At 59.7% G+C, this 908,868-nt stretch carries 884 protein-coding genes, 21 tRNA genes, 2 pseudogenes and 1 riboswitch (2 of these 908 only partly in view); of the genes and pseudogenes, 392 read left to right on the top strand and 515 right to left on the bottom strand.

Features of this window, described 5'->3' with window-relative positions; all coding sequences use genetic code 11:
* Both uvrA and A6U86_RS04775 read left to right on the top strand, forming a co-directional pair.
* Positions 1-2,740: the 3' portion of an excinuclease ABC subunit UvrA gene (gene uvrA / locus A6U86_RS04780; protein ID WP_068386592.1), read on the top strand. The gene continues 182 nt to the left of window position 1, outside the view; only the last 2,740 of its 2,922 coding nucleotides appear in the window; its start codon lies off the left edge, out of view; it ends in the stop codon at positions 2,738-2,740.
* Between the two features lie 33 nt (positions 2,741-2,773).
* Entirely contained in the window at positions 2,774-3,580 is an 807-nt protein-coding gene (locus A6U86_RS04775; RefSeq protein ID WP_068386590.1) for a DUF72 domain-containing protein, read from the top strand.
* Between the two features lie 6 nt (positions 3,581-3,586).
* On the opposite strand, the gene A6U86_RS04770 is transcribed toward A6U86_RS04775, so the two are convergent.
* Positions 3,587-5,062, bottom strand: coding sequence for a bifunctional ADP-dependent NAD(P)H-hydrate dehydratase/NAD(P)H-hydrate epimerase (locus tag A6U86_RS04770; protein ID WP_068386587.1), 1,476 nt, complete (start codon positions 5,060-5,062; stop codon positions 3,587-3,589).
* Between the two features lie 349 nt (positions 5,063-5,411).
* Here A6U86_RS04770 and A6U86_RS04765 point away from each other — a divergent pair, with 349 nt between their 5' ends.
* From A6U86_RS04765 to hspQ, 3 genes are all read left to right on the top strand, one after another.
* Positions 5,412-5,750: a P-II family nitrogen regulator gene (locus tag A6U86_RS04765; RefSeq protein WP_003539626.1), complete on the top strand. Its 339-nt coding sequence runs from the start codon at positions 5,412-5,414 to the stop codon at positions 5,748-5,750.
* A gap of 60 nt (positions 5,751-5,810) precedes the next feature.
* Positions 5,811-7,220, top strand: a complete 1,410-nt coding sequence (gene glnA, locus A6U86_RS04760) for a type I glutamate--ammonia ligase (protein WP_068386584.1) — start codon at positions 5,811-5,813, stop codon at positions 7,218-7,220.
* 213 nt (positions 7,221-7,433) lie between these two features.
* The gene (gene hspQ / locus A6U86_RS04755; RefSeq protein ID WP_068386581.1) at positions 7,434-7,763 is read left to right on the top strand and encodes a heat shock protein HspQ; all 330 of its coding nucleotides are present in this window, start codon (positions 7,434-7,436) and stop codon (positions 7,761-7,763) included.
* Between the two features lie 150 nt (positions 7,764-7,913).
* Here the strand turns inward: hspQ and A6U86_RS04750 are convergent, their stop codons facing one another.
* Both A6U86_RS04750 and A6U86_RS35555 read right to left on the bottom strand, forming a co-directional pair.
* Positions 7,914-8,573, bottom strand: coding sequence for an invasion associated locus B family protein (locus A6U86_RS04750; protein ID WP_068386578.1), 660 nt, complete (start codon positions 8,571-8,573; stop codon positions 7,914-7,916).
* 126 nt (positions 8,574-8,699) lie between these two features.
* Positions 8,700-8,912, bottom strand: coding sequence for a hypothetical protein (locus A6U86_RS35555; RefSeq protein ID WP_198929029.1), 213 nt, complete (start codon positions 8,910-8,912; stop codon positions 8,700-8,702).
* On the opposite strand from A6U86_RS35555, the gene A6U86_RS04745 reads away from it, so the two are divergent.
* Both A6U86_RS04745 and A6U86_RS04740 read left to right on the top strand, forming a co-directional pair.
* The gene (locus tag A6U86_RS04745) at positions 8,838-10,649 is read left to right on the top strand and encodes an extracellular solute-binding protein (protein WP_068387902.1); all 1,812 of its coding nucleotides are present in this window, start codon (positions 8,838-8,840) and stop codon (positions 10,647-10,649) included. The genes A6U86_RS35555 and A6U86_RS04745 overlap by 75 nt on opposite strands.
* A gap of 101 nt (positions 10,650-10,750) precedes the next feature.
* A complete protein-coding gene (locus A6U86_RS04740; protein ID WP_068386575.1) occupies positions 10,751-11,422 on the top strand; it encodes a DsbA family oxidoreductase in 672 nt (223 codons plus the stop codon).
* A gap of 74 nt (positions 11,423-11,496) precedes the next feature.
* Here the strand turns inward: A6U86_RS04740 and A6U86_RS04735 are convergent, their stop codons facing one another.
* Entirely contained in the window at positions 11,497-12,321 is an 825-nt protein-coding gene (locus A6U86_RS04735; RefSeq protein WP_068386573.1) for an oxidoreductase, read from the bottom strand.
* Between the two features lie 99 nt (positions 12,322-12,420).
* Here A6U86_RS04735 and A6U86_RS04730 point away from each other — a divergent pair, with 99 nt between their 5' ends.
* Both A6U86_RS04730 and A6U86_RS04725 read left to right on the top strand, forming a co-directional pair.
* A complete protein-coding gene (locus A6U86_RS04730) occupies positions 12,421-12,780 on the top strand; it encodes a MerR family transcriptional regulator (protein ID WP_068387899.1) in 360 nt (119 codons plus the stop codon).
* Between the two features lie 167 nt (positions 12,781-12,947).
* A complete protein-coding gene (locus tag A6U86_RS04725) occupies positions 12,948-14,531 on the top strand; it encodes a Na+/H+ antiporter (RefSeq protein WP_068386570.1) in 1,584 nt (527 codons plus the stop codon).
* A 45-nt stretch (positions 14,532-14,576) separates the two neighbouring features.
* Here the strand turns inward: A6U86_RS04725 and mfd are convergent, their stop codons facing one another.
* Both mfd and A6U86_RS04715 read right to left on the bottom strand, forming a co-directional pair.
* The gene (gene mfd / locus A6U86_RS04720) at positions 14,577-18,077 is read right to left on the bottom strand and encodes a transcription-repair coupling factor (RefSeq protein ID WP_068386568.1); all 3,501 of its coding nucleotides are present in this window, start codon (positions 18,075-18,077) and stop codon (positions 14,577-14,579) included.
* On the bottom strand, positions 18,074-18,388 hold the full coding sequence (locus tag A6U86_RS04715; protein WP_068386565.1) for a succinate dehydrogenase assembly factor 2: 315 nt from the start codon (positions 18,386-18,388) through the stop codon (positions 18,074-18,076). The genes mfd and A6U86_RS04715 overlap by 4 nt, the downstream gene beginning before the upstream one ends.
* 173 nt (positions 18,389-18,561) lie before the next feature.
* Here A6U86_RS04715 and recG point away from each other — a divergent pair, with 173 nt between their 5' ends.
* On the top strand, positions 18,562-20,664 hold the full coding sequence (recG, locus tag A6U86_RS04710) for an ATP-dependent DNA helicase RecG (RefSeq protein WP_068386562.1): 2,103 nt from the start codon (positions 18,562-18,564) through the stop codon (positions 20,662-20,664).
* 41 nt (positions 20,665-20,705) lie between these two features.
* Here the strand turns inward: recG and A6U86_RS04705 are convergent, their stop codons facing one another.
* The 12 genes and pseudogenes from A6U86_RS04705 to pcsA all read right to left on the bottom strand — a co-directional run bounded on the left by A6U86_RS04705 (position 20,706) and on the right by pcsA (position 34,399).
* A complete protein-coding gene (locus tag A6U86_RS04705; protein WP_068386559.1) occupies positions 20,706-22,202 on the bottom strand; it encodes an esterase-like activity of phytase family protein in 1,497 nt (498 codons plus the stop codon).
* A 231-nt stretch (positions 22,203-22,433) separates the two neighbouring features.
* Positions 22,434-23,135 (bottom strand): DUF502 domain-containing protein, encoded by a 702-nt coding sequence (locus tag A6U86_RS04700; protein ID WP_068386556.1) that lies wholly within the window; start codon positions 23,133-23,135, stop codon positions 22,434-22,436.
* Positions 23,136-23,314: 179 nt separating this feature from the next.
* Positions 23,315-25,141, bottom strand: a complete 1,827-nt coding sequence (gene glmS / locus A6U86_RS04695; protein ID WP_068386553.1) for a glutamine--fructose-6-phosphate transaminase (isomerizing) — start codon at positions 25,139-25,141, stop codon at positions 23,315-23,317.
* Between the two features lie 115 nt (positions 25,142-25,256).
* The gene (gene glmU, locus A6U86_RS04690) at positions 25,257-26,618 is read right to left on the bottom strand and encodes a bifunctional UDP-N-acetylglucosamine diphosphorylase/glucosamine-1-phosphate N-acetyltransferase GlmU (protein ID WP_068386549.1); all 1,362 of its coding nucleotides are present in this window, start codon (positions 26,616-26,618) and stop codon (positions 25,257-25,259) included.
* A gap of 102 nt (positions 26,619-26,720) precedes the next feature.
* The gene (locus A6U86_RS04685) at positions 26,721-27,467 is read right to left on the bottom strand and encodes a FadR/GntR family transcriptional regulator (protein ID WP_068386544.1); all 747 of its coding nucleotides are present in this window, start codon (positions 27,465-27,467) and stop codon (positions 26,721-26,723) included.
* A 17-nt stretch (positions 27,468-27,484) separates the two neighbouring features.
* Positions 27,485-27,795: pseudogene (locus A6U86_RS34595) on the bottom strand (sugar ABC transporter permease YjfF); the annotation flags it as partial.
* A gap of 142 nt (positions 27,796-27,937) precedes the next feature.
* The gene (locus A6U86_RS04680) at positions 27,938-29,014 is read right to left on the bottom strand and encodes a BMP family ABC transporter substrate-binding protein (protein WP_068386542.1); all 1,077 of its coding nucleotides are present in this window, start codon (positions 29,012-29,014) and stop codon (positions 27,938-27,940) included.
* Positions 29,015-29,069: 55 nt separating this feature from the next.
* Entirely contained in the window at positions 29,070-29,990 is a 921-nt protein-coding gene (locus A6U86_RS04675) for an ABC transporter permease (RefSeq protein ID WP_068386540.1), read from the bottom strand.
* Entirely contained in the window at positions 29,987-31,072 is a 1,086-nt protein-coding gene (locus A6U86_RS04670; protein ID WP_068386537.1) for an ABC transporter permease, read from the bottom strand. The genes A6U86_RS04675 and A6U86_RS04670 overlap by 4 nt, the downstream gene beginning before the upstream one ends.
* The gene (locus A6U86_RS04665) at positions 31,062-32,636 is read right to left on the bottom strand and encodes an ABC transporter ATP-binding protein (RefSeq protein WP_068386534.1); all 1,575 of its coding nucleotides are present in this window, start codon (positions 32,634-32,636) and stop codon (positions 31,062-31,064) included. Before A6U86_RS04665 ends, A6U86_RS04670 begins: the two co-directional genes overlap by 11 nt.
* Positions 32,637-32,677: 41 nt before the next feature.
* Positions 32,678-33,661, bottom strand: a complete 984-nt coding sequence (locus A6U86_RS04660) for a quinone oxidoreductase (protein WP_068387896.1) — start codon at positions 33,659-33,661, stop codon at positions 32,678-32,680.
* Positions 33,662-33,673: 12 nt separating this feature from the next.
* Complete coding sequence (gene pcsA / locus A6U86_RS04655; RefSeq protein WP_068386530.1) at positions 33,674-34,399, bottom strand: phosphatidylcholine synthase; 726 nt, start codon at positions 34,397-34,399, stop codon at positions 33,674-33,676.
* Positions 34,400-34,612: 213 nt separating this feature from the next.
* On the opposite strand from pcsA, the gene A6U86_RS04650 reads away from it, so the two are divergent.
* On the top strand, positions 34,613-35,815 hold the full coding sequence (locus A6U86_RS04650) for a UbiH/UbiF family hydroxylase (RefSeq protein ID WP_068386527.1): 1,203 nt from the start codon (positions 34,613-34,615) through the stop codon (positions 35,813-35,815).
* On the opposite strand, the gene A6U86_RS04645 is transcribed toward A6U86_RS04650, so the two are convergent.
* Positions 35,792-36,754 carry an AEC family transporter gene (locus A6U86_RS04645; protein WP_068386524.1) on the bottom strand — a complete coding sequence of 321 codons (963 nt, stop codon included), beginning with the start codon at positions 36,752-36,754 and terminating at the stop codon, positions 35,792-35,794. The genes A6U86_RS04650 and A6U86_RS04645 overlap by 24 nt on opposite strands.
* Positions 36,755-36,805: 51 nt before the next feature.
* The gene (locus tag A6U86_RS04640; protein WP_068386521.1) at positions 36,806-37,558 is read right to left on the bottom strand and encodes a cytochrome c biogenesis CcdA family protein; all 753 of its coding nucleotides are present in this window, start codon (positions 37,556-37,558) and stop codon (positions 36,806-36,808) included.
* A 270-nt stretch (positions 37,559-37,828) separates the two neighbouring features.
* Here A6U86_RS04640 and A6U86_RS34590 point away from each other — a divergent pair, with 270 nt between their 5' ends.
* Positions 37,829-38,134: a PsiF family protein gene (locus A6U86_RS34590; protein ID WP_083196717.1), complete on the top strand. Its 306-nt coding sequence runs from the start codon at positions 37,829-37,831 to the stop codon at positions 38,132-38,134.
* Between the two features lie 151 nt (positions 38,135-38,285).
* Here A6U86_RS34590 and A6U86_RS04630 read toward each other — a convergent pair whose 3' ends face one another.
* From A6U86_RS04630 to A6U86_RS04610, 4 genes are all read right to left on the bottom strand, one after another.
* Complete coding sequence (locus tag A6U86_RS04630) at positions 38,286-38,654, bottom strand: hypothetical protein (RefSeq protein ID WP_068386515.1); 369 nt, start codon at positions 38,652-38,654, stop codon at positions 38,286-38,288.
* A gap of 162 nt (positions 38,655-38,816) precedes the next feature.
* Positions 38,817-39,140, bottom strand: a complete 324-nt coding sequence (locus tag A6U86_RS35110) for a hypothetical protein (protein ID WP_141683623.1) — start codon at positions 39,138-39,140, stop codon at positions 38,817-38,819.
* Between the two features lie 568 nt (positions 39,141-39,708).
* Positions 39,709-40,185 carry a hypothetical protein gene (locus A6U86_RS04620; RefSeq protein ID WP_244509825.1) on the bottom strand — a complete coding sequence of 159 codons (477 nt, stop codon included), beginning with the start codon at positions 40,183-40,185 and terminating at the stop codon, positions 39,709-39,711.
* Between the two features lie 1,381 nt (positions 40,186-41,566).
* Positions 41,567-41,642 (bottom strand) — tRNA-Lys (locus A6U86_RS04610).
* A gap of 373 nt (positions 41,643-42,015) precedes the next feature.
* Here A6U86_RS04610 and A6U86_RS04605 point away from each other — a divergent pair.
* The 3 genes from A6U86_RS04605 (at position 42,016) to A6U86_RS04595 (ending at position 43,441) form a co-directional block, all read left to right on the top strand.
* The gene (locus tag A6U86_RS04605; RefSeq protein ID WP_068386504.1) at positions 42,016-42,273 is read left to right on the top strand and encodes a GlsB/YeaQ/YmgE family stress response membrane protein; all 258 of its coding nucleotides are present in this window, start codon (positions 42,016-42,018) and stop codon (positions 42,271-42,273) included.
* Positions 42,274-42,437: 164 nt separating this feature from the next.
* Positions 42,438-42,644 carry a hypothetical protein gene (locus A6U86_RS04600; protein WP_068387894.1) on the top strand — a complete coding sequence of 69 codons (207 nt, stop codon included), beginning with the start codon at positions 42,438-42,440 and terminating at the stop codon, positions 42,642-42,644.
* 182 nt (positions 42,645-42,826) lie between these two features.
* Positions 42,827-43,441, top strand: a complete 615-nt coding sequence (locus A6U86_RS04595) for a GntR family transcriptional regulator (protein ID WP_068386502.1) — start codon at positions 42,827-42,829, stop codon at positions 43,439-43,441.
* Positions 43,442-43,493: 52 nt separating this feature from the next.
* Here the strand turns inward: A6U86_RS04595 and A6U86_RS04590 are convergent, their stop codons facing one another.
* The 5 genes from A6U86_RS04590 to cysG all read right to left on the bottom strand — a co-directional run bounded on the left by A6U86_RS04590 (position 43,494) and on the right by cysG (position 48,514).
* The gene (locus tag A6U86_RS04590) at positions 43,494-44,306 is read right to left on the bottom strand and encodes a ferredoxin--NADP reductase (RefSeq protein WP_068386499.1); all 813 of its coding nucleotides are present in this window, start codon (positions 44,304-44,306) and stop codon (positions 43,494-43,496) included.
* Positions 44,307-44,538: 232 nt separating this feature from the next.
* On the bottom strand, positions 44,539-45,051 hold the full coding sequence (locus A6U86_RS04585; protein WP_068387891.1) for a DUF934 domain-containing protein: 513 nt from the start codon (positions 45,049-45,051) through the stop codon (positions 44,539-44,541).
* Between the two features lie 12 nt (positions 45,052-45,063).
* Entirely contained in the window at positions 45,064-46,740 is a 1,677-nt protein-coding gene (locus tag A6U86_RS04580; protein WP_068386496.1) for a nitrite/sulfite reductase, read from the bottom strand.
* Between the two features lie 18 nt (positions 46,741-46,758).
* Positions 46,759-47,073 (bottom strand): DUF2849 domain-containing protein, encoded by a 315-nt coding sequence (locus A6U86_RS04575; protein WP_068386493.1) that lies wholly within the window; start codon positions 47,071-47,073, stop codon positions 46,759-46,761.
* Positions 47,074-47,077: 4 nt separating this feature from the next.
* The gene (gene cysG, locus A6U86_RS04570; RefSeq protein ID WP_068387889.1) at positions 47,078-48,514 is read right to left on the bottom strand and encodes a siroheme synthase CysG; all 1,437 of its coding nucleotides are present in this window, start codon (positions 48,512-48,514) and stop codon (positions 47,078-47,080) included.
* A 295-nt stretch (positions 48,515-48,809) separates the two neighbouring features.
* On the opposite strand from cysG, the gene A6U86_RS04565 reads away from it, so the two are divergent.
* Positions 48,810-49,397 carry a deaminase gene (locus tag A6U86_RS04565; protein WP_068386490.1) on the top strand — a complete coding sequence of 196 codons (588 nt, stop codon included), beginning with the start codon at positions 48,810-48,812 and terminating at the stop codon, positions 49,395-49,397.
* 22 nt (positions 49,398-49,419) lie between these two features.
* Positions 49,420-50,268: a nucleoside triphosphate pyrophosphohydrolase gene (gene mazG / locus A6U86_RS04560; protein WP_068387886.1), complete on the top strand. Its 849-nt coding sequence runs from the start codon at positions 49,420-49,422 to the stop codon at positions 50,266-50,268.
* Between the two features lie 7 nt (positions 50,269-50,275).
* Here mazG and hflX read toward each other — a convergent pair whose 3' ends face one another.
* The 8 genes from hflX to dusB form a co-directional block, all read right to left on the bottom strand.
* A complete protein-coding gene (gene hflX, locus A6U86_RS04555; protein WP_068386488.1) occupies positions 50,276-51,610 on the bottom strand; it encodes a GTPase HflX in 1,335 nt (444 codons plus the stop codon).
* A 78-nt stretch (positions 51,611-51,688) separates the two neighbouring features.
* On the bottom strand, positions 51,689-51,931 hold the full coding sequence (gene hfq / locus A6U86_RS04550) for an RNA chaperone Hfq (protein WP_003539403.1): 243 nt from the start codon (positions 51,929-51,931) through the stop codon (positions 51,689-51,691).
* Between the two features lie 107 nt (positions 51,932-52,038).
* Positions 52,039-52,902, bottom strand: coding sequence for a D-amino-acid transaminase (locus A6U86_RS04545; protein WP_068386485.1), 864 nt, complete (start codon positions 52,900-52,902; stop codon positions 52,039-52,041).
* Between the two features lie 48 nt (positions 52,903-52,950).
* Entirely contained in the window at positions 52,951-54,315 is a 1,365-nt protein-coding gene (locus tag A6U86_RS04540) for a sigma-54 dependent transcriptional regulator (RefSeq protein ID WP_068386481.1), read from the bottom strand.
* Positions 54,305-56,581, bottom strand: a complete 2,277-nt coding sequence (locus tag A6U86_RS04535; protein WP_068387883.1) for a PAS domain-containing sensor histidine kinase — start codon at positions 56,579-56,581, stop codon at positions 54,305-54,307. Before A6U86_RS04535 ends, A6U86_RS04540 begins: the two co-directional genes overlap by 11 nt.
* Before the next feature lie 284 nt (positions 56,582-56,865).
* Positions 56,866-58,317, bottom strand: a complete 1,452-nt coding sequence (ntrC, locus tag A6U86_RS04530; protein ID WP_068386478.1) for a nitrogen regulation protein NR(I) — start codon at positions 58,315-58,317, stop codon at positions 56,866-56,868.
* Positions 58,314-59,471: a nitrogen regulation protein NR(II) gene (locus A6U86_RS04525; protein WP_068386475.1), complete on the bottom strand. Its 1,158-nt coding sequence runs from the start codon at positions 59,469-59,471 to the stop codon at positions 58,314-58,316. The genes ntrC and A6U86_RS04525 overlap by 4 nt, the downstream gene beginning before the upstream one ends.
* Positions 59,468-60,496: a tRNA dihydrouridine synthase DusB gene (gene dusB, locus A6U86_RS04520; protein ID WP_068386472.1), complete on the bottom strand. Its 1,029-nt coding sequence runs from the start codon at positions 60,494-60,496 to the stop codon at positions 59,468-59,470. Before dusB ends, A6U86_RS04525 begins: the two co-directional genes overlap by 4 nt.
* A gap of 222 nt (positions 60,497-60,718) precedes the next feature.
* Between dusB and A6U86_RS04515 the strand changes: the two genes are divergently transcribed.
* Both A6U86_RS04515 and A6U86_RS04510 read left to right on the top strand, forming a co-directional pair.
* Complete coding sequence (locus A6U86_RS04515) at positions 60,719-61,939, top strand: bifunctional 2-C-methyl-D-erythritol 4-phosphate cytidylyltransferase/2-C-methyl-D-erythritol 2,4-cyclodiphosphate synthase (protein ID WP_068386469.1); 1,221 nt, start codon at positions 60,719-60,721, stop codon at positions 61,937-61,939.
* Positions 61,936-62,433, top strand: a complete 498-nt coding sequence (locus tag A6U86_RS04510; protein ID WP_083196738.1) for a CinA family protein — start codon at positions 61,936-61,938, stop codon at positions 62,431-62,433. The genes A6U86_RS04515 and A6U86_RS04510 overlap by 4 nt, the downstream gene beginning before the upstream one ends.
* A 7-nt stretch (positions 62,434-62,440) precedes the next feature.
* On the opposite strand, the gene A6U86_RS04505 is transcribed toward A6U86_RS04510, so the two are convergent.
* The 16 genes from A6U86_RS04505 to A6U86_RS04430 form a co-directional block, all read right to left on the bottom strand.
* Positions 62,441-62,887 (bottom strand): type II toxin-antitoxin system RatA family toxin, encoded by a 447-nt coding sequence (locus tag A6U86_RS04505; protein ID WP_068387880.1) that lies wholly within the window; start codon positions 62,885-62,887, stop codon positions 62,441-62,443.
* Between the two features lie 9 nt (positions 62,888-62,896).
* Positions 62,897-63,463: an AAA family ATPase gene (locus A6U86_RS04500; protein ID WP_068386463.1), complete on the bottom strand. Its 567-nt coding sequence runs from the start codon at positions 63,461-63,463 to the stop codon at positions 62,897-62,899.
* Positions 63,464-63,494: 31 nt separating this feature from the next.
* Complete coding sequence (locus A6U86_RS04495) at positions 63,495-64,088, bottom strand: AAA family ATPase (RefSeq protein WP_068386460.1); 594 nt, start codon at positions 64,086-64,088, stop codon at positions 63,495-63,497.
* A gap of 12 nt (positions 64,089-64,100) precedes the next feature.
* Positions 64,101-64,694, bottom strand: a complete 594-nt coding sequence (locus tag A6U86_RS04490) for an AAA family ATPase (protein ID WP_068386457.1) — start codon at positions 64,692-64,694, stop codon at positions 64,101-64,103.
* A gap of 157 nt (positions 64,695-64,851) precedes the next feature.
* Positions 64,852-65,823 (bottom strand): lipoyl synthase, encoded by a 972-nt coding sequence (gene lipA / locus A6U86_RS04485; protein WP_068386455.1) that lies wholly within the window; start codon positions 65,821-65,823, stop codon positions 64,852-64,854.
* 34 nt (positions 65,824-65,857) lie between these two features.
* Positions 65,858-66,106, bottom strand: coding sequence for a GlsB/YeaQ/YmgE family stress response membrane protein (locus A6U86_RS04480; RefSeq protein ID WP_068386452.1), 249 nt, complete (start codon positions 66,104-66,106; stop codon positions 65,858-65,860).
* A gap of 33 nt (positions 66,107-66,139) precedes the next feature.
* The gene (locus A6U86_RS04475) at positions 66,140-66,394 is read right to left on the bottom strand and encodes a GlsB/YeaQ/YmgE family stress response membrane protein (RefSeq protein WP_068386450.1); all 255 of its coding nucleotides are present in this window, start codon (positions 66,392-66,394) and stop codon (positions 66,140-66,142) included.
* A 55-nt stretch (positions 66,395-66,449) separates the two neighbouring features.
* Positions 66,450-67,913, bottom strand: a complete 1,464-nt coding sequence (gene lpdA, locus A6U86_RS04470; protein WP_068386448.1) for a dihydrolipoyl dehydrogenase — start codon at positions 67,911-67,913, stop codon at positions 66,450-66,452.
* A 53-nt stretch (positions 67,914-67,966) separates the two neighbouring features.
* Positions 67,967-68,608, bottom strand: coding sequence for an SGNH/GDSL hydrolase family protein (locus tag A6U86_RS04465; RefSeq protein WP_068386445.1), 642 nt, complete (start codon positions 68,606-68,608; stop codon positions 67,967-67,969).
* A gap of 25 nt (positions 68,609-68,633) precedes the next feature.
* Positions 68,634-69,998 carry a pyruvate dehydrogenase complex dihydrolipoamide acetyltransferase gene (locus A6U86_RS04460; RefSeq protein ID WP_068386442.1) on the bottom strand — a complete coding sequence of 455 codons (1,365 nt, stop codon included), beginning with the start codon at positions 69,996-69,998 and terminating at the stop codon, positions 68,634-68,636.
* Positions 69,999-70,013: 15 nt separating this feature from the next.
* Positions 70,014-71,390: a pyruvate dehydrogenase complex E1 component subunit beta gene (locus A6U86_RS04455; protein WP_068386439.1), complete on the bottom strand. Its 1,377-nt coding sequence runs from the start codon at positions 71,388-71,390 to the stop codon at positions 70,014-70,016.
* Between the two features lie 18 nt (positions 71,391-71,408).
* Positions 71,409-72,452 (bottom strand): pyruvate dehydrogenase (acetyl-transferring) E1 component subunit alpha, encoded by a 1,044-nt coding sequence (gene pdhA, locus A6U86_RS04450; RefSeq protein WP_068386436.1) that lies wholly within the window; start codon positions 72,450-72,452, stop codon positions 71,409-71,411.
* Between the two features lie 157 nt (positions 72,453-72,609).
* Positions 72,610-72,921, bottom strand: a complete 312-nt coding sequence (locus A6U86_RS04445; RefSeq protein ID WP_068386432.1) for a septum formation initiator family protein — start codon at positions 72,919-72,921, stop codon at positions 72,610-72,612.
* A gap of 234 nt (positions 72,922-73,155) precedes the next feature.
* Complete coding sequence (gene eno, locus A6U86_RS04440; protein WP_068386429.1) at positions 73,156-74,430, bottom strand: phosphopyruvate hydratase; 1,275 nt, start codon at positions 74,428-74,430, stop codon at positions 73,156-73,158.
* A 149-nt stretch (positions 74,431-74,579) separates the two neighbouring features.
* Positions 74,580-75,419 carry a 3-deoxy-8-phosphooctulonate synthase gene (gene kdsA / locus A6U86_RS04435; protein WP_068386427.1) on the bottom strand — a complete coding sequence of 280 codons (840 nt, stop codon included), beginning with the start codon at positions 75,417-75,419 and terminating at the stop codon, positions 74,580-74,582.
* Positions 75,416-76,303 (bottom strand): VOC family protein, encoded by an 888-nt coding sequence (locus tag A6U86_RS04430; protein WP_068386424.1) that lies wholly within the window; start codon positions 76,301-76,303, stop codon positions 75,416-75,418. The genes kdsA and A6U86_RS04430 overlap by 4 nt, the downstream gene beginning before the upstream one ends.
* Positions 76,304-76,698: 395 nt before the next feature.
* Between A6U86_RS04430 and lexA the strand changes: the two genes are divergently transcribed.
* Positions 76,699-77,421 carry a transcriptional repressor LexA gene (gene lexA, locus A6U86_RS04425; protein ID WP_068386422.1) on the top strand — a complete coding sequence of 241 codons (723 nt, stop codon included), beginning with the start codon at positions 76,699-76,701 and terminating at the stop codon, positions 77,419-77,421.
* On the opposite strand, the gene A6U86_RS04420 is transcribed toward lexA, so the two are convergent.
* The gene (locus tag A6U86_RS04420) at positions 77,402-79,861 is read right to left on the bottom strand and encodes a ComEC/Rec2 family competence protein (protein ID WP_068386419.1); all 2,460 of its coding nucleotides are present in this window, start codon (positions 79,859-79,861) and stop codon (positions 77,402-77,404) included. The two genes, lexA and A6U86_RS04420, sit on opposite strands and share 20 nt — an antisense overlap.
* A gap of 280 nt (positions 79,862-80,141) precedes the next feature.
* Here A6U86_RS04420 and gltA point away from each other — a divergent pair, with 280 nt between their 5' ends.
* Positions 80,142-81,431, top strand: coding sequence for a citrate synthase (gene gltA / locus A6U86_RS04415; protein ID WP_068386416.1), 1,290 nt, complete (start codon positions 80,142-80,144; stop codon positions 81,429-81,431).
* A gap of 27 nt (positions 81,432-81,458) precedes the next feature.
* Here gltA and lpxB read toward each other — a convergent pair whose 3' ends face one another.
* The 18 genes from lpxB to A6U86_RS04325 all read right to left on the bottom strand — a co-directional run bounded on the left by lpxB (position 81,459) and on the right by A6U86_RS04325 (position 100,906).
* On the bottom strand, positions 81,459-82,643 hold the full coding sequence (lpxB, locus tag A6U86_RS04410; protein WP_068386413.1) for a lipid-A-disaccharide synthase: 1,185 nt from the start codon (positions 82,641-82,643) through the stop codon (positions 81,459-81,461).
* On the bottom strand, positions 82,640-83,521 hold the full coding sequence (locus tag A6U86_RS04405; RefSeq protein WP_068386410.1) for an LpxI family protein: 882 nt from the start codon (positions 83,519-83,521) through the stop codon (positions 82,640-82,642). The genes lpxB and A6U86_RS04405 overlap by 4 nt, the downstream gene beginning before the upstream one ends.
* Position 83,522: 1 nt before the next feature.
* Positions 83,523-84,338 (bottom strand): acyl-ACP--UDP-N-acetylglucosamine O-acyltransferase, encoded by an 816-nt coding sequence (gene lpxA / locus A6U86_RS04400; protein ID WP_068386407.1) that lies wholly within the window; start codon positions 84,336-84,338, stop codon positions 83,523-83,525.
* On the bottom strand, positions 84,335-84,808 hold the full coding sequence (fabZ, locus tag A6U86_RS04395) for a 3-hydroxyacyl-ACP dehydratase FabZ (RefSeq protein WP_068386402.1): 474 nt from the start codon (positions 84,806-84,808) through the stop codon (positions 84,335-84,337). Before fabZ ends, lpxA begins: the two co-directional genes overlap by 4 nt.
* On the bottom strand, positions 84,801-85,868 hold the full coding sequence (lpxD, locus tag A6U86_RS04390) for a UDP-3-O-(3-hydroxymyristoyl)glucosamine N-acyltransferase (RefSeq protein ID WP_068387877.1): 1,068 nt from the start codon (positions 85,866-85,868) through the stop codon (positions 84,801-84,803). Before lpxD ends, fabZ begins: the two co-directional genes overlap by 8 nt.
* Positions 85,869-85,919: 51 nt before the next feature.
* Positions 85,920-88,262: an outer membrane protein assembly factor BamA gene (gene bamA, locus A6U86_RS04385; RefSeq protein WP_068386394.1), complete on the bottom strand. Its 2,343-nt coding sequence runs from the start codon at positions 88,260-88,262 to the stop codon at positions 85,920-85,922.
* A 200-nt stretch (positions 88,263-88,462) separates the two neighbouring features.
* Positions 88,463-90,136, bottom strand: coding sequence for an RIP metalloprotease RseP (gene rseP / locus A6U86_RS04380; protein ID WP_068386392.1), 1,674 nt, complete (start codon positions 90,134-90,136; stop codon positions 88,463-88,465).
* A 24-nt stretch (positions 90,137-90,160) separates the two neighbouring features.
* On the bottom strand, positions 90,161-90,994 hold the full coding sequence (locus tag A6U86_RS04375; RefSeq protein ID WP_068386389.1) for a phosphatidate cytidylyltransferase: 834 nt from the start codon (positions 90,992-90,994) through the stop codon (positions 90,161-90,163).
* Positions 90,994-91,740, bottom strand: a complete 747-nt coding sequence (locus A6U86_RS04370) for an isoprenyl transferase (protein ID WP_068386386.1) — start codon at positions 91,738-91,740, stop codon at positions 90,994-90,996. The genes A6U86_RS04375 and A6U86_RS04370 overlap by 1 nt, the downstream gene beginning before the upstream one ends.
* A 106-nt stretch (positions 91,741-91,846) precedes the next feature.
* Complete coding sequence (gene frr / locus A6U86_RS04365; RefSeq protein WP_068386384.1) at positions 91,847-92,407, bottom strand: ribosome recycling factor; 561 nt, start codon at positions 92,405-92,407, stop codon at positions 91,847-91,849.
* Between the two features lie 55 nt (positions 92,408-92,462).
* Positions 92,463-93,182 (bottom strand): UMP kinase, encoded by a 720-nt coding sequence (gene pyrH, locus A6U86_RS04360; RefSeq protein ID WP_068386380.1) that lies wholly within the window; start codon positions 93,180-93,182, stop codon positions 92,463-92,465.
* 134 nt (positions 93,183-93,316) lie between these two features.
* On the bottom strand, positions 93,317-94,243 hold the full coding sequence (gene tsf / locus A6U86_RS04355; RefSeq protein WP_068386377.1) for a translation elongation factor Ts: 927 nt from the start codon (positions 94,241-94,243) through the stop codon (positions 93,317-93,319).
* A 274-nt stretch (positions 94,244-94,517) separates the two neighbouring features.
* Positions 94,518-95,285: a 30S ribosomal protein S2 gene (gene rpsB, locus A6U86_RS04350; RefSeq protein WP_068386374.1), complete on the bottom strand. Its 768-nt coding sequence runs from the start codon at positions 95,283-95,285 to the stop codon at positions 94,518-94,520.
* Between the two features lie 187 nt (positions 95,286-95,472).
* Entirely contained in the window at positions 95,473-96,579 is a 1,107-nt protein-coding gene (locus tag A6U86_RS04345; protein ID WP_068386371.1) for a substrate-binding domain-containing protein, read from the bottom strand.
* The gene (locus A6U86_RS04340) at positions 96,579-97,196 is read right to left on the bottom strand and encodes a 5-bromo-4-chloroindolyl phosphate hydrolysis family protein (RefSeq protein ID WP_068386368.1); all 618 of its coding nucleotides are present in this window, start codon (positions 97,194-97,196) and stop codon (positions 96,579-96,581) included. Before A6U86_RS04340 ends, A6U86_RS04345 begins: the two co-directional genes overlap by 1 nt.
* 7 nt (positions 97,197-97,203) lie before the next feature.
* Positions 97,204-98,778 (bottom strand): VWA domain-containing protein, encoded by a 1,575-nt coding sequence (locus tag A6U86_RS04335; protein WP_068386365.1) that lies wholly within the window; start codon positions 98,776-98,778, stop codon positions 97,204-97,206.
* Positions 98,779-98,783: 5 nt separating this feature from the next.
* Positions 98,784-99,863 carry a toxic anion resistance protein gene (locus A6U86_RS04330; protein ID WP_068386360.1) on the bottom strand — a complete coding sequence of 360 codons (1,080 nt, stop codon included), beginning with the start codon at positions 99,861-99,863 and terminating at the stop codon, positions 98,784-98,786.
* Between the two features lie 215 nt (positions 99,864-100,078).
* Entirely contained in the window at positions 100,079-100,906 is an 828-nt protein-coding gene (locus A6U86_RS04325) for a cell envelope integrity EipB family protein (protein ID WP_068386357.1), read from the bottom strand.
* A gap of 135 nt (positions 100,907-101,041) precedes the next feature.
* Between A6U86_RS04325 and A6U86_RS04320 the strand changes: the two genes are divergently transcribed.
* The 4 genes from A6U86_RS04320 to A6U86_RS04305 all read left to right on the top strand — a co-directional run bounded on the left by A6U86_RS04320 (position 101,042) and on the right by A6U86_RS04305 (position 103,993).
* Positions 101,042-101,509: a RidA family protein gene (locus A6U86_RS04320; RefSeq protein ID WP_068387874.1), complete on the top strand. Its 468-nt coding sequence runs from the start codon at positions 101,042-101,044 to the stop codon at positions 101,507-101,509.
* Positions 101,509-102,228 carry a glycerophosphodiester phosphodiesterase gene (locus A6U86_RS04315; RefSeq protein ID WP_068386355.1) on the top strand — a complete coding sequence of 240 codons (720 nt, stop codon included), beginning with the start codon at positions 101,509-101,511 and terminating at the stop codon, positions 102,226-102,228. The genes A6U86_RS04320 and A6U86_RS04315 overlap by 1 nt, the downstream gene beginning before the upstream one ends.
* Before the next feature lie 107 nt (positions 102,229-102,335).
* Positions 102,336-103,523 carry a GNAT family N-acetyltransferase gene (locus A6U86_RS04310; protein ID WP_068386353.1) on the top strand — a complete coding sequence of 396 codons (1,188 nt, stop codon included), beginning with the start codon at positions 102,336-102,338 and terminating at the stop codon, positions 103,521-103,523.
* A 41-nt stretch (positions 103,524-103,564) separates the two neighbouring features.
* Positions 103,565-103,993: an HIT family protein gene (locus tag A6U86_RS04305; protein ID WP_068386350.1), complete on the top strand. Its 429-nt coding sequence runs from the start codon at positions 103,565-103,567 to the stop codon at positions 103,991-103,993.
* A 113-nt stretch (positions 103,994-104,106) separates the two neighbouring features.
* Here the strand turns inward: A6U86_RS04305 and clpA are convergent, their stop codons facing one another.
* The 5 genes from clpA to cysE all read right to left on the bottom strand — a co-directional run bounded on the left by clpA (position 104,107) and on the right by cysE (position 109,217).
* Entirely contained in the window at positions 104,107-106,638 is a 2,532-nt protein-coding gene (clpA, locus tag A6U86_RS04300) for an ATP-dependent Clp protease ATP-binding subunit ClpA (protein ID WP_068386347.1), read from the bottom strand.
* Between the two features lie 10 nt (positions 106,639-106,648).
* Positions 106,649-107,002: an ATP-dependent Clp protease adapter ClpS gene (clpS, locus tag A6U86_RS04295; protein ID WP_068386344.1), complete on the bottom strand. Its 354-nt coding sequence runs from the start codon at positions 107,000-107,002 to the stop codon at positions 106,649-106,651.
* Between the two features lie 287 nt (positions 107,003-107,289).
* Entirely contained in the window at positions 107,290-107,655 is a 366-nt protein-coding gene (locus A6U86_RS04290) for a phasin family protein (protein WP_068386342.1), read from the bottom strand.
* Positions 107,656-108,021: 366 nt separating this feature from the next.
* Positions 108,022-108,225, bottom strand: a complete 204-nt coding sequence (locus A6U86_RS04285; protein ID WP_068386338.1) for a DUF3126 family protein — start codon at positions 108,223-108,225, stop codon at positions 108,022-108,024.
* Positions 108,226-108,353: 128 nt separating this feature from the next.
* Positions 108,354-109,217: a serine O-acetyltransferase gene (cysE, locus tag A6U86_RS04280; protein WP_068386335.1), complete on the bottom strand. Its 864-nt coding sequence runs from the start codon at positions 109,215-109,217 to the stop codon at positions 108,354-108,356.
* A gap of 76 nt (positions 109,218-109,293) precedes the next feature.
* On the opposite strand from cysE, the gene A6U86_RS04275 reads away from it, so the two are divergent.
* On the top strand, positions 109,294-110,094 hold the full coding sequence (locus A6U86_RS04275) for an enoyl-CoA hydratase-related protein (RefSeq protein ID WP_068386332.1): 801 nt from the start codon (positions 109,294-109,296) through the stop codon (positions 110,092-110,094).
* A gap of 6 nt (positions 110,095-110,100) precedes the next feature.
* Here A6U86_RS04275 and A6U86_RS04270 read toward each other — a convergent pair whose 3' ends face one another.
* Complete coding sequence (locus A6U86_RS04270; protein WP_068387871.1) at positions 110,101-110,886, bottom strand: alpha/beta fold hydrolase; 786 nt, start codon at positions 110,884-110,886, stop codon at positions 110,101-110,103.
* Positions 110,887-111,088: 202 nt separating this feature from the next.
* Here A6U86_RS04270 and A6U86_RS04265 point away from each other — a divergent pair, with 202 nt between their 5' ends.
* Both A6U86_RS04265 and A6U86_RS04260 read left to right on the top strand, forming a co-directional pair.
* On the top strand, positions 111,089-111,334 hold the full coding sequence (locus A6U86_RS04265; protein ID WP_068387869.1) for a zinc-finger domain-containing protein: 246 nt from the start codon (positions 111,089-111,091) through the stop codon (positions 111,332-111,334).
* Positions 111,335-111,363: 29 nt separating this feature from the next.
* Positions 111,364-112,527 (top strand): FAD-dependent monooxygenase, encoded by a 1,164-nt coding sequence (locus A6U86_RS04260; protein WP_068386329.1) that lies wholly within the window; start codon positions 111,364-111,366, stop codon positions 112,525-112,527.
* On the opposite strand, the gene A6U86_RS04255 is transcribed toward A6U86_RS04260, so the two are convergent.
* Positions 112,528-113,718, bottom strand: coding sequence for a cystathionine beta-lyase (locus A6U86_RS04255; RefSeq protein WP_068386327.1), 1,191 nt, complete (start codon positions 113,716-113,718; stop codon positions 112,528-112,530).
* Between the two features lie 373 nt (positions 113,719-114,091).
* Between A6U86_RS04255 and A6U86_RS04250 the strand changes: the two genes are divergently transcribed.
* From A6U86_RS04250 to A6U86_RS04235, 4 genes are all read left to right on the top strand, one after another.
* The gene (locus tag A6U86_RS04250) at positions 114,092-115,117 is read left to right on the top strand and encodes an amino acid ABC transporter substrate-binding protein (protein WP_068386325.1); all 1,026 of its coding nucleotides are present in this window, start codon (positions 114,092-114,094) and stop codon (positions 115,115-115,117) included.
* 93 nt (positions 115,118-115,210) lie between these two features.
* A complete protein-coding gene (locus tag A6U86_RS04245) occupies positions 115,211-116,425 on the top strand; it encodes an amino acid ABC transporter permease (protein WP_068386322.1) in 1,215 nt (404 codons plus the stop codon).
* Between the two features lies 1 nt (position 116,426).
* On the top strand, positions 116,427-117,581 hold the full coding sequence (locus tag A6U86_RS04240; RefSeq protein WP_068386319.1) for an amino acid ABC transporter permease: 1,155 nt from the start codon (positions 116,427-116,429) through the stop codon (positions 117,579-117,581).
* Positions 117,582-117,600: 19 nt separating this feature from the next.
* Positions 117,601-118,374 carry an amino acid ABC transporter ATP-binding protein gene (locus A6U86_RS04235; RefSeq protein WP_068386317.1) on the top strand — a complete coding sequence of 258 codons (774 nt, stop codon included), beginning with the start codon at positions 117,601-117,603 and terminating at the stop codon, positions 118,372-118,374.
* 102 nt (positions 118,375-118,476) lie between these two features.
* On the opposite strand, the gene A6U86_RS04230 is transcribed toward A6U86_RS04235, so the two are convergent.
* Positions 118,477-118,944, bottom strand: a complete 468-nt coding sequence (locus A6U86_RS04230; RefSeq protein WP_198929021.1) for an Lrp/AsnC family transcriptional regulator — start codon at positions 118,942-118,944, stop codon at positions 118,477-118,479.
* A gap of 104 nt (positions 118,945-119,048) precedes the next feature.
* On the opposite strand from A6U86_RS04230, the gene A6U86_RS04225 reads away from it, so the two are divergent.
* Both A6U86_RS04225 and A6U86_RS35550 read left to right on the top strand, forming a co-directional pair.
* Positions 119,049-119,657: a LysE family translocator gene (locus tag A6U86_RS04225; RefSeq protein WP_068386310.1), complete on the top strand. Its 609-nt coding sequence runs from the start codon at positions 119,049-119,051 to the stop codon at positions 119,655-119,657.
* A gap of 91 nt (positions 119,658-119,748) precedes the next feature.
* Entirely contained in the window at positions 119,749-119,910 is a 162-nt protein-coding gene (locus tag A6U86_RS35550; protein WP_169055444.1) for a hypothetical protein, read from the top strand.
* Positions 119,911-119,992: 82 nt separating this feature from the next.
* On the opposite strand, the gene A6U86_RS04220 is transcribed toward A6U86_RS35550, so the two are convergent.
* The 4 genes from A6U86_RS04220 to A6U86_RS04205 all read right to left on the bottom strand — a co-directional run bounded on the left by A6U86_RS04220 (position 119,993) and on the right by A6U86_RS04205 (position 121,385).
* Positions 119,993-120,069 (bottom strand) — tRNA-Arg (locus tag A6U86_RS04220).
* 92 nt (positions 120,070-120,161) lie between these two features.
* Entirely contained in the window at positions 120,162-120,467 is a 306-nt protein-coding gene (locus A6U86_RS04215; RefSeq protein ID WP_068387867.1) for an ETC complex I subunit, read from the bottom strand.
* Positions 120,468-120,644: 177 nt separating this feature from the next.
* Positions 120,645-120,721, bottom strand: a tRNA-Pro gene (locus tag A6U86_RS04210).
* A 163-nt stretch (positions 120,722-120,884) separates the two neighbouring features.
* The gene (locus A6U86_RS04205; RefSeq protein ID WP_068387864.1) at positions 120,885-121,385 is read right to left on the bottom strand and encodes a DUF192 domain-containing protein; all 501 of its coding nucleotides are present in this window, start codon (positions 121,383-121,385) and stop codon (positions 120,885-120,887) included.
* 264 nt (positions 121,386-121,649) lie between these two features.
* Between A6U86_RS04205 and A6U86_RS04200 the strand changes: the two genes are divergently transcribed.
* On the top strand, positions 121,650-121,907 hold the full coding sequence (locus A6U86_RS04200; RefSeq protein WP_068386307.1) for a hypothetical protein: 258 nt from the start codon (positions 121,650-121,652) through the stop codon (positions 121,905-121,907).
* A 158-nt stretch (positions 121,908-122,065) separates the two neighbouring features.
* Here the strand turns inward: A6U86_RS04200 and A6U86_RS04195 are convergent, their stop codons facing one another.
* A complete protein-coding gene (locus A6U86_RS04195; protein WP_068386305.1) occupies positions 122,066-122,644 on the bottom strand; it encodes a cold-shock protein in 579 nt (192 codons plus the stop codon).
* 197 nt (positions 122,645-122,841) lie between these two features.
* On the opposite strand from A6U86_RS04195, the gene A6U86_RS04190 reads away from it, so the two are divergent.
* The 5 genes from A6U86_RS04190 (at position 122,842) to A6U86_RS04170 (ending at position 124,890) form a co-directional block, all read left to right on the top strand.
* Positions 122,842-123,282, top strand: coding sequence for a VOC family protein (locus tag A6U86_RS04190; RefSeq protein ID WP_068386302.1), 441 nt, complete (start codon positions 122,842-122,844; stop codon positions 123,280-123,282).
* 204 nt (positions 123,283-123,486) lie between these two features.
* Positions 123,487-124,281, top strand: a complete 795-nt coding sequence (locus tag A6U86_RS04185; protein WP_068387860.1) for a hypothetical protein — start codon at positions 123,487-123,489, stop codon at positions 124,279-124,281.
* Between the two features lie 171 nt (positions 124,282-124,452).
* Positions 124,453-124,527, top strand: a tRNA-Glu gene (locus tag A6U86_RS04180).
* A gap of 84 nt (positions 124,528-124,611) precedes the next feature.
* Positions 124,612-124,686: transfer RNA gene (locus A6U86_RS04175), tRNA-Glu, on the top strand.
* A gap of 129 nt (positions 124,687-124,815) precedes the next feature.
* Positions 124,816-124,890 (top strand) — tRNA-Glu (locus A6U86_RS04170).
* Positions 124,891-125,382: 492 nt separating this feature from the next.
* On the opposite strand, the gene recJ is transcribed toward A6U86_RS04170, so the two are convergent.
* The 4 genes from recJ to A6U86_RS04145 all read right to left on the bottom strand — a co-directional run bounded on the left by recJ (position 125,383) and on the right by A6U86_RS04145 (position 130,509).
* Complete coding sequence (recJ, locus tag A6U86_RS04160; protein ID WP_141683646.1) at positions 125,383-127,185, bottom strand: single-stranded-DNA-specific exonuclease RecJ; 1,803 nt, start codon at positions 127,183-127,185, stop codon at positions 125,383-125,385.
* 56 nt (positions 127,186-127,241) lie between these two features.
* Positions 127,242-128,561 (bottom strand): homoserine dehydrogenase, encoded by a 1,320-nt coding sequence (locus A6U86_RS04155; RefSeq protein ID WP_068386293.1) that lies wholly within the window; start codon positions 128,559-128,561, stop codon positions 127,242-127,244.
* A 58-nt stretch (positions 128,562-128,619) separates the two neighbouring features.
* Entirely contained in the window at positions 128,620-129,837 is a 1,218-nt protein-coding gene (locus A6U86_RS04150; RefSeq protein WP_068386290.1) for an LL-diaminopimelate aminotransferase, read from the bottom strand.
* 219 nt (positions 129,838-130,056) lie between these two features.
* Positions 130,057-130,509: a hypothetical protein gene (locus A6U86_RS04145; protein ID WP_068386286.1), complete on the bottom strand. Its 453-nt coding sequence runs from the start codon at positions 130,507-130,509 to the stop codon at positions 130,057-130,059.
* Between the two features lie 159 nt (positions 130,510-130,668).
* Here A6U86_RS04145 and phaC point away from each other — a divergent pair, with 159 nt between their 5' ends.
* The 6 genes from phaC to sthA all read left to right on the top strand — a co-directional run bounded on the left by phaC (position 130,669) and on the right by sthA (position 137,333).
* Complete coding sequence (gene phaC, locus A6U86_RS04140) at positions 130,669-132,516, top strand: class I poly(R)-hydroxyalkanoic acid synthase (protein ID WP_068386283.1); 1,848 nt, start codon at positions 130,669-130,671, stop codon at positions 132,514-132,516.
* 15 nt (positions 132,517-132,531) lie between these two features.
* Entirely contained in the window at positions 132,532-133,281 is a 750-nt protein-coding gene (gene sfsA, locus A6U86_RS04135; protein ID WP_068386279.1) for a DNA/RNA nuclease SfsA, read from the top strand.
* A gap of 2 nt (positions 133,282-133,283) precedes the next feature.
* Positions 133,284-134,120 (top strand): type I methionyl aminopeptidase, encoded by an 837-nt coding sequence (gene map, locus A6U86_RS04130; protein ID WP_068386276.1) that lies wholly within the window; start codon positions 133,284-133,286, stop codon positions 134,118-134,120.
* Positions 134,121-134,162: 42 nt separating this feature from the next.
* Positions 134,163-134,963, top strand: a complete 801-nt coding sequence (radC, locus tag A6U86_RS04125; protein WP_244509841.1) for a DNA repair protein RadC — start codon at positions 134,163-134,165, stop codon at positions 134,961-134,963.
* Positions 134,964-135,223: 260 nt separating this feature from the next.
* A complete protein-coding gene (locus A6U86_RS04120; protein ID WP_068386270.1) occupies positions 135,224-135,820 on the top strand; it encodes a dual specificity protein phosphatase family protein in 597 nt (198 codons plus the stop codon).
* Positions 135,821-135,929: 109 nt separating this feature from the next.
* Complete coding sequence (gene sthA, locus A6U86_RS04115) at positions 135,930-137,333, top strand: Si-specific NAD(P)(+) transhydrogenase (protein ID WP_068386267.1); 1,404 nt, start codon at positions 135,930-135,932, stop codon at positions 137,331-137,333.
* A gap of 37 nt (positions 137,334-137,370) precedes the next feature.
* On the opposite strand, the gene A6U86_RS04110 is transcribed toward sthA, so the two are convergent.
* From A6U86_RS04110 to A6U86_RS04090, 5 genes are all read right to left on the bottom strand, one after another.
* Positions 137,371-138,051, bottom strand: a complete 681-nt coding sequence (locus A6U86_RS04110) for an HAD family hydrolase (protein ID WP_083196716.1) — start codon at positions 138,049-138,051, stop codon at positions 137,371-137,373.
* Positions 138,052-138,291: 240 nt separating this feature from the next.
* Entirely contained in the window at positions 138,292-139,779 is a 1,488-nt protein-coding gene (tig, locus tag A6U86_RS04105) for a trigger factor (RefSeq protein ID WP_068387854.1), read from the bottom strand.
* 277 nt (positions 139,780-140,056) lie between these two features.
* Positions 140,057-140,141, bottom strand: a tRNA-Leu gene (locus tag A6U86_RS04100).
* Positions 140,142-140,285: 144 nt separating this feature from the next.
* Complete coding sequence (locus A6U86_RS04095) at positions 140,286-140,903, bottom strand: GDYXXLXY domain-containing protein (RefSeq protein ID WP_068386264.1); 618 nt, start codon at positions 140,901-140,903, stop codon at positions 140,286-140,288.
* Positions 140,900-142,039: a DUF2157 domain-containing protein gene (locus A6U86_RS04090; protein ID WP_068386262.1), complete on the bottom strand. Its 1,140-nt coding sequence runs from the start codon at positions 142,037-142,039 to the stop codon at positions 140,900-140,902. The genes A6U86_RS04095 and A6U86_RS04090 overlap by 4 nt, the downstream gene beginning before the upstream one ends.
* 888 nt (positions 142,040-142,927) lie before the next feature.
* Between A6U86_RS04090 and A6U86_RS04085 the strand changes: the two genes are divergently transcribed.
* From A6U86_RS04085 to trmFO, 3 genes are all read left to right on the top strand, one after another.
* The gene (locus A6U86_RS04085) at positions 142,928-143,074 is read left to right on the top strand and encodes a DUF1127 domain-containing protein (protein ID WP_015339702.1); all 147 of its coding nucleotides are present in this window, start codon (positions 142,928-142,930) and stop codon (positions 143,072-143,074) included.
* 301 nt (positions 143,075-143,375) lie between these two features.
* Entirely contained in the window at positions 143,376-143,519 is a 144-nt protein-coding gene (locus A6U86_RS36125) for a DUF1127 domain-containing protein (protein WP_015339701.1), read from the top strand.
* Between the two features lie 130 nt (positions 143,520-143,649).
* Entirely contained in the window at positions 143,650-145,086 is a 1,437-nt protein-coding gene (trmFO, locus tag A6U86_RS04075) for a methylenetetrahydrofolate--tRNA-(uracil(54)-C(5))-methyltransferase (FADH(2)-oxidizing) TrmFO (RefSeq protein WP_068386260.1), read from the top strand.
* Between the two features lie 6 nt (positions 145,087-145,092).
* Here trmFO and A6U86_RS04070 read toward each other — a convergent pair whose 3' ends face one another.
* The 5 genes from A6U86_RS04070 to yajC form a co-directional block, all read right to left on the bottom strand.
* Positions 145,093-145,554 (bottom strand): hypothetical protein, encoded by a 462-nt coding sequence (locus A6U86_RS04070; protein ID WP_068387851.1) that lies wholly within the window; start codon positions 145,552-145,554, stop codon positions 145,093-145,095.
* A 78-nt stretch (positions 145,555-145,632) separates the two neighbouring features.
* Positions 145,633-146,493: a phytoene/squalene synthase family protein gene (locus tag A6U86_RS04065; RefSeq protein WP_068386257.1), complete on the bottom strand. Its 861-nt coding sequence runs from the start codon at positions 146,491-146,493 to the stop codon at positions 145,633-145,635.
* Positions 146,494-146,510: 17 nt separating this feature from the next.
* Positions 146,511-146,897, bottom strand: a complete 387-nt coding sequence (locus A6U86_RS04060; protein WP_068386255.1) for an Mth938-like domain-containing protein — start codon at positions 146,895-146,897, stop codon at positions 146,511-146,513.
* A 4-nt stretch (positions 146,898-146,901) separates the two neighbouring features.
* Positions 146,902-149,445 carry a protein translocase subunit SecDF gene (gene secDF, locus A6U86_RS04055; protein ID WP_068386253.1) on the bottom strand — a complete coding sequence of 848 codons (2,544 nt, stop codon included), beginning with the start codon at positions 149,443-149,445 and terminating at the stop codon, positions 146,902-146,904.
* Positions 149,446-149,603: 158 nt separating this feature from the next.
* A complete protein-coding gene (gene yajC / locus A6U86_RS04050) occupies positions 149,604-149,951 on the bottom strand; it encodes a preprotein translocase subunit YajC (RefSeq protein WP_068386251.1) in 348 nt (115 codons plus the stop codon).
* 207 nt (positions 149,952-150,158) lie between these two features.
* Between yajC and A6U86_RS04045 the strand changes: the two genes are divergently transcribed.
* On the top strand, positions 150,159-151,031 hold the full coding sequence (locus A6U86_RS04045) for an ATP-binding protein (RefSeq protein WP_068386248.1): 873 nt from the start codon (positions 150,159-150,161) through the stop codon (positions 151,029-151,031).
* Positions 151,032-151,108: 77 nt separating this feature from the next.
* On the opposite strand, the gene A6U86_RS04040 is transcribed toward A6U86_RS04045, so the two are convergent.
* The 13 genes from A6U86_RS04040 to A6U86_RS03980 all read right to left on the bottom strand — a co-directional run bounded on the left by A6U86_RS04040 (position 151,109) and on the right by A6U86_RS03980 (position 166,341).
* A complete protein-coding gene (locus A6U86_RS04040; protein ID WP_068386245.1) occupies positions 151,109-152,773 on the bottom strand; it encodes a LysM peptidoglycan-binding domain-containing M23 family metallopeptidase in 1,665 nt (554 codons plus the stop codon).
* Between the two features lie 168 nt (positions 152,774-152,941).
* Entirely contained in the window at positions 152,942-153,595 is a 654-nt protein-coding gene (locus A6U86_RS04035) for a protein-L-isoaspartate(D-aspartate) O-methyltransferase (RefSeq protein ID WP_068386244.1), read from the bottom strand.
* 4 nt (positions 153,596-153,599) lie between these two features.
* On the bottom strand, positions 153,600-154,364 hold the full coding sequence (gene surE, locus A6U86_RS04030) for a 5'/3'-nucleotidase SurE (protein WP_068386243.1): 765 nt from the start codon (positions 154,362-154,364) through the stop codon (positions 153,600-153,602).
* 19 nt (positions 154,365-154,383) lie between these two features.
* Positions 154,384-155,667, bottom strand: coding sequence for a serine--tRNA ligase (serS, locus tag A6U86_RS04025; RefSeq protein WP_068386237.1), 1,284 nt, complete (start codon positions 155,665-155,667; stop codon positions 154,384-154,386).
* Positions 155,668-155,766: 99 nt separating this feature from the next.
* On the bottom strand, positions 155,767-156,594 hold the full coding sequence (gene tatC / locus A6U86_RS04020; RefSeq protein WP_068386234.1) for a twin-arginine translocase subunit TatC: 828 nt from the start codon (positions 156,592-156,594) through the stop codon (positions 155,767-155,769).
* On the bottom strand, positions 156,591-157,259 hold the full coding sequence (gene tatB / locus A6U86_RS04015; protein WP_068386231.1) for a Sec-independent protein translocase protein TatB: 669 nt from the start codon (positions 157,257-157,259) through the stop codon (positions 156,591-156,593). The genes tatC and tatB overlap by 4 nt, the downstream gene beginning before the upstream one ends.
* 54 nt (positions 157,260-157,313) lie before the next feature.
* Positions 157,314-157,535, bottom strand: a complete 222-nt coding sequence (locus A6U86_RS04010; RefSeq protein WP_068386228.1) for a twin-arginine translocase TatA/TatE family subunit — start codon at positions 157,533-157,535, stop codon at positions 157,314-157,316.
* 255 nt (positions 157,536-157,790) lie between these two features.
* Entirely contained in the window at positions 157,791-158,483 is a 693-nt protein-coding gene (scpB, locus tag A6U86_RS04005; protein WP_141683645.1) for an SMC-Scp complex subunit ScpB, read from the bottom strand.
* Positions 158,484-158,526: 43 nt separating this feature from the next.
* On the bottom strand, positions 158,527-159,372 hold the full coding sequence (locus tag A6U86_RS04000; RefSeq protein ID WP_068386222.1) for a ScpA family protein: 846 nt from the start codon (positions 159,370-159,372) through the stop codon (positions 158,527-158,529).
* 22 nt (positions 159,373-159,394) lie between these two features.
* Entirely contained in the window at positions 159,395-160,408 is a 1,014-nt protein-coding gene (gene nagZ / locus A6U86_RS03995) for a beta-N-acetylhexosaminidase (RefSeq protein ID WP_068387846.1), read from the bottom strand.
* Between the two features lie 128 nt (positions 160,409-160,536).
* Entirely contained in the window at positions 160,537-163,245 is a 2,709-nt protein-coding gene (locus A6U86_RS03990) for an SPOR domain-containing protein (RefSeq protein WP_068386219.1), read from the bottom strand.
* Between the two features lie 62 nt (positions 163,246-163,307).
* Positions 163,308-165,068 (bottom strand): arginine--tRNA ligase, encoded by a 1,761-nt coding sequence (gene argS, locus A6U86_RS03985; protein ID WP_068386216.1) that lies wholly within the window; start codon positions 165,066-165,068, stop codon positions 163,308-163,310.
* A gap of 55 nt (positions 165,069-165,123) precedes the next feature.
* Positions 165,124-166,341: a deoxyguanosinetriphosphate triphosphohydrolase gene (locus A6U86_RS03980; RefSeq protein WP_068387843.1), complete on the bottom strand. Its 1,218-nt coding sequence runs from the start codon at positions 166,339-166,341 to the stop codon at positions 165,124-165,126.
* Positions 166,342-166,628: 287 nt separating this feature from the next.
* On the opposite strand from A6U86_RS03980, the gene erpA reads away from it, so the two are divergent.
* Together erpA and xth are read left to right on the top strand one after the other, a co-directional pair.
* The gene (gene erpA, locus A6U86_RS03975) at positions 166,629-166,961 is read left to right on the top strand and encodes an iron-sulfur cluster insertion protein ErpA (protein ID WP_068386214.1); all 333 of its coding nucleotides are present in this window, start codon (positions 166,629-166,631) and stop codon (positions 166,959-166,961) included.
* 126 nt (positions 166,962-167,087) lie between these two features.
* Entirely contained in the window at positions 167,088-167,879 is a 792-nt protein-coding gene (gene xth, locus A6U86_RS03970; protein WP_068386210.1) for an exodeoxyribonuclease III, read from the top strand.
* 56 nt (positions 167,880-167,935) lie between these two features.
* Here xth and exoR read toward each other — a convergent pair whose 3' ends face one another.
* From exoR to A6U86_RS03940, 6 genes are all read right to left on the bottom strand, one after another.
* Positions 167,936-168,739, bottom strand: a complete 804-nt coding sequence (gene exoR, locus A6U86_RS03965; protein ID WP_068386208.1) for an exopolysaccharide production regulator ExoR — start codon at positions 168,737-168,739, stop codon at positions 167,936-167,938.
* Positions 168,732-169,109 carry a hypothetical protein gene (locus A6U86_RS03960; protein ID WP_141683622.1) on the bottom strand — a complete coding sequence of 126 codons (378 nt, stop codon included), beginning with the start codon at positions 169,107-169,109 and terminating at the stop codon, positions 168,732-168,734. Before A6U86_RS03960 ends, exoR begins: the two co-directional genes overlap by 8 nt.
* A gap of 312 nt (positions 169,110-169,421) precedes the next feature.
* Positions 169,422-170,675, bottom strand: coding sequence for an OmpP1/FadL family transporter (locus A6U86_RS03955; protein WP_068386198.1), 1,254 nt, complete (start codon positions 170,673-170,675; stop codon positions 169,422-169,424).
* Positions 170,676-171,088: 413 nt separating this feature from the next.
* Entirely contained in the window at positions 171,089-173,932 is a 2,844-nt protein-coding gene (locus tag A6U86_RS03950; RefSeq protein ID WP_068386196.1) for a valine--tRNA ligase, read from the bottom strand.
* Positions 173,933-174,055: 123 nt separating this feature from the next.
* Entirely contained in the window at positions 174,056-174,928 is an 873-nt protein-coding gene (locus tag A6U86_RS03945) for a PopZ family protein (RefSeq protein WP_068387839.1), read from the bottom strand.
* 245 nt (positions 174,929-175,173) lie between these two features.
* Entirely contained in the window at positions 175,174-175,845 is a 672-nt protein-coding gene (locus tag A6U86_RS03940; protein ID WP_198929020.1) for a protein-L-isoaspartate O-methyltransferase, read from the bottom strand.
* Between the two features lie 489 nt (positions 175,846-176,334).
* Here A6U86_RS03940 and A6U86_RS03935 point away from each other — a divergent pair, with 489 nt between their 5' ends.
* Together A6U86_RS03935 and A6U86_RS03930 are read left to right on the top strand one after the other, a co-directional pair.
* Positions 176,335-176,760 carry a Rap1a/Tai family immunity protein gene (locus tag A6U86_RS03935; protein ID WP_068386192.1) on the top strand — a complete coding sequence of 142 codons (426 nt, stop codon included), beginning with the start codon at positions 176,335-176,337 and terminating at the stop codon, positions 176,758-176,760.
* A gap of 148 nt (positions 176,761-176,908) precedes the next feature.
* Positions 176,909-176,982: transfer RNA gene (locus A6U86_RS03930), tRNA-Cys, on the top strand.
* Positions 176,983-177,094: 112 nt separating this feature from the next.
* Here A6U86_RS03930 and A6U86_RS03925 read toward each other — a convergent pair.
* Complete coding sequence (locus A6U86_RS03925; RefSeq protein ID WP_068386191.1) at positions 177,095-177,736, bottom strand: DapH/DapD/GlmU-related protein; 642 nt, start codon at positions 177,734-177,736, stop codon at positions 177,095-177,097.
* A gap of 115 nt (positions 177,737-177,851) precedes the next feature.
* Between A6U86_RS03925 and A6U86_RS03920 the strand changes: the two genes are divergently transcribed.
* Positions 177,852-178,319 carry an acetyltransferase gene (locus A6U86_RS03920; RefSeq protein WP_244509824.1) on the top strand — a complete coding sequence of 156 codons (468 nt, stop codon included), beginning with the start codon at positions 177,852-177,854 and terminating at the stop codon, positions 178,317-178,319.
* A 70-nt stretch (positions 178,320-178,389) separates the two neighbouring features.
* On the opposite strand, the gene A6U86_RS03915 is transcribed toward A6U86_RS03920, so the two are convergent.
* On the bottom strand, positions 178,390-178,845 hold the full coding sequence (locus A6U86_RS03915) for a hypothetical protein (RefSeq protein ID WP_141683621.1): 456 nt from the start codon (positions 178,843-178,845) through the stop codon (positions 178,390-178,392).
* A 172-nt stretch (positions 178,846-179,017) separates the two neighbouring features.
* Between A6U86_RS03915 and A6U86_RS03910 the strand changes: the two genes are divergently transcribed.
* Positions 179,018-180,124 carry a porin gene (locus A6U86_RS03910; RefSeq protein WP_068386184.1) on the top strand — a complete coding sequence of 369 codons (1,107 nt, stop codon included), beginning with the start codon at positions 179,018-179,020 and terminating at the stop codon, positions 180,122-180,124.
* A 208-nt stretch (positions 180,125-180,332) separates the two neighbouring features.
* Positions 180,333-180,665 carry a hypothetical protein gene (locus A6U86_RS35105; protein WP_141683620.1) on the top strand — a complete coding sequence of 111 codons (333 nt, stop codon included), beginning with the start codon at positions 180,333-180,335 and terminating at the stop codon, positions 180,663-180,665.
* A 182-nt stretch (positions 180,666-180,847) separates the two neighbouring features.
* Here A6U86_RS35105 and A6U86_RS35545 read toward each other — a convergent pair whose 3' ends face one another.
* The 5 genes from A6U86_RS35545 to A6U86_RS03885 all read right to left on the bottom strand — a co-directional run bounded on the left by A6U86_RS35545 (position 180,848) and on the right by A6U86_RS03885 (position 182,937).
* A complete protein-coding gene (locus tag A6U86_RS35545; protein ID WP_174071229.1) occupies positions 180,848-181,021 on the bottom strand; it encodes a hypothetical protein in 174 nt (57 codons plus the stop codon).
* Positions 181,022-181,331: 310 nt separating this feature from the next.
* The gene (locus tag A6U86_RS03900) at positions 181,332-181,736 is read right to left on the bottom strand and encodes a DoxX family protein (protein ID WP_068386181.1); all 405 of its coding nucleotides are present in this window, start codon (positions 181,734-181,736) and stop codon (positions 181,332-181,334) included.
* Between the two features lie 253 nt (positions 181,737-181,989).
* Complete coding sequence (locus tag A6U86_RS36070; protein ID WP_068387835.1) at positions 181,990-182,226, bottom strand: hypothetical protein; 237 nt, start codon at positions 182,224-182,226, stop codon at positions 181,990-181,992.
* Positions 182,227-182,272: 46 nt separating this feature from the next.
* A complete protein-coding gene (locus A6U86_RS03890) occupies positions 182,273-182,611 on the bottom strand; it encodes a hypothetical protein (protein WP_141683619.1) in 339 nt (112 codons plus the stop codon).
* 251 nt (positions 182,612-182,862) lie between these two features.
* Positions 182,863-182,937 (bottom strand) — tRNA-Asn (locus tag A6U86_RS03885).
* Positions 182,938-183,053: 116 nt separating this feature from the next.
* On the opposite strand from A6U86_RS03885, the gene A6U86_RS03880 reads away from it, so the two are divergent.
* Positions 183,054-183,365, top strand: coding sequence for a hypothetical protein (locus A6U86_RS03880; protein WP_068386177.1), 312 nt, complete (start codon positions 183,054-183,056; stop codon positions 183,363-183,365).
* A gap of 7 nt (positions 183,366-183,372) precedes the next feature.
* Here A6U86_RS03880 and A6U86_RS03875 read toward each other — a convergent pair whose 3' ends face one another.
* Complete coding sequence (locus tag A6U86_RS03875) at positions 183,373-183,930, bottom strand: sugar O-acetyltransferase (protein ID WP_068386174.1); 558 nt, start codon at positions 183,928-183,930, stop codon at positions 183,373-183,375.
* A 326-nt stretch (positions 183,931-184,256) separates the two neighbouring features.
* Between A6U86_RS03875 and A6U86_RS03870 the strand changes: the two genes are divergently transcribed.
* The 4 genes from A6U86_RS03870 (at position 184,257) to A6U86_RS03855 (ending at position 189,556) form a co-directional block, all read left to right on the top strand.
* Positions 184,257-185,609 (top strand): extracellular solute-binding protein, encoded by a 1,353-nt coding sequence (locus tag A6U86_RS03870; protein WP_068386170.1) that lies wholly within the window; start codon positions 184,257-184,259, stop codon positions 185,607-185,609.
* A 98-nt stretch (positions 185,610-185,707) separates the two neighbouring features.
* Positions 185,708-186,592, top strand: coding sequence for a carbohydrate ABC transporter permease (locus A6U86_RS03865; RefSeq protein WP_068386169.1), 885 nt, complete (start codon positions 185,708-185,710; stop codon positions 186,590-186,592).
* 7 nt (positions 186,593-186,599) lie between these two features.
* Positions 186,600-187,514, top strand: coding sequence for an ABC transporter permease subunit (locus A6U86_RS03860; protein WP_068386168.1), 915 nt, complete (start codon positions 186,600-186,602; stop codon positions 187,512-187,514).
* A gap of 425 nt (positions 187,515-187,939) precedes the next feature.
* Entirely contained in the window at positions 187,940-189,556 is a 1,617-nt protein-coding gene (locus A6U86_RS03855) for a tannase/feruloyl esterase family alpha/beta hydrolase (protein ID WP_068387830.1), read from the top strand.
* A gap of 114 nt (positions 189,557-189,670) precedes the next feature.
* Here the strand turns inward: A6U86_RS03855 and A6U86_RS03850 are convergent, their stop codons facing one another.
* Complete coding sequence (locus A6U86_RS03850) at positions 189,671-190,783, bottom strand: sn-glycerol-3-phosphate import ATP-binding protein UgpC (RefSeq protein ID WP_068386167.1); 1,113 nt, start codon at positions 190,781-190,783, stop codon at positions 189,671-189,673.
* Positions 190,784-191,024: 241 nt separating this feature from the next.
* Between A6U86_RS03850 and A6U86_RS03845 the strand changes: the two genes are divergently transcribed.
* Complete coding sequence (locus tag A6U86_RS03845) at positions 191,025-192,479, top strand: deoxyribodipyrimidine photo-lyase (protein WP_068386163.1); 1,455 nt, start codon at positions 191,025-191,027, stop codon at positions 192,477-192,479.
* Positions 192,480-192,485: 6 nt separating this feature from the next.
* Here A6U86_RS03845 and A6U86_RS03840 read toward each other — a convergent pair whose 3' ends face one another.
* Positions 192,486-193,316, bottom strand: coding sequence for an SDR family oxidoreductase (locus tag A6U86_RS03840; RefSeq protein ID WP_068386158.1), 831 nt, complete (start codon positions 193,314-193,316; stop codon positions 192,486-192,488).
* Between the two features lie 292 nt (positions 193,317-193,608).
* On the opposite strand from A6U86_RS03840, the gene A6U86_RS03835 reads away from it, so the two are divergent.
* From A6U86_RS03835 to A6U86_RS03815, 5 genes are all read left to right on the top strand, one after another.
* Positions 193,609-194,649, top strand: a complete 1,041-nt coding sequence (locus A6U86_RS03835) for a cysteine synthase A (RefSeq protein ID WP_068386156.1) — start codon at positions 193,609-193,611, stop codon at positions 194,647-194,649.
* A 4-nt stretch (positions 194,650-194,653) separates the two neighbouring features.
* Positions 194,654-195,391 carry an alanyl-tRNA editing protein gene (locus A6U86_RS03830; protein WP_068386155.1) on the top strand — a complete coding sequence of 246 codons (738 nt, stop codon included), beginning with the start codon at positions 194,654-194,656 and terminating at the stop codon, positions 195,389-195,391.
* Positions 195,392-195,445: 54 nt separating this feature from the next.
* The gene (gene sseA, locus A6U86_RS03825; RefSeq protein ID WP_068386153.1) at positions 195,446-196,303 is read left to right on the top strand and encodes a 3-mercaptopyruvate sulfurtransferase; all 858 of its coding nucleotides are present in this window, start codon (positions 195,446-195,448) and stop codon (positions 196,301-196,303) included.
* Complete coding sequence (locus A6U86_RS03820) at positions 196,258-196,872, top strand: GNAT family N-acetyltransferase (RefSeq protein WP_068386149.1); 615 nt, start codon at positions 196,258-196,260, stop codon at positions 196,870-196,872. The genes sseA and A6U86_RS03820 overlap by 46 nt, the downstream gene beginning before the upstream one ends.
* Positions 196,873-196,953: 81 nt before the next feature.
* Entirely contained in the window at positions 196,954-197,463 is a 510-nt protein-coding gene (locus A6U86_RS03815; protein WP_068387826.1) for a DUF1203 domain-containing protein, read from the top strand.
* A gap of 17 nt (positions 197,464-197,480) precedes the next feature.
* On the opposite strand, the gene ald is transcribed toward A6U86_RS03815, so the two are convergent.
* The gene (ald, locus tag A6U86_RS03810; RefSeq protein ID WP_068386147.1) at positions 197,481-198,599 is read right to left on the bottom strand and encodes an alanine dehydrogenase; all 1,119 of its coding nucleotides are present in this window, start codon (positions 198,597-198,599) and stop codon (positions 197,481-197,483) included.
* A 151-nt stretch (positions 198,600-198,750) separates the two neighbouring features.
* Here ald and A6U86_RS03805 point away from each other — a divergent pair, with 151 nt between their 5' ends.
* Positions 198,751-199,212, top strand: a complete 462-nt coding sequence (locus A6U86_RS03805; RefSeq protein ID WP_068386146.1) for an Lrp/AsnC family transcriptional regulator — start codon at positions 198,751-198,753, stop codon at positions 199,210-199,212.
* 6 nt (positions 199,213-199,218) lie between these two features.
* Here A6U86_RS03805 and A6U86_RS03800 read toward each other — a convergent pair whose 3' ends face one another.
* Positions 199,219-200,022 carry an endonuclease/exonuclease/phosphatase family protein gene (locus tag A6U86_RS03800; protein WP_068386145.1) on the bottom strand — a complete coding sequence of 268 codons (804 nt, stop codon included), beginning with the start codon at positions 200,020-200,022 and terminating at the stop codon, positions 199,219-199,221.
* Between the two features lie 201 nt (positions 200,023-200,223).
* Between A6U86_RS03800 and A6U86_RS03795 the strand changes: the two genes are divergently transcribed.
* Both A6U86_RS03795 and A6U86_RS03790 read left to right on the top strand, forming a co-directional pair.
* Positions 200,224-200,583: a PilZ domain-containing protein gene (locus A6U86_RS03795; protein WP_068387821.1), complete on the top strand. Its 360-nt coding sequence runs from the start codon at positions 200,224-200,226 to the stop codon at positions 200,581-200,583.
* A 137-nt stretch (positions 200,584-200,720) separates the two neighbouring features.
* Entirely contained in the window at positions 200,721-202,709 is a 1,989-nt protein-coding gene (locus tag A6U86_RS03790) for a bifunctional 2',3'-cyclic-nucleotide 2'-phosphodiesterase/3'-nucleotidase (RefSeq protein ID WP_068386144.1), read from the top strand.
* 43 nt (positions 202,710-202,752) lie between these two features.
* On the opposite strand, the gene A6U86_RS03785 is transcribed toward A6U86_RS03790, so the two are convergent.
* Entirely contained in the window at positions 202,753-203,721 is a 969-nt protein-coding gene (locus A6U86_RS03785) for a LysR family transcriptional regulator (protein ID WP_068386143.1), read from the bottom strand.
* Between the two features lie 136 nt (positions 203,722-203,857).
* Here A6U86_RS03785 and A6U86_RS03780 point away from each other — a divergent pair, with 136 nt between their 5' ends.
* Positions 203,858-204,472: an FMN-dependent NADH-azoreductase gene (locus A6U86_RS03780; protein ID WP_068386142.1), complete on the top strand. Its 615-nt coding sequence runs from the start codon at positions 203,858-203,860 to the stop codon at positions 204,470-204,472.
* A 58-nt stretch (positions 204,473-204,530) separates the two neighbouring features.
* Here A6U86_RS03780 and A6U86_RS03775 read toward each other — a convergent pair whose 3' ends face one another.
* Entirely contained in the window at positions 204,531-205,112 is a 582-nt protein-coding gene (locus A6U86_RS03775; protein WP_068387818.1) for a TetR/AcrR family transcriptional regulator, read from the bottom strand.
* Between the two features lie 105 nt (positions 205,113-205,217).
* Between A6U86_RS03775 and A6U86_RS03770 the strand changes: the two genes are divergently transcribed.
* Positions 205,218-205,994 (top strand): SDR family NAD(P)-dependent oxidoreductase, encoded by a 777-nt coding sequence (locus A6U86_RS03770; RefSeq protein ID WP_068387815.1) that lies wholly within the window; start codon positions 205,218-205,220, stop codon positions 205,992-205,994.
* A gap of 112 nt (positions 205,995-206,106) precedes the next feature.
* On the opposite strand, the gene A6U86_RS03765 is transcribed toward A6U86_RS03770, so the two are convergent.
* Both A6U86_RS03765 and ilvA read right to left on the bottom strand, forming a co-directional pair.
* Entirely contained in the window at positions 206,107-206,445 is a 339-nt protein-coding gene (locus A6U86_RS03765) for an HlyU family transcriptional regulator (RefSeq protein ID WP_068386140.1), read from the bottom strand.
* Positions 206,446-206,482: 37 nt separating this feature from the next.
* Positions 206,483-207,733, bottom strand: a complete 1,251-nt coding sequence (gene ilvA / locus A6U86_RS03760) for a threonine ammonia-lyase (RefSeq protein ID WP_083196715.1) — start codon at positions 207,731-207,733, stop codon at positions 206,483-206,485.
* Positions 207,734-208,101: 368 nt separating this feature from the next.
* Here ilvA and A6U86_RS03755 point away from each other — a divergent pair, with 368 nt between their 5' ends.
* Together A6U86_RS03755 and A6U86_RS03750 are read left to right on the top strand one after the other, a co-directional pair.
* Complete coding sequence (locus A6U86_RS03755) at positions 208,102-208,443, top strand: hypothetical protein (RefSeq protein WP_068386139.1); 342 nt, start codon at positions 208,102-208,104, stop codon at positions 208,441-208,443.
* 103 nt (positions 208,444-208,546) lie between these two features.
* Positions 208,547-208,631: transfer RNA gene (locus tag A6U86_RS03750), tRNA-Leu, on the top strand.
* Between the two features lie 75 nt (positions 208,632-208,706).
* Here the strand turns inward: A6U86_RS03750 and wrbA are convergent.
* Positions 208,707-209,306: an NAD(P)H:quinone oxidoreductase type IV gene (gene wrbA / locus A6U86_RS03745; protein ID WP_068386138.1), complete on the bottom strand. Its 600-nt coding sequence runs from the start codon at positions 209,304-209,306 to the stop codon at positions 208,707-208,709.
* A gap of 239 nt (positions 209,307-209,545) precedes the next feature.
* Here wrbA and A6U86_RS03740 point away from each other — a divergent pair, with 239 nt between their 5' ends.
* From A6U86_RS03740 to A6U86_RS03725, 4 genes are all read left to right on the top strand, one after another.
* On the top strand, positions 209,546-210,319 hold the full coding sequence (locus tag A6U86_RS03740) for a competence/damage-inducible protein A (protein WP_068386137.1): 774 nt from the start codon (positions 209,546-209,548) through the stop codon (positions 210,317-210,319).
* A 115-nt stretch (positions 210,320-210,434) separates the two neighbouring features.
* Positions 210,435-211,280: a universal stress protein gene (locus tag A6U86_RS03735; protein ID WP_068386136.1), complete on the top strand. Its 846-nt coding sequence runs from the start codon at positions 210,435-210,437 to the stop codon at positions 211,278-211,280.
* A 315-nt stretch (positions 211,281-211,595) separates the two neighbouring features.
* Positions 211,596-212,093 (top strand): xanthine phosphoribosyltransferase, encoded by a 498-nt coding sequence (gpt, locus tag A6U86_RS03730; RefSeq protein WP_068386133.1) that lies wholly within the window; start codon positions 211,596-211,598, stop codon positions 212,091-212,093.
* A 766-nt stretch (positions 212,094-212,859) separates the two neighbouring features.
* Positions 212,860-216,657 (top strand): vitamin B12-dependent ribonucleotide reductase, encoded by a 3,798-nt coding sequence (locus A6U86_RS03725; protein ID WP_068387809.1) that lies wholly within the window; start codon positions 212,860-212,862, stop codon positions 216,655-216,657.
* 119 nt (positions 216,658-216,776) lie between these two features.
* Here A6U86_RS03725 and A6U86_RS03720 read toward each other — a convergent pair whose 3' ends face one another.
* Positions 216,777-217,541 carry a class I SAM-dependent methyltransferase gene (locus tag A6U86_RS03720; protein WP_068386132.1) on the bottom strand — a complete coding sequence of 255 codons (765 nt, stop codon included), beginning with the start codon at positions 217,539-217,541 and terminating at the stop codon, positions 216,777-216,779.
* 541 nt (positions 217,542-218,082) lie between these two features.
* On the opposite strand from A6U86_RS03720, the gene A6U86_RS03715 reads away from it, so the two are divergent.
* Positions 218,083-219,705: an ABC-F family ATP-binding cassette domain-containing protein gene (locus tag A6U86_RS03715; protein ID WP_068386131.1), complete on the top strand. Its 1,623-nt coding sequence runs from the start codon at positions 218,083-218,085 to the stop codon at positions 219,703-219,705.
* Between the two features lie 18 nt (positions 219,706-219,723).
* Here the strand turns inward: A6U86_RS03715 and A6U86_RS03710 are convergent, their stop codons facing one another.
* The 5 genes from A6U86_RS03710 to A6U86_RS03690 form a co-directional block, all read right to left on the bottom strand.
* Positions 219,724-220,737 (bottom strand): OmpA family protein, encoded by a 1,014-nt coding sequence (locus A6U86_RS03710; protein ID WP_068386130.1) that lies wholly within the window; start codon positions 220,735-220,737, stop codon positions 219,724-219,726.
* Positions 220,731-221,657, bottom strand: a complete 927-nt coding sequence (locus A6U86_RS03705; protein WP_068386129.1) for a hypothetical protein — start codon at positions 221,655-221,657, stop codon at positions 220,731-220,733. The genes A6U86_RS03710 and A6U86_RS03705 overlap by 7 nt, the downstream gene beginning before the upstream one ends.
* Complete coding sequence (locus tag A6U86_RS03700) at positions 221,657-222,475, bottom strand: hypothetical protein (RefSeq protein WP_068386128.1); 819 nt, start codon at positions 222,473-222,475, stop codon at positions 221,657-221,659. Before A6U86_RS03700 ends, A6U86_RS03705 begins: the two co-directional genes overlap by 1 nt.
* Positions 222,453-223,901: a hypothetical protein gene (locus tag A6U86_RS03695; protein ID WP_068386125.1), complete on the bottom strand. Its 1,449-nt coding sequence runs from the start codon at positions 223,899-223,901 to the stop codon at positions 222,453-222,455. Before A6U86_RS03695 ends, A6U86_RS03700 begins: the two co-directional genes overlap by 23 nt.
* A 193-nt stretch (positions 223,902-224,094) precedes the next feature.
* Positions 224,095-226,011, bottom strand: a complete 1,917-nt coding sequence (locus A6U86_RS03690; RefSeq protein WP_068387805.1) for a hypothetical protein — start codon at positions 226,009-226,011, stop codon at positions 224,095-224,097.
* A 237-nt stretch (positions 226,012-226,248) separates the two neighbouring features.
* Here A6U86_RS03690 and A6U86_RS03685 point away from each other — a divergent pair, with 237 nt between their 5' ends.
* The 6 genes from A6U86_RS03685 to A6U86_RS03660 all read left to right on the top strand — a co-directional run bounded on the left by A6U86_RS03685 (position 226,249) and on the right by A6U86_RS03660 (position 229,699).
* Positions 226,249-227,262, top strand: coding sequence for a ketopantoate reductase family protein (locus A6U86_RS03685; protein WP_068386124.1), 1,014 nt, complete (start codon positions 226,249-226,251; stop codon positions 227,260-227,262).
* Between the two features lie 107 nt (positions 227,263-227,369).
* Positions 227,370-227,597: a hypothetical protein gene (locus tag A6U86_RS03680; protein WP_068386122.1), complete on the top strand. Its 228-nt coding sequence runs from the start codon at positions 227,370-227,372 to the stop codon at positions 227,595-227,597.
* A 12-nt stretch (positions 227,598-227,609) separates the two neighbouring features.
* A complete protein-coding gene (gene dapA / locus A6U86_RS03675) occupies positions 227,610-228,551 on the top strand; it encodes a 4-hydroxy-tetrahydrodipicolinate synthase (RefSeq protein WP_068386119.1) in 942 nt (313 codons plus the stop codon).
* A 138-nt stretch (positions 228,552-228,689) separates the two neighbouring features.
* Positions 228,690-228,887, top strand: coding sequence for a hypothetical protein (locus A6U86_RS03670; RefSeq protein ID WP_141683618.1), 198 nt, complete (start codon positions 228,690-228,692; stop codon positions 228,885-228,887).
* A 32-nt stretch (positions 228,888-228,919) separates the two neighbouring features.
* Complete coding sequence (locus tag A6U86_RS03665) at positions 228,920-229,189, top strand: hypothetical protein (RefSeq protein WP_068386115.1); 270 nt, start codon at positions 228,920-228,922, stop codon at positions 229,187-229,189.
* A gap of 201 nt (positions 229,190-229,390) precedes the next feature.
* Positions 229,391-229,699 carry a DUF1883 domain-containing protein gene (locus A6U86_RS03660; protein WP_068386113.1) on the top strand — a complete coding sequence of 103 codons (309 nt, stop codon included), beginning with the start codon at positions 229,391-229,393 and terminating at the stop codon, positions 229,697-229,699.
* 32 nt (positions 229,700-229,731) lie between these two features.
* On the opposite strand, the gene A6U86_RS03655 is transcribed toward A6U86_RS03660, so the two are convergent.
* Together A6U86_RS03655 and A6U86_RS03650 are read right to left on the bottom strand one after the other, a co-directional pair.
* Positions 229,732-231,048 carry a replication-associated recombination protein A gene (locus A6U86_RS03655; protein ID WP_068386111.1) on the bottom strand — a complete coding sequence of 439 codons (1,317 nt, stop codon included), beginning with the start codon at positions 231,046-231,048 and terminating at the stop codon, positions 229,732-229,734.
* Entirely contained in the window at positions 231,045-232,448 is a 1,404-nt protein-coding gene (locus A6U86_RS03650; protein WP_068386109.1) for a DegQ family serine endoprotease, read from the bottom strand. Before A6U86_RS03650 ends, A6U86_RS03655 begins: the two co-directional genes overlap by 4 nt.
* 174 nt (positions 232,449-232,622) lie before the next feature.
* On the opposite strand from A6U86_RS03650, the gene A6U86_RS03645 reads away from it, so the two are divergent.
* The gene (locus tag A6U86_RS03645; protein WP_068386107.1) at positions 232,623-232,970 is read left to right on the top strand and encodes a lysozyme inhibitor LprI family protein; all 348 of its coding nucleotides are present in this window, start codon (positions 232,623-232,625) and stop codon (positions 232,968-232,970) included.
* 213 nt (positions 232,971-233,183) lie between these two features.
* Here A6U86_RS03645 and ilvD read toward each other — a convergent pair whose 3' ends face one another.
* A complete protein-coding gene (gene ilvD, locus A6U86_RS03640; protein ID WP_068387802.1) occupies positions 233,184-235,022 on the bottom strand; it encodes a dihydroxy-acid dehydratase in 1,839 nt (612 codons plus the stop codon).
* A 351-nt stretch (positions 235,023-235,373) separates the two neighbouring features.
* Here ilvD and msrP point away from each other — a divergent pair, with 351 nt between their 5' ends.
* On the top strand, positions 235,374-236,324 hold the full coding sequence (gene msrP, locus A6U86_RS03635) for a protein-methionine-sulfoxide reductase catalytic subunit MsrP (RefSeq protein WP_068386104.1): 951 nt from the start codon (positions 235,374-235,376) through the stop codon (positions 236,322-236,324).
* Positions 236,324-236,977, top strand: coding sequence for a protein-methionine-sulfoxide reductase heme-binding subunit MsrQ (gene msrQ / locus A6U86_RS03630; protein WP_068386102.1), 654 nt, complete (start codon positions 236,324-236,326; stop codon positions 236,975-236,977). Before msrP ends, msrQ begins: the two co-directional genes overlap by 1 nt.
* Before the next feature lie 30 nt (positions 236,978-237,007).
* On the opposite strand, the gene A6U86_RS03625 is transcribed toward msrQ, so the two are convergent.
* The 5 genes from A6U86_RS03625 to A6U86_RS03605 form a co-directional block, all read right to left on the bottom strand.
* Positions 237,008-237,898 (bottom strand): HlyD family secretion protein, encoded by an 891-nt coding sequence (locus A6U86_RS03625; RefSeq protein ID WP_068386100.1) that lies wholly within the window; start codon positions 237,896-237,898, stop codon positions 237,008-237,010.
* Complete coding sequence (locus tag A6U86_RS03620) at positions 237,895-238,104, bottom strand: DUF1656 domain-containing protein (protein WP_034507353.1); 210 nt, start codon at positions 238,102-238,104, stop codon at positions 237,895-237,897. Before A6U86_RS03620 ends, A6U86_RS03625 begins: the two co-directional genes overlap by 4 nt.
* 4 nt (positions 238,105-238,108) lie before the next feature.
* Positions 238,109-240,181 (bottom strand): FUSC family protein, encoded by a 2,073-nt coding sequence (locus A6U86_RS03615; RefSeq protein WP_068386099.1) that lies wholly within the window; start codon positions 240,179-240,181, stop codon positions 238,109-238,111.
* Positions 240,178-240,654 (bottom strand): MarR family winged helix-turn-helix transcriptional regulator, encoded by a 477-nt coding sequence (locus tag A6U86_RS03610; RefSeq protein WP_068386094.1) that lies wholly within the window; start codon positions 240,652-240,654, stop codon positions 240,178-240,180. The genes A6U86_RS03615 and A6U86_RS03610 overlap by 4 nt, the downstream gene beginning before the upstream one ends.
* A gap of 124 nt (positions 240,655-240,778) precedes the next feature.
* Positions 240,779-241,402 (bottom strand): TetR/AcrR family transcriptional regulator, encoded by a 624-nt coding sequence (locus A6U86_RS03605; protein ID WP_083196712.1) that lies wholly within the window; start codon positions 241,400-241,402, stop codon positions 240,779-240,781.
* A 69-nt stretch (positions 241,403-241,471) separates the two neighbouring features.
* Here A6U86_RS03605 and A6U86_RS03600 point away from each other — a divergent pair, with 69 nt between their 5' ends.
* Positions 241,472-241,990 carry a DinB family protein gene (locus A6U86_RS03600; protein WP_068386091.1) on the top strand — a complete coding sequence of 173 codons (519 nt, stop codon included), beginning with the start codon at positions 241,472-241,474 and terminating at the stop codon, positions 241,988-241,990.
* A 107-nt stretch (positions 241,991-242,097) separates the two neighbouring features.
* Here A6U86_RS03600 and A6U86_RS03595 read toward each other — a convergent pair whose 3' ends face one another.
* The 32 genes from A6U86_RS03595 to rpsL form a co-directional block, all read right to left on the bottom strand.
* Positions 242,098-242,478 (bottom strand): DUF2809 domain-containing protein, encoded by a 381-nt coding sequence (locus A6U86_RS03595; protein ID WP_068386088.1) that lies wholly within the window; start codon positions 242,476-242,478, stop codon positions 242,098-242,100.
* Positions 242,479-242,676: 198 nt separating this feature from the next.
* On the bottom strand, positions 242,677-243,099 hold the full coding sequence (rplQ, locus tag A6U86_RS03590) for a 50S ribosomal protein L17 (protein WP_068386087.1): 423 nt from the start codon (positions 243,097-243,099) through the stop codon (positions 242,677-242,679).
* A 48-nt stretch (positions 243,100-243,147) separates the two neighbouring features.
* Positions 243,148-244,158: a DNA-directed RNA polymerase subunit alpha gene (locus A6U86_RS03585; protein WP_034507362.1), complete on the bottom strand. Its 1,011-nt coding sequence runs from the start codon at positions 244,156-244,158 to the stop codon at positions 243,148-243,150.
* A gap of 103 nt (positions 244,159-244,261) precedes the next feature.
* Positions 244,262-244,651 (bottom strand): 30S ribosomal protein S11, encoded by a 390-nt coding sequence (gene rpsK / locus A6U86_RS03580; protein WP_004118426.1) that lies wholly within the window; start codon positions 244,649-244,651, stop codon positions 244,262-244,264.
* A 131-nt stretch (positions 244,652-244,782) separates the two neighbouring features.
* Entirely contained in the window at positions 244,783-245,151 is a 369-nt protein-coding gene (gene rpsM / locus A6U86_RS03575) for a 30S ribosomal protein S13 (RefSeq protein ID WP_015339612.1), read from the bottom strand.
* Positions 245,152-245,364: 213 nt separating this feature from the next.
* Positions 245,365-246,018, bottom strand: coding sequence for an adenylate kinase (locus A6U86_RS03570; RefSeq protein WP_068386086.1), 654 nt, complete (start codon positions 246,016-246,018; stop codon positions 245,365-245,367).
* Positions 246,015-247,355: a preprotein translocase subunit SecY gene (secY, locus tag A6U86_RS03565; protein WP_068386085.1), complete on the bottom strand. Its 1,341-nt coding sequence runs from the start codon at positions 247,353-247,355 to the stop codon at positions 246,015-246,017. Before secY ends, A6U86_RS03570 begins: the two co-directional genes overlap by 4 nt.
* Before the next feature lie 223 nt (positions 247,356-247,578).
* Positions 247,579-248,064, bottom strand: a complete 486-nt coding sequence (rplO, locus tag A6U86_RS03560; protein ID WP_068386082.1) for a 50S ribosomal protein L15 — start codon at positions 248,062-248,064, stop codon at positions 247,579-247,581.
* Positions 248,065-248,081: 17 nt separating this feature from the next.
* Complete coding sequence (gene rpmD / locus A6U86_RS03555; protein WP_007690786.1) at positions 248,082-248,294, bottom strand: 50S ribosomal protein L30; 213 nt, start codon at positions 248,292-248,294, stop codon at positions 248,082-248,084.
* Positions 248,295-248,307: 13 nt separating this feature from the next.
* On the bottom strand, positions 248,308-248,877 hold the full coding sequence (gene rpsE / locus A6U86_RS03550; RefSeq protein ID WP_068386081.1) for a 30S ribosomal protein S5: 570 nt from the start codon (positions 248,875-248,877) through the stop codon (positions 248,308-248,310).
* 130 nt (positions 248,878-249,007) lie between these two features.
* The gene (gene rplR / locus A6U86_RS03545; protein WP_068386079.1) at positions 249,008-249,370 is read right to left on the bottom strand and encodes a 50S ribosomal protein L18; all 363 of its coding nucleotides are present in this window, start codon (positions 249,368-249,370) and stop codon (positions 249,008-249,010) included.
* A 12-nt stretch (positions 249,371-249,382) separates the two neighbouring features.
* Complete coding sequence (rplF, locus tag A6U86_RS03540) at positions 249,383-249,916, bottom strand: 50S ribosomal protein L6 (RefSeq protein WP_068386076.1); 534 nt, start codon at positions 249,914-249,916, stop codon at positions 249,383-249,385.
* Positions 249,917-249,958: 42 nt separating this feature from the next.
* On the bottom strand, positions 249,959-250,357 hold the full coding sequence (gene rpsH, locus A6U86_RS03535; protein ID WP_034507380.1) for a 30S ribosomal protein S8: 399 nt from the start codon (positions 250,355-250,357) through the stop codon (positions 249,959-249,961).
* A gap of 12 nt (positions 250,358-250,369) precedes the next feature.
* Positions 250,370-250,675: a 30S ribosomal protein S14 gene (rpsN, locus tag A6U86_RS03530; RefSeq protein WP_068386075.1), complete on the bottom strand. Its 306-nt coding sequence runs from the start codon at positions 250,673-250,675 to the stop codon at positions 250,370-250,372.
* A 33-nt stretch (positions 250,676-250,708) separates the two neighbouring features.
* Positions 250,709-251,266: a 50S ribosomal protein L5 gene (gene rplE / locus A6U86_RS03525; protein WP_068386073.1), complete on the bottom strand. Its 558-nt coding sequence runs from the start codon at positions 251,264-251,266 to the stop codon at positions 250,709-250,711.
* Entirely contained in the window at positions 251,259-251,567 is a 309-nt protein-coding gene (rplX, locus tag A6U86_RS03520; RefSeq protein WP_068386072.1) for a 50S ribosomal protein L24, read from the bottom strand. Before rplX ends, rplE begins: the two co-directional genes overlap by 8 nt.
* A 12-nt stretch (positions 251,568-251,579) precedes the next feature.
* On the bottom strand, positions 251,580-251,948 hold the full coding sequence (rplN, locus tag A6U86_RS03515) for a 50S ribosomal protein L14 (protein WP_003573790.1): 369 nt from the start codon (positions 251,946-251,948) through the stop codon (positions 251,580-251,582).
* A 224-nt stretch (positions 251,949-252,172) separates the two neighbouring features.
* Positions 252,173-252,412: a 30S ribosomal protein S17 gene (gene rpsQ / locus A6U86_RS03510; protein WP_068386071.1), complete on the bottom strand. Its 240-nt coding sequence runs from the start codon at positions 252,410-252,412 to the stop codon at positions 252,173-252,175.
* 12 nt (positions 252,413-252,424) lie between these two features.
* On the bottom strand, positions 252,425-252,625 hold the full coding sequence (gene rpmC, locus A6U86_RS03505; protein ID WP_007690763.1) for a 50S ribosomal protein L29: 201 nt from the start codon (positions 252,623-252,625) through the stop codon (positions 252,425-252,427).
* A gap of 11 nt (positions 252,626-252,636) precedes the next feature.
* A complete protein-coding gene (gene rplP, locus A6U86_RS03500; RefSeq protein WP_003547555.1) occupies positions 252,637-253,050 on the bottom strand; it encodes a 50S ribosomal protein L16 in 414 nt (137 codons plus the stop codon).
* 36 nt (positions 253,051-253,086) lie between these two features.
* Positions 253,087-253,812, bottom strand: a complete 726-nt coding sequence (rpsC, locus tag A6U86_RS03495) for a 30S ribosomal protein S3 (RefSeq protein ID WP_004118393.1) — start codon at positions 253,810-253,812, stop codon at positions 253,087-253,089.
* A complete protein-coding gene (gene rplV, locus A6U86_RS03490) occupies positions 253,812-254,201 on the bottom strand; it encodes a 50S ribosomal protein L22 (RefSeq protein WP_015339603.1) in 390 nt (129 codons plus the stop codon). The genes rpsC and rplV overlap by 1 nt, the downstream gene beginning before the upstream one ends.
* A 2-nt stretch (positions 254,202-254,203) precedes the next feature.
* On the bottom strand, positions 254,204-254,482 hold the full coding sequence (gene rpsS / locus A6U86_RS03485) for a 30S ribosomal protein S19 (RefSeq protein ID WP_037199970.1): 279 nt from the start codon (positions 254,480-254,482) through the stop codon (positions 254,204-254,206).
* Positions 254,483-254,497: 15 nt separating this feature from the next.
* Positions 254,498-255,334 (bottom strand): 50S ribosomal protein L2, encoded by an 837-nt coding sequence (gene rplB / locus A6U86_RS03480; RefSeq protein WP_068386070.1) that lies wholly within the window; start codon positions 255,332-255,334, stop codon positions 254,498-254,500.
* Between the two features lie 11 nt (positions 255,335-255,345).
* A complete protein-coding gene (locus A6U86_RS03475) occupies positions 255,346-255,639 on the bottom strand; it encodes a 50S ribosomal protein L23 (RefSeq protein WP_007690755.1) in 294 nt (97 codons plus the stop codon).
* A complete protein-coding gene (gene rplD / locus A6U86_RS03470) occupies positions 255,636-256,256 on the bottom strand; it encodes a 50S ribosomal protein L4 (RefSeq protein ID WP_068386069.1) in 621 nt (206 codons plus the stop codon). The genes A6U86_RS03475 and rplD overlap by 4 nt, the downstream gene beginning before the upstream one ends.
* 13 nt (positions 256,257-256,269) lie before the next feature.
* Positions 256,270-256,911, bottom strand: a complete 642-nt coding sequence (gene rplC, locus A6U86_RS03465; RefSeq protein ID WP_068386068.1) for a 50S ribosomal protein L3 — start codon at positions 256,909-256,911, stop codon at positions 256,270-256,272.
* A gap of 36 nt (positions 256,912-256,947) precedes the next feature.
* The gene (rpsJ, locus tag A6U86_RS03460) at positions 256,948-257,256 is read right to left on the bottom strand and encodes a 30S ribosomal protein S10 (protein ID WP_003547547.1); all 309 of its coding nucleotides are present in this window, start codon (positions 257,254-257,256) and stop codon (positions 256,948-256,950) included.
* Positions 257,257-257,417: 161 nt separating this feature from the next.
* Positions 257,418-258,593, bottom strand: coding sequence for an elongation factor Tu (tuf, locus tag A6U86_RS03455; protein WP_068386066.1), 1,176 nt, complete (start codon positions 258,591-258,593; stop codon positions 257,418-257,420).
* Between the two features lie 67 nt (positions 258,594-258,660).
* Complete coding sequence (fusA, locus tag A6U86_RS03450) at positions 258,661-260,760, bottom strand: elongation factor G (RefSeq protein ID WP_068386065.1); 2,100 nt, start codon at positions 260,758-260,760, stop codon at positions 258,661-258,663.
* 30 nt (positions 260,761-260,790) lie between these two features.
* A complete protein-coding gene (gene rpsG / locus A6U86_RS03445; RefSeq protein WP_034486676.1) occupies positions 260,791-261,261 on the bottom strand; it encodes a 30S ribosomal protein S7 in 471 nt (156 codons plus the stop codon).
* 79 nt (positions 261,262-261,340) lie between these two features.
* Positions 261,341-261,712, bottom strand: coding sequence for a 30S ribosomal protein S12 (rpsL, locus tag A6U86_RS03440; RefSeq protein WP_003507760.1), 372 nt, complete (start codon positions 261,710-261,712; stop codon positions 261,341-261,343).
* 508 nt (positions 261,713-262,220) lie between these two features.
* Between rpsL and A6U86_RS03435 the strand changes: the two genes are divergently transcribed.
* Positions 262,221-262,514, top strand: a complete 294-nt coding sequence (locus A6U86_RS03435; RefSeq protein ID WP_068386063.1) for a transcriptional regulator — start codon at positions 262,221-262,223, stop codon at positions 262,512-262,514.
* Positions 262,515-262,625: 111 nt separating this feature from the next.
* Here A6U86_RS03435 and rpoC read toward each other — a convergent pair whose 3' ends face one another.
* The 12 genes from rpoC to A6U86_RS03375 form a co-directional block, all read right to left on the bottom strand.
* On the bottom strand, positions 262,626-266,837 hold the full coding sequence (gene rpoC / locus A6U86_RS03430; RefSeq protein WP_068387800.1) for a DNA-directed RNA polymerase subunit beta': 4,212 nt from the start codon (positions 266,835-266,837) through the stop codon (positions 262,626-262,628).
* 190 nt (positions 266,838-267,027) lie between these two features.
* On the bottom strand, positions 267,028-271,170 hold the full coding sequence (gene rpoB / locus A6U86_RS03425) for a DNA-directed RNA polymerase subunit beta (protein WP_068386062.1): 4,143 nt from the start codon (positions 271,168-271,170) through the stop codon (positions 267,028-267,030).
* Between the two features lie 263 nt (positions 271,171-271,433).
* A complete protein-coding gene (gene rplL, locus A6U86_RS03420; RefSeq protein ID WP_068386061.1) occupies positions 271,434-271,811 on the bottom strand; it encodes a 50S ribosomal protein L7/L12 in 378 nt (125 codons plus the stop codon).
* 57 nt (positions 271,812-271,868) lie between these two features.
* Positions 271,869-272,387, bottom strand: a complete 519-nt coding sequence (gene rplJ, locus A6U86_RS03415) for a 50S ribosomal protein L10 (protein ID WP_068386059.1) — start codon at positions 272,385-272,387, stop codon at positions 271,869-271,871.
* A 330-nt stretch (positions 272,388-272,717) separates the two neighbouring features.
* Complete coding sequence (gene rplA / locus A6U86_RS03410; RefSeq protein WP_068386052.1) at positions 272,718-273,416, bottom strand: 50S ribosomal protein L1; 699 nt, start codon at positions 273,414-273,416, stop codon at positions 272,718-272,720.
* A gap of 4 nt (positions 273,417-273,420) precedes the next feature.
* Positions 273,421-273,852, bottom strand: a complete 432-nt coding sequence (rplK, locus tag A6U86_RS03405; protein WP_068386051.1) for a 50S ribosomal protein L11 — start codon at positions 273,850-273,852, stop codon at positions 273,421-273,423.
* Between the two features lie 213 nt (positions 273,853-274,065).
* Positions 274,066-274,596, bottom strand: a complete 531-nt coding sequence (gene nusG / locus A6U86_RS03400; RefSeq protein ID WP_068386050.1) for a transcription termination/antitermination protein NusG — start codon at positions 274,594-274,596, stop codon at positions 274,066-274,068.
* A gap of 18 nt (positions 274,597-274,614) precedes the next feature.
* The gene (gene secE / locus A6U86_RS03395; RefSeq protein WP_068386049.1) at positions 274,615-274,815 is read right to left on the bottom strand and encodes a preprotein translocase subunit SecE; all 201 of its coding nucleotides are present in this window, start codon (positions 274,813-274,815) and stop codon (positions 274,615-274,617) included.
* 197 nt (positions 274,816-275,012) lie between these two features.
* Positions 275,013-275,088, bottom strand: a tRNA-Trp gene (locus tag A6U86_RS03390).
* Positions 275,089-275,297: 209 nt separating this feature from the next.
* On the bottom strand, positions 275,298-276,176 hold the full coding sequence (locus A6U86_RS03385; RefSeq protein ID WP_244509823.1) for a 3-deoxy-manno-octulosonate cytidylyltransferase: 879 nt from the start codon (positions 276,174-276,176) through the stop codon (positions 275,298-275,300).
* A gap of 5 nt (positions 276,177-276,181) precedes the next feature.
* Positions 276,182-276,868 carry a glycosyltransferase gene (locus A6U86_RS03380; RefSeq protein WP_068387795.1) on the bottom strand — a complete coding sequence of 229 codons (687 nt, stop codon included), beginning with the start codon at positions 276,866-276,868 and terminating at the stop codon, positions 276,182-276,184.
* Positions 276,869-277,197: 329 nt separating this feature from the next.
* A complete protein-coding gene (locus tag A6U86_RS03375; protein ID WP_068386047.1) occupies positions 277,198-278,091 on the bottom strand; it encodes an NAD(P)-dependent oxidoreductase in 894 nt (297 codons plus the stop codon).
* A 145-nt stretch (positions 278,092-278,236) separates the two neighbouring features.
* Between A6U86_RS03375 and A6U86_RS03370 the strand changes: the two genes are divergently transcribed.
* A complete protein-coding gene (locus A6U86_RS03370; RefSeq protein WP_068386040.1) occupies positions 278,237-278,758 on the top strand; it encodes a GrpB family protein in 522 nt (173 codons plus the stop codon).
* Between the two features lie 53 nt (positions 278,759-278,811).
* Here A6U86_RS03370 and tuf (A6U86_RS03365) read toward each other — a convergent pair whose 3' ends face one another.
* From tuf (A6U86_RS03365) to A6U86_RS35385, 3 genes are all read right to left on the bottom strand, one after another.
* Positions 278,812-279,987, bottom strand: a complete 1,176-nt coding sequence (tuf, locus tag A6U86_RS03365; protein ID WP_068386034.1) for an elongation factor Tu — start codon at positions 279,985-279,987, stop codon at positions 278,812-278,814.
* A gap of 415 nt (positions 279,988-280,402) precedes the next feature.
* Entirely contained in the window at positions 280,403-280,831 is a 429-nt protein-coding gene (locus A6U86_RS03360; protein WP_068386032.1) for a DUF3597 domain-containing protein, read from the bottom strand.
* 63 nt (positions 280,832-280,894) lie between these two features.
* Positions 280,895-281,071 (bottom strand): hypothetical protein, encoded by a 177-nt coding sequence (locus tag A6U86_RS35385; protein WP_158008727.1) that lies wholly within the window; start codon positions 281,069-281,071, stop codon positions 280,895-280,897.
* 294 nt (positions 281,072-281,365) lie between these two features.
* On the opposite strand from A6U86_RS35385, the gene A6U86_RS03355 reads away from it, so the two are divergent.
* Positions 281,366-282,085 carry a hypothetical protein gene (locus A6U86_RS03355; protein WP_141683617.1) on the top strand — a complete coding sequence of 240 codons (720 nt, stop codon included), beginning with the start codon at positions 281,366-281,368 and terminating at the stop codon, positions 282,083-282,085.
* Positions 282,086-282,513: 428 nt separating this feature from the next.
* Here A6U86_RS03355 and A6U86_RS03350 read toward each other — a convergent pair.
* Together A6U86_RS03350 and A6U86_RS03345 are read right to left on the bottom strand one after the other, a co-directional pair.
* Positions 282,514-282,587: transfer RNA gene (locus A6U86_RS03350), tRNA-Gly, on the bottom strand.
* 26 nt (positions 282,588-282,613) lie between these two features.
* Positions 282,614-282,698 (bottom strand) — tRNA-Tyr (locus A6U86_RS03345).
* A gap of 197 nt (positions 282,699-282,895) precedes the next feature.
* On the opposite strand from A6U86_RS03345, the gene rlmB reads away from it, so the two are divergent.
* Together rlmB and A6U86_RS03335 are read left to right on the top strand one after the other, a co-directional pair.
* On the top strand, positions 282,896-283,804 hold the full coding sequence (gene rlmB / locus A6U86_RS03340) for a 23S rRNA (guanosine(2251)-2'-O)-methyltransferase RlmB (RefSeq protein ID WP_068386027.1): 909 nt from the start codon (positions 282,896-282,898) through the stop codon (positions 283,802-283,804).
* Positions 283,805-283,844: 40 nt separating this feature from the next.
* A complete protein-coding gene (locus tag A6U86_RS03335; protein WP_068387792.1) occupies positions 283,845-284,546 on the top strand; it encodes a protease inhibitor Inh/omp19 family protein in 702 nt (233 codons plus the stop codon).
* Between the two features lie 72 nt (positions 284,547-284,618).
* Here A6U86_RS03335 and A6U86_RS03330 read toward each other — a convergent pair whose 3' ends face one another.
* The 5 genes from A6U86_RS03330 to A6U86_RS03310 form a co-directional block, all read right to left on the bottom strand.
* Positions 284,619-286,304 (bottom strand): hypothetical protein, encoded by a 1,686-nt coding sequence (locus tag A6U86_RS03330; RefSeq protein WP_068386026.1) that lies wholly within the window; start codon positions 286,302-286,304, stop codon positions 284,619-284,621.
* A 6-nt stretch (positions 286,305-286,310) separates the two neighbouring features.
* Entirely contained in the window at positions 286,311-287,759 is a 1,449-nt protein-coding gene (locus A6U86_RS03325; RefSeq protein ID WP_068387787.1) for a UbiA family prenyltransferase, read from the bottom strand.
* A gap of 261 nt (positions 287,760-288,020) precedes the next feature.
* The gene (locus tag A6U86_RS03320) at positions 288,021-288,314 is read right to left on the bottom strand and encodes a hypothetical protein (RefSeq protein ID WP_068387784.1); all 294 of its coding nucleotides are present in this window, start codon (positions 288,312-288,314) and stop codon (positions 288,021-288,023) included.
* A 152-nt stretch (positions 288,315-288,466) separates the two neighbouring features.
* Positions 288,467-288,736 carry a hypothetical protein gene (locus A6U86_RS03315; protein ID WP_068386025.1) on the bottom strand — a complete coding sequence of 90 codons (270 nt, stop codon included), beginning with the start codon at positions 288,734-288,736 and terminating at the stop codon, positions 288,467-288,469.
* Positions 288,737-288,952: 216 nt separating this feature from the next.
* Positions 288,953-289,028: transfer RNA gene (locus A6U86_RS03310), tRNA-Thr, on the bottom strand.
* 167 nt (positions 289,029-289,195) lie between these two features.
* Between A6U86_RS03310 and A6U86_RS03305 the strand changes: the two genes are divergently transcribed.
* On the top strand, positions 289,196-289,969 hold the full coding sequence (locus tag A6U86_RS03305; RefSeq protein WP_068386024.1) for an NAD kinase: 774 nt from the start codon (positions 289,196-289,198) through the stop codon (positions 289,967-289,969).
* Between the two features lie 69 nt (positions 289,970-290,038).
* Here the strand turns inward: A6U86_RS03305 and prfB are convergent.
* The 3 genes from prfB to A6U86_RS03290 all read right to left on the bottom strand — a co-directional run bounded on the left by prfB (position 290,039) and on the right by A6U86_RS03290 (position 295,192).
* Positions 290,039-291,170, bottom strand: a protein-coding gene (gene prfB / locus A6U86_RS03300) for a peptide chain release factor 2 (RefSeq protein WP_141683616.1) whose coding sequence is annotated in 2 segments (ribosomal slippage) — positions 290,039-291,100 and positions 291,102-291,170 — 1,131 coding nt in all. Because the reading frame shifts where the segments join, the coding sequence is not laid out codon by codon here.
* Between the two features lie 126 nt (positions 291,171-291,296).
* The gene (locus A6U86_RS03295) at positions 291,297-293,756 is read right to left on the bottom strand and encodes a penicillin-binding protein 1A (RefSeq protein ID WP_068386018.1); all 2,460 of its coding nucleotides are present in this window, start codon (positions 293,754-293,756) and stop codon (positions 291,297-291,299) included.
* Positions 293,757-294,016: 260 nt separating this feature from the next.
* Positions 294,017-295,192 (bottom strand): N-acetylmuramoyl-L-alanine amidase, encoded by a 1,176-nt coding sequence (locus A6U86_RS03290; RefSeq protein WP_244509839.1) that lies wholly within the window; start codon positions 295,190-295,192, stop codon positions 294,017-294,019.
* Positions 295,193-295,911: 719 nt separating this feature from the next.
* On the opposite strand from A6U86_RS03290, the gene A6U86_RS03280 reads away from it, so the two are divergent.
* Positions 295,912-298,782, top strand: a complete 2,871-nt coding sequence (locus A6U86_RS03280) for a ribonuclease E/G (protein ID WP_068386015.1) — start codon at positions 295,912-295,914, stop codon at positions 298,780-298,782.
* 239 nt (positions 298,783-299,021) lie between these two features.
* Here A6U86_RS03280 and A6U86_RS03275 read toward each other — a convergent pair whose 3' ends face one another.
* Entirely contained in the window at positions 299,022-300,179 is a 1,158-nt protein-coding gene (locus A6U86_RS03275; RefSeq protein WP_068387779.1) for a pyridoxal phosphate-dependent aminotransferase, read from the bottom strand.
* Positions 300,180-300,391: 212 nt separating this feature from the next.
* Between A6U86_RS03275 and A6U86_RS03270 the strand changes: the two genes are divergently transcribed.
* The 7 genes from A6U86_RS03270 (at position 300,392) to A6U86_RS03240 (ending at position 306,264) form a co-directional block, all read left to right on the top strand.
* Positions 300,392-301,159, top strand: coding sequence for a DsbA family protein (locus tag A6U86_RS03270; RefSeq protein WP_068386014.1), 768 nt, complete (start codon positions 300,392-300,394; stop codon positions 301,157-301,159).
* 184 nt (positions 301,160-301,343) lie between these two features.
* Positions 301,344-301,781 carry a type II 3-dehydroquinate dehydratase gene (gene aroQ / locus A6U86_RS03265; protein WP_068386013.1) on the top strand — a complete coding sequence of 146 codons (438 nt, stop codon included), beginning with the start codon at positions 301,344-301,346 and terminating at the stop codon, positions 301,779-301,781.
* 24 nt (positions 301,782-301,805) lie between these two features.
* Positions 301,806-302,279: an acetyl-CoA carboxylase biotin carboxyl carrier protein gene (accB, locus tag A6U86_RS03260; protein WP_068386011.1), complete on the top strand. Its 474-nt coding sequence runs from the start codon at positions 301,806-301,808 to the stop codon at positions 302,277-302,279.
* A gap of 4 nt (positions 302,280-302,283) precedes the next feature.
* Entirely contained in the window at positions 302,284-303,636 is a 1,353-nt protein-coding gene (gene accC / locus A6U86_RS03255) for an acetyl-CoA carboxylase biotin carboxylase subunit (protein WP_174071182.1), read from the top strand.
* Between the two features lie 3 nt (positions 303,637-303,639).
* Complete coding sequence (aat, locus tag A6U86_RS03250; protein WP_068386008.1) at positions 303,640-304,263, top strand: leucyl/phenylalanyl-tRNA--protein transferase; 624 nt, start codon at positions 303,640-303,642, stop codon at positions 304,261-304,263.
* Positions 304,264-304,333: 70 nt separating this feature from the next.
* A complete protein-coding gene (locus A6U86_RS03245; RefSeq protein ID WP_068386005.1) occupies positions 304,334-305,293 on the top strand; it encodes a DUF2167 domain-containing protein in 960 nt (319 codons plus the stop codon).
* 419 nt (positions 305,294-305,712) lie between these two features.
* A complete protein-coding gene (locus A6U86_RS03240) occupies positions 305,713-306,264 on the top strand; it encodes a DUF1062 domain-containing protein (RefSeq protein ID WP_244509822.1) in 552 nt (183 codons plus the stop codon).
* A 67-nt stretch (positions 306,265-306,331) separates the two neighbouring features.
* On the opposite strand, the gene A6U86_RS03235 is transcribed toward A6U86_RS03240, so the two are convergent.
* From A6U86_RS03235 to A6U86_RS03225, 3 genes are all read right to left on the bottom strand, one after another.
* The gene (locus tag A6U86_RS03235; protein ID WP_068387775.1) at positions 306,332-306,772 is read right to left on the bottom strand and encodes a DUF2155 domain-containing protein; all 441 of its coding nucleotides are present in this window, start codon (positions 306,770-306,772) and stop codon (positions 306,332-306,334) included.
* Between the two features lie 104 nt (positions 306,773-306,876).
* Positions 306,877-307,275, bottom strand: coding sequence for an NADH:ubiquinone oxidoreductase subunit NDUFA12 (locus A6U86_RS03230; RefSeq protein WP_068386003.1), 399 nt, complete (start codon positions 307,273-307,275; stop codon positions 306,877-306,879).
* A 105-nt stretch (positions 307,276-307,380) separates the two neighbouring features.
* Positions 307,381-307,848 (bottom strand): GNAT family N-acetyltransferase, encoded by a 468-nt coding sequence (locus A6U86_RS03225; RefSeq protein ID WP_068386001.1) that lies wholly within the window; start codon positions 307,846-307,848, stop codon positions 307,381-307,383.
* A 47-nt stretch (positions 307,849-307,895) separates the two neighbouring features.
* Between A6U86_RS03225 and A6U86_RS03220 the strand changes: the two genes are divergently transcribed.
* Complete coding sequence (locus A6U86_RS03220; protein ID WP_068385996.1) at positions 307,896-308,540, top strand: hypothetical protein; 645 nt, start codon at positions 307,896-307,898, stop codon at positions 308,538-308,540.
* A 48-nt stretch (positions 308,541-308,588) separates the two neighbouring features.
* Here A6U86_RS03220 and A6U86_RS03215 read toward each other — a convergent pair whose 3' ends face one another.
* The 3 genes from A6U86_RS03215 to A6U86_RS03205 form a co-directional block, all read right to left on the bottom strand.
* A complete protein-coding gene (locus A6U86_RS03215; RefSeq protein WP_068385995.1) occupies positions 308,589-309,089 on the bottom strand; it encodes a GNAT family N-acetyltransferase in 501 nt (166 codons plus the stop codon).
* Positions 309,090-309,092: 3 nt separating this feature from the next.
* Positions 309,093-310,598 (bottom strand): Asp-tRNA(Asn)/Glu-tRNA(Gln) amidotransferase subunit GatB, encoded by a 1,506-nt coding sequence (gene gatB, locus A6U86_RS03210; RefSeq protein ID WP_068385994.1) that lies wholly within the window; start codon positions 310,596-310,598, stop codon positions 309,093-309,095.
* A gap of 87 nt (positions 310,599-310,685) precedes the next feature.
* Positions 310,686-311,195, bottom strand: coding sequence for a GNAT family N-acetyltransferase (locus A6U86_RS03205; protein ID WP_068385986.1), 510 nt, complete (start codon positions 311,193-311,195; stop codon positions 310,686-310,688).
* A 300-nt stretch (positions 311,196-311,495) separates the two neighbouring features.
* On the opposite strand from A6U86_RS03205, the gene A6U86_RS03200 reads away from it, so the two are divergent.
* Complete coding sequence (locus A6U86_RS03200) at positions 311,496-311,753, top strand: YjhX family toxin (RefSeq protein WP_068385985.1); 258 nt, start codon at positions 311,496-311,498, stop codon at positions 311,751-311,753.
* Between the two features lie 61 nt (positions 311,754-311,814).
* On the opposite strand, the gene A6U86_RS03195 is transcribed toward A6U86_RS03200, so the two are convergent.
* From A6U86_RS03195 to A6U86_RS03180, 4 genes are all read right to left on the bottom strand, one after another.
* Complete coding sequence (locus tag A6U86_RS03195) at positions 311,815-313,815, bottom strand: DUF4139 domain-containing protein (protein WP_068387773.1); 2,001 nt, start codon at positions 313,813-313,815, stop codon at positions 311,815-311,817.
* Between the two features lie 222 nt (positions 313,816-314,037).
* Positions 314,038-315,519, bottom strand: coding sequence for an Asp-tRNA(Asn)/Glu-tRNA(Gln) amidotransferase subunit GatA (gene gatA, locus A6U86_RS03190; protein WP_068385984.1), 1,482 nt, complete (start codon positions 315,517-315,519; stop codon positions 314,038-314,040).
* A 58-nt stretch (positions 315,520-315,577) separates the two neighbouring features.
* Positions 315,578-315,865, bottom strand: coding sequence for an Asp-tRNA(Asn)/Glu-tRNA(Gln) amidotransferase subunit GatC (gene gatC, locus A6U86_RS03185; RefSeq protein ID WP_015339557.1), 288 nt, complete (start codon positions 315,863-315,865; stop codon positions 315,578-315,580).
* Positions 315,866-315,933: 68 nt separating this feature from the next.
* Positions 315,934-316,644: a metal-dependent hydrolase gene (locus A6U86_RS03180; protein ID WP_068385983.1), complete on the bottom strand. Its 711-nt coding sequence runs from the start codon at positions 316,642-316,644 to the stop codon at positions 315,934-315,936.
* Positions 316,645-316,761: 117 nt separating this feature from the next.
* On the opposite strand from A6U86_RS03180, the gene ruvX reads away from it, so the two are divergent.
* Positions 316,762-317,256 (top strand): Holliday junction resolvase RuvX, encoded by a 495-nt coding sequence (gene ruvX / locus A6U86_RS03175; protein ID WP_068385981.1) that lies wholly within the window; start codon positions 316,762-316,764, stop codon positions 317,254-317,256.
* On the opposite strand, the gene A6U86_RS03170 is transcribed toward ruvX, so the two are convergent.
* The 6 genes from A6U86_RS03170 to A6U86_RS03145 form a co-directional block, all read right to left on the bottom strand.
* Positions 317,193-317,525, bottom strand: coding sequence for a DUF6105 family protein (locus tag A6U86_RS03170; protein ID WP_068385979.1), 333 nt, complete (start codon positions 317,523-317,525; stop codon positions 317,193-317,195). The two genes, ruvX and A6U86_RS03170, sit on opposite strands and share 64 nt — an antisense overlap.
* Before the next feature lie 300 nt (positions 317,526-317,825).
* On the bottom strand, positions 317,826-318,482 hold the full coding sequence (locus A6U86_RS03165) for a TetR/AcrR family transcriptional regulator (protein WP_068385978.1): 657 nt from the start codon (positions 318,480-318,482) through the stop codon (positions 317,826-317,828).
* A gap of 104 nt (positions 318,483-318,586) precedes the next feature.
* Complete coding sequence (locus tag A6U86_RS03160; protein WP_068385976.1) at positions 318,587-319,204, bottom strand: GNAT family N-acetyltransferase; 618 nt, start codon at positions 319,202-319,204, stop codon at positions 318,587-318,589.
* A 58-nt stretch (positions 319,205-319,262) separates the two neighbouring features.
* The gene (locus A6U86_RS03155) at positions 319,263-319,562 is read right to left on the bottom strand and encodes a type II toxin-antitoxin system RelE/ParE family toxin (RefSeq protein ID WP_068385973.1); all 300 of its coding nucleotides are present in this window, start codon (positions 319,560-319,562) and stop codon (positions 319,263-319,265) included.
* Complete coding sequence (locus A6U86_RS03150; RefSeq protein ID WP_068385971.1) at positions 319,552-319,797, bottom strand: type II toxin-antitoxin system ParD family antitoxin; 246 nt, start codon at positions 319,795-319,797, stop codon at positions 319,552-319,554. The genes A6U86_RS03155 and A6U86_RS03150 overlap by 11 nt, the downstream gene beginning before the upstream one ends.
* 68 nt (positions 319,798-319,865) lie before the next feature.
* On the bottom strand, positions 319,866-321,524 hold the full coding sequence (locus tag A6U86_RS03145) for an acyl-CoA dehydrogenase family protein (protein ID WP_068385969.1): 1,659 nt from the start codon (positions 321,522-321,524) through the stop codon (positions 319,866-319,868).
* A gap of 186 nt (positions 321,525-321,710) precedes the next feature.
* Here A6U86_RS03145 and A6U86_RS03140 point away from each other — a divergent pair, with 186 nt between their 5' ends.
* The 10 genes from A6U86_RS03140 (at position 321,711) to rpmG (ending at position 333,214) form a co-directional block, all read left to right on the top strand.
* Entirely contained in the window at positions 321,711-322,667 is a 957-nt protein-coding gene (locus A6U86_RS03140; protein WP_068385967.1) for an aspartate carbamoyltransferase catalytic subunit, read from the top strand.
* On the top strand, positions 322,664-323,953 hold the full coding sequence (locus A6U86_RS03135; protein WP_068385965.1) for a dihydroorotase: 1,290 nt from the start codon (positions 322,664-322,666) through the stop codon (positions 323,951-323,953). The genes A6U86_RS03140 and A6U86_RS03135 overlap by 4 nt, the downstream gene beginning before the upstream one ends.
* 29 nt (positions 323,954-323,982) lie before the next feature.
* Positions 323,983-324,603, top strand: coding sequence for a glycerol-3-phosphate 1-O-acyltransferase PlsY (gene plsY / locus A6U86_RS03130; RefSeq protein WP_198929018.1), 621 nt, complete (start codon positions 323,983-323,985; stop codon positions 324,601-324,603).
* On the top strand, positions 324,603-325,751 hold the full coding sequence (gene dprA, locus A6U86_RS03125) for a DNA-processing protein DprA (RefSeq protein ID WP_068385962.1): 1,149 nt from the start codon (positions 324,603-324,605) through the stop codon (positions 325,749-325,751). Before plsY ends, dprA begins: the two co-directional genes overlap by 1 nt.
* A gap of 175 nt (positions 325,752-325,926) precedes the next feature.
* On the top strand, positions 325,927-328,596 hold the full coding sequence (topA, locus tag A6U86_RS03120; RefSeq protein ID WP_068387770.1) for a type I DNA topoisomerase: 2,670 nt from the start codon (positions 325,927-325,929) through the stop codon (positions 328,594-328,596).
* On the top strand, positions 328,593-330,971 hold the full coding sequence (rnr, locus tag A6U86_RS03115; RefSeq protein WP_068385960.1) for a ribonuclease R: 2,379 nt from the start codon (positions 328,593-328,595) through the stop codon (positions 330,969-330,971). The genes topA and rnr overlap by 4 nt, the downstream gene beginning before the upstream one ends.
* A gap of 32 nt (positions 330,972-331,003) precedes the next feature.
* Positions 331,004-331,459: a DUF983 domain-containing protein gene (locus A6U86_RS03110; protein WP_068385958.1), complete on the top strand. Its 456-nt coding sequence runs from the start codon at positions 331,004-331,006 to the stop codon at positions 331,457-331,459.
* Between the two features lie 80 nt (positions 331,460-331,539).
* On the top strand, positions 331,540-331,773 hold the full coding sequence (locus A6U86_RS03105; RefSeq protein WP_068385956.1) for a hypothetical protein: 234 nt from the start codon (positions 331,540-331,542) through the stop codon (positions 331,771-331,773).
* Complete coding sequence (locus A6U86_RS03100) at positions 331,766-332,950, top strand: MFS transporter (RefSeq protein WP_068385954.1); 1,185 nt, start codon at positions 331,766-331,768, stop codon at positions 332,948-332,950. The genes A6U86_RS03105 and A6U86_RS03100 overlap by 8 nt, the downstream gene beginning before the upstream one ends.
* Positions 332,951-333,046: 96 nt before the next feature.
* Entirely contained in the window at positions 333,047-333,214 is a 168-nt protein-coding gene (gene rpmG, locus A6U86_RS03095) for a 50S ribosomal protein L33 (protein WP_003547442.1), read from the top strand.
* An 814-nt stretch (positions 333,215-334,028) separates the two neighbouring features.
* On the opposite strand, the gene A6U86_RS03090 is transcribed toward rpmG, so the two are convergent.
* Together A6U86_RS03090 and A6U86_RS03085 are read right to left on the bottom strand one after the other, a co-directional pair.
* Positions 334,029-335,402, bottom strand: coding sequence for a PleD family two-component system response regulator (locus tag A6U86_RS03090; RefSeq protein WP_068385952.1), 1,374 nt, complete (start codon positions 335,400-335,402; stop codon positions 334,029-334,031).
* A 14-nt stretch (positions 335,403-335,416) separates the two neighbouring features.
* Entirely contained in the window at positions 335,417-335,788 is a 372-nt protein-coding gene (locus tag A6U86_RS03085; protein WP_028754034.1) for a response regulator, read from the bottom strand.
* 131 nt (positions 335,789-335,919) lie between these two features.
* On the opposite strand from A6U86_RS03085, the gene A6U86_RS03080 reads away from it, so the two are divergent.
* Both A6U86_RS03080 and A6U86_RS03075 read left to right on the top strand, forming a co-directional pair.
* Entirely contained in the window at positions 335,920-336,228 is a 309-nt protein-coding gene (locus tag A6U86_RS03080) for a DUF3572 domain-containing protein (RefSeq protein WP_068385950.1), read from the top strand.
* 2 nt (positions 336,229-336,230) lie between these two features.
* Positions 336,231-336,878, top strand: coding sequence for a hypothetical protein (locus A6U86_RS03075; RefSeq protein WP_068385948.1), 648 nt, complete (start codon positions 336,231-336,233; stop codon positions 336,876-336,878).
* A 16-nt stretch (positions 336,879-336,894) separates the two neighbouring features.
* On the opposite strand, the gene A6U86_RS03070 is transcribed toward A6U86_RS03075, so the two are convergent.
* A complete protein-coding gene (locus tag A6U86_RS03070; protein WP_068385947.1) occupies positions 336,895-337,473 on the bottom strand; it encodes an acetyltransferase in 579 nt (192 codons plus the stop codon).
* 81 nt (positions 337,474-337,554) lie between these two features.
* Here A6U86_RS03070 and A6U86_RS03065 point away from each other — a divergent pair, with 81 nt between their 5' ends.
* From A6U86_RS03065 to A6U86_RS03055, 3 genes are all read left to right on the top strand, one after another.
* Positions 337,555-338,844 (top strand): DNA polymerase IV, encoded by a 1,290-nt coding sequence (locus tag A6U86_RS03065; RefSeq protein ID WP_068385945.1) that lies wholly within the window; start codon positions 337,555-337,557, stop codon positions 338,842-338,844.
* Positions 338,845-339,034: 190 nt separating this feature from the next.
* A complete protein-coding gene (locus tag A6U86_RS03060) occupies positions 339,035-340,072 on the top strand; it encodes a GH25 family lysozyme (RefSeq protein ID WP_068385943.1) in 1,038 nt (345 codons plus the stop codon).
* 194 nt (positions 340,073-340,266) lie between these two features.
* Positions 340,267-341,538 carry a L,D-transpeptidase family protein gene (locus A6U86_RS03055; RefSeq protein ID WP_068385941.1) on the top strand — a complete coding sequence of 424 codons (1,272 nt, stop codon included), beginning with the start codon at positions 340,267-340,269 and terminating at the stop codon, positions 341,536-341,538.
* Between the two features lie 50 nt (positions 341,539-341,588).
* Here A6U86_RS03055 and dnaE read toward each other — a convergent pair whose 3' ends face one another.
* Positions 341,589-345,086 carry a DNA polymerase III subunit alpha gene (gene dnaE / locus A6U86_RS03050; protein ID WP_068385939.1) on the bottom strand — a complete coding sequence of 1,166 codons (3,498 nt, stop codon included), beginning with the start codon at positions 345,084-345,086 and terminating at the stop codon, positions 341,589-341,591.
* Positions 345,087-345,440: 354 nt separating this feature from the next.
* Here dnaE and A6U86_RS03045 point away from each other — a divergent pair, with 354 nt between their 5' ends.
* Together A6U86_RS03045 and A6U86_RS03040 are read left to right on the top strand one after the other, a co-directional pair.
* Entirely contained in the window at positions 345,441-346,037 is a 597-nt protein-coding gene (locus tag A6U86_RS03045; protein WP_068385937.1) for a hypothetical protein, read from the top strand.
* An 81-nt stretch (positions 346,038-346,118) separates the two neighbouring features.
* Positions 346,119-346,586 (top strand): DUF5680 domain-containing protein, encoded by a 468-nt coding sequence (locus A6U86_RS03040; RefSeq protein ID WP_068385935.1) that lies wholly within the window; start codon positions 346,119-346,121, stop codon positions 346,584-346,586.
* A 7-nt stretch (positions 346,587-346,593) separates the two neighbouring features.
* Here A6U86_RS03040 and A6U86_RS03035 read toward each other — a convergent pair whose 3' ends face one another.
* The 26 genes from A6U86_RS03035 to A6U86_RS02910 form a co-directional block, all read right to left on the bottom strand.
* A complete protein-coding gene (locus tag A6U86_RS03035; RefSeq protein WP_068385933.1) occupies positions 346,594-347,277 on the bottom strand; it encodes an ABC transporter ATP-binding protein in 684 nt (227 codons plus the stop codon).
* Between the two features lie 14 nt (positions 347,278-347,291).
* A complete protein-coding gene (locus A6U86_RS03030) occupies positions 347,292-348,602 on the bottom strand; it encodes a lipoprotein-releasing ABC transporter permease subunit (protein ID WP_068385931.1) in 1,311 nt (436 codons plus the stop codon).
* 26 nt (positions 348,603-348,628) lie between these two features.
* The gene (gene proS / locus A6U86_RS03025) at positions 348,629-349,951 is read right to left on the bottom strand and encodes a proline--tRNA ligase (protein WP_068385929.1); all 1,323 of its coding nucleotides are present in this window, start codon (positions 349,949-349,951) and stop codon (positions 348,629-348,631) included.
* Positions 349,952-350,576: 625 nt separating this feature from the next.
* A complete protein-coding gene (locus A6U86_RS03020; RefSeq protein ID WP_068385927.1) occupies positions 350,577-350,855 on the bottom strand; it encodes a DUF1467 family protein in 279 nt (92 codons plus the stop codon).
* 98 nt (positions 350,856-350,953) lie between these two features.
* Entirely contained in the window at positions 350,954-351,358 is a 405-nt protein-coding gene (gene mce, locus A6U86_RS03015) for a methylmalonyl-CoA epimerase (protein WP_068385925.1), read from the bottom strand.
* A gap of 31 nt (positions 351,359-351,389) precedes the next feature.
* Positions 351,390-353,063 (bottom strand): ribonuclease J, encoded by a 1,674-nt coding sequence (locus tag A6U86_RS03010; protein ID WP_068387766.1) that lies wholly within the window; start codon positions 353,061-353,063, stop codon positions 351,390-351,392.
* A gap of 14 nt (positions 353,064-353,077) precedes the next feature.
* Positions 353,078-353,842 (bottom strand): biotin--[acetyl-CoA-carboxylase] ligase, encoded by a 765-nt coding sequence (locus A6U86_RS03005; protein WP_068385923.1) that lies wholly within the window; start codon positions 353,840-353,842, stop codon positions 353,078-353,080.
* A complete protein-coding gene (gene nuoN, locus A6U86_RS03000; RefSeq protein ID WP_068385921.1) occupies positions 353,842-355,284 on the bottom strand; it encodes an NADH-quinone oxidoreductase subunit NuoN in 1,443 nt (480 codons plus the stop codon). The genes A6U86_RS03005 and nuoN overlap by 1 nt, the downstream gene beginning before the upstream one ends.
* An 18-nt stretch (positions 355,285-355,302) precedes the next feature.
* Positions 355,303-356,814 (bottom strand): NADH-quinone oxidoreductase subunit M, encoded by a 1,512-nt coding sequence (locus tag A6U86_RS02995; RefSeq protein WP_068385919.1) that lies wholly within the window; start codon positions 356,812-356,814, stop codon positions 355,303-355,305.
* Positions 356,814-358,808, bottom strand: a complete 1,995-nt coding sequence (gene nuoL / locus A6U86_RS02990) for an NADH-quinone oxidoreductase subunit L (RefSeq protein ID WP_068385917.1) — start codon at positions 358,806-358,808, stop codon at positions 356,814-356,816. Before nuoL ends, A6U86_RS02995 begins: the two co-directional genes overlap by 1 nt.
* 7 nt (positions 358,809-358,815) lie before the next feature.
* Positions 358,816-359,124: an NADH-quinone oxidoreductase subunit NuoK gene (nuoK, locus tag A6U86_RS02985; protein WP_004122490.1), complete on the bottom strand. Its 309-nt coding sequence runs from the start codon at positions 359,122-359,124 to the stop codon at positions 358,816-358,818.
* Between the two features lie 31 nt (positions 359,125-359,155).
* On the bottom strand, positions 359,156-359,770 hold the full coding sequence (locus A6U86_RS02980) for an NADH-quinone oxidoreductase subunit J (protein WP_068385915.1): 615 nt from the start codon (positions 359,768-359,770) through the stop codon (positions 359,156-359,158).
* A gap of 149 nt (positions 359,771-359,919) precedes the next feature.
* Entirely contained in the window at positions 359,920-360,411 is a 492-nt protein-coding gene (gene nuoI, locus A6U86_RS02975; protein WP_068385913.1) for an NADH-quinone oxidoreductase subunit NuoI, read from the bottom strand.
* Positions 360,412-360,451: 40 nt separating this feature from the next.
* Positions 360,452-361,495: an NADH-quinone oxidoreductase subunit NuoH gene (gene nuoH / locus A6U86_RS02970; protein WP_068385911.1), complete on the bottom strand. Its 1,044-nt coding sequence runs from the start codon at positions 361,493-361,495 to the stop codon at positions 360,452-360,454.
* A 12-nt stretch (positions 361,496-361,507) separates the two neighbouring features.
* Entirely contained in the window at positions 361,508-363,589 is a 2,082-nt protein-coding gene (gene nuoG / locus A6U86_RS02965) for an NADH-quinone oxidoreductase subunit NuoG (protein WP_068385910.1), read from the bottom strand.
* Positions 363,590-363,834: 245 nt separating this feature from the next.
* Complete coding sequence (locus tag A6U86_RS02960; RefSeq protein ID WP_068385909.1) at positions 363,835-364,572, bottom strand: 5' DNA nuclease; 738 nt, start codon at positions 364,570-364,572, stop codon at positions 363,835-363,837.
* Between the two features lie 8 nt (positions 364,573-364,580).
* Positions 364,581-365,885: an NADH-quinone oxidoreductase subunit NuoF gene (nuoF, locus tag A6U86_RS02955; RefSeq protein WP_068385907.1), complete on the bottom strand. Its 1,305-nt coding sequence runs from the start codon at positions 365,883-365,885 to the stop codon at positions 364,581-364,583.
* A 10-nt stretch (positions 365,886-365,895) separates the two neighbouring features.
* Positions 365,896-367,002, bottom strand: coding sequence for an NADH-quinone oxidoreductase subunit E (locus A6U86_RS02950; RefSeq protein ID WP_068385905.1), 1,107 nt, complete (start codon positions 367,000-367,002; stop codon positions 365,896-365,898).
* Between the two features lie 14 nt (positions 367,003-367,016).
* Positions 367,017-367,334 (bottom strand): hypothetical protein, encoded by a 318-nt coding sequence (locus A6U86_RS02945; RefSeq protein WP_068385903.1) that lies wholly within the window; start codon positions 367,332-367,334, stop codon positions 367,017-367,019.
* Positions 367,334-368,524 carry an NADH-quinone oxidoreductase subunit D gene (locus A6U86_RS02940; RefSeq protein WP_068385901.1) on the bottom strand — a complete coding sequence of 397 codons (1,191 nt, stop codon included), beginning with the start codon at positions 368,522-368,524 and terminating at the stop codon, positions 367,334-367,336. Before A6U86_RS02940 ends, A6U86_RS02945 begins: the two co-directional genes overlap by 1 nt.
* 60 nt (positions 368,525-368,584) lie before the next feature.
* Positions 368,585-368,980 (bottom strand): four helix bundle protein, encoded by a 396-nt coding sequence (locus tag A6U86_RS02935; protein ID WP_275507231.1) that lies wholly within the window; start codon positions 368,978-368,980, stop codon positions 368,585-368,587.
* A gap of 29 nt (positions 368,981-369,009) precedes the next feature.
* Positions 369,010-369,612 (bottom strand): NADH-quinone oxidoreductase subunit C, encoded by a 603-nt coding sequence (locus tag A6U86_RS02930; protein WP_068385897.1) that lies wholly within the window; start codon positions 369,610-369,612, stop codon positions 369,010-369,012.
* An 18-nt stretch (positions 369,613-369,630) separates the two neighbouring features.
* Entirely contained in the window at positions 369,631-370,212 is a 582-nt protein-coding gene (locus A6U86_RS02925) for an NADH-quinone oxidoreductase subunit B family protein (RefSeq protein ID WP_068385894.1), read from the bottom strand.
* A complete protein-coding gene (locus A6U86_RS02920; protein ID WP_034489570.1) occupies positions 370,203-370,568 on the bottom strand; it encodes an NADH-quinone oxidoreductase subunit A in 366 nt (121 codons plus the stop codon). Before A6U86_RS02920 ends, A6U86_RS02925 begins: the two co-directional genes overlap by 10 nt.
* 260 nt (positions 370,569-370,828) lie before the next feature.
* Positions 370,829-370,905: transfer RNA gene (locus tag A6U86_RS02915), tRNA-Asp, on the bottom strand.
* Positions 370,906-370,954: 49 nt separating this feature from the next.
* Positions 370,955-371,031: transfer RNA gene (locus tag A6U86_RS02910), tRNA-Asp, on the bottom strand.
* Positions 371,032-371,420: 389 nt separating this feature from the next.
* Here A6U86_RS02910 and A6U86_RS02905 point away from each other — a divergent pair.
* Positions 371,421-371,496, top strand: a tRNA-Val gene (locus A6U86_RS02905).
* Positions 371,497-371,891: 395 nt separating this feature from the next.
* Here the strand turns inward: A6U86_RS02905 and A6U86_RS02900 are convergent.
* From A6U86_RS02900 to A6U86_RS02875, 6 genes are all read right to left on the bottom strand, one after another.
* The gene (locus A6U86_RS02900) at positions 371,892-373,190 is read right to left on the bottom strand and encodes a capsule biosynthesis protein (protein WP_068385892.1); all 1,299 of its coding nucleotides are present in this window, start codon (positions 373,188-373,190) and stop codon (positions 371,892-371,894) included.
* Positions 373,190-374,782 (bottom strand): sulfatase-like hydrolase/transferase, encoded by a 1,593-nt coding sequence (locus A6U86_RS02895; protein WP_068385890.1) that lies wholly within the window; start codon positions 374,780-374,782, stop codon positions 373,190-373,192. Before A6U86_RS02895 ends, A6U86_RS02900 begins: the two co-directional genes overlap by 1 nt.
* A 116-nt stretch (positions 374,783-374,898) precedes the next feature.
* Positions 374,899-375,753 (bottom strand): SDR family oxidoreductase, encoded by an 855-nt coding sequence (locus A6U86_RS02890; RefSeq protein ID WP_068385888.1) that lies wholly within the window; start codon positions 375,751-375,753, stop codon positions 374,899-374,901.
* Positions 375,754-375,770: 17 nt separating this feature from the next.
* Positions 375,771-377,195, bottom strand: coding sequence for an aminotransferase class I/II-fold pyridoxal phosphate-dependent enzyme (locus A6U86_RS02885; RefSeq protein WP_068385886.1), 1,425 nt, complete (start codon positions 377,193-377,195; stop codon positions 375,771-375,773).
* Positions 377,195-384,661, bottom strand: coding sequence for a type I polyketide synthase (locus A6U86_RS02880; RefSeq protein WP_068385884.1), 7,467 nt, complete (start codon positions 384,659-384,661; stop codon positions 377,195-377,197). The genes A6U86_RS02885 and A6U86_RS02880 overlap by 1 nt, the downstream gene beginning before the upstream one ends.
* 327 nt (positions 384,662-384,988) lie before the next feature.
* Complete coding sequence (locus A6U86_RS02875; RefSeq protein ID WP_068385882.1) at positions 384,989-386,167, bottom strand: polysaccharide biosynthesis/export family protein; 1,179 nt, start codon at positions 386,165-386,167, stop codon at positions 384,989-384,991.
* Between the two features lie 414 nt (positions 386,168-386,581).
* Here A6U86_RS02875 and A6U86_RS02870 point away from each other — a divergent pair, with 414 nt between their 5' ends.
* The 8 genes from A6U86_RS02870 to A6U86_RS02835 all read left to right on the top strand — a co-directional run bounded on the left by A6U86_RS02870 (position 386,582) and on the right by A6U86_RS02835 (position 395,528).
* Positions 386,582-386,851, top strand: coding sequence for a hypothetical protein (locus tag A6U86_RS02870; protein ID WP_068385880.1), 270 nt, complete (start codon positions 386,582-386,584; stop codon positions 386,849-386,851).
* A gap of 27 nt (positions 386,852-386,878) precedes the next feature.
* Positions 386,879-387,715: a bifunctional 2-polyprenyl-6-hydroxyphenol methylase/3-demethylubiquinol 3-O-methyltransferase UbiG gene (locus tag A6U86_RS02865; RefSeq protein WP_068385878.1), complete on the top strand. Its 837-nt coding sequence runs from the start codon at positions 386,879-386,881 to the stop codon at positions 387,713-387,715.
* A gap of 130 nt (positions 387,716-387,845) precedes the next feature.
* Entirely contained in the window at positions 387,846-388,910 is a 1,065-nt protein-coding gene (locus A6U86_RS02860) for a hypothetical protein (protein WP_068385877.1), read from the top strand.
* Between the two features lies 1 nt (position 388,911).
* Positions 388,912-390,201, top strand: coding sequence for a capsule biosynthesis protein (locus A6U86_RS02855; protein WP_068385874.1), 1,290 nt, complete (start codon positions 388,912-388,914; stop codon positions 390,199-390,201).
* Positions 390,202-390,214: 13 nt separating this feature from the next.
* Positions 390,215-390,868 carry an ABC transporter ATP-binding protein gene (locus A6U86_RS02850; RefSeq protein ID WP_068385872.1) on the top strand — a complete coding sequence of 218 codons (654 nt, stop codon included), beginning with the start codon at positions 390,215-390,217 and terminating at the stop codon, positions 390,866-390,868.
* Between the two features lie 95 nt (positions 390,869-390,963).
* The gene (locus tag A6U86_RS02845; protein WP_244509821.1) at positions 390,964-392,163 is read left to right on the top strand and encodes a capsule biosynthesis protein; all 1,200 of its coding nucleotides are present in this window, start codon (positions 390,964-390,966) and stop codon (positions 392,161-392,163) included.
* 17 nt (positions 392,164-392,180) lie between these two features.
* Positions 392,181-393,287, top strand: coding sequence for a hypothetical protein (locus tag A6U86_RS02840; RefSeq protein WP_068385868.1), 1,107 nt, complete (start codon positions 392,181-392,183; stop codon positions 393,285-393,287).
* A 54-nt stretch (positions 393,288-393,341) separates the two neighbouring features.
* Positions 393,342-395,528: a glycosyltransferase family 2 protein gene (locus A6U86_RS02835; protein ID WP_068385866.1), complete on the top strand. Its 2,187-nt coding sequence runs from the start codon at positions 393,342-393,344 to the stop codon at positions 395,526-395,528.
* Positions 395,529-395,555: 27 nt separating this feature from the next.
* Here the strand turns inward: A6U86_RS02835 and A6U86_RS02830 are convergent, their stop codons facing one another.
* Positions 395,556-399,011: a YhaN family protein gene (locus A6U86_RS02830; protein ID WP_068385864.1), complete on the bottom strand. Its 3,456-nt coding sequence runs from the start codon at positions 399,009-399,011 to the stop codon at positions 395,556-395,558.
* Positions 399,011-400,246: a DNA repair exonuclease gene (locus A6U86_RS02825; protein WP_068385863.1), complete on the bottom strand. Its 1,236-nt coding sequence runs from the start codon at positions 400,244-400,246 to the stop codon at positions 399,011-399,013. The genes A6U86_RS02830 and A6U86_RS02825 overlap by 1 nt, the downstream gene beginning before the upstream one ends.
* Positions 400,247-400,465: 219 nt before the next feature.
* Between A6U86_RS02825 and A6U86_RS02820 the strand changes: the two genes are divergently transcribed.
* Entirely contained in the window at positions 400,466-401,452 is a 987-nt protein-coding gene (locus A6U86_RS02820) for an aldo/keto reductase (RefSeq protein ID WP_068385861.1), read from the top strand.
* A gap of 178 nt (positions 401,453-401,630) precedes the next feature.
* Here A6U86_RS02820 and ubiA (A6U86_RS02815) read toward each other — a convergent pair whose 3' ends face one another.
* The 6 genes from ubiA (A6U86_RS02815) to clpP form a co-directional block, all read right to left on the bottom strand.
* The gene (gene ubiA, locus A6U86_RS02815; RefSeq protein WP_068387763.1) at positions 401,631-402,545 is read right to left on the bottom strand and encodes a 4-hydroxybenzoate octaprenyltransferase; all 915 of its coding nucleotides are present in this window, start codon (positions 402,543-402,545) and stop codon (positions 401,631-401,633) included.
* A 118-nt stretch (positions 402,546-402,663) separates the two neighbouring features.
* Positions 402,664-403,575 carry an agmatinase gene (locus tag A6U86_RS02810; protein ID WP_068387760.1) on the bottom strand — a complete coding sequence of 304 codons (912 nt, stop codon included), beginning with the start codon at positions 403,573-403,575 and terminating at the stop codon, positions 402,664-402,666.
* A gap of 247 nt (positions 403,576-403,822) precedes the next feature.
* Positions 403,823-404,098, bottom strand: a complete 276-nt coding sequence (hupB, locus tag A6U86_RS02805) for a DNA-binding protein HupB (protein ID WP_034487026.1) — start codon at positions 404,096-404,098, stop codon at positions 403,823-403,825.
* Between the two features lie 201 nt (positions 404,099-404,299).
* Positions 404,300-406,720: an endopeptidase La gene (gene lon / locus A6U86_RS02800; RefSeq protein ID WP_068385859.1), complete on the bottom strand. Its 2,421-nt coding sequence runs from the start codon at positions 406,718-406,720 to the stop codon at positions 404,300-404,302.
* Positions 406,721-407,141: 421 nt separating this feature from the next.
* On the bottom strand, positions 407,142-408,419 hold the full coding sequence (gene clpX / locus A6U86_RS02795) for an ATP-dependent Clp protease ATP-binding subunit ClpX (protein WP_068385857.1): 1,278 nt from the start codon (positions 408,417-408,419) through the stop codon (positions 407,142-407,144).
* A 296-nt stretch (positions 408,420-408,715) separates the two neighbouring features.
* Positions 408,716-409,348 (bottom strand): ATP-dependent Clp endopeptidase proteolytic subunit ClpP, encoded by a 633-nt coding sequence (gene clpP, locus A6U86_RS02790; protein WP_068385855.1) that lies wholly within the window; start codon positions 409,346-409,348, stop codon positions 408,716-408,718.
* A 394-nt stretch (positions 409,349-409,742) separates the two neighbouring features.
* Between clpP and A6U86_RS02785 the strand changes: the two genes are divergently transcribed.
* The gene (locus A6U86_RS02785) at positions 409,743-411,005 is read left to right on the top strand and encodes a diguanylate cyclase (protein ID WP_198929017.1); all 1,263 of its coding nucleotides are present in this window, start codon (positions 409,743-409,745) and stop codon (positions 411,003-411,005) included.
* A gap of 129 nt (positions 411,006-411,134) precedes the next feature.
* Here the strand turns inward: A6U86_RS02785 and pstB are convergent, their stop codons facing one another.
* The 5 genes from pstB to A6U86_RS02760 form a co-directional block, all read right to left on the bottom strand.
* On the bottom strand, positions 411,135-411,971 hold the full coding sequence (pstB, locus tag A6U86_RS02780; protein WP_083196734.1) for a phosphate ABC transporter ATP-binding protein PstB: 837 nt from the start codon (positions 411,969-411,971) through the stop codon (positions 411,135-411,137).
* 29 nt (positions 411,972-412,000) lie between these two features.
* Entirely contained in the window at positions 412,001-412,852 is an 852-nt protein-coding gene (gene pstA / locus A6U86_RS02775; protein ID WP_068385853.1) for a phosphate ABC transporter permease PstA, read from the bottom strand.
* Between the two features lie 10 nt (positions 412,853-412,862).
* Complete coding sequence (pstC, locus tag A6U86_RS02770) at positions 412,863-413,834, bottom strand: phosphate ABC transporter permease subunit PstC (RefSeq protein ID WP_068385851.1); 972 nt, start codon at positions 413,832-413,834, stop codon at positions 412,863-412,865.
* 75 nt (positions 413,835-413,909) lie between these two features.
* Positions 413,910-414,881: a phosphate ABC transporter substrate-binding protein PstS gene (pstS, locus tag A6U86_RS02765; RefSeq protein ID WP_244509838.1), complete on the bottom strand. Its 972-nt coding sequence runs from the start codon at positions 414,879-414,881 to the stop codon at positions 413,910-413,912.
* 314 nt (positions 414,882-415,195) lie between these two features.
* On the bottom strand, positions 415,196-415,540 hold the full coding sequence (locus tag A6U86_RS02760; RefSeq protein WP_068387757.1) for a cupin domain-containing protein: 345 nt from the start codon (positions 415,538-415,540) through the stop codon (positions 415,196-415,198).
* A gap of 250 nt (positions 415,541-415,790) precedes the next feature.
* Between A6U86_RS02760 and A6U86_RS02755 the strand changes: the two genes are divergently transcribed.
* The 5 genes and pseudogenes from A6U86_RS02755 to arsH all read left to right on the top strand — a co-directional run bounded on the left by A6U86_RS02755 (position 415,791) and on the right by arsH (position 418,516).
* Positions 415,791-416,150, top strand: a complete 360-nt coding sequence (locus A6U86_RS02755; RefSeq protein ID WP_068385848.1) for a helix-turn-helix transcriptional regulator — start codon at positions 415,791-415,793, stop codon at positions 416,148-416,150.
* Positions 416,151-416,165: 15 nt separating this feature from the next.
* A pseudogene (locus A6U86_RS34575) lies at positions 416,166-416,255 on the top strand (arsenate reductase ArsC); the annotation flags it as partial.
* A 74-nt stretch (positions 416,256-416,329) separates the two neighbouring features.
* Complete coding sequence (gene arsB, locus A6U86_RS02750; protein WP_068385846.1) at positions 416,330-417,394, top strand: ACR3 family arsenite efflux transporter; 1,065 nt, start codon at positions 416,330-416,332, stop codon at positions 417,392-417,394.
* The gene (gene arsC / locus A6U86_RS02745; RefSeq protein WP_068385844.1) at positions 417,391-417,813 is read left to right on the top strand and encodes an arsenate reductase (glutaredoxin); all 423 of its coding nucleotides are present in this window, start codon (positions 417,391-417,393) and stop codon (positions 417,811-417,813) included. Before arsB ends, arsC begins: the two co-directional genes overlap by 4 nt.
* Positions 417,788-418,516 carry an arsenical resistance protein ArsH gene (gene arsH, locus A6U86_RS02740; RefSeq protein WP_068385842.1) on the top strand — a complete coding sequence of 243 codons (729 nt, stop codon included), beginning with the start codon at positions 417,788-417,790 and terminating at the stop codon, positions 418,514-418,516. The genes arsC and arsH overlap by 26 nt, the downstream gene beginning before the upstream one ends.
* A gap of 44 nt (positions 418,517-418,560) precedes the next feature.
* Here arsH and A6U86_RS02735 read toward each other — a convergent pair whose 3' ends face one another.
* Both A6U86_RS02735 and A6U86_RS02730 read right to left on the bottom strand, forming a co-directional pair.
* Positions 418,561-419,844, bottom strand: a complete 1,284-nt coding sequence (locus A6U86_RS02735) for an O-acetylhomoserine aminocarboxypropyltransferase (protein WP_068385840.1) — start codon at positions 419,842-419,844, stop codon at positions 418,561-418,563.
* Positions 419,845-420,013: 169 nt separating this feature from the next.
* The gene (locus A6U86_RS02730; RefSeq protein WP_068385838.1) at positions 420,014-420,442 is read right to left on the bottom strand and encodes a CoA-binding protein; all 429 of its coding nucleotides are present in this window, start codon (positions 420,440-420,442) and stop codon (positions 420,014-420,016) included.
* 112 nt (positions 420,443-420,554) lie between these two features.
* Between A6U86_RS02730 and A6U86_RS02725 the strand changes: the two genes are divergently transcribed.
* The 10 genes from A6U86_RS02725 (at position 420,555) to A6U86_RS02680 (ending at position 429,850) form a co-directional block, all read left to right on the top strand.
* Positions 420,555-420,881, top strand: coding sequence for a hypothetical protein (locus tag A6U86_RS02725; protein ID WP_068385836.1), 327 nt, complete (start codon positions 420,555-420,557; stop codon positions 420,879-420,881).
* Between the two features lie 843 nt (positions 420,882-421,724).
* Entirely contained in the window at positions 421,725-422,561 is an 837-nt protein-coding gene (locus tag A6U86_RS02720; protein ID WP_068385835.1) for an EamA family transporter, read from the top strand.
* Positions 422,562-422,799: 238 nt separating this feature from the next.
* Positions 422,800-423,264 (top strand): 50S ribosomal protein L13, encoded by a 465-nt coding sequence (rplM, locus tag A6U86_RS02715; protein ID WP_068385834.1) that lies wholly within the window; start codon positions 422,800-422,802, stop codon positions 423,262-423,264.
* A 2-nt stretch (positions 423,265-423,266) separates the two neighbouring features.
* Positions 423,267-423,734 (top strand): 30S ribosomal protein S9, encoded by a 468-nt coding sequence (rpsI, locus tag A6U86_RS02710; protein ID WP_068385833.1) that lies wholly within the window; start codon positions 423,267-423,269, stop codon positions 423,732-423,734.
* Between the two features lie 270 nt (positions 423,735-424,004).
* Complete coding sequence (gene cml, locus A6U86_RS02705; protein ID WP_068385831.1) at positions 424,005-425,192, top strand: CmlA/FloR family chloramphenicol efflux MFS transporter; 1,188 nt, start codon at positions 424,005-424,007, stop codon at positions 425,190-425,192.
* Positions 425,193-425,350: 158 nt separating this feature from the next.
* A complete protein-coding gene (locus A6U86_RS02700) occupies positions 425,351-425,614 on the top strand; it encodes a hypothetical protein (RefSeq protein WP_068385829.1) in 264 nt (87 codons plus the stop codon).
* Positions 425,615-425,683: 69 nt separating this feature from the next.
* Complete coding sequence (locus A6U86_RS02695; RefSeq protein ID WP_068385827.1) at positions 425,684-426,061, top strand: antibiotic biosynthesis monooxygenase; 378 nt, start codon at positions 425,684-425,686, stop codon at positions 426,059-426,061.
* Positions 426,042-426,995, top strand: coding sequence for an agmatinase (gene speB, locus A6U86_RS02690; protein ID WP_068385825.1), 954 nt, complete (start codon positions 426,042-426,044; stop codon positions 426,993-426,995). The genes A6U86_RS02695 and speB overlap by 20 nt, the downstream gene beginning before the upstream one ends.
* 137 nt (positions 426,996-427,132) lie before the next feature.
* Complete coding sequence (argC, locus tag A6U86_RS02685; RefSeq protein WP_068385824.1) at positions 427,133-428,065, top strand: N-acetyl-gamma-glutamyl-phosphate reductase; 933 nt, start codon at positions 427,133-427,135, stop codon at positions 428,063-428,065.
* Between the two features lie 441 nt (positions 428,066-428,506).
* A complete protein-coding gene (locus A6U86_RS02680; protein ID WP_068385821.1) occupies positions 428,507-429,850 on the top strand; it encodes a tlde1 domain-containing protein in 1,344 nt (447 codons plus the stop codon).
* A gap of 79 nt (positions 429,851-429,929) precedes the next feature.
* Here A6U86_RS02680 and A6U86_RS02675 read toward each other — a convergent pair whose 3' ends face one another.
* Positions 429,930-431,033 carry a COX15/CtaA family protein gene (locus A6U86_RS02675; protein WP_068385820.1) on the bottom strand — a complete coding sequence of 368 codons (1,104 nt, stop codon included), beginning with the start codon at positions 431,031-431,033 and terminating at the stop codon, positions 429,930-429,932.
* A 113-nt stretch (positions 431,034-431,146) separates the two neighbouring features.
* Here A6U86_RS02675 and A6U86_RS02670 point away from each other — a divergent pair, with 113 nt between their 5' ends.
* Positions 431,147-431,356 carry a DUF2842 domain-containing protein gene (locus tag A6U86_RS02670; RefSeq protein ID WP_028755205.1) on the top strand — a complete coding sequence of 70 codons (210 nt, stop codon included), beginning with the start codon at positions 431,147-431,149 and terminating at the stop codon, positions 431,354-431,356.
* Positions 431,357-431,491: 135 nt separating this feature from the next.
* Complete coding sequence (locus A6U86_RS02665; RefSeq protein ID WP_068385818.1) at positions 431,492-432,757, top strand: GNAT family N-acetyltransferase; 1,266 nt, start codon at positions 431,492-431,494, stop codon at positions 432,755-432,757.
* On the opposite strand, the gene A6U86_RS02660 is transcribed toward A6U86_RS02665, so the two are convergent.
* Entirely contained in the window at positions 432,758-434,962 is a 2,205-nt protein-coding gene (locus A6U86_RS02660) for a GumC family protein (protein ID WP_068385816.1), read from the bottom strand.
* A gap of 192 nt (positions 434,963-435,154) precedes the next feature.
* Here A6U86_RS02660 and A6U86_RS02655 point away from each other — a divergent pair, with 192 nt between their 5' ends.
* The 6 genes from A6U86_RS02655 (at position 435,155) to A6U86_RS02630 (ending at position 441,376) form a co-directional block, all read left to right on the top strand.
* The gene (locus A6U86_RS02655) at positions 435,155-435,730 is read left to right on the top strand and encodes a polysaccharide biosynthesis/export family protein (RefSeq protein WP_068385814.1); all 576 of its coding nucleotides are present in this window, start codon (positions 435,155-435,157) and stop codon (positions 435,728-435,730) included.
* Positions 435,731-435,742: 12 nt separating this feature from the next.
* Complete coding sequence (locus A6U86_RS02650) at positions 435,743-436,888, top strand: glycosyltransferase family 4 protein (RefSeq protein ID WP_068385812.1); 1,146 nt, start codon at positions 435,743-435,745, stop codon at positions 436,886-436,888.
* A 76-nt stretch (positions 436,889-436,964) separates the two neighbouring features.
* The gene (locus tag A6U86_RS02645) at positions 436,965-438,527 is read left to right on the top strand and encodes an undecaprenyl-phosphate glucose phosphotransferase (protein WP_068385810.1); all 1,563 of its coding nucleotides are present in this window, start codon (positions 436,965-436,967) and stop codon (positions 438,525-438,527) included.
* Positions 438,524-439,786, top strand: a complete 1,263-nt coding sequence (locus tag A6U86_RS02640; protein WP_068385808.1) for an O-antigen ligase — start codon at positions 438,524-438,526, stop codon at positions 439,784-439,786. Before A6U86_RS02645 ends, A6U86_RS02640 begins: the two co-directional genes overlap by 4 nt.
* Entirely contained in the window at positions 439,783-441,018 is a 1,236-nt protein-coding gene (locus tag A6U86_RS02635; protein WP_068385806.1) for a glycosyltransferase family 4 protein, read from the top strand. Before A6U86_RS02640 ends, A6U86_RS02635 begins: the two co-directional genes overlap by 4 nt.
* A gap of 64 nt (positions 441,019-441,082) precedes the next feature.
* Positions 441,083-441,376 carry a helix-turn-helix domain-containing protein gene (locus tag A6U86_RS02630; RefSeq protein WP_068385804.1) on the top strand — a complete coding sequence of 98 codons (294 nt, stop codon included), beginning with the start codon at positions 441,083-441,085 and terminating at the stop codon, positions 441,374-441,376.
* A gap of 93 nt (positions 441,377-441,469) precedes the next feature.
* Here the strand turns inward: A6U86_RS02630 and A6U86_RS02625 are convergent, their stop codons facing one another.
* Together A6U86_RS02625 and A6U86_RS02620 are read right to left on the bottom strand one after the other, a co-directional pair.
* Positions 441,470-442,492, bottom strand: coding sequence for a PHB depolymerase family esterase (locus tag A6U86_RS02625; RefSeq protein ID WP_234906173.1), 1,023 nt, complete (start codon positions 442,490-442,492; stop codon positions 441,470-441,472).
* A 228-nt stretch (positions 442,493-442,720) separates the two neighbouring features.
* Positions 442,721-442,933, bottom strand: coding sequence for a hypothetical protein (locus tag A6U86_RS02620; RefSeq protein ID WP_068385802.1), 213 nt, complete (start codon positions 442,931-442,933; stop codon positions 442,721-442,723).
* Positions 442,934-443,183: 250 nt separating this feature from the next.
* Between A6U86_RS02620 and A6U86_RS02615 the strand changes: the two genes are divergently transcribed.
* The gene (locus tag A6U86_RS02615; protein WP_244509820.1) at positions 443,184-443,582 is read left to right on the top strand and encodes a hypothetical protein; all 399 of its coding nucleotides are present in this window, start codon (positions 443,184-443,186) and stop codon (positions 443,580-443,582) included.
* Between the two features lie 91 nt (positions 443,583-443,673).
* A complete protein-coding gene (locus A6U86_RS02610; protein WP_068385800.1) occupies positions 443,674-444,369 on the top strand; it encodes a thermonuclease family protein in 696 nt (231 codons plus the stop codon).
* A gap of 37 nt (positions 444,370-444,406) precedes the next feature.
* Here the strand turns inward: A6U86_RS02610 and A6U86_RS02605 are convergent.
* Both A6U86_RS02605 and A6U86_RS02600 read right to left on the bottom strand, forming a co-directional pair.
* Positions 444,407-444,483 (bottom strand) — tRNA-Pro (locus A6U86_RS02605).
* Positions 444,484-444,569: 86 nt separating this feature from the next.
* Entirely contained in the window at positions 444,570-444,971 is a 402-nt protein-coding gene (locus A6U86_RS02600) for a BA14K family protein (protein ID WP_068387744.1), read from the bottom strand.
* A 177-nt stretch (positions 444,972-445,148) separates the two neighbouring features.
* Between A6U86_RS02600 and A6U86_RS02595 the strand changes: the two genes are divergently transcribed.
* Positions 445,149-445,403 (top strand): hypothetical protein, encoded by a 255-nt coding sequence (locus A6U86_RS02595; RefSeq protein ID WP_068385798.1) that lies wholly within the window; start codon positions 445,149-445,151, stop codon positions 445,401-445,403.
* A gap of 79 nt (positions 445,404-445,482) precedes the next feature.
* On the opposite strand, the gene A6U86_RS02590 is transcribed toward A6U86_RS02595, so the two are convergent.
* The 8 genes from A6U86_RS02590 to A6U86_RS02555 all read right to left on the bottom strand — a co-directional run bounded on the left by A6U86_RS02590 (position 445,483) and on the right by A6U86_RS02555 (position 452,006).
* Positions 445,483-445,809, bottom strand: coding sequence for a hypothetical protein (locus A6U86_RS02590; protein WP_068385796.1), 327 nt, complete (start codon positions 445,807-445,809; stop codon positions 445,483-445,485).
* 248 nt (positions 445,810-446,057) lie between these two features.
* Positions 446,058-447,164 carry a porin gene (locus A6U86_RS02585; protein WP_068385794.1) on the bottom strand — a complete coding sequence of 369 codons (1,107 nt, stop codon included), beginning with the start codon at positions 447,162-447,164 and terminating at the stop codon, positions 446,058-446,060.
* A 354-nt stretch (positions 447,165-447,518) separates the two neighbouring features.
* Complete coding sequence (locus tag A6U86_RS02580; protein ID WP_068385792.1) at positions 447,519-448,067, bottom strand: MerR family transcriptional regulator; 549 nt, start codon at positions 448,065-448,067, stop codon at positions 447,519-447,521.
* 228 nt (positions 448,068-448,295) lie between these two features.
* Positions 448,296-448,634: an integration host factor subunit alpha gene (locus A6U86_RS02575; protein ID WP_068385791.1), complete on the bottom strand. Its 339-nt coding sequence runs from the start codon at positions 448,632-448,634 to the stop codon at positions 448,296-448,298.
* Positions 448,635-448,741: 107 nt separating this feature from the next.
* Positions 448,742-449,713, bottom strand: a complete 972-nt coding sequence (locus A6U86_RS02570) for a beta-ketoacyl-ACP synthase III (protein WP_068385789.1) — start codon at positions 449,711-449,713, stop codon at positions 448,742-448,744.
* A gap of 19 nt (positions 449,714-449,732) precedes the next feature.
* The gene (plsX, locus tag A6U86_RS02565; protein WP_068385787.1) at positions 449,733-450,779 is read right to left on the bottom strand and encodes a phosphate acyltransferase PlsX; all 1,047 of its coding nucleotides are present in this window, start codon (positions 450,777-450,779) and stop codon (positions 449,733-449,735) included.
* 102 nt (positions 450,780-450,881) lie between these two features.
* Complete coding sequence (locus tag A6U86_RS02560) at positions 450,882-451,439, bottom strand: DUF177 domain-containing protein (RefSeq protein ID WP_068385785.1); 558 nt, start codon at positions 451,437-451,439, stop codon at positions 450,882-450,884.
* A 9-nt stretch (positions 451,440-451,448) separates the two neighbouring features.
* Positions 451,449-452,006, bottom strand: a complete 558-nt coding sequence (locus tag A6U86_RS02555) for a ubiquinol-cytochrome C chaperone family protein (protein ID WP_068385783.1) — start codon at positions 452,004-452,006, stop codon at positions 451,449-451,451.
* A 280-nt stretch (positions 452,007-452,286) separates the two neighbouring features.
* On the opposite strand from A6U86_RS02555, the gene A6U86_RS02550 reads away from it, so the two are divergent.
* Entirely contained in the window at positions 452,287-452,796 is a 510-nt protein-coding gene (locus A6U86_RS02550) for an outer membrane protein assembly factor BamE (RefSeq protein ID WP_068385781.1), read from the top strand.
* A gap of 149 nt (positions 452,797-452,945) precedes the next feature.
* Here A6U86_RS02550 and A6U86_RS02545 read toward each other — a convergent pair whose 3' ends face one another.
* From A6U86_RS02545 to A6U86_RS02535, 3 genes are all read right to left on the bottom strand, one after another.
* Positions 452,946-455,084 (bottom strand): sodium-translocating pyrophosphatase, encoded by a 2,139-nt coding sequence (locus A6U86_RS02545; protein WP_068385779.1) that lies wholly within the window; start codon positions 455,082-455,084, stop codon positions 452,946-452,948.
* Positions 455,085-455,332: 248 nt separating this feature from the next.
* Entirely contained in the window at positions 455,333-455,815 is a 483-nt protein-coding gene (gene nusB, locus A6U86_RS02540) for a transcription antitermination factor NusB (RefSeq protein ID WP_068385777.1), read from the bottom strand.
* Positions 455,816-455,819: 4 nt separating this feature from the next.
* The gene (locus A6U86_RS02535; protein ID WP_068385776.1) at positions 455,820-456,275 is read right to left on the bottom strand and encodes a 6,7-dimethyl-8-ribityllumazine synthase; all 456 of its coding nucleotides are present in this window, start codon (positions 456,273-456,275) and stop codon (positions 455,820-455,822) included.
* A 196-nt stretch (positions 456,276-456,471) separates the two neighbouring features.
* Between A6U86_RS02535 and A6U86_RS02530 the strand changes: the two genes are divergently transcribed.
* The 3 genes from A6U86_RS02530 to A6U86_RS02520 all read left to right on the top strand — a co-directional run bounded on the left by A6U86_RS02530 (position 456,472) and on the right by A6U86_RS02520 (position 458,033).
* The gene (locus tag A6U86_RS02530; protein ID WP_068385774.1) at positions 456,472-456,981 is read left to right on the top strand and encodes a cupin domain-containing protein; all 510 of its coding nucleotides are present in this window, start codon (positions 456,472-456,474) and stop codon (positions 456,979-456,981) included.
* Between the two features lie 74 nt (positions 456,982-457,055).
* The gene (locus tag A6U86_RS02525; RefSeq protein ID WP_343287059.1) at positions 457,056-457,538 is read left to right on the top strand and encodes a GNAT family N-acetyltransferase; all 483 of its coding nucleotides are present in this window, start codon (positions 457,056-457,058) and stop codon (positions 457,536-457,538) included.
* A 30-nt stretch (positions 457,539-457,568) separates the two neighbouring features.
* Positions 457,569-458,033 carry a GNAT family N-acetyltransferase gene (locus tag A6U86_RS02520; RefSeq protein WP_198929016.1) on the top strand — a complete coding sequence of 155 codons (465 nt, stop codon included), beginning with the start codon at positions 457,569-457,571 and terminating at the stop codon, positions 458,031-458,033.
* A 34-nt stretch (positions 458,034-458,067) separates the two neighbouring features.
* Here the strand turns inward: A6U86_RS02520 and A6U86_RS02515 are convergent, their stop codons facing one another.
* From A6U86_RS02515 to A6U86_RS02485, 7 genes are all read right to left on the bottom strand, one after another.
* The gene (locus A6U86_RS02515; RefSeq protein ID WP_068385768.1) at positions 458,068-458,688 is read right to left on the bottom strand and encodes a riboflavin synthase; all 621 of its coding nucleotides are present in this window, start codon (positions 458,686-458,688) and stop codon (positions 458,068-458,070) included.
* Complete coding sequence (ribD, locus tag A6U86_RS02510) at positions 458,688-459,797, bottom strand: bifunctional diaminohydroxyphosphoribosylaminopyrimidine deaminase/5-amino-6-(5-phosphoribosylamino)uracil reductase RibD (RefSeq protein ID WP_068385765.1); 1,110 nt, start codon at positions 459,795-459,797, stop codon at positions 458,688-458,690. The genes A6U86_RS02515 and ribD overlap by 1 nt, the downstream gene beginning before the upstream one ends.
* Before the next feature lie 2 nt (positions 459,798-459,799).
* Positions 459,800-460,276 (bottom strand): transcriptional regulator NrdR, encoded by a 477-nt coding sequence (gene nrdR / locus A6U86_RS02505; protein WP_068385764.1) that lies wholly within the window; start codon positions 460,274-460,276, stop codon positions 459,800-459,802.
* 9 nt (positions 460,277-460,285) lie between these two features.
* Positions 460,286-461,584, bottom strand: a complete 1,299-nt coding sequence (gene glyA, locus A6U86_RS02500) for a serine hydroxymethyltransferase (protein WP_068385762.1) — start codon at positions 461,582-461,584, stop codon at positions 460,286-460,288.
* 174 nt (positions 461,585-461,758) lie between these two features.
* Positions 461,759-463,072, bottom strand: a complete 1,314-nt coding sequence (locus A6U86_RS02495; RefSeq protein ID WP_068385760.1) for a murein L,D-transpeptidase — start codon at positions 463,070-463,072, stop codon at positions 461,759-461,761.
* 504 nt (positions 463,073-463,576) lie between these two features.
* Complete coding sequence (locus tag A6U86_RS02490) at positions 463,577-464,092, bottom strand: transcriptional regulator LdtR (RefSeq protein WP_068385759.1); 516 nt, start codon at positions 464,090-464,092, stop codon at positions 463,577-463,579.
* Positions 464,093-464,225: 133 nt separating this feature from the next.
* A complete protein-coding gene (locus tag A6U86_RS02485; RefSeq protein WP_068385757.1) occupies positions 464,226-464,666 on the bottom strand; it encodes a DUF6163 family protein in 441 nt (146 codons plus the stop codon).
* 144 nt (positions 464,667-464,810) lie between these two features.
* Here A6U86_RS02485 and hemB point away from each other — a divergent pair, with 144 nt between their 5' ends.
* The 6 genes from hemB to A6U86_RS02455 all read left to right on the top strand — a co-directional run bounded on the left by hemB (position 464,811) and on the right by A6U86_RS02455 (position 468,983).
* The gene (gene hemB, locus A6U86_RS02480) at positions 464,811-465,824 is read left to right on the top strand and encodes a porphobilinogen synthase (RefSeq protein ID WP_068385755.1); all 1,014 of its coding nucleotides are present in this window, start codon (positions 464,811-464,813) and stop codon (positions 465,822-465,824) included.
* Positions 465,825-466,001: 177 nt separating this feature from the next.
* A complete protein-coding gene (locus tag A6U86_RS02475; protein WP_068387741.1) occupies positions 466,002-466,460 on the top strand; it encodes an RDD family protein in 459 nt (152 codons plus the stop codon).
* 184 nt (positions 466,461-466,644) lie between these two features.
* Positions 466,645-467,424 (top strand): arginyltransferase, encoded by a 780-nt coding sequence (locus A6U86_RS02470; protein ID WP_068385753.1) that lies wholly within the window; start codon positions 466,645-466,647, stop codon positions 467,422-467,424.
* Complete coding sequence (locus A6U86_RS02465; RefSeq protein WP_068385751.1) at positions 467,425-468,306, top strand: DMT family transporter; 882 nt, start codon at positions 467,425-467,427, stop codon at positions 468,304-468,306. It abuts the gene before it with no gap.
* A 66-nt stretch (positions 468,307-468,372) separates the two neighbouring features.
* On the top strand, positions 468,373-468,594 hold the full coding sequence (locus tag A6U86_RS02460; RefSeq protein WP_068385750.1) for an AbrB/MazE/SpoVT family DNA-binding domain-containing protein: 222 nt from the start codon (positions 468,373-468,375) through the stop codon (positions 468,592-468,594).
* Positions 468,594-468,983 (top strand): type II toxin-antitoxin system death-on-curing family toxin, encoded by a 390-nt coding sequence (locus tag A6U86_RS02455; RefSeq protein ID WP_068385748.1) that lies wholly within the window; start codon positions 468,594-468,596, stop codon positions 468,981-468,983. Before A6U86_RS02460 ends, A6U86_RS02455 begins: the two co-directional genes overlap by 1 nt.
* Before the next feature lie 72 nt (positions 468,984-469,055).
* On the opposite strand, the gene parC is transcribed toward A6U86_RS02455, so the two are convergent.
* A complete protein-coding gene (gene parC, locus A6U86_RS02450) occupies positions 469,056-471,314 on the bottom strand; it encodes a DNA topoisomerase IV subunit A (RefSeq protein ID WP_068385746.1) in 2,259 nt (752 codons plus the stop codon).
* Positions 471,315-471,548: 234 nt separating this feature from the next.
* Between parC and A6U86_RS02445 the strand changes: the two genes are divergently transcribed.
* On the top strand, positions 471,549-472,736 hold the full coding sequence (locus A6U86_RS02445) for a hypothetical protein (protein WP_068385744.1): 1,188 nt from the start codon (positions 471,549-471,551) through the stop codon (positions 472,734-472,736).
* 62 nt (positions 472,737-472,798) lie between these two features.
* Here A6U86_RS02445 and A6U86_RS02440 read toward each other — a convergent pair whose 3' ends face one another.
* A complete protein-coding gene (locus A6U86_RS02440) occupies positions 472,799-473,461 on the bottom strand; it encodes a TetR/AcrR family transcriptional regulator (RefSeq protein WP_198929015.1) in 663 nt (220 codons plus the stop codon).
* Positions 473,462-473,527: 66 nt separating this feature from the next.
* Between A6U86_RS02440 and A6U86_RS02435 the strand changes: the two genes are divergently transcribed.
* Entirely contained in the window at positions 473,528-474,697 is a 1,170-nt protein-coding gene (locus tag A6U86_RS02435) for a serine hydrolase (protein WP_068385742.1), read from the top strand.
* A gap of 180 nt (positions 474,698-474,877) precedes the next feature.
* Here A6U86_RS02435 and aspS read toward each other — a convergent pair whose 3' ends face one another.
* Together aspS and A6U86_RS02425 are read right to left on the bottom strand one after the other, a co-directional pair.
* Positions 474,878-476,668, bottom strand: a complete 1,791-nt coding sequence (gene aspS / locus A6U86_RS02430) for an aspartate--tRNA ligase (protein WP_068385740.1) — start codon at positions 476,666-476,668, stop codon at positions 474,878-474,880.
* Between the two features lie 395 nt (positions 476,669-477,063).
* Complete coding sequence (locus A6U86_RS02425; RefSeq protein WP_068385739.1) at positions 477,064-477,420, bottom strand: endonuclease domain-containing protein; 357 nt, start codon at positions 477,418-477,420, stop codon at positions 477,064-477,066.
* 195 nt (positions 477,421-477,615) lie between these two features.
* Between A6U86_RS02425 and A6U86_RS02420 the strand changes: the two genes are divergently transcribed.
* The 4 genes from A6U86_RS02420 (at position 477,616) to A6U86_RS02405 (ending at position 483,087) form a co-directional block, all read left to right on the top strand.
* Complete coding sequence (locus A6U86_RS02420; RefSeq protein ID WP_068385736.1) at positions 477,616-479,007, top strand: multicopper oxidase family protein; 1,392 nt, start codon at positions 477,616-477,618, stop codon at positions 479,005-479,007.
* A gap of 167 nt (positions 479,008-479,174) precedes the next feature.
* Entirely contained in the window at positions 479,175-480,320 is a 1,146-nt protein-coding gene (gene rnd / locus A6U86_RS02415; RefSeq protein WP_068385734.1) for a ribonuclease D, read from the top strand.
* Between the two features lie 191 nt (positions 480,321-480,511).
* Positions 480,512-481,564 carry an adenylate/guanylate cyclase domain-containing protein gene (locus tag A6U86_RS02410; protein ID WP_068385732.1) on the top strand — a complete coding sequence of 351 codons (1,053 nt, stop codon included), beginning with the start codon at positions 480,512-480,514 and terminating at the stop codon, positions 481,562-481,564.
* Between the two features lie 164 nt (positions 481,565-481,728).
* On the top strand, positions 481,729-483,087 hold the full coding sequence (locus tag A6U86_RS02405) for an esterase-like activity of phytase family protein (RefSeq protein ID WP_068387739.1): 1,359 nt from the start codon (positions 481,729-481,731) through the stop codon (positions 483,085-483,087).
* A gap of 56 nt (positions 483,088-483,143) precedes the next feature.
* Here A6U86_RS02405 and ppx read toward each other — a convergent pair whose 3' ends face one another.
* The 4 genes from ppx to A6U86_RS02385 form a co-directional block, all read right to left on the bottom strand.
* Entirely contained in the window at positions 483,144-484,664 is a 1,521-nt protein-coding gene (ppx, locus tag A6U86_RS02400) for an exopolyphosphatase (protein ID WP_068385730.1), read from the bottom strand.
* An 11-nt stretch (positions 484,665-484,675) separates the two neighbouring features.
* Complete coding sequence (locus A6U86_RS02395; RefSeq protein WP_068385728.1) at positions 484,676-486,877, bottom strand: RNA degradosome polyphosphate kinase; 2,202 nt, start codon at positions 486,875-486,877, stop codon at positions 484,676-484,678.
* 78 nt (positions 486,878-486,955) lie between these two features.
* Complete coding sequence (gene hdaA / locus A6U86_RS02390; protein WP_068385726.1) at positions 486,956-487,669, bottom strand: DnaA regulatory inactivator HdaA; 714 nt, start codon at positions 487,667-487,669, stop codon at positions 486,956-486,958.
* A 2-nt stretch (positions 487,670-487,671) separates the two neighbouring features.
* Positions 487,672-488,802: an AI-2E family transporter gene (locus A6U86_RS02385; protein ID WP_068387738.1), complete on the bottom strand. Its 1,131-nt coding sequence runs from the start codon at positions 488,800-488,802 to the stop codon at positions 487,672-487,674.
* 220 nt (positions 488,803-489,022) lie between these two features.
* On the opposite strand from A6U86_RS02385, the gene purM reads away from it, so the two are divergent.
* Positions 489,023-490,096, top strand: coding sequence for a phosphoribosylformylglycinamidine cyclo-ligase (gene purM / locus A6U86_RS02380; protein ID WP_068385725.1), 1,074 nt, complete (start codon positions 489,023-489,025; stop codon positions 490,094-490,096).
* Entirely contained in the window at positions 490,093-490,764 is a 672-nt protein-coding gene (gene purN, locus A6U86_RS02375) for a phosphoribosylglycinamide formyltransferase (RefSeq protein ID WP_068385723.1), read from the top strand. The genes purM and purN overlap by 4 nt, the downstream gene beginning before the upstream one ends.
* A gap of 268 nt (positions 490,765-491,032) precedes the next feature.
* Here purN and A6U86_RS02370 read toward each other — a convergent pair whose 3' ends face one another.
* The 3 genes from A6U86_RS02370 to A6U86_RS02360 form a co-directional block, all read right to left on the bottom strand.
* Positions 491,033-492,202 (bottom strand): alpha-D-ribose 1-methylphosphonate 5-triphosphate diphosphatase, encoded by a 1,170-nt coding sequence (locus tag A6U86_RS02370; protein ID WP_068385721.1) that lies wholly within the window; start codon positions 492,200-492,202, stop codon positions 491,033-491,035.
* Between the two features lie 138 nt (positions 492,203-492,340).
* Positions 492,341-492,934, bottom strand: a complete 594-nt coding sequence (locus A6U86_RS02365; RefSeq protein WP_068385719.1) for an NUDIX domain-containing protein — start codon at positions 492,932-492,934, stop codon at positions 492,341-492,343.
* Entirely contained in the window at positions 492,931-495,054 is a 2,124-nt protein-coding gene (locus A6U86_RS02360) for a molybdopterin-dependent oxidoreductase (RefSeq protein WP_068385717.1), read from the bottom strand. The genes A6U86_RS02365 and A6U86_RS02360 overlap by 4 nt, the downstream gene beginning before the upstream one ends.
* A gap of 81 nt (positions 495,055-495,135) precedes the next feature.
* On the opposite strand from A6U86_RS02360, the gene A6U86_RS02355 reads away from it, so the two are divergent.
* Positions 495,136-495,987, top strand: a complete 852-nt coding sequence (locus A6U86_RS02355; RefSeq protein ID WP_068385715.1) for a 23S rRNA (adenine(2030)-N(6))-methyltransferase RlmJ — start codon at positions 495,136-495,138, stop codon at positions 495,985-495,987.
* 30 nt (positions 495,988-496,017) lie between these two features.
* Entirely contained in the window at positions 496,018-496,611 is a 594-nt protein-coding gene (locus A6U86_RS02350) for a glutathione S-transferase (protein ID WP_068385713.1), read from the top strand.
* A gap of 47 nt (positions 496,612-496,658) precedes the next feature.
* Here A6U86_RS02350 and A6U86_RS02345 read toward each other — a convergent pair whose 3' ends face one another.
* Together A6U86_RS02345 and A6U86_RS02340 are read right to left on the bottom strand one after the other, a co-directional pair.
* The gene (locus A6U86_RS02345; protein WP_068387737.1) at positions 496,659-497,873 is read right to left on the bottom strand and encodes an RDD family protein; all 1,215 of its coding nucleotides are present in this window, start codon (positions 497,871-497,873) and stop codon (positions 496,659-496,661) included.
* A 164-nt stretch (positions 497,874-498,037) separates the two neighbouring features.
* Positions 498,038-498,670, bottom strand: coding sequence for an outer membrane protein (locus A6U86_RS02340; RefSeq protein WP_068385711.1), 633 nt, complete (start codon positions 498,668-498,670; stop codon positions 498,038-498,040).
* A gap of 364 nt (positions 498,671-499,034) precedes the next feature.
* Between A6U86_RS02340 and A6U86_RS02335 the strand changes: the two genes are divergently transcribed.
* The 5 genes from A6U86_RS02335 to A6U86_RS02315 all read left to right on the top strand — a co-directional run bounded on the left by A6U86_RS02335 (position 499,035) and on the right by A6U86_RS02315 (position 503,485).
* Positions 499,035-499,802: an SDR family oxidoreductase gene (locus tag A6U86_RS02335; protein ID WP_068385709.1), complete on the top strand. Its 768-nt coding sequence runs from the start codon at positions 499,035-499,037 to the stop codon at positions 499,800-499,802.
* On the top strand, positions 499,799-501,841 hold the full coding sequence (uvrC, locus tag A6U86_RS02330) for an excinuclease ABC subunit UvrC (protein WP_068385707.1): 2,043 nt from the start codon (positions 499,799-499,801) through the stop codon (positions 501,839-501,841). Before A6U86_RS02335 ends, uvrC begins: the two co-directional genes overlap by 4 nt.
* A 210-nt stretch (positions 501,842-502,051) precedes the next feature.
* Complete coding sequence (gene pgsA, locus A6U86_RS02325; RefSeq protein WP_068385705.1) at positions 502,052-502,639, top strand: CDP-diacylglycerol--glycerol-3-phosphate 3-phosphatidyltransferase; 588 nt, start codon at positions 502,052-502,054, stop codon at positions 502,637-502,639.
* On the top strand, positions 502,639-502,893 hold the full coding sequence (gene moaD, locus A6U86_RS02320; protein WP_068387735.1) for a molybdopterin converting factor subunit 1: 255 nt from the start codon (positions 502,639-502,641) through the stop codon (positions 502,891-502,893). Before pgsA ends, moaD begins: the two co-directional genes overlap by 1 nt.
* Positions 502,894-503,017: 124 nt before the next feature.
* On the top strand, positions 503,018-503,485 hold the full coding sequence (locus A6U86_RS02315) for a molybdenum cofactor biosynthesis protein MoaE (RefSeq protein ID WP_068385704.1): 468 nt from the start codon (positions 503,018-503,020) through the stop codon (positions 503,483-503,485).
* Between the two features lie 3 nt (positions 503,486-503,488).
* Here A6U86_RS02315 and A6U86_RS02310 read toward each other — a convergent pair whose 3' ends face one another.
* The gene (locus A6U86_RS02310) at positions 503,489-504,385 is read right to left on the bottom strand and encodes a branched-chain amino acid ABC transporter permease (protein WP_068385703.1); all 897 of its coding nucleotides are present in this window, start codon (positions 504,383-504,385) and stop codon (positions 503,489-503,491) included.
* A 66-nt stretch (positions 504,386-504,451) separates the two neighbouring features.
* On the opposite strand from A6U86_RS02310, the gene A6U86_RS02305 reads away from it, so the two are divergent.
* Together A6U86_RS02305 and A6U86_RS02300 are read left to right on the top strand one after the other, a co-directional pair.
* Entirely contained in the window at positions 504,452-505,000 is a 549-nt protein-coding gene (locus A6U86_RS02305) for a CGNR zinc finger domain-containing protein (protein ID WP_068385702.1), read from the top strand.
* Entirely contained in the window at positions 504,997-505,506 is a 510-nt protein-coding gene (locus A6U86_RS02300; RefSeq protein WP_068385700.1) for a hypothetical protein, read from the top strand. The genes A6U86_RS02305 and A6U86_RS02300 overlap by 4 nt, the downstream gene beginning before the upstream one ends.
* Positions 505,507-505,578: 72 nt before the next feature.
* Here A6U86_RS02300 and ndk read toward each other — a convergent pair whose 3' ends face one another.
* The gene (ndk, locus tag A6U86_RS02295) at positions 505,579-506,001 is read right to left on the bottom strand and encodes a nucleoside-diphosphate kinase (RefSeq protein ID WP_068385698.1); all 423 of its coding nucleotides are present in this window, start codon (positions 505,999-506,001) and stop codon (positions 505,579-505,581) included.
* Positions 506,002-506,192: 191 nt separating this feature from the next.
* On the opposite strand from ndk, the gene A6U86_RS02290 reads away from it, so the two are divergent.
* The 7 genes from A6U86_RS02290 (at position 506,193) to A6U86_RS02260 (ending at position 514,139) form a co-directional block, all read left to right on the top strand.
* A complete protein-coding gene (locus A6U86_RS02290; RefSeq protein ID WP_068387731.1) occupies positions 506,193-506,702 on the top strand; it encodes a DinB family protein in 510 nt (169 codons plus the stop codon).
* 176 nt (positions 506,703-506,878) lie between these two features.
* On the top strand, positions 506,879-507,385 hold the full coding sequence (locus A6U86_RS02285) for a hypothetical protein (protein ID WP_068385696.1): 507 nt from the start codon (positions 506,879-506,881) through the stop codon (positions 507,383-507,385).
* 49 nt (positions 507,386-507,434) lie between these two features.
* Positions 507,435-509,324 (top strand): ABC-F family ATP-binding cassette domain-containing protein, encoded by a 1,890-nt coding sequence (locus A6U86_RS02280; RefSeq protein WP_068385694.1) that lies wholly within the window; start codon positions 507,435-507,437, stop codon positions 509,322-509,324.
* A gap of 105 nt (positions 509,325-509,429) precedes the next feature.
* Positions 509,430-510,320 carry a polysaccharide deacetylase family protein gene (locus tag A6U86_RS02275; protein WP_068385692.1) on the top strand — a complete coding sequence of 297 codons (891 nt, stop codon included), beginning with the start codon at positions 509,430-509,432 and terminating at the stop codon, positions 510,318-510,320.
* A gap of 118 nt (positions 510,321-510,438) precedes the next feature.
* Positions 510,439-512,499: a prolyl oligopeptidase family serine peptidase gene (locus A6U86_RS02270; protein WP_068387726.1), complete on the top strand. Its 2,061-nt coding sequence runs from the start codon at positions 510,439-510,441 to the stop codon at positions 512,497-512,499.
* Between the two features lie 94 nt (positions 512,500-512,593).
* On the top strand, positions 512,594-513,517 hold the full coding sequence (locus tag A6U86_RS02265; RefSeq protein ID WP_068385690.1) for a Gfo/Idh/MocA family protein: 924 nt from the start codon (positions 512,594-512,596) through the stop codon (positions 513,515-513,517).
* A gap of 76 nt (positions 513,518-513,593) precedes the next feature.
* Positions 513,594-514,139 (top strand): GrpB family protein, encoded by a 546-nt coding sequence (locus tag A6U86_RS02260; RefSeq protein WP_068385688.1) that lies wholly within the window; start codon positions 513,594-513,596, stop codon positions 514,137-514,139.
* A 30-nt stretch (positions 514,140-514,169) separates the two neighbouring features.
* Here the strand turns inward: A6U86_RS02260 and A6U86_RS02255 are convergent, their stop codons facing one another.
* Both A6U86_RS02255 and A6U86_RS02250 read right to left on the bottom strand, forming a co-directional pair.
* Positions 514,170-514,619, bottom strand: a complete 450-nt coding sequence (locus A6U86_RS02255; RefSeq protein WP_068385686.1) for a DNA polymerase III subunit chi — start codon at positions 514,617-514,619, stop codon at positions 514,170-514,172.
* Between the two features lie 32 nt (positions 514,620-514,651).
* Positions 514,652-516,148, bottom strand: a complete 1,497-nt coding sequence (locus tag A6U86_RS02250) for a leucyl aminopeptidase (protein WP_068387723.1) — start codon at positions 516,146-516,148, stop codon at positions 514,652-514,654.
* Between the two features lie 206 nt (positions 516,149-516,354).
* Between A6U86_RS02250 and A6U86_RS02245 the strand changes: the two genes are divergently transcribed.
* The 7 genes from A6U86_RS02245 (at position 516,355) to rsmA (ending at position 524,904) form a co-directional block, all read left to right on the top strand.
* Positions 516,355-517,137, top strand: a complete 783-nt coding sequence (locus A6U86_RS02245; RefSeq protein WP_068385684.1) for a phosphatase PAP2 family protein — start codon at positions 516,355-516,357, stop codon at positions 517,135-517,137.
* Positions 517,138-517,240: 103 nt separating this feature from the next.
* Positions 517,241-518,419 carry an LptF/LptG family permease gene (locus A6U86_RS02240; protein WP_068385682.1) on the top strand — a complete coding sequence of 393 codons (1,179 nt, stop codon included), beginning with the start codon at positions 517,241-517,243 and terminating at the stop codon, positions 518,417-518,419.
* On the top strand, positions 518,416-519,501 hold the full coding sequence (gene lptG / locus A6U86_RS02235; protein ID WP_068385680.1) for an LPS export ABC transporter permease LptG: 1,086 nt from the start codon (positions 518,416-518,418) through the stop codon (positions 519,499-519,501). Before A6U86_RS02240 ends, lptG begins: the two co-directional genes overlap by 4 nt.
* Entirely contained in the window at positions 519,502-521,892 is a 2,391-nt protein-coding gene (locus tag A6U86_RS02230; RefSeq protein ID WP_068385678.1) for an LPS-assembly protein LptD, read from the top strand. It abuts the gene before it with no gap.
* Positions 521,893-522,133: 241 nt separating this feature from the next.
* Positions 522,134-523,045 (top strand): peptidylprolyl isomerase, encoded by a 912-nt coding sequence (locus A6U86_RS02225; protein WP_234906197.1) that lies wholly within the window; start codon positions 522,134-522,136, stop codon positions 523,043-523,045.
* Positions 523,046-523,051: 6 nt separating this feature from the next.
* On the top strand, positions 523,052-524,077 hold the full coding sequence (pdxA, locus tag A6U86_RS02220; protein WP_068385675.1) for a 4-hydroxythreonine-4-phosphate dehydrogenase PdxA: 1,026 nt from the start codon (positions 523,052-523,054) through the stop codon (positions 524,075-524,077).
* Positions 524,077-524,904, top strand: coding sequence for a 16S rRNA (adenine(1518)-N(6)/adenine(1519)-N(6))-dimethyltransferase RsmA (gene rsmA / locus A6U86_RS02215; RefSeq protein ID WP_068385673.1), 828 nt, complete (start codon positions 524,077-524,079; stop codon positions 524,902-524,904). The genes pdxA and rsmA overlap by 1 nt, the downstream gene beginning before the upstream one ends.
* A 21-nt stretch (positions 524,905-524,925) precedes the next feature.
* On the opposite strand, the gene gmk is transcribed toward rsmA, so the two are convergent.
* From gmk to fabD, 7 genes are all read right to left on the bottom strand, one after another.
* Entirely contained in the window at positions 524,926-525,588 is a 663-nt protein-coding gene (gmk, locus tag A6U86_RS02210; RefSeq protein WP_068385671.1) for a guanylate kinase, read from the bottom strand.
* Between the two features lie 3 nt (positions 525,589-525,591).
* Positions 525,592-526,479: a YicC/YloC family endoribonuclease gene (locus A6U86_RS02205; protein ID WP_068385669.1), complete on the bottom strand. Its 888-nt coding sequence runs from the start codon at positions 526,477-526,479 to the stop codon at positions 525,592-525,594.
* 110 nt (positions 526,480-526,589) lie between these two features.
* On the bottom strand, positions 526,590-527,804 hold the full coding sequence (gene mltG, locus A6U86_RS02200; protein ID WP_068387720.1) for an endolytic transglycosylase MltG: 1,215 nt from the start codon (positions 527,802-527,804) through the stop codon (positions 526,590-526,592).
* Between the two features lie 215 nt (positions 527,805-528,019).
* Positions 528,020-529,282: a beta-ketoacyl-ACP synthase II gene (gene fabF / locus A6U86_RS02195; protein WP_068385667.1), complete on the bottom strand. Its 1,263-nt coding sequence runs from the start codon at positions 529,280-529,282 to the stop codon at positions 528,020-528,022.
* A gap of 114 nt (positions 529,283-529,396) precedes the next feature.
* Complete coding sequence (locus A6U86_RS02190) at positions 529,397-529,633, bottom strand: acyl carrier protein (RefSeq protein ID WP_027675866.1); 237 nt, start codon at positions 529,631-529,633, stop codon at positions 529,397-529,399.
* A 287-nt stretch (positions 529,634-529,920) separates the two neighbouring features.
* Positions 529,921-530,658: a 3-oxoacyl-[acyl-carrier-protein] reductase gene (gene fabG, locus A6U86_RS02185; RefSeq protein ID WP_068385664.1), complete on the bottom strand. Its 738-nt coding sequence runs from the start codon at positions 530,656-530,658 to the stop codon at positions 529,921-529,923.
* A 26-nt stretch (positions 530,659-530,684) separates the two neighbouring features.
* Positions 530,685-531,629: an ACP S-malonyltransferase gene (gene fabD, locus A6U86_RS02180; protein WP_068385662.1), complete on the bottom strand. Its 945-nt coding sequence runs from the start codon at positions 531,627-531,629 to the stop codon at positions 530,685-530,687.
* A 194-nt stretch (positions 531,630-531,823) separates the two neighbouring features.
* Here fabD and A6U86_RS02175 point away from each other — a divergent pair, with 194 nt between their 5' ends.
* Entirely contained in the window at positions 531,824-532,867 is a 1,044-nt protein-coding gene (locus tag A6U86_RS02175; protein WP_068385660.1) for an aldo/keto reductase, read from the top strand.
* 81 nt (positions 532,868-532,948) lie between these two features.
* Here A6U86_RS02175 and A6U86_RS02170 read toward each other — a convergent pair whose 3' ends face one another.
* Complete coding sequence (locus A6U86_RS02170; protein ID WP_068387708.1) at positions 532,949-533,695, bottom strand: histidine phosphatase family protein; 747 nt, start codon at positions 533,693-533,695, stop codon at positions 532,949-532,951.
* A gap of 387 nt (positions 533,696-534,082) precedes the next feature.
* On the opposite strand from A6U86_RS02170, the gene rpsF reads away from it, so the two are divergent.
* From rpsF to rplI, 4 genes are all read left to right on the top strand, one after another.
* A complete protein-coding gene (gene rpsF / locus A6U86_RS34570) occupies positions 534,083-534,535 on the top strand; it encodes a 30S ribosomal protein S6 (protein ID WP_077470009.1) in 453 nt (150 codons plus the stop codon).
* 14 nt (positions 534,536-534,549) lie between these two features.
* On the top strand, positions 534,550-534,798 hold the full coding sequence (gene rpsR / locus A6U86_RS02160; protein ID WP_004122103.1) for a 30S ribosomal protein S18: 249 nt from the start codon (positions 534,550-534,552) through the stop codon (positions 534,796-534,798).
* Positions 534,799-534,961: 163 nt separating this feature from the next.
* Complete coding sequence (locus A6U86_RS02155) at positions 534,962-535,945, top strand: DUF2232 domain-containing protein (RefSeq protein ID WP_068385656.1); 984 nt, start codon at positions 534,962-534,964, stop codon at positions 535,943-535,945.
* Between the two features lie 19 nt (positions 535,946-535,964).
* A complete protein-coding gene (gene rplI / locus A6U86_RS02150; protein WP_068385655.1) occupies positions 535,965-536,546 on the top strand; it encodes a 50S ribosomal protein L9 in 582 nt (193 codons plus the stop codon).
* 84 nt (positions 536,547-536,630) lie between these two features.
* Here the strand turns inward: rplI and A6U86_RS02145 are convergent, their stop codons facing one another.
* Genes A6U86_RS02145 through A6U86_RS02135 form a run of 3 tightly spaced genes read right to left on the bottom strand, consistent with a single transcriptional unit; the run spans position 536,631 to position 539,814 of the window.
* The gene (locus tag A6U86_RS02145; RefSeq protein ID WP_068385654.1) at positions 536,631-537,698 is read right to left on the bottom strand and encodes an HlyD family secretion protein; all 1,068 of its coding nucleotides are present in this window, start codon (positions 537,696-537,698) and stop codon (positions 536,631-536,633) included.
* A 17-nt stretch (positions 537,699-537,715) separates the two neighbouring features.
* Entirely contained in the window at positions 537,716-539,362 is a 1,647-nt protein-coding gene (locus tag A6U86_RS02140) for an MFS transporter (protein ID WP_068385652.1), read from the bottom strand.
* Between the two features lie 8 nt (positions 539,363-539,370).
* On the bottom strand, positions 539,371-539,814 hold the full coding sequence (locus A6U86_RS02135) for a MarR family winged helix-turn-helix transcriptional regulator (protein ID WP_068385651.1): 444 nt from the start codon (positions 539,812-539,814) through the stop codon (positions 539,371-539,373).
* Between the two features lie 345 nt (positions 539,815-540,159).
* Between A6U86_RS02135 and A6U86_RS02130 the strand changes: the two genes are divergently transcribed.
* Together A6U86_RS02130 and alr are read left to right on the top strand one after the other, a co-directional pair.
* The gene (locus A6U86_RS02130) at positions 540,160-541,656 is read left to right on the top strand and encodes a replicative DNA helicase (protein ID WP_068385650.1); all 1,497 of its coding nucleotides are present in this window, start codon (positions 540,160-540,162) and stop codon (positions 541,654-541,656) included.
* A 113-nt stretch (positions 541,657-541,769) separates the two neighbouring features.
* Positions 541,770-542,933 (top strand): alanine racemase, encoded by a 1,164-nt coding sequence (gene alr, locus A6U86_RS02125; protein ID WP_068385648.1) that lies wholly within the window; start codon positions 541,770-541,772, stop codon positions 542,931-542,933.
* A gap of 64 nt (positions 542,934-542,997) precedes the next feature.
* On the opposite strand, the gene A6U86_RS02120 is transcribed toward alr, so the two are convergent.
* Positions 542,998-543,633 (bottom strand): LysE family translocator, encoded by a 636-nt coding sequence (locus A6U86_RS02120; RefSeq protein WP_068385645.1) that lies wholly within the window; start codon positions 543,631-543,633, stop codon positions 542,998-543,000.
* Between the two features lie 155 nt (positions 543,634-543,788).
* Here A6U86_RS02120 and radA point away from each other — a divergent pair, with 155 nt between their 5' ends.
* The 13 genes from radA to rarD all read left to right on the top strand — a co-directional run bounded on the left by radA (position 543,789) and on the right by rarD (position 556,114).
* Positions 543,789-545,192: a DNA repair protein RadA gene (radA, locus tag A6U86_RS02115; RefSeq protein ID WP_068385642.1), complete on the top strand. Its 1,404-nt coding sequence runs from the start codon at positions 543,789-543,791 to the stop codon at positions 545,190-545,192.
* A gap of 91 nt (positions 545,193-545,283) precedes the next feature.
* Positions 545,284-545,907, top strand: a complete 624-nt coding sequence (locus A6U86_RS02110) for a CvpA family protein (RefSeq protein WP_068385638.1) — start codon at positions 545,284-545,286, stop codon at positions 545,905-545,907.
* Between the two features lie 162 nt (positions 545,908-546,069).
* On the top strand, positions 546,070-547,554 hold the full coding sequence (purF, locus tag A6U86_RS02105) for an amidophosphoribosyltransferase (RefSeq protein WP_068385636.1): 1,485 nt from the start codon (positions 546,070-546,072) through the stop codon (positions 547,552-547,554).
* A 69-nt stretch (positions 547,555-547,623) separates the two neighbouring features.
* Positions 547,624-548,364 (top strand): SDR family NAD(P)-dependent oxidoreductase, encoded by a 741-nt coding sequence (locus A6U86_RS02100; RefSeq protein ID WP_068385634.1) that lies wholly within the window; start codon positions 547,624-547,626, stop codon positions 548,362-548,364.
* 6 nt (positions 548,365-548,370) lie between these two features.
* Positions 548,371-548,790, top strand: coding sequence for a hypothetical protein (locus A6U86_RS02095; RefSeq protein ID WP_068385632.1), 420 nt, complete (start codon positions 548,371-548,373; stop codon positions 548,788-548,790).
* Between the two features lie 243 nt (positions 548,791-549,033).
* Positions 549,034-550,425 carry a cysteine--tRNA ligase gene (cysS, locus tag A6U86_RS02090; protein WP_068385630.1) on the top strand — a complete coding sequence of 464 codons (1,392 nt, stop codon included), beginning with the start codon at positions 549,034-549,036 and terminating at the stop codon, positions 550,423-550,425.
* 200 nt (positions 550,426-550,625) lie between these two features.
* The gene (locus A6U86_RS02085) at positions 550,626-550,994 is read left to right on the top strand and encodes an endonuclease domain-containing protein (RefSeq protein ID WP_083196708.1); all 369 of its coding nucleotides are present in this window, start codon (positions 550,626-550,628) and stop codon (positions 550,992-550,994) included.
* Complete coding sequence (locus A6U86_RS02080; RefSeq protein WP_068385628.1) at positions 550,991-551,473, top strand: GFA family protein; 483 nt, start codon at positions 550,991-550,993, stop codon at positions 551,471-551,473. The genes A6U86_RS02085 and A6U86_RS02080 overlap by 4 nt, the downstream gene beginning before the upstream one ends.
* Positions 551,470-551,961, top strand: a complete 492-nt coding sequence (locus A6U86_RS02075; RefSeq protein WP_068385627.1) for a GFA family protein — start codon at positions 551,470-551,472, stop codon at positions 551,959-551,961. The genes A6U86_RS02080 and A6U86_RS02075 overlap by 4 nt, the downstream gene beginning before the upstream one ends.
* Complete coding sequence (locus tag A6U86_RS02070; RefSeq protein ID WP_068385625.1) at positions 551,954-552,430, top strand: GFA family protein; 477 nt, start codon at positions 551,954-551,956, stop codon at positions 552,428-552,430. The genes A6U86_RS02075 and A6U86_RS02070 overlap by 8 nt, the downstream gene beginning before the upstream one ends.
* Entirely contained in the window at positions 552,427-553,386 is a 960-nt protein-coding gene (gene pip / locus A6U86_RS02065; protein ID WP_068385623.1) for a prolyl aminopeptidase, read from the top strand. Before A6U86_RS02070 ends, pip begins: the two co-directional genes overlap by 4 nt.
* A gap of 91 nt (positions 553,387-553,477) precedes the next feature.
* On the top strand, positions 553,478-555,094 hold the full coding sequence (gene cimA / locus A6U86_RS02060; RefSeq protein ID WP_068385621.1) for a citramalate synthase: 1,617 nt from the start codon (positions 553,478-553,480) through the stop codon (positions 555,092-555,094).
* A gap of 108 nt (positions 555,095-555,202) precedes the next feature.
* Entirely contained in the window at positions 555,203-556,114 is a 912-nt protein-coding gene (gene rarD, locus A6U86_RS02055; RefSeq protein ID WP_068387705.1) for an EamA family transporter RarD, read from the top strand.
* A gap of 476 nt (positions 556,115-556,590) precedes the next feature.
* Here rarD and A6U86_RS02045 read toward each other — a convergent pair whose 3' ends face one another.
* Positions 556,591-557,214 (bottom strand): TIGR00730 family Rossman fold protein, encoded by a 624-nt coding sequence (locus A6U86_RS02045; RefSeq protein ID WP_068385617.1) that lies wholly within the window; start codon positions 557,212-557,214, stop codon positions 556,591-556,593.
* Between the two features lie 155 nt (positions 557,215-557,369).
* On the opposite strand from A6U86_RS02045, the gene A6U86_RS02040 reads away from it, so the two are divergent.
* From A6U86_RS02040 to A6U86_RS35540, 7 genes are all read left to right on the top strand, one after another.
* Complete coding sequence (locus tag A6U86_RS02040) at positions 557,370-559,424, top strand: LysM peptidoglycan-binding domain-containing protein (RefSeq protein WP_068387702.1); 2,055 nt, start codon at positions 557,370-557,372, stop codon at positions 559,422-559,424.
* A gap of 210 nt (positions 559,425-559,634) precedes the next feature.
* Positions 559,635-561,521, top strand: coding sequence for an ABC transporter ATP-binding protein/permease (locus A6U86_RS02035; protein ID WP_068385615.1), 1,887 nt, complete (start codon positions 559,635-559,637; stop codon positions 561,519-561,521).
* Between the two features lie 122 nt (positions 561,522-561,643).
* The gene (locus tag A6U86_RS02030) at positions 561,644-562,342 is read left to right on the top strand and encodes a phosphatase PAP2 family protein (RefSeq protein WP_068385613.1); all 699 of its coding nucleotides are present in this window, start codon (positions 561,644-561,646) and stop codon (positions 562,340-562,342) included.
* Between the two features lie 203 nt (positions 562,343-562,545).
* Positions 562,546-563,088, top strand: coding sequence for an orotate phosphoribosyltransferase (gene pyrE / locus A6U86_RS02025; protein WP_141683612.1), 543 nt, complete (start codon positions 562,546-562,548; stop codon positions 563,086-563,088).
* A 200-nt stretch (positions 563,089-563,288) separates the two neighbouring features.
* The gene (locus A6U86_RS02020; RefSeq protein ID WP_068385611.1) at positions 563,289-563,987 is read left to right on the top strand and encodes a phosphatidylserine decarboxylase; all 699 of its coding nucleotides are present in this window, start codon (positions 563,289-563,291) and stop codon (positions 563,985-563,987) included.
* A 20-nt stretch (positions 563,988-564,007) separates the two neighbouring features.
* Entirely contained in the window at positions 564,008-564,868 is an 861-nt protein-coding gene (pssA, locus tag A6U86_RS02015) for a CDP-diacylglycerol--serine O-phosphatidyltransferase (protein ID WP_068385609.1), read from the top strand.
* Between the two features lie 324 nt (positions 564,869-565,192).
* Entirely contained in the window at positions 565,193-565,330 is a 138-nt protein-coding gene (locus tag A6U86_RS35540; RefSeq protein WP_169055450.1) for a hypothetical protein, read from the top strand.
* Positions 565,331-565,408: 78 nt separating this feature from the next.
* Here the strand turns inward: A6U86_RS35540 and A6U86_RS02010 are convergent, their stop codons facing one another.
* Together A6U86_RS02010 and A6U86_RS02005 are read right to left on the bottom strand one after the other, a co-directional pair.
* Positions 565,409-566,173: an SOS response-associated peptidase gene (locus A6U86_RS02010; RefSeq protein WP_068385607.1), complete on the bottom strand. Its 765-nt coding sequence runs from the start codon at positions 566,171-566,173 to the stop codon at positions 565,409-565,411.
* Positions 566,174-566,216: 43 nt separating this feature from the next.
* Positions 566,217-566,537 (bottom strand): YnfA family protein, encoded by a 321-nt coding sequence (locus A6U86_RS02005; protein ID WP_068385606.1) that lies wholly within the window; start codon positions 566,535-566,537, stop codon positions 566,217-566,219.
* Between the two features lie 164 nt (positions 566,538-566,701).
* Between A6U86_RS02005 and A6U86_RS02000 the strand changes: the two genes are divergently transcribed.
* The 7 genes from A6U86_RS02000 to A6U86_RS01970 all read left to right on the top strand — a co-directional run bounded on the left by A6U86_RS02000 (position 566,702) and on the right by A6U86_RS01970 (position 570,825).
* Positions 566,702-567,154 (top strand): NUDIX hydrolase, encoded by a 453-nt coding sequence (locus A6U86_RS02000; protein ID WP_068387696.1) that lies wholly within the window; start codon positions 566,702-566,704, stop codon positions 567,152-567,154.
* 60 nt (positions 567,155-567,214) lie between these two features.
* Complete coding sequence (locus A6U86_RS01995; protein WP_068385604.1) at positions 567,215-567,649, top strand: TIGR02301 family protein; 435 nt, start codon at positions 567,215-567,217, stop codon at positions 567,647-567,649.
* A 104-nt stretch (positions 567,650-567,753) separates the two neighbouring features.
* Positions 567,754-568,011, top strand: coding sequence for a hypothetical protein (locus A6U86_RS01990; protein WP_068385602.1), 258 nt, complete (start codon positions 567,754-567,756; stop codon positions 568,009-568,011).
* 16 nt (positions 568,012-568,027) lie between these two features.
* The gene (locus A6U86_RS01985; RefSeq protein ID WP_068385601.1) at positions 568,028-568,786 is read left to right on the top strand and encodes a hypothetical protein; all 759 of its coding nucleotides are present in this window, start codon (positions 568,028-568,030) and stop codon (positions 568,784-568,786) included.
* Between the two features lie 73 nt (positions 568,787-568,859).
* Entirely contained in the window at positions 568,860-569,699 is an 840-nt protein-coding gene (locus tag A6U86_RS01980; RefSeq protein ID WP_068385599.1) for a folate-binding protein YgfZ, read from the top strand.
* Positions 569,696-570,313, top strand: a complete 618-nt coding sequence (locus A6U86_RS01975; RefSeq protein ID WP_068385597.1) for a YfbR-like 5'-deoxynucleotidase — start codon at positions 569,696-569,698, stop codon at positions 570,311-570,313. Before A6U86_RS01980 ends, A6U86_RS01975 begins: the two co-directional genes overlap by 4 nt.
* Positions 570,310-570,825, top strand: a complete 516-nt coding sequence (locus A6U86_RS01970) for a tyrosine phosphatase family protein (protein ID WP_068385595.1) — start codon at positions 570,310-570,312, stop codon at positions 570,823-570,825. The genes A6U86_RS01975 and A6U86_RS01970 overlap by 4 nt, the downstream gene beginning before the upstream one ends.
* 76 nt (positions 570,826-570,901) lie before the next feature.
* Here A6U86_RS01970 and A6U86_RS01965 read toward each other — a convergent pair whose 3' ends face one another.
* The 3 genes from A6U86_RS01965 to A6U86_RS01955 form a co-directional block, all read right to left on the bottom strand.
* A complete protein-coding gene (locus A6U86_RS01965) occupies positions 570,902-571,540 on the bottom strand; it encodes an EF-hand domain-containing protein (RefSeq protein WP_244509819.1) in 639 nt (212 codons plus the stop codon).
* A gap of 261 nt (positions 571,541-571,801) precedes the next feature.
* The gene (locus A6U86_RS01960; RefSeq protein ID WP_068387694.1) at positions 571,802-572,311 is read right to left on the bottom strand and encodes a superoxide dismutase family protein; all 510 of its coding nucleotides are present in this window, start codon (positions 572,309-572,311) and stop codon (positions 571,802-571,804) included.
* A 149-nt stretch (positions 572,312-572,460) separates the two neighbouring features.
* A complete protein-coding gene (locus A6U86_RS01955) occupies positions 572,461-572,799 on the bottom strand; it encodes a hypothetical protein (protein ID WP_068385593.1) in 339 nt (112 codons plus the stop codon).
* 291 nt (positions 572,800-573,090) lie between these two features.
* Here A6U86_RS01955 and A6U86_RS01950 point away from each other — a divergent pair, with 291 nt between their 5' ends.
* The 3 genes from A6U86_RS01950 (at position 573,091) to A6U86_RS01940 (ending at position 577,446) form a co-directional block, all read left to right on the top strand.
* Positions 573,091-575,865, top strand: coding sequence for a DUF2339 domain-containing protein (locus tag A6U86_RS01950; protein ID WP_244509818.1), 2,775 nt, complete (start codon positions 573,091-573,093; stop codon positions 575,863-575,865).
* Positions 575,866-575,934: 69 nt separating this feature from the next.
* Positions 575,935-576,588 (top strand): HD domain-containing protein, encoded by a 654-nt coding sequence (locus tag A6U86_RS01945; protein ID WP_198929013.1) that lies wholly within the window; start codon positions 575,935-575,937, stop codon positions 576,586-576,588.
* Positions 576,589-576,597: 9 nt separating this feature from the next.
* Positions 576,598-577,446 (top strand): MOSC domain-containing protein, encoded by an 849-nt coding sequence (locus tag A6U86_RS01940; RefSeq protein ID WP_068385590.1) that lies wholly within the window; start codon positions 576,598-576,600, stop codon positions 577,444-577,446.
* A gap of 41 nt (positions 577,447-577,487) precedes the next feature.
* Here A6U86_RS01940 and recO read toward each other — a convergent pair whose 3' ends face one another.
* The 11 genes from recO to rpoZ all read right to left on the bottom strand — a co-directional run bounded on the left by recO (position 577,488) and on the right by rpoZ (position 586,725).
* Positions 577,488-578,267, bottom strand: coding sequence for a DNA repair protein RecO (gene recO, locus A6U86_RS01935; RefSeq protein WP_068385589.1), 780 nt, complete (start codon positions 578,265-578,267; stop codon positions 577,488-577,490).
* Between the two features lie 59 nt (positions 578,268-578,326).
* Positions 578,327-578,698 carry a response regulator gene (locus tag A6U86_RS01930; RefSeq protein ID WP_068385587.1) on the bottom strand — a complete coding sequence of 124 codons (372 nt, stop codon included), beginning with the start codon at positions 578,696-578,698 and terminating at the stop codon, positions 578,327-578,329.
* Positions 578,699-579,029: 331 nt separating this feature from the next.
* A complete protein-coding gene (locus A6U86_RS01925; RefSeq protein WP_068385585.1) occupies positions 579,030-579,782 on the bottom strand; it encodes a Crp/Fnr family transcriptional regulator in 753 nt (250 codons plus the stop codon).
* An 85-nt stretch (positions 579,783-579,867) separates the two neighbouring features.
* Positions 579,868-580,812: a GTPase Era gene (era, locus tag A6U86_RS01920; RefSeq protein WP_068385583.1), complete on the bottom strand. Its 945-nt coding sequence runs from the start codon at positions 580,810-580,812 to the stop codon at positions 579,868-579,870.
* Positions 580,813-580,834: 22 nt separating this feature from the next.
* Positions 580,835-581,554, bottom strand: a complete 720-nt coding sequence (gene rnc / locus A6U86_RS01915; protein ID WP_068385581.1) for a ribonuclease III — start codon at positions 581,552-581,554, stop codon at positions 580,835-580,837.
* Positions 581,551-582,297, bottom strand: coding sequence for a signal peptidase I (lepB, locus tag A6U86_RS01910; RefSeq protein ID WP_068385579.1), 747 nt, complete (start codon positions 582,295-582,297; stop codon positions 581,551-581,553). The genes rnc and lepB overlap by 4 nt, the downstream gene beginning before the upstream one ends.
* A gap of 115 nt (positions 582,298-582,412) precedes the next feature.
* Positions 582,413-582,817: a holo-ACP synthase gene (acpS, locus tag A6U86_RS01905; RefSeq protein ID WP_068385578.1), complete on the bottom strand. Its 405-nt coding sequence runs from the start codon at positions 582,815-582,817 to the stop codon at positions 582,413-582,415.
* Positions 582,818-582,857: 40 nt separating this feature from the next.
* Entirely contained in the window at positions 582,858-583,445 is a 588-nt protein-coding gene (locus A6U86_RS01900) for a DUF2062 domain-containing protein (protein WP_068385576.1), read from the bottom strand.
* Between the two features lie 221 nt (positions 583,446-583,666).
* Positions 583,667-583,816: a DUF3563 family protein gene (locus A6U86_RS01895; RefSeq protein ID WP_068385574.1), complete on the bottom strand. Its 150-nt coding sequence runs from the start codon at positions 583,814-583,816 to the stop codon at positions 583,667-583,669.
* Positions 583,817-584,006: 190 nt separating this feature from the next.
* Positions 584,007-586,223: a bifunctional (p)ppGpp synthetase/guanosine-3',5'-bis(diphosphate) 3'-pyrophosphohydrolase gene (locus A6U86_RS01890; protein ID WP_068385573.1), complete on the bottom strand. Its 2,217-nt coding sequence runs from the start codon at positions 586,221-586,223 to the stop codon at positions 584,007-584,009.
* Positions 586,224-586,323: 100 nt separating this feature from the next.
* The gene (gene rpoZ, locus A6U86_RS01885; RefSeq protein ID WP_068385571.1) at positions 586,324-586,725 is read right to left on the bottom strand and encodes a DNA-directed RNA polymerase subunit omega; all 402 of its coding nucleotides are present in this window, start codon (positions 586,723-586,725) and stop codon (positions 586,324-586,326) included.
* A gap of 311 nt (positions 586,726-587,036) precedes the next feature.
* Here rpoZ and A6U86_RS01880 point away from each other — a divergent pair, with 311 nt between their 5' ends.
* Complete coding sequence (locus A6U86_RS01880; RefSeq protein ID WP_068385569.1) at positions 587,037-587,618, top strand: NYN domain-containing protein; 582 nt, start codon at positions 587,037-587,039, stop codon at positions 587,616-587,618.
* An 81-nt stretch (positions 587,619-587,699) separates the two neighbouring features.
* Here the strand turns inward: A6U86_RS01880 and smpB are convergent, their stop codons facing one another.
* Both smpB and dapA (A6U86_RS01870) read right to left on the bottom strand, forming a co-directional pair.
* Positions 587,700-588,179: an SsrA-binding protein SmpB gene (gene smpB / locus A6U86_RS01875; RefSeq protein ID WP_068385567.1), complete on the bottom strand. Its 480-nt coding sequence runs from the start codon at positions 588,177-588,179 to the stop codon at positions 587,700-587,702.
* Between the two features lie 138 nt (positions 588,180-588,317).
* Positions 588,318-589,202, bottom strand: coding sequence for a 4-hydroxy-tetrahydrodipicolinate synthase (gene dapA / locus A6U86_RS01870; RefSeq protein ID WP_068385565.1), 885 nt, complete (start codon positions 589,200-589,202; stop codon positions 588,318-588,320).
* 217 nt (positions 589,203-589,419) lie between these two features.
* Between dapA (A6U86_RS01870) and A6U86_RS01865 the strand changes: the two genes are divergently transcribed.
* Both A6U86_RS01865 and A6U86_RS01860 read left to right on the top strand, forming a co-directional pair.
* Positions 589,420-591,474, top strand: a complete 2,055-nt coding sequence (locus A6U86_RS01865) for a lytic transglycosylase domain-containing protein (RefSeq protein ID WP_068385562.1) — start codon at positions 589,420-589,422, stop codon at positions 591,472-591,474.
* A gap of 182 nt (positions 591,475-591,656) precedes the next feature.
* Positions 591,657-592,550 (top strand): alpha/beta fold hydrolase, encoded by an 894-nt coding sequence (locus tag A6U86_RS01860; protein ID WP_068385559.1) that lies wholly within the window; start codon positions 591,657-591,659, stop codon positions 592,548-592,550.
* A 213-nt stretch (positions 592,551-592,763) separates the two neighbouring features.
* On the opposite strand, the gene A6U86_RS01855 is transcribed toward A6U86_RS01860, so the two are convergent.
* The gene (locus tag A6U86_RS01855) at positions 592,764-593,831 is read right to left on the bottom strand and encodes a porin (RefSeq protein ID WP_068385549.1); all 1,068 of its coding nucleotides are present in this window, start codon (positions 593,829-593,831) and stop codon (positions 592,764-592,766) included.
* 468 nt (positions 593,832-594,299) lie between these two features.
* Positions 594,300-595,361, bottom strand: coding sequence for a porin (locus tag A6U86_RS01850; protein WP_068385546.1), 1,062 nt, complete (start codon positions 595,359-595,361; stop codon positions 594,300-594,302).
* An 830-nt stretch (positions 595,362-596,191) separates the two neighbouring features.
* Here A6U86_RS01850 and A6U86_RS01845 point away from each other — a divergent pair.
* Positions 596,192-596,728: a dihydrofolate reductase family protein gene (locus A6U86_RS01845; RefSeq protein ID WP_068385543.1), complete on the top strand. Its 537-nt coding sequence runs from the start codon at positions 596,192-596,194 to the stop codon at positions 596,726-596,728.
* A 44-nt stretch (positions 596,729-596,772) separates the two neighbouring features.
* Positions 596,773-597,312, top strand: coding sequence for a TetR/AcrR family transcriptional regulator (locus A6U86_RS01840; RefSeq protein WP_244509817.1), 540 nt, complete (start codon positions 596,773-596,775; stop codon positions 597,310-597,312).
* Positions 597,313-597,318: 6 nt separating this feature from the next.
* Here A6U86_RS01840 and A6U86_RS01835 read toward each other — a convergent pair.
* The 3 genes from A6U86_RS01835 to A6U86_RS01825 form a co-directional block, all read right to left on the bottom strand.
* Positions 597,319-597,408, bottom strand: a tRNA-Ser gene (locus A6U86_RS01835).
* A gap of 128 nt (positions 597,409-597,536) precedes the next feature.
* Positions 597,537-598,754 (bottom strand): NAD(P)/FAD-dependent oxidoreductase, encoded by a 1,218-nt coding sequence (locus tag A6U86_RS01830; RefSeq protein ID WP_068385536.1) that lies wholly within the window; start codon positions 598,752-598,754, stop codon positions 597,537-597,539.
* Positions 598,755-598,923: 169 nt separating this feature from the next.
* A complete protein-coding gene (locus tag A6U86_RS01825; RefSeq protein ID WP_068385533.1) occupies positions 598,924-600,042 on the bottom strand; it encodes a Gfo/Idh/MocA family protein in 1,119 nt (372 codons plus the stop codon).
* A 231-nt stretch (positions 600,043-600,273) separates the two neighbouring features.
* On the opposite strand from A6U86_RS01825, the gene A6U86_RS01820 reads away from it, so the two are divergent.
* The 5 genes from A6U86_RS01820 to iolB all read left to right on the top strand — a co-directional run bounded on the left by A6U86_RS01820 (position 600,274) and on the right by iolB (position 606,997).
* Positions 600,274-601,146 carry a MurR/RpiR family transcriptional regulator gene (locus A6U86_RS01820; protein WP_068387687.1) on the top strand — a complete coding sequence of 291 codons (873 nt, stop codon included), beginning with the start codon at positions 600,274-600,276 and terminating at the stop codon, positions 601,144-601,146.
* A 179-nt stretch (positions 601,147-601,325) separates the two neighbouring features.
* Positions 601,326-603,260, top strand: coding sequence for a 5-dehydro-2-deoxygluconokinase (gene iolC, locus A6U86_RS01815; RefSeq protein WP_068385530.1), 1,935 nt, complete (start codon positions 601,326-601,328; stop codon positions 603,258-603,260).
* Between the two features lie 90 nt (positions 603,261-603,350).
* On the top strand, positions 603,351-605,201 hold the full coding sequence (iolD, locus tag A6U86_RS01810; protein ID WP_068385527.1) for a 3D-(3,5/4)-trihydroxycyclohexane-1,2-dione acylhydrolase (decyclizing): 1,851 nt from the start codon (positions 603,351-603,353) through the stop codon (positions 605,199-605,201).
* A gap of 67 nt (positions 605,202-605,268) precedes the next feature.
* Positions 605,269-606,183, top strand: a complete 915-nt coding sequence (gene iolE, locus A6U86_RS01805) for a myo-inosose-2 dehydratase (protein WP_068385524.1) — start codon at positions 605,269-605,271, stop codon at positions 606,181-606,183.
* Between the two features lie 16 nt (positions 606,184-606,199).
* Positions 606,200-606,997, top strand: a complete 798-nt coding sequence (gene iolB / locus A6U86_RS01800) for a 5-deoxy-glucuronate isomerase (protein ID WP_068385520.1) — start codon at positions 606,200-606,202, stop codon at positions 606,995-606,997.
* 226 nt (positions 606,998-607,223) lie between these two features.
* Here the strand turns inward: iolB and A6U86_RS01795 are convergent, their stop codons facing one another.
* The gene (locus tag A6U86_RS01795; protein ID WP_068385517.1) at positions 607,224-608,591 is read right to left on the bottom strand and encodes an MATE family efflux transporter; all 1,368 of its coding nucleotides are present in this window, start codon (positions 608,589-608,591) and stop codon (positions 607,224-607,226) included.
* A 65-nt stretch (positions 608,592-608,656) separates the two neighbouring features.
* Positions 608,657-609,091: a glyoxalase superfamily protein gene (locus A6U86_RS01790; protein ID WP_068385514.1), complete on the bottom strand. Its 435-nt coding sequence runs from the start codon at positions 609,089-609,091 to the stop codon at positions 608,657-608,659.
* 309 nt (positions 609,092-609,400) lie between these two features.
* Between A6U86_RS01790 and A6U86_RS01785 the strand changes: the two genes are divergently transcribed.
* Positions 609,401-609,793, top strand: a complete 393-nt coding sequence (locus tag A6U86_RS01785; protein WP_068385511.1) for a PilZ domain-containing protein — start codon at positions 609,401-609,403, stop codon at positions 609,791-609,793.
* A gap of 13 nt (positions 609,794-609,806) precedes the next feature.
* On the opposite strand, the gene A6U86_RS01780 is transcribed toward A6U86_RS01785, so the two are convergent.
* Positions 609,807-610,733 carry a LysR family transcriptional regulator gene (locus A6U86_RS01780; protein WP_083196706.1) on the bottom strand — a complete coding sequence of 309 codons (927 nt, stop codon included), beginning with the start codon at positions 610,731-610,733 and terminating at the stop codon, positions 609,807-609,809.
* Positions 610,734-610,828: 95 nt separating this feature from the next.
* Here A6U86_RS01780 and A6U86_RS01775 point away from each other — a divergent pair, with 95 nt between their 5' ends.
* The 3 genes from A6U86_RS01775 (at position 610,829) to A6U86_RS01765 (ending at position 613,413) form a co-directional block, all read left to right on the top strand.
* Positions 610,829-611,380 (top strand): carboxymuconolactone decarboxylase family protein, encoded by a 552-nt coding sequence (locus A6U86_RS01775; protein ID WP_068385508.1) that lies wholly within the window; start codon positions 610,829-610,831, stop codon positions 611,378-611,380.
* An 84-nt stretch (positions 611,381-611,464) separates the two neighbouring features.
* Positions 611,465-612,088, top strand: a complete 624-nt coding sequence (locus tag A6U86_RS01770) for a pyridoxamine 5'-phosphate oxidase family protein (RefSeq protein ID WP_068385505.1) — start codon at positions 611,465-611,467, stop codon at positions 612,086-612,088.
* 206 nt (positions 612,089-612,294) lie between these two features.
* Positions 612,295-613,413, top strand: coding sequence for a pyridoxal phosphate-dependent aminotransferase (locus A6U86_RS01765; RefSeq protein ID WP_068385502.1), 1,119 nt, complete (start codon positions 612,295-612,297; stop codon positions 613,411-613,413).
* A gap of 127 nt (positions 613,414-613,540) precedes the next feature.
* On the opposite strand, the gene A6U86_RS01760 is transcribed toward A6U86_RS01765, so the two are convergent.
* Entirely contained in the window at positions 613,541-613,804 is a 264-nt protein-coding gene (locus tag A6U86_RS01760) for a sel1 repeat family protein (RefSeq protein WP_068385499.1), read from the bottom strand.
* Between the two features lie 462 nt (positions 613,805-614,266).
* On the opposite strand from A6U86_RS01760, the gene A6U86_RS01755 reads away from it, so the two are divergent.
* From A6U86_RS01755 to A6U86_RS01750, 3 genes are all read left to right on the top strand, one after another.
* A complete protein-coding gene (locus A6U86_RS01755) occupies positions 614,267-614,605 on the top strand; it encodes a DUF2147 domain-containing protein (protein WP_068385497.1) in 339 nt (112 codons plus the stop codon).
* Positions 614,606-614,804: 199 nt separating this feature from the next.
* Positions 614,805-614,981 (top strand): hypothetical protein, encoded by a 177-nt coding sequence (locus A6U86_RS35535; RefSeq protein WP_169055453.1) that lies wholly within the window; start codon positions 614,805-614,807, stop codon positions 614,979-614,981.
* 122 nt (positions 614,982-615,103) lie between these two features.
* The gene (locus A6U86_RS01750) at positions 615,104-616,606 is read left to right on the top strand and encodes an AMP nucleosidase (RefSeq protein WP_068385495.1); all 1,503 of its coding nucleotides are present in this window, start codon (positions 615,104-615,106) and stop codon (positions 616,604-616,606) included.
* A gap of 13 nt (positions 616,607-616,619) precedes the next feature.
* Here A6U86_RS01750 and A6U86_RS01745 read toward each other — a convergent pair whose 3' ends face one another.
* Entirely contained in the window at positions 616,620-616,850 is a 231-nt protein-coding gene (locus tag A6U86_RS01745; RefSeq protein WP_068387682.1) for a hypothetical protein, read from the bottom strand.
* A 156-nt stretch (positions 616,851-617,006) separates the two neighbouring features.
* On the opposite strand from A6U86_RS01745, the gene A6U86_RS01740 reads away from it, so the two are divergent.
* Genes A6U86_RS01740 through A6U86_RS01725 form a run of 4 tightly spaced genes read left to right on the top strand, consistent with a single transcriptional unit; the run spans position 617,007 to position 619,386 of the window.
* The gene (locus A6U86_RS01740) at positions 617,007-617,366 is read left to right on the top strand and encodes a YciI family protein (protein ID WP_068385492.1); all 360 of its coding nucleotides are present in this window, start codon (positions 617,007-617,009) and stop codon (positions 617,364-617,366) included.
* Between the two features lie 10 nt (positions 617,367-617,376).
* The gene (locus A6U86_RS01735; protein ID WP_068387679.1) at positions 617,377-617,739 is read left to right on the top strand and encodes a YciI family protein; all 363 of its coding nucleotides are present in this window, start codon (positions 617,377-617,379) and stop codon (positions 617,737-617,739) included.
* A 17-nt stretch (positions 617,740-617,756) separates the two neighbouring features.
* Entirely contained in the window at positions 617,757-618,134 is a 378-nt protein-coding gene (locus A6U86_RS01730; protein ID WP_068385489.1) for a YciI family protein, read from the top strand.
* Positions 618,135-618,144: 10 nt separating this feature from the next.
* Entirely contained in the window at positions 618,145-619,386 is a 1,242-nt protein-coding gene (locus A6U86_RS01725; protein WP_068387676.1) for an RNA polymerase sigma factor, read from the top strand.
* A gap of 5 nt (positions 619,387-619,391) precedes the next feature.
* On the opposite strand, the gene A6U86_RS01720 is transcribed toward A6U86_RS01725, so the two are convergent.
* The gene (locus A6U86_RS01720; protein WP_068385486.1) at positions 619,392-620,351 is read right to left on the bottom strand and encodes a lysylphosphatidylglycerol synthase domain-containing protein; all 960 of its coding nucleotides are present in this window, start codon (positions 620,349-620,351) and stop codon (positions 619,392-619,394) included.
* A 93-nt stretch (positions 620,352-620,444) separates the two neighbouring features.
* Between A6U86_RS01720 and A6U86_RS01715 the strand changes: the two genes are divergently transcribed.
* The gene (locus A6U86_RS01715) at positions 620,445-621,464 is read left to right on the top strand and encodes a glycosyltransferase family 2 protein (RefSeq protein WP_068385483.1); all 1,020 of its coding nucleotides are present in this window, start codon (positions 620,445-620,447) and stop codon (positions 621,462-621,464) included.
* Between the two features lie 52 nt (positions 621,465-621,516).
* Here the strand turns inward: A6U86_RS01715 and A6U86_RS01710 are convergent, their stop codons facing one another.
* Entirely contained in the window at positions 621,517-622,884 is a 1,368-nt protein-coding gene (locus tag A6U86_RS01710) for an aspartate aminotransferase family protein (protein ID WP_068385479.1), read from the bottom strand.
* 290 nt (positions 622,885-623,174) lie between these two features.
* On the opposite strand from A6U86_RS01710, the gene A6U86_RS01705 reads away from it, so the two are divergent.
* Positions 623,175-624,515, top strand: coding sequence for a glutamine synthetase family protein (locus A6U86_RS01705; protein ID WP_068385476.1), 1,341 nt, complete (start codon positions 623,175-623,177; stop codon positions 624,513-624,515).
* Positions 624,516-624,520: 5 nt separating this feature from the next.
* Here the strand turns inward: A6U86_RS01705 and A6U86_RS01700 are convergent, their stop codons facing one another.
* Positions 624,521-625,468 (bottom strand): diacylglycerol kinase family protein, encoded by a 948-nt coding sequence (locus A6U86_RS01700; RefSeq protein WP_068385474.1) that lies wholly within the window; start codon positions 625,466-625,468, stop codon positions 624,521-624,523.
* A 333-nt stretch (positions 625,469-625,801) separates the two neighbouring features.
* Between A6U86_RS01700 and A6U86_RS01695 the strand changes: the two genes are divergently transcribed.
* On the top strand, positions 625,802-627,010 hold the full coding sequence (locus A6U86_RS01695; protein ID WP_244509837.1) for an MFS transporter: 1,209 nt from the start codon (positions 625,802-625,804) through the stop codon (positions 627,008-627,010).
* On the opposite strand, the gene A6U86_RS01690 is transcribed toward A6U86_RS01695, so the two are convergent.
* Positions 626,975-627,379, bottom strand: coding sequence for a helix-turn-helix domain-containing protein (locus A6U86_RS01690; RefSeq protein WP_068385471.1), 405 nt, complete (start codon positions 627,377-627,379; stop codon positions 626,975-626,977). The genes A6U86_RS01695 and A6U86_RS01690 overlap by 36 nt on opposite strands.
* Positions 627,380-627,483: 104 nt before the next feature.
* Between A6U86_RS01690 and A6U86_RS01685 the strand changes: the two genes are divergently transcribed.
* On the top strand, positions 627,484-628,497 hold the full coding sequence (locus tag A6U86_RS01685; protein WP_068385468.1) for a zinc-binding alcohol dehydrogenase family protein: 1,014 nt from the start codon (positions 627,484-627,486) through the stop codon (positions 628,495-628,497).
* 355 nt (positions 628,498-628,852) lie between these two features.
* On the top strand, positions 628,853-630,226 hold the full coding sequence (mgtE, locus tag A6U86_RS01680) for a magnesium transporter (RefSeq protein WP_068385465.1): 1,374 nt from the start codon (positions 628,853-628,855) through the stop codon (positions 630,224-630,226).
* Between the two features lie 50 nt (positions 630,227-630,276).
* On the opposite strand, the gene A6U86_RS01675 is transcribed toward mgtE, so the two are convergent.
* Complete coding sequence (locus A6U86_RS01675) at positions 630,277-630,756, bottom strand: Lrp/AsnC family transcriptional regulator (RefSeq protein WP_068385462.1); 480 nt, start codon at positions 630,754-630,756, stop codon at positions 630,277-630,279.
* A 144-nt stretch (positions 630,757-630,900) separates the two neighbouring features.
* On the opposite strand from A6U86_RS01675, the gene A6U86_RS01670 reads away from it, so the two are divergent.
* Positions 630,901-631,815 carry a DMT family transporter gene (locus tag A6U86_RS01670; RefSeq protein ID WP_068385459.1) on the top strand — a complete coding sequence of 305 codons (915 nt, stop codon included), beginning with the start codon at positions 630,901-630,903 and terminating at the stop codon, positions 631,813-631,815.
* Positions 631,816-631,890: 75 nt separating this feature from the next.
* On the opposite strand, the gene A6U86_RS01665 is transcribed toward A6U86_RS01670, so the two are convergent.
* Together A6U86_RS01665 and A6U86_RS01660 are read right to left on the bottom strand one after the other, a co-directional pair.
* Positions 631,891-632,418 (bottom strand): GNAT family N-acetyltransferase, encoded by a 528-nt coding sequence (locus A6U86_RS01665; protein ID WP_083196704.1) that lies wholly within the window; start codon positions 632,416-632,418, stop codon positions 631,891-631,893.
* A 6-nt stretch (positions 632,419-632,424) separates the two neighbouring features.
* Complete coding sequence (locus A6U86_RS01660; protein WP_068385457.1) at positions 632,425-634,089, bottom strand: electron transfer flavoprotein-ubiquinone oxidoreductase; 1,665 nt, start codon at positions 634,087-634,089, stop codon at positions 632,425-632,427.
* A 296-nt stretch (positions 634,090-634,385) separates the two neighbouring features.
* On the opposite strand from A6U86_RS01660, the gene A6U86_RS01655 reads away from it, so the two are divergent.
* The 7 genes from A6U86_RS01655 to A6U86_RS35530 all read left to right on the top strand — a co-directional run bounded on the left by A6U86_RS01655 (position 634,386) and on the right by A6U86_RS35530 (position 642,936).
* Positions 634,386-635,174, top strand: a complete 789-nt coding sequence (locus A6U86_RS01655; protein WP_068387667.1) for an SDR family oxidoreductase — start codon at positions 634,386-634,388, stop codon at positions 635,172-635,174.
* A gap of 427 nt (positions 635,175-635,601) precedes the next feature.
* On the top strand, positions 635,602-636,834 hold the full coding sequence (locus tag A6U86_RS01650) for an efflux RND transporter periplasmic adaptor subunit (protein ID WP_068385454.1): 1,233 nt from the start codon (positions 635,602-635,604) through the stop codon (positions 636,832-636,834).
* Positions 636,831-639,950, top strand: coding sequence for an efflux RND transporter permease subunit (locus A6U86_RS01645; RefSeq protein WP_068385451.1), 3,120 nt, complete (start codon positions 636,831-636,833; stop codon positions 639,948-639,950). The genes A6U86_RS01650 and A6U86_RS01645 overlap by 4 nt, the downstream gene beginning before the upstream one ends.
* Positions 639,951-640,146: 196 nt before the next feature.
* Entirely contained in the window at positions 640,147-641,436 is a 1,290-nt protein-coding gene (locus A6U86_RS01640; protein ID WP_068385448.1) for an Hsp70 family protein, read from the top strand.
* A 55-nt stretch (positions 641,437-641,491) separates the two neighbouring features.
* Positions 641,492-642,379 (top strand): uracil-DNA glycosylase family protein, encoded by an 888-nt coding sequence (locus A6U86_RS01635; protein WP_068385445.1) that lies wholly within the window; start codon positions 641,492-641,494, stop codon positions 642,377-642,379.
* A gap of 140 nt (positions 642,380-642,519) precedes the next feature.
* Positions 642,520-642,711, top strand: coding sequence for a hypothetical protein (locus A6U86_RS01630; protein ID WP_068385442.1), 192 nt, complete (start codon positions 642,520-642,522; stop codon positions 642,709-642,711).
* Positions 642,712-642,771: 60 nt separating this feature from the next.
* Positions 642,772-642,936 carry a hypothetical protein gene (locus tag A6U86_RS35530; protein ID WP_174070878.1) on the top strand — a complete coding sequence of 55 codons (165 nt, stop codon included), beginning with the start codon at positions 642,772-642,774 and terminating at the stop codon, positions 642,934-642,936.
* A gap of 99 nt (positions 642,937-643,035) precedes the next feature.
* Here A6U86_RS35530 and A6U86_RS01625 read toward each other — a convergent pair whose 3' ends face one another.
* Positions 643,036-643,911 (bottom strand): hypothetical protein, encoded by an 876-nt coding sequence (locus A6U86_RS01625; protein ID WP_068385439.1) that lies wholly within the window; start codon positions 643,909-643,911, stop codon positions 643,036-643,038.
* A 493-nt stretch (positions 643,912-644,404) separates the two neighbouring features.
* Between A6U86_RS01625 and pepN the strand changes: the two genes are divergently transcribed.
* The gene (pepN, locus tag A6U86_RS01620; RefSeq protein ID WP_068385436.1) at positions 644,405-647,053 is read left to right on the top strand and encodes an aminopeptidase N; all 2,649 of its coding nucleotides are present in this window, start codon (positions 644,405-644,407) and stop codon (positions 647,051-647,053) included.
* A 229-nt stretch (positions 647,054-647,282) separates the two neighbouring features.
* Complete coding sequence (locus A6U86_RS01615) at positions 647,283-649,598, top strand: PAS domain-containing sensor histidine kinase (RefSeq protein ID WP_068385433.1); 2,316 nt, start codon at positions 647,283-647,285, stop codon at positions 649,596-649,598.
* Here A6U86_RS01615 and A6U86_RS01610 read toward each other — a convergent pair whose 3' ends face one another.
* The 13 genes from A6U86_RS01610 to A6U86_RS01550 form a co-directional block, all read right to left on the bottom strand.
* Positions 649,599-652,559 (bottom strand): bifunctional [glutamine synthetase] adenylyltransferase/[glutamine synthetase]-adenylyl-L-tyrosine phosphorylase, encoded by a 2,961-nt coding sequence (locus A6U86_RS01610; protein WP_068385431.1) that lies wholly within the window; start codon positions 652,557-652,559, stop codon positions 649,599-649,601.
* A 41-nt stretch (positions 652,560-652,600) separates the two neighbouring features.
* Complete coding sequence (locus A6U86_RS01605; protein ID WP_068385428.1) at positions 652,601-654,016, bottom strand: HAMP domain-containing sensor histidine kinase; 1,416 nt, start codon at positions 654,014-654,016, stop codon at positions 652,601-652,603.
* Complete coding sequence (locus A6U86_RS01600) at positions 654,013-654,690, bottom strand: response regulator transcription factor (RefSeq protein WP_198929012.1); 678 nt, start codon at positions 654,688-654,690, stop codon at positions 654,013-654,015. Before A6U86_RS01600 ends, A6U86_RS01605 begins: the two co-directional genes overlap by 4 nt.
* 189 nt (positions 654,691-654,879) lie before the next feature.
* Positions 654,880-656,436, bottom strand: coding sequence for a Do family serine endopeptidase (locus A6U86_RS01595; protein ID WP_068385425.1), 1,557 nt, complete (start codon positions 656,434-656,436; stop codon positions 654,880-654,882).
* A gap of 168 nt (positions 656,437-656,604) precedes the next feature.
* On the bottom strand, positions 656,605-657,078 hold the full coding sequence (locus A6U86_RS01590; protein ID WP_068385422.1) for a cytochrome c-type biogenesis protein: 474 nt from the start codon (positions 657,076-657,078) through the stop codon (positions 656,605-656,607).
* Positions 657,075-659,063 carry a heme lyase CcmF/NrfE family subunit gene (locus A6U86_RS01585; protein ID WP_068385419.1) on the bottom strand — a complete coding sequence of 663 codons (1,989 nt, stop codon included), beginning with the start codon at positions 659,061-659,063 and terminating at the stop codon, positions 657,075-657,077. The genes A6U86_RS01590 and A6U86_RS01585 overlap by 4 nt, the downstream gene beginning before the upstream one ends.
* Entirely contained in the window at positions 659,060-659,509 is a 450-nt protein-coding gene (gene ccmE, locus A6U86_RS01580; protein ID WP_068385416.1) for a cytochrome c maturation protein CcmE, read from the bottom strand. Before ccmE ends, A6U86_RS01585 begins: the two co-directional genes overlap by 4 nt.
* A complete protein-coding gene (gene ccmI, locus A6U86_RS01575; RefSeq protein WP_068385413.1) occupies positions 659,506-660,648 on the bottom strand; it encodes a c-type cytochrome biogenesis protein CcmI in 1,143 nt (380 codons plus the stop codon). Before ccmI ends, ccmE begins: the two co-directional genes overlap by 4 nt.
* Before the next feature lie 96 nt (positions 660,649-660,744).
* Positions 660,745-661,176: a hypothetical protein gene (locus A6U86_RS01570; RefSeq protein WP_068385410.1), complete on the bottom strand. Its 432-nt coding sequence runs from the start codon at positions 661,174-661,176 to the stop codon at positions 660,745-660,747.
* Positions 661,177-661,267: 91 nt separating this feature from the next.
* Positions 661,268-662,665 (bottom strand): HAMP domain-containing sensor histidine kinase, encoded by a 1,398-nt coding sequence (locus tag A6U86_RS01565; protein ID WP_068385408.1) that lies wholly within the window; start codon positions 662,663-662,665, stop codon positions 661,268-661,270.
* A complete protein-coding gene (locus tag A6U86_RS01560; protein ID WP_068385405.1) occupies positions 662,655-663,326 on the bottom strand; it encodes a response regulator transcription factor in 672 nt (223 codons plus the stop codon). The genes A6U86_RS01565 and A6U86_RS01560 overlap by 11 nt, the downstream gene beginning before the upstream one ends.
* Before the next feature lie 138 nt (positions 663,327-663,464).
* The gene (locus A6U86_RS01555; protein ID WP_068385402.1) at positions 663,465-663,713 is read right to left on the bottom strand and encodes a hypothetical protein; all 249 of its coding nucleotides are present in this window, start codon (positions 663,711-663,713) and stop codon (positions 663,465-663,467) included.
* A 552-nt stretch (positions 663,714-664,265) separates the two neighbouring features.
* Positions 664,266-664,574, bottom strand: coding sequence for a Dabb family protein (locus tag A6U86_RS01550; RefSeq protein ID WP_068385400.1), 309 nt, complete (start codon positions 664,572-664,574; stop codon positions 664,266-664,268).
* Positions 664,575-664,591: 17 nt separating this feature from the next.
* Between A6U86_RS01550 and A6U86_RS01545 the strand changes: the two genes are divergently transcribed.
* Entirely contained in the window at positions 664,592-665,062 is a 471-nt protein-coding gene (locus A6U86_RS01545) for an MmcQ/YjbR family DNA-binding protein (protein WP_343287058.1), read from the top strand.
* On the opposite strand, the gene A6U86_RS01540 is transcribed toward A6U86_RS01545, so the two are convergent.
* Positions 665,040-665,525 carry a YcgN family cysteine cluster protein gene (locus A6U86_RS01540; RefSeq protein ID WP_068385396.1) on the bottom strand — a complete coding sequence of 162 codons (486 nt, stop codon included), beginning with the start codon at positions 665,523-665,525 and terminating at the stop codon, positions 665,040-665,042. The two genes, A6U86_RS01545 and A6U86_RS01540, sit on opposite strands and share 23 nt — an antisense overlap.
* Positions 665,526-665,688: 163 nt before the next feature.
* Between A6U86_RS01540 and A6U86_RS01535 the strand changes: the two genes are divergently transcribed.
* From A6U86_RS01535 to A6U86_RS01525, 3 genes are all read left to right on the top strand, one after another.
* On the top strand, positions 665,689-667,884 hold the full coding sequence (locus A6U86_RS01535) for a transglycosylase domain-containing protein (protein ID WP_068385393.1): 2,196 nt from the start codon (positions 665,689-665,691) through the stop codon (positions 667,882-667,884).
* Positions 667,885-668,024: 140 nt separating this feature from the next.
* Positions 668,025-668,612 (top strand): DUF1214 domain-containing protein, encoded by a 588-nt coding sequence (locus tag A6U86_RS01530; RefSeq protein WP_068385390.1) that lies wholly within the window; start codon positions 668,025-668,027, stop codon positions 668,610-668,612.
* Positions 668,605-669,153: a DUF1254 domain-containing protein gene (locus A6U86_RS01525; protein WP_068385387.1), complete on the top strand. Its 549-nt coding sequence runs from the start codon at positions 668,605-668,607 to the stop codon at positions 669,151-669,153. Before A6U86_RS01530 ends, A6U86_RS01525 begins: the two co-directional genes overlap by 8 nt.
* Positions 669,154-669,267: 114 nt before the next feature.
* Here the strand turns inward: A6U86_RS01525 and A6U86_RS35525 are convergent, their stop codons facing one another.
* Complete coding sequence (locus tag A6U86_RS35525; RefSeq protein ID WP_174070855.1) at positions 669,268-669,435, bottom strand: hypothetical protein; 168 nt, start codon at positions 669,433-669,435, stop codon at positions 669,268-669,270.
* Between the two features lie 522 nt (positions 669,436-669,957).
* On the opposite strand from A6U86_RS35525, the gene A6U86_RS01515 reads away from it, so the two are divergent.
* Positions 669,958-670,164, top strand: coding sequence for a hypothetical protein (locus A6U86_RS01515; RefSeq protein WP_068385381.1), 207 nt, complete (start codon positions 669,958-669,960; stop codon positions 670,162-670,164).
* 445 nt (positions 670,165-670,609) lie between these two features.
* Positions 670,610-671,617, top strand: a complete 1,008-nt coding sequence (locus A6U86_RS01510; protein WP_068387658.1) for a DUF2336 domain-containing protein — start codon at positions 670,610-670,612, stop codon at positions 671,615-671,617.
* Between the two features lie 7 nt (positions 671,618-671,624).
* Here A6U86_RS01510 and A6U86_RS01505 read toward each other — a convergent pair whose 3' ends face one another.
* Genes A6U86_RS01505 through A6U86_RS01495 form a run of 3 tightly spaced genes read right to left on the bottom strand, consistent with a single transcriptional unit; the run spans position 671,625 to position 674,556 of the window.
* Positions 671,625-671,984: a DUF1491 family protein gene (locus tag A6U86_RS01505; protein ID WP_068385379.1), complete on the bottom strand. Its 360-nt coding sequence runs from the start codon at positions 671,982-671,984 to the stop codon at positions 671,625-671,627.
* Positions 671,985-672,032: 48 nt separating this feature from the next.
* Positions 672,033-673,049, bottom strand: a complete 1,017-nt coding sequence (locus A6U86_RS01500; protein WP_068385376.1) for a peptidoglycan-binding protein — start codon at positions 673,047-673,049, stop codon at positions 672,033-672,035.
* Positions 673,021-674,556 carry a HAMP domain-containing sensor histidine kinase gene (locus A6U86_RS01495; RefSeq protein WP_198929011.1) on the bottom strand — a complete coding sequence of 512 codons (1,536 nt, stop codon included), beginning with the start codon at positions 674,554-674,556 and terminating at the stop codon, positions 673,021-673,023. The genes A6U86_RS01500 and A6U86_RS01495 overlap by 29 nt, the downstream gene beginning before the upstream one ends.
* 470 nt (positions 674,557-675,026) lie before the next feature.
* Between A6U86_RS01495 and A6U86_RS01490 the strand changes: the two genes are divergently transcribed.
* The 3 genes from A6U86_RS01490 (at position 675,027) to A6U86_RS01480 (ending at position 676,745) form a co-directional block, all read left to right on the top strand.
* Positions 675,027-675,491, top strand: coding sequence for a DUF5330 domain-containing protein (locus A6U86_RS01490; RefSeq protein ID WP_068387655.1), 465 nt, complete (start codon positions 675,027-675,029; stop codon positions 675,489-675,491).
* A 130-nt stretch (positions 675,492-675,621) separates the two neighbouring features.
* The gene (locus tag A6U86_RS01485; protein WP_068385369.1) at positions 675,622-676,044 is read left to right on the top strand and encodes a SufE family protein; all 423 of its coding nucleotides are present in this window, start codon (positions 675,622-675,624) and stop codon (positions 676,042-676,044) included.
* Positions 676,045-676,346: 302 nt separating this feature from the next.
* Positions 676,347-676,745: a hypothetical protein gene (locus tag A6U86_RS01480; RefSeq protein ID WP_068385364.1), complete on the top strand. Its 399-nt coding sequence runs from the start codon at positions 676,347-676,349 to the stop codon at positions 676,743-676,745.
* A 178-nt stretch (positions 676,746-676,923) separates the two neighbouring features.
* On the opposite strand, the gene A6U86_RS01475 is transcribed toward A6U86_RS01480, so the two are convergent.
* From A6U86_RS01475 to A6U86_RS01440, 8 genes are all read right to left on the bottom strand, one after another.
* Positions 676,924-677,355: a MucR family transcriptional regulator gene (locus tag A6U86_RS01475; protein ID WP_068387651.1), complete on the bottom strand. Its 432-nt coding sequence runs from the start codon at positions 677,353-677,355 to the stop codon at positions 676,924-676,926.
* 528 nt (positions 677,356-677,883) lie between these two features.
* Entirely contained in the window at positions 677,884-678,249 is a 366-nt protein-coding gene (gene mnhG / locus A6U86_RS01470; RefSeq protein WP_068385361.1) for a monovalent cation/H(+) antiporter subunit G, read from the bottom strand.
* Positions 678,249-678,626, bottom strand: coding sequence for a cation:proton antiporter (locus A6U86_RS01465; RefSeq protein ID WP_068385358.1), 378 nt, complete (start codon positions 678,624-678,626; stop codon positions 678,249-678,251). Before A6U86_RS01465 ends, mnhG begins: the two co-directional genes overlap by 1 nt.
* Positions 678,623-679,096, bottom strand: coding sequence for a Na+/H+ antiporter subunit E (locus tag A6U86_RS01460; protein WP_068385354.1), 474 nt, complete (start codon positions 679,094-679,096; stop codon positions 678,623-678,625). Before A6U86_RS01460 ends, A6U86_RS01465 begins: the two co-directional genes overlap by 4 nt.
* Positions 679,093-680,658 (bottom strand): Na+/H+ antiporter subunit D, encoded by a 1,566-nt coding sequence (locus A6U86_RS01455; RefSeq protein ID WP_068385351.1) that lies wholly within the window; start codon positions 680,656-680,658, stop codon positions 679,093-679,095. The genes A6U86_RS01460 and A6U86_RS01455 overlap by 4 nt, the downstream gene beginning before the upstream one ends.
* Before the next feature lie 4 nt (positions 680,659-680,662).
* Positions 680,663-681,040 (bottom strand): Na+/H+ antiporter subunit C, encoded by a 378-nt coding sequence (locus tag A6U86_RS01450; protein ID WP_068385348.1) that lies wholly within the window; start codon positions 681,038-681,040, stop codon positions 680,663-680,665.
* Positions 681,040-681,459: a Na+/H+ antiporter subunit B gene (locus A6U86_RS01445; RefSeq protein WP_068385345.1), complete on the bottom strand. Its 420-nt coding sequence runs from the start codon at positions 681,457-681,459 to the stop codon at positions 681,040-681,042. Before A6U86_RS01445 ends, A6U86_RS01450 begins: the two co-directional genes overlap by 1 nt.
* On the bottom strand, positions 681,456-683,831 hold the full coding sequence (locus A6U86_RS01440) for a putative monovalent cation/H+ antiporter subunit A (protein ID WP_068385342.1): 2,376 nt from the start codon (positions 683,829-683,831) through the stop codon (positions 681,456-681,458). Before A6U86_RS01440 ends, A6U86_RS01445 begins: the two co-directional genes overlap by 4 nt.
* 345 nt (positions 683,832-684,176) lie before the next feature.
* Between A6U86_RS01440 and A6U86_RS01435 the strand changes: the two genes are divergently transcribed.
* On the top strand, positions 684,177-684,692 hold the full coding sequence (locus A6U86_RS01435) for a hypothetical protein (protein WP_068385339.1): 516 nt from the start codon (positions 684,177-684,179) through the stop codon (positions 684,690-684,692).
* Here the strand turns inward: A6U86_RS01435 and A6U86_RS01430 are convergent.
* Positions 684,667-685,335, bottom strand: coding sequence for a hemolysin III family protein (locus A6U86_RS01430; RefSeq protein ID WP_068385336.1), 669 nt, complete (start codon positions 685,333-685,335; stop codon positions 684,667-684,669). The two genes, A6U86_RS01435 and A6U86_RS01430, sit on opposite strands and share 26 nt — an antisense overlap.
* A 314-nt stretch (positions 685,336-685,649) precedes the next feature.
* Here A6U86_RS01430 and A6U86_RS01425 point away from each other — a divergent pair, with 314 nt between their 5' ends.
* Positions 685,650-686,516: a VOC family protein gene (locus A6U86_RS01425; protein ID WP_068385334.1), complete on the top strand. Its 867-nt coding sequence runs from the start codon at positions 685,650-685,652 to the stop codon at positions 686,514-686,516.
* A 100-nt stretch (positions 686,517-686,616) separates the two neighbouring features.
* A complete protein-coding gene (locus A6U86_RS01420; protein ID WP_068385332.1) occupies positions 686,617-687,786 on the top strand; it encodes an AI-2E family transporter in 1,170 nt (389 codons plus the stop codon).
* 22 nt (positions 687,787-687,808) lie between these two features.
* On the opposite strand, the gene A6U86_RS01415 is transcribed toward A6U86_RS01420, so the two are convergent.
* Positions 687,809-688,603, bottom strand: a complete 795-nt coding sequence (locus tag A6U86_RS01415) for a polysaccharide deacetylase family protein (protein WP_068387648.1) — start codon at positions 688,601-688,603, stop codon at positions 687,809-687,811.
* 268 nt (positions 688,604-688,871) lie between these two features.
* Here A6U86_RS01415 and A6U86_RS01410 point away from each other — a divergent pair, with 268 nt between their 5' ends.
* Positions 688,872-689,783, top strand: coding sequence for a DnaJ C-terminal domain-containing protein (locus A6U86_RS01410; RefSeq protein WP_068385329.1), 912 nt, complete (start codon positions 688,872-688,874; stop codon positions 689,781-689,783).
* 3 nt (positions 689,784-689,786) lie between these two features.
* On the top strand, positions 689,787-690,119 hold the full coding sequence (locus A6U86_RS01405; RefSeq protein ID WP_068385327.1) for a chaperone modulator CbpM: 333 nt from the start codon (positions 689,787-689,789) through the stop codon (positions 690,117-690,119).
* A gap of 24 nt (positions 690,120-690,143) precedes the next feature.
* Here A6U86_RS01405 and A6U86_RS01400 read toward each other — a convergent pair whose 3' ends face one another.
* The gene (locus tag A6U86_RS01400) at positions 690,144-690,533 is read right to left on the bottom strand and encodes a DUF930 domain-containing protein (protein ID WP_068385324.1); all 390 of its coding nucleotides are present in this window, start codon (positions 690,531-690,533) and stop codon (positions 690,144-690,146) included.
* Positions 690,534-690,820: 287 nt separating this feature from the next.
* Here A6U86_RS01400 and A6U86_RS01395 point away from each other — a divergent pair, with 287 nt between their 5' ends.
* Both A6U86_RS01395 and A6U86_RS01390 read left to right on the top strand, forming a co-directional pair.
* The gene (locus A6U86_RS01395; RefSeq protein ID WP_068385321.1) at positions 690,821-692,914 is read left to right on the top strand and encodes a S9 family peptidase; all 2,094 of its coding nucleotides are present in this window, start codon (positions 690,821-690,823) and stop codon (positions 692,912-692,914) included.
* Between the two features lie 21 nt (positions 692,915-692,935).
* The gene (locus A6U86_RS01390; protein ID WP_068385318.1) at positions 692,936-693,481 is read left to right on the top strand and encodes a DUF1697 domain-containing protein; all 546 of its coding nucleotides are present in this window, start codon (positions 692,936-692,938) and stop codon (positions 693,479-693,481) included.
* Here the strand turns inward: A6U86_RS01390 and A6U86_RS01385 are convergent.
* Both A6U86_RS01385 and A6U86_RS01380 read right to left on the bottom strand, forming a co-directional pair.
* Entirely contained in the window at positions 693,454-693,729 is a 276-nt protein-coding gene (locus tag A6U86_RS01385) for a type II toxin-antitoxin system RelE/ParE family toxin (RefSeq protein WP_244509816.1), read from the bottom strand. The genes A6U86_RS01390 and A6U86_RS01385 overlap by 28 nt on opposite strands.
* 39 nt (positions 693,730-693,768) lie before the next feature.
* Positions 693,769-694,029 (bottom strand): ribbon-helix-helix domain-containing protein, encoded by a 261-nt coding sequence (locus tag A6U86_RS01380; RefSeq protein ID WP_068385312.1) that lies wholly within the window; start codon positions 694,027-694,029, stop codon positions 693,769-693,771.
* A 95-nt stretch (positions 694,030-694,124) separates the two neighbouring features.
* Between A6U86_RS01380 and A6U86_RS01375 the strand changes: the two genes are divergently transcribed.
* Together A6U86_RS01375 and A6U86_RS01370 are read left to right on the top strand one after the other, a co-directional pair.
* Positions 694,125-695,630: a YdiU family protein gene (locus tag A6U86_RS01375; protein ID WP_068385308.1), complete on the top strand. Its 1,506-nt coding sequence runs from the start codon at positions 694,125-694,127 to the stop codon at positions 695,628-695,630.
* Positions 695,631-695,705: 75 nt separating this feature from the next.
* On the top strand, positions 695,706-696,239 hold the full coding sequence (locus A6U86_RS01370) for a hypothetical protein (protein WP_068385306.1): 534 nt from the start codon (positions 695,706-695,708) through the stop codon (positions 696,237-696,239).
* Positions 696,240-696,323: 84 nt separating this feature from the next.
* Here A6U86_RS01370 and bla read toward each other — a convergent pair whose 3' ends face one another.
* The 3 genes from bla to dmeR form a co-directional block, all read right to left on the bottom strand.
* Positions 696,324-697,325 (bottom strand): class A beta-lactamase, encoded by a 1,002-nt coding sequence (gene bla, locus A6U86_RS01365; RefSeq protein WP_068385303.1) that lies wholly within the window; start codon positions 697,323-697,325, stop codon positions 696,324-696,326.
* A gap of 85 nt (positions 697,326-697,410) precedes the next feature.
* The gene (gene dmeF / locus A6U86_RS01360) at positions 697,411-698,361 is read right to left on the bottom strand and encodes a CDF family Co(II)/Ni(II) efflux transporter DmeF (protein ID WP_068385300.1); all 951 of its coding nucleotides are present in this window, start codon (positions 698,359-698,361) and stop codon (positions 697,411-697,413) included.
* A 42-nt stretch (positions 698,362-698,403) separates the two neighbouring features.
* On the bottom strand, positions 698,404-698,676 hold the full coding sequence (gene dmeR, locus A6U86_RS01355; RefSeq protein ID WP_068385297.1) for a Ni(II)/Co(II)-sensing transcriptional repressor DmeR: 273 nt from the start codon (positions 698,674-698,676) through the stop codon (positions 698,404-698,406).
* Positions 698,677-698,802: 126 nt separating this feature from the next.
* Here dmeR and A6U86_RS01350 point away from each other — a divergent pair, with 126 nt between their 5' ends.
* Together A6U86_RS01350 and A6U86_RS01345 are read left to right on the top strand one after the other, a co-directional pair.
* Complete coding sequence (locus A6U86_RS01350; RefSeq protein ID WP_068385294.1) at positions 698,803-699,216, top strand: helix-turn-helix domain-containing protein; 414 nt, start codon at positions 698,803-698,805, stop codon at positions 699,214-699,216.
* A gap of 199 nt (positions 699,217-699,415) precedes the next feature.
* On the top strand, positions 699,416-699,904 hold the full coding sequence (locus tag A6U86_RS01345) for a GNAT family N-acetyltransferase (protein WP_068385291.1): 489 nt from the start codon (positions 699,416-699,418) through the stop codon (positions 699,902-699,904).
* Positions 699,905-699,944: 40 nt separating this feature from the next.
* Here A6U86_RS01345 and A6U86_RS01340 read toward each other — a convergent pair whose 3' ends face one another.
* Positions 699,945-700,571 carry a C39 family peptidase gene (locus A6U86_RS01340; protein WP_275507228.1) on the bottom strand — a complete coding sequence of 209 codons (627 nt, stop codon included), beginning with the start codon at positions 700,569-700,571 and terminating at the stop codon, positions 699,945-699,947.
* Positions 700,572-700,678: 107 nt separating this feature from the next.
* On the opposite strand from A6U86_RS01340, the gene A6U86_RS01335 reads away from it, so the two are divergent.
* Entirely contained in the window at positions 700,679-701,452 is a 774-nt protein-coding gene (locus A6U86_RS01335) for a bifunctional 2-polyprenyl-6-hydroxyphenol methylase/3-demethylubiquinol 3-O-methyltransferase UbiG (RefSeq protein ID WP_068387644.1), read from the top strand.
* 16 nt (positions 701,453-701,468) lie between these two features.
* Here A6U86_RS01335 and A6U86_RS01330 read toward each other — a convergent pair whose 3' ends face one another.
* The 3 genes from A6U86_RS01330 to A6U86_RS01320 all read right to left on the bottom strand — a co-directional run bounded on the left by A6U86_RS01330 (position 701,469) and on the right by A6U86_RS01320 (position 703,729).
* A complete protein-coding gene (locus A6U86_RS01330) occupies positions 701,469-702,383 on the bottom strand; it encodes a cytochrome c (RefSeq protein ID WP_068385285.1) in 915 nt (304 codons plus the stop codon).
* A 101-nt stretch (positions 702,384-702,484) separates the two neighbouring features.
* Positions 702,485-702,928 carry a cytochrome c gene (locus A6U86_RS01325; RefSeq protein ID WP_068385282.1) on the bottom strand — a complete coding sequence of 148 codons (444 nt, stop codon included), beginning with the start codon at positions 702,926-702,928 and terminating at the stop codon, positions 702,485-702,487.
* A gap of 165 nt (positions 702,929-703,093) precedes the next feature.
* Positions 703,094-703,729, bottom strand: coding sequence for a LysE family translocator (locus A6U86_RS01320; RefSeq protein WP_068385279.1), 636 nt, complete (start codon positions 703,727-703,729; stop codon positions 703,094-703,096).
* Between the two features lie 128 nt (positions 703,730-703,857).
* On the opposite strand from A6U86_RS01320, the gene A6U86_RS01315 reads away from it, so the two are divergent.
* Positions 703,858-704,559 (top strand): YafY family protein, encoded by a 702-nt coding sequence (locus A6U86_RS01315; protein ID WP_068387641.1) that lies wholly within the window; start codon positions 703,858-703,860, stop codon positions 704,557-704,559.
* Between the two features lie 10 nt (positions 704,560-704,569).
* On the opposite strand, the gene A6U86_RS01310 is transcribed toward A6U86_RS01315, so the two are convergent.
* Both A6U86_RS01310 and A6U86_RS01305 read right to left on the bottom strand, forming a co-directional pair.
* The gene (locus A6U86_RS01310) at positions 704,570-705,412 is read right to left on the bottom strand and encodes a metallophosphoesterase (protein WP_068385276.1); all 843 of its coding nucleotides are present in this window, start codon (positions 705,410-705,412) and stop codon (positions 704,570-704,572) included.
* Between the two features lie 115 nt (positions 705,413-705,527).
* The gene (locus A6U86_RS01305; protein WP_068387638.1) at positions 705,528-706,130 is read right to left on the bottom strand and encodes a superoxide dismutase; all 603 of its coding nucleotides are present in this window, start codon (positions 706,128-706,130) and stop codon (positions 705,528-705,530) included.
* 390 nt (positions 706,131-706,520) lie between these two features.
* Between A6U86_RS01305 and A6U86_RS01300 the strand changes: the two genes are divergently transcribed.
* From A6U86_RS01300 to A6U86_RS01275, 6 genes are all read left to right on the top strand, one after another.
* Positions 706,521-706,727, top strand: a complete 207-nt coding sequence (locus tag A6U86_RS01300; RefSeq protein ID WP_068385273.1) for a cold-shock protein — start codon at positions 706,521-706,523, stop codon at positions 706,725-706,727.
* Positions 706,728-706,924: 197 nt separating this feature from the next.
* Positions 706,925-707,134, top strand: coding sequence for a hypothetical protein (locus tag A6U86_RS01295; protein ID WP_068385271.1), 210 nt, complete (start codon positions 706,925-706,927; stop codon positions 707,132-707,134).
* Positions 707,135-707,275: 141 nt separating this feature from the next.
* A complete protein-coding gene (locus A6U86_RS01290; RefSeq protein WP_068385269.1) occupies positions 707,276-708,001 on the top strand; it encodes an aspartate/glutamate racemase family protein in 726 nt (241 codons plus the stop codon).
* Between the two features lie 98 nt (positions 708,002-708,099).
* Positions 708,100-708,915, top strand: a complete 816-nt coding sequence (locus A6U86_RS01285; RefSeq protein WP_068385266.1) for an AraC family transcriptional regulator — start codon at positions 708,100-708,102, stop codon at positions 708,913-708,915.
* A 108-nt stretch (positions 708,916-709,023) separates the two neighbouring features.
* On the top strand, positions 709,024-709,710 hold the full coding sequence (locus A6U86_RS01280; RefSeq protein ID WP_068385263.1) for a YbhB/YbcL family Raf kinase inhibitor-like protein: 687 nt from the start codon (positions 709,024-709,026) through the stop codon (positions 709,708-709,710).
* Positions 709,707-710,936 (top strand): MFS transporter, encoded by a 1,230-nt coding sequence (locus A6U86_RS01275; RefSeq protein ID WP_068385260.1) that lies wholly within the window; start codon positions 709,707-709,709, stop codon positions 710,934-710,936. Before A6U86_RS01280 ends, A6U86_RS01275 begins: the two co-directional genes overlap by 4 nt.
* Positions 710,937-710,941: 5 nt before the next feature.
* On the opposite strand, the gene A6U86_RS01270 is transcribed toward A6U86_RS01275, so the two are convergent.
* Positions 710,942-711,193 carry a DUF1488 domain-containing protein gene (locus tag A6U86_RS01270; protein ID WP_068385257.1) on the bottom strand — a complete coding sequence of 84 codons (252 nt, stop codon included), beginning with the start codon at positions 711,191-711,193 and terminating at the stop codon, positions 710,942-710,944.
* Between the two features lie 69 nt (positions 711,194-711,262).
* On the bottom strand, positions 711,263-711,385 hold the full coding sequence (locus A6U86_RS36005; RefSeq protein ID WP_272955707.1) for a hypothetical protein: 123 nt from the start codon (positions 711,383-711,385) through the stop codon (positions 711,263-711,265).
* Positions 711,386-711,527: 142 nt separating this feature from the next.
* Here A6U86_RS36005 and A6U86_RS01265 point away from each other — a divergent pair, with 142 nt between their 5' ends.
* Positions 711,528-712,052 carry a GNAT family N-acetyltransferase gene (locus tag A6U86_RS01265; protein ID WP_068385254.1) on the top strand — a complete coding sequence of 175 codons (525 nt, stop codon included), beginning with the start codon at positions 711,528-711,530 and terminating at the stop codon, positions 712,050-712,052.
* A 21-nt stretch (positions 712,053-712,073) separates the two neighbouring features.
* Here A6U86_RS01265 and A6U86_RS01260 read toward each other — a convergent pair whose 3' ends face one another.
* On the bottom strand, positions 712,074-712,961 hold the full coding sequence (locus A6U86_RS01260; protein WP_068387635.1) for a branched-chain amino acid aminotransferase: 888 nt from the start codon (positions 712,959-712,961) through the stop codon (positions 712,074-712,076).
* 207 nt (positions 712,962-713,168) lie between these two features.
* On the opposite strand from A6U86_RS01260, the gene A6U86_RS01255 reads away from it, so the two are divergent.
* The 4 genes from A6U86_RS01255 to zwf all read left to right on the top strand — a co-directional run bounded on the left by A6U86_RS01255 (position 713,169) and on the right by zwf (position 718,581).
* On the top strand, positions 713,169-714,209 hold the full coding sequence (locus A6U86_RS01255) for a zinc-dependent alcohol dehydrogenase family protein (protein WP_068385252.1): 1,041 nt from the start codon (positions 713,169-713,171) through the stop codon (positions 714,207-714,209).
* Between the two features lie 334 nt (positions 714,210-714,543).
* Positions 714,544-716,103 carry a TerC family protein gene (locus A6U86_RS01250; protein WP_068385249.1) on the top strand — a complete coding sequence of 520 codons (1,560 nt, stop codon included), beginning with the start codon at positions 714,544-714,546 and terminating at the stop codon, positions 716,101-716,103.
* Between the two features lie 15 nt (positions 716,104-716,118).
* Positions 716,119-716,889 carry a trans-aconitate 2-methyltransferase gene (gene tam / locus A6U86_RS01245; RefSeq protein WP_068387632.1) on the top strand — a complete coding sequence of 257 codons (771 nt, stop codon included), beginning with the start codon at positions 716,119-716,121 and terminating at the stop codon, positions 716,887-716,889.
* Between the two features lie 165 nt (positions 716,890-717,054).
* Positions 717,055-718,581, top strand: coding sequence for a glucose-6-phosphate dehydrogenase (gene zwf / locus A6U86_RS01240; protein ID WP_068385246.1), 1,527 nt, complete (start codon positions 717,055-717,057; stop codon positions 718,579-718,581).
* A gap of 48 nt (positions 718,582-718,629) precedes the next feature.
* Here the strand turns inward: zwf and A6U86_RS01235 are convergent, their stop codons facing one another.
* The 3 genes from A6U86_RS01235 to A6U86_RS01225 all read right to left on the bottom strand — a co-directional run bounded on the left by A6U86_RS01235 (position 718,630) and on the right by A6U86_RS01225 (position 721,493).
* Positions 718,630-719,493 (bottom strand): carbon-nitrogen hydrolase family protein, encoded by an 864-nt coding sequence (locus tag A6U86_RS01235; protein ID WP_068385243.1) that lies wholly within the window; start codon positions 719,491-719,493, stop codon positions 718,630-718,632.
* A gap of 87 nt (positions 719,494-719,580) precedes the next feature.
* The gene (locus tag A6U86_RS01230; RefSeq protein WP_068385238.1) at positions 719,581-720,936 is read right to left on the bottom strand and encodes a metallophosphoesterase; all 1,356 of its coding nucleotides are present in this window, start codon (positions 720,934-720,936) and stop codon (positions 719,581-719,583) included.
* A 158-nt stretch (positions 720,937-721,094) separates the two neighbouring features.
* Positions 721,095-721,493, bottom strand: coding sequence for a hypothetical protein (locus A6U86_RS01225; protein ID WP_068385235.1), 399 nt, complete (start codon positions 721,491-721,493; stop codon positions 721,095-721,097).
* A gap of 216 nt (positions 721,494-721,709) precedes the next feature.
* Between A6U86_RS01225 and A6U86_RS01220 the strand changes: the two genes are divergently transcribed.
* The gene (locus A6U86_RS01220; protein ID WP_068385232.1) at positions 721,710-723,233 is read left to right on the top strand and encodes a helicase HerA-like C-terminal domain-containing protein; all 1,524 of its coding nucleotides are present in this window, start codon (positions 721,710-721,712) and stop codon (positions 723,231-723,233) included.
* A 128-nt stretch (positions 723,234-723,361) separates the two neighbouring features.
* On the opposite strand, the gene A6U86_RS01215 is transcribed toward A6U86_RS01220, so the two are convergent.
* Both A6U86_RS01215 and A6U86_RS01210 read right to left on the bottom strand, forming a co-directional pair.
* On the bottom strand, positions 723,362-724,138 hold the full coding sequence (locus tag A6U86_RS01215) for a VOC family protein (RefSeq protein ID WP_068385229.1): 777 nt from the start codon (positions 724,136-724,138) through the stop codon (positions 723,362-723,364).
* A gap of 221 nt (positions 724,139-724,359) precedes the next feature.
* Positions 724,360-725,085: a thioredoxin family protein gene (locus tag A6U86_RS01210; protein ID WP_068385226.1), complete on the bottom strand. Its 726-nt coding sequence runs from the start codon at positions 725,083-725,085 to the stop codon at positions 724,360-724,362.
* Positions 725,086-725,157: 72 nt separating this feature from the next.
* Between A6U86_RS01210 and A6U86_RS01205 the strand changes: the two genes are divergently transcribed.
* Complete coding sequence (locus A6U86_RS01205) at positions 725,158-725,604, top strand: MarR family winged helix-turn-helix transcriptional regulator (protein WP_068385223.1); 447 nt, start codon at positions 725,158-725,160, stop codon at positions 725,602-725,604.
* A gap of 6 nt (positions 725,605-725,610) precedes the next feature.
* On the opposite strand, the gene A6U86_RS01200 is transcribed toward A6U86_RS01205, so the two are convergent.
* The 3 genes from A6U86_RS01200 to A6U86_RS01190 form a co-directional block, all read right to left on the bottom strand.
* A complete protein-coding gene (locus A6U86_RS01200; protein WP_068385220.1) occupies positions 725,611-726,360 on the bottom strand; it encodes an RES family NAD+ phosphorylase in 750 nt (249 codons plus the stop codon).
* Positions 726,320-726,703, bottom strand: coding sequence for an MbcA/ParS/Xre antitoxin family protein (locus tag A6U86_RS01195; RefSeq protein WP_068385217.1), 384 nt, complete (start codon positions 726,701-726,703; stop codon positions 726,320-726,322). Before A6U86_RS01195 ends, A6U86_RS01200 begins: the two co-directional genes overlap by 41 nt.
* A gap of 126 nt (positions 726,704-726,829) precedes the next feature.
* The gene (locus tag A6U86_RS01190) at positions 726,830-727,252 is read right to left on the bottom strand and encodes an organic hydroperoxide resistance protein (RefSeq protein ID WP_068385214.1); all 423 of its coding nucleotides are present in this window, start codon (positions 727,250-727,252) and stop codon (positions 726,830-726,832) included.
* Positions 727,253-727,386: 134 nt separating this feature from the next.
* Between A6U86_RS01190 and A6U86_RS01185 the strand changes: the two genes are divergently transcribed.
* Positions 727,387-727,851 (top strand): MarR family winged helix-turn-helix transcriptional regulator, encoded by a 465-nt coding sequence (locus A6U86_RS01185; RefSeq protein ID WP_068385211.1) that lies wholly within the window; start codon positions 727,387-727,389, stop codon positions 727,849-727,851.
* Positions 727,852-727,921: 70 nt separating this feature from the next.
* On the opposite strand, the gene A6U86_RS01180 is transcribed toward A6U86_RS01185, so the two are convergent.
* Positions 727,922-728,653 carry a L,D-transpeptidase gene (locus A6U86_RS01180; protein ID WP_068385208.1) on the bottom strand — a complete coding sequence of 244 codons (732 nt, stop codon included), beginning with the start codon at positions 728,651-728,653 and terminating at the stop codon, positions 727,922-727,924.
* Between the two features lie 161 nt (positions 728,654-728,814).
* A complete protein-coding gene (locus A6U86_RS01175) occupies positions 728,815-729,621 on the bottom strand; it encodes a L,D-transpeptidase (protein WP_068385204.1) in 807 nt (268 codons plus the stop codon).
* Between the two features lie 156 nt (positions 729,622-729,777).
* On the opposite strand from A6U86_RS01175, the gene A6U86_RS01170 reads away from it, so the two are divergent.
* Together A6U86_RS01170 and scpA are read left to right on the top strand one after the other, a co-directional pair.
* Positions 729,778-731,130 (top strand): methylmalonyl-CoA mutase family protein, encoded by a 1,353-nt coding sequence (locus A6U86_RS01170; RefSeq protein WP_068385201.1) that lies wholly within the window; start codon positions 729,778-729,780, stop codon positions 731,128-731,130.
* Between the two features lie 253 nt (positions 731,131-731,383).
* On the top strand, positions 731,384-733,516 hold the full coding sequence (gene scpA / locus A6U86_RS01165) for a methylmalonyl-CoA mutase (protein ID WP_068385198.1): 2,133 nt from the start codon (positions 731,384-731,386) through the stop codon (positions 733,514-733,516).
* Positions 733,517-733,533: 17 nt separating this feature from the next.
* Here scpA and A6U86_RS01160 read toward each other — a convergent pair whose 3' ends face one another.
* The 4 genes from A6U86_RS01160 to A6U86_RS01145 form a co-directional block, all read right to left on the bottom strand.
* Positions 733,534-734,520 (bottom strand): S9 family peptidase, encoded by a 987-nt coding sequence (locus tag A6U86_RS01160; protein ID WP_068385196.1) that lies wholly within the window; start codon positions 734,518-734,520, stop codon positions 733,534-733,536.
* An 89-nt stretch (positions 734,521-734,609) separates the two neighbouring features.
* Entirely contained in the window at positions 734,610-736,247 is a 1,638-nt protein-coding gene (locus A6U86_RS01155; protein WP_068385195.1) for a cisplatin damage response ATP-dependent DNA ligase, read from the bottom strand.
* Positions 736,247-737,257: a ligase-associated DNA damage response exonuclease gene (locus tag A6U86_RS01150; protein ID WP_068385194.1), complete on the bottom strand. Its 1,011-nt coding sequence runs from the start codon at positions 737,255-737,257 to the stop codon at positions 736,247-736,249. The genes A6U86_RS01155 and A6U86_RS01150 overlap by 1 nt, the downstream gene beginning before the upstream one ends.
* Before the next feature lie 29 nt (positions 737,258-737,286).
* Positions 737,287-738,057, bottom strand: coding sequence for a carbon-nitrogen hydrolase family protein (locus tag A6U86_RS01145; RefSeq protein WP_068385193.1), 771 nt, complete (start codon positions 738,055-738,057; stop codon positions 737,287-737,289).
* A gap of 218 nt (positions 738,058-738,275) precedes the next feature.
* Between A6U86_RS01145 and A6U86_RS01140 the strand changes: the two genes are divergently transcribed.
* Positions 738,276-739,646: a TIGR03808 family TAT-translocated repetitive protein gene (locus A6U86_RS01140; protein WP_068387629.1), complete on the top strand. Its 1,371-nt coding sequence runs from the start codon at positions 738,276-738,278 to the stop codon at positions 739,644-739,646.
* On the opposite strand, the gene A6U86_RS01135 is transcribed toward A6U86_RS01140, so the two are convergent.
* The 7 genes from A6U86_RS01135 to A6U86_RS01105 all read right to left on the bottom strand — a co-directional run bounded on the left by A6U86_RS01135 (position 739,643) and on the right by A6U86_RS01105 (position 750,081).
* Positions 739,643-740,431: a crotonase/enoyl-CoA hydratase family protein gene (locus A6U86_RS01135; protein WP_068385192.1), complete on the bottom strand. Its 789-nt coding sequence runs from the start codon at positions 740,429-740,431 to the stop codon at positions 739,643-739,645. The two genes, A6U86_RS01140 and A6U86_RS01135, sit on opposite strands and share 4 nt — an antisense overlap.
* The gene (locus tag A6U86_RS01130; protein ID WP_068385191.1) at positions 740,428-741,297 is read right to left on the bottom strand and encodes a hydroxymethylglutaryl-CoA lyase; all 870 of its coding nucleotides are present in this window, start codon (positions 741,295-741,297) and stop codon (positions 740,428-740,430) included. Before A6U86_RS01130 ends, A6U86_RS01135 begins: the two co-directional genes overlap by 4 nt.
* Positions 741,294-743,282 carry an acetyl/propionyl/methylcrotonyl-CoA carboxylase subunit alpha gene (locus A6U86_RS01125; protein ID WP_068385190.1) on the bottom strand — a complete coding sequence of 663 codons (1,989 nt, stop codon included), beginning with the start codon at positions 743,280-743,282 and terminating at the stop codon, positions 741,294-741,296. The genes A6U86_RS01130 and A6U86_RS01125 overlap by 4 nt, the downstream gene beginning before the upstream one ends.
* A gap of 9 nt (positions 743,283-743,291) precedes the next feature.
* Positions 743,292-743,675: a RidA family protein gene (locus tag A6U86_RS01120; RefSeq protein WP_068385189.1), complete on the bottom strand. Its 384-nt coding sequence runs from the start codon at positions 743,673-743,675 to the stop codon at positions 743,292-743,294.
* Between the two features lie 10 nt (positions 743,676-743,685).
* Positions 743,686-745,293 carry a carboxyl transferase domain-containing protein gene (locus tag A6U86_RS01115; RefSeq protein WP_068385186.1) on the bottom strand — a complete coding sequence of 536 codons (1,608 nt, stop codon included), beginning with the start codon at positions 745,291-745,293 and terminating at the stop codon, positions 743,686-743,688.
* Between the two features lie 36 nt (positions 745,294-745,329).
* Positions 745,330-746,493 (bottom strand): isovaleryl-CoA dehydrogenase, encoded by a 1,164-nt coding sequence (locus A6U86_RS01110; protein ID WP_068385183.1) that lies wholly within the window; start codon positions 746,491-746,493, stop codon positions 745,330-745,332.
* A gap of 87 nt (positions 746,494-746,580) precedes the next feature.
* Positions 746,581-750,081, bottom strand: a complete 3,501-nt coding sequence (locus tag A6U86_RS01105) for an indolepyruvate ferredoxin oxidoreductase family protein (RefSeq protein WP_275507230.1) — start codon at positions 750,079-750,081, stop codon at positions 746,581-746,583.
* Positions 750,082-750,526: 445 nt separating this feature from the next.
* On the opposite strand from A6U86_RS01105, the gene A6U86_RS01100 reads away from it, so the two are divergent.
* The gene (locus A6U86_RS01100) at positions 750,527-751,186 is read left to right on the top strand and encodes a glutathione S-transferase family protein (RefSeq protein ID WP_068385177.1); all 660 of its coding nucleotides are present in this window, start codon (positions 750,527-750,529) and stop codon (positions 751,184-751,186) included.
* A gap of 7 nt (positions 751,187-751,193) precedes the next feature.
* Here A6U86_RS01100 and A6U86_RS01095 read toward each other — a convergent pair whose 3' ends face one another.
* On the bottom strand, positions 751,194-752,090 hold the full coding sequence (locus A6U86_RS01095) for a LysR substrate-binding domain-containing protein (protein ID WP_068385174.1): 897 nt from the start codon (positions 752,088-752,090) through the stop codon (positions 751,194-751,196).
* 148 nt (positions 752,091-752,238) lie between these two features.
* Here A6U86_RS01095 and A6U86_RS01090 point away from each other — a divergent pair, with 148 nt between their 5' ends.
* Together A6U86_RS01090 and A6U86_RS01080 are read left to right on the top strand one after the other, a co-directional pair.
* Positions 752,239-752,424, top strand: coding sequence for a hypothetical protein (locus A6U86_RS01090; RefSeq protein ID WP_068385173.1), 186 nt, complete (start codon positions 752,239-752,241; stop codon positions 752,422-752,424).
* A gap of 427 nt (positions 752,425-752,851) precedes the next feature.
* Entirely contained in the window at positions 752,852-753,214 is a 363-nt protein-coding gene (locus A6U86_RS01080; RefSeq protein WP_068387627.1) for an MmcQ/YjbR family DNA-binding protein, read from the top strand.
* An 18-nt stretch (positions 753,215-753,232) separates the two neighbouring features.
* On the opposite strand, the gene A6U86_RS01075 is transcribed toward A6U86_RS01080, so the two are convergent.
* From A6U86_RS01075 to A6U86_RS01065, 3 genes are all read right to left on the bottom strand, one after another.
* Positions 753,233-753,688, bottom strand: coding sequence for a hypothetical protein (locus A6U86_RS01075; protein WP_068385171.1), 456 nt, complete (start codon positions 753,686-753,688; stop codon positions 753,233-753,235).
* A gap of 31 nt (positions 753,689-753,719) precedes the next feature.
* The gene (locus A6U86_RS01070; RefSeq protein WP_068387626.1) at positions 753,720-754,349 is read right to left on the bottom strand and encodes a glutathione S-transferase family protein; all 630 of its coding nucleotides are present in this window, start codon (positions 754,347-754,349) and stop codon (positions 753,720-753,722) included.
* 152 nt (positions 754,350-754,501) lie between these two features.
* Positions 754,502-754,858 carry a DUF4406 domain-containing protein gene (locus A6U86_RS01065; protein ID WP_068385169.1) on the bottom strand — a complete coding sequence of 119 codons (357 nt, stop codon included), beginning with the start codon at positions 754,856-754,858 and terminating at the stop codon, positions 754,502-754,504.
* Positions 754,859-754,983: 125 nt separating this feature from the next.
* Here A6U86_RS01065 and A6U86_RS01060 point away from each other — a divergent pair, with 125 nt between their 5' ends.
* Positions 754,984-755,739: a DeoR/GlpR family DNA-binding transcription regulator gene (locus A6U86_RS01060; RefSeq protein ID WP_068385167.1), complete on the top strand. Its 756-nt coding sequence runs from the start codon at positions 754,984-754,986 to the stop codon at positions 755,737-755,739.
* 168 nt (positions 755,740-755,907) lie between these two features.
* A complete protein-coding gene (locus A6U86_RS01055) occupies positions 755,908-756,387 on the top strand; it encodes a DUF2127 domain-containing protein (protein WP_068385165.1) in 480 nt (159 codons plus the stop codon).
* A gap of 9 nt (positions 756,388-756,396) precedes the next feature.
* Here A6U86_RS01055 and A6U86_RS01050 read toward each other — a convergent pair whose 3' ends face one another.
* Complete coding sequence (locus A6U86_RS01050; RefSeq protein WP_068385161.1) at positions 756,397-757,404, bottom strand: asparaginase; 1,008 nt, start codon at positions 757,402-757,404, stop codon at positions 756,397-756,399.
* 102 nt (positions 757,405-757,506) lie between these two features.
* Positions 757,507-758,133: a metalloregulator ArsR/SmtB family transcription factor gene (locus tag A6U86_RS01045; RefSeq protein ID WP_068385158.1), complete on the bottom strand. Its 627-nt coding sequence runs from the start codon at positions 758,131-758,133 to the stop codon at positions 757,507-757,509.
* Between the two features lie 100 nt (positions 758,134-758,233).
* Between A6U86_RS01045 and A6U86_RS01040 the strand changes: the two genes are divergently transcribed.
* Positions 758,234-759,658: an MFS transporter gene (locus A6U86_RS01040; RefSeq protein ID WP_068385154.1), complete on the top strand. Its 1,425-nt coding sequence runs from the start codon at positions 758,234-758,236 to the stop codon at positions 759,656-759,658.
* Here A6U86_RS01040 and A6U86_RS01035 read toward each other — a convergent pair.
* The 4 genes from A6U86_RS01035 to A6U86_RS01020 all read right to left on the bottom strand — a co-directional run bounded on the left by A6U86_RS01035 (position 759,639) and on the right by A6U86_RS01020 (position 763,757).
* Positions 759,639-760,637 (bottom strand): NAD(P)H-quinone oxidoreductase, encoded by a 999-nt coding sequence (locus A6U86_RS01035; RefSeq protein WP_068385151.1) that lies wholly within the window; start codon positions 760,635-760,637, stop codon positions 759,639-759,641. The genes A6U86_RS01040 and A6U86_RS01035 overlap by 20 nt on opposite strands.
* A 79-nt stretch (positions 760,638-760,716) precedes the next feature.
* Entirely contained in the window at positions 760,717-762,522 is a 1,806-nt protein-coding gene (locus A6U86_RS01030) for a GGDEF domain-containing protein (protein ID WP_068387625.1), read from the bottom strand.
* 210 nt (positions 762,523-762,732) lie between these two features.
* On the bottom strand, positions 762,733-762,984 hold the full coding sequence (locus tag A6U86_RS01025) for a type II toxin-antitoxin system ParD family antitoxin (RefSeq protein WP_068385147.1): 252 nt from the start codon (positions 762,982-762,984) through the stop codon (positions 762,733-762,735).
* 224 nt (positions 762,985-763,208) lie between these two features.
* Entirely contained in the window at positions 763,209-763,757 is a 549-nt protein-coding gene (locus A6U86_RS01020; protein ID WP_068385145.1) for an HdeD family acid-resistance protein, read from the bottom strand.
* Between the two features lie 152 nt (positions 763,758-763,909).
* Between A6U86_RS01020 and betI the strand changes: the two genes are divergently transcribed.
* The 4 genes from betI to betA all read left to right on the top strand — a co-directional run bounded on the left by betI (position 763,910) and on the right by betA (position 768,426).
* Positions 763,910-764,497, top strand: coding sequence for a transcriptional regulator BetI (betI, locus tag A6U86_RS01015; protein ID WP_068385141.1), 588 nt, complete (start codon positions 763,910-763,912; stop codon positions 764,495-764,497).
* Positions 764,498-764,500: 3 nt separating this feature from the next.
* Positions 764,501-765,142: a glutathione S-transferase family protein gene (locus A6U86_RS01010; protein ID WP_068385139.1), complete on the top strand. Its 642-nt coding sequence runs from the start codon at positions 764,501-764,503 to the stop codon at positions 765,140-765,142.
* Complete coding sequence (betB, locus tag A6U86_RS01005) at positions 765,142-766,605, top strand: betaine-aldehyde dehydrogenase (RefSeq protein WP_068385136.1); 1,464 nt, start codon at positions 765,142-765,144, stop codon at positions 766,603-766,605. Before A6U86_RS01010 ends, betB begins: the two co-directional genes overlap by 1 nt.
* 171 nt (positions 766,606-766,776) lie before the next feature.
* Positions 766,777-768,426 carry a choline dehydrogenase gene (gene betA, locus A6U86_RS01000; protein ID WP_068387622.1) on the top strand — a complete coding sequence of 550 codons (1,650 nt, stop codon included), beginning with the start codon at positions 766,777-766,779 and terminating at the stop codon, positions 768,424-768,426.
* Between the two features lie 12 nt (positions 768,427-768,438).
* Here betA and A6U86_RS00995 read toward each other — a convergent pair whose 3' ends face one another.
* Complete coding sequence (locus A6U86_RS00995) at positions 768,439-768,738, bottom strand: type II toxin-antitoxin system RelE/ParE family toxin (protein WP_068385133.1); 300 nt, start codon at positions 768,736-768,738, stop codon at positions 768,439-768,441.
* Complete coding sequence (locus tag A6U86_RS00990) at positions 768,735-769,007, bottom strand: YlcI/YnfO family protein (protein WP_068385130.1); 273 nt, start codon at positions 769,005-769,007, stop codon at positions 768,735-768,737. Before A6U86_RS00990 ends, A6U86_RS00995 begins: the two co-directional genes overlap by 4 nt.
* 193 nt (positions 769,008-769,200) lie before the next feature.
* On the opposite strand from A6U86_RS00990, the gene A6U86_RS00985 reads away from it, so the two are divergent.
* Positions 769,201-770,562, top strand: a complete 1,362-nt coding sequence (locus A6U86_RS00985; protein ID WP_068385127.1) for a chloride channel protein — start codon at positions 769,201-769,203, stop codon at positions 770,560-770,562.
* A gap of 3 nt (positions 770,563-770,565) precedes the next feature.
* On the opposite strand, the gene A6U86_RS00980 is transcribed toward A6U86_RS00985, so the two are convergent.
* Entirely contained in the window at positions 770,566-771,012 is a 447-nt protein-coding gene (locus A6U86_RS00980) for an Rrf2 family transcriptional regulator (RefSeq protein ID WP_068385124.1), read from the bottom strand.
* Positions 771,013-771,501: 489 nt separating this feature from the next.
* Here A6U86_RS00980 and A6U86_RS00975 point away from each other — a divergent pair, with 489 nt between their 5' ends.
* The 3 genes from A6U86_RS00975 (at position 771,502) to cysN (ending at position 774,811) form a co-directional block, all read left to right on the top strand.
* Positions 771,502-772,239, top strand: a complete 738-nt coding sequence (locus A6U86_RS00975) for a phosphoadenylyl-sulfate reductase (RefSeq protein WP_068385121.1) — start codon at positions 771,502-771,504, stop codon at positions 772,237-772,239.
* A 126-nt stretch (positions 772,240-772,365) separates the two neighbouring features.
* Entirely contained in the window at positions 772,366-773,319 is a 954-nt protein-coding gene (gene cysD / locus A6U86_RS00970) for a sulfate adenylyltransferase subunit CysD (protein WP_068385118.1), read from the top strand.
* Position 773,320: 1 nt separating this feature from the next.
* Complete coding sequence (gene cysN / locus A6U86_RS00965; RefSeq protein WP_068385116.1) at positions 773,321-774,811, top strand: sulfate adenylyltransferase subunit CysN; 1,491 nt, start codon at positions 773,321-773,323, stop codon at positions 774,809-774,811.
* 113 nt (positions 774,812-774,924) lie between these two features.
* Here cysN and hisC read toward each other — a convergent pair whose 3' ends face one another.
* The 3 genes from hisC to A6U86_RS00945 form a co-directional block, all read right to left on the bottom strand.
* Positions 774,925-775,983, bottom strand: a complete 1,059-nt coding sequence (gene hisC, locus A6U86_RS00960; protein WP_068385113.1) for a histidinol-phosphate transaminase — start codon at positions 775,981-775,983, stop codon at positions 774,925-774,927.
* Between the two features lie 110 nt (positions 775,984-776,093).
* Complete coding sequence (locus A6U86_RS00955) at positions 776,094-776,492, bottom strand: hypothetical protein (protein ID WP_141683611.1); 399 nt, start codon at positions 776,490-776,492, stop codon at positions 776,094-776,096.
* Positions 776,493-777,302: 810 nt separating this feature from the next.
* Positions 777,303-778,226, bottom strand: coding sequence for a LysR family transcriptional regulator (locus A6U86_RS00945; protein WP_068385105.1), 924 nt, complete (start codon positions 778,224-778,226; stop codon positions 777,303-777,305).
* Positions 778,227-778,404: 178 nt separating this feature from the next.
* On the opposite strand from A6U86_RS00945, the gene A6U86_RS00940 reads away from it, so the two are divergent.
* The 5 genes from A6U86_RS00940 (at position 778,405) to A6U86_RS00920 (ending at position 784,335) form a co-directional block, all read left to right on the top strand.
* Positions 778,405-779,967: an MFS transporter gene (locus A6U86_RS00940; protein WP_068385102.1), complete on the top strand. Its 1,563-nt coding sequence runs from the start codon at positions 778,405-778,407 to the stop codon at positions 779,965-779,967.
* Between the two features lie 224 nt (positions 779,968-780,191).
* Positions 780,192-780,557, top strand: coding sequence for a hypothetical protein (locus A6U86_RS00935; RefSeq protein ID WP_234906165.1), 366 nt, complete (start codon positions 780,192-780,194; stop codon positions 780,555-780,557).
* A 435-nt stretch (positions 780,558-780,992) separates the two neighbouring features.
* Positions 780,993-782,054, top strand: a complete 1,062-nt coding sequence (locus tag A6U86_RS00930) for a porin (RefSeq protein ID WP_068385099.1) — start codon at positions 780,993-780,995, stop codon at positions 782,052-782,054.
* A gap of 431 nt (positions 782,055-782,485) precedes the next feature.
* A complete protein-coding gene (locus A6U86_RS00925; RefSeq protein WP_068385097.1) occupies positions 782,486-783,547 on the top strand; it encodes a 3-deoxy-7-phosphoheptulonate synthase in 1,062 nt (353 codons plus the stop codon).
* Between the two features lie 362 nt (positions 783,548-783,909).
* The gene (locus tag A6U86_RS00920; protein ID WP_068385094.1) at positions 783,910-784,335 is read left to right on the top strand and encodes a lipocalin-like domain-containing protein; all 426 of its coding nucleotides are present in this window, start codon (positions 783,910-783,912) and stop codon (positions 784,333-784,335) included.
* A gap of 112 nt (positions 784,336-784,447) precedes the next feature.
* Here the strand turns inward: A6U86_RS00920 and A6U86_RS00915 are convergent, their stop codons facing one another.
* The 5 genes from A6U86_RS00915 to A6U86_RS00895 all read right to left on the bottom strand — a co-directional run bounded on the left by A6U86_RS00915 (position 784,448) and on the right by A6U86_RS00895 (position 787,203).
* The gene (locus A6U86_RS00915) at positions 784,448-784,834 is read right to left on the bottom strand and encodes a DUF6314 family protein (protein ID WP_068385092.1); all 387 of its coding nucleotides are present in this window, start codon (positions 784,832-784,834) and stop codon (positions 784,448-784,450) included.
* 24 nt (positions 784,835-784,858) lie between these two features.
* Positions 784,859-785,386 (bottom strand): peptide-methionine (S)-S-oxide reductase MsrA, encoded by a 528-nt coding sequence (gene msrA, locus A6U86_RS00910; protein WP_068385089.1) that lies wholly within the window; start codon positions 785,384-785,386, stop codon positions 784,859-784,861.
* Positions 785,383-785,832, bottom strand: coding sequence for a peptide-methionine (R)-S-oxide reductase MsrB (gene msrB, locus A6U86_RS00905; protein ID WP_068385086.1), 450 nt, complete (start codon positions 785,830-785,832; stop codon positions 785,383-785,385). The genes msrA and msrB overlap by 4 nt, the downstream gene beginning before the upstream one ends.
* A gap of 178 nt (positions 785,833-786,010) precedes the next feature.
* Positions 786,011-786,508 carry a GAF domain-containing protein gene (locus tag A6U86_RS00900; RefSeq protein ID WP_068385083.1) on the bottom strand — a complete coding sequence of 166 codons (498 nt, stop codon included), beginning with the start codon at positions 786,506-786,508 and terminating at the stop codon, positions 786,011-786,013.
* A gap of 41 nt (positions 786,509-786,549) precedes the next feature.
* Entirely contained in the window at positions 786,550-787,203 is a 654-nt protein-coding gene (locus A6U86_RS00895) for a pentapeptide repeat-containing protein (RefSeq protein WP_174071736.1), read from the bottom strand.
* Positions 787,204-787,614: 411 nt separating this feature from the next.
* Between A6U86_RS00895 and A6U86_RS00890 the strand changes: the two genes are divergently transcribed.
* Positions 787,615-788,310, top strand: a complete 696-nt coding sequence (locus A6U86_RS00890; protein WP_068385081.1) for a hypothetical protein — start codon at positions 787,615-787,617, stop codon at positions 788,308-788,310.
* 187 nt (positions 788,311-788,497) lie between these two features.
* Here the strand turns inward: A6U86_RS00890 and A6U86_RS00885 are convergent.
* A tRNA-Pro gene (locus A6U86_RS00885) sits at positions 788,498-788,574 on the bottom strand.
* 302 nt (positions 788,575-788,876) lie between these two features.
* Here A6U86_RS00885 and A6U86_RS00880 point away from each other — a divergent pair.
* Complete coding sequence (locus A6U86_RS00880) at positions 788,877-789,287, top strand: hypothetical protein (RefSeq protein ID WP_068385078.1); 411 nt, start codon at positions 788,877-788,879, stop codon at positions 789,285-789,287.
* Between the two features lie 173 nt (positions 789,288-789,460).
* On the opposite strand, the gene A6U86_RS00875 is transcribed toward A6U86_RS00880, so the two are convergent.
* Positions 789,461-789,535, bottom strand: a tRNA-Gln gene (locus A6U86_RS00875).
* A 157-nt stretch (positions 789,536-789,692) separates the two neighbouring features.
* Here A6U86_RS00875 and A6U86_RS00870 point away from each other — a divergent pair.
* Positions 789,693-789,995: a cupin domain-containing protein gene (locus A6U86_RS00870; RefSeq protein WP_068385075.1), complete on the top strand. Its 303-nt coding sequence runs from the start codon at positions 789,693-789,695 to the stop codon at positions 789,993-789,995.
* Positions 789,992-790,900: an MBL fold metallo-hydrolase gene (locus A6U86_RS00865; protein WP_068385073.1), complete on the top strand. Its 909-nt coding sequence runs from the start codon at positions 789,992-789,994 to the stop codon at positions 790,898-790,900. The genes A6U86_RS00870 and A6U86_RS00865 overlap by 4 nt, the downstream gene beginning before the upstream one ends.
* A gap of 67 nt (positions 790,901-790,967) precedes the next feature.
* Here A6U86_RS00865 and A6U86_RS00860 read toward each other — a convergent pair whose 3' ends face one another.
* Complete coding sequence (locus A6U86_RS00860; protein WP_068385069.1) at positions 790,968-791,900, bottom strand: DUF1499 domain-containing protein; 933 nt, start codon at positions 791,898-791,900, stop codon at positions 790,968-790,970.
* A 241-nt stretch (positions 791,901-792,141) separates the two neighbouring features.
* Here A6U86_RS00860 and A6U86_RS00855 point away from each other — a divergent pair, with 241 nt between their 5' ends.
* Together A6U86_RS00855 and A6U86_RS00850 are read left to right on the top strand one after the other, a co-directional pair.
* The gene (locus tag A6U86_RS00855) at positions 792,142-792,555 is read left to right on the top strand and encodes a hypothetical protein (protein ID WP_068387614.1); all 414 of its coding nucleotides are present in this window, start codon (positions 792,142-792,144) and stop codon (positions 792,553-792,555) included.
* Between the two features lie 91 nt (positions 792,556-792,646).
* Complete coding sequence (locus A6U86_RS00850; RefSeq protein ID WP_068385066.1) at positions 792,647-792,928, top strand: hypothetical protein; 282 nt, start codon at positions 792,647-792,649, stop codon at positions 792,926-792,928.
* 27 nt (positions 792,929-792,955) lie between these two features.
* On the opposite strand, the gene ppdK is transcribed toward A6U86_RS00850, so the two are convergent.
* The 5 genes from ppdK to A6U86_RS00825 all read right to left on the bottom strand — a co-directional run bounded on the left by ppdK (position 792,956) and on the right by A6U86_RS00825 (position 802,319).
* Positions 792,956-795,622, bottom strand: a complete 2,667-nt coding sequence (gene ppdK, locus A6U86_RS00845) for a pyruvate, phosphate dikinase (protein ID WP_068385063.1) — start codon at positions 795,620-795,622, stop codon at positions 792,956-792,958.
* Between the two features lie 194 nt (positions 795,623-795,816).
* Complete coding sequence (locus tag A6U86_RS00840; protein ID WP_068385060.1) at positions 795,817-797,142, bottom strand: hemolysin family protein; 1,326 nt, start codon at positions 797,140-797,142, stop codon at positions 795,817-795,819.
* Positions 797,143-797,280: 138 nt separating this feature from the next.
* Entirely contained in the window at positions 797,281-800,742 is a 3,462-nt protein-coding gene (locus tag A6U86_RS00835; protein WP_068385057.1) for a chromosome segregation SMC family protein, read from the bottom strand.
* A 186-nt stretch (positions 800,743-800,928) separates the two neighbouring features.
* Positions 800,929-801,657: a DsbA family protein gene (locus A6U86_RS00830; RefSeq protein ID WP_068385055.1), complete on the bottom strand. Its 729-nt coding sequence runs from the start codon at positions 801,655-801,657 to the stop codon at positions 800,929-800,931.
* Positions 801,658-801,824: 167 nt separating this feature from the next.
* On the bottom strand, positions 801,825-802,319 hold the full coding sequence (locus A6U86_RS00825) for a DUF721 domain-containing protein (protein WP_068387611.1): 495 nt from the start codon (positions 802,317-802,319) through the stop codon (positions 801,825-801,827).
* 98 nt (positions 802,320-802,417) lie between these two features.
* On the opposite strand from A6U86_RS00825, the gene mutY reads away from it, so the two are divergent.
* Genes mutY through A6U86_RS00810 form a run of 3 tightly spaced genes read left to right on the top strand, consistent with a single transcriptional unit; the run spans position 802,418 to position 804,525 of the window.
* Positions 802,418-803,524 (top strand): A/G-specific adenine glycosylase, encoded by a 1,107-nt coding sequence (mutY, locus tag A6U86_RS00820; RefSeq protein WP_068385052.1) that lies wholly within the window; start codon positions 802,418-802,420, stop codon positions 803,522-803,524.
* 17 nt (positions 803,525-803,541) lie between these two features.
* Positions 803,542-804,156: an HAD family phosphatase gene (locus A6U86_RS00815; protein ID WP_068385049.1), complete on the top strand. Its 615-nt coding sequence runs from the start codon at positions 803,542-803,544 to the stop codon at positions 804,154-804,156.
* Positions 804,157-804,159: 3 nt separating this feature from the next.
* Positions 804,160-804,525: a nuclear transport factor 2 family protein gene (locus A6U86_RS00810; protein ID WP_068385032.1), complete on the top strand. Its 366-nt coding sequence runs from the start codon at positions 804,160-804,162 to the stop codon at positions 804,523-804,525.
* A gap of 173 nt (positions 804,526-804,698) precedes the next feature.
* Here the strand turns inward: A6U86_RS00810 and A6U86_RS00805 are convergent, their stop codons facing one another.
* The 3 genes from A6U86_RS00805 to A6U86_RS00795 form a co-directional block, all read right to left on the bottom strand.
* Complete coding sequence (locus tag A6U86_RS00805) at positions 804,699-805,829, bottom strand: site-specific DNA-methyltransferase (protein ID WP_068385031.1); 1,131 nt, start codon at positions 805,827-805,829, stop codon at positions 804,699-804,701.
* 139 nt (positions 805,830-805,968) lie between these two features.
* Positions 805,969-806,334, bottom strand: a complete 366-nt coding sequence (locus A6U86_RS00800) for an antibiotic biosynthesis monooxygenase (protein ID WP_068385029.1) — start codon at positions 806,332-806,334, stop codon at positions 805,969-805,971.
* Entirely contained in the window at positions 806,331-806,660 is a 330-nt protein-coding gene (locus A6U86_RS00795; RefSeq protein ID WP_068385026.1) for an NIPSNAP family protein, read from the bottom strand. Before A6U86_RS00795 ends, A6U86_RS00800 begins: the two co-directional genes overlap by 4 nt.
* A gap of 71 nt (positions 806,661-806,731) precedes the next feature.
* On the opposite strand from A6U86_RS00795, the gene A6U86_RS00790 reads away from it, so the two are divergent.
* Positions 806,732-807,430, top strand: a complete 699-nt coding sequence (locus A6U86_RS00790; protein ID WP_068385023.1) for a helix-turn-helix transcriptional regulator — start codon at positions 806,732-806,734, stop codon at positions 807,428-807,430.
* Here A6U86_RS00790 and A6U86_RS00785 read toward each other — a convergent pair.
* From A6U86_RS00785 to A6U86_RS00775, 3 genes are all read right to left on the bottom strand, one after another.
* Positions 807,427-807,852, bottom strand: coding sequence for a DUF1284 domain-containing protein (locus tag A6U86_RS00785; protein WP_068385022.1), 426 nt, complete (start codon positions 807,850-807,852; stop codon positions 807,427-807,429). The two genes, A6U86_RS00790 and A6U86_RS00785, sit on opposite strands and share 4 nt — an antisense overlap.
* A complete protein-coding gene (locus tag A6U86_RS00780) occupies positions 807,849-808,439 on the bottom strand; it encodes a biotin transporter BioY (protein ID WP_068385020.1) in 591 nt (196 codons plus the stop codon). The genes A6U86_RS00785 and A6U86_RS00780 overlap by 4 nt, the downstream gene beginning before the upstream one ends.
* A 283-nt stretch (positions 808,440-808,722) precedes the next feature.
* Positions 808,723-809,391, bottom strand: coding sequence for a GntR family transcriptional regulator (locus tag A6U86_RS00775; RefSeq protein WP_068385017.1), 669 nt, complete (start codon positions 809,389-809,391; stop codon positions 808,723-808,725).
* Between the two features lie 231 nt (positions 809,392-809,622).
* Between A6U86_RS00775 and A6U86_RS00770 the strand changes: the two genes are divergently transcribed.
* Both A6U86_RS00770 and arr read left to right on the top strand, forming a co-directional pair.
* Positions 809,623-810,315: an HAD family phosphatase gene (locus A6U86_RS00770; protein WP_068385014.1), complete on the top strand. Its 693-nt coding sequence runs from the start codon at positions 809,623-809,625 to the stop codon at positions 810,313-810,315.
* 140 nt (positions 810,316-810,455) lie between these two features.
* On the top strand, positions 810,456-810,869 hold the full coding sequence (arr, locus tag A6U86_RS00765; protein WP_068385012.1) for an NAD(+)--rifampin ADP-ribosyltransferase: 414 nt from the start codon (positions 810,456-810,458) through the stop codon (positions 810,867-810,869).
* A 243-nt stretch (positions 810,870-811,112) separates the two neighbouring features.
* Here the strand turns inward: arr and A6U86_RS00760 are convergent, their stop codons facing one another.
* Positions 811,113-811,733: a hypothetical protein gene (locus tag A6U86_RS00760; RefSeq protein ID WP_068385010.1), complete on the bottom strand. Its 621-nt coding sequence runs from the start codon at positions 811,731-811,733 to the stop codon at positions 811,113-811,115.
* A 313-nt stretch (positions 811,734-812,046) separates the two neighbouring features.
* Between A6U86_RS00760 and thrC the strand changes: the two genes are divergently transcribed.
* From thrC to A6U86_RS00740, 4 genes are read left to right on the top strand one after another with little or no spacing between them, the layout of a single operon-like run.
* A complete protein-coding gene (gene thrC / locus A6U86_RS00755) occupies positions 812,047-813,444 on the top strand; it encodes a threonine synthase (RefSeq protein WP_068385009.1) in 1,398 nt (465 codons plus the stop codon).
* Between the two features lie 20 nt (positions 813,445-813,464).
* Positions 813,465-814,763 carry a pitrilysin family protein gene (locus A6U86_RS00750; RefSeq protein WP_068385008.1) on the top strand — a complete coding sequence of 433 codons (1,299 nt, stop codon included), beginning with the start codon at positions 813,465-813,467 and terminating at the stop codon, positions 814,761-814,763.
* Positions 814,764-814,813: 50 nt separating this feature from the next.
* Positions 814,814-815,428 carry a GNAT family N-acetyltransferase gene (locus A6U86_RS00745; protein WP_068385005.1) on the top strand — a complete coding sequence of 205 codons (615 nt, stop codon included), beginning with the start codon at positions 814,814-814,816 and terminating at the stop codon, positions 815,426-815,428.
* Positions 815,425-818,337: a sensor domain-containing phosphodiesterase gene (locus A6U86_RS00740; protein WP_068385002.1), complete on the top strand. Its 2,913-nt coding sequence runs from the start codon at positions 815,425-815,427 to the stop codon at positions 818,335-818,337. Before A6U86_RS00745 ends, A6U86_RS00740 begins: the two co-directional genes overlap by 4 nt.
* 29 nt (positions 818,338-818,366) lie before the next feature.
* Here the strand turns inward: A6U86_RS00740 and A6U86_RS00735 are convergent, their stop codons facing one another.
* The 3 genes from A6U86_RS00735 to A6U86_RS00725 all read right to left on the bottom strand — a co-directional run bounded on the left by A6U86_RS00735 (position 818,367) and on the right by A6U86_RS00725 (position 820,458).
* Positions 818,367-819,422, bottom strand: a complete 1,056-nt coding sequence (locus A6U86_RS00735; protein ID WP_068384999.1) for a putative zinc-binding metallopeptidase — start codon at positions 819,420-819,422, stop codon at positions 818,367-818,369.
* A gap of 143 nt (positions 819,423-819,565) precedes the next feature.
* Positions 819,566-819,757 carry a CsbD family protein gene (locus A6U86_RS00730; RefSeq protein WP_068384996.1) on the bottom strand — a complete coding sequence of 64 codons (192 nt, stop codon included), beginning with the start codon at positions 819,755-819,757 and terminating at the stop codon, positions 819,566-819,568.
* Between the two features lie 95 nt (positions 819,758-819,852).
* Positions 819,853-820,458 carry a YqgE/AlgH family protein gene (locus A6U86_RS00725; protein WP_068384993.1) on the bottom strand — a complete coding sequence of 202 codons (606 nt, stop codon included), beginning with the start codon at positions 820,456-820,458 and terminating at the stop codon, positions 819,853-819,855.
* A gap of 141 nt (positions 820,459-820,599) precedes the next feature.
* On the opposite strand from A6U86_RS00725, the gene A6U86_RS00720 reads away from it, so the two are divergent.
* A complete protein-coding gene (locus tag A6U86_RS00720; RefSeq protein ID WP_068387609.1) occupies positions 820,600-821,439 on the top strand; it encodes a protein-disulfide reductase DsbD domain-containing protein in 840 nt (279 codons plus the stop codon).
* Positions 821,440-821,521: 82 nt separating this feature from the next.
* A complete protein-coding gene (locus tag A6U86_RS00715) occupies positions 821,522-822,007 on the top strand; it encodes a peroxiredoxin (protein WP_068384990.1) in 486 nt (161 codons plus the stop codon).
* Between the two features lie 48 nt (positions 822,008-822,055).
* Here the strand turns inward: A6U86_RS00715 and A6U86_RS00710 are convergent, their stop codons facing one another.
* Positions 822,056-822,364 (bottom strand): type II toxin-antitoxin system RelE/ParE family toxin, encoded by a 309-nt coding sequence (locus A6U86_RS00710; protein ID WP_068384987.1) that lies wholly within the window; start codon positions 822,362-822,364, stop codon positions 822,056-822,058.
* Positions 822,365-822,610, bottom strand: a complete 246-nt coding sequence (locus A6U86_RS00705) for a type II toxin-antitoxin system ParD family antitoxin (protein ID WP_068384984.1) — start codon at positions 822,608-822,610, stop codon at positions 822,365-822,367.
* A 179-nt stretch (positions 822,611-822,789) separates the two neighbouring features.
* Between A6U86_RS00705 and A6U86_RS36000 the strand changes: the two genes are divergently transcribed.
* From A6U86_RS36000 to A6U86_RS00685, 4 genes are read left to right on the top strand one after another with little or no spacing between them, the layout of a single operon-like run.
* Positions 822,790-822,918, top strand: coding sequence for a hypothetical protein (locus A6U86_RS36000; RefSeq protein ID WP_272955705.1), 129 nt, complete (start codon positions 822,790-822,792; stop codon positions 822,916-822,918).
* Complete coding sequence (locus A6U86_RS00695; protein ID WP_068384979.1) at positions 822,915-823,697, top strand: metal ABC transporter ATP-binding protein; 783 nt, start codon at positions 822,915-822,917, stop codon at positions 823,695-823,697. Before A6U86_RS36000 ends, A6U86_RS00695 begins: the two co-directional genes overlap by 4 nt.
* Positions 823,694-824,566, top strand: a complete 873-nt coding sequence (locus A6U86_RS00690) for a metal ABC transporter permease (RefSeq protein ID WP_068384976.1) — start codon at positions 823,694-823,696, stop codon at positions 824,564-824,566. Before A6U86_RS00695 ends, A6U86_RS00690 begins: the two co-directional genes overlap by 4 nt.
* Positions 824,567-824,585: 19 nt before the next feature.
* Positions 824,586-825,488, top strand: coding sequence for a metal ABC transporter solute-binding protein, Zn/Mn family (locus A6U86_RS00685; protein ID WP_068384973.1), 903 nt, complete (start codon positions 824,586-824,588; stop codon positions 825,486-825,488).
* 78 nt (positions 825,489-825,566) lie between these two features.
* Here A6U86_RS00685 and A6U86_RS00680 read toward each other — a convergent pair whose 3' ends face one another.
* Together A6U86_RS00680 and A6U86_RS00675 are read right to left on the bottom strand one after the other, a co-directional pair.
* Positions 825,567-825,875: a Dabb family protein gene (locus tag A6U86_RS00680; protein WP_068384970.1), complete on the bottom strand. Its 309-nt coding sequence runs from the start codon at positions 825,873-825,875 to the stop codon at positions 825,567-825,569.
* Between the two features lie 194 nt (positions 825,876-826,069).
* Complete coding sequence (locus tag A6U86_RS00675; RefSeq protein ID WP_068384966.1) at positions 826,070-826,915, bottom strand: SDR family oxidoreductase; 846 nt, start codon at positions 826,913-826,915, stop codon at positions 826,070-826,072.
* 93 nt (positions 826,916-827,008) lie between these two features.
* On the opposite strand from A6U86_RS00675, the gene A6U86_RS00670 reads away from it, so the two are divergent.
* The 4 genes from A6U86_RS00670 to A6U86_RS00655 all read left to right on the top strand — a co-directional run bounded on the left by A6U86_RS00670 (position 827,009) and on the right by A6U86_RS00655 (position 829,417).
* Entirely contained in the window at positions 827,009-827,929 is a 921-nt protein-coding gene (locus tag A6U86_RS00670) for an AraC family transcriptional regulator (RefSeq protein ID WP_068384963.1), read from the top strand.
* Between the two features lie 83 nt (positions 827,930-828,012).
* The gene (locus A6U86_RS00665; protein WP_068384961.1) at positions 828,013-828,465 is read left to right on the top strand and encodes a MarR family winged helix-turn-helix transcriptional regulator; all 453 of its coding nucleotides are present in this window, start codon (positions 828,013-828,015) and stop codon (positions 828,463-828,465) included.
* 54 nt (positions 828,466-828,519) lie between these two features.
* Entirely contained in the window at positions 828,520-829,086 is a 567-nt protein-coding gene (locus A6U86_RS00660) for an isochorismatase family protein (protein WP_068384958.1), read from the top strand.
* A 1-nt stretch (position 829,087) separates the two neighbouring features.
* Positions 829,088-829,417: a hypothetical protein gene (locus A6U86_RS00655; protein ID WP_068384955.1), complete on the top strand. Its 330-nt coding sequence runs from the start codon at positions 829,088-829,090 to the stop codon at positions 829,415-829,417.
* A 31-nt stretch (positions 829,418-829,448) separates the two neighbouring features.
* Here the strand turns inward: A6U86_RS00655 and A6U86_RS00650 are convergent, their stop codons facing one another.
* Positions 829,449-830,030, bottom strand: coding sequence for a TetR/AcrR family transcriptional regulator (locus tag A6U86_RS00650; protein ID WP_068384952.1), 582 nt, complete (start codon positions 830,028-830,030; stop codon positions 829,449-829,451).
* A 142-nt stretch (positions 830,031-830,172) separates the two neighbouring features.
* Here A6U86_RS00650 and A6U86_RS00645 point away from each other — a divergent pair, with 142 nt between their 5' ends.
* Positions 830,173-831,168: an aldo/keto reductase gene (locus tag A6U86_RS00645; protein WP_068384948.1), complete on the top strand. Its 996-nt coding sequence runs from the start codon at positions 830,173-830,175 to the stop codon at positions 831,166-831,168.
* Positions 831,169-831,215: 47 nt separating this feature from the next.
* Here A6U86_RS00645 and A6U86_RS00640 read toward each other — a convergent pair whose 3' ends face one another.
* From A6U86_RS00640 to A6U86_RS35995, 10 genes are all read right to left on the bottom strand, one after another.
* A complete protein-coding gene (locus tag A6U86_RS00640) occupies positions 831,216-831,917 on the bottom strand; it encodes an NAD(P)-dependent oxidoreductase (RefSeq protein ID WP_068384943.1) in 702 nt (233 codons plus the stop codon).
* Between the two features lie 109 nt (positions 831,918-832,026).
* Positions 832,027-833,472, bottom strand: a complete 1,446-nt coding sequence (locus A6U86_RS00635; protein ID WP_068384940.1) for a PLP-dependent aminotransferase family protein — start codon at positions 833,470-833,472, stop codon at positions 832,027-832,029.
* Between the two features lie 38 nt (positions 833,473-833,510).
* Positions 833,511-834,137, bottom strand: a complete 627-nt coding sequence (locus tag A6U86_RS00630) for an FMN-dependent NADH-azoreductase (RefSeq protein WP_068384936.1) — start codon at positions 834,135-834,137, stop codon at positions 833,511-833,513.
* Positions 834,134-834,571: a GNAT family N-acetyltransferase gene (locus A6U86_RS00625; RefSeq protein ID WP_068384933.1), complete on the bottom strand. Its 438-nt coding sequence runs from the start codon at positions 834,569-834,571 to the stop codon at positions 834,134-834,136. Before A6U86_RS00625 ends, A6U86_RS00630 begins: the two co-directional genes overlap by 4 nt.
* A gap of 140 nt (positions 834,572-834,711) precedes the next feature.
* Positions 834,712-835,152, bottom strand: a complete 441-nt coding sequence (gene rnhA, locus A6U86_RS00620; protein WP_068384929.1) for a ribonuclease HI — start codon at positions 835,150-835,152, stop codon at positions 834,712-834,714.
* Entirely contained in the window at positions 835,149-836,114 is a 966-nt protein-coding gene (locus tag A6U86_RS00615) for a homoserine kinase (protein ID WP_068384926.1), read from the bottom strand. The genes rnhA and A6U86_RS00615 overlap by 4 nt, the downstream gene beginning before the upstream one ends.
* A gap of 196 nt (positions 836,115-836,310) precedes the next feature.
* Positions 836,311-837,318, bottom strand: a complete 1,008-nt coding sequence (ispH, locus tag A6U86_RS00610) for a 4-hydroxy-3-methylbut-2-enyl diphosphate reductase (RefSeq protein ID WP_068384923.1) — start codon at positions 837,316-837,318, stop codon at positions 836,311-836,313.
* A gap of 161 nt (positions 837,319-837,479) precedes the next feature.
* Complete coding sequence (locus A6U86_RS00605; protein ID WP_068384920.1) at positions 837,480-838,241, bottom strand: SURF1 family protein; 762 nt, start codon at positions 838,239-838,241, stop codon at positions 837,480-837,482.
* On the bottom strand, positions 838,234-838,653 hold the full coding sequence (locus A6U86_RS00600) for a DUF983 domain-containing protein (protein ID WP_068384917.1): 420 nt from the start codon (positions 838,651-838,653) through the stop codon (positions 838,234-838,236). The genes A6U86_RS00605 and A6U86_RS00600 overlap by 8 nt, the downstream gene beginning before the upstream one ends.
* Positions 838,650-838,781, bottom strand: a complete 132-nt coding sequence (locus A6U86_RS35995) for a hypothetical protein (protein ID WP_275507227.1) — start codon at positions 838,779-838,781, stop codon at positions 838,650-838,652. Before A6U86_RS35995 ends, A6U86_RS00600 begins: the two co-directional genes overlap by 4 nt.
* 18 nt (positions 838,782-838,799) lie before the next feature.
* On the opposite strand from A6U86_RS35995, the gene A6U86_RS00595 reads away from it, so the two are divergent.
* On the top strand, positions 838,800-839,504 hold the full coding sequence (locus A6U86_RS00595; protein ID WP_068384914.1) for a chloramphenicol phosphotransferase CPT family protein: 705 nt from the start codon (positions 838,800-838,802) through the stop codon (positions 839,502-839,504).
* 9 nt (positions 839,505-839,513) lie between these two features.
* Here the strand turns inward: A6U86_RS00595 and A6U86_RS00590 are convergent, their stop codons facing one another.
* From A6U86_RS00590 to coxB, 6 genes are all read right to left on the bottom strand, one after another.
* On the bottom strand, positions 839,514-840,392 hold the full coding sequence (locus tag A6U86_RS00590) for a cytochrome c oxidase subunit 3 (RefSeq protein ID WP_068384911.1): 879 nt from the start codon (positions 840,390-840,392) through the stop codon (positions 839,514-839,516).
* A 63-nt stretch (positions 840,393-840,455) separates the two neighbouring features.
* The gene (locus tag A6U86_RS00585) at positions 840,456-841,067 is read right to left on the bottom strand and encodes a cytochrome c oxidase assembly protein (protein WP_068384908.1); all 612 of its coding nucleotides are present in this window, start codon (positions 841,065-841,067) and stop codon (positions 840,456-840,458) included.
* 9 nt (positions 841,068-841,076) lie between these two features.
* Entirely contained in the window at positions 841,077-841,217 is a 141-nt protein-coding gene (locus A6U86_RS35095; RefSeq protein WP_169055456.1) for a hypothetical protein, read from the bottom strand.
* Complete coding sequence (locus A6U86_RS00580) at positions 841,214-842,173, bottom strand: heme o synthase (protein ID WP_068384905.1); 960 nt, start codon at positions 842,171-842,173, stop codon at positions 841,214-841,216. Before A6U86_RS00580 ends, A6U86_RS35095 begins: the two co-directional genes overlap by 4 nt.
* Positions 842,174-842,231: 58 nt before the next feature.
* A complete protein-coding gene (gene ctaD / locus A6U86_RS00575) occupies positions 842,232-843,926 on the bottom strand; it encodes a cytochrome c oxidase subunit I (protein ID WP_068384903.1) in 1,695 nt (564 codons plus the stop codon).
* 12 nt (positions 843,927-843,938) lie between these two features.
* On the bottom strand, positions 843,939-844,829 hold the full coding sequence (coxB, locus tag A6U86_RS00570) for a cytochrome c oxidase subunit II (RefSeq protein ID WP_068384901.1): 891 nt from the start codon (positions 844,827-844,829) through the stop codon (positions 843,939-843,941).
* Positions 844,830-845,168: 339 nt separating this feature from the next.
* Between coxB and A6U86_RS00565 the strand changes: the two genes are divergently transcribed.
* Entirely contained in the window at positions 845,169-845,789 is a 621-nt protein-coding gene (locus A6U86_RS00565; RefSeq protein WP_068387607.1) for an invasion associated locus B family protein, read from the top strand.
* Between the two features lie 63 nt (positions 845,790-845,852).
* A complete protein-coding gene (gene tldD, locus A6U86_RS00560) occupies positions 845,853-847,268 on the top strand; it encodes a metalloprotease TldD (RefSeq protein ID WP_068384899.1) in 1,416 nt (471 codons plus the stop codon).
* 13 nt (positions 847,269-847,281) lie between these two features.
* Here the strand turns inward: tldD and A6U86_RS00555 are convergent, their stop codons facing one another.
* A complete protein-coding gene (locus tag A6U86_RS00555) occupies positions 847,282-847,587 on the bottom strand; it encodes a pyrophosphatase (RefSeq protein WP_068384896.1) in 306 nt (101 codons plus the stop codon).
* A 108-nt stretch (positions 847,588-847,695) separates the two neighbouring features.
* Entirely contained in the window at positions 847,696-848,985 is a 1,290-nt protein-coding gene (locus A6U86_RS00550; protein WP_068384892.1) for a D-alanyl-D-alanine carboxypeptidase family protein, read from the bottom strand.
* A gap of 231 nt (positions 848,986-849,216) precedes the next feature.
* Between A6U86_RS00550 and A6U86_RS00545 the strand changes: the two genes are divergently transcribed.
* Positions 849,217-850,275 carry a polysaccharide deacetylase family protein gene (locus A6U86_RS00545; protein ID WP_068384891.1) on the top strand — a complete coding sequence of 353 codons (1,059 nt, stop codon included), beginning with the start codon at positions 849,217-849,219 and terminating at the stop codon, positions 850,273-850,275.
* A 22-nt stretch (positions 850,276-850,297) separates the two neighbouring features.
* On the opposite strand, the gene pdxH is transcribed toward A6U86_RS00545, so the two are convergent.
* Complete coding sequence (gene pdxH, locus A6U86_RS00540; RefSeq protein WP_068384890.1) at positions 850,298-850,918, bottom strand: pyridoxamine 5'-phosphate oxidase; 621 nt, start codon at positions 850,916-850,918, stop codon at positions 850,298-850,300.
* A 118-nt stretch (positions 850,919-851,036) separates the two neighbouring features.
* On the opposite strand from pdxH, the gene A6U86_RS00535 reads away from it, so the two are divergent.
* The 4 genes from A6U86_RS00535 to A6U86_RS00520 all read left to right on the top strand — a co-directional run bounded on the left by A6U86_RS00535 (position 851,037) and on the right by A6U86_RS00520 (position 854,462).
* The gene (locus tag A6U86_RS00535; RefSeq protein ID WP_244509836.1) at positions 851,037-851,441 is read left to right on the top strand and encodes an RT0821/Lpp0805 family surface protein; all 405 of its coding nucleotides are present in this window, start codon (positions 851,037-851,039) and stop codon (positions 851,439-851,441) included.
* Between the two features lie 304 nt (positions 851,442-851,745).
* Positions 851,746-852,906 carry a DnaJ domain-containing protein gene (locus A6U86_RS00530; protein WP_068387605.1) on the top strand — a complete coding sequence of 387 codons (1,161 nt, stop codon included), beginning with the start codon at positions 851,746-851,748 and terminating at the stop codon, positions 852,904-852,906.
* A 122-nt stretch (positions 852,907-853,028) separates the two neighbouring features.
* Positions 853,029-853,847, top strand: coding sequence for an enoyl-ACP reductase FabI (fabI, locus tag A6U86_RS00525; protein ID WP_068384885.1), 819 nt, complete (start codon positions 853,029-853,031; stop codon positions 853,845-853,847).
* A gap of 18 nt (positions 853,848-853,865) precedes the next feature.
* The gene (locus A6U86_RS00520) at positions 853,866-854,462 is read left to right on the top strand and encodes a histidine phosphatase family protein (RefSeq protein WP_068384883.1); all 597 of its coding nucleotides are present in this window, start codon (positions 853,866-853,868) and stop codon (positions 854,460-854,462) included.
* A gap of 110 nt (positions 854,463-854,572) precedes the next feature.
* Here the strand turns inward: A6U86_RS00520 and A6U86_RS00515 are convergent, their stop codons facing one another.
* Complete coding sequence (locus tag A6U86_RS00515) at positions 854,573-854,833, bottom strand: DUF1344 domain-containing protein (RefSeq protein ID WP_068384882.1); 261 nt, start codon at positions 854,831-854,833, stop codon at positions 854,573-854,575.
* A 372-nt stretch (positions 854,834-855,205) separates the two neighbouring features.
* On the opposite strand from A6U86_RS00515, the gene aroC reads away from it, so the two are divergent.
* Entirely contained in the window at positions 855,206-856,303 is a 1,098-nt protein-coding gene (aroC, locus tag A6U86_RS00510) for a chorismate synthase (RefSeq protein WP_068384880.1), read from the top strand.
* Positions 856,304-856,313: 10 nt separating this feature from the next.
* On the top strand, positions 856,314-857,417 hold the full coding sequence (gene ribB / locus A6U86_RS00505; RefSeq protein WP_068384876.1) for a 3,4-dihydroxy-2-butanone-4-phosphate synthase: 1,104 nt from the start codon (positions 856,314-856,316) through the stop codon (positions 857,415-857,417).
* Positions 857,418-857,592: 175 nt separating this feature from the next.
* Here the strand turns inward: ribB and A6U86_RS00500 are convergent, their stop codons facing one another.
* Complete coding sequence (locus A6U86_RS00500) at positions 857,593-858,828, bottom strand: argininosuccinate synthase (protein ID WP_068384875.1); 1,236 nt, start codon at positions 858,826-858,828, stop codon at positions 857,593-857,595.
* A gap of 137 nt (positions 858,829-858,965) precedes the next feature.
* On the opposite strand from A6U86_RS00500, the gene A6U86_RS00495 reads away from it, so the two are divergent.
* A complete protein-coding gene (locus A6U86_RS00495; RefSeq protein WP_244509814.1) occupies positions 858,966-859,427 on the top strand; it encodes an Lrp/AsnC family transcriptional regulator in 462 nt (153 codons plus the stop codon).
* Positions 859,428-859,466: 39 nt separating this feature from the next.
* Here A6U86_RS00495 and A6U86_RS00490 read toward each other — a convergent pair whose 3' ends face one another.
* Complete coding sequence (locus tag A6U86_RS00490; RefSeq protein ID WP_068384871.1) at positions 859,467-860,012, bottom strand: GNAT family N-acetyltransferase; 546 nt, start codon at positions 860,010-860,012, stop codon at positions 859,467-859,469.
* Between the two features lie 160 nt (positions 860,013-860,172).
* The gene (locus A6U86_RS00485) at positions 860,173-861,363 is read right to left on the bottom strand and encodes a winged helix-turn-helix domain-containing protein (protein ID WP_068387602.1); all 1,191 of its coding nucleotides are present in this window, start codon (positions 861,361-861,363) and stop codon (positions 860,173-860,175) included.
* A gap of 105 nt (positions 861,364-861,468) precedes the next feature.
* Between A6U86_RS00485 and A6U86_RS00480 the strand changes: the two genes are divergently transcribed.
* From A6U86_RS00480 to A6U86_RS00470, 3 genes are read left to right on the top strand one after another with little or no spacing between them, the layout of a single operon-like run.
* Positions 861,469-862,146: an energy-coupling factor ABC transporter ATP-binding protein gene (locus A6U86_RS00480; RefSeq protein WP_068384869.1), complete on the top strand. Its 678-nt coding sequence runs from the start codon at positions 861,469-861,471 to the stop codon at positions 862,144-862,146.
* On the top strand, positions 862,146-862,748 hold the full coding sequence (locus A6U86_RS00475; RefSeq protein WP_068384866.1) for an energy-coupling factor transporter transmembrane protein EcfT: 603 nt from the start codon (positions 862,146-862,148) through the stop codon (positions 862,746-862,748). Before A6U86_RS00480 ends, A6U86_RS00475 begins: the two co-directional genes overlap by 1 nt.
* Positions 862,749-862,776: 28 nt before the next feature.
* Positions 862,777-863,334 (top strand): biotin transporter BioY, encoded by a 558-nt coding sequence (locus A6U86_RS00470; protein WP_068384863.1) that lies wholly within the window; start codon positions 862,777-862,779, stop codon positions 863,332-863,334.
* Between the two features lie 7 nt (positions 863,335-863,341).
* On the opposite strand, the gene A6U86_RS00465 is transcribed toward A6U86_RS00470, so the two are convergent.
* On the bottom strand, positions 863,342-863,743 hold the full coding sequence (locus A6U86_RS00465; protein ID WP_068384861.1) for a thioesterase family protein: 402 nt from the start codon (positions 863,741-863,743) through the stop codon (positions 863,342-863,344).
* Positions 863,744-863,911: 168 nt separating this feature from the next.
* Here A6U86_RS00465 and A6U86_RS00460 point away from each other — a divergent pair, with 168 nt between their 5' ends.
* From A6U86_RS00460 to dxs, 4 genes are all read left to right on the top strand, one after another.
* A complete protein-coding gene (locus A6U86_RS00460; RefSeq protein ID WP_068384859.1) occupies positions 863,912-864,853 on the top strand; it encodes a histone deacetylase family protein in 942 nt (313 codons plus the stop codon).
* Positions 864,854-864,855: 2 nt separating this feature from the next.
* Positions 864,856-865,107 (top strand): exodeoxyribonuclease VII small subunit, encoded by a 252-nt coding sequence (locus A6U86_RS00455; RefSeq protein ID WP_068384856.1) that lies wholly within the window; start codon positions 864,856-864,858, stop codon positions 865,105-865,107.
* Positions 865,108-865,178: 71 nt separating this feature from the next.
* Positions 865,179-866,102, top strand: a complete 924-nt coding sequence (locus tag A6U86_RS00450; RefSeq protein WP_068384853.1) for a pirin family protein — start codon at positions 865,179-865,181, stop codon at positions 866,100-866,102.
* Between the two features lie 125 nt (positions 866,103-866,227).
* Positions 866,228-868,144 (top strand): 1-deoxy-D-xylulose-5-phosphate synthase, encoded by a 1,917-nt coding sequence (gene dxs, locus A6U86_RS00445; protein WP_068384852.1) that lies wholly within the window; start codon positions 866,228-866,230, stop codon positions 868,142-868,144.
* A gap of 49 nt (positions 868,145-868,193) precedes the next feature.
* Here the strand turns inward: dxs and A6U86_RS00440 are convergent, their stop codons facing one another.
* The 3 genes from A6U86_RS00440 to A6U86_RS00430 all read right to left on the bottom strand — a co-directional run bounded on the left by A6U86_RS00440 (position 868,194) and on the right by A6U86_RS00430 (position 872,748).
* Positions 868,194-869,222: a sensor domain-containing diguanylate cyclase gene (locus A6U86_RS00440; RefSeq protein WP_068384849.1), complete on the bottom strand. Its 1,029-nt coding sequence runs from the start codon at positions 869,220-869,222 to the stop codon at positions 868,194-868,196.
* 349 nt (positions 869,223-869,571) lie between these two features.
* Positions 869,572-871,512: a methyl-accepting chemotaxis protein gene (locus A6U86_RS00435; protein ID WP_068384846.1), complete on the bottom strand. Its 1,941-nt coding sequence runs from the start codon at positions 871,510-871,512 to the stop codon at positions 869,572-869,574.
* A gap of 228 nt (positions 871,513-871,740) precedes the next feature.
* Complete coding sequence (locus tag A6U86_RS00430) at positions 871,741-872,748, bottom strand: DUF4424 domain-containing protein (protein WP_068384844.1); 1,008 nt, start codon at positions 872,746-872,748, stop codon at positions 871,741-871,743.
* A gap of 114 nt (positions 872,749-872,862) precedes the next feature.
* Between A6U86_RS00430 and A6U86_RS00425 the strand changes: the two genes are divergently transcribed.
* The 3 genes from A6U86_RS00425 (at position 872,863) to A6U86_RS00415 (ending at position 875,450) form a co-directional block, all read left to right on the top strand.
* Positions 872,863-873,603: a TlyA family RNA methyltransferase gene (locus A6U86_RS00425; protein ID WP_068384841.1), complete on the top strand. Its 741-nt coding sequence runs from the start codon at positions 872,863-872,865 to the stop codon at positions 873,601-873,603.
* On the top strand, positions 873,600-874,850 hold the full coding sequence (locus A6U86_RS00420; RefSeq protein WP_068384838.1) for a class I SAM-dependent RNA methyltransferase: 1,251 nt from the start codon (positions 873,600-873,602) through the stop codon (positions 874,848-874,850). Before A6U86_RS00425 ends, A6U86_RS00420 begins: the two co-directional genes overlap by 4 nt.
* Before the next feature lie 282 nt (positions 874,851-875,132).
* Positions 875,133-875,450, top strand: coding sequence for a GIY-YIG nuclease family protein (locus A6U86_RS00415; RefSeq protein WP_068384835.1), 318 nt, complete (start codon positions 875,133-875,135; stop codon positions 875,448-875,450).
* A gap of 298 nt (positions 875,451-875,748) precedes the next feature.
* Here A6U86_RS00415 and A6U86_RS00410 read toward each other — a convergent pair whose 3' ends face one another.
* Both A6U86_RS00410 and A6U86_RS00405 read right to left on the bottom strand, forming a co-directional pair.
* Positions 875,749-876,501: a crotonase/enoyl-CoA hydratase family protein gene (locus A6U86_RS00410; RefSeq protein ID WP_068384833.1), complete on the bottom strand. Its 753-nt coding sequence runs from the start codon at positions 876,499-876,501 to the stop codon at positions 875,749-875,751.
* A gap of 9 nt (positions 876,502-876,510) precedes the next feature.
* On the bottom strand, positions 876,511-878,289 hold the full coding sequence (locus tag A6U86_RS00405; RefSeq protein ID WP_068384830.1) for an acyl-CoA dehydrogenase: 1,779 nt from the start codon (positions 878,287-878,289) through the stop codon (positions 876,511-876,513).
* 289 nt (positions 878,290-878,578) lie between these two features.
* Between A6U86_RS00405 and A6U86_RS00400 the strand changes: the two genes are divergently transcribed.
* Positions 878,579-879,580 carry a transporter gene (locus tag A6U86_RS00400; RefSeq protein WP_068384827.1) on the top strand — a complete coding sequence of 334 codons (1,002 nt, stop codon included), beginning with the start codon at positions 878,579-878,581 and terminating at the stop codon, positions 879,578-879,580.
* Positions 879,581-879,642: 62 nt separating this feature from the next.
* On the opposite strand, the gene A6U86_RS00395 is transcribed toward A6U86_RS00400, so the two are convergent.
* Positions 879,643-880,125, bottom strand: coding sequence for a BA14K family protein (locus A6U86_RS00395; protein ID WP_068387599.1), 483 nt, complete (start codon positions 880,123-880,125; stop codon positions 879,643-879,645).
* Between the two features lie 245 nt (positions 880,126-880,370).
* Between A6U86_RS00395 and A6U86_RS00390 the strand changes: the two genes are divergently transcribed.
* On the top strand, positions 880,371-881,375 hold the full coding sequence (locus A6U86_RS00390) for a glycoside hydrolase family 25 protein (RefSeq protein ID WP_068384823.1): 1,005 nt from the start codon (positions 880,371-880,373) through the stop codon (positions 881,373-881,375).
* Here A6U86_RS00390 and A6U86_RS00385 read toward each other — a convergent pair.
* From A6U86_RS00385 to A6U86_RS00375, 3 genes are all read right to left on the bottom strand, one after another.
* Positions 881,372-882,454, bottom strand: a complete 1,083-nt coding sequence (locus A6U86_RS00385; protein ID WP_198929010.1) for a hybrid-cluster NAD(P)-dependent oxidoreductase — start codon at positions 882,452-882,454, stop codon at positions 881,372-881,374. The two genes, A6U86_RS00390 and A6U86_RS00385, sit on opposite strands and share 4 nt — an antisense overlap.
* 8 nt (positions 882,455-882,462) lie before the next feature.
* Positions 882,463-883,707, bottom strand: a complete 1,245-nt coding sequence (locus A6U86_RS00380; protein ID WP_068387596.1) for an aromatic ring-hydroxylating dioxygenase subunit alpha — start codon at positions 883,705-883,707, stop codon at positions 882,463-882,465.
* 97 nt (positions 883,708-883,804) lie between these two features.
* A riboswitch (cobalamin riboswitch) is annotated at positions 883,805-884,009 on the bottom strand.
* 217 nt (positions 884,010-884,226) lie between these two features.
* Positions 884,227-884,640, bottom strand: a complete 414-nt coding sequence (locus A6U86_RS00375) for an ACT domain-containing protein (RefSeq protein WP_068384820.1) — start codon at positions 884,638-884,640, stop codon at positions 884,227-884,229.
* Positions 884,641-884,742: 102 nt separating this feature from the next.
* Between A6U86_RS00375 and A6U86_RS00370 the strand changes: the two genes are divergently transcribed.
* From A6U86_RS00370 to A6U86_RS00360, 3 genes are read left to right on the top strand one after another with little or no spacing between them, the layout of a single operon-like run.
* A complete protein-coding gene (locus tag A6U86_RS00370; protein ID WP_068384818.1) occupies positions 884,743-885,360 on the top strand; it encodes a DUF6656 family protein in 618 nt (205 codons plus the stop codon).
* Positions 885,361-885,418: 58 nt separating this feature from the next.
* Positions 885,419-886,393 carry an L-threonylcarbamoyladenylate synthase gene (locus A6U86_RS00365; RefSeq protein WP_068384815.1) on the top strand — a complete coding sequence of 325 codons (975 nt, stop codon included), beginning with the start codon at positions 885,419-885,421 and terminating at the stop codon, positions 886,391-886,393.
* 36 nt (positions 886,394-886,429) lie between these two features.
* Positions 886,430-887,857: an FAD-binding oxidoreductase gene (locus A6U86_RS00360; RefSeq protein WP_068384813.1), complete on the top strand. Its 1,428-nt coding sequence runs from the start codon at positions 886,430-886,432 to the stop codon at positions 887,855-887,857.
* A gap of 15 nt (positions 887,858-887,872) precedes the next feature.
* Here the strand turns inward: A6U86_RS00360 and phnF are convergent, their stop codons facing one another.
* Positions 887,873-888,607 (bottom strand): phosphonate metabolism transcriptional regulator PhnF, encoded by a 735-nt coding sequence (gene phnF / locus A6U86_RS00355; RefSeq protein WP_068384810.1) that lies wholly within the window; start codon positions 888,605-888,607, stop codon positions 887,873-887,875.
* A gap of 72 nt (positions 888,608-888,679) precedes the next feature.
* On the opposite strand from phnF, the gene A6U86_RS00350 reads away from it, so the two are divergent.
* Positions 888,680-889,231: an MOSC domain-containing protein gene (locus A6U86_RS00350; protein ID WP_068387593.1), complete on the top strand. Its 552-nt coding sequence runs from the start codon at positions 888,680-888,682 to the stop codon at positions 889,229-889,231.
* Between the two features lie 285 nt (positions 889,232-889,516).
* Here the strand turns inward: A6U86_RS00350 and A6U86_RS00345 are convergent, their stop codons facing one another.
* Both A6U86_RS00345 and A6U86_RS00340 read right to left on the bottom strand, forming a co-directional pair.
* Positions 889,517-892,489: a DNA translocase FtsK gene (locus tag A6U86_RS00345; RefSeq protein WP_068384807.1), complete on the bottom strand. Its 2,973-nt coding sequence runs from the start codon at positions 892,487-892,489 to the stop codon at positions 889,517-889,519.
* Between the two features lie 217 nt (positions 892,490-892,706).
* Positions 892,707-895,214 carry a DUF1217 domain-containing protein gene (locus A6U86_RS00340; RefSeq protein WP_068384805.1) on the bottom strand — a complete coding sequence of 836 codons (2,508 nt, stop codon included), beginning with the start codon at positions 895,212-895,214 and terminating at the stop codon, positions 892,707-892,709.
* 316 nt (positions 895,215-895,530) lie between these two features.
* On the opposite strand from A6U86_RS00340, the gene A6U86_RS00335 reads away from it, so the two are divergent.
* The gene (locus A6U86_RS00335) at positions 895,531-896,097 is read left to right on the top strand and encodes a DUF6101 family protein (RefSeq protein WP_068384801.1); all 567 of its coding nucleotides are present in this window, start codon (positions 895,531-895,533) and stop codon (positions 896,095-896,097) included.
* Positions 896,098-896,165: 68 nt separating this feature from the next.
* Here the strand turns inward: A6U86_RS00335 and A6U86_RS00330 are convergent, their stop codons facing one another.
* From A6U86_RS00330 to A6U86_RS00320, 3 genes are all read right to left on the bottom strand, one after another.
* Complete coding sequence (locus tag A6U86_RS00330; protein ID WP_343287055.1) at positions 896,166-896,567, bottom strand: GNAT family N-acetyltransferase; 402 nt, start codon at positions 896,565-896,567, stop codon at positions 896,166-896,168.
* Positions 896,568-896,643: 76 nt separating this feature from the next.
* Positions 896,644-897,606: a 4-hydroxybenzoate octaprenyltransferase gene (gene ubiA / locus A6U86_RS00325; RefSeq protein WP_068384797.1), complete on the bottom strand. Its 963-nt coding sequence runs from the start codon at positions 897,604-897,606 to the stop codon at positions 896,644-896,646.
* A 62-nt stretch (positions 897,607-897,668) separates the two neighbouring features.
* Positions 897,669-898,478: a MipA/OmpV family protein gene (locus A6U86_RS00320; RefSeq protein WP_068384795.1), complete on the bottom strand. Its 810-nt coding sequence runs from the start codon at positions 898,476-898,478 to the stop codon at positions 897,669-897,671.
* A 271-nt stretch (positions 898,479-898,749) separates the two neighbouring features.
* Here A6U86_RS00320 and A6U86_RS00315 point away from each other — a divergent pair, with 271 nt between their 5' ends.
* Positions 898,750-899,184 carry a hypothetical protein gene (locus A6U86_RS00315; protein WP_068384792.1) on the top strand — a complete coding sequence of 145 codons (435 nt, stop codon included), beginning with the start codon at positions 898,750-898,752 and terminating at the stop codon, positions 899,182-899,184.
* A 70-nt stretch (positions 899,185-899,254) separates the two neighbouring features.
* Here A6U86_RS00315 and A6U86_RS00310 read toward each other — a convergent pair whose 3' ends face one another.
* Together A6U86_RS00310 and A6U86_RS00305 are read right to left on the bottom strand one after the other, a co-directional pair.
* On the bottom strand, positions 899,255-900,514 hold the full coding sequence (locus A6U86_RS00310; protein WP_068384790.1) for a cyclopropane-fatty-acyl-phospholipid synthase family protein: 1,260 nt from the start codon (positions 900,512-900,514) through the stop codon (positions 899,255-899,257).
* A gap of 145 nt (positions 900,515-900,659) precedes the next feature.
* Complete coding sequence (locus A6U86_RS00305) at positions 900,660-902,969, bottom strand: Tex family protein (RefSeq protein ID WP_068384787.1); 2,310 nt, start codon at positions 902,967-902,969, stop codon at positions 900,660-900,662.
* A 247-nt stretch (positions 902,970-903,216) separates the two neighbouring features.
* Here A6U86_RS00305 and purD point away from each other — a divergent pair, with 247 nt between their 5' ends.
* The 3 genes from purD to A6U86_RS00290 all read left to right on the top strand — a co-directional run bounded on the left by purD (position 903,217) and on the right by A6U86_RS00290 (position 907,221).
* Complete coding sequence (gene purD, locus A6U86_RS00300; RefSeq protein ID WP_068384784.1) at positions 903,217-904,485, top strand: phosphoribosylamine--glycine ligase; 1,269 nt, start codon at positions 903,217-903,219, stop codon at positions 904,483-904,485.
* Between the two features lie 111 nt (positions 904,486-904,596).
* Positions 904,597-905,025 carry a plant virulence effector HPE1-like domain-containing protein gene (locus A6U86_RS00295; RefSeq protein WP_068384781.1) on the top strand — a complete coding sequence of 143 codons (429 nt, stop codon included), beginning with the start codon at positions 904,597-904,599 and terminating at the stop codon, positions 905,023-905,025.
* A 378-nt stretch (positions 905,026-905,403) separates the two neighbouring features.
* Positions 905,404-907,221, top strand: coding sequence for a methyl-accepting chemotaxis protein (locus tag A6U86_RS00290; protein WP_068384778.1), 1,818 nt, complete (start codon positions 905,404-905,406; stop codon positions 907,219-907,221).
* 73 nt (positions 907,222-907,294) lie between these two features.
* Here the strand turns inward: A6U86_RS00290 and A6U86_RS00285 are convergent, their stop codons facing one another.
* Complete coding sequence (locus A6U86_RS00285) at positions 907,295-907,789, bottom strand: DUF523 domain-containing protein (RefSeq protein ID WP_068384775.1); 495 nt, start codon at positions 907,787-907,789, stop codon at positions 907,295-907,297.
* Between the two features lie 13 nt (positions 907,790-907,802).
* On the bottom strand, positions 907,803-908,868 hold the 3' portion of the coding sequence (gene glyS, locus A6U86_RS00280; protein WP_068384772.1) for a glycine--tRNA ligase subunit beta. It continues 1,112 nt past the right edge of the window; only the last 1,066 of its 2,178 coding nucleotides appear in the window; its start codon lies off the right edge, out of view — the gene reads right to left on this strand; its stop codon occupies positions 907,803-907,805.

Here is a 908,868-nt window from a genome sequence, read left to right as displayed (position 1 = left end):
GGCCTATGCCCGCCAGTTCCTCGAAATGATGCAGAAGCCGGATGTCGACCAGATCGACGGTCTGTCGCCGGCTATTTCGATCGAGCAGAAGACGACCTCGCGCAATCCGCGCTCGACGGTCGGCACGGTCACAGAAATCTACGACTATATGCGTCTGCTGTTTGCCCGCGTCGGCGTGCCTTATTCGCCTGTTACCGGCCTGCCGATCGAGAGCCAGACGGTGAGCCAGATGGTGGACCGCGTGCTCGCCTATGAGGAAGGCACCAGGCTCTATATTCTGGCACCGCTCGTACGCGGACGTAAGGGCGAATACAAGAAGGAACTGGCGGAGCTCATGAAAAAGGGCTTCCAGCGCGTCAAGGTCGACGGGCAGTTCTACGAGATCACCGACGTGCCGGCGCTAGACAAGAAATACAAGCACGATATCGACGTGGTGGTCGACCGCATCGTCGTCCGCCCCGACATGGCATCTCGCCTGGCCGACAGCTTCGAAACATCGCTGCGCCTTGCCGATGGCCTGGCCGTTGCCGAATTCGCCGACAAGCCTTTGCCACCAGAGGAAACCGCTGCCGGCGGCTCGGCCAACAAGTCGCTGAACGAGACGCACGAACGCGTGCTGTTTTCGGAGAAATTCGCCTGCCCGGTCTCCGGCTTCACCATTCCGGAAATCGAGCCGCGACTGTTCTCGTTCAACAATCCCTTCGGCGCCTGTCCGTCTTGCGACGGCCTCGGCTCCCAGCAGAAGATTGACCCCGATCTGATCGTGCCAGAGCCGGAGCGCACTTTGCGCGACGGTGCGATTGCCCCGTGGGCCAAGTCCAGTTCGCCCTATTACAATCAGACGCTCGAAGCGCTCGGCAAGCATTACGGCTTCAAGCTCGGCAGCCGCTGGAACGAGCTTTCGGAAAAGGCGCAAGACGTCATTCTGAACGGCACGGAAGACAAGATCGAATTCCATTATGCCGATGGCGCGCGTTCCTACACGACGCACAAGAATTTCGAAGGCATCGTGCCGAACCTAGAGCGCCGCTGGAAAGAAACCGATTCCGCCTGGGCGCGTGAAGAGATCGAGCGCTACATGTCGGCGGCCCCCTGCCCGGCCTGCAATGGCTATCGCCTGAAGCCGGAAGCCCTCGCGGTCAAGATCAACAAGCTGCACATCAGTCAGGTAGCGGAAATGTCGATCCGTGTCGCCCGCGACTGGTTCAACGAGCTGCCGGAGACTTTTACCGACAAGCAGAACGAAATTGCCGTGCGAATCCTGAAGGAGATCCGTGATCGCCTGCGCTTTCTGAACGATGTCGGCCTCGAATATCTGAGCCTGTCGCGTAATTCAGGCACGCTTTCCGGCGGCGAAAGCCAGCGCATCCGGCTGGCATCGCAGATCGGCTCAGGTCTGACGGGCGTGCTCTACGTACTCGACGAGCCGTCGATCGGCCTGCATCAGCGTGACAATGCCCGCCTTCTGGAGACGTTGAAGCACCTGCGCGATATCGGCAATACGGTTATCGTGGTCGAGCATGACGAGGATGCGATCCTGACGGCGGACGACGTGGTCGATATCGGTCCCGCCGCCGGCGTGCATGGCGGCCAGGTCATTGCGCATGGCACACCGCAGGACATCATGGCGAACCCGAAATCGCTGACGGGAAAATATCTCTCCGGCGAACTTGGCGTGCCCGTTCCCGAAGAGCGTCGCAAGCCCAAGAAGGGCAAGGAAATCAAGGTCGTCGGCGCAAGGGGCAACAACCTCAAGGATGTCACGGCCTCCATTCCGCTCGGTGTCTTCACCGCGGTCACGGGTGTTTCGGGCGGCGGCAAGTCCACCTTCCTGATCGAGACGCTTTACAAGTCGGCTGCGCGGCGCGTCATGGGCGCGCGTGAAATCCCGGCCGATCATGATCGCATCGACGGCTTCGAACATATCGACAAGGTGATCGACATCGATCAGTCGCCGATCGGCCGCACGCCGCGGTCGAACCCGGCGACCTATACCGGCGCCTTCACGCCGATCCGCGACTGGTTCGCCGGATTGCCGGAGGCCAAGGCGCGCGGTTATCAGCCGGGTCGCTTCTCCTTCAACGTCAAGGGTGGCCGCTGCGAAGCCTGCCAGGGCGACGGCGTCATCAAGATCGAGATGCACTTCCTGCCTGACGTTTACGTCACCTGCGACGTCTGCCACGGCAAGCGCTACAACAGGGAAACGCTGAACGTCACCTTCAAGACCAAGTCGATTGCCGATGTGCTCGACATGACGGTCGAGGAAGGTGTCGATTTCTTTGCGGCCGTTCCCGCCGTGCGTGACAAGCTGCAGAGCCTGAAGGACGTCGGCCTCGGCTATATCAAGGTCGGACAGCAGGCCAACACGCTTTCGGGTGGCGAGGCGCAGCGCGTCAAGCTAGCCAAGGAACTGTCGAAGCGATCGACGGGCCGCACGCTCTACATTCTCGACGAACCGACAACCGGGCTGCATTTCCATGATGTCGCCAAGCTTCTGGAAATGCTGCACGAGCTGGTCAACCAGGGCAATTCGGTCGTGGTCATCGAGCACAATCTCGAAGTGATCAAGACAGCCGACTGGATCCTCGATTTCGGTCCGGAAGGCGGCGATGGCGGCGGGGAGATCGTGGCGATCGGCACGCCGGAAACCATCGTCAAGGAGAAGCGCTCCTATACCGGGCATTTCCTGAAGGAATTGCTGGAGCGTCGGCCAATGAAGAAAGTTGCAGCGGCGGAGTGAGCTTCACCCGACTGAACGGCTAGGGAGGAAAGAATGACCAAAGCGGGCGAAATCCGTACAGGCATAGGCGGTTGGACTTTTGAGCCGTGGCGCGGGACCTTTTATCCCGACACGCTGAAACAGAAGGATGAACTGAATTATGCCAGCCGCCAGCTGAAGGTGATCGAGGTCAACGGCACCTATTACAGCACCCAGAAGCCTGCGGTCTTCGCCAAGTGGGCGGCCGATGTCCCGGAAGGTTTCATCTTCTCGCTAAAGGCTACACGCTTCGTCACCAATCGCCGGGTTCTTTCCGAGGCCGGCGAATCCATGCAGAAATTCCTGGAGTCCGGCATCAGCGAACTCGGAGATCACCTTGGTCCGCTGCTTTGGCAATTCGCGCCGACGAAGAAGTTCGATCCGGACGATTTCGAGGCGTTTCTGAAGCTGCTGCCGGCAAAGCAGGATGGTCTGGCGCTGCAACACGTCGTCGAAGTCCGGCACGATTCCTTCAAGGTGCCGGAATTCGTTGCGCTGCTGGCGAAGTACAATATCGCGCCAGTCTGCGCCGAGCATTTCGAATATCCGATGATTGCGGATGTCACCGCCGATTTCGTCTATGCCCGCCTGCAGAAGGGGTCGGATGATATCGAGACCTGCTATCCGCCGAAGGATCTGAAGGCCTGGGCCGATCGCCTGAAAACATGGGCCAAGGGCGAGGTTCCAGATGACCTGCCGCTGATCGATCAGAGCCGCAAGGTGAAAGCGGAACCGCGTGACGTTTTCGCCTTCATGATCCACGAGGGCAAGGTGAACGCCCCGCCTGGTGCGATTGCCCTGCAGAAGGAAGTCGCAAAATAGCCGATTTCAAAAAGGGCTAACGCTGGCGACCAGATCCTCGGCCGTCAGCCCCTTTCCGGCACGTTGCCCAGCCAGACCGTGCAGCCAGACGCCTGCCGCTGCCGCTTCAAAGGCCGGCGCGCCTTGCGCCACGAGCGCGCCGACGATGCCGGCCAGCACGTCGCCGGAGCCGGCGGTCGCAAGCCAGGGCGGCGCATTGGCATTGATCAGCGCCCTGCCGTCCGGCGCGGCGATCACGCTATCGGCACCCTTGTAGATAATGGCGGCATGAGCCCGGGCTGCTGCAGCCCTTGCCTTATCGACCTTGCTCAGACTGACGTTGGCCGCGATATCGGGGAAAAGTCGCGCGAATTCACCCTCATGCGGTGTCAGCACCAGGCGTGTCGGTCCTTCGGCAAAGGCATCGAACAGTTGTTTGGGATGATCGCGGAACGAGGTAATCCCATCCGCGTCGAGCACCAGATGACGATCGGCGAGCGCAAGGCAGAACCGGCGCGCCTTTTCGCCAGCTCCGAAGCCGGGACCAAGAACGAAAGTCGAGAGCCGCCGATCTGACAACCACTCCTGCAACGCCGCTATGTCATCAATGGCATGCAGCATGATTGCCGTCAGCATGCCGCTGTTGACCGCCAATGCGTCGTTCGGCGAAGCGATGGTGACGAGCCCCGCCCCTGCCTTCAGGCCCGCCATGGCCGACATGCGGGCAGCCCCGGTCGCGTTCGCGCCCCCCGAGAAGACGACGAGATGACCACGCTTGTATTTGTGCGTATCCGAAGCCTCCGACGGTATCTCCGTCCGCCATTGGGCCGGCGTGTTCTCGGCGAGAATGCCATCGGCGTGGGCACGGACGATGCGTGCGGGAATGCCGATGTCGAAAACCTCCAGGTCGCCGCACAGATCGCGGCCGGGCAGCAGAAGATGGCCTGGCTTGCGCGTCATGAAGGTGACCGTGCGTGACGCGCGAAAAGCGGCGCCAAGGATCTGGCCGCTCGATCCGTCGAGCCCGGAGGGCAGATCGACGGCAATGACGGGGATTCCGGCCTCGGCGATACGCGAGATCACCACCACAACTTCATTTGGAACAGGCCGAGACAACCCCGCGCCGAAGATCGCGTCGATCACGACATCGCCATCGCGCGGCACATAGCCTCCGATTGCCGCACCCTCGATCCGGCAATCAGCAAAAGCACGCGCTGCATCACCCTTCAGCCGCTGCGGATCGCCCAGATGGAAAAGGCCTACATCGGCTCCGCTCCCCTTGAGAGCGCGTGCCACCACATAGCCGTCACCGCCATTATTGCCCGGGCCGCAAAGGACAACGTATCGCAATGCCTCGGGAAAGTGCCGCAGCGCGCTTGCGGCGACAGCCTGCCCTGCTTTTTCCATGAGCCCATAGGAATCGATGCCGGAAGCGGCGGCCTCCCTGTCCACGGCGGCCATGTCTTCCGGCGAGAGTAGCAAATCGGCAAGGGGTAACGTCATGAGGCAATATTATAGATGCGAAATCTGCCCGAAAAACAACCGCTATCCTGAGGGTCATTTTGATCAATAAATATGCATTTGCTTAATGATTGAACAAAGTCATTCAAGCCCTTGTACGAGCATGAATATGACGTGCACGGCACTTTTTTGCGAAATTTTACTTATCCAACGCATTTCGACGCGAAATCGCTTCCATTTTTCCAAAAAATCCTCATCAATTCATCGTCTCGGCGCGAATTCGCCGGGATTTTTTACAGCAACCCATTCTCAACTGGCATGATACGTGCATTACGTTGGCCGAGCGGGGAGTAGTCCTGCTGTAACAGGAAAAGCGGAGAGACATTTTCTCATGAAAAAGATCGAAGCGATCATCAAGCCCTTCAAGCTCGACGAAGTGAAGGAAGCCCTTCAGGAAGTCGGCCTGCAGGGCATCACCGTCACGGAAGCGAAGGGCTTCGGTCGTCAAAAGGGCCACACGGAACTTTATCGTGGCGCCGAATATGTCGTCGACTTCCTGCCGAAGGTGAAGGTCGAAGTCGTATTGGCAGACGAAAATGCGGAGGCAGTGATCGATGCCATCCGCAAGGCTGCGCAAACCGGCCGTATCGGCGATGGAAAGATATTCGTCTCCAATGTGGAGGAAGTCATCCGAATCCGCACCGGCGAAACGGGCATCGACGCCATCTAACCCGCCCGGCCCATATGGCCGCGGCTCGTAATCGTCATCTAAGTCAAGGGAAGCAATTTAATGACGACCGCAAGCGATATTCTGAAACAAATCAAGGACAACGACGTCAAGTTCGTTGACTTGCGCTTCACCGACCCGAAGGGCAAGTTGCAGCACCTCACCATGGATGTGGTCTGCGTCGACGAAGACATGTTCGCCGATGGCGTCATGTTCGACGGTTCCTCGATTGGGGGTTGGAAGGCCATCAATGAATCCGACATGGTGCTGATGCCCGATACGGATACGGTCCACATGGATCCGTTCTTCGCGCAGTCCACCATGGTTATCCTCTGTGATATCCTGGACCCGGTTTCGGGCGAAGCCTACAATCGCGACCCGCGCGGCACCGCCAAGAAGGCCGAAGCCTATCTGAAGGCCTCCGGCATCGGCGACACCGCCTTCTTCGGCCCGGAAGCCGAATTCTTCGTCTTCGACGACGTCAAGTACAAGGCCGATCCCTACAATACTGGCTTCAAGCTCGATTCCAGCGAACTGCCTTCCAACGACGACACCGACTATGAGACCGGCAACCTCGGTCACCGTCCGCGCGTCAAGGGCGGCTACTTCCCCGTTCCGCCGATCGACAGCTGCCAGGACATGCGTTCTGAAATGCTGACGGTTCTGACCGAGATGGGCGTCGTCGTCGAGAAGCATCACCACGAAGTTGCTGCTGCCCAGCACGAGCTCGGCATCAAGTTCGACACGCTGGTGCGCAACGCCGACAAGATGCAGATCTACAAGTACGTCGTCCATCAGGTCGCCAATGCTTACGGCAAGACGGCAACCTTCATGCCGAAGCCGATCTTCGGCGACAACGGCTCGGGCATGCACGTTCACCAGTCGATCTGGAAGGCCGGCAAGCCGACTTTCGCCGGCGACGAATATGCGGGCCTCTCGGAGAGCTGCCTCTTCTACATCGGCGGCATCATCAAGCATGCCAAGGCGCTCAACGCCTTCACCAACCCGTCGACGAACTCCTACAAGCGTCTCGTCCCGGGTTATGAAGCACCGGTTCTGCTTGCCTATTCGGCTCGCAACCGCTCCGCGTCCTGCCGTATCCCGTTCGGCACCAACCCGAAGGCAAAGCGCGTCGAAGTCCGCTTCCCTGACGCGACCGCCAACCCCTACCTCGGCTTCGCCGCCATGCTGATGGCTGGCCTCGACGGCATCAAGAACAAGATCCATCCGGGCAAGGCCATGGACAAGGATCTCTATGATCTGCCGCCGAAGGAGCTGAAGAAGATCCCGACGGTTTGCGGCTCGCTGCGTGAAGCACTCGAAAGCCTCGACAAGGACCGCAAGTTCCTGACCGCCGGCGGCGTCTTCGATGACGACCAGATCGACGCGTTCATCGAGCTGAAGATGCAGGAAGTCATGCGTTACGAAATGACCCCGCATCCTGTCGAATACGACATGTACTACTCGGCCTGATACAAGACACGAAAGCCCCGGCTCGCCGGGGCTTTCTTCATGATCGGGAAGCCGGTGGCAGGCGACCCACGGCATTGAATTTTCACATTCGGCTCTCTATTGCGTTCGATCCTGAACCGAGCCCAATGTGTCAGTTCGATGAAGGAATGGGGGCAAAATCCTTGATTTCAGTGGTGAATGTCACCACATGAACATGTGAAAGGAAGTCGTGCCATGAAACAAAGCAACGCAAAATTCAATATTGGCGATGTGGTTCGACACCGGATGTTCCCCTTCCGCGGTGTCATCTTCGATGTCGATCCGGAATTTGCAAATACCGAGGAATGGTGGAATTCCATTCCGGCAGAAGTGCGCCCCAGCAAGGACCAGCCCTTCTATCACCTTCTCGCCGAAAACGACGAGACGGAGTATGTCGCATATGTGTCGGAACAGAATCTGATCAGCGATGAGAGCGGCGTTCCGCTCCGCAACCCGCAGATCGCGCAGATTTTCGACCAGGCGCCGACAGGTCAGCTCAAGCCCAAGATGAGCTTTGCCCATTAAGCGCTGAAAATTCCAGTCTATTTTGAAGGGAAGGCATCCCAAAGCCTTCCCTTTTCATTTGTGCATCATGCCGCGTGGCGATGAACCACAAAGAAAAAGCCCGGATCGCTCCGGGCTTTTTCTTTCATGAGATAATGAAATTCCGCAGGCTTACTGCGCTTTGGCAGCCTTCTGGGCGTCTTCCAGCTTCTTGCGTGCTTCCTCGGCCTTCTTCTGCATGCTGTCCTGCAGGCTCTTCTGGCTTTCGGCAAGCTTGCTGTCGGAGATCGCCGGGCCGTCAAATGCAGCGCCAAAGCCGCTCAGCGAAATCTTGATCGGGTTCGGAGCGCGGCGGAAGTTGATCGAGGTGAAGGTCACATCGGTTCCCTTCTTCAGCGAGGCAACCATTGCGTCCGTTACCGGAACTTCAGCGGTGCACTTGTCCGGAAGGCAGACTGCGTAGTCGAGCTTCTGACCCTTGCCGCCGTCGACCTGCATGGTGATGCCGGGCGGGATAAGGCGAGCCGTCGGAACGGAAATCTGCAGGATCTTGCGGTTGACCTTGCCATCAACGGAGATGAGGCCGACAGCCGTGACCAGCTGGCCATTATTGGCCATGATCAGGTTCTGCACGATGCAGATATCGGCATCGTCCTGCTTGGCGCAGGTCTTGTACCAGCCCAGACGCGGCTGGTTGGGATCGCTACCACCATCGGCAGGAGCTGCATTCGACGCATCCTGAGCGAAAGCAGCCGCCGGAAGCGCCGCGCCGATCATGAGAGCCAGAGCAGAGAGACCTGCCCGCATTTTGTTGTCAGTCTTGAACATCATAGCGAAACCGCCTCCTGAAATCCGCTGCGGAACGACGCGTGCCGTCCCATGCCATTCGGGTCAAACCGTCGTCCACCTGTCGAATGAATAAGGCAAATGCATGACCCGGGAAACCCGGCACCCCTGTTACATCGCACCGGCGCGGATATCCAGCATTTCTTTGGTCTTTTCTATCCAGACCCAAGAATTCCACGGTCGCGTGTTGAATTCGGCACGCTCATGATAAGGTTCGGCCGAATCGTACCCCTTACCGGAAAGGATGCCATGCAAGCGCTCCGGATCGCTGTTTTCCTGTTCCTCGCAGTCTTGTGCAACGCCGCAGTGGCGCAACCGCTCCATGGCATCGCCATGCATGGCGAGCCGGCACTGCCGGCGGATTTCAAACATTTGCCCTACGTCAATCCGGACGTTAAAAAAGGCGGCCATATCAGCTATGGTGTCGTCGGCACGTTCGACAACCTCAACCCCTTCATTCTGAAAAGCATGCGCACGACCGCGCGCGGCATGTGGGACCCGGAATATGGCAACCTCATCTTCGAATCGCTGATGGTGCGCTCGCGCGACGAACCCTTCACGCTTTACGGGCTGCTGGCGCAAACGGTCGAATGGGACGACAGCCGGAGCTATATCCAGTTCAATCTCAATCCCGATGCGAAATGGTCGGACGGGCAGCCGGTCACGCCCGAGGACGTTATCTTCACGTTCGAGCTCCTGCGCGACAAGGGGCGTGTCTTGTTCTCCTACCCGCTGCAAACGGTCAGCAAGATGGAGAAGGTCGGCGAGCATGGCGTGCTCATTCATTTCAACGAGAAGGCGAATCGCGAAACGCCGCTGATCATTGCCTCGTCGCTACCAATACTGCCGAAACACGCCACCGATATCGATAATTTTGAACGCACGACGCTCAGCATTCCCATCGGCTCCGGCCCCTATCGCGTGAAGAGCGTCGATCCCGGCCAGCGAATCGTTTTCGAACGCAACCCCGACTACTGGGGCAAGAATATTCCGGTAAAGGTTGGCGTCGACAACTACGACCAGATCATCGTGAACTACTTCCTGCAGGACACGACGGTGTTCGAGTCCTTCAAGAAGGGGGACATCGATATTTATCCGGATGGCAGCCCGGCGCACTGGCAGCAGGCCTATAATTTCCCGGCCGTAAGCTCCGGCCTGGTCGTCAAGGAGACGTTCACGCCGAAAACGCCGAGCGGCATGCTGGGTTTCGTCTTCAATACGCGCCGGCCGATCTTCGCCAACAAGAATGTGCGCAAGGGCCTGACGCTTGCCTTCGATTTCGAATGGTTCAACCGCAACCTGGCATCCGATGCCTATACCCGCACGGAAAGCTATTGGCAGAATTCCGATCTCTCCTCCTTTGGCGTTCCCGCCGATGCCAATGAGCTCGCCATGCTTGGCCCGATCAAGGACCATATCGACGCCGACGTACTTGATGGCACCTACAAGCTGCCGGTCAGTGACGGTTCCGGACGCGATCGCTCGATCCTGCGCAAGGCCGTCAATTTCCTCAAGCAGGGTGGCTATACGATCAGGGGCGAGCGCATGGTCGACAGCGCCGGGCGGCAACTCAGCTTCGAAATCATGACGCAGAATGCGGATCAGGAGCGAATCGCCATCGCCTATCGCCGTTCATTGAGCCTGCTCGGCATCGCCGTGACCATCCGCACCGTCGACGATTCGCAATATCAGCTGCGGACGACCAGCTACGACTATGACGTCATCATCAAATCCTATCCGTCATCGCTGTCGCCCGGTATCGAGCAGGTGGGCCGCTGGAGCTCGGGCGCCGCGAAGTCCCCGGGTAGCCTGAATTTCGCCGGCGTTGCCGATCCCGATGTGGATACGTTGATCGATCATTTCCTCACGGCGCATTCGGCCGAGGATTTTCGAGACGCCGTGCGCTCCTTCGATCGTATCCTGATATCGGGCTACTACGTCGTGCCGCTCTATCATATCGCGCAGCAATGGGTGGCGCGGCGCAGCCGTATCGCCCATCCCGACACATTGCCGCTCTACGGCTATTATCTGCCCGTCTGGTGGGATGCATCCGCACAATAATGTGTGGTGCAATCCCGCTGGTTCCCTTTCGGTAACCGGTTGAAGCCATCGGCGCAAAGGCCTAGATGGTGGAAACAAGCCAAAACTGAAAGGATAGAGCCATGGAACGCATCACGATCGATATCGTCTCGGACGTCGTTTGTCCGTGGTGCTATCTTGGCAAGGCCCGGTTGGAGCTGGCGATTGCCGAAGTGCAGGATACAGTGGGTGTCGACCTCAACTGGCGTCCCTATCGGCTGAATCCGGACTATCCGCCCGAAGGCGTCGATCAGAAGAAGGCGCTGGAACAGAAGCTCGGCGGCGCCGAACGCGTGGCGCAGGGACACAAGATGCTGACCGATCTCGGCCGTGAAGTGGGCATCGCCTTCGATTTCGAGGCCATCAAGATCGGCCCGAACACGCTCGATGCACACCGCCTCATCCACTGGGCTGTCACCGAAAGCCGCGAGAAGCAGGAAAAGGTCGTCAACGCGCTCTTCAAGGCCAATTTCGAAGAGGGTCGCAATATCGGCGACCACGCGGTTCTGCTCGATATTGCCGAAAAGGCCGGGCTCGACCGCTCCGTCATCTCAACCCTGCTCGCCTCCGACGCTGACCGCGACCTGATCATCGCCGAAATCGACGCTGCCCAGAAGATCGGCGTCACCGGCGTGCCCTTCTTCATCTTCGATCAGCAATATGCCGTAAGCGGCGCGCAGACGCCTGACGTGCTGGTGGAGGCGCTACGGGACATCGCCAAGATGAAGGCCGAGGCGCGGGCCGGGATGAATTGAGCCTTATCCGCCGACTTCACGATTGGTTGGCGGATTGCACCTGACAAGCCGGCACTTGCTACCCGGCTCGAGATCTATCGAAACGCCGTCATGATGAGCCGGTCCAGCATGCGATCGGATAGCCATCTGCGCAGCAACAACAACGGCCGTGCCATCCGTCCTGCCGAGTAGCGGGTCTTCGGCCGCCGGGCTTTCAGGGCCTTGACGATGAGATCAGAGATTACGTCAGGTGGTGGCGCGCCGCGCATTCCCTTCTGGGCCCTGATGAAACCACGCACCAACTGGGCATAAGTTCCATTGCCGGAAAGACGCTCTGCTTCCTGCGTGGCGATACCGCTCCATTCCGACTCGATACCACCCGGCTCGATGACCACGACATTGATGCCGAAGGACTGAACTTCGTTGCGCAGCACATCCGACCAGCCTTCGAGAGCGAACTTCGAGGCGTGATACCAACCGCCGAGCGGCGTATAGATTTTCCCGCCGATGGAGGAAATGTTGAAAATGGTGCCCGATTTGCGTGCCCGCATATGTGGCAGGCAAAGCTGGGTCAGCCGCGCGAGGCCGAACAGATTGACCTCCATCTGCCGGCGCGCCAGATCCAGCGGCACATCCTCGATGGCGCCGTACTGCCCATAACCGGCATTGTTGATCAGCACATCAATGCGTCCATGGTCCCGCATGACCGTTTCCACGCCTGCCGTCATCGAATGATCGTCAGTCACATCCATGGCAAGCGACACACCACCGGCACTGACGATGTTCTGCATCCGGTCGACGCGGCGTGCCGCCCCATAGACGATATAGCCTTCACGCAAAAGCCGCAGGGCAAAATCCCTGCCTATTCCCGACGAGGCGCCGGTGATCAACGCAACCGGCCTTGACGATATTTCTGCCATGAAACCTCAACTCCTGTGATTTCCATTCGAGATTTCATCTGCGATAATCTGTTGGGTTACCCCACAGTCAAGACAGAATTCCAGAATTCGGAGACCATTATGCTGATTGGTGAACTGGCCGAGATTTCAGGCATGTCGAAAGACGGCATCCGCCACTACGAGCAGATGGGCATCATATCGTCCAGCCCGCGACAGGCAGGTTCACGGCGTTACAGGGACTATGATGCATCCGCCATCGCAACGATCGAAAAGGTTCGCCAGGCAAAGCAGCTCGGCTTTTCCCTGAAGGAGATCTGTCCCTTGTTAAAGGCCTATGCCGAGCAGGAGCCTACGGGACCACAGATCGTCGAGGTCCTTGATGAGCGTCTGAAGATCATTCGCGAGAAGATCGCTAAATTACGCGAGGTGGAAGACTTCATCCTCAAGAAGCTCAGCCACTACAAGGAGGCTTCCACCTAGCTGCCGAAAGCAGCAGGCCTGCTGCGCGGGTAGGTGTCTCGAGCTGCCCTTTGCAGATTGCGCGGCGAGACCTTCTCGATTCTGGCCGACCACCCGCCCGATTGCATTCCCCCGAGACAAACCCTTTAATAGCTTCGATAAAGAGGGACAGCACTCGGGGCGGGCGTATGGAACCAACACATTTATTCGAGTTGGTGATCGCGATGTTTGTAGCGATCATCGCACTTCATTATGCCGCTCACCGGCTCGGAATGCCGCCCTCCGTGGCGCTGCTTGCGGGTGGCGGGTTGATTGCCTTTCTGCCGGGATTGCCGACCATACAGATCGATCCGGCTCTGGTACTGGTCATCTTCCTGCCGCCTCTGCTTCTGGACGGTGCCTGGTCCATCGCTCTGGGGCGCGTTCGCCGCCACATGATCGGCATTGCCTCGCTCGCCATCGGTGCGGTTTTCTTCACGTGCGCCGTCGTGGCCATGGTGACCCATCTGCTGTTTCCCTCGCTCCCCTGGGCGGCCTGCGCAGCCCTCGGAGCCATCGTGTCGCCGCCGGACGCGGTGTCTGCCCGGGCGGTGCTGGAGCGCGTGAAGCTGCCCCGGCGTCTGCAAATCCTGCTTGAGGGCGAAAGCCTGCTCAATGATGCGAGCGGCCTGGTGCTCTTCCGTTTCGCCATCGCCGCCGGCGTGACCGGCGCCTTCAGTGCTGTGGATGCCGTGGGGAGCTTCTTCGTGCTGGCAATCGGCGGTGCGGTGGTCGGCATCGCTGTCGGCACGACATGGGTTCTGTTCGTGCGCCGGCTGGGCGACGAATATCTGATCATCGCCGCCACTGCGCTCCTGGCATGGATTTCCTACCTGCTCGGCGAACTGCTGCATGTCTCGAGCGTCATCGCGACGGTGACCACCGGCCTGATCATGAGCTGGCACCAGCACACCGTCCTGTCCGCTTCCACGCGCATGCGCGGCACGTCATTCTGGACCGTGATCGTCTTCCTCATGGAAGCCACGGTTTTCATCCTGATCGGCCTATCCCTGCGCGGTGTTGTCGAACGCGGCGGCGGTTTCGACGTGGTTCTCGCCACGATGGGATTGCCGATACTCGTCATCCTGATCGCGCTCACTCTCGCACGCTTTGCATGGACCTACGGCTCCGATTGGGTCATCAGCCTGTGCAATCTTCTGGGAGTTAAGCGCTATACTCCGCTCGGGTTCCGCGGCGCAACCGTGCTGGGTTGGGCTGGCGTGCGCGGGGTGGTCACGCTTGCCCTGGCACTGAGCGTGCCCGAAAACTTCCCCGGCCGCGACTTTATCCTGGTGACGTCGTTTGCCATCATTCTCGGGACCGTGCTTTTGCAGGGCACCACGCTTGGGTATGTCATCAAGTGGTCGCAACTGACGGAGCCGGAATCGGCCAAAGCTCGCTTCACCATGAGCCAGGCGGAAGCCGCCATGGCGCAAGCGCAATGGGCGACGATCCAGACATTGGCCTACGACAGCGAAGGCAATCTTATTCACCCGCAGCTGCTCAATCGCTATCAGACCAGAGCGGAAAAGATCGTCGACTATGCCGCGCGCACGGACGAGTACGCCCCCATGCTCCAGGCACATTTCGATGTCGTTCTGGAAGCGGTCGCGACCGGTCGCCGCGAACTCATACGGCTTCACCGCGCCGGAGATATCGACGATGAAACGCTCCACGAACTGGAGCGAGATCTCGATCTGGAAGAGCTGAGCGCGATTTCCGCAAAATCCTGATGGCTTTCAGGTGCGGAAAGCCGCGCAGCATCTCACTCAACCTTCCTATTTCGCCAGTTCCGCCAGCTGCGTCATGACGACAGCCGCACCCTGCAGCCGCTTTTCCGGCGTCGGCAGGTCGCGCGTCAGGAAGACGCTGTGGTCAGGGCGGATCTTGGCCATCGTGCCCTGCTTGGCGATATAGCCGACGAGATTGCCGGGGTTCGGGAATTCCTTGTTGCGGAATTGCACGACGACGCCCTTCGGGCCGGCATCCAGCTTCTCGACATTGGCGATGCGGCAGAGCGATTTGATGTAGACGATCTTCAGCAGATGCTGGACCTCGATCGGCATCGGCCCGAAACGGTCGATCATTTCGGCACCGAAACCGTCGATCTCCTTGATTTCAGTGATTTCGCCGAGGCGGCGATAGAGCGCCATGCGCAGATGCAGATCCGGCACGTAATTGTCGGGGATCATGACCGGCGTGCCGACTGAGATCTGCGGCGACCAGCCGGTGTCCTGGATCTCGTCGACGCCCTTGACCTCGGCGACCGCTTCCTCGAGCATCTGCTGGTAAAGCTCGAAGCCGACTTCCTTGATATGGCCGGACTGTTCCTCGCCAAGCAGATTGCCGGCGCCGCGGATATCGAGATCGTGGCTGGCAAGCTGGAAACCGGCGCCGAGCGTATCCAGCGATTGCAGCACCTTGAGGCGGCGCTCCGCCGTCGCCGTCAGCACCTTGTTGACCGGCAGCGTGAAGAGCGCAAAGGCGCGCACCTTGGAGCGGCCGACGCGGCCACGAAGCTGATAGAGCTGCGCAAGGCCGAACATATCGGCGCGATGAACGATCAGCGTGTTCGCCGTCGGCACGTCGAGGCCGGATTCGACGATGGTGGTCGAGAGCAGCACATCGTAACGGCCTTCATAGAAAGCGTTCATGATGTCTTCGAGTTCGCCGGCCGGCATCTGGCCGTGCGCGACCGCCACCTTCAGCTCCGGCACATCCGATTGCAGGAAGGCGTGGATATCGGCGAGATCAGCGAGGCGCGGACAGACATAGAAGCTCTGGCCGCCGCGATAATGCTCGCGCATCAGCGTTTCGCGGATGACCAGAGAGTCGAAGGGCGAGATGAATGTGCGCACTGCCATGCGGTCGACCGGCGGCGTGGTGATCAGTGACAGCTCGCGCACGCCGGTCATCGCTAGCTGCAGCGTGCGCGGGATGGGCGTTGCCGACAGCGTCAACACATGCACGTCGCTCTTCAGCTCCTTCAGGCGCTCCTTGTGCTTGACGCCGAAATGCTGCTCCTCGTCGATGACGAGCAGGCCGAGATTGGCGAACTGGATGCCCGCGCCAAGCAGCGCATGCGTGCCGACGACAATATCCGTCTTGCCTTCGGACACTTCCTTCTTTGTCAACGCCAGATCCTTGGCGCCAACGAGTCGCGATGCCTGCTGGATGCGAATGGGCAAGCCCCGGAACCGTTCGGAGAAGGTCTTGAAATGCTGCCGCGCAAGCAGTGTCGTCGGCACCACAACGGCGACCTGTGCGCCGTTCATGGCCGCAACGAAGGCTGCGCGCAGGGCCACTTCCGTCTTGCCGAAGCCGACATCGCCGCACACGAGGCGATCCATCGGCCGGCCGGCGCCGAGATCGTCACGCACCGCCTCGATGGCATTCATCTGGTCTTCGGTTTCGTCATAAGGGAAGCGGGCGGCAAACTCGTCATAGAGGCCGTCCGGGGTGCTGAGCACCGGCGCGTGCCGGGTCAGGCGCTCGGCCGCAATGCGGATCAAAGCTCCGGCCATATCGAGCAGGCGCTTCTTGAGCTTGGCCTTGCGCATCTGCCAGGCGCCGCCGCCGAGCTTGTCGAGCTGCGCCTCGGTGCCCTCGCCGCCATAGCGCGACAAGAGATCGATGTTTTCGACCGGCAGGAACAGCTTCGCGTCGTCGGCATATTGCAGTTCAAGGCAGGCATGCGGAGCACCCGCCGCCTCGATGGTCCTGAGGCCGACGAAACGGCCGATACCGTGTTCGGCATGAACGACTATCGAGCCTTCGTCCAGGCCCGCCACTTCCGAGATGAAATCGGCGGCACGCTTGCGGCGCTTGGAGCGACGCACCATACGGTCGCCGAGAATGTCCTGCTCGCCGATAATGACGAGATCACCGGCCTCGAAGCCCGCTTCCAGGCTGAGCACGGCCGCTGCCGCCTCGCCTTTCGCCAAGCCGCCGAGATCCTTGAAAGCCTCGATCGTCTTGACGCGTGCCAACCCGTGTTCCGCAAGCACCTGCAGCAGGCGGTCGAGCGAGCCCTCCGTCCAGGCTGAAATCAGCACCTTGGCTCCAGAGGCACGCTTGTCGGCGATATGCTTGACGACGGCATCGAAGACGTTCACGCGTTCGCTGTCAGCACTTTCGGTCGCCGAACGCGCCCAGCGCGGCCCCTGGCGGGCGTCGATGCTCAGAACGCGGCGCGCCTCGCCCTCATGTTCGTTGAACGGCGATATGCGGACTGAGTTGAACGCGTCAAGCGCTTTGCCGAAGGTACCGCCGTCGAGATAGAGCTGGCCCGGCGTGACGGGCTTATAGGGCGTGCCCTGTCCCATCTGGCTCTTGCTTTGCTGGCCGGAGTTCAAGCGAGCGTCGTAATAGTCGAAAACGAGCTTGGAGCGCTCCTCGGCGGCCTCGCGCACCGTATGGTCCGTCACCAGCCGGAAGCCCTTGAGATAGTCGAAGACCGTCTCCAGCTTCTCGTAGAACAGCGGCAGCCAATGCTCCATGCCCGCGTAGCGGCGGCCTTCGGAAACGGCGAGATAGAGCGCATCGTCGCGAGTAGCGGCGCCAAAGGCGGAAAGATAATTCTTGCGGAAACGGCTGATCGTATCCGGCGTCAGCGTCACTTCGCTCATCGGATTGAGATCGAGCGAGCGGACCTGCCCGATCGTGCGCTGGCTGGCGGGATCGAAGCTGCGGATGCTTTCCAGCGTGTCGCCGAAGAAATCGAGACGCACCGGTTCTTCCGTACCGGGAACGAAGACATCGAGAATGCCGCCGCGCACGGCAAATTCCCCGACTTCGCGCACGGTGGCAACGCGATCAAAGCCGTTGCGCTCCAGGCGGCTGGCGATGTCGTCCATGCGCACCTGGTTGCCCGGTCTTGCCGAAAACGCCAGGCTCTCGATGATATCCTGCGGTGCCACCTTTTGCAGCATGGCATTGACCGTCACCAGCACGATCGCGGCATGCGGCTTGCGGTGATACGCGATCAGCCCGGAAAAGGCAGCCAGACGGCGAGCCGAAGTATCGGAGCTCGGGGAAACGCGGTCATAGGGAAGACAATCCCAGGCCGGCAAACTCAACACCGGTATTTCGGGCGCAATGAAGCCGAGCATCTGCTCGACGTCGGCCATATGCTGTCCATCGGACATGACATAGGCGACCGGCTGACCGGCCCTTGCCAACTCGGCAAGCAGGAACGGCTCCATGCCGGCCGGAACATGACCGACCGTCAGCGGCTCGCTTGCGGCGAGCACCTTCTTCGCGTCGAAACCGGGAATCATTTCGTTAAACCAAACCTTTCGGCGATCTCTTCGAAATCGGGCTTGTAGGATCCGATACGCTCGAACAGCGGCGTCTGGAGATGCTGCGGTATCGGCTCGGTGCCGAGGATCCACTTGACGAGATCGTTGTCCTCTTCATCCATGATCCGCTCGAGTTCGTCGAGATCGGCTTCCGCCAAGCCCGGCAGCTCATTATCGGCGAACTGCCCGAAGACCAGATCCATCTCGCGGATGCCGCGATGCCAGCAGCGAAAAAGGATGCGCCGACGGCGGGGATCGAGATCGGCACTGCTGAGGGTGAGCCCAGTCATCAAAAACACCTTTATGTTGATGCGTCTCTATAAAACCAGCAGGGAAAGGTGGGAACCGATTTTTCAGAAAAAAGCGTCCCGGACGCAATTTTCCGGGGAGTGTTGGCCTCAATGGAGAGGAGTTTCCGGCCGCCCCTTGCCAAATCCACCCTGCCCGTCGCATTTTGCCCGCCATGCGCCCCGCCATCCTCGACCCTCTGTTTGCCTCCATCTCCTCGCTGCCCGGCGTCGGGCCGAAGGTATCCGAACTGCTGGTGAAGCTGCTCGACCGCGAGACGATCGACGATTGCCGGGTCATCGACCTCCTGTTTCACGCGCCGCATTCCATCATCGACCGGCGCGAGCAGCCCGGTATAGCCAGGGCGCCACAGGGCACGATCGTCACCATTACCGGCCGCGTCGACCGTCACCAGGCGCCGCCGCCGCGCAGCAACGCGCCCTATCGCGTCTACCTGCACGACGAGACCGGAGAGCTGGCGCTGGTCTTCTTCCGCGGCAAGGCGCAATGGCTGGAAAAGCAGCTGCCGCTCGATGAAACGGTAACCGTCAGCGGCAAGGTTGACTGGTTCAACGGCCGGCCATCGATGGTGCATCCGGATTACATTATGCGCGAGAGCGAGGCGGAAAACCTGCCGCTGGTCGAGCCGGTCTATCCGCTGACGGCCGGCCTCTCGCCGAAGTTCCTGCGCAAGACCATCGAGGCCGCACTGCCGCGCATGCCTGAACTGCCGGAGTGGGACGATCTGGCTCTGGCACAGAAGCAGGGCTTCCCCTCGATATCGGACAGCTTCCACATGCTGCATGCGCCGCGAGATGCAGCCGATATCGATCCGCAGACGCCGGCGCGCCGCCGGCTTGCTTATGATGAATTCCTAGCCGGGCAGCTCTCGCTATCGCTGGTGCGCCAGCGGCTGCGCAAGGTCGCCGGGAAGCCTGTGCATGCCACGGGAGAAATCAGCAGCAAGATATTGGAATCGCTGCCCTTCTCGATGACCAACAGCCAGCGTGAAGCGGTGGCGGATATTCTCAAGGATATGGCCGGCACGGAGCGCATGCTGCGGCTGCTGCAGGGCGATGTCGGGGCCGGCAAGACGCTGGTGGCGCTGATGGCGATCGCCGCAGCGATCGAGACCGGCGGTCAGGCGGTGTTGATGGCGCCGACCGAAATCCTTGCACGGCAACATCATACGACGATCTCAAAATTCGCAGCAAATGCAAATCTTTCGGTGGAAGTTCTCACAGGGAGGACGAAAGGTCGTGAGCGAGACGCCATTCTCGAGCGCATAGCCTCCGGGGAAGCGCAGATCATCATCGGCACGCATGCGCTGTTCCAGGACAGTGTCGCCTATGCCAATCTCGTGCTGGCCGTGGTCGACGAGCAGCATCGCTTCGGCGTCCACCAGCGCCTGCGCCTGACGGCAAAGGGCATCTCACCGCATATGCTGGTCATGACCGCGACGCCCATTCCGCGAACCCTCGTGCTGGCCGCCTTCGGCGATATGGACGTCTCCAAGCTCACAGAGAAGCCGGCCGGGCGCAAGCCGATCCAGACGATCACCATTCCGAACGAGCGAACCGGCGAGATCGTCGGTCGGTTAAAAAGCGCGCTATCGGAAGGCAAGAAAGCCTATTGGATATGCCCACTTGTGGAAGAATCCGAAGAATCTGATTTAATGTCCGTCGAGGAGCGTCACGCGACATTGACGAGCGCACTCGGCCCTGGCATCGGCCTTATTCATGGCCGGATGAGCGGTCCTGAAAAGGACGCCGTCATGATGGCCTTCAAGAATGGCGAGATACGGCTGCTGGTCGCGACAACCGTCGTTGAAGTTGGCGTCGACGTTCCCGATGCGACGATCATGGTCATCGAACATGCCGAACGTTTCGGCCTGGCGCAGTTGCATCAGCTGCGCGGTCGCGTCGGACGTGGCGACGAAGCCTCCACCTGCATCCTGCTCTATAAGGGGCCGCTTGGTGAAACCGGACACGCCCGGCTGTCGATCATGCGCGACACCGAGGATGGCTTCCGTATCGCCGAGGAGGATCTGAAGCTGCGCGGTGAAGGCGAGCTTCTGGGCACGCGCCAGTCCGGCACGCCGGGCTTTCGCATCGCCAGCCTCGAAGCCCATGCCGATCTTCTGGAAATCGCCCGCAAGGATGCCGCCTATATCATCGAGCGCGATCCGGAACTGACCGGAGAGCGCGGCATGGCGATACGCACCTTGCTCTATCTCTTCCGCCGCGACGAGGCGATCCGTTTCCTGCGAGCAGGATAAATGGATGGACGCGCCGACCGCGTCCACCCTCTCTCAAAGGCTTACTTGCCGGCAAGACCGGGAATGGTCACCTGGAACACCTGGAACATAGTGTCGACATCGGCGCCACTATCATCCTTGTAGGCGGCTCCGACCTGGAAACCATCCTGGGTGATGAAGTCGTTGTCGTTGGCGACGAACAGGAAGTAGTCGTCCGGCAGCTTCGGGTCCTGAACGCTGGCAAGCGACATGGCTTCCCACTTCTCCGAAAGATTGCTGCGATCGTTCGGGGCACCATTGTGCAGGCCGAAGCGAGCGAGATCGGCGCCATCGTTGATGTCGATGAACTGGCTGACCGCCGCCGGCTTTACAGTGGAGTCGAGAACGCCCTTGGGTGCGACCGATGTGCCGGTATCGAACTTGCTACCGGCAATGTCCGTGGCGGAGGAAACGTCGACAATGTCGATGCTGCGGTAGAGGGATTTGTCACCCTTCTGACCATAACCATTGCCACTATCGCGAGCCAGCATCAGGAAGCTCGTCGGCGAGAGCGCCACGATTTCGCTCTGGGCGGCAACCACCGTCTTGCCCTTTTCATTGGTGAAAACTGGCAATGGCACGACATATTCATGCACCAGTTTCAGATGAGCGACATCGGAAGCGTCATAGACAAGCGCGCGCGTGTTCTGCCGTGTCGAGCCGGAATCGCCGCCATCCTGGCGGGTCGCCGATTGCAGTACGGCAATCAGGAACTTGCCGTCCGGGGTCAAAGACATGCCTTCGAAGCCCTGGTTGTTCTGCCGTCCGCTTGTTGGATCCTTCGGATCGGGAGCAGCTTCGCCGGGGCCTGGATTGTTCGAGGAGAAATTCACGGCGCCATTACGCATCGGCAGGAATGCTTCCGGCGGTGGCGTGGCCGACAGCATCCGGCCATCCGCCGAGAAGCGATAGATATAGGGACCGTATTCATCGCTGATGAACATCGTGCCATCGGGCAGACGGGCAATGGCTTCATTGTCGAGCGAGATCTTGCCGTTCGGCGCTTCGGGCAACAACGGCATACCGCCTTCAGCACGGCGGGTGCCATTGGCGGGATCGAGACCAGTCGCCTCGACACCCTTATCATCCTTCAGAAGCAAGGTGTCAGCAAGCTTGGCGTCGACACCCGATTGCTCCTTGCCGGCCGGCGGCGTAGCTCCCGGAGCGACCGGCGTCAGCAGGATATCGATCGTGTTAAGGCGTGCGCGATAGTCCGTGGTGCCTGCAACATTGTAGCCGCGATCCGGCAGCAGCCAGAGCGAGCCCTTGTAGGTGCCGTCGGGATTGCTGGTCCAGCTCTTGGTGTCGATAGACATTCCAGAGCCCGAGCCGAAGGTCTCGCCGAACTTGTCGCGCTGGTTGGCCGGAATGCGGCCGATGGCGACCCGGCCCTTGTTGACGAGCGTCAGGCCCTGAACGGCTACCGAAGTATCGGCAAGTGCTGCGACCGGCGCAGCGAAAACAAATGTGGCAAGCGCCGCCGACAGCAGCGGCAGGCTCTTCGAACGCATATATTTCAAGGCAATATCCTCCTGCTGAAAACCCTTGCGGAGACAGCGGCATCATCCTCGGCCTGGTCCAGAGCCTTGCGTCGAAGAGCAATCGCCCGGCGCCCAAACTCCGAGCACTCAATGATGAAATACGTCCGGTTGCCTGTCCCCATCGACGATCTAAGGCGTCAACATGATAGGCGCATGACAATTCGCGCGGCGCGCGAAGATGGGCGACCGACTATGGAAACAGAGCCGTCCCTAGGTCAGGGATTTCATTGGGACCGGTGCGCGCAGGCCCTTCGCCGCAACCAGCTCTTCCTTATATTCGGGCGAAACCAGGCCGCCGGAAATCAGAAGTTTCGCGCCGTCCTCGGGGCCCATGTCGAGCACCGTGATCTTTTCGCGCGGGACGAAAACCAGGAAGCCTGCTGTCGGCACCGGTGTCGGCGGCAGGAACACCGCGACCATATCGTGACCCATGGCATTGAATTTCGAGGCAATCTCGCCCTTGGCATCGGTCGAAATGAACACCATCGACCAGAGGCCGGGGCTTGGATATTCGATCAATCCCACCTTCTTGAACGAAGTGCCCTGCTCCTTCAGCACCGTCTCGAAGATCTGCTTGACGCTCTTGTAGATGCTTCGCACCAGCGGAACGCGATTGACGATCGACTCGCCGAAACGAACGATGCTTTGCCCGATCAGGTTCTTGGCCAGGAAGCCGACGATCGTGATGAAGATCATCGCGATCACCAGGCCGGTGCCCGGGACAGCGAAGTTCAGATAGCTCTCAGGATCGTAGCGCGCGGGAATATAGGGGCGAACCCAGCTGTCTGCCCAATGGACGACGGACCAAGTAAGCCAGATCGTAATGGCGATCGGAGCGCAGATGATGAGGCCGGCCAGGAAGTTGTTTCTGATCCGCGTCGTCACGGACATCTTGATGAGTTTCTCAGTCATGTGCCGTTCGAAAACTCCATTCCGCCGCCTAGCGCTATCAGGCAAATCCTCCCCCAACCTCTCCTCAAGGAAAAGTGCCAGAAATCGATGTGGCACACAACCCGGCTGTCATCCCGCCGCGCCGAACGGAGCTCTCGCTCACGACGACGTGACCGCCGGGACCGAAATGGAGCTAGGCCCTACTCCACAGTCACCGATTTGGCGAGGTTGCGCGGCTGATCGACGTCCGTGCCCATGAAGACGGCAGTGTGATAGGCAAGCAGCTGAATCGGCAGCGAGAAGATGATCGGCGCGATGATCTCGTCAACGACGGGCAGAGTAATCGTCGCCATGGTCGGTAGCGTCGATGCGGCGGCACCCGCTTCATCGGTGATGAAAATGATTCGGCCGCCACGTGCCGCCACTTCCTGCATGTTGGAAACCGTCTTGTCGAAGAAGCGATCGTGGGGAGCGATGACGATGACGGGCATATTCTCGTCGATCAGCGCAATCGGCCCATGCTTGAGCTCGCCGGCGGCATAACCTTCGGCATGAATATACGAGATTTCCTTCAGCTTCAGCGCCCCCTCCATAGCGAGCGGGAAGCTGGTGCCACGGCCGAGATAAAGCACATCCTTGTATTTCGAAATGTCGCGCGAGAGGCTTTCCATCTGCGGCTGAATGATATTGAGCACCTGCGCCATGATGCGCGGCATCTCGACGAGGTGGCGCACCATTTCCTTTTCGTCCGCAGCACTGATGGTGCCGCGGGCGACGCCCGCTCCGATCGCCAGGGAGGCGAGAACGGCAAGCTGGCAGGTGAAGGCCTTGGTCGAGGCAACGCCGATCTCGGGGCCAGCCATGATCGGGAACACCGCATCGGATTCGCGGGCGATCGTCGATTCCTTGACGTTGACGACGGCACCGATCTTTAGACCATTGTCCCTGCAATAGCGCAGAGAGGCCAAGGTATCGGCCGTCTCGCCGGACTGCGAGATGAACAACGCCGCCTGTGTAGGCGACAAGGGCATTTCGCGATAACGGAACTCGGAGGCTACATCAATTTCGACTGGAAGCCGGGCATAGCGCTCGAACCAGTATTTGCCGATCAGACCGGCGAGGTAGGCCGTACCGCAAGCTGAAATCGCCAGGCCGGAAACCTTGCCGAAGTCGATTGCCGATACGCTCGGGCGCACCTGATGGCTGGCGAAATCCACATAATGGCTGAGCGCGTGCGAAATGACCTCCGGCTGCTCGTAGATTTCCTTTTCCATGAAGTGGCGATGGTTGCCCTTGTCGACCACATAGGCGGTCGCCTGCGAGATCTGGCGGGGCCTGCTCACTTCCTTGCCGTTGAAATCGATAATGGTCGCACCACCATGGGTGACGATCGCGCAGTCGCCATCGACGAGATAGGTGATCTCATTGGTGAAGGGAGCGAGCGCAATGGCATCCGAACCGAGAAACATCTCTCCCTTGCCGTATCCGACCGCGAGCGGCGGACCGGAACGAGCGGCCATCAGCGTGCCGGGATCGTTTTCAAACATCACGGCCAACGCATAAGCGCCGGTGACGCGATTCAGCATCTTCAGCATGGCAGCACGAGGCTCAAGGCCGTCGCGGATGTAATTCGCCAGCAGATGCGCCACCACTTCAGTATCCGTCTGCGAGACAAATACGCGGCCCTCTGCCTTCAATTCCTCACGTAGTTCGGAGAAGTTTTCGATGATACCATTGTGCACGACGGCGACGCCGTCGACGAAATGCGGATGGGCGTTGGTTTCATTGGGAACGCCGTGAGTTGCCCAGCGCGTATGAGCGATGCCGGTGGTGCCGGGTAGCGGGTTTGCTTCCAGGTGCTTTTCCAGATTGAAAAGCTTTCCTTCCGCGCGGCGGCGATCCATCGCGCCTTCATGGATGGTCGCAACGCCAGCCGAATCGTAGCCGCGGTATTCGAGGCGCCGCAGCGCATCCACCAGGCGGTCCGCCACCGGCTTCGTTCCGACGATCCCAACAATACCGCACATACAACTCTCCGTCTGGCCTCAGTTACGAGGGCAAGTCCTAATCATTCCTGCAATTTTCTCAATTGCCGCAACGGTCACTTTCGATTTCGGACCGTTACGCGTGACGCCCAGGGGTTTAGTGGCTGCCCTTCTTTGCTGCCTTGATGGCAAGGGCGCGTTCGCGCAGGGCCTTGGCGCGTTCCGGCTTGATCTCCTGACGCGCACGCCCGAAGGCCAGTGCATCGGCAGGAACGTCGTCGGTGATGACACTTCCGGAGGCAATATAGGCGCCATCGCCGATATGCAGGGGCGCCACGAGCGAGGAGTTGGAGCCGATGAAGGCGTTGGCGCCGATATGGGTCTCGAACTTGTTGACCCCATCATAGTTGCAGGTGATCGTGCCCGCGCCGATATTGCTGCCGGCGCCGATGGCCGCATCGCCGATATAGGTCAGATGATTGACCTTGGCGCCTTCGCCGATCTTGCCGTTCTTCACCTCGCAGAAGTTGCCGACCTTTGAGCCGCTGGCGAGATCGGCGCCAGGCCGCAGCCGCGCAAACGGCCCAACCGTCGCGCCGACGCTGACATGGGCGCCCTCGACATGCGAGAACGCGTGGACGATCGCGCCGCCTTCGATGACGGCGCCGGGGCCGAAGACCACATTCGGCTCGATCAGCGCATCCTGGCCGATGACGGTGTCATAGGCGAGAAACACGGTCTCGGGCGCGATCATGGTGACACCCGACAGCATCAGCTCGTGACGCCGCCGCTCCTGCCAGAGGCGTTCGATGAAGGCGAGTTCGGCGCGATTATTGCACCCGGTCATCTCGACCTCCGGTGCATCGACGGCCACGGCGCGACCGCCGAGCGAGCGGGCGATTTCAACGAGGTCTGTGAGGTAATATTCGCCCTTGGCATTGCTGTTGCCGATGCGATCGAGCAGATCCAGCGCCTTGCGACCATTGATCGCCATCAGACCGCTGTTGCACCAGGTAACCGCCAGCTCGGCATCCGTCGCATCCTTGGCTTCGCGTATGGCGATGAGTTCGCCATCCTTGACGAGCAGCCGGCCGTAGGCATTCGGGCTGTCGGTGTGAAAACCGATGACGACGATGTCATTGCCTTCAGCGAGGCCTTGGCGCGCAGCGCGCAGCGGGACGTCGGTCAGCAACGGCACGTCCCCGTAGGCAACGATGATGTCGTCATAGCCTCGTGCAATCGCCTCGCGCGCTGCGAGCACAGCATGGCCGGTGCCGAGGCGCTCCTCCTGCAGATAGGATTCAACCGTAATTCCGCCTATCGATGCAGCCGCGCTGACTTCATCGGCGTTGCGCCCGACGACAAGTGCTGCCGCCGAAATATCGGTCTTGGTGATCGCCTCCATGACATGGGCGATCATCGGCCGGCCGGCGATCGGGTGCAGCACCTTCGAGATCGACGATTTCATGCGGGTGCTGTCGCCGGCGGCGAGGATGATGGCGAGGCAGGTGCGTTCCATTACAGGCTCCGAGGTGTACGATCAGGCAGTGCCCGCTGTCGGGCACAGTTTCCTAATAGCAACTAGTCGAGTGGCTAACTACGGCGAAATTAGCAGCGGCACTCAAGCCTCGGCAAGAGCCGCAAAAGCTTCAAGGACATGTTGACGTCCGTCGACGATGACGAACTCCATAGCCTTGTGGGCAGCAACGGTATCCCGCGCAGCAATGGCTTCGACGATTGCCATGTGCGTGTCCGCTATGTTGCCGAAGCCTGTTGTGGAACTCGGCGCGCTCATGCGGAACATGCCGACCAGCGCGGCCTCGATCAGGCCGCCGAGCGAGCGCATAAACGGGTTTTGCGATGCCTCGGTGATGGCCAGATGAAAATGCAGATCTGCAACGGCCAGGCTGTCCGACGTGTGATGGGGAGCGGCCATGGAAGCCGCGAGGCGCCGCAACAGATCGATGTCTTCACGGCTGGCGCGCTCCGCCACAAGGCTGGCGGCAAACGGTTCGAAGGCCATGCGTATATCGTAGAGATGCAGAAGGAATTCCTTGTCGATCCCGCTTTCGAAATGCCAGTTGAGCACATCGTTGTCGAACATGTTCCAGTAGATCTTCTCGGTGACGCGTGTGCCGACGCGGGCGCGCGGCACGACCAGCCCTTTTGCCGCCAGGGTCTTCATGCTCTCGCGCAGAACGGTGCGGGATACTTTGAACCGTAAGAGAAGGTCGCTGTCGCCAGGGAGAATGCTGCCGATCGGAAAATCACCCGATACGATTGCCTTGCCGAGGTCGTCGACCACCTGCGCATGGCTCGTCCGCGACTTCCCCTCGGTTTTTCTCGTATCAAGCAGTCTGCTACGCAAAGCACCCCGTCCTTCCCTTAGACGTCATGTCGATTTAAACGGGAAAGCAGCAGAAGATCCTTCTGCATCAGAATAGGGGCAAACAGCAGCAAGCCGATCAGGCCTTTGTCCATCTACTGGAAAACATTCCATCAAAGGTGGCGCAGGTCTGTATCAGGCCCTGTATGAGAATTCCGATGAGTGTTCCTCCGCCGAACTCCGCTCCTCCCGTTAGCAGTGTTCCGCCCGTGACCACGACCGCAACTGAGCCAAGCTCGGCGCCGACCATGGCAAGCGAATATCCCGCTGATGTATAAATGGAAAAAACGATTCCGGATAGATCAGCGACGTCTCTCCCAAGGGCCGTCTCCTCGGCCCGAGATCAGAAACATCATACAGTAATACTTTTGTAAATCGGCATTCGATGGTGCGGCGCAGCAAAAAAGGGGCGCCATAGGCACCCCTTTTCAACTCACTTTATCTTTCGGCGGTTACTTCGAAGCCGGCAGCTTGTCATCGACGCCTTCGATGTAGAAATTCATGCCGAGCAGCGTACCGTCATCGGCCTTCTCGCCAGCCTTCAGCCACGGTGTGCCGTCCTGCCTGTTGATCGGGCCGGTGAAGGGTGCCAGCTCGCCTGACTTGATCTTGGCTTCGGTTTCCTGCGCCATCTTCTTCACGTCGTCAGGCATGTTTGTATAGTCGGCCATCTTGAGGATGCCGTCCTTCAGACCATCCCAGCTCTGCTCGGACTTCCAGGTGCCATCGAGCAGCGCATGAACGCGCTTGGAGTAGTAGTTGCCCCAGGTGTCGACGATAGCGGTCAGCTGCGCCTTCGGGCCGGCGGCGATCATGTCGGAGGCCTGGCCGAATGCGTGGATGCCACGCTCCTGAGCCACCTGCATCGGTGCCGTGGTGTCGGTGTGCTGGGTCAGGACATCAACGCCCTGGTCAACCATGGCCTTGGCGGCGTCGGCTTCCTTGCCCGGGTCGAACCAGGTGTTGACCCAGATGACCTTGAGCTTGAAGCTCGGATCGATCGAACGGGCGCCCTGCTCGAAGGAATTAATGCCCATGACGACTTCCGGGATCGGGAAGGAGGCGATGTAGGCGGCACCGTGGTTCTTCGACGTCTTCGCCGCGATCTGGCCGAGGATGTAACGGCCTTCATAGAAGCGCGAATTGTAGGTGGCGAGGTTCGGGCCGCTCTTGAAGCCGGTGGCGTGTTCGAACTTCACCTTCGGGAACTTGGCGGCAACCTTGACGGTGGCGTCCATGAAGCCGAACGAGGTCGAGAAGACCAACGAGCAGCCGGAACGGGCGAGGCGCTCGATGGCGCGCTCGGCATCCGGGCCTTCCGGTACGTTTTCGAGATAAGGCGTCTCGATCTTGTTGCCGAATTCCTTCTGGATCTGCTGGCGGCCGAGGTCATGCGCCTGCGAATAACCGCCGTCCGTATGCGAGCCGACGTAAACAAAGCAGACCTTGGTCGGGGCCGCTTCGGCGGCAGCGGCGAAACCAACGATGGCAGCGGCTGTCGTTGAGAGGGCGAGTGCTAGTTTTTTCATGGTTACCCCTGTTGGTTTGACATGTTTTGCAGAAAATCCGTCCGGCTGTTTGTCTTCAGCGCTCCGGAACGAAGGGCTTGCCGAGCGACGCTGGCGTGTTGATCAAGGTCGCGCGGCGATTTTGAGAGATGATGACGAGAACCACAATAGTCGATGCGTAAGGCAGCATCGACAGGAATTGTGAGGGAATACCGACGCCAAAACCCTGGGCGTGAAACTGCAGGATCGTAACAGCGCCAAAGAGATAGCCGCCGGCCATGACGCGCAGCGGCCGCCAGGACGCGAAGACGACGAGAGCCAGCGTCACCCAGCCGCGACCGGCAGACATGTTCTCGACCCATTGCGGCGTATAGACGAGCGACAGTTGCGCGCCGGCAAGCCCCGCACAGGCGCCCCCAAACATCACCGCCAGATAGCGTGTGCGGATGACGTCGATACCGAGAGCGTGGGCGGAGCCGTGGCTGTCACCGACGGCGCGCAGCTTCAGGCCCGCTCGGCTGCGGAAGAGGAACCAGTTGACGCCGATGAGCAGCGCAATCGACAGGTAGAAGGTCAGGTCCTGCTTGAACAGCACCGGCCCGAGAAGCGGGATATCAGACAGGAACGGGAAGACGATTTCCTGCAGCTGCACGCCCGGCACGCTCACATAACCCTCGCCGATCATGCCGGAGAGGCCGAGGCCGAGAATGGTCAGAGCAAGACCCGTGGCGACCTGATTTGTGACGAGCGTCAGCGTCAGGAAAGCGAACAGCTGTGAAAACAACGCACCGGCAACGACACCGGTGATCAGCCCTACGTAAGGCGAGCCCGTCATCTGTGCGCCGACGAAAGCGGCGACCGCACCCATGATCATCATGCCTTCGACGCCGAGATTGAGCACGCCAGAGCGTTCCACCACCAGTTCGCCGAGGCCGGCAATGACGAGCGGCGTCGATGCGGTGATGATGGTCAGCAGGATTGCTTCAAAGATGCTCATGCCGCACCTCCCCGAACGCGCGACCAGACCAGACGGATCTTGTAATGGATCAGCGTATCGCAGGAGAGCACGAAAAACAGCAGCAGCCCCTGGAAGACGCTTGCCGCCTTGGCGGAAATGCCGGGCGACAATTGCGCCGCCTCACCGCCGAGATAGGTCAGCGCCAGGACGAAGCCCGACAGGATCGCACCCAGCGGATTGAGACGCGCCAGGAACGCAACGATGATTGCGGTAAAGCCATAGCCCGGCGAGATAGCCGGCTGAAGATGGCCGATCGAGCCTGAGACCTCGGAAATGCCAGCAAGGCCCGCGAGCGCACCGGAGAAGAGAAAGGAGAACCAGACCATTTTCCGCGACGAAAACCCGGCAAACCGCCCTGCCCGCGCCGATTGGCCGAGCACGGTTATCTCGAAGCCCTTCAGCGTGTATTTGATCATGAACCAGGCAAGGACAGCCGCAACGACGGCAAAGACGATCCCCCAATGCGCGCGGCCGGAATCCTCCCAGATTGCCGGCAGCACCGCCTCAGGCGGAAAATCGATGCTCTGCGGAAAATTATGGCCCTGGGGATCGCGCCACGGTCCGCGCGACAGCCAATCCAGGAAGAGTTGCCCGATATAGACGAGCATCAGGCTGGTCAGGATTTCGTTGGTGTTGAAATGCGCCTTCAGCAGCGCCGGAATGGCGCCATAGAGAGCGCCGCCGATTGCGCCGGCAATCAGCATCAACGGCAGGACCATCGGCGAATGCCAATCGGTGAAGACAATCGGAATGAACGAGCCGGTAACGGCCCCGATCGAGAACTGACCTTCCGCTCCGATGTTCCAGTTGTTGGACCGGTAGCAGACGCAGAGACCGACAGCGATCAGGATCAGCGGGCCAGCCTTGATCGCCAGTTCGTGCAGCGACCAGACTTCCAGCAGCGGCTCGACGAAGAAGGCATCCAGCGCCTCCACGGGATCCTTGCCCATGATGGCGAACATGATGGTGCCGGCAATCAGCGCCAGCGCGAGGGCAAGCAGCGGTGACAGGATGCCAAACAGCTTCGAGACCTGCGGGCGCTTTTCAAGTTCAATGCGCATGCGCGGGCTCCGAATGCGTCCTGGATTCATGCATACCGCCCATCAGCAAGCCGATCTTTTCGCGTGTGAGTTCGCCGGCTGGATAGGATGGCGACAGGCGCCCTTCCGAGATCACCGCTATCTCGGTCGCGACTTCGAAGATCTCGTCAAGGTCCTGGCTGATGACAAGCACCGCCGAACCGTCGCGGGCGAGATCGACCAGCGCCTGCCGGATACGGCTCGCAGCGCCTGCGTCCACGCCCCAGGTCGGCTGATTGACGACCAGCACGCTCGGCTGGCGATCCAGCTCGCGGCCGACGATGAACTTCTGCAGATTGCCGCCGGAAAGCGCGCCGGCGGCTGGATCATCGCCGCTCTTGCGCACGTCCATCGCCTCGCAGATCCGCTTGGAAGCCTGCTTGACGACGCGGTGACGGATGACCTTGAGGAACCGACCGAGCAGGAATGCCTTGCGGTCCGATTGATTGCGGGCCAGCACGAGATTGTCCGAGAGCCTCATCGCCGAAACGGCGGCATGGCCATGGCGCTCTTCCGGCACGAAACCGGCCCCGAGCAACCGGCGGGCATTGATACCCTTGGTACCAACTGCCTTGCCGCGCACATGGATCAGATTGTCCGACGGGACTGTGTATTCACCGGAAATGACATCGAACAACTCGCCCTGCCCGTTTCCGGCTACGCCTGCGATCGCCAGCACCTCGCCGGCACGCACGCGCAACGAAACATCCTTCAGCGACATGGCAAAGGGCGTCCGCGCCGGGACAGTCAGACCCGCGACCTCCAGTTGGATGTCGCCAGGCTTTCCAAGTCCCTCATGCTGCACGCTGGCGACATCGCTGCCGACCATCATGCGGGCGAGCGAGCCCGTCGTTTCCTGCCGTGGGTCGCAGGCACCGGTCACCTTGCCGTGACGAAGCACCGTGGCGCGCGAACAGATGCGCTGCACTTCTTCGAGGCGGTGGCTGATGTAAAGCACCGAACGCCCTTCGTCCCTTAACTGGAACAGGGTTTCGAACAGACGGTCGGCCTCCTGCGGAGTCAGCACCGAAGTCGGCTCGTCGAGAATGATCAGCTTCGGATTCTGCAGCAGCGCGCGGACGATCTCGATACGCTGGCGCTCACCAACGGAGAGGTCGGCGACATGCGCATTGGGATCGAGAGGCAGGCCATAGGCACGCGACAGCTTTGCCGCTTCCTCGGATATTTTCGCGATCGGTATCTTGCTGTCGAGCGACAGGGCGATATTTTCAGCAACCGTCAGTGCTTCGAAGAGCGAGAAATGCTGGAAGACCATGCCGACGCCGAGCTTGCGGGCCGTACCCGGCGCGTCGATCGCAACGGGCTGGCCCTGCCAGACTATCTCTCCATGCGTCGGCTCCAGCACGCCGAACAGCATCTTCACGAGCGTGGATTTGCCTGCGCCGTTTTCGCCGAGCAGAGCGTGAATTTCGCCCGGCTGGATTTCCAGATCGATTTCATTGCAGGCGGCAAAACTACCGAACAGCTTCGTCAGTTTGCGAACCGACAACAACGCGCCGGCCGCCGGTACATCAGATGATGACACGTTCCCCTCATTTCCTTCCCACCGTCCTGCCCTTTACGGATCTATGGGATCAGTAGTGTAGTTCCACTCGTTTTCCTGGCTTCCAGATCCGCGTGTGCGCGCCCTGCATCAGCAAGCGGATAAGTCTGATGAATATTGATACGCACTTTGTTGCTTTGCACAACAGCAAATAACGCCCCGGCGCTGGCTCTGAGCTCTTCAGGTGTGGAGACATAGGCGAAAAGGCTTGGACGCGTCGCGAAAAGCGAGCCTTTCTGATTGAGGGTAGCGAGATTGAAATTCTCGATCGGCCCAGAGGACTGGCCGAAGGTAACCCACATGCCGCGCGGTTTCAGGCAGTCGAGCGACTGCGGAAACGTGTCCTTGCCCACTGAGTCGTAGACGACATCGACACCCTTGCCACCGGTGATCTCCCGAACGCGCTCGGCAAAATTTTCCCGGCTATAGTCGATGACATGGTCATAGCCATGGGCCAATGCCAGCTCGACTTTTTCCCGCGAACCGGCCGTCCCGATCACCGTTGCCGCACCAAGAGCCTTGGCCCATTGGCCGGCAATCAGGCCAACGCCGCCGGCAGCGGCATGAAACAGCAATGTAGTACCTGGTCCGACCTTGAAGGTGCGGTTGAGCAGATATTCGGCCGTCATGCCTTTCAGCATCATCGCAGCCGCCGTTTCGAGCGGGATGTCGTCGGGCACCTTGACCAGATGGCGGGCCTCGATATTGCGCTCAACACTATAGGCGCCGTCACTGCCGGCATAGGCGACACGATCTCCAACGGAGAAATCGGAGACGCCGGGGCCGACGGCGGTAACCGTGCCCGCGCCCTCTTTCCCCAGCTGCAGCGGAAAGCGCGGCGCCTTATAGAGGCCCGACCGCAAATAGACATCTATGAAATTCAGGCCAATGGCGGCCTGGCGAATCTGAACCTCACCGGCACCAGGAGGCGGCAGATCCACCTCCTCCAACTTCATGACCTCCGGGCCGCCATTTTCATGGATCTGAATGACGTTCGTCTTAGTCATGATGCGCAATCCTCATTGACGCCCGAGAGACGGGAAAAACTGCAGCACGGCGCCGATGCAATAGAGATAGATACCGCTGATGATAAACAGGACAACGGCCCATTGCGGCATGACGAAATGCATCAGCAGCGAATAGACGCCCAACGCCGACCAGAACAGGAATATGCCGAGATTGAGCGGCCGCAAGCGTTTGACGCGTACCGGGTGCAGGAAGTTTATTGGCAGGAATGTGAGGACGACGGAAACGCCGACCACGATCATGGCTGTCGTGGCGCTCGCATCGATCACGAAGAGCGTGAAGATCACCATGTTCCAGACCACCGGGAAGCCAGAGAAGAAATACTCCTCAGTCTTCATGCCGGTATCGGCGTAATAGATGGCACTGGAAACCACGATCATGCCGGCTGCGACAAAGGACCAGGGCTCGCCGATCATGCCGCTTTCATAGAGCGCGAAGGCCGGCAGCAGCACATAGGTCACATAATCGATAATATTATCAAGCGTATCGCCGGACCAGTTGGGCAGGACTTCCTTGACGCGGACCTTGCGGGCGATCGGCCCATCGATGCCATCCACCAGCAGCGCCAGACCGAGCCACCAGAACATATCGACAAAGCGATGCTCCGAGGCCGCGACGACGCCGAGAAAGGCGAGAAAAGACCCAGATGCCGTCAATATATGTACGGAGAAGGCACGAATCTCCGCATATGGCACCCGTTTATATTTGAAGATTTTCATCCGCCCCATGACTCGTCGGTTTATGCGCCTGCCCCGGCAGACGGTTTTTCTTGCTAATATGCATCCTTTGGTCTTCACCGCCAGCGCAAAAGCGCTCGTCCCCGACACGCTAGCGCGTGTTCCTGTCATTTTCACCCGCTGCGATGTTTCATCCCATGGATTTCAACAGGCTAAGCGCCTATTTTCAGAGCGAGAAGCAATTGAGGCATCGATATGAAGCAGATTGAAGTGGCCGTCATCGGCGGCGGCCTGGCCGGTATGATCACCGCATTCGCGCTTGCGCGCGGCGGAAGATCCGTCGCCCTGGTGGCAGCGCCACACAACAAGGCCGACAAGCGGACGACGGCGCTGATGGACCAATCGATCCGCTTTCTCGAGCGACTGACGTTGTGGGAAAAGATCGCGCCTTCGGCGACGCCGCTGACAACGATGCGGATCATAGACGGCACATCGAGGCTGCTGCGTGCGCCGACCGTCTCGTTCCGATGCTCGGAAATCGGTCTCGACGCTTTCGGCTACAATATTCCGAATGCCGTGCTGCTCGACACGCTCGGCAAGGCCATCGAAGCGGAAGGCAATATCGCCCGCATCGAAGCCACCGCTTCCGAAATCAGCTTTCGCGATGATGGCGTGACGATTGCGATCGACAATGGCGAACAGATCGAAGCCGCTTTCGTTGTCGGCTCCGATGGCCGGAACTCGATGGTACGCGAGGCCCTGGGCATCAAGGTCAAGGGCTGGTCCTATCCGCAATCGGCCATGGTGCTGAATTTCGCACACACTCTGCCGCATCAGAACATCTCCACCGAATTCCACACCGAAAGTGGCCCGTTCACGCAGGTGCCCCTGCCCGGCAATCGCTCCAGCCTCGTCTGGGTGCAGAAGCCGGCGGAAGCCGCGGCCATTGCCGAAAAGTCGCTGGAAGAGCTCGGCAGGCTGGTCGAAGAGCGCATGCAATCGATGCTCGGCCAGGTGACGATCGAGGATAATGTTCAGGTCTGGCCGCTTTCCGGCATGACGGCCCGCCACTTCGGCAAGGGCCGCGCCGCCCTGATCGGTGAGGCCGCCCATGTCTTTCCGCCGATCGGGGCGCAGGGCCTCAATCTGAGCCTGCGCGATATATTGGCGCTGTCCGACATTCTCAGTGGCACGACGGATCAACCCATCTCAGCTTCCGCCGGTGACCGGTTCGACAGCAAGCGGCGCGCCGACATTATCAGCCGCACGACGAGCGTCGACTTGCTCAATCGCTCGCTTCTTTCGGATTTCCTGCCGGTGCAGATGTTGCGCGCCGCGGGGCTGCATGTGCTCTCCGCCATCGCACCGCTCCGGAATATCGTCATGCGCGAAGGCATCGAACCCGGTGGCAGCCTGCGGAACCTCCCTTCGATGCTAAGAGAAAAGCTGCGCCGGTAGCGCGCCCGATTTTATCAGATAGAGCAACAGCGAAACCGTCACCACGGAACAGGCCGTGGTGATCAGGATTGTGGCGGAGGCCCGCTCCTGCCAGACGCCATACTGCTGGCCGATGACGAAGACGTTCGTGGCCGTCGGCAAGGCGGCCAGCAGCATTGCCGCTTCGATCCAGATCGGATCGAAGCCGCCGACCGCCTGCAGCACGATATAAACGATGAGTGGATGCAGGATAAGTTTTGCCGGCACGATATAGCCGATCTCGACCGGCACCCGCTTCAACGGACGCAGGGCGAGCGTTACCCCCATTGCAAATAGAGCACAGGGGGCAGCCGCTTGCGCCAGATAGTTGACAAATCGCTCGAAGGCAGTGGGTTGAGGAATTGAGAGCGCGGCCACGGCAAAGCCCAAAGCGGTCGACAGAATGAAGGGGTGCAAGAGCACCTTGCGGGCGATATCCGCAGAAAGGCGCCGGATGGAGCGCTTATCACCACCTTCCAAAGCCATCAGGGCCGGCGCGACGATGAAATGCAGCGCGTTTTCGAAGCAGACAATCAGGGCAACGGGAACGGCCGCCTTCTCTCCAAGGGCCAGAAGTGCCAGGCCCGGTCCCATATAGCCGATATTGCCATAGGCTCCGGCAAATGCCTGGATGGTGCTGTCGGCGAGCGAATTGCGCCGCAGGAAGCGCCCGATCAGAAATAGCAGCAGAAAAATCGAATAGGTCGCGGCGATATCGGTGGCGATGAAATCGATGCGTGTCAGTTGCTCGATCGGTGTCTGCGAGACGAGCTTGAAGAACAGCGCCGGCAGGGCCGCATAGATGATGAAGGTATTGAGCCAGCCTAACGCTTCCGCCGGCTGCTTGGTAATGCGCGCGGCGGCATAGCCGATCAGTATCAGGCCGAAGAACGGCAGCAGCAGACCGACAATGTCAGCCATCGGGCATGTTCCATTTTGCCGAGGAAATGAAGGCGAACGGTATCGCCGGACTTAGCCGATTTTCATCAAGATTGGAAAGGTCTGCTGAAACCAGATCGCCATGTCACTGACATAGCCGAAGATGAAGGCCAGACCCGTCAGCACCAGCAGCCCACCCATGACTTTCTCCACCGTGCCGAGATGGCGGCGGAAGCGGGACAGGAAATTCATGAAGGCGCCGGAAAAGCCGGCTGCGATCCAGAACGGTATGGCAAGGCCCAGCGAATAAACCGCCAGCAAACCGGCACCGGCACCGACGGTCTCGCGAGAGGCTGCAACACCGAGGATAGCGCCGAGAACCGGGCCGATGCAGGGTGTCCAGCCAAAGGCGAAGGCGAGACCCATAATATAGGCGCCCGTCAAGGTCGCCGGTTTGCCGTTGCCCTGAAAACGCGCTTCGCGGGCGAACAGGCCGATGCGGAAAACACCGAGGAAATTTAATCCCATAACGACGATGATGAGGCCGCCGATTTTCGAGAGAATATCGAGATGCTGGCGCAACAACAGACCGATCGACGAAGCGCCGGCGCCGAGCGCGACAAATACGGTGGCAAACCCCAAGGTGAAGAACAGCGCCGACATCAGCACATTGCCGCGAACGCTTGGCCCTGTCGCCACGGCAGCGCCACCGCCACGAAACTGCTCGACGGAAATTCCGGCCATGTAGCAGAGATAGGGCGGCACCAGCGGCAGCACGCAAGGGGAAAGGAACGAAAGCGCCCCGGCAATCAGGGCGCTGAGAAGCGAGATATCGGCAAGCGACACGATGGACTCCGGCTATGTCATTTCGCCCTCTTCCTACCGTCGCGAATGCCGGAAAGCCAATCACCTTTTCGAGGGAGCATGCTCGAGAGACGCCTGCGCGAGATAAAAGGAGTGCCGACCCAATAGCCGGAAGCGGTGGATATAGGGCGCGACCAACGGTCGCAGAACAGCCCAACGAACGAATTGCTTTTGCAAAAATATTGGTTCAAGCTGAGGCGGTTCGTTGAACAACGTGCATTCCACCCAAGTACTTAGCGGAGGAAAACCCCCATGCGTAGCGTTACCATGTTCACGACTGCAGCCTTTGTCGCGCTCTTCAGCGTAAGCGCCATGGCGCAAACGGCGACCCCCAGCACCACGACGACAACACCGAGCGCCACAACGACAACGCCAAGTGCTACAACGACAGCACCCGCAGCGAAATCGGAAACCACCACCACCAAGCCAAAGGCTGCAAAGCCGGCTCAAACGGCCGTTTCCAAGGCATGTTCGGCCCAGGCCGATGCCAAAGGTCTGCACGGAAAAGCTCGCGCCAAGTTTAGAAGCGATTGCAAGAAGAACGGCGGCAAGTCCTAAAATCCAGGATTGCCTTTGCTCAATGATCAACTTTACCGCTAAAACGGCGGTAAAGTTGATTACCATGAGTGGCGCCTCCAACAGCTGATGCTGTTGATTGATGATCGCTACGGCAAGTAGTTGGATGGCCTGGAATAACCCTTAGGGCGGATCAAAACCCGGCAGCGGCTCGACCGAACACGAAATCGGCTTCCGTGCCATCCGTCAGCCGGACGCGACCGGAACCGTCTACGCCATTGGCCTGACGCGTCGCGATCACAAACCCCTTTCGACCGTCAGAACATTGAACCGGCATGGAAATCGTCACGGATGTATCGAAAGGATCATACGTGCCGGCACATCTGGCCGGCTTGCCATTCAGCTTGCCGGACACCTGAAAACTGCCACCGGACATCGCTGCGGTGGATGTCCCCCGCATGACCTCACCCTTGCCGGAAATCACCGCGACAGGCACCGTCATGGCGCATGATGTAACAGACATCGCCGAAGCAGCGATGATGGCGAAGCCTGCGATTCTCATTAAGCAATCCCCCACAATGATGGGAGTTATGCACGCAAGACGATAGTGGTCAACATGTTTTGATCTCGCCTGCGTTTATCTAAAGCCGCCTTCACCAGCATATCTCGTGGGAAAAATATGACGGAACTCACAGGCGAGTTCACGAGCCAATCGACCTTGCTTTTATTTGCCTTTCGGCTTGAGCTCCTTTGTCACCGGGTCGATCTTGCCATCCACCAATCTGTTGCGAGGATCCGCGACGAGCGCACCCTTGTCATCGGTGTCTGCGGCCTGCTTCACATCATGAGCCTTGCTGTGCTGAATTTTTGCCAGCGACTGTTCATTCTCTCTTCCGCCATGCGGATTGCGGGACTGATCTTCTGCCAATGTGTTTCTCCTTTTGATCTCAAGGGAAACACGGCGGATTCGATTAGGTTCCGCGGAAAACACTTCTGAAGCCGTGCGCAACGCGACCATCGGCCCCAACTGCCGAATAGCGAGCGACACTGAAACTAACCACGAGGATGGCACGTATATCTCAACAATGATCGACCGGTGTCTCCAGGATAACCGGCAGCTTCCACCCGTCCCCGGTGCCCGCACTGCACCGGAGACGGCGGCACCGGTGCCTCCGCGCCGATGCCGCAGCGTCCGACGAAGCGGCATCGCAACCCTTCGTCGGACGCACATTTTCAGCCTCATCAATCCGGAGAACATTGCGGCAATGCCGAAGGATATGCATCGTTACATTAGATAGTGTACTTTTAGCGACACCTAAGATTATAATGCGACGATTGATGCGATTCATCATGAATCTAAACCTCTCAGTTTCACTGGCATGTGAGGAATCTGATCATGACTTCAATCGAGAAGACGAAGCTTGCCCGGCGCATAATGCTCATATTGCTACCGGTCTTCGGTGGCCTTACCGTCGTCGGGATCGTTGCGCTTTCAGCGATGGCATAGGCTGGACGGCGACTTGTGAAAGGCTTGGCGCGGCCGATCAAATCCGAAAACCTGTCTGCACCTGAGGTCGCGCGGAGCGCGTTACATCGCATTGACGCGACAGACGCCCTTACAAGCAATCGGAGCTGTCGACCGAAAAGGAGTAATCCTTGCCCTTGAGCTGATAGATGTAATTGGCGAGGGAAGCTTCGCCGGACACGAACTTCGGCAACAAGGAATTGCATAAATCGGAAAGCTGGGCGGATTTGACCAGAGGCGCGTCGAACCAGTCGTCATCGAGGTCCAGATCATAGAAATAGCTGTAGATGCTATCGGTCAGATCTATTTTCTTCAGCGTGGTTTGCTGATCGATTTTCTTGGGCAGATCCTTGTTGGCGAACACCACCGGATACCGGTTGGCAAGCTGCGGAATGACAAACTGCTCGGTCACCGGCGTTGTCATGGCTACCCCCAACAAGGGCAGCACGCTCAACGGTATCGCCACCCTCTTCCTGGCGATCACGCCGAATAAAATCCCCAGGCCACCAAACAAGCCGCAAACGATTGCGTAGATTTCCCATGAGGATAGTTCAGCCAAGAATTCCATTATGCGTCCATCGTCTTTATCGGTCGTCTCATCGGCACAGACTATTTTAGCGCCGGATTACCACTTTCCGCCAGTCACTTTTCAGCGCGCTCAGCATGGTTTGAAAGTAGAACATCAATGTGAGAGCGGGTGCTCCCAGGAAGCTCGCGGCTCCATCCTCCCGCGTATACCTCCCCGGCCCGCCGCCAGGCAATCACCAGATCCGCCAACCGCCCAATTGTCAGCATGATTGTTGCCGGTCACTAGAAATCGCGACATAGAAAAGCGCCTGATGCCGATCAACAGAGTGACCGCAGGCGGGCCTGCGAGAACAATGTGAGTAATTGGAGGGGATCACCAACGCGCCTGGAATTCGGTGGTGAGAGCGATGGGGCTCAAACCCATGACCTACTAATTAGAAACAGGTGCTTTACGTAATGTTTTTCTACCGCGTAAAAATAGACTGCGTTCGATATCGATCATGCCGAATCAACGACTTATGAAACGTCTGCAAACTGCTATTTTCTACAATGACAACAAGTTCTGACACTGCGGCCAATGGTGATGAATGGACCTCATGGTAGAAATCAAGTCATCAGCAGTTGTCGAAAGCATCTTGATCGAGGTCTCGAATACTAAGCAATATTGAGCACGATCCGTAGTCACCAACCATCTTTATCAGCGGCCTGCCTAGACAGACCCGTCATAGCATGCGTGCCAGTAAAAAGGCGCCCCGAAGAGCGCCTTTGGCATTTTGCAAGAGATCAGAACCTAGTTAACTAAGACCAGCAGGATGATCCCGACCACAGTCAACACCCCAAAAATTGGCAGTAGTATTTTCATTATTAGACGAAACAGCTTCTTGCGTTCGTTCAGGGTCAGCGTGACCCAGCGCGAATTTGGTGGTGACATTAACTCCCCTGGCCCCCGACAGCAGAGTCGCATTCGAAACTTAAACGACGCTTAATGTCGTTGTTTATCCGACGAAAAACGGGCCGCGCGATGCCGACGGTTGAATAGATTCGATCCAACCAATCTTAAAGATGGTATTCTGTCGTTCCGATCTTGAAGACAGGTCCGCACTCGCTTTTTGAAGCCTGCGTCAAAGTCGCGGTCGGCCTATGAATTCTCAAGCCAGTAATGGTGAGAATGGTGTTTTCTCAAATTCCGAGGCGATTCTCGACGCTCATTACCGGGGGTAAAGTCCAATTGGCCGAGCAGGCGATCGCTAAGCTTGAGGCATTTCAAGAAGCCAATAAGCAGGCGGAAGCGGATGAAGGCTTGGAGCGACGGAACGAGTTAAGAACGGATTCTTGCAAACTGAGTGTGAGATTTGCAAACGACCACATACAATTAGTGGGCGATAATATTGATGTTGTGGAGGTGTATTAGCCACTTAATGTGGTGAGAGCGATGGGGCTCGAACCCATGACCTACTGATTAAAAGTCAGTTGCTCTACCAGCTGAGCTACGCTCTCCCTTTCCGCGGGCGTTTCCGCCCCGGCTGGAAGTGCGCGGAACATATGCAGACGCCCTATTGCGGTCAACCCATAAAATCGAGGTTGTACCTGTCTCTGGACGGTTTTCCTCACCTCCAGCCTATGGAATCGCCGCGCTTACCGTCTGGATCAACCGAATACTGGCCCAGGCTGGAGAATCGCGGTTGGCGAAAAAGCTGCGGGTAAAGGCATTACGGTTCCGTTCGCCGGAACAATCGTAACAATTTCCCTCAATAATCAGGGTTGCAATGCACGGCTTCATTGCATCGCCCCGCAAGTATTGGGGTGCGAATCGTTTTTGGTGTATATCAGTTAATGTTAACAACCCGTCGGGTCCTCAGGAGGTTCTTTTATGGAAGACGCACACGTCGGTTGGATCGCAGCAATTATCATTGGCGGCCTGGCAGGCTGGTTCGCCGAGATGATCATGAAAAGCAACACTGGCATTATCATGAACATTGTCCTCGGCATTGTTGGCGCGCTGGTTGCCAGCTGGCTGTTTGGCGTGCTCGGGATCGCGTTGCCTTTCCATGTATGGCTGAACTACCTGATCACGGGCTTTATCGGCGCCTGCATCCTGATCTTCATCGGCCGTTTGATCAGGCGATAGCGATACGACGGGGCGGAAGACGCCCCAATCGGGAAGAGGAGAAAGGGAAGACGGGATATCTCGCCTTCCCTTTTTTGTTGCATTCATACGGCATAATGCAGGCACAGGCCTTTCCAACCATCTTTGCGGCGCTATGTACGAAAATGGAACCGAAAGGATGCAACATGACGGAAAACACCAATCGGACACCAGCTCGCAAGGTCATGCGAGGCCGGCCATACAGTATTGCCGAGTTCGCGCGAAAGTATCGTCTCGACGAGACTGAAGCGAAGCGCATCTTCTACAAATTCGGCCCGTCATCGACGGAACTTGATCTGCTGATGGCTGCGAAACGGAAGCAATCAACGCTTTCTTCTATTATCGGCCACTGATGCGGCTCCCTGGCCGCGCATGCGTTGCGGCCTCCTGACATCAATCGGAATCACTGTGCGATTGCCAGGTGACGCAGACCGGGATGGCGATCGCATAGCCGTATTGATATATCACAAGCCGTTGCCTCCGATGATGCCAGGTGACACTGTGTGCTCTCCAAGCTCGGTCGGACGTCGCCAGAATGCAGAATTCACTTAGCCACCTCGCCTATCTCGCGCTCGAGTATCTGATCGTTACCCTCGAGCTAAAACCCGGCGCTCTCGTCACCGAGAAGCAGTTGATCGAAATGGCCGGGCACGGCCGTACGCCGGTGCGCGAGGCAATTCAGAAGCTTGCTTGGCAGGGATTGATCCATGTGCGGCCGCGCGTCGGCCTGCAGATCGCCGAGATCGGTCCCGAGGATCATCGAGATGTCATGCAGGTCAGACGCGAGCTGGAGCCGATCGCGGCCGCGCTTGCCGCCGTACATGCCGACAGGCAACAACGCGATCAGCTGGACGAGTGCGCACGCTTGATGACGGAATGCGCCTCGACCGGGGATCTTCCCGGCTTCTTTGCGGCCGACAAGACATTTGATGAGATCCTCGAGGAGGCCTGCCCGAACAGGTTCATCATCGCGGCCCTGGGACCGGTTCAAACGCATGCGCGCCGGCTGTGGTACTCGACCGGTTCACCCGGTCGTATGGATCGCGCAATCGCGATGCATATTCAGGCTATCAAGGCTATCCATGGCGGCGATGCGGAGAATGCGCGAACCGCCATGGCGGCACTGATCGATTATCTCACCAACCCATAAAAAAGGCGGCTCCGTTGCCGAAGCCGCCTTTGATTCATCCATGGAGCTTCGCCTAGCCGACGAAGGCGCGTTCGATTACGAATTCGGCAGGCTTGTTGTTGGCACCTTCGGTAAGGCCGGCCTGCTCCAGCAAATCCTTAGTATCCTTCAGCATTGCTGACGAGCCGCAGATCATGCCACGGTCAATGCCGATATCGAAGGCAGGCACGCCCAGATCACGGAAAAGCTTGCCGCTCTTGATGAGGTCGGTGATGCGGCCGGTAAAGGGGAATTCCTCACGGGTAACGGTCGCGTAGTGACGCAGCTTGTCGCCGACGACCTCGCTCAGGAGCTCGTCGTTGCGGATTTCCTCGACCAGATCAAAGCCATATTTCAGCTCGGCGACATCGCGCGTCGTATGGGTAAGGATGACTTCTTCAAACTTCTCGTAGGTCTCGGGATCGCGGATCAGGCTTGCGAAAGGCGCGATGCCGGTGCCGGTCGAGAACATATAGAGCCGCCTGCCCGGCGTCAGCGCATCGAGAACAAGCGTGCCTGTCGGCTTCTTGCGCATCAGCACTTCGTCGCCCGGCTTGATATTCTGCAGGTGCGATGTCAGCGGTCCCTCAGGCACCTTGATCGAAAAGAATTCGAGCTCATCGGCCCAGGCCGGGCTCGCGATCGAATAGGCGCGGTAAAGCGGTTTGCCGTCGATCATCAGGCCGATCATCGCGAACTCGCCGGAGCGGAAACGGAAGCCTTGCGGCCGCGTCATCGTAAAGCGAAAGAGCCGGTCGGTATAATGCGTAACGCTCAGCACCTTCTCGGCGAAAACGCCGGCGGGTACTGCGGAAGCAAAATCATCTGTCTTGGCGGGGGCGTTCATTCTGTCTCTAATCCCGTATTCGTCTCAAACGTCATTCCTGGCAGGCTCATTGCGGAAGGCTGATATTATAATATAGCCCGGATTGAAAGGCTTTCCATTCCATCCGGAGCCGCAGGACTGAAATATGTGCGTTTCAGTCAAGATTTCATAGTGCCGACGATACACATAATGATCGGCATGAATGCGGCAACTCGACGCTGTCAAATCGCCGCCCTCTCCAGCCCCGCAATAGTCAGGCCGACTTTGCCGGCAACCGCCGCCAGCTATAGGCCTGCCCGGCTTCGGCGGGACGAGCGGTCGGCTGATAGTAATGCGGAATACCCGGCAGCCGATCTTCCGACAGGCGCTTCAACGCGGTTTCGTTGGTGACCGCGAAGCTGTCGATGCCGACGCGCAGCATCAGCGGAATCTGGTCGATCAGCACATCGCCGACAGCGCGCAACTCGTTGGTATAGCCGAGGCGCTCGCGAAGCAGCGCGGCATGGCTGAACGCGCGGCCATCATTGAACGCCGGAAAGGCGACTGCGACAATCGCGAGGCGATCAAGATAGGGCTGCAGCTTCGTCACGTCGTCGGCCGGCTTTATCACCACGCCGAGGCCAACTTCGTTGCTTTCCTCTGCCCTGGCTATCAGCGCATCGAGAGCGAGCAGCGGCTTCTGTCCCTCAGTCACCCTGACCTCATCGGTCTCGATGACCCACGCGTCACTTTCGACAAAACCGGTTTCCCGCCAAATCTTCGTCATGGCCATATCCCCTTACGCCGCTTCGGCTGATGAAGACGAGCCATAGAGCGCATCCTTGAAGGGCTGCGGTCCAACGCGTCGATAGGCGTCGAGGAAAATCTCGGAGGGATCAAGGCGCAGGCCGATATAGGTATCGACGATGGTCTCGATGGCGTCGGTGACCTTTTCGGGCTCAAAGCCGCGACCGATGATCTCGCCAATCGACGTGTGTTCGTCACCGGAGCCGCCGAGCGTGATCTGATAGAGTTCCGCACCCTTCTTCTCGACACCGAGCAGGCCGATATGGCCGACATGGTGATGGCCGCAGGCGTTGATGCAGCCGGAAATCTTGATCTTCAACTCGCCGATCTCGGCCTGGCGTTCTGCTGAGCCGAAACGTGTCGAAATCTCCTGCGCGACCGGGATCGAGCGGGCATTGGCGAGCGCGCAATAGTCGAGGCCGGGACAGGCAATGATGTCAGTGATCAGGCCGGCATTCGCCGTTTCCAGGCCGACGGTGACCAGACCGCGATAAACGGCTTCAAGATCGGCCAATGCCACATGCGGCAGGATTAGGTTCTGCTCATGGCTGACACGGATTTCGTCGAAAGCATATTCCTCGGCGATATCAGCCACTGCATCCATCTGCGCATCCGAAGCATCACCGGGAATGCCGCCGATGGGCTTCAACGAGATCGTCACCATGCCATAGTCGGGGTTCTTGTGCGGCTGCACGTTCTGCTGCACCCAGCGGGCAAAGGCCGGATCGGCATTCTTCCAGCGCGCAAGGCTTTCCCAACCCTCGGCACGTTGCGGCAGGGCCGGCGGCGCGAAATAGGCGGAAATTGCCTGAACGTCGGCTTCCGGCAGCTTCAGCTCGGTATCCTTAAGCTTATCGAACTCGATCTCGACCTGGCGTGCCAATTCCTCGGCGCCGGTTTCATGAACGAGGATCTTGATGCGAGCCTTGTACTTGTTGTCGCGGCGGCCATGCAGATTGTAAACGCGCATGACGGCGGTCGTATAGGACAGCAGATCCTCTTCCGGCAGGAAGTCGCGGATCAGCTTGGCAACCATCGGCGTGCGACCCTGCCCGCCGCCGACATAGACGGCAAAACCGATCTCACCCTTATCGTTCTTCTTCAGGTGCAGACCGATATCATGCACCTGGATCGCGGCGCGGTCGCGTTCGGCGCCGGTGACAGCGATCTTGAACTTGCGCGGCAGGAACGAGAATTCCGGATGCACGGAAGACCACTGGCGCAGGATTTCCGCGTAAGGACGCGGGTCGGCGACTTCGTCGGCGGCGGCGCCGGCGAAATGATCGGCCGTGACATTGCGGATACAGTTGCCTGAGGTCTGGATAGCGTGCATCTCGACGGCGGCCAGTTCGGCCAGCACATCGGGCATGTCAGACAGCTTCGGCCAGTTGAACTGAAGGTTCTGCCGTGTCGTGAAGTGGCCGTAGCCACGGTCATAGGTGCGGCCGATATGGGCCAGCATGCGCATCTGGCGCGAGCTCAGCGTGCCGTAGGGAATGGCGATGCGCAGCATATAGGCATGCAGCTGCAGATAGACGCCGTTCATCAGACGCAGCGGCTTGAAGGCATCCTCCGAGAGCTCGCCCGCAAGGCGCCGCTCCACCTGATCGCGGAACTGTGCAACGCGTTCCGCAACAAAGGCGTGGTCAAATTCGTCGTAACGATACATGATTTCCTCGGGACTTCCTCAGACTGCAATGAATTCCGGATCGGCCGCGGCATAGCCGGGCGCGTATTCCATGGTGGGGCCTTCGGCACGAATGCGCTCACGCAGGCGTAGCGGCCAGAGCTTGCCGCCGGTTTCCTGAACATCGATCAGGTTGACGTCGACAACCTTGTTGTCGGCATAGGCTTGCTTGCCGACGGCTTCCAGCGCGGCTTCCGCCTCGGCATGGCGCGCGACCAGCGATTCCTGCAGCGATGTTACCCACTCACCATTGGCGTTCAGCCAAACGGCGACGCCATCGGTGAGCCGGTTTGCGGTCAGAACCTTGTCGACCATGGGGTCAGCTCCTTGCATAGTCTTGAGCAACGGTCTCGCGTCGGACCAGCGGCTCGGATTGTTCGAAATTCGCACCGGCGACAGCTTCGCCGATAATGACCATGACCGGCCCGCTCAACTCGTCGCGATGCTCAAGGTCAGGCAGATCCCGCAAAATGCCGTGCATCAGGCGACGATCGCGGCGGCTCGCATTCTCGATGACGGCGACGGTGGTTTCCGGTGGAAGCCCGGCTTCCATCAAACGGCCCGCGACGGAGGCCGCAACCGTGCGGCCCATATAGACGGCAATGGTTGCGCCTGACACGGCAAGACTTGCCCAATCGGGCAGGACATCGCCCGTCAGATCATGGCCTGTTGTAAAGACCAGCGACGAGGCGACACCGCGCAATGTCAGCGGCAGTTCGAAATCTGCAGCCGCTGCAAAGGCGGAGGTGATGCCGGGGACGATCTCGTAGCCGATTCCGGCGGCGCGCAGCGCAGCCATTTCCTCGCCTGCACGGCCATAAACCAGCGGATCGCCGGATTTCAACCGCACGACGCGCTTGCCATCACGGCCAAGCTGCACCAGCAGATCGTTGATCTCTTCCTGCGATTTGGTGTGGCAGCCCTTGCGCTTGCCGACGGACAGCCGCTCGGCATCGCGGCGGCCCATATCGACGATCGCCTGCGGCACGAGAGCGTCATAGACGATGACATCGGCTTCCATCATCACCCGCTGGGCACGCAGCGTCAGCAGGTCTTCCGCACCGGGACCGGCACCAACCAGCCATACGCGACCCTCGACCTCTCGCGAGGACTGCAGCAGTTCATCCGCAGCCTGTTCGGCCTGCAGCAGGTGACCGGCGTTGACGGCATCGGCAACGGGGCCGGAGAAGAAGCGGTGCCAGAACACGCGGCGCGCGACACCGCGCGGCACAAGGCGATCGACCGGCTTGCGGTAACGCGTCGCCAGTTCCGCCAGCTTGCCGAGCGAGGGCGACAGCATCTGATCGATCTGAGCCCGGATCATCTGCGCCAACACTGGGCCAGCACCTTCCGTGCCGATGGCAACGGCCACAGGCGCGCGATTGACCAGCGCCGGCGTATAGAAATCGCAATAGTCGGGCTGATCGACAGCGTTTGCGGGGATTCTTTCGGCACGGGCAGCGTCGACGATGGACCGATCGGCCTCCGCATCACCAGTCGCGGCGAAGACCAACGTGGCGTGCTTCACCTGCTCGGGTGAAAATTCGCCGCGCACGGTCGCGATCCGGTTGGCAATCAGGAAGGAATGATAGTCGGCCTCGGGTGACTGCGTATAGGCGACGATCTTCGCCTGGGTGTTCATCAGCAGCCGCACCTTTGCGAACGCTTCGTCGCCATTGCCGAAGACAGCCGCAGTCCTTCCGTCCACGCGGAAGAAGGCGGGAAACACCGAAAGCTGTTCAGTCCTGGGAGGCATCGTCATTCCAATTCGAGATGTGCCGAATATCGCCTTTGTGGCCAAGAGATTGAAGAAACAGAAATTCTAATGCCCACGCAAGTCCGTATTCCTATGCTCGACATACCAAGGATTTGAGCAAAACTCACTAGGCAAGCAGATTGCATTAAATGCATAAAATCTATAGATTTTTACGATTCAGCGGTATCGGCGGATTGCTTTATTGCCTGTGGCGAACATAGTCTTTAACTTATTTGCACATACCGCCGCATTTCCAATCCCGATAGGCTGCAGCGAAAACCGTTGGAGGAAACCCTTGTCTGACAATAGCATCGCTGCACGCCTTCTCAACGTCGTCGAGCACGACATCCTGCCCTTGACCCGCAAGGGCGTCGCCACCGGCAACAAGGTCTTCGGCGCCGCCATACTGCGGAAATCCGACCTTTCGCTCGTCGTCGCGGAAACCAACAACGAGTTGGAGAATCCGCTCTGGCACGGCGAGGTCCATGCCCTCAAGCGCTTCTATGAGCTGGGCGAGAAACCGGTCACCAAGGATCTGATTTTCCTCTCGACCCATGAACCCTGCACCATGTGCATGTCGGCGATTACCTGGGCCGGCTTCGACAATTATTATTATTTCTTCAGCCATGAGGATTCCCGGGATGCCTTCGCTATCCCGCATGATCTCAAGATCCTGAAGGAGGTCTTCGGCCTGGAGCCGGGCGGCTATCGTCGCCAAAACGCATTCTGGAAGAGCTTTGCCATCTCCGATCTCGTGGAAACAGAAGAAGATCCGCGCAAAGGTGAGTTGAAGGAACAGACCGCGCGTATTAAGCAGGCCTATGCTGGTCTCTCCGAGAACTACCAGGCGTCGAAGGGCAGCAACGAGATCCCTTTGAATTGACAAAGCAAGACCCGAGGCAATGATGGAAGCATCGCGAGACATTTCCGGCTTGATCGACATCATGGCGGCGCTGCGAAACCCTGAAACCGGTTGCCCCTGGGACATTGTCCAGACCTTTGAGACCATCAAGCCCTACACGATCGAAGAGGCCTATGAAGTGGCCGACGCGATCGAGCGAAAGGACACGGACGATCTTTGCGACGAGCTCGGTGACCTGCTGCTGCAGGTCGTCTTCCATGCGCGGATCGCCGAGGAAAGCGGCGCCTTTTCCTTTGGCGACGTGGTGCATGCCATCACCCGCAAGATGATCCGCCGCCATCCGCATGTTTTTGCCGTCTCGGACGCCAAAACCGAGGACGCGGTGACGCTGCAATGGGATCGGATCAAGGCCGAGGAGAAGCGCGAGCGCGCAGAGCGCCGTGCCCGAAGCGGCGTGACCGAGGATTTCAAGGCAGGTTTCCTCGGCTCGGTGCAGCGGTCCTTCCCTGCCCTGACGGAAGCATTGAAATTACAGGAGCAGGCGGCCAGGGTTGGCTTCGACTGGTCTGCCCCTGAGCCCATCCTCGACAAGATCGAGGAAGAGATCGCCGAGTTGCGAGTGGCGCTTGCGAGCGGTGACAAAGCGAAGGTGAGCGACGAGCTTGGCGACCTGATCTTTGCCGTCGTCAATATCGGCCGGCACGTGAAAACCGACCCGGAACAGGCCCTGCGTGGCACGAACACGAAGTTCCGCCGCCGGTTCCATCACATTGAGACGACGCTAGAGGCGGAAGGCGAGACGCTGCAAGGCGCCTCACTGGAGCGAATGGAAGAAATCTGGCAAGCGGCAAAGGCGATCGAACGGCAGCTTGGCGACGCAAAGACCGCCTAGAAGCCGCCTATTCCCAATTCTCACGCGGCGCCTTCGGGCCATTGCCCATGCGCCGTTCCAGTTCAACCGCCTCGGTCTCAGTCAGCCGGACATCGAGCGTCACCGTGCCGTCCTCATTGTCCTCGCGGTTGTCGACGATGGCATGATTGTAGAGCCAAGGCAGCAGCGTCAGCTTTTCGACCGGAAGCGTGATCGTGGTTTCCGTCAGCACACCGGAAAGACGCCGGCTGATTTCATCCATCAGTCGATCGACGCCCTCGCCGTTTCTTGCGGAGACGGCGATAACATTTTCGGTGGTCGACGCCTTCTGCACGATGGCGTCATGCGCCTCCGGCTCCAAGCGATCTATCTTGTTCCAGACCTCAACGATGCGCTCGGCGCCTTCGGCTTCGCCGATACCGAGATCACCGAGAATGCGCATGACATCGGCGCTCTGGACCTGATTGTCGTCATCCGAGAGATCGCGCACATGCAGAATCAGATCGGCTTCCAGCACCTCTTCCAGCGTGGCGCGGAAAGCTGCCACAAGGTGAGTCGGCAGGTCCGAGATGAAGCCGACGGTATCGGAGAGAATGACGGTACGGCCGTGCGGCAGCTTCATGCGGCGCAGCGTCGGATCTAGCGTCGCGAACAGCATGTCCTCGGCCAGCACGCCAGCACCGGTAATGCGATTGAACAGCGTCGACTTGCCGGCATTGGTGTAGCCGACCAATGCGACGATCGGATGCGGCACCTTGCGGCGCTTGGCGCGATGAAGCTGGCGGGTGCGCACCACCTGCTCCAACTCGCGCTCGAGCCGGATGATACGCTCCTGCAATTGGCGACGGTCCGCTTCGATCTGGGTTTCGCCAGGGCCACCCATGAAACCGGCGCCACCGCGCTGGCGTTCAAGGTGGGTCCAGCTTCGAACCAACCGGCCCTTCTGATAGTTCAGATGCGCAAGCTCAACCTGCAGCGTGCCTTCCTTGGTGGAGGCGCGGCGGCCGAAGATTTCGAGGATGAGGCCGGTACGATCGATGACCTTGGCGTTCCATGCCTTCTCGAGATTGCGCTGCTGCACCGGCGTCAACGGATGATCGACGATCACAAGTCCGGCGTTGAACTCATCCAGCAGGGCGAGGATTTCCTCGATCTTGCCGGTGCCAAGCAGGGTCGCGGGCCTCGGATCATTGATCGGAACGACGGAACCGCTGACCACTTCGAGATCGATCGCCAGAGCAAGACCCTTGGCCTCTTCCAACCTGCTTTCAGGCAGGCGTGACACGGAAATGGCACTGTCAGCCTGGGCGGAGCGCGACGTGCGTCCCTGTTTCAGAACAGGAACGACCACGACAGCGCGCATGTCATCCCGGTGCTTTACGGACTCCGGAATGAGGGAATCGTTTTTCGTATCGCGTGTCGTGATAGTGGCAAATCCCAGTTAGGATGCGGCTTCTTCGCTCTCGAACATCTGCATCGGCTGACCCGGCATGATCGTCGAGATTGCGTGCTTGTAAACGAGCTGCGAATGGCCATCGCGGCGAAGCAGAACGCAGAAGTTGTCGAACGATGTTACGACACCCGTGAGCTTTACGCCGTTGATCAAGAAAATTGTCAGTGAAATCTTTTGCTTGCGAACAGTATTGAGAAACAAGTCCTGCAAGTTTTGAGAACGTTCCGCCATCGCGCCGCTTCTTTCTTTTTTGCCGACCTAAGTCGGTGAAATATCATGATATACAGAGGTCCCGGACGGGAGATACCCTCATTCTCTCCCCCCAGCGAATGTTGGTATCAAATCACGGTCTTTTCCGCAACGTCGAAAAAGGCTTCACGAATTTTCTGTGACATGCTGCCCGGATGACCGTTGGCAATCGTTTCCCCATCGATGGAAACGACCGGAAAACAGATGCTTGTCGCCGCCGTGATGAAGACTTCGCGGGCCGCCATCATCTCCTCCACCGAGAAGTAGCGCTCGACGATCGTCACCCCGAGCCTGGCTGCCACATCCATCAGCGTCGTGCGCGTGATGCCGCGCAGAATGCCGTGCTCAGCCGGACGCGTGACAAGATTCCCGTCATGATCGACAATCCAGACGTTGGTGGCGGCACCTTCCTTCACCATGCCGTTGTGATCGATGTAGATCGCTTCCTGCGCACCGGCTTCCTTCGCCTGCTGGCGGGCCATCACATTCGGCAACAGCCCCACCGACTTGATGTCGACCCGGTCCCAACGATTGTCACGCACGGTGATCGCCTTGATGCCGTTGGCATTCTTCCTGGCAATCAGAGACTGATCGGTGCTCTTGGCGGTGACGACGATCGAAGACGGTGTGCCATCGGCCGGAAAGACATGATCACGACGGGCAACACCACGCGTGACCTGCAGATAGAACATGCCATTGCGGACGTGGTTGCGGCGCAGCGTCTCCCGAATCACGACAACGAGCGCCGCGCGCGCCATTGGCCAGGCGATGCGAAGCTCGCTCAGCGAGCGATTGAGGCGGTCGAGATGGCGTGTCAGATCGACGATCACGCCGTGACGCACCTCGCAAACCTCATAGACGCCATCAGCGAGCTGATAACCGCGGTCCTCGATATGTACCATGGCGTCGCCGTGCTGGACATAACGGCCATTCACATAAGCTATTCTCGGCATGAAAGCCCCTGATCAAAATTCCAAGATGCCAGTGCGCCGCAAGACGGATCAGACGCCCAGCGATTTCAGCTTGCGATGCAAAGCCGAGCGTTCCATGCCGACGAATTCTGCCGTTCGCGAGATATTGCCGCCGAAGCGATTGATCTGAGCGATCAAATAATCACGCTCGAACATCTCACGTGCCTCGCGCAGGGGCAGCGTCATGATGTGATAATCATTCTTGGCGGAGACCTTCGGCAGCATGTCGCCGAGATCGGTCGGCAGCATTTCGGCCGTGATCGGCGTATCGGCCCCATCGGTGCGCGCCAAAATCATCAGACGCTCGATATTGTTGCGCAGCTGGCGGATGTTGCCCGGCCAATCATGCGCCTGCAACACAGCCATGGCGTCATCGCCGATCCGGCGTGGCCGAATGCCGGCCTGCTCGGAAATCTGCCGCATCAGCTGGTCGACGAGGAAAGGTATGTCCTCACGCCGTTCGGCCAGTGCCGGCACGCGCACGGGCACAACGGCCAGACGGTGATAGAGATCTTCGCGGAACAGACCCTCGGCGATCCTGCTTTCGAGATTGTAAGCCGTGGACGAGATGATGCGAACGTCCACTTTGACCCGCTTCGAACCGCCGACGCGCTCGAACTGCTGATCGACCAGCACGCGCAGGATCTTGTTCTGCGTCTCGCGCGGCATTTCGCCGACCTCATCGAGATAGAGAATGCCGCGATGCGCTTCTTCCAATGCGCCGATCTTGCGCGCCTGCCCCGGAGAGCCTTCAGTGCCGAAGAGGGCTATTTCCATGCGCTCGGGCGTGATCGTCGCGGCGTTCAGCGCCACGAAAGGGCCGGTGCCGCGCGTCGACTTCTTGTGCATCATCCGCGCCACAAGCTCCTTGCCGGAACCGGAAGGGCCGAAGATCATCACGCGGCTATTGGTCGGCGAGACCTTGTCGATGGTCTGGCGAAGCTGCGAGACGGCAACCGACGTGCCGATGAGCTCGACGGCATCGCCGGTGCGGCGCTTCAGTTCCGACACTTCTCTTTTAAGCTTGGAGTTTTCCAGGGCGCGTTCGGCGATCAGGATCAGGCGATCGGCCTTGAACGGCTTTTCGATGAAATCGAAGGCGCCGCGCTTGATGGCCGATACAGCCGTTTCAATATTACCGTGACCCGAGATCATGACAACAGGCAATTCCGGATGCCGTGCCTTGATTTCATCCAGCAATGCGAGGCCATCGAGCTTGCTGCCCTGCATCCAGATATCGAGAAAGATCAGTCGCGGCGCGCGATCGGAAATCGCGGCCAGCGCACTGTCACTATCATGCGCCGTGCGGGTTTCGTGTCCTTCATCCGAAAGAATTCCCGAAACGATTTCGCGAATGTCTTCCTCGTCGTCGACTACGAGAATATCAGAGGCCATAAACGCTTTCCTTGTCACTTTCTGTGTGGGCGACGGTAGCCTGCTCACGGCGCGGCAGATGCACGCGGATCATGGCCCCCCTACCCTGGTCGAAATCGGCGGGAGCGTCGTGAAGTTCGATCTGCCCGCCATGGTCTTCAATGATCTTCTTGACGATCGCGAGGCCCAGGCCCGTGCCCTTCTCACGCATCGTCATGTAAGGCTCGAGAATGCTGTGCCGGTTCTCCACCGGCAAGCCGCGGCCGTTGTCGATGACGTCAACGGTAAAGCGATCACGGTCCTGATCCAGCGAAGCGCGCACCAGGACCTTCGGCTGCTCGCGTGCCTCCTCGCTCGGCACTCCTTCGATCGATTCCACGGCATTCTTGATGAGATTGCCGAAGGCTTGTCCCAGCATTCGCGCATCGAACATGCCTTCCAGTCGCTCGTCGCCCAGGTCTCGCTGGAATTTCACGTGATTGTTGCCCATTTCGCGCAGGAATACGGAGTCGCGCAGGATGTCGCGCAGGTCGCTCGGCTCCATCGTCGGCTTGGGCATGCGGGCAAAGGAGGAGAATTCGTCGACCATGCGGCCGATATCGCCGACCTGCCGGATGATCGTATCCGTGCACTGATCGAATACCGGACGATCGACATCGGCGATGTTCTTGCCGAAGCGGCGGCGAATGCGCTCGGCGGAAAGCTGGATCGGCGTCAGCGGGTTCTTGATTTCATGGGCGATGCGGCGTGCAACATCGGCCCAGGCCGTCGAGCGCTGCGCTATGACCAGATCGGTAATGTCGTCGAGCGTAATGACATAGGATTCATTGGCATCGCGCGATTCCTCCCGCGTCACCTGCACACTCAATGTGCGCACCGTCCCGCCGCGCACGAGGCTGATCTGCTTGCGAAAATCATTGCGATGGCGGGTCGTCGCCTCGGTCACTACCTGATCAACTTCGGGGGCGATTTCCACCAGGCTCCTGCCGACAAGCTCGTCGCTCGTCAGCGCTAGCAGTTCTTCGGCCGAGGTGTTGACGATGGCGATGCGGCGATCGTGCTCGACGCCGATGACGGCTGCGGTCACGCCAGACAAAACAGCCTCGATGAAGCGGCGACGATCATCCACCTCATCCTTCGCCTCAAGAATCTCGTCGCGTTGGGTGCGGATTTCGGAAATCATCTTGTTGAAGGTGCGCGACAGGCTGCCGACGTCGCCGTCGGCCGAGCGTACTGGCACCAGCACGTTCATATTGCCGGAGGCGACATTGTCTGCGGCGCTGATGAGAAGACGGATCGGCCGCACGATACGGTCGGCAATCGCGATTGCGGTCCAGATGGCAGCCAGCAGCACGATCAGAGCAAAACCGATATAGAGAACGGCAAAGGCTATCTGCAGGGACATGCGCCCTTCTTCCATCGCCTTGTATTCGACGGTGTTGTCTTCCACCATCCGCATCGCGTTCATGACGCGCGGATCGACGGCCCGTACCGTGTAAAGAAACGAGCCGGGAATCTCATCCAGCTTGATGACCGCACCGACGAGGTTTGTCACCCCGGGCGGAATGAGCGTCGGCTGGCCATTGGCCGACGAATCCAGCGCATCCTTGGGGATCGCCGGCAAGGGACGCTCCGTCTTGATATCAGCCTGAACGATGGCGCTGCCGTCGCGGCGAACCAGGAAGGCGCCGAGCAGGCCGCGGCCGCGGGCCTGACGGGTCATCAGATCGGAAAAGCCGGTACGGTCAAGGCTATAGAGCGAGCGATTGCGCTCCAGGTCGTTCGCCATGGAAACCGTCTGCCCCTGCAGATAGCTCGCATTTTCCATGAGATAGGCTTGCGCGACATTCTGCGAGGAACTGATGATCTGCTGGGTGCGTACGCCAAACCAGCGGTCCAGGCCGACATTGAGCGTCAGGCTGGCAACGATGGCGACGAGAATGGCCGGTGTGATCGCCACGATCGAAAACAGGGCAACGATGCGGATATGCAGGCGGGCCGCCGCGCGGCCACGGCTGCGCGCCTTCATGAGCCTCGCGACTTCCCGAGCAATCAGGGCAATCAACCCCAGAACGAACAGGCCGTTGATCACGACGGAAGTGAAGACGACCGACGACGTCGGCGCCACGGGTGTCAGCCCAAGCAGCATCAGAAGAGTAGCGATAGCGCATAACAGCGCGCCGCCAGCCAGAATGAGGCCAGGCAAGGCAAAGGAAGCACGACGGTCCGTCACTTTGACAACAACCGCCTCGTCGCTCGCCGCCGGCGACACCGCGTCCTGTATCATTCCCATCATCTCCACGCCCGAGCGACGGTCGGCCCCCTGATCAAACCGTGCTGCCACCATTTCGGCACCAGCACGAGCGACAGGCAAAGGCGGGAACTGTCGTTCGATTTCGCCGGAAGCGAAACCTTTATTTTAAATCATTTTCGCAATTGACTGAAAAATCGGACGAAATTCCATCACAATGGAAACGCGTCAGACGAATCGCCATCGCAAAAACGACGAATCTCCTGCGTGACCTTTAAGCAACGCATTGTGGCGAAAATGCAACGCATCCGATTGCGTTGTCAAGCGGTACGGGAACTTCTGTAGACGGAAACTCCCAGCTCCCTGATCTTTTTGCGCAAGGTATTGCGGTTGAGGCCTAAAAGATCGGCAGCCTTGATCTGATTGCCCCGCGTGGCGGTCAGCGCGGCCAGGATCAGCGGATACTCCATTTCCGTCAAAACACGGTCGTAGAGGCCGGGGGGCGGAAGGTTTTCGCCGAAGCTCGAGAAATAGGTCCGCATGTTTTCCTCGACCGCCTGGGCGATGGTCATGGTGCCGGTGCGGACAGGACCCTTCTCGATCGGGCTGTCGGGCACATCGGCGCGCAGTTCGGCATCGATGATCTCGCGGGTAATGACGTCCTGCGGATAGAGCGCCATCAGCCGGCGGATGAGGTTTTCCAGCTCGCGAACATTGCCCGGCCAGGGATAGGCCTTCATCAGCTCGAGCGCTTCCTGATCGAACCGCTTGGAGCCAAGTCCTTCTTTTTCAGCCTGGGTGATGAAATGACGGACGAGATCGGGAATGTCCTCGGCGCGGTCGCGCAGCGGCGGCAGGCGAAGCGGCACGACGTTGAGACGATAATAGAGGTCCTCGCGGAACAGGCCCTGATTGATCGCCTGCTTCAGGTCCTTGTTGGTGGCGGCAACGATGCGCACATCGGTGCGGATCGGCGTGCGGCCGCCGACCGTCGTGTATTCGCCCTGCTGCAGCACGCGCAACAGGCGCGTCTGCGCATCCATCGGCATATCGCCGATTTCGTCGAGAAACAGCGTGCCGCCCTCGGCCTGCTCGAAACGGCCAGTCGAGCGAGTCTGCGCACCCGTGAAGGCGCCCTTCTCATGGCCGAACAATTCCGACTCGATCAGATCGCGCGGGATCGCCGCCATGTTGATGGCGACGAAGGGGCCGTTGCGGCGCTTGCCGTAGTCGTGCAGGGCGCGCGCGACCAGCTCCTTGCCGGTACCGGATTCGCCTGTGATCATCAGCGTCAGGTCGGTCTGCATCAGGCGCGCCAGCACGCGATAGATTTCCTGCATGGCAGCGGAACGGCCGACGAGCGGCATACCGTCCTGCATGTCGTCCTCGAGCTTCGCCGGCTTGCGCTTGGGCTCGGACAGCGCGCGGCCGACGATGGCGATCAGTTCCGTCAGATCGAAGGGCTTCGGCAGATAGTCGTAAGCGCCCTTCTCCGACGCCTTGATCGCCGTCATGAAAGTGTTCTGCGCGCTCATGACCAGAACAGGCAGGTCCGGCCTCGCCTTTTTGATGCGCGGCAGCAGATCGAACGCGTTTTCGTCGGGCATAACGACATCGGTTACTACGAGGTCGCCTTCGCCGGCAGAAACCCAACGCCAGAGCGTGGCGGCGTTGGACGTGATGCGTACGTCGTAACCCGCGCGGCTCAAAGCCTGATTGAGCACGGTACGGATGGCCGCATCGTCATCGGCGACAAGGATCGTGGCTGTCATCGAGTAGTCCCTGTAGAGTTTGGAAAGGGGGCGTCTTCAAGCGTGATGCCCTTGGAAGCCGGCATCAAAACGCGGAAAGTGGTGCGGTGGTTCTGGCTGTCGCATTCGACGATACCGCCGTGATCGCCGATGATCTTGGCAACGAGCGCCAGGCCAAGACCGGTTCCGTTCGTCTTCGTCGTGATGAACGGATCAAAAAGATGCGGTACGAGGTCGGATGGAACACCGGGACCATTGTCGATCACGCAGAATTCGAGCGGCAGCGAGATCTTCTCGCGCGTGCCGGCGACCGAAAGGCGGATACCGGGACGATAGGCCGTCGTCAGCATGATCTCGCCATCCGGCCGGTCGCCCACTGCTTCGGCGGCATTCTTCACCAGATTGAGAAAGACCTGTACGAGCTGGTCCCTGTTGGCAAAAACAGCCGGGAGTGACGGGTCGTAATTCTCGGAGAGTTTGATGTTGCGGGCAAAGCCGGCCCGGGCGACCGCCTTCACATGATCGAGTACCGAGTGGATGTTGACCGGCACACGATCGACAGGCCGCTCGTCCGAGAAAACCTCCATGCGGTCGACAAGCGATACGATGCGGTCAGTTTCGTCGCAGATAAGCCGCGTCAGCGCGCGATCGTCGTCCTCGACGGACTGTTCGAGCAGCTGTGCGGCGCCGCGAATGCCCGAGAGCGGGTTCTTGATCTCATGCGCCAGCATTGATGCAAGGCCGGTGACGGAACGGGCGGCAGCGCGATGGGTCAGCTGCCGGTCGATCTTGTCCGCCATCGAGCGTTCCTGGAACACGACGACCACGGAGCCTGGCTCGCTGGAAATCGGCGCGACGTAGAGGTCCACCAGCTTGTCCTGTCCGAGACGCGGCGAGCTGAGATCGACGCGATATTCGTTGACCGGCGCGCGGCGCTCGCGCACCTGATCGATCAGCGCCAGCAGGGGGCTGCCGAACGGGATGAAGGTCGAAATCTTGTAGCGCGACAGATGCGAGGCGCTGGCGCCAAAAAAGGCTTCGGCCTCCCAATTGGCGAAGGCGATGAGACCGGCCTCGTCGACCATGACAACCGGATTCTGGATCGCGTTGAGAACAGCCATCGCCACCGAATTGCCGGCATTGTCTCCGGCTCCGGAGTTGGATTTTGAAGTCATGCCGCCTCCTGGACGCGTTGGGGGAGATCGGCGCCGGCCTGCAGCGCCGCCTGGAACGCTGCAGTCACCTCGCGGCTATCTTTCGAAGTCATGATTTTGGCCTTGTCGGCACCCGTCGTCGCCGGCGCATGGCGATCCAGATACCAGGCGAGATGCTTGCGGGCGTGGCGAATGCCGACAGCCTCACCATAGAATTCCAGCATGGAGAGATAATGCCCGACGGCGATCTCGACGATTTCCGCACGTTCCGGTTGGCGATGACCAGCCAGAACGCCGGCATGCCAGGGGCGGCCCTGGCAACCGCGGCCGATCATCACGGCATCGGCGCCGGAGCGGCGCAGGATTTCGCGGGCATCGTCCGGTGTCTCGACATCGCCGTTGGCGACCAGCGGAATGGAGATGACATCGCGCACAGCACGGATGGCATCCCAATCCGCCCTGCCCTCGTAAAATTGCATGCGCGTACGGCCATGGATGGTGACGAGCTGAATGCCGGCCTCTTCGGCGCGGCGCGCAATATCCGGCGCGTTGATGGAGTTTTCATCCCAGCCGAGCCGCATCTTCAATGTAACGGGGATATCGACCGCGCCGACCGTCGCCTCGATCAGGCTCAAAGCGTGATCCGGGTCACGCATCAGCGCCGAACCGGAATAGCCGCCGATGACCTTCTTGGCCGGGCAGCCCATGTTGATATCGATGATGTCGGCGCCATTGTCGGCTGCGATCTTCGCAGCCTCGGCCATCCAATATGCCTCGCGGCCGGCGAGCTGCACCATATGCGGCTTCAGCCCGGCGCTCTTCAGGCGTGCCCAGGATTCGGCCGTGTCCTGCACAAGCTCGCGGCTTGCCACCATTTCGGTGACGACCAGACCGGCGCCATGACGCAATGCCAGCTGCCGAAACGGCAGATCGGTGACGCCCGACATCGGCGCCAGGATGACGCGATTGCGGATAGATACCGGACCAATGGAAAACGAGGCTGCAAGCTCGGAGGAAAGCAAGTGATTATCTTTCGGGCACACCATACATCTGCACTATTTTTAGACACGCTTGAGAAGTTTGCCAAGAGGTTTTGAAGAACCCCGATATTTTTTGGGCAAATGCTGGAAAATACTCAGTTGAGGCGATAGACCCTGCTGGAGCGGGATCCCGTTCTGGCGATCTATTTAGCATGTGCTTGTTCAAAAGAAAGCTCTGCGCTTTTCAAAGCCATGCCGGAGACGGAGCCTTTTATTCTTCGGGGGTTTATGACGCAAATGCATTCAACGCAACCGCTGTCGGTGGGAATTGTGATCGTTGCCGCCGGGCGCGGCGAACGGGCGGGATCGCCGGAAGAAGGCCCAAAACAGTATCGCGCGATCGGCGGCAGACCGGTTATTGCGCATACGCTTGAAAGATTCGTGACATGGCCGCAAACCGCGAAGATCGTTATCGTCATCCATCGCGACGATGAGGCTCTGCTCCGCTCGGCACTGACGCAGGTCGCGGGGCTTCCGGATATCGAGATTGCCTTTGGCGGCGCAACGCGCCAGCAATCCGTACTGGCCGGGCTCCGGCAATTGGCTAAAAGCGAAGCGACGCATGTGATGATCCATGACGCCGTACGCCCCTTCTTCGATCACGATCTGCTGGATCGCATCGCGGCAGCCCTTGCGGCGGGCGCACCGGCGGTACTGCCCGCCATGCCCGTCACAGATACGCTGAAGCGGGGCGACGGCAACGGGCTGGTCGTCGAAACCGTGCCCCGCGCCGGGCTTCATGCCGCGCAGACACCCCAATCCTTCCGCCTTGCCGATATTCTGGCGGCGCATGAAAAGGTCGCCGCCGACGGCAGGACGGATTTCACCGACGATGCCGCCATCGCCGAATGGGGTCGCCTGCCGGTGACTTTGGTGACCGGGAGTGCCGACAACGTCAAGCTGACCATCAAAAGGGATATTACCATGGCCGACGAAAAACTGACCGCCGGCCTTTTGCCCGATGTGCGCACCGGCAATGGCTATGATGTGCACCAGCTGGAGCCGGGCGACGGCGTGACGCTTTGCGGCGTGTTCATCCCGCATGATCAGAAGCTGAAGGGACATTCCGACGCCGACGTCGCGCTGCACGCCTTGACGGATGCCCTGCTCGCAACTTGCGGTGCCGGTGACATCGGCGATCACTTCCCCCCTTCCGATCCGCAATGGAAAGGCGCGCCTTCGCGGATCTTCATTGAGCATGCGGCCAAGATCGTCCGCGAGCGCGGCGGCACCATCATGAATGCGGACGTATCCTTGATTGCGGAAGCACCGAAGATCGGGCCTCATCGCGATGTCATGCGCGCTAGGCTCTCGGAATTTCTGAACATCAGCCTGGATCGTTGCTCCGTGAAGGCAACGACCAACGAGCAGATCGGCTTTGTCGGGCGGCGCGAAGGCATTGCCGCTATCGCAACCGCAACCGTCGTCTATCGCGGAGGAAGGGTCTGATGCATTTCCCGGATGAAATTCTGGCACTCGCGCAAACCATCGTCACGGATTTCACCGCAAAGGGCCTGATGGTCTCGACGGCGGAATCCTGCACCGGCGGGCTGATCGCCGGCGCGCTGACGGAAATCCCCGGCTCGTCGGCCGTCGTCGACCGCGGCTTCGTCACCTATACGAATTCGGCGAAGATGGAGATGCTTGGCGTTCAGGAACGGACGCTTGCGCAATTCGGCGCCGTTTCCAAGGAAACGGCCCTGCAGATGGTGCATGGCGCCCTCTTCCGCTCCCATGCCGACCTCTCAGTCGCGGTCACGGGAGTGGCCGGTCCTGGCGGCGGCTCCGTGGAAAAACCGGTCGGCCTCGTCCACCTTGCCGCCAAGACGCGCAATGGCGGGCTCATCCATCATGAAATGCGCTATAGCGATATCGGCCGCGATAAGGTTCGGCTTGCCACCGTGAAGACAGCGCTGGAAATGCTGATCGCGCTCGCCAAGTAAGTCAGGCTCAAGCGTAGATCTTGTTCGCGCGCGTCTCGAAGGCATCCGTGAACATGCGGAAAGCACGATCGAACATCGACCCCATCAGGGCGCCGAGAATGCGGCTCTTGAACTCGTAGTCGATGAAGAAATCGACGCTACAGCCGCCATTTTCCAGCGGCGCAAAACGCCAGCGATTATCGAGATATTTGAAGGGACCGTCGATATATTTGACATCGATGGCGCGCTCGGCCTTGTGGAGTAGTACCTGCGTGGTGAAGGTCTCACGGATTGCCTTGTAGCCAACGGTCATGTCGGCCACCAGCAACACCTTGCCGTCGCGCTCCTTGCGGCTGCGAACGACAAGACCGTCACAAAGCGGCAGGAATTCCGGATAGCGTTCGACGTCGGCGACGAGGTCGAACATCTGGTCAGGCGAATGCGGAACGGGGCGATGAGTTTCGAACTGAGGCATGAGCCGCAATTAAGCAGGACGGCCAAGAAGATCAAGAAGCTGGCGCATTTCGCCGCGGGATTTTAACTGCAAAACAGGCACATCGGGGCCGTGCTGGGCGAGGCCTGCGAGAATTTTCGGAACCGTCCGCCTCTCGAAATTCCAGATATAGCGCAGGAATTCTGCATCGATCCGTTCCGGACAACCCGCTGCCATTTCCGGCCGCGTTTTCCCGTAGCCCATAACAGCCCGGGATATCGCGCCCCAAAGACAGAGCCATCGCGGCATGCGAACCCACAGGATCAAATCGGTGCGCGGCAATCGCAAATCGAACGACGATTGCCCGCTGCCATCCATCAGCCAGCGTTGTTCCGCAACTTTGGCGGCGATCAAGCCTCGTTCCTCGTCCCTCGAACGCTTGACCCATCCCGGCAGCCAATAGAACTCACGATCCATCGAGACGTAAGGCAGATCAAGGCGCGCGCAGATGGCTTGCGACAAGGTCGATTTGCCGCCGCCGGAACAACCGATGACGAGAATCCGATCGGCCGCATGGACCCATGCAGCAGCTTCGGGGACGCCACTCAGCACCTTCATATTCTCATCTCCCAGAATTAAGGGACCGTGGTCAGCCCGGCACTGCAAGCAGATCAAGCAACTCGCGCATCTGACGGCGGCTGGTCAGTTGGAAGACCGGCACCTCGGAGCCATGTTCGACAAGGCCGGCGACGACACGCGGGCTAAATTTCTCTTCGAATGTCCATATGAAGCGCAGGAATTCCCAATCAATTTTCTCTTTGCAGCCGGGCGCCATTTCCGGACGTGTGCGGCCGATCCACTTGACCCAGCGCGAGACGGCACCCCAGATGCAAAGCAATCGCGGCATCCGCACCCAGATGACGAGATCTGTTCGCGGCAGACGTATGTCGAAGGTGGAAGGGTTCGTGCCATCCATGATCCAGCGCTCGCCTTTAACCTTCGAGACGATGATGGCCCGTTGCTCTTCCTTGCCGCGCTCCTTCCAGCCCGGCAGCCACAAGATGTCGCGGTCGATCGAAACATAGTCAAGGCCGAAGCGGCTGGCGATTTTGAGCGACAGCGTCGACTTGCCGCCGCCGGAGCAGCCCATGACCAGGATACGGTTCGCCCGGCGGATATGATCGGCTGCCTCGGCGAGATCGTGTATTTCCCGGCGCAGCGCAGGCATCGTCATTTGATCCATGGTAGCTCCGTTTCAAACACTGGCTTGCAGGGGAGCCAGTAATTTCGCGCCATCGCGATGGGATTTCAGCGTCAAAACAGGGACATGCGGGCCATGCTTCACCAGCATTTCCTGAAACTGCGGCACTTCGTTGCGCTCGAACGTCCAGATGTAGTGCAGGAATTTCCAGTCCAACCGCTCGGGGCAACCTTCCGCCATCTCCGGCCGCGATCGGCCCCTGTAACGCAGCCAGCGTGAAAAGACGCCGCGCAATGCCACGCGCCGCGGTGGTCGGAGCCATATGACGATCTCAGCGCGCGGCAACCTCAACGGCAAGGTGCCCGGGCTGTTGCCGTCCATGATCCAGCGCGGTCCGGCGACCGCCTGCTCGATCAACGCAATCGCCTCCGGACGTGGCCGCCATTTCCAACCCGGCAGCCAGAAGATATCGCGGTCCATCGATACGTAAGTCAGCCCGCGCAACGAGGCGATCGCCTGCGCCAGTGTACTCTTGCCGGTGCCGGAGCAGCCTATGACAAGGATTCGGTCTGCCTTTTGCAGGATAAAGGCTGCCTCGTCGATATCGACGGCATGCGGCAGCGCCAGCGGCGCGACGATCTGCTCCACGGTTCAGCTCCATAGTCGAATCTAAAGCGCCGATACCGGTCACAAACGGCGGCGTGTTCCCTAGGCCGCTCGGATGACAGGCAAATGACGGCGCAAACAAAAACCGCGGCAAAATCGCCGCGGTTCGTTCAAAAGGCAATACTGAATTTTGCCGGGTTTATTCGGCTGCCAGCAACAGCTTCTTTTCGCGAGCCGCGCGAAGGCGCTCGAAATCATCGCCGGCATGATGCGACGAGCGGGTGAGCGGGCTGGAGGCGACCATCAGGAAGCCCTTGGTATAGGCGACCGTCTCGTAGGACTTGAACTCTTCGGGCGTGACGAAGCTCATGACCTGATGATGCTTGCGCGTCGGCTGCAGATACTGGCCGATCGTCAGGAAGTCGACATCGGCGGTGCGCAGGTCGTCCATCAGCTGCAGGACTTCGTTCCGCTCCTCGCCGAGGCCGACCATGATCCCCGACTTGGTGAACATGGTGGGGTCCAATTCCTTGACCCGCTGCAGCAGGCGAACGGAGTGGAAGTAGCGAGCACCGGGGCGAACCTTGAGGTAATTGCCGGGCACCGTTTCCATGTTGTGGTTGAAAACGTCGGGTTTGGCAGCAACGACACGCTCGAGAGCGCCCGGCTTCTTCAGGAAGTCCGGCGTCAGGATCTCGATGGTGGTGTTCGGCGAAGCGGCGCGGATTGCCCAGATCACCTTTTCGAAATGCTCGGCGCCACCATCCGCCAGGTCGTCACGATCGACCGAGGTGATGACGACGTGGCTGAGGCCCATCTGCTTGACAGCCTTGGCGACGTTTTCCGGCTCGGCCATGTCGAGCGCATTCGGCTTGCCGGTGGCGACATTGCAGAAGGCGCAGGCGCGCGTGCAGATCTCGCCCATGATCATGAAGGTGGCGTGCTTCTTGTCCCAACATTCGCCGATGTTCGGGCAGCCGGCTTCCTCGCAGACTGTGACGAGCTTATGCTCCTTCACGATCGAGCGTGTTTCGGCATAGCCCTTCGATGTCGGCGCCTTCACGCGGATCCAATCCGGCTTGCGCAAGACTTCCGTATCGGGCCGATGCGCCTTCTCCGGGTGTCGAACGCGCTTTGCATCCGGGTTGATCGTGTCGAGAATCGTGACCATGAAACGTCTACTTTCCGCCGCTACCTGCGGCCCTTCATCGCCGCGCGAATTTGGCGAGGAATATCAGAATGCATGCACCAATGAAACCGGTGACGAAAAAGCCGAGTCGGCCGCCGGGCACACCGACATGCAGCGCCACCAACAGCGCTGCAGCCACGACCGAGCCGGCAATACCGAGGATGATGTTGAGGATGACCCCATAGCGCGCATCCATCAGCTTGCCCGCGAGCCAACCCGCAAGACCGCCGATGATGATCAGACCCAACCAACCCACGCTTTCCATCAAACCCTCGTTTCAGGCCTAGTGCAAAGGTGCCTAGACGATCAGCCTCGCCAGCAGCACCACGATGATTGCGCCAACGGTGGCATGGATGATCTCCACCACAAGCGCATTTTCAATCCCGAGCGATATCCCGAAATAATGAAACAGGAAACCGCCCACGAAAGCGCCGATCACGCCGCTCACCAGGCAACCGATGAGCCCACCGCCTCCCACGATCAGGCTCGCTAGAAAACCCGCAACCAGCCCGATGAGAAGAAAGACGACCCAACCTTGCGCAGCTATAGACATGTTGATTTCCTTTCCTGTTTTCCACCCCCTGGATAAAGGGCGAGGCAGGAATTTATCAAGCGTTCAGCACCCGGCCGTAGGCGTCGAGCACCGCTTCCTTCATCGATTCCGAAACGGTGGGATGCGGGAAGATCGTGTGCATCAGCTCTTCTTCGGTCGTCTCCAGGTTCATCGCAACGACGAAGCCCTGGATCAGTTCGGTCACTTCAGCGCCGACCATGTGCGCGCCGAGCAGCTCGCCGGTCTTCTTGTCGAAGATGACCTTGCAGAGGCCCTGATCCTCGCCGAGCGCGATGGCCTTGCCGTTATATGCGAAGGAGAAGCGACCGACGCGGATATCGCGGCCGAGTTCCTTGGCCTTGGCTTCGGTGAGGCCAACGGAAGCGACCTGCGGCTGGCAATAGGTGCAGCCCGGAACCTTACCCTTGTCGGTCGGATGAACATTCGGCAGGCCGGCGATCTTTTCGATGCAGACAACGCCTTCGTGTTCGGCCTTGTGGGCGAGCATCGGTGGGCCGGCGACGTCGCCGATCGCGTAGATGCCTGCTACGTTGGTCTTGCCGTAACCGTCGATAACGACGCAACCGCGGTCGGTCTTCACGCCAAGCGCTTCAAGTCCGAGGTTTTCGATGTTCCCCTGTACGCCAACGGCGGAGATCATGCGGTCGGCGACGATCTGCTGCACCTTGCCGTCTTCCGTCTCGACATGAGCGGTGATGCTGTTGGCAGCCTTTTCGACCTTCGTGACCTTCGCCTTGGTCAGAATCTTCAGGCCGCGCTTTTCGAGCTGCTTGCGGGCGATGCCGGAAATTTCAGCATCCTCGACCGGCATAATGGTCGGCATGACTTCGACGACCGTCACATCAACGCCCATCGAGCGATAGAAGCTTGCGAATTCGATGCCGATGGCGCCCGAGCCCATGACGAGCAGCGATTTCGGCAGGAAATCCGGCTTCAGCGCTTCGAAATAGGTCCAGATCAGCTTGCCATCCGGCTCGATGCCTGGCAGCGCGCGCGGACGGGCACCGGTGGCGATGATGATGTGCTTGGCGGTGTAGGTGCCTTCGCCCTTGACGTTCTTCGGCAGCGGATGCTGCGGCTCGACGACGGGCTTGGTCGACTTGCCGACGACGATTTCGCCCGGCTGAGCGCCTGTCGAAGCCTTGGTGATCTTGGCTTCGCCCCAGATGACGTCGACCTTGTTCTTCTTCATCAGGAAGCCGACGCCGGTGTTCAGCCGGGCGGAGACGCCGCGCGAACGGGCGACCACTGCCTTCACATCCGCGCTCACCTTGCCTTCGAGAACGAGACCGTAATCTTTCAGATGATTAGAATGATCAAGAATTTCGGCCGAGCGAAGCAGCGCCTTCGTGGGTATGCAGCCCCAGTTGAGGCAGATGCCGCCCAAATGCTCGCGCTCGACGATTGCGGTCTTCAGGCCAAGCTGGCCGGCGCGCACAGCGGCGACATAACCGCCCGGACCGGAGCCGATGATGATGACGTCGTAATTCTCAGCCATGTGTTTCCTGCCTTATTGGTGGCGGCGCATCGCAAGCTGGCGCCTTGAATTTATCAGAGACCGAGCATCATCCGCACGATCGGCTCGAGGCCGCGACCGAGCGCCCGGGTGTTTTCCGCATCGAGATGCACGCCATCGAGCGGCGTGGTAATGGCGGCCGTATTGGCATCGAAGAAACCACAGCCCAGTTCGTCGGCCAGATCGCTATAGAGCGTCGGCAGCTTGTTCGATTCGTGGACCGCGCCCAGAAAGCTTGCCGCAAACGCCGCATTCGCCGTCTCGGTAATCGCTGGTGGGGCGACGATGAGGATGTCAGGCACCTCGTAATCGAACCCCCAGGCGTGATTGCGAACCAGCTGCACCAACCGGCTGATGCCCTGAAGAGCAGCAAAGGCCGAACCGGCCACGACCGGCTTCATGTCATTCGTGCCCAGCATGATGATGACGAGATCCAGCGGGTTGTGGGTCTGCAGGATCGTCGGCAAAATCCTCGCGCCGTTGCGATCGCAATCGGCGAGATGATCGTCGAACGCGGTGGTGCGGCCGTTCAATCCTTCCGGAATGACGCGGACCTGATCGCCGAGCGCCTTTTGCAGCACGCTCGGCCACCGATCTTCATAGGCATGACGGCCGATCGTCTCGGCGCTGTAGCCCCATGTCAGCGAGTCGCCGTAACACAGAACAGTCTTGGCCATTCATGCCTCCGTGTCGCGACAAGGCTCAGACGAGCATCCCCATCGGATTTTCGATGTAGCCCTTGAAGGCTGCCAGGAGCTCGGCACCAAGCGCACCGTCGACGGCGCGATGGTCGGTCGACAGCGTGACGGTCATCACGTTGGCAATCACCATTTCGCCCTTCTTGACGATCACACGCTGCTCGCCCGCGCCGACGGCCAGAATGGTCGCATGCGGCGGGTTGACGACGGCGGCGAAGTTCTTGACGCCCATCATGCCCATGTTCGACACGGCAGTCGTACCACCCTGATACTCCTCGGGCTTCAGCTTGCGCTCCTTGGCGCGCTTGCCGTAGTCCTTCATCTCATTGGAGATGGTGGAGAGCGTCTTCTGTTCGGCGCTGCGGATGATCGGCGTGATCAGGCCGCCCGGAATGGAGACGGCAACGCCGACATCGGCATGCTTGTGCTTGACCATGTTGCTGTCGGTCCAGGACACGTTGGCATCCGGCACATCGCGCAGTGCGAGAGCCAAGGCCTTGATGACCATGTCGTTGACCGAGAGCTTGTAGGCCGGAACGCCGTCCTTCGACTTCGGAGCGGAATCGTTGAGCTGCGTGCGGAGAGCCAGCAGCGCGTCGAGTTCGCAATCGACAGAGACGTAGAAGTGCGGGATCGTCTGCTTGGATTCCTGCAGGCGCTTGGCGATGGTCTTGCGCATGCCGTCATGTGGCACGAGCTCGTAGGAGCCCTGCTCGAACAGCTTGAGGACCGCATCTTCCGACATGCCCTTGGGCGCGGCGGCAGGAGCGGAAGCTGCTGCTGCAGGCTGTGCAGCCGGTGTAGCGGCAGAAGCAGCTTTGCCTGTACCGCCTGCTATAGCAGATTCGATATCCTTCTTGACGACGCGGCCGTGTGGGCCGGAGCCTGCAACTGCAGCGACATCGACGCCGGCTTCCTTGGCAAGGCGGCGGGCGAGCGGCGAAGCGAAGGTGCGATGACCGTCCGCTGCGGCCGGAGCCGGAGCGGATGCAACGGGAGCCGCAACGCTTGCCGGAGCAGGCGCTGCAGCCGGGGCGGCTGCAGGAGCAGCTTCCGCCTTCGGTGCTTCCTTGGGAGCCGGGGCAGCGCCGCCACCAGCACCGGAAGCAGCAGCCGCAACATCCTCGCCATCCGCAGCAAGCACGGCAATCAAGGCATTGACCTTGACGCCTTCGGTACCAGCCGGAACAACGATCTTGGCAACGGTGCCTTCATCGACAGCTTCGACTTCCATCGTTGCCTTGTCGGTCTCGATCTCGGCGATGACATCGCCGGACTTGATCTTGTCGCCTTCCTTGACCAGCCACTTGGCGAGGTTGCCCTCTTCCATGGTCGGCGAGAGGGCAGGCATGGTGATGTTGATAGGCATCGATGGGCCCTCCCCTTATTTGTAGCAAACGGCCTTCACCGCATCGACCACTTCGGCGACGCTCGGGAGCGCCAGCTTTTCGAGGTTGGCGGCGTAAGGCATGGGTACGTCCTTGCCAGCAATCGTCAGGATCGGCGCATCGAGATAGTCGAAGGCCTGCTGCATGACGCGGGTGGCGATTTCGGTGCCGACGGACGACTGCGGATAACCCTCTTCGACGGTCACCAGGCGGCCGGTCTTCTTGACCGATTCGATGATCGCCGGCAGATCCATCGGACGGATGGTGCGCAGGTCGATCAGTTCGACATCGATGCCCTGGGCTTCCAGCTCGGCAACCGCCTTGGTGGCATAGGTCATGCCGATGCCGAAGGAGACGACCGTTACGTCTTTGCCCGGACGATGGATGCGGGCCTTGCCGATCGGCACGGTGAAATCATCGAGCTTCGGCACATCGAAGTGCTGGCCATAGAGAATTTCGTTCTCGAGGAAGATGACCGGGTTCGGATCGCGGATAGCCGACTTCAGCAGACCCTTGGCGTCGGCTGCCGTGTAGGGCATGACGACCTTGAGGCCGGGGATCTGGCTGTACCAGGCGGCGTAATCCTGGCTGTGCTGAGCGCCGACGCGGGCAGCAGCGCCATTCGGACCGCGGAAGACGATCGGAGCACCCATCTGGCCGCCGGACATATAGAGCGTCTTGGCGGCGGAGTTGATGATCTGGTCGATCGCCTGCATGGCGAAGTTGAAGGTCATGAACTCGACGATCGGGCGGAGGCCAGCCATGGCGGCACCGACGCCGATACCGGCAAAACCGTGCTCGGTGATCGGGGTGTCGACAACGCGGCGGGCTCCAAACTCCTGCAGCAGGCCCTGGGTGACCTTGTAGGCACCCTGGTATTCGGCGACTTCTTCGCCCATGACGAAAACGTCGGGATTGGCGCGCATTTCTTCGGCCATCGCATCGCGCAGCGCTTCGCGCACGGTCGTCGAGACCATCTCGGTGCCGGCCGGGATTTCCGGATCGACAGGAGCGGCAGCCTTCGGCTGAGCCGGAACGGGGGCCGGCGCGGCAGCGGCGGCAGGTGCTTCGGTCTTGGCCGGTTCGGCAGCGGGAGCAGCCTTGGCGGACGAAATGTCGGCAGCAGATTCGCCGTCCTGCAGCAGGATGGCGATCTTGGCGTTGACCTTCACGCCTTCGGTGCCGGCTTCAACCAGCAGCTTGCCGATGACGCCTTCGTCGACGGCTTCCACTTCCATGGTGGCCTTGTCGGTTTCGATTTCGGCAATGACGTCACCGGAAGTGACTTTGTCGCCTTCCTTCTTGAGCCATTTCGAAAGAGTGCCTTCTTCCATCGTCGGAGAAAGGGCGGGCATAAGAATATCGATGGGCATTGATCGTCCCTCCCCGATTTACAGCAGAATGTCGGTGTAGAGCTCGGATGCATCCGGCTCCGGATTGCTCTGGGCAAAATCGGCGCTATCGGCGACGATTTCGCGGACATCCTTGTCGATATCCTTCAGATCATCCTCGGTCGCCCAGCCCTTTTCGAGAAGGCGAACGCGAACCTGTTCGATCGGATCATGCTCGGAGCGCATCTTCTGCACTTCGTCCTTGGAACGATACTTAGCCGGGTCCGACATGGAGTGACCGCGATAACGGTAGGTCAGCATTTCCAGGATGATCGGGCCCTTGCCGGAACGGCAGTAAGCTATGGCCTCGTCGGCCGCTGCCTTGACGGCGCGAACGTCCATGCCGTCGACCTGGATGCCGGGGATGCCGAACGAGGCGCCGCGCTTGGAGAAATCAGCCTGCGCGGTGGCGCGGGCAGTCGAAGTGCCCATGGCGTAACGGTTGTTCTCGATCACGAAGATAACAGGCAGCTTCCAGAGCTGCGCCATGTTGAAGCTTTCGTAGACCTGGCCCTGGTTGGCAGCACCATCGCCGAAATAGGCGACGCTGACATTGTCATTGCCGCGATAGCGGTTGGCAAAAGCCAGACCGGTGCCGAGCGAGACCTGGGCGCCGACGATGCCGTGGCCGCCGTAGAAATTCTTTTCCTTGGAGAACATATGCATGGAGCCGCCCTTCCCTCGGGAATAGCCGCCCTGACGTCCGGTAAGCTCGGCCATGACGCCGCGTGCTTCCATGCCGGTTGCCAGCATGTGCCCGTGATCGCGATAACCGGTGATGACCTGGTCGCCATCCTTCAAAACCATCTGCATGCCGACGACGACAGCTTCCTGGCCAATGTAGAGGTGACAGAAGCCGCCGATGAAGCCCATGCCGTAAAGCTGGCCGGCCTTCTCTTCAAAGCGGCGGATCAGAAGCATCTCACGATAAGCCTTGAGCTCCGCATCACGGTCGAATTCCGCGATCGGACCGCCATTGGTTTCCTTGGCAGGCCTGGATGCTGTTTTACGGCTGGAAACGGTCGCGTTCTTTCGCGGCGCCATTCAACCCTCCCTGTGTGAGTAGCCTCGTTTTGTGGTGAGGCGTAACATAGGCAAGATTGTTCGCCACAGCAATGCTATAATTGCATGGCTCATATTCTTTGCAAGTATCTGATATTATTTGCAAAAATTCAATTAACCGAAATTCGGTTAATTGTGGCTATTTATTGAAGATGACGATCTCGTTCGCCTTGGAATAGGTCAGCTGATAGCGCGCATATTGGTCCAGCATATCCTTGTCCAGGGAGCCATCGCTCAGCAGAGCGACTTCCTTTTCAAGGTGCTCACGCTTGGCGACGAGATCAGCAAGTTCCTTGCTGCGATCGATACGGCGCTGCTCGAAAACCTCCGTGGCCTTCAGGCCGTAGTCACCATGAACACAATGATAGCCGAAATAGCTGACGAAGGCCACAGTAACAGCGGGAAGAACGAAACGGCCGAACTTTCTCTTCTTATGATACTTTGTCCACATACTCGCTCGAAACGCTCTATCGCTGGAGATCGCTAGCCTCAGACCCATGCGACGATAGCATTGTGGCTGCGGATAAGATCACGTCAAATCAAACACCTAGAGCGACTCTAGCCGCGAGAGATTAACCGTCCGTTGACTCTAACTGCGCGCACAACAAAAAACCGCGCCCGAAGGCGCGGTTCGATCTCCTGGATGACGAAGGCGTAGATCCCCGGGGATCACGCTGCCCGAGTATCAAGCGCGAAGAATGGAGCGGCCGGCATATTTCGCCTGCGGGCCGAGACCTTCTTCAATGCGGATCAGCTGGTTGTACTTGGCAAGACGGTCAGAGCGCGACAGCGAGCCGGTCTTGATCTGACCGCAGTTGGTGGCAACCGCGAGGTCGGCGATCGTGGAGTCTTCGGTTTCGCCAGAGCGGTGCGACATGACGGCCGTGTAGTTGGCCTTGTGCGCGGTTTCGACGGCGTCGAGGGTTTCGGTCAGCGAACCGATCTGGTTGACCTTGACGAGGATCGAGTTGGCGACGCCCATGCGGATACCGTCGCGCAGACGAGCGGAGTTGGTGACGAACAGGTCGTCGCCGACGAGCTGCGTCTTCTTGCCGATCAGGTCGGTGAGCGTCTTCCAGCCTTCCCAGTCGTCTTCAGCCATGCCGTCTTCGATCGAGACGATCGGGTACTTGGCGGCGAGTTCTGCGAGGTATTCAGCCATCGCGCCGGATTCCAGCGTGCGGCCTTCGCCTTCCAGCACGTACTTGCCGTCCTTGAAAAACTCGGTCGAGGCGCAATCGAGGCCAAGCGCGATTTCTTCGCCCGGCTTGTAGCCAGCCTTTTCGATCGACTTCATGATGAAATCGAGGGCCGCAGGAGCGCTCGACAGGCCCGGTGCAAAGCCGCCTTCGTCACCGACATTGGTGTTGTGGCCCTGGGAGGCCAGTTCCTTCTTGAGGACGTGGAAAACTTCCGAGCCCATGCGCACGGCATCGCGGAACGTTTCGGCGCCGATTGGCAGGATCATGAATTCCTGGAAATCGATCGGGTTGTCGGCATGAGCGCCGCCGTTGATGATGTTCATCATCGGAACCGGCAGCAGGCGGGCATGAGCGCCGCCGACATAACGGTAGAGCGGCAGGTTGGCGCTCTGGGCTGCGGCCTTGGCGATGGCGAGCGATACGCCGAGGATGGCGTTGGCACCGATGCGCGACTTGTTCGGCGTGCCGTCAAGCTCGATCATGATGTCGTCGAGCTGGATCTGGTTTTCAGCGTCCATGCCGCCAATCGCGTCGAAGATTTCCGAGTTCACGGCCTCGACAGCCTTCTCCACACCCTTGCCATGGTAGCGCGTGCCGCCATCGCGAAGCTCAACGGCTTCGTGCGCGCCGGTCGATGCACCCGACGGAACCGCCGCGCGGCCCATGCTGCCATCTTCGAGGTAGACATCGACTTCGACGGTGGGATTGCCACGGCTGTCGAGAATCTCGCGGGCGATAATGTCGGTGATTGCGGTCATGATAGCTTCCTGCTCGCTGGTTTATAAATCGATTGAAATGGTCTTAATCGAAGACGCGGAAATTACAATGCCGCTCCGCCTCCCGATTTGACACTCCTTCAGGCCCCGTAACGCAAAATCATGTCAGCCTGTTGAATGCCCGTGATTTCTCAGGCCTTGGCGATGGCGTCGAAGGCCAGAAGTTTCTCCAGAAGCCGTGGCATATCCTTCAGATAGACCATGTTCGGGCCATCCGAGGGCGCATTGTCCGGATCTTCGTGCGTCTCGACGAAGACGCCGGCTACACCAACGGCAACGGCGGCGCGCGCCAGCGTCTCGACGAATCGGCGGTCACCGCCAGTCGAGCCGCCCTGCCCGCCCGGCTGCTGCACGGAATGGGTGGCATCGAAAATGACAGGCGCACCCATTGCCGCCATGATCGGCAGCGAGCGCATGTCCGAGACGAGCGTGTTGTAGCCGAAGGAGGCGCCACGCTCGCAGAGGAGGATATTCGGGTTGCCGCTTTCATTCAGCTTGGCAAGGACGTTCTTCATGTCCCAGGGCGCCAGGAACTGGCCCTTCTTGACGTTGACGACGCGGCCGGTCTTGGCGGCGGCGACCAGCAGGTCGGTCTGGCGCGAAAGGAAGGCCGGGATCTGCAGGATATCAACCGTCTTGGCGACGATGGCGCATTGTTCTTCGGTGTGAATATCGGTCAGCACCGGAAAGCCATATTCCTTCTTGAGATCGGCAAAAATTTCCAATCCCTTCTCGATGCCGATACCGCGCTTGCCGGAGAGCGAGGTGCGGTTCGCCTTGTCATAGGAGGATTTATAGACAAGGCCGATGCCGAGCTTGTCGCAGAGTTCCTTCAGCACGCCGGCCACCATGAAGGCGTGCTCACGGCTTTCCATCTGGCAGGGGCCGGCGATCAGCGACAGCTTGGCAGTGTTGGAAAACAGAACCTTGGAGGTTCCCTCGCCGACGATCACTTCCGAATTCGTGCTCATGCTATCTCCTCAAAGGCGAAAAGAGCGCCCGCTGCGGGCGCCAGCCTTGCCAATATACGGTTGTTCTTACGCGTGTAGGTGACGCCGTTAGCAGCGAAATGCGACGATGTCACGGAAAGATCGCGTGTTTTGAAAAGGATTGCGCGGGCTCGAAGCCCCGGATCGTCCCTGCCGACCCGCAAATCGTAAAACGCCTCCATGCCTTCCGGCGTCAGGAGATCGATGTCGGCATTGGCAGCCCGGATCGTCAGCCCGAAGGAATGCTCGGATATCTTGGGGTCACCGATGATCTCCTCGAAAAAGGAGCGGAATGCTGTGGGTTTGGTCGTCGATATCGCCACCCGCGCAATGCCGGTAACACCGTTTTCATGGCGCTCCAGCACACTGCGATCGGCGGGCAACGGATTGATGCGCTGGACGCAGAAGGCCAGGAAATCGGGCGCACGCAGATCGGCGGCAAAGGCAAGACGAAAACCCGCCTGGGTTTCCGCGCCATCCGGCATCTTCATCGGCCGCGAAAAATCCAGCATCCGTCCGGCGGAGATCACACCGGCCTTGAAGCGCTTGTCATCAGCGACAGCGTCATCCGTGCCGAACGCCACGCCGGAAAACCCGTCCTCACCCACCCGAAACCGATAGGCCTGATCGCGAGCGACGAAGACATTACCGTCCTCGATGCTCTTTTCACACTGCTCCAGGGAGGTGACCCCGAGGGGCTCCAGATAGGTCTTGTCGGCAAAGAAGACGCATGCGTTGTCGGTGCCAAAGGGATGGCGCGCATCCGGAGCCACCGTAAAGCCAAGCCTGCCAAGGCGTTCACGCGCCGATGCGATATTGACCGTCGGCAGCACAAGATGATCCAGAGGATGCGGCAACGAAGTCATGGCGTCTCCGATTTTCTGCTGCTGCAGGTTTGCGCCGATCCATGGTCCAATTCAAGGCCAAAGCAACGCCGCGGTGATGCGGGACGATGACTGATTCTCGACCGCAGCCGAACCTTCCCGGCACGAACCGGACTTCAGCCATGTGTCAGAGAGATGACGTAAGCTGAAAACCATTCCCACCGGGCATCCAGCGGCGTTTTCCCATATTTATCGTTAGGTTAGCGCAGACATGACCGCACGCCGCCATATCATGATCCATTCGATAATTTTAAATATCTAACTGATGGGGCAAGGCTTTACCGAAATTTAAGTACTTGCGGAACACATATGGAACATATAGTGTCCGTTCTGGATTTGTTTCACGACGTTTCTCTTGATTCTGGGGTTCCAAGACGATGTTGACGCGCAAGCAGCAGGAACTGCTTCTCTTCATTCACGAACGGATGAAGGAGTCCGGCGTTCCACCATCTTTCGATGAAATGAAGGACGCATTGGATCTTGCATCCAAGTCCGGCATTCACCGTTTGATCACGGCTCTGGAAGAGCGAGGCTTCATCCGCCGCCTGCCGAACCGGGCGAGAGCGCTCGAAGTCATCAAGTTGCCAGATGCCTATAATCCCAGCCTGCAGCCGCGTCGCGGCTTTTCGCCGAGCGTCATCGAGGGCAGTCTTGGCAAGCCGCAGCCGGTCGCGCCGCCTGCGCCGCCAAAGGTTGCGAATGACGACCAGAACAGTTCGGTGTCGGTGCCCGTCATGGGCCGCATCGCAGCCGGCGTTCCGATCTCGGCCATCCAGAACAATACGCATGAAATAACCGTTCCCGCCGATATGCTCGGCTCGGGCGAACATTATGCCTTGGAAGTGCGGGGCGATTCGATGATCGATGCCGGCATTTTCGACGGTGATACCGTCATCATCCGCAATTCGACGACCGCCAATCCCGGTGACATTGTCGTTGCACTCGTGGATGACGAAGAAGCGACGTTGAAGCGGTTCCGCCGCAAGGGCGCCTCCATTGCTCTCGAAGCCGCCAATCCAGCCTATGAAACACGCATCTTCGGGCCGGATCGCGTCAAGGTCCAGGGCAAGCTTGTCGGCCTCATTCGCCGCTATCACTAACTGGTGACGCGGAGCGGATTGGTGCACCAAAGGTTCCGGTGCGCCAATCATAGGTTCGGTGCCGCATCCATGGGCGCTGCGGATTGTCGAAGGCTGTGGAGATGATTGGCATATCTGCGTTGAAATTCATCTCGACGGAGCCGGTTTGCCGCAATGTGGCGTCGGTGAAAAGCATTGCTCCGGAGCGGCAGCGATCGAGGCGCAATTTTATCGGCGTGATGACGATATTTGCCGTATCGCAAGCGGGCGGCAGATAGGCTGCGTCCTCAATGGTGACGAGCATAGCGCCATTCTCAAGCATCGCGACGCACCACGCGCCCTTCTGGCAGGCAAAACTCCCCTGCATCACCTGATCTAGCGCTTCGTCCATTGCCTTGCGCACGGCGTTCTGTTCCTCCGTGCTTAACCGCCGGCGGCGATCTGCTTTGCTGACATGAGGAAGCCGACTGTCGGCTGGAAGAATGGTTGGAGGTTGGTGTTCGGCTGCCATCAGCGCCTTCTGCCATTGCTCGAAAATAAAGGCCTGTGGTCTCTCGCGGTTCGTTGCCAGGATATCGTCCTGTCGCAACGCGACGAGAACGCCATCTTCGGAAATCATCAGATCGGGCTTCGGCATGCCGGAGCTGAATGCAGCAGCGCCAATCGCCGAGAGCAACAACAGCAGCCCGACATGGCGCAGGTGGGTCCGCAGCATGGTCATGATAAGGAAGCCGGCTATGAAAGTCGGCAAGAGCCAGCCCGCTTGACGGCCAAAGGTGATATCGCCTCCCCAGCCGGCCACGGTCTTGGCGATCAGGATGACAAGCTCCAGTCCCTCGCCGGTGACTTTCCAGAATGGCGCATCGAGGCCAAGCGGCATCAGCAACATGGCCATCATGCCGAACGGCATGACAATGAACGAGACGATCGGCATGGCGGCGAGATTTGCGGCAAGCCCGTATGTCGCCAACCGGTGAAAATGCTCGATCGAGAAAATTGCCGTCGAAGCACCGCCGACGAAGGATGTCGACAACACGCCGCCGAAGAAACGGGAGACGAACAACAGCGGACTGAGCAGCCTGGAGCGCGAAAAGATGCTTTCGCGATGCTGCCGCCGCTTCCACAGCGTATAGCCCGACACCAGCGCCAGCGTGGCGGCATAGGACATCTGGAAGCTCGGCCCCAGCACCTGCGATGGCGACAGAATGAGAATGACAATTGCCGACAGCGCTACATTTCGAAGGCTGATTGACGGCCGGTCGAAAAGTACGGCAACCAGCACGATCGCCATCATGATGAAGGCGCGTTCGGCAGACACGCCGAAACCGGAAATGAGGTAATAGGCCGTCACGGTGACCAGCGCACCGAACGCAGCCACTTTCTTGGTTGGCCAAGCCTGCGCGACACCTGGAAACAGGCTGAACAGGTAACGCAGGCCGATATAGAAAATGCCGGCCGACAGCGCCATGTTCAGGCCCGAGATGGCGATGATATGCGTCAGGCCTGCGGTTCGCAGCGCCTCTGTCGTCTCATCTGAAATCGCCCGTCTCTCATCGGTGACAAGTGCGGCTGCAAAGGCACCGGTGTCGCCTGGCAAGGTTCTCCTGATCCTGTCGCCTATGCTGTTGCGCAGGCCGGCAAGCCAGATATCCGCCTGATCCAGCAACGGCTCTTTTGTGACATCACCATCCGGAGACAATAGTTCGGGGGTGCCGTAGGCGAAGCCGTTCGCTCCAATCCCATTGAAATAAGAGCTGAATGCAAAATCGTTGAGGTGCGGCAAGGCCGGGCCGGCCGGTGGTGTCAGCCGCGCCCTGCCCTGGATCCGATCACCAAGGTTGAATGGCTCTGCCTGTTTTCGAACGAAGATGGTGACGCGTCCCGGCGCTCTTCGAATGGCCGGCTTTTCCGTTGCATCGACTTTGACGACATATCTCCAACGGCCGTTGTCATAGGATTCACGTCTTTCGATCCGACCCGTAAACGTCGTCGTCACTGCCGAATCGAGCATCACCGTCGATGCCCGCCAGCTTTCCCATTGCGCCAGGGCCATGCCCAGACTCACCAGCATGCCGGCGAAGAGAACATGCCGGAACACACGGCCCGCATCACGCTTGAACAGAAAGCCGCCCGCCAGAAGCAGCAGCGCCACCAGCACCGCCTGTGGAGGTGGATCGCTATCAACCTTGAACCAGAAGATCGCGCCAAGCCCCATATAGATCGGCGCGAACAGGATGGCACGACCATGTGCCGCCTCTTCTTCGATCAGTCTTCCGATCGCAGCGCGACCGTGACCGAGGGTCAGATAGAGCCGCGCGAACAGAGATGCCTGGTCCTGGGTTCGCTGACGCCGTTCAGCCTCGGCGCGGGGCGCGATTGGGGCAATAGCGCGGCGATGCTGTGAAGGCGGAGCTAAGTCCCGGCCATACTCCTGCCGTTCCTGTGCCTCTAAATTAGGCATTTAACGCCTGCCCCACGCAAAACTACAGCTTTAGCGCGATTTTTGCCGTCACCATCAGGTGATTTCAACCAAAATCGACAAATCTGTCACTGATTTGCGCTATTTACCGAAACAGCATGGTCAAAGAGGCTATCGCAGTGCCCAAAAGTTGATACCGCAATGCACAATTCGGCATTAGGATAACTTGGCATTAGGCTCTGGATCATATAGCTAGTCGTTAGTCGCTTAACCTTTTGGCGCTTTTTATGGCGTCAATCCCGCCAAATCTTGGAGGATCAGCATGACGGAACAAAGCGCGAAACTAACTTGGGGTGAGAAGACGGTGGACCTGCCGGTCAAAACCGGAACCATCGGCCCAAGTGTCATTGATATTGGTGCCCTTTATAAGAACACCTCCACTTTCACCTACGATCCTGGCTTCACCTCGACGGCGTCTTGCGAGTCCGCCATCACCTATATTGATGGCGACGAAGGCGTTCTGCTGCACCGCGGCTATCCGATCGATCAGCTGGCCGAACACGGCGATTTCCTCGAAGTTTGCTATCTGCTCCTTTACGGCGAATTGCCGACGACAGCACAGAAGAAGGACTTCGACCATCGCGTCGTGCACCACACCATGGTACATGAGCAGATGTCGCGCTTCTTCACCGGCTTCCGCCGTGATGCGCATCCGATGGCCGTCATGTGCGGCTGCGTTGGCGCTCTGTCCGCCTTCTATCACGACTCGACCGACATCACCGATCCGCATCAGCGCATGGTCGCGAGCCTTCGCATGATCGCCAAGATGCCGACGCTTGCCGCCATGGCCTACAAGTACCATATCGGCCAGCCCTTCGTTTATCCGAAGAATGATCTCGACTACGCATCGAACTTCCTGCGCATGTGCTTTGCCGTTCCCTGCGAGGAATATGTGGTCAATCCGGTGCTCGCACGCGCCATGGACCGCATCTTCATTCTGCATGCCGATCACGAGCAGAACGCATCGACCTCGACGGTTCGTCTCGCCGGCTCTTCGGGCGCCAATCCGTTTGCCTGTATCGCTGCGGGCATTGCCTGCCTCTGGGGCCCCGCGCATGGCGGCGCCAACGAAGCAGCGCTGAACATGCTCAGCGAAATCGGCTCCGTTGACCGTATTCCAGAATATATCGCCCGCGCCAAGGACAAGAACGATCCGTTCCGCCTCATGGGCTTCGGTCATCGCGTCTACAAGAACTACGATCCGCGCGCCAAGATCATGCAGAAGACGGCGCACGAAGTGCTCGGCGAACTCGGCATCAAGGACGATCCGTTGCTCGACATCGCGATCGAGCTTGAGCGCATCGCGCTCACCGATGAATACTTCATCGAGAAGAAGCTCTATCCGAACGTCGACTTCTACTCCGGCATCACGCTGAAGGCCCTGGGCTTCCCCACGACCATGTTCACCGTTCTGTTCGCTCTGGCCCGTACCGTCGGCTGGATCGCACAGTGGAACGAGATGATCGAGGATCCGCATCAGCGTATCGGCCGTCCGCGCCAGCTCTATACCGGCGCACCGCTGCGCGAGTATGTCCCGGTCTCCAAGCGCTAAGCTTTCGAATTGAAACAAAAAAACCGGTCAGAGATGACCGGTTTTTTTATGGGACAAAACGTCCAAAATGATCGCCGCAGCCTTGTCGCCTGGTGGCTCTTCCGTCTGCATTCGCTGCCAGACCAGATCGTAGCCCGCGAGCATCGCCCCGCGCTCACGCGTATCATTCGATAGGCGCTCCATGTAACGCGCCAGCAGACCGGGACGCAGGACATCGTTGATGAGTTCCGGCACGACTGCGTAGTCGGCAATCAGGTTCGGCAGGGCTGCCGACCACACCTTGATGCGCGACATCACGAATCTCGCCAGCCACTCCGTCTTGTAGGTCGAAACCACCGGAACGCTGGCTAGGCCCAGTTCAAGGACCACCGTGCCGGATGCAGCCATGGCGGCATCCGCCTGCGCGAAAGCCGCCCATTTTGCATCCTGACCGACGAGGATTTCAGGTTTTACGCTCCAGCTTTCCAGAAGCGAGCGCACGAGGGCTTCCTGCTTCGGCACGGTCGGCAGCAGGTAGCGAACCTTATCATTTCGCCGACTAAGTTCTTCGGTAGCCCGCTCAAAGACTGGAAGCAGCTGGCGGATCTCCGAACCGCGCGAACCAGGGAGGAGAAGAACCGTCATCTGGCCGCCAGCGGTATTGGTGCTGCGCAAGGCACGCTGCCGGCGTGTCTCCAGCAGATTGGCATCCACCGTCAGGCGATGGCCGACATAGGTGGTTGCCGGACCGCCTAGGCGCTGCATGGCTTCCGGCTCGAATGGCAGCACGGCCAGCACATGATCGACATAGGCAAGCATCTTCTGCGCCCGATACTCCTTCCACGCCCAGACGCTGGGGCAGACGTAGTTGACGATCGGAACGCCGGGCAAGGCCTTGCGCACCCGCTTTGCAACGCGGTGCGTGAAATCCGGGCTGTCGATGATAAGAAGTACGTCGGGCCTGGCAGCGATAATGGCGTCGGCCGTCTGGCGGATGCGGGCGAGCAGCTTCGGCAGTTGCTTGATCACCTGGATGAAACCCATGATCGAGAGCTCGGAATAATCGAACAGCGAATGCAGCCCCTGGGCTTCCAGCGCCTCGCCGCCGACACCAACCAGTTCCACCGGGCCGTCATAGCGCCGCTTCAGGGCCGCGACGAGGTCACCACCTAACAGATCGCCCGAGACTTCGCCCGCGACCACAGCAAGCTTCAGTGGTGCCGCACCGCTCACATGAATCCCTCCGCGCTCAGGCCGCGATCGATGCCGCAGACGAAAATGCCGGCTTCGTCCGCCGCCGCAATCACCGCCTCGCGCTCGAGAACCAGTGCCCTGCCCGCCTCCACCGCTACGCCGGCAAGCCCTGCCTTTTTGGCGTTAAGCACCGTGGAAACGCCGATGGAGGGCAGATCGGCACGCACATCCTGCTGCGGTTTGCAGAGCTTGACCAGCACGCCGCGACGGCGCTGCGATATGCGCCCTTCGGCGCGCAAGCCGGCCACGCGCTCGATCATTCTGTCCGTGCCCTCGGCGCCTTCCAGCGCGACGACACGCCCACCGACGCTGACCGCGCCCTGGCCGACATCCAGCAGCCCCAGCGCATCGGCAGCCTTGGCACCTTGCGCGATATCGCGCAGATCTTCCGCGGATGGTGCATGGCGGCCGAGCGGCCCGGTGGTTGCCAACAGATCCGGCGCGATTTCATGCGCGCCGACGACGCGTACGCCACCGGCCTCGATCAAACGGATGACCATCTGCAGCACGGCATTGTCGCCACCGGAAAGAAGCGTGCGAATGGTTAGGGGCAATTCCCTGATTACGCGCCAAGTCGGGTGGATCTCGCGCCAGGGCGGACGGCGGGCGACGCCGCCGGACATCACGACCCGGTCAACGCCATAGCGGCGGAATGTTGCTTCCAGGCCAGCAAAATTGCCAACCCCGAGATTGGCGTGATCGAAAGCGGACCAATCTCGGTCCGCTTCATCCGTAAGGGCGATAACAACGGGATTTTCGCCGGCCTGCCGGGCGGCATCGGCGACATAGGCGGGCAAAAAGCCACTGCCCGCGATGATCGCCAACCTGCCCTCGCCCTTGAGGCCGGCCGAAACCACGTCAGCTCTTGCCGCGATTGGGCGACGACAGTGCGCGATCGCTATCGGCCGCGATGAAATCGAGGATCTCAATCACTTCCTTGCAATCGGCATATTCCTCGCGGATCGCACCGGCGTTGTCACGGATAGAACCGCCGCCTTCGAAGATGCTCTTATAGGCGCGCCGGACCCTGTGAATGACCGCGCGGTCAATGCCGGCGCGAGACATGCCGACAATATTGAGGCCGGAAAGCACACCAGGATTGCCGTTCAGCATGCCGTAGGGAATGACATCGTAACTTGCGGCCGAAAGGCCGCCGATGAAGGCCTGCCGGCCGATGCGCGTGAACTGATGCACAGCGCAACCGCCGCCGAGAATGGCCCGATCTTCCACAGTCACATGCCCTGCCAGCATGACGTTGTTCGACATGATGACGTTGTTGCCGATGCGGCAATCATGCGCCACGTGCGAATTGGCAAGGAAGAGATTGTTGTTGCCGACAATCGTCTTGCCGCCGTAATCGGCGGTGCCGGTGTTGATCGTCACGCCTTCGCGGATCGTGCAATTCTCGCCGACATCCAGTGTCGTCTCTTCGCCGCCGTGATGAACGCTCTGCGGGTCGCCACCGACGATGGCCATCGGAAATATCTTCGTTGCCTTGCCGATCGTCGTACGTCCGGTGACCACGGCATGCGTCAGCAACTGCACGTTGTCATGAAGCACGACCTTGGGGCCGACATGGCAGAAAGGGCCGACCACGACGTTTTCGCCGACGATGGCACCATCCTCAACGACCGCGAACTTATGAATGCTCGCGCTTTTTGCGATGCTGCTCATGCCTGGTCTTGATCCTTCCTCACAATCATCGCGCCGATATCGGCTTCGGCAACCAGCGAGCCATCGACCTTGGCGTCGCAATGGAATTTCCAGATCGTGCCACGCTGCTTCAGCTTGACGACATGAAACTCGACGCGATCACCCGGAACGACCGGCCTGCGGAAACGCGCATTATCGATCGTCATGAAATAGACGAGGTTGCCGCCGATGCCGTCCTTGCGGGCACAGATTGCGCCTGCCGTCTGCGCCATGCCTTCGATGAGCAGCACGCCCGGCATAATCGGGGAGCCCGGAAAATGCCCGGTGAATTGCGGCTCGTTCGCCGTTACGTTCTTGATGCCGATCGCGGAATTATCGCTGTCGATCTCGATGATCTTGTCGACCATCAAGAAAGGATAGCGATGCGGCAAAAGCTTCATAATTTCCAGAACGTCGGCCGACGACAACGACGCCTTGGCTTCTTCAGTCATGCTCCGCACTCCCGTCCTTCTTTTCTCTGGCTCCTGACCGCTTTGCGATCTCCGCCGATTCCCTCAGAAAATCCCACAGGGGTCGAGCTGGAAGACCAGCATAACGCTCGCCCGCCGGAATGCTGTTCATCACACCGCTTTTGGCGCCGATCTGTACACCGTCGCCAATGTGAATATGGCCGTTCAGCCCAGCCTGACCACCGATCTGCACACCGTCACCAATCACCGTGCTGCCGGCGATGCCGACCTGGCTGACGATCGCGCAATGGCGGCCGATGCGAACGTTATGTCCGATCTGAACTTGATTGTCGATCTTGGTGCCTTCGCCGATCACGGTGTCATCCATCGTGCCGCGATCGATCGTCGTATTGGCGCCGATCTCGACATTGTCTTGAATGATCACACGGCCGATCTGCACGATTTTCACCATGCCGCGCGGCCCCGGCGCATAACCGAAACCGTCCTGGCCGATGCGCGTGCCGTTGTGGATAATGACACCATTGCCGATATAGGCGCAGAGCACGCTCGCTCCGCCGCCAATATTGCAATTTCGCCCGATCTTGACGCCAGGTCCGATCAGCGCGTTGGCACCGATGCGGGTTCCCTCGCCGATCTCGGCGCCTGGCCCGATGACCGCTCCCGGCTCCACGCCGATATTGGCTTCCAGCCTGGCCGTCGCATCGATGAAGGCACCGGGCGAAATAGTTCCGGGGCTAGAGGTGAACGCAACCGGCTGCAGCGCTTCCGGATGCAGCAATCCGCCCACAAGTGCGAAATCCGTATGCGGCTTCTTGGACAGAATTAGCGGAATATGTGCGGGCACAAAGGATCGCAGTGCCGGCAGGCAAATGATTGCCGAAGCCTTGCAGGTTTCCAGCTCGCCACGATTTTTCCGGGAAAGAATATAGCAAATATCGCCTTCGCCTGCCCGGTAGACGGGAGCGATAGATCTGATGACGACCTCCGAAGAGGCCGCATCAGCAAGTTCCGCCCCAAGATGGAGAGCCAGCTTAGCTAAGCTGACTCCACCGTGGAGCGGGAAAAAACCTGTATGTTCCATAAGCACCAGCTCCAGAACGGTGTTCAAGCCCGCAGTTCTGGACTGCCGATATCAGAACTGGTTGGCGATGCCAAACCGGAAATTCTCAACTTGGTCGTAATCCTGCTTGAGAACCGGAACAGCATAGTCAACACGGATGACACCGAACGGCGACGACCAGATCAGGCCTGCACCGAGCGAAGCTCGGATCGAACTATCGTTGTAAACCGAATCGCCGAAGGAATTCGCCTTGTTACCGTAGAGCGTACCCGCGTCCGCGAATGCTGCGAGACGCAGACCGATGTCCTGCGGTACGCCCGGCATCGGCATGCTCGCTTCAGCCGAAGCGGTGAAGTAAGTCGTGCCACCGAGCGGGTTGTTATCGTTATTGCCGACACGAGGACCGATACCAGCATTCTGGAAGCCGCGGATTTCACGGCCACCGAGCGTGAACTGGTCGAACACGTTCAGCTTGCTGCCATCCGTCGGCATCACGTAACCGGCACCAACCGTCAGCGAGCCGATGATATCGGCTTCGTCGCTGATCATCTGGTAGTAACGGGCCTTGCCGCTCAGCTTGTAGAAGTTGGAGTCGCCGCCGAGGCCTGCAAATTCATGCGTGAACTTGGCGATGAAGCCTTCACGCGGCAGATTCTGATCGTCCAGCGTGTTGTAGGTAAAGGTCTGCGAAATCGTTGACTGGGTCCAGGGACCGTTATCAATCAGATTGACATATGCGCGCGAAAGATTGTCCTGCCAATCGTTCGTGCCGTCGTATGTCAGCTTCTTGTAGTTATAACGCAGGGTCGTCGCCAGGTTCTCGGTGATCGGCGCGGTGACGCGCAGCGAGAAGCCTTCTTCCGAATAATCATAGTAGTCGGCGCTCGACGTCTGGTTCTTGAAGATATCGAAACCGGCGGCCAGACGATAACCGAGGAAGTAGGGCTCGGTGAACGAGACGTTATAGGTACGATTGCCTTCCGTGCCGGCACCCGCTGCGATGCGGATATACTGACCACGGCCGAGGAAGTTCTTTTCTTCCACAGAGGCTTCCAGAAGCAGACCGCCGTTGTTGCCGACAGCGTAGCCAGCACCGATACCGAACGAGCCGGTCGGCTGGTCTTCGACATTGACGATAACGACAACACGGTCAGCGGCACTGCCCTGCGCCGTGGTGATGTCAACCTTGGTGAAGTAGCCGAGGGCATCAAGACGACGCTTGGCGCGCGTGATCATTTCCTGGTTGAAGGCGTCGCCTTCGTTCAGGTCGAATTCGCGGCGGATGACGTAATCGCGCGTGCGGGTGTTGCCGCGGATTTCGATGCGCTCAACATAAGCGCGCTCACCCTGGTCAACCAGATATTCGATACCGATCGTGTGACCGGTCAGATCGCGGTTCCCGCGTGGCGTGATGCGCGCGAACGGGTAGCCGGCGGCAGCGACGCGCTTGGAAATGTTCTCGATCGAGGTCTGGATATCCTTGGCGCTGTAAACATCGCCCTTATGCGTGATAACGAGACCCTTCAGTTCCTCGGCGTTGACGCCATCGACCGTCGAGACGACGTTGATATCGCCGTAATTGTAGCGCGGACCTTCGTCGACGTTGAAGTTCAGGGTATATTCGTTGTTCTGCTCATTCAGCGTCGCATCGGCGCTGACGATTCGGAAGTCGGCATAACCGTGATTGTAGTAGAACTGGCGCAGCGTGTCCTGGTCGGCCTGCTGGCGTTCCGGGCTATACACGTCCTTACGCGTCAGGAAGGAAAGGAAGTTGCTCTTCTTGGTGCTGATGACCGAAGCAAGACGGCCGCTGCCGTAAGCCTGGTTGCCCGAGAAGTTGATCTTGTCGATCTTGGTACGGTCGCCTTCATTGATGACGAAGGCCACGTTGAGGCGGCCCTGCGCGACCTCTGCGGTCTGCGTCGTCACCTGGACGTCGTTACGGCCAATCGAAGCGTAGGCGTCCTTGATGGTCTTGATATCGGCTTGGACGCTGGCTTCGTTGTAGGGACCGGCAGCATGCGTCTGCACGATGCCCTGAAGCTTGTCGTCCTTGATCTTGTGGTTGCCGTTGAAAACCACAGCGTTGATCAGCTGGTTTTCCTTGACGGAGACGACAAGCGCGCTGCCCGAAACGCTGATATGCACATCGGAGAAGTATCCGGTCGCATAAAGCTGCTTCACCGATGAATCGATATCGGCGGGAGAGAAGCTCTTGCCGGGCTTGATCGTGATATTATCACGAACAGCCGTTGCCCCGATGCGCTCGGCACCCTGGACATCGACCCGCTGAATAACAGCGGCTTCCGCAACTGAGGCAGAGGCAAGGGTGATAACACCAGCGCCCGACGCAACAACACCAGCAGACAGCGCTACCGCCGACACTGCGTTCAATAATCTTGAACCAGCCTTCATTTTCACTTCTTACCTTTTTTTCAGTCGTCCCCAGCCCCGAGCGAACCCGATTCCGGCCACGTGTGTCGTTTTACCCGCTTTTGACATACAAGCAAGGGAGCAAGTTAATTTCCGTTTACTTCATTTCAAAGCGTGACCCATTCGCCACTACAGCTTTGAAACATCGTAAATAAATCGTAATTTCCTCTCGTCTCGCTCCGCTAGCCTAATCTGGAACTAATATCGTTCCATGTCGCAAACACCATGAGTGACAACACCATCGCAAATCCAATCCGGAAAGCGATATCCTGTGCCCGTGCACCCAACGGTTTTCCCCTTACGGCTTCAATCGCATAGAACATCAGATGCCCGCCATCAAGTACCGGCACCGGCATCAAATTTAATAACCCTATTGAAACAGAAAGTATGGCGGCGAACTGAAGCACCGCAGCAAAACCCAGGGTTGCCATTTGCCCCGAAAGCTGTGCAACCCTGATGGGGCCACCCAGCTGATCGGCCTTCATGTAGCCGCCGATGACGTTGGCGAGATATTCGAAGGTTCCCGAGATGATGCTCCCGGTCTGCTTCACGCCCTCGCCCACGGCCTGTAGCGGCCCATAGGCCTCGTAGCGCAGCTTGATCGGCTTCTGTCCGTCCGTGATGCCGATAGTGGCGATCTCCGTCTGGGTGCCGAAGGCATCCGCCTCCTCCGACTTCTTCGGCGTCACAGGCAGGTCACGCGCCTGGCCATTGCGTTCGACCGACAGGGTCACCGGCTTGTCGGCATGCGCGGCGGCATAACGCTGCACTTCACCGATAGAGCTGACGGCACGTCCATCCACAGAAAGAATGCGATCGCCGAGCTCGAGGCCCGCCGCTTCCGCGGGGCTATCGGGAGCGATCGACCCGACCAGCGGATCGATCGGAGCGATACCGATGCTGCCCACATCCTTTTTGTTGCCGGAGGCGTCGGTGTCGGTCAGCTTCTCGGGAACCACCGGAAAATCGCGTATCTGGCCATTACGCTGCACAGTCAGGACAATGCTCTTGCCGGGGCGATCACTGACGTAGCGACCGATATCGTAATAGGTGGCGACATTGTTGCCATCGACGGCAACCAGCCGATCTCCAGCCAATATACCAGCCTTTGCCGCGGGGCCGGCCGGCTCGATGGCAGTAACCAGCGGATCGACCAATGCGATGCCGATGCGGCCCATCTCCATCTTGTTGCCGAACTGATCGGTGTCCTCAACCAGTTTCGGAATAATCTTGAAGTCGCGCTTCTGACCATCGCGTTCGACGCTCAGCGTGATGGTGCGGCCCGGGCGCAGCCCGACATAGCGCTGCACCTCGTCGAAAGTGGTGATCTTGACACCGTCGATGGCAACCAGCCGGTCGCCAGGCTCGATACCGGCCTCGGCAGCGGCGCCGTCACGCGTTACCATGGCAACCACGGGATCGGCCGCGGTGCGACCGTAAATGCTGAAGAGCACGGCAAAGATGGCGATGGCGAGAATGAAATTTGCAATCGGACCGGCTGCAACCGTCGCGGCCCGCTTCCAGAGCTTGGCACCAGCGAAGGATTGGGCCCGCTCCTCCTCCGTCATTGCCGACAGTTGATCGACATCGGTCTTGCTCGAGGCATCCTCGTCGCCGAAGAAGCGCACATAGCCGCCAAGCGGAATAAGCGAGAGTTTCCAGCGTGTACCATGGCGATCGGTAAAGCCGGCAATCTCCGGACCGAAACCGATCGAAAAGGCCATGATGCGGATACCGGACCAGCGGCCGACCAGATAGTGGCCCATCTCATGCACAAAAACGAGCAGCGACAGGACAAAAACAAACGTGATGACGTTGTTCGTTAAAAACCCGATGAAGCCAGCAGCGGCACCCATGCAACGATCCTGTTCGTGTTAGTTTCAGACACCGAGCAGAACGCCGCCCAATGACAAGGTCTCGCCGCTCATTGTCAGCGATATTACGATAGCCAACAAAAACGCCGCAAAACAAGCAAAAATTAGTCCATCGACCCGATCCATGACGCCGCCATGGCCAGGAATCAGGTGGCTTGAATCCTTCACGCCGAAACGGCGCTTGATGAAAGACTCGAATAAATCGCCGATCTGGCTGCATATGGACAGTACCAGCGCCAGGATCGGCACCCTCAGATCATCGGCGGAAAAATAGCTCCAGACGACAGCGGTCCCCGCAATAACGGCGGCAATGGCACCGCCGATCGCGCCTGACCAGGTCTTGCCCGGCGAGATGCTCGGCGCGAGCTTCGCCCCGCCGATCGCACGGCCGACGAAATAGGCAAAGATATCGGTTGCCCAGACGGTGGCGAAGATGAACAGCATCAACACGAAGCCGCGCAGATCGTCATCGCGAATCTCGGCAAGGGCAATCGCGGTCAATCCGGAATAGAAAACGCCGCCGGGCAGCCACCAGCTTTTTCGCCGGACACCGGCCATGACCGCAGTCGCGGCAACAAAAGCAGCCAGGACCTCGACGGAGTACACCGATTCGCCCATCAGGGTTGCACCGGCGATCAAGACAAGGCCGAGCCAACCGAGCGCATTTCCCTGCGGATCGCGGCCATGCAGGTCCGTTATCGTCGACCACTCATAATAGACGAGCAGGCCTATGGCCGCCGCGAGAACACGAAAGCCCAGGCCGCCATACCAGGTGGCCGCGAGAACGATGACGGCAAGGATGATGCCGGAAATGATACGCAGCCTGAGTTCGCGGCTCATCAGGACCCCACGGCCGCCGCCGGCTTGGCGGAAAGACCGCCAAATCGCCGGTCGCGCGCGGCATATTTCTCCAGCGCTGCAAAGAAGAGATCGCGGCTAAAGTCGGGCCAGTATTCGGGCATGAACATGAATTCCGAATAGGCCGCCTGCCAAAGCAGGAAGTTCGACAGCCGCTCCTCGCCGCTCGTGCGGATGATGAGGTCCGGATCGGGGATTCCGGCTGTATCCAGGCGGGCGCCGACCAAATCCGGACTTATGTCCTGCGGACGCAGGCGTCCCGCCTCAACGTCCCTGGCCAGGCTCGCAAAAGCCCGCACAATCTCGTCGCGCGAGCCATAATTGAATGCAATGACCAGCGTCAGGGCCGTGTTGTTCCTGGTGGTCTCTTCGGCCTCGATCAGCAGCGGCAGAATATCGCCACGCAGGTTGCTGCGATCGCCGATGACGCGGATCCGCACGTTCTGTCGGTGAAGCTCGGCAAGATCTCGCCGGATGAAGGCCTTGAGAAGACCGAGGAGGTCGCTGACCTCCGTCTCCGGGCGGCGCCAATTCTCGGAGGAGAACGCAAAGAGCGTCAGATATTTTATGCCGATATCGCCGGCCGCCCGTACCGTTTCCCGAACGGCCTCCACGCCCTTGCGGTGGCCCATGGTGCGCGGCAGGCCGCGCGCGTTGGCCCAACGCCCGTTGCCATCCATGATGATGGCGACGTGTTCGGGTACGACAGAGAACGTAGGAGCTGACATATGGATCCGGTTTCGTTCGGCAGAAGATGCCCTGGCCTCGTAATCTAGGGCACAATCACGGCTTTCAATGTTTCCAAATCGAAAGCGCGACGTCCCCAGCGTGCGATCAGACCTGCATGATTTCCTTTTCTTTGTCGGCTAGCAAGCGGTCGACATCCGAAATCGTCTCATCAGTCATCTTCTGCACACGCTCGGAGAGCGATCGGCTCTCGTCTTGACCGATTACCCCGTCCTTTTCGGCCTTTTTGAGACCATCCATGCCATCACGGCGGACGTGGCGAATCGCGACCTTCGCCTTTTCGGCATATTCGTGCGCAACCTTGACCAGCGACCGGCGGCGCTCTTCGTTGAGTTCCGGCAGCGGAATGCGCAGGTTCTGTCCATCGATGATGGGATTGAGACCAAGATTGGATTCGCGAATGGCACGCTCAACGGCGCCGACCATCGACTTGTCCCATACCGATACCATCAGCATGCGGGCTTCCGGAACGCTGATATTCGATACCTGGTTCAGCGGCATGCGAGAGCCGTAAGCTTCGATCGTGACCGGGTCCAGAATGTTTGCGGATGCACGGCCGGTGCGCAGCGAGGCGATATCGCTCTTGAATGCCGCGATGGCGCCATCCATGCGCCGCTTCAATTCCTTGAGGTCTGTGCCGTCACTCATGTCTATACTCCCCTGTAATAAGGCGACGCCGGGGCGACCCGGCGCCACAGGAACGTCAATTGTCTGATACGATGGTCTTGCGGCCGCCGCCGGTCAAGATTTCCCCGAAGCCGCCCTTCTCATGAATAGAGAAAACAATGATCGGAATGGAGTTTTCCCGCGCAAGCGCCACGGCTGCCACATCCATGACCGCCAATCCCTTTTCCAGCACCTGGCTGTGCGTCAGGTGATCGAAACGCTCGGCATCTGGGAACTTCTTCGGATCGGCGGAATAGATGCCGTCGACCTGCGTGCCCTTGAAGATCGCCTGTGCGCCCATTTCGGCAGCGCGCAGGGCCGCCGCGGAATCAGTCGTGAAGAACGGATTGCCGGTGCCGCCGGCAAAGATCACCACGCGGCCAAGCGAGAGGTGATAGAGCGTAGCGCGCTGCGAGAAGCTCTCGCAGATCTCCGGCATGGAAATGGCTGATAACACCACGGTCTCGATGTCGAGCTTGCGCAGCGACGTCGCCAGCGCCAGCGCGTTTATAACGGTTCCCAGCATGCCCATATGGTCGCCGGTGACGCGGTCGCCGCCCTTGGAGGCCACTGCGACGCCGCGGAAGATATTGCCGCCGCCGACGACGACGCCGACTTCGACGCCCATTGCGCGCGCTTCGGCGATATCGGAGGCAATCCGGTCGGAGACGGTAACGTCGATACCGAAGCCTTGGCTGCCCATAAGGGCTTCACCTGAGGCCTTTAGCAGTACGCGCTTGTAGATCGGCTGAGACATCGTGGCTCCTTGAGGTGATCGCGGGGGATGATTGTGAAAGCCGGATACACGAAGGGCACCGCGTTGTCACGCGATGCCCTGAGGTTTTCCCTGATATGGTTTCACCAAACCGGGATATGATTTCTTTTCGCTGATCAGCCCTTGGCGACAGCCGCGACTTCAGCAGCGAAGTCGGTTTCTTCCTTTTCGACGCCTTCGCCGAGCAGCAGACGGGCCATGCCGACGACTTCGATCGCGGCGCCAGCGGTCTTTTCAGCTTCCTTGATGGCAGCGCCGACCGTCAGGTCCGGATTGATAACGAAAGCCTGCGAGAGAAGAGCGACTTCCTCGAAGAACTTGCGCATGCGGCCTTCGACCATCTTTTCGATGATGGCTTCCGGCTTGCCGGATTCGCGGGACTGCTCGATGAAGACGTTGCGTTCGCGTTCGGCGACTGCTGCATCGACTTCTTCTGCGCGGATAGCCAGCGGGTTGGTGGCAGCAATGTGCATGGCAACCTGACGGCCGATCGACGTCAGAACGGCCTTGTCGCCGACCGACTTCAGGGCGACCAGAACGCCGAGCTTGCCGATGCCGTCGCCGGCAGCGTTGTGGATGTAGGTCGCGACAACGCCGTGCTCGACTTCCAGCTTGGCCGAACGACGAAGGGTCATGTTTTCGCCGATGGTGGCGATCGCGTCCTTGATGGTGTCGGCGACCGGCTTGCCGGATGCCGGATAGGTGGCAGCCGAAATGGCTTCAACCGTGCCGTCGGTGGACAGCGCAACTTCGGCGATACCGCGAGCGAGATCCTGGAAGGCATCGTTACGGGCAACGAAGTCGGTTTCGGAGTTGAGCTCGACGACAACAGCCTTGTGGCCGGCGCCGGCGATGGCAACCAGGCCTTCAGCGGCGGTGCGGCCAGACTTCTTGTCGGCCTTGGAGATGCCCTTGGCGCGCAGCCAGTCGATCGCTGCTTCGATATCGCCGTTGGTTTCGGTCAGCGCCTTCTTGCAGTCCATCATGCCTGCGCCAGACTTTTCGCGCAGTTCCTTCACCAGTGCAGCCGTAATCTCGGTCATAAGCTTCCTCTTGTCGGTTCATACGGTGCGGCATGCGGTTTCGATCCGAAGCGGCACCGATTTGAGGGACGAAATGTACCCGTAAGTATGACAGCGTTATGAAGCTGCGTCATACTGTGGAATTCGTAATTGGAACATGCCTGGATTTTTCCGCCCAGGCGAGGCGTTACCTAAAACGCGATAAGGCCGCTCGAACTTCTTGAAGTCGCAAACGGCCTTATCCCGGATGTCAATGCGCTTGGGCGGGCGATTTACTGCCCGCCTCGCGGCGCGATCAGGCTTCGGCGCCGTCCGCCAGGGTCGGCTCGACCGGAGTTTCCTCGGCAGCACCGAGGTCACGGCCCGATGCGCTCTGCTGGCGAGCAATGCCGTCGATGGCAGCGCGCGCGATCAGATCGCAGTAAAGAGCGATGGCGCGCGAAGCGTCGTCGTTGCCCGGGATCGGGTAGTCGATCAGGTCCGGATCGCAGTTCGAGTCGATGATGGCGACGACCGGGATGCCGAGGCGCTTGGCTTCGTCGATCGCGATCTTTTCCTTGTTGGTGTCGATGATGAACATCAGGTCTGGCGTGCCGCCCATGTCCTTGATACCACCGAGGGCCTTGTCGAGCTTTTCGCGCTCGCGCTCAAGGTTCAGACGTTCCTTCTTGGTGAAGCCCTGGGCGTCGCCGGAGAGGATTTCGTCGAGCTTGCGCAGACGCTGGATCGAGTTGGAGATCGTCTTCCAGTTGGTCATCATGCCGCCGAGCCAGCGGGCGTTGACGTAGTACTGAGCCGAGCGCTTAGCGCTGTCGGCGATCAGTTCAGACGCCTGACGCTTGGTGCCGACGAACAGAACGCGGCCGCCACGGGCAACGGTGTCGCTGACAACCTGCAGGGCGCGGCTCAGCAACGGAACCGTCTGTGCGAGGTCGATGATGTGGATGTTGTTACGATCGCCGAAAATGTACGGCTTCATCTTCGGGTTCCAGCGGTGCGTCTGGTGGCCGAAGTGAACACCTGCTTCGAGAAGCTGGCGCATAGAAAAATCGGGCAATGCCATGCCTTTGTATCCTTTTCCGGTTGAACCTCCGCAAGGCGAACAGCATCCTCTTCGAGAATGCCACCGGGCGGAACGATCCGGATTTCTCCCGGACAATCCCATGCCTTACGTGTGGAATGCGGCTGCCCATACATTCGATTTGCCGGGAATGCAAGGCTTTCGTCTAAAAAAGAGCCCCAGCCTGCCCTCAGGCGGCCAGTTTATCGAGCAGGGCCAGCATGACATTGGCGTCCGGCATAGGCAAGACGGCATCGATTTCCGCCGGCAGCAGGCCGGCAATGGCGCTGTCGGCATCACCCGTCGCCGTACCCAGCGGCCCGCGGAATCCATGCTTTGTCCAGGCGAGCTCCTGCAATCGCGGGCTGATCAACGCCTCGATCACGCGATCGGCCTGTTCGTCGATGGCGATCAGGGGATGGGCGGAATAAACGGTCGGATGCGGATAGAGCACCACGGGCTTTGCGCCGTTGCTGGCCTGGACCCTTTTCCAACGCTGCGGGTCGGCGAGGATCCATTCCACCAGCTGATTCTCATAGCCGACAATCATCGGTTCACCGCCAATGCCGCCGGCAAGATACTGCTCGAACAGCTTGCCCGATGATGAGGACTTGAAGCCCATGTTGCGGAAGATGGCCTGCGCCTTGTCACCAAACTGCGCGAGACCGTCGGCATTCGCGACGTTGCCGCTCAAGAGGCTCAGCACCAGGCCGGCGAACATGAAGCCGGAATTGGAACGGTTCGGATCCGTGGAAACGATCCGGGACTGTCCATAGAGCGAGCTGACGCCGAGCTTGGACCACGTCGTTCCTGCAAGCACGGCATCGAGCAGCGCCTTCAGATCGAGCTGATGCTGGCCTTCCGATGTCGTGGTGACAAGCCCGGCCTTAATCAACCCATCGACGACAGGTTGCCAGGAATAGACGATGACAGGCGTGTTGAGGATGACGCGGTCATTACGGATCTTGATGCCGTTTTGCCGGGCGATATCGACCATGATCGAGGAGGACGGCCAGAGAAATGCCGGGTTCTGCGACAGCAGAGCCTGTTCGCGCACCATCTCGACCGAGCCCGCGACGCGGCTGTTGATCTCGAGCCCATGGCTGTGCAGCGCGCCGATCACATCCCTGTCGGCCAGGAATGCTTCCTTTTCGCCGCCGATAAAGCCGAAAAGCTTTGTGCTGTTGCCGAGCAGCCCCTGCAGCTCCGGCCGATCCTTGACGGCGAAATAGCCGCCGGTGCCTGCAACCCCGGCAGCGAGCAGCCCTACTCCAAAAGCGCGGCGGGAAATGGCCATCAGCGTCCTATATCCTCTTTGAGCGAGGCCTGTATCAGCCGCAGCTCCGTATCAAGCGTATCGAGCCTGTCATCGACCAGGCTGTCCGAATAGTGGACGAAGGCATCCTCCAGCTTGGTCAGGACCAGGCCGATCTCCTGCAAGCGCGCCGCATCGGGCTGGCGCTTCGCCTCGATCACGGCGAAGCCTTCCGCCACTTCGGCGGCGCGCGGGAGGTAATAACTCAAGAACCGCCTCACAGTGGCGGCGCTTTCCGGATTGGCCTCGACCTTGGCAAAGACGTCGGCGGCAATCTCCGCCAGATGGCGCACGCGCCTTGCCGTGTCCTTGCTGGTAATCCCGGCAGCCGAAGCCTCCAGCCTGCGCGCGGCCGGTGCCGCCGAGTTCAGCAGATCACGGGCGAATTCAAGCCGTCCCCGGCCGATGACCCTGGCATCCAATCCTTCGAAAAGGCCGCGTGGCGCCAGCACGAAGATGAGGCCGACAAAGACGAGCAGGCCAATGGCGGCCGCGATCCATATCGGCATGCCGGCAAAGAAGCTCAGCACGGGAATGACGATCGCGGCGGCAAGGCCTGCCACGATCCAATTCCAGTCATTGCCGAACCAATTGCGCATTCTCGTCCTAATTATAGCCGCGCACTGCCCGGAACGCGCTGACCAGATCGCCGCGACCATCGAAGACGCGTGCCGAGGTTTCCTGCGCCAGGGCATCCAATTGCCGCTTGTCCGCATCGCCGAAGGTGATGCCGAACACCGGGACATGCGGACTGACCGATGCCCATCGGCTCATGAAATCGCGATTGGCATCGTCGGATTTTCCATCGGTCATGATGACGATCGCCGGCAGGTAGGACGACAGATCCCGCGTGCTCTTCATCCAGTCAAGCGCCCTGCTCGCGCAGGCATACATATCCGTACCGCCGCCGGCGCGCTGGCGCGATACCTTGTCGACAAGGTTCTTCTGCTGAGCCGGATTTCCCGTACCCTCGAAGGTGCCGCGCACATTGGCGTCGAAGGGAATGACCATGATGCGATCGGCCGGGGTCCATTGCGCCAATACCTTGCCGGTCTCATCCGGATTGAACAGGAATCGCATGGCCGCCTGGAGCTGATTTTCGCCCTGCCCCTCCATCGACCCCGAGAAATCGAGGCAAAGAGCCGTCAACGACGGCTTGCGCAAGGCCACCTGATAGAGATCAAGCGCCTGGCGGATCACAGCGGGCTCCGGCATGCGAATCGCCGTCACCAGCCGTGTCGGATCGAAATTCCATGACGGGTCCGGCTTGGCCGTAACATCGGCGAGCGGAATGCGGCGGCCGGTATCGGCAATGCGCTTCTGCACCGGCGCGGATCGCAGATACTCGACGAGCTGGTTGAAGAAGGTCTCAACCTCTTGCCCGCGTCCATGATCGACGAAACCGATGGGAGAATCGGCAACCACGACGCCATCGGCCGGATAGATCGCATAAAGCGGCTCCTTGCCCATGCCCGCGAGCTTGTCGTTGGTTTCCTTGAGGACAGCTTCGTAATTCCACATGGCGTCATAGAGCGTGCCCTTCGAGGCCTGATCCATATAGAGATCGGCAAGCCAGCCGGAGGAACCAGAGGAACGTTCGACACCGGCGAGCAAAGACCGAACCGCATTCTGGACATCCGGCTTATCGAGATCGCCGGGCTCGATGACGGGTTTATTGCCGAGCGCGGTCGACAGCATGCCGAGATAGGCGCTGGCGCCGGAATTGGACTGCGTCGCCGATGTCATGAGAAACTTCAGCGAGCCGCTCTTCACCGCCGCCAATATGTCCCGCATGTAGACCGGCTTGCCGACCCAGCCGAGCGCCTGGGCCTTGGATTTGCGCACGCCGAGAATGACCGGCATCTGCGCGACCGAGGTCAGCGATTTCACCCGGCGCTTGACGTCGAACATATCGACCCAAACGCTTGAGGCCGGCCAGACGGCGTCCTGCTCGACACCCTGCTCACTCTGGAGAGCAAGCCCGATATCCAGCGTGCCCTCATAGGAGAAGCTGCAGGCCGCTCTCTTCTCCTTGCAGAATTCTTCGACGATTGGCTGGATGACGGTGTTTTCCGAGCCGGAAACGATCGAGAATTTCGGACCCTCCCCACCGACATTGCAGCCGCTGAGCGCGAGAGCCGCAGCCAGTATCAGCCCGGTGACGAATGTGCGGTTTATCATGCGAATTACCGCGCCTCGATCATTGCTTTCTTGAGCTCAATGGTCATTTTTTGCATCCGCTGCTCAGCCTCGGCCCGCTTGGCGCGGCCATCCTCCTGCACCTTCAGCACGCCACCGATCGTATCGATCAGGTCACGGTTGGCAGCGGCAAGCGTATCGATATCGACGATACCGCGCTGCGATTGCTGTTCTATGGCAATCGCCTGATCCTTCATCATTTTCGATGCCTCTCGGATCATGTCGTTGGTGGCGTCCGTTACCGTCTTCTGCAATTCGAGCGCCGATTTCTGCTGGGTCAGGCCGAGCAGGATCACCATCTTCTGCTTCCAGGCCGGCACCGTCAGCGCCGAGGTCGCTTGCAGATTCTCGATCAGCGTCTCGTCGCCCGCCTGGACGATACGGATCTGCGGCAATTGCTGGATACCGAGCTGGCGAGCCTGCTGTAGGTAGAAAACCCGCTTTTCCAAGCGATCCAGAGCCTGCACGCTGTCCTGATAGACCTGCGCCTCCAGCATGCCGCCTCCGGCATTGGCCGAAGCCGCATCGGCGGCACTCTTGAGCCTTGGAAGCTCCGTTACGCGAAAGCGCTCGGTGAAACTCTTGCCGGCCTGCACATAGGCATCGAGCTGCAGGATGGACTGCTTGGTCTCCTCGTGCAGGTCGTCGAGAAGGGCGATATCGCGACGCAGAATATCCTTGTGGCGATCAAGCTCCAGCCCGATGCGATCGATCTGGCCCGCCACATCCTCGAACTGCTCCTTGAAACGCTCAACCCTCGCCCGGAAGGAGGAGAACATCCGCGACAGGAAGCCCTCGTCCTTCAGGGACGCGGGATCGAGCTTCTTCGATTTGACGATGATATCGGTGAGCAGCTTGCCGACTTCACCGAGATCGCGGTTTCGGACTTCGCGCAGAATCCGGTCCGAATAATCCGACACGGATTGCTGGGCGCGGTCGCCATAGACGGAAATACCGGCACGGTCGGTTATGTCGATGGCATCGCCGATGCGGGCGATTTCAGCCGGATCGGCAGCGACCACAGGCAGGGTCTCATTGGAACCGGCGGCGATATCGGTATTGCTCATAGGTCAGGCTTTCTCGTCCATAAAAACGGAGCCGACCGCAAAAATCATCAATCGTCCCCAAGACGATCATTTCCCCGCGCGCCCCACCACAATTCCAGATCGTTATGGGAAGCGGTTAGACTCACCCAAGCGTGCCGATCGTTTCACACAATAGTGAAACTTGGATCACAGTTTTATGACGGGAACCTTGCAGCTTGCGCGCTATCGCTCGGTAGCTATTGGCAAGCCTTGTTATCGAGAACTTCGAGCTTAGTCAGCTTGCCAGTCAGGACGAAGTCGCCATAATCCATGGTGAGATCGCGCGTGATGCCATTCTCGTAGAGCTTGAACGACATGCGGTAGACCGGCATGGCGTCGCCCGTGGATTTCTCATTGAAATAGGCGACGGTGACCGGCCAGAAAGCCGTCTTGGCAAAGGCGCCGGCCTTGTCGGCATCGGGATCATCCTTGGCGGGCGTCTCCTGCTTGCCGACGACCGTGGTGGCGATCAACGGCTTGTCGCCATCGTCGGAACCGTCAAAAACCTGAGCTTCGAAGAATTTCTTGCCGATCTTCGCATTCTGAATGATGTCGAGCATGTGTTCCGTCGGAAACCGGCTCTGGATGAGCTCGACCTGCTTGCTGTGCGGCTGCGTCAGATCGACTTTGATGCCCTTTTGATCGTCGGTTGCGGCGCCGCGCACATCCTTGTCGAGCTGGCTATCGGTGTATGACTTGGTTTCGAAGCGGAACACCCGCTTGGCCAGATCCTCGAAGGTCTTTGTCTGCTGGTCGCTGACACGCGTGGAATCGCCCGTGTCGATCTGTGTGACGAAACGGAAATTCGTGGTGAATCCGGCGCAATCTGAGCCTTCGAATTCATAGACCATGCGACCGAACATTCCGGCGATGCCGGAGCGGTCGGTGGCGTCCTTCAGTTCCAGATCGTAGACGGCGCGATGCGCGATAAGTCCACTTGGACCTGCCGCCTGGGCGGCTGGCGTCCCCAGTGAAAGAATGCCCAGCCCCGAAACGACGGTGGCAGCAATACTCGAGCGGAACATTCATTATCTCCTGTTGGACTCGCACGCGATGTTATAAGAACGCTTTCGGCTAAAACGAGGCTGCCAGTCCGAATTGGCGGAACTTAGCCTTGATGCCGGATTTTTGAAGGTTTTACAACAAAACGGGAGATGAAAATGTCCGACGCTATAGAGGATCGTCTGAAGGAACTCGGGATCGTTCTGCCGCAGGCCGCTGCACCGGCCGCCAACTACGTTCCCTATGTCATCAGCGGCAATCTTCTCTATCTGTCGGGGCAATTGCCCATCGAGAACGGCAAGGTCAACGTAACAGGCCATCTCGGCAAGGACGTCGACGTTGCCGGCGGCCAGCGCGCCGCCGAGCTTTGCGCCATCAACATTCTGGCGCAGGCGAAGGCGGCCCTGGGCGGCGATCTCGGCCGCATCAAGCGCCTGATCAAGCTGAATGGCTTTGTCGCCTCGACACCGGATTTCGTCGAACAACACCTTGTGATCAACGGCGCCTCCAATCTTCTGGCAAATGTATTGGGCGAAGCTGGCAAGCATGCCCGCGCCGCCGTCGGCATGGCTGCCCTGCCGCTCAATGCCGCCGTCGAAATCGATGCCATCCTGGAAATCGCCTGATGAGCAAGCTTGCCTGGCTGACCGAACGTCCCGTCGCCCATCGCGGCTATCACGACATGAACAAGGAAGTCTGGGAGAATACGCTCTCGGCCTTCAGCCGCGCCATCGATGCTGGCTTTGCCATCGAATGCGACCTGCATTATGCCTCCGACAGCGTGCCCGTCGTTTTCCATGACGACGATCTGCAGCGCGTCTGCAATCTTCCCGGTGAGTTGCGCGAGCGCACTTCGGCCGAACTCGGCCTGCTCTCGATCGGCGGCACCAAGGACAAGATCCCGACCTTGAAGCAGCTCCTGCAGCTCTGCGACGGCAAGGTTCCGCTGGTGCTGGAGCTCAAGGGCCGCGAAGGCGATGACGAAGGCTTTGCCGAATCCGTGCTCGAGGTGCTGGAAGACTATAAGGGCCATGTGGCCCTGATGAGCTTCGACCATTGGCTGCTCAAGGACCTCAAGTCGCTGCAAGCACCCTACCCGGTCGGGCTTACGGCAGAAGGAAACAAGCCTGAGACGTTTTTTCAGCATGACGAAGCCATGCAGCTTGGGCTAGACTTCATCTCGTACTTCTATGGCCATCTGCCGAACCCCTTCATCACGGCGCAGCGCCAGCGCGGCATTCCGGTCATCACCTGGACCGTGCGCGACGAAGCGGCCCGCAAACATACATTTGCCAATGCAGACCAGATGACCTTTGAAGGTTTTGATCCGCGCATCGCCTCGTAAATCGGCTTCGATCGAAGGAAGGCTATGCACAAACTTGAATTTCCACTGCGTCCAGCGTGGCGCAGTGGTTGAGAGCCCCGCCCTTCCTTCCTAGCGCCAAGAATTTGATGACAGACGAATTATCCATTCGAGTCGAACGATCCTTCAAGAACATCGCTCCGGAAAGCTGGTCCAGGCTGGCCGGGGCGTCCAAGACGAGCAGCGTGTTGCCCTACAATCCGTTTGTCTCGCACGCCTTTCTGTCCTCGCTCGAGGAATCCGGCTCGGCAACCGACAAGACGGGGTGGCTCGGCAACCATCTGCTGCTCGAAACCGATAGCGGTGAATTGATCGGCGCTGTCGTCGGTTATCTGAAAAGCCACAGCCAGGGCGAATATGTCTTTGACCATGGCTGGGCCGATGCCTTCGAGCGCGCCGGCGGCCGCTATTATCCGAAGCTGCAATGTTCCATTCCCTTCACACCTGCCACCGGACCGAGACTACTGGTCGCCGACGGCCAGGATCGGGAGGCTATCCAGCCGGCGCTTGCCGAGAGCCTGAAGGAAGTGACCCGGCAGCTCGGCGTTTCCTCGGCGCATATTACTTTCCTGCCGCAAGACGAGGTTTCCGTCTTCGAAACGGATGGCTATCTGCATCGCACCGATCAGCAGTTCCATTTCATCAATGAGGGCTATTCGGATCACGATGCCTTCCTCGAAACGCTGGCCTCCCGCAAGCGCAAGGCGCTGAAGAAGGAGCGCCGCGCCGCGCTGGAGCACGGGATCACGATCGACTGGCTGACCGGCAGTGACCTCACCGAAGGTATCTGGGATCAGTTCTTCGCCTTCTACATGGATACGGGCAGCCGCAAATGGGGCCGGCCCTATCTGACCCGGAAGTTCTACTCGCTGATCGGCGAGCGCATGGCTGACGATGTCCTGCTCGTCATGGCGAAACGCGAGGGCCGCTACATAGCCGGCGCCATCAATTTCATCGGCGGAGAAACGCTTTACGGCCGGCATTGGGGCTGCATCGAGGACCATCCCTTCCTGCATTTCGAGGTCTGCTATCACCAGGCGATCGATTTTGCACTGAGCAAGGGATTGAAGCGCGTGGAGGCAGGCGCACAGGGCGAGCACAAGCTGGCGCGCGGTTACCTGCCCGTCATCACGCATTCGGCACATTATATCGGCCATCAAGGTCTGCGCCGTGCGGTCGCCGACTATCTGAAGCATGAGCGGGAACAGGTGGAAGAGATGAGCGAAGTTCTGAGCGAACACAGCCCCTTCCGCAAAGGCGAACGGCAGGATATCTAGCCGTCCACGACAATCACAAACGGAAGACGAGGAGACCCTGGATGACCAACGCGGCCTACGACAGCAACAATATCTTCGCGAAGATCCTGAAAGGCGAGATCCCTTCCTATCGTGTCTACGAGGATGAGCACACGGTCGCCTTCATGGACGTCATGCCGCAATCGCCGGGCCATACGCTGATCTTGCCGAAATCTCCGTCGCGCAACATGCTCGATGCCGATCCGGCAGCGCTTCAGCACGCGATCACCGTGGTCCAGAAAGTCGCCGTCGCGGTTCAGGAAGCGTTTGACGCCGATGGCGTCTATATCGCCCAGTTCAACGAGCCGGCTGCAGGCCAGACCGTGTTCCATCTCCACTTCCACGTCATCCCGCGTCACGAAGGCGTGGCGCTGAAGCCGCATTCGGGCAAGATGGAAGATGGCGCGGTGCTGGCAGACAACGCCAGAAAGATCATCGAAGCCCTGAGCTGAACGGGAGGCAGGCGAGCCTGTTCATCTCTTACATTAGATATCTCATATAATAAAATGAAAAGGCTGCACTGTTGCCAATGCAGCCTTTCTGTTTTCAAGCGATCACGCGCCAGTTACTTGCGCGGAACCTTCGGCACTGTGCCACCCTTGCGCGGTGACTTGCCTTCCGGCTCGACGTAGTCGCTGGCCGCAGCGGCCTTGGCCGAGCGACGGGCATCCGCGGCTGCACCGGCCTTGCCGACACGCCTTCTGGCCTTGACAGTGGTGTCGCCGTCATCGTGCTCCACCTCGGCCGGCACGTCGCCGACCTCGGCTTCCGGCTTCGGCCGGATCGGTGCGGTCTCGGAGACGGATTCGAGCACGATGCCCGTGGTGCCGTCTTCCTTCTTGCCGACCGTGACCGTTACGACGCCACCCTTCTTCAACTTGCCGAAGAGGATTTCGTTCGCCAGCGGCTTCTTGATGTTTTCCTGAATGACACGCGCCAGCGGACGAGCGCCCATCTTTTCGTCGTAGCCCTTTTCTGACAGCCAGGCGATCGCGTCCTCGTGCAGGTCGAAGGTCACATTCCTTTCGGAAAGCTGAGCCTCCAGCTGCATGATGAACTTCTGCACGACCTTGTGGATAACGACGGTCGGCAGCGGCGCGAACGGAATGGTCGCATCCAGACGGTTGCGGAATTCCGGGGTGAACAGCCGGTTGAGAGCCTCTTCATCCTCGCCCGTACGCTTGGCGGAGCCGAAGCCGATAGCGGCCTTGGCCATTTCCGATGCGCCCGCATTGGTCGTCATGATCAGGATGACGTTGCGGAAGTCGATCTTCTTGCCGTTGTGGTCGGTCAGCGAACCATGGTCCATGACCTGCAGCAGGATATTGAAGATATCCGGATGCGCCTTCTCGATTTCGTCGAGCAGCACCACGCTATGCGGATGCTGGTCGACACCATCGGTCAGCAGGCCGCCCTGATCGAAACCGACATAGCCGGGAGGTGCGCCGAGCAGACGGGAAACCGTGTGACGCTCCATATATTCCGACATGTCGAAGCGCAGCAGTTCGACGCCCAGCGACGAAGCAAGCTGCTTGGCGACCTCCGTCTTACCGACGCCCGTGGGGCCGGAGAAGATGTAGCAGCCGATCGGCTTGTTCGGTTCGCGCAGGCCAGCACGAGCCAGCTTGATCGCCGTCGACAGAGCCTCGATCGCCGTGTCCTGGCCATAGACGACCGAACGCAGTTCCTGTTCGAGGTTGGCGAGAACCATCTCGTCATCCTTGGACACCGTCTTCGGGGGAATACGGGCCATGGTGGCGATAGTGACCTCGATCTCCTTCTCGGTGATCAGCTTGCGACGCTTGGACGGCGGCAGCAGCATTTGCGCGGCACCCGTTTCGTCGATGACGTCGATCGCCTTGTCCGGCAGCTTGCGGTCGGAAATGTAGCGCGCCGACAGCTCGACAGCCGACTTGATGGCGTCGTTCGAGTAGCGCAGGTGATGATACTCTTCGAAATAGGGCTTCAGGCCCTTCATGATTTCGATGGCATCCTCGATGCTCGGCTCGTTGACGTCGATCTTCTGGAAGCGGCGGACAAGTGCCCGGTCCTTCTCGAAGAACTGACGGTATTCCTTGTAGGTGGTCGAACCGATGCAACGGATCGCACCCGAGGAAAGAGCCGGCTTCAGCAGGTTCGATGCATCCATCGCACCGCCTGAGGTGGCGCCAGCGCCGATGACGGTGTGGATTTCATCGATGAACAGCACGGCGCCCGGATATTCCTCGAGCTCCTTGACGACCTGCTTCAGGCGTTCTTCGAAATCGCCGCGATAACGGGTGCCGGCGAGCAGCGTGCCCATGTCGAGCGAAAAGATCGTCGCATCGGCCAGAGCTTCCGGAACCTTGCCTTCGACGATGCGCTTGGCAAGGCCTTCGGCAATCGCCGTCTTGCCCACACCCGGGTCGCCGACATAGAGCGGATTGTTCTTCGAGCGGCGGCACAGCACCTGGATGGTGCGGCTGACTTCCGAATGGCGACCGATCAGCGGATCGATCTTGCCGTTCTTGGCCTTCTCGTTGAGGTTGACGCAATAGGCCTTCAGCGCATCCTGCTGCTTCTTGCCATTGCCCTCTTCCTGCTCGCCGCGGGAGGTCGGCTTGCTTTCGGATTCGCTTTCCTCGGCGCCACGCGGCGCGCGGGCCTGGGAGGAGCCCGGACGCTTGCCGATGCCGTGAGATATGTAGTTCACCGCGTCATAGCGGGTCATTTCCTGCTCCTGCAGGAAGAATGCAGCATGGCTTTCCCGTTCCGCGAAAATCGCGACGAGAACGTTGGCGCCCGTCACTTCCTCGCGACCGGACGACTGGACATGGATCACGGCACGCTGGATGACGCGCTGGAAGCCGGAAGTCGGCTTCGAGTCCTCATCATAGCCCGTAATCAGGTTGGACAGTTCATTATCGACGTATTCAGTCAGAGTCTTACGGAGCGCGTCGAGATCAACATTGCACGCGCCCATGACAGCTGCGGCGTCGGCGTCGTCAACCAACGCCAAAAGCAGATGTTCCAGCGTGGCATACTCGTGATGCCGCTCGTTCGCGTAAGTCAGTGCCTGGTGCAGCGCCTTCTCAAGACTAGGCGAAAATGTTGGCACGTTCAGATCCTCACTTCTTTTCCATAACACATTGCAGCGGATGCTGGTGCTGCCGGGCAAAATCCATCACCTGGCTCACCTTCGTTTCGGCTACTTCATATGTATATATCCCGCATTCGCCCACGCCTTGGTTGTGAACATGAAGCATGATGCGGGTGGCACTCTCAAGATCCTTTTGGAAGAAACGCTCCAGGATGTGGATCACGAAATCCATGGGCGTATAGTCGTCATTCAGAAGCAGCACGCGATAGAGGTTGGGCTTTTTGGTCTTGGGCTTGGTGCGTGTAATCACCGAGGTCCCGCGGTTTGCGTTTTCCCCATTCCTTTCGCCGTTGTTTTGCATCCGGATCGGCTCAGCGATCATTTCGTTCTTTCCTCAAATCATCCGGCAGAAGCTATCGCATTCCGACTTGGCAAGTGGGTTGGTTTATTGACTCGGTCGGGCCGAATGTCCGAACCCCTAACGTAGTTCATATTGGCGCGATTTTAAGCCCCTTACTGGACACTGCAATCACAATTCGCTGACAAAACGGGCTGCGGCCAAAAAAGTCGCTGCATATGGCCCGGGCTGGCCCAAGTTTATGAAAACGCAAAAGACCGGCCACGCATCGCGCAGCCGGTCTTTCCAAATTTTATCGCTTCGGGCGATTCTTAAGCGGCGGGGGCCGTCGCGGTTGCCTTGCCAGCAGCCTTCGTCGCAGCAGCGATAGGCGCTTCATAGGGCTTGTAGGCGGTCTTGGCGAGATCGGCATACATTTCGCCGAGCTTGGTGGCTTCAGCCACAAAGTTTTCGTAGGCGGACTTCACAAAGCTGCTCTGCAGTTCGAAGGCAGCTTCAAAGCTCTTGACGCCAGCGAGCGTTTCAAAATGGGCAATGCCGTCCTGGAAAGACTTCTTGGAATATTCGGCAGTTTCGGCGGCAATCGCCTGGAAACCCTTGTTGACATCGGAATAGCTCTTCAGCGCCGTGTCTACAGCTTCCTTGCCCTTCTTGTTGGCTTCTTCAAAATTGAACATGCGTCTCCGTCCCTTTTGTTGGCCAGCCGACGGCCGGTTTACCGCCTCAAAGTTAAATGCGATGCAACATTAGTCAAGTAGTCTTGTGCGTCGCAATATCCTCTCAAGGTTGCATTTCCGGTAACAGGTCGATGTCAGCAGCACCGGTTGCACTGCATCATTCTGATTTTCCTAATATATATCATTCGCCCTGCAACCAGAGGCTTTGGGAAAAATATTGCCGCTCTTCGCGAAAATCATAGCCGGGCGGCAACCGGCTCAGCTGGAATTCGGCGTTGTCGATCACGGCGGCAGCCATAGAAAAGAGCCGCATTTCAATGAAACACGGCTCGAAAATTCGATTGCGAAATGGATCGCCGAAAAGGCCTAGAGATCGACGTCCAGAATAGCCATCGAGAAATTGTAGGAACGATCGCCATCTTCATCGTCGATATAGACGACGCCGAGGAATTCTTCCCCAAGATAAACTTCTGCCGAATCATTCTTGCGCGGCCGGGCCTTCACCACGATCTGGGGGTTAAGCGTGCGCTTGAAATAGGCGTCGAGTTTCTTGATTTCGTCAGGCTTCACAATGCATCTCCGTGAGGATCTCTGGTTGGCCGCTTCTTGCATAGGAAAAGCGGCAGTGTAAAGACCGGAACGGCGCCAATACACCTTTGGCGACGCCGCTCGATCTCGGAAATCAGGCTGGACCTTCCTTAGATTCCAGCACCCATGATCTGGTCCACGACCATGCGTTCGGCGAGCAATTGATCCATGGAACGCGAGGGTTCGGAACAGCCGGCTTCACCGACGACCTTGGCCGGAACACCGGCAACAGTCGTCTTCGGCGGCACTTCCTTGAGGACCACCGAGCCGGCGGCGATACGCGAGCAGTGGCCGATCTGGATATTGCCCAGGATCTTGGCGCCGGCGCCGATCAAGACGCCATGGGCAATCTTCGGATGACGGTCGCTGCCTTCCTTGCCGGTGCCGCCAAGGGTGACGCCATGCAGGATCGATACGTTGTCGCCGATAACAGCCGTTTCGCCCACCACCAGGCCAGTCGCGTGATCGAGGAAAATGCCCTTGCCGATGCGCGCCGCCGGATTGATATCGGTCTGGAAGATGCTCGAGGAGCGGCTTTGCAGGTAAAGCGCGAAATCACGCCGGCCGCGATTGTACAGCCAGTGAGCGAGGCGGTGCGTCTGCAGGGCATGAAAACCCTTGAAGTAGAGAACCGCTTCGAGGAAACGCAGGCAGGCGGGATCGCGATCATAGATGGCCTGGATGTCGACGCGCAGGATCGAACCCCATTCCGGCCAATCGGCCAGCATTTCTTCGAATGTCTGCCGCAGCAGGATGGCCTGCATGTCCGGATGATCGAGACGCTCGCAGATACGATAGATGACGCATTCTTCCAGCGAACGATGATTGATGATCGTCGAATAGAGAAAGGCTGCCAGAAGCGGGTCCCGCTCGGCGGCGGTGCGAGCTTCCTCGCGCATGCTATCCCAGATGGGATCCACGACCTTGACCGTGCCCAGGCCCTCCAAGGGGCGAATGTCCGTTACTGCGACCATTGGCGGCCTCCCGATTTTCTGTCTGGCGTGCATTATATAGAATAAATGCCACACAAGACAAATGGGTCGAGCGCGCATGAATTTCGAACGTGATTTTGCCGGCGGTCTCCTTCGTGTAACCAGCAGCGATGCCATAGGCACGATCACGATCAAAAATCCCGATAGGAAGAATGCGGTAACCGCCGCCATGTGGCGCGCAATTCCCCAGGCCGTTCGTTTTCTGACCGATGAGGCACATGCGCATGTGCTCGTTATTCGCGGCGTGGGCACCGATTTTTCCGCTGGCGCCGACATCCGTGAATTCGACCGCCTGCGTAAGGATGCCGAGACGGCCGTCATTTATGAGGCATCAAACAGCGAGGCATTTACAGCCATCCGCCACTGCCGCGTGCCGACGATCGCCGCAATCCGCGGCATCTGTTATGGCGGCGGCTTCGGGCTGGCGGCCGCCTGCGATTTGCGGATTGCGGAGCAAGGCGCGCGCTTCTGCGTCCCCGCCGTACGTCTCGGCATCGCCTACCCCGCCGATGCCGTGCAGGATATCGTCAACGCGCTCGGATCACAGATGGCCAAGGTTGCGCTGTTTACCGGCGCGCCAATGTCGAGCGAGAAGATGGCCGCGGCCGGATTTCTCCTGGAAGAGTTAGAGGCTGGCGCTTTCGATGGTGAGGTATCCGCCCTCGCCCATGCGATCGCGGCCAACGCGCCGATTGCGCTGCATGCCTCCAAACTCGCAATCCGCGCCGTCATCGAACAGGACGGCGATCTGCTGCGCGAGGCGGAAGTCATCGGCGCCGAGACTTTCGATAGCGCCGACTATGCCGAGGGGCGCGCCGCCTTTGCCGCACGCCGGAAACCGAAATTCACCGGCAAGTGACTTGATCTAGCGGTTTTCCAGTCGCTTGTAGAAGTCCAGAACTGCTGACTTGAACACCTTGTCGCCGACGGCGAGCATGTGATCGCGATTGGGAATGTCGATGACCTCCGCATGCTGCATCAGGTCGGCGAGTTCCTGCGCCGAACCGGCGATATCATCCTTGGTGCCGACAGCAATCAAGGTCGGCGCTTCGATCTTTGCGACATCTTCTTTTGTGGCCAGATCACGCGAGCCCTGAATGCAGGCGGCTAGCGCCTGCCGATCGCTCTTTGTCTGTTCGGCGAAGGCGCGGAACATGCGGCCGCGCTGATGCGTGACGTCGTCCAATGAAGGCGCAAGCAGGGCGTCCGCAATCGGATCCCAATCACCGACGCCCTCGACCATGCCGATGCCAAGGCCGCCGAGAACCAGCGAGCGGACGCGATCGGGATGAGCGATCGCCATGAAGGTCGAAACGCGCGCGCCCATCGAATAGCCCATGACATGCGCTTCGGGGATGCCCAGGTGATCCAGAAGCGCAACCGCGTCCTCTGCCATGATCCAGGGATGGTAGACATCGGAATCATAGGGCTTGTCGCTCGTACCGTGACCGCGATTGTCGATGGCGATCACGCGATAACCCGCCTCGCCCAGCACCTTCAGCCAACCCGGATTGACCCAATTGGCAACGGCCGTCGAGGCAAAGCCGTGAATCAGCAGGACTGGCGTGCCGTTCGGATCACCCTCGTCGAAATAGGCAAGCTTCAGGCCGTCTCTGACGAAATGGGAAAAGGCAGGAACGTTCAAATTCATGGCAATGTCTTCACAAACCGGGGTCTTCTTGGCGCCGGACCATATTTTATCGGCGATATCAGGTGAACCCCGCATGGGCAAAAATCTCTGCACCGAGCCGGACTTTCGCACTACACAATCGATAAGAAGGATTATAAAGAGGGGCTACCAAGTCTGGCGCAACATTCATGCCGCTCAAGGCAAGACGCATTTGGAGATCATCATGGCCGGTCACAATATTCCCCATTTCCAGAACGACGGCGGACACCGCGTTATCGAGATCGGCGTGAAGGAATTCATGTGCACCGGCGCCTCGGTTCCCTACGACCATCCGCATATCTTCATCGATATGGGTGACGAGAACGAGAAGGTCTGCTCCTACTGCTCGACGCTGTATCGCTACAATGCATCGCTGAAGGCCGACCAGACCATCCCGCCGGGCAGCGTTTTCCACTTCAAGGCTGCTTGAGCCGATAGATTCCGATCGGACATAGCCTGATGCCGGTCAAATCAGCCGCAATCATCGGCGCCGGAATTGCCGGATTGACGGCGGCGCTGGCGCTGGCGAGGCACGGCATCCGTTCTCATATTTTCGAACAGGCCGAAGCGCTGACCGAAGTCGGCGCCGGCCTGCAGATTTCCCCGAACGCCTCCCGCATCCTCGATACGCTCGGCGTGCTCGATGCTCTTCTGCCTGTCTGGCTGGAGCCGGAAGAGGTGCGGCTGGTATCCGGTTCTTCATTGCGGCAGGTCGCATCGGTGCCTTGCGGGAACTTTGCCAAGCAGCGCTGGGGATCTCCCTATGGCACCGCGCATCGCGCCACGTTGCAGAAAGCACTTCTCGATGCGGTGGCAGCCAATGCACTCTGTACGCTGCATCTCGGTCAACGCATCGATGTGAAAGACCGACAGATGCCTGATGGAATCTCCGGCGGAGAGTTTGATCTCGTCATCGGGGCCGACGGTGTCTGGTCAAAGACGCGTGCGCTCGTGCCCGACGCGCCCTCGCCGCTCTTTTCCGGCAATATCGCCTGGCGTTTCACGGTTCCCGAGGCTGCAGCGCCGGTCATCCTGAACAAGACCAGCGTCACGGCATTTCTTGGCCCCTCAAGCCATCTCGTTTGCTATCCCATCCGGGAAAATGCGGCCTTCAACATCGTCGCCATCGTTTCGGGCAGCAGTAGCAGCCAGGACTGGAATGCGACGGGCAACAAGGCCCAGAGAGACAATATGCTGCGCGGCTTCTCCGGCTGGAACGATGCAATCCTGCGATTGCTGGAAGCACAGGAGCAAGCAAGCTTCTGGCCGCTTTACGAAATGGGCGCGGGACGTTGGCACAATGGCAGCGACACGATCCTGATCGGCGACGCGGCCCACGCGATGATGCCCTTTGCCGCTCAAGGTGCGGCCATGGCCATCGAGGATGCTTTCGAGCTGGCCGGCATGCTGGCGACACGCCCGCTACTGGAAGCCTTCGATCTCTATGAGAAGCATCGCGCGCCGCGCATTGCCCGCCTGCGCCAGCGCGCCGCCTTCAATCAGTTCGCCTACCATGCCCGCGGGCCGATACGCATGGCGCGTGATCTGGTTCTCTCGCTCCGCCCGCCGCAAAGTCTCGCGGCGGACATGGACTGGATCTACGGCTATCGCGCCATCGGCTGATCAAGCTTCCTTGGCTGCGGCAAAGCCCTTTTCGATATCCGCCTTGAGGTCGGCAACGTCTTCCAGACCGATCTGCAGTCGAAGCACCGGCCCCTCGGTGGGAGCCTTGGTGACGCGCCGGTCGTTGAGGTTGACGTGCAGGGCGAGACTTTCAAAGCCACCCCAGGAATAGCCAAGGCCGAAAATCCGCAATGCATCGAGGAAGGCGTGCGCCTTGGCCTTGAACTTGTCCGGCGTGTCGACAGCCAGGACGAAAGAGAAGATGCCGCTCGCGCCCTTGAAGTCGCGCTTCCAGATCTCGTGGCTTGGGAAGCTCGGCAGCGCGGGATGCAGCACCCGCGCAACATCTTCCCTGCCCTCCAGCCAATGCGCGATCGCCAGCGCACTTTCCTGATGCCGCTCCAGCCGCACACCCATCGTGCGCAAGCCGCGCAGCACCTGGTAGGCGTCATCCGGGGCGCCGCAGATGCCGAGTTGGCCATGAGCGTCCAGCAGCCGCTTCCAGTGCGCCTCATTGGCGGAAACGGTTCCCATCACAATATCGGAATGGCCGGCCGGATATTTCGTCACCGCGTGTATAGAGACGTCGACACCGTGGTCGAGCGGCTTGAAATAGAGCGGTGTCGCCCAGGTATTGTCCATGGTCACGACGCAGCCATGCCGGTGCGCTGCCGCCGAAATCGCCGATATATCCTGCATTTCGAAGGTATTGGAACCCGGCGCCTCGGTATGAACCAGCTTGGTGTTCGGCTTGATCAGCTGCTCGATCCCCGCGCCAATCAACGGGTCATAATATTCGATCTCAACACCGAGACGCGCCAGCATCGTGTCGCAGAAGTAGCGTGTGGGGCCGTAAACCGAATCAACGATCAGCGCATGAGCGCCGGATGACAGAAAGGCGAGAAAAGGCACGGTGACCGCTGCAAGCCCCGACGGCACGATGACCGTTCCCGCAGATCCCTCCAATGCATCGATCGCCTCGCAGAGCGCATCCGTGGTCGGCGTACCCCGCGTACCGTAGGTATATTTCTGGTCATGCGTCTCCATGGTCCGCGCATTGGGAAACAGCACCGTGGATGCATGCACGACGGGCGGGTTGACGAATCCGTGGAAATCGAATGGCGAATTGCCGATGTGGGATAAACGCGTGTTGATGCCGGCGTTCTGCAGGAATGTGTCTTTGTCTTTCATGTCCGGATATGCCCTTGGCGCTGTAGGATGCTGGATTTGTGGCGACCAAGTCCAGTTGGGTCAACCCCAACCCTATCGACCTGTCATATTATTAGAAGGCTAAAATAACAAAAACAGCGCGATAAACCCCATTTCCGTGCAGTTTTTTGGCAAAATGATGCTCATTTTGACGCCAAACGCCCATTTTTCGACCGCACAAAGCGAAAATGCCGAATAAATCCGCAATAATGGGGTCGATCTCTTGACCGCCAATCCATTTACGACTGTGATAGGACCACTCGCGCCAGAAGAGTGAGGGAACGTGGTTCTCCCAAGAACCTGCTTCCGGCGCGATAAATTTTAAATATAAAACAATACACAAAGGTAGGGAAAGATGAAAAAGTTTGCTCTCTCCGCGTTTCTCGGAGCCGCAGCATTGGCTTGCACCGTCTCCGGCGCGTCGGCTTCGACGCTGAGCGACGTCAAGGCCAAGGGCTTCGTCCAATGCGGCGTGAATACGGGCCTTCTTGGCTTCGCACAGCCAGACGCCTCCGGTAACTGGGCCGGCTTCGACGTCGACTTCTGCAAGGCTGTCGCGTCGGCCGTTTTCGGAGATGCGACCAAGGTAAAGTACACCCCTCTCAGCGCCAAGGACCGTTTCACGGCCCTGCAGTCGGGCGAAATCGATGTGCTTTCCCGCAACACGACCTGGACCATCAACCGCGATACAGCGCTTGGCCTCAAGTTCCGCCCCGTGACCTATTATGACGGCCAGGGCTTCATGGTTCGCAAGGAACTGAACGTCAAGTCGGCGCTTGAACTCTCCGGCGCCGCCGTCTGCGTCCAGTCCGGCACGACGACCGAACTGAACCTTGCCGACTACTTCAAGACCAACAACCTTCAGTACAATCCGGTGGTCTTCGACAAGCTCGAAGAAGTCAACACGGCCTATGATTCCGGCCGTTGCGATGTCTACACCACCGACCAGTCCGGTCTCTACGCTCTGCGCCTGACGCTGAAGAACCCTGACGACAACGTCGTTCTGCCCGAGATCATCTCCAAGGAGCCGCTCGGCCCGGCCGTTCGCCAGGGTGACGACCAGTGGTTCAACATCGTCAGCTGGACTGCCTATGCGCTTGTGAACGCCGAGGAATTCGGCATCACGCAGAAGAACGTCGACGAGATGAAGGGTTCCGCAAACCCGGATATCAAGCGTTTCCTCGGCGCTGAACAGGGCTCCACCATCGGCACCGACCTCGGCCTGACCAATGACTGGGCCTATAATGTCATCAAGGGCGTCGGCAATTACGGCGAAGTCTTCGACCGCAACATCGGCGCAGGCAGCCCGCTGAAGATCGCTCGCGGTCTCAACGCTCTGTGGAACAAGGGCGGCATCCAGTACGCACCGCCGGTTCGCTAAGCGCTGGAACCTTGTGTTTAGAGAAAGGCGGTCTCCGCCTTTCTCCCCTCAAGAAAACAAGCCTGAAACGGGCACATTGGGGAAAATTTCTGCATGGCAATTACTACAAATTCGCCTGAAGGCGAGCGTTCATTTGTATCTGCGGTCTTATCTGTGATGGTATCCGTGATAAACAACCCGAAAGTCAGAGGGGTGTTTTATCAGGCCATCACAATTATCATTCTTGTGATTCTTGCTGGATTCCTGATCCACAACACCGCCCGTAATCTCAGCGAGTTGAACCGTTCTTTCGGTTTCAGCTTTCTCGAAGGCCGCTCCGGCTTCAATCTCGGACAGGCACTGATCCCTTATTCCAGCGATTCCACCAACACCCAGGCACTCCTTGTCGGCCTGCTGAACACACTTCTCATTTCGGTGGTCGGCATCATCTGCGCAACGATCGTCGGCTTCATCATCGGCATTGGCAGACTTTCAGGCAACTGGCTGATCGCGAAACTGTCTCAGACCTATGTCGAGATTTTCCGCAACATCCCGCCCCTGCTCGTCATCTTCTTCTGGTACAGCGGGGTTCTGGTGCTTCTGCCGCAGGCCCGAGATGCCGTGCATCTGCCCTTCTCCAGCTATCTGAGCAATCGCGGCCTGGCCTTCCCCAGCCCGATTTTCGGCGAGGGCATGTGGGCCGTTGGCGTTGCCTTCCTGGTCGCCATTGCCGTGGTGTTTTTCGTGGCCCGCTGGGCCCATAAGCGCCAGGCGGCGACTGGCCAGCAGTTCCACACGATCTGGGCAGCGATCGGCATATTGATCGTTCTGCCGCTGTTGACCTTCCTCGTGGTCGGCCGACCGCTCTCCTTCGATTATCCGGTTGCTGGCAAATTTAATCTGACGGGCGGGCTTGTCGTAGGACCGGAGTTCCTGGCGCTTCTCCTCGCCTTGTCGCTTTACACCGCCACCTATATTGCCGAAATCGTCAGGGCCGGTATTCGCGGTGTGGCAAAGGGCCAATCGGAGGCGGCAGGCGCGCTCGGACTTCGCGCTTCTGCGATAACCAGGCTTGTCGTTATTCCGCAGGCAATGCGCATCATCATTCCGCCGTTGACGAGCCAGTATCTCAACCTGATCAAGAACTCTTCGCTTGCTATCGCGATCGGCTACGCCGATCTCGTTGCCGTCGGTGGCGTGATCCTCAATCAGTCCGGCCGCGCCGTCGAAGTCGTTATCATATGGATGATCATCTATCTCGCCTTGAGCATCGTGACATCGCTGTTCATGAACTGGTTCAATGCCAAGATGGCTCTGGTGGAGAGATAAGATGTCGGATCAAAATCAAGGCTTCGTCAGCAAGACCCTTTTGATGCAGCAGCCTGCACCGCCCGGCGAAAGAGGCGCATGGCACTGGATGAGGAAGAACCTCTTTGCCACGCCGAAGGACATCGTTCTGACGGTTCTTGCCATCCTGTTTCTCGTCTGGGCGATCCCGCAGCTGGTCGACTGGCTGTTCGTAAAAGCGGCCTGGAGCGGAACCGATCGCACATTCTGCGCCACGACCGTTCAGGGCGGTACCCAGCCCGATGGCTGGAGCGGCGCGTGCTGGGCTTTCGTCCGCTCGAAGTTTGTTATCTTCATGTTCGGCCTCTTTCCACCGGACGAACGTTGGCGGCCTGTACTGGTGCTCATTCTCACGGTCATCACCTTTGTACCGCTGATGATACCGTCGGCTCCCAGGAAAGGATTGAACCTGCTTCTGGCATTCATTGCGCTGCCGGTTGTGTCGTTTTTCCTGCTTCATGGCGGATTTGGCCTCGAAGTCGTGGAAACGGAAAGATGGGGCGGCCTGTTGGTGACGCTGGTAATTTCCTTCGTCGCAATCGCCGTGTCCTTTCCATTCGGTATCGTACTTGCGCTCGGACGCCGCTCGAAGCTGCCCGTCCTTCGCATGCTGTGCGTGATCTTCATCGAAGTCATCCGCGGCGTGCCGTTGATCACGGTGCTCTTCATGGCCAGCTACATGCTGCCGCTGTTCATGCCAGAGGGCTGGACGGTGGATAAGCTGTTGCGTGCCGTAGTCGGGGTTGCCATCTTCACCTCGGCCTATATGGCCGAAGTCTTCCGCGGCGGTCTCCAGGCCGTGCCGAAAGGACAGTTCGAAGGCGCCGACTCGCTTGGCCTTGGCTACTGGCAGAAAATGCGGTTGATCGTGCTGCCGCAGGCCATCAAGCTGGTCATCCCGAGCATCGTCAACTCCTATATCAGCATGTTCAAGGATACGTCGCTGGTGGCTATCGTCGGCATGTTCGATCTGCTTGGCATCGTTCGTCAGAATTTTTCCGACGCGAACTGGGCAAGTGCCGTCACACCCGTTACCGGTCTCATTTTCGCCGGTTTTGTTTTTTGGTTGTTCTGCTTCGGCATGTCGCGTTATTCAGGTTTCATGGAACGCCATCTCGACACCGGCCACAAACGATAAGAATTGAGGGAAATAACAAATGGCTGACGCCCAACCGAAAAAACTCACCATCTCCGAGACAGAAGTCGCGGTTGACATGATCAACCTCAATAAGTGGTACGGCGATTTTCACGTGCTGCGCGACATCAATCTCAAGGTCATGCGCGGCGAGCGCATCGTCATTGCCGGCCCATCCGGCTCGGGCAAATCAACGATGATCCGCTGCATCAACCGCCTGGAAGAGCACCAGAAGGGCCAGATCATCGTCGACGGCGTGGAGCTCACCAACGATCTGAAGAAGATCGATGAAGTGCGCCGCGAAGTCGGGATGGTGTTCCAGCACTTCAACCTCTTCCCGCATCTGACCATTCTGGAAAACTGCACGCTGGCGCCGATCTGGGTGCGCAAGATGCCGAAGAAGCAGGCGGAAGAAATCGCCATGCATTTCCTCACCCGCGTCAAGATCCCGGAACAGGCCAAGAAGTATCCAGGCCAGCTCTCGGGCGGCCAGCAGCAGCGCGTGGCGATTGCCCGCTCTCTGTGCATGAACCCGAAGATCATGCTGTTCGACGAGCCGACCTCGGCGCTCGATCCGGAAATGATCAAGGAAGTGCTCGACACCATGGTGGGTCTGGCCGAAGAAGGCATGACGATGCTGTGCGTGACCCACGAAATGGGCTTTGCCCGCCAGGTCGCCAACCGCGTCATCTTCATGGACCAGGGCCAGATCGTCGAGCAGAATTCCCCGAAGGAATTCTTCGACAATCCGCAGCATGAGCGCACCAAGCTCTTCCTCAGCCAGATTCTGCACTGAGGCTGACATCTTTATCCACGACAAAACCGCCGGCTGCATCCCAGCCGGCGGTTTTTTCATGCCCGCTCCGCACCAACAGAGTTGGCAGTGGAGCTGCGCGCTTCAGCGTAAGGGCAGCGCATAGCTCTGCTTGACGACCTCACTCGGCACGTCGGTCTTCACATTCTGGATGCCGTTGATCTTCGTCAGATGCGTCGACTGGAATTGCCGGTAGTCATCGAGGTCGGACACGGCGACGCGCAGCAGCGCATCGCTTTCGCCAAGCATGATGTAGCACTCCATCACCTGCGGCAGCTTCTTCATGGCCGCGATGAAGTGATCGATCGTCTCGGCATCCTGTGCAGTGAGCCAGACGCGGGCAAACAGCGACAGCGGCAGACCCGCCTTGACCGGATTGAGCACCGCCACATAGCGATCGATGATACCGGCATCCTCAAGGAGCTTCACGCGCCGCAGGCAGGGCGATGGAGACAGGCCGACCTCCCTGGCCAGTTCGATATTCTGCATTCGCCCATCACGCTGGAGCACACGCAAGATACGTTTGTCGATCTCATCCAGCCGCATTGGCATCTTCCACCAATAGAACGCCCATTTTGAATTCCAATGCTAATTAATCTGCCAAAGTTGGCATCTAAGCAAGCCGATTGCGCCCGCAGAGAGCTAAGCTTCCATCCATGGAAAACACCAATCTTCTTCTCTTTGCCGCCACTGTCCTGCCCCTCATCTGCACGCCGGGGCCGGACATGCTCTTCGTGGCATCGCAGACAATGTCCGGAGGCGCTGCGGCCGGGCTACGCTCAACAGCTGGCATCTGCTTTGGCTATGTCCTCCACTCGGCGCTCGCAGCCCTCGGCGTAGCCGCCATCATCGCAGCCGCTCCTGCCCTGTTCATGCTGCTGCGCTGGCTCGGCATCGGTTATCTCGCCTACCTCGCGGCCCGCCTGATCAGCTCCTCGATGAAGGCCGGCAAACCCGTGCCGGCATCGTCGAACGCATCCGACAGCCTCCGACGTGGCTTCCTGACGGCCATTCTCAATCCCAAGGGCATGATGATCTATTTCGCCATCCTGCCGCAGTTCATCAGCCATGATCAAAGCATAGCGCTGCAGGCGTCACTGCTCTCGGCCATCTTCATCGGCCTATGCGGAGTATTTTACACTTTCCTCAGCCTCACCCTTGCAGCGATCGGCTCGCACACGAGCTTCAGCGATCGCCGCCGCCGCTGGAGCGAAGGCATTGCAGGCTGCCTCCTGCTGATCGCCGCCGGGCGATTGGCGACCTGAAAGAGCCATATAGCGCTTCACGGAAAACGCGATATATTATTCGCCACCGCGAATAATGCGGCATTCACGAGACGTCGGGGGAAGCGGGGCCGTGAAAAAAAGCGACAGAATCATCGGCGGGCTCGCACTGCTAGGTGTAGCCATCATCGTCATCAAACTGGCCGGAGCCATGTTCGGCTACGATCTCATCCAGATGGCAGTCGATGCCACGAGACCGACAAATGCCGGCGGTTGGATGGCAGCGGCGAATTGAGAACGCTGGAGAGTACAGCCCAATCCGGACGGAGCGATAGAGAACACAATCTCACGTCGGCCGGATGAAATAGTTGGAAGCTTGGCGACTCCTACAGGATTCGAACCTGTGACCACATGCTTAGAAGGCAAGTGCTCTATCCAGCTGAGCTAAGGAGCCGTAAGGGCCTGTCGCACCTAGTGCGTGGCGGGCAACTCATGCCTGAAACCGCCAGTAAACTCAATGGGCGGCGGCTTCAATAAGTGCCTGTTTCAGTGAGTCCAGGGCTGGATGCGGCTGAAGCGGAAGTTATCGGTGTAGGAAACAACCTGCCGATTGGCATCCTTGGGGGCGATGACGCGGTATTCGATGCCTTCGCGCTTGGCATAGGCTTCGGCCTGCTCCTGCGTATCGAATGTCAGCTTCAGCTGCTGGCGCGTATCGGCCGAGGAGGTGTAGCCCATGATCGGATCGATCTTGCGCGGGATCTCCTGATCGAACTCCAGAACCCACACATTGGTCTTGGCCTTGCCAGATTGCATGGCGGTCTTTGCGGGACGATAAATCTTGGCAGGCATTGCTGCAGCCTCCGAATCAAGCGGGAACGGTCCGCTTTCTTGCTTCTCTTGCCTTGGCGCGAAGCCTTGCGGGCTGCGCGAATACGACTTTTGCTTAGCCGCGAATCCCTTTGCTTTCAAGCGAAAAGGCAGTCGCGACCAACGCGAATTAAGCGATATCGATGAAGGGGTTTAAAGTGGTCGGAGTGGAGAGATTCGAACTCCCGACCCTCTGGTCCCAAACCAGATGCGCTACCAGACTGCGCTACACTCCGTACCGTCAGCACGATCCTCGAAACAATGCATCTAAGCAAACGAGATCGTGCTTTTATCCTGTACCGCCGAACACCTGCCCTGCGGAACGATTGGGGAGATACACGGTTCACCTGTCGGCTGCAACAGGTAAAATCACGCCGGACAACTCTTCCCCGGAGAAATCTACTTGGCCGATTTCTTTGAGATGGTGGCGCTCGTCACCTTATCGCCGACAGCAAGGCCGAGTTTTTTGACAATTCCGGCGTTCAGCTCGATGACGTAGGCGACCGGGCCGCCTGAGCTGATAATCGCCTCCGAATAAGGCACTGCATTTTCCTGGATGTGGGTCACGACACCTGTCTGGTCCAGAAACAGCATGTCGAGCGACAGCTTGGTGTTCTTCATCCACATCATGACGGGGCGTAACGTGCCGAAATCGAACAGCATGCCATGATCGGCGGCCATCTTGTCGCGATACATCAGGCCGAATTCCAGCTGCGGCGGCGTCAGTGCCAGTTCGACGCTGAACTTGTGCGTCACGCCCTTGGGCGAGGTGATCGACAGCGGCTCCGATTCGAAGGCCATCGACTGCTGGCTCGTCGCCTGCGCTACAACCGAGGTCGGAGCTGCCGCCCCAACGAGAAAAAGCGCCACGATGGCGCTTTTCAGTGCGCTTAACATCATGTTTTTATTATATTTTGTGTTCCGCGCCATAAATTAGACCATACTCAAACAGGTTGCCGCTGGAGATATTATGGCCGCAATGGCCACGTCTGTCGATCAGCAAAAGGCGCTTGGATGACGATCGAGGAGATTACCGGCTGTATGCCTGAGTGTGATAGAAAGAAGCTTGCCGAACTAGAGGCGTTGCCGGGTGGCCGGCATGGTGGCGGATTTCAGATACAGCTCCGATAGCCAAAGAGCTGGCAACGGTATAATGCTCTCATCATGGCCCTAGACCCAATCAAAGCTCTTGAAGACTATGCCGAGGCGGACTGCACCGTACAGTTCTGGATTACCGACGCTCCCGCAGTTGAATTCAAATCTCTAAGGGCCGCGGTCAGCTATGCCAAAGATCATGGCGGGCGATGGCAGGAGATCGAAATCACGGTGCATTTGCCCCGGGAGGATATTGTCTATGCAACCGAAAAGGTGCATCGGCTGATCGACGCATTGCAAATTCGAGGTGAGCGCCAGTTGCGGTGACCTCGAGCGGGTGATCTTGATTATCGCGAATGCCGACGAAGCGACGCTTCAGCCCCTGCATATGGCAATTGGGTCGAGAAACATTGCGCGATCTCACGGTCCAATGAAGCGTCCAAGCGACGCTCTTCGAAACCATGAGACGCAAATTCTCAATGAATTCAGTGCGGCCGTGTTGCCGGGCTCGGCGCATCCGGATGGATTTCCGCCGCCATAAGGCCCTTCTCGCCAGGTCCGAAGCGAACGAGCACCACCTGCCCCGGCCGCAGCTCCGCCAGGCCGAAGCGGCGCAGCGTTTCCATGTGCACGAAGATATCCTCAGTGCCCTCACCGCGCGTCAGGAAGCCAAAACCCTTGGTGCGGTTGAACCACTTGACCAAGGCACGCTCGAGACCGCTGGTTGCCGTTACCTGCACATGGGTGCGCACTGGCGGCATCTGCGATGGATGTGTGGCGGTCGACTGATCCATGGAGAGAATCTTGAAGGCCTGATAGCCGCGCTCCCGGCGCTGGATCAGCGCTACAATGCGCGTTCCCTCAAGAATGGTCTGATAACCGTCGCGACGCAGGCATGTCACATGCAGCAAAACGTCCTGCATGCCGTTGTCGGGCACGATGAAACCAAAACCCTTGGCAACATCGAACCACTTGACGACGCCGGAGATTTCGATGAGCTCGACAGTATCGCCGGACATCTCCTCGAAGTCTTCAACTCCCTTCGATGAAATTCTGTCACCCATCCTAGCCAGCCCTCGATTACGCGTCACACTGTTACGGTTAACTGATTCCCTGATATCAAGATTAACATCTTGGTAACGGAAAAGCGCAAGTCCTAGTTTTTGTTTATCCGCACCCTAAGATTACCGCTCCAACACTTGCGCGAAGCTGGCGTCGCGATCCAAGATCGCACCAGCTCAATATTAAGAGAGGAAATAGAATGCGTTATCTCCACACAATGGTCCGCGTCACCGATCTCGACGCCTCGTTGCATTTTTATAGCACCCTATTCGGCCTGACCGAAACCCGCCGCTACGAAAACGAGAAGGGTCGCTTTACGCTCGTATTCCTTGCCGCGGCCGAAGATGCCGAATCGTCCCGCAGCAATGGCGCTCCCAGCCTGGAATTGACCTATAACTGGGACCCGGAAGTCTATACCGGCGGACGCAATTTCGGTCATCTTGCCTATGAGGTCGACGACATCTACGCGACCTGCCAGAAGCTCATGGACAATGGCATCATCATCAATCGCCCGCCGCGTGATGGCCACATGGCGTTCGTACGGTCTCCGGACGGCATTTCCATCGAGATCCTGCAGAAAGGCGACAATCTTCCTTCCGCCGAGCCTTGGGCTTCCCTTCCCAACACCGGCGCCTGGTAAAACGCAAGCTTTCGCGAGGCTTACGGCATGCGCGGAGCCATCCGTTTCGCGCTTGCCGCCCATGCCCATCCTCCGGCATGCTTGGACGACTCGAAGCATCATGCATCGGATATTGCGCGGTTATCGCTCCCAGTCGGCGCGCGCCATATCATCGTCCCTCGCAGGAGGCCGTCCGATGCAAACCTTTTTTGCGAGGAACGTCCTTTGTGCGATCGACAGATTTTATACGGTAAGAAGAAGCTCGCAAGCACTATTGCCGTCATCGCCTCATTTGTGATGATCGCCGGTTGCGCGACCACCAGCACAAAGCCGCAGGAGACGACCGAGGCGGCTCCGCAGCTGAGCGAAGCCGAACAGCTTGCGGCAAACCTGAACGACAAGGCCGAGGCCAGGCGACAGAAAGGCGATGCCGCCTATCGTGACCCGCGTGTCCATAGCGTCAACGGCACCCAGCAGCGGTTGGTCGCCGAGCAGAACCAGGCCCTCTACCCCGGTGCGCCAACGGCTGCACCTTCCGATGCGCCCGCCAGCATTGCCGGTCTCGTGACACAGCCGACCGGCGTCAATGCAAACAGGAGCAGCATTTTTTCGGCTCCCCCGCCGATCGCGGTCAACCCGGACGGGACGCTCGCCAAGGCACAGCCTGACGCAGGCGCGCAGGGAATCACGCCGGGCATACGCAGCGTCTACAGCATGCCGCCAAGCGCGATGCAGGCTGTCGCACCGCAAACCGGCATGGCCGGCTCGCCGGCAACACGGACCTCGGAAGACTTTCTGCCGCCACCCGTCGTCCGCAATGTTTCCGCCCAAACCGCCGCTACTCCGATGAAGCCGACGGCCGATGCGACGCCTTCCAAAATCATGCCGCTGCCAGGCTCCAATGTCCGCAAACTGGACAGCAAGGAAGCGGCGATGCTGGCAAACTTCATCGCATCGAAGAACCAGGGCAAGGACGGCAAGCTGCTGGTGGAGCCGATACAAAACGGAACCGGCCGATAGGGCGGCCGCTAGCGGGGAATCTGCAATCCTGCCGGCAACATCCTGTTAAGTCTTGCTTATTCCGGACCGGCAGCACTTTCATCCACCTGTCATTTTTTCCACAAAAAAGCGAAATTGCCGCTTGCAGGAATGAAATCACCCCGCTATAAGCGCGCCACACAACAGCTGTACGCGCCCTTCGTCTATCGGTTAGGACGACAGATTTTCATTCTGTAAAGAGGGGTTCGACTCCCCTAGGGCGTGCCACTGTTGTTCTTCCTCCCCATCGTGAATTCATTAAGCTTCCGCTTGCGGACGCCATGCATTATTCCTATCTGTGCGGTGTGGCTTGCGCCCTTCGTCTATCGGTTAGGACGACAGATTCTCATTCTGTAAAGAGGGGTTCGACTCCCCTAGGGCGTACCAAATGACTGCGACGTCGCGTTTTCCACAATGCCTCGAAAAATCTTCGCCTAGTCATGGATTTTTCTGGGATTTTTCTCGATTTTCCGCTTGCGGGAACAAAAGGTGCTGACTATAAGGGCGCCACAGCACGCGCCCTTCGTCTATCGGTTAGGACGACAGATTTTCATTCTGTAAAGAGGGGTTCGACTCCCCTAGGGCGTGCCACTGTCTCTCTCCTTAAATTGTCTATTTATAGCGAAAAGCAATGAGCTTGCTAAGCGTATATCTGTAAATTGCACTACTGAAGAGAATGATCCACTCTCATTCATGCTGTAAGTTGACGCATGATCGATGCTCGCGAATTCAACATCCGTGATGAAGCAGGAAGCCTGCTTTGCCCCGCCTGCGGCTATCCCAGTTACGCTTGCGATCCAGCCTACGATGAGCGCGGTGGCTTGATTGGCGTGACCATCTGCCCGTGCTGTCTTTGGGAACCGGGCTTTGATGACAGCCGCTTTGCCTCCGCAAGGGCCGGAGATTCGATTCTCGAGTCACTACGCGCCTATCGTGCCGCATGGGAGGCAGCGCTGCCTTGGCGGGGCCGAAACGCATCCATCCCCCAGAATTGGAGCGGTAAACAGCAATTGAGCTGCCTTTTCAAGTTTGCGCCAAACGTCCGCTAATAAGGCAGCTAGGTTCGACGTGATTTCCTGCTAGCTAGACGGCCTTGGCCGCATCCGTGACGCGAAGCTGCACGCGACGGCTTCCCTGCCAATGATCGGCGCCGAGTGTTCCCGCCACATGGAGCTGCGCGCCGCGGGAGGACATCAGCAATTCGCCCAGGGGCGTCTCTGCGGCGCGGAATGCTATGCCGTCGACCCTACCGCCATCCTGCGCTTCCAGCGTCACCTTGATATGCGACTGGCCGACGAGGCGGGAATCACGCAGCCGGTGGCTTGGCAGGGCGAAGATGGGCTGCGGATGGCCTGAGCCGTAGGGGCCGGCGGTTTCGAGGCGGTCTATCAGTTCCACGGTCGCGCCGCTTGCGCCGAGTGCACCGTCGATCTTCAATGTCTCGTTGGCCACGAGGCCGGCAACCTGCTTTTCCGCCTTCTCGGTGAAGAAGGCGCGCAATTTTCCGAGATTGCTCCGCTCCACCGTGAGGCCGGCCGCCATCGCGTGACCGCCGCCCTTGACCAGCAAACCGGCATCGACGGCGGCGCGGACCATGCGGCCCATGTCGAAGCCGTTGATCGAGCGGCCGGAGCCGGTGCCCTTGCCCGACGAATCAAAGGCAATCGCAAAGGCCGGGCGGCGAAACTTGTCTTTGAGGCGCGAAGCGATCAGGCCGACGATGCCGGGATGCCAGTTCTCCCGCGCCGTGATGATGACCGAGGCGCCGTCGCCATTGCCATATTCCGCCAGAGCCTCGCCCTCGGCCTCCTGCAGCATGGCGGCCTCCATGAGCTGGCGATCACGGTTGAGCTCATCGAGCTTGGCCGCGATCGTCTCGGCTTCACTTGTATCGTCGAGGGTCAGCAGGCGTGCGCCGAGTGCTGCGTCGCCAATGCGGCCACCGGCATTGATGCGCGGGCCAATGAGAAAGCCGAAATGATAGGGCGTCACCGGGCCGCCGAGCCCCGCCTTGCGAAACAGAGCGGCAAGCCCGGGATTGCCCTGATGGCGGGCGGCGATCAGACCTTTCACCACATAGGCGCGGTTAAGCCCCTTGAGCGGCACGACATCGCAGACGGTCGCGAGTGCGACGATATCGAGCCAGGCCAGAAGATCCAGCGAGCGCACACGAGCATCACCCGCCTCACGCAATTGCTTCAGGGCAGCAACGAGAACGAGGAAGACGACGCCGGCAGCGCAGAGATGCCCCTGCCCGGACAGATCATCCTCACGGTTCGGATTGACCAACGCGTGGCATGGCGGCAGCTCGTGCGCCACCTGATGGTGATCGATGACGACCACATCGATAGTACGTGCCCTCGCCGCCTCCAGCGCCTCGAAGCTGGTGGAGCCGCAATCGACCGTCACAATCAGTGTCGCGCCATTGTCGATGAGCTGGTTGATGGCGTTAGGATTGGGGCCGTAGCCTTCGAAGATACGATCGGGGATATAGATGCTGGCGGGAACGCCGAAATGGGTCAGGAAGCGATAGAGCAGCGCCGACGAGGAGGCTCCATCGACATCGTAGTCGCCGAAGATCGCAACGGTTTCGCCTGTTTTGATCGCACGCAGAAGGCGCTGTGCCGCCTTTTCGCAGTCAGTCAGCAGATAGGGATCGCGCATCAGGCTGCGGATCGTCGGATCGAGGAAGGCCATGGCCTCATCGATGCCGACACCACGACCGGCAAGCACGCGGGCGATCAGCTCCGGCAGACCATGCACCTGCGCGATGGCGAGTGCTCTGTTCTGTCCGGCCTGGTCGAGCCGGGAGACCCAGCGATTGCCGGATACCGAGCGCTCCACGCCCAGAAACGCTCGCTGAACTGGATCGACCGGTTGCTCCACCATCTCTCCCAAAATTTGAGGATGGCGGCGCCCTTTGAAGCGCCGCCGCCGTCAGCCTATTCCTTCGGCCGCTCGATGCGGATGACCTGCGGCTCGCCGACGAGGTAGCCTTCGGTCTTTATGGCAGCGACAGCCTTGCGCACCGAATCCTCTGTGGTCGCATGGGTCACGAGAATGATCGTCTGATGCGCCGAGGGCGACAGGTGCTGTGTCGAGCGCTGGACGATCGATTCGAGCGAGATGTGGTTCTCCGCCATGCGGGTCGCGACGCTTGCGAAGACGCCGGTGCGGTCGAGAACGGTCAGGCGGATGAAATAACCGCCTTCGTGGCTCTGCATCTGCGCCTTGCGATAGGGCTCAAGCGACTTGGCAGGGTGACCAAGCACCGGCACGCGCTGTGCGCCCGGCTGGCTCTTGGCTATATCGGCGATGTCACCCAGCACGGAGGACGCCGTGGCATTGCCGCCGGCGCCGGGGCCGACCATCAGCAATTCGCCGAGAATGTCCGATTCGATCGCCACGGCATTGGTGACGCCATCAACCTGGGCGATGACCGAATCGAGCGGCACCATGGTCGGATGCACGCGTTGTTCGATACCGCTTTCGGTGCGCTGGGCGACGCCGAGCAGCTTGATGCGATAGCCGAGATCGGCGGCCGCACGGATATCCTCGATGGAGACATTGGTGATCCCTTCGAGATAGATGTCATCGGCCGCGATGCGGTTGCCGAAGGCAAGCGTCGTCAGGATGGCCAGCTTGTGTGCCGTGTCGTTGCCTTCGATATCGAAAGCCGGATCGGCTTCGGCATAGCCGAGGCGCTGCGCTTCCTTCAGGCAATCGGCAAAGGACAGGCCTTCCTTCTCCATCCGGGTCAGGATGTAGTTGCAGGTGCCGTTCATGATGCCGTAGACACGCGAAATCGTGTTGCCCGTCAGGGATTCGCGCAGGGCCTTGATGACCGGAATACCGCCGGCGACCGCCGCTTCGAAGTTGAGCAGAGCGCCCTTCTCTTCCGCGATCTGCGCGAGTTCGACGCCGTGATAGGCAAGAAGCGCCTTGTTGGCGGTAACGACATGCAGGCCACGGGCAAGAGCGGCGCGCACGGCAGCGTTGGCAGCGCCCTCGGAGCCGCCGATCAACTCGACGAAAACATCGATATCGGCCTTCTGAGCCAGATCGACCGGACCGCCGAACCATTCGACATCCGTGAGGTCGATGCCGCGATCCTTGGTGCGATCACGCGCGGTGACGGCGACGATCTTGATGGGACGGCCGCAGGTGACGGCAAGCTCGTTGGCGCGGCTCTGGATGATGCGGACGAGCGAGGCACCAACGGTGCCCAAGCCCGCAATGCCGATTTTGAGGGCATCTGCCATGGAAAATTCCTGATCAGTATCTTGGGACGGCAGCCGCGAGAACGGCTGCCGTGCGATATCAACGATGTGCGTTCAGCGAAATCACATTATGCATTGTTTCATCGGCCGTGGAGAGGAAGCGCTTCAGATTGCGCGCTGCCTGCCGGATGCGATGCTCGTTTTCGACAAGCGCGATGCGGACATAATCGTCGCCCTGCTCGCCGAAGCCGATGCCGGGCGCAACCGCGATGTCGGCCTTCTCGACGAGGAGCTTGGAAAACTCCAGTGAGCCGAGATGACGGAACTTCTCCGGGATCTTCGCCCAGGCGAACATGGTCGCTGCCGGCGGCGGCACTTCGAAGCCGGCCTTGCCGAAGCTGTCGACCAGAACGTCGCGGCGGCGCTTGTAGATGCTACGCACTTCGGCGATGTCGGAACCGTCGCCGTTCAGCGCATGCGTCGCCGCCACCTGGATCGGCGTGAAGGCGCCGTAATCGAGGTAGGACTTCACCCGCGTCAATGCCGCGATCAGCCGCTCGTTGCCGACGGCAAAGCCCATGCGCCAGCCAGGCATGGAGAAGGTTTTCGACATAGAGGTGAACTCGACCGTCACATCCATGGCGCCAGGAACCTCCAGCACCGACGGCGGCGGAGCGTCATCGAAGTAGATTTCCGAATAGGCGAGATCCGACAGCACGATGATGTCATGCTTCTTGGCGAAAGCGATGACTTCCTTGTAGAAATCCAGCGTCGCCACATAGGCCGTCGGGTTAGACGGATAGTTGAGGATCAGAGCCAGCGGCTTCGGGATCGAATGGCGTACGGCCCGCTCCAGCGGCGGGAAGAAGCTATCGTCCGGCTCGACCGACATCGAACGGATCACGCCACCGGCCATCAGGAAGCCGAAGGCGTGGATCGGATAGGTCGGGTTCGGGCAGAGGATGACATCGCCCGGCGCCGTGATCGCCTGCGCCATGTTGGCAAAGCCTTCCTTGGAGCCGAGGGTGGCGACCACCTGCGTATCCGGATTGAGCTTGACGCCGAAACGACGGGCATAATAGGCGGCCTGTGCCCGGCGCAGGCCGGGGATGCCCTTGGATGAGGAATAGCGATGCGTGCGCGGGTCCTGAACCACTTCGCACAGCTTGTCGACGATCGCCTTCGGGGTCGGAAGGTCGGGATTGCCCATGCCGAGGTCGATAATGTCCGCCCCGCCCGCTCGCGCGCTTGCTTTCAAACGGTTGACCTGTTCGAAAACGTAGGGCGGCAAACGCCGGACTTTATGAAACTCTTCCATTTATTTCCCCAGGGACAGCGGCCCTCACAACCGCGATGAAGTTCGTCGATCTTCCGGTGAGCCGCGATACGAACTTGGAATCGCGGCACCGCAACTAGCTGACTCGAAAGATAAGGTGAATCTTGGGCGGTTGCGCAGACAAAGTGCACTTAACCGATAAGACACATCCAAATTCGGCCTATCCGAACGCTTTGCGTCGAAATTGCCTGAAACGCAAGGTTAATTCTGCGTCTGGCTCGGCTGAGCGCTGCTCTCTTTCTGAATTTCCTGCAACGTATCCTGGCCGTGTTCGGCAGCGAGCTTGCGCATCTCGGCGACGCGCTTCTGGTACTCGGCTTCCGAGATGGTGCCCGCCTTGCACTGCGCGCCGAGCGCCGTCAGCTGCTTGACCAGATCTCCGGCCTGCTGATCGTTGATCTGCACGTTTGCTGCCGTCGGCGGCGCGTTGAAGGATGGATAGCCATCCTTGTAATATTGTTGCGTATTGCTCAGGTCGACCTGGCTGCCTTTCGGGGCCTTGACGATGACAGCTGCAGGCGGCTGCTTGCGCTTGGCAAATTCAGCCTTTTCCTCAGGGGTCGAGCAGCCCGCGAGCGTCAATGCGAGGATTCCGCACATCGCACCGCAGAGTACGGAATACCGGTTCAGTCTTGCCACCATGCCGCCGCCCATAATTGTCTTCCTGCGCTATTCCTTGCTGTGGGTTGCGACTGTTAAATTTGTCGCAGCAGCAAAGCAAGAGCAGGGTTGCGTTTCATTCGACTTGTATTCCTTTTCCAGCAAGATGTACAAATGGAAAACAAGAGACAATTGCCGCCGGGAGGATGATGCGTGACCGACAGCAAGCGGGACAACAATGAAGGAAATGGCGGCTTTGCCGGCTTCGACCCGAAGTCAGTCGAGCCTTACATCGTCAGGGATCCCGAAGCGATGGCCGTCAACTTCGCCCGTGCGCTGGAAAATCTCGGCAAGGCGGCATCCGAGTGGCTGGCGCCACGCGAACGCGGCGAGAAGGTCGACACCGTTGCCGATCCGATCACCGATATGGTCAAAACGCTCTCCAAAGTCGGCGAATACTGGCTTTCCGACCCGCGCCGGACGCTGGAGGCGCAAACCTATCTGCTGTCTGGTTATTTTGGCCTGTGGACGAAAACGCTGCAGCGCCTCAACGGCGATTCGGCCGCCGAAACGCAGGCCGAACCGGTCAAAGACAAGCGGTTCGCGGACGAGGACTGGCAGAAGAACCCCTTCTTCGATTTTCTGAAGCAGACCTATCTTCTGACCGCCGGCTGGGCGGAAAAGCTCGTTGGCGACGCTGAAGGCCTGGACGACCACACGCGCCACAAGGCCGCTTTCTATACGAAGCAGATCACGGCCGCCTTTTCGCCGAGCAATTTCATTGCGACGAATCCGCAGCTCTATCGCGAAACGGTTGCCTCCAATGCGGAGAACCTGGTGCGCGGCATGAAGATGCTCGCCGAAGACATCAATCTGGGCCGCGGCGAATTGCGGCTGCGGCAGACCGACATGACGAAATTTGCCGTCGGTCGCGATATGGCGCTGACGCCCGGCAAGGTGATCGCACAAAGCGATGTCTGCCAGATCATCCAATATGAGCCGGCGACAGAGAAGGTGCTGAAGCGGCCGCTGCTGATCTGCCCGCCCTGGATCAACAAATTCTACATTCTCGATCTCAACCCGCAGAAATCATTCATCAAATGGTGCGTGGAACAGGGGCACACCGTCTTCGTCATTTCCTGGGTGAACCCCGATCAACGCCATGCGCTGAAGGACTGGACGTCTTATGCGCGCGAAGGCATCGATTTCGCGCTGGAAGCCGTCGAGAAGGCCACTGGCGAACAAGAGGTCAATGCCGTGGGATACTGCGTCGGCGGTACGCTGCTCGCGGCAACGCTCGCCCTCCATGCCAAGGAAAAGAACAGGCGCATCCGCACCGTGACCTTTCTGACGACGCAGGTCGATTTCACCTTTGCGGGCGATCTCAAGGTTTTTGTCGACGAGGAACAGATCGCATCGCTCGAACAGCAGATGAATGTGGTCGGCTATCTTGAGGGATCGAAGATGGCCGCGGCCTTCAATATGCTCCGCGCCTCCGAACTCATCTGGCCCTACTTCGTCAACAGCTACCTGAAGGGCCAGGAACCCCTGCCCTTCGATCTTCTGTTCTGGAATGCCGATTCGACGCGTATGGCGGCGGCCAACCACTCGTTCTATCTGCGCAATTGCTACCTCAACAATACGCTGAGCCAGGGCAAGATGGTCCTCGACGGCAAGACATTGTCGCTGAAGGATGTACGCATCCCGGTCTATAATCTGGCGACGCGCGAAGATCATATCGCCCCTGCGAAGTCCGTTTTCGTCGGCAGCCAGTATTTTGGCGGGCCGGTGGAATTCGTATTGACCGGCTCCGGCCACATCGCGGGCGTCGTCAACCCGCCGGACAAGCGCAAATACCAGTTCTGGACTGGTGGCCCGGTGAAGGGTGAGTATGAGCATTGGCTGGAGGACGCCAAGGAGACGCCGGGTTCCTGGTGGACGCATTGGCACGCATGGATCCTGTCGCAGGACCATCGCATGGCGCCTGCGCGCCAGCCCGGCGGCCAGGCTCTCAACGCCCTTGAAGAGGCGCCGGGCAGCTTCGTGCTGGAACGGGCCTAAGCGATCAATTCATTCATGCTCTTCAATCCGCCTCTCGTCCCTGCCCGGCTGATCGCGCGATACAAGCGTTTCCTCTTCGATGCCGAGCTGGAAGACGGGACGCTTATCACGGGCTCCTGCCCGAATACCGGCTCCATGCTGGGGCTGACGGCGCCCGGCTCCCGCATTTGGCTCTCAGAGCATGAGGGCACCAAGCGGAAGTATCGCCATGTCTTCGAGCTGATCGAGGCCGATGGCACGACGGTCGGCGTCAATACCGGCATGCCGAACCGTATTGCGGCGGAAGCCATAGCGCTCGGCCAGATCTCCGATCTCGGCGAATACACCACGGTCAAGCGCGAGCAGAATTACGGCCGCAACTCCCGCATCGACCTGCTCTTGACCGACCCGTTGAAGACAACCACCTATGTCGAGGTCAAGAACGTCCACTTCATGCGACAGCCACATCTGGCGGAATTTCCCGATACGGCGACAGCGCGCGGCGCCAAGCATCTGGAAGAGCTTGGTGACATGGTGCAGGCAGGCTTTCGCGCCGTGATGCTGTTCGTGATCCAGCGGGATGATTGCCATCGCTTTCGGATCTGCGGCGATCTCGATCCCATTTACCTCAAGGCCTTCGAGCGGGCTTTGAGGCGCGGCGTGCAAGTATATGCTCTGAAATGCAGGGTTTCACCGACGGAAATCACCCCTGCCGGGTTGATCCCGATAGACGAACCCGGCATAGCTGCATTAGATACCAGTATAAAGATTTCGGTTGAAGGCTAACCATGGTGAACTACATCGAAGCGGCAACGGCGCCGGCGAAGAATACGGGCGCTATCCGCATCTACGGGCAGGACGCATTCGCCGGGATGCGCAAGGCATGCCAGCTGACCGCACGCTGCCTCGATGAACTCGCCGCAATCGTCGAGCCGGGTGTTCCGACCGATGTCATCGACCGTTTCGTTTTCGAATTCGGAATGGATCACGGCGCCTTTCCCGCGACGCTGAATTATCGCGGCTACATGAAGTCCTCCTGCACCTCGATCAACCACGTCGTCTGCCACGGCATTCCCAACGAAAAGCCGCTGCGCGAAGGCGACGTCGTCAACATCGACGTCACCTATGTGCTCGGTGGCTGGCACGGCGATTCCAGCCGCATGTATCCCGTCGGCGAAATCAAGCGCTCGGCGGAACGGCTTCTGGAAGTCACCTATGAATCCCTGATGCGCGGCATCGCCGCCGTGCGCCCCGGCGCGCGCACGGGCGCCATCGGCGAAGCAATCCAGACCTATGCCGAAGCGGAGCGCTGCTCGGTCGTTCGCGACTTCTGCGGCCATGGCGTCGGCAGCCTCTTCCACGACTCGCCGAATATCCTGCATTACGGCCGCGCCAGCGACGGGCCGGAATTGCGCGAGGGCATGATCTTCACCATCGAGCCGATGATCAATCTCGGCAAGCCGCATGTGAAGGTGCTCGGTGACGGCTGGACTGCGGTCACACGGGATCGCTCACTCTCGGCTCAGTACGAGCATACCGTCGGGGTTACCGCGACGGGCTGCGAGATCTTTACCCTGTCGCCCGGTGGCCTTGATCGCCCCGGCCTGTCGCCATTGCAGGGATAATTCATGGCGAAACGCCCCGCTCGCTCTTCCGGACATGGTGACATGCCCCTCGATGGCGGCGGGACGACGGAGGCATTGGAAGAAGCCCAGCTTTTCGACGAGCGGATGTTTTTTTCTGCGAAATCCACGAAATCGCCACCTGTTGCCGCCAAATCAGCGCCCGCGAAAGTGGAAGCCGATTACCATGGCCATCGCGAGCGGCTGCGCAATCGCTATCGCGACGGTGGCGACACGGCGCTCGCCGACTATGAAATTCTTGAATTGCTGCTGTTCAGGCTCATTCCGCGCCGGGACACGAAACCGATCGCCAAGGCCCTGCTCGCCCGCTTCGGAACGCTCGGCGGCGTCTTCGGCGCGCCGGTGGGCCTGCTTACGGAGATTAGCGGCGTCGGCGATGCCGTGGCGCTTGACCTGAAACTTATCGCAAGTGTTGCGCAGCGCATGCTGAAGAGCGAACTGACGGGCAAGCCGGTTCTATCCTCCTGGAAAGCGCTGATCGACTATTGCCATACCGCCATGGCGCACGAAGCACGCGAACAATTCCGGCTGCTGTTCCTCGATAAGCGCAACGCCTTGATTGCCGATGAAATCCAGGGCCTCGGCACCGTCGACCACACGCCCGTTTATCCGCGCGAGGTGGTCAAGCGCGCACTGGAACTCTCTTCCACAGCGGTGATTCTCGTCCATAATCATCCGTCAGGCGACCCGACGCCGTCGCGCGCCGATATCGAGATGACCAAGACCATCATCGATACCGCCAAGCCTCTGGGCATTACCGTTCACGATCATATTATCATCGGCAAGAACGGCCATGTCAGCTTCAGAGCACTGCGGTTGATCTGAAAATATCGCCCAGATAATAAAGCATTACATTAGAATATAGCAATATCCATTTGAGATGGATATATTTTCATATCCATGGATATTGTTTCCCCTGTCGTGAAACCACTCAATGCCACCCTTCATCTCCATTTCCCTTTTTCAGTTCGGCATCAGGATGATCTGGCAGAAGGATCGAGCGTCCAAATCGGTATCTTTGCCTTCGGATGTCATTGTTTTGATTTGGCCTATTCGCTCAAGCGTTCGGCTGGCCCGGAGATCGCATGCAGAAGATATTGCCGCCGCTTGCTCGTCATCTCGTCCGCGTTGGCCGCGGAGCGATTGTCGCCTTGGTAGCATTCGCGGCAGTCGCGGGCGGCTTCTACGGCCATATGCTTTGGACGGCAAATTTCCATCCCGTCATTGACGGGGAGCTTTATCGCTCTTCGCAGCCATCAGCAGCGATGATTGCCGACCTCCAGAAGCAGTATGGCATCAAAACCATCATCAATCTGCGCGGCGATAATACCGGCCATCATTGGTACGACAAGGAAATCACCGAGGCGAAACACCTCGATATCAATCATGTCGATTTCCGCATGTCCTCCAACAAGGAATTGACGCAGGAGCAAGCGGCGCAATTGGTCGAGATCATGCGCGATGCCCCTAAACCGATCCTCATTCATTGCCAGGCCGGAGCGGACCGCACCGGGCTTGCATCCGCGCTTTATCTCGCTGCCATTGCGAAGACCAATGAGGCAACGGCAGAGGGCCAGATGTCGATCATCTATGGACACCTCTCCCTTTCCTTTGCGCGCGCCTATGCAATGGACCGGACCTTCGAGAAGCTCGAACCCTGGCTTGGACTCTCTTCTTCCTGAGAAGCGTCATATCCCGTTAGATAATCTGTAACATTGAGCCGCTACCGGTTGACGGACAGCATGTTGCGTTGCGACATTGATTCCCTATCCAATCATCCGAGGCTTCCCGATGGACCAATTCGATCTCCTAGTCGTAGGCAGCGGCCCAGCCGGCCGCCGAGGCGCCATTCAGGCTGCCAAGCTCGGCAAGAAGGTGCTCGTCATCGAGCAGGGCAAGCGCGTAGGCGGCGTTTCGGTCCATACCGGCACCATTCCCTCCAAGACGCTGCGTGAAACCGCGCTGAACCTCTCAGGCTGGCGCGAACGCGGCTTCTATGGGCGCGCCTATCGCGTGAAGCAGGAAATCAGCGCGGAGGATCTGCGCCGCCGCCTGCTGATCACGCTGGATCACGAAGTCGAAGTGCTGGAACACCAGTTCGCGCGCAATCGCGTCCAGCACATGCGTGGCAAGGCAAGCTTCGTCGATCCGCAGACCATGCAGGTGGTCAAGGATGACGGCGAGGTGGTCACCGTGTCCGCCGCCAGCATTCTGCTGGCAGTCGGCACCAAACCGTTCCGTCCCGATTACATGCCCTTTGACGGCAAGACGGTTCTCGATAGCGACGAGCTGCTTGATATCGAGGAGCTGCCGCGCTCGATGGTCGTCATCGGTGCAGGCGTCATCGGCATCGAATACGCCACGATCTTCAGCGCGCTCGATACTCAGGTGACGCTGATCGATCCGAAATCCACCATGCTCGACTTCATCGACAAAGAGATTGTCGAGGATTTCACCTATCAGCTGCGCGATCGCAACATGAAGCTGTTCCTCGGCCAGAAGGCTGACAAGGTTACACACCAGAACGGCAAGGTCGAGCTGACGCTCGACAATGGCCGCCGCCTCACCACCGACATGGTGCTGTTTGCCGCCGGCCGCATGGGCGCGACGGATACGCTCAACCTTCCCGCCGCCGGCCTCGAGGCCGATGCGCGCGGCCGCCTGAGTGTCAATCCGGAGACCTTCGCCACCAAGGTTCCGCATATCTTTGCCGCCGGCGACGTCGTCGGCTTCCCGAGCCTTGCCTCCACCTCGATGGAACAGGGCCGCATCGCTGCCCGCGTCGCCGTCGGCGCGATCGCCAAGGAGCCGCCGAAATACTTCCCCTACGGCATCTACGCCGTGCCTGAGATTTCCACCTGCGGCCTGACCGAGGAAGAGGTCAAGGAACGGCACATCGCCTATGAATGCGGTATCGCCCGCTTCCGCGAGACCTCGCGCGGCCACATTATGGGCCTCGACACTGGCCTTCTGAAAATGATCTTCTCGCTGAAGACACGCCGCCTACTCGGCGTCCACATCGTCGGCGAAGGCGCGACGGAACTCGTCCACATCGGCCAGGCAGTGCTGAACCTCAAGGGTACGGTCGAATATTTCGTCGAGAACACCTTCAACTACCCGACGCTCGCCGAAGCCTACAAGATCGCCGGCCTCGATGCCTGGAACCGCATGGGTGATATCAAGTCGGAGCTTTGAGGGTACGCAGACTGGCGTCAGGCGCAGGCGCCAGAGCTCATGCAAGAGCTTCAATCAGGGATAGGACTTCGACGAGAGTTTCGATACTGTATTTCGGGAATGGCAGCGCGTCCGGCCAAGAGGTACCGGCATTGTAAAATATGCCTGTCATTCCAGATGCTTGCGCACCAATGACGTCCGCCTCCGGGTTATCACCGACGAAGATGCAGCGCGCCGGAGTGACGCCCAGCCGTTCCGCGGTGAGCTGAAAAATTCTTGGATCTGGCTTCCGCAGCCCGACATCCTCCGAAATGACAACGAGGTCGACGTTATTTCTGAGCCCGGTGATCTCAATTTTTGCCGACTGAACTTCGGTATGACCGTTGCTGATGATGGCGGTCTTCAAACCGCGCACCCGTAATGCTACCAGCGTTTCAAGGGCACCAATAGATAGCTTTGCGAAATGTGGATAATGCGTTTGAAAATCGGAAAGCAAGCGAGCTCCGCAATGGCTGTCCATATCAAGATCTGCCGCCAATCTCGGGTAGAGCTTTTGTTTGTCGACTAGGCCTTCCTTCTCCAATGCCAAAAAGGTTGCCTCGAACGCCTGCAATGTCACGCCCTGCAGTTGATCCCTGAACCGCTCGAATTGATCCGGCAGAAATGCCTTTAGCGCCGCACGCCGGTCGATGAGGGTTTCATCAAGATCAAACATCACCGCTTCAATCACGTCGGGCATCCTTGGTTATCGCACCGAGTTGCGTTTCCAAGTGAAGCGTATGATGGCGGTGAGAAATGTCTATCGTAATCGACCGCTGTTCGCGCTGATGTCTGGAATCGCGTGGGCGATTCACCACCGCCCTCGTGGATCGAGGCTTCGACCTAACCGGTCCACGCACTTTAGAGAGCCCCCCTCTCAGCAACAAAAAAGCCCCGCCGCGAACGGCAGGGCTTCATTTCAATCCAGAAGAAAGACCGATTACTCGGCGCTGTCTTCAGCAGCCTTCTTCTTCGGAGCAGCCTTCTTCTTCGGAGCGGCTTCTTCGCCTTCGGCGGCAGCTTCGGTCGTTTCAGCCTTAGCAGCGGCCTTCTTCTTCGGAGCAGCCTTCTTGGCAGCCGGCTTGTCTTCGGCTTCGTCGTCGGCCAGCAGCGCTTCCTTGGAAACGGTCTTGTCCGTAACGTTGACTTCGGTCAGCAGGTGATCGATGACCTTTTCTTCGAAGATCGGAGCGCGCAGGTTGGCCGAAGCGCCAGGCGTGTTGCGGAAGAATTCCAGGATTTCCTTTTCCTGGCCTGGGAACTGCTGGAGCTGCGAGTAAAGCGCACGCTGCAGTTCGTCTTCGCTGACTTCGACGCCGGCCTTCTCGCCGATTTCGGAGAGAACGAGGCCGAGGCGAACACGGCGCTCAGCAAGCTTGCGGTACTCTTCGCGAGCCTTTTCTTCCGTGGTGTCTTCGTCTTCGAAGGTCTTGCCCGATTCAGCAAGGTCCGTCTGGATCTGGCGCCAGATGCTGGCGAATTCGGCTTCAACCAGCTTCTGCGGGGTGTCGAACTGGTACATTTCGTCGAGCTGGTCGAGGATCTGACGCTTGACCTTCTGGCGCGTAACCGAGCCGTACTGGCTTTCGATCTGGCCGCGGACGATTTCCTTCAGGCGATCGGCCGATTCGAGGCCGAGCTTGGTGGCGAGTTCGTCGTTGATCTCGACTTCGCCGGCAGCGGCCACTTCCTTGACGTTGATGTCGAAGGTGGCTTCCTTGCCTGCGAGGTTCTTGGCCGGGTAGTCAGCCGGGAAGGTTACGGTGATGACCTTCTCATCGCCAGCCTTCACGCCGACGAGCTGTTCTTCGAAGCCCGGGATGAAGCGGTTGGAGCCGAGAACGAGCTGCGCGTCTTCGTCCTTGCCGCCGTCGAAGGCTTCGCCGTCGACCTTGCCGAGGTAATCGATGGTGACGCGGTCGCCATCGGCAGCCTTGCCCTTCTTGGTTTCGTAGGTGCGAGCGCTTTCGGCGATCTTGAGGATCTGCTCGGTGACTTCGTCTTCAGCAATCTCAGCAACTTCGCGCGTGATCTTGATGCCCTTGACGGACTTCAGCTCGATCGCCGGAATGACTTCGTAGGAGAGCGTGAATTCGAAATCGGCTTCGGCAGCCAGGATCTTTTCTGCCTCGTCCTTGTCTTCGGTCATGGCGATTTCCGGCTGGGTTGCCGACTTTTCGCCGCGCTCGGTCAGGATTGCCGGCGGCTGGTCACGAACGATCTCGTTGACGAGGTCGGCCATGATGGACTTGCCATAGACCTTCTTCAGATGCGCAACCGGTACCTTGCCCGGACGGAAACCGTTGATGCGGACCTTGTCCTTGACCTCGGCCAGGCGTTCGTTCATGCGAACTTCCATGTCCTTGGCGGGGATGACCACCTTGATTTCGCGCTTCAGCCCTTCAGCGAGCGTTTCGATAACCTGCATTGTCCTACCTTCATTCATGGCGGCCGTGCCCAGACAGCCGTTCGTTTCGATGAGCACGACGCCGGAAAATCCCGAGCGTGGCTTGGATGCAATTCCCTGTCACTTTGCCAAGAGCGCCGCGCCTTCGAATGAACGCGCAAGAGGCAGCCCTATCTCGTTACGAGTCGAAGCATCTGATCCACTCCCTATCCGAAAGCGGGATGCCTAGGCAAAATGGCGCGTCCTGCGGCATGTAGGAAGACAAGCTTGTTCAGCCTCCCCCGTCCATAAGACGTCTTGGTGCGGGTAGAGAGACTTGAACTCCCACGCCTTGCGGCACCAGAACCTAAATCTGGCGTGTCTACCAATTTCACCATACCCGCGTTCCCAAAACCGCATGGCGATGCCTGCCCATGGGGCCTTCCGGAGCGCGGCGTCTCTATATCACCCGTTTCAAACCACGCAAAGGAAAAATGACGGTTCCACGACCATGGGCAAGCTTATCCGGTTTTGACGGACAAACATCGTCAATAAAGCGGCTCCTCGTATACCGGTTTGCCGTCAAGAAGCAGGGCTCTGATGTGGGCAGCACCATCGGAAGAGATGCGGGCCGCAATGGCGACACGGCTCTCATTGCGCGCGCCCTCGATGTCGTGCCCCTGGCCTTCGGGCACATAATAGCGCTCAATGCCATAGTCGACCGAGATCAATGACTGCGACGCCTCGGTCTGCTCCGCATAGAAGAAATAGTCGACGGGCAGGCTTTTGAGCACGACCGTATCGGGCTTGGGATCGAGCGGTCCAAAGGATGATTCGACAATACCCCAGTAGCCGTCATCCTGTTTCTTCAGGCGAACGGACAGGATCTGGGCAGTCAGACTTTGCTTCGGCGCACCGCCGACCAGCGTCGAGACCGGAACCCGCGAAATGTCGTAGTTCAAGGTCACGTAATCGCCGCGCAGAAGATCGCGCGGATCGACCGGCGCTGTCTTCAGGATAACCTCGACACCGCTTCGCAGGCCCCAGGCCCGCTCGCCGACCATATAGCCGAGCACGGCCGTCTGCAGGGCCGCAACGATGATGGCGGCAATCCAGAAGCGGTGCAGGCCGTTCAGAACGGCATTCTTCTCAGCCAGATCACTCATGCCTGTGCTCCCTGCTCGCGACTGCCGGAAAAGCGCCGTTCCAACCGGATGACCACCCAGGCGGCAAGCGCCACCAGCAAACCGGCAATCAGGAAGAAGCCCGCCGTACCGATGATCGAGCCGATCGTTTCGCTGGCGAGATAGAGGATCTCGCAGGCGAAGACGAAATAGGCGAGAAAGCGTACCGCACCATTGTCACGACCGCTAAGGGCGATTGCGATGACAGCGCTTGCCAGCGTCGCAACGGCCACGATGATCAGCGCAAGCGCATCTTTCTCCCAAAGATCATTCGTAAAGGTCTCGTTGCTGATTTCGGCGTGAACCAGAAAGAGACCGATCGCGGCGACAAGAAAAGCGTAAAAGGCCGGTGCAGCACCCGCCGTCCGCACGAGAGGCATGAGTGGCGAGGCAGGGATGCTGACTGCAAGGAAGGCGGCCATTCCAACGGCGGCAAACAGGATTGCCGCATTCAGGCTCTCGTGCAGGCCGAAAAGCCAGGTCAGCCACCCGACGATGATCAGATAGGCGAAGTGTCTCGCTCTCGGCGCATCGACATATCTGACGAGCGCAATCAGGACCGCGGCCATCAGAAGGGGCACCCACGGCATGACGCCCTGCCAACGATCAAAATGATCCCAGAGATAGGCACCGCAAAACGCCCAGGCGAGGAAGCCGGCAAGTGCCACCTGCGCGCTGGAGCGAAATAGCGCCGCGACCATGCAGGCCGCAGCGAACCAGACGATTATCATCCTCAGCTCGTCGCCGGACATGTTGTACATCTGACCGACGAGCGCCATGGCGCCACCGAAACTCAATGTCCCGAGAATCAGCAAGGCTGCCGCCAATATGGAGCGCCCGGCAGTCAGCAGCTTGGCGGCGCCGAGATAGAAGCCCCATATCATGGCAACGAGAGCGACAAGGCGCCCAAGCCTCGGGATCTCTTCCCAGTTCGCGGAGATGAACAGCAATAGCGCCAGACCGAGAAGCACGGCAGCCAGGATGGCCAGCACCCTCCCCGCGCTAAAGCTTGTCTGGCGTCCGTCATATTCGCGCAGCACAGCCTGCGCCGCCGTCGCATCGACAAGTCCCTTGTCGACCCAGATCTTCAGATCCCGCTCCAGCCTGCCTCTATACATCCCGGCCCCCTACCCATGCGACTCTCCGCATAGAGAAGAATTACCACAAAACGGCAGGCGATCGATCCGAGCTTGCGTGTATGCGCCGCCAGCACCTTCCACACGAATATGTCTCTCGTTAATACAGTATTAAGCGATCATTCAGTATGCTAAGGACCGGTATCGAGATACCCATGCAAGACATGCGCAGACAACATATCTCCCATGAAATTATTGCGCTGCACAAAATCAAAAAGTCATACTATTAGTGAAGCAACAAAACACGGCGATGGCGCGCCGGGCCGATGCAAATCGGAGAGAGCCTGAGGATGTAAATCCTGACAGAGAATTCGGAGCCGCACACTCCTCCTCCCAGTGCGCTCCGATGGGTTGACGACACTCCTCCTCCCAGTCGTCAATCACCACAAATGACGCCCGCCGCACCTCCTCCCGCGGTGGGCGTTATTTTTTTGCCCGTTTCAATCGTTTATATGCCACTCGACGCGTCCTCCGACGCCATCAAGCGTCGTGCGGGGACGAAACCTGTCGAGCCCAAGCGCGCCCATCAAAAATCTCCGGCAAGGCGCACACCAGCAACTAGACCTACCCGAAAATAGCAAGGCTGGCGAAAACATGGCCGGATGTGGGCAAGCGCAAGAACCGCCCTTGAAAAGCTGAGGTTTGCCGGAGAATGAGCTCTTCAGGGCATTCTTCGTTCAGCTGCGATATGCACATAAAGCAGCCATCTTCTTGGGCAGATCGCCTACAAGGATTGCACTTTACGCATAGGTGACATGAAGCATTCGCGCTTTTTAGTTCTCTCAGCGCAACATATATAATGAGGCATCAGATCGACGGCGGAACCAATCACTGGGCCGCGAGATCTTCAAATCCTCGAAAGGGACTAAAATGAACCTGACCCGCTCTTTCAACAACTGGCGCAAGTATCGTCAGACCGTCAACGAACTCGGCCGCATGAGCTCGCGTGAACTGCACGACCTCGGTATCGACCGCGCTGACATCCATCGCGTTGCTCGCGAAGCCACCGGCCGCTAATCGCCGGATAGGCTTCGCCCAATAGCGAAAGCCTTCTCAACGCCCGTTGCGGACCGCCGCGACGGGCGTTCTTTTTTGTCCATTGTGCAGCTGCAGCATAATGCGACCTAGTCCGAGCTATTCGCGACACGCAAGGCATGTAAATTTTAGGCATTGATGGCTTTTTGGGCGCCATATTGCACAAATGCATAGCAGACGCCTTTTCTTTGCACTGCACAAAGCACGTTCTCACGCCTATATAGAGTGCAAGCGCTGAGGCGGTAATCGTACCGCTCGCAAACAAGATACTGAGGACAAGATCATGAACCCGCTTCGCATTGCAAAGAACTGGATCAGCTACCGCCGCACTCTGAACGAACTCGGCAACCTCTCCAGCCAGACCCTGTCGGATATCGGCGTTAGCCGCTACGAAATCCGCAACATCGCTGCACGTTCTTTCCGTTAATCGGTATTGAACTGCAGACTGCCTCAAGACGGCGCCTTTCGGCGCCGTTTTTGATTCCAGCGCTATTTTCGGCTCCAGTCATTGCGCAAAGCAATTGGATCGCCGCCCTGCCCGTGATAATGACGCGCGCATGACACAGACCAGCTCTCACTCCCCTATTCATATCATCGGCGGCGGCCTCGCAGGCTCCGAAGCCGCCTGGCAGATCGCCAGCGCCGGCGTGCCCGTCATCCTGCACGAGATGCGTGGCGTGCGCGGCACCGAGGCACACAAGACCGACGATCTTGCCGAGCTGGTGTGCTCCAACTCGTTCCGCTCCGACGACGCCACGAGCAACGCGGTCGGCGTCATCCATGCAGAGATGCGCATGGCCGGCTCGCTGATCATGGCGTGCGCGGATCGACATCAGGTACCGGCCGGTGGAGCCCTTGCTGTCGATCGCGACGGTTTTTCCGCAGCCGTAACCCAGGCGATCGCGACCCATCCGCTGATCACCGTTGTCCGCGAGGAAATCCAGGGATTGCCGCCCGAGGAATGGGACCAGGCGATCATCGCCACCGGCCCGCTGACCGCGCCCGGTCTTGCCAGTGCCATCCGGGCCGAAACGGGTGCCGACGCGCTTGCCTTTTTCGACGCCATCGCGCCGATCGTCTATCGCGACAGCATCAATATGGACATCTGCTGGTATCAGTCCCGCTACGACAAGGTCGGACCGGGAGGCACGGGTAAGGACTATATCAACTGCCCGATGGACCAGGCCCAGTACAATGCCTTCCTCGATGCCCTGATCGCCGGCGACGCCGTGGGCTTCAAGGAATGGGAAGGCACGCCCTATTTCGACGGTTGCCTGCCGATCGAAGTCATGGCCGAGCGCGGACGCGAAACACTGCGCCACGGTCCGATGAAACCGATGGGCCTTACCAACTCGCATAACCCCACAGTCAAGGCCTATGCTGTCGTGCAGCTGCGCCAGGACAATGCGCTCGGCACGCTCTACAACATGGTCGGCTTCCAGACGAAGTTGAAATACGGCGCGCAGGCAGAGATCTTTCGCCTGATTCCCGGCCTTGAGAATGCCGAATTCGCGCGGCTCGGCGGGCTGCATCGCAACACCTACATCAACTCCCCGACGCTGCTCGACCGCTCGCTGATGCTGAAGTCGCGACCGGGCCTGCGATTCGCCGGCCAGATCACCGGCTGCGAAGGCTATGTCGAAAGCGCCAGCATCGGGCTGCTCGCCGGACGTTTTGCCGCTGCGGAACGCAAGGGCGAAACACCATCGCTGCCGCCGGCCACGACGGCGCTCGGCTCATTGCTCAACCACATCACCGGCGGCCATATCGTCTCCGACGAGGAGCCGGGCAAGCGCTCCTTCCAGCCGATGAACATCAATTTCGGGCTTTTCCCGGAGCTGGAGCCAGGGTCGATCGTCAGACCGGAGGGCATCAAGCGCTTTCGCGGCAAGGACAAGACCATCATGAAGCGCCAGCTCATCGCCAAGCGCGCGCTTGGCGATTGCGCTCAATGGCTCGGCCTGCCGGCTCCTGCCCTTGCCGAAAGCGCCTAAGATCTCTCAGGCCTTGGCCGGCGGCATCAACTCTGCCGGCTTGGAATTTTCGCCAGCCACATAATTGCCGAGCAGCCAAAGAGAGACTTCCGCCGCTTCGGCCGGAGTTGCAAATTCGAACGTTCCATTGTGATGGGGAGCATCGAGAAACTCGACCGCCAGACCACGGCCGGTGCCCGAATCCCTGGCATGCGCCCGGCCCGGCTCGATCAGGTGGACGCTGAAATGATTTCGAAGGCTGCGCATGAAGCCAGCCTTGTCGTCATGCAGGCGTACGAAGACTGCCTGCCCGTTGGCTGTCGTCTGCAGTTGCCTGATCGCCTCGGTTGGAAAAGCGCGGCCGAACTCGATAATCGCAAGGCCGGTATCGTGCAGACCGTCTTCCTTGTTCTGCGAAGCCATGCGCGTCGCGAAGAAAGCGAAGAAGACGACAATCGCGAAAAGTACGCACCAGACGATAATGCCCACGGCAGCTCCCCCTGAAAAATAAATCAAGTGCCCGCCCATCTCCATAAACGCCGAGACTTGCGCGAGCGTGATGTTATTTTAGATTTTCTTTGTAATAGAGGCCAGCGCCATGCGCATCTGCCGCCGCCATTGCGGCAGCGCCAGCGGATGGTCGAAGAGACCGGCTCCCAATTTCTGCGCTTTTTTCAAGGCAGGCTCGGCAAGGGCTACGGGCAAGAAGGCTGGAAATACCGCAGGCGGTATCGTGCCTGCCGCCCTCGCCTTGGCCAGATGCTCACGGCCAAGACCCGCGAACGCCTCGATCGCGGCTGAAATGCGTGCCTTGTCCTCACCGGCCAGGAAACTATCCCGATCAAGGCCTGTTGCTGCAAGAATCTCGAGCGGCAAGTAGAGTTGGCCGCGATGGCGCTGGAGCGGCATCAACAGCAGCAAGCCGCCGATCGCCTGCGCGACACCGGCATGGCCGGCAATATCAGCGGAACGCTTCGCCTCATCCGGTGACAGGACCAGGCTCGCAAGCTGAATGAGCGCTGACGCCGTTTCCCCGGCATAGCCTTCCAGATTGCCACGCGTCTCCATCGGATCGTCGTAGAGATCGAAGATGCGCGCGTCGATCATGTCGATCAGCGTCTGGCGCGGCAGGCGGTATTGTTCAATGGCCGTCAGAAGTTCGGCGGCAATGGGATTGGCTTCGCTCGAGCCATGGGCCTGCCCTTCGAGGAGATCGCGCCAGTATTGCATTCGCACTTCGCCGGGCAGCGGCTCATGCACGAGGTCGCGCACGCGGGCCAATTCGGCATTGAAGGCGTAAAGCGCGGCAAGTGCCGGGCGCTTTTCCTCCGGCGCCAACAGGCAGGCAAGATAACGATCGCGATCGGTATCTCGAAGCGTGGCGAGGCAGATGTCCCGATTGCTCCGCGGCGTAGCTGATGTGGTCATGTCGAGTGATCCGGAGGTCAAACTGCAATCAGCGCAGCAGCGACGGCACGCGACTCGGACAGCATGATATTGAACGTGCGAACAGCCGCTCCGGTGCTCATCGGATCGGAGGAAATCTGCCGGGCGCGCAGGGCCGCCTTCAGATCAGCCGGCAGAGGTCGCAGTTCCATGCCGGTGCCGACAAGCAGAACCTCGATCTGCGCGGCCTCGTCGAGCACCTTCTGGAAGCGATCCGGTGTCAGCGCGTCGCCCAGCAACATATCCCAGCCGTAAATGCCCGAGGGCAGGCAGAGCAACGAGCCGCGATGCGACATGTCGGCGAAGCGGAAACCGCCATTGCCGTAAGCGTCGATCGGTGCGCGCCCGGGGAAATGCGCTTTCCGGATTTCTATACCTTTTGCCAATGTATCACACCGCTGGTTTGCCTGACTGAATGTCGCCGGCGGCGGGGCCTGAGCTTTCACCGCCGGTTTGGAACTTGTCCGGCCGCAGCTTGAACAGGATCAGCACGGGCGCCGCAATATAAATCGACGAAAAAGTGCCGACTGCGACACCGAAAAGCAGCACGAAGGTGAAGGCACGGATCACTTCGCCACCGAAGATGTAGAGTGCGAGCAACGCCAGAAGCGTCGTCGCCGATGTGAGAATGGTCCGCGATAGTGTCTGATTGATGGAGGCATCGATCAGGATCGGCAAAGGCATCTGCGAATAGCGCTTGAGGTTCTCACGCATGCGGTCATAGACGACAACCGTATCGTTCAGCGAATAACCGACAATGGTCAGGATCGCCGCAATACTCGTCATGTTGAATTCCATGCCGGTCAGAACGAAGAGGCCGAGTGTCAGGATGACGTCATGCAAGGTCGCGATGATCGCGCCGACTGCGAACTGCCACTCGAAGCGCAGCCATATGTAGACGAGAATGGCAATCAGGGCCGCCAGCACGGCAAGCGAAGCCGTCGTGGTGATTTCACCGGAAACAGCGGGGCCAACCACTTCCACGCGGGAGAAGTCGTAATCCTTGCCCAATTCCTCGCGCACGAGGGTTACCGCCGATTGCTCGGCATTTTCGCCACCCTCCTGGGCATGCACCCGGATGACCGCGCCGAGCCGATCGGCGAGCCGTTCCACCCGCACATCCCCTGGAATAATATCCTGAAGGCGTGACTGGATATTTGCCGGGTCCGCGAGACCCTGCTTGGCGCGAACTTCGATGATGGAACCGCCGGCAAAATCGATGCCGAGATGCATTCCGATCGTCGCGAAGGCAACAAGCGTTGCCACCGCCAGGGCGGCCGAGACGGTGAACGTATAGCGCCGGATGCCCATGAAACGGATGTTGGCATTGTCGAAAATGCCGCTGCGCACACCGACCAGCAGGGTGCGCGGCTTGCGGTGCGATATCCACATATCGATGAGCGAACGCGTGACGAAGCAGGAGGTAAAAAAGGTGGTGAACACGCCGATGATAAGGGTCGCGGCGAAACCACGCACCGAGCCGCTGCTGGCATAGAAAAGAATGGCCGCAACGATAAGCACGGTCAGATTGGCATCGGCCACGGTCGCAGCCGCCCGGTTGAAACCATGGCGCAGCGCGTCGACGAGGAGATGCGTCTTCTTCTCTTCCTCACGCACGCGCTCATAGATCAGCACCATGGCATCCAGCCCGATACCGATGATCAGGACGATAGCGGCGACGCCCGGCAGCGTCAGCGCTATGCCGAGCAACCCCATGATCGCCAGCACCATGACGATATTGATGACGAGCGCGATGGTCGCGGCAATGCCGAGGAGACGATAAAAGCCGATCATCAACGCAGCGACGAAAACCGCGGCGGCGATGCAGGCTATGATGCCGTAACGCGCGGTGTCGCCGCCGAGACCCGGCTGGATGGTTCGCTCCTCGACGGTTGTCAACGTCGCGGGCAAAGGCCCGCTCTTGATCATCACAGCCAGATCCTGGGCTCCCTGAGCCGTGAAATCTCCGGGGACATCGACCTCGCCCGTTGCGATCACGGTTTTAAGGGCAGCAGCAGAGATGACCTGATCATCGAGCACGACGACGATGACCCTGCCGAGATTGCTTGCGGTTGCTTGCGCGAACCGGTGGGCCGCTTCCTGCGTCAGCTTGACGGAGGTCGTGCCGCCATTGTTCTGATTGTTGACCACGGCAACCGCGTCGGCAAAATCCACATTGGAGAGGATGGGCTGGCGTTGGACGAGATAGCCGACCGGTGGGTCATCTTCGGAAAACATGACGTCGGTGCCGGCCGGCGGCTGGCCATCCATGGCATTCTGGACCGTCATCGATTGATCGACGAGGCGAAAGCTGAGCTGAGCCGGCTGACCGAGCAGGTTCTTCAACCGCTGCGGATCTGCGAGATCAGGCACCTGCACGATGATGCGATCCCGCCCCTGGCTGCGGATCAGGGGCTCGCCGACCCCAAGCTGTGCAATTCGGTTGCGAATGACCCGGATCGACCGGGCAACCGCCGCAGACACGTGGCTGTCGATATCCGCATCGGTGATATCGAGCGTCAATGCGCCGGCATCACCCTGGGAAAGCGTGACGGCCGGTTTGTCCGAGCCGGTGGTGAGCGGACGCAATGCGGTTACAGCGGCCTGAACCTGCGCAGGATCATTGATGCGAAGCTGGATCTTCCGGCCGGTTCCGGTCAGGCCGGAATAGGCGACATTGACAATACGCAGCCGCGTTCCGATATCGCCGACGATGGCTTCCAGGCGATCCTTCTCGACATCATCCCGCTCGATCTTGAGCAGGAGATGCGAGCCGCCGCGAAGATCGAGCCCAAGCTCGATCTTTCTGTGCGCCCACCATGTCGGAAGAGAGGAAAGAGCGCGCTCGCCAAGCAGGTTGGGAGCGGCAAGCAGCACGCTCAAGAGAACGACGAACCAGATCAGGGTGGTCTTCCACCAGGAGACTTGCAGCATCATTCTCTCGAGTTTGGGCTTCTCTACTGCGCCCCGCTTTCAGCAGGAAATGCGACGGGCGCAGTAACACCTTGAATTTGTGCATAATCCATCAAGAAAGTCGATTCCGATTTTCGAGGACATGCACAGGCCAGGCGAGCTGCCTGCACGAGAGAAGCTTACGCAGCGTCAGCCTTGACAGGCTCACCCTTGACGCGAACTTCCGAAATCGCACTGCGGACAACGCGGATGCGCACGCCGTCGGCAATCTCGACTTCGAGTTCCTTGTCGTCGATGACCTTCGTGACCTTGCCGACGATACCGCTGGTGACGATCTGATCGCCGCGGCGAATGTTCTTCAGGATCTCGTCACGCTTCTTTGCCTGCGCGCGCTGCGGACGGATGAGAAGGAAATACCAAACGACCATCAGCGGCACAAACAGGATGATCATTTCGAAACCGGAACCACCGAAGACACCGGCTGCCGAATCTGTCGCGCTCTGCGCATATGCGTTGGTAATAAACATCGAGAACTCCCTTGAACTCCTTGCGGTAACAGGCCCCGCGTTAGGTGGCCGGAATATAGTTACGCGCATGGCGATTGCAACAAAAACAGCCGCCAACCGTACCGTTTTCCCGGTGTCTTAGCCTTTCAGCTCCGGATGGAGCATGATACCCGGCAAGACAGCGCGCGCATTCTACGACTTTCTTGATCATTATTCAGGAGGAAAACGGTGACTGAAGACCAAAACGCCCTGATCCTTGCCGAAGTCCGACGCCTCGCCGACGCGGTTGAACGTCTGGCCGGCCCTGCTCCGGCTGTCAACGATTGGAACGCTGCCGACTGCTTCGTCTGGGCGCCTGCCCGGCTCCATCTGCAACCAGTGCCGCGGCCAAATCGCGTGGCGCTGACGCTCATTCGCGGCGTCGATCACGTCCGCGATATTCTGCACGAAAACACGCTGCGCTTTGCCGACGGCTTTGCCGCAAACAACGTCCTGCTCTGGGGTGCGCGCGGCATGGGCAAATCCTCGCTCGTCAAGGCGGTGCACGAGGATGTACGCCGCGCCACCGGCATCTCGCTCAAATTGATCGAGGTGCATCGCGAAGACATTTCTTCGCTGCCGGTGCTGCTCGACATATTGAAGGCTACGCCGCACCGCATCATCATTTTCTGCGACGACCTTTCCTTCGATCACGACGATACCGCTTACAAATCGCTGAAGGCAGCGCTGGACGGCGGCGTCGAAGGACGGCCGGACAACGTCTTGTTCTATGCCACGTCCAATCGCCGCCATCTGCTGCCGCGCCATATGATGGAGAACGAGCAATCAACGGCGATCAATCCATCCGAGGCCGTGGAAGAGAAGGTGTCGCTTTCCGATCGCTTCGGGCTCTGGCTCGGTTTCCACAAATGCAGCCAGGAAGACTATCTGGTGATGATCGATGCCTATGCCGATCATTTCAAACTCGACCTCGATCGTGCCCGGATGCACCACGAGGCGCTGGAATGGGCGACCACGCGCGGCGCCCGGTCTGGCCGCGTCGCCTGGCAATATATCCAGGATCTGGCCGGACGGCTGCGCATCGTGCTTGATCGGGACTAATCTCAGCTCTCCAAGCCTCAAACGACAAAAAGCCCGGTGATCACCGGGCTTTTTGCAGAGTCCTTGAGATGCACTACCTATTCAAGGAACGTCATCGGGTTGATCGGAGCCGAATTCTTTCGGACTTCGAAGTGTAGCTGCGGTTGGCTGACATTGCCGCTCATGCCAGAGGTCGCGAGCGTCTGGCCGCGCTGAACCTTCTGGCCGCGAGTGACGCTGAGCGCATCGGCGTGGCCGTAGACCGTGACGGTGCCGTCGTCGTGACGGACGAGAACCGTATTGCCAAGCTCCTTCAGGCCGTTGCCTGCATAGATGACGACGCCGTTTTCAGCAGCCTTGACCGGCGTGCCCTCGGGAACGGAGATATCGATACCGTCATTGCGGCTGCCGTTGACGTTGGCGCCGTAGCCGGCAATGACCGCACCACGAACCGGCCAGCGATATTTGCCGATACCGGTTGCCTCAGGCGCATCCGCCTGTGCATCGGATTTCGCCGCGTCATTGATGGACTGGCTCGGAGAAGCGGAGGCGACCACCTGTGGCTTGGAGGCATCGGCCGGCGCATCTGCGTGAGCGACGACCTTAGGCGCCTGTTTTGCAACGGGCTCTACCGTCGGCTTGGCGGAAATCTTCTGCGGCTCGATGGAGGCCGTCTTGACCGGATCGGCAGCGGCAACGCCACTATGCGGCAAGGTCAAGGCCTGACCGATGCGAACGCTGTCGCCAGCCTTCATATTATTGGCCCGCTTCAAATCGGCAACCGTTACGCCGCTTTCCTTGGCGATTCTGGCAAGAGAATCACCCGGCTTGACGACATAGGTACCCTTCGGTGCCGGACCCTTGCCGTTGCCGGCGGCGAGCTTGTTGGGGTCGGCAAGACCAGCCTGGGACTTGCCGCGCATCTGGCCGTTGGACGGCAACGCAAGCGCATCCTGCTGCGGAGCCTTGCCCGGGCCGGGCATCTTGCCGTCCTTGGAAAGATCGGTAGCTTCCGAAGCCATCTTGGCCGGGCTGGAAGCGCCTGCGCCATTCATTGTGGGGATGACGATCTGCTGGCCTGGCTGTGCAGCAGCACCATTGCGCAAGCCGTTTGCCCGCAGGATTTCCTTCTCCGGCACACCATAGCGGCGCGACAGCAGCGCGATGTTTTCGCCCGGATGCAGGGTCACGCTCGGTGCGTTGACCGTAGTCCAGCCCGGAGACATTTGCGGCGTGGCAGCAGTCTTGATCGTGCCCGTCGACAACGTGTCAGGCGCAAGTGCCGGAGCGTTGCGGGAGCCATTGTTGTTGCGCGAAGAAGGGAATGGCTGGGCCATCGCTTCGTTTTCCGCCCTGGAAGCATTGCGCGGACGGCCCGCATCGGCCGATGCGCCGGGAGGTGCAAGATCAGAACGCTGGATTGCGACAGGCGCGGTCGATGCCCGAGCGCTGGAGTATGACGGATTATAGCGAGCCGGCGAATTCGGATAGGGTTGCGATACCGGTGCGTTCTGCCGCGAATAGTCCTGCTGGCCATAGCCGCCAGCCTGAGCAACATCGGCGCGCGGCACCGGATCGCCATCCGGACCGTTCAGACTGCGCCGGTTGATGGAACCGGTCGTCACATTATCCGTGTTTTTTGAGAAGAGCCCGCTGAAGCGGGTCGTGTCTGAACTACAAGCCGTTGCAGTGCTCGCCAGAAGAACTGCCACTAGGACTTTCCCTGCCGATTTACCGAAGTTTGAAGAAAGACTGAAACCCATGACTCGACCCACTTAAGACGCAACCGTTTATGGGTCGATTAAAGCGCGTTAATCTTACCATGCGGTTAAAGCACTGGCGCGGCATGTGTATTTTTGAGGAATTGCTAACCATAGAAACGAAACAGCCCCTCTTGCGGCCGTTTCATCGGCACCAAGCCGGCTTCAGTTTCAAAGATAGGAGGCGAGCAGCGGTACGATCGGTTGGTAAGGAACGTCGAACAATTCCTCGCGCTCGAATCGGCTGCCTGTCTTGGTCAGGCGCACCAGACGGCAAACCTCGTCGGACATGATGAGCGGCGCGATCATGGATCCACCCGACACCAGCTGCTCGGCATAGAAGCGCGGCATGGTCGTAAAGGCAGCCGTTACCAGGATGCGATCGAAGGTGCCCTCACCCTGCAGCCCGGCGCTGCCGTCCGCCTGGCGAATAATGACATTGCGCAGCCCAAGCGTATCCATGCGCTGCTGCGCCGCTGTCGTCAGCGTCTTGTAGCGGTCGACCGTCAGCACCCGCTCGACGATCCGCCCCATGACGGCGGCGGTAAAACCACTGCCGGTTCCTATCTCAAGGACCCTGTGACCCGGCCTGATCTTGAGGCTGTGGAGAATGCGAACGACCAGATCCATACCTTCCATGAAGGCACCGCATTCGATTGGAATGGTTCGGCTGGAATAGGCATCGTCGACGAACTGCGCGGGCACGAAAGGCAGGCGCGGCGTCTGCTCGACCGCCGTCATCAGATCGATATCCAATATGCCTTCCGCCCGCAGCCGCAGAACCACGGCTGCAAAGCCTTCCTTTTCCACCAAACGAGGTGTCAATGCGCTACTCCATACCAAGCGCCCGCGCCACGCGGTCCTGCGCCGAATAATCCGTCAGATCGAGTTTCAAAGGCGTTACCGAAATCCGATTTTGTTTCAACGCCTGGATATCGGTTCCCGGCCGGAAGATACCGCTGCGTTCGCCGAATTTCAGCCAATAATATGGAAAGCCACGACCATCGGCGCGCTCTTCCACCTGAACGTTGAAGGCAAGGTTGCCTTGTGCCGTCACTTCCGTGCCGGCGACCTCATCCGGGCGGCAATTCGGGAAATTCAGGTTCAGGAACGTGCCGTCGGGCAGATCCACATTCAACAATTTGCCGAGCAGCGCCGGTGCATGGGCCTCGGCCACTTCCCAAGGGACGATGCGGGCGCCGTTCTCGTAGACATAGGCCTGGCTCAGCGCGAAAGAACGAACACCCTGTAGCGTGCCTTCGATCGCGCCGGCGATGGTTCCGGAATAGGTGACATCGTCGGCGACGTTCGAGCCGGAATTGATACCCGAGAGAATGATATCCGGCTTCCTGTCCAGAACCTGGCGGATCGCCATGATGACGCAATCGGTAGGCGTCCCGCGCAGCGCGAAATGCTTGTCGGAAACCTTGCGCATGCGCAGCGGCTCGGAAAGGCTGAGCGAATGAGCAAGGCCGCTCTGATCGGTCTCGGGTGCCACGACCCAGACGTCGTCAGACAGCGTGCGGGCGATACGTTCCAATGCGGCCAGCCCTTCGGCGTGAATGCCATCATCATTGGTCAGAAGTATGCGCATCGCCCCACCGCCTTGTTATTTATGCTGCTTTCTCGATCCTCTTCACACCACCCATATATGGCAGCAGTGCGTCCGGGACAGTCACGGAGCCATCGGCGTTCAGATAATTCTCAAGGACCGCGATCAGGCAGCGGCCGACAGCCGTGCCGGAGCCGTTCAGCGTGTGAACGAACTTCGTGCCCTTGTCGTCCTTGCCGCGATAGCGCGCGTTCATGCGCCGGGCCTGGAAGTCGCCACAGACCGAGCAGGACGAGATTTCGCGATAGGTATCCTGCCCCGGCAGCCAGACTTCGAGGTCGTAGGTCTTGCGGGCGCCAAAGCCCATGTCGCCCGTCGACAGCGTCATGACACGGTAATGCAGACCGAGGCGCTTCAGCACCTCTTCGGCGCAGGCCGTCATGCGCTCGTGCTCGGCAATGGAGCTTTCGGCATCGGTGATCGACACCAGCTCGCACTTCCAGAACTGATGCTGGCGCAGCATGCCGCGCGTATCGCGGCCGGCCGAGCCCGCTTCCGAACGGAAAGACGGCGTCAGCGCCGTGAAGCGAAGCGGCAGCTTTTCCTGATCGAGAATTTCGCCCGAGACGAGATTGGTGAGCGTCACCTCGGCCGTCGGGATCAGCCAGCGTCCGTCCGTGGTCTTGAAAAGATCCTCGGCGAATTTCGGCAACTGGCCGGTACCGAACATGGCTTCGTCGCGCACCATCAGCGGCGCGCTGACTTCGGTATAGCCGTGTTCGCTGGTATGCAGGTCGATCATGAACTGGCCGAGCGCCCGCTCCAGACGCGCCAGCTGCGAGGTCAGCACCGTGAAGCGCGAGCCGGAAAGTTTCGCGGCACGCTCGAAATCCATGTAGCCGAGCTCGTCGCCGATTTCGAAATGTTCTTTCGGCGGATGATTCCAGGTCGGCTTGGCGCCCCAGGCATGCTTGACGACATTGTCATGCTCGTCCTTGCCGACAGGCACATCGTCAAACGGGATGTTCGGAATGCGCGACAGCGCGTCGTTGAGCTCGGCCGTCAGCACGCGCTCCTGCTCTTCCTCGGCCGGAAGCGAAGTCTTGATGTTGGCGACCTCTGCCTTCAGCTTCTCGGCAAGCTCGGTGTTCTTCTGCGCCATGGCCGCACCGATCTCCTTCGAGGCGGCGTTGCGGCGGGACTGCATGTCCTGGACGGACTGAACAACGGAGCGGCGCTTCTCGTCGAGCGCGATGAGGCCTTGCGACAGAGGCTCCGCACTGCGCTTGGCAAGCGCGGCATCGAAGGCCTCGGCATTCTCACGAATCCATTTGATATCAAGCATCGTCGTTCCAGGTCGTTACACATGACTATAGCTCCGACCGAAATATCGGTCGGAGATCGATCCGGCAACCTCTATGGAAGAACGATCCTGATCCGTCGCTCAGACATTATCCGTCTTGGCGACATCGGACGTCTCGTCATTCTCTTCAAGCGTCTGCCGGGCACGCTGGCGTTCCACGAGTCGCGCCGCGTAGATGGAAATCTCGTAGAGAAGGATCGTCGGCACTGCAAGGCCGATCTGAGACATCGGATCCGGCGGCGTCAGCACGGCGGCGACGATGAAGGCGAAGACGATCGCGAACTTGCGCTTCTGCGCAAGCCAGGCCGAGCTCACCAGGCCCACACGGGCCAGCAGCGTCGTGATGACGGGCAGCTGAAAGACGAGGCCGAAGGAAAGGACCAGTGTCATGATCAGACTCAGATATTCCGAGACCTTCGGCAGCAACGCGATGCCCACCTGGCCATCGGCCGGCGCCTGCTGCATCTTCAGGAAGAACCACATGACCATGGGGCAGAAGAAGAAATAGACGAGCGCCGCGCCCATGAGAAACAGCACCGGCGAGGCGATGAGAAACGGCAGGAATGCCGCGCGCTCGTTCTTGTAGAGGCCAGGCGCCACGAACTTGTAGATCTGGGCGGCGATGATCGGGAAAGCGATGACCAGCGCGCCGAACATGGCAACCTTCACCTGGGTGAAGAAGAACTCCTGCGGGGCGGTATAGATCAGCTCGGCCTTGCTGAGATCGAGCCCGGCCCAGACCACAGCCCATTTGTAGGGATAGACCAGATAGTTGAACAGATGCTTCGCGACGGCAAAGCAGCCGATAAAGGCGATGAAGAACGCCACCAGCGACCAGATCAGTCGCGAACGCAGTTCCATGAGGTGTTCGATAAGCGGCTGCGGCTTATCGTTGATTTCACCCGTCATGCCTGGTCCTTCTTTTTCGGCGTTGTCTTGCTTGCTGTAGCGCGCTTGCTGGGAGCTGCAGGCGTTTTCTCTACGGCAGCGACGGCGACCTTGCGTGGCGCGCGCTTTGGTTTTTCGGTAACGACGGGTGTCTGGACTGCTGCGGCGGCGACATCATCGACCTTTGCAGCCGGCTTGGCGCGCGGCTTCCTCGGCTTGGCGGCAGTCTCGCTCGCAACGGCGACCGGTTGCGGCGTGGAAGCGGCGACCGGCGGCGGATTGCTTGATGCAGATGCTGCGGAAAGCGCTTCGGGCAAGCCTGTCGATACACCCGGCACCGGCTCGTCCGGCAAGGGTGTGGCAGCAACGGCCGGTTTATCCGGCGTCGCCGAACGCTGCAGATCGGCCTTTATCTCATTGCCCATTTCGCGCAGCGGATTCATGGCTTCACGCAATGAATTGACCGGATTGAGCTTCTGGGCGTCCGAGATCGTCTGGCGCACATCGTCCAGCTCCGCCTCGCGCATGGCTTCGTCGAACTGCGCGCGGAAATCGCCGGCAACCTTCCGGGCTCTCGCCGTCATCTTGCCGATGGTCCGCAAGGTTGCCGGAAGCTCCTTTGGACCAATGACCACCAAGGCCACGACGGCAATAATTACCAGCTCGGACCAGCCTATATCGAACATGCAAAGGCTCCTGGGCCAACGGCAAGCCTTTCGGCCTCCGCCTGCCCGACATGTTTACTTCGTTTCGTCAGCCTTGTGCTCGACCGTGCGGGACGTCGTCGTCGCCGAGGTCGGCTGCGGCTGGGCCGAAGTATCCTCGTCGTCGTTCATGCCCTTTTTGAAGCTCTTGATACCCTTGGCGACGTCACCCATCAGTTCCGGGATTTTTCCACGACCGAACAACAACAGCGCGATGGCCAGGACGATGAGCCAGTGCCATATGCTTAGAGAACCCATTGCGATAACTCCCGATTTCAATGTCATCCCGATGTAAGACGTTTATTGATGTTTTTCAAACAACAAAATTCGGTACATCCACGTATATCAGGATGTGGAACGCCGATAGCGGCGACCAAACGTCTCCAACTCAAGGGGATGATTTCCATATTCGCATCTGCTGATGGCGAAAGAGAGACCGGCTACCGGTTCCTGAAAGAAATTCGCTGAAGCCAAACCCGGCGCGATCAACTGCCGGAAGCGCCGATATCAGCGTCAATCGCCCGAAGTCGCTCCGCTTGGCGGCAGAAGACCGAGCTCCTCCAGATCCAGATGCGTGATCGGATCTTCATCCTCTGTGAGTTCGTCGCTCATCAATGGGGACGGGATATTGAAATTGGCGGGGATGCGGCCAGACAGGAGCCCCGCGCCCTTCAACTCTTCGAGACCGGGCAGATCGCGCAGCTCCTCTAGGCCGAAATGATCGAGAAAATCGCGCGTGGTGCCGAGCGTAACCGGCCGACCAGGGGTGCGTCGGCGGCCACGGAACCGAACCCAGCCCGATTCCATCAAGACGTCGAGCGTACCCTTCGACGTCTGTACGCCTCTGATATCTTCGATCTCAGCGCGCGTCACCGGCTGGTGATAGGCGATGATAGCAAGCACTTCCAGGGCGGCGCGGGAGAGCTTGCGCACCTCGCTTTCATCGCGGCGGATCACAAATGAGAGATCGGCCGCCGTCCGGAACGCCCAGGCACCATCCACCTGCACGAGGTTGACGCCGCGCATCGCATAATCTGTCTTGAGTTTCTGCATCACGGCAGCAACATCAATGCCACCGCCAACACGCTCGGCAATGAATGCCTCGGAGACGGGTTGGGCCGAGGCGAAAACCAGCGCTTCGGCAATGCGTTCGGCCTCGCTGGCGCGACGATCGTCGATTTCGGGCGTGGTCGCCTCGTATTCCATGTTCTGCTGATCGTCCTGCGGCTCGGTCACGCCTGTATCCTACCTATTCCGCCGCTTCGAGCGAACCATGCTTCGGCCCGCGCCGCATATAGAGCGGCTGAAAGGCGCCTTCCTGGCGTATCTCCAGCTGCCCTTCGCGCACCAGCTCAAGCGAGGCTGCAAAGGCGCTGGCGATGGCCGTTACACGGTCGCCGGGGCTGGCCATATAGCGCAGCAGATAATGCTCCAAGGCCGTCCAATCGGTGATTTCTCCGATCATCCGGTCCAGGATCACCCGCGCATCGGCAAGCGACCAGACACTACGCTTTTCGATCGTCACCTGCGTGACGGCCTGCCGCTGGCGCAGGCCGGCATAGGCCGTCAGGAGGTCGTAAAGGCTGGCATCGAAGGCGGATTGACGCCGATCGGGAATATGTTCGGGCGCGCCGCGAGCAAAGATATCGCGGCCGAGGCGATTGCGGTTGACAAGATTGGATGCAGCATCGCGCATGGCTTCGAGGCGCTTCAGGCGGAAGGCAAGCGTTGCCGCCATCTCCTCACCCGTCGGGCCGTCCTCCTTGCTCTGCTGCGGAATGAGCAACTTGGATTTGAGATAGGCGAGCCACGCGGCCATGACGAGATAATCGGCCGCAAGCTCGATGCGGATGCGCCGGGCAGTCTCGATGAACTGCAGATATTGCTCGACGAGCGCCACGACGGAAATGCGCGAGAGATCGACTTTCTGCGTACGAGCCAGATGCAACAGCAGATCCAGCGGCCCTTCGAAGCCGGCGATGTCGACGACCAGAGCCGGCTCGTGCGAGCCGCGCTCTCCCTCGCCTTCCTGCCAGATCTTGTCCATCGGCGTTGCCGCCTGCTGAAGCTTTTCCGTGCCGCTCACCTTGTTCACTCGTCAGATCCTCGGAGTTCGGTTACGCCACCGCAAACATTGCGTCAAATTCGGCGCGAATCACCGCCTCGTCCGCGTTGTCGGCATGGCCGAATGCTGCTTCCACTGCCTTGACCCTTGCAAGCGCCGCACCGGCCAAAGGCGGAACGTTGCGCACGACCTCTAGCATCTCGTTCATGACGCCATTGCAATGCAGCACGATATCGCAGCCGCCGGCAATAATATTTGCCGCACGCTCGCCGATCGTGCCCTTCAGCGCGTTCATCGATGTATCATCCGACAAGAGCAGGCCCTGGAAGCCAATATGGCTGCGAATGATCTCTTCGATCACCTTGCGAGAGGTCGTTGCAGGGTTGGTCGGATCGATATCGGTGAAGACGACGTGGCACGTCATCGCCATCAGCTCATCCTTCAGTGCCACGAAAGGCACAAAGTCATGCGCCTCCAGTTCCGCACGCGGAACGGAGACCACGGGCAATTCATGATGCGAATCCGCAAAGCCGCGGCCATGACCGGGCATATGCTTCATCACGGGCAGGACGCCACCGGCCTTCAGGCCCTCCGCCGCAGCACGCCCCATTTCCGTTACCGTCACCGGATCGCCGCCATAGGCGCGATTGCCGATGACATTGCTCGATCCCTCCACCGGAACATCCAGCACTGGCAGGCAATCAACATTGATGCCGAACTTCAGCAAATCGAAGGCATGAAGCCGCGACATCAGCCAGGCAGCGCGCAGACCATGCCCGCGATCCTGCCGATAGAGATCACCCAGCGCCTGTCCCGAGGGATAATGCTGCAGGATCGGCGGGCGAATGCGCTGCACCCTGCCCCCTTCCTGGTCGATAAACACCGGCGCGTCGCGTCCGACACTCTCACGCAGGGACGCAACCAGATCGGCGATCTGCGCCGGCTCGGAAATATTGCGTCCAAACAGAATGAAGCCCCATGGCTGCTCCCCCTGATAGAAGGAACGCTCTTCGGGCGTGATGGCATGGCCGCTGCAGCCAAGGATCATGGATTTCGATTCGGTCATATCCGAATCATAGAGACTGACGCCGCGAAACGCGAGTGAGGTCAAGCCGAGATACACAGGAACAAGGTACCTCAAATGAAAACGGCGGGTTTATACCCGCCGTTTTCTGAGAGTTCAGCGCCTGATGCTTACCTGGAAATCAGGCAGGTGCCACCAGCGGTGCGGTACCGTTCGCAAATGGCTGCAGCTTCATCCTTCGAGCCGGCGACGACGCGGACACGATAGTAGGTGCCCTTGCCGGCGATATCGGCCTTGCGGATTTCCAGCGGGTGATTGCCGATGACGCTGGCGAACTTCACCTTCAGGTTAGCTTGCGACTTCTGCGCGTCGGCTTCAGTCGGGAGCGAGGCGATCTGGACACCGTAAGCGCCGCTGCTGCCAGCGGAAGCTGCCGGAGCGGCCTGGCTCGTCGCCGGGCTAGCCGAGGCGACCTGCTGCGGCTGAGCCTTGGCGGGCGTCTCACGCGGTGCAACTGCGGTGTTCGCCGCCTTAGCAGGCTCCGGACGCGCGGTCGGCAGCGGAGTCGTCTTGACGACGCGGATCGGCGTGCTTTCGGCACTTGCCGCATCGTCGTTCGCAGGCTGCGTCGCTGCCGGCTGCGTATTTGCGTTGGCCGGGGTAGGATTGGCCAATGCGACCTGATTGTTCGTTGCAGGCTTGGCTGCAGCGGTCGTCGTCTTGTCGACGGCAGCAGGCGCCGGCTCGTCACGCGGAACCAGCGAACCGTCAGGCTTGACGATCATCGTTCGCACCTTGCGGGGCGACACGGCAGGCACCTGACCGTCGTCATTGGACGCTACGTTGGTATTGCCGCCATTCTGGTTTGGCAGCAAGCGCGGATCCTGGGTATCTCCGGCCGGGGTCGGCGTCACCTGATCAGCGCTGCCATCATCCGGAGATATGGATTCGGGGATCAGCGTCTTCTGCACGACATCGACTGGCTGCTCGTTGGAGGAGACCAATTCTTTCTGCTTTGGTGCAGCGGTGCTGTCGCCAGCCACGCGGTCATAAACGGCCTTGTCCTGATTCGGCACAACGGTGCCACCCGGATTTTCCGGGGCTACCTTCACCGGATCGGCATCGGCCGTGATAACACGCGGCTCGCCTGAGAAGCTGGAGATCGGCGCACCATGGCGAACCCAGCTATAGGCACCGTAGGCGCCTACGCCGAGCACGACGATGACGGCAGCAGCGGTTGCCATGCCGCGCACCGAGCGGACCGGGCGACGGCTGCCAGCCGCCGGGTTCAGCGTCATCCGGGCAACGTTCTCAACCGGGGCAGATGCCTCGCGATAGCTGCGGCGGAAATCTTCCTCAAGCGCACGCTCGAACTCGTCGAATTCTTCGATCGGCTGCTTGGCAGCCGTTGCTGCCGGCTGGGCGGCGGCATTCTTCGACCAGGATGCAGCGGCGGCGGCACCACCGAACGCAGCGGCGGCCGAAGGCTTGAACGGCTCCTGTGCTGCTTCCTTCGGCGTACCGAGAAAATTCGCCATTTCGGAATCGATGTCGAAATCATATTCCGGCGGAACGACGATCGGCTCTTCGTGCTCGATCGCCGGCAGGTGCGGAACGTGCGAGTCTTCGAAGGTTTCGACGCGTTCCTCGGTGTCGGAGATTTCCGTCGGGTCGAAGGGCAACGCCTGATCAGCATCAAATGCAGGGGCAGCGCTGTGCGCGATGGCAACGGCCGGCGCTGCCTGGAGCTGCTGTGGCGCCACAGCGGCGGCGACAGGAGCGGCAGGAGCCGGGATGACCGGTGTTGCACGAGAAATCACCGGCTCGGGAGCTGGAGCGGCAGGAGCCTTGTTTGCTTCGGCGAAATCGAGCTCTGCAAGCTCCATCTCGATATCGGCAAGATCGAACTCGAAGTCCTGACCCGCAAAGGGGTCTTCGGCACCGAACGTGATCGGCGCAGGCTCTTCATGCAGCGGAGCGGCGGCGGCAGGCGCAACCGGCTGCTCATCGAACGAGGGATGGAAATCCCCGAAAACAGGCTCGACATTCGCTGCCGGCGCATTCGCTCTCGGCGGCACGGGATAGCGATCCACATCCGCGAGCAGAGCATCTATCTCGGCAGAAAGCGCGGCCGCATCGACATTCGGAGCCTTCAGCGGCTCAGGCGCCCTATCGACCGCAGGAATAGGTTGCGGCGCGACGACAGGCTGCGGCTGGTAGACCGGCTCTGCTGCTTTGGCTGGCGCGAAATCGATAGCCATCTCATCGAACATTGCTTCCACGGGAGCAGCTGTCGCCACCGGAGGAGCAATAGGACGGGCGACGGCCGGCGGAGACTGCTCGCGCTGGGCGGACGCAGATGCCAGCGTGAAATTGGCAAGCGGCAACCGCACGGTGGCGGCGGCGGATTGCGGTATCTTGGCGACCGGGGGCGCTACCGGCACGGCTGGCGGAGGCGATGCGATCACCGCCTGCATAGCCGGCGCTATCGACATCTCAAGCTCTTCGATCAGATCGCGAGCACCCAGGCTCGGCTTGACCGGAGCCGCAGGCTGCTGCGGCTCTTCAAACTCGGGCTCGACCCGCACCGGCTCTGCGGCGGGGAGTGAAGCCTGAACCTGCTCGACGGGAGACACCTGCTCGGTCGGAGCGGCAGTGTCATTTGCCGGGCTCATGCGAGGCGCATCGTACCGCTCGAACTCGCGAAGAAGCTCATCCTCAAGATTGAAGGCGGGTTCTTGCCGTTGAGCTGCGGGAGCGGCCTGAGCAGCAGGACGCGGCTCAAAACCTACGATTCGGGCGAGTTCAGCGAGCGGATCATCATCCGCAAAGAGCTCGTCGTTTCCGCTTGCGCGATACGCCAACTGTTTTTCTGCCATCACCCGTTCCACTCGCAAACGCTACAGTTAAATGCCAGCGCAATGTGGGTAAATGGTGACGTTTATCGCATTTCATCCGGTGCTGCGGTCCCGGTTATACCAAGACCCGACTTCAAAACCGACGCGACAGCGTACACCAGCCCAAGTCTGGCAATGCTCAATTCTCGGTTCTTATCGTTAACAAATCGTAATTCAGGTAAATCTTTACCTTTATTCCAGTGTCCATGGAAGGAACTTGCTAGATCGTAAAGGTAAAACGCGATGCGATGGGGCTCCTGCGACTGTGCCGCAGCTTCAACGATTCGCGGAAATTCCGCAATCTTGGCAACCAGCTGCAGCTCGGCCGGATCGGAGATCGCGCCGACAACGGCCTTGGCCAGATCGAGCGAGGCAATATCGAGATCCGGGAAGGCTTCCTTGGCCTGCCGAAAGATCGACATGCAGCGAGCGTGTGCATACTGCACGTAGAAGACCGGATTGTCCTTGGACTGTTCCGTGACCTTGGCAAAGTCGAAGTCCAGCGGCTCGGAGCTCTTCCGGTAGAGCATCATGAAACGCACGGAATCGCGACCGACCTCGTCGACGACTTCCCGCAGCGTGACGAAATCGCCCGACCGCTTCGACATCTTCACCGGTTCGCCGTTGCGGAACAGTTTGACGAGCTGGCACAGAAGCACCGTCAGCTTCGCCTTGCCCTCCGAAACGCCGCGCGCGACGGCTTCGAGCCGCTTGACGTAGCCGCCATGATCGGCGCCGAGAATATAGATCATCTCGTTGAAGCCACGGTCGTACTTGTTCTTGAAGTAGGCGACGTCGGCTGCAAAATACGTATAGGAGCCGTCTGACTTGATCAGCGGGCGATCGATATCATCGCCCACTTCCGTGGAGCGGAAGAGCGTCTGTTCGCGATCTTCCCAATCTTCAGGCAATTGTCCCTTCGGCGGCGGCAGCGCGCCCTTGTAGACATAGCCCTTGAAGGTCAGGTCGTTGATCGCTGTACGGATCAGGGCTGCGCCATTGGCATGCAGCGTGCGCTCGGAAAAGAAAACGTCATGATGGACGTTCAGGGCTTCAAGATCCTCGCGGATCATCACCATCATCGCATCGATAGCCCGATCCTTGACGATGGGGAGCCATTGATCCTCCGGCATGCCGCGCAGCTTGGTGCCGAATTCCTTGGCAAGCGCCTCGCCGACCGGAACCAGATAGTCGCCCGGATAGAGACCAGCCGGGATTTCGCCGACCTGTTCGCCAAGCGCCTCGCGATACCGAATGAAGACGGACCGCGCCAGCACGTCGATCTGCGAGCCGGCATCGTTGATGTAATATTCCTTGGTGACCTCATAGCCGGCAAAGCCCAGCAGGTTGGCAAGCGCATCGCCCACGACCGCGCCACGGCAATGGCCGACATGCATCGGCCCCGTCGGGTTGGCGGAAACGTATTCGACATTGACCTTCTGACCCAAGCCGAGCGTCGAACGGCCGAATTGACCTGCTTCAGAGATCATCGTCGACAGCAGGCGCTGCCAGTAACCGACGGAAAGGCGGATATTGATGAAGCCCGGCCCCGCGACCGAAACCTCGGCGACATCGGCATCTTCCTTCAGCTTGGCAACGATAATCTCGGCCAGCGCGCGCGGATTTGTGCCCAGCGCCTTCGACAACACCATGGCCGCATTGGTGGCGACATCGCCATGACTGGCGTCTCGCGGCGGCTCGACACCGACCCGACTGAAGTCAAGCTCAGATCGCTTTTCTCGCACAATATCAATTTGCTCGAGAGCGTTCTTAATTCTTACTTCGAAGTCGGTGAAAAGGTTCATGATATCGTCCACGTATAGCTTGGGCGAGCCGCTATCGGCCCGACGCCGCCGCTGCCTAGCGCAAATCGGGAGTCTGGTCAAACAGGCGCTTATGGGCGCTGATGGCATAGGTGTCCGTCATGCCGGCCAGATAGTCGCCGACATGACGCGCCTTGGCGGCGACGGCAAGGCCGGCGATATGATCGACCCAATAGTGGCTCTGCATCTCCTTGGGATTGTCCATATAGGCGCGGAACAGGTCGGTGACGATCTGCGCTGCCCCGGTGCGGATGCGCATGATATCGGGATGCCGATAGATGCGCTTGAACAGCATCTGCTTGATCTGCTTGTCGGTTTCGGCCATTTCGGGCGAGAAAGTCGCGACGACGCGGCCGGCGCCGCGAATATCGGCAACGCTGCCCGGTCTGATCTCGGCAAGCGCCCGCTGCGATACCGCAATCACGTCCTCAACCATCCGGGTGATCTGGCGGCGCATGATTTCATGGGTGAAGCGGCTCGGCTCCAGATGCGGATAGCGCGCCCTCACCTCTGCCATGAGGCCTGAGAGAAACGGCACCTCCTCCAGCATGTCGAAGGTCAGGTAACCTGAGCGAAGACCATCGTCGATGTCATGCGTATTGTAGGCGATGTCATCGGCGATTGCCGCAACCTGGGCCTCCAGGCTGGCATAGGAGGCAATTTCGAGGTCGTGGATTTCGCAATAGTCCAGGATCGGCTGCGGCACCGGCCCGCGGGTGCCCTTGCCATCCGGCGTCGTCAGCGGACCGTTGTGCTTGACCAGACCCTCGAGCGTCTCCCAGGTGAGATTAAGCCCATCGAAATCGGCATAGCGCCGCTCAAGCTTCGTCACGATGCGGAGCGACTGCGCATTGTGATCGAAGCCGCCATAGGGCTGCAGCATCTCGTGCAATGCGTCCTCGCCGGTGTGCCCGAAAGGTGTGTGGCCAAAATCGTGAACCAGCGCCACGCCTTCCGCCAAGTCTTCATCCAGCTTCAGCGCGCGCGCCAGGGCACGCGCAATCTGCGCGACTTCGATCGTATGCGTCAGGCGGGTGCGATAGTGATCACCATCCTGGGCGATGAAGACCTGCGTCTTGTGCTTGAGCCTTCGGAAAGCGGTCGTATGGACGATTCTATCGCGGTCACGCTGGAATTCGGAGCGCGTCGGGCTAGAACCCTCATCGTAAAGCCGCCCCCGCGATGCCCATGGGTCCGTCGCATAAGCCGCCTTCTCACCATACCCGAAACCCAATGCATGCGTATCGATCGTCATCATCAATCCATTTCGGCATTTCGCCCCCGTGCATCCAGGCGCACGACGGTCGTTTCATTTCACCCCACCAATGGCTTTCCTTCCAATATGGAGGAGCCGGCCCATTGACGCCGCTTTGCAGCCTTCATACCTATAGACAACAAAACAGCAAAATGGTGCGCGGCTCAACCGTGAAACCATAGCTGTCACCAGCCTGACTTTCATGATAAAGGCTATGGATATCAGCCGTTTGAAAGTTCGACGGCCTATTGGTTCTCTCCGGATCTTGACCCCGGCAGGAGGAAGACATGACTGAGACAGGCGTAACCCTATCGGATGCCGCGGCCAAGCGAATCGCTGCGATCGTCGGTGCAGAATCCGGCAAACAAGCACTTCGCGTTGCCGTCGAAGGCGGTGGCTGTTCCGGATTTTCCTATAAATTCGATCTTGCCGAAGGCCCAGAGGACGATGATATCGTTGTCGAAAAAGGCGATGCCAAGGTGCTGATCGATCAGATGTCGCTGATCTATATGGCCGGCTCCGAGATCGATTTCGTCGACAATCTGCTTGGACAATCCTTTCAGATCAAGAATCCGAACGCAGTCGCAAGCTGCGGCTGCGGCACCAGTTTCGCGATCTGATCCCTCCTCTTTTCCACAGTTTGATTACCGGCCGGGAGCCTCTGCTCCGGGCCGGTTTTCATATCTGCTGTAGTCAAGTCGATCGACCGCGGATACAAAAGGGCGAAGCAAAGGAATGAGCCGTCCATGAAAATCGCCACCTGGAATATCAACGGCGTCAAAGCGCGTATCGAGAACCTCTGCCAATGGCTGAAGGATTCGAGCCCGGACATCGTTTGCCTTCAGGAGATCAAGACCGTCGACGAAGGCTTTCCGCGCCTGGAGATCGAAGCGCTCGGCTATCATGTCGAGACACACGGGCAAAAAGGTTTCAACGGCGTTGCGATTCTCTCCAACACCAAGCCGGACGAAGTGACACGCGGCCTGCCCGGTGACGATAGCGATGAACAATCCCGCTTCATGGAGGCGGTGTTTTCCATCGAAGGATGCGGCGCATTGCGGGTCTGCTGCCTCTATCTGCCGAACGGCAATCCGGTCGATACGGAAAAATATCCTTACAAACTTGCCTGGATGGAACGTCTGCGAAAATTCGCCGGAGATCGTCTGGCGCTGGAAGAGCCGATCGTCCTTGCCGGCGACTACAACGTCATTCCCGAGCCGCATGATTGCTTCGACCCGAAGGTATGGGAAAATGATGCGCTGTTCCTGCCGCAAACGCGACGGGCTTTCCGCCAACTCGAACATCTCGGCTTTACCGATGCGGTTCGCGCCACCACGGATGCGGTCAAGCTCTATTCATTCTGGGATTATCAGGCGGGCGCCTGGCCGAAGAATAACGGCATCCGCATCGATCACCTGATGCTGTCGCCGGAAGCTGCCGATCGCCTGACGTCGACTGCGATCGAAAAGCATGTACGCGCCTGGGAAAAGCCTTCGGACCACGTCCCGGTCATCGCGCATCTTGATTTCAGCAATTAAGCTTTAATCCCGAACAGGCCCGGCTGCCCTGCCATCAATCTGGCGGGGAGTGCCGATCAATCAGAGCCTGCGACGTCGAGCTGGTGCGCCATTGATACCGCGACACGGCGGTCATTCTCGTTGGCCAGCGAGAAAGCCTGTTCCTGAATGTCTTCCATCCAGCCGCAATCCTGCGGCTTGCACTTGTCGAGCGCCGCCGTCATGAATGCCAGGCCACGAATGGACTGGCCTTCCTGGAACAGGAGATTGCCGAAAACGGCCATGGCGCCCGGGTGGCCGCTCTTGCGGGCCTGATTGAGCCACTTCTTGGCCTGCTGCACATTGGCCGCGCCACCCTCGCCTGACAGCATCATCTGCGCGAGCTGGAACTGTGCTTCCGGCACGCCAAAGGTCGAGGCAACCTGGAAATAGAGCTGGCGGGCCTGATTGAGATCGACTTTCACCGGACTGTTGGCAATGCCGGTCTTGTAGTAGCTGGCAAGAGCAAGCAGCGCATTGATGAAAAAGCCGGTGTCCTCGGAACCCGGCTCGACACCCTGCTGCGCGATCTCGCTATAGATCTTGAAGGCTTCGAAATCATTCTGGGCGACGCCGTCACCATCCGCATACATGTTGGCGAGCGCCCAGCGCGAGCCGGTATGACCCTTTTCGGCGGCATAGCGGTAGGCTTCGACCGCTTCTTCCTTCTGTCCGTTCTTGTAGGCCCTGAAGCCGAATTTGAAGAGGTCGAACGGACCTGATTCCTTGCTGACGCCGGCATTGATATCGAATGCGCGGGCCTGGCCTGCCAGTCCCACCGCAGTGGCCAGACACAGGCTGAGCATCATGACTCTCGCTGATATGAACTCGGACCTAAACATAGCAGTCGATTTCTTTCGCTCCATCCGCATTTGCCGCGGCGTTCGCATACACGCCATCAGATTTGCGAATGTTTTCCCTGATGGCACACAAGACTGAATGACCCTCCGAAACGAAGGTCCCTGCGGCATTCAACGAAGGCTGTTTGCCACAATTGCGAGCATAGCTTGCAATTATGTCCAAACCAGCATTTGTGCGGTTATCAGCACATGGCTTTACCAAGGCGGCGCCCATATTTGCTTTTCGATAATTGAAATCGAACATCGCCGGGCTGGCGACTTCCCCTGAGACACAAAGACTTTTTCGCTGCATCGGAAGCGCTGCCGCTCCGATCCGGATTTTTCGTTTATGCCAAAGTGGAAGTTCACCCATCGACCGCTTACGCACTTTCTACAAGGCTTGCCCCTGTGCCCGTGTAATCGCTGCTCCCCATTTGTGGCGGGAAATGGACAAATTGTAATCTGATCACGGGCCTGCAATACGTTGAAATAGAGTGTTGCTAATTCGTCACAAAAATTTTACCGACCTTGAGATTTCCTTAACCATGAATACGGCAAATCAAGCGCTTTTGCGCCGACGCAGCCAGCCGCCTCGCAAAGAAACGCCGCGAAGCTCGGAAGCGCCGCGGCGTCGGAAGATACATGAAGGGACAGTCGATAAGCCCTTCATCTCAATGGGTTATGGTCAGAAGCTTACCTTCACCGACGTTTGAAGAGCAGCGACCAAATCGTTGCCGAAGCTGTAGCTGGCATCGTCACCATAGACTACGCCGCCACGGGTGATCGGTCCGGATTTGCCTGATGTCATCAGGCCAAGCGCGCCGCCGAAGTTGAACTGAACATGTTCCGTTGCCTTGTAGGCTACACCTGCGCCAAGCGTCCAGGTGTCGGAATTCATGCCATAGCCGTCGCTCGTGCCACGGTCCCAGGTGAGGCTGACAGCACCGCTCCACTTGTCATTGAACTTATGTCCAATGCCACCGGTGATGGTCCAGCCGTCACGATAGAGCAGATCCAGCGAGGTCAGCTCCGTCGCGCTGCCGGTCTTGCAGGAGATGCCACGTGTCGAGGTCGGGCAAAGCGCGATGCTCTGGAGGATGCTCCAGTTCGTCCACTTCACCGAGCCGAAGGCAAGCCAATCCGGCGCGATGCCGCTCTGTACTTTCCATTCCAGCGAATCGGGCGCATCAGCCGAACCGAACACCGACGTCACCTTGCCAAAGAACGGCCGGATCGGCGGAAGCTCCGTCAGATCGACAGTGCCCTTGAGGTTGTCGTACTTGACCCGGCTGTTATAGACGAGGCTCGTGCGGAAGGCATATTCCGGAATTTCGTAGGCGAGACCGGCGCGCCAGCCCCAGCCGTGACCGTCCACATCCAGCGAACCGACGCCATCATAGATGGAGGAAAGCGGAGCCGGAATGGCAGAGACGAGACGCGACTTGAAACCGCTGACTTCCTGATAGAAGCCGCCACCAATGACGCGGAATTCGCCCGGGCCTGCATCGAACTTGTACGAGCAGGTGGCGCCATAATTGTTGGTGCGTACCTTGACCTCGATTTCGTTATTGGCGCCGGCCCAGTTCTGGCCTTCGTTCAGATGCCCACCGAACGGCTGCGAATAGTCAGCCATGCAGTCGATATTGTCGGTGATGCCAATCTTGAAGGCGCCATAAGGGATCGCGTAATTTTCCGATGCATCCGTCGAATGGCTACGGCCATTGAGATTGCCGTCGGTCGGATCGGTGTCCTTCGCATTCTTCAGCTTGCGGTCGGGCATGACATAGGTAACGCCGGACTCGAAAACATAACGTCCCTTGTCGAAGAGCAGGTCGATATCGTAACCGCCGCGATCAAGACCACCAGCAAAGGCGGCGCTCGCGAAAGATGAACCGATGACGACTGCAAGTGCGCCCCTCAGCGCAACGGAAAATGCCATTGTGTCTCCCCCACTGGTGCATTCATTTCCTCGATTGTTGTCACGATCGATTGAATTAGCAATGTGTCCCGGCACAGTTGCAACCGAGGGAGATAGTGATTGATTTACGTAAGGATGTGAGCTCGGCCTCCGAAAATCTACAAGTTTAGATAGTTTTTGCTTTTTAAATAACATTTTCATCCCCGCGTAGATTTTCATTCTTCATAGCAACAATTCTGTTACAATCTGACAACAGTCGCGCTTTTCGAAAATAACTACTAATTTTGAGTGTATTCCGCTTCGCCTGCGCGAAACTGGCGGCGCGCGAAATCCTCCCATCCGATCAATCGATCCCGAATCGACCGGGCAAATAAAAAGGCACGCGACCCATGTCGCGTGCCTTTCAACTACTTGAAACGATTTTACTTTCCGCTTCAGCCCACTTCGCTGACGCGGGCCAGGGCCACCTTAAGGCTGGCCTGCTGTCCCTCAAGTTCGCTCAGACGTTCGCGCTCAGCGGCAACAACATCCGGATTGGCGTTGGCGACGAACTTTTCGTTCGAGAGCTTGCCGACGATGCGTGCCATCTCCTGGTCGTTCTTGGCAATCGCCTTTTCAAGGCGGGCCTTTTCAACGGACAGATCGATAAGGCTGCCGAGCGGCAGGCACACCGTCGCCTCGCCGACAACGATCTGCGCGGCACCCTTCGGCGCGGTATCGGCAAGCGAAATCGCTTCGACGCGTGCCAGCCGCTTGATGGCGGCGTCATGGCGGAACAGGCGTTCGCGCGTCAAGCTGTTCGCCCCGACAACGACCAGCGGCGCGGTAGCGGCCGGCGGGACGTTCATCTCCGAGCGAACCGAGCGAAGGCCGGTAACGAGGTCGATCAGCCAATTGATCTCGTCAGCGGCAACATCGTCCGCATAGGACGGTGCCGGCCAGTCAGCATGGCAGATCAAGCCTTCACGCTCCTGGCCCTCGCCTGCCGTATGTGCCCAAAGCTCCTCGGTCATGAACGGCATGAACGGATGCAGCAGCTTGTAGGTCTCTTCGAGAACATAGGCCGCGCAGGACTGGGCTTCCGCCTTTGCGCCCTCGTCTTCGCCGATGAAGATCGGCTTCAATAACTCGAGATACCAGTCGCAAAACTGATTCCAGGTAAAGCGATAGAGCGCGCTTGCCGCATCGTTGAAGCGGAAGCTTTCCAGCGCTTCGGTGACGTCACGTTCCGCCCGGGCAAGTTCCGTGAGGATCCAGCGGTTGACGGTGAGTTCGGCGGCCTCCGGCACGAAATGCGGATCGCTCTTGGCACCGTTCATCTCGGCGAAGCGCGTGGCGTTCCAGAGCTTGGTACCGAAATTACGGTAGCCGGCGATGCGGGCCGGATCGAGCTTCACGTCGCGGCCCTGCGCCGCCATGATTGCCAGCGTGAAACGCAGCGAATCGGCACCGTACTGATCGATCAGTTCAAGCGGATCGATGACGTTGCCCTTGGACTTCGACATCTTCTGCCCGTTCTTGTCGCGCACCAGGGCGTGAATATAGACCGTGCTGAACGGCTCGACTGGATTGCCGTTCTCGTCCTTCATGAAATGCAGACCCATCTGCATCATGCGAACGACCCAGAACGGGATGATATCGAAGCCGGTCACGAGGACGTTCGTCGGATAATAGCGGGCCAGCTCCGGCGTCTCATCCGGCCAGCCGAGAGTCGAGAACGGCCAGAGAGCGGAGGAGAACCAGGTGTCGAGCACGTCTTCGTCGCGCGTCAGAATTTCGCCCGGCTTGAAGTTCTCCAGCAGGTCCTCGACATAGGCCTTCATCGGGCCTTCATGCGAGAGATAATGCTGGATCGCCGCCTGAAGTGCCTCTTCCTCGGTCTTCTCGACGAAAACCTGGCCATCCGGTCCGTACCATGCCGGAATCTGGTGGCCCCACCAAAGCTGGCGGGAGATGCACCACGGCTCGATATTCTCAAGCCAGTTGAAATAGGTGTTTTCCCAGTTCCTGGGGACGAATTTGGTTCTTCCTTCGCGGACGGATTCCAGCGCAGGCTGCCCCAGTGTCTTATTGTCGACGAACCACTGTTCGGTCAGGCGCGGCTCGATCGGCACACCGCCACGATCGCCATGCGGCACAGCATGTGTATGCGGCTCGATCTTGTCGAGCAGACCCGCCTCTTCGAAGATGCGGACGATGATCTTGCGTGCCTCGAAGCGATCCTTGCCTTCCAGCTCGTCCCAGGCGCCATGCAGCGCTGCGGGATTATCGAGGCCTTCGAGGAAATCCTCGTTTTCCTTGATGGTGATGGAGGCATCAATGTTCATGACATTGATCGAACGCAGCCCTGCCCGCTTTCCGACTTCGAAGTCGTTGAAGTCATGCGCGGGGGTGATCTTCACCGCGCCGGTACCGGCGGTCGGATCGGCATAGGAATCGGCGACGATCGGGATGCGGCGACCGACGATCGGCAGGATAACATGCTTGCCGACGATGCCACGATAACGCTCGTCTTCCGGATTGACCGCGATACCGGTATCACCGAGCATCGTTTCCGGACGTGTTGTCGCAACGACAATATAATCACGCGTCTCGAACTCAGTCGGCTTGCCTTCCTCATCGAAGGCGATCGGATATTCATAGGTAACGCCCGGCTCCAGCGGATAACGCAGATGCCAGAGATTACCCTTCAGCTCATGCTGCTCGACTTCCATATCGGAGATGGCCGTCAACAGCTTCGGGTCCCAATTGACGAGGCGCTTGTCCTTGTAGATCAGGCCCTCCTTGTAGAGCGTAACGAAGACTTCAAGAACGGCCTTGGACAGCCCCTCGTCCATCGTGAAGCGCTCGCGCGACCAATCGCAGGACGCGCCGAGGCGCTTCAGCTGGTTGAAGATCAGGCCACCCGATTCAGCCTTCCATTCCCAGATCTTCTCGATGAAGGCTTCGCGGCCCATCTTGCGTCGATCCGGCTGCTGGCGTTCAGCGAGGCGGCGTTCGACAACCATCTGCGTGGCAATGCCGGCATGGTCCATGCCCGGCTGCCAGAGAACGTCCTTGCCGCGCATGCGCTCGAACCGCACCATGATGTCCTGCAGCGTGTTGTTCAGCGCATGGCCCATGTGCAGCGAACCGGTCACGTTCGGCGGCGGGATGACGATCGTAAAGGTTTCGGCGCCCGGCTTGGCGTTCGCACCGGCGCGAAAAGCGTCGGCCTCATCCCATTTTTGGGCGATCTTCGGTTCGACGGTGGCGGAATCATATGTTTTGTCGAGCATTTTTTGACCGGATCTAGAGGATTGGGTGATGCGGGTTGTAAATAGGATGGCTGTGGGCAAGTCAATAAAAAAGCCGCCCCGGAGCCCGGAGCGGCGGATCGGTTACCCGAAGCTCGAGGCTTTTCAGCGGCGCGGGCCGCGTGCCACTCGTTCGATCTCTTCGCGCACGAGACGCTCGACCAGGGTTGGCAAATTGTCGTCGAGCCATTCCTGCAGCATCGGGCGCAGCATTTCCTGAGCCAATTCATCGAGCGAGCGGCGCGGGCCGCCATCAACCATGGCTGCAAGCTCTTCAAACGAACGAGAGACTTGTGCGCCCGCAGCTTCAGACATCAATGGCGAGGATGGCTCGGACGCAGCCAGAGACAGCTCGGTTTCGCTGGCGATGGACCGATGCGCTTCCGGCGCGTGGAAAATCGGCGTTTCGACCGGGGCAGCCGTCTGCGGAGCGGGAGCTGCCTGCCGCACTATGGCTTCCTCTATCGCAGATTCCGCTTCGCTCACGGATAATACTTCCGCGACGGGCTGGACCGCCGGCGCTAGCGCCTCGACAACGGTATTGCGCAGCGGGAAGTTGCTGACCGGCTCGACATGAGCTTCGGCAAGGCGCGCAGCCATGACCGGCGGCAGCTCGCGCGGCAGCGGCAATTCGCGACCGGCACTCAGCATTGCGGCGTTGCGCTCGGAGGCGGCGCGAACACGCGCAGCGACATCGGCAAGCGACAGGCCACGATTGGCGCTTTCAGGCTCGGCAACGGGCATTTGCGAGTTTGCGGCAACGAAGCGAGGCTCCTGATCAGCGGCACGGGCGCGATCGGCAGCCGCGAATTCCTCGTCGACAGTCAATTGAATGTCATCGTCACGACCGTTGGACGCGCCAAAATGTGTCGCTGACATCGGCTTTCCGACGACGGGTTCGTTACTTTCGATGATCCGGCGGATCGATGCCAGGATCTCTTCCATGGACGGTTCACGCACTACACTTGGCTGAGCCATATTCATCCCCGTTTTCCCATATCCGATGACCGGAAACTCGCCAACGCGGCACCCGAATCAGGGCCACCCTAGATGACTGTCCTCGGGAAAAAAATCACCTGGAAAGCACTAAACCCGGTGATGCACAGTTTTGTTACGATCACAGCGAATCGCCCTGCTATCTCTGATTCTGACACATGCGGGCGCATAAAAAAACAGGCGCCTGAAGGCGCCTGTCACAAACACGTCACTGATCGTTCAAACGATCAGAACACGAATTCCTTGGCCTTGGCAAAGCCGGGCAGCGGCTTGATCGATGCGTTGAAGAAAACGTTTTCCGAGAAGGCGCCGCGCTCCTTCATGAAAACCGTGGCGCGTGCGGCGTGGCCATAGCCAAGCACCGTGATCAGGCGCCCATCTTCACCAAGCTGCTCCAGCAGCGCCTGCGGCAGCTGCTCGATCGAGCCATTGAGGAAAATGACATCATAAGGGCCATTGCCCGCATGACCCTTTTCCAGATCGCCGGTGACAACGGTGACATTTCCATAGCCGAGCGCCGCGAGATTGGTCTTGGCCTGACCGGCAAGCTCTTCGTCTGATTCCAGGGCAACCACCTGACCGGCAATGAGCGACAGCACGGCCGATACATAACCCGTACCACAGCCGACATCGAGGACCTTGTCGTCCTTGGTGATGACACCGAGCTGCAGCAGCTTCGCCAAGGGGGAAGCTTCCATCAGGAACCGGGCGGGCTTGCCCGAGGCTGCCGGGGCAATCTCGATGTCATTGTCGACATAGGCCAGGAGCGTCGACTTCTCCGGCACGAAATTTTCGCGCGGTACCGTGAAAAATGCATTCAACACGGAATGGGAGGTGACATCCGTCGTGCGGATCTGGTTCTCGACCATCTTCACGCGTGCTGCTTCGAAATCCATCATATCCTCTTGCGCCTTTTTGAGGCCGGCTTTGCTTCACTGCTATCCGTGTCTTAATCGCCTGTTGCTACGCTTTCAAGGCATCGCTGCACGCGGCATCGAGATTCCTGGCAATGCGTCGCCGGGGAACAACAACCAAAACGGTCCCTGCCCGCGGTCTCGCCACATCAACCGAAGTCGCTGCCGCAGATTTGTTTCTGAGAAGAAGGCGCCGACACCAAGCGATAATCTCGGTGGAGAACGAATGGAAGCTGGCTCAAAGCGGCACATTTGTTAGTCAAATGTTAACCTCCCGGGAACAGGCTTGCCGATATTGGACCGCATGAACGTGGTGACCAATCAACCTTCCGGCCCGAAATTATTCGGGTTAAGATTAAAATTGAATAGAAGGTGACTGGGATGTCTATCTCTCTCGTTCTTTTTGTAGCAACCTCGTTGCCGCTGGTGGTTTTTCTGGCCGCCAGTCTGTCCTCAATGATGTAGGCCCCCCGAATGCGGATTCCGCTCTTCGTCGTAGTATCCGTCTTTCTCATACCCCAGATCGCATTGAGCGATGAAGCGCCGGAAACCGCGGCACCGATCATCGGGCATGTCGTCACCGGCAAACAGCTCGATGAATGGTGCGAAGAGGACCGGACGCTGGCCTCGGTCTATGTGCAGGGAATTCTCGATGAAGCGCAGCGCACGAAGAACCTGACCATCCGCGCCACGAAGCAGACACCGAAAAACTCATCGCGCTATACGCATTACCTTCAGCAGTTCGTGGGGGCATTCTGTCTTCCGCCCGATCTCAGCAACACGAAGGCGACGGCTATCGCATGCAAGTGGATGGCGGAACATTCCTGGCAGCTCGAGCGGCCCGCAAGTTCACTGATCGCACGTTCCTTCAAGTTCGCCTTTCCCTGCCTGGAAGAATAAGCATCCTGCGCAGACCCTACGAAGGGGATCTGCATCGCCCAGGAATTGCCAGCGGTGTTGAAAAAAGAGCGATATTCAAATTGAAGCTCTTGCGCCAATTCAAGATTCGTTCTAAACGCCCGGCATCACTCGCCTTTATAAATCGGATGGCCTCGTGGCGGAGTGGTTACGCAGAGGACTGCAAATCCTTGCATCCCGGTTCGATTCCGGGCGAGGCCTCCAATTCCCCTTCTCCAGCTGTGTAACCAATTGAATACTGGTCGTATTCCTGGACGCAGCAAAGCTTGACGCTTTCTCCTGGAGAATGTCGTTCGACTTTGGGTTATCTGCCCTATCAGCCGGTTTTCGACCAGCGATCGCAGAAGGCTTCAATATCTGTGGATTGGAAGTCTTCAAGCCGCTCCATTATGGTTTCAAACGGCCAGTCCCACCACGCAATTTCATTCAGCTTCGCCGCGACGGCCGCACTGAACCGCTCACGGATCAAGCGAGCCGGGACGCCCCCAACGATCGTATAGGGTTCGACGTCCTTGGTGACGACGGCTCCGGCCGCCAGTACCGCTCCGTTCCCAACGGTGACACCGGGCAGAACGATCACGCCGTGCCCAATCCAAACATCGTGGCCGATAGTCACTCGATCGGCATGGCGTTCTTCAAAGAAAGCGAGATCGCGTGTCGCGTCTGCCGAATAATATTCCGGGCAATAGGTGAAGCGATGCATCGAGGGACGATCGATCGGATGGTTGGGCGCACCGATTCTCACCTCGGCGGCAATAGCGCAGAACCGCCCTATCTCGGCATCCGCAACCGTGCAACGAGGCCCGAGATAAGAGAAATCACCGAGTTGCGTAGAATGCAGAGACGTATCTGCGAGAACCTCGCAACGATCGCCGATGATCGACTCCCTGATCCTTGCGGTAGGGTCAATGATCGACTTGGCGATTTTCGGCTGGGTCTTGTCGGAAGCATGGGTCATGAGTTGCCGTCTAGCGGCTCCTTGTGAAGCCCCCGTGACACGAACTACACGCGAAAGCAGTCTTTACGCACTCCGGCGGAGATCCTAAACGAGCACCTGAGAATCATAAAAAGACATGAGAGAGGCTGACATGTTCCAGTTGCGGCAAGCCAAACCGGCCGACATAGCGCGTAACTATGAGGTATGGCGGACGGCCGTCGAAGCCACCCACCATTTTCTCAGCGACCCGGATCTGGAGTCGATCGGGAAGATGGTGCTGGAGGATTACCTGCCGAATGCCGAATTCACGGTAGCTGTCGATGGTGACGATCTATCCCACGCCTTCCTGGGAACCTCGGAAAACCATATCGACGCGCTTTTCGTTCATGCGGACAGCAGGGGTGCGGGCTTGGGGCGTCTTCTTCTGGACAGCTTCCGAACGGGAAAAGACGTCGTTACCGTCGATGTCAACGAGCAGAATCCGACGGCGGCGGGCTTCTACGAAAAGTTGGGGTTCAAGGTGACGGGCCGTTCGGAGCTTGACGACCAGGGCCGTCCCTTCCCGATCCTTCACATGCGATGGGAAAGAGCGGCGACGACGTGAACCGCTGCCTTGAGAGATTCGAAGCTTAGATCCCTTGTCACAACAGATCGCAGAATGCCGACGACGGTCCCTATCTTGAGCCAATCCAGCTGGATAACGGAATCGATCCCTTTTCATACCATTTTGAAACAGCGGTCATTACGAAGCCGCGTTTCTTCATGGAGCTGCGCTCGTGGCCAGCCCATTCAGGTAGGTTATACACACCTACGGTAGATGTTAGCCTCATTGCTACCGGTTTGGATGCCACCCCTGAACCGGACAGTACCGCGTCCGATGAGACTACGCCCCCAGTAGTCTCATCGGACGCACTTACGCTGTCGCGCATCGCATTTAGCGACACAATGCGATGGTCGAGCGCCTCCGACTCGCCGTCCCGACATCGGCTCGAAGCTACGATTTCCGGTTCCCAACCTTCAGCAAGCTCCGTGTTTTCAGCGTCCCGAATTGGGCGCAAAATGGCCGCATAGTCGGCCCAGTCGGCGAATTGCGTCATTTTTGCAACAAACTTTTTTTTCGGATAGCGCACATATAGTTCGCCAGTCTTAGTATCTTGCCAAATCAGTGAAGCAGGTTCAGGAAATAGTTCGCGGAGCTTATTACTTCGCACCTACTGATAGGGAACATGAACGGGATGGGGTTGGGCACGCCGCTTTGGCGGCGCGAAATCTCAGGCCCAATCAAGAAAGATTGGAGTTATTATGAACATCAAGAGCCTTCTTCTCGGCTCCGCTGCTGCCTTGGCAGCAGTATCCGGTGCTCATGCAGCTGACGCTATCGTTGCTGCTGAGCCCGAGCCGCTGGAATACGTTCGCATCTGCGACGCCTACGGTGCAGGCTACTTCTTCATCCCGGGTACGGAAACCTGCCTCAAGATCGGCGGCAAGGTTCGTACGGAAGGTGAATGGTACAACGCCTATAACCGTGACAGCCATCAGGGCACGCTGTGGCACACTCGTGCTGAGCTGAACGTCGACACCGCAACCGACACCGAATACGGTCCGCTGAAGACCGAAACCATCGTTCGTTGGGACTGGAATGACGGCGGCTCCACCAGCACCAACCTGCTGTGGTCCTACATCAGCCTCGGCGGCTTCACGGTCGGTAAGAAAGACTCGCAGTACAACCTGTACATGGGTTATGCCGGCGACGTCATCAACGACGACGTGATCTATGACGGCCCGTACGAACTCAACCAGTTGACCTACGAATATGACGGTGGCAACGGCTTCTCGGCTGTGATCTCGCTCGAAGATTCCAACTCTGCAACGACCGGCTCGGCATCTTACGGTGCAAGCTGGTGGACGGACGACAGAACCAACCACTACGCTCCTGACGTTGTTGGCGGTCTCGGCTTCAAGTCCGGTGCATGGGGCTTCAAGGTCGTTGGCGGTTATGACTCGATCGTCAAGGAAGGCGCCATCAAGGCTCGCGTAGACGCTGACTTCGGCGCATTCACGGCCTTCTTGATGGGCGGCTACAACACCGACGGCGACAAGCTGAACAAGTATGCCGGCACCAACCAGGACGTTTCGGCCTGCACGGCGCCGAACGGCACCGTCAACGCATCCAAGTGCGGTTGGGGTGACTGGGCAGTTTGGGGTGGCGTTGGCGTTCCGGTCAACGACAAGCTGAAGTGGAACCTCCAGCTCGCCTACACCGACTCGAAGATGTTCGAAGCCACCACGAACCTGAAGTTCAACCCGGTTAAGAACCTCCTGGTCGAGCCGGAACTGACCTACGTTCATTACGACTATGCCCACGACGACACCGTTTCGGGCATCCTGCGTTTCGAACGCAACTTCTAACCTGATCAGATTTGACCTCCGATCAGAGAAGGAAGGGGGCCGGCTTTCCCTGCCGGCCCCCTTTTTTTGTGCCTTGAACTCCTGAAATCGCAAGCCCGACCTTCCATCACCGCGTGCCGCGACAGATCCCGATCAACCAGAAAGGGGAACCTTGTCGCACCCGCAGCGTTTAGGATGAAAGGGACGTGCCTAAGAAGGAGTTACCGACTTGAAACATCTTGCTTCAATCGCCTTGACCGCCGCTTTGGCCGTGGGGTCTTTGCTGTCCGTTACCATGCCCGCCTCGGCAGCACCATTCGGCAGCCCATCGGCGCCAAACAGCTCAAACATCATTCTGGTCCAGGACCACGGGACGCGCTGGCACCCGGACTCCTATGACGATCGCCGTCATTGGCGTGATCGTGACCGCCGCCATTGGCGTGGCGACCGCGGCTGGGAACGGCGAGGCTGGGAGCGGCGCGACAGAGGCCGCTACTGGTCCGACGACAGGCGCTACCGCCATCGCCACCACAGCGGCGTCATATTCGAAATCCGCCCCTGACGCCTCTGGCGCGCGGATCTTCGGATAAAAGATCGGCCGATCGGCTCAAGCCGCCCGCATCGAGCCTGCGACGCTATACCTGGGCCCTGACGCCCAAAAGCTAACGGCCGCTACCGAAATCACCGGTAGCGGCCGACTTGCTGTCAAAAACGGAATTTCCGATAGTTCGAAGCTTCTACCGATTAACGGCAGACGCGTACCTTGCGTACGACCCAGTGGCCATGAACCTTATGCTTCACCTTCTTAATGTGGCAATGTTGATGGTGACGATGATGCATCGGAGCTGCCTCGGCCGATGCGCTGACGGCAACGACCGATGCCAAGGCAAATGCAGAAGCAAGAATCAGGTTTTTCATGTCGAACCTCTAAGCATTGGGGGACTATGCTGCGCGGATCGCGCACTATGTTCATGCGCCGGTTCATATTAACGCCACATGAACATTTTCTCACATTCACGAGAGCAACCATACCTTGAACCAAAATTCGTCGAAATACCACATACATCTGCACGAAAACTGTCGATAACGGCGTGCGGATTCACAGCCGTATTGCAACGGCATGGCTCTTGCCGCCGTGAGAGCCATGGTTGGCAGGCGATGAATCAGAGCAGGTGCAACATACTGTTGTTGCAGCACAAAAAAGCCACGGCGCCGTGGCTTTCGTTTTTCAGCCAGCCGCGGCGCGAATGGGCAGAAGGTCGCGAATCCGCCTGTCACGGAGATAGAGACCGCCCCAGGCCATGATGCCCAGGACCAAACTGATAAGTTGTGGCGGAGACCCTACTTCTCCGAGGCGGAAATGGGTGCAGATGGCGCCGCCGAAGAAGCCCGTCGTCAGGATGGCTCCGAGAACGGCGGTGCGCGGAATCGCATAAAGAACCGCACAGACGAGGATGATCAGACCCAGCAATGTTGCCTGGCTGGTCGGAAAGCCGGTCGCCTCCATTTCCGCGCTGATCAGCGACGGCGAAAACAGATCGACAGCGGCATCGGCCGCCAGCACCAGAATCACGATTGCGCTAAGAACCCAACCCACCACTGCTCCCGTGCGAGAGCTTGTCGTCTCAACCATTGTATCCCCCAACATGCCGAACGCGGCCCATGTTCCCCGCACGCCCCATCGGCAGTCGCAAGAACGGCGGCAATCTGGCATGGGTGGGAAAGACAGGTCAACTACGCCGCAATCGGCATCAAGAACGGCTGCGTGATCTCGCAGCAGCAGCGTGACGTCAATCGGCCGCCCGACCCCGTTCTAGATTAACGGCAGTCGCGTTCTTCTCTGGTCTCTATCGCATTCGCAAGGACAATCAAGTGCGATCGGCTGGCTAAGAAAAGATTGCCCTCAATCTGTCCAGATCGATTTTTCGGATATCGCTCGCCACTTCGGCCTCCGAATGGGCCCTGAACCACTCCGCGGCTTCCCGTACGCGCTCACCATGCGGCGTCGGATAGGCTCCGAGGCGCAGGACCCATTCACGGACAGTTTCCCTCTCCATGCGTCCTTTATCGTATCGGTCGCAGACGCTCTTTGCCGACGCTATCAGATCATTGACTTTCGACATCGCACCCAGCTCTCGTTTCATCCACCGATCCGGCCGGCGTCCCCCTTCAATGAGGAGTTTGCGGCAAATCGCAAGATGCGATCGTGCTGTCGCCGCTGGCGGGCGACTTCAGATCGAGCTTCCAGGGATCGGCACCGAAATATATCTGCTTTTCGACGAGCGAGCTCCTGATAGTCTGGCAAAGGGCTTGAGCGTCCCCGCCCGCCGTCGCGACGGAGACGGTCACCGTTTTAGCTTCTTCGGAATATGTGCAGGGAGACAGCGAGATCGTCGTATCGACTGCGCGGCAAAGCATTTCCGCATTCGAGACGGCATCATCATCAGCCAATGCCTGTCCGGCGCTGATCGATACGCTTAAAGCCAAAACCACCAATCGGCCCATCATTCTCTACAGTTCCTTAGATTCAAGCTCTTGCCTGACACAAGCCCAAACGGCCTGACTTCGCAACTGAAAACAGTGCCATGGCCATCCCGTCGATTCGCGTGGGCATGCAAAACGATGGCGCCCTCGGAATAGGCGCGATAAGGGGAGACAACGCCCGCAATTTGCGCGCAGTAACGACGACGGCAAAAGCGTTGAAGAAATAATATCTGTACTTTTTTTGATTTAGCCAAAACCAACTCTTTGAGAAAGAGTGGCTCCCCGGGCCGGATTCGAACCGGCGACCTGTCGATTAACAGTCGAATGCTCTACCGCTGAGCTACCAGGGAATGCGCTTGGCGCGGTGTGAGTGGGCTAATACAAATGCTTGCCCGATTTGCCAAGCGGTTTTTTCAAAAAAATCGAATTCTCTTGCATTATTTCGCCGCCTCACCATTTCCTGTGGATGACTGATCAAAGCGGAACGACAGCAAATGCCGATCGAAATGGCCGGAAAACCCGCCGTTTCGGCATTGATCCCTCAACTCGCGAACTTGTTTTCGGCTCTGTGAGAATTCCCCTGCCCCGGTCGCGGCTTGCGCGCGTCGGCGTGGGCATCGCCCTTATTTTCGGCGGACTGCTTGGTTTCCTGCCGGTGCTCGGCTTCTGGATGCTGCCATTGGGCTTCATCGTGCTATCGCATGATATGCCCACCGTGCGCCGCTGGCGCCGTCGCTTTGCCGTGTGGTGGACAAAAAGGCGCCGTCCGGCAAACTAGCCCCAATTTATCTCGCGCCGACCGGACGAGCGGGATTGCCGACAACGGTCGCACCCGGCGCGACATCCCTGTTCACGACAGCGCCAGCGCCGATGATTGCGCCGTCACCGATCGTCACGCCGCCGACGACGATCGCACCGCCGCCAATCCATACCCTCCGGCCGATCGTGACCGGCCGCGCGATTTCCACACCCTGCCCACGCAGATCCGCATCCTTGTGATGTTCGGCACAATATATATGGACGCCCGGCCCGAGCATGCTGCCGTCGCCGATGCGCACGCTGGCGCTATCGAGAATAATGCAGCCGGCATTCAGATAGACCCGGCTTCCGAGTGAAATATTCATGCCGTAGGAGCAGTGGAACGGGGCTTCGATGAAAACGTTCTCTCCGGCGTCGGCAAAGAGCGCCGACAAGGCAGGCCCCATATTGCCGCGCTGGGACGGCGGCATGGTATTATGCTGATGCACGGCGTCACGCGCGCGCCAACGCAGGCCATCAAGCTCCGCATCGAAGCAGCAATACCACTCCCCGGCCGCCATCTTCTGTCTTTCGCTGAGACCCATCGATCCCCTCCTCCACTGCTTTCAGGATTCGCCGCGGGAGATCATGCATCATCGCCCGGGCCACCAGCAAGAAAGGTAATCGGCCACTTGCGAACAGGCGACAAGCGTGGCCAGAGCCACCGAATATTGCCCACCTTGATTAGCCTTTTCTCAAATGTATAATCGATTGAAGCGCGCGCCCCCGCAACCCCTCACTTCGACTGAAAATGCCCGGTAACACGGGATTCTCGCCCTCAACAAACTGTCACACAGCTTGTCTATAACGCCGCTACCGCGGACTTGCGCAAGACCACCGGTTCCGAGCTTTCAAAAAGGAAATAGGGATAATGTCGAAACTTAAAAACTGCATTTCGGCTGCCGCCGCCGGCGTCATGAGCTTAGCGCTGGCCCTGCCTGCTGCTGCCGCTCCGACCAAGTTCGATTTCTGGTTCGGCCTGTCGGGCGACCTGGAACGCGTCGTTCAGACGCTCTGCAAGAACTTCAACGACTCGCAGAAGGACTATGAAGTCTCCTGCGTCAGCCAGGGCAGCTACGACGCCGCTCTGCAGAACACCATTGCCGCCTTCCGCGCCGGCAAGCAGCCGACGATCGTTCAGGTCTATGACGTCGGCACCGCGACCATGATGCTTTCGGGCGCCTATCACTCCGTCACCAAGCTGATGGCTGAAAACGGCTACAAGGTCGACTGGAACGACTATTTCCCGGGTATCGCCCGCTATTACGCAACGTCCAAGGGCGAGCTGCTGTCCTTCCCGTTCAACTCCTCGACCGCCCTGCTCTATTGGAACAAGGACGCTTTTGCCAAGATCGGCAAGACCGAAGCTCCGAAGACCTGGGAAGATGCCGCTGCCGAAATGAAGGCGCTGAAGGGCGCTGGCTATGATTGCCCGATGGCCATCAACATCTCCGGCAACGAAAGCTGGCAGCTGATGGAGCAGTTCTCTGCCATCCACGACCAGCCGGTTGCCACGAAGAACAACGGTTATGACGGCCTCGACGCTCGCCTGACCGTCAACAAGACCAAGTTCGTCAAGTACGTTACCGACCTCAAGAGCTGGTACGACCAGGGCCTCATCAAGATCAAGTCCAAGGATCTTGGCCAGGATATGGTTCAGGCCTTCGCTTCGGGCGATTGCCAGATGATCCTCACCTCGGTCGGCGATCACGGCTCGATCACCAAGACCCAGAAGGCCGGCCTGAACTGGGATGTTGCCGAACTTCCGGTCTATGCCGGCACCGAGCGCAAGAATTCGCTCGTCGGCGGCGCATCGCTCTGGGTTCTCTCCGGCAAGTCGGCTGATGAATACAAGGGCGCTGCCGCGTTCCTCGCCTTCATCGCCAAGCCAGAAACAGCTCTCTTCTGGTCGACCAACACCGGCTATATTCCGGTCACCAAGGCTGGCTTCAACTTCATGAAGTCCTCCGGCTTCTACGACAAGGCTCCCTATAAGGGCCGTGAAATCGCAATCGCCAGCTTGACCGCTTCCGAGCCGACCCCGATCACCCGTGGCGTTCGCCTCGGCAACTTCACGCAGATCCGCGCTGAATTCGGCAACCAGATGCAGGCCATTTTCGCCAACAAGGTCAGCGTCCAGGAAGGCATCGACAATCTCGTCAAGAATGGCGACACCGTTCTCGATCGCTTCGAAGCGACCTACAAGGGCAAGCAGCTGCCGTAAGCAGCAAAACTCATGACAGGCAGCGTCCGCCGGGGTTTCCCGGCGGACGTTCGTTATGAGAGCAAGAATGGCATCGGGATCGCAAGCCGGAAGAGACCATGGAAAAGCGCATAACTTTCAACAAATGGAGTGTCGGCATCCTGTTCGCAGTGCCGCAGTTGCTCCTCATCTTCACTTTTTTCTATTGGCCGGCCGGTCAAGCGGTCTTCTGGTCGTTGACGCTGCAGCAGCCCTGGGGCGGCGGCAACATCTGGGTCGGGCTCGACAATTTCAAAGCCATCCTCGCCAGTTCCGATTACTGGAACTCGGTCACGATCAGCATCATTTTCGCCGCTATCAGCACTGCCATTGCCATGGGGGGCGGCCTTATACTCGCAGCCCTGACCGATCGACAGCTGCGCGGCTCGAAACTCTACCGCGTCGTGCTGATCTGGCCCTATGGCATCGCGGCCCCCGCCTCGGCAATGGCCTTCCGCTTCATCCTGGCGCCGGAAGCCGGCCTCATCGCCGTGGTCAATCAGTGGTGGCCGGGCATTTGGGATCCGGGCCTTGACGGCAACGCGGCCATGGCCTGCATCATCGCCGCCTTCTCGTGGAAATATATCGGCTATAGCTTCATCTTCTTCCTGGCTGCTTTCCAGGGCATCCCGCGCTCGCTGATCGAAGCGGCCGCCATGGATGGCTCCAGCGTGCTCCGGCGGTTCTGGGATATCCAGTTCCCGTTGATCACGCCGACGATCTTCTTCCTGCTGGTCATCAACATCACCGAAAGCTTCCAGGATTCCTTCGGCATCGTCGACATCATGACGTCAGGCGGGCCACACAACTCGACTAACCTCATGGTCTACAAGATCTATTCCGACGGCTTCAAAGGCCTCGACTTTTCCGGTGCGGCGGCACAGAGCATCATCCTGATGCTGCTGATCATCGTGCTTACCATCTTCCAGTTCCGCTTCATCGAGCGGCGCGTTCATTACCGTTGAGGCTGCCATGGTCGAGCGCACACCAATACTGAATTTCTTCACCCATCTGATCCTGTTCATCGGTTTCGTGGTGGCGGTGGGACCTTTGACAATCGTCGCCATCGCCGCATCCCATAATCTGGCCGACGTCAACAAGGTGCCGATGTCGCTGATCCCCGGCTCGGATTTCTGGGTCAATCTGCAGACAGCTTGGACGACCGCCAATCTTGGTCCAAAGCTGCTGAACAGCCTGATCTTCGCCACCGGCGTTGCGGTGGGAAAAGTGCTGATTTCGGCGATAACAGCCTTTTCGCTGGTCTACTTCCGCTATCCTGGCCGCCACTTCATCTTCTGGCTGATCTTCGTGACGCTGATGCTGCCACTCGAAGTACGCATCGTGCCAACCTATGCGGTCGCAGCGAACGTCCTGTCTCCCTATCAGGGGATTCTCGACATTACCGGCATCAGCTGGCTCATCCAGAAGGTTACAGGCGTTGAAGTCGCGCTGAACCTTGGGCTGCTCAACTCCTCGATCGGCCTGATCCTGCCATTGGTCGCGACGGCGACGGGTACGTTCCTCTATCGTCAGTTCTTCCTGACAATACCGGACGAGCTGACCGAGGCCGCGCGCATGGATGGCGCGGGATCGCTGCGTTTCTTCATCGATATCCTGCTGCCACTGTCGCGCACCAACATGGCAGCCCTCGGCACCATCATGTTCCTCTGGGCCTGGAACCAGTATCTCTGGCCGCTGCTCGTCACCACCGACCCAGCGCATATGACTGCGGTGACCGAACTCAAGCAGCTCATTCCGAATATCGGCGGCCTTCCTGAATGGCATATCGCCATGGCCGGCACGCTGATCGTGATGCTGCCGCCGCTCACCGTCGTTGTCCTGATGCAGCGCTGGTTCGTTCGCGGCCTGATCGCCACCGAAAAGTGATAGGATAGCCTGCCTCGCCCCACTCGGGCGCGGCAGCTGCCCGCGCCCTCGGCGCCAAGGACATTTAATCCCCTCCCTCATCCGCCTCTGCGCTTTTACCGCTGTCTCGCTATACACGCCCCTGCACGCGCGCCTGCGGCGATGTTCGATTAATGCAATTTATTGCCCGAAAAATGCATTGTGACAGCACTCCGTTGCCTTCATTTTTCACTGACCCAATCGGCTGGAGGGCCTGATTGGGGGATTCGTCAAGCTTCAGCCAATTGCGTGTTTTTCGCCATGATCTCGCTACGTGTCCCATGAGCACAGCGGGGCTTCGTCGCGAAACGAAACTGCATGCGCGCAGTTTCGGACAGGAACATGAAACTGGCCAAGCGACAAATCCAACCACGCGTGCGCATCGAAATTGCAAGGAGGAGGATGCAATGAGACTTTGGCAATTCATCTTGGCGAATGCGGTAGTTTTCCTGAGCGCGGGTGTCAGCGCCGCTCAAGACATGCCAACACCCGAAGAAGCCCATTGCATGGCTCTGCGCGGGATGCTGATTTCCCCGGACGAGATCGGCGAGCCGGCTCGTCGCGCCGTCGTCTATTCCGCCGATCTTCTCAAGGGCGACCAAGCCGCTGGCGGCGGCTTCTGCAAGGTGCTGGGCGGGATCGAGCCCATCGATCCCAAGGCGCCGAACATCAATTTCCAAGTCAATCTGCCGCTGACCTGGAACGACAAGATCATCCAGTATGGTGGCGGTGGCTATGACGGAACCCTGATCGAGGCGGTCAAGAACGTTTCCTTTGGCTCAGATGCCGTCCAGACGCCTCTGCAGCGCGGCTATGTCACCTTCGGCAGCGATAGCGGCCACCAGTCGCCATCGGTGCTCGACGGCAAATTCCTCCTGAACAATGAGGCCCTGGCCAATTTCGGCGGCCTGCAAATCAAGAAGACCCACGATGCCGCAATCGCCGTGGTCTCCGACTATTACGGCAGGAAGCAGCAGAAGACCTATATTCAAGGCAATTCGCAGGGCGGACACGAATCCCTGATCGCGATCCAGCGCTGGCCGGCCGATTACGATGGCGCCATCGTCACTCATCCGGCAAACCCCTTCTCTGCCTTGCAGCTTTCCGGCAATCATCTCGCGAAGGCTTTCTATCGAAACGGCGGCTATCTAAGCCCCGCCAAGGTCGAACTGCTCAATTCTGCCGTCACCAAAGCGTGCGACAAGCTCGACGGCGTTGAAGACGGTCTCATCTCGAATACGGCGGCCTGCGACGCGACCTTCAAGATCGAGGACCTTCGCTGCGCAAGCGGAAAGGATGAAGGCGATACATGCCTTTCAGACACCCAGATCGCAGTGCTGAAGACGATCAACACGCCCTACAAGTCTCCGGTCAAGCTGCAGGACGGTGTCGAAGGCTTCCCACGCTGGCCGATCTTTCAAGGTGGCGATCTCTATGGTCTCTGGGGTTTCGGCCTGTCGCCGGAGCTGACAAATCCGCCAACTCCCGTTGCCAATTTCGGTCTTGCCGTCCTTGCGGACCCATTGATCCGCTACGCGATCGTGCGCGATCCGAAGTTCGACACCATGACTTTCGATCCCCCGAAATATGCAAAGCGTATCGCGGAGGTTTCCAAGCTGATCGATGCGAACAGCGCCGACCTGTCCGCATTCGAAAAGCGCGGCGGCAAGATGTTGCTGATGCACGGCACCATCGATTTCGCGATCTCGCCCTACAATACGGTTTCCTATTATGAGCGCGTGGTCAAAACGATGGGGGCGGAGAATGTCCGCGGCTTCATGCGCTTCTATCTCGTGCCCGGCTTCGGCCATGGCAGCGGCAAGTTCATCGCCGCCTGGGATCCGCTGAGCGCATTGGAGAATTGGGTGGAAAAAGGAAAAGCCCCTGAAAATCTGATCGTCGGCGACGCCGGCAATGACGGCGCCGGCCGCACGCGGCCCATGTGCGAATACCCCTCTTATCCGAAATATAAGGCCGGCGCGACCGATCCGAACAAGGCGGAGAATTTCGAATGCGCCAAATGACTCGCCGGCGGGTCAAGAGCTAGGACGCTGCCATAATCGATGGCAACTCCGCATAAAAAAGCCCGGAAGTCTTAGAGACTTCCGGGCATGCCTGCTGAAAATTGATGTCTGAAATTAGTGCGCCATCACCTTAAGCGGCGTGACGGAGGCAACGGCGTCGAGCCGCAGGCCGGTATCCTGGGCGAAGAGGTGCGTGTGCTGCTGCGGCAGGTCGAGACCAACGGACTGGCCGGTCTGGCCGGTCGTGTGGTCCGATACAGCGACGGCGAAGCTCGATCCGTTGATATCGCAATGGATGACACGGCCGGCGCCGAGTTCTTCGACGAAATCAACGGTAGCCGGAATGGCGCCGGGCGTGCCTGCCGGCACGAGACGAGCATGTTCCGGACGGATGCCGAGGGCAACCGGCTGGCCGGCGTGACGCTTGCCGATATTGGCATCAATGCCGATCGGCAGGCCATCGAAGTTGAACTGCTCGCCGTTGGCCGAGAATGAGCCTTCCAGGAAATTCATGGCGGGCGAGCCGATAAAGGAGCCGACGAAACGGGTGCGCGGTGTGTTGTAGATTTCAAGGGGAGTGCCGACCTGCTCGACATTGCCCTTGTACATGACGACGAGCTTGTCGGCGAGCGTCATTGCTTCGACCTGGTCGTGGGTCACGAAAACCGAGGTGGCCGACAGGCGCTTGTGCAGGCGGCGGATCTCGACGCGCATCTGTACGCGCAGCTTGGCATCGAGGTTGGATAGCGGTTCGTCGAAGAGGAAGACCTTCGGTTCGCGGATGATGGCGCGACCCATGGCGACACGCTGGCGCTGGCCGCCGGAAAGCTCGGCCGGCTTGCGGGCAAGGAAATCCTCCAGGCCGACGATCTTGGCGGTTTCCTTGATGCGGCGATCGCGCTCGGCGCGCGGCACGCCGGCAACCTTCAGCGCGTAGCCCATGTTGGCGGCAACATCCATGTGCGGATAGAGCGCGTAGTTCTGGAAGACCATGGCGCAGCCGCGCTCGCGCGGCTCAAGCTGGTTGACGACCTTGCCGTCGATGACGATCTCGCCGGACGAAATATCCTCGAGGCCGGCAATCATGCGCAGCAGCGTGGACTTGCCACAGCCGGAAGGCCCGAGAATAACGACGAACTCGCCCGATCGGAAATTCAGGTCGACACCATGAACGACCTCATTGCGTCCATAGGCCTTGCGAACTTGTTCGATCCGAATTTCCGCCATATCAATTTTCCCCGTCTGTCAATTCTGGGCCGTCAATCGGCTGGACTGCTAGCGAATTTGCATTACAGAACAGTGACAAGGAACCTTATATCACAGGCAGTGACCAGATTCCTTCACGAGAGTTGCGTGTAGAATTTTCTTATGAAACGGGCGGTGGTGGAACCAATCCGCTACCCGCATCGTATACTGGTTCGGCGGCAACACAGCATTTGAAAAACCATACAGGCGACCGACAAGAACCATGACATCATCCAAGAGCGAGCCGAAACCCGTCCTCCTATGGTTTCGCAAGGATCTCCGCCTCGACGACAATCACGCTCTGCGGGCAGCGGTGACATCCGGGCGGCCTATCGTTCCCATCTATATCCAGGAGCCGGAAGCAAAAGGCTGTGGGCCGCTCGGGGCTGCACAACAATGGTGGCTGCATCATTCTCTCGCCGCCTTGGAGAAAAGTCTCCACGAGCTTGGCAGCAAGCTTGTTCTACGAACGGGCGATGCCCTGTCGGTCATCCAAAAGCTTGCCGAGGAAACCGATGCGGAGGCGATCGTCTGGAACCGCCGCTATGATCCCGCAGGCATGGCTGTGGATATGGACATCAAGAAGAGCTTGCGGGATGCCGGTTTCGAGGCAAACAGCTTTGCGGGCCAGCTGCTGCACGAACCGTCCCGCGTGCGCACCGGCACGGGCAATCCCTACAAGACCTATACGCCCTTCTGGCGGGCGCTGGAGCAATCCGGCGAGCCACCCTTTCCGATCGATGCCCCGGAAACACTGGAGGCACCCAGCCGCTGGCCCCAATCGGATTCGTTGGGCTCATGGGGGCTATTGCCCACCAAGCCGAACTGGGCCTCCGATTTCTACGATATGTGGACACCGGGCGAGGCTGCGGCGCGCGAGAAACTCACCGATTTCATCGAGTCTTCACTCGACAGCTACGCCGTCGATCGCGATTTTCCCGACAAGCCGGCAACATCGCTTCTGTCGCCACATCTGGCGCTCGGCGAGATCTCGCCTGCAAGGATCTGGCACGCCACGCGCGGTCTTCCCAAACATATTCCGACAGACAATATCGTTCGCTTTCGCAAGGAACTGGCGTGGCGGGAATTCTGCTATCACCAGCTCTTCCATTTCCCCAAACTCAATTCGGCCAACTGGAACGATCGCTATGACGATTTCCCATGGCGCTCGGATGCGACGCTGTTCGACAGCTGGCGGCGCGGGCAAACGGGATATCCGATCGTCGATGCCGGCATGCGGCAGCTCTGGCGCCATGGCTGGATGCACAATCGCGTCCGCATGATCGTCGCCTCCTTCCTGATCAAGGATCTGCTGATCGACTGGCGCGAAGGCGAGACCTGGTTTCGGGACACGCTTGTGGATGCAGATCCGGCGGCCAATGCCGCAAACTGGCAGTGGGTGGCGGGGTCCGGCGCCGATGCCTCACCCTTCTTCCGCATCTTCAATCCGGTGCTGCAGGGCGAAAAATTCGATGCCGATGGCGGCTATATCCGAACCTTCGTGCCGGAACTGGCCGACCTCGACGGCAAATATATCCATCGGCCCTTCGAGGCGCCTGACGATGTGCTGAAGCGCGCAGGGATAAGGCTTGGTGAGCATTATCCACGGCCAATCGTCGATCATGCCGTTGCACGGCGACGCGCGCTTGAAGCGCATGCATCACTGAAGACTGAATGATAAGCGCTATTCCGCCGGGTGCGGCGTTGCCCGTGTGCCGACGGACTGCCGCTTGCCGCCGCTTCCCAGAAAATATCGGACCATACGGAAATAAAGGCTATAGGGCAGCAGCCTCAGGAGCTTTGCCCGATAGACCATGCTCTTCGGGAAACTGATGTCGAAAGCCGCTGATTTCAATCCGGTAGCGATCACCTCTGCCGCTTCTTTAGCGGACAGAATGCCGGGCATGGCGAATTTGTTGTTCGCCGTCAGCGGCGTTTCGACATAGCCGAGGGTTATGAGCTGGATATGGATGCCCATGCGATCAAGCTCGAAGTTCAGGCTTTCTGCCATGTTGATGAGGGCAGCTTTGGTGGCGCCATAGGCTGCACAACCAGGAAGGCCGGCATAGCCCGCAAGGGAGGACACGAGCGCGACCTGGCCATAGCCCCTCGCCCGCATATGCCGCACCGCCGGAATGAGACAATTGACCACGCCATGGAGATTGACGGCAAAACTGCGGTCGAAAACTTCATGGTTCAGATCCTCGCCGCGCGCCGGCAGATAGATGCCCGCATTGAGGACTACCAGCGCGACCGCGCCGTGCTGATATTCGATGGCCGCAATGGTGTGTTCCATATCCTCGGCATTGGTGACGTCGCCATCCACCACGACGATGCTGCCGGGAAGGCCGTTTGCCTCGGCCTGCAATGCCAGAAGCTTGTCGTGGCTACGGGCCGTGACGGCCACCTTGTAGCCTTCTTCCGCCAGCTTCAGCGCCAGCGCACGGCCGATGCCGGAACTTGCGCCGGTGATCCAGACGACTCCATGTTCAGGACGTGCGATGAACGGGCTCATGGCTCTTCTCCTTGGCTGGCGACCGCCTATATCAAACGCTCAATCGCGGCCGTCCGTGGCATTTTAGAAATAGCGTATCATTGTGGCCGCTTTCGGCCAGTCTATCGGTTCGGCGCGGAAATCGATGTCACTTATCGGAGACTATTATTGGACCCGGTGATGCCCCGAAGAATGTCGCCCAAGACGAATTTTGCGGGCCGAACAAAGAGCGAGGAACAGAATTTCTTGCCTATATCGCCTTGTGAAGGGAAAAGACCGTTCTTACAGTAGTTGCGAACAGAAGGCAGATTCCATGACCGTCCATCCGTCCGTCCTCGAAGCAATTGGCAATACGCCGCTGATCAAGCTCAAGGGCGCCTCCGAGGCGACGGGCTCGACCATCCTTGGCAAGGCCGAATTCCTGAACCCCGGTCAGTCGGTCAAGGACCGCGCCGCGCTCTATATCATTCGCGATGCCGAGAAGAAGGGGCTGCTGAGGCCTGGCGGCGTCATCGTCGAGGGCACGGCCGGCAATACCGGCATCGGTCTGACGCTGGTCGCCAAGGCACTCGGCTATCGCACGGTCATCGTCATTCCGGAAACCCAGAGCCAGGAAAAGAAGGATGCGCTGAAGCTGCTCGGCGCTGAGCTGGTCGAGGTTCCCGCCGTTCCCTACAAGAACCCGAACAACTATGTGAAGGTCTCGGGTCGACTGGCCGAGCAACTGGCGAAGACCGAGCCGAACGGCGCGATCTGGGCGAACCAGTTCGACAACGTTGCCAATCGGCAAGCGCATATCGAGACGACCGCCAAGGAAATCTGGGACGATACGTCTGGCAAGATCGACGGCTTCATCTGCTCGGTCGGCTCCGGCGGCACATTGGCGGGCGTCGCCATGGGCCTGCATGGCTTCAACAAGGACATCAAGATCGGCATCGCCGACCCGGAAGGCGCCGCACTTTATGAGTTCTACAAAAACGGCGAGCTGAAATCGTCCGGTTCTTCGATCACCGAAGGCATCGGCCAGGGTCGCGTAACGGCCAATCTGGAAGGTTTCACGCCAGACTTCGCCTATCAAGTTACCGATGCCGAAGCCCTGCCCTATCTTTTCGATCTGGTCGAATATGAAGGCCTGTGCCTTGGCGGCTCGACAGCCATCAACATTGCCGGCGCCGTACGCCTCGCGAGAGACCTTGGCCCGGGACATACGGTGGTGACGATCCTGTGCGATTACGGCAATCGCTATCAGTCCAAGCTCTTCAATCCGGACTTCCTAAAGTCGAAGGGCCTGCCGCTGCCATCCTATCTTGCAAAGCGGACGGATATTTCCGTCCCCTATGAAACAGTAGCGTGATCTCATGACCGTGAATGCCCTCTACCGTGACGATTTCTACCTCTCGACCGCAGAGGCGGTGGTAACCGCGATCCACGAAGACGGGGGCATCGAGCTCGACCAGACCTGCTTTTACGCAACCTCGGGCGGACAGCCTGGTGATACCGGCTTCCTGGAACGCGGTGACGGTTCCAGGATCATGCTTGGGCAGACGAAGCATGGTCCGATCAAGGACATCATCATCCATGTGCCGCTCGAAGGCGAGCCCTTGCCCATCCTCGGCGAAAAGCTGGTGCTGCATATCGACTGGCCGCGACGCTACAAGCTGATGCGCATGCACACGGCCTGTCACCTGCTCTCGGTTGTCTGCCCCTACCCCATCACCGGCGCGGCGGTCGGCGAGGAAGAAAGCCGCGTCGATTTCGACATGAGCGAGACGATCGACAAGGACGAAGTGACGGCCAAGATGATGGCGCTCATCAATGAGAACCATCCCGTGTTCCTCCAGTGGATCACCGACGAGGAGCTGGCGGCCAACCCCGGCATCGTCAAATCCAAGAATGTGCGGCCGCCGATGGGGCTTGGCCGCGTCAGTCTTGTCTGCATCGGCGAAGATTCCGCCGTTGACAGCCAGCCCTGCGGCGGCACACATGTGTCCGAGACACAGGAAGTCGGGGCGATCCACATCGCCAAGATCGAAAAGAAGGGCAAGGAAAACCGCCGCTTCCGCATTCGCTTCGGTACGCCAACCGACGAAAACTGACACGGGCAAGCGCCGATAATCCCCACACAAATAACCACAGCAGGAGAGATCATCATGGCAGCGGACAAGAGCCGTTTCGTCGTATCCGCCGACTGGCTGCAGAGCGAGTTGGGTGCCAAGGACCTGCGCATCCTCGACGCGTCCTTCTATCTGCCGGCGCAGAAGCGCAATGCCGACGCCGAATATGCCAGCGGCCATATTCCGGGCGCCATCCGCTTCGATCAGGACAAGATATCGGATCATTCGACCAACCTGCCGCATATGGTGCCCTCACCCGAATTCTTTGCCACGGAAGTCGGCAAGCTCGGCATCAGCGAGACCGACCGCATCGTCATTTATGACGGCCCGGGTCTGTTTGCCTCGCCGCGCGTCTGGTGGCTATTCCACATCGTCATGGGTGCTCGGAACGTGTTCGTGCTAGACGGCGGCCTGGATGGCTGGAAGGCCGAGGGACGTCCGCTGGAAACAGCGCTACCTGCCTTCGAAGCGGCGACCTTCAAGCCGAAGTTCAACGGCAGCCGTGTCGTTTCCCTTGAAGAGATGCGTGGCATCGTCGACAGCCACGCCCTGCAGATCGCAGACGCACGCAGCGCCGGCCGCTTTGCAGCCGCAGAGCCGGAGCCGCGCGAAGGCATGCGCTCGGGCCATATGCCGGGAGCTCGTAACCTGCCATCGGGTGTGTTTGCCACGAACGGCAAGTTCAAGTCCTTGCCGGAACTGCGCGAGACGATCGAGAAGGCCGGCATCGATCTCGACAAGCCTGTCGTCACCACCTGCGGCTCGGGCATTACCGCAGCAATCATCACGCTGGCGCTCGAATCGCTCGGCCATGGCGACAACAAGCTCTATGACGGCTCCTGGTCGGAATGGGGCAGCCGCCCAGATACGCCCATCGTTACCGGTCAAGATTGAGCAGCGCGGTCGTGAAAACCCCTTCATCGATCAAGGTCCATATCACCCGTCTGGAAATGACGGCGCCGCCCAAGACCAGTCTGGCGGTGCCGGTCAACATCCAGACGGCCATCATGCGTTCTCCGGGCATTCCGCTGCCCTTCTATCGTTATCTCTATCGCCAGGTCGGCGCTCGCTGGCATTGGGTCGACCGGCTTCGCCTCTCCGACGAGGAATTGGCGTCGGCCCTCCACGACCCGCGCAATGACATCAGCGTGCTCTACGTCAACGGCGCACCGGGCGGCTTCTTCGAATATTTCCGTCAGGATGAAGAGACGATCGAGCTCAGCCATTTCGGCCTCATCGAAAATGCGCTCGGCCTCGGCATCGGCAAATGGTTCCTGCTCCAGTCGCTCTACGCGATCTGGGCGCTGAACCCGCAACGCATCGTGACGACGACGAACAATCTCGACCATCCGCGAGCCCTGCAGCTCTACCAGATGTTCGGCTTCTCGCCGACGTCAACCGGCGAAGGCATCGTCCGCCCAATGAGCGACAAGGAATTGCTGGAGCTTTCCAAGAAGGGTTAGCGCATTTGCGACGGCAGGAATCGGGTGGCTTCCCGCGCTGGTCCGGAGCATCACATGGTAAACCTCAAAAGGAGCTTTGCCATGCCTTCCGTCACCTTTGCAGCCATGCCCACATCCGATGCCGAAATTCTCTGGAACGGTGGTGCCGACGCCTATGGTCACCAGCCGGAGACCATGATCTCCGATGGCCCTGGCCATCCCTGCCGCCATTGCCTGCACAATATCGCGGCCGGCGAAGAGCTTTTCGTCTTTGCCTACCGGCCCTTCCCGGAATTGCAGCCCTACGCCGAAACCGGCCCGATCTTCCTGCACAAGACGCCCTGCAAGCGATACGAAGCGGCAGAAATCCTGCCGCCGGTGCTGGCGACCAGCCGCGACTTCATCGTGCGTGGTTATGGGAAGAACAACCGCATCGTCTATGGCACCGGCGCTGTAACGCCGACAGGGGATATTCCTGCCTATGCCGCCACGCTGCTCGAACGTCCTGACATCGCCTATGTCCACGTCCGCTCGGCGCGCAACAACTGCTATCAGTGCCGGATCGATAAAACCGAAACGCCGGCATACACAGATGCCGGCGTTTCCATCTGACGTACGCGCGATGGGCTTTACGCGACGTTCAGAATGCTTTCGGGCGCTACAGCCTCGTAACCCAAGGCTTCGGCCACCGGCTTGTTGGTGACGCGGCCCTTGTGCACATTGAGGCCATTGCGGAGGTGCTTGTCTTCCGCGATGGCGCGCAAGCCGCGATCGGCCAAGGCCAGACCGTGATAGATGGTGGCGTTATTCAGCGCGTGCGCCGAGGTGACCGGAACAGCGCCCGGCATGTTGGCGACACAATAGTGCACGACGCCCTCGACCACGTAAGTCGGGTCGGAATGGGTCGTCGCATGCGAGGTTTCGAAGCAGCCGCCCTGATCGATGGCGACGTCGACAATGACCGAGCCTTTCTTCATGCCGGACAGCATCTCATGCGTGACGAGTTTCGGCGCGGCGGCACCGGGGATCAGAACTGCGCCGATGACCAGGTCGGCGGAGAAGACTTCCTCTTCCAGCGCCTGAATGCTGGAATAGCGGGTGTGGACGCGGCCGTTGAAGATATCGTCCAGCTGGCGCAGGCGCGGCAACGAGCGGTCGAGGATGCTGACGTCGGCACCGAGGCCGGCCGCCATCTTGGCCGCATGCAGGCCGACGACACCACCGCCGATGATGGTGACCTTGGCCGGCAGAACGCCCGGCACGCCGCCGAGCAGGATGCCGAGGCCGCCATTGGCCTTCTGCAGGGCCGTGGCACCCGCCTGAATCGACAGGCGGCCGGCAACCTCGGACATCGGCGCCAGCAGCGGCAGGCCGCCACGCTCGTCGGTGACGGTCTCATAGGCAATTGCGGTCACGCCCGAAGCGAGCAGTCCCTTGGTCTGCTCCGGATCCGGCGCCAGATGCAGATAGGTGTAGAGAAGCTGGCCCTCACGAAGCTGCGCCCATTCGGAGGGTTGCGGCTCCTTGACCTTCACGATCATGTCGCACTTGTCGAAAATATCCTTGGCGCTGGCGGCGATCTTGGCGCCGGCGGCAATATAGGCATGATCGTCGGCACCGATGCCGGCACCGGCCTTCGTCTCGACCCAGACCTCGTGGCCATGGGCGACATATTCACGAACGGATGCCGGCGTCAGGCCGACGCGATATTCGTGGTTCTTGATTTCCTTGGGGCAACCAACGCGCATTTCATTCCTCCTCGAATGGTTTTGCGTCTGCAATCTCTCCAGGGGAAATCAGACCACCTCCGCTCTGCAATGTCCTTGCAAAGACGATTTGCGCTACCATCATTTTTCGTGAATTATTGCGCCAACAAGAGTTTTTTCGAAGGATCTTCGAATGTCCGACCTCGACGCCATAGATCATTCGATTCTGCGGATACTGCAGCAGAATGCGCGGATGACCAATTCGGAACTCGCCGAGAAGGTCGGCCTGTCGCCATCGGCCTGCTCGCGCCGGCTCGATATCCTGGAAAAGAATGGTGTCATCGACGGCTATCATGCGCATCTGTCGCACAAGGCTCTGGACTACAAGATGATCGCCTTCGTGCATATCTCGCTGTCCGGCCAGTTCGCCAAGACGCTTTCGGAGTTCGAAACGGCCGTGAAGCGCTGTCCGAACGTGCTCTCCTGCTACCTCATGTCGGGGGAATACGACTACATATTGCGCGTCGCCACGCGCGATCTCGAAGACTATGAGCGCATCCACCGCGACTGGCTTTCGGCGCTGCCGCATGTCGTGAAGATCAATTCCAGCTTCGCCCTGCGCGAAATCATCGACCGGCCGAATGTCGGTCTCTGACCCCTATCAGCGCAGATCCAGCAGCAATGCGCGGTGATCCGACACTTCGGGCTCGGCCACGGGGTCGAAATTGATTACCTCGACATCAGGTGTCACCAGCATGTAGTCGGCAAAGCGCGGCTGTTTTTTGTAGTAAGATGTGCGGGTATCGTCATGCCCCCGCGAGGTGACGAGATCGGTAAGACCAAGAGCGCCGAGGATATCGAATGTCTCGCTGCCGGGCAGCAGGTTGAAATCGCCGCAAACGACCAACCGGTCCCCCTCCCGCCTCACCTGTTGGATGATTTCGACCAGCGCATTTGCCTGATGACGGCGGGCTGGCGTATCGCCTTTGCCGACTGTGTCCCGAAGGCCGTGCATCTGAGTGATGGTGATGGGGCACCCGCGATCGTAGTCGAAAAGGCGGATGCAATGCGCATTGCGGGGCCGCGGATGCTCTCCCCAGCCATCCGGCGAAAACTCTCCATGGACGAAACCCGCCACCTGAGCGATGACCGGATATGTTTTGCGCACAAAGGTTGCCAGGCCGAATTCGGAGGTAATTCGCCGATCTCCATCGAAAAGATCGCCGCGTGCAAACGGGAGAAAGGTCCCATCATGGCCCGGCAAGGCGGCCTTCAGCTCCTCGAACAGATTAACCCGTTGCTGAAGCTCGACGCCGTGATCGCGGTAGGTCAACCATTCGGCTTGGGATCCCGGTGTCTGGCCCACCTCTTGAAGGCAAAGAACATCCGCATCGATGCCGACCAAATACGGCATCAGCCGCTCATGCAGCAGCCCGCCCCAAGCATTTAGCGAAACGATACGCAAAATCCTGCTTCCTTATATCATCCATCCGCGCTGACATCCGATGCTCAAACCCGCGGGACATCCGGCAAAGTATCGACCTGACTATCGTCACTTCGGTACCGATTCGATACGACCGTCTACAATTTTAGCGATTATGCTAAGCATGTTTCAATGCAAGCCTGCTATCCCGAAAGAGAAAAGTGTATGAGCCGGGATAACATCATGCAGCTCTCTTCCAAATCTCTCGTTCAAGACAATCTCAAGATCAAGTCCCGAGGTTCGCCGCGCCAATATGCCCGGCTAACCGGCCAGGTGCGGTATTTCACCAAGCTTGTCGCAGGGCGGGTCGTCAACATTTCTACGAGTGGAATCGCTCTCGATCTGCAGGGACCGCTCTATGCGGCCGCGGGCAGCAAGGTTCGCGTCGAATGCGACGATATCGGCCTGCTGGATGGCTTCGTGCGCTGGGCCCATAACGGCCGCATCGGCATCGAATTCGATCGCTCGTCCAACGCCTCGGCAAAGGTCGCTTCCTATTTCCGCTTTTTCCACAAGGACATAAAGCCGGTTCTGAAACGCTGACAGGCGGCGGAAAGCTGCCGCCCGCCATCCACAATAAGCCTGTCACATTACTGGTGCACACCTTCGCAAATCGTCCTAATCTCCCTCACCCGAGAGATGATCGCGGGACCATAGCCCCATTGTAGAAGGAGTGTTTCATGTCTTCCATTCTGGATTTGCCCAGTATGTCGCGCCGTTCCCTGCTGCAGGGCCTCAGTGCCACTGCGGCCCTGATCATGCTGCATCCCTTTGCAGCGCGCGCGGCCGGCAACCAGGCGCATCTGCGTCTCATGGAAACCACTGACATCCACGTCAACGTCTTCCCCTACGATTACTATGCCGACAAGCCGAACGACACGATGGGTCTGACGCGTACCGCAACGATCATCGACAACATCCGTGCTGAAGCCACCAACTCGCTGCTGATCGACAATGGCGACGTGCTGCAGGGCAACCCGATGGGCGATTATATGGCCTATCAGCACGGCATGAAGGACGGCGACGTCCATCCCGTGATTAAGGCGATGAACACGCTCGGCTATTCCGTTGGAACGCTCGGCAACCACGAATTCAATTACGGCCTCGACTTCATGTTCAAGGTGCTGGCCGGCGCGAACTTCCCCTTCGTCTGCGCCAACCTGACCAAGGGTCAGCTTGCCTCCGATCCGACGAAGGACGACCTGTTCTTCAAGCCCTATCTGATCCAGGAAAAGAAGATCAAGGACGGATCAGGCAATGAAAGCCCGATCAAGATCGGCTTCATCGGCTTCGTGCCGCCGCAGATCATGCTCTGGGACATCAAGAACCTCGAAGGCAAGGCGCAGACGCGGGATATCGTCGAGGCCGCCAAGGCCTGGGTGCCTGTCATGAAGGCCGAAGGCGCCGACATCATCATCGCTCTCTCGCATTCCGGTATCGACGGCAGCGGCCCGAGCGACAAGATGGAAAACGCCTCGCTCTACGTGGCGGCTGTCGATGGTATCGACGCCGTCTTCACCGGCCACCAGCATCTCGTCTTTCCTGGCCCGAAGACCTGGGACGGCATCAAGGATGCCGATCCGGTGAAGGGCACGCTGCATGGCAAGCCTGCCGTCATGGCCGGCTTCTGGGGCTCGCATCTCGGCCTCATCGATCTGCTGCTCGAAAAGGACGGCAAGAGCTGGAAGATCGTCGATTTCACCTCCGAGGCACGGCCGATCTACCATCGCGACGACAAGAAGAAGGTCATCGCCGATGTTGCCGACAAGAAGGAAGTGGTGGAAGCGGCCAAGGCCGAGCATGAAGCGACGCTGACCTATGTCCGCACGCCCGTCGGCAAGACCTCCGCGCCGCTCTACTCATACTTCGCGCTGGTCGCGGACGATCCATCCGTCCAGATCGTCAGCCAGGCGCAGGTCTGGTACATCAAGGAGATGCTGAAGGAGACACAGTACAAGGACCTGCCGGTTCTTTCGGCTGCGGCGCCCTTCAAGTGCGGCGGCCGCAACGGCGCCGACTACTACACGGATGTTCCGGCCGGCAATATCGCCATCAAGAACGTAGCCGACCTCTACCTCTATCCCAATACGGTGCAGGCCGTCGTCATCAACGGCGCGCAGGTCAAGAACTGGCTGGAAATGTCGGCTGCCATGTTCAACCAGGTCAAGCCCGGCGCCAAGGATGCCGATCTCATCAACAACGCCTTCCCGTCCTACAATTTCGACGTGATCGACGGTGTTACCTATCAGATCGACGTGTCGCAGCCGCGCCGCTTCGGCGATGACGGCAAGGTTCTGAATGCCGATTCGAACCGCATCCAGAACCTGCAGTTCGACGGCAAGCCGATTGATCCCACGCAGAAATTCGTCGTGGTCAGCAACAACTATCGCGCCGGCGGCGGCGGCAATTTCCCGGAGATCGGCGCCGACAAGGTCGTCTACCAGGCCCCCGACACCAACCGCGACGTCATCGTGCGCTATGTGCACGATCAGGGCACGATCAATCCGACTGCCGACGGAAACTGGACCTTCAAGCCGCTGCCGGGCACGACAGCGGTGTTCCAGAGCTCGCCAAAGGCCAAGGATTTCCTGGATCAGGTGAAGAGCGTGAAGATCGAAGACGCCGGCGAAGGCGCCGACGGCTTCCGCAATTACCGGCTGGTGCTGTAAGACTGCAGAACATCGCCCTCTCCCCGTCTCGGGGAGAGGGTCCTCATTCGGCTGCCAGCTGCGTCTCTTCCGGATGAAACATCTCGACCGCCGCCTTGAAATCCGCCTGGTTCGGGCAGCGGGAAAGGCGTGAGCTGAAGGCTTCGATCATCCAGGCCGCAGCCGGACCGGGAGGGTTATCGAGCTTGCGAACCGCATAGATCGGATATTCGCTCTGGTCGTAGGCATCGAGCGCCAGCGGCACCAGACGCCCCTTCTGCAAATCCTCCATGATGAACGAGGCCGGTAGCCCACCCCAACCAAGCCCGCCGCGGATCAACTGATGCTTGGTGGCGATATCGCTGACATGCCAGATCTTGTAGGACAGGACATTGAAATCCTTGCCGTTCGTGAGGCTTGAGGCATCGGTGACGACCAGCTGCACTTCCTCGCGCACATCGGCCAGCGCCAGCGGCCGCCCGAGACGGGCGAGCGGATGCGTGGGCGCTGCGACCGGCAACATGAAGGAATGGCCGATGCGCTCGATGACCAATGCATCATCCTGCTTCAATATCGAGCCGCCAATACCGATCGTCGATTTGCCGCTGGTAACCAGCTCCAGCATCGAACCAAGCTCACCGGTATCAAGACGCAGCGACACAAAGGGGAAGCGGTCACGGAATTCCCGCAGCACGTCGACGGTGGCATGGACCGGCACCATGACGCTGATGGCAACGGACACTTCGGCCTCGAGCCCGGTCTTCAAGCCCTTCACCCTGGCGCGCATCACCTGAAGGTCCGACAGGATGCGCCGCGCATCCTCTAGCATCACCCTGCCCGCATCCGTCAATTTCGGCTGGCGCGAGCCGGAGCGCTCGAACAGCGGCATTTCAAGCTGCGCCTCCAGATTGGCGATCGTATAGCTAATCACCGACTGGGCACGGTTGAGCACGCGTGAGGCAGCCGAAAAACTGCCGGATTCCGCAACGGTCAGAAAGACCTGCAATTGGTCGAGGGTGGGATTGGGGAGCATCTGCCATCCATTCTATCGATAACTATGATCCATATTATCACAGTTTTTCTCGATGGCACTGAGGACTTATCTCTTTGGGGGAAGGTCATCGGGTTCTCCCGCCCGATTTCGCAACTCATTGAAAAGGAATAACGACATGTCCTCCATTCTGCTTCTGACATCCAGCCCGCGCACTGACTCGCTCTCCACCAAGATCGCCACCGAACTTGCCGAGAAGATCAAGGCAAACAACCCGGGCAAGACCATCGTTCACCGCGACCTCGCCGCCGACGCGCTGCCGCATATCGACGGCCCTTTCACGGCCGCGATCCGCACGCCCGTTGACGCTCGCACACCTGAGCAGAACGAACTGGTGAAGGTTTCCGACGCGCTCGTCGACGAACTGCTCGCTGCCGACACAGTGGTCATCGGCACTGGCCTCATCAACTTCAACATCTATTCGTCGCTGAAGACCTGGATCGATAACATCGCCCGCGCTGGCCGTACCTTCACCTACACCGAAACCGGCCCAAAGGGCCTGGCTACCGGCAAGAAGGCCTACATCGTTCTCGCATCCGGCGGCGTTTATTCCGAAGGCCCGGCCGCTCCGCTGAACCACGCCGTTCCCTATCTGAAGTCGGTTCTCGCTTTCATCGGCATCACCGAAGTCGAGACCGTCTATGTCGAAGGCATTGCCTTTGGTCCGGAAGCAGTCGAGAAGGCAATCGGTGCCGCTCAGGCCCGCGCATCCGAATTGGCGCTTGCTGCCTAATCGACGGCGCTACCCAAGCATTGAAGGCGGTCGGCATTTGTCGGCCGCCTTTTCATTTTCATTCGGCCTTCGCCAAACTCTTCACGAACTGGTTCACCGTCTCCAGAATTTCACTGGAGAGCGTTTCGTCGTTGGCCACGCGCGCGAGACCTACGGCGCCGGTCATCAGGCAGGATGCGATAATCGCCTTCTGCCTGGCATCGATCGTTTCCGGCTGCGGCATACGCGCCGTCATGGCATCGAAATTCTTCCGTAGCCCTTCCGTTGCGATGGTGCGGACAGCCTCGCTGCTGCGGGCCATGTCTGCCGTCAATGCGGCGTAGGCACAGCCCTCACCGCAATGATCCCGATGATTTTCGCTGAGATAGATATCGACATACTCATCCAGCGGTATCAGTGCGGGATCGATGCCTTTCTCTTCCTGCTGCTTCCGCCAAGATTCGACAGCCGATTGCACCGCCTCCGCCACCAGCTCATCGCGGGAGGCAAAATGCTTGTAGAAGCCGCCGACGGTTAGCCCGGCCTCCTTCATCAGATCCGCGACGCCGATCCCGTCCAGCCCCTCCTCTCGCAGGCGTCTCGCGGCAAGCTCGACGATGCGTTCATGCGTCTTCTGTTTTTCCAATTGTGAACGGCCCATCGAGATTCCTTTCCGCTCAGCCTTGACAAAATGGATTACGAACATAATCCTTATAGAGAACGATCATAATCCAGATCGTGAGAAAAGCCAACAGGAGCTATGAATATGCGTCTCAAGAACAAGGTCGCCGTCATCACGGGCGGAAACAGCGGCATCGGCCTCGCTACAGCCCGTCTCTTCCTCGCAGAGGGTGCGAAGGTCGTCATAACAGGCCGCAACCTGCAAACGCTTGCAGCGGTCGCAAAGGAACTGGGTGACAACGTTCTGGCCTTGCAGGCCGACACGACAGACATTCCCGCAATGGAGAAAGCTTTCGCCGAAGCCGCGGAGAAATTCGGAAAATTCGACGTGGTTTTCGCAAACGCCGGCATTGCAGGCGAAACCGCCCTGGGCGGAACGACGCTCGAGCAATTTGAAAACATCGTGCGCATCAACTTCACCGGTGTCTTCTTTACCGTTCAGGCCGCTCTGCCCTATCTGAACGATGGCTCCTCGGTGATCCTGAACGGCTCCGTACATGCCGTACTCGGCATTCCCGGCTATTCGGCCTATGCGGGCACAAAGGGCGCCGTGCGCGCCATGGTCCGCAATTTGGCTTCAGAACTTGCGCCACGCGGCATCCGCGTCAACCAGGTGACACCGGGCGCCACCAGAACCCCCATCTGGGATTCGCGATCGGCAACGCCCGATGCCAAGGACGCACTTGAAACCTATCTCGGCAGCTTGAGCCCGCTCGGCCGCATGAGCGAGGCCGACGAGCTTGCCAGGGCCGCCCTCTATCTCGCATCGGACGATTCCGTCAATGTCACGGCGATCGAAATCACCGTCGACGGCGGCGCCATCAACGCCCCTTCGGGCGCCAAGATATTCCGTCAGGGTTGAGCGAGAAAATCGGACAGGTCTGCAAAAATCAGGTCTTAGATGTCCAGTCATGCAAAAGGCCGCTCCTTTAGAGCGGCCTTTTCAGGAATACCAAGCGTAAATCGGTTTGAGATCAGACTTGGCGAACTTTTTCGCCATCGCCGAAGAGACCGGTACCGTTCTGATCGATGATCTGCTGCGCCTTGCGGAAGGTCGATTCTACGGCATCGTCCGACGAGCTGAAAACATCGGCGCGAATGAAGTTGCGCACCAGGATCTCGCCGTTCACGTCCTTCTCGATCCGGCCCATGAGGCGGAACTGATTGCCTTCGCGCTGCGGCGTCGCATGGATCGTGCAACCGGCATGCATCTGCGGCTCGGCGCTGACAGTCGAACCGCCGGACTTTTCGGAGCCCGCCTGCGACGCGCCACCGGTGAAGATCGAGATGATATTTGAAAAGAACGAAGCCATGGATCGCCTTTAGCACGAAGGTTGCAGGCTCGCAAAGTCAAATGATCAGGTTTGCGAGGATGTCGTTTTCGGTAATGTCCTCATAGCCCATGCCCGACTTTTCGAACTGGGCGATCAGCTCCTTGAAGTTGTCCGGATTCTTCGTCTCGATGCCGATCAGGATCGAGCCGAAATTGCGGGCGCTCTTCTTCAGATATTCGAAACGCGCGATGTCATCCTCCGGCCCGAGCATGTTGAGGAAATCCCTCAGCGCGCCGGGGCGCTGCGCGAGGCGCAGGATGAAGTATTTCTTCAGCCCGGCGTAGCGCATGGCCCGCTCCTTGACATCAGGCAGGCGCTCGAAGTCGAAATTGCCACCGGAGACGACGGCGACGATGGTCTTGCCGCGGATGCTGTCACGATCCAGGGTCTCGAGCGCTGTGATCGCCAGCGCGCCGGCGGGCTCCAGCACCACACCCTCGACATTCAGCATGTCGGCGATGGTGACGCAGATGGCATTTTCGTCGATGAGCTGGACCTGCTCGGCGGCAAATCCCTTCAGCGCTGCAAAGTTCAGATCGCCAATGCGTCCGACGGCGGCGCCATCGACGAAGTTGTCGACCTTGGTGAGTGTGACCACCTGCCCCGCCTCGATGCTGCGCCTGAGGCTCGGCGCGCCGGCCGGCTCGGCGAAGACGAAAGCGTCACGGCCAAGCCGATCGGCAAAATAGCTGGTGATGCCGGCCGCAAGACCGCCGCCGCCCACAGGCAGAAGGATACGGTCGGGCACGACACCTTCAGGCAGCTGCTCGGCGATTTCGGCGGCAACGGTTGCCTGTCCCTCGATGATATCGACATGATCGAAGGGCGGCACCATGACGCCGTCGATCTTTTCGACATGCTCGCGCGCCGCCTGATAGCATTGGTCGAAGAAATCGCCGAAGAGCTTGATGGTGATGAATTCGCCACCGAAGATACGCGTCTTGTCGATCTTCTGCTGCGGCGTCGTTACTGGCATGTAGACAACGCCCGGCACGCCGAAGTGCCGGCAGACGAAAGCAAAGCCCTGGGCATGATTGCCGGCGGATGCGCACACGAAGGTCTTCTCCGTGCCGCCCTCGGCAATCACCTTGCGGAAGAAGTTGAAGGCGCCACGAATCTTGTAGGAACGGACCGGCGTCAGATCCTCGCGCTTCAGCCAGATCTCGGCGCCATAGCGCGCCGAAAGATGCTCGTTCAGCTGCAGCGGCGTTGCGGGAAAGAGGCCACGCATGGCCTCGGTGGCTTCGAGAACAGTTTGTTTGTCCACGGCTTATTCGTCCTTCTTCAATCCATTCCCGCTATGGCACAGGAAAGATGACTAAAGAAAGCCTGTTTAGCACCCTTTCCGACCCGCAGGACCGATATTGTTCACGAAGAATCGTGCGAACCGAGGATAGGTAGCTTTCGCCACCGAAATCCCCCCGAAATCTGCGAATTGACAGCACGGACCTGCCTCTCTCCAATACGGGACAGCCATCATGATGATGGTTAGAGGCCCGTCCAAGAACCGACCCGTCGGCTCAGGCGGGCTTCGCCTATCAGCGATAGCGCAAGAATTAACTTCATAATTGCGCTTGCGATTGAGAATCGCGCGAAAGGTGTTTATCCCGATATTATTCTAGGGAGACCATCATCATGCGCCTGATCCGATCCGCGTCATTCGTCTTCACTCTCGCCATTCTGGCCTCCTGCACACCGCAGAAGGAAAGCTTCGAGAAGGCGATCCCGATCATGAAGGAAAGCCCGAGCGCCCGTGCGCTGGTCGTCGAAAAGTGCATGTCGCAGCACCTGCCTTCCGAAACGCTGGATGAGATCGCCTTTTATGTGAAATCGCAGAAAAGCGACGCGAAGCGGCTTTTTTGCCAACGGCTGACGAACGGCCTCGCTTTCGGAAAAATAAGCTATGCGGATTTCAAAGCCCTCTTCCAACAGAAGAAGGTAACCCCGGCACTCATCGCCGTTCTCAAAGGGCGTTGAGCTGATCGCACCGGATGCGTCGGGCACGTCGAGGCAAGGCAGCCCGTTTCTGCGAAAACATTTCCTTGACTGAATCGCTCAAGTGCTTGAAGGGGAAAGGCACGCGGACGTGGCGAAACTGGTAGACGCAAGGGACTTAAAATCCCTCGGAGTGATCCGTACGGGTTCGACCCCCGTCGTCCGCACCAAAGACAAATCCCTATAGACTCAACGAAAAAGGCGCAGCTTTCGCCGCGCCTTTTCCTCAATATGCAAAGCTCGATTTAGGCGGTCAGCTTGGCAGCGATCTTGGCGACGTGGGCGCCCTGGAATTTTGCTGCTTCCAGTTCGATTTCCGAAGGCTGGCGCGATCCGTCGCCGTTGGTGATGGTGGAAGCGCCGTAGGGCGAGCCGCCCTTGACTTCCTCGGTGCCCATCTGGCCCTGGAACGCATAGGGAAGGCCGACGACAGCCATGCCGTGGTGCAGCAGGGTCGGGATGAAGCCGAGGATGGTGGATTCCTGGCCGCCGTGCTGGGTGGCGGAGGATGTGAAGACCGAGCCGACCTTGCCGACGAGCTTGCCGCCGAACCAGAGGCCGCCGGTCTGATCCCAGAAATTGCGCATCTGCGAGGCGACCGTGCCGAAGCGGGTGCCGGCGCCGACGATGATGGCATCATACTCGGCCAGTTCGTCAGGCGTTGCGACAGGTGCTTCCTGATCGAGCTTGAAATAGGAGGCCTTTGCGACCTCTTCCGGCACGAGTTCGGGCACGCGCTTCACGGTGACTTCGGCGCCAGCGGACTTTGCGCCTTCTGCGACGGCATAGGCCATCTTCTCGATGTGACCGTAAGCCGAATAGTAGAGAACCAGAACCTTAGCCATGAACGTCTCCTGTTTTTTGGACGCGTTGAGTGTCGAGGGAAGTTCTAGCAGCGATGCGATAGCAGCGCAGCCCCCATGCCCAGAACGCACTGTTCATCCCCTGTAGACGAAAATTCATTTGTGGCGCTCTGCAGTGACCGACGGCGACGCGAAAACCATGGTTTGCATTCGCAGAAAACGGCGTTACCTATTTCAAAGCTTTTGCGAACGCGCCGCTGCGCAACCTCACGGATGTTTTCATGACCAACAATACCATTGTCACCGCCGCCATGCTGGCCATCGGCGACGAACTGCTCTCCGGCCGCACCAAGGACAAGAATATCGGCCACCTCGCCGATGTGCTGCTGCTCGCCGGGATCGATCTGAAGGAAGTCCGGATCGTCGCCGACGATGAGGATGCCATCGTCTCGGCGCTGAACGCGCTGCGCAGCCAGTACGACTATATCTTCACGTCAGGCGGTATCGGCCCGACGCATGACGACATTACCGCCGATGCCATCGCCAAGGCGTTCGGCGTGGCTTGCGAACATGATGCCGAAGCCATGCGGCTGATGGGTGAAATGTATGCAAGGCGCGAGATGGAATTCACCGAAGCCCGCCAGCGCATGGCGCGCATGCCCGTGGGATCGAAGCATATCCCCAATCCGGTCTCGACCGCTCCCGGCTTCAACATCGGCAACGTCTATGTGATGGCCGGCGTACCGCAGGTTTTCCAGGCCATGCTCGACAATGTCATCCCGACGCTTCGAACCGGCGTGCGCATGCTGTCGACGGCGATTTCCTGCCCTTATGGCGAAGGCGAAATCGGCACGCTGCTCGGCCTTATCCAGAAGGCGCATCCGGATACCAGCATCGGCTCATATCCGCGCTATGTCGGCCAATTCTTCTCGACGGAAATCGTCGTAAGGGGCCGCTCCGCCGAGCTTGTTGAAAGCGTCGCTGCCGAAGTGCGGGCGATGATCGAAACGATCCGGCAGTCGAAAGCCAAGGAAAATCAGTCCGCTGAAGCGTAACCTTCAACGGCGGCGTGCATTTTGTTGTGGAACCGGAACGATCTCGGCGCATTATTCTGAAGCGGAATGCTGATATAATGAAACGATCCAACCCTTCCGCATGGGAGATCACGTCATGTCCTATAAAACCATAGTGACCGTCCTCGACAATCCCGACAACACGCGCGTCGCCGCCGATTTTGCGGCGGCCTTTGCCAAGGAGCATGGCGCCCACATTGTCGGCCTGCATGCGGAAGTCGTCTCCACCGTGCCACTGGTGGCGCCGATGGAAATCCCGGACCCTGTCGCCGTTCAGGCGCTTCAGGATGTCGCCCATAACCAGGCGATCGAAGTTGAACGGTTGTTCCGCACGAAAATGGAAGGTGCGGGCCTCGATTATGACTGGCACAGCTTCACCAGCACCGTCGGCTACGGCACCGAGCCGCTGATCGAAAGCGCCCGCAGCGCCGACCTGCTGGTTGCCGTGCAGCCCGACCCGTCCAAATATGCCGATACTCAGGTCGATGTCGAAACCTTCCTGTTCGATAGCGGCCGCCCGGTCCTGCTGATCCCCTATATCCTGAAGGAACCGAAGCCCGTTCGTCGCGTGCTGATCGCATGGAATGGCTCCAAGGAAGTGGCGCGCGCCACCTTCGATGCCCTGCCCTTCCTGAAGGCTGCCGATTCCGTGGAAATCCTCTCGGTCAGCACCTCGGAAAAGGAAACCCATCCCTCCAAGGAAAGCGGCGTTCAGATTGCAGCCGCCCTGACGCGTCACGGCGTTCGGGCAACCTTCGAAACGGCCGCCTGCTCCGGCAAGTCAACGCCCTCGCAGGTCATCGAAAATCGTCTTGCCGACAACAGCATCGATCTGCTTGTCATGGGTGCCTATACGCATTCCTGGCTCTGGCAGATGATCTTCGGCGGCACGACACGGACATTGCTGCAATCCATGACGGCAATGACGCTTCTCGCCCGGTAACAGGCGAGAATGCCGGAAGCGATGGTTTCCGGCGGGGATGTGCACCGGTCCGTTGCTTTGCCGCTCTTGCCTTTTGACGGTAAATCCAGCAGAAAGCAGCGACCGATGACAGAATTCCCGCCAGGGAACCGTTCGCGCGGTCGATGGAACATGATCCCGAAAGACATCCAGTTCTTTCCCGGACGAGATCCTGTTCAAGCAGATAGCAGCGAATCGCGTTCCGGATTTGGTTCATGGTCCGCGCCCGCCGCGGGGTCTGCTCAGGGTCGCCGGCGCGCCGGTGCGTCATTATTCCATGCCCCGGAGCCTGTTGCCATGTCCCTGCCCGATAAAGCCTTTCCCGTATCCTGGGATCAGTTCCATCGCGATGCCCGCGCGCTTGCCTGGCGGCTTGCTGGCCTTAACCGCGAATTCAAGGCGATCGTCTGTATCACCCGTGGCGGCCTCGTGCCTGCCGCCATCATCTCGCGAGAACTCAATATCCGGCTGATTGAGACTGTCTGCGTCGCCTCCTATCACGACTATTCCAGCCAGGGTGAAATGAACCTGCTCAAGGGCATCGCACCCGAACTTTCCGTCAATGGCGGCGAAGGCGTTCTCGTCGTCGACGATCTGACGGATACCGGCAAGACGGCCCTCGAGGTCCGCGCGCTGCTGCCGAAGGCGCATTTCGCCTGTGTCTACGCCAAACCGACCGGTGTTCCCACAATCGATACCTTTATCACCGAGGTCAGCCAGGACACCTGGATCTACTTTCCCTGGGACATGGGCTTCACCTATCAGGAGCCAATTGCCAAGGGTCATCGCGGCTGAAGCTGCATGGCCGTTGCGCGAATCAGCATTGATTCGGCGCAAGGCGTCAAAGCGAGCCGGGACAGTCATAATAGAGGTGGGCGCTGCGGCGCCCGCTATATTTAGTGGGCGCCATCTGACGAGAACGTGTGAGATTCAAGGCGTTCCGAACGAATCATAATCCGCCACGGCATGGTTTTGCCTCGCTGCCAATGGCTTGAGGGTCACGGTCACAATTTTGTCGCTTTTGACTCCGGCAGTGATGACATTCGCCCTATTCATCATCGCAGCAAGCACGAGCATCTCCCGTCAAGTTCTTGAATCTTCTACCCTCCTGACGTTTCCCCAATTTCCACAGATGAGCCCACAAGATATTGTGGTTAACAATCCATCTCAAACCACCCCTTGACGGACTCATGTCTTTCAAAGTTAATGGACGACGTTGCGGCGGCGACTGGACCAGGCGATTTTATGAGGGCTGGTTCTCAATTCGAAATCGGATTTGGATTCAGGGCGATACACTCATGGTAGTGGCCGCCGTGGGGCTTTTTGTGCCGATGCCGATGCTGCCGAAAAAACACATGCGGGGACTGGCGGCAATAAGCTGTTAATACTATATTTAGTGTTTGCAGCCACCATCACCACAAGATACAGGAAGCCATCTCCGGGTGACACCTCCTGTCAGAAAGCGGATTGAAGACTGGCTGCGCGTTGAAATCGCGAGGCCGGATAGGGATTTTTGCGCCCTTTCCCCTCACGGGCGCGCCAACGAATGAGGATTGGGACCATGCGCATCGAACGTCGCTTTACGAAGGCCGGCCAGTCAGCTTACGCGGATATCGAATTCCGCAAGGCGACTAGCGAGATCAAGAACCCCGATGGGTCGATCGTCTTCCGCCTCGAAAATATTGACGTGCCCGCGCAGTTCTCGCAGGTCGCCGCCGATATCCTGGCACAGAAATATTTCCGCAAGGCCGGCGTTCCCGCCAAGCTCAAGAAGGTTGAGGAAAACGACGTTCCTTCCTTCCTCTGGCGCTCCGTGCCTGACGATGCGGCGCTGAAGGATCTTCCCAAGGAGCAGCAGACCGGCTCCGAAATCGATGCGCGACAGGTCTTCGATCGCCTGGCCGGCACCTGGACCTACTGGGGCTGGAAAGGCGGCTATTTCTCGTCGGAAGAAGACGCCTCCGCCTTCCGTGACGAACTTGCCTATATGCTCGCCACCCAGCGCGTCGCTCCGAATTCGCCGCAGTGGTTCAACACCGGCATGCACTGGGCCTACGGCATCGATGGCCCCGGCCAGGGCCACTATTACGTCGACCCCTTCACCGGCAAGCTCACCAAGTCCAAGTCGGCCTATGAGCACCCGCAGCCGCATGCCTGCTTCATCCAGTCCGTCGAAGACGATCTCGTCAACGAAGGCGGCATCATGGATCTCTGGGTTCGCGAAGCCCGTCTGTTCAAGTATGGCTCCGGCACCGGCTCCAACTTCTCGCTGCTGCGTGGCGAAGGCGAAAAGCTCTCCGGCGGCGGCCGTTCGTCCGGCCTTATGAGCTTCCTCAAGATCGGCGACCGCGCTGCCGGCGCCATTAAGTCGGGCGGCACGACGCGCCGCGCCGCCAAGATGGTCGTCGTCGACATCGACCATCCTGACATCGAGGACTACATCAACTGGAAGGTCAAGGAAGAGCAGAAGGTTGCTGCCCTCGTTACCGGTTCGAAGATCGTCGCCAAGCACCTGAAGGCGATCATGAAGGCCACCGTCAATTGCGAGGGTGACAATGACGATTGCTTCGACCCGGCCAAGAACCCTGCCCTGAAGCGCGAGATCCGCGCTGCCAAGAAGGACCAGGTTCCGGAAAACTACGTTCAGCGCGTCATCCAGTTCGCTCGCCAGGGCTATAAGGATCTGGAATTCAAGACCTACGACACCGACTGGGATTCGGAAGCCTATCTCACCGTATCGGGCCAGAATTCCAACAATTCGGTCTCCATCAAGGATGACTTCCTGCGCGCCGTCGAGGCCGATGGCGACTGGAACCTGACCGCCCGCAAGGATGGCAAGGTCATCAAGACGCTGAAGGCACGCGACCTCTGGGAGTCGATTTCCTACGCCGCCTGGGCATCGGCCGATCCGGGCCTGCATTTCAACACCACGATGAACGACTGGCACACCAGCCCGGCGGCCGGCCCGATCCGCGCATCCAACCCGTGCTCGGAATACATGTTCCTCGACGACACGGCCTGCAACCTCGCTTCGCTGAACCTGATGACCTTCAAGGACGCGGCGACGAAGCGCATCAATATTGCTGACTACGAACATGCCGTCCGCCTCTGGACCGTCGTTCTCGAAGTCTCCGTGATGATGGCGCAGTTTCCGTCGCGCCGCATTGCCGAGCTTTCCTACGAATACCGCACGCTCGGCCTTGGCTACGCCAATATCGGTGGCCTGCTGATGTCATCGGGCATTCCTTATGACAGCGACGAAGCCCGCGCCATCGCCGGCTCGCTGACCGCCATCATGACCGGCATCTCCTACGCAACCTCGGCGGAAATGGCCTCCGAGCTCGGGACGTTCCCGATGTTCCAGCCGAACCGCGAGAACATGCTGCGCGTCATCCGCAACCATCGTCGCGCCGCCTATGGCGAGACCACGGGCTATGAAGGCCTGTCGGTCAATCCGGTGGCGCTGATCCACTCCGAAAATCCGGATCAGGATCTCGTCGCCCATGCCAAGGCTGCCTGGGACAAGGCTCTGGATCTCGGTGAAAAGCACGGCTACCGCAACGCCCAGGCCACCGTTATCGCGCCGACCGGCACGATCGGCCTCGTCATGGATTGCGACACGACCGGTATTGAGCCAGACTTCGCTCTGGTGAAGTTCAAGAAGCTCGCCGGCGGCGGCTACTTCAAGATCATCAACCGCGCCGTTCCGGAAGCGCTGCGTGCACTGGGCTATTCCGAAAGCCAGATCGCCGAAATCGAGGCCTATGCCGTCGGCCACGGCAATCTGAACCAGGCTCCGGCCATCAACTCCTCGACGCTGAAGGCCAAGGGCTTCACGGACGATAAGGTCGAAGCGGTCAACGCCGCGCTGAAGAGCGCCTTCGACATCAAGTTCGTCTTCAACCAGTGGACGCTTGGTGCCGACTTCCTGAAGGGAACGCTGAAGGTTTCCGACGAACAGATGGCCGATATCAGCTTCAACCTGCTTGATCACCTCGGCTTCTCCAAGAAGGACATTGAGGCCGCCAACATCCATGTCTGCGGTGCGATGACGCTCGAAGGCGCTCCGTTCCTGAAGAACGAGCACCTGGCCGTCTTCGATTGCGCCAACCCCTGCGGCAAGATCGGCAAGCGCTACCTCTCGGTCGAGAGCCACATCCGCATGATGGCGGCAGCCCAGCCGTTCATCTCCGGCGCGATCTCCAAGACCATCAACATGGCGAACGAAGCAACCGTCGAAGATTGCAAGAACGCCTACATGCTCTCCTGGAAGCTTGGCCTCAAGGCCAATGCACTCTATCGTGACGGCTCCAAGCTCAGCCAGCCGCTCAACTCGTCGCTGATCGAAGACGACAATGACGAAGATGCGCTGGAAGAATTCCTGCAGGCTCCGGCTGCTGCCCAGGCCGTCACCATCACCGAGAAGATCGTCGAGCGCGTGATCGAAAAGGTCATCCGCACGCAGGAGAAGCTGCCGGGCCGCCGCAAGGGCTATACCCAGAAGGCAAAGATCGGCGGACACACGATCTTCCTGCGCACCGGCGAATATGACGACGGCCGCCTCGGCGAAATCTTCCTTGACATGAACAAGGAAGGCTCGGCCCTGCGCGCCTTCATCAACAACTTCGCGATCTCGGTCTCGCTTGGCCTGCAATATGGCGTGCCGCTCGAGGAATATGTCGACGCGTTCACCTTCACCAAGTTTGAGCCGGCCGGCATCGTCACCGGCAACGACGCCATCAAGAACGCGACATCGATCCTCGACTACGTGTTCCGTGAACTGGCCATCTCCTATCTCGGCCGCCACGACCTCGCCCATGTCGACACCTCCGACTTCAACAACACGGCGCTTGGCCGTGGTGTTTCCGAAGGCAAGGCCGATGTCGTCTCGAAGGGCCTGACCCGCGGCTACAAGCCAACGCTGGTTCCCACCAGCGGCGAGCAGGTCAAGGGCGCGGCCACAGCCGCTCCGGCACGCGCCGCCTCAATAGCCACGGTGACGTCATTTGCCGGTAATACCGTGCGCAAGCTGGAGCCGACCAGCGCCATCTCCACCTCCGAAGTCGTCGCCTTCAAGCGCGATTATGAGGAGCGCGCGAAGGAACTGGCCGAAGAGATCGCAGAGGAACTGGTGAGCGAAACCGCCGAATCCTCCACCGGCCTCTTCACCGACAAGGCCGCCAGCGACGCCGCATCCGCCAAGACGGACGCCAAGAAACTGGAATCCGAACGCCGGGCCCGCTCCATCATGCAGGGCTACACCGGCAACATGTGCACGGAATGCCAGAACTTCACGATGGTTCGCAATGGCACCTGCGAAAAGTGCGACACTTGTGGCGCAACGAGTGGCTGCAGCTGAGCGCTGGAATTTGACTGATCACTTGGAAAGGCCCCGGACGAAAGTCGCGGGGCCTTTTGATTTGAAGTGCTCTTGAGCGCGGGTATTCGCTCCGGCTTTACCGCCGGCGGTCCAGGGAACTATGCGAAGGAAAGGACGGTGTGTTCGCCGACCGTGGTGTAGCGCCAGCGTCCGGAATGGATCTCGGTGGGCAGAGTTCGATCCAGGTAGCTACGCAATTTTGTCAAGGTTGTAGGCTGTTCCGAAAAGGTCGTCAGGAACAGCTTGTTCTGGAAAATCAGGAAGGGAGCAAGCCGTCGGTTGGCAACCTGCATGTATCTGTAGAACCCTTCCGTCACCGTCGGCCAATGCACGCCCATAAAGTCATCGAGCAGCACGACGCCTCCCGGAACGAGGAGTTCTTGAGCAATGTGCATATCGTTGACGACGTGAGCGATCGTGTGCCCTCCGTCGACCGACATCAACCGCACTCCCGTCACACCAAGCTTTTCCCGCGCCGTGGCCGGCGTCAAAGACATGCTGTCAGCGGAAATGGCGGTGACCCTCGATGCATATTCGGGGAAAAGGTTCTCCAGGTGCTGGCTGAATATGCTCAGCGACCCCTTCCCGCTATGATCCAGATTCTTCTGCTGATCCTCGAAGAGGTCGACCGCCACACAGTGTTCATCGTCTCTCGATGCTGCCGCAAGCAGGAAGAACAGCTTGCCGTGATGAACGCCGATCTCCAGGATGTCACCGGTGACCTTGTCGGCATTATGCAGCTCACGAACAAATTTCAAGATATGCGGAATTCTGTCGCCAACCCATCCATGAACTTCACTCCAAGCCTTTCTCAGAGTTACATCCAGGACATCGACATCACCTGACACCGCAGCCATCTGCATTTTTCGCCCCCTATTATCATCGAGTTAAAGAATGAGCGAAACCCGTCGGGTGTGCGCTCCGATCGCTAAAAGCTCCGATGTCTGTTCAAGACCGCTCTCGATTACCCGGTGAAATCCCTCGTCCTGGAACCCGCATTTTCCAAGAGAGAGCCTGGGTAACCAAATCGGCCAAGCGTCGACCACGCCCGCAAGCTAGAAGGCAATATTCCCCTGGTGCCAGCCAGAAACCGTCTGGCTTGTACGTATTCGGGCATACCGGTAATATTTTCCGGAAATTCGGTTATTGTGACAGAATTACCAGTCAAAACTCTCTATCGTCCGTTTTCAGAGCGTATAGTCTGTAAAAGTGCCTTGGTTGATGCCGCTTTTGCGCGATTTTACGATCGGCATGGCGGAAACGCCGGCTGGTCTGCATGGATGGGTATCCATCGATCGACCTACGGAGTCCCCTGTTCCCGAAGATGTCGTCAAAAACCTGCGACAGAACGGATAACCCGTGGCATAAGGCCCCCGAAAACTTATTTGTGGGCCTCGCATAGACATGATCCGTATCGAAAACATCAGCAAGCAGAACAGCCATCGCATCCTCTTCATCGAGGCATCCGCCGCGCTCAACAGGGGCGAGAGCGTCGGGCTTGTCGGGCCTAACGGCGCCGGCAAGACGACGCTTTTCCGGATGATAACCGGGCAGGAACAGCCTGACGAAGGCCAAGTCTCGGCCGACAAGGGCGTGACCATCGGCTACTTCAACCAGGATGTCGGCGAGATGGCCGGGCGCAGTGCCGTTGCCGAAGTGATGGAAGGCGCCGGCCCCGTCAGCGTCGTCGCTGCCGAATTGCGCGAGCTCGAGGCAGCCATGATCGATCCCGACCAGGCCGACAGGATGGATGAGATCATCGAGCGCTACGGCGAGGTACAGGCGCGCTACGAGGAACTGGATGGCTATGCTCTCGAGGGACGCGCCCGCGAGGTGCTGGACGGCCTGAGCTTCAGCCAGGAGATGATGGACGGCGATGTCGGCGCGCTATCCGGCGGATGGAAGATGCGCGTGGCGCTTGCCCGCATCCTGCTCATGCGCCCCGATGTGATGCTGCTCGACGAGCCAAGCAACCATCTGGACCTCGAAAGCCTGATCTGGCTGGAGTCCTTCCTGAAGGGCTATGAAGGCGCATTGTTGATGACCTCGCACGACCGCGAGTTCATGAACCGCATCGTCACCAAGATCATCGAAATCGACGGCGGCAACCTGACCAGCTATTCGGGCGACTATGAGTTCTATGAGCAGCAGCGCGCCCAGAACGAGAAGCAGCAGCAGGCACAGTTCGAACGCCAGCAGGCCATGCTCGCCAAGGAAATCAAGTTCATCGAGCGCTTCAAGGCGCGCGCCTCGCATGCATCGCAGGTGCAGAGCCGCGTGAAGAAGCTGGAAAAGATCGATCGAGTCGAGCCGCCGAAGCGGCGCCAGACTGTCGCCTTCGAATTCCAGCCGGCGCCACGCTCGGGCGAAGACGTGGTCAACCTGAAAAACGTCCATAAAAAATACGGCAGCCGCGTCATCTATGAAGGGCTTGATTTCGTGGTGCGTCGCCGCGAGCGCTGGTGCATCATGGGCATAAACGGCGCCGGCAAGTCCACCTTGCTGAAGCTGGTGGCAGGCTCGGCGCAACCGGACGAAGGCAGTGTAGCCTTGGGCGCCAGCGTCAAGATGGGTTATTTCGCCCAGCACGCCATGGATCTTCTCGACGGCGAGCGCACCGTGTTTCAGCAACTCGAACATGATTTTCCGCAGGCAGGCCAAGGCTCGCTGCGGGCACTTGCCGGCTGCTTCGGCTTTTCCGGCGATGATGTCGAGAAGAGATGCCGGGTACTGTCCGGTGGCGAAAAGGCGCGGCTGGTCATGGCGATCATGCTCTTCAACCCGCCGAACCTCCTCGTGCTCGACGAGCCGACGAACCATCTCGATCTCGACACGAAGGAAATGCTCATCAAGGCTCTGTCGCAATATGAGGGCACCATGCTGTTCGTCTCGCACGACCGGCATTTCCTTGCGGCACTCTCCAATCGTGTTCTGGAGCTGACGCCCGAAGGCATCCATCAATATGCCGGCGGCTATACCGAATATGTGGCACGTACCGGCCACGAGGCGCCCGGCCTGCATGGCTGACGCTCTTGTCCGCCGCCGTCAGTGCACGTCGGCGGGCAATGTGGTTCCGGCATTGATGACGGCAACCGGCGCGGTTCTGCCGCGCACGCGGATCTCGATGCGGCGGCGTGACTCCACGGCGCCGCGCTGGCCCGAGGTAACGGTATCGCCGGGCAGGATTAGCTGGGCGGCCGACATCGGCAGGATGGTGGCATCCTTCAGCTTGGGATTGGCCTTGAGCACGTTGGCAACCGCGATGGCGCGGGCAAGCCCAAGACCGGCATTGTCGGCGGGCTGCAGGGACGATACCGGCAGCTTGCCATCCATCGCATTGATAATCGTATCGTCGAGGTTGGACGTCCCTCGCGCCACCGGCTGTTCGTCTGTATGGCCAATCACTTCGACGATATTGGCACCGTAGAGGCTCAGATTGCTGGCGATCTCGTCCGTTATCGTCGTGCCGAGCAGCTGGGCGAAGGTGCCGGTGAGTTCGGCACTGCCCGACTGGAAATAGTTCTTCTTGGCATCGTCGAGATTGATGATCGGCGGCCAGTCATGCATGACACCCCCGCCTGTACCGCCCGCCAACAGCTTGTTCACCTCGTCCGGTGCTGCCGCCAGCGCGATGTTATGCTCTTTCAGCACCGCGGCAACCTTCGAAAGCGACTGCAGATCGGCCGGCGTCGCGCCTTCGTCCACTATGTTGTCAAGCGTCTCGCGCGCCAGCACCAATTCGCGCCATTGCTTCTCGACGACCGCCTTGTCCGCCGCCGAGAGATTGCCCGAGACAAGCTTGGACTGCAATTGCACGATCAGCGCCGTCTGCTCCGATCGTTTCCTCTCCAGCAAGGCAACCTGCTGTTCGGCTTTCTCGAGCTTGCGCTCGACCTCATAGCGGCGGCTTCTCTCCGCCGAAATCATGGCCGCGGCGACCAGCAGCAGGCAGAAGACCAGGAGCAGCATGGATTCGGCCATCGTCAGACCGAGAATAAGGCCGCGATTATAGCCCTTGTGCTCCAGTCTCGGCGCGCCGTCCGGCCTCCCCTTTACCATAGATGCCACCAGCGTTTTCGGGGCACGGCTTCATCATCCCCATCGCCTTTCCGCTTCGGCAACGGCGCTTGCCCCATGGCCTCCGCCATGCGGCCAAGCGCCTCTTCGATGTTGCGCAGCGGCTGCAATTGCGCCTCCGACATCTCCTTGATGGCGCTGATCGCCGGGGCGAGCTCGGAGCGGACGACGTCCTCAGGCGAGCGAATCTCCTCAAGCTTCCGGCCGACGCTTTCGACGGCGGTGCCGAACTTGCCGATGATCTCCGATAGCTGCGATGTCGTCGCCGTCAGCTGCGCCGCTGCGTCGTTGATCGGGGTCACTGCCTGTTTCGCCAGTGTCTCCAGGATCTTGTTGATCTCCTCGCCGTTGCGCTCGGCCTGGTGCGCGATCTCCTCGAATCCTTCCGACAGCATCTGATTGCTGACCCGCCGATAATGCGAGAACTCGCGCGACGAGGAATCGAGCTCGGTGCGCACCCTCCGCGTCATCTCCGCAAGCTCGTGGCGCACGCTGCGTTCGATATCGATCGGGTCGCGCCGCATCTGGTTGAAGAGGATGCGCAGCGTCACGCCGGCGATGGTCGATGTGACGGCGATACCGAAATTGCGGACGATGGTCTCGATCGATGTTTCGCCGGCAAAGAGATAAAGCGATACGCCCAGGCTCGACAGGGTGAAGAGAAAGCCCATGTAATAGAGATTGTCGCCGGTCTGCTCGTTGTGCAGCCGAAATCCGGCGAAGGCCAGCGAAGCCACAAAGTAAACTCCCATCAGCAGCAGCGGCACGCCGGTGACGATCGGCAGCGACCACCCCAGGAGTTTCGACGACCAGATGAAGATCATGCCGCCGATGGTAGTGGAGGCGAAGAGCACCATCGGCCCGTAGTCTCGAATGACGTATCGCGCCTCGGTTCCGGCCATCAGCGTATCCCCTCCAATCGCACGAAACCGTCGAAATGGCCGTTGTTGCTCTTGATCCATTGCGCCCAGAAGTTGGCGAGATCTTCCATGCTGAACTTCATATTCGGCCTTTGGAAGGCGAGAATCCTCACCGAGACACCATCCAGTGACGTGCGGAAACGGTCGTTTGCCGGGCTATGCTGATACTTCTGGTAGGAGGCGCCATCGCGGTAGTTCGAGAAAGCGGCTGTATGCTCGATCATGTCGGAAGCGACATAGAGCCGCTTCGGCATACCACCGGCCGCGCCGGAAAAGACCTCCAGATTGATCTTTTGAATGGCTGCCATGATCGGCGATTGCCTGCCGGACTCCCCCACGGTCAGTTTGCCGGCGATATCGGCGAGCGGCTTCTGGAAGCCCTTTTCCCAGCGAGCCTGCGCCAAACGCGGATTGCTGGTCCATTCGTCGACATTTGCGCCGCTTCCCGGATTGCAGCCATGAAACGTCTGGATGAGCTCGCCTTCCTTCTCCGTCAGCGCATAGATATCGATCGCGCCGCCGATCGGCACGTCCGCCACGATCTTCTGGAACTGGTTGCGCAGATCGAGCGCGGTCGTATCCGAAATCGGATCGGTGACATCGAGCAGGATCGCGGTTTCCGCCTTCGGGCCATCCACCGGGCAAAGCGACGCCTGGTCGACGGCGACATTGCCGCCAGCCTTGTAGCGCAGCCAGCCATAGGCGCCGACGATCCCCAAGGACAGGACGGCGAGGCAAACCGTTGCGATGATGAGGCCGGCGGAACCGCCGTGCCGGCTACGCCGCTTGCGTCGCGCCAAGGATGCTCTCCGGGAAAAGATTGTCGAGCTTGTGATACTTGTCGATAGCCCGTTCGAATTCGTCGCCGATCTGCTTGATCTGCTCGGATAGCTCGCCCTGCGCGCTCTGCACACGAGCGCCGAGCACCTTGTCGTCCAATTCCTCGTCGGTGCGCATTACCGGCGTCAACCGCTCCATCTTGTAGGCGGACAGGAAATAGGGCGGCTCCGGCTCGGTGCGGGCCGATCTATTGGCATCGCGGTAAGAGGTGAGCAGCACATTGGCCGCACGCTCCAGATGGTTCTGATGTTCGCCAAATAGCCCCGCCGTCCGGCCACGATGCGCGATAATGGCGGCGGTCTCCTGCCGTCGAAGCGAGAGATCGCGGATGATTGCCTCGATCTGGCTGTTGTGCTCGTCACGGATCTCGCGAAGGTCCTCGATCAGATCGAGTTTGCGGTCGATATAATTGTTCCTCGCCGCATCCAGACGCTTCTGCACTCCGGCAAAACCCGGATAGGGATCGGTCAGATAGCAGCCATCAATGAAGGCAAAGAGCGAGAACATCAGGCCGACGGCAAAGAGCATCCAGGAGTTCAGCTCCTGCAGCCCCAGTGGCGCCGTCTTCAAGCGTTGGATCACCTCGGCACCGGCGCCGCTCAAAATGGTGGCCGAAACCTCGCGATAATGCGCCAGCGCGATGTTGATCCCGAGGGCCACAGCGATATAGGCAACGAGCCCAAGCAGGCCGAGCAGTTTCAGCGCGTAGGAGCGATGCACGAGGAAGCGGACGCAGAAGAAGGAGAACATCAGCGCGGCGCCGATGTTCAGGAAGGCAAAGGCCGCCGCCTCCGTCACGCCGCCAACAACGCCCTGCTCGCTCCCCTTGGCGAGAAAGCTGCCATTCATCACCATTTCGATGAGGATGAGAAAGACGATGAGGGAGACCTTGAAGCCCCATGCCGCTTTGCTGGAGACTTTCGCGGCGCGCTGCAATCTGTGCCGGGCCTTGAAATCCACCATTTCATCCTCGGCGGTCTTCAGATTGCGCCGAAGGCCATGCAGTTCGTCGACGCCGCTTGCCACCTCGGCACGAAAATCCGACAGGCTGGAGGCGTTCGCCTGACGGATCAGCCCGAACTGACCTTCGAAATCGAGGTTGCGCAGGCGACTGTCGAAGGTTTGGAATTGATCTTCGAGGACCTGATAGGAACTCTTCTTCTCCGCCTCGACCCAGGCAACGATACGCTGTTCCGTTTCGTCGAATGATTGGGCGCCCGATGCCGGCCGGTTCAGCCGTCCCGCTGCCGCACCTTTCTCCTGCAGGGCGAGGGTCGATCCGAGCTTCTCGATATCGATGACGGGAAAGACATCCGTCGAGGCCCGGAAATCATGGCTGGTCTCCCGAACACTTTCCCAGAGGCGGTTTAAGGCTTCGAAACGCAACGATCTTCCCCGGCAAATTCATCAACTTAGAAAGGACAAAACGATAGATCGATACCGCACCGGTTGTTCCCGGTCCAGAGCGATATAGCCGAGGTTAGGATGTGATTGTGGTAAAGACTAGCCCGAACGGATGTCGATTGGAAAACGCCTGTTTTGATCCCGTCAAAACCTGCTGTGATGGCGCGAGGGCCGACTATGCTTCGCCCGAATTGGGGGCGCTCTTCCAGAAGCCGGCCCGGCGCATCCCGTCCCGATAAATCTCGTGCTGCCATTGCTCCTTGAACGGTATGACGGAAAGCCACTTGTCGACGTCGAAGCCGGGATTGGCCTGATGCACGCGTCGAACAAAGAACCCTGCCCTCTCCTCGTCGCCAAGCATCGCCCAGCTGGCAGCAGAAATCCTGTCTGCCAAGCTGGTATCCGCCATCCGAGCGATATAGCCAAGGGCAGCGTCGAAAGAGCCGAGCATGTAGCTGGCCGCCGATGCAATCCATAAATAGGAATCAGGACTGAGCGGATTGAGCGCAAGCGCATGTTCGATCTTCTGCAGACCCAGATCAGGCTTGGATGCATACACTAGGGCTTCGGCGTGATCGGCGATAATACCGGCATGGTTCGGATTGAGGGCATCGGCAAGCTCCAGAGCCTCGATGCTCTCGTCGTTTGCGCCCTGGAAGCTTTTTGCGACACCAAGCTCGCGGTAGCCGTCCGCGATGTCACGCCGCGCGGCAATAGCCTGCAGGGCATAGGCTTCCGCCTCCTGCAAAAGAGCCGCATCGCCTCCTGCGGTCAACAACCATTGCTTCGAATAGGTACGGGCAATGGAGCCCAAGGCGGGAGCGAAGGGCCCGCCACTCTGCAGCGCAGCCTTCAGCTCTGTCCGCGCTTTCTGCAGGTTCGATACGGAGAGACGGTCCAGATAGCGGCGGCCAGCGAGATAGCGTTGATGACCAGCCGAATTTCCCTCGAAATGGGATCTTGTCATCTCGCATCGCTCGATCTGCCCAGCCAGCGACAGGACGAGGTGACGGGAAATCTCCTGCCTCTGCTGCCCATGTGCGCATGGTGCAATCTTTAGCCGGTCCGCCCAGACGATCTCATCGCTCGCTGCGTCGACAAGCTGCGAGAACAACAGGGTTTCGTTATCGTGGCCGCTGAACCGCATCTCCAGCGCATATGACCGCTCCTGCCGATCCGACGTCCCGGCTGGAGCCGCGTTGCGCCAACCGATCTGGATCGCCCGGCGGCCCTCCTTCGTCTCAAGGCTGTTCAGCGCACAGAAACCGATGGTGACATCCTCGATAAGGGATGATGCATCATATCCACCGGCCAGCCCCTCCGCTGGAGACAGGACGAGCAGCGGCACCCGGAGCTGCTGAGCGACCGCTAAATCAGCCGACAGCGAGGTGCCGTTCTCGTCATCGAGTGGCAACGATCCAGGCTTGCGCGCCCACCATGCGGCCAGAAGCGCATTGCGTTGCCCGGAGAGCTGCCGAAAATGCTCCACCTCGCCGAACGCATCGAATATCCGCAGCAAAACCGGATGGATATCCCGGTCCTGCGGATCGAGGCTCAGAAACAGGAAGGCAGCCTCCCTCACCAGACTGGTATCGGCCGCCGGGGCCACCTCGGCAGCAGCCTTGATCGTCTCCTTCAGCATCCGGATATGGTGACGCTTCTGCCTTGTACGCCATTCGAAGAACACCACGCTCTGGCAATCGACATCAGGCAGGAACTCCGCCCGGAGCGTCTTCGTTAGCAACTGCAGCCTTGCGAGAACCCGGTCGTCAGCAGTCGCGTCGAGAACAGAGATATCGGAGGCCAGCAGATGCGGCTCAAGCTCGACCGTGCTCTCGTTGAAACGAAGAAACGAGCTGCCCAGCTCACCCTGACGGGTTCTTATCCTCGAAACCAGTTTGCGCAGATTGACTTGCGCGCTGCCACTGTCATCCAGCCCCCACAAGAGCTGGGCGATCGCGCTGCGTGGCGCGCGTGATGTTGGCTCCGTCATGAGATAGGCGAGTATCAACAGACCCTTCTCGGGAAACGCGACCTTTCGGCCATCGCCATCCATAAGCTTCAAACCACCAAACGTATGCAGTGAAAACATGTTCTTGTTCACGAAATCCGCACCGACCCATGCCGGCGGCACAAGCCGATACTATTTTTCTTGCCGGATTGATTCCATTTGAGCTCGAACGAGCATGGCGAAATTTCCATATGCCGATAATGTGAAGGAAGGCTTGGCGATTTTCAATTCCAATTGCCGCCGACCTAATGAACCATCCGCCAAATCACCGACGTGACATAATTTTCAGCGCATGCGACCTGACTGGAGCACCAAGCCATGACGTCTTCCCCCTTCAAGAATATCTGTATCTACGGCGCGGGCGCACTCGGCGGCGCGATTGCGGCAAAGCTGGCTTCCTCCGGCGATCAGGCGAAGGTCTCCGTCGTCGCACGCGGGGCGCATCTGGACGCCATTCGCTCCGGCGGCATCCATCTTTGGGAAGCAGAGGCAAGCAACGCGCTCGTGGCACAAGTGACGGCAACGGACGATGCGGGCGAGTTGCCACCACAGGATCTCGTCATCACCGGCCTCAAGGGTCATCAGCTGGCGGCGGCCGTGCCCGGCATCGCCAAGCTGCTGCATGCCGGCACCCGCGTCGTGATGATCCTCAACGGCGTGCCCTGGTGGTATTTTCACCGGGATCGGCAGAGCGGCCATGCCGAGCACCAGATGGAAGAACTGGACGTGAATGGCGGTCTCTGGCGACTGATCGGTCCCGAGCGCGTCATCGGCTGCGTTGCCTATCAGGGAGCGGAGGTCGCCAATCCCGGCGAGATCAGGCTCAGCAACAAGGGCCATTTCATCCTGGGTGAGCCGTCCGGCGAGACAACGTCCGACATAGAGGCCATCGCGGCGCTGCTGCAGAAGGCCGGCGTCACCGTCTCCATTTCCGCGCGCATTCGCGACGATATCTGGAGCAAGCTGATGGGCAACGCCGCCTTCAATCCGATCAGCGCTCTGACGCGCGGATTGATGTCCGACATCATGAACGATCCTGCTCTGTCGACGATGGTCGGCCAGGTCATGAGCGAGGTGAAAGCGGTTGCCGAGGCTTTGGGATCTCATGTGCCGATGTCGGTCGAGGAACGTCTCGAACGCTCGCGCCAGATCGGGCCGGTACGCACCTCGATGCTGCAGGATCTGCTTGCCGGCAAGGCGCTGGAGATAACGCCTCTCGTCGGCGTCGTCGTTTCGCTCGGCAAGCTGACGGGCGTTGCAACACCGGTCTCGGCAACGATCCTGGCGCTGGTAACGCAGCTCGATCGGAAGAACTTGCAAGTGGCGGGATAGCGCTTCGCGGTTCGTTTATATCGCACTTACTTCTTCGCCTCCGGCCGCGAATGGATTTCCTATGTCGCCTGGCACTACGCTTCCGTTGAAATACGGAGGCAGATGCCATGCTCGATACACACGCACCAAACCTGACGGAATCCATCCGCGTCCTCGTCCACAACAGCGATGAGAGACGCCATCGCACGACCGCATCGGTTCCAACGGCGAAGGCCCGACCCAAGCGCCAGCCCCGCGATCGGCAGATACGCGAGAAACGGACATTTCACGCAATGTTCGCCTTCGGGCTGCTGCTTGGCGGCCTCGAGCTCTTCATCGTGCTGCATTATCTTTGAGGCGCAGCCGAGATGAAAAGGCCAAGCTTTCAAAGACGCATCGGCGGTGCGATCACTGCCCTTGTCACCCCGTTTCATGACGGCGTTTTCGACAGCGTCGATATGATGGCGCATGTGGAATGGCAGTTGCTGAGTGGCGTTGACGGGCTGCTCGTCTGTTCCCTGACCGGCGAAGGCCCGACGCTGACGGAGGCGGAACGGCTTCGCGCCATCGAAATCTGTGTCGAACTTTGCGAGGGCCAGGTGCCCGTCATCGTCGCATCGGGCACCAACGACACGGCAACGACCATCGCGGAAACGCTGCAGGCGCAGCGACTGGGTGCAGACGCCGCGCTTGTGACGGTGCCCTACTATTCAAAGCCGACCCAGAAGGGCGTGCTTCATCACTTCGAACAGCTTGCCGCCCATACCGAGCTGCCGCTCATCGTCCACAATCAGCCATCGCATACCGCAATCGATCTCGCTCCGGCGACCGTCATGCGACTGGCGGAGATTCCCGGGATTATCGGGATCTGTGATGACAGCAGCGATGTCTCGCGCATCGATCGCTGGCGATCACAGCTGTCGGAGCGGTTCGGGCTCTATACGTCTAACGATGCCAGTGCGTTTGCCTTCACTGTCGCAGGCGGCCGTGGCTGTTTTTCCAACGCGGCAAATATTGTGCCGCGATTATTCCAGTCCATGCAGCATTCGGCGGCCTGTGGCCATCTCAGCGCCGCCCAATCCATAGACGCGCGCCTGCAGCCGCTGTTCGATGCGTTAGCGCGTGAAAGCGAGCCGGCGACCGTCAAGCATGCCCTGTCGCTGGTGCGGTATATCGCAGCCGATGTACGCCTGCCGCTGGTCGGCGTAGCCAATGAAACTGCGACGGTGATCCAGACTGCCCTCGCACAGTTTCAAGCCGACGGCAGCGGCCGCTTTGCCTCCCGCCGAACCTTCCGGCTGGGATTGTAAAATCACGTCATGCCTATGAGATTTTTATATTTTTGCCATTCGGGACAAATGGAAATCCTAGCAACTCACCCATAGATTCAAGAGCGTGGCACCCATGGTCCAGCGGACCTCAGGTGCCGGTGACACTGGAAAGGAACTATGATGTCACGCTATACGCATGCCGGCCTATCAGCCGATCCCCTCCAACGCCCTCGCGCCGTGGCCCTTGCCGGGGACGAACGGCATTTCTCTTCAGACGCGCTGCTGCATGGCCTTCGCTCCATCGCTCCGCGCCTCGGGCTTGTCTTCCTCATCGCCGGCGTCCTTCAGATGCTGCTGCATTGGGCTGGACATTGAACCTAACCGAAGAGATCCAAGAGGAAGAAAAAATGGCAAACGCACAGCATATCCAGCGCCGCTCGGCTCACGGCCCCTTTTCGCCGGCACCGGCCCGCTTCGTCATCGGCCGTGATCGCCGCGGCAGCTGGATCGTCCAAGACCGTCAGGGGCTCGTCGGCGGCTTGTTCCGCAACGAGGCCGCTGCCCTGCACTTTGCGGCTGAAGAATGCAACCATAACCCGGCCGACATCTGCCACGCGCCGGAAGGCGCAGTCCTCGACCTTGATGGTTTCGTATCCACCTCGTCCAATCTGCACTAGACCCAGATCAACCCGAGTAAAACTTGCGCAGCGGTTCCCCGTCTAAAATTGCGTAAGAACAATAGTTTGGAGCGGTTGAGCGGTTCTGAGAAACGCTCAACCGCTCCAGGGCAGGCTTCGACAGCTGCAACCCGACCAAACGCTTCCTTAACCCGCCTTGAGTAGGTTTTTGGCACGGGTGTCCCAGAGAATAGAAACAAGATGTCGAAGCCTGCTTTCCGCTACAGCCATTACGATCTTAAAGAACAGCACGCCGGTACGGTGATCGAGATTACGCTCTCGGCTGTCGCCAATGTCAGGCTGATGAACAGCTCGAATTTCGAGCGCTTCACGGAAACCCTCAAGCATCAGTTCCTTGGTGGCGTCGCCAAAAAATCACCGATACGGCTGGTCATTCCGGAGGCCGGTCATTGGCATCTGGTTGTCGATATGGAAGGCCACAAGAGCCTGGCGGAATCGAGCGTCAAGATGGTGGATAGGGTCACCGTTCCGCGGATGCAAAAAGCATAGCGGAAAGCAGTCACCAGCAGGTGATTTGCTGATTAGCGCTCGCCGCGCTCCTTGCGCAGCTTCGACCACCAGTCCAGCCGCTTGCGGATTTCGCGCTCAAAACCGCGCTCTGGCGGATCGTAGAAGGTCTGGCGGCCCATCTTCTCAGGAAAGTAATTCTGGCCCGAAAAGGCATCCGGCTCGTCGTGATCGTAGCGATAGCCGTCGCCATATCCCTCAGTGCGCATCAGTTTCGTCGGTGCGTTGAGGATATGCTTGGGCGGCAGCAACGAACCGTTCTGCTTCGCGGCTTGCGTCGCCGCCTTGAAGGCGGTGTAAACGGCATTCGATTTCGGGGCGGTGGCGAGATACACGCAGGCCTGCGCCAGCGCCAATTCACCCTCCGGTGACCCCAGGTATTCATAGGCGTCCTTGGCCGCGTTGCAGATGACTAGCGCCTGCGGATCGGCAAGGCCGATATCCTCGACTGCCATGCGCACCAGCCGCCGGCCGAGATAGAGCGGGTCTTCACCGGCATCGAACATGCGGGCGAGATAGTAAAGCGCTGCGTCGGGATCGGAGCCGCGAACGGATTTGTGCAGGGCCGAGATCAGATTGTAGTGCCCGTCTTGCGCCTTGTCGTATACCGGGGCTCGGCGCTGGACGATCTTGATCAGCATGTCAGGGTCGAAAAGCTCGTCCTTGCGCGCGGCACGCCAGACCTCTTCCGCGAGCGTCAGCACCGAGCGCCCGTCGCCATCCGCCATGCCGATCAGGCTGGCGCGCGCATCCTCGGTCAACGGCAGCGGCTTGCCCTCCACCGCCTCGGCGCGTCGCAGCAGCTCCTCCAGGCTTTCCTCATCATGCGACTGGAATGTGAGGACACGGGCACGGGACAGAAGAGCGGCGTTGAGTTCGAAGGACGGGTTCTCCGTCGTCGCACCGACCAGGATGACCGTGCCGTCTTCCATGACAGGCAGGAAACTATCCTGCTGCGCACGATTGAAGCGATGGATCTCATCGACGAAAAGCAGGGTCTGGCGGCCATCCATACGCCGCAGGCGCGCTGCCTCGAATACCTTCTTCAGATCGGCGACGCCTGAAAAGATCGCCGATATCTGTTCGAAGGCAAGACCCGCCTCGCCCGAAAGCAGCCTTGCGACCGTCGTCTTGCCGGTGCCGGGCGGCCCCCAGAAGATCATGGAGCCGAGCGAGCCGGCCTCGATCATCCGGCGAAGCACGCCGTCTTCACCAGTCAGATGCGATTGGCCTGTGACCTCGGCCAGCGTTTGCGGCCGCAGGCGATCGGCCAGAGGCCGCTTGTTGGCGACCCCCTCCGGTATCCGCGGTGCAAACAGGTCGTTGCTCATCGGAAGAACTGCCGGATGCGCTGGCCGTCACGCTCGATTTCCACGCGCCAGAAGCTCGGATTGGAGCCGACGGTCCGCTGCAATATCTCGGTCGAGTTGACATTGACACCGTTGATCGAGACGACGATGTCACGCGGCGCGAAGCCAAGGCGGGCGGCCGGAGAATCCGACTTCAGGCTCTCGATGACGACGCCGGTGGAATCAGGCGGCAGATGCAGTTCATCGGCGACGCGCGGCGAAAGATTGGCAACCGTTGCGCCCGAGAAGGGATTGTTGCCCTGGATCTGCCTCTCGTCGCGCGGCGTCGATTCAGGTGCTGCGGCAAGCGTCATGCTGGCCTCATGCTCCTTGCCGTTGTCGAGCACGGTCAACGATACGGTGGCGCCAAGCCCTGCCGTGGTCAGGCGATAACCCAGCGCATCGGGATGCTCGACCGGGATACTGTTGAGGGCGGTGATCACCTCGCCGGGCTTCAGGCCAGCCTTGGCGGCGGGGCCACCGTCGACAACCTTGGTCACCAGTGCGCCGCGCACCTTGTCGAGGCCAAGCGCTTCGGCAACATCAGACGTCACAGGCTCGAAGGATGCGCCGATATAGGGCCGCTCGAAAGACTTGTCGCCACGGTCAGAGGCCGCCAGGAAGACCTTGACCAGATTGGCAGGGATGGCAAAGCCGATGCCGTTGGAGCCGCCGCCCTGCGAGAAGATGGCCGTGTTGAGCGCGATCAGCTCGCCATTCATGTTCACCAGCGCGCCGCCGGAATTGCCGGGATTGATCGAGGCATCCGTCTGAATGAAGAAGCCGACCTCGTTCTTTACCTGGTTGCGGGCGAGCGCCGATACGATACCACTCGTCACCGTCTGTCCGACGCCGAAGGGATTACCGATCGCCAGCACGAGATCGCCGACCTCGACCGCATCGGAATTGGCGATGGGCAGGATCGGGAAGGTCTCGTTCTTCGACTGGATCTTCAGGACCGCGAGATCGACCCTGTCATCCTTCAGTATGACCTTGCAGGGAAATTCGCGGCCATCCGACAGCGCGATCTTGATATCGTCGGCGCCATCGATGACGTGATTGTTGGTGATGACAGTGCCGTTGGCCTCGACGATGACGCCGGAGCCCAGCGAGGACTGCTTCTCGGTGCGATTCGGCATGCGCTGGCCGAAGAACTGCTCGAAGAAGGGATCGCCGGCGAAGGGCGACTGCCGCTGCACCTGGCGCTCCGCATAGACGTTCACCACGGCACCGGCGGTCTGCTTGACCAGCGGCGCAAAGGAAAGCTGCATCTGCACCTGATTTTGCGGCACCGACTTCGCCGTCTGTGCTTCAGCGGAAAGCGGCATCACCATTGCGAGGGCAATCATCGAAACGGCAGTGCGCTTCAGGAGGACATGCATGGAAATTTCCCTTTTTAATTCTCTTTAAACAACGTTGTAGCGCCCGACGCTAGAAAGGAAAGAGGGCGGAAGCATGAAGCATAAATGGAAGTTTTCAGCGATAAAAAACAGGTTCGGTGAACAAAAACATGCTGTCATGCATTTCGCGTTGGGAATCGTCATAGGGAGCCAAACATGCGATTGAACCATCTAGCCGCCGCCGTCCTTCTCCTCTCTCTCGGCACTGCCGGCACTTCGCATGCCGCCAGCTTCGATTGCGAGGCGCAGACCCTGAAGCCCGATGAGAAGAAAATATGCGACGTCAGGGCGCTTAACGACGCCGATGTGAAGATGGTGACGACTTTCGACCTGCTCTCCGGCCTGCTCGCCATGGGCGCGCGCGGCACGATGCAGGATCAACAGACGGAATGGCTGAAGAAGCGGCAGGCCTGCGAAGCCGATGTCGCCTGCCTGACCACATCCTATGAGGAGCGCCTGAAAGTGCTCAACGACACGTACAAGCAGATCAATCGGCCGCTTTAAGGGTCGCATTGTGCGGAGACATGAGGCCTTTGCCGGATAAGTCCCCTCTCCCCGCGTGCGGCGAGAGGGCCAGGGCGAAGGGCTACCGCAGGTACGGCAAAGTCTGCCGTTGCGATAAAGCTCGAAAGGCCCCTCATCCGTCCTCTCGCGGCCGAGCTATGCTCGACCGTTCGAGTTCACCTTCTCCCCGTTTCACGGGGCGAAGGAGCTTAGTTACTTCCCGCCCAGATCGCGAACCGCACCCCGGTCGGCACTGGTCGCGAAAGCAGCATAGGCCTTCAGCGCCGTGGTGACATTGCGCTTGCGCACTTCAGCCGGGAACCAGCCCTTGGCGTTCTGGGCTTCACGGCGAGCTGCAAGCTCGGCATCGTCGACGCGCAGGCTGATCGTGCGGTTCGGGATGTCGATGTCGATCATGTCGCCTTCGCGCACCAGACCGATCGTGCCGCCGTTTGCGGCTTCCGGCGAAGCATGGCCGATGGAGAGGCCGGACGTGCCGCCGGAGAAGCGGCCATCGGTGATCAGTGCGCAAGCCTTGCCGAGACCCTTCGACTTCAGATAGCTGGTCGGATAGAGCATTTCCTGCATGCCGGGGCCGCCCTTCGGGCCTTCGTAGCGGATGACGACGACATCGCCTGCAACGACCTCGTTGCTGAGGATGCCCTTGACCGCCGCGTCCTGGCTTTCGAAGACCTTGGCCGGACCGGAGAATTTCAGGATCGATTCATCGACGCCGGCAGTCTTCACGATGCAGCCGTCGAGCGCCAGATTCCCCTTGAGGACGGCAAGACCGCCATCCTTGGAGAACGGATGCTGAGCATCGCGGATGACACCCTTTTCGCGATCGAGATCAAGCTCTTGCCAGCGCGCGCTCTGGCTGAAGGCAACCTGCGTCGGGACACCGCCAGGAGCGGCGCTGAAGAGCTCCAGAGCAGCCTTGTTGTCGGTGACCGCAATATCCCACTGTGCCAGAGCTTCGCCCAGCGTCGCAGCGTGAACGGTCGGCAGGTCGGCATTTATCAGTCCGGCACGGTTCAACTCGCCGAGGATCGCCATGATGCCGCCGGCGCGATGCACATCTTCCATATGAACGTCGGCCTTGGCAGGCGCCACCTTGGAAAGGCAGGGAACACGGCGTGACAGGCGATCGATATCATCCATCGTGAAGTCGATCTCGCCCTCATGGGCTGCTGCAAGAATATGCAGCACGGTATTGGTCGAGCCGCCCATGGCGATATCAAGTGCCATGGCGTTTTCGAACGCGCCCTTGCTGGCGATCGTCCGCGGCAGTGCCGTCACGTCGTCCTGCTCATAATAGCGCTTTGCCAGAGCAACCACACGGCGGCCGGCTTCGAGGAAGAGTTCCTTGCGGTCCGAATGGGTGGCAAGCGTCGAGCCGTTGCCGGGCAAGGACAGGCCGAGGGCTTCGGTCAGACAGTTCATCGAATTGGCCGTGAACATGCCCGAGCAGGAGCCGCAGGTTGGGCAAGCCGAGCGTTCGATGGTGGCGACGTCCTCGTCGCTGATCTTGTCGTCGGCAGCGGCAACCATGGCGTCGACGAGGTCGAGCGCGACCTTCTTGCCATGCAGGATGACCTTGCCGGCCTCCATGGGACCACCGGAAACGAAGACCGTCGGGATATTGAGGCGCAGCGAGGCCATCAGCATGCCGGGAGTGATCTTGTCGCAGTTGGAGATGCAGACCATGGCGTCGGCGCAATGGGCGTTGACCATGTATTCGACGCTGTCGGCGATGAGCTCGCGCGACGGCAGCGAATAGAGCATGCCGTCATGGCCCATGGCGATGCCGTCATCGACGGCGATTGTGTTGAATTCCTTGGCAACGCCGCCGGCCGCCTCGATCTCACGCGCCACAAGCTGGCCGAGATCCTTGAGGTGAACGTGACCGGGCACAAACTGGGTGAAGGAGTTGACCACCGCAATGATCGGCTTGCCGAAATCGCTGTCCTTCATACCCGTCGCGCGCCAAAGGCCGCGTGCGCCGGCCATGTTGCGGCCGTGGGTCGTGGTTCTGGAACGATAAGCTGGCATGGTGTCTTCCTCGTCATCCTGGAATTTGTGCGGCGTCGGCCGGCCCGAGCTTTGCGCCCAAGGGAGCGCCGACATTCCTGCTTTTTGGAATTGTCCTAATCCAATCGTGCGGTACTGTCACTATCAACTCAAGCGAATCCGGTACGCCACAAGGGCAAGAGCGGATTGGCAACTATGATATGCTTCGGCGCGACGAACCTGTGATCAGAATTGGGAACGAAGCCGCCCGATCACAAGTACACACAAAAAGTTGGTTTCCCTTGCAAAGAATGGCCGGCCTAAGAGTGTAACAAAATATGCCTCTGCTGCGTATAGCTCATATCGAAGCTGCGATCGCATAAAGGAACTGTCATGCCTTCTTATCGCCCGCCGAAAATTGCGTCTTCCGAGATCACACCGCGCTCGGCCTATCTCAAGCGGCGAGAATTCCTGACCGCAGCCGCGGCCGGCATCGGTATGGCAGCAGTTGGCGGCAAAACCGCGCTGGCCGATGCGCTGACCGTGACGAAAAGCAACTATACCGTCGACGAGAAGCTGACGCCGATCAAGGATGTCACCACCTACAACAATTTTTATGAATTCGGCCTCGATAAGTCGGATCCAGCCAATCTTTCCGGCAAGTTCAAGCCGCGACCCTGGACGATCAAGGTCGACGGCATGGTCAACAAGCCCGGCACCTTCGACATCGACGCACTGATCAAGGAATTCCCGCCGGAAGAGCGCGTCTATCGCATGCGCTGCGTCGAGGCGTGGTCGATGGTCATTCCCTGGGACGGTTTTCCGCTCTCTGCCCTGCTCGACAAGGTGGACCCGCAGGGGAGCGCCAAATTCGTTGCCTTCGAGACAGTCGTCCGGCCTTCGGAAATGCCGGGGCAGTCGGGCCTCCTGCAGTCTCTGGACTGGCCCTATGTGGAGGGCTTGCGGCTGGACGAAGCGCGCAATCCCCTGACGCTGCTTGCCGTCGGCCTTTATGGCGAGACGCTGCCGAACCAGAACGGCGCGCCGATCCGCCTTGTCGTACCGTGGAAATACGGCTTCAAGGGCATCAAGTCGATCGTGCGCATCACGCTCACCGACAAGCAGCCGCTGAACACATGGCAGGTGACCAATAGCCAGGAGTACGGCTTCTACGCCAACGTCAATCCGGCCGTCGACCACCCACGCTGGAGCCAGGCGACCGAGCGGCGCATCGGCGAAGGCGGCTTCTTCGGTTCCAACCGTCATCCCACCCTGCCCTTCAACGGCTATGCCGATCAAGTCGCCAGCCTCTATAGCGGCATGGACCTTCGGGTGAATTTCTGATGGCTTTTTCCTTCGCCCTGCCCAAGCGCTGGCAACCGGCCTCCGTCTGGGCGCTCTATATCGTGGGGTTGCTGCCGGCTGCCTGGGAATTCTATCTCGGCGCTACGGACCAGCTTGGCGCCGACGCCGTCAAGACCTTCGAGCTTTTCCTGGGGCTTTGGGCGATCCGCTTCCTGCTGCTGACGCTTGCGGTCACGCCGCTTCGGGATCTCTTCGGCTGGAACTATCTGCGCTATCGCCGCGCGCTCGGCCTGCTCTGTTTCTATTACGCGCTGATGCATCTGACGGTCTACATGGTCCTCGATCAGGCGCTGGATGTGCAGGCCGTCATCGACGATGTGCTGAAACGGCCCTTCATCATGTTCGGCATGGCGGGCCTCGTCATGCTGCTGGCGCTCGCCGTGACGTCAAACAACTTCTCGATCAAGCGTCTCGGCAAGAAATGGATCTGGCTGCATCGTCTGGTCTATATCGTGGCGGCCTGTGGTGCGCTGCACTTCGCGCTGTCGACCAAGATCCTGTCGCTGGAGCAGTTTATCTATATCGGCCTGCTGATCGCCATGATCCTCTACAGATCCTACAGGCCGATCATGATGGAGAGACGCCGGGCCGCGCGCAGGCCGGTTGCGGCTTCCAATTCCAGAGCGGCCTGAACTCGGCCGCTCTGCTCTTTCACGCGATGGTCATTCCGCAGCGCTAGCGATCTTGGCCTGCCCCTGCTCCTGCACCTCGACGGTCGCCGTCAGGCCGGCAATCAGCTTCGTGCCATCAGGCACCTTGTCGAGTGAGATGCGCACCGGCACGCGCTGCGCCAGGCGTACCCAGCTGAAAGTCGGGGTGATATTGGCAAGCAGGCTGCCCGAGGTACGTTCGCGGTCCTCGATGCCATAGGCGATGCTTTCGACATGGCCGGTCAGCTTTTCTGTCTGCCCCATCAGATGGATGTAGACTTCGTCGCCAACATGGATGCGCGGCAGCTTGGTTTCCTCAAAATAGCCTTCGACGCGCAGGGAATCGCTGTCGATCAGCGCCACTTTCGCCGTACCGGCCGAGACATAATCGCCCGGACGCAGGCTGAGGTTCGAGATCGTACCGTTGACAGTGGCACGGACTTCCGAGCGATCGAGGTTCAGCTGGGCAAGCTCGCGGTTGGCTGTCGCCTGACGGACAGCGGCTTCGTCCTGCTGCACAGCGGTCAGCGCCTGCTCCTTTTGCTGCAGGGAAGCAGCATCGCCAAGGCGCGCCTGCCGGGCGCTTTCGCGCTGAGCCTGCTCGAGAGCGGCATTGCTGCTTGCGAGCGCGGCATCCGCTTGTTCAAGGGCGATAGCAAAGCGATCGCGATCCACACGGAAAAGAAGGTCGCCCTTCTTGACGGCCTGGTTGTCCTTGACGAGGACGTCGCTGACAAGGCCGGAAACGTCAGGCGCGATGCCAACGACATCGGCGCGCAGACGCGCGTCGCGCGTCCAGGGTTCGTCCATATAATGGCCCCAGAGCTGGCGGCCGACATAGACGGCAGCGACGACGAAGATGAGGGTGACGGCGACACGGCCGATGAGTTTTAACGTGTTCATGTGAAGTACCAACGGGAAACAGAGGAGACGGCGCCGAGCAACAAAACGTAGAGCGCGAGATCGAAAAGGCCGCGATGCCAGACCAGAGTATAGGCTCCGGCCCATGCGAGCAGGCGTCGAAGGATGATGACGACAAACAGCGTCACGAGCATGAGAACCAGAAGGCGTGGCATGTAGACGCCATAAAGATCGAATTCTGCGGGCATGATGTTACTCGGCGGCAATGGGAAGAGGTTGAGACGTGTTCGATACCGGCGGCTGCCAGCTCGCCGGTGGTTCGGCATGCGGGAAGAGTGCGCGGCGCAGCCCCACCAGCGCATCGAGGCTGGCTCGACCGGGCTCGCGCCTGTTCTGCGCCACCGCTTCGAGGCCACGATCGATCGATAGGCGCAACTCGTCCGAGGGATCGATGGCGCGCTTGGCCTTCAGCCGCGAACGATAGAAATCGGACACGCCGATCAGAACCTCGCTGACGGAGGCGGCCGCGGCGGAATTCAGTTGCCCCCGCTCCTTCTGCAGCATCAGCACGTTGAAGCCTAGGCGGACATCGGCATAACCATCGACCTTCTTCAGCTCGCGGTCCTCGATGCCAGCAAGGCGTGGCACAAGCTGGCCGAGACGATCAAGAATGCGGCCGGACAAACGCTCGTGGTCGGCGCGTCGGATGCCGGCTGCCGTCTCGGCAAGGTCGGTCCAGCCGGCCCGCACCAGCCGCCAGGCGGCAAGTTCAGAGCCGAACGGACGGGTGACCAGCGTCCAGACGAGAGCGAAGCCGATGCCTGCCAGGGCAGCGATCGCGCTATTCGCGAAACTGGCGAAATCGGCGGTGTACCGATCCTGCAGCGCAATGAAGGTCGCGCCGTTCACGGCGAGCAACATGGCGAGCAGGTTGGTCTGTGGCCGCGGGATCAACAGACCCATGACCAGGAAGGGTGGCGCAAAGACCAGCACCAGCATTTCGAAGCCGGAAATGGAAGGCAGGATGCCGAAGATATAGACGCATGCAATCACCAGGCTCATTGCGCTCCAGATGAACATCGAGGTGATGAACGGCGCAGGGCGATCGAGCGCGGCGAAAAACGAACAGGCAACAGCCGCCATGGTCACGAAGCCCGCACCGTCCTCCCATCCGGAATAGATCCAGAAGAAGCAGGCAGCAGCAATGCCGACGACGACCGAGCCGGCCGAAAAGGCAAGCAAGGCATAATCATAGTGCCTGCTTTGGCCGACGACATTGCGGTGCCGGAAGGCGGGCCGCCAGGTGCCGACCTGTTGCCCGGAGACAATCTGGTCGCGCAATGTCAGGCAATCCTGCCATAGATCGACGATTTCCTTCAGGCGCGCCAGAGCGCTCGACCGAACGAGGTCATCCCAACCGAGATCAAGGTCATTCTGCTGCAGTTCCTCGATCTTTCTCGATAGGGCATCCGCAGTATCATCGGCCTTGCCGCGTCCGCCCTGCCTCAGCCAATCGGCGACATCGTTCAGAACCGAGACAAGCTCCGCAGGCAGCGGCTTCTCGCCGGCCTTTAGCGCGTGCAGGCGGTCGGCCAGCGACGAGAAGAGCGGCAGCAGCATCAAGAGACGGCCGCGCAGTTCCCGGGAATGCCTGACGATATCGCGGCTGCCCGCATCATATTTGAGTTGGCTGATGACAAGGTCGAGGCCGGAGACGTCGGCGACAAGCTTCTGACGCTTCAGCGGCGTCGCCGGGGAAGCACCCTCGCCTCGCAGGATTTCATCGGCCCAGGTGCCGGCATCATCGAGCCAGGAGCCGATGCGCTGGCCGAGCACGGTACCGACACTGCTCGGGAAGATGATGGAGCTGACGACGCTGGCGCAAACGATGCCGATGATGATCTCTTCGGAGCGGGCAAGCGCGACATCGAATACGGTTTCCGGTGCGCCGACCGTCGGCAGCGCGATCAGCGGCAATGAATAGCCGGCGAGCATGAAGACATAACTGCGCGAGGTGCGGTCGAGCATCGAGACGAACAGCAGGGTTCCGGTCCAGAGCGCCACGACGACCGAAAGCAATTCCGGCGCATTGACGAAGAGCGGAACGAAGATCACCGAGGCACAGGCGCCGATCAGCGTACCGAGCGTACGATAGAGCGCCTTTGAGCTCGTTGCGCCCGCAAGCGGATTGGCAACCACATAGACGGCCGCCATTGCCCAGTAAGGGCGCGGCAAGTCCAGCGACAGCGCAATGAACAGCGCCATGATGGCTGCAATGAAGGCTTTGACGGAAAACAGCCAGTCCCGCCAGGATGGAATGCTCATGAAACGCTCTCCTTCTCCGGCTCCGCTTCGGTCGTCTTCACGGTCTCGAACTCCTCGAAAGCCTTCAGGACGCGGATGGCAGCTTCGATATCCTCCTTGTCGACATCGGCAAGGATCTTGCCGCGCAGTTCGTCGAGCGCGTCTTCCATGCGGGACGCGAGCTTCTCGCCCTCCGGCGTCAGCCAAAGACCCTTGGCGCGGCGATCCGTCGGATCATCCTTGCGGATGACGAGATCCATGCTTTCCAGCTGATCGATCAGCCGAACCAGCGACGGACCTTCGATACCGACATAGGTGGCGATCGCCACCTGTCGGACACCTCCGCCCAGACGGCCGATCCAGAGCAGCGGTGCTGCCGCGGCCTCCGAGATGCCGTAGGAGCTCAGTGCCAGATCGACGACCCGGCGCCATTGGCGGCCAGTGGTCAGCAGATTGGCGGTGAAAATGCGTTGAAGAGTGTTGAGCGATTCCATAATTATCTATTAGCACTAAACTAATTAGGATTCAAACTATATGAACTCAAATTACCATCCGAGAAGCGAAATGCAGCCATGCATCCAACGATGGTCGGAACAGCACCGGGTCGATCGCGAAGGGTTAATCAGCGTTTCGCAGATAAGAACAGATCATCCTGGCCAGTTCCTTTTTCAGCTCCGGCGAACCGAGCGTGCGCTTTCGGGCTGCACTGTGGATCACGCCCTCGACAGCGCCCGATAGCAACTGCGCGAGAACGTCATCGCCGGGACCTTTGCGACCACTGCGATGCGCGATCACAAAATCTCTGTAGTGGCTTTGATACTCGGCCAAGAAAGCATCATGGGCCAATCGTGAGCCATCATACCCGGGCGCTTCGTCCAGAAGCACCCTGTGCAGCTCCGGATTGATGTTATGGGCATCGATCATGCCCTCAACGAGAGCCTCTGCGCGCTGCTGCAACGGCAAGTCTCCGGCCATAGCCTTCCGCATGACGGCCAGAACGTCATCGAAGTGACGCCGCCGGATGGCCTCGACCAGGGAAAGCTTGTCGGGAAAATATTGATAGAGCGACCCGATGCTGATGCCGGCAACCGCCGCGACGGCATTCGTCGTAAATCCGGCCCATCCGCGATCTCCCAAAATGCGAGCACCCGCCTCGAGAATGGCATCGACCGTCGCGCGCGAACGCGCCTGGCTCGGCTCCTTTCGCATCGGGGCGCCGGACTTTCCAATGCGAGTAGACATGCGCTTCCTGCTCCTCGAAAATGTGAACACATTACTCGCATTTTACGGTATAACAAAAAGGGATTTCTCATGAGCGAACAGTCGTTGCTGCACACGCTTTTCAGCTATCAGGCCTGGGCAAACAAGGATCTGCTTGACGGCATAGGCGACCTCGATGGCGTACGGCATGTTAAGGAGCGTCATGCATCCATCCGCCTGATGAACCATTCCCTGGTCGTCGGTCGGATATTTGCTGCCCACCTTACCGGGCAGGACCATGGCTTCACTGCCGACAACACACCGGACACGCCATCACTGGCGGAGCTCCGCACCGCGTTGATCGCGTCGGATCAATGGTATCTCAGATATCTTGAAACGCTGCCCCCTGACCTCCTGTCCGAAGCCCTGCCGTTCGTCTTCACCGACGGCGACAGGGGCTGCATGTCGCGGCAGGAGATGCTCCTCCATGTCGTCACGCATGGAGGATATCACCGGGGCGAGATTGGCCGCCTACTGGCACAGCTCTCGATCACGCCGCCGTGGGATACTTTCGCCGTTTATCTTCACAGAACGGAGCCTTCGCGCCGGCACGCCGTGGCAGCCAAATAGCGCCGTGCTTGGCGTCGCTACCCACATAGGCAAACGACTGAAGGCCGGATGATCGCTCATCCGGCCTTCATGATACAGCGATCCGATCGCCCTGCTATACCGCGATCTCAGTTGGCGCGCCTTACCGCCAACAGAATGCGATCCAGCGCCAAAGCCGCCGCTATGCCGATGGCATAGGACACTATGTTCCAGAGCGAGAACACTCTTCCGAGCAACAAGGCGCCGGCGGTGGTCAATCGAAACGCATCCAGTGCAGGTGCATGCCAAAGCCTGAAGAATTCGACGGCCGTCGCCAGGATCAGCGCGCCGAAAGCAATTTTGAAAGGCCTACCGGTGACGAATAGCGTCGCCAGAAGCCAATAGACCATCGCGCCCCACAAGATCGAACCACCATATTTGACCACGGTGAAGGGAAGATCGGCGGCATAACCAAATCGCCGGAGCGCAAGACCGCAGGCTATGGTCAAGAACAGGGCCAGAAGTAGCATCGCCCTTCTGCGTATGAATTGCCGCTGCGTGTCCAATAGTCGTTCCTATAGCTCAAGAGCATGAGCCGCCAGGCAACTCAGCCAGCATATTCATGGTCATGGCGGCTCCAGAAGAGCAAGTCAGCCCCGACAAACCCTCAAACGCCAAAGGCCGGATGATCGCTCATCCGGCCCTGGATCTTTTATCCGAAGCTAGCCTTAAGCGGCTGCAGCTTCTTCCTCGGCAGCAACGCGAGCCTTGTCGGCTGCGCCCTTGGCAGAGGTGTCACGATCGACGAATTCGACGACTGCGAGAGCGGCATTGTCGCCCTGGCGGAAGCCGGCCTTCATGATACGCAGGTAGCCGCCGTTGCGGGTGGCGTAACGCGTTGCGATCGCATCGAAAAGCTTCGAAACGACAGCCGCATCGCGGATCTGCGAGATGGCCTGACGACGAGCGTGCAGGTCGCCGCGCTTGCCGAGGGTAACCAGCTTCTCGACGATCGGACGAATTTCCTTCGCCTTCGGGAGCGTGGTGACGATCTGCTCATGCGTGATGAGCGAAGCAGCCATGTTGGCGAACATCGCCTTACGGTGGCTAGCGGTTCTGTTCAGCTTGCGGCCGGCTTTACCGTGGCGCATTGCTATTCTCCTTCACTTGCAGGCATCACTCGCCTGCCGTTTGAAACGTTAGTATTGGTCTTCGTATCGCTTGGCGAGATCTTCGATGTTCTCAGGCGGCCATGCCGGCACTTCCATGCCGAGGTGCAGGCCCATGGAAGCGAGAACTTCCTTGATTTCGTTCAGCGACTTGCGACCAAAATTCGGCGTGCGGAGCATTTCTGCTTCGGTCTTCTGAATGAGGTCGCCGATGTAGACGATGTTGTCGTTCTTCAGGCAGTTTGCCGAGCGAACAGACAGTTCCAGTTCGTCCACCTTCTTGAGGAGAGCCGGGTTGAAAGCGAGTTCTGTAACTGCTTCCTCTTCGGTTTCCTTCTGCGGCTCGTCGAAGTTGACGAACACGCCAAGCTGATCCTGCAGGATGCGCGCCGCGAAAGCGACTGCATCTTCACCGCTGATAGAACCATCGGTTTCCAGCGACATGCTCAGCTTGTCGTAGTCGAGAACCTGTCCTTCACGGGTATTTTCAACCTTGTAGGACACCTTCTTGACCGGCGAATAGAGGCTGTCGACCGGGATGAGACCGATCGGAGCATCTTCCGCACGATTACGCTCGGCCGGGACATAGCCCTTGCCGTTGTTGACGGTGAATTCCATACGGATTTCGGCGCCCTCGTCGAGCGTGCAGATCACATGCTCGGGGTTGAGGATTTCGATATCGCCGACCGTCTGAATGTCGCCAGCCGTTACTACGCCTGGGCCCTGCTTGCGCACGACCATGCGCTTGGCATCATCGCCATCCATCTTGATGGCGATTTCCTTGATGTTCAGCACGATGTCCGTCACGTCTTCCCGGACGCCCGGGATAGAGGAGAACTCATGCAGCACGCCGTCGATCTGCACGGCCGTCACAGCGGCGCCACGCAGAGAAGACAGCAGAACGCGACGCAGCGCGTTGCCGAGGGTGAGACCGAAGCCACGCTCCAGCGGTTCGGCCACGAGCGTTGCCTTGGTACGGCCGCTCGAGGTGAACTCGACCTTGTTGGGCTTGATCAGTTCCTGCCAGTTTTTCTGAATCATGTTTTTGCCTTCCGTTCGTTGCCACCATCCAATCGTGGCAACCGAGCTTGAGAAACACCAAGCCGGGCGCATCTGCCCCGGCCAGTGTCGAGAGTGGCGATGATCAGACGCGACGCTTCTTGCGCGGGCGGCAACCATTGTGCGGGATCGGGGTCACGTCGCGGATGGACGTGATCATGAAACCGGCAGCCTGGAGCGCGCGCAGAGCAGATTCACGACCAGAGCCCGGACCGCAAACTTCAACTTCCAGCGACTTCATGCCGTGCTCCTGAGCCTTCTTGGCGCAGTCTTCAGCAGCGATCTGGGCAGCGAACGGGGTCGACTTGCGCGAACCCTTGAAGCCCTTGGCACCAGCGGACGACCAGGCAATAGCGTTGCCCTGTGCGTCGGTGATGGTGATCATCGTGTTGTTGAAGGTCGAGTTGACGTGTGCGACGCCCGACGTGATATTTTTACGCTCGCGACGACGAACGCGTACGGCTTCCTTGGCCATGTTAGTCCTTTCTTGGATCTCTGCACCGCCGTAATGCCAGCGGCTACACCGAAGCGATACCCGGAGGGCACCGCTTCAAACTCAAAAGAGGCCGGCGGACCGCCAGCCTCCCAAATCCGGTTGCCCGGAAATTACTTCTTCTTACCAGCGATCGCCTTTGCCGGGCCCTTGCGGGTACGAGCATTGGTGTGGGTGCGCTGGCCGCGAACCGGCAGGCCGCGACGATGACGCAGGCCGCGGTAGCTGCCCAGGTCCATCAGACGCTTAATGTTCATCGCGGTATCGCGACGCAGATCACCTTCGACCTGATAGTCACGGTCGATGGTTTCGCGGATCTGCAGAACTTCAGCATCGGTCAACTGGTTGACGCGACGCTCAGCCGGAATACCGACCTTCTCGCAGATTTCCTGTGCAAACTTAGGTCCGATCCCGTGAATGTAACGAAGCGCAATAACTACGCGCTTTGCAGTCGGGATGTTGACGCCAGCGATACGAGCCACGCCTGTTCTCCTTGCATTCCTTTTGCCTAAGCAAAGGGCCTTGTTATGCAGCCCGGGAGCTGCTTGTTCGTTGTGAGTCCGCAACATGTCAAAACGACCGTACCCGGACTCCCCGTTGGAAATCCGCGCCGATCGCATAGCATGTCGCGAGTTGGCGCGGTGTTTAGCGGAATCAGCGCAAAAAAGCAACCGCTTCGGCAAGTTTATTTTAGGCTATCCAAGCTTAGCCAGGATACCTTCGATGCTATCCGTCACATGCTCGATATCGGCCATGCCGTCGATGCTCTGCAACTTGCCCTTGGCATAGTAGTAACCGATCAGCGGCGAGGTCTCCTTGTAGTAGACCTGGAGGCGCGTCGCCATCGTTTCGGCATTGTCATCCGGGCGACGCTTGAAGTGGGTCGAGCCGCACTTGTCGCAGACACCGGCCGTTGCCGGAACCTTATCGGTATCGTGATAGACGCTACCGCAGTTCGAACAGGAGTAACGCCCCGAGACGCGGCGAATCAGTTCCCCGTCATCGACCTTCAGCTCGATGACAACAGAAAGCTCCAGGCCCTTGGCCTTCAGCATCTGCTCGGTCGCATCGGCCTGCACCAGAGTGCGGGGAAAGCCGTCAAGGATGAAGCCCCTGGCGCAATCCGGCTGGTCGATTCGCTCCGAAACAATAGCGTTGACGATCTCATCCGAAACAAGCTTGCCGGCGTCCATGACAGCCTTGGCGCGCTTGCCAACTTCAGTCTCGGCCGCCACCGCAGCTCTCAGCATATCGCCGGTGGAAAGCTGCGGAATGCCGTGCTTTTCCACGATACGCTGGGCCTGGGTCCCCTTACCTGCTCCCGGCGGCCCTAAAAGTATGAGTCTCATCGCCCCCTCTTTCCTCCACGCAACTTCGATTTCTTGATCAGGCCTTCATATTGCTGCGCGATCAAGTGACCCTGAATCTGTGCCACCGTATCCAGCGTTACGCTAACCACGATCAGAAGAGAAGTGCCACCCAGCGACAGCGGAATACCGGTCTGGGACACGAGAATTTCGGGCAGGATGCAGACGAAGACGAGGTAGATCGCGCCGATGACCGTGATGCGGGTCAGCACGTAGTCGATATATTCGGCGGTGCGTTCGCCCGGACGGATGCCCGGAATAAAGCCGCCATGCTTCTTCAGATTGTCGGCCGTGTCCTTCGGATTGAAGACCAGCGCCGTGTAGAAGAAGGCGAAGAAGGCAATCAGCGCACCGTACAGCACCATGTAGACGGGCTGGCCGTGACCAAGAGCCGCAACGATCGACGTTACCCAGCTTGGCAGCGCCGTGTTGTTGCCGAGGCCCGCGACGGTTGCCGGCAGCAGCAGCAGCGAGGATGCAAAGATGGCCGGAATGACGCCCGAAGTGTTGAGCTTCAACGGCAGGTGCGACGTATCGCCCTGGAACATACGGGTGCCGACCTGGCGCTTCGGATACTGGATCAGCAGGCGGCGCTGCGCACGTTCGACGAAAACGATGAGCGCGATGACCAGGACAGCGACGACCAGAACAGCCAGAATGAGACCTGTGGACAGAGCACCTGTACGGCCCAGCTCGAGCGTGCCTGCAAGTGCCGTCGGCAGACCAGCAGCGATGCCGGCGAAGATGATAAGCGAGATACCGTTGCCGATACCGCGCGAGGTTACCTGTTCGCCGAGCCACATCAGGAACATAGTGCCGCCGAGCAGCGTTATGACCGTGGAAATGCGGAAGAACCAGCCTGGATCGATCACGACACCATTGCCATGCTCAAGGCCGATCGCAATGCCGTAAGCCTGCAATGCGCCGAGCAGCACCGTGCCGTAGCGAGTGTACTGGTTGATGATCTTGCGGCCCTGCTCACCTTCCTTCTTGAGATTCTCAAGCGAAGGCACGACCGAGGTCATGAGCTGAACGATGATCGAGGCGGAAATATAAGGCATGATGCCGAGCGCGAAGATCGCCATGCGCTGAACAGCGCCGCCCGAGAACATGTTGAAGAGGCCGAGAATACCGCCAGACTGATTCTGGAATGCCTGCGCATAGGCAGCAGGATTGAGGCCAGGAAGCGGAATGTGGGTACCAAGCCGGTAGACGAGGAGAGCGCCGAGCGTAAACCACAAGCGCTTCTTGAGATCCTCAGCCTTGGCGAAAGTCGAGAAATTGAGATTGGACGCCAGTTGTTCCGCTGCAGAAGCCATGCAAATCTCCGCACTACCAATTCCGGCATAATCGGCCGGGTCCGGAATCAGTATGTAAATTGTTCAAAAGCCGGGTTTGGACGGATTGCGGTGCAATCGGACGCCTCACCCTTGGTTCCCGTTATTAACCGGAAAGACACTGCCGCATCGTTCAGATTCGTGAGGCTCACATATGGGAGCAAAATCGCCCGAAGTGAAGCACCCCGGGCGATTATTGATAAGATTATTCTGCGGCAGAAGCTTCTGCGACCGCAGCCAGCAGCTTGATGGAGCCGCCAGCCTTTTCGATCTTTTCGACCGCCGGCTTGGAAGCGCCTGCAACTTCAAGCGTGATCTTCGCCTTCAGTTCGCCGTCCGAGAGAACCCGAACGCCGTCCTTGACGCGGCGGATGACGCCGGCAGCCTTGAGAGCTGCTGCATCAACGGTCTTCTTCGCATCGAGCTTGCCGGCATCGACGGCAGCCTGGATGCGAGCCAGCGATACGACAACATAATCGGCGGCGAAGATGTTGTTGAAGCCACGCTTCGGCAGGCGACGATAGATGGGCATCTGACCACCTTCGAAGCCGTTGATGGCAACACCCGAGCGGGACTTCTGACCCTTTACACCACGACCACCGGTCTTGCCGGAGCCGGAGCCGATGCCGCGGCCGAGGCGCTTGCGGCTGTGGGTAGAGCCTTCGTTATCCTTGATGTCATTCAATTTCATAGCGATTTACCTCCGGCTCACTTCTCGTCGACAACGCGAACGAGATGCTGGACAGCACGGATCATGCCACGAACAGCCGGGGTATCTTCCAGCGTGCGGCGACGGTGCATCTTGTTCAGTCCGAGACCGATCAGCGTCTTCTGCTGAACGTCCGGACGGCGGATCGGGCTGCCAATCTGCTCGACCGTAACGGTCGCCTTGGCTTCAGCCTTCTTGGTCGTCTTGGCCATAGGTCAAACTCCCTTATTCTTCGGTAGCGTTGCCCGAAGCGGTACGACGAGCCTGCAGGGTAGCATACTTGATGCCACGCTGAGCTGCGATGTCCTTCGGGTGAACCTGGTGCTTCAGGGCGTCGAACGTGGCGCGAACCATGTTGTACGGGTTCGACGAACCGGTCGACTTGGCAACGACGTCATGAACGCCGAGCGTTTCGAAAACGGCACGCATCGGGCCGCCGGCGATGATACCGGTACCGACCTTGGCCGAGCGCAGCAGAACCTTGCCGGCGCCGTGACGGCCATGAACGTCATGGTGCAGCGTACGGCCGTCGCGCAGCGGTACGAAGATCATGTCGCGCTTGGCGCTTTCGGTAGCCTTGCGGATCGCTTCCGGCACTTCGCGTGCCTTGCCGTGACCGAAGCCAACGCGGCCCTTCTGGTCACCGACGACGACGAGAGCGGCGAAACCGAAACGGCGGCCACCCTTTACGACCTTGGCGACGCGGTTAATCGCGACCAGCTTGTCGACGAATTCGCTATCGCGCTCTTCACGGCTCTGACGGTCATCCCGCGAGCCCCTCTTTTCCTGTGCCATTGTCCTCTTCCTTTTTCTTTTCCGGGTGCAATCGGCAAACAACAAAGACCGCATGCCCTCCCCTTGCGGGGAAACGTGCGGTCCGGTGAACATCCGGCCGGCGCTTGAAAGCTGCCGACCGGAAACTTGATCAGAAGGACAGACCGCCTTCGCGGGCTGCTTCAGCCAGGGCCTTGATGCGGCCGTGGTAGATGAAGGCGCCGCGATCGAACACGACTTCCTTGACGCCTGCCTTGGAGGCACGCTCGGCTACGAGCTTGCCAACGAGGGCTGCGGCGGCGGTATCGGCACCGGTCTTCAGAGAACCGCGCAGATCCTTATCGAGGGTGGAGGCAGACGCAAGCGTCTTGCCGGCCACATCATCGATGACCTGAACGTAGATGTTCTTCGACGAGCGATGAACCGACAGGCGCGGACGGCCATTGGCCACCGCCTTGATTTGACGACGCACGCGGTTGGCACGACGTGCAAGTGCTTCTTTCCTGCTAGCCATTTCGCGTGATCCTTACTTCTTCTTGCCTTCTTTGCGGACGATCCGCTCGCCGGCATACTTAACGCCCTTGCCCTTGTAGGGCTCAGGACCGCGATATTCGCGGATTTCAGCGGCAACCTGGCCGACCTGCTGCTTGTTGATGCCGGTGACGACGATTTCCGTCGGCTTCGGCACAGCAATCGTGATGCCTTCCGGCGGCACGTAAATCACGTCGTGGCTGAAGCCGAGCGCGAGCTGCAGGTTCTTGCCCTGCAGAGCGGCACGGTAGCCGACGCCGTTGATTTCGAGCTTGCGCTCGTAGCCTTCCTTAACACCCTTCAGGATGTTCTCGACCATCGTGCGGGACATGCCCCACTTCGAGCGAGCGTCCTTGGAGTCGTTAAGCGGCGTTACGACGATTGCATTATTTTCAAGCTTGAGACCGATTTCATCGTTAGCGATGAAAAACAGCTCGCCCTTAGGGCCCTTGGCAGTCACTTTTTGGCCATCAACCGAGGCCGTGATCCCTGCAGGCACCTGAACGGGCTTCTTACCGATACGAGACATTTTTTCAAACCTGTCTGTTTCGAAGGAGATCCCTGTTCGATCTTAGAAGACCGAGCAGAGAACCTCACCACCAACATTCTGTTCACGAGCCTGGTGATCAGCCATCACACCCTTCGGAGTCGAAAGGATAGTGATGCCGAGACCGTTCGCGACCTGCGGAATGGACTTAACCGAGACATAAACTCGGCGGCCCGGCTTGGACACGCGGCCGATCTCACGGATCACCGACGTGCCTTCATAGTACTTCAGCTCGATGCTGAGCTCAGACTTGCCGTTGCCGAAATCGACGACGGAGTAGCCACGGATGTAGCCTTCAGCCTGGAGAACATCGAGAACGCGCGCACGGAGCTTGGAAGCAGGCGTCGAAACCGACGACTTGCGACGCGAAGCGCCATTGCGGATGCGGGTGAGCATATCGCCCAAAGGATCAGTCATAGTCATCTAATCTGCTCCTTACCAGCTCGACTTGACAATGCCCGGCACCTTGCCGAGATTGCCGAGTTCACGCAGCGCGATACGCGACATGCGCAGTTTGCGGTAGTAGGCGCGCGGACGGCCGGAAACTTCGCAACGATTGCGAATACGGGTCTTCGATCCATCGCGCGGGAGCGATGCCAGCTTCAGAGTGGCCTTGAACCGGTCTTCGATCGAAAGAGACTGGTTCATGATGATTGCCTTCAGAGCAGCCCGCTTTGCGGACTGAGTGGCAACCGTATTGCGGCGGCGCTTGTTCTTTTCAACTGCGCTTGTCTTCGCCATATCAGGGTTCCTTTTCTACGCTCGTCGTTACGGTTATTGACGGAACGGGAAGTTGAACTCTTTCAGAAGAGTCCGGGCTTCGTCGTCCGTGTTCGCCGTCGTGCAAACGATGATGTCCATGCCCCACATCTGATCAACCTTGTCGTAGTTGATCTCTGGGAACACAATGTGCTCCTTGATGCCCATGGCGAAATTGCCACGACCGTCAAAGCTCTTCGGGTTCAGGCCGCGGAAGTCGCGAACGCGCGGAAGCGCGATGTTGACCAGACGATCCAGGAACTCATACATGCGAGCGCCGCGCAGGGTAACCTTGGCGCCGATCGGCATATTTTCGCGGACCTTGAAGCCTGCGATGGAGTTGCGTGCGCGCGTGATGACCGGCTTCTGGCCGGCAATCGCTGCGAGGTCGGCAGCAGCAACAGTCGGCTTCTTCGAATCAGCAGTTGCTTCGCCTACGCCCATGTTGATCACGATCTTTTCAAGCTTCGGGATCTGCATTTCGTTGGCGTAGGAGAAAGCCTCCTGCATAGCCGCGCGAATGCGAGCGTTGTATTCCTTCTTGAGCCGCGGCTCGTACTTTGCCTCAGCCATCGATCACTTCTCCAGAGGTCTTTGCCACACGGACCTTCTTGCCATCCACAAACTTGAAACCGACGCGGGTCGGCTTGCCGTCCTTGTCGACGATTGCAATGTTGGACAGGTGAAGCGGGGCTTCCTTGCTGATGATGCCGGCTTCCTGGCTCTGCGTCTGGCGCTGGTGGCGCTTGACAACATTGACGCCACGGACGACCGCACGGTCTTCCTTCGGCAGCACTTGAACGACTTCGCCGGTACGGCCCTTGTCCTTACCGGTCAATACGACGACCTTGTCGCCTTTACGGATCTTCTGCATCGCTCCGCTCCCTTACAGTACTTCTGGAGCCAGCGAGATGATCTTCATGTGGTTCTTGGCGCGAAGTTCGCGCGGAACCGGTCCGAAGATACGGGTGCCGATCGGCTCTTTTTTGTTGTCGATGAGGACTGCTGCGTTGGTATCGAAGCGGATGACGCTGCCATCCGGACGACGGATGTCCTTGGCGGTACGAACGACAACCGCCTTCATCACGTCACCTTTCTTCACACGGCCGCGCGGAATAGCCTCCTTGATCGAAACAACGATGACGTCGCCGATCGAGGCATACTTACGCTTGGAGCCGCCCAGCACCTTGATGCACATGACACGACGTGCGCCGGAATTATCCGCCACGTCGAGGTTTGTTTGCATCTGAATCATGTCAGGTCGCCTTCTTGTTGTTACCGGAATGGTTGGGTCAACCGACCCCCTACCCCGGCTTATGGACTAGTGTCTTGTCTGATTTTGCCGGGTTCCGGGACCGCTTCGGTCACCTTCACCAGCCATCAACAAAGCAAAGAACGCCCGTTCTCGAGCGTCCTGCTTCCAAGCTCGTGCTTCATACAGATATTTCGCCCAAGCGCAAGGGCCTGAGCGAAATTCTGTTACTTGGACTGGGCGGAAACGACCGTCCAGGTCTTGTCCTTGGAGATCGGCGCGCATTCCTCGATGGAAACGACGTCGCCGATTTTGTACTGATTGTTCTCGTCGTGAGCCTTGTACTTCTTGGAACGACGAACGGTCTTCTGGAGCAGCGGGTGAGCGAAACGACGCTCTACGCGGACAACTACCGTCTTCTCGTTCTTGTCGCTGACCACGACGCCCTGCAGAATGCGCTTCGGCATGTTATTTTTCCTTTAGGCCTTTGCTTCTGCCGCCTTCTGGCGGGCAATGGTTTTCACGCGGGCGATGTCCTTGCGGACTTCGTTGATGCGCGAGGACTTCTCAAGCTGGCCGGTCGCCTTCTGAAAGCGCAGGTTAAACTGCTCCTTCTTCAGCTTGGCAAGCTCGTCCTTGAGTTGGTCGGCGCTCAGGGCGCGAACATCTGCGGCTTTCATGAGCTTCTTCCTTACTCTGCGATGCGCTGCACGAAGCGCGTCTTGACTGAGAGCTTGGCGGACCCGAGGCGCAGAGCCTCACGAGCGATTTCTTCGCTTACGCCATCGATCTCGAACATCATGCGGCCGGGCTTGACCTTGCATGCCCAGTATTCGACGGAGCCCTTACCTTTACCCATACGGACTTCGGTCGGCTTCTTGGTGACCGGAACATCCGGAAACACGCGGATCCATACACGGCCGGCACGCTTCATGTAGCGCGTGATCGCGCGGCGGGCCGCTTCGATCTCGCGAGCGTTGACACGGTTTGGTTCCTGCGCCTTCAGACCGAATTCACCGAACGCAAGGTCAGAGCCGCCCTTGGCGACGCCCTTGATGCGACCTTTGAACTGCTTACGGTACTTCGTACGCTTTGGCTGCAACATTTTCTTATTCTCCGAACTTATCTGCCACGTACGCTATCAAGCGTTGTCGCGGCGGCGGTCTCTATCGCGATCGCGGCTAGCCGGACCCTGGGCGTCGCCCTCGAGCGCGCGGCGTTCGGAGGCCATCGGATCATGCTCAAGGATTTCGCCCTTGAAGATCCAAACCTTGATGCCGCAGATGCCGAAAGCGGTTTCTGCTTCAGCCGTACCGTAGTCGATGTCGGCGCGCAGCGTGTGCAGCGGCACGCGACCTTCGCGGTACCATTCCGTACGAGCGATTTCAGCACCGCCAAGACGACCTGCGCAGGTGATCTTGATGCCTTCGGCGCCAAGACGCATCGCGGACTGAACGGCGCGCTTCATGGCACGACGGAAAGCAACGCGGCGTTCGAGCTGCTGAGCGATCGACTGGGCAACGAGCGTTGCGTCGATTTCCGGCTTGCGAACTTCAACGATGTTGAGGTGCGTTTCGGAATTCGTCATGTCCGACAGCTTCTTGCGGAGCTTGTCGATGTCAGCGCCCTTCTTGCCGATGATCAGGCCCGGACGAGCCGAGTGGATCGTAACGCGGCACTTCTTGTGCGGACGCTCGATGACCACCTTGGAGATACCAGCCTGCTTCAGTTCGTTCATGACGAACTTGCGCATCTTCAGGTCTTCGTGAAGAAGCTGGCCATACTCGGCATTGTCCGCAAACCAGCGGCTATCCCAGGTACGGTTGATGCCAAGACGAAAACCGATTGGATTGATTTTCTGACCCATTATGCGGCCTCCTCTTGAGCTTCCACTTCACGAACGACGATCGTCAGATGCGCGAACGGACGTTCGATGCGCGATGCACGACCGCGGCCACGAGCGTGGAAACGCTTCATGACGATCGACTTGCCGACGTAGGCTTCAGCCACGACCAGCGAGTCAACGTCGAGATCATGGTTGTTCTCTGCATTGGCGATCGCGGATTCGAGCGTCTTCTTGACGGCGCCTGCGATACGCTTGCGCGAGAATTCCAGCTCTGCGAGCGCGCGATCAACCTTCTTGCCGCGGATAGAAGCCGCGACCAGGTTGAGCTTCTGCGGGCTGACACGGAGCGTGCGCGCAACTGCCTGCGCCTCATTATCCTTCAGCCGGCGTTCGGTTTTTGCCTTGCCCATTGTTACTTCCTCTTCGCCTTCTTGTCCGCACCGTGACCATAATAGGTACGGGTCGGGGCGAACTCGCCGAACTTGTGTCCGACCATGTCTTCATTGACGCTGACCGGAATATGCTTGCTGCCGTTGTAAACACCAAAGGTGAGACCAACGAACTGCGGCATGATGGTGGAGCGACGGCTCCACATCTTGATCACTTCGTTACGTCCGCCTTCACGCACCTTCTCAGCCTTCTTGAGAAGATAGCCGTCAACAAACGGACCTTTCCATACTGAACGAGCCACTTGAGACTTCCTCTCTTACTTCTTGCGCTGATGGCGCGAGCGCATGATCATCTTGTCGGTCGACTTGTTCGACCGCGTACGCTTGCCCTTGGTCGGCTTGCCCCACGGGGTCACCGGATGGCGACCACCAGAGGTGCGGCCTTCACCACCGCCGTGCGGATGGTCGACCGGGTTCATGACGACGCCGCGGTTATGCGGCTTCTTGCCGCGCCAACGCGAGCGACCGGCCTTACCGTCGTTGATGTTGGCGTGATCCGGGTTGGAAACGGCACCGATCGTTGCAAGGCAGCTGCCGTGCACGAGGCGCTGTTCGCCGGAGTTCAGGCGAAGGATCGCCATACCCTGGTCACGACCAACGAGCTGGGCGTAGGAACCAGCAGAGCGACCGATCTGACCACCCTTGCCCGGCTTCATTTCCACATTGTGGATGATGGAGCCGACCGGGATGAACTGAAGCGGCATGGTGTTGCCCGGCTTCACGTCCACAGCCTTTTCCGAAGCGATGACCTTGTCGCCGGCAGTCAGACGCTGCGGAGCGAGGATATAGGCCAGTTCGCCGTCCGTGTACTTCACCAGAGCGATGTAAGCGGTACGGTTCGGATCGTATTCGATACGCTCGACGGTGCCCTCAACGTCGAACTTGCGACGCTTGAAGTCGACCAGACGATAGGTGCGCTTGTGACCACCGCCCTGGAAACGAACGGTGATACGGCCGGTGTTGTTACGGCCGCCCTTGGAGGTCAGGCCTTCCGTCAGCGCCTTGACCGGCTTGCCCTTGTAGAGCGAAGAGCGGTCGACGATGACCAGCTGACGCTGGCTCGGGGTCGTCGGATTGAATGTTTTCAATGCCATTTTCTTATTCCTCAGAGACCGGTGGAGACGTCGATCGACTGGCCTTCGGCGAGCGTCACGATAGCCTTCTTCACGTCCTTCTGCTTGCCGACGAGACCTTTGAACCGCTTGGTCTTGCCCAGGCGCAGCAGGGTGTTGACGGCCGTTACCTTGACGCCGAACAGCGCTTCAACGGCAGCCTTGATTTCAGGCTTCGTCGCGGTCTTGGCAACGTTGAAAACAACCTGATTGTTGTCCGAAAGCAGGGTGGACTTTTCGGTGATCGCAGGAGAAACGATCACATCGTAATGGCGAAGATCCGTCACTTGAATCGCTCCTCTAGAGCCTCAACTGCAGCCTTGGACAGCACAAGCTTGCCGCGGCGCAGGATGTCGTAAACGTTGATGCCCTGAACCGGGAGAACATCGATATTCGGGATGTTCGCGGCTGCGAGCTTGAAGTTGCTGTCGAGCTCTGCACCACCGATGAAGAGCGCGTTGGTCAGGCCCAGCGTCTCGAAAGCACCGGCCAGAGCCTTGGTCTTCGCATCAGCTGCGACCAGGTTGTCGAGAACGATAACGTCCTCAGCCTTGAACTTGGCGGAGAGCGCGAGACGCAGGCCGAGGGCGCGAACCTTCTTGGGAAGGTCATGCTCATGGCTGCGAACGACCGGGCCGTGAGCCTTACCACCACCGCGGAACTGCGGAGCACGAGCCGAATGGTGACGAGCGCGGCCCGTACCCTTCTGCTTGTACATCTTGGCGCCGGTGCGCGCTATTTCTGCGCGGCCCTTAGCCTTGTGCGTGCCCTGGCGCTTCTTGGCGAGCTGCCAGCGAATGACGCGTGCGATGATATCTTCACGCGGCTCAAGGCCGAAAATCGCATCAGAAAGGGAAACCTTCCCAGCGTCTTTGCCCTCGAGGGTCTTGACGTTCAATTCCATTGGTTTGGCTCCCTTACTTCGATGCCGACTTGACGGCGTCGCGCACGATGATCCAGGCACCCTTGGAGCCGGGAACCGCACCCTTGATAAGGATCAGACCGCGATCTTCGTCGGTCGATACTACTTCAAGGTTCTGCGTCGTCACGCGCGTCTGGCCCATGTGACCAGCCATCTTCTTGTTCTTGAACACCTTGCCCGGATCCTGGCGCGAGCCGGTCGAACCGTGCGAGCGGTGCGAAACCGACACACCGTGCGTAGCACGCAAACCGCCGAAGCCGTGGCGCTTGATGGCGCCGGCAAAACCCTTACCGATCGTCGTACCGGTCACGTCGACGAGCTGGCCCGCTGCAAAGTGAGCTGCCTTGATCTCGGTGCCGACTTCAAGCAGGTTGTCATCCGTGACACGGAATTCAACGAGCTTGGCCTTCGGCTCAACGCTGGCGACGGCGAAATGACCGCGCAGGGCCTTCGTCGTGTTCTTAACTTTTGCCTGGCCGGCACCGAGCTGAACTGCGGTGTAGCCATTCTTCTCTACTGTGCGCTGGGCCACGACCTGGCAGCCTTCCAAACGCAATACGGTTACCGGGACATGCTCGCCGGCGTCGTTATAGACGCGGGTCATTCCCACCTTCTGTGCAATCACACCTGAACGCATCGGTTCAATCCTTCTCACTCAGCTCGAGACCAGGTCTCAGAGCTTGATCTCAACATCGACACCGGCGGCGAGATCGAGCTTCATCAGCGCGTCTACCGTCTGCGGGGTCGGGTCAACGATGTCGAGAAGGCGCTTATGCGTGCGCATCTCGAACTGCTCGCGGCTCTTCTTGTCGATGTGCGGGGACCGGTTCACCGTGAACTTCTCGATACGGGTCGGAAGCGGAACGGGGCCCCGGACGCTAGCACCGGTGCGCTTAGCCGTCGACACGATCTCGCGCGTGGAAGCGTCGAGAATCCGATGATCGAACGCCTTAAGGCGGATGCGGATATTCTGGCCGTTCATTCGACTTTATCCTTGTGTTTGTTATCCGCGCGTCTCTCTAAGAGACACGTCTTTACCTTTAGTTACCTTAGGCGGGCCACCGGTTTCAAAGATCGAGAGGGACACCGAATTTACCGGCGTCCCCATCACTCATTTGCGGGCCTTGGCCAGCCGCCTGCTTATTACTCGACGATGGAGGCAACGATGCCTGCGCCGACGGTACGGCCGCCTTCGCGGATAGCGAAGCGAAGCTTTTCTTCCATCGCGATCGGAACGATCAGCTCAACGGCAACCGTGACGTTGTCGCCTGGCATAACCATTTCCGTGCCTTCCGGAAGCGTCACGATGCCGGTCACGTCAGTCGTACGGAAGTAGAACTGCGGACGGTAGTTCGTGAAGAACGGCGTATGACGGCCGCCTTCTTCCTTCGTCAGGATGTAGGCTTCGGCCATGAACTTCTTGTGCGGCTTGACAGAGCCCGGCTTGCACAGGATCTGACCACGCTCGACGCCGTCACGGTTAACACCGCGAACCAGTGCGCCGATGTTGTCGCCTGCCTGGCCCTGATCGAGCAGCTTGCGGAACATTTCAACGCCGGTAACCGTCGTCTTCGACGTCTCACGGATGCCGACGATTTCGACTTCTTCACCAACCTTGACGATACCGCGCTCAACGCGGCCCGTCACAACCGTACCACGGCCCGAGATCGAGAACACGTCTTCCATCGGCATCAGGAACGGCTGGTCGATCGGACGCTCAGGCGTCGGGATGTAGGCGTCAACCTGAGCCATCAGCTCGCGGATCGCGTCTTCACCGATCTTCTTGTCACTGTCTTCAAGAGCAGCAAGTGCCGAACCCTTGACAACCGGGATATCGTCGCCCGGGAAGTCGTAGGACGACAGAAGTTCGCGAACTTCGAGCTCGACGAGTTCGAGAAGCTCGGCGTCGTCAACCTGGTCGACCTTGTTCAGGAACACAACGATTGCCGGAACGCCAACCTGACGGGCGAGCAGGATGTGCTCGCGGGTCTGCGGCATCGGGCCGTCGGCTGCCGAGCAAACCAGGATCGCGCCGTCCATCTGCGCAGCACCGGTGATCATGTTCTTGACATAGTCAGCGTGGCCGGGGCAGTCGACGTGAGCGTAGTGACGAGCAGGCGTCTCATACTCAACGTGGGCCGTCGAGATCGTGATACCACGAGCCTTCTCTTCCGGAGCAGCGTCGATCTGGTCATACGCCTTGAACTCGCCGAAGTACTTCGTGATCGCTGCTGTCAGCGACGTCTTGCCGTGGTCAACGTGCCCAATCGTACCAATGTTAACGTGAGGCTTATTGCGCTCAAACTTACTCTTTGCCATTTTCGGCTCTCCGTTTTTCCTGTCCCCGAGGGGATCAATTCTTGTTATCGGTCAATTGGTATTCCGGTCACTTCTGACCGGAATACTTTGCCTGGATTTCCTGTGCGACGTTCGACGGAACCGGCGCGTAATGGTCGAAGGTCATCGTGTACTGTGCACGACCCTGAGACATGGAGCGCAGGTTATCGACGTACTTGAACATGTTCGCCAGCGGGACGTTCGCGTTGATGACAACGGCGATACCGCGGCTTTCCTGGCCCTGGATCTGGCCACGACGCGAGTTCAGATCGCCGATAACGTCACCGACGTAATCTTCCGGCGTCACGACTTCGACCTTCATCATCGGCTCGAGGAGCTGGGCACCAGCTTCACGGGCTGCTTCACGGAAGCAAGCGCGCGAAGCGATTTCGAAGGCCAGAACCGACGAGTCGACGTCGTGGAAGGCGCCATCGATGAGCGTCGCCTTGACGCCGAGCATCGGGAAGCCAGCCAGCGGGCCCGAAGACAGAACGCTTTCGATGCCCTTCTGTACGCCCGGGATGTATTCCTTCGGAACAGAACCGCCGACGATCTTCGACTCGAACTTGAAGTCTTCGCCGTCCGGGTTCGGTTCGAACACGATCTTGACGCGAGCGAACTGACCAGTACCACCCGACTGCTTCTTGTGGGTGTAGTCCTTTTCCGTCTGACGCGTGATGGTTTCGCGGTAAGCAACCTGCGGCGCGCCGACGGTAGCTTCAACCTTGAATTCACGACGCATGCGGTCGACGATGATGTCGAGGTGAAGTTCACCCATGCCGGCGATGATGGTCTGACCTGATTCCTGGTCCGTCTTCACGCGGAAGGACGGATCTTCGGCAGCCAGGCGGTTGAGCGCGAGGCCCATCTTTTCCTGGTCGCCCTTGGTCTTCGGCTCGATCGCGATCTGGATGACCGGCTCGGGGAATTCCATGCGCTCGAGGATAACCGGCTTCAGCGGATCGCAGAGCGTATCGCCGGTTGTGGTTTCCTTGAGGCCGGCCAGAGCAACGATGTCGCCAGCGAAGGCTTCTTCGATGTCTTCACGCGAGTTCGAGTGCATCTGCAGCATACGGCCGACGCGCTCGCGCTTGTCCTTGACCGTGTTCATAACCGATGCGCCCTTTTCGAGCTTGCCGGAGTAAACGCGGGCGAAGGTCAGCGAACCGACGAAGGGGTCGTTCATGATCTTGAAGGCCAGCATGGACAACGGCTCGCTGTCGTCAGCATGACGTTCGATTTCGGCTTCGGTCTTGAAGTCGATGCCCTTGATCGCCGGAATGTCGAGCGGCGACGGCAAGTAGTCGACAACCGCGTCGAGCAGCGGCTGAACGCCCTTGTTCTTGAAGGCGGTGCCGCAGAACATCGGGTGGAACTTGACGTCGATCGTGCCGCGGCGCACCAGCGCGCGGATCTGATCGTTGTCTGGCAGATTGCCTTCGAGGTAGGCTTCGGTCGCGGCTTCGTCGATCTCGACAACGGTCTCGATCAGCTTTTCGCGATATTCAGCAGCCTTGGCCTTCATGTCTTCCGGGATTTCGACGACGTCCCACTGAGCGCCGAGCGATTCGTCGCGCCAGATGAGAGCATTCATCTCGATCAGGTCGATAACGCCCTTGAACTCGGTTTCCGCACCGATCGGCAGCTGCATGACAACAGCAGTCGCGCCGAGGCGGGTCTTGATCATCTCAACCGAGCGATAGAAGTCAGCGCCGGTCTTGTCCATCTTGTTGCAGAAGATCATGCGCGGAACATGGTACTTCTCAGCCTGACGCCAGACGGTTTCCGTCTGCGGCTCAACGCCGGCGTTGGCGTCGAGCAGAGCGATGGCACCGTCGAGAACGCGCAGCGAACGCTCGACTTCGATGGTGAAGTCGACGTGGCCGGGGGTGTCGATGATGTTGAAGCGGCGGGTCTTGCCGTCACGGCCCTTCCAGTAGGTCGTGGTAGCAGCAGAGGTGATCGTGATGCCACGCTCCTGCTCCTGCTCCATCCAGTCCATGGTGGCTGCGCCGTCGTGCACTTCACCGATCTTGTGCGACTTACCGGTGTAATAAAGAATACGCTCGGTGGTCGTGGTCTTGCCGGCGTCGATGTGCGCCATGATACCGAAATTACGGTAGTCTTCGATTTTATATTCGCGAGCCATAATGGACTGCCTTTCCGAAACCGTTCGGGATTACCAGCGATAATGCGAGAACGCACGGTTGGCATCAGCCATCTTGTGCGTGTCTTCGCGCTTCTTGACGGCAGCGCCGCGGTTGTTGGAGGCATCGAGAAGTTCGCCGCTCAGGCGGTCAACCATGGTGGTTTCGTTGCGCTTGCGAGCAGCAGTGATCAGCCAGCGAATGGCCAGAGCCTGACGGCGCTCCGGACGAACGTCGACCGGAACCTGGTAGGTAGCACCACCAACACGACGCGAACGAACTTCAACGTGCGGAGCGATGTTATCCAAAGCCTGATGGAACACGCCGAGCGGTTCCTGCTTTGCCTTGCCCTGCACGGCGTCGAATGCGCCGTATACGATGTTTTCAGCTACGGACTTCTTGCCGTCGAGCATGATGGCATTCATGAACTTCGTAACGACCAGATCGCCGAACTTCGGGTCCGGATTGATCTCGCGCTTTTCTGCTCTATGACGTCTGGACATGTACTTCTCGTCTCTCAACTGTTAGCGGCGCTTCACCACGCGGAGAACCTCGCGCAGCACCGGATTATCTGAAACCGAATTACTTCGGACGCTTCGCACCGTACTTGGAACGGCGCTGCTTGCGGTTCTTGACACCCTGGGTATCGAGAACGCCGCGGATGATGTGGTAACGAACGCCCGGAAGGTCCTTTACGCGGCCGCCACGGATCATGACGACAGAGTGTTCCTGAAGGTTATGACCTTCACCGGGAATGTAACCAATGACTTCGAAGCCGTTGGTCAGGCGGATCTTTGCGACCTTACGCAGAGCCGAGTTCGGCTTCTTCGGCGTGGTCGTGTAAACGCGGGTGCAAACGCCACGCTTCTGCGGGTTTTCCTGGAGAGCAGGAACCTTATTGCGCTTTACCTGCGCCTGGCGAGGCTTGCGGATCAGCTGGTTTACGGTAGGCATTCAACCATCCCTTGTAAATCTATCTCGACACCCTTGCGGGCATGACTATCGCCGTCACCGGCAACTACACACGATCGTCTCAATGCGCAAAACGTGGCCCGATCCGCTTTCGCAGATGGACCACAGAAAAGCAGAGGACACCAAGATGGCGTCTTGCGTGCAGCATTCTTGTCTTCAACGTGCGTTTAGAACCTTGTTTGAGGTGAACTCCAGAGCGCGTCGCTCCGAACAGCCATGCCTCACATGGGTCCCGATGGCGGCGGTACTACTGGTTTCCCGCCGTTTCGTCAAGGCCGGTTAAGAAATTATCTTTGTCACAAAGGCCCGGAAGCCCGGGAAAACCGGCCATTTGACGCTTTGAATACGGAAATGGCGCCTCTTCGGCAAGATGGACTTTGGTATTTCGCCAAAATCCCTATAAGGAATCACCGAAAGCCAATTCCACCCGATGACCCCAGGCAACCACGAGGAATCGCCGGGTCGATTCGATACTCCCGAAGGAAGACTCATGATTACTGCGCCAGACAACGACAACAATTCCGACGGCCCCATGGTCTTCATCATCATCGGCAAGGGCTACGAGACCGATGGCGGAGAAGGCATCGACCTGCATGTCATGCTGCGGGCGCCGGACGACGACACGGCCGTACGCGAGGCGCTCAACGCGCTCGCCGAGGAAGGCTTCATCGAGGCGGATCTCGACCAGATCGGCATGCTGACGGATGTTCCGGACGAAGAACCGCACGCATCGGCCTATCAGGGCGCGCTCGAGGGCGAAGTCGCGATTATCCGGTTCCGCTGACGGGCCGCGCCTCCTCGAGGCAGGCGCCCCTCCCTCCCCTTATCACCAAGCAAAAAGAAACCGCCCGGATCGCTCCGGGCGGTTTCTTATTTTCTATGGTCGCGGTCTCGCTTATTCAGCGGCCGGGGCATTCTCGCCAGCCATATCCTGTAGCATCGGCGTTGCGACAGCTGCGCCCGTGCCCTTGCGACGCTCTTCGAGAATGAGCTCGTCGCGAGCCGTAGCGATACGGCGGATCTGGGTCATGGTGCCGCCGGTACCGGCCGGGATGAGGCGGCCGACGATGACGTTTTCCTTCAGACCCTGCAGACCGTCGGTCTTGCCGGCAATCGCAGCTTCCGTCAGCACCTTCGTCGTTTCCTGGAAGGAAGCGGCGGAGATGAAGGACGGCGTCTGCAGCGATGCCTTGGTGATCCCAAGCAGAACCGGATCGCCGTAAGCAGGCTTCTTGCCCTCTTCGATCAGGCGGTCGTTGTTGTCGTCCAGCTCGATACGGTCGACATTGTCGCCGACGATGTACTGGCTGTCGCCTGCATCGGTGATTTCCACCTTCTGCAGCATCTGACGGACAATCACTTCGATGTGCTTGTCGTTGATGACAACGCCCTGCAAGCGGTAGACTTCCTGGATTTCGTTGACCAGGTAGGAAGCCAGAGCCTCCACGCCCTTGATCGCCAGGATGTCGTGCGGAGCCGGGTTACCGTCGAGGATGTAATCACCCTTTTCGATGTAGTCGCCTTCCTGAAGGTGGAAGGGCTTGCCCTTCGGGATCAGGTATTCGACCGGCTCGACACCGTCTTCCGCCGGCTCGATGATGACACGGCGCTTGTTCTTGTAGTCGCGGCCGAGGCGGATCGTACCATCGATCTCTGCGATGATGGCGTGATCCTTTGGACGACGAGCTTCGAACAGTTCGGCAACACGCGGCAGACCACCGGTGATGTCCTTGGTCTTGGCGCTTTCCAGCGGCGAACGGGCGAGAACGTCACCCTGCGACACCTTCTGGCCCGGCTCGACGGACAGGATCGCGTCGACCGAGAGCAGGAAGCGGGCTTCACCGCCACGCGACAGCTTGGCAACATTGCCGCTGGCGTCCTTGATGACGATCGCCGGCTTCAGGTCCGAACCGCGCGGCGTCGAACGCCAGTCGATGACCTGACGCTTGGTGATGCCGGTGGATTCGTCGGTCGCTTCGAGAACCGAAAGACCGTCGATGACGTCTTCGAACTGAACCGTACCGGCCAATTCCGTCATCATCGGACGGGTATAGGGGTCCCATTCCGCCAGACGCTGGCCGCGCTTCACCTTGTCGCCTTCGTCGACATAGATCTTGGAGCCGTAAGCGACGCGCTGCGAGGAGCGCTCGACGCCGCGTTCGTCCAGGATCTGAACCGCCATGTTGCGGCCCATGGCAACCAGGTTGCCATCGGAGTTGCGCAGCATGTTGCGGTTCTTGATCTGCACCGTGCCTTCATACGAAGCTTCCAGGAACGACTGGTCGACCACGGTCGCCGTGCCGCCCAAGTGGAAGGTACGCATGGTCAGCTGCGTGCCCGGCTCACCGATCGACTGTGCGGCGATAACGCCAACAGCTTCGCCGAGGTTGACAGGCGTACCGCGAGCCAGGTCGCGGCCGTAGCAGACCGAGCATACGCCCGTCTGGATTTCGCAGGTCAGTGCCGAACGGATACGGATCGACTGGATACCAGCCTTCTCGATCTCGATGACATCCGGTTCCAGGATCATGGTGCCGGCATCGACGATGCGCTCACCCGTGACCGGATGATCGATATCGTCCAGTGCCGTGCGGCCGAGGATGCGGGCGCCGAGCGAAGCAACGACCTGACCGGCATCGACGATGGCGGTCATGGTGAGGCCCTTGTCGGTGCCGCAATCCACGTGCGTGACGATGCAATCCTGAGCGACGTCGACGAGACGGCGGGTCAGGTAGCCCGAGTTCGCGGTCTTCAAGGCGGTGTCTGCCAGACCCTTACGGGCACCGTGCGTCGAGTTGAAGTACTCGTTAACGGTCAGGCCTTCCTTGAAGTTCGAGATGATCGGCGTCTCGATGATTTCGCCCGACGGCTTGGCCATGAGGCCGCGCATACCGCCCAACTGACGCATCTGGTTCGGCGAACCACGAGCGCCCGAATGGCTCATCATGTAGATCGAGTTCATCGGCTTCTGACGACCGGTCTTTTCGTCGAATTCGACGGCCTTAATGCGGGCCATCATTTCTTCGGCGACCTTTTCGGTAGCCTTGCCCCAAGCGTCGACAACCTTGTTGTACTTCTCGCCCTGGGTGATCAGACCGTCATTGTACTGCTGTTCGTATTCCTTGACCAAGGCTTCGGTGTCGCCAACGATCTTAACCTTGGTATCCGGAATAACCATGTCGTCCTTGCCGAACGAAATGCCGGCGCGGCAAGCATGGGAGAAGCCGAGCTGCATGATGCGGTCGCAGAAAATGACCGTGTCCTTCTGGCCGCAATGGCGATAGACCGTGTCGATCATCTTGGAGATGTTCTTCTTGGTCATTTCCTGGTTGCAGATATCGAAGGTCACCTTGCCGTGCTTAGGCAGAAGTTCGCCGATCAGCAGGCGGCCAGGCGTCGTTTCGTAGATCTTCGAATAGGGCTTGCCCTCTTCGTCGACCGACTTGAAGCGGCCGCGGATCTTGGAATGCAGCGTCACGACCTTGTTTTCGAGTGCATGGTGCAGCTCGCCGAGGTCGGAGAAGGCCATGCCTTCGCCCGGCTCGTTCTGGTTCAGGATCGACAGATAGTAGAGGCCGAGAACCATGTCCTGCGAGGGAACGATGATCGGTGCGCCGTTTGCCGGATGCAGGATGTTGTTGGTCGACATCATCAGCACGCGTGCTTCAAGCTGGGCTTCAAGCGACAGCGGTACGTGAACAGCCATCTGGTCGCCGTCGAAGTCGGCGTTGAAGGCCGTGCAGACGAGCGGGTGCAGCTGGATGGCCTTGCCTTCGACCAGCATGGGTTCGAAGGCCTGGATGCCCAGGCGGTGCAGCGTCGGTGCGCGGTTCAGGAGAACCGGATGCTCGCGGATGACCTCATCGAGGATATCCCAGACTTCCGGCTTTTCCTTTTCGACCAGCTTCTTGGCCTGCTTGACGGTCGAGGAGTAACCCTTGGCGTCGAGGCGGGCGTAGATGAACGGCTTGAACAGCTCGAGCGCCATCTTCTTCGGCAGGCCGCACTGGTGCAGCTTCAATTCCGGACCGGTCACGATGACCGAACGGCCGGAATAGTCGACGCGCTTGCCGAGCAGGTTCTGACGGAAGCGGCCCTGCTTGCCCTTGAGCATGTCGGACAGCGACTTCAGCGGACGCTTGTTGGCGCCGGTGATGACCCGGCCACGGCGGCCGTTGTCGAACAGCGCATCGACAGATTCCTGCAGCATGCGCTTTTCGTTACGGATGATGATGCCCGGAGCGCGCAGTTCGATGAGGCGCTTCAGACGGTTGTTACGGTTGATGACGCGGCGATACAGATCGTTCAGATCCGACGTCGCGAAACGGCCGCCATCGAGCGGAACCAGCGGGCGCAGGTCCGGCGGGATGACCGGGACGACCTTCATGATCATCCATTCAGGACGATTGCCCGATTCCATGAAGTTCTCGACGATCTTCAGGCGCTTCATCAGCTTCTTCTGCTTGAGATCCGACGTGGTGTCGGCAAGCTCGGAGCGCAGATCGCCGGCGATCTTTTCGAGCTGCATGCTGGCAAGCATCTCGTAGATCGCTTCAGCACCGATCATGGCGGTGAACTGATCTTCGCCATACTCGTCGATGGCGAGCATGTACTCTTCTTCCGACAGAAGCTGATGCTCCTTAAGAGCAGTCAGGCCCGGCTCGGTGACGATGTAGTTCTCGAAGTACAGAACGCGCTCGACATCCTTCAGCGTCATGTCGAGCAGCGTCGAAATGCGAGAAGGCAGCGACTTCAGGAACCAGATGTGGGCAACGGGAGCGGCGAGCTCGATATGGCCCATGCGCTCACGGCGAACGCGCGACAGCGTGACTTCGACGCCGCACTTTTCGCAGATGATGCCCTTGTACTTCATGCGCTTGTACTTGCCGCACAAGCACTCGTAATCCTTGATCGGCCCGAAGATTCGCGCGCAGAAAAGACCATCGCGTTCCGGCTTGAACGTACGATAGTTGATCGTTTCCGGCTTCTTGATCTCGCCATAAGACCAGGAAAGAATCTTCTCCGGCGATGCGATCGATATCCGGATGGAATCGAAGTTCTGTGCAGGCACCTGCGGATTGAAAAGATTCATGACCTCTTGGTTCATGCCTGTCTCCTTTTGGGGCGAAGCGCCCTCGAACTGCAATCAGTGCCGGCAAATTCCCGGGAACCGGACTGACGCGCTAAAACGACAATAACCGCAAAATGCGGCGAAACCGTCCCCGCCTGGCGCCACCGGAAATCGGGCGCCGGCTGGAACGGTGCGCGCTGACGGACAGCGCGCACCCTATCAGCTGTTACTCGGCTGCGTCCGGAAGCTGGGTCGCGGTCTGCAGATCGTCAATCTTGGAGTTTTCCAATTCGACGCTGAGACCCAGCGAACGCATTTCCTTGACGAGAACGTTGAAGCTTTCCGGAATGCCCGCTTCGAAGGTGTCGTCGCCACGAACGATGGCTTCGTAGACCTTGGTGCGGCCGGCCACGTCGTCCGACTTGACCGTGAGCATTTCCTGCAGCGTGTAGGCTGCACCGTAAGCTTCGAGCGCCCAGACTTCCATTTCGCCGAAGCGCTGACCGCCGAACTGCGCCTTACCGCCCAGCGGCTGCTGAGTGACGAGCGAGTATGGACCGATCGAACGGGCGTGGATCTTGTCGTCGACAAGGTGGTTCAGCTTCAGCATGTAGATGTAGCCAACCGTGACCTGACGGTCGAACTGCTCGCCGGTACGACCGTCGTACAGAGTCGACTGACCGGTCTCCTTGAGACCTGCCATTGCCAGCATCTCGTTGACATCGGCTTCGCCGGCGCCGTCGAAGACCGGGGTCGCGATGGACACGCCACGCTTCCACTGGTCGGCCAGACGCAGGACCGATGCATCGTCATATGCGTGCACGTCGTCGCTCTTCGGACCGTCGCCGACGACCATGTCGATCGTCTTGCGCAGAGGTTCGATGTTGCCGCTCGCCTTGTAAGCATCGATCAGTTCACCGATCTGACGACCCATGCCGGCGCAAGCCCAGCCGAGGTGCGTCTCGAGAATCTGACCGACGTTCATACGCGAGGGAACGCCGAGCGGGTTCAGCACGATGTCGACATGCGTACCGTCTTCGAGGAACGGCATGTCTTCAACGGGCACGATGCGCGATACGACACCCTTGTTGCCGTGACGGCCAGCCATCTTGTCGCCTGGCTGGATCTTGCGCTTAACAGCGACGAAGACCTTGACCATCTTCATGACGCCCGGAGGCATTTCATCGCCGCGCTGGACCTTCTCGACCTTGTCCATGAAGCGCTGTTCAAGGCGCGACTTGGATTCGTCGTACTGGCCACGCAGGGCTTCGAGCTCGCTCTGGATCTTTTCGTCTTCGACGGCGAACATCCACCACTGCGAACGCGGATACTCCGAAACGATGGCGTTCGACAGTTCCGTGCCCTTCTTGAAGCCCTTCGGACCTGCAAGAGCGACCTGACCACGCAGCATTTCGACCAGACGGCCGTAGACGTTACGGTCGAGGATCGCCTGCTCGTCGTCGCGGTCCTTCGCGAGACGCTCGATCTCTTCGCGCTCGATCGCCATGGCGCGTTCGTCCTTCTCAACGCCGTGGCGGTTGAAAACGCGAACTTCGACGACCGTACCGTAGGTGCCGGGCGGCATGCGCATGGAGGTGTCGCGAACGTCGGACGCCTTTTCACCGAAGATGGCGCGCAGAAGCTTTTCTTCCGGCGTCATCGGGCTTTCGCCCTTCGGCGTGATCTTGCCGACGAGGATATCGCCCGGCTGAACTTCAGCGCCGATGTAAACGATACCGGCTTCGTCCAGGTTCTTCAGCGCTTCTTCCGAAACGTTCGGAATGTCGCGGGTGATTTCTTCCGGACCAAGCTTGGTGTCACGCGCCATCACTTCGAATTCTTCGATGTGGATGGAGGTGAACACGTCGTCGGCAACGATACGCTCGGAGAGCAGGATCGAGTCTTCGTAGTTGTAGCCGTTCCACGGCATGAACGCGACGAGCACGTTGCGGCCGAGCGCCAGATCGCCGAGGTCGGTGGACGGACCGTCGGCCAGAATGTCGCCCCGGTTGACCACGTCACCGACGGTAACAAGCGGACGCTGGTTGACGCAGGTATTCTGGTTCGAACGCTGGAACTTCATCAGGCGGTAGATATCGACGCCAGACTTCGACGGATCGAGGTCTTCGGTGGCGCGGATAACGATACGCGTCGCGTCGACCTGGTCGACCACGCCGCCGCGGCGGGCGCCGATGGCAGCGCCGGAGTCACGTGCGACGACCGGCTCCATGCCGGTACCGACGAACGGAGCTTCGGCACGCAGAAGCGGCACGGCCTGACGCTGCATGTTCGAGCCCATGAGAGCGCGGTTGGCGTCGTCGTTTTCCAGGAACGGGATCAGCGCGGCTGCGACCGAAACCAGCTGCTTCGGCGAGACGTCCATCAGGTTGATGTTGTCGCGCGGAGCAAGCATGACTTCGCCGGCATGACGGCAGACGACGAATTCCTCGATGAAGGAGCCTTCGGCGTCGAGCTCGGCATTGGCCTGGGCAACGTAGTACTTCGCCTCTTCCATAGCGGAGAGGTAGAGCACATCGTTGGTCACCTTACCGTCGATGATGCGGCGATAAGGGCTTTCGATGAAGCCGTACTTGTTGACGCGGGCAAAGGTCGCCAGCGAGTTGATAAGACCGATGTTCGGGCCTTCCGGCGTTTCGATCGGGCAAATACGACCGTAGTGCGTCGGATGAACGTCGCGGACTTCGAAGCCGGCGCGCTCGCGGGTCAGACCACCCGGACCAAGAGCCGAAAGACGGCGCTTGTGGGTGATTTCCGAAAGCGGGTTCACCTGGTCCATGAACTGCGATAGCTGCGAGGAGCCGAAGAATTCGCGAACGGCGGCGGCAGCCGGCTTGGCGTTGATCAGATCCTGCGGCATGACCGTGTCGATTTCGATCGAGGACATGCGTTCCTTGATCGCACGTTCCATGCGCAGCAGACCCAGACGATACTGGTTCTCCATCAGTTCGCCGACAGAACGAACACGGCGGTTGCCGAGGTTGTCGATGTCGTCGATCTCGCCCTTGCCGTCGCGCAGTTCGACAAGCATCTTGACCACGGCCAGGATGTCGTCCTTGCGCAGGATGCGAACGGTGTCCTCGACCTCGAGGTCGAGACGCATGTTCATCTTCACGCGGCCGACAGCGGAGAGGTCGTAACGCTCCGCATCGAAGAACAGCGAGTTGAACATGGCTTCGCCCGACTCCATGGTCGGCGGCTCACCCGGACGCATGACGCGATAGATATCGAACAGAGCGTCCTGACGGTTTTCGTTCTTGTCCGCGGACAGCGTGTTGCGGATGTAGGCGCCGACGTTGATGTGGTCGATGCCGAGAACCGGGATTTCGTCGAAACCAGCCTTGAGGATGACCGGCAGGGTCTTCTCGTCGATTTCATCGCCGGCTTCGAGATAGATCTCACCGGTCTGAAAGTTGACGATATCCTCGGCCAGGAACAGGCCATAAAGCTCTTCGTCGGTGGCCTTCAGGGCCTTCAGGCCCTTGTCCTGCAACTGGCGCAGCAGGCGCGGCGTCAGCTTCTTGCCGCCTTCGACAACGACTTCGCCGGTGTCGGCGTCGATCATGTCGGTAACGGTCTTGGCGCCCTTCAGCGTTTCCGCCTTGAAGGGGATTCGCCAGCCATCGCCGGAGCGCTGGTAGAGCGACTTCGTGTAGAAGGTCGACAGGATTTCTTCGCCATCCATGCCGAGCGCCATCAGCAGCGACGTCACCGGAATCTTGCGGCGACGGTCGATACGGGCGTAGACGATATCCTTGGCATCGAATTCGATGTCGAGCCAGGAACCGCGATACGGAATGACGCGAGCGGCAAAGAGCAGCTTGCCGGAGGAATGGCTCTTGCCCTTGTCGTGGTCGAAGAAGACGCCCGGCGAACGGTGCATCTGCGATACGATAACGCGCTCGGTGCCGTTGACGATGAACGTACCGTTGTTCGTCATGAGCGGCATGTCGCCCATGTAAACGCTCTGTTCCTTGATGTCCTTGATGGACTTCGCGCCGGTATCCTCGTCGATATCGAACACGATCAGACGGAGAGTGACCTTCAGCGGCGCGGCGTAGGTCAGGTCGCGCTGGCGGCACTCATCAACGTCGAACTTCGGCGGTTCGAATTCATAGGATACGAACTCCAGCATGGAAGCGCCAGAGAAGTCGGTGATCGGGAAAACCGACTTGAAAACAGCCTGAAGACCTTCGTCCGGGCGGCCGCCCTTGGGTTCTTCGACCATGAGAAACTGATCGTAGGATGCCTTCTGAACCTCGATGAGGTTCGGCATCTCTGCGACTTCGGGAATCTTACCAAAAAACTTGCGTACGCGCCTGCGCCCATTGAACGAAAGGGTCTGAGCCATCGTCGCTCCTTTAAAATCCTGCACCCGGGCCTGCAACGGATGGGAAACGCTGGCCAGGCGACCCCATCAATCAATGAGTAGTTCAATCTCGTCTAACTAATCGAAAACCGCTCGGCACGGATTGCGTCGCGGTTCGATTTGAGACCATCCTCTTGAAGAACCCATTACCCAAAAGCCGTTTTGCCTGCGGCTTTTGGGTAATTTGTTCAGAAAAACGGCAAATGGGAGACGGCAAAAAGCCATCTCCCAAAGCAGTTTCAAGCTTACTTAACGTCGACCTTAGCGCCGGCGTCTTCGAGCTTCTTCTTGATGTCAGCGGCTTCTGCCTTGGAGACAGCTTCCTTGACAGCCTTCGGAGCAGCTTCGACGAGGTCCTTAGCTTCCTTGAGGCCCAGGCCGGTGATAGCGCGGACTTCCTTGATGACGTTGATCTTGTTAGCGCCGGCATCCGTGAGGACGACGTCGAACTCGGTCTTTTCTTCTTCAACGGCAGCAGCAACAGCAGCACCGCCAGCGGCAGCAACAGCTACCGGAGCAGCGGCGGATACGCCCCACTTTTCTTCGAGAAGCTTGGACAGTTCTGCGGCTTCGAGAACGGTCAGCGAGGAGAGGTCGTCTACGATCTTTGCGAGATCAGCCATTTTTTAGTTCCTTTTGTTCGGTTCGAACTGGTTGATTATGAACAGCGAAAAACCGCCTTACGCGGCTTCGTCCTTCTTGGCGTAGGCCGAGAACACGCGAGCAAGCTGACTTGCCGGCGCTGCAACAACACCTGCGATGCGGGTAGCCGGAGTCTGGATCATGCCCAGCAGCTTCGCGCGCAGCTCGTCCAGCGAAGGCAGGGTCGCAAGCGACTTCACACCTTCGGCGTTGAGCGTTGTTGTTCCCATGGCGCCGCCCAAGACAACGATCTTGTCGTTGCCCTTGGCGAAATCCACGACGACCTTCGGAGCGGTAATCGGATCAGCGCTGTATGCGATCAGCGTCTGACCGGTGAAGAGATTGGAAATCCCTTCCGCTTCGGTGCCCTGAAGAGCAATTTTGGCCAGGCGGTTCTTCGCGACTTTGACGGTGCCGCCAGCAGCGCGCATCTTGGAACGAAAATCGTTCATCTGAGCGACTGTAGCACCAGCATAGTGGGCCACGACAACTGAGCCCGAAGCCTTGAAGACTTCGTTCAGTTCCGTGACGAATTCGCGTTTTTCCGCTCTTTCCACTGCTTTTCTCCAGTTGACAGGACCGGGTTAACGGGCCTGCCGGGTTGCCTTTTGCCTCCTGGGATCAAGAGAGATCCCAAGCGACGCTTGAGGATCCTGTCCCCTCGCGCTCGAGCCTGACGGCTCCAAGGCACAAGGCATCCAAGGCTCGAACCGAGTTCATCGAAGCGATGCTTCTTCAAAATTCGGGTCTTACCCGTCTCATGCAGGCTTGAGTGATTAAGGGATAACCACCTGCAATCTCGGACAGGAATTCCGGATTTCTCCGGAAATCCCGGCCTCGAAAGGCCGGGAATTCTTAAACACCGGACACGAGGTCCGATATGATTATCAGGCGCTAGGCGCCGTAACCGTCGACAGCTCAATCTTGACGCCCGGACCCATGGTCGAGGAGATCGCTACGCGCTTCAGGTAGTTACCCTTGGCGCCAGCCGGCTTTGCCTTGATGACGGCATCCGCGAATGCGCGGATGTTTTCTTCGAGAGCCTTGGCTTCGAAGGAAGCCTTGCCGATGCCGGCGTGGATGATACCAGCCTTCTCGACACGGAACTCGACAGCGCCGCCCTTGGAAGCTTCAACGGCAGACTTGACGTCCATCGTAACGGTTCCGACCTTCGGGTTCGGCATCATGCCACGCGGGCCGAGAACCTTACCGAGGCGGCCGACGAGCGGCATCATGTCCGGGGTTGCAATGCAGCGATCGAAGTCGATCTTGCCGCCCTGAACGATTTCGACCAGGTCTTCCGCGCCGACGATGTCAGCACCGGCAGCCTTGGCTTCATCGGCCTTAGCGCCACGAGCGAAGACGGCAACACGAACCGTACGGCCAGTGCCGTTCGGCAGATTGACAACGCCGCGAACCATCTGGTCGGCGTGACGCGGGTCAACGCCGAGGTTCATCGCGATTTCGACGGTTTCGTCGAACTTGGCGACGGCACGTTCCTTGACCATGTTGATGGCCAGATCCAGAGCATAAAGCTTTGTCGGATCAACGCCTTCACGAGTCTTCTGAATACGCTTTGCTACCATGATCTCAACCCACCACTTCCAGGCCCATGGCGCGGGCAGAGCCCTCGATCATGGCCATTGCGCCTTCGATATCGGCGGCGTTCAGATCCTTCATCTTGGCTTCGGCGATCGACTTGATCTGAGCCTTGGTGAGGCTTCCAGCCTTGCCACCCTTGCCCGGCGTCTTCGAGCCGGACTGGATCTTTGCTTCCTTCTTCAGGAAGTAGCTGACCGGCGGCTGCTTCATGATGAAGGTGAAGGACTTGTCCTGGTAGTAGGTGATGACGACCGGGATCGGCATACCCTTTTCCATTTCCTGCGTAGACGCGTTGAACGCCTTGCAGAATTCCATGATGTTAATGCCACGCTGACCAAGCGCAGGACCAATCGGCGGCGACGGATTCGCCGAGCCGGCCTTGACCTGCAGCTTGAGCTGGCCCGCTACTTTCTTAGCCATTTCTCTCTGCCTTTCCAAATGACCGGTTACCCGGCCCATTATGCCGGATCGCTCCGGCGGCTGCGGTTGCGTGGTGCGGATCACCAGGTCCGGCTAAGACCCTACCCTTCCACGCGGATTGCGGCTGCGCCGCGAGACATAAGTAAGCATTTACTTATATCCAAGCCCAAAAGAAAGGCCAGCGATGAAACCGACCTTTCCCAATGGTGATAATCAGACCTTCTCGACCTGACTGTATTCAAGCTCGACCGGCGTAGCGCGACCAAAGATCGACACTTCGACCTTAAGGCGCGAACGCTCTTCGTCCACATCTTGAACCGTGCCGTTGAACGAAGCGAACGGACCATCGGAAACGCGGACCTGTTCGCCGATCTCGAAGGACACGGAGGCCTTCGGCCGCTCGACACCTTCCTGGACCTGACCGAGAATGCGCTCGGCTTCATAATCCGGAATCGGAACTGGCTTATTGTCTGAACCCAGGAAGCCAGTGACCTTCGGCGTATTCTTGATCAGGTGGTAAGCTTCATCCGTCAGGTTGGCGCGAACCATCACGTAACCCGGGAAAAACTTGCGCTCGCTATCGACCTTACGACCGCGACGCACTTCGACAACCTTTTCAGTCGGCACGAGGATTTTCTCGAACAAATGATCGAGACCCTTCTGCCTAGCCTTCTCCTCGATGGATTCAGCCACTTTCTTTTCAAAATTAGAATAAGCGTGGACGATGTACCAACGTGCCGCCATGTTCATCTCCACCCGTTATCAGTTGCCGGTATTCAGCACGTAGCTGAGAACCCAGCCGATGAGCTGGTCGGCAGCAAAGAAAAACAGCGAGGCGAAAACAACCATGACCAATACCATCACCGTCGAGATCATCGTCTCGCGGCGCGAGGGCCAAGTAACTTTCGACGTCTCGGAGCGTACCTGCTGCAGAAACGCTAGTGGATTCGTTTTGGATGCCATTGACTGCCCACGCAATTACGGCGCGTAAAGCTGAACAAATCAGCCCCACGCACCGCGTGTCTGTTGAACCCCTACATAAACACCGATTCCCGTTTTAACAAGAGGTAATCCAGTGTTTTCGAAAATTTGCCGCCAAACCGGCATAATCCCAAACCCGAGAAGCAGCGATATCAGCGCGCCAGTCAGACCAAGGAAAATGGCAGGGGCAGCAGGGCTCGAACCTACGACCTGCGGTTTTGGAGACCGCCGCTCTACCAACTGAGCTATACCCCTTCTTTCTTCGAGAATTGCATCGAGCGGTAGACCGTCCGAGCAGTTCGAAGACATGGCGCTCCCTTTAAGGCGGGACGAAACGATTGGCAAGAGCGTTTTTCGCTTTTTCCCAATCAAGACAGCCACCCCTCACTCCGCTCAAGCGTGGCCAGTCGAATAGGCTCCGCACCAAGGCCAGGAAGAAAGCCGGCAAAGCAGCCTGTTTCGGCCTATTGCTCTCCGGATGGAGCCTTCGGCTTGCGTTTGAGAAATTTCGGCCTGAGCTGGCGCAGGAAATTATCCGTGGAGCGAATCACATTCGTCAAGGAAATGAGCCTGTCGACCTCCGCGTCCGTATTGCCGAGTCGCTCCGACAATACGTCCGCGGCTGTGAGCGAAATCTCGGCTGGCGGTATGTCGGTAAATCGTTCGGCGAGCCTGATATAGGGATTAAGTGAAACACCGCCGTGAATGGTGATCTTTCCCAGACGTGCAAAGAGCCGCAGGAAGGTTTGCTCGAAGCTCCAGTCATGCACGGAGACCACCCGCCACTTCTGACTGCGCCTTGCCGAAAAGCCGGCAAGGACGATAGCGCCCGGCAACTTCAGATCGCTCAGCCAGAGCGCCAGAGCAAAGCCGCTCGTCGGCGTCTTGCCCTCCGTATAGAAATCGGAACAGAGACCGACCAGATCGAGATGGCCGGTAGGTGCGCCCTGGAAGTCGGCGGCCGGATTGAGTTTCTCCTCCACACCGAGGCGGATATTCAGGATGCCGAGGAAGTATTCCCTCGGGAAGAATTTGACGACCTCGCCCACCTCGCCACGATAGACGATATTGGCACCGCGCGGCTGGCCACGCGAGATCAGCAGGGAATGTCCGTGAAACGGGCGATCCAGAACCTTGTAGACCTTGTTGAAGAAGACGAAGAGCGCAGTCGGCGGAAACTGCGACTGCAGGCTCGCTATGTCGACCACATCGCTATTGGCGACCAGCACGATATGCGAGAACGCCGCCAATACGGCGCGCCACTCATCGGCGCTGCTCAGTCCGGCCGCAGAACCTGCTGCCGGAATGCCTTTGCCGATGGGATCTGTTTCCTCCTGGTGCAAGGCGCTTACTTCTGCTGAACGTGCAATATCCGGTCGCGCATGGCGAACCACTCTTCGGCATAATCGTCATTGCGATACTCGTCGAAATACGGGCCGCCGTCGGTGAAGTGCACCAGCTTGGCATCTTCGCGGTAGTCGTATTCATTGACGAGATAATTCCAGGTGACCGGGACCTCGCCGATCTGGTCATCGCTCTCCAGCCACTTGAACTGGTGAAGCTGCAGGCCGGTCGCGGTATTGACGAAATCCTTCGTCAGCGCCTTGCACTTGGCATTGTTGAACAGGATCATGCTCGACCAGTTCTTCTTTTCGTACTTGGTCTGCGTCTGGCCCAGGAATTTGGTTTCGACCTTCGGCTGGTAGTCATGCTTGACGCACATGGCCGCATAACGGTCATCACGCAGCGCCCAGAGCTCGGCAATATCGGTGCGGGCGAGCATGTCGCAATCCATGAAGATGCTCCAGCCCTCATAGTCGCTCAGATAGGGCACCAGGAAGCGCGAGAAGGAAAACTCGGTCGACTGCAATGCGTTGCGCTCACGCGTGAAGATGCCGCCGAGATTGTTGAGCACGATCGGCGAGAACGCCACCGGGATCGAAGAATGCTCGATGATGCTTTGAGCGAGGACGTGATATGCCACGACCTCCTTTGAATCAAAGCCGACAAATATACGTGCAACACTATCCTTCATGATACCTCCGAAGCGGCCGGCCGTTTGAAGGTCAGCCGGCAAATCATCTCTCGTCGCGACGCTGACCAGCGTCCACTTCATCCTCCAGGCGCTCTTACCAAGGGATGCTTGTTCGAAACAGGGCTAAATACAGCTAACCAAGCGCTGCAATCTCCAGGATATGCCCCGCGAACACAACCCTACTTAGATAAACGGGCATATTTGTCGAGTGTTTAAGGAAGCATTTTTAGTTATCCCCCGTAACAAATGGAGAGATGCCCTGCCCTCACTCGAAGCTTATGCCGGACGCCGAAGAAGAGCGCCCGGCCTGTCTCGAAGGTCTTGGAACCTCAGACCTTCACATATTTGCGCCAGTCGTGCTCTTCCTTGAAGCCCAGAACTTCGCGGATCTTGCGGTTGGAAAGCAGGCCCTCATATTCGCCGATCTCGCGGGTGAAGGGTACGTTCGGATAATGCTTCGCCGCGAGCTCACGGGACGGCGTGTTCGCCGAAACCATATCATTGGCAGCGTTGAACACCTGGTAGCCAAGGCCGTTCTTCTCGATGCAGAGATGGACGATCTGGCCGAGATCGCGAGCGTCGATATAGCTCCAGGCGATGCGCTTGCGCATCTCGCTATTGGCGAAATATTCCGGGAAACGCTCATATTCATGCGGCTCGATGACGTTGCCGATGCGCAGCGCGTAGATATCGATGCCGAAACGTTCGGCAAAGGCGCGGGCCGTCTTCTCGTTCAGGACCTTGGACAGGCCATAGGAATCCATCGGATTGACATCATAGTCTTCGTCCAGCGGGAACTGATGAAAATCACGATGTCCTTCCGCGAAGCAGACGCCATAGGTCGTTTCGCTTGACGCGACGATGATCTTCTTCACGCCGAGCTTGGCGGCCGCCTCGATGACGTTATAGGTTCCCATCGTATTGATGCGGAAGGTCTCGTTATCCGGCTTTATCAGGATGCGCGGCACTGCGGCGAAATGCACGACGGCATCGAAGGGCTGCACGCCCTTGCCCTCTTCGAGATCGGGGAAATCCCGATGCATGCTCAGGACATTATAGACTTGTCCCGCATCGGTGATATCGGCCTGCAGATTGGTAACGCCGGGGCTGTTCAACGGCACCAGATCGATATTGTGAACTTCATAGCCGGCTTCGACGAGCCAGGGAACAGTGTGACGCCCGGCCTTGCCGCTACCGCCGGTGAACAATATGCGCTTCTTCATGAAAATCTCCTCCTGGGAAAACCGGGCGATAGATAGACCCTTTCCGGCGTTTCGCAAGGCATATGGCGTGGTCGGATTGTCTCAGGGAGAGATTGGGAGAAAGATCCACGACGGCTGAGGGAATCGCGCGGAAGGCGGGTACGGAATGGGCGCAATCAAACTTGTCGACTACGACCCTGCTTGGCCCGCCCTCTTCCGCAGCCGGCGCGAGGCGATCACGGCCCTGCTCGGCCATCCGACGGATATCCAGCATATCGGCAGTACATCCATCCCCGGACTTTGCGCCAAGCCGAAGCTCGATATCGATGCGGTGCTTCTATCCAATGAAATGAGGACCGAGGCCACCGAACGGCTGCAGCATGATGGCTACGTCTTTCACGGCGACCCGCATGGCGCCGACAGGTGGACATTCACCAAGGACGAGAAGCCCTACGGGACACGCCTCTATCTGTGCCTGATGGGCAATCCTGCCCATCAGGAACGGGTCCTCTTTCGCGACTATCTTCGCGTGCATCCCGAAGCTGCCGAGACCTATGCGACGTTGAAGAGGAAGCTTGCAATCGAAGCGGATGGCGATTGGGATCACTATACCGGCGGCAAGAGCGATTTCGTTGCAGATATCATCAGCAAGGCTCTGGCGGAGACCCGGCAACCGTCCCGCAAATGAAAAGGCCCCGCTGCTTCCAGCGGGGCCTCTTTATAAAGGAATAATCCTGCTTATTACTCGACGATGGAGGCAACGATGCCTGCGCCGACGGTACGGCCGCCTTCGCGGATAGCGAAGCGAAGCTTTTCTTCCATCGCGATCGGAACGATCAGCTCAACGGCAACGGTGACGTTGTCGCCAGGCATAACCATTTCCGTGCCTTCCGGAAGCGTCACGATGCCGGTCACGTCAGTCGTACGGAAGTAGAACTGCGGACGGTAGTTCGTGAAGAACGGCGTATGACGGCCGCCTTCTTCCTTCGTCAGGATGTAGGCTTCGGCCATGAACTTCTTGTGCGGCTTGACAGAGCCCGGCTTGCACAGGATCTGACCACGCTCGACGCCGTCACGGTTAACACCGCGAACCAGTGCGCCGATGTTGTCGCCTGCCTGGCCCTGATCGAGCAGCTTGCGGAACATTTCAACGCCGGTAACCGTCGTCTTCGACGTCGCACGGATGCCGACGATTTCGACTTCTTCACCAACCTTGACGATACCGCGCTCAACGCGACCCGTCACAACCGTACCACGGCCCGAGATCGAGAACACGTCTTCGATCGGCATCAGGAACGGCTGGTCGATCGGACGCTCAGGCGTCGGGATGTAGGCGTCAACCTGAGCCATCAGCTCGCGGATCGCGTCTTCACCGATCTTCTTGTCACTGTCTTCAAGAGCAGCAAGTGCCGAACCCTTGACAACCGGGATATCGTCGCCCGGGAAGTCGTAGGACGACAGAAGTTCGCGAACTTCGAGCTCGACGAGTTCGAGAAGCTCGGCGTCGTCAACCTGGTCGACCTTGTTCAGGAACACGACGATTGCCGGAACGCCAACCTGACGGGCGAGCAGGATGTGCTCGCGGGTCTGCGGCATCGGGCCGTCGGCAGCCGAGCAAACCAGGATCGCGCCGTCCATCTGCGCAGCATCGGTGATCATGTTCTTGACATAGTCAGCGTGGCCGGGGCAGTCGACGTGAGCGTAGTGACGAGCAGGCGTCTCATACTCAACGTGGGCCGTCGAGATCGTGATACCACGAGCCTTCTCTTCCGGAGCAGCGTCGATCTGGTCATACGCCTTGAACTCGCCGAAGTACTTCGTGATCGCTGCTGTCAGCGACGTCTTGCCGTGGTCAACGTGCCCAATCGTACCAATGTTAACGTGAGGCTTATTGCGCTCAAACTTACTCTTTGCCATTTGAATGCTTCCTATGAACGTAATGAGTGACCCCGGCGAACCGGTTTAGTGCCGCCGTTTAAGGCTTTCGTTGCGTTTGCGCAAGACTTAATTGCAGGGCCTATTTCAAGCGAAGCCCAGCCGATGGCGCATGATCCGCAGCCTTCGACTTTCATTCGCCGCGTAAGGTTCGCCGGCCGATCCGGAAAGACAAAAAAGCATTTGCCGGTTCAGACGCTTAGATAGGGAAGCATCCTATGGAATTCCAGTGGCGAATGCGGGATGAAAGCATCCTTGCAAATGGGATATCGGTCAAAACAAAGCGCCCTCTCCCGCTGGGAAAGGGCGCAAAATATTTAAACGGCTATAGATCGTCACCGATCGCGACGCCTTGCCGGTCGAGGCCGGCAGTGCTGCTCGCCGATGCCTGAGGCTATCAGTCGAGAAGATCGGCCGGCACCTTGCCGCCATTGTCGGCAAGCTTCTTCAGAAGTGCCTTGTGGAGGAAGATATTCATCTTGGCGGAATCGCCGGCATCACCGGTGTAGCCCAGTTCCTGCGCCAGTTCCTTGCGCTCGGAAAGGCTGGCATCCATGCCAAGTGCCTTCATCAGATCGACGATCGAATGCTTCCAGTCCAGCTTCTGGCCGCTCTTCTTGACCGCCGCATCGAGGATCGATGCGATATCCACCGGAGCCGACGGCGCACTGGTCGCAGGCGATGTGGCGGCCGTGGTCGACGAAGGAGCCGGCGTCGGCGCAGACGCCGGATTGGCAGTTGCAGCGGTGGTGGTCGGTGCAGGAGCAGCCTCGGCAGCCTTTGCCTGTCCCCAGATTGCACCCTTGATCTTGTCGAAGATACCCATTTGCGCTCTCCCGTTTCGGTTGCCTGAGCAATATCTATCGCTCGCGCTGATATAAGCAACCCTTCATGTCAAATATGCAAAGATGGGTGTCGGCGGCGTTTTCAAGCGGTACGCATCCTCGCCAGCGCTTGCGATAATTGCTGCGATGCGAGCATCAATCTCTTCCTCTGTCATGTTGGCGTATTCTATCGGGCCGTTGTTACGCCCGGTATGCTGATAGGCGGCGAGCCTGGCATGCATGTAAGACGCGATGTCCTTTGCGATAGAAGCCGTAGATCCCAATCGTCTTTATCGGCATGGGCACGCGTGGCCTTCAAAACCCTGAGGCGTTATGCCGTTCAGGCTCTCACGTCCACTACCTTGCGCGTTCGCTTTTTGGCGGCTCCCTTGGGGCGACCAGCACTCTTACGTGATCCACCGCGCATGTTTGATTTCCAGTTTGATTAAATTCAGATCAGTATTGCCATGGGCCATCTACGTATAGTTGTTTTAGAGCTGGAATTCTGATTGTGACTGTTAATGAGGCGGCATCTCATGTTGTTAAACGTAAGCGCAATCCACGACCAAAACTCGCGATATCTGGAGCACTCTAAGCAGGCCCAAGAAAATCTGGAGATGGCCAGTTCCTGCATCGATACAATCTCTGACTTCGCAAGGATCGAAGGTTTTTCCCGAGAAGATGATGTGGCAATTTTGCGCCTTGGCATCCGCGTGTTGAACGACGCCGGCGCCGCCGCCAGTTGCGCTCATTCTGGTTACTATCAACCAGCCCTATCCATGATCAGGGACATAGTTGAGGTGTCGTTCTTACTCGATCTTTTTCAGAGACAGCCGGAGCGAATAGCGGAATGGCGAACTAGTTCGGAAGCCGACCGGAAGAAGAAGTTTAAACCTGTCAAGATCCGAGAAACTTTAGATGCACTCGACGGCAGACAGGAAAATGTCCGCAAGGCAGCATACGATTTCTTCAGCGGACACGGAACGCACATTGACCCGTTTATGCAACTTGTATCGCCAGACAGCCTCACCATGATCGGCCCATTTGCTAATGAGCAAATCGTAATCGGTTTCACCTTTGACTTAACCCGGTGGCTTTTGTTGGCAACCGGGTTCTTCCTCAAGGCGATAGATATCTCGCACATCAAAGACGAAGGTCTGCGATCGTCACTGACGCAAAAAAAAATCAATTTTACCGTCCAACTCGCGTCGGCGACCGCTAGGCTTAATCGAGCACAAATCGCCGGTTCGGATTAGCGCTATTCGATACTAACTTGCCTTTCGTCAACTCTTGCGCGAACCTCTCATGCCGCGCGTTTTTCAGGATTGGCATGAGTTAACCTTGAGCGGCACTATGAAACTGTATTGGACATACAATCTCATAGGCCCCTTTCTGGGTGCGCTTGTTGGGTGCGCCATCTTCATAATCCCCACAACGCTTGCGCTGGGCCTTTACCGTAGGCGCTGAAAAGAGCCAGAGCTGCTTCCGAGACTGTCGATGCGACGGGCTCACTTTAGGATGCCCGAGACCTTGCGACCCATACCACGACAAAGACCCCCGCCGGTATAGCCGCGGCAACGGATTGGAGAGCAGCCGCCGAATCGCGGGAACAGGTGGAAAGTCGAACTAAGAAGGCCGACTGGCACGCCGTGACATGTCATATAGATAGGTGATTTAAAAACTTTGGAGCGGGTAGCGGGAATCGAACCCGCGTATTCAGCTTGGAAGGCTGCTGCTCTACCATTGAGCTATACCCGCGCGGGTGGTCAAGATCCGGTCCGGAATGGTGGAGGGAGTTGGATTTGAACCAACGTAGGCTGAGCCAACGGATTTACAGTCCGTCCCCTTTAACCACTCGGGCATCCCTCCAGTATTCCGACTGGATCTTGCGACCAAGTTGCTCGATGTTGGCGTCGCCGCCGTCATCTGCGCCGCGTATATGACCGGACGATTTCCGTCTGTCAACACAGGGAATTGCCAAAAATGACGAAAAGATTTCAGCCTGTGGGAAAAGCTTGCCGCCAAAAGAGGCTATGCGCCCGGGAAGGCGCTGGTTATAAAGCCGCATGAGCAAAGATAAAATTTCCGGCCGCTCCGGCCCAGACAACACCGCCGACGACAAGTCGGCCAAGGACACGCATTATGCCACCCTGCGTCGCGCCCATCGCGACGCCAAGCGCGAGCGCGGCGAAATCCCGACGCCGGCGCCGCAGAAGCGCAAGCGGGCGGGCGCGGACGATTGGAAGCCGCCGGCACTCGCGCCGGACCAGGTCCTTCTTTATGGATTGCACACGGTTCGCGCCGCTCTTGCCAATCCCGAGCGCAAGAACATCAAGCTGTCGACGACACAGAATGCGCTGGTGCGGCTGGAAATCGGCCCTGTTGAGGGCATCGGCATTCCCGTGGAGATCGTTTCGCCGCAGGATATCGACAAGGTTCTGGGACCGGAAGCGATCCACCAGGGCGTGATGCTGGAAACACGGCCCCTGCCCGTTCGCCGCCTCGAAGCGCTGAAGGACAGCCCGCTGCTGCTCGTTCTCGATCAGGTGACGGATCCACACAATGTCGGCGCGATCATGCGCTCGGCCGTGGCCTTCGATGCAGGCGCCGTGATCACCACGCAGCGCCACAGCCCGACCGAATCAGGCGTGCTGGCAAAATCGGCCTCGGGCGCGCTCGAGCTCATACCTTATATACAGATCACCAATCTCGCCGATGCGCTCGGCGAACTGCACCAGCTGGGCTTCACGACCATCGGCCTTGATTCGGAAGGGCCGGCGCCGCTTGAAGGCACCTTCAGCGGCGGTAAGGTCGCGCTCGTTCTCGGCTCCGAGGGCAAGGGATTGCGCCAGAAGACGCGGGAAACCGTGAACGCCCTGGCACGCCTCGACATGCCGGGCGCCATCAAATCGCTCAATGTCTCGAACGCAGCGGCGATCGCGCTTTATGCGGCGCGATCCTATCTGAAAATCTAGCGGCACCGAAGCTGCCGCGACCAGTTTGGGGGAATTTGCCTTGATCCGTGTTCTTGGTCTAGCGGCGGCTTCCGTCGCCCTTGCTCTCGCTATGGGTCAACCGGCACGCGCTGCCGATGACGAACTTGTCAAAGCCCAGGCGGGCGCATGGCTATTGGCACCTGAAAGCGGTGCCAAGGGATGCCGGCTGACCTTCGATACCAACCCGGTCACCGGCGGCGGCTATGGCATCACCGGGGCGGACGCCTGTGCAACACCCCTGCCCGCACTCTCCAAGGCAAGCGCATGGAATTTCGCCGATGACGGGTCGCTCACCATCGTCGATACCTCGGCAAAGACGCTTATCCGGTTCCAGCAGGAAGAAGGCTCTCCCTGGGAGAGCGAGGCGGGCGACCCCACCTGGCTGCTGCCGGCGCTTGGCGATGTCGACCATGTGCCGACCGTTGCAAGCCTCGCCGGAGCCTGGCACATCCAACGGCCGGATGGAAAACCTGTCTGCGATGTCACGCTGACCACCGACAAGGATCCGGACGGAACCGCGAAGATGTCGCCGGCCGGTGACTGCCCCAGCGAAGTCGGCGACCTCAAGCTTTCGCTCTGGGCCACGGAGGGCTTCGGCCTGGTGATGCTGGGCAATGACGGCTCCTCCCTCTCCTTCGACATGAAGCCGGATGGTAGTTTTCAGAAGTCCGATGAGGAGGAAGGCGAGCCGCTCTTGCTGGTGCGCAAACAGGGCGGCTGATGTTCCGGAAACGCGGCATCTTTCCTGGAGCCGGTTAAAGGCTCGCCAGGGATAATCCCTGGCGGACTTGCCCTATCGGACCTGGCCGACTGGCGATGCTATCGCGTAGAGACAGCTGTCACCATCCTGATGGACGGGGTTGCCAAGGGCCGGATCACACTCGGTCCCCAGATAATCGGCGCCACTGCCGGCTACGTAACTGAGTTTGTCCTTCGGCGTTTCGAGCACCTCGCGCCGCGTCATGTTACGCTCCCAAACGGTAAAATATGCGGGCAACCATAGAACTGCCGCGCCATATTTGTAGGCGAATATCTGCCGCCGCTCCGATGTATATCCAAAACCAAGCGCGGCTCCGGTGGCATTGTGATCAGGCATGATCATGAAGGTGGCCTCCGCAGGAAGCGCCTTTTTGGCCCAGGCACCTACCCGCTCCCATTGCGCCTCGCTGGCAACCTTCCTTAGCTGATCACTGTAGTGGTCATAGAGATTGTGGAAGACGAAAAATGCCATGATTGGGGCAAAGCAAAGAAATAGCCTTGGCCCATTCGATGCGGATCCCTGAGGCGCCAATGCTCCAGCCGCAAGAACACGATAGAACAGCAATAGAACGAGAACCATCACCGCGCCCAATTGCAATGGCATCAATGCCACGCAGATGGCCCATCCGAAGAGCGCCGATGACGCATTTTCCGGCGCCGTAATCCATTTCGCAACCAGCAATGCCGCGGCGATGGCGAAGAGAAAGATGATCACCACCGCGCTGCGAATCAGGTGGAGATTCAGGATCATCCTTGAGTCCGTAAGCAACGGAACGATTGTGCCGATCAGGAGAACGGCAATCATGCCTCCAGTCAGGAGGCGGAGGGGCGTCATTTGATTGCCCAGATACCTGCAGATCACGAAAATGACTGCTACCGCGCAAAGCAGATTCGCCAGGTGCAGCCCACTATTGCTCTGAAGAAAAAAATGGAAGGGATAAAAATCCCAGAGAAACTGGCGGAAAGAAAAGCTCGGAACCGTGAGCAACTGCCGGTTCGAAAATACGTTGATGAGCGGCGGCAACAGAAAAATCGCGCCCAACAGCGATCCAGCGGCTCCCCGAACCACCAGCGCACGAAATGAAATCATCCCGGTTTGGATTTGGTAAATCGCCAGGAAACATAGAGGCAAGATCATCCAAACGGCCATGAAAGCGTTCAGGAAGAAGGTAATCGCCGTCGCAACCGCGGCATGCCCATGGCTCCCTCGAATGGCATATGAAAACCCGAACAGGACAAAAGCATTCGCAAGCTCGGAATGCGTAAAATAATGCAGCATGATGCCGCCGCCGCCGACGGTTATCCCGACAAGGGGTCCGGCGACAGAGAGGATCAGAAGATAGATATTCAGGAGCCTGCGATCACTGAAGCCCAGGCTCCTGGCAAAATGGAGTGCCGCGGCAAGGAACGCGAAGTGAGTGATGACGAGCCATGTGGCGAGGAAAAGCTTCGCGTCGACAAGGTTGCCGGCGCCGGAAAACACGATCCAGAAACCGGATGCGAAATTTCGCAGAGACTGAATGAAAGCGTCGTCTGCAAATTGCGGCAGGTCGAAGGAACGCAGCAGTATCGGCACGTGATAGATATTGTTTTCGTCGACCGGCATATAGCCCGTTCGGAGGAAACTCAAAACCGTCGCGGCGATCACTGTAAGATGGGGCGAAATATCAAGCACCGATGAATAGGCGCGAGATTGCTGCTTCACGGTGTCAGACATCATCTTCCGTCACCGTGCGGCAAATATGAGCGCAATCGATATCAGCCCGACAATCCAGCTCCGGCGATCGCGCAGAGCGAAGGTAATCGGATCGTCGTCCATGAGACGGCGGTGGGCCAGCATCAGCGTGCGGCTGGTCCAATATAGGAAAAGCGGGCAAAGCCCCCAAAGCACATGCGGATGCGAGTATAGTCTGGCGACTTCCGGCGATGACACATACAAGGCAAGAACGGTGATTGAATTCATTCCGGCCGCCGCCGCCAGAGCGGCAATAATGGGAAGGTCGGCAAGTTTGTAGTCGCGATTGCTGGGGTCCGCGAGCCCCTTGTCCAATCTGGCGGCGAGCTCGATGTGTCTCTTTATCAAGGCGAGCGCCGCGAAGATCATCAGAGAGAACGTGAACAGCCATTCGGAAACGACGACATTGATTGCCGCCGCGCCGGCAAAAATGCGGATTGTGTAGAGAATCGCCAACACAACGACGTCGACGATCATCATTTTCTTTAACGAGAACGAATATAGCGCCGTTCCGGCAAGATAGATCATCAGCAGCAATGGGAATTGCAACGGCAGCAAGGACGCAATCGCAAAGGCGGAAATCGTCAAAAGCGGTACCAGCGCGAGACCGAGCGTCAGGGGGAGCTGCCCGGCGGCGAAGGGCCTGAGACGCTTAGTCGGATGACCGCGGTCCGCCTGCAGATCAAGCAGGTCGTTCAGAAGGTAGACGCCGGAAGCGCACAGACAAAAGGCGAGGAAAGCCAGCAGGGCCGACAGGAAAGCGGCCGGTGTGAATTCGTGCGATGTCAATAATGGAACGAATATCAGACCATTCTTCGCATATTGATGCGGGCGCATCGCCCTGATCAGGGACGCATACTCCCAGTTTCTGGAGGTGAGACACAGATGGTCGTCATGACATCCATCCAAACGGGCCTTCTGCCTTTTGGACAAGCCCGTGCTGATTACCTGGCGAGCGTGCGGCCACACACGGAAGTCATCTTCACTGTTGCCGACATAGTCGAAGCCTTTCCCGCCGAATGCGGCGAGAAGTGCCTGTGCCTTTCGCTCTCCTTTGAGATTGACCTGATCATCTGAAGCGAAGATGCCGTCGAAGAGAACCGGCAAATGCTTCACCACTTCCTCGGCGTGTACACGGTTGGCAGCGGTGGCAAGATAGACCTTTCTGCCCTGATCCTTTGCGGCCACGATCAAGGCCAATACCCGCTCGTTAAAGGGGAGCTTGCCGTAGTCGATCTTCGACAAACCGGCAAAATGCGATTTCAAGCCTGCCCTTGAATAGGCTCCGGGCAACAATGCCATCCGGCCGCTTCTGGCAATCGCATCAAAGATGCTCTCAAGAAAAAGGTCCGAACGCACCAAGGTTCCATCCAGGTCTACGACCAGGGGAAGCTTGGCGGATTCCGGTTCCGCGCCCGTCGCGGGCGTAGCAGCGGATATATGGTCTTGAAGGTAGGTGGGGTTATATTGGGCTTCGTGGCTCATGATTGGCGCTGACCGGCAAACGATGGCGCCAATATCTTCGAAAAAGATTAATCAAATCACGCGGAAGCTGTAGCACTCTTCGTGGTTAGACGCGAAAAATGCAACCATCGAAAAATATATCTGCTCACCTCGCGAGCCAGATATCGGGTCAGCCCTCCGAGGAATGGCAGATAGGGCTCAGTAAACCCGTCTGTCGCAGCCAGTAGGCCGTGAGGTTCAGCGTATAGCGATCAGCTGAGGGCGCCACACCGATTGCGGCCTGAACGCGCTCCGCGTGACCGGACACCCTTCCTGCAACTTCGACCAGGAGGTGACATTGAGGTTCATCTCGCATTGCGCGAGATAGCTTTTGCCACCCACGGTCATGCAAGCGACCTCGCCGACCGCATGCTGCTTTCCATCCGTATTCTTGCAGTAGCAGTTCTCGCCGGCCAAAGCCGACACGCTCGCAATCACCGCGATCACAACAAGCGGCAATCCCAAGACGACATGCCTCGATATCCTGTGCATGACCATATCCTCGCCCGCCATTGGCCGGAGAAGTGTATGCCTATTTTGCGCCTTGTAAATGAAGCTGCATTGTCGCCTGCGGCCGGGCGATACGCCGGCGGCAAACGGCGCGGTGCCGTAACGATGACATCGACGGAAAAGCCGAAGGAGGCTCAGTGAACTGCCGGATCCGCTTCGTCAAAGAACGACCTGATACCATCGCGCGCAATCGTCGCGAGGAATTCGTCGAAGGCTTCCCGGTCTGTCGCGAAGGGCTCTTCCCATTCGATCAGATCTTCCTCGGGCGTGATGACTTCCATCCGCCAGTCGTCATTGGTGCCAGCGGCGCGAAAGATATCGACCAGAACGGTGACATCGTCATCGGTAAACTCACCTGAGAGCTCGGAATGTTCGAGTTTGGGCTTCTTCGGCTTGATGGTCATGTCTTTCCAAGGAGCGGTGGCATGTTGAAGATGATGGCAAACGGCCGGAAGGCGTCTGCACTGACATATTAGGCTGATGCCGCCGGTTTTCCATACCGACATTAACATCACCAGCATATTCCTGAAAAAATCGATGCCATCAGCGTTCGCGTGGGCGCGGACACCAAATGATCTGCAAACTGGAATGGAGGAACCGCAACAAACGCGTGATGATGATGGTGCCCCCGGCAGGGTTCGAACCCGCGACCCCCTGATTACAAATCAGGTGCTCTACCAACTGAGCTACAAGGGCACATCGGCATGCCAACTAGCAGATTTTGAAATCCTGTAAAGGGAAAATCGGTCGCTTTCCTCAGGTTCCGGTACGTGGCAGCGATCGGAGATTTACCAGTCTTTGCAAAACGTCTTGTCGCATAGGGGGAATATGACTACCTAGTACGATGATTAAAGGGACATTGCATGTCGCGTCATTTTCAGTCTGTTTGTTTTCTCGCCTCGCCTGCTCCGGAAGCCCAGGAGGCTCAGGCGGAACTGATTCGCCTCTATGGCCAGACGCCGCAGCAGGAGGCCGATATCGTCGTGGCGCTCGGCGGCGATGGCTTCATGCTGCAGACGCTGCACAAGACGATGAATTCCGGCAAGCGCGTCTATGGGATGAATCGCGGCTCCATCGGCTTTCTGATGAACGACTACCGAACCGATTGCCTGGCGGAACGCATTGACGCGGCTGTCGAAAATGCCTTTCATCCGCTGCAGATGAGCACGCGCAACGACGACGGCACCACCTCGGTCGCGCTCGCCATCAACGAGGTCTCGCTGTTTCGCCAGTCCTACCAGGCAGCAAAGCTCAAGGTCGAGATCGATGGGCATGTTCGCCTGCCGGAGTTGATCTGCGACGGGCTGATGGTCACGACGCCCGCTGGCTCCACAGCCTATAATCTCTCCGCCCACGGCCCCATTCTGCCGCTGGAAGCGCCGCTGCTGGCCATGACGCCCGTCAGTGCGTTTCGCCCGCGCCGCTGGCGTGGTGCCCTGTTGCCGAACAAGGTATCGATCGAAATCACCGTACTGGAGCCGGAAAAGCGGCCGGTCAACGCCGTTGCCGACAATGCCGAGGTCAAATCGGTCCTCAGCGTCCGGATCGCCCAGACAGAGGACACGACCGCGCGCATTCTTTCCGATCCGGATCGCTCCTGGTCCGAGCGGATACTGGCGGAACAATTCTCCGATTGAATGCTGACGAATGCCGACATGAAAAAAGCCCCGTTACCGGGGCTTTTGCTTGTTCGGATCTATCTGAACTCAATCGACGTCGTCGACAACGGCATCCGCCGCGCCGCTGATGCGATGCGCAAGGGCGGCTTCCATGAATTCGTTGAGATCGCCGTCCAGCACATCGCTCGGCGCGGTGCTGGCAACGCCGGTTCGCAGGTCCTTGACCAGCTGATAAGGCTGGAGGACGTAGGAGCGGATCTGGTGACCCCAGCCGATATCCGTCTTTGACGCGGCCTCGGCATTGGCAGCCTCTTCCCGCTTCTTCAACTCTGCTTCGTACATGCGGGCGCGCAGCATGTCCCAGGCCTTGGCCCGGTTCTTGTGCTGAGAGCGCTCCTGCTGGCACTGCACGACGATACCGGTCGGGATATGTGTGATGCGCACTGCCGAGTCGGTGGTATTGACGTGCTGTCCACCGGCGCCCGACGAGCGATAGGTGTCGATGCGGCAATCGCCTTCGTTGATATCGATCTGGATCGAGTCGTCGACGACCGGGTAGACCCAGATCGACGAGAAGGACGTGTGACGACGCGCATTGCTGTCATAGGGAGAGATGCGAACGAGGCGGTGCACGCCCGATTCGGTCTTCATCCAGCCATAGGCATTGTGGCCCTTGACCAGAAGCGTTGCCGACTTGATGCCGGCTTCTTCCCCGTCATGAACTTCGAGCAGTTCCACCTTGAAGCGCTGACGTTCGGCCCAGCGGGTGTACATGCGCAACAGCATGTTCGCCCAGTCCTGGCTCTCGGTACCGCCTGCGCCCGAATGGACTTCGACATAGGTGTCATTGGAATCGGCCTCGCCCGAGAGCATCGCCTCGACCTGCCTGCGCGCAGCTTCCGTCTTCAGACCCTTGAGAGCCTCTTCGGCGTCGCGGACGACATCGGCATCGCCCTCTTCCTCACCAAGTTCGATCAGCTCGACATTATCTGTAAGCTGCTGCTCGAGGGCACGTACGCCGCTGATGCCATCATCAAGCTGCTGGCGCTCGCGCATCAGTTTCTGTGCTTCGGCAGCGTCGTTCCAGAGGGTCGGATCCTCTGACTTGTTATTCAACCAGTCCAGTCGCCTTACCGCCTGATCCCAGTCAAAGATGCCTCCTCAGCAGGGTGATAGCCTGCTTGGTTTCGTCGACAATTTTCTCGATTTCGGCTCTCATGATCCTGCTTCTTCATTTCACCGCTCACGACAGGCGGCTATCCAATTCAAAGAGTGCTGGTGACATAGATATACATGCCGCTGGTGTAAAGCCCCGCGGCATGGCGATCCGACAAATAGGATGGCCTCAGAAGAGGCCGCCGGCTCCCGAGGTAACGGCCTGGTTTGCCTGCGGCGACGTCCGCAGAATTTCTTCTGGAGCGACCTGCGCTGCCTCTCCGCCGCCGATGACCGTCAAGGTGGTGGCCGGACCGGTGCCGGGCTTGAAGGCTTCCATAATGGCGCTCGGATCGCCCGGTTCCGCCGCCATGCCCGTGGCGCGGTTGACTGCCATCATCGTCATTCCCGGCGGCACCTGGAATTTTTCCGGCGCTTCGTCCTTCGTGGCAGCCTGCATGAATTCATTGAAGATCGGCGCGGCGAGCCCGCTGCCGGTGCCACCCCTGCCGAGCGTGGCGGGAGTGTCGTAACCGACATACAGCCCGGCGACGAGGCTCGGCGTGAAGCCAACGAACCAGGAATCCTTTTCATCGTTGGTCGTGCCGGTCTTGCCGGCGACATCGGTGTTGAGCTTGATCTTGCCGGCCGCCGTACCGCGGATGACGACGCCCTGCATCATCGAGGTGACCTGATAGGCCGTCATCGGATCGAGCACTTGCTCGCGATTATCCGCGATCACGGGTTCATCCTGGTTCTGCCAGGCGCTGACATTGCAGCTGTCGCAGACGCGCTCCTCATGCTTGAAGATGGTCTTGCCGTAGCGGTCCTGAATGCGGTCGATCAGCGTCGGCTTGATCTGCTTGCCGCCATTGGCGATGACCGAATAGGCCGAAACCATGCGCAGCACCGTCGTTTCGCCGGCACCGAGCGACATGGCGAGAACCGGGTTCATGCGGTCGTAGATCCCGAAGCGCTCGGCATATTCGGCGACCAGGGGCATGCCCATGTCGGCTGCGAGGCGAACCGTCATCAGGTTGCGCGAATGTTCGATGGCGAAGCGCAGCGTATGCACACCACCGCCCTCGCCTTCGTAGTTCGTCGGCTTCCAGACATCGCCATTGCTCAGCGTGATCTGCAAGGGATCGTCCAGAATGACTGAGGCCGGCGTATAGCCGTTGTCCATCGCGGCAGCGTAGACGAAGGGCTTGAAGGACGAGCCCGGCTGGCGCTTTGCCTGGGTCGCGCGATTGAACTCGGATTGCGCATAGGAGAAGCCGCCGACCATGGCGAGCACGCGCCCGGTATGCGGGTCCATGACCACCAGGCCGCCCTGCACTTTCGGCGGCTGGCGCAGGCGATAGCTGCTGGAATCGGCGCTACCGGTCTTCTGCGCGAAGATGACATCGCCCGGGCTCAGCACGCCGGTCGGTGATTTCACTGCCTTACCGCCGGCCGAACGGAAGGCCCAGCGCATGTCGGCTGCGGCAATCGTGCCGCGCTTGCGGTCGGTCGAAACCTTGCCGCCGGCATCGACGCTCGGCTGCAGGCCAATGTCGACAGCCTGATCGGATACGGACAGCACCACGGCGACCTGCCATTCCGGCACGTCGCTCAAGCTTGGCACCTTGGCAAGCTCGGCACCCCAATCCTGGGAGGTCGTGATCTGCTTTACGGGGCCACGATAGCCGCGGCGCTCGTCATAATCGACGAGACCATCCTGCAAGGCCTTGCGCGCTTCCAGCTGCATCTGCGGATCGAGCGAGGTGCGAACCGAGAGGCCACCTTCGTAAAGGGTCTTCTCGCCATACTGATCGATCAGCTGGCGGCGGACTTCCTCGGCGAAATAATCCGAGGCAAACAGCGATGGGCCGCTCTTCGGCGGCACGACGCCGAGCGGCTGCTTCTTGGCTTCCTCGCCGTCGCTCTGGCTGACATAGCCATTCTCGACCATGCGGTCGATCACCCAATTGCGGCGGGTGAGCGCAGCCTCGGGACGGCGGAACGGATTGTAGTTGGCGGGCCCCTTCGGGAGCGATGCAAGATAGGCCGATTCGGCAATGCTGAGCTCATTGACGGACTTGCCGAAATAGGTGAGCGACGCGCCGGCAATGCCGTAGGAATTCAGTCCGAAATAGATCTCGTTGAGATAAAGCTCGAGGATCTTGTCCTTGCTATAGGCCTGCTCGATGCGGAAGGAGAGAATCGCTTCCTTGATCTTGCGGTCGAACGTCTGGTCGGCCGATAGCAGGAAGTTCTTGGCGACCTGCTGCGTGATGGTGGATGCACCGACGAAGCGCCGGCCCGAACCGATGTTCTGCAGGTTCACGGCCACGGCGCGCATCAGACCGCCGACATCGACGCCCGGATGGTTGTAGAAATTCTTGTCTTCGGCCGAGAGGAACGCAGCCTTGACGCGATCAGGAATGGCCTGGATCGGTACGAAAAGCCGGTTTTCCCGAGAATATTCCTTCATCAGCGCGCCGTTGCCGGCGTGAATGCGAGTCGTCACGGGCGGCGCGTATTTCGCAAGCACCTCGTAGTCGGGAAGTTCCTTGGAGACGACGCTCAAATAGATCGCCGCCGCAGCCGCCGCGCCCAGAAACAGGAGGCAGCCTAGCCCAAAGAAATATCCAATCAGTCTGATCATTATGATACTACCGGTGCTTGTTCTTCATGCGGCACGACTGCGATATCATCGCATAACCACGGGCGTTTTGCACGCTCACGGCGTTAATGCAAGACGGCAACTAGACAAAGCCGTGCACCATCCGCTCGTGAATGATACTTTGCTGTAAAGGCGGGAATGTGAGCAAAATAGGGCTTGCCTCCTCTATTCCCAATTTCATCCAATTCTAAAGTTCACCGCTGTTACATGGAAGCCACGGCTGACGCTTGGCTTGAAGCCCCTTAACCGCCATTTGCGATGATCGATACGCGATACTGCTTGACAGCTTCCGTCAGCCGGTCGGCGACTTTCTGCCGCCAATCCTCATTGAGCAGGAGTTTTTCATCTTCCTTGTTGGAGAGGAAGCCCAGTTCAAGCAGAATGGAAGGTACATCCGGTGCCGTCAGGACCTGAAAGCCCGCGTGGCGATGCGGATTGTTGATCATGGAGATCTGGCCGGTAAACGACGACAAGACATCCTGGGCCAAGGAAATGGAGAAGGCCTGCGTCTCGCGACGGGTAAGATCCATCAGAATGTCGGTAACGGCAGCCGGCTGCGTCTTGGTCTCGGTGCCCGCGATCTGATCGGAATTGTTTTCGCGATCGGCCACTTCGCCGGCAAGCCTGTCCGACGCCTTGTCCGAGATCGTATAGACCGTCGCGCCGCGAATATCCTTCTGCTTGAGCGTATCGGCATGCAAGGAAATAAAAAGTGAGGCTCTGTTCTGCCGGGCGATCGTCACCCGCTCCGAAAGTGACAGATACTGGTCTTTGTCGCGCGTCAGGAAAGCCTTGATGCCCGGTTGAGCATTCAGCTTGTCGGCAAACATCTTGGCGAATGCCAATGTAATGTCTTTTTCCTGCGTCACGCCATCCGTGCCGGTCGCGCCGGCGTCGATACCGCCATGGCCGGCATCGACAGCCACGAGAAAGGTGTTCGGATCGGCTTTCTGCGTCGGCTCGACCGCACCGACATCCCGTGCGGTATCGTCGCTCGTCCAGCTCTGTTGCTTGACCAGTTCAGTGAATTGGTCTGCCGGCAGCATTTCGGCATCGAGCACAAGGCGATGTCCCTTGCCGTTCTCGTCAGCCTGCGCCTTGGCCATGACCAGCTTCACGGGCTTCTTCGCCGTCAGCACGATGCGGGCGCTATCGGCGTCCATCGTACCGTAGCGAATATCCTTGAAGAGACCGGTCGGCTTGAGATCAGCGGCCGGAAAGCCGAAAGCCGTTGCCGGCAGGTCGACCACGATGCGGACCGGATTGTCGAGATAATGCACGGTGAAGGTCGGCGCGCGATCCGTGTCTATGACGATGCGCGTGCGGGCATCGTCACCTGCTATGCGGGCGCCATAGGCGAGTAGAGAGCCGTCGGCAGCCATGGAAGGCGCGAGTGGCGCAAACACCGCCAGCGCCATCAAGCCGAAGGCCGCCGCCGCAAGTCGCAAAGCCTTCACACCGATCTCCGCCACATGCCGCAATCCCTTTGACAAGTATCCAACGCGCCCCATATCGGTTCCGACGTTGTTTTTGAAGCCCCAATGACGGGAACCAGGTTACGTGATGGATGCCATCTGACGATGTGCCTCGAAGAGAATCAGCAGACACTCTCTCGTGCTCTCATCATCCGACGAATCCATCAATATTATGGCATACTTGGCTTTTCCCTTGCTATTGTGACAGATAAAACATACAACGCACATTAGGGTAGAAGTGTTGACGGGATAGAGTCGTCGCAACGGCAGCCGCCTCGAGTACCAGGCGCCATAAGCGGCATTCATCCGACGTCTGCAGTGCTTCTATTCGAAATAGTGGATATCTGGATTTCCGGTTTCAGACGGGAAATTCATCGGTGGAGAGCCACCAAACGCTCTTTAGAGAGCACATTCATCGGACCCCGCTTGTGGGTCTAAGGCATAGTCGATCTCGCTTGGTTACGGATGTTACCGCAGCAGCTTTTTCACAAAGTCAACAGACCCCAGGGAAGTAACGCCCCGGCTGCCGTCTGGATGCTGTCACCGCCGAATAACCAATCGCGACTTTCATTATCCGGTGCAGCAAAGTTGGAACATATCCCGTTTGTCCATGTGACAGGCAGGCTCCCTTCCGGTTGCCGGCGCCGAGGAGCACAGCTTTCATGGCAGACAAAATGCTTATCGATGCGTCTCACGAGGAAGAGACGCGCGTCGTTGTCGTTCGCGGGAACCGCATAGAAGAATTTGACTTCGAGTCCCAGCACAAGAAGCAGATACGCGGCAACATCTATCTTGCAAAAGTAACCAGGGTCGAGCCCTCGCTGCAGGCTGCTTTCGTTGATTACGGCGGCAACCGGCACGGCTTCCTGGCCTTTGCCGAAATTCACCCCGACTACTATCAGATCCCCCTCGCCGACCGGCAGGCGCTTCTGAGGGCGGAAGCCGAGGAACATCGTCGCGACGACGATGTCGAGCATGTGGAAACCGCGCTCGATCTCTCGCAGCAAGAACAGCCCGATATCGGCATCATCGCCAAGGAGCGCGAAGAGGCTGCAGCACCGGCGGACGCCGCTGAAGAGGCCCCTGCCGTCGAGGCAGCCGCACCGGCCGCTGAAGCTCCGGCCAAGAAGGCCGCCAAGCCACGCCGCAGTCGCAAAAAGGCAGTCGCCGCCGACGAAGCGCCCGTTGCCGAGGCCAAGGTCGACGCACCAAGCGAAGACGAAGAAGGCCCGTCCGGCGAAATGGCCGCGATGGTTGAAACCGATTCGATCTCGGAAGGCGTCGATCTTTCCAAGCGCCGCCACGATGACGACGACGATGATGATCACGACCATGAAGAGGAAGTGATTGAGTCCGTCGGCGCCGAAGACGCGATGGAAGAGGTTCCGGACCGCGTGCAGCGCAAGCCACGCAAGCAGTACCGCATTCAGGAAGTCATCAAGCGCCGGCAGATCCTGCTGGTGCAGGTGGCCAAGGAAGAGCGCGGCAACAAGGGTGCGGCGCTGACAACCTATCTCTCGCTCGCAGGCCGCTACTCGGTTCTGATGCCGAACACGGCGCGCGGCGGCGGCATTTCCCGCAAGATCACCAATCCGCAGGACCGCAAGCGCCTGAAGGAAATCGCCAAGCTGCTCGAAGTGCCGCAGGGCATGGGCGTAATCCTGCGCACCGCCGGTGCCAACCGCACCAAGGTCGAGGTCAAGCGCGACTTCGAATATCTGATGCGCCTGTGGGAAAACGTCCGCACGCTGACACTGGCGTCGACCGCTCCCTGCCTCGTCTATGAAGAAGGCAGCCTGATCAAGCGCTCGATCCGCGACCTCTACAACAAGGATATCGGTGAAGTCATCGTGTCCGGCGAGGAAGGCTATCGTGAAGCGAAAGACTTCATGAAGATGCTGATGCCGAGCCACGCCAAGGTGGTTCAGCCCTATCGCGATATCCATCCGATCTTCTCGCGCTCCGGCATCGAAGCGCAGCTCGACCGCATGCTGCAGCCGCAGGTGACGCTGAAATCCGGCGGTTACCTCATCATGAACCAGACGGAAGCGCTGGTTTCGATCGACGTCAACTCCGGCCGCTCGACCCGCGAACATTCGATCGAGGATACCGCGCTCCAGACGAACCTCGAAGCCGCCGATGAAGTGGCCCGCCAGCTTCGACTGCGCGACCTTGCCGGCCTGATCGTCATCGACTTCATCGACATGGAAGAAAAGCGCAACAACCGCGCCGTCGAGAAGAAGCTGAAGGAATGCCTTAAGAACGATCGCGCCCGCATCCAGGTCGGCCGCATCTCGCATTTCGGCCTGCTGGAAATGTCGCGCCAGCGCATCCGCGCATCGGTTCTCGAAAGCACCACGCAGATCTGCTCGCATTGCGGTGGAACCGGCCATGTGCGCTCGCAGTCGTCCGTAGCGCTGCATGTCCTGCGCGGCATCGAGGAATATCTCCTCAAGAACACGACGCACGACATCACCGTGCGCACGACGCCCGACATTGCGCTGTACCTGCTGAACCACAAGCGCCAGACGATCGTCGATTACGAAACCCGCTTCGGCGTCGCCATCATCATCGGTGCCGACAATTCCGTTGGTACCCAGCACTTCGCGATCGATCGCGGCGAGCCGGTAGCCAATCCGGTCAAGATCGAAAGCCTGTTCAACTTCGCCGCAATCCCCGAGGACGATGACGACGATATCGTTATCGAGGCCGACGAGGAAGAAGACGAAGAGCTGGAAGAAAAGGCTGCAGCCACCGAACAGCAGCCGGCTGCCCGCTCCGAAAACAATGAAAACGGCCGCAAGCGCAAGCGTCGCCGTCGTCGTCGCGGACGTGGAAACGACGCCCAGACTGCCTCTGGCTCCGACGATACCTCAGTGAGCGATGCCGCCGAGGACGGAGAAGAAGGCGACGAGGACGAAGATGACGTCAATGCTGACGCCGCCGCATCCTCCGATGATGACGATGCACAGCAGAAGCGCAAGCGCCGTCGTCGCGGCAAGCGCGGCGGCCGCCGCAACCGTGAAAACGAAGGTGGCGAACAGGCTGCAAACGGCGAGTCCGACTCGGCCGAAGCGATTGAAGCCCAGGGTGACAATGAGAGCGAAACGACTGTAACGGTCGCTGAAATTGCCGTCTCCGAAGCCGAAGCTGCCGTCGAAGCTCAGCCGGCCATGGCAGCCGTCGAGACGGCAGCCACCGTTACCGAGGATGTGAAGCCTGCCAAGGGCCGCAGCCGCCGCAAGCCCAAAGCCGTCGAGGCCTCGCCTGTCGAGACGCCGATCGTGGAGGAAGCTCCTGCGGCCGACGTCGAAACCGAGACGGTTGCCGAGATCACCGAAGCCCTTGATAGCGCCGCGGAACCGGCCGCTGTCGAGGAACAGGCCAAGCCGGCACGCGCCAACCGCGAGTCCAACGTTTCCTCCTCCGAGCCGGTGGTCAAATCCACCCGCACCAATGAGGGCGGCGATGGCGACAGCGATCCGACCAAGCCGAAAAAGGCCGGCTGGTGGCAGCGCCGCGGCTTCTTCTGAACACTGCTGTTTGGAGAGAATAAATAGAAAACCGGCCGTGGCGACACGGCCGGTTTTTTGTTTTGAAAAACAATAAGAGCGACGCTGATCTTCCAAACTCGGCCACAATGCTCGCCACACCCACTCTGAAGAGTGGCGGCGGCGTTTAGCCCAAAGAGGCAAGCCCGTTGCCTCACAGTTTGATTCAAGTCCTTACAAGCGGATCTTCAAAACCCGTGATAAGTCGTTGATCGCGGATTCTATTTCAGCCACGCCGCCATGCGTTCGGTCGCTTCCTCGATCTCGGCATTCGAGCCGGCGTAGGAGAAGCGTATGGCGCGATGCCCTTCGAGCGGGTCGAAATCGAGGCCTGGCGTGGCGGCAACATTGATTTCCGCCAGCATCTTGCGGGCGAAGGCCATGCTGTCATTGGTGAATCGGCTGACATCGACATAGGCGTAGAAAGCGCCATCCATTGGCGAGGCAATTCGAAAGCCGATCTCCGGCAGGCGGCGCATCAGGAAATCGCGGTTGCGGCCATAGCTTTCGCGATAGGTGTCCAGCTCCTCCCCCGCGCCAAGGGCTGCTTCGGCGGCGATCTGGGAAAGTTCCGGCGCAGAGATGTAGAGGCTTTGGGCGACACGTTCGATGGGGCGCACGAGTCGCTCCGGCAACACCATCCAGCCGATGCGCCAGCCGGTCATGCAGTAATATTTCGAAAAGGAGTTGATGATGATTGCTTCGTCGGTCAGTTCCAGAGCGCTTGTCTCGTCGCCGACAAAAGTGAGCCCGTGATAGATCTCGTCGGAGATGAAGGCGATGGAACGATCCGCACAATAATCGGCGAGTGCCTTCAGCGCCGCCCTGCCCGTCACCGTCCCCGTAGGATTGGCGGGGCTGGCAAGCAACACGCCCTTCAGCCGCTTGCCGCTGGCGATCTGCGCAGCCTCAAGGCTTTCCGGCGTCAGCGTGAATTGCGTTTCCTCGCTCACCGGCACTTCCACAACATCGAGCCCCAATGCGGCTAGGATATTGCGATAGGCGGGATATCCCGGACGGGCGATGGCAACGCAATCGCCGGCATCGAACAGGGTGAGGAAGGCCAGATTGAAGCCCGCCGACGAGCCCGTGGTGATGGCGATGCGCTTGGGGTCGATCGACAAGCCGTGACGCGTCTTGTAGTGCGCGGAGAGCGCCTGCCTCAGTGCCAGCGTGCCGAGCGAATCCGTATAGCCGATGCGGCCGTGACCAAGCGCTGCGCGCGCCGCTTCAAGCGCCGCCTGGGGCGTCGGGTGAGACGGCTGGCCGACAGCCATGGAGATGACGGGATGCCCGGCCTGACGCCGTAGCGTCGCCTCGGCCAGCACATCCATGGCATGGAAAGGTTCGACGTCGCTACGCTTGGATAGGGAAAACAAGATCAATTCTCTCTCGGATCGGATTGCCATGCGACATTTGCCGCAATATCCGGCCGTTCACAATCCTGCGATTGCGGCTTTGCCGCGAAAATTCCTGTTTCTGGAAATAAGCATGCGCCGTAAATTGCCCATGCATATTTGCGGATGTTAACCCGACGGTGCTATGCCGCATCTGAAAATGAAGTCTCCGCATAGATCCAAACGAGGACCCAATGACCTTTTCTTTCAAAAGCCTGCTGACGGTTTCGGCGATTGCCCTTACAGCATCCTTCGCCGCAATCCAGCCCGCTGCCGCACTGGACGATCAGCAGAAGAAGGAAATCGGGGAGTTCATCAAGGAATACCTCGTCGAACATCCGGAAGTCCTGCTGGATGCGCAGGCGGCACTTGAGAAGAAGCAGGACGAGGCCCGCCTCACTCAGTCGGCCCAGCTGATTGCCCAGAACAAGGACGCCATTTTCAACTCCAAAAATGACATCGCGATCGGCAATCCGAAGGGCAGTATCACCGTGGTCGAGTTCTTCGATTACAACTGCACCTATTGCCGGCATGCGCTGGGGGATATGGACACCTTGCTGAAGCAGGACAAGGACGTGCGTTTCGTCCTGAAGGAATTCCCGATCCTCGGGGCAGATTCGGTCGCCGCATCGCGGGTTTCAGATGCCTTCCGCAAGCTCGCACCCGAAAAATATGCCCAGTTCCACCATACGCTGCTCGGAAGCGATGGTCGTGCGACTGAAGACAGCGCCATCGAGGTTGCCACCTCCCTCGGCGTCACCGAAGCGGCCATCCGCGCGGAAATGGCCAAGAGCCCAAACAACGACATGATCAAGGCGACCTATCAGCTCGCGACCGATCTGAACGTCACGGGTACGCCGGCCTATGTCATTGGCAATGAAACGATTTCGGGCGCCATCGGGCTCGAAGCCATCCAGCAGAAGATTGCCAACGTCCGCAGCTGCGGCAAGACCAGCTGCTGAGAACCCTATCCCCGCGTCGTGTAGTCCTTTTGAGGCCCCATCGAAACCGCACCGATTTCGATGGGGCCCAAAATCGCCAAAATCGCGGCGTTTCCACATCTAGAGACGCGCAACCTTCGCTGCGGGGCTTTCCTATAAGGCCTTGGGAGTCTATAGGTTGCGCTGCACTTAGACGGAACCACTGATGGCGCAAACTATTTTTGTCCTCAACGGACCCAATTTGAACGCTCTCGGCAAGCGCGAGCCGGGCATCTATGGCGGCAAGACGCTGAAGGATATCGAGGCAGACTGTAAATCCGCCGGCGAAAGCCTGGGCTTCACCATCGATTTTCGCCAGAGCAATCACGAAGGCGCGCTGGTCGACTGGATGCATGAGGCAGGAGATACTGCCGCCGGCGTTGCGATCAATCCCGGCGCCTACGGTCACACGTCGATCGCGCTGCATGATGCAATCCGCGCCATTTCGGTTCCCGTGGTGGAGGTTCATATCTCCAATATCCACGCCCGCGAAGAATTCCGGCACAAATCGATGATCGCGCCCGCTGCCAAGGGCATGATCTGCGGTTTCGGACCTTATAGTTACATCCTGGCGCTTCATGCGCTGAAATCCATCACCCAATAACAAAAATACAGGGCAAGAAATCCAATGGCTGAAAAGAAATCGGGTATCGACCAGGCGCTGATCCGCGATCTCGCCAATATTCTCAACGACACGGATCTCACCGAGATCGAAGTCGAGCAGGAAGATCTGCGCATCCGCGTGTCCCGCGCCGGCAACGTGCAATATGTTCAGGCGCCCGTCGGGGCTCCCGCAGCGTTTGCCGCTCCTGCCGCCGCTACCGCACCGGCTGCCGCAGCCGCACCTGCAGGCAAGACGCGCAATCCTGACAACCTCGTCAGCGCACCCATGGTCGGCACCGCCTATCTGGCGCCGGCACCGGGCTCGGCCGCCTTCATCCAGGTCGGCTCCGTGGTCAAGGAAGGCCAGACGTTGCTGATCATCGAAGCCATGAAGACGATGAACCAGATCCCTGCGCCCAAGTCCGGCACGGTGACCGAGATCGTCGTTCAGGACGGACGCCCGGTCGAATACGGCGAACCTCTTGTTGTCATCGAGTAAGCCCATGCCAATGATTTCGAAGATTCTCATAGCCAATCGCGGAGAGATCGCCCTGCGGGTGCTGCGCGCCTGCAAGGAACTCGGCATTGCCAGCGTCGCGGTGCATTCCACCGCCGATGCCGATGCGATGCATGTACGGCTTGCGGATGAGAGCGTTTGCATCGGCCCGCCGCCGTCGCGCGAAAGCTATCTCAACATCCACCAGATCGTTGCCGCCTGTGAGATCACAGGCGCCGATGCCGTGCATCCCGGCTATGGTTTCCTTTCGGAAAATGCCAAGTTCGCCGATATTCTCGATGCGCATGGCATCACCTTCATCGGCCCCACGGCGGATCATATCCGCATCATGGGCGACAAGATCACGGCCAAGACCACTGCATTGCAGCTCGGCATCCCGGTCGTTCCCGGTTCAGACGGCGAAGTGAAGACCGAGGCCGACGCGCTGAAGACGGCGCGCGAGATCGGCTATCCCGTGCTCATCAAGGCGACGGCTGGCGGCGGCGGCCGCGGCATGAAGGTGGCGCGCACGGAAGCGGACCTGGTCGAAGCATGGTCGACGGCACGCACCGAAGCCGGCGCCGCCTTCGGCAATGATTCCGTCTACATGGAAAAATACCTCGGCAAGCCGCGCCACATCGAGGTTCAGGTGTTCGGCGATGGCGAAGGAAATGCCGTCCATCTGGGCGAACGCGACTGCTCGCTGCAGCGCCGTCACCAGAAGGTCTGGGAAGAAGCCAACTCTCCAGCGCTCAACGTCGAACAGCGCATGAAGATCGGCCAGATCTGCGCCGACGCCATGAAGAAGCTGAAGTATCGCGGCGCCGGCACGATCGAGTTCCTCTACGAGAACGGCGAGTTCTATTTCATCGAAATGAACACCCGCCTGCAGGTCGAGCATCCGGTTACGGAAGCCATCACCGGCATTGATCTCGTGCACGAACAGATCCGCGTCGCCTCCGGCGGCGGCCTTTCGGTGACGCAGGATGAAGTGCATTTCCATGGCCACGCCATCGAATGCCGCATCAATGCGGAAGACGCCCGTACCTTCGTTCCCTCCCCCGGCACCATCACGCATTTCCATGCGCCGGGTGGGCTTGGCGTGCGTATCGATTCGGGCGCCTATCAGGGCTACAAGATCCCGCCCTACTACGACAGCCTGATCGGCAAGCTGATCGTGCATGGCCGCACCCGCGTCGAATGCATGATGCGCCTGCGCCGCGCGCTCGACGAATTCGTCGTCGACGGCATCAAGACCACCCTGCCGCTGTTCCAGGATCTGGTTTCCAACCAGGATATCGCCAATGGCGACTATGATATCCACTGGCTGGAAGACTACCTAGCCAAGACATCGGCCTAGGCCGTGCCTGGTACGCGCAGCAGACATCCCGGCGTTACCCCGGAGATTTTGCTGCGCGCCTACTCCATCGGGCTCTTCCCCATGGCGGAATCGGCTGATGACCCGGAGATATTCTGGGTCGAGCCGGAAGTTCGCGGCGTCTTGCCGCTCGATGGCTTTCATGTCTCCAAAAGCCTTGCCAAGACGATCCGCCAGCAGCCTTTCGACATCCGCTTCAACACGGACTTCGGCGGCGTCATCCTAGCCTGTGCCGAGCAGACCAGCGGCCGGCCCAGCACCTGGATCAACCAGACGATCCGTTCCCTCTATATGACGCTGCACCACATCGGCCATGCGCATTCTGTCGAGGCCTGGGAGGGCGACAAGCTGGTCGGCGGCCTTTACGGTGTCTCGCTCGGCTCGGCGTTCTTCGGCGAGAGCATGTTCTCCCGCCGCACGGACGCTTCCAAGATCTGCCTTGTCTATCTGGTCGAGCGCTTGCGGCAACGCGGCTTCACCCTGCTCGACACCCAGTTCACCACCGAGCATTTGAAGACATTCGGCGCGATCGATGTGCCGAAGGACGACTACTCAAAGATGCTCGAGAAGGCGATGGAATCGCCCAACTTAAGCTTTGCAAACGACTGAATTTTTCCGTCAATGAATTGATTCTAATCAAGAATGCCCTAAGTTGGTTTCGACAGCCGGGGGTAGTACATTGAAAAATTATCTTGCAATCGCCGTTCTCGCCGCTTTGGCAGCCGCAACGCAGGCCGATGCCAAATCCTTCCACGACATGTTCGGTGCCGAGCCTCCGACAGGGCCTGCAGCCACAGTGCTGAAACAGCTGAACTTTCAGCAGGGCGCGATCAAGCTCTCAGCCGCAGATGCGACGCTGAACATTTCGGATCAGTTCTACTATCTCAATCCCGTCGATACGAAGAAGGTACTGGTGCAGCTCTGGGGCAATCCGGAGAGTGCCGCCGGCACCACGCTCGGCATGATCTTTCCAGCCAAATATCCGCCGACCGATCCGCATTCATGGGGTGCGGTCATCGACTATGATAAGAGTGGTTACGTCTCCGACGACGATGCCGCCTCGACTGATTATAACGAGGTGCTGAAGCAGATCCAGGATGCCATCAAGGAGGCAAACCCGGAACGCGAGCAGCAGGGCTATGACCCGATCACGCTTGTCGGCTGGGCGGAGCCGCCGCATTACGACAAGGCAACGCACGCCCTGCACTGGGCGCGCGATCTGATCTTCGGCAAGGATCAGAACGGGGAGCATACGCTCAACTACTCCGTCCGCGTTCTCGGGCGCGAGGGCGTGACGGAACTCGATTTCGTTGCCGGGCTCGATCAGCTGCAGGAAATCAACACCGCCATTCCGAGCGTCATCAACACCGTGCAGTATGACAGCGGCAAGCGCTATGCCGATTTCGTCAATGGCGACAAGATCGCCGCCTACAGCATGGCGGGGATGATTGCAGCAGGCGCCGGCGTGAAGATTGCGGCGAAGCTTGGCTTCCTTGCCATCGTTCTGGGCTTCTTCAAGAGTTTTGGCGTCGCCCTTCTCGCGCTCAAGAAGGGACTGATCGTCGTCTTGGCGGGTGTGGTTGCCGCTGGCCGCAAGGTTCTCGGCATGTTTCGTCGCAAGAGAAACACCGACGCCTGAAACAATCCCCGCCTGAAGCTTTCGGGGCTTCAAACTACGGTTGTTATTTGCTATCGCTCAACGCGAAGAGCGTTGGTGCGTAGAGGTTCCGCTTTGCCGTCGTAAATACCGGTCTCATCCAGTTTCACCCTGTGCATGGGTAGCCCAGCGCTGCCTATGCGCGATCATGTTCATCGGGTGGTGGCCTGAGACCGGTTTGGCATTGTCAAAACGCGCCTAGCGCAGCCATTGCTGTCTCAGCTCTTCAGCCGTCCCGCAACATCGCCACACCGTGCCCGTAAAGGGCTTGTCCTGCCGCCAGCTTGGTGAACTTCCTGACGGAAGACCAAGACGGTATATGCAATATTCTTCGGGTCCGATGGACCATTTCTCCCCAGACCGCGCCCCAACCATGGATCGCCTGCAGCGGTTGCGGATGTTTGAAACCCTTCAGATCAAGCGGCAAGGTCCGGCTCAATGCCAATGGCAGAAAGCTTGATGCCTGGCTCATCTACAAATGCACCGATTGCGACAAGACCTGGAACCGAACGCTCTTCGAGCGGCGGAACGTGCGTGACCTAAGTCAATCGACACTGGCCGCCCTGCAGGACAGCGATCCGGACTGGGTGCGGCTCCAGGAATTCGATGTCGATGGACTGAAGCGAAACGCACAGCGCATCGACTGGTCGGCGGATGCCGTTGTTCGGAAAGAGGTGATCCAGCGCCGAAGCGGCTGGACCATGCTTGAGATCGAGCTTGCGGCGGAGTGCGCCTCAAGCCTTCGCCTCGACCGATTGCTTGCATCCGAACTCGCTATCTCGAGAAGGAGGCTTCAGACCCTGCATGACGAAGGCAAACTGAAAGTGCATTCGGGCCGCGACGACGCCCTGCGCCATAGCATCAAGGCCGGAATGCGCATTGTCATCGATCTATCCGATGACGGGGATCGTGACGCTATCGCCGAAGCGGCCACAAATCCGCAGGCTGAATGATAAAATGCCCGCGGGAGCCATGCTCCCGCGGGCTAGCCATCTTAGCCATGAATTCTCGGCAGGTTGATTATTTTGCGCCGGCAGTATCCGGCGCCGGGACGTCGGACTTCTGTTTGCACTCTTTCAGCCACACGTCGTAGATCGGATGCTCCACAGCATTGAGGCCTGGGCTGTCGGCAAACATCCAGCCGGTGAAGATGCGGCGGATACGGCGATCAAGCGTGATCTCATCAACCTCGACGAAACCATCCACCTTCTGCTGTTCCGTATCATCGCGCGAATAGCAGGCACGCGGCGTCACCTGCAATGCGCCGAACTGCACTGTTTCGTTGATATAGACGTCAAAGGTGGTGATGCGACCGGTGATCTTGTCGAGGCCGGAGAAAACGGCGACGGGATTGGCAATGCGTGCCGCTTCGGCTGATGGAGCGGACAGGATGCCGGCCAGGAGAGCAAGGCCTGCTCCCGCTATTGCACGCAAAGAAGCGCTCCGCGTGAAAAACGTCATATCCGCCACTCTCCGCTTGGTCTCGGTCAAAGCGCCGAGCAAGAGCCGGCATCTCTCGCGCCTAACGGCCAATTGTGGCCAAAGGACGAGCCGGCTCGCTATGCTCAGTTGCCCGGGGTCCAGGCGTCGTAATCGCCCGTCACGCGCGGACGCTCGCCGGCAACAGCCAGCGAACCCGGCGGACGATAGGCTTGCGGAGTGCCGGTCTGGTTGGCGCGGTGCTCTTTCTGCCATTCCTTGGCGACGTAGTTTTCCTTGGTCGGAGGAACGTCGGTGCGGTGATGCATCCAGCCGTGCCAGCCCGGAGGAATCGCCGAAGCTTCCGCATAACCCTTGTAGATTACCCAACGCTTCTGGAGACCATAGGAGGACATGCCGCCTTCGTAATAGACATTGCCGAATTCATCCTCGCCAACGCGCTTGCCGAAACGCCAGGTCGCGAACCGCGTACCCATTGTCTGACCATTCCACCAGGTGAAGGTTTGTACGATGAAATTCCACATGTCTTTTCCTCGATACCCGCTGAGGGGCGAGCGATACCAGAATTCGATAGCTTGCTTATGCCGCCACGAGATCGGCTTGTCCAGTGATTCCGGCAGGAAACACGGTCATTTCAATGCCATCTTGAAACCGAGATGGGTCGGCTTGAAGCCCAGTCTCTCATAGAAACGGTGAGCATCCTTGCGCTGAGCATTCGAGGTTAGCTGCACCAGCCGCATGCCGCGGCTTTTTGCCTCGTCGATGCAGAAATTGATCATCGCAGCACCTATCCCCTGCCCGCGCATATCCGACCGCGTCTGTACCGACTCGATAATCATCGCGGACGATCCCCGAGCATGCAACGAAGTGACGACGATCGTCTGGAAGGTGCCGACGATCTCGCCGGCAAGTTCGGCCGCGTAGAGCGTCTGGCCGGAAGATGAGGCGACAGCGCGAAAGGCGCTGAGATAATCGTCATAGACGGAAGGATCAGCGGTATCGCCGTGCCCGCCCATGGTGTCGGCGGCAAAGAGGTCGATCAAAGAGGGAAGATCGAATTCTTTCGCTTCGCGGATAAGTAGTTCTTGTGAGGGCAATATATCGTACCTACGTCTTTGTTCCGTGGAGGAACTGAAAAGCAATCATGTCGACCAGCGAAACGTATACAATCGAATACGACAATTCTGCGCTGGGATATAAGGCGGCTACATATATATTTTTGACGATATTGATTGCTTTTATAGCCTATCTTTCAAGAAGCGACATAATCACAAGCATGGCTTGGATATCGCTTGCCTTGCTAACCGCGTGCGGCGCTTTCGTGACATTGCATAAGCTTATTTTTCGAGCGCGAGCGGCGATTTTGGTCATCTCACCTGAAGGTATCAAGGACACGCGGTTAGGGTCAGATTTCATCCGTTGGGCCGACATCGAGAAAATCGACGTCCCCACGCCCCGCAAAAGCCTAGGCATAATATTAGGCGCCATGCTTCTAGGCTTTTGCGTGATAGTCGTTGCGATAGTCCTATCCGAAGGTGCGATTGTCGGTGTTGAGTCACTCAGTTGGAGCCAGCCAAACCGACACGTCTGGCTGCGGTTAGCTCCAGGGTATCGCGTAATTGGACAGCTGCGCGGCTCAAGGCGCCATATCCGCCAAGGGGCGGAGGATATACAGCACGTTTGTATCGTGATTTCGGATCTGACTTACGGAAAGCAGGGGCTTCTGGAGCTGATGGCAAAATTCCATGCACGATATACGAAGACAGAGAAGACTGAAGATGCGGCCTAGGCACCAAACGCTGGCCATTGACCAAAAAGCTTCAAAACCAACAGGCTGCTAGGTAGCCAGCGGCTTCTCAAACACCAGCGTCGGTATGCCCGATTGCCCCGGCCCGTTATTGTCAGTGCGGCCAACTTCGACAAAACCATGCGCCTTGTAGAAGGCGATCGCCGGTTCGTTTTGCGGATCGACTTCCAGGCGCATGATTTCTGCGTCAGGAAAACAAGTTTCCAGCTCGGCGAAGATGTCGCGGCCGACGCCTTGGCGCTGGTAGCGCGGGCCGACATAGAGCATGTGCAGCATGACCGTCTTGGTCATTTCCGTGGACATGGCGGCATAACCCATGCCGCCAATTGCCCTGCCGTCGTCGGCGACGAGGAATTCGGCGTTCTTCTTAGCCAACCGCGCCTTCAGCGATGCCAGAGAGTGCCAGGAGGCATGCAACTCGCTGACCTTGTCGGCCCCATAGATATGGTCGTAGGTCGCATGCCAGGTTTCGCGCAGCAGAGCACGGACCTTTTCCAGATCCTGCTCGCCGGCGGTGCGGACGAAGAACACCCGCTATTCCTCTTCGATGCCGAGCTTGGCCTTGACCAGTGCCTGCACGGCCTGCGGGTTTGCCTTGCCGCCCGTGGACTTCATCACCTGGCCGACGAACCAGCCGGCAAGGGTCGGCTTTGCCTTGACCTTGGCAACCTGATCCGGGTTGGCGGCAATGATCTCGTCGACGGCCTTTTCGATGGCGCCGGTGTCGGTCACCTGCTTCATGCCGCGGGTCTCGACAATCTCGGCGGGATCGCCACCCTCGGTGAGGATGATCTCGAACAGATCCTTGGCGATCTTGCCGGAGATGGTCTCGGCCTTGATGAGGTCGATGATCGCACCGAGCTGAGCGGGCGAAACCGGAGTCTCTTCAATGTCTTTGCCGATTCTGTTCAGAGCGCCCAGCAAGTCGTTGATCACCCAGTTTGCAGCAGCCTTGCCGTCACGGCCGGCAGCGACCGCTTCGAAATAATCGGCGATCGCCTTTTCCGAGACGAGCACGGAAGCGTCGTAGATCGAAAGGCCGAGCTCACGAACGAAGCGCTCTTTCTTGTCGTCGGGCAGCTCAGGCAGATGCTTGGCTAGCTCTGCAACGAAGGCGTCATCGAATTCGAGCGGCAGCAGATCCGGATCGGGGAAATAGCGGTAATCATGCGCATCTTCCTTGGTGCGCAGGGACCGGGTCTCGCCCTTGTTGGGATCGAACAGGCGGGTTTCCTGATCGATCTTGCCGCCATCCTCCAGAATGCCGATCTGCCGGCGTGCTTCGTATTCGATCGCCTGACCGATGAAGCGGATGGAGTTGACGTTCTTGATTTCGCAGCGCGTGCCGAATTCGCCGCCGGGACGGCGCACGGAGACGTTGACGTCGGCGCGCATGGAGCCCTCGTCCATGTTGCCGTCGCAGGTGCCGAGATAGCGCACGATCGAGCGCAGCTTCGTCATATAGGCCTTCGCCTCGTCCGACGAGCGGATATCCGGCTTGGAGACGATTTCCATCAGCGCGACGCCGGAGCGGTTGAGATCCACATAGGACATGGTGGCATGCTGATCGTGCAGCGACTTGCCAGCATCCTGTTCCAGATGCAGGCGCTCGATGCCGATCTCGATATCTTCGAACTGGCCCTGACGGTCCGGGCCGAGCGAGATGACGATCTTGCCCTCGCCGACGATCGGGTCCTTGAACTGCGAGATCTGATAGCCTTGCGGCAGGTCGGGATAGAAATAGTTCTTGCGGTCGAAGATCGAACGATTGTTGATCTGCGCCTTCAGGCCGAGACCGGTGCGCACGGCCTGCGCGACGCATTCCTCGTTGATGACGGGCAGCATGCCGGGCATGGCGGCATCGACCAGCGACACGTTGGAATTCTGCGGCTTGCCGAACTCGGTCGAGGCGCCGGAGAAGAGCTTGGAATTGCTCAACACCTGGGCATGGACTTCCATGCCGATAACGATTTCCCAATCGCCGGTGGCACCGGGAATGAAGCGTTTCGGATCTGGCGTGCGGACGTCGACAAGGGTCATGGGAAGCTCTTGAAATGCTGTTCTTCTGAACTTTGTGAGGTAGAGCAATTGGCGGGATGGCGCAAGGCTTTCGGCACTGCCGGCGCGCTATATGCCGGGACCATAGGCGCCGTCGCCGCCCTCGACCAGCGCTTTCGAAAGTCCAATCGTCGGAACGTCGCTATCGAGCTTCGGCGAATAGACGATCGACAGCCAGCGGATCTCGTAGCCGTGCGCCTTGAAGAAGCCGATCGCGTCGGCATTGCCGGCGTGCGTGTGCAGGGAGATCTTTTCCAGTCCCTGCTCGCGCACATCCTGCTCGATGCGTGCCAGCAGCGCCGAACCCAATCCCTGACGAAGAAACCCGGGATCGATCCAGAAATCGGAGATGGTCTCATCGAGCGCCTCACGCGCCGCCCAGCCGACAACTTCCGCATTCAGTTCGATGATCGTGATCGTCAGCCACATATTGCGGGTGAAATTGGCAAAGGCGTCGCTGGCGTTCTCCAGAAGCTCACCCGAGCCTCCGATCGCGCCCATGGCCTTCTGCCAGGAGCGCACGCCTATACTCGCCAATACCTCGGTTTCACCCTCATGGGCATTGCGAATATGGATCATCAAGCCCCCGCCATTTCCGGTAGTAAAGCACCGGAGCGTGGCTTTTTCCAGCGGCGAGATTCGCGGTTGCACATCGCATTTCATACTGCAGATACGGTTGCGCTTGACTGCCGGGCGCAACCTGTTTTAAACACGGCGCCTCGACGGAGTTTTTATGTCCACCTTTTGTCAGACCCGGTAAAGGCCTCGCTCGCAAGTTCGCTTGCGTGCCAGGCCTGAAAAACGAAGCCCCGACTTCCCTCCAGGGAAGCTTCGGATCGTTTTGTTGCGCCCCATGGCGCATTACGGATTCTGACTCCAATGGATATTTCTCGCGCGGAACAGCGCATTCTCCACCTGCTCGCTCAGGGCGGCCGCATCGAACTCGAACGCACCGAAAAGAAGAAGATCGAGACCGCCAGTTGCTACACGCGCGACGGCTGGCTCTATCCCGATTTCGGGATTGACCTCTTTCGCAGGCTCAGACGGCTGAAGGCCATCCGGTCCACCGACGGTCAACCCTACCGGATCACGGAAAAGGGGCTAAAGCTGGTGAGGGCGCAGCTGGATAATCGATAGAGCAAGGACGAGAGCCGCCCGATGAGGCGGCTCTCTCCAATAGGCGCTGCCGACGTGGCGATCAGAATGTTCTGATGATGTCAGTCACCTTGTCGCCGCGGCGATCGCTTTCCTGCTGCACGGTATCGCGCCTTTCGTTCATCGAGGCAATCTGGTCCTCGCTATCCGCCAGAGCCTTCAAATAGCGCTTCTTCAGATCGCTATTGTCGGGCACGGCGCCGAGATTGCGCCTTATCCGTTCCTGATCGTTGATGGTTTTCTCGATTTCGCTGTCGAGGCTCGCCAGTTCGTTCTGGATCGCAACCTGCCTTTTGCGCGCGTCTGCCAGGTTTGCGAGCTTGTCCGTGAGTGCCTTGTCCTGTGTCGAGGCCGACCATCCGAGCAGCATGTCCGGTTCAACATCGACCAGGGCATAGCTGTTGCTCTGAAGCTGCTCGTCGACTGCCGTCAGCGTCTTTTCCGTGCCAGCCGGCACGACCACCTTGAGCCGTTGATGCGTTGCAGTCTTGCCGAAACTCTCAGCCGAAGAGAACGACCAGCCGTCCCGGATCGGGTGCTCGATGATAACGGTCCGTTCGCCATCAAGCGCACCGGACACGATGTATGTCGTCGTCTGGCGATATCTAACGGTGGCATTCATAACGCCATCGGAAACCTTCAGCGAGGCGATTTCCTCGGTCGGCGTCTGCTGTTCGCTGATCGATACCTTGCGATCGGTGGCAAAGCTGGCGAGGCGCGTGTCGTCCTTGGGCAGCGCCGACAGCTGGGAATCGCCGATATAGCCGGTTTTACTGTCGTAGAGGGTCAGAATTCCCGCCGGCAAGCTGACCCCGGTGGTGTTCTTCAGCATTACGGCGGCGATGGGATTGCGAAAGGCGCTGCCGGCCCGATACATGTCCACCATGTCGGCCTCCACATCCGCATCCTTGATCGGCACCGACAAGGTATCGCCATTGGCGAGATCGTAGGTTCCCGGAAGCTCGAAGGTGGCGGAAATATCGCTTTCGGTTGCCGCTGTTGGATTTCCGGTGGCGACTTGCATCGGTTCTGCCGGCCGCGCCAACTCGTCGGTCGCATAGGCCTGTGCATCCGCCATTCTTTTGGCATCATAATGCATTGCCCCGGCGGGTGCGGGCGCCGCGGCGCTGGATGCCAGCCGCCGCCTGTTGGAGAGATCGCCGCTGTCCGGATCGGGGACGTTGTTCGACGCCGTGTTGACAGGCACTTCCTGCCGCTCTCGCCAATAAAGCTGGTGCAGGCCCTGCTTCAGCGTCACCGGTTCGGCCGAGGTCAGCGTCAGCTTGATGCCCTTCCAATCCTCGCCGCTGGCATTTTCCAGCACCGTCCACGCCTGCAGGCGCGCCTTGTTATTTCCATCGATGACGACCTTGTAGGCCGTTTTCCAGATCGGTGACGGAACGACATAGGTGAGACCGATATCACCGCTGTTCTTCACGCCATTCACCTTGATATCGATGGCGCGGGTGCGATCGTTCTTGCCGCGGGCAATGGCTGCCGTCGCCTTGGCGAGCTTTGCCCTCGTATCGGGATCGTCAAAGCGGACGGACGCATCCTGGCCGAGCGCCAGCGTCTCCACCGCGCCATCCTTGTCGATGACGGTCAGCAGATAAGTCGATGTCTTCTCGTCGGCCTTCCTGGCCTCTATGCCGAGGATGCTTCCTTCAACGGTCTTGCCACCGCTGGTAACCGCCACCTTGGCGCCCTGCATCGATGTCAGAAGCGACGGCACGGAGGAGAGCGCTTCCAGACTGAATGGCAGGCCCTTGAATGTCTCTTGCAAGGGCTGCGGCCCTGCCAGCGACATGCCGGCCACTGAACCCGCGGCCCCATTGACCACAAGGCTCTTCAGGATGTCGTCGACCTGATCGAGCGGCACCTCGATCCGGATCATGCCATCGCTATTGATATCGGCCGCTCGCGAAACCTGGGCCAGACCGCCCGAGGACAGAGTGATGGATCGAATGGCCCCATTGTCGGCCGCCAGCACAATCGCTGGAGATGACACGCTGAGGAGCAGGATCGCCGTGACTTGCTTGAGCATGAAGAGACCTTCCGATTCGGTTGCAGTGGATGAGACCAAGCGGCTCGCTGCAATTTATGATCGTATTTCGGTCCAAAGTGTGATGGCGCGTGGGCGGAATATTGGCATGTGCAAAAAGGGCCGCCCGGATTTCCGGACAGCCCTTTTGATAAGTGATGTCAAACGTCGCGAAGCTTGACGAGATCGTTCATCAGGCCATTCGTACCGTTGGGGATCTTCGGCTTACCACCACTTCGCCGGCGTGAACTTGCCGGCGGCCTGCTCGATGACATGGGCAGTCTTGAAGAGGGTTTCTTCGTCGAACGGCTTGCCGATAAGCTGCAGGCCGAGCGGCAGGCCCTTCGGGTCGAGGCCGGCGGGGACGGCGATGCCGGGGAGACCGGCCATGTTGACCGTCACCGTGAAGATGTCGTTGAGGTACATCTTCACCGGATCGGACGCGAGGTCCTCGTCGGCGATGCCGAAGGCCGAGGACGGCGTGGCGGGCGTGAGGATCGCGTCGACGCCGGCGTTGAAGGCAAGCTCGAAATCGCGCTTGATCAGCGTGCGGACCTTCTGGGCGCGCAGGTAATAGGCGTCGTAATAGCCGGCCGACAGAACATAGGTGCCGATCATGATGCGGCGCTTCACTTCCTGGCCGAAACCGGCAGCGCGCGTCTTCTCGTACATGTCGACGATATCCTTGCCGTCGACGCGCAGGCCGTAGCGGACGCCGTCATAGCGGGCAAGGTTCGATGAGGCTTCGGCCGGCGCGACGATGTAGTAGGCCGGCAGCGCATATTTGGTGTGCGGCAGCGAGATGTTGACGATCTCGGCGCCGGCGTCCTTCAGCCAGGCAATGCCCTGCTGCCAGAGCTTTTCGATCTCTTCCGGCATGCCATCGACGCGATATTCGTTGGGGATACCGATCTTCATGCCCTTCAGCGACTGACCGAGCGAGGCCTCATAGTCCGGCACGGCCAAGTCGACAGAGGTCGTGTCCTTGGCATCGACGCTTGCCATCGACTTCAGGAGGATGGCGGCGTCGCGCACGTCGCGGGCGATCGGGCCGGCCTGGTCGAGCGACGAGGCGAAGGCGACGATGCCCCAGCGCGAGCAGCGGCCGTAAGTCGGCTTGATACCGACGGTGCCGGTGAAGGCGGCTGGCTGGCGGATGGAGCCGCCTGTATCGGTGGCGGTGGCGCCGGCGCAAAGATGCGCTGCAACGGCGGCGGCCGAACCGCCGGACGAGCCGCCCGGAACGAGCTGCTGGTTCGAGCCTTCGGCGCGCCAGGGGTTGATGACCGGGCCGTAATAGGAGCTCTCGTTGGACGAGCCCATGGCGAACTCATCCATGTTGAGCTTGCCGAGCATGACGGCGCCGTCGTTCCAGAGGTTCTGTGTGACAGTCGACTCATAGCGCGGCTGGAAACCGTCGAGGATGTGGCTGCAGGCCTGGGTGTGGATGCCTTCGGTGCCGAACAGGTCCTTGATCCCGAGCGGAATGCCTTCAAGCGCGCCGGCCTTGCCGGCTGCGAGGCGTGCGTCCGAAGCCTTGGCCATGTCTAGCGCCTTTTCCGGCGTCACCTTGATATAAGCATTGATCTGACCGTTGGCCGCGTCGATCGCCGAAATATAGGCTTCGGTCAGTTCGGTGGCGGTAATCTGCTTGGCGCGCAGCTTGTCGCGGGCTTCGGCAATGGTCAGGCTGGTCAGTTCGCTCATTTTGTTTCGCTTCAGATCTGGAATTGGGCAACGGGTCGGAAAGGCTCGAAAGGAACCGCTATTCTACGACTTTGGGCACCAGGAAGAAATTCTGATCGGTATTCGGCGCGTTGGCAACGATGTCGGCGGCCTTGTTGCCGTCGGTGACTTCATCCGTGCGCTTCTTCATTGCCATCGGCGTCACCGAGGTCATCGCCTCGACGCCATCGACATTCACTTCGGAGAGCTGCTCGACGAAGCCCAGAATGCCGTTCAGCTCGCCCATCATCCGCTGCGCTTCGTCTTCATTGACGGCGATGCGGGCAAGATGGGCGACGCGTTTGACAGTGGCGAGATCGACGGACATGGCATTCTCCGGATAGGATTTTTCTCACTCGCTATAAAGACCATGCCCGCCATACGCAACGGGTATCGTCAGGCAGAAACGCTCTCGCCCACCTTCGGTGCGGCAACCGACGTCTTCGAGCCTTCCATGCCGACAACGAACTTTTCCGCGGTCTGGTCGATGAAGGGGAAGCTGCCATAGTGGCAGGGGATGGCGGTCTTGAAGTTGAAGAAGCGCTGGCAGGCGAGTGCGGCCACGGCACCGCCCATGGTAAAGCGGTCGCCAATCGGCAGGATGCCGATATCGGGTTGATGCAGTTCGTTGATCAGGGCCATATCCGAGAAGATGTCGGTATCGCCCATGTGGAAGAGCGATGCTTCATCTTCAAAGTGCAGCATCAGGCCGTTCGGGTTGCCGAGCGCGTGGGAAACGCCATCTTCGGTGATCTGGGCGGAAGAATGCAGCGCATTGGTAAAGGTGGCCGAGAAGCCGCCGAGGCTGACGGTGCCGCCGGTATTGCCCATTTCCAGCTTCTCGACGCCCTTCGTGCCGAGCCAGGAGGCGAGATCGGCGTTGGCGAGAACCACGGCGCCGGTGTCCTTTGCGATCTGAACCGTATCGCCGACGTGGTCGGCATGGCCGTGCGTCAAAAGGATATGGGTTACGCCTTCGGCGGCATCCTTGATGTTGAGGCCGGCGGCGGCAAAGGAAGGATTATAGGTCAGGAAAGGATCGATCAGTATTTTCGCCTTCGCCGTTTCGATACGAAAAGCGGCATGGCCGAGCCAAGTGATCTTCATGGGATTTATCCTTATGACTTGATTTGAAATGGAAGGCTGGTGTCTAGGAGATATCTCAAACCGCGACAAAGAAAAGCGGCTTTGACTTCAATTTGTTTTGACAGGAGCAAGACCCCGATGACGACGCTGACCATCGAAGACCTGGCCATGATGCTTCTGCCCGGCCAGGCAGTCGCCGGCCTCGATCTCGGCACCAAGACGATCGGGCTGGCCATGTCCGATCTCGGCCGGCGTTTCGCCACGCCGCGCCCGGTGATCAAGCGGGTCAAGTTCACCCAGGACGCCCAGACCCTGCTTGCCTTTGCAGAGAAGGAGAAGGTCGCCGCCTTCATCATCGGCCTGCCCGTCAATATGGATGGTTCTTCGGGGCCGCGCGTCCAGGCCACCCGCGCCTTCGTGCGCAGCATGGCCGACAAGACCGCCCTGCCCTTCGTCTTCTGGGACGAGCGTCTTTCGACCGTCGCTGCCGAACGGGCGCTTCTGGAGATGGACGTCTCGCGCGCCAAGCGGGCCGAGCGCATCGACTCGGCGGCGGCGAGCTTTATTCTTCAGGGAGCGTTGGACAGGTTGTCGGCGCTCGGCAGGGCCACCCTGCCCGATCTCGACGCCTGACGGCGCTTCCACCAGGCAATGATGGCGGCGCGGCGGCGAAAGCCGAAGATCGCGAAGACAAGCAGACTGTCGAAGGCGATGGCGCGCGCGACCAGCGGCGGAATGGTTTCCGGCGGGATGCCGAGGATCTTGCCGTAGATATCGAACACCAGGTCATGCATCTGCCGTGTCAGCATGAATATGCCGAAGCTCATGTCGTAGTACGACAGATAATACCATGCCCCGAGAAACGAGACCGGCCCAGCCCAGCAAATCAACAACCACTTCATGCGGTACCCCTTCGACGCTGGAATTGCGTCGTGCCAGCCGAAAGGACGAACCAGTTCGACAGCGCCATGGCGCTCAGAACCACCGCGGGCCAGGTTATATCTAGTGCGAGCACGGCGAAGAACATCATCGCCGCGACAAGAAACACTAATTTTGCGGGTCTCAACCCCATGGCTGCACGCTTGATGGTTAACAATCGGTCTCTTCACAGTGACGAGTTAACCGCTGGGGTGCAACGTAAACCATTTGTTAAGGTTAACAGCGCGGCGGGCTTGTGGATATCTTCCGAACAGGCCCCGGCATCAGCCGTAAACGCCGCGTACGATCCGCTTCAAGGAGGCTGCCGCCTTCTCCCAATCCTTGGCGTTTTTCAAAGGAAGACCGGCGCATTGGTCGCTGACCGCTGCCGACAGGACAAGATGCTGGATGGCCGCGAAGATCATGGCGTTGACCGCCTGCGCATCGACGCCCTTTGGCGGTGTCAGCGAGCCGCGCATGCGCTCGATCCAGCCAGCAAGCGCCTTGGATCGAGCTTCGGACAGCCGGCGGACCTGCTCGCTGTTTTCCGAGACTTCCCAGGCGACAATGCGGCGCATCAGCGGGTCGGCGCGCAGGGCGTCGAGAAATAGCAGAGCAAGGCGCTCCATCAGATCGCCATAGGTCAGAAGGAACATGCCGCCGGTGTCGTCGGGAATGCGGTCCTTCACCCAGTCTCCGAGATCCGTGCCGATCGCTTCCACAAGGCCGTTCAGGCCGCCATAATAGCGGTAGATCAGCTGCTTGTCGCAGCCGGCACCGCGCGCCACCGCATTGATGCCGAAATTCTGGAACCCCTCCTCCGCCAGAAGCCGCTTGGCGGCGTCGAGGATCGCCTGCTCGGTCGCGGCGCGGTTGCGCACCCGCTTTTCCGCAACGGGCGTTTCCAACGGTATTTTAACGGCTGCGTTTGCAACGGCCATCGACTCAGCTCCAATCTGTCACCGAGCGGTGAGTAGCAAGCCGCATCGATACGGACAACAAAGCTGTGGGCGGCAATATCGCCTGGGCCTGCAAATCCACAGATTTAGACAGGCTGGCCAAACCACACGGTGGTTTCCGACGCGATATCCGCCGGCAACTCCACCGGCACGAAGCCCCGCGACGACCAGAAGCGGATGGCGCCATGATTGCCGGAATTGGCGCCAAGGTGAATGCCCTTGACGCCGTTGGCGCGGGCATTCTCGATCCAGCGATCGAGCAAAGCCGTGCCGATGCCCTTCCCCTGCGCCCTCGGCAGCAGATTCATATGAATATGCGCCGGAAAGCGATCTGTGAGGAAGGTGGGCACCCGGTTCGGACGATAGATGGCCGATATGCGCCGCTGGTCGGCATCCCAAAGCGTCGGATCTCCCGACGGAGCGGCATATTGCCGGCGCAAGCCCGGCCACCATTCGCGCTCAAGCCGGTCTTCGAAAGCGACCGTATCGAAGGCGCCGGAAATATAGCCAAAGACACCCTCGCCATCCTCGGCAACGAAGACCAGTTGGGGAAGAAGCGTGGCATAGGGCGCCGAATAGATGTGCCCGATCAAACGTCCGTCGCGGTGAAGCGGCGTCGCATCCTTGCCGGCATCGCCCGTCTTCAGCGAGATCGCATAGAGCTGGTCAATGTCGCCGGGTTGGACGGGTCGGAGATTAATCATGGGAGCCCCTGCAAGCGAATATGATACCAAGCCAAATTGTTCAGATCCGAACACCTCTTCAGAGGTGCCGGCTGACATCCATTCGCCGATGCAACACACGAATCACAATCATCTCGGCATCGGATAGAAGATAGTAAATCACATGCGAGCCGACGGCATATTTGAAATAGCCTTCACGAATGTCGGCCCGACGCCCGACTTTCAGACCCGACGCCAAACCCTCGAAAACTTCGACGATTTCGGCATGGTAGGCTTCCGCTTGCTTCGCAGACCAGTTTTCGACCGTATATCGCCAGACATCTTCAAGGTCGGCCTCCGCCAAGGGCGATAGACCGTAGCGACCAGGCCTATTCGCCATATGTGGCACGCATCCGCTTCAGGAATGCAGCATTATCGAAGGGGGCAGGTTTTCCGGATTCCTCGCCGGCAATCAACGCCTCTTGAAGAGCCCGGACCTTTGCCTCGTGCTCTTCGAGCAGCCGCAGGCCAGCGCGGACAACATCGCTGGCGGAGCCGTAGCGGCCCGTCTGCACCTGGGCATCGATGAAGTCGCTGAAATGATCACCGAGCGAAACTGATGTGTTGCGGGCCATGTAAAAACTCCCTTGTCGATACCAATATATAATACATATTGGTATCGCGGCAATCGCCGGCGCAAATTCTAGGTGGCTGGCGGATAGAGGAGGTCGACGATGTAGCCGGCATCGAACCGCGCATCGAGCATGCCATAGGTGGAGCGCCAGCCGCCGGCAAGGCGGGTTTCGATGAAGGCATCGGCGATCTTGCCCGCTCCGAGGCGATAGAGTTCGGCCGCCCCGGCAGCAAGCGCCATTTGTTCGACCAGCAAGCGGGCAGCGCCCTCATCCTGTTCGCAAAGCGCCATGGCTGCCCGCAAAACTTCGATGGTCTTCTTGCCGGCAGGTCCGAGATCGCGGGCAAGGCCGGCGAACACGGTTTCGAACAGGTCCTTGCCGCGGTTCAACACGCGTAGAACGTCGAGCGCCATGACATTGCCGGAGCCTTCCCAGATCGCGTTGACTGGTGCTTCGCGGTAATGACGGGCGATCGGGCGCTCCTCGATATAGCCGCTGCCGCCAATGCACTCCATGGCTTCATAGATGAGCGCCGGAGCGATCTTGCAGCACCAATATTTGGCGACCGGCGTCATGACGCGGGCATAGGCCGCGTCCTCGCTGTTGCCGCTTGCCTTGTCGAAGGCCTCGGCCAGGCGGAAGGCGAGCGCCGTTGCCGCCGCGACGTCGAGCGCCATGTCGGCGAGCACGCGCGTCATGATCGGCTGGTTGACCAGCATCTTGCCGAAGACGCTGCGGCCGCGCGCATGATGCACCGCCTCGGCCAGCGAAGCGCGCATGATGCCGGCCGAGGCCAACGCGCAGTCAAGCCGCGTCAGCGTCACCATGTCGAGGATCGTGCGGATGCCGGCATCGGGCGTTCCGAGCAGGAAGCCGAAGGTATCGTGGAACTCGACTTCGGAGGAAGCGTTCGAGCGATTGCCGAGCTTGTCCTTCAGCCGCTGGAACTGCAGGCCGTTGGCCGAGCCATCCTCGAGCAGCCTCGGGACGAGGAAGCAGCCAAGGCCCTCCTTGGTCTGGGCGAGCATGATGAAGGCATCGCTCATCGGCGCCGACATGAACCATTTATGGCCCGAAAGCCGGTAGATGCCGTCGCTCACCTTTTCGGCGCTGGTCTTGTTGGCGCGCACATCGGTGCCGCCCTGCTTCTCCGTCATGCCCATGCCGATGGTGACGGCGGTCTTCTGCATGGCGGGCTTGTTGGAAGAATCATATTTGCGCGACAGGATTTTTGGCGCCCAGTCCTTTTGGACGGCGGGCGACGCCATCATGGCGGCCACGGAGGCGCTGGTCATCGTCAGCGGGCAGAGATGGCCGCATTCGAGCTGCGCCGTCAAATAGAAGCGCGCGGCGCGGACCTTGTGCGACTGCCCCTTTGCCTCGGGGTCCGCCTGCGCATCCCAGATCGAGGAATGCAGGCCCGACGCCATGGAACGGCGCATCAGCGCGTGCCAGGCCGGATGGAATTCGACGACATCGAGACGCTCGCCCCGCGGACCATGGGTGCGCAGCTGCGGCGTGCCCTGGTTCGCCATACGCGCCAGTTCCTGCGCCTCGTGAGAGGTGACGAAGCGGCCGAGCTGCTCCAGATCTTCGCGGACCGAGCGTGGCAGACCGGAGGTCAGATCAACGATGAGCGGATCGGAACGATAGGCATTGATGCCGGACCAGAGGCTCGGCTGGTTCAAGTCGGCAAATGGGTCGTCAGTCCGGGTCTGTTGGGTCATGAATCGCTTTTTAGAGCAAGAGGGTTGCAAAAGGAAACCGGAAGTTTTGTCTCCCAACAGCATAGCTGCTGTAACGGCATTCGGGCGAAATTGCATGGGGAACAAGCAGGCTCATCGCATACGCGCGCTTGCCCCTTTGGCGCTCCCTCTCTATAGACCCCCTGACGACATTCAGAGGGCAGGTCCATGGTCTTCTTTCCCCACCGCCACCTCATCGGCATCAAGGGTCTTACCGAGCAGGATATCACCTATCTTCTCGACAGGGCCGACGAGGCCGTCAAGATAAGCCGCCAGCGCGAGAAGAAGACGTCGACGCTTCGCGGTCTCACGCAAATCAACCTCTTCTTCGAAGCCTCGACCCGCACGCAATCCTCCTTCGAGCTGGCCGGAAAACGGCTCGGCGCCGATGTCATGAACATGTCGGTTGGCAATTCCTCGGTGAAAAAAGGCGAAACGCTGATCGATACGGCGATGACGCTGAACGCCATGCGGCCAGACGTACTTGTCATCCGCCATTCGAGTGCCGGCGCTGCCGCATTGCTGGCCCAGAAGGTCTCCTGCTCGGTGGTCAATGCCGGCGACGGCCAGCACGAACATCCGACGCAGGCGCTGCTCGACGCGCTGACGATCCGCCGCACCAAGGGCAAGCTTTCGCGCATCATCGTCGCCATCTGCGGAGATGTGCTTCATTCGCGCGTCGCCCGCTCAAACATCCTGCTTCTGAACGCCATGGGCGCCCGCGTCCGCGTCGTCGCTCCTGCCACGCTTCTGCCCACCGGCATTGCCGACATGGGCGCCGAGGTCTTCCATTCGATGAAGGAAGGCCTGAAGGACGCCGATGTTGTCATGATGCTGCGGTTGCAACGAGAGCGCATGTCCGGCGCCTTCGTGCCGTCGGTGCGTGAATACTATCATTTCTACGGGCTCGACGCGGAAACGCTGAAAGCCGCCAAGGAGGATGCGCTTGTCATGCATCCAGGCCCGATGAACCGCGGGGTCGAGATCGCCTCCGAAGTCGCCGACGGTCCACAGAGCGTCATTGCCGAACAGGTGGAAATGGGCGTCGCCGTGCGCATGGCGGTCATGGAGACGCTGCTCATCTCCCAGAACCAGGGGCCTCGCAGCGAGGGAGCAGGCGCATGAGCAACTCGATCGTCCTGCAGAATGTCCGCATCATCGACCCCTCCCGCAATCTCGATGAGGTCGGCGCGATTGTCGTCGAGGATGGCATCATCATTTTCGCCGGCAAGGGCTTGAAAGGCCATGCGACACCCAAGGGCGCGACGGTACGGGATTGCACCGGCCTCGTCGCCGTGCCCGGCCTGGTCGATGCTCGCGTGCATGTCGGCGAGCCCGGCGGCGAGCATCGCGAAACGATCGCGTCTGCAAGCCGTGCGGCAGCGGCCGGCGGCGTTACCTCCTTCATCATGATGCCGGATACCCATCCCGTCATCGACGACATCGCCCTGGTCGAATTCGTCAAGAAGACGGCGCGTGATACGGCGGTCGTCAATGTCTATCCGGCTGCAGCCCTCACCAAGGGCCTTGCCGGCGAAGAGATGACGGAAATCGGCCTGCTTCGGGCAGCTGGGGCCGTCGCCTTCACCGATGCGCATTCCGCCGTCTATGACACGCAGGTCCTGCGGCGGTTGATGACCTATGCGCGCGAATTCGGCGCGGTTATTTCCTGCGAGACCCGCGACAAGTATCTCGGCGCCAACGGCGTCATGCATGAGGGATTGCTGGCGAGCTGGCTCGGGCTTTCGGGCATCCCTAGGGAAGCCGAGCTTATCCCGCTGGAGCGCGATCTGCGTATCGCGGCACTGACCCGCAGCCATTACCACGCAGCCATGATCTCCGTGCCGGAATCGGCTGAGGCCATCCGCCTTGCCCGCTCGCGTGGCGCCAAGGTCACCTGCGGCATCTCGATCAACAACCTCGCACTGAACGAGAACGACATCGGCGAATACCGGACGTTCTTTAAAGTCTACCCGCCGCTTCGTTCCGAGGACGACCGCACGGGCATGATCGAGGCGTTGGCGGACGGCACGATCGACATCATCGTCTCCTCGCACGACCCGCAGGATGTGGATACCAAGCGCCTGCCCTTCGGCGAGGCCGAGGACGGCGCTGTCGGGCTGGAAACGCTGCTTGCCGCCGCCCTTCGGCTCTATCATAGCGGCCAGGTCAGCCTGATGCGGCTCATCGATGCGCTGTCGACACGGCCCGCCCAGATCTTCGGTCTCGATGCCGGCACGCTGAAGCCCGGTGCCAAGGCAGATATTACCCTGATCGATCTTGACGAGCCTTGGCTTGTCGCAAAAGACATGCTTTTGTCGCGCTCGAAAAATACACCTTTCGAAGATGCGAGAATGAGCGGCCGGGCGGTTGCGACTTATGTCGCCGGCAAGCTGGTTCACAGCCTCTAGGGCAAGCCCGGGTTTACGGAGAACAAGACGTGATGGCGGATTTCTGGACTTGGCAGCTCACCCCGCAGACATTGCTGGCAGCCATCGTCATCGGCTACCTGCTCGGCTCCATCCCCTTCGGCCTGTTGCTGACGCGCATGGCTGGCCTCGGCGACGTCCGCAATATCGGCTCGGGCAATATCGGCGCGACAAACGTCCTTCGCACCGGTAACAAGTGGCTTGCGGCTGCGACGCTGCTGCTCGATGCCTTCAAGGGCACAGCCGCCGTTCTGATAACAGCCCATTTCTTTGGTGAGGATGCCGGTGTGCTTGCCGGCTTCGCGGCCTTCATCGGCCACATCTTCCCGGTCTGGATCGGCTTCAAGGGCGGCAAGGGCGTTGCGACCTATCTCGGCATCCTGCTCGGTCTGGCGCCGCTGATGGCCCTGATCTTCGCCATCGTCTGGCTGGTCATTGCCTTCACCACCCGTTATTCCTCGCTTTCCGCATTGGTTGCAACCCTTGTCATCCCGGTTGTATTGTGGATATTGGGCGTCGACAAGATCGCCGCCGTCATGGCGTTGATGACGGTCATCTCCTGGTACAAGCACAGGGCCAATATCATCAGGCTGACCGCCGGAACGGAAGGCAAGATCGGAGCAAAGGGATAATGGACGCAGGCAGCGCAAGACGGACCGGAGTTGCGCTGACCGAAAAACAAAGGATTGCCTGGCTCAGGCTGATCCGCTCCGACAATGTCGGACCATCCACCTTTCGCGATCTCATCAATCATTATGGCTCGGCAGAAGCAGCACTTGCGATGCTGCCGGAACTTTCCCAGCGCGGCGGCTCGACGCGAGCGATCCGCATTGCCGACGAGCGAGACGCTCTGCGCGAGCTGGAAGCTGTACATCGCTTCGGCGCACGCTTCGTGGGCATCGGCGAGCCGGATTATCCGCCGGCGCTAAGGGAGATCGACGGGGCGCCGCCTCTCCTGACGGTCAAAGGTAATATCCCGGCGGCGACGCGACCTTCTATCGGCATCGTCGGCTCGCGCAATGCCTCGATCAGCGGGGCAAAGTTCACTGCCATGATCGCCCGCGCCTGCGGCGAGGCCGGTTATGCCGTCGTCTCCGGGCTTGCGCGTGGTATTGATACGGCCGCCCATCGCGCCAGCCTCGAAACGGGGACCATCGCCGCGATGGCCGGCGGTCTTGATCAGCCCTACCCGCCGGAGAATATTGGCCTTCTCAACGACATATGGAATGGAAACGGGCTTGCCGTCAGCGAGATGCCGTTCGGATGGGAGCCGCGGGCACGCGACTTCCCGCGCCGTAACCGGCTGATATCGGGCATTTCGCTCGGTGTCGTCATCGTCGAGGCCGCGACCCGCTCAGGCTCGCTGATCACCGCGCGTCTTGCCGGCGAATTTGGCCGGCTGGTCTTTGCCGTTCCGGGTTCGCCGCTCGACCCGCGCTGCGAGGGCACCAACGGTCTGTTGAAGGACGGCGCGATGATCGTGACCACCCCGGGCGATATCGTCGACGCCTTGCGGCCGCTGGCCGAGCCGGATCTCTTCCGCCCGCGCCCTGTCGAAGCTCCGATCGAACGGAGCAAGCCGCTCTCCGTGCCGCCCGACGATGCCGAGCGTGACTACATCGTCGACGCACTCGGGCCGACACCGGTCGAGATCGACGACATCGTCAGGCATACCGGCCTACCGGTATCCGCTGTTCACTCTGTCCTTCTCGAGCTGGACATGGCTGGACGACTGCACCGCCACCCCGGCGGGCTGGTGTCGATCTCCATGCTGGATTGAAAACTGTGACACGCATACCAATTCTAAGCTTCGCATCGCTGCGTCGGTGGCAAAAATCGACTTCGCCTCTTGACCGCGACGAATTCCCTGTCCATGTCGGAAGGCCGGGAAGACGGAAAAGCCCGGCTTCTCCAGTGCCTTGTTTCGGCACGACCTCGTATTCAGAGACTTGATGATGAACGTTGTAGTGGTGGAATCGCCTGCCAAGGCTAAGACAATCAACAAATATCTGGGACCCGGATATAAGGTTCTTGCCTCCTTCGGCCATGTGCGTGACCTGCCCGCCAAAGACGGTTCGGTACTGCCGGACCAGGATTTCGAAATGCTCTGGGAAGTCGATGGCGCTTCGCAAAAGCGCATGAAGGACATCGCCGATGCGGTGAAATCCTCCGACGCCCTGTTCCTCGCGACCGACCCGGATCGCGAAGGTGAAGCGATTTCCTGGCATGTGCTCGACCTGCTCAACAAGAAGCGTGTCATCAACGGCAAGCCCGTCAAGCGCGTCGTCTTCAACGCCATCACCAAGAAGGCCGTGCTTGACGCGATGGCCGACCCGCGCGACATCGACGTGCCGCTGGTCGATGCCTACCTCGCCCGCCGTGCGCTTGATTATCTCGTCGGCTTCAATCTGTCGCCGGTGCTGTGGCGCAAGCTGCCCGGCGCCCGTTCGGCCGGCCGCGTGCAGTCCGTCGCACTTCGCCTGGTTTGCGATCGTGAATCCGAGATCGAGCGCTTCATCTCGGAAGAATACTGGAACCTCTCGGCGATCCTGAAGACGCCGCGCGGCGACGAATTCGAAGCTCGTCTCGTATCCGCCGGTGGCAAGCGTCTGCAGCCACGCGCAATCGGCAACGGCGAAGAAGCCGGCAAGCTGAAGGCATTGCTGGAAGGTGCGACCTATGTCGTCGACACCGTCGAGGCAAAGCCCGTCAGACGCAATCCGAGCCCGCCTTTCACCACCTCCACCTTGCAGCAGGCCGCCTCCTCCAAGCTCGGCTTCTCCGCTTCGCGCACCATGCAGGTAGCGCAGAAGCTTTATGAAGGCGTCGACATCGGCGGCGAGACGGTCGGTCTCATCACCTATATGCGTACCGACGGCGTGCAGATGGCGCCGGAAGCGATCGATGCGGCTCGCGTCGCAATCGCCGACCAATTCGGCAACCGCTACCTGCCGGAAAAGGCACGCTTCTATTCGACCAAGGCTAAGAACGCGCAGGAAGCGCATGAAGCGATCCGCCCGACCGGCTTCGATCGCACGCCCGACCACGTCCGCAAATACCTCGATGCCGACCAGCTGAGATTGTATGACCTGATCTGGAAGCGCGGCATTGCCAGCCAGATGGCCTCGGCAGAGATCGAGCGCACCACCGTCGAGATTCTGGCTGATAAGGCTGGCGAGAAGGCCGGACTGCGCGCCGTCGGCTCGGTGATCCGCTTCGACGGCTTCATCGCCGCCTATACCGACCAGAAGGAAGACGGCGAGCAGAGCGACGATGCCGACGACGAAGATGGTCGTCTGCCGGAGATCAATGCCCGCGAAAATCTCGCCAAGCAGAAGATCAATTCGACCCAGCACTTCACCGAACCGCCGCCGCGCTATTCGGAAGCATCGCTGATCAAGAAGATGGAAGAGCTGGGCATCGGCCGCCCGTCGACCTATGCGGCGACGCTGGCGACGCTGCGCGACCGCGACTATGTCACGATCGACAAGCGCAAGCTGGTGCCGCAAGCCAAGGGCCGGCTGGTGACCGCTTTCCTCGAAAGCTTCTTCACCAAATACGTCGAATACGACTTCACCGCCGATCTCGAAGAAAAGCTCGACCGCATTTCCGCCGGCGAGCTGAACTGGAAGGACGTTCTGCGCGATTTCTGGCGCGATTTCTTCGCCCAGATCGAGGACACCAAGGAGTTGCGCGTCACCAATGTGCTCGACGCTCTCAACGAGGCGCTGGCGCCGCTGGTCTTCCCGAAGCGCGAAGACGGCAGCGATCCACGCATCTGCCAGGTCTGCGGCACGGGCAACCTGTCGCTGAAGCTCGGCAAATACGGCGCCTTCGTCGGCTGCTCAAACTATCCGGAATGCAACTATACGCGCCAGCTTTCTTCGGAAGGCGGTGCGGAAGCAGAATCCACAGGGCTGAATGAACCGAAGGTACTCGGCCAGGATCCGGTTACCGGCGAAGAGCTGACACTGCGCTCAGGCCGATTCGGACCTTATATCCAGCGCGGCGATGGCAAGGAGGCCAAGCGCTCGTCGCTGCCGAAGGGCTGGAAGCCTGAGGATATCGACTACGAGAAGGCGATGGCGTTGATCTCGCTGCCCCGCGATATCGGCAAGCATCCGGAAAGCGGCAAGATGATCTCGTCCGGCATCGGACGTTACGGTCCCTTCCTGCTGCATGACGGCAGCTATGCCAACCTCGAGACCGTCGAAGACGTGTTCACCGTCGGCCTGAACCGCGCCGTGACCTTGCTTGCCGAAAAGCAGAGCAAGGGTGGCGGAGCACGCGGCGGCACGCCGGCAGCACTGAAGGATCTCGGCGCCCATCCGGACGGCGGCGGCTCTATCACCGTTCGTGACGGGAAATACGGCCCCTATGTCAACTGGGGCAAAGTCAACGCCACCCTGCCGAAGGGCACCGACCCGCAGGCGATCACAGTCGAGGAGGCCCTCGCTCTGATCGTTGCGAAAGCCGGCAAGAGCGGCACTACAACGAAAAAGGCTCCCGCCAAGGCAAAGACCGCGGCAGCCGGCGCAAAAGCGACAAAGACGACCGCCAAGCCGAAGGCTGCTGCAAAGAAGCCCGCGGCCAAGACGGCAGCGAAAAAGAAGAGTGCAGAGTGAGCAGAGAACCGCGCGGCAGGAATCCATCGTCGGAACGTCGTTCCGGCAAGCCCGGCCGCGCCGGTAAGGCCAGCGGCGACACCGAGCCGATGATGGCGATCGTGCACGGCACCCTGCCGCCGCGCGAAGTCATTCTTCGTTTCATTGCAGAACATCCCGAGCAGGCTTCCAAGCGTGAACTTGCAAAGGCCTTCGGCCTGAAGGGTGAAAGCCGCATCGCGCTGAAGAGCTTGCTGCGAGAGCTCGAAGAAGACGGGATGGTTCAGAAGAGCCGCAAGTCGCTCATCCGCCCGGGCGCGCTGCCGCCGATCACCGTTCTCGATATCACGACCCGCGACAAGGATGGCGGATTGATCGGCCGCCCGGCCGATTGGGCTGATGAGAACGGCGTGGCACCGGCCGTGATGATCAAGCAGTCCTCCTCACCAGCCGGCCGCAATGGCAAGGGCAAGGCGCCGGTCGCCGGCATGGGCGACCGCGTTCTCGCCAAGATCTTTGCGGCGGTGGATCGTGGCGGCCCGGCCTATACGGCACGCATCATCAAGGTTATCGACAAGCGCAAGGGCGCCAGCATGGGCGTCTTCCGCGAGACGCCGGGCGGCGGCGGTCGGCTGATGCCGATCGAGCGGCGCGGCGAAGAAATGGTGATCGATCCGGACTATACCGGCGACGCCAAGGATGGTGATCTCGTCGAGGTCGAAGTCGCCCGTCTTGGCCGTTTCGGCCTGCCGCGCGCCAAGGTTCTCTCGGTCGTTGGCTCCGTCGCTTCCGAAAAGGCGATCTCGATGATCGCCATTCATGCCCATGGCATTCCGCATGTCTTCCCGGCCGCCGTGATCGCCGAGGCCGATGCGGCCAAGCCCGCGACGATGTCGCATCGCGAGGACTGGCGCAGCCTGCCGCTGATCACCATTGATCCGGCCGACGCCAAGGACCATGACGATGCCGTCTATGCCGAGATGGACCCATCGCCCGACAATCCCGATGGCGTTGTTGTCACTGTCGCCATTGCCGACGTCTCCTGGTATGTACGCCCCCATTCGTCGCTCGACCGCGAGGCTCTGAAGCGCGGCAACTCCGTGTATTTCCCCGACCGGGTCGTCCCGATGCTGCCTGAGCGCATCTCCAACGATCTTTGCTCGCTGAAGGAAGGCGTCGACCGCCCCGCCCTCGCCGTCCGGATGATCTTCTCCAGGGAAGGCCGCAAGGCAGGCCATACCTTCCATCGCATCATGATGAAGAGTGCCGCCAAGCTTTCCTATCAGCAGGCGCAGGCCGCCATCGACGGCCAGCCCGATGACAAGACCGGGCCGATGCTGGAGCCGATCCTGAAGCCGCTGTGGCACGCCTATGAGATCATGAAGAAGGGCCGCGAGCGGCGTCAGCCGCTGGAACTCGACATGCCCGAGCGCAAGATCCTTTTGAAGGAGGATGGCACAGTCGACCGCGTCTTCGTGCCGCCACGCCTCGATGCACACAAGCTGATCGAAGAAATGATGATCCAGGCGAACGTCGCTGCCGCCGAGACGCTGGAAAAGAGGAAGCAGGTACTCATCTACCGCATCCATGACGGTCCGACGCTCGCCAAGCAGGAAGTGCTGCGCGAATTCCTCAAGACCCTCGACATAGTGCTCGCCAAGGGCGGCAATGTCCGGGCCAACAGCTTTAACGGCATTCTGGCGAAGGCCGAGGGTACGCCGCATCAAACCATGGTCAACGAGATGGTGCTGCGCTCACAGAGCCAGGCAATCTACAGCCCCGACAATATCGGGCACTTCGGCCTGAACCTGATGAAGTACGCCCATTTCACCTCGCCGATCCGCCGCTATGCGGATCTGATCGTGCATCGCGCGCTCGTCGGCTCGCTCGGCTTCGGTGAAGGCGGCATCACGCCGGATGAGGAAGCGGTGCTCGATGACATCGCCGCCGAGATCTCGACCTTCGAGCGTCGCGCCATGGCCGCCGAACGCGAAACTGTCGACCGGCTCATCGCCCATCATCTGGCCGGCAAGGTCGGCGCGGAATTCGAGGCGCGCGTCGGCGGTGTTACCAAGTCGGGACTTTTTGTTACCCTGCCCGACTATGGAGCGGATGGTTTCATCCCTATATCTACGCTCGGCACCGACTACTTCATCTATGATGAGGCACATCAGGCGCTGACGGGAGAAAAGACCGGGCTCGGCTATCGCCTTGGCGACGAGGTGACCGTGCGGCTGGTGGAAGCCGTACCGCTTGCAGGTGCCCTGCGCTTCGAGATGCTGAGTGACGGACGGTCGTTGCCGACGGCGGTACGCTCTTTCCACAAGGCGACCCGTCGCAATCAGAACCAGGCGCGCAAGACGCCGGGCACGAGACCACCGCGCGGCCGCCGATAAAAGCTGGCTGCCGGCAGTAAGGAAGAGCATTCATGACGGGCAGCCCATCCGATTCCCCCATCCGCTACGGCGGCACCGACGAAAGCGAGCGCCCGGTCGCCCGGTCGATTTCCCGCGGCATGCTCAACCGCTGCCCGCGCTGCGGGACGGGCAAACTCTTTCGCACCTTCCTGAAGCCAGTCGACAATTGTGCGGTTTGCGGCGAAGAGATCTTCCATCAACGAGCCGATGATCTGCCGCCTTACCTGGTGATCTTCGTTCTCGGCCACATCATCGTCGGCGGCTACATGATGACGGACATGGCCTTCAATCTGCCCATGTGGGTCCATCTTGCCATCTGGGCGCCGATCACGGTCATAGCGGCCCTTGCGATCATACAGCCCATCAAGGGTGGCGTGATCGGCCTGCAATGGGCGCTGCGCATGCATGGCTTCGGCGGCCACGACGACAGCCCGGACGAATGGGATCAGGGAAACGAGCGGTCGTGACCATGCCCGCAAGCCTGTCACATCGGTCTGCTCGGGAGACCGCGGTTGTTTCACGTTATTGCTCTCCCCCAGCTAGAACCATGATCGATTTCCCGGATATTCGTGATTCGCGCACGCTGCTTCGGCGGCAACGGCTTGACATGAACCGCTTTTCTTGTCTGAACATGCCGGGCATCGAAAGGATCATTCTGGGGGATATGACCGATCTCATGAAAGCCGACCCGTCACCTGAATTTGGCCGAGCCGTGCCTTTCTATGTTGCGTATCGTCATCGATTCGCCTGCCTCATGCTCCAGGGATCAGTTTATGCTTGAACCGACGAACGGCAAGGCCGGCCATGTCGAAGAAATTCACTGGCCTTCGCTCGTCGCCGCCATCGCGTCCGTATCCGCCGTGGGCATTGCCATTGGCCTGGGCCTGCCGCTGCTGAGCATCATTCTGGAGAAGCGCGGCGTCTCCTCAAGCCTGATCGGCCTCAACACGGCGATGATGGGCATAGCGGCCATGCTCGCGGCTATCATCACCACCAAGCTCGCGCATCGCTTCGGCGTCGTGCAGACGATGATCTGGGCGGTCATACTTTCCGCTCTGAGCTCGTTGGGCTTTTATTACGCGGATAACCTGCTTCTGTGGTTCCCCCTGCGCATCCTGTTCCACGGCTCGACGACCACCCTCTTCATCCTGTCGGAATTCTGGATCAATGCGGCCTCGCCACCATCAAAGCGCGGTTTCGTACTCGGCCTCTATTCCACGGTGTTCTCGCTTGGCTTTGCGGCCGGCCCCCTGCTCTTCTCGCTTGTCGGCAGCGAAGGCCTCATGCCCTTCCTCATTGGCGCCTGCATCATTCTGGCGGCAGCGATCCCGATCTTCATCGCCCGCAACGAAAGTCCCGTTGTTGACGAGAAGCCCGAACTGCATTTCGTCCGCTATATCTTCCTGGTGCCGACGGCCACTGCGGCCGTGTTCGTGTTCGGCGCCGTGACCGTTGGCGGCGGGTCGCTGTTTACCAGCTATGCCACCCGCCTGGGCTTCAACGAATCGCAGGCCGCATTGCTGCTGACCGTCATGGGTATCGGCAATTTCGTGTTTCAGATCCCGCTCGGGCTGCTGGCCGACCGCATGCGCGACAAGCGGCCATTGCTGTCGATCATGGCCACCATCGGCCTGGTTGGCGCGCTGTTGCTGCCATCCCTGTCGTCGAACTGGATTATCCTCGCCGTCATCCTGCTCTTCTGGGGCGGTTGCGTTTCCGGCATGTACACTGTCGGCCTCAGCCACCTGGGTACACGGCTGACCGGCGCAGACCTTGTGGCCGCCAACGCGGCCTTCGTTTTCTGCTATGCGATCGGCATGGTTCTCGGGCCGCCGACGATCGGCACTGCCATGGATTTGGTCAATCCCAGTGGCTTTGCCTGGGCTGTGGCCTTTTTCTTCGGCCTTTATGTCCTGCTTTCGGGGATACGACTGCTTTTCATGGGCAACAGAGGTTGACTTTTCGGGCGCGATTTGTATTTTCGCGCCAGAATTCGCCGTGGACCACCGCACTGGCCGTCCACGGCGTTCATTTTTATTAAAGGCAGGACGACTATGGCCAAGGCTACCACAATCAAGATCAAGCTGCTGTCGACGGCCGACACTGGTTTCTTCTACGTCACGACGAAGAACAGCCGTACGATGACGGACAAGATGACGAAGACGAAGTACGACCCGGTTGCTAAGAAGCATGTCGAGTTCAAGGAAACGAAGATCAAGTAAGTTTCCTAAACTTCAGGTTACAAAAGGCGCAGCCTCCGGGCTTGCGCCTTTTTCGTTTTCGGAGTGTCGTTCCCGTAAAAATCCGATCGCGTTTTGCCGCCCGACATGATTTGAAAATGCACCGTCAGCATCTCCAAAAAGAAAAACGCCGCCTTCGAAAATCGAAGAGCGGCGTTTTGAATTCGGGGGCCGGCTAGCCTGCAAAACGGCACGAGGAACCGTTGTAATTTGCATGCCAGCCGACCGACCCCACGACCCAGGAGATGCGGCGGACCTGAGCATCATGGGGTATCTGGAAACCCTTATGGGCTGTCTCTGTACGGGACTAAATTCGCGCGAAATCAAAAGAAAATCAACAAATTCTTAATGATGAAAAATACCCGTCTGCTGGGATGGTTAAAATTCACGTCACCACCGACAGAAATTTCCCATAGAATTAACAAATCAAAATTGAATATCCTCCAAGAAAAAACCAACAACCTTCGTATTTGAGACAAAATCTAAATACAGCCATCTAAGCATATCTATGCGCGATAATGCTTTTCAAATGAAATTTAGTCTCTTTTCGGCCTCTTTCCTCGAAAGTCGGCAGGAAATCATGACTATAGAGCAACCTAACTGACTTTGTCACAAAACAGGGACGAAATGCAGTTTCTCTTTCAATTCTGAAGTAAAAACACGAGGCTCAACGCCACGCAAGATCTGCGCTCCAGTCGCCCTCATCAGAAGATTAAAAATAATTAATCTTCATTCTACGTCTCGGCAAGTCCCCAATATTCATGGGAAAACCAACCCTATTATGGCCTATTTCCGGTCAGGCGGCCGAAGCGACGACTCTGTTGCGCCCCGCCCTTTTTGCCTCATAAAGAGCAAGATCGGCCTGCTTCATCAACTGTTCCGGTGTCTCGATTGTCTCCAAACGGGACGAGATACCGAAGGAAGCCGTGATGTTAAGTGTGGCACCTGCATCCCGCAGCTTGACCGGCATATTTTCTACCGCAGCGCGCAGGCGCTCTGCGACGGCGGCGGCAATGTCGGCGGTCGTATCCGGCATGACGACAACGAATTCCTCGCCGCCGTAGCGGCAAGCCAGATCGGCACCGCGTACCGTCGAGCGGATACGGGAAGCGAACTCCTTGAGCACTTCGTCACCGGCATCATGACCGTAGGTGTCGTTGACTAGTTTGAAGCGATCGATATCGGCGATGAGAACAGAGAGCGGGCGGGCCCGGGCCAGCGACCGATCGAAAAGAATCTTCAGGTGATTGTCCAGGTACCGCCTGTTGTTCAGGCCGGTGAGTGCGTCGGTGACGGCAAGTTCGATGGTCTGCTGCACGCTGGCGCGGAGGCGATCATTATAGCGCTTGCGGCGTATCTGCGTCAGGCAGCGGGCCACCAGCTCGTTCGGATCGACCGGGCGGACGATATAATCATTGACGCCGAGATCGAGGGCACGGACGATCATGTCGTCTGCCCCCTGCTCTGTCACCAATAGCACCGGCAGGAAGCGCGTACGCTCCAGCGAGCGAAGCTGCGAGCAGAGCCGCAGCGGATCGTAATCATCAAAATTCGAGTTGACGATGACCAGTTCGAACGGCCGTTCCGCCGCCTCGAACAAGGCCGCCTGCGGATCGGACATGGCGACGACTTCCGCGATCGGCTTGAGCGTGCGGATGATGCGTTCCTGCGAGTTGGCGCGGCCGTCCACCAGGAGCACTTGTCCGGTTTCTTCGGCGCGGCCATCGCCGGCACGCAGCAGATCATCGATGCCGAAATTGCGCGCCGTTTCGTTGCGCATGGACAGTTCGTCGCTCAGTGTCTTCAGGCGCAACAGGCTCTTGACGCGGGAAATAAGCTGCAAATCGTTGACCGGCTTGGTCAGAAAATCGTCAGCGCCGGCCTTCAGGCCGCGCACCCGGTCGGTCGGCTGATCGAGTGCGGTGACCATGACTACGGGAATATGAGCGGTGCGGGGATCGGACTTCAGGCGCTCACACACCTCGAATCCATCCATGCCGGGCATCATGATGTCGAGGAGAATAAGATCGACCTGGGCACGCGCGCAGATGGCGAGCGCCTGCAAACCATCTTCGGCGGTCAGCACCTCGAAATATTCAGCCAGCAACCGCGCTTCCAGAAGCTTCACATTTGCCGGGATATCGTCGACTACCAGGATGCGGGCGGTCATTCGTTCTTCCTACGTCAGGCGTCGCCCAGATAAGTTTTAATGGTCTCGATGAATTTCGGCACGGAAATCGGCTTCGAGACATAGGCTTCGCATCCGCCCTGGCGAATGCGCTCCTCATCACCCTTCATGGCAAAGGCCGTGACCGCGATGACGGGAATGACATGCAGATCATCATCCTCCTTCAGCCATTTTGTCACCTCCAGCCCGGAAACCTCCGGAAGCTGGATGTCCATCAGAATGAGATCTGGGCGATGTTTACGAGCAAGATCAAGCGCTTCCATACCGTTTCGGGTCTGGATCGTCGTATAACCGGACGCCTCGATCAGATCGCGAAAGAGCTTCATATTCAGCTCATTGTCTTCTACAATCATTACCTGTTTAGGCATGGAGAGATGTCCCTGCATCCGGTATTGCATCCATTCTCTCGAAATATAGGGTCGCGAGGAACCGATTCCACAAATACTTGAATCGCATACTACCGGGATTTGGTTGAAAAATAGGTAACTCACCCTTCAAAATGCAAAGTAACTTCAAGAACCCGAAGAAGAATGCGGCTGAGCCGCAAGAGACAGCCATTGCCGTACTCGGCTGGCTGGCGAACGAACCGGATATGTTCAGCCGCTTTCTGGCCCTGACCGGAGTTGAACCGGCGCAGGTGCGCAACGCCATCAACGAACCCGCCTTTCTCGCGGGCATGCTGGACTTCCTGATGAACCACGAACCGACATTGCTGGCCTTTTGCGAAGCCAACGGCATTCCGCCGGAGGCGGTCGCTGCTGCATCGGCGCATTTCTCGCCGCCCGGCCTGGCCTCCGGAGAATATTGATCATGGATGCACCGCTCGAATTCGATACATCGCATATCCGTCTCCAGGATCGGCCGCTGATCGTCTGTGATGTCGACGATGTCGTTTTGCATTTCTTCGCACCTTTCCTGACCTTCCTCGACGGTGAAGGCCATGAGTTCCTGCCGCGATCCTTCAGGCTCACCGGCAACATCATCTCCAGGGCCAACGGAACGGCGCTGGAGGAAAAGGACGTCCACCGGCTGATCGAGGCCTTCTTCGAAGCGCAGGAGCAATGGCAGACGCCCCTTGATCTTGTCGTCGATACGCTTGGCGACTTTTCCAAGGATGCCGACATCGTTTTCCTGACGGCCATGCCGCCGCAATACTGGGCTCAACGGCGCCGCCTTCTCGACCGGCTCGGACTTGACTATCCATTGCTTGCATCGCTGCAGCCGAAAGGGCCGATCGTCCGGTCGCTGCATGCAAGGCGCGCATTGCCGGTCGTCTTCGTCGACGACATGGCGCACAATCTGCATTCGGTTGGCGAACATGTTCCGGACTGCCTCCTGATCAATCTGAAGCCTGATTCCATCGTCCATCGTATGGCGCCGGCAGCGCCGGCCGGCATTCCTGAAGCAAACGAATGGAGCCAGGCGGCACCATTGCTCAGGGCTCACATCGGCGGCTGAAACCATCGACCCGATATCAAAGGACGAGGCGCATCAGGGGGCGCCCGTCCTTGCGTTTGGCGACCTCCGAGAATCCAGCCGCCTCGAATATGCGCTGCGAGCCGACATAGAGGCCCACGGATTTCGACTGCTTCGTGCGTTCGATCGGACAGCCCTCCAGCAGACGCGCACCTGAAGCCCTGGCGAAATTTATGGCCTCCGACAGCATGCGATGGCTGTACCCCTTGCCGCGATCGCGCGAATTCATGAAGAAACAGCTCACCGCCCAAACCGAGCTATCCTCGGCGTCGGCCGGATCGAGCGGCCGGGAGACCGTCTTCGGCGAATTCCATTGCGGCAGCTCCAGGCGGGGCCCGACCTGCACCCAGGCAACCGGGCGCTCGCCGGCATAGCCGAGGAGGCCAGGTGGCGGTCCCGCCGCGACGCGGTCCTGAATGAAGCGCTTCTTGGCGTCTCCGTCCATCGTCTTGCGCTGCGATGTCGGAATTCGGAAATGCGTGCACCAGCAACCGTAGCAGGCGCCGCTTGGTCCGAACAACACCTCGAAATCGTCCCAGCGATCCCATGTCAGAGGCTGCACGCGTAAATTTTCCACTCCACCACCTCCCTGTTTTCCCGCTTGAGACTCGCAAACTTAAAACATAAAGTGGCAATGTTCAATTTTTGTTCTCATTCGATGACCAGTACGCTCGACAAGATTTCCGGTTTCTGTCGCGATTGCTTGAGCGAGCAATCCGCCGTGCGTACGCGTTGCCGGGCCTGCGGCAGCCCTCGCCTCGTCTATCACCGCGAGCTCTATGGGCTGACGCTGGCCCATATCGATTGCGACGCCTTCTATGCCTCGATCGAAAAACGGGACAATCCGGAATTGGCCGACAAGCCGCTGATTGTCGGCGGCGGCAAGCGCGGCGTCGTCTCCACCGCCTGCTATATCGCCCGCATTCACGGCGTTCGCTCCGCCATGCCGATGTTCAAGGCCCTGGAGGCGTGTCCGCAGGCGGTGGTGATCCGTCCGAACATGGAGAAATACGTGCGAGTCGGCCGGGAGATCCGCACCATGATGCAGGATCTGACGCCCTTGGTGCAGCCGCTTTCGATCGACGAGGCTTTTCTGGAACTCGACGGCACGCAGCGGCTTCATCATGATCCGCCGGCCCGTATCCTGGCGAAATTCGCGCGGCGCGTGGAGCAGGAGATCGGCATCACCATCTCCATCGGCCTCTCCTACTGCAAGTTCCTCGCCAAGGTCGCCTCTGATCTGCAGAAGCCCCGCGGCTTCTCCGTCATCGGCCGTGAGGAGGCCGTTTCGTTTCTGGAGCCCCGCCCGGTGACAACCATCTGGGGCGTCGGCAAGGCCTTCGCGGCGACGCTGGAAAGCGACGGCATTCGCACCATCGGCCAATTGCAGGGCATGGATGAAAGCGACCTCATGCGCCGCTACGGTGTCATCGGCCAGCGGCTTTCCCGCCTGTCGCGCGGCATCGACGACCGCACGGTGCATCCGAATGAAGCCGCGAAAAGCGTGTCGGCCGAAACCACCTTCTTCGAAGACATCTCCCGCTACGATGATCTCGTGCCGATCCTGCGCGATCTGTCGGAGAAGGTTTCGCGCCGTCTGAAGCGCAGCGGTATCGCCGGCCAGACCGTCGTGCTGAAGCTGAAAACATCAGATTTCAAGAGCCGGACGCGCAACCGCCGCCTCGAAGACCCGACGCAGCTCGCTGACCGAATCTTTCGCACCGGCTTGCGCCTGCTCGAGCCGGAAACGGACGGTACGAAGTTCCGTCTCATCGGCATCGGCGTCACCGATCTTGGCGATGCCGGACGCGCCGATCCACCCGATTTGATCGACGAGCAGGCTACACGCCGCGCCGCAGCCGAGGCGGCCATGGACAAGCTCCGAGAAAAATTCGGCAACAAGACCGTCGAGACCGGTTACACATTCGGCGGAAAACGCGATAAATAACAATATCTTATTATATAGTCACCGATCAGTGATATTCTGAATCCTCACGAATAATTGCCTCGTGCGTGCGATTCTTCGTCGCGAATAGCTCGGATTCAATCTTTCTTGGTAAATTTCTATTAGGACTCGATCTCTGTAACTTCCGGGCAGCTTTGTTGGGCTGTCGATTGTGTTTTGCGTACGGGTTCCTATGCGTCTATCGGCTGTATCGACCATCCTTCTTGCCTGCCTGACGATATCGGGCTGCGCCGCCAGAGGCGAGCGCGAAGCCGCGCAGTCAAGCGCGCCTTCCAAGGAAATGACCAGCTCCATAGCAAAGAGCGGCACGCCGGTGCCGACGGTCGAAATCGGAGAAACCGTCTCGCGCGTCGAGCGGCAGCAGGCGCTGGCAACATCGTTGCCTGCCGATCCCCGGCCGGAAGGGTTCCTGCCATCCGACCAGGGTCGAGATGACGTTCCCATGCCGCTGCAACGGCCGCTCGCCATGCTTTCGCCGGCAAACCCGATGCCCCGCGCCATGCGGCAGCAGCCGATGCAGATCTATTCCCACCAGTTCCGCGACGCCAAGCCGATCAACTTCGGCACGACTTCACCAAGGAAGCTGGCTGTGCATGGCGTCGACGTTTCCCGCTGGCAGGGTGACATCGACTGGAACACGCTGCGCACCCAGGGTGCCAATTTCGTTTACATCAAGGCGACCGATGGCGGCGATCATCTCGATCCGATGTTCAAGAAGAACTGGCGTGCTGCCCAGCAAGCCGGCCTGAAGCATGGTGCCTATCACTTCTTCTATTGGTGCCGGACCGCCGGCGAGCAGGCCGATTGGTTCATCCGCAACGTTCCAAGGGAGGCTGGCGCCCTGCCGCCGGTGATTGACGTGGAATGGAACGGCGAATCCAGCTGCAAGCGGCGGCCGTCGCGCGAACAGGTTCTGGCGAAGATGCAGGTCTTCATGGACAAGCTGGAAAGACATTACGGCCAGCGCCCCATCGTCTATACCGCTCCGGATTTCTATCGCGACAACCTGCGCGGTGAATTGCTCAACTATCCTTTCTGGCTGCGCTCCGTCGCCGCTCATCCTTCCAAGGTCTATCCGGGCCGGAACTGGCTGTTCTGGCAATATTCCGGCTCCGGCGTCTCGCATGGCGTCGACGGTAGGATCGACCTGAATGCCTTCCATGGCAGCGCGGAAGAATGGCATAACTGGGTGGCGTCCAGCGTACGCTGACACATCCACTTTCCACTGATGGATTGCAGCAAAAGCAGGGTTCACCACCCTGCTTTTGCATTTCTGCCAGTGTCTCTCGCATCCAGAAGCATTGATTCTCGACGTGCTGATAGAAGCATTCACTTTCGGCAAGTCTTCCTTAAACTTCGAAGTCTAACCTTCGCCGCTACGAGTATTGCGTTTTGGTTGTGTCCATGAAGCCATTTTTCCTGCTTGGGCTTGGGCTGCTTTCAGCTACGGCCCTTTCCCATCCTAGCCTTGCCGCATCGGATGCCCGCACCCTGCAGATCGTGGTGTCGAAGGACAGGCAATCGCTTGCCGTCTATGATGGCGACCAGGTGGTGGCGACATCGAAGGTTTCGACCGGCAAGCGCGGCCATACGACGCCGAGCGGCATCTTCTCAATCCTGGAGAAGAAGGTCTATCACGAGTCCAATCTCTATTCGGCCGCGCCCATGCCCTTCATGCAACGGCTGACCTGGTCGGGCATCGCGCTGCATGAATCCAACTCGGTTCCGAATTATCCGGCGTCTCATGGCTGCGTGCGCATGCCCAAGGCTTTTGCCAAGGCGCTTTACCAGATGACGGAGCGCGGCGTACACGTCGTCATTGCCGACCAGCCGCTGGTGCCTCAGCCCTTTCAGAATTCGATGCTGTTCCAGCCGCAGGCGGCACCTCCCCCGGCTCTGTTTTCCGGCATCGAATTGCGCCCGATGACGGCAAGCTTCCTGCCGCAGGCGCAACCGCTGCAGGTCGCGACGAACGATGTCAGCTCGATCCAAATTCCGACCGCGCAAGCAGTTGTTGCTCCCCCGGTAAACCAGGCGCCACTCAGCATTCTGATCACCCGGCGGGGATTGCGCGAGAATGTCCGCGATCTCCAGGGCCTGTTGAATGGCATGGGCTTCATGGCCGGCACGCCGGACGGCATGCTCGGTCCGGCGACCGTGCAGGCAATCGACGATTTCAAGAAGACGCATGATATCAAGACGGTGGGTGGACTTGTCAGCCCGGCCTTGATGAAGGCGGTCTATGCCGCCGCCGGCAAGGGCGAACCGCCGAACGGTGCGATCATGGTCCGCCAGAATTTCAAGCCGCTCTTCGAGGCTCCGGCGAATATTGCAGAGCCGGAGGAAGCGCTGGGCGTCCACTTCTTCACCGCCAATGCGATCGACCGTATCAGCGGCAAGGCCGACTGGTTCGGCATGACGCTGGAAGAAGACCTCAGCAAGCAGACCAAGAAACGGCTGGGGATTACGAGCGAGGCCCAGTCGCAATCGCTCGATGCCGCCGGGCAGGCGCTCGGCCGTATCAGCATTCCCGATGAGGCACGTCATCGCATCGAGGACCTGCTGACGCAGGGTTCGTCGCTGACGATCTCGGACACGGGCATAGGACCGGAAACCGGCAACGAGACCGACTTCATCACCATCACCAACAACGGTGCCCTTGGTAAAAAGGGCTGAGCATCAAGGTCTCAAGCGCGACGAGCGATGCTCAAGGATCGCGACGCGCTTTAGACGAGCTCGACATCGATGACACCGGGCGCCGTGCGCAATGCGGCGGCGATCTCAGGCGTGATGCGGTATTTCTCCGGCAATGCCACTTCGACTTCGCGCGAGCCCTCATCCTTGATGACGATGAAGGAGACGAGGCCGTCCCCCCTTGTATTCAGATGGGCAGCGACCGCTTTCAGCGGTCCGGAATCGCGGACGTAGACACGCAACGCCTTCTGCATCTGCAGCGACTTCTCTTCCAGCGACTGCGCCGTCTGCAGACGCAGGCTGATGCCTTCGGGTCGCTCATCCGCCTGAGCGGTGATGACGAAGGATTTTCCGACTTCGAGGACATCGCGGTACTGGTTGAGTGTTTCCGAAAAAAGCACCGTTTCGAACTGGCCCGAGGCATCGGAGAACACGAAGATGCCCATCTTGTTGCCGGTGCGCGTCTTGCGTTCCTGCTTCGAGATGACCGTGCCGGCGAGGCGACCGTTGCCGGCCCCCTGCTTCACCGCAGCGGAAAAATCGGCAAAGTTCTGCACGCGCATCTTGTCGAGCACGGTCTTGTAGGTATCGAGCGGATGGGCCGTCAGATAGAAGCCGAGCACCTGGAACTCGCGCAGCAGGCGCTCCGAAGCTAGCCATGGGGTATAGGATGGAAAGGTGATTTTCTCCGGCCCGGACGCAGCACTTCCGAACATGTCGTGCTGGCCGCTACGCTTGTTTTCCTGCGCCACCTGGGCATAGCCCATGATCCGGTCCAGCCCGCCGATCAGCTGCGCGCGGTCGATGTCGAAGCAATCGAAGGCGCCGGCGGAAATCAGGCTTTCGAGAACGCGGCGGTTGATCTGCTTCGGATCGATGCGCAGGCAGAAATCCTCGATGCCGGCAAAGGGCTGGTCGCCGCGCACCTCGACAATGTGTTCCACCGCCGATTCGCCGACACCCTTGATGGCCGCCAGCGCATAATAGATGCGGTTTTCACCGGTCTCGAAATGGCGGAACGACGTCTGGACGGACGGCGCGATGACCTCGATGCCCAGGCGCTTGGCATCCTGGCGGAAGTCATTGACCTTTTCGGTGTTGGCCATGTCGAGCGTCATCGACGCCGCCAGAAACTCCACCGGATAATGCGCCTTCATAAAGGCCGTCTGGTAGGAGACGATGGCGTAGGCGGCGGCGTGCGACTTGTTGAAGCCGTAATTGGCGAACTTGGCGAGCAGATCGAAAATAACGTCGGCCTGGCCCTTGGACACTTCGTTCTTGACGGCGCCATCGACGAAACGCTCGCGCTGCTGGTCCATCTCCGCCTTGATCTTCTTGCCCATGGCGCGGCGCAGAAGATCGGCCTCGCCGAGCGAATAGCCCGACAGGACCTGGGCGACCTGCATCACCTGCTCCTGGTAGACGATGACGCCCTGCGTCTCCTTCAAGAGATAGTCGATCTTCGGATGGATCGATTCGATCTCTTCCTCGCCGTGCTTGCGGGCGTTGTAGACCGGGATATTCTCCATCGGACCTGGGCGATAGAGCGCCACCAGCGCGATGATGTCCTCGATGCAGTCAGGCCGCATGCCGATGAGGGCCTTGCGCATGCCCGCACTTTCCACCTGGAACACGCCAACCGTCTCGCCGCGCGAGAGCATGTCATAGGTCTTCTTGTCGTCGAGCGGGATGCTGGCGAGATCGATCGAAATACCGCGCTTGGCGACGAAATCGACCGCCGTCTTCAGCACCGTCAGCGTCTTCAGGCCGAGAAAGTCGAACTTCACCAGGCCGGCCTGTTCCACCCATTTCATGTTGAACTGGGTGACCGGCATGTCGGAGCGCGGATCGCGATACATCGGCACGAGCTTCGAGAGCGGCCGGTCGCCGATGACGATACCGGCGGCGTGCGTCGAGGCATGGCGGTAGAGGCCCTCGATCTTCTGGGCGATATCGAGCAGGCGCGCGACGACCGGCTCCTTGTCCGCCTCCTCCTGCAGACGCGGCTCCTCCTCGATCGCCTTGCTCAGCGGTGTCGGATTGGCAGGGTTGTTCGGCACGAGCTTGCAGATCTTGTCGACCTGGCCGTAAGGCATTTCCAGCACGCGGCCGACGTCGCGAAGGGCGGCGCGCGCCTGTAGCGAACCGAAGGTGATGATCTGCGCCACCTGCTCGCGGCCGTACTTGGCCTGCACGTAACGGATCACCTCTTCGCGCCGATCCTGGCAAAAGTCGATGTCGAAGTCGGGCATGGATACGCGCGACGGGTTGAGGAAGCGCTCGAACAGCAAGGAGAAGCGCAGCGGATCGACGTCGGTGATCGTCAGCGCATAGGCGACCAGCGAGCCGGCACCGGAACCGCGGCCCGGCCCGACCGGGATGTCATGGCGTTTGGCCCATTTGATGAAGTCGGCAACGATCAGGAAGTAACCAGGGAACTTCATGCCCTCGATAACGCTGAGCTCGAATTCCAACCGGTCGCGGTAATCCTTTTCTTCATAACCCGGCGCCATGCCGAGCGAGGCCAGGCGCTGGTCGAGGCCTTCGACCGCCTGGGCGCGCAACTCTGCAGATTCGGCACGGTCGGCCTCGTCCTCATCGGCGGCGGCACCCGTGAAGCGCGGCAAGATCGGTTTGCGCGTTTGCAGCACGAAGGAGCAGCGCCGGGCGATTTCGACGGTATTCTCCAGCGCTTCGGGCAGGTTGGCGAAGAGCTTGGCCATGTCAGCTCGGCTTTTCAGATAATGATCCGGCGTCAGGCGGAAACGCGTATCGTCCGAGACGATGGCATTGTGGGCGACCGCCATCAGCGCATCATGGGCGTCATAATCGTCGCGCGTCGGGAAGAAGGCCTCGTTGGTGGCAACCAGCGGGAGGTCATGCTCATAGGCGAGCGTCAGCATCTTGCGTTCATGACGGCGATCATAGGTGCCGTGACGCTGCAGCTCGACATAGAGCCTGTCGCCGAACAACCGCTTCAAGGTCAGAAGCCTCGATAAGGCCTGCGGCGCATGGCCCTCTTTCAGAGCCATATCGACCGGGCCGCCCAGCGAACCGGTAAGCGCAATCATGCCTTCGGTACCGATTTCCTCCAGCCATGCGGCAGTGATGTGAACGGCCTGATTGCCTTCTCCACCGAGGTAGGCGCGGCTGATGAGATCGACGAGGCGTTCATAGCCCCTTCCCGTCGCGGCGAGCAGAACGATGGACGGAAGCCTGACAAGCGATTGCTGCGGCCCGCGCTTCTCGCCCTCGCCGCCATCTTCCATGTCGATCGAGACCTGGCAGCCGATGATTGGCTGCAACCCCTCATCCATCGCCTTCTGAGCGAACTCGAGAGCGACAAAGAGATTATTGGTATCGGTGATGGCGATCGCGGGCTGACTGTCGCCGGCAGCCTTGGCCAGTATCTTCTTGAGCGGCAACGCGCCCTCAAGCAGGGAATAGGCGGAGTGGACCCGCAGATGTACGAATTCCGGTGCCTCACCGACCGACGCCGCAGATGCGCCGCTGTCGCCAATATCCGCCATTTTGTACCCTTCCGCATGCCCAAATGAATCAGCGATATCTTCGGCATTGCGGACGACAAAGTCCAGAAGTTGCTCCCATCAAATCGGGGAGCAACATGTGCATACAGAGATAAAACTCACATCGCCATCATGATGAGGGAAAAGCTGGCGACAAACATCACGATGGAGGTGAATGCTGCAACGTCTCGAATGATATCGGTCATTTACGCGCTCCTTACTCGTTATGTTTCTTTTTTGTTCTATTTTTGTTCGAGAGTCAATAGATACATCAATAAATTTCATTGCCTGACTTTTTGGCTTGCCAATGGACGCGCGGACAAGCCGAGGCTATGCAGGAATGAAGGGGAGATCACCATGAAATCACTGGCTTATGCTGCCTTCACTCTAGCCTTGCTCGCAACTACGGCCCAGGCCGAAGACGCCATTGCGCCAGACCGTATCATCGATGCGGCGATCGGCGATTGGAACAAGGACGGCAAGCCCGATCTCGCTTTGCTGGTCGCATCCGCTCCGGGCGACGACGCCGATAACCCGATCGGCATCTATATCTACCTGCGCGGCGGCGAGCACTCGCTTCTGACGCTGGCGGCAAGCGCGCCGCATAAAGTCTGGGGCACCGTCGGACCTGACGGCATGGTCGGCCAGGAGCCGTCGATCGCGGCCCTCCCCAATGGATCCATCGCCGTCACCTCGCAGAATGACAGCGTCGGCCGCGACCGCTGGCAGCAGACGCTGACGCTCGCCTATCGCAACAACAGTTTCATCGTCGCCGGCTATACCTATGCCTACCGCGACACGCTCGAGCCCGACTCCAGTTACAGCTGCGACTACAATGTGCTCACCGGCAAGGCGACGAAGAGCGGCAAGGATCTGAAGGCCGAAGCCAGGACGGTTAGCATCCAGGACTGGCAGGACGACTTCGGCCAGAAGGTTTGCGGAAACGGCGAGTGACAGCCCGCGTGTTCACTATTTGTTCTTTACAATTCACGAGGCAAATGCCATTGTGAGCCCTCATCAAAATTGGAGAGGATTATGCCGGATCTTGCCGAGTTGAATGATTTCATTGTCACCGCCAAGTCCGAAACCTATGTCGGCGATGGCGAGAGGCTCCCGTCCTGCCGAAGCGGCTCGCATGATATCGGCTATGCCAGCGGCCGCTGGCGCTATCTCGACAGCTATTTCGGCGGCACGGATTTTGCCGGGCAGGAGCTCGTCTGGCATGATGGCGAGCCGGTATGGGCGATGAATTATTTCGGCCACATCGTCGAGCCGGATCTGATCGATGGACATCGTGCCGGCATGGTCATCAAGTCTGCCCTGCTGCGGCTCTATCTCGATGAGAAACGGTTTCTCGGAGGGTACGAATTCGAACATGCCTTTGGCCGCTATGTCGATCAAAGCAGCGGCGATTGCGGCCATTTCAGCGGCAAAGAGGTCATCATGGTCGGTGACCGCAAAGCCTATGAGCTGGACTATCGCGGCGGTTTGGTCGTTCCGTAACGAGCGATCAAACCTCGACCACCTTGCCTTCGCTCAGCGTAACACGACGGTCCATGCGGACCGCGAGTTCGTGATTGTGCGTGGCGATCAGCGCTGCGAGGCCCGATTGGCGCACCAGGGCTTCCAGCGCATCGAACACATAATGCGCGGTTGCCGGATCGAGATTGCCCGTCGGCTCGTCGGCGAGCAACACCAGCGGCGCATTGGCAACGGCGCGCGCGATGGCGACGCGCTGCTGTTCGCCGCCCGACAGTTCGGCGGGGCGATGATGGGCGCGGTGGCCGATGCGCATATAGTCGAGAAGCTGGGCGGCACGCTCGCTGGCATCCTTGCGTGAGAGGCCGGAGATCAGCTGCGGCATCATGATATTTTCGAGCGCGGAAAATTCCGGCAGCAGATGATGGAACTGATAGACGAAGCCGATCTCGCTGCGGCGCACGGCAGTGCGCCTGTCGTCAGACAGATTTTCGCATGCCTGGCCGTTGATCAAGACTTCGCCGCTATCCGGATGCTCGAGCAGGCCGGCTACATGCAAAAGCGTCGACTTGCCCGTACCCGAGGGGGCGACGAGCGCGACGATCTCGCCACTGCGCAGAGCGAAGTCGGCCCCCTTCAGGATCGATAGCTGGGTATCGCCTTGCCCGTAATGGCGCTCTACGTCGGAGAGCTGGAGAACGACGTTGCCTTTCATCAAATGCGGATTCCTTATTCGTAGCGCAACGCCTGCACCGGATCGAGCCGCGAGGCACGCCAGGCCGGAAAGATCGTGGCAAGGAAAGAAAGCGTCAGAGCCATCACGACGACGGAGATGGTCTCGCTCATATTCATCTGGGCCGGGAGCTTGCTGAGGAAATAGACCTCGGGATTGAAGATCACCGTGCCGGAAATCCAGGAGAAGAACTGGCGGATGGATTCGATATTCAGGCAGACCAGCACACCGAGAAGAACGCCGGCGAGCGTGCCGACCAAACCGATGGCGGCACCTGTCATGAAGAAGATGCGCATGATCGCGCCTGACGTCGCGCCCATGGTGCGCAGGATGGCGATATCACTTCCCTTGTCCTTCACCAGCATGATCAGGCCGGAGATAATATTCAGCGCGGCCACGAGCACGATCAGGGTCAGGATCATGAACATGGTGTTGCGCTCGACCTGTAACGCGGAGAAGAAGGTCTCGTTGACCTGCCGCCAGTCGGTGAGGAACACCTGCCGGCCCGCCGCTGCCTCGATCTTCGGCCTCAATTCGTCGACATCATCCGGATTACTGACAAATAGCTCAATCTTCTCGACAATGCCCTGGGCGTTGAAAAAGAGCTGTGCCTCCTCCAACGGCATGAAGACGACGGAGGAATCATATTCGGACATGCCGACTTCGAAGAGGCCGGAAATCGTATAGGCCTTGACGCGCGGATTGACTCCGAACGGCGTCACGTCACCATCTGGCGCTGTCAGCGTGATCTGGTCACCGACCGTCAACCCCAGCTGCCGCGCAAGCCGCGTGCCCACCAGAACACCCTGCCCCGAGGCAAAGCCGACCATGTCGCCGGAGACGACATGGTCTGAAACGGTCTTGAGCTTGGTCATGTCTTCGGCGCGGACACCACGTACCAGCGCGCCGGTGCCAGAGCCGCCGCGTCCGGAGGCGAGCGTTTCGCCTTCCACCAGCGGCAATGCCATGGTGACACCGGGAACCGCGGCAAACTTCTTTGCCAGCTCAGCATAGTCAGTCAGCGGCGAATCGATCGGCTGCACCACGACATGGCCGTTGAAGCCGAGGATCTGCTTGAAAAGCTCGGCACGGAAGCCGTTCATCACGGCCATGACGATGATCAGGGCGGCGACGCCCAGCATGATGCCGACCAGCGAGAAGCCGGCTATGACCGAGATCGATGCCTCCTTGCGCCGGGAGCGAAGGTAGCGCCAGGCGACAAGCCGTTCGAAGCCGGAAAACGGACGAGAAGACGGGCTGGCCTTGGACGAATTCACCTGCTGTTCCACTGCCACATTCACCGCCATTCGCCTTCCATCCTATTTGCCGTCTATCAGCCTGCCAGCCGCTTGATTGCCGCTTCGACTGTCATCGTCTCGCGATCGCCGGTCTTGCGATCCTTCACTTCCACTTCGCCACCCGCGATCGAACGCGGCCCGACGATGATCTGCACGGGCACGCCGATCAGATCTGCCGTTGCGAACTTCGTTCCGGCGCGATCGTCGCGATCGTCGAAGAGGACATCCTTGCCGGCCTTCGACAGAGCGGCGTAGATCGTCTCGCAAGCATCGTCACATGCCTGGTCGCCGGTCTTCATGTTGATCACCACGACATCAAACGGCGCAACCGAAGCAGGCCAGATGATTCCGTTCTCGTCATGCGATGCTTCGATGATGGCGGGAACAAGGCGTGTCGGACCAATACCGTAAGATCCCATGTGGACAGCGTGTTCCTTGCCGTCCGGACCCTGCACTTTCGCACCCATCGGCTCGGAATATTTCGTGCCGAAATAGAAGATATGGCCGACTTCGATACCGCGCGCCGACAGGCGTTCGCCTTCGGGAATAGCATTGAAGGCAGCCTCGTCATGCATTTCCGAGGTGGCGGCGTAGACCGAAGTCCACTGATCGAAGATGCTCTTCAAGCCAGCGACATCATCGAAATTCGTATCTTCGCCGGGAATATCGAAATTGACGAAATCCTTGTGGCAAAAAACCTCCGACTCGCCGGTGTCGGCAAGGATGATGAATTCGTGGCTGAGATTGCCGCCGATCGGACCGGTATCGGCCCGCATGGGGATCGCTCTCAGACCGAGACGATTGAACGTGCGCAGATAGGCCGCGAACATCCTGTTGTAGGAATGGACGGCGGCTTCCTGCGTCAGATCGAAAGAATAGGCATCCTTCATCATGAACTCGCGCGAGCGCATGGTGCCGAAGCGTGGGCGGATTTCGTCCCGGAACTTCAGCTGGATGTGATAGAGGTTCAGCGGCAGGTCCTTGTAGGACTTGACGTAGGACCGGAAGATGTCGGTGATCATTTCCTCATTGGTCGGGCCATAGAGCATGGGCCGGTCCTGCCGGTCCTTGATGCGCAGCATCTCCTTGCCATAGGCATCGTATCGGCCGCTTTCCTGCCAGAGTTCGGCCGACTGCAGCGTCGGCATCAAAAGCTCGATGGCACCGGAACGGTTCTGCTCTTCGCGAATGATCTTGTTGACCTTGTCAAGCACGCGTTTGCCCAACGGCAGCCAGGAATAAATGCCCTGCGACTGCTGGCGAACCATGCCGCTGCGTAGCATGAGGCGATGAGAAACGATTTCAGCCTCTTTAGGATTTTCCTTCAGAATGGGCATGAAGTAACGAGACAGACGCATGACGCTTGTTCCAGATGATTTGACGGTCCGCTCTTTGCGGAATCGTTAGCAAATTGTGTACTGAAGCCAGTTCATAACTGCTTCGGCGCAGGAAGGAAACCCGCATTCTATAGGAGGGGAATTTGGCAAACGCCCGAGAATGCAGGCGATGCGGCGCATTTTCACGATTTCGAAAAAATGGGCGTTTATAAGGATTTACGACGAAAATCTGTCAATAGAAAAATTCTGCGCGACTGTAGTAAAAAAGCAAAAAAACAGATGACAAAGCTCAATGTTTGAGCTAATTTTAGCTCACAAAAGAGGCAAGAAGGCTAAATTCTTGCCGTTTCGCGGTCAAGTCTTGGGAGGATCAGATCTTAGGCGCGTTCACTCGCTGCCCCGGTAACGGATAAGGATCACGCGATACTTTAAAACAAGGCTTATAGCCTTGTTTTTTTTTGCTTTCTCGCCTTCGTTGCTCTGTGTCGACCGGCTCCACAGCAAGCATCAGAAGGCTCTTCACCCAACATATCGCGACCGTCTTTCCGTAAAGTCTTTGCTTTACGGACATGACAGGCGTGTGACGAATTGAAGGTGATTGCGAGGCGATGGCTGTTCGCTCGGCTCTTGCCTCGGTCCCGATCGGCTATTTATCGAAGTTCGGAACGATCTGTGGAAGCGAGTCTACGGTCAGCCCCAGATAATGCGAGGCGACATACCAGGTGCCATAGACCAGAGCCGAGACCAGCGTCGTGGTGAGCACCACTCTCCATGCCTGGAATTTCGTGGGGGCGCTTTCGACGGTGCCAAGGATCACATGCTTGTCCTCGGCCTGAGTGCGCAGGCCGAATGGAAGGACTGCAAAAAGCGTAATCCACCAGACGACGAAATATACCGCCAAGCTCGATAAAATCTGCTGGACCATTCTGCTCCCTTAAGACGAGCCTGCTCGCCTCTTCCTCTTCCCAGTTGTTTATAGGATTAACGCCGCCGCGTTTCAAAGCGTCTTTCAGCGCCTTAATGTCACACTTGCTCGAGCTCGATCAGCGTGCCGAAGAAGTCCTTGGGGTGCAGGAAAAGCACTGGCTTGCCATGGGCGCCGATTTTCGGCTCGCCGCCGCCAAGCACGCGCGCGCCCGTGGCGACCAGGTGATCCCGTGCGGCAAGAATATCGGCAACCTCGTAGCAGATGTGATGCATGCCGCCATCCGGGTTCTTGGCCAGGAAGGCCGCAATCGGCGAAGCTTCGCCCAGCGGCTCCAGCAACTCCACCTTGCTGTTCGGTAACTCGACGAAAACGACGGTCACCCCATGCTCGGGCAGCAACTGCAGTGCAGACACGACCGCGCCCAGCGTCTCGCGATAAGCCTTCGCAGCCGCCGCTATATCCGGGACAGCGAGCGCAACGTGATTAATGCGTCCAAGCACGGATCTCTCCTCCCCGTTCGGATCGCGGGCTTCAGCCGCCGGTACGCGTGACGAACACGGTGACAAGCGGCTTCTTTCCCCAGCCCTGGTTGGCAGCGGCGCGAACGGCGCGGCGAGCGGCCTCCTGCAGCATGTTCAAATCCTTGCGGCGCGCGCGCGGAATGCTCTCGATGGCACTGACGATGGCGTCGAAGAGCGTATCTTCCATGTCCTCGCCTTCATCATCATAAGCTGGGAGACCAATCGCCACGAGGTCCGGATCACCAACGATGTCATAACGGGCATCGAGCACGACGTTGACGGCGACATGACCGACATAGGAGAGTTTCTTGCGCTCGCCAATGCCCATCTCGTCGAAATCGCCGATCAGGGTGCCATCCTTGAAGATACGCCCATGCGGCGCCTCGCCGATGACCTCGACCGGGCCTGGCGCGAGGCGCAATATATCACCGTTGCGCACGCGCGGAACGATGGAGATGCCGCTCTGTTCGGCCAGTTCCTTATGCGCGGTCAGATGCGTCGGCTCGCCATGCACGGGCACCACGATCTTCGGCCGTGTCCACTCATACATCTTCTGCAATTCGTTGCGGCGGGGATGGCCCGACACGTGAACGAGCGCTTCGGCATCCGTGACGATATGGATGCCCTGCTCTATCAGGCCGTTCTTGATATCCTGAATGGCCTTTTCATTGCCCGGAATGGCGCGCGACGAGAAGACGACGATATCGCCCGAAGCGAGCGCGACGTTGCGCATCTCATCCCTCGACAGCTTGGCAAGCGCTGCACGCGGCTCGCCCTGGCTGCCTGTGAGAATGACCACGACCTTGTCGCGTGGGATATAGCCATACTCGTCTTCAGCGATGAACGGCTTGACGCCTTCCATGAGGCCGACGTCGCGGGCGACATCGACGACACGCTTCAGCGAACTGCCCAACAGAAGCACCTCGCGACCGGCGGCTTCGGCTGCCTCGGCGACGGTACGGATGCGGCCGACATTGGAGGAGAAGGTGGTGATGGCCACTCGGCCCTCGGCATTCTCGATGATCTTGCGCAGGCTCGCCGAAACGTCCTTTTCGGAAGGCGATACGCCATCGCGAAGAGCATTGGTCGAGTCGCACATCAGCGCCAGCACGCCTTCGTCGCCCAGCTGCCGGAAACGGGTCTCGTCGGTGAGCGGCCCGAGCGAAGGCTCGTGATCGATCTTCCAGTCGCCGGTATGAATGACGTTGCCGACCGGCGTACGGATCATCAGCGACATCGGCTCTGGGATCGAGTGGTTGACGGCAACACCTTCGATGCTGAAGGGACCGACATTGATACGATCACCGGCCTTGAAAGGGGTGATCGGAATCTCGCCCATCGTCTTCTCATAGTCGCGCTTGGCTTCCAGCAGACCAGCGGTGAAGCCGGAGGCATAGACAGGAACGTTCAAGCCAGGCCAGAGATCATTCAGCGCGCCGTAATGATCCTCATGGGCGTGAGTGATGATGATGCCCTTGAGGTTCTTGCGTTCCTTGGCGAGGAAGCGGATGTCCGGCAATACCAGATCGACGCCAGGCAGGTCCGGCCCCGGGAAGGTGACGCCGCAATCGACCATGATCCATTGACGATGCTCCGGCGTTCCATAGCCGTACAATGCGAGATTCATCCCGATCTCGCCGACGCCGCCGAGTGGCAGAAACACCAGTTCGTCTTGTTTCGCCATTTCGTCCTCAATCATTACCTAAGAAAAACATCGCCCGCTGCGATCGGCATGGTCCTGCCGTCCTCGGTTTCGAGCATCAACAAGCCATTATCATCGATTCCGACGAAATGGCCTAAAATCGACCTGTCCGGCAAATTCACGGTGATCTTTTCACCGATGCCGCACGCCACATCCCGCCAGCGAGCCGTGATCTCCCGAATACCCCTGCCGCCGTTCCAGACGTCAAGCGCTTCGGCCATGGCCGCGTAGAGATGTGCAAACAGCTCGTCCGCCGAGACCATGGAGCCCTGCTGACGCAGGCAGGTCACCGGGTACATGGGATTATCGGGCATGGCGACGACATTGATGCCGATGCCGATGACAATCGCATAGCGCCCGTCGGGCAGGGCTTCCCCCTCGATGAGGATCCCGCAAATCTTCTTGCGGCCGACCAATATATCGTTTGGCCACTTGATCTCGGCCGGTTCGGCAGCCAGCGGCAGCACGCTGCGCACTGCCTGATGCACGGCAACCGCCACCGCAAGCGGCAAGGAGCCAAGGCGCTCCATCGGGGCAGGATCGATCAACAGGAGAGATGCGTAGAGATTGCCGGGTTCCGAGACCCAAGGACGGCCACGGCGGCCGCGGCCGCCGGTCTGACGCTCGGCGGTCACCCATAGATTGCCTGGGTCACCGGAGCGCGCTCTTTCCAGGCACACGTTGTTTGTCGAGGAAGTCTCAAGAAGGGCATCATGCCGGAAGTCGGCAAGCGACTTCCGGCTATTCATGTCAGACGCCATCAAAACAGCGTCGCGGCCGCCAGATCGGCAGCACCGCCGATTGCGCCGCCGAAGAAGACGTAAGCGATGACGAACAGGCCAGAAAGACCGAAGACCAGACGCAGCGAACCGGCCGTGCGGGCAAATTCGTCCTTGGCTTCATCAAACCACATCACCTTGATGACGCGCAGGTAGTAGTAGGCGCCAACGACGGATGAGAGAACGCCGATGATGGCGAGCGCATAGAGATGAGCCTGGATAGCTGCGACGAAGACGAAATACTTTCCGAAGAAGCCTGCCAGCGGCGGAATGCCAGCCAACGAGAACATCAGCGCGGTTAGCACCACCGCCATGAACGGGTTCGTCGTGGAAAGGCCGGCGAGATCATCAATGCTTTCGACCTGACGGCCATCCTTGCGGCGCATCGCCATGATGATGGCGAAGGAGCCGAGGGTCATGACCATGTAGATGACCATGTAGAGCATGACGCCCGAGACGCCGGTCTTGGTGCCGGCGGCAAGCCCGACCAGCGCATAGCCCATGTGACCGATCGAGGAATAGCCCATCAGTCGCTTGAAGTTGCGCTGTCCGATCGCGGCGAAGGAGCCGAGCAGCATCGAGGCGATCGAGATGAACACGATGATCTGCTGCCAGTCGGCAAGCACCGGCTGGAAGGCGGTCACGACGATACGGGTCAGGATTGCCATGGCGGCAACCTTCGGCGCGGCGGCGAAGAAGGCAGTAACCGGGGTCGGGGCACCTTCATAAACGTCCGGCGTCCACATGTGGAACGGCACGGCCGAGATCTTGAAGGCCAGGCCGGCAAGAACGAAGACCAGACCGAAGACGAGACCGAGCGAGCGAGTCTCCGCGCTCAAGGCCGTCGCAATGGCATCGAAGCTCGTATGACCGGTGAAGCCGTAGACCAGCGACATGCCGTAGAGCAGCATACCGGAAGACAGAGCGCCAAGGACGAAATACTTGAGGCCGGCTTCGGTCGACTTTAGGCTGTCGCGGTTGATGGCGGCGACGACGTAGAGCGCCAGCGACTGCAGTTCCAGCGACAGGTAGAGCGAAATCAGGTCATGCGCCGAGATCATCAGCAGGATGCCGAGGGTCGCCAGCAGCAGGAGCACGGGAAACTCGAAGCGATCGAGCTGCTGTTCGCGTGCCTGCCCCATGCTGAGGAACATGGCAACGATGGAGCCGACCAGCGCAACGACCTTCATGAAGCGCGAGAAGCCGTCGGCGAGATAGGCGCCGCCATAGGCCAGGCCTTCGCCCGGCACGAAGATGATCCAGAGACCGGCCGCCGCAAGAAGTGCGATGGCAAGACCGGTGACCATGGGTCCGGACCGCTCGCCTGAAAAGACGCCGATCATGAGCAGCACAAGCGCACCGACCGCGAGGATGAGCTCCGGAATGGAAAGATGCAGGCTTGCAAGAATTGTGTCAGCAGTCATGTCGAATAGGTCCCGTCATCAATTCATCGACAGCGCAACATTCTGCGCAGCGTGCAGGGCAGCGGTGTAATTATTCACCAGGAGGTCCACCGAAGCGGCGGTGGCGTCAAAGATCGGAGCCGGATAGACACCGAAGAGGATCGTCAGCGCAATCAGCGGATAGAGGATCAACTGTTCACGCGGCGACAGATCCAGCAGCTTCTTCAGGTTTTCCTTTTCCAGCACGCCGAAAATGACGCGGCGGTAGAGCCAGAGCGCATAGGCAGCCGACAGGATGACGCCGGTGGCGGCAAACAGTGCGACCCATGTGTTGACACGGAAGACGCCGATCAGGGTGAGGAACTCACCGATGAAGCCGGAGGTGCCGGGCAGACCGACATTGGCCATCGTAAAGACCATCATCGCGACCGCGTATTTCGGCATGTTGTTGACCAGGCCGCCATAGGCCGCGATTTCGCGGGTATGGGTCCGGTCGTAGATCACGCCGACGCAGAGGAAGAGTGCGCCCGAGACGATGCCGTGCGACAGCATCTGGAAGATCGCGCCCTGCACACCCTGCTGGTTGGCCGCGAAGATGCCCATCGTCACGTAGCCCATGTGGGCAACCGAGGAATAAGCGATCAGCTTCTTGATGTCTTCCTGCATCAGCGCCACCAGCGAGGTGTAGATGATGGCGATCACAGACAGCGCGAAGACGAACGGCGCGAAATATTCCGACGCATTCGGGAACATGCCGAGCGAGAAGCGGATGAGGCCGTAGCCGCCGAGCTTCAGGAGGACGCCTGCCAGGATGACGGAGCCAGCCGTCGGCGCCTGAACGTGGGCATCGGGCAGCCAGGTGTGGACCGGCCACATCGGCATCTTCACCGCGAAGGAGGCGAAGAAGGCCAGCCATAGCCACGTCTGCATCTGCGGCGGGAACTTGTAAGCGAGCAGCGACGGGATGTCGGTCGTGCCGGACTGCCAGTACATGGCCATGATAGCGAGCAGCATCAGCACCGAGCCGAGCAGCGTGTAGAGGAAGAACTTGTAGCTGGCGTAGACGCGATCCTTGCCGCCCCAGACGCCGATGATCAGGAACATCGGGATCAGGCCGGCTTCGAAGAAGACGTAGAACAGCACGATATCGAGCGACACAAAGACGCCGATCATCATCGTCTCAAGGACGAGGAAGGCGATCATGTAGTCCTTCAGGCGCTTTTCCACCGAGAGCCAGCTTGCCAGCACGCAGAAGGGCATCAGGAAGGTCGACAGGATGACGAACAGCATGGAGATGCCGTCGACGCCCATGTGATAGCTGATGCCGGTGGTCAGCCAGTCATGCTTCTCGATCATCTGGAAGCCCGGATTGGCGTTGTCGAACCAGATCCAGATGAACAGCGACACGATGAAGGTGAAAACCGTGGTCGCCAGCGAAATATTCAGGATGTTGCGGCGGCCGTTGGGTCCGTCATCCCGCGTAAACAGCAGGAGAAGGACGCCCACCAGCGGCAGGAACGTGACCGTTGAGAGAATAGGCCAATCGGTCATCAAAGGGCACTCCCGAGCATCATCCAGGTAACGAGGGCTGCAATGCCGAGCAGCATCGCAAAGGCATAGTGATAGAGGTAACCGGTCTGCAGGCGCACGACGCGGTTGGTGACGTCGACGACGCGGGCGGCAATGCCGTTCGGGCCGTAGGTATCGATGACACCGACATCACCCTTCTTCCAGAGGAAGCGTCCGATCGCCTTGGCGGAACGAACGAAGATGAAGTCGTAGAGTTCATCGAAGTACCACTTGTTCAACAGGAACTCGTAGAGCGGACGCTGTTGCTGAGCGAGCCTGCGCGGCGTCTCCGGCGACTTGATGTACATGTACCAGGCAACCACGAAGCCAACGACCATCGCGATGAACGGGCTGAGCTCGACCCAGTGCGGAGCATGCTCCATCTCTTCGAGGATCTTGTTATCAGGCAGCGTGAAGAGCGCATGCTTCCAGAATTCCTCGTAGTCGTGACCAACGAAGTACTCATGGAAATACCAGCCGGCGAATACGGCGCCGATCGCCAGCAGATAAAGCGGGATCAGCATGACATTCGGCGATTCATGGACGTGATGCATGACCTCGTGCGAAGCGCGGGGCTTGCCGTAGAAGGTCATGAAAATCAGGCGCCACGAGTAGAAGCTGGTGAACAGAGCGGCGATAACCAGCAGCGTGAAGGCAAAGCCTGACGCCGGATTGTGCGAGGTGTACGCAGCCTCGATGATCGCGTCCTTGGAGAAGAAGCCGGCAAAGCCGATCGGCGAGAACGGAATGCCGACGCCGGTAATCGCCAGCGTGCCGATCATCATCATCCAGTAGGTCTTCTTGATGTGCGTGCGAAGACCACCCATGTGACGCATGTCCTGCTCGCCATCGACGGCATGGATGACCGAGCCGGCGCAGAGGAACAGCAGAGCCTTGAAGAAGGCATGCGTGAACAGGTGGAAGATGGCGGCGCCGTAAGCGCCGACGCCGAGGGCGACGAACATGTAGCCCAGCTGCGAACAGGTCGAGTAGGCGATGACGCGCTTGATGTCGTTCTGCACGAGGCCGACGGTTGCCGCGAAGAAGGCGGTGATCGCGCCGATGATGGTGACGAAAGTCAGCGCGTCAGGCGAAAGTTCGAAGATCGGCGACATGCGGGCGACGAGGAAGACGCCAGCGGTGACCATGGTTGCGGCATGAATGAGCGCCGAGACCGGGGTTGGGCCTTCCATGGCGTCCGGCAGCCAGGTGTGCAGCAGGAACTGTGCCGACTTGCCCATCGCGCCCATGAAGAGCAGCAGGCAGACGCCGGTCAGTGCCTGGGCACGATCAAGATGCAGGCCGAAGAGGTTCAGCACAATATCGGTCGGCTGACCGCCCTGCCCCGAAGCGAAGCTCTGCGCATTGCCGAAGATCACGTCGAAGTTGATCGAACCGAAGAGAACGAAGACGCCTGCAATGCCGAGCACGAAGCCGAAGTCGCCGACGCGGTTGACGATGAAGGCCTTCATTGCGGCGGCCGATGCCGAAGGCTTCTTGAACCAGAAGCCGATCAGCAGATAGGAGGCCAGACCGACGCCTTCCCAGCCGAAGAACATCTGGGCGAGGTTATCGGAGGTCACCAGCATGAGCATGGCGAAGGTGAAGAGCGAGAGATAGGCGAAGAAGCGCGGACGATGCGGATCGTGGTGCATGTACCCGATCGAATAGATGTGAACCAGCGTCGAGACCGAGTTCACCACGATCAGCATCACAGAGGTCAGCGTGTCGACACGCAGCGACCAGGAGACGTCGATGCCGCCGGACTGGATCCAGCGCAGCACCTCGACCTTGATCGCGCCATCCGGGTGGCCGAGCGCCACCGTGAAGAAGACGATCCAAGACAGCACTGCGGCAATGATCATCAGGCCGCTGGTGACATATTCCGAAGCCTTGGCGCCGATCGCGCGACCGAAAAGGCCGGCGATGATCGCACCGATCAAGGGAAGAAAGACGATAGCCTTATATAAGAACATAGCTGTATCAGCCCTTCATCACGTTGACGTCTTCGACCGCGATGGAGCCGCGGTTACGATAGAAGACGACGAGAATTGCAAGACCGATCGCAGCCTCGGCGGCGGCGACAGTCAAAATGAACAGAGCGAAGACCTGGCCGACGATATCGTTGAGGAACGACGAGAAGGCGACCATGTTGATGTTGACCGCGAGCAATATGAGCTCGATCGACATCAGGATAATGATGACATTCTTGCGGTTCAGGAAAATACCGAAGACGCCGAGCACGAAGAGGATGGCGCTGACCGTGAGGTAGTGGGAAAGTCCGATGACCATGATGTTGTTCCTTTGATCCTCGTGCCTCGCCTCAGACGCCCTGCCCCGGCTTGACCTTGACCACCTCGACGGCGGTCGCGGGCGTGCGGGCGACCTGTTGGGAAATATTCTGGCGCTTGATGTGCGTGCGATGCTTCAATGTCAGCACGATCGCGCCGATCATCGCCACCAGCAGCACGAGGCCGGCGATCTCGAAGAAATAGACGTAGTTGGTGTAGAGGACGTCGCCGAGGGCGGCGGTGTTCGTGCGGTCCGCAATCGCGGGGATCGGCATGGCAATCGACTTGGCGATCTCAGGCGAGATCACGCTGCCACCAATGACGACGATCAGTTCCGCAGCAAGAATGATGCCGATCAAGGCGCCGATCGGTGCATATTCAAGAATGCCGGACCTGAGCTCGGAAAAGTCGATGTCGAGCATCATGACGACGAAGAGGAAGAGAACCGCCACGGCGCCGACATAAACGACCAGCAGGATCATCGCCAGGAACTCAGCCCCCATCAACAGGAAGAGGCCGGCCGCGTTGAAGAAAACCAGGATGAGGAACAGGACCGAATGGACCGGATTCCGCGCCGAGATGACCATGAACGCCGACGCCACAGCGACAAAGGCGAAGATATAGAAAAAAAGAGCCTGCAGACCCATGTTGGTGCCTTTTTCGTCTTCCCCCGGGCAGCTGGGAGGTCCCCTGCCCGATGGAGCTCAGTCAGACCTTGGTCCAGCAAAGCTCCGGTCTAGATTTAACCGCGACGGCGACAATCGCGCCGCCTGTCACGGCATATTCAAAACTCCGCTTAGCGGTACGGCGAATCCAGCGCGATGTTGTGCGCGATTTCGCGTTCCCAGCGGTCGCCATTGTCCAAAAGCCGCGCCTTGTCGAAATAGAGTTCTTCGCGGGTTTCGGTGGCGAATTCGAAATTCGGCCCTTCGACGATGGCGTCGACCGGGCAGGCTTCCTGGCAGAAGCCGCAATAGATGCACTTCACCATGTCGATGTCGTAACGCACCGTACGGCGGGTGCCGTCGTTGCGGCGCGGCCCCGCCTCGATGGTGATGGCCTGGGCAGGACAGATGGCTTCGCAGAGCTTGCAGGCGATGCAGCGCTCCTCGCCGTTGGGATAACGGCGCAAGGCGTGTTCGCCACGAAAGCGTGGGCTGACCGGTCCCTTTTCAAAGGGGTAGTTGATCGTTGCCTTCTGCTTGAAGAAGTAACGCATCGACAAAAAGAATGCGCCGACAAATTCCTTGAGGAACAGCGAGCTGACGGCGTTGGAAATTCCGGCCATCTTCAACCTCCAAATCTGCTTGAAGCGAGGATCGACATGATCATGCCCATCCCGTCAGCTTCAGCACGAATGCAACGATAACGACCATGGCGAGCGACAGCGGCAGGAAAACCTTCCAGCCGAGACGCATGAGCTGGTCATAGCGGTAGCGGGGCACGAAAGCCTTCACCATCGCGAACATGAAGAAAACAAGGCATGACTTCAAAAGGAACCAGATGATGCCTGGAACCCAGTTCAGGATCCAGATATCGACCGGAGGCAGCCAGCCGCCAAGGAAGAGGATCGTGGTCAGCGAGCACATCAGGACGACGGCAGCATATTCGCCGAGCATGAACATCATGTACGGGGAAGAGCCATATTCCACCATGAAGCCGGCAACCAGCTCCGATTCCGCTTCCGGAAGGTCGAAGGGTGGACGGTTGGTTTCAGCCAGCGCCGAGATGAAGAACACGATGAACATCGGGAACAGCGACAGCCAGTGCCAGTCGAGGAACGAGGCCGGCAGGCCGAGCTTGGTGCCGAGACCGGTCTGCTGCGACAACACGATATCCGTGAGGTTCAGCGAACCGACGCAGAGCAGAACGGTGACGATGACGAGGCCGATCGAGACTTCGTAGGACACCATCTGCGCGGCGGAGCGCAGCGCACCCAGGAACGGATATTTCGAGTTCGAAGCCCAGCCACCCATGATGATGCCGTAAACTTCGAGCGACGAGATCGCCAGAATGTAGAGAATGCCGACATTGATATCGGCGACGACCCAGTTTTGAGCCACCGGCACGACGGCCCAGGTGGACAGCGCCAGCACCACGGAAACCAGCGGTGCGAGCAGGAACACGGTCTTGTTGGCGCCGGCCGGGATGATCGGCTCCTTGACCATGAACTTCAGAAGGTCGGCGAAAGACTGGAAGAGGCCGAACGGACCGACGATGTTCGGGCCGCGGCGCAACTGAACCGCCGCCCAGATCTTGCGGTCGGCAAGAAGGATATAGGCGATGAAGATCAGCAGGCAGACCAGGAGCAGCAGGGACTGACCGATGATAATCAGCGCCGGCCAAAGATAGGTCGAAACGAATGAATCCATAGTCCTCTGCCTTTACTCTGCCGCAGCCTGGAAATTGTTGCGGGCCAACGCCGAGCACTCCGCCATGACAGCCGAGGCACGCGTTATCGGGTTCGTCAAATAGAAGTCTTTGATCGGCGAAGCAAACGCGGATTTGCCCATCGCGCCGGCTTTTTTCGCAAGTGCGACAATTTGAGCGCTATCGCCTTCGGCGATCTCATCAATGGCGGCGAAATGCGGGAAAGCAGCATAGAGCTTCGCGCGCAATTCCCTCAGCGAATCAAAGGGAAGCTTGTTGCCGAGCACATCGGAAAGGGCGCGGATGACGGCCCAGTCCTCGCGGGCATCGCCCGGCGCGAAACCGGCCCGATTGCCCATCTGCACACGGCCCTCGGTGTTGACCCAGGTGCCGGACTTTTCGGTGTAGGCCGCAGCCGGCAGGATGACGTCGGCACTCTGAGCGCCGTTGTCGCCATGCGAGCCGATATAAACAGTGAACTTCGCGCCCTTGCGGCTGAAATCGAGCTCATCGGCACCGAGCAGGAAGAGCACATCCATCGAGGACAGCATGGCTGGCGCATCGACGCCCTTTGCTCCGGGCACGAAGCCGAGATCAAGGCCACCGACGCGCGACGCTGCCGTATGCAGCACTGCAAAGCCGTTCCAGCCGTCCTTGACGACGCCGACAGCAGCGGCGAGCTTGGCTGCGTTTGCCAGCACCTGCGCGCCGTCTTCGCGGATCAGCGCACCTTGGCCGATGATGATCATCGGCTTCTGAGCGTTCTTCAGAATGTCGGCGAACTTGTGCGAACCGCTGACGAGGTCGGCAAGCGTATCCGGGCCGGCGCCGAGATAATCATAGGAGTAGCGCAGATCAGAATGTTCGCCGATCACGCCGATCGGGAACTTGCCCCGACGCCAGCGCTTGCGGATGCGCGAATTCATCACGGCTGCTTCGAAGCGCGGGTTGGCGCCGACGATCAGCAACGCATCGGCGGCTTCAATGCCTTCGATGGTCGGATTGAAGATGTAGCTTGCGCGGCCAAGCGACGGATCAAGCGCCGTCCCGTCCTGGCGACAGTCGAGATTTTCCGAGCCGAGCGATTTCAGCAGCTCGGACAGGGCGTACATCTCTTCGACCGAAGCGAGATCACCGGCGATGGCGCCGATCTTCTCGCCGCTGGTGGCAGACACTGCCGACTTGATGGCGGCGAAGGCGTCACTCCAGGTTGCCGCCTGCAGACGACCGTCCTTGCGGACGTAAGGCTTGTCGAGGCGCTGGGTCTTCAGGCCATCCCAGATGAAGCGGGTCTTGTCGGAGATCCATTCTTCGTTGATCTGCTCGTTCACGCGCGGCAGCACGCGCATGACTTCGCGGCCACGCGTGTCGACGCGGATAGCCGAGCCGAGTGCGTCCATGACGTCGATCGATTCGGTCTTGTTCAGCTCCCACGGGCGGGCCGTGAAGGCAAAAGGCTTGGAGGTGAGCGCACCGACCGGGCAAAGGTCAACGACGTTGCCCTGCAACTCCGAGGTCATCGCCTGCTCGAGATAGGTGGTGATCTCGGCATCTTCGCCACGGCCGATCAGGCCAAGCTCGGAAATGCCGGCGACCTCGGTCGTGAAGCGGACGCAGCGCGTGCAGTGAATGCAGCGGTTCATCACGGTCTTGACGAGCGGTCCGATATACTTGTCTTCGACGGCGCGCTTGTCTTCCTGATAGCGCGAACTGTCGATACCGAAGGCCATCGCCTGGTCCTGCAAGTCGCATTCGCCCCCCTGGTCGCAGATCGGGCAATCCAGCGGATGGTTGATTAGCAGGAATTCCATCACGCCTTCGCGGGCCTTCTTGACCATCGGCGTGTTGGTGAAGACTTCCGGAAGCTCGCCGTTCGGGCCGCCACGGATGTCGCGCACGCCCATGGCGCAGGAAGCCTGCGGCTTCGGCGGGCCACCCTTCACCTCGACGAGGCACATGCGGCAATTGCCGGCCACCGACAGTCGTTCATGGAAGCAGAAGCGCGGAACTTCGGCGCCGGCTTCCTCGCACGCCTGGATAAGCGTGTAGTGATCCGGAACTTCGATCTCTTTACCGTCAATCTTCAGTTTAGCCATCGTCCACTCAGTCCTATGTCACGTCTGCAGCCGAACCTGGCCGCAGACAATTTCATAATCGCAAGACCAGCTTGCCACCGGCACGGCACGAAACCGCGTGGCGCCAGTTTGCTTGTCATAAGCTTTGCCCAATCTTGTCCCCGCAAGACCAGCGCTCCGACAGAAACATCGAGGATTACTCCCGCAACATTTCCACCGCCTTCATTCACTCTCCCCGATCGCCTGAGGCTTTCGGGGAAAAAATCTCAGCTCCGGCCCTTCGGCAGGAGTGCTTTTGCTTGGCCGACCCAATCGTCGCGCCGGATACGGCCGTCAAAGCCGAGTTCGGCGTCGATCCGCACGATATCCGCGTCGCTCCAGGCCGCGATATCAGCAAAGCGCTGGATCCCGCGTCCGTTGAGCACCTGCTCCAGCTTCGGACCGACGCCCGAAATCCGCTTCAGATCATCGGCCTTCACAGCAACCTTGCGGCTACGCGCGCGAGCCGGCTTGGCTGCAACCGGTGCCGCCACTTCGACTTTGGCCTTGCTCTTGGCGGGCGCCGTCACGGTCGCGGCGGCCGCAACCAGCTTCGGTTCGGCCTTCTTTGCGACCGCGGGTTTTGCCTTGGCAGCCACGGGCTTTGATACAACAGGCTTGGCGGCGGGCGATGCCTTCACAGGCTTTGCTTCCCCTGCCCCCTCCTTCTTTGTCGCCGGCTTTTCGTCAGCGGCGGCGGCAGTCTTTGCAGTCGGCACGACAGCGCGCTGGTTGGCGGCCTCGACGGCCCCCTGGAGCGCACCGAAGAATGCACCGGCAATCTGCGACGTGACGCCGAAGCCTATGGCGGCCGCAGCGGCAAATGCCGCCGCCGGATGAGCCATCAGCGGATGGATTGGCATTGTTGGCGCGTTCCGCAGCATATCGGCAGCGACGCGGCCGAGATCAGCCGATGCATTATCGGCCGCTCCGCTGTCCTGCTTGATATCCTTGGTCTTCGCCATGACAATCCTTACTCCGCTGCTTCCAGCACTGCGCCGTGGCTCGTCGCGTTGGCCGTATACTGATCGATACGCTTTTCGATCTCCGGGCGGAAGTTGCGGATCAGACCTTGCACCGGCCATGCGGCTGCGTCACCGAGCGCACAGATGGTGTGACCTTCGATCTGCTTCGTCACCTGGAACAGCATGTCGATCTCACGCTTCTGCGCATTGCCGCGTGCCATACGCTCCAGAACGCGCCACATCCAGCCCGTTCCTTCGCGGCATGGCGTACACTGGCCGCAGCTCTCGTGCTTGAAGAAAGCCGAGATGCGGGCAATCGCCTTGATGACGTCGGTCGACTTGTCCATGACGATGGCAGCAGCTGTGCCGAAGGACGACTTCACTTCACGCAGACCGTCGAAATCCATCGGGCAATCGATAATGTCAGCCGCCGGTACGATCGGGCACGACGCGCCGCCGGGAATGACGGCGAGCAGGTTGTCCCAGCCGCCGCGAATGCCGCCGGCGTGCTTGTCAACCAGTTCACGGAAGGTAATGCCCATGGTTTCCTCGACCGTGCAGGGACGGTTGACGTGACCGGAGAGCATGAACAGCTTCGTGCCGACATTGTTCGGACGGCCGAAGGAGGAGAACCAGCCGGCACCGCGACGCAAGATCGTCGGAGCAACGGCAATTGACTCGACGTTGTTGACAGTCGTCGGGCAGCCGTAGAGACCCATGTTGGCCGGGAATGGCGGCTTCAGGCGCGGCTGGCCCTTCTTGCCTTCCAGGCTTTCGAGCAGCGCGGTTTCTTCGCCGCAGATGTAAGCACCGGCGCCATGATGAACGTAAACATCATAATCCCAGCCCAACTTGTTGTTTTTGCCGAGGAGTCCGGCATCGTAGCATTCGTCGATTGCCGCCTGCAGGGCTTCACGTTCGCGCATATATTCGCCGCGAACGTAGATATAAGCGGTGTTTGCGCCCATGGCGAAACCGGCGATGACGCAGCCTTCGATCAGCGTGTGCGGATCGTGGCGCATGATATCGCGGTCCTTGCAGGTGCCCGGCTCGGACTCGTCGGCATTGACCACGAGATAATGCGGACGCCCGTCGCTTTCCTTCGGCATGAAGGACCACTTGAGGCCGGTCGGGAAGCCTGCGCCGCCGCGACCGCGAAGGCCGGAGGCCTTCATCTCATTGATGATCCAGTCACGACCCTTTTCGAGGATCTGCTTGGTGCCGTCCCAATGGCCGCGCGACATCGCGCCTTTCAGGGACTTGTCCTTGAGGCCGTAGATATTGGTAAAGATGCGATCTTGATCTTGTAACATGCTTCACCTCTTACCGCGGCTTCTTGCCGAAGACCTTGATATATTCCGCTTCGCCACCCTTAGCGAGTGCCTTGGCCTGCTTGATCCAGTCGTCACGCTCGATGCGACCCTTGAAATTCAGGTAACCGTCGACCCATTCGCGCTCGGCCTTCTTCCAGCTCGCAATCTGCGCAAAGGTGAAGATACCAAGCTCATGCAGGATCGACTCGATCTTCGGACCGACGCCGGAGATGAGTTGGATATCATCCGGCTGCGCTGGCTTCTCGATGCCGGCGGGACGATTCTTGTCCGTCAGCGACGGCTTCTGCGTCGCCTCGGCCTTCTCCCCTGCCGCCGGCTGCGCTTCCGCAGACTTGGCATTCTTTGCCGCTTCGGCGGGCGCAGTCGCAGGCGTCTTCAGGCTCTGGTTGGTTTCGGCGTCCGTGCTCTTTACGCGTGCCGCTTCAGATGGCGGGACCGAAACGGCGTCAGCCTTGGCCTTGGCCGGCGTGCTCTTTGCCTTCGGCTCCTCGGACGTCAAAGACGTCAAACCGCCTTCCGGCGCGGAGAACACGCGATCAATCTGCGGGCCTGTGGGAACTTCGCTGCCCTTGCCTGCCGCGAACGCATCGATGATCTCTTCGAGACGTGCCGGTGTTAGATCCTCGTAGGTATCCTTGCCGATCACCACCATCGGTGCGTTGACGCAGGCGCCCTGACATTCAACTTCTTCCCAGGACAGCGTGCCTTCGGCATTGCGATCGAAGGCGTGTGCATTGATCTTGCTCTTGCAGACCTTGATCAGCCCTTCCGCGCCGCGCAGCATGCAGGGCGTCGTGCCGCAAACCTGAACATGGGCGCGCGTACCGACCGGATGCAGCTGGAACTGCGTATAGAAAGTCGCGACTTCAAGCGCGCGAATATGGGCCATATCCAGCATGTCGGCTATCGTTTCGATAGCTGCCCTGGTGACCCAGCCGTCCTGCTCCTGCGCGCGCATCATCAACGGGATGATGGCGGACTGCTGGCGGCCCTCGGGATATTTCTTGATCGTCTTTTCCGCCCAGACCGAATTCTCCTTGTTGAAGGCGAAGGCGGCTGGTTGGAATTGATCTTCAGCTAGTCGACGAACGGACATCTTTCACGCCTATCTCAGTTTAAGGACCCACACCGCGTATTCGTCAGAGACGAAAATTCGCAGGCGTAAGCCGACTGGTCTTTCTGCATAAATACAACGAACTTGCCGCCATTCGGCACGGCGGCCTTGATCTGATAGCCGCGGGACAAGAGGTCCGCCACGGTCGAATCTCCGCCCGACGTGACCTCGTTTCCGCCTTTCGCAGCATTCGTGCCTGTCGCATTCGAACCCTGCATATTGATGTTTGGCAGGTTCTGCGTCTTGCCCACCTGCTGTGCCGAAGCACCGCAGGCGACCAGAAGCGCGGGAATGACAACCTGCCAGGCTCTCATCAACGATCCACCTCACCGAAAACGATGTCGAGGGAACCGAGAACTGCGGCAACGTCGGCGAGCTGATGACCGCGGCACATGAAATCCATGGCCTGCAGATGCGCATAGCCCGGCGCGCGGATCTTGCAGCGGTAAGGCTTGTTGGAGCCGTCCGACACCAGATAGACGCCGAATTCGCCCTTCGGCGCTTCGACGGCCGCGTAAACTTCGCCGGCCGGCACGTGATAGCCTTCGGTGTAAAGCTTGAAATGGTGGATCAAGGCTTCCATCGAGCGCTTCATTTCGCCACGCTTCGGCGGTACGACCTTACCATCAAGCGACGAGACCGGTCCGGTCTTGGCATCGCCGAGCAGGCGGTTGACGCACTGCTTCATGATGCGGACGGACTCACGCATTTCAATCATACGGATGAGGTAACGGTCGTAGCAGTCGCCGTTCTTGCCGATCGGAATGTCGAACTCGAGATCGGAATAGCATTCGTAGGGCTGCGACTTGCGCAGGTCCCAGGCGGCACCCGAGCCGCGAACCATGACGCCGGAGAAACCCCAGGCCCAACAGTCTTCCAGCGAGACGACGCCGATATCGACGTTACGCTGCTTGAAGATGCGGTTGCCGGTCAGAAGGTCGTCGATATCGTCGAGCGCCTTGAGGAAGGGATCGCACCAGTCGCCGATATCCTGAACCAGCTTTTCCGGAAGATCCTGGTGAACGCCGCCCGGACGGACGTAAGCGGCGTGCATGCGCGAGCCAGAGGCACGCTCATAGAACACCATCAGCTTTTCGCGCTCTTCGAAGCCCCAAAGCGGAGGCGTCAGCGCGCCGACGTCCATGGCCTGCGTGGTGACGTTCAGGAGATGCGACAGGATACGGCCGATTTCCGAATAGAGCACGCGGATCAGCTGGCCGCGGATCGGGATATCGATGCCGAGCAGCTTCTCGACGGCCAGAGCGTAGGCATGCTCCTGGTTCATCGGCGCCACGTAGTCGAGGCGGTCGAAGTAGGGAACTGCCTGCAGATAGGTCTTTGTCTCGATCAGCTTTTCCGTGCCGCGATGCAGCAGGCCGATATGCGGATCGACGCGCTCCACAATTTCGCCGTCCAATTCGAGGACAAGACGCAAAACGCCGTGCGCGGCCGGATGCTGCGGGCCGAAATTGATGTTGAAGTTGCGAACGTTATGTTCTGTCATTGCAATGCGCTCCGCTTATTGCAGGCATTAGCCAGCAGGCAATAGGCAATAGTGTAAACGTTAGCTTTCATGTCCATGTCGTTCGTCCTGCAAGCGGCGGATAAGCGATCGTAGCATCCTTCCAATTTCATCACCCAAGGATAGCGCCGCCTCAATTCGCTCTACAGCAACGATCCCTACTCGTGTTGAAAGTATCAGATGCGTTTCCAATTCCTTCAGTGAGCCCTGTGCGATCTTCAGGTGATGAACGTAAGCCCCTGTGGCTTCGCGCCCATAACCTTCCGCGATGTTCGCCGCGATCGATACAGATGCGCGCCGTATCTGCGAAACCAAGCCGTAAATCTCTTCCTTCGGAAATTCCTTGGTAAGAGCATAACATTCAACAGCAAGATCCATGGCGCGCTGCCATACCGTAAGGTCCTGGTAGGAATTAATCGCCGTTTGCCATTCTCCTATTGCCTATTGGCTACTGCCCATTGCCTTACTTACTGCTTCGCCTTTTCGTCACCCGGCAGCACGTAGTCCGTGCCTTCCCAGGGAGACAGAAAGTCGAAGTTGCGGAATTCCTGCTTCAGCTCCACAGGCTCGTAGACAACGCGCTTGGCGGCGTCGTCATAGCGAACTTCCACGAAACCGGTGGTGGGGAAGTCCTTGCGCAGCGGATGACCTTCGAAACCGTAGTCAGTCAGGATGCGGCGCAGGTCCGGATGGCCGGTGAAGAGAACACCGTACATGTCCCAGGTTTCGCGCTCGAACCAATCAGCGCCGGGATAGATGCCACAGGCCGACGGCACAGGCTGACCCTCGCCGACGGGAACCTTGACGCGAATGCGCAGGTTCTTCTTTGGCGACAGCAAATGATAGACAACATCGAAACGGTCAGCACGCTGCGGCCAGTCGACGCCGCAGATATCCGTCATGTTGACGAAGCCGCACTTGGCATCGTCACGCAGGAAGGTCAGCAGTCCGATAACGTTTTCGGCCGTCGTCGTCACGTTCAGCTCGCCGTACTTGATCTCGCTCGACGAGATCAGGGCGCTGCGAACTTCCGTGAGGTAAGCGGCGAGTTCGTTCAGGGCTTCACTCATAATGCCTTGTCCCCTGCCTTACCGTTCGATCGTGCCGGTGCGCCGGATCTTCTTCTGCAGCAGGAGCACGCCGTAAAGCAGTGCTTCTGCCGTGGGAGGACAGCCCGGTATGTAAATGTCGATCGGCACGATGCGATCGCATCCACGCACAACCGAATAGGAATAATGGTAGTAGCCGCCGCCGTTGGCGCAGGATCCCATCGAGATGACATAACGCGGCTCAGGCATCTGGTCGTAGACCTTGCGGAGCGCGGGAGCCATCTTGTTGGTCAGCGTACCGGCGACGATCATGACGTCGGACTGACGCGGCGAAGCGCGAGGCGCAAAGCCGAAACGTTCAACGTCGTAACGCGGCATCGAAACCTGCATCATCTCGACGGCGCAGCATGCCAGACCGAAAGTCATCCACATCAACGAGCCGGTACGGGCCCAGTTGATCAGCTCATCGGTCGAGGTGACCAGAAAGCCCTTGTCGGCGAGCTCATTGTTGATCTCGCCGAAGAACGGATCGTTGCTGCCAACCGGCCGGCCGGTTGCGGGATCGATGATCCCCTTCGGCTGCGGCGCCACGAGCGGCGCGTTGCTTGGGGCTACTCCCATTCCAGGGCTCCCTTCTTCCATTCATAGATAAAGCCGATGGTCAGCACCGCGAGGAACACCATCATCGACCAAAACCCGAACCAGCCGATCGCACCGAAGGATACGGCCCAGGGGAAGAGGAAGGCGACTTCCAGGTCGAAGATGATGAAGAGAATCGATACCAGGTAGAAGCGGATATCGAACTTCATGCGGGCGTCATCGAATGCGTTGAAGCCGCATTCATAGGCCGAGAGCTTTTCGGAATCAGGCGCCTTGAAGGCGACGGCAAACGGCGTAATCAACAACGCCAGGCCAATCACCAAGGCAATACCAATGAAAATCGCTATCGGAATATAGGAACTGAGCAGTCCAGTCATCATGTCCATCCCTGCCTGCGATCAGCGCCGGGGCGGCGCATCTGAGCAAATGCCCAAGCAAGCGAAAGAGTGTTGCAACAAAGCCGTGGTTAGCGCAGCCGGAGCGCGGGCGCAAGCCTTTTGAATCGGTCGTTTGGAGTACTGTCGAGCGGTAGATATCAATATGTTGCGACGGCATCGCGACAAATCCGCGCAAACGCGAAAAGGGTCTTTCGCAATCGCAATAAATTGATGATTGATTGTAATGGCTTGGGAAAGAATGGCGCGAGTGACGGGGCTCGAACCCGCGACCTCCGGCGTGACAGGCCGGCACTCTAACCGACTGAGCTACACCCGCGCATTGTTTGGCCTTTCAGCCGAGTACCAAGTCCAGATTTGCCTTGAAATGGCGCGAGTGACGGGGCTCGAACCCGCGACCTCCGGCGTGACAGGCCGGCACTCTAACCAACTGAGCTACACCCGCATTTCATTTCAAGCATTCTGGACGCTTTCGCACCCATCAAAGCGGCCTCGCCGTTCGATGAGCGGCTAACTACGGGGTTCGCGTTTGGGTGTCAAGCAGGTTTGAATACAAATCGATGACAGAGCGCAAATTGTTTTGGACAAGCTCAGGCCCGATTTCCGCCCACTCGATTTGGCATGGCAGCTTCCCGCCTCACGCATTTCATCAGCGGCTTACATGCACTGTGGAAATCGCCCTGCCCTCAGATCTGCGCATGGGGACGGCGACCGCCGAAACTGTTCAAAGATCAAAAAAATCAAAAAAACTTCACAAACACTCTTGCGGTTTTTCGTCGTTCCGCATAGATCACGGCCACCGAATGCGGCGGGCCAATGTCTCGGTTTGCAGAAGGGCGATTAGCTCAGTTGGTAGAGCGCCTCGTTTACACCGAGGATGTCGGGAGTTCGAGTCTCTCATCGCCCACCACTTTCCCAAAGCCGTCTTGATTTAAAATATCTGCTGATCAACGCCACTTTGGTGTTGGATGTGGAAGACGACTGGCGATTGCGGCAGTCGCTCAATAGTTGCCGGTGATAACGATCCCCAGCAGCACCACGGAAACGAGCACGAGAGCCGCTATAATCATCAGCAGCTCTTTCAGCATAAATCTTTCCATTTTATCGCCATCCATGACGTTTGCTCCCAGCAAACAGTGATGCGTTCTCTATCCTAACGTCGAATCGGCGCATCAGGTTCAGTGCAATTCCACATATATGCAGCCGCAATGTCAATTTCACGGTCATCGCCTCGCCTGACACTCCCAAAAATGAACCGCTGATTCCCCATGCAGTGGTCATATCGAGATGCGTCGTAGCGGGCGGCTATGGAACATCGATCTTTGCCGGCTTTTGCCGAGGCGGGGGGTCGATGAAGGCGTCGGGCAGGTTGACCGTTCGTGACAGCAATCTTTGCGCGATCTGCCCGGCTGCGGCGTGAGCGCCGGCGCTGGAGCAGAAATTGCCACGTAGCTGCACGCTTGCGGCAAGCAACCGCAAAAATGCGCCGCGAAGCTCGGAGGATGGCGGCACCGGGTCCTGCCAGAATCGATCCAGAGGCTGCTGGTCGGCGAGTCCTTCCAGATCATAGACCGCGACACCCAGAGTCTTCACCGGCTTGCCGGCCTGCAGGGCCGAAAGTGCCGCGGTGGAATTGACCGTCACCATCCCCCGGCTTGCAGCAATCAATCTATCCAGGCTTCCGCCATCGATGACATGAACACGGCCTGGCAGGCCCAGGGAGGCACTGAGGCGAGCGATATAGGCCCTCCAATCGACGAGCCCACAATCGAGCGGATGCAATTTGACGACGAGATGCGCCTCGGGGGCCGCATTCGCGGCAAACGACCGCAGAATCAGCCTTATGGCATCTTCCTGTCGATGAAAGGGCGAATGCGAACGCAGCTGATAGTCCGTCTGAAGCTGCAGGGGGTAGACGAAGAATAACCGCCCATCGCCTATCATCTGCTCGATCACACCCTCTGCCTCGCGTACCCGCCTCCCGCCAAAGGGAAGTTTGCGAAGCCATCCGGCATATTCCGTCAGCGGATGATAAAGCCCGTGCCGCCGGTAGCCGGGATAGAGGAACCAGAGAAAAACAGTCGGCAGATAATAGAGCAGGTCATAGAGCGCTTCGGCGAGGAAGGTCTGACTGAAGCGCCGCGTCCAGTCCGGCTCCGGCAGATTTGCAGCCGCTTGTATGATATAGGCCGGATCCGCCGGAAAATGTGAGTTGGAAGACAGCCCGTCTCGCTCGAGCGTCACCCAGTCCGGCCGCAAATATCCCATCTCCACAACGCTGACACGGACGCCGAGCCGATGCGCCTCTTCGATGGCAACGCGATGATAGGGACGCTCCTCGCCATGCAGAATCAGGTCCGCGACATTCTCGGTCTTGATTCGCTGCCTGATGTAGTCACGCCAATCGGTGAAATTGCCCCGATAGTTGAGAACACCATCTGTCCACCAGGAGATCCAGTCTCCGGCATTCAGGTTGATGCGAAGGCATCGGCTACCGGCTGCCCGCAGCGCCCTGGCGGTATCTACGAACAGGGGTGAAGATGGCCCCTGAAGGAAGAGGAACACGCGGGGAGAGCCGTCTCCATCCCCCTTCCCCTCTGTCATCACTCCGAAACCTCGGTGCTCAACCCCGCATAACGCAGCATGGTACCGATGAGATTCCAGGGCGCCTCTTCCTGCTGCGGCGTCGGCTTTTGCGAATGGGCGCGGGCCCTTCCCAGCGGCACGATGACATAATCGGTGCGCGGATCGGGGAACGGATCGGCGAAGGCCTTGAGCAGCGGCGCATGATCGCCGTAAAACAGGAGCCAGACCGGGCGATCCAGCCTGTCGAGATGATGGGCGAGATTGCCGAGCGCATGATCGGCGCGCATCAGGAGCTCACCGTAAATATCCACCGGGCTAACCAGATCGCCGCAGCGACCGGGCTCCCAAGGGCCGTGATTCGCCATGGAGGCGACAAAGACGAAATTCTTGTTCGGACCATCTTCGTCGATCGCGCGAATCACGCTTTTGGTCAGCGTGAGGTCGCTGACATAGGGGCCGTCCCGCTCCGGATTGTGATCGAATTCATCCAGCATCATCATTCGGTCGAAGCCGAGCTGGGGCAAAGCCTTGTGGCGCAGGAAGAAGGTCTTGTCATAGGGGTGAATGAACTGCGTCTTCCATCCCGCCTTCTTGAGCCGCGCGGGCCAGACGACATCCTTATAATGGCTGGCGCGCAAATAGGGGTAGCTTGCATCGATATGAACATTTTCGGGTAACAGCCCGCTCAACACCGCAAATTCGGTGCGCAGCGTGTAGCCCCCTTCGAAAACGCTGGTCATCCGGCCCCATTGAGCGGCCTGATCGCGCAGCCGGTCGAGATTGGGAAGCTTGACGTTCTCGACGCCGAAATGCCGGAGATCGATGAAGGACTCCGATTGCCAGATGACGATGAGCGGCTCGTCGTCGCCCTGCTCCCAAAGCTCTTGCAAGGCCGAGATAAAGCGCCCCGACAGCTCCGCGACGATCGCCTCGCGTCTGACGCCAACCCAGATGACGAAATGAAGGACCACTGAGGCGAAGGTGCCGAATCGCACCGTATCCACCTTAACGTCGACCTTGCCGAGATACCTCTGCGTGAACCGGCAAACCGGTTCGCTGACAATCCTGCTGAACAAGGCAAGCCATGGCGCGAAGGCAACGGCCAGCATCACCAGCACCCAGAAGACATCATTATGCTCCGGCAGAACGGATGGTTCCCAATACATATAGAGGCCGCTGAGGCCGAACACGTAGGCGAAGGCGATCACCCAGAAGACAATATTCAGCGAGGTCGCGTAAAAGATTTCCTTGTACTTGAAGACGTCGACAACGAGAGCGATGTCAGAGAACACCAGGGGTTCCCGGATGAATTCAAACTTGGCGCGCGAAATGCCGGTGAAGATGACAAAAAAGCTGATGACGGCCTGCGTGCTGTAGATGGGGCGCCAGGAAATCGCGAAGAAGGCGGCATAGATCAGCAGAATCACGGGAATTCTGGCAGCCCAGTCGCAAATTATGCGCCACCGGCTTCTCTCAATACGATTCTGCGCATTGATGGCTGCCGGCATCGCGAACGTATCGGTCAGGAACACCACAACGCAGGAAAACGCGAAGCCTGCAAGCGTCAAGAGAACCGGAAAATCATGAAGCTTCAAGACTACGCCACCCATTATTCGCCGTCCATGACGGCGTTTTCTTCGCCCGTCGGGAACGGGCAGCCAACTCCCTGACTAAACTTCTCCTGTCGATGCTTCGCGGGAAGCGCATCACCGACAACTGCTTTGTATTACTTACCATGATCAAAGCGTTGATCCGCACTTTCGGCAAGACTTCCGCTTGTTTCTTTCCCAATGTTTTTTCGCGTTTTCCGCGAGGCCCACCATATAAGCAACGGTTTTATCAGCGGCCCCACATAAGCGAGCATGGTCAACGAAAACCCGAAGTGGATTTTCGCCCTGCCCCGATCGATTCCGCGAACGACCCTTGCCGCCACCGCCTCCGCACTCCACGGCTTAACGGAGCCCATCAAGGCTGCCGCTTCCGGCGGCCGCATCGAGAGTTCGCGCCGATATTGCGGCGTCTGCGTATCGGGCGGGAAGCAGATGGAAACGCGGATGCCACAAGCCGCGGCTTCAGCGCTCAACGCCTCTGCGAAACCGCTCAATGCGGATTTGGAGGCGCAATAGGCGGTATATCCAAAAATACCGATCAAGGCCGCGCCGGACGAGATCATCATAATCCTGCCGTCGCGGCGGCTCTTCATGCCCCTGTAGACCGCGCGCACCACATTTGCGGTTCCAAGCAGATTGATCGAAATCTGTTCATCGAAGACAGATGCCGGCATGGCATCGAATGTCCGGGGTTCGACGATGCCGGCGGACGCAATCAGAATATCGCATGGTCCGAACGATGCTTCACAGCTCTCGATCGCTGATGAGACCTGCGCGGCGGAGGCGACGTCGACCGATGCGATCTGGATGCGCGAGCTATCGATTCCCGGCAGCGCGGCGATCTGGGCTTGCGCCTGCTCCAATCGCCCGGAATGGCGGGCAAGCAGAGATACGCGATCGCCCCGGCTCGCATAAAGCGTCGCGATCGCCAAACCAATTCCGCTGGAGCCTCCGGTGACGATAACGTGCATGACCCCCCACCCGGATGTTACGGCCTGCTGCTCGACGTCTGGATTGTCGGCAGCAACTGCATCATCTTATCCATATCAAGCGATGCCAGGCCGAAATTCCTGTCCTGCAAGCTCTTGAGCTTCGCCGCGGTCAACGCAACCGCGTGGCGGATCTGCTCTTCGGTGTGATCGCAGGTGATGAAGAAGCGGAGGCGCGCCATGCCCTCCGGCACGGCCGGATGGATGATGGGCAGCACATTGATGCCTTCGGCCAGCAGATCGTTCGAAAGCTGCGCCGCGCGAAGCGAATCGCCGACAATGACAGGCACGACCGAATGACCGACGCTGAGGCCGGTATCGAGGCCCGCCGCCTTGGCGCATTCGAGAAACAGGTGGCCGTTGCGCCTGAGGCGCTCGGTTCGCTCTGGCCCGGATTGAAGGACATCAAGCGCTGCAATAGCCGCGGCGGCAAGGACGGGTGACAGACCGACGCTGTAGACGAAGCCACCCGCTTCCGCCTTCAAGATATCGACAAGCGCGCTGCTGCCGGCGATGTAGCCGCCACAGCTCGACGTCGTCTTCGACAGGGTGCCCATCCAGATATCAACGTCGCGCGGATCAAGCCCGAAATGCTCAAAGGTTCCACGGCCTGTCTTCCCGAGGATGCCGAGCGCATGGGCTTCGTCGACCATCAGCCAGAAACCATGACGCGCCTTCAATTCCAACAGAGCCGGCAGGTCGGCCACATCGCCATCCATCGAGTAGATGCCTTCGACGATAACAAGGATACGCCGGAAATCCGATGACAGCGTCTTCAGGATGCTGTCGAGATTCTCGACGTCATTATGTTTGAACAGACGGCGCACGGCGCCTGACAGCTTGATACCGGCCAAGGCGCTGTTGTGGATGAACTCGTCATGGATCACCAGATCCTGCGGCCCCATGAGACACGAGATCGCCGCGACATTGGTCAGATAGCCGCTGACGAAACAAACAGCGGCATCGACCCCGTAGACGCCGGCAAGCTTCTGCTCCAGCTCCACATGCCCGGGCCGCTCTCCGGCAACCAGACGGCTGGCGGAGGCGGAAATTCCGAAGCGATCGATAGCCTCCTTGGCACTCGAAGCGACATGCGGGTCCGTGTTTGTGCCCAGATAGTCATAGGAGGCGAAGTTGACGAAGTCGCGCCCGCCGATGCGTGTCGTCGCGCCGGCGGCAATATCGTGCGAACGATAAAAGGGATTGGCGACGCCCAGCATCTCGCCGGCTATCCGTTGCGTCGCAACACGCTTGTACTCCGGCAGATCTTCGAAGCGGATCGCCTGGCGCTGCTGCGGCTGGGACTGCCGGTTCAGGCGCTCGGCGCGATTGCGCCCGGAAGATTCACCGACGCGGCGCATCTGTTCCAGCAGATTGCTTTTCTTCTGCTCCGCCGGGCTGCCATCATTGGCATCTTGCGTCATTACTTGGCGACCCTTTTTTCCTGCTCCGCAGTGTGGCTGCGGGCCAGACGTTCGACCACCTGATCTTCGCTCGCCGTAGCGCTATCCGCCTCGTCGCCACCGCGATTCATGACGCGGTCACGCAAGCGGCTGACCACGTCACTGACGGTAGTACCCTCACCTACGCCGCTCAAGGGTATATCGAAGCCCGTCTTCTGCTGAAAGCTCATGCCGAGTTCCATGGCCATCAGGCTATCGAGGCCGATATCCTTCAACACCTTGTCAGGCGTCACCGCATCTTCGGTCACGCGCAGGATCGCAGCAATCTCGGAGGCGACGAGCGCATGAAGCGCTGCCTGCGCCTCCTCTTCCGATTTGCCCTTGATCAACTCCCTGAGATCGATGGTATCGCCTTCGTTCAGCGACTGGTGGCTGCCGGCATGGCGCATCAGCGGCTCAAACAGCGACCGGCTTGCGATCGGCAACAGGCGAACAGCATTCCAATCGATTTCACCGATCATGACGGCTGCAGCGTTGACGGTGCCCTTGTCTGCCAGCAGATAGCGTTCGACCTGCTCCAATGCATCGCGGGCTTTGAGGGCGGTCTTGCCGATGCGCTTGGACAGCAGTTCGTTGACTTCACCATGACGGGCGAGGAAGCCCTTGTCCGCAATGGCACCAAAACCGACAGCCAGGGCAGGCTTGCCGGCTGCGCGCCGCGCACGCGCCAGGCCTTCCAGATAGCCATTTGCCACGACATAATTCGCCTGCCCGGGATTGCCGAGCATGGTCGTAGCCGATGAGAATAGCAGGAACAGCTCGAGCTGATCCTGTTGCGTCAAGCGATCGAGGATCTCGGCACCGCGTATCTTGACCTCGAGGACGGGTCGATTGCGTTCCGGCGTCAGATTGGCAAGGAGCGCATCGTCCAGAACCATGGCGGCGTGAATGATGCCCTTCAGCCCGCCTTCGGCGCGAAGCGAGGAGAGCAGCGCCCCGGCTGCCTTTTCGTCGGCGATATCGCAAGCATGCAGCGTCGTCACAACGCCCCGCTTGGCCCAAGCACCAATAGCCTTCTTCGTTTCAGCGTCGGCTATGCCCCGGCGAGAGCACAGCGCGATGCGGCGTACCCCCTTCGAGACAAGCCAATCGGCGGCGGCAAGTCCGAAACCGCCGATGCCGCCAACAACAAGGAAAGTGCCCCTGGCGTCAAACCGAAGGGATTTCGCCGGCGCAGATAGCACGCCATCGCTTCCGACAACGGGTGGCCGCACAACGATCTTGCCGATATGGCCTGCATTCTGCATCAGCCTGAAGGCGTTGCCGATCTCATCATAGCCGAAGGCGCGATATGGCAGGGGCGTCAATTTTTCGTCCGCGAAGAGCTGGCCGATTTCGGCGAAGATCCGCCGCGTCAGGTCGGGCACATTGACCAGCAGTTGATCCGCATCGATGCCGAAATAGCTGACGTTACGGCGGAAAGGCCGCAGACCGATCTTGCGATCGGAGTAATAGTCGCGCTTGCCAAGCTCCAGAAAGCGCCCGAATGGTTTGACCAGTTCGATGCTGCGCTCCATCGCTTCGGAAAAGAGCGAGTTGAGAACGAGATCGACACCTTCGCCATGCGTTATCCGGCGAACGCCGGTGACGAAATCCAGCGAGCGGGAATCGAGCACATGGTCCGCCCCTAGCGTTCCGAGGAAACGGCGCTTCTCGACCGTGCCTGCGGTGGCAATGACCCTGGCGCCCTTCAGCCTTGCGATCTGAAGCGCTGCGAGGCCGACGCCGCCAGCCGCTCCATGGATCAGGATGGTTTCGCCCGGCTGGATGCGGCCAAGCTCGACCATGGCGTAATAGGCCGTCAGGAAAGCAACCGGTACCGTGGCTGCGGCAGTGGTTTCCATCTTCTCCGGCAGCCTGGTCACGCCATCACGGCGGACGCGAACATGCGTGGAGAAGGCGGCGGGGCCGATACCCATCACCTTGTCGCCGGGCTGCAGATCCCTGACTGCATCCCCCACGGCAAGGACCCGCCCGGCAAATTCCATACCGATCGTGGCGCCGGCAAAACCGTCCTCCAATGCCTCTTCCGGCAGAAGGCCCATCGCCCACATGACATCGCGAAAATTGAGGCCGGTGGCTTCAACGGCGACGACGGCCTCACCCTCTTCGGGCACCGGACGCTTTGTTTCCTCCCAGGCCATGCTGTCGAGGCGACCGCTTGCGTGCTGACGGATGGTGGCGGCGGCAAAGTCATGCCGGCTCGTCTCGCTGGCGACGAAGGGGCCGGCAGCCGCCCGGATCTCCCGAATTTCTCCAGTCGAGCGATCCAGTGCCCATTCCCTATTGTCCGTCTCTGCGGCCAATATGGTCTCGACAACAGCGAATGCTCGCTTGTCATCCGCATCGACATCCACCAGGTGCACGTCGAAAGCGTCGTATTCGTTTTGAAGGACACGCGCGAACGCCCAGAGGCCGGCATTGGCGACATCGACGTGTCCGCTGGACAATGGCGAGCCACCCGGCGCAACGATGACCAACCTGCTCCTAGCAACGTTATTATGGCGCGATAGTGTGTTTGCCAGTTCGGTGAAGATCGAAAGGCGAGACAGCGAGAGTTCGGTCGGGTCGCGATCGCGCTTCGCATTGGCGATATAGACGATCCCAAGCGAATTTCGGTCGAGTGCTTCCAACACTTCCGCGATATCGACGGACGATGAACCGATGTCGACAATGGCGGCTCGTCCATTCAGGCCGCCCATGCCCTTCTTGCCCTGCTCGGACAAGATCAGCACCGACTCGGCAATTTCCACCTGTCCGGCCGCTTCCGACTGTGGTTCAGCGATGGCCGATCCAGCAATCAACGTACCTTCCGGAAACGCCAGTTCACGCAGCTGGACTTTGGCAAAGCCCAGTGCGGCGAGCAGATCCTCGACCTGTTGCTTCGTTCCAAGCCGTCCCACCGGAAATTCCGGCGACTGGCTATCCTCGAACCATCCTTCCGACAGGCCGAAAACAAAATCATTGAAGGCGCTCGGCGCACGATCGGCCAGCAACAACTGACCACCACGGCTCGCAACGGCGCGGACCATGGCTCTGGTGCCGTCATCATGCCGCAGCAGATGCCGGCTCTGGTCGCCAGTTGCAACGAGAATATCCGCGACGGTGCGATCAGCCAGCTTGGCAGGCTCGGTCACGATGACGTTCGCGTCGCGTTCGAAAGCGATCTCAAGCGAACGGCGCATCTGCTCGCGAGGCTCGGCAATAGTGAGGCTGGAGCCCATTGCTGTGGCAATTTCGGCCAGTCTGCGGCTGAAAGCCGTCGATACCGAGCCAATTTCGACAATATGCCGGATGACGCCCGGATTGGCTCCGATGGAATCCGCAAGAGCCTCCGCCAGAATCTCAAGCCGTCTTTCGCTGAGCGGGGATTGAACGAGCACATGTTCCAGCGTCGCGCCCCCAGGCAGATGTGGGCTCGATACCGATGGCTCCTGCCCCAGAGCGTGCGGTCGCATGGCCGCCAAGCGCTCGAGTGTCTCATGATAGGCGTTGTTGACGAGAACGGCCTCGGCGACCCGGCCGGCATCCTCGCGACAAATTTCCTGCAGCAGTTCCGCAACCGGCGGCAGCGTCGGTTCCTGCGGGATATTCCATTCGCTCCCCGTTGCCGAGGCTATGCCGGCATCTTCGAGAATATAGAGGCAATTGACCAGGAAAGGCCTGAAATCAGGATCGCCCGGGAGGTCAGAAAACGAAACGGTGCTGCGGCGATCGACAGCCGCGAGGGCGATATCATGGCATGCCCGGTAAATCGCGGCGTCGAGAAGCAGGGTCGCATTGTTGGGCGAATGGTCCCCGCCCACGCCTGGCAAGGCCGATACATCGGACGGACGCATATCCGCATTCGATGGGCGCGCAAAGAGGGTAGAGGGGATGCTTTCATAGTGAAACGCGACGGAATCGAGCGTTGTGCGGCGGCGCAGCTGGGTGCGGCGGAAGCGACAATCATCGAGGGCCGCGATCCGTTCGCCGCTCGCATCGAACAGGCTGAAGCGCGCCTTGATCGAATTGGCGCTGAACCGATCGATCTCAATGAGAGCCTTGACGATCGATCTTGCCTTGCCAAAAATCCGCACTGTGCCGAAGTGAACGGGAATATAGGGCGCGCCGGTTTCGTCGCCGGAAAGCTGGTCGAAAAGGGCAACAAGTCCATGAAACGCCGCATCGAGCGACATGGGGTTGACATTATAGGTCGCAAAGGGATTCGAGGGCGCGGCGGCCGGCTTGAGGTCCACCTCGATTGCGTCATGGCCATAGGCAACAGCCTTCGACAGCAGTTGGAAGCTAGGACCATAATGCAGTCCGAAACGCTCCGCCGTTTCATAGGCCATCTCGGAGGTCAGGACGGATTTGCGCGCCTTGCTCGATGGTTCGAAGCCGCTACCAAAGCTCTCGGACTCAAGCGGTTTGCGGCAGCGCGCGACGGCGTGGACCGTCCAGTCATCATGGCTCAGACGCTCACGTGACCGGATCTCCAGATCTCCGGTCTCAGGCGAGAGAATCGTCGACAACTCCACCATGCGGTCCTGGCGCAGTTCAAGCGGCCGGACGATCTCGATATTGCCGATTTCAACCTCGTCCGCGCCATAATATTGTTGCGCGGCGGTGACGGCGATCTCGATGAAACCGCTGCCCGGCATGATCGCCTTGCCATCGACCACATGCTCCGCAAGGTCGGTATACAGCTGGGCATCGAGATGGTTTTTCCAGCTCGAACCATTGGGGTCGGTTCGCCAGCCGAGCAAGCTGTATGCGCTTTTGCTATCGCGGCCGAAGATATCGATCTCGTCACTGGTCGGTTGGGTGCGCAGTTCGACCAATTCGAATGGCAGCGGCGGCAGATTGACGAATGCGTTGCGCGTGGCGCTGCCTCTTGCCCGCAGCGCCGGCGCACCATTTGCAACCGCGCGCGCGAATGATTGCGACACCGGATCGTGACCGGCAATCGGAGCCTCGCGCGGCAACGTCGGTATGGCGATGACTTGGATCGAGGCCTGCTTTGCGATTTCCGCTACGTAATTGGTCAGGATCGGCCGAGGAGAAATCTCGATGAAGAGATTGCACCCCATCGCCATGGCAGCCTGGCAGCCAGCCTTGAACAGCACGGGGTCACGCACATTGCGCCACCAGTATTGCGCATCCAGCAGGCGCCCGTCGCGCAGTTCGCCCGTCACCGTGGAGATGAAGGTCCCTGCCCCGTCATCCGGCGCCACATCGGGCAGATCCGCAAGGAAAGCATCCTTGGCGCGATCGATGATCGGGTGATGGAAAGGATAGTTGATATCAAGAATATGCGCGACGATATGGGCCTTGCGCGCAGCGTCCCTGAATGCCTCTATCTCGCCGACCGGGCCGGAAATCGTCACCGAATTCGGGGCATTGATCGCGGCAATGCAGATGCTGTCGAGACCATTGGATCGCGCAAAGGCAATTGCTGCGTCTTCATTGAGGACCACGGCCGCCATCTTGCCCTCGCCAGCCAGAAGATCCTGGTGCAGCGAGCGTTTGGCGACGATGGCGACAGCCTCGGCGGCCGTCAGCGCCTTGGCGGCATAGGCGGCGGCGATTTCACCCACGGAATGACCGAAGACCGCATCCGGGCGCACGCCCATGGCCCATAGGCAATCCGAGAGAGAGGCCTGGACCGCGAACAACAGGGGTTGGGCGATCTTGGTATCGGCCAGCCGCGCGGAAAGATCCGGAGCGACCAGAAGATCCGTGAGCTTTTCGCCAAGATAATATTCGAAAAGCGCGCTGAAAGACTGAAAGCACTGGCGGAAATGGCGATTTTCCTGATAGGCGCCGACACCCATGCCTGCCCATTGCGAGCCGTTACCGGAAAAGACAAAGGCGATCTTTGTGGCCTGTGCCGGCGCCTCGCCGGCTTCGCCGACCGAATTCTTTCCGGCAAGATGCGCATCGATTGCGGCAAGTACCGCGGCGCTGTCCTTTGCGCGGGCAGCAAAGCGGTGGCGCATGGGTTCGCGGTTGGCTGCGGCGGACACGACGATCTGGCGCGCTTCCTTCGGCTCGGCATTTTCGAGACGGCTTCGATAATCTTCAAGCAGTGTCGAAAGTGCCGAAGCGGTCTGGGCGCTGACGGCAAACACCATCCCTTCGCCCCGAATTTGAGGTTCGGGCGGCGCAATCGGATCGGGATCGCTGATGACGACATGAGCGTTGGTGCCACCAAATCCGAAAGAATTGACCCCTGCGAAGCGCGCTTGCTTTGCAGGGAGAAGTTCGATCGAAGAGGTATTGACCCGGACGTTCAATTCTTCGAAGTCGATATTTTCGTTCGGCTTGTCGAAGTGCAGCGATGCCGGCAGGAAGTTGTTCTCCAACGAGATCATCGCCTTCAGCAGGCCGAAAAGACCCGATGCCGGCTCGGTATGGCCGATATTGGTCTTGATCGAACCTACCGGCACCGGCGCCCGGCGATTGCGCCCGATGACTTCGCCGATCGCCCAGATTTCGGCGGGATCGCCGACCTTCGTTCCCGTCCCGTGCCCCTCGATGAAGGCGATACGATTGACGTCTATATCCTGCCCTTCATAGATCGAACGCAGCAGGGCCGCTTGCGCCTCGCGCGACGGCATGGAAATACCGTTGGTTCGCCCGGAGGAATTGACGCCGACGGCATGAATTCTCGCGTAGCTGCGATCCTTCTCGCGTAGGGCGACATCGGTCCGCCGCAGCACGATCGCCGCGCCGCCTTCCGCGCGGACATAGCCGCGGCCGTTATCGTCATAGGCGCGGCAAAGCCCTTCCGGCGACAGCATGCGTGCCTGCGCAAAGCCGACAAAGGACATCGGGTGGAGCAGAATATTGATACCACCGACAATGGCCGTGTCGATCTCACCGCATTCCAGCGACCGCACTGCCTGATCCAGAGCCACCAGCGACGAGGAACAAGCGGTATCAATCGTCATGCTCGGACCGCGCAGCCCGAATATGTGAGAGATGCGGTTGGAAACGATGGAAAGCGTGTTGCCCGTCATAAAATACGGGCTGCCGGAAGCCGGATCCTCAAGTGTCAGATTGCCGTGCTCCAACGAGGAAGCACCGATATAGACGCCGACTTTCTGGCCTTCAAAGCCGTCGATCGGCAAATTCGCATCTTCGAGCGCGCGCCAGACGACATTTAGAAGAATACGCTGCTGCGGATCCATCTGCATGGCTTCGCGCTGCGAGAGACCGAAAATCGCCGGATCGAAACCATATATATTGTCGATGATGCCGGCAGAGTAGCTGTAGGTCTTCCCCTGGATGCCGACAGCCGGATGCCAGAAGCGCGCCAAGTCCCAGCGCCCCTCAGGTATACGGCTTACGGTACAACGGCCTTCCTTCAGGACGAGCAGAAGCTCCTCGATCGACCCAGCCCCAGGTGCGACACTTGCGCGTCCGATAATTTCAACTGTCATGATCTCTCGGCAATATTTCTACAGAATGCGTCGTATCAAACCGGCCAGTTTTACTATCAACTGTTCACGCGATGATTATCTCTGGTTGTCAGAGATAGAAAATTCGGGTGTACAGTCAATATGCGGCAACGCAGCAATCGATGCAATCCATGATATCCAACGCCTTACGCAGAAAATCGCGCTCCCCTTTCATCCCGCACATCAATTCGCGATCAATTCGATCTTAACGGCAAGGCATGATCCGTCACGACCATACAGATGTCGGCGTCCACACATCGATGCAGGTGAAAACAGAGGTTTATCGGAAACAAACCTCTGTCGTTGGCATTACTGGCTCAGAATGGTTGCTGTCGCTGCTCCCTGCGCGGCTATGCCCAACGGCGCACCGACAATCGACAGGAATTTGCGAATATCAACCGAGGGATGACGGGACACATAGATCACGTCACGGCTCTTGATCGGGAACGTCTGTCCAACGATCAAGCTATCGGGATTGGACATATCGAACCGATAGACGATCGGATAACGCCCCTTGGAATCCGGCGCCATGCCCTTGCGTAGCAGCTCCTGGAATCGCGCCGGGCCAAGTAGGCTCCTGACGATATCCGGCTCCTCATATCTGAACAGGAAGAAGCCCTTGGCGTTGCTCGAGTCATCGATGGCGCCATGCCCGAGGGCAACGGCCTCAAGAAGGTTGAGATCGTTGGCCCCGAATTCCAGGCGTCCGTCTCCGCGCACCGAGCCGAGCAGCGTGAAGGTTCTCGGATCACGCACAAGGAAAATCTGATCGCCCGGCTGGACATAGATATCCTCGGAGGGATGCTCGATAATGGACTTCAGCAAGGCCGTCCCGGTTCTGTTGCCGCGAACCAGCGTGACATAGGTCTCGTAAGGCTGCGTCGAAGGTCCGCCGGCCTTGGCGATCACCTCGGTAATCTTTTCCTTGGTCAGGTCCAGCGAAACCATGGAAGGACGGCCGACCGAACCCGAGACCGTGACGGTTCGCGACGGCGTTCCCATGCTCGTCACGATGACATCAGGCTCGACGGCCTTGGTCGCCAAAGCTGCCAGGATGGCCTTGCGGGCCTGATCGAGCGTCTTGCCCGAGAATCGAACGGAGCCAGCATAAGGGATGGCCGCGGTTCCATCGGGCTGTACGACGATATCCAGCGAGACTTGCTTCGATTGCGCGGTGGAGAAGAGGCCATCAACACCGGCCTCGAAAATCGTCACTTTCAACGCGTCGCCAACGCCGATCACGACTGGTGCGGCGCCGCCGCCGATGCCGAACCGGCGATTGAACGCCGAGGAAACATAATCCGAAACCAGCCGCGCGCTGCGACTGTCAATGTCCACGATATCGAACACCGCCGCATTCTGGCGGCCAAGTTCAGCACTGGATTGCCCAGCATCCTTGGTTATCGCACCAGCAAGCGGTCCCTCGCTCGATACGGAATTGCACCCCGCCAGAACCAGGCAACAAAGTACGGCGCCAATACGAATCAATTGAACAACCTCAAACCCATTAGCTGCCGCACTACCCGACGGTTCGGACCGACATCGTATACATTAAATCTAACGATGCTTTGAAAAGCATAATGGACGTCCATCAACAAGCCCATAATACTGCAAATACAATCAAAAAAATCACATGCGTTCATCTTAACACACTTGGGCTTTGATGAACGCGCGCTCGGTTCGAGTATAGGGACCAAATGCGAACAAAGCAATTTACGCGGGTATTCCCCGAGGTTTTTAATTAAAATTTTAAGAATTATGGTAAATGCCGTTGGGTAACAGCATTAACGACGATCTGTCGGAATAGTGAATTTATGTTTCGTCAATTCGCGCCAAACCGGCTTTCGTGATCTCGCCATTGCCTATAAAGGTTGCAAGTCCTGAACTGAACTTTAGCCAGCGATGGCAGGCCACATCAATCAGAAGCTGTCGAACATCGACTTTCCGCGAGATAATCAGTTAATGGCAACGACAGAAGATGCGGGGCTTTCCCGGCCTGCGATGGAACAGACCTGCGGTTGCGGCAAAACGCCGCCGATAATTCGACAAAGAGTCGATAGTATTCACAAAATACACCAGTTTGCTGCGGATTTTATATTCGAGGCGGGAAACAGATGGAAGCAATCGCGTTTCCGTTTCAATCCGGCCCGCCAATTTCTTCAGATCGGCTAATGGCTGATGAGAATTAAGGTTACGTCCATGCTCGGCTTTTCCAAACGCTCGCAAAAGAAACCGTCGAAGAACCCCCTGGAGATATTCGATCAATACGAGCAAGGTATGCCAAGCCTGCAAAACGCCATTGATGCCTTGCCGGGCTGGAACTGCGCCTTCCCGCCCGAATTCAACCTCAACGCCGGAAATCTGCCTCTCTATGCGGATGACCGTATTGCGTGGGCGTTGCAGACTTTCGGTTCGATCGAGGGCAAGACCGTTCTGGAGGTTGGGCCTCTGGAGGGTATGCACACCTACATGCTGCACCACCAGGGCGCCGCGAAAATCGACGCGATCGAAGCAAATCGTCTTTGCTTTCTCCGCTGCCTGGTCACCAAGCAGGTTCTGAATATCAACAATGCCGCGTTTATGCTGGGCGATATTCAGTCATGGCTTGCGGAACGGGATGGTGTTTACGACCTAACCATAGCATCGGGCGTCCTGTACCATATGGCGGATCCGGGCGAATTTCTCCGATTGCTGGCGAAGCGATCCAAAGCGGTTTTCATCTGGACCCATTTCGTTCTCGAAGAAGCCATGCCTGAGGATGACGTGCGCTGGCTGCCGTTCAGCGGTAAGGTTGAGACAAGGATGGTTGATGGCCTTGCAGTGCGCTATTACGAACGCAGCTACCATCACGCCAACGCGAATGCATCCTTCTGCGGCGGCATGAAAGACCGGCACTTCTGGATGCACAGGGATGATATATTGATGCTCTTGCGCGAATTTGGCTTTAATGACGTCATCATCAGGGATGAGGATCTCAACCATCCGGGTGGCCCAAGCTTTTCGCTGCTGGCTCGCAAATCGCCTTACGGGGCATGAATGCCGGAATTCGATAACGGCGGTGTCGGCAGTCGCCTCGATGCATTGAGTGATGCGGTGGATAATTTGATGCATTTCGGTCGTCAATCGGGACCAGGCCCATGCCGAGCGGGGGCATCGGAGGATATCCGTGCTCTTTAATCTCGAATATGATCACGGCAACTTGATCGAGGGTTATCTCATTCCCGACGGCTTTTCCGATAAGCCGCAGATCAAGGTGTCGGATGCCGGTGGCGAATTGATGATACTGCCGTGCGATCAGATCAAGCAGGCGGTGATCGATTCAGGACGTCACGAAGACGGTCGCGTCGGTTTCAAGCTCGATACCACGATCATCCCCGATCTCGTGGAACGTAGTTCCCTGATGATCCACGACGCAAAATCCGGGCTATTGATCTATCGACGACCTCAGGTGTCGACAACTATTCCGCTGAAGGTCGTGCGGCTTGAAACGCAACTGCTGCCGATGGTCAAATTCGACTATCATTGCGGCCGCCATTTCCAATATGAGCTTTCGTCCGTGGAACGCTTTGGCCACGAGACCACGCTTCAAGCCTTTCATCTGAATGCCATCCAGTCGATCTACCTTAGCGGCCGCCTGCTGATGCGCAATTACGAGGAGTTTCTGGACAAGGGATTCAAGGCGATCGCCCTGCTCACGGACCCCTATTATGAACTGGCCCTGCGAATCTTCCTGCTGAAACGAATGGCAAAAACCCAAATCTCCTTCTTCGGCGACCGCGACAAAATCATCCTCGCTCCCGCTGCGGAACATTTTGCCGACGTCAATCTTGATAGCGAGGCCTCTCTCAAGTTGGCTCTCAAGAAGGCGCCCCAGAATGTCAGAAACGTGATGGTATCGCCCGTCACCCGTCAATTGGCCACGACCATACCCGAGCAGACCGTCACACGCGCCGATGTCGCTACCGCGATCGATCTTCTGTCGCGCTTTGCCATCGTTGGGCGCGATACCGATAGTCTCTATTTCCAACACGCGGTCGGCGAGTTGCTCGGGATTTCGGTCGACGACTTTCCCTTGCCTCCAAGGCACAGCGCTCTTGAAGACATTGCGACGCGGCTGCGTTCATTGCATATTGCCGAGCTTATGCTCGAAGAAGATTTGATTTTCGATCACTACGTGCGTGAAGCGATGAAGCCACCCACGTCTGAATTGCCGGAAACGATTGCAAGCTGATATGCCAAAACCAGTCATCGAAGACACGGTAGTTCAGGAACACCCGCGGGTTAAGACCGGCCGGCATATCCTGCCGGCGCTGTTTCGGCGCAAGATGCCGACCCAACGTCAACGCAACGACCTTGAGGAAATCGAGTACACGCCGGTCCATGATGGGCCGGAGCCGGAAACGCGCTCCGGTGGCAAGCCGCCGTTGAGGCTGCTGGGCTTCCTGCTGATCGTTATCCTGCCGTTTTTGGCGAGTTCGCTCTATTATGCCTTTATCGCCTCGGACCAATATGTAGCGGAAGCCCGCTTTGCCGTGCGAGCGGTATCCGGAGCCAGCGATAGTGGCGAGAGCAGCGATTCTCTCGGCGCCGGCGGGGCGACCAATGCCCTGAACATGCGTTCGGCATCGCAGGACGCCTATGTCGTAACCAGCTTCATCCACTCCACGGAAATCTTGAAAAGAATCGGCGCAAAGCTCGACTACCGCTCGATGTTTACAAAGCAGGATGCGGATTTCCTGACACGATTTCGCGCTTCCCAATCCGATGAAGAATTCCTGAAATACTGGAACGACCGCGTCACCGCCTATATCGACGTCACCTCCGGCATCATCACGCTAAAGGTCAGGACTTTTTCGCCCGACGATTCCGTGAAGCTCGCGGATGCCATCATCGATGAAAGCGAAAAGCTGATCAATGAACTCTCAGAAAGAGCGCGCAACGATATCGTGCGAAGCATGAAGGCCGATGTCGAGAAAAGCGGCAAGGCCTATGGCGACACGCTGATCGCGCTCAACCAATTCCAGAACGCATCCGGACTGCTCAGCCCGCAGACACAGGCCAAAGACAGCGGCACGCTTCTCACAGGGCTGCTAGCCCAGAAGATGGAATTCGAGACACGTCTTTTCGTGATGCGACAATCGAACGCCGAGAAGTCTCCGACCTATCAGCAGCTGACCCTTGCCAAGGACAGCCTGGACGCGCAGATCGAAAAGATGAAATCGGAGTTGACCGGGCCGGAAAATGCCAGCCTTGCGAAGGCCCTGCTGGAATATTCCAGGCTCGACACCGAACGCATGATCGCGGAAAAGCTCTATGAGAGTTCACAGAAGAATTACGATGCGGTGCTTGCCGAGGCTCTTCGCAAGACACTTTATCTCGCTGTCTTCGTCAAACCCGTGCTTCCCGAGGAATCGATTTTCCCTCGCAGAGTGAGCACGCCCCTGATCATCCTGCTTGGCCTGATCGTGACATGGGCAACGCTTTCCCTTATCTGGGCCTCCGTGGAGGATCACCGGATATGAGACGGGACGCGTCATGATCCGCTTCAACAATGTCTCCAAGTTCTTCAAGACTCAGGCCGGCAAGAAAGTCATCCTCGATCGCGTGAGTTGCGAATTCCAATCGGGATATTCCTACGGTTTGCTGGGGGTGAACGGTGCCGGCAAGTCAACCACGGTGCGGATGATTGCCGGAACCATGCTGCCCAATTCGGGCAAGATCTCCAAGAACGTCCGGGTATCCTGGCCTTTGGGCTTGAGCAGCGGCTTCAATCCTCTCATGACCGGGCGGGCCAATGTCCATTTCGTCGCTCGCGCCTATGGTGAGGATGTGAGGCGTGTGTCCCGCTTCGTCGAGGAGTTCGCGGAATTGGGCGATTATCTGGACGCTCCGGTGCGTACCTACTCCTCGGGCATGGGTGCTCGCCTGGCGTTCGGCCTTTCGATGGCCATAGAATTCGAATGCTACCTCGTGGATGAGGTTCTTGCCGTTGGCGACGCTCGTTTTCAGGAGCGCTGTCGTATCGCGTTCGAAAACAGGCGGAAGACTTCCGACATCATTATGGTTTCCCATAGTATGGGCATGATCAATACTCATTGCGACAAGGGCATGGTACTTGTCGACGGCAGGCTTATTGTTTTCGATAAGGTGGAGCAGGCTATCGAAGCCTATTATAGACTGAACCGATAGGACACGAGGGATTGCCGGCAAGGCCCGATATGGCTCACGATACCGAAAACGCACCCAAGACGATTCAGCTCAGCGCAACGGAGCACAGCCGCAGCGTGGCCACGAATCTATCCGTGACCGCGCGGAAGCTGCGTTTCTCGACGTCGAGACGAAGCCAATTGTTCAAGGCCGTCGGACTGCGGCCGCGTCCGATGCAGCAAATCATCGGCAGGGCAATGCTGGCGGCGACCGTGCTGTTGCTCGTCGTCCCGAATATCGCTTCGATCTGCTACTTTACCTTCATCGCATCCGATCAGTATCAATCGGAGACGCGTTTTACGGTGCGGTCTTCGACGCCGGCGCTTGGAGGAAACCAGCTCGCGAAGGTCACTGGCCTGCCCGCAGCGCAGATCGTCCAGGATACGCTGATCGTCACCAACTTCATCAAGAGCAAGGACATGGTGGCCGCGCTCGAGGGTAAGGTTGACTTCCACAAGATCTATGGGAACCAGTCCATCGATCGGCTGGCAAGACTGAAGCCGGATATAAGCTCGGAGAAGCTGCTCGATTATTGGGAGGATATGGTCTCGGTCAAAATCGATGCCAATAGCGGCATCGTGACGGTCAGGGCCCGCGCTTTTTCGGCGGCAGACGCCCAGAAAGTGCTGCAGCAGGTCGTGGCCGCCTCCGAAGCCGTGGTCAACGACGTCAACAATCGCATCTGGCACGATGTCATCGCGACGGCCGAGGCGAATCTCGACAATGCCAAGAGCCAGTTGCAGAGCGCGCGGGACCGGCTTCTTGCTGCTCGCAACCAAACGGGTGTTCTCAGCGTCGAGGGATCGTCGACCGTCATTACCAACCTGATCTCGTCCGTGCAGAAGCAGCGGATAGATCTTCAGCAAAGATACGATGCCCAGCTTGGAGCCGTGTCGCCCAACGCCCCGCAAATGCGCGTTCTCAAACGCGAAATCGAAAGCCAGCAGGCACAGCTGGATCAGCTGAACAGTCAAATTGCCGGGCAGAACAAAACAGAGCAGAACCTTGCCGACGTTTCGGTCGATATGTCTCAGCGCGAGCTGGAGCAGGGTCTGGCGGAACAGCAGTTCGCAACCAGCATGAAGACGCTGGAGCAGGTTCGATTCGTCAGCAAGCAGCAGCTTCTCTATCTCGACACGTTTCTGGCACCCGATTTGCCGGATGAAGCCGAATATCCGCAGCGGCTCCTCTGGATCGGCGCGATTTTCGCCGCGACATTGCTGCTTTGGGGAGCGGCCTTCGCCGTCCTGGCGAATATTCGAAATCGTTTGGCTTAGAAGCGCGCGGATCGCCCATGCAAATTCTGCGCGACATACTCTACCATATGCTTCCAAGGCCCCTGCCGTTCGGGGCGGAGATGAAGGACCCCCATCGCGCGGCAAAACGGCTCCTCATCCTGTCGCGCCATCCCAATCCCAGCTTCAGCTACTATCTCGATGAACGCGCCAAGACGCTTGGCGATATTCCGGTCATCATGAAGGGCCTCGACGATCCCCTCGAAGCAATCGACAGCGAAGGTCTCTTCGTCATCATTTGCCGCTACATCAAGCACCCGCAGTTGCGCTGGCTTGAAGAAAGACGGGATGATCTTGCCGGAGTGGCCTATTTCGTTGACGACGATATTCGCGCCGTCGTCACCGGCAGGGAAGCAAGCTTGCCCTACAAATACAGGCTGATCAAATTGGCCGTTCGTCCGTTGCCAAGGGTCAATCGATTGCTGACGCATATCTGGACCTCTACCGAGGCCCTGGCGGGCACCCTGGCCACGACGGGCCACAAGATCGATATCCTGGCGCCCATGCCGGCAAATCTCTCGGATGCACCCTCCATCGCCGAAGGCGACGACGCACCGCCCGTCAAGATGGTCTATCATGCAACCGGCGTTCACCGTCACGAACATGAGTTCCTGATGCCGATTGTCAAAGCGGCGATGGAAAAGCACGTCCATCTGCATTTCGAAGTTTTTGCCAACGGTACCGTTGCCCGCCGCTGGGCTCGCCAAGGGATCGATCCCGCCAGGATGACGATCATCCCACCGCTATCGTGGCCGGCCTATCTTGCCAGGACGACGAAGCACAATGCCGATATAGCGCTCGCCCCCTTGCTGTCGGGAAAAACGAATGCAAGCCGGGCAGACACCAAGCGCATCGACATCAGCCGTTTGCAGGCGGCAGCGATCTTTTCACGATGCCCGACATTCGCGCGATGCGCCGTCTCCGGAGAATTGCACATCGGCAATACCGCCGAAGAGTGGCTGGCGGCGATTGACCAACTGATCAGCGATCGAGAATGTTATCTTGCAGCTCGCGATGCCACGCGCAACTCGATTGAAAAAATGCGGCAGCACGCGTCACCGGCATTTCCGGGCATCCATTTTGAACCGCTCAGCGGTGCGGCGTAAGGCTGATTTTTTAGGAATAATGCTCGTTGCGAGCCTCTGGATATAGATAGGCCTATGGCACTGAAAGTCCTACCCAATGCTGACCTGGAACGTGAAATCGCAGCAGGTACCGGCTCCAACCTATGGAAATCCCTGGGCGACGATCCAGCTTTCGAGATCAGGTTTTCACCGGTCAGAAAGCGGCTGCTTGTCATTCACATCGCCGCAAGCGACGAGCCGATAGATCCGAAATTCTACATCAATCGCGGACGTGGATTTCATGAAAGAGATGCCACTTCACTGCCGGAAGCACACCGCTTCATCATCACGGCGGATATAGGGTCGGTCGGGACGATCTGCGCCCTGCGCGCCGATCCGGTCAGCTTCCCGACCACATTTCGTTTTGAGGTCAAGGCTTTCGCTTCTGCTAAGTCGGCAGAGTCCTATATCTCACACTTGAACGCGGCGGAGGAAAAGACTGAGCGCATCAATCTCGGCAAGCTTCCGCAACATTGGACCAAGATACCAAACCTGAAATTCGGCAAACGGGCTGCCAGTCTGACGGTGCAATATGCCGACGCAAACTACCGGCTTGCCGCCGATCTTGTTGCTCTACCGGTTTCAGCGACGTCGGGAACTTGGTTGAGCGTCGTTGTTCCCGTCTACAATGCGCCGACGCGATATCTGGACGATCTCGTCGAGTCCTTCGAGGCCCAGGGGCAGTCGGGCACTGAGCTCATTTTGAGCGATGACGGCTCGACATCGCCGGAAACGCGGCGGTGGTATGAGGCGCAGCATGCGAAGGACAACATTCGCTTTGTGCTGAACGGACTCAACGGCGGGATCGCGGCGGCCACCAATTCCGGCCTATCTCACGCAAGCGGCCAATGGATCGCTTTTCTCGATCATGACGATGTGATCGCTCCACACGCTTTCAAGCTTATCAGGCATACGCTGGAGCAAAATCCGGACGCCAATTTCCTCTACACCGACGAACTGGTTGTCGACGACACGCTGAAGCCGACCGGTGTCATGCTGAAGCCCGCCTACGATTCCGTGTTGCTCACCGGCGTCAACTATATCAACCATTTCTCCATCTATCGCCACAGCCGGCTGCGGGAGATCGGCTACCTTCGGACCGGTTACGATGGTTCGCAGGATTATGATCTGCTCCTGCGCTATCTGGAGGGTGTTCCGGAGCAAAGCATCCTGCACCTGCCCTACCCGGCCTATTGGTGGCGCCGCAATGGCCAGACCTATTCGCGCAAATTCATGGATGCCGCCACCACGAACGCCCGAAAGGCGCTAACCGAGAGATTCGAACGGCAGCAGCAGGCGATCGAGATTGAGGGAACGCTGACCAAGACGCTGCATCGCGTCCGCTTCGAGCCGCCTCACGACTGGCCGAAGGTTTCGATCGTCATTCCCAGCAAGGACAATCTCGACCTCATCTCCCGTGTTCTGAATGACCTGTTCGAAAAGACGGATTACCCTAACTTCGAGGTGCTGGTCATCGACAACGGTTCCACGAACCAGGCTGTCCTTGATCTCTACGACCGCTATCGCCAAACGCGGCCGAACTTTTCGGCCGTGGTCACGCCGGAGGCCTTCAATTTCTCACGTTCGGTCAATCGCGGCCTGAAGGAGGCTAGGGGAGAGCACTATCTGATCCTCAACAATGACGTCGAGGTCATCGAGCCAGGTTGGCTGAAGGAGATGGTGTCCTGCCTTGCCTACGACCGGACCGGCATCGTCGGTGCCAAGCTGCTCTTCTCGAACAACAAGATGCAGCATGCGGGCGTTATCGTCGGTTTCGGCGGCCTGGCCGGACATTGGTACATGAACAAGCCAAGGGAATTCGGCGGACCGATGAACCGGCTGCATGTCCGTAACAGCATGACCTGCGTCACCGGCGCGGTCATGCTGATCTCAGGCGATTGCCTCCGGGAGATCGGCCTGTTCGACGAAGAGAATTTCGCGGTCGCCTATAATGACGTCGACTATTGCCTGCGCGCGCACAAGGCGGGTTTTCGCATCGTCTGGACGCCGTTTGCCTGTCTCTACCATCATGAATCTCTTTCACGAGGATCGGACAAGTCAGGCGAGCGCAAGAGACGGTTCGAGCAGGAGAAGGGCAACCTGCGCCGGCTGCACACGACACAGGCCTTTGCCGACAGGGCGCTCAATCCCGCCTATAGCCGCGACAAATCGGACCCACGGATCGTGGTGCCGACACAGCTATTCATTCCATCGATGTCTTGAGGGATTACGGAGTCGCCCGGCCCCATCTCAAAGTTGGATCAGGTCCAAATCGTCACCCACCTCGCGTTTGGCAATCTCGACCACGCTCATCTCGTGCGTGAAGAGAATCGTCTGGAAACGCTCGGCAGTGGTCGCAAGCACCTTCAACCCCGCGCTTGCCCGCTCATCGTCAAAGGTCTGAAAGATGTCGTCGACGATCAGCGGTGCCGGCTCGTTGCGGGCGGAATAATCCTCGAGGAAGGCCAATCGCAGGGCGAGATAGAGCTGGTCACCCGTGCCCTCACTCAGGCCATCCAATGGCACACGCTCACCGCCCACGCGTTCCGCCAGCAACTGCAGCGCGTCGCTTTCGTCATGCGCCTCGACGAGGCGGAGGAAACGGCCTCCGGTCAGCTGCGAAAACAGCTCGCCTGCCCGCTTGACGACCGGATCCGCCTGCTTTTCGCGATAGGATTCCATCGAGCCCGCCAACATCCGCACGGCAAGCTTGAGGACGACCCATTGCCGCGCCAGATCCTTCGCCTCCTGTTCGGCCGACAGCTTTTCGAACACCGCGTATTCAGCGCTGACACCGGTCTCAAGCGCCTGCCGCTGACGGCCATTTTCCGCCAGCCGTGCCGAAAGTGCGCCATGCGCCGTGAACTGCCGCTGGTCCTCTTCGGCCAGCCGCTCTATTTCAAGATCTGCGGCAACCCGCTCGAAATCGCCAAGCTGGGCCCGAACCTCTTCCTCCGCCTTGCCATCAGCCTGCTGGCGGAAGCGCTCACGGCTTTCGACCAAGCGGCTACTCAAGCGCGTACGCTCGCGAAGCCGCGACAGCAGCGCAGGCAAATCCTTAGATCCCGGCAGATCCGCAGTGAGATGATCGAGATCATCGATGATGGCGGTAAGCGCCTCCTGGTGACGGACAAGCAGCGCTTCCGCGCGCTGACGATCCTCCTCCAGGCCGTCGCGCTTCTTCAGCTCGCTGCGCATGGCATTGGCGCGGCTATGCAGCGCTTCGGCTGCGGCATCCGGCGGCAGATGATCCAACTCATAGCCGGCGCTGGCTGCAAGCGTTGCAAGCCGGCGCTCGAAATCCGCCATGTCGCGCCGCATGCCGCTCACACGCCGCAAGCGGTTATCGCGCTCCGCCAAGGCATCCGGCAGTTCTTCCCAGGCTTTCAGGGCTGCGGACGCCATGTCCAATGTCGTGTCGGATGGCAGACCGAGATGTTCGGCGGCCTTGCCGAAAACCTCGTGCCAGTCGGCATGCTGCCGCTCCAATACCTGTTGCTGGCCGTCGAACCGGGCGAGCCGCTCGCGCGCCGCGCCAATCTCCCCCTCCCGCGTCCGGCTTTCGCTCCAACGTTCTGACAGCAGGCGCAGATGCTTTCGCAGCCCGTCCGCGATTGCGACCGGCGGCAGGCGGCCGCTCTTGTAGCCGGTCGCCTCCACGATGTCCTGCAAGGCGGGTGAGACGCGTTCTTCAGCCGCAGCGTACTCATCGCGCTCGTCAAGCAGATCGCGCAATGACTTGCGCTCACGTCGCAGCAATTCGACTCCACGCCGCCATTCCAGCATTGCCGAAGGATCGAGTGCATCGATGCCGCAAGGCTCGAAAAGCATAGCGAAGGTCGCCTGGGCATCCTTCAGGGCTTTCTCACAGATTCCGAACCGCTCGGAGGCCTCCTTGCGCTCCTGCAGCAGGCGCGCCTGACGCAGGCGATAGTCGGCATGGCGCGCGACACGGTCCGCATCACTCAACGCCGCATCGGCCAGACGATCGGCCTCGGCAAGGCTCTGGGTCAGCGTCGCAAGCACCTTGGCTCCCGGAGCCGCGCCGTCCGCCAGGCTTTGCTGGATCGCGGCCCACTGTGCATCGCGACCTTCACGCGCAGCGGCGATCTGCTCGCGCGTTACGATCGGCCCGTTACGCTCGGCATCCGCGAGCGTGCGCTCTATCTCCGCCAGCTGCTCATCATAGTTTTGCAGCTTGCCGGCAGCCTCGCGCATCCTCGTGCGTGCGGCATCGATGGCATCGCGATGCCCAGTAATCTCCGTCGGCTCCGGCAAGGGCACCGAGAAAAGCGCATCGATGTCACCGACCGGTGGCCGCAATTGCGAGGCGGCTTCCTTGAGATCGGTCTCGATGCGCCGTATCTGCGTTTGCAGCCCGTCAAGACGCGCCAAGGCAGAGAGATCGCTGCCCAGTGCCTCGAGCTGATCGGTATAGGGCCTCGGATCGATCAACCGTCCGGCAAGACTATCCTTCTCCAGGGCTGCAAGCTGTCCGCGCTCACTTTCGGCCTGCTCCGTGAGGGACTGGATTTGCCGCACAAGCTGCCTGCCCTGCTCCGCCAGTTCGGACAGGCGCGTACGGTCGATATCGCTCGGCTGACGCTTTTCCAGCTCGACCTCGGCAATACCGAGGCGACGGGCAAGCTGCGTGAGCTCCGTTTCGAAGTCAGCCAGCTCCCGATCGACACCCGGCAGGTCGTGACGCTGGGCGCGGTAGTTGCCGGTGTCGGCAAAGAGCTGGGTGATATCGCCCGCGATCTGCAGCAACCCGTCATCGACATGGATGCGGGACAGGTCGTCCTCGGCACGCGCAAGCACCTGCCGTCCCCGGAGCAACTCCTCCTCAGCGGCTTGTTTGTCCCGCAGTCTCTGTTCGAGCTTGTCGCCCAGACTTTCGGGTATCCTAGCGAGATCAGCCAAGCCCTCCAGCGCTATGGTTTCGGCGTCGATCTCCGCGAGCAGAGGCTGCAAGGTCTTCAGCTTCTTGAGCCGGTCCAGAGCCTGCCGCGTCTCGCGGCGTTCCGCCTGCAAACGCTCCAGTTCGGCTTCAAGCTCGGCGGCCTCCGCCAGCAGCTTCTTCCAATCCCCGGATTTGAGTTCGTTGTCGCGTTCGGCTTTCCGGGCATCCTCGTAGCGGTCGAGGGCCTGATAGAAACCGCGGTCCTTCGAGCGTCTGGCCGCGTAGATACCGTCGGCCTCCGCCTCCAGCGATTGGCGCAGCCGCGACAGTCCGGTGAGTCCGGAGGCGGCCGAAAACAGCAGGCTGCCGATCTCGCCGCCACTGCGCAGCATGGCGGTCGCTCCCTGCCGCAGCCTCTGTGAATCCAGACCAAAGGCGCGCTCGAAGACATCGCGGCTCAAATTGCCGATGAACGGCGAAAGCGCATCCTCAGCAAGCGGTGTCTCCTTGTCATCGGGGGCAAGAAGTGTGCTCTTGCGTCCGCGGCGGCGGCGGAAGGCGAGTCTTGCGCCGTCACGCGCGCTGATCGAAGCGCCGATCCGCAAGCTGCCGGGCTCATGCAGAAAGCTCTGCTCAGCCGCGGCGGGAAAACCAAAGAGCAGATCGGAAATCGCGCTTAGAGCCGAAGACTTGCCCGCTTCGTTCGGACCATAGATGACATGCAGCTTGGCACCGGCGCGCAAATCGAGCGCGCGGTCGGTCAGTGCTCCATAGCGAAGAATATCGAGGCGGTCGAAACGCATCAGCCAGCCCCCTGCCCGCGCGCGAGCAGCAATTGCCGCGCTTCCTCGATGAGGGTCTCCATGCTGTCATCCAGCGGCTGTGTTGCCGCACCAAGGCCACCCGGCAAGCGTATCGCAATCTCGTCGACCAACCTGCCCGCCTCGGCCGCGATATCGATGTCGCCTGCATGCTCGGCCAGCAATTGGCGGAGATCGAGTGCACCGTCCGTCTCGATGACTGATGCCGAAGGCGGCTCCAGCCGCAACTCCAGCTTTTCGAGCCAGATATCCTCATGCACGCGATGGCACGCGGCCTCGACCTCATCGCGCCATTGCTGCCGGTTGGCGGCAATGGCGCCGTGCAGCGGCGTGATGCCCGAAAGCCTGACGCGCAGCGCTGTCATGCGCCCGGCCATATCGTCGGCGAGCGGCTGCACGGCCTGCTCGACGCGACGCAGGATCGCTGTCTGATCGTCATCCGGGCCGATGCCTATATCGACCTGTGCGAAGCGCGCCTCGTCAACAATCAGCCGCTCATGCTCGATCCGGCCGTCCTCGACGGCCACCAGCATCGCGCCCTTGGCGCCTCGCTCACGGATATTGCGGCCTTGAAGGTTGCCGGGGAAAATGACAAGCGGATCTCGCGCCACCACTTCGTAGTCATGCACATGGCCGAGCGCCCAATAGTCATAGCCGCGCGATCTGAGATCATCGACAGAGCACGGCGCATAGGGCGCATGCGGCTCGCGGCCGGTCAGCGATGTGTGGAGAATGCCGATGTTGAACCAGCCGGGCACCGGCGGCGGATAGGCGAGCGCTAGATTGTCGTTGGCCGAGCGTTCGGCAAAGCCTTGCCCGTGCAGCGCCACCTGTAGCGCGTCCAACTTCACGCTGCCCGGCTTGTTCGTCGGGAACTCGTAGACATTGCTTGGCAGGGTGATGGTCTTGGTGATGACGCTTGCCGCATCGTGATTGCCGCGCAGCAGATAGACCGGGATGCCGGCCCGCTCGAGCCGCGCCATCTCACGATTGAAGAACAGGCCGATCTTGTTGTCCTTCCAGTCGCCGTCATAGACATCGCCGGCGATGACGAAGAAATCGACCCGCCGTTCTATCGCCAGTCCCACCAGCGTCGAGAAGGCCTTGCGGCTCGCTTCCACGAAGATGGCGGCGACAGCGGCGTCCTTCAGGGCCAGCCCCTGAAAGGGGCTGCCAAGATGCAGGTCGGCGGCATGGATGAAACTGAAAGAGGGCATGGGCTCCGATCACCGTCAGATATCCGATCTCCCCTTGTAAGGAAGCGGAGAGGCAATGAACACTGCGCCACTTGCTTCATCCAACGGTTTCGCAAGCGGGTCGGAGCTGTCATATTCCTGGGTCACGCGATTGCGATCCTGCATTGCCCCCTGCGCGCTTGCGGCAGGTCCGGTCGGCTGCTACTGCGCTGGCATTTCATTACCAAGAGGAGATCTTTCATGAGACATCATGCTTTCGGACGAACACCCTTCATCGTCACGGATGTCGGCTTCGGCGCCTGGCAGATCGGCGGCGCATGGGGCGATGTCAGTGAGGCCGATGGCCGCGCGGCGCTGAATGCTGCGCTTGATAGCGGCATGACCTTCATCGACACGGCCGATGTCTATGGTGACGGCCGCTCGGAAAAGATCATCGCCGACGTGCTGAAGGCTCGGGGCGGCGAGCGCCCGATGGTGGCGACCAAGGCAGGCCGCCGGCTGAGCCCGCACGTGGCGGAGGGCTATACCAAGGCCAATCTCGAAGGCTTCATCGATCGTAGCCTGAAGAACCTCAACGTCGAAAGCCTGGACCTTGTTCAGTTGCACTGCCCGCCGACCGAAGTTCTCTATCGGCCGGAAGTGTTCGCAGGCCTTGATGAGCTACAGAAGGCCGGCAAGATCAAGGGATATGGCGTCAGTGTCGCGACGGTCGAAGAGGCATTGAAGGCCATCGAATTTCCGGGCGTGCTCAGCATCCAGATCATCTACAACATCTTCCGCCAGCGGCCTGACCACCTCTTCTTCAAGGAAGCCAAGCGCAAGAACGTGGCTGTTATCGCCCGCGTGCCGCTGGCCTCCGGCCTGCTCTCCGGCAAGATCACTCGCGACACGCAATTTGCCAGCGACGATCACCGCAACTTCAACCGCCATGGCGAGGCTTTCGATGTCGGCGAAACCTTTGCCGGCGTTCCCTTCGAAGTCGGCCTTCAGGCGGTGGAAGAAGTGCGCAAGCTGGTGCCCGCGGGCTCCAGCATGGCAGCCTTCGCGCTGCGCTGGATCCTGATGAGCGACGCCGTCACGGTCGTCATCCCCGGTGCGCGCAATGCCGAACAGGCGAAGGCCAATGCGGCTGCCGCCGATCTTGCACCGCTATCGGCTGATGTCATGGCGGCGACGCGTGATATCTACGAGCGCCTGATCGCACCGCACGTTCATCATCGCTGGTAATAGCTTATCTGGAAACGAGGGGCCGGGATGATCCGGCCCCTACTGAACCAAAGGCCACTTCACGGCATAACGCTCGGTCGGCAAACTTCAAATCGTAGAGCGCTTTGTTTTACGTATTTCCGGACGGAAAACCGCTACGCACTTTTCCTGGAAATACTTTAAAGCTTGATTGAACGGCTCACCACGTTCCGATGAATGCCGCGCAGGCCAGCAGCGCCCCAGTCAGGATATTCGCCAGGAACAGCCGGAAATTCACCTCGGGACGGTCAAGGTCGATTCGCCAGGTTTGCCAGCCCAGGTGCGCGGCGATGACAAGCATTCCCATGGCGTAGGCCAGCGACATGCCGAGCAACCAGCCCCCTACCGACCACGCCAGGACCGTCAGGGCATAGAACAGACCGACACAGGCCTTGCCGTGCCGGCCAAACAGGATTGCCGTCGATTTCAGGCCAAGTTGGGTGTCGTCCTTTACGTCGACATAGGCATAGACGGTGTCGTAGCCGATCTGCCATGCGATAGCGCCGGCCCACATCAGGATCGCGCCAGCCGGGATATGCCCCGTAACCTCGGCCCAAGCCATCAGCATGCCCCAATTGAACGCCGCGCCCAGCACAGCCTGGGGCCAATGAGTGAAACGTTTGCAGAGCGGATAGATGAAGACCAGCGGCAGAACGCATATGGCAACAAGGCGGGCATAGGGTGTCAGGAAGAGCAGAAGCGATGCCGCCAGTGCAAGCTGAATGCCCAGAAAGACAAAAGCCTGTGGAGCGCCGATCTGTCCGCTCGCCAAAGGTCGAAAGCGGGTTCGCTCGACATGGCCGTCAAACTTCCGATCAGCAATATCGTTGACCGTCGAGCCGGCGCTTCTCATCAGCAAGGCGCCGAGAGTGAAAACAACCAGCTCTCGAAGGTCCGGAAAACCGTACGATGCCTGGATGAGAGCCGCCCAGCACGGGAAAAGCGTCAGCCATATTCCTACCGGCCGATCCAGCCGGGCCAGGCGCGTATATGGTCGCCAAGAAGACGGCAACCGACGATCCACCCAATCGCCAAGTTGAATATCGCTTAGATCCGGGCGGCTTAAACCAGTCATGATCTCATCCAAGTTCGCTGTCGTTCATCGCGATTATAACGACTGTTTGCGATTGAACTCCTATGCCTGAAAGGGCCTCCGAAAATATTCCGGAATGGCGCCCGATCCTAAAAAGGGCTTACGCTTGCCGGACAATGGCTCCGATGACGTTGGTAAGAATGCGGGCGGCGGTTACGGCCGATAAGCCGTCAATGTCGGTAGGCGGATAGAATTCGACCAGGTCGAAACCGGCAATCTTCGCGCGCCGCCCCAGACCCGCAATCAGTTCGATTACTTGTGTATAGGTCAAGCCACCGGGCGTGCGCGCCGCTACCCCAGGCATGATCGATGGATCGATGCTGTCGCAATCGAGGGTGACGACAACCCGCGCACCTTCAGGAATATGCTGCAGAGCGGCTTCGACGCCCTCGGCATGCACCGTGCGAGCCGTCACGAAATGACTGCCATAGCGCCTCGCGTCTTCGACCTCAGTGAGACGTGCGCTGCCGACGCCACAAAGACCGACCTGAACCATGCCGGCAACATGCTGCATCTCGCTCGCCCGACGCATCGGGCTCGAATAGCCGTAGCGCTCGCCGTGCAACTCGTCGCGCCAATCGATATGAGCATCAATCTGCAGGACCCAGACCGGCCCTTGATCCGCATACCCGGCGAGGAAAGGGATCGTCACGGAACAATCGCCGCCAATCAGGATCGGTACGGCTGATGATGCCAGTATCTCACGCGTCCTCGCCTCGATCCGGGCACGATTTCCGGCATTGTCATGCATGATCGTTAGGATGTCGCCGGTGTCGACGCAGCACGGGGGCTTGGCGTCAAACAGCGGGCCGCCAACATCGAAATCCCAATGCTCGATCAGAGGAGCATCACCCTGGCTTGCAGAGCGAATAGCGTCGGCGGCCAACATATAGCCGCTACTGTCTTTGTCGGGATAGGTGCTGCCGTGGCCAGCTCCGAAAATGATCGCGCGACACAGGTTGCCATCGGCTAGTTGATCGGGAAGGCCGAGAAAGGAAGACGATGCGGTCATTTCTTGATCATCCTGATGGTCGTTTGGCTGAAACGCCAATGTTGGGCGTTCGAAAATACCTGATGACGTTTGCTTCGCAAGAGAATGCACCGAGCGTCTACGCCGTGGACATCCCTTATTTTGATGGTCACGGCTGCTGAACAAAATCCAGCCGTTCCCTATCGCAAAACAAAAAAGGGCCCGCTAAGGCGGACCCTCAATGTTCCTCACCCGCAAGGCTAACGCCTCGCAGCGGGTGAAAACGAAATCAGCTGTTGACCGAGTCCTTCAGGCCCTTGCCGGGCGTGAACTTCGGCACGTTGCGGGCCGCAATATCGACCTCAGCGCCGGTGGACGGGTTACGGCCCTTCGTGGCTGCACGGTGGGAAACGGTGAAGCTGCCGAAACCAGCGAGGCGAATGTCGCCGCCCTTCTTCAGTTCAGCCTGGACGGTCTCGAAAACAGCGTCAACAGCGGAAGCAGCGTCAGCCTTCGTGATACCGGCCTTCTCGGCCACTGCGGACACGAGCTCATTCTTGTTCATGTTTCCACCCCTTTCTTTGGTATGAAACGACTTATCGGTAAGCGGGGTGCAAGTACGAATGCTCTTACCCGCCGCACCCCCAAAAGCCCTGCAAATCAAGGAAAAGCAAGCGTTACCAGCCGCTTTTCACAAAAAAAGACCGGCAAAAATGCCGGTCTTTTCGTCATTTATGACAATTCGACAGAATTGAGGCGATGAGCCTCAATGTGCGATCGTCGCGCCTACATCGTCGACGCCTTCGACCGTTGCAATCACGGGCGTTTCGACGGTGCCATCCCATTCGATCGGCTCGGGCCGGCGAACAAGCGCATGCTTGATCACCTCACCCATGCGCGACACGGGAATGATCTCCATCCGGTTCTTCACGTTGTCCGGAATCTCCGCCAGATCCTTGGCGTTTTCTTCCGGGATCAGCACCTTCTTGATGCCGCCGCGCAGAGCCGCAAGCAGCTTTTCCTTCAGGCCGCCGATCGGCAGCACGCGGCCGCGCAGCGTGATTTCACCGGTCATGGCGACATCCTTGGAAACCGGGATGCCGGTCATGATCGAGACGATCGCGGTTGCCATGGCAACACCGGCCGACGGACCATCCTTGGGCGTCGCACCTTCCGGCACGTGCACGTGGATGTCGCTCTTGTCGAAGCGCGGAGGCTCGATGCCGAAATCGACGGCGCGCGAGCGGACATAGGATGCCGCAGCGGAAATCGATTCCTTCATGACTTCCTTCAGGTTGCCGGTCACGGTCATGCGACCCTTGCCCGGCATCAGCACGCCTTCGATCGTCAGCAGTTCGCCGCCAACCTCGGTCCATGCGAGACCGGTGACAACACCGACCTGATCTTCGCGTTCGGCTTCGCCATGGCGGAAGCGCGGCACGCCGAGATAGTCCGGAACGTTCTCACCCGTAACGGCGACCGACTTGGTCTTGCCCTTGATGATCTCGGTGACCGCCTTGCGGGCGAGCTTCATCAATTCGCGCTCGAGGTTACGCACGCCGGCTTCGCGGGTGTACTGCTGGATGATGACCATCAGGGCATCGTCACTCACCGAGAATTCGCTCGGCTGCAAAGCATGTTCCTTGATGGCCTTCGGCAGCAGGTGCCGCTTGGCGATCTCGCGCTTTTCATCTTCGGTGTAACCGGCGATACGGATGATCTCCATGCGGTCCATCAAGGGCGCAGGGATATTCAGCGTATTCGCCGTCGTGATGAACATCACGTCCGACAGATCATATTCGACTTCCAGGTAGTGATCCATGAAGGTCGAGTTCTGCGCGGGGTCCAGCACCTCAAGCAGAGCCGAAGACGGATCGCCGCGATAGTCCTGGCCGAGCTTGTCGATTTCGTCGAGCAAGAACAGCGGATTGGACTTCTTAGCCTTCTTCATCGACTGGATGACCTTGCCGGGCATCGAGCCGATATAGGTGCGGCGGTGACCGCGGATTTCGGCTTCGTCACGAACGCCGCCAAGCGCCATGCGGACATACTCACGGCCGGTCGCCTTGGCGATCGACTGGGCAAGCGAGGTCTTGCCGACGCCCGGAGGTCCGACGAGGCACAGGATCGGCCCCTTGATCTTGGTCGCACGCGCCTGGACGGCCAGATACTCGACGATGCGCTCCTTGACCTTGTCGAGACCGAAGTGATCGGCTTCGAGGATCTTCTCGGCATTGTTCAGATCAGCCTTGACCTTCGACTTCTTGTGCCAGGGGATGCCCAGCAGCCAGTCGAGATAGTTGCGCACGACGGTCGCTTCAGCCGACATCGGGCTCATCTGCCGGAGCTTCTTCAGCTCGGCATCGGCCTTTTCCTTGGCTTCCTTCGACAGCTTCGTCTTGGAGATGCGCTCTTCCAGTTCGGCCATCTCGTCGCGGCCTTCCTCGCCGTCGCCGAGCTCCTTCTGGATCGCCTTCATCTGCTCATTCAGGTAGTATTCGCGCTGGGTCTTCTCCATCTGGCGCTTGACGCGCGAGCGGATGCGCTTCTCGACCTGCAGAACCGAAATCTCGCCTTCCATGAAGCCGAGCGCCTTTTCGAGGCGAGCCTTGACGCTGGTGGTTTCCAGCATCTCCTGCTTCTCGGTGATCTTGATCGACAGATGCGATGCGACGGTGTCGGCCAGCTTCGAATAGTCGTCGATCTGGCTGGCAGCGCCAACCACTTCCGGCGAAATCTTCTTGTTGAGCTTCACATAGCTCTCGAATTCGGAAACGACCGAACGGCTCAGCGCCTCAAGCTCGACCTGATCCTCTTCCGGCTCGTTGAGCGTATGACCGAGAGCTTCGTAGAAGTCTTCGCGGCTGGTATATTCGTCGATCTCTGCACGCGCACGGCCTTCGACCAGCACCTTGACGGTACCGTCGGGCAGTTTCAGCAGCTGCAGAACATTGGCAACCGTGCCCACCTTGTGGATGGCGTCCGGTGCGGGATCGTCGTCACTGGCATTGATCTGGGTGACCAGCATGATCTGCTTGTCGGAACCCATGACCTCTTCCAGCGCGCGAATGGATTTCTCCCGTCCGACGAACAGCGGCACGATCATGTGTGGGAAAACCACGATGTCGCGCAACGGCAATACCGGATAGGCAATGCTCTCATGTGCCGCAGACGTTTTCTTAGTCATGTTATTTCCTTTCCGTCGTCCCGTTCCCGGGCTCTCTGCCAGCTGGGGGAGGATTAGCCGGCTCTCTCACTTGATAAACAAGTGGAGCTTCACACTACCTATTTCAAGTCACGCGAGACATGCCACCGTCACACGGCAGCCCCGCTTGTTTACGAGGAGGAACGCAACAACAAACACCGAAGCCCAGCCACTCAAACAATCACCGGCGAAGCGGAATCCGAAGGAAAATACCGGGCTCATGCCCAAATCACCGGATGCTCCAGAATCATGGCATGATGGCCGCAGCAGGCGCTCTTCACAACCAGCTTTGATGGCGTTCCCATCAGCTTATCCAAGACTTTATCAGCAAACTGTACGATTTTTCAAACAGAAAGGGGCCCGTCCATGACGAGCCCCCGATTCGTGATCGTCGATGAAGACATCAGGCCGTTGCGTTGGCCTTTTCTTCCTGCCGATCGGCATAAATGTAGAGCGGACGAGCGGAGCCACGGACGACTTCCTCGGAAATGACAACCTCGCGCACGCCTTCCAGCGCCGGCAGGTCGAACATGGTGTCGAGGAGGATCTTTTCCATGATCGAGCGCAGGCCGCGAGCGCCCGTCTTGCGCACGATCGCCCTGCGGGCAATCTCGCGCAGCGCGTCTTCGTGGAAGGTCAGTTCGACATCTTCCATCTCGAACAGGCGCTGGTACTGCTTGACGAGAGCGTTCTTCGGCTCCGACAGGATCTGGATCAGCGCATCCGCATCCAGGTCTTCCAACGTCGCCAGAACAGGCAGACGGCCGATGAATTCCGGGATGAGGCCGAACTTCACCAGATCTTCCGGCTCCAGTTCGCGCAGCACTTCACCGACGCGGCGATCATCCTGCGCCTTGACGGTAGCGCCGAAGCCGATCGAGGTTTTCTCGCCACGGGCGGAGATGATCTTGTCGAGGCCGGCAAAGGCGCCGCCGCAGATGAAGAGGATGTTGGTCGTATCCACCTGCAGGAACTCCTGCTGCGGATGCTTGCGGCCGCCCTGCGGGGGAACCGAAGCGACGGTGCCTTCCATGATCTTCAGCAGAGCCTGCTGTACGCCCTCGCCCGACACGTCGCGCGTGATCGACGGATTATCCGACTTGCGGGAAATCTTGTCGACTTCGTCGATGTAGACGATGCCGCGCTGGGCGCGCTCGACGTTGTAGTCGGCAGCCTGCAGCAGCTTGAGGATGATGTTTTCGACGTCTTCACCGACATAACCGGCTTCGGTCAATGTCGTGGCATCGGCCATGGTGAAGGGCACGTCGATGATGCGGGCGAGCGTCTGGGCCAGATAGGTCTTGCCGCAGCCGGTCGGACCGACGAGCATGATGTTCGACTTCGCCAACTCGACATCGCCGTTCTTCGACGCATGCGCGAGGCGCTTGTAATGGTTGTGAACGGCAACCGACAGGATCTTCTTCGCCTGGCGCTGGCCGATGACGTATTCGTCGAGAACCTTGATGATGTCCTGCGGTGTCGGAACCCCGTCACGCGACTTCACCATCGAGGATTTGTTTTCCTCGCGGATGATGTCCATGCATAGCTCAACGCACTCATCGCAGATGAAGACGGTCGGTCCGGCAATCAATTTGCGGACTTCATGCTGGCTCTTACCGCAGAACGAACAATAAAGCGTGTTCTTCGAGTCGCCGCCGTTGCTGCCGCTGACTTTGCTCATATCACTTTCCTTCCAGCACGCCGCCAATTTCCAAGCTGAAATCGCGGTCCACTCAATGCGCCCGCCGGACCTGCCCCTCGTTACTGGCAGATCGCGGCGCCCTTCGGGGTACTGAACGCAGGCCCGGCTCACCGGAACTGCGTGGCAACGATTCCCCTTCGAATGCCGAATGCCATGTCACAAAAACGCTACATAGCATGAATGCATACTATTACCGCGTTCTCTTCCACATTAAACCCCTATTCGTTCACAAATGGGATAGAACTGTGGCATGGAAGGCACCGTCACGTGGATAATCACGCGGCGGTTTCACCTTCCATTTCGGTACGCGACGTCAATACCTTGTCGATCAGACCCCATTCCTTGGCCTCATCCGAGGACATGAAATGGTCACGATCGAGCGTCTGCTCGACCTCTTCATAGGTCCGGCCGCAATGCTTGACGTAAACTTCGTTCAGGCGGCGCTTCATCTTGATGATGTCGCGCGCGTGGCGTTCGATGTCCGAAGCCTGCCCCTGGAAACCGCCCGAAGGCTGGTGAACCATGATGCGGGAATTCGGCGTTGCGAAACGCATGTCCTTGTCGCCTGCCGCAAGCAGCAGCGAGCCCATGGACGCGGCCTGCCCGATGCAGAGCGTCGAAACGGCGGGCTTGATGAACTGCATCGTATCGTAGATTGCCATGCCAGCGGTCACGACGCCGCCCGGCGAATTGATGTAGAGCGCGATTTCCTTCTTCGGGTTTTCCGCCTCGAGGAAGAGAAGCTGGGCGCACACCAATGTTGCCATGTGGTCTTCAACCGGGCCGGTCAGAAAGATGATACGTTCTTTCAGCAGGCGGGAATAGATGTCGTAAGACCGTTCCCCACGGTTGGTCTGCTCAACAACCATCGGCACCAGAGCCATAGCTGTATCAACTGGATTTCTCATGTGCGTCCTTTACCAAGCTTGACCCGGCGACAAAAACACCGGGAATCGAATAAAATTCCTTTATCCCTACATAGAGTGTCCCTGCCCTGCACTTCAAGACACATGAAAGCATAACCTCAAAAAGCAGTAATGCCTCACGAAGCGTTGACAAAGCATTTCTAATCGCTGTTTTCGTAACGCCAAGTGGTCTGGCACCGCGCCATGTACAACCCACCGCTTTTCCCGGCGGCAAGATGAAGAAAACATGAAGGACACCACCGGGACGGCGAAGCCACGGGCACAATTAAGATTTACCAAGACACTTAAGGAACTTACCATCTTATTCGGTAAGGATAAGCTCATCACGGGAACCATCCCGCCTTTCGCGCCGACAAGATGATCCTGGCCAGGAGAGATGCCGATCGTGCTTAACATGACCACAGGGCTGACCATCTGGTGTTCGGAAGCCATCACCCTGGCAACCGTGCTCCTGCTTGCCTGGCGCCATGATCGCCAATCCCCCGCCTATCTGATGTGGGCATTGGGCTTCAGCGTCAGCGCTATCGGTTTTGCCATGGTCGCGGCCCGCGGCATCATTCCTGACATATGGTCGATCCAGATCGGCAATGCCATCGCCCTGCTGGGTGAAAGCGCCTGGATTGCCGGCTTCCGGTGGATGGACAGGCGCAGGCTTGAATGGTCGGCATTGCTGCCGCCCGCCATCTGGCTCGTCGGTGTCAGCCTGCCCTGGGTCAGCGACAACTTCGTCAATCGCGTCATTCTCTACGATCTCGCGAGCGCTGTCGGCGCAACCTTGCTGGCCTTTGCGGTCCATCCGGGCGAAGGCCGCCGGGAGCCCGCGCGCGGACAGCTCGGCGTCGTTTTCATGGCTCTGGCCTGCTTCTGTTTCCTCTCCGGTGTCTCGATGTCACTGCTGAGGCCGACCATGGAAGAGGCCCTGATCTATCGTGGCTACGCAGCGCTCGGCTATGCCCTTATCATCATCGTTGCCATCGTCTTGAACGGCAAGCTGCTGATGGAACGGTCCGAACGTCGCTGGCGGGCAATCTCCATCACCGATACGCTGACGGGCGTCCTGAACCGGCGCGGTCTTCAGGAGAACTACGAGATTCTGGTCAGCGACAAGCAGCGGCAACCGCAGATGCTTGCGGCGTTGCTGTTCGATCTCGATCACTTCAAATCGATCAACGACCGCCACGGCCACCAGACCGGCGACATTGTCCTCACGGAGTTTGCCCGTATTGCGCGCCAGTTCGTGCCGCGCAATGGCGCCTTCGGCAGGATGGGCGGCGAGGAATTCGTGGCCTTCGTGCCGATAGACGACCAGGCGCAGGCGGAAGCGCTGGCGGAAACCATTCGCGCCGATTTCTGCCGTGTTCCTCTGCTCGCAGGCCCTTCGCTGGTGTCGGCGACGGTCAGCGTCGGCCTTGCGATGATGCCGCGCGATACCGTCAGCTGGGACCGGCTCGTCTCCTCGGCCGACCGCGCGCTTTATGCCGCCAAGCGCGCAGGGCGCAATTGCACCATCGTCTTCAACGAGACGGAGACCGCAAAGGCGGCAGATACGCCGCCCGAGACGGATGGCGGTGAACTGGTGCCGACGATCGAGGACCAGATTCACGCGCTGCGACGCCTGGGTAAGCTTGCGGGAATGTAACCGCAGCGTCTGCCTCAACGGACGAGTGCAGCCCGGCGACCGGAACACAGCATTCGCGCCACGAAATGCAAAATGGCGCACTTCATCAGCGCGCCATTACAAGTCAACGACAGTCGTCGTCAGTCCACATCAGCCGTAACGACCGGTGATATAGTCTTCCGTGCGCTTGACCTTCGGTGCCTGGAATATCTGCTCGGTGGCGCCATATTCGATCAGCTCGCCAAGATACATGAAGGCGGTGCTGTCGGAGATACGGCTTGCCTGCTGCATATTGTGCGTGACGATGACGATCGTGAACTCGCCCTTCAACTGCGACACCAGTTCCTCGACCTTGGCGGTCGAGATCGGGTCGAGAGCCGAGGTCGGTTCGTCGAGCAGGAGGACTTCCGGGCGAAGGGCAATGGCGCGGGCGATACAGAGGCGCTGCTGCTGACCGCCGGAAAGGCCAAGTCCACTCTGGTGCAGCTTTTCCTTCACTTCGCTCCACAGCGCCGTTTCCGTCAATGCGGCTTCGACGCGGACGTCCATCTCCGCCTTGGAGATCTTTTCATAGAGCCGGATGCCGAAGGCGACGTTTTCATAGATCGTCATCGGGAACGGCGTCGGCTTCTGGAACACCATGCCGACCTTGGCGCGCAGATCGTTGAGATCGACGTCCTTGGTGAGAATGTTGCGACCATCCAGCAGGATCTCGCCCGCAACCGTCTGGCCGGGATAGAGATCATACATCCGGTTGAACGTGCGCAGCAGCGTGGACTTGCCGCAACCCGAAGGACCGATGAACGCGGTGACCGCATTTTTGCGGATGTTCATGTTCACATCCTTCAGAACGCGATGGCCGTTCTGATAGGTGAAATCGAGTTTCTTCACCTCGAGTTTCGCGAGCGCGCCGAGATCCGACTGGGACGCGGCGTCCTTCCCCGGCTGTGTGTTGACGCTTTGGAAATTGCTGTCGCTCATGTTCATGGTCTCATTCCTATCGTTCAGCGGCTGCGTCATTGGCGGCGCCCACTCAAGACACGGGCAAGGATGTTGAGGGCAAGGATGGCAACGGTGATGATCAACGCGCCGGCCCAGGCCAGTTGTTTCAGATCCTCGCCTGCATCAGCGGCGAGCGTATTGATCGCAACCGGCAGCGTGGCGATTGGACCGGTCAAGCCTGCATTCATAAACTTGCTGTAACCGGCTGTGAAGAGAAGCGGTGCGGTTTCGCCGCTGATGCGGGCGACGGCCAGCAGGATGCCGGTGAGAATGCCCGTCCAGGCAGAGCGGTAGATCACCATCACCATGGACTTCCAGCGCGGCGCGCCGAGCGCGGCCGTCGCCTCACGAAGCGCATTCGGCACCAGCAACAGCATATCCTGTGTGGTGCGATTGACCACCGGAAGGGCGATCAGCGCCAGCGCAAGGACACCGGCAAAAGCGGAATTGCCGCGCATGGGCACGACCACCGCGCCATAAACGAACACGCCGATGATTATCGAGGGGGCGGACAGCAGGATGTCGTTGAGGAACTTGGCGGCCTCGGCAAGCTTGCTGCCGTTGGCATACTCGACCAGATAGGTGCCGGCGAGAATTCCGATCGGCGCGGCGATCAGGATGGCGCAGCCGGTGACCAGCACGGTGCCGTAGATTGCGTTGATCAGGCCGCCGCGCGAGCCCTGAGCCGGGATCGACATGGTGAACACGTCGAGGCTCAGTGCCGATACGCCGCGATAAAGCAGGCTCACAAGGATCACACTGAGAAAGAATATGCCGAGGACAGCCGCGATGAAGCACAGGGCCATCATCACCCGGTTCTTCCCGTAACGCCGCGACACGATGCTCTGACGAATTGCATTTTCCATGTTTTTTTCCTCAGTGCGAGTCGCCGCGGCCGATCATCCATCTCGCCGCTGCAAGCACGCAGAAGGAAAGGACGAACAGGAGCAGGCCGAGCGCAATCAGGCTCGACAATTGAAGACCGTCGGCATCGCCGAAGTTGTTCGCGATCTGGGCGGAAATGGTGGTGGACGGCGAGATGATCGACGATTGCAGACGGCTCACCGAGCCGATGACAAAAGTGACGGCCATGGTTTCGCCGAGCGCGCGGCCAAGGCCGAGCATGATGCCGCCGACAAGGCCGCGGCGTGTATAGGGGATTAGAATGTGGCGAGCCACTTCCCATGTGGTCATGCCCATGCCGTAAGCGGATTCACGCAGCATTGGCGGCACGGTGGTGAACACGTCGCGAGAGATCGCGGTGATGAAGGGCAGGATCATAACGGCCAGCACGAGACTTGCGGTCAACAGGCCGACACCCGGCGCCGGCGGCTGGAACAGCAGGCCGATCACCGGCACCTGGCCAACTGTCATGATAAGGAACGGCAGGATATAGGTCTGCATCAGCGGCACCAGAATGAACAGACCGACGATGCCGTAGATGATGGAGGGAACACCGGCCAGAAGCTCGATGGCCGTGCTGATCGGACGGCGTAGGCTACCGGGGCAAAGTTCCGTGAGGAAGATGGCGATGCCGATGCCCATGGGAACGGCAATCAGCATGGCGATGAGCGAACTCACTAGCGTACCGACCACGGCGGGCACGGCGCCGTAGATCTCGGCGGGAGCGCTCCACTTTGTCCCCCAGAGGAACGAAAATCCGAAGGCCTGGAAGGTTGGCAAGGCAGTGACGACAAGAACCGCAATGATTGCCAGCAGCAGAAGCACGACAAGAGAAGCCGAGCCAAGCGTCAAGAAATAGAAAATCCGGTCTTGCATCCGGAATTTCCTGGTGCTGGCGCTGGTATCCAGTGCCTGGAAGCCAGCCGTCTGAGTCGCGTCAGCCATCGATTTCCCCTTGTCCTGTCACGAAAGGCGGACAGGGCCATGCCCTGTCCGCCGTAACTCTTAAAGCAGCACAGATTACTTCGTGCCGAAGTCCGTCTTCCAGGACTTCTCGACGATCGCAGCAACGCTTTCCGGGATCGCGAGGTACGACAGGGCGGTCGCGTCCTTCTGGCCATGCTCGTAGGACCACTTGAAGAACTTCAGCGCTTCTTCGTTGAGAGCAGGATCAGCCGGCTTCTTGTAGAGCAGAACCCAGGTCGAAGCAGCAATCGGCCAGCTCTTTTCGCCCGGCTGATTGGTGATGATCAGGTTGAAGTTCTTGGCCTTGGCCCAATCGGCGTTGGAAGCAGCAGCCTTGAAGGTGTCGAGGCTCGGCTCGATAACCTTGCCGGCAGCATTCTTCATCTTCGCAAAACCAATGTGGTTGGCGACGACGTAGGAATACTCAACGTAGGAGATCGAACCAGCCGTCTGGTTGACGGTGGTGGAAACGCCTTCCGAACCCTTGGCACCGAAGCCGACCGGCCATTCAACTGCCGTGTTCGAACCAACCTTTTCCTTCCACTCCGGCGAAACCTTGGCCAGGTAGTCGGTGAAGTTGAAGGTCGTGCCCGAGCTGTCGGCGCGATAAACGACCGAGATCGGAGCCGAAGGCAGCTTCACGTCGGGGTTGAGAGCCTTGATGGCAGCGTCGTCCCACTTTGCGATCTTGCCGAGGAAGATGTCGGCGAGCGTCTTGCCGTCGAGGACGAGTTCGCCCGGCTTCACGCCTTCAACGTTATAGGAAACGACGATGCCGCCGGAGATCATCGGAAACTGGGCAATGCCGTTCTTCTCGAGGTCAGCGTCACTCATCGGCTTGTCGGAAGCGCCGAAGATGATGGTCTTGTCGAGGAGCTGCTTGATGCCAGCGCCCGAACCGACCGACTGGTAGTTGACGACATTGTTCGTCGCGGCCTTGTAGCCTTCGGCCCACTTGGACAGAACCGGAGCAATGAAGCTCGAGCCGGCGCCCGTGATGTCGGCAGCCGAAGCCGAAACGGACATGGCAGCGATGAAGCCTGCAGTCAGGCAGAGCGAACGAAATTTCTGATTCAACATGATTGAACTCACTTCCCGGAGTGATGAAGGGATGGCAAGCAGGAGCTGAGCACGGAGTATCCCATCGGTTAAGAACCCCACCTCAATCTCCTAGCGACAGTGATGGCTCTAATGCCGCATTGTTTCAGTTTGATGACAGTTTAATGAAGCGGCGGTGACACAACCTGCGGCAATCATCACGACCGATGCGGAACCCCATGGAATGAGCTGCTTCGGGCCATTCGCGGCATCGAACTTCATGTTTTGATTCAACAAACTTTTCAAAGACGGATCACATAATCCTTGCGAGTCGTTTCAATGACTTCCCATGTCCCCTTGAAGCCCGGCTTCAAGACGAGGCGGTCGCCTGCGCGCAGATGAAACGTCTCGCCGTCGTCTGCCGTCACGATTGAGTAGCCTGAGAGGATATGGAAGTATTCCCACTCGTCATAGACGATCTTCCATTTGCCCGGCGTCGCCTCCCATATGCCTGCGTAGAGACCTCCATCGGCCTCTTCGAGGTTCCAGGTGCGGAACGCGGGAGCCCCCGAAACGAGCCGATCTGCGGCCGGCGTCCCCGCCTCCGGTTCGACGCCATCGATATCCAGCCGCAGATATGTCGTCACGAATGCCTCCTCTTGCTTGCCTGCGCCGCTTGTCATGCGACTGCGGATCGAGACAAGCACGAAACGGCAGGCCGTCAAAGATAGCCCATCGGCTTTTTCAGCCTTTTGCGGGATTGCGGCGCCTCGAAATAGGTGAGCCGGGCGCGCATCGCGAGGTGGCCCGGCCGTCTCGGTTTTTAAGACAATCAAATACAGGAGGCAGTCACCGATCCCCAGTTGACAAAATCAATATATCCATTATTCTAGATATATGGAATCAACAGATGCAATCGCGGCGCTGGCCGCCCTCGCGCAGACGACAAGGCTTGAAACCTTTCGCCTGCTGGTCAAATCCGAACCGGATGGAATCCCGGCGGGTGAACTCGCCCGAATGCTTGATGTCCCGCAGAACACGATGTCCGCGCATCTGGGGACCCTCTCTCGAGCCGGCATCGTGCGAAGCGAGCGCCGGAGCCGCTCCATTATATACCGCGCTGATCTCGAAGGCTTTCGGGCGCTGACGCTGTTCCTTCTCAAGGACTGCTGCGGGGGAAATGCGGAGTTGTGTGCGCCCTTGATCGCCGATCTCACGCCATGCTGCCCACCGGAGACCGCCCGGCCCCCGACCTAACCACGGAACCCGACCATGACCGACAGAACCTACAACGTGCTCTTCTTGTGCACGCGCAATTCCGCACGCTCCATTCTCGCCGAATCGATCCTGAGCAAGGAGGGCGGCAGTCGCATAGCGCTGGAACACGGGCTTCGGCAGATCTGCGCCCTTGAAGGCGCATCCGAGAAGGCAAGCTGATGTCCACTTTCGAGAGATATCTTACCGTCTGGGTCTTCTTGTGCATCGTTGCCGGCATTGCCCTCGGCCACCTAATGCCCGGTGTATTCCATGCCATCGCTGCGGCCGAAGCCGCTAAGGTCAATATTCCCGTGGCCATCCTCATCTGGCTTATGGTCATTCCGATGTTGCTGAAGATCGATTTCGGTTCACTTGCAAAGGTCGGAAGCTATTGGCGCGGGATCAGTGTTACGCTGTTCATCAACTGGGCCGTCAAGCCGTTTTCGATGGCTCTGCTGGGCTGGCTGTTCGTCGGCTGGCTCTTCCACCCCTTCCTCCCGGCAAATCAGATCGATTCCTACATAGCGGGGCTGATCATCCTTGCCGCCGCACCGTGCACGGCCATGGTTTTCGTCTGGAGCAATCTTACCAGAGGCGAACCTCATTTCACTCTTTCCCAGGTGGCGCTGAACGATGCGATCATGATCGTGGCCTTTGCACCAATCGTGGGATTGCTGCTCGGGCTGTCCGCCATTACCGTTCCCTGGGACACATTGATGATCTCGGTGGCGCTCTACATTCTCATTCCCGTAGCGATCTCGCAGGTCATTCGCAGATATTTGACGGCTGAAGGGTCGACCCGCACGCTGGACGCCCTCCTGGCAAGGCTGCAGCCCTTGTCCCTACTGGCGTTGCTGGCAACTCTCGTTCTTCTGTTCGGCTTCCAGGGAGAGCAGATTATCGCGCAACCGACGATCATCGCATTGCTGGCCGTTCCGATCCTGATCCAGGTCTACTTCAATTCAGGGCTCGCCTATTTGCTGAACCGCATGTCCGGAGAGCAGCACTGCGTGGCCGGACCATCGGCCCTGATCGGCGCCAGCAACTTCTTCGAGCTCGCAGTGGCAGCCGCAATCAGCCTGTTCGGTTTTCAGTCGGGAGCAGCGCTGGCGACCGTCGTCGGCGTCCTCATCGAGGTTCCCGTGATGCTCTCGGTCGTCTGGATCGTGAACCGTTCCAAGGGCTGGTACGAGGCCAGCCCCGCGGTCATCAGAAATACAGTCAGCGAAAGGACGTCATCGTGAACGTCACTATCTACCACAATCCCGCCTGCGGGACCTCCCGAAACACACTGGAGATGATCCGGAACGCCGGGCTCGAACCCACCGTGATCGAGTATCTGAAGACGCCGCCATCGCGGGAGCAATTGACCAAACTGATCTCCGACGCAGGCCTTACCGTCCGTCAGGCGATCCGCGAGAAGGGAACTCCCTATGCCGAACTTGGCCTCGACGACCCCAACCTGACGGACGACCAATTGCTGGATGCCATGCTCAAGGATCCCATCCTCATCAACCGGCCTTTCGTCGTCAGTCCACTCGGAACACGGTTGAGCCGGCCATCCGAACTCGTACTCGATATACTTCCGGACACCCACAAGGGTGAATTCACCAAGGAAGACGGCGAGAAGGTTCTCGATGAGAAAGGCAAGCGCATTGTCTGAGACGTTCCCCGCCCTGGATGCCGGGCACCTGCACCAGCCGGATCTCGATGCGCTTCGCCCGGCATTCTCGACGCATAGACCGCGAATTCTAATCCTCTATGGTTCCTTGCGCGAGGTCTCCTATAGCCGTCTACTCGCCCATGAGGCCCGCCGCCTGTTGGAACGCCTTGGGTGCGAGGTCAGGATGTTCGATCCCAAGGGCCTGCCCCTCCCCGACGAGGCGCCGGCGAGCCATCCGAAGGTGAAGGAACTTCGCGAGCTTTCCGAATGGTCCGAAGGTCAGGTATGGGTCAGTCCGGAGCGCCATGGAGCCATGACGGGCATCATGAAAGCGCAGATCGACTGGATTCCGCTCTCCATCGGTTCCGTGCGCCCAACGCAGGGAAAGACCCTGGCCGTCATGGAGGTGTCGGGCGGCAGCCAGTCCTTCAACGCGCTGAACCAGATGCGTGTGCTTGGCCGCTGGATGCGGATGATCACCATCCCCAATCAGTCCTCGGTGGCCAAGGCCTATCAGGAATTCGATGCTGACGGCCGCATGAAGCCGTCGGCTTTCTACGACAGGGTCGTCGATGTCTGCGAGGAACTGGTCAAGTTCACTCTTATTACCCGCGACGCCTCGCCATATCTCACCGATCGCTATAGCGAACGAAGGGAAACCGCCGCCAAACTCGAGCAGCGGGTTTCCCTGAACTCAATCTGACCTGGCAATCCGCGGCGGGTTTTAACGCTTTGCCACCCGCCGCATCACACCTTCGCCAGTGCCTGTTCCAGATCCGCGATGATATCCTTGACGTCCTCGATGCCGACGGACAGGCGCACCACATCGGGCCCGGCACCGGCAGCGACCTTCTGCTCGTCGGTCAGCTGCTTGTGCGTCGTCGACGCGGGATGGATGACCAGCGACTTGGTGTCGCCGATATTGGCGAGATGCGAGAAGAGTTCCAGCCCCTCCACCAAGCCCTTGCCCGCCTCGTAGCCGCCTTTCAGCCCGAAGGTGAAGACCGACCCTGCTCCCTTGGGGGAGTAGCGCTGCTGCAGGGCGTGGTTCGGGTCATCCTCAAGGCCGGCATAGTTGACCCATGCCACCTTCTCCTGCCCCTTCAGCCAGCGCGCCACGGCGATCGCATTGTCGGAATGGCGCTGTATGCGCAGCGGCAGCGTCTCGATGCCGGTCAGGATCAGGAAGGCGTTAAACGGCGAAATTGCCGGTCCGAGGTCGCGCAGGCCGAGAACGCGGCAGGCGATGGCGAAGGCGAAGTTGCCGAAGGTCGCGTGCAGCACGGCACCATTATATTCCGGCCTCGGCTCTGACAGCATGGGGTAGTTGCCCGAGGCCGACCAATCAAATGTACCGCCATCGATGATGATGCCACCCATGGAATTGCCGTGGCCGCCTAGGAATTTCGTCAGCGAGTGCACGACGATATCGGCACCATGCTCCAGCGGCCGGATCAGATAGGGGCTCGCCAATGTATTGTCGACAATCAGCGGCAGACCGTGCTTGTGAGCGACGGCGGCGATTGCAGCAATATCGACGAAGGTACCGCCCGGATTGGCCAGGCTCTCGATGAATATCCCACGGGTGCGATCGTCGATCTGTGCTTCGAAGCTCGACGGATCGGCCGAATCAGCCCAGCGGACCCGCCAATCGAAGTTCTTGAAGGATTGGCCGAACTGATTGACGGAGCCGCCATAAAGCCGCTTGGCGGCGACGAAATTGTCGCCCGGCCGCATGATGGTATGGAAAACGAGCAGCTGGGCTGCATGGCCCGAAGCAACGGCAAGCGCTGCCGTTCCGCCTTCAAGGGCCGCCACCCGCTCCTCGAGCACGGCCTGGGTCGGGTTCATGATGCGCGTATAGATATTGCCGAATTGCTGCAGCCCGAAGAGTGCCGCGGCATGATCCGCATCCTGAAAAACGAAGGACGTCGTCTGATAGATCGGCGTCGCGCGGGCCCCGGTGGTAGGGTCCGGCTGCGCGCCCGCATGGATTGCAAGCGTGTCGAAACCAGGATTGTTCGTCGGCATGATCTTTCCTCCCGCCAGATTGTCTTTGTCGTGGAAAGATCATAGCGGCCGGGACATGAAAGTTAACCGCGAACTTTGCCGTGCTTTTCGGCTCGCGGAAAAAACTTGCCATATTTCAGAGAGATCGCGCGATAAACGGCTGATTGTCCACGACCGGCGCCATCCCGGATCAGGCAACCAGACGCGGATATTCAATGGCCGGGCAACGGTCCATGATGACCCTGACGCCCGCAGCCTCGGCTCTTGCCGCTGCCGCATCGTCGCGCACGCCGAGCTGACCCCAGATCACCGGCGGGCGGGGATCGACCATGATGGTTTCCTCGACGACCGACCGCAGATATTCGGGTGCACGAAAGACATCGACCATGTCCACCGGCTCGGGAATATCGGCGAGATGCGCATAGACCCATTGCCCGAGGATTTCCTTGCCGGCCTGGCCCGGATTAACAGGAATGACGCGATAGCCCTTGTTCAGCAGATAGGCCATCACGCCATTGCTTGGCCGCGCGGGATTGGGCGACGCGCCGACGAGCGCGATGGTCCTGACGGAAAGAAGGATGTCGGCAATATAGGAATCGTCATAAGTGTCGTGGTTCATCACGAAGCCTCCCTACTCGATCGAACTTGCGTTTCTGCCGCAAACATAGAAACCGCAGCCGCAGCCTCTACGTATATATTGCATTATAACAACTTCAGGGAGGATTAACCCCATGAAAAAGATCGTTCTCCTGAGCCTGCTGATCACGGTGGCGGCGACGCCGGCTCTGGCGATTTCCCGTTACAACTCCATGTCGATGACCTGCGCCGAGGCCAAGGCGACAATCAATCGCGAACGGGCCGTGATCATGCGCTACCCGTCCAAAAGAACGCCCAACATGACGCTCTATGACCGCTATGTCGCAGACAGCGGCGCGTGCGATATCGGCTATTATGCGGATCAGGATTATCTGCCCACAAAAGACCGGGCCTCCTGCCCCGTCTACATATGCCGCCCGACGACTGACCTCGATGACGATGATTTGATTTTCCGGCGGTGATTGTGATGCGCTAGGTGTTATTTCGGGCGCCGCGCACGCTGCCGCTCACGACCACTGATTGTCCCAGGCATGGAGTGCTGCCGACGCAGCGGCCATGCAGCAATTGGTGCGTACCTCGACTTGGACTACCTTTCAAAGCGCTTTCATCGGTTTCCCGGATGCGATCAAAACGTGTTCTCATGAAATGCAACCTTTGTTCTCCATTCATTCGCATATCAATTAGCCATTACTAATAAGAAGTCGATTGAAATGAGAACCGATTGCGAACGCAGCTTTATGTGCAGCGCGGTATATTTCCCACAGAATATTTTTTGGTTTCAGGCAAATCTACACCAATTTTAATCAGTGGATCTTGGTTTTATACTTAAAACCAATGTGACATAGCTCACGCTGGCTAGGTGCGTAACGATAAACGCCCGCCTGTAATAGTTTACATTATTTGCAAAATTTTCCACTGTATTTAACTCAAAAACAATTATAGCGGGAAAATACAAGATAGTTTCAACTCGACAACATCACGCGGGCCATCTCCATTCCGCAGCAGCCTCGAACGGCAGCATCAGCAAACCATAATGTGCCAATTCTACCCATGCGTTCACATCACATGCGATGTTTGTTCGCGGTTCATACTCCAATAAATTAGTAATACATAATATCTAGGGGCGCAGATGGAACCTAAAGCGAACGCCTCCATGCAGACCCGCGGCCCAAATATTGTCGCGTGGAACAAGTCTCACAAGACAGCATATTTCGTTGCTTTTTGATGCATTACGGATCATATGGAAGCCAAACTCCCACAAATTACCAAGCTTTTGGGTTCTCCAGCCAATTTCCGAGGTTTTCGTGTCGCTCGACGTTATCGCCCTTGTCCTTTTCGGCGCCCTGCTGCATGCGACATGGAATGCGATCATCAAGGCCGGGACCGATAAATCGCTCGATGCTGCGCTGGTCTCGGCCGGCGGTGCCGTCGCAGCCCTGCCCCTGCTGCCATTCCTGCCGATGCCGGCTTCCGCGGCCTGGCCGTTTATCGGCGCCTCGGCCATTCTGCAATTCGCCTATTTTCAGCTTGTCGCAGCCGCCTATCGTGCGGGCGACATCGGCCTCGTCTACCCGCTGATGCGCGGCGTGGCGCCGCTGATCATCGTTTCCACAAGCAGCTTCATCCTCAAGGAATCTTTGTCCGGCGGCGCGCTGATCGGCACGATGACCATTTGCGCCGGCATTTTGACGCTTGCCTTCGAAGCCCGGAAGGGCAGCCGCAGGGCCATCGTACTGGCGCTTGCCAACGCTGTTGTCATCGCGACCTATACCTATGTCGACGGCATCGGCGCACGGATATCCGGCAACTCCATATCCTATACGCTCTGGATGTCGCTCCTGCCGCCGATCCTTCTGTTCATATGGGCGATCTCGCAGCGTGGCATCAATGCGGTTGCCGCTCACATCCGCTATAATTGGTGGCGAGGGCTTATCGGCGGCGGCGGCTCGATCGTCTCCTACGGGCTGGCTTTATGGGCGATGACCAAGGCGCCCGTCGCCATGGTCGCGGCCCTGCGCGAGACGTCGATCCTCTTCGCGCTGGTCATATCGGTCCTCGTCTTGAAGGAGCGGTCGAGCATTTGGCGCTACGTTGCCGGCGCGATCATTGCCGCCGGCGTGCTGGTTTTACGGCTGGGTTGACGGCTTAAATATGTGGTACAATTATACCGTATTGGCAACATATTGATTTTATTGATAAATTTTTGAGATTGCAAAATCCGCCTATATTGACGCCGATATCGGTTCGCTCTATAAGCCGCCACAGATTGCAGCCTTTCCGGGCTGCTTTCTTTTTGACAGGCATCAAGCCAGCCAAATCAAGCAACAAGAAACGCCCAAGCGCCTTCGGGCCAAGGGTCCTATAAAGAGAGTATGCAACATGGCAACCTTCTCCCAGAAGCCTGCAGAGGTGGAGAAGAAGTGGATTCTCATCGACGCCGAAGGGCTCGTTGTTGGTCGTCTCGCTTCTATCATCGCAATGCGTCTGCGTGGCAAGCATAAGGCTACCTTTACGCCGCACGTCGACGACGGCGACAACGTCATCGTCATCAATGCCGACAAGGTCGTCCTTACCGGCAAGAAGTACGAAGACAAGGTTTACTACTGGCACACCGGTTATGCCGGCGGCATCAAGGAGCGCACCGCTCGTCAGATCATCGAAGGCCGCTTCCCGGAGCGCGTTGTCGAAAAGGCTGTCGAACGCATGGTTCCGCGCGGCCCGCTCGGCCGTCGCCAGATGAAGAACCTGCGCGTCTACGCCGGCTCGAACCATCCCCATGAAGCCCAGCAGCCCGTCGTTCTCGACGTCGCCAAGCTGAACAAGAAGAATGTAAGGAGCGCCTGATAATGGCTGATCTCTCTTCCCTGAAGGATCTCGGCACGGCATCGGAAGCTGCTGCTCCGGTTCACGTCCGCAAGGTCGACTCGCTTGGCCGTTCCTACGCAACCGGCAAGCGCAAGAATGCTGTTGCCCGCGTATGGCTCAAGGCCGGCTCCGGCAAGATCATCGTCAATGAAAAGGACTACACGGACTATTTCGCCCGTCCGGTCCTGCAGATGATCCTGCGCCAGCCGATCTTCGCTGCTGCCCGTGATGGCCAGTTCGATATCGTCGCTACCGTTGCCGGTGGTGGTCTTTCCGGTCAGGCCGGTGCCGTTCGTCACGGCCTGTCCAAGGCCCTCACCTACTTCGAACCGGGCCTGCGCTCGGTCCTGAAGAAGGGTGGCTTCCTGACCCGCGACAGCCGCGTCGTCGAGCGTAAGAAGTACGGCCGTGCGAAGGCACGTCGTTCCTTCCAGTTCTCGAAGCGTTAATCGCTTATCCGAGATCGGATTTTGGAAAGGCCGGGTGCAAACCCGGCCTTTTTCTTTTGCGCATTGCCGCATTCGGACGCTGCTGGTAGATAAGCGCAACGCCTCGCAATAGCCGAGGCCACAGACAGGACCAGACGATGGGAAGCACCAAGTCCGCAGACAGATAGGCCGCAGCAGCTTTTTTGTTGTTGCGGCGTCTGTCACAGCCAATCTGACCATGATGAAAGACAGGCTGCCGCCAAATCCAGTTATTTGAGCGGGTGTCTACTCATGCCTTCAAAAACCCAAACGTGGAACTATCGCCTGCCGGCAGCGCTGCTGCTGATGGCGCCTTTTGATATCCTTGCGTCGCTCGCAATGGATATCTACCTCCCGGCCGTCCCCATCATGCCGCGTGCACTGGAGACTTCGCCGGCCGTCATCCAGCTGACCCTCAGCCTCTACATGTTCATGCTCGGCGCGGGCCAGATCGTCTTCGGGCCGCTGTCCGACACTATCGGACGCCGCCCCGTGCTCATCGGCGGTGCGGCACTGTTTGCCGCGGCATCCTTCCTGCTCGCGGGAACATCCTCCGCCAGCCTCTTCGTCGTCCTGCGCCTGCTGCAGGCGGTGGGGGCCTCGGCGGCGCTGGTTGCGACCTTTGCAACGGTACGGGATGTCTATGCCGAACGTCCGGAAAGCGCCGTGATCTATAGCCTGCTGGGTGCCATGCTCTCTTTCGTGCCGGCTCTCGGTCCGATCGTCGGCGCCTTGATTGCGGATCATTTCGGATGGCGTGTCATATTCCTGGTTCTCGGCATCCTGACACTGCTGGCTATCCTCCACGCCATCCTGCGATGGCACGAAACCCGGCCGACCACTGAGTCGAAGCAAAGGACAGCCTTTCGCCCAATCTTGAAGGATTTTTCCTTCTGGACCTACACGATCGGCTTCAGCGCGGCGATGGGTGCCTTCTTCGTCTTCTTCTCGACCGCGCCGCGCGTGCTGATCGATCGGGCCGGTTTCTCCAGCCTCTCCTTCAGCCTTGCCTTCGCGACCGCGGCGGTGGTGATGATCGTCACGGCGCGTTTTGCCGGAGGCTTCGTCAAACGATGGGGGTCGGCCGGCAGTCTTGCCAGGGGGATGATCATGCTGCTCGCCGGAGCTCTGCTGCTTGCGGCAGGAGAACTGCTTCTGGTTCCGTCCTTTGTCAGCTTCGTTCTGCCGATGTGGATCATTGCCATCGGCATCGTCTTTACGACGGCGGTCACGGCGAATGGCGCGCTTCAAGCCTTCGGCAATACGGCGGGGACAGCAGTGGCGCTCTATTCCTGTGTGCAGAGCCTGATCGTCAGCCTTGTCGGCACCTTGTTCGTCGTCTTATTCCGAGGCGATACCGCATGGCCACTCGGCGGCTATTGCTCAGTCATGGCTCTGGTAACGCTCTTTGCCCTTTGGCGCCTGCAGAGGCAACGCTAAAGCCCAAAAACCGGCACCGGGTCATTAGCCGGGGTCGGATTTGGAAAGGCCGGGGGTTACCCGGCCTTTTTCTTTTTACACTTGCACGGCAAAAGTGCATATCTGTTAAGGCAAGTCATGCTTTTGAAGCAGACTCGGGCCTTCTACGGGAGGGATACATGCTCAGATTCGCTTTGCCCATCTTGTTTCTGATGGCCGGCATATCGCCGGCCCTTTGCGACGATACCGTGCCGCCCGCACCTCCGGAGAAGGCGGTGGAGATGCAGAGCATGCGGGATTTTCTGCAGGCAAACACGGATTGCCAGGCTTTCACCGACAGCTGCTCCTACTGTGTTGTCAAAGACGGCTTGGCCCAATGTTCCACGCCGCAGATCGCCTGCGTGAAAAAGGAATATCAATGCACCGCGAGATCGGGCAAATAATCCTTCGAAGCCCACTCCCTTACGATTCACATCGAACCCGCGATTCCCGTTCGCCCGAAGAGGCACGCCGTGAGCACAGACAGATCATCGCATTTTGCAAACACACCCGAGCCGCCCTACTACATCGTTTCCTTCTCCTCCATTCGCACCGAGGGAGACAATGGCTATGGAGCCATGGGCGAGCGCATGGAAACGCTGGCGCTGGCACAGGACGGCTGTCTCGGGCTTGAGAGCGCGCGCGGCGGCGATGGTTTCGGCATCACCATCTCCTTCTGGCGGGACGAGAAGAGCATCCTCGCCTGGAAGAATGTCGTGTCGCATCTCGGCGCGCAGAAACTGGGCCGCGAGCGCTGGTACGAGCAATATAAGGTTCGCATAGCCAAGGTAGAACGGGCCTATGATTTCCATGCGAGCAAAGGAGAGGCCCTTGCCGAGCACGTCGATTGACCACGCCTTCACCGCGACCAGCCTGACCTCGGCCGCCAGCGACCCGACCTTTGCCGGCGCGCTCTCCTTCATGCGCCGCCGCTTTACCAAGTCGCTTGAGGGCGCCGATGCCGTGGTATGGGGCATACCCTTCGATGCGGCAACCTCCAACCGGCCGGGAACACGCTTCGGGCCGCAGGCGATCCGTCGCGCCTCGGCAATCTTCGACAATGATCCGCAATATCCGTTCAACCGCGATCTCTTCGCCGAGATGTCCGTGATCGACTATGGCGACTGCCTGCTCGATTACGGCAACCACCAGGAAACGCCCGCCGCAATCGAGCGGCAGGCAACCGCGATCCTCGACAGCGGCGCTTTCATGCTGACACTGGGTGGCGACCATTTCATCACATGGCCGCTGCTGAAGGCGCATGCCGCCAAGCATGGCCCCCTCGCCCTGGTACAGTTCGATGCGCATCAAGACACCTGGTTCGATGACGGCCAGCGCCTCGACCACGGTTCCTTCGTTGCCCGCGCCGTGCGCGAAGGGTTGATCGATCCCGATCGTTCCCTTCAGATCGGCATCCGCACGCATGCACCCGATGATTTCGGCATCCATATTCTCTATGGCCATCAGGTCGAGGAAATGACCGCCGCCGAGATTGCCTCGACGATCATCTCCCACACCAAGGGCTCGCCCGCCTACCTTACCTTCGATATCGATTGCCTGGACCCCGCCTATGCGCCGGGTACGGGAACGCCGGTCGCCGGCGGCCCCTCCAGCGCAAAGATCCTGTCGGTGCTGCAGAGGTTGCACCAGCTGGATATCCGGGGCGCGGATGTCGTTGAAGTGTCACCGGCCTATGATCATGCCGATATCACCGCCATTGCAGGGGCAACGGTGGCGATGTATATGCTCGGTCTCCACGCTGAAAGGCGCGCGGCTGGACGTTAGACATGATCCCGAAAAGTGTGAAACGGTTTTCGGACAAGATCATGATCGGACAAATCCAGCTGTTATCATTTTGAATCAACTGCATGGCAAACTGAATCCGGAAATACTCTCAACCTGTTGAAAAAGTGAGATATAACATGGCACCGAAGATCTTCATCGATGGCGAACACGGAACCACGGGCTTGCAGATCCGCACGCGCATGGCCGACCGCCGCGATGTCGAGCTTCTGTCCATTCCGGAAGCCGAGCGGCGCAATGCCGCCATCCGCGAAGACATGCTGAACAACGCCGACATCGCCATTCTTTGCCTTCCAGACGACGCGTCGAAGGAAGCGGTGAAGATGGTGGCGGCCAACAACAATGTCCGCGTCATCGACACGTCCACCGCCTTCCGCATTCATCCGGATTGGGCCTATGGCTTTGCCGAAATGGACAGTGATCAGGGCAACAAGATCCGCGCGTCACGCTTCGTCGCCAATCCGGGCTGCTATCCCACGGGTGCAATCGGCCTTATCCGGCCGCTGCGCGCCGCCGGTATTCTTCCGGCCGGCTATCCCGTCACGGTCAATGCTGTCTCCGGCTACACCGGTGGCGGCAAGCAGATGATTGCCCAGATGGAAAACGCGGATCATCCGGATGCGATCGACGCACCGCATTTTCTCTATGGCCTGCCACTGACCCACAAGCACGTGCCTGAAATGACGACGCATGGCCTGCTCGATCGCGCACCGATCTTTTCGCCGTCCGTCGGCCGCTTCGCGCAGGGCATGATCGTGCAGGTGCCGCTCTATCTCGGCGATCTGGCCGATGGTGCGACGCTGGAAAGCATTCACGCCGCACTCGCGGCTCATTATGCCGGCCAGGATATCGTGCAGGTCGTTTCGCTCGATGAGAGCCGCGCCCTGCCGCGCGTCAACGCCGTCGAACTCGCCGGTAAGGATACGATGAAGCTGTTCGTCTTCGGCACGCCGGGTGCTGCCCAGGTCAACCTCGTGGCGCTGCTCGACAATCTCGGCAAGGGTGCTTCGGGCGCCGCCGTGCAGAACATGGATCTGATGTTGAGCGCCTGAGGCGCCGCAGTCAGCCTACCAGCCGGCACTCTATTCGCCCGGCCAATTGTTCGCTCTGAGCGATCGATTGGCCGGGCTTTTTGATGCGCAGTTGGCGCCTCAGAGTTCGACGCCTACTTTTGACAGTCGGCAGCCACAATTTTGCCTTTCCGCTAAATTAGCAGGCGCTACACGGAAAATTGATCGACCGTGATGCGGCGCGACCCATTGTCGGCCGGATTCATTCTTTATCGGCTTCAGGGCCCGAGTGAATTGGTCGTCAAAGGCATCCCTTTTTTAAATGAATATCCAAGAATGAAGCAGCGTAAAGGAATTGGTTACCATAATTCGGCATGCTTCCAGACAGTCGGCAATGTGGTGGTCAGGCGCAGGTTCAGCGTCAGGGCGACGTGTGCATTTGTGAGCCGGCATAGTGTCTGTGTAGTTTGGATAACGAGTATCATGGCGTTTGTGACCGAAGGCTTCGGTAACCTCAATTCGCGTTCCGGCTACGCCTCGCGACGGAAAAAATCCTTCAATATCCGCCCCGGCACATTGGCCACCGGCGTCGCCGTGGTGGCTTTCGCCTGGGTCGCCGCCACGCTGATCACCACGCAATCGATGGTGCTGTCCCTTCCGGGCGCGACCACCGCCACCAATGATTTCCTCACGCCGCGAGCATCGGCTTTCATCGTACCGCAAAGCCAGATCGCGCACCCTGCGCGCCTCTCCAGCCAGGTGGCATCGCTGAACGACCGGAACCGCTTCGCCGGCGTGCCCGCCAACGCTCCCGTCGGCGGCGCGGCCTATGCACCTGCCCAGGATGGCATGGTTCAGTCGAAGGATGCCCTGCGCTTGCATCTGGCGACCGCACTCACCCAGCAGGCATCAGATCTCAAGCAGGCACAGAGCGCATCCGCCAGCATCAAGAGTGGTCGCGTAGAGGTCGCAGCAGCTTCACCAGAGACGATCGACCATCTGCGTAAGGTGATCGCCATCAATTTCGCGACGGCGATGCAATCGCTGGCGCAGGTAAAATATGCCGCTGCCTCGATCCCGGCCGCAGGCCCTGCAAAGGCGGCGCTGCAGCCGCTGGCAGTCGCCTCGGCAGCACCCGCAGGCTTGCCCGCCATCGCCGAGGCGACGCCACTGCCCGCCAAGGATGCCGATATCGCCATGGCCGAGGCTGTGCTGAGCGTAGTGCCGCTGGCCCGCCCTGCCCGCGACGCGGATGTGCAGCGTGCCAATACGCCAGCCACCGCCGCGATCGCGAGAGCAACGGTCAAGGATACCGCCACGGCGCAGCCACCGGCACGCCTCATGGCTTATGCGGATCCGGATGACAGCTCCGTGCGCAAGACCAAGCCCTCGCTCAATCCGTTTGCGGCCATCAGCCCGGGCGAAGGTACGGCGATCTACGATATCGAAGCCAAGACCGTCTATCTGCCGAGCGGCGAGCGTCTGGAAGCCCATTCGGGCCTCGGCTACATGCGTGACAATCCGCGCTATGTCGACCGCAAGAACACCGGACCGACACCGCCCGAGACTTATAAGCTGACCTACAGGGAAAGCCCGTTCCATGGCGTACAGGCGCTGCGCCTGACACCCACAGGCGGCTCTCGCGTCTATGGCCGTGACGGCCTGCTGGCTCATACCTATATGCTCAGAGGAGGCCGTGGAGAGTCGAATGGCTGCGTGGTCTTCAAGGACTACAATCGCTTCCTCGCCGCCTTCAAGCGCGGTGAAATCAAGCACTTGAAAGTCGTATCGCGGATGTCGTCGGCGGCAAGCGTCGCCTCGCGCTAGGTCATTTCCAAGGGAAATATATAGAGGTTTCCCGTCCGGAAACCCGCAAAGCGAAAAGAATGAGGCGCGCAGTGGCGCCTCAACCTCCCACGACAATCGACGTCTGGCGCGGCAATTCCCCGTAAAACCCGCGCCAATTGGCAATGGCGAAGCCGAAGACGATCAAAGCGCCGGCCTGGTGCGCCAGTGCCAGATGCAGCGGCACTTGCAGCAGCAGCGTCGAAATGCCGAGGATCGCCTGGATAAGCACCAGCACGAACAGGACGACCGAACGGCGCGCATGCGTCGTTTGCGCCGCCGCGCGTAGCGAGATGATCATGTTGATGGCCACGACGATGAAGAGCGCATAGGCGCCGAGTCGATGCACGTATTGCACCGTCTTCGGGTTTTCGAAGAAATTGATCCAGCCGGGCGACTGCACGAGCAGACCGTTCGGGAGTATGGCGCCATCCATAAGCGGCCATGTGTTGTAACTCAGGCCGGCATCCAGCCCGGCAACGAGCGCACCGAGATAGATCTGAAACAGCGCCATGATGGCGATCAGACCTGCCAGCTTCGCCGAATAGCTGGTCGGCGGCGCCTCGTTGGAATGCGGCGACAGCGCCCGCATGAACCACATGCAGGCGGCAAAGATCAGACAGGCCGTGACGAGATGAGTGGCGAGGCGATACTGGCTGACGTCCGTGCGCGCCTCCAGACCTGACGACACCATCCACCAGCCGATCGCGCCCTGCAACCCGCCGAGCACGAAGATGCCGGCAAGCGGCAGCCAGAGCTTCCGCTCGACACGGCCGGTGAGCACGAAGAACAGCAAGGGCACGCCGAAGATGATGCCGATGGCGCGCGCAAGCAGCCGGTGCGCCCATTCCCACCAGAAGATGCCCTTGAACTCATCGACCGTCATGTCCTTGTTCAGGAGCTGAAATTGCGGGATGCGCTTGTAGAGATCGAACTCCTCCTGCCATTCCTGCGCGTTCAGAGGCGGAACGACACCGTGGATCGGCTGCCACTGGGTGATCGACAGGCCGGAATTGGTCAGCCGCGTCGCGCCACCCACCAGCACGAGGCCGAAGAGAACCAGCAGCACGCAGGCAAGCCAGAGGCGGATGGCTCTGCGATTGCGGTCCTGACGGACCACTTCCTTCATTATAGCCTGTTCCGACGTGAAATTAGTGGCAGCCATGTCGTCTCCCTTCGATCAGGCTGTTGATTTGCCCGATAGGGGCGTGCAAAACAAGTCCCGGGAGTTTGCGGCATGCCGTCGCGGCATGTCGTTGTAAGAGGAGAAACCCACTCGTGCCCCTTCGCCTGCGCAAATTCATCGGCATGATCCTGCTTGTGCTTTTGGTTGTAATCTATGCGATCGTTGCCATGATAGTTGCAGTGCGTACGCTCGGAGATCAACCCGGCTGGGTTCATTTCCTCTACTTCCTTTTCAGCGGTATCATCTGGGTGCTTCCGGCCATGGGCATTATCAAATGGATGGCGGGGCCACGTCCGCAATAGTCGCGGCACGCGCAGCGTTTACGCAAGGCTAACCCTGATCCACGGGATACCCAGGCAAATCGTGCCCTATTAAGCCAAAAATAAACCGCTCCCCGTAGGGTTGTGCCCGAATACCGCCAGCGCGGAGAGGATCGGATGCAGACCCAGACGCGAGATATCGCCGATATGGTAGCCGCCGAGGCAACGGATGAGCAGACAGCATCCGTGCCGACGCAGACCGCCGCAGGCGCCCATCTGCGCGTCGACATCTTCGACAGCATGGCGCCGCTCGAAGCAGAATGGCGCGCGCTGGAGCAAGACGACCTGTGCTCGCTACACCAAAGTTATGACTGGTGTGCCGCCTGGGTGGAAAGCTTCCAACGACCGTTGACCATCGTCCGTGGCTCCATCGGCGAGCATGTTGCCTTCATCCTGCCGCTCGAGATCATCCGCAGCCGCGGAATACGACGGGCCGAGTTCACCGGGGGTCACCATAACAATATCAATACCGGCCTGTTTTCGGCCGGCTTCCTGGCAAATGGCGAACTGACTTCCATTCAGGCAAACGCCATCGCGGCGGCTCTGCGCGGCAAGGTCGATGTCGCCGTCCTGCGCAACGTTCCCCTCACATGGCGCGGCCGCGGCAGCCCGCTCGCATCGCTGACATCAATCGAAAACCAGAACCGCGCCTTCCAGCTTCCCTTCCTCGGCAGTTTCGAGGCAAGCCTGAAGCAGGTGAACGCCAAGCGCCGGCGCAAGAAGTTCAAGCATCAGAGCCGGCTCCTGGATGCAAAGGGCGGCTACGAACACGTCATCGCCGATTTCGAACAGCAGGACGCGCTTCTCGACCTGTTCTTCCGGCAGAAGGCGGTCCGCTTCAAGGATGCCGGCCTGCCGGATGCCTTCAAAGACACCCGCATCAAGACCGCGCTGCGTGCGATGTTGCACCGGCATGGAAATAGCGGCCTCGATGCGACGCTGCAGATCCACGCGCTGCGACTGAAGGGTGAGCATGAGGGCCACATTCCGGCAATCGCCGCCCTCTCGCGCAAGGGAGATCATGTCATCTGCCAGTTTGCCTCGATCGACGAGACACTCGTCCCCGAGGCGAGCCCCGGCGAATTGCTGTTCTGGCTGATGATCGAGCGGCTGCATCGCGAGGGCGCCGCCCTCTTCGATTTCGGCATCGGCAACCAGACCTACAAGCGCTCATGGTGCCCGATGGAAACCGTGCAGCATGATCTGTTCCTGCCGATTTCGACGATGGGCCATCTGGCTGCGGTGGCACAACGCGGCATTACGCGCACGAAGGTGGCGATCAAGTCCAATCGACGGCTCTATTCCTTCATCCAGAAAATACGGGCGCGACGTGACGGCGACGCCGCGCCGGCAGACGATGGTGGCGGCGGGGATGGAGATTGATCAGGCAGCGTCGCGGCGTGTGTCCGGATCATGCTCCTCGCGCCAGCCCGACATCAGGATGATGTGTTCATAGCCGGCCTTCTGGAACTCCGTCATCGCTGCAAGGAACTGCTTTTCGTCGGGCTCGGGCATGGAAAGAATGATTTCCGTTTCCTTGCTGCGCGTCAGGCGCGCCACTCCGGAAACCTCGGCTGCGCCGCATTCCACCAGAACGATATCATAGGCCGAGCCGAGCGCATCGAGGATCAGCGACAGGCGATCGGCGCCCCGCATCGCACGGCCTAGATCGCTCATGCCTTGCGGCACAAGATGGGCATCGGAAAGCCGGTCCGGATGAATAGTGTCGGCAAAGGCGGTCTCGCCGCAAAGCAGGTCCGTCACGCCGGGAAGCTCGTCATGTTCCGCCATGAGCCTGGAGGGACAACCGGTTCCGGTCATGTCGACCAGCACGATGCGGTTTCCGGCATCGGCGATTGTGCGCGCAAGCATGACCGTCGCGGTGGAACCACCGTCACCGCTCGGTGATATGGCGATTGCCAGCCGTGAGCCGCTGTCGATCAGATAATCGGCAACCGACTGAATAGAGAAATCTTCCTCTTCGGTTTCCTCAACCGCCTCCTCCGGCTCATGCACCGGATCGACCGCTGCTTCCATTTCCTGCGCCAAAGCTTCGTCGGCGGGGACGGAGAGCATGCTTGCGGGGACGTCGGCACGCTTGCTGGCAACAGGCTCGGTGCGGATATCAGGTTGAGGGCGATACGAGATTTCAGGCACAGCCCGTTCCTCGCGGTTCGAAGGACCAACAGGCCGCAATGCGCGTCCGCTGAACAATTCGGCCAGCATGATGACAATCGAGGTCAACAGGAAGCTTGCGACTGCCGCGACCACCACGATGGGACCCACCTTCGGGAAGGCGGGATCGGCCGGCTCCACGGCCTTGGAAACGATGCGCGCATCGGCCGGGCTCGAATTTTTGTCGGCGCGGGAGGCTGCCTCGCGGTAGCGGGCAAGATAGGTTTCCAGCAATTGCCGTTCGGCCGCCGCTTCGCGCTCCAGCGCGTTCAGACCGACCTCATCCTCCCCTGCCCTGGCGCTATCGGCCTTGAGCGTGTTTGATTGTCCCAGCAGCTGCTGCTCGCGCAGCTGCGCCACCTTGGCTTCATTCTCGATGCTGGCAAGGATCCGCTGGGTCTCGCGATTGATCTGCTGGCGGATATCGGCAAGCTGAGCCCGTAGGCTCTTCAATCGCGGATGGCCTTCCATCAGCGTCGTCGACAGATCCGAGATCTGCGATTCCAGGCTGGATTCCGTCGCCTTCAATCGCTGAATGGCCTGAGACCCGGCAACATCGGCAAGCGTGTCGGTGGAGAGGCCGCTGGCCAGAGCGTTGCGCACGGCTTGAGCCCTCGCCTCGGCATTGGCCTTGTTGCCGCGCACCTGCGCGAGCTGGCCGGAGATATCGGCAAGCTGTTGTGTGGCGAAGTTGCCGTTCTGGCTGGTCTGAAGAAGCCCGTTGGCCGAGCGATAATCGGCAACCTTCTTTTCGGCTTCGCTGACCTTCTCGCGCAGATTGGCGATCTCCGGTTCGAGCCACCGCGTCGCCTCGCTATTGGAATCGAGCTTGGCGCCACTCTGCATGGACAGATAGACCTGCGCCACGGCATTGGGCACGCTGGCGGCGAGATCCGGGTCACGGGATGTGAAGCTTATGCCGATCACGCGCGAACTGTTGATCTGGTAGACCTGCAGCCGGCCAGTGAAGGCATCCAGCATGCGTTCTTCCGGCGCCTTGTCGGCAGCGCCACGCTTCAGGTGCAATTTGACCAGCAGATCGGAAAGCGCGGAGCTGTTGTTGGCTGCGGCGAATTCCGGATGCTCGTAGAGCTTGAGATTGGTAATGACCTGCTTGATCAGATCTGCCGACTGCAGGATCTGCACCTGGCTGGCAATATTCAGCTCGTCCAGCAGCGGCGCGGCGCTGGAATCATTATTGGTCGTCGTTGTTGCAAAGGCCGGCGCGCGCTGCTCGATCAGGATGCGGGTCTCGCTGCGATATTCGGGCGACACGAGCTTGGCGATGACAAGCGCCAAAAAGGCACCTGCGAGTGTAATGGCGATGACCCGCAACCGTCGCCGCCAGACCGCACGAAAGAGCTGAGCGAGATCGATGTCCACATCCTGCTGGGTGTTGTTGACACCGGACATATGCAAGAACTCCGTAATAGAAAGCCGAAATTAACCGTAAACGACTATGGTAACTCAAGCGTTAATAGTATTTCGCTTGCATTATTTTCGACGGAACTAAATTTTAGCGGGAATCCTATTGACTATTTACCGATCATTAACCCTAACGGACTGATAACGACGACAGTTATTCTCCATTCTTGTGAGCGCGAAATGCCCTTCGCAAAGCCAAAGATTGCCCTTGCACTCAGCATGGCAGCCATGAGCGCCGCGCTCGCTGCCTGCAATACCTATCAGCCCGCGCCGAAGGCCTTCAACGAGGCGACGATCCAGCCTTATTCTCTGGATAGCGGTGACCGGCTGCGTGTGACGGTGTTCGATCAGCCTGGCTTGAGCAATACCTATACTGTCGACCAGGCGGGCTATATTGCCTTTCCGCTCATTGGCCAGGTCACCGCTCGCGGCCGAACCTTGCAGCAGCTCTCCGGCCAGATCGCACAGAAGCTGCGCCAGGGCTATATTCGCGACCCCGACGTCTCGATCGATGTCGATCGCTACCGTTCGGTCTATATCATGGGCGAAGTCGGCCAGCCGGGCCAGTATTCCTACGTCCCCGGCATGACGATCCAGAATGCCATCGCGGTCGCCGGCGGCTTCAGCAGCCGCGCCAATCAATCCAATGCGGACGTTACGCGCAAGATCAACGGTCACGTCATGACCGGTCGTGTCGGCATCTCCGATCCGGTGTTGGCGGGCGACACGATCTACGTCAGAGAGCGGTTGTTCTAACCGCGCCCACCCATGGCAAAACCCCTCCGGATCCTCCATTGTTTCAGATCGCCCGTCGGCGGGGTCTTCCGCCACGTTCGGGATCTGGCAGAGGAGCAGAGCAAGGCGGGACATGAAGTCGGCATCCTCTGCGACAGCCTCACCGGCGGCGCTCACGAAGACCATCTGTTCGAGGACATAGCGCCCTTTCTCGCGCTCGGCGTGATCCGCCTGCCGATCCGACGGCATATCAGTCTCACCGATGCCTCGACGCTTTGGAGCAGCTACAAGAAAATCAGAGGCTTGCGGCCGGATGTATTGCATGGGCATGGCGCCAAGGGCGGCCTGATTGCGCGTGTGCTCGGCTCGATCCTGCGGGTGAACAAGTATCGCGTGGCCCGCCTGTACACCGCGCATGGCGGCAGCCTGCATTTCCCGCGCGCCTCGCTCCAGGGCATGCTGGTGCATAGCCTTGAGCGAATGCTGGAATTCTTGACTGACGGCCTGATCTTCATCTGCGATTTCGAACGGCGCGCCTATGAGAAAAAGATCGGCAAGCCGCGCACGCGCTCGGTGTTGATCTACAATGGCATCAGCGAGCGGGACTTTCGCAGCGTGCCGACACGATCGGATTCCGTGCATTTCGCCTATATCGGCATGCTGAGGGACCTCAAAGGTCCCGATCTGTTTGTCGAGGCCTTTGCCAAGACCGAGCGACGGATCGGCAGGCCGCTTTCGGCACTGATGATTGGCGACGGGCCGGACAGGGACAAATACCACAGGATGATGATCGAGCGCGGCCTCGGGCAACGCATCGGCATGCTGCCGGCCATGCGCGTGCAGGAAGCCTTCGCGGTTTCTCAAAACGTCGTCGTTCCCTCACGCGCCGAGGCCATGCCCTACATCGTTCTGGAGGCGCTGGCGGCTGGAAAGACCGTTATCGCCTCGCGGGTCGGCGGCATTCCGGAAGCGCTTGGAGAAGACAGCGCAGCGCTTGCCAATTCTGATGATGCCGAAGACCTGTCGCGTGTCATGGCCGAAGCCATCACGAACCCGGAATGGGGCCGGCGTAACATGCCCAATATTGAGACAATCCGGGCGAACTTTTCCGCCTCGGTCATGGCTCGTGATACTTTGCACCTGTATCAAAATATACTTGGCCTGGGTCGAGAAGGTTAGAATACAAGCAGGTGTTGTAAGTGTTTCTTAGCTGATATCTGCTAGCTCTTTTCCGGTAACGACCGGATGAATTGCCATGAACACTAGTGAGAAGTCCGAGCAATTTAACTTGGACAACATTCGCAAGCAGGTTTCGGAAATCCGTACCCGCGGCGCCGAAGAGCCTCGCGACGATCGTCCAAGCAGCGATATCAATGCCTATGCACGGCAGATCGCCGAGCAATTTCGCGAGACCAACCAGACGCCGGCGATCATCATCGGACAATATCGGCTGTTCGAATTCCTGTCATTGCTCGCGGTTGGGCTGGCGCTCTTCTTCTTCGAAACAGCGCCGGGCGAGCATCCGTTCCTGTCGAAAGCGGCCGTGACCATTGCGCTCAGCGGCCTTGCCATCATGTTCCTGCAGGTGGCCGACGCCTATCAGATACCGATACTGCGCTCGCCGCACCGTTTCCTTCATCGGATCGTCGGCCCATGGGTTGCGGCTTTCGCAGTGGTGACCATTGCCCTCATCCCCTTCGACATCAACAGCATTTATTCGATCCCCCTCCTCGGCGGCTGGCTCGCCACGGGCGCAGGATTCCTGATCGTCGCGCGGCTGCTGTTCGCCTATGGCATTCGCAACTGGGCCCGAAACGGCATCATGGAAAGACGCGCCGTGATCATCGGCGGCGGCGAACCGGCCAAGGAGCTGATCCGGGCCCTGGAACATCAGCCCGACAACGATATCCGTATTTGCGGCATCTTCGACGACCGCGGCGAAAAGCGCTCGCCGGTGATGGTCGCCGGCTATCCGAAGCTGGGTACGGTCGCCGAGCTGGTCGAGTTCGCCCGGTTGACGCGCGTCGACATGCTGATCATCGCGCTTCCGATCAGTGCCGAAGACCGCATCCTGCAGCTGCTGAAGATGCTGTGGGTGCTGCCGGTCGACATCCGTCTGGCGGCGCACGCCAACAAGCTGCGCTTCCGGCCCCGCGCCTATTCGCATGTCGGCGCCGTGCCGATGCTCGATATCTTCAACAAGCCGATCCGTGATTGGGACGGCGTCGCCAAGCGCATCTTCGACGTCTTCTTCAGTGTTGTGGCGCTGGCCCTGCTCTGGCCGATCATGCTCGGAGCAGCGATCGCCGTGAAGGCAACATCGAAGGGGCCGATCCTCTTCATGCAGAAGCGTCACGGCTTCAACAACGAGATCATCAACGTCTTCAAGTTCCGCTCGATGTTTACTGAAATGAGCGACCCGACCGCGCGCAATGCCGTCACCAAAAACGATCCGCGTGTCACCCCTGTCGGACGTTTCATCCGCAAGACGTCGATCGACGAGCTGCCGCAGCTCTTCAACGTGCTTCTCGGCAATCTCTCGCTTGTCGGCCCGCGACCGCATGCCGTGCTCGCCGCCAGCCACAACCGGACCTATTCCGATGTCGTCGAAGGTTATTTCGCCCGCCATCGCGTCAAGCCGGGCGTGACCGGCTGGGCACAGATCAACGGCTGGCGCGGCGAGATCGACAGCGACGACAAGATCAGGTTCCGCACGGCCTACGATCTCTACTACATCGAGAACTGGTCGCTGCTGTTCGACCTGAAGATCCTGTTCCTGACGCCGTTCCGTCTGCTCAATACGGAAAATGCCTATTGACCACGATCGAGCTCCCCTCCTCCCGCATCGCGCGGCCGCAGCTCGCCGCGTTGCGGCTGATCGGAACGGCCAGCGTTGCCGTCGGGGTTTTCCTGTCCGGCTTCGTGATCGCCGAGCCCGCGCCCTATGAGCTCTGGCTCGCCTTTCTCATCGGCGTCTGGTTCATTCTCGGGTTGAAGATATCCCGCAGCGTCGCACCGCTTCTGGCCCTGTTTCTGGCCTTCAACATCGGTGGCATGCTGTCGATCACGCAGATGCGCAATCTCAACGCCAGCGACCATCTCGACGGCCCAGTCTATATCGCCGTCTCCACCTTCCTGGCGCTCAGCTCCGTCTTCTATGCCGCCATCATCGAAGATAGCGAAAGACGGCTGAAGCTGATCTTCAATACCTGGGTCGTGGCCGCGCTGATTACGGCGAGCCTCGGCATTCTCGGCTATTTCCATGCCGTTCCCGGCTTCGACATCTTTACCCGCTACGACCGCGCCATGGGCGCCTTCCAGGACCCGAATGTCTTTGGTCCCTTTCTGGTGACACCGACCATCTATCTCATGCATGGCATCCTGATCGGTGATTTGAAGAAGGCGCCGATCAAGGGCATCTGCCTGTTCATCCTTGCCTTCGGCATCTTCCTTTCCTTCTCCCGCGCGGCCTGGGCGCTGTTTGCCTTTGCGGCCGCCATGCTGATCTTCTGCATGCTGCTGAAGCACCGCAGCAATGCCTTCCGCCTGCGTATCCTGGTGATGTCGCTGGCGGCGATCATCCTCATGGTCGTGCTGCTCGTCGTCGCCTTGCAATTTCCGCAGGTCAACGATCTCTTCTCCACCCGCACCCAGCTCGTACAAAATTATGATGGCGGGCATCTTGGCCGCTTCGAGCGCCATCGCATCGGTTTCATGCTCTCCATGGAACGACCGCTTGGATTGGGGCCACTGGTCTTCTCCACCATGTTTCGCGAGGACGAACACAATATCTGGCTGAAGACGCTGACCACTTATGGCTGGCTCGGCTTCTTCTGCTGGGTCAGCATGATCTGCTGGACCATCTATATCGGCTTTCGCAATCTCCTGAAGGAACGGCCCTGGCAGCCCTATGTGATGATCGCCTGGATCGTCGTCCTCGGCCATGTCGGCATCGGCAACGTCATCGATACCGACCACTGGCGCCATCTCTACATGTTGATCGGCATTGTCTGGGGCTGCGGCGCCCTCGAGCAAAAGTACCAGCGTAGCTTGACCCGAAGGGAAGCAGCACCGTGAATATTCGCACCAGCATCAAGCGTCTCTCGCTGCTGCAGGTTCTCGAACCGAGCGGTGGCGGCTCCGGCCGGCATTTCCTCGATCTATGCCGGGCGATGCAGCATCGCGGCCATTCGGTGACCGCCGTCTATTCGCCGGTGCGCGCCGAGGCGGCCTTCGTCTCGGAGCTGGAGGGCATCGGCCTCGACCATGTTATCCCGCTTGCCATGCGCCGCGCGCCAGGCCCCTGGGATGTCACCGCATGGTGGCATCTCCGCAAGATAGCCGCCGGACATGGGGCCTTCGATCTGATCCATGGTCACAGCTCGAAGGCCGGCGCGTTGACGCGTTTGCGCTTGCCCGGAAGACATGTGCCGGTGCTCTACACGCCGCACGCCTTTCGCACCATGGATCCGACTCTGGGTTCCAAGGGCCGGCTGATTTATGGCGGCATCGAGCGTCTTCTCGGAAATCGCCTGACCGACCGCGTGATCTGCGTTTCCAGGGATGAATATAATCACGCTCTGTCGCTCGGCATTTCCGATGCGCGCCTCAGCATCGTCGTCAACGGCGTCAATGCCCCACCGAGCAGCCAACGGGGCGCCATCCGCAAGCGCTATGGAATACCGCAGGACGCCCTGGTCTTCGGTTTCGTCGGCCGCATGACCCCGCAGAAGGCACCGGAACGGCTGGTCGAGGCTTTCGCCCGCATAGCCGCGGAACTGCCGCAGGCTCATTTGTTGATGATCGGCGTCGGCGAACTGGCATCTGCTGTCACCGACATGATCAAGGCGGCCGGCCTTGAACACCGCGCACGCCTCGATGACAGCATACCGGGGGTCACCGCCATCGATGCGTTTGACGTCGTGGTCATGCCGAGCCGCTACGAAGCGATGTCCTATGTGATGCTGGAGGCCGCAGCCGCGGGCAAGCCGCTGCTGCTGGCGGATGTTGGGGGCGCGCGTACGGTGCTGGAACCCGGCAGGAACGGCTATATCGTACCTAACAGCGACGATCCGGAAGAGCTGGCCGCCGCGATGGCGCGCTTCGCTGATCCCAAGCTGCTTGCCAGCTTTGCCGCCGAGGCCCGCCGTCGCAAGGATGGCTATACGCTTGCAGGCATGGCCGACGCCACCGAGAAAATCTACTATGAACTGCTCGGCTATCCCGCCCCTGCCCCGCTGGAAAGACCGGAAAATACCGGGCCGCGAAGCCTTGCCGAGGGACGGGCAAGAAACGTTGCCGCATTTTAGGGCCGCAGGGGATTCCCGCCTGAAATCGGTTTCGATTTTCGAGCTTCTGCGCTACACTTAAAGCATGATTACATCAGCACAATTACGCGGCGCACGCGCCATGCTCGGACTGACAGCGGAAGCTCTCGCCGGCGAAAGCAAGCTTCCAGTATCGACCATTGAAGCGCTGGAAACGGATGTGAATTCCGCCGATGGGAAGGCACTCGCCGCCGTGCGATCTGTCCTCGAAGCGCGCGGCGTGCTTTTTCTTGCAAGCGGTAATGATGGAGCCGGCGGCGCCGGCATCCGCTTCAGGCATCGGAGCGCCGATGATGATGGCATCCGGCCGGAAAATCTGAACGCCACCAATGATGATTGATGGCCAGAGCGGTTATGCGACGTAGCTCAACCGCTCTGCAATGCTATTTATCCCAAAGGTTCGGTGGCAGAACGCGCCTCTCCGCAGGGATATTCAGGCTGCCAGTCCCCAGCCCTTGACCAGTTGCTCGGGCGCGGAAACGGCCGCAGGCAGGATGTAGCGCTCGGTATCGTTTGCCGGCTCCCAGCCTTCGATGACCGGACCAACCGGCAGACCGTGGCCAAAGCCGTTCAACGTCACAAGTTCCAGGATGATGTTGCCGTAGTCATCGCGCCATTCGCGCCGCTCGCCGCCCTCGAAGAGGCGCAGGCGACCCTTGATCCGCGGACGATCACGCACATCAAGCCATTGGGCGATCGATGCTTCGGCATTGGCAACCGAAACGACCTCATCCTCGTCGCCATGCCAGATGGAGACGACGGGATAACGCTCGGCATCGGGCGAAACTTCGCGGACGAGTTCTCCCCATTTTTCAGCTGCGCGCGTCGAGCCACGGTTCATCACATCGAGAGCGGACATGGCATCGCGGGCAGCGCCGAAAGGCAGGCCGCCGATGACGGCGCCCGCGGCAAACAGTTCCGGGTAGGTCGCAAGGAGCGCTGCAGCCATGGCGCCGCCGGCAGACAGGCCCATGACGAAAATCTTGCTATCGTCGATCGTATGCACACGCCGGCTAAAATCGATCATCTCGCGGATGGAGCCGAGTTCGCCGCGATCGCGTGTCACCATGCTCGGGCGAAACCAGTTGAAGCACAGGTTGGGATTGTTCGACAGCTTCTGCTCGGCATAAAGCACGGCAAATCCGTGCTGGCGAGCGAGGGTAGTCCAACCGCTGGCGCGATCGAAATCCTCGGCATTCTGATGACAGCCGTGCAAGACGACGACGAGCGGCATAGGGCCCTTGACGCCCGGCGGTACATATTCGAGCATGCGCAGATCGCCGGGATTACGGCCGAACCACAGGATTTCCGTCAAACGCTGCGGCGCAGGCCGCGCGGAAATGCGACGACGTGACGGCTGCGCGAGCGGCCGTGTCATCGGAAACTTGAGCTGCGGAAGCTCGACGGAATCGACGAGCAAACGGCGAAGCCGGCTCGGAACTTTGAAATTCATCATGGGCCTTTCACATTATCCACGCCCGCCGCTCCCGGTGTTTCTTCCGCTGCGGCAGCCGCGCACTGTCCCTGAATGGAGAATCAGTGACATTGAGAAATCAATTCTCTTTGTGCAATGCAGCATATATAGGATGGCAGTGTCGCTTCGAACAGACACAATGCATCATTGCTGCTATGTGAAATCAGCTTAAATCGATTAGATTCAAGGCCATAAAAAAACGCAGTTGTGTCAGAAATAAGCCCTGGCGAGCGCGAGGAGCTTGGCATCGTCTTTCACGCCCTGGCGATAAAGCTGGATGATCAGCGCCCCGACCCGCTCGGCTTGCGGGCTGCGCGGGTTCATGCCGCGATCCCGGCAGACGGTGTCCAATACCTTCTCCAGACGATCCAGATCGTCCGAAAACAGGGGTAAATCCCGTGGATGTATGGGGGCTTCCAACATTGCGCTGCCTCGTCTTTCGGGCGGAAGCACGCAACAATATCGCCAGTATCCGCTTCTTGCCCGACAATATGACTGGACTATGCGCTCTGGCCGTAGGCTTGGCAAGAAAGCTTTTGTTGCAATCGCATGCCGTGATGCATTTCTGATTCGCACACAATGCGACAGTTTCACAAAAGATACAATTTTAAGTTACGCCATCACCAGACCTTCATCTGCACCTGAGATAAGCGAACAAAACGGAGACCCGATGATGATGACGACCAGACCCTTTATTTTCGCTGTCCTTGGATTGCTGCTTGCCGGTCTGGCCTTTCCGGCCCTTGCGCAAAACCTCCAGAATCTGCCGCTGCGCACCCCTCGGCAACTGCCGGATGGATATATCTCCGTGCAGTCCGGGATATCATTTTCCTACTCCCTGCCCGATGGCGACAATGAGGAGCAGCAGGAGAAGGCATTGAAATCCTTCTACAAGGTCGCGGCGAGCAGCTGCGCCACTCTGCTTGATACGATCGCCGACAGCTGCGAAATCAGCGCGATGTCGAGCAATACATCGACCAATAATTTCGACGGGCGTGGGCCGAAACTTTCGGTGAGCGGCCAGGTGACGATGGCCGTCAAGCTCAAGCCATCGACCGCGTCGCCGAAATAGGAATCTCCGGCCTTCGGTGCCAGGTGGCGAAAAGCCAACGGATCGGTAAGAAATCGCGGCGATAATCCCCTCGCAATTGAGGGATTCTACCATGGCAAAAGCGAAACGACGCACGCGGCGCAAGCCGCAATCCAAGGCGGGCAGTTCGATGTGGCTGTGGGGTGTCGTCGGCTTGGCGGCCGTGGCCGGCATCTACGCCTACCAGCATCGCAAGGAGATGCCGTCGATGATTGCCCATGCAGGCGCCGTCGCCGGTCTGCCGCATGTGACCCCGGAAGCGCCGGTGCCGGCAAGCAAGCCGAAGGTCAGGACAGCAGCAATCACTCCCGAGCCGCGTGAGACAAACGCCCTGCCGGTACCGCCGGCAGCCATTCCCGTGGCCATGCCGGTGAGCAAGACGCCGATCGAAAGACCCTCCCCCGCTCCGCGCGCTCAGAGTGGCGGCCGGTTCGTGCTTTGCGGCGGCGGTTCCGGCACGAATTGCGTGGTGGACGGCAATACCTTCTGGCAGGATGGCATCAGGATCCAGCTGGCCGATGTCGATGTGCCGGGTGCCGATGCGGCGCGTTGCCCGAGTGAGAAGCAGAAGGCCGTGGCCGCAAAACTACGGCTGCAGGCCATTCTCAACGACGGGACCTTCGTGCTTTCCGGCAGCAACCGTGGCGACGACCAGAATGGCGGAAAGCTGCGCATTGCCATGCGCGCCGGCCGCTCGATCGGCGACCAGCTCGTCTCCGAAGGCCTCGCACGGCGCTGGACCGGCCAAGCATCCTCGTGGTGCGGCTAAATCACTGAAAATTCGATTGGGAGCTCAAGGAGATAAATGGTCGGGGCGACAGGATTTGAACCTGCGACCCCTTGACCCCCAGTCAAGTGCGCTACCGGGCTGCGCTACGCCCCGACCTGCCGAAACGGCTTGTTTCGTTTAGAGTTTAGAGTTTCCCGACGCAAGCGAAAAGTAGTGGCCCGCTCAGAAAAAGTTCCGGCTCATCGGCACTCGCGTCTCGGCCCCCTGCTCGGCTGATAGGTGTTGTCCGAGGGGCGATAAGACTGGTAACGGCTTGCACAGGCGCGGGCATGACTGTCGTAGTAGCCTCGCGCACGCTGCCCGCTGAAGAGTGTGCCTGTTACGAAGGATTTGAAGAGCACGCCGCTGTCCGAGTCATCGTCGTAATAGCTATCGGAACCATGGCGCTTGTGACCACCACCCCAGCGATTGTGACTGTGCCAATGGCCATGTCCGTGATCGCGCACCTGAATGATGTCGGTCTGCGCGGGCGCGGGCACCGACAGCACTGGCATGGTCACGGCGCCGGCCGGCATCGCGACGCCTGCGGCCAGCAACAAACCAAAGCCTGCGGCAGTTATCGATCTGGCAATCGTAAACATATGCGACTCCTTCGAAATCCGGCAGCACTGGCCAAGCACATCTGCGTGAAAAACCTTGTCGCCGAGCATGCCGATACTACCTGTATATAGTGATTTCGATCCATACTCATAGATGCCCGTCCGTCATAATTGCGTGACGAATTCCGGCAAACGAGAAGCCAACGGAAAGTTACGGCGATGAAGCCCCTGATAGTCCTCATGCTGTGCGCGCCCCTGCTTGCGGCATGCAACACGACCCAATCGCTACAACCCATTCCGGGCAGCATCACTTATGGCGGCCAGCCGCACATGAAGCTGACGCAGTCGCCGATCGGAGCCCGCATTGACCATCGCTTCACCAACCAGTGGGGCGAGGATGTCTATGAGACCTATATCCTGCAGCCTGATCGCAGCCTGAAGCTGGTGAACCGCGAGATTGTCACGCCTTTCTGACATCGGGTGATGAAAACAAAAAACTCCGCCGGAGCGAACCAGCGGAGTTTTGATATTCATGTGCGGACCAGCGCTTCGACTACCAGCAACGATAGCAGCGGCGATAGTAAGGCCGGCCGTAATAGCCACGGTGATGATGGTCGCTGACTGCGGCGCCAACCAGAACGCCGCCGATGATGCCGGCAGCGGCAAGTCCCGCAGCCTGATTTTCAGCCTGCTGCGCCTGAACGCGGTTTGCCTGATAGGTCGCGCCGACGCAGCGATTGTAGCGCTGCGTGCCAGGGCGGAACCCCTGCGACTGACAGGTCATTTCGGCATTCATCGCAGATTCCTGCGGTGTCTGGCAGCTCGACAGAATGGTGGTTATAGCGACGAGACTCGCCGCCACGGTAGCACGTATGCGCATGTTTCCTCCGGCAATTTATAAGACAACCCCAAGGAAGCGAATACAGCCAAAGGTAATGTTTAGCAAGTCAAGCTTATCAAGCGATGCACGGAATCGGGCCGAAGCCACCTGGAAATGCGCGCAAAGATGGCATCATGCTTAACAACCGATGGGATCGCGAACGAAAAGGCCCCGCATTTCGGCGGGGCCCATGGTGCTTGTCTTGCCGCCAGCCACATTGGAGGACTGCGGCAGGCATCCTGTCCAGATCAGAAATTCCGTTCGAAACGGAGGATGCCGGCGACCGTATCATCCTTGATAAAGTCGTAGTGCACATAGCTCAGTTCCGGCTCGACCAGGAAGTCCTTGACCGGATAGATCTTGAGGTTAGTCGTCGCCTCGAACATCTTCGACTCGGTATAGGCCAGCTGCAGGTTCCACTTCAGCTTATCGTTGATCGGAACGCCAACGCCACCCCAGACAGCCCAGTCGCCCCAGCCACATTTACCGGCATTGACAGTCCCGCTCGACGTAGTGCAGGCGGAAATATCCTGGTTCGTGCCGGCATATTTGTTGAGCTTGTCGCCATCCGTGTTCCAGCCACCCATCAGGAAGGCTTCCACTGCGCCGAACTTGGCATCGATACGTGCCTTGATGGCGCCCTCTTCGACGATCGAGTCATAACCGCCAACGATCTTGAAGCCCCAGTTATCCACCTTGTACCCGAAACCAGCGACGACATCTGGCGCGTAGTGGTTGGACTTGTCATCCGTCCACCAGCCGGCGCCATAGGATGCCTCTCCGTCGGAGGTGGAGTTGCTGTCTTCCAGCGAGATCACAGCCGAAAAGCCATTGCCGGCATCATAGTTGTAGGTAAGCTGGTTCAGTTCGTAAGGACCGTCATAGATCACGTCGTCATTGATGACGTCGCCAGCATAGCCGACATACAGATTGTACTGCGAGTCGAGCTTACCAACGGTGAAGCCGCCAAGGCTGATATTTGCGAACAGCAGCTTGGCAGAGGTCGCACCTCCGTCGTTCCACTCCCAGCGGAAGACGGTATTGGTCTTCAGCGCACCGTATTCGGTGTCCGTCGCCGTATCGACATTAAGCTCCACACGCTCATGCCAGAGAGTGCCTACCCTGCTGCGCGGGTTATAGGCGTCGTACCACTCACCTTCGGTACGGACCTTGCCGCCAACTTTCAGGCAGGTTTCAGTGCCGGGAATAAAGAAATAGCCGGTGCCATAGGCGTCGCAGATGCGAACGTATTCCAATGGTTCCGGCTCAGCAGAAACGATAGCATCGGCGGCATGGGCGCCGCTCGCTGCGGCGATTGCAGCGGCGGAGCCAAGAAGAAGGCTCTTGATGTTCATGGTGTCTCCATTCGACTATCCATCAGGGACGGAGTCTCCCGGCAGACAATTTCTTGCCCCTCCATGGCCTGACTGGCTGTTCCCCTTCTTTGAAGGGTGAAGCAACGAAGCTTCGCCGCCAAACTGAACCCAGCGTTGGGCTCGGGCAAGTTAATAAGGCTGCCGAACTAATTTCGCACAACGCAGAAGAGTGGCAATGTGACAAAAATGTCACCGAACGCAGCCGATGCTCATACATACATGCCCGACTAGCATCCCTAAGATGTGAATCGACATACAAACCACCATAATTTGCATTTCACATATTGTACATACGTCGCCGGGCATACATCCACAGCGCGCAACAGATGCGCCTCACCGCACCTGATCGAGCAGGCGCTTGCATTCCAGAAGGTCGTAAAGCGTTTCCTGCAGCAGGGCCCGATCTTCCTTGCCGACACTCGATTTGCCGATGGAAACATCCGGCGCGCCATCGTCGCCGCTGACGAAATTGAAGAAACGGCGGCTTATCGGTGCCTTGGCCCGGCCGACGATCTGGTCTTCGTCGGGATTGGCCGAGTTGACGCGCGGCTCCACGGGTGCGGGCACCTGCGTCGCGGCGGCCAGAGCCTCGACACTGGCGAGATCCCCATGACCGACGGCGATGACGAACTTGTTGCCATTGGTCTTCAGAAGCTTCTGAACGCCCTTAATCGTGTAGCCATGATCATAGAGCAGATGGCGAATGCCGTTCAGGAGATCGACATCCTCAGGCCGGTAATAGCGCCGGCCGCCGCCGCGCTTCATCGGCTTGATTTGCGGAAAGCGCGTCTCCCAGAACCGTAGGACATGCTGCGGCAGATCAAGGTCTTCCGCAACTTCGCTGATCGTGCGAAATGCATCCGGGCTCTTGTCCATCATCATACTCCCACAGCGTGACCGCAGCACCATCCGGGCCGGATCACGCAAAACCGGATATCGATGCCGAATCCTTCAAGATACGACTCACCATATTTCAACGGTTTGGCGGCGGAAATTCAAGTGGTCTGTTCAACTGCTGCACAAGCAAGCTGAAAAGCCGCCGAGAAAGCCAACGCCAAAGGCCGCAGCACAGGGCATGCGGCCAATAACAAAATCAAACTTTCGGATGGATCAGGAGGCTGGATTTGCCGGTCTGGCTTTCGCCTTGCGGCTTGCATGAGCCTTCAGGATGCGCGTTTTCAAAACGTTCGATGCCTTGAACGTCATGACGCGGCGCGGAGAGATCGGCACTTCCTCGCCGGTCTTCGGATTGCGACCGACGCGTTCATTTTTATCGCGCACCTGAAACGTCGCGAACGAGGAGAGTTTTACGGTTTCGCCACGCACGATCGCGTTGCAAATTTCATCGATAACCGTCTCGACGAGCTCCGCCGACTCCGTCCGGGAGAGGCCGACTTTCCGGAATACCGACTCCGCCAAATCTGCGCGCGTCACTGTCTTGCCCGTCATAGCTCCCCGCCCATATTGATAGGTAATCTTATTCAAGCCGTGAGAGACTATTGCCCTTGCGGCAAACGGTCAAGCTATTGTTCGGAACGGCTTTTGGAGATATCGCGCTACCAGCGCAGCAGCACCGCACCCCAGGTGAATCCGCCGCCCATCGCCTCCAGCATCACCAGATCGCCCTTCTTGATTCGGCCATCTCCGGCAGCAACCGAAAGCGCCAGGGGGATCGATGCGGCGGACGTATTGCCATGAAGATCGACGGTGATCACAACCTTCTCGGGAGCAATTCCGAGCTTCTTGGCGGAGCCGTCAATGATGCGGCGATTGGCCTGATGCGGCACCAGCCAATCCAGATCCTCAACCGTCGAACCGGTGGCATCGAAGGCAGCCTGGATGACATCAGTGATCATGCCGACGGCGTGCTTGAAGACCTCACGCCCGGCCATGTGCAGCACGCCGACCGTGCCCGTCGACGACGGACCGCCGTCGACATAGAGCTTGTCCTTGTGCGCGCCGTCGGAACGCAGGCTTGCCGACAGCACGCCACGATCGGTGTTGGCACCGGTCCCCTCGCCTGCCTCGAGGATCAGCGCGCCAGCGCCGTCGCCGAAGAGAACGCAGGTCGTGCGGTCGGTCCAATCGAGAATGCGGGAAAACGTCTCGGCGCCGATGACGAGCACGCGCTTGGCGAGACCGCCGCGAATATAGGCGTCGGCGGTGGTCACGGCGTAGACGAAACCGGTGCAGACAGCCTGGACATCGAAGGCAAAGCCATGATGCATGCCGAGCCTGTTCTGGATGTTCACCGCGGTCGCCGGAAAGGTATTGTCCGGTGTCGAGGTGGCAACGATGATCAGGTCGAGATCGTCAGGCGTCAGACCAGCATTGGCAAGAGCGGCTCGCGCCGCCTGCTCGCCCAGCGACGCCGTGGTTTCATCTTCGCCGGCGATATAGCGCTGGCGAATGCCGCTGCGCTGGACAATCCAGTCGTCGCTGGTTTCGACAACCTGTTCCATCTCGGCATTGGTCATGACGCGCTTGGGGAGTGCCGCCCCAAAACCGCGAACAACTGAACGGATCATTCTGCTTTTACCCCGTCGCTCATGCCGCTTCCGGCCCGATTGGGGGGAGCCGTTTGGCATGATATCTCTTCAAATCATTTTCGATTTTCTGCGTGAGCCCATTCTTGGCCATATCGTAGCCGACATCGATAGCCGCTGCGAAGGCTTCGGCGGTCGCGCCGCCGTGACTCTTGATGACAATACCGTTGAGGCCAAGGAAGACGCCGCCATTGACCTTGCTGGGGTCGAGCTTCTCACGCAGCAGGTCGAACGCGCCCTTGGCAAAGATATAGCCAATCCGAGCCAGCAACGTCCGCGTCATCGCCGCGCGCAAATAGGCGCCGATCTGCTTTGCCGTGCCCTCTGCCGCCTTCAGCGCGATATTGCCTGAGAACCCTTCGGTGACCACGACGTCAACCGTACCCTTGCCGATATCGTCGCCTTCGACGAAACCGGAATATTCAAGCGATTCGAGATTGGCCTCACGGATCAGGCGTCCGGCATCCTTGACGTCTTCCTGGCCCTTGATTTCCTCAACACCGACATTCAGCAAGCCGACGGTCGGACGTTCGATCTCGAAGAGCGCGCGCGCCATGGCGCCACCCATCAAGGCAAAATCGAGCAATTGCTGAGCATCCGCGCCAATGGTGGCTCCGACATCAAGCACGATGCTTTCGCCGCGCAGCGTGGGCCAGATCGCGGCGATCGCTGGCCGTTCTATATTGGCCATGGTGCGCAAACAGAACTTCGCCATGGCCATGAGCGCGCCGGTATTGCCGGCCGACACGACGACATCCGCGTCTCCAAGCTTCACCGCTTCGATCGAACGCCACATGCTGGACACGTAGCGGCCGCGGCGAAGTGCCTGGCTTGGCTTTTCGTCCATGCCGATGGCAACATCACATTCGTGAAAGACGGACTTTTCCCTAAGCTTCGGATACTTGGCCAGGACCGCCTCGCAGCGGTCCTTCTGTCCGTACAGGATGAACGTGATATCGGGATGCCTATCCAGCGCCTTGGCCGCGCCGGGAACAACAACCTCAGGGCCGAAGTCGCCACCCATCAGGTCAAGAGAAATTCTGATCACGCGTCCCTAGTCCTTGTTGTCCGCCGGGCCTGGCGAATTTGGCGTCAAAATACCGTTTTCTCCCTCGGTTACAACTGAATTGTGCTCGGTTGCCACGAGGGTCTATTCCTTTTTCCAGTCTTTCAGAACCGCGAAAGGTGACGGTTTCCTGTCACTTTCGCCCGTATCTTCTATATGCCCGTCGAACTCTACGCCGGGCTTGCGTGGGTAAGGATCGATTGCGAGCGCCGCGAATTCCGCAACGACCGCACCGGCATCAATTGTATCTCCGGTAAATGTCTCCGGGATATCAGGGCCGTCCGGATCGAGTACCATTTCACCGGCATCCACCGACGGCGCGCGCGCCAGTTTGGAATCTTCCGGCACGAAAATATGCTCGAAATTCTCGTTGATCTCCGATTCCACAGGCTCGAGCGTAACGACGCAAGCCTGAACGATCTTCGCCCGCACATCTCCCTTGATCCGCACACCGTCGCGCTTCCAGCGCGAGATCTTCAGATCGGCCTCAAGCTTCTCCACGGAGAGGACGTCCCATAGCTCCGCCAGGCCCGCAAGCTCGCGCTTGTCAGCCTCGACATGCACCTCGACGGGATTGGCGGAGATGTGGCCAACCTTCACGAGATAGGAAAAAGGCGTTTCGCCGGAGTCGTTGTTTTTCATTCTTATCTCCTAAACCAACTGTTGCCCGAGCGCGGCCGGCAACGGCAACACCGCAGAACCCGTGGCAATCGCATCCTCTTCTATCCCGGCCAGATGCGCCTCCGCGGTCATCATCCATTCCGCAAGCGCGGCCATGGAGGCCTCACCGTCAGCGACCTTGGGATAGATGTTGCGCCGAAGGGCGGCGGCAAGAGCGACGCGGTCATTGCCGTCCATGGCGGCTGCATAGCTCTCCAGCCGGCCATAGAACATACCCGCCAGCTTCTTCATGCGTTTCGGTACGCTGTTGTCACCTATTCCGAGTTCGCGGATCGAATAATCGATATCCTCGAAGAACGCATCGACGATTTCCTGCGCGAGTTCCTGCCCACTGGTCGCTGACGCTCGCGTGCGGCGAAAAAACAGGATCATGACGACCGAAAGCAATTCGAAGCGCCCCATCACCGTGTCGGGCACCTCATAATCGGTATAGAAAATCGGCTGCCGCGCCACGGATGTCAGAAGCTCATATTGCCTGACGACAATGAGCTGATTGTTATTTCTTTTGCGAAAGAGCCCAAAAATCATGAGAATTCCCGGAATTGGCTCATTCAGAGCGCGCCGTTTTTGCTTGGCCTTGTTGCATCCACGCTAAAGCTGGTTTACCGAAGCAGGCGCGAATTGCAATGCCGTTTGTGCCCGCTTCGAGGCTCCTGCCCTTACCCGTCGTCACGCTGTGCATGATCGGTGATGAAGAGTGACGAACAACGTCTTGTGCCCTTTTCAATCGCGGAAAGGCCACAATGATATGTACAGCAAGGTGATACCGGCCGCCCGGCCATCGGATTGATTCATTAGGGGAGATGAGATGTCGTTGACCAGACGGTATTTCAAGTCTGACATTACTTTCAGCAGCAGTGCCGCCATCGCCCTGGTGATTGCGACCGTAGGACTTACGGGTTGCCAGACCGGCGAGGTCATGAACAACGGTTACATCTTCGACCAGCAGTCGCTGGCGCTGGCGCCGGTGGGCTCGAGCCGCGAGCAGGTCCTGCTCTCGCTCGGCACGCCCTCGACCACTGCGACGTTCGACGGTGAAGTCTTCTACTATATTTCCCAGAAGCGCACGCGCGCTGTCGCCTTCATGAAGCCGAAGCTGGTCGACCAGAACATCCTGGCGATCTACTTCGACAAGAGCGGCATCGTGAAGCAGGAAGCCAATTACACGCTGAAGGACGGCAGGGTCTTCGACATGATCAGCCGGACGACGCCGACAGGCGGCCGCGACATTACCTTCCTGCAGCAGATCCTTCAGGGTGGCGGTAGCGGCGTCAACGGTGCGAGGAACTTCCTCAACAACCTCAACCCGGGCCAATAAGCCGGGAAAGCCTTCCAACAAAAAACCCGCGAGGCGCTTCGTCCCGCGGGTTTTCTTTATGCGTTCGTTTTTGCTTCGCCTGGAGCGGAAGATTTCAGGTCGAGCCGACCTGAAATCTCAATCCGCTCCGTGCCTTTCGGCATCATGCTTTAGCCGGCAAGGATAGCCAGCAGCAGCAACGCGACGATATTGGTGATCTTGATCGCCGGATTGACTGCGGGACCCGCCGTATCCTTATAGGGGTCGCCGACGGTATCGCCCGTTACCGAGGCCTTGTGAGCTTCGGAGCCCTTCATGTGGCGCGTGCCATCCTTGTCGACGAAGCCATCCTCGAAGCTCTTCTTGGCATTGTCCCATGCACCGCCACCCGACGTCATGGAGATGGCGACGAAGAGGCCGTTGATGATCACGCCAAGCAAGGACGCACCGAGGGCTGCGAAGGCCGAGGCCTTGGAGCCGGAAATCAGCAGAACGCCGAAATAGACGACGATCGGCGCCAGAACGGGCAGCAGCGACGGAATAATCATCTCGCGAATGGCGGCCTTGGTCAGTATGTCGACCGCGCGGCCATAATCGGGACGTTCTGTACCCTGCATGATGCCCGGCTTCTCGCGAAACTGCTTGCGCACTTCCTCGACGATCGAACCGGCGGCACGGCCGACGGCCGTCATGGCGATACCGCCGAAGAGGTAGGGAATGAGGCCACCGAACAGCAATCCGGCAACGACATAGGGGTTCGACAGATCGAAGGAGATCGTGCCGACATTGGCGAAATAAGGGAACTTGTCGCCGTGAGCCGCGAAATACTGCAGGTCGTTCGAATAGGCGGCGAACAGTACCAGAGCACCGAGACCGGCCGAACCGATGGCGTAGCCCTTGGTGACTGCCTTGGTGGTGTTGCCGACCGCATCGAGCGCATCGGTCGATTTGCGCACTTCCGGCGGAAGATGCGACATTTCCGCGATGCCGCCGGCATTGTCTGTCACGGGGCCGAAGGCGTCGAGCGCAACGATCATGCCGGCAAGACCAAGCATGGCCGTAACGGCGATACCGGTGCCGAACAGGCCGCCGAGCTGATAGGTGGCGATGATGCCGCCGACAATGACGATCGCCGGCAAAGCCGTCGATTCAAGCGAAACGGCGAGGCCCTGGATGACGTTGGTGCCGTGGCCGGTGACCGATGCCTGCGCGATGGAGTTGACCGGCCGCTTGTTCGTGCCTGTGTAGTATTCGGTGATGACGACGATGAGCGCCGTGACGATCAGGCCGACGATGCCGCAGGTGAACAGCTTGGTTCCGGTGACCTCGAAGCCGGCGATGGTGCCGACCGAGCCCCAGCCGATGGTCAACGACGTGGCCGCGGCAAGCCCGAGGATCGAGAGGATGCCGGTTGCGATGAGCCCCTTGTAGAGCGCACCCATGATCGATCCATTGGCACCAAGCTTCACGAAGAAGGTGCCGATGATCGATGTGATGATGCAGGCGCCGCAAATCGCCAGCGGATAGATCATCGCGGAAGCAAGCAGCGGAGAGCCGGCGAAGAAGATCGATGCGAGGACCATGGTCGCGACGACGGAGACCGCATAGGTTTCGAACAGATCGGCTGCCATGCCGGCGCAATCGCCGACGTTGTCGCCGACGTTATCGGCGATGGTGGCGGGATTGCGCGGATCATCCTCGGGAATGCCGGCTTCCACCTTGCCGACCAGGTCACCGCCGACATCGGCACCCTTGGTGAAAATACCGCCGCCGAGACGGGCGAAGATCGAAATCAGCGACGCGCCGAAACCGAGGGCGACGAGTGCATCGATGACATCGCGCGAGCCCGGTTCATGACCGAGAACGCCTGTCAGTACGTAGAAATAGATGGAGACGCCAAGCAATGCGAGGCCGGCAACCAGCATGCCGGTGATGGCGCCCGACTTGAAGGCGATATCGAGGCCGGCGGACAGGCTATGCGATGAGGCCTGCGCGGTGCGAACGTTGGCGCGCACGGAGACATGCATGCCGATGAATCCGGCTGCGCCCGAGAGAACTGCGCCGATCAGGAAGCCGATAGCGGCTTCGCCAGACAATAGAAGCCAGGCGGCAATGAAAACAATGACACCAACAATTGCGATCGCTGTATATTGGCGCGCCAGATAAGCTTGTGCGCCTTCGCGGATATAACCCGCAATTTCCTGCATGCGCGCATTACCCTGATCGGCCGCAAGCACCGACCGGGTCGTCCAGATGGCATAAACCACCGAGAGCAGCCCGCACGCTATAACGCCTATAAGAATCGACATTTCGCTTTTTCCCTCCAAAAAAGCCGGCGGTTCACTCCTCCCCCGGCCGCCTGCGACAACCGTGACTGCCCTCCTCCAAGGCGATCGACGGATGTGCAGTGCAAGATTGCTGTTGGGAAAACGTCGCGTCAAGACCGCCCGCAGGTAAAACGCCCGCAGGAGGTTCAAAAGAATATCCGTAGCTGAAATCAGGCGCGAACGAAGGAAACGAAAGCGCAACGCGCCGCAAGCCGCAGCCTCGGCGAAGCTTATTTCCTGGCTTCGCCGCGAACCTGCTTGGCGATTCGGTCGAGCACGGCATTCACGAGCTTCGGCTCATCTTCTTCGAAGAAGGCATGCGCGATCTCGACATATTCGGTGACGATGACCGGAACCGGCACGTCCTTGCGGTCGAGCAGTTCGAATGTCCCCGCACGCAGGATAGCACGCACGGTGCTGTCGAGACGCGACAACGCCCAGTCATCCTGAAGAGCCGAGCCGATCAGCGGATCGAGCTTGGTCTGTTCGCGTACGACACCCGATACGATGGAACGGAACCAGGAGGCGTCAGCCTTCAGATAGGTCTCGCCGTCCAGTTCCTGTCCGAGACGGTGCGCCTCGTATTCGGCCACCACCTCCAGAACGCCGGTTCCGCCGATATCCATCTGATAGAGCGCCTGCACCGCCGCAAGACGCGCCGCGCCCCGCTGGTTGGCGGGTTTTGCCGATCGCTCGTTGTCCTGATTGCTCATGAACTTATGCACCCAACTTCTGTTTCAGCGCGATCATGGTCAGCGCCGCACGGGCGGCGAAGCCACCCTTGTCCTTGTCCGTACGCCGCGCACGCGCCCAGGCCTGATCATCGTTCTCGACGGTCAGGATACCGTTGCCGATCGGCAGGGATTCACTGACGGCGAGATCCATCAGGGCACGCGAGGATTCATTGGCGACGATATCGAAATGATAGGTTTCGCCGCGGATAACCATGCCGAGAGCGACATAGCCGTCATAAACGACGCCGCCATTGTCGCCACCGTCAAGCGCCATGGCGATCGCAGCCGGAATTTCCAGCGCGCCGGGCACGGTGACGACGTCATAGGTAGCACCGGCCTCGTCGAGAGCGGTCTTGGCGCCGTCGAGCAGGGCGTCGGCCATATCGTCGTAGAAGCGAGCTTCGACGATCAGGATATGGGCATTGGAAGAGCTTGACATGGATCACCTGCGAATTGAGAGGGGCTGGGCACCTTATTAGGCCGGGTCAAACCACGGCAGACCTCGCTTGGCAAGTGTTTTTCAACGGCCAGGCCTGATTCTAACCCTATTTGGAGATCATCGAAACACCCATAAAATTGTAGCTTTCGCGCATGCGGCTGCTTCGATAATAATTCCAGACTTGGGAGGGGGGCTCATGACGAAGAAATCCATACCCGCCGTGAATGTCGGCGAACTTCAGCTGGATCACTGGCAGCAGGGCAGCTTTTTTGCCGGCAGCGACGCCTCTTTCGGGGCGATGCTCGGCCTGAAGCACCTCGGCATCAGTTACAACGAAGTCCCTCCCGGCAAATCAGGCTGTCCGTTTCACAATCATCACGTCGAGGAAGAGATGTTCGTCATTCTCGACGGCGAAGGCGAATATCGTTTTGGAGACCATCGGATTGCTGTGAGGCAGGGTGACGTCCTCGGAGCCCCGGCCGGCGGCCCGGAAACGGCGCACCAGCTGATCAACAACGGCCCCGGTGTGCTGATCTATCTCGCCATTTCGACCAAGGCGCAGACGGAGGTCGTCGAATATCCCGATTCCGGCAAGTTTTTGGCCAAGACCAACCGCAACGGTGAGGCGGCATTCCGTGTCATCGGGCGGGCTGCGACCACCAATGCAGACTACTGGGACGGCGAGCCCGGCGCATCGAACGACTGAATCTAACCAAATACATATTAGCAAAGACATAGACCCTCATGACCATCATTCCGATATTGACGACTGAGCGGCTTTTGCTGCGCGGCCACCGGCTGGACGATTTCGACGAATTTCTTGATCTCTGGAAGCATAAAGATCTCGTGCGCTTCATCGGCGGCGAGTTGCCCACCCGCGAGCAGGTCTGGGCGCGCCTCCTGCGCTACGGCGGCCTGTGGCATCATCTTGGCTTCGGTTTCTTCGCGGTCCAGGAACGCGAAAGCGGCAAGCTGATCGGCGAAGTTGGTTTTCTCGATCTGCACAGAGACGAGATCCCGTCGACGGAGGGCACGCTCGAAGCGGGCTGGGGCATCACGCCGCCGATGCAGGGAAAGGGCTATGCGACGGAGGCAATGAGTGCCGCGATCTCTTGGGCGGACAAGCAGTTCGCCGGCCGGCGCATGACCTGCATGGTCGATCTGGAAAATAAGCCGTCGCTACGCATCGCCGAAAAGATCGGCTTCCGGCGGATCGGTGACGTGACCTACAAACACAAACCCAACGCCATGTTCGAACGATAGACGAACCGGGAAAAGGCGCGGATGTCGGAGATGTTCTCGATCAAGGCCTATCTGCCGGATGATGCACGGGCCACGATCGACATTTTCCTAAGAGCCATTCGTGAGACTGCATCTAAGGATTACAGCCCCGAGCAAATTGCAGCCTGGGCAAAGGTCGACGATGCCGAAGTCTGGGCTCAATATCGCGCGAGCCGACCGACATGGCTTGCAATGAATGGACCAATGCCGGTCGGTTTCACGGATCTCAAACCGGACGGCTGTCTGGACATGATGTTCGTGGACCCCGATCATCAGGGCAAGGGTATTGCCAGCCTGCTGCTTGCGACCGTCGAAAACGCTGCTCGCGATCAAGGCCTGCGGCGAATATTCACCGAGGCCAGCCTGACCGCCCGCCCCTTCTTCGAACGAAGGGGCTTTGTTGTCCTGGCCGCGCAACAGGTGCAAAAGCGCGGCCAGACGCTAACGAATTTTCGTATGGAAAAGATGCTCACATAGACGGCCCGATGCCCCATGTGAGCGGACTTGAGGCTCAACCTTCGCGGACGACCGGAAATTCGGCAAGCCGGGCTGCATAGCGCGCCATGGTATCGACCTCGAAATTCACGAAATCACCAGCCTTGCGCTCGCCCCAGGTGGTAACCTCGAGGGTGTGACGGATGAGCAGCACGTCGAAATCGGTGCCATCGACGGCGTTGACCGTGAGCGAGGTGCCGTCGAGGGCGATCGACCCCTTCGGTGCCACGAATTTGGCGAGATGCTCCGGCGCGCGCAGGCGATAGCGGGTGGCATCGCCTTCAGCCGTTACCGAGAGAATTTCAGCCCTGCCATCAACATGGCCGGAAACAATGTGTCCGCCGAGCTCATCGCCAATCTTCAGCGAACGCTCCAGGTTGATTTTACTTCCTGCTGCCCAGGTGCCGATGGTGGTCAGCCGCAGGGCTTCTTCCCAGGCCTCGACCTCGAACCAGCGACCGTTGCTGCCCTCTTGCGGCAGGCCGGTCACTGTCAGGCAGACGCCAGCATGCGAAATCGAAGCACCCATGTCGATGGTTGCCGGATCATAATTGGTGGCAACGCGCAGCTTGATACCTTCTTTCAGAGGAGAAACGGATTCAACCGTGCCGAGATCGGTGACAATTCCCGTAAACATCAAAAACCTCTTTCGTATTCGTCGCAGCGATCGTCGCCGAACTGGCTCTCGCCGATATGCATGAAACTGGGTGGGATATTGGATCTGAGAACGGGCGATTCAATACCGCCTTCGCCAATATCGGCCGGTCCCTGGAACAGCAGGATGCGATCGACCATCCCGGCCTCGAGGAAACGCCGCGCGGTCCTGGCGCCGCCTTCGACCAGCAGGGAGGAAATCCCGCGCGTGCCCAAAGCTTCGAGCAGCTCTCCCGGCTCGCTGGAATTGGACTGCAGCACCTCGACGCCCGCAGCATCAAGGGCGGCGCGGCGACCTAAAAAGGCGCTGTCGGTATTCTCGTCAAAGGGCGGCTGATGGCTGGCAACGGCGATGACCGGATATTGCCGCGCAGTCTTCACCAGCTTGCTGCCGAGCGGCAGCTGCAGGTCTTCATCGATAACGATACGCAAGGGGGTGCGATCTTCCAGGCCCGGAAGCCGGCAGGTCAATTCCGGATCGTCCGCGATCGCCGTGCCGATACCAACGAGAATGGCATCGCTTTCGGCCCGCAGCTTCTGCACCTCTGCCCGGGCAAGATCGCCGGTGATGCGGACCTGTCCCTCGCCTGTCCTGCCGATCATGCCATCGGCGGAAACGGCAAGCTTGAGAGTCACATAAGGCCGGTTTCTCGTCTGGCGCATCAGGTAGCCCGCCAGCGAGCGCCTGCCCTCTGTCTCAAGGACGCCGGTATCGACTTCGATGCCGGCGGCACGCAGCATGTTAATGCCACGGCCTGATACACGCTGATCGGGATCGGTAACGCTGACAACGACGCGCGCCACGCCGTAAGCAATCAAGGCCTCAGCGCAGGGCGGCGTCTTGCCGTAATGCGAGCAGGGTTCGAGCGTGACATAGGCTGTTGCTCCCCTCGCCGCTTCGCCTGCCTCGGCCAGAGCCTGGGGTTCGGCATGCGGACGCCCGCCCACAGCCGTGACACCACGGCCGATGGCAGCGCCATCTTTCACGATGAGGCAGCCGACGGAAGGGTTGGTAGAGGTCAGCCCTAGATGCGTGAGCGACAGGCGGATTGCCTCCGCCATGAAACGCTCGTCTTCGGGCTGCTCGCTCATAGTCAAGGGTCCAGCGGATCGCGGGCGATCTTGGCGTTGATCTCGTTGATCACGTGCTCGAAATCCTCCGCATGGGAGAAATCGCGATAGACGGAGGCATAACGCACGAAAGCAACATCATCGAGACTCTTCAGCGCTTCCAGCACCTGAAGACCGATCTGCTCCGAGCTGATTTCCGTCTCGCCCGAGCTTTCGAGACGGCGAACGATGCCGGAAACGGCACGCTCGATACGATCGCGATCGACCGGACGCTTGCGCAACGCAATCTCGAAAGACCGCACCAGCTTGTCGCGATCGAAAAGCACCTTGCGGCCGGTCTTCTTGATGACCATCAGCTCGCGGAGCTGCACGCGCTCGAACGTCGTGAAGCGGCCGCCGCAATCCGGGCAGATACGCCGCCGGCGGATGGAGGTATTATCCTCCGCCGGGCGCGAATCCTTCACCTGCGTGTCTTCCGTACCGCAATAGGGGCAGCGCATGCGCCCTCCTCAGCCCATGTAGCCGTACATCGGGAAGCGGTCGGTGAGCTTGACCACCTTCTCGCGCACGGCGGCTTCGACGGCAGCATTGCCTTCATCCGAATTGGCAACCTTGAGGCCATCAAGCACCTCGATGATCAGATTGCCGATTTCGCGGAATTCGGCTTCCTTGAAACCGCGCGTCGTGCCGGCCGGCGTGCCGAGGCGGACGCCTGACGTGACGAAAGGCTTTTCCGGGTCGAACGGGATGCCGTTCTTGTTGCAGGTGACGTAGGCGCGGCCAAGAGCAGCCTCGGCGCGCTTGCCGGTGGCGTTCTTCTTGCGCAAGTCCACAAGCATCAGGTGGTTGTCGGTGCCGCCGGAGACGACATCGACGCCGCCGGAAATCAGCGTTTCGGCCAGAGCCTTGGCGTTCTTGACGATCTGCGCGGCATAGTCCTTGAACTCCGGCTGCAGTGCTTCACCCAGAGCCACGGCCTTGGCAGCGATGACATGCATCAGCGGGCCGCCCTGGAGGCCCGGGAAGACGGCCGAGTTGAACTTCTTCGCCAGATCCTCGTCATTGGTGAGGATCATACCGCCGCGCGGGCCGCGCAGCGACTTGTGCGTGGTCGTGGTGGCAACGTGGCAATGCGGGAACGGCGACGGATGCTGGCCACCAGCAACGAGGCCGGCGATGTGAGCCATGTCGACCATCAGATAAGCGCCGACGCTATCGGCGATCTCGCGGAAGCGCTTCCAGTCCCAGATGCGGGAATAGGCCGTGCCGCCAGCAATGATCAGCTTCGGCTTGGTTTCCTCAGCCTTGCGCTGAACCGCATCCATATCGAGCAGGTTGTCGCCTTCGCGCACGCCGTAGGACACGACGTTGAACCACTTGCCTGACATGTTGACCGGCGAACCATGCGTCAGGTGACCGCCCGAATTCAGATCGAGACCCATGAAGGTATCGCCCGGCTGCAGCAGCGCCAGGAATACGGCCTGATTCATCTGCGAGCCGGAATTCGGCTGGACGTTGGCGAAATTGACGCCGAACAGCTTCTTGGCGCGCTCAATGGCGAGCTCTTCGGCGATATCGACGAACTGGCAGCCGCCGTAATAGCGCTTGCCCGGATATCCCTCGGCATACTTGTTCGTCATGATCGAGCCCTGCGCTTCCAGCACGGCGCGCGAGACGATGTTTTCCGAGGCGATCAGTTCGATTTCGTGCCGCTGGCGACCCAATTCCTTGCCGATCGCGCCAAAAATTTCCGGATCTGTATCGGCAAGCGAGCGATTGAAGAAGGGTTCGGTGAACGCATTGGTCATCGTGAAAGCTCCTGAACGGCCAAACGGCAATGTAGTTGGTATTAACGTCAGGGTCGCACAAGGGCAATACGACCAGCGACATTTGCTGGGCATTCTACGCAGAGCGGTTCAGGCCAATGAAAAAGCCGCATCCAGGGACGCGGCTTTGACAATAATTGCAGATGGAAGGGCCGATTATTGAACCGGCTGCTCCATGCCCTGGGTCGTGTCGAGCGCCAGCTGGGCATTGCCGTCGAGATTATAGATGTCGTCGCGGAACTGGACGATACCGTCGGAAGCGCTCCAGGCGGAGATATAGACGAAATAGACAGGCACTTCCGTCGCCAGGGTGATCGGCGTGTTGACGCGAGTGGAGATCACCTGCTCGATGTGCTGGCGCGGCCAGCCGGGCGTTTCGGACAGCAACCAGGTCGCCAGGTCACGAACGTTCTGAACGCGCACGCAACCCGAGCTGTCGAAGCGCATCAGCTTGTTGAACAGGCCCTGCTCCGGCGTGTCGTGCATGTATTCGTTGTTGGGATTATGGAAGTTGATCTTCGTGGACGCCATGGCGTTCGTCTTGCCCGGGTCCTGACGGAACATCAGATCCGGTGCCTTGTCCGAATTCCAGTCGATCGTCTCAGGCGCTACTTCCTGGCCCTTGCCATCGAGAAGGCGGATGTTGCTCTTCGTCAGGTAAGTCGGATCCTTCCGCATGAGCGGCATGATGTCCTTGATGATGATAGAGCGCGGCGCCGTCCAGTATGGATTGAGGATGACCTCATAGATCTTCGAATTGATGATGTGGGTCGGGCGCGATTCACGGCCGACGATCGCCTCGTGGCGCAGCGCCACCTGACCGTCTTCCACGGCTTCGACACGGGTCGCAGGGATATTGACCATGACGTGACGGCGTCCGAGGTCGGACGGGAAGGTCTGAAGGCGAACAAGATTGGTGTTCAGCTGCTGCAGGCGAACATTGGCGGGAATGTTCATCGCCTTCTGCGTGAAATCGCCGATAACGCCATCCGGCGGCAGGCCGTGGCGAGCCTGGAAGCGCTTGACGGCGCCGTCCACGTAGGAATCGAAGGAGGACGAGATACCCGCCTCGCGCGGCAGATCGCCGGAAACCATCAGATGCTGGCGCAGCGTCTGCACCGCAGGATCGGTGACGCCGATCTGCAGAGACTGCTGGCTCGTCGGATTGACTTGCGGCCAGCCGCCATTGGCAACGATGCTCTGATACTGGGCAATCGCGCGCTGAATGTTCGGCACGGAATCCGGTCCGAGGATTGGCGTGTTCGACTGCACGGCGGCGGCCGTGCGCGCCGCGGCCTTGGCGTCGAACTGGTCGTCCCAGTTGCCGCGAGAACGGTCATTGATCAACGCTTCCAGCGGTGTAGCGTTTTGCGCGAGGGCCGGTGCAGCCAATGCGGCAGCGCCAAAAGTTGCGGCCGACCGCAGGAAAGAGCGGCGCGAGAAGGGTTCAATTCCGTTTTTCTTCGACATATCCCAACCGTTCAGCGCTGCGATCCAATTATGCGCAGCCTAGAGAGGAAGCAGTAAATAGCGCGGCTTGCGCCAAGTAACGCAGCTCAGTATCGATCCGTTCCCTTAAAGCACCACCAAAACTTCGCCACGAACTATCACAATATCGCGAAGCGAAGGCACAGTAGGATCGAGGTTTGAAAACGTCGCTTGCCGTCAGTTTCCGCTGTCATATCAATATGGCCAATTCGTGTCGCCCGGCATGAAACTTGCCTTGCCGAGCCATCACAGAAGATCACCATATTGTATGTGCTAATATACCACAGAATGGGCTTGGTTCATAACCTGTCCTGACCTGCCGTCAATCGCTCAGATGCCCCACGCCTCCTCTGCGACAGAAGGTGGGAAGCGGACGTGGCAAAAAGCGCACAATTGCGGGGCGGGAACGAGTGCAAGCCGGACACGCAGGGAACGTGTCCAGCTTGTTTTGATTGGAAGATCTTGCGATCGATCAGCGGCCGATATTTACATGCGATAGGCGATGCTGTCGTTCCAGAAGCGGTCGAGGCGCTGCAGGAGCTTGTTCATCTGGGTGAACTCGTCGGTGCCGATGCCGCCGACCTTGTCGATCGAGCCGATGTGGCGCTCATAGAGCTTGGCAACGGTTTCGGCGATGTCCTGGCCCGTTTCCGTCAGGCTGATGCGGACCGAGCGACGGTCGATGCGCGAGCGCTGATGGTTGATGAAGCCGAGGTCGACCAACTTCTTGACGTTGTAGGAAACGTTGGAGCCGAGATAGAAACCGCGGGAGCGCAGTTCGCCGGCGGTCAGCTCGGAATTGCCGATGTTGAAAAGGAGAAGTGCCTGGACGGCGTTGACGTCGTCGCGACCCTGACGGTCGAACTCGTCCTTGATGACGTCAAGCAGGCGGCGGTGCAAACGCTCGACCAGATGGAGAGATTCCATGTAGAGGGCCCGGATGTCGTCAACCTGCTGATCCCGAGCGTTCGCAACTGCCTGCGGCTTCATTTTCGTGTTCATCATGACTTGGCCTCACTCTGTTTTGTTTGGCGGTGTCGTTTTCTTCCCGCCTTGAGTGAGACCCTATCGAATACACATAAAATTCTACTTAAACTGCAAGCTTAACAGCACCTTACCGCGAACTCTTGCTGTCTCAGGGTAAATCAACCATTACCTGCTGCTGCCGACGCCGGCGCTTTTCCTGCCATAACAGGACGCGAAACAGGCAATACAGCACGGCGACGCAGACATGCAAGATCATGATCAACGGGTTGGATCCGAACACCTCCGGCCACATCCCGTACATCAGTCCCTGCCCTCCCGCGGCGAGCACCCAGATGACCGGTCCCCAGGATACGGTGAGCCACAATCCAAGCGCGGCGACGGGGAAAACAACGGCCAGTCCGGCGCCCGCGACCTTCCACGGCAGATTAAGGAGGTCGAAGCGGGCATGACCATCAAGGGAGTAGCCAACCAGCATGGCCCAGTACTGCAGACCGAGCCAGAAGCAGGCAATGGCGATCAGCCGCAGGAACAGGACGAACAGGATGTCCGTCAGCGTATTCTTGGGTACGGTCGAAGAATCAGAGTCCATGCGCGAACAATACGTAGGAGGCACCCCGCTCGCCAGAGCATAATGGCTGCGGCCTTTCGCCTGGTTTTGAATCCTGGGGACAGCGTGCTAGGTACGCTGCCCATATAATAAGGCCATAGATAGACGAAGAAGGATGGCGGCATCATGGAGAACAAGACGCATCTCGTTGACGAGATCACCGGGCATCGTCGCATGCGGCGCAATCGCAAGGCCGATTGGACCCGCCGCCTGGTGCAGGAAAACCGATTGACCGTCGACGATCTGATCTGGCCGATCTTCGTCATCCCCGGCACCGGCATCGTGGAACCGATCCCTGCCATGCCCGGCGTCAACCGCATGACGGTGGATAAAGCCGTGGAAGCAGCTAAGGAAGCGGCCGATCTCGGCATTCCCGCGCTCGCCACTTTCCCGAACATCGAAATGGAACTGCGCGACGAGACCGGCTCAAACAGCCTCGAGAAGAACAACCTCATCAATCTGACAACAGCCGCGATCAAGAAAGCCGTTCCGAACATCGGCATCATTACCGATGTCGCCCTCGACCCGTTTACCAGCCATGGGCACGACGGCATCCTGCGCGGCAACGAGATCGTCAATGACGAAACGGTCGCGCAGGTCGCCCGCGCGGCCGTCTATCAGGCCAATGCCGGTGCCGACATCATCGCACCTTCGGAAATGATGGATGGGCGCATCGGCGCCATCCGCCAGGCACTCGACGCCGCCGGCCACCAGAATGTCGGCATCATGAGCTATGCGACGAAGTTCAGCTCGGCCTTCTACGGCCCCTACCGCGAGGCAATTTCCACCGGCGGGCTGCTGAAGGGCGACAAGAAGACCTATTATATCGATCCGGCAAACGGCACCGAAGCCGTGCGCGATGCGGCCCTCGACGTCGAGGAAGGCGCTGACATGCTGATGGTCAAGCCGGGCCTGCCCTATCTCGACATCTGTTGGCGGCTGAAAGAGGCTTTTGGCCTTCCGACCTTCGCCTATCAGGTCTCAGGCGAATACGCGATGATCAAGGCCGCCGCCGCCAATGGCTGGATCGACGGCGAAAGGGTGATGCTGGAAACCCTGCTCGCCTTCAAGCGCGCCGGCTGCGACGGCATCCTCACCTATTTCGCGATGGATGTGGCAAGGCACCTGGCAAAAAATTAGCTCCAAGCCAGACTTATTGTATTTGCCGGACCTGACACCATATGTTCGGCAAATGTTTCCCTTGCTGCGGCTTTCGCGCCGATCGGTCGTATATAAGTCGCAGAAAGATCTTTAACTGGCGCATAGGCCTTCTTCATATCGGAACGAATGGAGGGGCACGCGAAGGAGCAAAAAACGATGAGCCTGAACCCCAGCCCGCTTTATGCAGCACCGGAAGACTGGCGCGCCTATAGTGGTGTGCTGAGCCGGCGCATCTTCGCTTTCATCGTCGACTATATCATCGTCGCCCTGCTTTGCATTCCCGCAGCCGTCGTGCTGTTTTTTCTGTCGATCCTGACACTCGGGCTCGGCTTCTTCCTCTATCCCGTGCTCTTCATCCTCGTTGCCGGCCTCTACTTCGGCTGGACGCTTGGTGGCCCCTATCAGGCTTCGCTCGGCATGCGGGCCATGGGCGTCACCATGATGCGGGTCGATGGCCGGCGGATGGATTTCCTGACCGCGATCGTCCATCTGGCGCTGTTCTGGATTTTGAACTCCGTGCTGACGCCGCTTATCCTGCTCGCAGGCCTCTTCACCGATCGCAGCCGCCTGGTGCACGACCTGCTCCTCGGCACGGTGATCGCCCGCACGGCTTAGAACGAGACGGCATCCACAACTCCATAGGCGGTTTGCTGCTAAGCCCTTGGGCACGTTGGACGGTGTTTTCACACACAGTCTTTTAGGAAACTGTGATCTTTAGCAAAGGACATGGTTGACGTTTTCCAAACTTGGGCCATGCTTGTAAAAAACCAATGCCGAAAGAAAGGGCATTCAACGGCAGATGAACACGCAGTCGACGCCATCTCCGCAGTTTTATCTGACGGCACCGGCTACCTGCCCGTACTTGCCGCACGAGATGGAGCGCAAGGTTTTCACGCATCTCGTCGGCCCGCGCGCCGCGGAGATGAATGATATCCTGACCCAGGGCGGTTTTCGACGCTCGCAGAACATCGCCTACCGACCGGCCTGCGAATCTTGCCGCGCCTGCATTTCGGTGCGTATTCTCGCCCAGGAATTCGAGCCGAGCCGCTCGATGAGACGCGTGCTGGCAACCAATAGCGATATCATCGCCACCGAATTTCCGGCGCAACCCTCCAGCGAGCAATATTCCCTTTTCCGCCGTTACCTCGACTATCGCCACCAACAGGGCGGGATGTCCGACATGACCGTGCTCGACTATGCGATCATGGTCGAGGACACGCATGTCAACACGCGCATCATCGAGTATCGCCGTCGCGAGGAAGGCTCCGGACTGGAACAGCGCCCGAAAGGCGAACTGCTGGCGGCGGCCCTGACCGATGTGATGAGCGACGGGCTGTCGATGGTTTATTCCTACTTCAATCCCGATTTCGACGAGCGATCGCTCGGCACATTCATGATCCTCGATCACATCAAGCGGACGAAGGCGCTGGGGCTTCCGCACGTCTATCTTGGCTATTGGGTCAGGGGATCGCGCAAGATGGACTACAAGACGCGCTTCCAGCCGCAGGAACATCTGACCCCGCGCGGCTGGGAGCGTTTCGATCCCGCCGCGGACGGCGACAAAGACAGCGCCCGCTGAATGTTCGCCAATCTCTCAGACCACAGGAAGGGCCTGCTGCTGACCACGCTTGGCGGCCTGGCCCTGTCGATGGATATTCCGCTGATCCGGCTCTCCAGCGGCGAGGTCTGGTCGGTGCTGTCGGTGCGCAGCCTTGCGACGGTGGGCGTGGCGCTGGCCGCCCTCCTCGTCATCCGGCGCGTCACCGGTTCGCTGCGCGGCGTGCTGCCGGGCTGGCTGGGGCTTCCGGTGGGATTCTTCTATGGGCTGACGACGATCAGCTTTCTTCTTGCCGTCTATTATACGACGGCAGCGAATGTGGTGTTCATCATCGCGCTCAACCCGATGTTCACGGCGCTGCTTTCCTGGATATTCCTCAAGGAACGTCCCGCCGTTTCGACCTTCATCACCATGGCCGTCATGATCATAGGCGTCGGCCTGATCGTCGGGGACGGCATGGAGGGCGGCCATCTTCTTGGCGATGCGCTTTCCGTGGTTGCGTCGTTCTCCATCGCCTGCGCCATTACCATCAGCCGCGCCTCGCGGCAGGATATGGGTTTCGCCTCGTTGCTGGCGGCGGTCATGCCAGCCATTGTCGGGCTCTATCACGTCATACCCACAGGCTTTTCCATCGAGCATCCCGGCTGGATCCTCTTCGACGGGGCGGTACTGATGCCCCTCTCCTTCTGGTGTCTGGCCACAGGCACGCGCTTCCTCTCGGCGCCTGAGGTCGCGATGTTCTATCTCCTGGAAACAATCCTGGCGCCGATCTGGGTCTGGCTGATCTTTGCCGAAGCGCCGACCGACATGACGCTCGCCGGTGGTGCCATACTGATCGTGGCGCTGGGAGCCCATTCGCTCTGGCAGGCGCGGGTCAAGACGCGAGCCGCAATGGCAGGGTGACGTCGGTGTGTTGATATCATTGCCGCTCGATGTTATAACTTCGTTATTACATTGGAGAGTTGAGATATGAACGTCGTCATCCGCAAAATCGGCAATTCCGAAGGCGTGATTATTCCGAAGGAAGTTCTCGATCAGCTTGGTCTTGGCGCTGGCGATACGTTGGAAATTAGCCTGAAGGATGGTGGCTTGCTCATGCAGCCGACTGACGCTGATTTTGCGCGCCAAATGGAGCACGCACAGCGCTTCATGGATCAATATAAGGTCGCTCTCAAGAAATTGGCTGAATAATGCCGGTTACCTTCCTGACAAGAGCGCTCATCGAGCAGCTGCACAAGATACAAATCAAGCGTTTCGGCGGTTCCTATGGATTGAGAGACGAAGGAGTCCTCGAATCCGCCTTGGCGCGTCCGATTAATAAATTTCAGTACGGTACCGAGGATATTATAGATCTGGCAGCAGCCTATCTGTTCGGCTTAGCGAAAAATCACGCTTTCGTAGATGGTAACAAGCGCATCGCCATTGTAGCGGCAGCCGTCTTCCTCATGGACAACGGCTATCAAATACAGACGACGGATGCCAACCTCTATGCTTTCGTCGTTGCCGTTGCCGCTGGCGAAATTAATAAGGAAGGCGCGTCACGTTTCCTACGTGACGTCTGCATACCCTACGCCGATTGATTCTCCACCTGCCGGACAGAGCCTCCCCCCTTTACGGGGCTCGGGCCACGTCCTCGGCCTTACCTGGCTTGCTCACCCCGAAAACCTGCCGCTTCTCGGGAAGCCCTTCGGCACGGCGCGGCCGGCGCTGGCGCGGTCGCCCAGCCATTCGGCCAGATCATCCTTGGTCTTGGTGAAGGTGCGGCCAGCGCTGTCTTCCCATGTCAGGCCATCGGCGATCGCGAAGCATCTGATGTCGGCGACGCCGCCATCCTTGTAGCGCTGGAGGCGCACACCCTTGCCGCGCGACATTTCCGGCACCTGCGACAGCGAGAAGATGACCATCTTGCGGTTCTCGCCAACCACGGCAGCATGATCGCCTGAGATCGGCACCAACAGCTTCGTCTCATCGGGATAGGAGACATTCATGATCTGCTTGCCCTTGCGGGTATTGGCGACCAGTTCCGCCTCGGCCACGATGAAGCCGTTGCCGGCCGTCGAGGCGATCAGTTGCTTGCGCTGGGGATCATGGACAAAGGCCGTCAGCACATCCTGGTCATTCTCCATATCGACCATGATGCGCAGCGGTTCGCCATGACCACGCCCGCCGGGCAGCTTGTCGCCGCCGAGCGTATAGGCCTTGCCGCCTGTCGTGATGATGAGGATCTTGTCGGTCGTCTGGGCCGGGAAGGCTACCTTCAGCGCGTCGCCTTCCTTGAAGGTCAGCGTCGCTGTATCGGAGATATGCCCCTTCAGGGCACGGATCCATCCCTTTTCAGAGACGACGACCGTGATCGGCTCTTTCTCGATCATCGCCTGCTGGATCGCTGCGTCATCGGCCTCGGGCGCTTCGGCAAACTGCGTGCGGCGGCGGCCGATCTCGGTGGCCTTGGCGAATTTCTTCTTCACCTCGCCGATTTCCCAGGCGACCGTCTGCCACTGCTTCTCCTCCGAGGCGAGCAACGATTCTATGTCGGCCTTTTCCTTGCTGAGGCCGTCGAATTCCTTGCGGATTTCGAATTCCTCCAGCTTGCGCAAGGAGCGCAGCCGCATATTGAGGATCGCTTCGGTCTGATTATCGGTGAGGCCGAACCGCTCCATCATCACGGGCTTCGGCTCATCTTCCTCACGGATGATGGCGATGATCTCGTCGATATTGAGATAGGCGATCAGAAAGCCGCCGAGGATCTCAAGCCGCTTTTCAATGGCGGCAAGCCGGAAGCGCGAGCGGCGCAACAGAACTTCGCGGCGATGATCCAGCCACTCCTTCAGCACTTCGTTCAGCGCCATGACCTTGGGAATGCGGCCCATGGACAGAACGTTCATGTTGAGCGGGAAGCGGCTCTCAAGCTCGGTGAGCTTGAACATCGATTCCATCAGGATCGTCGCATCGACGCTGCGGCTCTTCGGCACGAGAACGACGCGGATATCCTCGGCGGATTCATCGCGGATGTCTTCGAGCAGCGGCAGTTTGCGCGCAATAAGCAGCTCGGCGATCTTCTCGATCAACCGGGACTTCTGCACCTGGAAGGGGATTTCGGTAACGACGATCTGGTAGCCGCCGCGGCCGAGATCCTCGATCTCCCATTTGGAGCGGACGCGAAAACCGCCGCGGCCGGTCTTGTAGCTCTCGATGATGCTGCGGCGATCGTCGATGATAATGCCGCCGGTCGGAAAATCCGGGCCGGGAATATAAAGCTCCACCAGCTTCTCGACCGTGGCATCGCGATCCTTGATCAGATGCAGCGCGGCGTCGCAGAGCTCATGGGCATTATGCGAGGGAATGGAGGTCGCCATGCCGACTGCGATACCGGAAGAGCCGTTGGCAAGCAGGTTCGGGAAAGCACCCGGCAGAACGATCGGCTCGGAATTCGACTCGTCGTAGGTGTCGCGAAAATCCACGGCATCCTGATCGATGCCTTCGAGCAGCAGTTCGGACACCGCCGTCATCTTGGATTCGGTGTAGCGCATCGCGGCCGGACTATCGCCATCGATATTGCCGAAATTGCCCTGGCCGTTGACCAGCGTGTAGCGCTGCGAGAAATCCTGCGCCAGGCGCGCCAGCGCATCGTAGATCGATTGGTCGCCATGCGGGTGATAGTTACCCATCACCTCGCCGACGATCTTCGCGCATTTGCGGAAAGCGGCGTTGGGGCGCAGCCCCATCTCGCTCATCGCATAGACGATACGCCGATGCACCGGCTTCAGACCGTCGCGAACGTCGGGAAGCGCGCGTTGCGTAATGGTCGACAAGGCATAGGCCAGGTAGCGCTCTTCGAGTGCCGCCTTCAGATCGACTGGAAGGATGTTGTCGTCGCCATCACCAGACGGCGGAGTCAGATTTTGTCCCATGGCCCTTGACTATAGAAGATCGCGATTCCCGGCAAGAAATCAGCGGAAAGCACTTGTGGATGAAGGCCTTTCAGGCATCTTTCCATGCGAAGACAGACACATTTTTGCTGCACCTGCTCGCAATTGTCTTTGTCATTGGATTTTTAGAGAAAGATCAATATAAATCGCGGCAGTACACGCTGAATATGTACACCCCCCGCCTAGATACCACCGTCTTAACGAGGAAACGCCATCATGACTTTCTACCGGACCACGCGGCTGATGCTGAGCAGCGCCGCCATCCTGTCTTTCGCCAGCTCAGCCTTCGCGCTTGACGGCAATGACCTCCTGAAGAAGATCAACGACGTCTACGCCCAGCAGGGCGGCTCGATCGCTGCCGAAGGTGTCGATGTGGACGGCACCACTGTGACGCTGAAGGGCGCGACCCTCAAGGCGGCCGGGTTGGACAACAGCATTCCGCTCGGCGACATCACCCTTGATGGCGTTGAAGAGAGCAATGGCGGCTACACGATCGACGAAATCGATTTTGCGGATGTCGATTTCGACAAGGATGGCGCAGCCATTTCCGCCACCGACCTGAAGCTGACCGGTGTCGAGATCCCGGCTGACGCCTCCAAGGGCGACCTGACCTCGCTTCTCTACTACAAGAGCGCCCATGCAGGCGCCGTGTCCGTCAGCAAGGACGGCGACGAAGTGTTCTCGATCGAGGGCGCCGATGCCAACATGAAGAAGCGCGACGACAAGTCGGGCCTCGACTTCGACGCCAAGATCAACGGCGTAAAGGGCGATCTCAGCAAGGTTGACGACCCGAAGGCCAAGGAAGCCATCGAGGCGCTGAAGCTGCAGCAGGTCGATGGCACGATCGCCATGAAGGGCAGCTGGGAAATCGGCCCCGGCACGATCGACATCAGCGAATATTCCTTCGATTTCAGGGATATCGGCAAGCTGAACCTGGCCTTCAGCATTTCCGGCTACACGCCCGCCTTCGCAAAGTCGATGCAGGATGCGCTCAAGACCGTACGCTCCAACCCGAACCAGCAGGAAGCACAGCAGTCTGCCGGCCTCGCCATGCTCGGCCTTCTTCAGCAGCTGACGTTCAACAGCGCCAAGATCCGTTTCGACGATGCGTCGATCACGGCTCGCGCGCTTGATTTCGCTGGCAAGCAGCAGGGCGTCACGGGCAAGCAGCTCGCCGACACGCTGAAGGCGATGACGCCGATCATGATGGCGCAGCTCAACGTTCCGGAACTGCAGAACGCCGTAGCGGCTGCCGTCAGCTCCTATCTCGACAATCCGAAGAGCCTGACAATCTCCGCCGCTCCGGGCAAGCCGGTTCCGGTGCCTATGATCATCGGTGCTGCCATGGGCGCTCCGAACTCGATCCCGCAGGTCATCGGCCTCAAGGTTTCGTCGAACGACTGATCGGTCATTCACCGAACGATATGGAAACCCGGCGATTTCGGTCGCCGGGTTTTTCTTTGCCGTCAAAGGCCAACTGTCGTGGGGAGTTGATACTTGCGAAGCTCGCTCAAGCCATGGACGATAAGGGCGAGCAGCTCATCCGTCGTCGCGCCGTCCCTCGCCTGCACGGACATGCCCTGCACGATTGCGCCGAGAAAGCGCGCCAGCGAGCGGGCATTGGCATCGGGCCGCATATCACCCTCCGCAATGCCGCGCTCGATCCGGGCGGTGAAGATATCCAGCGTCTGCAGGCGCATGGACGCGACATGATGGGCGATCGGCTCGTTCTCCTCGGCACAATTCAGCACCGCCGTCGAAATCATGCAGCCCTTCGGATGTTCGGGTGCTGTGAATATCCTGGCCGAATTCGTCAGGAAGCGCTCGAAGGCTGTCACCGTATCCACCTTCTCCTGAAAGGGATTACCGGGTTCAGGCCGCGGCATGCGGCGATATTGCTCGAGCGTCTCACGATAGAGATCTGCCTTTGAATTGAAGGCGGCATAGAGGCTCTGGGGCGTAATTCCCATTGCAGCCGTCAGGTCGGCAATGGAAGAGCCGTCATATCCATGCTTCCAGAATGTATCCCGTGCGGCGGCAAGAACGGTCTCGCGATCGAAGGCGGGCGGGCGGCCGCGTTTGCGCGGCGCAGAATTTTCGGCCGCTTCATTATTTTTCACAATGGTCACTCTAGAAATAATCTCCAATCTGGTTTATTCAGGAATGGTCATTGTGATTATAGAAGGTTTTGCTCCATGAGTCTTCCCCTGGAAAATTCCGCGCGCCCGAGCCGAGGCAACCTTGCCGAAGGCGTCAATGCCGCTGTCGATTCCGCCCTGGCGGACAAGAGGCTGGTCGGCACCGTCGTTATGGTCGCCCGAGATGGAGAGCTTATCTTTCGGCGCGCCGCCGGTCTGGCTGATCGCGAGAACAAGGTGGCGGTGCGAGAGGATACCATCTTCCGCCTTGCCTCCATCACCAAGCCGATCGTCGCCATCACCGCCATGCGGCTTGTGGAACAGGGTCGCATCGGGCTCGACGATCCGATCACCAAATGGCTGCCGGATTTCCGGCCACGCCTGCCGGATGGAACCGAGGCCGTTATTCGTATCCGCCATCTCCTCACGCACACTTCCGGGCTTGGCTACACATTCGCCGAGGAACAGGACGGCCCCTATCATCGCGCCGGTGTGTCCGATGGCCTCGACACGCCCGGTCTTGCGATCGCAGAAAATCTCAGGCGCCTTTCCAGCGCTCCGCTTCTGTTCGCACCCGGCGAAAACTGGCGCTATTCGCTGGCGATGGATGTGCTCGGCGGCATCATCGAAAAGGAGACCGGCCGCGCGCTGGGCGATGTAGTCGCAGAGCTTGTCACGAAGCCTCTCGGCCTTTCCGATACGGCATTCTCGGTTCGGGATCGCAGCCGCCTCTCGGGCAATTACGTGAATGGGAGCCCAGAGCCGCAACGAATGGAAGACGGCACGCTCGTTCCGATACTCGACGGTGTGATCCGCTTTGCACCTGACAGGATCTTCGATCCCGGCTCCTATCATTCCGGCGGCGCGGGCATGGCCGGAACGGCGCATGATATCCTCACAATTCTGGAGACCATACAGAGGGGTGGCGCACCGCTCTTGGCGGCAGATACCGTGAAGACGATGATGACCGATCAGGCTGATGGACATATGCAGGCTCTGCAGACCGGCGTCGGTTTCGGCTATGGCTGGTCTGTCATCACCGATCCCCTCGCCGCTCAAGTGCCCTTCTCGGCGGGCACGATCAAATGGGGTGGCGTATACGGTCACAGCTGGTTCGTGGACCCTCGGAAAAAGCTGACTGTGGTGGCGCTGACCAACACGGCGCTCGAAGGCATGTGGGGCCAATTCACGATTGATCTCGCCAAAGCGGTCTATGCCGCGATCTAGAGCACTTTCGCTTTTCCTCGAATCGCGAAAACGCTCTATCTTCTTGTTTTTACGCATTTCCGGACGGAAAACCGCTGTGCACTTTTCCTGGAAATGCTCTAACCTGTGCCCAATATCCGAAACAAAAACCCGGCGATTTCGGTCGCCGGGTTTTGTATTTCTGAACGGGCCTGAAGGATCTTAGTCCTTCTTCACCGGCGGTACCGGGCGGATGGCCAGTTCGCGCAGCTGCGTCGGCGTTGCGGCCGAGGGAGCGCCCATCAAGAGGTCCTGCGCCTGCTGGTTCATCGGGAACAGAGAGATCTCGCGCAGGTTCTTGGCGCCGACCAGCAGCATGACGATACGGTCGATACCGAAGGCAGCGCCGCCGTGCGGAGGCGCACCATACTGGAAGGCGCGGTAGAGGCCACCGAAGCGCTCCTCGACGTCGGCCTGGCTGAGGCCGACCTTTTCGAAGGCAGCGACCATGGTTTCCGGCGACTGGTTACGGATCGAGCCCGAAGCGATTTCGAAGCCGTTGCAGACGGCGTCGTACTGGAACGCCTTGATCGTGAGCGGATCCTGGTTCTGCAGCGCCTCGAGACCACCCTGCGGCATCGAGAACGGGTTGTGGGCGAAATCGACCTTCTTTTCTTCCTCGCTCCATTCGAAGAACGGGAAGTCGACGATCCAGCACAGCTCGAAGCGATCGCGATCGACCAGGTTCAGCTCTTCGCCGGCCTTGGTACGGGCTTCACCGGCAAACTTGTAGAACTTGGACGGATCGCCAGCGACGAAGAAGCAGGCGTCGCCGTCATCGAGGCCGAGCTGGGTGCGGATCGCATCCGTGCGTTCTTCGCCGATGTTCTTGGCGAGCGGGCCGGCACCCTCAAGCTTTTCGCCTTCCTTGCGCCAGAAGATATAGCCGAGGCCCGGCTGGCCCTGGCTCTGCGCCCAGGCGTTCATGCGGTCGCAGAACGCGCGCGAACCACCGGTCTTGGCCGGGATGGCCCAGACTTCGACCTTCGGGTTGGAGGCGATCATATTGGCGAAGACCTTGAAGCCGGAGCCGGCAAAATGCTCGGTGACGGCTTCCATGACGATCGGGTTGCGCAGGTCGGGCTTGTCGGAGCCATACTTGCGGATGGCAACGTCATAGGGAATGCGCGGCCATTCCTTAGTGACGGGCTTGCCATCGGCAAACTCCTCGAACACCTGCGTCATCAGCGGTGCCATCGTGTTCCAGACGTCTTCCTGGGTGACGAAGCTCATTTCGAGGTCGAGCTGGTAGAATTCCCCCGGCAGACGGTCGGCGCGCGGGTCTTCATCACGGAAGCACGGCGCGATCTGGAAGTAGCGGTCGAAACCGGCGACCATCAGCAGCTGCTTGTACTGCTGCGGCGCCTGCGGCAGTGCGTAGAAGGTGCCGGGATGGATGCGCGATGGCACGAGGAAGTCGCGCGCGCCTTCCGGCGACGAGGCCGTCAGGATCGGGGTCGTATATTCGGTAAAGCCGACTTCACCCATGTGACGGCGCATGGAGGAAATGACCTGCGTGCGCTTGACGATGTTCCGGTGCAGCGTTTCGCGGCGCAGATCGAGGAAGCGATACTTCAGGCGCACGTCTTCCGGATAATCCGGCTCGCCGAAGATCGGCAGCGGCAATTCCTTGGCGGCGGAGAGCACTTCGATCTCCTGAGCGTAAAGCTCGATTTCGCCGGTCGGCATGTTCTTGTTGACGGTATCTTCCGTGCGGGCCTTCACCAGGCCGTCGATGCGGATGACCCACTCGCCACGGACAGTTTCGGCCAACTTAAACGCCGGGGAATCGGGATCGGCGACGACCTGGGTGATGCCATAGTGGTCGCGAAGGTCGATGAACAGCACGCCGCCATGATCTCGGACGCGATGAACCCAGCCGGAGATGCGGACAGTCGAACCGACGTCGGACTTGCGCAGGGCGGCGCATGTGTGGCTGCGATAACGATGCATAATGTATATCCTGGACTTGGCGGACGGCAGCGAATGCGGGCAAATGCCCCTCGCCAGCCGACGATAAAATCGGGCGGAAAAGCGCATGGCACGCCCGATTTGTCAAGGCTTGAGCGATGGCCTTCTCTCGCCCTTGGCGGGCGAGAAAGCAATTTCTTACATTTAGCCGCAAGGCTAAGTGTTAGAAATTGCAAGAGAGGGGGAAGGCAGGGACGCATCCAATCCCAGAGTTTCTGGAACAAGAACGTGACCCCCGCTCTTGCAATTTCAATGGCTTAGAAATTGCGCCATGCCTTGGTGTGCCTTGAAACTCCTGTTTCGCAATTCCTAAACCAGTGAAATTGCTTTCTCGCCCGCCAGGGGCGAGATAGGTCGGAGTTTGCCTCGCTCTCCAGCTATTCTCCGGTGTTTTTAAGCTCCGCCAGGATTGTCAGGCAGATTCCATCGAGATTCGTTACGACCTCATGGTTCCACACTCGCATGATGCGAAAGCCCTGATTTGAAAAATAAACATCCCTCTTCCGATCCCTCACGCTTTCGGCGTGTTGCGCGCCATCGACCTCAATGATCAACCGCACTTCGAAACATACAAAATCAACAATATAGCCATCGATCGGCACCTGTCGCCTGAACTTGAAGCCTTCGAGTTGGCTTCCACGCAAAGCTTGCCAAAGCATATTTTCCGCCTTGGTAGCGTCGCTGCGCATTGTCTTTGCGAATTGCCGCAACCGATCTGCAACGTCGCGAGACATTGGTTCTCCCATTTCGACTATCGTCACACAGAGAGCATATGGATTAGCGTGTAGCCAGCCAAACGAAGATCATTCACCGCCTCTATCGACACCCGCAAGTAGCCGCTGCGGCAGTTTGGCTACCGCAATGCTATTGCTGAACGGCATGGTCAACTTTAAACAGACATCCAGATATCTTCGCCCCCGGAGCCTGACATGCCGATGCTGACCCGCCGCAATCTTCTGAAAGCCTCCGCGGTTGCAGGCGCCTATGGTGTCGGTCTTGGCATCGCCGGCAGGTTTGCCGGCAAGGCGGCGGCAGCCGAGCCGCGTGTGCTGAAAACCGCCAAGATCCAGGCCAATCTGGCGGATGGCGGGCCCACCAAGGATGTCCTGACGTATGGTGACGGCGGAATGCCGCCTGTGGTGCGCATGAAGAAGGGCGAATCCTTCGCCGCTCGCCTCATCAACGGCATAGACGATCCTACGACGATCCACTGGCACGGCATCCGGCTTCCGAACAACATGGACGGCGTGCCCTTCTTGACCCAGCCCTATGTCTATACCGGCGATCATTTCGATTATGCCTTCACGCCGCCCGACGCCGGCACATTCTGGTATCACCCGCACTGCAATACGCTGGAGCAGATGGGCCATGGCATGACCGGTGTCATAGTCGTTGAGAATCCCAAGGATCCAGCATTCGATTCGGAAGTGGTGCTCAATCTGCGCGACTGGCGGCTGGGTGGCGACGGCCAGTTCATCGCGCAGTTCCGCCCGCGCGATGCCGCCAAATCCGGCACTTACGGAACGATGCGGACTGCAAACTGGCAGCAGGAACCGCAATATGATGCGCCCTCCGGAGGCTTGGTGCGGCTGCGCATTGCCATCACCGATGTCACGCGCATCTATTCCTTCCGCGTTGATGGCGCCGAAACGACAGTGATCGCCATCGACGGCAATCCGGTGCCGCAACGCTTTCCGCTGGATCTGTTGCAGCTCGGCCCCGGCCAACGACTGGAACTGGCCGTGCGCATGCCGGATGTCGAAGGCGCAACCGTCAAACTTGAGGATATCAAGGGCACAAACCCGAAAGTGCTGGCGACGCTACGATCGGTCGGTGCCTCGCTGAAGCGCGACGTTCGCGATCTGCCACCCCTGGAAGATAATCCAGTGCAGAAGGCAGATCTCGGCGCAGCAACACACCTGCCGCTGATCCTCAGCTCAACGGCGGAAAATACGGCAGACAACAGCATCTGCGGCTCGCTCGGCTACAGCTTCTGGGCGATCAACAAGGTGCCGTGGCCGGGCGACACGCCCGACCCGACCGCGCCGCTTGCCGAACTGAAACTCGGCAAGAGCTATGTCATCGACATGGAAAACGTGACGCCGCACAGCCATCCGATCCATCTGCACGGGATGAGCTTTACCGTCATCTCCTCCTCGACGCGGCAGGTGCAGCCGTTCGTGTCCGATACCTACCTGATCCAGCCGGATGAAAAAGTGCAGCTCGCCTTCGTCGCCGACAATCCCGGCGACTGGCTGCTGCATTGCCATATCATCGAGCATCAGAAAACCGGCATGACCAGCTACGTCCGCGTCGCCTAACTTGCAGCCGCCGATAGTCCATCCCCTGCAGCCCTTCGCGGCTGCATCCTTCCGGGTAATTTCAGCAAAAAACGAAATGCGGCAAAGCTTTGTCCGCGAAAGTATTGACATATCCGGCTGAAAGGAGAAGGAAGTTAAGGAATTGTTTTACCGATGAATGTGTTGAGATGATCGAAACTACCGCCCAATTGGAGGCGGCCTGCCAAGAGCTGGCCAAGTCGGAATTCATTACCATTGATACCGAATTCCTGCGCGAGACAACCTTCTGGCCAGAGCTGTGCCTGATACAAATGGCGAGCCCGACAACCGAAGTGCTGGTGGATCCACTGGCCAAGGGGTTGGACCTTGCGCCATTTTTCGAGCTGATGGCAAACCCGGCCGTGCTGAAGGTTTTTCATGCGGCACGCCAGGATATCGAAATCATTTTCCATCGCGGCAATCTCATTCCGCATCCGATCTTCGATACGCAGGTTGCGGCGATGGTCTGCGGTTTCGGCGATTCCGTTTCCTACGATCAGCTCGTCAGCCGCATCAAGAATGTCCATATCGACAAGTCCTCGCGCTTTACCGACTGGAGCCGCCGGCCGCTGTCGGAAAAGCAGCTGGACTATGCGCTCGCCGACGTCACCCATCTGCGCGACGTCTACCTTGCGCTTGACGAACAGCTGAAGCGCGAAGGACGCGCCTCCTGGCTGCAGGAGGAAATGGCTATCCTCGAAGCGCGCGAGACTTACGATCTGCATCCGGATGATGCCTGGCAGCGCCTGAAGATGCGCCTGCGCAAGCCGCAGGAACTCGCGGTGCTCAAATATGTGGCCGCCTGGCGCGAACGCGAGGCGCGCTCCCGCAACGTTCCGCGCGCTCGTGTGGTGAAGGACGATGCCATCTATGAGATCGCCCAACAGCAGCCGAAGGACAGCGAAGCGCTTGCCCGGCTTCGTACCATTCCGAAAGGCTGGGAGCGCTCCGCCGCCGGTGCGGCCGTGATCGAGGCGATCAACGCTGCCCTGGCGCTACCCAAATCCGAAATGCCGCATCCGCCGCGCCATCAGCAGGCTCCCGAAGGCACGGCCGCCGCTGCCGAACTGCTGAAGGTGTTGCTGAAGCTGATCGCGGAAAAGCATGGCGTCGCGCCGAAAGTGATCGCCAATAGCGAAGATCTCGACAAGATCGCCGCGGAAGGCGAGAAGGCCGATGTTGCCGCCCTTACCGGCTGGCGGCGCGATCTCTTCGGCGAAACGGCTCTGCAGCTGATCCAGGGCCAGGTGGCCTTGCGCTTCGTCGGGAAGCGGGTCGAGACGGTCACGCTCTAGTCGCGACATTGCCCTTTCCTGGCGCGTTGCGATTGCGTATGATTCGGCAACGGGCATGCGGAGAGCGATCACGATTGCGCCGCAAATCTCGTGGAATGAACGTCTGATGTGGTCGTTATATTCGATGACGTTCCAGTTTGCTGGCGCAATTCCGCGCCAATGACAGGCGTCGCTTCTCGGCGGAAAAGTGAATGGGCATTCTCCATTCGATGCGCAACTGGATTCTGACATCGCTATTCGTCGCTTCGACGGGTGTCATCTACGGCAAGATATTCTTCCCGCAAGCGCCGGCATACATCGGCGCGGTCTTTGCACTGTTCTGCGGCATGCCATTGCTGGTCTTCGAACGCCGGATGATCCTGTCGCGGCTGAATGACTGGATGCATCGCCTGCCGACACCGGCCTTCATCTTTTCGGCCCTGATCGTCGATTTCCTCCTGATGAGCGTCGGTTACGCCATCGCGGGCAGCCTCATGAAACTGCTGGGCCTGGTCGACGGCTCCTGGGAAGACCTCACGGTCCTGAAGATTGACGTCTATATCTATGCCGTGCTGGTAACAGCCATCGTCATTTTCGTCGGTCGCGTGCGGGAATTGCTCGGGCGCGATATCTTCCTCAGCCTGCTGACCGGTCGCTACCGCAATCCTGTGCAAGAAGAGCGCGTATTTCTGTTCGTGGACCTCGTCGGCTCAACCGCGTTTGCGGAAGAGCATGGAGATCTCAAGACGCAGGAATTTCTCGCTGCCGTATTTGGCGCGATGGCGGAACCCGTGCGTCGGCATCAGGGGGCAATCGACGACTATATCGGCGATGCCGCCGTCATCACCTGGCCGCTCCGGCGCGGCGTCAAGAATGCCAATTGCGTGCGCTGCGTCTTCAACATTCTCGACGATATCGAAAAGAATGCCGAGGCATGGCTGAAATCTTACGGTCGGGTACCGCGCCTGAGGGCTGCCTTGCATGGCGGCAGCATCGTCACCGCCGAAATCGGTGTCGACCATCACAAGATCGCCTATTTCGGCGACACGGTGAACACCGTCGCCAGACTGGAATCACTCTGCAAGACGCTGGAGCGCCAGGTGTTGATTTCCACAGACCTCGCCCGGCAGCTGGAACTTCCCGAAGCGATCATCAAGGAAGACCTCGGCGAGCATGCCGTTCGCGGCCGCGACCAGTCGCTTGGCGTCATCGCGCTTCATACGCAAAGCCGCCAGGCCCTCAAGACGGCGCGTGGCAGATCGTAAGCAATACAAAGCATCAGCTGCATTGATATATCGACACACGCCTGGGCTTCACACCTCATAGGTTGTCCACAGTCACCAAATCTTCACCTAAGCGTTAATTCGCCGACACTGCTCGCCTGTTAAGCGGATTTGTTTTCGCCAATTCTGGCCAACAAGGTGACATGATGACCCGAATTCTTTCTGCCTCAACGGCACTCTTCATTTTGCTTGCTGCATCGGCCCATGCCGATGAGCAGCAATTTCCGGCAAAGCTTGCCGGGCAGGCCATCCTGCCGGCCAACACCATCGTGCCAGCGCCGGCCGATGCGCCTGACTTCGTCAAGACCTCCGGCAAGTTCACGACACCGGATCGCAAGCGCACAGAGGCTCTCGGCACTGTGCCCGGCAAGGACGGCGCTCGCGTGACCGACCTGAAGCTGCCCTTCGACGGCCAGCCGATCCAGGGTTTTTCCGGCATCAAGACCATGCCTGACGGCACGTTCTGGACGCTGTCCGACAACGGCTTCGGCTCCAAGCAGAATTCCAGCGACGCGATGCTCTTCCTGCACCAGCTGAAGTTCGACTGGGACAATGGCAAGGTCGATGTCGTCAAGAACCTCTTCTTGTCCGACCCGAACAAGAAGGCCCCCTTCCCGATCGTTCTCGAGGGTTCCGCCAAGCGCTATCTCACCGGCTCTGACTTTGACATCGAATCGATCCAGCCCGTCGCAGACGGCTTCTGGATCGGTGAGGAGTTCGGTCCCTATCTGCTGAAGTTCGATACGAACGGCCAGCTCACTGACGTTTTCTCGACGACGGTCGACGGCAAGCCTGTGATGTCTCCGGATAATCCGCTGCTGCAGCTTCCGGGTAACCCGACGCAGAAGATGCCTGCCTTCAACCTGAAGCGCTCGGGCGGCTTCGAGGGCTTGGCCATGTCGAAGGACGGCTCGAAGCTCTATGGTCTGCTGGAAGGCGCGATCTACAAGGATGACGGCCAGATGGAAAGCGTCGATGGCAAGACTGCTATCCGCGTCATCGAGTTCGATGTCGCCTCGAAGGGCTGGACCGGCCGCAGCTGGCTCTATCCGTTCGCAGACAAGGGTGCGTCGATCGGCGATTTCAACATGCTCGATGAAAAGACGGCACTGGTGATCGAGCGCGACAACGGCGCCGGCACGAAGGACAAGGCCTGCGCCGATCCCAAGCAGCCGAAGCCGGATTGCTTCGAAGCCCCGGCCGAGCTGAAGCGCGTCTACAAGATCGAATTCAGTGATGCCAATGTCGGCAAATCCGTTCGCAAGATCGGCTATATCGATCTCATGCGCATCGAAGACCCGAACCACAAGCGTCGCCAGGGCGGCGGCGAAGGCTTCTACGACATGCCCTTCGTCACCATCGAGAATGTCGACCGCGTCGATGCCACGCACATCATTATCGGCAACGACAACAACCTGCCCTTCTCGGCTGGCCGCGCTGTCAACAAGGCAGACGACAACGAGTTCAGCATTCTTGAAGTCGGCGATTTCCTGAACGCGAAGTAAGCTGCAACGATCCGGCCTCTCCCTGCCTAGCGGGGAGAGGCTTTATTCGATCGAAACTATTCGAAGCAGAATGCCAGCCGGCGGTTCGTGAGCTTGCCGAGCTGCTGCAGGCGGCCATCGAGCCTCTCGCCGGCAAAATCATGATACTCGGCCGGAACCACGAATTCGAGATCCAGCTCGGGATTTGCCGAACGGCGGAACGACAGATTGCGCACGACGCCTGGCATCGATGCCGAAAACAGATAGACCACCCGCAACAAGCCGCCCAGCAGCTTGGCGCGCTCGATGTAGAGCGGAGTTGCGATCGTCGCCAGCGGCTCGGTCGCGCCGTCGTCGTGCAATCCCTCGAAGCGATAGTAATTGGCAAGCGCAATGAAGGCGCGGCCGGCATGGGTGATGCCGACGAAGGACGTATGGGCGATAATGTTCAGCGCTTGCAGGCCACGATAATCCGGATGAGCGCGCCAGCTGATATCGGCCAGAAGGCACGCGGCCTGGCGATAGCGGCTCTCCTCCTCGGTCTCGGTGATCCCGAAGAAGGGCATCATCCGCCCCGTCCATTCGGCAAGCTCGCGGGCATGCTCCGGCGAACGGGCGCGCAGGATCGCAAGCTCACCAGCCGCCACCAGCAGCGGGTCGCTTTGGCGTTCCGCCTCCGTCAACAAGGAATAGAGATAACCCTCGCGCACACCCTGCGCGGAAAAGGAGACGATGGAAGGCTTCATGGTCGCCAACACTTCGCGCATTGCCACGGCGCCGAAGGGCAGCAGCGAACGGCGGTGCTTGGAAATCGTCAGCAGAGCCGGGTCCTTCGTTTCCCTCGCATCGCCGAGTTGGTCGAGGAACCGCATCATCTCCTCGAGAGACACTTCATAGCCCTGCATCATGTGCAGCGGATATTTGCGGGTTTCCATATGCAGCTTGGCAATGTTTCGCCATGTGCCGCCAACGGCATAGAAGGTACGGCCCTCGCCCTTGGCCAGAAGCTTCGCCGTCTTTACATGCTTGCGTGCAAAGCTGCGCGCCTTCTCGATCGAACCGCCGGCATATTCCGACAGGCGCAAGCCGCCCAGCGGCAGGGTGATGCCCTTGCCGATTTCCCGGTCCTTGATGTCGATCAGTTCCAGCGAGCCGCCGCCCAAGTCGCCGGCGATGCCGTCCGGATGGAAGAAGCCGCTGACGATGCCGAGCGCGGAGAAGCGCGCCTCTTCCTCGCCCGACAGCACGCGAACCTTGCGCTGCAGGATCGTTTCGGCTTGATGGATGAATGCCGGGCCGTTGCTCGCTTCGCGCGCGGCCGCTGTCGCCAGGACATAGATCGTGGACGCACGGGCCTGATCGGAGAGCGCCTTGAAGCGATGCAGGGCTGCAAGTGCCCGGGCCACGCTTTCCTCATCCATCTTTCCGGTCAGTGCTATGCCCTTTCCCAGGCCACAAAGCACTTTCTCGTTGAAAAGAATGGTTGGCGACCGCGAGTGGCCTTCATAGACGACGAGACGGACCGAATTCGACCCGATATCGACAACGGAGACAGGGGCAATACCGGGAAGGCGCCCCTGGGCTTCTGATTCAACCATGCAGGTCCAGTTTATTTGTTGCGGCCCGACAACAGCCCAGCGATCAGTTTCGGCGCACTGGATTTCAAGGCTTCACCGCGGCCGGAAAGGCTGGGATTGGTCATGAAATACTGCTGCGCATTGAATGGCTCTTCTCCCTTGCGCACTTCCATGCGCCTTGAAGTACCGTCCGGCAATATCTCGTAGCTTTGCTGATTGTCAATGATATTGCCCAGCATGATCTGTGAGAGCACCTGCTCATGCACGGTCTTGTTGGTCAGCGGCACGAGGGTTTCGACGCGGCGATCGAGGTTTCTCGGCATCATGTCGGCCGAGCCGAGATAGACCAACGCCTTATCCGACGGCAGGCCCTGACCATTGCCGAAACAGAAGATGCGGCTGTGCTCGAGGAAGCGGCCAATGATCGACTTGACGCGGATATTTTCGGAAAGGCCGGCCACCTGCGGACGCAGGCAGCAGATGCCGCGCACCACCAGATCGATCTCAACGCCGGCGTTGCTGGCGCGGTAAAGCGCATCGATGATGTCGGGATCGACAAGCGAATTCATCTTCATCCAGATCGCAGCCGGAAGGCCGTTCTTGGCATGCTCGATCTCGGCCTCGATATGCTCGAGGATACGCGGACGCAGCGTGTAGGGCGAAACCGCGATCTTCATGTCGTGTTCCGGCTCGCCGTAGCCGGTGATGAAGTTGAAGATGTTCGCCATATCGTGGGCGATCTTCTGATCGCAGGTGAAGTAGGACAGATCGGTATAGATCTTCGCGGTGACCGGATGGTAGTTGCCGGTGCCAAGGTGGCAATAGGTGCGCAGCTTTCCGTCTTCACGGCGCACGACCATCGACATCTTCGCATGCGTCTTGAGCTCGATGAAGCCGAAGACGACCTGCACGCCGGCGCGCTCGAGATCGCGCGCCCAGCGGATGTTAGCCTCTTCGTCGAAGCGGGCCTTGAGCTCCACCAGAGCCGTTACCGACTTGCCGAGATCGGCCGCGTCGATCAGCGCGCGCACGATCGGGCTGTCGTTGGAAGTACGATAGAGCGTCTGCTTTATCGCCAGAACGTCAGGATCTCGCGCAGCCTGGAGAAGGAACTGGACCACCACGTCGAAGGATTCGTAGGGGTGGTGGACGACCATGTCCTTTTCGCGGATTGCTGCGAAGCAATCGCCGGCGTGCTCGCGGACGCGCTCAGGAAATCGCGCATTGTAGGGCTCGAAACGAAGATCGTCGCGCGGTGCCTTGCAGATCTCGGAAAGCGTATTGAGGGCGAGCAGGCCCGGCAGAACCGCGATGCGGTTGCCCGGCACGTTTAGCGATTCCACCACGAACTGACGCAGCTCGAGTGGCATTTCGGAGTCGGTCTCGATGCGGATCACCGAGCCACGGCGGCGGCGCTTCAGTGCGGTTTCGAAGAAGCGCACCAGATCTTCGGCCTCTTCCTCGACTTCGATATCGCTGTCGCGGATCAGTCGGAACGTGCCCGAGCCCTGCACTTCATAGCCGGGATAGAGCCGGTGGATGAAGATATTCACCACGTCTTCAAGCGTGATGTAGCGGATGACGTTGCTCGCATCCGGCAGGCGCACGAAGCGATCGAGCGCCGGCGGCAGACGCAGCAGCGCCGTCATCGGCTCGCGGCCGTTCATGCTCTTCAGCTGCAGCGCAATCGAGAAACCGAGGTTCGGAATGAATGGGAACGGATGCGCCGGATCGATGGAGAGCGGCGTCAGGACGGGGAAGATCGCCTGCTCGAATTCGGTGTGCAGCCACTGCCGGTCCATATCGGAAAGGGCGGCAGGGCGGACGATCAGAATGTCTTCCTTGGCGAGATATTGCTGCAGGACGGCAAGAGAAGCCTGCTGCTCCATCTGCAGATTGTCGATTTCACGCAGGATATCGTCGAGCTGCTCGGCGGGTGTCTTGCCGTCGGGCGTGCGCACCAGGATCTTCTGGCGGACCTGGCCTTCAAGGCCGGCGACGCGCACCATGAAGAACTCGTCAAGATTGGCGGCGGAAATGGAGAGGAAGCGCACGCGTTCCAGCAGCGGATGCGCCGTGTTCAACGTCTCCTCAAGAACGCGGCGATTGAACTGCAACCAGGAGAATTCGCGGTTGATGAAGCGTTCGGGGCTGCTCAGCAGCTCGTTGATCGGCGGCGTGGCCTCCGGTGTCTCTTGGCTGGCGTCCTGATGTTCCGTTACTGCCGAGTCCATGTTCCACCTACCCTCATCTCTAACCCATGTGCCACGTATATCAGTTTGACGACGGAACTGTGACAGTTCAACATCAGCTCAATCGGGTTGAGCGGCATTACCCAGTTCATTCAACACTTCAGTCGCCAGCACACGCGTAATTCGCGTGCCTCGCGCAAGCGCCAGCCGATCCAGCCGATCGACGATCAACTGCGCGGCGTTCATGGAACGCTCCATTCGATTGACGATATAAAGGACGAGTTTGTCATCGATATAAAGCTGGCGGTCGGCAAAGAGTTTTACGATCACCTGCGACAGCAATTCCTCGTCCGGCTCACCGATCTCGACCACCGTCGCCGCCTTCAGGCGAGAACGTAGATCGGGCAACGTCACCGGCCAGGACATCGGCCACAGACGCGTGGTCATCAGCAAGCTGCTGCCGTTTTCCCTGACGCTATTGATGACATGGAATAGCTCGGTATCGTCAAAGCCGAGCCGATCCACATCTTCGAAGACGACCGGACCGTTCGCCGCCACGACGGCAGCATTGGCGCCGGCCACCGGGTGGATTGATGTCGCATCGCATCTTTCGCTCCAGATATTGGCGAGATGCGATTTTCCCGAGCCGACCGGACCTGCAAGGATCACCACCGGCGACGGCCAATGCGGCCAGGCATCGACGATCTTCACGGCAGCGCTCAAAGGATTGGCGACGAGCAGGTCGTCACGGCCGCTTGCGGGGTCGTGCGTAAAGGCCAAGGGTAGCTGTTCAGCGGTCTTGCGCCTCACATCAGCATTTTTTGTATCGGTCATGTCTAGCTGTTCTCGGGCTTAACGGCCTTGGCTCTGCGCGCCTTACCTGCTTCCGAACGGCCGTGATAGAGATCACTCTGAAGGTATCGCGAAAGGGCAAACCGGACAAGGACGCCGCAGGCTGCAGCGGCCGGAACTGCGATCAACAGACCGACAAAGCCGAAAAGGGCACCGAAGGCGAAAAGCGCGAACATCAGCCAGACCGGATGCAGGCCAACGCTTTCGCCGACGAGCTTCGGCTGCAGCACGTTACCCTCAAGGAACTGACCGGTGAAGAAGACCGCGAGCGTCAGGCCGACCCAAAGATAGTCGGGCCAGAACTGGACCAAAGCCACGCCGACGGCCAGAACCAAGCCGACCATCGACCCTACGTAGGGTATGAAGCTGATCATCCCGGCGAACAGGCCGATCAGAAGACCGAAATTCAAGCCAACGAGTGAGAGTCCGACACCATAATACACACCAAGGATAATGCAGAGCGAGCCCTGCCCGCGAATGAAACCGGCAATCGCCTGATCGATCTCGCGAGCAATCTGCCTGACGGTGGCGACGTGGTCACGCGGGACCCAGGCATCCACCTTGGCGATCATCCGGTCCCAATCGAGCAGCATGTAGAAGGCGACGACGGGTGTAACCACCATCAGCGAGAGGATGTTGACGAGCGCCTTGCCGGAACTCCAGAGCTGCGCGAACAGGCCGCCGACAAAACTCAGGCCTTCCGACATGATGCTGGAGAAATTGTCCTTGATCGCGCCGAGCTGATTGCGGATCCAGTCCGGCAGCACCATTGTCTGCGCCTTGGCAATCAGCTGCTGTATCTGCTGCACATAGGTCGGTATGTGCTGAATGAAGTCGTTGAACTGGTTGATGATGATCGGAATGACGATCGTCAGCGCCAGGGCGAAGACCAGCACAAAGGATACGAGGATCACCACCGTCGCCATCAGGCGGCTAAGGCCGAGCCTTTCCAGCCGGTCAGCGATCGGATCGAGAAAATAGGCGACCGCCATGCCGGCGATGAACGGCAGCAGGATCGTACTGAAGATATAGACAAAGCTGATGAAGACGACGAGCACGATCACCCAGAACGTGACTTGACGCTTGAGGCTCGCTCCGCTGACCTTTTGCTCCATCGACTTCCCCGCTGTTTCCGGCCTACCTGCCACCTGCTTAGGACATAGGATGATGCTGCAATTATGGTCAAGCCTCAGACCGGAAATCGGCTTCATGCGCTGTGAAGCGGGGAAATCGAGGGGTTTGAGGCGCTTGCGCCTTGCATAAACGGCCCTATCATGCAATGGCGACCCGATCGAAGCCCTGTCGAGACGAAGGGCGGCCATCGGAGGCGCAAGCATGAGCCAGTCTGGAAAAAACGGTCTGACCTATAGCGACGCGGGTGTCGATATCGATGCCGGCAACCTGCTCGTCGAAAAGATCAAGCCTGCCGTGCGCTCGACGCGCCGCCCCGGCGCCGATGGCGAAATCGGCGGCTTCGGCGGCCTGTTCGACCTGAAGGCCGCGGGCTTTACCGACCCTGTGCTGGTGGCTGCCAATGACGGCGTCGGCACCAAGCTGAAGATCGCCATCGACGCGAATTATCACGACACAGTCGGCATCGACCTCGTCGCCATGTGTGTCAACGATCTGGTTGTCCAGGGCGCCGAGCCTTTGTTCTTCCTCGATTACTTCGCCACGGGCAAGCTCGACCCCGACCAGGGCGCGGCGATCGTCGGCGGGATTGCCGCCGGCTGCCGCGATGCGGGCTGCGCGCTGATCGGCGGCGAAACGGCCGAGATGCCGGGCATGTATTCCCATGGCGATTACGATCTGGCTGGCTTTGCCGTTGGTGCTGCCGAACGCGGTCAGTTGCTGCCCTCGGGCGATATTGCCGAAGGCGACATTATTCTCGGCCTTGCCTCCTCCGGCGTCCATTCCAACGGCTTTTCGCTGGTGCGCAAGATCGTCGAACTTTCCGGCCTCGGCTGGGATGCGCCGGCTCCTTTCGCCGAAGGTAAGGCACTCGGCGAAGCGCTGCTGACGCCGACACGCATCTATGTGAAGCCGCTGCTCAAGGCCATCCGCGAGACCCATGCTCTGAAGGCGCTCGCCCATATCACCGGCGGCGGTTTCCCTGAAAATATCCCGCGCGTGCTGCCAAAGCATCTGGCCGCAGAAATCGATCTGGCCGCCGTCAAGGTGCCGCCGGTCTTCTCGTGGCTCGCCAAGACAGGCGGCGTCGAAGCCAAGGAAATGCTGCGCACCTTCAATTGCGGCGTCGGCATGATCGTCGTCGTGGCGCCGGAAAATGTTACTGCCGTCAAGGCCGCACTCGAAGCCGAGGGCGAGGCAGTCATCACACTCGGTCGCATGATCGCGCGCGAAGAAGGCGCTCACGGCACCGTCTACAAGGGCACGCTGGCTCTATGACCACGCCGCGCAAACGCGTCGTCGTCTTCATCTCCGGCGGCGGCTCCAATATGCTGGCTCTTCTGAAAGCCACGAAGGCCGCCGACTATCCGGCCGAGATCGTCGGTGTCATCGCCGACAAGGCCGATGCCGGTGGACTGGCGAAAGCCGCCGCCGAAGGCATTGCCACATTCTCTTTCGTCCGCAAGGATTTTGCCAGCAAGGAAGCCCATGAAGAGGCGATCCTTGCGCAGCTTGCGGCCCTCTCGCCCGACATCATCTGCCTTGCGGGCTACATGCGGCTGCTTTCCGGCCGCTTCATCCAGGCTTACGAAGGCCGGATCATCAATATCCATCCTTCCCTGCTGCCGCTTTTCCCCGGCCTCCATACGCATCAGCGCGCCATCGACGCCGGCATGCGCATCGCCGGCTGCACGGTGCATTTCGTCACCGAAGGCATGGATGAAGGCCCGGTGATCGGCCAGGCCGCCGTACCCGTCTTGACCGATGACACGGCGGACGCGCTGGCTGCCCGCGTACTGACGATCGAGCATCAGATCTATCCGCAGTCGCTGCGCCTCTTCGCGGAAGGCAATGTCAGGATGGACGGCGGCAAGGCCGTGAGCCTTGCCAAAACGCCTGCCGCCAAAGGGCAGCAGGTCGTGTCACTGCTCGGTGATGCGAGTTAATTAGAGAGTTCGGCGCCAAACGCCCCCTCATCCGCCCTTCGGGCACCTTCTCCCCGAGGGGAGAAGGGGGTTACTGACCTCTCATGCCAGCAGAAAGCTATTCCTTTCGGCATGTGTATTTTTGATTGCGGAAGTTTCACCCTCTTGATGACCCCGTTTTCCGGAGGGTGTTGCATCCAGCAAACCCCTTCTCCCCTTGGGGAGAAGGTGCCCGAAGCGCGGATGAGGGGGCCGCTGAGCGCATCGATACGCCCCTTCAATTTTCCTTTCAGGCCGCCAGCGCCATCAGCGGATGCAGCGTGCCGTCGCTATAGACGATGCGGCCGCCGCGGAAGGTTGCGCGGATGCGGTGAACCGAGCCTGGCTCGACTGCCACCAGATCGGCAAGCTGGCCGACGGCGATTTCGCCGCGATCCTTGAGGCCGGCCGAGCGCGCGGCATTGGACGTTGCTGTCGCAACGGCAACCGGCAGACCGCCTGCGACAACATCGGCGATCTTGAAGATTGCCGGCACGAAGGCGGCCGGATGATAATCGGCGGCGATGATGCCGAGCAGGCCGGAGCGAGCCGCATCCAGCGCACTGAGATTGCCGGACATGGACTGACCGCGCAACGCGTTCGGCGCACCCATCAAGGTCCAGAGACCGCGTCGGCAGGCTTCTTCGGCTGCCGGTCCGGTGACTGGAAATTCGCTGATCGTGACGCCGAGATCGTGCATCGCCGCAACCTTTTCGGCGCTGTCATCATCATGCGAGGCCAGCGACAGCTTATGCTTCAGCGAAAGCCCGACCACGTCATGCAGCTTGCGCTCGATCTCGGGATCCTGGCGCTGCGCGATACGCTTTGCCACGACTTCCTCGGCCGCCTCGCGCGACATGGAGCGGCGCTCGGACATGCTGCGGATATAGCTTTCGATATCGTTGTATTGCCCCTGCCCCGGCGTATGGTCCGTGAGCGAGACCATATCGACGGAGCCCTCTTCCAGCAGCCGCTCCAGCGTCGGAGCGGCGCCGAGATTGGTGATCTCGTAGCGGGCATGGACACGATGATCGATCAACAGTTCATCGCGCAGGCCGTTGATGCCACGGATGACCGCCGAAGTGGTTTCAAGCGAGCGGACATGACCGTAGACGCTTTCGGTCGCAAAGGAGAGCGCGGCAAAGGCTGTGGTAACGCCGGCAGCGGCCAGCTTCTTGTCGAGCTCGTGAATGCCGAAATCGATCGGCATCATGGCATTCGGTCGAGGGGCGATCTCGCGCTCGATCATGTCACAGTGAAGATCGACAAAACCCGGCATCAGCAGACGCCCGCCACCATCGAATGTCGGCTGTTCCACTGGCTCGGAGCGGATTTCGGCAATCACGCCGTCCTCGATGCGCACCGCGCCGCTCTCGACGACTTCATTGGGAAGAACGAGCGTGAAATTGCTGAGCCACATCGGCTTTCTCCTGAAACAGCGTCAAATATCGAAGGCGGTCGGGAAACATTCGAATGTTTCCGATCAAGACGCCCCGTTAGCCCCGATTCGTGACATGATGATGAACGCCGGGAATATACCTCCCGACCGTCCGCCTGCTTACGTCAGGCTGGCCTTGTTCAGGACTGCCCATTGCAGCAGCATGATCGTCTTTGCGTCGTAAATATCGCCCGCCTCGATCATGCCCATGGCTTCGGACAAGCGGACTTCCAGAACCTCGATGTCTTCATGTTCCTCGGCAAGCCCGCCACCGTCGGCGATGCGATCCGCCGTATCGACCACCGCAGCAAAGAAGTGTATGACCTCGGTCACCGACCCAGGAGAGGTCAGCGCCTTGAAGAGGAAGCGGACGTCGCGAATGCGAAACCCGGTTTCCTCCATGGCTTCGCGGCGGATCGCAGCTTCCGGATCGTCTCCATCGAGCAAGCCGGCGGGCACTTCGATCATCCATGCCGGCATGCCGACCAGCTGCGATGGCAGGCGGTATTGGCGGACAAGCACCACCGTCTCACGGTTGGGATCATAAAGCAGGATGCAGGCGGCGGGCGTGCGATGATAGATCTCGCGCTTGACCCGGTGCTTTTCGCCGCGCGAATCCGTGTAGTCGAGATCGTAGCTGCTCAGCCGCGTCCATTGATCCGCCAACGTCTTTTCGTTGACGATCTCGGCTTTCGCCTTTCCAAATTCGGTCATGCCATATCCTTGCGAAGCCATACCTTGTTGTCGTGAACCGCCGCGCCGCCATAGGGCGCGACCGGATCGGCGCCGGTGAGCACGTTGATGCCTTCACCGTCGACATGGGCCTTGTTCGACCACAGACCTTCGGCGATGAGCACGCCGGGTTTTACCTCTGTGGTGACGCGCGCGTGGAGACGAATATCGCCCCGCATATTGCCGATGCGGATCAGCTCTCCATTGATGATATCGAGCCGCTCGGCATCGGCCGGATTGATCATCACTTCGGGACGTCCTTCCTTCTGCCGGGAAGTCTTGGTTTCCGCGAAGCTCGAATTGAGGAAATTGCGCGCTGGCGAGGTGGCGAGCCTGAACGGATGCTCGGGATCGGCCACTTCGATCACGTCGACCTGATCCGGAAATTCCGGCAACTCCATATACGGGCCAAGCAATCCAACGGCGGACGGCGGACGGTTCGGCGCGGGCTGGTTGACCCAATCCGGACGGAAGCGGAACTTGCCGTCGGGATGGCCGAAACCGTTCAGGAAATGAGCATCCTCGAAGGCCGGCTGGCGGTCGAACCATTTGTGCTCGAGGAAATGATCGTAATCCGGCAGCCCGCTTTTCGTCAGAATCCGATCGACCATCTCGCGGGCGGAAAAGCCGAAGCCGGGACGATCCGCCACGCCAAGGCGCTTGGCCAGTTCCTCGATGACGAAAAGGTTGCTGCGTACCGTCGGTGGCGGCTCCACAAGCTTCGGGCCAAGAAGAATATGGTTCTGGCCGCCAGCACGATAAATGTCGTCATGCTCGACGAACATGGTGGCGGGAATGACGATATCGGCCATCTCGGCCGTGTCGGTCATGAACTGCTCGTGCACGGCGACGAAAAGGTCGCTGCGGGCGAAACCACGCTTCACCAGCCGCTGCTCGGGCGCGATGTTCACCGGATTGGTATTCTGGATCAGCATGGCCGTCACCGGGCCGCGATGGCGCAGCGCCACGGCGTCGCCGGTCAGCGCCCGGCCGATCTGCGACTGATCGATCATGCGGATGTCAGCATCCTTCATGGCGCGGCCGGTCAACTCGCTCGCATCCATGCGGAAAATATCGCTGTTCGAATGAAAGGCGCCGCCGCCTTCATATTGCCAGGAGCCCAGCACCGTGGCGATCGAGGCAGCCGCATGCATGGCGATGGCACCGTTGCGCTGGCGGGTGAAGCCATAGCCCAGGCGGAAATAGGTCTTCTTCGTGGTTCCCACCAGCTTGGCGAAGGCTTCGATCTCGTCCACCGAAAGACCAGTGATACCTGCGGCCCAGGCAGGCGTCTTCGACTTCAGATGCTCTTCAAGACCTGAGGGATCGTCGGCATATCTAGCCATATAGGCGCGGTCGGCATAGCCGTCGCGGAAAGCGACATGCATGACGGCGCAGGCGAGCGCCGCATCCGTGCCCGGCTTGACGATCAGCGCCAGATCGGCCTGCTTCATCGTCGGATTGTCGTAGATATCGACGACGACGATCTTGGCGCCACGTTCCTTGCGGGATTTGATCGCATGCGTCATCACATTGACCTGCGTAGCCACCGCGTTCGTGCCCCAGATGACGATACAGTCCGTGCGGCCCATCTCGCGCGGATCGGGGCCGCGCAGCACGCCCGTCGCCATGGTAAAGCCGGTCCAGGCCGGATTGGTGCAAATCGAGGAAAAGAAGCCTGAATAACGCTTGGTGTGGCGAAGGCGATCGATGGAATCGCGCTGCACCCAACCCATGGTGCCGGCATAGAAATAGGGCCAGATCGCCTCGCTGCCATCCTTGGCCTCGGCCTTGACGAAGGCCTCGGCGATCTCGTCCAGAGCGTCGTCCCAGGAGATTTCCTGCCAACTCCCCGCGCCCTTGGCGCCGGCGCGGCGCAGCGGCTTCATCAGACGGTCGGGATGATAGAGCCGCTCGGCATAACGCGCGACCTTGGCGCAGATGACGCCGGATGTGTAGGAATGATCGCCGGCGCCGCGAACGCGGCCCATCCGGCCATCCTCGGTCAGTTCGATCTCCAGCGCACAGGTGGACGGACAGTCGTGCGGACAGGCCGTGTGACCAATGCGGGGTTTGGCTTGAATAGGGGTCGCAATGTTCATGATATTTCTATATTTCAAGCGGTGACCGGCCACTAGCGATAATCCGGCCCATCTCAACAATTCATGCGGACTTCACCGACAATGAACTATCGGCATATCTACCACGCGGGCAATTTCGCCGATGTGCTGAAGCACGCGATCCTTGCCCGCCTCGTCCGCTACATGCAGAACAAGGACAAGGCCTTCCGCGTCCTCGACACGCATGCCGGCATCGGACTTTACGATCTCTCCTCGGAAGAGGCGCAGAAAACCGGCGAGTGGCAAGACGGCATCGGCCGCCTGCTCGAGGCGGAGCTCGTGCCACAAGTGGCCGACCTGCTCGAGCCCTATCTCACCGCCGTTCGCGAGCTGAACCCCGAGGGTGGCATCCGGCTCTATCCCGGCTCGCCAAAGCTGGCCCGCATGCTGTTCCGCCCGCAAGACCGGCTGTCCGCAATGGAGTTGCACCCTCAGGACTTTCAGCGGCTGCATCGGCTGTTCGAGGGAGACCACCACGCCCGTGTTACCGAACTGGACGGCTGGCTGGCGCTTGGCGCGCATCTGCCGCCGAAGGAAAAACGCGGCATCGTGCTTGTCGATCCGCCCTTCGAGGAAGACGGCGAATATGAGCGGCTGGTAGACGGCCTGGCGAAGGCGTGGCGCCGTTTTCCAGGCGGCACCTATTGCCTCTGGTATCCGATCAAGAAGGATGCGCCGATCAAGCAGTTCCACGAGGCGCTGCAGGCATTGGACATCCCGAAGATGCTTTGCGCCGAGCTGACGATCAAAAGCGATCGCGGCTTCACCGGGCTCACCGGTTCCGGCCTGATCATCGTCAATCCGCCCTTCACGCTGAAGGACGAGCTGCATGCGCTGCTGCCGGCGCTAAAGGACCTGCTGGCGCAGGATCGTTTCGCCTCGCAGCGCGCCTTCTGGCTGCGCGGCGAACATTGAATCCTTTCTGCATACCCTACAGGTGACTTGATGAGACTGCTCTGCTCGCCCGCCTCCCCCTTTTCCAGTAAGGTGCGCATGGCCGCACGCCATCTCGACATCAAGCTCGAGGAAATCCATGTCGAGACGAATGCAGGACCGGCGCTGCTCGTCGACAATAATCCGCTCGGCAAGATCCCGACCTTGCTGACCGACGATGGCGAGGCGATTTTCGACAGCCGCGCGATCATGCATTACTTCGACCGCCAGGAAGGCGGCCTTTATCCTTCCAAGAAGGGCAAACGCACCGAGGCCGAAGTTCTGGAAGCGCTATGCGACGGCACCAAGGAATGCCTTCTCTCCATCGTCTATGAACGGCGCCTTCGCGAGCCTGAAAAGCAGCACCAGCCGTGGATCGACCGGCAATGGACAAAGGCAAAGCGCGCACTCATCCATCTCGACGCCGAGCCGCCGAAGATCGGCAAGAAGCTGCATGCGGGACATTTCGCGCTCGCTGCCCTCATCGGCTATCTGCAGCTTCGTTTCGAAGGACAATGGGAGGCGGATCACGGCGGCCTGATCGAATGGGTTGCAAAGTTCGAAAGGCATTTTCCGGACTATCAGGCGATGAAGCCGCGGGCCTGATCGATTAGCGCTGCTCGACAAAATACAGCTCGCTTCGATGATTGGCGTCAATCAACCGTCGTGAATGCGGCTTCAACAAATTCGCTGCTACCCGGCAAATCCGCCACGGGCCGTCCCCGCGCAAAAACAAGCGTTCTCCAGGCATGTCTTCGGATAACCAAAACGGTAATTTCCACGCTGGTATCATTGTCCCTGATACTCTTGCCGGTAGCACGAAGACTGGGATATCCGTAAACTATGACCCGCTTCCAATCGGAAGTGATACTAACATCCGGGGCTAACGCGCTGCCGACGGCATTGGCATAGGCAAGGTTAGTAATGCCGTCCGACTCCAACTGTTCATAACCCAAAAGCGCCTCTGCAAGTTGCGCGTTCGCCGCAAAGTAGAACATACGGCCACCGTCTACCTTGAACTCCTCTCCCCGCCACATCTTGGCAATGTGGGCGGTGCGATTGCTGACAGGATTGGTCCAGAGTTGGGTCGCGTAAATATTGCGATTAGCCCATATGTCTTCGGCTTGCTGGTACATCACGAAACCGTACAGGCTCAAAGCGACAAATATTCCTACGCCAATACGGAACTTCGACGGTCTTCCAACGACGCCAGCACCGCCTTGATCATAGCTCGCCGGCTTTCCGGCTGCCACCTGGCGATACTGACGGATTTGGGTAATAAGTGAAACGATTGGGATACCGAGCCCGAGGCCTGTGAACCATACCTTTAACTCCCGAGCGAGAAAAAACTTTAGCCTACCTTTGCCCTTTGGGGCATCCACACGTATCCCGAATATTGCCTTGCCTACCGTCGTCCCCGTCAGTGCCATTATCAGTGCGAGCACTAAAGCTACGACGGGCAAAAGACAGACCCCCCAGACGGTATCGCTCGTTTTTATAATTTTGACATACCAAGCCGGCGCATAAAGCGCGCTTGCAAAGGTAAGCACAAACCCAAGCACCGGCAGCACGATTAAATTGTCGATGAGCCTCGCCCAGAAACGTGGCCATGGGCCAGCGTAAGTCGATAAGCCAGAGTTTTCAGCTATGGTGACTGCCGCTGCGCTTGGTAGTGACGGCAGAGGTTGTGGTTGCACAAAAGCGCTTGTGAACTCCTCAATGTCCCGGGCAGGCAACCACCTATTTGCCCCGGACGCCCGCAAAAGCGTTTCACCTTTCACCGTTCCTGATTGAATCAGTGCGCGTACCTCATCTTCCTCAATCGGTTCTCGATAGCCATCTCCTACCGCGTAGTGCCACTTCGCCATGTATATGCCCCCGCCCAACTACAACCATATAGACGGACATCGACAAAAAATTCAAACGGCCAAGTTGAAGGAATTCGGAGCAGCGTCCACGCGAAAATCAATGTGAAACAGAAAAAGCCGGGGCAAGAGCCCCGACTTTTTCCTCATTCAATGCCGTCAAGTGATTAGAACTTTACGCCGATACCAACCTTAACGCTCTGCTCGTCGTAGCCGCGCGAGAAGCTGCCGGAGTCGAGGTTGAAGTCCTTCTTGCCGTAGTCCGTGTAACGGTATTCGAGGCGAGCCGTGATGTTGTTGGTGATGAAGGTTTCAGCACCTGCACCAACCGTGTAACCAACAGCCGTCTTGCTTTCAGACGAGGTATCGTCGGAGAGCTTGTTCTGGCCGAGAGCCAGACCAGCCGTGCCGTACAGCATGAACGGGTTGAAGTCGTAACCGATACGACCGCGAACCGAGCCGTTGACGCCATTCTTGGCGGTCAGGCCGTTGCGGGTGCTGTCAGCGCCGGAGTAGCCGAGGTCAGCTTCAACGCCGTATACGATCTGGCCCTGCTGCCAGTTGTAGCCGGTGAAAGCCTGGCCGCCGAAACCATAGGCGTTGCCGTTGTGGCTGAAGTGGCCCTTGTTCCAGTCGCCAGCACCACCGATGTAGAAGCCAGACCAGTTGTTAACGGCCGGAGGGGCATCCTGGGCGACGGGCGGCTGCGGAATCTGCTCAACAGCGTCTGCAGCGTGAGCTGCGGTAAAGCCGCCGAGAGCGAAAGCGGAGACCATGAGGGTCGTTACGAGAGTACGCATACTTTTCTCCTTATCAGTCTCGTGCGCTTCATCTACAAACGGTGACTTCGAAGCGTCACGAGCAATTAAAACAAATCCCTCCCGGATCGAGATTGAAATTGGAGTGCAAATGAGGAATTGGAAGAGCCAAAATATGATATCATTGTGGCACAGAGGTGGCTGAATTTCGATGTTGCTTCATCGCAACAGATGAATTGTTAACCATAACCAATGGTTAAACCGTGTATACTTATTTTAATCGAACTATAACTCAAGCTTTACATAAGACGCGCCGAGAGTGTCATTCGTTTCAACACCTTTTCATATGGTGTATCGGCACCCTATATGAGCGTCGACCGGGTAACGACGAGAAGAAGGCAGCATCTTGAGCCAGGAAAAACTACGAACGGCGCTGATCACAGGCGCATCGAAAAGAATAGGCCGGGCAATCGCCGAGGATTTGTCGGCTAATGGCTTTTCAGTAGCGCTGCATGCTCATCAATCATTCGCCGAGGCTGCGGAGATTGCGGCAAAATTGCAGCAAACGGGCAGAAAGGCGATTGCGATCAAGGCTGACCTGCAAAATTTTGTGGAGACGTCAACCCTTGTCGAAAGAGTCAAAGACGAGCTTGGTCCGATCGATTTGTTGGTCAATAACGCCTCCGCCTTCCTCGGTGATTCCGCCGAGCGTTTCGATGCGGAAGCCTTCGAGGCGCATTTCGCCGTGCATGTCCGCGCGCCCTCCATCCTCGCTGCCGATTTCGTCCGGCAGCTTCCTGAGCCCCTTCCGGGATTGATCGTCAACATGGTCGACCAGAGGGTCTGGGCACTGAACCCCCGCTTCTACTCCTATACACTATCGAAGGCAGCACTCTGGGCCGCGACTCAGACGATGGCCCAAAGCTTTGCACCTCGCATCCGCGTCAACGCCATCGGCCCGGGCCCGACCGTGCGCAGCGTTCGACAGTCGGAGGAGGACTTTCAGGCGCAGATCGACGGCCTCATATTAAAGGCGGCGCCAGGGCTGGAGGAATTCGGCCGCACCATCCGCTTTCTTTTTGACACGCCCTCGATCACGGGCCAAATGATAGCGCTCGATGGCGGCCAGCATCTTGCCTGGGAAACGCCTGATGTGGCGGAGAGTGCGGAATGAATGGAAGAAAGCTGCCCGACGGCGGCATTCTCTACGACGAATCGGATGATATAGAAGACGACATCGACGTAGAGGGCGATGCCGCCGCCTCCCCTGTCGTGCCCGTCGACTGGAACGAAGGCGGCAAGAACGAAACCGGGCTTCGCGGCGCGGAACTGATCGCCGAATTCGTCAAGCGGCTGCCGAACAATCCCGGTGTTTACCGCATGTTCAACGAAGCCGGCGACGTGCTCTATGTCGGCAAGGCGCGCAGCCTGAAGAAGCGTGTCGCCAACTATGCCATGGGCCGCGGGCATTCCAACCGCATCGCCCGCATGGTGCGCGAAACCGCCAATATGGAGTTCGTCACCACCCGCACCGAGACGGAAGCGCTGCTGCTGGAAGCGAATCTGATCAAGCGCTTGCGGCCGCGCTTCAATGTCCTACTGCGGGATGACAAGTCGTTCCCTTATATCCTGATTACTGGCGACCGGCGCGCACCCGCCATTTTCAAGCATCGTGGGGCGCGCGCCCGCAAGGGAGATTATTTCGGTCCCTTCGCATCGGCCGGTGCCGTCGGACGCACCATCAATTCGCTGCAGCGCGCCTTCTTGATCCGCACCTGCGCCGACAGCGTGTTCGAAACGCGAACCCGGCCCTGTCTGCTCTATCAGATCAAGCGCTGTTCGGGGCCCTGCACGCATGAGATCAGCGATGCAGGGTATGCCGAGCTGGTGCAGGAGGCGAAGGATTTCCTTTCCGGCAAGAGCCAGAACGTCAAGGCGCACATGGCCGAAGAGATGAACGCCGCCGCCGAAGATCTCGATTTCGAGCGCGCCGCCGTCTTTCGCGACCGGCTGGCGGCACTATCGCATGTGCAGAGCCACCAGGGCATCAACCCGGCCGGAGTCGAGGAGGCAGATGTCTTCGCCATCCACCATGAGGGCGGCATCTCCTGCATCCAGGTCTTCTTCTTCCGCACCGGGCAGAACTGGGGCAACCGCGCCTATTTCCCGAAGGCCGACCCATCGCTGTCAGGCGCCGAGGTGCTGAACGCCTTCCTGGCGCAATTCTATGATGACAAGCCGGTTCCCAAGCAGATCCTGCTTTCGGAGACCGTCGAGGAAATCGAGCTGCTGGCAACAGCACTGAGCGAGAAGACCGGCCACAAGGTTTCGATCCTCGTGCCGCAACGCGGCGAGAAGCGCGATCTTGTGGAGCATGTCGTTGCCAATGCCCGTGAGGCGCATGGCCGCAAGCTGGCGGAGACGGCTTCGCAATCGCGGCTGCTTGAGGGCTTCAAGGAAACCTTCAAGCTTCCTTACGTGCCGCAGCGCATCGAGATCTACGACAACTCCCATATCATGGGCACGAATGCCGTCGGCGGCATGGTCGTGGCGGGACCTGAAGGCTTCGTCAAAGGCCAATACCGCAAGTTCAACATCAAATCGACCGATATCACGCCCGGCGACGACTTCGGAATGATGCGCGAAGTGATGACCCGTCGCTTCTCCCGGCTGCTGAAGGAAGAGGGCAAGCCCGACCGCAGTGCCGTAACCGAGGCTTCCGCCGCCGATGCGGCCGACCAGCCCTTCCCCGCCTGGCCCGACATCATCCTCATCGATGGTGGCCAGGGGCAGATGACCGCCGTGCGCGCCATTCTCGAGGAGCTGGGCATTACCGACAGCGTCATCGCCATCGGCGTTGCCAAGGGTGTCGACCGCGATGCCGGGCGCGAGCGCTTCTTTGCTCCTGCGCGAGAGAGCTTCACCCTGCCGCCGCGCGATCCGGTACTTTATTTCATCCAGCGCCTGCGCGACGAAGCCCACCGTTTCGCCATCGGCTCGCATCGCGCCAGACGCAAGAAGGAGATGGTGAAGAACCCGCTGGACGAGATCGGCGGCATCGGCCCTTCGCGCAAGCGGGCACTTCTCCAGCATTTCGGCACTGCCAAAGCCGTATCGCGCGCCGCCCTCTCCGATCTGATGGCCGTGGAAGGCATATCGGAGGCCGTGGCACGGCAGGTTTACAATCATTTCCACGAGGACGCCGCGAAATAAGAAATCTCGGTCGCAAATTCCACGCAATAGCGGTGAAAAAACAGAAACAATGTTGACGATAGACTAGTCAAACCATCATCTAAGCATGGTCCCAAAAAGTGCGGAGCGGTTTTTGGACCAGATCATGCTCAATCAAGAGGCCGGGACGAGATGGGGCTTGAATAGAGGCTCATCAAAATCCGCCGATACAACTGAAACGAAACGATTTCCATGGCTTCGCGCGCTTACAGCATCCCCAATCTGCTCACCTACGGCCGCATCCTCTGCGTACCCCTGATCGTTCTGTGCTTCTTCATCGAAGGCAAGCTGGAAGGTTCCGATTTCGCGCGGTGGGTTGCGCTCTGGATCTTCGTCATCGCCTCGCTCACCGACTTTCTCGACGGCTATCTCGCGCGCATCTGGAACCAGACCTCGAATATCGGCCGTATGCTGGACCCGATTGCCGACAAGCTGCTGGTCGCCTCGATCCTGCTTCTGGTGGCAGCCGACGGCACCATTGCCGGCTGGTCGCTCTGGGCTGCGATCATCATTCTCTGCCGTGAAATACTGGTATCGGGCTTGCGCGAATATCTGGCCGCATTGAAGGTGAGCGTTCCCGTGACGCGTATCGCGAAATGGAAGACGACCGCGCAGCTTGTGGCCATCGCCTTCCTTCTGGCCGGACCGGCCGGTGACAAGGTGCTGCCCTACACCACGGAGATCGGCATCCTTCTGCTCTGGGTCGCGGCGCTGCTCACCATCTATACCGGCTACGATTATTTCCGCGCCGGCCTGAAGCATATCGTGGACAATGAATGATGACGAAGCTCGTTTATTTCGCCTGGGTGCGCGAGCGGATCGGCAAGGCCGAGGAGGAGATTTCCCTACCTGCCGAGGTGATCACCGTCGGCGATCTCCTCAACCATTTGAAGACCTTGGGCGAAGAATACGAAGCGGCACTGCAGTTTCCGGAAGCGATCCGCGTCGCCATCAACATGGAACACGCCGATCATGACGAGCCGATCGCCGGCGCGAGCGAGATCGGGCTCTTTCCTCCGATGACTGGGGGGTGAAGAGCGGTCGGGCAACGCCCGAGCAATCGATCCAGTGAATCGATTGCAGCGACGAACGCCCTGAGCCAAAGCGAAGGGCCGGGAAGCTCCTCAGACCGTTTCGGAGGGCGACAAGGAAATTGCGATGATTTCACCATTTGTCAAAGTTCAGCAGGAAGATTTCGATCTCCAGGCGGAGATCGACCGGCTGACACAGGGGCGGCTCGACGTCGGCGCCGTGGTGACATTTTCCGGGCTCTGCCGCGATGATGGCGGCACGCTCGGCGCGCTTGAACTCGAGCATTATCCCGGCATGGCGGAGGCGGAAATCACCCGCATCGCCAACCTTGCCATTGAGCGCTTCGGGCTTCTCGGCCTGACCGCCATCCATCGCTACGGCAAGATCGTGCCTGGCGAAAACATCGTCCTCGTCATCGCCGCAGCACCACATCGGCAGGCTGCTTTCGACGGCGCCAATTTCGTCATGGATTTCCTGAAGACCTCGGCTCCCTTCTGGAAGAAGGAACATGCCAAGGACGGCACGACAGGCGACTGGATTTCTGCCAAACGCAAGGATGATAGCGCCCGCGCCAAATGGGACGGAAAAAAATAGACGTCAGGGAACGACCCGCTCGCGTCGGCTCCATATCAGCAGCAGAACGAGCAGTGAGAAGATGACGAAGTCGCGCCACAGGAAAGGGCCGTAAGCCCCCCACATCGTCTCCCCCAGGCCGAGCAGCGCGGCACCCGCCGCCGACTTCAGCGGGTCGGAATAGCCACCAACTGCCGCGATCATCAGCACCTTGAGCCCGAACATAAGCCCTGCCCCGAAATCCATCGTGCCGTAATAGGAAGTGGCCAGCAGCCCGCAAATGGTCGCGACCAGTGCCGAGGCGACGTAGGCCATCAGGAAGACGCGATTGGCGCTTGTGCCGCAAAGCTCGGCGGCCAGCGCGTCGTCGGTCACAGCCCGCCAGATGCGGCCCCATCCCGTACACTTCAGGACATAGGCGCCGGCAGCGATCACCATGATCATCAGCGCCGTATTGATCAGCTGGATCTCGGTCAGCGTCACCCGGAAGTCGCCGCTATCCCAAAAGACGATCGCTCCGTTCAGGAAGGGTGGCAGCCAGATGCCGCGCGTGTTTGAGGCAAGCCGCGCCGTCTCCATCAGGATGATCATCATGCCGAGTGCCGCGACGATGACCGTATTCGGCGACTTACGCGCAAGAGGCAGCATGATCGAGCGGCCGACGAGAAAGCCGGTGCCGAGCGTATAGGCCGCCGCAATGATCGCGCCGAACGTGAAGGCGGCCGGCAGGATCAGGTACATCCGGGTGTAGCCGACATCGGTGAACAGCACGAGCATCTGGCCGGCGAAGGCGAACAGCGCACCGTAGGTGATATCGGCCCGCTTCATCACGCCGAAAGCAATGGCATAGCCGAAGGCCAGCGCGGCATAAAGCGCGGCAAGCGGAACCGCGTTCGCCAACTGCTGCAGAAGATAAGCCATTCGCCCCTCCGAAGGATTGGCAAATAGTAACTGGCAAAATCAATTTTACCAGTTATAATTTTCGGCATGAGCTTTTCCTGGACCCCGCATCGCTTTTCCGGTGGCGCCTTGGCGCTTGATGTCGCCAACAGCGTCATCCTGCGTCACGACGACGAGCGGCGTGTCGACCGGTTCGAGGCGGCAGGCCAGATGGAAAGCTTTCCGAAGGCGGCGGCGAATTTCTGCGCCGAGCGGGCCTTGTTTGGCGATATTCTGCCTGTGGTGCGCGAGAACAGGACGGACTTCATCGGCTTGCGCGAAGCGATCGATCGCTACTTTCGCGCCCGCGTTCAGGGCGAGATGGCCGACATGCTGCTGGCCGAACTCCTGGCTGTGCTGGCGAAAGTTCTCAAGCGCGCGTCGTCCGATGGGCTTGATGCCGCGACGGTGCATTCGACGCTGCGGCTGATCGCCATGCCCGATCCCGAACGCATGAAAATCTGCGGCAACTGCGGCTGGCTCTTCATCGATCGCAGCAAGAACAAAAGCCGCGCCTGGTGCGACATGGCGGTCTGCGGCAACCGCGCCAAGGCAAGCCGGCACTACCGGCGCAAGAAGGAGGAGACGGCACCATGAAAATTCGAACGATCGTCCTATCAACCACGATCGCAGCGCTGGCGCTGGCCAGCTGCCAGAGGAAGGACGATGAAGGTCCGACCCAGCTCAGCGGCCGCCTCTTCGTCTTCAACTATCGCGTGGCAAGCGCCAGCTACATGGTCACGCTCAAGAAGATCGCTCCAATTCCCGAGGGGACGACGGCTGTCGCGGAATTCGAAAATCCAGCCGGTGGCGATCCGCTTGTGATCCGCGAGAAGATCTATTCCTTCTGGGACAAGATCACGCTCGAAAGCCCGGACCTACGCTGCGTGCGCAAGGATCGCCCCTATTCCGTCTCGATCAAGCTCGTAGATGCCAGCAACAAGACGATCCAGACGATCAAAACCGAGGTGAAATCCGATCTCGATCAGACGGTGCTGCCGACCAAGCCGCTCGTCGTCGGCCCGGTCTATACCGCCAATCCGGAGGTCTTCAAGGGCGACGGCAGCACCGACTATGGGCATGATGCCGCTTGCCCCGCATGAAAAAAGCCGGGATGCGATCCCGGCTTTCATGAGTCAATTCAAATCGCTCAGCGTTTTCGCTGGGAGGCCGATTCAGCCGACAACTTCGGTTTCGGAGAACCAGTAAGCGATTTCGACAGCAGCCGTTTCCGGAGCGTCGGAGCCATGAACGGAATTTTCGCCGATCGACAGGGCATGGATCTTGCGGATCGTGCCTTCAGCAGCGTTGGCCGGGTTGGTCGCGCCCATGATTTCGCGGTTCTTCAGGATGGCGCCTTCGCCTTCCAGAACCTGAACGACGGTCGGGCCGGAGGTCATGCCTTCGACGAGTTCGCCGAAGAAGGGGCGTTCCTTGTGGACGGCGTAGAAGCCTTCGGCTTCGCGCTTGCTCATCCAGACGCGCTTGGAGGCGATGACGCGCAGGCCGTTGTCTTCAAAAATCTTGGTGATGGCGCCGGTGAGGTTGCGCTTCGTTGCGTCCGGCTTGATCATCGAGAAAGTACGTTCAATCGCCATGGATCCATTCCTTGTAATCAGAGAAAAGTGGGCGGTCTTTACCCGCCCCACAGCCCGAAAACAAGGGGTATGGGCCAATTTCACGCCGCTGTCACAGTACGGGCCGCCGATTCGCGATCCGTGAGGCCACGAAGCGGCTGCCCATTGCCGAACTTCGCGATAACATCACCATCACAATGGAGGAGAACGATATGCTTGAGTATTTCAGGATGCTTGCCGACTATAATCGCTGGGCGAATGTTCAGGTCTATGATGCCGCGGCAGACCTCAGCGACGCGGAGCTCCACGAAGACCGTGGCGCCTTCTTCGGTTCGCTCCACGGCACGCTGAACCATCTCCTGGTGGCGGACCGATTGTGGATGCAGCGCTTCAGCGGCACCGGCGAAATACCGAAAGCACTGGGCCTCGTGCTGCATGACGATCTCGAAGGCCTTCGTGCAGCGCGTGAAATGGAGGATAGGCGCATCATGGATTGGGTCGATACGCTCGATGCCGCCGCTCTCGCCACCGACATCACCTATACATCCGTCCTGCGACCGGGCGCCATCACCCACCCGCTTCACCTGGCAGTGGGGCATATGTTCAACCATCACACCCACCACCGCGGCCAATGCCACACGATCCTGACGTCGATGGGCAAGCCATCGCTGGTGCTGGACCTCTTGCACTTCCAGCGCACCGAAGGGCAGCAGTGGATATAGGCATCGGCGATGTAAGCATTGGGCGAGCCGGTATTTCCAGACCTCGCCCATGCGTTGAGCATATGCCTCATTTTGTTGCGTGGCCAAGCCGATAAGCCGTTTTGTTCATGCTGCCTTAACCTGCGCACCTGCAAATTGGAGAGATATATCGACCGAGCGGCAGTCAGAGAGCAGGCATGAAGAGTTCGCAGACAGGTGTTTCCAGGCATTTCACCGACAATGCTGACGGTGAAGGAGAAACCGAGCTCGAGGCCATCGGCCGCTTCATGACGCGGCTGAAAATCCGGAACCTGCCGCGCAACTATCAACTCTTCCATGAAGCGCTCTTTGGGCAGGACCGCTGTCTTGCCGAAGAGATCGAGGCGCTTGGCCCCCAGCCCTCGCAGGGCAGGCTCGACGAGATCGGCATGAAGCATCGCCTCGTCAGCCATTGCGGACTGGTGGCACGCAAATCCGAAAACGATGCAGCCGAGATGCTGCGCGAAGTGGCGGATCAGCTCGCCAAGGGGCTGATGAAAAAGCAGCATTTCACCCGCGAGATCGCAACGATTCCGGATGTCAATGCGACGCTCGACAGCCTCAACGCCTCCCTGAGCAATCTGATGCTCTACGAGACCGAGTTGACCGAGAGGCTGAAGAACTGCGCCCATCTGCCGAAAGCAGCCCTCCGCGCAGACGCCTGAGCGCTTTCACACTCTTGCCTTCGGCGCCGAGTTCGGCCAAAACCGCGCCATGATTTCGATTTCAGACCTTTCCGCCCGCATTGCCGGCCGCCTTCTCATCGACCATGCCAACGTGACGCTTCCGGCGGGCACGAAGGCTGGCCTCGTCGGCAAGAATGGCGCGGGCAAATCCACACTGTTCAGGATCATTACAGGCGATTTCGCATCCGAAAGCGGTTCGGTCTCCATCCCGCGCAATGCCCGCATCGGCCAGGTCGCGCAGGAAGCACCCGGCACGGAAGAGCCGCTGATCGATATCGTGCTTGCGGCCGACAAGGAGCGCGCGGCCCTGCTCGTGGAAGCCGAGACGGCAACCGACCCGCACCGCATCGCCGACATCCAGACGCGGCTTGCCGATATCGGCGCGCATTCGGCCGAAGCGCGTGCCGCCAGCATCCTCGCCGGCCTAGGCTTCGACCACGAAGCGCAGAAGCGCCCGGCCTCCTCGTTCTCCGGCGGCTGGCGCATGCGCGTGGCGCTCGCGGCCGTGCTGTTTTCCGAGCCGGATCTGCTGCTGCTCGACGAACCGACAAACTATCTCGACCTCGAAGGCACGCTCTGGCTCGAGGACTATATTCGCCGCTACCCGCATACCGTCATCATCATCTCGCATGACCGCGACCTGCTGAACACGGCGGTCAATTCCATCGTCCATCTCGACCAGAAGAAACTCACCTTCTATCGCGGCTCCTACGATCAGTTCGAGCGGCAGAAGGCCGAGGCCGACGAGTTGCAGACGAAGGCGAAAGCCAAGAACGACGCGGCGCGCAAACATCTGCAGAGCTTCATCGACCGCTTCAAGGCCAAAGCCTCAAAGGCGCGGCAGGCGCAGTCGCGCGTCAAGGCGCTGGAGCGGATGGGGACCGTCGCCTCCGTCATCGAAGATCACGTCATGGGCTTCAGCTTTCCGGAGCCCGAAAAGCAGCCCGCCTCGCCCATCATCGCGGTTAGCGGCGGCGCCGTCGGCTACGAGCCGGAAAAGCCGATCCTGAAGCGTCTGAACCTGCGTATCGATGCCGATGACCGCATCGCCCTGCTCGGCTCGAACGGTAACGGCAAATCGACCTTCGCGAAATTCATCTCCGGCCGGCTTAACGCCGAGAGCGGCGATGTGAAGCTGGCGCCTAGCCTGAAGATCGGCTTCTTCGCCCAGCACCAGCTCGATGATCTCATTCCAAACCAGACGGCTGTCGAGCATGTTCGCCGCCGCATGCCCGAGACGCCGGAAGCGAAAGTGCGCTCTCGCGTCGCGCAGATGGGCCTGGCAACGGAGAAGATGGACACACAGGTCAAGGACCTCTCCGGCGGCGAGAAGGCACGACTGCTGATGGGCCTCGCCGCCTTCGATGCGCCGAACCTGCTGATCCTCGACGAACCCACGAACCATCTGGATATCGACAGCCGCAATGCTTTGATACAGGCGCTGAACGATTATTCCGGCGCCGTCATCCTCATCTCGCATGACCGCCATCTGATCGAGGCGACGGTCGACCGGCTGTGGCTGGTGCGCGACGGCACCGTTTCGGTCTTCGACGGAGATCTTGAAGATTATCGCAGCCTCGTCGTTGCGAGCCCGAAGCCGCGCGATGACAAGGCCAAGGCAAATGCCGGCGACGATTCCGTCTCCAAGGCAGATCAGCGCAAGCTCGCTGCCGAGCGCCGTGCTTCGCAGGCGCCGCTTAAGAAGAAGATCAACGAAATCGAATCCTTGACCGCCAAGCTTGAGAAACTGATTCAGGCGCTTGATGTGGAACTTGCAGACCCCGCCCTTTACGAGAAGGCGCCCGCCAAGGCTGCGGAGAAGGCGAAGCAGCGCGCGGATGCCGCTGAAAAGCTCGCTGCGGCCGAAGAGCAATGGCTGGAACTTTCAGCGGAATATGAAAGCGCCATGGCCGGCTGATCTCGGCGAATTCTTAATGGTTTCGGAGCCGATCCTAACCGATCATTAACCATAATTACGGAAAGTACGCTCAACCTTCATTGACATAAGTGTTGAGCGATTCCGATGAACTACCGCGTTTTACTGGCTGGCATTGCCGTGTCCCTGGCTCTGGGAGGATGTGCCACAAAGCCGGGCAGCGAAGCTTCGCTCAAGACCGGCTATGCAGCAGAAGAGACGCGCCATAAGCCGCTGAAAGCCAATGACCCGGTGGAGATGGAACCGAACAAGTGGCTCGTCGCCGATCTCGAGACCCGCGATCTTGCAGGCCTCAACGGCCCGCACAATCTCGTCGGCCGCACGCTCGAAGTCTCCTCACTCAAGGATATCCGGCTGGCCGACAAGGAAGTGATCCTGACCTTCGATGACGGCCCTGCCCCCGGCAAGACCGAACGCATCCTTGCCACGCTCGACAAGTTCGGCGTCAAGGCGACGTTCATGATGGTCGGCGAAATGGCGCTGGCTCATCCGGAAACAGCCCGCGAGGTCTCCGCTCGCGGCGACACGATCGGCAGCCACACCTTCCGCCATCCGGACCTCGACAAGATGAGTTTCGACATGGCGATGGCCGAGATTGCCAAGGGCAAGAACGCCGTCTCCAAGGTCGTCGGCAGCGACGTGCCCTTCTTCCGCTTCCCCTATCTCGCCGATTCGAAGCGCCTGCGTACAGCCATTGCCGACCGCGGCATGATCGTCATGGACGTCGACGTCGACAGCAAGGACTATTTCACCTCGACGCCCGCCGCTGTGGCGGATCGCACAATGAGACAGCTGCATCAACGCGGCCATGGCATCATTCTCATGCACGACATCCACCAGCGGACTGTAAGAATGCTGCCGGTCCTTCTCACCCGTCTGGAAAAAGAGGGCTACAAGGTGGTGACACTCAAGTACCGGCACGCTCCCGCCCCTGCGACCAATCTCGTCGCTCAGGCCGATATCAAGATGGTACGCTGAGACCCGTCAACACCGAAAAATCCATGGTCAATACGGCCGCGGAAGCATGGTTGCTTCCGCGGCCGTATTTTGATTTGGTGGCGGGCGACTGCCATCATCAATGGATTTCAGGGCTATCATGCACCTCCACCTCGAACGCGACGACGATCCACTCACCCTGCAATTCGTCGCCGAGAGGGGTGCGCAATCGGAGAAGGCGCTGAAGACGCCGGAATTCGAGGCGGACAGTGCGGCGATCAAAGCCCTTATCGAGCGGGAAGACCGGCTGATCCACGCCGTGCGCCGCGGCAAATGGCTGTTCGACTTCCACCGCAGCGCGGACCACCCCCTCGGCGTATGGTCGCGGCTGCCCGCAGACCAGACCCCTCTCCCCGATGCACCCTGGGAGCCGATCTTCGATCTCGACGCCTTCTGTGCCAGTGAAAACAGATCGTGGCTCTGGCGCGGCGCGATTACCTGTCCCTGGGAGCCGACCCGCGTGTTGCTTTGCCTTTCAGATGGCGGCTCCGATCCCATGCGGCTCCTTGAATTCGATTGCGAGGCGAAAAGCATCGTCGAAGGCGGGTTCGACACGCCGCCAGTGCGCTGCCACGCGACCTGGCTCAGCCGCAACGAGATCGCCTATTTCGGCTCGATCGATCGCTTCTCCTCGACCCGTTCGGGATGGCCGCGCGTCGGTCGCAGCCTGACGCGCGGGGTCGCCCCTGCAGAAGCGCCTGTGCTGTATGCGGCCGATGATGCCGACGTCTACGGTTCCTGCGCCGTGCTCAATCCGCTGACCAACAGCACTGCTACGGAGAATGCTGAGCAGCCGGTGCGCCTGTTCATTGCCGGTCATGAAATCGGCAGCTCCAGTGTCTTCATTGAGGATGAGGACCTTTCGTTGCGGCGGATCGATCTGCCGAGAGAGATCGACGCGGGGTTTAACCATTCCTACTGTCTCTGGCTCGCGAAGACTGACGAGCGGGTAGCTGCCGGCAGCCTGGTGCTACAGCCCTTGCCCCGACATGCCGGCGATCCCGGCGGTGCAGCGATGCGTGTGCTGTTTTCGCCGGGCGAACGGCAATCGATATCGTGTTTCTTGCTGATGCGCGAATGGTGCGTTTTCGTCGTATCCGACAATTTGCAACCGCGCCTCTTCGTCCTCGATCTGGCTCGGGCCGACGCAGCGGTCCAGGAGATTGTCTTGCCGGCGGACGCACAGACGGTGGGGATCTCACCCCTTTATTCCGACCTGCATCTCGGCGACGATACGCTGCAGGTCTACGGCAACGGTTTCCTCCAGCCGCCATCCTGCTATCGACTTGAGCTTTCCGACCGCAGCAAGCCGCTAGAGCTTGAGCATACAGCCAGCTCGCCTGCCTATTTCGACAGTGAAGGCATGGTCGCCGAATTGCTGGAAGCCACCTCCGAAGACGGCACGAAGGTACCCTATCGGCTTGTCTTGCCAAAAAGCTGGATCAAGGGCGAACTGCCGGTACTGCTCTATGGTTATGGCGGCTTCGACGTTTCGCTCAGCCCCAATTATTCAGGCACGATCGGCCGCTGGCTGGAACAGGGTGGCGGTTACGTCCAGGCCTATATCCGTGGCGGCGGCGAACTCGGCCCCAATTGGCATCGTTCCGCCAAGGGCCATGGACGCCATAGGGCCTACGCCGATTTTGTCGCGGTCGCTCGTGATCTTGTTGCCCGGGGTTACACCAAGCCTTCGCGTATTGCCGCCAATGGCGGCAGCAATGGAGGGCTGCTAACCGGTGTCATGACGACACGCTATCCGCAGGATTTCGGTGCGATCTGGTGCCAAGTGCCGGTACTGGACATGACCCGTTTCCACGTCTTCCCGGCCGGGCAGGCCTGGATAGACGAATACGGCAATCCCGACGATTCGGCCGATCTCGAATATCTGCTGACCTATTCGCCGCTGCACAATATCAAGCCTGCCTCCGAGATTACCTATCCGCCGATCTACATCGAGAGCTCCAGTAACGACGACCGGGTTCATCCCTCGCATGCACGGCGGTTTGCCGCCCGCATGGAGGAGCTCGGCCATCATCCATTGTTTCATGAATTCGGTTCGGGCGGCCATGGGGGTGACGGGGCGTCGACCGAGCTGGCGGCACGCGTCGCGCTGGGGTACAGTTTCCTCCGAGAGACGATCGTAAAGCAGAGCGACGGCTGAATCGCTCCATCGGAGATCATGCCTGGTCACCCTTGCCCACTGGCAGCATTCTGATAAAGATCAGATTAATAATCATACTAATCGAGAGACACCCATGTCCCCCATCAACCTCGCTATTGTCGGCGTCGGCAAGATCGTCCGCGACCAGCACCTTCCGTCCATCGCGAACAATCCGGATTTCAAGCTGGTCGCCACGGCCAGCCGCCATGGCACGGTCGAGGGCATTCCGGCCTTCACCACTATCGAGACCATGCTGGACGCCGTCCCTTCGATCGATGCCGTTTCGCTCTGCATGCCGCCGCAATATCGTTACGAGGCGGCCTACAAGGCGCTTCTGGCCGGGAAGCACGTCTTCCTGGAAAAGCCACCGGGGGCGACGCTGAGCGAAATAGTGGATCTCGAAAATCTCGCAAAAGCCAAGGGCGTCTCGCTCTTTGCAAGCTGGCATTCGCGCTATGCTCCGGCCGTGGAGGCAGCAAAGACTTTCCTCGCCGGTACGACCATCCGCAGCGTCCATGTGATCTGGAAGGAAGATGTCCGTCACTGGCATCCGAACCAGGAATGGATCTGGCAGGCCGGCGGGCTCGGAGTTTTCGATCCCGGCATCAACGCGCTGTCGATCGTCACGCATATTTTCCCGGCGCTTTTCCTGACCGGCGCAACACTGGAATTTCCGGAAAACCGCGATTCGCCGATCGCGGCCGACCTGCACTTCAAGAGCGGTCAGGGGCTTCCGGTTCATGCCGAATTCGACTGGCGCCAGACCGGCAAGCAGAGCTGGGATATCGTCGCCGAGACGGATGCCGGCCAGATGGTTCTGGCCGAGGGCGGCTCCAAGCTTTCGGTGAACGGCGAACTGACCTTCTCGGCGCCTGAGGCCGAATATCCTTCGCTCTATCGCCGTTTTGCGGAAATCGTCAAAGCCGGAACTTCCGACGTCGACGTTTCGCCGCTGCGGCACGTCGCCGATGCTTTCATGCTCGGCAAACGCAAATTTATCGAAGCATTTTATGATTGATACGCGCTTCCCGATGAAGACAATTCGATCCGCAACGTGCTAGCTTAGCACAAAGTCCTCATCGGAGATGATGCCTATGGCATCGGAGCATGAACAGACCTTCGGGCTCGGCGTCGGCAACAAATCTGTCAGGCTCGCCGAGCCGAACCAGAGCTGGCACGAAGCCTATTTGCTGGAAGAGGCTGCCATTCGTGGTGCGCTCGGCGACCTTGCCGTCGACGTGCAACACTTCGGCAGCACCTCCGTCCCGGAAATCAAGGCCAAGCCGATCATCGATATCGCCGTGGGCGTTCGGCGCTTCGAGGATGGCCTCGCCTGCATCGAGCCGATGGCATCCATCGGCTATATCTATGCCGGCAGCAATATCGTCCCCGATGACCATATTTTTGGTCGCGACATCGAGGGGAATACCCGCACGCACCTGGTGCATGTGGTCGAATATGGTGGCACGACCTGGCGCAACTTCCTTATTTTCCGCGATCGCTTGCGTCGGGAGCCGGACCTGGCCCATGCCTATGAGGCACTGAAGGTCGAGCTGGCAGCGAAATATGCCAATGACCGCGCGGCTTATACGGCGGCGAAGAAGGATTTTATCCAGAAGATCCTGGCGGAAGGCCAGTAGGCACATTTTCCGTGCAATGCGGGAGACCTACTAGGCCTTTTTCTCCCAGCGACCATCCTGGCTCTGCTGCCAGTAGGTGAGATTATGCCCCTCGCCTTTCAGCCGCTTCCATTGGGCCCGAGCGCTTTCCAGCTGCTCCTGGTCGTAACCATCGAACATCAGAACAACACGCTGGTAGGACCCGACATCAGTCGCTTCAGCGCCTTCGATGAAGAAACGCACGGCGGCATTGTTCAGATTGTCAGGCGAGACGGTCAGCAGCACCGGCTGGCGGTCGGCCATCTCGCCTTCATCCGTGCCATGCGGCAGGAAGCTGTCCTCGCGATAGGTCCATAGATGGGTATCGAGAATATCGCGCCGCGCCGGGTCTCGCATCTGCACGGCCACCTGCCAGCCGCGCTCGACACTTTTGTCGATGAGCGGCGGCAGGGCATCTTCAAGCTTCGATTCGGTCAGGTGATAGAAGAGAACGTCTGTCATGGCGCCTCTTCTATCTCACAAAGCGTTGCTGGTCACGATTCGTAGTTGGCACGGACCAGCTCGTCGAGCAGGCGAACGCCGAAACCGGAACCCCAGGATTGATTGATCTCATCCTGCACCGAGCCCATCGCCGTACCGGCAATATCGAGATGCGCCCAGGGCGTCTCGCCAACGAAGCGCTTGAGGAACTGAGCGGCGGTGATCGAGCCGGCATAGCGGCCGCCGGTATTCTTCATATCGGCGAACTTGCTGTCGATCATCTTGTCGTAGTCCTTGCCGAGCGGCATGCGCCACAGGCGCTCATCGGTCAGGAGGCCTGCCGCCGTCAGCTCGTTCGCCAGCTTGTCATCGTTGCTGAAGAGGCCCGCCTGCAGGTTGCCAAGGGCAACGAGGATCGCGCCGGTCAGGGTCGCCAGGTTGATCATGAATTGCGGTTTGAAACGGTCATTGGTGTACCAGAGCGCATCACAGAGCACGAGCCGACCCTCGGCATCCGTGTTGATGATCTCGATCGTCTGGCCCGACATGGAGGTGACGATATCGCCCGGACGCTGGGCGTTGCCATCAGGCATATTCTCGACAAGGCCGATAACGCCGATGACGTTGACCTTGGCCCCGCGCGCGGCAAGTGTATGCATCAGACCGGTGACGGCGGCAGCCCCGCCCATGTCGCCTTTCATGTCTTCCATGCCGGCAGCCGGCTTGATGGAGATGCCGCCGGTGTCGAAGACGACGCCCTTGCCGATGAAGGCCACGGGCTTGTCTTTCGACTTGCCGCCCTTCCACTGCATTATGACAAGGCGCGGCGGACGGACGGAACCCTGGGCAACACCGAGCAGCGCGCCCATGCCAAGCCGGCGCATTTCGCGCTCGGTCAGGATCTCTACCTCGACGCCAAGCTTCTCAAGCTCCTTGGCCTTCGCGGCAAATTCGACCGGGCCGAGGACATTAGGCGGTTCGTTGACGAGATCGCGCGCAAGAATCACGCCGCCGGCGATCGCTTCCGAGGCGGCAAACAGCTTCTTCGCCGCAGCCGCTTCCTGGGTAACGATGGTCACCTTTACGGCCTTGCGGGCGCTGCCCTTCTCCTCGTCATCGCCCTTCTTCGTCTTATAGGTATCGAAGCTATAGGCGCGCAACAGCATGCCCAATGCGAAATCGGCGGCCTCCTTGGCTCCCACCTCGAGGCCCGGAGCATCTATATAGATGGCGGCCTTCTCGACATTGCGGATTTTGGCCGCGGCACCGCCGCCGAGCTTCAGCCAGTCATGCGCCTGCAGGTTCTTGGCCTTGCCGGTGCCAATGACGATGATCCGATCAACGGGAGCGCCCTCCGGCGCAATGATATCCAGGCTGCTCAACGCCTTGCTCTTGAAGCCGGAAATGGGCGCGGCCTTGGCAAACACATTTGCCGGATCGGCGCTCTCCGCGCCCGCTGGTCTCTCACTATCCGTGTCTTTCAGGAGAATGGCCAGACCACCACCGAGGCGGGCCGACTTGGCGAAGGATATCTCGAATTTCACAGACATTTCTGCTCCGATGAACATGCAATTACAGAAGAAGGATTAGGCAACCATCATTCAAGGTTTGCCTAGGGAATACAACCCTTTGGCAAAGCCATTCCTCGATGAAGCAAACCGGCGGCTTCAAACCCCTGTCATTTAGTGTGGTTAAACTCTCCCGATAATCGATTTTGTCGTCGTCAGACGGTGTTGTTCTTTTAGCGGAAACCGCCTTGATTATTGATTTTAACAGCCTGAACCGGGAAGACCGCTTTCCCGAAATTCTGCGCCCGCGCACGGCCGGCGACGCCTTCGTCGCCCTCTTCTGCCTGTGGTGGGCGCTACTCGGTTTGTTTTCGCTCTTTCCACAGATCGACCTTGCCGTCGCGAATCTGTTTTTCCTGCCTGAGCAGTGCCACGCCCTTGTCAAACCTGACCGGATTTGCGGCTTCTTTCCCTACAGCGACGATCCGCGCATGCGCTTCCTGCGGGAGGTATTTTTTCAGCTCCCCTATGTTACGGCCTTCGTCCTCTGCTGGATGCTGTTTCAATGCTGGCAGCACCACGGCGCCACATTCAACAAAAACAGGGCGCGCAGCCTGAAGATTGCGCTCGGCTCCCTGCTGATCGGCCCGGTGCTGGTCGTCAATCTGTGGCTCAAAACCTTCTCGGGCCGCCCTCGCCCCCGGCAAACCGATCTGTTCGGCGGCACGCTCGATTTCGTGCATGCCGGATCCTTCGCCGGCAAATGTGTCACCAATTGCTCGTTCATCTCCGGCGAAGCTGCCGCTGCGGGTTGGCTGTTCTGCCTGATCTTCATCATCCCTCAACCGTTGCGGACAGCCGTCGCTCTGCCGATTGCGGCCGTTTCCCTGCTGATTCCGGCACTTCGGGTGGCTTTTGGCGGGCATTATCTTTCCGATGCCGTCCTCGGCTGGCTGTCCTCGCTTGTCATATTCGCGGCCCTGCTGGCATTATCTCAAACGACACACAACAAAAGAATCTCGGAAAATTAACGATTTTTTTGCGAGTTGGTTGTCGCCAAAAAAACGCAAACAGCGTAGATGAGAGTGAATCTCTGTCGGCTCGCCCGAAGAGCGTTTGCGTTTAAGGGCCGGCATGAAGTTATTCGAAACATATATCGTACGGCGTGTCGGTATGATGTTCCTGGTGGCGTTGCTGCCAGTGCTTGCTATTATCTGGACGACCCAGGTGCTGCAGCGCATCAATCTCGTGACCGACAGCGGCCAGTCGATGGGATCGTTCGTAAAGCTCGCGACCCTTATCCTGCCGACCATCATCCCGATCGTTCTGCCCTTCGCACTCGTCATCGGCATCACTCAGACGCTGACGGCTATGAACAGCGATTCCGAGCTGACGGTCATGGAAGCGGCCGGCGCAAGACGCAGCATCATCATTCGCCCGATCATGATTCTCGCGATCGCGGTCAGCGCCTTCTCTTTCTTCGTCGACAATGTGGTCGAGCCCAAGGCGCGCGTTGCTGCGCGCCAGATGGTGGCCGAGGCTTATGCAGACCTTCTCTCCACCGTTATCGAAGAGAAGAATTTCCGGCGTATCGACGACGGCCTGTACGTGCAGATCAGCCAGCGCATGTCGGGGCGCATCCTCAAGGGGCTGTTCGTGGTGGATTCCCGCGATCCGGCTTTCGATCTCATCTATTATGCCAAGGAAGGTGCTGTCGATCCGAGCGGTTCGTCGCTGCTGATGAAGGATGGTGAAGTTCACCGCAAGACGGCCGATGCCAACGTATCCGTCATCAAGTTCGATTCCTATTCCTTCGATCTCTCGGATATGACGCAGAACCGCGGCCAGGCGACCTTGCGCGCCAGCGACCGCAGCCTCAGCTTCCTGCTGAATCCAGATCCGAATGATGCGGACTACAAGGCAAAGCCCACCGGCTACAGGACGGAACTGCACCGCCGCCTCAACGACTGGGCGCTTCCGGCCATCTTCGCGCTGATCTCCCTGGTGATCGCCGGCGATGCGCGATCGCATCGCGAGGCACGGCTGCACCCCATGGTGTCGGCCCTGACCCTGGCCTTTGCCCTGCGCTGGGCTGATTTCTACGCCACCAACCAGATCGAGAGTACGCCTGCTTTCATCGGTGTTCTCTACGGGCTTAATATCGCCGCGGCGCTGATAGCGATCGCCTTGCTGATGAGAAACCGGAAAATGACGATGCCGGTATCGATCCGCAATCGCCTCAGCAACTGGAGACAGAAGGTTCAGGAGCGCTTGCCCACTGCACCCGGCAATTCGAACGGGAGCGGCGCATGATCTTCAGCACGCTCGGACGCTACTTCTTCACGCGTTATGTCGTGACCACGTTCTGGTTCTTCCTGGGCGTCATATCGATCGTTTATCTCGTCGATTTCAGCGAGACAGCAGGCCGCCTCGCTGGGTTGCCCGGCTACACTGTCTCCCTCGGCCTGATAATGACGGCGGTTCGGCTGCCGTTCATCATGCAGCAGACGGTGCCGTTCATCGCGCTCTTCGTCGGCATGACGGTGCTGATCGCGCTCAACCGGCGCCGCGAACTGGTAATCGCCCGCGCGGCCGGCATCTCGGTCTGGCAGTTCATGACACCCTTCGTGATCGGCGCCTTCTGTGTTGGTCTTTTGACCATGCTCGCCCTAAATCCCGTGGCGGCATGGGGACAGCGGCTGTCTGAAACGATGGAAGCCGATCTGCGTGGCGATCCGTCCTATCACAATACACTTTCCGTGCCGTGGCTGCGTCAATCGAGCGGGAAAGACGACACGATTATCGGTGCCAAGGCCATTCTGGACAACGGAACGACGCTAAAGGGCGTTGTGTTTATCCACTTCGATTCACAGGGAAATATCGTTCTTCGCCAGGATGGCGAGTCGGCAAAATTGGAAGATGGTTACTGGCTTCTTAACAATGTCGTCGAACGTCGGCCGGGTGAAATTCCGGATCACAAAAGTTCGATACAGGTCCGTACGAATCTGAAACAAGATTTTGTCTCTCAGCGTCTGGCGCAGCCGGAAACCATTGCTTTTTATGATCTTTCTAATCGAATAAAGGTCGCGCGCTCCTTCGGCATCTCGACCAACGCACTCGAAACACAGTTTCATTCGCTGCTGTCACAGCCATTCCTTTTGGTGGCCATGACGCTGATCGCTGCAACTGTGTCCCTAAAATTCAGCAGATTCAACCAATCGCGCTCTGTGATTCTGGGTGGAATCCTCTCTGGCTTCGTGCTTTATGTTGTCACCGTGCTTGTAAAAGCATTCGGGAGCAGCGGAGTGGTTCCTCCCTTCGTGGCGACATGGATACCCGTGATCGTCGCATTAGCATTCGGAGCAACGATCCTGCTTCATCAGGAGGACGGCTAAGTGGCGGCAGCCAACCGCAAGAGTATCAGACAGATTGTGGCTGCCCTTGTCACGGGCACGGCCGCATGCGCGTATATTATGAGCCCGGTCGCAGTTTATGCACAGACTAGCAATAATAATAGCAGCGCCGGTGCAGCAACTTCTCCCGTCAAGGTGAAGGTACCGGACGGCGCCAAGCTCGTCTTGTCGTCGAACGAGCTGATATATAATAAGGACACGCAGATCGTCACCGCCAACGGTGGCGTTCAGATCAACTATGGCGGCTATAGAATGGTCGCCCAAAGAGTTGAATATAATCAGAAATCCGGGCGGATGACGGCTCTCGGCAATGTCGAGTTGATCACCCCGGACGGCAATCGCATGTACGGTGACAAAATGGATGTCACCGACAGCTTCTCGGACGGCTTCGTCAATTCTCTGCGCGTCGAGATGCCCGACAACACACGCATGGTCGCCGAAAAGGGTGAGCGCGTGGGCGGCACGCAGCTGATTCTGACAAAAGGCGTCTATACGGCCTGCATGGCCTGCTCCGAACAGGGCCGCGCGCCGCTGTGGCAGGTCAAGGCTCAACGCGTCGTCCAGAACGGCGTAACCCATACCATCCGCCTGGAACATGCCCGTTTCGAGCTGTTCGGTCAGCCGATCGCCTATGTGCCGTGGGTTGAAGTTCCGGATAACACCGTCAAGCGCAAGTCCGGCTTCCTGTTTCCGTCGGTCAGCGTCTCGCAGCGCCTCGGCGTCGGCGTCAGGGTTCCTTACTATTACGTCATCTCGCCCAGCATGGACGCGACGGTCACTGCCACTGGCTTTACCAACCAGGGTCTGTTGCTCGAAGGCGAGTTCCGTCAGCGTTTCGAGAACGGTACGCATACTTTGCGCGTCGCCGGTATCAGCCAGATGGATCAAAAGGCCTTTAGCGCAGATACCAGCGATGCCGAGCATAAAACGCGCGGCATGATTTCGTCCAAGGCAGACTTCAGGATCAATCCCCGCTGGACTTTCGGCTGGGACGTCATGGCGCAGACCGACAATAACTTCTCGCGCACCTATGGCCTGGATGGTCTCAACCAGAGCACCCATATCAATCAGGCCTATTTGACGGGTCTGGGCAAGCGCAACTATTTCGATATGCGCGCCTTCTACTATAACGAGCAGGACGCCGACAACAAGGATACGGCGCAGAAGCAGCAGGCTTACGTCTATCCGAGCATCGACTACCACTATGTCGATCCAAAATCGGTTTACGGCGGCGAGCTGTCGGCAACGATGAACCTCACGCATCTGTCGCGTGACAAGACCTCTGTTTTGGATAATGTTGCGAGTCTCGGCGACGACCCCCTAAATCCTAGGCTGAACGACCGTTATCTCGGCCTCAAGGGCGACTATACCCGCCTGACCACCGAGCTTCAGTGGCAGCGCACCTTTACCACTGATGGTGGTCTGGTGCTGACGCCGTTGGCCGCAGCTCGTGGCGACCTTTACGGCCTGGATATGAATGGGCCGACGGCAGGCACCTACTCCGGCAACTACGACGACAGTGACTTTGCAACGCGTGGCATGGTGACGGCCGGTCTCGAGGCCAAGTATCCATTCCTCATCACGACGAGCAACAGCACGCATGTGTTCGAGCCGATCGCGCAGCTTTACGTGCGCCCGGACGAGCAGCTTGGCGGAAGACTGCCGAACGAGGATGCGCAGAGCTTCGTCTTCGATGCGACGAACCTGTTCGACCGCGACAAGTTCTCCGGCTTTGACCGTGTCGAAGGCGGTACGCGCGCCAACCTCGGCTGGCGCTATACGGGCAGCTTCGACAACGGCTACAAGTTGCAGCATATTTTCGGCCAGTCCTATCAGCTTGCCGGACGTAACTCCTTTGCCACCACGGATCTGGCGGGCGTCGGCTCGGATTCGGGCCTTGAAACCACCCGTTCCGACTATGTTACGATGTTCGGCCTGACGACGCCGCAGGGCATCTCGCTGGCGACATCCTACCGCTTCGATGAAAAGGACTTCGCTTTCCGTCGTGGTGACACATCGCTCGGCTTCTCGAACGATATATTCCAGACAAGTTTGATCTACACGCATATTGCCGCCCAGCCGCAATACGGCTTCACGAGCAATCAGGATGAAATCCAGACGCGTGCTCAGATCAAGTTCAAGGAATACTGGTCCGTCTTCGGAACGGTCAGCTACGATATCAACAATAGCCAGGTCACCCGCCAGGGTATCGGTCTCTCCTACGAGGACGAGTGCACGATCCTGAACATTTCGTTCCTGAACAAGAAGGACTCGACCAACCAGGCTGCAAGCGATTGGTCGATAGGCGCTCGACTTACCTTCCGCACGCTCGGCGACGTCAACCTTGGCAGCGTCCAGGACGCAACGTTCTGATATCTAAGAAAATTGCATAAAGCCGGCGTCACAGCCGGCTTTATTGTTTCGGGGCGGATCGCTCTCCCTTTTGCGTCATTGTTTCGCCGCAAGGATTTTGCAATTCATCGCGCTTGTTGTAGACATGTGGCGCAAAGTTGACGTATTGCGCCTACGGCGTGCCAAAGTGGTGCATGCCGGCAGAAAGACCTTTGGGAAGGGGTAGTTGATGTTTTCTGGAAAGACACCGATTCGCGCTCTGATGTTCGGAGCTGCAGCCCTTGTTATGGCAAGCTTCGCCGTGCCGAGCAGCGATGTCGCTTTCGCGGCGAGCGAGGTGAAGGTTCTTGTCAACAATCAGGTCATTACATCGGGCGATATCGCCAAGCGCGTCAACTTCCTGAAGCTTCAGCGCCAGAAGGGCGACCTCAACAAGCTGGCAAAGGATCAGCTTGTCGACGAAACGCTGAAACGCGCGGAAATCTCCCGCCTGCGCATGTCCGTTTCGACGACGGATGTCGACGCTGCCTTCGGCCGTTTTGCGGCGAGCAACAAGATGTCGACCGAACAGCTCAGCCAGATCCTCGATAAAATGGGCGTGACGGTCGATCACTTCAAATCCTACATTGCCATTTCCATGAGCTGGCCGCGCGTGGTCAATGCCCGCTTCGGCGCAAGCAGCAAGATCTCCAACGACGATCTCGTCACGCGCATGACGGAGAACAAGACGAAGCCGGTCACAACGGAATACTTCCTGAAGCAGATCATCTTCGTCGTCCCGGCCGCAAAGCGGAATGCCATCCTGAACGCACGCAAGGCGGAAGCCGAAGCATCCCGTGCAAAATTCCCGGGCTGCGACCAGGCAAAGGTTTTTGCCGCGACGATGCGCGACGTCTCCGTTCAGGACCTCGGCCGCATTCTGGCGCCTGAAGTTCCGGAAATCTGGAAGCCGTTGCTCGAAAAGGCTAGCGGCAATACGACCAGCGCCGTTGTGACGGATCGCGGTGTCGAATATGTCGCGATCTGCTCGCAGCGTCAGGTCAATGACGACGTCGCCGCAGCCGCAGTCTTCCGCGCCGAAGATATCGGCAAGAACAATGCCCAGGGCGTCAGCGCCAACGACAAGAAATACATGGATGAACTGCGCTCCAAGGCGCAGATCGTCTATCGCTGATCGCCAATGCCACTGCGCTCTTCCATCCCCCTGGCGCTGACGCAAGGGGATCCGGCGGGCATAGGCCCCGACATCACGCTCGCTGCCTGGCTTCGCCGCGGCGAGCTCGGCCTGCCACCTTTCCTGTTTCTCGGCGATGCGGGCATTCTCTCTGCGCGGGCCTTGCAGCTTGGCCTCGATGTGCCTCTGAAGGAGGCCGATCCGGCGACCGCGTGCGATGTCTTCCCTGATGCCCTGCCGATCCTGCCGATCGAGGCTGGGATAACAGTCGTTGCAGGTGAGCCGCGCGTCGGCACAGCCAAGGCAACGATCGCCGCCATCGAAATGGCGGTCTCCCTGACCATGGGCGGCAAGACCTCCGCCGTCGTCACCAACCCGATCGCCAAATCGGTTCTCTATGATGCCGGCTTCGGCTTCCCGGGCCACACGGAATTTCTGGCGGATCTGGCCACGCGCGCAACCGGCAGGCCGGTCATGCCCGTCATGCTTCTGGCCGGCCCCAAGCTCCGTGCTATCCCTGTGACAATCCATATTCCGCTGAAGGATGTACCACAGGCGCTGACAACCGATCTGATCGCGGAGACCTGTCGGATTACCGAGCATGACCTGCGAACCCGCTTCGGCTTCTCCAAGCCGCGCCTGGCGGTTGCGGGGCTCAATCCCCATGCCGGAGAGAATGGCGCGCTTGGCAAGGAAGATGACGAGATCGTCCGGCCGGCTGTCGAGGCCCTTCGCAGCGAGGGGATCGACGCCTTCGGCCCCCTGCCCGCCGACACGATGTTCCATGACGAGGCCCGACGCCGATACGACGTCGCCATCTGCATGTACCACGATCAGGCCCTGATCCCGGCCAAGGCATTGGGCTTCGATGATTCCGTCAATGTGACGCTCGGGTTGCCATTCGTCCGCACCTCGCCTGACCACGGCACCGCTTTCAGCATCGCCGGCAAGGGCCTTGCCAAGGCAGACAGCCTCGTGGCTGCCCTCAAGCTGGCAAGCGAAATCAGCGGCAAGACCGGAAGCAACCGCTGATGGCCGCTCTCGATGGTTTGCCTCCCCTTCGCGATGTGATACAGCGCCACGGCCTCGACGCACGCAAGGCGCTTGGCCAGAACTTTCTTCTCGATCTGAACCTGACGCAGAAGGTCGCTCGTACCGCTGGCTCGCTTGACGGCGTTACGGTTTTCGAGGTAGGACCGGGACCAGGCGGCCTGACGCGCGCCATTCTGGCGCTGGGTGCGGCCAAGGTCATCGCCGTCGAACGCGATGCGCGCTGCCTGCCGGCATTGGCGGAAATTGCCGATCACTACCCAGGGCGGCTCGAAGTCATCGAGGGCGATGCCCTGAAGACGGACTTCGCGGCAATGGCACCGGCAGGTCCTGTCAAGATCATCGCCAACCTCCCCTACAATGTCGGCACGCAGCTGCTCGTCAACTGGCTCTTGCCGGCTTCCTGGCCGCCCTTCTGGCAATCGCTGACCCTGATGTTCCAAAAGGAAGTCGGCCAGCGGATCGTTGCGCAGGAGGATGACGATCATTATGGCCGGCTCGGCGTGCTCTGCGGCTGGCGCACGCAGGCGCACATGGCCTTCGACATATCACCGCAGGCTTTCACGCCACCGCCAAAGGTCACCTCGACGGTGGTGCATCTGACACCGAGGGAAAACCCCATTCCCTGCACGGTCGACAAGCTTGAGAAGGTGACGCAGGCAGCCTTCGGCCAACGCCGGAAGATGCTGCGCCAGAGCCTGAAGCCGATCGGCGGCGAGGCATTGCTGCTTAAAGCGGATATTGATCCCCAGCGGCGCGCTGAAACGCTCTCCATCGAAGAGTTCTGCCGATTGGCGAATTGCCTCTGATCAGAGCATACGGCCGGCCTGTCAGAGCTTCGGCGTCTCTTCCAGCAAATCCCGGACGAAATCAAACATGCCGTGACGGCGGTCGCGGCGCAGGCGCTCGGCCTTGACGATCGACTGTACGGCGTCGAAGGCAACGTTCAGGTCGTCATTGATGATGACATAGTCATATTCGCGCCAGTGAGCAATCTCGGCCCGGGAATTGGCGAGACGCATGGCGATCACCTCTTCGGAATCCTCGGCGCGACGATGCAGGCGTGACTGCAGCTCGGTCATGGTCGGCGGCAGCACGAAGATGGAGACGACGTCCGCCGGCATCTTCTCCTGCAGCTGCTGGGCACCCTGCCAGTCGATGTCGAAGAGCATGTCGCGCCCTTCGGCCATAGCGGTCTCCACCGGTTCACGTGGCGTGCCATAGAAATTGCCATGCACCTCGGCCCATTCGAGCAGGGAGTCGGAATCACGAAGACGCTCGAACTCGCGCTGCGAAACGAAATGGTAGTGCACCCCTTCGATTTCGCTCGGCCGGCGCTGCCGGGTCGTAACGCTGACCGAAAGGCTCACTTGCTTGTCTTTATCCAGCAAGGTGCGCGCAATGGTCGACTTGCCGGCGCCAGATGGCGAGGAAATCGCAAGCATCAGCCCCCGGCGGGCAATCGGGATGGATGTTGATGTCGCCGGCTTCATGGCCTACTCCAGATTCTGAACCTGTTCGCGGAACTGGTCGATAACTACCTTCAATTCGATGCCGGCCGTGGTGACCGCGGCGGCATTCGACTTCGAACAGATAGTATTCGATTCCCGGTTAAATTCCTGTGCAAGAAAATCGAGCTTGCGGCCGACAGGCCCGCCTTTGGAAATAAGATCGCGAGCTGCCGCCACATGGGCCTTAAGCCGGTCGATCTCTTCGCGAAGGTCGGCCTTGGTGGCAAGCAGGGCGGCTTCGGCGTGCAGCCGGTCGCGGTCGAGACCAGACGAGCCCTCGAGAAGCATGGCAACCTGAGCCGCCAGCCTCGTGGCGATCTCCTGCGGCGAGCGGGAGGGGTCGCGCTCGATCGTTGCCGTCAGAGCCTCGATTGTGGCGACATGGCCGAGCAGGATATTGCCAAGTGCCTGCCCTTCCCGGCCCCGCATCTCGTGGAGATCCGCCACGGCCGCTGTTAGGCCACTCAGGATATCCGCATCGCGCGCAGCAAGCGTTTCTTCGCTTTCCTCGGCTTCCTTAAACTCGACAAGGCCTCGAACCGCCATGAGGCTATCCAGTCTCAACGGCGCGGGATCGATGATACCAGCGAGCTGATCGCGCAGCGCCAGCACTGCTGCGAGCGCATCCTGGTTCACGACGACCTCGATGCGGCTTTCCTCGACCGACAGCGACAGGCTGACCTGGAGATTGCCACGGGAAAACCGGTCGGAGATCGACTTGCGGACTTCCGTCTCCAGCCGCTCAAGGCCGGGCGGCAGACGCAGGCGGACATCCAGCCCCTTGCCGTTCACCGAGCGCAATTCCCATGCCCAGCGACCGCGACCGCTCGTTCCCTCACGCCGGGCAAAACCGGTCATGGACTGCAATGCCATGCAAGCCTCCGAAAATTCCCATCCCCAATCCACCGAAAATCGTTGGATTGACGACCAATGTAAAGTGAAACCGCACCACGGGCCTCATCGAAGCCGTGGTGCAACAAGGATTAGTTGGTCTTCTTCTTCTGCTGAGTGCCAGAGCCCGGAGCGGTTGCGGAATCGTCGGGCTGACCATCGACGGCGATGGCGCTCGGATCTTCGCCCTTCTCAGCGACCAGCTTGCGCCAGCGCTTGACGTTGGCGTTGTGCTCATCGAGCGTCGCGGCAAAGACGTGACCGCCTGTGCCGTCGGCCACGAAATAGAGATCCTGCGTCTTCCAGGGATTGGCGACCGCTTCCAGCGCATCCCTGCCGGGATTTGCGATCGGCGTCGGCGGCAGACCCTTGATCAGGTAGGTGTTGTAAGGCGTCTCTTTCTTCAGATCCGACTGGTAGATCGGGCGATCGGAAGGCTTCCCCTCGCCGCCAAACAGACCGTAGATGATCGTCGGATCGGATTGCAGGCGCATGCCCTTGGCAAGCCGGTTCAGGAATACGGAGGCTACGTGCGCACGCTCATCCGCCAGGCCGGTTTCCTTCTCGACGATTGAAGCCAGGGTGACGAAGTCCTGCTTGTTGGCCAGCTGCACGCCGGAATCGCGCTTTTGCCAGATCTGATCCACCAGCTTTTCCTGCGCGGCGGCCATCTGCTCGACGATCTCGGTGCGCTTGGTGCCGCGCGTAAACTTGTAGGTGTCGGGTCTCAGGCTGCCTTCCGTCGGCAAGGCCGACGGCAAATCGCCTTCCAGCACCGGATCGGCCTGCAGCTTGTTGAAGATCTGCCGAACGGTCAGCCCTTCGGGCAGGGTCACGGAATAAAGGATGGATTTGCCCGATTTCAGCAGCTCCATGATGTCCTTCATCGAAGCGCCGGCCTTGATCTCGTATTCGCCGGTCCGCAGGGTTTCGCCATCATGCAGATAGGTGGTCGTCAACCAGCGGAAGATGCGCTGATCGGTGATGATGTTGTTGGATTCCAGACGATTGGCAATCTCATTCAATCCGGCGCCGTTGCGCACGATGAAATTCGTGTTGGTCGTCAGCGGACCCGGGCTCTGATAGATCGAGAATGCATAATAGGTGCCGCCCACTGCCGCAATGACGACGAAAACCACCAGCGTCATCAGGAAGTTCAGGAAGATCACCATCTGGCTGCGGGCTTTGCGAGAACGCTTCGGCGGATCCGGAACACGCTCCGGGCGCAGGGCTTCGCTTGCCGATTTGGGGATGATCGGCCCCTTCTGCCCGTTCGGAGTTCCGTTGCTCTGGTTCGTATCGCTCACCGGCAATCCCTTCCTTTTTTAATTGCCTGCTCTTTGGCCAAGCAATGCGGCAAAAAACAGGTTCAGAAGATAAGTCGGGGCCTTGTCAGGCTCCGACTTGGACCGATCGAACATGACCGCGATGCATCTTGAGGATGCAGTGAAGCGCGGCAACATTCGAGAACGGCACGCAGGCTTGCCGAGGAACACTCCCGCTTTGCAGTTACGCGCTGTTATTAAGCCTCATAACGGCGCAGGACAAGCGACGCATTCGTGCCGCCGAACCCGAAGGAATTCGACAGCGCAACGTTGACTTCCCGCTTGCGGGCCTTGTGCGGAACGAGATCGATTGCAGTCTCCCGTTCCGGATTGTCGAGGTTGAGCGTCGGCGGCGCGATGTTGTCGCGAATGGCGAGCGTGGCGAAGATCGCCTCGATCGCACCGGCAGCACCGAGCAGATGACCCGTCGCCGATTTCGTCGACGACATCGAGATCTTCGATGCGGCATTGCCGACCAACCGCTCGACGGCGCCGAGCTCGATCGTGTCTGCCATGGTCGAAGTGCCATGAGCGTTGATGTAGTCGACATCCGCCGGGGTCAGGCCCGCGCGCTTCAGGGCCGACATCATGCAGCGGTACGCGCCCTCGCCGTCGGACGACGGAGCAGTGATATGATAGGCGTCGCCGGAAAGGCCGTAGCCCACAACTTCGGCGTAGATCTTGGCGCCACGCGCCTTGGCATGTTCCAGCTCTTCCAGAACGACGATGCCGGCACCCTCGCCCATGACGAAGCCGTCACGATCGCGATCGTAAGGGCGCGAGGCCTTTTGCGGGTCGTCATTGTATTCCGTCGACAGCGCCTTGCAGGCGGCAAAGCCGGCAAGCGAGATACGGCAGACCGGAGCTTCCGCGCCGCCGGCCACCATGACATCGGCATCGCCGAGCATGATCAGGCGGGCAGCATCGCCGATGGCATGCGCACCGGTCGAGCATGCGGTGACAACGGCATGGTTCGGGCCGCGCAGCTTGTGGCGAATCGAAACCTGGCCGGAAACGAGATTGATGAGGCGCCCGGGAATGAAGAAGGGCGAGATACGGCGCGGACCCTTGTCGCGCAGCGTGTAGCCGGCTTCAACGATGCCTTCGAGGCCGCCGATGCCGGAGCCGATCATGACACCGGTCGCGATCTGGTCCTCGTCGGTGGACGGATGCCAGCCAGCATCGGCAAGTGCCATATCGGCGGCCGCCATGCCATAGATGATGAAGGTATCGACCTTGCGCTGTTCCTTCGGCTCCATCCAATCGTCAGCATTGAACGTGCCGTCGGTGCCGTCGCCTACCGGAATGCGGCATGCGATCTTGGCGGGAAGATCTTCGACTTCGAATTCGGTCACGAGGCGTGCGCCGTTGTGCCCGGCGATCAAGCGCGACCAGGACACCTCCGTGCCACAGCCCAAAGGTGATACCATGCCGGTACCCGTGATAACGACACGTCTCATCGCCCGCAGACCCCCGTCTTCTTATGATGATATGCGTATAAATATTGCTCGCCCGACATGGCCGGACGAAATAGGGCGGACTCTTCAGCCCGCCCGTTCAAAAAGCACAGAGGATTAGGCCTGGGCCTTCTCAATGAACTTTACCGCGTCGCCGACCGTCAGGATCGAGTCAGCAGCATCATCGGGGATTTCAACGCCGAATTCTTCTTCGAAGGCCATGACCAGTTCGACAGTGTCGAGCGAGTCCGCACCCAGATCGTCGATGAAGCTTGCGCCTTCAACGACCTTGTCGGCGTCAACGCCAAGATGATCAACAACAATTTTCTTTACGCGTTCTGCGATATCGCTCATGTCGGTTTCCTCGACCTTATGTCCTGATCAGAATGCCCTGTGACATCCCTACCTAATTCAAGCCTGCAGCATCTGTCTTGACGCCGCTGGCAAACCCGTTCAACCCGGCACTGAGATCCGGTCGAGCCGCCTTGAGCGCGGCGCCGTCCGTCTGCATTTTCGGGACGACTGTTCACAGTCATGGCCCGCTTAACACGGTTTAAGTCCGTCGCAAAGCCAGAAAATAGCCGGCTCCGGGTTGCTCAACATGCTATTGGAGGGAAAGTTCCCTCCAATAGCAATTCCCTTTAGATCATTGCCATGCCGCCGTTGACATGGATCGTCTGGCCCGTGACGTAGCTTGCTTCCGAGGAAGCAAGATAGGCGACCGCCGAAGCGACCTCCGCACCGGTGCCCATGCGCTTCATGGGAATGGCGCCCATGATGGCTTCCTTCTGCTTATCGTTCAGCTTGCCGGTCATGGCGCTCTCGATGAAGCCGGGAGCAACGCAGTTTACCGTGACGTTGCGGGTGGCAATTTCCTGCGCCAGAGACTTGGTGAAACCGATCATGCCGGCCTTGGAGGCGCAGTAGTTCGCCTGACCCGGATTGCCGGTGACGCCGACGACCGACGTGATGTTGATGATGCGGCCATAGCGGCGGCGCATCATCGGATGGGTCAGCTCGCGCGTGAGGCGGAAGACAGCCGTGAGGTTGACTTCCAGCACGGCATCCCAATCGTCGTCGCTCATGCGCACGAACAGGCCGTCCTTGGTGATACCGGCATTGTTGACGAGAATATCGACGCCGCCGAGCTCTTCTTCGGCCTTCGCGCCGAGCGCCTTGACCTCGTCGCGATCCGACAGGTTGGCCGGGAATATCTTGACGCGATCGCCGAGTTCGGACGCCAGTGCCTCCAGCTTTTCGACGCGTGTGCCGTGCAGGCCGACAATGGCGCCCTGCTTGTGCAGGAGCCGGGCGATCTCTTCGCCGATGCCGCCGGATGAACCGGTTACCAGGGCCTTGCGGCCGGTCAAATCAAGCATGTTTGTCCCTCGTTCCTTGAATTCTGTCAGCCGAGCAATGCGCCAAGCACGGTGTCGATATCCGCGGCGTTGTTGACGGCGATGCCATTGACCGATTTGTCGATACGGCGAGCCAGGCCCGTCAGCACCTTACCGGCGCCAATTTCATACAATGTTGTCACATTATTGGCTGCAAACCACTCCACGGTCTCGCGCCAGCGAACCTGGCCGGTGACTTGCTCGACCAGCAGCCTGGCAATCTCATCCGCATCCGTCACCGGGGCCGCCCTGACATTGGCAATCACGGGCAGGACCGGGTTGGCCTTGGCGACGCCGGCGAGCGCTTCGCGCATCGCTTCGGCAGCCGGCGCCATCAGCACGGAATGGAAGGGGGCGGAGACCGGCAGCAGGATGGCACGCTTGGCGCCCTTGGCGGTTGCGATCTCAGCAGCCTTTTCGACAGAGGCTTTCTCGCCGGAAATGACGATCTGGCCGCCGCCATTGTCATTGGCAATCTGACAGGCGCCGAGGGCGGAGGCTTCCTCACAGACGGCGACGACATCGGCATGTTCGAGCCCGATGATCGCGGCCATGGCGCCAACGCCGACGGGAACCGCCGCCTGCATGGCGTTGCCGCGAATTCGCAGCAGCCGCGCGGTGTCGGCAAGCGAGAAAGTACCGGCGGCACAGAGCGCCGAATATTCACCGAGCGAATGGCCGGCGACATAGGCGACCTTGCTCTTCAGATCGAGGCCGCGGGCCTGCAGAACACGAATGACGGCAAGCGACACAGCCATCAGCGCTGGCTGCGCATTGGCCGTCAGCGTCAACTTGTCTTCCGGACCATTGAAGATGACGTCGGAGAGCTTTTCACCGAGCGCTTCATCGACTTCCTCGAAGACGGCGCGCGCCTCGGCGAAATTGTCGGCAAGATCCTTGCCCATGCCGACGGCCTGGCTGCCCTGGCCGGGAAATGTGAAAGCAACTGTCATTATAAAGCGTCCTTTTAGGGGTCGTTTCGCTTCCCAATGACATTGTTTACAGCGGAGTCAATAGCGCAAGCCCCGCAGCCACAGGCTTTTGCGCCTGCGAAAGGCAATGATTTTTTTCTTGCGCTCGCTCAGTTCACGCCTAAATTCGCGCGACCCTCTTCATTTTCAGCCTCTCCTACCCCCAAGGTTTTCCCATGAAATATAAGAATTTAGGCCGCACCGATATTTCAGTTTCCGAAATTTGCCTGGGCACCATGACCTGGGGCACGCAGAACAGCGAAGCCGAAGCCCACGAGCAGATGGATTATGCGCTCCATAAGGGCATTAATTTCTTCGACACCGCCGAAATGTACCCGACGACGCCCGTCGGCCCGGAGACGCAAGGGCGCACCGAGGAATATATCGGCTCATGGTTCGAAAAGACCGGCAAGCGCCGGGATGTCGTGCTTGCCACCAAGGTCGCGGGGCCTGGCCGCGATTATCTGCGCAACGGCCAGGGTGCCGATGCCGCCAATATCCGCGCGGCAATCGACAGCAGCCTGAAGCGGCTGAAGACCGATTACATCGACCTCTATCAGGTTCACTGGCCAAACCGCGGCCATTTCCATTTCCGCCAGAACTGGCGCTACAACCCCTTCAACCAGGATCGCGAGAAGGTGGTCGCCAATATCACCGATATTCTTGAGACGATGGGCGAACTGGTGAAGGCCGGCAAGATCCGCGCTATCGGCCTGTCGAACGAGACGACCTGGGGCATCCAGAAATATCTGACGATCTCCGAGCAGAAGGGCCTGCCGCGCGTTGCCACCACGCAGAACGAGTATAATCTGCTCTACCGGCACTTCGATCTCGACCTGGCCGAACTCTCACATCATGAAGATGTCGGCCTGCTCGCCTATTCGCCACTCGCCGGCGGCATCCTCAGCGGCAAATATGTCGGCGGCGCACGGCCGGCCGGCTCGCGCGGGTCGATCAACCTTGATATCGGCGGGCGTCTGCAGCCGCTGCAGGAACCGCCAGTGAAGGCCTATCTCGAAATCGCAGCCAAATACGACATCGACCCCTCGAAACTGGCGCTCGCCTACTGTCTCACCAAGCCGTTCATGACCTCGGCCATCATCGGCGCCACCACCATGGCACAACTCGAAACCGATATCGCCGCCGCTTATGTGACGCTGCCGGAAGAGGTGTTGACCGAGATCGAGCAGGTGCACCGGAAATATCCGATGCCGATGTAACGTGTTGAAGCGCTCCGTCGCAGGGCGGAGCGCTTGGCAAATGAAAGTTGGGTAGAGGCGGAATGTGTCGAGGCGGGCGATCTATTTCCCGGCCTTGGGTGCTATGGTCAGTTCGGAACCATAGGCCTCGCGCAATTCCTCCTGCCCTTTCACACGATCCACAGACTTGTGCAGCAAGATGGACCGATAATCCTCCGAACGCCTTCCCTCGATCAATGTAACGTCAGCATTGCCGGGGTTGTCCGAGCGTTCGAACCATTCCACAGGATGATGCAGGAAGTTCATTTCGAAGGCGCGGTTGGTTACCCCATGGCCAACGATGATGACATTATTCTTTCCGTTTTCGGCGTCGTGCATGATGGTTTGCAGAAACAGTCGAACACGCTGGGCGACATCCGCCCTGCTCTCTCCATCCGGCGGCCGCGCGTAGAACTTGCCGTTGTTGTTGCGCAGCCTCGCCCACTTCTCGAATTCGTCGGGAAATTTTCGCCTTTGTTCCGCGTGGTCGTAGATTTCGGTGAAGAGCCCGAAATCCTGCTCGCGCAGCAGGTAGTCCTCCCTCACATCCTCGATGAACTCGGGCGGCAGAACCTCCAGCAAAATATCCTTGCTCTGCCGCGTCCTTAAGAATGGGGAGTACCAGACATTGAGTTTGCGCAATTCAGCGCTCGGCAGTCCCTTTAGATAGGCAGCAATCGCCTGCGCTGCTCCCAGCACCTGGCGATAGCCCCATTCGGTCAGCGGAACATTGTGATCGCCGAACTGTTGGTAGGCGCGGTCATCGATGTTGCCGAGGGATTCGCCGTGCCGGACGAGGAAGATGCGCATGAACAATCCATATTGCTGTCACTGGGCTCGCATCATATGGGAGAGCGTGAGCCACGCAATGTCATAAGGATAGGGGCTTGTGATTTGCCGGGGGCTATCTCTTCCGACGGTCGAAACGAAGCAATTACTCAGCTCCCCTTGCCTTTCGCGCAAAAATCCGTATAAGCCGCCCTGTTCGCAACCCGGTCTTCTGGCTGGTGGCTGAACGGAGGGCCGGTTTTTCGCAAGGAAAATCGTCGGAACGGAAGCGTTCCAGCCTCCCGTGTCTCCGCTCTCGACCGTCTCGGAAACGCTTTTCTTGCTTGGGGTTATCCCTCTCAGGAGCAGTCGTTGAGGCTTAGCCGCTAGAGCCCGGGTCAGATCAACGCAAGAAAGGCAAAGCTATCCATGGCTCTTTATGAACATGTATTCCTTGCTCGACAGGATATTTCCGCTCAGCAGGTCGACGCCCTCGTAGAACAGTACAAGGGTGTTATCGAAGCTAACGGCGGTAAAGTCGGGCGTATCGAAAACTGGGGCCTCAAGTCCCTCACCTACCGCATCAAGAAGAACCGCAAGGCTCATTATGCCCTGCTGGACATTGATGCTCCGGCCGCTGCGATCCAGGAAATGGAACGTCAGATGCGCATCAGCGAAGACGTCCTGCGTTACATGACGATCGCTGTTGAAAAGCACGAAGACGGCCCGTCTGCCATGATGCAGAAGCGCGACCGTGACGACCGTCCGCGCCGCGATGGCGACCGTCCGGAGCGCAGCTTCGGCGATCGTGACCGTGGTCCTCGCCCGGATCGTGGTGACCGCGAAGACCGTCCGCGCCGTCCGCGCGAAGACCGCGTATAAGGAGATTTTGAACAATGTCTGAAGTTTCCTCCGCACCGGTTCGTCGTCCGTTCCATCGCCGCCGCAAAACCTGCCCGTTCTCGGGCGCCAATGCGCCGCGCATCGACTACAAGGACGTTCGTCTCCTGCAGCGCTACATTTCCGAGCGCGGCAAGATCGTTCCTTCCCGCATCACGGCCGTTTCCCAGAAGAAGCAGCGCGAACTCGCCCAGGCGATCAAGCGTGCTCGTTTCCTCGGCCTGCTGCCTTACGTCGTCGCTTAATTCAAGCCGACGCTGCATGAAATCGAGGGAAGGCAGTCATGCCTTCCCTTCTCCCTTTCGCGATGGGCGCGGATCGGAACATTGAAACCCCATGTTGGGGACGGCTTCTAGAACCGAATTTCGGAAGCATCCTCTAACTGCTCATACGAAGCAGGACAGCGACGTGAAAAAACTGGATGCAAAAGAGCTTGGCATCGGCGCGCTCGCCGGTCTGACCGCCGCCTTACTCATGTATGGCGCGAACACTCAGCCTTTGCTGTCGCTGTTCTTAGCCGTCCTGTCTCTTCTTACGATCCTGATCGTCGGCCTCGGCTGGGGCAACATCGCCGTCATCACAGCCGTGGTAACGGCAGGCATTGTCGCCACCGTCCTGCATTCAGTTAATCTCGGGGTTTCCGTAGTCTTGCTGACTCTGATCCCTGCTTGGCTCAGCCATCTCGCCAATCTGGCCCGTCCAGCGTCGGAACTCGGCGGCCCGGACCACCTGATGGCCTGGTATCCGCTATCCGACATCATGCTGCACCTCTGCGGGCTGACGTCGGCAACCATTATCATCTCGCTTGCGATAAGTGGCTACAATGCCGATGATATTGGCAAAGCGTTCGATATTTATATCAACGCGATGAACCAGCAGTCTCCCGATCTTCAGCTGGATCCGGCCGCGATCGCGAAGATGAAGTCGCTGATGTTCTACGCGGTCCCGATCGTTTCGGGGATGATGTGGGTCCTGATGGAGTTCACGGCCTATTATGTGGCCATTCGGATCCTCACGGCCTCGAAGCACAGTCTGCGCCCGCGGGAGGATATCCCGTCGTCGCTGCGCATGAACCGCAATGCAATCTTCGTTTTTCTGGTGGCAGTCGTTGCCATGTTCTTCGGCGGCGTGATCAGCCTCGTCGCCGCCGCCATCCTCGGCGCTTTCAGCGCGGGCTTCATCATTTCCGGCTTTGCGTCGCTGCACTACCGGACTCGCGGCAAGGACTGGCGCATCCCGGTGCTTATCCTCTGCTACCTGGCGTGCCTCTTCCTGCTGATGCTGCCGCTCTTCATCATGCTTGTTCTCGGCCTCTACGATACCCGCAAGGCGATTTCGCTGACCCCGAACAAGGATGCAGATAAACCCAAACCAACAGACACGAAAATCTGACATAGAAAGGAACAAGAAAATGGAAGTCATTCTTCTCGAACGCATCTCCAAGCTCGGCCAGATGGGCGAAACCGTAAAGGTTCGCGACGGCTTTGCTCGCAACTACCTGCTGCCGCTCGGCAAGGCGCTGCGCGCCAACGCTGCCAACAAGGCTCGTTTCGAATCCGAGCGCGCAACGCTCGAAGCCCGTAACCTGGAGCGCAAGAGCGAAGCCCAGAAGGTTGCCGACGTTCTCGCCGGCAAGTCCTTCATCGTCGTTCGCTCGGCTGGCGAAACCGGCCAGCTCTACGGCTCGGTCGCTGCCCGTGACGTCGTTGAAATCCTCGCTGCTGAAGGCTTCAGCATCGGCCGTAGCCAGGTTCACCTGAACACGCCGATCAAGGCCATTGGCCTGCACGATGTTACGATCGGCCTTCACGCCGAAGTCGAAATCACGATCGAACTCAACATTGCCCGTTCCGCCGAAGAAGCCGAGCGTCAGTCCAAGGGTGAGACCCTCACCTCCGCCGACGCCATCTACGGCATCGACGAAGACGCCCTGCGTCCGGAAGACTTCTTCGATCCGGAAGCCGACGGCAACGCTGAAGACGACGACGCATAATTTCCAGCCCATTGCTGGATATGCAAAAGCCCGGATCAACGATCCGGGCTTTTTGTTTGTCATCCGACACGCGATTCCCGCCTATCAATCGTTGGCGGAAGGCTCCGGCAACGGCGTGGAATCCTTGTCGACCGAAACGACCACGGACATGCCTGGGGCCAATTCGTCGGTCAAAGGTTGGCCATCCTCGATCTTCACGCGGACGCCGAGGCGCTGGGCGACCTTGGTGAAATTGCCGGTGGCGTTGTCCGGCTTGATGACGGCGAACTCGGAGCCCGCCGCCGGAGAGAACCGCTGGATGCGGCCCTTAATCTGCCGGTGGCCGAGCGCATCGACGGAGATGGTGACCGGCTGGTCGAGTTTCATGCCGTCAAGCTGGGTTTCCTTGAAATTGGCGATTACCCAGATGTCCTTCGGCACAAGTCCCATCAGCTGCGTTCCGGCCGTCACATATTGGCCGAGGCGTACACCGACCTCGCCGACGCGGCCGTCCTGAGGCGCGACGATCGTTGCGTTCTGAAGATCGATGTTGGCAAGCTGCACGGCTGCCTCCGCGCCGCTGACGCCCGCCTCGAGCGAGGCGCGATTGACGATGATCGTCGTCAGGTTCTGCTGCGATACATCGAGGGCGGCCTTGGCCTGATTGACCGATGCCTCTGCCTGCTGCAGCGTCGCCTGCGCCTGTTCGGAATCGCTTGTCGTCGATACACCCCTGGCGACCAGCGTCGTCACGCGATCAGCGGCCAGCTGGGCGCGCTTGAGCGCGGCGTTGGCGCTATCGATCTGCGCCTGGCTGGAGACGATTCCGGCCTTGGCCGCCTGCTCCTGCTGCTGGGAATTGGCAAGGGCCGCCTTCTGGCCGGCCAGGGTTGCGTTCGCCTGCGCCACCTTCTGCCGATAGATGCGATCGTCGATCTGGGCGAGCACATCACCCTGCTTGACGAGCTTGTAGTCCTTGATTGGCACAGAGGTGATGTAGCCGCTGACCTGCGGGCTGATGGTCGTGACGTAGCCTTTGACATAGGCATCGTCGGTGGTTTCGACGGAGCTCTTGAACGGCGGCAGATGCCAGGCATAAAGCACAAGCATGACGCCGCCGATGCCGGCGAGAACGGCGATGACTTCGATTGGGGAGCGAACGAGCCTCGACATGGAGCTATTTCATATCCTCATGGGTTGGGTGCTGCGGCTTGAGGCTGATCTTCAGCAAGCCGAGCTCTGACGAAGCGAAACAATACGTGTAGCGAAAGACCGGCGAGCGACAGGAAGGCGATGATGGCGGCGACGAAGAATGCATCGCCATAGGCGAGCATGTTCGCCTCGCGGCTCACCTGCGCGCCAAGCAGCGCTAGCCCCTCTCCCTTCAGAAGAGCGCTGTCGCCGATGACCTTGCCATAGGAGGATGAAAGTTGGCTGACGCGCTCGGCCACATGCGGATCGGTCAAAAGCACCCGCTCGGTCAAGACGGCGGAATGGAATTTCTCGCGAATGATGATCAGCGTGCCGTAGAAGGCCGAGCCGATGAGACCGCCGATGCTCTGCGTGAAGGTGAAGACGACGAAAAAGGTCACGAGATAGGGCGGCCCCTTGCTCAGTGCCGCCTTGAAGCCTTGCGACATGGATGGCGGCAGGAAGAGTGCCGCGCCGGCCGCCATCAGCGCCTGGCTGAGATACATCTGCTCCGGCCGCGTCAGGTTCGTCACCTGCGAATCCATGAGGGCGCCTACCCCCATCAGGATCAGCGCAACGAACTGGATCTGCCAGCCGAACCCATAGACCATGAAGACCGTACAGATGAGCCCGCCGATCACCGAAAAGGCCAGAATGATCCAGTACAGCATGGAAAGCTGATCATAGAGAAGGCCGACGGCGTTCTGATAGAAGGTCATGATGACGGAGGTCTGCTCGGCGGCGATCAGGCGGAAGATCAGCAGGATTGCCGTCAGGTGCAGAATTTCGGGCTGCAGAAGCCAGCGAACGTCGATGAGCGGCGTCGGTCGGCGCAGCTCGACGACAATGGCAATGGTCAGGGACGCTATGCCGATCGCCAGCACGACGCCGAGCCACGGCACTTCCAGCCACCAGTAGAGGCGTCCGACGGACAGAATGATCGCCAGACAGCCGAATCCGATGGCCACGAGCAGATAGCTGAAGATATCCCCGAGAACGATGACCTTGACACGCGGCGGCGGCGTCAGCGGCAGGAGATAGATGATCGGCATGACCAGCAGCGCCAACGCCATTTCCAGCGTATAGAGGCCGCGCCACTCGCCATAGTCGAGCAGCGAAGGCGATACGAGGCGGGTGATGGGGGCAGCCAGCAGCGTGTTCGTCATCGCCAGGCTGACGCCGACGGTCATCTTCTTGGCCGGCTCGAAGGCTTCGAGCATGTAGAGGAAACCAAGCGTCGAAAGCGGCGCGCCGGCTATGCCGCTCAGGAAGCGGACGACGATTGCCGAATGCAGATCTGAAACGAAGAGATTGAGCAGCGAGGCGACGATGAAGCCGAGAATGCTCACCTCCGCGAAATTGCGCACGCCATATTGCATCCGGATCTTGACCAGCGCGATGGCGAGACTGACGTTCGGCGCCATGTAGGCGGCCGAAAGCCATGCCGATTCCGTCGTCGTTGCGGCAATTGTGCCCTGGATCTGGGTGAGATTGGCAAAGGCGAGGTTGAGCCCCAGGCCCTGCGTCAGGAAGAACATCACGGACGCCGCTATATAGAACGGCACCTTCCACCCCGGCATGGGCGGCGCAACAGGAGGAACGGTGGTGCTTTCCGCTTCGGAAACGAGGCTCGGCTCACCGCTCATGCACTACCTCATGACTTGCCCACATTCTGAAGATTGGCAGTCATGGCGCGGATAACCTTGAGCGCCATGCCGATATCCTCGTCCGAAATCCCCTCCAAGATATCCGCACGCACACCGGTGGCAAGAGCCTCGACCTCGGCAGCAACGACTTTTCCGGATTCGGTCATGAATATCTGCTTGGCGCGACGGTCTGATGGCACGGGGCGCCGCTCGATGAAGCTCTGCGCCTCCATGGCATCGAGAATGCGCACGAGCGTCGGCGTTTCAAGCTCAAGTTCGTCGGCAAGTTCGCGCTGGTTGATACCATCACGACGCGAGAGCTTATGAAAAACCCTTGCCCGCGCAAGGGTCATTCCATGCTCGCGAACAAGCGCGTCAAATGCAGCTCTCAACTTACGATTGAAAGAGGAAAGATCGTCGAACAGCTCTCGTCTTGATGGCGCACCAGACATTTATTGCAACTTTATACTATTAGCAGCCTACCCTATTTACAGGCAATAGCCGGATTTTCTTATCTTTTCAAGCATCATAGCCGCGAAAGCTGATGCAAATAGCGAAATACCCGGCTAAAATGCCCCCGAATGGCTTGCATATGTGATTCGTGTGTCGGTCCTATCGTTGCAAAGTGGCGACAAGGGATTTTTAAGTGGCGGAAGCTTGTCCTGTGGACGAGTGGAACAATGTTGATAGCGCCGCCGAATTTGCTCTCATTCACCAATGCGACCCACTTGTGCAGTTGACCATGACAGCGGTTCATCGCAAACCATTCGATACTCCAAAGTACGAAGAGATGGAAAATGAACGAAGCGCCGCGCAAGCTCGCCGCCATTGCTCCCGCCGACCAGCACTATCGCGAAGCGCCTAACAATATCGAGGCGGAACAGGCTCTGCTCGGCGCCATCCTTGTCAACAACGATGCCTATTATCGTGTCTCCGACTTCCTGAAGCCCGTCCATCTGTACGAGCCGCTGCATAGAAAGATCTTCGAGGTCGCCGGCGACATCATCCGCATGGGCAAGACCGCCAATCCGGTGACCATCAAGAGCTTCGTGCCGGCGGACGAGAAGGTCGGCGACATGACGGTGGCGCAGTATCTGGCGCGGCTTGCCGTCGAGGCCGTATCCATCATCAACGCCGAGGACTATGGCCGCGCCATCTACGATCTGGCGCTGCGCCGCGCGCTGATCACCATTGGCGAAGACATGGTCAACATCGCCTATGACGCACCGCTCGACATGCCGCCGCAGACGCAGATCGAGGATACCGAACGGCGCCTGTTCGAACTCGCCGAGAACGGCCGTTACGATGGCGGCTTCCAGGCCTTCAACGACGCCGTGGCGCTGGCGATCGACATGGCGGCCGTCGCCAAGGAGCGCGATGGCGGCCTTTCGGGCATATCCACGGGCATTCATTCGCTCGATAGCAAGATGGGCGGCCTGCAGCGCTCCGACTTGATCATCCTCGCCGGCCGTCCCGGCATGGGCAAGACCTCGCTTGCCACCAACATCGCCTACAACATCGCCGCTTCCTTCGAAGGCGAAGTCCAGGCAGACGGCTCCACCAAGGCGAAGAATGGCGGTGTCGTCGGCTTCTACTCGCTGGAAATGTCGTCGGAACAGCTCGCCACCCGTATCATCTCCGAGCAGACGGAAGTCTCCTCCTCGAAGATCCGCCGCGGCGATATCAACGACGCGGATTTCGAGAAGCTGGTGGCATGCTCGATGATGATGCAGAAGGTACCTCTCTACATCGACCAGACCGGTGGTATCTCCATCGCCCAGCTGTCGGCGCGTGCACGGCGCCTGAAGCGGCAGCGCGGCCTCGATGTGCTCGTGGTCGACTACGTTCAGCTGATGACCGGCTCGGGAAAATCAAACGAGAACCGCGTCCAGGAAATCACCCAGATCACCACCGGCCTGAAGGCGCTCGGCAAGGAACTCAACGTTCCGATCGTCGCGCTCTCCCAGCTCTCGCGCGCCGTCGAAAGCCGCGAAGACAAGCGGCCGCAGCTTTCCGACCTTCGCGAATCCGGCTCGATCGAGCAGGACGCCGACGTGGTGCTCTTCGTGTTCCGCGAGGAATATTACGTCAAGAATGCCGAGCCGCGCGATATCAACGATCCGAAATATGCGGAATGGGAAGCCCAGTTCGAGCGCGTGAAGGGAACCGCCGACGTCATCATCGCCAAGCAGCGCCACGGACCCACAGGCACTGTGAGGCTCGCGTTCCAGTCGGAATTCACCCGCTTTGCCGACCTCGCCGATTCCTCCTTCATTCAGTATGAAGAGCATTGATAAAGCTGTGTGGCGGCGCATATGCGCGTCGCGGCACTTTTTCTTTTCATCGATGATCACTATCCTGGCCGGAGCCAAATCATCTCCGGCCATTTCCTTGTTCAGGCGGTCCCATGACAGATAGTTTCGACGACAATGACGCTTTCGCTGCTGCCGGCCTGCGGCTGACGGTTGATCTCGGTGCGCTCGTTGAAAACTGGCGTGACCTGGCTCACCGGTCAGGCAGAGCCCGCTCCGCCGCCGTCGTCAAGGCGGATGCCTATGGGCTCGGCATCGAGGATATAGGCGAAACCCTTTATGCGGCCGGCGCCCGGGATTTCTTCGTCGCCACCGCCGACGAAGGCGCTTCGTTGCGGCTCTATGCGCCGGAGGCACGTATCTTCGTGCTCTGCGGCATCTGGCCAGGCATGGAGCGGATATTCTTCGAAAACGACCTCGTTCCCGTCATCGCCTCCGAGGAGCAACTGACCTTCTGGATGTCGGTTCTATCAGACTATGGCGACTATCCTTGCGCGCTGCAGGTCGACACCGGCTTCAATCGGTTGGGCCTGCCAATGGAAGACGCGCTGGCGCTGGCCGACGACGTCTCACGTCCCGCGAGCTTCGCGCCGGTACTGGTCATGAGCCACCTCGCCTGCGGCGACGATCCCTCGAATGCGATGAACCGGCAGCAACTGGAGGCCTTCCGCAAGGTCAGCGCGGCCTTCGAGGGGATTGAGGCGAGCCTCGCCAATTCGGCCGGCATCTTCCTCGGGCCGGAATATCATTTCGATCTGACCCGACCCGGCATCGCCACCTATGGCGGCGAGGCAGTGCCCGGCATAGCCAATCCGATGCGCCCGGTGGCGACGGCCGAAGCCCGGATCATCCAGACCCGCTCCGTGAGAGCCGGTGAAACGGTGGGCTACGGCCGCGCGCTGCAGCTGACGCGCGAGAGCCGGCTGGCGATCGTCTCGGCCGGCTACGCCGATGGCTATATGCGCAGCCAGTCGAGCGCCGGCGTGCCGCTGCGCCAGACGGGTATAGCCGGTGGTCACGGCTATATCGCCGGGCACAAGGTCCCGGTTGCCGGCCGCATCACCATGGATCTCACCATCTTCGACGTGACCGACCTTCCGGAAAACCTGGTCCGCGCCGGCGACTATATCGAGCTTTTCGGTAACAACGTTCTGCTGGACGATGCGGCCAGAGCTGCCGGCACGATCGGCTATGAGATGCTGACCAGCATGGGGCTGCGGCACGAGCGGCGGTATATCTCTGAGGAGACCGAGGAATAGCCCCGTCTTCCCGTTTTCCTCTTTCAGGACGGAAAGCCGCCAAGCGCTTTTCCCGGAAACGCTTCTAGCGCGCACTGATCGCCAGGCGCACGCCAAGAGCGACGAAGAGCGTTCCCAACCCACGATCGAGCCACAGCCCGAGGCTGCGATTGCGCCGCAGTGCCTCGCTCAAACGGCCGCCGAGAAGGATGAGTGGCGGCTCGATGAAGGCGGCCACGACGATGATCAGGCTGCCATGCAGCAGGAGTTGCGCCCAGACCGGCCCCGCGCCCTCGACGACGAACTGCGGCAGGAAGGCGAGAAAGAAGATCGCAACCTTCGGATTGAGCAGCGAGACCAGAATGCCCTGCCGGTAGATGCGGCCTGAGGATAGAGTCTTGCCCGCCTCCTTGATCCAGGCGCCCTCACCTTTCGAACGCAGCGCCTGGATGCCGAGCCAGATCAGATAGGCGGCACCGATCCATTTGACTGCCGAGAAGGCAATCGCGGAAGCTGCCAGGATCGCCGACAGTCCCGCCGCCGCCATCAACACGTGCAGGCAGGCGCCGCTCCATATGCCGAACAGCGCCGCGAAACCCGAACGCATGCCGCTTCGGATCGTGTAACCGAGAATGAAGGCGATATCCGGCCCCGGCGACAGATTGAGCAGGGTTGCAGCAGTCAGAAAGGCGATCCAGTGGGCAATCGAATAGTCGAACATCGGTCATCATCCATAAAAAGGCTGGCATAAAAGCTGCCACGATCACCGTTGATACGGAAATCATTAGTTTTGATAGGCCGCGAAAGACATTATCTGACAGCTGATCGCGATTCGCTTCGAAGAGCGGAGCAATAGAATTTTGAGAACAGCATCCGATGGCCAAGGCCCGTACACAATTCATCTGCCAGAACTGCGGCACGATCCATAATCGCTGGGCCGGCAAGTGCGATAGCTGCGGTGCCTGGAACACCATCGTCGAGGAAGATCCCATGGGCGGGATCGGCGGCGGTCCGGCAAAGACGCCGCGCAAGGGCCGGCCCGTGACGCTGACCTCGCTTTCGGGCGAGATCGAGGAAGCGCCTCGTATCTACACCGGCATCTCCGAACTCGACCGCGCCACGGGCGGCGGTTTCGTCCGCGGCTCAGCTGTTCTCGTCGGTGGCGATCCCGGTATCGGCAAATCGACCTTGCTGATGCAGGCAGCGGCGGCGCTTGCCCGCAAGGGCCACAAGGTCGTCTACGTCTCGGGCGAAGAAGCCGTGGCACAGGTTCGACTGCGGGCTCAACGGCTGCAGGCGGCCGATACCGACGTCATGCTGGCGGCGGAAACCAACGTCGAGGACATCCTGGCGACGCTGGCCGAGGGCAAGAGGCCCGATCTCGTCATTATCGATTCCATTCAGACGCTGTGGAGCGAACTTGCCGAGTCCGCTCCCGGCACCGTCACGCAGGTGCGAACCGGCGTTCAGGCGATGATCCGCTTTGCCAAGCAGACCGGCGCCGCGATGGTGCTGGTGGGCCACGTCACCAAGGATGGCCAGATCGCCGGTCCGCGCGTGGTCGAGCACATGGTCGATGCCGTCCTCTATTTCGAGGGTGATCGCGGCCATCACTACCGCATCCTGCGTACCGTCAAGAATCGTTTCGGCCCGACCGATGAGATCGGCGTCTTCGAAATGTCCGACAAAGGGCTGCGCGACGTTGCCAATCCGTCAGAACTTTTCCTCGGCGAGCGCAATTCCAAATCACCGGGTGCTGCCGTTTTCGCCGGCATGGAAGGTACCAGACCGCTGCTGGTCGAAGTGCAGGCATTGGTCGCCGCAACCTCACTCGGTACACCCCGGCGAGCCGTGATCGGCTGGGATTCGGCGCGGCTATCGATGATTCTCGCAGTGCTCGAGGCACATTGCGGCGTTCGCCTCGGCCAACACGATGTCTACCTCAATGTCGCCGGAGGTTACCGCATTTCTGAGCCGGCTGCCGACCTTGCCGTCGCCTCTGCACTGGTTTCCTCTCTGGCCGGTCTTGCCCTTCCCTCCGATTGCGTCTATTTCGGCGAAGTCAGCCTGTCGGGCGCCGTCCGGCCGGTTGCGCACACTGGCCAGCGTCTCAAGGAAGCCGAGAAGCTGGGATTTTCCGCGGCCGTTCTGCCTGCCGCTTCCGCCGACCTGCCAAAGGTCAATGGCGGACGCTGGAGCGAGGTTGAAAGCCTACCGGATCTGGTGGCGCGCATAGCCGGATCGAAGGGCGCGCTCAAGCGTGCGGAAGATGAAGACTGAGCCTTACTTCAGCCGTCCTTGACGTAGAAGAGGCTCTTGACTGAGGCCGATGCCCGCCACACGGCGTGGCAAGTCTTGAAGTGGATTATACATGCCCATTACGATTTTCGACGGTATTGTTATCGGCGTTCTTCTATTCTCCGCCGTTCTGGCCATGGTCCGCGGGTTTTCCCGCGAAATTCTTTCGATTGTTAGCTGGGGCGGCTCGGCCGTCGCCGCTTACTATCTCTATCCCCTGCTGCTTCCCTATGCGCTGCAATACAAGGCCGACACCAAGATCGCCACGATCGCCTCGGCCGGTGTCATCTTCCTGCTGGCGCTGATCATCATTTCCTTCATCACCATCCGCATCGCAGACTTCATTATCGACAGCCGCATCGGCGCGCTCGACCGGACGCTGGGCTTCCTGTTCGGCGCAGCTCGCGGTCTGTTGCTGATGGTCGTCGTGGTGGCCTTCTGGAACTGGCTCGTCGCACCTGCCGCCCGTCCGGACTGGGTCAACAATGCCAAGTCGAAGCCATTCCTCGATTCGATGGTCGAAAAGCTGAAGTCGGCGCTTCCTGACAACGTTCAGGCGATGCTGCCGCCCGAGATCATCAACAAGATCGCACCCAATCAGCAACAGCAGACGCAGCCTCAGCAAGGTGGCGATAACGGTACGACAAACGATACCGCGCCCCCCGACGATGCGCCCGCACCGCAGACAAACAATTGACAATACGTTTACAGGCTTGACCCGCAGCGCGATAATCGCCATGTGAGCGGCAAGAAATCAGAAAATCCGGCCCGATATGTTTTCCGGCCGGATTTTCAGCTATTGTAGTATCAGTCGTGACGCCGCCCGATCCGCCCACGTTGAGAGCAAAGGCCAGCAGCCATGAACCATTCCCTTTCCATCGAGAATGATATCGACGGCGACACGCTGCACGAGGAATGCGGTGTATTCGGCATTCTGGGGCACCCCGATGCGTCGACGCTGACGGCGCTCGGCCTGCATGCCCTTCAGCATCGCGGTCAGGAAGCGGCCGGCATCGTCTCCTTCGACGGCCAGCGCTTTCATTCGGAGCGGCGCATGGGTCTCGTCGGCGATCACTATACCGATCCTGCCACGCTTGCCCGCCTGCCCGGCGACCGCTCCATGGGCCATGTGCGTTACTCGACGACGGGCGAAACCATCCTTCGCAACGTGCAGCCGCTGTTCGCCGAGCTGGAAGTCGGCGGTATCGCCATCGCTCACAACGGCAATTTCACCAACGGCCTGACGATGCGCCGGCAGTTGATCGCTGACGGCGCCATCTGTCAGTCGACATCCGACACCGAAGTCGTTCTCCATCTCATTGCCCGCTCCAAGCAGGCCTCCTCTTCCGACCGCTTCATCGATGCCATCAGGCAGATGGAAGGCGGCTACTCGATGCTGGCCATGACGCGCACCAAGCTGATCGCGGCGCGCGACCCGATCGGCATCCGGCCGCTTGTTATGGGCGAGCTCGACGGCAAGCCGATCTTCTGCTCGGAAACCTGCGCTCTCGATATTATCGGCGCAAAATATGTCCGCGACGTTGAAAATGGCGAAGTCATCATCTGCGAGATTCAGCCCGACGGTTCGATCACCATCGACGCCCGCAAGCCTGAGGTGACCAAGCCCGAGCGGCTCTGCCTGTTCGAATATGTCTATTTCGCCCGTCCCGATTCCGTCGTCGGCGGCCGCAACGTCTATGTCGCTCGCCGCAACATGGGCATCAATCTTGCCAAGGAATCCCCTGTCGAAGCCGACGTCGTCGTGCCCGTGCCGGATGGCGGCACGCCGGCTGCCATTGGCTATGCGCAGGAAAGCGGCATTCCCTTCGAGCTCGGCATCATCCGCAACCACTATGTCGGCCGTACCTTCATCGAGCCGACGCAGCAGATCCGCGCTTTCGGCGTCAAGCTGAAGCATTCCGCCAATCGTGCCATCATCGAAGGCAAGCGCGTCATCCTCGTGGATGATTCCATCGTGCGCGGCACGACCTCGGTGAAGATCGTGCAGATGATCCGTGAAGCCGGCGCCCGCGAAGTGCATATCCGCGTCGCCAGCCCGATGATCTTCTATCCGGACTTCTACGGCATCGACACGCCGGACGCCGAAAAGCTGCTCGCCAACCAGTATGGCAGCCTCAAGGCCATGTGCGATTTCATCGGCGCCGATTCGCTGGAATTCCTGTCGATCGATGGGCTCTACCGGGCTGTCGGTGGCGAACCGCGCGACAATGCGCAGCCGCAGTTCACCGATCACTATTTCACCGGTGACTATCCGACTCGCCTGCTCGACAGGGAAAGCACCAGCAACGTGCGCAAGCTCTCCATGCTCGCCAGCAACGGCTGACCTTCGGTAACGGCTGACAAGGGGCGCTTCTCGCCCCTTTCCTTCCCACAGCATTCGGATCAAGACAGCATGAGCGTCAACCTCAAGGACAAGATCGCCCTCGTTACTGGCGCGTCGCGCGGTATCGGCTATTTCACGGCACTCGAACTGGCCAAGGCCGGAGCGCATGTGATCGCCTGCGCCCGCACGGTCGGCGGGCTTGAAGAGCTTGACGACGCCATCAAGGCTGCCGGGGGCTCTGCGACGCTCGTGCCTTTCGATCTTGCCGACATGAACGCCATCGACGCGCTCGGCGGCTCGATCTTCGAACGTTGGGGCAAGCTCGATATCCTCGTCGCCAATGCCGGCGTGCTCGGCGTCATCTCGCCGATCGGCCATATCGAGGCGAAGGTGTTCGAGAAGGTGATGACCGTCAACGTCACCGCCACCTGGCGGCTGATCCGCTCCGTCGAGCCGCTGCTGATGCGCTCCGATGCCGGACGCGCCGTGATCCTTTCTTCGGCCGCAGCCCACCGCTGCCGGCCCTTCTGGGGCGCCTATTCCGCCTCCAAGGCCGCCGTCGAGGCGCTGGCACGCACCTGGGCCGGTGAAACCCAGAGCACGCCGCTACGCATCACCAGCGTCGATCCGGGCGCGACCCGCACCGCCATGCGCGCCCAGGCCATGCCGGGCGAAGATCCCGATACGCTGCCGCATCCCCGCGAAGTCGCTCAGGCAATCCTGCCGCTCGCGGGCGCCGATGTCACCGAAACCGGCAAGCTCTTCGTCGTGCGCGAGAACAAGCTCGTCGACTACCGGATGCCGGAATAGGCCCTCATGCTTGAGAAGGAAGTCTGGACAGAGGAAGACTTCGACATCATGGGCTGGCACGACAACCGGCTCTATTCCTTTTCGATGCCAAACGAGAAATTCGAGCTTGCGCTCGATATCGATTATATTTTCAAATGGGAAAAGTCAGGCGACCAGTATTTGGGCTTTTGGGTTTCGGCCTCTGACATTGCCTTCCACAATGTCAGCGATTTTAAAATTCAAATCGAGCAAGGGCAGGCTCTTTTATGCTTCATTATGGGCCTGACACGAAAAAATTCCCACTTATCGCCCAATGGAAAATGCCTGCTTTGGGACTACGAGATTGAACTCGATACGGGGGTGATCTCGTTCACGTCCACTGGCTTTACTCAAAAATTGCGGCACCAGCCTATCTTTTCGAAATCTCAGGATTTGAATAATCGGTAGTCTTTGGATAGGCGAATGCATTAAGCCATGGTCCGCCGACATGTCGCTTGTATCCCTCTTGACCAATCATCGTTGTCGCGCGATAAAGCCTGCCATGAAAACGGTTATCTGCATTATCTGCCGGAAAATTATTCGCTAGCGCTTCGCTGGTCTGGCCGTTTTCGTCTCCCAAAATCCAAGATGACAAACGTTCCGGCCGGCCGGTGACGATTTTTTTCGGATCTATGCCTTTGGGAGAGTGAAATGGGCGCCGAGCCGCAACTGAAATTCTACAACACGCTGACGCGCGAAAAAGTCGATTTCCAGCCGATCGACCGCGACAATGTCCGCATGTATGTCTGCGGCCCCACGGTCTATGACTTCGCCCATATCGGCAATGCCCGCCCGGCCATCGTCTTCGATGTGCTGTTCCGGCTGCTGCGGCAGGTCTATGGCGAGAGCCACGTCACCTATGTCCGCAACATCACCGATCTCGACGACAAGATCAACGCGCGTGCGCTGCGCGACCAACCTGGCCTGCCGCTGAACGAGGCGATCCGGCTGGTGACAGAAAAGACTGAACGGCAGTACCGCGAGGATACCGCGGCGCTCGGTTGCCTTGAGCCGACGGTGCAGCCGCGGGCGACCGACAGTATCGCTGAGATGATTGTGATCATCGAGAAGCTGATCGCCAAGGGTCATGCCTATCGGGCTGGTGGCGAAGTGCTGTTCGATACGAAGTCGATGGCCGATTACGGCCAGCTTTCGAAGCGCAATCTCGACGAGCAGCAGGCGGGCGCCCGCATCGCGGTCGACGAACACAAGAAGAGCCCCGGCGACTTCGTGTTGTGGAAGCTCTCCGATGCACACGAACCCGGCTGGGAAAGCCCCTGGGGTCGTGGCCGTCCGGGCTGGCACATCGAGTGCTCGGCGATGAGCGGCCGCTATCTCGGCGATGTCTTCGATATTCATGGCGGTGGGCTCGACCTGATCTTCCCACACCATGAGAACGAAATCGCCCAGTCGCGTTGCGCGCACGGCACGCACACGATGGCGAACGTCTGGATGCACAACGGCTTCGTGCAGCTCGAAGGCCGCAAGATGTCGAAATCGGAAGGCAACTTCGTCACCATCCATGAGCTGCTGCAGACGGACAAGCTGGGTGGCCGGACGTGGCCCGGCGACGTGCTGAGGCTCGCCATGCTGATGACGCATTATCGCGAGCCGATCGACTTCTCCGTCAAGCGTCTGGAGGAGGCCGAACGGCTGCTCGCCAAATGGCCGGCAGCGGATATCAGCGATGCGGCGCCGGATGCGACGGTTGTCGCCGCCCTTGCCGACGACGTCAACACCGTCACAGCGGTGCAGGCGCTGCATGCGCTGGCGCAGGCCGCCAATGCCGATGCCAGCCTCCTGCCCGTCTTCGCGGCAAGCGCCAGCCTGCTCGGCCTCTTGCCGAAGAAGGCGGAAGTCGATGAAGCGGTTGCTTCCGATATCGATGCCAAGGTGCGCCAGCGCCTTGAGCTACTGAAGGCGAAGAATTTTGCCGAGGCCGACAAGCTCCGCGATGCACTTTTGGCAGAAGGCATTCAGCTGAAGGACGGCAAGGATGCTGCGACGGGCGAGCGGACTACGACTTGGGAGGTCAAGCGGTGAGTGCATATACCCCCCTCTGTCACTTTCGTGACATCTCCCCCACAAGGGGGGAGATTGGGGGAAGCTTGCCGCATGTCCTCATACAATCATTAGGCTTGGCCTCCGCAGGTTCTATCTCCACTTGGGCCGAACGAGTGCCAGGGGTTAACAATCTCCCCCCTTGTGGGGGAGATGTCACGAAAGTGACAGAGTGGGGTACCTTGCCGCATACTCCAGTCCCACCAAAAATCCGCAGTAATGCCCGCCGCATGCGCAAGGTCATGACCGACGCGGAGCTACGTCTCTGGAATGAATTGCGCGCCCATCGCCTCATGGGTCTCAGCTTCCGCCGGCAATTGCCGATTGCCGGTTATATCGTCGATTTTGCCTGCCCGACCGAGAAGCTGATTGTCGAAGTCGACGGCTCCCAGCACGCCAACGATCGCGATCAGACGTATGACCGGGTCCGCACCCTTCGCCTTCAAGCAGACGGCTGGACTGTTCTGCGCTTCTGGAACGACGATGTCCTGAAGGATATCGACAATGTCTGCATGCATATCCTCACCGTTTTAGGAAAGGATCAGGCATGACTGTTCTTACCTACACCGGTGGCTGTCAATGTGGTGCGGTTCGCTTCAGGGTACGGGGCGAGCTGAAGGATGCATCGATCTGTCATTGTCGCATGTGCCAGAAGGCCTTCGGTGCCTATTACGCGCCGCTGGTTTCGACGCGCGGCGCCGAGCTTGTCTGGACACGCGGGGAGCGGAAGACATTCCAGTCTTCCAGCCACGTCAGGCGCGGCTTCTGCGGGGATTGCGGCACGCCGCTGACCTATGAGGCGCCGGATGGCGTGGCGGTGGCGGCCGGGGCATTCGATGATCCCTCGCAGCTGCCGCCTGTTGTGCAGTATGGCACCGAAGCCAGGATCGATTTCGTTGATCGGCTGCATCTGCTGCCAGGACGCCGGACGGAAGACGATGCCGAGCAGGCACCCTTCGTGCTCGAGCTTGTCTCATACCAGCATCCGGATCACGATACCGCAGCATGGCCCGCGGAGACCGGTAAATGACGATGTCGGCAGGATATAGCGGGGGATGCCAATGCGGTGCGGTCCGATATCGTGCCGTCGGCGCGCCCGGCTATCCGCATCTCTGCCATTGTCGCATGTGTCAGAAAGCATCGGGCAACTATGCCTTGCCACTTGGGAGCGCCAGGCGCGCCGATTTCGAGATGACACGCGGCGAGCCCTCGTGGTTTCACTCGTCCGATCTCGTGCGCCGTGGTTTTTGCGGCACCTGCGGCACGCCGCTGTTCTACGATATTCCCGGCACGGATTTCATCAATGTGACGCTTGGGTCTCTCGACGAGCCGATGGCTGTCCAGCCGGTCGCCCAATCGAACCGCGGGACAAAGATGCCGTGGTTTCAGGCGCTGGATGAGCTGCCGATGGAACCGGATGAAGATGGCACCGATCGCGCCGTGTCGATCCGGCTGTCCAATCATCAACATCCCGATCACGATACCTCAACCTGGCCACAGGAGAAGCGCCATGACTGAAGTCAACAGAAGCGGAGGATGCCAATGCGGCGCAGTGCGGTTTCGCATTCGCGGCGAGCTTGGCCGCCCGTCGATCTGCCATTGCCGCATGTGCCAGAAGCAGTTCGGCAGCTTCTTCTCCGCCCTCGTCACGGCACCGGGCGACAGCCTGGAATGGACGCGTGGCGAACCGACCTATTTTCAGTCCTCCATCAATATCGAGCGCGGCTTCTGCAAGGATTGCGGCACGCCGATGACCTATCGCCATCCCGGTGGCCTGGAAATCGCCATCGGCGCTTTCGACGAGCGTGACGATCTCGCCCCGCAGATCCAGGTGAACCACGCCTCGCGCCTCCCCTGGGTCGAGACCATCTTCGAAAAGCCGGTGCATCAGGATCCTGATTTCTATGCTCAGCAGGAGCGGATCATCTCCTTCCAGCATCCCGATCACGATACCGACGTCTGGCCTGCCCAGGGACTGAAAATATGACGGAAATCCTGCGGACGCTCTATCCGGAAATCGAACCCTATGCGACCGGCCATCTCGATGTCGGCGATGGGCATGTGATCTATTGGGAACGCGTGGGAACGCCCGGCGCCAAGCCGGCAGTGTTCCTGCATGGCGGCCCGGGCGGCGGCAGCTCGCCGAACCATCGCCGCCAGTTCGATCCGGCGCTTTATGACGTGACCCTGTTCGATCAGCGCGGCTGCGGGCGCTCGACACCGCATGCCGGTCTGGAGGCCAACACGACCTGGCATCTGGTCGCCGATATCGAGCGACTGCGAGAGATGGCAGATGTGGAAAAATGGCTTGTTTTCGGCGGCTCCTGGGGTTCGACGCTGGCGCTCGCCTATTCCGAAACGCACCCGGAGCGGGTTTCGGAACTGGTCGTGCGCGGCATCTACACGCTGACGCGGGCTGAACTCGACTGGTACTATCAGTTCGGCGTTTCCGAGATGTTTCCCGACAAGTGGGAGCGTTTCGTCGCGCCGATCCCGGCCGACGAGCGCCATGAGATGATGGCGGCCTACCATCGCCTGCTGACGCATCCGGACAAGGCCGCTCGCCTGGAGGCCGCCAAGGCATGGTCGATCTGGGAAGGCGAGACAATCACCCTGCTGCCCGAACCATCCGTCAGCAGCCAGTTCGAGGATGCGGAATACGCGCATGCCTTCGCCCGCATCGAGAACCATTTCTTCGTCAATGCCGGCTGGCTCGAAGAAGGCCAGCTTCTGCGCGATGCGCATAAGCTCAAGGACATTCCCGGCGTCATCGTCCATGGCCGTTACGACATGCCCTGCCCGGCAAAATATGCCTGGGCGCTGCACAAGGCTTGGCCGAGGGCGGAATTTCATCTGATCGAGGGTGCGGGCCATGCCGCTTCGGAGCCGGGCATTCTCGATCAACTGATCCGGGCGACGGATAGGTTTGCCGGGAAGGCCTGACCTCGCAAGGCCTCTCACCCCAGCCCTCTCCCCGCCAGCAGGGAGAGGGAGCGACTGAGCAAGAACAAACCGGTTCGCCGGAGGAAACAGTATGACGCGCGAAAAAATCTATCTCTTCGACACGACGCTCCGCGATGGCCAGCAGACGCCCGGCATCGATTTTTCCGTCGAGGACAAGATTGCCATTGCGACCATGCTGGACGAGTTCGGTCTGGATTATGTCGAGGGCGGCTATCCCGGCGCCAACCCGACCGATACGGCCTTTTTCGAGGAGAAGCGGACGAAATCGGCTACCTTCGTCGCCTTCGGCATGACCAAACGCGCCGGCATTTCCGCCTCCAACGATCCTGGCCTTGCGAGCCTCTTGCAGGCGAAAGCCGATGCGATCTGTTTCGTGGCGAAGAGCTGGGACTATCATGTCAAAGTCGCGCTCGGCTGTACCAACGAGGAAAACCTCGAAAGCATCGCCGAGAGCGTCAAGGCCGCCATCGGCGCCGGCAAGGAAGCCCTTGTCGACTGCGAGCATTTCTTCGACGGCTACAAGGCCAATCCGACCTATGCGCTTGCCTGCGCCAAGACGGCTTATGATGCCGGCGCCCGTTGGGTGGTGCTCTGCGACACCAATGGCGGCACGCAGCCGCCGGAAATCCGCGCTATCGTTGAAGCCGTCATTGCCTGCGGCGTTCCCGGGCACTGTCTTGGGATCCATGCCCATAACGATACCGGTCAGGCCGTCGCCAATTCACTGGCCGCGGTCGAAGCCGGCGTGCGGCAGATCCAAGGCACGTTGAACGGTATCGGCGAGCGCTGCGGCAATGCCAATCTGGTGACGTTGATCCCGACGCTGGCTTTGAAACGGGCCTATAGCGAACGCTTCGAAACGACGATCGATAGCGAGCGGCTGCTGGGCTTGACCGGCCTTTCGCATGCCTTTGACGAACTGCTGAACCGTTCGCCCGATCATCAAGCCCCCTATGTCGGCGCCTCTGCCTTCGCGACCAAGGCCGGCATCCATGCCTCCGCCTTGCTCAAGGACCCGCGCACCTATGAGCATATTCCGCCTGAGACCGTCGGTAATTTCCGCAAGGTCATGGTGTCCGATCAGGGTGGCAAGTCGAACTTTATCAATGCGTTGAAGCGCCGTGGCATCGAAGTGGGCAAGGACGATCCCAAGCTCGACCAGCTGATCCAGATCGTCAAGGAACGCGAAGCCACCGGCTATGCCTATGAAGGCGCGGATGCCAGCTTCGAGCTGCTGGCGCGCCGCACGCTCGGCACCATCCCCGAGTTCTTCGCGATCGACGGCTTCCGTGTCATGGTCGAGCGCCGTTTCGATTCCCACGGCCGGGTGAAGATCGTCTCCGAAGCGGTGGTCAAGATCATCATTGATGGCGAGACCATCATGTCGGTCGCCGAAGGCGATGGCCCGGTCAACGCACTCGACCTGGCGCTGCGCAAGAATTTCGGCAAATACCAGCACGAAATCGACGATCTGGAACTGGCCGACTTCAAGGTGCGTATCCTCAATGGCGGCACGGAGGCCATAACCCGCGTGCTCATCGAATCCACCGATAGCGACGGCGTGCGCTGGTGGACGGTCGGCGTTTCGGAAAACATCATCGACGCCTCGTTCCAGGCGCTGGTGGATTCCGTCATCTACAAGCTGATGAAGAACCGGCATATGGCGGGCAGGATTGCGGCGGAGTGATCCGCTGTCTATCAAAAAGCTTGACGATGCCGTCAAGGAAATGAATTAGCCATGCGTTACGCATTGGAGTAATCCCGTCTCAAATAACAAGGAATGACGGGAAAAATCATGACCACCGATGCGGTCAAGCCGGAAATCAAGAACAACGACGCTGTCCGCGGCTTCGGCTTCGCGATGACGGCCTACCTCTTTTGGGGCATTCTACCGCTCTACATGAAGGCCCTTGCGCATATCCCGGCTTTCGAGGTGATCGCCCATCGCATCTTCTGGTCGGTTCCGGTTGCCGGCGCCGTCTTGCTGGCACTCGGCCGCATGGGGGACGTGAAGGTGGCGCTGCGCAATCCGCGCACGGTTGCCATGGCCTCGCTGACGGCAACGCTGGTCACGATCAACTGGGGAACCTATGTCTGGGCGATCGGCGCCGGCCATTCGCTTGATGCAGCCCTTGGTTATTTCATCAATCCGCTCTTCAGCATCGCGCTCGGCGCCATCCTGCTAAAGGAAAAACTTGCGCCGACCCAGATCGTCGCGATCTGCCTTGCGGCCATTGCCGTGATCATCCTGACCGTAAAAGCCGGCACGCTCCCCTGGGTCGCACTGTCGCTCACCTTCTCCTGGGGCTTCTACGCGTTTTTCCGCAAGACTTTGCCCGTTGGGGCCAATCAGGGCTTCTTCATTGAGGTGCTGCTGCTCTGCATTCCCGCAACGCTCTACATTCTTTACCTGGAAGCGCGCGGCGAAGGCCATTTCTACCAGACAGGCCTCTCGGACACCGCGCTTTTGCTCGGATGCGGGCTGGTGACGGCGCTGCCGCTGATGATCTTTGCCAACGGCGCGAAGCTTTTGAGAATGTCGACCATCGGCATCATGCAGTACATCGTGCCCACAATGGTCTTCCTGATCGCCGTCTTCCTGTTCAAGGAGCCCTTCGGCACGACGCAGATGATCGCCTTCTCGCTGATCTGGGCCGGGCTTGTGCTTTACAGCTGGTCGATGCTGCGTCAGAGCAGAGAGCGCTAAAGCTTAACTTGACGGCTGAGCCGCACACGCATCAACCGCACACCAGGCAGTTTAGCTAGCGGTCGGAGTTGAAGCGTAAGGGGCTTTGCTACCTGTTTCACTGTAGCGCTGCGCGAATTCGATGCACTCGTTCAAGCTATCGCGAAGCCTAATGGCCGTCTCAATATCGAAGTTGATATAGTTTTTGACGTCACCCTCAAGCCCAGCGTAGCTATCAGGCTGCATCTTGACGCCTATCAGAACATCGGATTTGTCGAGTAGTTCCTTGACACGCCACTCGAAAGACGAAGATCTGGATGTTCCGCTTTCCGATCTAGTCGCAAGGATGACATCGCCGCCAACGACGTTAAATGGTTTAACGCCCGATAATAACGCCCTGAAAGCCGGCCACATATTCTATCGCCCATATCCAATCGAGACTGAGCCGCATAATACCTTATTGCCACAACCCAACAAGCGGTCAGGTCTATCCAAAATTACAGCTTGGAAATAACTGCCTCTTCGCCGCTGCGGTCGCCGCGCGTTTCGGCGGCGTGCTTGCGGATGGCCGGAATAATGTCGGCCACCTTGTCGATCAGCAGTGGCTGTACGCGATGGGGAGTGTGAATGAAGCCTTCTTCCGTCATGTGGCGGATGAGCTCCATCATCGGATCCCAGAAACCGTTGATATTGGCAAAGATCATCGGCTTTTCGTGACGGCCGAGCTGACCCCACGTCATGATCTCGACGATCTCCTCCAGCGTGCCGATGCCGCCCGGTAGTGCCACGAAGGCATCCGACCGTTCAAACATGCCATGTTTGCGCTCATGCATGTCCGAGGTTATGATCAGCTCATCCAGTTGACCGAGCGAATGGCGCGTCGCTTCCATGTCGACAAGAAATTCCGGAATGATGCCGGTGACCTGACCGCCATGCGAAAGCACGCCGCTTGCGACCGCGCCCATGATGCCCTTGGTTCCACCGCCATAGACTAGGCGCAAACCGTTCTCGGCTATGCTTTTGCCCAGCTCCCGGCCTGCGGTCATGTAGGAAGAATCACGCCCCGGCCTGGAGCCGCAATAGACGCAGATGGATCGAATTGGCGTGGAATCGTCGGTCATGGATGCAAACAACAATGCTGCGAATGCTCAGTCAAGATTTTTCGACGGAAAACTTGTGCCCGGGCATGCGAAAATGGCTGAGAAAGCTTGTAAAAGCAGGCGAAATCGCTAGCAATTTCAGGAGTTGCGACGACTGCGCCGCGTGGAGATGAATGATGATGAAGAACCGTGCCGGTTGGCTGGCTCTGTTGGTGCTGATAATTGCGACCATCCTTATGGTCTTTTTCGTAATGCCGCGCATCAACGGCAACAAGAACCCAATCGGCGATGTCGTCAATCAAGCCAGCAACACGGTGAAGAACACCATCGACGAAAATGCGCAGAAGGCTGGCGAGACCGCGAAGACGACGGCCCAGGCAACACAGAATGCTGTGTCCAGCGCCGTCAACACGGCCGATCTTGCCAAGAAGCTGACCGATCTGACCGGCGCTGCGGCGACATCGCTCGTCGACCTCAAGGGGCTATTCAAGGATGGCGCCGCGCCAAGCCAGGATATTGTCGCAGCCGCGAAGACGAAGACGATCACGGCGCTTCAATCGATCGTCGGCTTTGCGCTTCCTGAAGGCATCGACGCGACAACGACCGGCCTCATCAAAAAGGCCCAGGATGGCGCGGGCAAGGCAGTCGCCATCATCCAGTCGCTTCCGGATAACGCCGCTGAAGCCAGCGCCGCGATCGACAAGGCACTGGCGGCACTGACCGGCCAGCCGGCACCGCAGACCGAGGCGGCCGCAAAGTCTCCGGTCCCGTCCTTCGACGTGCTACGCGTGGAGCCGGATGGTTCCACCGTCATCGCCGGCTCGGCCGAGCCGAACGCCAAGCTTGAGATTGTCGACGGTGAAAAAGTCGTCACGACGACCAATGTTGGCCCCAGTGGCGACTTTGCTGCCGTGCTCGACAACCCACTGCCGCCCGGCGACCATGAACTGGTGCTGCGCGCCACGGGCAAGGATGGCAAGACCGTCAATTCCGAAGAGGTCGCAACCGTCTCCGTGCCGAAGGACGATTCGACCCAGCTTCTCGCCATGGTTTCAAAGCCCGGCACCGCCAGCCGCATCATCGCGGCGCCCTCGGCCAAGCAGGGTCGCGTGAACACCGCGGAGCAGAATGCACCGGCAGCCAATACCCAGAGCAATACCGCAACGCCCCCCGACGCCAAGCCACAGCAGGATGGCACGGTCGTCGCATCGGCCAACCCTGCTGCCGGCACGACGACCCCGCCGGCGGCAAAGACCGACGCTGAGCTCGAAGTCATGGTCAACGCGGTCGAAATCGAAAACGACCATATCTTCGTTGCCGGCACCACGAAGCCGAACGCCAAGGTGCGCGCCTATGCCGACGACAAGCTGATCGGCGAAATTGCTGCCGGCGCAGACGGCCATTTCGTTGTCGATGGCGCGATGCCGCTTGCGGTTGGCGACCACAAGATCCGTGTCGACGTGCTTGACGAGGCAGGCAAGGTCGTGGTGCGCACCAGCGTCAACTTCACCCGCCCGGAAGGCAATCAGGTAACCGTTGCCGCACAGACGCCGGCTGCGACCGGCGCCCAGTCGCAATCGACGGCGGCGAACATGGTGCCGCTCGATGAGGGCGAACTCGCCAAGCTGAAGGAAGGCGCCGGCAAGGCTTTCGCGCTGTTGAAGGGTCTCTTTACGGACGGCAAGCAGCCGAATGCGGAACAGCTTGCCGCCGCCCGCTCCGGCACCGAGATCGCGCTGAAATCGCTTTCGGAATTCCGGCCGTCGATCAGCGCCAGCGCCAGCCTGAAAAAGATTGCTTCCGATGCATCGGCCGCCGCCCTCAAGGCGCTTGGCGTATTGCAGGCCCTTCCGAAGGACCCGAAGTCGGTCGGCGATGCGCTGCCCAGTCTCGAACGGATGATCGCCGCCATCACCGCCCCCGCGCAGACAGCGCCGGCACAGCCGAATGCGGAGGTCTCGTCCAGCGAGAACGGCCCGAAGACGCTGGAGCAGGCACCGCTTTCGCAGGACACCAGTGCGGTCATCATCCGTCGCGGCGATACGCTGTGGCAGATTTCGCGCCGCATCTATGGCGCTGGCGTGCGCTACACGACGATCTATCTGGCCAACGAGGACAAGATCAACAATCCGGACCGGATCCTGCCGGGACAGGTGTTCGGCCTGCCGAAGGACGCGCTGCCCAATGCCGAAGAGCTTCACCGCAAGCGGCTTTCGGGCGAACATCTCTAGGCTGATCGCCGTCACTCGATAACGACATTCATTGGCCGGGCGCCACCAACGCCCGGCCAATGCTTTTATGCGTCATAAAAATAGTATAAGCGTCGCGCGATCCCCATCGCCTTCACGCAACGGCCATGCCTTTGTGTCCAGGCCTTTCCAGCCGGACCGACCCCAGGTCGTCAATATCCGGGTGTTTCTATTATTTCGCCGGAGACGGACATGGCAGGCGGCAAGAAAACCATATCGGCGGATTCCAGCAATCCAATGAATACGATCGTCAACCTCTGGCCCTATATGTGGCCCGCCGGTCGCATGGATCTCAAAATGCGCGTGGTGTGGGCGACCGTCTTCCTGCTGATCTCGAAATTCTTCCTGCTGCTGGTCCCCTATTTCTTCAAGTGGTCCGTCGACGCCCTGAACGGCAAGCTCGATATGCAGGGCATCCTGCCTGCCTTCATGGTCGGCGCCATCGCCCTGATCATCGCCACGAACGTCACGCGTCTCATCCAGCTCGGCCTCAACCAGCTCCGGGATGCGCTGTTTGCAAGCGTTGGCCAATATGCCGTTCGCCAGCTCGCCTACCGCACCTTCGTCCACATGCATGAGCTGTCGCTGCGCTTCCATCTGGAGCGCAAGACAGGTGGCCTGTCACGCGTCATCGAGCGGGGCACCAAGGGCATCGAGACGATCGTCCGCTTCACCATCCTCAACACGTTTCCGACCTTCATCGAATTCCTGCTGACCGCCATCATCTTCTGGCGCGGCTATGGCTTTTCCTATCTCGCCGTCACGGCCGTCACCGTCTGGCTCTACATCTGGTTCACCGTCAAGGCGAGCGACTGGCGCATTTCCATCCGCCGTACGATGAATGACAGCGACACTGACGCCAATACGAAGGCAATCGACTCGCTGCTGAACTTCGAGACCGTCAAATATTTCGGCAACGAGGAGATGGAGGCCAAGCGCTTCGATCAATCGATGGCGAAGTATGAAAAAGCGGCGACCGGCGTCTGGACATCGCTCGGCTGGCTGAACTTCGGCCAGGGCGTGATCTTTGGCCTGGGCACCACCGTCATGATGGTCATCTCCGGCTGGTCGGTTCTCAATGGGCATCAGACGGTTGGCGATTTCGTTTTCATCAATGCCATGCTGCTGCAACTCTCCGTGCCGCTGAACTTCATCGGCTTCGTCTATCGCGAAATACGCCAGGGGTTGACCGATATCGAAGAGATGTTCGACCTGCTGGAAGTCAGGCCGGAAGTGGTCGATGCGACCGACGCCAAGGAGCTGGTCATCGGCAATGGCGCCATCTCGTTCAAGGACGTGCATTTCGCCTATGATCCCGCGCGGCCGATCCTGAAGGGCATTTCCTTCGAGGTGCCGGCCGGCAAGACGGTGGCCGTCGTCGGCCCGTCGGGTGCGGGCAAATCGACGCTGTCGCGCCTTCTCTATCGCTTCTACGACGTCCAGAGCGGCACGATCACCATCGACGATCAGGACCTGCGCACGGTGACACAGAAGAGCCTGCGCAAGGTCATCGGCATGGTTCCGCAGGATACCGTGCTCTTCAACGACACGATCGCCTACAACATCCGCTACGGCCGGCCAGGCGCCAACGACGAGGATGTGGCGGCGGCGACCGAGATCGCCCAGATCGGCGATTTCATCCGCCTTCTGCCCGAGGGTTTCGACACAAAGGTCGGAGAGCGTGGCCTCAAACTCTCGGGTGGCGAGAAGCAGCGTGTCGCGATCGCCCGCACCGTCCTGAAAGCGCCGCCGGTCCTCATCCTCGACGAAGCGACGTCAGCGCTGGACACCACGACCGAACGCGAAATCCAGGCAGCCCTCGATGTCGTTTCCAAGAACCGCACGACGCTGGTCATCGCCCACCGCCTTTCGACCGTGATCGGCGCCGACGAAATCATCGTGCTGAAAAGCGGCGTGATTGCCGAGCGCGGCACGCATGCAGACCTTCTAGCCCAGAATGGTCTCTATGCCTCCATGTGGAGCCGCCAGCGCGAGGCAACACAGGCCGAGGAGCATCTGAAGCAGGTGCGCGAAAACGACGACCTGGGCGTGGTCAACCGGCTGGCGCCGGCAAGCTGAAGCATGCTGGCATCAGGCTGACCACCGCTGCAAATATGGCACGGAGAGATTGCACACTGCGCTTGTCACGTAGTTGAGACAACAGCTTGATAGGTACGGGTCTCACTAAAAGGGAGCCCCAAATGCGTAATTTCACCAAAGCTTTAACGTTGCTGCTCGTTATCGGCGTTGCCTCGCCGGTTTTCGCTGAGGATGCCAAGCCGTTTGCTGATGCCAAGGAGATCAATCTCCTCAATCTGCTGCCGCCACCGCCTGCCAATGATTCGGCGCAGATGAAGGCCGAGCTCGGCGAAATCCTGACGATCCAGGTCACCCGCACCCCGGAAGCGGCCGCACGCGCGGTTGCCGATGCCGAAGAAAACGTCTGGCGCTTCTCCGACGTCATCGACAATCCGAAATTCACCAAGGAAAACCTGCCGAAGTTCTCGGCCTTCTTCGACCGTATCGTCGAGACCGAAGGCGCCGTCGTCGATCCGGCCAAGGATGTCTGGAAGCGTCCGCGTCCGCATCTCTACAGCGATCTCGTCAAGCCGATCGTTCCGCTGTCGAAGTCCGGCTCCTATCCGTCCGGTCACACGACGCTCGGCACGCTGATGGGCATCGTGCTCTCGAACATGGTGCCTGAGAAGCGTCCGGTCATCATGGCTCGCGCCTGGGAGTATGGCCATAACCGCGTCGTCGGCGGCATCCACTATGCATCCGACATCGAAGCTGGCCGCATCGCCGGCACCGTCATCGCCGAAACCATCATGACGCATGACGACTACAAGAGCGAATACGAAGGCGCCAAGGCCGAACTGCGCGCCGCTCTCGGCCTCTGATATCTGCTCCGAAACACCGTTCACATTCACAGGCCGCCGGATCGTCTCCGGCGGCTTGTCTTTTAGGGCCCTCCGGGCGTGAAGGGCGCACACCCTTCCCGCCCAGCAGCATCACGCGTTGCAACCGCTGACCATTAAATGGTTTACGGCCGCATGATTTCGCGCGTATACGCGTGAAACTTTGCGATATTGGAGGTTCGCTGATGACCGATGGTGTGACTTATACGAAAAGCGATCTCGCGCGGCGCATCGCCGAAGTGGCAACCTTGGAGGGCGAGTTCAAGCTTCGCTCGGGCCAGATCTCCAACCGCTATTTCGACAAGTACCGCTTCGAAGGCACGCCGTCATTGTTGAAGCCGCTTGCGCGCGCCATGATTGAACTCCTCCCGGCCGAGACCGAGATCCTTGCCGGTCTGGAACTGGGCGGCATCCCGCTTGTGACGGCCATCTCGCTTGAGACCGGCCTTCCGGCCGCGTTTATCCGCAAGGAAGCAAAGACCTACGGGACATGCCGGGCAATCGAGGGCCAGCAACTCGCCGGCCGCAAGGTAACCTTCATCGAGGATGTGATTACGACGGGTGGCGCGGTCAAGGATGCCTATCACCTGGCGCTCGGCGAACAGGCACACATCCTTGCCGTCATTTGCGCCATCTGGCGCGGAGAAGGCGCTCCTGCAATCCAGGGTGTTCCGCAGCTTTCCGTTCTTCCCGTCTTTACGAGAGCGGATTTGGAAGGCGCCAGGTAGCCGTACGCAGCGAACGAAATTCGGATAGCATGCGGGCAAGCGTGGGAGAGCATTGCCCATGACAGCGTTTGCCTGTAGTCACCGTCGACTGGTAATCAGAGCAAGACCGCTTATCTTGTTCTCATCTTTTGACTGGCGCGATGTCGCGCGGCAACCGGGGTTCGGTTTTCGCAAGGGCGCCCTAACGGAGTAGGCTGTAGATGAGCTTGTTGAACAGCGTGCGCAACGTCATCGTTCCGGTGCACAAGGAGGGGTATCCCTTCGTTGCAGGTTTCTTCGTCGCGTCGCTGGTGCTGGGCTGGATCTTCAAGCCGCTCTTCTGGATCGGTCTGATCCTGACACTCTGGTGCGCCTATTTCTTCCGCGATCCCGAGCGCATGACGCCGCAGGACGACGATCTGGCGATATCGCCGGCGGATGGCAAGGTTTCCGGTGTGCAGATGGTTACGCCGCCGGCCGAGCTTAACCTCGGCAGCGAGCCGATGCTGCGTGTCTCGATCTTCATGAATGTCTTCGATTGCCATGTGAACCGTTCGCCGATGCGCGGCCGCATCACCAATATCGCGTATCGTCAAGGCAGCTTCCTCAATGCGGAACTGGACAAGGCGAGCGAGCAGAATGAGCGCAACGGCCTCGTCATCGAGACCAAGCACGGCGAGATCGGCGTGGTGCAGATTGCCGGCCTCGTCGCCCGTCGCATCCTTTGCTTCGTCAACCCGAACGAGCCGCTGGACGCTGGCGAGCGTATCGGCCTGATCCGCTTCGGCTCGCGTCTCGACGTTTTCCTTCCGGAAGGTGCTTCTCCGCGCGTTGCCGTCGGCCAAAGGGCGATTGCCGGCGAAACCGTCATTGCCGAATTCGGCTCCACCAAGGGCCCGACCGTTAGCCGCCGCAGCTGAGCCTCAGGAAAACGAGTGACATGAAGACGCCCTTTCCGCCATTTGAGCCTCATGGTCCCAACGACGAAGCCCGCGGGCCGCGCCTCAGGGAAATTCCGTTGCGGCTGATCGTGCCGAACATGATCACCGTGCTGGCCATCTGCGCGGGGTTGACGGGTATCCGCCTTGCTTTCGAAAATCGCTACGAACTTGCGGTCGTCGCGGTGCTGGTCGCGGCCTTCCTCGATGGTGTGGACGGGCGCGTGGCGCGGCTGATGAAGGCGACGTCCAAATTCGGCGCGCAAATGGATTCGCTCGCCGATATCGTCAATTTCGGCGTTGCGCCCGCGCTCGTCGTCTACATCTTCCTGCTCGATCAGGCGCGTTCGCTCGGCTGGATCGCGGCGCTGATCTACGCCATTGCCGCTGCCCTGCGACTCGCTCGCTTCAATGTCATGGTCGAGCGTGAGCACAAGGCTTCCTGGCAATCGGAATATTTCGTCGGCGTCCCGGCGCCGGCCGGCGCCATGCTGGTGCTCTTGCCGGTCTATCTCGGCTTCCTCGGACTGACGCCGGACAGGACGTTTGCCTATTGGGGCGCCGCCTACACCGTCCTCATCGGCTTCTTGCTGGTGAGCCGCCTGCCGGTGTGGTCGGGCAAGTCCGAAGGCAGCCGCATCCGGCGAGACCTCGTCTTGCCGATCATGCTTGCTCTCGTCGTCTATGTGGCGCTGCTGATGAGCTATACATGGCATGTCATGGTGGTGACCGTTGTCGTCTATCTGCTGTCGCTGCCACTGGGCGCGCGTTCCTGGGCGAAGAAATACGGAACCTACACCATCAATGGACCGGGCGATCCGGACGTCGACGATTCCAACGACGATATCGGCCGGCACATCTGAGGGGCGCGCAAAGCGCCCGGCGTGAAGGCTCTGAAGGCACCCTTGTTCGCAACCGCAGTCTGTAAGTTTCCCTTAGCAATCAGCTGGATCGAGATGGCCGCTGTGCCCTAGTAGGCGTGCACACAACCGATGTACTTAACCGAATATTAGCATCTCGTCAGGACGGATTTTACGCGAAGATTCGATGCTAATCTCTCGAAATATGGTCATTGTTTACAAAAGCTGATTGGCCAACGCCTTCGATTTGTCATGATTTATCACGAGATAGCGATGCACGGCAGTGAATCGCGAAATGCTCCGGGGGAGCATGGTGAGGAGTTAATCATGACGCAGAAGAAAGACGAAGAAGCACAACCGCAGGCAAAGATCGATCCGAGCAAGCTTTATCGCCCTCTGGGCCTGAAGGCCGTGCTTGCAGCTCACCTGATGCTGAAGAAGCCGTTGAAGAAGAAAATCGCTTAAGTTCGATAATCGACTGACTGCGTGCCAAGCCCACTTGGCGCTGAGGCATCCCGACGCCGGTCGCCGAATGGCGGCCGCTCAGAGAAGGCTTAATTGGCCATCGTCGGGATCTGTCTTCTTTGGCAATTTCCGCACCGGCTCGACCGCTACCGGCATCTGCAGATCCGGTCCCATGTTGGCAACCTTGTTGACCTTGTCCGAAACCGGAATTGCCTCGAAGAAATCATCCTGAACCGGTGCCATCAGATCCAGGACCTCGCGCGGCTCCTGCGTCTTGCAATCGAGCCAGCGGGCAAAATCCTCCGGCTGGATAACGACCGGCATACGATCATGGATCAGCCGCATGGTGCTGTTTGCGGCGGTCGTCAGGATCGCGCCGGTATCCACCTCAGAGCCGTCGGCCGACGACCAGGTTTCCATCAGCCCGGCAAAGGCAATGACCCCACCCCTGCGCGGCCTGATCCAATAGGCCTGCGATTTCTCGCCGCTTTCCTTCGAGGGCCGGTGCCATTCGTAGAAGCCCGAGGCCGGAATGAGGATGCGGCGATGACGCATGGCAGCACGGAAAGACGCCTTGCCGATCGCCGTTTCGGCCCGCGCATTGATCAGAAGCGGAAATTCCTTCGGGTCCTTTACCCAACCGGGCAAGAAACCCCATCGAACCAAGAGAGCGCGGCGATCCGGCAGATTGCTGCCCGGCTGCTGCCTGTCGCCTGAAACAACGACAAGGATCGGCTGCGTTGGCGCGATATTAAAGCGCGCGGGAAAATCGTCGCGCAACAGAACGCCCAACGCCTCGCCCACATAGTCCGCCGTCGATGTCAAAGCAAAGCGTCCGCACATGGGGTTTGTTTTGCACCCGGAAAGCGCCGGGTCAAGCAGAAGCTCAGCCGCGTGGGCCGAAGAGAATGAAACCCGCACCGACAAGGCAGATGGCTGCGCCTGAAATATCCCAGCGATCCGGCAAGCGGCCCTCCGCCAGCCAGAGCCATAGAATGGAGGCAACGATATAGACGCCACCATAGGCCGCAAAAGTGCGTCCGGCGGCTTCGCTCGGCACCAATGCCAGCAGCCACGCGAACAGGGCCAGCGCCACCAGGCCGGGAGCAAGCCACCAGATCGGCTTTGCCAGCCGGAGCCAGGCCCAGAAGGCGAAGCAGCCGGCAATTTCGGCCAGAGCCGCCAGAGCATAAAGTCCGTAGATCATCCCCATGGTCACTCGTGCATGCGGCGCATCCGAATCGTCGCCTCTGTCGGCCACGAGTTAAGGGGCTTTCCAAGGGGACAGCAAGGGTCGTTTCCTGTAGAGATTGGCCGATAATGGCGTTAGCCATTGCCTCCAGTCCTGTCATGCGAATGCGAACCGACCCGATGATGTCTCTTCCCCGCCCCGCCTCCTCCGCCATTCTTGAACGCGACGGCCATTTCCTGCTGGTGCTGCGCAGCAACCCGCCATCGGCCGACATGTACGCCTTTCCAGGCGGCAGGGCCGAAGAAGGCGAAACGCCTGATGAAGCCGCCCTGCGCGAGTTCAAGGAAGAAACCGGCATCAAGGCGCGCAACCCTCGCCTGTTCGAAACCTATGACCTTCGTTCGCACGCGGCAGACGGTACGCTGACGAGCCATTTTCTGCTGTCGGTCTTCCTCGTCGATGCCGACAAGGATGCGATAGCGGAGGCTGCCGACGACGCCGCTGCCATCGGCTGGTACTCGCTGGAGGAGATTCGTGCCCTCCCCGTGCCGGCAAGTGTGCTCGAATGTGTCGAAAGGATTGCCGCTGCAGGAACGCAATCCGGCCGCCAAATTAACGATATGGAGCAATAACGGGGTGAAAAGCCGGCCTGACGCCTTGTTCCCGTCATGCTTGTCCGGTCAACTGACGCCATGATTCACAACCGTCTCCGGCAATCGCTTCTGATCTGCATTGGGCTGGCTGCTGCATTTCCCGCGGCGGCACAGCCTGCAGCGAATGCGCCGCCGGTGCAGGCGCCCGACAATGCGGACGCCGAACGGCCCACGCCCTATGACGAGCAAATTTCCCGCCTTGCCGAAATTCTCGGCTCGATCGATTATTTGCGCAATCTATGCAGTGCCACACGGGAAGACGGATGGCGCGGCGACATGCAGCAATTGCTCGATACCGAGACGAAGGGCGAGCAGAAACGGAAGGAGAGGCTGACGGCCTCATTCAACCGTGGGTATAGATCATTTGCATCGGTTTACGCCAATTGCACACCGCAGGCCCTCGTTGCCGAGGAGCGATACCGTAACGAAGGTGCAACACTGGCCACAGAAATCACCGCGCGCTTTGGAAATTAACGTTTTATTAACCCCTTTTCGTACCGAGCCGTGTCGTTTTGGGAAAAGGCTGATAAAGTTATTAAGCAAGTGGTAAGGACATGAACGTCTCGAGGAAAGAAACAATGGAAACCAGCCTGAATGAAATCGACGACATGATCGTCCATGAAAAGATGCAGGCAGCGCTGGAATACCAGAATGAAGCTTGGGCCGACGGCATGGCAGACGGTATCGAACCGGAAATTATTGCCGATGCTGCCATTGCTCACGCGATTCGCGAGACAATTCGTAATCAGGGCGAACAGGGCGCGGAAGCCTTGCTCGAATCGCTTCGCGAACGCATGCTCGCTGGCGAGTTCTCTCCGAACCGTACCCTGCAATAACAATCAGAGATTGCTGATGCGTATCTTTCCGGGCAATGAGTTCCGCTGTTCCATTGCCTCGCTTGCCGCTGCCACCCTGTTATTGAGCAGCGCCGCCGTGCCGTTGCCGGCCCTGGCCTTCTCCCAGCTCAACCCGCCGGCTCCATTGCCGAAAGCAGCCGGCACACCCAGCCAGCAAAAGAACGACAAGCCGATTGAGCAGGCATTGGAAGCCCCAGCGAACAATGCACTGCCGATGCCGGATCCGCTGGTGAACAAGCAGGCGGGCCAAGGCAGCTCTGACGCACCGAGCACAAGCAAATCCGTTGAATATCTCTACGATATCGACAAGGCGCCCGAGCCGGTAAAAAAGCTCCGCGCGGCGATCGTAGAGGCCGCCGCTTCCGGCGATCTCGAGCGCTTACGGCCGCTGATGAATGTCGGCGCCGGTCTCAAGCAGACCCAGGTCACTGCCGACGACCCCGGCGAAGATCCGATCAAGACTTTGCACGATCTTTCGGGCGATCCCGATGGCATCGAGATCATGTCGATCCTTCTCGATATCATGTCGACCGGTTTCGCCCATGTCGGCCAGGGTACGCCTGACGAGATCTATATATGGCCCTACTTCGCACAGAAGGACATCAAGACACTCTCCACGCCAGAGAAGGTCGACCTGATGCGCATCGTGACAGCGGGCGATTACGCCGACATGCTGGAATTCGGCGGCTATAATTTCTATCGCGTCGGCATCACGCCGGACGGCCGCTGGAAATTCTTTACCTCGGGCGAATGATCCAGTCCGGGAACTTGCGGTTCCCGGCCGAAGGCCCTACCTCTGAGGCATAGGCCAAATCAGCGGATCCATCATGCCAGCCGTATTCCTGAAAGAGCGTTCCTTTATCCACGTCACCGGCGCGGAAGCGGAAGCTTTTCTGCACAATCTCATCACCACCGATCTCGTCTCGCTCGGCGCGGATGAGGTACGCCCCGGCGCCTTGCTGACGCCTCAGGGCAAGATCCTGTTCGACTTCATGATCCGACGGGACGGTGCCGGCTTTCTCATCGAAACCGACACAGCTCAGCAGGAAGGCCTGCTGAAACGGCTCACCATGTATCGACTGCGCGCCAAGGTCGAGTTCACCGCCACGGAGGCCGAAGGTGTCACGGTTGCCTGGGCCGATGAAGCCGGCGAAGGTCCAAAGGACAGCCGTTTTCTCAAGGCAGGTGTAGCGCTGACGCGTGTGGCGGGCCAACATGGGCACGATTCTGAGGCGCTTTACGACGCGCTGCGCATCGCCAATGGCATCGCCGTTTCCGGCCGTGATTTTCCGCTGCAGGATGCGTTTCCGCACGATGTGCTGATGGACCTGAACGGCGGCCTGGGCTTTCGCAAGGGGTGCTATATCGGCCAGGAAGTCGTTTCCCGCATGCACCATCGCGGCACGGCGCGCAGACGTGTCGTCACCGTCAGGGGTAATGCGGATCTTCCTTCATCCGGAGCCGACCTCACCGCCGGCGGCAAGCCGATGGGATCGCTGGGCTCGGTAGTGGGCAGCAAGGGCCTTGCCATTATCCGCATCGACCGCGCTGGCGAAGCGATTGCCGCGGGTACACCGATCCTCGCTGGTGACGTCGAAGTATCAGTGTCGCTGCCGGCTTGGTCTGGCCTCACTTTCCCGGCCTCGGCTGACGAGGCTTCGGCATGACATCCGGCAAGGCTCCGCGCGCCTGGCAGCGCATGCTCTCCGGGCGTCGGCTCGATCTGCTTGATCCCTCGCCTCTTGATGTCGAGATCAGCGATATTGCCCACGGGCTTGCCCGCGTCGCGCGCTGGAACGGCCAAACCTCCGGCGACCACGCCTTCTCCGTCGCGCAGCACAGTCTGGTCGTCGAAGCGATCTTTCGCCATCTCAATCCGGCAACGCCGGACGAGCTGCTGGCCGCGCTGCTGCATGACGCACCGGAATATGTCATCGGCGACATGATCTCGCCGTTCAAATCCGTTGTTGGCGGCGACTACAAGGAAGTGGAAAAACGGCTTGAGGCGGCGATCTATCGACGCTTTGCCCTGCCGCCGCATTGCGCGCCGCAGCTGAAGGAAAAGATCAAGAAGGCAGATACGGTCTCGGCCTATTTCGAAGCGACGCTGCTTACCGGCTTCACGCCGGAGGAAGCGCGCAAGTTCTTCGGTCAGCCCCGCGACATTACCCGCGAGATGCTACCGATCGAGCCCATGCCGGCAATCGAGGCGCAGCGGCTGTTCCTGCAGCGCTTCGAGGAGATCGAGGCCGACCGCGCGGCGATAAGGACGGAAGCGTGACCACGATTGTCGTGTCACCTCTGGCGCGCATCGCCGAAATGGCCGTTCGCCACAAGGCCCGCGAGATGATCAGCCTGATAGCCAAGGAGCAGACCTTTCATCGGCCTGCCGTCATCAGGGCGGATCGCCATCTGCTGCTCAACATGAACGATATCAGCTTCGCGGGCACGGGTGATCTCGTGGCTCCGCAGGAGGCGCATGTTCGTGCGATCATCGATTTTGCGATGGAATGGGACCGGACGTCGCCCTTGCTGATCCATTGCTGGATGGGTGTTTCACGATCGCCCGCCGCAGCGTTGATCGCTGCTCTCGCTGTCCAGCCGGAGCAGGATGATCTGGCGCTTGCCCGTCGCCTGCGTTTGGCCTCCCCTTTCGCCACACCGAATACACGGCTGATCGCGATCGGCGACAAGATGCTGGATCGAGACGGTCGTCTGGTGGCTGCGGTCAAGGAGATCGGCCGCGGTGCCGATGCCGACGGCAATGCGCCATTCGTGCTGCCATTGGGGTAGCGAGCGATAGTTCAAAAAACGGAGGCTGCGTTTGTTCAGCCTCCGCAAGTCTCATGACAAATCCATTGTCTGCCGATCAGGCCGCGACATTGCTCGTCTGGTCAGGGTCGTATTGACCATAGGTATTCTGATAAAGGCTTGTCGGGTTTTGCATCTGGCTAAGGAAGGCGTCCATCGCGGCATCTTCCGCAGCCGTTACCGAGTTTGTGTCGGTGCTGCTGCTCGATGCCGGCTCCAATGACAGCATATCGACGGCGGAAGCGTCCGAGGATTTAAGCGCATCGAGACCTTCGGCGAACTGATCCTTGGTCAGTGAACCGGAACCCTGGGCATCGATGCTCTGGAACAGGTTCTCCGCATCGTTTTCGCTCATATCCTTGGGTCGGCCCGCAACGAACTCCGTCTCCGAGACCTTGCCATCCTGATTGCTATCGAGGCTTGCAAATAGCTGGTCCATGGGCGATTGGTCCGAGGAGCCATCGGTTGACGTCGACGAGCCGGATTGGCCGGCGCTGCCCTGTTGCATTTGCAGCAGCATCGACGCCAGATTGCCGGAGAAGACATCAGTGGCGCTTGGATCGCTGCTGCTGTCGCTATCCTCGTCATTGAGGATACTTGCCGACAGAAGGCCCGATTGCGCAGCCTCCTGCAATTCTTGGGCATCCACAACGCCGTCCTGGTTCTTATCAAGGGGACTGTACGAGGCAGCCGTCATGCTGCTTCCAATTGAAGAAACGCCACTCATCCAAATCTCCTAAGCAAACGCCATCGGCGTGTTCGACTGCCCCCCGGCACGCTTAGTCAACTGAGGGCAGAATAGGTCGATTTGGCCACGCGATCAAAGATAGGTGTTAATTCATTATTAACCCTAATTGACAGCTATCGAATCATATTGGCGGTGGGCATATGCCTAGCGGAGACAACCCCCGCTAGGCATATGCAGAGGCAAAAGAGCGAATCATCCTTGCCGGCCCGGCTATTGAATAACCGCGCATGCCAAGCGCTTGCCGGCGCCTCCAACAGGCTGGCTGCGATAGTCATCCGACTCAGCATGGATCATCAGCGTGCGGCCGCGAATACCGTTTTTACCATTGAGCGATACCATGCCGTTGAACACCTGTGCGTGCAGTTTGCCGTCCTGATCGACATGCTGATTGGGCATGTCGCCCGCATGCGGTCCGTTTGCCGCAAGGAAACCGTGGTCCGCTTTGGTGGGGTTGAAATGCCCGCCGGCGGATTCGAATCCGTGCGCATGGTCGCAATTGCTATTTTCGTGAATATGGAAAGCAACCCAGCGATTGGTCGGCAGGCCCGAGACTTCCATCTCGATCAGCACACCCGCCTTGCCCTCGGTCAGTGTCGCCCGGCCGGCCGGCTTGCCATCAAGGCCGACAAAATCTGCTGTGGCCGTGTTCTGGCCTTGCGCAGCCGCCGGCGTGGCTGCGGCCAGGGCCAGAATTGCCGCGATCATCATCGTCCGTTTCATGAAACGGTCCTCCCTCGTTGCGTTGACAATGCCCAACGCATTTCAGGCAGGAGTGTTCCGAGGGCCGGAAAATGAATTTGCATCAAACAGATAGAGCGGCCCGCCATTATCCGGCAGACCGCCAACATGATCAGCCGAAATCGGCTATTTCAGGCCGCGATGCTATCGACATCGTACTGGCCGTAGGTGCTGTTATAGGCATCCAGCGGCGACAGCAGGTCCATATCGAATGCCACATTCGATTGCGGCAGCTTGGCGCTGGATGCGGTTTCGGCACTTGGCAGCTGCATGAGCTTGGCCATCAGACTGCCCAGGGCACTGCCGGAGCTATTATTACCACTGCCGCCATCATTCTCTTCGAGAATTCCAGGGCGTTCGCTGGCTTCGCGCTCCTCACGGCTAAGGACGCCGTCACCATTGGCATCGAGACGCGATAGCGTGCCGCGATACGGATAAGAGCTGTTGGATGTGGAAGAAACATGGGACATACAAACCTCCTGTGGAAGGAGCCGCCTCATGCGACGTCGTTTGCACGCAATACATTCAGGGTTAAACTATGTGTTCTTGATAAGCTGCTTCGCCGCGCCGGTAAAGACAAATTGTTAATGATCATTAACCATAGTTTTCAAGTAGTAAATCGGAATTAACTAATATTTCTCCATTGTGACGCCAACTTGACTACCGGCATAATCCACTGGAATCATAGGCAAATTTGATTATCTACCCTTACCGTGCAACCCGTTTGGTATATTGTGCAGCGGATTGCCCAGGGAGAGGACATGATGGAACTGTTGCCGCTCGTCGTCGTGATCGTCGGTATTTTCGTATTGCGCGGATACAACCTGCGGATGAAGCGACTGGAAAGCAGCGTTCAGGAGCTGCAGAATGCCCTCGCCGGCAAGCTCCAGACCGTGGATGCGAGCGAATCGGCCCTGATGACGGATTCGGGAACCGCCACCACAGAGCTGCCGGCAGGCTACGAGGAGGCCTCGACGCACGAAGCCGCAATCGAAGCCCCTGCGACCGCCGAAACCGAAGAGCCTTCCATCGCTGCACGCGACATTGCCGACACATTAACGGATGGCGGTCCGAGCCACGCCGCGCCGGAAACGGTGCAGCCGCGAGAGAGCCTGGAAAGCACGATCGGCGCGCGTTGGGCCGTGTGGGTCGGCGGCATCGCGCTCGCGCTCGGCGGCATCTTCATGGTCAAATATTCGATCGAAAGCGGATTGCTGAGCCCGGGCGTCCGTCTGGTGCTTGCAGCGATCTTCGGCCTGATCTTGGTCGCAGCTGGCGAAGTCATCCGCCGCCGCTCGGCGCCTTTGCTGGGCAATGCTTTCCAGAACGCGATGATCCCCGGCGTACTGACGGCCGCGGGTGTCGTAGCGCTGTTCGGCTCGACCTATGCGGCACATGGTATTTATGGCTTCATCGGGCCGGCAACGGCTTTCATTTTGCTTGCGTTGATCTCGCTTGCCACGGTCGCGCTGTCGCTGTTGCACGGACAGGCGCTGGCGGGCCTCGGCCTGCTTGCCTCCATGGTCACCCCTGCCCTGATCGCGTCGACGGCGCCGCGGCCCTGGGTCCTGTTCGGCTACCTTGTTCTGACCTGGCTGGTGACCCTGCTGGCATCTCGGCTGCGCCGTTGGCACATTGCGCCCTCGCTCGCCAATGCGCTGCTCAGCCTTTGGCCATTGTTCTACATTACCTATAGCCCGGTCGTGGACCTCACGCCGGTTACGCTTGCCATGCTGGTGATGATCGGCGGCACCATCTTCATCTGGCCCGGACGCTACCTGACGTCAGCAAACACGGCGGATGGCACTGCGACCAAGACAGAGGCCGATCCGCAGCAGCCGGCGAGCGGCGGTGATTGGGGCATGTTCCTTGCCCGACCGCCGCTTGGCATGACGCTCACGGCAACGATCGGTGCCCTCGTCGTATCCCTCTGCCTGCTCACCTATAGCCTCCAGTATGGATATCCCATCGTCGAGGCCACATTCATGTTCGCGGCGATCGTCGCAGTGGTGGCCGCTTTCGGTGCCGGCCGCTCCTTTGCGGCCTGGGCGGCAATCCTGTCTGCTGTCATCGCCGTTGTCGGCGTGTTCGGGGTCCTGACGAACTGGGTCGGCAGCATCGAGCCCAGCGGCAGCGATGCGATGATCGTTGCCGTGCAGGATATCGTGCCTTATGAAGCGCTTGGCCTTGGCGCCATCTTCGTGCTGATCGGTGGCTTCTTTCTCAACCGGTTCGCAGAGAGCGAGAAGCCCTTCGCGGCGCTTTGGAGCCTGGTCATGGCAGCGACGCCCTTGGCGATCGCCACGATCAGCTTCGTCAATTTCGGCAACTGGATGCTCGACTGGCCGCATGGCTTCTACGGCATCGGGCTCGGTATCGTATTGATCGCGCTTGCGGAATGGCAATATCGCCGCTCGGGCGACCGGCTGAACCTGCCGACCAACATCCTTACTGCCGGCTCCTTCGCCGCCATGGTCTTTGCCTTGCACACGCTTGCGCATCATGCCGTGCCCACCATGCTTCTGCCGGTCCTCGGCCTTGCCTATCTCCTGGCGGCGCGCGTGCGAAACTGGCCGGTCCTCCCCTGGACCATGGTCGCAGCCTTGATCATCACCATGGGGCGCATCGCCTGGCAGCCGACCATCGTCGACCCGGGCGAGCTCGGCACAACACCGGTCTTCAACATGTTGCTGGCAGGCTACGGCATTCCCGCAGCGCTGGCCGCCTGGGCGGCCTTCATGGTGCGCGGCACCTCGGATATCCGGCTGCGCAGTGCGCTACAGGCATTGGCTTCCTTCCTCGTCTTGCTGACGATCGCCATCCTGGTGCGTCACGCCATGAATGGCGGCGTGCTGAATGACGCCGTGCCGACGCTCGGCGAACAATCGATCTATACCCTGCTGGCGATCGGCGCCTCCGCGACGCTGATGGCGCTCGATCTCAGCGCCGCAAGCCCGGTCTTCCGCTATGGCAGCATGGCCCTCGGTACCCTCTCTGTCGTCCTGATCCTGACAACGCATCTGCTGGGACTGAACCCCTTCATCACGGGTGAAAGCACGGGCCGCATCCCGGTGTTCAACCTGCTATTGCTAGGTTATCTGCTGCCCGCCGCCGCCTATGGGGGATTGGCGCTCTTCGTACGCAATCGGCGGCCACTCCCCTATGTCGGCATGCTGGCCATCGCCGGAGCCGTGATGGCCTTCGCCTGGGCGACCTTGTCGGTTCGCCGCTTCTGGCAGGGAGAATATATTCCCTTCTGGAATGGCTTCATCCAGGGCGAGCTCTATTCCTATTCGCTCGTCTGGCTGCTGATCGGCATTGCCCTCCTCGGGCTTGGCACCCGCTTTGAGGCACGCAGCCTGCGCATCGCCTCGGCGGCGCTGGTCTCGATCGCTGTCCTGAAGGCGTTCCTGATCGACATGGCAAACCTCGAAGGCTTCCTGCGGGCCCTGTCCTTCATTGGCCTCGGTGCCGTGCTGATCGGCATTGGCCTGTTCTATCAGAAGATCCTGACGCGCAAGAAAACGGCGGGATGATTGCGGCGAATCCTTTGACCCGATAGGACGGAGACCCTGCCGACAGATCATTCCGGAGCGAGTGCGACAATGGATATCAACAGGATGGCGCGGGCCTTTGCCCCGTTCGAAACGCTGGCTGCGGATCTCATCCCCCATGCGGCCGATGGTGATGACGGTTCGCACGATATTGCCCATATCCTGCGCGTCTTCAGGAATGCCATGGCCATTCAGGCCGAGGATGGCGGCAATGCCCGCATCCTCGCCGCGGCCGTATTGTTGCATGACTGTGTCGCCGTCGAGAAGAATTCGCCGCTTCGCGCGCAGGCATCCCGGCTCGCGGCGGAGAAAGCCTCCGGCATACTGCAGCAGCTCGGATGGGCCGATGCCGATATCTCAGCGGCGGCGCATGCGATCACCACGCACAGCTTCTCCGCCAATCTTCCGCCGGAAACGCTGGAAGCGAAAATCCTGCAGGATGCCGACCGGCTGGATGCGATCGGCATGGTCGGCGCGGCGCGCTGCTTCTATATTGCCGGTCGCCTCGGTTCAGGCCTCTACGACCCGTTCGACCCGCTCGCAACCGAACGCCCGCTCGACGACAAGCGCTTCGCCATTGACCATTTCGAGACAAAGCTGTTCAAACTGGCGGATGGGTTCCAGACCGCGACCGGCCGAAGATTTGCCGGCGCAAGGCACGACCGGCTGAAAACGGTGCTGGCAATGTTCATCGACGAAATCTGAGGCCAAATCATGCAGGTCAGCGATCTCTTCATCTATCCCCTCAAGAGCGCGCGCGGCATCGCCATTCCGTCGACGGCCGTCGACGCCTTTGGGCTCGCCGGAGATCGCCGTGCCATGCTGGTCGATCCTTCCGGCCGTTTCTTCACGCAACGCGAATTGCAGGATCTGGCTCGGATCGAAATCCAGCCGGCCCCCTCCTATCTGCGTCTGAAGATGGAGGGAGAAGCCGATATCATCGTGCCGCCGCCTCACCCTGAAAACCGCATGGATGTCGTCGTCTGGAAATCGCCGGTCAGCGCTTCCGTCGCCGACGACGCGACCAATAAAGCCCTCTCGGCCTGGCTGGGGCGCGAGGTCCGGATGGTTTTCTTTGACAGGCTTGCCAAGCGCATAGCCAGCCCGGAATGGGCGGGCGAAGACACACCGGTCACCTTCGCCGATGGATATCAGATCCTCGTCACCACGACCGGATCGCTGAAAGCGCTGAACGCCAATCTCGCCGCCCATGGCGAAGGCGCCGTGGGCATGGAGCGCTTTCGGCCGAATATCGTCATCGATATCGATGAGGAATGGCCGGAGGACCGCTGGGCGGCGATCGAGATCGGCGGCATCCGCCTCGATCTCGTCAAGCCCTGCGCGCGCTGCATCATGACCACGCAGGATCAGACGACCGGATCACGTGATGTGCCGAACCCGATGCCCGCCATGGGCCGTATCCGCATGTCCGCCGACCGCCGAGTTCCCGGCCCGCTCTTCGGCTGGAACGCCGTTCCGCGCGGCGAAGGCTCGGTGAAGATCGGCGATACGGTCACCGTGCTCGAGGGGCGGCCGGAAGGTTGGGCGTTCAAGCGGCGGTAACGATCAACGTATGTTCCTTGAAGCGGCTTGCGTTCGCCTTGTCAGCCTTCGGCGACAAGGCCGGGCGAAACCATACGGCTGTCCAATGAAGTGACCGCAATAGCCTTCATCGCCGCCTGAATAAAGCCTTCGCGCGCGGCGGCTATCTCTATGCCGCGCGGCTCATAGACATGGCGATGCAGAAAGAAGCCAGTCAGGCGGAAGGCCGCGGCCAGGCTTTCGCTGTCTGCCGCGACCACCGCTCCGGCCGCCAGAAACGGCGGTAGCGTCAGCATCTTGTCGGCCCATGGCAGACCAGCCGCACGGCAGACGGCACGGCCAGTCTTCGGGGAAACGAATGCCAGGTCCTCGCGGATGCCGGTCGCGGCGCATTCGGTCAGATCGAGGCCGAAACCGAGATCGTTCAAGACAGCCAGTTCGAAGCGCACGAAAAGCTCGCCGGCATCGGTGGGATTCTGCAGGTTTTCGAGGATCACATCGAGCGCGTCATAGAGATGTGGGTGCGGATCACGCTCCGGCAACAGCCGCAGAAGCGCGCCCATCGCCTGTACACCATAGACGGCTGTCGCGGTCTCCATCAGGCGTGCGGCTCTCAGCGCGACCGGCTCCATGCGGAATTCGCCGAGATGCTCATGCAGCCTTGCCCGCCAGGTGACTTCGACCAAGTTTCCCGCCTGCAGCACCGGCTGCATGGCGCGAGATCGCCCCCCTCGCACCAGGCCCATATGACGACCACGGGCGCGCGTCATCACCTCGGCGACGACGCTCGTCTCGCCGAGGCGCTTGACGCCCAAAATAATCGCATGGTCTTGCCACTGCATCGGCTGATCTGCCCCGGAAGAATGTCTCGATTCGAGTTTAGGGCAAATGGCCGCGGCTGTCACATGGCGGAAGTGCCGCCTGCCGCCAGCATCTTGATGAAGAGGCGCATGGACTGCTCGTCGAAAGGCTTGTTCAGAAGCGGCACATGCCGCAGATCCGGCGGGAAATCGAGCGTATCGGAATAACCGCTGACGAAACCGAAGGCGATGCCGCGCTCAGCGAGCAGCCGGGCAAAGCCGAAACTTGTCGACTCTCCGAGATTGACGTCCAACATCGCGAAATCATAACTATCGGAATGAATGGCGTTAACGGCCTGTTCCAGATTCGAGGCAATCTCCACCTGCTCGATCCCCACGAGGTGCAGTATTTCCTCCGCTTCCATGGCAATAATGAGATTGTCTTCAAGAATAAGAACGCGCTGCGACGTCATCTCAACGCCATCCCTGCACGCCCGCACCAAGCAATCCTGCCCGTAACCAAGTCCCACATCTATCCCTCCGGCACCAATCATCGGCCCGTATTTTGTGGATGGTCGCAACCATCCATGCCGGCTCAGTCTCTTGCAACATGACCTCGCCTCCAAACCGCTTCGCACTTTTTGCAGTGCGGTACTATGGGCTGGTCAAAATGCTCCAATCGCTTTTGACGCCGGGGTTAGTAAAAGGTGAAACTGGTCGAAAAGTGACCATGACAGTAATCTATGCTGATACAGTTGGTACCAGCATTTAAAAAAGACATACTACCGTCAATATGAATTGTGGTCAGATGAAGGGTCGGCTTCCCGAATCAAGACCGCCCCAATCTGCGACCTCGGCGAGTTTTTGCGCGTCGAGAACCTTGCAGCCACGCTCCTGCCAGGCGATCAATCCGCGTTCCGCCAGCTTTTTCAGTGTCTTATTGGTATGGACGACGGAGAGGCCGAGCGTATCGGCAACATGCTGCTGCGTGATCGGGATGACCTTGCTGCCGTTGAACAGGTGAAGGCCGCTGGCGCGTTGATAAAGGTATGCGATCAAATAGGCTGCTCGCTCGATTGCCGACCGGCGCCCGATGCTCAGCAGATGCTCATCCAGTATCCGCTCTTCCCGAGCTGCAATCCATGTGAGATCGAAGGCAAGCGAAGGGTGGGAATTGTAAAGCGTCATCAATTCCGCACGCTCGAAAACACAGAGCGAGATTGGCGACAGTGCCTCGGTGGAGTGCTGCATCTCACCCATGATCGAGCCTTGCAATCCAATGAGATCGCCCGGCATCACATAGTTGAGGATCTGCCGGCGCCCGTCCTCGAGCGTCTTGTAGCGAAAGCCCCAGCCGGACAGGATGGTGAAGAGATGGGCGCTATGCGCGCCCTCCAGGAAAATCGTGGCGCCGGCGTCGACAAGGAGTTCGCCCTTCTTGAAGCGGCTGATGAAACTCAGTTCATCGCGCTCGAATTCCCGGAAGCTCGGGAGCGATCTCAACGGACATTCCTGGCAAGAGGTTCGCTGCCCATGCATCGCCGCGGCACTCGCCATGAAACGCTCCCCTGAGTTGCTTCAGCCCAGGCGACGCGCCCGCTAAACTGCTGCAATATAAAGCGCTCAGCGGATCAAAGTTCCATCAACGCGGGAATTCGAGCCCCATCTCCCGGAAGCGTTCGGGATCATCTCCCCAATTCTCGCGTACCTTGACGAAAAGGAAGAGATGTACGGGCTGCTCGAGGATCTCCGAGAGTTCCTTGCGCGATGCGGTCGAGATCGACTTGATCGCCTCGCCTCCCTTGCCCAGCGCAATCTTCTTCTGACTTTCGCGCTCGACATAGATCACCTGTTCGATGCGAACAGAGCCGTCCTTGCGCTCTTCCCACTTCTCCGTCTCAACATGCGAGGAGTAGGGAAGTTCCTGATGCAGGCGAAGAAACAGCTTTTCGCGGGTGATTTCGGCGGCGAGCTGACGCATCGGCAGATCGGAAATCTGGTCTTCCGGATAATACCAAGGCCCCTCCGGCAAGGTCTTTGCCAGATAATCCATCACATCATCGCAACCGGAGCCGTTTTCGGCCGATACCATGAAGGTCTGTGTGAATTCGATCTTCTCGTTGGCGGCAGCGGCCAGCGCCAGCAGATCTTCGCGGCGGACACGGTCGATCTTGTTGAGGACGAGGATTTTCGGCTGAAAGACCTCCTTCAACCCTTCGAGAATGGCTTCGGCATCGCCACGTAATCCGCGCTCGCTGTCGATCAGCAGCATGATGAGATCGGCATCCTTGGCACCGCCCCAGGCAGACGTCACCATGGCGCGGTCGAGACGGCGGCGCGGCTTGAAGATGCCGGGCGTGTCCATGAACACGATCTGCGCGTTATTGTGGGTGGCAATCCCGCGCACGATCGCGCGTGTGGTCTGCACCTTGTGGCTGACGATGGAAACCTTTGCGCCCACGAGGCGGTTGAGCAACGTCGACTTGCCGGCATTGGTCGGGCCGATGAGGGCCACGAAGCCTGAATGGGTTGGGCCGATGTGTTCAGCCGCACCGTCATCGGTGGGCGTGTCTTCTTGATTGGTCATCTTTTCCGTCGTTTCCAGGCAGTCATTTCTCAGTTGACTGAGGCTGCCATATACCTTCTCGTTCCAATATCCGCGTCGCCGCAACCTGCTCGGCTGCGCGTTTGGAGCGATCAATTCCTGTCTCAGGCACCGTTCCCGCCACTTCCACGGTTACCGTGAAGCGGGGATCATGATCCGGTCCGCTGCGATCATCAACCCTGTAGACCGGGGTAACGCCGAATTTCGCATGCGCCCATTCCTGCAATTCCGTCTTGGCATCGCGTCTTGCGCCATCAGGCCGAACGGCGCGACGCTCCCAATAGCGCAAAATGAACTTGCGGGCCACTTCGAGGCCGCCATCCAGATAGATTGCCGCAATCAGGCTTTCGACAACATCGGCACGTACATTGAGCATGCGTTTGCCGGTTAGCTTCTTCACGTCGGCGCCAGTGCGGATATAGAGGTGCAGCTGCATCTCGTCGGCAACTTCAGCGCAGGTGTCGGCGCTGACCAACTGGTTCAGGCGCACCGAAAGCTCACCTTCCGTCGCCGTCGTAAAGGTTCTGAACAGCAGTTCGGCAATGCACAGGCCGAGAACCCTGTCACCGAGAAATTCCAGCCGTTCGTAATTATCCGTCTTGTTGGTGCGGGCGCTGGCATGCGTCAGCGCCCAATCGAGACGATCCTTCTCGACGAATTCGTAGCCTATCGCAGATTCGAGTTTGCTACGATCCGCCTGCGAGAGCGTCGGCACTTTCGTCATTCGACAACCTTGAAGAGGCGATCCCAACGCATGTTGGTCGGCCATTTCCAGACTTCCCGGAACGACGTGTCGTGGCCGAGCGAGAAGAAGATGATGCTGGCACGGCCGATAAGGTTCTCAGCCGGCACATAACCGACGTCGAAACGACTGTCGTCGGAATTGTCGCGATTATCGCCCATCATGAAATAGTGATCTGCCGGCACGACATATTCCTGGGTGTTATCCCCACGCGAATTCGGCGACAGATCCAGCGTGTCGTAGACCTTGCCCGTATCCGCCAAGCGCTCGCTGTAGACTGCGATGTTGTCACCCGGTTCCTGGCTATAATCCGAAGCGAAGGTGCCATGCGGTTCGCGCGGTACGGCCTGACCATTGATATAGAGAATATCGTTCTTCACCTGGATACGGTCGCCGGGGAGACCGATGACGCGCTTGATGTAGTCGACATCAGGATTTGGCGGGAAGCGGAACACCACGACATCGCCGCGCTTCGGCTCGCTGCCGAAGATCCGGCCGTTGAACAGGTCCGGCGAGAACGGCAGCGAATATTTCGAATAACCGTAGGCGAACTTGTTGACGAAGATATAGTCGCCGACCAGGAGCGTCGGCATCATCGAGCCGGACGGAATGGTGAATGGCTGAAATAGAACCGTGCGGATGATCATGGCCAGGAGGAGTGCCTGAACGATGACCTTGATATTTTCCCACAGAGCATTCTGCTGTTTTACGGCTTTCTCGGACACGCAGTCTTATTCCTTTTTCGCACCCCACCGGCGCAACTTGCATTCAGGCCTTCTCTACTCGCTTCAAATCACGGCGGCAATGGCGCCGGTGCCAAAAGCGGCATCTGACGGCGATTCAGCCGTCCATCGGTAGAGCCTCGATGATCACAAATGCCTGAGCAAGAGGAAAATCATCAGTTATCGTCAAATGAATGGCGGCGCGATGATTTGCCGGCAACATGGAGGCGAGTCGTTCCGCCGCCCCTCCGGTCAGCTGCATCGTCGGCTTGCCGCTCGGCAGATTGACAACACCCATGTCGCGCCAGAAGACGCCTTGCGCCAGACCAGTGCCCAGTGCCTTGGAGCAGGCCTCCTTGGCGGCAAAGCGCTTGGCGTAGGACGCAGCCTTGTTCTTGCGGCGCTCGGACTTGGCGCGCTCGATGTCGGTGAAACAGCGCTCCGTAAACCGCGCACCAAAGCGCTCCATCGTCTTTTCGACGCGGCGAATGTCGATGAGATCGCTGCCTATCCCGATGATCAATAGAAGGCCCTCCAGGCGGCCGGGGCGAAGTCAGGCTTCGTCAAACGCTCGATGCGTTGTCGACAAGCGCCAGGCGTTCACGAGCACGCTCCATCAAACGTTCCTTGCGGCGCGTCTTGAAAGTCTTCACGCCATAATAAGTGAGCGCATAGACGATGACGCCGGAAATGATTGCCGGCGGAATGCCGCCAATCAGCATCGGCTTCAAAACCGGGTCCCAAATTTGCAGGAGGTCGCCCTTGTGCCAGAGCGCCGGCAGATCGATGCCACCGCCCTGCCCGCCGCTGTCACGCGCCAGGATCAGATGGCCGATTTCCCAGGTGAAGGCCCAGATGAAGGGATAGGTAATGGGATTGCCGGCTGCCAGACAGCCGAGCGCGGAGGCAATGACATTGCCACCGATCAAATAGGCGATGATGATCGCCATCACGAAATGCACGCCGATGAAAGGTGTCCACGACACAACGATGCCCGCGGCGAAGCCTGCTGCAACCGAATGCGGCGAGGCTGCAAGACGAACGAGGCGCTTACCAAAATATTGGAATGAACGAACGAAACCCTTGCGGGGCCAAAGATGCTCCCGCAGTTTTTCCTTCAGTGTCAGTGGTTTTCGGCGACGAAATAGCATGCGGCTTATCTAGTGCACTGGGGGCCGTCATGACAAGACCGGCCAAGCATTTCACGCACTGATTAGGAACCACAACTACGGCCCTTTTTTGGAACGTCATCTGCTCAGGAAGCAGAAAGAGAAACGTTCTTCCGTTTTCGGGAAGCATTCCCGCAAGATCGGGAAGCTCCAAGGGCGCAATATCAACGCGCCCCTCCTGGTCGTAAAAGTATTAACGGCGATTAACGGACGCGGAACAGGCCGCGGTCAACCTGACGCTGGCGATACTCAAGGTCAAAACGGTCATGCGAACCATTCAGGTAAGCCATTTCGCGTTCTTCAACACTCGGAACACGCAGGGCGCGGGCGATTTTCTTGATCGGGCTAAACATTGTCTTCTCTCATCTCTGTTTCGTTTCTTCGATGACTAGAAGATAGGCTCGGCGGCGGCCAATTACCACCGCTCTAAAATACACACAGCCATGCGCTCAATGCATATCAATCCGGAAAGCCGCTCGAATTTGGTCATAAAATGATCACAAAATATGCAGCATGCCCGGATCGATGGCGAAAGCGGTACCTTTATTCGTAGAGCCGCTTCACCGTCGCGATGCAATCGAGTTCCTTGAGCTGCACCAGAAGCTGGTTGAGCTGGCGCAGGTCCCAGACCTCGACATCCAGCGCCATCTCGGTGAAGTCGGCGGCAACGCGCACGGTATTGAGGATGCGGATATTGACGTCGACATCGGCGACTGTCTGCGCCACCTTGGCCAGCGTGCCAGGCTCGTTCAGCGCGTTGATCAGGACACGCGCGGCAAAACGGGACTTGTTGGCCTCGTCCAGATCCCAGCGAACGTCGATCCAGCGCTCCGGCTCGTCGTCGAACCGCTGCAGGATCGGCGACTGAATGGGGTATATGGTAATCCCCTTGCCTTTTTCCATGATGCCGACGATGCGATCGCCGGGGACGGCGCCTGTCGGGGCGAAGTGCACTTCGACATTGGCTGCGAGACCCCGGATCGGCGGCGCCTCTATGCCATCGACGAGATCTGCCTTGTTCTTGCCGGGGATCTTGAAGATCATGCCGGCGGCGCTGTGGACGTTGAACCAGCCTTCATCGCCGGCGGGCTTGACTGTCACGCGCTCGTCCTGATGGTCGGGATAGACGGCGCGCAGCACATCGAGCGACGACATCTCCCCTCGCCCGACGGCAGCAATAGCGTCCTCAACATCCTTCTGGCCGAGACGATGCAGGGCAGGCTTCAGTGCATCCCGCGAGAAGACCTTGCCGGCGCGCTCGAACGTGCGTTCGAGAATGCGATGGCCAAGGCCGGCATATTGCTTGCGGATGGCAAGCCGGGTGGCGCGGCGAATGGCGGCGCGCGCCTTGCCGGTCACGACAATCTCTTCCCAGGCGGCCGGCGGCACCTGCACGCCGGAGCGGATGATTTCGACCTCGTCGCCATTGGTCAGGCGCGTCACCAGCGGCATGATGCGGCCGTTGATCTTCGCGCCGACCGTGGTGTCGCCGATATTGGTGTGAACGGCATAGGCAAAATCGATCGGTGTGGCGCCGCGCGGCAAGGCAATCAGCTTGCCCTTGGGCGTGAAACAGAAGACCTGGTCCTGGAACAGTTCGAGCTTCGTATGCTCTAGGAACTCTTCAGGGCTATCGCCTTCGGCCAGCGCCTCGATGGTGTGACGCAGCCAGGAATAGGCATTGCTCTCCCGCGACAACAGCTCGCCATCGCCATTACCGTTTGCGCCGTCCTTGTAGAGCGTATGGGCGGCGATGCCGAATTCGGCGATCTCGTGCATTCGCTTGGTGCGGATCTGCAATTCGATGCGCTGGCTGGAGGGGCCAACGATCGTCGTGTGCAGGGAGCGGTAGTCATTCTGCTTCGGCGTCGAGATATAGTCCTTGAACCGGCCCGGGACGACGCGCCAGCGCGTGTGGACGATGCCGAGCGCGCGATAGCAGGACGGAACGTCATCGACGAGAAGACGGAAGCCGTAAATGTCAGAAAGCTGCTCGAAGGACAGCGACTTCGACTGCATCTTGCGGAAGACCGAATAAGGGCTCTTCAGCCGCCCCTTGACCATTGCATTGGCAAGGCCGTTGGCTACAAGCAGATCGCGCAATTCCGTCTCGATCTTCTTGACCAGGCCTTCGTTGCGCCGCGACAGCTCTTCCAGGCGCTTGGTGACGGTATCGTGCGCTTCGGGATTGATGTGGCGGAAGGACAGCTCCTCCAGTTCCTCGCGCATGTCATGCATGCCCATGCGGCCGGCAAGCGGCGCATAGATCTCCATCGTCTCCTCGGAAATGCGAGCCCGCTTTTCCGGCGACATGTGATCGAGGGTGCGCATATTGTGCAGGCGATCGGCGAGCTTCACCAGGAGCACACGCACATCGTCGGAAATGGCAAGCAGCAGCTTGCGCAGGTTTTCCGCCTGCTTGGCCTTCTTGGTGACGAGATCGAGCTTCTTGATCTTGGTCAGGCCCTCGACCAGACGGCCGATATCCTCGCCGAAGAGTTCGTCGATCTCGGCACGCGTCGCCGTCGTATCCTCGATCGTGTCATGCAGTAGAGCGACTGCGATGGTCGACTCATCCAGACGCATGTCGGTCAGAATGGCAGCAACTTCGAGAGGATGGGAAATATAGGGATCGCCGCTGGCGCGCTTCTGCTGGCCATGCTTTTGCATGGCATAAACATAGGCCTTGTTGAGCAGAGCTTCGTTGGCATCGGGCTTGTATTTCTGCACGCGCTCAACAAGCTCGTATTGCCGCATCATTCCAAAGCTACTCCCGCAAAAACAAAAGCGCGCCAGTCATATGACCGGCGCACGTATCCCCTCATCATATCGCTCCTGACCGGAGCATCAAGCTCGACGATCAGTAATCGTCGCTTTTTTCCGGCGGAACCAGGCCTTCGATGCCGGCCAGCAGTTCTTCTTCCGACATCTGGTCGAAAGTAACGGCTTCCGGAGCATCTTCTTCTTCGTCGCTCGAGGCAGACGCACCGCCGGCGGCAAGAAGGCTTGCCGGATCGGGCTCGGGCTCATCGATTTCGACATGCTTCTGCAGCGAATGGATCAGGTCTTCCTTGAGATCGTCTGGTGACAGCGTCTCATCGGCGATTTCGCGCAGGGCGACAACAGGGTTCTTGTCGTTGTCACGGTCGATCGTGATCGAGGACCCTTGCGAAATCAGGCGAGCGCGGTGGCTGGCGAGCAATACGAGCTCGAACCGGTTCTCAACTTTATCAATGCAATCTTCTACTGTGACACGGGCCATTGCCTGTCCTTTGCGGTCGTGATGTCGTCATCATGTCTCGGAGTAGCACGCCGATACAAGCAAACGATGGCAAATTCAAGTTTTTCCTGTTTGAGCGCCTACGCACCGTCGGGAAAAGTGCTAAAATTCTCCGCGACAAGCGATGAATTCTATCTTAGGTTGCTTGGAATATCACCTTTCGTGCCCTAAGTCTCGGTTATATGAATAGTTCATAAAGTAATACGAATTATTCTGCACTGCAGCATAAGGCATTGTTTTAGCTGAACTTTGAATAAAGATATTACGTTTTTGTAACAGTGGATATGTAAGCGATGTTTGACCCACGCGAGAAAATTGCACTTTTTATAGACGGCGCCAACCTCTACGCTGCATCCAAGAGCCTCGGCTTCGATATTGACTACCGCAAACTCCTGAAAGCCTTCCAGAAGCGCGGCTATCTGCTGCGCGCCTATTACTATACGGCCCTTATCGAAGATCAGGAATATTCGTCGATCCGCCCGTTGATCGACTGGCTCGACTATAACGGTTACAAGGTCGTCACCAAGCCGGCCAAGGAATTCACCGACTCCATGGGACGCCGCAAGATCAAGGGCAACATGGACATCGAGCTGGCGATCGATGCCATGGAACAGTCCGAAACCGTCGACCATCTGGTGATTTTCTCCGGCGATGGCGATTTCACCACGTTGGTCGAAGCGCTGCAGCGGCGCGGACGCAAGGTTTCGGTGATTTCGACCATGGCAACCCAACCGCCGATGATCGCCGACGATCTGCGCCGGCAGGCCGACCATTTCATCGACCTTGTGTCGCTGAAAGCCGAAATCGGCCGCGAGCCCTCCGAGCGGCCACACCGATCGGCAGAGGTCAGTCACGCGGAAGCGGACAGCGAATAAAGCCGAAGGCTTTCGGCTCTATCTCTTTGTTTTTACGCATTTCCGGACGGAAAACCGCTGCGCACTTTTCCTGGAAATGCTCTAGCGGTTATCTTTCAGCAGCCGGCTCTTTTGCCGGTTCCAGTCACGCTCTTTTTCGGACTCGCGCTTGTCGTGGAGTTTCTTACCCTTGGCGAGTGCCAGCTCAAGCTTCGCACGGCCATTGTCGTTGAAATAGATCTTCAACGGCACCAACGTCATGCCCTCGCGATTGATGGCAGACCGCAACCGGCCGATTTCGCGGCTGGAAAGCAATAGTTTACGGCGCCGGCGCGGCTCGTGATTGAAGCGGTTCGCCTGCAGATATTCCGGCAAATAGGAATTGATGAGCCAGATCTCGCCGCCTTCGTCGGAAGCGTAGGATTCGGCGATGTTAGCCTTGCCTTCGCGCAACGACTTGACCTCCGTGCCCATCAGCACGAGCCCGGCCTCATAGGTATCGATGATCTCGTAGTTGAAGCGTGCCTTGCGGTTTTCCGCCACGATCTTCTTCACGACGCGTTGGCTGCCTTTGGGGGCCATGATTCTTCTTCTTTTCTTGGTTCATTCCGGCGGCAGCCGTCGGCGCGCCAAATTCCTGCACCTTAAATAAGCGAGACCGCCCTCCTTGTGAAGAGAGAGCGGTCTTATAGAGAGTTTCCCCGGTACGCTTGCCTGTCGTCAGTTCAGCAGACCAGCATGGCGCAGCGCCGCATCGATTGCAGCTTCCGTGCCCGGCTCCAGGGTCGACAAAAGCGGCGAACGTACATTGCGGCTCATGCGGCCAAGGCGCGAAAGGCCGTACTTGGCGCCACAGAGGCCGGGCTCGATAAAGATCGCCTTGTGCAGCGGCATCAAGCGGTCCTGATATTCCAGGGCCTTGGCATAATCACCCGCAAGCGTTGCCGCCTGGAACTCCGCACAGAGGCGCGGAGCGACATTGGCCGTCACGGAAATGCATCCGATACCGCCATGCGCATTGAAGCCGAGCGCCGTCGCGTCTTCGCCGGACAGCTGGCGGAAATCACGACCGCAGGTAATGCGCTGTTCTGAAACGCGCTCGATCTTGCCGGTGGCATCCTTGACGCCGACGATATTGGCATGGGCCTTCGCGAGCGCGCCCATGGTCTCCGGCGTCATGTCCACAACCGAACGACCCGGAATATTGTAGATATAGATTGGCAGCTTCACGGCTTCCGCGACAGCTGCGAAATGAGCGTACAGGCCCTTCTGCGTCGGCTTGTTGTAATATGGAGTAACCACCAGCACAGCATTGGCTCCGACCTTCTCGGCATGCTGGGCAAGCTCGATCGCTTCGCGCGTATTGTTCGAGCCCGCACCGGCCATAACAGGAACGCGCTTGTTCGCCACTTCGATGGAGAGCTCGACGACACGCTTGTGCTCGTCATGCGACAGGGTCGGCGATTCACCGGTCGTGCCCACAGGCACCAGACCGCGGCTACCCTCTTTTATCTGCCACTCGACATGGGATGCGAACGAAGCTTCATCCACCTTGCCGGCATCAGTAAAGGGCGTAACGAGAGCGGGAATGGACCCCTGGAACATGCAAGTCTCCTAGCGGCATAGCCTTCATGCTTCAGCCGCAATCCATGGTTATGAATCCGCGCACCATAAAGCGCCGTCTTGCTGGCGACAAGCACGCTTTGAACGGTGAGCATCAGTTTCCGATATGATAATTGATTGAAATTCGAAGCACCGGTAAGGTTTCGTTAATATAGCATTTGGCAAATGGAAAGGGCCTGATTGTTTTGTGAGTAGCCGGATGAAGAAACCTGTGACGATCTGGACCGTTGTCGGCTTGGCGGTCGCGTGGGGCGCGTTTGCCTCGCAGCTTCCCGGTAGACAGACGACAGCCCGCAGTGATGCCGATGTGGCCATGGTGGTGCCGGACCCGATGAGCACTGCCGCGATCCCGCTCGGCTCCACGGTGGCGCCCGTGAGCAGCGACCTGAAGGCTGGTCTCGACGCACTTTCCAACAAGAATCCGATGCAGGCGATCGCTGTTCGCAACAGTATGACCGACGGTACGCTTGATCGCCATATCCTGACCTGGGCGATCGCAACTTCGGGCCAGGCCGGTGTCCCCTCGGGTGAAATAGCAGCTGCCGCAAGCGAGCTTGTGGGCTGGCCCGGGCTTGGCAGCCTGCGAGCCAACTCGGAGCGAGCCCTTTACGCCGAAAATCCGCCGACGGATCAGGTCCTTGCCGCATTCGGCAGCACCCAGCCGGAAACCGTGGAAGGCTCTATAATCCTTTCGCGCGCCCTGATGGCACGCGGCTCATCGGCGCCGGCTGCGAAATTGATCCGCAAGATCTGGCGCAACGAACCCCTGGACAAGCCGCTCGAAGACAAGATCCTCGCGGAATTCTCAAGCCTGCTTTCGCCCGCCGATCACAAGGCCCGCATGGACTATCTGCTTTATCGCGATCGCACGGCACAGGCGAAACGTTTCGGTGACCTTGGCAAGGCACAATCGCTCTACAAGGCCTGGGCAGCGGTCAATGATCGTTCCGGCAAGGCAGATGCGCTGATCGCATCCATGGATGCGCAATGGCGCAAGGATCCCGCCTACCTCTTCATGCGGATCGAAAACCTGCGCCGCCAAGACAGATATGACGACGCCGCCAGACTTCTGGCGCAGATGCCGCGCGACCGCAGCGTGCTCGTCAACCCCGGGCAATGGTGGAACGAGCAGCGCATCGTCAGCCGCGGCCTGGTGGACCAGGGCGATTTCAGCGACGCCTATCGCGTTGTCGATGCCAATGTCGCCGAAAGCCCGCAGGATATTGGCGAAGCCGAGTTCCATGCCGGATGGTATGCACTACGTGGCCTCAAGGACGGCGCGACCGCCGCGGCGCATTTCCGCAAGATCCTTCAGGTGTCGAACGGGCCGATCTCACAGTCGCGCGCCTGGTATTGGCTAGGTCGTGCGGCCGACGCGGGCGGCCCCGGAAAAGCCGCCGACCTCTATGCCAAGGCCGCCTCCTATCCGAGCACATTCTACGGCCAGCTCGCGGCCGAAAAGCTCGGCCGCAGGATGCTTGATGTCACCTATCCATCGCCGTCAGCTCAGGATAGGCAGCGATTCCAGGCACGCGAGGCTGTGCAGGCCATATCGCGCCTGGAGGCAGCCGGACATGGCTGGCGTGCCGAGGCGCTCTATCGTGCACTGGCGAAGCAATTGGAGAGCCCTGGCGAGATCGCCATGCTGGCGGCTCGCGCAGAGCGCTCCGGCAACCATCAGCTCTCGTTGCAGATCGGCAAGATCGCCTATGGTCGCGGCGTCGACGTGGCGGCGCTTGCCTTCCCGATCGGCGTCATTCCGGCCAACGCCAATATTTCCGGCTCCGGCAAGGCCCTTGCCTATGCCATCGCTCGGCAGGAGAGCGCCTTCAATCCGGCGGCGGTGTCTTCGGCCAACGCACGCGGCCTGCTGCAATTGCTGCCGAAGACGGCCAAGGCGGTTGCCGGGCGGCACGGCATGGCTTACTCCGCCGAGAAGCTGACACAGGATGCCGGCTATAATGCTACGCTCGGCGCCCATTATCTCGGCGAGCAGATCGACACCTTCGGCGGTTCTTACATCCTTACCTTCATCGCCTACAATGCCGGCCCGAACAAGGTGCCGGAATGGATCAGCCGCTATGGCGACCCGCGCGGCAAGTCGATCGACGAGGTCATCGACTGGATCGAGCGCATCCCCTTCCCCGAGACACGCAATTATGTGCAACGGGTGATGGAGAACTATCAGGTCTACAAGACGCGCCTCGGCCAGAAGGCCGATATCGTGCACGATCTCGTCAACGGTCGCGGCTAGAGCATTTTCGCTTTTCTTCGAATCGCGAAAGCGCCCTATCTCTTTGTTTTTACGCATTCCGGGCGGAAAACCGCCGCGCACTCTTCCTGGAAATGCTCTAGACGGCAGCCTCAACCGCGGTTGTGCATGCTGTCGAAATGACGTTACATCCCGAGTGATATTCCAAGCACGAGGCACGATGTATGCGCAGCGACGACGAAAGCGGCTTCCTTGCTCGAACGATACCAGCCCAGGACGGGCTAAAGCTCTATGTTCGAGACTACACAGGCGATGAAACAGCAACGCGAGCGCGGCCACCCGTCATCTGCCTGCCGGGCCTTACCCGCAATTCGCGGGATTTTCATCAATTGGCGCTGCTGCTGTCGCAGCACCCGACCACGCCTTACAGAGTGATCACGCTCGACGCCCGTGGGCGTGGCCGGTCCGAACGCGATGCGGATAAATCCCACTACAATCTCGCCGTCGAAGCCCAAGACGTTCTGACCATCTGTGCCGCGCTTGGTATCCCACAGGCCAGCTTCATCGGCACATCACGCGGCGGTCTCGTCCTGCATGTGCTGGCGGCGAGCCGTCCGGATATTCTGAAAGCGGTCATTCTCAATGATATTGGCCCTGTCCTCGAGAAGGTCGGGCTTACCGACATTCGCGACTATCTGAACCGTGACAGGAAACCCGCCGATCGGGATGATGCGGTCAACATCCTGCGGGAAAATCATGGCAGCGCCTTTACCGCACTCGGCGACGAGGATTGGCAGGACATGGCGCGGGCAATTTACGCTTTCGAGAATGGCAAACCTATTGCCGATTACGATCCTGCCATCGCCGCGCAGATGCAGGCACTCGACCTTGAGGCGCCGCTTCCGGACCTTTGGGCGCAGTTCGAGGGCTTCAAGGACATTCCGCTGATGGTGATTCGCGGTGAGAATTCAAAGCTGCTGACCGCCGCCACGACGGACGAAATGGCGCTGCGCCATCCAGGAGCGACCATCAAGGTGATCGCTGGACAGGGACATGCTCCCATCCTGCATCTCGGCGACATTCCGGATGCAATTCACTCGTTTCTTTCGGCAGCTTGACGGCTCAAGCCTGGCGCACTTCCAAGAATATTGCACAGCGGTTTTCCGGCAGGAATACGTAAAGAAACAAGAAGATAGAGCGTTTTCGCTATTCGAAGAAATAGCGGAAATGCTCTGGACAAAAGGAAAGGCCCGGTTGGGAGAACCGGGCCAGTTTTTATCTGATCGGAGGTCAGATCAGAAAATCTATGCAATCTGATTCGGTGAACCGAATTAGAATACGCGCTGGAAGCGAAGGATGCCGGCCCAGGTGTCTTTGTTGACGGAGTCATAGTTCGTGTAGGTCACTTCCGGCTCTACGAGCAGGTCCTTGACCGGGTTGAACTTGAGGTTCGTCGTAGCGGAGAAGGTCTTCAGGTCGTCATAAGCGAGCTGAACGTTCCACTTGAGCTTTTCGTTGATCGGAACGCTTGCGCCGCCCCAGAGAGCCCAGTCACCCCAGCCGATACCAGCACCACCAGCACCAGCGTACTTGTTGAGCTTGCTGCCGTCGGTGTTGTAGCCGCCCATGATGAACGCGGAGAGAACGCCGAAGTCGGCATCGATGCGAGCCTTGACTGCGCCTTCTTCAACGATCGAGTCGTAGCCGCCTACGACGCGGAACTGCCAGGCACCGGCCTTGTAGCCAGCACCGGCGACAACGTCCGGAGCGTAGTGGTCAGAGCTGTCTTCGCCGTTTGCACCCTTGGCACCCGTGCCGGAATTGGAATCTTCCAGCGAGATGACTGCGGTGAAGCCGTTGCCAGCATCATAGGTGTAGGTGAGCTGGTTCAGTTCGTCGGTACCGTTGATACCGTATTCGATCACGTCGTCGTTGATGACGTCGCCGGCGTAGCCGAGGAAGGTCGAATAGACCGAATCGTTCTTACCAACGAGGAAACCACCGAGGCTGATGTTAGCCCAGAGCAGCTTGCTGGTGGTTGCGCCGCCGTCATTCCAGTCCCAACGATAGACCGTGGAGGTCTTCAGCGGGCCGTATTCGGTGTCCGATGCGGTCGAAATTCTCAGCTCGGCGCGGGTATGCCAGTAGGTGCCACGGGCGCTTTCGTCCTGGCCAGCCTTGTAAGCGTTGTACCAACCGCCTTCGGTACGGACCTGACCGCCGACCTTGAGGCAGGTTTCGGTGCCTGGAATGAAGAAGTAGCCAGCACCATATGCGTCGCAGATGCGAACGTATTCCAACGGCTCGGGCTCAGCAGCAACGATAGCGTCGGCTGCATGAGCACCGGAAACTGCTGCCAGCGCAGCAGCGGAGCCGAGAAGAAGGCTCTTGATGTTCATAGTAACTCCAGTTTCAATATCAATTAGGTATGAGTCTTCACGCCGCGAAAATCGACGCGCCCCACCCCACCTAGATTTTAAAAGTTGACCCCTGATCTGGGAGAACCAAGACAGTAAGCCTTGCTTCCGATTTGGAACCTACAGATCGTTTTTTTCAGAGCAATATCAGATACAAACTATCCGCATTTATGACGCGTGTTTCAAAAGGTGCGTTGCACAAAAATCACGTCGCAAAACTGTCATAACATCGCCACGTTTGAAGCGGGACTCTACTTCAGATTACCTTTAAAAAAGACACAACTTACAAGGCGATATTGGACAAGCAAATTTCCTAACCCCGAAACGGCGAGGTTACTCTTTCCAATACTCAAAAAACTTCGCTTTCAGCACAATAAAAAAGCCCGGCCAAAAGGCCGGGCTTTTCTCTCACCGAAGTGAGAAATCTCATATGACCGAGGTCAGATCAGATTAGAATGCACGCTCGAAGCGGAGGATACCAGACCACTGATCCTGATTGATGGAGTCCCAGTTGGTGTAGGAAACTTCCGGACGGACGGTCAGGTTCTTAACCGGGTTCCAGGTCAGGTTCGTCGTAGCGGCGAAGATCTTGGAGTCGGTGTAAGCGAGCTGAACGTTCCACTTCAGCTTTTCGTTGATCGGAACGCTTGCGCCACCCCAAAGGGCCCAGTCACCCCAGCCGATACCAGCTGCATCGCCGGCGCCGTTCGAACCAGCGTACTTGTTCAGCTTGTCGCCGTCCGTGTTCCAGCCGCCCATCAAGAAGGCCGAGAATGCGCCGAAGTCAGCGTCAACGCGAGCCTTGATAGCGCCTTCTTCAACGATCGAGTCGTAACCGCCGACGACCTTGAAGCCCCATGCGCCAGACTTGAAGCCAACACCGGCGACAACGTCAGGAGCGTAGTGATCGGAGCTGTCTTCGCCGTTCGAGCCGGTTGCGCCAGTGCCAGAGTTGGTGTCTTCGAGCGAGATAACAGCGGTGAAGCCGTTGCCTGCATCGTAGTTGTAGGTGATCTGGTTCAATTCGTACGGGCCGTCATAGACCACGTCGTCGTTGATGACGTCGCCGGCGTAACCGGTGAATACGTTGAACTCGGAGTCTTCCTTACCAACGGTGAAACCACCGAGGCTGATGCTGGCGTGCAGCAGGTTGGTCTTCGTGCTGTTGCCGTCGTTCCAGTCCCAACGAATTTCGGTGTTGGTCTTCAGCGGACCGTATTCGGTGTCGCTTGCGGTAGCGAGGCGGAGTTCAGCACGAGTGTGCCAAAGCGTGCCCAGACGGCTGTTCGGGTTGTAGGCATCGTACCACTGACCTTCGGTACGAACCTTACCGCCGATCTTGAGGCAGGTTTCGGTGCCCGGGATGAAGAAGTAGCCAGCACCGTAAGCGTCGCAGATGCGAACGTACTCAAGCGGCTCCGGCTCAGCAGCTACAATAGCGTCAGCTGCGTGAGCACCGGAAACTGCTGCAAGCGCAGCAGCGGAGCCCAGAAGAAGGCTCTTGATGTTCATATTGACCTCCAGTCAAAGTTTTAATCGAGAATGAGAACTACCCGAAGGTATTCCCTGTCCCATCCTCGCGTTTCAAGAAGTGGACGATCAATCGCCCTCGCTTCCGAGGTTGAAAATACAAGACGCGCTCTGTCACGCAATCGACATCTTCTCGGAATGGGTGATTTGCGTAAGCCTTCCGTAAGTCCTGTTGCCGAAAGGACACAAAACGACAGCCGCGCCCCAATATAGATTTAGACTTCGTTAAGAAAATTCTTATGTCACGGGCACTTACGCGGTCGGATCAAATATTGCCGAAGAAACACAGCCCGGCGGCCAAATCAGCCATTTCTTAGCGAATTGAAGGATTTGGAGAGGTGCGCCCGCCGATTTGCTGCTTTTGCCCTTGCGATTGCAGGTGGTGGACAGGCCGGAAGCCGTCCCGGGCGGCGTCCCAAATCGAGGCACGCCTCAAATTGATTCTATCCCAGCCGATTCGATATCGGTAACTTGCGCCGGTGATGACCGACATTATAGCCATCTTGCGGTCGCAGAAGTCGCGGACATGACCACACGGTAAAGCCATTGGCCTAGGCTTTGAATGTCTGCTCCGTTCAGATGACGGTCTTCAGCCTGCTTGATGTCGACCGAAATGTCTCGCCTTTCTACAAGGGCCAGCACGATCCGCGTATCCTGTTCAGCGTGAGATGACTGTCACGTCGATAGGCCATGTCTTGCGACGACTGGTGATGTCGGGCGGATCTGCCGTTCTCAAGCAGTCCGCTCGTCGCCGGGAATTGACCGCTCACCTCGATTCATAATTATACACCGTATAATTTAGGAGACGAAGGATGATCACGGGTCACGTTTTTATAGCAACCAGCCTGGACGGTTTCATCGCTCGCGATGACGGCGACATAGAATGGCTGCTCAAGCATGACGCTTCAGACGAGGATCACGGCTACAATGACTTCATAGCTGATATCGACGCTATCATAATGGGCCGGGGCACGTTCGACACGGTGCGCGACATGAAGCCGTGGCTCTACGATCGCCCGGTGCTGGTTCTTTCTTCCACCCTGGCGGAACAGCCGGTGCCCGCTGACCTTATCGGCAACGTCCGCTTCGCAGAAAAGTCGCCACGGCAAGCCATGGCGATGCTCGACGCGGAAGGATGTCGTCGTGTCTATGTCGATGGAGGACGTGTTATCCAATCCTTCCTGCTGGAAGGGCTGATCAGCGACCTGGTGATTACCCGCGTCCCCATATTGCTCGGCAGCGGCCGCCCCTTGTTCGGCCCGCTGGGGAGCGACATTCATTTGAGGCATGTGGGCACCCGTCCATTTCCTTCCGGGCTGGTGCAATCGACCTATGCGGTCACACAATGACCCAGCAAAGCCGAGGCAGGCCACGCGCCGACGGAGAAAACGAGTTGCCGGCTAAAATCCTTGCGGAGGCCTTGGCTCTTTTGGACAGCGAGGGCTTTGAACGCCTGACAATGCGGGCGGTGGCCAAGCGCGCGAACGTCAACCCGATGACGATCTATCACCACTTCAAGGATCGGGACGGATTGATTGGCGCCTTGGCAGACATCGTCTATGCAGATGTCGTTTCGCCGTCGGAAGGCGCCGCTCGATTTCGAATAGAGGGCCTGCTCAAAGCATATCGAACAAGGGTGGTGCGCCACCCCGGCCTGACGCTTGCCATTTTCAACCAGTCAGCCGAGCTCCCTGACCACGCAAGACGAATCACGGACAATCTCACGAAGCTGCTGGAAGACCTTGGCCTTTCGCCGTCGCGCGCTCTGCTTTGGGTGCATATACTCGTGGACTATACGCACGGCGCAGCGCTTGCTGCGGCGATAGGCGGAAGGAACGGCAGCTCATTGAGCGCGGCAATCGACGAGGAACTTGGAAACTACGAACGCGCGATCACAGAATTGCTGGATCGTCTTGAAGCTTGGCGCGAATGATAGGAATGGCGGAGAAGATGGGATTCGAACCCACGATACCATCTCTGGTATACTCCCTTAGCAGGGGAGCGCCTTCGACCACTCGGCCACCTCTCCGGTGCGGCCCTGATAGGGCCATTCATTTATCGACGCAAGCGCTTTTTCGCCTTCACGCACGTTCTTCCCGAGATTCGGCAACAGCCGGTTGCCGAATGGCATGCGCTCCCGCGGGTGCGAAAACGATCTCAAGCCAATAGTTGCTTGAGGTCGACAGCGGGATCGGAAAGAATCGCTTTGGACGGATTGACGCCGGTTTCCAGAAGCTTCTTGCCGGTCACATAGGCCTTTGCGTCATTGACGGCGTCGACGGCGATGAAGCGGCCCTGCTTGAAATACCAGACCGAGGCCGCACCTTCACGGGTGCCGGGACGCAGAAGCGTTTCGTCATAGCCGAGGTTGAAACCAGCGATCTGCAGCTTCACGTCATATTGATCTGACCAGAACCATGGCTTCGGATCATAGGCCTTGTCGCCGCCGGCAATGATTTCGGCTGCGGCATCCGCCTGATCGACCGCGTTCTGAACCGATTCGAGCCGGATACGACCGCCTTCCCATGGCAACTCGACGCAATCGCCCATGGCAAAGATCGACGGATCGGAGGTGCGGGCGAAGGAATCGACAGTAATGCCGTTGCCGACCTCAAGACCCGCTTCCTTGGCCAGCCTGTCATTCGGGGCAACGCCGATGCCGACGACGACGAAATCGACATCGATCGTCGACCCATCGGAAAGCTCCGCGCCGACGACATGGCCATTGCGGCCGACGAGCTGCTTCAGCCCGGTCTTTTCGCGAATGACGACATCATGCTTCTGATGGATTGCCCTGAAGATGTCTGCCGTTTCCCTAGCGGCGACGCGCTGCAGGATTCGGTCGCTCATTTCGATCAGGGTCACTTCCAGGCCGCGATGGCGCGCAACGGCCGCGGCTTCCAGGCCGATATATCCGCCACCGATGATGAGGACGCGGCGTCCGGGGCGCATTTCGCCCGCAAGAAGGTCGGCATCGCGCTTGTCGCGGGCGAGATAGACACCTTCGAGCGCACCACCCACGGAGGGCGGCAAGCGGCGTGGCGTGGATCCTGTCGTCAGCGCCAGTGTCTCGTAATCCAGCCTGGAGCCGTCCTGCATGACGATCTGCTTTGCGGCACGATCGATCTGCTCGACCCAGGTGGACACGCGGATCTCAACATTGTTGTCCGCATACCAATGCTCCGGACGAAACAGCAGACGATCGAAGCTCATTTCGCCGAGCAGATATTTCTTGGTCAATGGCGGCCGCTGATAGGGAAGGTTTTCTTCCGCGCCAACGATGGTGATCGGCCTCAAATCACCCAGCCCACGCAATTTGGCAGCAAGCGCAAAACCCGCCTGCCCGGCCCCGACAATGACCAATCTGCCCGTCACGATCCGTACTCCATTGTTATTATAGCGATCCACCTGCTGTTATTATAGCGATCCACCTGCCTGATGCAGGAAGACGCGCTTATGGGCCTCAGGGGTAACGCTTGCACCTGCAAGCGTCAATCATGACTGACCCTGCACCCCGGATCGGGAGAAAATTAGGCCGAAAGGCTCAGCTTGCGATTTCGATCCAGCGCCGCTCATGGAAGGAACGGGCCATGGCATGGACCGATTTTTCGATACGCAGGCCATCTGCGAAAGCCACGACCGACGCAGGCTCGCCGGAAATGGCACGGATCAGCTCGCGGCATTCGATGATCTTCAGGTCGTTGAAGCCGAGACCGTGGCCGGGCGCCGGGATGAAGCGGTCATAAGGCTTGTGGGCGGGAGCGGCGAGAACCTTGCGGAAACCCTGTTCGCTATCCCTGCCCTCGGCCTGATAGAGTTCGAATTCGTTCATGCGCTCCTGATCATAGGAGATCGAGCCTTTGGAGCCGAAGATCTGCAGGGCGATCCGACCCTTGCGCCCCCAGGCAGAACGATTGGCCATCAGCACAGCCGAGATGCCGCCGCCAAGCCGCATCAGCACATTGGCGAGATCGTGATTTTCCACAGTACGGCTGCCGCCGTCCTTCAAGGGCCGCTCCGCATAGGGTTTCACCATATCGGTGATGACGGCATCGACATGACCGAACAGGAACCACAGCAGGGAGAGCGGGTGCACGGCGAAATCATCGAGAGCACCGTAGCCGGAGGCAAGCTCGCTCTTCCAGTAGAACAGGCCGTTCGGATCGGCCATGAAATCCTCGTCCATCTCGACGCGCACGTGGTTGACCGCGCCGATCGCGCCGTCCTCGATCAGCGACTTGATATGCCGCATCACCGGGTTCTGGATATAATTGTAGCCAAGAATGGCGACCTTGCCCGAAGACCTGGCTGCGGCCAGCATGCGTTCGGCATCGCCAAAGGCGGGCGCCATCGGCTTTTCGCACCAGACATGCTTGCCGGCCTCCAGGGCCGCAATCGCCATTTCCGGATGGAATTGATTGGGTGTCGTCACGGAAACAACGTCGACATCGGGATCGGCGATGAGGTCGCGCCAGTCAGCCGTCGCCTTCGCGAAGCCGAATTCGTCGCCCCTCGCCTTTGCCAGATCGGCATTGGCCTCGGCCAAATGCACCAGGCGGGGCCGCGCAACGTCACCAAACACGGTCTTCACCGCATTCCACGCCAGCGCATGGCATTTGCCCATGTAGCCGGTACCGATCAATCCAACGCCCAACGGCTTCATTTGCCCACTCTCCTCAAATCTTCTCCCGAAGCTGGGCGATTTTTGGAATATTTAGACCGTTTTGACAAGCGCGCTGTCGGGGGCGCCATCATGGAAACCGCCATAAAATCCAAATTATCTGTTTTAAATCATTCTGTTAAAAATATTCGTGCCGAGTAAATCAAAATCCGCTATCGTTGCAAATATGGAATGTTTGTTTCATTGACTGATAAGGCGGCGGAAGGACGGGGCATGGACAGCAGCATCGACACGCAGATCAGGGTGCCGCGCGACTTCGAAAGCCTGCGCAGCATCGTCATAGAGCGCAAGAGCGCCATGCCGAAGCGCCTTGCGCAGGTCGCCGCCTTTGCCCTTGCCAATCCCGACGAAGTCGCCTTTGGCACAACAGCCAGCATTGCCGCAGCGGCAGAAGTCCAGCCGTCGACGCTGGTACGGCTCGCCCACCATCTCGGTTATGAAGGTTTTTCCGATCTGCAGAGCATCTTTCGCGAGAGGCTGCGCGAGCGGACGCTGAGCTATGAAGAGCGGCTGGTGACGCTGGAACGCTCCGGCATCAAGGACGAAGAGGCCGGCATTCTCTCCGGCTTCCTGTCCGCCGCCAGCCAATCGGTCAACAAGCTCGCCGCCACCATCGAGACCGAGACCTTTGCCAAGGCAATCGACGTGCTCGCCGCCGCCGAGACGATCTATCTCATCGCCAAGCGCCGCTCCTATCCGCTGACGGCGCATATGACCTACGCCTTTTCGAAGCTGAACATCCGCCACCAGATAGTCGCTTCGCCGAATGGAATCGACAGCGAGATCACCCGCTTTGCCACCGAAAAGGATGCGGCGATCGCGGCGAGCTTTTCGCCCTATGCCGCAGACAGCCTGGCGCAGGCGGAGGACCTCGCCTCGCGCAACGTGCCCGTCATCGCCATTACCGATTCGGCCTTCTCGCCGCTCACCGCCTGTGCCACTCATTGGTTTGAGGTGGCCGAGGCGGACTTCGCCGGTTTCCGCTCTATGTCGGCATCGATGGCTCTGGTCATGGCCTTCCCGGTCGCCATAGCCGAGCGCCGGCGAAAAGGCATGGCAAAAGCCGATAAAACCAAAATGGAATAAACATTCCGAATTGACAAATTCTCGGAACCGATGTTTCACTACAACCAAGATCGCGGCCATAAAACATAGCCCGCCGATCCACCGCAACCGGGACGAAACGAATACCGGCACTTTCAATAACGCATGATCTCGGCGAAAGCTGAAGAGCAAAAGAGGTCATGCATGGACGGGAGGACATCATGGCACACGATAATCCGGGCGCTCGGCCGGAGGCGAAACTCGATGTGATTACCATCGGCCGCTCTTCCGTCGATCTCTATGGCCAGCAAATCGGCTCACGGCTGGAGGATATTGCCTCCTTTGCCAAGTCGGTCGGCGGCTGCCCGGCGAATATCGCCATCGGCACAGCGCGGCTGGGGCTGAAATCCGGCCTCATCACCCGCGTCGGCGACGAGCAGATGGGCCGCTTCATCCGCGAACAGTCGGCGCGCGAAGGTGTTGCCGTCGACGGGATCGCGACAGACAGGGAGCGCCTGACAGCGCTGGTGCTGCTTGCAGTCGAGGCCGAGGGCGTCTCGCCGATGATTTTCTATCGCTCCGACTGCGCTGACATGGCGCTCGATGAAAGCGATATCGACGAAGATTTCATCAAATCCTCCGGCGCCGTTCTGGTCTCCGGCACGCATTTTTCAAAACCCAACACCGAGGCAGCGCAGCGCAAGGCGATCCGCATTGCCAAGGCGAATGGCCGCAAGGTGCTCTTCGATATCGATTACCGGCCGAACCTCTGGGGCCTCGCCGGTCACGCTGAAGGCTTCGAGCGCTATGTGAAATCCGATCGCGTGTCCGCCAAGATGAAGGAGACACTGCCGCATTGCGACCTGATCGTTGGCACGGAAGAGGAGATCATGATCGCCTCGGGTGCGGATGATGTGCTTGGCGCACTGAAGGAAATCCGCCGTCTTTCGTCTGCGGTCATCGTGCTGAAACGCGGCGCCATGGGCTGCATCGTCTATGACGGGCCGATCTCGGACGATCTTGAAGCCGGTATCGTCGGCGAGGGATTCCCGATCGAAGTCTTCAACGTGCTCGGCGCCGGCGATGCCTTCATGTCCGGCTTCCTGCGCGGCTTTCTGCGCGGCGAACCGCTGAAGACTTGCGCCACCTGGGCAAATGCCTGCGGCGCTTTCGCCGTCTCCCGCCTGCTCTGCTCGCCGGAATATCCGACCTGGACCGAACTCGACTTCTTTCTTAAGACGGGCAGCAAGCACCGGGCGCTGCGCAAGGACGAGGCAATCAACCACGTTCACTGGGCGACGACCCGGCGTGGCGACGAGATCCCGCTGCTGATGGCGCTTGCCATCGATCATCGCTCGCAGCTCGTCAGCGTTGCCGACGAACTGGGCATCGGCCATGACAGGATCGTTGCCTTCAAGCGGCTGGCCGTCGAGGCGGCGGCGCGCGTTGCCGACGGTCGGCCTGGCTATGGCATGCTGATCGATGAACGTTTCGGCCGCGATGCCTTCTTCGATGCCGCGACCAAGAATTTCTCCTGGATTGGACGGCCGGTCGAGCTGCCGGGATCGAAGCCGCTGAAGTTCGAATTCAGCCAGGATATCGGTTCGCAGCTCGTCGAATGGCCACTCAACCATTGCATCAAATGCCTGTGCTTCTACCATCCGGACGATCCAGCGGACTTGAAGGCGGAACAGCAGGAGAAGCTGCGGACGCTGTTCGAAGCGGCGCGCAAGGTCGGCCGCGAGCTTCTGGTCGAGATTATCGCCAGCAAGAACGCTCCCCTGACCGACGACACGATCCCAACTGCCATGGAAGAGCTTTACGCACTTGGCATCAAACCGGACTGGTGGAAACTGGAGCCGCAGGAATCGACCGCCGCGTGGAAAAAAATCGATGCCGTGATCGCCAAAAATGATCCATGGTGCCGGGGTATCGTGCTGCTGGGTCTGGAGGCGCCGGCGGAGGAATTGATCCGTAGCTTCGAGGCAACGCTGGCCGCACCCTCGGTCAAGGGTTTCGCCGTCGGGCGGACGATCTTTTCCGATGTGGCCCGCGCCTGGCTGTCGGGCAGCATGAATGACGAGGAAGCGACTGCCGACATGGCCGGCCGCTTCCGGCAATTGACACAGGCGTGGCTTAAAACCCGCGGCCTTTGAGATTCTGGAGCAATTCCAGCAAAAGTGCATAGCGGTTTTGCGTCCGGAATTGCTTAAAACTAAAGAGATATGGCATTTGGGAGGCGCCCGATGGGCAAGACGATCCGACTGACGATGGCACAGGCCGTCACGCATTTCCTCAAGAAGCAGATGACCATCATCGACGGGCAGAAGCAGCCGATCTTCGGCGGCGTCTGGGCGATCTTCGGTCACGGCAACGTCGCCGGCATCGGCGAAGCGCTCTATCAGGTGCGCGAGGAATTGCCGACCTATCGCGCCCACAATGAGCAGGGCATGGCCCATGCCGCCATCGCCTATGCCAAGGCAAGCTTCCGCCAGCGCTTCATGGCCTGCACGACATCGATCGGCCCTGGCGCGCTGAACATGGTCACCGCCGCCGGTGTTGCGCATGTCAACCGCATTCCCGTTCTCTTCCTGCCCGGCGACGTGTTCGCCAACCGCGCCCCCGATCCGGTGCTGCAGCAGATCGAGGATTTCGGCGACGGCACCGTTTCGGCCAATGACGCCTTCCGTCCGGTCTCGCGCTATTTCGACCGCATCACCCGCCCAGAGCAGATCATCTCGGCCTTGAAGCGCGCCATGCAGGTGCTGACCGATCCCCTTGATTGCGGCCCGGTGACACTCTCGCTTTGCCAGGATGTGCAGGCGGAAGCCTTCGACTATCCGGAGAGCTTCTTTGAAGAGCACGTCTGGACCCAACGCCGCCCGCAGCCTGACGCAGACGAGCTTGCCAATGCCATCGCGCTGATCCGCAAATCGGAAAAGCCGGTCATTCTTGCCGGCGGCGGCGTGCTCTATTCGCAGGCGACCAAGGAACTTACGGCTTTTGCGGAAGCGCACGGCGTGCCGGTCGTGGTGACGCAGGCCGGTAAGTCGGCGATCAACGAAACGCATCCGCTAGCGCTCGGTTCGGTGGGTGTAACCGGCACATCGGCCGCAAACGCGATCGCCGAAGATACAGATCTTGTCATCGCCGTCGGCACGCGCTGCCAGGATTTCACCACCGGCTCCTGGGCGCTGTTCAAGAACGAAAAGCTGGCGCTGATCGGCCTCAATATCGCGGCCTATGACGCGTTGAAGCACGACAGCCACCCCTTGGTGACGGATGCGCGTGAGGGGCTGAAGGCACTCGACGTGGGCCTTGCCGGCTGGAAGGCTCCGGCAGCGCTTGCCGAGAAGGCTGCCCGGGAAAAGAAGATCTGGATGGAAGCCGCCGCCAAGGCGATGGCGGCCACGAATGCCGCCCTGCCCTCCGATGCCCAGGTGATCGGTGCGGTCGCACGTACCCTTGGTGGCGAGAAAACTACCGTGCTTTGCGCCGCTGGCGGCCTGCCCGGCGAACTGCACAAGCTGTGGCCGGCAACTGCGCCCGGCAGCTACCACATGGAATACGGCTTCTCCTGCATGGGCTACGAAATCGCCGGCGGACTTGGGGCGAAGATGGCCCATCCGGAAAAGGAAGTCGTCGTCATGGTCGGCGACGGCTCCTACATGATGCTGAATTCCGAACTGGCGACCTCGGTCATGCTCGGCCTGAAGCTGACGGTCGTGTTGCTCGACAACCGCGGCTATGGCTGCATCAACCGGCTGCAGATGGCCACAGGTGGCGCGAACTTCAACAATCTGCTGAAGGATTCGTACCACGAAGTGATGCCGGAGATCGATTTCCGGGCGCACGCGGCCAGCATGGGCGCTATCGCCGTGAAGGTTTCCTCCATCACCGAGCTGGAACAGGCGATCGAAGCTTCCAAGAAGAATGATCGCACTTCGGTCATCGTCATCGATACGGATCCGCTGATCACCACGGACGAAGGCGGCCATTGGTGGGACGTCGCCGTTCCCGAGGTCAGCCCGCGCGCCGAGGTCAACAAGGCCCGCGCCGCTTACGAGAAGGCCCGCGCCGCCCAGCGCATCGGCTAACTGATGTCAGACACTTTTCCGGAGGAGCTGAGACGCTCCTCCGACACTATTTTCAAGGAGACCATTGATGAAGGCCAAACTTGGCATGTCGCCCATCGCGTGGTGGAACGACGATCTTCCGGAACTGAGCGACGACGTATCCCTAGAAGAATGCTTGCGGCAATCGCGCGGCGCCGGCTTCACCGGCATGGAACAGGGCCGGCGCTTCCCAAGCAACCCGGATGAGATGCTGCCGATCCTGCGCGCCGCCGACGTCACGCTCTGCGGTGGCTGGTTCTCCGGCACACTCGTCAACGAGGAGCTTGCCGCCAACAAGGACCGCATCGCTCCGATGATCGAGTTGTTCAAGGCCGTCAACGCGCCCTGCATCGTCTATGGCGAAGTCGGCCGCTCCATCCAGGGCGACCGATCCAAGCCGCTCGCCACCAAGCCACGCCTTTCGGATGACGAGATGAAGGCCTATGCCCGCCGCGTCACCGAATTCGGCGAATGGTGCGCCGCGCAGGGCATGCCGCTCTCGTACCACCATCACATGGCGGCTGTCGTCGAGACCGAACCGGAGCTGGACGCCTTCATGCGCAATTCCGGCGAAGGCATTCCGCTTCTGCTCGATGCCGGTCATCTCGCCTTTGCCGGCGGCGATGTGCTGCGCGCCATCGACAACCACCATGCCCGCATCAACCACGTCCACGTCAAGGATATCCGCAAGCCTGTCGTCGACGGCCTGGATCGCAGCCGGCAGTCCTTCCTGGATGCCGTAGCGCTCGGCGCATTCACGGTTCCGGGCGACGGCTCGCTCGATTTCGGCGCCATCGTCAAGCGTCTGGCCGGTTACGGCTATGAAGGCTGGTTCGTGGTTGAGGCCGAGCAGGATCCGCGCAAGGCGCCGCCGCAGAAGATGGCCGAGATCGGCCATGCCGAATTGATGCGCGTCATGACCGCGGCGGGCTACACCGTGGAAACCGAAGGTTTTCCCAAGTAAGCAAGGAACAACGTCCATGCCAAATCTCAAGGTCAAACCTGATGGCTCCCATGGCCGCGTCACCCATGTCACGCCTGAAAGCGCCGGCTGGACCTATGTCGGCTTCGACCTCCACCGTCTGAAGCCGGGCGAAACGGCTTCGGCCGAAACCGGCGATCGCGAAGTCTGCCTCGTCTGGATCAGCGGCAAGGGCAGCGCCAAGGCGGGTGCGAAGGATTTCGGCCTGCTCGGCGGCCGCATGAGCCCTTTCGAGGGAGCGCCGCATGCGCTCTATATTCCGGCGGGTTCAAGCTGGTCGGTGACCGCGGAGACCGATCTGGAACTGGCTGTCTGCTCGGCTCCGGGCGGCGGCTCCTATGAAGCCCGCGCCATTCCACCAGGCACCCATCCGGCATTGACACGCGGCAAAGGCACCAATGTCCGCCACGTCAACAACATCATGCCGGAAGACGATGGTGCGGCGCATTCGCTGCTGGTCGTGGAAGTGATCACGCCGGGCGGCCATACCTCCTCCTATCCTCCCCACAAGCACGATCAGGACAATCTCCCGAACGAAAGCTTCCTCGAGGAGACGTATTACCATCGCCTCAACCCGCCGCAGGGTTTTGGCTTCCAGCGCGTCTATACCGACGACCGTTCGCTGGATGAGGCCATGGTGCTGGAGGATGGCGATGTGACGCTGGTGCCGAAGGGGTACCATCCCTGCGCAGCCTGCCACGGCTATGATCTCTACTATCTCAACGTCATGGCCGGACCGAAGCGCATCTGGAAATTCCACAATGCGGTAGAACACGAATGGCTGCTCAAGTCCTGAGGTCGTGTCGCGATTATTGACCATCCGCCCTCGTGGTTCGAGACGGCCCTTTGGGCCTCCTCACCATGAGGGCTAGTTTCCTGCGCAAGGCAGCACACTGAGCCAGCTTCACAGGACAGATGCGCCCCATCCTCACCCTGAGGAGCGAAGCCTCGAAGGGCGAGGATGATCCCAAGCTTTCACAACAATGGAAAAGGCCGCGCCCGAAAGCGCGGCCTTTTCCATTTCATGCAGGCAGCAGGCCATAGCGCCATTTCCGATCCCTGGCATTGCGCGACAGCACCAGCCAGGTGAGCAGGATCATCCCTGCTTCCGCGAAGATGGGCGTCATCCATATCCCCCGTTCGCCGAAGACGAACGGTAGCAGGAATGTCAGCGGCAGGGTGAACAGATAGGACCGTGACAGACCGAAGATCGCGCCACGCTTGGCATCGCCGATCGACTGGAAATAGGACGACAGGATGATCGCCTGGCCGAAGAGGAAATAGGCACCGATCGTCCAGGGCAGGATGCGGCCGACCTCTGCGACGATCAGCGGATCGGCCACGAAGATCGAGCCCATATGCGCCGCCAGCAGTTCGACGATAAGCTCGATTGCCGCACAATAAACCAGCGCCGAAATCATGGCGATGACAACGCTATGGCCGACGCGCGCCGGAAGCGCGGCACCATGATTATGGCCCGATATGGTCTGCAACGCGATGCTCAAGCCCAGCAGCGGCAGATAGGCGAAAGTCATCACTCGCGTCACGATGCCATAGGCGCCGACGGTCGAGACATAATCCCCCTCATGCCAGATCGACACATTGAAGAGGATGGCAGCCGAACTCAGCGAAATGCCGATGAAGCCGAGGCTCATCGGCGCGCCGAAGGCAAAGATGCCGCGCCATTCCCGCGCATGCAGGGCCATATCGACCCAGAGACCATTCGGCCGACGCAGGCGATAGATGACGACGATCGCCAGGCAGATGAACTGCGCCAGGATCGAGCCGCCGGCCGAGCCAACCACGCCCCAGTGAAAGACGGCCATCAACAGCCAGTTTGCCAGGATGTTCAGCAGCGTCGAGGCAAGCGTCACCAGCGTCATGAAACCGAGCTTTCCTTCGCAACGCAGCCCATCGAGATGCACGGACAGGAAGAAGCTGATCGGCGCGAAGGCGACCATGACGCCCATGAAGGCCTCGGCGCTGCGGGCGACATCGGTATTTCCCGCCGCAGCCACGGCAATGAACTGCCGGGCTGCGAGCCAGTAGACGAGATTGATGACAATCACGACCGCGATTGCGAGCGTATGGGCGCCGGTAAACACGGATCTTGCCCCTGCGCGATCCCCCGCCCCGAGGCGGCGGGCGAGGATGCTCGCCATGCCGTTTGACACCAGTGTCTGCAACGCGACCAGCAGCATGAGCGCGGGAAAGATGAGGCTGACCGCCGAGAGCGCCTCGGCACCGACATAGACGCCGAGGAAATAGGCGTCGACGACGGCAAAAAGGCCGCTGACCGTGGTGATGACGATGATTGGCGCGGCAGTCTTGGCGAAGACGCCAGGCAGCCAGCCGGTGAGGAACATATTGTTTTCGGTATGACGGGTCATGGTGGTATCCGGACAGAATCACGCGTTATGGGCGAAGATAGGGATCTATCGATGAAAGAGGAATGTCAGATGTCGAGCACGAGATGCGGCAGGCCATTCGACGTCCTGCGCGGCGAAATGCCGTCGGCATCGACCTGAGCGTTGATGCGCTGGCGGAAGGCCGAGAAGCTCTCGAACTCCACCACATCAACCGGTTCGTCGAAGTGAATGGTGATCCTGTAGAGCCCGCCTGATTTCGCCGACATTGCCACCACCTTGCCCGTGAAAGGCTTGTTCAGGTAGCGGCCGCGCACGGCGGAGCCGACATCGAAGGGCGCGTCAGGCCCATCATTCGGTTTTGCCGCGAGCGCCGACAGCGTGTTCCAGTCACGCAGGCCATGCTGCTTTGCGATCAGCTCCAGCGCCGTCGAGTGGCTCAACTCATCGCCGCGCTCGGCCATGGCCTGACGCAGACGTCGGGCCTGTGCCTTCAATTCATCTATGGACGGGTACGTCGTCATAGGATCAGCCTTTACCAAGGCACGCAATTACGACCGTGAAACGGGGCTCGCATTACCGTCAGTCAGCATGCCTCAAGTGGCTGTGACCAAAACTGCGAGAACTTCACCTTGGATTTTCATCCGCGAGCGGCAGGCGCCTCGAACCGAGGTTTCCTATGATCGAAGCCGATCTTGCTGTCAAGATGCCCCCAAATCGGCACAAACGGCGAACCCGTTAAAATTCTACCAATGCAATTGACGCTTCCGCAAAACCTCCGTGCAAGGTTCGTGGTGTAACCGAGATGAATTCGGTCTGTTCTTAAACAGGGAATGACAATGCTTCGCGCAACGCATCTGGCGAAAGTCAAATCCGAAGTCTACGAACGGAGTTGGGAGCGGTTCTATGTCCAGCGGCCCGCGCGTCTCGTAGCCGTACGTCCCTGTCTGACCGGCATCTCGATGCGCAGCGCCGAGATCGTCGATATCTCGCGCGGCGGCGCGAGCTTCGTGGTGGCCACGACCGTCGGCCTGCCGACCCACTACTACCTGAACATTCTCGGCCTCGCCTATCGTATCGCCTGCGCCGAAGTCAGCCGCAACGGCAACCGCGTCCATGTTCGCTTCATCAACCTGATCGAGCCGGAGACATTGCGCCGCGTCGTGCGCGCCGATTTCATGATCGGCAATGCCGAAGCGCTCGCCGCACGCGGCAGGAAACGATAGGTCCAGATCTCGGTTATGGAGCAGCAGCTCCCGGCCGACCAAGCCTCTCCTTGAGCCGCGAGGCTGCAAAATCCAGGAAAGCCCTGACTTTCAGCGCCATAAGTCCTCGCGACGGATAGACCAGACTGACTGGCCACGGATCCTGCTCGGCATCATCGAGAACGGTTTTCAATCGCCCTTCGGATATGAGCTGCCTCACCTGATAGGAAAGCACGCGGGCAAGGCCGAGGCCGCCGACCGCGGCGTCGATGGCTGCTTCGGCGGTGTCGACGACCAACCGGGACCGGATTGGAGCGCTGATGTCCGATTGTCCGTTTCGGAAGGTCCAGGATTTTACCGACATCAGATTTTCGAAGGTGATGCAGTCATGCAGCCGGAGATCGTCCGGGCTTGCAGGCGTTCCCCGTTCCGCCAGATAGCCGGGACTTCCGCAAATGACCTGCCTGACCTCCCCCACGCTGCGAAAGACCAGACTGCTGTCGGGCAATTTGCCGATCCGAACAGCCAGATCGACATGCTCTTCGGGCAGGTCGATCAACCTATCGGACTGGATGAGCCGGACGTCGATCTCGGGATAGGTCTTCAGAAACTCGGTGATGACGGGCAGGACGTGCAGCCGGCCGAAGACGACCGGCGCGGTGATCGTCAGGCTGCCCTTCGGGGCCTTGAACTCGCCCGCAGCCGTGCGCTCCGCCTCGGCGATATCCTCCAGAATGCGCCTGCAGGACGCCACGTAGGTCTCGCCTGTCTCAGTCAGGATCAGACCGCGCCCGGCGCGCTGAAACAGGCGCGTTCCAAGGTGGCTCTCAAGCTCCGATACTTTGCGGCTCACGGTTGCCAGTGGCAGGCCAAGATTACGGGATGCAGCGGAGAGGCTTCCGGCGTCCACGACGGAGAGAAGAAGGGACATGGCTTCGAGACGATCAGGCATGACTTCCATAAAATGAGAGGATTATTCCTAAAAGTAGCAGATATTCGCATAAAGCGGAAGGAAGTACGGTACCAGCATCAAATCTCCAAGCGAAAGGCAGTTCCATGTCCCGCATCGCAATCCCCGCCACGATCGAAGCCGTTCCGATCGCCTCCCAGCAGATGCTGTCGGCCGTCAAGCAGCAGCTTGGCGTTGCTCCCAATCTCTTTCGTCTGATGGCAGTCAGCCCGCAGTCTCTGGAAGGTCATCTCGGACTTTTCGGCGCGCTTGGAAAGGGGAAGCTCTCGGTCCAGACCCGTAACCGGATCGCGCTCGCCGTCGCCGAGATCAACGGCTGCGACTATTGCCTTTCGGCTCACACCTATCTCGGTCACAACCTTGCCAAACTCGACGATGCGGAAATGCAAGCCAACCGGGACGGCAAGTCCAACGACCCCAAGGCTGACATTGCGGTCCGCTTTGCCGCCAAGGTGGCTCGTGAACGCGGGAGCGTCGAGGCGAGCGACGTGGAGATGGTGAAAACGGCCGGATATGACGACGCCGAAATCATCGAGATCGTTCTCCACGTCGCGCTGAACACATGGACGAATTATCTCAACAAGGTGGCAGGCACCGAGATCGATTTTCCTGTGGTCACGGCGAGGAAAGCAGCCTGATGCGCACCGATAGAGCTGCCCTCACCGGCAGCCGAGCCATAGATCGAATTTACTTAAATCACGATGAGTGATCAGGAGTTGGCGATGTCCGATTCAAATCTGGAGTTTTCAAGCGATGTCGCCTTCACTCCTTCGGTGAAGGCCATTCAGAGCCGCAAGGGTTCCAGGCGCGGCTATGAGAGAATGGAAATCGGCGGGTCTTGGCAGACCGATATCACCGCCGAGATTGCCGGATTTATCGAGAGCCGCACAAGCGCGTTTCTGGCGACGGCAAATGCCGCGGGCCAGCCCTATATCCAGCATCGCGGCGGCCCGGCCGGCTTTCTGAAGGTCCTTGACCGAAAGACGATCGGCTTTGCCGATTTCGCCGGAAATCGCCAATACATCACGCAGGGAAACTTGGTCGAAAATCCCAAGGCTCATTTGTTCCTGATGGACTATACGTACCGGCAGCGCGTCAAGATCTGGGGCGAGGCAAGAGTGGTCGAGGGCGATGCCGAGCTCGCCGAACGCCTGTTTCCCGAGGGTTACAAGGCCCGTGTCGAACAGGTGATCCTCTTCACCGTAACCGCGTGGGATGTGAACTGCCCGCAGCACATACCGCAGCTTATCGATGCCGCCACCGTCCAAGCTTTGCTGGCGGAGAAGGATCGCAAGATCGCCGAACTGGAAAGCCGGATCGCGCAGATGTCCGCGCCGCTGGGATAATGATGGCTTTGGCATCGCGAATAGCGTGATCCGGAGACAATGTTTTCAGTGGCTCGCCCAAGATGGTTGATGGCCAGGTGGCCGCAACCGGCATGGAAGAATTTGCTCCATAATGTGGATAGATCGAGCGGTTTCCACCCTTGCAACCGCCTGCCAAGCGCCTATTCTGCCGCACCTTGCAACAGAATTCGGGAAACAGAGCCAGCATGTCCGCCTTTTCGCGCTTCACGCCGCTGATCAGCGCCCTTCCCTCCACCGTTCCTTTCGTCGGCCCCGAAGCGCTGGAGCGCCAGCGCGGGCTCTCCGTCAAGGCCCGCATCGGCGCCAATGAGAACGGCTTTGGTCCTGCACCCTCGGTGATCGCGGCCATGCGCGAGCAGGCCGGCGATATCTGGATGTATAATGATCCGGAAAATTTTGCGCTGAAACAGGCGCTTGCCGCGCATCTTGCCGTCCAATCCGCCAATATCGCCGTCGGCGAAGGCATCGACAGCCTGCTCGGCCTGATCGCACGCATGGTCATAGAACCGGGGACGCCTGTCGTCACCTCGCTTGGCGGCTATCCCACCTTCAATTTCCACGTTGCCGGCTTCGGCGGGCGCCTTGTGACCGTGCCCTATGTGAATGATCGCGAGGATCTGGATGGGCTGATCGAGGCGGTCAAACGCGAGCAGGCGCCTCTGGTCTATTTCGCCAATCCCGACAATCCGATGGGAAGCTGGTGGAATGCCGACAAGGTCGTCGCCTTTGCTCGCGCCCTGCCGGAAAATTGTCTGCTGATCCTCGACGAGGCCTATAGCGAGACGGGGCCAGCGAGTTCGCTGCCGGCGATTTCCGATCTGATCGACTTGCCGAACGTCTTGCGCACCCGCACCTTCTCAAAGGCCTATGGCCTTGCCGGCGCACGCGTCGGCTATGTCATCGGCGCACCAGAAACCGTGATCGCCTTCGACAAGATCCGCAATCATTTCGGCATGAACCGGCTGGCAACCGTCGCAGCGCTCGCAGCCCTCAAGGATCAGGCCTATCTCGCCGAGGTCGTCGGAAAGATCCAGGCTGCTCGCGAGCAGATCGGCGTGATCGCGCGGGACAACGGGCTCCTGCCGCTAGCGTCGGCCACCAATTTCGTCGCCATCGATTGTGGCCGCGACGGCGTTTATGCCCGCGCAATCGTCGACGGGCTGATCCAGCACGGCGTCTTCATCCGCATGCCGGGCGTAGCGCCGCTCAACCGCTGCATCCGCGTCAGCGTCGGACCCAAACAGGATCTGGATCTCCTGGCCGAAGCCCTGCCAAAGGTTTTGAAGGCGATCGGTTCAATCTAAAACGACGAAACCGCGCCGGCCTTGTTCCGGCCGGTCGCGGTTTTCATCATTTCGGCGGTTCGCCTCTCCGTCGTCCGCCGACATCCCCTCTTTCGAGGTCAGTACGTCGTATTCAGCATGGCGCGCTTCAGTGCGTGGTCATCCACTCGCGGGCGGCGCGGAGCGCTGTAGCGAGCTGCATCTTCGTCAAGGTCGCGGCGACGTCGGCACGAAGCTCGGCGGCCCGCGCGCTGCCACGGATGGCGGCGATGTTCAACCACTTATGGGCGGCGACGAGATCTGTGGTGCAGCCTCTGCCGGTCGCGTAGTTCACGCCCAGCTCGCAAAGAGCATCGGCGCCGTTGCCACCCATCATGGCCATTTCAGACATCGGTATTTCGAAGCGTGCCATCGGTTTTATCCCTGTTTCACTTCTGTTTGTACTTGCCCTGTTTTTCCGTCGGGACCTTGCCGTCGTTCGCGGCTTTCCGGTCCTTCCGGCCGGCGGGTTTGCCCCGCTCGTTTGATGGCTTCACTATCGCAGACGGCTTTCAAAAAACGGCTAAAATGCATGCTTAATTCGATGCAAACAAAGTACAAATGCTTGGTAAACTTGGGATTTTGTTAAACATCGCTTGCCTTGCAAATTAAGGACTTTTGAGCGAATTTTACGTCTTGTTAAGATCTGGATTTAAACCCTTCATTCACCACGAAAAAAGCTGCCGTCTTTGGAAACGGTGATTTTCGATGGGCCGGAGGGCCGCAAAACAAGGAATTTGCGCTTGCAAAATATATTTACCTTTACGTTCGCGTCAGATAATCTCGCCTCATTTCCGGTTATTGGGCCGGAAGGTGCCCTGGGGAGGAACACACTATGATCCGTGCAACGATTTTTGCCGCCGCGCTGCTCGTCAGCACCGGCAGCGCCTTCGCCGACGAGCCGATCGTGGGCAACTGGAAGACCGAAGCTGGCGATACCGCCGCCATCACGCCTTGCGCGGACAGCTATTGCGTGACGCTGAAGACGGGCAAATATGCGGGCCGGCAGATCGGCAAGATGCAGGGCAAGGGCGGCAGCTATACCGGCGAACTCACCGACCCCTCGGAAGACAAGACCTATAGCGGCTCCGGCGCCATCAGCGGCAATAATTTGAAGATGACGGGCTGCGTCCTGAAGATCTTCTGCAAGTCGCAGACCTGGAAGAGGCTCTGAGGATACGCGCCCTGAAAGAGGCCTGATTCCACGCCTGCCCGGCTCGCCTCGGGCAGGTTTTTGTTATGGGCGACGTCCAGAACAGGCCTGCGAGCAGGATTAAGAATCATGAACGCTGGATGAACCGGTATCTCAGCACCTGTTCAGGCTGACCATGGCAAAACAGTGTCCAGTATAGGGCACTGGTAGGGCCGGGAACATGGACTCGATCATCATCGCACGGCGGTTTGTTGTTATCATGCTGTTTGCCGCCGTCTTCGCATTCAGCTTTTCAGCCGTCGTCGAACACGCCGGCCGCAGCGGCGCGCAATCGCATTTCGGAGCAAGCTTCACATGCCTGCAAACCGGTGCGCCCTATTGCACGACCGTTCAGTAAGCGAACACTCCCTCATCCCGGCTGGCCGGGATTTGAATGCGGCTGCAAAAATAGCTGCGAAAATCCGGGGCCGTCTCTTTCAACGTCGTTTGCTTGTTAACAACGACACTCTATAATGGCTCATGAGCAACCGAATCTCTCCTTTTTCACCCCTCGACATCTCCTCCCCCACCCCGTTCCAGCCGCGGACCTTCGATAACCCGGCCAAGGCTGTGGACGCGCTGACGGAGCTTTACGAACGCAACACCGCGTTCCTGATCGACAGTTTCACCAAGTTGGCGAGCGGCGCGCCGATCACGGCGCGCTACCGCGCCTTCTATCCGCAGGTCAGCATCGAGACGACCAGCTTCGGCCATGTCGATTCGCGCCTCTCCTACGGTCATGTCACCGCGCCCGGCGTCTACACGACGACCATCACGCGGCCGCATCTGTTCCGTCACTATCTGAAGGAACAGCTGACGCTGTTGATGCGTAGCCACAATGTGCCGGTGGTCGTGTCGGAATCGACGACGCCCATTCCGCTGCATTTCGCCTTCGGCGAAGGCGCGCATGTCGAGGCATCCGCCGCGGTTTTCGAAGATATCCCGCTGCGCGACCTCTTCGACACACCGGACCTGAACACCACCGACGACGAGATCGCCAATGGCGAATATATCCCGCCGCCCGGTGAGCCCTCGCCGCTAGCACCCTTTACCGCACAGCGCATCGACTATTCGCTGGCGCGCCTCTCGCACTATACCGCGACGAGTGCCGCGCATTTCCAGAATTTCGTGCTGTTCACGAACTACCAGTTCTATATCGACGAATTCTGCAAATGGGCTCGTGATCTGATGGCGAGCGGCGGAGACGGCTATACCGAATTCGTCGAACCCGGCAACATCATCACCAAGGCCGGCTCCAGCCACCCCGAGGGCGATACGACGCCGCCACGCCTGCCGCAGATGCCCGCCTACCATCTGAAGAAGAAGGGCCATGCCGGCATCACGATGATCAATATCGGCGTCGGCCCGTCCAACGCCAAGACGATCACCGACCACGTCGCCGTGCTGCGCCCGCATGCATGGCTGATGCTCGGCCATTGCGCCGGTTTGCGCAACAGCCAGCGGCTGGGTGACTACGTGCTCGCGCATGCCTATATGCGCGAAGACCACGTTCTCGACGACGACCTGCCGGTCTGGGTGCCGATCCCCGCACTCGCCGAAGTGCAGGTGGCGCTGGAAGCGGCCGTCGCCGAAATCACCGGCTTCGAAGGCTTCGAGCTGAAGCGTATCATGCGCACCGGCACGGTCGGCACCATCGACAACCGCAACTGGGAACTGCGCGACCAGGCAGGCCCGGTCAAGCGCCTGTCGCAGGCCCGCGCCGTCGCGCTCGACATGGAATCGGCGACGATCGCCGCCAACGGCTTCCGCTTCCGCGTTCCCTACGGCACGCTGCTCTGCGTCTCGGACAAGCCGCTGCATGGCGAACTGAAGCTGCCGGGCATGGCGACTGCCTTCTACCGCACGCAGGTGAACCAGCATCTGCAGATCGGCATCCGCGCCATCCAGAAACTGGCCGAAATGCCGCCGGAAAAACTGCACTCGCGCAAGCTGCGCAGCTTCTTCGAAACGGCGTTCCAGTAAGCAACGCTACGGACTATTGCCCCTCCGAGGGGACTGAATGCATCTGAACGGCGGCCGCAACTTGCGGCCGTTCGTCGTTTGGCGCTGCACCCCAACTCAGGCACAGGATCAGGAAGGCAAAGCCCGTAAATCCGATCCAGATGCGGTAGACGACCCTTCCGGCATCCGCCGCATCCAGCAACTCTTCTTCAGACATTGTCTTCTTTTGCCAGTAGTGCACGATTGCTGCTTCCAGACTGTACATTTCCGTCTCTCCTTTGGTGACGACGGAAATTGGTCGACCAGCTTCGTCCATTTTCGACAGCGATAGAAATTTTTGCCATGGTGCGGATCGGGATGTCGATTTGCGCGTGGCACGCTCGTCTATGGCCGTGAGCAAATTGAAAGAGGAGACGCTGCGATGAAGTATCTTTGCCAGGTCTGGTTCGATGGCACGACGCTCGACACCATGACCAAGGAAGAAAAGCACAGGCTCGATTCGGATTCGCTCGGTTACGATCGGGATCTGATGGCAAGCGGCAACATGATCCAAGCCGAGGCGCTACAGTCCCCAAGATCGGCGGTGACCGTGAGGGTCCGCAACGGCGAGACGGCGGTGACCGACGGGCCTTTCATCGAAACCAAGGAATATCTCGGCGGCTTCATCCTGATCGAGGCCAAGGACCTGAACGATGCGATCCGCGTCGCCGCGGGCATTCCGCTCGCCAAGCTCGGCGCCATCGAGGTGCGGCCGATCCATGAATTCGGCCCTGACGCCTGAGGAGGCTGCCATGAAATTTCTTTGCCAGGTCTGGTTCGAAAGCGCCGAGATTGCCAAGCTTTCCGAGGAGGAAGGCCGACGGCTCACGCAGGAGTCCATCGACAATGACAATCGGCTGCGCGCCAGCGGTCATATTGTTGTTGCCAACGCATTGCGGAAGCCGGAGACTGCCAGAACGGTTCGGGTTCGCAAAGGTGAAGCAGCTGTTACCGACGGCCCCTTTGCCGAATTGAAGGAGCATCTCGGCGGCTTCGTGCTGATCGAGGCTGGGGATATGGAAGAAGCGACGGCCATCGCCGCCACCTTCCCCGTTGCCCGCTACGGCATGATCGAGGTCCGTGCCTCCTTCGACATCCGCTTTCCGGACGAATAGCTGCGAGAGGAGAAGACATGCGGTTTCTATGCCTGATCTACACAACGGTCGACGTCGACGGGCGGCTATCACCGAACGAGATGAACCATCTGATCGGCGAACATTTCGTCTATGATGAAGGCTTGAGGCAGGACGGCAGCCTGATCGTTTCGGATGCACTGGAACTGCGGGACAAATCGATCGTCATCCGGCCGCGGGGCGACACGTTTTCGGTGACGGATGGGCCGTTCGTGGAGACGAAGGAGCACCTGGCTGGCTTCTATCTCATCGAAGCGCCGGATCTGGAAGGGGCGACCGAGATCGCCAAAGGTATTCCCTCGGCGCGCTACGGTGCCATCGAGATCCGTCCGGTGCGTATTCTGACGCTTCAGGGAGATCTCGCGGGGGAACGCTGACACCGTGTCGCTGAACCAGACCATCGACAGCATCTATCGCAGCCATTCGCGCCGCGTGCTGGCGACGCTGATCCGCTTGCTCGGCGATTTCGACCGGGCCGAGGAAGCACTCCACGATGCGTTTTCGGCGGCAGCACAGCAATGGACCGAAGAGACGATACCGGCCAATCCCTATGCCTGGCTCGTCTCCGCCGGGCGCTTTCGCGCCATCGATCACATCAGGCGGCGAACGCGTTTCAATGCCGTCCAGGCCGATATCGCCGACAGCCTCTATCCTGAGGGCGAAACAATGGAGATCACGGAAAGCAACGAGATCGAGGACGACATGCTGCGGCTGGTCTTCACCTGCTGCCATCCCCTCATTCCGGCGGAAGCGCAGATGGCGATGTCGCTGCGGGAAGTATGCGGCCTGACGACAGAAGAGATCGCCCACGCCTTCCTGATTCCGGCACCCACCGTGGCCCAGCGCATCGTCCGCGCCAAGAACCGGATCCGGTCCGCTCGCATACCCTACGAAGTGCCCGACAAGACCGAGTTGCCGGAGAGGCTGGCGCAGGTGCTGCACGTCATCTACCTCGTCTTCAATGAGGGATATTCCGCATCATCGGGCTCGGTGATCGTCCGCGCTGATCTCTCGGCCGAAGCCATTCGTCTTGGCCGGCTACTGCTGCAGCTTCTGCCGGATGCTGAGGTCGCGGGGTTGCTGGCGATGATGCTCCTGCAGGATTCTCGACGGCATGCCCGCGCCGACACGTCAGGTGATCTCGTGCTGCTTGCCGATCAGGATCGCTCGCTCTGGGACCGCGAAAGAATTCGCGAGGGCCTGACGTTCTCGGCCAGGGCGATGGCCGCAGAAAGTGTCGGCGCCTATGCACTGCAGGCGGCTATCGCAGCCGAGCATGTCCGGGCTCAGACAGCGGAGGAAACGGACTGGCAGCGGATTGTCGCGCTCTATGACCTGTTGCTCGTAGCTACCCCCTCACCGGTCATCGAACTCAATCGGGCGGTGGCCGTTTCGATGTGCGATGGCCCGGCAGCGGCACTGTCCATCGTCGATGGATTGCTCAGGGAAGAGCGTATGAGACGATATCACCTCACGCACGCAGCGAAGGCCGATTTCCTGCGCCAGCTTGGACGCAGCGACGAGGCACGAGAATCCTATGTGACGGCACTATCGCTTTGCCAGCAGGCGCCGGAGCAGGCCTTCTTGCGCAAGCGGCTGGCCGAGCTTGAGGTCAAGACGCGACAGTAGCCAGATCAGGCGCGCTTGCGCGATACCAGCAAACCGATCGCGGTGCCCGTCAGCGCCGAAACGACGATCAGGAGGTGGGTGTTGATGCTGGCCTGCGCCAGATTTTCAAGCGCAGCCTTCTCCCCTGAAGCGCCGAAAGCCATGGCGCCGGCGGTGATCCCGGCCGGATAGGTGCCGACGCCTCCCGGCGCATGCACGGGCAGCACCGACGACAATTCACCGCCAAGCGCGCCACCGAAGCTTGCCGACAGCGGCGTGACGTTCATCAGGCCGAGCGCCCAGGCAAGGACCGCAACCTTGACCAGCCAGTTGACCACCGTCGTCAGCCAGGCGCGCGCAAAGGCCTGAGCATCGACCGGCAGACCACGCTCCAGCTCGTGCACCAGCCCTTGCGCCTTCTTCGGCAAGATGCGGGCGGCAAGGCGGATCAGCGGGCGGCGCGAGACGAAACCCACGACTGGCAAAAGCAGGAAAGCCAGCCATACGACCCAGGCCAGAATGCGATAGGGCGAAGCAAGAGCAAGACCGACGCCGGCCGCGGCCAGCAGCGCATGCAGGTCGAGCAACCGCATGACGAACAGCGCCGAAGTGCCACGAGCCAGCGGAATGCCGAATTCGGATCGCATCAGCACTGGGAAACTGGTCTCGCCGGTGCGGAAGGGCATCATGATATTCAGCAGGTTATGCACCTGCGTCACACGGAACAGCACCGCGAAATGGCCCGACGTTTCCTTCGGGAAGTAATCGTAAAAGCGCCAGGTGCGCAGAAAATAGGTGCCAGTCAGGAGTACCAGCGCGAGAAGGATGGGCAGGGCGCCGACCTTGCCCCATTGCGCCAGGATCGAACTCCAGCCCCAGAACCATTCGATGAAGGCCGCATAGGCAATGACGACGGCCAGCGTCAGCAGCATCATTCGGTTGCGAATAAACCAATTCTGTCGGCTGGCAACCATCGGAGTCTTCATGTAGTTAGGCACCCAATGCGAGCTGAGGCTTCAGACCGGACAGTCGCTCGTTCCGTCCGGCAGGTTCTGCCGGTCTTGTAGGAGAAAGAAGAGTTGCAGACAACGGCAGAGTCGACCCTCCCCCAGGCCGATGCGATAAGCCCGCTTGAGCTTTCGCTGGTTGTGCCCGTCTTCAACGAGGAAGAAAGCGTCGGTCCGCTGATCGAACGCATCTGTTCCGCCATGGCGAGCTTTGACAAGCGCTGGGAGTTGATCCTTATCGACGACGGCAGCACGGACGCCACGCTGGCCAATGCGCGCCGCTCGCTGTTACGCGACGGGCTGACATTGCGGATCGTTGAGCTCCAGCGCAATTTCGGCCAGACTGCCGCCATGCAGGCCGGCATCGATGCCGCAAACGGCCGGCTCATCGCCACCATGGACGGCGATCTGCAGAACGACCCGAAGGATATTCCCTCGATGGTCGAGGAGCTGGAACGGCGGCAGCTCGACTTGCTCGTCGGCTGGCGCAAGAACCGTCAGGACGGGCTTTTCCTGCGCAAGATCCCGTCCTGGTGCGCCAATTACCTGATCGGCCGCATTACCGGCGTCAAGCTGCACGACTATGGCTGTAGCCTGAAGATCTACCGCTCTTCGATCATCAAGCAGGTGAAGCTGATGGGCGAGATGCATCGCTTCATCCCCGCCTGGGTCGCCGGCGTTGTCCCGAGCTCACGCATCGGCGAAGTGCCCGTCACCCACCATGCGCGCCAACATGGCACCTCCAAATACGGGATTTCGCGGACGTTCCGCGTCATTCTCGATCTGCTGTCGGTGATGTTCTTCATGCGCTACAAGGCGCGGCCGGGCCATTTCTTCGGCTCTCTCGGCCTCGGCCTCGGTGCACTCTCGGCCATCGTGCTGTTCTGGCTCTTCATCGACAAATTCATCTTTGGCGACGATATCGGCAACAGGCCGCTGCTTCTGGTCGGCATCGTGCTGCTGCTGTCGTCCGTGCAGATGATCACCACGGGCATCCTCGCGGAGATGATCGCGCGTATCTATTATCGCGACGATCTCTCGCCGAATTACATCGTCCGCAAGATCTTCGATCGTAACAATCAGGACGCTTAGGCTTCCAAGCGGGATGGCAAGGTGACCCAAGCCATCCCGATCGGGATATCTGTTAGGCTTTCATCTCGGCCCAGACCGCATCGAGCGCCAGCCGCGTGATGCGCACCATGGTATCCACCTCCTCGTGACTGATGATCAGCGGTGGCGATGCCAGCATGCGATCGCCGGTCGCGCGCAGCACCAAGCCATTGGTGAGAGCGTGGTTGCGCACGGCCGAGCCGATGGCATCCGGCTTTTCGAAGCGGCGGCGGGTGGATTTGTCGGCTGCTAGCTGCAGAGCGCCCATCAGGCCGATGCTGACGGCTTCACCGACCATGTCATGATCCGCCAGGCTGCCCCAGGCCCTGGCAAAATGAGGGCCGATATCATCGCGGACACGTTCGATAAGCCGTTCGTCCTCGATAATCCTCAAATTCTCGAGCGCAGCTGCCGCGCACACCGGATGGCCGGAATAGGTGAAGCCGTGGTTGAACTCGCCGACCTCGTTGATCAGCACGTCGGCGATACGATCGCTGACGAGCACGCCGCCAATCGGCAGGTAGCCCGACGATAGGCCCTTGGCGATCGGAGCGAGATCAGGTTCGACACCGAAATGCTGATAGCCGAACCAGGAGCCGAGACGGCCAAAGCCGCAGATCACCTCGTCACAGACAAGCAGAATATTCCGCGCCTTGCAGATGCGGGCGATCTCCGGCCAATAGGTGGAGGGCGGCACGATGACGCCGCCAGCCCCCTGCACCGGCTCGGCGATGAAAGCGGCGACATTGTCCTCGCCCAACTCATCGATCTTCTCTTCCAACTCGCGGGCAACCTTGAGGCCGAATTCCTCGGGCGAGAGATCGCCGCCCTCAGCATACCAATAGGGTTGGCCGATATGGACGACGCCGGGGATCGGCAGGTCGCCCTGCTCGTGCATGTATTTCATGCCGCCCATGCTGGCGCCCGCGACTGTGGAGCCATGGTAGCCGTTCTTGCGGGCAATGATGGCCTTCTTCGTCGGCTTGCCGACAGCAGCCCAGTAGACGCGCGCCATGCGGAACCAGGTGTCGTTGGCCTCGGAGCCGGAATTAGTGAAGAAGACATGATTGAAATGCGGGCCGGCATGGGCGCAGACCTTTTCCGACAGCAATGTTGCCGGTGTCGTCGTCGTACCGAAGAAGGTATTGTAATAAGGCAGCTCATTCATCTGCCGGATGGCGGCATCGGCGATCTCCGTGCGGCCATAGCCGATATTCACACACCAGAGGCCGGCAAACCCATCCAGATATTTCTTGCCGTTGCTATCGAAAATATAGACGCCCTCGCCCCGTTGGATGATGCGCGCGCCATCGGCGTTCAGCTTCTTCATGTCGGCAAAGGGATGGAGATGATGGGCAGCATCGAGGGCGGCGAGATTGGAGCGGCTTGGCGTATCGGGCATGATTGAAACTCACCTCATTGCGATTGGTCTCTGTCAGGCGAGTCCGCCGACGCCGCTGCTATGTGCATGGCCCCTCACCCCAGCCCTCTCCCCGTCAAACGGGGAGAGGGAGTTTTCGTGCCAGATAGCCGCTTCAGTTGCGGCAAACACTGGTGGGGTCCCCTCTCCCCGCACATGCGGGGAGAGGGTTAGGGTGAGGGGCCAAGCACGGGAGACTCAGCGCCGCCAGACTTGACTGATAGCTATCATGGTTTACGACCATGACGTGAGCATGGGGGATTTACAAGAGCATGGCGGCCGACAACGCAACCGAAGGTAACGCGCGCATCGAGGTGCTGATTTCGGACATGAACGGCCGGCTGCGGGGCAAGCAGATCCCGATTTCGGCCGAAAAGAAGGTCTGGTCCGGCGCCGTGCGGCTGCCGACCTCGACGCAATCGCTCGATATCTGGGGCGATGACAACGACGACATTACCGGCCTGTCGCTGACGATCGGCGATCCCGATGGCACCTGCGTTGCCGACAAGCGCACGCTGGCGGAGATGCCCTGGGCGCCGGCTGGATCTAAGCAGGTGCTGGCCACGATGCATGAGCTTGACGGCAGCCCCAGCTTTCAGGATCCCCGCGCCATTCTTTCTGCCGTTCTCGACCGCTACAAGGCGCTTGGCCTCACCCCCGTCGTGGCGACCGAGCTGGAATTCTACCTGCTCGCCGGCGACTGGCGCGACAGGGGCATCCCCTCGCCGCCCCCGGCATTGACCTATCGAGACGAGCCGAATGGCTATCAGCTTTACGATATGGACGCCGTCGACCTGCTCGACGGCTATCTCGAAACGCTGCGCAGCTATGCCAAGGCGCAGGGATTGCCGGCGGATGCGACGACAGCGGAATTCGGCCCCGGCCAGTTCGAGATCAACCTGTTGCACCGCCCGGATGCGCTTGCAGCGGCCGATGACTGCATCATGCTGAAGCGCGTGGCCGAGCAGGCGGCGCGCAAGCACGGCCTGAAATCGACCTGCATGGCGAAACCCTATACCGACCATGCCGGCTCCGGACTGCATGTGCATGCCAGCATCATCGACGATCAGGGCCGCAATGTTCTCGATGCTGCCGGCAGCGAGCCGAAGAGGCTGAAGTCGATCTGCGCGGGCCTGCTGCAGACGCTTGAGGATGCGCAGCTGATCTTTGCGCCCTACGCCAATTCCTATCGCCGCTTCCAGCCGGGCTCTTTTGCTCCCGTCGATCTGACCTGGGGCTTTGGTCATCGCGGCACGGCCGTCCGCATTCCTGAGAAGGATGGGCCGGGCGCGCGCGTCGAACACCGCGTCGCCGGCGCCGATGCCAATCCCTATCTGATGCTGGCGGCCATCCTCGGCGGCATGCTGCTTGGCCTGCAGAACGACCTCGACCCGGGCGAAGAATCAACGCCGTCTCAAGTACCGGCCGATGCGCCCAAGTTGAGTCATGATTTCCTGACGGCCGTCGAACGCTTCCGCGCCTCTGCATTCATCGCCGATGTCTTTGGCGTGCGATATCAAAAGCTCTATGGCGATACGAAACACAAGGAGGCGATCCGCTATCTGCGCAGCGTTTCCGATTTCGATTACCGGACGTACCTGCCGCGCCTCTGAGCGGTTCAGACGGCCAGCCTATCGACCGAACCCTCGCGCTCGACGCGGGCGGCGGTGCCTTCGCGAACCATCACCTTGAGTTCGCCGGGGTGAACCTTGAGGATCACATCGCGCGCAAGCGGCAGCAGTTCGCCATCCATGACGCAGTTTGCCAGCTGGCGCAGCTTCGGGAAATGCAGATGCACTTCCGGCGCATGCATCATCATGACATCGGTATTGTCGCGCACCCGGCCTCGCAGCATGTCGACGGCCAGGCGGGCAACGCCAAGCGGCCGCAAGGGCTTGGCCGTGTAAAACCCCAGTTCGCCGCCGCGCAGATTATCGGCATAGAGCAGCGCATTGGCGCCGAAGGGATTGTTGGACACTGAAATTGCCGAGACATGCCGATGCCCGCGAATATCGCCGGCTTCGAAATCGACGTCGAATTCTGGCGGATTGGCGATGACCCCGAAAGCCGCCCGGGTGCTGGCCGACATCTTTCCGATGCGCGAACGATAGGTGTAGCCGTTGCGATAGCGCACCAGACGCGCATGCAGGCCTGCCGAGAACTGATGCACGAAGGCCCGGCCATTGGCGCTGCCGATATCGACCTGATCCACTTCGCCTGTCGCCAGCACATTCAGCGTCTGCCAGATATCGAGCGGCAACCGCAGAGAGCGCGCAAACAGGTTCATAGTGCCGGCGGGAATGACGCCGAGCGCAACGCCGTTCTTCCAGGCGATGGAGGCAGCGGCCGAAATCGTGCCATCGCCGCCGCCGGCAACGATACCGTCTATATCATCCCGACGCGCGGCACGCTCCATGGCCGATACGATATCTCGCCCGGCCACGACGACGGCTTCGAACTCATGACCGGCATCGCGGAAAACCTGCTCCGCCTTCGCCTCGTAGGCAGCCATATCGGTCGTGCGGAAAGTCCCGCCATCGCGATTGAAGAAGCCGATCAATTTCATCGGGGCTCTCGGTCTTTCCACAAATTGTGTCTCAGAAAGGAGCTGATGCCCCCGTGCGCTTTTTCACAGATGGTTTCGGACGAAAGGATTTCAAGCGTTGCGGCCACCCGGCGCCGGGCCGGAGCATCACTCACTTATGCATCATTCGACATGCTGCGCTGCAAAAAATGCACGCGACAGTAATTGCATCGTGATTGATACTATGTTTGAGGCATGTCCGTGCTTCGCCAGTCCCTTATTGCAATTTGATGCACTGAACACCGAAGCCGGGGTTCGTTGCCCGATTCGCGGCGCTCAGCCTGGTTTGCCGCCCAAGGAGTTTTCGTGAGCGATATTGCCGTCGACGTCCTCGATTCCCAAATCGCAGTCGAAGCGCCCTCGCGCACGGCCATTGCGCTTGTGACGCTGGCTCTCGCCGTCGGCAGCTTTGGCATCGGCACTGGCGAATTCGTCATCATGGGGCTTCTGCCCAATGTCGCCGATACGTTTGGCGTCACGACGCCGGAAGCGGGCCATGTAATCAGCGCCTATGCGCTTGGCGTCGTCGTCGGTGCACCTGTCATCGCCGTGCTCGCCGCCAAGATGGCGCGCCGCACGCTCCTCCTGCTGATGATGGCGATCTTCGCCGCCGGCAATATCTCAAGCGCATTCGCGCCGACCTATGCGAGCTTCGCGGCGCTGCGCTTCATCACCGGACTGCCGCACGGCGCCTATTTCGGCGTTGCCGCGCTGGTTGCCGCCTCCATGGTGCCGGTTCATCGCCGCGTTCGTGCTGTCGGCCAGGTCATGCTTGGCCTCACCATCGCCACGCTTGTGGGAACGCCGATTGCCACCTTCCTCGGCCAGGTTCTTGAATGGCGCGCCGCCTTCATGATGGTCGGCGGCGTCGGCCTCGTCACCATGCTGCTCATCGCCCTCTTCCTGCCGAAGGACAAGGTTGAGGAAGGCGCCAGCATCACCCGCGAGCTCGGCGCCCTCAAGCGCGTTCAGATATGGCTGACGCTCGGCATCGCCGCTGTCGGTTTCGGCGGCATGTTCTCGATCTTCAGCTATGTGGCAACGACGACGACCCAGGTTGCCGGCCTTGGCGCGGGCATGGTGCCCGTAGTGCTGGCGCTGTTCGGTATCGGCATGAATGTCGGCAACATCGTCGGTTCGCGCCTCGGCGACATCTCGATCAAGGGCACGATCGGCGGCATGATGATCTTCAACATCATCGCCATGACGCTGTTTTCACTGACGGCAGCCAATCCGATCATGCTCTGCGTCTGCGTCTTCCTGATCGGCTGCGGTTTTGCCGCTTGTCCCGCAGTACAGACCCGGCTGATGGATGTGGCCGCCGATGCGCAGACGCTGGCTGCCGCCTCCAACCATTCCGCCTTCAACATTGCCAATGCGCTGGGCGCCTGGCTCGGCGGCATGGTCATCGCCTGGGGCTTCACCGCGGCTGCCACAGGCTATGTCGGCGCCGTTCTCTCCGTCGCCGGCCTTGCGATCTTCGCTGTTTCAGTTGGCCTGGAACGCCGCACGGGCCACGCCTGAGGCGGCGGGCGCTGCCAGCTCCTGCCGGCCGTTGTGACAGAAGACATTCTCCTCGCCCCATACCGCCATCGCCTTGATGATCGGCCGCAGGCTGGCGCCGAGCGGCGTCAGCGCATAATCGACACGCGGCGGCACGACCGGGAAGACGGTGCGAGACACAAGCCCTGATTCTTCCAGCTCGCGCAGCTGCTTCGTCAGCATGCGCTGGGTCACCGCCGGCAGCTTGCGGCGGATCTCGTTGAAGCGCAGCGTGCCTTCCATCAGATGAAACAGAACCACGCCCTTCCATTTGCCGTCGAGAAGGCTCAGCGTCGCCTCGACCGGACAACCCGGGAAATTCTTGACAAGCTTGGAGCGGGGCAGCGACATCGACAGTATCCTTTTTGTACCTACGTACAGAATTTGTGCATTCTTGCGCCTTTTGATGATAATGCGCATCTAGCCTCTGTGCAACAAAACCAGGAGCTTCTCCCATGCGTGCAGTCGCCTACAAGCAACCCCAGCCCATTTCCGCCGAGACATCCCTGATCGATATCGATCTGCCGACACCTGAAGCCAAGGGTCACGATCTGCTCGTCGAAGTGAAGGCGGTCTCGGTCAATCCGGTCGACGTCAAAATCCGCGCCAATGTCGCGCCGGCCGAAGGTGAGTACAAGATCATCGGCTGGGACGCAGCCGGCATCGTGAGGGCTGTCGGCCCCGAGGTCACCATGTTCAAGCCAGGTGACGAGGTGTTCTATGCCGGCGCGATCAATCGCGGCGGCTCGAATGCCGAATTCCATCTGGTGGACGAGCGCATCGTCGGCGCCAAGCCGAAGAGCCTCGATTTTCCGGCGGCGGCGGCACTGCCGCTGACCTCGATCACGGCTTACGAAACGCTGTTCGATCGCCTGAAGGTACAAGATCCCGTTCCCGGCGTCGCGAATGCAATCCTCATCATCGGCGGCGCCGGCGGCGTCGGGTCGATCGCCATCCAGATCGCGCGCGCGCTCACCGATCTCACCATCATCGCAACGGCATCCCGGCCTGAAACGCAGGCTTGGGTCAAGGAGCTGGGCGCGCATCACGTGATCGACCATTCGAAGCCGCTTGCGCCGCAGATCGAAGCGCTTGGCATCGGCGCGCCGGCCTTCGTCTTCTCGACCACCAACACGACGGACCATATCGCATCGATCGTCGAAGCGATTGCGCCGCAGGGCCGGTTCGCCTTGATCGACGACCCGAAGACGCTCGACGTCGTGCCCTTCAAGCGCAAGGCCGTGTCGATCCATTGGGAGCTGATGTTCACCCGTCCGCTCTTCAACACGGCCGACATGATCGAGCAGCACAAGCTGCTGACGAAGGTCGCCGAACTGGTCGATGCCGGCAAGATCCGCTCGACGCTGACGGAGACCGCGGGCACGATCAATGCCGCCAATCTGAAGAAGGCGCACGCCCTCGTCGAGACCGGCAAAATGAAGGGCAAGGTCGTTCTGGCAGGCTTCTGAACGGCCAAAATCCAGGGCAGATCAGGCCGGGCGCTCATCGTCCGGCCACGCTATTTTAACGCATTCGCAACGCCACCTGTTGCGCCGCACAAAATTTCAAGCACCCAAGCAAATTTTTCTTTCGACATGGGGCTTTAAACCGTTTCCACCTCTTGACTTTTTATGCCTTCGGCGCGACTTCTGCCCCAGATGGAGAGCAGCGCTTTTCCATGCCGATTAACCGGAGCCATCTTTAGATGCCTAGCGACAGTAGTAGTCGATTGCCTTTGCCGTCAGTAGCATTCGTGCACTAACCGACTCCTGTCGGCTCGCCACGATCCGCTACGACGGCGGATCGACGGAAAGGCGAGCTATAATGAACATCAACAGCTTTCCCGCGCGGGCCGGCAATGCCGCTCGTGCATTCATCAACAACAACCGTGGCGTCACCATCGCCGAACGCGTCGAGTCCTTGAACGTGCTCGATGTGGCCGAGGCTGGACGCATCCTCGCCAAGATGCCGGAAGAACGCGCCGTGCGCATTCTCGACCGGCCGGAGCTGCGCAACGCAGCCGCCATTCTCGAAGTCATGGGCAATGCGGACGCCTCGCGGCTGCTGCACGGCATGTCGAACGACCGTGTCGCCGACGTGCTGCTCGAGATGGATATCGACACCCGCGCCCGTCTGTTCGCCACGTTCGACGAGCATGCCCGGGTGGCAATCCAGGGCCTGATGGGCTACCCGCCGCGCACGGCCGGCGGCATCATGACGACAGAGTTTGTGAGCGTGCTCGCAAGCTGGACCGTTGCACAGACGCTCGACCATGTTCGCCAGGTCGAACGCTCCCGCGAAACCGTCTATGCCATCTATGTCCTCGACGACGAAACGCATGTGCTGCTGCATGTCGTGACGCTGCGCCGTCTCATCACCGGTGAGCCCGATGCCTGTATTCTCACGGTGGCCCAGAAGGGCACGCCGGTCACGGCACCGCCGCTGATGAAGCAGGAAGACGTCGCCCGCCTGATCCGCCGCCACGATCTGCTGGCGCTTCCTGTCGTCGACGACAAGGGTCACATGCTGGGGATCGTCACCGTCGACGACGTCATCGACACGATGATTGCCGATACGACCGAAGACGCCCAGAAGTTCGGCGGTATGGAGGCCCTCGGGCAGCCTTACATGAAGATCAGCTTTGCCGGCATGATCCGCAAGCGCGCGGGCTGGCTCGCTGCCCTCTTCCTTGGCGAAATGCTGACGGCAAGCGCCATGCAGCATTTCGAGGGTGAGCTGGAAAAGGCCGTCGTGCTGACCCTGTTCATCCCGCTGATCATGAGCTCGGGCGGCAATTCCGGTTCGCAGGCGACCTCGCTGATTATCCGGGCGCTGGCGCTCGGCGAACTGAAGCTTTCGGACTGGTGGCGCGTGGCGATCCGCGAACTTCCCACAGGCATCGTGCTCGGCGCGATTCTCGGCCTCGTCGGCTTCGCCCGCATCGTGCTCTGGCAGAATATCGGTCTATTCGATTACGGCCCGCACTGGCAGCTCGTCGCCCTCACGGTCTTCGCAGCCCTGATCGGCATCGTCACCTTCGGCTCGCTTGCCGGCTCGATGCTACCATTCGTTCTGCAGAAGCTGCGCCTCGACCCGGCCAGCGCATCGGCGCCTTTCGTGGCCACGCTGGTCGATGTGACGGGGCTGGTGATCTACTTCTCGGTGGCGCTGCTGATCCTCAGCGGAACGATGCTCTGAGCGCAGTAAACTCCGGACAAAAAGGGGGCCTTGCGGCCCCTTTTTCAATTTCAGTCTTGCGCCGGCATCGGCAGCTTCAGCACGCCGTTGGTCTTCAATGTTCTGATGGCGAAGTTGGATCGCAGATCGACCACGCCCGGAAGAACCAGAAGCCTTTCCGACATCACCTTCTCATAGGCGGCAAGATCTGCCACCACCACTTCGGCCAGAAAATCCGCCGTTCCCGAAATCAGATGGCAGGCAACGACCTCCGGAATGGCGAGCAAAGCCGCCTGCTGCGCTTCGGAATTCTCTTTCGAATGGTGACCGACCTTGAGTTCGACGAAAACCGTGAGACCGAGGCCGGCCTCCTTGCGGTCGATATCGGCGCGATAACCGCGCAGAAGGCCGGATTTCTCCAGACTGCGTATGCGCCTCAGACAGGGGGACGGCGAGAGATTTACCCGCTCCGCGATCTCGACATTGGTGGCCCGCGCATCCTCCTGAAGGCAGTTGAGGATGGCAATATCGAATTTATCCAGTTTTGGCATATCCGAGAAACCTGATCGTCCATATTGGCAGATTATTGCTGATATCATGTTTTCAGAGCCATAACTAGCAAGGACATGCCTCGGCCTCTAGCGCTATCTTCTTCTCATCGAAAGACAAACCGGATCGTTGGAAAGGATATGTCGATGACCGCCTTGACCCTCCCCACCCGCAAGATCAACCCCACAGCGATCGGCTATGCCGGCGCGATCATCACCGTTCTCATCTGGGCAAACTGGATTCTCGCCACGCGCCACACCGCGGAGACCCAGATGAGCACGATCGACCTCGGTCTCATCCGTTATGGTGTGCCGGCGCTGGTGCTGGCTCCCGTCTGGTGGCGGACCGGCCTCCTGCCGAAGGGCGTGCCGCTGAAGCTGCTCGCGCTGATGGTCTGCGGTTCCGGCGCCCTGTTCTTCCAGCTGACCACCTTCGCCATTCAATTCACGCCGGCCTCGGCAGCCGGCATCCTGCTCGGCGGCTCCATGCCGCTGGCGGCTGCAGTGATCGGCGTGACGCTGTTTCGCGAACGGCTCGATGTGACCCGTTGGCTCGGCCTGGGCGGTATCGTCGCCGGCGTCGTCATCCTTCTGGCGCGCAGCCTTTACGGCGTGCAGATCTCCTGGGAAGGCTTCACGCTGCTGCCGCTCGCAGCCCTGCTCTGGGCATCCTATACCCATGCCTTCCGCCGCTCCGGCCTCAGCGCCCTGCAATCGAGCGCCATCATCGCCGTCTGGTCTTTCCTCATCCATGTCGGACTGGCCTTCGTCTTCGGCAGCTCGCTCGCCTCGGTTCCGCTGCCGGAAATCGGTCTGCAGGTCGTCAGCCAGGGCCTGCTCTCCGGCCTTGCCGCCACCCTTGCCTATGGCCTCGCAGTCCAGGCTCTCGGCGGCACGCAGGCCGCAGCCTTCACCGCCATCACGCCTGTCCTCGCCACCATCGGCGGCGGCTTCCTGCTTGGTGAGGAAATCGGCGTAGCCGGGATCGCAGCCGCCATCGTGACCGGGATCGGCGTCGCCCTTTCGACCGGCCTATTCGCCCGGAAGCCTGTCCAGCATTGATTTACATCTCGCAGCCATATGGAGCGGTTCGGCGAAAGCCCGAACCGCTCTTTCTATATGTTCCTGAAACAAAGATCAGAACCAAAGCACCATTGCCACGCGCCTGGCTGGATCGGCACCGTGGGCAAACTCGTTCTCCAGGATCTGCGTGAGAACAGCCGGCCTTTCCTCATCATCCAGGATACGAAATCCTACCGACGCATAGAAAGGCGCGTTGAAGGCCGCATGCCGATCCGTCGTCAAGGTAACGCCGACGGCGCTCTGAGTTCTGGCGGCTGCAATCGCAGCTTCCATCAGCCGGCGTCCGACGCCGCGCTTCTGCCAGCGCCTGACGACATCGAGTTCGGCGATGTGGACGGAGCCGTCCTTTCGAATGCCGGCCAGAAACCCGAACGGCTGATCTACGATATCGACGGCAACGAACAGCAATTGCTCCGCAAGAGATTGCTTCAGCACGTCGAGAGGCAGAGAAGTGGGGTCGCAATTCACCGCCCCGGCTTCATGCAGAGCCCAGAAAGCATCGATCTCGATCGCTGCCAGCAAATGCAGCTCATCCGGCCGCGCCTGACGGATCGTGTAAGCGTCTTGCTCGATCTCCGTCATTCCATCTCACATATTGGGATAGACAGGCCCCTCGCCGCCCTGCGGCGGCACCCAGTTGATGTTCTGGTTGGGGTCCTTGATGTCGCAGGTCTTGCAGTGGACGCAGTTCTGCGCGTTGATGACATAGGTTTCCTTGCCATCCTTCTCCACCCACTCATAGACACCCGCCGGACAGTAGCGTGTCGACGGGCCGGCGAAGACATCGTGCTCCGAGGAGACCTGCAACGCCATGTCCCGGACATGCAGATGCACCGGCTGGTCTTCCTCGTGATTGGTGTTCGACAGGAACACCGAGGACAGGCGGTCGAAGGTCAGCACACCATCCGGCTTCGGATAGTCGATCTTCTGATGTTGGGCGGCTGGCTCCAGCGATTGCGCATCCGTCTTGCCGTGCTTCAGCGTGCCGAAGAACGAGAAGCCGAGGAGCTGGTTCGTCCACATGTCGAGACCGCCGAGCGCGACGCCGATCGCCGTGCCGAACTTCGACCATAGTGGCTTAACGTTTCTGACCCGCTTGAGGTCCTTGCCGATATCCGTCTGGCGCCACTCGTTCTCGATCTCGATGACTTCGTCATTGGCGCGGCCGGCCGCGATCGCCTCGGCAATCTTGTCGGCTGCCAGCATGCCCGACAGCACCGCATTGTGGCTGCCCTTGATGCGGGGAACGTTGACGAGGCCGGCCGAGCAACCGATGAGCGCGCCGCCGGGGAAGGTCAGCTTCGGCACCGACTGGTATCCGCCTTCGGTGATGGCGCGCGCACCATAGGAAATGCGCTTGCCGCCCTCGAAGGTGCCGCGGATTGCCGGATGCGTCTTGAAGCGCTGGAATTCCTCGAAGGGATAGAGATAGGGGTTCTTGTAGTTCAGGTGCACGACGAAACCGACGGCGACCAGATTGTCCTCCAGATGATAGAGGAACGAGCCACCGCCCGTCTTCATGCCGAGCGGCCAGCCGAAGGAGTGCTGCACGAGACCCTTCTTGTGGTTCTCGGGCTTCACCTGCCAGAGTTCCTTGATGCCGATGCCAAACTTCGGCACATCGCTGTCCCGCGACAGATCGAACTTCGCAATCAGCTGCTTGGCAAGCGAGCCGCGCACGCCCTCGCCGATCAGCACATATTTGCCGAGCAACGCCATGCCGCGCGTATAGTTCGGGCCGGGCTCACCGTTCTTCTCGATGCCCATGTCACCGGTGGCTACGCCAATGACGGCGCCGTCGTCATTATAGAGCACTTCCGTCGCCGCAAAGCCGGGATAGATCTCGACGCCAAGCGCTTCGGCCTTCTCGGCCAGCCACCGACAGACATTGCCGAGCGAGACGATATAATTGCCGTGATTGTTCATCAGCGGCGGCATCAGGAAGTTCGGCAGGCGGATGGAGCCGGCGGGACCGAGGATCAGGAAGTGATCCGAGGTCACCTTGGTCTTGAAGGGATGGCCCTCCTCCTCGCGCCAGTCGGGCAGCAACCGATCGATGCCGATCGGATCGACGACGGCGCCGGACAGGATATGCGCGCCGACCTCGGCACCCTTTTCGAGCACGACCACAGTCAGATCCGGATTGATCTGCTTCAGCCGGATCGCCGCGGACAGTCCAGCCGGACCGCCCCCGACAATCACAACGTCGAATTCCATGCTTTCGCGTTCCGGAAGATCCATCGCGTCTGTCATTCACTCTCTCCGATTGACCAGGCGCTCGATGATATCGGAGCGCGGCCTGTCCCCCTTTGGGCGTCTTCCCCGTTTCGACTATTCTCTTGTCAAAATGGAAAGGGATTGTCGAGCCGGGAAGCGACAGGCAATCCCCCAATTCACCCAGCGCGACAATCAAGCTAAATTACTCTTACGTCAACGTCAATATTTTGATGGCGTTTGCGACCTTCTGCCTCGGTGCGACTTTCAAAGATCGCGACCGACGCTCTATAGGTATGGCTTGGGAATTCGGATTGGCAGGAAGGATTATCGAGATGGATCTTCGTATCGAGGGAAAACGCGCGCTGGTGCTGGCCTCATCCAAGGGCCTCGGGCATGGCATCGCCGTGGCGTTAGCGCGCGAAGGCGTAAACGTGCTGCTCTGCGGCCGCAGCGGCGAAAGGCTCGAGGGCAATTGCAAGGCCATCAATGCCGAGGCCAAAGGTCGCGCCGACTGGATCTGGGCCGATCTCAACGACGAGAATTTCGTGCAGGTCGTCAGCGACGCGGTGACCGCGAAACTCGGGGGCATCGACATTCTCGTCAACAATAGCGGCGGCCCGACGCCGGGGACAACAGAGGATATGACCGCCGATCGGCTGGAGACCTATTTCATTTCCATGGTGTCGCGGATCATTACCCTCACCAACGCACTCCTGCCAGGCATGAAGGCACAGGGTTGGGGACGGATCCTCACCGTCACCTCCTCCGGCGTCATCGAACCAATCGCCAGTCTGGCTCTTTCCAATACGCTACGCCCGGCGCTGGCCGGCTGGAGCAAGACGCTGGCGAGCGAAGTCGCTGCTGACGGGATCACCGTGAACATGCTGCTGCCGGGCAGCATCGCGACCGACCGGCTGGCCGAGCTTGACACGGCTGCAGCCAAACGCGGCGGCAAGAGCCTCGAAGATGTCAGTGCCGAGCGTCAGCAACGCATACCCACAGGCCGCTACTGTCGTGTCGAGGAATTCGCGGCAACCGCTGCCTTCCTGTGCAGCGGCCCGGCAAGTTACGTGACCGGGACCATGGTTCGCTGTGACGGAGGCGCTGCCCGTTCGCTCTGAAGACATCGCCGGCGAGCGAATAATGGGCCCTCTGTAAACAGGGCCCGACAACACGATTGCGTGAGCATAGACGGGCGCCGCCATGAGGATTGCGAACGCGGTTTGCACTATAAATGCAGGAAAGACCGTGCTGCCGTCCATTTATTACATAACGGCAATCAAAAAATAGTCATTTGACCATTTGCTGCACCGCAAGAGCCTTAGCAACTCGAAAGCTTTCCAAGCTTTAATTTTTCGTGCCATCGAACTGTGGTAGATTGCACTGGATCAGCGTTCATGAATTCGCGTTATAGGGACAGAATAACCGAACGTTAGCGGTAACGGCGATGTGATGGATTGTGGCGCAACTCGTCTTCGTTGTGCGACGCAATAAATACACCTTGATGGGACCGCGCTTTTTTCAACTCGCTTCGACCGGTTCTTTAATATGAAAAAAATCTGGCTTCCCCTCGGCCTCCTTTGTGTTGCTGCCATTGCAGCCTGGGGCTATCGCGACCGCATTCCTTTTCTTTCCTCATTTGTTGAGCCGGCTTCCGCAGAAACCAAGGATGCGAGCAAGGCGGCACCGGCAGGCGGCAAGCATCAGGCAGGCCCAATCGCCGTCAAGACGGTTGCTGCCGTCAAAACCACGCTTCCCATGGACGTCTCCGCGACCGGCTGGGTCGTGCCGGTCGATTCAACGACGATCGCCGCACAGGAAGCCGGGCTGATCACGCAGATTGCGGTCAAGGATGGCGCAACGGTCAAAGCCGGCGACCTGATCGCAAAGCTCGATCCCCGTACGGCACAGGCTTCCGTCAACAAGGACCAGGCCAACCTTACGAAGGACCAGGCAAATCTCGCTCAAGCGGAGAGCGCGCTGACCCGCGCCAATAACCTGCTCACCAGCAGCGCCGGCACTCAGGCAACCGCCGACGAAGCGCGCGCTACCCGCGATGCCGCCGTTGCTACTCTCAGCGCGGATCAAGCACAGCTTGCCTCGGATCAGGTTCTGCTCGGAAATACCGACATAAGGGCACCCTATGATGGCCGGCTTGGCGATGTTCAATTGAGCCTGGGCGCTTATGTCAGCGCCGGCACGTCAATCGTCACGATTGCCAAATATAATCCGGCATACATCAAGTTCACTTTGCAGGAAAACAACCTGCGCGAACTGCAGGAGCAGATGGCCGCAGGTCCTGTACAGGTGACCACCGTTCCTCGTTCCGCACAGGGCAAGCCTCGCACCGGAACAATCACCTTTTACGACAACACAGTCGATCAGGCTTCCGGAACGATTGCCGTAAAGGCAACGTTCGAGAACGCCAACGGCGCCTTGTGGCCGGGACGCTCCACGAACGTCATGGTGCACTTTGCCGACAACCAGCAGCTTGTCGTCGTGCCCACCGTTGCCGTCAGCCCAGGGCCGGATGGCTACATCGCCTTTGTGGTGAAGGACAACAAGGTCAAGATCACGCCCGTGACAATTGCTCGCGCCAATGGCGGCCGTACGGCCGTCGCCACAGGCCTTTCGGTCGGCGATCATGTCGTTGTCGAGGGTCAGTCGCAGCTGAACAATGGCAGCGAAGTCAAGGAACAGTTCAGCGACAATCCAAACGAGAAGGTCGCTTCGGCCGATGATGGAAAGACCGAAACCATCGCAGTTGGAGCGCAGCAATGATCCCGACATTCTGTATTCAGCGACCGGTCGCCACTACGCTTCTTGCCATCGGCGTGGTCCTTGCCGGTCTCGCCGGCTACCAGCTCATCCCCGTCGCGGCGGTGCCGCAGGTGGACTTCCCGACGATCAACGTCTCGGCTCAGCTGACAGGCGCCTCGCCGCAGACAATGGCGACATCCGTCGCCACGCCGCTGATCAAACAGTTTGAGACGATCCCCGGCATCAGCGAAATTTCTTCGACAAATTCGCTTGGCAATACCAGCATCGTGCTGCAGTTCAATCTCGACCGAAGCATCGATGCCGCCGCCGGTGACGTGCAGGCGGCGATCTCGACCGCGCAAAGAAAACTTCCCAATAACCTGACCACCCCGCCAAGCTACAGGAAGACCAATCCGGCCGACGCGCCCGTCATGCTGATCGCCGTACAGAGCGACACCCTGCAGCGCAGCAAGCTCGACGATATCGCCGAGAACATCATCGCTCCGTCGATCTCGACATTGCCCGGCGTCGCCGAAGTGACCGTGAACGGCGCGCAGACCTACGCGGTGCGCATCGACGTCGACCCCAATAAGCTGCTGGATCGCGGCATCGGTATCGACACGGTCAATACAGCCGTTGTCAACGCCAACAACCAGGTCCCGGTGGGTACGCTGCAGGACGCAGCACAGAGCATGACGATCAATGCGGATACGCAGCGCGTCAACGCCGACGAGTTTCGCACGCTTGTGATCGCCAATCCCAATGGCAATCCCATTCACCTCGGCGATGTCGCCGACGTTCAGGACAGCGTCGAAAACCAGAATATCGGCAGTTGGTATGATGGCCAGCGGGCGATCATCCTGGCTATTCAACGCCAGCCCGATGCCAATACCGTCGATGTCGTCGATGCCGTCAACAAGACACTGCCGAAGCTGCATGCCGAAATGCCGGCTTCCGTCAAAATGACTGTCATGAACGACTCGGCCCAGCCGATCCGCGAGGCCATTTCGGACGTCAAGTTTACCTTGATGCTGACCATCGGCCTCGTCGTTCTCGTCATCTACCTGTTCACGGGCCATGTGACGGCAACGATTATCCCCGGTCTCGCCGTACCTCTTTCACTGATATCAACCTTCGGCATGATGTATGTGCTCGGCTACAGCGTCGACAACATCTCACTGCTCGGATTGACGATCGCGGTGGGGCTCGTGGTGGACGACGCCATCGTCATGCTGGAGAACATTCTGCGGCACATGGAAGAAGGCATGCCTGTGCGGCAGGCGGCCATCCAGGGCGCGGCCGAGGTCAGCTATACGATCATCTCGATGTCGATCTCGCTCATCGCCGTGTTCATCCCAATCCTGCTGATGGGCGGGGTCGTTGGCCGTATCTTCAACGAATTCGGCATGGTCGTCGCAATCGCCATCGTATCGTCGGCGATTGTCTCGCTAACCGTTACGCCGATGCTCGGCTCGCGTCTCTCCAGCGCCCACAGCCATCCTCCCCTGCCGGTACGCCTCTTCAACAAGGGCTTTAACTGGACTGAGGTCAATTACGGCAAGGGTGTCGAATGGTGCATTCGCCATCGCTACATCGTGCTTGGAAGCTTCCTTGCCTCGGTCGCGCTCTCGGCCTACCTCTTCCTGACTCTACCAGCCAGTTTCTTCCCGCAGGAAGACATCGGCCGACTGCAGATTTCCACGCGCGCCCGCCAGGATATTTCCTATCCGGCGATGCGTGACCTGCAGAACCAGGCCGCCGAGGCGATCAAGGCGAACCCGGCCGTCCAGCATGTCATGTCGGTTGTCGGCGCCAGCGCTCGCCAGACGCTCAACAACGGTACGATCTACGCGCAGCTGAAGGACAAGAAGGATCGTCCGCCGCTCGACCAGACATTGCGCGAGATGCGCGCCGCAGTCGCCAAGATCCCAGGCATCCAGGTCTTCATCAATCCTCAGCAAAGCCTTCGCTTCGGCGGACGCCAGACTGCCAGCCAGTATCAGCTTATCATCCAGGCACTGAACGCTGATCTGACGAACCAGTGGGCCAATAAGATGCTGCAGGAGATGCGCAAGGATCCAAGCTTCACCGATGTGACCACTGACGCGCAATACAACGCGTTGCAGGCCAATATCGTGGTCGATACGGAGAAGGCGGCTGCCTATGGCATCAACAACAACCTGCTGCGTACCACGCTTGAAGAGGCCTTCAGCGACTACGCCGCCGCACAGATCCAGTCGACTGGCGACAGCTACGACGTCATCATCGAATATGATGCAAATCAGCCATGGGACGACCAGAAGCTGTCGCGCATCCATGTAACGTCTGCAAAGGGCGACCAGGTTCCACTATCGGCCTTCGCACATATCGAGCGCACAACCGGCCCGGTCACCATCAACCAGACCGGCCAGCTCGTCTCGACCACGGTGTCCTTCAACCTGCCGGCCAACGAAGCACTTGGCGATGCCACGGCGCGGATCGACCAGATCAAGAAGGACATCAACATGCCGGCGGACATTTTTACGTCCTACGGCGGCACCGCCCAGATCTTCCAGCAATCGCAGGGCAGCACGCCATATCTGATCCTGGCTGCCGTGTTGACGATCTATGTGGTGCTTGGCGTTCTGTATGAAAGCTTCATCCACCCGCTGACCATTCTGTCCGGTCTGCCGGCCGCAGCCCTCGGCGCCCTGCTCGCCCTGAAGCTCTTCGGCTTCGACCTGTCGATCATCGCGCTCATCGGCTTGCTGATGCTGATCGGTATCGTCAAGAAAAACGCGATCATGATGATCGACGTGGCGCTGGAAACGCTTCGATCGAGTCCCGTCATATCACCCGGGGAAGCGATCCATGAAGCCTGCGTTCGCCGTTTCCGCCCGATCATGATGACGACCTTCTGCGCCCTGCTTGGTGCGCTGCCGATCGCGGTCGGTGGTGGCGCCAGCTCGGAGCTGCGCCAGCCGCTCGGCGTCGCCGTTGTCGGTGGCCTGGTGGTCTCGCAGCTTCTGACGCTGTTCATCACGCCGGTTATCTTCCTCGAGATGAACCGCCTGAACGACTTCCTGGGTCGCCTCGGGAAGCGCAAGGACAAGGACCAGCATCACAAAGAACCACCGACGGCGATTGCCGCCGAATAACGGGACCGGGCGCCGAGAGGCGCCCGTTTCGTTTGACAAGACCAGAATTGCAGACGGGCCGAATAAAACCGCCGCCAAGTCTTGCACTTGCTGCCCAGCCATGGCATGAGGCGCGCTCTTTGCGACAAGGGCGCGTCTCGCGCCTCACAGGGGTTTCGCCCCAATCCAGAAAATTTCGACGGAAGGGAGTGCGGGCATGGCTCGGGCGCTTGGTTTCGACTTTGGCACGACGAACACGGTTCTGGCGATGGCCGATGGACCCGACACACGGTCCGTCGCCTTCAATAGTGCAGCAGGCACCACCGATAGCATGCGCACGGCGCTCTCCTTCATGAAGGATCCGGGGCTGGGTGCCGCGGCGCTGAAGGTCGAGGCCGGGCATGCGGCCATCCGACAGTTCATCGACAATCCCGGCGACTGTCGCTTTCTGCAGTCGATCAAGACCTTTGCGGCAAGCGCGCTTTTCCAGGGCACGCTGATTTACGCCAAGCGCCATCGTTTCGAAGATCTGATGGAAATATTCGTCCGGCGCCTGCGCGCCTATGCCGAAGACGGCTGGCCAACCGACGTCTCGCGCATCGTGGCCGGGCGGCCGGTGCATTTTGCCGGCGCCAATCCGGACCCGGCGCTCGCCACGGAGCGCTACAATGAGGCCCTCTCCCGCTTCGGCTTTCCCGAAATCCACTATGTCTACGAACCGGTGGCGGCGGCCTTCTACTTCGCCCAGCATCTGAAAAAGGATGCGACGGTACTGGTTGCCGACTTCGGTGGCGGCACGACCGACTATTCGCTCATCCGCTTCGAGACCCATGCCGGAAAGCTCACCGCCAACCCGATCGGCCATTCCGGTGTCGGCATCGCCGGCGATCACTTCGACTTCCGGATGATCGACAACATCGTCTCGCCGGCAATCGGCAAGGGCAGCTACTTCCGGAGCTTCGACAAGCTTCTGGAAATGCCGAACTCCTATTACGCCAACTTCGGCCGCTGGAACCAGCTTTCGATCTTCAAGACCTCGCGCGAATATGCCGATCTGAAGACGCTGGTGCGCAGCAGCCTGGAGCCCGAGAAGCTGGAGACCTTCATTGAGCTCGTCGAGCATGATGAGGGCTATCCGCTCTACCAGGCCGTGTCGGCAACGAAGATGGCGCTTTCTTCTCAGGAAGAAGCCGAATTCAACTTCCCGCCGCTCGGCAAGGCAGGCCACAGACAGGTTCGCCGCGCCGATTTCGAAAGCTGGATCGCAGAAGATCTGGCCCGAATCGAAGGGGCGCTGGACGACGTGCTGACAACGACCAACACACCGCCCGAAGCAATCGACAAGGTGTTCCTGACCGGCGGTACGTCCTTCGTGCCGGCGGTGCGGCGCATCTTCACCGAGCGTTTCGGCCAGGAACGCATCGAGACGGGTGGCGAACTCCTGTCGATCGCGCACGGACTTGCCCTGATCGGCGAACGTGAAGATATCGCCCAGTGGACGGCGTGAGATAGCAAGCACCCCTGCCCTTTCGCTCGCGCGCCGCTTTGGCTAGAGTTGCCCCATGATTTCCGCCAGCGACCTCACACCGGCCGAGCTTGCCGCCCTTCTGCATTTTCATGCGGATGCCGGTGTCGATTGGCTGCTGGAAGAACAGCCGGTCGATCGGTTCGCCGAATTCGAGGCCATGCGTGCCGCACGACAGGGTGCAAGAGCGCCACAGCCGCGAGCCGAGGCGCCGCCGCCTGCCGCAAAGGCACAGCCGGACCGACGTCAGGCTGCCAAGCCCGCGGTCGCCTCGCCGGCGCCGGCGCCACGCAATACGCCCGCCATCCCCGACGAGCAGGCTGTCGAACAAGCCCGATTCGCGGCTGAAAGCGCGCGGTCACTCGGCGAGCTGAAGACTGCGCTCGAGGCCTTCAGCAGCTGCAATCTCAAGAACAGCGCCCGCTCGACGATCTTTGCAAGCGGCACGGCGGAAGGCCGGGTCATGGTGATCGGCCCAATGCCAAGTGCCGATGACGATCGGGAGGGCGCGCCGTTTGCCGGTCGTGCCGGACTGTTGCTCGACAAGATGCTGGCAGCTATCGGCCTGCAGCGAGACAATATCCTGCTGACCAACGTCATCCCATGGCGTCCGCCGGGCAACCGCGCACCCTCCGCCCCGGAAATCGAGATATGCCGCCCGTTCATAGAACGGCAGATCGCGCTTGCCGAACCGAAAGCCTTGCTGTTGCTTGGAAATTTCACCGCGCGCCACTTTTTCGGAAGCGCCGAAACCATTCACGGCCTGCGCGGGCAATGGCGCGATATCGACATTCTCGGCCGAACGATACCGGCGATTGCCAGCCTTCATCCCCAGGAATTGCTTACCGCGCCCATCAACAAGCGGCTGGCATGGAATGATCTACTGGCCTTCAAGAATCATCTCGGCGCCGAAATATTAGGCTGATTTTCGCGTACATTAACGAAAAATGACATAAGCTATGAACTAGTTGCATGCCAGTCTTTCGGTGTTGTGCATTGCAAACTCAATGTTGCATTGCAATATATAGCAGTGTCTTGGGAGGAATCTCTAAAGGAACCAAGGCAATGACTGCACGTTTTCGCCCTATACACTGCGGGTTTGATACCCTGCGCCGCGCCATCGATCCCGTGCGCGCCATAAACGGACATCGCAACCTCGGCATCGCCGCCAATGAGCAGATGACTGCGCGAGGAACAGGCGTTTCGGCCCGCATCGGCCGTCCAGCCGTCATTTTCGCCGATTTCCGCGCCTGCTGATTAACAGGCGCGAAAGTCGCGTCTGCACGGCACACCACTTTGTTTTCCAGGAATTGCATCATGTCTTCGGGTTTGCGTTCGCTTATCACTCTCTTCGGTTCGGTCGGCCATATCGGCTCCGCGGTGCGGGCAGCCGAGGAATTCGAACGGGCGCGCGGCCTTCGGAAGGACGACTGCCGAGACGCAAGCCCGGCACGGGCAGCAGCGACCGGTATTCCCCTCTAGGAAATCCAGCCGAGGGGATCAGCAAGCCCGCGATCATGCCCTGCCCTGACGGCAGCGCCTGAAGAGCTAGGCCAGGACCTCGCCAATATTCCCATCACATCATTGCTTCGGATCATTGCCTGCCGTGACGGACAGAGCCCAGGCGAAAGCCTCGTCGACGGCCGCCAGCTTTACCGCCTGCCATCCGCAATATTGATCCAGGAAATGGCGCGATATCCACATGCGCGTCTTCTTGGCTTCGTCGTGCCAGCCAATGTCGCCGCGATCGGCCGATTTGCGCAAGAGACGCTGCAGATGAGTGCGCGATATCATGAAATGTGCAGCAAGGGCGCGCGCATCGACGCGCCCGATATCGATTCGATCCGCATTCTCGTTCGTCAAATCCATTTGCGATATGATGTAGTCGACGACGAGACCGCCTGCCTCCGTCCAGAGAAACAGGCCAATGCATTCCGGCGGCTCGCGCCAGACTTCCGTGTCCAGGCAATGGCGTGCCATGCGCGGCTGCGCCAGATCCAGCAATGCCGGAGACGAGGCCAGCGCTGCGGCCCGGCCACCATCGTCAAGCAGATCGAGCGCCGCCAGATTGGATAGATACCACCCGAACATCGCCGTGTGACTAATTTCGGCCGGCACATAACGCCGCGGACGCCTGGTATGGCCGGGAGCGAGCATGATGAAGCGATAGTTGAGCAATTCGTCGACGAAGCTCAAAACGGTATTGCGGCTGGCAACGCGATGATGCGTAATCAGATCACGAAGACCGACAACGGTCAGCCCGGAGCCAGGCAGGGCCGGGTTGTACTCAAGATGAAGCGCGTAGGCCGTCTGGGTAAGCAGCCAGCGCTGATGCGAAGCGAGTACACGCGCGATCCTGGGGCCATGGTCATAGCGATTTCGCAACGCTTCCGCGAGAAAGCGGAGCGCCACGAGAAATTTGGGATGACGAGCAAGCTGCTCGATGGAAAAGCTCAATCGGGCCTCCTTGGGGTGCCCATTTCAATTATCAACAAAGGGAGGATGTTTCATTTTTGTGAACGAGTTCACTGGAATCGATCATAATTCCAACATCTAATAGCATGCTATAGTTATGCAGAGGGCCTTTTATCGCAAGAGGTTAAACAAATAATTTACTCTAAGTAACTGCCCTCTGGCCGAATATGATGTTTCCAGAAGACAGCACAGCAACGATAGGCCGTCAATTCCCACGGCAACAACCGCGTAAGCACCCGTAAAAACAGATGGGTAATGCAAACGAAACATTGGATATACATCCAAAAGTGGTGCCTGCCCTGATAAGAAAACTGGCTCACCAAGTGAATACTTACTGTGCCGCGACAAAACATTATGGAGTGATGATATGACTTTAACTTTGGTTCAGATTTCGATGTAATGATGCGCCGACCTTCAACCCGGGGCAGCGCTTCGGATTGCACCCGAACAGCATAAGCCTTGATCAGGATTGACCATGCGAACAGACACCGGCCAGATCATTTCTCTGGCAGACTATCGTCCCACCGACTTCGTTCTGGAACGCGTGGACCTTACCTTCGATCTGCATCCGACCGAGACCAAGGTGGAGGCGCGGCTGATCTTTCACCGCCGCGAGGGCACCGATCCAAAAGCGCCGCTGGTGCTCGATGGGGATGAACTCGTCCTTTCCGGCTTGCTCATCGATCAGGACGAAGTACCGGCCGACCGATACGAAGCCTCGCCCGACAGCCTGACCATTCGCGGCCTGCCGGAAAGCAACCCTTTCGAATTGACGATCACCACGGTGATCAATCCGGAGGCCAATACGCAGTTGATGGGCCTCTACCGCACCGGTGGGGTCTATTGCACACAGTGCGAGGCCGAAGGCTTCCGCCGCATCACCTATTTCCCCGACCGGCCGGATGTTCTCGCGCCCTATACCGTCAACATCATCGCCGATAAGGCGGCAAACCCGCTGCTGCTGTCGAACGGCAATTTTCTTGGCGGCGCCGGCTATGGCGAAGGCAGGCATTTCGCCGCCTGGTTCGATCCGCATCCCAAGCCCAGTTACCTCTTCGCGCTCGTCGCCGGTGACCTCGGTGTCGTCGAGGATACGTTCACGACCATATCCGGCCGCGAAGTGGCCTTGAAGATCTATGTCGAGCACGGCAAGGAGCAGCGTGCGACCTATGCCATGGATGCCTTGAAGCGCTCGATGGCGTGGGACGAAGAGCGGTTCGGCCGCGAATACGATCTCGACATCTTCATGATCGTTGCCGTGTCGGACTTCAACATGGGGGCGATGGAGAACAAGGGTCTCAACGTCTTCAACGACAAATATGTCCTGGCCGATCCCGACACAGCCACCGACGCCGACTACGCCAATATTGAGCGGATCATCGCGCATGAATATTTCCACAACTGGACGGGCAACCGCATCACCTGCCGCGACTGGTTCCAGCTCTGCCTCAAGGAAGGCCTGACGGTCTATCGCGACCACGAATTTTCCGCCGACCAGCGCTCGCGCCCGGTCACACGCATCGCCGAGGTTCGTCATCTGAAGTCGGAGCAGTTTCCGGAGGATAGCGGTCCGCTGGCCCATCCGGTACGCCCGACAACCTATCGCGAGATCAACAATTTCTACACGACGACGGTCTACGAGAAGGGCAGCGAAGTCACCAGCATGGTCGCCACCCTGCTCGGCCGCGAGCTGTTCAAGAAGGGCATGGATCTCTATTTCGATCGCCACGACGGACAGGCTGTCACCATCGAAGATTTCGTCAGATGTTTCGAGGATGTCAGCCACCGCGATCTCACGCAGTTTTCGCTTTGGTATCACCAGGCCGGCACGCCTCTCGTGACCGCCTCGGGCGACTATGATGCTGCCGCCAAGACCTTCACGCTGGCGCTGGAACAAATGCAGCCGGCGACGCCGGGCCAGACGGCCAAGAAGCCGCTGCATATTCCCCTGCGCCTGGCGCTGATTGACGAAAGCGGCGCTGCGATCGTCCCGACCTCCGTGACCGGCGCCGAACTGACCGATGATGTGCTGCATCTCACGGAAAAAGCGCAGACGGTGGTCTTCCACGGCATTCCGTCGCGGCCGGTCCTGTCGCTCAACCGCAGCTTCTCGACGCCGATCAACCTGCAATTCAATCAAAGTGCACGGGATCTGGCGCTAATCGCTCGCTACGAGACCGACCATTTCGCTCGCTGGCAGGCTTTGATCGACCTTGGGCTGCCCAATCTGCTGCAGGCGGCTCGCGACGCGCGCCAGGGCAATGCCGTCACCTGCGATACCGCCTTCATCGATGCGCTGCTGGCAGCGGCAAGCGACGACAGCCTTGAGCCGGCCTTCCGCGCTCAGGCGCTGGCCTTGCCGAGCGAAGCCGACATCGGTCGCGAGCTTGGCGGCGATAACGATCCGGATGCCATCCATACCGCCCGTCAAGCGATCCTCAAGTTGGTCGCCGAGACCGGCAAGGATATCTTTACAGCGCTCTATGAGAGTATGCAGACATCAGGCCCATTCAGCCCGGATGCCGCAAGCGCCGGCCGCAGAGCGCTGCGCAATACCGCCCTCACCTATCTGTCGCTGCTGGACGATACGCCGGCCCGGGCAAAGGCCGCTTACGATTCGGCAAATAACATGACCGATCTCAGCGCCGCGCTGACCATTCTTGCGCACCGCTTTCCCGAGACGGCGGAGACTGCAGCGGCGCTGGAGCATTTCCGCAACCGCTTCTCCGAAAATGCCCTGGTCGTCGACAAGTGGTTCGCCATCCAGGCCGGCATCCCCGGCCCGGGCGCACTTGGCCGCATCCGTCAGCTCATGGACATGCCACTGTTCAAGCGCACCAATCCGAACCGCATGCGCGCCGTGCTCGGCACCTTCGTATTCGCCAACCCCACAGGCTTCGGCCGCGCGGATGGCGCCGGCTACAGTCTTCTTGCCGATGAAATCCTCGATATCGACCAGCGCAATCCGCAGCTTGCCGCACGCATTCTGACCTCCATGCGCTCCTGGCGCCTGCTGGAGCCGGTGCGCGCCGACCATGCCCGCTCCGCCCTGCTGCGAATCGAGCGCGCCGGCAACCTTTCGACCGACGTGCGCGACATTGTGGAGCGTATCCTGAAAGAGTGATTTCGATCCGTCTGGCCGTCGCCAAGGACGACTGATTTGCAGCGTCTTTTTCAGCTTCAGCGAGTCCCGCAAGCGCGCAGCTTACCGTTGCGTGTGCAAAAAATGCTGAAATCCCATATGGTTAAGAAAGTTTTACCTCGCCCTCTGGACAAGGCGAATCACGAGTGATTCATTAAGGCAGATTCGGGCGAGCGGCGCAGCGAATCACACGAGGGACAAGGCTAAAGCGATGGTGGACGTGCGGCGGGCAACCGCGGCCGATGGACGGCTGCGTGTTAATTTCGACGGTCTAAAGTCCTGGCACAGCGGCGTTACCGATCGAGCCGGCGCGCGAGTGGAGACGATTTCACGTCGTTTTCCGCAGACGGAACATATCCTCAAGCGCATCATTCCAGTTCTCATCGTGTCCTTCCTGATGGTCGTCGCTGCCTCGCATTTCTTCGGCATGGTGACGGAGCATAGCCGCATGGCTGCCTCGGCGCGGCGCATGACCTCGCTCTCCATTGCCGCCGCGTCGGCTGCCTTCTCCAACGATGCCAGCCTCTTCCAGGCGGGTGACCGCGGCAATGCCGAGCGGAAGCTCGCCACCTATCTGCCACAGGATCGGCTTGATGCCGGCGCCTTCGTTCTGCTCGTGCAATCGAGCGGGCGCGTTTTCGGCTCGTCGGCCGCAGGCTCCGCCTATATCGGCACGTTGATCTCCAATTTCTTTCCAGAAGTTTCCGCCATCCGGAATTTTGGCGATCATGCAGGCGTCATCGAGACGATGATCGACGGCGAGCCCTATTACGCGGCGATTTCGCTCGTGGGCGATAAGGGCGACTTCGTTCTCTCGGCCGCTTCGATGGAGCAGATCGAGAAGCTCTGGCGCGATGAGCTGACACTCAACGTCACGCTCTTTGCCGGCATTTCCTCGATCCTGCTCGTCATTCTCTACGCGTATTATACGCAGGTGAGACGAGCCCGCGATGCAGACGAAATCTTCCTCGAATCCAACCTGCGCGTCGAGACGGCGCTTTCGCGAGGCCGTTGCGGCCTCTGGGATTTCGATTTCGCCACGCGCAAATTCTTCTGGTCCCGGTCGATGTACGACATGCTCGGGCTACCGGCTGTCGACAAACCATTCGCCTTCACGGATGCGGCTCGGTTGATGCACCCGGATGACAGCAGTCTGCAAGTGTTGGCCCGCTCCGTCACGCGCGGTAGCGCCGGCCAGGTCGATCAGATCCTGCGCATTCGGCACGCCAAAGGCCATTATGTGTGGATGCGGGCGCGCGCTCAGGTCATCCGCACCAATTCCGGCCATGTCCACATGATCGGCATTGCTATGGACGTAACGGAGCAGCACCGGCTGGCGCAACGCTACGCCGAGGCCGATCAGCGTCTCGCGGACGCGATCGAATGCACCTCGGAAGCCTTCGTTCTGTGGGACAAGAACGACCGCCTCGTCATGTGCAACGCCCACTTCCAGCAGGCTTATGGCCTGCCCGACAATGTGCTGGTGCCAGGCACCGAACGCGCCGTGGTCAATGCTGCTGCAGTTCGTCCTGTCATCGAGCGTCGCATCGTCGACCCGGGCCGCTCCAATCATTCGCAGACCACGGAAGTCCAGCTTGCCGACGAGCGCTGGCTGCAGATCAACGAACGCCGTACTCGCGACGGCGGTCTCGTTTCCGTCGGCACGGATATCACCCAGCTGAAGCGCAACCAGGAGCGTCTGCGCGATTCCGAGCGCCGGCTGATGGCGACGATCAACGACCTTTCCGCGTCGCGGCAAATCCTGGAGCGGCAGAAGGCCGAGCTTTCGACCGCAAACACCAATTATCTCGCAGAGAAAGAGCGCGCCGAAGCCGCCAACAGGGCGAAATCGGAATTCCTCGCCAATATGTCTCACGAACTGCGCACGCCGCTCAACGCGATCCTCGGCTTCTCGGAGATCCTGCAGGATCAGATGTTCGGCCCGCTCGGCTCCGCCCGATACAATGAATACGCCAGGGACATCCACGACAGCGGCAAGCATCTTCTTAACGTCATCAACGATATCCTCGACATGTCGAAAATCGAGGCCGGGCACATCAAGCTCTGCCGCGAGCAGATCGATCTCGCGCCCCTGATCGAGGAATGCCTGCGCCTCACCCGCATCCCTGCGGCACACAAGAATATTCTCGTCGAGCAGTGCGTCTCTCCCAACGTCAAGCTCAGCGCCGATCGCCGCGCCATGAAGCAGATCCTGCTCAACCTGCTCTCCAACGCCGTGAAATTCACCAATGATGGCGGGCGCATCGCGGTTCGCACCCGCAAGGTCGAGGATGCCGTGATGCTGATCATCGCCGATACCGGCATCGGCATTCCGAAATCCGCTTTGAGCAAGATCGGCCAACCCTTCGAGCAGGTGCAGAGCCAATATGCCAAGAGCAAGGGAGGCTCCGGCCTGGGACTTGCGATTTCACGCTCGCTGACGACACTGCATCAAGGCCGCATGCGTATCCGCTCCCGCGAAGGCATCGGCACGGTCATCGCCATCCGCATCCCCAATCAGGGCTGATCAGTTCCCAACCGTCGCCTGGAATACCTTTCGGACCGCCTTTGACAGCCGCTTCAGCTCGGCTTCCAGCGTGCGAATATCGGGGCAGTCGCCGGCGCGACTGACCAGCTCGATCAGCCCTGAAGGCGCATTTCCCGGATCAAACGTCCCATCGATGCAAAGTCGGATCAGCTGGGACAGCTCCGAATAAAGGCGCAGCGCTTCCAGGCAGACATCCAGATCGTTGCGATCCATCAGGCTGCCACCCAGCAATTTCAGCGCCTCGGCCGTGCTGAGCCCGTTTGCGTCGACACCGACACCACGCGCCGGCGCAATGAGCCGCAGATATTGCGCGATGAATTCGATGTCGATCAGGCCGCCGGGGATCAACTTCATATCCCAGATGCTTTCCGGCGGCTTTTCCTGTTCGATCAGGCTGCGCATTTCCCGGACGTCTCTAGCGATCTTGGCAACGCCCCTCTTTACCGAAAGAACCTCGCCGATGATGCGCTCGGCATTCAGCACCAGCTCCTCGTCGCCGTAGATCAGGCGAGCCCGTGAAAGCGCCATGTGCTCCCAGGTCCAGGCTTCCTCGCGCTGGTATTTCTCGAACGAATTGATGCGCGTGGCGACCGGCCCCTTGTTGCCTGACGGACGCAGGCGCATGTCGACTTCGTAGAGCACGCCTTCGGCCGTCGGCGCCGAGAGAGCAGCGATCAGGCGCTGCGTGATGCGGGTGAAATAGCGGGTCGCATCCAGCGGCTTCGCACCGGAGGATTCTCCTCCCGTATCGTCATAGTCGTAGAGCAGGATGATATCGATGTCGGAGCCTGCCGTGAGCTCGAAGCTTCCGAGCTTGCCCATGCCGACGACGGCAACGCGGCCACCGGGATAGTCTCCATGCGCCGAACGGATTTCCTTCATCACCGCATCCAGCGCCGCCTCGACGATCAGATCGGCAAGATAGGTGAAGGCGCGGGCGGCCATGTTGCCGCCGATAGCACCGGTCAGCAGTCGAATGCCGATCAGGAAGCGCTGTTCGGAGGCGAAAATACGCAGCCGGTCCAGCACCTCCTCGTAATGCCTTGCAGGGGCAAGAAAGCTCTTGATGCGTTCCGCCAGATAATCGCGCGTCGGCAGTTCGGCCATAAGGCCGGGATCGAGCATGCCATCGAAGACATGCGGCTTGGCGGCGATGATCTCGGCAAGCCGCGGCGCAGACGACATGATGTTGACGATGAGCGAAAGCAAGGCCGGGTTCGTGCTCAGCAACGAGAACAGCTGTATGCCCGCCGGCAGACCGGAGATGAAACTGTCGAAACGCAATAGCGCCTTGTCGGCACGCTTGCTCTCGCCGAAGACCCGCAGCAACTCCGGCGTCAATTCGGTCAGCCGCTCGCGCGCCTCGACCGATTGCGTGGCGCGGTATCGTCCATAGTGCCAGGTCCGGATGACATTGGAGATATCCGACGGCCGCTCGAAACCGAGATGGCGGAGCGTTTCCAGCGTATCGGGATCATCACCCTGGCCGGTGAAAACGAGATTGCCGATTTCGGTCGACAGCTTCGTTTCCTGTTCGAACAGCTGTGCATAGCGCCGCTCGACCGTTTTCAGGGTCGTCACCAGAGCCTCGGAAAAGGCAGATACGTCGGCAAAACCCATCATGAAGGCAACGCGCTTCAGCTCGGCATCCGTTTCGGGAAGCAGATGCGTCTGCTCGTCGCGCACCATCTGCACCCGGTGCTCGACATCGCGCAAGAACCAGTAGGCGGCGGCCAGCTCATCACGCGTTTCGGCATCAATCCATTTCGCCTTGGTGAGTTCCGCCAACGTCTCTTCAGTGCCCCGGCAGCGCAGCGACGGCATGCGGCCGCCGGCGATCAGTTGTTGGGTCTGCACGAAGAACTCGATCTCGCGAATGCCGCCGCGGCCGAGCTTGACATTGTGGCCCTTGACCGCAATCGCTCCATGCCCCTTGTGCGCGTGGATCTGCCGCTTGATGGAATGAATGTCCGAAATGGCGGCGTAATCCAGGTATTTGCGGAAGACGAAGGGTACGAGGTCGCGGATGAAGGCCTGTCCGGCGGCGATATCACCGCCAACCGGCCGCGCCTTGATGAAGGCGGCGCGTTCCCAGTTCTGTCCCCTGCCCTCGTAATAGTTCATCGCCGCATCGACCGGGATCGCCAGCGGCGTCGAACCGGGATCGGGGCGCAGGCGCAGGTCGGTGCGGAAGACGTAGCCATCTGCCGTGCGCTCCTGCAGGATTCGCACCAGCCGGCGCATCAGCCGAGGGAAAATATCGATGGCATCCTCGGGATTGGGAACGATGCCCGCCGTCTCATCAAAGAAAACGACGACGTCGATATCCGACGAATAGTTCAATTCCTCGGCGCCGAGCTTGCCCATGCCGAGCACGATCAGGCCGGATTTGCGGCTCGGGGCGGAGGGGTCCGGAAGCGAGATCTTGCCGGCTTCGTGGGAGGATAGCAGCAGGTGGTCGATTGCGGCCGATATCGACGCCTCCGCCAGCGCACTCAGCCAGTGGGTAGTCTTCCTTCCGTCGTAGATGCGAGCGAGGTCGGCAAGCGCAATCAGAAAGGCAGCCCGGCGCTTGGCGACACGCAGGCGGGTCATCACCTCGCCTTCAGAAGGCGACGGTCCACCGCTTTCCGCCGGCAGCCAGGCATGGCGCGCCTGCTGGACCAAGGCTTCGACCTGCGCCGATAGTGGCTTCTCGATGGCAGCAACGAGCAGCGAGGGTTCGAGATTGGCTGTTTCGCGCAAATGCGGCGACAGCGCCAGCGCTGCGACGATAAAATCCCGCAAGGGGCTCTCGCTGGCGAGCAGGGCCGCAACTACGGGTTCCGCTCCGGCGATCTGCTTGAGATCGGCGAGTGCGGATTTCATCTCCGTCTGGTTCAGCGGTCGCAGTCGCCCAGCCGGGACATCCCGCAGCAAATCGCCTTGCGTCGTCGTCATGCAGCTCTCCCCAAGGAGCAATCGGATAAGGCAGGATTAACCTATTGTTTCTGCATGGGGAAGATCATCGTTACCGTTAGTCCCTTGGCGGTGGGATTATCGGGATCTGTATCCGAAAGCTCCAGCCGACCGCCATGCAGTTCCATGACTGCCTCCACCAGCGCAAGACCAAGGCCGGTTCCCGGCTTGGAGCGGCTTTCATCCAGGCGGAAGAAGCGTTTGACGACGTCGGCGCGCTGATGAGCGGGAATGCCGGGGCCGTGATCCGCAACGGCAAGCGTTACCGCATCATGGGTACGCGACAGTTTGAATGTGATCGCCGGCTGGCCCTGGCTGCCGGTTGCGTATTTGAGGGCGTTGTCGATCAGGTTGAAGAGTGCCTGGCCGATCAGTTCGCGATTGCCCTGCACTTCGACATCCGGCTCGATATCGGCCGTCAGCGCCAGACCCACGTCTTCGGCTGCAGGCTCGTATAGTTCGGTCGTATCGGTGACGATCGAAGAAAGATCGACGGCGGTCATTTCAGCGGCGACCGACCCTGCCTCGACACGGGAGATCATCAGGAGCGCGTTGAAGGTGCGGATCAGCTGATCGGATTCACCGATAATGCCCTCCAGGGCGACGCGGCGACCCTCACTGTCTGCGCTGTCGAGCGCGTCGGCGGCCTTGTTGCGCAACCGCGTCAGCGGCGTCTTCAGGTCATGCGCAATATTGTCGGAGACCTGCCGCAAGCCTTCGTTCAATTTCTCGATGCGTTCCAGCATGGCGTTCAGCGATGCCGACATGCGGTCAAACTCGTCGCCGGAGCCGCCGACGGGCAGACGCTGCGAGAGGTCACCCGCCATGATCTTGCGGCTGGCGCCCGTCATCCGGTCGATGCGTCGCAGGGCATTGCGGCCGATGCCGAACCAGATCACCAGCGCACCGAGACCCATGATCGCCAGCGCCAGCATCAGCGCCTGCCGCACCAGCACGCGGAAGCGTTCGGGCTCGCCAAGGTCACGGCCGATCAGGATGCGAAGGCCGTTGTCGAGGATGAAGATATTGGCGATCGCCAGATGCCGTAGCTCCGGATCGTTGGATGCGTCGGTATAACGCTCGTAGGTGAAAGGCAGCTCCGTCCAGCCGGCCTGACCGAGCACGCCTGGCTGTACCGAAGCCACGTTGCCGGCTAGAATATCGCCGGACGGGCCGGCAATGACATAGAGATTGGCGCCCGGTTGGCGGGCCCGGCGCTCCATCGTACGCAGAAGCAGGTTCAGGCCGCCGATATCATAGGCGCGCTTCACCTGGTTGACTTCCTGCTGAACGGCATCGCGGATCTGTCCGGTCAACAACCGTTCGGACATAGCCGTCACGTAGAAGACCAGCGTGGCGGCACAAAGCGCAAAAAGAAGGATGTAAAGGGCGGAAAGGCGGACTGCTGTGGACTTGAAGAGGACGCGGAAGCGACTCATCCTTCGTCCTTGATCATGTAGCCGGCACCGCGGATCGTCTTGAGCAGCGGCTGGCTGAAATCCTTCTCGATCTTCGAGCGCAGCCGCGAGACGTGCACATCGATGACGTTGGTCTGGGGATCGAAATGATAATCCCAGACATTTTCGAGCAGCATGGTGCGCGTCACGACCTGGCCGGCATTCTTCATCAGATATTCGAGCAGGCGGAATTCACGCGGCTGCAGCAGGATTTCCTTGCCGGCGCGGCGCACCTCATGAGACAGCCGGTCCAACTCAAGATCGCCGACACGATAAAGCACATCCTGCTCGGGCGTGCCCTTGCGGCGCCCCAACACTTCCACACGCGCCAAAAGCTCGCTGAAAGCATAGGGCTTCGGCAGATAGTCATCACCGCCGGCACGCAGGCCGGTGACGCGATCGTCGACCTGGCCGAGTGCGGAGAGAATCAGAACCGGCGTGTGCACGCCCTTGCGGCGCAGTTCACTGATGACGGACAACCCATCGCGGCGGGGCAGCATACGGTCGATGATGGCAACATCGTAGGTGTTCTCGGTGCCCATGAAGAGACCGCTCTCGCCGTCGCTTGCGTGATCGGCAATAATGCCAGCCTCGCGAAACGCCTTTGTGAGGTAAGCCGCCGCCTCGAGATCGTCTTCAATGATCAGAATCTTCATGTGGGCGACATTACCTGCCGAGGGTGCTTCGGTACAACCAGAATCGGCGGAATTCACGGCATGTTGGCCAGCGGTTGTCATGTTTCACCTGCCTTGGAGCCAGTCATCATTGACATGTTTTAAGAGGGGAAGCCGCGCAAGCCGTGGCCGACGCGGCTTCCCAATGCATTATCGCTGAGGCTGAAAGGATCAGCCGGCGTTGATCGGCAGGGCGACGAAGCGGCTTCCGTCATCGGACTGGATCTGGAAGAGCGCGCGTGTGCGGCCATCCTTCTTCGCCTGTTCGATGACCTTGGCAATGTCGCCGGCATTCGAGATCTGCTGGTTGTTGACCGAGGTGATCTTCTCACCTTCTTTGATGCCCTTGTCGGCGGCGTCTGAGTCGGGATCAACGGCGGTGATTGCCACACCCTTGCCATCGTCGGACGGACCGACCGTCATGCCGAGATCGGCCAGAGCCTTTTCGGAGGACGGCTGCTGCGGCTGGTTCGGCTGCGCATCGTCATTGGAAGCCTGGTTCTGATCGGCCGGCAAGCTGCCGAGCTCGACCGTCACGGACTGAGACTTGCCGTTGCGCCACAGGGAAACCTCGACCTTGGCGCCCGGCTGCATCGCGCCGATGCGGCGAGCGAGATCGCGCGGATCCTTGACTGGATCACCATTGACGGCCGTAACCACGTCGCCGTTCTTGATGCCGGCCTTCTGCCCAGGCGAGCCGTCCTGCGGGGAAACGACGAGCGCACCGCTTGCTTCAGAAAGGCCGAGGGATTCGGCGATATCCTTGCTGACCGGCTGGATCTGCACGCCGAGCCAACCGCGCGAAACCGTGCCGGTCTTGATGAGATCGGTGACGACATCCTTGGCGGTCGTCGCCGGGATTGCGAAGGCGATGCCGACGCTGCCGCCCGACTGCGAGAAGATGGCAGTGTTAATGCCGACCACCTGGCCGTTGAGGTTGAAGGTCGGGCCACCGGAATTGCCCTTGTTTACGGGTGCATCGATCTGGATGTAATCGTCATAGGGGCCGGAATGGATATCGCGGCCACGGGCCGAGACGATGCCCGCCGTGACAGTGCCACCGAGGCCGAACGGGTTGCCGACGGCCACGACCCAATCGCCAACGCGGACCTTGGAATCATCGGCCCAACCGACATAGGTGAACTTCTTGCCCTTGGGATCGACCTTCAGAACGGCAAGGTCCGTGCGCGAGTCCTTGCCGACGAGCTTGGCGTCAAGTTCGGTGCCGTCATTGAGAACGACGACGAAAGCAGCGCCATCGGAAACGACGTGATTGTTGGTGACGATGTAGCCATCTTCAGAGACGAAGAAGCCGGAGCCCTGCGCAACCGGACGCAGGTGACCCTTGCCGTCTTCGGAATTCTTCTGCTGATTCTGGCCCTTCTGCTGGCCGCGACCCTGCTGCTGTTCGAACTGACGGAAAAACTTCTTCAGCGGGTGATCATCGGGAAGATCGTCGAAGCCACGGCCAAGGCCGAAGGAGTCGTCTTCATCCGCAACGGGATTGACGCGGGATTCGACGCGAACCGAGACGACCGCCGGCGATACGGCGTCAACCACGTTGGCGAAGCTGGGAACCTGCGGCGCCTGTACATTGACGGCATCGGCATAGGAATTGCTGACGACAGCCGGAACACCCGTGGCCAGCGCGGCGACAGCGAGGCCGGCGACGACAGAAGCCTTCATAGCGGTGCTACGGGACAAGGTGTTCTTGATATTCCTGAACATATGCGAGTTACCTTCTCTTCTCTCGTCAGATTTCCACCGGCGGGAACCGGCTGTGATTTGTGATTGTAAATATATAGGGCGTCGGACCTTACAGCGAACTGTCCGCCCCATGAAAAATTCGTAATGTAAGGAAATGTTGCCAATAAGGTGAAAGCTAGCGCGGCAGCGTCACTTCCCCAAAATCTCTTTCAACTCAGCCTCTTCCTCGGCACTCAGAGGCTTGCCAGTGGGCTTGCCGGCACGGCGGCGGGCATAGACGGCAAGGGCAAATCCACCCACGATAAAGAGCGCGATCGGTGCGCCCCAGAGGATAAGCGTCTTCTCGCTAAGGCGCGGTTTTAGCAGCACAAACTCGCCATAGCGCGAGACGACATAATCAAGCACCTGTTGATCGGTGTCGCCATCGCCCAGTCGCTTGCGCACCAGCAGCCGCAGGTCGCGGGCGAGATCGGCATTGGAATCGTCGATGGACTGGTTCTGGCAGACCATGCAGCGCAGTTCGGCGGAGATCGTGCGCGCCCTCGCCTCCAGCGCCGGATCGTGCAGGACCTCATCCGGATTGACGGCAAAGGCGGACAAAGGTGTCAGGATCGCCGCAAGGCAGAGGCATAGCCGGACAAAGCCAAACCAATTCCGGCTCATTCGGCCGGCTCCATGGCGGGACGCACCGGCTTCACCTTCCGGCTCGGCGCACCGACACGCAGACGGCGGTCGCTGAGCGAAACGAAACCGCCGATCGCCATGACGAGAGCGCCCATCCAGATGCAGAGAATGAACGGCTTCCACCAGATGCGTACCACCATGCCGCCATCCTCGCTGACGTCACCGACCGACACGTAGAGCTGGTTGGGGCCGAGCGTCAGAATGCCGGCTTCGGTGGTTCCCGTGCGGCTGGCCGTGAAGACGCGCTTGGATGACGAGACTTCGGTGAAGGCGACACCGCCACGGCTCACCGTGAAGTGGGCACGATCCTCGGTGAAATTCGGGCCGACGCCCGGCTGCATGCCGTCGAAACGCAGGCTGTAGCCGCCAAGCTCGGCTGTCTCTCCCGGCTTCATGCTGGTGATATTCTCCGTCTCGAAGGTCGTGACCGCGACGATGCCGAGCACGGTGATGCCGAGGCCGGCATGGGCAAGCGCTGTGCCGAAGGCCGAGCGCGGCAAGCCGCGCAGACGACGCCAGGCGACATTGGCAGCCACCTTGCCAACGCCGGCGCGATACCAGAGATCGGCGAGTGCGCCGAAGAACAGAAAGAAGCCGGCGGCCAGGCCGAGAACGGCAAGCACCGGACCGCCGTGCTTGAGATAGAACAGGACGAGCCCCGCAAGGAACGCCAGACCGGCCACGACATAGAGCCGTTGCAAGGCACCGAGCAGATCGCCTCGCTTCCAGGCAAGCAGCGGGCCGAAGGGCACGGCAATGAGGATCGGCATCATCAGCAATCCGAACGTCATGTTGAAGAAAGGCGGCCCGACGGAAATCTTGTCGCCGGTCAGGGTTTCCAGCGCCAGCGGATAGAGCGTGCCCGTGAGGACGGTGCCGCAGGCGACCGTGAGGATGAGGTTGTTGAGGACCAGCGCGCCCTCACGCGAGATCGGTGCGAACAATCCGCCTGCAGCAAGCTTCGGCGCGCGGAAGGCGAAGAGCGTCAGTGCACCACCGATGAAGAGCAGCAGAATGCAGAGAATGAAGATGCCGCGTGTCGGATCGCTGGCGAAGGAATGCACCGAGGTCAGCACGCCCGAGCGCACAAGGAAGGTGCCGAGCAGCGACAGGGAGAAGGTCAGGATCGCAAGCAGCACCGTCCAGATCTTCAGCGCATCACGTTTCTCCATGACCAGTGCCGAATGCAGCAGCGCCGTGCCGGCGAGCCAAGGCATGAACGAGGCGTTCTCCACCGGATCCCAGAACCACCAGCCGCCCCAGCCCAGCTCGTAATAGGCCCAGTAAGAGCCCATGGCGATGCCGAGCGTCAGGAAGCTCCAGGCAGCCAGCGCCCAGGGACGGACCCAGCGCGCCCAGGCCGCATCGATGCGGCCTTCCAGCAGTGCCGCCACAGCGAAAGAGAAGCAGACGGAAAAACCGACATAGCCGAGATAGAGCAAGGGCGGATGGATGGCGAGGCCGATATCCTGCAGGACGGGATTGAGGTCCTTACCCTCGGCAGGCGCCGGATCAAGCCGGATAAATGGATTGGAGGTGAGCAGGATGAAGATCAGGAAGGCGGACGAGATCCAGGATTGAACGGCCAGAACATTGGCCCGCAGCACGTCTGGCAGATTGCGCCCGAACAGGGCGACCAGCGCACTGAACAAGACCAGGATCAACAGCCAGAGCATCATCGATCCCTCGTGATTGCCCCAGACGCCGGAGATCTTGAAGATCAGCGGCATGAGCGAATGGGAATTGGCCCAGACGTTCAGCACGGAGAAATCGGAGGCGACATAGGCGTAGGTCAGCACGCCGAAGGAAAAGGTGACGAGCAGGAAAGTGACGATCGAGCCGACAGGCGCGATATCCATCATCGACACATCGCCGCGCCTTGCACCGACCACAGGAAGGATGGAAACGATGAGCGCGGTCGCCAGCGCCAGCACCAGCGCATAATGTCCGAGTTCGATGATCATTGTGTCGCCTCCTCGCCCTTCCAGACACCGTCGGCCTTCAGCTTGTCGGCAACCTGTTTCGGCATGTAACGCTCATCATGCTTGGCAAGCACGCTATCCGCAACGAAGACATCGCTGCCGGGCTCGAATTTACCCTCTGTCACCACGCCCTGCCCCTCGCGGAAGAGATCCGGCAGGAGGCCGTCATATCTAACCTTGATCGTATCCTTGCCGTCGGTCACGGAGAATTGCACCTGCGTGCCCTGACCACGCTTGATGGAGCCTTCACTGACCAGGCCACCCAGGCGGATCAGCGTTCCGGCATTGACGGGGGTCTTGGCGAGATCGCCCGGCATGTAGAAATAGGCAACCGACTGGCTGAAGGCGAAGAGGACGAGGAGCACGGCGGTGGCGATGAACCCCATGCCGCCGGCAATGACGGCCAGACGTTTCTGCTTGCGGGTCATTGCTGCGTCACCTCCGTCGGCAGTCCCAATTCTTTGGCCAGAGCCAACAGCTGTTGCCCCTCGCCGCCATCCGCCGGGAAGGCCGTCAGCCCGCGTTTCAGCGCATCCAGGGCGCGATCCCGGTCGTTCAGCACGACATAGGAGCGGATCAACCGCATCCAGCCTTCGAAATTCTTCGGATCTTCCTTGAGCTTGGCATCGAGGCTCTCGACCATGCCACGGATCATCTGCTGACGATCGCCACCGCTCAAATTGTTCGCCGCGGCGACCTCCTCGGCGGTCGGGTTGCCCGGTGCATTGGCGTTTGTAGATGCTAGAGGCGTGCCGCCATTCTTGGCGATGTGTTCGTCGACAACGGCCAGCCACGGCGCATCGGGCGGCGATTGCTTCGCCAAGGCCTCGAAGGCGGTCTTCGCATCGGTCACCTTGCCTTCCTGCTCCAGCGCCAGTGCCAGATAGAAGAGCGTGCGCGGATTGGCGGCATCGAGCGCCCGCGATTGCTGCAGCACGCTGCGCGCATCCGCCGTCACCACGCCGTTGGCCTTGACCACGAGTACCTCGCCCAGATCGCCAAGGCGCGTGGCGCTCGGGCCCAGCAGCCGGATCACATTGCGATAGGCAAGCTCGGCATCACCGATGCGGTTGGTCTTGAAATAGATCGGCGCCAAAACCTCCCAGCCTTTGCCGTCATCCGGATTTCTGGCAAGGTGCTGTTCGATCTTGACGATCGAAAGGGCGAGGTCGCTTCCAGGCTTCTCCAGACGCGCCTCCAGCGGCTGCGACGGCAGTCCGGGATCGCCATTGGCAAGATAAAGACAGAGCCCGATGACGGGCAGCATCACGACGATAAAGGCCTGCGAGATGCGATAGCTACCGCGCTTCAGCGCTTTTGCTCCACTCTCCTCCTCCTTGGAAGCCGCAATCAGGCGACGCCCGATCTCGGCGCGGGCATAGCCAGCCTCCTCCGTGGAAATCAACCCGCCGGCAAGATCGCGATCCAGCTCGCGGAGCTGATCGCGATAGACCTCGGCTTCTCCGGAACGACAGTCCGCAGCCTCCTTTGCACCACGCAGAAGAGGGTGAAGCAGCACAGCGCCGACAACGGCCGTTAGAACGGCGACGAGAATCCAGAACAGCATACACGCCCAATACTTTAACGGGGCGCTTATTCCAACCGCGAAAGCCTCGCTGACGAAGATTTGAGGCGTTTGGCCGCGCCTTTCGGCGCATTGGGGCTAGTCGAGCGGCGTCCAGGTGCCGTCGTCATTGCGACATGCGGCTCCCCTTGCCATGGTCGGCTTGTCGTCGACCGTGACCGTGTGCGTGTATTGCCGGCAATTCTGCGAGCCGACCTGATAGGGCGCTGCAGCCACCACCTCTCCGCTGGCGCCCCTGCCCTTCCAGACCACAGACTGGCCGAGAGGCGAGCTTTCCAGCGCCCGATATTCCGCTTCCAGCGCCCGCTGCTTGTCACTGTCGCTCAGCTTGAGGCCGGTTCGTTCGACAATGCCGCCATCCAGCGCGCTAATGAACGTCGCCGATGCCGGTGGCTTGGAGGTTGAAAACAAACTCGCGCCGCTGCCATTGCTGCTCGTGGTCGAGCAAGCTGAAAGCGCAAGCGCTGCGAAGAGGGAGGGAGTGATCAAGAAAAAGGTACGAAGCTTCATACAACCGAACCAGTATCAACAAGCAAAACCATAGGTACTGCGCTGCGGCATCATCATGACCCACAACTTCTTTCTGTCATCATGCCGTGCTTCACGCAACATCCTTCGTCAGGCCAGGCAGAATTAAGCTGGCACGAAGGCCACCCCAGGCACCGCGGGAGAGCTCCAGCCGGCCTTGATATTCATTGGTGATCTCGCTGACGATCGACAGTCCGAGACCAGTGCCCGGCTTGCTCTCGTCCAGCCTGCGTCCGCGCTTCATGGCTTCGCGGATCTGATCCGGCTCGAGGCCGGGCCCATCATCCTCCACGACCAGCTCCACCCAATGACGCCGCACGGGGTCGATGCCCTTGACGTCAGGCGGCGCCTCGGTTGCGGAAAGACGCACCTTGTGCTCGGCAAAGCGGGCGGCATTTTCCAGAAGATTGCCCACCGTCTCCTCCAGATCCTGCTGCTCCATGGCGAGCGCCAGATTGGGAGATACGGTGAGCTCGAATTCCTTCTCCGCATTGAGCCGCCGCATGACGCGGACAAGCCGCTCCAATGCCGGTTCGGCCTCGGTGCGGGCTAGTACGGATTCGCGCTGCGCCGCGATGCGGGCGCGGTTGAGGTAAGATTGCACCTGGCCCTGCATGGCTTCGGCCTGGTTCTTGACCAGATCGCCATGCGAACGCTCCAGCACGCGGGATTCGTTGAGAAGCACCGCGATCGGCGTCTTCAGCGAATGCGCGAGATTGCCGACCTGCATGCGGGCACGCTCGACGATGCGCCTATTGCTTTCGATCAGCGCGTTGACCTCGTTGGCGAGCGGCAGGATTTCACGCGGGAAATCGCCCTGCAATCGCTCGCTCTCGCCGGCGCGGATACGCTCCAGTGCCGCGCGGGCCTTATCGAGCGGCTTCAGGCCATAGAGAATGGCAAGCGCATTGACGATGAGGCTGCCGACACCGAAGCCGACCAGCGCGAAATAAAGACTGTGGGAGAAGTTGCGGACGTCGTCCTCGACGACTGCGACATTGCCGGTGACGCGAAAGCGGGCGGCGCGGCCATCCGTATCGAGAACGACCTCGGTTTCGGCCACCTGAACGCGATTTCCGAAGGCATCCGTGACGATGTAGTAGCGCTCGTAATTCTTGTCGAATGGCGCTTCCAGTACGGAGAGGACAGGCAAGTTCGAAGCGCCGAGAGACGGCGATACCAAGGGCGTTGCTGTATAGGTGCCGAGCGGCTCGACCATCCAGTACCAGCCCGTCTTCGGCTGGGCAAAACGAAGGTCGCCGAGCTGCGGGCTGCCGTTCAATGCGCCCTGATCACCAATCGTCACCGAGTTGATGACGTTGTAGAGCTGCGCCCTCAACAGGTCCTGAAAGCCGCGTTCGGCGCTCTTGCGGTAGATATTGGAAATGACGAGGCCGATCACGACAAGCGCCACGGCGGACCAGAGCGTGGTCAACAGCAGGACGCGAGCGGTGAGTGACTTAATTCGCATTGGTCGGCGCTTGGATGCGGTAACCGAGGCCGCGGACCGTCTCGATCAGGTCGACCCCCATCTTCTTGCGCAAGCGGCCGACGAAAACCTCGATCGTATTGGAATCGCGATCGAAATCCTGATCGTACATATGCTCGACCAGTTCGGTGCGCGAGACGACTTCACCCTTGTGATGCATGAGATAGGCGAGCAGCCGGTACTCATGAGAGGTGAGCTTGAGCGGCTTGCCGTTCACGGTCGCCTTCGAGCTCTTGGTGTCGAGCCGCACCGGGCCGCAGATGATTTCCGAGGAGGCATGGCCGGCCGCGCGGCGAATGAGCGCCCTGATGCGGGCGAGAACTTCTTCGACATGGAAGGGCTTGGCGACATAATCATCGGCACCCGCATCGATGCCGGCGACCTTATCACTCCAGCGGTCGCGCGCGGTCAGGATGAGCACAGGCGTCGCCCGTCCCGCGCCGCGCCACTTCTCCAACACCGTGATGCCGTCCATCTCCGGCAGGCCGATATCGAGAATGATCGCGTCGTAAGGTTCGGTATCGCCGAGGAAATGCCCCTCCTCACCATCAAAGGCCGTATCGACCACATAGCCCGCCTCTTTCAAGGCGTCGGCGAGCTGGCGATTTAGGTTGATATCGTCTTCGACTATCAGAATGCGCATGTTTGGACCCAATTTCCCCGGTTCGAGAAACAGTACTGTAAATCGAGCTGCAGTGGAATCACGGAAACGATAAGATTTTGCGTAGGATTCAAGGCTTTAGAACGTCCGCTGCGCGTTATGATCCAAGATGCCCATGCCTCACATCGGCACCTTCATCGTTACCTTGCGAGGACGCTGCCCATTGCCCTGCACAAGAACGGTGATGACACAACTATCGCCCGACGGCTGCGCGGAAAGGAGCTGCCCACCCGTCTTTTCAACCACCTCGGCCGCAGCTTCGCTGCAGTCGCTGTTGGCACGGGCCACCAGGGTCGACGTCGGCGCCGGCAAAACAGCCGAGCCGGCCATCACAAGGGCCGCCGCTGCTATGCTTGAAATTGAGGCCATGCTTCAGACTTCCCACGGGGAGATTAACTTGAGCAAATATGTACCCAAACACGTCTGAATGGCAAATGAATGGGCTGTAATTTTCCGCTCGCAGGACGTGCAGCCCACCCGATTCGTGATTTAACTCATTGAATTCATTATGGGCAAATCAGTGAAGCGAAGCCAAGGGCGATTGATCGAACGCGATCGATGCCAATTGCGCATGCATGCCCGTTACACCGCTTGTGCCCACCTCCCGGCCACATGCACAAACGAGAGACTCAACCATTTTTAATCATTCTTGATTATCATTCGATCATAAGCCGGTCATGAGCGACCGTGCAGGCTTGGCCAATGCAACCGGCCTTCAGGTGTTTTACTGAGGTAAAACGCCAGGGTTTTCTTGAGTCTTCTGAATCACTTCACGGCACCTGTTTCAAAGTTGAGTCCGGAACGTGAGAGGTTGATTGAACGGCCTCATGCAATGAATCCGCTTATCGACAAATCGATTCCGCGCGAGTGCTCAATCAACTGAAATCAATGGCGATCGAAGCCCTTTGATCGGGCTTTCTTTCAGAACGGCTCGCGGATAGCGCTCGTCGTCTCGTAATCAGCTGCAATCCGCATTTCGCGCAATGGCCGCACCCGCTCTATCGAGCGCTGATAATTCGGATGGGCCTTGTAGGCGGCGAGCGCTGCTTCATCGTCGAATTCGCCATAGACTACGATATCGACATCGGTGCCGAGTTGGTCGGTCTTCACATTCATGCCGATTTCCAGCAGGCGCGCATGCGGAATGGCTGTGAGGATCGACAGGCCGGAACGGACATCCTCGAGGTTCGCGCGATCGGGAACGGTGAAGAAGACGATATGACGGATCACGCGGCGGCTCCCTGAGCGTGTGCGAAGGCACCGCGCGATATCATGCACGCCGGTTCATTTCAATGAAGAGGCGATGTGTTCAGCAAGGCGACCTCATCGCGGGCAAAGAAGTGGCAGCCATTTTCCGCGTAACGCTCATGCATGATATTATTATGCGCATGACCGACGAAGATCTCATCGCCTTTGCCCTCAGCCTGCCGGAAACGACGGAAGGCTCACATTTCGGAACTCGTGATTTTCGGATACGGGGCAAGATCTTCACGACCCTACCGGGCGCGGATTTCTGCGTTGTCAAACTGACGCCTGATCAGCAACAGATGGCGCTTACCATCATGCCGCAGCACGTCGAGGCCGCGCCGGGCGGATGGGGGCTGAAAGGCTCGACCCGGCTTTTCCACCATGCCGCGGATCACGAGACGATCAAGACGCTCGTGCGGCGTGCCTGGCGCAACGTGGCGCCGAAATCTATGATTTTGCCGGAGGATTAGGCTCCATATCGTCCTTGGCGGTCAGCGGCCAATCGACCACATAATCCTCGAAGTCCTCGACATCGACGTCATTCTCGCTGACCGTGCGGGCTCGGGCAGAGACGCGGGCAATGTGCACGGTTTCCGGATCGCCCGATATCAGTGGATGCCACCAGTAGAGATCGTGGCCCTCCTTGACGAGACTGTAGGCGCAGGTGGGCGGAAGCCACTCCAGTTCCATTACTTTCTCGGGGGTCAGCTGCACGCAATCAGGCACGAAATCCCAACGGTTCGGATAGCTGGTGCAACGACAGCTTTCGCTGTCCATCAGTTTGCAGCGAACGGAGGTGAAATAGACGTCACCCGTATCCCAGTCCTCGAGCTTGTTGAGACAACAGAGGCCACAGCCGTCGCAAAGGCTTTCCCATTCCGACGTGCTCATCTCCGCCAGTGTCTTGCTTTTCCAGAAAGGTGTCTCGTCCATCGTCAATCCTCGCCGCCCTGGCAGGAAATGCGGGCTGCGGCATGCGTGTCTATTGTTCTTTTCTCTAAATCAACCAATTCTTCAATTAGCCGTTCTATGAGATAATGGGCTTTGCGTGCCCCACAAGGTGGCACGCAGCATTATAGCGGTCGGGAAGTAGAGCGTGGAAGACCCATCCAATCCAGAAGGCGGGCCGAAGATGGAGCCCGAAGCGCAACATGATAGCGGAGCCGAAAAGCCTCGGCGCCGAAAGCGCTATTTCTTTCTGCGCATCGATTCATGGATCGACTCCACCCTGTGGAATGCTGGCTTCCGTTTGGCGGAAACCTGGGAAGAAATCACGATTTTCTTCCGCCGATTCCGTGTACGCGGGTGGAAGCGCATCGTTTTCGAACTGCTCGGCGAGGGCCTGACGCTCGGCGCTGCCGGCTCGGTGGTCATGCTGATGCTGGCCATGCCGGCGTTTGAGGCGACGCAGGGCGATTGGCGCAATCGCGGCAATTTCGCCGTCACCTTTCTCGATCGCTACGGCAACGTCATCGGCCATCGCGGCATCATTCACGAGAATTCGGTGCCGGTGGATCAATTGCCGGATTATTTCATCAAGGCGGTGCTTGCGACCGAGGACCGGCGTTTCTTCGACCATTTCGGCATCGACGTGATCGGCCTGTTCCGCGCCGTCACCGTCAATGCGCAGGCAGGCGGCGTCGTCCAGGGCGGCTCGACGCTGACGCAGCAGCTCGCCAAGAATATCTTCCTCAGCAATGAGCGTTCGATCGACCGCAAGATCAAGGAAGCTTTCCTGGCGATCTGGCTTGAGGCCAATCTCTCCAAGAAAGAGATCCTCAGCCTCTATCTTGACCGCACCTATATGGGCGGCGGCACGTTCGGCGCGGCTGCGGCTGCGCAATTCTATTTCGGCAAGAGCATCACCGACGTCAATCTCGCCGAGGCCGCGATGCTTGCCGGCCTGTTCAAGGCGCCGGCGAAATATGCGCCGCATGTCAATCTGCCGGCCGCCCGCGCTCGCGCCAATGATGTGCTCTCCAACCTCGTGCAGAGCGGATTGATGACCGAGGGACAGGTGATTGCGGCACGGCGCAACCCCGCTTCCGTCGTCGACCGCGCCCAGATCGAAACGCCGGACTATTTCCTCGACTGGGCCTTCGATGAGGTGCAGCGGCTTGCCACGCGCTTTCCGGAACGTTCGCTGATCGTGCGCACGACCATCGACATGGGGCTGCAAAAGGCCGCGGAAGATTCGGTCCAATCCAGCCTGATGGAATTTGGCGAGCGTTATCATGCCAAGCAGGGCGCCAGCGTCATGATCGAAAATGGTGGCGCGGTCCGCGCCATGGTCGGCGGCAGCGACTACGGTGAGAGCCAATTCAACCGCGCGACAAAAGCGCTGCGCCAGCCGGGTTCATCCTTCAAGATCTATACTTACTCCGTGGCGATGGAGAGCGGCATGACGCCGACCTCGACCATCGTCGACGCGCCGATCACCTGGGGCAATTGGAGCCCGCACAATTACGAGAACCGCTATGCCGGCAAGGTAACGCTGACGACGGCGATCGCCCAATCGATCAACACCATCCCGGTGCGTCTGGCCAAGGAAAAGCTCGGCATCCAGCCGATCCGCGACATGGCCAAGGCCATGGGCGTGGAAACGCCGATCCGCAACGACAAGACAATCCCGATCGGCACGTCGGAGGTAACCGTGCTCGACCAGGCAACGGCCTATGCGGTCTTTCCCGCCGACGGCATGCAATCGCGGCGGCATGGCATCGACCAGATCACCGGGTACGACGGCAAGGTGCTTTATGATTTCAATCGCGACGAGCCGCCGGCCAAGCGGGTCCTCAGCGAGCAAGCCAACTCCTATATGAATCAGATGCTGACACAGGTTCCGATCATCGGCACCGGCCGCAAGGCGGCGCTGGACAATGGCATTGTGGTCGGCGGCAAGACCGGAACGACACAGGCCTATCGCGACGCCTGGTTCATCGGCTTTACCGGCAACTACACCTGCGCCGTCTGGTTCGGCAATGACGACTATACCTCGACCAACAACATGACGGGCGGCACGCTGCCGGCCATGACCTTCAAGAAGATAATGGACTATGCCAACCAGGGCGTGGTGCTGAAGCCGATCCCGGGGATCAGCAATCCATTTCCGGTGCAGAAGCCGCAAACCGTTGCTGCCAAGAAGCCTGCGGACCCGGCAGCTGGTGGCCTGCCGCCGCTGGTGCGGCCACGCTCCCTGTCGGTGGATTCCACCAGGATCCTTCGCGATATCGGCGAAAGACTGAAGGCAGCGGCCGCACTCGAAGCTCAAAAGGTGGCGACGGCGGAATAGCATTACCCGAATGAAGGTATCAGGCGGCATGAATTTCCGCCTGAAATCGACATAACTGCCCCCGGCGACGCCCTGCCCTTCCCCCTACCAGCAGAATCAGGGATAAATCGGCATCGATTTGTCACGAGGACGATCCCAGGGTGTTCCGAGTCCCCTTTCTTGTTGCGCTTTCGCTGCTGATCGCTTTCGGCGGCGGCATTGTGTTCACGCTCTTTGCCTTGAACGTGACGTCCGGCTTCGGCGCGATCAAGCTTGGAGTCTGGCAGGCGTTCCCAGAAATGCAGACGGCGGATGCCGACCCCTATGCCAAATCGCATCGCGCTCGCGCCGGACGCCTGCTCTACGGCACGGCCGAAGGATTGGTGTTTACCGCCTCCGACGACGATAAGGGCGGGCGGCTGACGGCAAATTGCAGCTATCGTATCAGTGGCCAGACACCGCCGGCGCGGCTTTGGACGCTTTTCATTGCCGGCAATGACGGCGCACCGCTTGCGGGACCTTCCGGACGCCCCCTAACGATCAATTCCTGGGTTGTGTTGCGGAACCCGGATTCAAGCTTCACCATTACCGTCTCACCCAATGCCAGCGCGGGCAATTGGCTTGCCTTGCCCGCTGCCGGCAATTTCCGGCTGGTATGGACGCTGCTGGATTCGCCGGCGGCCAGCAATTCCGGCCTGATTGATCTCACTATGCCGAAGCTCGAGAAAACCGGGTGCGGCAATGTTTAGGTTCGTTTTCGCAATCCTGACCGGCCTGTTCGGCGCTGCACTTCTGCATATCGTCATCATCCTGTCGCTACCGCATTTCTCCGACCGCGATGCCTATACCCGCGTCTCGGACGAAGGCGACGAGAACCATTTCTACATGCTTGATAACAAAGATGACGATGCAGGGCTTTCCAACGTCGACCCCTACATCCGCACTGCCGTCTGCGCATTCGACATCGAAGACGTGCCGGTACATTTGACCGCGAAGGGCAAGGTGCCGTTCTGGTCGCTCTCCGTCTACGACGCAGCGTCCAACGAAGTGTTCAGCATGAGCGACCGTACATCCGTCGGCGGGACGCTCGATTTGCTGCTCGCCTCTCCCGTTCAGTTGACAGGCATACGCAAGGCCCTGCCGCCTGCTCTTGCACAATCGATCCTTGTGGAAGTGCCGCATGCCCAAGGCTATGCAGTGTTGCATACGATGGCGCCACAGGCGAGCTTTGACGATGCGGCCAAGGAATTCCTGTCGCAGGCCGGATGCGACGAATTCGGCGATGATTGAGTTTGGCCGGCGACAACGCTCAGGCCTATAGGCGCCGCAATGCGGGCACTACAAATCATTTCCGGCAACCAATGGATGCAATCCTGATGCATCCAGGCGTCTCAGCCGGCTGTGTTACTTGCCTTTAGCCCGCTTGGGGCCTGCTCCCGGCCGGTGCGTCGGGGTATCGAGGTGCTCGTAGCGCACACCGGTAAACAGAAGTATCCTTGCTTCCACCGGCTCCTTCTGGACGCGCGGCGGCTGGCGTAATCGCCAGTCCGAAAGTGATATTACCTTTGCCATGCTCGTCTCCATTTACGTCTCGAGACGGATGAACTTGCGACTGATTTCACCCTGCCCGTTGTTGAAGCGGGCTAGCGTTTTCCCTTGTATCAGGCCTATTTCTTTTGGCTGAGACAAGGAGCATTCACGCCTTCTCACGGTATTTCCCGGACACCGCGTCATGGGCGCCAATCACGGCTTCCATGCTTTCTCTGCTATCGACTACAGTCTGCTAATCGCTGCTTGCACCGGGATTCAGCCATATTGCAGTTAACAGAATGCTAATCCTCGTCGCACGTCATCCTTGGCATGAGTCGTCATGCCCTATTAACGCTTCGACCATGGCTTTGGTTTCACGCGCCGCGAAAAAATCGTCGGAATCGAATTCGCCGTGAAATCAAGCAATATCATATTCTTAGGTGAACAAATAACGCCGCTGGCGAATATATCGCAAACAGCTGCGTTGCAGAAAAGAGTCACGCAATTATTATTTGCGCTCACGAAAAATTAACGTATTGTAAGGTCGGAAATCGAGGGTGGCTAATGTTTGCGGCGGGTAATTCCGTCTTCTCTCCAGAGGATGTCATAGTCCTGCGCGGCGCGCTTGATGAGTGGTGCCTGGAGAAGCGGATCGATATAAAAAGCACCGAGGCCCAGTTCGCGGCAACGGCAGCGTTGGGCCTTTTTCAATCCGGCTACAATACGTCGGAAAAGCTGCTCGCAGCACTGCGCGAGCACAGAGGCATCTAGAGCAGCTCCATTCACACACCAGGCTTATCTGATGTCCGATGTACCGCTTCGGGCGGTACTCACCTGGTTTGCAGCCGGATGCGTGGCGGGAACTCCCATAAGTTGAGTATTCACACCGCCACTCCTGCGACGATAGATGGTTTGTGACAGGCGTCATCCCCTAGCCCGCATATCATCCAGCAAAAATTCGGCCTTAGCCATCGCGCAAGCTTAACGCGCAATTTTTATTCGGATTTTAATAAAGTTTTCACGAACCATTAACCGTGCCGGCCTTAGTCTTTGGTGAAAGCCAGATAAGGACGACTGTGTCCATACCCGTTTCGACAGCTGCCGCCAAAGACGCCCCTGACATTGAAAGGGCCTTACGGCACGACCGAAAAGAGGTGTGGCGGTCGGCGGTCAGGCTCCCCGCGTTTTTGTTCTGCGTATCAGTATGGGTGTTGGCGTGCGTGACCGGTTTCGAGACCTTGAAGAGCCTGCGACAGTCCGTAAGAAAGACGTGGTTCTGATGGCGACGATCACCAGTTTCGAAGGCATGGGGCATCCCTCCAAATCGGAACTTCGCCAATTTGCCGAGCTCTTTACGCCGGTGTTCCAGGCCTCCTCCGACGAGGCAAAGCGGCAGGCCGTGGCCGCCCTCTCCCAATGCCCGACAGTGCCGCAGGCTGTTGCCCTGTTCATCGGTTGCCAACCGATCGCCATTGCCGCCCCTTTCCTGACGAGTTCACAGGCGATCGACGACGATACGCTGATCACCATTGCCCGCACGCAAGGCGCTGCCCACGCACGGGCAATCGTCAGCAGGCCCTCGCTGTCGCCAAAGGTCATCGACGCGCTCGTCGGCCTGCATCAGGCCGAACCAGAGCGCGGCATGACGGACCCGCAAACATCGGCGACCGCGCTTCCGCCAAAATCCGATACGGCGGACCTCGAGCGGCTCTCGCGCGAGGAAGCCTTGCGCCTGCAGATCAAGCAGGCCGCACGCCATCTGGCTCGCGACGAAAAAGACCGTCTCGGCCTGCGCAGCCTGAGCGAAACGCAGGAAGCCCTGCTCGTCCGTTTCGCCAGGGAACGCGATGCGCTGCAATTTGCCACCACGCTTGCCGACGCGCTTTCATCGAGCCATTGGCTTGCAGAACGCATCCTGCTCGATACATCGGGCCAACAGCTCGCCGTGACGCTGGTCAGCCTCGGCATGGGTATAGCGGACGCCGTTTATTCGCTGGAGCGCTTCTATCCGCACCTGACGGAACGGCACGGCAGCGTCAGCCGTGCATGGCTGGTGCTTGACGGCATCGATGCGGAAGAGAGCCAGGCTCGCGTCGAAGCATGGCGCCGTGCCGACAGCTACACCTATCTTCCGAAGGAAAAGCCTGCAGAGCGCCCGGCCACACCATTGTTCGGCGCCAAGTCCGGCTCGATCCGCGAGTTGCGCGTGGCAAACCGGCGATAGAGACGGGTCAATCAAGCGGATTGGCGCGTAAACCGGCCAAGGGGACGATTTCGGCTAAATCATCCGTCTCCAGCTCGATAACCCACAAATCCGGATCGAACTTCACTTCGCGATCGAGGACTTTGCGGATCTCGGCCGGCTCCTGGCGATCGACCCTGATCTCGAACAACCGCCCGTCATCCCCCTCACCGTCGAAGAAACTTTGCGGCGCCGGCGCGTAGAGGGTTTCCAACCCGTCGCGGAAGCGCTGGCGGATGAAGATAGCACCCGCCTGCTCCTCGCCCTTTCGTTCGACGGCAGCGAAATCGCCCCGGGCAAACAGGCGGCGGGTCATGGCGGAAACAAAGATGTCGCTGCGCAATCTCATGGCCGAGCTATAGCGACAAGCGGCCTGCGAGACAATTGAAGCGATGGATTAAAGCGCGCCGATATCCTGCAGCTTCTTCAGAACGGCCATGTTCGGCTCGCCGGTCTCCGGCAGACGATAATGCTTCTGGAAGCGGCGGATCGCCGATTTCGTCTGCTCGCCAGCAACCCCGTCGACGCTGACATTGCTATAGGCGATATTGCTCAGGCCCTTCTGGATCTGCATGACCATATTGACTGTGTTGACCGCATCGCTCGGCGTGGCCTTTGCCACGACGGTGCCGGTCCTCATGTTCTTCTCGGCGCTCTGGATGGCCGCGGCAACCGGATCGATGGCCTCCGCCGTGGCAGAGACATTGATAGGGCGTTGTGCGGGAACGACTGGGGCACTCGCCCTGCCACCTGCGGCCGGAGCGAAATCAGCGGCATTGCTGGCCTTGAGGGCGGCGAGAAGCTCAGGCGTCGGGGCACCCGTCTGCGTCAAGCCTGACGCTTCCTGAAAGAAGAGAATAGCGGCTGATGTGCGCGAGCCCGGCACGCCGTCCGCAGCACCGTCATAAAGGCCATGGCGAATGAGCTCGGCCTGTACGTCGGCAACCAGCTTCGAGGGCGCGGCGGACTGTGCAACGGCGGGATTGGCCGATGGTGCCGCAGCGGTGAGCGAATCCTGCCGCTCGATGCGGAAAGTCGTGACGTTGCCGGCGTCGGTCTGCTGTGCATGCAGGAAGGCTTTGCGGCCGGGGATCTGATAGGGAGCGCCGGGGTCGCGAGTGCGCAGCAAAGGCGATGGATGCGCGCCCGTCTGATACCAGAGCGCATTGGCGGTGACGAAGCCGAAAACTCCGAGAAAGAGAGCAACGCCGCCGGCAATCGCCGGATGCCGACCCACGGCGCCGCCGATCAAACCCGCAAAGGCGCCTGCTCCGCGAAGCCCAAGACCACCCAGCGCGGTTCCCCCGCGCAGGCTGAGGCTGCCCAGGGCGACCGCTCCGCGAGAAGCCAGCCCAGGCTGCTTGCGCTTGCCCTTGCCTCTTCCCTTAGGCGATTTTCGCTTTTGCGGGGCCATTCATCCCTTCCTCTTTTCGCCCTTTACTCATCTCCGCAGTATGTTTCAGGCGCGGCGGAAAATCGACAGGGCGATTGACATCCATAGGCTGCTCCACAGCCAAGACGCCCGAACCATCGATCGGAATAAGAATTGTGATGACCGTGCCTTCGCCCGGGGCACTGGCTATCGAGAAGCTGCCGCCATGCAGGGCTACCAGCCCCTTCACAAGCGACAGACCAAGGCCGGTGCCGGCGTAGCGGCGCGTGTAATCGTTCTGGATCTGCACGAAGGGCTGTCCCAGAGAGGCCAGCCGCTCGCTTGCAATGCCGATGCCGGTATCGCCAACCGAGAGCTTCAGCATTCCATCGGTCAATGCCGCATCGACGGTGACCGCGCCACCGGCATCGGTGAACTTGATGGCATTGCCGACAAGGTTGATCAGGACCTGCTGGAGCGCACGCTGATCGGCAACGATCTCACCGAGGCCTCGCTGAACGCGGCTGGAAAGGGTCAGGCCCTTTTCCTTCGCCTGCAGCGCCAGCATTGCCTCGCATGTCGCAATGGAATCTTCGATCGAGAAGGATTCCATCAGCAGCTCATAGCGGCCAGCTTCGATCTTGCTCATGTCGAGCATGGTATTGACCACCGACAGAAGGTGCGCGCCGGACTGGCGAATCAGGCCGACATATTCGCGCTGGCGATTGTTTTCCAGCTTGCCGAAATATTCGCCGCTGAGAATATCGGAAAAGCCGAGGATCGCATTGAGCGGTGTGCGCAGTTCATGGCTGACGGCCGCCAGAAAGCGCGACTTGGCATCATTCGCCGATTCCGCTTCCGCTGTTTTACGAGCAGCGTCATCGCGAAGCTGCTGATCCTGCGATATATCGCGCAATTGGCTGACGATGCCTGTCAACCGGCCCTCGCCATCGCGGCGGGCAGTCAGTTCCACACGAACATGGACGAATTGCGCGTCAAAGCCGATGACAGCGGATCGTTCCAGGCGCAGATCGACGCAGATCGCGTCCCTGCCCTGACGAAGAACGTCGATTGCCTGCAGGAACACGATCCTGTCAGACACATGAATCTGCTCGATCAGGCCGCGGCCCGTCGGATCGCGCATCCAGCTCAGAAACTCCGCGCGGTCGCGACCGCCGACGGTGGTCACGTTTCCCTGCGGATCGAGCAGCAACACCATGCCAAAGGCGGCTTGCAGCATCAGATCGCGATGTTCGACGATGATGGCTTCCGCAGCCTGGGAAGCGGGGCGCTGGCGTGACAGCGCAATGCTGCCGACAGCGGAAAACAGAAAGGCGGCGCAAACCGTGGCCACACCGGCAGGCAGCGCCACGGCCGGGCTGGTGACGAGGGAAAGCCCGGCGGGAACCGCGAAAAGTGCGACGGAGGAGGCAAGCGCAAGCCGGCGCAGGATCGCCAATTCCTGCGCGGGGACCTCGCCATTCCCACTCGTTCCGGAGAGCCAGCTTCCGCTCACCCGGTCGACGAAGGCTACAGCCCCAACAGCCATGTTACTCAATACGCGCACACTACAACCCGTCAAAACGGTCACTTATTGGACTGCACAATAGGCCTTCGCGGCTTAAGGAAAGAATAAAGAGAGAACCTGCCGACCGGCCGAAAAGCCTCCAAAATCCCGTTTTGGCGCAGAATGCCTGACCTTTGTTTTTTGTGGTTAACAGTGGGTAAGCAACGGATTTTATTCGTATTTCCGCCATGCGTTAACCTTTGCGACAAGGCCAAAGCCCGCAAATGCCTGCGTATCAACAGGATCGGGCGAGACATGCTTAACAGCAATCGCTACAATTTGATCTAAATGCGGTGCGAATTCGGAAAGATAAAATTTGAATCAAATTTGCCGAAAATGCCGCGAAGTTTTGAAAAGCGATGTTGTCCTCTGCCGGATAGGGTTCAAACCACATCGGACAGACCAGTCCGAATAGGCGAACGAGCCGAACGACAGAGAAGGTGGGCAAGGAAATGTGGTTTCTGATTAGAGCGGGGTTCTGGTTTTCACTGGTTCTCATGTTTCTGCCGATCTTTGCCAAGCCCGATGGCGCGCCTCGGCCGGCTGGCGAACCGACCATGCAGGTCTCCGATGCGATTTCGGCGGCTTCGGGCGTCGTTCAATATGTCGGCGCCATGTGCACCGAAAAGCCTGAGGTCTGCGTCAAGGGCGGCGAAACGCTGACCGCCCTTGGATACCAGGTCGGTGACGGCGCCCGCGTTGCCTATGACATGCTCGGCCGCCACTTCAAGGATCAGTCTTCCAATGACGTTGCCAACGCTGTAGCTGCGCATGTAAGCCCGGAACAGATTGCCGCAACGACACAGCCGATGCCTGCCAAGCGGGTGACCGGCACCGAGACCGCCGATGTGGTCGTCACCGGAACGGTGCGCCTGCCCACCTCCGTGCCGTTGCCGATGCCGCGGCCGCGGATCTGAAACCTCCTGCACTTGCCCTCCTCATGCGCCGCGAGCCAGACATGGTCAGCGGCGTTCTTTTTTGCAGCGGGTTCAAATTGCCCGTCGTTTCGCCTATATCCAACCTCAATGGATAATCTGGACAGATACAATGGCTGCGCTTGACAAGATCATCGAGGACTTCGCCTTCCTAGACGAGTGGGAGGATCGTTATCGCTACGTGATCGAACTCGGCAAGGCGCTGCCTGACCTTCCGGAAGACAAGCGGACACTGGAAAACAAGGTGCAGGGCTGCGCCAGCCAGGTCTGGCTTGTCACGCATGCATCCGGCGATCCCGAAAATCCGACATTGACCTTCGAAGGCGATTCCGACGCGCATATCGTCCGCGGGCTGGTGGCAATCGTGCTTGCCACCTATTCCGGCAAACAGGCCTCGGAAATCGCCGCACTCGATGCGCTCGACGTCTTCGGCAAGATCGGCCTGGTCGAGCATCTCTCGTCGCAGCGCGCCAATGGACTACGCTCGATGATCAAGCGCATCCGTGAAGAGGCCCGCGTCAGGGCGCCTGCCTAAAAGCCATATCCAAATCTGTCCGCACGCGTCTCGGAAATTCGCAAGACGGAAGCCGCTACAGGCACCACGCGGGAGATTGCATTGATGATCTCTGCTAAGGAGTGAGTAGCAAAGGCGAGGCTGACCGCAATAAGGGGAAAATACTGTCCATTCGGCGGTGATCAGGTCGCTGGCACGACGTAACACCTTCGACTATGCTGACGCCGCGCCGTTGGGGTTCACGCTACAGGCTCCTGCGAAAACTCCAGGGCTGCCCTGAACAACGCAATCGCAGCCACTCAACCAAGCACTAGCGAGCCTTAATGTCCCCTGCGTCCGTATTCAGCGAGATTCCCGGTGGTGAGTCGCTACTCAAGTGGTTTGGGCGGATACCCCGCTTCCATGATGCCGAACTGCTTGAGATCAGCTTTCCCGACAAGGGAGCGGGCCTGCTACGCATCCATGCCTGGAATATAACGGACAAGGTGGACGCGAAGGGTTACTTCGTCTTGGACAAACACGCGATAGTCACTCTTATCCTAGAAGATGTGAGCAATATCAGTTGCACCGACTTCGCTATGGTGCCTTGCATCATCTTCGACTTGGAGATCACCAGGACGGAGGAGCATTTCCGCATTGAGTGGAGTGCAAGTTACGGAGTCGCCGGCTTCATTATCGCCAAGCACGCTCACATCAACCTAAAACCGGGAAAACCCCAATAAAACACTATTCGAAGCAGGCCTAGGTAATTCCGGGAGAAGTGCCGGGATTTCCGGTGGGGAAAATGTTTCAGCCTCGTCGACTGCACGAATACAGGACCCAATCGATCCAGGCCGCTACCGGGCGGCAACAGTCAAAACCCGGCTCGAAAGCCGGGTTTTTCTTCAAGCGTCATCACTCTCAGCGGCTGCCGCGCTTGCGGCGCTGCCCGAGACCCATTTCCTTCGCAAGGCGGGAACGCGCTTCCGCGTAAGCAGGCGCCACCATCGGATAATCCGCTGCCAGATCCCACTTCTCGCGATACTCTTCGGGCGAAAGACCATGATGGGTCATCAAGTGGCGCTTCAGCGACTTGAAGCTTCCACCACATTCCAAGCACGTAATCTGGTCATCCTGTACCGATTTACGGACAGATACGGCCGGCTTCTGCTTTTCCACAACGGTAACGGCAGGCGCCGGAACCGAGGTGCTGCTCAAGGCGGAATGTACGTCGGAAATCAAATTCGGAAGGTCGCTGACCGGTACGACATGGTTGCTGACATAGGCCGCAACGATGTCGGCGGTCAGTTCAACCAGTAACTCCTGCCCATTGCCAAGGGCCGTATCTGACATTGTGTTCTCCTGTTCATCGGCTTGCTTGCTGCGCCGCGTCTCCGGAGAGCCCACAAGGCGCAACGTTGCTATGTAATCCGCGCCTAGCCCAGAAATCTGGTGATCCCCAAGTCCCGTAGCGCCGAGCAATCCGCACAAACGCATCGCCCGTATTCGTAGCAGCCATCAGCAAAAAACGGTGCATAAACGCCACATTTCATACCGCAGGAAATCCACCCCTAGACTTCACGCGAAGAAAACCGCTTCTTGCCGCCTGATGTCAGGATTAGCGACCACACGAGGTGATCTCCAATCGTTAACCGGAGGAAAGTTTTGCTCAGCTTTTCCCCAAGAAAGTTAAAAGCATTGAGAGCTTAAACCCGGCCGAGACTAACTCAACATCAGAACTCTACTTGAATCTGAATTAGCACTCTTTACCCAAATGTCCAGTTTTTAATACCAACATTTCTTCGCAAAAAATTCATCTACTAAAAAACAGATAACTAAAGAGGCGAACTGCTATTGCTTCTTTAACAATCTTTGCGTTTGTTAGCTCTTCTTCCTATACACGCGTCTCGCGATTTGCCGTTGAAGTAACAATTCATCCCGTATGGAAGGCTCGGTCAGTCGATACCCGGCCTTGTGCGCCGCTCGTGCGAGAAGATGGGCCGCGATCGGTGCTGTCAGCACAAAAAAGACGAATCCGGCGAGAGATCGTGCCAATATCGAGAAGTCCTGCGAATGAATACCGACCGCAAGTAGCAAAAGGCCGGAGCCGACTGTGCCCGCCTTCGAGGCGGCATGCATGCGGCTATAAAGGTCGGGCAAGCGAACGATGCCGATTGCGGCGATGAGCGAGAACAACGCCCCCGCGAGCAGGATAACGGCCACGAGGATGGCCCAAAGCAGATCCATCACCGTCCTCCCTTTTGTCGCCGGTTTTGCTTGCGCGGCCGCTTCTTCGGCGATTCGTTACTATTCTCCCGTTCGGCGGGAGGTTGTGCAGAAGTGCCGGTCTGTGCCTGGGTAAGGACAAACCGGGCAAAGGCGACGGTCGCAAGAAAGCCGACAAGGCCCAGCGAAATGGCGATATCGATATAGAGCGTAAATCCGGTCTTAATGGCGATGACGGCGATAAAACCGATCGCGATCGCCACCAGCATATCGAGCGCCACAATTCGGTCCGGCAATGTCGGACCGGCGACCACACGATAAACGGTGAACAGCAACGCAAGGCTCAGAATGCCGAGTGCGACCATTGCCGCCGCCGAAACGATGGATGCAGCCATCATCGGAAAGCCTCCAGAATACGGCGTTCGAAGCCATCGGCAATGCTGCGCCGGATGGCCTCCGGATCGGAGCAATCAAGCGCGTGGACATACAGGGTCTTGCGATCGTCGGACACATCAACGGATAGCGTGCCTGGCGTCAGCGTGATGAGATTGGCGAGCAGCGTGATTTCGAAATCGCGGTCGACGGTCAAAGGGAAGGCAAAAATCCCGGGCTTCACATCCATCTTCGGGCTCATGACCGCAACGGCGACCGCCCAGGCGGATTTGGCAAGTTCGCCGAGAAACAGGAAGAAGAGTGCAAGGATACGGCGAACGCGACCGAGATAAAGCACGCCGCCATAGGAAGACCGCACGATGGCGAGCGCAATCGCCGCGAGGACGAAACCAAACAACAGATTGACGAAAGAGGTGCTGCCTGTGATGGCGACCCAGACGATGGCGAGCAACAGGTTGAAGACAAACAGGATCATTGCTTGGCCTCCGCCGGCGGGAAGACCGAGTTCAGATAGGCAGTCGGCTGTTCAAGACCAGCCGCGGCAGATTGGGTCAGCTGCAAAAGCCTTTCGGGAAAGAAGCCGAAGGCGACAACGAGCACGGTAAGAGCGAGAAGCGGCATGCTTGCCTGCCACCTGATCGGCTCTGCCGAGACGGCAGTGGCATCCACCGCAGGTCGCCAATAGGCCAGCAGGAAGACGCGGCCGAAGACGATCGTGGTCAGGAAGCCGGCAAGCAGGATCGTGGCGGCGAGCCACCATGCGCCGGTGGCAAGCGCTGCCTTTACCAGAACTACCTTCGGCCAGAAGCCGGAAAAGGGCGGCAGTCCGCTGACAGCGAAGAACAGTACCAAGGAGAGGCCGGCGAACCAACCGTTCCGCCGGTAAAGACCGCCAAGAGACGTCAGCGAAAAGCTGCCGCCGAGCCGGGCAGCCTCGCCCGCAAGCAGATAGAGCGCCGTCATCAGCACCATGGAGTGCAGCGCATAAAAGAGCGTTCCGCTGAGGCCATCGGCACTGCCAAGAGCGATACCCGCCAGCATCGTGCCTATCCCCGATATGACGATATAGCCGAGCATACGGCGAATGTCGTTCGAGCCGAGTGCCCCAAGCACCCCCGCCAGCATCGTGGCGATGGCAACGACCGTTATCATCGGGCCGAGTTCCATGCGCTCGACCGGCAGCAACATGACCAGAACCCTGATGAGCGCATAGACACCGACTTTGGTCAGGAGGCCAGCAAACAGGGCTGAAACGGTGATAAGCGGCGTATGGTAGGAAGCTGGTAGCCAGAAATTGACCGGGAAAGCAGCCGCCTTCATGCCGAAAGCGAGCAGAAACAGACCGGCCAGTGTCATCAACGGCGCGGTGGTATCGCCTGCCCTTGCCCTGATCGCGATGTCAGCCATGTTGAGCGTGCCGAAGATGGCATAGAGATAGCCGACAGAAACGAGAAACAGCGTGGTGGCGATGAGGTTCAGCACGGCATACTTCAGCGCGCCGTCGATCTGCTCCCGTTCCGAGCCGAGGATCAGCAGGCCAAAGGACGAAATCAGCAGCACCTCAAACCAGACATAGAGATTGAAGACGTCTCCTGTGAGGAAGGCGCCGCTGACGCCGGCCAACAACAGCATCAAGAACGGGAAAAACCCGTAGCGGCGGCCGCTGGTGCCGATCTCTCCGAGTGCATAGATGCTAGCCGCAAGCGCCACGATCGCCGCAGCCAGTGCCATGGCAGCGCCGAGGAGATCGACGCTGAAGGCGATACCGAAAGGCGGCAGCCATCGGCCCATGACCATGGTCACCGCGCCTTCGCTGGCAACCTTGTAAAGCAAGGCGGTGTCGATCAGCACCAGCAGCAGCAGGCCGGGAATAGCGATCCAGGCGTGCCATTCCGTGCGGTTACGCAACATCAGGAGTATGGCGCCAAGGCAAATGCACAGGGCGACCGGCAGGATGACCAGCCAGTGCCCGAGTGGCACAGGTGCCGCCACCAGCGCGGCAGAGAGATCGACGGGAATGTCGGTCGGTCCGGCCATCTCGTCAGTACCCCAAAGGCGGCAGCGGCCGCTCGTGTGGCTCAGCCACTCGCATCTCGCCGGTATTGTCCGTCTTGAGGTCCTGATAGGCCCGATAGGTCAGAACAAGCAGAAAGGCGAGAAACGAAAAGGAGATGACGATCGCCGTCAGGATCAGCGCCTGTGGCAGCGGGTTGGCCGCGGCCAGATCCAGCGTGCTTTGGCCTTGCGGAATGATGGGCGGGACTTCCCGCGTTATCCGGCCGGCGGTAAAGAGCAGCAGGTTGACGGCATTGCCGAGGATCGCGATGCCGAGCATGATGCGGATCGAGAATTTCGACAGCATCAGATAGATCGCGGCGGCGAAGAAAAGGCCGACCAGAGCGGCGAAGACGACCTCCATCAATCCACCTCCCGCTCTTCAAGCGCAAGCGCGATCGAAGTGATGGCGCCGACGACAACCAGATAGACGCCGATATCGAAGAGCATGACGGTGGAAAGCGGCACTTCGACGCCGAACAGGTGCGGATAGATCCACAGCCCGGTCATGAACGGCACGCCGGAGAAGACGGACACGAAGCCGGCGATGGTGGCTGCCAGCAGGCCAAAGCCGGCGATCGCCAGTGGATGAAAGATGATGGCGCGACGCACGGCCGTCACACCGCAGGCGATACCATAGATCGCAAAGGCGGAAGCCGCGATCAGCCCACCGATAAAGCCGCCGCCGGGCTCGTTATGGCCGCGCAACAGCACGAAGACTGAAAAGAGCAGCATCAAGGCCGTCAGAAACGGTGCGGCGGTGCGGAAAATCAGCGTATTCATGCGCGCTCCGCCTCCAACTTTTCTTCGCTATCCGGATCATTGGCCGCGAGTTTGCGCTCGCCGCCGGCGCGGATGCGGATCAGCGCCAGAATTGCAAGCCCGGTGATGGCAACGACGGCGATCTCGCCGAGCGTATCCGTGCCTCGGAAGTCGACAATGATGACGTTGACGACATTGTCACCATGGGCGATCAGCTTCGAATAATGATTGAAGAAGGCCGTCAGCGTCAGATCGAACGGCGCCTCCGTCGCTTTCAGCAACAGCAGGCCGAAGCCGGTGCCGCAGGCGATGGCAATCAGCGCATGGGCGAGCATTTTCAGCGGCGGACGGCGATCCGAGGGCGAAAGATGCAGCCGCGTCATCACCAGGGCCAGGATGACGACCGCAAGGGTCTCGACCATGAACTGGGTAAAGGACAGATCCGGTGCGCCGAACAGCAGGAAGATGACGGCGACCGCAAAGCCTTGAACGCCGAGCGAAACGATGGCTGTCAGACGGTCGCGCGCTAGAACCACGGCGGCAAGGCCGATGACGGCGATGAGGAAGATCGTCGCCTCATGCCATTGCAAATTCGGCCAGGCGGGAATTGCCGGCAATTCGCCATGGATAATGAGCGGAAGCAGAAGCATGGCCGCGACACAGAGAAAAGCGACCGTCACGTAGATTTCGAGGCGACCCGGTTGCAGGACGCGCGAGACGACATGCGACACTCGTACAAGACCGGAGATGAAACCATCGAAACCGCGATCCGGCCCTGGACCCAGGTTCCGCAAGATCACCGACATCAGGAAACGGGCGCGATCGAGCTGCCAGTAGACAAGGATGCCGATGAGCACGGTGACGAGCGAGAGCGCCAGGGGCAAGCCGATATGCGGGACGAGCGAGACCGAGATATGCAGCTCCTTGCCGCCGACGGCACTGGCCATCGGCGAGGAGACGTAGACGTGCCATAATCCCGAGAGCAAGGCCGAAGCGAGGCCAAGCAAGGCAAGCACCACCGGCCCGAGCCACAGCAATGGCGGCGCCTCATGCGGATGGCGTGGCGTCTCGATGAGCGGCCCGATAAAGGGTTTCAGTGCCACGGCAAAGGCGATGGCAAACATCAGCGCGTTGCCGACAACGGCGATGATCGTGAGGATAACAGCCCATGGCGAGGCCTGTGTCAGTGCCGCGTAGATTTCCTCCTTGGCGAGAAAGCCGAAGGCAGGCGGCAGGCCGCCCATCGAGACGGCAGCAACAATCGCTGCGGCGAAGGTCAGCGGCATGGCAGAGCGCAGGCCGCCCAGACGCGTGATGTCGCGCGTTCCCGTTTCATGATCGACAATGCCGGCGACCATGAACAGAGCGCCCTTGAACAGCGAATGCGCCACCAGATAGAGCACGGCGGCTTCGATGGCATAATCCGTGCCGAAACCGGTGAGCAATACCAGCAGGCCGAGCGAGGAAACCGTCGTATAGGCGAGCTTCAGCTTCAGGTCGGTCTGCCGGATCGCCAGCAAGGTCCCGACCAACAGCGTTGCAGCACCGAAGCTTGGCAAAATCGTCTGCCACGCCACGGTATCGCCCATGACAGGATTGAGCCGCATCAGCAGATAGATGCCGGCCTTCACCATCGTCGCGGAATGCAGATAGGCCGATACGGGCGTCGGCGCTTCCATGGCATTCGGCAGCCAGAAGTGAAACGGAAACTGCGCCGACTTGGTGAAAGCGCCGCCGAGCACCAGAATCAAGGCGGCGAGATAGAGCGGGCTTGTGCGCAGGGCGTCGCCGGATTGCAGCAGTTCGGACATGGAGGCGATGCCGGTGATCTGCCAGATCAGCAGCAGGCCCGCCAGCAACAGCAAACCGCCGCCGCCAGTAACGACCAGGGCCTGTAGCGCCGCCCGGCGCGACGCTTCCCGCTGATGGTCGAAGCCGATCAACAGGAAAGAGGTGATCGACGTCAGCTCCCAGAAGACGAACAGCGTCAGGAAACTATCGGAGACGACGAGGCCAAGCATCGAGCCCATGAACAGGAACATGAAAGAGAAGAAGCGCCCGAGATCCGCATGTCCCTTCAGATAGCCGCCCGTGTAAAGGATAATCAGCGTGCCGATGCCGGTGATGAGCAGGGCGAAGGTCAGCGACAGGCCATCGAGCAGCCAGGAAAAACGCAAGCCGAGGCTCGGCACCCAATCGAAGCCGCCTTCAACAATCCGGCCCGAAGCAATCTCGGGCAGAAAGCCGACAAAATAGAGAAAGGCGAGTGCGGGAAGCAGAGACAGCAGCCAGGCTGCGTTATGTCCAAGCCAGCGAACAAGAACGGGCACTATCAGCGCACCGAAAAAGGGCAAACATAGAGCCAGGAATGTCAGGCCCGTGACACCGGCCATGCCTTCCCCCTACTGAATCATCATGCGGAATCCGGAAGAACCGGAGCTAGGGTGCAGGGATAGGCGAAAGGGTAACCCCTCTCAAGTCCCGGCAAGGGAAAACCGGACGTAAACCACTGAAATCGGCTTTTCGCGGGGCTTATGACGAAGTTAGCAAGCTTTTTCACCGCCGCGACATCACAATTGCAGGCGTCAGCCGGCTAAACCGTCATTTCTGCATGGCTCGCAATGAAGCTGTAACGAATTTGAGCTAATTTACACCCATTTCCTAAATCGCTATGGAATTCCTATGGAAAATAGGGCTATTCTTGATCGGTTTGCAGAACCCGCCTCCCGGAAACCGCAATGCTCGCGCGTCTGATCGCTCTCCTGCTTCTTTGCCCCACCTCGGCACTTGCCGCCGACTGGTGGTCCTATGATAATGCGGGCTTCGGTTATGCGATCGAACTGCCGTCGGATTTCCATCTTTCGGCACCATCCGACGACCTCAACCGCCTTGCGCTGTCACCGGCGGACCGGTCCGCGATGCTGCAGGTTTTCGGCACGGCGGTCGCCAATGGCGACTTCACGACGGAAGCGAATGTGCGTGTCGCGTTGGCCAAGGATCAGGGCTGGAAGATCTCCTATTCCAAATCAACTTCGCGCGGCATCAGCTTTTCGGGCACGAAACAGGGCCGTATCGTCTATGTTCGCGGCGTGGCGCTTTGCAACGGCGGAGCCGCGTTCTTCCAGATGGATTATTCAAAGGCGGACATGCAGCGCTACGACGTCATCGTCATGCGTCTGGCGCGCAGCCTGCGGTCCACGAAGAAATGTACGCCGACAGCGCAGGTCGTCAAAAGCCTTCCGGTGACAGGCTGAAGCATGTCAGCACCGCCGAATAGTGCACGGCTGCGGCCGCAACCACGAAGCCATGCCAGATAGCGTTCTGGAAACGCAGCTTTTCCCATACGTGAAAGATGACACCCAGCGAGTAGATCACCCCGCCGATGACGATCAGCAGCATCGAGGCAAAGGGGATATACATCGAAACGGGCTTGGCCACGACGACACCGCTCCAGCCCATGGCGAGATAGAGCAGGATCGCCAGCCGATCGTAGCGCCCCGGAAACAGGCATTTCAGCACGATGCCGAAGGCCGCGAAAACCCAGACCGCGATCAGCATCGTAAACAGCAGCGGATCCTCGGCGCCACGCTCGAGAAAAGGCGTATAGGTGGCGGCAATCAGCACGTAGATAAAGGAGTGGTCGAAACGCCGGAGAAACCACTTCGTCCGCGACACGGGCCACAGATTATAGGTGAAGGACATCCCCAGGGTCAGCACGAGGCCGATGCTGTAGATCCAGGCGGCGGCGATTTCGCCATGGGAGCTCCAGACGGTCGCGTAGAAGATCAGCACCGTCGCGCCGATGAGCGCAAAGACGACACCGACGCCGTTGACAATGCTGTCGGCGATCACTTCATACCGGTCATAAGCCCAGCGAATGCCCTTGTAGTCGGCCATATAATGCGTGTTCCAATTCCGTAACCGCCCGATCCTTGCACCTCGCCAAGGTGGACGCAACCGCACGCAACGGGCATTTCGATAAATCTTCGTGAACGGCTAAGGCATCTCGTCAACAGGAAGCGAACGCTCAATCCGCAATTTCTGGTCTTCTGTGAACAATCGAATTCCACCATATACAGCATCAAGTACAGCGGGCCGAGAATATCAAAGAGGCATATCAACCGGCGAAATCTCCGACCCGCCACTGACGGCTACTTGCCGCCGACGCCGGTTGCCTTTTTTCACATGTATCGAGGTTGGAACTGACCCCCATGACCGAAATTGTCCCCTCCTACGCACTGACACGCCCTGCCTATGTCGGCCAATCGCATCTCGTCGTCACCGACCTGCCATTGGTATCGCGCTTCTATCAGGACATGCTTGGCCTGAAGGTGATCGAGAAGACGGCGAGCGGCGAAGTCTTGGGTGTCGCCGGCCAGCCCCTGTTGACCTTGACCACGGATCGGGCTGCAGTGCGCGCGCCACAATCGGCCGCCGGCCTGTTTCATACCGCCTTCCTTTTGCCGAACCGTGTGGAGCTTGCCCGCTGGCTGCGGCATGCCGCACAGAATAACGTCGTGCTCGAGGGTGCATCGGATCATATCGTCAGCGAGGCGATCTATCTTTCCGACCCCGAGGGCAACGGCATCGAGATCTATGCTGACCGGCCGCACGACCAGTGGAAATTCCACGGCGACGGCACGGTGGAGATGGCAACGCTGCGGCTCGATCTGCAGGCGCTCTACGAAAGCGCACCGCAGGATCGCTGGGACGGCATGGCCGATGGTTCGGCCATTGGGCACATTCACCTGCAGGTTGGCGATGTTGTCGAAGCCAATGCCTTCTACCGCGATGTTCTCGGCATGAAGGTCATGGCTGCGCGTTATCCCGGTGCCACTTTCCTGGCGACCGGCGGCTATCACCACCATCTCGGCGCCAATACATGGAACAGCCGAGGTGCTGGCGTCCGCTCCGAGCACATGACCGGCCTCTCCGACTATACATTGCGTTTCAACGACAAGGCCGCACTCGACAGTGCTGTCGCCGCTCTGGAGCAGCACGAGATCAAGACGCAGAAGCGCGATGGCGGCGTTTCGTTGCGCGATCCCTGGGGCATCGGTCTGAACCTGATCGCCTGATTCCCCCAACACCCAGACGTATCGAGACCCGTTCCGGAACCGGAACGGGTCTTTCGCGTTTGGGTGGTAAGGCGATCGTGCCTTCGGGGATTTGACGGGCATGGAGATTGATAAGGCCGCCGGCAAGCAGCCACGCGGATCGGCGGCGGGCGAAGGCAACTTCAGTGCCGGGAGAAACATCTCCCAGGCCTACGGTAACGACATGACTGCGTCTGAGCTCGGGGATAATACACCAAGGGGCCAGCTTCAAGTCGCCGCGGCCTGGGCGACCATCGGCATCTTCCTCATTCTCGCGCTTGCCGGCGTCTACATGATGTCAATCATCCTCATTCCGGTGACACTGGCTGTCGTGGTCGGCATGATCCTCGGCCTGGCGGCGGAGAAACTGAGCAAGCTCGGCGTACCGCGCGTCCTCAATGCCGTGCTTCTCTCGTCAGCCGTGGCACTGGCCATCTTCCTGATTATCAATGCGCTGGCGGGACCGCTGGCAAAGCTGGCTCAGGAAGCTCCCGACTTCTTCCAGCGAACCTCCGATAGGCTGATGCCTTATCTCGATCGTTTCAAATGGCTGCATATTTCGCCGGAAACCTTCCAGAGCGGCCCCATGTCGATCAGCACCCTGCTGGAAAACAGCGGCAATGTTCTGCATGTCGTTTCCAGCAATCTCACTCCGGCCATCGTTCAGATCCTGATCTTCTTTGCGGCATTGCTGTTGTTTCTCGCCAGCCGCATCACCCTGCGCAAGACGATCATCATGGCCTTTTCCAACCGGGCGGCGAGGCTGACGACGATCCGGATCATCAATGCGGTGGAGCAGGTGCTCGGCTTCTATTTCGCCACGGCCTCATTGATTTATGCCGGCATCGGCGTCGCCATGACCATCATCGCCTATGTCGGCGGCTTGAGCGTGCCGGTGCTTTGGGGCGTGTTCGCCTTCGTTGCCAGCTTCATCCCATTCCTCGGCGTCACGACGATGACGATCGCGCTGGCGATTGCCGGGATCATCACGCATTCGGACATCGTCATCGCGCTCGCCCCGGCCATTGTCTTCTTTGCCGTGCATCTGGCCGTGGAAAACCTGGTCTTTCCCGCGATCATGGGCCGCCAATGGGAGCTCAATCCCTTCGTCGTCTTCTTCGCCATCATCTTCTGGACATGGATGTGGGGCGCCGTCGGCGCCATGCTGGCGCTGCCGCTGTCGCTGATCGTCATGACGGTCATCAACGAGCTTTTCATCGAGGAAAAGGTCCAGCCGCAATTGCCCGGCTGAGGCGGAACCGCGCTTTACGCCATCAGTTCGTGGTGCCGTCGTCGCCTTTTTCAGGGATATCCTGCAGGCGGACGAACTGCACGCCCTTGGCTTTCAGCGCCAGAATGCTGGCCGCCACGCCCTCGCCGGCTGCATGCGTAGGCTGATTGATATGGGAGATGATGACATCGCCGTCCTTGGCGGAGGCATATTGCTTCTCGACCATCCTGGCCGGCAGCAGCGAGCCGCTGTCGCCATTCACCGAGTAGCCGGCGATCCGATAGCCCATGCCGCGGATCTGCATGATGGCGGCCGGCGTATATTTCGCGGTCGCGCCACGGAACCAGCGCGGCTGCGGAATGCCGGCGGCGATCATCGCATCGCTCCCGCCCTTGACCTCCTGGGCCACCGCCTGCGGCGATCCGGCAGCGGGAATGCCATAGACCTTTGTGGGGACATCGACAGCGGGAATATGGTTCTGTCCGTGATTTTCCAGCTCGAAGAGATCGGGATGGGCCAGGAAGACAGCAAGAGAATCGGGATTGGTGCGCAGCCAGCGCGCGGTGACGAAGATGGTCGCCGGGATACGCTGATCGACCAGAGTGCTCAGAATGCGCGGATCGGTCTTGCCCATGCAGGCGTCGAACGTCAGAGCAATGCGCGGCGCACCCTTGCCGGCCCGATTGACGTGCAGATGCGGCTCGACGAGCTTGACGTTCGAGGCCGGAGCCTTCGGCGGCAACTCAGGCCAACCGGCCGGCGGTTGCGTCGGCTGAGCAGCCACGACGACCGAGGCGGTGGCGAAAAGGAATGCGGACGTCAGCAAAAAACGGTTCATCGGGCAGCCACCGAGTGGATCGAGCAATAAGATCTGGCGGAAGAAGCCTGTGATTGCCACAGCTTTTCACGTCGACGCTCGCCATCATCCGGCAACACGCCGGAAATATGGCAAACCGGCGGCAAATGTGGCCATTTCCATCACAATGCACTGAGCATACAAAGCACAAGGCTGCGGGCTTCAACCAAACCACGTCTATGTTACGATTGATATGAGACCGCCCTAGCACTATCTGCGTATTTTTCGGTGCTCCCAAAGAGAGACATGCATGAGCCGCGATCCCTATGAAATTCTGGGCGTAAAACGGGATGCCCCACAAAAGGATGTCCAAAGCGCCTATCGCAAGCTTGCCAAGAAGCTGCATCCCGACCTCAACCCCGGCGACAAGCAGGCAGAGGACAAATTCAAGGAAGTCTCGGCGGCCTACGGCATCGTCGGCGACGAGGAAAAACGCGCGCGTTTTGACCGTGGCGAGATCGACAGCAGCGGCGCCGAGAAGCCGCCGCGCAGCTATTACCGCGATTACGCCGCCAATGAAGGCCAGCGCGGCCCCTATCAGAATGCCGGCGGGTTTGCCGATTTCGGCGATGCCGACGACATGTTTTCCAATTTCTTCTCGCGGCGCAGCCGAGGCCAATCCCAGATGCAGGGTCAAGATCGTCACTATACAATGGAAGTCGACTTTCTTGACGCCATCAACGGCGCGAAAAGGCAGATCAGCCTGCCCGACGGGCCGGAGCTTGACGTCCAGATACCGCCGGGCACGCGCGACGGACAGACGCTGCGGCTGAAGGGCAAGGGCGATCCGGGCTTTAACGGCGGCAAGCCCGGAGATGCGCTGATCGCGGTGCATGTGCCTCCGCACCGGTTCTACACGCGCGATGGCGACGATATCCGGCTGGAACTGCCGATCTCACTGACGGAGGCGGTGCTGGGCGGAAAGGTCCGCGTGCCCACCCCATCCGGCGCCGTCACCGTGACGCTGCAGCCGAATTCCAATTCCGGCAAGGTGCTGCGGCTGAAGGGCAAGGGCGTGCCGGTGCGCGGCAAGGACAACGGCGACGCCTACGTCACTTTGAAGGTAGTCCTTCCCGATGCGGCCGACCCCGAGCTCACGCGTTTCGTCTCCGAGTGGGAGGCAGGCAAGACGCAAGATCCCAGAAAGACCATGGGAGAATAGGTGATGGAAGAGAAAGAGTTTCGACTGCACCTCGAAATCGAGACGACAGTGCTGGAAGTCTGGATCTCGCAAGGCTGGCTGGTTCCGGAAATCACCGACCGGGGCAGGAATTTCCGCGAGGCCGATATTGCGCGCGGCCAGCTCATTCTCGATCTCAGCAACGCCATGGGCCTCAACGAGCCGGGTGTCGATGTTGTCATGGATCTGGTCGACCAGTTGCACAGCCTCAGGGCAACGCTGCGCGACGTGACGGATGCCGTCCGCCGCCAGCCGCCCGATGTGCAGGAGCGCATCCTGTCCGAACTTGCACGCGTGGAAGGCCAGAAGCCACGCTAGACCCCGGCGTAATCCACCGGCCGCTCAATTATAGAGATAGTGCTTCTGCCAGCTGTCGCGCGGCACCTTGTCGCCGATCTGGTAGCTCATTTCCCGAACATGAACATGCTGCGGGCCGGTGACGCAATTATACGAGAGATGATACCAGTCGCCCTTGCTGCGGAAGACAGCGCCGGGCGCATTCATGGAATCGGTGTTCATCGCGGGGTCGCCAAACGTATAAGCGATGACCTTGTCCGGTTTGAAACCCGTCTTGTCCGTGCCGATCCGCTTCATGGCCTCTACATCACATGCCTGCTCCATGCGTTCGGAGGGATCAAGCTTTTCCAATTGCTTCTTCATGGCCGGATCGACGGCGAAGGCAGAGGTTGCGATGGAAGCCAAGGGGATAAGGATGGCAACGAGTTTCAGCATGAAGACTGGTCCCTTGCATTATTCTGGATTTGATCGCGTCCATTCCATTACGGAAGGCAGCTCAGCCGCCTTTATGTCGACGCAGTGTATGCCGACTTCGGTAAAGAATGTGGTCTCATCAAGGCAACGACCCCCTCGGATTTTCCGCACGCCGCCTGTTGACCCGAGATTAATTACCACGACTTGCATGAAGCTTGAGAGCATACTTGCCTATTGAACCTCGCGCGGCCGCCCTCTATTTCTCTCTTCTCCTCGCATCCGACTTTCATACCAGAGAAAGCGCTCCAGTGTCAGTTTTCAAGAGCCTCCCGACGCCGCCTGCTGCCCCGAAAAAGCCCGTTACGGATACGCGCCACGGCATCAGCCGCAGCGATGATTACGCCTGGCTGCGCGCCGACAACTGGCAGGCGATGTTCAAGGACCCATCGATTCTGGCCCCGGAAATCCGCGGGCATCTGGAAGCTGAAAATGTCTATATGAACGCCGCGATGGCCGACACGAAGGACCTGCAGAAGGCACTCTTCACCGAGATGAAGGGCCGCATCAAGGAAGACGACAGCTCAGTGCCGGTCAAGGACGGCCCTTACGCCTACGGCACGCTCTTCGTCACAGGTGGCGAGCAGCCGCATTATTTCCGCGAGGCGCGCGACGGCGGCGACCGCAAGCTGCTGCTGAACGGCGACAAGGAGAATGAAGGGAAGTCCTATTTCCGCCTCTCCGGCATCGACCATTCCACAGACCACAGCCACGGCATCTGGGGCTATGACGACAAGGGCTCGGAATATTTCACGCTGAAGGTTCGTAACCTCGAGACCGGCGAGGATCTTGCCGACGTACTCGACAATACCGGCGGCGGCGGCGTCTGGGCGCCCGACGGCAAGAGCTTCTTCTATACGCTGCAGGACGAGAACCATCGCCCGTCGAAGATCTTCCATCACATTATCGGCACGCCGCAATCCGACGACCGTCTGGTCTATGAGGAGGAAGACGCCGGCTTCTTCATGGGCGTCGGCGGTTCCTTACTGGATGATTATATCTTCATCGATATCCACGACCATGAGACCAGCGAATACCGCATCATCCCGACCTCGGACCTGACGGCCGAACCCAAATTGGTGGCCGCCCGCGACACGGGGATCGAATATGAGATCACGGAGGGCGGAGAGGTTTTCTACGTCCTTACCAATGACGGCGACGCCAAGGATTTCAAGATCATGGAGACGCCGGCCGACAGACCGGGCAAGGAAAACTGGCGCGAAGTCGTTGCTCACAAGCCAGGCACGCTGATCCTCAGCCACATGGCCTATGCCCGCCACCTCATCTGGCTGGAGCGCAAGGACGGTCTGCCGCGCATCATCATCCGCGACCGCCGCAGCGGCGAGGAACATTCCATCGCCTTCGAAGAGGAGGCCTATTCGCTCGGCCTGCAAGGGGCTGCGGAATACGATACGGATGTCATCCGCTTCTCCTATTCGTCGATGACGACGCCGAGCCAGCTCTACGACTACAATATGGTGACGCGCGAGCGTACCCTGTTGAAGACCCAGGAAGTGCCCTCAGGCCATAATCCGGCTGATTACGTCACCCGCCGCGTCTTCGCGCCTGCGTGGGATGGAGAACAGGTGCCGGTGACCCTGCTTTATCGCAAGGACACGCCGCTCGACGGCTCGGCTCCCTGCCTGCTCTATGGCTATGGCGCCTATGGCATCGCCATTCCGTCCGGCTTCAACACCAATTGCCTGTCGCTTGCCGACCGCGGCTTCGTCTATGCCATCGCCCATATCCGCGGTGGCAAGGACAAGGGCTTTTCGTGGTACGAAGACGGCAAGATGGAGAAGAAGACCAATACGTTCAGGGACTTCATCGCCGCTGCCGACTATCTGAATGAGCAGAAGTTCACCTCTTACGCGAAGATCATCGCCGAGGGTGGTTCGGCCGGCGGCATGCTGATGGGCGCGGTTGCCAATATGGCGCCGGAAAAATTCGCCGGCATCATCGCCGCCGTCCCCTTCGTCGACGTGCTTAACACCATGCTTGACGACACCCTGCCGCTGACCCCGCCGGAATGGCCCGAATGGGGCAACCCGATCGACAGCAAGGAAGAATACGAGCAGATCGCCGCCTACAGCCCCTATGACAATGTCGGCGAAAAGGCCTACCCACCCATCCTCGCACTCGGCGGTCTCACCGATCCTCGCGTTACCTATTGGGAACCGGCGAAATGGGTTGCCAAGCTGCGCGACAAGACGACGGGCGATGCGCCGATCCTGTTGAAGACCAACATGGATGCCGGTCATGGCGGTGCGTCAGGTCGTTTCCAGCGCCTGGAGGAAGTGGCGTTCGAATATTCCTTCGCCATCAAGGTCGCGAATAAGATGTAGGCGAAATGCCGGGAGGAGCGGATGACCGTCTTTGTCGCCCTGCTGCGTGCCGTCAATGTCGGCGGCACCGGCACATTGCCGATGGCGGAACTGAAGGCGCTCTGCGAGGAGATCGGCTTCACTGATGTGAAGACCTATATCCAGAGCGGCAATGTGCTCTTCCGCTCGGATGAGACCGAGGCCTCGGTACAGGCACGGCTAGAGGAGGTATTGGCGCGCAAAATGGGCAAATCGCCCGGCGTGATCCTGCGCAGCCGCCGGGAGCTGGAGACCGTAGCGGAGGGTTCACCCTTCCCGCACGCCAAGCCGAACTATCTGCTCGTAACCTTCCTTCCGGAGGCAGCGCCGAAGGATGTGCTCGACAAGCTCGTCGCCCCCGGTGGCGAGGAGGTGCAGGCGGCAGGCAGGGAAATCTACATCCACTATCCCGATGGCTCGGGGCGCTCGAAATTGAAACTGCCGGCGCTGAAGGCCGGAACGGCGAGAAATCTCAACACGGTGAGGAAGCTCGCGGAAATGGCAGGGGAGATGGCAGAGGGTCAGGGACGAGTCACAAGTGTTTCGTAGTCTCGGCTACCGAAAAAGATATTGGTGATCCAGACTGCCGTATCCACGACAACATAAAGAATAATGACGCTCTTCTCGAAGACGGCCATGCGGATGCCGGGAGCTAGATCATCTCGGGCGACACCGCCAAACGGAGCGTCGCCGATCTTTTCGCAGCGCCTGTGGATGCGGTCGAGATAGGCTTCGCTCGTTTTAATATTCTGGCTTTGCTCGAACACATAGGCTGCGATCTCAAGCAGATTTTCCATCGCCGCCGGGCGATATTCGACCGCATATCGCTCCATAGTTTAGCGGTGCTTGTCAAAAAAAGCACTGAGACGCTGTTTTACCTCATGTCCACTCAAATTTGGCTTGGGATCATCCATGGAAGCTGAAATCTTCTGCCGGATTGCCGAAATGCGCTCCTGATATTCCTCCTCTTCCCGCAGCCAGACCCTTACCGCCGCACGCAGCACCTCGCTGGTGGACGCATAGGCGCCGGCATCGACCCGGCTCTTGATCGCAGCCACCATTTCGCTGGGGAGCGAGATACTCAGCTTCTCATTCATGTCAAAATCCTCGTAGCGGGTAAGATAAAGTAGGATATTATCCCACCGGAAACAAGCGCCTTGCATGCCCTCCTCGCCCGCCCTACCTTAAAGACATGAGCTCTCTTCCTTCCGAAACAGCTGCGTTTCAAGCACCACCCGTTCCCTTCGACAATAGCTATGCGCGCCTGCCGCAGCAGTTCTTCGCGGACCAGGCGCCGACGGCTGTGGCGGCGCCGCGACTGATCAAATTCAACGAGGCGCTGGCGCGGGAGCTCGGGCTCGACGTAGCCGCGCTGGAGCGTGATGGCGCCGCGATCTTTTCGGGAAACCAGCTTTTGCCGGGATCACAACCGATTGCCATGGCCTATGCCGGGCACCAGTTCGGTAATTTCGTGCCGCAGCTCGGCGATGGTCGCGCTATCCTTCTCGGCGAGGTGAAGGACCGCAACGGCAGACGACGCGACATTCAGCTTAAAGGCGCTGGTCCGACGCCGTTCTCGCGGCGTGGTGACGGACGTGCGGCGCTCGGCCCGGTGCTGCGCGAATATATCGTCAGCGAGGCCATGCACGCGCTGGGTATTCCCACAACACGGGCACTGGCGGCTGTGAGCACCGGGGAGCCGGTTTACCGTGAGACGGTACTGCCCGGCGCGATCGTCACGCGCGTAGCCGCGAGCCACATCCGCGTCGGCACCTTCCAGTTCTTTGCCGCTCGCGGCGATACCGACAGCCTGCGAATACTGGCGGATCATGTCATTGCGCGCCATTATCCTGAAATCAGAGACAGGGTGAACCCCTATCTGGCGCTGCTGGAAGCCGTGGCCGAACGGCAAGCGGCGCTGATCGCCCGTTGGCTGCATGTGGGCTTCATCCATGGCGTGATGAACACCGACAACATGACCGTCTCGGGCGAGACGATCGACTTCGGTCCCTGCGCCTTCATGGACGCCTATGACCCGGCAACCGTATTTTCCTCGATCGACCGGAACGGCCGCTATGCCTATGCCAACCAGCCGGCGATCGGCCAATGGAACCTCGCGCGCCTCGGAGAAACGCTGATTCCGCTGATCGACCCATCCGCCGACACGGCGATCGGCCTGGCGAACACCGTCATCAAGGCCTATGGCGAGCGCTTCCAGGCCCATTGGCTTGCGGGCATGCGCACCAAGATCGGTCTGGCGAATGAAGAAGATGGCGATCTTGAGCTGATCCAATCGCTGCTGGCGATCATGCAGCAGCAAAGCGCCGATTTTACGCTGGCGTTCCGCCGGCTTGCCTCTCTGGTCGCCGATGACGATGTCACGGATTTTGCCGCGACCTTCGAGGATCCGCACTCCGTGACGCCTTGGCTTGACCGCTGGCGCGAGCGGCTCGAGCGCGACCCCCGGACTACGGCAGCACGCGCGCAGGCCATGCGAAAGGCCAACCCGGCCTTCATTCCCCGTAACCACCGAATCGAGCAGGCGATCCAGGCGGCGGTCGAGGACGAGGATTTCTCGCTGTTCGAAGCGCTGCTGGAGGTGCTTTCCAAACCCTATGAGGACCAGCCCGCTTTTGCGCCCTATGCCGAGCCGCCCCTGCCGGCGGAACGGGTGCTGCAGACCTTCTGCGGCACCTGAGAAACGCCGGACGCACAAGCCCCGGACAGGTTTGCGGAGTCATCGTCGCGTCAAACCCTACAGGGAGATATGACGATGAAAGTGCACCACAGCACGCAGAATTACTTCAGCACACCGATCCGCAGCAGCCAGCAGGATGCCGATGGTGACGACAGCACGCCTTTTACCCTGCCGGGCGGCGATGGCGATCAGCAGGAAGAATCGCAAGGACCCTCGATCTCGTCTAGCGGTGTCCCCTCTTCCATTTCGTCCGGCTTCTGGCTCAGCCAGATCGGCGCGACATCGGCTTCGGCATCCGACGGCAGCACCGATGAAGACGATTCGTCGGCTGCAAGCAACAGCAGCGCGGCGGCATCGGCCAAACAGTCCAATCAGGATATTCTGGATGAGTTTGCCAAATGGGCGAACATGACGCCGGCCGAAAAGATCCGCGCGCAATATCTCGATGCGCACGGTCTGACGGAAGACTCCTTCAAGTCGCTGTCCGCCGACGATCAGAAGGCCATCAACGACCAGATCGCCGATGAGATCAAGCAGAAGCTCGGCGTCAACAATAGCGACGACGACAAGGAAACGGACAGCACGTCCTCTGCCTTGTCTCTCGTTTAAACCTATTGCCACGTTACATGAAGGCGATGCGATCCTGATTCACATCACGATCGCATCGCCTTGTTTTATCTACCGTATTTCCTGCTATTGCCCGACCATGCCGACGACGATCTTGCCGACCTCGGCAAAGACGACTTCGATATCTTTCGCCGGCGCCGTGCCCTCGGCGACGAAGGTCGTCACCAGGATCGGGCCGCGCTCCGGCGGCCAGATGACGGCAACATCGGCATAGGAGCCGTTATTGCCGGTCCCGGTCTTGTCGCCGACCTTCCACTCTTTCGTCAGTCCGGCGCGCAGGCGATTGTTGCCCGTGGTGTTGCCGACGAGCCAGTTGACCAGTTGATCCCTGGATGTTTCCGACAGCGTATTGCCGAGCGTCAGAAGACCGATGCTGTCGAGCATGGCGTCCGGCGTCGTCGTATCGCGCGGATCGTCCTTGATCGCCTGATTGACGTCTGGCTCGTTGCGATCGAGGCGGGTTTCCGTATCGCCGGTGGTGCGCAGCCACGCAGTCAGTGCCGCAGGACCGCCAAAGCTTTCGAGCAGCAGGTTACCGGCGGTGTTGTCGCTCAGCGTGATCGCAGCACCGCAAAGCTCGGCAATGGTCATGCCATCGGTGCCGGCATGTTTTTCCGTTTCCGGCGAATAGGTGACAACCTTGTCCTTGCCATAGGCAACGCGACGGTCGAGCTTCTCGACACCCTGGTCGACGCGCGCCAGCACGAAACCGACGGCGAGCGCCTTGTAGGTGCTGCACAGCGGAAAATGCTCTTCCTCACGATGGCCGAGCGAAATATTGGTTTCGGTATCCAACACCGAAACGCCGAGCCGGCCGCCGGTCTTCCTTTCCAGATCCGCCAACTGCTTGTCGACATCGTCGGAGAGCTGCGAATTGTCCTGCGCCGCATCGGTTCCATCCGTTCCCTGCCCGCTGGCATCCGGTGTTGCCGCGTTGTCCGTTGCGGCAGGGGGCTGCGGCGAGGCGCTGCTATCCTGGGCAAACAGCACATCCGGGCCGAATGTCAGGGCGGGAACGAGCAGCGCCGAGCCAGCCACGAGGCGGCGGCGGGTGAGCAATATGGGCATGCGAAGGCCTCCAGCAGAATCGGGCAGATTGAGGGCTATGCGAGGAATGCGGCAAGCCTCTGACCACTCCGATTGCTACTCGATTTCATGCCGCCTTGTCGACCGTGACTTCAACGGTGACGTGAGATAGCTCATGAATATCGGCGAGCCGGGCCTTGTAGAAGGCGGGGTCGCGCGACATGGGCGTCGCCACCGCCACGATCGCCGCGTGATGCCCAGGCCCGACCTGCCAGACATGAAGGTCGGTGATGCGATCCTCGCCGGTTTCGATGGCTTCGCGGATCTCATCCGGCAAGTCTTCGCCCACCGGAATGAAGTCGAGCAGAATGGCGCCGGAGGCCCGCAGCAAGCTCCACGACCATTGCAGGATCACCAGTCCGCCGACGATGCCCATCAACGGATCAAGGAAGGTCCAGCCAAAACGGCTGCCGAGCAGCAACGCGGCAATGGCAAGAACCGAGGTCATTGCATCGGCGATGACATGAATATAGGCCGAGCGCAGATTATTGTCCTTGCCGCCGGGGGCGTGGTCGTGGTCATGATGGTGCTCATGCGCATGGGAATGGCCATGATGATCGTGGCCATGATCGCCGCGCAGGAGCCATGCGCTGACGAGATTGACGATGAGGCCCGCCACCGCAATGGCAATCGCCTCACGGAAGTTGATGGCGACCGGATTGAAGAGCCGCTGCAAGCTCTCCCACCCCATCAGCAAAGCAATCCCCGCAAGCACGATGGCGCTCGCGAACCCGGCGAGATCGCCGAGCTTGCCGGTGCCGAAGGTGAAGCGCGCATTGTGCGCGTGCCGGCGCGCATAGAGATAGGCGAGCGCCGAAATCAGCATGGCGCTGGCATGGGTTGACATATGCCAGCCATCGGCAATCAGCGCCATGGAGCCATAGACCGAGCCCGCGCCGATCTCGACCACCATCATGACCGCCGTCAGCGCGATGACGAGCCAGATGCGCCTCTCGTTGCGGCTATGATCAGAGCCGAGAAAGACGTGGCTATGGCCCATTTCGGAGGAAATACTCATGACATCATTCTCCTGTTGAACATGCTGAAGTTGAAGTCCCGATCAGCGCAGATAGGTCTTCAGCACATCGGATATTTCATCGACCGCCTGGCGGCGGGCCTGGTCACTTTCGGCATGGAGCACATGCTCATGCAGATGATCTTCCAAGATCTCACCCGTCAGCCCGGTCAGCGCACCGCGAATGGAGGCGAGAAGCTGCAGCACCTCGCCGCACGGCCTTTCCGCTTCCAACGCACGCTCCACCGCCTCCATCTGGCCTTTCAGCCGACGAACGCGTGACAGGAGCTTGGCTTGCTGGCGAATGGTGTGGGACATCTGCACCTCGAGATATAATATAGGGGGGTATACTATTTTTAAGATGGAGAGGGAAGCCCGCCCTTGCAAATTCCCGAAGCACTCGCATATATTGCTCTAGAGACTAGAGGTATTGGAGATTATGCCATGTTGTCGATCGGCGAGCTGTCCAAGCGTACCGGCGTGAAAGTGCCGACCATCCGCTATTACGAGCAGATGGGACTGATCTCGGAGCCTGACCGCAGCGAAGGCAACCAGCGGCGTTATTCGAAGACCGATCTGGAACGGCTGGCCTTCATCCGCCACGGCCGCGACCTCGGTCTGACGATCGACGCCATCAAGGAACTGATCTCGCTTAGCCAGCATCCGGACAGCCCCTGCGTCGGCGCCGACCGCATCGCGCGTGAGCACCTGGACGATGTGCGCATCAAGATCGCGCAGCTGAAGAGGCTGGAGCACGAGCTGGAGCGCATCGTCTCGCATTGCGACGGCCACAGCATCGAGGATTGCTATGTGATCCGGGCGCTTTCGGATCACGGACTATGCGAACACGAGCATTAGGGCCCCATTGACAAATGCGCTGAAGCGGATCATTTATGCGCCCATGATCAAGCACGCGCTCCACAATCGCTCGTATTTTTGGCTGTACCTGTAAGGGGCGGCCAAGACAGATCATTTTGTCAACAAGCCGCCGTCAGGCGGCTTTGTTGTATCGGCAGCGTCCTGACGGCTCATTGAAATAACAAGGACGCAGAATGCCATGCTAGACGATAGCGACATCTCACTACTTCGCCCGCCTGTTCTGACCATCCGCAATGCGCAGCCGCGCGACCTGCCGGAACTGAACGACATGATCCGGCTGCTGGCCGCCCATCACGGCGACCCCTCCGGCGCAACCGCCGAACAGCTCGAGCGCGATCTTTTCGGCCCGATGCCCTGGATCACGGCGCTGGTGGCTGAAGGCGATGACGGGCTGATCGGCTACGCCATCCTCGTGCCGCTCTACAAGGCGCAAGAGGGACAGCGGGGCATGGACCTGCATCATCTCTTCGTGCGCGACGGCCATCGCGGCCACGGCATTGGGCAGCATCTCGTCGACCGCGCCCGCGAAGTGGCCCGCAAGTCCGGCTGCAGCTACCTTTCCGTGGGCGCCGCGACAGGCAATGTCCAGGCCCACCGTTTCTACGAAAACATGGATTTCAAGCCGCGGCCGGTGACCGGCATGCGCTATCTGCAGGCACTTGCCTGATGCCGGCCTTTAGAGGGATCGTCGTCGGCTGCTCAAAACTTTAACGATCGATGGCGATCCCACGGCCTGCAAAGAACTTCTCGAACACCTCCAGCGACATCTCCGCGTTCTCACGCGTCGCATCGACGTGACCGGACGGATTGTGGAAGCGAATCCTGCTTCCATCGATGCCCGTGACCAGCACCAGATGGCCGCCCTTCATTGGCGGCTCGGTCTCGGGCCAGCGGATCGAGTGATGCACTGACGCAATGAAGAACTCCGATTGTCTGAGGATATCGGCAATCTCGGCGACGGAAATCCCGGTGACGACCCTGGCATGCAGACCGAAGCGATCCCTTACGAAGGGAACGAAGGGCGCATAGATCAGCCCCTTGATCCGGCCATCCGCCTCTTCGACATAACCGCCGTAATCTCTGCATCCCATAGCCAGATCCATGATCGGCACTGTTTTGCCGGTGCGGGCGGCAAGCACCATCTTCAGGCACGCCATGCCGCAGAGATTGCCGGCCCAGCGGGCATAATCCTCGACGGTGCGGGCACCGGACGACGCCCATAGCGGGTCTCTCAGCAAAGCCACCTGCGCGCCCTCGGCGACGACAGCCAGCGTCATGTCAGGCGTTTCCCATTGGCTGAAATAGGGAACTTTCTGCGCCACCCTTGCGTCCACGACCACCCACTCCCCTTGTCGAATCCTGCGCTGCTGCCACTACAAGCTTTATCGGAAATGCGCTAGAAAAATGGCTGCCGGCTTTGATCTGCAACTGGAGGCGTGCCTTGGAACAGCGGTTCACATTCGATGGTGTCGCCAGCCTCTACAACAATGCCCGCCCCACCTATCCCGAAGCGCTTTTCGACGACGTCATCGCCTTCGCCGGCCTCAACGACAGGGATGAGATCCTTGAAATCGGCTGCGGCACGGGACAGGCGACGCAAGCGTTTGCACGCCGCGGTCTTTCCGTTCTCGCACTCGATCCGGGCGAGGACTTGATCGCGGTCGCACGGAAAGGTCTGGAGGAGTTTCCCAAGGTTCGCTTTGCGCAGGCCACCTTCGAGGCATGGCCGGGCGAAGCGGGAGCATTCAAGCTTGTGGCGGCAGCGCAATCATTTCACTGGGTTTCACCGGAACTGCGCTTCGCCAAGACAGCCGCCCAGCTTGCACCGGATGGAACGCTCGCGGTTTTCGGCAATGTGCCAATGCCGCCCGAGCCGCCACTCGCGGAAAAATTCGCCGATATCCATGCCCGCTATGCACCGCAGTTCGCTGGACCACCAGCCGAGGCATGGTATCTGCCGGATGGTCCGTTCGCCGAATTGCTGCGCCAGTCCGAACATTTTCAAGCGCCGACACAGCGATGCTATCGCTGGAGCCGAGCGCATACCGCACAAAGCTATACCGACCTGCTGCGCACGCTCTCAAGTTATCGGCTCTTGCCTGACGATTGGCGGGAGGCTCTGCTTTCCGAGATCGCCGACGCAATCACCGCTCAAGGCGGCGAATACGAGCTGCATTACGAAACGCATCTCTATCTCGCCCGACGCTTGGGTTGATCTGAACAGCTTCGCCTCACCGCGCCGGCAACGCCTTCAAATACGCCGCGATCGCCTCGCGGTCGGCCGCCGGCAGATGGGCGATGTTCTGTTGCACTTCGGCCATGGAACCACCAGCGGAATCATAGTCAGGCGTGAAGCCGGTTTCGAGATAGTTGGCGATATCGCCGACGCTCCAGCTGCCGATCGCCTTCGAGCCGGGCGTTATGTCGGGAATCTGGCCCTTGCCTTCCGGATTGGGTGCTCCGGCCAGCCATTGTCCGCTCAAGAAGCCGCCGAGGGCGTCGCGCGGGGTGTGACATTCGCCGCAATGGCCTGGCCCCTCCACCAGATACTGGCCGCGTTTGACCTTCTCGTCGGCATTGGCGAGCACGACGCGCGGCTGGTCGTTGAGATAGAGGAATTTCCAGGCACCAAGCGCCAGCCGGATGTTGAAGGGAAACGGCAGTTCATGCGGCGGGGCGACATTGTCGCTCTTCGGCAGCGTCTTCAGGAAAGCCCAGAGATCGTTGATGTCCTTGTCGCTCATGCGGGTATAGGAGCCGTAGGGGAAGGACGGGTAGAGATGCTCGCCGTTTTTGCCCACACCACGCTTCATGGCATTGCCGAAATCGGCAAGCGTCCAGCTGCCAAGCCCGGCCTTCTCATCCGGCGAAATGTTCGGCACATGGAAGGTGCCGAAGGGGCTGGTGAGCGCCAGGCCGCCTGACAGTACGAGCTTGGCGTCTCCCTGCGCACCGGACGCCGCATGACAGCTCGTGCAGCCGCCGGCCCAGAACACCATCTCGCCATTCTTGACATCGGGATCGCCGAGATTGGCCCAATGGCTTGCCGGCAAGGGCGACGGTGCGGTGATCACATAGAACGCGCCACAGCCAAGAACGATCACGCCGACAAGGCAAAGCAGCCACCGGACAAACCGCGCCATCACATCTACCCCCTTAGCTCGGCTTTAAAACTACAAGGCACCGCGCCGGCGGCAAGGCCGGTGCGGATGCCGAAACCAATTCTGAGACGAGATCGACCTACCGCTTAGTCCTTCTTGATGCGGTAGGCCTGATGACAGGCGCCACAGCTGCCACCGAGCGTCTTCAGCGTCGCGCCGACGCCAGCCTTGTCCGCCGGAAGCTGGGCGAGCGCCGTCTCGGCATCGGTGGAAAGCTTGGCGGCCTTGGCCTTGAAGTCATCGAGATTGTCCCAGATCTTCGGGTTGACCTCGGCATCGGTCTTGTCGCTCTGCGGATTGAACTGATCCGGAAACGCCTTTGCAGTTTCGGCGATCGTCGTCAGCGACGCCTTTACGATCTCGGCATCATATGGCTTGTCACCCTTGGCAATCGCGCCTAGAGCGCCTGTCGCGCCGCCGATCTTCTTCATCATCCCGATGCGGCTATCATGCGTGCCGTCGGCTGCGACGACCGAACCCAGTGCGACGCCGGCCAGAGCCGTCGCCATCACAATCGCTTTCCACTTCATTTCGTTCTCCTACCTCTCTACTCGTCATAGGGACCGCGTGCGCGGCCGGCGCATTACCAGCGACATGTTTGCCGGTTTCCGTTCCGGCAATGAAGTCACAAAGTGGTGAGAACCCAGCAAAATCAGTGTCATGTTCCCGACATACTCACCTGCCCGCTCACCGCATCATGCCATTTTCAACCCTTCCCAGACAGTGAATGCCGAGACCGCGACGAGGAGCAATCCGGCGGCGCGTCCGGCAAAGGCGGTCGCTCCGGGATTGGCGACCAGCAGATTGCGGCTGCGTCCCGCGGTGATGGCAAGGCCGCCATAGATGGAAAACTGCGTTACCATGGTCATGACCCCCATAATGACAGCCTGTATCCACATCGGGCCGTAGTCCGGTTTCAGGAATTGCGGATAGACGGCAAAGATGAAGAGATAGGCCTTGGGATTGATCAGGCAAGTCACTGCGCCCTGGCGAAAGGCTTTCCAGGCGGAACGGCTGCCGGCAGGCGCCTCGCCGCCGACGGTAATGGAACTGCGCATCAACGTGTAGCCGATATAGGCCATATAGGCGCCGCCCAAGACCAGCAGCGGATTGAAGAGAACGGGCACGAAATGCGTCAGGAGACCGATGCCGATGGCCCCGTTCAACGAATGCACGGCGCCGCCGAGCATGATGCCCCCTGTCGCGGCGAGCCCGCGATTGCTGCCGCCGGTCAAGGAATTGGCAAGCACGAACAGCATATCCATGCCCGGAACGATGATGATGCCGAGGAGAAGAAGAAAGAAGAGCCAGAGATTTTCAGCGTAACCCATGTCAGTTGCCTATCGTTCTCTGCATGAATACAGCAGAGGAAATTGTTGATTTTCAAGTCGATAGGCAGTCATATAGATGAAGCCAACTGACAGGGTGTTGTCAGTAGCCTTCAATGCGGGAAGATGAAATGCGCAAGGCGTCGCGCCTGTTCGAGATCATTCAGATCCTGCGGCTGGCCAAGGGAACTGTTACGGCAGCCGATATCGCGGAGCGGCTGGAGGTGACGGTGCGCTCGGTCTATCGCGATATCGCCGCCCTGCAGGCCATGCGGGTGCCGATCGAGGGGGAACGCGGTATCGGCTATATCCTGCGCCCCGGCTTCGACCTGCCGCCATTGATGTTTTCGATCGAGGAAATGGAAGCCATCGTGCTGTCGCTGGCGCTACTGGAACGCACCGGCGACGACGAGCTCAAGCAGGCGGCCAAGCGTGTCAGCGCCAAGATTGCCGGCGCCGTACCGCCGCCGCTGCGCCAGACCTTCGAGGCCAATGCGCTGCATGCCTGGGGTTTTGCCGCGCCATCGGCCTCGGCCATCGATCTCTCGCTGGTGCGCCGCGCCATTCGCGACGAGGAAAAGCTCGATCTTGCCTATCGCGACGAATTCGGCCGCGCCACCGAGCGTCTGATCTGCCCGATCGCACTGATCTATTATGCCGAAACAGCCAATATCGTCGCCTGGTGCGAGCTGCGGCAGGCGATCCGCAATTTCCGCAGCGACCGGATCGAGGATTGCCAGGCGACGGGGCTCTGGTTCAAGGGCGAAGGTGACAGGTTGCGGCAGATCTGGGTGAGCGGCTGGCAGACCGGCGCCTCCGCCGCAACCGGCTGACATGCGCATGTCAGCCCAGCGGCAGGCTCCTACTCGTCTCTCGCCCGAAGCCGGCGATATCAAGCCGATCCTCGTAGACAGAGACGATCGCATAGGCGCTGCTGATCTCGGTATCGACCATGCCTTTGAAATTAATGAAGTAAGTGCCGTCAACAGCACCGAAATTACCGGCGTGATTATGGCCGTTGAGGTAGGCGACGATATGATCATGTTGTGCGAGTAGCGCCAGTAGCCGGTCGCTATCGAGCGCATTATGCCCGTCCTCGGGGAAGATCGGATAGTGGTTCATCACCACGACCTTCTCGCCCGCCGTCTTCGCCTCGTGCAGCTTCTCGACCAGCCAGTCATACTGGGCACTACCGATGGCGGCGTTCCAGCGATGCCCGTTCGGGGCGCCCGAGTTCTCCAGCGCCTTCATCAACGCCTTTGCCTCGTCCCGACGCGGATCGTCTTCCGGCGGCGCAAAAACGCTGATCTCGTTTCCGTCGAGCGCAATGAAGCGATAGCCGGCATGGCTGAAGTCGTAATAGGCCGACGGCATGCCGACGCGCGGGGGAACAACCTTCAGATGCTGAGGGGCTATAGCGAAATCGTGATTGCCGAGCAGGAAATGCTTTGGGTGGCGCAGCGCTTCATAGACAGGGAGTATGCCGTCGAAACTCTTCCATTCACGATCGATGATATCGCCGAGCGTCACCACGAAAGCGAGATCATGACGGTTGAATTCCTCTATCGCATCGCGAAGCTTGGCGAGGCTGTTCGCCGGATAGCGATTGAGGGCCAGGTTTGGCTCCAGATCGGCATATTGCGGATCGGCGATGACACCAAATCGGAAGAGCGGTGCTGATGGCATTCAGCCTCCTTAGGTTGGCAAGCGGCAGGCAGATACGTGGTTGGCGGCCAGCTTATAAGAAAACACCCGGCGCCAAGGAGACGCCGGGTGCGAAAACCAGCCGATGCGGCGAAGTTTACTTCGTTGCGGCTTCGTAGCGCTCCAGGACGTAGTCCCAGTTGATCAGGCTATCGATGAAGGCTTCGAGATACTTCGGACGCAGGTTGCGATAGTCGATGTAGTAGGAGTGTTCCCATACGTCGACGCCGAGGATCGGGGTGGCGCCATGAACGAGCGGGTTTTCGCCGTTCGGAGTCTTGGAGATTTCGAGCTTGCCGTTCTTGACGGAAACCCAGGCCCAGCCGGAGCCGAACTGGGTTGCGCCGGCAGCGGCGAAATCGGCCTTGAACTTGTCATAGCCGCCGAGGTCGGAGGCGAAGGCTGCTTCGAGCTTGCCAGGCAGCTTGTTGCCGCCGCCGCCCTTCTTCATCCACTTCCAGAAATGGACGTGGTTATAGTGCTGGGCAGCATTGTTGAAGAGGCCGGCATTGGTGCCGAAGGACTTCTTCACGATCTCTTCGAGCGAGAGATCGGCAAGACCGGCTTCAGCAGCGAGCTTGTTGCCGTTGTCGACATAGGCCTTGTGATGCTTGTCGTGGTGATATTCGAGCGTCTCACGCGACATGAAGGGCGAAAGGGCTTCGTAATCATAGGGAAGTTCAGGCAATTCGAAAGCCATGGTCATATCTCCTCTTGGCAAAAAATTGCGTCGGCAGGTGATGCGGAACATAGGAGCGGTCACCTGGAAGAGCAACCGCCGACATGCCAAAAAAGTTGCACGGCGGAGGAAAAATTACCCGTTCATCAATCAGATATCACTTGTGCCGTCCAAGCCGGCATGGACACGATGTCGCCGCTTAAATTCGGCATTCGACAGCCTATTCGCCCTTTCACCGAGGACTGGTCTTATTTAAGCCTCAATCATCCTATAGTTGCGCATCTATCGTTTTGAGCAGCTTAGCTCTTCGCGGCGTCAGAGTTCTCGACCCGCTGATCTCCTCAACCGTATGGTCTGACTATCGACGGCACGTTTGTCGGCGTTTGATTGTGCCAAGTCCGGGGAGAGAGAGTGTTCAACGGTATCGTCAAGAATTTCGACCTGGAAAAAGGCTACGGCTTCATTCAGCCGACGGACGGAAGTGTCGCTATCTTCGTTCATGCGAAGATCGTGATGAAGTCCGGTCTGGAAACGCTTAAAAAGGGTCAGAAACTGATCTTCGAAATGGAGCAGGACGGCATGGGCCGCAGCTCGATTTCCAAACTCAGATTGGCATGATTGGAACGGAATGCGTTGCTGACCACGGATGTACTGGCAGCCCGCAATCACTCCGCAGACAATCAAGCCACGATGTTCGGCAAGCGGCAGTTCCGCCGTTTTGCCGGACATGCATCCTCCGATAAACAACATCCGCGCTCGAGCGCCACGATAACAAGGCCATTGTATTAGAAGTGGTCGGAAAGACGTAGTCCACCGTGCCCATCCATCGTTTCCCCATCGGCCAGACCGTTCGCCTCAAGAGCATGAAAGGCCTTTCCCCAAAAGCGGCTGATGTTTATCGGATTACGGCTTTTCTTCCTGTGCGGGACAATTCTCCGCAATATCGCATGCGCAATGACGACGTCGCCCAGGAGCGGGTGACCCAGGAAATCGACATAGAGCCGATTGCGGCAGCAGCCGAATAACGTACGCTTCGGCGTAGAGTTGGCCTCGGATTGATGGGCTGGCGGCTCGACAGTGGCATTCGACACATCGACAGCACGATCGTCAAAGGCTAGGTTCGGCGCAGCGTCACCGCATCGTGTGGCTTTGGCGAGACGAATTCCGTGAAAATAGCCTGCCTGCACACGGCCGACAGCAATATCCCGATCTATGAGGACGCAGCACGGCGGCTTGGCCTCCCGGCTGACGTCCTTCATCACCATGTCCGCGCCGATCTCCTTCTGACTGCCGAGCGGTTGGGAGGGTTGACGGCGGATATCGTTGTGGAGACGGCTGACGTCCTTCAGCGGCTTTCGCAGGATGCGGATGCCGTCATCCTCAACTGCTCCACGCTCGGCCCGGCATCCTTGCAAGCCGCTACCGCTGCCGCAGCTCCGATCATCAGAGCCGATGGCGTGCTTGCGGAAGAGGCTGTAAAAGCGGGCGGCAAGGTGATCATCCTCTGCACGGTCGAAACGACCGTCCGCCCGACCACCGAACTGTTCGAAGCAGCGGCAAAGGCAACAGGCGCCGAAATCGAAGTTCGATTAATCCCCGGCGCATGGGCATTGTTCCGCGCAGGCGATCAACCGGCCTATCTCGCCTCCATCGCCGAGGCGGTAAAGGTTGCCTACGACGAAAACCCTACTGCTGTAGCTTTCGCGCAGGCTTCCATGACCGATGCCACGCGATTGCTCCCCGAGACATACGCGCGCCCGATGAGCGGCCCGACGACCGCGCTCGCCGCAGCCCTGTCGAAGATCACTGCGGCTGGACGCTGCGCCCGAAATAGGCGTTCGCGCAGTGGACAGCCGACGGTTGCCTGGTTGTGGGCTGCAATGAATTCATAATGTGCACTGACCGAACCGCGAGGGCGGTTTGCGGACTTGGCATCGACGCCCGCGTGGTTCAAACTTATCCGTAGCCCCATCAGCAGGAAGCCATCGTCGTGTCCGAGGCTCATCATCATATATTGGAAAAATTGCGTCGCCTGGCGGCCAAGGACAACCGTCCGATAACGCCGCCCATCGGCGCTAGCAGTTACTCCTCGCTCTTCACCTTCGTCACGCGTGAACGCGAGCGCATCGCCGGATCGGCGTTTTCCCAGGTTTCGATCGTTGCCATCCTCGAAGGCTCCAAGGAAATCCTGAGCATGGGGAGGCATCGGCGCTTTGCTGCCGGTACAGCAATCGTGCTGCCGGCCGGATGGAACGGCGATGTCGTCAACGATCCCGACCCGCAAAGCGGTGTCTACCGGGCGATCTTCATCACCTTTCCCGACGAGCTTGTGCGTCGCGCCGCCAAGGCCTTTCCACCTGCCCACATCGCCTCGCAGATCGATCTGCCGCTGGATGCGCTGCTGGCTACCGTGGTTCAGCATGCCGGCGAAGGCATCGCCGAGGGCGGACTGCCGATCGCATTGATCGAACATCGCCTGCTGGAAGTGTTGATGGTGCTCGCCATGCGCGGCGCCCTACCGCGCTCACCGGAGACGACAGCCGAGGCGGTGCGCGCGCTGGTGCGCTGGCAACCCGATCACCCCTGGACCGCCGACCTCATCGCCGCGGAGCTGGGGACGAGCAACGCGACCCTGCGCCGCCGCCTGTCGCACGAGGGCACTTCGCTGCGTGAAGTGCTGGCAAGCGAACGTGTGGCGCTGGCGACGACGCTTCTAACCGAAGACGGACTGTCGTTGCGCGAGGCGGCCCTTGCCACCGGCTACCGCTCCCCTCGCCGCTTCGCCGACCGGCTGCGCAGCGCCTGAGCGTTTCAGGCCGCATATTGAGCGTTTGCGTGCGCCGACGTTCCAAATGGATTTGCTAGACCCTGCCCTGGAAAGCTCAAACGAGCTGAAACACAAAAGGGCAACACCATGAAAACCATGCTCAAGATTTTGAATACCGTCATCATCGCAACCACCCTCGCCACGCCGGCGCTGGCGGCCGATCTCAAGGTGACGATCGAAAAGAGCGACGGTCGGATGCTGTTGCCGGAGAATGCATCCTGCATTTCGACGCCGAGCGACAAATCGGCGCCTGGACCGAACAAGAGTCTTCCGCTGTCATGGTCGAAAGGGCCGAAAGGCACGCGCTCCTACGCCATTGCCATGGTCGACCCGGACGTGCCGACCGACTTTTCGCTGTTCAACAAGGACGACAAGACCATCCCTAGGGATTTCAAGCGGATGGAATTCGTCCATTGGGTTCTTGCCGATATTCCCGCCTCCAGAAGGGCGCTTGCCGAAGGCGCGGATGGCAATGGTCCCTCCGCGACCGGCTTGCCGCTTGAGCGCACAGACTATGGGCGGCGCGGCCAGAATGGTGCCGGCGGCGGCAACTTGAAGGATGGACCGCATGGCGGTTATATGGGCGCATGCCCGCCCTGGAACGACGAGCGTATCCATAGCTACCACGTCACCGTCTATGCGCTGGATGTCAACCGACTGAATCTTCCCGACCTGTTCACCCGCGCCGATCTGATCGCCGCCGCGAAGGGTCACATCCTGGCGTCAGGCAGCCGGGAACTGTTTTACACAATGAATGCAAAGGCCAAGAAATGACCGAGACGAGATGGGAAGCAGCGGCACCTGCCGAGCCGGAAACCGCCCACTGGATGCGGAATCTGATTGTCGCCCTCGTCGGCTCGTTCACGACCATTGTGGCGATGACGTTGCTGCTTCCCTTTCTGCCGCTCTATGTCGAGGAACTCGGCGTCACCGACAAGGCGGCGATTGTGCAATGGTCGGGCATCGCCTATGGCGCCACCTTCTTCGCAGCCGCCTTTGTCGCGCCGCTCTGGGGGCGGCTCGGCGACATCTACGGCCGCAAGCTGATGCTGATCCGCGCCAGCCTCGGCATGACGGTGGCGATCTCGCTGATGGGCATGGCCGGCAATGTCTGGCAGCTGGTGGCGCTGCGCCTGTTCACCGGTCTTGCCGGCGGCTATGCCTCGGGATCGATGGTGCTGGTAGCGGCGCAGACGCCGAAGCATCGCTCGGCCTGGGCGCTGGGCACGCTGTCTGCCGGTATCATGGCCGGCAATCTCGTGGGACCCTTGATTGGCGGCGCGCTGCCGCCGATCATCGGCATCCGCGGCACCTTCCTGCTGGCCGGCGGCGTGATCTTCTTCACCTTTCTGGCAACGACTTTCCTGATCAAGGAGGAGAAATCCAGCGCTCGCAAGAAGGCCGCGAAGGCCAGCGGCAGCTGGGCCTCCATTCCCGACAAAGGCCCCGTCATCGCCATGCTGTCGCTCGGTCTTTTGCTGATGCTGGCCAATATGTCGATCGAGCCGATCATCACAGTCTATGTCGCGCAGTTCGTCACCGACGCCAATGTGACGATGGTGTCGGGCGTTGTCATGGCCGCCGCGGCGCTGGGCAGCATCCTGTCGTCGTCATGGCTCGGTAAGCTTGCCGACCGCATCGGCTACTGGCAGGTCATCATGGCGGCCCTTGCCGTCGCGGCGCTGCTGCTCATTCCACAGGCTTTCGTAACCTCCGCCTGGCAATTGATCGGCCTGCGCTTCCTCATGGGCGTGGCGCTCGGCGGCCTCCTGCCGTGCATCACCGCCGTTATCCGGCACAATGTTCCGGATGCGGCCACCGGCAGCATCCTCGGCCTTTCCATCTCGTCGCAATATGTCGGTCAGGTGGCAGGCCCCGTGATGGGCGGTTTCGTGGGCGGCCATATCGGCATGCGCGCCGTCTTCCTCGGCACCTGCGTGCTGCTGGCGATGGGGGCCGTCTATTGCTGGTGGGTCAGCCCGAAGAAGGAAGCGGAGTAGTCTTCTCAGCGAAAATCGCTTGAGGTCAGGACGTAGAGGCGTCGCCGGGCATGGCCATAGGCTTTGGCTGCGGCCTTCTGGATCGCTTCACGTCTATTATCGAAGGCGGCAAGATAGCCGGCTTCGGTATTCGAACCCGGGAAGACATCTGCGTCGACGAGAAACGAGACCTCGAACATGCCGTCATGGCCGGTGAAGCGGATACGCCTTGCCGAGGCATCATAACTGCGGCTGCGGTTGGGAAAGCTCAAGCCCATCGTCGACTACCTCATAACAATACGGACCGGCGGCCTCACGAAGGCCGGCGGCTTTGATGGCTTCCAATGTCACCAGGTCAATCCGAACAGCGCCGAGTAGATAACAAATCCAATCGCCGCGACGACACAGAGCTGCAAGAACAGCCTGTAATAGTCGTATAGATAGACAGAAGCAGGAAGAGAGATCTTCATGGCGGCCTCCTTAATGGTTGTGCCGACCAAAATCATAATAGCATAAAAGCTGTCTTCGCGCCGTTTAATTTCGATTGGCACCGCGCTTGGTTATGATTGCCTGGGATCTTCGTTTTTGTCTCGATAGCCGTGGAGAACAACAGTGCTTCCGACTTTTGAAACCGACCGTCTGGTGCTGCGCCCGCGCATCATGAAGGATATCGAAGATTGCCTTGCCATGGATCGAGATCCGGACGTAACGAGATTCATTCCGGGGCCGTGGAACGATCCGGAGGCACACCGACTATTCCTGACAAGCCGCATGGAGGCTAAGTTCAGTGATGGCCTCGGCTATTGGTCAATCTTCGCCAAAGACAATCCGACGCAATTTCTCGGCTGGATACTGTTGATCCCCGCCGATGCAGTCGGGCCACAAATCGAGATCGGCTGGCGCCTGAACAGATTCAGCTGGGGCAAAGGTTATGCAACGGAAGCGGCAAGACCGGTTCTTGTTCATGCCTTTGCCACGCTCGGCCTCGACTGCGTGATCGCGGACATAGCGCCCGGCAACATCGCCTCTATACGCGTTGCCGAAAAGCTCGGTCTGTCAGCGACGCGCGAGACAGATTATCTCGGCCAGCCCTTTGCGTCCTATCAAATCACCAGGGACGCTTTCGAAGCAGAATAGGGTGCGGGCTTCAGCCGACGACTATTCTTCGCTGGCGCTGCGTCCGTGCGCCCAATCCATGTAAAGCTCCAGGGCCTTGCGGGCGACCGGACCCTCCTGGAATTCGCGACCATCCAGACGATTGACGCTGACGACCTTGGAATAATTGCCCGTCGTGAAGATCTCGTCGGCGGAGAGGAACTGTTCGACGGACAGAGTCTCCTCGCGCACGTCGAAGCCTTCCTGGCGCAGGAGGCCGATGACGCGGGCGCGGGTGATGCCGGCGAGGAAAGTGCGGTTGGCGACCGGCGTATAGACAATGCCATCCTTGACCATGAAGACGTTGGAGGATGCGGTCTCGACGACATTGCCGTTCATGTCGCGCACCAGCGCATTGTTGAAGCCGCGGGCGCGGGCTTCGAGGATCATGCGGCCGCTATTGGGATAGAGCGAGCCCGCCTTGGCGTCGGTCATCGCCGTTTCCGGCGACGGGCGGCGGAAGGGCGAGACCGTCAGCGTGATGCCGCCGGTGCCGCCGAGCGGCGCTTCGAACAGGCAGAGGGCAAAGCGTGTCGATTCCACATCGACGGCCACGACGCTTCCGGGTGAACCATGCTCCCCCCAATACATCGGCTTGATGTAGAGCGGCGTCTTGCCGTCGAACTTCTTGATGCCCTCCCAGGCGAGCGCCTCGATTTCCTCGGCGGTCTTGAGCGCCTTCAGCCCCATGGCGACGGCCGAGCGATTGATACGCTGGCAATGGAGATCGAGGTCGGGCGCGATGCCATCGAACCAGCGCGCACCGTCGAACACCGTCGAGCCAAGCCACATGGCGTGCGAGGTCGGCCCGATCAGCGGCGGGTTGCCGGAGAGCCATTCTCCTTCGACATAGGTCCAGGTGGTGGTGCGGGGCGACGTATCGACGACCATGGTGGTTTCCTCTCTCAACTGGCGAGAAGCAAATAACCGCACAATCTCAGGGTCAAGCAGAAACAGCGCGGCAGAATCCATTTGCAACAAAGCGCCTGATATCGCATTCATAGCGCAATTTTCATGCGCCGAAACAACAACTTGACGAATGAGTCCATCAGGAAAAATGATGGACCGGACAGACGTCAGGAAACAGCGAGAACTCCCATGAAAGCCATGTATTACGAGTCCTTCCAGGCAACGCCCGAGATCCGCACCTTGGCCGACCCGACGCCTGACGAGGACGGTGTCGTCATCGCCGTCGGCGCGAGCGGGCTCTGCCGCAGCGACTGGCATGGCTGGATGGGACATGACGCGGATATCAAGTTGCCGCATGTGCCGGGCCACGAGCTTGCCGGCAAGGTGGTGGCGACCGGTCGCGGCGTCATGCGCTTCAAGGTCGGCGATCGCGTCACCGTTCCCTTCGTGTCAGGCTGTGGCCATTGCGCCGAATGCCATTCCGGCAACCAGCAGGTCTGCCCAAGCCAGTTCCAGCCCGGCTTTACCCATTGGGGTTCTTTTGCCGAATATGTTGCCATCGATTATGCCGACACCAACCTCGTGCACCTGCCCGAGACCGTGGACGATGCGACCGCGGCAAGCCTCGGTTGCCGTTTCGCCACCTCTTTCCGTGCCGTCGCTGACCAGGCGAAGACGCGGCCCGGCGAATGGATCGCCGTGCACGGCTGCGGCGGCGTCGGCCTGTCTGCCATCATGATCGCCAGCGCGCTTGGCGCGAATGCAATCGCCGTCGACATATCCGACGAGAAGCTCGCCTTCGCGCGCGAGTGCGGCGCCGTGGCGACGATAAACGCAACCAGCGTCGCCGATGTCGCGGAAGCCGTGCGTGAGATCAGCAAGGGCGGCGCGCATGTCTCGATCGATGCGCTCGGCCACCCCGCCACCTGCTTCAACTCCATCAAGAACCTGCGCCGGCGCGGCCGGCATGTGCAGGTCGGCCTGATGCTCGGCGACTATGCGACACCGCAGATACCGATGGCGCAGGTCATCGGCCATGAGCTTGAAATCTATGGCAGCCACGGCATGCAGGCCTGGCGCTACGATGCCATGCTCGACATGCTGGCAGCCGGGAAGATCGCACCGCAGAAGCTCATTGGCCGCAGGATAAGCCTGGAAGAGGCCGTTCCAACGCTGATGGCATTGGATAAGGCCGAAGGCACCGGGATCAGCGTCATCACGCAATTTTGAACTCGCGCGTTCGGGCATGATGCGGCCCTATCCGCGCGCCAACGGGCGGAAATGCCGAGCAAGAAAGCGTCTTCGAAAAAATGTCATGCAACTTGGGTAGATTGATCTTCCCAATGCACTTGCGCAAATGCCGTTTCGTGTCCAGATTGCCGCCCATGCCCGATAGCGAGCCTTATAGTTCCAGTTCCAGGAAAGCCGACCCGATTGGTCTGAGCGATCCGGATAGCGATGGCTGTACCAGCCGCGCTTCAGCATTGGCGCGCGGCATATCATCCGAAAAACTGAAGGAAAGAATTGGCAGGCCTACCACGGCCGGCGCCAAGCTTAGCAATTAATGGTCTTCGACTGGCTATCCGACCCGTCCGCCTGGATTGGTCTTGCTACCCTGATCGTGCTCGAGATTGTTCTCGGCATCGACAATCTCGTGTTCATCGCAATCCTTGCCGACAAGCTGCCGCCGCACCAGCGCGATGCCGCGCGCATGATCGGCCTGGCGCTGGCGCTTATCATCCGCCTGGCGCTGCTCGCCTCGATTTCCTGGGTGGTGACGCTGACGGCGCCGCTGGTTTCCCTCTGGGGCGTCGACCTCTCCGGACGCGACCTCATTCTGATCCTCGGCGGACTGTTCCTGCTGTTCAAGGGCACGATGGAGCTGCATGAGCGGCTGGAAGGCCACGAGGCACAGGGCGAAAAGAAGCTCGTTCACGCTGTCTTCTGGCAGGTCATCGTCCAGATCGTCGTGCTCGACGCCATCTTCTCGCTCGACAGTGTCATCACCGCTGTCGGCATGGTGCAGGAACTCTCAGTGATGATGGTCGCCGTGATCTTCGCGGTCGGCGTCATGCTGTTCCTCTCGAAGCCGCTGATGGCCTTCGTCTCAAAGCACCCGACCGTCGTCATCCTCTGCCTCGGCTTCCTGATGATGATCGGCTTCTCGCTTGTCGTCGAAGGCTTCGGCTTCCATGTGCCGAAGGGCTATCTCTATGCGGCAATCGGCTTCTCGGTCATCATCGAAACGCTGAACCAGCTTGCCCGCCACAACAAGGAACGGCTGATCACGCCGACCAACATCCGCAACCGCACCGCCGATGCCGTGCTCAGTCTTCTTGGCGCGAAACGTCCACAGAGCGCACTTGGCGAAGCGAGCGAGCGAACCGCTGAGCAAGCGGTGAACGAGGCCGTATTCTCGACGGAAGAGAAGGACATGATCCACGGCGTGCTAACACTTGCCGACCGCTCGGCCCGTTCGATCATGACGCCGCGCACCGATATCGTCTGGCTCGATCTCGACAAGCCGCGCGAAGAGCAGCAGCGCCGCGTGATCGAGATCGGCCATTCGCGCTTTCCCGTCGTGCGCGGAAGCCTCGACGATTTTGTCGGCATCGCCAGCGCGCGCGACGTCATGCGCGACCTGCAGCAGAATGGCGAAATAGACCTGCAGCGCTCCATCCGCCAGCCGCTTGCCGTGCATGAAAGCATCAATGTGTTGAAGCTGATGGAGCGGCTGCGCCAGTCGAACCAGGGCATGGCTCTGGTTCTCGACGAGTATGGCGAAATCGAAGGGCTGGTGACGACGACGGACCTGCTCGAGGCGATCGCCGGTGAATTCCCCGACGAGGACAATGAGCCGCTGACCATGGACAAAGGCGAGGACGGATCGCTGACGGTCGACGGCTGGATCGACATTCGCCACCTCTCGAAGCTTGTCGGTATCGATCTCGTCGACGAGGCCGATCGCTATTCGACGCTGGCCGGTTTCATTCTGTGGGGCCTTGGCCATTTGCCGCATGAGGGCGAAAGCTTCAACTCTGGCCGACTCGCCTTCGAAGTGGTCAAACTCAACGGCCGAAATATCGACAAGGTTCGGATCCAACCGATGGAATACGCAATCTAGGAAGAGGATATGCTCATGGCATGGTCTGCTGGCCAATATGTGAAATTCGAGGATGAACGCACGCGCCCGGCGCGCGATCTCTTGGCGCAAGTGCCGCTGGAACGTATCGAACGAGCAATCGACCTTGGTTGCGGCCCCGGCAACTCGACCGAGCTGATCGCCGAGCGCTATGGCGCTGCCGGCGTTTCCGGTCTCGACAGCGACGACAACATGCTGGAAGCAGCCCGCAAACGCATGCCCGGCACGAGTTTCGAAAAGGCCGACCTTGCGACGTGGCGTCCCGATGGACCTGTCGACCTGCTTTTTGCCAATGCCGTCTTTCAATGGCTGCCCGGCCATCTGGAGATCTTCGATCATCTGATGGACGCTCTCAAGCCCGGCGGCGTGCTTGCCGTCCAGATGCCTGACAATCTGACCGAGCTCAGCCATGTGATGATGGAGGAGACTGCAAAAAATGGCCCCTGGAGCGATGCCTTTGCCAGGAAGAGCGTGCGCCGCAATCCCCTTCCCTCGCCCTCGGTCTATTACAACAGGCTGATCGGCAAGTCGGCGCGTGTCGATATCTGGCACACCAACTACAATCACGCGCTGGAGAATGCGGCGGCCATCGTCGAATGGGTGAAGGCCACGGGCCTGCGTCCCTATCTCGATCACGCCGGAGCCGAGCATCGCGACGCTTTCACGGCCGAATATCTGAAGCGCATCGAACAGGCCTATCCGCCGCTCGTGGATGGCAAAGTGCTGCTGCGCTTCCCGCGGCTCTTCCTCATTGCCGTGAAGAAATAGACACTCTACCCATCACTAAAATCACGCTGACGGCGGCACGTCGATCCCATCGACAACCGGCGTCGGCCCGCGCTAGAACAACGACAGCCAAAGCTGAAACAGGTCCGAGGAGATATCCATGTCGACCAGAAGCCCGATGTGTGCCCGCACAATGGAGAAGCGCTCATGACCACCCCTGATGTCGCACCCGCACCGCCGCTGACTTTCGTGATCTTCGGCGCCGCCGGCGATCTGACCCGGCGTCTGCTGATCCCGACGCTGATCAACATGACGCGCAGTGGTCTCGTCGGAGAGGATCTCCATATCCTCGGCATCGGTATCGAGCCCGGTGGCGTCGACATGCTGCTGGAGCGGCTGGAATCGTTTCTGAAAACCTCCGGCGACATGGAAGAGCCGGACCGGCAGGCGGCATGGCAGAGCCTGCGCAAGCGCATCAGCTACATCTCCGGCGACTTCACCCAGAATGCCGTCTACAAGGAAATCGCCGACCACCTTTCGAAGGCGCCTAGCGCCAATGCGGCCTTCTATTTTGCGGTGCCGCCGCAGTTCTTTGGCGACATCGCCGAGAAGCTTTCCGAAAACGGATTGACCAACGAGGCCACAGGCGCATTCCGCCGCATCGCGATCGAAAAGCCTTTCGGCCACGATCTTGCCTCGGCACAGGCGCTGAATGCGCGGCTGCTCAACCATGTGGCGGAAAGCCAGATCTACCGCATCGACCATTTCCTCGGCAAGGAAACGGTGCAGAACATCATGACGACGCGCTTTGCCAACATGATGATCGAGGCGCTCTGGAACAATAATTACATCGACCACGTGCAGATCACCGCCGCCGAACTGGTGGATGTCGGCACGCGCGGCAAATTCTACGACGCGACCGGCGCTTTGCGCGATATGGTGCCGAACCATCTCTTCCAACTGCTGGCGATGGTGGCAATGGAGCCGCCGAACAGCTTCGATGCGGAAGCGATCCGCAACGAGAAGGGCAAGGTTCTGAAGGCTTTGCGCCATTATTCCCGCGAAGATGCGGTCAAGAATGGCGTTCGCGGTGCATATACCGCCGGCCCGATCGCCGGCAGGGATCTGCCGGCCTTCACCCAGACCGCCGACGTTTCGCCTGACAGCAGCACCGAGACTTTCGTGGCAGTGAAGCTGTTTGTCGATACATGGCGCTGGGCCGGCGTGCCCTTTTACCTGCGCACCGGCAAGGCAATGAAGGCGCGCGATACGGAAGTGGTCATCACCTTCCGGCAGGTGCCCTTCGCACAGTTCCCCCGCAATGCCCACGCCTCCAGCCCCGAGCTGCCGCCGAACAGGCTCATCATCCAGGTGCAGCCCGACGAAGGGCTCGACATGGAAATCTCGATCAAATCACCGGGGCTCGTCCTGAAGACGGCGCCGGTGTCGCTCGATTTCCGCTATGCCGACCGTTTCGACATCGGCAAGCAGACGGGCTACGAGAGCCTGTTCTACGAACTTTTCGTCGGCGACCAGACGCTGTTCCAGCGCGCCGACGGCATCGAGGCCGGCTGGGCAGCGGTGCAGCCCTTCCTCGACCTCTGGGCCGAGGGCGGCAAGCCCGATCCTTACGCGCCCGGCAGCATGGGCCCGGCCTGCGCCGACGACCTCATCGAACGCGACGGCCGCAAATGGCATCAGCCGGATGAGAAACTGGGCGGCAAGAAGGTTTGAAGCTGAAAAGGGCCGGTATCGATGGATGCCGGCCCGCCGATCTGGTTTCTAATCGACCAGCCCGTACAAGATCCGCTCTGCACGATGCGCTTCCAGAACAGCAGCGAAGAAGCGGTCTTGTTCCGGGTCATCGGCAAGTGCATTGCTGGTGAAGCCGGCTTCGTGGCGTGTGGCTTGACCGCCCATATAGCCGCCGCGCTCGATCCAGAGGCTTGGATAGTCCTGGCTCTGCCGGCAGGAATTGGAAGAGCTTATCGCATAGAGATATTGCCTGCCATAAGCCTGCATCATTGCCGGGATGGTGTGGGTCTCGTTCTTGTCGCGGCCCTGTCCATCGGCACAAGCGGAATGAAACACCAGCTCGACGCGTCCCTCATAGTCTCGCCAGAGCTCGGGATAGCTCCAATCCCGGCAGATGAGAAAGCCGCAAGAAACACCCTCAATATCGACGGTAAGCTGACGACGGCCCAATTCGAAAGCACGCAAATCATTGGCCGAGCAGCAACGCTTGTCGTAGCGACCGGCAAGGTTACCATCACGATCCAGGACATAGACGGAGTTGAACTTTTTGCCGGTGATCTCATCGGGATGAACGCTGCCGATCACGACCCAGAGGCGGTGCGTCCGCGCGGCTGATTTTACGGCTTCAAGCGCGGATTGGAGAGCCACCCAATCGAAGCCGCTCCAATCAGGCCAATTGGCCGAACCATAGCCGGATAGAGCACATTCCGGGAAATGAGCGACGTCCGCGCCCGCCTTCGCCGCCGCTTCTATCAGCGACAGGATGTGCGTCGTATTCGCTGCAATGTCATAGCCCACAGGGAACTGGCAGGTCGCAACGCGCAACCGCTCCGGCGCCCCGACAGCTGACGGCCGCTTGTGCCAAGTATAGGCACCATCCCATTTCGCCATGCCAACGATCTCCTGCCCGCGACTCGATCACACAGGGAGTTTAGCAGAATCCGCAACGGCGACAGAAAGCGCACGCATGTGATGGCGCTAGCTTTCGTATCCAATCTGGACAGCCAAGCTACTCCCCATGAAGGGCCGATCCGCCGGGCCGCCCTGACCATGTCCCACGCTCCATTGGCCTGGCCAAATCATCTCTTCGAGGCCGGTCGCGGAGGCTCCGCGGAATGAATTCCATCTGTCATCACCATGCATGCGATAGAGCATGCCACCGGGTCCCATGCCGGCGTGCAGGGCGATGTCGATATCGAAAGGCTGGCCGGGGGGCAGATTGGGTCCGAACCAATAGTGTGGGCTGCGTCCGGGCTTGCGGCCGAGGATCAAGGTCAAGGTCTGGCGTGGACCGCGCAGGCCCAGCCAGAGCGGGGCGATGATTTGGGGGTCGAAGGCGGAAAAGAGCGTTTGCGCCGGCGCATGCGCCTTTTCGGCCACTAGCCCGGCAATCCGCAATTCGACGATATTATTTGAGCCTTTGAAGCCGGAGAAGGCGGCAGCATGCGACCCATGCGGCAGGCTCCTCCAGTTCTCGGCTGATTTGAAAGGCCATTGCAGCTGCTCGCGGACCGCACCCTCGGTATCGAGCACCTGATAGCGAAGCCCCTCCGCATCGAGTGCTGCCTGAATGCAATGGAGATATTCCACCCCTTCGGGCATTCGATGCGCAGTTCCCGCCCCCGCTGTGCAAAGCTGGAGGACGCCGCGATGCACCTGAACGTCGAAGGCAAGGATATGGCTGCAGACATAGGCAAGAACACCGGCCTCAACCAGAATATCCCAAAATTTCCCGGCATATTCGGGACCGATTTCGCGTTGATAGGCGCCGGAAAAACCGTTCACCGGGAAGACGGGATGATGGCCGAGGACGATCTTGTGCCTGACGTCGGCATGCGCTTTGAGCGTCGCCTCCAGCCATTCCGTCTCGACATGCCCTTCGCCGCCAAGGCCGGTCCATAGGGTATTCACGAAAACCAGCAGAAGACCGCCGTGGCGGACCCAGTAGGACAGTCCCTCCTGCCCCGGCGGCCCGTTTTCCGGCAGTTGCAAGACTTCGCGGAAAACCTGCTCGCTCATCTCGTCATAGGTCGTGTGATTGCCAGTGGTGTGCCAGATCGGTGTCGCCTGCCGGTCGAACCATGCCATCTCCTGGTCAAGCCAATGCCGCCATTGCGCCCGAAGCGCCTCCGGATCGGCCGTCAGCCCAATGATCTCGTCGCCCGGAAACAGGATGAATTCAGGCGGCGGATCGAGCCGGCGCAGGACAGAGTTGACGGCAGCGAAAGTACCTTCATGCAGGGCGCCCGAAACACCGGAACAGGAATCGCCGTACAGCACGAAACGATGGCCCGGCCCTCTCGGCAAAAGGGAGGGAATAGGATTGACGGACACTTAGCAATCTCTCCAAAAGCAACGGCCCTCGCTCCACAGAGGATGGCGAAGGCCGGAAGACATGAAGATTAAATTATCGCTCGCTGGCGGTGCCTCGCTAAATCCACGGGCCGCTGGCGGCTGGCCTCCCCGAACTTTCCGGAAAGGCCTTATTCGCCTCAGAGGAACTGATGCAGGCCCGGGACCGAGTTGACGACCTGGTCAACCACTTCGTCGCCGGCATGCTGGCGGGCGGTCGCGATCGTTTCCTTGGCGAGCGAGGTGATCTCGCCCATGCTGAGGCCGCTGCTCATCAGCTGCTGACCAAGCGCCATGAGGCCGCCGCCACCGCCAACTGCGCTGAGAAGGCCGCCGAGCAGACCACCGCCGCCCGTGCTGCCCTCGCCATTATACTGGGCAACGAGATCGGTGGCGCCCGGAATCGCCTGGATCATCTTGGTAACGGGGCCATCGGGTGCCTCGCGTTGCAGAAAGCCAAGGATCATGCCGACGGCCTTCTCTGCGAGATCAGGAGCAATGCCGGCTTTGGTTGCGATCTGGTCAATAACTTCGTTCACTTTGGCCTCCTGCCTTTATAACGTTAACGTCAACGTAACTGAACGGGGCAACCGACACAAGCCGTGCCGGACCTCGTTATACTACCAGAAGCATAAGCATCACGCGAATGGTTGTCCCCGTTCAAGTCAGTTCTTATAACAGTGTCAGGACAAATCGATGAATGGCCCTGGCGACCTTCAAGGTTGCCGTGCCGCCGCCCAGAGGGAGACGACACCATGCCGCAGCAGGACGGACAGATTTTCGTCGGCGCCAGCCGGAATCCGGACGAAAGCATCAACAAGGAGGAATTCCTGACGCTGAAATTCGGCAACCGTCACGGCCTCGTGACCGGCGCGACCGGCACCGGCAAGACCGTGACGCTGCAGGTGCTGGCGGAGGGATTTTCCAAGGCCGGCGTGCCCGTCTTCTGCGCGGATATCAAGGGCGACCTCTCGGGCATTGCCGCCAAGGGCGAGCCCAAGGATTTCCTCTTGAAGCGTGCCGAGGAAATCGGCCTGAAGCCCTATGAGTTCGAGCAATTTCCAGTGATCTTCTGGGACATCTACGGCGAAAAGGGCCATCGCGTCCGCGCCACCATCGCCGAGATGGGGCCGCTGCTGCTTTCGCGGTTGATGGATGCCTCCGAGGCGCAGGAAGGCGTGCTCAACATCGCCTTCAAGATCGCCGATGAAAATGGCCTGGCGCTGCTCGACTTCAAGGACTTCCAGGCGCTGCTGAACTACATGGGTGAGAATGCCAGCGAGCTTTCCAACAAATACGGCCTGATCTCCAAGACCTCCGTCGGCTCATTGCAGCGATCGCTCTTGGTGCTGGAGCAGCAGGGAGCCGAAAACTTCTTTGGTGAGCCGGCGCTGAAAATCTCCGACATCATGCGCGTCACCAACAACGGCTACGGGCAGGTGTCGGTGCTTGCCGCCGACAAGCTGATGATGAACCCGCGCCTCTACGCCACCTTCCTGCTCTGGCTGCTCTCCGAACTCTTCGAGGAGCTGCCCGAAGTCGGTGACCCTGAAAAGCCAAGGCTGGTTTTCTTCTTCGATGAGGCGCATCTGCTCTTCAACGATGCGCCGAAGGTGCTGATCGAGCGCGTCGAGCAGGTCGTGCGCCTGATCCGCTCCAAGGGCGTCGGCGTCTATTTCGTCACGCAAAATCCGCTCGACGTGCCGGAAACCGTGCTGGCGCAGCTCGGCAACCGCGTGCAGCATGCCCTGCGCGCCTATACGCCGCGCGAGCAGAAGGCGGTGCAGACAGCCGCCGACACGTTCCGCCCCAACCCGGCTTTCAAGACCGCCGATATCATCACCACGCTCGGCACCGGCGAAGCGCTGGTATCCATGCTCGAAGGCAAGGGTGCGCCCTCGATCGTCGAGCGCACCTTGATCCGGCCGCCATCCGGGCGCATCGGTCCCCTGACCGATGCCGAACGCCAGGCCGTCATCAATGCCAGCCCGGTCGCCGGCCTCTATGATCAGACCATCGATCGCGAATCTGCCTACGAGATCCTCGCGGCGCGCGCCAGCAAGGCGGCCGATGAGGCAGCAACCAAGGAAGGTGGCTCCAGCACCGGCGGCTGGACGCTCCCCGGTTTCGGCGGCGACAGCAAACCGGCAGGCCGCGGCCGCTCGGGCTATCAGCGCGAGACGATCCTGGAAGCAACGATGAAGAGCATGGCGCGTACGGTCGCCACGCAGGTTGGTCGTGCGCTGGTGCGGGGAATTCTCGGCAGCCTGAAGCGGTAAATTGACACCTCCCCCTTGAGGGGGGAGGTCGCGGCAAAGCCGCGAGTGGGGGTGACACGCCGCGAATTTGGAGATCACCCCACCCCGGCCCTATGGGCCGACCCTCCCCCTCAAGGGGAGGGTGAAGATCAGCGCACCGGCGCGACCAGAGAGAAAAATGCACCCTGCGGGTCGGTAGCCTGGACGATCCAGCTGCCGCCGGGAACTTCCATGGGGCCATTGACGATCGTGCCACCACCTTCGGTGATCCGCGTGATCGCCGCATCGATGGCCGGCACGTTGATATAGAAATTCCAGGCCGGCACCGGCATTTCAGCCGGCTTGGTCATGATGCCGCCGAAGTCGCGGTCGCCGATCTTGAAGATCTTGTATTTGCCCATCGGGCCCATGTCGAAATCGGAGCTCGATTCCCAGCCGAACATCTCGCAATAGAAATCGAAAGCCTTCGGGCCGTCGCCGGCATAGAGCTCGTGCCAGCCGAAATAGCCGGGGGTGGCAGGTGCTGCCTGCTCCCAATCCTGACCCGGCAACGGCGTGAACAGGCAGAAGGCGGCGCCATAGGGATCGGCAACCACGGCGAAGCGGCCAACACCTGGAATATCGGTCGGCTCGCGGTAGAGCTTGCCGCCCTTGGCAACAACGGTCTTTGCGGCCTCATCGACGCTGGGAACGCCGATATAGCCGGTCCAGCAGGGTGGCGTGCCCATGGCTTTCGCTTCCTCGGGCAAAATCATCAACCCGGCGACCGGACCTGCGCCGGCGCTGAACAGCGTGTAGTCCATGCCGACTTCCGGCATGCCCGCATCGGCTGCATCCCAGCCGACAACCTTGCGGTAGAAAGCTTCTGCCGCCGCCATATCCGACGTCATCAGCTCGTACCAGACAAAATATCCCTTCTCAGCCATCGAATCTCTCTCCCTATTGTGATTGTGGCAGTCGTCTGTCTCGGCCTGCGCCTGATATCGGCACAGGCGCATCATCGCCGATAAAAGTGACGGCCAAGCGATGGTCAATCGACCGATCCGTCCGTGACCCGGCAAGCAGGCGCCAGTCTATAACTAGGCACGAAGCGCGATAATTCGACCCCTAGGCTCCCATGGCGTGGATTCAGTAGTTCCCACCGGGATCAATGGCAGCAGGAATCCGCCTTAGCCGCGTCCTCATATTCGTCATGGCGCCGGACGAAATTCATCGTGCTGCTTTCGTTGCGTCCCTTCGGGGCGCGATCGAGGATCATCAAGGTGCCGATCAACTCTTCCGGGCCACGGGCATAGCTCGAATAGGTGTGGAAGACATTGCCGGCATCGTCCTTGTAGAAGGCGCTGAGGCCGGGAAGCTCGTCAAATCCTTCGGCCGAATCCATGGGCGTGAAATTGTAGAAGACCGTCTCGCCGGCGAGCTGCTCCTTCGAGAAGGAGACGTGATAATCGAAGTTGAAGTCGCTGCCGAAGGACGAGACCCAGGGGAAACGCCAGCCCATGCGCTTTTTGTAGGCTTCCACCTTGTCGAGCGGGGCGCGGGATGCGGCTATCAGCGTAACGTCATGATGATTGAGATGCGGAAGTGCGCCATCGAGATGATCGGCAAGGAAAGAGCAGCCGGTGCAGCCGGCATCCCAATCCGGGCCGAGCATGAAATGATAGACGATCAGTTGGTGGCGGCCATCAAAGAGCTCCGCAAGCGACTTCCTGCCCGCAGGCGTATCGAAGGCATAGTCCTTGTCCACCTTCACCCATGGCAGAGCCAAGCGCTCGGCATTGACGCGATCGCGCAGATGCGTCGCCTCCTTTTCGCTGGCAAGCAATTGCCGACGGGCCTCCAGCCATACGTCTCTGGAAACGATCTGGTTCATTGTCAGCGCCCTCCTCCGGCGTACCAACTCCCAAAATCTTGACAAATACATTGATATCAATATTAATTAACCATGTCAAACACAGTACAAGTCCCCTTTGAAACCACCCTGCTTGTGCGCGACACCTGCCTATGCCTGCATGTGCAGCGTGCCGCACGCGCCCTGGCTCGTCGCTTCGATGAAGCGCTGAGACCGTTTGGACTGACCAACGGCCAGTTTTCCCTGATGATGTCCCTGAATAGACCAATGCCCGCATCCATGGGCTCGGTTACGGCGCTGCTTGCGATGGACCAGACGACGCTGACTGCCGCCCTGAAACCGCTGGAGCGACGCGGGTGGGTAAATATCGTGCCCAATCCTAAGGATCGCCGCGCTCGCCTTCTCAGCCTCACACCTTCGGGTCAAGCGGCTCTTGCCGCGGCCGTACCCACGTGGAAGCTGACGCATGCGGCGCTGGAAGAGCGGCTGCCCGATGGCAACGGCGACCGCTTGCGCCGCGATCTGGCAATGCTGCTCTGAAGGCTGTTACGACAGCCGGGGATCGTTGCCGAAATCCTGCCTTTCGAAGCCGATGCGGCGCCTGGGAAATTCGCAGAGTGCCTGAACGCCGGCTCGTGACAGGCGGATGCGCCAAGTTTGGCGTTCCACAGGTTCGCGCGCAGCAAAAGCCTTGGCGGTCAAAAGGGCGATGTTCCTGCCGCCCTGGGGATCCCGCACGGAGCGATAGAGGATAGCCTCGCCCCCTCCCGCTCGCGCCGCCTCGGCAAGCGACTGGCATGCTTCGTAGTTGATCGGATCGGTCCACTGCTGCCGGTCACGATCCAATGGGGGGCTCGTCAGGTCGATTGCCTGTTTGGTGGCGATGGCAACGGCAAAGGCTGTGTATTCCGCCGCGTTACCGGGCAAGGGCGTATCCGGGGAATCGCGGAAGAACAGCAGCCGATAGAAGCTCATCTCGGCCAGCGCCGTTTCCACCTGCTCTGAGGCATAGAAAACACCGAGCGTGCGGCCCGCACGCCGAAAACGGGAGCCGTGCGGATAGGTTGCACCATAGCGAAAGGGCGTCGCCAGCAGATAGTCGAGACCGGCGCATTCCGGCGGCAAGACCGGCTTGCTCTCCTCCAGAAGCGTTTCGAGAAGCGCCTGCTCCTCCAGCGTATCGACCAGCTTCAGAGTGGAGACCTGATGCTGCGATTCCACCAGCCGCCAATAGCGGCCGGAAATGACCCTCGTTTCAGATGAGAGCGCGGCGGGCGTCCAGATAGGCAAGGACATCGGTCAATCCGGAAATCGAGGTGATCTTGTCTTGGGGTGCTGCGCCAAGGGCGAGATTGCTGTTGCGCAGCCACTGGCGCGCCACGGCCTCGTCGCCGCCAACGATGGCGTCGAGCGAGCGAAACAGGCGAACGAAGAGCACGCCGAGTTCAAAGGGCTTGCTGTCGCGCTCCAGAAGATGATCCTGCCGCTTCATGCGCGAGACCGTAGCCTCCGAAACGCCGATGACGGCGGCCAGTATGCGGGCATTCAATCCCAGCCGCTCGGCAGCATTGACCACCGCCTTGGTGATGACAACAGCCTCACCAGGATTTGCATGACTCAATATTTGGGTTTTCGCCATAGCCATATCCTTTCCTTGGAAAACATATAGCATATTTCTTGCAAAGGAAAAGGAGCGGCGAGTAAAAAGCTCACCGCTCCCGATCTATTCTTGCCGCCTTTTCAGGCAGCAGGGCGAAGTTCCGTCTTAGGCGACGGTAACAGGCACTTCGGTCGAGGTGCGCATGGCGTGGCTGTAGGGGCACACGATGTGAGCAGCGGCGGCAAGCTTTTCAGCTTCGGCCTTGTCCATACCAGGAATGTGAACCGAGAGGGCCACGTCGATGCCGAAGCCGCCGCCGTCTTCACGCGGGCCGATGCCGACCGTTACGGTGACCTTGGTGTCTTCCGGAACCTTGACCTTCTGCTGACCTGCGACAAATTTCAAAGCGCCGAGGAAGCAGGCGGAATAGCCGGCAGCAAAGAGCTGCTCAGGGTTGGTGCCGGTGGCGCCATCGCCGCCAAGTTCCTTCGGAACAGTCAGCGTGACGTCGAGAACGCCATTTTCGGAAACAGCGCGGCCGGCGCGGCCACCCGTGGCAGAAGCTTTGGTGGTGTAGAGAATAGGCATGTCATGTCTCCCTTCGGTTTGGATGATTATTGTATATATCACGATTTAATCGTGCGCAACATATATTTTTTGCAATTTGATTTTGCAAATTGAATTTGTGACAATGCCGGCAACAAGAAAATGGCGGAGCAGCAATGACAGACAATGTGAATGGGCAAACCATCATCCCGGATGAGGAAAAGCGGCTCGAAAGGCAGCTTTGCTTTGCCGTTTACAGCGCTGCGCATGCTTTCAACCGCGCCTACAAGCCGATCCTCGATCGGGTTGGCCTCACCTATCCGCAATATCTCGTGATGCTCGTCCTATGGGAAAAAGGCAGCCTGTCGGTCAAGGTCATCGGCGAAAAGCTCGATCTCGATTCCGGCACGCTTTCGCCTCTTCTGAAGCGATTGGAGCAGGCAGGCCTGATCGGCCGCGCACGCGATCCAAGGGATGAGCGTCAGGTGATTGTCTCACTCACGGAAAAGGGCAGCGGCATGCAATGCCAGGTCGACACGATCATGGGCGCCATCGGCCAGGCTACCGGCTGCGACATGGCCGAAATCGCCAATCTGCGCGACCAGTTGCGGCGGCTGAAGGTCAATCTGGCCGCCGAATAAAGCTGGCAAAATCGGGACAACAAAAAGGGCGCCGTATTCGGGCGCCCTTTCATATTGCAATGACGCGATCTTACGTCGTCACGAGGATCGGCGCGCGTTCGGGAACGCGATCATAGAGATCGATGACGTCCTGGTTGAGCAGACGGACGCAGCCGGAGGAAACGGCCTTGCCGATGGAGCGCCATTCCGGATTGCCGTGCAGGCGGTAAAGCGAATCCTGCTTGTCTTCGAAGATGTAGAGCGCACGAGCGCCGAGCGGGTTCTTCAAGCCCGGATCCATGCCGCCATTGGCGATGGAGTATTTGACCAGTTCCGGCTGGCGCGCGACCATTTCATCCGGCGGGTTCCAGCGCGGCCACTTCTTGCGCCATTGAATGACGCCGCGGCCCTGCCAGGCAAAGCCTTCGCGGCCGACGCCGATGCCGTAACGCATCGCCGTGCCACCCTGTTCGGTGACGTAAAGCATGCGCTGCGTGGTGTTGACGATGACGCTACCCGGCGCTTCGCCTGTCGGATCAACAACGCGCTGACGATAGAAGCGCGGATCAATCTGCTGATAGGGAACGGCTGGAACATGGAAGCCGCCGTCGTCCACGGCCGCATAGATCACCGCCGGATCGGGTTGCTCGCCGTCATAGCTGGAGAACCAGGTACGGAACGGCCTGGGCGAGCCGCTGTATTGCACCGGGCTCACGACGGAACCGCTATTGACGGTGGAGGCACAGCCGGCGAGCGTCGTGACGGCGCCGATGCTAGCAAGGGTGAGGAAATTTCGTCGGGATAGTGATGGAGGCACGCTCATGTCGACAGCATCGTTCCTATTGAAGGGGAAGCAAGAACCCGAGACAAACAGGCTGATTCGGCTCCCCGGAGGTTCGCAGAGACAGGAGCGAAACTAAAGAGCGCAGCCGCGTCCCGCTATCGCACTTATGCAACATCACGAAAATTTGTGGTAAATTAGCACTACAAAACGACAATTTCGGCTTTGTCCGGCACTCGGTTGTAGAGATCTATCACGTCCTGGTTGAGCATGCGCACGCAGCCGGACGAAGCCGCCCTGCCGATCGACTGCCAATCCGGCGTCCCGTGAACACGGTAAAGCGTGTCCTTGCCATTCTGATAGATATAGAGAGCGCGCGCACCGAGCGGATTGGTCGGCCCCGGATTCATGCCGCCGCGCTCGGCCGACAGTGGTCTCATTTGCGGCTCGCGGGAAACCATTTCGGCCGGCGGCGTCCAGCGCGGCCATTTCTGCTTCCACTGGATCACGCCCTTGCCATGCCAGGCATAACCTGCGGCACCGAGGCCCACGCCATAGCGCATGGCCTTGCCGCCCGGCTCTATAAGATAGAGGTAGTGGTTTCTGGTATCGACGACGATCGTGCCGGGCCGCTCGCTGCTCGTGTAGTCCACTTCCTGACGCAGGAAGCGCGGATCGATGCGCTTGTAGGGAATGGCCGGCAGCGTGAAGTCGTCTTCGCTTCGCTGCGCATACATGGCCTGATGCACCGGGTTGAAGGTCGGCAGACCATAGGTCTGGTGGAATTGCGTGCGGAAGAGATCACGAGATTGCGGCACGGGCTGCACCGGCAGGCGGTGCACTCTCTGTGGATCGATGCCCTCCGGGCGGTAAAACACCGGCGTCGTGTCCTGCACGAAGCGATCCGGATCGGTCGCACCTGTATCCGGAATGATGCTGCAGGCGGACAAACCAGCCAAGGCGGCCGCGGCAAGCAGGCGACGGGAAACGGGCAGCAGATCGGCCATCATCGAAAACCATTTGGAACACAGATCGGGTCGGCGCCATCATGGCGGATGCGGCTGGAGCGAAGCTGGCGTCGGCAGCGAAGATATTGCGCGGATTGAGCAAACTTCTGTTTTCCCTCGCGGCATCATGGGCTAGACCATTGCGAGACGGAGGATGGCATGAATATCGACAGTCTCGACCCGAGCATCTTCGACCAGACCGATCGCAAGACCTGGCTGAAGTTGGTGGAACGGGCGCTGAAGGGCAAAGATTTCCAGGAAACGCTGGTATCGCAAACCGACGACGGCATTGCGATCGAACCGCTCTACGAGCGCCGACCAGACTATCCGCCTTTATCGCGCAAGCGGACCGATATCCCTTGGACCCTTACCCAGCGCATGGACGATCCCGACAGGGATCGCGCTCTGCGGCAGCTCGACGACGATCTTGCCAACGGTGCGAGCGGCATTTGTATCGTCTCCCCTCAATCCGCCTCTGGCTTTGGCACGGGAACCAGCATCGACACGCCGGCATTTGCCCAGAGAATCGCTGACGCGCTATCCGGCAAGACCATCTCGCTGCGCCTCGATGGCTTCACCACTGATGCGACGGCGACTTTGAGCACTGCGCTGAAAGCCAACCCGCCGACGGCGATGCATCTTGGCCTCGACGCTTTTTCAGTGGGTGACGTGCAAGCCGATGTAGTGGAAAGCATCCGCCGTTCCTCCGAGCAGAAGGTGCCTGGCACCATCGTCAACGCAGACGGCCGCGCCGTCCACAATGCCGGCGGAACCGAAGCGCAGGAACTGGCCATCATGGCCGCGAGCCTTGCGGGCCATCTGCGCCTGCTGGATGCGGCGGGACTTTCTCCGCAAGCAGCGCTGGCGGCGGTGAGCCTTTGCCTTTCGGCTGACCAGAATCAATTCACCACCATGGCCAAGATCCGCGCGGCACGATTGATATTCGGCCGCATCGCCGAGGCCTGTGGCGTCTCCGATCCCAAGCCCGCGCACCTCTTCGTCGAAACCAGCTATCGCATGCTTACGAGGCTCGATCCGGAGACGAACACGCTGCGCAACACCATCGCGGTCTTTGCCGCCGGCACCAGCGGCGCAGATGAAATCGCGGTGCTGCCGCACAGCCTGGCGCATGGCATTCCCGATCCGCTGGCCCGGCGGCTGGCGCGCAACACACAGACAATCCTCATCGCCGAAAGCCATCTTGATCACGTCATAGATCCCGCCGCCGGCGCTGGCGGCATCGAGGCGCTGACCGATGCACTGGCCGAACGGGCGTGGGAAATCTTTACCGGCGTCGAGCGCAATGGCGGCTTGGCAAAGGTGATCGCCAGCGGCCAACTGGCGGCGATGGTTGCCGCGGCATGTGCAAGCCGCATTACCAAGCCCATTGTTGGATCCACCTTGTTTGCGATGAAGACGGAGCGGCCGGTCGAGATCCTGGATCCGCCGGGTCCAGTTGTGGGCGGCATGGGGCTGACACCACTACGGCTGGATGAGGGAGTGGGGGCATGATCTTGTTTGTCGAATCTGCCGTGCGCGCAGTACCCCCCTCTGTCGCTTTCGCGACATCTCCCCCACAAGGGGGGAGATCGTTGGGAGCACGTCGCTCTCTCCACAACAGTATACAACGCCGTTCCAGCTGGCTGAATACCAATTTGGCGCAAATGCACGCCACAGGTTACCGATCTCCCCCCTTGTGGGGGAGATGTCACGAAGTGACAGAGGGGGGTAACGCACAAGCAGCACTCACGGAGGTATCGGCTCCATGACCAGGATTCCCGACTTCGCCAATATCCCCTGGGCAAAGCCGCAAACCAAGGCGGCGGTGACGGATGCGCTGGCCTGGGACACCCCGGAAGGCATCGCCGTCAAGCGTCGCTATGACGAACGCGATCTCGCCGGCCTGCATTTCCTTGATACCCATCCAGGCGCCGCACCTTTCCTGCGCGGCCCCTACCCGACAATGTATGTCCAGCAACCCTGGACCATTAGGCAGTATGCCGGATTTTCCACGGCCGAGGAGTCCAACGCCTTCTATCGCCGCAACCTCGCGGCCGGGCAGAAGGGTCTCTCCGTCGCCTTCGACCTTGCCACCCACCGCGGTTACGACAGCGATCACCCACGCGTGGCGGGTGATGTCGGCATGGCAGGCGTGGCGATCGATTCCATTCTCGACATGCGCCAGCTCTTCGACGGCATACCGCTCGACGAGATGAGCGTGTCCATGACCATGAACGGCGCGGTGCTGCCGGTCATGGCGCTCTATATCGTCGCGGGCGAGGAACAGGGCGTTTCCGAGGACAAGCTGTCGGGCACGATCCAGAACGACATCCTCAAGGAGTTCATGGTCCGCAACACCTACATCTATCCGCCACAGCCTTCGATGCGGATCGTTTCGGACATTTTCAGCTATACCAGCCAGCGCATGCCGAAGTTCAACTCGATCTCGATTTCCGGCTATCACATGCAGGAGGCCGGAGCGAGCGCCGATCTGGAGCTGGCCTACACGATCGCCGACGGCATAGAATATGCGCGGGCCGGCGTCGCGGCCGGGATGGATATCGATAGTTTCGCGCCTCGCCTTTCCTTCTTCTGGGCAGTCGGCATGAACTTCTTCATGGAAGTCGCCAAGATGCGCGCGGGCCGGCTGATCTGGGCTGCGCTGATGCAGAAGAATTTCGCGCCGAAAGACCAGAAGTCCCTGGCGCTCAGGACTCACAGCCAGACCTCCGGCTGGTCGCTGACGGCACAGGACCCGATGAACAACATCATCCGCACCATGGTCGAGGCCATGGCAGCGACGCAGGGGCATACACAATCACTCCACACCAATTCCTTCGACGAAGCCTTGGCATTGCCGACCGACCATTCGGCCCGCATCGCCCGCAACACGCAGATCCTGCTGCAGAAGGAATCCGGCACGACAGGCATCATCGACCCCTGGGGCGGTTCGGCCTATGTCGAGCGCCTGACCCATGACCTCGCTGCCCGCGCCCTTTCGCATATCGAGGAGGTCGAGGCGCTCGGCGGCATGGCAAAGGCGATCGAGAAGGGTATTCCGAAGCTTCGCATCGAAGAGGCCTCGGCACGCACGCAAGCGCGCATCGACAGCGGCCATCAGATCCTCGTCGGCATCAACTTTTCCAAGCCGGAAAAGGACATCGAAGTCGACGTGCTGAAGGTCGACAATTCCGAGGTGCGCGCCCGGCAGCTCTCGAAACTGCAGCAATTGAAGGGCACGCGCGAGACCACTGCGGTGGAAGCTGCCCTCGATGCCCTGACGGATGCCGCACGCAACGGCACCGGCAATCTGCTCGACTTCGCCGTGAAGGCGGCACGCGCAAGGGCAACGGTCGGTGAAATCTCACTGGCGATGGAAAAGGCCTTTGGCCGCCATGTCGCTGTCATCAGAACCATTTCGGGCGTCTATCGCCAGGAGGTCGGCGATGCCGACCCGGTCTTCAACAAGGCAGTCGCCAAGGTCGAAGCCTTCCGCAAGGCGCGCGGCGAAAAGCCCCGCATTCTCATCGCGAAGATGGGCCAGGACGGGCACGATCGCGGCCAGAAAGTCATCGCAACGGCATTCGCCGATCTCGGCTTCGACGTCATCGTCGGCGCGATGTTCCAGACGCCGGAAGAAGTGGCGGATGTCGCCGTCCGGGAAGGCGTCGATATCCTCGGTGCATCCTCGCTTGCGGCCGGGCATCTGACATTGGTACCGGAATTGAAGGAAGCCCTGTTGCGCCGCCATGCCGGCAACGTTCTGATCGCCGTTGGCGGCGTCATCCCGCCCCAGGATTTCGCAGCACTGGAGGCAGCCGGCGCAGACGCGATTTTCCCGCCGGGAACCGTGATCGCGCAAGCGGCGGCGGCATTGATCGACAGGCTGATGGCATAGCAGCAGCCGGGCAGCCGTTACGCGGCTACGCTCTTGAAGAACTGGATGCTTTGCTCGATCTCGCCCGGCAGAGCGGAATTATGGCTGCCCTGCACCGTCGCCATCTCTATCTTCACTCCGCTCGCCGTCGCCCGCTTGGCAAGCAGAGCCAGCCGCGAGTCGAAGTGGGCTTCCTCGGTACCGTGGAACAGCTTCATCGGGCTTCTGAAACTGTGCGCATAGCAGAGCGGCGAACGCATCTGGAACTCGCGCGGGTTCTTGGTGTTGAACCGGATGTCCTCCGGATAGCGGCTGAAGAAGGCATAGGCATCGGGATTGCCCGAGATCGGAGCAACCGCCCGGAAACGCTTGGTCGACATGGCCGCCAACATGGCCAGCGTGCCCCCGATGCTATGTCCGGCGAGAAACATGCGATGCGGATCGACACCGGGCAGATGCCGCAGGCGGTTGGAGGCAGCCAGCACGTCGGCCACTTCATCGTAAAAACCCGAGAAGTTGCCCTTCTGGCCATTTTCACCCCGCATGGAGGGGATCATGACGACATAGCCTGCTTCGACATAGGGCTTCATCAGTTGCCAATGACCTTGACCGATGGCGTTGCCGCCATGCAGGAAAAGCACCGCCGGCTTCGGCGTGCGCGTGCGCTCGTAGCGGGAAACCCAGGCGACAAGCTCCAATTGTGCGCCAAGACCGCTGCGATAGAAAAGCTGATCCGCGGTCGGTGGCGTCACCAACTGTTCGTAGATATCCGGCGCGGGGCCCTTGCTAAGCAGATCCGTCTTGAAGAGATAGCGCTCCTTGCGGTAGTCGCCCGACATCAGCGGCGGCGCATCCGAAGCCTTTTCATCGCCCCTCGGAACGACCGGCTTGCTATCGGCCGGCTTGCTGCCAACGGTGCTGTCATCAGCCGCTCTCACAATGTTGGGCGCGAAAAGCGTGGCCGCCAGACCGGCCAGAACGCGGCGTCGATTGGGACGGAATATATTGTCGTCAGACATGGTCATAGGCTTTGTCCAAATATCCCGGCGCAGCTCAAATCTGCATGGATTGAAAGGCAAGGCCAACTCACATTCTAGTGAGGAATCGCCCGCGCCTATTCATCAACAGCGGGAGCCTTCGCGTCAATCAGCGCGATCAAAGTTTCCAGCCTATCCGCCTCATAGGGCGGCTTATCCGGCCGCAGCCGGGCGATACGGGGAAAACGCATCGCAACACCGGATTTATGGCGGGTCGAGCGATTGATGCCCTCGAAGGCAACTTCGAGGACGAAGCCGAAATCGCGATCGGCGCGCACCGCCCGCACCGGACCAAAGCGGTCGACCGTGTTGTTACGCACGAACTTGTCGAGCACTTCGAGCTCGGCATCGGTGAAACCGAAATAGGCCTTGCCGACGGGCACCAGCTGTTCGCCTTCCGGCGTCACCGACCAGACGCCAAAGGTGAAATCGGAATAATAGCTGGAGCGCTTGCCGTGACCACGCTGTGCATACATCAGCACCGCATCGACATTGTAGGGGTCGCGCTTCCATTTGAACCATGGCCCCTTGGCCCGGCCGGCGAGATAGGCGCTGTCACGCCGCTTGATCATCACGCCCTCGATCACCGGATCGGGCGGCGAGGAGCGCAGCCGGTCGAGTTCATCCCAGGACGTGAAATCGACAAGGGGCGACAGATCGAAGCGGTCGTGGGGCGCTGTCTCGACGATCTCAGTCAGCCGCTGGCGTCGGTCGAGAAAGCCCCGGCCGCGCACATCCTCCTCGCGGTCGAACAGAAGATCGTAGGCTCGGATGAAGGCAGGAAACTCCTCCAGCATCTTCGCTGTGACCGTCTTGCGGTTGAGGCGCTGCTGCAGATCCGAGAAGCTGCGCGTCGCGCTGTTGGAGCGCACGGTGCCACCGACCAGCAGCTCGCCATCCATGACGCCTTCGAAGCTCATCGCATCGACGATATCGGGAAAGGCGCCGGAGATATCGTCGCCGGAGCGGGAATAGAGCTTGCTCGTGGAACCGGAGCGCGAAAGCTGGACGCGGATGCCGTCCCATTTCCATTCGGCCACGAAGTCTTGCGGTTCCAGCCCATCGAGATCACCAGGCTCGACCGGATTGGCGAGCATGACGGAATGGAAGATCGCCGGCGTCGCCAGCACCGGTCGCTCTCCCCGCCCCTCAAGCCATTGGAACAGGCTTTCATAAGGTGGCTGCAAGCCATGCCACAGCGTTTCGATTTCGGTCACATCCTTGCCGCTGAGCTCGGCCAGCGCCTGCTTGGCGAGCCGGGCCGATACGCCGATGCGCAGGGCGCCGGTCGCGAGCTTGAGGAAGGCGAAGCGACCCGACGTATCCAGTTGGTCGAGCAAATCGCGGACGAAACCGCGGACTTCAGTGCGCCCCAGCGCATTCATGCGGCCGATAACCTCGCCGAGCCGCGGCTGTTCGGCAGGAGAACGCTCGATATCGCTTTCCTTGTCCCAGACCAGCGAGATGGTCTCGGCGAGATCGCCGACATAGTCATAGGAATAGCGGAACAGCACATCGTCCATGCGCTCCAGCACAAGCTCGCGCAGCAAGGCGGGCTTGACGTTGCGCACCTCCAGCGTGCCGGCGATGGCGGCAAGGCCATAACCACGATCGGGATCGGGCGTGTCGCGGAAATAGTCGGTCAGCAGCTTCAGCTTACCGTTACGGCTCGGCGTCAGCACCAGGCGGTCGAGGAGATCGGCAAAGGCTTTCATCAATCGCCCTCGTCTTCATAGCCGATGAGATGCAAGGGCTTGGCCGCGATGCCCTGCAGCTCGCACCAGCGCACCAGCGCTTCCTCGCGGCCGTGGGTGACCCAGACCTCGGCCGGCTTCAACTCGGAAATCGTCTCGGTCAGCTCCGGCCAGTCGCAATGGTCCGATATGACCAGCGGCAGCTCGACGCCGAGCTGTTTGGCGCGCTGGCGCACCATCATCCAGCCGGAGGCGAAGGCCGGCAACGGATCGTGAAACCGCCTCGCCCAGCGGTCCTGGAAAGCAGACGGCGGGCCGACGACGACGGCGCCCTGGAAGATCGACTGATCGCGGCTTTCCACCGTTGCCGGCCGCAATTCGCCAAGCGCGATACCCTGGCTGATATAGTAGTCGCACAAGGTCTCGAGCGCGCCGTGAATATAGATCGGCTTGTCATAGCCGGCATCGCGCAGCAGCCGGATGACGCGCTGCGCCTTGCCGAGTGCATAGGCGCCAATCATATGGGTCCGCTCGGGGAACTGGCGAAGGGACGCCAGAAGCTTCCGTGTCTCGGCCATCGGATCGGGATGATGGAACACCGGCAACCCGAAGGTAGCCTCGGTGATGAAGACGTCGCAGGGAACAGGCACATAGGCCGCACAGGTCGGATCGGGCCGGCGCTTGTAATCGCCTGACACGACGATCCGCAGTCCGTCCTTCTCCACCGCGATCTGCGCCGAGCCGAGAACATGGCCCGCCGGATGGAAGGACACTTTCACCCCGTTGATCGTCACCTCCTCGCCGAAGTCGGCTGCCTGCTCCGATCCTGCAAAATCAGCGCCATAGCGAATGCGCATGATATCCAGGGTCTGGCGTGTGGCGAGCACACGGGCATGGCCCGAGCGGGCATGGTCGGAATGGCCATGCGTTATCAGCGCACGCTCGACCGGCTGCACGGGGTCGATATAGAAGCCGCCGATCGGACAGAACAATCCTTCAGGCGCGGGATAAAGCAGTTGCTCCGGTCTCATGATTCAAGAGGATAGCGCGATTTGCACGATTAGGTAGCGATGAGCTCTGCTTTTTGATCGAATTCGCGTACCGGCTGTCGATCGGGCAGATCGAAAACAAGGACATCCTCGCTATGTGGCTTGGCCTTGGCGACGACGACGCCATTGGGATCGACGATAGCGGTACTGCCATAGCTGACCCAGCCATCGTCGCTACTACCGACGACATCGGACGCCATGACCCAGCATTTCGTGTGCTTGGCGCAGGTTTGCAGGCTCGATATGCCGGGCTTGTGCCACCTTTCGGCCTTGTGGGGCCGCAGCATCAGGTTGATTGGGTTGCAGATGAGGCCGGCGCCGTTTCGAACCAGGCGACGCGATGTGTAAGGGTATCGGAGGTCGGCGCAGATATTGATGCCGAAGCGCCAGCTGCCCTCTTCCCAGACAGGGAAATCCTTTCCGGGCGAACAACCGCTTTCCAGAGGATGCGCCTTGGCATAGACGCCGATTATCTGGCCTGCCCTGGTAACGATGGCGCTGTTGTAAAGCGCCTCGCCCCTTTGCTCGAAAAGACCGAGGATCGCAGTCGTTTTCCCCACGGCAAAGCGGCCAACGAGAGCATTCAAATGGGGATCATCGAGGGAAAGAGCGCGCCGTCTGGCGATGGTCTCGTCGTAGCTGTGACCTTGAAGGTAGCATTCGGGGAAAAGAGCGAGATCGATGCCTTGGGTTTCCGCCCATGCAAGATCGCGCGCCAACACGTCCGCCGCCTGATCGACGGCGTCGAAAAGTGCCATGCGTTGAAAGGCTGCGATGCGCATGCGGCAGAGCTAGCATGGGTGGCGAGTCGCCCATAGGCCGAACCGATCGAATCCCCATCGCCGTCTGTCCCGTATTGGTTAAGGAGATGTGAAGGATATGGCCTCTGCGGGCGGCAAGAACATGCCCAAGCCCCGGCTGCGGGCCGCAGGCGTGCCAAAACGGGACAGATTTACCTGGCACGATTTCTGCCTGTTCACCGATGTTTCGGGAGTTCGCCATGATCCAGCGCCGCGCCTTCATCGCCTCTGTCGCCGCTTCGGCGGCGGCTGGTCTGTTTGCGCCCCGCATTTTTGCCGCCCCGCTTGCGAAGATGAATGGCGCCGAGCTGCGCGGCCCGATCGATGCCATCGCCTACAAGGCAACGCCGGGCACGAGCGACCTCAAGAGCGGCAAGCTGCAGGCGATGATCGACACCGCTGCGCGCAACAACGTGCCTCTGCTTCTGCCGCCCGGCAATTTCACGATCTCGAACCTGACGCTGCCCGACAATACGCGCATCACCGGCGTTCCCGGCGCAACACGCCTTGTCTATGGCGGCAACGGCCATCTGATGAATGCCGACAAGGCCAAGCGCATCGAGCTTTCCGGCCTGGTTCTGGATGGCGGCAATCGCTGGCTCGCGGATTACGCCGGCGGTCTTCTGCAATTTACCGGCGTCGATGAAGTGCTGATCGACAACTGCCTGATTGCCGGCAGCCGCAAGCATGCGCTGCAGCTGGAACGCTGCGGCGGCCGGATCGAGCGCAGCCGCATCTCCGGCGCTGCCGAGGCCGGCATCTATTCCGTACAGTCGACCGGCCTCACGGTTACAGGCAATAGCGTTGAAGATTGCGGCAATGGCGGCATTCTCATCCATCGCTGGGACAAGGCTGAGGATGGCAGCAGCGTCACCGACAACCGCATCGCCCGCATCGGCGCCAATGGTGGCGGCACTGGCCAGAACGGCAACGGCATCAATGTTTTTCGCGCCGACGGCGTGCTGGTTTCCGGTAACCGCATTGCCGATTGCGCCCTCACCGCGATCCGCGCCAATTCGGCATCGAACGTGCAGATCTCGGGCAATCAATGCCTGCGCTCCGGCGAGACGGCGATCTTCTGCGAGTTCGAATTCGTGGGCGCCACCATCAACAATAATCTGATCGATGGCGCGGCCAATGGCATTGCCGTCGCCAATTTCGACAAGGGCGGCCGGCTCGCCACCGTGACGGGCAACATCGTCCGCAACCTGTCGCTCACGGCCCCATACGCTCAGGACGGCGGGTTCGGCATCGGCATATCGGCCGAAGCCGACACGCTGATTGCCGATAATGTCATCGAGAACGCGCCGCTCTGGGGACTGAAACTCGGCTGGGGGCCTTATCTCCGCAATGTGGTCGCCAAAGGTAACATCGTCCGCCATGCCGGCATCGGCTGCGTCGTCTCGGTGGCCGATGGCGCCGGCTCGGCCGTGATATCGGGCAATCTCTTCCAGGAGATGGAAAAAGGCGCGATCATGGGCTTTCGCTGGGACAAGCCGGCATCCGATGAACTCGCCAAGGGAAACACGCAGTTCCCGCAATTGAGCATCGAGAACAACAGGCTGGTCTAAGCCTGTTGCCAGTTCGGTCGCCGTTTTTCGAAGAAGGCGGTCACCCCCTCTTTCGCCTCTTCGGTTTCCCAGGCATCCGCCAATTGCTCGACGACGTGATCGATCATGCCATCGGTGATCGGCCGGCCGACCGAGCGGGCGAGCGCCTTGGCACGTGCCGCGGCCTGTGGGGAAGCAGCAAGAAAATGGCGGACTTCCGCTTCCACGGCCTCATCCAGCGCCTCTTCGGGTACGACCCTTGAAAGCAGCCCTGCAGCATGCGCCTGCCAGGCATCGATGATCTTGCCCGAAAGAAAGAGCGGCCGGGCATTGGCCTCGCCTATGCGGGCAACGACGTAAGGGCTGATGGTGGCGGGGATGATGCCGAGGCGTACCTCCGTCAGGCCGAAGCGTGCCGTGGTGGCTGATATCACCATGTCGCAGACACTCAAGATGCCAATGCCGCCGCCGAAGGCATTGCCATGGACATGCGCGACAAGCGGCTTGGGCAATTCGTTCAGCGCCTTGAACAGCATGGCGAGCCGGCGGGCCTCGGCCATGCGCCCGTCGCGCGTGGCGTCGAACTGGGCGCGCATCCAGCCGAGATCGCCGCCGGCGCAGAAACTGGCGCCCTCGCCGGCAAGGACCACGACCCGGACAGCCTTGTCATCGCCAAGATCGCGGGCTGCAGCCGTCAACTCGTCGATCATATCGGCCGAGAGGGCATTGTGCTTTTCCGGACGTGCCAGAGTGAGGCGAGCGACACCGCGTTCATCGGTGGCGATATGGATCGTTTGCGATGTCATGAGGCACTCCTGAGGCTGCGGGCAAAGGCGGCGGCGCGGGCGAGTTTCTCCTCGTCAAGGCCGGTCTCGTAGCCGCGTGTCGTCAGATAATCATGGACCGCGACGGTATCGACATTGCCCTTTGCTCCGGGCGCAAAAGGGCAGCCGCCAAGGCCGCCGGCTGAGGCGTCGAACACCCGCAAACCGCGCTCGAGCGCGACGGCAATATTGTCGAGCGCCCGCCCCGACGTGTCATGAAAATGGCCGGCAAACGCAGTAGCCGGAAGCTCCCCCAGAACAGCAGCAAGCATCCGGTCGACAGCTTCCGGCGTGCCCTTGCCGATCGTGTCGCCAAGGCTGACTTCGTAACAACCAAGGGCACGAAGCTGCCAGGCAACACTGACCACATTCTCCGGCGGGATGGCGCCTTCATAGGGGCATTCGACGACGCAACTGACATAGCCGCGCAAGGGAATGCCACGATCACGGCTCGCGGCGGCCACCGGCCGGAAGCGCTCGATACTCTCGGCTATCGAGCAATTGATATTGCACATGGAAAATGTTTCGGACGCAGACGCGAAGATCGCTATCTCATCGGCACCCGCAGCAATTGCCGCCTCGAAGCCCTGCATATTGGGTGTCAACGCCGCATAGCGGATACCTGGCCTGCGCGCGATGCCCGCCATGACGGCAGCGGCGTCAGCAAGCTGCGGCACCCATTTCGGGCTGACAAAGCTGGTGACTTCGATGCGGCCGAAGCCGCAATCGGAGAGCAGATCGACCAGCTCGATCTTTCTCGCGGTATCGATCGGCTGCTTTTCGTTCTGCAGGCCGTCGCGCGGAGCCATTTCAACGATCGTGACATGGTTGGGCAGATCTTCCATCATGCCGCATCCTCCGGCCGGAGCGACAGAAGCACGGCGCTCTCGCTGGTCTGATCGCCCTCGCCGACATGCAGGCTCTCGACGATGCCGTCGCGCATTGCCGTCAGCGTCAGCTCCATCTTCATCGCTTCCATGACGATCAGCGCCTGCCCTTTGGCCACCGTGTCGCCTGCACGGACGCGGACAATCTTGACGAGGCCCGGCATCGGGGCGATCAGCCGGTCACCGCCGGCAGCCGCCTCTTCTCCGCCATCCAGCGGATCGAGACGATGGAAGTGATGCGTGCGCCCGTCGAGGAACAGCGTCATACCATGCGATGCCTCAAAAATATCGACGCTCGACTGCCGGCCATCGATCTCGACGCGATGGGTGCCATCGCCCTGCATCAGGAGACGCACGGGAATGGTGCGACCCTCGAAAGCAACACTGAAAAGCTCCCGGCCCTTTGCAGTAACACGGCAATTTGCCTGGCCGCCGCCGAAATGCAGCGTCACGGGCCGGCTCATTTCACCCCAGATCTGCCAGGCGCCCAACGCGAATCCCGGGTCGGCGCTGTTGGACCGAGCAAAGCCTCCGGCCTCGACAATGGCGGCGATCGCCAGCGCTGCATCGTCGGGCGGTTGCACAGACGTCAGAGCCTCCGCCTCCCGGTCGAGCAGCCCCGTATCCGGACGGCCCGCGACGAAATCCGGCTGCTGGCTGAGGCGGGTGAGGAAATCGAGGTTTGTGGTGGTGCCGGCCACCTGCGTCTGCTGCAGCGCCTGCGTCAGTCTGGCAAGCGCAGCCGGACGGTCCGCGGCATGGACCGTCAGCTTGGCGATCAACGGATCATAATGCGGGGTAATGCTGTCTCCCTCGCGCACGCCGGCATCGACACGGACATCGCCTTCGGGAAAGCGAAGGTGCGAGAGCGTGCCCGTTGCCGGCAGGAAGCCGCGCGACGGGTCTTCGGCATAGATACGGGCTTCGAAAGCCCAGCCGTTTATGGTGAGTTCGTGCTGCGTCTTCGGCAATGGCTCGCCGCTGGCAACACGCAATTGCCATTCGACCAGATCGACGCCAGCGATCGCCTCGGTGACGGGATGCTCGACCTGCAGTCGGGTGTTCATTTCCATAAAGAAGAAACGATCCGGTGACAGGCCGCCTGAGACATCGGCGATGAACTCGACCGTACCTGCGCCGCAATAGTCTATGGCGCGAGCAGCCCGCACGGCCGCCTCGCCCATCGCGCTGCGCATTTCCTGCGTCATGCCAGGCGCCGGCGCTTCTTCGATCACCTTCTGGTGCCGGCGCTGCAGCGAACAATCGCGCTCGAAGAGATGCACGACATTGCCCTGGCTATCGCCAAAAACCTGGATTTCGATGTGGCGGGGTTGGACCAGATATTTCTCGATCAGCACAGTCTCGTCACCGAAGGCCGATTTGGCTTCGCGCTGCGCCGCCTCCAGCGCCGCCGGAAAATCCCCAGGCCGGTCGACGCGGCGCATGCCCTTGCCGCCACCGCCCGCCCGCGCCTTGATCAGGACTGGAAAGCCGATGCCATCAGCCTGCTCGGCCAGAAAGCCCGGCTCTTGTCCCTCACCATGATAGCCGGGAACGACCGGCACGCCGGCACGCTCCATCAGCGCCTTGGCCGCATCCTTCAAGCCCATGGCCCGGATCGAAGCCGGCGACGGGCCGATGAAGACCAGCCCGGCCTTCTCGACCGCCTCGGCAAAACCGGCATTTTCCGACAGGAAGCCATAGCCAGGGTGGATAGCTTGCGCGCCGGCCCTCTGAGCCGCCGCGATGATCTTATCTTTTGAAAGATAGCTTTCGCTGGCCGCCGCCGCGCCGATATGGATGGCCTCGTCGGCGAGCGCCACATGCATCGCATCGATATCGGCATCCGAATAGACGGCGACCGTGCGGACACCCAGCCGCCTTGCCGTCCGGATGATCCGGCAGGCAATTTCTCCGCGATTGGCGATCAGTATCTTCGAAAACATCTAGGAATCCTATTGCGCGGCGATAACCTCGACCTCGAGCAGCCAGGCAGTGTCGAAAATGCCCGCAATCACGACAGTCATGGCCGGTGTGAGCGTGCCCAGATATTCCGCGCGGATCTCGCGGTTCTCCATGGTGTGCTGACGGTCGGCAAGAAAGACCGTCACCTTGACGATATCGGCCTTGCTCATGCCCGCGGCCTTCAATTGCGCGTCGACATTGAGCCAGGCCTGGCGGGCTTGTGCCTGGAAGCCCTCGGGAAGCTTATCGTCCGATGTCATCGGGATCTGGCCGCTGACAAACAGCAGTTTCTCGAAATTCTCGAGCTTCACCGCCTGAGCGTAGCCCCCGCGCGGCTGAGGCGCATTCTTGGCATTGATGGCATCGCGTTTCATCTCGATCTCCTCACATTCTGAACAGGCCAAAGCGCGTGTCTTCGATCGGCGCATTGAGCGCAGCAGAGAGCGACAACGCCAACACATCGCGGCTCTTGCGCGGGTCGATGATACCATCGTCCCAAAGCCGGGCCGAGGCGTAGAGCGGGTGGCTCTGGGTTTCGAACATTTTGAGCGTCGGCGCCTTGAAGGCGGCCTCTTCCTCAGCCGTCCATGGTTTGCCGGCGCGCGCCAGCGCCTCGCCGCGCACTGTCGCAAGAACACCTGCCGCCTGCTCCCCGCCCATGACGGAGATGCGGCTGTTGGGCCAGGTCCAGAGGAAACGGGGCGAATAGGCGCGGCCGGCCATGCCGTAGTTGCCGGCGCCGAAGGAGCCGCCGATCAACATGGTGATCTTCGGCACCTTGGTGGTGGCAACCGCCGTCACCAGCTTGGCGCCGTTCTTGGCGATACCCTCGGTCTCGTATTTGCGGCCGACCATGAAGCCGGTGATATTCTGCAGGAAGAGCAGCGGGATCTTGCGCTGCGAGCAGAGCTCGACGAAATGCGCGCCCTTCAGCGCCGATTCCGAGAAGAGCACGCCATTATTGGCGATGATCCCCACGGGAATACCGTGGATATGGGCAAAGCCACAGACCAGCGTCGTGCCATAACGCGCCTTGAACTCGTCGAAGCGCGAGCCGTCGACTGTGCGGGCGATCACCTCACGCACGTCATAGGGCGTACGCGGATCGGAGGGGATGATGCCGAGGATTTCTTCCGGATCGTAAAGCGGCGGCTCGGGCGCGCGCAGCTCGACACTCTCAGGCTTGCGGCGATTGAGATTGGCGACGGCCTGCCGGGCCAAAGCGAGTGCATGGGCATCGTCGCGGGCCAGATGGTCGGCAACGCCGGAAAGGCGTGTATGGACATCGCCGCCGCCGAGATCTTCGGCCGAAACCACTTCGCCGGTTGCGGCCTTGACCAGCGGCGGCCCGGCGAGAAAGATCGTCCCCTGCCCTTCGACAATGATGGTCTCGTCGGACATCGCGGGCACATAGGCCCCGCCCGCCGTGCAGGAGCCCATGACGACAGCGATCTGCGGAATGCCGGCCGCCGACATATTGGCCTGATTGTAGAAGATCCGGCCGAAATGATCTCGGTCCGGAAAGACCTCGTCCTGGTTCGGCAGGTTGGCGCCACCGGAATCGACGAGATAGATGCAAGGCAGATTGTTTTCCGCCGCAATCTCTTGCGCCCGCAGATGCTTCTTCACTGTGATGGGATAATAGGTGCCGCCTTTGACGGTGGCATCGTTACAGACGATCATGCAATCGCGGCCGGAAACCCGGCCCACGCCGGCGATCAGGCCGGCACCTGGTGCATCGCCGCCGTACAAGCCATGGGCGGCCGTCGTACCAATCTCCAGAAACGGAGTCGCCGGATCGATCAGCCCCATCACCCGATCACGCGGCAGCATCTTGCCGCGGCTGACATGGCGCTCGCGCGACTGCGCGCCGCCGCCTTCCGCCGCCTGCAGGGCCGCAGCTTGCGCGACGCCGATCGCCTCCAGCATGGCGGCACGATTATCGCGGAAGCGATCCGTATGCGTCGATATTTCTGATTTCAGGACGGTCATGCGGCTTCACCGATTGATGGGGATGGCATTTCGATGTCAGGCAGTTTCGGCGAACAACTCACGGCCGATCAGCATACGCCGGATTTCCGAGGTGCCGGCGCCGATCTCGTAGAGCTTGGCGTCACGCAGCAGCCGTCCGGCGGGATAATCATTGGTATAGCCGTTGCCACCGAGCGCCTGGATGCATTCGAGCGCCAGCGCCGTCGCCTTTTCGGCCGAATAGAGAATGCAGCCGGCCGCATCCTTGCGGGTCGTCTCGCCGCGATCGCAGGCAGCGGCGACCGCGTAGACATAGGCGCGCGAGGCATTCATGGTCACGTACATATCGGCGAGCTTGCCTTGCATCAGCTGGAACTCGCCGATCGACTGGCCGAACTGCTTGCGCTCATGCAGATAGGGCAGCACCACATCCATGCAGGCCGCCATGATGCCAACGGGACCGCCCGACAGCACGACGCGCTCATAATCGAGGCCGGACATCAGCACCCTGACGCCACCATCGACCTGGCCGAGCACATTTTCCTCGGGCACTTCGCAATCGACGAAGATCAGCTCCGAAGTATTCGAGCCGCGCATGCCGAGCTTGTCGAGCTTCTGGCCGACGGAAAAGCCGGGGAACCCCTTCTCGACGAGGAAGGCGGTGATCCCTCGCGGCCCGGCATCCGGCGAGGTCTTGGCATAGACGACAAGGACATCGGCATCCGGGCCGTTGGTGATCCACATCTTGCTGCCGTTCAGCACGTAGCGATGCCCGCGCTTTTCCGCATGCAGCTTCATCGACACCACGTCGGACCCCGAGCCCGGCTCGGACATGGCCAGCGCGCCGACATGTTCGCCCGAAATCAGCTTTGGCAGATAGCGCTCCTTCTGCGCTGTCGTGCCGTTGCGGTTGATCTGATTGACGCAGAGATTGGAATGGGCGCCATAGCTCAGGCCGACGGAGGCAGAGGCACGGCTGATCTCTTCCATCGCGACGGTATGGGCGAGATAGCCAAGGCCCGCGCCGCCATAGGCGTCACCGGCGGTGATGCCGAGCAGGCCGAGATCCCCCATCTCCCGCCATAAATGCATCGGGAAACTGTTGTTGCGATCGATCTCGTCGGCAAACGGCGCGATACGGCGGTCGGCAAAGCGGCGTACCTGCTCGCGCAGCGCGTCGATCTCCTCACCCAACGCGAAGTTCAGTCCCCCTTCAAACATCCGGTGTCTCCTCCCGACTTCCTCGAACGTCCCATCTTTCAGAACGTATGTCTCGTTGTATCCGCTTCAAGTTTCTGCTGCAGTTCCTCAGGCCGCATCGGCCGGAATATGCTTTTGCTCCCGTGGCGCCTCATAGGCCTGCAGCTTTTCGGCAATGCCGGCCATGACCTTTCGGGCAGCCTCCTCCTTGACCGGACCGAAGCCTCTTATCTCATCGAACATTGAGAGGATGGCAAGGGCTTCCGCCTCGTTGTCGTGACGCAGGCCGGCAAGCACACGCCCGGCGACCGCCTCATATTCGGTAATCAGCCGGCGCTCGCCGCGTCGCTCGGCCATATAGCCGAAGGGATCGAGCGCCGTGCCGCGCAGGCGCTTCATCGGTGCCAGCATGCGTAGAAGCGGCAGGATCCACGCGCCGAATTCTCGCTTCTTCGACCGGCCGTTTGGATCCTTGCCGCCAATCATGGGCGGCGCAAGATTGAAGGCAATCCTGAAATCGCCGTCCATCTCCTCGTGCAGATGCGCCTGGAAGGCCGGATCGGTCAAAAGGCGGGCGACTTCGTATTCGTCCTTGTAGGCGAGCAGGCGCGCATAGGTGACGGCAACGGCAAACGGCACCTTGTCGGAAAGACGTTCCTTGATGGCCAAGGCGTTGGCATGGGCAACGAAGGCAGCATAGCGATCGGCAAGGGCTGCGTCCTGATACGCGGTCAGATGCGCCTTGCGATGCCTGATAAGCTCATCGAGGCTCATGTCCGCCAGCGTCTTGCCGACATCCGGCTTGACCAACATGCCATGCACGGCTTGTGGATCATGCGCCAGAAGCCTGCCCCAATGAAAGGCGGAGAGGCTGGCCTTGACGGCAACGCCATTGAGCTCGATCGCCTTCTCAATCGCCTCGAGCGACAGCGGCAGCAAGCCACGCTGCCAGGCAAAGCCGGTGAGCAAAATATTGGTCGAGATGGCATCGCCGGTGACTTCGGTAGCGACATGGTTGAAATCGAGGAATACGGATTTGTCGCTCACGGTCCTGGCGATCGCGTGCTGCACCGAGCCGGCCTTGAAATCGAAATCGCGATTGCGGACAAAATCGGCGACCGGCATCAGGCCGGTATTGACGATGGCCGTGGTGCGCACCGACGAGCAGAGCGTGATCGCATCCTTGGACGCCCCTACCACGTCATCTGCCGACAGCAGCAGGTCAGCGCCGCCATTGACGATGCGCGACGAGGTGACATCGGCCTGGTTGAGGCCGATGCGCAGATGGCTCATGACGGCACCGCCCTTTTGCGCGAGGCCGGCCATATCGAGGATCATCGGTACCTTGCCATCGAGATGCGCCGCCATACCGAGAATGGCGCCGACAGTCAGAATGCCCGTGCCGCCGACGCCGGCAATGGCGATATTCCAAGGGCGATCGGCGATGACGGGGATTTCCGGCAAAGGCACTGTGATGTCAGCATGATCCCGCGCCTTGCGCTTGCGACGCTGGCCGCCATGCACCGTCACGAAGGACGGGCAAAAGCCTTTGACGCAGGAGAAATCCTTGTTGCAGTTCGACTGGTTGATCTGGCGCTTGCGGCCGAACTCCGTCTCCAGCGGTTCGATGGAAATGCAATTGGATTGCACCGAGCAATCGCCGCAGCCTTCGCAGACGGCCTTGTTGATGAAGACGCGCTTGGCCGGGTCTTCCATCAGGCCACGGCTGCGTCGACGTCGCTTCTCGGCCGCACAGGTCTGGACGTAAACGATCACCGAACAGCCTTCAGTGTCGCGCAGCGTCAGCATCACCTGATCGATATGGTCGCGATGCAGAACCTTGACGCCTGGCGCCAGCTCGGAGGCGCGATAGGCGTTGGGATTATCCGATAGCAGGTAGATCGGCTTGACGCCTTCGCCGTGCAGCTGCTTCGTCACCAGTTGCGGCGTCAGATGGCCATCGATCTGCTGGCCTCCAGTCATGGCGACGGCGTCATTGTAGAGCAGCTTGTAGGTGACGTTGACCTTGGCGGCGACGGATTGGCGGACTGCGAGAATGCCTGAGTGGAAATAGGTGCCGTCGCCGAGATTGACGAACATGTGCTTCTCGTCGGTGTAGCGCGCAATCGCCGTCCACGGTACGCCCTCGCCGCCCATCTGGGTGAAGGTCTCGGTGTTCCGATCCATCCAGGTGACCATGTAATGGCAGCCGATTCCTGCGGCGGCGCGGCTGCCTTCGGGAACGCGGGTGGACGTATTATGCGGACAGCCGGAACAGAAGAACGGCGTGCGGTTCAGCGGCGCGACATGGCTGCGGCTGATCTGGCCGCGCTCGGCAAGATAGGCAAGCTTGGTGGCAATCCGATCATGCAGGCCACGATCGAGATCGAGCTTGATGATGCGCCCGGCAATGGCTCTGGCGACGGCACCGACCGTCAGCGCCGAGGAGAGGCTGAGATAGGGCTTGTCGTGCTCATCGAACTTGCCGACGATGCGTGGGCGGACATCGGCGCGCCAGTTGAACAGCTGCTGCTTGATCTGGTTCTCGATGATCTCGCGCCGCTCCTCAACGACAAGAACCTCGTCCAACCCTTCGGAGAAATGCCGCACAATCTCCGGCTCCAGCGGCCAGGGCATGCGGATTTTCAGGATGCGCAAGCCGATCGCAGCCATTTCCTGCGGGCCGATTTCCAGTTCGCGCAGTGCCTGCAGTACGTCCTCATAGGCCTTGCCCGAGGAGATGATGCCGAAGCGGGCTTTGGGGACGTCATGCGTGATTTCGTCGACACGATTGGCGCGGGCAAAGGCGATGGCGGCATAGGCCTTGTAATTCTGCAGGCGATCATCCTGCATCAGTGGCGGATCGGGCCAGCGCAGGTTGAGGCCGCCGGGCGGCAGCTCGAAATCAGTTGGCAAGATGAATTGCCGCTTTTCGCCCGAGAGATCGACGGCCGCCGTCGTCTCGACCGTGTCGGCGATGAATTTCATGCCGACCCAGCAGCCGGAATAGCGCGACATGGCGATGCCGAGCAGTCCGTATTCGAGGAATTCGTGGATGGACGAGGGATAGATAACCGGCATGACCGCCGACATGAACTCGTGATCGGTCTGGTGCGGAATGGTCGAGGATTTGGCGGAATGATCGTCGCCGGCAAAACAGAGGACGCCGCCATGCCTTGAGGTTCCAGCGGCGTTGGCGTGTTTCAACACGTCGCCAGAGCGATCGACGCCGGGACCTTTGCCATACCAGATGCCGAGCACCCCATCCTTGCGGACGCCGGGGGAAAGGCCGACCTGCTGTGTGCCCCAGACGGCGGTGGCCGCCAGGTCTTCGTTGATGCCGGGCTGAAAGGTGACGTCGTGCGCGTCGAGATATGTCTGGGCTTTCAGGAGCTGCTGGTCGTATCCGCCGAGAGGTGAGCCGCGGTAACCCGAAATGAAGGCTGCGGTATTGAGACCGGCGGCGCGGTCGCGCCGCATCTGGGTCATGGGCAGCCGCACCAGCGTCTGCAAGCCGGTCATGAAAACACGGCCTTCTTCTGCGGTATATTTATCATCTAGCGAAACGCTGGTTGCCAGCATCTGCTCTCCTCCCGAGATCGCAGTCACCAATTGCGCTGTTTCGCCGGATACCTCCTACCGCATCCGACAAACCCTAGATTAAACGGTAACATGCGACGACACTAATTTCCGAACGAAGGCGTGGCATCGGCCGCATGATTTGCAAAGATTTCGGGCGGCCTGCGGATATTTCGTGCTCGCCGCTACCCGCCCTCGCCCTTCGAGACGGCCCTGCGGGCCTCCTCAGGGTGAGGGCTGATCTCTTGCGGCTTACCGCCATGTCCCGCTGCATCTCACCTCAGACCGGCAAGCCAGCCCCGCCTCATCCTAAGGCGCATTTCGGAGCACAGCGGAGAAATGCCTCGAAGGACGGGGCGGCCCCCGCGGCTCACCGCGCATCAAAAGCTTTGATCGCAGATATCAACGGAAGTCTCTTCCGTTTGACCGGCCGCACGCATAACGTCCTGCCGACTCACAAACTTCGGAGACTGACATGCTGACGATCTATGGCGTCTATCGCTCGCGCGCCTCACGCAACTACTGGATGGCAGAGGAGCTCGGCATCGAATTCAAGTCCGTGCCGGTCATGCAGGGAAGCCGGCTCGCCAATCCGCTGGCCGCCGATGCGCCGATCAACACGCTGTCGCCGGAGTTTCTGGCCATCAACCCGATGGGCATGATCCCATGCATCAAGGACGGCGATCTCATCATGCATGAATCGCTTGCCATCAACCTCTATCTTGCCCGCAAATATGGCGGGCCGCTCGCCGGCCAGACGGTCGAGGAAGAAGGGCTGATGGCGATGTGGTCCATGTGGGCCGCGACCGAGGTCGAGCCGCACAGCGTCGCAATCGTCCGCATCTATGACAATGCCAAGGAGAAGAGCGAGCCTGGAAAGGCCGGGATCGCAGTTGCCTGCCGTTCGTTGAAGAGGCCGCTGGATGTGTTGGAAAAGCACCTGCAAGGGCAGGATTATCTCATCGGCGGCCGCTTCACCGCTGCCGATCTCAATCTCGCGGAAGTGCTGCGCTACGCACAGACGGAACAGGACCTTTTCGACAGCCATCCGCAGGTGAAAGCCTGGATCGGGCGCTGCCAGGCGCGTGACGCCTACAAGGCGATGCAGGCGACGCGCGGCAAGGAGCCGGTCTGATCCCCCGTTATTGGAAGAGACGCATGCTCTCTTCCATCTCCTCGCGAATCCAGGCCTTGAAGGCCGTCACCTTCTTGGCCTCGCGCACACCTTCGGCCGTGATGAAATAATGGCCGAAGCCCGTCTTGGCGCGAATGCCGAAGGGATCGACGAGGCATTTCTGCTGCAGGGCATAGGCGGCCAGCGTCTGCCAGGCGAGCATTACGCCCTGACCGGACATGGCAGCGTCGAGACAGAGCGACGCGTCATTGAAAACATGCCGCTCCTCCATGCAGCGTCCGGGCAGGCCGGCCGCGCGGAGCCAGACATCCCAGGTGAACATCGCATGCCCGTCGATGACGGCGGGCACCTTCAATAGATCGGCCGGCTCGCGAAGCGTTGCCGCGATCTGCGGCGTGACCACGGGGAAGATTTCCTGTGCCAGCAGCAGCTCGGATTTGACGCCCGGCCAGCGCCCGGTGCCGACGCGGATACCAATATCGACGTCCGATGTTGCCGGATTGACCAGCTGCGTCGTCGCGTCGATGCGAAGGCGAATATCCGGATGTCGGCTGGCGAAACGATCGAGCCGGTGGACGAGCCAGCGAGCTGCCAATACGGGCGCCACCGAAATGGTGAGAATATTGTCGTCCCGATGCTGTGCGAGCGCGACGGCGGCCGACATGGCCTGGAAGGCTTCGCCGAGGCGCGCCAGTACGGCAATGCCCGTCTCCGTGACAATCATGCCCTTGGGCGTACGCTCGAACAGCGGTCGGCCAAGCTGTGCCTCCGCCTTGATGACCTGCTGGCTGACCGCGCCGATCGTGACGCCGAGTTCATCGGCAGCGGCCTGCAAGGAGCCGAGCCTGCCGACCGCCTCGACAGCGCGAAGGCCATTGAGATGAACGCTGTTGAGATTCTTCATATAGAATATCTATATCAGCATCTCATCATTCTCAATTGCATCGCGCGATAATTCGCGCGATTATTGCAGCGTGGAATTAAAACCTGCCACCGCCAGCCGACTGATGCCCTCATGGTTGCATCGATGCGGAGATACAAGGAGGCATGCCATGTCGATACTGAAGCTTTTCTTTAGCCACCTAATGGAAGACGAGCGCGAGGCCGACAGCGACCCGCTGCGGCACCCGGCGCTTGCCGCCATGACGCTCGAAGAACTGGCCGATCTGCCGCTGATGCCGGAAAATCTGGGGCGCCCTATGGACAAACGCGCCGCTCAGCCGGAAGAGTGCGCCTGATCACGGCGATGACCAGTGATACCTTTCCAAGACTCTCCTGTCGCTTCCGAGAGAGATGGACCAAGCCTCAACGCCAGGGATGAGGCTTTCGTACCACAATCTTTCGACACACGGAGCTACACAATTCTCCGTGGCGTAACCCGGGTAGAGTTTATCAGGCTTTTCACGCGCGGTCGGAGGTCCTAGCTTGGCTATGAGCGCTTCCTCGGCGTCTCCCATCGCCACAGTTTCAAAAGCAGCCCGCCACATACTGTCGTGATAAGCACGAGTGACAACAATCGACAGGAACGCCATCAGGACGATAGCGGTTGCAAGCACCATTCGAGCTTTCCGACCAATCGACATATTGCTTTCCGACATCTTGGTTGGCGATTTCCAGGGGACGCTATATTCTTGTGCGCGCATCAACAATCAGCGCGCGCATAAAATGGATCCACACAGCACCATGGACGCCATATTTGAACGGTTGCAGCAGCTTGCCGCACAAGCCAATCTGCCGGGCGTCGAGCATGGTACACATTATGGCCTGCCGGCACTGAAAGTTGGCGGCAAGGCATTCGTCACGGTCAAGAACAACGAGACCATCGTGCTGGCGATCCCCATCAACCGCAAGGAGCAGTTGATGGAGATGGCGCCGGAGATCTACTTCCAGACAGATCACTATATTGGCTGGCCTTCCCTACCCCTGCGCATCACTGCTATCGGCGATGAAGAACTGCAGCAGCGCCTGATCGAGGCGTGGCGATACCGTGCCCCAAAGAAGCTGCAGGCAGCCTTTAACGAAGCATGACGTATCTGCTCTCGCCGATCACGCTTCGACACTATTGAAATACTCGCGCACATCCAGTCGCGAGCTGGTCGAAAACGTAACTCCTGCAAACTTCACAGGCTGCACCAGCAGCGCTAATTCGTGCGGGAGCGCTCCCAATTTTTTTGGCTCACTCGGCACCGCAACAACCTCATATCCGTCAACTTTCTGGAGGTCAGTCTTGTGAATGTCGGTCCAATCGAAGACGAAGAAGCCGCGTCGAGCAAGATCAATAAAGTCATCCGGGCGAGGAACCGTCACCAACAAATGCGCCTCGCCCGTTGCCACCATATCCTGAACCAACCGCTCGACGCGTCCGGACTCAGAATTAACCTGCATCAGGGCGTCCATCGGAATCGGACCGAAGCCTGCCGTCAGGAATGCTGCCAACTGACTATTTTGATCAGTTGCCAGCCACATGCAGTCTATGGTTGCCGGATATGTTGTGTCACTCATGGCCTGCCAACCCTGATCTCGGCTCTATCACTCAGGCGGGATTACCTTTCTCGACAGCAAGCGCCTTCTGAACTGCCGGGCGCTCAAGCATACGGGCATGGTGAGCACTGACCTTTTCAAAACGATCGCGATCGACGCCGTCCCCCGGCAGCCAGCTTTCCATGGTGAAGAGATAGCCGTCGGCAATAGTATATTGGTCGCCCATCACCCACGGCCCCTTCAGCATCCTCTCTTCGATCAAGGCAAAGCTTTCGCCCATGGTCTGAGGCACCTTGGCCTTCATCGTCTCGATGGCCGCCGCATCGTCGGTCCAGCGATAGCCACGCCCCTTGTGGGAATGGTTGATATGAACCGTCGAGGCGATGTAGCTGTTGAAGGACTGCAACTGCGCGAATTCGAAGGGATCGTCGAGCGGCGCCAGCCTGGCGGCGGGCGCGATCTGGGCGATATAGGTCATGATCGCGATATTCTCGGTGATGACACCCTTGTCGGTCACCAGTGCCGGCACCCGCCCCTTGGGGTTGATGGCCAGATAGTCCGGCTGACGCTGATCTCCGTTGGCAAGGTTCAGGCGTCCGGGCTCATAGGCAAGACCCGACTCTTCCAGGGCGATCAAACTGGCGAGCGCGCAGCTTCCGGGCGCGAAGTAGAGCTTCAGCATGTTCATTTCCTCGGTTCGACTCCGCGGAAAGCTAAAGGCAACGAGGCAAATACGGAAGTGGCTGGCGTTGATGGCCGCTACAAAAGGTTTTGATCGATCGGGCTGCAACGCCCATCCCCGTGACATCCGATCACGAGGATGGGCGGCGGTGCTTACGCGCAGCCGGGCACGTCTTCCAGTCTGTGCCAGACGGGAATGCCGCGCTCGCGGGCGATGCGGACATCATTGTCCGCCCCCTTGGAATCGCCCGGCAACCTCAGAACGCCTTCGCAAAGCTGCAGCAGACGGCCAGCGGTTGGATGAAAAATCTCCTCGTAGAGATCGTCGCCGATGCTCTTGCCGCCAGCGGCGTGCCAGACCGGCAGGGCAACCCATTCGCCGATCATCGGCAAATGCCCCGCCTTGAACAGGGCATAAGACGGCGCCTCCAGCCGCTTGAGGTTCTCGGCCATTTTCGCGGGATCATCCCCGGTGCCGGAGCGATAGGGCCCGGCGATCAAGATCAACATATCATGTCTCCATTTATCCTCCTGCTTTCTGCAGGAATTTGCACGAATATGCGCATATTTTCTTGAATGTCGAATCGATTTTGATATATTCATGATTATTCACGAAATAACGTGCAGAGATCGGCATGCTCACCAGTCAACGAAAAGCCCTCATCCTCGACAGGTTGCGCCGGGACGGCCAGGTGATTGCCAAGGCATTGGCCGACGAGCTCGCGCTCTCCGAAGACACGATCCGTCGAGATTTGCGGGAAATGGCGGGGGAGAAGCTGCTGAAGAGGGTACATGGCGGCGCTCTGCCGCTCTCGCCGGAACTTCCGGATTTTTCGACCCGGCAGGGCGTTTCCTCCGACGAGAAGCGCCGGCTCGGCGCATATGCGGCCAAGATGGTTCGGCCCGGCCAGACCGTGTTTCTCGATGGCGGCACCACCAATGCCGAGATTATCCGGCATCTGCCCAAGGATCTGCCCGTCACCATCGTCACCCATAGCCCGACGATCGCTGGCGAACTGGAACATCATTCGGCCGCTGAGGTCATCCTGATCGGCGGCAAGCTCTACAAGCATTCGATGGTGGCAACGGGTGCTGCGGCCACGGCGGCTATCTCATCGATAAGGCCGGATATGTTCTTTCTCGGCGTCACCGCCATCCATCCTGCCCGCGGCGTTTCGACTGGCGATTTCGAGGAAGCGGCCATCAAGCGGCACATCGCGCAATGCTCGGCGGAAACCTATGTGCTGGCGACGGGTGAAAAGCTGGATGCGGCCTCTCCCTGCCAAATCCTGCCGATGGCTGGCATTTCCGGCCTGATCGTGCCCGCCGATATCTCCGAGGATAGCCTTGTGCCCTATCAGGCAATCGAGGTGCCGATCCTCCTCGCCTGACATCGGGCCCGTCGTTCACGGCTGGAACAAGATGCCACATCGGGATTTACATTGAGCTATGACCATGCTCCGGTCGAAGAGAGATCTTATGACGGGCTGCTATCGGTCTGTTCAATGGTGATCGCCGATCAAGCCGGCTTGAGGCGTTATGCAAGGTTACGATCACAAATGAACGAGCGTCGAATTCACCAGTTCTTCGAAATCAGCGTCCTGTTGAAAGGGGCCCATGCCCTGATCGAATGCATCGGCGGCATCATTCTCGCCCTTGTCAGCACCGAATCGATCCTCCAGCTGGCAAACAGGATCACGCAGCCTGAACTCCTCAACGATCCCAATGATTTCATCGCGACGCACCTGCTTGCCTGGGCGCAGGATTTCTCCGTAGGTACCAAGAATTTCTATGCCTATTATCTGTTGAGCCACGGGCTGGTGAAGGTGTTGCTCGTCATCGGCCTGCTCAGGGGTAAGATGTGGGCCTACCCGGCATCGCTGGTGGCCTTAGCGCTTTTCATCGCCTACCAGCTCTACCGTTTCACCGACACGCACGGCATTGGCCTGATCATCCTCACTGTCTTCGACCTGGTGGTGATGATCCTCATCTGGCAGGAATACAAGGTTGTCCGGCAACATATGCCGGCCAAACGTTGAAGCGAAGCTCTAAGCCGTCAACGCAGCTGTCGGCCTGATATCGCCGACATGGATGCCGTTCCAGTTCTTGAACGCTCGGTTGGCCATGGCCATCAGACCGGCATGAACCTCGCCGTCCTTTTCAAAGAAACGGGCAAGCGCCGTCGCCACCATGACTTCGGCGGCGCGGCTATTGCCGTCATCGCATTTGACCGAGATGGCGATGCCTTGCTCAGGGATCGCGGCGCAAAACACGCCTTCGGCACCTGTCTTGGCGAAGATGCGGCCGGGGGCGATCTGCATCAGCTTGGTGCAGGCACGATCGGTGCCGGCGACATAAAACGGCTCCGCCATGCAGGCCTCGAATAGCCGGCGTGACGCTTTGGCGCGCAGAGGCTCAAGACCGACACCAGTCGCCATCCTGGCAAAACCATGCGCCAATCCCTTGAGCGGCACGGCATAGGTCGGGATCGAACAGCCGTCCGTGCCGCAATTATCGTGGCCGAGAACGGCACCGGTCAGGCTTTGCATCGTGTCGCGGATCTGCTGCTGCAGCGGATGGTCGTAGCCGACATAGCCCTTGGGATCGATGTCCTGATGGCTGCAGGCGCAGACGAAGCCCGCATGTTTGCCCGAGCAATTATTGTGCAGCGCCGTGGGCTTTTCGATCGTGCGCGCCTGATGAATGACTGTTTTCAGATCCGACGACCAGTGCGCGCCGCATTCGAGCGTGCCAACATCGCGGCCGGCGCGGGCCAGCATCGAAGCGGCCAGCGCCACATGCTCATCCTCGCCATTATGGGACGAACAGGCGAGCGCCAACTCCCTGTTGCCGAAGCCATAAGCGTCCGCAGCGCCGCTTTCGACCAGCGGCAGCGCCTGCATCGCCTTGCACGCAGAACGCGGGAACACTGCCCGTTCGATATCGCCGACGGAAAAGACCAGCTTTCCATCGCCGTCTGCCGCAACGACAGAACCGCGATGGCGGCTTTCGACCAGGGCACCACGGGTGACTTCGACGCAGACGGGATTGGACATGATGGGTTGCGGCCTTTGATTTGCTGGATGGCCAGTGATAGCGGCTACCCCCGGAATTGCCAATCTCCGATCAGCGCCCAGCAACCGTAAAAGCACGACCATTCAGGCGACTGTCCGGATCCTGTAAGCGCAGCGTCTTGCCCCAAGCAGGATGTGTTCTTCACGCTCGACCTGCGCACCGAGGACCACGCGAAACGTCTCGAGTTCCGACCGGCAGAAACCGGAGCAGGCGCAGGCAGCGGAGCAAATGGGGCAATGGTTTTCCACCAGCATGAGCGAGCCATCCTCCTCCTGCCAGTGATCGGCCATATAGCCTTCCTGCGTGCGGATGGCTGCGAGGCCTGCGACGCGCGACGGCAGATCGGCCGCAACATCGATCTCGCTGCGGTAGCGCCGCAGCATGTCCGTTTCGCGAGCAGAGATGACGGCATCGACAGCGCCTTGCCCCAATTGGCTGACCATTGTCGACAGCAGCGTTGCGGTCAGGTCCGCATGATCATCCGGAAACTGCCCGTTGCCGGCGGCGGTCAAATGCCAGAGCTGCTTGGGCCTCCCCCTGCCCGATGCGGCTGATGTCACGGGCTCGACCAACCCCTCCTCCGCCATCTTCGTCAGCTGCTGGCGAGCCGCCTCCGAGGATATGCCGAGCGCATCGCCGAGGGCCGATGCCAGCTGCGGCCCCTCGGTTTTCAACAGGATCAGAATTCGATTGATCGATGATTGACGCATTTTCCAAGTTATCTCTTGTTTTAATCCCATGGTCGTGCAATTTTCCAACATATAACTTGGAAAATAATCAACCGCTAGGGAAAATGCCGAGGATCATCCGATGTCAAGCATCGAAAATACCGCCCCTCTCAAATCCGCCAGTCTCTTCACGCTGTTTTCGCCGAAGCTCCTGCCTGCAACGCTGATGCTCGGCGGCGGCGTCACGCTTTATGCCGTCGAATCCTACATCACCGCCACGATCGCCCCCTCGATCGTCCGGGACATTGGTGGCCTTGAATTGTTCTCATGGATGACGACGCTGTTCGTCGCCGCCGGCGTGCTCGGCTCGATCACGGTCGCCACCCGGCCGAAGGGCATGGGTCTGCGCACCGTCTATATTACAGCGGCACTCGTCTTTGGCGGTGGCAGCCTTGCCTGCGCCATCGCCCCGACCATGCCCGTGTTGCTGGTCGGCCGAGCTGTTCAGGGCTATGGCGCCGGCATGCTGTCAGGCCTTGCCTATGCCTTCATCCGCTTCGCCTATCCCGAACCCTTGTGGCGCAGAGCCTCCACCCTTTATGCCGCCATATGGGGTGTGGCGACGGTGCTCGGGCCGACGCTCGGTGGCCTCTTCGCTGCCGGCGGCGCCTGGCGCGAGGCCTTCATCGTCCTGGTGCCGCTCGCCGTGCTGATGGCACTTTCAGCACGCTGGTTGCTGCCTAATGTCGCCGACGATCGGATCGATACCAGAACGCCCCTCGTCCAGATCGTGCTTTTGCTGACGGCGGTCCTGTTCGTCAGCATTGCCGGCACGATCGAGCACGGATCCTACAAGATCGCGTTGATCGCAATTTCCATCGCGCTTGTCGTGGCGATGGTGGTGATCGAGCGGAAGGACGGCATCAGGCTGTTTCCACACGGCACCGTCATGCTCGCCAACCCGCTCTCGCGGCTCTATCTGACGATGTTCACGCTGATGCTGGTGCTGACGAGCGATATCTACATCCCGTACTTCCTGCAGACGCTTCATGGCGTCACGCCTCTCGTCTCGGGCTATCTCGTCGCGCTGGTGGCGCTGGGCTGGACGATCGGGGCTTTCTTCAGCGCCTCGTTTTCAGGACGGCAGGCGGCCATTGCGATCATAACAGGCTGTATTCTGGAAACTGCCGCCACGGCGTCGCTGGTCCCGCTTCTCGCGACAACCACCTCCTCCGCCGATCTCCTGCACTTTGCACCGGCCGTTATCGCCATGTTCCTGATGGGCTTCGGCGTCGGCTTGGGATGGGCACATCTGATAACCAGGATCATCAGCATCGCCAGAAAGACCGAGCAGGACAAGGCATCGGCCGCCATCTCGATGGTCCAGTCGCTGGGCGGCGCGTTCGGCGCGGCGCTTACCGGCGTCATCGTCAACAGCGCAGGCCTGACCCATCCCGGCGGTATTGCCGGCGGCATCTCGGCCGCCACCTGGCTCTATGCCCTGATGGCCGTGCCCGGCGTCGTCGCTATCATCCTGTCCTTCACGATCAGGCCAGCTTCAGCATGATCTTGCCGATATGGTCGCTGGTTTCCATCAACCGGTGCGCCTCGACCACGTCGTCAAAGGAAAATACCTTGTGAATGACGGGGGCAACCGTGCCCTCGTCGAGCAGCGGCCAGACCTGGGAGAGAAGATCGTCGCGAATGGCGCGCTTTTCTTCCGCCGTACGCGGCCGCATGGTCGAGCCCGTCACCGTCAGGCGCTTCACCATGATCGGCTGCAGGTTGGCTTTTTCCGCCACCGCACCGCCGAGGAAGGCGATGATCGAGAGGCACCCGTCGCGGGCAAGCGAAGCGAGGTTCTTCTCAAGATAGGCTGCACCGATCATGTCGAGGATGATATCGACGCCGTGATCCGTTTCGGCCTTGATGACCTCGGCGAAATCCTCTTGCCTGTAATTGATGGCCCGCTTGGCGCCGAGCCTTTCGCAAGCCTCGCACTTCTCCTTCGATCCGGCTGTCGTATAGACGGTCGCGCCGAAGGCATGGGCAAGCTGGATCGCCGTCGTGCCGATGCCACTGGAACCGCCATGGATCAGCACGCTTTCGCCTTCGGTGAGGCCGGCCATCTGAAAGAGATTGGCCCAGACGGTGAAGAAGGTTTCAGGCACAGCGCCGGCGCGTATGGCATCATAGCCATTCGGAAATCTCAGCGCCTGACCGGCGGGCAACACGCAATATTCGGCATAGCCGCCGCCATTGGCGAGGCCACAGACCTTGTTGCCGATAGCGAATTCCTTGACGCCCGGAGCGACGTCGACAACCTCGCCGGCAATTTCGAGACCCAGGATGGGGCTTGCTTCCTTCGGAGGCGGATAGATGCCTTGCCGTTGCGCCACGTCAGGCCGATTGACACCCGCCGCCTCGACGCGAACGAGGATCTCGCCGGGCTTCAGAACGGGCAGAGGTTTGCGGGCAATGGTCATGGCCTCGGGGCCACCAAAGGACGGCAAGTCCACGAAACGCATTTCAGACGGCAAGGGCATGGGCCAATCTCCTCTCCCAACGAAGCAATGGAGATAGTTTAGCGCGAGCCGCTTGAAAAGGAGGGACTGTCGAAGGGCGTCAATTCGTCTCGGTCAGACCGAGGAATGCAACGCCGCCACTGCTTTCCTTCGCCTTGGCCTTGATGCCCGCAATCGATGTGCTGACGCGGTTGATATTGTCGATCACCAATCCCTCGGGCAGCTGCAGGATGCCGATCGAGCAGCGCATCAGCGGGAAGTCCGCCTCCGCACCGCTGCGGTCGTGGCCGCGAATGCGGCCGGCAGCGCGGTCTTCAGCCGAATAGAAATCAAGGACATCCGCGTGGAAATCGGCGAGCAGCCGGTCCAGGACCTCGCGGAGCTGCTCCATGCTCCAATCCGTGACGCCGATGAAGAAATCATCGCCGCCGACATGACCGAGAAAATTGCGTTCGGCGAAGAAATAGCGGCGCATCAGCGCGGCAAACAGCGAAATGGCGTGGTCGCCGAGATGGAAGCCGTAGGCGTCGTTGAACGGCTTGAAATTATCGAAGTCGCAATAGCAAAAATGCCTGATCTCATCACCATCGCGGCCAGTGCTCTGCATGAAATCGTGGATCGCCCTGTTGCCCGGCAGACCGGTCAGCGGGTTCTGATCCTGAGCGATCTTGAGCTGCTTTTCGTTGATAACCTTGATCAGCGACGCGGCCGAAACGATGCCGGCATAATGCGTGCCCTCGGTGACGATCAGGCAATCGCTGCTTTCCATATTGGCGAAGATCGCCATCAAAGTATCCGCATCGGAATCAAGCCCGACGATCGGCGCCATCTCGACAAAATGCGAGATCGACCGCTTGTAGACCTTGTTCTTCAGGAGATCGCGGCCGAAGGGCTGATAGATATATTCCTTGAGCTGGTACTCATGGATGATGCCGCGCGGCTCCTGATTGGCGTTCACGACCGGGAAATAGGCCCGGCGCGGATTGCGGCGGAAGAGTTCGAAGACGCTGTCGATGCTGTCGTTTTCGCGGATGGTCGGCAGCACTTCGATCTGCTTGCGGATGAGGATTTCATCCAGCGACTGGCTGTTGCGCACGGTCTTGCCGAGATCCTGCAAGTGCGGAAAGCTCGGCTTGAGCTCATTGACCAGCACCGTCGGGCGGGCGATGAACCAGCCCTGGACGAGATCGACGCCGAATTCACGGCAGGTCAGGAACTCCGCCTCGGTCTCGATACCCTCGGCGATGACGCGCGTGCCGAGGACATGGGCGATATTGACGAGATTCCTCAGAATATGGCGCTTGCGGGCGCTACGATCGATATCGACAATGAAGTGACGATCGATCTTCAGGTAATCGACCGGATAGTCCGACAGGAGCTTCATCTCGCCGTGACCGACGCCAAAATCGTCGATGGCCAGCTTGAAGCCCGCATTGCGCATTTTGGCAACCAGATCGCAGAACTCGGGCACGATGGTGTTGTCGAACCGCTCGGAGAATTCAAAGCAGATAGACGAAGGCGCGATCCCCGCCTTCTTCATGTGCTGCAACAGGCTATCGACCAGCGCGGCACCCTGCGGGATCAGGCGAACATCCAGATTGAGAAACAGGGTTGCCGAGGCTGCATTGGGAAGGGTGGCGAATTTTGCCAGCGCGCGGCTGGTGACCATTTGTTCCAGCCCCAGAAGCTGGCCCATGCGCTCGGCTTCATCGAGAATATCGATCGGACTGTCGAAGCCGATGCGCTGCTGGCCGCGCATCAGGGATTCATAGCCGAAAACGGCGCCGGTGCCGGCCTCCACGATCGGCTGAAATGCATTTTCGATCACGAGTTTGGCGAGAGTGACAATCTGGTCGCTGGCATACCGGCGCAATACGCCCGGTTCGACTGCGGCAGTCAAAGACATGCCCATCTCCCTTGGAATTCTTGATCTAATTTATTTAAGTAAAACTTTGGATTTACCGCGTTTTCGGCCGAACATGCGCCATAAAGCGTCAACGAAACCTTTCCCTCGTGTGAAAGTTTCGTGAATGGTAAAGCAATATTAACCATTTCTCCGGCCGAACAAAGTCAGGCGCGGCGAGATGTGTCATGGCCTGAAGGCCGGTTTTCCGGCTCAGTTATGCGGGTGCTTTTCGGCCTCGTAGTCGGCGAACATGTCGGCGACGCAACGACTGCCTCTTACCGTCTCTTCGCGATCATTCGCAGCCTGCGGCACATCGCAAATATCGCCGCGCTTGCGGGCTGCGTCCCACATGCGAAGCGCTTCCCGCACGACTTCGCTGCTTGAGGCATAGGTGCCAGTGTCGACCGCGGCGCGAATGCCGGCAGCCTGAAGCGGAGAGATGGAAACCGTTACCATCGGCATGATATTCCTCCCTTGACCGTCGTTAGGCGGAATTTTCGCTGGAGCCATATTCCGCAGCCTTGAGCAGTGCTTTCGAGGCGTGCCTTCGACACGCAAACTCCAGATCATGGTGCCGTCACAACATCAGTTCGGCACCGCACGCTCTACAACATGACACCCCAAGAGTAACGCCGCTCACGGTCCTTGTCAAAAAGTAGCACTTCGTTATCCCCTTCAATGGCGGCTTATCGCCTGAGGATGAGGCCGAAGACCACCAGCGTCCAGCCCTGGAAAATCAGATCGAAGCCTAAGAAAAGACCAAGAATCCAGAGGCTGTTGACAGGCCAGCCAAGCGCAATGGCGATGCCGGCAACGGCGGTCGCAAGGCCGCTGATGACGATCCAGATCCATCCGCGCTCCGGCATCACCTTACGGCCGACCCAGACGCGAAACGTGCCCGCAATCAGCAATGCGATGGCGAGGAACAGGGTCAGCGCCTCGGAGGCTAACAGCGGGTTGGCGAAGGCAAGGATACCGGCAAGCGTATAGAGCAGGCCGCTCAGCACCCAGAATACGATATGCTCCCATCCCCGCACCTGAAAGGCATGCGCCAGATGCACGATGCCGCCGATCAGCATGAACATGCCGACATAGTAGACCGAGGCGACGGTAGCGATAAACAGAGTGCCGAGAGCAATGCCGCCGCAGACCAGCAGCAGGACACCGAGGCCAACAAACCATCCCCATTTGTCGCCCATTGCAGATGGTGGAACTTCATCAGGAATATCAACCATGACCGTACCTCCTCCTGAAGGGAAGTATGGCACAGAAATGCAACTCGAAAAGAGGTTGCGGATTTTTCGCGGTTGCCCGGCGCTCGCGTGATTTTTTTATTGATTGATCAGTCAATCAAAAATACAGTCCTGCCAGCCTTGAGGATTGATGCATGCCGAAAGTCGGAATGGAACCGGTGCGCCGCAAGGCGCTTGTGGACGCTGCAATGCGCGTGATCGGCGATCACGGCTCGCTGACCGTCACCATGTCCGAAATCGCCAAGCAAGCGGGCGTTTCCCCTGCTCTTGCGCATCATTATTTCGGCAGCAAGGAACAATTGCTGATCGAGACCGTCCGCGTTCATCTACAGCGCCTGCGCGACAGCGTCGTGACGGCACTGCGCGCGGCACCGACGCCGCGCGAGAAGCTTTCGGCCGTCATCCGCGTCAGCTTCCAGGCCGACCAGTTTGCGCCGGAGACGATCGCTGCCTGGCTTGCATTCTATGCCGAAGCGCAGCGCTCCGAAGAGACGCGTCGCTTTCTCGTCATCTATGCCCGCCGGCTGCGTTCCAACCTTGTGGCCAATCTCAAGACGCTGTGCCCGGCCGAGGACGCCGAGCGCATCGCGGAAGGTGCAGCGGCGATGATCGACGGGCTTTACATCCGTCAGAGCCTGCGATCCGCCCCGATCAGCATCGAGGCATCGATTGCGCTGACCGACGACTATCTGACGACCCATCTCAACGCGCTGAAGGGCTAGGGCATGCTGACAGTCTGGGGCCGCAAATCGTCATCCAACGTGCAGGCACTCATGTGGTGCATCGGCGAGCTTGGGCTTGCCTATAAGCGCATCGATGCCGGCTTCACATACGGCGTCAACGATACCCCGGAATTCCTGGCGATGAACCCGAACGGCACGGTTCCGGTGCTGCGTGACGGCGATGACGAGCCATTGTGGGAAACGGGCGCCATCCTGCGCTACCTCGCCACGCAATATGGCGAGGATGTCTTCTGGCCGAAGGATGCCCGGCATCGTGCCCAGATCGACAAATGGGCGGAATGGGCCAAGATCAATATCGCCCAGAGTTTCACCGGCCCGATATTCTGGCGCGTGGTGCGCACAGCCCCTGCTCTCAAGGATGAGACGGCAATCATTGCGGCCGTCGCCGCGCTCGCTGCGAAGCTAGACATCGCCGAGTCGCAGTTCGGACGGCATCGCTTCCTTGCCGGCGATAATCTGACGCTCGCCGACGTGCAATTCGGCCATCTGCTCTATCGCTATTTCGACATCGACATCCAGCGTCCCGCCCATCCGCGGCTGGAGCGCTACTACGAAAACCTGACCGAGCGGCCTGCTTTCCAAGAGCATGTCATGGTGTCCTACGAAGAATTGAGGGTTCTATAATGCGCGCACAACCGAAAGCCTCGCATTTCATCGACGGGGAATATGTCGAGGACACCGACGGCACCGTCATCGAAAGCATCTATCCTGCCACCGGCGAGGTGATCGCCCGCCTTCATGCGGCAACGCCCGCGATCGTCGAAAAGGCGATCGCCGCCGCCAAGCGGGCACAGCCGGAATGGGCCGCCATGAGCCCGACGGCGCGCGGCCGCATCCTGAAGCGGGCGGCCGATATCATGCGCGAGCGTAACCGCGAGCTTTCCGAACTGGAGACGCTGGATACCGGTAAGCCGATCCAGGAAACCATCGTTGCCGATCCGACCTCTGGCGCCGACGCCTTCGAATTCTTCGGCGGCGTCGCAGCGGCTGCCCTCAACGGCTCCTATATCCCGCTCGGCGGAGATTTTGCCTATACCAAGCGCGTGCCGCTCGGCGTCTGCGTCGGCATCGGCGCCTGGAACTACCCGCAGCAGATCGCCTGCTGGAAGGGTGCGCCCGCTCTCGTCGCCGGCAATGCCATGGTCTTCAAGCCCTCGGAAAACACGCCGCTCGGCGCGCTGAAGATCGCCGAGATCCTCATCGAGGCCGGCCTGCCCAAAGGCCTATACAATGTCATCCAGGGCGACCGCGAAACCGGGCCGCTTCTCATCAACCATCCCGACGTTGCCAAAGTTTCGCTCACCGGCTCCGTGCCAACCGGTCGCAAGGTCGCGGCCTCCGCTGCGGGCAACCTCAAGCACGTCACCATGGAGCTTGGCGGCAAGTCGCCGCTCATCGTCTTCGACGATGCCGATATCGACAGCGCCATCGGCGGCGCGATGCTCGGCAATTTCTATTCCACAGGACAGGTCTGCTCGAACGGCACGCGCGTCTTCGTCTCCAGCAAGATCAAGTCCGAATTCCTGAAGCGCCTGAAGGCCCGTACCGACGCGATGCTCATCGGCGACCCGATGGACGAGGCAACGCAGATCGGCCCGATGGTCTCCTGGGCGCAGCGCGAGAAGGTGCTTGCCTATATCGAAAAGGGCAAGGCCGAGGGCGCGACGCTTTTGACCGGCGGCGGCATCCCGAACAATGTCTCCGGCGAAGGCTATTACATTCAGCCGACCGTCTTCGCTGACGTCACCGACGACATGACCATCGCCCGCGAGGAGATCTTCGGGCCGGTCATGTGCGTTCTCGATTTCGATGATGAGGCCGAGGTCATCGCCCGGGCCAATGCCACCGAATTCGGCCTTTCCGGCGGCGTCTTCACCGCCGATCTCACCCGCGCCCACCGCGTCGTCGACCAGCTCGAGGCCGGAACGCTCTGGATCAACGCCTACAATCTCGCGCCGGTGGAAATTCCCTTCGGCGGTTCGAAACAATCCGGCTTCGGCCGCGAGAATTCCTTGGCCGCGCTGGAGCACTATTCGGAACTGAAGACCGTCTATGTCGGCATGGGGCCGGTGCAGGCACCTTACTGATCAACCTCCCCCTTGAGGGGGGAGGTCGCCGCATAGCGGCGGGTGGGGGTGACCAGCCGCTATTCGCATACCAACGATCACCCCTCCCCGGCCTTCGGCCGACCCTCCCCCTCAAGGGGAGGGTGTAGAACCGCCTGGATTTTCGCCGCTACCCACCTGGAGCACATGGTCATGCAAGCAGATTTCGTTATCGTCGGCTCGGGTTCGGCCGGTTCCGCCATGGCCTACCGCCTGTCGGAGGATGGCAAGTATTCGGTCATCGTGCTGGAATTCGGCGGCAGCGACTTCGGTCCATTCATCCAGATGCCGGCAGCCCTTGCCTGGCCGATGAGCATGGATCGCTACAATTGGGGCTATCTCTCCGAGCCCGAGCCGCAGCTCAACAATCGGCGCATCACCGCGCCGCGCGGCAAGGTGATCGGCGGCTCCTCCTCGATCAACGGCATGGTCTATGTCCGTGGCCATGCCGAGGACTTCAATCGCTGGGAAGAGCTTGGCGCCCAGGGCTGGGCCTATGCCGACGTGCTGCCCTATTTCAAGCGGATGGAGCATTCGCATGGCGGCGAAGAGGGCTGGCGCGGCACGGACGGCCCGCTGCATGTGCGTCGCGGCGACGCCCGCAACCCGCTGTTCCACGCCTTCATCGAGGCCGGCAAGCAGGCGGGCTTCGAGGCGACCGAAGACTATAATGGCAGCAAGCAGGAAGGCTTCGGCCTGATGGAGCAGACGACCTGGAAGGGCCGACGCTGGTCTGCGGCCACAGCCTATCTCAAGCCGGCCCTCAAGCGGCCGAATGTCGAGCTTATCCGTTGTTTCGCCCGCAAGGTCGTCATCGAAAACGGCCGCGCCATCGGTGTCGAAGTAGAGCGCGGCGGCAAGATCGAAGTCATCAAGGCGAACCGCGAGGTGATCATTTCGGCGTCTTCATTCAACTCGCCGAAGCTTCTGATGCTTTCCGGCATTGGCCCGGCGCAGCATCTGCGCGATATGGGCATCGAGGTGAAGGTTGACCGGCCGGGCGTCGGCGCCAACCTGCAGGACCATATGGAGTTCTATTTCCAGCAGACCAGCCTGAAACCGGTATCGCTCTATTCCTGGCTGCCCTGGTACATGCAGGGGATCGTCGGTGCGCAATGGATGTTCTTCAAATCCGGCCTTGGCACATCCAACCAGTTCGAAGCCTGCGCCTTCCTGCGCTCCGCACCCGGCGTCAAGCAGCCCGACATCCAGTATCACTTCCTGCCTGTCGCCATCAGCTATGACGGCAAGGCCGCGGCCAAGAGCCATGGCTTCCAGGTGCATGTCGGGTATAACCTGTCGAAGTCACGCGGCGCGGTCACCCTGCGCTCCTCCGATCCGAAGGCCGATCCGGTGATCCGCTTCAACTATATGAGCCATCCGGAAGACTGGGAAAAATTCCGCCACTGCGTGCGCCTCACCCGCGAAATCTTCGGGCAGAAGGCCTTTGACGACTATCGTGGCGCGGAGATCCAGCCTGGAGAGAGCGTTCAGACCGACGATCAGATCGACGCCTTCCTGCGCGAGCATCTGGAAAGCGCCTATCATCCCTGCGGCACCTGCCGGATGGGCGCGAAGGACGATCCGATGGCGGTAGTCGATCCCGACACCCGCGTCATCGGCGTCGATGGCCTGCGCGTCGCCGACAGCTCGATCTTCCCGCATGTCACCTACGGTAACCTGAACGGCCCCTCGATCATGACCGGAGAAAAAGCCGCCGACCATATTCTCGGCAAGCAGCGGCTGGCGCGCTCGAACCAGGAACCGTGGGTCAATCCGCGCTGGGAGACGAGTGATCGGTAGGATAGGCGGGCATTAGTGATAGTCTTCCTCGCGCTGATGCCTGACCGCCAATATCGTCACCGTCTCGCTGTCCTCGATCTCGAATAGAGCGACACAACCGGATGAGCCGAAAGGAATGACGAGTTCACGGAGGAATGCGTTGTCCGCCGATGCCTTGCGGCAACTGAAGGGAAAATTCTCCAGAAATTCCGTTGCTTTGGCGATCGCCTGATAGGCCTTTTCCGCAAGCTCGATGTCTCTCAGAAGAAGATAATCATAGAGCCGCTCAAGGTCTTCCAATGCGCCTTGGGAATAGCGAACAGCAAAGGTCATTTTCGCCTGGATGCTTTTGCAGCTTGAAGTTTGCCTTTCAACATATCAAGCACATCGTCAGCGCTGTGATACACGCCGGTGCTTTTTGCATCTTCTCTGGCAGCAAGGCCACGAGCGATGAATTCCGCCTTCGTTCGGCGATGTTCGATCTGCGCGCGCAGCGAGCTTTCCACAAATGCGGACAGGGTCTCGCCCTCTTGCAGTACGCTTTCGGCAGCCGCGCGCAAGGCAGGATCGACCCGCAAGGGGGGGATGGAAGCGGATTTCATTTATCGGCTCCTTTTGCATTGCAATTGCGATGCATTCTATTCGATCGCTCGAAACCGTCAACACATGGATTAAGCCTTGGCCGCAAAGGGAAATTCTGCAAGAAAGATCGATGTCGCAATTTGCCCCTTGAAGCGGGCCGCCCGGAAAAATGCCGCCAGAGGGCATGCGGGCCAGCCTAATGGTCACACGTCAATGCCCCCCATCTACCGCAAGTCCAAGCTGCTCCGCCGTTCCCGTGTCATCTGGGGGTCTTTCAATCTCTGGCGGCCGCGACTGGTGTTCTGGACCGGAGCTCTGGCGATCGGGGTGATCAGCGTCGGCTTTGCCAAGCTTGCCGATCTGGCGCAGCGCGCCTTTACTGGTGTTACGCATTCCGGAGAATGGACCTGGCTCTTGCCGCTGGTGCTGACGCCACTCGGCTTCTTACTGTCGGCCTATCTGGCCACGACCTTGTTTCCCAACGCGCAGGGGAGCGGTATTCCGCAGGCGATCGCCGCGCGACATCTGCACCACCCCGAGGATCGTACAAAATTACTGTCGCTGCGGCTTGCCTTTGGCAAGATCGTGCTGACCATTCTCGGGCTTTTGAGCGGCGCCTCGATCGGCCGCGAGGGACCGACGGTGCAGGTCGGTGCCTCCTTCATGCTGGCGGTCGCCCGCTTCGGCGGCATGGCGCAGGCGAAGGGCTTGATCCTTGCCGGCTCGGCAGCGGGCATCGCCGCCGCCTTCAACACGCCACTTGCCGGGATCGTCTTTGCCATTGAGGAGATGAGCCGCACCTATGAATCGCGCGCCAACGGCCTCGTGCTGACGGCCGTTATTCTTTCCGGCCTTGCCGCACTCGGCCTTTCCGGCAGCTACAATTATTTCGGCACCGCCGATGCCGCGCCGACGATGTTTCGCGACTGGATCGTCATGCTGATCTGCGGTGTCGGCGGCGGCGCGCTCGGCGCCACCTTCAGCGGATTGGCTCTCTATACGGGCATCCGCATCCGCCGCTGGGCGCAGCCGCAGCCGCTCAAGCGCATGCTCATCCTTGCCGGCCTATGCGGCCTGGTCGTTGCCGCGATCGGCGTCTTCTCGGGCGGCCAGACCTTCGGCACTGGCTATGAGCAGGCGCGCGGTGCAGTGGAGGGACATGCCCTGCCCGTGCTTTTCTTCGTGGAAAAGCTGCTCGCAAGCTTCCTGTCGATGATTTCAGGTATTCCCGGCGGCATATTCGCGCCGTCGCTTGCCGTCGGCGCTGGTTTCGGCAGCACGGTCGGCACGCTGGTTGGTGGCAGCATAGCGCTTGCGGCGATCCTCGGCATGGCCGGCTATTTCGCCGGCGTCGTGCAGGCGCCGATGACCGCCTTCGTCATCATTCTGGAGATGACGGGCGACCATCAGGCCGTCATCCCGATCATGGCGGTCTCGATGATCGGTTACGTAACGTCGCGGCTGCTATCGCGCGAGCCGCTCTATCACGGTCTGTCGCGCGTCTTTATCGCGGCGGCAATCCGCGCGCGACGTACGATGGAGAAGGAAGCCGGCGAGGAGACCGCCGCTCACTAAGGATCAGGCCATCAGCCTGGTGACTTCCGGGCCGTCAGGCTGGGCCACCGCGTCGGCGATGGTGGTCGAGAAGAGAACCTTGCGGGTCGCGTCGGCAACCCGGGCGAAGACATGCCGGATTTCACAGGTCTGCTCACCATCGCAATCGTCGCAGCGACGATAGGCAGTGAGCGAAAGACAGGGCAGTGGCGCCAGTGGGCCGTCGATCACCCGCAGGATCTCGCCAAAGGTAATCTCGTTGGCCGGCTTGCGCAGCAGATAGCCGCCCTGCTTGCCGCGGCGGCTGATGACGATGCCCTGATGTTTCAGGTCAAGAAGGATCTGCTCCAGAAACTTCTTCGGGATCCTCTGCTGCGTCGCAATGTCTGAAATCATCATCGGTTCGCCTGCCCCGGACTGGGCAAGTGCCGATAGCGCGCGCAGCGCATATTTCGCTTTCTGAGTAATCATTTCGAACCGCTTACACACACATGCGATAGGTTCGGCCGATCTGTTCAGCCGGGTATTCGTGAATTCCGCAGACTTCCTCCCCGGCTAGCTTCGGAGGGGACACACCAATGGGGCAACGTCGGGAAAACGATGGCAACCCAGCCTTGTTTTCATTCTTTTGTTGCTATTCTCATAGTTTAGCTCAAAATCCGCGGATGCGCATCATTTTAGCCATCACTTCCGATTTCCATTTGACAAGCTATGTGTAACTCTACTATTTCTATAGACATTAAAGCAAGCGCTTAAAGATGGCCAGCCATTTCAAGTGCTTCCGATCGGCCGCTTCAGGCGGCAAATTGCCTTGGTTAACAGCCGAGGCGGTCGCTTTTCCTTATTGGCGCGGCTTCATGGAGATATTTACTCTCCATCCGCTTGCTTTCGAAATCTATTTTTCTGTCCGCTGCCCCCATGAACTGCGATACTTGCGCCAGTATCAGGACAGGATCCCCCATGACTGCCATCACATCAATTAAAGATGCCGCCACGCTCAACAGTCAGCTGGCAGCGCTCGATCTTGCGGGCCGCCTGTCTCTGGTCGCCGGCCTTGGCGGCCGCGCCGTCTTCACGACTTCGCTTGGGATAGAGGATCAGGTCATCACGGCGGAGATCGGCAACCATCGCCTGCCGATCGAAGTGGCAACGCTGCAGACCGGCCGACTCTTTCCGGAAACGCTTGCCCTGATCGACGAGACGGAAAGCCAGTACGACATCCATATCATCCGCTACGAGCCGGAACAGGCCGATATCGACGCCTATGCAGAGAAATATGGTCTTAACGGCTTTTACGAAAGCGTCGAAGCCAGGCATGCCTGTTGTGGCGCGCGCAAGCTGAAGCCGCTCGCGCGCGCACTTTCCGGCGCTACGATCTGGATCACCGGCCTTCGCCGCGGCCAGTCCGCCAATCGCTCGGACACGCCCTTCGCCGAATTCGACCCCGAGCGCAACCTGATCAAGATCAACCCGTTGGCGGATTGGGATATCGATGTCATCCGCGCCTACGTCGCCGACAACAGCGTCCCGGTAAATCCGCTGCATGCCCGCGGCTATCCCTCGATCGGCTGCGAGCCTTGCACCCGCGCCATCAAACCCGGCGAGCCAGAGCGCGCCGGCCGCTGGTGGTGGGAGAACGACGAGAAGCGCGAATGCGGCCTGCATGTTCACGAAGAGGTGGCAGGCGCCGCTCAATAGCATACCCCGCCGGCTCCCGGCTCCGACCCGAAGCGCGTTTCACCGCCGCCGATGTCTAGGGAACCAACGCATCTTTTCTTTCCGGCCCAATTTCCGGCCGAGACAATTGAAGTTCTGGAGTTACACATGCCCGATAGCCGTCCGGATACGGAACTTTCCAATCCGCAAAGCATCAAGCCGCCGCTCGATCCGCACCTGAAGGCGCTGGAAAACGAGGCGATCCATATATTCCGTGAAGTCGCGGCCGAATTCGAGCGTCCCGTCATGCTCTATTCGATCGGCAAGGATTCCTCGGTGCTGCTGCATCTGGCGCGCAAGGCCTTCTATCCCGGCCGCGTCCCCTTCCCGCTCCTGCATGTGAACACCGGCTGGAAATTCGCCGAGATGATCACCTTCCGCGACGAGATCGTGAAGAAGTACGATCTCGACCTGATCGAGCATATTAATCCGCGCGGCAAGGCGGAGAACATCACGCCCTTCACCCATGGTTCGGCCGCCTATACCGACATCATGAAGACGGAAGCCCTGCGTCATGCGCTCGATGCCGGCCAGTTCGACGCGGCTTTCGGCGGTGCCCGCCGCGACGAAGAGGCTTCGCGCGCCAAGGAGCGCATCTATTCCTTCCGCACGCCGGACCATCGCTGGGATCCGCGCAACCAGCGCCCGGAACTCTGGAACGTCTATAACGGGCAGATCCGCAAGGGCGAGAGCGTGCGCGTCTTCCCGCTCTCCAACTGGACCGAAGTCGACATCTGGCGCTACATCCAGGCCGAGGATATTCCGATCGTGCCGCTCTATTTCGCCGCGAAGCGCCCGGTGGTCGAACGGGACGGCATGATGATCATGGCGGCCGATCCGCGACTGGAGTTGCTGCCGGATGAAGTCAAGCGCGAGGAACTGATCCGCTTCCGTACGCTCGGCTGCTTCCCGCTGACCGGCGCCATTCGGTCCACCGCCACGACCCTTGAAGAGATCATTGCAGAGCTGGAGATCGCCACGGTTTCCGAACGCCAGGGCCGCGCCATCGACCGCGACCAGTCCGGCTCCATGGAAAAAAAGAAGCGTGAAGGATATTTCTGAGATGACCGCAAACGCCAACGTCGTCACCCTACCCGCTGTTGGGTCCGCCGCCGAGCCCGCCAAGGCGATCCGCGACTCGCGCCCGCTTCGCCTCATCACCTGCGGCAGCGTCGATGACGGCAAGTCCACGCTGATCGGCCGCCTGCTCTGGGATACCAAGGCGGTCAAGGAAGATCAGGCCGCCACGCTGCGGCGCGATTCCACCGGCAAGCAGAACGACCTCGGCCTGCCCGACTTCGCACTGCTGCTCGACGGCCTGCAGGCCGAGCGCGAACAGGGCATCACTATCGACGTCGCCTATCGCTATTTCTCGACCGACAACCGCTCGTTCATCGTCGCCGACACGCCCGGCCACGAGCAGTATACCCGCAACATGGCGACCGGCGCCTCCACCGCCGATCTCGCCGTGCTGCTGATCGACGCGCGCATGGGCATTCTGGAGCAGACGCGCCGCCACGCGACGATCGCTTCGCTGCTCGGCATCAAGCAGTTCGTGCTGGCCGTCAACAAGATCGACCTGACAAATTACGACCGCGCCGGCTTCGAGAAGATCTCGCATGATTTCCGCGAGTTCGCGCTGTCGCTTGGCGTCAAGCAGATTACGGCCATCCCGATGTCGGCGCTGAAAGGCGAGAATGTCGTCTATTCCGGCCAGGCCGTCATGCCCTGGTACAGCGGCCCGACGCTGGTCGAAGCGCTGGAACTGGCAACTGTGCGCTCGGCGCAGGCGGTCGGTTTCCGCCTTTCGGTGCAGCGCGTCTCGCGCCCCGGCGAAAGCTTCCGCGGCTATCAGGGCACGGTTGCCGGCGGTTCGGTGAAGCCGGGTGACAGCGTCATGATCCTGCCGTCGGGCATGGTCGCCAATGTCTCCAAGATCGTCACCTTCGATCTCGTGCGCAATGCCGCCGTTGCCGGCGATGCCATCACGCTTGTTCTCGATCGCCAGGTCGACGTCTCGCGCGGTGACATGATCGTTGCCATCGACAGCCAGCCGCAATCGGGCCTTTCCTTCGACGCGCAGATCGTTGCGCTGCAGCCTGAGGGCATCGAGGCCGGCAAGCGTTACTGGCTGAAGAGCGGCAGCCGCCGCCAGCGCGTGCAGGTGCAGCCGATCGCCCAGCTCGAGCTGAAGACCGGCGCCTGGGCACCGGCGCAGGCGCTGTGGATGAACGCCATCGGCAAGGTTCGTCTTTCCTTCGATGAAGCCGCTGTCTTCGACCCCTACGACCAGAACCGTTCGACTGGCTCCTTCATCCTGATCGACCCCGAGACCAACAACACGGTCGCCGGCGGCATGATCACCGGCAAGCGCACCGATGTCGGCGGCATCCACAAGGAAGGCCAGCGCGTTCTCCTGTCCCTGCCGGCTGATCTTGCCGAGCAGATCATGGCAAGCGAACTCTTCGCCAGCCGCCGCGACGAAACGGAAGTCCGCCGCGTTACCGCAGCGCAGGCAGCGGAAATCTGGGCAAATGCAGCCAGCGATATCTGATGGCTGCATAATCACCAATGGCAATGAGGCCGACCTAGGTCGGCCTCAGTCTTGAGTGGTGGCGCATTTCAAGCGCCAAGTCGCGCAAGCATGCTGCCTGAGGCTTCGTTGAATCAGCCCAATATTTCGCCGAGCGCTGCCAACAGTCGATCACATTCGGCATCCGTGCCGATGGAGATACGCAGGAAGTCGCTGATACGCGGAGCTGCAAAGCGCCTGACCAGAACCGACCTGCTCCTGAGCTCCACTGCCAAATCCGCGCCCAGCCTGTCCGGATGTCTTGCAAATACAAAATTGGCGGATGACGGAAGCACCTGGAAGCCCAGCTCTTTCAGCCCGACGGCGAGGCGTTGCCGGCTGGCAATGACCAGAGCGCGCTGACGCTCAAACCAGTCCCGGTCTTCCCAGGCGGCAATCGCACCCGCCAAGGTCAGCCTGTCGATGGGATAGGAATTGAAGCTGTCCTTGACGCGCTCCAGAGCCTCTATCAGCGGCCTCTGCCCGACAGCAAAGCCGACGCGAAGCCCGGCAAGGCCGCGGGACTTCGAGAAGGTCTGGACCACCAAGAGATTGGGGTATTTGCGGACCAGCGGAATGGCGCTGTCGCCGCCGAAATCCACATAGGCTTCGTCGATGACGACCACCTGCTCCGGGTGCTCCCGTACAAGCGCCTCAATCTCCGACAGAGGCAGGCCGATGCCTGTTGGTGCGTTGGGATTGGGCAGAATGATCGCGCCGCAGGGCTGGCGATAATCGTCGACCCGAACACGCATCTGCGCATCGAGCGGAACTTCATGGAAGCTGATCCCATAGAGACGGCAGTAGGTCGGATAGAAGCTGTAGGTGATGTCGGGGAAAAGCAGCGGCTCTTCATGATTGAGGAGCGCCTGGAACGTATGCGCCAGAACCTCGTCCGAGCCATTGCCGATAAAGACCTCGTTCTTGTCGAGGCCATGGCTGGCGGCAATTGCGGCGCGCAGCCCCTGCGCCGTCGGATCCGGATACAGCCGAAGCGTATCGTTCACGGCCCGCGAAATCGCCTCCAAGGCATGGGGAGACGGGCCGTAAGGGTTTTCGTTGGTGTTCAGCTTGACGATATCGCTGATGGCGGGCTGTTCGCCGGCGACATAGGGGATCAAGGAGTGAACAATCGGGCTCCAGAAACGGCTCATGGTAATTTCCAAGTTTTGGCGGTTGCAGGCGGGTTGGTATGGCGTGGTTCGATTTTACGGTCTTATGTAGCGAATGCCGTCATCGAACGACAAAGTTGAACCCGAACCGGTCATCTTTGCCATGGAAGCAGAGCTTCATAGAAGCAATCGGCAAACTGAAAGGTGAGACCCAGCGTACCCGTCTTCGTTCGGAGATCGAAGTCAATGTGGTTGGCGTCGAACTTTTTTTCCAACACCATGTCGCTGAGGATACAAACAATAGTTTTGAGCATCTGTTCGTCAGGATGATATTGAAAGGCGGTACCATCCATATCGGCGCTCGAATATTTTTTCCCACCCTGGCTTATAGAGACCAGATGAGCACATCCGACGATCTGGATCAGTTCATCTTTGTTCGCAAGAATTATTGCAAATGCGGCCAAAACCTTCGAGAGATTTTGTTTGTGAACATGGATTGAGACATGATCGGAAAGGAAAGAAAGATCGTCCTTCAAGTTTAATTTTATCAATGATGCCTCCTTTGTAAGCGTCCGCCTACCGCCCTCGGCGATCTTATATACACTTACCCGTTCCGAGTTGAGGCGGGGCATAGAACCATGTGCGGCGTGCCCTCGAGCTTCTTGAAGATGCCCCTCATTTTTGCCTCGCCTCCCGGAATTAACGCCCATTGTTCGGCGGTCGGTTCTGGTTCCAAGTGAACTTTCTCTAGTACAGCTATGTTATCTTCACTCTCCAGTCGGAATGTGGTGATCCAATTCAGGCTTCCAAAGTTAGCAGTCACTTGCAGGCGGTGCGAACCGGTATCAGTCACCTTCACCGCCTTTTGAAGGATTTCATGGCGGGAGCCTGAGATAAGGACAAAGTCGCCTTCTATGAACGCCCAATATTCACCCTTACAAGAATCTCCCAAAGCGTGAAGCTCGCTTGAAGTGAACTTTCGGACAACAGGGCTCTCGTCGCTTTCAGAGCAGGAGCTCATAAATGTGCCACATAAAATTAGCACCATGAGAGCATGTGGCCCCAACCCGTATGACCTTCCGCTATTTGCCAATATATTACCTCCCCAAAACGCTTCGCAACTATCGCGTGTCCATACCTTTTAGCTACGACCGATTAGAAGTCCTTAAATTGAATTTTTAAAGTTTTAAGAGGAATGCGTTCGCCGGAAACGATGTACGCCAAAGTGTTGGCCCTGCGTCTCGCGTGGCACTGAATGTCCGCTTGCGACGCAAAGCTACCGCCAGAAAATGTGGTGGCAGTAGCAACTTCAATCCGCAATTTTGCATAACAGTTGAAGACTGGCCGACACAGGCCCTAGGTCAGGCCCTGGGAGCAACGGGCAGCACATCGCAGCTTTTCGCAAAGAGCCTTTCGCTCAGAAAATCGACAAATACCCGGACCTTCGGCGACAGGTGCCGGCTCGATGGCCAGAGCACGTGGAAATGGCCGGGCTCATCGATGAAATCATCGAGAACGGTTTGCAGCCTGCCTTCGGCAAGCGAGCTGCGCACCAGGAAATCCGGCATGCATCCGATGCCGAGGCCCGCGACTGTAGCGCCGCGCACGGCCTCCATATTATTGCAGGAAAAGGCGGTTCGCATGCGCAAGTCAGGCTCCTCCTCCGACAAGGTCAGCGGCCAATCCTGCAGCTTGCCGCTGTTGGGGAAACGGAAACGCACCGCCAGATGCTCGTTGAGCGCGCGCGGGCTGTCGGGAACGCCGTGGCGCTCCAGATAGCCGGGGGCTGCGCAGATCAGCATCTGGAATGGCCGCAGGGTGCGCGACATCAGGCGTGAATCCGGCAGGTCGCCGCTGCGGATGGCGACATCGACGCCCTCCTCGATCATATCGACGATGCGGTCGTTGAAATCGATGTCGAGTTCGACATCGGGATAGCGCGCCACGAATTCCGGCACCACCGGCAGCAGGAAATGATAGCTGACGATCGGCACGCTGACGCGCAGCCGCCCGCGCGGCACCGCAACCGCCTGCGCCAATGAGGCCTGGGCATCGTCGAGATCGTCGAGCACGCGCCGGCAGCGCTCGTGAAAGAGGCGCCCCTCCTCCGTCAGCCGGATGCTGCGGGTGGAGCGCTGCAATAGCCGGACGCCAAGCTGTCGCTCCAGATTGGTCACCGCCTTGCCGATCGCGGAGGCGGATAGACCAAGCACGCGACCGGCGGCGGCAAAGCTGCCGAGATCCGCTGTGCGGACGAAAGCATTCAGGCCACTCAAGCGATCCATGGGCACCTCATTCGAGCGTTTTTTTCCGGTATATATGGAGTTATAGCCTCATTATCATGGCATTACAGCAAAACTATCTTCCAAGGGTCATTTGAAGCCCCGTGGGCAGCGGCGCGTCACCCGCATCACTCCCAGGAATGCCCACGGTTCTCCTTGCTCGAACCCAACGGAAAACCCGATGACCTCATCCAAGCCAAAGGTCGCAAGTCCGACCGAAAAATTCTTCGTCCTTGTCGCGGTCTGCTGCGCGGCGGCGGCAATGCCGCTGACTTTCACCGGCCCGGCGGTGGCGTTGCCCGCCATCAGCCGAACGCTCGGTGGCAGCCCTATTGCGCTCAACTGGGTCACCAACGCCTTCATGCTGACCTTCGGCAGCAGCCTGATGGCCGCCGGCGCGCTTGCCGACAGCTTCGGCCGCCGCCGCATCTTCCTCACCGGCGTCGGTTGTTTCGCACTGTTCTCGGCCGGACTGGCTTTTGCCGGCGATATCGTCTGGTTCGATATATTGCGAGCCTTGCAGGGTCTTGGCGCAGCGGCCGCGTTTTCCGGCGGCATGGCGTCGCTCGCCCAGGAGTTCGATGGTACGGCGCGCATGCGGGCCTTCAGCATCGTCGGCTCGAGTTTTGGCGTTGGCCTCGCCTTCGGCCCGATCACCTCCGGCCTGATGATCGATGCCTTCGGCTGGCCCTCGATTTTCCTGCTCGTCGTTGCCCTGGCGCTGCTCGCTCTCGGTCTTGGTGGCTATTTCCTGCGTGAATCCCGTGATCCCGCGGCGACCGGCCTCGATTGGCCGGGAGCGCTGAGCTTCACGCTTGCCCTGACGCTCTTCACCTATGGCGTATTGCGCGCGCCGGAGACCGGCTGGAGCGACCTGCTCGTCATTGCCCTATTGGCTGGTGCAGCCTTGCTGCTTCTCGCCTTCGGGATCATCGAACGCCGCGCGAAACGGCCGATGCTCGATCTCACGCTGTTTCGCTATCCGCGCTTCGTCGGCGTGCAGTTGCTGGCGGCGGCGCCCGCCTATGCCTTCGTGGTGCTGCTTATCCTGCTGCCCGTGCGCTTTGTCGGCATCGAAGGCATGAGCGAGATCACCGCCGGGCGGATGATGGTCGCCCTGTCGGCACCGCTGCTCATCCTGCCGATCGTGGCCGGCCTTCTGACCCGCTGGTTCAGCGCGGCGACGATCTGCGGCACCGGCCTTCTCATTTCGGCGGCGGGCCTCTTCTGGCTCAGCCATTTCGCAGCCGGCTCCGTGCCGTCCTCCCTCATCGGCCCGTTGCTGACGATCGGCATCGGCATCAGTTTGCCGTGGGGCTTGATGGACGGTCTCGCCGTCAGCGTCGTTCCCAAGGAGCGCGCCGGCATGGCGACTGGCATCTTCAGCACCACGCGTGTCGCGGGCGAAGGTGTTGCCCTTGCCGTCGTCAGCGCCATTCTCTCCGCCTTCATCCAGTCCCGTCTCGGGACCTCGGCGGGCGAACACGTCTCTGCCGCCGCACAGCGACTTGTGACCGGCGATCTTGCGGCCGCGGCATCGAATGTGCCGGCGATCGGGCATGATGCGTTGATACAGGGCTATGGCGACGCCTTCAGCGCGCTGCTCTGGCTGCTGACGGCGATCACCACCATCACCGCAATCGTGGTCTTCTCCTTCCTTGGCAGAGGATCGTCAAACGATATCGCCGAGGACGCTGATGAACTGCCCGAAGGAGACGAGGCGCTCCGCATATCGAAGGCATAGGACATTTTGACAGGCCGGCCGAGGGCAATCGCCCCGGCCGGTCACGACGGCTCGCGGCACGGCAAGACGGCAAATCGAGGGCTTAAACACACCGAAGGTGCTTTTGCAGTGCAACAGAATATTTCGCCATCATATAAAATGTGCGCATCAAAACGCGGCGGACCTCTGTCTTTGAAACCGCGCAAGGCTGGCGTTTAAAAGCGCCGCTGCTATACGGTATCTTCATGACATCAGACCGGTTTTTGAAGATTATCGCATGGGCCTATATCGCGGCGCTGGTTGCCGTGACCCTCGCGCATCTCAATTGGCAAGCCGCGCTTGGCAATCCGTTCGACATATTCCGCGCCGGCGCACTTTGCATAGCCGGCATGCTGGCACGGCTCGCCTATCCCCAATCGCCGTCTTTCACCTGCCTGCTGATGATCGGCAGTGTGCTCGCGCTTTATCTTTCGCATTTTCTGGCCAACGGCAGTTATGGGTCGACGCTCGATATCGTCGTTGGCATGGCCAGCGGGCTATGGGGCATCATGCTTGGTTCGGTCTTGAGCAGGCTTTTGGCCTCCGCCTCGAAGCGCACGGCATCCTACTGACATACTGAAAGAGCGGGCAGTCGCTTAACGACAATGCCTTCGACTGGCGCGGGGGCATGATGCTCGTTGCGTGCCTGGAAACCGGCGATCGCCTTCCGGTCTATCCACTCCACCCAAGTATATCTCAAGAGTAGCAGAGATTTGAATTTGCTTACTTCATACCCTGTAATGACTATTGCGTAGCCAATATTATGTAGAACTTACTATCTGCATTTGTGGATGTGGCAATCATGCAACTAGAATTTAAAATTCACGAAAAAGACATGTTGTGAAAAATATATCATATAACTTTACCGGAATTCGTCTTTAATAACGACCAGAAGCGGGTGGGGCCCGTTTCTCCCGAGTCGGGGTTTTAAACAGGGATAGGGTCAGGGCACGTCGATTTTTCGGCGCGACAGCCTATGCCCAATCTATATTGGATTGGAGTTTTTTATGAACATCAAGAGCCTTCTTCTTGGCTCCGCTGCTGCTCTTGCAGCAGTTTCTGGCGCTCAGGCAGCTGACGCTGTCGTCGCCGCTGAGCCGGAACCGCTCGAATACGTTCGCATCTGCGACGCGTACGGCGCTGGTTACTTCTTCATCCCGGGCACGGAAACCTGCCTGAAGATCGGCGGTATGGTTCGTACCGAAGGCAAGTGGTACAACGCTTACAACCCGGCCGACCGTTACGGCACGCTGTGGCATACCCGCGCCCAGTTGAGCGTCGACACTGCAAGCGACACCGAATACGGTCCGCTGAAGACCAACACCATCTACCGTTTCGACTGGCAGGATGGTGGTTCGACTGGCGTCAAGCTGCTGTTCGCAAACATCAGCCTCGCTGGCTTCACCATTGGTAAGCTCGACTCGCAGTACAACCTGTACATGGGTTATGCTGGCAACGTCATCAACGACGACGTGGTCTATGACGGCCCGTACGAACTCAACCAGTTGACCTACAACTACGATGCAGGCAACGGCTTCACGGCTGTTATCTCGCTCGAAGACACCAACTCCGGTTCGGGTGCCAAGGGCGTCAACGGCGAAGACAGCTCCGACCATTACGCTCCTGACGTTGTTGCCGGTCTCGGCTACAAGTCTGGCAACTTCGGCTTCAAGGTCGTCGGCGGCTATGACTCGATCGTTGAAGAAGGTGCCGTCAAGGCTCGCTTCGATGCTGACTTCGGCGTCTTCAAGGCCTTCGTCATGGGTGGCTACAACACCGATGGCGACAAGCTGAACAAGTACGCAAGCTCGAACGGCACTGGCCCGGCCAAGACCATCGGCTGGGGCGACTGGGCTGTTTGGGGCGGTGTCACCGTTCCGATCGACTCCAAGCTGCAGGCCAACGCTCAGGTTGCCTACACCGACTCGAAGATCTTCGCTGCTACCGCAAACGTTCGTTGGAACCCGGTCAAGAACCTCCTGGTTCAGCCGGAAGTTTCCTACACCAACTGGGACTCCATCAACCAGGACCAGTGGGCTGGCGTTCTGCGCTTCCAGCGTAGCTTCTAATAGCTCGTTTACGAGATCTGATCTGACTTGACCCCTGATCGGATGGGGGCCGGCCTTACTTCCAGCGAAGTCGGGCCGGCCCTTCCGAGACAGGGGTTACGCTTTTTCCGCGCCCCTCACCCGCGCGACAGTGACCGCTTGAATAAGCCTGAAGACCCGATTTGACCGCAAGATGAAATGCCATTGCCATAGGTGAACGGCATTCGTTTCTTCCGCATCAATCTCATCGACATCGCGCCTTTTTTGTCGTAGAGACATCGCATGTCGTTCAATTATGCATATGCCTCGCGATTTTATTCGTACCGCTGCTCTCAGCGGAGGCGGGCCTGTGCGTAGTTAAACTCGACGCGACACCAAAGACCCGAACAGCCGCTAGTCTACCTGGCGGCTTTTTTGTCGCCATGGTATGACCCCTACAAGGAACCGATACCGTGTTGAATTCCACTGACGACCTGCGCATTGTCGAGATCACGGCGCTGACGCCACCCTCTCGCATCATCGATGAAATCCCCCGCGACGAAGCGGTGACGACAACCGTCACCGAGGCCCGCAATGCCGTCCACAATATCCTGCGCGATGAAGACGACCGGCTGATCGTCGTCATCGGCCCCTGCTCCATCCACGACCCCGCCGCAGCGCGCGAATACGCAGCGCGGCTGAAGGAACAGCGTGACCGGTTCGGCGACGATCTCGAAATCATCATGCGGGTCTATTTCGAGAAGCCGCGCACCACCGTGGGATGGAAGGGCCTGATCAACGATCCCCATCTCGACGGCAGCTATCGCATCGAAGAAGGGCTGCGGATCGCGCGCAAGCTTCTGGTCGACGTCAACGAAATCGGTCTCCCCGCCGGTTGCGAGTATCTCGATACGATTACGCCGCAATATATCTCGGATCTCGTGAGCTGGGGGGCGATCGGCGCCCGGACAACCGAGAGCCAGGTGCATCGGCAACTGGCCTCCGGCCTCTCCTGCCCCGTCGGCTTCAAGAACGGGACCAATGGCGATGTGCGGATTGCGCTCGATGCCATCATAGCCGCCTCGCAGCCGCATCATTTTCCGGCCGTGACCAAGGAAGGCCTTGCAGCCATCGCCTCGACACGCGGCAACGAGGATTGTCACCTCATCCTGCGTGGCGGCAAGCAGCCGAATTACGATGCGGCGAGCGTGCAGGCGACTGCCGAGCAGGCGCTGAAGGTCGAGCTGGAGCCGCGCATCATCATTGACGCCAGCCATGCCAACAGCAGCAAGAATCCGGAAAACCAGCCACTGGTGGTTACCTCCGTCGCCGAGCAGGTATCGGCCGGCGACCGGCGCATCAAAGGCATGATGATGGAAAGCAATCTCGTCGCCGGACGGCAGGACCTCGTTCCCGGCAAGGCGCTGGTCTATGGCCAGAGCATCACCGACGGCTGCATCGACTGGCCAACATCCGTGCGCACCCTGGAGGATCTGGCGCGCGCGGCACAGGCAAGACGGCGCCTGGCTCGATAGGTCTCAGAGCCAGGCTCGAAATGCATGCTGCATTTCACGTTCCTATCAATCTCCTTGAGAGGCGATATGAGCGACGAAATATCCCGGCCACCGCGCTTTCCGCCGTGGCCGGGAAATCCCTGGAGAAACGTCTGCATCGTCCGACCGCTTCGCAACCCAAGGGATTGAAATCACCGAATTTCTCTTTCAGTCAGCTTAACCATGAAGATCCAGGCATGTTTGGGTGGTCGCGACCGCCTTTAGTCGGCCATTGGCGGTCCTTGTCGCATCCTGCGAATTTGATGGTGTTTTGCAATTTGCATGGCAACATGCCCTGCCTTCGACAGGCGGGTACATCTAGGCAAACGACGACAGGAGCGAATATGTCTGAACGCGACACCCGGCTTCACGGTTCCTGGTGGCTGGTTTCCATGGAGACCGAGCTTCAGGATTCAAAGGAGCGCAGTCAACCATGGGGCGCCAAGCCCAACGGGCATCTCATCTTCGGCTCCGATGGACGAATGATGGTGCTGGTGACCGCAGAGACACGGGAACCGGGCAATACCGATGACAAATTGTTGGGACTTTTCCGCACGTTGATGGCCTATACCGGACGGTATCGGATCGACGGGAACAGGTTCATCACAAAGATTGACTCATCCTGGAATGAGGCCTGGAACGGCAGTGAGCAGGAGCGGTTCTACAAGCTCGACGGAGACACGCTCGAGGTCTTCACGGCCTGGATGCCAAATCCGCTGGTATCGGGTAACCCGATAGGAAGGGCTGTTCTCAATTTCAGACGCGAGTGATTTTCACTCCGCTGGATTCGCAACCAGTCACTAGCGAGCAATTCACCAACTTGACGGTGAGTATCACAACCAGGCAACCCTCAGTCACCCAGCTTGTTGTTCAGTCAACCTCTCAGGCTCGTCGATAGTGCGCGAGGCTGAGGTAGTGCTTGCGCGGCCCGCGCACGTGCCACATCTCCGCCCAGGCATCCGGCCCGCGAAAGAACAAGCGGCCCTGATAGAGATCGGGACTGCAATGATGGATGATACGCTGAGATGCGCCGTCGTCGATGCGGATGAATTCGGCAAGGCTAGGGAAGCGGATAGTGAGGGCATCGGCCGCATCGTCGAGCCGATAGGTGCGACTGCTTCTCAGCGTCGCGTACTCGCTGCGCGTGTCGCCATGCTCCTCGAACTGGACAGGCGTTACGAACGCCTGTCCTTCGAAAGTGATCACGGAGCGATTGAAGCGATCGATGATCCGGCGCTTCACATTCCACGTACCGAGATAGGGCTTCAACCGGTCGATGGGACCGCTCCCCTATCAGGATGCCGCGCGCTGCGCCGCGTCCGCATTCCGGACCGGAAGCTTCCAGCCGGGCCGGACGAAATGGCAGGTGTAGCCATTCGGATAGCGCTCCAGATAATCCTGGTGCTCCGGCTCGGCTTCCCAAAAATCGCTAACCGGTACGACTTCGGTCACGACCTTGCCGGGCCACAGGCCGGAAGCATCAACATCGGCGATCGTATCCAGTGCCACCCGCTTCTGCTCGTCGCTGGTGTAGAAGATCGCCGAGCGGTAGCTGGTGCCCATGTCGTTACCTTGGCGATTGCGCGTGCTCGGGTCATGGATCTGGAAGAAGAATTCCAGAAGGTCGCGGAAGCTGATCTTCTGCGGATCGAAGATGATCTCGATCGCTTCGGCATGCGTACCGTGATTGCGATAGGTGGCATTGCGGACATCGCCGCCGCTGTAACCGACGCGCGTCGAGATGACACCATTGTAGCGGCGGATGAGATCCTGCATGCCCCAGAAGCAACCGCCGGCGAGAACTGCACGTTCCGTAGTCATCTTACATCCTCCACTTGGTCGATATAGGCACCATAACCCTCGGCTTCCATCCGGTCACGCGACACGAAGCGAAGGGAGGCGGAATTGATGCAATAGCGCAGGCCGCCACGATCATACGGCCCATCCGGAAACACATGGCCGAGATGGCTGTCGCCATTGGCCGAGCGTACTTCGGTGCGCACCATACCGTGCGAGATATCGGTCAGCTCGCTGACATTGGCCGGCTCGATCGGCTTGGTGAAGCTCGGCCAGCCGCAACCGGAATCGAATTTATCGGAAGAGGCAAAAAGCGGCTCGCCCGAAACGATATCGACATAGATGCCCGGTTCCTTGTTGTAGAGGAGTTCGCCGGAGCCGGGACGTTCCGTACCGCTTTGCTGCGTTACGCGATATTGCTCGGGGGTAAGCTTGGCTATCGCCTCTGCTGTCTTGCTGTATTTGGCCATTCTTGTTCTCCTTGCCCCTCGGCACGCGTTTCGAGCTTGGCCAGTGCCTGCAAGAGGATGCGGGGGCGGTCATTAAGCTCGATCAGCGCTAAGGGAATGATTGCAGAGCCAATATAGGCATCACCGGAGCCTTTTGCCATATCGATCACGCGGGCGTGACGCGTGCCCGCCTCGCGGCTCAGCCGGCCGCTTGGCTGGCATCGGCGTAAATTGCGGCCAGCGCCTCGATGCCGGCCTGGTCGTCGGCATCGAAACGGCCGGTGACGGGGCTATCGAGATCGATCACGCCGAAAACCCGGCCATCACGCAACAACGGCACCACAAGTTCGGATCGCGAGGCAGCGTCGCAGGCAATGTGGCCGGGAAAGGCGTGGACATCTTCCACCAGGATCGACTGCGCCTTTTCGACTGCCGTCCCGCAGACGCCGCGGCCGACTGCGATGCGCACGCAGGCCGGCTTGCCCTGAAATGGGCCAAGCACCAGCTCGTCATTTCCATGCAGGAAATAGAAGCCGGCCCAGTTGAGCTCCGGCAACATCTGAAAAATCAGTGCGGAAGTATTGGCGGCATTGGCGATTGCATCCGGCTCACCCGCAAGCAATGCCTGCAACTGGTCCGCCAGCTCACGATAGAATTCTGGCTTGCTGTCGTGTTCGATCGTCTTCTCTGCAAACATCACTCACCGCTTTCTCAAGAATCGCGTTTTGGGGACCTGCATCAGTCCTTGTCATCGGGGTCATCAGGCGCGCATGGCCAGACGGAAGGAGCACTCAACCAGGATGGCAACTTGGTGGTGGTGTCGCCGCAGGCCAGATTGATCTGCGCCTGCTGGAGACCCGTTGCGTTCGTCAGATCGAGGCCCTCGATGCGGGTCAGGTACATGAAGGCTCCGCTGAAGGATACCGGTCCCTGCATGACAGCACCGGCGAGCGTCGCGCGGGAGAGATTGGCAAAGGAGAAATTCACGTTCGAGAGCACCGCCTTGTCGAAATCGGCGCGACCGAGCTCTGCCTTCTGGAAATCCGCATTGTTGAGCTTGGCGCCGCCGAATTCGGCGCGCTGCAACTCGGCATTGGCAAAAGAAGCACCATTGGCGGAGGCGTTGCTGAAATCGGAGCGATATGCCTCGATCCTTTTAAAGTTCGCACCATCGGCATGAACATTCTTCAGCCAGGTGCGCACCAAGGTCGCTTTTTCAAGATTGGCGGAAGTCAGGTTGGTATCGCTCAGATCCGTGCTGTCAAAGTGAGCGCCGGCAAGATTTGCGCCATTGAGATCACTGCTCTGCAGCATGATATTGGTCTTGCTGCATTTGCTCCAGTCGAGGCCAGGGGCTGCAACATTGCCGCAATCGCCCGCCTGTGCCGACATACCGGCTCCGGCCAGCAGGAGCACAGTGCTCAGAACCAGAATATCCAGACTGCGTGCGACGCTCGGCCCTTGCCCGACGGCATCTGGCGACCGCGCATCGCGGCGCTGTCTCAATGACCTCAACCCCTCCCCGACCAAGCCGGCCACCCCTTCAAAAAAACTCATCCCGTTACTCCGCTTAGCCCCTGTAATCCGTCTCATGCCCGAGTCGGACGCACTCACCCTCCTTTGTATATGGTGCTGCGCGCGACAAAAAGAACGGTTTTACAAAAGCGTCCCGGAAGGAGTGGGGAAGACCCATGATCAGGCAGCGGCCGCGCATGGATTTCAGTTCACCCATGTCGCAAGCTCCGGCGATATTTTGCATAGCCGCGCACGACCCTCCGTTGCAGTTCACGCGCGCCAAAGCTTATGTGCGCGCAATTTCTTCAGGAGGTCACATTGATTCGAGCAGCAATTTATTCCCTGATCATTTTTGTCGGCGCGATAGCGGCCGTCATCCTATTGGTTCAGTTCGATTTTCTTGCAAAAAGCCAATTCTGTAAACCGGACGACCCATGCATTCAGCAGTGGTTTGCAGCGCTGAGTGGATGGGTTGGCGCGATTGCGACACTCACGACCCTCTTTCTGCTTCGTGAGCAGATCCTGCAAAGCGGCAAGCAGCACGCTCAATCCATCAGAGCCGAGTACAGAGACGACATCCGGCTGGCCGAACGGGTCATGAACCGATGCATCCTCCTGCAATATCGAGCCGAGGAGATGATCCGCATCAAGGAAAAGGCAGCCCATGGCAGCACCGATATGCGATCCGCCTATTCCGACGCACAAAGCGCCATAAAACTTCTCACGCTTGAATTCGAAAAAATCGATGACCTTCAGGCCTGGGATGCGAAGCACATGGATGGCGCGCTCTACACGCTGGAACCCGCGCTCGACAAGCTAGAGCGCCTTCACACAAACTTCGGCGGGCCTGGCGATATCCTTTTTGGAGATCCCATGTACTGGGGCGTATCCTTCAACTCCTTTTTTACCGTTGCCCTCGACGTCCTGAGCTATGCGCGAGAACGGCAGGCCAGTGCGGCTGAACTGATCAAGGATCTGTCCTAGGCGATCTTACTTCATCCAGCAGCCGCGACCTTTGCCAAATGCGCGGTTAGAGCCTCAAAGGCGGAGAGCGAGGACATTCCTCACATTCGCTTTTGAGGTGGACAGCAATCGGTCCGTCATCCAGAAAACAGCTTTTATCGAAGGAGGCTTGTTCGGGAGTAAAGCCTTTATCCGCAAGGCTTTTCGCTGGTCGGAGTGGAGTGATTCGAACACTCGACCCCCACGTCCCGAACGTGGTGCGCTACCAGACTGCGCTACACTCCGTGACCAGCGGCGCTTCTATAGACCAGCCATTTTTGATGCACAAGCACCAATCTCAAAAAACCATTTGATTTTTGACGAAAAGATTACAGTGGCCATTGCCCAGAAAATCGGCAGGAGGGACGCTCGAAACGGGTTGGCGTGCAAAAGACGCAACAGATTGATTAAAATCCCGCTTGTACACGCGGATGGGAATTTTCTTTTGCCGGCTTTGGCGCTAAAGCCCTAGGCGGGACAGGTGGAAACGTCGTGGGACAGCGACCTTTCCGCGACCAAATGCGTGACAGAAGCTCAAGGACGACACGATGAATATCCGCATGACCACCGCGGCGGGACTGTTGCTGGCGCTAGCCGGTTGCAGCACCACGACAACAACGACACCAGGCCTCTCGCTGATCGCGAGCAACCCCGTTCAGGACCGCTGGGAAGGCCAGTCCGCTGGACGCTTCTTTGCGGCCTACGGCCCGCCGCTTTCCGACCGCGACGAAAGCGGCAACCGCGTCTATACGTGGCGTGGCGGCTACAAGACCATCACCATCGCGACCAAGGACGGCAAGAAGGGCGGCAAGCGCTACCTCAGCTGCAAGGCCGACATCGTCACCAACCAGAGCTACGTCATCCGCTCGGTCCGCATCCTCGGCGACCAGCCCGGCGTCAGCGGCTCGTCCTATTGCGCCGAACTTCTGGCTCCGCCGGAAAAAGCGCAGGCGAGCTGAGACCGGAACCTTACCGGCAAACCAATTCGACGGGCGGCTCGAAACGGCCGCCTGTTTGCGTTTGAAACCTCTCAGGACTTCGCAGGCATCAATTAAATGTCGTTTTTCGGTCGCGGCCCATTTAGGCGCAGCGAAGAGCTCAGTCGTCAATATCGGGGGGATTAGTGTCTCTGTGGCTGGGGCGCCAGGATTCGAACCTGGGAATGCCGGTACCAAAAACCGGTGCCTTACCGCTTGGCGACGCCCCAACAGAGGAAATGGCTGCCATAGCGGCCAAACCGGCGTCTGATTAGCAAAGGTCGCATCCCGCCACAATCACTAAGTTAGGCTCAAGCGCATATTTCTGTGCGCTTCCCGGATCGCTATGATAGGTCTTGCTGCGCTGCAATCCAACCAGGAGATCCGATGAGCCAGTTTCGCGCCCGCCCGCCGGCTGTCCCGACCGTGCTCCTCGATGATGCCGTGGTGCGCATCACGCGATGGGATTTCGAGCCGGGCGCCGATACAGGACACCATGTTCATGGCCTCGGCTATGTCGTGGTGCCGATGACGGATTGTCAGTTTCTTCTGGAGGAGCCAGGCGGCAACAGGCGCGTCGACATCGCCAAGGGCGCTGCCTATCGGCGCGAGGCTGGTGTCGAGCACAATGTGGTCAATGCCGGCTCCGAGCCGATGTCATTCATCGAAATCGAATACAAGCAATCATGAGCACACCCGACTTCGACCTTGCCTTCGAGCCAGCCTATGGCCGCGCCGTTCCGGTTGCGCCCGACATCGAGCGGATGACGGTCAACAATCCCAGCGCCTTCACCTTTCATGGCACCAACAGCTATATCGTCGGCGGTTCGTCCGTGGCGGTCATCGATCCCGGCCCGGAGGATGAGGCGCATTTTGCCGGCCTGATGGCGGCGCTGAAGGGGCGCGAGGTCACGCATATCTTCGTGAGCCACACCCATCGCGATCATTCGCCGCTTGCAAGGCGACTGCAGGAGGCAACGGGCGCACGCACGGTCGGCGAAGGGCCGCATCGCTCCGCACGGCCGCTCTTTCAAGGCGAGATCAACCCTTTCGCCGAAAGCTCCGATATGGAGTTCCAGCCGGATATCGTGCTTGCCGATGGCGAAAGCGTCTCGGGAGACGGCTGGCAACTGACGGCGCTGCTGACGCCCGGCCATACGGCCAACCATGCCTGTTTCGCGCTCGATGGCAGCGGCATCGTGTTTTCCGCCGATCATGTCATGGCCTGGGCGACCTCCATCGTCGCGCCGCCTGATGGCTCCATGGCCGATTACATGGCATCGCTCGAACGGCTGCTTGCGCGCGACGATCGCCTGTTCCTGCCGGGTCACGGTGGCCCGGTCAGGGAGCCGGCCTCCTTCATGCGTGGGCTCAGGACCCATCGGCGCATGCGCGAACGCGCCGTGCTGGAGCGCATCAAGGCTGGCGACCGGCTGATCCCCGATATGGTGAAAGCCATCTATCGCGATACCGACCCGCGCCTGCATGGCGCAGCAGCGCTTTCGGTGCTGGCGCATCTGGAAGATCTCGTGGAGAAGGGTCGCGTGGAAACCGATGGCCCACCGGCACTGATGGGCACCTACCGGCCGGCCTGAATCAGTCTACCTCTTTATTTTAACGCAATTCCGGACGGAAAACCGCTGCGCACTTTTCCTGGAATTGCTAGCTTCCGGCAATGCCGAGCAGCTCAGCGTCAAGCGCCTTTAGAAAACTGTCCGCCATGTCGGCGCTGACGCCGAGATCGCTCTGCCCATAACGGGATGCGACGCGGATATCGACCAGCGTCGTTTCAGCCTCTTCACGAAGACGGATCAACACGTCGCAAGGTAGGCCGAAAATGCGGGTGCGGGTCTCACCCTGCAGGATGACATCGGTGTTCTGGCGGATCAGATCCGCAACGCCATCGCGAAAGGGGCGCGGCGTTGGCACGGGAACAAAACCTGGCACCTCGCCGACGGCATTGTCATCCTGGGCTGGGCCGGGAGTGAGCGTACGAGTGCGGCGCCTTGGTTTTACATTACCGTTCGGATCGGCAACATCGGCGCCATCGGCCTTGACTATGGTGATGTGATTGTCTCTCGCAACCTTGCGAACCGCCTCTAGCACACGGTCGGCAGCACCCTCGTAACGACGGCTGATCAGGGCGGGATAGGCATCGAATTGCGCCTCACGCTCCCCTTGTGTCACCAGATGCCGCGACGGCAGCCAGATCTGCCTGGCGTCCGGTGTCGACAGCCATTCCGGGGGATCATTGAGGTCAGTCGAGACCTCGTAGATCGGCGGCCGGGTCCAGTAGCGCTCGGCACCGAAGCCGAAAATCGCAAGGGGCAAGGCGGCATAGACGATTGCCTTGACCGCGGACACACCGCCGAAGGCGGCGCTTTGCCAAAGCTGGGCAAGGCCGATCACCGCCAGCAGAACCGCCACGGCGGCACAGCCGGCCGAGATCAACAGCAGCAGCACGAAATAGGGCATTTCCAGTGGGCCGAAACGATGGCCGATCAGCGTGACCCCGCAGAGCACCAGCGCGAAGGACGCGATCAGACGCGCGGCGCGGGCAGCATGTGAAACGGGACGGTCGAAGCGAATGGTCATCAATGGCTCGTCGGCACGTCGGATCGGAAGCCGGATGCGCCGATTCCCGGAAAGCGACTTATGTTTAGATCAGGAAATGGTGAAAATAAATCGAATCTCATGACGTCGGCGAGCGATCTCCCGTCGGCGCCGATTCCAGCGGCGAACAGCACAAAAATGTGAGCACTTGCTTAAATTCCTAAAAAAGGCCATTCTTTAGCGTTTTATCGAGGCTGTGAAAGGACTTGATGAGATGGAACCAATGCTTTCTCAAGACGTCACCGCCAAGTCGGCAGCAGGAGCGCCGATGGTACCGGCGGATGCGGGCGACCCGATCCTGCCGCTGGAGCTTCTGGAGCTGGAGCTTTCGCTCGAAGGTTTTTCCGGCGGCGAACCGGGCTTCTGCGAAGCCGTGCGAAGCGCCGCTTCGGCCGTCAACGGCGATTTCCTCTTCGATCTTCCCGCAACCGGCCTGATCCCCGATTGCCGCAGGCTTGCGGTCATCAGGATCCCCGAGGGCGATACAATGGGTACCCTCTTTGCTGCGCTTGATGAGGACGGCGCCGAGATCCGCCTGTTGCAACCCGATGAGGAAACCGAGCATCTTGTGCGTTTCGCCGATGCCTTCATCGATCTGCTGCAGCGCCTGCCGGAACAGCCGAGGGAAGCCGCCTAGGCATTCGGCCCGCGGCGATGATAGGCCTTTCGCGCCATCAGGCGCGGCGCTATAATTCGTGACTGCATCTCTGCATTCAGGACATCAAGTCATGCGTATCGCTGCTTCCATCCTCTCCCTTCTTGCCATCGCGTTCGTGCTTTCTTCGTGCCAGACCGCCGAGGAAATCCGAGCGGCCGACGAAGCCAGATGTGGCGGCTACGGCTTTCGGCGCGGCAGTGAGAATTTTGCCAATTGCCTGATGAATCAGGATCTTAGCCGACAGGCGGACCAGCGGGCTTTCATGGAAAGCAACGATGATTTCTTCTGGGGTCCGACAGTCGTTGTCGGCGGGCCGAGATATTACTATCACCGCGGCTATTGGCGTCGCTGAGCAACGCCGCACGCAATCACTTGAGAATCAGGTTCGTCCCTTGATCGCTGCTTGAGCGGCTGCCAGCCGCGCAATCGGCACGCGGAAGGGCGAACAGGACACGTAGTCCAGGCCGATATCCTCGCAGAAATGGATCGAGGCCGGATCACCGCCATGCTCGCCGCAGATGCCGAGCTTCATGTCGTTGCGCGTGCGGCGGCCGCGCTCGGCGGCAATGCGGATCAACTCCCCTACCCCATCGAAATCGAGCGATATAAACGGATCGTGCTCGATGATGCCCTTGCGCTGATAGGTCGGGATGAAAGCGGCGGCATCATCGCGCGACATGCCGAACGTGGTCTGTGTGAGGTCGTTGGTGCCGAAGGAGAAGAATTCGGCAGCCTCGGCGATGATGTGGGCGCGCAATGCGGCGCGCGGCAGCTCGATCATCGTGCCGACGAGATAATCGATCTTCATCATCGCTTCGGTCATCACGGCGCGAGCAACCTCATCGATCCGCGCCTTGACGTAATCCAGCTCCGAGCGCAGGCCGACCAGCGGCACCATGATCTCGGGCACCACCGGGGCACCGGTTTCGCGCGCTGCCAGCACCGCAGCCTCGAAGATCGCCCGCGCCTGCATCTCCACGATCTCGGGATAGGAAATCGCCAGCCGGCAACCGCGATGGCCGAGCATGGGGTTGAATTCGTGCAGGGCATCGACGCGCTGGCGCAGGATAGCCGGCTCCATGCCCATGCTGCCGGCAACCTCGGCAATCTCCTCGTCCGTCTTCGGCAGGAATTCATGCAGCGGCGGATCGAGCAGACGAATGGTTACGGGCAGACCGTGCATGATGACAAACATGCCGGTGAAATCGAGCCGCTGCATCGGCATCAGCTTGTCGAGGGCGACACGACGGCCAGCCTCGTCTTCGGCAAGGATCATCTCGCGCATCACATGGATGCGATCTCCCTCGAAGAACATATGCTCGGTGCGGCAGAGACCGATGCCTTCGGCACCGAAGGAGCGCGCGGCACGCGCGTCCGCCGGCGTATCGGCATTGGTGCGCACAGTCATGCGCCGCGAGCGATCGGCCCAGGCCATGATCAGGCCGAAATCGCCCGACAATTCGGGCTGGATCATCGGCACCTCGCCCTTCAGCACCTGTCCGGTGGACCCGTCGATCGTAACGATATCGCCCTTCTTCAGAGTGACGCCGATGCCGATCAGCTTTTCGTTGCGCATATCGATGCGCATGGTGCCGGCGCCGACGACGCAGGGGATGCCCATGCCACGAGCGACGACGGCCGCGTGGCTGGTCATGCCGCCGCGCGTGGTAAGGATGGCCTCGGCGGCATGCATGCCATGAATATCTTCCGGGCTCGTTTCGATCCGCACGAGAATGGCCTTTCGGCCCTCCTCCTCGGCTGTTATCGCCTCTTCGGCCGAAAAGACGATCTCTCCGGTGGCGGCACCCGGTGATGCCGGAAGGCCGGAGCCGATGACTTCGCGACGAACACGCGGGTCGATAGTCGGGTGCAGCAGCTGGTCGAGCGTCATCGGGTCGATGCGGGAAACGGCTTCATCCTCGGTGATCAGCCCCTCGGCCACCATATCGACGGCAATCTTCATCGCCGCCTTGGTGGTGCGCTTGCCGGCGCGTGTCTGCAACATCCAGAGCGTGCCGCGCTCGATAGTGAATTCCAGATCCTGAACGTCGCGATAATGCGCCTCCAGCTGTGCGCAGATGCCACGGAATTCCGCGAAGGCTTCCGGCATCAGCTTTTCCATCGACGGCCGGTCGTAGCCGGAGGCGATGCGGGCAGCCTCTGTGATGCTCTGCGGTGTGCGGATGCCGGCGACGACATCCTCGCCCTGGGCATTGACGAGAAATTCGCCGTATAGCTCCTTCTCGCCTGTCGACGGATTGCGGGTGAAGGCAACGCCGGTTGCGGAGGAATTACCCAGATTGCCGAAAACCATCGCCTGGATGTTGACGGCGGTACCCCAGGCTTCGGGAATATTGTGCAAATGGCGATAGGTGACGGCGCGCGGGTTCATCCAGCTGGAAAACACCGCACCGACCGCCCCCCAGAGCTGGACCTCAGGCTCCTGCGGGAAGGCCACGCCAAGCTCTTCCTCGATAACGGTCTTGTAGATCGAGACGACATGCTGCCATTCGACGGCGGTGAGGTCCGTATCGAATTCGTGGCCGAAGCGAGCCTTCTCATCCGAGAGGATCTCTTCAAAGACCTCGTTGTCGAGACCCATGACGACATCGGCATACATCTGGATGAAGCGGCGATAGCTGTCCCAGGCAAAGCGCGCGTCGCCGGCATCGTGGCCGAGCGCCTGCACGGTGTCGTCATTGAGACCGAGATTGAGGACCGTATCCATCATGCCGGGCATGGACGCACGCCCGCCGGAGCGCACCGAAACCAGCAGCGGCTGCTTGGTATCGCCGAACTTGCGTCCGGTAATGGCTTCCATCTGCCTCAGGCCCTGCATCACCTGCGGCTTCAGCTCATCGGCAATTTTGCGGCCATTCTTGTAATAGTAGGTACAGGCTTCGCTGACGATCGTCAGGCCGGGAGGAACCGGCAAGCCGAGACTGCACATTTCAGCAAGATTTGCGCCCTTGCCGCCGAGCATCTCATAGTCTCCGGCGCGCCCCTCGGCTTTGCCGGCACCGAATGTGTAGACCCACTTTGTCATTGTCTCGTCCAACTCCCAGGTTGAACTTAATTCATTGAGAGGCAAATGAAAATCGACAAATACGGCAAAATGTTGCGCTGCACAATAAATATGGCCCGCAGGCTTCCGGTTTCAATCGATTGATCGAAATCGGCGCCTTGGAGCCTGTCAGAAACGCGGGAAATAGAAGGCGATCACGGATCTTGAACCGAAGTTCACACTTCGGCCTCCCTCCGCGCCAGGATCTTGTCGATCCGCATGCCGTCAAGATCGACGATCTCGAAGTGCCAGCCGCCGAAGGTGAAGCTTTCGCCGACTTCAGGCAGGTGGCCGAACTGGTAGAGAGCAAAACCTGCGAGCGTATGGAAACTGACGTCCTCCTCACCTTCGCGCAGGCCAAGCCTCGCAAAGGCGTCATAGACCGGCATCATGCCTTCCATCAGTAGCGAGCCATCAGCGCGCTCGACGACATCAGGCGTCTCGTTTTCCATATCCGGCAGATCACCGGCGATCGCTTCCAGAAGGTCGGTCTGGGTGACGATGCCTTCCAGGCTGCCATATTCATCGATGACCATGGCGAGGCGCACCGGCGCGCGCTTGAAGCTCTCGAGCACCTTGAAGACCGCTGTCGCCTCATGCACGACCAGTGGCTGGCGGATGACGGCCAATGGATTCAAGGGCTCTCCGTTCAGCAACTGATCGAGAAGATCCTTTTTCAGGACCATGCCGATCGGCTCGTCGATCGATCCACGCGCCACCAGAAGCTGTTCGAAACGGCTTTCGCGAATGGTCTTTTGCATCTCCGCCGGCGTGTCGTCGGCATCGATCCAGTCGACCTCCAGCCGTGGCGTCATGATGTTGGAGACGTCGCGATTGCCGATATTGAAGACGCGCTCGACCAGATCCTGTTGCGCTTGCTCCAGCAGGCCGGCTTCCTGGCTTTCAGCGATCAAAAGCTTGATCTCGGCGGGAGAATGCAACGACCCTTCGCCGGCACCCGGCTGCAGTCCGAAAAGACGCAGGACAAGATTGCCGAGACCATTGAGGACGGTGATTGCCGGGCGCAACAGGAAGAGGAAAAGGCCGAGCGGACGAACAACACCAAGGGCTGTGCCCTCGCTGCGCTGCAACGCCAGGCTTTTCGGCGCGAGTTCTCCGAGGACAATGTGCAGCGCAGTGATGATGATGAAGGAAATGGCGACGGCAATGGCATGAGAGCTGGCCGCAGCCCATGCCCCGGGAAGGAATTCGAGAAGCGGCTCGAGAAGATGGGCAAGCGCGGGTTCACCGACCCAACCGAGGGCGAGCGACGAAATCGTGATACCGAGCTGTGTGGCCGCCAGATTGGCGTCGAGATTGTCGACCGCCTTCTGCAGCGACTTGGCGTTCATTCGCCCCGCGGCAACCAGTTCCGTCACGCGGCTGCGGCGAACGGAAACCAGAGAAAACTCCGCCGCAACGAAAAAGCCATTGGCGGCAACGAGCAGCAACACGGCGAGTATTCCGAAGAAATCGAAAATACCGCCTCCAGATCCAGACATACTTCCCTTCCGGGCGGATTAGCGCCACATATTGTTGATCAAAAACAAAACTATCACGCTTTAAGGCTGTGCGGCAGCCGACGCGGCAATTTCTTGTCGATAACGGAACAGTTTTCTTCCGGGACCATCGGAAGACGCTCAGGCGATCTCGCGCAGGCGCTCGGCGGTCTGCAGGTCGACGGAGACGAGCTGTGACACGCCCTGCTCCGCCATGGTCACACCGAATAAGCGATCCATGCGGGCCATGGTGATGGGATTGTGGGTGATGACCACGAAGCGCGTCTCGGTCGAGGCGGCCATCTCATCCATCAGGTTGCAATAGCGCTCGACATTATGGTCATCGAGCGGCGCATCCACTTCGTCCAGCACGCAGATCGGCGCGGGATTGGTGAGGAACACCGCGAAGATCAGCGCCATGGCCGTCAGTGCCTGCTCGCCACCAGACAACAACGTCATGGTCTGTGGCTTCTTGCCTGGCGGGCGGGCGAGAATTTCAAGGCCCGCCTCAAGCGGATCGTCGGATTCGATCAACTGAAGCTCGGCCGTGCCACCGCCGAACAGGTGCGTGAACAGCCGCTGGAACTGCGCATTGACGATATCGAAGGCGACGATCAGACGTTCGCGGCCCTCGCGATTGAGGCTCTGGATCGCGCCACGCAGCTTGCGGATGGCGTCGATGACATCGTCGCGCTCCTTGATCAGCGCCTGCAGCCGCTCGATCAGCTCCTGGCTTTCTTCCTCGGCGCGCAGGTTGACGGCGCCCAGGCGTTCGCGTTCGATCTTCAACCGCTCCAGCTCGCGCTCGACTTCGCGCAGATCCGGCATGCTTTGCGATGCCGACAGGCCGGTCAATCGCATGGCCTCATGCGGCTCGACATTTAGCGTCTGCCGAATGCGCAATTCGCTCTCCTGCCGGCGCTCGCGGGCCGATACCAGCCGTTCCTCGACGCGGCCACGCTTTTCGCGGCTTTCGGCAAGTTCGGACAGTGCGGTCGCAGCGTGGCGATCGGCTTCGCGTTGAACGATTTCCGCTTCGGCGAGACGGTCGGCAGCCGCACGGCGCGCTTCCTCGGCCTTCTGCAGCTCGTTCATCAAGGCGCGGCGCTTGTCGTCGAATTCATCCGGCGCAAGGTCGAGCTCGGCGGCCTCGTCCCGCGCTTCCTCTTCGCGGTCACGCAGCGTCTGAATATGCTCTTCGGCGCTGGCAGCACGCTGGCGCCAGGTATCGCGTTCCTGCTGGATCGCCAGGATACGGCGCTGTCGCGCCTCGTTTTCGCGGTTCAGGCCCTCATGACGGGCACGGGCTTCGGCCAATGCGCCGCGATCCGTCGCGACTTCCGCCTGCTGCGCCTGCAATTTCAGATCGATGGCGGCAAGATCAGGTGCGTCTTCCAGCTCGATGCGGGCATTTTCATCCTGCATCGCCACATCTTCCAGCTGCTCCCGCAACCGGCTGATTGCTTCGGCGACCACATCGCGGCGGCGGATAAGATCGCCTGACGCGCGCTCGGCCACAACCAGAGCTTCGCGGGCCTCGGCTAGATTACGCGCGGCAAGGCGGCTGGTATCGCGGGCGGCACCCAAACGCCCCTCTTCCGCCCGGATCGCTTCCGCGGCGATCGACAGGCGCTCTTCAGCTTCGCTCAGGACGTCGCGCGCAAGCTCGACCTCGGCTTCCAGCTCGGCGAGACGATTCTTCTGAGCCAGCCGGAGCGCTGCGGCGCTCGGGGCATCGGCTCCGGTCACATGGCCGTCCCAGCGAAACACCGCGCCGTCCTTGGTGACAAGCCGCTGCCCGGGCTTCAACGCCGCCATCAGCCGCTCGGCATCCGCTGCTGCGACAATACCGATCTGACGGAGACGACGTGTCAGCGCAGCCGGCGCGCCGACATGCGAAATCAACGGCACCGCACCTTCCGGCAAGGCGGGGTCGGCCGCGCCACCGCTATTGTCGGACCAATAAGAGGGCGCCTCAGGATCGAGCGAGGATTCCAGGTCATCGCCAAGTGCGGCGCCAAGTGCGGTCTCAAAGCCACGGTCGACGCGCAACTCCTCTGCGACGGGCGAAAACGCGCCTGACGTATCGCCTGCCGCCAGCATCTTCGAAATGGTGCGCGCTTCCGTCTCGATAGCGTTCAGCCGAGCCCGCGCCTGCTCGACCGGTCCGCGCGACAGAGCTTCGGTTTCGCGTGCCCTGGAAAGAGCCGCCTCGACAAGCTGGATCGCCGCCTCGGCATCGGCAACGACGCCTTCGGCCGCTTCGACCATGTCGCGCTTTTCGCCGGGATCGGGTAGGTCGGCCATCTTTTCGTCGATGGCGGCAAGTTCCCGGTTCGCCTCGTCCATCTGGCGTTCGAGTCGCATCTTGCGGTCGGCGAGGTCACGAATGGCGCGTTCGAGCTGGTTGCGGCCGGCGGCGGCCTCGGCGCGTTCTGCCGTCAATGCGGTAAATATGCGTTCGCTATCGGCAAGCTTTGCGGCTGCCTCCTCGAACACCTCGCGCGTTTCCTCGGCAAGCCGGCCAGAATCGGCGAGAATCTCGGCAAGATCACTCTCTTCCGCATCCAGCCTGGCAAGGATCGTCGCATTGTCGGCGACAAGACGTTCCTCACGGCTGATATCCTCGGCCAGTTGCGCGAGCCGGCGGGTCAGCTCGTCGCGGCGGCGCAGGATGCGATTGGCATCCTCTTCAAGCTGGTTGCGGGCAAATTGCAGGCGCTGGAGGGCGGCGGCGGCCTTTGCCTCGTCTTCGCGCAGATCCGGCAGCTTGAAGCTGGCGATTCCCTGGGCCTTTGCCGCATCCATCTGGGTCTGAGCCTTTTCGGCCACCAGCACCGTTGCCTGGTTGAGCGCGCTGTCGGCCTCGGCTTCGGCTTCCTTCGCCTGCACCCAGCGGATATGCAACAGCATGGCTTCACGGGCACGGATGTCGGCCGACAGCGTCTTGAAGCGATTGGCCTGGCGTGCCTGGCGCTTCAGGCTTTCGATCTGGCTTTCGAGCTGCGAGGTGACATCATCCAGGCGCTCCAGATTGCCTTCGGCCGCGCGCAGGCGCAGCTCGGCCTCGTGGCGGCGCGAATGCAGGCCGGAAATGCCCGCTGCTTCTTCCAACAGCTGGCGCCGTGCCTGCGGCTTTGCCTGGATCAGCTCGCCGATGCGCCCCTGCCCGACCATCGACGGCGAGCGCGCGCCCGTCGAGGCGTCGGCAAAGAGAAGCTGCACATCCTTGGCGCGCGCTTCCTTGCCGTTGATGCGATAGACCGATCCCTGTTCGCGCTCGATGCGGCGCGTCACCTGGATTTCATCGCTGTCGTTGAAGGCGGCAGGCGCGGTGCGGTCGCTATTATCGAGATAAAGGCCGACTTCGGCAGTGTTGCGCGCCGGACGATTGCCCGATCCGGAGAAGATGACGTCATCCATGCCGGAGGCGCGCATGTTCTTGTAGGAATTTTCGCCCATCACCCAGCGCAAAGCTTCGACCAGATTGGACTTGCCGCAGCCGTTCGGCCCGACAACGCCGGTCAAGCCGCGCTCGATGACAAATTCCCCCGGCTCTACGAAGGATTTGAAACCAACCAGTCGAAGCTTGTTGAATTTCATTGGCTGATCTCCACCCTTCCCTTGAGGGGGAGGGCCGGACCAACGGTTCGGGGTGGGGTGATCATGCATTCACCCCGGAAATCACCCCCACCCGCGCGTTCCGCGCGACCTCCCCCTTCGAGGGGGAGGTAGTAGAAAACAGGCGCGCGACCTCTGCCGCCCGCCTGTGCATCGAAAAGGCGCGGATCAGAGAAGGCCGTCGATGAGCTTCGACATGGCATTAACAGACATGTCCCCTGCATAGCGCTTGCCATTGATCAGGAAGGTCGGTGTCGCATTGACGCCGAAATCCTTGGCAGCGCGTTCCCTTACGGAATTGACATCATCCAGAAGCTTCTGGTTCGTCAAGCACTTCGTAAAGCTATCCTCAGTAAAACCAGCGAGTTTCGACATTTGCAGCAGTGCGGCACGGCCATCGACATCCGGAGAGGCCCAGGCGATCTGCTGCTTGAACAGCATTTCGACCATCGGCATGTACTGCTCCTGCGGGGCGCAACGGGCCAGCATGAAGGCGGCGGCGGCGCGCGGATCGAACGGGAATTCGCGGATGATGAAGCGAACCTTGCCGGTGTCGATATACTTCTGCTTGATCGTTTCGAAAGTCGTAACAGCGAAATGCGCGCAGTGCGGGCAGGTCAGCGACATGTATTCGACGATCTTGACCGGAGCGTCTTCCTTGCCGAGTGCGATTTCCGGCAGCGGGCCGGGCTTCAGCACTTCGGTCATGTTGACGTCGCCATCGGCCGGGGGGACTGCGTCGTCACCGGAAGCGGTGGACTCCTGGCCGCCTGCGGCCGTCGAGGCATTTGCAGCGGATGCGGTGTCGGCAAAGGCAGCGAACGCCACGGAGAGAGCTGCAACGGCAGAACCGCCCAGCAGGTGGCGTTTGGTCAAGAGCATGTCGGACATCGGCATAGAGTCACCCGTCGTTGAAAGAGGTCTTCGAATGTTCCATGCGATATAACGGCTGGTTGCCGCTAACAAGGCACGGTTGACCAACTTTCTTCAAAGAATTGTGACCTAGCAAAGACAAACGCCTTAAATTTCTTCCACAATCACGAATAATCGGCACGCCCAGCCTTCTACCGGCGCTTCCAGACCATTGCAGTGCCCAATCTCTGGATTGCCGCGCGCAGCTTCTCATCCTCGATCCCGTCCATCATGCCTTCGAGCTTGCGGGCCGCCTCGCCTTTCAGCGGCGGTGGTGTGCGGGAGCGCTTCGAAGCAACCGAGACCGGCTTCTGCACGATGCGGATCTGACTGACGGCATGAAAGCCGAAGAAGCCGTTGATGCGCTGGATCAGCTCGCCCTGCGCATGGGTGAGAAAAAGGGCGCGGGCACCTTCGCAGGCGATGGTCAGCACACCCGGCTGATAGCGACTGTCCTCGCCGGTGCCGCCGCGCTTCGCCCAGGCGATCTTTTCTGGCCGCGTGCATTCGGCAAAATCGTCCCCAGCGATCTCGTCCCAGGAACCAAGCAGAGCCGTATTGATGCCGGCACGCTTCGCCAGCACGGGATCGACGATGCCGTTGGTCAGCTCGGAAATCTGCTTTTCGCCTTTTCGGGGATAACTCATCTCAATCGGCTTCCGGCGCATGCTTTATACGTTCAAGAGCTTGATCGCCCGACGCAGCTTGGCCAAGTATAGAGCAATTCCCCTCAACGCGGCAAATCATGACCACGACTTTACAATCCCCTTCGGCCGCATCCCTGCTTGCCTGGTACGATCGCCACCACCGGGATCTGCCGTGGCGCGTCTCGCCGCCTATGGCCGCCAAGGGCGTGAAGCCCGACCCCTACCGCATCTGGCTGTCGGAGGTGATGCTGCAGCAGACGACCGTGCCTGCGGTCAAAGCCTATTTCGCAAAATTCGTGGAGCGCTGGCCGACGGTCAACGACCTCGCGGCGGCGCCGAACGAGGACGTCATGGCAGCTTGGGCCGGGCTCGGCTATTACGCACGCGCGCGAAACCTGAAGAAATGCGCCGAGGCGGTTGCGACAGACCATGCGGGTCGCTTTCCCGATACCGAGGATGGCCTGCGTGCCCTGCCCGGCATCGGCGATTACACATCCGCCGCTGTCGCCGCAATCGCATTCAACCGGCAGGCAGCCGTGATGGACGGCAATGTGGAGCGCGTCATTTCCAGGCTTTACGCGATCTCGGCGCCCTTGCCCGGCGCAAAACCTCAGATGAAGCAGAAAGTCGCCCTGCTGACGCCCTCCGACCGACCCGGCGATTTCGCTCAGGCGATGATGGATCTCGGCGCGACGATCTGCACGCCGAAGCGTCCCGTCTGTTCGCTCTGTCCGTTCAACGGCGCCTGTCAGGCGCTGGCCGGGCATGACCCGGAACATTTTCCCGTCAAGGCCGCCAAGAAGGATAAGCCGGTACGGCAGGGCGCGGCTTTCGTCGCGGTCAATGGCGATGGCGAGATCTTTCTGCGCCGGCGCATCGAAAGCGGCCTGCTCGGCGGCATGACGGAAGTTCCCACAACCGGTTGGACCGCACGCATCGATGGCGAGACGGGAACCGAGGCTGCCCCTTTCCGAGCGGATTGGCAGGCTGCGGGGACCGTGACGCATGTGTTCACCCATTTCGAATTGCGGCTGTCGATCTATCGCGCCCAAGTGGCATCGAACGCCGAGCACAATGACGGATGGTGGGAGCCGGTTACAAATCTTGAAGCGCAGGCACTGCCAACAGTCATGAAAAAAGCGATCACTCAGGCTATTCCCAATGCCTTCACAAAAGTTGGGGCATTCAACAAAGCCAGCGCCTAAACATCAGGAATCCATTCATGACCACGGAAATACGGCACATCGTTTTCGATATCGGCAAGGTTCTCCTTCATTACGATCCAAACATTCCCTACAGCCACGTCATTCCCGATGATGCCGAGCGCCAATGGTTCTTCGCCAACGTCTGCACCCACGAATGGAATCTGGAGCAGGATCGCGGCCGCACATGGGAAGAGGCCGAAGGCTTGCTGATTGCCGAGCATCCGGAACGGGCAGAACAGATCCGCGCATTCCGCAAGCACTGGAACGAGATGGTGCCGCATGCCTATGATGACAGCGTCGTGATCTTCGAAAAGTTGATCGCCGAGGGACGTGACGTCACCATGCTGACCAACTTCGCCTCCGACACGTTTCGCGTGGCGCAGGAGCGCTTTCCGTTCCTCAAGAAACCGCGCGGCGTCACGGTGTCGGGCGATATCGGCTTGATCAAGCCCGATGTCGCGATCTACGAGACCCATGCCAAAAGCTTCGGCCTCGATCCGGCCTCGACCATTTTCATCGACGATTCCTATCCGAACGTCGAAGGTGCGCGGGCAGCCGGCTGGCATGCAGTTCATTTCACCGGAGCCGAGAAGCTGCGCAGCGATCTCGCCGCCCATGGCATAAAGGTTTGAACCATGATTTTCGATCCCGCAGAACGTATCGAGCTGTTTCACGATGCGATCAATCGTATCAACTATGAAGAGATCGAGAATTTCTTCGCCGAGAACGCCACCTATGTTTCCAACGGTGTCGGTGACCTCGCCGGCCGCGACGCGATCATGGAAGCATTCCGCGGCTACTTCGACACCTATCCTGATCAGACAGCGTCCAATTCACTAGTGGAGACGCTGACGCCGCTTTCGGGCCGCGCGGTCTGGTCCGTTCGGGCCACCAACAGCAAGACGGGCAAGCCGCTCATTCGCGAGGGCGAGGAGACCATCACCTTTGACGAGGATGGCCGCGTCGTGCGCGTTGATGTCACGGACTATCAGGACTTCTAAGTCCGGAAGCTAAAAAGGGCGCCCAGGACTAGCGCTAGTCCTGGGCGTCTCGCCCTCTTCCCTAACTGGAGGTACACGACGGAAGAAGGCAGGTATTTAGATTCAGCCGTTGGCGACACCCCGGAAACCGTGGGGCGGTTTGCAGCCGGGCCTGCCAACGCTCATGACCGAGGCTATTCCGCCTTTGCCATATCGCTGCGGATGATCGCCCGGAGTTCGTCGATCGGGCGCAGGGACCGCCCGTCGTCGACATGCCAGAACATCCATCCGTTGCATGCATCAAGGCCCTGGACCTTCGCTCCAAGACGATGAATGGAGCCGGCCTCGCCGCCGGAAGCAACCGTACCGTCGGCGCGGACGATCGCGCTATAACGACGCTTCGCATCCGTCAGCACCTGGCCGGGCTTGATGAGGCCGCTTTCGATCAGCACGTTGAAGGCGACGCGAACCTCGGCCTTCTTGCCGGTCATGACTGTGAGTTCCGCCTTGCCGAGCGGCTCGACGGCGGCGATGCGGGCACTGGCCGCATCGATATAATCGTGCTCGCGCTCGATACCGACGAAATGTCGGCCGAGGCGCTTGGCAACGGCACCCGTGGTGCCGGAGCCGAAGAAAGGATCGAGAATGATGTCGCCCGGCTTCGACGAGGCCATGATGACGCGTGCCAGCAAGGCTTCCGGCTTCTGGGTCGGATGCACCTTCTTGCCGTCGTCACCCTTCAGCCGCTCGCCACCATTGCAGATCGGGAACAGCCAGTCGGAACGCATCTGCACATCGTCATTGGCGGCCTTCATGGCGTCGTAGTTGAAAGTATAGCCCTTGGCCTTTGCGTTCGGGCTCGCCCAGATCATCGTCTCATGGGCGTTCTGGAAACGGCGGCCCTTGAAATTCGGCATCGGATTGGTCTTGCGCCAGACGATGTCGTTGAGGATCCAGAAGTTCAGGTCCTGCATCGTCGCGCCGACGCGGAAGATGTTGTGATAGGAGCCGATGACCCAGATAGTGCCTGTCGGCTTCAGCACGCGGCGGCAGGCCAGCAGCCAGGCGCGGGTGAAGGCATCATAGGCTTCGAAGGAGGCGAACTGATCCCACTCGTCATCGACGGCGTCGACAAGCGACTGGTCAGGACGATGCAGCGTGCCGCCGAGCTGGAGGTTGTAAGGCGGGTCGGCGAAGATGACGTCGACGGATTGATTGGGTAGTGCCTCAAGAGCGGCCACGCAATCGCCCTTGATGATCGTGTCGATCCAGGACCCTGGAACTGCGGAGGTCCTGAGGTCGGCAAGCGGGAAAACTGACGCCATTTGATACTCGCTGTTACACTTACTCGATGCTCTTAACTGGGTGTTATGGTTACCTAACTTGGTTACCAAAGACTGAAGCGGCGTCAGATTTTTCAAATTCCCGGACAGCGACCGGGAATTTATCGCTGATCGATGGGGACTATCGCACTGCGCGATCCAATCTGTCGTGCGTGGCGCGGCTATCATCCGGCACTTCGTCCCGCTCGTTCATGCCGTAATCCCGCAGGACCTCAGCCACGCGCAGGCGATAGTCGGCAAATACCGTCTGCCGACCCGCTTTCTGCGCGCCACGATGCGCCTCGCGGTTTCGCCATTCGCGAACGGCAGCCTCGTCGCGCCAGAAGGAAAGCGACAGGACCTTTCCCGGCTGACTGAGGCTCTCGAAGCGCTCGATGGAGACGAAGCCGTCGATCGTTTCGAGTTCGCCACGCAGCCTTGCGGCAATGTCGAGATAGTGCTGGCGTTGGTCAGGATGGGGGACGACTTCGAAAATAACTGCGATCATGGCGATATCCTCGGAGCATGCGGCAACGACACGTTTTTCAGGAATATGCGATCCTCCTGCAGGATGAAACGCTCGCGGCGGGAGAAATCGTGGTTGGCCTTGGCCTGCGGATCGGCGGCAAGGCTTTTGCGATAGGCCTCATAGGCTGCCAGGCTCTCGATATTGTAGACGCCGTAAGCCGTCGTCAAAGAGCCCTCATGCGGCGCGAAATAGCCGACCAGATCGGCGCCGTTGCGCGGGATGATCTGGCCCCAGGCCTTGCCATATTCGGCGAAGGCTTCCTGTTTGAAGGGATCGATCTGATAGCGGATGAAACAGGTGATCATGATGTTCTCCTTTGCTTGTGGAGATGTTTTCGCACATTGAAGAACGGTGATGCTTCGGCTACGATCGAAGTATGAAAGAAGGTCCTGACATAGCACAGATCGGCTCGTTGATCGGCGATCCGGCGCGGGCAAACATACTGACGGCCCTGATGGGTGGCCGTGCGCTGACGGCAACGGAGCTGGCGGCGGCGGCAGGCGTGACGCTGCAGACAGCAAGCGCGCATCTTTCCAAGCTCGAGGCAGGCGGGTTGCTGGCGCAGCGCAAGCAGGGTCGGCATCGTTATTTTGCGCTGGCCGATGATGGCGTCGGCAAGTTGCTCGAGGGGATCATGGGCTTTGCCGCCAGTCGCGGACATCTGCGTCATCGTCCCGGCCCGAAGGAACCGGCGCTGCGCAAGGCCCGCATCTGCTACGACCACCTCGCCGGCGACTTTGGCGTGCGCATGCTCGACAGCCTGATAGAACGTGGTTCGATTTCGACCATGGGCGAAGGGCTCAGCCTGACGGCCGATGGCGAAAGGCATCTCGGATCGATCGGCATCGACGTCTCCGACCTGCGCTCCAGCCGCCGTCCGCTCTGCCGATCCTGCCTGGACTGGAGCGAAAGGCGCGCGCATCTCGCCGGAAGCCTCGGCAAGGCGTTGCTTTCGAATTTTCTCGACAAGGGCTGGGCGCGGCGGACCGAAAACAGCCGCTCGATCTTCTTCACCCCCGAGGGTGAGCGCCGCTTTCTGGCGCTCTTTCCGATCGAGTTGGGTGACCGGTCTTAGGGGTGTCCGACCAGAACGCTGGCGAAATTGCCCGCCGCAATCCGGCTGCACAGATCTCGCCATTCACAGCCATTGCAGGCACGGCGAATCTCGCCACTGGCGAAATTGCGTCGTAGTTTCGCGAGAAGGTTCGCATCCGGCACCAATACCGCGCCCGGTTCGATCTCTTCGCCAATCAATGAGGCGACGTCCGCAAGGGCAGCCGCGTCCCGCTCGATGACGGAAGCCTTGACACAGTGCGGCTCAGCCTCGTCCAGAAGCGGCGCGCAGATATCGTCGGGGCCGGAGACCAGCTCGATCTGCTCGCCTTCCGTCAGGCGCTCGGCGATGCGGCGATAATTGGCGGTGAAGGCTGAGGTATAGCCTTCACCGACGAAGGTCAGCATGCAGAGCAGATGATGGGCGCGAAGCCGAACCGTCAATTCAGCTTTGCCTTGCCGCCATAGACCTGAACGGTCTTCAGCACGGCTGCCGCAAGGGCGGACTTCAGCACGGCCCCGAGGATGAAGGGCGCGACGCCGAGAAGCCAGCCCTTTTCAGCGCCGATCAAGGCAGCAAGCCATGCGCCGCCGATCGCAAGGCACAGGATATTGGCCGAGAGATGGGCGAGGAAACTGCGCACGACGCGCTCTCCGCCCCAGCCACGCTCGGCAAGCCAGCCGACGAGGGCGCCGATGATCGGGAAAGAGACGAGATAGCCAGCCGTCGGACCCATGAAGGGCGCGATGCCGCCTGCTCCGCCGGCGAGAACCGGGAAGCCGACCATGGCCTCACCCAGCCAGGCCAGAATGGTGATCGCGCCGAGGCGCCAGCCATAGAGAGCGCCGATCATGGTGATCGCAAAGGTCTGCATGGTGATCGGCACCGGCACCATCGGCACCGAAATCTGCGAGGCGAGCGCCAGCACCAGCGTTCCCGCGAGAACGAAGACGGCCTTGACGATCAGGGATCGCTGACCAAGGCGCAGCGGATCAAAAGCGGCGTCTTCATGATGATGCAACAGGGACATGAACTCTCCTTTTCAAATTATAGATAATTTTTAATTCCCATCTATTTAATGGCCGAGTTTACATGACGAGGCAAGCGGTAGATGTGGAAAATTGATTTTCTCGCGATGGAAGCGGCTGCATGACGAGAGACCTGAAAGGGGCGCGCTTAGCCAACCCATCTCGGCATGCGGAGACAAAAGCTCAGCTCTCGGAAGCAATACGAGTACAACTCACCCAAATTCGGTCATTAAAAAATGAACCGCAAATCAAGCGCACCCAGATTATCTATAATTTTCGACAAAACTATCCAACAATCGCAAAAGCTTCGCGCGTCGAGCCTGATGGCGTGCGCACGGGAGCACGACCGATCCATTGGACGTGCTTCTGCAGTATAGCGGCGGCCTCATCAGTTCGTCCCTGGCGAAGCGCGGCCAGGATGGCGCGATGATCGTGATCCGTGCGCTTTTCCCAGCCGGATTGCCATGCCGAGAACAGAAAGCGGGCGCTGGCCGCATGCAGATCGTCGATAGCGGCCAAGAGGCGCGCCATGCCGCAGGGCGCCAGGATGAGGCGATGGAAGCGGCGATTGGCGTCTTCCCAGGCATGCACGTCGGCAGCGGCATCGCCTTCCCGGGTCGCCTCTTCGGCGGCATCGAGAATGGCAGAGGTCAAGTGCTGTGACGCGTGCCTCAGGGCGAGGCCTTCCAACGCGGCCCGCATTTCGGCAACTTCGCGGACTTCCTTGAGATCGAAAGAAGCGACCCGAACGCCGCGACGCGGCAAGTTGACGGCAAGTCCCTGCGCTTCCAGCCGCCGGAACGCCTCGCGCACCGGCACGTGGCTGGTGCCGAATTCCTCGGCAATATGATCCTGCCGCAAACGCGCATCGGGCGCGATCTCGCCGCGGATAATGCGATCGGCAAGCACCCGGCTGATACGGCTGGCAATGGTGTCGTCGCGCTCGTTGGCCATGGCCAATCCTTAAAGGCGGCCTTGCCTGATGTCGAGCGGTACACTCAAGTCTTCAAGCCTTTTGAACGGCCCTGACCTTTTCCGTCAGTGCAGCACAGCCATGCCCGCCCATTGGTTGAGCTTTGTCGACATATCGTGTAAAGCGCGACGGTCATTTTTTGAGCATGCCCCAAACGCAACCGTTTGCGGAGAGCATGCCGAACCCAGCCCTGATCAAAGGCAGCAATTTTCATGAGCAATGGCTTCGACCTTATCATCTTCGACTGCGACGGCGTTCTGGTCGATTCGGAAATCATCGCGGCGGAAGTCGAGTCCAAGCTGCTGACGGATGCAGGCTATCCGATCAGCACCGAGGAAATGGGCGAGCGCTTCGCCGGCATGACCTGGCGCAACATCCTGCTCGAAGTCGAGCGCGAGGCGAGCATCCCGCTTTCCGCATCGCTGCTCGACAAGTCGGAAAAGCTCCTAGATCTCAAGCTTGCCGCCGACGTCCAGGCCATTCCCGGCGTTCCGCTTGCGCTGTCGCGGCTGCCGATGCCGCGCTGCATCTGCTCGAATTCCAGCGCCGCACGGCTCGAGATGATGCTGTCCAAAGTCGGCTACCTCAAGCTGTTCGCGCCGCATGTCTACTCAGCCAAGGATCTCGGCGCCGACCGCGTGAAGCCCAAGCCGGACATCTTCCTGCATGGCGCCAAGCAGATGAATGTCAGCCCCGCCAAAACCATCGTCGTTGAAGACTCGGTCCATGGCGTCCAGGCGGCACGCGCCGCCGGCATGCGCGTCATCGGCTTTACCGGCGCATCGCACACCTATCCGTCGCACGCCGACCGGTTGACCGATGCCGGCGCGGAAACCGTCGTTTCCCGCATGAGCGATCTTCCCGGCGTGGTGATGGCATTGGCTGAATGGGACGGCGTCCTCTAAGGCGCCTTTCAAAGAAGTCCTCTGGCGAGCAGCGCTGCCACTCGCGGCCTCCTATGACTTTAGATATGGCGGACATCCGGCTTGTTTCAAGCCCCTGACATGCGCGTATAACGCCCTCCGAAATCAAACGGAGGAAGCGAATGACTGTCAGCGACAATGAGATGCCGCAGCGATTCTATCATGGGACCCGGGCCGATCTGAAGCCGGGGGATCTGATCGTCGTCGGCCACAAGTCGAATTTCGGCACAGGCAAGCCGTTATCCTGGGTCTACCTCACCGGCACGCTGGATGCGGCCATATGGGGTGCGGAGCTGGCGGCCGGCGATGGGCCTCAAAGGATCTATATCGTGGAGCCGACGGGGCCGATCGTGAACGACCCCAACCTGACGGACAAGAAATTCCCGGGCAATCCGACGCAGTCCTATCGCTCTCGCGAGCCTTTGCGCATCACCGGTGAGGTCACGCAATGGGAGGGCCACTCTCCCGAGCGCCTGAAGCAAATGAAGGACAATGTTGAACGCCTGAGAACGCAGGGCGCAAAAATTATCGATTGATGCCTCGAGATCGCTCTGCGGCCGGATGGCCATCGCCGGATTTCTTCCAGCACGGAAGATAGATTGGGCGATAGTCGCAGCAGCAAAACCTGCCTGGGTTGCCAGACCCGCAACGGTTTCGACATCCGTACCGCTTGGCTTCTCATATAAATTAAAAGCCCTGCCGAACAGCAGGGCTTTTTTCCTTTTTCACCGTGAGCGCACAACACTCATACGATACGAGGTTGTGCATGGGCAAAACCACTAGTGGCGCTTCTTGCGAACCGGCTTCTCGGCCTTCGCAGGCTTCTGCGGCCCCTGATCGAAACTGATCTCAACGATGGTGAAACCACCGGATCCGCCGGCGACCTTGATATCGTCTTCGCTGAACAGGAACTGCGCCGTGGTTTCTCCCGGCGGAATTTCCGCCGTGTAATTGATCGTCTTGCTGTAGAGCGCGGTCTCATTGTCCATGACGGAGACGTGGATCGGCAAGGTCACCTTGCCGGAGCTGCCCATCGGGCCGGCGACAAGCCGTCCCTGCGCGACGACATGGATGCCCAGGCTGGTGCCGTCGCTCGTGCACTGGCGAGTGGCCTGTGCCAGCGACGCCTGATAGGTCAACTGGCTCGCATCGTCCTTGGCGCCCTTGGCGTAAAGCCGGTAGACGGATGACTGATCGGGAATGGTGACCTGCGGGCACTTGCCGGCAACATAGGTCTGACCACCGGTCGGAGCGGCTCCCGTGGCACTTGCCTGCGGAGCGACGGTAACATCCGTTGCCGGCTGCTTGTCACTATTGCCGCCGATACCGAGAGTACTGCAACCCGTGAGCAATGCCAGAAGCGAAGCGGAGAAAAGACGACGCGAAACCCTGCCAAACACTATAATTCCACCCTCTCCAAATATTTCACATTATCGGCCTGAAGCCTGTCCGACGGGCCTTTTATGACACTTGGCGATGGTCTATACCAGCGACGCAGCGAAAAATCGATTGGGTAGACACCGTTTTGGCTCACTTTTCGAGATCGACAGATTGGCACAAACTGCGGCCAGCCGGCACCGATCCCACGCGCCTTGCGCAAACGCGAAAACCACGCGGCTGATCCGGCGCAAAAAGACAGGTCGTCGCCGCTTCATTCCTCTACTCTCTCAACCGATCACTCAGGCAATTTTGCGACCAAAGGAATCTTAGACCGTGGACTATATTTCAACGCGGGGAGAAGCCCCTGCCCTTGGCTTCTGCGACGCCCTCCTGGCTGGCCTTGCTCGTGACGGCGGGCTCTATGTTCCCCGTGAATGGCCGACCCTGACGAAGAAAGAAATCCGCGCCTTTCGCGGCAAGAGCTATCAGGATGTTGCCTTCGCCGTCCTGTCGCCCTTCATCAACGGCGAAATCCCGACAGACGTCTTCCGCGGCATGATCGACGATGCCTACGCCACCTTCCGCCATCCGGCGGTGGCGCCGCTGGTGCAGACCGGGCCGAACAGCTTCGTCATGGAGCTGTTCCACGGCACGACGCTTGCCTTCAAGGATGTCGCCATGCAGCTGCTGGCACGGCTGATGGACTATGCGCTGGAGAAGCGCGGACAGCGGGCGACCATCGTTGGCGCTACATCGGGCGACACGGGTGGCGCGGCGATCGACGCCTTTGCCGGCCGCGAGCGCACCGACATCTTCATCCTGTTTCCGAATGGCAAGGTCTCGCCCGTGCAGCAGCGGCAGATGACCACCTCGACGCAGGCGAATGTGCATGCGCTGGCGATCAACGGCAATTTCGACGATTGCCAGAACCTCGTCAAAGCCATGTTCAACGATGCGGCCTTCCGCGACAAGGTCAGGCTTTCCGGTGTCAATTCGATCAACTGGGCACGAATCATGGCGCAGGTGGTCTATTACTTCACGACAGCGGTAGCGCTCGGTGGCCCGGACCGGAAGATTTCCTTCACCGTCCCCACCGGCAATTTCGGCGATATTTTCGCCGGCTATGTCGCCAAGCGGATGGGCCTGCCGATCGAACGCCTGGTCATCGCCACCAATGAGAACGACATCCTCGCCCGCATGCTGAAGACCGGCCGTTATGAGATGCGCGCCGTCAAGGCCACCAGCGCGCCATCGATGGATATCCAGATCTCCTCCAACTTCGAACGCCTGTTGTTCGAGGCGCATGGCCGCGATGCCTCCAAGGTCCGCGCCGCGATGGAAAGCCTGAAGCAGTCGAATGGTTTCTCGGTCAGCGAAGACGCCCTGAAGTTCATCAAGAAGGACTTCAAGGCCGGCCGCGCCAGCGAAAAGCAGGTTGCCGAAACCATCAAAAAAACGCTTGCCGAAACGGGCTATCTGCTCGATCCGCATACGGCCATCGGCGTCTTTGTCGCCGAGAAGAACGAGCGTCCGACAAGCCCGATGGTGACGCTTGCGACCGCGCATCCGGCAAAATTCCCCGCCGCAGTAAAATCCGCCTCCGGTATTGACCCGGCGCTTCCGACGTGGCTTGCTGGTCTGATGACCAGGGAGGAGCGTTTCGATATTCTCGATCCGGAACTTAAAGCCGTTGAAAGCTTTATCGGCAAGCATGCCCGGGCCGGCGAATAACAGACGCGGAAAGACAAGCGATGACAGTGGAATGCACCCGGCTTGCGTCCGGGCTGACAGTAGCAACCCAATCGATGCCGCACCTCGAAAGCGTGGCACTCGGCGTTTGGATCAAGTCCGGTTCGCGTAACGAGACCGAAGAAGAACACGGGATTGCGCATCTGCTCGAGCACATGGCGTTCAAGGGTACGGCGCGTCGCTCGGCCCGGCAGATCGCCGAAGAAATCGAGAATGTCGGTGGCGAAGTCAACGCCGCCACCTCAACGGAAACGACCTCCTATTATGCCCGTGTGCTGCGGGACGATGTGCCACTCGCCGTCGATATCCTCGCCGATATCCTGACCGAATCCGCCTTCGACGAAGAGGAACTGGCCCGCGAAAAGCAGGTCATCCTGCAGGAGATCAACGCGGCGAACGACACGCCCGACGATGTGGTCTTCGACAAGTTCTCCGAAGTCGCCTATCGCGGCCAGACGCTGGGACGTGCCATCCTCGGCACGCCGGAAACCGTCGTCTCGTTCTCGCCCGCACAGATTCGCGGCTATCTCGACCGCAATTACACGACCGACCGCATGTTCGTCGTCGCGGCCGGCGCGGTTGATCACGAAAGCTTCGTGCGCCAGGTCGAGGAGCGTTTCTCCAGCCTGCCGACCAAACCTTCGACCTCGCCCATCATCGAACCGGCCCGCTATATCGGCGGCAATGTTCGCGAGACGCGCGACCTCATGGACGCGCAGATCCTTCTCGGCTTCGAAGGCCGCGCCTATCACACGCGCGATTTCTATTGCTCGCAGATCCTTGCCAATGTTCTTGGCGGCGGCATGTCCTCGCGCCTGTTCCAGGAGGTCCGCGAACTGCGTGGCCTCTGTTATTCGGTCTATGCCTTCCACTGGGGTTTTTCCGACACCGGCATTTTCGGCATCCACGCGGCGACCGGCGGCGAGAATCTGCCGGAGCTGGTGCCTGTCATCATCGATGAGCTGCACAAGGCCTCCCACAAGATCGAGCAGCAGGAAATCGAGCGCGCCCGCGCCCAGATCCGCGCACAGCTGCTGATGGGCCAGGAAAGCCCGGCCGCTCGCGCCGGCCAGGTCGCCCGGCAGATGATGCTCTATGGCCGCCCCATCCCGAACCAGGAGATGCTGGAGCGCCTGGAGGGCATTACCATCGACCGCCTGACGGATCTTGCAGGCCGGCTGTTCTTCGATACAGTACCGACGCTTTCGGCGATCGGGCCGCTGGAGCAGCTGGCGCCGATGGAAGACATCGTCGTGTCGCTGTCATCGCCAAAGCCTGCATCCAGAAGCGCCAGCGGCTAAGGGCACGCCGCGGGCCGATGGGTTCAATTCTCGGGGGAGTGCTTGGCCGCATGCAAAAATCTGTGTTTCGTTTTCTCTCACGTCATCCGGACGCGGTTGAACTCGAAAACGACACATATTTGCTGCGCCTGCCGCGCTACTCCGACTTCAATCAATGGCACAGGCTGCGGGCCGAAAGCCGCCGCTTCCTGGAGCCCTGGGAGCCCACCTGGCGGCATGACGAGCTGACGGAGGCTGCGTACCGGGCCCGCATCATCAGAGGCAAGCAGGAATATAGTTCCGGCCAGGCCATACCATTATTCGTTTTCCTCAAGGAAAACACGACATTGGTCGGAGGCATCACGATCGGATACATACGCCGCGGTGCCGCGCAGAGCTGCATGATCGGATATTGGATGGGTGAACGCTATTCCGGTCAGGGACATATGTTCGCCGCACTTCAATTGGTTATACCCTATATCTTTTCCGGACTTGAGTTGCACCGAATTGAAGCAGCCTGTATTCCGGATAACGAGCGTAGCATGCGGCTTTTGGAAAAAGCCGGGTTCCAGCGGGAAGGTCATTTGCGCGGTTATCTAAAAATCAACGGTCAGTGGCGCGACCACGTGATGTTTTCCAGGTTGGCCGCCGATGCCGACCCGAACCGAAAATACGACCAGCGATGACCGCCGGGCTGATACCGACGATGCCGATGGCCAAACGGCTCGGCACAGTGCTTGCGGCACTTGCCGCCGCCCTGCTGCTGTTTTTGGCCGGCATGGCGCATGCAGCCGAGCCGGTGAAGATTTCCCGCGATGATACCGCGCTTGATCTGACGGCGACGACGGAGATCTACACAAATCAGGGCGAGGCTTTTCAGGTTTCAACGGCCGCGGGCGCCGACGGCATTCGGCGCCGCATTGAGGTACGATCCTCCTCGCCGAACCATCAGGGCGACTGGGCCGTCTTCGCGCTCGCCAATGTTTCGGAAGAACAGCTGGAGCGCGTCATCGTCGCCCCGCATTTCCGCCTGGTGAATTCGAAAGTCTTCTGGCCGGATCTTGGCTCACAGCGTATCGTTGCCATCACGCCGAGCGAAGGCTTTGCGCTCGATCGGCAGCCGAGCGACGAGGCCGATGTCTTCCGCATCACGCTGAACCCCGGCGCAGTCGTGACCTTCGTCGCAGAGCTTTCCTCTCCGAACCTGCCGCAGCTCTATCTCTGGGAACCGAACGCCTACAAGGACACGGTCAACGCCTTCACGCTCTATCGCGGCATCGTGCTTGGTATTGCCGGCCTGCTGGCGGTGTTCCTGACCATTCTCTTCGTGGTCAAAGGCACGTCGATGCTGCCGGCGACAGCGGCGCTCGCCTGGGCAGTGCTCGGCTATATCTGCGTGGATTTCGGCTTCCTCGGCAAGCTCATCAGCATCACGTCAAGCGATCAGCGAATATGGCGCGCCTGCGCGGAGGTGGCGCTCGCATCGAGTCTGGTGATCTTCCTGTTCACCTATCTCAATCTTAATCGCTGGCATGCGCATCTCGGCTATGTGACGCTGGCCTGGGTCCTCGGTCTTGCCCTGCTCTTCGGCGTGGCGATCTACGATCCGTCGATCGCGGCCGGCATCGCCCGGCTGTCGCTGGCGCTGACGGCGACCGCGGGTCTGCTGCTCATTATCTATCTCGGCTTCAACCGCTATGATCGCGCCATCCTGCTCGTACCTGCCTGGGCGCTGATCCTCGTCTGGCTGTTCGGCGCCTGGATGACGATCATGGGCAAGCTCGACAACGACATCATCCAGCCGGCACTCGGCGGCGGCCTGGTGCTCATCGTGCTGCTGATCGGCTTTACCGTCATGCAGCATGCCTTTGCCGGCGGCGCCTTCCAGCAGGGCTTGTTCTCCGACCTCGAACGGCAATCCCTCGCCCTCACCGGCTCGGGCGATACCGTCTGGGATTGGGACGTAGCGCGCGACCGCGTCGTCACGACACCAGACATCTCCATGAAGCTCGGTCTTTCTCCCGGCAGCATGCATGGCGCGGCCCGCAACTGGCTGCCGCGACTGCATCCAGACGATCGCGACCGTTTCCGAGCGACTCTCGACGTACTTCTCGAACATCGGCGCGGCCGGCTGAACCACGAATTCCGCATTCGTGCCGAAGATGGCCATTTCCACTGGCTCTCCATTCGCGCGCGGCCGGTGCTCGGTTCGAACGGCGAAATCATTCGCTGCGTTGGCACCATCGTCGATATCACAGAGCAGAAGAATTCGATCGAACGACTGCTGCATGACGCCGTGCACGACAATCTGACAGGGCTGCCAAACCGCCAGGTCTTCCTCGATCGCCTGCAGGCCGTGCTGACGCTGGCATCGGATAGCAACCAATTGCGGCCGACGGTGATGGTCATCGACATCGATCGCTACAAGCTCGTCAACGATACGCTTGGCGTGGCGGCGGGCGATAATATCCTGATTGCGCTGACCCGACGCCTTCGCCGCCTGTTGAAGCCCCAGGACACGCTGGCTCGTCTCTCCGGCGACCAGTTCGGCCTCATTCTCGTGTCCGAACGCGATCCGGCCAAGGTTGCGGACTTTGCCGATGCGATCAGCAAGGCGATCATGGTGCCGATCAATTTCGCCAATCGCGAGATCATTCTGACGGCCTCCGTCGGATTGACCTCATGGGTCGATCAGCAGGAAAATGCGTCCGGCATGCTCAGCGACGCCGAACTTGCCATGTATCGGGCCAAGCGCGCCGGCGGCAATCGCGTCGAGCCGTTCCAGCCCGCCTTCCGGAGCTTCGGCACCGATCGTCTGCAGCTCGAAACCGACCTGCGCCGTGCCGTTGAACGCAAGGAACTTTCGCTGGTCTATCAGCCGATCGTGCGGCTGGAGGATGCCGAAGTGGCTGGCTTCGAGGCGCTGATGCGTTGGGAACATCCGAAACGCGGCAACATTCCGCCCACGGAATTCATTCCCATTGCCGAGGCCTCGGACATTATCGGCCCGCTTGGCATGTTTGCGCTCGAGCAGGCAACCAACGATCTGAAGGCCTGGCAGCGACAGACCGGCGACCTGCCGCTCTTCGTCTCCATCAACCTTTCCAGCGTGCAGTTGCTCAACAACGAACTCTATGACGATATCCGGGCGCTGCTCGCCAAAACCCATTGCGATCCGAGCCGGATCAAGCTGGAGCTGACGGAATCGCAGGTGATGGAAAACCCCGAGCAGGCCCGGCTGGTGCTCGACAAGCTCCGCGAAGCCGGCATCGGCCTGGCGCTTGACGATTTCGGCACCGGTTATTCCTCGCTCGCCTACCTCACCCGCTTCCCCTTCGATACGATCAAGCTCGACAAGGCGATGGTCCGCGACGAGAGCGATAAGAAGGCCATTCTCCTGCGTTCCGTCATTTCCATGGCGCGCGAACTGAATATGCGTGTTGTCGCCGAGGGTATCGAATCCGAAGAGGATGCGCTGGAACTCGCCAAGATCGGCTGCACCTATGGGCAGAGCTTCATCTTCGGGCCGCCGATGGGATCAGAGTCGGTTATCAGGCTGCTGAAAGAACGCTTTCCCCTGACAAAGCGGGCCTAGCCCACTTCCGATCTATTGAGAGCGGCAGATCAGGCGCTCTCGATAAGGCCGCGCATATAATCCAGCTTGGCAATCACCGGCGGCGACAGGATGAAGGGGTAGGAATCCGGCTGTCCCATGCTGCGCTGGATGGCGTTGATCGCCACGCTCAGGGGAATCCAGGCGCTGACGAGCTGATCGGCGCTTTCGGCGCTGTAGGGATTGAAATCCACTTCCGCCGCCATCTCGTGATAGCCCCGCGGGTCGACCGCCAGGCCGAATGAGCGCGCGGTTTCCAACGTATCGACGATGTGTAGATAGTGCGCGAAGCATTCCGCAAAATCTTCCCATGGATGCGCGCTGGCATAGGCGCTCACGAAACTGTCCTGCCAATTGGGTGGTGGCCCATTGTCGTAGTGATGCTGAAGCGCCATGCCGTAATCCACCCTCTCGTCGCCGAAGACAGCGCGAAAGGCATCAAACTGCCCACGATCGCGGACAAGCTTGTTCCAGATGAAATGTCCCGTCTCGTGCCGGAAATGGCCGAGCAATGTGCGGTACGGCTCATTCATGGAGGTGCGCGCCTGTTCGCGCGTGACGTCATCGGCCTCGGCGGCGCGAATGGCGATCAAGCCCTCTTCATGGCCTGTCTTGGCGGGCACAACACTGCCACCCTGCACTTCGTCCTCGAGGAAATCGAACACCAACCCACCCTCGGGGTCGTCATGCCGATCCGGATGCGGCAGATTCCAGCGCAGCAACGAATAGAACAGATGTCTTTGCGCCTGGCCGATGCGGCGCCAGCGGTCTATGCCCTGCTGCGTGTCGGTGTTGGGCACAAGGCGATTGTGACGGCAAGCAACGCAATAGAGCTGCGGATCCTCGGCATCGACGAGCCAATTGCAGATATCGAGTTCGGCATTGGCGCAGAAGCGGACATGCCTCTCCGGCTCCGCTACCAGATGCCAGTTGGTGCCGCCATCACCTTCCAGCGCATATATCGCCAGACGATCCGGGACGAAACCAAGCTGGTGGCCGCAGCGAACACATTGCCTATTGTCGAAATGCACCGGCTGGCCGCAATGGTCGCAAGTGAAAAGCCGCATGGGAGCCCTCTTCGAAGTGACGTTTCGCCCGACATCAAAGAGCCCGTCGCGTTTCCGCGACAGGCTCTTCCTGGCAGGCCGCTAACGACAATACTATCTCAGATTGCCGGCGGCCTGAAATCGGCTCTCAACGAGCAACCGGACTACATCCGGTCGACTGCGCCCTTGACCTTATCCTTGGCCTTCCCGACGGCGCTTTGAACCTTGCCCTTGGCTTCCTGGGCTGCGCCTTTTGCGCGCAGTTCCTTGTCGTCGGTGGCCTTGCCGGCCATCTGCTTGGCCTTGCCGGCCACTTCGTTTACCTTGCCGGATACCTTGTCACTCATGCTGCCCATATCGAGCGCCTCCTCGGTTGCACGGCGGTATTGCCGTTGTTCTGGGAGTGAAACGTCACGAGTGCTATATCGTTCCAATATAATGCAAGATTGCTTCAGCCATGACCCGCATGCGGCGACAGCATCGCGGGGTTGATACCCATCAGCGCCAGGGCGCGTTCGTACTTGTCGTCGAGGCAGCGGTCGAAGATCAAGGCCTCTTCGGCAGGGCAATTCAACCAGCCATTATTGCCGATTTCGGCCTCCAATTGGCCGGCACTCCAGCCGGCATAGCCGAGCAGCATGGTGGCGCGTTTCGGACCGCTTCCCTTGGAAATCGCCCGCACGATATCGAGCGTCGCCGTCAGGCTGATATCATCGCTGACCGGAATGCTGCTGTCGCTGATATAGTCGTCCGAATGCAATACGAAGCCGCGACCGCTTTCGACGGGTCCCCCGGTCTGGATCGGAAAATCCCGCGCAGCAGCCGGGAGAACGATGGCATCGTCATCCTTGACCATTTCAAGATGCAAAAGCACGTCGGTGAAGGTCAGCTTCTGAGCCCGGTTGATGACGAAGCCCATAGCGCCGGCATCGGAATGCGCGCAAATATAAATCACCGTCCGGTTGAAGTTCCGATCCTCCATGCCCGGCATGGCGATCACGAACTGACCGTCGAGAAAACCTCTTTCGCGTCTATTCTTCAGCGTCGATAGGGACATCGTGCCTCCTGACCGCAGTCCATAACTGCACCGCTAAAAAAGCAAGATGGGGCAATGTCATAAATCAATCAACTGAAAATGATCATTTCTTTTTTCCGCCGCGCTGGCTCCGCGGCGCCTGATCCGTTAAATCCTCATCCCATGATCGGATTGACCACCCTCGCCCGCCTGTCGACGCTTCTTGCCGGAGCATTTGCCGCCACACTTTGCGCCGGCCCCGCCGCCCATGCCGCGATGAGCGACTGGGTGGACAATCAGGGTGGCCGCATGCGGTTAGTGGCACTGGCGCCGGACGCAGAGGGGCATATCCGCGCCGCCCTGCAGATCGAACCGCAGCCCGGCTGGATCACCTATTGGCGCGAACCTGGCCAGAGCGGCATCCCTCCGCAAGTGACCCTCGCGCCCGGAAGCGGCGTCACTCTCGAAAAGGCCAGCTACCCGACACCGAAGCAGATCATGGTCGGAAACATACAAGAGATCGGCTATGACGCGCCGCTGACATTGCCGTTCGATTTCCGGACCACAAGCAAGGCGCCGGCCAAACTGGAGTTGACCGCCTTCATCGGCCTCTGCAAGGATATCTGCATTCCCTTCCAGGCCGATTATTCGCTTGAACTGCCGGCAGGCGAGCAGCCGACGACACATGAGCTGGCGCTGCTGGATGCGGCCAAGGCTTCGCTGCCGCAGGCACCATCTTCCGATTTCGCCCTCCAGAGCCATAGCCTCTCGGCAGACGCCAAGACGCTTGCGCTGCGCCTGACGCTGCCTGAGGCGAGCGGCGACGCGCCGACAATCTACGTCACCGGGCCGGCAGGTTACGCGTTTTTCGAGCAGGCAAATGCGAAACGGGAAGGCACCGCCTATTCGGCCGATATCACGATCGGCAAGCTGCCGAAGAACTATGACATCAAGGGCAAGACGTGGGGCATCCTCGTGGTCGACGGTGACCGCGCCATGGAAACCACGCTTGCGCTGGAATAGCCCTGACCTATAGTTTCACTATCAATCCTCATCCAATCGGCGGCGGTTCAAACGCCCCGATATCGCCCCAAGGAGAGACCCCATGACCATCGCTATCGGCGATAAACTGCCTGCCGCCACCTTCAAGGAAAAGACCGCGGACGGTCCGGTCGAGATCAGCATCGAGCAGCTTTTTGCCGGCAAGCGCGTCGTGCTTTTTGCCGTTCCCGGCGCCTTCACGCCCACTTGCTCGCTCAATCACCTGCCCGGCTATCTCGAAAACCGCGACGCCATCCTCGCCAAGGGCGTCGATGATATCGCCGTCATCTCGGTCAACGACTGGCATGTAATGGGCGCCTGGGCGCAATCTTCCGGCGGTATGGGCAAGATCCATTTCCTCGCCGACTGGGACGGCTCCTTTGCCAAGGCACTCGGCCTCGATATCGACCTCTCCGCCGGCGGTCTCGGCGTTCGCTCCAAGCGCTATTCCATGCTGGTGGAAGACGGCGTGGTAAAGACGCTGAACATCGAGGAAAGCCCCGGCCAGGCGACGGTTTCGGGCGCCGCGGCTATGATCGAGCAGCTTTGAGGTTTATCCAGATTGAGTAAGCGGGGCGTCCAAGAGGCGCCCCCTGCTTCATTCTTCTTCATTGAAATGGGTATCGAAATCGCGATGCCCTTCGAGCACATTCAAAACCTCGAAGACGTCACCGACATAGCGAAAAAAGATTACATAGCCGCGATATGCAAAGCTGCGCACATCGTCTCTCAGTTCCGGCCTCCGACGGCCCATTTGACCCGGCAGAGCTGCTGGATCTGCACATTTGCGGCGCAGCTGGCCAGTAAACTCCAAAGCGATTTTCGGACTGCCGCTTTGGCGCGCGATAAATACGAGAACGTCAAGGATGTCATTTTGCGCATCGGCCGTATAACGAAGCCGAGCCATTTAATAACCTTTGTTCGCCAGTTCTGCGGCTTTGGTTTCCAAGGCCACGGCAAGTTCCTCATCGGAGATATTGCCTCCGCGGGCGATTGATGCCTCCAGAGTGTGCCGCAAGGCCGCGATTTTCGCCTCGCGCTCCTCCACGAGCCGAAGACCTTCGCGTACGACTTCGCTGGCCGAGCTGTAACGTCCCTCTTCCACCGTCTTCTCTACAAATTTTTCCCAACGCTCACCAATAGAAACATTCATGAGCTTTACTCCCAGTACAGACCGGTTCGAAGAATAACAAATAATGCACCATATATAGCATTACGAACGCGGAGCGACAATTGCCGGTGCTCAACGATCGTCAACTCTTGGCCCGCCTCTTTTTTGCCATATTCTCCCCGCTACTACACGTAACGTTATTACATAAAGAGAACGCCTGCATGCCATTTGAACGCGCCCCCCTCGCGTCTTCCCTGATTGGGCGCTCCGCTCTGATACGGCTTGCCTATGTCGCCGTGGGCATTGCGGTGCTTTGGGCTGCCATCGGCTGGGCGGTGGCCCTGGCATGAGTGATCTGATCCGCCTCACCAATCTCACCGTGACCTATGAACGCCACCCCGCCGTGCATCACGTCTCTGGCACCTTCCGGACCGGCAGCCTAACGGCGATCGCCGGGCCGAACGGGGCCGGCAAGTCGACGCTCCTGAAGGCGATCATCGGCGAGTTGCGCCCGGCCGAAGGATCAATTGATCGCGGAACATTGACGCGGAACGATTTCGGCTATCTGCCGCAGGCCGCCGATATCAATCGCCGCTTTCCGATTTCGGTGGCCGACACGGTGATGCTCGGCGCCTGGAAGACGTCCGGCGCCTTTGGCCGCTTCTCGCGCCAGGATGCGGATCGTGCTCGCGATGCGCTTTCGCACGTCGGGCTTTCCGGCTTCGAAAACAGGCATATCGGCGCACTCTCGGCCGGGCAGTTCCAGCGCGTGCTCTTCGCCCGGCTGCTGCTGCAGGACGCCAGCGTCATCCTGCTGGACGAGCCTTTCACCGCTATCGACCAGCGCACGACGCGCGACCTGCTCGACCTTGTCCTCAGGTGGCACAAGGAAGGGCGCACCGTCATCGCCGTGCTGCATGATTTCGATCAGGTGCGCGCCCATTTCCCGGAAACGCTGCTGATCGCACGCGAGCTGGTCGACTGGAGCAGGACACAGGAGGCCATGAGTTCCAGCAATCTCCTCAAGGCGCGGGCCATGGCGGAGCGCTGGGACGAGGCGGCGGAAGCATGCCTGCCTGAAGATGAGCCCCACACCGGCGAGATTGCACGGCGGGAGCCGGCCGAATGACGGTCTACGATATCTTCCTCGCGCCGTTTGCGGATTACGGCTTCATGCGGCGTGCGCTCATCGCCTGCCTGTGCCTGGGCCTCGGCTCCGGCCCGATCGGCGTTTTCCTGATGCTCCGGCGCATGAGCCTGATGGGCGACGCCATGAGCCATGCCGTTCTGCCGGGCGCCGCCATCGGCTACCTTATCGCCGGCTCGCTATCGCTGACCGCCATGGGGCTTGGCGGGCTCGTGGCCGGCCTTTCGGTGGCGCTGCTTTCTGGCCTCGTCAGCCGCATGACGGTGCTGCAGGAAGATGCGAGCTTTGCCAGCTTCTACCTCACCTCTCTCGCGCTCGGCGTGCTCATCGTCTCGCTGCGCGGGTCGAATATCGACCTCCTGCATGTACTTTTCGGCACGATCCTGGCGATCGACGCCCCTGCCCTCTACCAGATCGGCGCGATCACCACCGTGACTCTGCTGGCGCTCGCGGTCATCTACCGACCGCTGGTCATGGAATGCTTCGATCCGGGCTTCCTGCGCGCGGTTGGCGGGCGCGGGCCGGTCTATCATTTCCTGTTCCTGCTGCTCGTCGTGCTCAATCTCGTCGCCAGCTTCCAGGCGCTCGGCACGCTGATGGCCGTGGGGCTGATGATGTTGCCGGCGGCCATTGCGCAGCTCTGGTCGCGCAGCCTACCAGCCATGATGGCGATCGCGACCGGCACGGCGGCGGCTTCCGGCTATATCGGCCTTATCGCCTCCTACCATCTCGAATTCGCCTCGGGCCCGACCATCATCATCACCGCGAGCGTGATCTACGGCTTTTCCATTCTCTTCGCGCCTTCGGGCCTTGCCCGGCGGTTCTTCCCCCGTCCCCATCTCCGGGGCTAATCCGAACAAGGAGACTCGCATGAACAAACAGAGACTGCTTATCTCAGCCGCTGCGGTGGCCTTCGTCGCCTTCGGCGTCGCCCGCCCGGCTTCAGCCGAGACGCTTGATGTCGTCGCTTCCTTCACCGTGCTTGCCGATGTCGTCAAGCAAGTCGGCGGCGACCATGTGAAGGTCTCGAGCCTTGTCGGCCCGAACGGCGACCCCCATGAATTCGAACCGTCGCCGGCCGATGCCAAGCGGCTCAATGCCGCCAAGGTCACCTTCGTCAGCGGCGAAGGCCTGGAAGGCTGGATGGACCGGCTGATCACGGCTTCGGGCTACAAGGGCACGCCGGTCGTCGTCTCGGAAGGCATCAATACCCGCACGATGGTCGATGACGGCAAGACGGTCACCGATCCGCATGTATGGAACAGCCCGGTCAACGTGAAGATCTGGGTCGCCAATATCGAGAAGGCGCTGTCTGCTGCCGATCCGGCCGACGCGGCCGATTTCAAGGCCAATGCCGAGCGCTACACCAAGGTACTGACCGAGCTTGACGCTTACGCACACAGCAAGTTCGACAAGATCCCGGAAGATCGCCGCAAGGTGCTGACCAGCCACGACGCTTTCGGCTATTTCGGCCGCGAATACAAGGTGAACTTCCTTGCCCCGCTCGGCTTCTCGACGGAAACCGAAGCCTCTGCCGCCAAGGTCGCCCAGTTGATCGAGCAGATCAAGACCGAGCATGTGAAGACCTATTTCTTCGAAAACTCGAACGATCCGCGCCTCGTCAAGCAGGTCGCCAAGGCGACGGGCGCACAGCCCGGCGGCGAGCTCTACGTCGAATCCCTCTCCAAGGCCAATGGGCCGGCTTCGACTTACGAGAAAATGTTCCGTTATAACGTTGACCAGCTAGCCGCTGCGATGGCAAAGGCCAGCTGAACTGCCGATTGAGCAGGTAGCGAACAAAACGGGGCGCAGGCGGATTTCACCTGCGCCCCGTTCTGCTTCAAGACTGATTTAAAGATTGAGATCGAAGACCAGCAGACCGGCAAGGCCGCCATCGGTCGAAGAGACGATCCGCTCGCCGACGGCGACATGCTGCGGATGCACCAGATAGGCATCCCGCGCCTCCGGGCTTTCAAACGTCACCGCAAAGCCATCGACAAAGCCGCCATGCAGCCCTTCCGGCGAGACATTCGGCCCATATTTCACATCGACAATGCCCGGAATGACCTGCTGCAAAGCGGCCACGGCTTCGAAAAGCGCCTTCTTCTCATCCTGTGTCATGGCGGATTTCAGCCGCAGGAAAACGCAGTGCAGGATCATGGATAAAGCCTCCCTTGATGTTGGGGGCAGCATAGAGGGAAAGGGGGATGGGGCAAGGTGCTACACAGCAATCCCGGTATTTCTATCGGCCGTTGGAAAGGACAACCGCAATCTCACCTTGAGCCTTGCGAGGAGTAGTTCGACGATGCGGGGAAACCGGTCTGTCGGCTCCCGCGCAAATCATCGCGATATGTTCAGACGCTTCTTTCGCGCCAGGCGTCTTGCCCTGTCAGGCGGCTCATTTCGGCACGATATTCATCCTCGGAGGTGCTCCAGCGGAGACGGGCATATTCTTCCACATCAGGCCCGACGACATAGCGGAGACGGCCGGAGGCATCCGTTGCCGCCTGAAAAATCGTTTCCACCACCGCCTGCTCCTCCGTTGAATCGAAGGGATAATCGATCATCGACTGAAGCGCGTGATCGAAATAGGCCTTGTAGTTCTCCGGAACGGGTATCTGCTGCGACAGAGCCATTCCGCTCGCGGCAAAATTGGTGCTGCGGATTGCACCGGGCTCGACCATCCTGATCCGGATATTTTGCGATTCCAGCTCATAGGAGAGCGATTCCGACAGGCCTTCGACGGCATGCTTGGAGGCGACATAAAGGGAGAGCAGCGGCACCGCCATGAAGCCGACGCCCGAGGTGACATTGACGATGGTGCCGCCACCCTGCTTGCGCAGATGAGGTGTTGCTTCTCGAATGACATTCATCACCCCGAAGACGTTGGTCTCGAAAATCTGACGCGCGGCCTTTCGCGGTGTCGCCTCAAAGATCGAGACCATTGTGATGCCGGCATTGTTTATGACCACGTCGATCTTGCCGAAACGCGCAATGCCGGCCTCAATGGCAGCGCCAACGCTGGCCTGATCGGATACGTCGAGTGCCATAACGAGGATTCGCTCCGGGTTTTCATCCGCAAGCTCTGGCTGCGGACTTCGCATCGTCGCGACAACGTTCCAGCCCTGAGCCGCAAAGAACCTCGCTGTGGACTTGCCCACTCCTGACGAGCAGCCGGTGATAAGGACGGTCTTGGTCATGTCTTGTTCTCCATTTCGTGTTGGAGAATTGCTAAGTGAGCGAAGGATGATAATCTATAACGATTAATCTCTATTTCATTACGGATCGTCTCAATGGACGCTTTAACCGACATCATTCAATTGCTTCGCCCACAGACCGTGCTGCTCGGCAGAATGGCTGCCTCGGGCACTTGGGGCGTGCAGGTGCCACCTCAACCAGGCCCGGTCTTCTATTTTGCGATGGAGGGCAATTGCTGGTTTCAAGTGGCCGGAGGTGATCTCGTGGAACTGCGGGCGGGAGATTATGTCCTGTCTTCCAGGCCGATGGCGGACGTGTTTCTCAGCGAGCCAACGGCAAAAACGGTACTGTCGGATGAGGCTTTCAAGGCCATTCACTCCGTCGACGGCGAAGTGCGGCTCGGCAATCCGCTGGACGAACCGGCAACTCGGATCGTCGGCGGATTGATCGTCTGCGATCCTGCAAACGCGCACCTGCTTGTCGAATTGTTACCCCGGTGCATCCATCTGCGCGCCGAAGATGAGGCGGCGGCCAGATTGCACACGCTCGTCTCCATCGTCCGTGAAGAGGCCGATGAGACGCGCCCGGGTCGCAACGCAGTTCTCTCCCGCCTGATCGAGGTCATGCTCATCGAAACCTTGCGCCGCGAGGTCGCGTCTTCCCTGCCGTATCGCGGCGTATTGGGCGGACTGGCCGATACGAGGCTCGCAAAAGCGCTCGCCAACATCCATGCTGATGTTGCCAGGGGATGGACCGTCGAAGAGCTGGCGCGACAGGCCGGCATGTCGCGGGCCGCATTTGCGCGGCGGTTTTCCGAGGCCGTGGGTGCGGCACCAGTGGAGTATCTGCTGAATTGGCGGATGGCGCTCGCCAAGGACGCATTGCGCCGAGGAAGCGGTACCTTGGAGGAGATAGCGTTCCAGATCGGCTACAAGTCGACAAGTGCGTTCAGTACCGCTTTCAGTCACAGGGTCGGCTGCCCGCCGAGCGAATATGCATCCACCGTTCAGATTTAAACCGCAATGCGTTGGAGCCGCCAAGCTTAACATATATGAAGTCTACCTTTGCAGTTTAACTTCCTATATGCTAAGCCTGCCATATGAACGCTCAATCTGACCAACCACATCACTCCACCGCCGCCAGCATTGCGCAGGACCTCCGCGGCGTCATGAGCAAACTCAAGCGTCGCCTGCGCGATCAGGCTGATGAGGGAGAACTGACGACGACGCAGATATCGGTGCTTGTGCGCCTTGAGAAAGACGGGCCGATGACGACGTCCAGTCTGGCGCGAGCCGAGGGCATGCGGCCGCAGTCCATGGGAGCCGTCATCGCCGCTTTGGAGGCGTTGAAACTTGTAAAGGGGTTTGCCGATCCGAATGACGGTCGCCAGACTATCCTGTCCATCACCGATGCCTGCCGCAAGCGCATCGAAGAAGGCCGCGCGGCGCGGCAGGACTGGCTTTCCCGCACGATCGAGGCGCGGCTCTCGAGCGAGGAACAGGATCAGCTGCTGTCCGCAATCCAACTGCTGCAGCGGCTCGCCGACGATTGACGTCGCTATCGTCCGCTCTCGCCCCCCAGGCAATCCACAACGAAGGCAATCCTCATGGCCCTCACCACCCTTGATCCAAAGACGGCGCTCATCGTCGTCGATCTCCAGCAAGGCATCATCGGATCGCCCTTTGCCCATCCCATCGGGCCGGTTGTCACCCATGCCGTAGCGCTGATCGAAGCCTTTCGTGCCCGGCATCTTCCCGTCGTGCTGGTCAATGTCGCGGGCGGAGCGCCCGGCCGCACGGAGCAGCCGCCGCGCCATGTCGGTGCGCTCCCCGCCGGCTTCACCGACTTCATTTCCGAGCTTGGCCAACAGCCCGAGGATATGATCGTGACGAAGCGATCGTGGGGTGCATTCGCGACCACCGACCTGGAGAAGCGCTTGAGAGCGCTCGATGTCACGCAGGTCGTCATTGTCGGTGTTGCCACCGGTACCGGCGTCGAGGCAACTGCCCGCCAGGCCTATGAGCACGGCTTCAACGTCACGCTCGCCATCGACGCGATGACCGACGGACGAGCCGAAGCGCATGACTACAGCATCAAGACCGTCTTCCCGCGCCTTGGCGAGACCGCCACAACCCAAGACATCATCAACCTGCTCGCATCGAGGACTGCCTGATATGCAGTGGCACCATCTTCTATCCTATTTCTTCGGTGGCCTTTTTCTCATGAACGCCGTGCCGCATCTGGTCAGCGGGGTCATGGGCCAGCCATTCCAGACGCCTTTCGCGACGCCGCGTGGAGAGGGCCTGTCCTCTTCCACCGTCAACGTGCTTTGGGGTTTCACCAATCTCGTCATCGCCTATCTTCTGGTCTGCGAGGTCGGTGATTTCTCGCTGAACGACACATCCGATGTTTTGTCACTCGGTCTGGGCGCATTGCTGATCGCCCTGTTCTGTGCGCAGCATCTCGGCCGCTTTCACGGTGGCAACGACCCCGAACGTTCGTGACGGGGCCCCTTGCCGAATTGACCCCTCATGATCAGCTTGGCCATGCCTTGAGCGCTCTTTCAACCGTGCCATAGAGCTGTTCTCTTTTCGCGCCGGATTGGGCGTCGAGGGCCATTCCCCAGCCGACAGTCATTAAGAAACGCGCAAGTTCCTCGGGGACGGCATCGGGTGGCAAGTCTCCCGCGGCTTTCGCCTCGTAAAGCCGATTGCACAGCCGCATTCGCCGCGCTTCGCGCAGCCTTGAAAGTTCGCCACGGATCGGGCCTGGGTCATCGGCGCAAGCCAGCGCGCAATTGACGGCGAGGCAGCCGGGCGGATGGGCGGCATCCGTATAGAGATCGGCCATGCGATAGAGCATCAGCTCGGCAACCCCGCGCGCGGTCGGCTCGTTCAGCGCTTCCTCGGCATAGCTCAACCGTGTCTCGAGATAATGTTCGAGCACCCGGAGGAACAGGCCGTCCTTGCTGTGGAACGCGAAGTAGAAGCTCGGCGGGGTTATGCCCATGGCCTTGGTCAAATCGGCAACCGAGGTGCTCTCATAGCCATTTCGCCAGAAGAGCGTCGTCGCCACGTCGATCGCCTTTTCAATATCCAGCACCCTTGGTCGCGCCATCTGCTCGCTGCCTGTCTTCGTTACCGCCTTCTATAGCGACCACTATATAATCTTTCTTGACAGACCACGCAAATCGTCAAATATAGCGATCGTTATATTTCGCTACTGCCTGCGACAGGCGGCTCTCCTGAAGGAAACTCTCATGCAATTCAAAAAGTTCAGCCGTACCGGTCTCATGGTGTCCAGCCTCTGCCTCGGGACAGGAACCTTCGGCAAGCAGACCGACGAAGCGGAATCGTTTCAGGTGTTTGACAAGGCGGCGGATGCCGGTGTGAATTTCATCGATACCGCCGACATCTATCCCGGAGGCGGCACCATGTCCGAAGTCGGCAGGTCAGAGGAGATCACGGGGCGATGGCTGAAGGGCAAGCGCGACCGGTTCATCGTCGGGACCAAGGGCGGCGGCCCGATGGGAACATCGCCATGGGATCGCGGCTCGTCTCGCAAGCATCTGCTCGATGCGATCGAGGCATCGCTCCGTCGCCTGAACACGGATTATGTGGACCTCTATCAGGTTCATATGGACGATGCTGAGACGCCGCTGGACGAAACCGTGGAAGCGCTTGATGCGATCGTTCGATCGGGCAAGGCGCGGTATATCGGCGTCTCGAATTTCCTGGCCTATCGGCTGGCGCGTGCCATCGGCCGCCAGGACACGTTAAGGCTGGCGCGTTTCGTCTCCGCGCAACCCCGCTACAATCTGCTGTTTCGCGAGATGGAGCGCGAATTGCTGCCTCTCGCGCAGGAGGAAAACCTGGCGGTTATCCCGTTCAATCCGCTTGCCGGCGGGCTTCTGAGCGGACGATACCAACAGGATGAGAAGCCTGAAACGGGGCGGTTTTCAGCAGAAGTCGGTCAGTTCGGCGCCATGTACATGGCGCGCTACTGGCACCAGCGCGAATTCGAAACGATCGAAAAGCTGCGGGCGATAGCCCAAGAAGCCGGCGAACCGCTGGCAAAGCTCGCCGTCGCCTGGGTTATGGCAAATCCAGCGATCACCTCGGTCATTCTGGGGGCCAGCCGAACCGGGCAGTTGACCGACACGCTCGCAGCCGCCGACTACGCCCTCGCGCCTGAACTAAAGGCAAAGCTTGATGATCTCACCCTCGAATACCGCCGGGGTGATGCAACTCGATAGGCATGCCACAAAGGTCCTCCGGGCAATCCCGGAGGACCTGCCATTGCCTAGTCGTGCTTGCGCGGCTGCCAGCCGAGTAGGGATTTTGCCTTGGCGTTCGAAACCGGGCCACCATCATCGACCACATTGAAGACGCCGATTACCGAGCTTTGCACCGCCAGCAGGGCGGCGCGGGCAGCATCATCCACATGCAGGCATATAGGTCCGTTCGGCGCATCGCAGCCGGTGCCCGGGCCATAGAGAAGGCCATACCGCAAGACCGTACCGGCAATGCCAGCGGTCGTGAGCGTGAGCCCTTCGAGTGTGCGGATCGCGGTTGCACTTTCCAGCAGCGGCGTCTCTTCGGTAATCTCCCCTCTACCGACCTGATAAGACCAGGCGATGCTTTGCGAAAGCATCCGCTGCGCCCCGGCCGCGACGGCGGCATCGACGAGGTTCTTCGTTCCCACTTCGCGGATACGGGCATTGCGGGCACGCCCCTCTTCCATCTGCGCGGGATCAAGCCCGAAGGGCAGATCGGTCAGCTGGTGAATGACGATACCAGGCTTTATCTGCCGCAGCGCCGCCGTCAGGGCCTCGCCATCGAAGACATCGACAACGACAGGCGTGGCGCCTGCCTGGCGCAGGCTTTGCCCGCGTTCCGGCTTGCGGGTGGAACCGTAGACGGTGAAGCCTGCCTCGACCAGCAGGGGCACGAGCCTGCTCCCGATCGCACCGGTTGCGCCAGCAAGAAAAATGGTCTCGCCCATTGGAAACTCCTGAGATGTTTGCATCGTGATTGATGCATATTCTTTCGCACGGGCTTGGCCTGGAAAACAGATGCAAGAATCGATGATTCGACTAGGCCAAAGGCAAGTCTCAACTGTCGCGATCAGCCGCCGCGCAGATCGCTTTCAAACGCACCGCAAAAGATTCGACCATGTGCCTGCTGGCAAGATTGGTAAAGCTCAGCAGCAGACCATCGACCGATTGCGGCCCCATATTCCAAAGCGACAGAGGCTGCAGACCGAAGCCGTCCGCCTGCGCCAATGCGGCGATATTGGCTGAAGACGCCCGATACCCATCAAACTGCATGACGAGGTGCAGCCCGGCGGCGGGAGAAATCGCCCTGGCGCTGTCTCCGAAGACATCATGCATCGTATCGACCAGCAACTGGCGACGCTCGGCGTACAAGGAGCGCATCTTCTTGAGATGACGCACGAAATAGCCCTGTTCGATGAAATCGGCGATGACGGTCTGATGGAATATCGGGCTGCCACCGCCCCCCACCCGACAGGCGCGCTCGAATACCTCAACCTCCGCCGGCGGCACGACCAGATAGGCAAGCCGCAGTGCCGGATAGAGAACCTTGCTGAACGAGCCGGTGAAAAGGACACGCTCGCCGCGATCCATTGCCTTGAGCGACAATGGTGGGCGGCGATTGTAGCGATATTCGCTGTCGTAATCGTCCTCGATGATCCAGCGCTGCCCCTCGTCTGCCCATTTGAGCAATTCGCCGCGTCTGTCCTTGGACATCATCACGCAGAGCGGGCTCTGGTTGGCGGGCGTAACGATGGCGAAACGAGCATCTGGCGCGCGCTCCCTGCCCTCTTCGACGACAAGGCCATCCTGATCGACCGGCACCGGATGAAGTTTGGCATTTATCGAGAGCAGAAATTCCCGGGCGACGGGGTAGCCCGGATCCTCAAACCATATGCCATCACCGGGCCGATAGAGCGACCGCATGATCAGCTCCAGGCTGGCGCGATGGCCCGAGGTCACGAACACCTGTTCCGGCCGGCAGACGATGCCCCGTGAAAAGGCGAGATAGGTGGCAATGCGCTCTCGCAGCGCCGGGAGGCCGGCGGGCTCGGGATAGCCAAGCTGCTCTGCGCCGAGCTCTCGCGAGCGGCGGCTGACGAGCCGGTTCCAGGTCTTGCGCGGAAAGGCATCGAGAGCGGGGAGACCAAGCTGAAACGGCCTGACATTGGGTGACTGTTCCGCCGGGGTAGTCCTCGGCGCGGAACTCGATGGCTTGTCCGCGCTTGTCTTCTTCAGCCGCAAATCGACGAAGGTGCCCCCTGCACCGCGAAATTCGAGATAACCCTCTTCCGCGAGGATCTGATAGGCCAGATTGACAGTTCCGCGCGAGAGGCCGAGTTCGCTGGCGAGTGTGCGCACCGATGGCAGCCGGTCTCCCGGCGCCAGGCGCCCCTCGGCAATCGCGGTTTTGAACCGGGCACAAATCTGCAGATAGATCGGATGGTCGCCCTCCCGCGAAAGCGCCATGTCTTCCGCCCGACCCGAAACTCCCTGCTGCGCCATGAAGGCTATGTCCTGCCTATGCGGGCTCGCGCCCACGCCTACGATCCCGTGACGGCAGAGGTTAGCCCGAAGACAGGATTGGCGGCAAGCTGCCGGTTGCCGAGCGCGAGAGCCTCGGTTGCTAGATCTGCTACCGCCAATCCCTGCAGACGAATGAACTGCACGTTTGTGATGCCGATCGTCGCCAGCACATGGGCAAAATAGGGCGAGAGATAATCGGGTTGTCGGGCACGCGGACCATCATGAGCGCCACCGGAACCCACAACGACAAGCGTCGGGCGATCCTCGAGAAGGCCGACCTTGTAGCCATCCCGATAGGTGAAAGTGCGGCCGGCACGCAGCACATAATCGATCCAGAGCTTCAGCGATGCCGGTACCGAAAAATTATGCATTGGCGTCGCGACGATCAGATAATTGCAGGCCTCGATTTCTTGAATCAGTGTTTCCGATTCCGCGAAGGCAGGCAGATGATGTTCCGCGCGTTGGACGATGGCATCGGCATAGTGCTCGGTGATCGGCGACGGGCACATGACCGAGAGATCGCGTTCGACCAGTCTGATGTCCGGCTCGGCATCGAGCAGATTGTCGGCCGCCTTCCTTCCCAGCTCATAGCTGCGCGAAGCAGATCCAAGGGGGCTGGCGTTCAGAAGCAAGATGGTCTTCATGCACTTGCTTCCTTCAAGATCTGGCTGAAATGCAGACCGCGCGCCAGGAGCCCGTTGCGGAAATAGAAGCGCTGGGCCAGCGAATTGCCAAGCCCGGTGTCGAGCACCAGCATGGCTCTGCCGTCGGCCTTGGCCAGTTCGCGGACGTGATCGATCAGCTCTGCACCGAATCTGGACCGCTGGCAGGATTGGCGCACGACGAGATCGTCGACATAGGTGAACCGCCCATAGATCAGGTTTTCGAGATGACGGTAACCTGCCAGCCCCGACAGCGCGCCATCCTGCCAGACGCCCAGCAGCCGATAGCCATCCTGCTGCTGGCGCTGGACGCGTTGACGATAAATGTCGGGGTCTTCGATATGCGGGCGCAGTTCGCGCATGACCGCGAAGCTCTCCGCAATATCCTCTGCGTTTTCGATATGCCTGAAATTCATGTTTGGCTCTCGCTGAATGGGGACCGGCAAAATCTACGCCGCCCATGACCCGCTCAACAGGACCAAAAATCGACAAATGGACTGGGCCATTGGCCCGCCTCACAAGCGCGGCCAGTGCCCCTCTCGTCCAGAACCGAGACCTATTTCTTCTTGAAAGGCTCCATGCCCTTGCGTGCCAGTTCGTCCGCCCGTTCATTTTCCGGGTGGCCGGCATGGCCCTTGACCCAGTGGAGCGTCACCTTGTGGCGATTATAGGCTTCATCCAGCGCCTGCCACAGCTCGGCATTTTTCACCGGTTTCTTGTCCGCGGTCTTCCAGCCGTTCTTCTTCCAGCCGAAGATCCACTTGGTAATGCCGTCCTTGACGTAGACGCTGTCGGTGTAAAGATCGACTTCGCAGGGGCTTTTCAGCGCGGAGAGCGACGAAATCGCCGCCAGCAGCTCCATGCGATTGTTGGTGGTGTCAGCCTCGCCGCCGGACAGTTCCTTTTCCACATCGCCATAGCGAAGCACCGCGCCCCAGCCGCCCGGGCCGGGATTGCCGGAGCAGGCTCCATCGGTAAAGATATCGACGTGCTTCATGCCTTCAGCCCGTATTCGGCTGATGAGGCGATCTGACGGTGGAAGCGCAGCTTGCGGAGATATTCGAGCGGGTCCTTCTTGGTGACCATGGCGCCGGCCGGCGTCGTCAGCCAGTCATAGAGGCGGGTCAGGAAGAAGCGCAGCGCCGAGCCGCGCGCCAGCGTCGGGAGTGCAGCGATTTCGGCGGCGCTCAGCGGCCGCACGCTCTGATAGCCCTCGAGCAGCGCCATGCCCTTGGTGATGTTGTAGGCGTGATCCTTCTCGAAGCACCAGGCATTGAGGCAGATCGAAACATCGTAGGCGAGCTGATCGTTGCAGGCGAAATAGAAATCGATCAGACCGGATAGCGCGTCGCCGAGAAAGAAGACATTGTCCGGGAAGAGATCGGCGTGGATGACGCCGTCGGGCAGATCCTTCGGCCAATGCTGCCCAAGGAAATCGAGCTCACCGCGGATCTCGTCCTGCAGCCCGGCCTCGACTTCATCGGCGCGCGCCTCGGACTTTTCCCAAAGCCCCTGCCAGCCATCGAGCGACAAGGCGTTCGGGCGGCGGATCTCGAAACCTTCGCTGGCGACATGCATAGCCGCCAGCGCCTTGCCGACTTCGCGGCAATGATTGGCATCGGGCTTGCGCAGCCACATGCCTTCGAGAAAGGAAATCAGCGCGGCCGGCCGACCGGAGAGATGGCCGAGCAATTCGCCATCCTTGCGCGGCAGCGGCAGCGGGCAGGACAGACCCCGGCTCGACAGGTGCTGCATCAGCCCCAGGAAAAACGGCAGGTCGCCCTTGTCGACTCGCTTTTCATAGAGCGTCAGGATCAGCGGATCGCGCGTGGTGTGCAGCAGGAAGTTCGAATTCTCGACGCCCTCGGCAATGCCCTTGTAGGAGAGAAGTTCGCCAACGTCGTATTCCGTCAGGAACCACTTCAAATCGTCTTCGGTAATATCGGTATAAACAGCCACGAAACATTCCCTTGATACACGCTGGCGCCGTAACCGCCCGCCCTCCTGGTTCGAGACGGCCCTTAGGGCCTCCTCACCATGAGGGCTGATCTCTTGAGCGCCCGGCGACGAAACTCTCTCCGCCTCATCCTGAAGTCCCTTGCCGATTGAGCGTCAACGCAAGCGGCTAGGCCTCGAAGGACGAGGGGGCCCTTCCTCAATCCCCGTTGACGAAAGCCATGTCCGCCGTCGTCAACTCGATGCTGCGCAGCTCGCGATTGACGAGGAAATTCTCGGTTTCCTTGACCGTTTCGGCGAGCTCCACGACGGCATTGTAGCGAGCGCGGAACGCTTCGATGATCTCGTTGACGATGACTTCTGGCGCAGATGCACCAGCCGAGAGACCGACCGTCTTGATGTCGCCGATATTGTCCCAATCGATTTCCGAAGCGCGCTGAACGAGCACGGATTTCGTCGCCCCTGCCCTTAGCGCCACTTCGACGAGCCGCTTGGAGTTCGAGGAATTCGGCGCGCCGACGACGATGAAGAGATCGCAGCCGGGAGCTGCCTGCTTGACGACTTCCTGGCGATTGGTCGTCGCGTAACAGATCGAGTCGGCGGCGGGCGCCGTCAGGTTCGGAAAACGCTCCTGCAACCGCGCGATAACGCCGGCGGTATCATCGACCGAGAGCGTCGTCTGCGTAACGAAACCGAGATTGTCGGGATCAACCGGTTCGTAGACATCGGCATCTTCCACCGTCTCGATCAGCGAAACGGCGCCTTCCGGCAACTGCCCCATGGTGCCGATCACTTCCGGATGGCCGGCGTGGCCAATGAGGACGACATGACGACCGAGCCGGTTGTGGCGCATGGCCTGCTTGTGCACCTTGGAGACCAGCGGGCAGGTAGCGTCGAGATAAAAGAGATTGCGCGCATCGGCGTCGGCCGGCACGGCCTTCGGTACGCCATGGGCGGAAAAGACCACCGGCTGGGCGCGGTGCTCGGCCGGAATTTCGTCCAGCTCTTCCACGAAGATGGCGCCCTTGGCCTCCAGCCCCTCGACCACGTAGCGATTGTGCACGATCTCGTGGCGGACATAGACAGGCGCGCCATAGGCCTTCAGCGCCAGCACGACGATCTGGATGGCGCGATCGACGCCGGCGCAAAAGCCGCGCGGCCCGCAAAGCCGGATGGTCAGGTCAGGTTTGGAAACGGCTATGTTCATGTCTCTTCCGAAATGCGCGGCGGGGGCTCAGCCATGGATAGGTATGCCCTGCCGCCTGCTCCATTGAGTCCGCATGATCTTATCCAAAAACCGCTGCGCACTTTTGGGATCATGCTCTAGCCGAATATTCCATCGAAATGAAGCTATTCTATTGCATGCCTCTATTGTGAGGGTGCATCCGGGTGGTGTTTGCGCCACCAGGAGATCGCGACGATGGCAACAAGCGCTACCGCGAGGCCGTACCAAGTCACGGCATATTGCAGGTGGCTATTCGGCAGGTCGATGATGGTGACGCCGCCGATCGGCAGGCCGGCGGGATTCGGCGTCTTGTCGGCATCGATGAAGAATGGCAGGACCTTGTCCTTCGGCAGTCCGACGCTGGACGCCATCGCATCCAGATCCCGCCAGAAGAATATGTTCTTGCCGAGATCATTATCCGGCATGCCCGAGGGCTGCTCGGTGAGCTTGGCGCGCGCAAGGCCGGTCACCGTCTGCTCGCCGGTCAACTGCCCCTGCTTTCGCATTTCCGGCTCTTTCGCGTCAGATGGCACAAAGCCCCTGTTGACGAAGACGAAGCGGCCATCGGCAAGCTGCAGAGGCGTATAGATGTGAAAGCCCGGCTCCTCTCCATAGGTGGAGAGAAAATCGCGTTCCTTGTTGTTGAGATAGTGGCCGGTGACGGTCACCACGCGATATTCGATGTCTCCCCCGGATGAGGCCATCGCCTCGATCGCCGATAGCGGCACGGCGGGCGCATCCTTGCGCGCGGCAATGTCGGCCAGCAGGCCTTCCTTCCAGTGCAACCGCTGCACCTGCCAGGTGCCCAACCCCACAAGGATCACGAGCACGGCGAGCAGGATCAGCGCCTTGAGGACCTGCCACAAAGGATTGGAGCGGCGAACCGGCAAGGCAGCCTCAGTCATGACTGATCCGCCCTTCGCTGGCCTTGTTGCGGTATTGCAGCGCGATCAGAATGCCCTTGCACCAGCGCAGAGACAGCAGCGACAGGATGATGGTCAGCGGCGCAAACAGCACTATGTAGACCCAGACCGGTGGCGCGTAGTTGATCTGTGTCCACAGGACCAGACCAATGACGATGAAACCGACGATCAGGATGACAAAGACCGCCGGGCCATCGCCCGCATCGGCAAAGGCATAATCGAGATCGCAGGCGGAACAGCGCGGCTTTATCGACAACAATCCGTCGAAGAGCTTGCCATGGCCGCACCGCGGGCAACAGCCCTGGAAGCCCACCTTGAACGGATCGACGGGCGCAAAGAGGGCGCTGTCATCATGGGGCGTTTCGCTGGGGTTCTTGTCTTGCTCTGAGGTCAAAATTCGGTCTCGATCAGCCTGCCATTGCGGGCGAGCATGATGGTCTCGTCCCTGTCACAATCAGTAGCCGCGATGCGCCAATCCGTCCAATCGAAAAGCTCGTACACCGCATCCGTGTCCGAATACATCCGAAAGGGAACTGCCTCATGCAACAAAGCCAAGGCCTAGGCGACGGCCGTATCATCATCCTGAACGGCGCGCCACGATCCGGAAAGAGCAGCATCGTCGAGGTGATTCAGGCTGGATTTGACGGCGTATGGGTCAATCTCGGTGTCGACGTCTATGTCCGCCATGCCACGCCGCTGCGCTATCGTCCGGGCATCGGCCTGCGCCCCGGCGGCGAACGGCCTGATCTCGAGCCGCTGATTCCGCGCTTTTATGCCGCACTCTATGCCTCGATCGCCGCACATAGCCGCCTCGGCCTCAACGTCGTCGCCGAGTTCGGACATCATGACGCCTATTCGCGCCCGCTAAACATTCTCTCTGATTGCGCCAAACGGTTAGCGGGATTGCCGACACTCTTTGTCGGCGTGCGCTGCTCGCTCGATGTGGTGATGCAGCGCCGGCTGGCAGAAGGCCCGGAGAGGCAAGGAACTTATATTCCGGTCAGCTCGGACATGGCGGTTCCGGCACCGGTGCTTGCCTGGCAGGAACAGGTGCACCAACCGGGGATTTACGATCTGGAAGTCGATACCTCGGCGAATAGCCCGCAGGCATGCGCGGAAGAGATCAGGCAAGCCTTTGATCGTGGCATTCCCAGCCCATCGGCATTCGAACGGCTGGCGGTCCACACCGCTTCAACAAAAAAGCGGGCAACAAGTGCCCGCCTTTCATTGCAAGAGGATGATTGACGATCAGCCTTAACCCGCCGCGAGCGGCGCACCCCAGCTGCCCCAGATGTAGATGGCGAAGAACAGGAACAGCCAGACGACGTCGACGAAATGCCAGTACCAGGCCGCCGCCTCGAAGCCGAAATGCTGCTTCGGGGTGAAATCGCCCTTGATAGCGCGAATGAGGCAGACCAGCAGGAAGATCGTACCGATCAACACGTGGAAACCGTGGAAACCAGTCGCCATGAAGAAGGTCGCACCATAGATCGAGTTTTTGAACGCGAAGGGCGCGTGCGCATACTCATAGGCCTGTACGCAGGAGAACAGGGCGCCAAGCACGACAGTGAGCGTCAGACCCTGGATCAGGCCCTTGCGATCGCCATGCAGCAGCGCATGGTGCGCCCAGGTGACCGTTGTGCCGGAGAGCAGCAGGATGATGGTGTTGTAGATCGGCAGGTGCCAGGGATCGAGAACCTCGACACCCTTCGGCGGAAACTGGCCGCCGAGGAAGGCCGTTCGCGATGCCTGGATCGCCTCGTTCGGGAACAGGCTGACGTCGAAATAGGCCCAGAACCAGGCGACGAAGAACATCACTTCAGAAGCGATGAACATGATCATGCCGTAGCGCAGGTGCAGTGACACCACCCGCGTATGGGCACCCTCATGCGCTTCCTTGATCGTATCCGACCACCAGCCGTACATGACGTAGAGGACCACAGCCAGGCCGATGAAGAAAAGCCACGGATGCGCCCAATCCACGCCGAACAGATGCAGTGCGCTGCCATTCAGGTAGCGCATGAATCCGACACCACCGAAGGTGAGCACGAATGCCCCGATGGCCGCGACGATCGGCCAGGGGCTGGGATCGATAATGTGATAGTCGTGTTTCTTCTGATGCGCTTCGGCCATGTCAGCAATCCCCGAATAACTTTTTCCCATATTGCTCCCGGTCAAACCGAAAAGCACTCTCCATCAAAGTTTCTTTTCAACGGCCTGTACCGTGCCTTCATTCGACGCCACGGGCTTTGCGCCTTCCCGTGGGTAGAATGTGTAGGACAGTGTCAGCGCATTGATCGTCTTGGTTTCTACAGCCTTGGTGATCTCAGGATCGACATAGAAAACCACCGACATCTCGCGCTTTTCCCCAGGCCCAAGATCCGTTTCGTTGAAGCAGAAGCACTGGACCTTGTTGAAATAGACACCAGCCTCCAGCGGCGTGACGTTGAAGATCGCCTGGCCACGCTCCGTCTTGTCGGACCTGTTCTCGATCTCAAACTTAACCTCGACCGTCTCGCCGATCTTGGGGCTCACCGATTTCTGCAGCGGCTTGAAATCCCAGGGCAAGCCCGGCGCGACATTGGCGTCGAAGGAAACCTGGATCGGCTTGTCGAGAATGACATTGGACACCTGTTCGACGCGCTGCGTCGTGCCGTTATAGCCCGTCACCTGGCAGAACATGCGGTAGAGCGGCACGGCAGCGGCGCACATGACGCTCATGCCGATGACGAAGCTCAGGCACATGGCGACGACCAGCCCGTTGTTACGGCCGCCCGTTCTTGTGCTTTTCACTGCCCCCTCCTCCATCACGCCTCCTCAAACGTGTCCGGTGCCGACCTTGATGATGGTGATCGCGTAAAACAGGACCACCAGGCCGGCCAACACCAATCCGAGCGCGATATTACGCCCTCGCCGCGATTTCTTCTGCGCTTCCGTCAATTTGACAAGCTCGATCATAGCCAGCCTCCAACGCCAGCCGACATCAGCACGGCGACGAGCCTGTCGATAAGCAGCGCGGAGAAGATCGCAAAGAGATAGAAGATGGAATAGGCGAAAAGCTTCTTTGCCGGCACCATCTTTTCGTCGCCATCGGCCATCCGCCAGACGGCGATGGAACAGTGTACGAAAATCAAACCGAGTGCGGCGGCGGCGACACCGTAACCCACACTCGCAAAGCCCATGAAAGCCGGCACGACGCCGAAGATGGCGGTCAGCACAGCATAGACGACGATCTGGTTCTTCGTCGTCGGGATGCCCGACACGTTCGGCAGCATCGGGACTCCGACGGCCTCGTAGTCGCGCATCTTGAAGAGCGCCAGCGCCCAGAAATGCGCCGGCGTCCAGAGAAAGATGATCAGGAAGAGCACGATGCTCTCGATCGACACGCTTCCGGTGACGCAAGCCCAGCCGATAACCGGCGGGAAAGCACCGGCGGCACCACCGATGACGATGTTCTGCGGCGTCGAGCGCTTCAGCCACATCGTGTAGATGACGGCATAGAAGAAGATCGTAAAGGCGAGAATGCCGGCGGAAAGCCAGTTGATGGCAAGCCCGAGGATCACCACCGAGAAGCCCGACAGCACCAGGCCGAACGCCAGAGCCTCGGATGGGTTGATGCGGCCCGACGGTATCGGCCGGCGCGCCGTACGGCTCATCACGGCATCGATATCGGCGTCGTACCACATGTTCAGCGCGCCTGATGCACCGGCACCCACCGCAATGCAGAGAATGGCGATGAAACCGAGAACCGGATTGATATGGCCGGGCGCCAGCACCAGGCCGGTAAAAGCCGTGAAGACGACCAGCGACATCACGCGCGGCTTCAGAAGCTCGAAATAATCGCGTGCACTCGCTTCCGACAGGCCGGTATCGCCTTGCTCCGCGAGCGCTTCGTGATTGTCGATGACCGTCATTCTTTCTTCCAATTACCAGTTAAGCCGGACGCCGCTCAGCACGGCGTCCGGAAACAGATTACTTGATGCGCGGCAGCTCTTCCCACTGGTGGTGCGGAGGCGGCGAAGTCAGCTGCCATTCCAGTGTGGTTGCGCCTTCGCCCCAGGGGTTGTTGCCTGCGACGCGCTTCTTGGCGAAAGCATCTATAACGCCCCAGAAGAAGAAGCAAAGGCCTACGGCTGCGACATAGGAGCCGATGGAGGAGACGAAGTTCCATCCCGCATAGGCATCCGGATAGTCGATGTAGCGACGCGGCATGCCGGCACGACCGAGGAAGTGCTGCGGGAAGAACACCATGTTCACACCGATGAAGGTGATCCAGAAGTGCCAGTTGCCGATCCGCTCGCTGTACATGTAGCCGGTCATCTTCGGGAACCAGTAGTACCAGGCCGCGAAGATGGCGAAGACGGCGCCGAGCGACAGCACGTAATGGAAGTGCGCCACGACGAAGTAGGTCGCATGCAGTTCACGGTCGAGGCCGGCATTGGCGAGCTGGACGCCGGTAACGCCGCCGAGCGTGAACAGGAAGATGAAGCCGAGCGCCCAGATCATCGGCGTGCGGAACTCGATGGAACCGCCCCACATGGTCGCGATCCACGAGAAGATCTTAACGCCCGTCGGCACGGCGATGACCATCGTGGCAAACACGAAGTAGCGCTGCGTGTCGAGCGAGAGGCCCGTCACATACATGTGGTGAGCCCAGACCACGAAGCCGACCGCACCGATCGCCACCATGGCGTAGGCCATGCCGAGATAGCCGAAGATCGGCTTGCGCGAGAAGGTGGAGATGATGTGGCTGATCATGCCGAAACCGGGCAGGATCAGGATGTAGACTTCCGGGTGACCGAAGAACCAGAACAGGTGCTGGTAGAGCAACGGATCGCCGCCGCCTTCCGGCGAGAAGAAGGTCGTGCCGAAGTTGCGGTCGGTGAGCAGCATGGTGATCGCGCCGGCAAGAACGGGCAGCGACAGCAGCAGCAGGAACGCGGTGATCAGCACCGACCAGGCAAAAAGCGGCATCTTGTGCAGCGTCATGCCCGGAGCGCGCATGTTGAGAATGGTGGTGATGAAGTTGATGGCACCCAGGATCGAGGAGGCGCCTGCAAGGTGCAGCGCGAAGATCACCAGATCGATCGCGGGGCCTGGATGGCCGGCTATCCCTGACAAGGGCGCGTACATCGTCCAGCCTGCACCCGCACCGTAGGCACCCGCGGGGCCTTCGACGAACATCGAGAGGATGAGCAGCAGGAAGGCTGGAACGATAAGCCAGAAGGAAATGTTGTTCAGACGCGGGAACGCCATGTCAGGCGCGCCGATCATGATCGGCACCATCCAGTTGGCGAAACCGCCGATCATCGCCGGCATGACCATGAAGAAGATCATGATCAGCGCGTGGGCGGTGACGAAGACGTTGTACATCTGCTTGCCGCCATCGATGGAGGCATCGCCGGAATAGCCATAAACCATCGACGCCAGACCGCTGAAGATCTGGATGCCGGGCTCCTGCAATTCCATGCGGATGGCAACGGACAGAAGGAAGCCGATCACGCCCGCGATAATCGCGAAGATCAGATAGAGCGTGCCGATGTCCTTGTGATTCGTCGAAAACAGCCAGCGATTGGCAAAGCTTGGTGTGTGAGCGTGATGATCATCATGCGCATGTGCGTCCTGAAGATCGTGCGAGTGATCGTCGTGTGCCTTGGATCCAGCCATTGTTCCTACCCCTTACTTCGCCGTGTTTTCGGCGACCTTGACGGCTGCCGGTTGGTCGACGGCGGCCATCAGAGACTTGTTCGCCTTGTTGAGATCAGTCGCAGCGGTCGTGAGCCATTGCTTGTACTGATCCTCCGAGACGACCCGGATGGCGATCGGCATGAACGAGTGGTCCTTGCCGCAGAGCTCGGAACACTGCCCGTAGAACAAGCCCTCGCGGTCAGCCTTGAACCAGGTCTCGTTCAGACGGCCCGGAATGGCATCGATTCTGACGCCGAAGGACGGCATGGCAAAGGAATGGATGACGTCGGTCGGTGCGGCCGTGACGAGAACGCGAACATTCTTGCCGACAGGCACCACCATCTCGTTATCGACGGCGAGAAGCCGCGGATATTTGGATTTGTCTTCCTTGCCGGCCGCTGCGCGATCCGGCTCCTTCAGCATGAACGAATCAAAAGCGAGCGGCGTCGCGCCGCTACCCTCATATTCGTAGTTCCACTGCCATTGCGTCGCCGTTGCCTTGACGGTCACATCCGTCTGCTCCGGGAATGTCAGCTGGGCTGTGAGGAGGTTGAAGGAGGGAATTGCCAGGAACAGAAGAATAAGTACCGGACCGATGGTCCAGATGACTTCGATCAGCGTGTTGTGGCTCGTCTTTGATGGCACCGGGTTCTTGGAAGCGCGGAACTTCACCATGACGACCAGCAGGAGGACGAGAACAAGCAGCGTGATAGGAATGACAAACCAAAGCGTGTATGCCTCAAACCAGCGGATTTGATGCATATTGCCGGTTGCCGCCTCCTGCATACCGGTTTCCCAAGGTCTCGGCTGATCGGCATAGCTGCCTGTTGCAAAAAGCAGACAGATCAGAGCCGTCAGAGCCGCGTAAGCTCTCTTAATCACGATGTCTCTCCCTCCAGCGTTTGATCCCAGATCAACCTCAAACGCAGTATCCCTACATTCCATTGCGCTTCAAACCACAGTTTGGGGTACTCCGCAACAACTCCCGCCATTTGTTAGTGCGGCATTTTTGCGCTGATATATTCCCCCTTTTGCCAGCCGGACATGGCAAGCATTTCATCATCATACGAAAAATTGCATCGTGGTCCATGGCGCCGGCCGGACAAAATGGAGTACATGTCGTATTTCCGCCGTAGTCGATTGGAATCCAGCACGCGGGGCTTTTCATTTGCCGGCCTGGGCTTCAACAATATCGGCACTGATTCGAATCTAGAGGTTTCCATGGGTTTTCGTTCCCTCGCCCGGCTTTGGCTTGTTACCGGCAGCATCGCTGCTTCGGTCGCAGCACCCGCATGGGCGCAACAAGCGCAACAGACTCAGCCCGCGCAGCAGACCCAACAGCTACAGCCGCAGCAGCAAGGCCAGCCGCAACCTCATACGCAGCAGGTTCCGACCAGCCAGGTTCCACAACCTCCGGGCACGGTTCGCTCCAGCCATGGCGCGTGGTCCGTCGTCTGCGACAAGCCGGCCGGCGCTTCGAGCGAACAATGCGCCCTGATGCAGAATGTCATCGCCGAAGATCGTCCGGAAATCGGCCTTTCCGTCGTCGTCTTGAAGACTGCCGACCGCAAGTCGAAGATCCTGCGCGTGCTCGCCCCGCTCGGCGTGCTGCTGCCAAACGGCCTCGGCCTAAATATCGACGGCAAGGATATTGGCCGCGCATACTTCGTGCGCTGCTTCGCCGATGGCTGCTACGCCGAGGTGGTTCTTGAGGACGAGCTGCTGAAGACGCTGCGCAGCGGCGCCAGCGCCACCTTCATCGTCTTCCAGTCACCAGAAGAAGGCATTGGCATTCCTGTGGACTTGAAGGGCTTTGCCGAGGGCTACGACGCCCTTCCCTGACAGAATGGGCTTGCTCTTGCGCCGTGCGAATCCTACATCGGCTCTGAACGGAGCACCTGACCCATGAATACCGATCTCCTTACTCTTTTCGACACGGACGAAGCCAAGCTGCGCAGCATCGTCGCCGAGGCGCTTTCGGGTGCCGATGACGGCGAACTGTTCGTCGAGCACGTCCAGGCGGAATCGCTGACATTCGACAATGGCCGGATGAAGGGCGGAAGTTTCAATACCGAGCAGGGGTTCGGTCTTCGCGCAGTTGCCGGGGAAGCCGTGGGCTATGCGCATGCGGGCGATCTCTCGGAAGCGGCGTTGAAGCGCGCCGCCGATGCCGTGCGCGCTGTGACCGCAGGCTACACGGGCTCCTATGCAGCTGCGCCGCAGCGCACGAACAAGGTGCTCTACAGCGACGAGAACCCGATCGGCGCTCCGACATTCGAGGAAAAGGCGACGCTGCTCCAGCAGATCGACAGCTACCTGCGCGACAAGGACGACAAGGTGCGCCAGGTGACGGCGACGATCGGCGCAAGCTGGCAGGTGGTCGACATTCTTCGTGCCGATGGCCATCGCGTCCGCGATATCAGGCCGATGACGCGCATCAACATTTCCGTGGTCGTCGGTGACGGCGACCGACAGGAATCCGGTTCCTTCGGCACCGGTGGACGTATCGGTTTCGGCGATTTCATCACGCAGGAAGACTGGCGTCGCGGCGCCGACGAAGCCTTGCGCCAGGCGCTCGTCAATCTCGAGGCGATCGATGCTCCCGCCGGCACGATGGATGTCGTGCTTGGCTCCGGCTGGCCGGGTGTCATGCTGCACGAGGCTGTCGGACACGGGCTGGAAGGCGATTTCAACCGCAAGAAGACCTCGGCCTTCGCCGGCCTACTGGGCCAGATGGTTGCAGCACCGGGCGTCACCGTTGTCGACGACGGTACGATCGAAAGCCGCCGTGGCTCCATCACGGTAGACGATGAAGGCACGCCTTCGGCCTATAATGTGTTGATCGAGAACGGCAAGCTGGCCGGCTATATGCAGGACCGGCAGAATGCCCGCCTGATGGGCATGAAAGCCACCGGAAACGGCCGCCGTCAGGGCTATGCCCATACGCCGATGCCGCGCATGACCAACACCTACATGCTCGGCGGCGACAAGACGCCGGAAGAGATCATCGCCTCGGTGAAGAAGGGCGTCTATGCCGTTTCCTTCGGCGGAGGCCAGGTGGACATCACGTCAGGCAAGTTCGTCTTCGGCTGCACCGAGGCCTATCTCATCGAGAACGGCAAGATCGGCGCGCCGATCAAGGGCGCCATGCTGATCGGCAACGGGCCTGAGGCCATGAAGCGAGTGTCGATGATCGGCAACGACATGAAGCTCGATACGGGCATTGGCAATTGCGGCAAGGCGGGCCAATGGGTTCCCGTCGGCGTCGGCCAGCCGCATCTGAGGATGGATCAGGTAACGGTGGGCGGCACGAAGGCCTAAACCGCTTCTTCCTTCAATCTGCAGGACGAAAGCGCCACTTGCGCTCTATCGCAGCGGCGAGATCGAGATGGTTTCGCTGTGCGAACAGAAGGATATGGCCGAGCACATCGGCCGTCTCATCCGCCAGCGCCGTTGCCAATTGCTCGTCGCTCATGCCCTTGCGACGGCCGCGGCCTGTCGTCCTGTTCCACATCTGCGTGAGTTCACCCATTTCCTCCTGAAGCTTGAGGACGAACCAATCGTCGTCACGCTCCAGGCCGTTTTCGGCGGCGTAGGTGGCCGAGGCCGTTTCGAACTGCTGCATCAGATCGGATAACATCAAAATCGTTCCCTTTACGTTCCGGGCATTAGTGAACGATTCCCTGCAAAAAGTCGAGCCGGCGGAGTTGTGTCTCCGCCGGCTCGACTTTTCAAATTCTCGATATGCTCAGCCCTTGTTCGGCAGCATCATGCAATCGAAATCCTTGCGCTTAAGCGCGGCGCAGGCGGAGCTTGCATCGTAACGGGTGGAGAAACCGACGAAGCGGGCACGATAGACCGTGTTGCCGCCCTTGCCGAAGGCCTCCGTATAGGGCGAAGCATTGGCAAGCGCGTTGCCGGCCTTGGACTTTGCCGCGGACAGCAGATCCTTCGCAGCCTGCGCGGTCGGGGTCGCGGCGATCTGCACCTGCCAGCCGCCTGATGCAGCCGGCTTGCCGGCATTCATGATTTCGTCCATCGCGACGGGACGGTCCATCGGCACGGTGACGTTCGAGGTCGCGGCATAGGCCAGCGGGACGACCGGAGCGACGTCCGGACGCTTGCGTGTCGTAGCCGTCGTCTGTGCGTCGATATCCACGGCGACATCGTCCGAAGCTGATGCCACTTCGATCTGCTTCGTCCTGATATTGCCGACGCTCGCGACAAGCCGCGACGTCGAAACCGAGCTTGCCTTCGGCACATTGCGATCGAGCAGCGACGCCATGAGGGCATCACGGCCGCGCGCGGTTGCGCCGCCCATGACGACGCCGATCACACGACGGTTGCCATCGCGCACGGCGCTGACGATGTTGAAGCCGGAAGCATTGGTGTAGCCGGTCTTGATGCCGTCCATGCCCTGATAGCGATACATAAGATTGTTATGCCCGCGCACTGGCCGGCCGCGATAGTTGAAGCTTGCCTGCGAGAAGAGCCGGTATTCCTGGGGATAGTTATTGATCAGGGCGACCGCAAGCGTCGACATATCGCGGGCAGTGGTCACCTGCTGCATGTTCGGAAGGCCCGAAGCGTTCATGAACACGGTACGGCGCATGCCGAGTTCGCGCGCCTTCTGCGTCATCAGCCGCGCGGCACCGCTTTCGCTGCCGCCGAGAGCTTCGCCCATCGCAGCGGCCGCATCATTGGCGGACTTGATGATCATGCCGTCGACAGCTTCGCGTACGGTCACCGTACCACCCGGCTTCAGACCCAATTTCGTCGGGGGCTTGGCCGCAGCAGCGCTCGATACCGGGATCCGGGTGTTCCAGCTCAGCTTGCCGCGATGGATCGCCTCGAAGGTCAGGTAGAGCGTCATCATCTTGGTCAGCGATGCCGGATGGTTGAGATCATCCGCATTGCTCGATGCCAGAACCTTGCCGGTCTTGGCATCCATGATGAAGTAGGCGCTGCCGGCGAAACTCGCCACAGGTGCGCTCACGAGCAAGACGGCCGCAGACAGGGCCATCAATAGTCTTTTCATAATCGTCCCCAACCGAAACAAATGCCAAACACACCGCATCAATCCCTGTGCGATTATGCGACAAAAAAACCTTATACCGGTGCGATATTGAGGCAACAGCCTCGATAGTTCTCTAATTTTGCCTTTCCTGGTAAAATAACTATTAACGCATTGGAAATTATGGCAAAGATTCAGTAAGGTTTAACGCAGGATGCGGTAGAGCGTTGGCAGTCGTCAACCGGATCGATCCGTATGGAACAGGGCATAAAGGCCCGCCTGAAGCGTAGCGTGATCTCCAGCGGGCTGGAAGCCGCCGCAATTCTCAAAGGCGCCGGCCTGATGCGGGATGTCGCCGGCGCGGGCGCCATATTTACGCTTCACCATGTCCGCCCTGCCCTCCCCCGCCGCTTTGCTCCCAATGCGCATCTTGAGGTTTCGCCCGATTTTCTCGACCATGCCATCGCCCGCTTGCGCAAGGATGGCTACGAGTTCATCTCGCTTGATGCACTGCCGGCGCGCATCGCAAACGCTCGGGGTAAACCGCCATTCGTCGCCTTCACGCTCGACGACGGCAACCGCGACAATCGCGACCATGCCCTGCCGGTCTTTGCCCGTCACAATGCGCCCTTCACGATCTTCGTTGCGCAGGGCCTTTCGGAGCGAACGCACAGCCTGTGGTGGGAAACGCTGGCCGAACTGCTGGACCGGCTGGATCGGCTGACATTCGATTTCGGTGCCGGAGAGGAATTCCTGCCGCTCGGCAAGACCAGCCAGAAGCAGGCGGCATTTTCGCGTTTCGCCGCATTCGTTCATGGTAATGACGAAAGCGATGCCGTCGGCCGGATCGACGAGCTTGCCAGGCGGCATGGTCTCGAACCGCTCGACATTGTCAGCGCATCGATCATGGATCGGGCCGAATTGCGAGAGCTTGCCGGCCATCCGCTCGTCTCGCTCGGCGCACATACCGTCAGCCATCGGGCCCTGGCGCGGCTCCCTGAAGCAGAAGCCGCGGCCGAAATGGCGCTTTCGGCCGATTACGTCGCCGGCATCACCGGCAAGCGGCCGGCCAACTTCGCCTATCCCTATGGCACCAACCAAGCGGTCTCGGCGCGCGAGGGCAGGCTTGCAACGGAACTCGGCTTCCAGGTCGGCGTCACGACGCGGCCTGGAACGATCACGGCAGCGAGCGGCAACGCTCCTACCCTCTTGCCGAGGCTATCTCTGAACGGTCACTACCAGAAGGCACGTTATGCCTCGGCGCTCGCCTCCGGCATACCGACGCGATTGATGGGACGCCGGGAAACCACCTAGCGCCCCAGAGACAGCCTGGGCCTTACGGGTACATCCGCACCTTCTGCCAGGCGCCTTCCGGCACGTCGCGGCGAAATTCGATTCGGTCGTGCAGGCGAAACTGGCGATCGTGCCAGAATTCGATCGACAGCGGGCGGATACGGAAGCCGGACCAATGGGGAGGCCGCGGAATATCGCCGATGGCATAGCGCGCGGTATATTCGGCAACTGCCTTCTCCAGCGCAAACCGGCCTTCGAGAGGACGGGACTGCTTCGAAGCCCAGGCGCCGATGCGACTGCCGCGAGCCCTGGTCTTGTAATATTCGTCAGCTTCCTTGTCGCTCACCACTTCAACCAGTCCGCGCAGGCGCACCTGCCGACGCAGCGACTTCCAGTGGAAGCACATGGCCGCTTTCTTCTGGGAAAGAATTTCTTTACCTTTCTGGCTTTCGAAATTCGTATAGAATACGAATCCGTCGCTATCGAAACCCTTCAGAAGGACCATGCGGACATTTGGCAATCCATCCTTATCCACCGTTGCCAAGGCAACCGCATTCGGATCATTCGGCTCTGTGGTCTCCGCTTCGCGCAGCCACGATGCAAAAAGAGTGAAGGGTTCGTTCTGTTCGGTGAAGTCACCGCTTGTTAACTCGTTTTCCGACATATTAGTTTAAATACTCCGCAATTCCTAGAAACAGTCGGCCTCTCAGGCTGGCCAAGATCTTCAGGTGGAAGTCATAGCAAAGTCGACCGTTCATACAAAGCGCAAGCTTGCAAAAGGCGTGACGACGGCTGTCGCACTTGTCTCCTTTTTCACCCTTGGCGGCTGCGTCGGCGGCGGCATGGATTATCTGAGCTCGGCAAAAGTGGATCGCAGCGTATCGACGGGCACCGTCCCGACGGCCCCTGTCACCACCGACAGCATTTCCGACGAAACCACCGTGCGCAATGCCGTGACATCAGCCGATCTTCAGAAGCTGAACGGACAGACCATTCCCTGGGCCAACGCTTCTACCGGCAGCGCCGGCGTCATCGATACGATCGTCGAAAGCAACGGTTCCGGCGTGGTCTGCCGCCAGTTCCGCACCACCCGGCACTCCTATGAAGGCATTGCCAGCTTCTCCGGCAGGACCTGCCTTGTCGGCCAGGGCATCTGGCAATTGCTGAGTTTTCAACAGGCGGGCTGAGCCCGGTTTCCGGCCATTTTCCCGCCGCTGACGCGACCCCATGTGGCGTGCGGAATGACTCGTTCTACCTCCCATTCCTATTTCTCGCATCCATCGTTAGCGATCGGCTAACCATCCGCGAAAATGGAGCAGGTCTCTCCCCAACAGACGTAACGCCTGATTAGCAACTCGTCCGGCAGGATCAGCCCATGCGCATTTCGACCTTGCCTCTCCCAGGGCTGCAAGGCGGCGAAGTGTGGTTCATGAGTTTTTGTTTGGGGTGCTCCGAGCGGAGCCGGATACCCCCAGAATGGTGGCTGGAAAGATGCGCGATCCTTACAAGGTGTTGGGCGTAAGCAAGGATGCTGGAGCGGATGAGATCAAGGCGGCGTGGCGCAATCTCGCAAAGTCCGCTCATCCCGATCACAATATGGGCGATCCGACGGCGACCGAGCGCTTTGCCGAAATCGGCCGCGCCTATGAGACGCTGAAGGACCCGACAAAACGCAGCCGCTACGACCAGATCGCCGGCATGGCCAGGGCGAAGGGCCAGAGCCAGGAACAGACGATCATTCAGCAGCGGCAGGCTATGCGTGAGGCGGCCGAGCGCGCCAAGGTCGCACGGGCCAATGCTGAAAAAGTCATGGCGGAACTTGCACGGGCGAACGCCCGCAAGGCGGCGGCCTCCGCCGCATCAAGCCAACAGGCCGGGGCGAACGAGTCGCCCGAGGATGTGGTCGAACGCATCTTCGGCGTGAAAGCCGCTGCCGCGCAACAGGGCAAGCCTGCAGCCGAAACGGTTGCGCAGCAGGCCGAGAAGGCACAGGAGCTCAATGCCGCAGCCGCAGAGGAAACCCAGGCTGAAGAAGAACTTCTGGCGACGGGCACCGCTTCGGCAGGCTCCCGCCCCCGTTTCGGCATTCTGAGTTCGCTGGTGCGCCGCATCACCGGCAGCACCATTCAGGAGAAGCCGCCGGAAAAGACGCCGGAAGTCGCGGCCGAAGCGACCGTTACGCTCGACGACATGCTGAAGGCCCGCTGGATTACCGTTCTCCTCTCCGATGGCCGCGAGGCGCGCTTCCAGGCGACGACGGATATCAGCAACGGCCAGGTGCTGCATCTGAAAGGCCAGGGGCTGAGACTGCCGGGAATGCTGCGCGGCGACGTCGCCATCACCGTCCATCTCTCCACCGATGCCCGCTTCATGCCCGAAGGCCACGATGTCCGCACGACATTGCCCGTCACCATCGAAAATGCGGTGCTTGGCTGCGAAACCACCGTCGAGGGACTGAATGGTCCGGTCAGGCTTACCGTGCCGGCCTGGTCCGGTTCGGATCAGATCGTGCGCATTCCCGGCGAGGGATTACCCGACGGAAATGGCGGGAAAGGTGATCTCATTGTCGAATTGCGGCTGATGCTGTGGGAAAAACCCGATGACAAGATTACGGATTTGATGCGCAGCATGCGCGAGGGGCTTTTCCTGTGAAATTTTGGTGACAACAGCACCCTTTGTTACGATCCCTAACAGTTGATGATCTTTACGATGCTTGAACAGGGGAACGGCCTATGCCATAGGCAGGATCATTCGAAAGTTCAAGGGAGCAGAATATGGCTCAATCCACTGGCCTCATGACAGGCAAGCGCGGCGTCATCCTCGGCGTAGCAAACAACCGTTCGATAGCGTGGGGTATTGCCAAGGCCTGTTCGGAAGCCGGAGCCGAGATCGCATTGACTTGGCAGGGCGACGCTTTGAAGAAGCGCGTCGAGCCACTCGCCCAGGAACTCGGTGCGTTCATGGCTGGCCATTGCGACGTGACCGAGCCGGCAACGATCGACGCTGTCATCGATGCGCTTGAAGCAAAATGGGGCAAGATCGATTTCGTCGTGCACGCCATCGCCTTCTCCGACAAGGACGAGCTGACCGGCCGTTACCTCGATACCAGCCGCGACAACTTCACGAAGACGATGGACATCTCCGTCTATTCCTTCACGGCGGTTGCACAGCGCGCCGAGCGAATCATGAATGACGGCGGCTCGATGATCACCCTCACCTATTACGGTGCGGAAAAGGTCATGCCGCACTACAACGTCATGGGCGTTGCAAAGGCTGCTCTGGAAGCAAGCGTTCGCTATCTCGCCGTCGACCTCGGCAGCCGCGGCATTCGCGTCAACGCGATTTCGGCAGGCCCGATCAAGACGCTCGCCGCTTCCGGCATCGGCGATTTCCGCTATATCCTGAAGTGGAACGAATATAACGCGCCGCTGAAGCGGACTGTCACGATCGACGAAGTCGGCAACTCCGCCCTCTATCTGCTGTCCGACCTGTCGACGGCCGTTACAGGCGAAATCCACCATGTCGATTCCGGTTACCACACCATCGGCATGAAGTCCGTGGATGCGCCCGACATTTCCGTCCAGAAGGACTGATCAACAGGAAAGCTGACCGTGTCGCCAATCCTTTATGTGATACGTCACGGTCAGACAGACTGGAATGCCGAGCGCCGTCTGCAGGGGCAGAAGGACATTGACCTCAACGCCATCGGCCGCGAGCAAGCACGGCAGAACGGCGTCGATCTGGCCGAAATCCTCGCATTCGAAAACCGCCCGTTCGATTTCGTCGCAAGTCCCTTGCGACGAACGCGCGAGACCATGGAGATCGCGCGGACAGCCATGGGCCTGCCGCCGCAGGACTATGCTACCGATGAACGACTGGTGGAAGTCTCCTTCGGCGCCTGGGAAGGCTTCACGCTCAAGGATTTGAAGGCAACCGAACCCGAACGCCTTGCCGAGCGCAAGGCTGGAAAATGGGACTTCATCCCGCCCGGCGACGATGCTGAAAGCTATGAAATCCTCTCCTGGCGCGTCGGCTCCTGGCTGACCTCGGTCGAGCGGCCCACGGTCTGCGTCACGCATGGCGGCGTTATCCGGACATTGTTCCGGCTGGTCGGCGATGTCGCAAAGGAAGAGGCGGCGGAAATTCCGATCCATCAGGATCAGATCCTGAAGGTCGATCCGCAGATGAAGATCATCGGCTGGATCTAGCGCAATTCCGGAAAAGCTGGCAGCAGCGTCTGTCCGGATCTGCATAGGCACACATCAGCGCAGCACTGACGCATTCACAAACCGCCCCGGCCGGGCGGCTCTATTGATGCTTACTGGACGATGTCGAGATCGTTGACGACGCGCTTGCCATCGACTTCCGTGTAGAAGACGACAACCTTGACGCCAGCCTTCAGGCCGTTGAAGTCGAAATCCTCGGGCACCTGATAGTTCTTGCCGTCATCCAGCGTGATGCTGAAATTCTTCGTGTCGACCTTCTTGATCGTGGACTCAACGTCAGCACTTTCGGCAAACGCTGCGACGGGGGCAAGCAGGCTGGCCGTGGCCAAAAGCGTCGCTACAAAAAAGCGCATCGTCGTCACCCTTCAGGTCAATTTGATTGTGATTTCTTATGCGATGCAGAAAACACGTCGAATATGGCGGAAGTTGCCCCCAATAGTGGCCTTGCTCGCCCAATTGGTGAATGCCCCGTCACAATCCACAATTCGGATTAATCTTTGTTTACCATGCCGATGGGCGCAAGAAAAAATGCCTGAGTGCCGTTTCCGCGACCACCGAAAGAAAGATTTTGCCTTGCCGGCATCCGGCTGTGGGATCAAATAGGTAGCGCATGATGTCACCCGAAAACCGCTTACACTTTTCGGCATCATGCTCTATGAGTGTGCCGCAATCGCAAGAGACTAAACGCGGTCTGCCGGCAGGCTGCATCAATCCGGTCGTTTTCCATGTCGCATAATACATTCGGTCATCTTTTCCGCGTCACCACCTGGGGCGAGAGCCATGGTCCGGCGCTCGGCTGCGTCGTTGACGGCTGCCCTCCCGGTCTTCGTTTCAAGCTCGAAGAGCTTCAGGCCTGGCTCGACAAGCGCAAGCCGGGACAGTCACGCTTCGTGACGCAACGGCGTGAAGATGATCTGGTCAAGGTACTTTCGGGCGTGATGATGGACGAGGACGGCGAGACGATGATCTCGACGGGCACGCCGATCTCGATGCTGATCGAGAATACCGACCAGCGCTCGAAGGATTACGGCGAGATCGCCCGCCGCTACCGCCCGGGCCATGCCGACTATACCTATGACGTCAAATACGGCATTCGCGACTATCGCGGCGGCGGACGTTCGTCTGCCCGCGAGACGGCCGCACGTGTCGCCGCCGGCGGCATCGCCCGCCTCGTCGTGCCTGGCGTGACCATCCGCGGCGCGCTGGTACAGATCGGCAAGCACAAGATCAACCGCGCCAACTGGGATTGGGCGCAGGTGGACCAGAACCCCTTCTTCGCCCCCGACCCTGCGATCGTGCCTGTATGGGAAGAGTATCTCGACGGCATCCGCAAGGCTGGCTCCTCAGTCGGCGCCGTGGTCGAAGTCGTGGCCGAAGGCGTGCCTGAGGGTCTCGGCGCACCGATCTATGGCAAGCTTGATCAGGATATCGCCTCGCTTTTGATGTCGATCAACGCCGTCAAGGGTGTCGAGATCGGCGAAGGCTTCGCATCGGCCGAGCTGACCGGCGAAGAAAATGCCGACGAGATGCGCATGGGCAATGACGGTAAGCGCATTTTCCTGTCCAACCACGCCGGCGGCATTCTGGGCGGCATTTCCACGGGCGAGCCCGTGGTCGCCCGTTTCGCCATCAAGCCGACCTCGTCGATCCTGACGGAACGCCAGTCGATCGATGCCGACGGCAATAATGTCGACCTGCGCACCAAGGGCCGCCATGATCCATGCGTCGGCATTCGCGCCGTACCGATCGGCGAAGCCATGGTTGCCTGCGCCATTGCCGATCATTATTTGAGAGATCGCGGCCAGACGGGCCAGCAGAGATAGGGATTTCTTGATGCCTTACGACCAGAAGCGTGTTGTCGATGCCATCCGGGCTTTTGAGGCCGGCGAGATCGTCGTCGTCATGGACGACAACGACCGCGAAAACGAAGGCGACCTGATCGTTGCCGCCGTTCACTGCACACCGGAGAAGATGGCCTTCATCGTTCGCCACACTTCCGGTATCGTCTGCACGCCGATGCCGCGCGAAGAGGCGAAGCGGCTTAACCTCAATGCCATGGTGGCGGAAAACGATTCCGCCCATACGACCGCCTTCACTGTCTCCGTCGATTTCAAGCACGGCACGACAACGGGCATTTCCGCCGACGACCGCACGCTGACCGTGCGCAATCTCGCTAATCCGAATGTCGGCCCCACGGACTTCGTTCGCCCGGGCCATATCTTCCCGCTGGTTTCCCGCGAAGGCGGCGTGCTGATGCGCTCGGGCCATACCGAAGCTGCAGTCGATCTCTGCAAGCTTGCCGGCCTGCCGCCGATCGGCGTCATCAGCGAGCTCGTCAATGACGACGGCACGGTGATGCGCGGCCCGCAGGTGGCCGGTTTCGCCGAGCAGCATGGGCTGAAGATGGTCTCCGTCGCCGATCTCATCGCCTATCGCCAGCGCAAGGAAACGCTGATCGAGCTCGGCACCAGCTTCGATATCGATACGGCGTTCGGCAAGGCTCGCGCGCACACCTATTCTCTGCCCTGGGATACGATGCAGCATCTCGCCGTCGTCTTCGGGGACATCCGTGACGGCATCGACATTCCGGTGCGCCTGCATCCTGAAAGCGTCGCCGAAGATATTTTCGGCAAGCGCCGGCCTGTCGATTTCTACATGAAGAAGATCGCCGAGGAAGGCCGCGGCATCATCGTCTATCTGCGCGAAGGCTCCGTCGGCGTCGGCCATTTCGACAATGGCCGCAAGGCACGCCAGGCCGAGCGCGAGAGCCATACCGAGGCGCAGGCGCGCGACAGCGAGTGGCTGGAAATCGGTCTCGGCGCACAGATCCTCAAGGATCTCGGCGTCAGCTCCATCAAGCTGCTCACCAGCCGCGAGCGCCACTATGTCGGCCTCGAAGGCTTCGGCATCAAGATCGCCACGACAGAGATTTGCTGATTTCACCCTCCCCTTGAGGGGGAGGGTCGGAGCAAAGCTCCGGGGCGGGGTGATCGCGGCAATCTCCACAGCCAGCTAACGATCACCCCCACCCGCGCGTTCCGCGCGACCTCCCCCCTCAAGGGGGAGGTGATTGGTGCAGCCCCCTCCCAGGCCCGGTGCTTCTCCATGACATTTATGAACCGTGCAGCAAGCCCGATTGCCTGTTACGAGCCGCCCACGTCTTGAGGCGCAGCCCATTGAGCTTGATAAAGCCCTCCGCATCCTGGTGATCGTAAATCCCCGTGCCTTCCTCGAAGGTCACCAGTTCCGTCGAATACAGCGAATGGGGCGAACTGCGCGCGATAACACTGGCCGAGCCCTTGTAGAGCCGAACCGTCACCTCGCCGGTCACGTAGGTCTGGCTCGCATCGATCAGGGCCTGCAGCATTTCCCGCTCGGGTGAATACCAGAAGCCGTTATAGATCAGCTCCGAATAGCGCGGCATGATCTCGTCTTTCAGGTGAGCGGCTGCGCGGTCGAGCGTGATTGACTCGATCCCACGATGAGCAGCAAGCAGGATCGTGCCGCCGGGTGTCTCGTAGACCCCGCGCGATTTCATGCCGACGAACCGGTTTTCGACCAGATCGAGCCGCCCGACTCCATGTCTGCCGCCCAGTTCGTTGAGCGCGGTCAGGAGTGCCGCCGGAGATAGTTTTTCGCCATTCACAGATACCGCGTCACCCCTTTCGAAACCGATCGTGATGATCTCGGGCATGTCGGGCGCATGCACGGGATCGACCGTCCGCTGGTAGATGTAATCTGGCGCGATATCGGCGGGATCCTCGAGCACTTTACCTTCTGTGGACGTATGCAGCAGATTGGCATCGACCGAGAAGGGCGCTTCGCCGCGCTTGTCCTTGGGAACAGGGATCTGATGCTTTTCGGCATAGCCGATGAGCTGGGTCCGGGACTGAATGTCCCATTCGCGCCAGGGGGCGATAATCCTGATCGAGGGGTCGAGAGCATTGGCGGTCAGTTCGAAGCGGACCTGATCGTTGCCCTTGCCGGTCGCCCCGTGCGCAATGGCGTCCGCACCGACGTCCCGGGCAATGCTGACAAGATGCTTGGCGATCAGCGGACGAGCGATCGAGGTGCCGAGGAGATACTGGCCCTCATAGAGCGTATTGGCGCGAAACATCGGGAAAACAAAGTCCCGCACGAATTCCTCGCGGACATCCACGATCCGGATGTCTTTGATCCCCAGCATTTCGGCTTTCTTGCGTGCGGGTTCCAACTCCTCGCCCTGCCCCAGATCGGCGGTAAAGGTGACGACTTCGCACTGGTAGGTCTCCTGCAGCCATTTCAGGATGATCGATGTGTCCAGGCCGCCCGAATAGGAGAGCACGATTTTATTGAGCTTTTTCGGCATGAGTCAATTTCCATCTCGTGTTGAACGGATGGAATGTTAGGCCAAGCTGTGCGCAACGACCTTGCGAAGAAAGCAAAAAGAGATCAGTATTTGGCATAAAATGCCAAAATTAATGATCCATGAGGCAGATAACGCCAATGAATTTGGACGACATCGACCGCCGTATCTTGCGCGTACTCCAGCGAAATGGGCGCATCTCCAATGTGGAGCTGGCCAAGGAAGTCGGCTTATCGCCATCGCCCTGCCTGCGCAGGGTACGATTGCTGGAGGAGGCCGGGGTCATCGACCGTTACGTTGCCGTGCTTGATCCGGCGAAGGTCGGCGCCGGCCTCACGGTTTTTGCCCGTGTCTGGTTCAAGACGCAGGATGCCGAGATAACGGTGCAGTTTGGCGAGGCGATCCGGCGGTTTCCGGAGGTGATCGAATGCCACCTCACGACAGGAGAATGCGATGCCATCCTGCGCATCGTCACCGCCGATCTGCACAGCTATTGGCGCTTCCAGGCCGATTATCTGACACGCATCCCCAGCGTGCTGAACGTCAAGACTGACGTGCCGATGGAGACGCTCAAGCACAGCTTCGAATTGCCGGTGAGATAGGGGTGCTTGGATCTCGGAGAGCGGGCCTTTGCTGAGGCTTCAAAGCCCTTTCGCCGAAAATTCGTGGTCCAGCAGGCCCATCATGATGTCGTCGTGCCAGCTGCCGTTGACATAGGCCGTCTCCCGTTCCCGCCCTTCGACCGCAAACCCGCATTTCTCATAGGCGCGGATGGCACGCTTGTTATAGGCGAGCACGCGTATGCCGATGCGATGCAATCCCATGTCGCCGAAGGCATGGCGCAGCAGAACGGTGATGGCTTCGGTGCCGAGGCCTTTGCCCAGCAAGGCGGGGTTATTGATACCGAGCGCCATCGTCGCGCGCCTGTCCTGGCGATTGACGTTGTCCAATCTGATCTCACCGGCGAAGACGCCATTGATCTCGATGACCCAGGCATGGGGATGATTGGTAAGCCACTGCACCCACGCAATCGCGCCTTCCCGGGTGATCGGCTTCACGTCGTCTTTGTTGACGCCGTACATCTCCGCTATCTCGGCGTGATTGCCGAGAGCGACACGCACATCGGCATCTTCGGCACATGGTGGGCGCAGCCTGACATTGCGGCCTTCAAGAATTGGCGATGGCAATCAATCCTCCCTTTTTTACAGGCGTCTCTGCTTCACCCTGCCTCAAGGGGGAGGGTCGGAGCGAAACTCCGGGGTGGGGTGATCGCCGCCACCTCCAGAGCCAGACAAGTGTCACCCCCATCCGCGCGTTCCGCGCGACCTCCCCCTCAGGGGGAGGTGATTAGCCGCGCCAGCCTTCGAGAAACACCACCTTCTCAACGCCGGTAAAGCGGGCGACACGCTCCAGTTCCGCTTCCAGCCTCTCCAATCGGCCGGCGGAGGGTTTGACGCCCTGTTCCAGCCACAAGCGCTTGACGTCAAGCGTTCCCGCCTTGCGGTCAGCCTTCATGTCGATGCGGCCGATCAGCCGGTCTCCCTCCAGCAGCGGAAAGACATAATAGCCGTATTCGCGCTTGGGCTCAGGCACGAAAATCTCGATGCGGTAAAAGAAGCCGAAGAGGCGTTCGGTGCGGTTGCGGTCACGCAGCGTCGGATCGAAGGGACTGAGGACGCGGATGCGCGCCGGCGCTTCGGCATGACTGTCCAGCGTGTCATGGAAATCGAGGAAGGCGAAGGAAGGACGCGGCTTGCCGCCGCCGGCAGGCTCGATCAGCACCTCGGTCAACTCGTCCCGATGCGTCTCGACCCAGTTTTTGGCTTCCTGTGGCGTCACCAGGTCCCAGAAGGCGGCGATTTCGCCCGAGGTGGCAAAGCCCAGGCGCTGCAAAGCGCTGCGACAAGCCCATTCGACAAACTCCTCGTGATCGACCTCTGGTGTGTGGACATGATCCGGCAGGACGCGCTCGACGAGATCATAGACCTTCTGGAAATTGGTGCGGCCGGCGATCGCGAATTTGCCGGTGCGCCAGAAATATTCGAGTGCCGTCTTGTTCGGATGCCAGTTCCACCAGCCGCCGGAGACATGATCCTCCGCCTTGACCTCGCGCGCCATGATCGCGCCCTTCTTCAGCACGCGCTCGTAGGTTTCCTCGAAGGCAGATTCGAACCCCTCGCCACGCCATTTTCGCCAGCGTTCCACGAGAGCCAATTCCTCTCGGCGGAACCGGTGTTTCCAGTAGACGAAAAAGGCACTCGGAACGATGGAGGCGTCATGCGTCCAGTGCTCGAACAGCGCGCCGTCCTTTTCGAGGAGTTCCGTCAGATGCTCGCGCCGGTAAGTCTGGTTGCGTGAGAACAGGATCTGGTGATGCGCGCGCTCGACGGTGCCGATGCTATCCACCTGCACGAAGCCGATATCATGGATGAGTTGCAGCAGGCCCGCCTTGGTCAAGGCGCGGTTCGGTGGATTGGCGAGCCCCTGCTTGGCAAGGAAAACGCGGCGGGCATCCCGATTCGAAAGCAGATTCGTCATGGAGGGATCATAGGCATAAATTCCCATGCTTTCAAACCGCCTCATTTGATAAATGACCGCGATGCGCTATAGGACCGCGATACCATCAGGAAACAGGGCAGCCGCTTGGATATCCGCTTCGACAATGCCGGCGTAGACTATGGCGCACGCACCGCCCTCTTCCCGCTGAGCCTGACGCTCCAGGAGAAGCGGATCGGCGTCATCGGCCTCAACGGCTCGGGCAAGACGACATTCGCGCGGTTGATCAACGGGCTCGCCAAGCCGACGACCGGCCGTGTCGTCGTCGATGGGCTGGATACGATCTCGGATGCGGCCAAGGTGCTCGGCAGGGTCGGCTATATCTTCCAGTCGCCGCAGAACCAGATCATCCTGCCGATCGTGCGCGACGACATCGCTTTCGGGCTTAAGGCGCGTGGCTATGACAAGACGCGGATCGAGGCGGCCGTCGACGCCATTCTCGAGCGGTTCGGTGTCAGCCATCTCGGTGCGCGGCGCGCGCATGAGCTTTCAGGCGGCGAGCTGCAGATGGCCGCCCTCTGCTCGGTGCTGGTGACGGGCCCGGATATTCTGATCCTCGACGAGCCGACCAACCAGCTGGACCTCAAGAACCGCGCGCTGGTGCAAGGGACCATTGCGAGCTTGCCGGAAAGCGTCATCGTCATCAGCCACGACCTGCCATTGCTGGAGGATTTCGAGCGCGTGCTGCTGTTCGACCAGGGCCGGCTGGTGGCCGACGCTCCGGCGGCGGACGTCATCGCTCGATACAGGGAGATGGCCGGCTGATGCAGACGCTGCATGTAGACGTTGACACCTGGCTGCACCGGCTGTCGCCGCGCGTGAAGCTCGTGACACTCGCGGCTCTCGGCATCCTGCTGTTTCTCCTCAATTCCATCGCAGCCCTCGCGCTCGCAAACTTCATTGGCGCCGCCCTCTACTTCCGGACAGGCCTGCCGCTACGGGAGGCTTTGAGGCGGCTACGGCCGATCCTGATCTCCATCGCCATGCTGGCGCTCTTCACCGTGCTCCTGAGCCCCCTGCATGCCGCCATTGTCGTAGCACTGCGGCTGACCGCGCTTGCGCTGTTTGCGGCTGCCGTGACGGCGACGACATCGATGACCGCCTTCATGGACGAGATCACGACGCTTGCGATGCCGCTCGAAAAAATCGGCATGCTCAGGGCTGCCGATATCGGCCTTGCAATCGGCCTCGTCATCCGCTTCGTGCCCGAGATTCTTGACCGTTATCGCGCGATCCGCGATGCGCATCAGGCACGCGGCATCAAGATACGCATGGCAACGACGCTCGCTCCGCTCATCATCCTGACGCTGCGCGATGCGGACAATATCGCGGCGGCGATTGACGCACGCGGCATTCGGCGGCATTGAACAATAATCTGTTTGCGAAGGAGCCGCCATGAACACCCGCGACCTCGTCCTCTCGGCGCTTTTTGCCGCCATCATCGTGGCGCTCGGACTGCTGCCGCCGATCCCGATCGGCATCATCCTCGTGCCGATCACCGCGCAATCGCTCGGCATCATGCTGGCCGGTGTCGTGCTCGGTGCCAAGCGCGGCACGATCGCAGTGCTGATCGTCGTTCTCTTGGTGCTTATCGGCTTGCCGGTCCTTTCCGGAGGGCGTGGTGGCCTTGCCGTTCTTGCAGGTCCGACCGCCGGCTTCTTCATCGGCTGGATCTTCGCCGCCTTTGTCACCGGCTATCTCTCGGAGCGGCTGGTCAAGGCCGAGCAAAGCAGCCTCGTGCAGGGCGTTGGCTTCTTCCTCGCCGCAGTGGCAGGCGGTGTTATCGTGCTCTACGCCTTCGGTATCGCCTGGCTGAGCGTCAATATCGGCTTCGAGAAGGCCTTTATCGGTTCCCTGAGCTTTGTGCCGGGCGATGTCATCAAGGCTGTCGTCGCAGCACTGGTGGGACGCGCTGTCATGGCCGGCTATCCGCTTCTGCCGCAGCGGAGTTAACCGCGGCTCAGGACAGATATTTGTAGAGCCAGTCGCGCGTGTCCTCCGGCAGGGAAGCCGGGTCCTGTTCCTCGCCGCGAACCGCGAGCCACCGGATCTCGACTTCCGCCGCCAGTTCGTTGCCGGTTTCGACCAGGACGACGAAGCCGACGGACTTGCCGCCGATCTTGTTGACGCTGATCGAGAAGCGGGCAAGATCGTCGTAGCGCAGGGCCCGGTGCAGAGAGCAGGACGCCTTGGTGGCGATGTAGGCGGGTTCATCATCGACCAGCGGCCGGGTGCGCCAGAAATTCGAAAGAGCCGTTTCCGCCTGCGAGATATAGGATGCAATGAACATCTGGCCGTGCCTGTCGACATCGCGCGGCGGCACCCTCACCTCGATGACATCGGATCGTTCTATACTCATCATCACTAAACAACCCTGGCCGACGCCATAGACACCTTAATGAAAGCTTAACACCGCGCCTCGATAAGTAAACGGGCGCTACCCCAAAGTGGTTAAGATGGTTTGTTGACATTGTAGTGACATGGTCCATGTCCTCTAATAGGCGTCACACCTCCTCTATAGATTGGCCCCATGAGCACACGTCTTTACGAACACCCGATCTTTCTTGAACATATTGTTCCACCAGGCCACCCGGAACGGCCGGATCGGCTGCGCTCGCTGAATATCGCGCTGGAACATCCGAATTTCGAACGGCTTGACCGGCGCAAAGCCCTGACAGCGCACGAGGATGCCGTCCTCCTTGCCCACCCCGAAGAGCATCTGGAATTCGTGCTGCGCTCGATGCCTGATAAGGGTGACGACGGCGAGATCAACCAGCTCGAGGCGGATACCTATGCCAGCCCGAAGACGCTGCAGGCGATCATGCACGGCGTCGGCGGAGCGATGGCGGCGGTCGACGATGTGTTTTCCGGTGCTGCCGACAATGTCTTCGTCGCTGCCCGCCCGCCTGGCCACCATGCCGAGAAATCCAAGGCCATGGGTTTCTGCTTCTTCAACAATGCCGCGATCGCGGCACGCCACGCTCAAAAGGCACATGGTGCCGAGCGCGTCGCCATCGTCGACTGGGATGTGCATCACGGCAACGGCACGCAGGACATCTTCTGGGACGATCCGTCCGTGCTCTTCTGTTCGACCCACCAGATGCCGCTCTATCCAGGCACCGGTAAAAAAGATGAGCGCGGCGCGCATGACACCATCGTCAACGCGCCGCTTTCGCCGAACACCGGCGGCGATCATTTCCGCGAGGCATTCAAATCGCGCATCCTGCCGGCGCTCGATGATTTCCGCCCGGACCTCATCATCATCTCCGCCGGTTTCGACGCCCACCATCGCGATCCGCTGGCGCAATTGAACCTCACCGGTGAGGATTTCGACTGGGCGACCGGGCGGATTCTGGAGGCTGCCGATCGCAGCGCCAAGAACCGGGTCGTCAGCCTGCTCGAAGGCGGCTATGATCTGGAAGGGCTGGCCGAATCGGCGGGCCTGCATATTCTGCGCATGATGAAGGGGTGACGATGAGCGAGAACGCCAAGGTAGATGTTTCAGGCTATTCCTTCGAGAAGGCCGTGGCGGAGCTTGAAAGCATCGTCGCACGCCTGGAGCGCGGCGACGTGGCGCTGGACGAATCCATCGCCATCTATGAGCGCGGCGAAGCGTTGAAGAAGCATTGCGAGGCGCTGCTCTCGGCAGCCGAGAACCGCATCGAGAAGATCCGCCTCGACCGCGCCGGCAAGCCTCAGGGCGCGGAGCCGCTGGACGGCGCGTGAGACAAAACGGGAAAGTTTGAGTTTGCCTGACATTCCCGGTAGGTTGCACCTCAACCGAAAGGAGAGCCTCCATGTCCTTTTTCCCAGGAAATGATCCGCACGCCGGTGATGCCTTCGCCTGCGACGCGATCGAGAATCTCATCATTCCGCGCACCAGCGACCTTGGTGGCTTCTCCGTGCGGCGGGCTCTTCCGAGCAGCCGGCGGCGGCTGGTGGGGCCGTTCATCTTCTTCGACCGCATGGGGCCTGCAATCTTTCGGCCAGGCCAGGCGGTAGATGTGCGCCCGCATCCGCATATCGGCCTTTCCACCGTCACTTACCTGTTCGACGGCGAGATCCGCCATCTCGACAGCCTCGGCACGGCCAAGGTAATCCGCCCCGGCGACGTCAACCTGATGACGGCCGGACGCGGGATCGTACACTCCGAACGCACCCCCGAAAATCTGCGCGACCATCCCTTTGCGATGTCGGGCCTACAGACATGGCTGGCGCTCCCCGACGACAGGGAGGAGATCGACCCCTCCTTTGCCCATACGGAGAAAGACGAGCTACCTGTCATTTCCGATGGCGGCGTGACCGGGCGCGTGGTGATCGGCGATTTCGAAGGCCTGAAATCTCCGGTGAAATCCTTCACCGACACGCTCTATGTCGATCTGCAGCTTCAGCCGAACGCGACGTTTCCTTTTGGCGCAGCCCATGAAGAGCGCGCGGTCTATATCCTCTCCGGCTCGCTCATCGTTGCGGGCGATCACTTTGCCCAGGACCAGCTGCTCGTTTTCCGCCCCGGCGACGCCATAACCCTCGAAGCTGCGGAAAAAGGCTGTCATCTCATGCTTTTTGGTGGTGCGGCGCTCAATTCGAAGCGCTATATCTGGTGGAACTTCGTGTCATCTTCCAAGGAACGCATCGAAAAGGCCAAGGAAGAATGGCGCACGGGCCGCTTCGACATCGTACCGGGCGATGAGGAAGAATTCATTCCATTGCCGGAGGGCTAACGGGTTCATAACAATCCCACATGTTTCTTGTTCGGGTGCACCTTGAATTCGGCGTCTTTTGTCGCAATCTGTTTTGACGTAAAGGCGGGATCCCGCCCAAGAATAGCAAGAAAGAGGCTCCAGCCTTGACACAAATGCCAGAGACGCCGCTGCTCGACCGGGTCCATTTTCCTTCCGACCTGCGCAAGCTTGAGGACCGGGACTTGCCGCAACTCGCCCGCGAAGTCCGCGACGAGATGATCGATGCGGTGTCGCGCACCGGCGGGCATCTCGGCGCCGGCCTTGGCGTCGTCGAACTGACCATCGCCATCCACAGCGTTTTCAACACGCCGAGCGATCGCCTGATCTTCGATGTCGGGCATCAGTGTTATCCGCACAAGATCCTGACCGGGCGGCGTGATCGCATCCGCACGCTGAGGCAGGAAGACGGCCTTTCCGGCTTCACGCGTCGGGCCGAAAGCGAATACGACCCCTTCGGCGCCGCGCATTCATCGACGTCCATTTCCGCCGGCCTCGGCATGGCTGTGGCCGCCGAGCTCGACAAGGCCGACCGCCGCGTCATTGCCGTGATCGGCGATGGCGCCATGTCGGCCGGCATGGCCTATGAAGCCCTTAACAATGCCGGCGCGCTCGATGCACGACTGATCGTCATCCTCAACGACAACGACATGTCGATCGCGCCGCCGACCGGCGCAATGAGCGCCTATCTCGCCCGCCTCGCCTCCGGCCGCACCTATATGGGCTTCCGCGACCTCGGCAAGAAGCTGACGGCCTATCTTGGCAAGAAGGTCGATCGCGCCATCACGCGGGCAGTCGAACATGCACGGGGCTATGTGACCGGCGGGACGATGTTCGAGGAGATGGGTTTCTACCATATCGGCCCGATCGACGGTCACTCCTTCGAACACCTGCTGCCAGTGCTGCGCAATGTGCGCGACAATGCGCAGGGTCCGGTGCTGATTCATGTCGTGACGCAAAAGGGCAAGGGTTATCCCCCCGCCGAGGCAGCTGCCGACAAGTATCACGGCGTCAACAAGTTCGACGTCATCACCGGCGCGCAGGCCAAGGTGAAACCGAATGCACCGAGCTATACCAGCGTCTTCGCCGATGCCCTGGTGCAGGAGGCAACGCTTGACGAGAAGATTGTCGGCATCACAGCCGCCATGCCGAATGGCACCGGCCTCGACAAGCTGCAGGAATTTTTCCCCAAGCGCTGTTTCGACGTCGGCATCGCCGAGCAGCATGCCGTGACCTTTGCCGCTGGCCTTGCCGCCGAGGGCTACAAGCCGTTTGCCGCCCTTTATTCCACCTTCCTGCAGCGCGCCTATGACCAGGTGGTTCATGACGTGGCGATTCAGGGTCTCCCGGTTCGCTTCCCGATCGACCGTGCCGGCTTTGTCGGGGCTGACGGCCCGACGCATGCGGGCTCCTTCGACACCGCCTTCCTCGCCACACTGCCCGGTTTCGTCGTCATGGCCGCTTCCGATGAGGCGGAGCTCAAGCATATGGTGCGCACCGCCGCCGCCTACGATCTCGGCCCGATTTCGTTCCGCTATCCGCGCGGCGAAGGCGTCGGTATCGACATGCCCGAGCGGGGCCAGATCCTGGAAATCGGCAGGGGTCGTGTGATCAAGCAGGGTTCGAAGGTTGCATTGCTCTCCTTCGGCACGCGCCTGGCCGACAGCCTTGCCGCTGCCGAAGATCTCGATGCTGCCGGCCTGCCGACGACGGTTGCGGATGCCCGTTTCGCCAAGCCGCTCGATCATGATCTCATTCGCCAGCTTGCCGCTCACCACGAGATGCTGATCACCATCGAAGAAGGCTCGGTCGGCGGCTTCGGCAGCCAGGTCATGCAGTTCCTCGCCAGCGAGGGATTGCTCGATAACGGGCTGAAGATCCGCACGCTCGTCATGCCCGATATCTGGATGGATCAGGCCAAGCCCGAGGTGATGAATGCCAAGGCCGGCCTCGACCGCGCCGGCATCGTGCAGACGGTGTTCAGAGCGCTTGGCCATAGCCGTATCGTCGAAGCGGCCGGATAGGATCTAGGCCTTATCGGCCGCCTCCCGGGCTTGCCGATCGTTTGTGATCTCAGGGCTGGAAGACAGCAACCCGGTCTCGCCCGGCTGCCTTGGCCTGATAGAGGGCGGCATCGACATTCTTCAACAGCAATATGCGCGTCGCACCGTCATGCGGCGCCAGCGCTGCGCCTATGCTCAACCGGGCAAAAACGGACACGCCATCGACCGTGAAGGGCGCACGAAAAGCGACAAGCAGCCGTTCCGAAAGGGATAGAAGAGCGCTCCTGTCGGCCGGATCAGGAACGAATATCGCGAACTCATCGCCGCCCATGCGTACGACAATGTCCTCGGTGGAAATGACCGAGCGGATGCGCAGGGCAGCCTCGCATAAGACCTCATCGCCGACATTGTGACCAAAGCGGTCGTTGATCGACTTGAAGCCGTCCATGTCGAGATAAAGCACACCGAAGTTGCGGCCGGCAGCGACGGCCGCGCTCAGCGATCCATCGACCACAGCCTCCAGCGCCGACCTGTTCAGGAAACGGGTCAAAGGGTCGGTCATGGCGGCAGTGCGCAAACCATTCTCGGCGATACCCATCAGCAGATTGGTCTTTTGAAGCCGCAGAAGCGCACTTGCGATCTGGGCGAACCGCACGAGGCTTTGCTCCTCGCTCTCGGAGAACTCCCGTGGCTTCTGGTCGAGAATGCAGAAGGCGCCGACCGGCAGGCCATTTTCCAGCCGCACCGGCGCGCCGGCATAGAAACGCAGATGCGGATCCTCGACCACAAAGGGGGCGCTCTTCAGCTCGGGATCGGCGGCCAGATCGGATATGACAAGCAATTCGTCGTCGAAGACCACGCGGGTGCAGATCGACATATCGCGAGAGCATTCGGCAATCTTCAGGCCGGCCTGCCCGGCTATGCGCTGCCAGTCTTCGTCGATTATATTGATCGCGGCATAGGGCGAGGCGAAGACTTGTCTTGCAAGCTCGGCGACAATGGCCAGCTCCGGCGTCGGAATGCTGTGGATCGCATTCAGGGAGCGTACAGCCAAAAGTCTCTGTGTTTCATTGGCCGGAACTCGGACGAGTTGTCCCATTCGAATCTCCCTCGGCAATCCTCGTAATAAGGCTATAGAAAAAGTGGATCGACGCTGAGCGCAACCCTGCCACCGATCAAATATTTAATAAATCTTGACGAAAGCATGTCCCGACCGCGCATCGAAAACGGTATGGCAGCTCTTAAAACCCCGCAGCCCTGGGGAAGTGCCACCACCTGCCTTGAAACGACCTGCTCCAAAACAACGCATGCCGGAATTTTTCCTTTTTGCGCTGCCTGTGAAACGCAAATCGGCCCGCCACAGAGCGGCGGGCCGACGAAGTCTGAAGGAGATGATTCCCGGCGAACGGCCTTGCAAGGCCGTCGCTTTGAGTACTACCGGAAAGCGCTCAGAACTCTTCCCATTCGTCCTGCGCGGGCACTGCGGCACTTGCCTTGGCGCCGAAGGCCTTGGCCACGGTGCGGCCCAGAGCCCGCGCCGGCGATGCCGCCGGCTTTGAACGCGGCGTCGCGACGGCAGGCCGGGCGGGTGCTGCTTGTGGTGCGTTGCCGAGGCGGAACTGCTGCAACAACTCATTCAGCGAAGCAGCTTCGCGGGCAAGCGCATGGCTTGCTGCAGTCTGCTCCTCGACCATGGCGGCGTTCTTCTGCGTGCCCTGATCCATGGTGTTGACGGCGGTATTAATCTCCTGCAGGCCGGTCGACTGTTCGCGGGTCGCCGTGACGATCGCGCCGACGTGGCGATTGATTTCCTGCACTTCCGAGACGATCAGCTCCAGCGCCTTGCCGGTCTCGCCGACCAGGGATACGCCGGTGTTGACCTGATCGCTCGAGGTGGTGATCAGCGCCTTGATTTCCTTGGCGGCATTGGCAGAGCGCTGGGCGAGCTCGCGCACTTCCTGGGCAACGACGGCAAAGCCCTTGCCGGCATCGCCGGCACGGGCGGCTTCGACGCCGGCATTCAAGGCGAGCAGGTTGGTCTGGAAGGCGATATCGTCGATGACGCTGATGATGTTGCTGATCTCGCCCGAAGACTTTTCGATCTGCTGCATGGCGGAGACTGCCTTGCGCACCACTTCGCCGGACTTTTCGGCGCCGAGACGGGCACGTTCGACGAGATGGCCGACATCCTCGGCGCGCTTGGCCGAATCACGAACCGTCGTCGTCACCTGTTCCAGCGCCGCGGCCGTTTCCTCGACGGAGGCTGCCTGCTGCTCGGTGCGATGAGCAAGCTCGTCGGCCGCGGAGCGGATCTCGCCGGCGCCGGCATTGATGGCGGCGGCGTTGCGGCCAACCGACTGCAGGGCCGCTTCCAGCTTTTCGACGGCATTGTTGAAATCGGCACGAACGCTGTCGAACTGCGGCGCGAAGGCGCGATCTAGCCGTGCCGCGACATTGCCGGCTGAGAGAGCGGAAAGCCCGGCCGCGAGCGTTTCCATCGCAAAGCGGATTTCGCCCTCTTCGCGCGCTTTCTGCTCGTCGCTCATCTGGCGCTGACGCTCGGCGTCATCGCGCATGCGATCGGTCTCGCCGGCAAGGCGAAGCTTTTCGATCGCCGCCTGCTTGAACATGAGGACGGCATCGGCCATGCGGCCGACTTCATCGCCACGGCCGACGGCTGGAACATCGATATCGTGCTCGCCACTGGCCAGGCGACCCATGGCGGCCGTCATGCCGACGATCGGACGAACGGTGATGCGTGACAGCAGCCAGGCAAGAAGAGCGGCAAGCAGCGCCACGAAGATGCCGCCTGCGATCAGCGTCAGGCGCAGATCGCTGTTGGCGTCTTCCTGGGTGGCGGCGAGATCACCGGCCCTAGTGCGAGCAGCCTGCTTGATCTTGGCGGCAGCCTCGCGGAAGCCATCGAGCTGGCCCTTGGTCTCGTTCTGACCGATCTTGACGACCTGGTCGAGCGGCATCTCGGTTTCCTTGCGGGCCTTGGCCTGCGGCTCCGCAAGCTGATGGAAATAGAGATCGGCGGCTTTCTGCATGTTATCGATGGCACCAAGCAGATCCGGAGAATCGGCGGCAACCTGCTTGGCAGCGGCGATGCTCTTCAGCATCCGCTCGCGATTGGCAAAAATATCGCCATAGGTGCTGTCGCTGCGCAGCAGCAGGAAGCCGCGCAGGTTGACGGCCTGTTCCAGCATGGCCTGCAGGGAGTCATCGACAAGATTGACGAGCTGGTGCGACTTGGCCTGTTCCGCCGCAGCTCCGGCCGACACCTCTTCCTTGGCGTAGACGAATGCGGAAACACAGGCAAAAATGGCAATCAGCGCCGTGAACGTAATGGCAAGCTTGCCATTCAGCGAGAGTCTTTTCGCAAACATGAGCGAGCGCCTCCTGAGCGCCGGTCCTGGCGAGCATCAACGAGCCGTGGTTGGGAAAAACACAGCCGAATACTCGGAAAATACAGGGAAGGGCATGATTGGGACGCGGAAGCGCGAAGCCTTCATGGCAGGCGGCGATCTCGAAACCGATCGCCGTAATCCCGAATATCCGTAAGGGCTTCGGCTTTAAATTTATTTAATTTCGCGCAACTGGTCTTTAAACGCGGCCTAGTTCACGGGTGCCGCGGAAAGGATTAGGATGTCCAGATCGTGCTCGGGATAAAAATCCTGCGCCGTCACCTGGAAAGTCGTTGGCCCGGTCTTCTTGACGTCAGTTCCGCAGAAGCTGATGTAGTTTTCCGGACTGCCCTTATCGACCGTCAGCTCGAAATGCTTGATCGGCCCGGACCAGTTGGCGCCGGTGGTCAAAACATAGGAAATCCAGCTCTCGACATAGGTGCGGCCGCCCTTGTCGGCCACGGCTGCAAGTTTGGTCGCCGTCTTCAGGAAGCTCTCATCGACGCAATATTTGCTTCGGTAGGCCTGCAGCCGCTGCTTTTGGTAATCCTCATCGCCGGCGAAAGTGATGGCTACCGTACCGCCGACGCTCGGCTTGTAGCGGTGCTCGACTGCTATCTTCGCCTTGGCAGGAAATTTTGTACGCCACCAATAAGTGGTATGCAGCGTCCACATCGGCGTCGGATAATGTTTCATACCCTGGCCGTCATTGTCGTACTCATCGTCGGTGATCAGACCGCGAGCGGTCCAATCCTCCAACACATCAAGAGGCAGCTTGGCGACGGCATCCATCGCGGCCTTGCTGAGCGGCAACAGCGGCACGCCATGCGCCTTCAACTCGTCGGTCATGTCGACATCGGCGACCGATACGCGCTGCTGAAGCGTTGGGGTGATGGCCTTGCCATCCTGGGTCACGGTGAAGCCGAGAAAATTGTCGGCATCGACATTTCCGGCATCGACCATGCTGTCGACATCGCCCTTGATATCGGGCATCGGAAAGGCAACCACGCTTTCGACATCCTTGTCGGAGGTGTTTTCGAAGACGTAATCCACCCGCACCTCGGTCGCCGAGATGAACAGTTTTTCCTGATCCATGCTGATATCGCCGCTGCGGACATAGGCGAGACCGCCCGTCTTCAGCTCGGCCATGGTGTCGTTCGCCAGGGCCGGCGCGGCAAACATCGCCAGTAGAGCCGCATAGCCACCGATTCTTCGCATGAATGACCCCTCAGCCGTTGATTTAAGCGATTATCTCCGGCTGCAGTCCGGCGTCAACGCCGAGATTGCCACAAAAGGCTTGCAACGCAATGCATTGACCGGCATGGACAGCCTATGTCCGAACCTCAACGCCTCGACCAGCTCCTCGTCACCCTTTCGCTCTTCGCCAGCCGCTCCCGCGCGCGCGATGCCATCCAACGCGGCACCGTGACCGTCGACGGCAAGGTCGTCACCAAGCCGGGGACGCTGTTTACCGAGGAGGTGCAGATCGGAATCGACGATCCGGCTCAGGATTACGTGTCCCGTGCGGCCTTGAAACTGGTGGCCGCGCTCGATCATTTCGGCCTTAATCCGCAAGGCCTGCACTGTCTCGACGTCGGCGCATCCACCGGCGGATTTACCGAGGTATTGCTGCAGCGCGGCGCAGCCCATGTCACATCCATTGATGTCGGCCATGGACAGATGCATCCGCGCATGTCGGCCGATCCGCGCGTCACCAATATGGAAGGGCTGAACGCCCGCTACCTGACCGCCGAAGATATCGGCGGGCCATTCTCCTTTCTCGTTTCCGACGTCTCCTTCATCTCATTGAAGCTGGCGCTGGCACCGGCCTTGGCTCTTGCCGAACCGGGCGCGCGCGCGGCGCTGCTGGTGAAGCCGCAATTCGAGGCGGGTCGCGATGCTGTCGGCAAGGCCGGACTGCTAAAAGATCCCTCCTCCGCTCCGGCGGTTGCTGCCGAACTTGAGCGCTGGTTCTCCGAGGATATGGGCTGGAAGAGCCTCGGCCTAATCCCCTCGCCCATTGCCGGCGGCGACGGCAACCACGAATTTCTTCTCGCAGGGATCAAGCCATGAGCACTGAAACCGTCACCATCCAGAAGCTCGGCGCCCAGGGCGACGGCATTGCGCAAGGCACGGACGGACCGATCTATGTGCCTTTCACGCTTCCGGGCGAAAGCGTCGCCATCGCGCGGGTGAAAAGTCAGGGCACGCTGATGTCGATCGCATCGGCTTCGCCGGATCGGCAGGAGCCGCACTGTCGACACTTCGGCCCGGATGGCGTCAACGGCACCTGCGGCGGCTGCACCCTGCAGCACTATGCCGATGCGCCCTACCGCGCCTTCAAGCGCCAGCTCGTCGTCGATGCATTGCGCTCCAAGGGCCTGACGCCCGAGGTGGACGATATCGTCGCTGCCCATCCCGGCGAGCGGCGGCGGGTGATCTTTGCGGCACGCAAGACCGAAAAGAGCACGCTGATCGGCTTCAACCAGGCCGAAAGCCATCACATCGTCGCGATCGAGGAATGTCCCATCGCGTCCGCGGGGATCATGTCGCGGCTCGAGGCGATCAGGGCGGTCGCGACCGCGCTCGCCGTCAATGCCGAAGCTTTCCGCATTTCCGTGCTGGAAACGTCATCCGGCCTCGATCTCGCTGTCGACGGCATCAAATCTCTATCCGACAAACAGCGCCGCAGCACGGTGGAGACCGTGCTGGCGCTTCGCGGCATAGCCCGCGTGTCGCTGAACGGCGAAATCCTGGTCGAGCCGGCAAAGCCGATCATCGAATTTGGCGGCGTGCAGATTGCCCCTCCTCCGGGCGCCTTCACGCAGGCAACCAAGCAGGCCGAGGACGCGATGGCTGAGCTGGTCGCAGCCCATGTCGGCAAGGCCAAGCGCATCGCCGACCTCTTCGCCGGCGCCGGCACCTTCTCGCTGCGCCTGGCGCGCATCGGGCGCGTGCATGCGGTGGAAAGTGAAGGCAAGCCGCTCGCCGCACTCGACCATGCCGCCCGCAATACGCAGGGGTTGAAGCCTGTCACCATCGAGCGCCGCGATCTCTTCCGCCGGCCACTGATGAAACAGGAGTTGAAAGTCTACGACGCCGTCGTCTTCGACCCGCCGCGCGCCGGAGCAGAGTTTCAGAGCAAGGAACTCGCCCTCTCGCAAGTCAAGAAGATCGTCGCGGTCTCCTGCAACCCTCTGACGCTCGCCCGCGATCTCGCACTGCTCATCGAAGGCGGCTACCGCATCACCAGGGTGACGCCGATCGACCAGTTTCTCTGGACCTCGCATGTCGAGGTGGTCGTGGCGCTGGAGAAGTAATTTTCAGCGCAGGCTTCGTGGCCGACCCTCGTGGTTCGAGGCTGCGGCCCTTGGGCTTCGCACCTCACCATGAGGGCGGAGAGAATCGCACGTCGTTACTGCACCCGCATCCTCTCGCAAGCTCAGGACTGCGAGCTTGGAACGTACGTCGTAGAAATCAGCCCTCATGGTGAGGAGGCCCAAAGGGCCGTCTCGAACCACGAGGGCTGATGAGGGAAAGGAATTGATTGCCACATACACTCAATGGTAGAAAATATTCGCCCTTAGCGCGAGAATTCTGCCATGGAAGTCACAGTTTACATTCTGCGTTGTAGCGATGGTTCCTATTACACTGGTCTCACCAAACAAGGGATCGAAGCGCGCGTCTGGGAACATAATGCCGGCATCTATGACGGCTACACGGCCAAGCGCCGGCCAATCGAGTTGGTGTTTCAGGAAGTCTATGACAGCATCATAGATGCAATTGCCCGCGAACAGCAGATCAAGGGTTGGTCGCGCCGCAAGAAAGAAGCACTGATCGCGCTGGACTATGAGGCGCTGCCCGCTCTGTCGCGACGTGGATTTGCTCCACGCAAATCGAGCGAAGGTGATGGGAGTTAAGCGGCCGACCCTCGTGGTTCGAGACGGCCCGGTGGGCCTCCTCACCATGAGGGTGGGGTGAGCTAGATTCTCTCCGGCGGGCTCCCCTTTGGCACCCCCATCCCTCCGCACGCTAACCCTTCGGTAGGATCGTCCGGCCACCTACCTAGGATGAAGGCTTGGCAAATCGCAAAATGAGCAACGTGGATCTAGGGTCAAGAAGCAGAGAAAGCATTGCTGGCCGACTGGCATAGGAGATCAGCCCTCATGGTGAGGAGGCCTGCAAGGCCGTCTCGAACCACGAGGGCGGGTGAGATATTCACCGCTTCATGAACGCCTCGAAGGCCACGCGGGCTTCCGCGCTTTTAAGCCGTGCGGCGAAATGCTCGGCCTCTTCCGTGATGCGGCCAAGGATGGCGTCCGGCGGGCCGCGCATGAGGTCGCGGGCGATCCGCAGAGCCTCTGGCGGCTTGGCGGCGAGCCTGGCGGCAAGTGCCAGGGTCTCGGCTTCCACAGCCTCGGGTGCAGTCACCTTCCAGATCAGGCCGGCGTCCTTCGCGTCTGTAGCGGAGAAGCCTTCGCCGAGGGCGAGCAGGGCGAAGGCGCGCTGGTGACCCATCAGGCGCGGCGCGATCAGGCTTGAGGCGGCTTCGGGCACGAGGGCGAGATCGACGAAGGGCGTCTTGAACAGGCTGCGGTCGGACGCAACCGTCAGATCGCAATGCAGATGGATCGTCGTGCCGATGCCGATGGCAAGGCCGTCGACGCCGGAGACGATCGGCTTCCTGGCACTCGCCAGTGCAATGAGAAAATCGATCACTTCGCGACCCATGCTGCCACCCATGGCGAAGGCGAGGAAATCGGCCATGTCGTTGCCGGCGGAGAAGCAGCCGTCCGTGCCGAGGAAGACGCTGACGCGGATATCCGGCGTCTCGTCTGCCGCCTTCAGCGCATCGGTCATTGTCTGATACATGGCCCGGGTGATCGCATTCTTCTTTTCCGGCCGGTTGAACCGGATGATCTGGACATGCGGCGCGGTCTCGGAACGTTCGATCAGAATGTGGTCGGTCATGGATTTTCCTCAGGCAAGGGCGACGCGGGCGGCTTCAAGACTAGATGCACCGGAAGTCACGCGATCAGAGAGAGCGGCGGTTTCGGCCAGCAGGTTTTCGGCAGCAAAGCGGCAGAGCGCGATGCGCTTGCCTCCCTCGCCATCCCCTGCATTGGCAAGGCCTCCCTTGGCCAGATAGGAGCTGGTCAGCACCAGCCCGAAGAGCCGCTGGTACGGGGTGGCGCCTGCCAGCGCTTCAGCGACAGCACCTTCCGCCTGTTTCGCCAGGAGCCATTCACTTGTCTTTTCCAAGTCGGCAATGGCTGCCTGCAGCCGCGGCGCGGTCTCTCCGAAGCCATCGAGATTGGATTTGGCGACGGCGTCGGCGATCTCGCGCAGCTCAGCGATGAAGCCGCGCACATGGTCCCCATTGGCGATGATCAGCTTGCGCGTCACGAGGTCGATCGCCTGGATGCCGTTGGTGCCTTCGTAGATCGGGGCGATGCGCGCGTCGCGTAGCAGCCGCGCCGCACCCGTCTCTTCGATGAAGCCCATGCCGCCATGGACCTGGATACCAAGCGAAGCGACATCGACGCCGGCATCGGTGGAGAAGGATTTGGCGATCGGCGTCAGTAGTGCCGCGCGCTCCTGCCAATATTTAGCCTTCTGCGCATCGCGATGCGACATGTCGATCGCCTCGGCGCATGCGTAGCAGATAGCGCGAGATCCCTGCGTCAGCGCCTTCATGGTGAGAAGCGTACGCGCGACATCGGGATGTTCGATGATCGGGCTCATGCCTGCCGCCGTCGTTCCCGGCGCGCGGCCCTGCGTGCGCTCCCGTGCATAGGCGATGGCCTTCTGGGTCGCGGCTTCCGCGATCGCCACGCCTTGAATGCCGACGGCGAGACGGGCATTGTTCATCATGGTGAACATGCAGGCGAGGCCCTTGTTCTCCTCGCCGACCAGCCAGGCGATGGCGCCCTTTTCGGTGCCGTGCTTGCCGTCGCCGCAGATCATCGTGCAGGTCGGTGAGCCGTGAATGCCGAGCTTGTGCTCCAGAGAATGGGCGAAATAATCGTTACGGGCGCCAAGCGAGCCATCATCGTTCACAAGGAATTTCGGCACTAGGAACAGCGAGATACCCCGCGTGCCGGCCGGCGCGTCCGGAAGACGGGCCAGCACCAGGTGGATGATGTTTTCGGCCGCCTCGTGATCGCCCCAGGTGATGAAGATTTTCTGGCCAAAGAGGCGATAGGTGCCATCGTCCCGACGCTCCGCACGCGTGCGCAAGGCTCCGACGTCGGAACCGGCATGCGGCTCGGTCAGGTTCATGGTGCCAGACCATTCGCCGGAGATGAGCTTTGCCAGATATTTCTTCTTGAGGTCATCGCTGCCGTGAGCGTTCAGCGCCTCGACCGCGCCCATCGTCAGCGTCGGGGCGAGACCAAAGGCCATCGAAGCGGAATTCCACATTTCCAGCGTCGCGATGTTGAGCATATGCGGCAGGCCCTGCCCGCCAAACTCTTCGGGCGCGGTCAGCCCGTTCCAGCCGCCGGCAATCCAGTCGCGATAGAGCTTTTCCCAACCGTCCGGAAGAACCACCTTGCCGTCGACCAGCTTCGCGCCCTGCCGGTCACCATTTTCGGCAAGCGGCTCCATCTCATCGCCGGCAAAACGCCCGGCCTCCGATAGAATGGCATCGAGGACATCGGCGCTGAGATCGCCGAGAATGCCCTCCTCCATCGCCCGATCCATGCCGGCGACGTATTTCAGCGTGAATGCGATTTCCTCGACAGGCGCTTTGTACATGGTGATTTCCTCCGCGTCGGTGCTGCCGATCACCCGCCTCACCCGGATCATCGGTACTATGTGGATAGAGCTAGTTTATTTTTACGTAAACGTCAATTTTCTCTGAGGCATTTCGCAGGGCGATTTCCACTCAGTCGTGAACCGGAACGGCAGTTCGCGTCAGGCGCGCTATGAGCCGTCAATATCGGCGCCGGCATGTGTGATTATTCCGCCGACATGCAGTCTTGCATAAACAATCGTCATGAACGAAGACTAAGGCAACTGTTCTGACAAAGCGAATGATGCGGCCATGAACACGATAACGTCAGCCACCACGATACCCGGCTTTGTCTGGGCTTATCGTCTTCGTCCGGGCGCGGACAAGGCGGAGCGGCTCCCCGACGATGCGGATCGCGCCACGCTCTTTAACGGAGACGGCTTCCTCTGGCTGCATCTCAATCTCGTCGACGCCCGCGTTCCGGCCTTCCTGGAGGATGCGCCAGGGCTGAACGAAGCGGCGCGCATAGCGCTGACGACGCACGAAACGCACGCGACGATCACCGTCGACGAACAGATGCTCTTCGGCACCCTTGTCGATTTCCAGCGCGATTTCGCTCACAACACCCATGACATCGGCTGGCTGCATTTTGCCGTGACCGACCGCGTGCTCATCACCAGCCGGCTGCAGCCGCTTCGCAGCGTGGACCGGGGACGCATGCTGATCGAAAAGAACGCCGCGCGGTTTACCTGCCCGGTCGATATTTTCGAAGCGCTGGTTGTCGAGTTCCAGCGCACCCTCATCTCCGTCGTTATCGAGATCAGCGAAGAACTTAACGGTATCGAGGATTTCATCCACGGCAATACCTCGCGTGACGAGCGCACGCAGCTTCCGCCCATCCGACGAACGATCGTGCGGCTGCATCGCCATCTGCGCACCGTCCTTTCCCTCATGCGGCATGCCGCCGCTTCGGATGACGAGGAAATGCCGCTTGGTTTCGAGGATATCGCGGGACGCCTGACGGGGCGCCTCGAAGCAGTCGAGCACGATGTCTACGCGCTGCAGGAGCGCGCCAGGCTGCTGCACGAAGAGATCGATTCGAAGCTTGCCTCCGAGATCAACCGCCATCTCTACATCCTGTCGATCATGACGGCGTTCCTGCTGCCGCCGACGCTGGTGACCGGCTTCTTCGGCATGAATACATCGAGCCTGCCTCTTTCGGGCGGATCAAGCGGCACAGGATATGCGGTCGGCTTCATCGTCGCCTCCATGCTGCTGGCATGGTGGCTTCTCAAGCGCGTCAACATTCTCTGAGTTCGGCAGAAAAAAGCCGCCCGAAGACGGGCGGCTTGTGTCGTTGATTTCAGATGTATCGCTCAATAATAGGGCGAATAGCACTGACGGCGCGGGCCCTGATTGGGCTGGAACGTGTTGTCGTAGGCCCTGTAGGACCGATAACGATCCGTGCACCATTCGACGTGACGCGGATTGATGCCGCCGGACGGAGGCGGTGCCGCATAGTAGCGCGGTTGGCTGGCAATCGCGCCGCCGATGAGGGCGCCGGCACCGAAGGCGGCCAGCGGGAACCAATAGCCGTCATGATAGCGATAGCCATGGCGATAGCCCGAATAACCGCGATAGCCGCCGTACCAGCCGCGGCGGTAGTAACCGCCACGATAGCCGCCGTAACCGCCGTGATAATGGCGCCATTGAACTTGCTCGACATTGGCGGGCGCGGTCTCGTTCGCAGCCGCGAGCGGTGCGCCGGGCATCTGAATGGCAAAGGACGGCGTGAAGCTCGTCAGGGTGACAGCGGCCGAAATAGCGATGGTCGCAATTCTCGCACGGAAACCAAGCATTCTTATCTCCATTCGCTGGTTTGTCTTGTGCTCAAGCGTGTAGCGTTTGATGTCAGGCATGCTTCTTTCGCGGGATTAAACGCCCGCCTCGTCGCATGTCCGAATAGACAACAAGAAACGCGGCAACACCTTATTCTGTTCCTTAAATCCCTACCAATTTAAGGAGTTATGCGAAGGCTCCACGATGAATGTATAGTGAACCGATCCTTAACCCAAGATTAACCAGCAATCCTTACTATTATTTCATGAAAGGGTTCCGGCACAGCCACAGCCTGATTTGCAGCTTCCTGACCGTACTGGCCTTGTTGGGGCCGGCCACGAAGCCTTCGGCCGGCGAAAGCCAGCCTTGGACGGACCCCCAAAACGCCCTCATCGTCGATGCCTATGAACTGAATACGATAGACTGGACTGCGTTCCTGCAGGACAAGCGGATAGCCGCCTTCATCTCCAAGGCCTCCGACGGCCTGCCCGAGAGTTTCAGCTGCACGGGCGACCATGCCGGTGACACCTTCGCCCACTGCAAGACGATGTGGCGCAAATATGCCGTCAGCCGCGAACTCTATCAGACCCGCCGCATGCTGGCGAAAATGAATGGCCTGTTATGGGGCGCTTATCATCTGGGGCGACCGGGCAACCCCATCGATCAGGCCAACCATTTTCTCGATTATGCCGATCCGCAGCCGGACGAGTTGATGGTGCTCGATATAGACGGCATGGATCCCACGCGTTTCATGTCGCTGGACGATGCACAGGTCTTTGTCGCTCACATCAAGGTCAGAACCGGGCGATATCCCATTCTCTACATTAATCACAACACGGCGCGCTATATCGCCGATCATCGCGACATCTATCCGCTGCTGTCGCGGCTGCCGCTCTGGTACGCGCGCTACAAGCCGGACCTGAAGGGCACCTTCCCGCTCGGCAATTGGGATAACTACGCCATCTGGCAGTTTGCCTCATCGGACAATTGTTCCGACAAGAGCTGCCCCTACCGCGTTCCGGGCACGCTGACGGACATCGACGTCAATGTCGTGCCGATGACCAGCATACAGCTCGCCAAGATCTGGCCGCAGGGCGAGTTGCTGCCCGCCAAACCACTGCCTGCACCCGACCTGACGATCGCCCAGGGACCGACCTGCAATGGGCCATTGCAGACGCTTGTCTCGCTGATGGTCGATCCGGTCGTCACGGCCTCCACCAGCCGGCCAGAGCCGGTGGAGATCAATGAGCTGAACTATCAGGATTATTAGGCTTCGACCTGAACATCCGTCTTCGGGCGCGAACAGCAGGCCAGGATATAGCCTTCCTCAATCTCGTCATCGAGGATGCCGCCATTGTGGCTCATCTCGACCTCGCCCGAAAGCTTCATGACACGACAGGTGCCGCAGAGACCCGATTCGCAGGCAGCGCCGATGCGCACGCCGGCGCCGCGCGCGGCCTGAAGCACGGTTTGCCCGGCCGCACAAACCACGTCCTTGCCGGCCATGGTGAAGCGGATCGTGGTCGCGGCATCCGTCGAGGCATCGTCGGTAACTTCAGCCAGCGGCGTTGCCGCATTTGCCGGCTGGAAGCTTTCCTGATGATAGCGCTTCATGTCGAAGCCATGCGCTTCCAACATGGAGCGGACGGCATCCATGAAGACTTCGGGGCCACAACAGAAGATCGTACGATCCATGAAATCAGGCGCCAGCAGGCCGATCTTGGCCTTGTCGATGCGGCCCTTCAGCCCGGACCAGAGATCGGTGCGGCCGCAACCCTCGACGATCAGGCCAAGATTGAGGTTCGGCATGAAGCGGGCGAGATATTCCAGCTCGGAACGGAAGATGATGTCGGCCGGGCTGCGCGAGCAGTTGACGAAAGTAATGTCGGACAATGGCGCGGTATCGGCCATGTAACGGGTCATGGCCATCATCGGCGTCACACCGGAGCCGGCGGAGACGAAGAGATATTTCTCGCCGGGATGGCGGATATGCGTGAAATCGCCGAGAGGACCGAAAGCTTTGATGCGCATGCCGGGCTTGAGGTTCTCGAACATCCAGCGCGTGCCGATGCTGTCCCTCTGCGCCTTGACCGTCACCGCGACCGAGAAGGGCCGCGATGGCGTCGAGGACAGCGTATAGGTGCGCATGACCGACTCCGGCGCCGTCGGCAGCTCAAGCGTCACGAACTGGCCCGGCAGATAGCGGAACCAGTTGTCCTTGTCGGACCGGAATGTGAAGGTCATCACATCGGGCGCTTCGGGCGTGACGGAGAGGCATTCGAGCAGATGCTGCCTGTCGCTCCAGGGCTGCATCTGATCGAGGTGTCGATGGCTAAGGGAGACGGTCATGTTCATACTCAGGCAACCGCCGACAGCTTGGCCTGATCGCCCTGCAGCCGGTTGATCATGAAATTCGAATACCATTCGACGAACTGCATGACGCCGCCCTCGTGGAGTTCCGAATAGGGACCGGGCTCATAGGCCGGCGAGTGAATGCCGAAAGCATTTTCCTCGACGATGCGGCGATCCTGGTCGTTGGTCTCGGTCCAGACGTGGGTCAGCTCCTCGAGATCATAGTCGACGCCTTCGACGGCATCCTTGTGCACCAGCCATTTGGTGGTGACGGCGGTCTCCTCGGCATTGAGCGGCAGGACGCGGAAGGAAATCGCGTGGTCGCCAAGCAGGTGGTTCCATGTCGTCGGGTAGTGGAACAGCAGCATCGTGCCGATACCATTGATCGTCACATCGGGCGAGAGCGGCCGCTTGACCGCATTCTGGCCGGACATGGTGTAGCTTTCGGCCCCTTCGATGAGCGGCATGCGGGCGGCGCGGAACTGGCCATCAGGCGAGATCTTGAATTCGCTCGGCAGGCCGGCGGCTTCGCAACGCTCCCAATGAGCGGTGATCACCGGATCGCTCATTGCCCCCTGCACGCCGCTGACCGTCGGCGCTTCCGAGAAAGTGCGGCAGAGTTCGGGATGGTTGGCGGCGCAGTGGTAGCACTCGCGGTTGTTTTCCCAGACGAGCTTCCAGTTGCCCTTTTCGATGATCGTGCTCTGGAAGGCGACCTTGGCTTCGCTCATGCGATGCGGCGCCATGTAGGGCTCGATCGTGGCGCGGACGGGCGCGAAGTCCGGGGCGTTCTTTGCCAGGCAGATGAAGATGTAGCCGCCGACGCTTTCGCAATGGACCGGCTTCAGTGAATACTGGGTCTTGTCGAAGTCCTCGGCCATCTGGCGGGCGAACAGCAGCGAGCCGTCCAGCTCGTAGGTCCACTGGTGATAAGGGCAGACGAGCTTTGCCGACGAGCCGCGCTCGGTCGTGCAGACCCGCGAGCCGCGATGGCGACAGCTATTGTGGAAGGCGCGGATGACCTGATCGCGACCACGGACGATGACGACGGGATAGTCGCCGATCTGGACGGTGAAGTAGTTGCCCGCACGCGGCACTTCGCAATCGTGACCGATGAACAGCCAGTCGCGATAGTAGATCATTTCCATATCGAGCTTGAAGTAATCCTGATCGATATAGAAAGGCTGCTCGAGGCTGAAGCCCTCGCGGCGGTTCTTCAATTGCCGCAAAACATTGCTGCTGATATCCATTTGCCTATCCTTGCGCGTTACCGGGAAACGGACGAAGGACATGCAAGGCCGTTTGGGAGCGGCCTGAAGCAATGTCCCGACCGCCCGCCGCGGTCAGTAAACCGAATTTCCCCAAGGCTGGTTTCCGGGCTCTGGAGCGGCCCTGTTTCCAGGACCCCATGGCACCTTCCCAGGTCGGCCGACCCAGTGGCTTTATTCGCCATGCCTCACTCCACCACCGTTGCGGGGGCAGCGCCGGATTTTGACCGGCTTCCCAATTCTCCGTCTCCCTAGCAGACGGCACCTTGAGATTGGTAACATCATAACTCCCGGCCCCGTCAGCGGCTGCGCTACAATGCGACATCGGCTTCGAAATTGACGACAGATGAAACGGAACCGCGGGACGTTTGTGGAGAGAGGCAATATAGGAAGGGAATTCAAGCCCTTATGAACTCGCGGCAGATATGGAGATTGTCGTCGCTAAGCTTCGCGTTAATGACGCTTTATCCTGATTGCGACAATGCGGTTGATCTCCGATAATCAAGGGGTCGCTTGCGCCGCCGAAAGTGCCTGCAGCGCCGCCATTGCACGGTCGGCATCGGCAGCCGGAACGAAGATATGGTCGTGGTAATAGGCAGCGACGACATTGGCGCTGATGCCCGCATTTCCGAGGGCCGTGGCGAAGGCTGCGGTGAGGCCGACAGCCTCCAGCGAGGAATGGACATCGAGCGTGATCATGCGCATCGAGGGCGCTATCGGAAACCCGGCCTGCCGCGCGGCCTCCAGCGGCAGGATCAGGGTCGCTCCCTCCCGTTCTCGGAAAAAACCGACCGGCTCCAGATGAATATAATCGGCCAATGTCGACGATGGAACGGTGCAATAGACGAATTCACCCTCGACAAGATTCGGCCTCATGCCGGAAAGCAGCAGATTGAGATCGGTAATTCCGGACATCTTGTTTTGGCCTCCTCGGGGATTTGCAACCGGCGCCGTTAAGCCCGGCTCAAGCAAGACTAGCTATCATGCAGTCTCCAGACCTCTATAGCGAGACCCGGCATGGCCAAACTCAGATATTTCGACGCTGGGAAGCCCGCCGACCCCGAGCCGATACCGGCGGTATCGACAACGGGGCATAGCGAATTCCTGCGCACCGGTCGCATCAACCGCGACAGGCCACATTGGCTTGCCGAAGAGCGGCGATACATGACCCACCAGGAGGTCGCCGAGCAGACCGCGCAGAAACTGCGGAATGCCGGGGAAATGACCCATGACCGGCTCAACGGCTTTCATAAGTCTATTCGTTTTCCGAAGCTCATCTTTCATCACACGCTGAAGGACACGCCGCATCTCGGCTATTGCCACGTAACAGCGGCGCGCACGCAATTCGCTCGATATGAAGAGGTGAACTGGGCCTTCTACATTGCGAACTTCTTTGCCCGCATCGGCCAGGAAGAGAATTTCTTCGAGGATATCAGCCTGAAATATTCGCGGATGTATTTCGCCGTCGCCATCCATCCGGGCAAGGAGGCGGAAGACAAGAAGCTGACGATCAATCGCGACATTCGCGGCAACGGCGTGCTGTTCCACACGCATGATCCGCAGATCGCCGTCCGTAACGTCCTCTTGCTCGGCGCGCGCAACGAACAGCTTCGCGACATCATTCGCCAGCTTTGATGATTGATCCGAAAACTTGAAAAGCATAAGAACGGCCTGAACTGCAAACGGGCAGGCCATGGCACGACACATAGACATTCTCGAAGACCCGCAAACGGCGTTAGATGTCGCCTCGGCAACGCTTGCCGAGGGTCTGCCGATCGGGTTGCCAACGGAGACGGTCTACGGCCTTGCAGCCGATGCCACCAACCCGGCTGCCATCACCCGGATCTACGAAACCAAGGGACGGCCGCGCTTCAACCCGCTCATTTGCCATATGAGCGATCTCGCCATGGCCGAACGCTATGCGATCTTCGATCCCATCTCCCGCAAGTTGGCGGAAGCCTTCTGGCCAGGCCCGCTGACGCTGGTGCTGCCGCTCAGACCCGACAGCGGCATCCATCCGCTGGCGACCGCCGGTCTCGATAGCGTCGGCATCCGCGTGCCGCAGGGCTTTGCCGGCGAGCTGATCCGCGCCTTCGGACGCCCTCTTGCCGCCCCGAGCGCCAATACGTCGGGCAAGATCAGCGCCACCAGCGCCGACCATGTCGATGACGACCTCGGCGAGCGGATCACGCTGATCCTCGACGCCGGCGCCTCCATCGTCGGTGTCGAGTCGACCATCGTCAAGGTGGAGGACGGCGAGCTGCGGCTGTTGCGGCCAGGCGGATTGGCGGCGCGCGAGATCGAGCGTGTGGCGGACAAGGCGCTGAAGCGCAAGAAAAAGGCCTCGGCCGCCATCGAAGCCCCCGGCATGCTCGCATCGCATTATGCGCCCGGCGCGGCGGTGCGGCTCGATGCGACAGAGGTTGCGGCCGACGAAACGCTGATCCGCTTCGGAAGCCCTGACATTGCCGGTATCGAAAGCGCCATTGCCGTGCTCGACCTGAGCGCCACGGGCGATCTTTCGGAAGCCGCGGCAAACCTCTTCGACTTCATGAAACGCGCCGACGCCACAGGTGCCGCGACGATCGCCTTTTCGCATATTCCCGACGAGGGCCTCGGCGAGGCCATCAACGACCGGCTGCGCCGTGCGGCAGCACCCAGAGATTAAAAATCGGCCCGACACTCTATCGGCAAAGGATACGCCATGAGCTCTGCCCCCTCTTCAGCCCTTCTCGACCGCTTCGCTGCGATCGTTGGCGAGAAACATGCCGTGCGAGATGCGGCGGAGATTGCGCCGCATCTGGTCGAGAACCGTGGGCTCTACCATGGTGCTTCGCCGATGCTGCTGAAGCCCAGCTCGGTGGAGGAGGTCTCGGCGATCCTCAAGCTTGCCAGCGAGACAGGCACGGCCATCGTGCCGCAGACCGGCAATACCGGCCTTGTCGGCGGTCAGACACCGCGCGAAGGCGGCTCCGACATCATCCTGTCGCTGGAGCGCATGAACCGCGTTCGCGATATCGATCCGGTCGGCAATACCATGATCGTCGATGGCGGCTGCATTCTGGCGGATGTGCACAAGGCGGCGGCTGAGCATGGCCGTATGTTTCCGCTGTCGCTCGGCTCGGAAGGCTCGTGCCGCATCGCCGGCAACCTCTCCACCAATGCCGGCGGCACGGCGGTTCTTGCCTATGGCAATATGCGCCAGCTTTGCCTCGGCCTCGAAGTGGTGCTGCCCACAGGCGAGATCTGGAACGGATTACGCCGCCTGAAGAAGGACAATACCGGCTACGATCTGCGCGATCTCTTCATCGGCGCCGAAGGCACGCTTGGCGTCATCACCGGCGCGGTGCTGAAGCTCTTCCCGCAACCGCTCGGCCATCAGGTCGCCTTTGCCGGGCTGCAGTCGGTCGATGACGCGCTGACGCTGTTCAAGAACGCTTCCGGCCTCTGCGGCACGGCGCTGACCGGCTTCGAGCTGATGCCGCGCCTTGGCGTCGAATTCACCGAGCGCCATATCCCCGGCGTGCGCGATCCGCTGGAAACGGTGCATCCCTGGTATGTGCTGATCGATATCTCGACCTCGGATTCGGCCGAAACCGCCGAGCGGATGATGATGACGCTGCTGGAACAGGGCTACGAAGACGGCCTGATCCAGGATGCCACCATCGCCAGCTCGGAAGCGCAGCAGAAGGCGATCTGGCACATGCGCGAGAGCATGTCGGACGCGCAGAAGCCGGAAGGCGGCTCGATCAAGCACGATGTTTCCGTGCCAGTCGCGCAGGTACCGCAATTCATGGCCGAGGCCGAAACGGCCGTTATGGCCGCTCTGCCCGGCGCGCGCATCTGCGCCTTCGGCCATATGGGCGACGGCAATATCCACTACAACATCTCGCAGCCTGTCGGCGCCGACAAGGACGAGTTCATCGGCCGCTGGCATGAGATGAACGAGATCGTGCACGGGCTGGTGCTGCAGCATGGCGGCTCGATCTCAGCCGAGCACGGCATCGGTCAGCTGAAGCGTGACGAACTGGCTTCCATCCGCTCGGATATCGAGATGGACCTGATGCGCCGGATCAAGACAGCGTTTGACCCGGCAGGGATCATGAACCCGGGGAAGGTTTTGAAGGCCTGAGTTCAATCAGCGGCCTTAAACGGTCACCACGACCCGCTCCGAGGCGAAGCAGCCGATCTGGCACGAAATGATCGTGCCACCGGCATCGATGTCTTCGCCGGCATAGGCGAGAACCGGCGTCAGGCGCGATTGCTGCAGGAGGCGTGCCTCGACCTCCGTCGGCATCCGCGCCGTGATGTCGGTGGAGCGGCGCCAATAGTCCGTCACACCGTAATCCTTCAGCGCCGCCGTGAACGAGCCGAATGCAGCGAACTTCTCCGCCAACCCGGGAAAACGCGCGGCCGAACAAATGCGCAAGACCACAGAGACGGGAAGTTCGTCGGCATAGGCAACCACACACATTTCCAGCACCATTTCGCCCGGCTGCAGATTGAGTCTCGTCGCGATATCGGCACTGGCTGGAATTTCCCTGGTCGAGAAAACCTTGCGGGTGAGGTTTGCGTCCCTCGCGGTCAGATCCTTGCCGAACCGCACCTTGTCGCCCAGCTGGAAACGAACGGGCATGTCGGCGCGGACATAGGCGCCGCTACCACGCGCGACGCGCAGCAATCCCTCCCCCTCCAGCTCGGCAATTGCGCGCCGCATCGTCACCCGCGAGACACCAAACTGTTCCGACAGGGCACGCTCGCTCGGCAGCCGGACGCCCGGCGCATGCTTACCCTTGTCGATGGCGCTCCGCAATTCATCAGCTACGGTCGCCCAGCCAGCCCCCGCTTTTACGCCTTTGCCCTGTCGATTTTTCTCGTCCATCACAATATTGTCGCCTTGAAATTGGTATATACCAATTTATAAAGATCTGGATTGTTTATGGAAGGGTTCGGCATGGGCGACAAGCGCATATATGTGACATCGGTCAGCAGCAGCGGCGTGCACGGGTTCAGCAAGCAGACGAAGGATCACATTCGACTGCTGACGGGGCTCGGTGTCGAAGGTGACGCGCATATGGGGGTCACGGTAAAGCACCGTTCTCGCGTCGCGGTCGATCCGACGCAACCCAATCTGCGCCAGGTGCACATCATCCACGAAGAGCTGTTCGCCGAACTCACCGAGAAAGGGTTTTCCGTTGCTCCGGGCGACATGGGTGAAAACATCGTGACCAGAGGGCTCGATCTGCTTTCACTGCCCCAAGGCACACGCCTGCATATCGGCGACGACGCGATCGTCGAGGTAACCGGCCTGCGCAACCCCTGCAAGCAGATCGACGATTTCCAGAAGGGCTTGCTGCATGCGGTGCTCGACAAGGATGCGGATGGCGGTTTGGTCCGCAAGGCCGGCATCATGGGCATTGTCTCGCAGGGCGGCCGGGTGCAGGCTGACGACACCGTCCGGGTCGAGTTGCCGCCCTTGCCGCATGCGAAGCTCGAGCGCGTCTGATGCGCTCCGTTTGAAGAGAAGTTAGTCTTGAGTATGCCGAGCGTCTGATACCCCCCTCTGTCACTTTCGTGACATCTCCCCCACAAGGGGGGAGATTGCTGGGAGTATGCCGTCCGACCTCACTAAGTCGTCACACTTTGGTTTCTGCGGGTGAGATGCTTGTTTGAGGCGAGTACGCGCTGCGGGTTACCAATCTCCCCCCTTGTGGGGGAGATGTCACAAAAGTGACAGAGGGGGGTGCACACTCTCCGCGGCGGGCGCGGCTAGCGTCAACCCCCTGCTATATCAGTCGAAATCTTCCTGGCTCGCATTGCCGCCGCCATTGCGGTTGCCGGTGATGATCTCGCGCTTGCCTACATGGTTGGCCGGACCGACGAGACCGTCCTTTTCCATGCGTTCGACGAGCGAGGCTGCACGGTTGTAGCCGATGCCGAGGCGGCGCTGGATGTAGGAGGTCGAGCACTTCTTGTCGCGCATGACAACCTTGATCGCCTGTTCGTAGAGATCGTCGCCGTCTTCCGAAGCGATGGCGCCCTTGTCGAAGACGGCGGTGTCTTCTTCCTCGTCTTCTTCATCCTCGTCGGCGGTGACCGTGTCGAGATATTCCGGACGGCCCTGCAGTTTCAGGTGGGCTACGACCTTTTCGACTTCCTCATCCGAAACGAACGGACCGTGGACGCGGGAGATGCGGCCGCCACCGGCCATATGCAGCATGTCGCCCTGGCCGAGGAGCTGTTCGGCACCCTGCTCGCCAAGGATGGTGCGGCTGTCGATCTTCGACGTCACCTGGAAGGAGATGCGCGTCGGGAAGTTCGCCTTGATCGTGCCGGTGATGACGTCGACCGACGGGCGCTGCGTTGCCATGATCAGATGGATGCCGGCGGCGCGCGCCATCTGCGCCAGACGCTGGATCGCACCTTCGATTTCCTTGCCGGCGACCATCATCAGATCGGCCATTTCGTCGACGATGACGACGATATAGGGCATCGGCGTCAGGTCCATCTCCTGGCTCTCCTCGATCGGGGCACCTGTGCCCTTGTCGAAGCCGGTCTGGACCATGACGTGGATCGTCTCGCCCTTTTCCTTGGCGGAGGCGACGCGGCTGTTGTAGCCGTCGATATTGCGCACGCCGAGACGCGACATCTTCCTGTAGCGATCCTCCATTTCGCGCACCGCCCATTTCAGCGCCATGACGGCCTTCTTCGGATCGGTGACGACGGGGGTCAGGAGGTGCGGGATGCCATCGTAAACCGACAGCTCCAGCATCTTCGGATCGACCATGATCAGGCGGCACTGCTCTGGCGTCATGCGATAGAGCAGCGACAGGATCATCGTGTTGATAGCGACCGACTTGCCCGAGCCGGTGGTGCCGGCGACGAGCAGATGCGGCATCTTGGCGAGCTCGGCGATGACGGGCTCGCCGCCGATCGTCTTGCCAAGGCCGAGCGCCAGCTTGTAGCCGCTCTTTTCGAAATCCGGAGATTCGATCATCTCGCGGAAATAGACGGTCTCGCGGGTCACGTTCGGCAGTTCGATGCCGATGACGTTGCGGCCGGGAACGACAGCGACACGTGCAGAGAGCGCCGACATGGAACGGGCGATATCATCGGCGAGATTGATGACACGCGAGGATTTGACGCCGGGTGCCGGCTCGAATTCATAAAGCGTGACGACCGGGCCGGGGCGGACATGGATGATTTCGCCCTTGACGCCGAAGTCCTCGAGCACGCTTTCCAGCAGGCCGGCATTCTGCTCCAGCGTTTCCTGGGTCATGATCACGCCGGAGCGGACGGCCGGCTCCTGCAGCAGTTCGCGCGGCGGAAGCTCGTATTCTCCTTCGCCGCTGCTGGCGATCGGGCGCCATTCGGGCGGTGTCAGGGATGCGGGCCTGCGCGGCGAGATCCGCGATGGCGGCGCATCAATCAGGCGCTGCGCGGCTGCTTCGACGGCCGGCACGATCGGCGCTGCCTTGGCGACCGGCTCGACAGGTGCGGATACCGCGACCTTGGCCGGCATTGGCGCCACGACCACCACCGGTGCCGGAAGGGGTTTGGCAGGTGTTGCAGCTTCAGCGCCATAGACGGCGGTTACGAAGGCCGGCGGTACGAATACGTCAGGCGCGGCCACGGCTTGCGGCTCGGTAACGACCGGTGCGGCAACCTCTGGCGCCACCTGCTCTGCGACGGATGCCACAACCGTGGCCTCCCATGCGGCAAGTTCGTCCATGACGGGCGTGCCGACTGCGGCTGGCGAGAGGCTGGCAACTGCCTCAACAGACACGGGGGCTTCGACCACAGCGGGCGCTTCGACAATCGGCAGGGTCTCGGCGACAACAGCCGGCCGGCGGCATTCGACGATGCGGAACTTCGCGACGATCGATTCGGCCTCGACCTCAAGCTGGGGAATCATCACCGGCTGGCCTGGCATGCCCCGGATGGCGGACACGAATTCGCCGTCGAAGGGCATCGCATCCCAGAAGGCGAAATCGGAAAGATGGCTAAGACGCGACTCGACCACAGGCGCGGCAACGGATTCGGAAACACTCGACGAAACTGGGGAAGCGTCCAGCGCGATCGCCGGAGCCTTCGAAAATGCGGTAGCGATAACGGTCATCTCCAATGCGTCCGGCGCGGTCGCCGGAAATTTCTGAATTACGGATGGTATGTAGCTCTCCACCGCGAAAGGCATGTCCTCCAGCAGCGGCAGATGGAATTCAGCAGGCTCTGTTGGCTGCGGCGCAGCGGGGGTGGCTGGAGCCTCGATGACAGGCGGTTCCATCACCCGCATCGCGGCGTGCGCGGCCACGGGCGGCACGATCGCGACGGGAGGCTCCGCTGGCGGGCGGCGGCTGATGATTTCGTTTTCCCGCGTGCGGGTGAAGCGAACGTTCGGGCCCATCAAAAAGGCGCTTTGCCAGCCGGGCGAGGCAAGATCCTCGGCGGAAATTCCCTGCGGCAGCACGGGCATGACCGGAGCACTTCCCGCAGGCTTCGCCTGGAGGGCTTCGACAACAGGCTTCGGCGCTGCGGCGGTGCGCTGCCTCACCTCTTCTGCACGCCGCAATTCCTCGGCGCGGCGCTGCTCTTCCGCCTTGCGCTTGGCTTCGCGGGCGTTGCGAATCTTCTCTTCCAGGAACGCGCGGCGGGCAGCGATCTGCTCGGCACGACGTGCCTCTTCGGCGGCCTGCTCCGGGTCGAATTCGCCCTCGGGCTGGACGCCTTGTGACGCATTTGAAAATGTCGTTCGGGGATGACGCATAAGACCTGCAACCCAGTCATTGATATTGCCGATGGCTACTCAATCGAATAGGGCAAGGATGGTTAATAAGTTCCTTCCTATCCCCCCTGAAAGCTCTCATTTCGCCCTCACTGTGTTAGCCGAACAACATCGGAAATCCCGGTGAAAGAGGCGCGCAGCAACAGCTTTGCCGCGTGGAAACGCGGCAAAGAGGCAGGCCATATTTTTTAATGATAGGCTATCTCGACGAGGAGAGCTGCGCGATCGAAAGCAGCGTGTCGGCGCTGATGCCGGCGCCGGAAGAGCCACCGGTCAGAATCGATAGGGCCGGCGACGTCGATGAGGTCGTATTGTTCTGCATATCGTACAGCGCCGAGAATCGCTGCAGCAGCGTATTGACCTTGGTTGGATCCTGCAGATCGCTGACGTTGACAAACTTTTCCAGCATCTGTGCCTGCGTATCGACGTCCATCGATGACATCGAGCTTGGCAGGTTGTACGTCGTCGTGATCACCTGATAGAGCGCCGCATCGCCCATGATGTCGTAGACCGAATTGATATCCGGCGCCTTGCGCTGGAAGTAGAGGGCCAGGCGTACGCCGGGATTGGTATCGCCTTGCTGGTCCTCCAGCGTCTGATGCAGGTAGAGATCATTCGTCTGGGACAGTGCGCCGGCGTTTTGCGCCGTTCCGAGTTTGCTGTCCGTCAGATTGCCGCTGCTATCAAAATTGAAGGCCTCGACGATGCTCTTGAACTTGGCGCCGTCGGTGGTGTTGACGAAGCTCTTCGGATCGGACGGGTCGGAAGCGAAAGCCTTCTTCAGGGTCGCCGTATCGACCGTTTTCGGATCGATGCCGTTGGCGGTGAGCACGAAATTCGTGAGCTTGCTGTCCGCCAGCAGATCCGTGACGCTGTTCACCTTGACGATGTTGGTCGCGAAATAGGTGCCGGCGTCCTTGGCATCGCTGGTGGCCTTGGTCAGTTCGGCGCCCGTCAAGCCGGCGGTGCTGCGGCTGGAATATTCGGAGATGTAGCCGTTGATCTGCGCTTGCGACAGGGATTGGACCGGAGCCTTCAGATTGCCCGAGCTGTCGAAGTTGAAAGCCTTGACGAGTGCGGTAAAGCGGGAATCCTTGAGCGAGCTGACATAGCTCTTTGGATCATAGGGGTCGCTTTCGAGCATCTTCGTCAGTTGCGACTTGGTGACCTCGTTCGTCCCGATGCCGTAGGCGCGCAACGCCATCTGGTAGATCTCGGGCATGCTGTCATTGGTGGTGTCGCTATCGGCGGTGTTGCTCGTGAAGAAATCCTTGATGGTCTTCACGTCGGCAAGGCGGTTCTTGTAGTTGGTGACCGCATCGGTCGTCAGGCTCGACTGCGACGTCTGATAATTCTTCATATAGGCAGTCGAGGCTGCGGTGATCTCACTCTGGGACTGCGCCGTCGCACCGGATGCAAGCGTGCCGTCCGACTGGAAGTTGAACGCCGCGACGACATCCGTCAGGCCGAAGATCGAGGCTGTCGTCGCATCTCCGAAGGCGTTCTTGAAAACGACGGCAGGCGTGGTCGGGTCGATGCCATAGGCCGTCTTGATGTAATTGAAGAGGCGCGTGTCCGATGTCAGCTGGTCAACCGAGGTGATCGAGCCGATATGATCCTTGTAATAGAGGTCATTGTCGGCCGCGCCGACGCTCGTCACGAACGAGGGTACGGTGGAATTATAGGCGCTCATCACATCGGCCTGCTGGCCGAGGGTCTGCGGGCCACCGGGATAATTCGTGGTATAGGCCGCCGCCGTGGCGCTTATCTGATCCGATGTCTGCGCCTGCGAGCCGGAGGCGACCGTTCCGTCACTCTTGAAGTTGAATTGGGCCATGACGCTGGTCAGGCCGTTCGTGCTCGCAGCGGTCGCGTCCATGGCCGACGCATTGAACTGATCGGCGGTGATATAGGCCGGAATGTTGAAGGCGGTTCTGACATACTGGAACAGCCGCGCGTTCGATGTCAGCTGATCGACCGAGGTAATCGAGCCGATATTGGCCTGGTAGTAGGCCGTGTCGCTATCCGGCGTCGACGTCTTGACCGTGCCGTCCGCATTGAAATTGAATTCCGCCACCAGAGCCTTGTCGGCAGCACCGCCATTCTGATTGACGAAGCTGTTGGGGTCGCTGAGATCGCTCGTCAGCATCTGCTTCAGGATCGAATTCGATACATCCGTGGGATCGATGCCGTAGGCCTGCAGCACGTAGTTCTTCAGCCTGCTATTGCCGAGCAGGTCATCGACCGTCTTCACGGAGCTGATGTTCTGGCTGTAATAGCTGGTTTCGGTGGCGGCGGAGGTCTCTTCATTCGTAAACGACTGCTGATAAAGCCCGATCAGATCGTCTTCCTGCGTGCTGGATTGCGCCGTATTCGTGCTGCCCGTGCCGAAATTGAACGCGGCGGCGAATTCCTTGTAGCGCGGATCCGTCAGCTGGTTCGCAAAACTGGTGGAGTCGCTGAGGTCGCTCGTCAGCACCTGTTTCATAAAGGCCTTGGCATAGGTCATGTCGGAGAGCCCGTAGGCCTCCATGGCATAACTGTATAGCTGATAGTTGTTCACGAAGTCGTCGGCGTTCGTTACTTTGCCTATATTGGCATTGTAATAGTCGATCTGGCGCTTGTTTTGCGCCTGCGACGCCACCTGATTGAGCGACGTGGCCATATCTCTGGTTGCGATCGTATAACCAAGATAGGTGGAAATCATCAGCAGAATCCCAATAGATCTCTAATAAAGGGGCGAATCTAGCGGTGATTGTTACATACAAACCTTACCCGAGACTTACACGCACTCACCTTATACGTGCACTATATTGAGGCAGCCGCCCTGCCGTGTGTTCACTTTATGGAAACCCTGATGCATTCGACTTTGCTAACCATTTGAGGACGCAAAGTTTTCTTAACCTCGATTTTTAAGCTGTCCGGAAGAGACGGCGCCTAATCTGCCCAACAACGAGAGGACAAAAGTTCTCCGAGAGAAGGCCGGGAAACGGGCTCTCAGGTAAAGCAAGGGTAGAAAATCGATGACAAATACCGTCCTTAAGCCCGATTGGGCTGGAACCACACTGCGACTTGATCCGACGCGCTTTCCCCAACAGGTCAGCTACGCCATGCGCGGTGCCGATGGAGACGTCACCATCACGATCGACGAGCGTGGAGCGGTTCTGCGCAAGATCCTCCCATCCAGCGGACTGCCACTGTCCGTCGCTCTGCCGAAGCGCGCCTTCATGGGTGTTGCCGCACGGGCCATCGACCATGGCGACGGCGAAGTCACCGTCACGCTGGAACTGCATCACTCCGATCCGGATCTCTGCATCCCCCTCCTCGTTGCTCACGACCTCAGCGACATCGCTGCCGACTGGCGCTCCTGGTCGGAAGCCTTCCGTATCCCGATGCTGATGATCGAAGCCGACGGCGTTGCTCGTCCGCTGGAAGAACATCTGGGCGGCGTCCGGTCGCAGGACAGCCAGCCGCGTCGCCGCCACTCCTATTTCGCCGATCGCCGCCCGCGCTTCCTGGTGCGCCGCTCGACTGGCAAGCTCGGCATCAAGATGAAGATCGAAGGCCGCGAGATCATTGCAAGGCACTGAGCCGCGCCCGATCAGAAGAATACTGCCAACTGTCGGCCGCGGGATCATCAATCCCGCGGCCGAAATCTTTAGGAGGCCAAGGATCGTTTCATGACGATCGTCCGCTCATCTCCATGGTAGCGCTCCTCGACGACTTCGAAACCGCGCTTCGCGTAAAAGCCCTGTGCCGTGATGGACGATGGCACGGAGAGGACCGCGATGCCATTGGCTCTGGCCGCACCTTCTATTTCAGCCATGAGCATCAGACCGACACCTTGTTTCTGCGCCGAAGGCGATACGAATACGGTGCGAACCACGGCGCCATCGAGACTGGCGGTGCCGACCACCGTCGCGCCTTCGACTGCCACGAAGACCACTCGGGATGCCAGAAGCGGGAGCACGGCAGCGGGACTGAAGTTTTCAGCAACGCGGGCAATGATCTCGGGAGAATAGTCTCCGGCATTGGTTTCGCGAAGGGCAGCGATGATCACGCGACTGATTGCTTCAGCATCCCCTTCGCGAGCCAGGCGGATTTTGCAGGCCACGGCAATCCCTCAACAGGCGCGATCAAGGAACAAGAAACAGAAACGACAGGAAGAGACCGGCGAAGATGATCAGGCCGACCCGGTTGTTCGATTTGAACAGGGCGAGGCACTGCTCGCCGTCGTTGATATCGAGCACGGCAATCTGATAGGCGAACATGCCGCCGGCAACGATCAGGCCGACATAGGAGAGCCAACCTGCACCGGCCAGCGCGAACGCGATCAGCATCAAAAGCAGCGTTGCGCCATAAAGCCCGATCAGCCAAAGCCGCGTCTGGTCACCGAAAAGCCGGGCAGTCGAGCGCACGCCGATCAGTTCGTCGTCTTCCTTGTCCTGATGCGCATAGATGGTGTCGTAACCGATCGTCCAGAGGATGGCGGCTGCGTAAAGGATGATCGGTGCAAAGGACAGGCTGCCGAACAGACCGGCCCAACCCATGAGAGCGCCCCAGGAAAATGCAAGGCCGAGGAAGAATTGCGGCCAATCGGTAAAGCGCTTGGCAAAGGGATAAAGCGCGACGATGGCCAGCGACAGCACGCCGAGAATGACCGCGAACCAATTGAATTGCAGCAGCACCAGCAAGCCGACCAGAGCCTGCAGCGCGATGAAGACCTTGGCCTGACTGCGCGTCACGCGGCCTGATGGCAGCGGGCGCGAGCGGGTACGTGCCACCGACATGTCGATCTTGTGGTCGACCAGATCATTATAGGTGCAGCCGGCGCCCCGCATGGCGACGGCGCCGATGAAATAAAGGAAGAGATGATAGACCACCACAAGGCCTGGTGAACCATGCCCCGTGGACGCCGAGGCATTGGCGGCAAGTGCTACCGACCAGAAGCACGGCCACATCAGAAGCTGCCAGCCGATCGGCCTGTCCCAGCGCGCGAGCTGCGCATAGGGCCACAGTGCCGGGGGTAGAACGCGGTACACCCAGTTGCCGGATGGCGCGTCAGCGACGCGCCCGTTGATGTCGCCTGTCTTTTGCATAGGCAACTAGTAGTGACATCCGGCCTTGGAGGTCAAGCGGCGGGGCCGGAGCCCCACTCATTTCAGTTCATCGTGAAATTGAACTTGTAGCTGGCGGAGACACCGATCAGCAACTGATTGCGGTCGCCGCGCTCGCGCACGAGGCTGCTGTCACCAGCGGGGCCTGTCAGGCGGGTATATTCAAGAAAGGTGCTGGTCGTCCAGTTTTGCGAAGCCTTCCAGGTCAGGGCGCCACCGAAACCGACGGACTTTACGCCGCCGCCCGGGCTATAGCGGCTCAAGCCCGATGCCGCCGACTCGCGCGCGTTAACGCCGTAGTAGGTGTTGAAATAGTCGTTGGTGGCGAGCGTCATGCGCGGACCGGCCGAGGCGCGGAACTCCGGGGTGATATCGGTGAAAGCATCAACGGCAGCGTCGGCGACGAGGCCGCTATGGGCGCGGATGCCCTGGCGCACTTCGACGCGCGCCCGGAGCCAGTCCGTCGGATAGGCTTCGGCAAAACCACCGGCTTCAAGACCCCATTTGGTCTTCTTCAACCCCCTCAACTCGCGCCCGTCCCCGCTATCGCGGCTCGGCACGAACTTGCCGACGATACCGACGCGAAAAGCATCAGTCTCGATAAAGGCAAAGGAAGGATTGTCATTGCGCGAGGAGAAGCGCGGACCGGGGCCCTGGCGGCCGACGGAGACCAGCGGCGCCCACTGAAGCTTGTTGTGCTTGCCACCCTCGAACTTCGGCGCGGAGAAACCGGCTGCGCCGACGCTTAAGTACCAATCGCCCGACCAGAGATGCTGGCCGTCTCCCGCCGAGGCGGCGCCGGTGGAGGCAGCAAGCAAGCTGAGAGTGAAAAAAAGACGCGATTTTACAAACACAACGCAACTCCATAATACGCAATACAAAGGGCCATACACGCAGCCCTAGAGTTGCCTCAAACTATCCGGATCGCGTTACCGGTCTCTTAACCACAAGCAGCCGAATCCGGTGAGCAAGCCAAATTTAGGTTGAAATTTGTTGGCCCGCAGCCTGCGCGGATCTGTCGCGGTGATTTAAATGGGTTATGAGATACTCAATCATAGGTAATGGTCACCTGCGTGCTGCAGCGCATGATCATTCAAAGCCCCGGATCCTGCAGAAGAGAAACAAATGAAGACAACATCCCTGATTTCCCTAGGCCTGTTCCTCGGCATTGGCGTTGCACTGTCAGGTTGCGTCAGCGCACCGATCGGGGGCGCGAAGCAAAGCCATTTTTCAAGCAGGATCGCCCCCGGCAAGAAAACAAAAATCACGAGCACCTCGCTGGTAAAGCAGGACTGCACCTTTGCGGGCTTCCCCTATACCGGCGTTGTCAAAGAGCCAGCTCATGGCAAAGTCGATGTCGAACATGGTCCTGTCGCCGCGAAATTTGCGAAGGACAGCCCTGCTTTCATATGCAGCGGCAAAACCGTTCAGGGAAACATCATTTTCTACACGCCGAACCCGGGCTTCGCGGGCACCGATCAATTCACCATTCGCCTGACTGGATTGAACACAGACGGCACGGTGCAAGACGGAACATTCGTCGTTCACGTCGGAAAATGATTTTGAAATACAAACGCCGGCCCCTGGAAACCCAGGGGCCGGCGCAGCGAAAAGAACGGCAATTGACCGTTTAGAACGTTATCTTCTCCAGCGGCGCACGCGTTGCCTCGAATTCCTTCAGCTTCGCCTCGCGTTCCGCAATGTAATTACGGTTATCAGGAACGGCGAACTGGTTCTTGGCGATCTGGATCTGCATGATGAAAAGCTCGTCCCAGCGGAAGCCCATTTCGGAACCGGCCAGGTAGAATTCCCACATGCGGAAGAAATTCTCGTCATAGAGCGCAACGGCCTCGGCCTTGCGCGCCACGAAGTTGTTCCGCCAATGCCGCAGCGTGTAGGCATAGTGCATCGGCAGGGTTTCGATATCCCTGGACAACAAACCTGCCTTTTCCAGCGGCGGCGTGGTCTCGCCGATCGACGGAATATAGCCGCCCGGGAAGATATACTTCTCGATAAAGGCATTCGTCGCAAAGCTTGGCTTCGGACGCGCGATCGAATGCAGTAGCATGACACCGTTATCGTCGAGCAACTCGGATACCTTGTTGAAGAACTTGCGGTAATCGCCGATGCCGACATGTTCGAACATGCCGACCGAAACGATACGGTCGAACTTCTTTCCCTTGAGATAGCGGTAATCCTGCAGCTCGAAGCGCACGCGATCGGACAGGCCGCGCTTGGCGGCGCGTTCACGCGAGACCTTCAGCTGTTCTTCGCTCAAGGTGATGCCGGTGACATCGAGACCGGGATAGGCTTCGGCAAGATACATCGCCATGCCGCCCCAGCCGGAGCCGATTTCCAGCACTCGCTGACCGGGCTCGACCAAGAGCTTGGCGGCGATATGGCGCTTCTTGGCAACCTGCGCCTCGTACAGGCTGATGCCCGGCGGATTGAAATAGGCGCAGGAATATTGCCAGTCCTCGTCGAGGAAGAGATCGAAGAGCTTGGCCGACAGATCGTAGTGATGCGCAACATTGTACTTGTTGCGATTGATCGGTGAGCGGCTCTTGAGCTGCTGCCAGACGATGCGCCCCATGAGCAGGGCGGCCATGCGCAGGTCGAAGATTTCGTTGGTGGTGTTCTGCTTCACCAGGGAGAGGAATTCATAGATATCCCCCTGCTCCAGTATGAAGCGTCCTTCCATGTACATTTCGCCGAGCTTCAAGGTCGGATCGCGCGCAATCGCGTCCTCCGCCTGCTGATCAGCGATGCGCACGACGATGGTTTCGCCGGTGCCGTCGCCGATCACCTGCGTCTCGCCGGAAGCGAGCGTGATTTTCAGCGAACCTTTACGGATGAGTTTCTTGACGAGAGATAGAAGTGCCGACGCCATGGACGCCTCGAATGTTATGACATGACATTAAGGCAGACTTTAGCGCCTCACAGTCCTGTGGCAAGATCAGCTTTTCGCTGTGATTGGCACTCTGACAACAACTGTGACAGGGTGTGACATTCTTGCATAATCTCTCGCTAAGTCCTTATTTTCGTTTGATTGCTTCCGCCAAGGCAGCACCAAAACTACCCCGTTCCTCGGCCTTTGGCCGGCTATTGCTTCTAACCCCAGCGTTGCGCGCACCACCTTGCTCGCGCGACTCACGTCCGGAAGGCGCCGCCACAGTGCTGCCATCTTTGCGCATGGAGAGGGCGATTCGCTTCCGCTTCACGTCGACTTCGACCACTCTCACCTTCACGACATCGCCGGCCTTGACGACCTCATGCGGATCCTTGACGAAGCGATCGGCTAATTGCGAGACATGCACCAAACCGTCCTGATGGACGCCAATGTCCACGAAGGCGCCAAAGGCGGCGACATTGGTGACCGTTCCCTCAAGCAGCATACCGGGCTTGAGATCGCTGATCTCGTTGACGCCCTCGGCGAAGGTCGCAGTCTTGAAGCTCGGGCGCGGATCGCGGCCCGGCTTTTCCAGCTCGGCAATGATGTCGCGCACTGTTGGTAGACCGAACTTGTCGTCGATAAACTGGCGCGGATCGATCGCCTTCAGCGCCACAGCGTCACCCATGAGGCTGCGCAGGTCGCGCCCGCAGGCGGCAACGATCTTCTTGGCCACACCATAGGCTTCCGGATGCACCGAGGAGGCGTCCAGCGGCTCCTTGCCGTTGGGAATGCGCAGAAAGCCGGCGCATTGTTCGAAAGTGCGCTGGCCAAGGCGGGCGACCTTCAGCAGATCCTTGCGGCTTGCGAAAGGCCCCTCGCCGTCGCGGTGCTTGACGATCGCATCGGCGATCGATGGGCCGAGGCCGGAGACACGGGCGAGCAGCGGCGCCGAGGCCGTGTTCAGATCGACGCCGACCGCATTGACCGCGTCTTCTACAACGGCATCCAGCGAACGCGACAGCTTCAGCTGGTCGACATCGTGCTGATATTGGCCGACACCGATCGACTTCGGTTCGATCTTCACCAGCTCGGCCAGCGGGTCCTGCAGGCGGCGCGCAATGGAGACGGCGCCGCGCAGCGAAACGTCGAGGCCGGGAAATTCCAGCGCCGCGGTCTCCGAGGCGGAATAGACCGATGCGCCGGCCTCCGAAACGATGACCTTGGTCGGCTTCGGTGCGGGCAGTTCGGCCAGCATATCGGTGACCAGCTTTTCCGTTTCGCGGCTGCCGGTGCCGTTGCCGATGGAAATCAGCTCGACCTTGTGCTTGCGGACGAGCGCCGCCAGCGTCGCCTGCGTGCCGCGCACATCGTTCCTTGGCGGGAAGGGATAGACTGTCGTCGTCTCCAGAAGCTTGCCCGTGCCGTCGACAACGGCGACCTTGACGCCGGTGCGGATGCCGGGATCGAGACCCATGGTGGCGCGCGAGCCGGCGGGCGCTGCCAGCAGCAGATCCTTCAGGTTGCGGGCGAAGACGTGGATTGCCTCTTCCTCGCCGCGTTCGCGCAGCTCCCGCATGAGATCAAGCGACAGCGACATGGAAAGCTTCACCCGCCATGTCCAGCTGGCGACATCCATCAGCCATCGGTCGCCTGGCTTGCTCGGGCCGATCTCGTAGGCGGTGGCAATCATGCGCTCCACAGGCTTGCTCGGCGAGGCGGTATCCACGTCGATATCGATTGTCAGCGTCAGGAACTCTTCGTTCCAGCCGCGCAGCATCGCCAGCGCCCGATGGCCCGGTGCAGTTGCCCACCGCTCCTGATGCGCGAAATAGTCCGAGAATTTGGCACCGGCCTCCTGCTTGCCGTCCACGACGGCCGCCTTCAGCGTGGCATTCGTCTTCATGTAGCCGCGCAGCTTGCCGAGCAGATCGGCATTCTCGGCAATACCTTCGGCTATGATATCGCGCGCGCCTTCGAGCGCTGTCTTCACATCGGCCACATCGGCCGTGATGAAGCCCTCGGCGAGAGCGGCGGGCTCTTTCGAGCGATCGGTGAGGATGGTTTCTGCAAGCGGACCGAGGCCGCGCTCTCTGGCGATCTCGGCGCGCGTGCGGCGTTTCTGCTTGTAGGGCAGATAGAGATCTTCCAGCTCGGCCTTGGTGCCAACCTTGGTGATCTTGCCCATCAGCTCGTCGGTCATCTTGCCCTGGCCGGTGATGGACTCGATGATGGCAGCGCGGCGAGCTTCCAGGTCACGGAGATAGACGAGGCGCTCCGCCAGCGTCCGCAGCTGCCCGTCATCAAGACCACCGGTCACTTCCTTGCGGTAGCGGGCAATGAACGGCACCGTCGCGCCTTCATCGAGAAGCTCGATGGCGGACTTGGCCTGCTCCGGGCGGGAATTGATCTCGGCGGCGATGGTTGCGGCAAGGGAACGAATATCGGCGGCCATGTGACTCTCTGAACTGGACAAAGGTTAGGGGACCATAAGCACGATCCCGCTGGCATAAGAAGCAGTTTTCGACGCGGACCATGCCGATCCGGCAGGGGAGCGGCGGTCTCGCGTCCAAAACCATACCCGCTTTAGCGACATAAAAAGGCAACGCAATGTTGGCGGCCACGCCTCCACAGGATTTGACGCTTGACCTTTGGCCCAACCCCGCTTAACCGCGCAAATGGATGCAACAAGAGGGCAAGCCATGAGAGTTCTGTTGATCGGATCGGGCGGACGCGAGCACGCTTTGGCCTGGAAGCTGGCGCAATCGCCACTCATGACGGAATTCTATGCCGCACCCGGCAATCCCGGCATCGCCGAACATGCAAAGCTCGCGGCACTCGATATCGATAATCATGACGCGGTCGTCGCATTCTGCAAGGAGAAGGCCATCGACTTCGTCGTGGTCGGACCGGAAGCGCCGCTGGTCGCCGGCATCGCAGATGCCCTGCGCGCTGCCGGCATCGCCGTGTTCGGCCCTTCCGCAGATGCGGCCCAGCTCGAGGGATCCAAGGGCTTCACCAAGGATATCTGCGCCCGCTACGACATTCCAACAGGCGCCTACCAGCGCTTCAACAATGGCCCGAAGGCGAAGGCCTATGTCCGTGCACAGGGAGCGCCGATCGTCGTCAAGGCCGACGGGCTTGCTGCCGGCAAAGGCGTTACAGTCGCCATGACGGTCGAGGAAGCGCTCGCCGCCATCGACGACTGCTTCGAAGGTGCGTTCGGCGAAGCCGGCGCGGAAGTGGTGATCGAAGCCTTTCTGGACGGCGAGGAAGCAAGCTTCTTTTGCCTTTGCGACGGCAAGCACGCTCTGGCACTCGCCACGGCCCAGGACCACAAGCGCGTCGGTGATGGCGACACAGGACCGAATACCGGCGGCATGGGGGCTTACTCCCCTGCTCCCGTCATGACCTCGGAGATGGTCGAACGCACGATGAAGGAGATCATCGAGCCGACGATGCGCGGCATGGCGGAAAGCGGCTATCCCTTCTCCGGCATCTTCTTTGCGGGACTGATGATCACCGCCAAGGGTCCTGAACTGATCGAATACAATGTCCGCTTCGGCGATCCGGAATGCCAGGTACTGATGATGCGCCTGAAGAGCGACCTGCTGCCGCTGCTCTTTGCCTGCGCCAACGGCACCCTCGACCAGGTGAGTGCCGAATGGAGCGACGAGGCCGCACTGACCGTGGTCATGGCTTCAAAAGGCTATCCAGGCTCCTACGCCAAGAACACGCCGATCGCTTCACTGCCGGCCGATGGCGAAGGGGCAAAAGTGTTTCATGCCGGCACAGCCTTGAAGGACGGAGCGCTGGTGGCGACGGGCGGCCGGGTGCTCAACGTGACTGCGACCGGCACGACAGTCGGCGAGGCGCAGAAGCGTGCCTATGCCCTTGCCGGCAAGGTTGAATGGGAAAACGGCTTTTGCCGCAGCGACATTGGCTGGCGTGCAGTCGAGCGCGAGTCGTAAACATCGCGCCTATACCGCATTCGGCCATCCATTAAATTTTTACCTAATCTCCTGACGGTATGGAAACAAAGGCTTGCTAATGTCTTCGTCAACTTAGACGGAGTTGTTGTTATGCGTTCCTTGCTTCTGACCTTGGCATGCGTATTGGCCGGCGGTACCGCCTTGGCCTCGTCGATTCAGTCCATAGACAGCAGGGCGCATCGCGGTGACGGCAACATCATCGAGAAGAGCTGCGCCAATTGCCCTCCCCTGGCGCTGAAGACGGCCGAGAAGGAATACACCGTTCCGACGCTGACGCCGGGCACACAATCGGTCGTCATCCGCACTGTTGACGGCGAGAAAAAGGTCGTGCGCACCGAGGCCTGGATGGGCGGCTCCCCGGTCATGTTCGTCAGCAAGCCGACGCCGGAAGCCCTGGCTGCGGCGGGCGAGCCCGCCGATGGCATCGACATGACGGCAACGACCGCAGCTCTGTCGCAAATTTCTACCCTTCCAGCGACCGCACCGCTCGATCTTTCCACCTTCCAGCTGCGCCAATAACAGCACAGTCTGCCTCCCATGAAGATCTGCCGATGTCTCGATGGATGATCAGTCATCACCGAGATATCAAAGAAATATATATTCTGATAATATTCTAAAATACTAAATCATTAGTCAGGCACTGCAGTTGGCTTCATAGTTATGTACAAATAAAAATAAATATTACTTATCCAGAAGAAGCATATCTTCGGTTTCAAGTTTCCAGAAATACAACCAACCCCCTATAATTAAAGGTTTCTTAGACATAAAAAGCGATTTTACTGCCCACCGGACAGCAGCATGTCATTTCGAGCAGCGGCAAGCGTATTGAGGTTCTCTCAGGCGATCGCACAGGCGGTAGGATACCGCACCGGTATTCAATTACCTGTGGGAGACGTTATGAAAAATCTCAAGATCGCACATCAATTATTTGCCCTGCTCGGCGTCCTGATGGCCGCCTTTGCCGTGGCCACTTATTTTCAGATCCGGTCGCAGGCCGATTCCATCTATGACGACCGCTTCGATATGCTGCGCACGCAGGTCGAATCCGGCATATCCGTTCTGGACCAATACTATCAGCGTGAAAAATCCGGCGAGATGACGCATGAGGCCGCTCAGGCGGAGGCCTTCAAGCTGCTGTCGCATGTCAGTTTTGCGCCGGCCGGCTATCTCTTCGGCTTCGACTACAATGTCGTACAACGCATTCACCCGAGCCCTGTCAATATCGGCAAGGACATGTCCTCGCAGGTTGATAAGAACGGCACCCATTTCAGCAAGGAAATGGTCGAAAAGGGCATCAAGGGCGGCGGCCGGACGATTTATTACTGGAACAAGCCCGGCCATGCCGATAGCGAGTTCTTCCTGAAGGGCAGCTATTCCGCCGCCTTTGCTCCCTGGCAGCTGGTGCTCGGCTGCGGCGTCTACATGGACGACCTGCAGGCTCAGATCAACGCGACGATGTGGCGGGCGCTGCTGATCTGCGGTCTTGTCTTCGTCATCGGTATCGGTGCGGCCCTCTACTTCATTCGCGGCATAACGAGACCGCTTGCCGAGGTTCACGCCGCCCTCAAGGCAGTGGCTGACGAGGACGTCAAGGTGAGCATCCCCCATGCCGATATGCGCAATGAAATCGGCCTGATGGCCAAGGCGACGCAGGCGCTGCAGGAAAAGATCCGCGAACGCCATATCCTGGCGGATCGCCAGGCCGCTCAGGAACTGGAGATCAGCAGCGAACGCGAGCAGAACCAGCGCCAGCAGCAGGACGAAGCCCGTGAGCAGGCGCGTGTCGTCTCCGTTATCGGCAGGGCGCTCGAAGACCTCGCCCAGGGGAACCTGACCATACGCTGTAGCGATCTCGGTACGGGTTACGAAGGCCTGCGCAACAACTTCAACGAGGCACTGTCGCATCTGGAAGCAGCCATGGGCCGCGTCAATTCCAAGGGCAACGACATCGGCCTCAGCAAGGAGGAAATTCGTCGCGCCTCCAACGAGCTTTCGCAGCGCACCGAGCGCCAGGCCGCCAGCCTGGAAGAAACCTCGGCAGCCCTGGACGAGCTGACCGTCGCCGTCCGCCAGACGGCGGAAGGCGCACATGAGGCCAGCAAGCGTGTTCACGCCGTCAGCACCGAGGCTTCGCGCAGCGATGCCGTGGTTGCCCAGGCCATCGAAGCGATGAGCGGCATCGAGAAATCTTCGTCGGAGATCGGCAAGATCATCGGCGTTATCGACGAGATCGCCTTTCAGACCAACCTCTTGGCACTCAACGCCGGTGTCGAAGCCGCCCGCGCCGGCGAATCCGGCAAGGGCTTTGCGGTCGTCGCCCAGGAAGTGCGCGAACTGGCCCAGCGTTCCGCGGCAGCCGCCAAGGAGATCAAGGATCAGATCGCCCGCTCCTCCGGTCAGGTCGACCAGGGCGTCCGCCTTGTCGGTGAGGCAGGCGAGGCGCTGAAGCGCATCTCCGACCAGATCAAGGCTGCCAACGAAATCGTCTCGAAGATCGCCCACAGCGCCTCCGAGCAGGATACGACGCTGCGCTCGATCTCCTCTTCGATGAACCAGCTCGATGCCGCGACCCAGCAGAATGCCGCCATGGCGGAAGAGACGACGGCCTCGGCCGAGACGCTCGCCGCCGATACGGAAGATCTGCTGGCGCTCATCCGTGGCTTCCGTGTCAACGACGGCCATCCGGCCATGGATCATCGTCGCCGGGCTGCCTAAGCTGGATAAATCAGAAAAGCAAAACCGCCGGGCCCATGTCCGGCGGTTTTCGTTTAAGTTCCGATTGGTTGCTTCAATCTGTGGCCTTCAGACGCTCGACCAGCCTGTCAATCTCGCGATCGGAATAGACCTCAATACCGGCCTGCTTGAGCAGCGCCGCCGTGACGCCCTGGCCGGTGTGCCGGGCGCCGGAGAATGTGCCGTCATAGATAAAGCCCGAGCCGCAGGATGGGCTGCCATCGATCAGCAGGGCATAGCCGCAGCCGGTTTCCTTAGCGAGCGCCAGCGCATTTTCGGCTGCCTGTAAAAATTCGGCTGTAACATCGCCGCCGGTATTCTCCAGGACGCACGCTGTGCCGGCAAGCACGTCCTCACCGGTGGCTCCGCCCGCGATTTCGGCCGGCGGCCTGGGCACAGCCATGCCCGCAGACATTTCCGGACAGATCGTTACCAACAGCCCCTCCTCGCGCCAGCGATCAATCACCGGATGGATGAGCGGCTTGGAACGGCCGTCATAGCGGACGGCATGGCCCATGAGGCAGGCGCTGACGAGGATCTTTCCGGTCATCGCGCCTCCATGCCTATCCCGCAATCTTCGAGAAGTCAGCGACCGTGCCCGTTGCCTCGCGGATCAGGCGCAGGAGCGCCAGACGATTGGCGCGGATGGCGGCGTCTTCGTCATTGACGAGGACGTCTTCGAAGAAGCGGTCGACGGGCGCGCGCAGCTTGGAAAGGGCTGCCATGGCCGAGCGGAAGTCTTCCTTGGCAATCGCCTCGGAGGCCTCGGCGGAGGCGGCCTTGACGGCGGCGAAGAGATGCTTTTCGGCATCGAGCTTCAGCAGCGCTTCCGAAACGCTGTCGGCAACAACCGTGCCCTTTTTCTCTTCCGCGGCCAGAAGCTGAGTGGCGCGCTTGGTTCCGGCGAGCAGGTTCTTGCCATCTTCGGAGGTGATGAAGGCCGTCAGGGCCTCGACGCGGCGGGCGATCATCAGCAGATCGTCGGTCTCCGGCGTCAGCACCGCATCGATCAGATCATGGCGTGCGCCGAGATCGCGCAGGTAGACCTTCAGGCGATCGTGGAAGAAGGCCAGCAGGTCGATTTCCAGCTCACCACTTGCAGGTGATCGTGCGAATGTGACCTCTTCGGTTGCATTTTCAATCCATGCCTCGATCACCTCCAGCAGCGGCAGGCGCACGCCCCGCTCCAGGAGGATGCGCACGACGCCGAGGGCAGCACGGCGTAGCGCGAAGGGGTCCTTCGACCCCGTCGGCTTCTCGTCCATCGCCCAGAAGCCGACGAGCGTATCCAGCTTGTCGGCGAGCGCGACCGTGATGGCAACCTTATCTTCGGGCACGCGGTCGGATGGACCTTGCGGCTTGTAGTGATCTTCGATCGCGGCGGCGACCGAGGCATTCTCGTCCTGCAGCACCGCATATTTGCGGCCCATCAGGCCCTGAAGCTCGGGGAATTCGCCGACGGCTTCGGTGCGCAGGTCGGCCTTGGCCAGCACGACGGCGCGGTCGACCAGAGCGGGATCGGCGCCGGTGATCTTGGCAAGTTCTGCGGCAAGCGCGCGAATGCGGGTGACACGCTCGCCCTGGCTGCCGAGCTTGGCATGGAAGGTAACACCAAGCGCATCAAGCTTC

Source organism: Rhizobium sp. AC27/96 (assembly GCF_001692325.1).
Classification (GTDB): domain Bacteria; phylum Pseudomonadota; class Alphaproteobacteria; order Rhizobiales; family Rhizobiaceae; genus Rhizobium.
Note: the sequence above shows the minus strand (reverse complement) of the source record. Positions and strands in the feature narration are given on the sequence as shown.

Excerpts from the sequence above, each read along its gene's own strand:
- A6U86_RS04775 (WP_068386590.1), top strand. The coding sequence starts at position 2,774 with ATGACCAAAGCGGGCGAAATCCGTACAGGCATAGGCGGTTGGACTTTT.
- A6U86_RS04770 (WP_068386587.1), bottom strand. The coding sequence starts at position 5,062 with ATGACGTTACCCCTTGCCGATTTGCTACTCTCGCCGGAAGACATGGCC.
- A6U86_RS04765 (WP_003539626.1), top strand. The coding sequence starts at position 5,412 with ATGAAAAAGATCGAAGCGATCATCAAGCCCTTCAAGCTCGACGAAGTG.
- glnA (WP_068386584.1), top strand. The coding sequence starts at position 5,811 with ATGACGACCGCAAGCGATATTCTGAAACAAATCAAGGACAACGACGTC.
- hspQ (WP_068386581.1), top strand. The coding sequence starts at position 7,434 with ATGAAACAAAGCAACGCAAAATTCAATATTGGCGATGTGGTTCGACAC.
- A6U86_RS04750 (WP_068386578.1), bottom strand. The coding sequence starts at position 8,573 with ATGATGTTCAAGACTGACAACAAAATGCGGGCAGGTCTCTCTGCTCTG.
- A6U86_RS04745 (WP_068387902.1), top strand. The coding sequence starts at position 8,838 with ATGCAAGCGCTCCGGATCGCTGTTTTCCTGTTCCTCGCAGTCTTGTGC.
- A6U86_RS35555 (WP_198929029.1), bottom strand. The coding sequence starts at position 8,912 with ATGGAGCGGTTGCGCCACTGCGGCGTTGCACAAGACTGCGAGGAACAG.
- A6U86_RS04740 (WP_068386575.1), top strand. The coding sequence starts at position 10,751 with ATGGAACGCATCACGATCGATATCGTCTCGGACGTCGTTTGTCCGTGG.
- A6U86_RS04735 (WP_068386573.1), bottom strand. The coding sequence starts at position 12,321 with ATGGCAGAAATATCGTCAAGGCCGGTTGCGTTGATCACCGGCGCCTCG.
- A6U86_RS04730 (WP_068387899.1), top strand. The coding sequence starts at position 12,421 with ATGCTGATTGGTGAACTGGCCGAGATTTCAGGCATGTCGAAAGACGGC.
- A6U86_RS04725 (WP_068386570.1), top strand. The coding sequence starts at position 12,948 with ATGGAACCAACACATTTATTCGAGTTGGTGATCGCGATGTTTGTAGCG.
- mfd (WP_068386568.1), bottom strand. The coding sequence starts at position 18,077 with ATGATTCCCGGTTTCGACGCGAAGAAGGTGCTCGCCGCAAGCGAGCCG.
- A6U86_RS04715 (WP_068386565.1), bottom strand. The coding sequence starts at position 18,388 with ATGACTGGGCTCACCCTCAGCAGTGCCGATCTCGATCCCCGCCGTCGG.
- recG (WP_068386562.1), top strand. The coding sequence starts at position 18,562 with ATGCGCCCCGCCATCCTCGACCCTCTGTTTGCCTCCATCTCCTCGCTG.
- A6U86_RS04700 (WP_068386556.1), bottom strand. The coding sequence starts at position 23,135 with ATGACTGAGAAACTCATCAAGATGTCCGTGACGACGCGGATCAGAAAC.
- glmS (WP_068386553.1), bottom strand. The coding sequence starts at position 25,141 with ATGTGCGGTATTGTTGGGATCGTCGGAACGAAGCCGGTGGCGGACCGC.
- glmU (WP_068386549.1), bottom strand. The coding sequence starts at position 26,618 with ATGGAACGCACCTGCCTCGCCATCATCCTCGCCGCCGGCGACAGCACC.
- A6U86_RS04680 (WP_068386542.1), bottom strand. The coding sequence starts at position 29,014 with ATGAAAAAACTAGCACTCGCCCTCTCAACGACAGCCGCTGCCATCGTT.
- A6U86_RS04675 (WP_068386540.1), bottom strand. The coding sequence starts at position 29,990 with ATGAGCATCTTTGAAGCAATCCTGCTGACCATCATCACCGCATCGACG.
- A6U86_RS04670 (WP_068386537.1), bottom strand. The coding sequence starts at position 31,072 with ATGCGCATTGAACTTGAAAAGCGCCCGCAGGTCTCGAAGCTGTTTGGC.
- A6U86_RS04660 (WP_068387896.1), bottom strand. The coding sequence starts at position 33,661 with ATGACTAAGACGAACGTCATTCAGATCCATGAAAATGGCGGCCCGGAG.
- pcsA (WP_068386530.1), bottom strand. The coding sequence starts at position 34,399 with ATGAAAATCTTCAAATATAAACGGGTGCCATATGCGGAGATTCGTGCC.
- A6U86_RS04650 (WP_068386527.1), top strand. The coding sequence starts at position 34,613 with ATGAAGCAGATTGAAGTGGCCGTCATCGGCGGCGGCCTGGCCGGTATG.
- A6U86_RS04645 (WP_068386524.1), bottom strand. The coding sequence starts at position 36,754 with ATGGCTGACATTGTCGGTCTGCTGCTGCCGTTCTTCGGCCTGATACTG.
- A6U86_RS34590 (WP_083196717.1), top strand. The coding sequence starts at position 37,829 with ATGCGTAGCGTTACCATGTTCACGACTGCAGCCTTTGTCGCGCTCTTC.
- A6U86_RS04630 (WP_068386515.1), bottom strand. The coding sequence starts at position 38,654 with ATGAGAATCGCAGGCTTCGCCATCATCGCTGCTTCGGCGATGTCTGTT.
- A6U86_RS04620 (WP_244509825.1), bottom strand. The coding sequence starts at position 40,185 with ATGGAATTCTTGGCTGAACTATCCTCATGGGAAATCTACGCAATCGTT.
- A6U86_RS04605 (WP_068386504.1), top strand. The coding sequence starts at position 42,016 with ATGGAAGACGCACACGTCGGTTGGATCGCAGCAATTATCATTGGCGGC.
- A6U86_RS04600 (WP_068387894.1), top strand. The coding sequence starts at position 42,438 with ATGACGGAAAACACCAATCGGACACCAGCTCGCAAGGTCATGCGAGGC.
- A6U86_RS04595 (WP_068386502.1), top strand. The coding sequence starts at position 42,827 with ATGCAGAATTCACTTAGCCACCTCGCCTATCTCGCGCTCGAGTATCTG.
- A6U86_RS04590 (WP_068386499.1), bottom strand. The coding sequence starts at position 44,306 with ATGAACGCCCCCGCCAAGACAGATGATTTTGCTTCCGCAGTACCCGCC.
- A6U86_RS04585 (WP_068387891.1), bottom strand. The coding sequence starts at position 45,051 with ATGACGAAGATTTGGCGGGAAACCGGTTTTGTCGAAAGTGACGCGTGG.
- A6U86_RS04580 (WP_068386496.1), bottom strand. The coding sequence starts at position 46,740 with ATGTATCGTTACGACGAATTTGACCACGCCTTTGTTGCGGAACGCGTT.
- A6U86_RS04575 (WP_068386493.1), bottom strand. The coding sequence starts at position 47,073 with ATGGTCGACAAGGTTCTGACCGCAAACCGGCTCACCGATGGCGTCGCC.
- cysG (WP_068387889.1), bottom strand. The coding sequence starts at position 48,514 with ATGCCTCCCAGGACTGAACAGCTTTCGGTGTTTCCCGCCTTCTTCCGC.
- mazG (WP_068387886.1), top strand. The coding sequence starts at position 49,420 with ATGGAAGCATCGCGAGACATTTCCGGCTTGATCGACATCATGGCGGCG.
- hflX (WP_068386488.1), bottom strand. The coding sequence starts at position 51,610 with ATGCGCGCTGTCGTGGTCGTTCCTGTTCTGAAACAGGGACGCACGTCG.
- hfq (WP_003539403.1), bottom strand. The coding sequence starts at position 51,931 with ATGGCGGAACGTTCTCAAAACTTGCAGGACTTGTTTCTCAATACTGTT.
- A6U86_RS04545 (WP_068386485.1), bottom strand. The coding sequence starts at position 52,902 with ATGCCGAGAATAGCTTATGTGAATGGCCGTTATGTCCAGCACGGCGAC.
- A6U86_RS04540 (WP_068386481.1), bottom strand. The coding sequence starts at position 54,315 with ATGGCCTCTGATATTCTCGTAGTCGACGACGAGGAAGACATTCGCGAA.
- A6U86_RS04535 (WP_068387883.1), bottom strand. The coding sequence starts at position 56,581 with ATGATACAGGACGCGGTGTCGCCGGCGGCGAGCGACGAGGCGGTTGTT.
- ntrC (WP_068386478.1), bottom strand. The coding sequence starts at position 58,317 with ATGACAGCCACGATCCTTGTCGCCGATGACGATGCGGCCATCCGTACC.
- A6U86_RS04525 (WP_068386475.1), bottom strand. The coding sequence starts at position 59,471 with ATGACTTCAAAATCCAACTCCGGAGCCGGAGACAATGCCGGCAATTCG.
- dusB (WP_068386472.1), bottom strand. The coding sequence starts at position 60,496 with ATGGTGTGCCCGAAAGATAATCACTTGCTTTCCTCCGAGCTTGCAGCC.
- A6U86_RS04515 (WP_068386469.1), top strand. The coding sequence starts at position 60,719 with ATGACGCAAATGCATTCAACGCAACCGCTGTCGGTGGGAATTGTGATC.
- A6U86_RS04505 (WP_068387880.1), bottom strand. The coding sequence starts at position 62,887 with ATGCCTCAGTTCGAAACTCATCGCCCCGTTCCGCATTCGCCTGACCAG.
- A6U86_RS04500 (WP_068386463.1), bottom strand. The coding sequence starts at position 63,463 with ATGAAGGTGCTGAGTGGCGTCCCCGAAGCTGCTGCATGGGTCCATGCG.
- A6U86_RS04495 (WP_068386460.1), bottom strand. The coding sequence starts at position 64,088 with ATGGATCAAATGACGATGCCTGCGCTGCGCCGGGAAATACACGATCTC.
- lipA (WP_068386455.1), bottom strand. The coding sequence starts at position 65,823 with ATGGTCACGATTCTCGACACGATCAACCCGGATGCAAAGCGCGTTCGA.
- A6U86_RS04480 (WP_068386452.1), bottom strand. The coding sequence starts at position 66,106 with ATGGAAAGCGTGGGTTGGTTGGGTCTGATCATCATCGGCGGTCTTGCG.
- A6U86_RS04475 (WP_068386450.1), bottom strand. The coding sequence starts at position 66,394 with ATGTCTATAGCTGCGCAAGGTTGGGTCGTCTTTCTTCTCATCGGGCTG.
- lpdA (WP_068386448.1), bottom strand. The coding sequence starts at position 67,913 with ATGGCTGAGAATTACGACGTCATCATCATCGGCTCCGGTCCGGGCGGT.
- A6U86_RS04465 (WP_068386445.1), bottom strand. The coding sequence starts at position 68,608 with ATGGCCAAGACTGTTCTGTGTTACGGCGACTCGCTGACATGGGGCTAC.
- A6U86_RS04460 (WP_068386442.1), bottom strand. The coding sequence starts at position 69,998 with ATGCCTATCAACATCACCATGCCTGCCCTCTCGCCGACCATGGAAGAG.
- A6U86_RS04455 (WP_068386439.1), bottom strand. The coding sequence starts at position 71,390 with ATGCCCATCGATATTCTTATGCCCGCCCTTTCTCCGACGATGGAAGAA.
- pdhA (WP_068386436.1), bottom strand. The coding sequence starts at position 72,452 with ATGGCGCCGCGAAAGAACGCGACCGTTTCCAGCCGTAAAACAGCATCC.
- A6U86_RS04445 (WP_068386432.1), bottom strand. The coding sequence starts at position 72,921 with ATGTGGACAAAGTATCATAAGAAGAGAAAGTTCGGCCGTTTCGTTCTT.
- eno (WP_068386429.1), bottom strand. The coding sequence starts at position 74,430 with ATGACCGCAATCACCGACATTATCGCCCGCGAGATTCTCGACAGCCGT.
- kdsA (WP_068386427.1), bottom strand. The coding sequence starts at position 75,419 with ATGAGCACGAATTCGGAAGTGATCGTCGGCGAGGGAACCTCCAAGGTT.
- A6U86_RS04430 (WP_068386424.1), bottom strand. The coding sequence starts at position 76,303 with ATGACTTCGTTGCCGCATCCTCTGGATCATCTTGTGCTGCCGACGGTC.
- lexA (WP_068386422.1), top strand. The coding sequence starts at position 76,699 with ATGTTGACGCGCAAGCAGCAGGAACTGCTTCTCTTCATTCACGAACGG.
- A6U86_RS04420 (WP_068386419.1), bottom strand. The coding sequence starts at position 79,861 with ATGCCTAATTTAGAGGCACAGGAACGGCAGGAGTATGGCCGGGACTTA.
- gltA (WP_068386416.1), top strand. The coding sequence starts at position 80,142 with ATGACGGAACAAAGCGCGAAACTAACTTGGGGTGAGAAGACGGTGGAC.
- lpxA (WP_068386407.1), bottom strand. The coding sequence starts at position 84,338 with ATGAGCAGCATCGCAAAAAGCGCGAGCATTCATAAGTTCGCGGTCGTT.
- fabZ (WP_068386402.1), bottom strand. The coding sequence starts at position 84,808 with ATGACTGAAGAAGCCAAGGCGTCGTTGTCGTCGGCCGACGTTCTGGAA.
- lpxD (WP_068387877.1), bottom strand. The coding sequence starts at position 85,868 with ATGGAACATACAGGTTTTTTCCCGCTCCACGGTGGAGTCAGCTTAGCT.
- bamA (WP_068386394.1), bottom strand. The coding sequence starts at position 88,262 with ATGAAGGCTGGTTCAAGATTATTGAACGCAGTGTCGGCGGTAGCGCTG.
- rseP (WP_068386392.1), bottom strand. The coding sequence starts at position 90,136 with ATGGGTGCCGCTGCTGGCTTCATCGGGTTTTTAACGAACAACGTCATC.
- A6U86_RS04375 (WP_068386389.1), bottom strand. The coding sequence starts at position 90,994 with ATGAGCCGCGAACTCAGGCTGCGTATCATTTCCGGCATCATCCTTGCC.
- A6U86_RS04370 (WP_068386386.1), bottom strand. The coding sequence starts at position 91,740 with ATGTCAGCTCCTACGTTCTCTGTCGTACCCGAACACGTCGCCATCATC.
- frr (WP_068386384.1), bottom strand. The coding sequence starts at position 92,407 with ATGAGTGACGGCACAGACCTCAAGGAATTGAAGCGGCGCATGGATGGC.
- pyrH (WP_068386380.1), bottom strand. The coding sequence starts at position 93,182 with ATGTCTCAGCCGATCTACAAGCGCGTACTGCTAAAGGCCTCAGGTGAA.
- tsf (WP_068386377.1), bottom strand. The coding sequence starts at position 94,243 with ATGACCGAGATTACGGCTGCACTGGTGAAGGAACTGCGCGAAAAGTCT.
- rpsB (WP_068386374.1), bottom strand. The coding sequence starts at position 95,285 with ATGGCATTGCCCGATTTTTCTATGCGCCAGCTTCTCGAAGCAGGTGTT.
- A6U86_RS04345 (WP_068386371.1), bottom strand. The coding sequence starts at position 96,579 with ATGGCCATTTCCCGCCGCGCTTTTGGAGTAGGGCTGCTCGCTGCCGGG.
- A6U86_RS04340 (WP_068386368.1), bottom strand. The coding sequence starts at position 97,196 with ATGCGCAATTGGTTCGGCAATGACTGGAATTGGATCGTGGCAGGCCTT.
- A6U86_RS04335 (WP_068386365.1), bottom strand. The coding sequence starts at position 98,778 with ATGATAAACCGCACATTCGTCACCGGGCTGATACTGGCTGCGGCTCTC.
- A6U86_RS04330 (WP_068386360.1), bottom strand. The coding sequence starts at position 99,863 with ATGAGCAATACCGATATCGCCGCCGGTTCCAATGAGACCCTGCCTGTG.
- A6U86_RS04325 (WP_068386357.1), bottom strand. The coding sequence starts at position 100,906 with ATGTTCCGCTCGAGTATTGCTGCCACCGTCGTTTCGGGGCTGGGCATT.
- A6U86_RS04320 (WP_068387874.1), top strand. The coding sequence starts at position 101,042 with ATGTCCGACGCTATAGAGGATCGTCTGAAGGAACTCGGGATCGTTCTG.
- A6U86_RS04315 (WP_068386355.1), top strand. The coding sequence starts at position 101,509 with ATGAGCAAGCTTGCCTGGCTGACCGAACGTCCCGTCGCCCATCGCGGC.
- A6U86_RS04310 (WP_068386353.1), top strand. The coding sequence starts at position 102,336 with ATGACAGACGAATTATCCATTCGAGTCGAACGATCCTTCAAGAACATC.
- A6U86_RS04305 (WP_068386350.1), top strand. The coding sequence starts at position 103,565 with ATGACCAACGCGGCCTACGACAGCAACAATATCTTCGCGAAGATCCTG.
- clpS (WP_068386344.1), bottom strand. The coding sequence starts at position 107,002 with ATGATCGCTGAGCCGATCCGGATGCAAAACAACGGCGAAAGGAATGGG.
- A6U86_RS04290 (WP_068386342.1), bottom strand. The coding sequence starts at position 107,655 with ATGTTCAATTTTGAAGAAGCCAACAAGAAGGGCAAGGAAGCTGTAGAC.
- cysE (WP_068386335.1), bottom strand. The coding sequence starts at position 109,217 with ATGGTCGCAGTAACGGACATTCGCCCCTTGGAGGGCCTGGGCACGGTC.
- A6U86_RS04275 (WP_068386332.1), top strand. The coding sequence starts at position 109,294 with ATGAATTTCGAACGTGATTTTGCCGGCGGTCTCCTTCGTGTAACCAGC.
- A6U86_RS04270 (WP_068387871.1), bottom strand. The coding sequence starts at position 110,886 with ATGAATTTGAACGTTCCTGCCTTTTCCCATTTCGTCAGAGACGGCCTG.
- A6U86_RS04265 (WP_068387869.1), top strand. The coding sequence starts at position 111,089 with ATGGCCGGTCACAATATTCCCCATTTCCAGAACGACGGCGGACACCGC.
- A6U86_RS04260 (WP_068386329.1), top strand. The coding sequence starts at position 111,364 with ATGCCGGTCAAATCAGCCGCAATCATCGGCGCCGGAATTGCCGGATTG.
- A6U86_RS04255 (WP_068386327.1), bottom strand. The coding sequence starts at position 113,718 with ATGAAAGACAAAGACACATTCCTGCAGAACGCCGGCATCAACACGCGT.
- A6U86_RS04250 (WP_068386325.1), top strand. The coding sequence starts at position 114,092 with ATGAAAAAGTTTGCTCTCTCCGCGTTTCTCGGAGCCGCAGCATTGGCT.
- A6U86_RS04245 (WP_068386322.1), top strand. The coding sequence starts at position 115,211 with ATGGCAATTACTACAAATTCGCCTGAAGGCGAGCGTTCATTTGTATCT.
- A6U86_RS04240 (WP_068386319.1), top strand. The coding sequence starts at position 116,427 with ATGTCGGATCAAAATCAAGGCTTCGTCAGCAAGACCCTTTTGATGCAG.
- A6U86_RS04235 (WP_068386317.1), top strand. The coding sequence starts at position 117,601 with ATGGCTGACGCCCAACCGAAAAAACTCACCATCTCCGAGACAGAAGTC.
- A6U86_RS04230 (WP_198929021.1), bottom strand. The coding sequence starts at position 118,944 with ATGCCAATGCGGCTGGATGAGATCGACAAACGTATCTTGCGTGTGCTC.
- A6U86_RS04225 (WP_068386310.1), top strand. The coding sequence starts at position 119,049 with ATGGAAAACACCAATCTTCTTCTCTTTGCCGCCACTGTCCTGCCCCTC.
- A6U86_RS04215 (WP_068387867.1), bottom strand. The coding sequence starts at position 120,467 with ATGCCTGCCAAGATTTATCGTCCCGCAAAGACCGCCATGCAATCTGGC.
- A6U86_RS04205 (WP_068387864.1), bottom strand. The coding sequence starts at position 121,385 with ATGATGTTAAGCGCACTGAAAAGCGCCATCGTGGCGCTTTTTCTCGTT.
- A6U86_RS04200 (WP_068386307.1), top strand. The coding sequence starts at position 121,650 with ATGGCCCTAGACCCAATCAAAGCTCTTGAAGACTATGCCGAGGCGGAC.
- A6U86_RS04195 (WP_068386305.1), bottom strand. The coding sequence starts at position 122,644 with ATGGGTGACAGAATTTCATCGAAGGGAGTTGAAGACTTCGAGGAGATG.
- A6U86_RS04190 (WP_068386302.1), top strand. The coding sequence starts at position 122,842 with ATGCGTTATCTCCACACAATGGTCCGCGTCACCGATCTCGACGCCTCG.
- A6U86_RS04155 (WP_068386293.1), bottom strand. The coding sequence starts at position 128,561 with ATGGCAGATGCCCTCAAAATCGGCATTGCGGGCTTGGGCACCGTTGGT.
- A6U86_RS04150 (WP_068386290.1), bottom strand. The coding sequence starts at position 129,837 with ATGGAAGAGTTTCATAAAGTCCGGCGTTTGCCGCCCTACGTTTTCGAA.
- A6U86_RS04145 (WP_068386286.1), bottom strand. The coding sequence starts at position 130,509 with ATGGGCGGCGGCATGGTGGCAAGACTGAACCGGTATTCCGTACTCTGC.
- sfsA (WP_068386279.1), top strand. The coding sequence starts at position 132,532 with ATGCTCTTCAATCCGCCTCTCGTCCCTGCCCGGCTGATCGCGCGATAC.
- map (WP_068386276.1), top strand. The coding sequence starts at position 133,284 with ATGGTGAACTACATCGAAGCGGCAACGGCGCCGGCGAAGAATACGGGC.
- radC (WP_244509841.1), top strand. The coding sequence starts at position 134,163 with ATGCCCCTCGATGGCGGCGGGACGACGGAGGCATTGGAAGAAGCCCAG.
- A6U86_RS04120 (WP_068386270.1), top strand. The coding sequence starts at position 135,224 with ATGCAGAAGATATTGCCGCCGCTTGCTCGTCATCTCGTCCGCGTTGGC.
- sthA (WP_068386267.1), top strand. The coding sequence starts at position 135,930 with ATGGACCAATTCGATCTCCTAGTCGTAGGCAGCGGCCCAGCCGGCCGC.
- A6U86_RS04110 (WP_083196716.1), bottom strand. The coding sequence starts at position 138,051 with ATGCCCGACGTGATTGAAGCGGTGATGTTTGATCTTGATGAAACCCTC.
- tig (WP_068387854.1), bottom strand. The coding sequence starts at position 139,779 with ATGCAGGTTATCGAAACGCTCGCTGAAGGGCTGAAGCGCGAAATCAAG.
- A6U86_RS04095 (WP_068386264.1), bottom strand. The coding sequence starts at position 140,903 with ATGAGTGATCTGGCTGAGAAGAATGCCGTTCTGAACGGCCTGCACCGC.
- A6U86_RS04090 (WP_068386262.1), bottom strand. The coding sequence starts at position 142,039 with ATGTATAGAGGCAGGCTGGAGCGGGATCTGAAGATCTGGGTCGACAAG.
- A6U86_RS04085 (WP_015339702.1), top strand. The coding sequence starts at position 142,928 with ATGAACCTGACCCGCTCTTTCAACAACTGGCGCAAGTATCGTCAGACC.
- A6U86_RS36125 (WP_015339701.1), top strand. The coding sequence starts at position 143,376 with ATGAACCCGCTTCGCATTGCAAAGAACTGGATCAGCTACCGCCGCACT.
- trmFO (WP_068386260.1), top strand. The coding sequence starts at position 143,650 with ATGACACAGACCAGCTCTCACTCCCCTATTCATATCATCGGCGGCGGC.
- A6U86_RS04065 (WP_068386257.1), bottom strand. The coding sequence starts at position 146,493 with ATGACCACATCAGCTACGCCGCGGAGCAATCGGGACATCTGCCTCGCC.
- secDF (WP_068386253.1), bottom strand. The coding sequence starts at position 149,445 with ATGCTGCAAGTCTCCTGGTGGAAGACCACCCTGATCTGGTTCGTCGTT.
- yajC (WP_068386251.1), bottom strand. The coding sequence starts at position 149,951 with ATGTTTATTACCAACGCATATGCGCAGAGCGCGACAGATTCGGCAGCC.
- A6U86_RS04040 (WP_068386245.1), bottom strand. The coding sequence starts at position 152,773 with ATGGGTTTCAGTCTTTCTTCAAACTTCGGTAAATCGGCAGGGAAAGTC.
- surE (WP_068386243.1), bottom strand. The coding sequence starts at position 154,364 with ATGCGCATACTTCTGACCAATGATGATGGCATTCACGCCGAAGGGCTG.
- serS (WP_068386237.1), bottom strand. The coding sequence starts at position 155,667 with ATGCTTGATATCAAATGGATTCGTGAGAATGCCGAGGCCTTCGATGCC.
- tatC (WP_068386234.1), bottom strand. The coding sequence starts at position 156,594 with ATGACGGGTGAAATCAACGATAAGCCGCAGCCGCTTATCGAACACCTC.
- tatB (WP_068386231.1), bottom strand. The coding sequence starts at position 157,259 with ATGTTCGATATAGGCTGGTCCGAGCTGGTAATTATTGCCGTCGTGGCC.
- A6U86_RS04010 (WP_068386228.1), bottom strand. The coding sequence starts at position 157,535 with ATGGGTTCTCTAAGCATATGGCACTGGCTCATCGTCCTGGCCATCGCG.
- scpB (WP_141683645.1), bottom strand. The coding sequence starts at position 158,483 with ATGGAATACGAGGCGACCACGCCCGAAATCGACGATCGTCGCGCCAGC.
- nagZ (WP_068387846.1), bottom strand. The coding sequence starts at position 160,408 with ATGACCGAATCGAAATCCATGATCCTTGGCTGCAGCGGCCATGCCATC.
- A6U86_RS03990 (WP_068386219.1), bottom strand. The coding sequence starts at position 163,245 with ATGGCAGAAAAACAGTTGGCGTATCGCGCAAGCGGAAACGACGAGCTC.
- argS (WP_068386216.1), bottom strand. The coding sequence starts at position 165,068 with ATGAACCTTTTCACCGACTTCGAAGTAAGAATTAAGAACGCTCTCGAG.
- A6U86_RS03980 (WP_068387843.1), bottom strand. The coding sequence starts at position 166,341 with ATGACGATCGATACGCATGCATTGGGTTTCGGGTATGGTGAGAAGGCG.
- erpA (WP_068386214.1), top strand. The coding sequence starts at position 166,629 with ATGACTGAGACAGGCGTAACCCTATCGGATGCCGCGGCCAAGCGAATC.
- xth (WP_068386210.1), top strand. The coding sequence starts at position 167,088 with ATGAAAATCGCCACCTGGAATATCAACGGCGTCAAAGCGCGTATCGAG.
- exoR (WP_068386208.1), bottom strand. The coding sequence starts at position 168,739 with ATGTTTAGGTCCGAGTTCATATCAGCGAGAGTCATGATGCTCAGCCTG.
- A6U86_RS03960 (WP_141683622.1), bottom strand. The coding sequence starts at position 169,109 with ATGGGTGAACTTCCACTTTGGCATAAACGAAAAATCCGGATCGGAGCG.
- A6U86_RS03955 (WP_068386198.1), bottom strand. The coding sequence starts at position 170,675 with ATGGCATTTTCCGTTGCGCTGAGGGGCGCACTTGCAGTCGTCATCGGT.
- A6U86_RS03950 (WP_068386196.1), bottom strand. The coding sequence starts at position 173,932 with ATGCTCGACAAAACATATGATTCCGCCACCGTCGAACCGAAGATCGCC.
- A6U86_RS03945 (WP_068387839.1), bottom strand. The coding sequence starts at position 174,928 with ATGGCTCAGCCAAGTGTAGTGCGTGAACCGTCCATGGAAGAGATCCTG.
- A6U86_RS03940 (WP_198929020.1), bottom strand. The coding sequence starts at position 175,845 with ATGATGGATTTCGAAGCAGCACGCGTGAAGATGGTCGAGAACCAGATC.
- A6U86_RS03935 (WP_068386192.1), top strand. The coding sequence starts at position 176,335 with ATGCGGATTCCGCTCTTCGTCGTAGTATCCGTCTTTCTCATACCCCAG.
- A6U86_RS03925 (WP_068386191.1), bottom strand. The coding sequence starts at position 177,736 with ATGACCCATGCTTCCGACAAGACCCAGCCGAAAATCGCCAAGTCGATC.
- A6U86_RS03920 (WP_244509824.1), top strand. The coding sequence starts at position 177,852 with ATGAGAGAGGCTGACATGTTCCAGTTGCGGCAAGCCAAACCGGCCGAC.
- A6U86_RS03910 (WP_068386184.1), top strand. The coding sequence starts at position 179,018 with ATGAACATCAAGAGCCTTCTTCTCGGCTCCGCTGCTGCCTTGGCAGCA.
- A6U86_RS35545 (WP_174071229.1), bottom strand. The coding sequence starts at position 181,021 with ATGAAAAACCTGATTCTTGCTTCTGCATTTGCCTTGGCATCGGTCGTT.
- A6U86_RS03900 (WP_068386181.1), bottom strand. The coding sequence starts at position 181,736 with ATGGTTGAGACGACAAGCTCTCGCACGGGAGCAGTGGTGGGTTGGGTT.
- A6U86_RS36070 (WP_068387835.1), bottom strand. The coding sequence starts at position 182,226 with ATGTCGAAAGTCAATGATCTGATAGCGTCGGCAAAGAGCGTCTGCGAC.
- A6U86_RS03890 (WP_141683619.1), bottom strand. The coding sequence starts at position 182,611 with ATGATGGGCCGATTGGTGGTTTTGGCTTTAAGCGTATCGATCAGCGCC.
- A6U86_RS03880 (WP_068386177.1), top strand. The coding sequence starts at position 183,054 with ATGACTGATCAAAGCGGAACGACAGCAAATGCCGATCGAAATGGCCGG.
- A6U86_RS03875 (WP_068386174.1), bottom strand. The coding sequence starts at position 183,930 with ATGGGTCTCAGCGAAAGACAGAAGATGGCGGCCGGGGAGTGGTATTGC.
- A6U86_RS03870 (WP_068386170.1), top strand. The coding sequence starts at position 184,257 with ATGTCGAAACTTAAAAACTGCATTTCGGCTGCCGCCGCCGGCGTCATG.
- A6U86_RS03865 (WP_068386169.1), top strand. The coding sequence starts at position 185,708 with ATGGAAAAGCGCATAACTTTCAACAAATGGAGTGTCGGCATCCTGTTC.
- A6U86_RS03860 (WP_068386168.1), top strand. The coding sequence starts at position 186,600 with ATGGTCGAGCGCACACCAATACTGAATTTCTTCACCCATCTGATCCTG.
- A6U86_RS03855 (WP_068387830.1), top strand. The coding sequence starts at position 187,940 with ATGAGACTTTGGCAATTCATCTTGGCGAATGCGGTAGTTTTCCTGAGC.
- A6U86_RS03850 (WP_068386167.1), bottom strand. The coding sequence starts at position 190,783 with ATGGCGGAAATTCGGATCGAACAAGTTCGCAAGGCCTATGGACGCAAT.
- A6U86_RS03845 (WP_068386163.1), top strand. The coding sequence starts at position 191,025 with ATGACATCATCCAAGAGCGAGCCGAAACCCGTCCTCCTATGGTTTCGC.
- A6U86_RS03840 (WP_068386158.1), bottom strand. The coding sequence starts at position 193,316 with ATGAGCCCGTTCATCGCACGTCCTGAACATGGAGTCGTCTGGATCACC.
- A6U86_RS03835 (WP_068386156.1), top strand. The coding sequence starts at position 193,609 with ATGACCGTCCATCCGTCCGTCCTCGAAGCAATTGGCAATACGCCGCTG.
- A6U86_RS03830 (WP_068386155.1), top strand. The coding sequence starts at position 194,654 with ATGACCGTGAATGCCCTCTACCGTGACGATTTCTACCTCTCGACCGCA.
- sseA (WP_068386153.1), top strand. The coding sequence starts at position 195,446 with ATGGCAGCGGACAAGAGCCGTTTCGTCGTATCCGCCGACTGGCTGCAG.
- A6U86_RS03820 (WP_068386149.1), top strand. The coding sequence starts at position 196,258 with ATGGGGCAGCCGCCCAGATACGCCCATCGTTACCGGTCAAGATTGAGC.
- A6U86_RS03815 (WP_068387826.1), top strand. The coding sequence starts at position 196,954 with ATGCCTTCCGTCACCTTTGCAGCCATGCCCACATCCGATGCCGAAATT.
- ald (WP_068386147.1), bottom strand. The coding sequence starts at position 198,599 with ATGCGCGTTGGTTGCCCCAAGGAAATCAAGAACCACGAATATCGCGTC.
- A6U86_RS03805 (WP_068386146.1), top strand. The coding sequence starts at position 198,751 with ATGTCCGACCTCGACGCCATAGATCATTCGATTCTGCGGATACTGCAG.
- A6U86_RS03795 (WP_068387821.1), top strand. The coding sequence starts at position 200,224 with ATGCAGCTCTCTTCCAAATCTCTCGTTCAAGACAATCTCAAGATCAAG.
- A6U86_RS03790 (WP_068386144.1), top strand. The coding sequence starts at position 200,721 with ATGTCTTCCATTCTGGATTTGCCCAGTATGTCGCGCCGTTCCCTGCTG.
- A6U86_RS03785 (WP_068386143.1), bottom strand. The coding sequence starts at position 203,721 with ATGCTCCCCAATCCCACCCTCGACCAATTGCAGGTCTTTCTGACCGTT.
- A6U86_RS03780 (WP_068386142.1), top strand. The coding sequence starts at position 203,858 with ATGTCCTCCATTCTGCTTCTGACATCCAGCCCGCGCACTGACTCGCTC.
- A6U86_RS03775 (WP_068387818.1), bottom strand. The coding sequence starts at position 205,112 with ATGGGCCGTTCACAATTGGAAAAACAGAAGACGCATGAACGCATCGTC.
- A6U86_RS03770 (WP_068387815.1), top strand. The coding sequence starts at position 205,218 with ATGCGTCTCAAGAACAAGGTCGCCGTCATCACGGGCGGAAACAGCGGC.
- A6U86_RS03765 (WP_068386140.1), bottom strand. The coding sequence starts at position 206,445 with ATGGCTTCGTTCTTTTCAAATATCATCTCGATCTTCACCGGTGGCGCG.
- A6U86_RS03755 (WP_068386139.1), top strand. The coding sequence starts at position 208,102 with ATGCGCCTGATCCGATCCGCGTCATTCGTCTTCACTCTCGCCATTCTG.
- wrbA (WP_068386138.1), bottom strand. The coding sequence starts at position 209,306 with ATGGCTAAGGTTCTGGTTCTCTACTATTCGGCTTACGGTCACATCGAG.
- A6U86_RS03740 (WP_068386137.1), top strand. The coding sequence starts at position 209,546 with ATGACCAACAATACCATTGTCACCGCCGCCATGCTGGCCATCGGCGAC.
- A6U86_RS03735 (WP_068386136.1), top strand. The coding sequence starts at position 210,435 with ATGTCCTATAAAACCATAGTGACCGTCCTCGACAATCCCGACAACACG.
- gpt (WP_068386133.1), top strand. The coding sequence starts at position 211,596 with ATGTCCCTGCCCGATAAAGCCTTTCCCGTATCCTGGGATCAGTTCCAT.
- A6U86_RS03725 (WP_068387809.1), top strand. The coding sequence starts at position 212,860 with ATGCGCATCGAACGTCGCTTTACGAAGGCCGGCCAGTCAGCTTACGCG.
- A6U86_RS03720 (WP_068386132.1), bottom strand. The coding sequence starts at position 217,541 with ATGCAGATGGCTGCGGTGTCAGGTGATGTCGATGTCCTGGATGTAACT.
- A6U86_RS03715 (WP_068386131.1), top strand. The coding sequence starts at position 218,083 with ATGATCCGTATCGAAAACATCAGCAAGCAGAACAGCCATCGCATCCTC.
- A6U86_RS03710 (WP_068386130.1), bottom strand. The coding sequence starts at position 220,737 with ATGGTAAAGGGGAGGCCGGACGGCGCGCCGAGACTGGAGCACAAGGGC.
- A6U86_RS03705 (WP_068386129.1), bottom strand. The coding sequence starts at position 221,657 with ATGGCCGGAACCGAGGCGCGATACGTCATTCGAGACTACGGGCCGATG.
- A6U86_RS03690 (WP_068387805.1), bottom strand. The coding sequence starts at position 226,011 with ATGTTTTCACTGCATACGTTTGGTGGTTTGAAGCTTATGGATGGCGAT.
- A6U86_RS03685 (WP_068386124.1), top strand. The coding sequence starts at position 226,249 with ATGACGTCTTCCCCCTTCAAGAATATCTGTATCTACGGCGCGGGCGCA.
- A6U86_RS03680 (WP_068386122.1), top strand. The coding sequence starts at position 227,370 with ATGCTCGATACACACGCACCAAACCTGACGGAATCCATCCGCGTCCTC.
- dapA (WP_068386119.1), top strand. The coding sequence starts at position 227,610 with ATGAAAAGGCCAAGCTTTCAAAGACGCATCGGCGGTGCGATCACTGCC.
- A6U86_RS03670 (WP_141683618.1), top strand. The coding sequence starts at position 228,690 with ATGATGTCACGCTATACGCATGCCGGCCTATCAGCCGATCCCCTCCAA.
- A6U86_RS03665 (WP_068386115.1), top strand. The coding sequence starts at position 228,920 with ATGGCAAACGCACAGCATATCCAGCGCCGCTCGGCTCACGGCCCCTTT.
- A6U86_RS03660 (WP_068386113.1), top strand. The coding sequence starts at position 229,391 with ATGTCGAAGCCTGCTTTCCGCTACAGCCATTACGATCTTAAAGAACAG.
- A6U86_RS03655 (WP_068386111.1), bottom strand. The coding sequence starts at position 231,048 with ATGAGCAACGACCTGTTTGCACCGCGGATACCGGAGGGGGTCGCCAAC.
- A6U86_RS03650 (WP_068386109.1), bottom strand. The coding sequence starts at position 232,448 with ATGCATGTCCTCCTGAAGCGCACTGCCGTTTCGATGATTGCCCTCGCA.
- A6U86_RS03645 (WP_068386107.1), top strand. The coding sequence starts at position 232,623 with ATGCGATTGAACCATCTAGCCGCCGCCGTCCTTCTCCTCTCTCTCGGC.
- ilvD (WP_068387802.1), bottom strand. The coding sequence starts at position 235,022 with ATGCCAGCTTATCGTTCCAGAACCACGACCCACGGCCGCAACATGGCC.
- msrP (WP_068386104.1), top strand. The coding sequence starts at position 235,374 with ATGCCTTCTTATCGCCCGCCGAAAATTGCGTCTTCCGAGATCACACCG.
- msrQ (WP_068386102.1), top strand. The coding sequence starts at position 236,324 with ATGGCTTTTTCCTTCGCCCTGCCCAAGCGCTGGCAACCGGCCTCCGTC.
- A6U86_RS03625 (WP_068386100.1), bottom strand. The coding sequence starts at position 237,898 with ATGAACACGTTAAAACTCATCGGCCGTGTCGCCGTCACCCTCATCTTC.
- A6U86_RS03620 (WP_034507353.1), bottom strand. The coding sequence starts at position 238,104 with ATGCCCGCAGAATTCGATCTTTATGGCGTCTACATGCCACGCCTTCTG.
- A6U86_RS03615 (WP_068386099.1), bottom strand. The coding sequence starts at position 240,181 with ATGAGCATTCCATCCTGGCGGGACTGGCTGTTTTCCGTCAAAGCCTTC.
- A6U86_RS03610 (WP_068386094.1), bottom strand. The coding sequence starts at position 240,654 with ATGGAATCGCTCAACACTCTTCAACGCATTTTCACCGCCAATCTGCTG.
- A6U86_RS03605 (WP_083196712.1), bottom strand. The coding sequence starts at position 241,402 with ATGTCTACTCGCATTGGAAAGTCCGGCGCCCCGATGCGAAAGGAGCCG.
- A6U86_RS03600 (WP_068386091.1), top strand. The coding sequence starts at position 241,472 with ATGAGCGAACAGTCGTTGCTGCACACGCTTTTCAGCTATCAGGCCTGG.
- A6U86_RS03595 (WP_068386088.1), bottom strand. The coding sequence starts at position 242,478 with ATGCTACTTCTGGCCCTGTTCTTGACCATAGCCTGCGGTCTTGCGCTC.
- rplQ (WP_068386087.1), bottom strand. The coding sequence starts at position 243,099 with ATGCGCCACGGTAAAGCCGGCCGCAAGCTGAACAGAACCGCTAGCCAC.
- A6U86_RS03585 (WP_034507362.1), bottom strand. The coding sequence starts at position 244,158 with ATGATTCAGAAAAACTGGCAGGAACTGATCAAGCCCAACAAGGTCGAG.
- rpsK (WP_004118426.1), bottom strand. The coding sequence starts at position 244,651 with ATGGCCAAGGAAGCCGTACGCGTTCGTCGTCGCGAGCGTAAAAATATC.
- A6U86_RS03570 (WP_068386086.1), bottom strand. The coding sequence starts at position 246,018 with ATGAGACTCATACTTTTAGGGCCGCCGGGAGCAGGTAAGGGGACCCAG.
- secY (WP_068386085.1), bottom strand. The coding sequence starts at position 247,355 with ATGGCTTCTGCAGCGGAACAACTGGCGTCCAATCTCAATTTCTCGACT.
- rplO (WP_068386082.1), bottom strand. The coding sequence starts at position 248,064 with ATGAAATTGAATGACATCAAGGATAACGAAGGCTCTACCCACAGCCGC.
- rpmD (WP_007690786.1), bottom strand. The coding sequence starts at position 248,294 with ATGGCCAAGACGACCAAGAAGGCTGAAGCCAAGGCGACCGTTACGGTC.
- rpsE (WP_068386081.1), bottom strand. The coding sequence starts at position 248,877 with ATGGCACAGGAAAAGAGGGGCTCGCGGGATGACCGTCAGAGCCGTGAA.
- rplR (WP_068386079.1), bottom strand. The coding sequence starts at position 249,370 with ATGGCTAGCAGGAAAGAAGCACTTGCACGTCGTGCCAACCGCGTGCGT.
- rplF (WP_068386076.1), bottom strand. The coding sequence starts at position 249,916 with ATGTCTCGTATCGGTAAGAAGCCCGTTCAGGTGCCTGCAGGGATCACG.
- rpsH (WP_034507380.1), bottom strand. The coding sequence starts at position 250,357 with ATGACTATGACTGATCCTTTGGGCGATATGCTCACCCGCATCCGCAAT.
- rpsN (WP_068386075.1), bottom strand. The coding sequence starts at position 250,675 with ATGGCGAAGACAAGCGCAGTTGAAAAGAACAAGCGCCGCCGCAATACG.
- rplE (WP_068386073.1), bottom strand. The coding sequence starts at position 251,266 with ATGGCTGAGGCAAAGTACGAGCCGCGGCTCAAGAAGGAATACAACGCT.
- rplX (WP_068386072.1), bottom strand. The coding sequence starts at position 251,567 with ATGCAGAAGATCCGTAAAGGCGACAAGGTCGTCGTATTGACCGGTAAG.
- rplN (WP_003573790.1), bottom strand. The coding sequence starts at position 251,948 with ATGATTCAGATGCAAACAAACCTCGACGTGGCGGATAATTCCGGCGCA.
- rpsQ (WP_068386071.1), bottom strand. The coding sequence starts at position 252,412 with ATGCCGAAGCGCATTCTGCAGGGCGTCGTGGTCAGCGACAAGAACGAG.
- rpmC (WP_007690763.1), bottom strand. The coding sequence starts at position 252,625 with ATGAAAGCCGCAGATGTTCGCGCCCTGAGCGCCGACCAACTCAAGGAC.
- rplP (WP_003547555.1), bottom strand. The coding sequence starts at position 253,050 with ATGTTGCAGCCAAAGCGTACGAAGTACCGTAAGCAGTTCAAAGGTCGC.
- rpsC (WP_004118393.1), bottom strand. The coding sequence starts at position 253,812 with ATGGGTCAGAAAATCAATCCAATCGGTTTTCGTCTTGGCATCAACCGT.
- rplV (WP_015339603.1), bottom strand. The coding sequence starts at position 254,201 with ATGGGCAAGGCAAAAACCGAACGCCGGCTGAAGGATAATGAGGCGCAG.
- rplB (WP_068386070.1), bottom strand. The coding sequence starts at position 255,334 with ATGGCATTGAAAACATTCAATCCGACGACCCCGAGCCAGCGTCAGCTG.
- rplD (WP_068386069.1), bottom strand. The coding sequence starts at position 256,256 with ATGGAATTGAACGTCAAGACCCTCGAGGGCAAAGACGCTGGGAAGGTT.
- rplC (WP_068386068.1), bottom strand. The coding sequence starts at position 256,911 with ATGCGTTCAGGTGTGATTGCACAGAAGGTGGGAATGACCCGCGTCTAT.
- rpsJ (WP_003547547.1), bottom strand. The coding sequence starts at position 257,256 with ATGAACGGCCAGAATATCCGCATCCGCCTTAAGGCGTTCGATCATCGG.
- tuf (WP_068386066.1), bottom strand. The coding sequence starts at position 258,593 with ATGGCAAAGAGTAAGTTTGAGCGCAATAAGCCTCACGTTAACATTGGT.
- fusA (WP_068386065.1), bottom strand. The coding sequence starts at position 260,760 with ATGGCTCGCGAATATAAAATCGAAGACTACCGTAATTTCGGTATCATG.
- rpsG (WP_034486676.1), bottom strand. The coding sequence starts at position 261,261 with ATGTCCAGACGTCATAGAGCAGAAAAGCGCGAGATCAATCCGGACCCG.
- rpsL (WP_003507760.1), bottom strand. The coding sequence starts at position 261,712 with ATGCCTACCGTAAACCAGCTGATCCGCAAGCCTCGCCAGGCGCAGGTA.
- A6U86_RS03435 (WP_068386063.1), top strand. The coding sequence starts at position 262,221 with ATGATTACTGCGCCAGACAACGACAACAATTCCGACGGCCCCATGGTC.
- rpoC (WP_068387800.1), bottom strand. The coding sequence starts at position 266,837 with ATGAACCAAGAGGTCATGAATCTTTTCAATCCGCAGGTGCCTGCACAG.
- rpoB (WP_068386062.1), bottom strand. The coding sequence starts at position 271,170 with ATGGCTCAGACCCTTTCGTTCAATGGGCGCAGGCGCGTACGCAAGTTT.
- rplL (WP_068386061.1), bottom strand. The coding sequence starts at position 271,811 with ATGGCTGATCTCGCAAAGATCGTAGACGACCTCTCCTCGCTGACCGTT.
- rplA (WP_068386052.1), bottom strand. The coding sequence starts at position 273,416 with ATGGTAGCAAAGCGTATTCAGAAGACTCGTGAAGGCGTTGATCCGACA.
- rplK (WP_068386051.1), bottom strand. The coding sequence starts at position 273,852 with ATGGCTAAGAAAGTAGCGGGCCAGCTCAAGCTGCAGGTCAAGGCCGGC.
- nusG (WP_068386050.1), bottom strand. The coding sequence starts at position 274,596 with ATGGCGGCACGTTGGTACATCGTCCACGCTTATTCTAATTTTGAAAAG.
- secE (WP_068386049.1), bottom strand. The coding sequence starts at position 274,815 with ATGGCATCCAAAACGAATCCACTAGCGTTTCTGCAGCAGGTACGCTCC.
- A6U86_RS03380 (WP_068387795.1), bottom strand. The coding sequence starts at position 276,868 with ATGAAGGATAGTGTTGCACGTATATTTGTCGGCTTTGATTCAAAGGAG.
- A6U86_RS03375 (WP_068386047.1), bottom strand. The coding sequence starts at position 278,091 with ATGAAGAAGCGCATATTGTTCACCGGCGGTAGCGGCAAGGCCGGGCGT.
- A6U86_RS03370 (WP_068386040.1), top strand. The coding sequence starts at position 278,237 with ATGGGCGCAATCAAACTTGTCGACTACGACCCTGCTTGGCCCGCCCTC.
- tuf (WP_068386034.1), bottom strand. The coding sequence starts at position 279,987 with ATGGCAAAGAGTAAGTTTGAGCGCAATAAGCCTCACGTTAACATTGGT.
- A6U86_RS03360 (WP_068386032.1), bottom strand. The coding sequence starts at position 280,831 with ATGGGTATCTTCGACAAGATCAAGGGTGCAATCTGGGGACAGGCAAAG.
- A6U86_RS35385 (WP_158008727.1), bottom strand. The coding sequence starts at position 281,071 with ATGCATGCCAGGCTCGCCGCCTATCAGCATACCGGGCGTAACAACGGC.
- A6U86_RS03355 (WP_141683617.1), top strand. The coding sequence starts at position 281,366 with ATGTTGTTAAACGTAAGCGCAATCCACGACCAAAACTCGCGATATCTG.
- rlmB (WP_068386027.1), top strand. The coding sequence starts at position 282,896 with ATGAGCAAAGATAAAATTTCCGGCCGCTCCGGCCCAGACAACACCGCC.
- A6U86_RS03330 (WP_068386026.1), bottom strand. The coding sequence starts at position 286,304 with ATGATGTCTGACACCGTGAAGCAGCAATCTCGCGCCTATTCATCGGTG.
- A6U86_RS03320 (WP_068387784.1), bottom strand. The coding sequence starts at position 288,314 with ATGCACAGGATATCGAGGCATGTCGTCTTGGGATTGCCGCTTGTTGTG.
- A6U86_RS03315 (WP_068386025.1), bottom strand. The coding sequence starts at position 288,736 with ATGACCATCAAGCCGAAGAAGCCCAAACTCGAACATTCCGAGCTCTCA.
- A6U86_RS03305 (WP_068386024.1), top strand. The coding sequence starts at position 289,196 with ATGTCGCGTCATTTTCAGTCTGTTTGTTTTCTCGCCTCGCCTGCTCCG.
- A6U86_RS03295 (WP_068386018.1), bottom strand. The coding sequence starts at position 293,756 with ATGATCAGACTGATTGGATATTTCTTTGGGCTAGGCTGCCTCCTGTTT.
- A6U86_RS03290 (WP_244509839.1), bottom strand. The coding sequence starts at position 295,192 with ATGGCGCTGGCGGTGTTTGCGCCACTCGCGCCTTCCATGGCTGCCGAC.
- A6U86_RS03280 (WP_068386015.1), top strand. The coding sequence starts at position 295,912 with ATGGCAGACAAAATGCTTATCGATGCGTCTCACGAGGAAGAGACGCGC.
- A6U86_RS03270 (WP_068386014.1), top strand. The coding sequence starts at position 300,392 with ATGACCTTTTCTTTCAAAAGCCTGCTGACGGTTTCGGCGATTGCCCTT.
- aroQ (WP_068386013.1), top strand. The coding sequence starts at position 301,344 with ATGGCGCAAACTATTTTTGTCCTCAACGGACCCAATTTGAACGCTCTC.
- accB (WP_068386011.1), top strand. The coding sequence starts at position 301,806 with ATGGCTGAAAAGAAATCGGGTATCGACCAGGCGCTGATCCGCGATCTC.
- accC (WP_174071182.1), top strand. The coding sequence starts at position 302,284 with ATGCCAATGATTTCGAAGATTCTCATAGCCAATCGCGGAGAGATCGCC.
- A6U86_RS03235 (WP_068387775.1), bottom strand. The coding sequence starts at position 306,772 with ATGACGTTTTTCACGCGGAGCGCTTCTTTGCGTGCAATAGCGGGAGCA.
- A6U86_RS03230 (WP_068386003.1), bottom strand. The coding sequence starts at position 307,275 with ATGTGGAATTTCATCGTACAAACCTTCACCTGGTGGAATGGTCAGACA.
- A6U86_RS03220 (WP_068385996.1), top strand. The coding sequence starts at position 307,896 with ATGTCGACCAGCGAAACGTATACAATCGAATACGACAATTCTGCGCTG.
- gatB (WP_068385994.1), bottom strand. The coding sequence starts at position 310,598 with ATGACCCTTGTCGACGTCCGCACGCCAGATCCGAAACGCTTCATTCCC.
- A6U86_RS03205 (WP_068385986.1), bottom strand. The coding sequence starts at position 311,195 with ATGATCCATATTCGCAATGCCCATGAGGGTGAAACCGAGGTATTGGCG.
- A6U86_RS03200 (WP_068385985.1), top strand. The coding sequence starts at position 311,496 with ATGGATATTTCTCGCGCGGAACAGCGCATTCTCCACCTGCTCGCTCAG.
- A6U86_RS03195 (WP_068387773.1), bottom strand. The coding sequence starts at position 313,815 with ATGCTCAAGCAAGTCACGGCGATCCTGCTCCTCAGCGTGTCATCTCCA.
- gatA (WP_068385984.1), bottom strand. The coding sequence starts at position 315,519 with ATGAGCGAACTGACCAGCCTGACCATTGCCGAAGCCCGCGACAAGCTG.
- gatC (WP_015339557.1), bottom strand. The coding sequence starts at position 315,865 with ATGTCCGTCGATCTCGCCACTGTCAAACGCGTCGCCCATCTTGCCCGC.
- A6U86_RS03180 (WP_068385983.1), bottom strand. The coding sequence starts at position 316,644 with ATGAAGATCACTTGGCTCGGCCATGCCGCTTTTCGTATCGAAACGGCG.
- ruvX (WP_068385981.1), top strand. The coding sequence starts at position 316,762 with ATGACGACGCTGACCATCGAAGACCTGGCCATGATGCTTCTGCCCGGC.
- A6U86_RS03170 (WP_068385979.1), bottom strand. The coding sequence starts at position 317,525 with ATGAAGTGGTTGTTGATTTGCTGGGCTGGGCCGGTCTCGTTTCTCGGG.
- A6U86_RS03165 (WP_068385978.1), bottom strand. The coding sequence starts at position 318,482 with ATGGCCGTTGCAAACGCAGCCGTTAAAATACCGTTGGAAACGCCCGTT.
- A6U86_RS03160 (WP_068385976.1), bottom strand. The coding sequence starts at position 319,204 with ATGATTAATCTCCGACCCGTCCAACCCGGCGACATTGACCAGCTCTAT.
- A6U86_RS03155 (WP_068385973.1), bottom strand. The coding sequence starts at position 319,562 with ATGGCGAATAGGCCTGGTCGCTACGGTCTATCGCCCTTGGCGGAGGCC.
- A6U86_RS03150 (WP_068385971.1), bottom strand. The coding sequence starts at position 319,797 with ATGGCCCGCAACACATCAGTTTCGCTCGGTGATCATTTCAGCGACTTC.
- A6U86_RS03145 (WP_068385969.1), bottom strand. The coding sequence starts at position 321,524 with ATGACCCAACAGACCCGGACTGACGACCCATTTGCCGACTTGAACCAG.
- A6U86_RS03140 (WP_068385967.1), top strand. The coding sequence starts at position 321,711 with ATGGTCTTCTTTCCCCACCGCCACCTCATCGGCATCAAGGGTCTTACC.
- A6U86_RS03135 (WP_068385965.1), top strand. The coding sequence starts at position 322,664 with ATGAGCAACTCGATCGTCCTGCAGAATGTCCGCATCATCGACCCCTCC.
- dprA (WP_068385962.1), top strand. The coding sequence starts at position 324,603 with ATGGACGCAGGCAGCGCAAGACGGACCGGAGTTGCGCTGACCGAAAAA.
- topA (WP_068387770.1), top strand. The coding sequence starts at position 325,927 with ATGAACGTTGTAGTGGTGGAATCGCCTGCCAAGGCTAAGACAATCAAC.
- A6U86_RS03110 (WP_068385958.1), top strand. The coding sequence starts at position 331,004 with ATGACGGGCAGCCCATCCGATTCCCCCATCCGCTACGGCGGCACCGAC.
- A6U86_RS03105 (WP_068385956.1), top strand. The coding sequence starts at position 331,540 with ATGATCGATTTCCCGGATATTCGTGATTCGCGCACGCTGCTTCGGCGG.
- A6U86_RS03100 (WP_068385954.1), top strand. The coding sequence starts at position 331,766 with ATGCTTGAACCGACGAACGGCAAGGCCGGCCATGTCGAAGAAATTCAC.
- rpmG (WP_003547442.1), top strand. The coding sequence starts at position 333,047 with ATGGCCAAGGCTACCACAATCAAGATCAAGCTGCTGTCGACGGCCGAC.
- A6U86_RS03090 (WP_068385952.1), bottom strand. The coding sequence starts at position 335,402 with ATGACCGCCCGCATCCTGGTAGTCGACGATATCCCGGCAAATGTGAAG.
- A6U86_RS03085 (WP_028754034.1), bottom strand. The coding sequence starts at position 335,788 with ATGCCTAAACAGGTAATGATTGTAGAAGACAATGAGCTGAATATGAAG.
- A6U86_RS03080 (WP_068385950.1), top strand. The coding sequence starts at position 335,920 with ATGCAAAGTAACTTCAAGAACCCGAAGAAGAATGCGGCTGAGCCGCAA.
- A6U86_RS03075 (WP_068385948.1), top strand. The coding sequence starts at position 336,231 with ATGGATGCACCGCTCGAATTCGATACATCGCATATCCGTCTCCAGGAT.
- A6U86_RS03065 (WP_068385945.1), top strand. The coding sequence starts at position 337,555 with ATGACCAGTACGCTCGACAAGATTTCCGGTTTCTGTCGCGATTGCTTG.
- A6U86_RS03060 (WP_068385943.1), top strand. The coding sequence starts at position 339,035 with ATGCGTCTATCGGCTGTATCGACCATCCTTCTTGCCTGCCTGACGATA.
- A6U86_RS03055 (WP_068385941.1), top strand. The coding sequence starts at position 340,267 with ATGAAGCCATTTTTCCTGCTTGGGCTTGGGCTGCTTTCAGCTACGGCC.
- dnaE (WP_068385939.1), bottom strand. The coding sequence starts at position 345,086 with ATGGCGGATATTGGCGACAGCGGCGCATCTGCGGCGTCGGTCGGTGAG.
- A6U86_RS03045 (WP_068385937.1), top strand. The coding sequence starts at position 345,441 with ATGAAATCACTGGCTTATGCTGCCTTCACTCTAGCCTTGCTCGCAACT.
- A6U86_RS03040 (WP_068385935.1), top strand. The coding sequence starts at position 346,119 with ATGCCGGATCTTGCCGAGTTGAATGATTTCATTGTCACCGCCAAGTCC.
- A6U86_RS03035 (WP_068385933.1), bottom strand. The coding sequence starts at position 347,277 with ATGAAAGGCAACGTCGTTCTCCAGCTCTCCGACGTAGAGCGCCATTAC.
- A6U86_RS03030 (WP_068385931.1), bottom strand. The coding sequence starts at position 348,602 with ATGGCGGTGAATGTGGCAGTGGAACAGCAGGTGAATTCGTCCAAGGCC.
- proS (WP_068385929.1), bottom strand. The coding sequence starts at position 349,951 with ATGCGTCTGTCTCGTTACTTCATGCCCATTCTGAAGGAAAATCCTAAA.
- A6U86_RS03020 (WP_068385927.1), bottom strand. The coding sequence starts at position 350,855 with ATGGTCCAGCAGATTTTATCGAGCTTGGCGGTATATTTCGTCGTCTGG.
- A6U86_RS03010 (WP_068387766.1), bottom strand. The coding sequence starts at position 353,063 with ATGGCGAAACAAGACGAACTGGTGTTTCTGCCACTCGGCGGCGTCGGC.
- A6U86_RS03005 (WP_068385923.1), bottom strand. The coding sequence starts at position 353,842 with ATGGCGTCTGACATGAATAGCCGGAAGTCGCTTGCCGACTTCCGGCAT.
- nuoN (WP_068385921.1), bottom strand. The coding sequence starts at position 355,284 with ATGACTGCTGACACAATTCTTGCAAGCCTGCATCTTTCCATTCCGGAG.
- A6U86_RS02995 (WP_068385919.1), bottom strand. The coding sequence starts at position 356,814 with ATGACCGATTGGCCTATTCTCTCAACGGTCACGTTCCTGCCGCTGGTG.
- nuoL (WP_068385917.1), bottom strand. The coding sequence starts at position 358,808 with ATGTTCTTATATAAGGCTATCGTCTTTCTTCCCTTGATCGGTGCGATC.
- nuoK (WP_004122490.1), bottom strand. The coding sequence starts at position 359,124 with ATGGTCATCGGACTTTCCCACTACCTCACGGTCAGCGCCATCCTCTTC.
- A6U86_RS02980 (WP_068385915.1), bottom strand. The coding sequence starts at position 359,770 with ATGGGTCTGCAGGCTCTTTTTTTCTATATCTTCGCCTTTGTCGCTGTG.
- nuoI (WP_068385913.1), bottom strand. The coding sequence starts at position 360,411 with ATGGCCGGAATTTCCAACGCCGTCAGCTCGCTGTTCCTCAAGGAATTT.
- nuoH (WP_068385911.1), bottom strand. The coding sequence starts at position 361,495 with ATGGATTCATTCGTTTCGACCTATCTTTGGCCGGCGCTGATTATCATC.
- nuoG (WP_068385910.1), bottom strand. The coding sequence starts at position 363,589 with ATGGCTAAACTGAAGATTGACGGTAAAGAGATCGAAGTTCCGGATCAC.
- A6U86_RS02960 (WP_068385909.1), bottom strand. The coding sequence starts at position 364,572 with ATGGCGAAGACCAAGGATATCAAGCAGGACAGCGGAGCGGCCGATAAT.
- nuoF (WP_068385907.1), bottom strand. The coding sequence starts at position 365,885 with ATGTTACAAGATCAAGATCGCATCTTTACCAATATCTACGGCCTCAAG.
- A6U86_RS02950 (WP_068385905.1), bottom strand. The coding sequence starts at position 367,002 with ATGTCCGTTCGTCGACTAGCTGAAGATCAATTCCAACCAGCCGCCTTC.
- A6U86_RS02945 (WP_068385903.1), bottom strand. The coding sequence starts at position 367,334 with ATGAGAGCCTGGCAGGTTGTCATTCCCGCGCTTCTGGTCGCCTGCGGT.
- A6U86_RS02940 (WP_068385901.1), bottom strand. The coding sequence starts at position 368,524 with ATGACAGAACATAACGTTCGCAACTTCAACATCAATTTCGGCCCGCAG.
- A6U86_RS02930 (WP_068385897.1), bottom strand. The coding sequence starts at position 369,612 with ATGAGTGAAGCCCTGAACGAACTCGCCGCTTACCTCACGGAAGTTCGC.
- A6U86_RS02925 (WP_068385894.1), bottom strand. The coding sequence starts at position 370,212 with ATGGGAGTAGCCCCAAGCAACGCGCCGCTCGTGGCGCCGCAGCCGAAG.
- A6U86_RS02920 (WP_034489570.1), bottom strand. The coding sequence starts at position 370,568 with ATGACTGGACTGCTCAGTTCCTATATTCCGATAGCGATTTTCATTGGT.
- A6U86_RS02900 (WP_068385892.1), bottom strand. The coding sequence starts at position 373,190 with ATGACAGAGGGGAAGGGGGATGGAGACGGCTCTCCCCGCGTGTTCCTC.
- A6U86_RS02895 (WP_068385890.1), bottom strand. The coding sequence starts at position 374,782 with ATGGGTGGCGTAGTCTTGAAGCTTCATGATTTTCCGGTTCTCTTGACG.
- A6U86_RS02890 (WP_068385888.1), bottom strand. The coding sequence starts at position 375,753 with ATGCACGTTATCGTCACCGGAGGCTCCAGCGGAATTGGTTTGGCGATC.
- A6U86_RS02885 (WP_068385886.1), bottom strand. The coding sequence starts at position 377,195 with ATGACGCAAGATGCCAATGATGGCAGCCCGGCGGAGCAGAAGAAAAGC.
- A6U86_RS02880 (WP_068385884.1), bottom strand. The coding sequence starts at position 384,661 with ATGACAGTTGAAATTATCGGACGCGCAAGTGTCGCACCTGGGGCTGGG.
- A6U86_RS02870 (WP_068385880.1), top strand. The coding sequence starts at position 386,582 with ATGGCAGGCCACATCAATCAGAAGCTGTCGAACATCGACTTTCCGCGA.
- A6U86_RS02865 (WP_068385878.1), top strand. The coding sequence starts at position 386,879 with ATGCTCGGCTTTTCCAAACGCTCGCAAAAGAAACCGTCGAAGAACCCC.
- A6U86_RS02855 (WP_068385874.1), top strand. The coding sequence starts at position 388,912 with ATGCCAAAACCAGTCATCGAAGACACGGTAGTTCAGGAACACCCGCGG.
- A6U86_RS02850 (WP_068385872.1), top strand. The coding sequence starts at position 390,215 with ATGATCCGCTTCAACAATGTCTCCAAGTTCTTCAAGACTCAGGCCGGC.
- A6U86_RS02840 (WP_068385868.1), top strand. The coding sequence starts at position 392,181 with ATGCAAATTCTGCGCGACATACTCTACCATATGCTTCCAAGGCCCCTG.
- A6U86_RS02835 (WP_068385866.1), top strand. The coding sequence starts at position 393,342 with ATGGCACTGAAAGTCCTACCCAATGCTGACCTGGAACGTGAAATCGCA.
- A6U86_RS02830 (WP_068385864.1), bottom strand. The coding sequence starts at position 399,011 with ATGCGTTTCGACCGCCTCGATATTCTTCGCTATGGAGCACTGACCGAC.
- A6U86_RS02825 (WP_068385863.1), bottom strand. The coding sequence starts at position 400,246 with ATGCCCTCTTTCAGTTTCATCCATGCCGCCGACCTGCATCTTGGCAGC.
- A6U86_RS02820 (WP_068385861.1), top strand. The coding sequence starts at position 400,466 with ATGAGACATCATGCTTTCGGACGAACACCCTTCATCGTCACGGATGTC.
- ubiA (WP_068387763.1), bottom strand. The coding sequence starts at position 402,545 with ATGACTGGTTTAAGCCGCCCGGATCTAAGCGATATTCAACTTGGCGAT.
- A6U86_RS02810 (WP_068387760.1), bottom strand. The coding sequence starts at position 403,575 with ATGACCGCATCGTCTTCCTTTCTCGGCCTTCCCGATCAACTAGCCGAT.
- hupB (WP_034487026.1), bottom strand. The coding sequence starts at position 404,098 with ATGAACAAGAATGAGCTCGTGTCCGCAGTGGCCGAGAAGGCCGGTATC.
- lon (WP_068385859.1), bottom strand. The coding sequence starts at position 406,720 with ATGACTAAGAAAACGTCTGCGGCACATGAGAGCATTGCCTATCCGGTA.
- clpX (WP_068385857.1), bottom strand. The coding sequence starts at position 408,419 with ATGAGCAAAGTCAGCGGCAGCAACGGCGGCGACTCGAAGAACACGCTT.
- clpP (WP_068385855.1), bottom strand. The coding sequence starts at position 409,348 with ATGAGAAATCCAGTTGATACAGCTATGGCTCTGGTGCCGATGGTTGTT.
- A6U86_RS02785 (WP_198929017.1), top strand. The coding sequence starts at position 409,743 with ATGCCGATCGTGCTTAACATGACCACAGGGCTGACCATCTGGTGTTCG.
- pstB (WP_083196734.1), bottom strand. The coding sequence starts at position 411,971 with ATGAACATGAGCGACAGCAATTTCCAAAGCGTCAACACACAGCCGGGG.
- pstA (WP_068385853.1), bottom strand. The coding sequence starts at position 412,852 with ATGGAAAATGCAATTCGTCAGAGCATCGTGTCGCGGCGTTACGGGAAG.
- pstC (WP_068385851.1), bottom strand. The coding sequence starts at position 413,834 with ATGGCTGACGCGACTCAGACGGCTGGCTTCCAGGCACTGGATACCAGC.
- pstS (WP_244509838.1), bottom strand. The coding sequence starts at position 414,881 with ATGTCCGTTTCGGCTTCGGCTGCCGACATCACGGGCGCCGGCTCGAGC.
- A6U86_RS02755 (WP_068385848.1), top strand. The coding sequence starts at position 415,791 with ATGGAATCAACAGATGCAATCGCGGCGCTGGCCGCCCTCGCGCAGACG.
- arsB (WP_068385846.1), top strand. The coding sequence starts at position 416,330 with ATGTCCACTTTCGAGAGATATCTTACCGTCTGGGTCTTCTTGTGCATC.
- arsH (WP_068385842.1), top strand. The coding sequence starts at position 417,788 with ATGAGAAAGGCAAGCGCATTGTCTGAGACGTTCCCCGCCCTGGATGCC.
- A6U86_RS02735 (WP_068385840.1), bottom strand. The coding sequence starts at position 419,844 with ATGCCGACGAACAATCCTGGTTTCGACACGCTTGCAATCCATGCGGGC.
- A6U86_RS02730 (WP_068385838.1), bottom strand. The coding sequence starts at position 420,442 with ATGAACCACGACACTTATGACGATTCCTATATTGCCGACATCCTTCTT.
- A6U86_RS02725 (WP_068385836.1), top strand. The coding sequence starts at position 420,555 with ATGAAAAAGATCGTTCTCCTGAGCCTGCTGATCACGGTGGCGGCGACG.
- rplM (WP_068385834.1), top strand. The coding sequence starts at position 422,800 with ATGGCAACCTTCTCCCAGAAGCCTGCAGAGGTGGAGAAGAAGTGGATT.
- rpsI (WP_068385833.1), top strand. The coding sequence starts at position 423,267 with ATGGCTGATCTCTCTTCCCTGAAGGATCTCGGCACGGCATCGGAAGCT.
- cml (WP_068385831.1), top strand. The coding sequence starts at position 424,005 with ATGCCTTCAAAAACCCAAACGTGGAACTATCGCCTGCCGGCAGCGCTG.
- A6U86_RS02700 (WP_068385829.1), top strand. The coding sequence starts at position 425,351 with ATGCTCAGATTCGCTTTGCCCATCTTGTTTCTGATGGCCGGCATATCG.
- argC (WP_068385824.1), top strand. The coding sequence starts at position 427,133 with ATGGCACCGAAGATCTTCATCGATGGCGAACACGGAACCACGGGCTTG.
- A6U86_RS02680 (WP_068385821.1), top strand. The coding sequence starts at position 428,507 with ATGGCGTTTGTGACCGAAGGCTTCGGTAACCTCAATTCGCGTTCCGGC.
- A6U86_RS02675 (WP_068385820.1), bottom strand. The coding sequence starts at position 431,033 with ATGGCTGCCACTAATTTCACGTCGGAACAGGCTATAATGAAGGAAGTG.
- A6U86_RS02665 (WP_068385818.1), top strand. The coding sequence starts at position 431,492 with ATGCAGACCCAGACGCGAGATATCGCCGATATGGTAGCCGCCGAGGCA.
- A6U86_RS02660 (WP_068385816.1), bottom strand. The coding sequence starts at position 434,962 with ATGTCCGGTGTCAACAACACCCAGCAGGATGTGGACATCGATCTCGCT.
- A6U86_RS02655 (WP_068385814.1), top strand. The coding sequence starts at position 435,155 with ATGCCCTTCGCAAAGCCAAAGATTGCCCTTGCACTCAGCATGGCAGCC.
- A6U86_RS02650 (WP_068385812.1), top strand. The coding sequence starts at position 435,743 with ATGGCAAAACCCCTCCGGATCCTCCATTGTTTCAGATCGCCCGTCGGC.
- A6U86_RS02645 (WP_068385810.1), top strand. The coding sequence starts at position 436,965 with ATGAACACTAGTGAGAAGTCCGAGCAATTTAACTTGGACAACATTCGC.
- A6U86_RS02630 (WP_068385804.1), top strand. The coding sequence starts at position 441,083 with ATGATTACATCAGCACAATTACGCGGCGCACGCGCCATGCTCGGACTG.
- A6U86_RS02625 (WP_234906173.1), bottom strand. The coding sequence starts at position 442,492 with ATGATGAATTTCAAAGTTCCGAGCCGGCTTCGCCGTTTGCTCGTCGAT.
- A6U86_RS02620 (WP_068385802.1), bottom strand. The coding sequence starts at position 442,933 with ATGTTGGAAGCCCCCATACATCCACGGGATTTACCCCTGTTTTCGGAC.
- A6U86_RS02615 (WP_244509820.1), top strand. The coding sequence starts at position 443,184 with ATGATGACGACCAGACCCTTTATTTTCGCTGTCCTTGGATTGCTGCTT.
- A6U86_RS02610 (WP_068385800.1), top strand. The coding sequence starts at position 443,674 with ATGGCAAAAGCGAAACGACGCACGCGGCGCAAGCCGCAATCCAAGGCG.
- A6U86_RS02600 (WP_068387744.1), bottom strand. The coding sequence starts at position 444,971 with ATGTTTACGATTGCCAGATCGATAACTGCCGCAGGCTTTGGTTTGTTG.
- A6U86_RS02595 (WP_068385798.1), top strand. The coding sequence starts at position 445,149 with ATGAAGCCCCTGATAGTCCTCATGCTGTGCGCGCCCCTGCTTGCGGCA.
- A6U86_RS02590 (WP_068385796.1), bottom strand. The coding sequence starts at position 445,809 with ATGCGCATACGTGCTACCGTGGCGGCGAGTCTCGTCGCTATAACCACC.
- A6U86_RS02585 (WP_068385794.1), bottom strand. The coding sequence starts at position 447,164 with ATGAACATCAAGAGCCTTCTTCTTGGCTCCGCCGCTGCAATCGCCGCA.
- A6U86_RS02580 (WP_068385792.1), bottom strand. The coding sequence starts at position 448,067 with ATGATGATGGACAAGAGCCCGGATGCATTTCGCACGATCAGCGAAGTT.
- A6U86_RS02575 (WP_068385791.1), bottom strand. The coding sequence starts at position 448,634 with ATGACGGGCAAGACAGTGACGCGCGCAGATTTGGCGGAGTCGGTATTC.
- A6U86_RS02570 (WP_068385789.1), bottom strand. The coding sequence starts at position 449,713 with ATGATCCGTTCAGTTGTTCGCGGTTTTGGGGCGGCACTCCCCAAGCGC.
- A6U86_RS02560 (WP_068385785.1), bottom strand. The coding sequence starts at position 451,439 with ATGAAAAACAACGACTCCGGCGAAACGCCTTTTTCCTATCTCGTGAAG.
- A6U86_RS02555 (WP_068385783.1), bottom strand. The coding sequence starts at position 452,006 with ATGATTTTTGGGCTCTTTCGCAAAAGAAATAACAATCAGCTCATTGTC.
- A6U86_RS02550 (WP_068385781.1), top strand. The coding sequence starts at position 452,287 with ATGTCGTTGACCAGACGGTATTTCAAGTCTGACATTACTTTCAGCAGC.
- A6U86_RS02545 (WP_068385779.1), bottom strand. The coding sequence starts at position 455,084 with ATGTCGATTCTTATAGGCGTTATAGCGTGCGGGCTGCTCTCGGTGGTT.
- nusB (WP_068385777.1), bottom strand. The coding sequence starts at position 455,815 with ATGAGCAATCAGGACAACGAGCGATCGGCAAAACCCGCCAACCAGCGG.
- A6U86_RS02535 (WP_068385776.1), bottom strand. The coding sequence starts at position 456,275 with ATGTCAAGCTCTTCCAATGCCCATATCCTGATCGTCGAAGCTCGCTTC.
- A6U86_RS02530 (WP_068385774.1), top strand. The coding sequence starts at position 456,472 with ATGACGAAGAAATCCATACCCGCCGTGAATGTCGGCGAACTTCAGCTG.
- A6U86_RS02520 (WP_198929016.1), top strand. The coding sequence starts at position 457,569 with ATGTTCTCGATCAAGGCCTATCTGCCGGATGATGCACGGGCCACGATC.
- A6U86_RS02515 (WP_068385768.1), bottom strand. The coding sequence starts at position 458,688 with ATGTTTACGGGAATTGTCACCGATCTCGGCACGGTTGAATCCGTTTCT.
- ribD (WP_068385765.1), bottom strand. The coding sequence starts at position 459,797 with ATGAGCGAGCAGCCCGAAGACGAGCGTTTCATGGCGGAGGCAATCCGC.
- nrdR (WP_068385764.1), bottom strand. The coding sequence starts at position 460,276 with ATGCGCTGCCCCTATTGCGGTACGGAAGACACGCAGGTGAAGGATTCG.
- glyA (WP_068385762.1), bottom strand. The coding sequence starts at position 461,584 with ATGACCAATGCGTTCACCGAACCCTTCTTCAATCGCTCGCTTGCCGAT.
- A6U86_RS02495 (WP_068385760.1), bottom strand. The coding sequence starts at position 463,072 with ATGTCGAAGAAAAACGGAATTGAACCCTTCTCGCGCCGCTCTTTCCTG.
- A6U86_RS02490 (WP_068385759.1), bottom strand. The coding sequence starts at position 464,092 with ATGAACACGAAAATGAAGCCGCAGGCAGTTGCGAACGCTCGGGATCAG.
- A6U86_RS02485 (WP_068385757.1), bottom strand. The coding sequence starts at position 464,666 with ATGGACTCTGATTCTTCGACCGTACCCAAGAATACGCTGACGGACATC.
- hemB (WP_068385755.1), top strand. The coding sequence starts at position 464,811 with ATGGAGAACAAGACGCATCTCGTTGACGAGATCACCGGGCATCGTCGC.
- A6U86_RS02475 (WP_068387741.1), top strand. The coding sequence starts at position 466,002 with ATGAGCCTGAACCCCAGCCCGCTTTATGCAGCACCGGAAGACTGGCGC.
- A6U86_RS02470 (WP_068385753.1), top strand. The coding sequence starts at position 466,645 with ATGAACACGCAGTCGACGCCATCTCCGCAGTTTTATCTGACGGCACCG.
- A6U86_RS02465 (WP_068385751.1), top strand. The coding sequence starts at position 467,425 with ATGTTCGCCAATCTCTCAGACCACAGGAAGGGCCTGCTGCTGACCACG.
- A6U86_RS02460 (WP_068385750.1), top strand. The coding sequence starts at position 468,373 with ATGAACGTCGTCATCCGCAAAATCGGCAATTCCGAAGGCGTGATTATT.
- A6U86_RS02455 (WP_068385748.1), top strand. The coding sequence starts at position 468,594 with ATGCCGGTTACCTTCCTGACAAGAGCGCTCATCGAGCAGCTGCACAAG.
- parC (WP_068385746.1), bottom strand. The coding sequence starts at position 471,314 with ATGGGACAAAATCTGACTCCGCCGTCTGGTGATGGCGACGACAACATC.
- A6U86_RS02445 (WP_068385744.1), top strand. The coding sequence starts at position 471,549 with ATGACTTTCTACCGGACCACGCGGCTGATGCTGAGCAGCGCCGCCATC.
- A6U86_RS02435 (WP_068385742.1), top strand. The coding sequence starts at position 473,528 with ATGAGTCTTCCCCTGGAAAATTCCGCGCGCCCGAGCCGAGGCAACCTT.
- aspS (WP_068385740.1), bottom strand. The coding sequence starts at position 476,668 with ATGCATCGTTATCGCAGCCACACATGCGCCGCCCTGCGCAAGTCCGAC.
- A6U86_RS02425 (WP_068385739.1), bottom strand. The coding sequence starts at position 477,420 with ATGTCTCGCGACGTTGCAGATCGGTTGCGGCAATTCGCAAAGACAATG.
- A6U86_RS02420 (WP_068385736.1), top strand. The coding sequence starts at position 477,616 with ATGCCGATGCTGACCCGCCGCAATCTTCTGAAAGCCTCCGCGGTTGCA.
- rnd (WP_068385734.1), top strand. The coding sequence starts at position 479,175 with ATGATCGAAACTACCGCCCAATTGGAGGCGGCCTGCCAAGAGCTGGCC.
- A6U86_RS02410 (WP_068385732.1), top strand. The coding sequence starts at position 480,512 with ATGGGCATTCTCCATTCGATGCGCAACTGGATTCTGACATCGCTATTC.
- A6U86_RS02405 (WP_068387739.1), top strand. The coding sequence starts at position 481,729 with ATGACCCGAATTCTTTCTGCCTCAACGGCACTCTTCATTTTGCTTGCT.
- ppx (WP_068385730.1), bottom strand. The coding sequence starts at position 484,664 with ATGGTTGAATCAGAAGCCCAGGGGCGCCTTCCCGGTATTGCCCCTGTC.
- A6U86_RS02395 (WP_068385728.1), bottom strand. The coding sequence starts at position 486,877 with ATGGACTCGGCAGTAACGGAACATCAGGACGCCAGCCAAGAGACACCG.
- hdaA (WP_068385726.1), bottom strand. The coding sequence starts at position 487,669 with ATGACCGATACAAAAAATGCTGATGTGAGGCGCAAGACCGCTGAACAG.
- A6U86_RS02385 (WP_068387738.1), bottom strand. The coding sequence starts at position 488,802 with ATGGAGCAAAAGGTCAGCGGAGCGAGCCTCAAGCGTCAAGTCACGTTC.
- purM (WP_068385725.1), top strand. The coding sequence starts at position 489,023 with ATGAGCCAGTCTGGAAAAAACGGTCTGACCTATAGCGACGCGGGTGTC.
- purN (WP_068385723.1), top strand. The coding sequence starts at position 490,093 with ATGACCACGCCGCGCAAACGCGTCGTCGTCTTCATCTCCGGCGGCGGC.
- A6U86_RS02370 (WP_068385721.1), bottom strand. The coding sequence starts at position 492,202 with ATGTGGCTCAGCAATTTCACGCTCGTTCTTCCCAATGAAGTCGTCGAG.
- A6U86_RS02365 (WP_068385719.1), bottom strand. The coding sequence starts at position 492,934 with ATGACCGAATTTGGAAAGGCGAAAGCCGAGATCGTCAACGAAAAGACG.
- A6U86_RS02360 (WP_068385717.1), bottom strand. The coding sequence starts at position 495,054 with ATGAACATTGCGACCCCTATTCAAGCCAAACCCCGCATTGGTCACACG.
- A6U86_RS02355 (WP_068385715.1), top strand. The coding sequence starts at position 495,136 with ATGAACTATCGGCATATCTACCACGCGGGCAATTTCGCCGATGTGCTG.
- A6U86_RS02350 (WP_068385713.1), top strand. The coding sequence starts at position 496,018 with ATGAGACTGCTCTGCTCGCCCGCCTCCCCCTTTTCCAGTAAGGTGCGC.
- A6U86_RS02345 (WP_068387737.1), bottom strand. The coding sequence starts at position 497,873 with ATGGCGAAGTGGCACTACGCGGTAGGAGATGGCTATCGAGAACCGATT.
- A6U86_RS02340 (WP_068385711.1), bottom strand. The coding sequence starts at position 498,670 with ATGCGTACTCTCGTAACGACCCTCATGGTCTCCGCTTTCGCTCTCGGC.
- uvrC (WP_068385707.1), top strand. The coding sequence starts at position 499,799 with ATGAATGGAAGAAAGCTGCCCGACGGCGGCATTCTCTACGACGAATCG.
- pgsA (WP_068385705.1), top strand. The coding sequence starts at position 502,052 with ATGGCTTCGCGCGCTTACAGCATCCCCAATCTGCTCACCTACGGCCGC.
- moaD (WP_068387735.1), top strand. The coding sequence starts at position 502,639 with ATGACGAAGCTCGTTTATTTCGCCTGGGTGCGCGAGCGGATCGGCAAG.
- A6U86_RS02315 (WP_068385704.1), top strand. The coding sequence starts at position 503,018 with ATGATTTCACCATTTGTCAAAGTTCAGCAGGAAGATTTCGATCTCCAG.
- A6U86_RS02310 (WP_068385703.1), bottom strand. The coding sequence starts at position 504,385 with ATGGCTTATCTTCTGCAGCAGTTGGCGAACGCGGTTCCGCTTGCCGCG.
- A6U86_RS02305 (WP_068385702.1), top strand. The coding sequence starts at position 504,452 with ATGAGCTTTTCCTGGACCCCGCATCGCTTTTCCGGTGGCGCCTTGGCG.
- A6U86_RS02300 (WP_068385700.1), top strand. The coding sequence starts at position 504,997 with ATGAAAATTCGAACGATCGTCCTATCAACCACGATCGCAGCGCTGGCG.
- ndk (WP_068385698.1), bottom strand. The coding sequence starts at position 506,001 with ATGGCGATTGAACGTACTTTCTCGATGATCAAGCCGGACGCAACGAAG.
- A6U86_RS02290 (WP_068387731.1), top strand. The coding sequence starts at position 506,193 with ATGCTTGAGTATTTCAGGATGCTTGCCGACTATAATCGCTGGGCGAAT.
- A6U86_RS02285 (WP_068385696.1), top strand. The coding sequence starts at position 506,879 with ATGAAGAGTTCGCAGACAGGTGTTTCCAGGCATTTCACCGACAATGCT.
- A6U86_RS02280 (WP_068385694.1), top strand. The coding sequence starts at position 507,435 with ATGATTTCGATTTCAGACCTTTCCGCCCGCATTGCCGGCCGCCTTCTC.
- A6U86_RS02275 (WP_068385692.1), top strand. The coding sequence starts at position 509,430 with ATGAACTACCGCGTTTTACTGGCTGGCATTGCCGTGTCCCTGGCTCTG.
- A6U86_RS02270 (WP_068387726.1), top strand. The coding sequence starts at position 510,439 with ATGCACCTCCACCTCGAACGCGACGACGATCCACTCACCCTGCAATTC.
- A6U86_RS02265 (WP_068385690.1), top strand. The coding sequence starts at position 512,594 with ATGTCCCCCATCAACCTCGCTATTGTCGGCGTCGGCAAGATCGTCCGC.
- A6U86_RS02260 (WP_068385688.1), top strand. The coding sequence starts at position 513,594 with ATGGCATCGGAGCATGAACAGACCTTCGGGCTCGGCGTCGGCAACAAA.
- A6U86_RS02255 (WP_068385686.1), bottom strand. The coding sequence starts at position 514,619 with ATGACAGACGTTCTCTTCTATCACCTGACCGAATCGAAGCTTGAAGAT.
- A6U86_RS02250 (WP_068387723.1), bottom strand. The coding sequence starts at position 516,148 with ATGTCTGTGAAATTCGAGATATCCTTCGCCAAGTCGGCCCGCCTCGGT.
- A6U86_RS02240 (WP_068385682.1), top strand. The coding sequence starts at position 517,241 with ATGAAGTTATTCGAAACATATATCGTACGGCGTGTCGGTATGATGTTC.
- lptG (WP_068385680.1), top strand. The coding sequence starts at position 518,416 with ATGATCTTCAGCACGCTCGGACGCTACTTCTTCACGCGTTATGTCGTG.
- A6U86_RS02225 (WP_234906197.1), top strand. The coding sequence starts at position 522,134 with ATGTTCGGAGCTGCAGCCCTTGTTATGGCAAGCTTCGCCGTGCCGAGC.
- pdxA (WP_068385675.1), top strand. The coding sequence starts at position 523,052 with ATGCCACTGCGCTCTTCCATCCCCCTGGCGCTGACGCAAGGGGATCCG.
- rsmA (WP_068385673.1), top strand. The coding sequence starts at position 524,077 with ATGGCCGCTCTCGATGGTTTGCCTCCCCTTCGCGATGTGATACAGCGC.
- gmk (WP_068385671.1), bottom strand. The coding sequence starts at position 525,588 with ATGAAGCCGGCGACATCAACATCCATCCCGATTGCCCGCCGGGGGCTG.
- A6U86_RS02205 (WP_068385669.1), bottom strand. The coding sequence starts at position 526,479 with ATGGCATTGCAGTCCATGACCGGTTTTGCCCGGCGTGAGGGAACGAGC.
- fabF (WP_068385667.1), bottom strand. The coding sequence starts at position 529,282 with ATGAGACGTGTCGTTATCACGGGTACCGGCATGGTATCACCTTTGGGC.
- A6U86_RS02190 (WP_027675866.1), bottom strand. The coding sequence starts at position 529,633 with ATGAGCGATATCGCAGAACGCGTAAAGAAAATTGTTGTTGATCATCTT.
- fabG (WP_068385664.1), bottom strand. The coding sequence starts at position 530,658 with ATGCTTGATTTGACCGGCCGCAAGGCCCTGGTAACCGGTTCATCCGGC.
- fabD (WP_068385662.1), bottom strand. The coding sequence starts at position 531,629 with ATGACAGTTGCTTTCACATTTCCCGGCCAGGGCAGCCAGGCCGTCGGC.
- A6U86_RS02175 (WP_068385660.1), top strand. The coding sequence starts at position 531,824 with ATGAAATATAAGAATTTAGGCCGCACCGATATTTCAGTTTCCGAAATT.
- A6U86_RS02170 (WP_068387708.1), bottom strand. The coding sequence starts at position 533,695 with ATGCGCATCTTCCTCGTCCGGCACGGCGAATCCCTCGGCAACATCGAT.
- rpsF (WP_077470009.1), top strand. The coding sequence starts at position 534,083 with ATGGCTCTTTATGAACATGTATTCCTTGCTCGACAGGATATTTCCGCT.
- rpsR (WP_004122103.1), top strand. The coding sequence starts at position 534,550 with ATGTCTGAAGTTTCCTCCGCACCGGTTCGTCGTCCGTTCCATCGCCGC.
- rplI (WP_068385655.1), top strand. The coding sequence starts at position 535,965 with ATGGAAGTCATTCTTCTCGAACGCATCTCCAAGCTCGGCCAGATGGGC.
- A6U86_RS02145 (WP_068385654.1), bottom strand. The coding sequence starts at position 537,698 with ATGTCGAGGCTCGTTCGCTCCCCAATCGAAGTCATCGCCGTTCTCGCC.
- A6U86_RS02140 (WP_068385652.1), bottom strand. The coding sequence starts at position 539,362 with ATGAGCGGTGAGCCGAGCCTCGTTTCCGAAGCGGAAAGCACCACCGTT.
- A6U86_RS02135 (WP_068385651.1), bottom strand. The coding sequence starts at position 539,814 with ATGTCTGGTGCGCCATCAAGACGAGAGCTGTTCGACGATCTTTCCTCT.
- A6U86_RS02130 (WP_068385650.1), top strand. The coding sequence starts at position 540,160 with ATGAACGAAGCGCCGCGCAAGCTCGCCGCCATTGCTCCCGCCGACCAG.
- alr (WP_068385648.1), top strand. The coding sequence starts at position 541,770 with ATGACAGATAGTTTCGACGACAATGACGCTTTCGCTGCTGCCGGCCTG.
- A6U86_RS02120 (WP_068385645.1), bottom strand. The coding sequence starts at position 543,633 with ATGTTCGACTATTCGATTGCCCACTGGATCGCCTTTCTGACTGCTGCA.
- radA (WP_068385642.1), top strand. The coding sequence starts at position 543,789 with ATGGCCAAGGCCCGTACACAATTCATCTGCCAGAACTGCGGCACGATC.
- A6U86_RS02110 (WP_068385638.1), top strand. The coding sequence starts at position 545,284 with ATGCCCATTACGATTTTCGACGGTATTGTTATCGGCGTTCTTCTATTC.
- purF (WP_068385636.1), top strand. The coding sequence starts at position 546,070 with ATGAACCATTCCCTTTCCATCGAGAATGATATCGACGGCGACACGCTG.
- A6U86_RS02100 (WP_068385634.1), top strand. The coding sequence starts at position 547,624 with ATGAGCGTCAACCTCAAGGACAAGATCGCCCTCGTTACTGGCGCGTCG.
- A6U86_RS02095 (WP_068385632.1), top strand. The coding sequence starts at position 548,371 with ATGCTTGAGAAGGAAGTCTGGACAGAGGAAGACTTCGACATCATGGGC.
- cysS (WP_068385630.1), top strand. The coding sequence starts at position 549,034 with ATGGGCGCCGAGCCGCAACTGAAATTCTACAACACGCTGACGCGCGAA.
- A6U86_RS02080 (WP_068385628.1), top strand. The coding sequence starts at position 550,991 with ATGACTGTTCTTACCTACACCGGTGGCTGTCAATGTGGTGCGGTTCGC.
- A6U86_RS02075 (WP_068385627.1), top strand. The coding sequence starts at position 551,470 with ATGACGATGTCGGCAGGATATAGCGGGGGATGCCAATGCGGTGCGGTC.
- A6U86_RS02070 (WP_068385625.1), top strand. The coding sequence starts at position 551,954 with ATGACTGAAGTCAACAGAAGCGGAGGATGCCAATGCGGCGCAGTGCGG.
- pip (WP_068385623.1), top strand. The coding sequence starts at position 552,427 with ATGACGGAAATCCTGCGGACGCTCTATCCGGAAATCGAACCCTATGCG.
- cimA (WP_068385621.1), top strand. The coding sequence starts at position 553,478 with ATGACGCGCGAAAAAATCTATCTCTTCGACACGACGCTCCGCGATGGC.
- rarD (WP_068387705.1), top strand. The coding sequence starts at position 555,203 with ATGACCACCGATGCGGTCAAGCCGGAAATCAAGAACAACGACGCTGTC.
- A6U86_RS02045 (WP_068385617.1), bottom strand. The coding sequence starts at position 557,214 with ATGACCGACGATTCCACGCCAATTCGATCCATCTGCGTCTATTGCGGC.
- A6U86_RS02040 (WP_068387702.1), top strand. The coding sequence starts at position 557,370 with ATGATGAAGAACCGTGCCGGTTGGCTGGCTCTGTTGGTGCTGATAATT.
- A6U86_RS02035 (WP_068385615.1), top strand. The coding sequence starts at position 559,635 with ATGGCAGGCGGCAAGAAAACCATATCGGCGGATTCCAGCAATCCAATG.
- A6U86_RS02030 (WP_068385613.1), top strand. The coding sequence starts at position 561,644 with ATGCGTAATTTCACCAAAGCTTTAACGTTGCTGCTCGTTATCGGCGTT.
- pyrE (WP_141683612.1), top strand. The coding sequence starts at position 562,546 with ATGACCGATGGTGTGACTTATACGAAAAGCGATCTCGCGCGGCGCATC.
- A6U86_RS02020 (WP_068385611.1), top strand. The coding sequence starts at position 563,289 with ATGAGCTTGTTGAACAGCGTGCGCAACGTCATCGTTCCGGTGCACAAG.
- pssA (WP_068385609.1), top strand. The coding sequence starts at position 564,008 with ATGAAGACGCCCTTTCCGCCATTTGAGCCTCATGGTCCCAACGACGAA.
- A6U86_RS35540 (WP_169055450.1), top strand. The coding sequence starts at position 565,193 with ATGACGCAGAAGAAAGACGAAGAAGCACAACCGCAGGCAAAGATCGAT.
- A6U86_RS02010 (WP_068385607.1), bottom strand. The coding sequence starts at position 566,173 with ATGTGCGGACGCTTTGCTTTGACATCGACGGCGGACTATGTGGGCGAG.
- A6U86_RS02005 (WP_068385606.1), bottom strand. The coding sequence starts at position 566,537 with ATGATCTACGGACTTTATGCTCTGGCGGCTCTGGCCGAAATTGCCGGC.
- A6U86_RS02000 (WP_068387696.1), top strand. The coding sequence starts at position 566,702 with ATGATGTCTCTTCCCCGCCCCGCCTCCTCCGCCATTCTTGAACGCGAC.
- A6U86_RS01995 (WP_068385604.1), top strand. The coding sequence starts at position 567,215 with ATGATTCACAACCGTCTCCGGCAATCGCTTCTGATCTGCATTGGGCTG.
- A6U86_RS01990 (WP_068385602.1), top strand. The coding sequence starts at position 567,754 with ATGGAAACCAGCCTGAATGAAATCGACGACATGATCGTCCATGAAAAG.
- A6U86_RS01985 (WP_068385601.1), top strand. The coding sequence starts at position 568,028 with ATGCGTATCTTTCCGGGCAATGAGTTCCGCTGTTCCATTGCCTCGCTT.
- A6U86_RS01980 (WP_068385599.1), top strand. The coding sequence starts at position 568,860 with ATGCCAGCCGTATTCCTGAAAGAGCGTTCCTTTATCCACGTCACCGGC.
- A6U86_RS01975 (WP_068385597.1), top strand. The coding sequence starts at position 569,696 with ATGACATCCGGCAAGGCTCCGCGCGCCTGGCAGCGCATGCTCTCCGGG.
- A6U86_RS01965 (WP_244509819.1), bottom strand. The coding sequence starts at position 571,540 with ATGACGGCTGCCTCGTACAGTCCCCTTGATAAGAACCAGGACGGCGTT.
- A6U86_RS01960 (WP_068387694.1), bottom strand. The coding sequence starts at position 572,311 with ATGAAACGGACGATGATGATCGCGGCAATTCTGGCCCTGGCCGCAGCC.
- A6U86_RS01955 (WP_068385593.1), bottom strand. The coding sequence starts at position 572,799 with ATGTCCCATGTTTCTTCCACATCCAACAGCTCTTATCCGTATCGCGGC.
- A6U86_RS01950 (WP_244509818.1), top strand. The coding sequence starts at position 573,091 with ATGATGGAACTGTTGCCGCTCGTCGTCGTGATCGTCGGTATTTTCGTA.
- A6U86_RS01945 (WP_198929013.1), top strand. The coding sequence starts at position 575,935 with ATGGATATCAACAGGATGGCGCGGGCCTTTGCCCCGTTCGAAACGCTG.
- A6U86_RS01940 (WP_068385590.1), top strand. The coding sequence starts at position 576,598 with ATGCAGGTCAGCGATCTCTTCATCTATCCCCTCAAGAGCGCGCGCGGC.
- recO (WP_068385589.1), bottom strand. The coding sequence starts at position 578,267 with ATGCAGTGGCAAGACCATGCGATTATTTTGGGCGTCAAGCGCCTCGGC.
- A6U86_RS01930 (WP_068385587.1), bottom strand. The coding sequence starts at position 578,698 with ATGACGTCGCAGCGCGTTCTTATTCTTGAAGACAATCTCATTATTGCC.
- A6U86_RS01925 (WP_068385585.1), bottom strand. The coding sequence starts at position 579,782 with ATGGCGAGTGCCGCGGCGATGCATGGGCAGCGAACCTCTTGCCAGGAA.
- era (WP_068385583.1), bottom strand. The coding sequence starts at position 580,812 with ATGACCAATCAAGAAGACACGCCCACCGATGACGGTGCGGCTGAACAC.
- rnc (WP_068385581.1), bottom strand. The coding sequence starts at position 581,554 with ATGACGAAAGTGCCGACGCTCTCGCAGGCGGATCGTAGCAAACTCGAA.
- A6U86_RS01900 (WP_068385576.1), bottom strand. The coding sequence starts at position 583,445 with ATGCTATTTCGTCGCCGAAAACCACTGACACTGAAGGAAAAACTGCGG.
- A6U86_RS01895 (WP_068385574.1), bottom strand. The coding sequence starts at position 583,816 with ATGTTTAGCCCGATCAAGAAAATCGCCCGCGCCCTGCGTGTTCCGAGT.
- A6U86_RS01890 (WP_068385573.1), bottom strand. The coding sequence starts at position 586,223 with ATGATGCGGCAATACGAGCTTGTTGAGCGCGTGCAGAAATACAAGCCC.
- rpoZ (WP_068385571.1), bottom strand. The coding sequence starts at position 586,725 with ATGGCCCGTGTCACAGTAGAAGATTGCATTGATAAAGTTGAGAACCGG.
- A6U86_RS01880 (WP_068385569.1), top strand. The coding sequence starts at position 587,037 with ATGTTTGACCCACGCGAGAAAATTGCACTTTTTATAGACGGCGCCAAC.
- smpB (WP_068385567.1), bottom strand. The coding sequence starts at position 588,179 with ATGGCCCCCAAAGGCAGCCAACGCGTCGTGAAGAAGATCGTGGCGGAA.
- dapA (WP_068385565.1), bottom strand. The coding sequence starts at position 589,202 with ATGTTCCAGGGGTCCATTCCCGCTCTCGTTACGCCCTTTACTGATGCC.
- A6U86_RS01865 (WP_068385562.1), top strand. The coding sequence starts at position 589,420 with ATGAAGAAACCTGTGACGATCTGGACCGTTGTCGGCTTGGCGGTCGCG.
- A6U86_RS01860 (WP_068385559.1), top strand. The coding sequence starts at position 591,657 with ATGCGCAGCGACGACGAAAGCGGCTTCCTTGCTCGAACGATACCAGCC.
- A6U86_RS01855 (WP_068385549.1), bottom strand. The coding sequence starts at position 593,831 with ATGAACATCAAGAGCCTTCTTCTCGGCTCCGCTGCTGCGCTGGCAGCA.
- A6U86_RS01850 (WP_068385546.1), bottom strand. The coding sequence starts at position 595,361 with ATGAACATCAAGAGCCTTCTTCTGGGCTCCGCTGCTGCGCTTGCAGCA.
- A6U86_RS01845 (WP_068385543.1), top strand. The coding sequence starts at position 596,192 with ATGATCACGGGTCACGTTTTTATAGCAACCAGCCTGGACGGTTTCATC.
- A6U86_RS01825 (WP_068385533.1), bottom strand. The coding sequence starts at position 600,042 with ATGAAGCCGTTGGGCGTTGGATTGATCGGTACCGGCTACATGGGCAAA.
- A6U86_RS01820 (WP_068387687.1), top strand. The coding sequence starts at position 600,274 with ATGGACAGCAGCATCGACACGCAGATCAGGGTGCCGCGCGACTTCGAA.
- iolC (WP_068385530.1), top strand. The coding sequence starts at position 601,326 with ATGGCACACGATAATCCGGGCGCTCGGCCGGAGGCGAAACTCGATGTG.
- iolD (WP_068385527.1), top strand. The coding sequence starts at position 603,351 with ATGGGCAAGACGATCCGACTGACGATGGCACAGGCCGTCACGCATTTC.
- iolE (WP_068385524.1), top strand. The coding sequence starts at position 605,269 with ATGAAGGCCAAACTTGGCATGTCGCCCATCGCGTGGTGGAACGACGAT.
- iolB (WP_068385520.1), top strand. The coding sequence starts at position 606,200 with ATGCCAAATCTCAAGGTCAAACCTGATGGCTCCCATGGCCGCGTCACC.
- A6U86_RS01795 (WP_068385517.1), bottom strand. The coding sequence starts at position 608,591 with ATGACCCGTCATACCGAAAACAATATGTTCCTCACCGGCTGGCTGCCT.
- A6U86_RS01790 (WP_068385514.1), bottom strand. The coding sequence starts at position 609,091 with ATGACGACGTACCCGTCCATAGATGAATTGAAGGCACAGGCCCGACGT.
- A6U86_RS01785 (WP_068385511.1), top strand. The coding sequence starts at position 609,401 with ATGACAATGCTTCGCGCAACGCATCTGGCGAAAGTCAAATCCGAAGTC.
- A6U86_RS01780 (WP_083196706.1), bottom strand. The coding sequence starts at position 610,733 with ATGGAAGTCATGCCTGATCGTCTCGAAGCCATGTCCCTTCTTCTCTCC.
- A6U86_RS01775 (WP_068385508.1), top strand. The coding sequence starts at position 610,829 with ATGTCCCGCATCGCAATCCCCGCCACGATCGAAGCCGTTCCGATCGCC.
- A6U86_RS01770 (WP_068385505.1), top strand. The coding sequence starts at position 611,465 with ATGTCCGATTCAAATCTGGAGTTTTCAAGCGATGTCGCCTTCACTCCT.
- A6U86_RS01765 (WP_068385502.1), top strand. The coding sequence starts at position 612,295 with ATGTCCGCCTTTTCGCGCTTCACGCCGCTGATCAGCGCCCTTCCCTCC.
- A6U86_RS01760 (WP_068385499.1), bottom strand. The coding sequence starts at position 613,804 with ATGGCACGCTTCGAAATACCGATGTCTGAAATGGCCATGATGGGTGGC.
- A6U86_RS01755 (WP_068385497.1), top strand. The coding sequence starts at position 614,267 with ATGATCCGTGCAACGATTTTTGCCGCCGCGCTGCTCGTCAGCACCGGC.
- A6U86_RS35535 (WP_169055453.1), top strand. The coding sequence starts at position 614,805 with ATGGACTCGATCATCATCGCACGGCGGTTTGTTGTTATCATGCTGTTT.
- A6U86_RS01750 (WP_068385495.1), top strand. The coding sequence starts at position 615,104 with ATGAGCAACCGAATCTCTCCTTTTTCACCCCTCGACATCTCCTCCCCC.
- A6U86_RS01745 (WP_068387682.1), bottom strand. The coding sequence starts at position 616,850 with ATGTACAGTCTGGAAGCAGCAATCGTGCACTACTGGCAAAAGAAGACA.
- A6U86_RS01740 (WP_068385492.1), top strand. The coding sequence starts at position 617,007 with ATGAAGTATCTTTGCCAGGTCTGGTTCGATGGCACGACGCTCGACACC.
- A6U86_RS01735 (WP_068387679.1), top strand. The coding sequence starts at position 617,377 with ATGAAATTTCTTTGCCAGGTCTGGTTCGAAAGCGCCGAGATTGCCAAG.
- A6U86_RS01730 (WP_068385489.1), top strand. The coding sequence starts at position 617,757 with ATGCGGTTTCTATGCCTGATCTACACAACGGTCGACGTCGACGGGCGG.
- A6U86_RS01720 (WP_068385486.1), bottom strand. The coding sequence starts at position 620,351 with ATGAAGACTCCGATGGTTGCCAGCCGACAGAATTGGTTTATTCGCAAC.
- A6U86_RS01710 (WP_068385479.1), bottom strand. The coding sequence starts at position 622,884 with ATGCCCGATACGCCAAGCCGCTCCAATCTCGCCGCCCTCGATGCTGCC.
- A6U86_RS01705 (WP_068385476.1), top strand. The coding sequence starts at position 623,175 with ATGGCGGCCGACAACGCAACCGAAGGTAACGCGCGCATCGAGGTGCTG.
- A6U86_RS01700 (WP_068385474.1), bottom strand. The coding sequence starts at position 625,468 with ATGAAATTGATCGGCTTCTTCAATCGCGATGGCGGGACTTTCCGCACG.
- A6U86_RS01690 (WP_068385471.1), bottom strand. The coding sequence starts at position 627,379 with ATGTCGCTGCCCCGCTCCAAGCTTGTCAAGAATTTCCCGGGTTGTCCG.
- A6U86_RS01685 (WP_068385468.1), top strand. The coding sequence starts at position 627,484 with ATGCGTGCAGTCGCCTACAAGCAACCCCAGCCCATTTCCGCCGAGACA.
- mgtE (WP_068385465.1), top strand. The coding sequence starts at position 628,853 with ATGAACATCAACAGCTTTCCCGCGCGGGCCGGCAATGCCGCTCGTGCA.
- A6U86_RS01675 (WP_068385462.1), bottom strand. The coding sequence starts at position 630,756 with ATGCCAAAACTGGATAAATTCGATATTGCCATCCTCAACTGCCTTCAG.
- A6U86_RS01670 (WP_068385459.1), top strand. The coding sequence starts at position 630,901 with ATGACCGCCTTGACCCTCCCCACCCGCAAGATCAACCCCACAGCGATC.
- A6U86_RS01665 (WP_083196704.1), bottom strand. The coding sequence starts at position 632,418 with ATGACGGAGATCGAGCAAGACGCTTACACGATCCGTCAGGCGCGGCCG.
- A6U86_RS01660 (WP_068385457.1), bottom strand. The coding sequence starts at position 634,089 with ATGACAGACGCGATGGATCTTCCGGAACGCGAAAGCATGGAATTCGAC.
- A6U86_RS01655 (WP_068387667.1), top strand. The coding sequence starts at position 634,386 with ATGGATCTTCGTATCGAGGGAAAACGCGCGCTGGTGCTGGCCTCATCC.
- A6U86_RS01650 (WP_068385454.1), top strand. The coding sequence starts at position 635,602 with ATGAAAAAAATCTGGCTTCCCCTCGGCCTCCTTTGTGTTGCTGCCATT.
- A6U86_RS01645 (WP_068385451.1), top strand. The coding sequence starts at position 636,831 with ATGATCCCGACATTCTGTATTCAGCGACCGGTCGCCACTACGCTTCTT.
- A6U86_RS01640 (WP_068385448.1), top strand. The coding sequence starts at position 640,147 with ATGGCTCGGGCGCTTGGTTTCGACTTTGGCACGACGAACACGGTTCTG.
- A6U86_RS01635 (WP_068385445.1), top strand. The coding sequence starts at position 641,492 with ATGATTTCCGCCAGCGACCTCACACCGGCCGAGCTTGCCGCCCTTCTG.
- A6U86_RS01630 (WP_068385442.1), top strand. The coding sequence starts at position 642,520 with ATGACTGCACGTTTTCGCCCTATACACTGCGGGTTTGATACCCTGCGC.
- A6U86_RS35530 (WP_174070878.1), top strand. The coding sequence starts at position 642,772 with ATGTCTTCGGGTTTGCGTTCGCTTATCACTCTCTTCGGTTCGGTCGGC.
- pepN (WP_068385436.1), top strand. The coding sequence starts at position 644,405 with ATGCGAACAGACACCGGCCAGATCATTTCTCTGGCAGACTATCGTCCC.
- A6U86_RS01615 (WP_068385433.1), top strand. The coding sequence starts at position 647,283 with ATGGTGGACGTGCGGCGGGCAACCGCGGCCGATGGACGGCTGCGTGTT.
- A6U86_RS01610 (WP_068385431.1), bottom strand. The coding sequence starts at position 652,559 with ATGACGACGACGCAAGGCGATTTGCTGCGGGATGTCCCGGCTGGGCGA.
- A6U86_RS01605 (WP_068385428.1), bottom strand. The coding sequence starts at position 654,016 with ATGAGTCGCTTCCGCGTCCTCTTCAAGTCCACAGCAGTCCGCCTTTCC.
- A6U86_RS01600 (WP_198929012.1), bottom strand. The coding sequence starts at position 654,690 with ATGAAGATTCTGATCATTGAAGACGATCTCGAGGCGGCGGCTTACCTC.
- A6U86_RS01595 (WP_068385425.1), bottom strand. The coding sequence starts at position 656,436 with ATGTTCAGGAATATCAAGAACACCTTGTCCCGTAGCACCGCTATGAAG.
- A6U86_RS01590 (WP_068385422.1), bottom strand. The coding sequence starts at position 657,078 with ATGAGCCGGAATTGGTTTGGCTTTGTCCGGCTATGCCTCTGCCTTGCG.
- A6U86_RS01585 (WP_068385419.1), bottom strand. The coding sequence starts at position 659,063 with ATGATCATCGAACTCGGACATTATGCGCTGGTGCTGGCGCTGGCGACC.
- ccmE (WP_068385416.1), bottom strand. The coding sequence starts at position 659,509 with ATGACCCGCAAGCAGAAACGTCTGGCCGTCATTGCCGGCGGCATGGGG.
- ccmI (WP_068385413.1), bottom strand. The coding sequence starts at position 660,648 with ATGCTGTTCTGGATTCTCGTCGCCGTTCTAACGGCCGTTGTCGGCGCT.
- A6U86_RS01570 (WP_068385410.1), bottom strand. The coding sequence starts at position 661,176 with ATGAAGCTTCGTACCTTTTTCTTGATCACTCCCTCCCTCTTCGCAGCG.
- A6U86_RS01565 (WP_068385408.1), bottom strand. The coding sequence starts at position 662,665 with ATGCGAATTAAGTCACTCACCGCTCGCGTCCTGCTGTTGACCACGCTC.
- A6U86_RS01560 (WP_068385405.1), bottom strand. The coding sequence starts at position 663,326 with ATGCGCATTCTGATAGTCGAAGACGATATCAACCTAAATCGCCAGCTC.
- A6U86_RS01555 (WP_068385402.1), bottom strand. The coding sequence starts at position 663,713 with ATGGCCTCAATTTCAAGCATAGCAGCGGCGGCCCTTGTGATGGCCGGC.
- A6U86_RS01540 (WP_068385396.1), bottom strand. The coding sequence starts at position 665,525 with ATGGACGAGACACCTTTCTGGAAAAGCAAGACACTGGCGGAGATGAGC.
- A6U86_RS01525 (WP_068385387.1), top strand. The coding sequence starts at position 668,605 with ATGTTTAGGTTCGTTTTCGCAATCCTGACCGGCCTGTTCGGCGCTGCA.
- A6U86_RS35525 (WP_174070855.1), bottom strand. The coding sequence starts at position 669,435 with ATGGCAAAGGTAATATCACTTTCGGACTGGCGATTACGCCAGCCGCCG.
- A6U86_RS01515 (WP_068385381.1), top strand. The coding sequence starts at position 669,958 with ATGTTTGCGGCGGGTAATTCCGTCTTCTCTCCAGAGGATGTCATAGTC.
- A6U86_RS01505 (WP_068385379.1), bottom strand. The coding sequence starts at position 671,984 with ATGAGATTGCGCAGCGACATCTTTGTTTCCGCCATGACCCGCCGCCTG.
- A6U86_RS01500 (WP_068385376.1), bottom strand. The coding sequence starts at position 673,049 with ATGGCCCCGCAAAAGCGAAAATCGCCTAAGGGAAGAGGCAAGGGCAAG.
- A6U86_RS01495 (WP_198929011.1), bottom strand. The coding sequence starts at position 674,556 with ATGGCTGTTGGGGCTGTAGCCTTCGTCGACCGGGTGAGCGGAAGCTGG.
- A6U86_RS01490 (WP_068387655.1), top strand. The coding sequence starts at position 675,027 with ATGTGGTTTCTGATTAGAGCGGGGTTCTGGTTTTCACTGGTTCTCATG.
- A6U86_RS01485 (WP_068385369.1), top strand. The coding sequence starts at position 675,622 with ATGGCTGCGCTTGACAAGATCATCGAGGACTTCGCCTTCCTAGACGAG.
- A6U86_RS01480 (WP_068385364.1), top strand. The coding sequence starts at position 676,347 with ATGTCCCCTGCGTCCGTATTCAGCGAGATTCCCGGTGGTGAGTCGCTA.
- A6U86_RS01475 (WP_068387651.1), bottom strand. The coding sequence starts at position 677,355 with ATGTCAGATACGGCCCTTGGCAATGGGCAGGAGTTACTGGTTGAACTG.
- mnhG (WP_068385361.1), bottom strand. The coding sequence starts at position 678,249 with ATGGATCTGCTTTGGGCCATCCTCGTGGCCGTTATCCTGCTCGCGGGG.
- A6U86_RS01465 (WP_068385358.1), bottom strand. The coding sequence starts at position 678,626 with ATGATGGCTGCATCCATCGTTTCGGCGGCGGCAATGGTCGCACTCGGC.
- A6U86_RS01460 (WP_068385354.1), bottom strand. The coding sequence starts at position 679,096 with ATGATCCTGTTTGTCTTCAACCTGTTGCTCGCCATCGTCTGGGTCGCC.
- A6U86_RS01455 (WP_068385351.1), bottom strand. The coding sequence starts at position 680,658 with ATGGCCGGACCGACCGACATTCCCGTCGATCTCTCTGCCGCGCTGGTG.
- A6U86_RS01450 (WP_068385348.1), bottom strand. The coding sequence starts at position 681,040 with ATGGAGGTCGTCTTCGCCGCTCTGGTCGGCCTTTTCTTCGCCGCCGCG.
- A6U86_RS01445 (WP_068385345.1), bottom strand. The coding sequence starts at position 681,459 with ATGAATACGCTGATTTTCCGCACCGCCGCACCGTTTCTGACGGCCTTG.
- A6U86_RS01440 (WP_068385342.1), bottom strand. The coding sequence starts at position 683,831 with ATGGCCGGTGTCACGGGCCTGACATTCCTGGCTCTATGTTTGCCCTTT.
- A6U86_RS01435 (WP_068385339.1), top strand. The coding sequence starts at position 684,177 with ATGCTCGCGCGTCTGATCGCTCTCCTGCTTCTTTGCCCCACCTCGGCA.
- A6U86_RS01430 (WP_068385336.1), bottom strand. The coding sequence starts at position 685,335 with ATGGCCGACTACAAGGGCATTCGCTGGGCTTATGACCGGTATGAAGTG.
- A6U86_RS01425 (WP_068385334.1), top strand. The coding sequence starts at position 685,650 with ATGACCGAAATTGTCCCCTCCTACGCACTGACACGCCCTGCCTATGTC.
- A6U86_RS01420 (WP_068385332.1), top strand. The coding sequence starts at position 686,617 with ATGGAGATTGATAAGGCCGCCGGCAAGCAGCCACGCGGATCGGCGGCG.
- A6U86_RS01415 (WP_068387648.1), bottom strand. The coding sequence starts at position 688,603 with ATGAACCGTTTTTTGCTGACGTCCGCATTCCTTTTCGCCACCGCCTCG.
- A6U86_RS01410 (WP_068385329.1), top strand. The coding sequence starts at position 688,872 with ATGAGCCGCGATCCCTATGAAATTCTGGGCGTAAAACGGGATGCCCCA.
- A6U86_RS01405 (WP_068385327.1), top strand. The coding sequence starts at position 689,787 with ATGGAAGAGAAAGAGTTTCGACTGCACCTCGAAATCGAGACGACAGTG.
- A6U86_RS01400 (WP_068385324.1), bottom strand. The coding sequence starts at position 690,533 with ATGCTGAAACTCGTTGCCATCCTTATCCCCTTGGCTTCCATCGCAACC.
- A6U86_RS01390 (WP_068385318.1), top strand. The coding sequence starts at position 692,936 with ATGACCGTCTTTGTCGCCCTGCTGCGTGCCGTCAATGTCGGCGGCACC.
- A6U86_RS01385 (WP_244509816.1), bottom strand. The coding sequence starts at position 693,729 with ATGGAAAATCTGCTTGAGATCGCAGCCTATGTGTTCGAGCAAAGCCAG.
- A6U86_RS01380 (WP_068385312.1), bottom strand. The coding sequence starts at position 694,029 with ATGAATGAGAAGCTGAGTATCTCGCTCCCCAGCGAAATGGTGGCTGCG.
- A6U86_RS01375 (WP_068385308.1), top strand. The coding sequence starts at position 694,125 with ATGAGCTCTCTTCCTTCCGAAACAGCTGCGTTTCAAGCACCACCCGTT.
- A6U86_RS01370 (WP_068385306.1), top strand. The coding sequence starts at position 695,706 with ATGAAAGTGCACCACAGCACGCAGAATTACTTCAGCACACCGATCCGC.
- bla (WP_068385303.1), bottom strand. The coding sequence starts at position 697,325 with ATGCCCATATTGCTCACCCGCCGCCGCCTCGTGGCTGGCTCGGCGCTG.
- dmeF (WP_068385300.1), bottom strand. The coding sequence starts at position 698,361 with ATGAGTATTTCCTCCGAAATGGGCCATAGCCACGTCTTTCTCGGCTCT.
- dmeR (WP_068385297.1), bottom strand. The coding sequence starts at position 698,676 with ATGTCCCACACCATTCGCCAGCAAGCCAAGCTCCTGTCACGCGTTCGT.
- A6U86_RS01350 (WP_068385294.1), top strand. The coding sequence starts at position 698,803 with ATGTTGTCGATCGGCGAGCTGTCCAAGCGTACCGGCGTGAAAGTGCCG.
- A6U86_RS01345 (WP_068385291.1), top strand. The coding sequence starts at position 699,416 with ATGCTAGACGATAGCGACATCTCACTACTTCGCCCGCCTGTTCTGACC.
- A6U86_RS01325 (WP_068385282.1), bottom strand. The coding sequence starts at position 702,928 with ATGAAGTGGAAAGCGATTGTGATGGCGACGGCTCTGGCCGGCGTCGCA.
- A6U86_RS01320 (WP_068385279.1), bottom strand. The coding sequence starts at position 703,729 with ATGGGTTACGCTGAAAATCTCTGGCTCTTCTTTCTTCTTCTCCTCGGC.
- A6U86_RS01315 (WP_068387641.1), top strand. The coding sequence starts at position 703,858 with ATGCGCAAGGCGTCGCGCCTGTTCGAGATCATTCAGATCCTGCGGCTG.
- A6U86_RS01310 (WP_068385276.1), bottom strand. The coding sequence starts at position 705,412 with ATGCCATCAGCACCGCTCTTCCGATTTGGTGTCATCGCCGATCCGCAA.
- A6U86_RS01305 (WP_068387638.1), bottom strand. The coding sequence starts at position 706,130 with ATGGCTTTCGAATTGCCTGAACTTCCCTATGATTACGAAGCCCTTTCG.
- A6U86_RS01280 (WP_068385263.1), top strand. The coding sequence starts at position 709,024 with ATGAAAACCATGCTCAAGATTTTGAATACCGTCATCATCGCAACCACC.
- A6U86_RS01275 (WP_068385260.1), top strand. The coding sequence starts at position 709,707 with ATGACCGAGACGAGATGGGAAGCAGCGGCACCTGCCGAGCCGGAAACC.
- A6U86_RS01270 (WP_068385257.1), bottom strand. The coding sequence starts at position 711,193 with ATGGGCTTGAGCTTTCCCAACCGCAGCCGCAGTTATGATGCCTCGGCA.
- A6U86_RS36005 (WP_272955707.1), bottom strand. The coding sequence starts at position 711,385 with ATGAAGATCTCTCTTCCTGCTTCTGTCTATCTATACGACTATTACAGG.
- A6U86_RS01260 (WP_068387635.1), bottom strand. The coding sequence starts at position 712,961 with ATGGTCGTCGATACGTCGCCCCGCACCACCACCTGGACCTATGTCGAA.
- A6U86_RS01255 (WP_068385252.1), top strand. The coding sequence starts at position 713,169 with ATGAAAGCCATGTATTACGAGTCCTTCCAGGCAACGCCCGAGATCCGC.
- A6U86_RS01250 (WP_068385249.1), top strand. The coding sequence starts at position 714,544 with ATGGTCTTCGACTGGCTATCCGACCCGTCCGCCTGGATTGGTCTTGCT.
- tam (WP_068387632.1), top strand. The coding sequence starts at position 716,119 with ATGGCATGGTCTGCTGGCCAATATGTGAAATTCGAGGATGAACGCACG.
- zwf (WP_068385246.1), top strand. The coding sequence starts at position 717,055 with ATGACCACCCCTGATGTCGCACCCGCACCGCCGCTGACTTTCGTGATC.
- A6U86_RS01235 (WP_068385243.1), bottom strand. The coding sequence starts at position 719,493 with ATGGCGAAATGGGATGGTGCCTATACTTGGCACAAGCGGCCGTCAGCT.
- A6U86_RS01220 (WP_068385232.1), top strand. The coding sequence starts at position 721,710 with ATGCCGCAGCAGGACGGACAGATTTTCGTCGGCGCCAGCCGGAATCCG.
- A6U86_RS01215 (WP_068385229.1), bottom strand. The coding sequence starts at position 724,138 with ATGGCTGAGAAGGGATATTTTGTCTGGTACGAGCTGATGACGTCGGAT.
- A6U86_RS01210 (WP_068385226.1), bottom strand. The coding sequence starts at position 725,085 with ATGAACCAGATCGTTTCCAGAGACGTATGGCTGGAGGCCCGTCGGCAA.
- A6U86_RS01205 (WP_068385223.1), top strand. The coding sequence starts at position 725,158 with ATGTCAAACACAGTACAAGTCCCCTTTGAAACCACCCTGCTTGTGCGC.
- A6U86_RS01200 (WP_068385220.1), bottom strand. The coding sequence starts at position 726,360 with ATGTCCTTGCCTATCTGGACGCCCGCCGCGCTCTCATCTGAAACGAGG.
- A6U86_RS01195 (WP_068385217.1), bottom strand. The coding sequence starts at position 726,703 with ATGGCGAAAACCCAAATATTGAGTCATGCAAATCCTGGTGAGGCTGTT.
- A6U86_RS01190 (WP_068385214.1), bottom strand. The coding sequence starts at position 727,252 with ATGCCTATTCTCTACACCACCAAAGCTTCTGCCACGGGTGGCCGCGCC.
- A6U86_RS01185 (WP_068385211.1), top strand. The coding sequence starts at position 727,387 with ATGACAGACAATGTGAATGGGCAAACCATCATCCCGGATGAGGAAAAG.
- A6U86_RS01180 (WP_068385208.1), bottom strand. The coding sequence starts at position 728,653 with ATGAGCGTGCCTCCATCACTATCCCGACGAAATTTCCTCACCCTTGCT.
- A6U86_RS01175 (WP_068385204.1), bottom strand. The coding sequence starts at position 729,621 with ATGATGGCCGATCTGCTGCCCGTTTCCCGTCGCCTGCTTGCCGCGGCC.
- A6U86_RS01170 (WP_068385201.1), top strand. The coding sequence starts at position 729,778 with ATGAATATCGACAGTCTCGACCCGAGCATCTTCGACCAGACCGATCGC.
- scpA (WP_068385198.1), top strand. The coding sequence starts at position 731,384 with ATGACCAGGATTCCCGACTTCGCCAATATCCCCTGGGCAAAGCCGCAA.
- A6U86_RS01160 (WP_068385196.1), bottom strand. The coding sequence starts at position 734,520 with ATGACCATGTCTGACGACAATATATTCCGTCCCAATCGACGCCGCGTT.
- A6U86_RS01155 (WP_068385195.1), bottom strand. The coding sequence starts at position 736,247 with ATGAAAGCCTTTGCCGATCTCCTCGACCGCCTGGTGCTGACGCCGAGC.
- A6U86_RS01150 (WP_068385194.1), bottom strand. The coding sequence starts at position 737,257 with ATGAGACCGGAGCAACTGCTTTATCCCGCGCCTGAAGGATTGTTCTGT.
- A6U86_RS01145 (WP_068385193.1), bottom strand. The coding sequence starts at position 738,057 with ATGCGCATCGCAGCCTTTCAACGCATGGCACTTTTCGACGCCGTCGAT.
- A6U86_RS01140 (WP_068387629.1), top strand. The coding sequence starts at position 738,276 with ATGATCCAGCGCCGCGCCTTCATCGCCTCTGTCGCCGCTTCGGCGGCG.
- A6U86_RS01135 (WP_068385192.1), bottom strand. The coding sequence starts at position 740,431 with ATGACATCGCAAACGATCCATATCGCCACCGATGAACGCGGTGTCGCT.
- A6U86_RS01130 (WP_068385191.1), bottom strand. The coding sequence starts at position 741,297 with ATGATGGAAGATCTGCCCAACCATGTCACGATCGTTGAAATGGCTCCG.
- A6U86_RS01125 (WP_068385190.1), bottom strand. The coding sequence starts at position 743,282 with ATGTTTTCGAAGATACTGATCGCCAATCGCGGAGAAATTGCCTGCCGG.
- A6U86_RS01120 (WP_068385189.1), bottom strand. The coding sequence starts at position 743,675 with ATGAAACGCGATGCCATCAATGCCAAGAATGCGCCTCAGCCGCGCGGG.
- A6U86_RS01115 (WP_068385186.1), bottom strand. The coding sequence starts at position 745,293 with ATGACCGTCCTGAAATCAGAAATATCGACGCATACGGATCGCTTCCGC.
- A6U86_RS01110 (WP_068385183.1), bottom strand. The coding sequence starts at position 746,493 with ATGTTTGAAGGGGGACTGAACTTCGCGTTGGGTGAGGAGATCGACGCG.
- A6U86_RS01100 (WP_068385177.1), top strand. The coding sequence starts at position 750,527 with ATGCTGACGATCTATGGCGTCTATCGCTCGCGCGCCTCACGCAACTAC.
- A6U86_RS01095 (WP_068385174.1), bottom strand. The coding sequence starts at position 752,090 with ATGAAGAATCTCAACAGCGTTCATCTCAATGGCCTTCGCGCTGTCGAG.
- A6U86_RS01090 (WP_068385173.1), top strand. The coding sequence starts at position 752,239 with ATGTCGATACTGAAGCTTTTCTTTAGCCACCTAATGGAAGACGAGCGC.
- A6U86_RS01080 (WP_068387627.1), top strand. The coding sequence starts at position 752,852 with ATGGATCCACACAGCACCATGGACGCCATATTTGAACGGTTGCAGCAG.
- A6U86_RS01075 (WP_068385171.1), bottom strand. The coding sequence starts at position 753,688 with ATGAGTGACACAACATATCCGGCAACCATAGACTGCATGTGGCTGGCA.
- A6U86_RS01070 (WP_068387626.1), bottom strand. The coding sequence starts at position 754,349 with ATGCTGAAGCTCTACTTCGCGCCCGGAAGCTGCGCGCTCGCCAGTTTG.
- A6U86_RS01065 (WP_068385169.1), bottom strand. The coding sequence starts at position 754,858 with ATGTTGATCTTGATCGCCGGGCCCTATCGCTCCGGCACCGGGGATGAT.
- A6U86_RS01060 (WP_068385167.1), top strand. The coding sequence starts at position 754,984 with ATGCTCACCAGTCAACGAAAAGCCCTCATCCTCGACAGGTTGCGCCGG.
- A6U86_RS01055 (WP_068385165.1), top strand. The coding sequence starts at position 755,908 with ATGAACGAGCGTCGAATTCACCAGTTCTTCGAAATCAGCGTCCTGTTG.
- A6U86_RS01050 (WP_068385161.1), bottom strand. The coding sequence starts at position 757,404 with ATGTCCAATCCCGTCTGCGTCGAAGTCACCCGTGGTGCCCTGGTCGAA.
- A6U86_RS01045 (WP_068385158.1), bottom strand. The coding sequence starts at position 758,133 with ATGCGTCAATCATCGATCAATCGAATTCTGATCCTGTTGAAAACCGAG.
- A6U86_RS01040 (WP_068385154.1), top strand. The coding sequence starts at position 758,234 with ATGTCAAGCATCGAAAATACCGCCCCTCTCAAATCCGCCAGTCTCTTC.
- A6U86_RS01035 (WP_068385151.1), bottom strand. The coding sequence starts at position 760,637 with ATGCCCTTGCCGTCTGAAATGCGTTTCGTGGACTTGCCGTCCTTTGGT.
- A6U86_RS01030 (WP_068387625.1), bottom strand. The coding sequence starts at position 762,522 with ATGTCTTTGACTGCCGCAGTCGAACCGGGCGTATTGCGCCGGTATGCC.
- A6U86_RS01025 (WP_068385147.1), bottom strand. The coding sequence starts at position 762,984 with ATGCCGATGGTAACGGTTTCCATCTCTCCGCTTCAGGCTGCCGGCATT.
- A6U86_RS01020 (WP_068385145.1), bottom strand. The coding sequence starts at position 763,757 with ATGGTTGATATTCCTGATGAAGTTCCACCATCTGCAATGGGCGACAAA.
- betI (WP_068385141.1), top strand. The coding sequence starts at position 763,910 with ATGCCGAAAGTCGGAATGGAACCGGTGCGCCGCAAGGCGCTTGTGGAC.
- A6U86_RS01010 (WP_068385139.1), top strand. The coding sequence starts at position 764,501 with ATGCTGACAGTCTGGGGCCGCAAATCGTCATCCAACGTGCAGGCACTC.
- betB (WP_068385136.1), top strand. The coding sequence starts at position 765,142 with ATGCGCGCACAACCGAAAGCCTCGCATTTCATCGACGGGGAATATGTC.
- betA (WP_068387622.1), top strand. The coding sequence starts at position 766,777 with ATGCAAGCAGATTTCGTTATCGTCGGCTCGGGTTCGGCCGGTTCCGCC.
- A6U86_RS00995 (WP_068385133.1), bottom strand. The coding sequence starts at position 768,738 with ATGACCTTTGCTGTTCGCTATTCCCAAGGCGCATTGGAAGACCTTGAG.
- A6U86_RS00990 (WP_068385130.1), bottom strand. The coding sequence starts at position 769,007 with ATGAAATCCGCTTCCATCCCCCCCTTGCGGGTCGATCCTGCCTTGCGC.
- A6U86_RS00985 (WP_068385127.1), top strand. The coding sequence starts at position 769,201 with ATGCCCCCCATCTACCGCAAGTCCAAGCTGCTCCGCCGTTCCCGTGTC.
- A6U86_RS00980 (WP_068385124.1), bottom strand. The coding sequence starts at position 771,012 with ATGATTACTCAGAAAGCGAAATATGCGCTGCGCGCGCTATCGGCACTT.
- A6U86_RS00975 (WP_068385121.1), top strand. The coding sequence starts at position 771,502 with ATGACTGCCATCACATCAATTAAAGATGCCGCCACGCTCAACAGTCAG.
- cysD (WP_068385118.1), top strand. The coding sequence starts at position 772,366 with ATGCCCGATAGCCGTCCGGATACGGAACTTTCCAATCCGCAAAGCATC.
- cysN (WP_068385116.1), top strand. The coding sequence starts at position 773,321 with ATGACCGCAAACGCCAACGTCGTCACCCTACCCGCTGTTGGGTCCGCC.
- hisC (WP_068385113.1), bottom strand. The coding sequence starts at position 775,983 with ATGAGCCGTTTCTGGAGCCCGATTGTTCACTCCTTGATCCCCTATGTC.
- A6U86_RS00945 (WP_068385105.1), bottom strand. The coding sequence starts at position 778,226 with ATGGATCGCTTGAGTGGCCTGAATGCTTTCGTCCGCACAGCGGATCTC.
- A6U86_RS00940 (WP_068385102.1), top strand. The coding sequence starts at position 778,405 with ATGACCTCATCCAAGCCAAAGGTCGCAAGTCCGACCGAAAAATTCTTC.
- A6U86_RS00935 (WP_234906165.1), top strand. The coding sequence starts at position 780,192 with ATGACATCAGACCGGTTTTTGAAGATTATCGCATGGGCCTATATCGCG.
- A6U86_RS00930 (WP_068385099.1), top strand. The coding sequence starts at position 780,993 with ATGAACATCAAGAGCCTTCTTCTTGGCTCCGCTGCTGCTCTTGCAGCA.
- A6U86_RS00920 (WP_068385094.1), top strand. The coding sequence starts at position 783,910 with ATGTCTGAACGCGACACCCGGCTTCACGGTTCCTGGTGGCTGGTTTCC.
- msrA (WP_068385089.1), bottom strand. The coding sequence starts at position 785,386 with ATGACTACGGAACGTGCAGTTCTCGCCGGCGGTTGCTTCTGGGGCATG.
- msrB (WP_068385086.1), bottom strand. The coding sequence starts at position 785,832 with ATGGCCAAATACAGCAAGACAGCAGAGGCGATAGCCAAGCTTACCCCC.
- A6U86_RS00900 (WP_068385083.1), bottom strand. The coding sequence starts at position 786,508 with ATGTTTGCAGAGAAGACGATCGAACACGACAGCAAGCCAGAATTCTAT.
- A6U86_RS00895 (WP_174071736.1), bottom strand. The coding sequence starts at position 787,203 with ATGTCGGCACAGGCGGGCGATTGCGGCAATGTTGCAGCCCCTGGCCTC.
- A6U86_RS00890 (WP_068385081.1), top strand. The coding sequence starts at position 787,615 with ATGTGCGCGCAATTTCTTCAGGAGGTCACATTGATTCGAGCAGCAATT.
- A6U86_RS00880 (WP_068385078.1), top strand. The coding sequence starts at position 788,877 with ATGAATATCCGCATGACCACCGCGGCGGGACTGTTGCTGGCGCTAGCC.
- A6U86_RS00870 (WP_068385075.1), top strand. The coding sequence starts at position 789,693 with ATGAGCCAGTTTCGCGCCCGCCCGCCGGCTGTCCCGACCGTGCTCCTC.
- A6U86_RS00865 (WP_068385073.1), top strand. The coding sequence starts at position 789,992 with ATGAGCACACCCGACTTCGACCTTGCCTTCGAGCCAGCCTATGGCCGC.
- A6U86_RS00860 (WP_068385069.1), bottom strand. The coding sequence starts at position 791,900 with ATGACCATTCGCTTCGACCGTCCCGTTTCACATGCTGCCCGCGCCGCG.
- A6U86_RS00855 (WP_068387614.1), top strand. The coding sequence starts at position 792,142 with ATGCTTTCTCAAGACGTCACCGCCAAGTCGGCAGCAGGAGCGCCGATG.
- A6U86_RS00850 (WP_068385066.1), top strand. The coding sequence starts at position 792,647 with ATGCGTATCGCTGCTTCCATCCTCTCCCTTCTTGCCATCGCGTTCGTG.
- ppdK (WP_068385063.1), bottom strand. The coding sequence starts at position 795,622 with ATGACAAAGTGGGTCTACACATTCGGTGCCGGCAAAGCCGAGGGGCGC.
- A6U86_RS00840 (WP_068385060.1), bottom strand. The coding sequence starts at position 797,142 with ATGTCTGGATCTGGAGGCGGTATTTTCGATTTCTTCGGAATACTCGCC.
- A6U86_RS00835 (WP_068385057.1), bottom strand. The coding sequence starts at position 800,742 with ATGAAATTCAACAAGCTTCGACTGGTTGGTTTCAAATCCTTCGTAGAG.
- A6U86_RS00830 (WP_068385055.1), bottom strand. The coding sequence starts at position 801,657 with ATGCCGATGTCCGACATGCTCTTGACCAAACGCCACCTGCTGGGCGGT.
- A6U86_RS00825 (WP_068387611.1), bottom strand. The coding sequence starts at position 802,319 with ATGAGTTATCCCCGAAAAGGCGAAAAGCAGATTTCCGAGCTGACCAAC.
- mutY (WP_068385052.1), top strand. The coding sequence starts at position 802,418 with ATGACCACGACTTTACAATCCCCTTCGGCCGCATCCCTGCTTGCCTGG.
- A6U86_RS00815 (WP_068385049.1), top strand. The coding sequence starts at position 803,542 with ATGACCACGGAAATACGGCACATCGTTTTCGATATCGGCAAGGTTCTC.
- A6U86_RS00810 (WP_068385032.1), top strand. The coding sequence starts at position 804,160 with ATGATTTTCGATCCCGCAGAACGTATCGAGCTGTTTCACGATGCGATC.
- A6U86_RS00805 (WP_068385031.1), bottom strand. The coding sequence starts at position 805,829 with ATGGCGTCAGTTTTCCCGCTTGCCGACCTCAGGACCTCCGCAGTTCCA.
- A6U86_RS00800 (WP_068385029.1), bottom strand. The coding sequence starts at position 806,334 with ATGATCGCAGTTATTTTCGAAGTCGTCCCCCATCCTGACCAACGCCAG.
- A6U86_RS00795 (WP_068385026.1), bottom strand. The coding sequence starts at position 806,660 with ATGATCACCTGTTTCATCCGCTATCAGATCGATCCCTTCAAACAGGAA.
- A6U86_RS00790 (WP_068385023.1), top strand. The coding sequence starts at position 806,732 with ATGAAAGAAGGTCCTGACATAGCACAGATCGGCTCGTTGATCGGCGAT.
- A6U86_RS00780 (WP_068385020.1), bottom strand. The coding sequence starts at position 808,439 with ATGTCCCTGTTGCATCATCATGAAGACGCCGCTTTTGATCCGCTGCGC.
- A6U86_RS00775 (WP_068385017.1), bottom strand. The coding sequence starts at position 809,391 with ATGGCCAACGAGCGCGACGACACCATTGCCAGCCGTATCAGCCGGGTG.
- A6U86_RS00770 (WP_068385014.1), top strand. The coding sequence starts at position 809,623 with ATGAGCAATGGCTTCGACCTTATCATCTTCGACTGCGACGGCGTTCTG.
- arr (WP_068385012.1), top strand. The coding sequence starts at position 810,456 with ATGACTGTCAGCGACAATGAGATGCCGCAGCGATTCTATCATGGGACC.
- A6U86_RS00750 (WP_068385008.1), top strand. The coding sequence starts at position 813,465 with ATGACAGTGGAATGCACCCGGCTTGCGTCCGGGCTGACAGTAGCAACC.
- A6U86_RS00745 (WP_068385005.1), top strand. The coding sequence starts at position 814,814 with ATGCAAAAATCTGTGTTTCGTTTTCTCTCACGTCATCCGGACGCGGTT.
- A6U86_RS00740 (WP_068385002.1), top strand. The coding sequence starts at position 815,425 with ATGACCGCCGGGCTGATACCGACGATGCCGATGGCCAAACGGCTCGGC.
- A6U86_RS00735 (WP_068384999.1), bottom strand. The coding sequence starts at position 819,422 with ATGCGGCTTTTCACTTGCGACCATTGCGGCCAGCCGGTGCATTTCGAC.
- A6U86_RS00730 (WP_068384996.1), bottom strand. The coding sequence starts at position 819,757 with ATGGGCAGCATGAGTGACAAGGTATCCGGCAAGGTAAACGAAGTGGCC.
- A6U86_RS00725 (WP_068384993.1), bottom strand. The coding sequence starts at position 820,458 with ATGTCCCTATCGACGCTGAAGAATAGACGCGAAAGAGGTTTTCTCGAC.
- A6U86_RS00720 (WP_068387609.1), top strand. The coding sequence starts at position 820,600 with ATGATCGGATTGACCACCCTCGCCCGCCTGTCGACGCTTCTTGCCGGA.
- A6U86_RS00715 (WP_068384990.1), top strand. The coding sequence starts at position 821,522 with ATGACCATCGCTATCGGCGATAAACTGCCTGCCGCCACCTTCAAGGAA.
- A6U86_RS00710 (WP_068384987.1), bottom strand. The coding sequence starts at position 822,364 with ATGGCTCGGCTTCGTTATACGGCCGATGCGCAAAATGACATCCTTGAC.
- A6U86_RS00705 (WP_068384984.1), bottom strand. The coding sequence starts at position 822,610 with ATGAATGTTTCTATTGGTGAGCGTTGGGAAAAATTTGTAGAGAAGACG.
- A6U86_RS36000 (WP_272955705.1), top strand. The coding sequence starts at position 822,790 with ATGCCATTTGAACGCGCCCCCCTCGCGTCTTCCCTGATTGGGCGCTCC.
- A6U86_RS00695 (WP_068384979.1), top strand. The coding sequence starts at position 822,915 with ATGAGTGATCTGATCCGCCTCACCAATCTCACCGTGACCTATGAACGC.
- A6U86_RS00690 (WP_068384976.1), top strand. The coding sequence starts at position 823,694 with ATGACGGTCTACGATATCTTCCTCGCGCCGTTTGCGGATTACGGCTTC.
- A6U86_RS00685 (WP_068384973.1), top strand. The coding sequence starts at position 824,586 with ATGAACAAACAGAGACTGCTTATCTCAGCCGCTGCGGTGGCCTTCGTC.
- A6U86_RS00680 (WP_068384970.1), bottom strand. The coding sequence starts at position 825,875 with ATGATCCTGCACTGCGTTTTCCTGCGGCTGAAATCCGCCATGACACAG.
- A6U86_RS00675 (WP_068384966.1), bottom strand. The coding sequence starts at position 826,915 with ATGACCAAGACCGTCCTTATCACCGGCTGCTCGTCAGGAGTGGGCAAG.
- A6U86_RS00670 (WP_068384963.1), top strand. The coding sequence starts at position 827,009 with ATGGACGCTTTAACCGACATCATTCAATTGCTTCGCCCACAGACCGTG.
- A6U86_RS00665 (WP_068384961.1), top strand. The coding sequence starts at position 828,013 with ATGAACGCTCAATCTGACCAACCACATCACTCCACCGCCGCCAGCATT.
- A6U86_RS00660 (WP_068384958.1), top strand. The coding sequence starts at position 828,520 with ATGGCCCTCACCACCCTTGATCCAAAGACGGCGCTCATCGTCGTCGAT.
- A6U86_RS00655 (WP_068384955.1), top strand. The coding sequence starts at position 829,088 with ATGCAGTGGCACCATCTTCTATCCTATTTCTTCGGTGGCCTTTTTCTC.
- A6U86_RS00650 (WP_068384952.1), bottom strand. The coding sequence starts at position 830,030 with ATGGCGCGACCAAGGGTGCTGGATATTGAAAAGGCGATCGACGTGGCG.
- A6U86_RS00645 (WP_068384948.1), top strand. The coding sequence starts at position 830,173 with ATGCAATTCAAAAAGTTCAGCCGTACCGGTCTCATGGTGTCCAGCCTC.
- A6U86_RS00640 (WP_068384943.1), bottom strand. The coding sequence starts at position 831,917 with ATGGGCGAGACCATTTTTCTTGCTGGCGCAACCGGTGCGATCGGGAGC.
- A6U86_RS00635 (WP_068384940.1), bottom strand. The coding sequence starts at position 833,472 with ATGGCGCAGCAGGGAGTTTCGGGTCGGGCGGAAGACATGGCGCTTTCG.
- A6U86_RS00630 (WP_068384936.1), bottom strand. The coding sequence starts at position 834,137 with ATGAAGACCATCTTGCTTCTGAACGCCAGCCCCCTTGGATCTGCTTCG.
- A6U86_RS00625 (WP_068384933.1), bottom strand. The coding sequence starts at position 834,571 with ATGAATTTCAGGCATATCGAAAACGCAGAGGATATTGCGGAGAGCTTC.
- rnhA (WP_068384929.1), bottom strand. The coding sequence starts at position 835,152 with ATGAAGCACGTCGATATCTTTACCGATGGAGCCTGCTCCGGCAATCCC.
- ispH (WP_068384923.1), bottom strand. The coding sequence starts at position 837,318 with ATGAACATAGCCGTTTCCAAACCTGACCTGACCATCCGGCTTTGCGGG.
- A6U86_RS00605 (WP_068384920.1), bottom strand. The coding sequence starts at position 838,241 with ATGACTGAGGCTGCCTTGCCGGTTCGCCGCTCCAATCCTTTGTGGCAG.
- A6U86_RS35995 (WP_275507227.1), bottom strand. The coding sequence starts at position 838,781 with ATGTATTCGGACACGGATGCGGTGTACGAGCTTTTCGATTGGACGGAT.
- A6U86_RS00595 (WP_068384914.1), top strand. The coding sequence starts at position 838,800 with ATGCAACAAAGCCAAGGCCTAGGCGACGGCCGTATCATCATCCTGAAC.
- A6U86_RS00590 (WP_068384911.1), bottom strand. The coding sequence starts at position 840,392 with ATGGCCGAAGCGCATCAGAAGAAACACGACTATCACATTATCGATCCC.
- A6U86_RS00585 (WP_068384908.1), bottom strand. The coding sequence starts at position 841,067 with ATGGAGGAGGGGGCAGTGAAAAGCACAAGAACGGGCGGCCGTAACAAC.
- A6U86_RS35095 (WP_169055456.1), bottom strand. The coding sequence starts at position 841,217 with ATGATCGAGCTTGTCAAATTGACGGAAGCGCAGAAGAAATCGCGGCGA.
- A6U86_RS00580 (WP_068384905.1), bottom strand. The coding sequence starts at position 842,173 with ATGACGGTCATCGACAATCACGAAGCGCTCGCGGAGCAAGGCGATACC.
- ctaD (WP_068384903.1), bottom strand. The coding sequence starts at position 843,926 with ATGGCTGGATCCAAGGCACACGACGATCACTCGCACGATCTTCAGGAC.
- A6U86_RS00565 (WP_068387607.1), top strand. The coding sequence starts at position 845,169 with ATGGGTTTTCGTTCCCTCGCCCGGCTTTGGCTTGTTACCGGCAGCATC.
- tldD (WP_068384899.1), top strand. The coding sequence starts at position 845,853 with ATGAATACCGATCTCCTTACTCTTTTCGACACGGACGAAGCCAAGCTG.
- A6U86_RS00555 (WP_068384896.1), bottom strand. The coding sequence starts at position 847,587 with ATGTTATCCGATCTGATGCAGCAGTTCGAAACGGCCTCGGCCACCTAC.
- A6U86_RS00550 (WP_068384892.1), bottom strand. The coding sequence starts at position 848,985 with ATGAAAAGACTATTGATGGCCCTGTCTGCGGCCGTCTTGCTCGTGAGC.
- A6U86_RS00545 (WP_068384891.1), top strand. The coding sequence starts at position 849,217 with ATGGAACAGGGCATAAAGGCCCGCCTGAAGCGTAGCGTGATCTCCAGC.
- pdxH (WP_068384890.1), bottom strand. The coding sequence starts at position 850,918 with ATGTCGGAAAACGAGTTAACAAGCGGTGACTTCACCGAACAGAACGAA.
- A6U86_RS00530 (WP_068387605.1), top strand. The coding sequence starts at position 851,746 with ATGCGCGATCCTTACAAGGTGTTGGGCGTAAGCAAGGATGCTGGAGCG.
- fabI (WP_068384885.1), top strand. The coding sequence starts at position 853,029 with ATGGCTCAATCCACTGGCCTCATGACAGGCAAGCGCGGCGTCATCCTC.
- A6U86_RS00515 (WP_068384882.1), bottom strand. The coding sequence starts at position 854,833 with ATGCGCTTTTTTGTAGCGACGCTTTTGGCCACGGCCAGCCTGCTTGCC.
- aroC (WP_068384880.1), top strand. The coding sequence starts at position 855,206 with ATGTCGCATAATACATTCGGTCATCTTTTCCGCGTCACCACCTGGGGC.
- ribB (WP_068384876.1), top strand. The coding sequence starts at position 856,314 with ATGCCTTACGACCAGAAGCGTGTTGTCGATGCCATCCGGGCTTTTGAG.
- A6U86_RS00500 (WP_068384875.1), bottom strand. The coding sequence starts at position 858,828 with ATGCCGAAAAAGCTCAATAAAATCGTGCTCTCCTATTCGGGCGGCCTG.
- A6U86_RS00495 (WP_244509814.1), top strand. The coding sequence starts at position 858,966 with ATGAATTTGGACGACATCGACCGCCGTATCTTGCGCGTACTCCAGCGA.
- A6U86_RS00485 (WP_068387602.1), bottom strand. The coding sequence starts at position 861,363 with ATGACGAATCTGCTTTCGAATCGGGATGCCCGCCGCGTTTTCCTTGCC.
- A6U86_RS00475 (WP_068384866.1), top strand. The coding sequence starts at position 862,146 with ATGCAGACGCTGCATGTAGACGTTGACACCTGGCTGCACCGGCTGTCG.
- A6U86_RS00470 (WP_068384863.1), top strand. The coding sequence starts at position 862,777 with ATGAACACCCGCGACCTCGTCCTCTCGGCGCTTTTTGCCGCCATCATC.
- A6U86_RS00465 (WP_068384861.1), bottom strand. The coding sequence starts at position 863,743 with ATGATGAGTATAGAACGATCCGATGTCATCGAGGTGAGGGTGCCGCCG.
- A6U86_RS00460 (WP_068384859.1), top strand. The coding sequence starts at position 863,912 with ATGAGCACACGTCTTTACGAACACCCGATCTTTCTTGAACATATTGTT.
- A6U86_RS00455 (WP_068384856.1), top strand. The coding sequence starts at position 864,856 with ATGAGCGAGAACGCCAAGGTAGATGTTTCAGGCTATTCCTTCGAGAAG.
- A6U86_RS00450 (WP_068384853.1), top strand. The coding sequence starts at position 865,179 with ATGTCCTTTTTCCCAGGAAATGATCCGCACGCCGGTGATGCCTTCGCC.
- A6U86_RS00440 (WP_068384849.1), bottom strand. The coding sequence starts at position 869,222 with ATGGGACAACTCGTCCGAGTTCCGGCCAATGAAACACAGAGACTTTTG.
- A6U86_RS00435 (WP_068384846.1), bottom strand. The coding sequence starts at position 871,512 with ATGTTTGCGAAAAGACTCTCGCTGAATGGCAAGCTTGCCATTACGTTC.
- A6U86_RS00430 (WP_068384844.1), bottom strand. The coding sequence starts at position 872,748 with ATGCGAAGAATCGGTGGCTATGCGGCTCTACTGGCGATGTTTGCCGCG.
- A6U86_RS00425 (WP_068384841.1), top strand. The coding sequence starts at position 872,863 with ATGTCCGAACCTCAACGCCTCGACCAGCTCCTCGTCACCCTTTCGCTC.
- A6U86_RS00420 (WP_068384838.1), top strand. The coding sequence starts at position 873,600 with ATGAGCACTGAAACCGTCACCATCCAGAAGCTCGGCGCCCAGGGCGAC.
- A6U86_RS00415 (WP_068384835.1), top strand. The coding sequence starts at position 875,133 with ATGGAAGTCACAGTTTACATTCTGCGTTGTAGCGATGGTTCCTATTAC.
- A6U86_RS00410 (WP_068384833.1), bottom strand. The coding sequence starts at position 876,501 with ATGACCGACCACATTCTGATCGAACGTTCCGAGACCGCGCCGCATGTC.
- A6U86_RS00405 (WP_068384830.1), bottom strand. The coding sequence starts at position 878,289 with ATGTACAAAGCGCCTGTCGAGGAAATCGCATTCACGCTGAAATACGTC.
- A6U86_RS00400 (WP_068384827.1), top strand. The coding sequence starts at position 878,579 with ATGAACACGATAACGTCAGCCACCACGATACCCGGCTTTGTCTGGGCT.
- A6U86_RS00395 (WP_068387599.1), bottom strand. The coding sequence starts at position 880,125 with ATGCTTGGTTTCCGTGCGAGAATTGCGACCATCGCTATTTCGGCCGCT.
- A6U86_RS00390 (WP_068384823.1), top strand. The coding sequence starts at position 880,371 with ATGAAAGGGTTCCGGCACAGCCACAGCCTGATTTGCAGCTTCCTGACC.
- A6U86_RS00385 (WP_198929010.1), bottom strand. The coding sequence starts at position 882,454 with ATGACCGTCTCCCTTAGCCATCGACACCTCGATCAGATGCAGCCCTGG.
- A6U86_RS00380 (WP_068387596.1), bottom strand. The coding sequence starts at position 883,707 with ATGGATATCAGCAGCAATGTTTTGCGGCAATTGAAGAACCGCCGCGAG.
- A6U86_RS00375 (WP_068384820.1), bottom strand. The coding sequence starts at position 884,640 with ATGTCCGGAATTACCGATCTCAATCTGCTGCTTTCCGGCATGAGGCCG.
- A6U86_RS00370 (WP_068384818.1), top strand. The coding sequence starts at position 884,743 with ATGGCCAAACTCAGATATTTCGACGCTGGGAAGCCCGCCGACCCCGAG.
- A6U86_RS00365 (WP_068384815.1), top strand. The coding sequence starts at position 885,419 with ATGGCACGACACATAGACATTCTCGAAGACCCGCAAACGGCGTTAGAT.
- A6U86_RS00360 (WP_068384813.1), top strand. The coding sequence starts at position 886,430 with ATGAGCTCTGCCCCCTCTTCAGCCCTTCTCGACCGCTTCGCTGCGATC.
- phnF (WP_068384810.1), bottom strand. The coding sequence starts at position 888,607 with ATGGACGAGAAAAATCGACAGGGCAAAGGCGTAAAAGCGGGGGCTGGC.
- A6U86_RS00350 (WP_068387593.1), top strand. The coding sequence starts at position 888,680 with ATGGGCGACAAGCGCATATATGTGACATCGGTCAGCAGCAGCGGCGTG.
- A6U86_RS00345 (WP_068384807.1), bottom strand. The coding sequence starts at position 892,489 with ATGCGTCATCCCCGAACGACATTTTCAAATGCGTCACAAGGCGTCCAG.
- A6U86_RS00340 (WP_068384805.1), bottom strand. The coding sequence starts at position 895,214 with ATGATTTCCACCTATCTTGGTTATACGATCGCAACCAGAGATATGGCC.
- A6U86_RS00335 (WP_068384801.1), top strand. The coding sequence starts at position 895,531 with ATGACAAATACCGTCCTTAAGCCCGATTGGGCTGGAACCACACTGCGA.
- ubiA (WP_068384797.1), bottom strand. The coding sequence starts at position 897,606 with ATGCAAAAGACAGGCGACATCAACGGGCGCGTCGCTGACGCGCCATCC.
- A6U86_RS00315 (WP_068384792.1), top strand. The coding sequence starts at position 898,750 with ATGAAGACAACATCCCTGATTTCCCTAGGCCTGTTCCTCGGCATTGGC.
- A6U86_RS00310 (WP_068384790.1), bottom strand. The coding sequence starts at position 900,514 with ATGGCGTCGGCACTTCTATCTCTCGTCAAGAAACTCATCCGTAAAGGT.
- A6U86_RS00305 (WP_068384787.1), bottom strand. The coding sequence starts at position 902,969 with ATGGCCGCCGATATTCGTTCCCTTGCCGCAACCATCGCCGCCGAGATC.
- purD (WP_068384784.1), top strand. The coding sequence starts at position 903,217 with ATGAGAGTTCTGTTGATCGGATCGGGCGGACGCGAGCACGCTTTGGCC.
- A6U86_RS00295 (WP_068384781.1), top strand. The coding sequence starts at position 904,597 with ATGCGTTCCTTGCTTCTGACCTTGGCATGCGTATTGGCCGGCGGTACC.
- A6U86_RS00290 (WP_068384778.1), top strand. The coding sequence starts at position 905,404 with ATGAAAAATCTCAAGATCGCACATCAATTATTTGCCCTGCTCGGCGTC.
- A6U86_RS00285 (WP_068384775.1), bottom strand. The coding sequence starts at position 907,789 with ATGACCGGAAAGATCCTCGTCAGCGCCTGCCTCATGGGCCATGCCGTC.